Here is a 922,746-nt window from a genome sequence, read left to right as displayed (position 1 = left end):
TTACATTCGGTGGGGCTGCATATTTAAGAAGCGGGTCTGTATACGGATTGAATTTAACAGACATTTCTGGACTTCAGGCGGCAATTAATTCTCTTCAATCGCAAATTGATTCTTTAAATACAACATACAACAACCATAGGCACAACGTTACTACCGCTCATCATAACCATGGTAACAATGCTAACCTGCCAAATACAGGTGGTGGAACCTTTACGACATCGACACCGTAATGTATCATATTAGGAAAAATGATCCATACGGAGGTACAGTCATGAAGAAATTTGTGCAGAAAGTTTCATATATTGCTGGCGGCATCATCATTGGCGTTGTTTTTTCGACAACATCAGGGGCGTTTGCTGACACAGTTAAAAGCATGGTCGGAAAAAAGGTTACAGGAGAGTACACAATTGTAGTTGATGGGAAAAAATTGTCGGACAAGGGAGCTGTCATTGATAGTAAAGCTAACGTTCCAGCTCGCGCCTTGTCTGAAGCGTTAGGGGCTGAAGTAAAAGTGGATGGTAGGACAATTACAATTACAACAGATGATGAAACGAGCACAGCAGCAAATGTGACTCCAGCAAACACAAACTCTAAAACGGATACGAAGAAATACGCCGGTTATACAAAATCAAGTTTGGAAGATTTAAAGAAAAGTACCATAGATAAAATTTTAACACCCACAAAAAAAGGCAGAGATCAAGTGGTTGCTGGACTTGAAGAAGCAAAAAAAACTAATGATCCAAATATAATTGCTCAAGCAGAACAAAAGTTGTCCGAATATGATGCTGAAATCGCAAAATACGAAGCGGAAATAAAATTAATTGATGAAGCTCTTTTAACAGCGAAATAAGTTGGATGTTGCGAAAAAGAGATTGGGTTATTCTAGGAATGGTTATTACCATAATTGTAATAATAGTAGGGAATTCTATCATTCACAGTCTCCCTAATTTTGCTGAAGGGTTAATGACGGAAATAATAGAAATCTTTGATAGCTCATCAGAAAAAAAGTATAAAGAAATTTTTAAGCTGGATGACAATGAAATAGGGGGATTCATTACATCATCATTGGCAATGAAGGAAAGAGATTTACAAGGATTGGAACAGCGATACACTTTGCCTTTAATTGAGAATCATTTAACTGAAATGAATAATCACCCACCGATTGTTTTGTTTCAAAGTCCGGAATATGAAATCAAAAAAGAAGTATATTGGACTAATAGAACAACTGGGTATCCGCTAATGTCTCATGATTGGAACAGAGATTTACAAGATGTGTTCCCTATACTACAAGGGGAAAAATTGCACATCGAAATAAAATGGCGGATACCTAGAGATAAAATTAATTCAAATGGATATATTGAGGCTCGGCAGGGAGATAATATTTTTGTATTCCGGCCATCATTTCCAGCTACTTACGACAAAGAAGTGGATGAGAACGGCATTGAATATGATACTGAAAAGCACAATGCATCTTTCCCTGCCGATCCAAATCTGGTTGATTATACATCGCCTTTGGAAATTGTCGTTCAATATAGTGGTGAAGATGATTATGCAGTCTACGAACTAGACTTCAAGAAATTCATACAGTAATTAGGGCCTGTTATGTACAGGCTCTTTTTTGCGTGTTTAAATCCGTAGCCAATACGCATTAAACATAAATGATAATAAATACATGAATCCCTATTCCTTAATTGGAAAGGGCTTATTTTCGTATAGAGAGGAGGAAACGCTTTGCCAAAGATCACACATGTACTCCATGTTGAAATGGATTTGAATAAACCGGTTGAAGAATTGACTCAGGTAATTAGTTCTGTACTTAGTGCACACCCAGATAATCAAAAAGAAATTCTCGCAGCTTTGGATTTGGAGATTGGAAATGCGCGTGCAGCAATTGAGGTCCAGGAACAAAAAGATAAATCGGCACAAGTAGAATAGGGCAGGAAATATTTCCTTAACAGAGAGATGGGGGATTACATTGACTGACACAACTATAAGCGAGGTGAACGGTGTTGTGGAAGAGACTACAAAAGTTCTTATGGGTATCCAAGTTCAATTGGCCCGGATGGAAAAGACACTTGAAGGAGTGCCGGCAATGGCAGCTACATTGGAGGCTACACGGGATCTGGCACGCGAAGCTATGCAATCCACCAAATCGGCCCATCACAGGTTGGATAAGATTGAGAATGCGCAGACGTGGTTGTGGAGAACTATTGCTACAACATTAATCGGAATTGCTATTGGAGCGATTGTTCTTATTTTGAAAACAGGAGGCGCGTAAATATGGATTGGAGCACTGTGTTTTCACTGATTGATCCTAAATTGTTTATTGTATTGGCTGCATGCTGGGTACTTGGAATTGCGATAAAACGTATTCCAAGGATTCCGGACTGGACTATAATTTTTATCATTACGGTATTCGCTATTCTAATGACATGCTGGTTGCTCGGATGGTCTCCAGAATCGCTTATTCAAGGCATCTTGGTAGGTGCATTTTCTGTTTACGGGAATGAAGCACTTAAACAGGCGAAGAAAGGAACTATACAGTCATGATCACCAAGGGAAATTTCTTGTTGATGGAGCCATCCGAATTTAAAGGGTGGCTCGATAAGCAGTCCATCACCAGAAAAATAGACAAGCTTCAAGTACACCATACAGCATCGCCTAACTACTCTACTCGTCAGATGGTCAGTGGAGTAGCTAAACAAGATGTATGGAAATGTCTTGAGGGTATGAGGTCGTACCATTTATCTCAGGGATGGTCTGGTACAGGGCAGAATATAACTGTGCTGGAGGATGGACGGATTGCTATCAGTTTGGATCGTGATCTGAATAAAACACCAGCTGGGATTAAAGGTGCGAATACTGGCGCGCTGTGCGTTGAGATCGTAGGAAACTTTGATCTGGGCGGCGATACTATGACTGACTCCCAAAGACAAGCTGTAATACACTTGTACGCATGTCTCGCGCTCAAACTAAACATACCTGTCGATACATCCCATATCGTATATCATGCCTGGTATACTGCTTCTGGAGCGTGGATCGGGGATTATAAAAAGGGCGAATCAAGTAAGACGTGTCCAGGTACAAACTTTTTCGGGCAAGGGAACACCAAGGCAGCAGCAGAAAAAAGTTTCATTCCGGACGTAAAATCGGAAGTTGAACGCATAAAGAAAGGGGGTGACGAACCTATGACAGCAGAAGAGAAGAAGCAAATGGATGAATTGAAGGCGACTGTTGAATCTCAAGCTAAGTGGATTGCTACTCAGAAGGCGAAGGAGAACATGGAATGTCCTAAATGGGCAGAAGAAGCTTATGAGTATTACAAGGATTATATAACTGATAAAAAAGGTAGCTATGAATTTTGGAGGCTGATAGTTGTTAGCTACCGCAAAGAAAAAGTAAGGAAAAACTAACTCAAATAAAAAAAGCCCTGTCAGGATTGATTCTGACAGGGCTTTTTTTATTTGCAATAACTTTTTTATATAGTAGATTTTGAAACTATTTACAATAGTATAGGAATAATTTACTATAGAATGTAGTTTTTAATCTAGTATTGTAGAACTGTATCATATTTTGTTTTATAGCCTACCAAGGGTAATAATCAAGAGAAAGGTGAATTTGATTGAATAATAATTTCAAACAAAAATTAAATGCTATCAAGGGGAGCAATCCCATGCCTCGGGTTAAAACTGATCCCGAAACACTAATTGAAATTAATCTTCTTTTACAAAGATTGTACAAATGTTCCATTGATTTCAAACTCGATTATGGAATCAAGTGGATGAATGGACTTGAGAAATATGTTCAAGATAAAGAAGGTAGAACTAATAGCAAATGGTTCAACGATCATTTAGCTCGAGGCCACGTTGTCGAAGTTGAGTTATTTGGGCATTTCAACAGGGAATTGACATTCCCACATCCATGTGTTGTTCTTTATGATGGATCTTATAACCAGAATAGTGGTTGGATGTTGGTCGCTCCAATTTCTACCTCTCGTTTTAATGATGGTAGTGATTTTACTGTTGATGTAACAGTTGCGGATGGTTTGAAACATGACTGCGGGGTTTGTATTGACTCAATTCAAGTTATAGACAAAAGGCGCGTACTGTTTCAGCATGAGCTTCCAAATAAAAATAAGAGTAAAGTAAGTCCGACGAAGTTAGACGAAATCGATATATGTATTACAAAAAATTATCTTCCAGAAAAGTTCAAGAAGCAGTGTGATATTGAGCGTGATTTATCTGATGAGAAATTAAGTCACGATGCAACTAAGGCTCAGCTTGAAGCATTGAAAGAGAAATACGCTGAACTCGAGGAAAAATTTGAGAAATCCCTTGAAAAATCTCTGTGAAGATCGTATAATGTTAGTGAGGAATAGAAATACTGTACTTTGGGTCCTTGCACCCCGCGCAATTGAGCGCAGCTTTTGAAATGAGTGGTTTTCTGGGTCTTAGCGCCCCGCGCAATTGAGCGCACAATGACCTTCACCGGTGGTGGAGGTCATTTTTTTTTAAGAATAATTTGTAATGGTGGTGTGGATTTGAAAACGCGTTTTAAAAATCGTGATAAAGTATTTGAGTATCTTGATAATTATTCTTCTGTTGTCAAATTGCAAGCTAATGAACGGAAAACCGTGAATACATTGCTAAAGTCCTACATATTTGAAACTAACATGCTAGAAAGTGAAATGGAATTAACTAAAATATTTCAGTTAAAAGATTGTAATACAAAAGAAATTGATGAAGAAATGCTTCAAGTTTTTAGAGAAAACGAAGTGGTCGGTTTTATAGAGAAAGTTAATAACCGTTTTGCTGTGATGCATTCAATTGACACTGCTCAGAAATCAGATTACTATACAAACTCGCTTCTTAAAAATACACCATTGTTAGATAGTTTATGGATATCCGGAAAGATGTTTGACTTATTTCGGGAGAAAATCAGATCTCAGCATTCACCACATAGATATATAAAAATGAAATTCGAATTCAATAATATATTTAGTAAAGGGTATTCAGACGGGGAATTTCTTGATTTTTCCGAGTATGTAGACGAAGGCATATTTGATGATCAAGTTGTCACTTCTATTGATTTAGTTGAGGAGCTGGCAGATCTGGAAAGAAAAATTGAAGGTGTCAGATCGTTTTTTTCAGCCTTCTGTGCTGTTGGTTTATTACGTTTTCCTAGTCGCGTAGGGAAAGGAGGACACGACTTTTATAGGAATGGTAAAGTAACAAATAGGTCAGATAGTTTTTTTGATCATAGAAGTCAAATTAGAGAAACAATTAATGACTATAAATTGATAACTGAATCTCTAGAAACAAAAACATGGTTAAATTTTGATGTATATCATGATAGAGAGACTGGTGTCAAATTTCAAGGAAGCCCTGTAGTATTTAAATTTCCAACGCCGTTAAAAAAACAAGTTTTTTCCAATTTTGTGGAGTCAACTTTCCAAAATGGGAACGAGCCATTTAAAATACTTGGTAAACCAATTTGGATTAATAAAAATAAAGTTCATATATATGGTACAGATATTAATCTATGGCAAAAGGTGAATCTGGAGCTGTCCAGGGAAGAATTTATCGCTATACTTCCAAGAGGGACTTGTGGTAACACTATTCATAGATTGGTAACAAATATCCAAAGGTATCTTAATCCAGAAGTAGATGTATATATAGGTGACCAAACATATGAAAGCTTTATGAAGGCTTCGATCGAAGGAAGTGCAAAGAATGAATAAATTTACATCATTGCATCACTTAAACCTCTTTATTCATATGGGAATGGATTATCCAATAACTTCAGAAGTATACCCATACTTTTATCAAAAAGGGTATAGGATTAAATTTATATCATTTTTGTTACAGGTTCCTAAATTAACAAAAGATAAAATACAGAAACAAATCAATACATCCATAAACGCTAATGTTGTACCAGAATTAATTTATGAGAATATTGAGACGAGAGAATTGATTTTATTGGAATGTAAATTGTTGGATATTAAGTATGATCCTACTAATAGAGATGTTAAACAAGCATTCGGATATTTATCTTTAAATGATAAAGAGATATTTGAATATATGGGTGGGATTGGAGAACAGAATAAATCAAAGTTGTTTTATTCTGTTTTGCATGAAAATCAGAGTTCTTATGAAGAAGTATTAAACACTATAGCTGGAATTGTTAAAAATACTGCGAGTGATCATTTACCTTTTGAGGTAAGTGGAATTAAAGTGAATGGAAACGAAATCGACCTATGTTTGAAGAATTCTGAAACTGGAGACATTGAAGAACACCATATAACATCAGATCCCCTACTATTAATAATACCTATAGATCCAGAAGTTAATCTGAAAAATGAATATGGGAGGGAAGTTCTTGAGCAAAATCTAAAAATGACGATTGCCACAAAAATATGCCCATTTGTAGGTTATAAGAATATTCAATTTAGTTTAGAGGATGTATGTGAAGAAATCATTCCTGTTTGGAGATTGTGGTCAAAGCACCCAAAAACTAAAATTAGGGAGCTTATAAAATATTATATGAGGCAACTATCAAAAGAACTTGAAAAAATAGGCTTGAAGATAATTCTTGATAGGGGTGTATACCAGATTGAAAAAACGGATTTGAAGATTGGAGAAAAGGTACGTAATTTCTTTAGATTTAATTCCTCGGAGTATATAGAGAAAGATTCACTTGATTCATTTGAACAGATGGTGATTGAAGAATGGATTGGTGAAATTTAAATGAAAGAATGCATCATGAGTAGGTATTAAAAGAAGCTCAACTAGGAGATTACCTAGTTGAGCTTCTTTTAACTTGGTAGCTTACCTGAACCTACATATTTATCCTTCTTACTATTCCACTTATAGCTTGCAACTGCAACCTTCTAACCACTTTCTGGATAATAATTCTTCTCATTTTAGGGCCCCAAAAATAGGAGCCGTGGTTAATGGCTCCTTTGTGTTGAAAACTATATTACTGATTCTTCAATAAGTCTAACAAATAAAATAAAAGTCCGATTCCTCCAGCCAGCGCTACAACTCCTGAGAATAAATTTCCTAATATAGAGGTAGAGTATGAATTAATCTCTCCAAAAGATTGACCACAATAAGGACAAAAAGCTGCTTCTTTAGATATTTTATGGCCACATGAACGACAAGGTTCCAAACTAGTATTTTGACCTTTAATTGCGGCATATATATTTCTGAACATTCTACTAAAGAAACGAAGAGCCATATAAAACATTGTTAGAATGAAAACAGACTGTAATGCTGTTCCGACTATAATACCTATTTTCTCTTCCATGCATGTATTCCCTTCAAATATGTATTCAACCCTAGAATAGTCTATCAGATCTATTTGTTTTTTTCTATAAAATTGTATAGATGTGGACATTGAATACATATCGAGTCTTAGATAAAAACGATGAGTTCTTTGTCGCAGCATTATCTCCAATACGCGTCTCAGTCTGGCTTGTGAAATCTGGTCGAATGATCATTATGGACTATGGTGGAGTATTGGAAGCGTACAGTGATATGTCAGTAAAGATAGCAGGCAATAGATATTTTAGAGATAAGTTTGAATTAAAGTGGGACTAAATATGAAGTGATTCGTATTATCCAAAAAAGGAGGGATTGATTTGTCTTCAGAGAATGTGATTTTAAATTGAATAAGGGGATGCTCTTACTAATCTCGCTACTAAGTGCAATTGCTATTCAATTATTGAGCCTTGGCTTTTTTGAGAGTAGTGTAGTTGGAAATATACCGATCCTAGGTAACATGTTGCTGGCTATTGATATTGGATATCTTATATATTACATGCAGGGAGATATTACAATTACAGTACTACAATTAATTTTACCAAGAGCCATCAGCATAGCATCCACTGCGTATACATTAAGCGAGCTATTCAGACTTAGTGTTTTTGAGTTGAAAGATTCTTTAGGTTATAAAATTTTTATATTTTGTATGGGGGTAATGTTGAATTTTATTTTTTTGTGGCTTTTTTCAAGTATTATCTTAACTTTATTTGAGACTATAATAAAAGGCATGAATAAAATGGACGAGATGTTACAAATGCTAAATGGACTGTCATTTTAACTCCTATTCAATCTAAAAAAATGGTAGTGTCTTCAAAGTGAATGTAGGTGTGAGGACAACAAGATTATGGTTGTGATTCAGAAGCTTCATACATAGGCCTTTCATTCAAAGTCCTTCACGAGGATAAACCTTGTGGGGGACTTTTGTATGGGGAGACAAGGATTATGTATGAATTTGTCGAAGTATTACATTATGTTTAATTTTAGGGAAGGAGAACTCTGAATGAAATATTACCCAATGAATGATCAAGTAAAGGAACAAAGTAAAAATAATCAGTTCTCATACACTGTCATAGTCAATCTGCAAACACGTAAAAATGACGTAGAGGAGTATATAAACAAAACTGTCAGAATTAATTCTGATACTAAGCTAGAAGAAGATGACCTCGCACAAAAAGCAACCAATGTTGTCTATGGTTTGATTGAGACTCATCCGGATTTTGCAGACTATGAAAAAACTCAAATAATTGGAATTACTTTTGCAAACGCTTATGATAGGGAGATTAAATGATGTCAAAAATAAATTTATTTAATATCTATGTGCTCTCCACAAAATTGCAAAGAAATTTAGCCTCTCTAAGAAAATGGATAATTTCCTTAGAAGTTATATTGTTTCTTATTTGTGTAGTAAGCATTTTTAATCAAGAATTAAATATAGAGATTCACATCTTAAAAATAATGGTATGGTTAGTTGTACCTTTATTAAGTGAAGGTGCATTCCTTTTTATTAGCTCAGTTATAAGTAAAAGATATTCTGGCTTTAAATATTTACCAGGGGGTTCATTAAGTGATTGGTATGAACCAACGTACATATATAATGTAAAAATAAGATGGTTAGACTCTGTTTTAAGGCAATTGGAAGATGAGGGAGTGAATTTAGATTCAATTGAACTGTTGAGTCCATCCGCTAATAAAGGTAAGTATGAGTACGAGATTTCTAAAAAGTATCCTAAAACTAAAGTGGTTGCTACGGATATAACTATTCCAATTGATCATGTAGTAACATCAGGTAACTTTAGATATTTATCTGAGAAGAATAATGCTTTAAATGCTCGGAATTATCTCAAAAAAATTGGAATAACTAATGTTGATCTAATTTTTGATATAAAAGGCGCTCTTTGGCATTCGGAGAAATTTAAGAATCTAGAAAATATTCTTAAGGAGTACTATCATATCCTTAACGCAGGCGGAGCAGTAGTATTTGATGCTTATGATTTTTCAAATGAATATATATTCAGACTTGATCCTAAGATCGAGGGATACAGAGAAAATTCAACTTTCTCTAAAATCAAAAGAAAGCTAAAAAGATCAGAATGGTTCCATAATCATTTTGATATGATATTAACTGGTGAAGGTGAAACAAAGGTTGCGATATTGAGAAAGAAATAGTGCATGATCTAAGGTACGAAAACATCAGATGAATGCAAAATATAATAATGGGGGATAATAGTAAAACTCTCTCCCATGAGTGTTACTATTAATGTACCTAGTCAAAGTGACTGGGTATTTTTGTTGTTGATAAAAGAACGTGTGTTCGCATATAATAATCACGAGGTGATATCATGCTAACAGATTTTCAACGCAAGGTACTACGTATCTTATATAACTATAAAGGTGGACGAAGACGGTTCCCTACAATCCATGAATTAACCGTGAAGACAGGTAAAAGTAAAACGGACGTATCTGTTGCTCTGGACGTTTTGGTTAAGGAACAATACATTCATTGGGAAGATAGATCAAACACATCTAATATCGTTATATTGGAAGGTTGGGAACGTGAAGAGGAGAGACCTAAAGTAAAGGTGATTGCTCCATTAGCTAACATTGATTACTGGACTCAATATTAATGGTAAATTGAAGTTAGGTGCAGGGAAAAAGCAACCTTCCTGTAATAAACTTATTTTGGTAAATGTATTTATTTGTATGATTTTGGCTATGGAATTGCCACATCGTACTTTATAATATCTTTATAAGATATTTAAGTAGGATGGTGTAGATTTGAACACATTTTTGTATATCTTCATCGGTATTTTTGAGGCTTATGCTGTGCTGTTAATAATTCTAAAGCTATATATGTTGCCGGTTAGAGAGTTTGCAGGCAAAATCCTTTTCTTTGTTATTTTCATGGCTTCATTCTCATATATGATGCGAATAACTTTAGAAGTGCCTAAATTAGATTTACCTTTTCAATATATTTTCTTCATACTTTTTTTACGTTTTGGCATGGAATATAAATTGCATATTTCATCTTTTATTGCTGGAGCTGGTATATCTGCTTATGCAGCATTGCAAATGGGGATTTTCCACGTTTTTGAGTGGATGGATGTTATGCACTCTGGCATTATTCAACAGAATGAAGGGAGTATGGTCTATTTACTGCAGTTGTCCTCAATACTAATTACATATTTAATTTGCTTTATCTTTTCAATATTCGATTTCGGATTTTCTTTCATTATAAGACCTCCTCATGATTTTTTTATTAAAGAAAATTATCTGTCTAAGACAAACCTCTCCTACTTAATTGGTACTTTGTTCTCTGCAATAACAATTTGCCTTACATTAGTGTTGCTGTACAGATCTGAACCAACTGGATTGTTATTATTAGCAATTGCTACTTTCAGTGTATCTTACTTCTTTTCAGTAAGGAGGGAACGAGGTGATATTAGAAAGGCTGTCGAGGCATATCGCAGTAAGCATAAAAACAGCTGATCCTGAGGGTCCAGGTACTGTTGAGGTTATGGAGTATGAATTGGGACTTCGACTCAATTGGTACTCTGGACTGTTGCTTACTATAACTCTTGGGTTGATGTTCGGCACAACGTTAGGCGCTTTGATTACTTTGTTTTCATTTGCTTTACTAAGAAAGTTTTCTGGCGGAATGCATTTGCCGATAACCATATGTTCCATTGTAACCGGATTTGCTGCTGCTTTGATCCCTTTAATTAGTTTGAATCACGAAGTGATTTTAATGTTGAATATAGTGACCTTAATTGTAGTATCAATTTATGCTCCGAATGAGTTTGAATACGTTAACCCAACCCGATGGGATAAGTGGCTTAAATGGATATCAATTGCTCTGGTAATTGTGAATTTCATAGTTATGTCACCAGAAATTACATTGGCATTCTTTATTCAAGCTATTCTTATTCTTCCAGTATGGACAAAATATGAAGGAGGTGGTTAAATTGAATCAGAAAATAGCGAGATTGCTTGGTACTAACCTTGCAAAAGGGGCAAAAAAATCATCCAAAAAGCGGAAAATCATTGTTGGAGCGATGAAGATGCCTGAAGAACTGAAGAAGAAGTGATCCTTGTGAATGATCGTTTAATAATAGGTATTGAAGTACAAAGCGATGGCTCATACGGGCCTCGCTTTTCATTTTATGAAAATGATATTATGGGCATCGAAATGTGGAAACCATCTAAAAATTACAATGTCCCATTTTTTTATACAAGAACGGGTAATTTTACTGTGCTCACAACTTTAAATGCGTGTGAATTATCATTCCCTAATTTCAGGTTTCTTGATGGAGCCAACTTAGTTAATGTCGATAATATTGAACGAGTTTTAACTGGTTCATATGGAGGGATCGCGTACTTCAAAGATGATATACACACAGGAATTAATCAGAAGAACATGAAGCACTGGAACGAAATTGTAGAAGAAGTAAATAAATTAGAAAAAGATGATAGACAGGTTTTTGGAGTTGAAATTTTAGATAATGGAGAATTATCTCCCGGTAGGTTTTTTATGGCGAGTGATATCTACTATATTGATATGTGGGAACCTAAGGCCAATTATTACGTCCCGAGGTTTCATACGAGCAAGGGCCTGTTTACTGTTGCCCTCACATACAAAGCTTGTATAGAAGCTTTGCCACACTTGTATCCGGCGCATAATGGAAATCTGGTCAACCCGTACTGGGTAGAAAGGATCGACGATCAGATTTTTGGTTCAACAGCAATTTTTAAGGAGTCTGATTATAAAGTTACAGTAGCCAGAGGAAAGGTTAAGGCTTTAAAAGGTTTAATACAATAAAGATTTATGTCGTCATTAACATAAAAACAATAAAAAGTCAACATCAATCGATACTAGGTAGCAAGAAGTGTTTTCGACAGTCATCGACATTTTACACAACCATTACATGATATCATTAATTTGGAAGAATTAAGAAGCAGACTGAGAGTGAGGGGATGCAAATGAGTGTGTGTACATAGAAGGAATGATATAAATGAAGACGGAGAAAAAACATATGAGTACTATACTAGTACTCGTTTTACCCGGGAGCGCGGATAAAACCGCGACTTACTTCGTTACTTTCCACTCGTAGAGTTCCTCCATTTGAATGCCAAGTATCTGTGTAGCCAGATACATCGCCTCAGGATTCATCATACTTCTTCCTGTAGCGATAAAAGATACCATTCTCTTGGACCAACCAGTTCTTCGAGAGAATTCGGCTTGAGTCATTTGGCGATGATCAAGCCAAAATTGAAGTAAGCATCTCCCTCGGGTAACTTCCACCAAGAGGACTCCTTCATTAAAATTTCAAGTTTTAGTATAGCATGACTTGCGGAAATAGTTAAACCAAGGGCAACGACATAATGTATCTCTAGGTTTTAAGAAATGAATCAAAGCAAAGGAAGTGCAACATGCGATTACATCAGATCAATATTAATCATACCATTACAATTACTGCAGCAAAAACCCTTGCGCAAATTTTAGTATCTGCGCAAGGGTTAAAGAATCCGGTTCAAGTTAAAGTGATTTCTCCAACTTCAGAACACGTAGTTTTACTTGATTAAATCTGGGGGCAATCTGGGGACGAATTGGGGACGGACTGTGATACAAGTTGTAGAATGTGGGGCAAATCAGAGAACTCGTGATTGGACAAACCCTTTCCAAACCTTGGATTAGTCAGTATCAAGGTATTCTATTACCCCGACCCCGTAACTTTGACAGGGTAAGGGTCGTGGGTTCGATCCCCACTCGTCCTATACATAAAACAATATTTCACAGCCAAGACAGCCTCTAAACGGCTGTTTTTTGCTTTATCTTAATTGAAATGAAAAAATTATCTAAGATAACTGTATATGGTACGAACCAGAAGACTACCTACAAAATATGGGGTGGTCTTTAATATGTCTTATTGATTTAATGCTATAATCGAAGTACTAGTTAATTGTAAAAGTAGCAAAAGGGAGTTCTAAATATATAACAGAAAAAAGATATGGTGGTGAATTAATTGAAGCAAATTAAACGCGTTGCAACCCTATATCATGTATCTACAAAAGGACAGTTGGATGGAAATGATATACCAATGCAGCAGCGAGCTTGTAGAAGAATGATTGAAAAGCAGGAGGGGTGGAAGTTAGTAAAAGAATATTCTGAAAGAGGAGTCTCAGGTTTCAAAGTATCTGCTTCCAACCGAGATGTAATTAGGCAGGCTAAAGATGATGCTGAAAATGGATTATTCGATGTATTGCTAGTATTCATGTTTGATAGATTAGGCAGAAAAGATGATGAGACACCATTTGTACTTGAGTGGTTTGTAAACAGAGGAATTGAAATGTGGTCTGTAATAGAAGGGCAGCAAAAAATTGAAGAAAATACAGATAGGGTGATGAACTATCTTAGATTCTGGCAGTCGAGCGGAGAAAGTAGAAGAACTTCTAATCGCGTGAACGAAAAGCATATGCAAATGGTGGAAGATGGCATATTTAGAGGTGGCGGTATACCATACGGGTATAGAAGTGTTGATTCCGGCAAATTTAATAAAAAGGGCAAGGTGTTGCTTAAATTAGTAATACACGAAGAAGAGTCTTTGGTTGTGCAAAGGATGTTCCGACTGGTACTAGACGAAGGATACGGACAACTAAGGATAGCTAAATTGTTGAATGAAGAGGAAATTCCCACAAGAAAGGCTAAACAGTGGGGTGCGGCTACTGTGAATGTCATTCTTAAAAACCCTATCTATAAAGGAATAATGAGATACAGGAAAGGATCGGGAGACGCCGTATTCTCTGAACCTATTCCTGAATTAATGATAATATCCGAAGAAGAGTGGAATTCAGCTCAAGATATTAGAGAAAAAAAGAATCCCAAAAGTAAGCAAAACAATGATAATTCCGTGCCGATGAGCACAAAAGGAAGTTTACTTTTAACTGGAATAGCGAGATGCGGGTGTTGTAACTCAAGGCTAACTTCAACAACATTTGTGAATAAATATAAGGCTGCAAATGGAGAAATACTTAGATACAATCAAAATAAAAGCTATCGGTGCACCGGAAAATTACAAGGGAAAACCGATTGTAGCGGTCAAGCTACTTTCTCGTCTAAGATGGTTGAGAGACAAGTAATGAAGCAAGTAAATAGTCACTTAAATCAACTCGAGACAATAGATTTTAGTTCGGAGATAGTTTTGATCAAAAAGAAAATATCAAATGAGGAAGAGAAAAAAATTAAGAAGCTACAGTGTATACTTGAAGAACATTATAATGAGCTATCTGTTCTTAACGCCGAAGTCCCCAAATCAATTATGGGCAAAAGCGCCTTCAAACCAAAGATGCTTAATGATCTTATCAAGAAGAAGGAATCGGAGATTACGCAAACTACCAATGAAATGAATGAAACTGAAAGAATACTATCCTCTAAAAAGATTGAATTGTCTGAACTGGAAACATTAATGGAGTATATTCCGGTTTGGCAAGATGTTTTTGATGAAGCGACAATGGAAAAGAAGAAAATGATGTTAAGTACACTAATTGATGTTATTTACGTCAGCAAAGAAAAAATCTCAGTAGAGATTAAGGGTAGAATTAAAGAATTCTTGGGACATTCATCGAGTGAAAGTAAATATTCAGGGAGTTGACACAGGGGAGTGGAGTGCACTACTGATCATATGTGAGAAGTCTTGCATAGCAGGACTTCTTTTTTTTATTTTTAAACAAAATTTAAACCAAACCTAAATTCAACGTAAGGTTGATCTCTTATTGTTGTAGTTAAGAACGTACAACAGAAGGAGAGAGAAAATGCACGCTTCCAAAACCCGATCTACTAACAAAAACGTGATTAAAAAGGCCGTACTAAGCACACTGGTGCTGGCGCTCACAACATCCTCATTCATCCATACTACGTATGCCACCTCCTCGGAGGGGGACAGCTTAACTGCCAGAGCTGAGACAACACAGAACACGTTCCAGATGCAACAAGCATTTCGCATGCGCTCACAACAAGCCATGTCTCAAGATCAATCCCCGATTCAGTACCAGATCAAAGCACGTCTGAACGAAAAAGACATGACAATAGAGGGTAGCCAGACCGTGACCTATCTGAATACGAGCAAAGATACCCTTCAAGAGTTGGTCATGCATACCTATGCAGATGCTAATCGTTCCAAAGCAACACAAACGATCATGTATACAGGCCAGAATGAGCAAATAGCCAAAGAACACCCGGAAAAGAAAGCATCAGATTTCTTGGGCGGAATGGATATTGTGAAAGTGACGAAACAAGGGGAGAAGCTTCTTTTTGATAACAAAGATCAGGCATTACGTGTACAATTGAAGGCACCTTTGCAACCGGGCCAGTCTATTACCTTCCAAGTGGATTATCGGCTCGACATTCCTTATGGCATGCAACGATTATCTTATTACAAGGATCAGGTCAACGGAGCACATTGGTTTCCGGTGATGTCTGTGTATGACGAGAACACGCATCAATGGAACAAGACACCGTACAGCACTTCATTCGAGAGTGATTACTATACCTCATCAGATTTCGATGTTGAGTTCAATGTGCCTGAGTCATATCAGGTGGTCATGCCGGGAGATATCACTTCCAAAAACAGTACTGAACAAGGACGGAAAGTGGTTACAGCGCGCGCAGCGAACACCAGAGAATTTGCTTTTTTTGCTGGTCCTAATTTAAAGGTAGAACGTGAGACGCGTGATGGTCTTACCGTGGAATATTTTTATTCGGGTGATGAGCCTGCCAAAAAAGCGGCGGTGGACAAATACATCGATTATGCATTTAAAGTCATCGCTTTTTACAATGAGAAATATGGTAAATATCCGTATCCCGAATTTCGGATTATTGAAACTTATGTGGATGGTTTTGGCGTTGAATACTCAAGATTAATCCAAATGCCGGAGCGTGCTGCGGAGTTATTACCAGAAAACGATACCACGTTTGTGCATGAGATTGCACATCAGTGGTTCCATGCTTTGATCGGGAACAACTCAGAAACGGAATCCTTTCTGGATGAAGGTTTTGCCGAGTTCTCCACGGTGTATTTTTTAGAAAAGCAGGGCAATAAGCTGGGAGGTTTCAGATCGATTCAGCTTGATCCATCACCTATTGATCTGCCAATCGCCTCAACGAATGAACAAGTAGGAGAAATGGCTGATTATGTATTTTACCAAAAGGGTCGACAGGCCATATATCAATTATACCGCTCTGTTGGTGAACCCAAATTTGATGCGTTTATGAAGGAATATTTTCATCGCTTTGTCTACCAAAACGCTACAATGGATGGATTACTTGGTACCATTGAGGATGTGCTTGGTAAAGAACAGCGTCAGGACATGGAAAACGCTTTAAGGAAACCGGGATTTGAGCTTAAGCAAGAATATCAAATGTCTGAGAAGGAACTTGCAGCATATATGCATGATGTCTATCAGCCGCAGTATGAAGGAGTGGTGAACAACGTTCCCAATCTGCCTTACGAAGTGATGATTCGTTTAATGGAAAAGTCCTTCCGAGGAGAGCCGTTAACCATTGTACTTGGAGATCAAGTAAGCAAAGAAGCGGCGAAACAACAGGAACAAGCGGCCAGCCAGTTAACTCAGATTTTCGATGTATTTGGCATGAAGTACGATGTAGTTCGGGATCGAAAACAGTTGAAGCAGAAGCTGAAACGTGAGATTGGCAGTAGTAACCTCATTCTTGTTGGTAATGCAAAGTCAAATGGCATGGTTCAAGCTTTGAAAAAAAATATAATGGTCCGGGCAACTGATATCGGTTTGGACTGGAAAGAGGCCATGAACGCATCTGGACATTCCGGAGCATATGTCATTAAACATCCATACAATCAGAATCGTCTTATGATTCATTACTATTGGAATGGCGACCATCTCAGTGACAAGGCCTCAGCGTCCTTTATGGAGAAGATTCTGGAATCTCTAACGCTCTCTAATGACATTTACCAATCCTATGAGCTGGATGGCAACGGTAAATTGAAAGATAGCAAAAAAGTCGAATGATACATTTTACAATAAAATAGAACCATAAAAATAGAAATGTTTATAAAGAGTCGCCTATAAGGTGGCTCTTTTTGCCTGTTCAGTTCCATTTAAGGTTTCTCTTTTAAACTTCTCTGTAGCAGGAATTTAAAAGAGAACAAAAGGCGGGAAATGGCATGATAAACAACAAATGGCGAAATGTTATGACAACTACAGTGATTGCTTCGATGTTATTAGCGGCTTGTAGCAATGAGAGTGGAGCTCTGCTAACAACAACGACTACGACTACAGAGAACCCATCCACAGAAGATCAGACAAAAACGGTGGATTACGCACAAAACTTTAATAAAACGGAAGTGATGTCTTTCTCGATTGATGTAGATGAGGATGCCTGGCAGGAAATGCTGGACACGGCAACAGAGGAAAACTATATCAAGGCCAATGTAACGATCAATGGAACAACCATAGAAACTGTAGGTATACGAGCCAAAGGAAACTCCAGTTTGAGGCAAGTGGCACAGGACGATTCAACCGATCGGTATAGTTTCAAAATCAAGTTTGACGAATACGTCAAAGGGCAGACCTGGAATGGTCTTGATAAAATGGTCGTGAATAATATGATTTCCGACGCCAGTTATATGAAAGAGTATCTCAGCTATGACATCATGAGTTATATCGGAGTTGATGCACCGCTGTTTTCTTTTGCCAACATTAACGTCAACGGTAAGGCGTGGGGCTTATATTTGGCTGTTGAAGACATAGACAGCGGATATCTGGCACGTGCGAAGAATGGTGAAGGAGAGATCTACAAGCCCAATAACGATGGCAATATGGGAGCGGGCGGAATGGGAAACCCAATGGGAATGGGTAACCCGCCAACAGAAGGGGATGCTGGAGGGATGGGAGACCGTCAGCCTCCTGAAGGCATGGAGCCACCAAGCGATCAAGGTGAAGGAACAGGTGATGCCAACTCTCAGACTGCCAACACTCGCGGAGAGGGTGGTCGGGGGTTCGGCAGAGGCGGTGGAATGAATGGTGGCACGAACGGCGTATCCTTAGTGTATACGGATGATAAAGTGTCCAGTTATGCTGGCATTTTTGATAATGCAAAGACCAAAACGACGGAAGAAGATGAACAACGTGTGGTTGAGGCACTCAAAAACTTGAATGCCGGCACCGATCTTGAGAAATATGTAGATGTGGATGCTGTGCTCAAATATTTTGCGGCTCATAATGTGGTTGTGAACATGGATAGTTACACATCCAATATGGGGCATAACTATTATTTATACGAGAATAACGGCAAGATCAGTATGTTGCCATGGGACTACAATATGGCTTTTGGTGGATTCCAGGCAGGTTCCGCATCCGATGTGATCAATCTTGCCATTGATACCCCGTTATCAGGCGTAACGATGGAAGAACGGCCGATTCTAAGCAAGTTGCTGGAGGTTCCTGAGTACAAAGCGAAGTACCATGAATACTTGCAGGAGATCGTTGAGGGTTATTTTGCAAACGGAAAATTCCAGCAGACGGTTCAGACGTTAAACAATCTGATCACGGATTACGTTAAAAATGATGCTACAGCGTTTGTGACATATGACAAGTATAAAGAAGCTGTTACTGAATTGACTAAATTAGGCACGTTACGTGCCGAGAGCATTCAAGGACAGCTTGATGGAACGATTCCTTCCACTACGGAAGGGCAAAAGGCGAGTGCGGATAAACTGATTGATGCATCTTCCGTTGATCTAACCAAATTGGGAGATGGTCTCAAAGGAAACGGAATGAGGGGTGGATTCGGAGGCTCAGGGTTCAATCGTAATTCCGGTAATCAAAATCAACAGAGTGAAAAAACGGAGCAATCCGAAACAACCAAATAGGATTCAGTTGCCCGACTTGTCCTTCGTAGCTAAATAATGGGATGAACGCATGCATGTTTTAGGCTGATATCAGTATATAGAGAGCTACCTTACAAGGTGGCTCTTTTTAATTTCATTTGTTTATTTCAAAAAACTATTTACAAACCAAATTTAATTGTGTACAATCAATTTGTAAACAAGTTAAAAGAAAACATGTTCAAACCATATAACAAACTTTAAATCGGAAGAGGAGAATTTTAATATGAAAACTCTATATGAAACGACAGTTATTAATACAGGTGGACGCCAAGGGATCGTACAATCCCCGGATAACGTATTCATGATGGATGTAGCTACACCCCCTGAACTTGGAGGTCAAGTAACAACAGCGACTAACCCGGAGCAACTGTTTGCAGCAGGATACAGTGCATGTTTTAATTCTGCGTTGGAATTTCAATTGAAAAAGCACAATGTAACGATTGAACGCAGCACAGTATCTGCAACGGTTGCCTTGGTAGCGGACCCGGCAGATGGTGGTGTAAAGCTGGATGTTGAGCTAGAAGTGAAAATTCTCGGTCTGGATGAAGAAACGGCACAAAAATTTGTGAAACTTGCACATGAATATTGCCCTTATTCCAAAGCGATCAAAGGTAATGTTAACGTTAAAGTGGAGCAGGCGTAAGCAGACAGGTTTCGTAACGTTCCATTTAGTATTAAATAAATGCAATAGCCAAAGACCTCCGAAGACTCGGAGGTTTTTGGCTTATACTTGCTTCGCATTAGATCAGCAATTGGCTGATTCTCGGTGGTATTTTATTCGTTATCTTTTTAGTATTTAAATACGTTTTTTAAGGTAGGCACACAATTGGGCGTTTCCCCATATGATGCACTATTCAGTCAGCATTATGGGAAATGGGGAATCCGTGATGGCAAAGGCAAAAGGAAAGAAAGCTCCCGCGTTAAAAAGTGACAAGATGCGTGTATCCATGAAGCTGGTCACATCCGATGTATGTGAACGCTGCAAGACACCTTGCTTACGAGGGACGGAATATGCTGCACGAATGAGAGAAAGCGGGGCGGTTGGCAAAGGGGTTCCCTGTATCCTCACTCGCCACGTATCTTCATGATACTTCGTCTAATGGCGTATATATAAAATGCGACACCATAGGTTATCCTGAAAACAGGGTAGCCTTTTTTTTGTGTTTACCAGAGCGTGGTAAATATTTTGGATAAAAAATGAAAAATGATGAAAAACAGCGCAACTTTGTGGAGCCGTTCGCAGTATAAATCTACAAACAAGCTAACAGCAAGGGAGGGTATATTGACGGGATGAAATGGAAAAGAGTGCTGCTGTGTGTCATGGTATTCTCCTTGCTGGGCGGGTCTTTATTATTTGCGGACTCTGTGAACGAGAAGATTCGTGTGCTCATTAACGGCAAGGAAGCGTCTGACGGTGGTTATTTGATTGATGGAACGACTTATGTACCTGTAAGAGAGGCTGGAGGCATTGCTCGGTGGGACAATAGTAACAAGCGAGTAACGGTGATCAAGCCGAACGTACATATTTTTCTCTTCAAGGGAGACACTGTGTTTGGGAACGTCAATGTGGGCAAATTGAAATTTAATGTGTTCTCACAGGTCGACAGCCTCACAACCGATGTGGCTGCCGTGAAAGTTACCATAACGGACCCGAGCGGTCAGGTAAAGGATATTCAGGCTCAGGATCTGACTACACAGAAGGATAACTTCTGGTTCCGTACGTATGATTTCACTTATGATTTTAGTCGTGCTGGCAAATACCAGGTCGGTTTTCATATTAAAGAAAATGCAAACAGCAACTATGTTCTGGTCGCCGAAAAAATCATTACAGCCTTGAATGACTAAAGGCGAATAAACGCTATCCCTCAAATTGACCTGGCTCTGTGAACATGTTACGATATGCAGGGTTACACATTTTCTATTGATGAAGCGAGGTATTACAATGAGCGATCACAAACACGAGCATGGAGATAACTGCGGTTGCGGTCACGACCATGATCACGATCATGAGCACGAAGAGATCCTTCTCACATTGACTGATGAGAACGGTCAAGACGTGGAGATGGTTTTGGTAGAAACGTTTGACGTGCAAGATCACGTTTATGCACTTCTGCTGGAACGCAACAATCCTGAAGCTGACGGCATCATCCTGCGTATGGAAGAAGAAGACGAGGAAATGGTGCTCTACAATATTGAAGACGAAGCAGAGTGGAACCGTGTTGAAGCGGCATACAACGAACTGGTTGCTGCTTCCCAAGAATAGTCATTCTTTTGGAATAGGACACAAGGACTCCTTGAATCTCAGGGGGTCTTTTGTCGTTGGTTTGGATTGTCGGCCGATGCGGAGACAGAGTGTCACAAAAAATGAAAATCAAAAAGGACCAGGTGTTAGACCCGGTCCTTTTCAGTGCAGCTAGAAAATGGCGTCAGCTTCCACGATGACTTTGACGTTCGTAACGCTACGGTCTTCGGGTCCTTTAACGGGCAGTCCGACCTCGACATGATCAATGATATAATCGATGTTTTCTTGCGTGATTACCTCGCCCGGAAGCAGGATCGGAATACCTGGCGGGTACACATAAATGAATTCGGAGATAATGCGTCCAGCGGATTCCTTGAAAGGAATGACCTCAGTATCTCCGTAAAAAGCATCACGCGGGGTCAACATCAGCTGAGGGATGTCTGGAACTTTGACAACCAGTTCATGCGCCGGATTGACCTGATAATAAGTACGGGACAAATCCTGTAGCGCATTAAGTAAGATATTCACGCTGTCATCTGTATCACCTGGCGTGATAAGGCACAGAATATTGTACATGTCGCTAAGCTCTACTTCAATATTATAATGCTCACGCAGCCAGTTCTCGGTTTCGTAGCCTGTAATGCCGAGATGGCGCACATGAATCGTGACTTTTGTTGGGTCATAATTGAAAGTGGCTTCTGTGCCTAACAGTTCTTTTCCGAAACAGTACAAGCCATCAATGTCATTGATCGTACGCCTTGCAAACTCCGCCAGGTCAATGGCCTTCTGCGCAATCTCGTGACCATGGAGCGCCAGATTACGTCTGGAGGTGTCCAGCGATGCAAGCAATACGTATGACGTGGATGTGGATGTCAGTAGACTCAAGATGGTCTGTACACGTTGTGGGTTGACGAACCCGTTCTTGGTGTTCAGATTCAGCACGGAGCTCTGTGTCATCGAACCACCAAGCTTGTGCACACTTGTAGCAGCCATATCAGCTCCAGCAGCCATTGCAGACAGCGGCAGATCCTCATGGAAATGAATAAGTACCCCGTGTGCTTCGTCCACCAGAACGGGCACTTGATAGCTGTGAGCCAGCTCTACGATGGACTTCAGGTCTGTACATACACCGTAATAGGTTGGATTAATGACCAATAAAGCTTTTGCATCCGGATGGCGCTCAAGCGCACGACGAATCGATTGGATGGTTACACCGTGATCGATGCCAAGGTTAACATCCTGTGCAGGAGAAACAAATACAGGTTTGGCTCCTGAGAAAATAATGGCGGACAGGACAGATTTGTGTACGTTGCGGGGTACGATAATTTTGTCCCCAGGTCCGCATACCGATAGAATCATCGTCATAATCGCACTGCTTGTACCCTGTACACTAAAATAGGTATAATCGGCTCCAAAGGCATCTGCGGCAAGCATCTGTGCTTCCCGAATGACAGCTGTCGGTTGATGCAGGTCATCGAGTGGTGCGATGTTGATTAAATCTATGGAGAAGGCGTTATCGCCAATAAATTCACGGAATTCGGTATCCGCTCCCAATCCTTTTTTATGTCCCGGAATGTGAAACTGTACGGGATTGAGTGCCGCGTGATTTTTCAAAGCGGTAAACAGCGGCGTACGGTGGTGATTCATCAGTGCTGTCACAACCCTTCCTAAGTAAAATGGTAAACAAAGATGAGTATAGCAAAATAAGCACTGAATGCAAGCGGTATGAACGACAAATTTTTGAATTGGTGAGATTTGCTTGTCATGTCCCCGGTTACACTATGTGTAGAGGACGGGTAAATGAACCTTGAAAGGGGAAAAAGAATGCAAACCGACATCAAACCAGCCAAGATCCTGAGATCGCCTTTTTTTATCGCGATGTGGCTGACACTTTTTCTGGTGGAGATCATTAAGGGGGCACTGCTGGTCGCCGTTCTACCCGTATATATGGATAATATTCTGGGGTTGTCTGCTGGCGTCATCGGCGTAGCATTTGCTCTCCAGTATCTGGGAGATAATCTGTTTAGAGCCCCTTCAGGCTGGGCAGCAGAACGAATCGGTTTCCGCGCCACGATGGTAACAGCTCTGATCTGTACTTTGATTGCCGTTATCATGATTCTTTTTCTCAAAAGTGCCGTTGGACTATCTATGGCTTGTCTCATTCTCGGAATCGGTACGTCACCCTTGTGGCCCTGCGCAATGACGGGAGTAACTGCGATGTCAGGCCCACAGAACAAAAACGGAACAGCGATGGGTGCGCTGGAAATGGCGGCTTTGGGAGGCACGGGGCTCGGGCCTGTTGGTATGAACTGGCTATTGGAGCGGACCGATCATGATTACCGAACAATTTTCCTCATCCTCATGGGATGTGCAATTCTGGTCATCCTGGTTGCTATGATTCTTCCGGGCCGTGTTGTGGTTCAAGGGGGACAAGCAACAGAAGCGGGAGATGCTGGAGAAGGCCTGATGTCTGCAAATCAGAAATATCCAGCCAAGCCGAATCTTCTTACCCCGTTCATTCGGCTGCAACAGAGCGTAAAGCGTACATTACATCGTGTGCGCAGCACGCTCAACGTTAATCCGCTGGTCTATCCCGCTCTCTTTATGCAGTCATTTGTGATTGGTCTGCTCAGCCCTGTCATTACGCTGTATACACGAACAGATCTGAATATCTCACCTAATCTGTACAGCCTGCTACTCATTGCAGGAGGAGGGATTACCGTCATCGCATTGCTTCCTGTTGGGAAAATGGTGGACAAGTTCGGTACGAAGCCGTTCCTGAATATCGGTTTTTTGATGGCGGCAGCAAGTTTGTTTGTTTTCGCGACAGTGACAGCCATTCCTGTTGTTTTTGGCATTGTCATGCTTGTCGGCGTCAGTTATGCGATGATTCTTCCGGCTTGGAATGCATTTGTTGCCACACTGATTCCAGAAGGGGAACGTGGGGCAATATGGGGATTTTTCCTTACATTGCAAGGTTCGGGTATGGTTTTTGGTCCGATTGTGTCGGGGTTGTTGTGGGATCACATCAGTCATCCTGCTCCGTTTATCGCGAGCGCTCTTGTGATGGCAGGACTTTTCGTCGTTCACTTTGTTTTGGCACGCAAGCCTTACCGTACCGCACCTGTTGGATAGATGAAGGACAGAAAAAAGGAGATCCATAAACCCTGATCAGGGTTGAGGATCTTCTTTTTTTTGATGTATTGTAATGCCTGGGAGTCGTCAATTAGTGCAAATGAAGTGAGTTATCTCGGCTGTACATCACAATGATCATGATTTTGTCACTTGTACATATTGGAGCAGAAAAGAATCGAATCACGATGAATTACCGGGGGCTTGCCCCTGTGCATCTGCGGAAAGCTTTAATTCGGATTCGTATTCCGTGAAAAATAGTCAAATAACCAAGTACCCTTACATAAAATGAAGTATAAAATAGGGTAAGCCGATGTAACACAAGCGCTTGAAACATGAGGGCCGGAGCAGATCCGGTACAGATGGAGGGAGTGCCGTGAACAAGAGTTATGAAGTTGAATATTGCAATCTGGAGCTGCGGTTCAACCGTCGGCATATCCAAAATCTAATCAAAGACCTAATTCGTGAGGGGTATTCACTATATTGGAGCGAGGACGAATCCTTCTTTATCCTGTCAGTCCGCACCGGACGTAAGCTGGTAAAGCTCCGTTTTCAACAAACACGCAGTGGGAATTATAAAATGACAGGAGATTATCTGATCAAGGATGCCAAGCTCGCAGAGTGGTTGGAGAAACTGATTGGGGATACACGCGGCCATGCTGTGGTGAAACGCTTCAAGGATCAGCAGATGACGGTAGAGAATATTCTGTTTGGTGAAGTCATCCGTCTGGTGGAAGTGTCGGGATTCAAGCAACGGGTTATTTTTCAAAAAGAACCTGCGCCTACGGCGGAAGAGATGGAAGAAATGTTCCTCTCGCGCGAAGGCGAAGAACGGCTACTGCTGCTGCGTATGGAGATCGATGATGAACTGGAGCGCCTGTATAATGCTGTGCAGATCGACAATACAGAGAAGGCCAACGCCTGCCGTGAAGCGCTACAGCGATTGTCCGGGCATCTGCTGATGCTGGAAGGATGAGACCAAGCGTGTTTGAGCATCATTTTTGTTGAAAGGGGCTGTTCCCAAAGGTCATTAACGGACTAGGGGCAGCCCCTTGATATGTAGAGAGAGCGTTAGTTTTGGATTCTGAATCTCTGGACTTGTACTCTTCCGCTCGTCTACGGACGCTGAGGATCAATAATGGAATAGTCCGAACTCTCTATATGAGTATCAAATTCCTCAATCCCTTGTTCCAGGATTAGATCTGCTTCATCCGGGGTGATCGGAATGACCCACAACAGAGGGACTGTCTCCTGGCCAATGTGAATAAGTTCGAGGGCTTCGTTTTCTCCCCGCAACTCGTCAATTAACAAGGCAGTTGCACTCCATTCTGTGGGTGCTAGCGGACTTGATTTCATCACACGCGGGATATCCGAATCGGGAGCATTTTCGATATGATGCGTAATGATATCTGCCAAGTAGGTGTTGACACGTTCTACACTTACACCGCCTAAATCGGAAGGTAGCGCAAGCATCCACTCTGCGGCGACTCGTTCCCCTGAAGGGCGGGTAGCTTCAGACAAATCTACAGTGACAAACCGGGAGATCTCAGACTGCAACGTTGCAGGGAAATAGTAGATCTCCACATGAATGCCTCGCTCTGTTTTGGAAAGTACGATTCTGCTCTCAGGCATGCCCCATTCATTCATATACATCCCCAAAAGGTAAGTTCTTCGGATATCCAGTGAAAACCGTTCCTCGTTTGAAAGTTGCTGATAGCTCATTCGCTAACTCCTCCAAATCTGATGATGATTCATTGCTATTACTATAATAACGTATTTTATGAAAATACGATGAACACCTGAGCAGATTACAGCATTTTCTCGCTGCCTGGCTGGGGAGCGGGGTTCACTTTCATACATAAAACCGTTAAAATGGGTGTATTGTTGAGATTTTTTTTCAATAAAATTAATTGGAGTAAAGGATGGAGGACCAGATGACAAAACAACAAATCGGCGTAATCGGCCTGGCAGTCATGGGTAAAAATTTGGCCTTTAATATTGAAAGCAGAGGATTTTCGGTATCGGTATTCAACCGTTCCCCTGAGAAGACACATGACCTCTTGAAAGAAGCAGAAGGCAGAAACCTGACAGGTACATTCTCCATTGAAGAATTCGTAGCCTCCCTGGAATCCCCGCGTAAAATTCTGATCATGGTACAAGCAGGTAAAGCTACAGATGCGACAATTGAGCAGTTGCTGCCTCACCTGGATGAGGGCGACATTATCATCGACGGCGGAAACGCATATTTCCCTGACACGGTTCGCCGTAGCAAAGAACTGGAAGACAAAGGTATTCGCTTTATCGGTACAGGCGTATCCGGTGGTGAAGAAGGCGCACTGAAAGGACCTTCCATTATGCCAGGCGGACAAGAAAGTGCATATAAACTGGTGGAACCGATTCTGACGGCCATTTCAGCTAAAGTCGGTGACGACCCATGTTGTACATATATCGGACCAGACGGTGCCGGACACTATGTGAAGATGGTACATAACGGCATTGAGTATGGTGACATGCAATTGATCGGTGAAGCCTATCACCTCCTGAAATCGGTACTGAGTGTATCGGTAGAGGAATTGCATGAAATTTTCACAGAGTGGAACCAAGGCGAACTCGACAGCTACCTGATCGAGATCACGGCGGACATTTTCTCCAAATACGATCCGGAAACAGGCAAACCGATGGTTGATGTCATTCTGGATGCCGCTGGACAAAAAGGAACAGGCAAATGGACAAGCCAGAGCGCGCTGGATCTCGGCGTACCATTGTCCATGATCACGGAATCCGTATTCTCCCGTTTCTTGTCGGCGATGAAAGACGAGCGTATCGCTGCAAGCAAAATCCTGAACGGACCTAAGGCAGAAGCATTCTCCGGTGACAAAAAAGCATTCATCGAGAACGTGCGCAAAGCGCTGTTCGCAAGTAAAATCGTATCCTACGCCCAAGGCTTCGCACAGATGCGTGCCGCATCCGACGAGTATGGCTGGGATCTGAAATACGGCAACATTGCGATGATCTTCCGCGGCGGATGCATTATCCGTTCACAATTCCTGCAAAACATCAAGGAAGCATACGACAAAGATGCAGCCCTGAAAAACCTGCTCCTTGATCCGTACTTCCAAAATATCGTGGAAACTTACCAGGATGCATGGCGTGAAGTGGTTGCTGTTGCGGTGAAACAAGGTATTCCGGTACCAGGCTTCTCTAGCGCGTTGTCCTACTATGACAGCTACCGCACAGAACGTTTGCCAGCAAACTTGCTGCAAGCACAACGTGACTACTTCGGCGCACACACGTTCAAACGTGTCGACAAAGAAGGAAGCTTCCACCACAACTGGATGGAGTAATCTTCAAATCATACAATGCAAAGAGGGACTTGGAGGATCGGATTATACCGATCACCATCGGGTCCCTCTTTTTTCATAAATCGAGAGAATCTAAAAGTCTGTTTAGTAACATTAATGAATGATGATCATTGGGAGAGGAGGGACCGTATATACGGTTGTGGCTCGAAAGGAGCTTGCTACAGGCATGGCCTTCCCCCGTTCGCAGGGCTGTGTTATGATAGGACAAAAGTGCTCACGAAATGCTTGAATTAAAGGAGTGTACACCTTGAGCAAGTCTAAAAATATTATTCTCATTGGCATGATGGGAACGGGGAAATCAACTGTTGCTAATATGCTTTCTCATGAGCTGGGATACCGATTAATCGATGTTGATGCCGCGGTTGAACAGGAGGAAGGCTGTGCCATACCTGAATTGTTTTCAAACAAAGGAGAAGCGTACTTTCGTGACGTAGAGAACCGGGTGCTGTGCACGGTACTTGAGAACGAAGGGCAGGTCATTGCAACTGGAGGCGGGGTCGTACTTCGTCCGGATAACTGTAAATCCATGTCAGCGAATGGCTGGGTTGTTGCTCTAACAGCAGACCCTGAGGTCATAGTGGAACGTGTAAGCGGGTGTGATAACCGTCCACTGCTTGCAGGAAATGCCGAGGAACGCATTCGAACGATTATGGAAGAGCGTAAAGATGCATACCGTTTTGCGGATTACACGGTGGATACTACTGCGTTGTCTGCGGCCGAAGTGACTGATTTAATTTTAGCGCATTACCGCGTCTAAGCTTGTTATTGTCGAAGTTGAACAAGAGAGGGCAGTTAAAAAAACGGGCCATGCGGCCCGCTTTGGGAATGGTAGGCTGTATGGGTGATCCATCCAACTTTAACACTTTGAAAGGATCGCCGTGAATACAGTGTCCTTACCTTTAGTCTTCCTGCTGCCACTCCAGCATACCGCCGACCAGATTGGTACAGCCGTCGTATCCAAGCTGTTGCAGGTATTCACAAGCCCGTTCACTGCGATAACCGCTACGGCAGATGATCACGATCTCACCGGACTTATCAATCTCCGATAAGCGATCCGGAATCTGTCCCAGTGGAATATGTTTGGCACCAGCAATCATGCCTTGCGCGACCTCTTCGTCCTCGCGGACGTCTATCATCTGCAGCTTTTCTCCCGCTTGTAAACGGCGGCGCAGCTCGGATGGTTGAATTTCTGCGATTTGTGTCATATTCAGGTCCTCTTTTCTATATGGACTTAACGCCTCTAATGATACCTAAGCCAACCAGGCGATGTCAATTTGGCCTTACGAAGACTCACTTCACCTAAAACAATTGAAGACTCATTACACCTAAAACAATCAATGAAGGAGAATATCATCCATGGACGTTATTGTTAACCCTACCCCTAATTTGAACGGGGAAATCGGAGCTTTGTCCTCCAAAAACTATACTACCCGTTACCTGCTGGCCGCTGCGCTTGCGGAAGGAACCAGTACGATTCATTTTCCGGCACATAGCGAGGACAGTGATGCAATGCGCAGATGTATCCGTGATTTGGGCGCTGTGTTGGAAGAGGATGACAGCAAAATCGTCATTCAAGGTTTTGGAAGCCGTCCCCGTGATGTACGTGAGTTAAACGTAGGGAATGCCGGCGCTGTACTTCGTTTTCTTATGGGGGTTACCGCACTGTGTCCTGAAGTTACATTTGTGAACACTTACCCCGATTCACTGGGTAAACGGCCGCATGATGATTTGATTGATGCACTTGGTCAAATGGGGGTTCAGGTAGAGCATCAGCAAGGGCGTCTGCCGATTACCATTAAAGGCGGTCATGCCAAAGGTGGACATATTCGTGTATCTGGCTCTGTAAGCTCGCAATATTTGAGCGCATTGCTGTTTGTGACCCCTTTGCTTGCTGAAGACAGCACGATTGAGGTTCTGAATGATTTGAAATCAAAAGTGGTCATCGGTCAGACGCTGGAGGTTCTCGCACAAGCAGGGATCATCATCCATGCAAGCGACGATTATATGTCATTCCGTGTACCTGGCGGACAGGCTTACAAGCCTACAACGTATACTGTTCAAGGGGATTACCCTGGCTCGGCTGCCGTACTTGCTGCCGCAGCAGTTACGCAGTCTGATGTGAAAATTCTCAGGCTGATGGAGCAGAGCAAGCAAGGGGAGCGTGCCATCGTTGATGTGCTGCGTATGATGGAAGTGCCGCTCACTCATGAGAATGATGTGGTTCACGTTCAAGGAAATGGCCGATTGAAGGCGGTTGAATTCGATGGAGATGCGGCTACGGACGCGGTATTGGCTATGGTAGCGGCAGCAGTATTTGCGGAAGGAACGTCACGGTTTTATAATGTAGAGAACCTGCGTTACAAGGAATGTGACCGAATTACGGATTATTTAAATGAACTGCGCAAGGCCGGAGCGAACGTTGAGGAGCGTCAGGCGGAGATAATCGTACACGGACGTCCGGAAGGTGTCGAGGGCGGCGTAGAGATTAATGCTCACTATGACCACCGTGTCATTATGGCGCTTACTGTCGTGGGTCTGCGTGCCAAGCAGCCTATCCGTATTCGGGATGCACACCATGTAGCCAAGTCATATCCGCAATATTTTGATCATTTGCAGGCGCTTGGCGCCTCGGTTCAGTGGGTAAAAGAGTAAATTAACACGTTAAGCAGAAAAGGATGGTGCTTGAACATGGAATTTAACAACCCTACTCGAGAAGAAATCGGACACATTTTGCGCAATGCAGGCAACATCGCAGTTGTCGGCTTATCGGACAAATCAGACCGTACCTCGTATATGGTCGCGGAAGCGATGCAGAGCAGAGGATACCGCATTATCCCTGTTAATCCGCAAGCACAGGGAGAGATTCTTGGCGAGAAGGTGTATGCCACGCTCGCAGATATTCCCGAGCCTGTAGATATTGTTAATGTTTTTCGGCGTGAGGAGTTCTGCGCGGAAGTCGCTCGTGAAGCTGCTGCGATCAAGGCCAATGTATTATGGCTTCAACTTGGCATTCATAACGATGAGGCTGTCCAGATTGCGGCAGAGAACGGCATGACCGCAGTCACCAATCGTTGTATCAAGGTAGAAGATTCCATCGTTCTGCGCGGCGCTGGGCGTGGCTAAGAGGCCTTGTTGTCCTCATGAACTCGTTCATGGCATCGCATATTCAACTTAGGATTTTAATGAATATCCCGTGATTATTCAAAATCACGGGATATTTTATGTTCAGCGTAGTAAAATGAGATTGAAAATATAAGGAGGATGAAATATAGATGAAATGGTTTAGAAAGGCAGTTATTCTGCTACTTGTTGCCGTATGTGTAGCAATTTTACGACTAGAGACTCCCGTTTACGCAGCGAATGAAGCGATTCATGCAACGGATGTGTGGACAAGTCAATCACTTTTCGTCGCACCTGCCAAGAAGCCGGAAGTGAAATGGGGATTGGACTTTAAAGATTATGTAAGACAATTGGTTGTGGATTCCAAAGGAACACTTTACGTGATCTCACATTACTCTGGTCATCCGTTATTGACTGCCGTCACACCAAAAGGCGAAGTGAAGTGGGCTAAACGATTGGAACATATTAATAGCATATCAGACATGTATTTATACAAAGACAGTTCTCTTGTGATTCTTGGTGATGATATTCCCGAACGAGGCAGGGGGTCAGAGAATTTTGGAACGGCGAGCATATCAAACTATACATTAGACGGAGAACAGATTTGGGAGAAAAGGTACAAGGATTACACAGCTAATTATAATGTGGATGTCAGCAAGGATGGAGTTATTATTTTTACGGCTTCTTATGTACAAGTTATACATAATAATAAACCTATAAGTCAGGGACAAGATTTTAAAGAAGAGAAGAGATTGCTCGGCGTTAATATGGACGGCAGTGAGAAGTTTAACAGTCTTCTTGGCACAGAGATCAATTCAAGTCCTTTCTTCGTTGTATCTGATCCAGTCTTTGTTAAAGATCGAATTTTTTTGACACTGTCCTCCTTAAGCAGTATTAAAGAGAACGGCAGAGTGAAATCAGGTGAATTGATTCAATACAGCCTAGCGGGTAAAAAAATATCAGGTACCCGGTATACCGGGGAGAATCTGCAGAGTCCGATTTATGATAATCATCAGATTTATGTGGTCGGACACGATGATCTTCATATTTTTGATGCCCAGGGCAAGCTGAAGAAAACCGTCAAGGGAGGTTTCCAAAGTACAAGCAACTCACTTGCTCCTTCAATCAGCAAGCAAGGTGACGTCGTATTTGGAACAAATATCTATCATGCTCTGAGCAAGAAAGTAACCACGTTTAATAAAGAGAATCAAACCTATTTTACCAGTGAACCCATTATTGATCGTAACGGCAATCTAATCTATCATTACAAAAACTATGCTAAAAATATAAACTATTTAGTTTCCATGAACCTTGCTTCAGCCAAAGTGAACTGGAAAATGATCATCAATCATGATTTACAAGATCAATGGCTCGTTTCAAGGGATGGAACTATATATGTTACTGGAACTAAACTGCTAGCTATCAGATAAACAAACTCTAATCTTAAATGTACAGTAAAAAGGGGATATAACTCCCCTCTTTTACTTTGACAAAATGCTGTGTAAAGCTTACCATCTAGGATAGAAAGGAGAGGTCGCCATGAATTGGCTCGGATCCTTGCAGCAGCTCGGAAGAGCGGTTATGCTGCCTACAATGGTCCTGCCCGCTGCTGCCATTTTGCTCAGCGTAGGCAGTCTGCCCTGGAACGCCTGGGGACTGGGAGTTATTGGTGAAGTGTCTACCGTGGCCGGACACGGTATTTTTTATTTTTTGCCGTATTTGTTCGCTGTCGGTGTGGCACTGGGGCTCTCCAACCAGGCCGGTCAAGCTGGACTTGCAGCGCTGGCTGGTATCGTTATCTATGATCAGGTCACCCGTAATTTCGGGGATGGCACGGTGCAGCCAGCATCATTAATTGGAATTATACTCGGTGCATTAGCCGGTGGAATGCATAATCGGTTCAAAAGCATTAAACTGCCGGAAATCTTGCAATTTTTCGGCGGATCAAGGTTTGTTTTGCTTATCGTCGGACTCTGTTCGGCTCTTTTTTCCTGCTTTATGTTATGGATTGCTCCTGTTTTGCAGCATGGTCTGAATTCCATTGCAACATGGGAATACAGCTTAGGCGGCTTCGGATTGTTTATCTATGGTGTGTTATATAGGGTGCTGGTTGCTTTTGGGCTTCATCATCTGCTGAATAACGTATTCTGGTTCCAGTTGGGAACCTATGAAACACCGAGTGGCAATATTGTGCAAGGGGATTTGCCACGTTTCTTTGCTGGCGATCCGTCAGCTGGATTTTTCATGGCTGGACTTTTCCCGATTATGATGTTTGCTATCCCTGCGATTGCTTTTGCCATTATTCAAGAGGCCAGGGAAGATCTAAAACCTAAAATCAGAAAAACGTTTCTGACTTCTGCATTGGTCTGTTTTTTAACAGGGGTGTCCGAGCAGATCGAGTTTGCTTTTCTTTTCGCGGCGCCGTACCTGTTTATCGTACATGCAGTGATGTCCGGGGTGGCCATGTGGCTTAGTTATTGGCTGGATATAAGGCATGGTTTCTCTTACTCGGCTGGTGTTATTGATTACATACTCAATTTCCATCTGTCTGAGAATGCTTGGAAGCTCATTCCGATTGGCATACTATATGGGCTAGTCTATTATTTCCTGTTCCGCTGGGCGATTCGTACGTTCAAAATCCCGACACCAGGGCGAGAAGAAGGGTCTATGCTGGAAGATTGGGTTGGAAATATCCCTTATCAAGCTCCGTTGATTCTCGAAGCATTGGGCGGGAAAAGCAACATCGTGCAGGTGGAGGCATGTATTACACGCCTTCGTCTGACGGTTCACGATGATCGGTTGATTGATACCGGAGCGATGAAGAATCTGGGTTCCGCTGGACTGATCAAGCTCGGCGGAGGTAACGTGCAGGTTGTATTCGGCACCTATTCCGAACTAATTCGGGAAGAGATTGCGAAGCTGCTGGAACGGGATTTGCAACAGGTACTGTTCGCTGCACCTGTGCAGGGGAAAATGCTCCCGATTGAGGAAGTGCCAGATCAGATTTTTGCAGCCAAGCTCGTTGGAGACGGGGTTGCGTTTGTACCGGAGCGAGGAGAACTGGTGTCGCCTGTCTTTGGAACGATCATGCATTTGTATCCAACGATGCATGCCCTAGGCATTTCTACACGCGAAGGCTTGGAGGTTCTGCTTCATATCGGAATCGACACCTCGCAGCTGAAAGGGCATTTTGAAGCGTTTGTGCAAGAAGGGGATACGGTTGAGCCTGGACAACTGCTGATCAAGTTTGATCTGGCCGTATTACGTGAACAAGCTGCGTCACTCACGACTCCGATGGTCATTACGAATCCGGATCGTGTAAAATCATGGAGTTTTGCTCCATTCAAGCAAGTGAAGAAAGGTCAGGCATCCGTCATGTCCGTGGTGCTCTATGACAGGAACGTTGGAGGGGTAGAATGAAGATACAAGGCATCAATGGAGCTGCAGGCATCGCCATCGGCAAAGCATTTGTCCTGCCCAGCTGGGAATGGGATCTACCGGACCAGAAGATGGATTCGGTGGATCTTGCCCAGGAATTCGAACGGCTGTACGAGGGGATACGGACATCGAAGGATGAGATCGAATATATCAAAAATGAATTTAAAGAAGTTGTAGGCCCTGAGGAATCCAGCATCTTTGATGCGCATTTGGCCATTCTGGAAGATCCGGTCTTCATGAATGAAATACGCGGCATTATCGAGCGTCAGTATAAGGCGGCAGAGGTGGCGGTTAAAGAGGCGATAGACCACTTTGTCACCATGTTTGACCTTTTGGAAGATGAGTATATGAAGGAGCGGGCAATCGATATCAAGGATGTCGGTAACCGCCTGCTTAAACATCTTCTGGGTGCACCTGAGATTACGCTGCCTTCAGATACACAACCTTACATTCTCGTTGCTAAAGAGCTGTCACCATCTCAATTGGCGCATTTAAATCCAGGCTATGTTTTGGGTATTGTTACGCTTATTGGAGGTAAGACATCTCACTCGGCCATTATGGCACGTGCACTCGGGATTCCTCTCGTTTCCGGATTGGAAGCGAGTCTTGGCATGCCGGTCGAAACAGGGGACATGCTTGTCGTAGACGGTGATAATGGGCTGGTATTCACAGAGCCAGATCGCAAAACCATTGAACGATACACGATGCTTCGCAACAAGGAGATGCAGAAAAAAGAACAGTTGCAGGTGCTTGCCACCGTAGATGCGGTGACCAAGGATGGAGCGGTATTACAGCTTGCTTCCAATATCAGTTCTGTGAAGGAACTTGATCTGGCATTGAAACATGGTGCCAAGGGTGTAGGGTTGTTCCGAACCGAATTTCTGTATATGGATCGTGCGACCTTCCCGGGGGAGCAGGAACAGTATGAAGTATACCGGCTTGTTGCGGAGAAAACAGCAGGTCAGCCCGTTGTCATACGAACACTCGACATTGGAGGCGACAAAGAGCTTGATTATTTTGAATTACCTGAAGAGGATAATCCGTTTCTAGGGTACCGAGCCATTCGGATCAGTCTGGATCGCAAGGATCTGTTCAAAACGCAACTAACGGCCATTCTACGTGCGAGCGCAGCGGGCAATGTGAAAATTATGTATCCCATGATCTCCTCGGTTGAGGAGTTGCAACAAGCCAACGAAATCCTTCGGGAAGCGATGGTTGATCTGGATGAAAGGGGCTTGACCTACGATTCAAACATTCAGGTAGGCATCATGATTGAGGTCCCTGCTGCCGTGATGATTGCAGATCTTCTTGCGGAAGAAGCAGATTTCTTCAGTATCGGAACAAATGATCTGGTACAGTATGTGCTAGCGGTAGACCGAATGAATGAACAGATTGCTCATATGTATCATCCGTATCATCCGGCTGTGCTGCGTATGCTACGAGCGACCGTAGACGCAGCACATACGGCAGGGATTGACGTGAGTGTGTGTGGTGAGATGGCAGGGGACGAGCGCTCCATTCCGTTATGGCTGGAACTCGGGATTCGTCATCTCAGCATGTCTCCGCAATCCTTGCTACGCGTGAAGCATAGAGTTTTGAATACTACGGCTGCTGATGCGAAGGAGGAGGCACGCAAGTGTTTTACTCTCAGAACGAGCAGTGATATTGAACAGCGTTTGCAGATATTTAATGATGCGAGCGGCAGTCCTGATGACCAGAGCGGGTCTAACGCATCCTAAAGGAAAATGCACATTAGCAGACGAGTAATACCTTTAAATTAATATATTCACTTTTGTACCACTTTTTCCAAAAGATATAAAAAACCGCTGTGCATACGATTGCATAGCGGTTTTTTCTTTGATTTTGTTCCTTTCGCTTGCTTTTATTTGGCAGCTTTTGCAGCAAGCGCATCACAGAATGCTTTTCCATAAGGAGGGAGATCCGGTGGACGACGAGCGGAGATGATATGCCCATCCACGACAACGGCTTCATCTTTCCAGATCGCACCTGCATTCTCCATGTCATCCCGGATACCTGGCGTAGAGGTTACGGTAATTCCATTCAAAATTTTGGCAGAGATGAGTACCCAGCCTGCATGGCAGATTTGCCCGATCGGCTTGCGGTCTGCATGCATCTCTTTTACAAGCTCCAGCACTTTGGGGTAGCGTCGTAATTTATCTGGAGCCCATCCTCCCGGGACCAGAATTCCATCATAATCGGAGCTGCTGAGTTCATCGAAACTGTATTCAGCGGTAGCAGGAACACCATATTTACCGACATATGTTTTTCCTTTTTGCTCTCCAGCCAGATGCACTTCGGCACCTTCTTCGCGCACGCGGTATACCGGATACCATAGCTCCAGGTCTTCAAATTCTTCATCAACCAGCGCGATGACTTTTTGACCTGATAATCTCATATGTTAACACCCCTTCTATATTGAATTTGGCAGATCGTGTCTTATATTGTACCAGATTCGCTGCTTGGCTTCCTAATCTAAGCATGGCTTAAGCACAAGTTCTTATCCGGATAGAACGATTTCAACTCAACCCCAGCCTTTATTCGACAGCCTTCATCTGGTGACAGTGGTAATTTGTGCAACCTTTAGTTTACAGCAGGATTTAGGCGGAAATAGGTCGAATGGTACATACATAGAGAGTAAAGAACGAATGAGGTGATGGTTGTGCGCAAGTCGTGCAGATGTGGACATGTAATGGAATTGGAATTAAGAACGGTCGTATACGCCAAAAAGGTAGAAATTCGTAATGTACCTGTTTTTGCGTGTGCAGACTGTGTATCATACGAGGTGTTGCAGCCGGTGAAACCGGATTTGACAGAATGTATTAGCAAACTGGGTGAACAGCCTGTGAAGCAGGATGTCTCTTTTGGGGAACAGAATGAACTGGCTGACCTACTCCACGAACAGCTTCTGGCCTGGCCGGAGGCAACGGATCAGGAGATGGAATACCGAATGAAAGAGGCGGTAGAGGGACGAATCAATCTATTGCTAGATATTATGAGCTACGCACACAAAGCGGAAGACAAAGCGTGGATTGAGGATACGGAGCGCAGACTGGCACAGTTGTCGGGTTTTGTATGGCAGGCGCATTTCTCAAATGCCGTCTAGTTTTGACGTGTGCAATGCTTGTTTTCATGAAAATTGGATTTTTTGCTCACTTTTTGTTAAGATATCGAAGAGTGAAAACGCTCCACATGGCGTTATTGCTGATTAAGGGGGATGTATAACGAATGGCTGACATGACTAAAATGACAAGTATTGAACAGCTAAACTCCGCTGTGCAGGCGACGGAGGATCAACCCTTGCTTCTGTTCAAGCATAGTACCCGCTGTCCGATCAGCGCACATGCTTATCAGGAGATGAATGATTATCTGCATAACTCTCCGAATGAAAGCGTCAAATACGGCATCATCTATGTGGTGGAGGATCGCCCGGTATCTAACGAAGCAACCGAGAGACTGGGTGTTAAGCACGAATCTCCCCAAGTTATTCTGGTCAAAAAGGGAAATCCGGTATGGCATACTTCCCATTCAGAGATTACCAGTAAGATGCTTGCTAACACTTTAAGTGAGTCCTAGAGCCTATTTTAATTGATTAATGCAATAATTTGTCGTAATATAAATCTTAATGAAAATGGAATGAAAATTTACTGGTAATGGAGCGAAGTACTGTGACGGTAACCATTTATGATGTGGCACGTGAAGCTGGAGTGTCCATGGCAACGGTATCACGGGTAGTCAACAATAACCCTAATGTCAAACCGCAAACGCGGAAAAAAGTATACGAAGCAATTGAAAGACTCGGATATCGTCCGAATGCGGTAGCCCGTGGTCTGGCGAGCAAAAAGACAACGACAGTTGGAGTCGTTATTCCGGACATTTCGAACTCCACCTTTGCGGAGATTGCCCGCGGAATCGAAGATATTGCGAATATGTACCACTACAATATCATTCTGTGTAATGCGGACAAAAAGAAAGAAAAAGAAATTCGTGTTATCAACACCCTGCTGGAGAAACAAGTGGATGGACTGCTCTTCATGGGTGGTACGGTAACGGATGAACACATTCAAGCGTTCCAGTCTGCAGCAGTTCCAATCGTATTGTGCGCAACAAGTGATGAGAAGGGCACATTCCCTTCTGTTGATATTGATCATGAAGCAGCTGCGTTTGATGCTGTCAACACACTCATTCGTCACGGTCACAAAGAGATCGCGATGATCAGTGGAACGTTGCAGGATCCGGCTAACGGTTTTGCACGTTTCCAAGGGTATAAGAAGGCACTGGAAGCAGCAGGTATTGAGTATCAAGAGGATCTGGTACGCATCGGTAACTATCGATATGAATCCGGTGTGGAAGCGATGAAATACTTCCTCGGGCTTAAGAAAAAACCGACTGCGATCTTTGCTGCAACAGATGAAATGGCGATTGGTGCAATTCACAGCATTCAGGACGATGGCTTGAAAGTACCGGATGACTTCTCCATCATTAGCGTGGATAACATTCGTATGGCTTCCATGGTGCGTCCGCAGTTAACAACTGTTGCTCAACCGATGTATGATCTGGGCGCGGTAGCGATGCGTTTGCTGACCAAACTGATGAAGAAAGAAAATGTGGAAAATCCAAGAGTGATTTTGCCGCATGAAACCATTCTTCGTTTGTCGGTAAGTCACGCGGGTTAATTGATTATTTTAAGAAGTAAGCGAAAGGGAGATTCAATTCTCTCTACATAGATTTCGATTGTACAGGAGCTCCGGAAACGGAGCTTTTGTGCTTAAAACGGCTCGGGTAATGACATGATCTCACATACAGAACGGGGAAACAGGGAGGATACAACAATGCGTGAAACGATAGGAATTATGGGTGCTATGGATGAGGAAGTTGAGCTTCTGCTTCAGGGCATGAAACAGCTTGAAACGGTGAAGCAGACAGGCATCACGTATGTCGCCGGTGAGTGGCTTGGCAAGCAGATTGTCGTATGCAAGTCAGGCGTAGGGAAAGTAAATGCGGCGGTAACTACGCAGATTCTGATTGATCGTTTTCAGGTGAATCGGGTGATTTTTACAGGTGTGGCAGGAGCGGTTCATCCCGAATTGAACATAGGCGACATGGTTATCTCTTCCGTATGTGTACAGCACGACATGGACGTAACACCACTGGGATTCGAACGTGGAGTGATACCGTACCAGGAGACATCGGCATTCCCGGCGGAGCCTGCGTTAATTTCGCTCGCTGAAGAAGCGTGCAAGGCGCAGGGCGCTCAATATCGGATTGGCAAGGTGTTGTCGGGTGATCAGTTTATTGCCAGCAAGGAGACTGTAAACATGCTTTACACAGAGATGGACGGAGCTTGTGCGGAGATGGAAGGGGCAGCGGTTGCTCAAGTGTGTCACATGAACCGTGTACCCTTCGTTGTGCTACGCAGCATGTCGGACAAGGCAGACGGTTCTGCACATGTGAATTTTGCCGAGTTTACGGTACAGTCTTCCCAGCGTTCCCATCGTATCGTTGAGCACATGCTTGAACATATGTGATTCTACAACACGTGATTTACCCGCAATGAGACACGAATAAACCGCCTCGCAGATGCATTTTCCGTTTACGATGGAGAATGATCTGCAAGGCGGTTCTTTTATGTATTCCATTCGCGATTCGCACTTGTTCCTTTAATACATAAACCGATGACGGAAGCGGACACGGTCAAACTGTTCCTCCGAGGTCATGGGTACTTGATTGCCGATCCGAACCATAAGGCAATTCGCAGGATGGGAGCAGATTTCAGGATCATCTGTCGCGTACCAGGTCATATCAATGTTTTGCATAAGCCGCTCCATCATTTTGCGATAATCCCATACCGATAGTCCGCTACCCTTCAAGTCCCAGTGCCAGTAATACTCTGTCGTGAAAATAATATAGTTCTCCATATACGTATCTTGCATCGCAGTAAGGAGCATTTCACGGCCTACACCAAGAGAGCGATACTCGTCTGCGACTTCGATGGCTCCAAGCTCGATCAGGTCTGTCATGTTGCCCTCGGACCAGCGTTCACACTCATCTGCGTAGTGAAAAGTAACGTATCCGATGATGATATTATTTTCATGGGCAATTATAATGCGCCCTTCGGGTAAGGCAGCAATCTCGGCAATGGCTTCTTGTTGCTCTGTTGGGCGCCGAAAGGCATCCAGATCGGAGTGAAACGTCAATTCCATAATCTGTTCTGCGGGCACGGGCCCCTCAACCGTAATTCGGTGGTCGGACTTGAAAATGGAACGTATATGATGCTTCTTGATATGCTCCATGGTTCATACCCCTCTCTCCCCCTACTTATAGCAAAAAACCAAAAAAATGAAAAGCCGTAGACGATGTTTGATCCAATTTGCTATAATTGCGTTGACAAAAAATGTTCACAATTCAACACCGTTTGAGTGCAACGGTTGGGTCAGGCAAGTACATGGCGAGAAGTTCTCTCTACTAATGTAAGCGCTAACTGGAAGTTCAGTCAACACAAAGGCAATACGAATGAACCCTGAAGGGAATCGAAATGTCGAGTTGAAGGAGGCTGGCAAGCATGAGTCAAGCACATAATGAGATGCTGCAAACGGTGGTGTCTGAATCGAATCTGGGCGATTATACGGAAGCAAGAAGCCGGTTCGATTGGGAAACGGTAGAAAGGCACTTTACGTGGCACGCCAGCGGCAAAGTGAATATGGCACATGAGGCGATTGATCGCCATGTCCTGGAGGGCAGAGGTGGGAAGACGGCTTTGCTCTACAGCGATGCTTCCCGTGAGGAAGCTTACACCTTCGCAGATCTGAGCGAGCAGTCGAGTCGTTTTGGTAATGTGCTGCATAAATATGGCGTAGCTAAAGGAGATCGTGTTTTTATTTTTATGCCACGAAGTCCTGAGCTGTATTTCAGTTTGCTGGGAATTTTGAAAGTGGGCGCTGTAGCGGGTCCTTTATTCGAGGCCTTTATGGAAACGGCAGTGAAGGATCGGCTGGAGGACAGTGGTGCTGTTGCGCTTGTGACCACGCCTGAGCTTCTTGGACGGATCAAACGGTCCGAATTACCAGAGCTGAAACATATTTTTGTTGTCGGCGGTGGCCCACAGTCTGAGGATGGACTGATTGATTTTGATGCAGAGATGTCTGCGGCTTCGGATGATATGGAAGTAGAATGGCTGACGCGTGAGGATGGACTGTTGATTCATTACACCTCGGGTTCAACAGGGAAACCGAAGGGTGTGTACCATGTTCAGAATGCGATGATTCAGCATTATTATACAGGTAAAGTTGTACTTGACCTGCGAGAAGATGACATATATTGGTGCACTGCCGATCCAGGTTGGGTAACAGGCACGTCGTATGGTATTTTCGCCCCTTGGCTTAACGGGGTAACGAATGTAATTCGTGGGGGACGTTTTAGCCCGCAGGACTGGTACAGCACAATTGAAAAAAACAAGGTAAGTGTATGGTACAGTGCCCCTACGGCGTTCCGTATGCTCATGGGTGCAGGGGATGAGACGATTGCCCAGCATGATTTGAGTAGCTTGCGTCATGTCATGTCGGTAGGGGAACCTCTGAATCCGGAGGTCGTACGTTGGGGCTGGAAAGCGTACGGTCAACGAATACATGATACATGGTGGATGACCGAGACGGGAGCGCAGTTAATCTGTAACTACCCGGGTATGCCGATTAAACCGGGTTCCATGGGACGACCTTTACCGGGTGTTGAAGCAGCTATTATCGATGATCGTGGACAAGAGCTCCCGCCATACAGTATGGGGAATCTGGCGATCCGCACACCTTGGCCGTCGATGATGGCAAAAATCTGGAATAATCCAGCGAAATATGAGGAGTACTTTAGACTGACAGGCTGGTATGTATCCGGGGATTCGGCGTATATGGACGAAGACGGATACTTCTGGTTCCAAGGACGCATCGACGATGTGATCAACTCTTCTGGTGAGCGCATTGGACCGTTTGAAGTGGAAAGTAAACTGGTAGAGCACCCAGCGGTTGCTGAGGCTGGCGTGATCGGTAAACCGGATGTTACACGCGGCGAGATCATCAAAGCGTTTGTCGCGCTTCGTGAAGGGTATGAGGCGACGCCGGAGCTGAAGGAAGAAATCTATCGGTTTGTAAAAGAGGGCCTGTCCGCTCACGCAGCACCTCGTGAGATCGAATTCAAAGAAAGGCTGCCGAAGACTCGTTCAGGCAAGATTATGCGCCGAGTGTTGAAGGCATGGGAACTTGATCTGCCAACAGGTGACTTATCCACCATTGAGGATTGAGTATTATGTTGAGTTAAAAAGGACATGAACATAAACAAAGCCGCATGCCAGTGTATTCACACTGGACATGCGGCTTTTTCATTCGTTTACGATATTGGTTTGTCAACGGGTTCGTCACCCGTATTAAGGCTGATAGTGTATCGCTTCCGAGGATGCGGACTCTCCGACACTGTTGCTGGCAGATACCTTGAACCAGCCTCCCGTTGATGACGGTACACCATAAACCATACTGGTACCCGAAGTGGTGCCAATCTTGGTGAAGGGTTCCGAACCAGTCTCGCTATAGAAAACAGCGTAGCTCTGTACGGCGTCCGCTTCCGAGTTCGGCGCCCACTGAATACGAAGCCCTTGTGAGAGCGCAGAGATACTCACTTGGCCTGGTGTGCTTGGAGCTACCGTTGGTGCATTGTTGTTACTGACGGTTTCTCCAGGGGTCACCACCGTACCAGGTACCTCAATAGGCTGGTTCACTTCCGGATCAGGCGTAGCAGCGCCTGCACTGCTCACCGTCGCACTTGGCGCAGATTCCTTGCCAGCAACGTCTACGGCTGTAACATAGAATGCAAAGTTGCCGCTAGCTGTTGCGTAAGCCGAGAACGATCTGGACTCACCTGTCAGCACAACTTGGCCTTGATTCTGGAATCCGGCACCACCGACTGAACGATAAAGGCGATACCCAACAACATCACTTTCAGGTGTAGCATTGAATGTGATGGATGCCCGTTCTCCCGAGATGGAGATGCGAACATTGCCAGGTGCATCCGGTGCTTTGCCGTTATCTGTGCGTGGATCAACCTCGGTTGGCAGATCAGCACCTGCATCTTCAGGCAGATAGTATGCAAGCGACTCGTGACGACTCATCCGTTTAAAAGCATTTTGCAATTCTTTAATGAGATCGGAGATTGGTTTCTTACGCTTGACAACTGTTTTTTCCTTCAACATATCCGCAGGTGTCTCATCACGCGGAATGTAATTTACGCCGTTGTAGGTAATATACTTCGCTTTAGCGACAGCATCATCACGTTCCTTCGGAATAAATTTGCTATTGAAAATGTCAGTAACAAATTTATCAGTCAGGGAAGTGGGGAGCTTGCCACTATATGCTGAGACTGTTCTGGTTTCAATACCAGAAGGTTTTTTGAATGAATTAGTAACAAACAGATCCTTCTGTGTTTCGATCACTTCATTCATAATTTTGGCCCAAAGCTGCTGAGCGCGTTTGCGTTGTGATTTGTTTTCAAGTGTATTGATCGGTTGTTTATAACCAACCCACACACCGAGAGTAACATCCGGTGTATATCCTTCAAACCAGACATCGGCGTAGTTTTGGGTTGAACCTGTTTTACCAACAATCGGTATACTTGATCTATACTTGTAGTTTTCTCGTACTTTATCTGCAGTACCTTCCGTTATAACGGTACGCAACATATCCGTCATAAGATAGGCGGTCTGCTGCGAGAATGCCTGTACAGGCTCGCTGTCGTGTTTGTATACAATGTTGCCTTTGGAATCCACAATTTTGCTGATCATATAAGAATCGTTGTAGACCCCTTTGTTAGCAATTGCGCCATAAGCGCTTGTGAGTTCCTCCACCGTTACACCATATTGAAGTCCGCCGAGAACACCGGTCTGGGCCTGATAATCCTGCTTCTGGATCGTCGTAATGCCAAGCTTTTTCGCAAAAGTCCAGGCTTTGTCGATGCCAACTTCCTCATTGAAAAGCTTCAGAGCGGGTATGTTCAATGAGTAATTCAGTGCTCTACGAGCGGTTACCAAGCCTTGGTAACGGTTGTTCGCATTCTTGGCGATATGGTATCCGCTAGGGCCGTCTTTCAGGATAATTGGCGCATCGTCGATGACGGAGGCCGGTTGAATAAGACCTTCCTCCAGAGCTGGCAGATAAGCCGCAATAGGTTTCATCGTAGAACCGGGCTGACGAATCATTTGAGTCGCATAGTTCATCTGTTCATCCTGGAAGCTTCGGCCTTCAATCATGCCGAGGATTGCTCCTGTTTTATGATTGATCAGCATCGCTGCAGTCTGCTCTTTTCCCTTAACGGGATCATCTGCCGAGAAGTTGCTGTTATCTTCGGCAATCGTACGCATCGTTTTATAGATGTTCTTGTTAATTGTTGTATAGATGCGATATCCGCCTGTGCGAAGCTGTGACTGAGCCTCTTCCAGCAGGGCACTGTTTTCCTTTTTCGATGCCTCAGCGTCTGTACTTTTGCCTGTCGCCTTAGTTTTGTCGGCATTCAGCTGCTGCATGATAATCTGTGCTGCTTGACGTTCCGTTTCCATCATAAGGTATGGATAAGTGTTATAGGCTTTAACGGTTTTCGGAGCAAGCGAGCTTTTGATATCAAAGGCAAGTGCATTGTTGTATTCCGATTGCGTGATTTTGCCAAGTTCCAGCATGCGGCGCAGAACCAGTTTTTGACGATTGATGGCGCGATCAAATTTATCCTCTACAAAATCGCCTTTACCGTTAAAGGCGGAGTAGGAAGAGGGAGACTGAGGTAATCCAACCAAATAAGCGGCCTGAGCTATATTTATTTTTTCGAGATCATTGATATTAAACAATCCCTTGGCGGCTGCTTTGATTCCATAAACGTTGTATCCGCTGGAACCATTGCCGAAAGGCACCTTGTTCAGGTAGGCGGTCATAATCTCATCTTTGGTCAGAAAACGTTCCAGTCGAAGGGAAAGCAAAATTTCCTTTACTTTACGATCTTCCGTGCGGTCCAAATTCAGAAATACACGTCTAGCTAATTGCTGCGTAAGCGTACTGCCGCCCGTTTGTACTGATTCTTTCAGCACTTTTTGTTTCACGGCACGCAGTGTTCCGCTCATGTCTACACCTTTATGTTCGTAAAAATGATTGTCTTCAATCGAGATCACGGCATCAATAACCTTTTTGGGAATCTGGTCAAAGGTGACCGGACGTCTGTCTTCTTCCGTGCGAAGTTGACCAATCGGACTGCCGTCAGAAAAGTAAGCAAAGCCTGTGATGGAGTTTTCGCTGACTTTTTGTTCAATCAGGGCCCTTGACCGGACGGGTTCGTCTTTGACGATCGAACTGACGTAACCCATTAAAGCACCGCCAACGAATAGTACGCCCATAAATCCAAGGACAACCATCCACATAACGAAGCTACCTAGTCTGCGTGCAAAGCTACGTTTGCGTACAGGCGGATCTTCAGGCTTTTTCTTAGTAACATCAACCATTCAGTGTCTTCCTCCTTTTAACAGCACTAATTATAGCATAAAAAGACCCGTTTGCATGCCTGAGAAATACAAGTAATGGTCGAAATTTGCCAATCTGGAATGGATTATGATATATAGCATGTGATATCGGACGACATTTCATGAGTTGCAAAAGTAAGGGAAAAGGCTGGAACTGCATCTAAGCAGGCCAGCCTTAAGGTTTATATAAAAAAGATTGTTTGAAAAAAAATATAGCATCTTATACTCATTAAGTTCTGAAACGCTGGATGAGTTCCAACAGTTCCTGTGTGAGGTGTGCCAAAGAAGCGGAGGCGGCAGTGATTTCCTCCATGGATGCAAGTTGTTTCTCCGAAGCTGATGCAACCTGGCTTGCGTGCGCTGCTGTTTCAAGGCCAATCGTCTTAAGTTGCTCAAGTGATGAATCGACCTGTTGCGACTCACCTGACATCTGTTTGGCAATAGTGGAGACTTGTGCAATTTGTTGATTCACGTCGGCGATCTGTGATGAGATGGATGAGAATAGCTCACCGCTCTCGTTCATCACATCGGCAATGTGAGTCACCTCAGCGCTTCCTTTTTCCATATTTTCAACGATAGCATGAACCTCTTGTTGAACCGATTGGATCAACGTGGCAATGTCGGCAGCCGATTGTCTGGATTGCTCAGCCAAATTGCGAATCTCGGTAGCTACAACGCCAAAGCCACGTCCGTGTTCCCCTGCTCGCGAAGCCTCAATAGAAGCGTTGAGGGCGAGAAGATTGGTTTGGCGGCTTACTTCGGTAATCATACCCGTTATATGACCAATCTCTTCCGAGCGCTGTTTAAATTGTTCCAGTGCAGCCATGGAGAATTGGACAGATGTGTTTGCACTCTCCACCATATGGATAGCTTCCTGCATCTTGCCTGTTCCGTATGAAGTTCGTTCCGTCACTGATTTGGATGTACTACTTACTTCGGCAGCAGCTTCAGCTATTCTTCCGATGCCCGTGGATATTTCGTTCATCGAACGGGAGGAATGAAGTAACTCCTGAACTTGCTTCTCCGCCTTGTTTGCCACTTCCATTCCGGTAAGTGCCATCTGTTCGGCGGCTTTGCTCGTATCCTCTGCACCGGCGGTTAATTGTTGCGAAGTCGAGCCTACCGATAAGGCATGTTCAGATATAACAGAAATCGTATGGCGCAATGTATTCATCATGTCATTCATGTGAGTGGCCATGACTCCGAATTCATCCTTCGATTTTACAGGTAATGTCTGAGTTAGATCGCCTTCGGCGAGCTGGCCGGCTACAACATTTACTCTGTTCAGCTGCTTTACAATGGAAATAATCGTGAACGTGACTACTCCTGCGAGCAACAGCACCGCTAATATAGCAATGAGTACAGACCATTTTAAGCTATCGTAAAAAGGCTGGAGTATCACGCTTTTGGGTAATGCAGATACTAGATGCCAGCTAGAATCGGAGCCTTGAAGCTTGGCGGGTTCGGCAATAAATAATTCTGGTTTGCCATCGTCAACCGTAGTGTAGAACCTGGTATCATTCGACTGGATGCGATGAATAAGTGTTTGGGTATTGGCAGAGAACTCTGCATTCTCTTTGGTCAGTTCTGGTCTTGAACCGTGCGCAGCGATGTGTCCTTCACTTGTGATCAGCATGGCATAGCCTTGATCGGGATTCAGTGATGCAATATTTTGCTGGAAACCTTCAATCGTAAAATCGGCGCCAACGATGCCAAGGAAGGCGTTGTTTTCGTCAAGCAAGGGCAGAACGATGGACACGAGCAAGGTCTCTTTACCGGCGACCTTGTACGTAGTGGGCTCGGACCAATAAATGGTCTTGGTCGCCTTCGGCTGTTGATAGTATTTACTGGTTTCACTGTTTCCCTCATAAGTAGTCAGCGGTTCAAAATGCAAGGAGCTTCCATCCCGGATAACGTAAGGGATAAAACGGCCTGTTTCATCATCATACTTATCCTTACTCACATGTTCGGCATCCTTGCCGTCAAAGGCATTGGGCTCCCATCCGGTATAAAAACCAAAAACCTTTTCGTCCTTCTTCAAGTATTCTTCCAGAAGCCTTACGATATCCTGACGGGTCAACGTCCCATTTTTTGAAGCGTCCAGCAGGGTGGTACTCAAACTGTCGAGCGTATTTTTTACCTGGTTGATGTCAGTCATGAATTCGCTTGTCGCTGCACTAGCTGAGCGTTCCGCTACAGCTTCACCATATTGTAGACTTTTGTCATATACGGCTTTGGTGTTAAAGGCAATTAATGCGCCGATCGAACAGAGGAGCACTAATCCGAGCAGTAATCCTAGCTTTACTGCAAGCTTGGTATTTCGAAAAAATGACATGTGAAGCCCCCCTTAAGTTGTCTTTCTACTTATGCGTGATTCTTTGTGCCGATGGATCTTCTCCAAAAAAGGAAGATAAACATATTATCGTTATGTAGAGGCTAGTAATGAAGAGTGCTTGGGGAGGGATAACAAAAACAACAAAAACAACAAAAAAAACAACTGCCGAGAAAATCTCGAACAGTTGCTTTTTTTGTTGTGATGCAACGATTAACGGTTGTAGAACTCGACGATTTGTTTTTCATCGATGTCTTGGGACAATTCAGCGCGCTCAGGCAAGCGGATGAATTTACCTTCTACAGCTGCATCGTTGTATTCAACGTATGCTGGAAGATGCGAACGGTTTTCCAAAGCTTCCTTAATGGAAGTCAGGCCGCGGCTTCTTTCACGCAAGCCGATTACATCGCCAGTGCTTACTTGGTAAGAAGCGATATCGACTTTTTTGCCGTTTACAGTTACGTGACCGTGTGCTACCAATTGACGCGCTCCAGCGCGGGAGTTAGCAAAGCCAAGACGGTAAACGAGGTTGTCAAGGCGGCACTCAAGCAAGAACATGAAGTTCTCACCGGCAATACCTTGCATTTTTTGCGCTTTGGAGAACAATGTGCGGAATTGTTTTTCACCCAAACCGTACATGTGGCGCAATTTTTGTTTTTCTTGCAACTGCATACCGTAGTTGCTCATTTTTCTGCGTTGGTTAGCTCCGTGCTGACCTGGAGGGAAAGGGCGTTTCAATTCTTTGCCTGTTCCGCTCAGGGAAATGCCGAGGCGACGGCTCAATTTAAATTTAGGACCAGTGTAACGTGCCATGTTTAAAGTAGCTCCTTTTTAGTTAAAGTTCATATAGGGCTCTGTTTGCGCTCCAATTTGTTGATGCGGGCTTGGCCTCGCATAGAACGATCAGGAAAGTTCAGCCGCTGTCCTGAAAGCAACAAAAAGAATGAGGGTGACACAACCGGTAATGCCCAAATTTAAAGACCGTTTTAGTAGTCTTCATCAACAATTTATTCTACATTCTGAAAGGAGTAAAGTCAAGCAATACATAAAGTCAGAAAAACGTCTAAATTTGTCGATAGGTCATTAGGCCTAAAATAATGGGACGATTTTCTGAAATATGAGTGCAAAAAAGCTTCAAACAGAGTAAAATAGATGGTATCTTAACTTTAAACCATCTTATGTAGCAAGGTTTCGCTAATATTTTGCAGATTTGCGATAATTGATGCAGATTAATGCATCCCCCAGGATGCAAAAACGGTGCAAAGGAGCGCCTGACATGTTGGAACATCTAAGAAGTTTACCTGCCAGTCTGAAGTTGCGAAGCGCGGGCGATTCCACATCGTTTACTGTGCTTCCATCTCATGATGACCATGCGTTGTGGATGCAAAAAATGGATATCACACCTTTTGACTTCTCATATTTAAGCAGTTTGTTAGGACAAGCCTTCAAGGATTGGACAAGCCAGAAAGATTCAGTGCCTGGTGGGCCAATTGCTGCATACAGTGTTTGGAATACGGAAGGAGAGTGCATAGAGGACTCCGGCCAGATTACAGATTCGGATATCAATGTACGTTCGATGGTTTTGGAGTGTGCTGAGAAGGAACAGACGTTATCTAGACACGGAATTAGTAAACATGGGGAGTATCTGCTGATTGCTGAGCCGCTGTTTTCAAGAATTAATAAAGATATATTTGCTGTGTTTGTTGCTCTGGTCTTTGAATCCCACCGGTCCGAAACGTCAGAAGCTGTGGTTCGATCTGAGGCATTGCATTACCGCACCTGCTTTTACCGAAGATTTGAATACATATTTATGACGGACTTGTTGCACTCGCATGAACAAACCGCTCGGGAGGAACACCGAAGATCCATTCTTTTTCAGATCGTACAGCGTATGCATGACAAGATGGATGTCGGGGCAATATTGGACGAAGTATTTGTCAGTATGGACTACCTCTATCCTTCCACACACATTATGCTCTATATGTCTCAGGACCAGAGAAGCTTTAATCCTCGTATTAAGCCACTTCTTATTCAGGAGCGTGGAGAAGATATCTGTGTTCGCTCATTTATGGAGGGCAGGCTGATTGTCTCCCGGGCTGACGAGTTGGACAAACGAATCATTGAGGTGGGGTTGCCGCTCAAAGGCAAGCAGGGCATATACGGAGTATTTCATATCGAAATGAACGAGGAATTGATGGAAGACTCCGATCTACAACTGATTGCGATGATGGCGGATACAGCAGGGACAGCTTTTGAAAATGCAAAACTCCATGAGCAATCCCATATGTTGATTCAGGAACTTCGTGTAATCAATGATCTGACTCAGCGTCTAAACAAAAGCTTGCAATTGATGGAAATCTATCAGTTTTCCGAGCAAGAATTTAAAAACATCTTTCAGGCCGACTATTGTTGCATTTTGCAATTAAACGACAGTACGAACAGGTTTGAGGTGATGGCGACCAATGTAAAAGAGATTCGGAATAGAACGTATCCCGCGGATTCTGGCATTGCGGGTTACATGTATCAGACTGAAGAGCCATTAATCATATCTGACTATACGCAGTTTGATAAGGTAACTTCCAGTTTCATGGAATTAACAGGCGCGATGTCTCTGATTGCAGCACCAATTCGAGTAGATGGACAGGTGAAGAGTGCTATTCTGCTTGCCCATGTGAGGGAGCATTTTTTTTCCTATGAGAACTACAGGTTGCTACAAATGTTATCGATTCATCTTGGTCTTGCCCTAACCAATGCCACCCTGCATGCCGAGGTGCGCCGGTTGGCTAATCTGGACATGTTGACTGGACTGTATGTAAGGCATTACCTGGATAATATTATTCACGAACGTCAGGCTCATGATTACTGCGGCTCATTGGTTGTCGTTGATATCGATCAGTTCAAACAGGTGAATGATACTTTTGGTCATCAAACCGGAGATCAAGTATTAAAACAAGTCAGTGACATTGTTACAAGTTCGGTTCGAGCCGAGGATATTTGCGCAAGGTGGGGCGGTGAAGAGCTGGCTATCTACATGCCTCAGATCGGAATTCAACAAGCGCTTGTGTATGCGGAACGAATCCGTACCCGAGTTGAGGCCGAGACGAGGCCGTCTGTTACGGTGTCAAGTGGCATTGCTGAATGGAACTGGATGGATGAGAAAGTAAGTGTAGAGTCCCTGTTTTACCGTGCAGATATGGCGCTGTACAGTGCAAAGAACGGGGGCCGGAATCGAATTGTCATAGAGGAACAGGAAGGAATACGATGAGAGAGACATTCCGGTTGCGGAGTCGTTTCTCTCTTTTTTTTGAACGGGTATGTGGATGAAAGTCCGTGTGGTTCATCTGGTCGCATAGTAAGGAAGTATAAGCACATATTGTGAGGGCAATCTATGGAGAAAATGACTGAAAGGTGGAATAGACATGTTGAACCGCCAGTCTACGTTTTCTTTATCGCTAATCCTTTGCCTGATGCTGGCAATGGTTCCAGGGTGCGGGATGCTCCAGCATGATCGGACGCCGGAAGAAATATTTTCTCTGGCATTATCGGGAATAGCGGGGAAAGAAACGTTGACGTTTGAGGGACAGGCTGGATTAAGACGGGAAAACAGCGGAATGTTTGAGAATCAATTTAAATTTGAAGGTAAGCTGGAAGACCATGACCGGCTGACGTTGCAGACCCGATTACCAGGTGCCGTGACTGCGGCGGATTCAGGAATAGGTTTGAATGCGGTGAAAAATAATGGTCAACCGAGCGGATTCAGTGCTTCTTTTCAACGTAAAAAAGGACAATGGAATGCTTTAACGGCGCAGCATGAACCATTACGTGGCTCCTTATCCCGTTTTAACCCCATTGCGCAATTAGAAAAGATCGATAGTATGAAAAAAACAATTCAATCCGAATATGGTTCAGGCCGCCAAACACGTATATTGCGGATAGAGCTTGCGCCAGAGGACGCCAAAACCTGGGCTACAGACCAACTGACAGATGAGATGAATTCCATTCGGGCAGAGTACATGCACAAGACGAGTCAAGTGAAAGGTGCGAGTAAGCAGAAACTTGAGCAGGAATTGCAAAAGGTATGGCAGCAGGGCGAGGACACGATGCAGAAGTTGATTCAAAAGGCTGAGGTGCATACGGTCTATCATCTGACGGTCGATCGCAAAACCAGCTTACCGATGCGCCTTTCCTCTGAGAGTCAGGTGAAATACACGGATAACAGTAGCCGAAGTAATGTAGAAGCACTGGTAACCGATGTGAACTTTAAATCATATCAATAAATAAAACCTGTGACTGCCTGCTGACGGGATGTCTTGTGCGTGCTACAATAGTAACGTAATTTACCGTTGTTCAATTCATTGAATGGCAGATGACAGGAGGATTTATCGAATGAAGGACCCTAGAATTCAGAAGCTTGCAGCGAACCTGGTAGGTTATTCTGTTGATGTACAGCCTGGCGAAAATGTATTGGTTGAGATGATTGGATCAGAACGTGATTTGATCAATGCCATTATTGAAGAAGTGGGCAAAAAAGGCGGTAACGTTTTTGTACAGTTGACGGATCGAACCGTTCAGCGTGTGATGCTGCGCAATGCTACGGAAGAGATGATGAAAACGTGGGCGGAGATTGATCTGAACCGTATGAAACAAATGGATTGTTATATCGGCATCCGTGCGGGGGAGAACGTGAATGATCTGTCCGATGTGCCGGAAGAAAAAATGAAACTGTACAACTCCCTGTATTCCCATCCGGTACATAGCGAACAGCGTGTCAAACATACAAAATGGGTGGTGCTTCGTTACCCTAACGCAAGCATGGCGCAACTCGCGAACACCAGCACGGAAGCATTTGAAGACTTCTATTTTGACGTATGTAACCTGGATTATGCGAAAATGGACAAAGCGCAAGACTCACTCGCGAGTCTCATGAAACGCACAGATAAAGTGCGGATTACGGGGCCAGGTACGGATCTGAGCTTTTCCATCAAAGATATCGGTGCAGAGAAGTGTTCCGGGCAAAAAAATATTCCGGATGGTGAAGTATACAGCGCACCCGTACGCAATTCCGTTAATGGAACAATTAGTTATAATACACCGACGCTGTATAACGGAATTACGTTTGAGAATATCAAGTTTACATTCAAAGACGGTAAAATTGTAGAAGCATCCAGCAATGATACGAAACGCCTGAATGAAATTCTGGACTCGGATGAAGGTGCGCGTCATATCGGTGAGTTTGCGATTGGTTTCAACCCGCACATTCTGCATCCGATGAAAGATATTTTGTTTGATGAAAAAATTGCAGGTAGCCTGCACTTTACGCCAGGTCAGGCATATGAAGAAACAGATAACGGAAACCGCTCATCCATTCACTGGGATCTCGTATTGATTCAGCGTCCAGACTACGGCGGCGGCGAAATCTATTTCGATGATGTGCTGATTCGTAAAGACGGCATCTTTGTCATTCCTGAGCTGGAATGTTTGAATCCGGACCAGTTGAAATAGAACTGTATTTTGCAGTTGCTAGGAAAGCGGATTCACGGTATCATGTAGTGGTAATTAATAGATGATACCAAAAGTGAAAAGACGGAGGGATTCCTATGTCGAGTAATAACGCGGCTGTAGTGGAAATTGCTCAAACAGCAGGCAAGTTTACTTCTTCAATCGTGCTTCATTCAGAGAACAAGTATATCGACGTAAAAAGTATTCTTGGGTTGTTTACAACGCTGATCAGCACGCACAGTTATGAACTGCATGTTCATGGCCCGGATGCAGATGAAGCGAAGGCAGCGATGTCAGAAGTATTTGCAAAGCATGGCCTGAATGTAAACATCGCATCTGAATAACATTATTTAAGAACACCTCTGTCTTCGGGCAGGGGTGTTTTTAATCATAGTAGAACGCAATGTCCGTTAGAGCGAATTAGAGAAAGGGAGAAAAGGCTGTAACAGAGCTCACAACTCGTGCGGTTATTTTGGTCAGGTTCTTGTATTAGCTCTTCATTTCGTCTAATATTAGAGGTAGAACGTCTTTACGCGATTTTGGGACATAGGGGGGAAATGATGCATGACTTCATCTGATCTGCAGGACCAGCTGAACCTGAAAGCAATCAATCTTCTTCAAGAAGATGCAGATAAAATACAGAAGCTTATTGAAGTACAGATGGAGAATCTGGCTACCCGCTACTGCCCTCTCTATGAGGAAGTATTGGATACACAGATGTATGGGTTCTCCAAGGAAGTTGATTTTGCTGTCCGTGCGGGACTCCTTCCAGAAGGTACAGGTAAGCAGATGGTTAGCGCGCTTGAGCGGAACTTGGCGATTTTATATGAAGCTTTGAACAAAAAGAATGAGCAATAGCCTGCAATCGCGCGGGTCAGAATAGAAGGCATGCACATTCCGTTGCATGCTTTTTTTGTATTTGAAGATGCATTGCATTGTCTGATGGTGAAGTAGGAGTAAAAAAAGACAGTCGCGGGAAAGCAATCCCTCGGCTGTCTCTTGATGTATGAAGCATTGGTATGACGTCAGTTAACAGTTTGGTTATACCAGGAAGAATGAGACACCTAGAATGACATAAACAACCAGCAGAAGCAGACCTTCATACCAGTTGGTGGAGCCATCCTGTGTGATCGATTTGGCAATAAAAACAGACACACCGATGGCGACCAGTTCAATGGTGGTAAACACGATATCCATCGTACGACCCGTAAAGTAACTTACAAAGATCAGCACTGGAGCCACAAATAGTGCGATCTGTAAACTGCTACCTACGGCAATTTCAACAGCGGCGCCGATTTTATTTTTCATCGCAAGCATGATGGCTGCACTGTGTTCGGCTGCATTACCGATAATGGCCACGAGGAACGCACCAACGAACAGCTCACTTAATCCAAACTCTGAAGTGAATACTTCAAGTGTGCCAACCAGCCATTCACTGACAAAGGCGACCATAACGGTAGCAATTACGAGATAGAGGATCGACTTTTTCTTTGACCACGCCGGAGCGTGTTCATGAGGCAATTCTTCGTCCTGATCATCCGTTACATCGGCAAGATAGCTTTTATGCGTGACCATAGAGAAGATAAGCCAAGCAATATAAGCCAGGATAAGCAAACCAGCCACAATGAGACTGAGTGTATTCGTATCCCGCTGTGTGATAGAGTGGGTGTTCAGGAATACGGCCGGGACGAACAGGGCGATAATGGCAACGATCATCAGGGAGCCATTCAATCCCGCAAGCGAAACGTTGTAATTCTGCGTTTTATACTTTAGTCCGCCGGCAAAAATGCTGAGTCCCAGCACGAGTAACAGGTTACCGATAATGGATCCGGTCAGACTGGCTTTGACCATGTCGAACAAGCCCTCTTTTACGAGAAAAATCGCAATAATGAGTTCGGCTGCATTGCCAAAGGTAGCATTTAGGAATCCTCCTAGTCGTTGACCGGCGTAGTGAGCCACGCTTTCGGTCGCTTTACCTAAAAAACCGGCCACAAAAATAACCGAAATGGCAGATATCACGAACTGCAGAATCGAATCCCATTTCAAGAAGTGGGCGATGGCACTGAGCGCAAAAAAAGCAATCAGCAAAAAGGATGAAATCCGGTTTCTCACAAAAAACACCTCGGTTATTAACATATTTTGTTTTGAAATTCACGTTATGTACTTATGCGATTAATTTCATATTTCAATATAACCAAAGGGGGGCAGGTTGTAAACGCATCTTTTACAGTTAAATTTGCTTTTTAGGGTGGAAAGGATTTAAAATACGAGTAACGAAGTGAAGGAGGATGTGGCATGGCAGAACAACTTCAAATGGAGAGCGGAAACATCCGGATTGCCGATGACGTGGTTGCGAAAATTGCCGGAATGGCTGCAATGGAAACACCTGGAATCGCCGCAATGTCTGGAGGTTTGTCAGAGGGCTGGGCGAAGCGTCTCAGCGGTAAAAACGTACAGAAGGGCGTAGGCGTAGAGGTCGGCCAGCTGGAAGCAGCCATTGATCTGCGCATCATCGTCCTGTACGAAACTCCGATTCATGAAGTTTCCCGTATGCTTCAGCAGAATGTACGAGAAGCGGTAGAAACGATGACCGGACTACGTGTAGTCGAAGTTAATGTGAAGGTTGAAGGTGTCTCTTTCAAAGGCGACGATCTGTAGATCTTTAGACTCCACGTAAGGAATGAACAAATCTATGTTTTGTTCCTTATCTTTATACAAAAAAAACACAAAAAAGACTTTGCATCCATCAGATGCAAAGTCTTTTTTCATTCGATTAACGAACTCGGCGAATCGAGTCCCTTGAACGAAGTGCCGGGGAGGTGCGTGTCTGCACCGTTACCGATTTCGTTTTTTGTTCCTTGATCGCTTCCAGGTTATTGGTCCGTGAAATACTTAGAACAATACCCATCGCCACCATCATGACAAAGAGCGAAGTCCCCCCATAACTGATAAACGGAAGTGTAACCCCCGTTACAGGTATCGTTTGAGTTACCCCACCAATGTTGATGAAGGCCTGGATCGCAATAAGCCCCATGATACCTATGCCCACCAGCGTTCCAAAAGGATCAGGGCAACGTAGGGAGACGATAATGCCTCTCCAGATAAAGTACAGATAAACGAGCAGGAACAATGCACTCCCGATGAAACCGAGCTCTTCTCCGATGACGGAAAAAATAAAGTCATTATAGGCATTTGGCAAATAATGCAACTTCATAGTACCTTGTCCAATACCCGAACCTGTAATGCCGCCGTCCCCGATGGCAACCAGAGAACGGTAGAGGTTGAGACTTCCGCCATTGATATCAGACTCTGGATCGAGGAAGGCTTGAATACGTCCAATTTTGTAGTTCTGCTCCGCTGTCACCGTTGTTGTGCTGTTCAGCGCAGGAGTGTCCGGAGACATGGAGGAAAAGAGGGCGCTAGCTCCAAAGGCAAGTGCGCCACCAAGCGCAACCAATAAAATAGAACCCAGGATGTGCTTCATGTTAGCTCCGCCAGCATAAATGACAAGACCGCAGGTAGATACCAGAATGAAACAGGTACCGAAGTCTGGCTGCAGCATGATCAATCCTGCAATAAATCCGACGATGAACAGGACAGGGAAATATCCGGTCTTGAAGTCACGGAAACGTTCGCCTTTTTTGGTGATGAGTGCAGACAGATATAAAATAATTGCAATTTTGGCGAACTCTGCAGGTTGCAAACTAAATCCAAACACGCGAATCCAGCTTCTTGCACCATTCAGAACGGCACCCGTTACCAACACAATCAAGAGTAGTGCGGTGGTGAATAGAAAAAAAGGTGCATAGAGCTTTTTGTACTTATTAAAGCGGATATTCATGGCAAAAAACATGCCAACCAGACCGATAATCGCCCACATAAGTTGTTTTTTCGTGAAGTAAAGGGCATCGTTGTTAAAACTTTCGCTTGCGATTGCGATGCTGGAACTGGAGCTGAATACCATCACCAGTCCAAAGCCCACCAACAATAAAGTGAGGATTAGCAGTTGAAAATCCGGCGTGCCTCTCTTCGTTCTCGTCTGGGCCGTTTGTTGTTTCATAATCTGGCCCGCCTAAGCTTCGAGCAGTTCTTTGAGCTGCTGCAATTTTTGGGAGGCCAGCTTCACGACTGGCTGCGGAACGGAAGAGTCGTAATCAAGTCCATGCGGGAAAGTAGCTTTGCCCAGATAAACGGCTTCAACGGCCAGAACCGTATCGGGTTTCTCCAGTTTGCCTTCTACCGCGCGCGTATTAATGCGTACAAAGTATTCTGAGTTGGTTTGTTCATCTTCGATTTTGTAGTCATATGTAGCACGGTAATATTCCCATTGCCACCGGACGAATCCGACTTTCTCGGCGCTCTCATCCAGGTATGCCAAGTCGCTTTTCAAGCCATCCAAGCCTGTATTCTCAAAAATCATAAGCGTTTGATCCTCCTCATAAGCTTCCGAGTATAATTCTCGTGTGTTTCTCTAGTTCATGATAGTATGTTTCCCCTTCCCGTGCAAGCTTTCCAAAGGCCTTTCGTATCGGTTTTCGTTCAATTCTGCTACAATATACTGCAATAGGTTTGAAGAGGAAGGTTTGGGGCTATGAACAAGCCCTGCTGATGATCGAAAGGATGGGGTTACATGACAAATCAAATATGGTGGGAAGATCTGCAGATCCATATGGTGGAATGGCGGCGTCACCTTCATCGCAATCCTGAAGTTTCCTTTCATGAGGAGAAAACATCCTCTTTTGTGGCAGATATGCTGGAGAGCTTTGGCATTGAGGTGAAACGTCATATAGGTGGCCATGGGGTGATTGGAATACTTCGCGGTGACAGGCCAGGGCCTGTAGTCATGCTTCGCGCTGACATGGATGCATTGCCGATGCAGGACGAGAAGGATGTGGAATATGCTTCACAGCAACCCGGGGCGATGCATGCTTGCGGCCACGATGGTCATATCTCGATGTTGCTGGGAACCGCGCTTTATTTCAGCCGTCATAAGCAGGAAGTTCGGGGCGAGATCCGGTTTCTGTTCCAGCCAGCCGAAGAGTTGCTACCGGGCGGTGCTGTCCAGGTCATTGCAGACGGAGCATTGGAAGGTGTAGACGTGATTTACGGCATTCATCTATGGACACCGCTTCCCGTTGGCATCGTTGCAAGCACGTCAGGACCAATGATGGCGGCGGCGGATGACTTTTACATTGATATCAAAGGAAAAGGCGGTCACGGCGGCATGCCGCAAGCTACCGTTGATAGTGTCGTTGCGGGCTCCGCACTTGTGATGCAGCTTCAGACTATCGTTAGCCGGTCCGTTGACCCGTTGCGTCCGGCAGTACTAACGATAGGCACGATGCAGGCGGGTTCTGCGCAAAATGTGATTGCGGAGCAGTGCAAGCTCAGCGGCACGGTACGAACGTTTGATGAAGAGACGCGAATCGGGATGAAAGAACGTATACTTACTATGGTGGCTCAGACAGGAGCTGCATATGGTGCGGAAACCCAGGTGAAATATATCATGGGGTATCCGCCGGTGGTTAATGATGCGCAGGAGACAGAACGTTTTTTTAATGAAGCAACGGCGTTATTTGGCCCTGACCGGGTGCAGAACTCTCCGATGCTGATGCCTGCAGAGGACTTTGCGTATTATTTGCAAAAGGTGCCGGGTTGCTTCATGTTTGTCGGTGCGGGTAATCCGGAGAAAAATGCGGTATATCCTCATCACCATCCGATGTTTGATTTTGATGAGGACGCCATGCAGACGGGCGTGAAACTGTTTGTGGCAATGGCCAAAGGCTACGCAACCGAATGCTGAGAACTATAGTTGGGCATCCTGAACATACCAAGGGTATGGACAGGGTGCTTTTTTTGTTTTGCATCAAATGAAGTTTGCTATCGGAGTATACGAGTCAGAATCTTTGTTCGAATGATATAGATTAGGAATGGATGTGGGAAAGATGGAGATGTTCAATCCGCAGGGAGCTTGCATTGTACAGCGTGATTTCACGGTATTGCTTGAAGTGGGGCATCCGGGGTTTGAAACAGCCAGAGCGGAGCTTAGTATGTACGCCGAACTGGTAAAGACACCTGCGACGTTTCATACCTACCGGATCACCCCGTTATCGCTGTGGAATGCGGCCGCACTAGGCTGGAATTCAGAACGGGTGATGAAGAGTCTTGAGGAAGTGTCACGCTGGAATGTGTCTGCGGCTCTCACGCAGGATGTGTGCAGAATAATGGAGCAATACGGCAAATTAAAGCTACATGCCGAGCCAGACCATTCCACGATGCGCCTAACTAGCGAAGACGAGCAATTGCTGGATGATTTGAGCGACATCAAATCGATATCAGCTTTCCGTATGGAACGAACGAGCGTACATGAGCTTGTGTTATCGGGGGAAAAGCGTGGTTTGTTGAAGAGGGAACTGACACGTCTTGGTTACCCTGTATTGGATTATGCCGGTTATCGGAAAGGGAGCGAACTTTCATTTGGCTGGAGGCCTAATATTAATGATTCAACGGCTTGTATGTCTAGCGGATGCGAAGAGGGAGAACAAGCTATATTTACATTGCGCCCTTATCAGCAAAAGGCAGTAGATGCTTTTCAAGACGGTGAAGGCGTGGGCGGTAGCGGACTTCTGGTACTGCCCTGCGGAGCAGGCAAAACGATTATTGGCATGGCTGTGCTGGAACGGTTGCAATGTGAATGCCTTATTTTAACGTCCAATACAACCTCTGTCCGGCAATGGATACAGGAAATTCAGGATAAAACAACGCTAAATGCGGAACAGATCGGAGAGTATTCGGGGCAGAAAAAGCAGGTGAAACCGGTAACGGTGGCAACATATCAAATTTTGACTCATCGAAAATCTAAAGCTGCGGATTTCACTCACATTCATCTTTTACATGAGAGAAAGTGGGGGTTGATCATCTATGATGAAGTGCATTTGTTGCCTGCTCCGGTGTTTCGGGCTACTGCGGACATTCAGGCCACTCGTCGTTTGGGCTTGACCGCCACACTTGTTCGTGAAGATGGATGCGAACAGGATGTGTTCTCACTGATCGGCCCCAAATTATATGATATGCCATGGAAAGAGCTGGAGCAGCAAGGCTGGATTGCAGAAGTAAAGTGTCAGGAAGTGAGGGTGTCCTTGTCTCCTGAATTAAGATCAACTTATGTGCAGGCGGAGGGAAAACATCAATTTCGCCTGGCAGCTGAAAATCCGGCGAAATTAAAGGTTGTAAAGCGTTTACTGGAACGACATCAAAACCTACCGACACTTGTCATTGGACAATATCTCGATCAGCTTGAGATGATTGCCCGGGAAATTGATGCACCTCTAATCTCTGGATCGATGTCTCAACAGGAGCGTATTCGCTGGTTTTCTGCTTTTAAAAAGGGAGAAATTCGTACGATTGTTGTATCCAAAGTTGCCAATTTTGCGGTTGACTTGCCGGATGCCGCGGTAGCCCTCGAAATTTCTGGTAGTTTTGGTTCAAGGCAAGAAGAAGCCCAGCGGCTTGGAAGGATTTTACGCCCCAAAGCAGGTGAGAACAAAGCTTATTTCTATGCACTGGTTTCTGAAAATAGCAAAGAACAGGACTTTGCGTTAAATCGCCAGATGTTTTTGGTAGAGCAAGGTTACGAATATGCGATCGTGCATGAGCAGGACAAGGTTCATTAACATGTTGCAGAAGGGAAGGGGAATACTGATGTCTGGTCTGGAGTTTGAAGTGGAAAAATCGATGAAATCGAGAAAGTTGGCTGATCTGACACTGTGGTCTGAACTTACGTCAGCGGAGCAACGGGTGCTTGGTGCTCTTTTTCGCAAATATGCCGGTCAAACGTTCTTTTCTCTTCTGCCTTCGGAGGTTTGGGCTAAGGAGGGATTAAGTGGAGCAGAAGCGAAGCTTGCTTTTGCCATGCTGCGCCGTAAACAATGGGTTAAATCCGTACATAAAAGCTGGGGAGAATGCTCTTTTTATATCCCTGAGTGCCATCTGGCGATGTTGACCTTAGCGTATACAGATCTTCTTGAACGCAGTGTTGAACCGATGGTCGGTTCTGTCAGATGTGTCATTAAGGAAGGAAAACCTCATATCGCAGGAGAATTACTTCATCTTCTTGCTTGGATTAATAAAGAAGGTCTACCTGTCACTGGAAAAGGTACAATACATAAGAGAACGGTACAAAAGTTAAGCACATTAACGATCATGTCACCAGAGGATTTCGTACAGTTGGAGATTACGTATGACCATAAGGCATTATACCCGGTGCATGTAGTCATTTTGCTGGACTTGTTGCTCTGCTTAAACTTGGTGCAACAAACAGATCGAGGCTTCGAAATCAGGCAAGATAAATTGCAACAGTGGATCAAGTTGTCCTGGTTCGAGATGCATGGTGAAGTATTTAGAGTATGCATGGAGCGATATGGGGGGGCTGGATCAGAGATGCAACATTTTCGCTATCAGCTCGCGGTGCTTGCGCCTGGAGTGAATCGATGGTGCCGTGTACTATGCGGAGGAGGTAATTCAGGGTTTCATAGTTGGTTGCATGCTTTAGCTGGCTGGGGGTTTGGTGAGATCGGTGAGAATGAGGATGGAGAGTTGGCATTTCGCTGGTTGATCCATCCAGTGGAATTCTTGAGCAGGGGAGCGGACGGTGGTGTATATCATGTAGATAGGCTACACGAGCAGGAAGAGATGCAATACGGCAAATTTTATGTGCAACCCGACTTTGAAGTCATGGTGCCGCCGAATGTGCCACCTGAAGTCTGCTGGAGACTTGAGCAATACTGTGAACGGATCACACGCGACCAGATGTCAATCTATCGTTTAACCAAAGACCGAATGGAAATCGCTGTTGCGAGTGGAGTGAAGTGGGAAGACATCGCTGATTTTATACAGAGACACGGACAAGGGGAGTTGCCTGACCAAGTATTTGTTACGTTGAAGGACTGGGCAACAGTCGGGGAGAATGTTCAAGATAAGCAAGATATGCTGGTGTTTGCTACTACGAATCCGGATTACCCTGAACAGTGGAAAAGGGAGAGAAACAGAGGATCGACGCAGAATTCCCCTTTCTTTTACAACGGTGAGACTCAAGGATTAATGCAATTACCGTCTATATCTGGTATAGCCGTGGACTGCGATGAGGATAAGTCTGACTATTTTATGATTGAAAAATCGGCATGGAACGAGAGAAAGGCTGATATACATGAGAATTGGCACAGGGAATGGAGGAAGTATCACCTGTCGACTGAGCGCCAAATTGCAATGCAAGCCATCGAATGGCAAGTGAAATTAGGAATTCAAAAGGGGACGGATACGTTTGTTCTAATTCCGCATCAGGTGGAAGAGCAAGAGCAATGGATACTGGAAGGCTGGTGTATTCTGGATCCGAACGAAACAGCATCGCGTACGGAATGGCGAACATTTATCGCGGAAGACTGGGATGCCATGCGTCTTATTCTACCGGATGATGTCTAGTTTAGAGGAAAAACTCTTCTTAACCTTTCATGGATATGCTATGATGAAGAAGTCTACGTTAAGTAGAACTTTATATATAGATAGGATGAATAATTCATGAGCGTAGCGGAAATAAACACGGTCGATATGGCCCAAGTGTTAACGGGCGCATATGAACTGGGCGACATGATTAACCAATCTGCCGAAGTATCGGATTATTTATATTGGAAGCAGCAAGTCGAAACAAGTTCTGAGATTCAAGAGGGCATTCGCAGATTAAATGCCAAGAAAGAGCTTTTTGAAGAAACACAGCGTTTTGGCCATTTTCATCCCGACTTTCACGCAGCGAAGGATCAGGTGAAAGCGATCGAGAAGGAACTGGAATCCTTTGAAGCTGTAGCTCGTTTCAAACAGGCTGAGCAAGCATTGGATGAGATGCTGTTTCAGATGTCCGAAACCATTGCTTTTGCTGTATCGAGCACGATTAAGGTGCCAAGCAACGATCCTAATCCTAAAGGCGGCTGTGGTAGCGGCGGCAAATGTGGATGCAGTTAAACCCGAAGACAGTTACATTATAGTTTTTTAGACTTTGAACAGACCGGGCCTTTCGAGGGCCGGTCTCCATTTATAGAAGGGCGGGGAACGATGGTGTTTGCGGAAAGAACAGGATTTATTATTTGGGTCAGTGATTTGAAAGCGGCCCGCAATCTCGAAAAATATGGTACCGTGCATTATATCTCCCGCCGGATGCATTATGTTGTCATGTATGTTAATGCAGAACGGGCTGACGATACGATGAAAAACGTAAAGCGGCTTTCCTATGTGCGCAAAATCGAGCGCTCCTATCGAAATGAAATCAAAACCGAGTATGCTAGCAAAACCGCAGACAAAACAAGTTTTTACGGAGTATAGCAGGAAACATAGGAGGGGCCCACTGGGTCGCTCTTTTCTAAAATAAGCTTAAATAGACTTTTGCGAAAAAAAGTTAAACTTACGCCTTGTTGTTACGGGACTAATGTTGTAATATATTGGGTAATAAATAGATAGAAAGTCCTATCTGGTGGAGAGTGATTCCCATGCGTGATAAGGTGATGCAACGTTGGAGCACCTACGAGCCGTTTTTTGTGGCTCTCGGAGACAAGAAAGTGGCTGACATCGTCATTACCCATCATGCAAAGATGCGGTATGCAGACCGTATTGAGCCTGCACGTAGTGATGATGACCATATTGCGGCTTGGTTATGGGAGTGTCTGAAGCAGGACAGGGTAACGCCATATTACCGCAATGAGCAGGATGTTTATCTGATTGACGATGATCTGGTGGTGGTTGCCGAGTTTTCCGAGCTTGAAGGAGAATATGACATTACGGGCAATCCACTCCACAAAATGATTGTAGTGACGTTTTTGGGACGCATGTCGGAGACGATTGAACTGAGAGATCTGAAGTCATATTATTCTTGGCTGAGGCATTCCAGAAGAATGACGCTGGTCAAAAATAGCCGGAAGCATAGATGATGAAACAGATTTGAGATTGCAATCATAAAATTTATGTATGAGATGTGTAGAATAATTTGTACCAACGCATGCAGACAAGCTGCATGCTTTTTTTTGTTGCCAGGCTGGAAATCGGATACAATATAGTAAGTGTAATAGAAGAGGGGCGAAGATATGAATTTTCATCAGTTGCACATTTTTTATACGGTAGCGGAAAAGGGGAGTTTTTCCGCAGCTGCGCAGGCGTTACATATGACTCAACCGGCTGTGACGATGCAGATCCAATCGCTCGAGGACTATTTCGGAACGAAACTGCTGCATCGTTCCACCAAAAAAATAGAATTGTCGGAGGCAGGAAGAACGTTACTGCCTCACGCCAAGCGAAGTGTAGAACTTGTCCGTCAGACAGATGAAGCGATGTCTGCTTTTACGCAGAAATTGCAGGGAAGATTACAACTTGGAGCAAGTCTGACCATTGGAGAATATGTGTTGCCACGAATGCTGGGGCCCTTTGCCAAACAGTATCCCGATATCTCGATTGTGATGAAAGTGATGAACACCACCCAGATCATGGATGAGATTTTGAAGCACCAGTTGAATTTTGGATTAATCGAAGCACCGGTAAATCACCCGGATATGATCGTCGAACCTGTGATGCAGGATGAACTGAAGCTCATTGTACCAGCAGGGCATGATCTGGCAGGACGAGGAAAAGTAAACTTGGAAGAAGTAATGAATTACCCCTTTGTGCTACGTGAGGAAGGTTCAGGTACTCGCCAAGTGATGGAAGGTCAATTGCAAAAGAAAAAAATAGATCCGAGTGACATGAATGTAGTCATGGAGCTTGGGAGTACAGGTGCGGTCAAATCGGCTGTAGAGGCTGGGGTGGGCATTACGATGTTGTCTCCTTCGTCCGTGCAACATGAGCTGGCTCTGGGGCTTGTACATATTGTGGATATTCGCGGGCTTGAATTCAAACGGCAGTTTTATGCCATTCACCTTAAGTCGTCTTTGTTGCCTTTGTCGGCTGTTGCCTTTTTGGGGTATTTGCGTCAACAGGAGCACGAGCAGGGAGAACGGGCTTAAGGGTGCATGCGCTGTAAAATTTCAATCAGAGAGGAATGGGAGCCAATGGACCAGCATCAAGGACGCTGTGATCTTCATACGCATAGTCAGGCTTCAGATGGTATGCAACCACCAGCTGATAACGTGAAGCTTGCAAAACAGAGAGGACTGGCTGCAGTAGCCTTAACGGATCATGATACGGTAGCTGGCGTAGCCGAAGCCAAGCAAGCGGGAAAAGAGTACGATATTGATGTTATAGCTGGAGTTGAAATCAGCACGCGGGCTGGTGGTAAAGATATTCATGTGCTCGGTTATTACGTGAATACGGAGGATGAGTTATTTCTGCAACGGTTGCGCGGATTGAGAGAAGCGCGGGAAGAACGGAATCATCTGATTATTGGCAAGCTCCAGCAACTAGGATTGGATATAAGCTGGCAGGAAGTGCTGGATGGACTGGGACGGCCGCTAGAGCCTGATGAGAGCATTGGTAGACCTCATATGGCTGATGTGTTGGTGAAGAAGGGATACGCTACCGACATGCGAGATGCATTTAATAAGTATCTTGCCGAAGGCAAGCCTGGCTTCGTATCTGTACCGCGGGTTACGCCTAAGGATGCCTGCGAGTGGATCAGAGTAGCGGGAGGTGCTGCGGTAATTGCGCATCCGGGTCTCTATAACGATGATGAATTAGTACGCCGGATTATCGTAGAAACCCTTCCGGACGGTATTGAGGTATTTCATTCAGACCATGGTCCGGAAGAGGAACATAGATATGCTGAAATGGCTAGGAAATATGATCTTATTGTAACAGGTGGTTCAGATTACCATGGCGAACGACAAGGCGTTGTTTTTCATGGAGATCTGGGTAGCAAGACGGTACCTTTTGATGTGCTCGAAAGACTGCAGGCGGCTGCACATAGCAGGAGATGACATCCTCTGGAAATTAATAAATAGAGTGACATGTGTTACTTTTCTAAACGTATACGACAACCTAAAAAATCCCCTGCCAGCAAAGGCCAAGGGGATTTTTTAGGTTGTCGTTACATCTCATCCTATAAGATAAGTGTTAGCTTATCCATTTTTTATCGTGGATGGTAAACTTTTAATTATTTCATCGTTTGGTGTTACAAACAGAGTTTTCTGATGGTCGTATATAACAAATCCGGGTTTTGCACCACTTGGTTTGCGAACGTGACGAATATACGTGTAATCCACAGGCACGCTGCTAGATTCCTTCGCTTGGCTGAAATAAGCGGCGAGTTGAGCGGCTTCCTCCAGCGTAGCTTCACCAAAATCAGTGCTGCGAATAACGACATGGGAGCCCGGGATGTCCTTCGTATGCAGCCAAGTATCATTAGCCGATGCCAGACGATTGGTCACATACTCGTTCTGTAGATTGTTTTTGCCGACCAGAATGTCAATTCCCTCTGATGAAGTGAACTGATGCACAGTTGGACGATCATTTTTCTTCTTTTTCTTGCCTTTTTTGTTCCGATCTCGCAGATAACCTTGCTGTACAAGTTCGTCTCGAATTTCTTCGATATCGTTCATGGAGGCGATGGACAGTTGCTGAAGCAGATTATCCAGATAGGCGATTTCATCCTTGGTTTTACCAAGTTGCTCGTGAATGACAGCCAGACTGTTCTTATATTTGTTGTAACGCTTGAAGTAACGCTGTGCATTATCCGATGGTGTGAGCAATGGATCAAGTTGAATCGTAATGTTGCTCTGATCCTCATCGTAGAAGTTAGTCAGCTGTACATTCTTATCACCCTTGTTGACCAAGTGCAGGGAGGCAAACAACAGCTCGCCCCATAGTCTGTATTTGTCCGCGTCGTCGGCTTCAAGCAAGTCTTTGTTCAGGTTATCGAGCTTTTTAATGTTTTTGCTACGCTCGTTCTGCAGGAACCGGAGCAGATCGCTCACTCTTTGTTTAACGGTATCCCGCTCGGCCTTATCCCCGTAGTAATCCTCCATACATTTGCTCATCGTATCATACGTTTTTTCCTGATCCTGAATGCTCTCTAGCCGAATAGCGGAAAAGATCATTTTGCCTTTGGCGTTCAGTCCTGTTACAGGGGTGTACTGATGTTCTTTGACAGATTCGATGACTGACTCAAAAGCAGTCCAAAGTGCTCCTGCCTCCATATGATCTGAATCGGTAACGGTTCGAGTTGCAATCTCACCTGCAATCAGCGGACTCATCCCACTAAAAGCATTGACGAGCCAGCGTGAGGCGTCTGCTTTTGTTTCTATAGCCGTTTTAGCTGTGTCCGTTTGTGATCCGGCTTCATTTTCGTCTGCATCTACATTTGCTGCAGTAGCAATCTTCTGCTCAAACTCGTCTTGGGTTACCTCTAACGGATTGCTTTTGTGTTGCTCTGGCGGTGCAGTATAGGAAAAACCGGGCATAACTACGCGATAACTACTGATGGATGGTGTGACATGGTGAATCCCGTCCAAAATAGTATCTGTTGCAGGGTCAATCAAAATGATATTACTGTGACGTCCCATCAGTTCAATGATGATACGTTTGGCTGAAACATCGCCAAGCTCGTCCCGCTGACGTACATCAATATGAATGATCCGCTCCATCCCGATCTGGCGGATATTTTCAATGATAGCCCCTTCGCAGTGCTTCCGCATCAGCATGCAAAACATCGGTGCCTCTGTCGGATTCAAAAATGTTTTCTCTGTAAAATGTACACGCGGATATGTCGGACTTGCCGAGACAAGCAGTTTGCTGTTGTCGCGCTGAGCGCGCAGGGTAAACACCACATCATGGCCGTTAGGCTGATGAATTTTGCTAATACGTCCTCCGATACAGCCTTGCAACTCATGTACGATGGCTCGGGTTACAATACCGTCAAGTGCCATATTGTCCACTTCCTCTCTATCGAGCATCTGCATGATTCATGCAGCATGCCTCATCTATAACGGTTCACGGGCAACCGCAGCATATGTAATAACTTTGGTTATAACGAATGACTGACTGCATTTTTCCAAATACATAGTTGCGCAGTAATCTTCGCAGACCTTTATTTTAGCTTATTCTGCCCATGAGGGAAAGGATTCAGCTTCCGGGTGCTATTCACGGACCTGTCCGAATACATATAGAGCAGGTAGTTTGTCCGGCACAGTGTACAGCCTGCCCTTGCAGCATGCCGGTGAAACATGTGAGCTTGCATTGCAGATGAAATAGGACTGGGAGGGAATTTTGGAGCATGGAACATACCAAGTGGCATCAATTAAACGACGAAGAGCTTCGTGAAACTCTCGGCGTGAGCCCGCAGGAAGGGTTGACGGACGAAGCGGCAGCAGAGAAGCGGAAAATTGCTGGTTCTAATGAACTGAGTGAAGGACAGCGGATATCCCCGATCACCCTGTTACTGAATCAGTTTAAGGACTTCATGGTGCTGGTACTCATGGGAGCAACGCTGGTATCCGGTTTGCTCGGAGAGTATCTGGATGCGGTAACGATCGTAGCTATTATTGTTCTAAATGCTATTTTAGGATTTGTACAGGAGTTCCGGGCGGAACGTTCCCTTCGGGCACTGAAGCAGTTGTCGGCTCCTGCCGCCAAAGTAATCAGGTCAGGACAGGAGGTACATCTTGCGGCCAAACAATTGGTGCCGGGAGATGTTATCATGGTGGAAAGTGGTGACCGCATTCCTGCGGATGTGCGCTGGCTGGAAACCAACAGCCTCGATGTCGAGGAGTCGGCACTCACCGGAGAATCCGTGCCTGTCAGCAAACATTGCAGACCTATAGCTAGTGACGATGTTCCTTTAGGGGATCAGAGAAACATCGGTTTTATGGGCACCATGGTCACACGCGGTACAGCCAAGGGAGTTGTCATTCGGACAGGTATGGACACCGAAATGGGCAAAATCGCTGATCTGATCCAAAATACGGAGGAGCAGGAGACCCCCCTACAGCACAGGCTGGAGCAGTTAGGTAAAATTCTGATTTTTGTTGCACTGGGATTGACAGTAATGGTCGTAGTCGCAGGTATTCTGCATGGACAACCCGCAGTAGGCATGTTCCTGGCAGGTGTCAGTCTCGCCGTGGCAGCCATACCGGAGGGGTTACCGGCTATCGTTACGATTGCGCTGGCGCTAGGTGTACAGCGGATGATCAAACGTAAGGCCATCGTACGTAAACTGCCATCCGTAGAGACGTTAGGTTGCGCGTCGGTGATCTGCTCGGATAAGACAGGTACACTGACTCAGAACAAAATGACGGTAACGAACGTGTGGCTTGAAGGGCGCAGCATTAAGGTGACCGGAGACGGTTATGCACCGGAAGGTCACATGTTGGAAAATGATCGCATAATCGAGCTGAAAAATGACCAGTCCTTACGAAGAATGCTACAGATCAGTACACTTTGTAACAATGCCAGTATTGTCGAGACGATTTTAAACGATCCAGCCGGCAAGAAAAAGAGTAAAGAGTCCAAAAAAGAGAGCAAAAAAGGCCGGAAGAACGGCCAGCAGGAGGAGGATCAAGTTAGTGCTAACCAAGTGCTCTGGGAGTTAAAAGGGGACCCGACAGAGGGTGCACTGGTAGCCATGGCTTCTAAAATGGGTCTTACTCCTGCAGGACTCAAGGAATTATATGATCGAGAGCAGGAATTCCCGTTCGACTCCGAGCGAAAACGGATGTCTGTTATGATCAAACATCAAGGTGGACGTATGGTGTATACCAAAGGGGCGCCTGATGTACTGATTGAGCATTGCAGTTACATTTTGTGGGAAGGCAAGGTGGTTCCGTTCACCGGCACACTGCGCCAGAAAGTGATGGCTGCCAACGAAAGTATGGCTGGTAATGCCCTGCGAGTTCTTGGTATGGCCTATCGTGAAGTCAAGCCGAAGGAACATGTTGCTGACGAGCATGCAGCTGAAAGCCAGCTTGTATTTGTAGGGCTTGCCGGCATGATCGATCCACCTCGCCGTGAAGTTCGTGAGGCCATTGCGACATGCCGCAAAGCGGGGATCCGGACCGTGATGATCACGGGAGATCATGGAACAACAGCGGAAGCGATCGCTCATCAGCTGGGTATTCTCCCGCGCGGCGGAGCATCGTTAAGCGGACAGCAACTTGCTGGCATGACGGACGAACAACTGGATAAAACAGTCAATGATATCTATGTGTTCTCCAGAGTCTCGCCTGAGCACAAATTGCGTATCGTCAAATCGTTGCAGCGCAAAGGGCACGTTGTCGCGATGACTGGGGACGGCGTCAACGATGCACCTGCTATCAAGGCTGCGGATATCGGGATTGCCATGGGCATCACGGGAACCGATGTGACGAAGGAAGCTTCATCTCTCATTTTGAGTGATGATAATTTCTCCACTATTGTGGCGGCTATTGAAGAAGGTCGCAACATCTATGAGAACATTCGCAAGTTCATCCGGTATTTGCTGGCTTCGAATGTCGGCGAGATTTTAACGATGTTCTTTGCGATGATGATGGGGTTGCCATTGCCACTCGTGCCAATCCAGATTCTATGGGTAAACCTGGTGACCGATGGTTTGCCAGCGATGGCGCTCGGAGTTGATCAGGCGGAAAAAGATTTGATGGAGCACAAACCTCGCGGAGCAAAGGAAAATATTTTTGCCCGCAGGCTGGGCTGGAAAATCATTAGCCGCGGTGTGTTGATCGGACTATGCACGCTCGGTGCCTTCTGGTTGACACTTCAGGCCGCGCCGGATCATCCTGGTCAGCTGCTCAAGGCCCAGTCCGTCGCTTTTGCTACATTGGTGCTTGCCCAGTTGATTCATGTGTTTGACTGCCGTAGTTCGCGTTCGATCTTCCACCGCAATCCGTTGCAGAATAAATATCTCGTTCTGGCTGTTATCTCATCGGTTGTGCTGATGCTGGTGGTCATGTATGTGGAGCCGTTGCAACCCATCTTCAAAACAGTACCTCTCGGTCTGCGCGAATGGGCCATTTGTATCGTAGCCGCGGGCATTCCAACATTCCTTATGGGGGCTGGCAGTGTCTGGGGTGGTCGCCGGAATCGTCGCCGCATGGGCGGTCCTGGGCGCTTCGTACCGAAAAGTACAAAGTTTTCAGCATAAAATCAATAGCTTTTAATATCTCGTTTCGATATGCTATCCTCAAAATGATTCAAAGCACAGGCTTTGATATTTTGCAGGATAGCTTTTTTTGTATGCTTTGTGCACATGATATGAAGACTAGCTATAAATAAACTATAAAGCTTTGGCGGAAGGTTGCCAAAAGGAGTGGGCAAGATATGGAATTTACGAAAATGCACGGACTAGGCAACGACTTTATCGTTGTATTTGGTGAAAAGGAACTTCCAGCAGATGCTGCTGAACTGGCGGTAAAATGGTGCAATCGATTCTTCGGTATCGGAGCAGACGGTCTGGTTTATATACTGCCTTCGGAGAAGGCGGATTTTCAGATGCGTATCATGAACTCGGACGGTTCTGAAGCGGAGCAATGTGGCAACGCGATCCGTTGTGTATCCAAGTATGTGTATGATCATGGGCATGTTGACCGTGAGCAGATTACGATTGAAACGATTGGGGCGGGCGTTCAGCCTGTAACGCTTAACATCCGGGACGGCAAAGTGGAGACCGTTCGCGTAGACATGGGCGAGCCGATTCTGGATGGTCTTCAAGTGCCTACAACAGTAGACGCGAATCCGGTAGTCGATCATAACATCGAAGCGAATGGACATGCATTCAAATTCACAGCGGTATCTATGGGCAACCCTCATGCGGTCATTTACGTTGATGATGCGGTGAATTTCGATTTGACAACATGGGGGCCGTTGCTTGAGGTTCACCCGATGTTCCCGAAAAAAATCAATGTTGAATTCGCGACGGTACGTGACCGCGGATATGTAGACATGCGTGTATGGGAGCGTGGCGCTGGTCCGACACTGGCTTGCGGAACAGGTGCTTGTGCAACGCTGGTATCCTCTGTGCTGAATGGTCATACCGATCGAACAGCTGTAATCAGCCTTAAAGGCGGGGATCTGAACATCGAGTGGAACGAGGCAGATAACCATGTATATATGACGGGACCGGCTGAAGTTGTTTTCAAAGGATTTACTTCATAATTTCTTGGGAAAAGTAGAAGGTTACACGGAAGAGGCCTGCAGGGCCTCTTTTTTTGTCCAAAGTAGATAATCTGTTACGAGTTGTCCGGTCATAAAGGACGAATTCAGTACATATTTCGCAGGAATGTCCACTGGAGTCGGACATGCAGTAAATACCTGTGTTTTTCTTCGTTTTTAAGCATTTTTTGTGTTACATTAGTATGAAAACGATCACAGTCAGGCGGGGGGAAATGGGATGAAGGCAGATTTACGTACAGCGATGAAGCAACGTGTTCTTGTTGGGGATGGGGCCATGGGGACATTTCTATATCAAATGGGATTTCCGGTAGGGATATCTTACGAAGAGTTGAACTTGATTTCACCTGAAGTTGTGGCTGATGTACATCGCCGTTACCGTGATGCAGGCACGGATATATTCGAGACCAATACGTACTCGGCCAACTTTGACAAATTGTCCAAATTTGGACTAGAGTCCAAGGTGGAGGATGTGAACCGTGCGGGCGTACGCATCGCGAAAGAAGTAGCAGGGGCAGAGGGTTACGTTCTGGGTGCAGTAGGTTCTATCCGCGGCGGCAAACGGACAAATGTGTCTACTAGTGAATTGAAACGCTTCTATCAACAGCAGATTTTTGCGTTACTGGACGAAGGTGTAGATGGCATTCTGCTTGAAACGTTCTATGATATCGAAGAGATGGATATCGCTCTTTTGCAGGCCCGCAAGCTAAGCGACCTGCCTGTGATTGGGCAATTCGCTGTAGAGGATGTAGGTCATACGCTTGATGGTTATACGATGCCTGAAGCATTTCGTATCATGCGCGAACAGGGTGCTGACGTCATCGGTTTTAATTGCAGGTCTGGTCCGAACGGGATCATGCGCGCGATGGAAACCGTTTCTGGACGCATCGGTGTTCCGATGTCTGTATATCCGAATGCGGGTGCGGCGGACTATGTGGATGGTCAGTTCCGTTACGGTGCAACACCGGAGTACTTCGGTCAGACTGCAATACAGTTTGCGGATCTTGGTGCGCGTATTATCGGCGGTTGCTGCGGTACAACGCCGGATCATATTACTGCGATTAAACAAGCGCTCGCGGAATACGTACCACTGCCGATTGCTGAACCTGATTCTGCGGAGGCAGCGCCACGTATCGTGCTTCATGAACATGTGGATGAACGCGCAGGACGCGGAGGCCAGCCAACGATTGTGGATCTGGTCAAACAACGTCACACGGTCATTGTAGAGCTTGATCCCCCGCGTGATCTGGACATTGCAAAATTTATGAAGGGTGCCGAAACACTTAGGGCGGCTGGAGCGGATGCCCTTACGCTTGCTGACAACTCCCTCGCTGTAACACGTATGAGTAATATGGCACTCGGACATCTGGTGCAGGATCGCACAGGACTTCGTGCACTTGTGCATATTGCCTGCCGTGACCGTAATTTGATCGGAACTCAGTCCCATATGATGGGATTCGATGCACTCGGCATTAACCATGTGCTTGCCGTTACGGGCGACCCTGCAAGGTTTGGTGACTTGCCCGGTTCAAGCTCCGTGTACGATCTGACATCGTTTGAAATCATACGAATGATTAAACAGCTGAATGATGGTGTAGCCTTTTCGGGTAAACCGTTGAAACAGAAAGCCGGCTTTGTTATTGGAGCGGCCTTCAACCCGAACGTGAAACATCTGGACAAAGCGGTACAAAGGCTTGAGAAGAAAATTGCCTCCGGGGCAGACTATATTATGACTCAGCCGGTGTATGATCCGAAATTGATCGTTGCGATGCGTGAGGCAACCAAACATCTGGACATTCCTATTTTTGTCGGTATTATGCCGCTCGCAAGCGGCCGAAACGCAGAGTATTTGCACAATGAGGTTCCAGGTATCCAGCTTTCCGATGAAGTGCGTTCACGGATGGCAGGACTAGAAGGTGAAGAGGGGCGTGCCATGGGAGTGACGATTGCAAAAGAACTACTGGATGTAGCTACAGAGCACTTCAAGGGCATCTATCTGATGACTCCGTTTATGTTCTATGGCATGACGGCAGAACTGACTCAATACGTCTGGGAGAAATCGGAGCATCAATGTCCTACTTGTTTCAACCCTAATAATCAATTACAATAGTAAAACGGATGTGATGCCGATGTCATTCAGTATGACCGGATACGGTCAATCCGCCTTTCATTTTGGCGGCTACAAGGTACAATTGGAGATCAAATCAGTCAATCATCGTTATTGCGAAGTGATGATGCGTCTGCCGAGAGAGTGGACGTATTATGAAGATGGTTTGAGAAAGATCGTACAGGGCCGCTTGAAGCGTGGGCGGATTGATGTTTATGTAATGAAAGAAAAAGAGGAAGACCAGGCTCTCCCCGCTGTTCTGAATGAGCAGGCGGTCAGGGCCTATCTGCAGGCTGCAGAGCGGCTTGAGTCTCAATTTGGAATGCAGGGCAAGCCAAGTATTGTGGATATGCTGGGTCTGCCGGATGTCATGGTTCAACCGGATGGGACAAGCCCCGTTCAGGAGGAACAAAAAGACGAGTGGGAGCAGGTTCTGCAGGCTGGATTAAACGAAGCTCTGTCCAGTTTGGAGCAGATGCGCGCTCGTGAAGGTCTTCATCTGGCCAATGATCTGGAGCGACGGATCACCCGTCTGGAGTCACTACACACCGAGATGCTTGCACTTGCGCCTACTGTGGTGAGTGACTATCGCAATAAGTTGAGACAGCGTCTTACGGAGTTGCAGGAGGACGGCTCTTTCCCTTTTGATGAGCATAAATTGGGTATGGAAATCGCAGTCTTTGCTGATCGTTCCAACATTGAAGAGGAGCTTACGCGTTTACTTAGCCACTTTGGACAATGTAGAGAATTGTTGAAAAGCGAGGATTCGGTAGGCCGCAAGTTGGACTTCCTGATTCAGGAGATGAATCGCGAGGTTAATACGATTGGATCAAAAGCCAACCACTTGGCTCTGGTGAACCGTGTTGTCGAGATGAAAGCGGAGCTGGAGAAGATTCGTGAGCAAGCGGCGAACATCGAATGAACGGCTAAATTTCGGCAAAAGAGTCGCATGTATAGGGGGAAGAACCTGATTATGGCAATCAAACTCATTAACATTGGATTCGGTAACATCGTATCGGCGAACCGGATTATATCCATCGTGAGTCCGGAATCGGCGCCGATCAAGAGAATTATACAAGAGGCTAGAGATCGTCACATGCTGATTGATGCAACGTATGGAAGACGTACACGTGCCGTAATTATTACGGATAGTGATCATGTTATTCTGTCTGCAGTTCAGCCTGAAACGGTCGCCCATCGTCTTTCCTCGAAAGATGATGATAACGACGAATAAAATGGAGTGTAATATGTCTAAGGGATTACTGATAGTGTTGTCCGGCCCATCCGGGGTCGGGAAGGGTACAGTATGCAGTGCGTTGCGCCAACGAGTGCCGAATCTGACTTATTCGGTTTCAGCAACCACTCGTCAGCCACGTTTGGGTGAAGAGCATGGAGTAAACTATTTTTTTCACTCTCATGATGAGTTTCTGAGAATGATTGCCGAGGATCAACTGCTGGAACATGCAGAGTATGTAGGCAATTATTACGGCACTCCGCGTGATTTTGTGGAGAGAACGATCAACGAAGGCCGAGATATTATTCTGGAGATTGAGGTTCAGGGTGCACTTAAAGTGAAGGAGAAATTCCCTGAGGGGATTTTTGTCTTCCTGCTTCCTCCTTCTTTGGATGAGTTGAAGGATCGTATTCAAGGACGGGGCACGGAAAGTCAAGCGACGATTGATCACCGGATGTCTGTAGCAGTCGATGAGATCAATCTGCTAGAGCATTATGACTATGCCGTGGTTAATGATGAGATTGATTCGGCTTGCAAACGAATAGAAAGCATCATTATCGCCGAACATTGTAAGATCAATAAATAATCTCTTTTGCCGCCGCGTACAGCGATATTCATGGGGCAGTTGTCATATCATGTTAAGGTTGATGTTCATTCTGGACTGCTTCCTGTACGTGAGGACACGCAACATAAGGTTCTGTCCGGCGGCAACTTGTGATTATACTAAAGCAAAGAGGTGTTTTGTTAATATGCTGTATCCTTCAATTGATGAAATGATGAACAAAGTTGACAGCAAGTATTCCCTGGTTGTTGCTGCTTCCCGCCGTGCGAGACAGCTTCGTGAAGGTGAGAAGTCCGATCTAAGAAATGCAAAATCCCATAAACAGGTTGGCGTTGCTTTGGAAGAGATTTATGGTGATCATCTTGTTGTGATCAAAGGGCAGGACGAAGAAGAAGAGTAAGCCTCCGGGCTGCTCTTCAACTGCATAAGGCGATAGCCTAATCATTTTGACAACCGAAAGGTTGTTATTTTTTTACGAATAAGCCGAACTAGTATTTACACTTGTATTGATGTCTTAACATTATCGGGGGATATTGAACATGTTGAACGGTAAAAAAATCGTGCTTGGCGTAACAGGGGGCATAGCAGCTTATAAAGCAGCAACATTATGCAGCAAACTGGTGCAAAAGGGAGCGGATGTTCATGTCATTATGACCGCTTCGGCGACACAGTTTATTACCGAATTAACGCTGCAAACGTTGACCCGAAACGCAGTATATACAGATACATTCGATGAACGTGAACCGGCGGTTGTTTCTCATATCAATCTCGCAGACATGGCTGATCTGGTGCTGGTCGCTCCGGCAACAGCGAATGTCATTGCCAAGATGGCACACGGGATGGCTGACGATATGCTCACTACGACACTACTTGCTACGACTGCACCAGTGATGATTGCTCCTGCCATGAATGTGCACATGTATGACCATCCGGCGGTGAAACACAACATGAATCTGCTGGCTGAACGGGGCACGTTAATGATTGAGCCGGGTGAAGGGCTTCTGGCCTGCGGATATGTAGGCAAGGGGCGTTTGGAAGAACCGGAGACCATTGTGGATGTGGTGGAGCGTTTTTTTGCGCAGCGTGATGCGCGGGAAGGGATTCAGGAGTCGTTACAAAGCCGGATGCCAAGGAAAGATTTGCTTTTAGATGGTAAAAAGGTTGTGGTTACCGCTGGCGGTACGATCGAGCGCATTGATCCGGTTCGTTATATTACGAATGATTCATCCGGGAAAATGGGATTTGCCATCGCCGCCGCAGCGCGTGATCTTGGGGCTGATGTGAAGCTTGTTACGGGTAATACACAGGCACAGCCGCCAGAAAATGTAGAAATCATACCTGTACAGTCTGCACAGGACATGTATGAGGCAGTAGCTCAGGAGTGGGATGGCGCGGATATCGTCATTAAAGCAGCCGCCGTCGCTGATTATCGCCCGAAAGAAGTTTATATGGAAAAAATCAAGAAAAAGGGCGATACGTTGTCGCTTGAACTTGTGAAAAATATAGATATTTTGGAGACGCTGGGCAAACGGAAGACCCATCAGTATTTGATTGGTTTTGCTGCCGAGACCCAGTCGCTCGAAATGTATGCACGTGAGAAACTGGAACGGAAAAATTGTGATCTGATCGTAGCCAATGATGTCACCCGTTCGGGGGCAGGATTTGGAACGGACACCAACGCGGTGCATATCTATGACCGCGATGGGTTGGTTGAGGAGCTTGAGCTGATGTCCAAGGAAGAAGTGGCACATCGTTTGCTCCAAATTGCGGCGGAGCGCATTGCCGGGAGGAATTAAAAGATGGAGATTGCCAAGGTCATTGTCGATGTGCCTGTGAAGCAGACCGACCGGCCTTTTGATTATCTGGTTCCCGACTCCATGAAGGAATGGATTGAGGTGGGAAGCAGGGTAGGTGTACCTTTTGGACATCGCACCGTGCAAGGGTTCGTCGTTGATCTGGTTCCCCGTACGGGAGAAGAATCATTTAAACTCAAGCCTATTCAGGAGCTACTGGATATCGTGCCGCCACTGTCGAAGGATCTGGTAGAGCTGGCAGAATGGATGAGCGAGAGATATGCGAGCAATCGGATTTTGTCCTTGCAAGTGATGGTGCCAACAGCGTTGAAAGGAAAAGCGGAGCGCTACATTTCGCTAGGAGATGCACTGGATGCATATGCAGGAGATGGATTTTCAAACGAGGATGTTCTGTTTGTGTGGGGAGAGGAATCGACAACCGAGAAGGTACAGCAGGATATTATTCGTTTTGTCAAAAGCCGAGGACAGGTGCCCCTGCAGCAATTAAGCCGCAAGTACCCGAATCATGCAGCCTTGATCAAGAAGCTGCTACTTAGCGGTGTACTATTGGAAAGCCAAGCGATTAAGGATAAGCTGAATAAAAAAACGATGAAATCTGTGAATCTGGCTGTGGATATCGCTGTAGCGGAAGAAGCGTTGTCCTCGTTCCCGGCAAAGGCTCAACGGCAGAAGGAAATTCTTTCTTTTTTGCTGGAGATGAAGGATTTGCTACCAATGCCTTTGAAGGAAGTATTGTCTACGCTACAAGTTTCGGCAGCAACGATTAAAGGGCTTGAGGAAAAAGGTTTGGTTGTGACAGAGGACGTGGAAGTTTTCCGTGATCCGTATCAGGGCAGACGTTTTAAGCCCACAGAACCGCTGGCACTGACTGAGGAGCAGCAAAAGGTTTTCGGCAGCATCAACGGGCGTTTGCAGGAACAGCGTCACGGTGTGTTTTTGTTACATGGCGTTACCGGAAGTGGTAAAACCGAGGTTTATCTGCAGACGATTCAGCAGTGTATCAATCAGGACAGGCAGGCCATCGTGCTGGTGCCGGAAATTGCCCTTACTCCACAGATGGTAGAGCGTTTCAAAGGACGTTTTGGCGATCAGGTTGCGGTCATGCACAGCCGTCTTTCCGGCGGTGAACGTTATGATGAATGGCGTAAAATTCGGGAAGGTCAAGTGAAGGTAGCGATTGGTGCGCGTTCTGCGGTGTTCGCTCCCTTCAGCCGTCTGGGACTGATTATTATGGATGAAGAACATGAGACCTCCTATAAACAGGAAGAAACGCCGAAATACCATGCGCGTGATGTGGCTGTCAAAAGAGCACAACAGCATCAGGCCGTGGTGGTTCTGGGTTCGGCCACGCCTTCGCTGGAAAGTTATTATGCTGCGCGTTCGCAAAGCAATGATGATTTTGCTCCTCTCTTGCTTGAAATGCCTACAAGGGCGCTTGGCAACAATCTGCCAGCTGTGCGAATCATCGATATGCGTGAAGAACTGAAGGATGGCAATCGTTCCATGTTCAGCAGAGCATTACACAAAGGGTTGGAAGAACGCCTGGAGCGAGGAGAACAGACGGTTCTACTGCTGAATCGGCGCGGATATTCTACCTTTGTGATGTGCCGGAGCTGTGGATATGTGGCGGGCTGTCCTGAATGTGATATCTCTTTGACATATCATCAGCGTTCCAACAATTTACGCTGTCACTATTGCGGGTATGCAGAAGCGGCGCCCGAAACGTGCCCGGATTGTGGAAGTGAGCATATTCGCTACTTTGGTACAGGAACACAACGGGTTGAAGAGGAACTGGCCAAGCTGTTTCCAGGGATACGGGTGATCCGTATGGATGTGGATACAACGACGGAGAAAGGCGCGCATGAGAAGCTGTTAAAACAGTTCCGGGAGAAGAAAGCCGATGTGTTGCTTGGAACTCAGATGGTTGCCAAGGGGCTCGATTTCCCTGATGTGACGCTCGTTGGAGTCATCACCGCGGATTCAGCGCTTAACTTGCCTGATTTCCGTGCTGCCGAGAAAACCTTCCAACTGCTGACACAAGTGGCAGGCCGGGCGGGCCGTCATCAATTACCGGGGGAAGTATTTGTGCAGTCCTATACGCCAGAGCATTACTCCATCGGACATGCAAGCCAGCATGACTATGTATCTTTTGTGAAGGAAGAGTTGTTACATCGCAGAAATTTACAGTATCCTCCATACTGCCGTCTGATTCTGGTGACGTTCTCTCACGAACAACTTCCTGTTCTGATTCGACTAGCTGAAAACTATACCCGATTGCTGAAAGAGAAGGCGAATGCTGCCGGATGGCTGGGCAGTCTGGATCGTTTCAGTAACGAAGCCTTTGATGTGCTTGGCCCTGTAGCTTCTCCAATTCCAAGGATCAAGAATAGATACCGATTCCAATGTATGATAAAATGGCGTGGGGATGTGGATGCCATCGGTCTGGCTCTGGCAACGGCCCGGCACATGGACGATGATGTTCAGGCCCAGAAGCTGCTAATTAGCCTTGATGTAGACCCGCAGATGTTAATGTAGACATTTTACAGCATTTTGAGGCGAAAAATGTGGATGTGAACAAGCGGTATAAACATAGATTAATATCAACAACGAAATAGAGAATATTGTCTAGAAACTATGATGAGAATTAGGAAGGTGCTTACAACATGTCGATTCGTATTATCGTTAAAGAACCAGATGAGGTGCTTCACAAAAGAGCCAAGGAAGTTACCAAAGTTACACCTAATGTACAAAAGTTGCTTGATGATATGGCAGACACAATGTACGACGCAGAAGGGGTAGGTCTTGCGGCTCCGCAGGTCGGCATTCTGAAACGTTTGATTGTGATTGATGCAGGAGATGAGCAAGGGCTGATCAAAATGATTAACCCTGAAATTATTTCCAGTGAAGGAGAACAGTTCGGACCTGAAGGTTGCTTAAGTATTCCAGGGATTAACGGAGATGTCCGTCGTTTTGAGACGGTTACCGTGAAAGGACTGGATCGTGAAGGCAATGAACTGATTATTACAGGTAGCGGTCTGTTGTCCCGTGCGTTTCAGCACGAAATTGACCATTTGGACGGTGTGCTCTTCACAGATATCGCTGAAAAAGTATATGAAATTACCCCAGAGCAAACTGGACCGCGTCGCAATTAAGGAGTGATCGATTTGAATATTGTCTTTATGGGAACACCTGAATTCGCCGTTCCTTCTCTGGATATGTTGATGGCGGAAGGATACCGTGTGGTAGGCGTGGTAACACAGCCGGATAAACCGCAGGGAAGAAAAAAAGTGCTTACACCTACACCGGTCAAGGCCGCAGCTGAACGCCACGGTCTGCCGGTGTTTCAGCCTGTCAAACTTCGTGATCCGGAAGCGGTAGCCCGCCTTGCGGAATGGAAACCGGATTTGATCGTCACTGCCGCATTTGGACAGATTCTTCCCAAAGCGGTGTTAGATATGCCGGTTCGCGGCTGTGTGAACGTACACGGGTCTCTTCTGCCTAAATATCGCGGAGGAGCTCCGATACAACGTTCTATCATTAACGGAGAATCCGTCACAGGGGTCACGTTGATGTATATGGCAGAAGGTCTGGATACCGGGGATATGATCTCTCGTGTGGAAGTACCAATCACGGATGAAGATACATCCGGCACGATGTTTGCCAAATTGAGTGAGGCCGGCTCCAAGTTGCTCCAGGCGGAGATGCCGCGTCTCATCGCAGGCGAAACGACAGCTGTTCCACAGAATGATGAGGAAGCTTCCTATGCTCGTAATCTGACTCGGGAAGACGAGAAGTTGGACTGGAATCGTACATCCCGTGAATTGTTTAATCAGATTCGTGGTCTGGTCCCTTTTTCGGGTGCATTCACGATGTGGGATGAACAGGTATTTAAAGTTTGGGCAGCAGCCAATCCAGATCAGGTGGCGAATGAAGCTTCATCTGTTTCCAATGCTGGACAAGCCGTGCCTGGAACCGTGTTGCAATGGAACAAATCAGGTATAGAAATCAAGACAGGCAATGGTTCTTTGTGGCTGACAGAAGTTCAACCTGCTGGCAGAAAAGTAATGCAAGCTGCCGACTTTGCTCGCGGTGGAACATTGAAACCTGGTATGGTGCTGCGATGAGTACTTCAAAATCAGGACATTCTTCAGGAAAAGAACGTAAGGCAGCAGGCAACGGTAACGCAGGGAGCCAAGCCAGTCGTCGTCAGACTCATGATCGTGTGCAGAAACCGAAGACATCTGCTCGTGCACTCGCTGTCAAGGTATTGAGCGCGGTGGAGCAGGATGGGGCATACAGCAATCTGGAACTGAACCGCCGCCTCAAAGATTCAGATCTTAGTTCTGCAGATGCAGGACTCGCTACGGAACTGGTATATGGAACGATTGCAAGACTAAACACGCTGGATTATTATCTGGAGCGTTTTGTTGCCAAAGGAACAGCAAAGTTACAGCCTTGGGTGCGTAGTTTGCTTCGGATCAGTGCGTATCAATTGATCTACCTGGATCGAATTCCGGAACATGCCGTCGTCAGCGAAGCAGTAAACCTGGCAAAGAAACTTGGTCATCAGGGAATCTCGGGTATGGTTAACGGCGTGCTGCGGAATATGATTCGAAACAAGGAGCAGTTGCATGTTCCCTCGCATCTGCCGGTTGCTGAACGGATCTCATTGGAGCATTCTCACCCGCTGTGGATGGTGGAGCGGTGGATTGCTCAATATGGGGAAGAGACAACAGAAGCCATCTGCCGTGCGAATAATGAACCTCCAGCAGTGAGCGTACGTGTGAACACGACCATGACAACACGGGACAAGCTGATGGAGGAGATGGCAAGCACAGGGGCAGTGGTTGAAGCTTCGCATCTTAGCCCGGATGGTATTCTGGTTCGAAGCGGAGGCAATATGGCTCTTACGTCCTGGTATCGGGACGGACTTTTCTCGGTTCAGGACGAAAGTTCTATGCTGGTCGCTGAAGCCGTAGCGCCGGAAGAGGGACAAAACGTGCTGGACTGTTGTGCAGCTCCAGGCGGCAAGACAGCTCATATCGCAGAGAAAATGCGGGACCGTGGACGCATTATAGCTAACGATGTTCATGCTCATAAACGCGAGCTTATTCTGGATCAGGCTGAACGTCTTGGATTAAGCTGCATTGATGCGGTAACCGGGGATGCACTTGATTTAAACCAGCGCTATGCCGAGTCATCATTTGACCGGATTTTGCTGGATGCACCGTGCTCAGGGCTAGGGGTCATTCGTCGCAAGCCGGACGTGAAGTGGACTAAATCTTCATCCGACATTGAAGACATCTCCAGTTTGCAACGAGAACTTTTGGATTGCGTTGCGCCATTGCTCAAACCAGGTGGTATTCTGGTATACAGCACTTGTACCATTGAATCGGCAGAGAACGAGGATATGGTGGCGGACTTTTTGGATCGTCATCCAGAGTATAAGGCTATCGAAACATCGGCATGGTCACAGCCAGGAACCAGGGACTGGAGGGCTGTGAATGGTGGTGTTCAAATTATGCCGCAATATGCTCACAGTGACGGTTTTTATATCGCAAGGTTGACAAGAACGGCTAATTAAACGTTTAATAGAGCACTGAAGGAAGGCCGCCGAGGAAAACCCTCGGCGGATTTCTTTATGAGAGGCGACTTGGTAGATCACTAACTCGTTTATAAAACGATGTCAGGATGCGATGGTAACAATGAGATGTTATAATGCATGAAGAATCGGTCTCCAGGGTATACATGGATGTAAAGTGCCGTTTGTGATAGAATAGGACGAATGCAGTAAATCGATGGAAAGCAAAAGAAGTGCAAATGAAAAGAAAAAAGGAATAGGTGTTGAAAACAAAATGAAACCTTTTATATACGATTTTTCCCTGGAGCAACTGCAGCAATGGGCTGTGGAAAACGGGGAACCAGCGTTTCGCGGTGGTCAGATCTTTGACTGGATTTATGTGAAACGTGTTAATGATTTTAGTGAAATGACAAATCTCTCCAAGTCGCTTCGTGAGAAGCTGGCAGAGCAGTTTGAATTCGTAACCCTTAAGGAAATTACGAAGTTTGAGTCCAAGGATGGCACGGTGAAATTCCTTTTTGGTCTGCATGATGATCATGCGATTGAAACGGTTATTATGAAACATAACTACGGGAACAGCATCTGTGTAACCACACAGGTGGGCTGCCGGATTGGCTGTACGTTCTGTGCATCCACGCTCGGGGGGCTGAAACGCAACCTGACAGCCGGAGAGATCGTGGCTCAGGTTGTACAGGCTCAGAAAATTCTGGATGAGCGCGGTGAACGTGTCAGCAGCATCGTGATCATGGGTTCGGGTGAACCTTTTGAAAACTATGAAGCAACGATGACGTTCTTGCGGATTATGATTCACGAAAAAGGTCTGAACATTGGTCAGCGACATATCACGGTGTCTACAAGCGGAATTGTACCGAACATCTACAAGTTTGCAGATGAAGACACGCAAATTAATTTGGCTATTTCGATTCATGCACCAAATGATGCCTTGCGTTCGAAACTGATGCCGGTGAACCGTCGTTTCCCATTTGATGATGTGATGGAGTCTCTTCGCTATTATCTGGCTAAGACGGGCCGAAGAATTACGTTTGAGTACGCATTGATCGGCGGTGTCAATGACCAGCCAGAGCATGCGGCAGAACTGGCAAGTGTGCTCAAAAACATGTTATGCCATGTCAATCTGATTCCGGTAAACCATGTGCCTGAACGCAAATATGTTAGAACATCAAGAAGTGATATTTTTAACTTCCAGAGAATTCTTTCGGAACAGGGAGTTAATGTAACGATTCGCCGTGAACAGGGACATGATATTGCTGCCGCTTGCGGCCAGCTTCGTGCAAAGCATATGGAGTTGAGGTGAGAGCGTTTTGATCAAAACAGTTCATGTGAGCCATATCGGACGAGTACGTTCGGTGAATGAAGATTCAGCCTGGATTCGGAATCTGGATACAGGATATATTCTGGGAATCGTTGCAGACGGGATGGGTGGACATCTTGCTGGAGATACGGCAAGTCGCCTTGCAGTGGAGACGCTGGTAGAGGATCTGGCAACACTTGAGCCAGGTTTGTCCCATGCTTCCCTGTCAGCTGCGCTTAGCGATGCGATTCTTCATGCGAATGAAGTCATATTCCGCACAGCATCCACGGACGATAAGTATCATAATATGGGGACAACAGTTGTTGCCGCTCTGTTAAATGATGCGGAAGGTGTGATTGGACATATTGGGGACAGCCGTGCATACAAAATTGCAGGCAAGGAAGTCTTCCAGCTGACTGAAGACCACACACTGGTGAATGAATTGTACAAAAATGGTCAGATTAGCAAGGAGGATGTAACTCATCATCCACGTCGCAATGTGCTTACCCGTGCACTTGGCACTGATGCCGAAGTGAAGGTGGATATGGATGCCGTGCGACTGGAAGAAGGGGAAGTTCTGCTTCTCTGCAGTGACGGACTCAGTAACCTGGTCAGCAATGAGCAGATTATTCAGGTTGCAGGTAATCTTGAACTTCCACTGGAAGATCGTGCCGATCGACTGCTACAGCTGGCACTGCTTGCTGGAGGAGACGATAATATCACTGTCGCTTTATTTGAACCTCAGCAACAAGATGCCCTAGAAGCGGAAACGGGGTGTGAGTCATGATTGGGCACCAGCTAGGCGGACGCTATGAAGTCATTGAGCGTGTCGGCGGTGGCGGCATGGCTTTGGTTTACAAAGCTCAAGATTTGCTCTTGAACCGAAATGTGGCAATTAAAGTACTCAGACAACAGTTTGTTCATGATGAAGAGTTTATCCGCCGTTTTCGGAGAGAGGCACAATCAGCGGCGTCGTTGTCACATCCGAATGTCGTCAGCATCTATGATGTGGGTCAGGAAGATGACGTGCATTATATTGTTATGGAGTACGTTGAAGGCAAAAATTTAAATGAAATTATTAAGGAACGTGCGCCTCTGCAGGTCGACGAAGCGGTACACATTGCTTCCCAGATCGCGGATGCACTGGATCACGCGCACCATAATCAGATTATTCACCGGGACATTAAACCGCATAACATATTAATTGGCCGGAATGGCCGGGTAAAAGTAACAGATTTCGGGATCGCGCGTGCTGTTACCTCTACAACGATCACACAGACTGGCTCTGTCGTGGGCTCAGTGCATTATTTCTCACCAGAGCATGCCAAGGGTATTGTGACTGGGGAGAAGTCGGACTTATATTCTCTTGGAATTGTACTCTATCAAATGCTTACAGGACAGCTTCCTTTTCTTGGGGAAAGTCCAATTAGTGTAGCCTTGAAACATTTGCAGGAAGAGTTTGATGAACCACGCAAATTCAATCCGCTCATTCCGCAAAGTGTGGAAAATGTCATTCTGAAATCCATGCGTAAAAATCCGCAGGAGCGATATCAATCGGCGAAAGAAATGCAGCATGATCTGGAAACATGTCTTATGCCAGAGCGCCGCAATGAGTCTAAGGTGGACTTTCCAGATGAGGATGATATCGATCAGACCCGTGTAATGCCGGCCATCAAGCCGGAGCCTCGCGGAATGAAATCTACTGGAGCGGTGCCTGTGATGGAAACAGATCAGGAACAGAGCGCAGGTAAACCGAAGCAGAAAAACTGGAAAAAACCAACGCTGATCATATCATTGACTGTTCTTCTTTTGATCGCCATGGTTGGAGTGGTATGGTATGTCAAAGGTATGCTTGTTGTACCTGAGGTAACGGTGCCTAACGTAGTCAATCAGACAGAAGAAAAAGCCCGCCAAATGCTGGAGGAACAGGGCTTGGTGGTGAGCAACGAAGTCATCCGACAGTACAAAGAAAATGTAGAGCCAGGCATTGTCTTTGATCAGAGCAGGAATGAAGGCGACGTGGTCAAAAAAGGCTCCGAGGTTCAGCTAAGTGTTGGCGCGGAAAAAGAAATGGTGAAGATGATTGATGTCAAGCAGGAGCCTTATACTGAAGCGGTCAAAAAACTGACTGCGCTTGGTATTAAAGAAGACCAGATCAAGCGTAAAGATGATTTTTCTAATGAAGTCGATTCAGGCTCTGTCATTTCCCAGACGCCTGGTGTAAATGAAGAATTTGATCCTGAAACTGTTGAGATTGAGTTAACGGTGAGCAAGGGCGCAGAAACGGTCAAAATGCCTGATTTGAAAAATCATACGCGCAGTGAAGCAGAACAAATGCTGAAAGAGAAAGGACTTGTGCTTGGACAGGTTCAAGAGGAGTCCAGTTATACCGTAGAAAAGGGCAAAGTAACCCAGCAATGGCCTGTGGAAGCCGGGACGGATGTTAGCCCTGGCGACAAAATTACAATTTTTATCAGCACAGGTTATCCGGATCAGGCACTGGAATATCCGTTTAACATCAACGTATCACCAAAAGAAGTGGGTAAAAATAGTAAAATTCGCATCACCTATGAAGATGCTCGCGGTAAAAATCAGGAGTGGGGTACACGCACAATTAATTCTGCTCAAGTCTTGACGATACCGCTTGTGCTTGCACCGAATGAAAATGGGGCTGTGTCCGTTTACCGTGATGGTAAATTTCTGGATACGTACGTCGTATCCTACAGTGAAGCGAAGAATGGTACGGTGAATGTACCTTCCATCGATCCGGAACAGAGCACGCAAGCACCGCCAGCCAATACCCCTGATCCGGGGAATGGTGACAATGGGGGCAACGTGGATAATGGCCAGGAAAAAGAACCTGACTCCACCCCTGTTGATGGGGAAGGGGACAATCAGGAAGGCGACACTTCGGCAATGAAGACGGATAAGGGCCCAGGCAAGCATAAAGAGGATAAGAAAAAAGGAGTTATCAACGCATCAGGCCGTCCATAAGGACGGCTTATGCTGACGTAAGGAAACAATGTGAGTGATCAGAAGGAGGGCGACGGAGCTGTGCCAGAAGGTATCATCGTTAAAGCATTAAGTGGTTATTACTATGTCATGCCAGTGGAAGACAACGGGGTTCCTTCGGCTGAAGGTTCCGCCGTTCAATGCAGAGCCAGAGGCATTTTTCGTAAACGAGGCACTTCTCCGCTTGTAGGTGACCGAGTGAGTTACATGCTGACAGAGAACGGGGAAGGAACGGTAGACGAAATTCACAAACGCGAGACCGAATTAATTCGTCCCCCGGTGGCGAATGTCAGCTTGGCAGTCCTGTTATTTTCGGTCAAAGAGCCTGATATGAATCTGAATCTCCTGGATAAGTTTCTTGTTCATATTGAGCAAGCCGGACTCGATGCCCTTATCGTGCTGACGAAACAGGATCTGATTGATTCAGAAGCTGAGGATCGGGACATCGTGGCTGAAGTAAAGGCAATGTACGAGCAGATAGGCTACGAAGTCATATCAACCAGTTCACGGACTGGAGAAGGCAGTGAGTTGCTAAGAGAACGCCTTGCGGGCAAGATCAGTGTATTTTCCGGTCAGTCTGGTGTTGGAAAATCTTCCATGCTGAATGCATTGATGCCAGGACTTACCCTGGAGACGAGTGCAATCAGCATGCGTCTCGGGCGCGGGAAACATACGACCAGACATGTGGAACTCATTCCACTCGATAATGGCGGATTTGTTGCGGATACACCGGGATTCAGCCAGCTGGACTTTTTGGAGATTGGCGTGGAGGAATTATCCACTTGTTTCCGTGAGTTTGCCCAGTTTGCTGATCAGTGCAAGTTCCGTGGTTGTACGCATACGCATGAACCAGCCTGCAAGGTGCTGGCGGCCAAGGAGGAAGGTTTGATCTCCGAAAGTCGATATCAGCATTATGTTCAGTTCCTGACTGAAATGAAAGATAAGAAGCGGAGGTATTAATATGATTAAAATTGCCCCATCGATATTATCAGCGGATTTTGCCAAGCTGGGTGCAGAGGTTGCCGAAGCACAAGCAGCTGGCGGAGATTGGATTCATGTTGACGTAATGGACGGGCACTTCGTCCCTAATATTACACTCGGTCCTGCTATTGTAAAGGCCATTGCACCTCATACAACGTTGCCACTCGACGTTCATCTGATGATTGAAAATCCGGAACGGTACGTGGAAGAGTTCGCTAAAGCCGGCGCAGCGGTAATTACAGTTCATGCTGAGGCGTGCGTGCATCTGCACCGTGTCATTCACCTCATTAAAGAGCAGGGAATTAAGGCAGGGGTTGCTCTTAATCCTGGTACTCCAGCAAGTGCAATTCAGGAAGTACTGGACGATGTAGACATGGTTCTTGTCATGACTGTGAATCCTGGTTTTGGCGGACAAGCATTTATTTCCGGTACGATGAACAAAATCAAGCAGATTCGCACATGGCTGAACGAGAGAGGACGTCATGACGTACATATCGAGGTAGACGGCGGTATTGCTGCAGATACAGCTCCACTCGTTGTGGAAGCTGGTGCTGATGTTCTGGTTGCTGGCAGTGCCGTATTCGGACGTGAAGACCGCGCTGCTGCAATTGCCGAGATTCGTAGCAGTTACGAGGGTTAATTCATGACTTTCAAAGAGACATTGCTGACAATGGCGGGAAGCATGACTACGGGGCTGGTGCTTGCACTGTTTTCAGTTCTCCAGGCTCCATTTAATGCGCTCACGTCGTTAATTGGTGTCGCCGTAGTTATCATGTATTTCCGAAAGTTTGATCGTAAGGGACATCGGATTACTTTTGTCATTTTCAGCATACTGTATTATCTCATGAGTGTTTTTATGATCGCTGTGTACCAGTACATCCCTACTCAAACGTAAATGGGCTGATCTCGGGCTTGTCATTGTGGAATAGGGACAGCAGGTTCCGCATAAATATGGTTACATGAGCAGGTTTCTCATGTAGCCTTTTTTGTCGTGTTTGGGTGAAAAAGGCCTGAAGCATAGGATACGGCGGATGCATGAGCATGATGGGGAGGGTGAAGTATGAAATTTTACACATTCAAACTGCCGAAGTTTTTGGGAGGGTTTGTAAAGGCGATCCTGAATACGTTTCAAAAGAACTGATCTGATTAACAGCACAGTTAGTCGAATACCGCCGTTTTGGCTCCACGCTCATCTGGAGAACCAGATCTGTATGATGTGCCATGCGGCGGCCATTCCTATGTGTTGGACATGTGCTTTTTGGAACACCAAAAAAGCACCTGCAAGGAACAAGGTGCTTTTTGCTTACCCGATTTATAGTAGCTTTGCGTGATTATACGCGAGTCACTTTACCGGCTTTCAGTGCACGGGTGCTTACGTATACACGTTTTGGTTTGCCGTTCACGAGAATACGAACCTTCTGAACGTTTACGCCCCAAGAACGACGGTTACGGTTGTTAGCGTGGGATACGTGGTTACCGGTGCCCGGTTTCTTACCTGTCACATAACATTTGCGAGACATAGATTACACCTCCTATCCTAAAATAACCAGTGCCTTTGGGAGAGACAAACGTCATTCCATAAGGACTTAATTGTTCTTTCCTGATCCTAAAGACCAGGCTTCAGTAGCTAATGGGTTGTTCAAGCCGGCGTGGCCGGATCATTTCCATTACTTAACCTGCATAAAACAATACTTAAATATAATATCATAATCAAAAAAGCTTCGTCAACTGATCCAAAAACTTTATTTATTTCTCTTGTCTAATATAGTACAATGTTGAATAGTCCATAGTACAGCCATGAATAGGCTGTTGCCGCGGGAAGCCGGAGAAAAAACCGTACGTAGAGGTTGGAGGTTTGCTTTTTTGGCAACGCTGTGAGATGCGGCATTCCATCATTGGCACCAGTCTCCATGCGGCATTCATGTCGCCTTCTGATACCGGTGCATATCCCTATGCCCGCATAACGGGTTGCAGAGAATGCAGGATATTGGTAGGCCGGCCGCCCAGACCGTTTATCCGGCTGACATGTTGTATTGTATGCCTGTGCCGGACAAGGTATGGACGAAGAATAACGCAGCCGCGTTAGCGCATGAACAGACCAAATTGATTCTTGGTGCAAGTTGTTCGTGTATCAAGCTAGGAAGGGGAATTCTCACTTGAGTATACGTTCTTTAAATGGAACAGATTTCACCGCAATGGTTCTCGCCGGAGCGGAACAACTAGGGCAGCACGCAGAACATGTCAATTCCCTGAATGTTTTCCCTGTGCCGGATGGTGACACGGGAACAAATATGAATTTGACAATGACTGCTGGTGTTGCAGAGATCAAAAGAAAGAGCTCTGCTTCCATCGGAGAAGCTGCCGCAATACTGTCGAAGGGTTTGCTTATGGGTGCGCGCGGAAATTCAGGGGTTATTTTATCCCAATTGTTCCGTGGATTCAGCCGTTCAGCAGCTCCTTATGAAGAATTGAATACGATTCAATTCGCAGCCGCCCTGCAAAATGGTGTTGACGCAGCATACAAAGCTGTAGTTAAGCCTGTGGAGGGAACCATTCTTACCGTAGCGAAAGAAGCGGCTAAACATGCCAGCTACTATGCAAGACGGACGAATGATATCACTGAATTAATGAATGAAGTTCTATTAAAAGCAAAAGAAGCACTGGCAATGACTCCAGAGTTACTGCCTGTTTTAAAGCAGGTTGGTGTGGTGGATTCGGGTGGTCAGGGTCTTGTATATATTTATGAAGGTTTTATGGACGTGCTATTGAAAACAGACGGTAGTTCACGTGCCTCACTGCAAAAAGAATCTGCTTCTTCAGTAGCAACACCGGTGAAAACGCCTGCAATCGAACCGGTTGCAACGAAGGCGGCACAAGTAATTACGCCCGAGATGCCTTTGTCGGCTCAGGCAAGATTGGAAACAGAAGATATTGAATTCCTGTACGACATGGAGTTTTTCATCAATCGTGAGCTTGGTGAGAATGCAGGAGCTACATTTGATGAAGAGTTGTTCCGGAAAGCGTTGTCAATAAATGGAGATTCGATCATCATCATTGCCGATGATGAAGTGATCAAGGTGCATGTGCATTCCAAGACACCTGGTGATGTATTGAATCTGGCTTTGAAGTATGGAGAGATTACACAGATTCATATTCTCAATATGCGTGAACAGCACCGGGACCTGCTGAGCGCAGGCATGGATCTCGCAGCTTCACCGGATATCTTTGCTGAAATTCCGCATGAGAAGACAAGCACATTGGAAGAAGCGGTGCTTCCGGCTGATGAAATGGCACCATATGGCTTTATTGCGGTTTCTTCAGGTGACGGCATTGCGGAAATTTTCAAAAGTCTGGGTGTAGATGTGGTGATGTCTGGTGGTCAGACGATGAACCCAAGTACAGAAGACTTTGTAAAAGCCGTTCGTTCGATTGCGGCGGATCAAATCTTTATTTTGCCGAATAACTCCAACATCGTGCTTGCTGCTGAACAGGCTCGTGAATTGCTGGAGGATGAGCGCCGGATTACTGTTATTCCGAGCAAGACGATTCCACAAGGGATGGCAGCGGCTTTTGCTTTCCAGGAGGATGAGTCTGCGGAAACGAACCGTGAACAGATGCTGGAGGCCATTAGCCGGGTGCAGTCAGGACAAGTGACACATGCCGTTCGGGATACACAGTATGATGAACTGGATATCAAAGCCGGGAACTATATCGGGATATATAACTCCAAAATTGTTGCGACAGATGAGAGCATGCTTCATGCTTGCGAAGGTCTGCTTGGGCAGATGATGGAGAGCGGAGATGAAGTGGTTACGGTTCTTGAAGGGGAAGAGGCTGACGCTGAGATTACTTCTTCTCTTGTTGCATGGCTGGAAGAGCAGTATCCTGATGCGGAAATCGAAGTACATCAGGGAGGACAGCCTGTTTACTATTATCTGTTCTCTGTAGAGTCCTAATTGCGGTTGTTTCACAAGCCAATCACTATCGATTTTAGACGCTGAACGAATGACTTGTTAAACATGCATGATAGCACTTGATGTAAAGAGGAGGAGAGCCTGTGAGCCACAAGGTTGCGATTGTAACGGACAGTACGGCGGATATTCCTGAGGAACTGGTTCGTAAATACGGTATACATGTGGTTCCCTTGCGCGTGTTGTTCGGGGAAGAAAACTATGCGGATGGAGTGGAGCTGACGTCGGAGCAGTTTTACGATAAGTTAAGGCAGAGCGCAGTCCTGCCTACGACTTCGCAGCCTTCTCCTACCGATTTTATGAACGTGTACCAGCGTTTGCTGGACGAAAACCCCGACAGACCTATCGTATCCATACACTTGTCTTCGGGCATGAGTGGTACGTATCAATCGGCGATGCTCGGCAAGTCGCTCCTGGAACGCGAAGCGGATCTTACGGTCATTGATTCAAAATCGGCGTCCTACGGGTATGGTTTAATGGTTGTGCAAGCTGCGGAGCTTGCCGAACAAGGCAAATCCGTAGCGGAGATTGCAGCTGCCGTTCAGGCGATGCAGCAATCCCGCAAACTGTTTTTTCTGGTGGATACGCTGGAGTATTTGCAGAAAGGCGGACGGATTGGCAAAGCCTCAGCGATCTTGGGAACGCTGTTAAATATCAAACCGATCTTGTCTATCGATGAAGAAGGCGTAATCTACGCCGTAGAGAAAGTCAGAGGTCATAAAAAGGCAATGGCACGTATTATTGAACTGTTCCAGAAGGATCTGGCTGGAAAACGGGTCAATCTGGCGGTAGGTCATACGGCTGATCCAGCGTCAGCAGTGGCTTGTGCGGAACAGTTACAGGGTCATTTTACACTGAATGAAGTGATCTATACGAATATCGGTGCCGTTATCGGTAGTCATGTGGGACCCGGTGTGATTGCGATCTTTATGTGGCCTGTTCCGGAATGAGGGATTAATCATGAACTTGGAAGAAATATCAGTGAAGCAAATTAACGGCGTGAGTGCTCTCAAAGAGGGAGAGCTTCACGCCTTTGGCATCTCTAGTGTGAAAGACTTGCTGGAGTATTATCCGTTTCGGTATGAAGATTATCGTCTACGCTCGCTTAGTGAGGTCAAGGACGGAGACAAGATTACGGTACAAGGTCAGGTTATGGGTGTTCCTGTGTTGCAACGTTACGGCAAAAAGTCCCGTCTGACTTGCAAGATTATGACGGAAGAGTGGATGATTACGGCAACGTGGTTTAACCGCCATTTTCTCAAGGACCAGCTTACGCCCAACCGGGAAATTGTGCTTACAGGGAAATGGGAACAAAAGCGTATGCAGCTTACCGTATCTGACTCGGAATTCCCGGATAAGGGCGATGGGCGTTCAGGGACACTGCAACCGGTCTATTCCGTCACGGGCAAGGTTACGCAGCAGTGGATGCGTAAGACGATTAATCAGGGGTTAGTTCAGTACGGTGAGATGATCCCCGAGATTTTGCCACAAGCATTGATTAAAAAATATAATCTGATGCCACGCAAGCAGGCAATAGCCGGAATTCACCGTCCGCAGGACAATCAGGAAGGTCAGCGGGCCAGACAGCGCATGGTCTATGAGGAGTTATTTTTGTTCCAACTTAAAATGCAGGCATTTCGTGCGCTGAATCGGAATCGGATGGATGGTATGGTGCATACGACCGACAATACGACGATTCGAGAGTTTGTACGTAGTCTGCCGTTTGAGTTGACGGATGCGCAGAAGAAGGTGGAACTTGAAATATTACATGATATGCGTTCACCTTATGCGATGAATCGATTGCTGCAAGGTGACGTAGGTTCAGGCAAAACGGTGATCGCAGCCATTGCACTTTATACGACGGTGCGCTCCGGCTTTCAGGGGGCACTTATGGTGCCGACTGAGATTCTGGCAGAGCAGCATATGCGTTCTTTGCAGAAGCTGTTTGAGCCTTTTGGCGTGACGGTGGGTCTGTTAACGGGCAGTGTCAACGGGCGCAAACGCAAGGACTTAATCGCCTCCTTGCAGATGGGGATGCTGGATATTGTGGTGGGTACACACGCCCTGATTCAGGAAGATGTCTTTTTCCGGGAGCTGGGTCTTGTGGTGACGGACGAGCAGCATCGCTTCGGGGTGAATCAGCGTAGCGTTTTGAGACGTAAAGGCTATAATCCGGATGTGTTAACGATGACCGCAACACCTATTCCTCGAACGCTTGCGATTACTGCTTTTGGGGATATTGAGGTGTCGACGATCTCGGAGCGGCCGAAAGGACGGATTCCGATCTCCACGTATTGGGTGAAGCATGACATGATGGAACGTGTGCTTGGTTTTATCTCGAGAGAGGTAGATCAAGGGCGTCAGGCGTATCTGATCTGCCCACTGATCGAGGAATCGGAAAAGCTTGATGTGCAAAATGCGATTGATCTTCATGTACAGATGCAGCAGAACTTCCCTAAATACAAAGTGGGACTTCTCCATGGGCGCATGACAGCTGCGGAAAAAGAAGAAATGATGCGTGAATTTTACAGCAATGACATTCAGCTACTGGTTTCTACCACGGTGGTAGAAGTCGGGGTGGATGTGCCTAACGCCACTCTAATGGTGATTATGGACGCAGACCGTTTTGGGTTGTCCCAGCTGCATCAGCTTCGCGGCCGTGTCGGTCGTGGTGCGCATGCGTCGTATTGTGTGCTCATTGCTGATCCGAAGACAGAGGTTGGGCAGGAACGGATGAAGGTCATGACCGAAACCGAGGATGGGTTCGAGGTGTCCCGGCGTGATTTGGATCTGAGGGGGCCGGGAGATTTCTTCGGCACCAAGCAGAGTGGATTGCCTGAATTCCGTCTGGCCGATATGGTGGCAGATTTTGCTGTACTGGAGCAGGCTCGGGATGATGTATCTGCATTGATTGCGGATGCCACGTTCTGGACGTCTGTGGACTATACTCCCCTGCGTGATTTTCTCCAGCAACAGCAGGTGTTTAAGGGTGATCTGATCGATTAAGCGCTGGATGTGTTTTAAGGCATGTTTTGTAAAAAGTGACAAGTGACCAAGCCCTCCCGACATATGAATAAGAAGTGAGTTCATTTTTTGGGAGGTGCTGTACGTTTTGGGTTACCAACAATATGGAATTAGTCCGCAGCTGGTGGAGCGGATCAAATTAAAGATGAAGAATCCTGCAGTCAAAGAGCGGATTAAAAAGCTGATCGATGGCGTAACCAAGGCCGATCTGCAGGATAAAGCGAAGGTGCGCAGGCTCATTAAATCGTCGGCAGTCATTATGAATGAGAACTTCTCGCCTGCACAGGAGGAGCAATTTGTCACTTTTGTGATCGCGCAGAAGATTGATCCGAACAATACGTTTCATTTGATTAAGCTGTGGGGCATGTTCAGGTAAGGTTGAATGTGATGTTATCCTGCAAAGAAAGATGGGTGTTTACACGTGGCACTACGAGGACAGAATACCCTTCTGATCGCTGTTATCCCCGGATTTTTTGTGAATTACCCTCTATAAAGGTATAATCCGGTGATAAAGGCGAACGCTCCGCTTCTTTAGGCTATTTCTGTCATCCCCGTTAAACTGTAAACGAACGTTCTTTTGAAAGGCACATTACATTCAAAAGAGTATGGTAATGTAAAGAAGGGTGTTTCATCAGTCATACGTGACTTGATGAAATGCCTTTTTTGAATTTTGACAGAGGATCACTTTTGCTTTCCTCCGATAGGAAGGGAAGACTGCAACATACAAGTAGTGTAGACGTGACGTCACAGTACGAGATGCGAGATGTGTGACGGTTATCGGGCTCTGTTATTTTTTTTTGATAGATGTGGAGGAAGTTAGATTGGAAATACTTAAGATGCTGAGAGGACACCGGAGAGCTTGGTTTTCTAACGATCACCAGAGACGCTATTTCAGCGATATCACACGTTTTTATTTTCTAACGATTCCAGGGAAGCTTATTTGAGTTGTTTGGCGCTAAAACGGGCTTGTTTCCTCTGTTTTTGTTGAAATAAGCTCTGTGGAGATCGTTACAATTTCAGAAGGTTCTATTTCGCTCAAATAAGCTCATCTGAAATCGTTAGAATTTGGAGAGATACGGTGAGCAGTTTTACTGGGAGGCTTTGCTCGTTAGCTTTGTGATCATAATTAAAATTAAAAAAATAACTTGTGTTAGCTAACGTTTGCTGCGGAAGAAAGGTTGTAGTGTTGACTAGTGTTATCTGAGGAAGAGAAGTTGGTCAATTCAGCCCAAGTGTGGATGGTGGGAGAACAGTTGTAGTTTTAGTCTAGTGTTCGCTGTGAAGGAGAAGTTGGTCAATTCAGCTAATTAAGGATAGTGGAAGAAGGATGAAGTTTTGGCTGGTTTTCTATGTTCTTGCTATGCGTCCCTGTGGATCAGCGTTTCCAGATCAGTCTAGTATTCTCTGTGAATGAAAAGATTTAAAACCTCTGCATTAAGCAGGCATACCTCAAAGAACCAGGTCATCACTCGTGACCTGGTTCTTTGGTGCTGTAAGTAACTTTGTACTGTTTCCGGAATTCCTCGGGAGTCAGTCCGGTCACTTTTTTAAATACGCGGAAGAAGTACTTTGGATTATCATAACCAAGCTGCTTGGCAATGCGATAGACTTTGTCCTCGGTCAAGGTTAAGGCACGTTTAGCTTGTTCAATGCGCAGGCGGTTAACGTAATCTGTGAAGTTCTCGCCGTGTTTTTCTTTAAATAGATAGCTGAGATAACTTGGGTTCAGGTAAAAAAGGGAGGAGACCCATTCCAGCGTTAAATCTTTGGCATAATGAATATCGATATATTTTCTGACGTTGTCGATAACCTGATCGGATCGATAGGGATTATATTCTTGAAGCAGTAGTGCTGTCCCTGTCAACACCTTGTCCATATACTGACGAATGGATTCCATATCAAATGAAATGTCAAGCACGGCTTCGAGACTGGAGGAAGCATTTCCGTTGCTACTGCTACCGCTTTGTAAATAATGTTGCAGCAAGCGCTTCGTTTCAGCCACAATGTCCCGGCACTGCTCTTTCAGGTGTGCTAGTAAAGCATCAGGTTGCTGGAGAAAGAAAGCAAAGAAATCAGCGATTAACTCTTGCACTTTGGATACGCTGCCGCTTTCGATGGAAAACAGTAATTCATGTGACCTGCTCCAGCGCAAGGAAGACAAGGTGTTGTTCTCCTCTGTATAGGTATAACATTTACCGAAATCGGTAATGGAGCGTTGGTCGAGAGCTAAAATAGTCTGATGATGAGCATCACGAATACGACTTACATCGGATAAGGGAAGACTGATTCCGATACAACATTCCGCTGTTGTTGTTTCTGCAAGGATACGCTCAGCGTATAGAACGGCACGTTTTTGCAGTTCAGCAACTGTGCCGCCTGGATCACACATCATCAGAAAAACAAGTTGTTCTGATTGAGGATGCGGGATATAGAGACTGTGCGGAAAAGATGGAAGATGCTCCACGATGAAGGGTTTAGGACTATAGATCATCATAAAAAGCAGAAGTTTGGCTTCCAGAAGGAGAGCGAATTCGCGGGAACGGAATATAGGGCGCTTCGCGGGCAGATGTGGACTCAGCACAACATGAAGGAAAGTCTGATGGTCAGCATCGATTTTCATTTGTTCTGTCTCCACAGTCAGCTGAACAACCTCTTGTTTCAGCGCGCGCTCTTGTTCAAGTGTTCGTATGGCTTGTTGCAGTGCACGTTGAACTTCGTCCCGGCTAAACGGTTTAAGCAGGTAATTGACTACCTTGGCCGAGATGGCCTCCTGCATATAATCAAAATCAGTATGGCCACTGATAACGATGAGTTTGATATGAGGAAAACGCTGGCTCACCGTTCGAATTAACCATTGCCCGTCCATCTCGGGCATGCGCATATCTGTGAAGACAATATCGGGGCTTAAGGATTCGATTAATTCCAATGCATCGGCTCCATTGTCTGCTTCACCAACCAGCGTCATCTTATGCTCCGATGCCTCCAGTTTTTTTAACAGACCTTTACGAATCAAATGTTCGTCATCCACAACGATAAACGTATACATAGCGGTCACCTCTACTCTCAAAGACTTGGAATCTTTACGGTAATTCGGGTTCCTCGATGAACCTCACTATGGAAGGTCAACCCGTATCCGTCACCATAATACAGAACAATTCGTGAATGTACGTTTTTGATGCCAATGCTCTGCTTGAGCCTTTGACCGACAGAAATGAATTCTGGCGGCTGTAATAGTTGTTGTCTCAGCTCATCTGCTTGTTCAGGTGCAATGCCTACGCCGTCATCGCATACTTCAAAGATGATCTGTTCATCTTGAACCTTGCCGGTAATCATAATCGTACCCTTGCCACGTTTGTTCTCCAGACCATGATAAATTGCATTTTCCACGAGCGGTTGCAACAGGAGTTTAAGCATATAGTGGTTTTGGATCTCAGGCTCCACGTAGAGCTCGAAGTTGATTTTATCTCCGTACCTGATCTGCTGAATGGCCATATAATTTTCAACATGCTGTAGCTCTTCGCTGACGGTCACGCGTTCACTATCTGTTTTGATGCTGTAACGGAACATATCGCCGAGTGACTTGGTCATAACGACAATGCTTTCCACCTCTTCAATCTCTGCAATACTGTTGATTGACTCCAGTGTATTGTATAAGAAATGAGAATTAATCTGAGCTTCGAGTGCTTTCATCTGTGAATCGAGTGTCAGGATTTTATTTTGATAGCTCTCCCGAATATGGGTATCAATATCCTTTATCATTTTATTGAATTCATGATAGAGGATTCCGATTTCATCCACATGTTTGCTTTTTTGCGGTCTGATCTTCACGAACTGATGTGATTTGGTCTTACGCATCATTTTGGTTAATTCAATGATCGGTTTGGTAATCAGGTTGGACAAGAAAAAGGATAAGAGTAGAAAGATTACAGCACAGCTTACAGCAACATACAAAAATAGCTTTTGAGAGATGTTGTACTGCTCGTATAAGCGTTCAAGAGAGATGTTGGCAATGACATTCCAGTTATGTCCAGGCACCTTTTGTATAACGGTCATCATTTTATCCTGAATGGTTTTATACTGTGAACTGCTGTTCACTTGCTTCATTGCCGGATTAAAGCTGGCAGGAAGAGGATGTCCGATCTGGTCGCTTTCCGTGGAGTATAGTATTTTCCCCTGATCGTCAGCCAAATACAGGTTGGAGAGACTTGGCGCAGGATTCCGTTTCAGTCCGTCAAAAATGTTCATCCCGCAATCCAGCATGAATACGCCGAGAAACTCATGATTGTTCGGATCGTAAAGGGCTCTGGAGAAACCAATCGACTGTTTGGCATTGATAATATAAGGCTTAACGCCCACCTCACCAACATATAAATCACCTTTACGCTGAATGGTGTCGAGATACCATTGATCTTGAAGAGCAACGTAGTCTAAACGCAAATCCGTGCCACTGCTTCCATAACTGATCCATTTTCCGTCCGGTGTGAAGAGGTAGAGACCATTAATGTAATTGTATCCGAGCAAAATATTTTCAAAGATCAGCTTGAGCTTGCTACGTATCATAAAAATGTCGTACTGATCATTCGTATTGTTCAGCTTCGTTAGTTCATCACTAACTGTACTGTAAGCGGTTGCATTGGAAGACTGCTGAAGAAGAGTGACCGAAATCCGGTCAATGTTCTGCAAAATCTCTTCCATACTTTTGACCGAATTGCCGATTGTTGTGGATGTAATCAGAGAAGTCTGCTCATTCACCAGCTTCGTATAACTTCGGTAGGAACTCAGGGATACAACGATAATGGGTATGATCGACACAAGAACGAGGATCAGAAACAGTTTGGTTTTGATATTGAACAGAATCATACGTGCTCCCCCTGCGAATGTCAATTCTAAAAATAGTGCACCACACAAGCTAAAGTAAATGTACTGATGAACGCCGTATGATGAAAATGTGCACAAAGCAAGAATAAACATGAATCGGGGGAATGACAAGATGAAAAATAGAAAACAACTGTGGCCTTTGACTTTAGTGCTGCTAATGACGTTCCTTAGCGCATGTAGTTCTGCCAGTCAGGAACAGGGAAGTTCCGACAATAATGGGGGAGCCGGTGACTCTGCCAAACCGATCACGTTGACGATGATGCTCTCAGGAAACAAGGCGTCGGAAGGGGAGGACTTCGAACTCGAAACGTTGCCTCGTCTAGTCAAGGAAAAGTTTCCGAATATCACGTTGGAAGTGCAGAAGCTTCCTGATGATCAGTACAACACCTCGGTACGAACGAAACTGGCAGCTGGACAGGGGCCGGATATGTTCTGGATTTTCCCCAAAAATTCAGCAGGTGGAGTCGTTGATTTTGCCAAAGCAGGATTTGCCGCTGACCTGTCTGACCTGAAGTTCTGGAATAATATCAGTCAAGGTGCAAAGGATGATATGTCTGTGGACGGCAAGCCATACGGCGTATCGGGTGGTATTGCATTTCTGGGGGCTTATTACAATAAGGAACTGCTACAACAGGTCGGTTACTCCGAATTTCCGAAAGATTGGCCTTCGTTTCTGGAATTATGCCAAAAGTTGAAGGATGCGGGGATCACACCGATTGCTATGGGAGATAAAGATCCGTGGGTGATCCAATTTGGAATGTACCAGATTGCGGCCAACATGGTATACCCGGATGATAAGGATTTTGATGTAAAGCTGCAAAAAGGTGAGAAATCACTGACCGATCCAAAGTGGATTGAAACGATCTCAAGGTATAAAGATCTGTACGACAAAGGTTACATCGTGAAGAACTCACTGGGTATCGGCAGTGCACAATCAGCACAGCTGTTCATTGATGGCAAAGCAGCGATGACATTGACCGGTACATGGGATTACGCTTCCATGACATCCAAAGGTGCAGCTGACTTCACTCGCGGATTCTCTTCCCTTCCAGGCAATGATTCTGGCAAACCGGTATATGTGTCTGGTGCAACATCGGCCGGTTATGCACTCAATGCAAAATCAGCCAATCTGGATGCAGCGAAGCAAGTGCTGAATTATCTGTTTGACGGACAGTCAGAGTTGTTCAAAGCTTTTGTGGCTTCCAACAGTTCAATCAGTGTGTACAAAGGTGTGACATTGGAGAAGGAATTGTTCAAGGAAGTAAATGACAATTATCAACAAACAGGCAATTCTGTATATTTTAGCAATCAGATGTGGCCTGCGGGAGTGTCGGATGTCATGCAAGCCAAATTCGCAGAGATTATCGCTGGACAAAAGACAACACCTGAAGAGGTCGCAACTGCGATGGAAAGCAAATTTAGAGAGCTGTGGAAGAACTAGAGTGTGTCTGAAAACACTTGATCAAGAATTAGATGAAACTGTCTGTTGCCATGGGGAAGGGCTTTTCAGCTACTTCCCTGGCCGCATTCTTCTGGGAGAGGATGGAGCAAGATGAACTCGACTGTCATGAAAAAGTCCATGTACTGGTTTGCTGTACCCGCATTACTTTTTTACCTTACATTCTGGATTTTCCCGATTCTGCGGTTATTCCAGTACAGTATAACGGACTATAACGGATATGCTCAGGCGTTTAGCTATATCGGATTGGACAATTACAAAGATTTGTTTCGCGGTGATGTGCTTGGTGTATCGTTGAAAAACACATTAATCTATACGTTTGTTACGGTTATTGTGGGTAATCTAATCGGTTTGGGGATGGCCTTGCTATTAAATATGAAAATAAGAGGAACCGGAATCTACCGTTCTTTGGCCTATATTCCTACGCTATTCAGCGCAATCGTTGTGGGATTTCTCTGGAGTTACGTATACATGCCGGATTACGGGCTGATTTCTTCCTTTCTGAATAAACTGGGTATTGCGAGTGAACTGAATTTCCTCGGTGATTATTCAACAGCCTTGTATTCCATCATTTTTGTGGAAATCTGGAAAACGATCGGGACTACGATGATTATTTTCCTGGCCGGTCTGCAAACAGTCCCGAATGATCTGTTAGAAGCAGGTCGAATTGACGGGTGCGGTCCTTGGCGGTTGTTGCGACATGTGAAGATACCTCTTCTGGCAACGGCTATCACCATTAATGTAACCCTTAGCTTGATCAACGGGCTCAAAGCGTTTGACTTTCCGTTTATTATGACCAATGGCGGCCCAGGTACAGCGACGAATACGTTAATCTTTTCAATCTATAAAATGGCATTTACCGAGCAGCTCTTTGGTAAGGCTTCAGCGCTTGGTGTCATATCTTTTGCTGTAATTATCGTTATTACGGCGGTATTTGTACTGAAAATGAACAAGCGGGAGGTGTCGGCATGACTTCTCGCAAATGGATGGGAAAAGGGTTTACCCAGCTCGCTGTCATTCTGATTATAGCGTTGAATCTGATTCCATTGATCATTGCTTTTTCGACTTCATTGCGTGATCCGAAAGATAACACCAATCCACTCGTCCTGTTTCAAGGTATGTCTCTGGCAAGTTACAAAGCTGCCTTCGAGCGTATGCATTTTCTAGATGCTTTATGGAACAGCGTTGTGTTAACTGGGGTATCGGTCATCTTTGTTGTCCTGTTCGCAGCGATGGCCTCATATCCGATGGCCCGGCTGAAAACAAAGCTCAGCAAGTTTATGTATTTATTTTTTCTGTCCGGGCTCGTGGTGCCTGCTCAGATGGTGCTGATCCCTATCGTGCAGATGATTAATGCGCTGCATATTCCGACGAACCAGTATACTCCGATTTTTATGTTTATAACCTGCAGCTTGCCGTTTTCCACCTTCCTGTATACCGGATTTATTCGCAGTGGTGTACCTGAAGAGGTGGAGGAGGCTGCACATATTGATGGTGCCGGATTATTCCAGCGTTTCTGGACAGTTGTTTTTCCGCTGCTCCTTCCAGTGACGGTGTCCGTTATTATTACGCAGGGGGTATGGATCTGGAACGATTACTTTTTTAATATGATTTTTATTTCCGGAGCCGGAGATTCACCTTTACCTCTAGCGATGCTTGGATTTATGGGGGATCAGCAAAATCCGACCCAATGGAATGTATTGTTCGCAGCTTGCTTTCTGTGTGCACTGCCGCTGTTGCTGGTCTTTTTATTTTTACAAAAATACTTTGTTGGTGGTATGACGGTTGGTGCAGTTAAAGGTTAAGGAGGGGAACCTGACATGAGTGAAAAGATTATAAGTGAAACCAAGATGGGTGAACATATCATAAACGAATCATGGATGGATCAGGCGCAGCAATGGATTCCAAAGCTCCACGAGCAAACGGTATATCCCGAGCAGATCGTTCGTTCCATGTCAGATTCACATGCATTTCAAGGATGGCGGATGGAGACGATGGGCCCGGCTTCTGTTTTGCCCAAGCAAACGCTATGCAAGGGAGACGAGATAACACTGGATTTTGGCCAGCATCTCGTCGGTTATGTAACGCTGTCACTGCTGAACGTCCGAAGCAATGCAGATGCACCTTTGAGATTAAAATTGACATTTGGCGAGATGCCATGTGAGGTTGCGGAAGACTTTTCCACATATGAGGGGTGGCTTAGTCGTTCCTGGTTGCAGGACGAGGTGCTTAATGTGGACGTGCTACCTGGCACAGTTACGTTGAACCGTCGATATGCCTTTCGTTATCTGAAGATTGAAGTACTGGACACATCGATTCGGTATGATATCCAGATCAAGGATATTTATTGTAGGGCGGTGACTTCCGCATCGATGGATGCTGTACCGCCATTGCCGGAAAACATCGATGAAGAGCTCGCACAGCTTGATCTGGTATCAATTCGTACTCTTCGGGATTGTATGCAAACGGTATTTGAGGATGGGCCGAAACGGGATCGTCGGTTGTGGATTGGTGATCTGCGTTTGCAGGCCTTGGTCAACTATGAGACATTTGGCTGTAATGATCTGGTGAAGCGCTGTTTATACCTGTTTGCCGGATCAAGGCTGGAAGGTGGGCAAATAGGTGCGTGCCTGTACGAAAAACCGGAGCCTTACGTAGATGACATCTACTTGTATGACTATGCCCTATTTTTCATCACTACATTATGGGACTATTACGAGGCGACGAAGGATCGAGAGACACTAGAGGTGTTGTGGCCTGTTGCCAGAGAGCAGATCGACATTGCCTTGAAACGTCTGGATGCACGTGGTGTTGTGCAGGATGATGACACGTGGTATTGCTTCCTCGATTGGCATGAGCAGTTGAATAAACAGGCAGGTGCACAGGCGATATTGATCTATGGCATGAAAAGAGGGCAATGGATTGCCCGGGAACTGGGGCTGTCCGCGCAAGAGGAACAGATTCAGATGCAGGTTCAGCAGGCGGAACGGGCTACCCTTCATTATTTATGGGATGAGGAACAAGGTTTCTTCATCAGTGGTGAGGGACGTCAGGTATCGTGGGCATCGCAGGTCTGGATGATTCTGGCTGAAGTGGTGGATAAGGATGCAGCGTGGGCATTGTTGCAACGGTTGATGAATCATAAGGAAGCAATTCCAATGAACACGCCTTACATGATGCATCATTACGTAGAGTCGCTGTTGCAATGTGGAAAAAAGGAAGAGGCCTTGGCGCAGATTCGAGCATACTGGGGCGGCATGGTAAAGGATGGAGCAGATACGTTCTGGGAGCTATATAATCCCGACGACAAGACATATTCTCCGTATGGCAGTAATCTGATCAATAGTTATTGCCATGCCTGGAGCTGTACACCAAGTTATTTTATTAGACGAATATTTGCTTCAACTTTTAGCTGATCCAAATGCAGTGGAACGAGGTCAACCGGATGTTCGGTTGGCCTTTTTACGATTTTCACAGGATATCCTTTGCTTTCCTCCAAGGGGGAGGGTAAACTGTTGCATACAAGTAGTGTGGATACATGTCGCACTGCGGGATGCATGAGCGTTTTCCGGCGCTGTAATTGTTATTGTTATTTTTTTCAGATAGATGTGGAGGAAGATGGATTGGAAATGTTTACGATGTTGCTGGGGCTGTTCGAGCGGGCGGCGCTGCTGATTATATTTTTGTTTTTTCTGTCGCGGGTGCCGCGGTTCAGGCAGATTTTGCAGAAGGGCAAGTTAAGATGGCAGGAGTATGCTGCGGTAACGTTGTTATTCTGTGCGTTTGCCATCTTTGGTACATATACAGGCATCAACGTTGAAGGCTCACTTGTTAATGTGCGGATTATTGCGATTTTATCAGGTGGAATTTTATTTGGGGCACCGGTGGGCATTATTACGGGACTTGTGTCCGGAGTGCATCGTTATCTCATCGATATGGATGGTATAACCGCGATTCCGTGCCTGATCACAAGTATTCTGGCGGGGCTGGTGTCAGGTTACATTCACAAATACACCCCAAAATCCAAACGCTGGATGATCGGTATTGGGGCAGGCATGATCATTGAAGCGCTCACGATGCTGCTGATTCTCTTATACTCGTATCCTGACCCGCTTGGAGCAGATATCGTTTCGAAGATTGCACTGCCGATGATTTTGGGTGAGGTGAACATTGGGCTGATCGTACTTTTGGTGCAGAGTGTGGAGGGGGAAAAGGAGTTAATTGCAGGCCGTCAGGCCAAACTGGCTTTGGAGATTGCGAATAAAACACTACCGTATTTCCGCTCGATTGATGAGGATTCCCTGCGCAAAATATGTAAAATCATTCAAGAAGATATTCAGGCCGATGCGGTTGCGATCACCGATACACGGAATGTTTTGGCTTATGTTGGTTTTGGTGAGGAACGGTATCATATTGGCAATGAGATTATTAGTGAAATGACTAAGAAGACGATTTCCAGCGGGGAAATTACGATAAGTAATGATGTGACGGATGAGAAGACTCCAGATATTCACTCGCTACTGATTATTCCCTTGAAGGAACGTGGCGATGTAACGGGCGCACTCAAAATCTATTATCGTAAAGCTTACAAAATTACGTATCCGTTACAAACGATGGCTGTAGGGCTCTCTCAGATTATCTCCACGCAGATGGAGGTTTCACGCGTAGAGGAGATTAAGGCAGCGGCGAACAAGGCTGAACTGCGCGCTTTGCAAACGACGATTCATCCTCATTTTTTGTTCAATGCGCTGAACGCTATCGCTTCGTCCATACGCACCAAGCCAGATCGTGCGCGCGAATTGATTGTTAACCTTTCAGGTTACATGCGTTATAACTTGGAGCTGTCGGACGAGTTAATTGATATTCATAAAGAGCTGGAGCAAGTCCGTAATTATGTGGAGATTGAAAAAGCACGCTTTGGCAGCAGACTCACAGTTGTCTATGAGATTGATGAAGTGGCGGTGCATATTCCCAGTCTGGTCATTCAGCCGCTCGTGGAAAACGCGATTATACACGGCATTCTGAAGGTTAAGGGTGCTGGAACTGTGCGGATTCGGGTACAGGACCATCCCGATTTTGTGCGAATCAGCGTTAGTGATACCGGGGCAGGCATCAGCGCGGATATTATTGAAAAAGTCTACCATGATCGCATGCCGGGCAATCAGATCGGGCTATATAATGTGCATCGGCGTGTGAAGCTGATTTACGGGCAAGGCCTGACGATTAGAAGATTAGAGCAAGGAACAGATATTTTATTTGATGTACCCAAAGGAGATGTCATACCAAGGTGATAAAGCGATGAGAGCGTTAGATGAAGGCATGTTGAACGGATTAGACAAAAGAAGAATGCGAGCACTAATTGTAGAAGATGAAATTCCGGCAAGTGAGGAACTGAGTTATTTAATTCAGGAGCATAGCCGGATCGAGGTTGTGGAATGTCTGGAAGATGGCCTGGATGTGCTTAAGTTTTTGCAGGAGCAGGAAGTGGATGTACTATTTCTCGATATTAACATTCCTTCGCTGGACGGTATGATGCTGGCTCATCATATTGGCAAGTTTGCACGTAAACCTTACATCGTATTTACGACTGCGTATAAGGAGCATGCGGCTGAGGCTTTTGAACTGGAAGCATTTGATTATATTTTGAAGCCTTATGACGAGAAGCGGATCGCAGCCATGTTGCACAAGCTGGAGCTGACCTTCAAACGCGATCAGGAGCAAACGGAGAACTTGGATAGCCGAACGCAGAGTGAGAACCAGGCATATCGGCGCCCAGAGGGACATTCAACAACGAATGATCATGGGGCTCAGCGTGGATATGACACCAAAGAAGATCAGGTTCGCTTTGGCACACGACAGGCGCAGCAAGGGCTGGAGCAACGAGCAGTATCTTCCAGTTCTCCATCACATACGGCGGATCATCTGACGGGAACACGGATCAATCTGTTACGCAACGACAACATCATTGTTACCGATTCGGCAGATATCTATTATGCGGAGGCTCAGGAGAAGGTCACCAAGGTGTATACCAAAAACGGAGAGTTCACCATGCCGGTTAGCATTTCCGATTTTCACAGCCGCTTGCCGCAAGATACCTTCTTCCGGTGCCATCGTTCCTATCTCGTTAACCTTGCCCAAATTCGTGAGATTGTGCCGTGGTTTAACAATACGTATCTGCTCCGTCTGCGTGATCTGGAAGCTGAAGTTCCGGTCAGTCGTGGCAAGGTCAAAGAATTCAGGCAGCTCATGCGCATATAACGGCATTTCATTCCGCTTCTGATGCAACTCATGCTCAAAACGGCTCGATGAATCCCCTTTCATGTATGATGGTCTTGTGAACGCATTCAAGTATGTTTGAATGGTACAGAGAACGTTCAGCATGTCACAGACATCGGCAAAGGGGAGATTACGATGAAAGCAGCTATTTCATCCGCTTCATCAGCATTGAATTCAACAAAGACATCATCTATACCTATGAATCGCTGGCTTATTGTACTGGGTACGATTATTGTACAGATGGGGCTTGGTACGATCTACACTTGGAGTTTATTTAATCAACCGTTGTCTGATCGTTTCGGATGGGACGTCAGCTCGGTCGCGATAACTTTTTCGATTACAAGTTTTGCTCTGGCATTTGCTACGTTGTTTGCGGGCCGATTGCAGGAGCGCTGGGGTCTCCAGCGTCTAATTCGGGTAGCCGGTATCGTGCTCGGGCTGGGACTTATTTTGAGTTCTCAGGTTAGCTCGTTAACGCTTCTGTATCTGCTGGCCGGTTTTGTGGTCGGTTTCGCGGACGGTACAGCGTATATTACTTCTCTATCCAATCTGATCAAATGGTTCCCTGAACGTAAAGGTCTGATTTCGGGTATTTCGGTAGGTGCTTTTGGTACCGGCAGTCTGTTGTTTAAATATGTGAACTCCGCGCTAATTAGTGCGGTTGGTCCAGTGCAAGCCTTTATGTACTGGGGCGTGATCGTTCTTGTATTCGTTGTTGCAGGATCATTCCTGATCCGTGAAGCGGTGGTTCGTGAACAGTCTCCGGCGAGTGCTAAAGAGGGGACGGTTAACGAAACAGCAGAAGTCCGTCATGAGTATACAGTCAAAGAAATGCTTCGTACAAAAGAAGCGTATATGCTTTTCGGTATTTTCTTCACAGCATGTATGAGCGGTCTGTATCTGATCGGCATTGTCAAAGACATTGGCGTACAGCTCGCAGGTCTTAACGTAGCAACGGCTGCGAACGCGGTTGCGATGGTTGCTATTTTTAACACGGCGGGCCGAATTATTCTGGGTGCGCTGTCGGACAAAGTAGGACGGATGAAGGTCATTGCCGGAGCATTACTGGTTACAGCCGTAGCAGTCATGACGCTCAGTCTGGTGCCGCTAAACTTTGGGATTTTCTTCGCTTGTGTGGCAGCGATTGCTTTCTGTTTTGGCGGTAACATTACCGTGTTCCCAGCGATTGTGGCCGATTACTTCGGTTTGAAAAATCAAAGCAAAAACTACGGCGTGATCTACCAAGGGTTCGGATTTGGTGCTCTGGCCGGATCATTCATCAGCGCGTTGCTAGGTGGTTTCCATCTCACCTTTATCGTCATCGCGGTGCTCTGTGCGGTATCACTGCTGATGGCACTGATCATCACACCTCCAGGTACAAGCCTGCGGGCACGTGATTCCCATAAAAAACAGATGCAGTTCAACCCGTCATCGCGGGCAAGTTAAGTTGTAGTTATTCCGCTGTACAGATCCATATCTACGTATCACAGCATCACAGAGACGTAGCGAATGGACATCGTATTGGGGTAAGAACGAATACAAAAAGCTAATAACAGATGAATGGCAAGCGGTCTCCGACGAGGCCGTTTTTACTTTTTTGAAAAAGCTTCACAAATCCCCAAATCTCCACTGTCGAGTGTAGTAGATACGTGACCACGCGGACGTACATCCCGAGATGTGCATTGCTACCTTTGCTTCTGTTATACTTTAGGTGAATCAAAGGCAAACTGTACTCGATGACGCGCTGTAAAATGATATACGGGTGCGACACGATGACATTGAAATGATCTATCCCAAGGAGGCATATTCATGAACTTTGTGAAATACACAGAACCGGACTTTGAACATTATTATGCACTCGTTTCCAATGAGGACGTCATGAAGCACATTACCGAGCGTGCGATTCCGGAGGCGGAAGCCAGAACTCAGTTCGATGCCATGCTGGATTACAATCTTCGTTCTTTATGCGGACACTACCTTGTGACCACGCAGGATGATGCGGGTGTGGCCTACGCCAAATTGATTCTGGATGAAGATAACCCAAGCCGGGCAGAGATGGGGTATATGATTCTACCGGAGCATTGGGGCAAAGGTCAGGGCACGGCTATCGCGTCCCGCCTGATTATTCAGGCTCAGGCTGCGGATATTGAGGTTCTATATGCCGTTATTGATCCTTCCAATGCGGCATCCCGTCAGATTTTGCTTAGACAGAATTTTGAATCGACTTGGGTGGGAGACTACGACGGTTTGCCAGGGGAGATTCTGGAGTTGAATCTGCGTCCTAACAGATAAAGACGTTAGAACACATGAAAGTACATGCTGAAACATGCTGCAGCCGCTTATAAAGCGGCTTTTTTCTGTGCAATCTATATAAGATAGAGCCGCCCTAAATTACATGTAAGAGGAGAGCATTATGATAAAATCATTGGAATGGATTACGCATCCTCCGTTTAACCCTATTCATGATAAGCTTTATACTCCCTTTGAGTTGCTTAAGGGTTTTAATGCGGATGATGCACGGAGCCTATTAGCCACGCCAGATTTTCGGTGTTTTACATATTTTCATCAACAAGGAGGTACAACCGTCTCAGATCCTTATGCTGCGATGATGGAGGCTGTGCATGATACATCTGTTGTACGCGAAATGAACGGATTTCTGGCAACGCAGTTACAGGCAGGCCGTCGTCCTGTTGCAATTATGGGAGGACATCGGGAGAGACGAGGAAGCGAAACCTATCGTAAAGTAGCACGAATTGCCCAGAAGCTATCAGAATCTGGTTTTATTGTCGTTAGCGGTGGTGGACCTGGTTGTATGGAAGCAACACATCTTGGTGCTCTTCACGCTGGACGGTCTGCAGACTGCCTTGAATCTGCAATGAAACGTTTGGAGGAGGAACCGTTTGACGTATTCCCGGAAAACATGAGCAATATTATCGGTAAAGATGGGCAGACCTTTAATGAAGAATTATTAAGTAAGCTCCATAAATGGATGCTTCCCGCATGGGAAATAGCAAATGAACTCAAGGATCAACTCAGCCCACTCAATTGCAGTTTGGCACTGCCGACCTGGCATTATGGCCACGAGCCGTTTACTCCGTTTGCTACCCACGTTGCGAAATACTTCCTCAATAGCATACGGGAAGATGTGCTTCTTACACTGGCTTCCTGCGGTATCATTTTTTCGGAGGGGCGGGGAGGCACAATCCAGGAAGTGTTCCAGGACGCCGCTCAAGTCTATTACCGTGAGAATGACGCGTATAATAAGGCTCCAATTACTTCAATGCTGTTTCTTGACAGCCGGTTCTGGACAAATTCAGAAACCCCTGATGAAAGGATGCACATGCCAGTGATGGGTTTGCTTCATCAACTTTTCGTCGGTACCAAAAATATGACAGAAGAGGAATTCAAACGTTATATTCGGGTTGTCGATGATGCTGATGAAGCCGTAAACACCATTATTGAAAATGCACATTCCGCGACTCAGGTCGTGCACAAACTTGCCAGAATTGGCATTAGCAATATTGATTCGGAGCTTATGGCTGAAAGAGCGGAAGATTTTGTTAACCAGCGAGGAAAACAAGACTGAAATATGATTCATGGAATTTGGAAAAATGAAGGAACAGCCCCATCGTGACCCACGAACAACCTAATTCAAAGAATAGAAAAAAGTCCCCATAAAAGCTGTTACTCTAGCAGCTTTTTTGTTTTCCCTGTAGAAATTCGTGTAACTTTACGTACCACAGGGTAATGCATAGGATAGAATAAGGAGTATAAGGTGTCTTGCCTGAGTACAGCGCCCCGTTGTATTGCAGGGCTAGTATCTCGTGTAAGATACTTCTATAGATAAAAGTGGAGGAGATGACATATGAGTGATTCAACGATAGAACGACTGAATGCCCTGTTGCCCGAGTGGCTGGAGACCAGCCGCCTGCATACGGGACAGGGGAAAGTAGCTTCCTATATTCCGGAGCTGGTCAAAGCATCGCAGGATGATCTGGGAATACATATTATGGACGCCGAAGGAAACCATGTGTCTGCCGGGGATTGCGGTGTTCCTTTTACCATGCAAAGTATCTCCAAAGTGTTCACACTGATTCTGGCCCTGATGGATCATGGGGAAGAAGCAGTCTTCTTTAATGTAGGAAAAGAACCAACCGGCGATGATTACGACTCCATGATCAAGCTCGAACTGGTTGAACCAGGCATTCCGTTTAATCCCCTCATTAATGCGGGGGCGATCACCGTATCCTCACTTGTAGGTGGGGATTGTAAGGAAGAGAAGTCTCGCCGTATTCTTGAATTTTTCCGCAAGTTAGCACACAATGAACGATTGGGTTATAACGAAGACGTTTTTCGCTCCGAGTCCGAAAGTGGCCACCTGAATCGCTCCCTCGCTTATTTCCTCAAACATAACGGTGTCATCAAAGATGATGTGGAAGATGTGCTGGCAGTTTATTTCCGCCATTGTTCTATTGAAGTTACCTGTGCTGACCTGGCTCGCATGGCACTTGTTCTCGCTCATGATGGAACCGATCCGATTACCAGCGAAGAACTCATTCCCCGCCGTTATGTGCAGATCGCCAAAACCTTTATGACCACCTGCGGGATGTACAATGCTTCTGGTGAATTTGCCATCGAGGTTGGATTGCCCGCCAAAAGTGGTGTTTCTGGTGGAATACTGACGCTTGTTCCGGGACAATTCGGCATCGGTGTGGTTGGCCCGGCACTTAATCGCAAAGGCAACAGCCTCGCTGGCGTTCATCTGCTCGAGCGTCTGTCCAAGGAGTTCGACTGGAGTTTTTTCTAATATTAAAAAAGCAACGTAATGGTTACCCTTCTAAGGCAGTGGATAAATCGGATTTCGGGTATTTTGCTTCTTTTGAACGAGGCAGAATGCACAGACATCGGTTTTATCGACTGCTTTTTTATGTTCTTAAAGTATAGTAGGGATACGGTCCTGCACAACGTGAAGCTGCTACATCTATCAATGGGTTCCCACTATGTCTATATGTGAAGAAATGCTCATTTTGCTACATCACGCACATGTTTATTCATCCATCCATTCACCTGCTGGAGTCACACCTGTAATGAGATTCATCTGAAGATCCCGATTCCCGTCATCGGTTAGCAGTCTGAGTGTACGGGCAGGGCGATCCAATCGGAGCACACGTCCGGTATAAGAAACGTCATCATGCTCGTGGAACAGCGTGATCGTAACGCGGTCGCCAAGTACCATGGAGTTGCTCAGCAAACGGGACATTTCATCTGCGGCCTGGGCATCCAGGGAGGGACGAGTGCGGGGGGCAAGCTGCTCCTGATGAAGAATATAGGCTTCCCGATGTTCGGGAAGCATCATGCGTGAGGATTCAAAAAGTCCGTTTTGTTGCAATTTTTTACTCATCTATAGTGACCTCCAATTTTATGAGAACGATCCTGCGCCTGAGCGGACGAGCACAGAGATGAAGCACGCATGATAGCGGTATCTCCGAACTTGCGCTTGATATCATCCGTGGCTCGCTCCAGTTCTCTCTTGCGTTCGCGGTCGTCAAACCAGGACAGTTGTACTTCTGAATCGGGTACAAGTCCGCTCAGCGACACATGGATGCGTCTTATGGGTAATCCGTCCCAATGGCGCAGAAACAGAGCTGCCGCCGCATCATATACTTCATCTGTGATGTTGGTCGGTTCATTCACCTTCATTTGACGGGAAAAACCGGTTGGCCGGTCGTAATCCTGTCCGCGACACCCGACCGAAACGACATGCCCCATGAGTGATTTGTCCCGGGAACGTCGGCTGACTAGTTCTGCGAGCTCCAGCAACACAACCTTAATCTCTTCCCAGGTCTCGTAATCCCGTGGTAGCGTCATCTGATGTCCGATCCCCTGCTGCTGGTGTGTGTATGTTCCGGGTTTTACCGGAGAATCATCTATACCGCGGGCGATACGCCATAACACTTCACCATTTACACCCCAGCGCTCCTTGAGCCGGGATAGCGGTGTATTCGCCAGATCACCAATCGTATGAACGCCCATTTTGTAGAGATGCTGTGCCATGCGTGAACCAACCATGAACATATCGCGTACAGGTTTTTCCCAGATCGTGGAGGGCATATCCTTCCTTGGCAGGGTGTAGATGCCGCCAGGGACCTTTTTGGCATAAAGGTCACAGGCCATTTTGCTGACGACCTTGGTATCGCTGATGCCGATCCGAATGTAAACACCTGTTTCATCCATCACTTTGGATTGAATGCTGCGTGCAATTGTTTCGGGACTGCCGAACAGATCGAGGCTTCCCGTGACGTCGAGAAATTGCTCATCGATACTGTAGGGCTCCACGAGATCCGTATAGGACTGGAGAATACGTGTAATATGAAGGGATACGCGGATGTATTCGGCCATTCTTGGGCGAATAACGACAACATCTGGACATTTGGCAAGCGCCTCTCCCAGTCGTTCTGCGGTTGTAATACCGTAGGACTTGGCGAGAGGACACGCCGCCAGAATGATACCTGAACGCCTCGCCGGGTCACCAGCTACAACGAGGGGGCGATCCCTGTACTCAGGATGTGCAGACTTCTCCACACTGGCGTAAAATGACTGGCAGTCTGCCAGCATGATGACACGTCTGTCTTGGCGGGGCATGATGTTTCCTCTCCTTATCTGCAATTCTTGATGTTGCTCCTGTCGTCTGATCCTTGCAGAGAGCTGTTCATTTACAGTTTATTTACAGTATGGAACAAGTGTTCCTGTTTTATAAGCATAAAGGACAATTCAAAATGCGGCAACCGGAATTATTTTGCAAATTGGACACAATTATACGCTGAGCAGACTAGGGACATGAAATAGGAAATAAGATGTGGCTTTTTACATTTAATGTGAGAGATCTGTGACCTCTGGGCGATGACTGGTAGTTCATTTTGATTTTTGTAAAAGTGTCGTTCATGGACAGAGTCCTAGATAGGGGGACTGATGTCCTTTTTTCATTTTCAGTACTTTTCAGAAAACCTTGATAGGACGCGGATTTTCAGTGATGCGTTATCGGACTATAGTATCAATTTTGTCATCTTTATGGTTAATACTGTAAAAAACGCGAAACTTTAAAATGTTACTCGCGTTTAATGGGGTATATGTTTTTCGGGGGAAGAGTGCCTGCATCCGCGTTGCACATAACAATATTACGTGAAGATGTGCAGGATAAGCAGGGCATTCATCTTTGCTTTTCGGCAGATCACGAATGTAAAAAGACCGCAAACGGGATTGTTGCCTTGGAGTGCTGGCGGGTGGCTCAACGGGCTGAGTATGGGCAGAACGTTCCATATCATGTTTGCTTCCATCAGCCTAGTTACAATGCAGAGGCTTAGCGCTATAGTGAGAACTACACCGCTGACATCTCTACCAAGCGGACATCCGAAGCGGAATGATCGTATGTTTCCTGCATAGGGTTGTGCAATGCATGAACCCGATCTATGGGGAAGCAGGATGCATACTAGAGAGGTGAGCAATCAGAAGTCATGAGCAGACAACGACGAAGACGCTGGTTACTGACAGCTTTGACAGGCGCCTTGGTGGTGACTGGCGGAATACTTGCCGGATGGCATTACATGCAGCCAAAGCTTGTTACGTATACAGCGGAGAACGGCACGGAAATGAAATTCAAGACCGATGGAGACCGGTTCATGCAATACGGGCCGGATGGAACGTGGAAGGAAATGTTCGTTAAAGGGGTGAACCTGGGGGCCACTTCGCCGGGACATTACCCGGGAGAGTTTCCGCTCACCGAGGAGGATTACCTGCGCTGGTTCGAGCAGATTCAGGATTTGGGCGCGAATGTGATTCGGGTCTATACCGTCCACCAGCCGATTTTTTACTCCGCACTGGTCGATTATAATCGCGGCCGGGAGCAGCCGTTATATTTTATACAAGGCATATGGTCACCCGAGGAGGAATTGATCGAAAAGCAGGATGCCTATGCCGATCATATTGAACAGAGGTTCAAGCAGGAGATTGAAAAAGCAGTATCCGCCGTATATGGCGATGCAGACATACCTGCCAAGAATGGAGAGTCCAGCGGCAAGTACAGAACCAATGCGGGAAAATACTTGATGGCTTGGCATGTAGGTACCGAGTGGGACCCGGGGATGGTGAACAACACCAATAAGGTGCATGCGGATGTGCCGCAGTACAAGGGTGTTCACTTTTCCGGGAGTGCAGAAGCATCACCGTTTGAAAATTGGTTAGCAGAGCTACTGGACTACACGGCGGTTCAGGAGAAAAAGTATGGATGGGAACATCCGATGACGTTTACCAACTGGGTTACAACCGATGTGCTGGATCATCCGGGTGAGCCGCTCTATGAGGAGGATATGGTCAGTGTAGATGCACGGCATATTCAGCCGGAAGCATGGGATGGAGGTTATTTTGCCGCCTATCACGTGTACCCTTATTATCCGGATCTATTCCACATCGATAAGACGCTGCAAACCATCAAGGATGAAAAAGGCGAGTACAACACGTACAAAAGCTATCTGCACAAGCTCAAAGCCGAGTTTTCCGATATGCCTGTAATGATTACAGAGTATGGTGTGCCATCCTCACTTGGGATATCTCATCTAGGTATGGGTGGACGAAATCAAGGCGGGCATAACGAGGTGCAACAGGGAGACATTGACGCTTCGCTTACGCAGGATATTTATGACGAAGGGTATGCAGGAGCGATTCTGTTTATGTGGCAGGATGAGTGGTTCAAAAAAACCTGGAACACGATGCCGCTTGAAATTCCGGCAGATCGCCGGGCATACTGGCTAAACGTGTTAACCAACGAAAAGATGTTTGGTTTGCTGGCCATGGATCCAGGAAAACAGGAACAGCTGACTATAGATGGCAAGCTGGATGACTGGGACAAGCTGAAGGATGAAGAAGTTCAGGTCTGGCAAGGACAGGTGAACGGTATTCAGGAAATGAAAATGACCCATGATGAAGCTTACCTGTATGTGGGCCTGACACTGAATCAGCCATTTGACCCGGAGAAGACCGTGCTTCGCATTGGAACAGATACGCTTGCCGGCGGCAGTCAGCCAAGTAACATGTTGCCAGGCAAAACGCTAAGTGACGGACTGGAAACGGTCATCACATTGGGTAAAGATAACGAGTCCCAGGTACAGATTGCCAAGGATTATGATTTCAACCAGCGTCTGTATGGCAATGACGGATATAACATGATTCCAGACGAGCAATTGAAGTCAGCTGATCCGTTCCATCCGTGGGAACTGGCTGTCAGTCTGAAGATGACCCCGCCGGATACCCGCTCAGCGCATCCATTCATGGCGGAGAACGTGGGAACGTTAAAGCGAGGCACGACAGCTCCAGGACAGGCAGACACTGATTCGTTAACAGCCTGGCAGTATAACGGCAATCAGGTGGAGATACGAATTCCGTGGATGCTTCTTGGCTTCGGTGATCCGAGCTCCTTGCAGGCGATTGAATACGGACCGCTGAAAAACGGCCGGGAGTTTTCTACGACTACCGTTGAAGGTATCACGCTGGTTCCGTGGTTGACGGATCGTTCCACGAAGCAGGTATCCTGGCCTGGGGGCGAGCAATCAACGCTGGATTTGAAAACTTTACCCGTCTACAGCTGGAAACCTTGGGAGCAGGTCGAATATAGCGAAAGACTTAAGTTAAGCTATGAAAAAATGCGGCAGAGCTACGAAAAAATGCCTAGTTTTCAGATCGAATAAATCAGCATAGAACATCATAAGCGAGTATAAAAGGAGGACTTTTTCACATGTTCCAGAGTTTAGCTTTGGCCTATTGGTTTTTGATCGCCTGCATTGCACTTGTGATTGTAGGCGTCATCGTGCTGTTTGCCATGAAAATGTCCCACAACGGCAAACGACGCAAAACCGCTTTGTATGAAATGAAGCAACGAGACTATTTCACGTATCTGCAGACCGCATTGACGGAGAACAGCCCACTCAAGCTGCCGCCAGGCAAGCTTGCTCCGCTGGAGCGCCGGGTTATTCAGGACAAGCTCATTGAATGGATTGACCAGTTCAAGGGAGAGTATCGTGACAAGCTGATCGAACTGTGCCGCGAGGCCGGATTCGTCGAACACGATCTGAAAGAGCTGGGCCGTCTGCGTTACGGACGTCAGATTGATGCAGCATATCGTCTCGGAGGCATGCGCTGTCCCGAAGCAGTTCCAGGTTTAATGGAGCTTCTCAAGGATGAGAAGCCGGGTCCTATGGCGATCATGATTGGACGTTCGATCGCGAGATGTACAACCCGGCATGGCGAGTTGAAAGACATGCTTACACTGCTTTTAACGAAAGGAAAATCGATTCATCATCTGGCTGCGGACATCTTATTGGAAGCAAACCTGGATACGAGTCGTGTGCTGATCGAATTGCTTGAGGATCGCAACCCTGATTTTGTCAAAGTAGGACTTGTGGCGATGTGGGGACAAGCGGTGCCGGAAGTAATGCCTGCACTCCACAGACTCGTCGGAGCAGAGCATGAGGATGTTCGTGCCGAAGCAGTGAAGCTGTATCTCAGTGCAAGTCCAGCACTTAAGGATGAGACGATTCTGAAGCTGATCCAGGACACCGATCCGGAAGTTCGGGCGGAAGTGGTACAGGCACTTGGTTTGAAGCATGCATCAGGCAGCATCCCGTTGCTGCGCAAGGCGCTTCGCGATGAAGACTGGAGAGTTCGCTATAACAGCGCGGAAAGTTTGAGTAAGCTGGGCGAACCGGGATTCGAAGCTTTGTGTCAGGCAGCAGTGCAAGGAACGGGTGCAGAGCGCGAGATTGCCATGCAGCAGATCGAGAGCACGATGCAGCATTCGGGAACCGACCACAAGGCGGTAGAGCAGATGATTGCACATAACAAAAAAAGACTGCTGTACGAACGTTATTTTGGCCCGGTGCGCGGCGAAAACCGTACAACCAAGAAACGCACAGGCGTTGCAACAGTAGGAGGGGATTACACTGCTTAGAGATTTATTGCTAATCTACGGTATGGTCGCCATCTATTATGTGGTGTTTGTTAATACGCTTTATTTTTCCATACTGGCCTTATCATTTCGTAACATCTGGACGATCTTCCGGAGGTCACATTACTCCAAGTACAACACGTTATCCGGCTCGGAACTGGTTCCTTCGGTATCCCTGCTGGTGCCAGCGTACAACGAGGAACTGACGATTATTGAAAATGTAAACTGCCTCATGACACTGAACTATCCAACGTATGAAGTTATTGTCATTAATGATGGTTCGAACGACTCCACCTTGAAGGTGTTGCTGGAAGAATACCGGCTGAAGCCGGTGCCGAATACGCAGATTCGCGGAAAAATCTCCTGTCAGAAGATTCGCGGCATCTATCATAACCCGGACTTCCCGGATCTGTATGTCATCGACAAGGAGAATGGTGGTAAGGCCGACTCCCTCAACGCAGGGATTAATTTGTCCCATTATCCACTGATCTCTTCCATCGATGCCGATTCACTTCTGGAGAAAGACGCTTTGATCCGCATGGCACGCATGTATATGGAGAATCCGGAAGAGACTGTTGCGATTGGTGGGGATGTCCGCATTGCCAACGGCTGCAAAATCGAAAACGGTGCGGTACAGGACGTATCCTTGCCACGCAAGATTTGGCCGATGTTCCAATCTATCGAGTATTTGAAAGCTTTCCTCGGCGGGCGAATCGGCTGGAGCCACATGAATGGTCTGATCATCGTCTCTGGCGCATTCGGCATGTTCCGTAAGGATGCTGTTATTGCCGTAGGTGGATACCGCGACGGTTACCCAGGTGAGGACATGAACATTATTATCAAGCTTCACCGCTATATGCTGGAAAATAAACTCAAATACCGCGTCGCCTTCTGTCCTGAAGCGGTGTGCTGGACACAAGCGCCAGATTCGTACCGCATTTTGTCTAGCCAACGCAAACGCTGGGGCCGCGGGAATCTGAAAAACATGCTGGAAAATCGTGGTATGTTATTCAATCCGAAATATAAGGTCATGGGGTTAATCACCATGCCATATAACGTTATTTTCGAAGCACTGAATCCGTATTTCCGTATTACCGGACTGATCGCTCTGGCTGGATACGTGCTTCTGGACATGACCCAGTGGCCGATCCTCGTTTTGTTTGGCCTGCTGAACTTTGTGAGCGGATATCTGCTGAGTGTAGGGGCATTGATTCTGGAGGAGATTGCATTCAAACGGTATAACAAGCTGTCCGATCTGGTCAAAATGCTTGTCTACTCCGCCCTGAAATTTGTGGGATATCATCAGCTCGGCGTGCTGTGGAGATTGCAGGGACACATTCAGTTTTTGCAAAACAACAATTCATGGGGGACCATGACACGTCAAAGCTGGTCTGAGGAATCCAAGGATGCAAGCAAAGCGGCTTAACTGTAACAACATTATAGATGTTCAACTCCATTTTTACACGATGACGGAGAGGACAGAAATAATCTGAAAAAGCGTAGCGTTCACCTTTATCACTGGATTTTTCCCTTGAGAAAAGGGGATCAAAAAAATCCGGGGATAACAGTGATTGGAAGATTGTTCTGTCATCGGAGTATTTGTGTAAACGACTTGTTGAACTTGTATAGAACATGAAGAAGGGTGGAAAAGAACATGCCAAATACGGCGACATTGCAGCGTGAGGCTGCCGTTAATGTGTACCGCAATGTAGAACAGGGATTGAAGGAAACGGGTGCCGAGGCTTGTGGCTTAATGTTCATTCACTGTGCAGGTCAGGTTCAGCCGGAGCAGCAGGTCAGGACACATCTGGAGCAGGCGGGATATACGTCGTTCCAGGTATGGCAGGATAGTCATACACAGGCCATTGCTGTGCTGCTTCCAGGGCTTACGCTCGATGAAGTTCACTATGAAGGACTTCGTATCAAGCATGAGTTGCAGGAGAGTGCTCCTGGTGCTGATCCGCAGATCACACTGGCCAGTTTCCCGCCGGGGGAGCGCCCTTCGAAGGCAACGATCCAGCATATGGCCGAATCTTCGAAGCTTGTGGATTCATCGGAAATTCATATCTATACGCTGGAACATACGGCGGATGACCCCGAACGGATTCTGATCGTGGATAATGATCCGACGGTTCGAGAATTTTTGCAGCTGCGTTTGAAAATGCAGGGATATGAAACCTATGAAGCAGTGGATGGACTCGCTGCACTCGACCTGATCGAGAAAGTGACACCTGATCTGGTGCTGACGGAGCTAAATCTGTATGGCATCGACGGGCTTCCATTCATTCACCATATCCAGAAGCTGGAGATGGAGCAACCGCCTAAAATCGTCGTGTTGACCGAACAGCGGGTGGAGCAGACGATCAGCCAATGTTTCAGTAGCGGGGTAGACGATTATATGACCAAACCGTTCTCTCCTGTGGAGCTGGACGCCCGGATCAGACGCTGCCTGCACTAGAAGATAAGTAGATTAGAGTCACAACGCTTAAATACAACCACATCTAATATGATCTGAACTATTTTTTACACATTAACAGCGATCAGAAGGTTATTCTGTCATCGAAGTGTCCGTGTAAATCCCCTTAGTTCAGCTCATATAAGCAACATCAAATATATTGCGCGGAGGGAATATCATGGAGAATCAACAATTTCACACTTTACTGAACGCGATCGAAAATAAAGAAGCGGTACTGGGCGTTGTCGGCCTCGGTTACGTCGGCCTTCCCCTTGCGGTGGAGATGGTCAATCAAGGGTTCACCGTCATCGGCATTGACCTGGATGCTTCCAAAGTCGACAGCATCTACAATGGAGATTCCTATATTCACGATATTTCGTCCGACGAATTGAAGAAAGTAATGCAAAGCGGTCGTTTCCAGCCAACAACAGACTACAGCATGCTGCGTGTCATTGATGCACTGAGTATTTGCGTACCAACGCCGCTCAGCGAAAATCAGGACCCGGATACCTCTTACATCGAGACGGTTGTGGATCAGATTAAACTGCATATGAAACCAGGCATGCTGATCACACTGGAAAGTACGACGTATCCAGGTACAACGGAAGAGTTGATCCAGCAGGAGCTGGACAAAATCGGACATGAGGCGGGCAAAGACTATTTCCTGTGCTTCTCACCTGAACGAGTGGACCCATCCAACGGTCGTTTCACCACATTTAATACACCGAAGGTCATCGGCGGTACAACGGAAGCTTGTCTGAAACTAGGCACTGCGCTGTACAGCAAATATGTAGAGACTGTGGTTCCGGTATCTTCGCCTAAAGTAGCGGAAATGTCCAAACTGCTGGAGAACACATTCCGCAGTGTCAACATTGCCTTTGTCAATGAAATGGCGATGATGTGTGACCGTATGGGCATCGATATTTGGGAGGTTATTGACGCGGCTGCGACGAAACCGTTTGGCTTTATGCCATTCTATCCAGGTCCGGGTATTGGCGGACACTGCATCCCGCTCGACCCGATGTATCTGTCGTGGAAGGCCAAAGGATTCCGTTTTTATAGCAAATTTATTGAACTGGCGCAATCCACCAATGACAATATGCCGTACTATGTACTGAATAAAACCTCAACAATCCTGAATGAATACGCGAAGTCTGTTCGCAAATCGAACATTCTCCTGCTCGGCATGTCGTACAAACCGAATATTGCCGATCTGCGTGAATCACCAGGACTGGAAGTATACGAGCTGTTCAAGGAAAGCGGCGCAAACGTTAACTATTATGACCCGCATGCAGAATCATTCAAGGACAAACACGGCGAAACGGTACACAGCCAAGCCTTTAACCTGGAGCAGTTCAAAACGTATGATTGCATCGTGCTGATCACCAACCACAGCGACTTGCCTTATTATGATATTGCGGAACTGGGTGTACCTATTCTGGATACACGTAATGCATTCCGCACGTACAATCATTCACACATTTACAAGATCGGTCACTCGGTACAACATCCTGTGTTTGCACCAAGTGAAGCGGTTCTCGTCTGAGGCGACTGATGAGAATACAGGGCAAGTGGGCAGGGAAGGCGAAATGGGCTATTGTGGCTGTGGTGTTCTGCCTGCTGCTCCTGTCCTGGCTGTTCAAATGGTTTTCGCATGAGGAACACAAGGCAACCTGGCTGTGGGATACGTCAATCATCATCAAGCAGACACCTGAGATTATCGCGTTCTCCAAGGAACAGGGCGTGGATACCATTTTCCTGCAAGTTCAGGATGAGGTGCCCGACGAGGCTTATCGCAAGTTCATTGCGGCTGCGAGCAATGCCGAGATCGAAGTGCACGCGCTGAATGGTCATGCCGACTGGGCTTATCGCGAGAACCGCGCAGAAGGACTTGCTTTTATAGAACGAGTTCGGGCATACAATTCTTCTTCTGCGAAGAATGAACGCTTTGAAGGCATTCAGCTCGATGTCGAGCCGTACCAGTTAAAACGCTGGGAGAACGAGGAGAGCAGTGTCATTGCCGAGTGGCAGAACAATATGGAGGTCTGGACGGAAGCCGGAAAGGCTGCAGGACTGTATATGAGCGCAGCGATTCCATTCTGGCTGGATGCCCGTCAGTCGGCTGGGGGCAAGGAAACGTTCAGTCGCTGGGTCATCTCCCGTTTCGATGCCGTTGCGATTATGGCTTATCGGGACAGCGGGCAGCAGATGTACGATCTGTCCAAGGAAGAGCTGGCTGAAGCGGATGATCTGGGCAAGAAGGTCTGGATTGGAGCAGAACTCGCGGACACACACGAGGGAGATCACCTGACCTTTTTCCGCAAACCCATCAGCAATATGGACGAAGAGATGCAGAAGGTGTTTGAACTCGGTGCCTCACACTCATCGTTTGCAGGTGTGGCTGTGCATCATTATGAGGCCTGGTATGCCAAGCAAAACGGAATTCCGCTGGCCCGCAAGACCGAGAAACCGAAAGAAGAATCACAATCACAAACGAAGTAGTTTAGGCTTCAACATGAAGTTAGTGATCATCCCTTCTGGGCAAATCAGCGGGTATTCGTTCCTGTTGTTTGCAGCTCAGAAGGGATTTTTATATCATTTAGAGCATGTGGAAATGGAGGTTTCACTATGTCGAAAAGAGTAAAAATCAGTTTGTTTGCTACTCTGGCGTTCGTTGCGGTGATATCTGGATGGGTGTACCTCAGCTTATTTGGTAATCCGGTGCAAATGAATGATGCTGAAGAGAAAGTCAGGGCCTACTTAATTCAACAAAAGGGATATTCGCCTGAAGAAATGATAGAGGTAACGGGTAACTATTCCTTCAAAAGCTCAGAGGCTCCTTATGGTGCTTCCGTAATATTCGCTGACGATGTTAATAATAAGTATCATTATAGTCTTTTCAAGGACGGGCACATTAAGCAGTACAGTTATACGGGTGATCATCCTATACATCTGGAATCTCCGATTAGATAAAAGTCATCTTCATTTGTTTTCGTTGTTCTCGTATGGCAATATCCTACTTTTCTAAAACAGGCGTAGTCTGCCTCTATTCCTTACTAACCTGAACGGTTTTTGTCTGCGAGTCATAAGAAACGTGAATATCGTAGACCGAAACGACATCTTTTAGCGGAAAATAAATGCGATTTTGAATCAGAAGAACAGGGCTATTCATCCGAAATGACTCACCATCGTGCTGGAACGTTTCACTTCCAACCTTGAACTCTAATTCTGGAGTAGGCATTGCAAAGTCTTCATTGAGGACCTTAAACGTTTTGGTTTCGGATTGAAAGGATAAAGCTTTGGAATTGATCTGGAACGGAAGGCATCTCACGAATCCGTCGAGATCAACGTAGGTGTGCCCTTTAATGATCAGACCTGTAAATGATTTTTCGCCCAACACATTGGATTTGATATCTACAGTTGAGCCGGATGAGGGGGAGGAAGCCGCGTTTACGGAGGAACCAAGACCAGCCATAGCAAGAGTTAGTACGCTCACAATTAAAAGCTTGGAAATACGCATGATTAACCACTCCTTTGATATATTCATTAGAATTAACGTAACAACGGGGACATAAGTTACATATGTTGGGGGTAAGTTTCAGGAATTGCAAGATGAGATTTTTTCGTACTTTAACTTGTGATATATGAAAAAAAGATTTCGACTCGTCAGAGGCAGCAGAAGCTGAATCTAGCTCTTCTAATTTATAGAAAACCTGAATAAGGCAAGTCCCGATCGCTGAGCGAGGGACTTGCCTTATTCAGGATATTTTAGTGCATGGGAACAGGAAATCGCTCCGTTAGCTCGCCGGTTCTCTTAACCAACTCATCTAATCTCTCTTCTGTTCCGTTGTCGTTGTCCGATAACGGTTAGGAGGCAGACCAACTTGCTTTTTGAAGGCTTTGGAGAACGAAAATAAATCCGGGTAACCCACCGAATGAGCCACTTCCGTTAAACTCAGCGTGGTCTGCACGAGTAGGAGTTTGGCTTGATTCATTTTGAGTTGCTGAATATATTGCACTGGGGACAAGCCGTAGGCTTTGCGAAACTGTTTGGCAAAATGGGTTCGGTCCACCCCTGCATGGGCAGACACACCTTCTACCGATATCCCGCCTGCAAAATGAAGTTCAATGTATTCTTTGCCTTTCTGAAGCCAAGGGGTGGCTACATCCGGTTGCAAGTCTTTGGTCGCCGGAGAGCGCGCAATGCGGTCGAAAAGGCTGAGAAACCGGATCAGTCGCCCCAAGTCACTGGCACTGTCCTGTGTTTTGCGAACATCCTCCATAAACGACCGCATACTGCTAGCTGTCTCGGGTGTGAGTACACCTGAACGATACGGATTGTCAGGACTTAAGCCAATGCGGGAAAGCAGTTCAGCGGCATATGCTCCGTCAAAGGCAATAAATATTTTTTGCAAAGCATGGTCGGGATCTGTCCAGTACTCATGCGTCACATGCGGAAACAGACAGAAGGCATCTCGGGCCCTCAGGGGATACTGCTGTCCGTTCTGAATAAATGTACCTTCCCCCTCCAACACAAATAACAAGTAATGATAAGGCGTAGTCCGAGGACCTATATGATAATTGCTTTTAGCAATGTTACGACCAATGCGTAACGGCCATGCACCGCTGGCTTTCTCGAATTCAGACGGAGTGAAAAATAGAATATCCAAAAACTCGTGGTGGTCCTCCTTCATGCGTTCAAGCTCGGTCATCAGGAACACCTCTTTAATAATTAAGTATCGTTGATATCATCTAAAAGATTCATTTATAACCTATTATACAGGTGGGTTTTATATAAATTCAAGATCGGGTAAACATGAATTCGAAAAACGACCACAAAATGACAAAAATAAATTGCCGCGAAATGACATTGATCACAGACAAATCAATTGATATGATGTCCATACCTATTAAACCAAGTTAATTAATCGGTATTTGTAATTATATCTTCTTACAAATGTAAAGAAGTAAAGCGATTTTTGAAAGATAAAAAGTGAACAAGCACGACGTAGCGCAGGGGACGAAATCGATTCTGAAGAAGCGAAGCGTCCGCCTTTATCATTGGATGTTTACCTTTTAAATAGGGAATCAAAAAAATCCAAGGATAACAGCGGTTGAAAGAACGATTCGGAACCGGAGCGTCTAATGTGCTCGAACGTGACTTGATTTTCAACATGAGACTTTATTTATCCATAGAAGGGAATGACGATGGTGAGCGAACAGCAAGAGATGAAATTTGGATGGTTTTTACCAACGGCTGGAGATGGGAAGTATGTAGGTGTAGAGCCGGAACGTGAGCCAAGTCTGGATTATCTGGTGCAGGTGGCACAGACGGCGGAAACGGCCGGATTCGAATTCGTACTGATTCCGACAGGGGGAGCCTGTCTGGACGCATGGGTGGTCGGCTCGGCGGTAATGAGTCACACCAAGACATTACGTCCCCTTGTCGCGATTCGCCCAGGTTTGGTGACACCCGTACTTGCGGCTCGCATGGGTGCGGCACTGGATCAGCTCTCTGGCGGTCGCGCCATGATTAACGTAGTTACAGGCAGTTCGGTTCGAGATCTGGAAGAACTCGGTGATCCGCTGGCACATGCGCATGATGAACGGTATGTTCGCGCAAGCGAGTATATGGAAGTCATGAAGCGTTCGTGGACGCAGTCGACAGGCTTGAATCTGACGGAATTCGCCGGAAGTGGCACACAATCAGGTGCAGATGCATCCAGCGAACCAAATCCTGAATTCAACGGTCAATATTACAAATTCAAAGGCCCGGTAGGCATGCCGGAGACGGTACAGAAGCCGTACCCTCCATTCTATCTTGGAGGAAGTTCTCCAATTGCAAAGCGAGTGGCAGTTGAACATGCGGATACCTTCCTGATGTGGGGGGAGCCGCATGACTGGATTCAGGAACAGATCGAAGAGATCGAGGTTATTCGCGAGCAGGTGAAAGAGGAGACGGGACAAGATCGTCAGCTCCGTTATGGTATGCGTGCACAGGTGCTCATTCGGGATACGGAAGAAGAGGCCTGGGCAGCCGCATGGGAGATCATCAGCAAAGTGCCGCCGGAAGCGATTGAAAAGGCTAAAGCTGCTTTCGCCGAAACGGATGCCACCAATCAGCGCAGACAGAATGAACTCCGGGAACTGTCCGAGAAGCAGCAATTTGTAGTTGGACCGAACCTGTGGACAGGTTTGTCGGTGGTGCGTTCCGGGGGAGCTATCCTCATCGTGGGTACAGCGGAGCAGGTTGCAGAACGGTTGATGGAATACGGAGACCTGGGCGTAACGACTTTCATTTTGTCCGGCTATCCGCACCTGGAAGAAGCCGAAATCTTCGGCAAGGCCGTGATGCCCATCATCCGCGAAAAATGGAAAACAAGACAGAAACAGCATTCAGTTAATACCAACTAAGGAGGCCGTCTTTCATGAAAAAAAACAAAAAAATGATCCTGCCGCTTCTCAGCATGCTGGTGATGTCCATCCTGCTGTCCGCTTGCGGCGGTGGAAATAACGCATCATCCGGAGAGAACGGTTCCTCAGGTTCAGGCAAAGTGACCATTAGCTTCATGCACTGGCGCGGCGAGGATTCCGAAGCATTCAACAAAATGATTGACGCGTTTGAAAAAGAAAATCCGAACATCCATGTGGAGATGCAGACGTTGCCTTCGGATCAGTACCAATCCACCGTGCAATCCAAAATCAGTGACGGCTCTACGGGCGATGTGTTTGCTTCTTTCCCGGGCGCCCAGTTCCAAGCATTCAGCAAAGCCGGATTATTCACGGATCTGACCGGATCATCCTTCCTGTCGGCGTACAATCCGAAACTGATCGAAGCAGGGCAGAAGGATGGCAAGCAATATGCGATTCCATACCAGCTTGTATATAACGACCCGATCTATAATGTGAAGCTGTTTGAAAAGTATGGCCTCACACCACCGAAGGATTGGGAAGGGTTTCTCGCTCTTTGCCAGAAGCTGAAAGACAATGGCATCATTCCGATTGCCTTTGCCGGAGCGGACATTGGTCCGGGTCAATTTATGAATACGATGGTGATGAACAATGCACCGAGTGACGACATTTTTACCAAAGTTGAAGCAGGCGAAGCCAAACTGACAGATGAGTTCTGGGTGAAAACGTTGACTCAAATCAAGGAACTGAATGATAAAGGATACTTCCAGCAAAATGCACTGGGTACGAAAGACCCGGCAGCAGGTGCACTGTTTATCCAAGAGAAAGCAGCGATGCTTGCAAGTGGATCGTATCAACTTTCTCAGAACAAACAACAAAATCCGAATCTGGAGCAAAAATTACTAGCGCCGATTACGGTAAGTGCCGATCAGGCGAAATATGAGGGAGTGCACACGACCACATTCATGCTTGCGGTAAACAGCAAATCGAAACACCCGGAAGAAGCGAAGAAATTCCTTGAATTTCTGAGCAAGCCGGATGTAGCTGGCGCATACGCCAACCAGACAGGACAGAATGTAACGTTAAATGACGTGAAGTATGATACACCCGAGCTTCAGGTTGCGGGAGAATGGGCAAACAAAAAGACCGTGTTCCAGCCACGGTTTACCATCCTGAACGGAGACAACCAGAAGGCGGTAACCAACTCCATTCAGGCTGTGTTAAGCGGTACTTCTCCGGAAGAAGCCGCACAGCAAGCACAAGCGATCATTGATCAGCATATCGGGAAATAAACGATGAAAAACCGTATTCAGCTATCCCTGTTTCTGTTACCCGGATTGCTGCTGTACGTTGGATTGTTCGTATTTCCTACATTGACGGGGCTGTTCTACTCCTTTACGGATTGGGACGGGGTATCCCCGTCGTATGCATTTGTAGGGCTGGATAATTACAAGGACAGTCTCAGCAGCATCGTATTTCGCAAAGCCTTCGGCAATAACGTGGAGTTTATGTTAACCGTTGTCATCGCACAAACTTTTATTTCACTTGTTCTGGCCCTGCTTTTGGTACGTAATACCAAGACAAAAGTGGTACTTCGGGCGCTGTATTTCCTACCGGCCATTCTGTCGTCGGTATCCGTTGGTCTGATCTGGGCGTTCATGTATGATCCGTCCATTGGACTGATTAATTATGGGTTAAACGAGGCGGGTATGAGTAGCATCGCTCGTAACTGGATCGGTGATCCGAAGATTGCGATTTTCTCTATCGCTGCGGTACAGGTTTGGGCTCACGCAGGACAGATGATGATTGTGTTCATCGCAGGTCTGCAAGGCATTCCAGCAGAACTGTACGAAGCGGCACGTATGGATGGCGGGAGCAAATGGCAGGTATTCCGTACCGTAACCTGGCCGTTACTGGCTCCTTCGGCAACGATTGTGGTAGCCTATACGACCATCCAGTCGTTTAAGGCCTTTGATCTTATTTTCACAATGACGGACGGAGGTCCGAACTATGCCACTGAAATTTTGACCACATATATCTATCATACAGCCTTTGGTAGCTACTCGTTTGGTCTAGCTTCTGCAGGTTCGATGATCTTCCTGGTGCTGCTCGCGCTACTGACGTTATTACAGTTCAAGGCGCTTCGTGCCGACCGGGTGAGCTATTAACGGATAGATGATTGCTTCTTTTCGTGAGACCATGGTTGAAAATCGAGAGCTGTGTTCGGAGAATATGAATTAGTTGATATTAATGTTGATGTTGAATGCAGAGATTCGTTATAAGTGTGAGGTTGAGAGGAAGGAGGGATTTTATATGGTTTTGAAATGGTTCAATCGACTAATTCTGTTTGTGTACGCACTGCTGATCCTTGTACCGCTGTATTTCGTATTTGTATCTTCGTTCAAAACAAGCAGCAACTTCTTCACCAGTCCGTTCAGCTGGCCGGACCCATTTACGTGGGATAATGTGACGGGGTTGTTCCGTAATCAGCCGATGTGGCAATATTTCGGGAACAGTATGATTGTAACACTGGGAACAGTGGCGATTGAGCTGCTACTCAGTAGCATGATTGCTTATGCCATTGTCCGCTGGGGCGGTAGCGTAGGCAAAATTGTGTTTGCCCTATTTGTAGCAGGTTTGATCGTGCCGTCTCAGGTCAGCATGTTGCCGATCTATTCCCTCACACGTACGCTCGGCTGGTCGGATAGTCTGACTGGCTTGATTATCGTATCCGCTGCGATGTTGATGCCTGTTTCCGTGTTCATGCTGACGGGTTTCATGCGTATGTTAAATTCAGAAATTTTGGAAGCAGGTAGTATGGATGGGGCAAACGAGTGGAGACTCTTTACCCGGATTGCTCTGCCTCTGGCGGCACCTTCACTGGCAGCAACCGCAACGTTCCTGCTGGTGATGGTCTGGAATGACTTGCTTATTCCGATGCTTATGCTCACTAGCAAGTCCAAACTGACCTTGCCACTTGCCCTGATGCAATTCCGTGGGGAGTACGTGACGAATTACCCGATGATGCTGACTGGTGTCCTAGTGACAGCGATCCCGATGATTGTGCTGTTCCTGCTGCTTCAACGTTATTTTGTCGCAGGTCTGACTGCAGGTTCCCTTAAAGGCTGAGGGACGAGAAGACGACTGAAAGATCATTCGCAAAATCGAGTTCATTTATATTTGTTGTAATTGGCGTCACCTCGTATTTTGCATTGATTTCTGGTTCATTCTGCATAATAATGGTTTAGTGTCAGAATGACTACATAGAGATCAAGGGAGCTATAATCTGATGAGTAAATTGGAAGTGTTGCGGAACCCCAAGCAGCGCAAGCTGCTGTTCAGTGCCGGTATGAGCTGGCTGTTTGATGCGATGGAGGTCGGCATGATCTCCTTTATCGTAGCTGCACTCGCGAAGGAGTGGAGTCTTAGTCCCGGACAAGTTGGGGTGCTTACAAGTATCAACTCTATCGGGATGGCACTGGGTGCCTTGCTTGCAGGTGCACTTGCAGACCGTTTTGGACGAAAAGCGATTCTGATGTGGACGTTGCTGATCTTTACCATTGCAAGCGGTCTATCAGCACTCGCTACTGGTTTTGCAGTCTTGTGCGCACTGCGTCTCGTTGCAGGGATTGGCCTTGGTGGCGAGTTGCCCGTAGCATCTACGCTGGTCTCGGAATCGATGCCTACAGCGGAACGTGGACGTGCGGTTGTGTTATTGGAAAGCTTCTGGGCAGGGGGCTGGATTGTATCGGCGCTGATTGCCAATTTTGTCATCCCTGAGTATGGGTGGAGAATTGCATTTGCCATCGGAGCACTTCCGGCGTTCTACGCGCTGTATTTACGTCGTGCCATCCAAGATCCTCCGCGGTACAAGAATCACACGAAATTGCATAAAATCACGTTCCGTGAGAAGGTTGCGACCGTCTGGTCTGCACCGCATCGCCGGACCACATTAATGCTATGGATTTTGTGGTTTACTGTTATTTTCTCGTATTATGGCATGTTCTTGTGGTTGCCTTCGGTTGTGATGGCGAAAGGTTTTACATTGGTCAAAAGTTTCCAGTATGTGCTGATCATGACGATTGCACAACTACCAGGTTATTTTACTGCTGCGTATTTCATTGAACGATTTGGCCGAAAATTTGTACTGGTCGTTTACCTTACTTTGACTGCGTTCAGTGCGATTGCCTTTGGACTGGCTACAACCGAAGCGACCATTTTGGCCGCCGGAATCTGTTTATCGTTCTTCAACCTTGGAGCCTGGGGCGGATTGTACGCATATAGCCCTGAATTGTATCCGACTTCGGTTCGTTCCACAGGCGTTGGACTAGCTACATCGGTTGGTCGGATCGGCGGCGTACTTGCACCATTTATGGTAGGTATGCTTGTTCAGCGGGCGGTTCCGATCAGCCTGATTTTCACGATTTTCTTCGTGACAATTCTCATTGGAGCAGCTGCCGTGCTATTCTGGGGTCGGGAAACGAAAGGGCAGGAACTCGCCGAATAATCGTTACAAAATTTTAGCGCAACTTTTGTGGGGGTCTGTTTGCCTACGAAAATGGCGGCTGGACAAGCGGAACAAGGTTGATATAAGAAGAGGTATGACCCTGATACGACCATGGGCTCATGCCTCTTTTTGATATGTGCAGGACTCATTTTTTCATGCTCCATCGGTCCGATAGACGTGTTATTTTCGATATCCTATAATGACACTCGGGATGTCCATCCGAGAGGATTCAGGGGGAAGACGTATAACTGGATTCAGAAAAATGGAGGGTTAAGGAAATGACGAATAAGAAGAATACAATGAGCGAAATGCATATGACGAGTGAACAGCATAGCGTGTACGAAATGGTGCGAATTGATGAAGAGGCAGGGATGAATATCATATATGGGTATTCTGATCCGAATGATCTGCGCACGAGTGCAGACGATATGAAACCTATTACCGTGAGTCGTAAAGTCACCCATCGCAGGGGTAGAAAGACGAACAAAAGAGCAGGCCGAGTCAGTATGCTACTTGGAGCTTGCGCTATGACACTTGGACTTACCGTTGCAGCACCTTCGGCTGGAGCACAGAAGCTGGAACAAGGGATTCGCAGTGAACACGTGGTACAGCTACAGGAGCAATTGAGCGAGCTTGGTTATTTTGACGCTGGAGTAACAGGTTATTACGGTTCGATTACTCAGAGCGCGGTTCGCGATTTCCAACAAGCGCAGGGACTGCGTGCCGATGGTGTAGCAGGTCCGGTGACGCTGGACAGACTGAACCAAAAGGTCAAAGCCGAAGGAGAAACGCTGCGTCAGTTGGCGAAGTTGATCCATGGGGAAGCACGTGGGGAATCTTTTGAAGGGCAGGTCGCTGTGGGGGCAGTTGTCTTAAACCGGGTGCAATCGAGAGAGTTCCCGTCATCGATCTCTGAAGTCATCTTTCAAAAAGGTCAGTTCACCGCTGTCGACGATGGTCAGTTTAATCTGAAGCCAACCGCAACCTCGTTTAAGGCTGCACGTCAAGCCCTCAATGGCGCTGACCCAACACATGGTGCGCTGTTTTATTACAATCCGAAGATTGCTACGTCCGAGTGGAGCAAGAGCAGAACGACACTGCTGACCATTGGGCAGCATGATTTTACGAGATGAGTGTAAGTTGAGATATGTAATGTAACACTGCTAAAAATAATAGTAATGATGAACCTCGGCTGTGCACTGCTGAATGCAGATGAGCTACCGGGGTTTATTTATATTTAGGCTATGCGGGGCATATATATAAGTGGTACTGGAAATCCATGAAACCAAATATAAATTTACAAAGTATATATAAAGAAGGGTATAATTAGTTGCTAATTATAAATTTGTGCTTTGGGTTACATCTATAAGAAGGGAGGACGAGTATGCCATTTATTGGGGGAATCATTATAATCTTTATCCTAGCATTTATTCTATGGTCATTAATGTTCCCGCTATTCAATAAAATAGGTAGTAGAATTCTGAAGAAATACAATAAATTCAAACAAGAGGAGAATGGTGATGAAAAATTCAAAGACGTTTAGGGTAGGAGCGATCGCGGTTGCCTTAGTTATTATCTTGGGAGTCGTACTGATGACCTTCTTTTTAACACGAATTCCGAATGGATATGTCGGGGTTGTCTATTCACCCAATGGAGGCGTAAAAGATAGTACACTGAGTCAAGGCTGGAAGCTTGTTGGAGCGTTTGATAAAGTGACCAAATATCCGATCCGGATTCAAACGGTTGAATACAGAGACATTCAGATTGCTACTTCTGATGGAAAGAACATCACCATCGATTTTGCTTATAACTACCAAGTCGAACCAAGTAAGGTATCTTCTATTTTTAATACATTTGGGCCCATTAGCATTCAAGAAATCGAGGATACATATCTCAAAACACGTTTCCGTGACGCAGCCCGTAAAGGTATTTCCAAGTTTACAGTCATTGATGTTTATGGCGAGAAGTCATCTGAAGCAGGTGTAGACGTGCAACAACGTTTCTCTGATGATGTTAAGGAATTAGGTTTTATTGTATCTAACGTTACTGTAGGTGTTCCTCAACCTGATGCCAAGACTCAGGAAGCAATCGATAAGCGTGTCGAAGCGTCTCAAGAACTGGAACGTAAAACGACTGAACTGGAGATCGCCAAGAAAGAAGCAGATCGCAAGCGCGTGGAAGCGCAAGGTAATGCAGACAAACTGTTGATCGAAGCAGAAGGTCAGGCTAAAGCCAATAAAGAGCTGCAACAATCCTTATCCAGTCAACTCGTTGAATATGAAACCATCAAGAAATGGGATGGAGCTCTTCCATATGTAAGTGGATCAAATACACCAATGATTCAATTGCCGGCGACCAAAACAGAGCAAAATAGCAGCACAGGTAACGTGTCTCCCTAATTAGCGTTTTGAAAATGCATACCTTACTTTTTCAACAATTGAAGATGTTGAATTCTAATGAACAAGCCGGTCCAATATGGGGCTGCCTTGTTCATTATTGAGTCTTTTCATAGGTATATAAGCCGTGTTCATCACACAGCTTATATTGTTATAATGTAAATGGTAGGTGAATAAAATGAAGTTCTTAAAAGGATCAATCATTTTTATAATATTAGCGGGCGTAGTTTCAATTATATGGTATGGTTCCTATGAAAATGATATGAAGAAACTAGAAGACGGTTTAAGAAGGTATTTTACTGTTGAGAAAGGATTAAATGAAAACGATATTATAAGCATCACAGCTCGTCGTAGTAAAATGCCGAAGTATCCTGTAGTAGTGAAATTAAAAGATGATCCACAGGAGTATGTCTACTCTTATAGAGGAGAGCAATGGGTGCAATTAACACCTGACCCACATTCGTGAAAAATTATATTTTATGAATTCTGATAAACAAGTGAGTCCATTAGTGGAATAGCTTGTTTATTTGAGTTTTTCTTAGGAGGTCCTGTAAGAGTTAATATGCCCCACCATTGGATTTACCTATCCAATCCTGTACAATGAATAACGACATAATAACGGTAGATTAAGGATGGATTAGAAACGATGCGAATTATTATATCACCAGCCAAAAAGATGAAGGTCGACACTGATCTGATGGCTAGCGCACAAATGCCGCAATTCATAAATGAGTCAGAACAACTCCTGAGCCTGCTTCAGACGTTGTCCTATGACGAGCTCAAAACATTGTGGAAGTGCAACGATGCTATCGCGGAACTGAACATGGAGCGAATTCGGGATATGAACCTAAAGGCCAATCTTACCCCAGCTATCTATGCCTATGAAGGCATTCAGTATCAGTATATGGCGCCTGGCGTTTTTCAGCAGGAAGAGCTGGCGTATTTGGAGCAACATTTGCGCATATTATCCGGATTTTATGGCATGTTGCGTCCTTTGGCCGGGGTTACCCCGTATCGGTTGGAGATGCAGGGCAAGCTGCAAGGGCCGGGGTTCAAATCCCTTTATCAGTTCTGGGGCAGCAAGCTGGCTGATCAGCTTCAGGCGGAAAGTAACTGCATTCTCAATCTGGCTTCCAAAGAGTATAGCAAAAACATCACGCCTTTTCTGAAAGAAGAAAGCCGTTTTATCACTTGTGTATTTGGACAGATGGTTGGTGGGAAAATGGTGGAGAAGGCAACCCGCGCCAAAATGGCGAGAGGTGAGATGGTACGGTATATGGCAGAGCGGAAGATTTCAGATGTGCAGGATATCAAAGGATTTGATCGGTTAGCGTTTGTTTTCTCGGAAGAGATGTCGGATGAGCGTACTTATGTGTTTATTTATTCAGAGGAAAAGTAGTAGTGAGGATTATTTAATATGTAAGAGAGCAACAATCTGTTTTATTCTATTCAAGAGTCGCCATCTGGCGGCTTTTTTGTTTTATTTACACCCTTAAAAGGGAAATAGTCCCTAAAATCAAGGACTAATTAACTATTACCTAAATTAAGGAAAATGACGATACTTATAATTCGACCATCTTTATCTCTTTTAAGGGATGAACTGGAAGATGAATATAAAGGAGGAAAAGAAATCTCATGAATTTACGAAAAGGCTTTATTATTTTTCTGGTTTTCTGGCTTGCTATTGGAACCATGCTTCCAACTAGCGGTTATGCACTTTCAGATCCATCAGCCTTAATAATACCGTCCGAGAGCACGGGTGATGATGTTAACCGTTCTACGGAGGATGCAGTGCTGTTAGGGCAGGCGGATGTAGAGGTTTGGGATCCCGATTTCTATGAAGAACCTGAGGATGTAAATGAAGGTGAAGAACATATGAAGGAATCAGACCCGTTTACGGTGACGGATGATACATACGGAGAGCACATGTTCACTACCCAAGCAGCGGCTTTGGCGAACGAAACACTAGTCATGAATCCGGGAGAATCATATACATTCACCAATACCGGGACCGTTGCCAGGAGTTTAAGTATCAATGCATCAACCTCAAGAGGTAGTGCATACGATTATGCCAATTATAGACCGGACGGAAGTATTTCAGGTGATAATTTAGACTTTACCGGAAGTATAACGGTAAATTCAGGCTACACGATCGTCATTACATCAAGCGGGAAAAATCCTTTCACCGTTACGGTTCGACCGGAGTTTTCCTATGGTGTGTCCACAAACCCTGCGATGCACCGAGTTACTTTGTACAAAGGAGAAAGTTACCGCTTCTTCAATGAAGGATCACAGTCAAGAGTTTTAAGTGCGGATACTTCCACAACCCAGGATAAGAAGATCGACTACGCTGTTTACAAAGAAGATGGTAGCCTTGTAAGTTCAAATTTTCAAACTACAGGCAAGCCTTCGGTTGCTGGAGGAAATGAAGTTATTATTACAGGTGCAGGTTCACAGCCTGTTAGCGTTGGTTTTCCCTATGAAGTATACACGGGTGACTGGAGTGACGAGCCGGCGTATACACGAGTAACTTTGAATCAAGGAGAGAGTTATCAATTTACGAATATTAGTTCCAAATCGGATGCGCTTCAGAGTGATGGAACCTCTAAAGATAAACATGATTACGTTGTTTATCTTCCCGATGGTACAGAAAGTACGACCGGGACCAATTCAACCACAAAGCCGACGATCGCTGCGGGCAGAACAGCTGTGGTGACACTGGTAACCTCAACACCTGTGACATACGGTGTACCATACAGAACTTTCGATGTTCAGAGAGCTGGCGGAGATGCGATAACAAGAGTGACCGTATATCCCGGAGAATCTGTTATTTTCCGGAATAACGGATCATTAGCCAACCCAATTAAAAACAATGCGAGCAGCGCCAACGGAGCTGTGTTTGATTACACCTTGTATACCTCGGAAAATGTTGTGCATTCTGACGGCTTTAACAAAAATATCAATCCAATCATTCGATCTCAAGGTTACGCCGTTGTATCCGTTGTAGGACAAGTTCCGATTGAGTTTAGTTACACGGATGATTTTTCCTTTGAATACAGTCTGGAACCATCCCATCACCGTGTAACGTTGAACCAAGGGGAAAGTGTGACATTCTGGAACTATGGTAAAAGTCAGGAATATCTCGACAGTGATGCTTCATCGAATAACAAATCTCGTTTATTTGATTATGTAACTTATTACCCCGATGGTACGGAGCGCAGCACCAAAAAATCAACCTCAACAGCTCCGGTTGTTTTTTATGGGAACAAAGCCGTAGTTACAGGTGTATCCGAACAACCTGTAACGATGGGTGCCATCTATACCATTTTTGATGTGGAGGATCGGCCTAACGAAGCCTTGAGTAAGATTACGGTTGAACCGGGACAATCCGTGAAATTTCATAACGGCGGTTCACTTTGGAATCCAATCCGGAGTAATGCGAAGTCGGTGGCCTCACTCTATGACATTGTTGTATATAAATCAGATGGCAAAGCATATAGTGACAAATTCAATAACAATGGTACTCTCGCTAATATTCCATCTGGCGGAGAAGCGATTGTTACCGTCGTAGGAAGCACACCTGTGTTATTTGAATACACAGATGATTTTTCTGTAGTAGATAGCCAGGAACCCGCTTATTTGCGTGCAACGTTAAACAAAGGAGAGAGTTATGCCTTTACAAATATAAGTTCAGATTCCAAGAGGGTCAGGACTGATGCTTCTAGTAATCAACAAAGAGTCTTTGATTATATCATCTATAATGCAGATGGAACGGAATCTTCTAAGAGAACAGCCGTTGCTTTTGATCCCCTTGTCTCGGGTGGTAAAAAAGTTGTCGTTACGAATATTTCCGAGCAAGCGATAACGTATGGAGGGATTTATCGTATTTTCCGTGGACAAGACGACGAAGTCCCATCACTTGAAACGGAAATTACAGTGAAGCAGGGACAGAGTGCAGTTTTCACTAATCCGGGTTCAACAACGGCTCTAATCAATCGGGTAGGAACAAACAGTTCCATTGTTGATTTTGTAGTTTACGAAGGAACCGATAAATTCTTGCATCTAACGGCAGGTTCGGACTTGGATACTTGGGAAATACCTGCTGGCGGAACACTCGTTATGACTGCAATATCTTCTGAGCCAGTAACGATTCAATACAGTGTACCTGTGATAGCTAGTCCCAGTCAGGAGCCTGCACTCCTTAAACGAAATTTGGAGCCGAACACCACGGCGATATTCGCTAATACATCTTCTTTCTCATCCGTGCTCTTTACATCTCAAGTAGAAGGATTGGTATACGATTACGTAATCCGTAATCAGAACCAAGTCGTTGTTAAGGAAGGGAAAAATGCAGTAGGACCACAACATGTACCTGGAAGATCGGATATTGAGGTGCATAATGTGTCAGGGCAAACGTTGAAATTCGTAGCTCCATACCGCAATTTTACGGCCAAACAAGTAGAAGTTGAGTTTTTAACTTTGTATGAGAATACAGAGACAGAGCTTCCCAAAGTGCAACAGGGGAATGTCTACTATCGATTCAGCCCGTACAACTCAGCCAAATATCGTATCGCGATAAAAGAATCAGAGGATTTTTCCATTGAGCCGCGGATTGAATTGTATGAGGACAAGGAACTCAGCATACCTCTAGTTGCTTCAGTAGATCAGGAGCAGGTGTATGGCGAGCAATATACGGTGCTTGAATGGGATCTGCAGGGTGGGAAAACATATTATCTCAAACTGAGTGAGAAGAATGGAAAAACGATAAAAGGAAGTATAAAAGCGGCTACTATGCGAATCCGCAATGATAACAGCTATGAATACGGTTATGCGAATCAGCTACTAAAAGTCGTGCTGTACACAGGAGATCAGATTGTATTTGAGTATGACCGTAACGGTAATTTAACGAAAAGAACTAAGAAAATTTTCCCATTTAATTAATGATTATTAATACTAGGTCGAGGTGATGAAGTGTTTAAGAAAATAACATTGATTTGGTTATGTGCGATATTAGTTTTTACTGGGCTTGGCTCTTTTGCGTATGAAGGGCAGGCTGCGGCGGCATCGTCGTCAGAAGGAAGAGATTCTCTTCCTGCAGCTACCTATATTACAATTCATAGTTTACAAGAGCAGTTTGGTATTCAAGAGGAATGGATCAGAGCGAAACTGGATCAAGGTTACTCCTTGTATCAGTTGTATAAGGCGTTACAGACAGATCGCTCAGGCGGTGCGGCTGCTGAGAACTGGCTTCAAACCCAGGAAATCAGCGAACCGATTACCATGGAGGGGCTACGCCCTTCCTCATCCACACCGTATGATTCATCTCAGCTCAAACCCTTTTCAATCCTTGCCGTTGACGATGAAGTTCCAGGTACAGGAACAACCGTGGATCAAACAGGGCTTGATCATGTCGATCTTCGGGATGAAGCATCCCGGTATATGACGTCTTTTGGAGCTGAGTCCATCTCAACTGCTACAGGGGAGATGACGATTCAAAGTGCCGATCTGTCACTTCCGGGTTTGATTCCCTTCGATCTGACACGTATTTATGATACAGCTAGAGCGAATGGACAGCTTGGTGTGAAGTATGACGAAGCGACTCAAACGTATTCTAATGCGGTAACACCGCGCAAAGAAACAGCTGCAGGCCTTGGGCAGGGCTGGCGTTGGGATCTACCTTTTATGGAACAACGTGGTGAGAACCAGTACATTTATATTCCAGGTGTGGGCTATTATCGTTTAAACGCAAATTTGCAACTAGAAGGTTATGTATGGAATGATATTTCACTTCAAAGAGATGCAACTGTAACGGTGGATGGGGTAGCCAGCAGTTATCGTTTGTCCATCCGCAACGGGTACGAGTATTTGTTCACACAAACGGGAGAATTGTTGCAGATTACGGATGCCTACCGAAACACGGTGAATTTCAAATATACGAATTCAAACGGTAACCGTGTTATCTCTCGTATCGAAAATAGCGAAGGTCAAGCGCTGACATTTACGTATAGCGATCTGAAAATGACTGTTCAGCTTGCTGGAACGGATCGGAAAGTGACCTATACACAGCGTGAGGACGGAGATATTCGTATTCTGAGAGAGTTTACGGATGCGCTGGATCGAACAACGACCTATACGTATTATTATCCGGAATCCAAATTCAACTTTTTACCGGAGCTTCAACAAAATCAGAGTGCACATGGTGTGATGCATACGGCGCTACTGTCGCGTATTACAAGCCCATCCTCAGCGATAACAGACTATGCCTACATACCGGCTTTGAAGCAGGTTGGAACGTCTTCCGTACATTTTGTATACAAAGTAAGAGAGCGTAAAAGTCATTTTAGTTCAACAGATGCCGAAGGTGATCTGGACAAAGTTAATTTCGAATACTCTGGAGAGGATCTGGAGTCATACGGTCAATCCGCTTCATGGACGACCAAAGTGAAATCAGGAAATACGGTGGATACATGGAAGTTCTCCAAATCATTCGGTGCAGCTGCACAGCCGGATTTAATCCGGGTGGACAAGCATGAATTAAGTGCAGATGGCGTCGTCTATAACTCGGAGTACAAGTACGATAGCCAAAATAAACGGAATCTGCCTACAGAACAATCTGAATGGACTAGTGAGAACGGTCGTGCAGGAGATAAACTGACTACTACGGTGACTTATGATACGAACGGAATGGTTACTTCCGAAAAGCAAAGTACGGGACAAGAAACGACTTATGCCTATGAAACCGGGAAGTCTCCGTACTTTTGGATCCAACCTATTCGTACAACGACTAAGATTAATGACAGGTTAGAAAGATACACGGAAACGACTTATAATGGACAAGGATCTGTATTACGAAGTGTAACCAAAAACGGATACGGAGGACAGATATTATCTGACTCCGAAATCAAACTCGACGCAAAAGGCAGAGTTGTCACGACAACGGATAAAGGCGGTTATCTGGCTAAAGACCGCGTGGTGACGCTGAGTTATGATGCGAATGCGGGACATTTAGTTCAATCGAAATCAACCATTGTCAATGATATTGCCGGGAAAGCAACTCCTTATGTCGATTCATATGAATATAACGGTGCTAGTGAACTGAAAAAAGTAACCGATGCTTCGGGTGAAGAAGAAACGTATCAGTATGACCAAGCCGGACGGGTTCTTCAAGTCACCCATGCGGATGGCACAAAATCAGTCACTGCCTATGATGATGTGAAAAATATCATTACCAACACCGCCCCGGACGGTATGGTTACCAGAGAGCGGTATAATCCGTTAGGTCTTCTGGCAGAAGAACAGACGGCAGAGGCTACCTATAAGTATGCCTACGATCGTGAAGGAAATGTCACTGCGGTTGAAGATGCTGAAGGAAATGTAACCCGATTCGTCGTAGATGCGTTGGGCCGAACAACCAAGACTCAATACCCAGATACGACCACAGCTAACACAGCGTATAACGCTGTAGATCGAACGGTAACGTATGAAGATGCCGCTGGCAACAAAACCCGTGAAACAAGAGATGTACTGGGCCGCGTGACAGTGATGGAAGAATATCAGAACGGTGCATACGTTCCATTGCAACAGAAAGAGTATGATCTGGATGGCAATGTGACGGCATCTATTGATGGTAACGGCGAACGGACAACGTATACGTATGATGCTATGGGTCAAATTGCAACGGCCACCACACCGAAGCAAGAGACAAGCCGTTATTTCTACAGCTATCAAGGTCAGACGACTCAGGTCGTATCAGCGAACGGCCAGACGGTAACCAAGCAGTATGATGAACTTGGCAGGCTAATTAAACAGACACCCCCTATTCAGGATGGCTCTGCAACCAGCTACTACTATGATAAACGAAGCAATCTGATCAAAAAGCAGGATCGACTTGGAAAAGTCACCGAATACACGTACAACAGTGACGACATGCTCACAAGCATGAAGGCACCAGATACGAGTGTATCGTATACGTATGATGCTGTTGGGCGCAGAACCTCCATGACCGACGACCATGGCAAAACGACGTACAGCTATCAGCAATCAGATGGAATGTTGGACGGATTAACATTTCCAGACGGAACACAGTTGAGTTATGAAAATAATACACAGCAACGTCTGGGATACACGTTGACCGATGTAAAGGGACAAGCCCTGCGTATTCACGGCGAGCTCGATGCGATGAATCGGGTCACTTCCATGGATATTACCTCGGGTACAGGAGGAGCCTCTGCTCTTGCTTCATCGGGAACAACACCGGTAGATCGTATGACGTTCAGTTACAAACCGAATAGCTTACTGGAAAAACTATCATTTGGTAAAGGGCTCAGTACAAGCTACCAATTTAACGGATATGACCTTTCAGGGGTTACGATCTCTCAAGGGAGTTCCGCAGTTCAACAGTTTAGCTATGAGTACGACGGTAACAAAAACATGACGACCCGTACCCAAAACGGAAAAACGGATCAATACACTTATGATGAATTGAGCCGGATTCAGACTGAAACGGGCACGCAAAAAGAAACGTACACCTATGACCAGAACGGTAACCGATACAGTACCGGAAGCGGAAAAATATACGGTCTGAAGGATGCACAGTATACGTATGACAGTCAGAATCGTATGGTTAAGGCTACCGGAGAAGGTAAAACCGTAACCTATAGTTATAACGGCGATGGATTGTTGTACGAACGTACCGAAGGCGAGCAAACCATTCGGTATTACTATGACGAAGAAGCCAAACTGATGGCTGAGGCTATAGTAACATCAGGAAAAGCAGAGCTTGCTTACGTTTATATCTATGACTTGTATGGGCAGCTATGGGCTCGGCAGGACAAAAAGACGGGCAAACTGGAGTACTACCAGTTGAACGGACATGGAGATGTCATTGGTCTTGTAGACGATGCAGGCGAAGTTCTGAACAGTTACACTTACGATATCTGGGGCGGACCGTTAACGAGAGAAGAAACGGTACCGAATGTACTTCGATACGCAGGAGAATATTGGGATGATACGGTAGGGCTGCAATACTTGAGAGCTCGCTGGTACGACCCAAGCATGGCCCGTTTCATCGGTGAGGATACGTATGAAGGTGAACTGAATGATCCATTGAGTTTGAATCTATATTCGTATGTGAATAACAATCCGTTGAAATATGTTGATCCAAGTGGGCATGTGGCTGTAGACGTAGACGTTTTTAATATTAATTGGAGATTAAATTCGTTGAAAGCAGATTGGCATCACTGGGATAAAATTTTTAAAGAAGCTAAGGACAATTCACCGATGTGGGTTTACGCTCACAAAAAAAGAAATCAGGTTGCGAATCAAGCCCAAACCATAAGAAAAAGCAATAGTGGAATGAAGGGAATTTTGGAGAAGAATGAACCTGTGTTTAATGCGTTTGTATTGCAACATGATACTTCAAGAAATATGAAAGTAATGGTTAATCCTAGTAATAATAAGGTTTATTATGCCGATTCATCAAAATACAATTGCCCTGATTGTATTTACTATGAAGATATGTATGCAAAAGGAAAAGCGGATGCGATTATGGGGAAAGTATCTTCTCAACTCATGAATTTGGTTACGAGTAAAAGATTCGGAAACACAAACTATTTAGTAGCATCAGTTTTGGGGAATGTTGAAGTAACTGAAGAGGGGACTGTAACTACAATGATTTATGTGAAAAATCCCAAAGGGCATAAAATTCAATCTGTAATTGTTACTAGTGATGGTAAACCTACTGCATGGACAGGCTGGAGATTATACTATTAAACTATGTTAGAGAGTGGGAGTACTTTGAGAAAAGGATTAATAATAGGTGCATTGATAGTGATTGCAATAATTGTTTTTTTTATTTTTAATAAAGATTCAGTTCCTACAGAATCTACTAGATATATAATATCGGTTGATCATGAAGGTGATTCTTGCAAGGTAACTGTTGATAGTCCGCCAAAAAGCAAAAAAAGTACTCAAACAGAGCGATTTGAAAGTCCATCATGTAACAAATTGAAAGAAGGTAACGTAATAACCTATCGATATTTAAACGAAGGAAAGTATTTATACATCGTTTCGATTAATAAAGAGCTAACAAAAGATCCTCTGGCAGGAGTAGTAACAAAAAAAAATGAAAATGATGGAAAGTATTATATTACCGTTAGTTCAACGAGCTTTGGCGAAGAAAAATTTCCTGTAGACAAGAAAGATTGGGCCCGAGTAAATATTAGATCCAATCTTGCTTTTTATCTGGATGATTGGGGAACTCCTATTAACATAACAAAAATACAGTAAAAGATTGGTTTGAAAGAGTGGGGATTTTTTCCTTTTAGAATTGTATGTATTTTTACTATAGGTATAAAAATTCTTCATTTTTCAAAAGAAGATGCCTTCAGTTATATTTGGGGGCATTTTCTTTAATATCAATAGGAAATAGAAGTAGCAATGGTTACTTAAAGATTTACTTCTTGTATTCGAGTCATAGAGCAGGGCTATTCCTATACCGGAGGTGAACATGTGTCAAAGTGGATCAAATGGATTTGGGGTGCTACCGTTCTCGTTAATTTAGTTGCATTTATTTGGTTTTTAGTCGCTGCTACATCCAATTTTCAAAGATCACTCGATTTGGTCGGTATGCCGATCATGCTTCTTTGTGGTATACCATCGCTCATGATTAATATGATTTCAGTAGTCATTTTAATAAGGAAATGGAACTCTTCCTTAAGTATAAGTACCATGATCTATGGCGGGTTATTCATTTTGATATTAATGTGTTGTACTCCAGCGTTTATAAATGCATTAGAACATTCAGTGAAACCAGAGCGAGTAGAAAGTGATCCTGTCAGCCGCACATCGGATCAGAAGTACGAGTACAATCTGGAGATAATCAACATGTCCCAGCGAAATAATCAGGTGAATTTAATTGTAAAAGAGGTCTCTAATCAAGCTGTTAAGAAAACGATCCCGCTAGATCTGGATGCAAAAGAGATCGCGGCCATCACGACGAGCCCAGGATCAGATTGGCAGTGGACTGTTCTAGAACCTACAGAAGAACCTGAAATATACAAGCTAACCACTACCGAAAAATTAGGGATACATAAGATATATAGGATTGACGTTGTAGAAGGGCTATCAGAAGAAATGAAGTGAGTGCGGAATGGTGTAGGACCTCAGTATGGAAACTCAACACTGTGAGGTGGGAATAATAAATTGAAATCAGGAAGTTAGCCGGATAAAATTGCCATTAAACTTCTGCTAACATAGATGTATTCTACATAAAATAAGCGGTGAAAACGGATGAATACAATCAAAGTAACACCTCAGCAGTTACATCACGTATCCAGTCAGGTGGATCAGGCGAGGCAACAATTGGAGCATATTCAAGATCATCTTTCCAAGCAGATCATGTTCCTTCATGCCATGTGGATGGGTGTGACACAGGAGCGCTTTTATGATGATTTTGCGCGGTCGCGTCCCGTACTACAGAAAGCACTGGAGAGCATGGTGTATACTTCGAAAGAGTTAAACGATATTGCGACACGGTTTGAAAATGCAGATGCGGAGAAAGGCAGTCTGGGCGGTGTTATTGGTGCTGTTGGTGCGGCAGCAATGATGAAGAGCTCAGTAAGTGATGCGGGTTCAGAGGACAAAGGCTACCGGATGGCACAAGTCGATGTCCTTGGTAGGCTGATGTGGATGCCTGTAAACGAAAATGGTGTTCCCGATCAGGCATCTCTGCAAGCTTATGAGAAGGATCAGGGGCATTTGGATATCAACCGGATGCAAGCAGGTCATGCGGAAGAGCCGGGGGAAGATATTAATGCATTGCAGATTAAAGCTTTTGAAAATCGAATCCATTCCTTCACGGGCGAGCCTGTATCCGATAAGTATGCTCAAATGATGCTGACTTCTCTGAAGTTCAGTCAGATCTTTATGGCTTTTCAGATGGTTCGCGGAAGTATGCCGGGACGCAAAGGACCGTTTCGCTTACCTGCTTCTGATCCGGCTGTGGCAAAGATTAAAAAGAATTTGGAAGCTAATATTAAGGGGACGGGTGGAACTAAGATTTTCAGTGCAGGTGGAAATGCTGAAATAAGAGCAACTAGACGTCCTGCATTTGATAATTGGATGGAAAATGGCTTGGAAGTCAATGATCAAAGGTTTAAAATGAATCAACATGCATACAATAGCCTATTTAAGTCAGGTCGTAAGGATATAATGCCGCAAGATATTACTGCTGCTTTAGGTACAAAGCCGACACCAGGTAACCCAGGAAGTGTTGTTTATACTAATCCTGCAACGGGTACGAAGGTTTACATTAATCCTTCTACTCAAGAAATTGTAGGAGTTCAACCTGGTAGTTTCAAAGATTAGGAAGGAGTACTTTACTGTGTTAAAAATAAAAAATGTAAAGCCGTCAGATTCAGGATTTTATACGGAATCTTCCTATACCCCATCTGTACAAACATATAATATTTTGACAGAACATATGTCAGATGATTGTATTCCAATTCAAATTGAATGTGGCGGATGTATTTGGTTGGATAATGAAGGAGCTCTTGGAGAAATTGAATTCATTTATCCCAAGACAGTTCAGGGTCCTTTACTTCACAATGTGGGACAAAGTATTATAGGTACTCCGCATTTTGAAGTAACAGATTCCATATATGAAAGTCCATTCGTTCAGGTCTTTGAAGGTGGTTTTGTAATCTGGCTAAAAGAAGTAACCCATATTGAATTGGGTATATCAGATGGAGGTATTATCTATTTTACTTCTAACGACGAACTATGTGGGATATTAGCAACAAAGACAGTAATAAATGAGTGAAATTTCAACCCTTACCGGCATAGAGTGAGACGTGAAAAGTTTTCATATCCAAGTGGGCCTGAGCATATTGAACAATTGAAGAAAGCAATTGATAAAGAAGGAATAGCAGATAGAATATTATGGTTCCCCTAAGGAGTGGGGAAATGGAAGAAAAAGATATAATTAATATGTTTGCCTTGCATAGAAAGTGGGTTGAGACAATTGGTGATGAAGGTGAGCAGTTAAAGTTAGATGAAGTTATTTAAGAGTTTTTGACTTATCTGATGTATTACTTGAACAATCCTATTTAATAGATTGCACTTTTGATGATCTCAAACTGGAAAATGTTGATTTTCATTCATCATTATTAGCCTCATCAACTTTTATCAATGCATCTTTAGATCAATGTGATTTTTATAAATCAGATCTTAAGTATACGGATTTTTCCAACTGCATCATTAGAAATAGTAGATTTAGTAAAGGTGATTGTTGGGAAGCAGCATTTAATAACGCATGCTTGGTTGAATGTAATCTGATTAATGTATCTCGACATTTAAAGATACGTTGTTAAACGGAGTAACACTAAAGAGTATTAAAGGGATAGAAGAGGCTTTTTTTCAGAGTATAAATATTGGCACACTGGAAAAACCAGTGTTGTTAGAAAAAGAAGAAGCTAGGAAATGGTTTTTAGAAAAGTGTGAATCCTAATATTTGTTTCACTACATCAGACAGGTTGATCTTAGTTGGGGACTACAATGATTGACCTGTTTGGGTTATTTTCGTTTTCTGCCTGCCAGGTTTGTAGATAACAAAAAAGGGGATGCTGCAATACAACATTACAGTGAGAACAAATCTGCTAACTTCTCTGAGAATACAATTGTCTGGCGTGTGGACCTAGAGGACTTTAAAAAAATAGTTGAGGAAGATCTTATAATGAAAATGAATGATTCAGTTTTCGGCGAGCTCGAACATGAATATGTGTGGACTAAAGGACATGACTATTCAATTTTTTGAAAATGAAAACAAAATATCACTCATGATTGATGGAGATGAGGACGGTATATTTGATGAAGAACAGTACCTGGCATATCAGGCATTAATGAAAAATTGGAATGATTTGCAGCAAAATTTCTTACAAAAACTCTTAGAATATTATCAACAAAAGCGATATGAACTGGGTTATGATATTTCTTTTCATGAGAACTATCCCTTAGTTGAAACAACGGACCAAATTCTGGAGATGATTGAGTTAGATGGAATTGTGGTTCCCTATGGAGATATAAGGGAAGGCCGAGATATTGGAGTACTATTTAATTGCTCATGGGATAAGGAAAATGGAGTGGGACTTCGTTTATTGGATGAAGAAGTGATTGAGGTTGGATACCAGGATATCGTAATTTAATTTTGCTCAAGCTTGCAAACAACTACAAAATATCAGGTCGTCCGTGGAACATAATCAGGAGGGGATACATATTGGCTTCATTCGTTTTGTTACTTAAGGAAATGGAAGATGAGGAAAAGGTTATTTATAAATTTGGACCAAATGAAAAGGTAATGGGGAGAATAGAGTTAAATAAAATAACAAGGGAATTTGCAGAATTAGACCCGATTCCTGACCCAAACATTGCAACAAAATTTCACTTCGATAGAGCAGCACAAAAATTATCCGTTTGTTTAATTAGAGAAAATGGATTTTTCCCTAATAGAACCACATTCGAATCTTAATGTTTATATAAACTTTGATTGATTCGAGTTTGAGAGAGGAGGGGATTACAATCTCATGGGCACTTCAGCTGTTATTTTAACGCAAAAAGATAAATATTCTCCAGACCAGCTCTTGGCTGATACGGTTGTTGCGGCTTTTCATTCGGACGCTGCTCTTTATTTCTATAACAACAAAACGTATACCAATGAAGGAGAATTTTTATATACAACGCTTAACATTAACCGTAAGTCACCTACAGGTGACAATGAAGCCTCATTAATTTTCCATATTCACAGCATAAGTAGCCCGAGTACTGAATTTTATGCTCACGAAGATTTAGGTTTAGATCTTAGCGAAACCTTATGCCAAGTCGGGCATATTGAAGATATCTATGGTAATCAAGAGTTAATATTTCATTTTATTTATGAATATCTCAAACTGAATCCTGATGATTATTTCTGGATAGCAGACAATGATTGGCTATACACCCGGGAGGACATGCAAAAACTGAAATCCGCATCATATGATCCAGACTGGTGCTATCAGAATCCTAGAGACTAATGAGATAAAGGATGATGGCTTTGACCTTACAAAAAACAGTGGAAACACTGCATCAATGGATTGACCAGAATTGGTCGACATTAGATCAGACTGAATTAAAAACAACGAGAGAGACGGTAGACTCTTTATACCATCAATTGATATCTGAAATAGATCATACGAACAACTCGGATCATTTATTGGAAGCAATCCATTACGAACTTACTCATTTCTTTCTGCCGATTCCTTGTGTAATGAAGATGTATCAAAGATTGATTTGGTTGAATCCATCCGACCGTTCCCATTATGAAAGGTTTACAGATTACCTTTTACAATATGGTCCCGATTGGGAGGAAGAGGCGAGTGCTTTAATCGAACTTTACATGAAAGAAGATTTTCGAAATGCTTGTGAATTTACACAAAAGATTGAACAAGTTAAAGATTTTGAGAATAAGTAATCGATGTTCAGGTATCATACCAAATGGTGATAAAGGGTACGAAATAATTCAAAAGAAGATTCTTTCAATATAAAAGCCAGAAAGGTGTTTTCTTGAAAGAAGAAGCGGAGTTAGCCGTAGGTTGGATCAATACAAAATATATTGAGATCTTGAGGTTCTGATCGAATGAACTTTAGAAGTATAATGACAACGAAAGCTGAAATAGATAAATTAGTCGAATCTTATTTCTGGATTATTGATTTTCCAAGAGCTTTAACATACTTCGGAGATCGTGAAAGACATGGGTATGGTTCAGGTCCACTGGAAGTACAATTCTCATCCTATCATTCGCCAGAAGAAGAAGAGTACATTGGTGATCAGAAAGTATGTTTTATCGGAGAGCCTCCAGCATACGATGAAGATGTAATGGCAGTCATGGAGCATGATGAATTTTATAATTATTTGTTGATTTACAGTGAGAAGTACGTGGAGGAGCATCCAGAAGATAAACAGGAGATATTTAATTTATTAGATTTGGTGAAAAAACGATTGGGTTTACATTCTTAACTTACTGATTGTGATTCTAAAATCATTTGTAATCCAGAGCGGATATTCGTTTTATTTTATACGTCATAGTAATTGTAGTCTAAGTATCGGTGTGAATTTTGTAAGAGTCGAAAACAATCGAAACGTTACTATTAGCCCCGATAGGTGTTTTTTAAAATCTGAGAGCTCTTCCCACTTGAAATATCGTGAGGAATGAGCTTTATTTGCGTATAGAATGTAAATAAAGAAGGTGAGAGGTAGCAAGTAAGGGGCTCGATAAATATTGCGGGCTTTACTTACATGATTACATCTGTCTATCCGTTGGATTAAGAAGAATGGAGATATGAACATGATTAAATATAGATACACTATTGAATATAAAGAGGATTTCAACGAAGCTATTCTGGACGTAGGCATAGATTTATCTTTAAAAAATGGTTATCTGATTACTAATTCTTTGGGATCGGATATATTTGGAGATTTCGCCACGATCCAGAAAGAGGTCGGAAACTTAATTGAACTACTGAAAGGGGAAATAACGTTATACGAAGGTGGAGGGAATGTCAATTTAATAAGATCAGACAAGTCTTTTACAACTTTTGAGGATATCTTTGCTGAAGAAGAGGAAGAGGACAGTACATGCAAAATTAAGACGTTAGAATATGTAAAGATCCTATTGTTATGGGCAAAAGAGAACTTTCAATATAAAAGCCAGCGAGATGTTATTTTGAAAGAAGAAGCAGAATTAGCAGTAGATTGGATCAATAAAAAATCTATTGAGGTTTGTGAGCTTGAGAGTCAACAAGTTAAGTAGGTAGAACTTATATCATGGAGTTGGTAGTGCTAACTTCTATTTACTGTTGAAAAATGCTGATTTTAAACATTTGCCATATAACTTGAACCGTAATAGTGGAAAATGTTTTAAATTCCTAATAATATACTTTATAGAGAATGTTTATTATTATAAACAATCAAGTGCAAATAGTAGAATAGATGTAAGGAGGGTGTATTGTTGAAAGGCATAAATGAAGTCAAAACTTCCGATTTAAGTATGAACTGGGCTTTTGACATAAAAACAAATAGGAAAATATCTGCAAGAGAAATTCATAATAATAAGCTATTAAAAGTGTCCAACCGATATGTATGTATAGGATGCAAAGAACTTTCGAAACATTTGATCTTGGATAATGAAAAAGATAAAAGACAAACAGTTCTCGAACATGTTTCTCATGATGAACACCCTTTTTTCAGAAAAGGAAAGCTTCAACAGCATTACAAACGTTGTCGTTTCCGAAGTCCGGATTCTAATGTTATTTCATTGGCAAGTATGAATGGCATAAATGTTGATGAACGAATGAAAGTGCTGAGAATTTTGACGAGCGCGAAACTGGTTAGAAAAATTGGAAATTCATCAGGAAATTCGAGACAAGCCTACAGCAAGTTCTTTACTTATCCTGCTCATCAGAAGTTTTACTATTTTCTTTCAACTCTTCTCAAAGAATATGAGATTAGTACATTTAAAAAGAATATTTCTGCGTTCACTGTTGAAACAGAGACCGAAGATAGAGTTAAATTTGCTGATATGTTTGGATTACAAGACGACATTGTTAAGCAAGTCGATAAGAATTTAAAAAAATCTACAATTAGCTTAGCCATAATTATCGGAACAGTGGGTAAAATTACAAACAAAGGTCACTTATTAATTGATTTCACAACCAGCCGAGACATAAATAACGGAAATACAAAACCGTTTCGGCTGTTTGTTCATCAAGATTACGTTAGTAAAGTGGGGAATATCTACTTATTGGAAAATCAAAAAATTGCTTGTTACGGATTTCCAGATAAAAAGTCTTTATCATATGGAAGTGTATATCAAATGGAGTTATTTTCAATTGAGCATCAAATATTTTTCTTCGAAACGCCCCCTTCCCTAGATTGTATTGAAGCAATTAATAATCACAATGATCCTCTTGGGTATACTTTACAGGAATCTGAGAGCTTTATAACAAGACTCTGGGGTGCCGAGAGACTGAACGATCAGGAGATAAAAGAAATAATATCCTCACATTCACAAATTGGGCTTAATGATTACAAAACTGAGCTTGATAGGGACAGAGTCAAAGAAGAGAAGTATAGGGATTTCATTAAAGACAGGGAAAATCTTATTTTGGAGACTGGAAGTTTAAAACAGCAAAATAAACAGTTGCAATTGGAAATGCAAAATGTGGCTAAAAACCATAAGGCTTTATCAGCAAGGTTTTTTTCCAAACTTGGTTTTAACCACAAATCACTGAGAGCGATTGAGATTGATATGCAACAGATCCAAATGCGGGTTTATGAACTCGAGAAACTATTAAATAAAAAAGAAAAAGAAATTGAACAAAATAATGGTATAAAAAGACAATGGGAAGAATGGTATCAAGCTTTTCAAGAAAGAAGTCAAAAAGTTACTAGACTGCAACAATATGCAGAAAAAGAGATCGGATACAAACAAATGTTAGCTGATTGTCAGTCCACTATCTTTCGAATTCCGTTAAAAAATCCAAGATGGAACCTATTTCTCGGATTGCGTACGAACGTTATTAATGAAAATTTGTTTGCGGTAAAAGGTGTAATTCAACTATATAAGTATCAAAATCAAGCTTGGTTCCCGTCTGACCATAAATCACAGGATCAGATTATTGAATATCAAGTTAGTATAAGTCAATTAAATTTGTCACCTAGAAATGCTATAAAAGGATTTTATTCAAAACTTGGAAAAGCCATAATTGAAAGAATTGTTCTCATGGGTTGGCCTAAAGCAAATTGTCAGTGTGTTAAAGGTCACGGTTTGATGAAGTTGCAATTTAAAAGTGGACAGTATTGGTTTGAATGCTGGGATAAGAACTGTGGAGAGAAATATACATTAATATGGGGAAACTAACCCTAAAAACTTATTATTGATATCTATAAGTCCTTGCTCCTTGGCAAGACACTGTGTTTGTTCAGGAGAGGACATATTATTTAATTGTCCTCTCGAGTTAATGAAACACTCACTTTGGTGTAGTCTAAAACTAAGATAAACTTATTAAATTATTAATTAGATGGGAATATATACATTCTTATTTAGAATAATTTTTATACAGATAGAGAGTTATTTCTTTTTCTTTTAGAGTAGTAGTCTAAGGGGCTCATGAAATCAAGAGTGGTTTCTAAATAATTTTTTGGCATAATACTATTAATGAAAGTGTTGAAAAACTGATAAAAAAGCCTATCTATTTCAAATAAAATATCAATCCATTCTTCAATATCAAAAATATTTCTCTGAATCATATTGAAATGGTTTCCATTAATTGTTCCAAACATCACTGGCCTCTGTTCACCTAAGCCAGGAGTGTAGTATCCCCCCCTATGTTTCATGTAATTGTATTCAGATCTTATTTTACGAACGGTCTTATTAGAATAGAATTCGTGCAGTAGTTCCATTATTTTCTTTTTGTTTCCTAGTCTTAACTTTAAAATCAACACATCATAGGTACAGGCAGCCTGTTGTAATTACATTAGGATTAAATTTTGCGTAGTGACCTTCATGAGGGTTGTATTTCAACCAGCCATGAACATCATACTTCTCATAAAGTTCAAGTGTTTTCATTATTTCACCTCGATAATTGTATATTTTTAGAGTCAAATTATAAATTTATGCTAGATTCCGATAATTTGGCCGGTTACAGTAGCAGTTCATATGAGAATGAATTCTGAGGTTAAGTTTGAGGATAAGGTTTTCTTACATCTGTCCGGTTCAAAAGATAATCTGTGCTAGTCTGATGATAATCAGCAAGCTTAATCAATATAGCGGTAGGAATATCCAACTCACCACGTTCATAGTTGCTATAGACACGTTGACTACAGCCGAGATAGGTAGCCATTTGTGTTTGGGACAAGTCTTTGTCTTCACGCAAATTGCGTATACGAGCATACATGATTATCACCTCACTAATATCATATCTTAGCGCGCTATCCGCTATTGATTTTTAGCGGAAAATCCGCTAAAATGTAATTAGAATAGTTGGTAAAAAGACTAGGTGGGGATAATATGTCAAACCTGATCGAAGATTTGTTTCACGGGAACCTACGGTTGGACGAGTCGATTCATCCTGAACAGGCCGAGTATTACGAAATTAACAGCCAAATATCGGACATCATGCAAAACTACAAAACAAAGCTCCCAGATACAGAATACGATGCCTTGGAGCAACTGATCGATTTGATCGGACAGTCCACATCCATGTACGTGGAAGCGGCGTTTGAGCAAGGTTTTCGTACAGGCGGCAGACTGATGATTGAGGTTTTAGCCAAACCTTGAATATCTATTTACCTTATGAGCCAGTAGACAATACACAGCAATTTAAAAATCCCCTTCTCCATTACCACCGATCAGGCTGGCATGGGGGAGGGGAATTTACTTTATAAATTATTCTTTTTTCTCACCAACTTATACTTAACGCGCTCCAATATTCTTACCCGCTGGCGTACCTGACCCAATCAGATCACTGCCACTTGCAAGCTTCAGGAAGTTACCCAAGACAGGGGTGCCGTCTGCGGCGCGGGTTACCGAAGGAACGAGGGAGACAAAGTCGGCTGCGCTGGCGAGCAGGCCTTTATCGTTGACGCTTTTCTTGTTTTTCCACCAGACGTTGGTGCTGCTGACATCGGTTCCGCTGGTTTTGTCACTGGCGCCGCCCTGGAAGGACAGGTTGTTGGTGAAGATATGTGTACCTTTGTCAAAGGCAAAGTTGCTTTGTCCATTGTTCCATGAGGTGTTGTTGGTCATCTGGATCGAACCCGGATTGCTGTTATAGGTAAAGCCATGCTTTTTATTATTAAATGCAATATTGTTCTCTACAATGTGATTTACGGCAATTTTTTCTCCGCCAAGCTTAAATCCGTTACCATCACTGTTCGAAGTGGACGTTCCGTCGGCGGTTGCCCCGTTGCCGTAAGCGATGCTGTTACGAATCGTAACCGCACCGATGGCGCCTGTGTCTGTTTTGCTATAGAGATCCCAGCCATCGTCTACGTTATAGGCGGCAATACAGCCATCAAAGACGTTCCCTGGACCGACCGTCAGCTTGGCGGCAAAACCGTCTGCATCCTCCCCGTCATCTGGGTCATAGTTGTTGTGAGAGTAGGAACGAATGACTTCGTTATACGAAGGCCATTCACTTTTGGCAGCCGTAGAAGCATAACGCCCGATCTGAATGCCGGTATCCCGGTTATGGTGGGCTTCGATCTGCTCCAGACGGTTGTAGCTGCCACCGATGAAGATACCGTTATCGCCGGCACCTTTGACTTCAAGCCCTTTCACGAACCAGTAGTCTCCAAACATTTGTAATCCCCGATTCGTGGAAGCGAAGGCTTGAGCCGAGAAGTCGAAGACAGGTTTTTCCGTTCCGTAGGCGACCAGATTTTTGCGTTGTGAGGCAGTGCCGCTGTTACCGCGTTCAATCGTAATCGTTTGCGAGAAGCTGTAGGTTCCGCCGCGCAAATAGATTGTTTTTCCTGGGGCGATCTGAGTCAGAGCGTTAGCGAGTGACGTGGGACTATTGATCGTTCCCGGATTGTTGGCAGAACCGTTAGGGGATACATACAAATCACCCGCAGCCAGCGTAAGATTGGAACTGTTCACCATGGACTCTGACGCTGAGGTATCAGGTAATCCGCCTTCCAGCAGTTCTGCGGCACCCACGGAACCACCGCTTAACAGTAATAGAGGGAACGCGGCACTAAGACAGATGTTGGTCATTTTGGATTTCAGGGAACGCTGGGATCGTGCAGATGCATGAGTAGATGTGGAAGGGATTAATTTCATGATGCAAGCCTCCTTGGTTAATTGGAATTAAATTTTAAGCTGGCGGGCGGCAACCGAGTATGGACCGAACAAACAAAACAGCTCAGAACAAAGTAGAACAGAGCAGAGCCTGACTTCAATGAGAGCAGCATATGATACGTCTCTTGCTTCGTCCTACCCGGCTTAATGACTAAAAGGTATCCACCCGGACACAGCTTCATGGTAAATGTTGTAAACGTTATCATCAATAATCATTTGATCAGGTTGCGTTTAAGACTGGCAGGACAGGCATAAGCGCTCCGAATCCCATCCAATCCACAGGGGAAATGTAATCCGATCATTGGCTGATCGCCTTTTTTTAACGAATCATCGTCTGAAATGAACGTGAATATGCCTGTTTTTCCAGAGTGGATCAGACGAGACTTATCCCGAGTCTACCGCTTTGAACTTCATTTTTCTCAAAATCAACAGCCGACACCAAATAAAAAGCCCCATAAGCGGCTGCCAACACAGGCAACCAGACTTATGGGGCGATAACTTTCATCTCACTTTTTATGCGAAAATACTCATCCCGTTATGGACAATACTCATCCTACTCATCCTACTCGTCTAACGCCAATTAATATCCGTCCGTTTCCCGACTACGCTTCTCAGCTTGCTTAACCCCCGGATCATACTTCGGCTGTACAGTTTCACTATCGTCAGTGGATACAGCAGCTAGTCCATCCGCCACTCGTCTTCCGTAATCCGCATCCGCTTGGGTAAAATAAGAGATCATGCGCTCCCGGATATCCGGTTTGCATTGGGCCAGTGCGCCGACCATGTTGTCGATTAACTCATCCCGCTCCCAGTCCTCGAACGCCCGGTAGGTATCCCCGGCTTGTCCAAAATCATTCGTACGCTCGATCTTCTCCCGCACCAGATGGCCTTCCACCAGCGGTTCATGCTCTTTACCACGCGGTTCAGCTTCTGTTAATCCCCCGAGCGAAGAAGGCTCGTAATTCACATGTGGATTTTGACCCGGTGCCCGGTCCACTTTATATTGCATTTGCCCGCCGCTTTGATTGGTAGCTACCCGGTTCTTTGGCGCATTCACAGGCAATTGCAGATAGTTCGCACCCACCCGGTGACGCTGGGTATCCGAATAGGAGAAGGTACGTCCTTGCAGCAGCTTGTCATCCGAGAAATCAAGCCCGTCCACCAGTACACCCGTCCCGAATGCGGCTTGCTCCACTTCATTAAAATAATCCTCAGGATTGCGATTTAAGGTCATTTTACCTACAGGCAGAAACGGAAACTGATCCTGCGGCCAAAGCTTGGTCGGATCCAGCGGGTCAAAATCCAGCTCGGGATGCTCGCCATCCTCCATCACCTGAACGCACAGCTCCCATTCGGGATAGTCGCCCTGTTCAATCGCATGATACAGATCCAGCGTAGCGTGGTTGAAGTTCTGACCCTGAATTTCACTGGCGTCCTTTTGCAGCAGATTGCGAATGCCTTGTTTCAACGGTTCCCAGTGATATTTAATGAGCACACCTTTACCGTCCTGGTTCACCCATTTGTATGTATTTACGCCTGACCCTTGCATCTGCCGATAATTCGCCGGAATGCCCCACGGAGAGAAGAGAAAGGTCACCATATGTGTCGCTTCGGGACTAAGGGAGACGAAATCGAAAAACCGCTCCATATCCTGCGCGTTGGTCAGCGGGTCGGGTTTGAAGGCGTGCACCATATCCGGGAATTTGAGCGGGTCGCGGATGAAAAAGATTTTCAGATTGTTGCCGACCAGATCCCAGTTGCCGTCTTCGGTATAAAATTTAACGGCAAATCCGCGCGGGTCCCGCAGCGTCTCCGGAGAATGCCCGCCATGAATGACCGTCGAGAAGCGTACGAACACGGGCGTTTGTTTGCCTTTTTCCTGAAAAAGACGTGCTCTCGTATACTTCGATACGGGTTCATTTCCAGCCGTTCCATACGCTTCAAATACGCCATGAGCGCCAGCCCCGCGGGCATGCACGACCCGTTCCGGGATACGCTCGCGGTCGAAGTGTGTAATTTTTTCGAGAAAGTGATAGTTCTCCAGCGTGGTTGGTCCGCGGCTGCCTACGGTTCTTACGTTCTGATTGTCGGTAATGGGATGGCCCTGACGATCCGTCAACGTTTCGCTGGATGGGTCTGAGGAATGCCCGGATGGTGAAGAATGTTTATCCATGGAGCGGGATACCACCTTTCCTAAAGTTGGATTCATGTATATTTTTTCCTAGTGGTCAACATCTATACATAGCCCTATTCAGGGCTCTCCATTAACCAAGTGAAAAAAAGCTTGTCTCTTGATCTATCACATGCGATAATTAACTTTTGCCCTGCGGCCTTTTTTGAACGGAAAATGAATGAAAGAGGACCGCGTCTAAGAATGGAGGCTGACCCAGGATTGTCTACACAACGTTACCCTTTTGCATATGATCCGGCTGAACCTTTTGTATCCCGTCTGGGAGAGTGGGTTGCCGATGTGTTTTATGATATTTTGCCAGAGTCCGGCTTCGAGGTACGGGACGAACAGATTTTTATGGCGTACCAGCTCGAACGGGCCTATGGAGATAAAAAGACGATTATGGCCGAAGCCGGCGTAGGAACAGGTAAGACACTCGTTTATCTGCTCTACGCGGTTTGTTATGCACGTTATACGGGCAAACCGGCGGTGATCGCCTGTGCCGATGAGTCTTTGATTGAACAGCTGGTGAAGCCGGGTGGAGATATTGCGAAGCTCGCTGAACATCTGGATTTGCAAGTGGACGCACGTCTGGGCAAGTCGCCAGATCAGTACGTATGTCTGAACAAGCTGAGTGCCGTTCGATTCGCCGATGAGGATGCGCCAGTGATTGAAGAAGTGTACGAGAGCCTGCCGGAATTCGTGAACACGCCGGGAACACTTCAGGCTTTTCATCCGTATGGTGACCGTAAGCAGTATCCGCATCTGAACGATCGCCAGTGGAACAAGATTAACTGGGACCCGTTCCAGGATTGTTTCGTGTGTCCGAAAAGACAACGCTGCGGCCTGACGCTGTCGCGTGATCATTACCGTCGTTCCAAAGACATCATCATCTGTTCCCATGATTACTACATGGAGCATGTGTGGACTTATGAAGCGCGCAAACGCGAAGGACAACTGCCTTTGTTGCCAGATCACAGCTCGGTTGTATTTGATGAAGGCCATTTGCTGGAAGAAGCGGCATTGAATGCTCTCAGTTACAAGCTGAAGCACCGCATCTTCGAGGAACTGGTCACACGTTTGCTCGAAGGCGAGATTCGTGAATCCCTTGCGGAGCGAGTGGATGAGGCAATTGAAAGCAGTGAGCGTTTGTTCCGTATGCTCGACACGTATACGGTAGCCATTCCCGGCTCGGAACGTAAAGAAGTGCGGGTAGAGGCTCCGCTACTGCGTGAGATTGAACGCCTGACAAGCGTGCTGGATGCCATCGGTGAAGAGTTGGTATTTGAGAGTGGTTTGTTCTCGCTGGATGGATATCAGATGCGTGTCGTGGAAGAGCATTTGGATATGATCCAGACGGCTTTGTCTTTGTTCCGCAAGGAGGATGGTTACATCTGTTGGGCGGAAGAGAGCGAGGACGAGACGACATTGTCGATCATGCCGCGTACCGTAAAAGAAATTCTGAACGAGCGTGTGTTCAACACCGGTATTCCGATTGTCTTTTCATCCGCTACGCTGTCCGTGGACAACTCATTCCGTTATGTGGCGGATAGTCTGGGGATTGACGATTTTGTATCGTTCTCCGTTGCTTCTCCTTATGATTACGCAGATAAAATGCAGATGAAAATAGCCGAACAAGCTGTACCCGGTCATGCAGAGAACGAAAACCGTTTGCGTGACGCGGCGGCTTTGCTCCAGGAGAGCGGCGGTCGTGCACTGATTCTGTTCCGTACGATGGAGGAGCTGCTTGTGTTCAAGCAGGATATCGTGCATGTGCCGGAGGCGCAGGGGCTGCGCTTTATGTATGAAGGGGATCGGGAGATCAGTGATCTGATCGCGGCGTTCCAGCAGGATGAGGAGAGTGTGCTCTGCTCCGTCAATCTGTGGGAAGGTCTCGACGTGCCGGGACCTTCGCTGTCCAACGTTATCATCTGGTCGCTTCCTTATCCACCGCAGGACCCTGTATTTAATGCCAAACGGAATGCATCGGCTTCGCCATATGAAGAGATTGATCTGCCGTATATGCTGCTACGGGTGAAGCAAGGGCTTGGACGTTTGATTCGGACAAGCAGTGATTCCGGTTCGGCCGCGATTCTGGATGAGTCCCTCTATACGCAAAAGGAAGCCAAAGACCGCATTGCGGCTCTGCTCCCGGAGGGTGTGGAATGGACAACCTTGGCACATTAATCGGTAACTACCTTTTCAAAGCGTTAAACGAATATGTAGTCGCAGTATGGATGTAGCATGGGACGAGGGATTTCATGGTTTGTGATTGATGTTTGTCATTCCTATTTTGTGATTTATGTTTCCGCTATATGCCTCATGTCTCGTGTCTGATACCTGCGCTTTGCGTGATTACTTTTTTGTTGCGAAAATAAAAATAAGCTCCTGTTCTCTTGGATACATGATCCGAGGTGAGCAGGGGCTTATTTATTTTGATTATCTATTCGGTTATTCATTTGGTTCTCGATTTTGTTATGCGGTATGCACGTAGAGCTTGTGTAGAGATTGTCAGGTTAGGAATCGTTGCCTTTGGCCTTGTTAAAAAATACCCATGCTCAGATACCGTTCCCCGGTATCCGGCGCAATGCAGAGCACCCGGTGCCCCGGCCCCAGTTCCTTCGCGACGCGAAGGGCGGCCCACACCGAAGCGCCAGAGGAAGGGCCGAGCAACAGCCCTTCCCGGGCAGCAAGCTGCCTCATCGTATCCAGTGCGTCCTCATCGGACACCTGGATGATGGCATCCCATACGTCGGTATTCAAGATGTCCGGGATGAAGCCCGGACTTGTACCGACGAGCTTGTGCGGCCCGGGCTCGCCGCCGGACAGCACCGGGGAACCTTGCGGCTCCACCGCATAGATGCGGAGGTCGGGAAGCTGCTTGCGCAGCTCCTCGCCCGTTCCGGTGATCGTGCCGCCGGTTCCGGCTGTTGCGATGAAGGCGTCTAGCCTGCCATCCATCTGCTCCATAATCTCGGGCGCCGTCGTGATCCGGTGAATATCCGGATTCGCCTGATTCTCAAACTGCTGGGGAATGAAGCTGCCCGGCAGTTCTGCATGAAGTTCTTTCGCCTTGCGAATCGCTCCAGGCATCCGCTCCGTAGCGGGCGTAAGTACTACCTCTGCGCCATATGCCTTCAAAATGTTGATCCGTTCCTTGGACATGTTGTCCGGCATGATCAGGATCGCTTTGTATCCTTTGGCAGCGGCGTTCATCGCGAGGCCAATTCCGGTATTACCGCTGGTCGGTTCGATAATGGTTGCCCCAGGCTGCAGCAATCCATCTTGTTCAGCCTGAGCGATCAGGTTGTAAGCGGCACGATCCTTGACGCTGCCGCTTGGGTTGAAATACTCCAGCTTGACGAACACGTCAGCAGAGTCGCTACCTGTGAGCCTGCTGAGTCGAACCGCAGGGGTCTGGCCGATCAGTTCCGTCACATCTGCGGCTACGAGCGGATGTGGATTTGTATTATTTTTCAAAAATGAAGGTGATTGCGAATTTGAACTTCTATCCATAAATACAACTCCTTGATTGAAAAGACGTTTAAGATATATCCGTTTCCCATATTGGAATGGTTGGATATGTCTCTCCATCTTAATGACAGAGCACGTAATGGTCAACCTGTTCAGCAGTCACTTGTCTGGAATATGGAGTCTCGGCAGAGCCTTGCTTCTTTCATCTGCTGGCTTGGGAACCGATCGCGCCTCATACCCCGAAAACCAATCATATTCAAGTTTGGGTCAGATCCATCTGAAGATGGCGACTAAGCTCTTTTTTAACCTCATTACGCGCAAAGGTCCAGAGCATATAGAACCGCTGCATGTATCCCCTGCACAAATAAACGGTTTCGATGCCATCCTTTCCCCGCGTTTCCTCCAGAACTTTCACGCCGCGGGTTCTCATCTGTTTGCGCAGTCCCAGCATCTCCTTAAGCACCTCATTCTGAATACGGGTGAGCGACAGAATATAGACCTCGGGCATTTTCAGAAGCAACGTATCCAGTGTTTGAATATCCCGTTCCAGTACATCCAGCAAAAGCGTACGCACAACCATACCTTTGATCAGACGGTGATCTTCATCGGAAGGGGTGGGGGCGGAAGTAGAAGAGGATGTCATGGCAATTCACTTCCTTAGCCTATAATTGGAATTTAATGTTTACAGAACATGTGTTCCTATATTATAATCAATATATGCAAAAGATAACCGTTATACAACCGAGAAATAATGGAAATGGGTTTGCACTCCATTTTAATCGTTTATATAGAAACCTAAGTTTGAAGTAAGGCGCATGCATCATTCATCTCATTTAAGTCTAATTGCCAAGTAAGAGCACATGATTTGCGTTACAACATATATGATGTTTTAATTGAGAAGTTTGTGGTTTTCAAACGGGTGAATACTTGCTAAAAACGGACAAGCTGACTCCAAAATTTAGGTATAATTTATGGGTTTTGCAGGAAACCTAAGGTCAGAAGAAACCTCAACTTGGTAAAACATATATTCAGAGCTAACGTTCCTTAAGTGCGAATATTGTAATTAGAAATAACAATGAAAGAATATATTGAGGAATTTGCAAGAGAGCATCAAAAAAGCCCTGCCTTGGGCGGCAGGGCCTCGAGTACATGCTGCCGATACAGCGGCAGTCTAAAGGTTAGATGTGCAGACAAATAAAATATAAGCTGTTTCCTTAGTAAATAAACAACTAAAACTAAAGTTTGCAACAGATCGGTACCCAATTTTAAGCAAGATATTGAGGTTTCTCGTAATATGCCTCTTTTTCTAAAATGACCTTGTAAGGCCGCTCCTTGCCCTTCAGTGAGGGGCCGATGGTAACGAGCGGTACGGCCGGTTTGTGGAAACGATCCTCTTCCTTGGGTTCCGGAACCGGTCGTGATGAATCAGGCGCAGAACTAAGGCGAACTTTCTTCTCGCTGCCCCAGCGCTTGCTTATTTTTTTCATTTCCGGTCTCATTCCGGTTCGCCTCCTAACAGATCGTTGATGGCGTTAAACAGTTGACGATTTTGCAAGTCAATGTGCTGAAACACCGCCTCATCCGCTTCAATATGACCAATAATGTGAACGGTAATTACATACCTCTTGGCTACAGGATAGCACAGCAGATACTCTTTCTCAAGGTAATCGTCGTACAGATTTACTTTGATTTTGTTTTCTTGATATGAATCGACAACAAGAATGCGTTTGGGATCATCCGGCGGTTTGTCATCATTGGCGGACAAGTCGTATTTTCTGCCGGGTTCTCCAACATTACCGCATAATTGCTCAATGTAACCATTACCATCTGTACGATAGATCGCAGTGCCGCGTACAGTGAACGGTGGATGTGAAACAAAGGCACTTCGCAGTGCGTCACTCATGCGTTCGAGCATCTGGGCGTCTGCTTTGCGTGTGCGCAGCAATTCCCTAAAGAAACGTAGCAGCTTGAATAACTGTAGTCTTGCCTGATCTTCGGAGCGTTTATGATTCTCGATGATACGCTCGGCTTCGGGATCACTCCAGCGTCCTTGCTCTTCAATGCTGTCTGCGATCTTGGAGCAGGCTACAGATACGGCAGGAGCCCACTTTCCGTCAGAACGAATCTCATATACCAGCGGATTCAATCCCAGCAGATCGGTGGGCATCCGCAATCCTTCGACTTTGGCAGCATCCTTGATGTCCGTAATATCTTCAGGAAGAATGAAAAAAATACGCTTTCGTCCCAGACGGCCCATAAATAGACCCATTTCAAGCATTGTATTATCCCGAACCGATGCGTAGTACTTCCCGCGAATTTTGGATATGTCATCCGGATGGAAGATAAAAATGGCAAAGTCCGTCGTGCGTACCTCAGCTTCCAGATCGTCCATGGTATAACTGCTTGGATTAAATACCCCCGAGTACCACGGGGTGACTTCGGCTGAAAAACGCAAGTTTTCGTGTACAGCGGCTGCAATCGGCTTCGCTTCCAGCGAGCAGCCAATAAAGACTCTCGGCTTTAACGTTTTCATCACTCCGCCTCGCTTAAACGGTAATGGGATTCAATTGTTATATTATACCATAAACAGCAGAGTAAGTCTGGAAACGTTTGAATGGTATGGATGATACCGTTCGCTATAGTGTATGTGCATAAGGAAAAGGATTCCTTTGCTATTGACTAGAAAATAAAAAAAAGCCCGTAATTGTCACAGTTGGGTGACTGCACTGTTATATTTGAAAGCTTCGGTCATAGAATAAAGGAGCAGGTTGCACCATTCGTAAGCTTTGCTGATCCCGGTGTGCCTGTATGACCGCTGGAGCAGTCCAGAGGCTGTTTTATGCGTGTTTTTGCTGGGTTGCTTGTTTAGACCCGGTCACATTGGTGTTATATAATAGAAGTACAAGCAAGTTAGCTTTGGTGTTTAAGCGGAATTGAATGATTACAGGTTTGGAGTCACGTTTGAACTTATGTTCACACAGGAACGAAGAGTGCAGAACCCATCTGTAGAAGCGAAGCGTTCGCGTTTATCACAGGATTATTCCTTTTGAGAAAAGGAATCAAAAAAATCCGGGGATAACAGCGATCGAAAGAGGGTACTGCAATCGGAGTGGTTAGGTGTGAAACAAGGTGTTCAATGTTGAATCTCTGTAATGTTTCCATTCGTTTAACCAAACACGGCTAACCACAAAACACAGAAAGGATCAGGATACCATGAGTCCCCGAAGGACAATCTCCCCAAGGACAATCTGGAAACGTTACGATCTCTCATACACATAGCGCCCCTTGTAGAGTAAATCAACCGGTTCAAAAAAACGGCTGACTCTGCGAAAGAGGGGATTGGGATGAATATTCGAAGGACGTACACGATGATTTCTTCCAGGCTTACCTTTTGCAGGGTACGGTCGGTCTAAAAAACCAACTACAAACTGCGAGGGAACCTGTATGAAGAGAACATCGTTAACCGTACAACACGTGAAGACAGAAGCGATCAAGTTTGCAATTATGTTACTTGGTACATTTATTTTGGCATTTGCTTATTATCACATTAACTTTCAGAATCATTTATCGGAGGGCGGATTTGTCGGTCTTGCCCTGCTCGGAAAATATGCAACGGGTTTATCGCCGGCGATCGGCATGTTGCTACTCGACATTCCTGTCATGATCCTGGCCTGGTTCATTAAAGGCTGGAAATTCATGATCCAAGCGTTGCTTGGTGTGGGTGCATTTTCCCTATTCTATGATGGCTTTGAGCGCTACTCCACACTGGTGATGAATTTTAACGGAAACCTGTGGATTCCTGCGGTACTGTCTGGTGTATTGACCGGGATTGGTGCGGGAATAGTACTTCGCTTTGGTGGAGCGACAGGCGGAGACGATATTCTCGCCGTGCTCGTCAGCCGCTGGAAGGGATGGAAGCTGGGAACGGTTTTCTTTGTCAGTGATGCGTTCGTTCTAGGATTGTCACTCTTCTTTCTTCCGGTAAAAGAAACTTTATATACAATTCTGGCTGTATGGATTGCCAGCAAAATGATTACGTATGTGGTCAGCATTCCGGCTCGCGGTACGGTGGTTACAACATCTGCTGTAAAATTGCCGATTCCATCGGTTGCCGCTAAAGCGGTCAATGCGGCTGCAACACGGACTTCCGTGGCACAAGGCGTAACGCATTGAGCAGGCATTTCAGAATAACCCATAGTTTATATGGCATAAAAAGTATTCGGGCTTTATCAAGCTTTGACTGGTTTGAAGCAAGCTCTGATTTAGAGAGGAATCCCTTTTGTCTGCAGACTCTGCAACAAGAGGGATTTTTTGTTATGCATTAGGACTGCTTTTGGAATACTTTTGAATACATATATGGAATATTAGTGTATTAGATGTAAAATTATGATTTAAGAGAACGAGCAATTTGTCCATCCTGATTATGGATAATGGCTCGAATATGATGTTTGGTGCTCCATGCTTTAGCGGCATTAACAGCCTCCACTTTGGTATCATAGGTGGAATGGTAGTCGGATGTGCCCTCTTGTTTAATGGCCCAGCCAGATTCTGTTGGTACAACATGAATGTTGTGATGACTCTTGGATGAAGAGACAGGCTCGGAGTGGCGCCGATTCCGGGAGGAAGATTTCGAAGGGGACGGCTCTTTATGCTTCGGTGGAGATGATGTACGAGAAGACGAATCGGAACCTGAAGCCGTATGATCAGGGTGATTCTCATCCCATTCCTCCGCCTTGGCTGTTGCAATGGCAATGGCCCGTCCTTCTTCATATCCGTCATCAAGCAGAGCGTTCGCAATGTCGATCGCTTTATGCCGGATCCGTGGCTTTAGATTTTTCATGGATACCGGGTAGTCGTTTTTGTTCCATGGCATACGTTATCCCTCCTGAAATAGTATGGATTAGTAGTATATTACCCTTAGGCCCACAGGCAAATCAGGATAAATGCCAAACCAGTTCTCCTCCCTTTTCTATACTTCCGGGGGCATAGGGCGTATAATACGTTGATGAAGAAAATTGGATAAAATCAAACATAAGAACCAATATAAAGGAGAACGTACATATGTTCAGTTTAAGTCTGGCTCTTCCGATGTTATTCACCATGCTGATCCATGCAACAGATAGTCTATCTTATGCACTTCGTCTTGGCGGCTTACGTACACGTCGGATAGCTCTTGCGATATCCCTCGCAGGCATTTTGCTGCTCGTCTCCCGCACATCCAATATGGCACAGGGCCCCATGATCGGTAGTTTGGTGGATGCCGCCACCCGTGGAACAAACCCGTACTTTGCAACGCAACTCCATTGGTTAATGGGGGCGGCAACGATAGGAACGGCGTTAGCTATCCTCTGTTTCCCAACGATGGTCAAACTCTCATCCAGAATGGTCGTACATTTTGAAGCGGCAGGTTCTATTCCTGCAATGGTTCGCGGTATGCTGAAGAGAAGCAAGATTAGAAATGCAACGTATTACATTACCCCGTTATCCTGGAAGATGGCCAAGCGATTGGTTCATCATGGAATGCCCAGACAATTGATGATGCTAAATGTAGCGGTGACCGCAATCTATACCACGGGTGTCCTGTCCAGTTTGTACGCAGCGTATCTTTACCCAGCGCAGGCTGTAGCTGCATCCCAATCAACCGGGCTCATTAACGGAATAGCGACTATTTTACTAACCATCCTGATTGATCCGCGAATTTCCCTGCTTAGTGACAAATCATTACGTGGCGAGATCCGTTTGGATCGGATGAACCAGATCTATGGCTGTATGCTTGTATCCCGTCTGTTCGGGACGGTCTTAGCACAGTTGCTATTCATTCCATTCGCGTACTGGATCGGTTGGATTGTAAGTATGATGTGATGATAGAACTGGCATTATCAGGATTGTAACCATACAATTCCGAGGGCCAGTTTTTTTGAATTCCGGCTCAAAGTGAATCGGAAAAAAGACAAAAAGACTTATTTTGTATTGAAAATTTACATAATAAGTTATTAAAGTGCAAAATATTTAAAACAAATGGTGGTATACTTATTTAATATGGGTTATTATGAAATAGGAATGTGTTTTCACTTTAATTCCCAACATATGATAAAAATTACCTGTTACAAGTTGTGATGCTTCAGATAACTCCCATTTTTTACCACTAAAAGGCAACCAGACGTCGTTCTCTTTGCTTCTCCTTTACAAGTCACTTATTCCAAGGTATCAACCCTCTGATTAGATTTCATTAAGCTGTAATGAATATTATTTTGCGTATAACACAGAACAATGAACATAATTAAACCGAACAGTCTGTTTTTTTGAATTGCAAGCCTAGCATTCTTGAACGAACTTGTATCAGAACGGCTATTTACACCACCTGTCAGACCGAATAGTCAGTCTTCTATCTCGTGAGTCATCCTTTACTAAATTTTTATTTAATATTGGGGGGAGACCTGCTCATGATCGTTATGATTGATAATTTTGATTCTTTCACGTATAACCTTGTGCAGTACTTCGCTGATTTGGGTGAGAGCATAAACGTGTATCGTAATAATGCGATTACGGTGAAAAAATTGGAAGAGATCTCTCCTGATTATATCGTGATTTCTCCAGGTCCATCCAATCCGTCTAATGCCGGAGTTTCTCTTGAAGTGATACGATATTTTGCTGGGAAAATTCCCATTCTTGGTGTATGTCTTGGCCATCAAGCGATCGCGCAGGCGTTTGGAGGGAAAGTGGAGTCAGCCATGCATCTGATGCACGGTAAGTCTTCGGATATCTCGCATGATGGTAAAACATTGTTCGAAGGACTGCCGGCCGTTCTGAATGTGGCAAGATACCATTCGCTTATTGTCAATCCTGATCTGCCTGAAGAATTGGAAGTTACGGCATGGTCTAGCGAAGGGGAAGTGATGGCACTTCGCCATAAGAAATGGAGTATAGAAGGAGTGCAGTTCCATCCGGAATCCATTATTACTCCATCGGGCAAACAGATTCTGGCTAACTTTTTGCAGAACTGCTCTTCCCCAAAGACAGAATCCGACTCAAGTTACGTTACGCTCTAAACTCACTTCTCAAGGAGGTATTCTTGAATGAAGCAATCCGATGCCAATCCGTACATCTTATTTGATTTTGTAGGCGAGGATCGTTGTAAACAGCGTAAAATTTTCACGAATCCTGTTGAAGTCATTAAGGCAACATCCATTGAAGAGGTAAAACCGGCTTTGAGGAAAATTCAGGACGCGGTTAATAAAGGATATTATGCAGTAGGTTATGTATCTTACGAAGCTGCGCCGGCTTTCGATCCCGCTTTTCGAGTTCATTCAGATGTGGTTTTACCGCTCATATGGTTTGGTATTTTTGAAGGGTATGATACAGGCTATGCATCCTCATCTAATGAGTATCAGATCTCAGGATGGGAACCAACGGTTACAGAGAAAACTTATCATCAAAATATACATAAAATTCACGAAGCCATCGCGCGGGGAGACACCTATCAGGTCAATTATACGATGCGCCTTCGATCAGAGTATGAGGGTGATCCCTACGCTTTTTATACAAAGTTATGTGACGCACAGCAGGCGGATTATTCAGTCATGCTGCAACTCGGTGATATCAGCATTTTGAGTGCTTCACCTGAATTATTCTTCAAGAAGAATGGAAATCAGCTGGAGACTCGTCCGATGAAAGGAACAGTGAAACGGGGGCTTTACCAGAAACAGGACGACGAATTGGCCAAGTGGTTGCAGCAATCCCCGAAAAATCGGGCTGAAAATGTGATGATTACAGATTTGCTCCGGAATGATCTTAGTGTTATTGCCGAGACGGGAAGTGTACATGTACCGAGACTTTTTGATATTGAGAAATATTATACTTTGTTTCAAATGACCTCTACGGTTACAGCAAATACAAGGTCCCACATTCAGTTAGAGGACTTGTTCACAGCACTTTTCCCCTGTGGTTCTATCACTGGGGCGCCGAAAATCAGCACAATGGATTTAATCTATGAACTGGAAGATACACCAAGAGAGATCTATTGCGGATCGATTGGTATGTTAAGTCCGGATGGTTCATCCGTTTTTAATGTAGCGATTCGAACAGTGTGGATTGATCATCAGCGCAATCAGGCTGAATATGGTGTGGGCGGAGGGATCACTTGGGACTCGACAGCTTCGGATGAATATGCAGAGGCCAAAACTAAAGCGTTGATGCTAACGGAACAAAAGCCGTATTTTGAATTATTGGAATCGCTTCGATTGGAGAATGGGCAGTATTCGCTCTTGGAACGTCATCTTGACCGAATGATGGATTCTGCATCCTATTTTAACTTTGGGGCGGATAGAGAGGTTATTCAGAATGAACTTACAAATTATGCCAGAAAACATGCGATCGGCCTGCATAAGGTCAGAGTGTTGTTATCTCCATTGGGAGAAATTTCGATTGAGAGCACACCTTTTATAGACCGAAGAGAAACACAGATGGTAGCTCTCGCAAAATCACCAATTTTGTCCAATCAGCGCTACTTATATCACAAGACAACGTATCGGGACATGTACGATGTTCATCGCATGGCATCTGGAGATGCTTACGATGTTCTTCTGTGGAATGAGCATAGAGAACTTACCGAATTCATAACAGGAAATGTGGTCATTGAGCAACAAGGTAAAAAATACACACCACCAAGAGATAGCGGATTGTTAGCAGGCACATTCCGAAATCAGCTCTTGAATGACGGAATTCTCGAAGAAAAGGTATTAACGTACAGAGACATAATTGGTGCAACAAATATATGGCTTATTAATAGTGTCCGTGGGTGGGTCTCAGTGAAAATTTCACAGGAAAGTCTGGATCATTCGTTACAGGAACTCACCGTTACCTCAGGGCAGTGAAAGGAGAACACGTTCGAATGTCATTTCATGTTAATCTCCAACGTTATATAAGAAATGAGCTTCCAGTTCAACAACTTTCAATATCCATGCGGGCAACGACCTCTTATGGCAATAGAAATAAACGTTATATCCCTGCCGCTGCTTCTACGGTATTAAAGACGCATGAACATTTCAAATATGGTCAGAGACCGAAACTGTGGAAATCACAATCAAATCTATTAGCTGGAGAATCAGCAATCCTGGTAGGGAAAGCACTTGACTATTCTGGATATCCCCAGACGCTTGCTGAGGCTTTTGATCTGACTGTTAGGAATAATCCAAAGAAGAAATTGCATTATAAGATGAAGAATGGAGAAGTCCGAATATCAGATTATTCGGATTTGTCACAGCATGCAGAGAGCATCCTTCAAGGGCTAAGTCAACAAGGTGTCCAGCCGGGAGAGTCTGTCATTTTGCAGATTGAACGTATAGATCACTTCGTAGCTGCAATCTGGGCTTGTATACTTGGCGGTATGAATCCGGCGCCACTGAAGCCAGCTCTTCATTTGCCAACCGATCACGTGGATCACCTGAAGCTGAAGCAGGTGTGGAAGTTATTGGATTATCCGCTCATTGTAGGAGATTTCGCTGGAATTTTTGAGGAGGAGGGTAAACGTGAAGGAGCGGTAATTTCGATAAACGAGCTATCGCAGCATAACCGTTGCCGGAATAGGCACAGTAGTGAGCCACACGATCCTGTCCTTACCCTCTTTACATCAGGAACGACAGGTACTCCGAAGTGTGTCCGGTATCAAAATCGCCAGATCCTTGCGAATATTATAGGTATCAAACAACATTTGGGCTTGACTTCCGAAGAGATTACTTTGAATTGGATGCCTCTCTATCATGCTGGTGGATTGCTAACCAATCATATCCTCGGAGTTGTGTTGGGCTGTGAGCAAGTGTTAAGTTCTGTTGAGCGTTTTTTGAACTTTCCCACTTCATGGCTAGAAGATATAGAGGAGCATCAAGTCACATTCACCTGGGCTCCTAATTTTGCCTATGCACAGCTGAATCAGCATAAAGCCGTCCATGCCCGGCCATGGGACTTGTCATCCATTCGAACCATATTGAATGTAGGTCAACCGATTTCAGCTCGCACAGGCAAAGAATTCCTACATCAGTTAGCTCCATTTGGACTTAAAGCTAATAGCATTGTTCCTGCATATGGAATGACTGAGTTTTCGGGAAGTCTCTGCTTCAGTAGAACGTTTGATCAGTCCGATACAGGTGGAATTCAGCATATTGTGAAGGGATCATTGGCTGGGGAATTAATCTTTGCAGACTCCCCCAATACGGAAGAAACAATAGCTTTTGCCGAGATTGGAGAGGTAATTCCCGGAATAAGTCTGCGTATAGTCAATGATTATAATGTTCCGCTTCCCGAAGCTCATGTGGGGAGAGTTCAGCTCAAGGGAGATTCAATCATAACGGAATACTTCAAGAACAAGGAAGCAACTAACAACGTATTGACTAACGATGGGTGGTTGGAATCCGGTGATCTCGGTTTTGTAAAAGGTGGCAGGTTGACGTTAACCGGCAGAGAAAAAGATGTACTGATCATGAACGGAAAAAATCTTTACAACTATGAAATTGAAGCAGTGATGAAGCAGGTATACGGTGTTGATGCTGATTACGTGGCAGCAGCAGGAATTTCTGGCGGAGAGTCGGGCAATGACCAGCTGTTGTTATTTTATTCACCTCTAAATGATGATGAAGGCTTAAATATGTTCGTCATTCAGGAGATGAGAGGCAACATATCGAGACAATTTGGCGTAAATCCCAGATATATTGTTCCGGTAAGCAAAAGGGAATTCCCTCGTACACCTACAGGTAAAATCCAGCGACTACAACTTGTAGATTTACTACTGGATGGCCAATTTGATGAAACGCTCAACCGAATAGATTGTATGCTGCATGAACGTCAACAGGTTCAGAAGATGATGGAAGAGGAAGTTGCAGCAACTTCTGTTGAAAAGGATACATGTGAACAGGCGGAAGAAAAGGATTCCGAAGCAGCGCAGATCCAGCAGGACAAGTGTTGCATAATTCACTATACATCAGAGCAGGTTCATTGCCATGAAGCTCTGGTGTACACCAAAGTACGTAAATATATAAAGGAACATAATGTACATCTTGACCGAATTGAAGTGTACAGACAATCTCATATAGGTGAAGGGGCATCGCTTTCTTCGGAGTATTATCCATTTCTTGAAAAAGCATTTCAATCCGTCTTGGGATTGACCGAGGTGGCCAGCCATGATGATTTTTTTCAATTAGGTGGTGACTCCCTCCGCATGACTCGTCTGCTCGCGATGATTGCTTCCGAGTATAAGGTGCGTATTTCGATACAGCGTTTTTTCAGACAAGCAACCATCAACGGAATTCTTCAGGAATTGCAGAATACGGAACCGTTAAATAACCATACTCCTATCCCGGTTCAGCAGCAACGGACGGAGAAACTTCCGCTTACCATGAAACAAAAAAGTCAATGGGTCCTGCACATGATTGCTCCAGAGAGCGCCTTTTATACCAATACATTTTCGATTCACTTTACGGGTGTTTTTCATATATACAAACTTCAGAATGCTCTACATGCACTGATTATGCGGCATGAGGCTTTGCGTGTCCGCTATGGTATTCAAGACGGGGAACCTTATCAGTATGTTAAGGAGCCAGCATCTGAGATTGAAATTCGACGAGTAGATCTTACCCAGCTACAGGAACATGAAAGACATGTTGGAATTAGGATGGAGATTGATCAGGAAGCAAACTTGCGGTTTGACCTTATGAACGATGCATGTCTTCGGTTGTGCCTGATTGATTGCGGCCCGGACAAGCATATTCTAGTTGTATCCATGCATCACATTATTTCTGATGGCTGGTCAGTAGAGATTTTCACCAACGAATTGGTGCAATTATATGAATCGGGGTTGGAAGATTCACATCGAATGTTGACGCCACTTTCTGTATCCTACTCCGATTATGTGCTGTGGCAATCATCCATGGAGCAAGGTAGTGATTCTGCCCTGCGGGAACTAAAAGGTTACTGGATTAGTAAGCTAAACAGAACATTACCCATCATACAAGTACCCTATGACTTTCCATATTCTGAGGTTAGAACGTACAGAGGAAATACGCTCGAACGCATTGTAGACTCCCAATTAACCTCCCGGACATTAGCAAAGGCAAATAGGTCAGGGGTTACCCTCTTTATGCTTTTATTCGCGGTGTATGGCTACCTGATTCATCGTTTTACCAGACAGCCCTATATCCCCATTGGTACCGTAATGTCCAACAGGATCCGTGCTGAGGTGGAGAAGCTCATTGGATTTGTAGCGAATACCGTTATTTTACCGGTCGAGTTTAGTGAAGATATGACGTTTGATGATCTACTGCAACAGGTTAAAGATATATCCTTGGATGCTTATCAACATCAGGAAGTACCTATAGAAATGCTGCTACCTGACCTTTCGTATCATATGGCACCAGGATTAACACCGGGTTTTCAAGTCATGTTTACATTGCAAAATGAATTCACACACCACTATCAGCTTCAGAATTTATCTGTACAGTTGATGATTGAAGCAGGAAGTACATCCAAGTATGACTTGATTCTACATGTATATGAGGAGTCAGATATTCTTAGGCTGCGTATGGAATACAACACGGATGTGTACCGAATGGAGACCATCGAGAGGCTTCTCGAATTCTATATCACCATGCTGGAAGGGGTTGTTGAGCATTAAGCTGTCGAGTCTGAATACAATGCCTGATACCGAGAGGCGTATGCTTCTGGAGCAATTCAATGATACGAAGACCACATACCCGTTAGAAGCAACACTCGTCAGTTTGTTTGAGGAACAGGCGGAAAGTTGCAGTGCACGAATTGCCTTACGTTATGAACATACTGAGATGACATATGCCACATTAAATAGTAAAGCCAACCGTTTGGCGATATTTCTTCGACAGCAAGGCGTCAAACCAAATCAGGTTGTAGGCATTTTGTTTTCACGTTCACCTGGAATGGTTATCAGCATACTTGCCGTGCTTAAGGCAGGTGGAGCTTATATGCCGATTGATCCCGAGTACCCCAAAGAGCGTATTCAATACATGCTTGAAGATAGTAAAGCACAATTCTGTATTACGGAAGACCAGGAGCTTCTGCCTGAGGATGTATCAATTAAGGCAATCGTTCCCGATCTACTGGATGACGATCAAATAGAAGGCGTCTACGCAACTAATCTGAAACAAGTGAATCAACCATCGGATTTGGCATACATCATCTACACCTCAGGATCAACGGGAAAACCAAAAGGGGTCATGATTGAACATTCCAATGTGGTCAGGCTGCTTTTTAATGACCGAAACTTGTTTGACTTTACCAAAGAAGATGTGTGGACACTGTTTCATTCATTCTGTTTTGATTTTTCGGTGTGGGAGATGTATGGGGCGTTATTGTATGGTGCCAGATTGATTATAGTTCCTCTGAATGTAACAAGAGAGCCAGCACAGTTCTTATCGTTACTGCAGAAGGAACAGGTCACCATTTTGAACCAAACTCCGACGGCCTTTTACCGAATCGCTAAATTGGAAGTAGAGTCAGACTTGCATACATCGCTGGCTGTTCGAAAGGTGATTTTTGGGGGAGAAGCTCTTCAACCTATACAACTACTGGAATGGAAGAAGAAATATCCTCAAACTCAACTCATTAATATGTATGGCATTACGGAAACAACGGTTCATGTGACATATAAGGAAATGGAATGGGATGATATCCAAGCCAAAATAAGCAACATTGGAAAACCCATTCCTACGCTTCAAATTTATATTCTCGATGAACAGCGGGAATTGGTTCCGATTGGTGTGGAAGGGGAAATTTATGTTGGTGGTGCAGGCTTGGCCAGGGGATATCTGAACCGAGAAGAACTGACCGCCGAACGGTTTGTTCCCCATCCCTTTGCCGCCTCACAGCGGTTATACAGAACTGGAGATCTGGCCCGCTGGCAGATGAACGGTGAACTTGAATATTTGGGAAGGATCGATCATCAAGTGAAGATCAGAGGTTTCCGAATCGAGCTTGGTGAGATCGAATCCAGACTTCTGGAAATCGATGGAGTACAGCAAGCGGTTGTAACGGTCAGGGAAGCGGATACTGGAGAGAGTGTTCTCTGTGCATATTACGTTTCTGATCGACTTCAGCAGAGCAAAGATTTAAGAACAAGACTATCCCAACATCTGCCACGGTATATGCTGCCTGCTCATTATATTCAAATGAAGACTCTGCCAATGACACTGAGCAACAAAGTCGATACGAGAGCACTTCCCGCTCCTAGCAACAGTGTGACTCCAACAGATGTTACCGATTTGGTTATGCCAAGCCATGAACTAGAATGGCAGATGCTGAACATCTGGCAGGAAATGCTGGATAACCGCAATATGGGTGTAGAGTGTGACTACTTTGAGCTTGGTGGAGACTCTATTCGTGTCATTGAACTAATCAGCCGAATGAACAGAGAGCTTGGACTACATATCCAAATTTCTGATATGTATGATTATCCAACGATTCGCAATTTGGTTAGACACCGAAGTACTCATCTTGAACCTGATAACGTCCGGAACGAGATAGAGATGGAGTTATTACAGATGCGCACCGAGTGGCTTGCGAACCCGGCATTACGAGCCTTGTTACCCTCCGATGTGGAAGATGTGTATCCCATGAGTGATATTCAACAGGGAATGGTGTTCCATTACATGAAAAATGAAGGTCTGGGTGTATATCACGATCAGTTTATATATCAGATTCATGGGCATCGAATTCAGGTGCTTAATCTTCAAACGGTGATGAATGAACTCATAAGCAGGCATCCCATTCTGCGTACTGGTTTTAATATTTCTGATTTTCCCGTACCTGTCCAATATAGTTGTGAACGTATAGATTTTGAAATTCAGGAGGTCGTGCTGGAACATCGGGATACTGAATCGATAGAACAGGAAATTCGGAATTATATGGAGCTTGATCGGAAGCGACCATTTGATATTGAGCATGCTCCGCTCTGGCGCCTGGTGATTTTCAATTCCACGGAGGAGTCATATGTGGGGTGGATCTTTCATCATGCCATTCTGGATGGATGGAGCGTTGCCGTCTTTATGTCGGAACTACTGAATTTGTACGGTGCTCTCAAAGGAGGGGAAGTCAGTGCCTGATCCGTTAAAAACGAGCTATAAAGATTATGTTATAGATCAGATGGCACAATCTCGAAATTCTTCTATTATGGAGTATTGGCGTGAAGAGCTACTGGATTATCGAAAATACTCATTCACAGAACAGTCCGAGATTCATCATGGCAATTCAGTAGCTAATTCAAGCGTGACTCTCCTTCCATCGGAACTTTACACCCAGTTACAAGAAGCGGCACGTCATCAGCGTGTTACTGTAAAATCCCTATGTTTGTCTGCATTCGTCACTTCATTATATATGTTGTCATATGAAGATGATATCCTAATCGGGCTTGTCGAGAATGGACGTCCTGTTCACGAGGATGGCGCCCGCATATTGGGCTGTTTCCTGAATACAGTCCCTTTGCGCACGCAATTTGATTCTCTAGTGAACTGGGGAGACATTATTCAAGATGTGTATCGTAAACAAACCGAACTCAAAAAATATGGCCGATTGTCCCTTGTTCAGATTCTAAATGCAATTGGGGAGCAAAGCAGCCGAGAAAATCCGTTGTTTGATATCGCCTTTAACTATATTGATTTTCATGTATATGAGACTGTGAAACAAGGAATGTTTGAATTTAAGTCTTACAGCTATGAGAAAACAAATACGCTCCTCGATTTCAGTATTTCAGTAACGCTGGGTGAGTTGTCCGTCAAAATGGTGTCATCTTATCCGACAGCATTTACAGATCGGTTGCTTGAGGTATATCTGAGAGTTCTTGATTGCTTGCTTACCAAACCGGAACAGAAGATCGATACAGCCGATATTATCACGGAGGAAGAACACAAGTTACTCGAAACTTACAATGACACAACGGCCGAATATCCTCATGAGGCAACCGTTGTGGAACTGTTCGAGCAGCAGGTGATACAGCAATCTGAGCGAACTGCAATTGTTATGGGAGAGGAGAAGTTATCCTACCGAGAATTCGGTAAGCGAGTGGATCAGTTTGCCATTCAGTTGCTCGAGTCTGGCGTTGAACCCGGACAAAATATTGGACTTATTTCAAGGCGGTCCATAGAGATGATAACGGCCATTTTCGGCATTTTGAAAGCAGGATGTACCTATGTTCCGCTGGATCCGGAGTTCCCGACTGAGCGAATTCATACGATGCTTGCAGATAGTGGTGTGGCTGTACTTATCGCTGAAAAAGGTCTCTTTATCAGTGGATATGAAGGCAAGCAGCTCAATCTGATCCAGCAAGAACGGTTGCATAGTGACTGCGAGCGACAATCAGCGGACATCTTCACGAAATGCCACAGATCTGCTGAAGATGTAGCCTATATCATGTATACATCGGGGTCTACAGGTAAACCGAAGGGTGTGCAAACGACACATCGTAATATTGTGAAGACCGTAATCAATAACGGTTTTATGGATATTCATGAAACGGACCGGATGTTGCAACTCTCCAACTATGCATTCGATGGTTCAACATATGAAATATTTGGTGCTTTACTAAACGGAGCTACACTTGTATTAATTCCCAAAGAAAAAGTTCTCAACGTATCGGAGCTTGCTGATACGTTGGAGAATGAACGAATCACTTCGGCTTTTATGACTGCTGTACTGTTCAATGCCGTTGTGGAGTGGGATGTTCAATGTTTGAAACATGTGAGAAGGCTATTCTTTGGCGGAGAGGCTGGATCCAAAAAGCATGTGGAGAAGGCTCTGCAGGTTCTGGGGAATGACCGGATTGCTAACGGATATGGTCCAACTGAAACGACCGTTTTTGCAGCGACTTATCTGGTCAATCAACAATTGCTGCATTATAACACAGTTCCCATCGGAAGACCTGTTCACAATACCCAGGCTCATGTAATGAATCGAAAAGGACAACTTCAACCTGTTGGGGTACCCGGCGAGTTGTATATTTCCGGTGATGGACTTGCGTCAGGTTACCAGCATCAGGCTGAATTAACCGAAGAACGTTTTGTAATCGGTCCTTCTGGAAAAAGAATGTACAAAACAGGTGATCTCGTTCGCTGGTTGCCGGACGGAAATCTTGAGTACATGGGGAGACTGGATCAGCAAGTGAAAATTCGTGGAAATCGAATTGAGCTTGGCGAAATTGAGAGCAGGCTATCCAGGATTGAATCGATCAAGGATGCTGTGGTTATAACAGAAAAGGATGAGCACGGACATGCCTATTTATGCGCGTATATCGTCCCAGGTGACAACAAAACTCCTGTGTTGCACTGGAAAAAAGAGCTGAGGAAGACGCTGCCTGAATATATGGTTCCGAATGCTTTCGTTATACTGGAAAGCTTCCCCATGACACTGAACGGTAAGCTCGATCGCAAGGCACTTCCCAAGCCCACGAGAAGACAGACCAACCATTTTGTCGCTCCGGCTAATGTATTTGAAGAGAAATTAGCACATATCTGGGAAGAGATTCTGGATATACAAAGCGTGGGAGTAGAGGAGCATTTCTTTGAAATCGGAGGGCATTCACTTAAAGCTATGATGCTTGTGGCTAGAGTGCAGAAGGAAACCGGCGTAAAGGTTTCACTACAGGATGTATTCATCATGCCTACGATTCGAGAGATGGCCATGTGGATCATGACAGCACGCTCGACAGACCAGCCTGATGAGGAGCTTTTGCCTGCACCCTACAGGGACACGTATCCGGCGTCTTCCATTCAACAAAGGATGTACATTGTTCAGCAAATGGAAAATGCAGCTGTAAGCTACAACATGCCTTTTCTGCTCCGATTAAAGGGCAAGCTGGATTTAAATGCTTTGGAGAAATCAATGCAGATGCTGATTCAGAGACACGAGACATTGAGAACTTCATTTGAGTTGCACCGTGGTGAACTGCGGCAGCGTATTCATAGAGCTGATCAAATATCTCTGGAATCTTTGCGCGTCGAAGAAGTTGCATTAGCAGGGACGGAAGAATCGGCTATCCAGTCGTTTGCTGAACAATTCATTCGGCCATTTGATCTAGGAGAAGCCCCTTTGTTCCGAAGAGGTTTACTTCGGATGAATGAGGAGAGTCATGTGCTATTGCTTGACCTGCATCATATCATTTCGGATGCACGCTCAATAGAGATTCTAATATCGGACTGGGTTAGATTATATCAGGGGCAGACTCTTTCGGACATGGGCGTGCAGTACAAGGATTATGCTGTCTGGGAGCAGGAGAAATATCTTCAACAAGAGGCATACAGCAAAAGTCAGGATTACTGGCTGTCCTTGTACCAAGCCGAAGTCCCGGTTCTTGAAATACCAACAGACCATCTGCGCTCTCCGATCCGCAGATTCGAGGGAAGTCGGGTGAATGTAACGTTAGATACTGCTCTCGTGAGTCAATTAAAAGAAGCGGCTAAGGCCAACCAACAGACCTTATTTATGCTAATGATGGCATCCTATCAGATTCTGTTGTCCAAATATTCAGCGGTGGAAGATGTTATCGTGGGCACTCCTTTCACATGTAGAGATACCATTCAGCATGAACGAATGGTAGGCATGTTTGCCAATACGCTGGCACTTCGAAGTGAACCCAAGGCAGAACTGTCGGTAAGCGTATATCTGGAAAAAATGAGAGAAATTACGCTGGCAGCATATCAATTCGGCCGATACCCACTGGAAGACCTGATAGATCGCCTGTCCCTGCCGTTTGATTCCAGCCGACATCCATTGTTCGATACGATGTTTATGCTACAGGATCAGGTACCCGCAGAGAAGCATATACCAGGGCTTGAGGTCCAGTATGCCGAGTGGGATCATCATACATCAAAATTTGACATGACATGGGTCTGCACATATTCGGAAGATGATATGACATTATCTGTTGAATACCGAACGGATTTGTGGGAATCGAATACCATAAAAAGAATTTTAAAGCATTATGTACATTTACTGCAGCAGATTGTGGCGTTCCCGGAACTGAAAATCGGGGAACTGGAGCTTGTAACCGAATCTGACATGGCACAGATAGAGGTATGGAATAACAGCGCTGCAGATTATCCTCAAGATGCTTCCGTTGCTGAGCTGTTTGAACAGCAGGTTGAGCTAGGTAACGAGAAGCCGGCTGTAAAGATGGATGGGTACCGTGTTACGTATGGGGAGCTAAATGATCGTGTGAACCGTCTTGCACGATATCTTATTTCACAGGACGTTCAGGCTGGGCAACGCGTCGGGCTAATTATGGACCGCTCCATTGAGGTTATTGTTGCAATGCTCGCCATCGTTAAGAGCGGAGGGGCGTACGTCCCTATTGATCCGAGCTTCCCTGCGGACAGGAAAGCGTTCATGTTGAAGGATAGCGGGGCAAGGTGGTTGATTGTAGATCATCCTGACCAGGTCCCTCATTATGAGGGAGAAGTTCTAATTTTTAATGAAAATATTTGGGCACAAGAGTCCAATCGGAATCCGGTGCTTGACCGAAATCATATGAATAACAGTGGAGATGACCGGTCTCCTGGCCCGGAAGATACCTTATATGTCATGTATACCTCTGGTTCCACCGGCACTCCAAAAGGAGTAATCACGACACACCGCAATGTAATCAAGACGGTCATTCATAATGGTTACGTTGATATCACCCCTGAGGACCGTCTGCTACAGATATCTAATTATGCGTTTGACGGATCGACGTTCGACATCTATGGTGCACTGTTACACGGTGCTGAACTTGTGTTGTTGAAACGGGAAGAGGTGCTGGACGGGAATGTTCTCGCCAAGGCCATTCGCGAACAACATATCACGATTGCTTTCATGACAACAGCCCTTTTTAACACGCTGGTAGATCTGGACCCAACATGCTTGAACCAAACTAGGAAAATTCTCTTTGGCGGTGAGAAAGTATCTGGAACTCATGTCAAAAAGGCCGTTGATTTGCTTGGAAAACATAGACTTATACATGTATATGGCCCGACAGAAACGACGGTATTTTCCACATTCTACTCCATCGTTTCTGATGAATATATCCCCATTGGTCAGCCAACGAATAACACAAAAGTGTATGTGCTGAACCAAGAAGGCAAGCAATTACCTATTGGTATTCCTGGCGAGTTGCATATAGGTGGTCCAGGGCTTGCCCAAGGATATTTGGGAAAACCGGAGCTCACCCGTGACAAATTTATAACTAGTCCGTTTGTTCCGGGAGAACGTCTATATCGGACTGGCGATTTGGTGAAATGGCTGCCAGATGGAAATCTCGAATTCATTGATCGAATAGACCATCAAGTGAAGATTCGTGGCAATCGCATTGAACCAGGGGAGGTAGAGGGACGCCTGCGCAAGCTGTCAGGTATCCATGAAGCGATAGTGATGGCGGATCGTGATGACCAGGGTCACTCCTATCTATGCGCGTACATTTTACTTCCGGATGGAGAAGCGAAGCAGTCTTTTCAAGAACTGGTAACGATCTGGAAGCAGGAACTCAAGCAGCAAATGCCTGAATATATGGTCCCAACCGTCTTCTCCATTTTGAATGAGATACCGCTTACTTCGAATGGAAAGATCGACCGAAAGAAACTTCCGAAGCCGACAATTGTACGAGGTCAGCAATATGTTCCAGCAGAGAATCCAGTCCAACAGAGCTTGATAGAGATATGGGAAAGCGTTCTGGGCATTAAGAAGATAGGCATACAGGATCATTTCTTTGAATTGGGCGGACATTCTCTGAAAGCCATGTTACTAGTAGGCAAGATCCACCAGGAACTTGAGGTCAGACTTACCTTGCTGGATGTATTCGAGACCCCAATTCTTCGGGACATGGCTGGATGGATTCAGAAGGCCGCTCGAAATCGATATAAAGCCATTGATCCGGCTCCAGTGATGCAATTTTATCCTGTTACATCGGTTCAGAAGCAAATCTACTACGCCCAGAAGTATGAAACCAGTGGAACAAGTTATAACATGCCGATGTTATTTGAAATATCAGGAGCATTAGACACCACTCGTCTGGAAGCATGTTTTAGGCGGCTTATCGCACGCCATGAAATCCTGCGGACCTCATTTGTCATGGAGAAAAGCGAATTAGTTCAACGGATTCATTTAATAGAAGAAGTGGAATGGAGACTTGAAAGGCGGACTATGGGTTCATTGGAGTCTTCGATCGAGGAATTGGATGGAACTGCAACATATCCAATGTCTGACGTAATGTCCACTTTTGTTAAGCCGTTTGATTTGGCAGAAGCACCGCTGATCAGGGCAAGTGTAATTGGAATCGATAAGGAACGGTATGTATTGGCGCTGGATACGCATCATATTGTTTCTGATGGGGTGTCTACTCAACTGATATACGATGAACTGTTTGATCTTTATCAGGTACGGGAACTTGATCCGATACGCGTCCATTACAAGGATTATGTAATGTGGAAACAGAACCAGCAGACGAGCAGTACCTATGAGGAAGCACAGCAGTTCTGGTTGGATCAGTACTCAGAATTTGAGAGTTCAGCAGAACTTCCAATGGATCGTGTACGTCCTGCCATTAGATCGTACCGGGGGGAATCCTATACATTTGGTTTGCCAAGTAAGAAGGTACAGGCATTGAAAAGAACAGCTGCCGGTTACGGTGCTACTCCATTCATCCTTCTGTTATCAGTGTATGGCCTGATGTTATCTAAATATACGGGTGAAGAAGACATCACTATAGGGGTACCGATAGCCGGACGAGAACATGTAGATGTGGAGCCCATTGTGGGGATGTTTGTAAACACGCTGCCTTTGAAGCTTAATCCGGCTGCTGATCTGACGGTCGGTGATTATATCCAGCATGTCAAAAAATATATGCTGGCAGTCAATGAACGAGGCATATGTTCTCTCAGTGATCTATTAGACAAACTTCATTTTCCTTTTCAACCTAACCGAAATCCTTTATTTGACACACTGTTTGTATTGCAGGATATGACGCTTCCTGTCAAAACGCTTCAGGATATATCTGTTCGCAAGTTGGATTGGCGTGGACAGCAGGCCAAATTCGATATGTCCTGGGTATGGCATGAAGACGGGGATGAACTCTTGGCTGAGGTTGAATACAGTTCAGATCTATGGGATCGGGTTACCATCGAACAAATGACTCGTCATTATGTTCATTTACTGGAACAACTATTGAATAGCATGGATACGAAAATTCGGGAGCTGGAGCTGCTTACCCCGCCAGAAAAAAAGTATTTTAGAGAGCTTAATAAAACAGATGCTGAATATCCAAGAGACTGGACTGTGACGGATGCATTTGAATTCATGGTATCAGAGCAACCTGAACACGAGGCACTCTTGTACGGTACAGAGATGGTGACTTATGGAGAACTGAACGAACGTGTAGACCGGATGGCGGCATTACTCAAAAGACGTGGAATTAAGTTTGGTGACTGTGTGGGACTTTTAACACATCGTAAACCGGAGATGATCATTGCCATTCTGGCGATACTAAAAGCAGGGGGAACGTACGTCCCCCTCGATCCCCAATTTCCGGAAGAGCGACTAACTTACATTTTACGGGATAGTGGAGCGCAATGGCTCATTATGGAGCAGGATCTGACTTTGGATTCCTACACGGGAACAATCATCCCGCTGCTCGAACCACAAGTTTATGCAGAGGGGAGTTCGATTAATACATCCAGCTCATATTCAGCAGAGCAGCCAGTCTATATCATGTACACCTCGGGTTCTACCGGAATACCCAAGGGTGTAGTTACGAGTCACCGCAACGTAGTGAAAACCTGTATCAATAACGGATTTGTTGAAATTGGGCCAGAGGATCGGATGTTACAGCTTTCCAATTATGCTTTTGACGGCGCCACATATGAAATCTTTGGAGCACTTCTTAATGGAGCAACGCTCGTGCTGATGCCTAATCAACACGTTTATGATGTGTCGTATCTTACACGCACATTAAGACAAGAGAGGATCACGAGTCTCTTCATGACAACCTCTCTGTTCAACACGGTAGTTGATTATGACGTACACAGTCTGCGTGGTATGTGGAAACTGTTTATAGGGGGCGAAGCAGCCTCGGTGAAGCATGTCATTAAAGCGCTGGATGTGTTGGGAGGACATCGGATTGTAAATGGGTATGGCCCGACCGAGACGACCGTATTTGCAGCAACGTACCCTATTGATGAGAGCGTAAGGAACACCGGGCGTGTTCCCATTGGCCGAGCTATTCATAATACAAGGCTCTATGTATTGAATAAATGGGGTCAGCCCCAACCTGTGGGGGTTCCTGGAGAATTGTACATCGGAGGCGAAGGTCTGGCTGCCGGATATTTGGGTCAACCGGAGTTGACGGAAGAAAGGTTTTTAACCCGGCAGATGGAAGGGGAAGATAGAGTCTATCGTACAGGAGACCTCGTAAGGTGGTTAGAGGATGGCACCATAGAATATCTGGGAAGATTGGATCAGCAAGTGAAAATTCGTGGAAATCGGATTGAGCTGGCAGAGATCGAGGATCGCATTCTTGCTCTACAAGAGGTCAACGAAACTGTAGTTACTGCACATCGGGATGACCAGGGGCATTCCATGTTGGTGGCGTATGTTGTGATTGACTCTGCAAGTGTGCTTGCCCAACATGAAATGAAAAACGAACATCAAGCCGAAAACTGGAGAAAAATCTTAAAAGAAACACTTCCTGAGCATATGATTCCATCCGTATTCATCGAGCTCTCATCCTTACCGCTTACACGGAATGGGAAGCTGGATCGAAAAGCGCTGCCTAAACCCGACATTGCAAGATGGTCTTCACATTATGTAGCTCCTTCAACACATACGGAGAAGGAACTGGCGCAATTATGGACTGAAGTTCTCAGCCATACACAAGTGGGCTTGTATGACCATTTTTTTGAAGTGGGCGGTCATTCACTAAAAGCAATGGTACTTATAGCAAAAGTACAGGAGAAATGGGGCATCAAATTAAGCATGCCGGATTTATTTGATGCTCCAACGCTGAAACAGATGGCTACATCGATTGATCAAGGAGATAAACAGAATCATGCTCGTATCCTGCGTGTCAATAAGCAAGTGGATTATCCCGTATCGTCGGCACAGAAGAGATTATATTTGGTTGAACAGTTCGAGGATACCTGCACAAGTTATAACATGCCCATGGTACTGATGATAAATGGTAAACCCGATGTGATCCGATTAGAGATTGCGCTTAAAGGACTTATTCGTCGGCATGAATCGCTAAGAACCTCCTTTAGAATGGTTGATGGTGAACTGAGACAGCTCATTCATGAATTGAAAGACACGGATTGGAAACTGGAACATAGTGCCGAGCCTGAAACGTTTGCAATTCTAGAGAGGGATGAACAGATTGCTCGGTATATTGGCACATTTGTCCGGCCCTTCGATCTTGGATGTGCACCGCTTATGAGAGCAGGTTTATGCGCACTTTCAGACAGAGAATATGTGTTGGTCATGGACATACATCACATTGTGTCCGACGGAGTAACTACCGGAATTCTGTATCAGGATTTGATTCAACTCTATCAGGGACATTCTCTTGATGAGATGACAGTTCAATATAAGGATTACACGGTGTGGATGAATGAACAAAAGAACAAGCCCTCCTACTTGACGAGTGAAGATTACTGGCTCAAGCGGTATGAGAAAGACGTCACCGTATTGGACATCCTCACAGAGGGGCGGCGTCCAAGCAGGAGACAATTCACAGGTTCTTCCCATACGTTTGAACTGGATACTGAGCTGAGTAGTGCAGTGAAACAGTTGGCGCAACAGACAGATGCCACACTTTTCATGGTGATGTTGGCAGCGTATAACATTCTTTTGTCCAAGTACACGGGGGAAAAGGATATTGTAGTGGGCATTCCTTTTGCGGGAAGAACCCATACAGATATCTCTTCCGTTACAGGCATGTTCGTGAACACTTTGGCGCTAAGACAAGAATTGTGTGGTGATCTTCCAATTCGTGAATGGATCGGTCATGTGCGCAGAAACACGTTGCTGGCTTATGAGCATGGAGTGTACCCATTGAATGAACTGATTGAGAAGCTGCAAATCACAAGAGACCCAGAGCGCAATCCTTTATTTGACACCATGTTTGTTCTACAGGATGCCAAACCCCGAACGGTAGAGCTGCAAGAGTTGCAAATTGAACCTCTAGATTGGACAAGTAATACTTCTAAATTCGATATGACGTGGGTAGTTCACGAGAATCAAGAATCTCTTAAACTGACCATAGAATATGCGACAGACCTTTACGAACATTCTCAGATGGAAAATATGGCGTTTCATTATGAGCATGTGATAAGGCAAATGTCTAGCTCTCCAGACATATTACTCGACGAGATCAGGCTGATTACTCCCTCGGAAGAGCAGAAGATATTGGGGCAGTTTAATGACACTTATGCAGAGTATCCGCGTGATCAAACGATCAGCCAGTTGTTTGAAATCCAAACGTCGCTTCGTCCCAATCAAACGGCGTTGGACTTTTATGGGGAGACGTTAACCTATCAAGAGCTTTACCAGAAAGCCTGTCAGCTTGCAACCTATCTTGAGCAAAGTGGCTTGCGCCGTGGAGATGCTGTTGGATTGCTGGCAGACCGTTCAGTTGACATGATTGTGTCAATCTTGGGAATCTTGCAAGCAGGGGGCGTATATGTTCCGCTTGATCCATCCCATCCACCGGAGAGAATGATCTATATGTTGGAACAATGTCATGCAAATATGCTCGTCGCTCCATCGGAAAGACCTCTCCATGGATTCAAAGGGTTCGTGGTTCCATTAGAAGAATCCAGTCGAACGTTATTAGAAAAAAATATATTATCTGCTCCATACGAGGGTAGTTCAAGGGCATTACCAGATGAAGCGAACACTCCAGCATACATTATGTATACTTCGGGATCGACCGGATTGCCGAAAGGTGTAGTCACTACACACCGAAATGTCATAAAGACAGCGATGAATAATGGATTTATCGACATCCGTGAACAGGATCGGATGTTACAGCTCTCCAATTATGCGTTTGACGGATCAACCTATGAGATTTTCGGTGCATTATTAAACGGTGCTACGCTTGTACTGATCAGCAAAGAAGACATACTGGATATCAACAAGCTTTCCTCAATCATGAAGGGTCAGAGGATCACATCTGCCTTTGTAACCAGTGTACTGTTTAATGCGCTGGTTGATCATGATGTCACTAGTCTGCAATATGTGCATCGACTATTCGTTGGAGGAGAGGCCCTTTCCAAATCGCATGTCATGCAAGCTCATCAATATCTGGGAGACGACCGGATTGCGAATGGGTATGGTCCGACTGAAACAACGGTCTTTGCAACGACATATAATGTCGGGCCTAATTTGACAGAGCATAGTTCGGTTCCTATAGGAAGACCCATTCATAATACGAAAGCCTATGTACTCAATGCGCAAGGCCAGCTTTTACCTGTCGGTGTAGCCGGTGAATTGTACATTTCCGGTGAGGGTGTAGCAAAGAAATATATCGGGGATGCAGAGCTGACGCAGAACAGGTTTCTGGAAGATCCATTCTGTATTGGTGAACGAATGTATCGGACAGGGGACAGAGTTCGATGGATGCCTGATGGCTGTATTGAATTTCTTACACGGATCGATCATCAGGTCAAAATTCGCGGGCACCGAATTGAACCAGGAGAGATTGAGTCTAGGCTGGTACAGCATTCTGATGTACAGGAAGCGGTCGTTGTTTCTCGACAGGACAATACAGGACATTATCTGTGTGCTTATATCGTTTCATCGGAGGGATTCCAAGAACAAGAGCTCAGAAAGTATGTTCAGCAGAGTTTGCCCGAATACATGGTTCCGTCGTACTTTGTACCGATTGCCAAGCTCCCGGTAACGCGTAACGGCAAGTTGGATCGAGGAGCTCTCCCTGCACCGGATCTGAATAGCATAAAAGAGGATTATCGTGCACCTGTAACTCAAGAAGAACAAATCTTGGCTCAAGTCTGGTCAGAAGTGTTGGGTGTGGAACGTGTGGGAATCGATGACAACTATTTTGTCCTCGGAGGGGATTCCATTAAATCCATACAGATTGCATCAAGACTCACTCGTTATCAGATCAGACTACAGGTCAAGTATTTAATGCTGTATCCGACAATTGCGGAGTGTGCCGAGTTTTTGGAACCTATGGAAATAAGGAAAGAGCAACCAGACATCATTGAAGGAGACATCCCTCTCACGCCGATTCAACAATGGTTCTTTGCACAAGGGTACAGCAACCTGAATCATTGGAATCAATCGATGATGTTGTACAACCCAGAAGGGTGGGATACGGACGCGGTAAAAGAGGTGTTCTATAAACTTTATGAACACCACGATGTATTACGTATCCGATTTGATATCAAGCCCGATGGCGTGGTACAGAGTGTTTCATCAATAGACAAGGATAAGGAATTCCCTGTGGAAATACACGAAGTAGAAACTCCCTGGGACGATGCCCACCTTGAACGTATTGCCACAGCGATTCAATCCAGGGTGAACCTGGAACATGACTTAATTCGGCTTGGTGTGTTCAGAACACCTGAAGGTGACCATCTGCTTATCGCAATACATCATCTTATTATTGACGGTGTGTCGTGGCGAATTCTGTTGGAAGATTTCCACTGCATGTATCAAGCTATTCTCCTAGGGGACAAGACGGTGAATTTGCCTGAGAAGACGGATTCCTATGCCTTCTGGAGCCGTGAACTTCAAAACATAGCCACGTCGGAAGAGGTGAAGCGTCAACAAGCCTACTGGCACAAGCTAAATCAGGAAGCACTACAACTTTGTGATCATCGTGATAAACCTGGTTTGCTCAAACAAAGCAAAACAGTGACTATGGAACTGGAACCATATAGAACACGCCAGCTATTGACTGAAGTTCATCGTGCGTATCACACCGAAGTCATGGATATTCTGTTGACGGCTCTGTCCATGACGTATGCAAAAGATGTTGTTATCGATCTTGAAGGACACGGGAGAGAAGGAATACTGGACCATGTGGATACCACAAGGACCATAGGCTGGTTCACCACGATCTATCCTGTGCTTCTCCGTACAGCTCATGAAGAACTTGATGAAGCGCTGCGTCATACGAAAGAAATGCTTCGTGGTATCCCCGGCAAAGGGAGCGGGTATTCAATCCTGAAATATCTGACTACCGTGTTCACTTTTGAGGGGGGGACGTGTAATCCCGATATCGTTTTTAATTATCTGGGGCAATTTGGAGGAGATTCACAAGGCGATTCATTCGCCGTATCATCCATGCCTATGGGAGAATTAATCAGTCCACTTAACAGAATGTCGCATTTCGAAGAGTGGAACTGTGTGGTCGATCAGGGGAAATTCCAATTGATCCTTCGTTATGATCCATCAAGAATGGATGAGAGAGAAGCTGTGGAGCAAGTAGCCCGCTACGGTTCGAATCTGGAGAGATTGATTGTATATTGCCTGACTCGTGAAGCCGAGGAATTTACACCAAGTGACTTTACCGATACAGACCTGACGTTGGACGAACTTGATGATATCACGGATATCATTGACAAGCTGTGAGCATTCCGGAGATTTCTTAGCATGAAAAGGGGGATCTCCGGGGCTCCTTCGGCTATCTATAGATTTAAGGGGAGGACATTAAGGGATGATGAACAAACCGGAAATTGCTGATATTTATCCATTATCTCCAATGCAAGAGGCATTGCTGTTTCATTCGCTTTATGACAAGGGAGACGTCTATTTCGAGCAAATGACTTTTACGATTGATGGGTTGGTTGATGTTAAAGCATTGGAACGCTCCATAAACAAAGTTATCGAGAGATACGATACGCTTCGGACAATCTTTATTCACGACAAAATCAACAAACCAAGACAAATCGTGCTACGAAACAGAAAACTTAAATTGGAATACATTCAGTTGAATGAGTCTGATCCGATTGAGAAAAGGAAGAGGATTCGGCAGATAGCGGAGGAAGATCGCCAGCGGTCTTTTGACTTGTCCAAAGATATCCTGTTACGTCTGCAAATAATCCAAACTGGCCCGGCGGCATATACGTTAATCTGGAGCAATCATCATATTCTAATTGACGGTTGGTGCCTGGGGATTATTTTCCAGGAATGGTTCTCCCTCTACAAACAGGAGATTCACGGAACACCTGCACAACTGGATCGTGTCATTCCCTATAAAAGATATATTAAATGGTTGGGTGAGCAGCAGGAGATCGAAGCCAGAAACTATTGGAAAAATTATCTCTCTGGTTATGAGAACGGAGCAGACTTCCCAGTGGAAATTACTTCGGATTCGGCGGAATCACCTTCGATTCAGGAGATAACGTTTAATTTGGGCAAGGTGCTGACTGAGCAATTAATGGATGTTAGCCGCAGATATCAGGTCACGATGAGCAGTCTTTTTCAGACGTTGTGGGGAGTAGTGCTGCAATACTATAGCAATTCTGACGATGTGGTTTTTGGAACTGTAGTATCTGGAAGATCGGCTAACATACCAAATGTGGAGAAAATTGTAGGTTTATTCATTAACGCTGTGCCCGTAAGAATAACGTCGGAAGAGAAACAATCGTTTGCCCAATTACTGAAAAAGACACATCAAAACGCCATTCTGTCTGAGGAGTTTAGCTACTTATCTCTCGCTGAAGTGCAAGCGGAGGCAGGTCAGAATGGTCAGCTTTTTAACCATATCATGGTGTATGAAAACTACCCGTCCAGTGCCAGCATGTTTGATACCAAACAGTTCGGACTTGGATTTGATATAACCTCCATTGAAGCGTATGAACATACCAATTATGATCTGAACATTTCCATAGGCCCAGGTGAAGAGATCCGGGTCAAGATCAATTACAACGAGCAGGTATATTCAGATTCTTTTATTAAACGATTGTTTGTTCACCTGAAGCAAGCCTGCCTGTTAATTGTGCAAGAACCGCAAATAAGTGTTGCAGATATTCTGATCCTGACCCCGGAAGAAAACAGCATGCTGGTGAAAGGAAACGAGACCACTGCAGACTATCCGAGGGATCAGTCCATTTCAGAATTATTTATTCAACAGGTCGAGTTATACCCTGATCATCCAGCAATTCAATTAGCACACCAGACATGGACTTATGCAGAACTTCATGCTCTGGTTGAAGATTGGGCCAAAGCTATGCAATGGCATGGCATACAGCCAGGAGACAGGGTAGGACTCGCTGCGGGGAAATCCATGGAGATGATTGCAGGCTTGCTGGCTATTATTCGTGCTGGTGCTGCCTATATTCCACTTGACCCCACATTTCCGGCCGAAAGATTGACCCATATGCTCCAAGATAGTGATGCACAATTCCTGCTTCGGTTCACTGAGTTAGAAATGCCCTATTATGAGGGAGAGATCTTAACCTTGGACATGTTGATGATGCATGAACGTTCATTCAACACAAACGAGTACCACGAGGTTAATTTCCTGTCAGGTCCACGGGATGCTGCTTACATTATTTACACTTCGGGTTCGACGGGAAAACCTAAAGGTGTGGTTGCAACCCATCAAAATATTATCAAGACCGTGCGAAATAACGGCTATGCGGAATTGAACTCCAAAGATCGGATTTTGCAAATTTCGAATTATGCTTTTGATGGGGCAACCTTCGACATATACGGGGCATTGTTAAATGGCTCAACGCTTGTACTTCCTACCGAAGAAATGATGCAGAGCGTAGCTGCGCTTGCTGATATATTCACCAAGGAAGAAATTTCGGTCGCTTTTATGACAACTGCGCTATTCAATACGCTAGTAGATTGGGACCCAAATTGTCTCAGTAAGGTAAGGTATCTTTTGTTTGGGGGAGAGAAGGCTTCAATCCGGCATCTGAACAAGGCATTAGATGTTTTGGGCCCAGAACGGTTATTGCACATGTATGGACCAACAGAAACGACAGTGTATGCAACATATTATCCGATTACACAGCCTGATGTGGCACCCATAGGCAAACCGATTCATAATACCACTGTTTATGTTATGAACTCCAAACATAATCCAATGCCTGTCGGTGTGACGGGAGAGTTATACATTGGCGGTGAAGGTTTGGCCAGTTACGTGAATGCTCCAGAATTGATGCGAGAACGCTTTGTTGACAACCCGCATGCTCCCGGTGAGAAAATGTATAAAACCGGAGATTTGGTTAAACGTCTGTCTGATGGGAATTTGGAATTTGTAGGGCGGAAGGATCATCAGGTCAAAATCAGGGGTCACCGCATTGAGCTTGGTGAGGTGCAGGAGAAGATGAGAGCTCTTTCCGGAGTGGAAGATGTTCTTGTTACGACATGGCGGGATGCTCAAGGAAGCTCTAACTTAAGTGCATATATCCTCCCTATTCAATATGCAGAGGGTCAGGCAGAGCAGAATCAGCAAATTCAGGAATGGAAGTTGGCGTTGAAAGACCGTTTACCTGAGTATATGATTCCTGCTACATTCCAGATTCTTAGGGAATTGCCGCTTAATTCTAACGGCAAAATCGACCGTAAAAACCTTCCGCTTCCTAAGGTGATGGATCAAAACAAAAATCTTCCACTTTCTGGAGAAACCGAACAGAAACTAGCTCAGATCTGGGAAGATGTATTGGGCATCAAACCGGGCGCTGGAGACCACTTTTTTGAGCTTGGGGGCCATTCGTTAAAAGCAATGATGCTGGTAGCCAAAATACATAAAGAGATGGACGTAAAACTTTCTTTGCATGAAGTATTCCGTGCAGCACTGCTGCGGGAAATGTCACTATGCATAGAAAACTCTCGGAAAAGTGTATATAAGGCTATTCCTGCGGTGGAAGTACAAGAATCGTACCCAGTGTCCGCATCGCAAAAAAGAGTCTACATTGCACAACAGCTGGCTCCGCTAGAGACCAGCTATAATATGCCGATGGTACTGAAGATTGAAGGTAAGCTTAACCGCGATAAGCTTGAAAAGGCCTTCATACAGCTTATACGACGGCACGAGATTCTCAGGACGCGTTTCATCTGGTCTGGTGAACACTTGCGGCAACAAATTCTCGAACCCGCGGAACTAAGCTGGATTTTAATTAACTATAAGATGCAAGAGCAACAAGGGGTAATGTATTGCGGAACCGATGTTCTGAATAGACAAAAAACGATGATTGCTTCATATCTCGAGAAATTCGTACAGCCATTTGATCTATCAAGCAGTCCGCTAATCCGTGCAGCTCTTGCAGAAGTTACATCTAATCATAGTCTCTTATTCATTGATACGCATCACATCGTGTCTGATGGTGTTTCCACCGGAATTATTTATAAGGAACTGACCCAGTTATATCAGGGAGAAGTGCTGCCACCTGTAAACTTGCATTATAAAGATTACTCCGTATATGAACAAAATGAGCGGACGAGTCAGCGATATGAGGAAAATCGAAAATACTGGTGTGCCCAATTCGAAGGTGAACTTCCTAGTACGGAGATTGTACCCGATTATGTCAGACCTTCGGTTCGATCTTATGAGGGGGGTTCAATCTCATTTCAACTTGAAACGGAGCTCACGAATCGGTTAAAAAGTCTTGCTGCTAAGCACAAAACCACATTATATGTGGTCTTGCTGGCTGCTTATAATATCATGTTATCCAAATATACTGGAGAAGAGGATATTGTGGTCGGATCACCAATTGCAGGAAGGTATCACGAAGATGTTCAGTCTATGGTTGGCATGTTTGTCAATACGCTGGCCCTACGTAATGAGGTGTCAGGTGAACTCACAGTGGATGAATTCATAGGTCGGCTGAAGTCCAATTCTGTTGAGGCACAAGAGCATGGAGAGTTCCCTCTCGAAGATCTCCTTGAGCATCTTCAACTGTCCAGAGATCTTAGTCGACATCCGTTGTTCGACACCCTTTTTGTACTGCAAAATATGGATATTCCACCAATTCAACTAACGGGAACAACCTTTACTGCAGCGGAGTGGGACTGGAATTATGCCAAATTCGATATGACGTGGGGATGTCAGGAGGAGCGCCATGGTTTGAACTGGACAGTGGAGTATGCTTCTTCCATCTACAAAAAATCCACCATACTGAAGATGATTGATCACTACAAAAACATCCTTGTGCAAATGGTGAACACCTGCTCGATGAGGCTGAGAGAAATCCATTTGTTAACGGACGAAGAGAAATCCGCCATGCTAAGTTGCAATGAAACACAGGCAGAATATCCGCGTCAATCCAGCATTTCGTCAGTAATGCAGGAGCAGGCAGCGCGAACTCCTGATCAGATTGCGGTTATTTATGAGGATCAGAGTCTAACGTACAAGGAATTTAATGAAGTAACAAACCAATATGCGCGGGTACTGATGGAAAAAGGAATGAAGCAAGGAGATGTTGTGGGTCTATTGACTGACCGTTCTATGGGAATGATTATAGCCATTTTCGGGATTCTCAAGACAGGTGCTATGTATGTTCCTATTGACCCTTCTTTTCCTGAAGAGCGCAAGCATTTCATTGTGGAGGACAGCAATGCCACTTGGCTGATCACAGCCAATGAGTTGACCATAACCGGGAGTATTCCAAAGCATTTGGTACTTGAAGAAATACTTCAAGAGGCAGCAAGGACGAGGGGACATGGAGAAAATTGGAGGTTGCCGGCGATTCCATCGGAAGCAACAGCGTATGTGATGTATACTTCAGGCTCGACCGGTAAGCCCAAAGGAGTGATGACCAGTCATCGAAATATTATTAAGACGGCTATTCACAATGGCTACAGTGAACTGTCCGCTGCCGACCGGGTACTCCAAGTATCCAATTATGCATTCGATGGCTCAACCTATGAGATGTTTGGGGCACTATTAAATGGATCAACACTCCTATTGATTACCAAACATACATTACTCGACGCTGCCGAGCTAGCGAGAATGATGGATGAAGAAAAAATTACATCTGCTTTTATGACGACGACGTTATTTAATACGATGGTCGACTATGATGTTACATGCTTCAAGCATATAAGAAAATTGTTCTTTGGTGGCGAGAACGCATCGATAAAACATGTACTGAAAGCTTTGGATTACTTGGGCGAGCATCGTATTGTGAATGCGTATGGACCCACAGAAACGACGGTTTTTGCAGCGACGTATTCGGTTGAAAACAGCTTGTATCAATATTCTCGGGTTCCCATCGGACGTCCGATACACAATACAAGGTTATATGTGCTTAATCGATGGAACCAATTGCAGCCTATAGGAATTCCTGGTGAATTGTACATCGGTGGGGAAGGTGTATCAAAAGGATATCTGAACCAGCCTGATTTAACGGAAGAACGCTTTGTTCCAGATCCATTTGTTCCTGGAGAAACGATGTATCGGACAGGGGATTTGGTAGTTTGGAGAGAGGATGGTCAACTGGAATACCTGGCAAGAATGGATAATCAGATCAAAATTCGAGGCAATCGGATCGAGCTCGGTGAGATTGAAACCAAATTAAAAGAAATCTCCTCCGTAAATGAAGCAGTGTTAATGGCACGTAAAGAGGAGCGTGGCGAAGGTTCCCTTCTTTGTGCCTACGTCGTACCCGAAAATCTTGTGACGAAGAAGATGGATAGTTCCGATCTGGTTTCGAAGTGGAAAAGTGAATTAAGACAGTCGCTTCCGGAATATATGATTCCTTCATTTATTCTCATTGTGGATACCATACCGATGACATCCAATGGTAAGGTGGATTATGCCGCTCTTCCCAAGCCTTCGGCTAAATGGAATACGCTGGAGGTCATACGACCTGAAAACCCGTATGAAGAGCAGTTGCAGCATATCTGGTCCGAAGTTCTAGGAAAGGATTATCCGGGCATGCTGGAATCCTTTCTCGATCTTGGAGGACACTCGCTTAAAGCGATGACTATGGTGGCCAAAATACATCAGATGTTTGATGTGAAGCTAAGTCTTCATGATATCTTCAGCCATCCTACCATTCGGGAGCAGGCTATGCTTATTCAAGGGAAAGACAAGCTTGACGGGTATGTCTCCCTGCCTACTGTGAGTCAGAATACAAGTTATAATGTGACTTCTGCCCAGAGAAGATTGTATATTATTCAGCAAAATGAAAATATTGGTACCAGTTATAACATGCCGATGGTATTACGAATCGAAGGCCGTCTGAATATGGAGCGGCTCAAAAATGCGCTACTTCGGTTGATTGAGCGCCATGAGTCCTTACGAACCTCTTTTGTGTTGGAAGATGATCAGGTTAGACAACAGGTACATGCGCTGGGCGAACTGGACTGGAAACTTAATCTGACAGAAGTAAATAAGGGCACATTACAATACGGGTCTATAGATCATGACGAGGCGTCATGGGTTACATCATGTATTTTCCCTTTTGATTTGTCAGCTCCTAGCTTGTTTAGAGCGTACATCCGCAAGCAATCGGATACACAGCATCTATTGTTGCTGGATGTTCACCATATCGTTTCGGATGGGATATCAACAGCGATTATATACGATGAGTTATTCAAATTATATCAAGATGAAGAGCTACCGCTTCTGCTTAAACAGTATAAAGATTACGCTGCCTATGAGCAGCTGCAGCAATCAACGGAAGCCTACAGTGCTGCTCGTGATTATTGGCATCGAATGTATGAGGGAGAACTGCCGATATTGGACTTCCCTCTGGAAAACGTGCGTCCGCGAGTACAGCGCTATGAAGGAGCACAACATACATTCCTACTGGGTGACGTTCTTGCCAAGCGCCTGACCGAGCTCGCGTCGAACCACGATACAACCTTGTATGTGTTACTGTTAGCTGCATATTACATTCTGCTATCCAAATATAGCGGACAGGAAGATATCATTGTGGGTACACCGATTGCCGGCAGAGATCATGCCGAAACGGCTTCCATGGTGGGGATGTTTGTTAAAACGTTACCTTTACGCAGCGAAATCAAACCGGAACTTACGGTTGCAGAGTACGTTGCTTCATTGAAGCAACGTGTACTGGATTGCTCCGATTATGCGGTGTATCCTCTTGAAGAGCTGCTGGATCATCTGCAAATGGTCAGGGAGCCGAGTCGTCATCCCCTTTTTGAAACCATATTTGTACTACAGAATATGAACATGACTCAGCTAAAGGCGGACCAGCTTACTATTGATCAGTTGGAGGCAACAACAGGGCGATCCAAGTTTGAGATGACTTGGGCTGGACACGAGTTGAAAGAAGACGTTTCCATGACGATTGAATACAATACCGATTTGTTTTCCGATGCCATGATTCAACAAGTGTCTTCCCATTATGTGCATATTCTTGAACAGATGGTCAGCGATACCAATCGGGCTCTAAATGATATTGAATTGTGTACATTGGAAGAAACCCTGTACTTTGAGAAGTATGAAGGACAATTTGTCGAATATCCAAGGGAAGAAACAATACCCGTGCGGTTTGAAAAACAAGTGAGACAGTATGCGGATCGTCCTGCGTTGATCATGGGCTCCCTGAGCATGACCTATAGTGAGCTGGGTATGAATGTTAAACGAATGGCCGAAGCGTTAAAACACGAAGGGGTTCGTCCGGGAGACAGAGTTGGATTGTTAACGGACCGCTCTATGGGGATGATTGTGTCCATTCTCGGTATTTTGAAATCCGGAGCCACATATGTTCCACTTGATCCGGGCTTTCCGCAAGAGCGCCTTCTCTTTATGCTTGAAGATAGCCAGGTAGAATTGCTCCTAGCTGAGCAAGGTCGGACTATTCCAGGGTTTTCAGGGAAAACGATGGTGTTAAATGAACAGTGCTGGAGTGAAACTCATAATGAAGAGCTTGGGGAAGATCGAGAAACCCGGCCGGAACATGCAGCTTACGTAATGTATACATCGGGTTCAACCGGGAAGCCCAAAGGAGTCATAACGACACATCGCAACATTATGAAGACCAGTATCCAAAACGGGTTTATTGATATGATGCCTACGGATCGTGTTCTGCAATTGTCCAATTATGCTTTTGACGGATCGACTTATGACATTTTCGGAGCTTTATTGAATGGCTCAGCGCTAATCTTGATTACCAGGGAAGATTTGCTGCATATTACAGAACTTGCTCGTACATTGGATGAACAGCGAATTACAACAGTCTTCATGACGACAGCCTTGTTCAATACACTTGTAGACTACGACTTAAGCTGTCTCAAACATATACGAAAACTATTTTTCGGTGGGGAGCCGGGCTCCAGAAAACATGTTCTGAAAGCGTTGGATTATCTAGGTCCCCATCGGATTATTAATTGTTACGGTCCAACGGAGACGACTGTTTTTGCAACGACATTTTCGGTGGATGAGAGTATGCGGGACAGAAGCAATGTGCCAATAGGCTGTCCAGTTCACAATACACAGGTATATGTGCTGAATCCGTGGGGAAAGAGACAGCCGGTTGGGGTACCCGGAGAACTGTATATCGGGGGAGAAGGATTGGCACAGGGTTATCTGAACCAACCAGCGTTGACGTCAGAGCGATTTGGCGAGAATCCGCTGAAATCAGGAACAAAACTCTATCGCACAGGAGATTTGGTGAAGTGGCTACCTGATGGAAACCTAGAATTTCTGGACCGTTTGGATCAGCAGGTCAAAATTCGTGGCAATCGAGTAGAGCTTACAGAGGTCGAAAGCAGACTACTGGTTATGCCGGAAGTTAGAGAAGCGATGGTAACATCTGGACGGGATGAGCAAGGGCACTCCTTTCTTTCAGCATATATCGTTCCTCATTCGATATCTGAGCCTAGGCTGCCGAACGTTATTCGGGAACAGTTGCTTCACGACCTTCCAGATTATATGGTGCCTTCCACATACACCTTGCTTGAATCTTTTCCACTCACAAGTAATGGGAAAGTGGATAAAAGAATGCTTCCGAAGCCACATCCTTTTGTATCCGAAAGTTATGTTGCACCAACCAATTCGCTCGAAGCTGAATTAGTTGGGATCTGGAGCAGTGTTCTGGGTTTACCAAAAGTAGGCATGCACGACCATTTCTTTGAACTAGGAGGGCACTCTCTTAAGGCAATGTCCCTTATAGCCCAGATTCATAAAGCATTTGATGTAAGGTTGACGGTACAAGATGTGTTTACCTACACTTCCGTGTTGGATCAGGCCAAATTTATTCAGAAAGCCAGAAGGAACCATCGTTATTCATCTTTGCAACCTGTAGCGGTTCAAGATACCTATCCAGCATCTTCGGCGCAGAAGAGATTATTTTTCATTCAACATATGGATCAGCAGAGCACCAGTTACAATATGCCAATGGTATTTGAAATTGAAGGTCGACTCTTTACTGACCGACTCGAGGAAGCATTTATTTCACTAATCCATAGACATGAAGCGTTGCGTACGTCTTTTGAACTTGTTCAAGGTGAGCTGAGACAGCGTATATGGCCTGTTGCAGACCTGGAATGGGGGATGGAACATACATTTGCTAAAGGGAAGGGAAAAGTTGATATAGAAACGTACGTTCATTCATTTGTGCGTCCCTTCAACCTAAAAACTCACAAATCGCTTATTCGTGCAGGCTTGTTGAGTACTTCATCAGAAAGTCATTTTCTGGTTGTAGATACCCACCACATCGTTTCTGATGGCACATCGACCGGTATTATCTTCACTGAACTGTTTCAGTTGTATGAACAACAGAAGTTGGAGCCGCTTTCTGTTCAGTACAAGGAGTATGCTGTTTGGGAACAGGAATATAAGAAGGCGGGAAGCTATCAAAGTAGTGGAGAATACTGGTTAAATCAATTCCGAGGTGAACTTTCGATGTTAAGTCTACCTTATGATGATTATTATGCCAGAACTCATAGAGCTACTGGGGCACGAGTAGAAATGCAGCTTAATGAAGAACTGACCAAGCAGCTGCAGATTCAGGCAGAAGAGTACAAAACAACGTTGTATACGGTAATGTTGGCAGGTTATTCCATTCTGTTATCCAAATATGCGGGACAGGAGGATATCGTTATCGGTGTCCCTACAGCCGGGCGGGAACATGCGGATACTACATCCATAGTTGGCATGTTTGTGAATACGTTGGCATTGAGATTGAGGCCAGTGGGAGAGAAGGAAATTCAGAATTATATTCAACAAGTTCATGCCCAGTTGATGCAGGGCTACGAACACGGGATGTTTGCTCTTGAGGAGCTGATAGAACAGCTGGCATTGCCAAGAGAACTGAACCGACATCCGCTATTTGATACGATATTTGTATTGCAGAACATGGAGCACTCATCACCCGAAACGAGTTCGTTCTCCGTTCGTCAGTTACCTTCTGTATCCAGTGAGCCGAAGTTCGATATGACATGGGGAGGTGTTGAGCACGCCGGAGGCATAAGTCTAACTGTTGAATATAATGAAAATTTGTTCTCTTCTCAAACGATTGAACGAATGATGCGTCATTATGAACATATCCTGCAGCAAATGGTGATTCGTCCTCATGAGCAAATCATGAAAATTGAGATGTGTACTCCAGGGGAAAGGCTGCACTTAGCAAGTTTCGAAGGAGAGGAGGTAGACTACCCGAGGGAAGAAACGATATCAAAAAGGTTTGAGAAACAAGTGCTGCGATATGGGAATCGTCCATCCGTTGTCATGGGTTCAGAGGTGATAACCTATGACGAGTTGCGGATAAAGGCCAATCAGATTGCAAAGGTACTCAAACTGAAGGGAATCGTCCCGGGTGAAGTGGTAGGATTACTGGCTAATCGTTCTATAGGCATGATCGTCTCCATTATGGGGATTTTGAAGGCGGGAGCCGCATATGTACCGCTTGATCCAACATTCCCGGAAGATAGGTTAGCCTACATGTTGAAAGATAGCCAAGCCCAACTATTGATAGCTGGAACTAATCTGGGCATAGCTGATTTTCAGGGTCAAACGATAATGCTTGACGAACGCTTATGGAGTGAAGAGGTTAAGGAAGAGGCAGTGTCTGATCAGGTTGAGACGTGGACGGCTGATTCACCTGCCTATGTCATGTATACATCTGGGTCGACTGGTGCACCCAAAGGAGTCGTGACTACGCATCGGAATATCATGAGAACAAGTATTAATAATGGTTTCATGGATATGAGGCCGGAAGATCGGGTATTGCAGCTGTCTAACTATGCATTCGATGGATCTACCTATGAAATATTTGGTGCTTTGCTCAATGGTGCTGTCCTGGTGCTGATTCCCAAGGAGGACGTTGTACACACAGCCCGACTTGGCAGAATGCTGAAAAAAGAGCGGATTTCCTCTGCTTTTATGACAGCTTCACTGTTCAATACCATTGTGGATTATGATGTGACTTGTCTGAAACATGTTCGCAAACTGTTTTTTGGCGGCGAAGCAGCCTCACGAAAACATGTTCTAAAGGCTCTGGATTATCTGGGTCCACACCGATTGGCTAACGGATACGGACCTACAGAAACGACAGTCTTCGCTGCAACCTATACTGTGGATGAAACCCTAAGAGATAGACGAAATGTACCTATTGGGCGCCCAGTTCACAATACCAAAGTTTACGTGCTTAACCGTTGGGGCCAACGACAGCCGATTGGTGTTCCTGGGGAACTCTATATTGGCGGAGATGGACTGGCTTTGGGATATCTCAATCAGCCTGCGCTGACATCAGAACGATTTATTGAAAGTGTTACAACACCTGGAGAGATTATTTATCGTACTGGTGATTTGGTCAGATGGTTGCCTGATGGAAATCTGGAATATCTGGATCGTCTGGATCAGCAAGTCAAAATTCGTGGGAATCGCATTGAACTTCCGGAAATCGAGGATCGCTTGATATCACTACCTGAAGTGCGGGAGTCTGTAGTTGTTCCCAAACGGGATACACAAGGGCATTCGTACCTTGTGGCCTACATTGTAATGCAACGGGAGCAACAGGAAGGGAAGGAACAATTGGCTCATATTAGGCAAGCTTTAAGTTCTATGCTTCCCCAGTATATGATCCCGTCTAGATTTGAATTTTTGAATAATTTGCCGCGCAATTCCAACGGGAAAATAGATCGAAAAGGCTTGCCAGAACCAAGCAGTCAACTGACAACTGGGTTTTGTGCGCCTCAAACTACACTTGAACAGGATTTGGCATTAATCTGGGCAGAGGTACTGGGTATTGAGCGTGCAGGTACAGAGGATCATTTCTTTGAACACGGTGGACATTCTCTGAAAGCCATGATGTTAAATACGCTTGTACAAGAGCAACTTCATATCCGGATAGATCTGCAGGATGTATTTAAGTATCCAACAATTAAGATGTTGGCCGCTTATATCCAGCAGCAAGGAGCAAATCTTTATCATGATAAATACGAGCGTATTCAGCCTGCACCTGAACAGCGTATCTATCCTGCAACGCCTTATCAAGCTTACGGGTATGAAGCAAGCGAGGGGAATAATCATTGGAATATGCCAATGGCATTTCGAATCAACGGAAGACTTCAGGGGGAGCGGCTGGAGCAGAGCTTTAGGGCTTTAATAGAACGCCATGAAGCTCTGCGTACCTCATTGCATAAAGAGGGAGGACAAGTTGTCCAGTGTATTCACAAAAGCACTCATTTTGATCTGATTCAGGAAAAGGCTGAGTCAGATGCGGAAAGAGTACGTATTATGGAATCTTTCATTCAACCGTTCAATACAGAGCTACCACCACTTCTTCGTGCGAAGCTCCTTCATATGGGAGAAGAGGATCATATGCTTCTGATCGATATGCATCACGCCATATCTGATGGCACATCCGTGGGCATTTTGATGAATGAATTGGCTCAGCTCTATGAGGGGACAACACTTCCTCTTGTTCAATTACAATATAAAGATTATGCCGTTTGGCAAAAAGAGAGACTTGATCGGGGAGGATATGTCGAATCTCAAATCTTTTGGAAAGAAACACTTCAAGGCTACGATCCGTTTACGGTAAGAGGCGAGCCTGTAAACGAAGAAGCTATCCCTTCCTACGAGGGAGATCAGATAGTTGTAAAACTACCTGCTAGCCATCTCGTGCAACTAAGAGAAAAACTTCATGATTCAAGTTTAACGGATTATGCTATTTTATTTTCGGTGTATCTGCTTACGTTGCATCAGAAGACGGAAAGAACAGATATGATTGTTGGAACGTATGCATTTGGCAGAAATAGACCTGAACTGCAGGACACAGTTGGTTTATTTATTAATTCAATTCCCTTGCGAAATATAATATCAACAGGCGATACGTATTACGAATATCTCCTTAAAATTCAGGCTAACCAATTGCAGGCATTTGATCATCAGAATTATCCATTTGAAAGAATGCTCGAAGATGCAGGCTTCTCATCTGCACCCGATGAGCAGTGTTTGTTTGATACGATGTTTAACATGAATAATTTTGTTGATCGCTCTGTAGAAACTACTGAAATTCAGATTACTCCATTCAAGTATGAATGGAATTTCAGTGAATATGAGGTCTATGTTACCGCTCAAAAAACGGAAGAACATTTCAGTATCCATTTTGACTATCGTGTGAAAAGCTTTAGTCGGAAAGAAATGGAGCAATTCACCAAACAGTATCGTAAATTATTCGAACGTATTTTGGAGAAGCCTCATATTCTTATTGATGAACTGAATCAAATAAACCTTTGGAGAGATTCTGTGATACACTAATGTAAACCATTCATAGTAGGAGGAGAAAAAAGATGAGCAAATTTTTCAAATTCGGGGTTGTAAGGGACGAAGAGGTGCCTCAAGAGATCAATGAATTGGTGGAAGAAACAGAAAAATTGCCTGAGACGATTAGACAGGAATTAAGTGATGCTTTCAAAGAAGAAGATGAGGGTGAAAAGTAACGAATCAATAATAATTTCATTTTTCATAAGGTCCCCTCTTGCAAATCTCAGAAAAATATGAGATATGTAAGAGGGGACATACATAAAGTGCATTGACGTGAAATTTTTGGTGTGATACTATTAGACTGAATGGTCAGTCTTTTTGTGGAGGGATCTTCAATCGAAGTCAAACGGAGAAAAGATGTCGCTCAGATCAAGAAAGATATTGCTCGTAATACAAAAGAGTTATTTGCCCAAAAAGGATATGGTGCAACCTCCATGGAGGACATATGTACAATTAACAATCGGAGTAAAGGCAGTATATACTATCATTTCAAAAGTAAGGAAGAACTTTTCATGTATCTCATCAAACTCAATAACGAAGAGTGGATGGATTCATGGCTCGAAAAGGAACATCAGTATGAGACATCCGTAGATAAACTATATGGCCTTGCAGATCATTATGTTGACGATTTGGCGAATCCGCTCAATCATTCGATTAACGAGTTTGTCTCAGGTCAGGTGGTCAGTCAAGAGATGCTCGATGAGATGTTGTCCCTGATCCGTATTCCTTATATAACGTATGAGCGGATCATTTCAAAAGGGATCGAGGATGGCGAATTGAAGCCCGAGGATCCACAGGATTTAATGCACATTATTAACGGTCTTTTTAATGGATTAAGCACCCTTTATTATGAGAAGGACCTGACCGATATCAGACGTCTCTACAAAAAAGGAATTGCCAGCATGTTAGTGGGTATCCAACAACTTCAATCATGAAAAGCTGATGTATAATCAGTTTTTCTTTTGAAAATTAATAAACCGGACAGTCGGTTTAAAGGGAGATGGAGAATGAGTACATTGTTCAGGAACAAAGCGTTTCTTATTGTCACGGGGTCTGATCTACTGCAGAATCTGGCTATATGGATACGAAATATGGCGATCCTTTATTATGTTATGGACCAAACCCAGGGAAATCCGATAGCAGTATCACTAATTACTGTACTTGAATATGCGCCGATTTTCGTTTTCTCCATCATTGGAGGTGCACTTGCTGATCGTTGGAATCCTAAACGTACCATGATAATAGGTGACATCCTTAGTGCGTTATCGATTGTTATGATCATTGCCGTTTTATCTTCCGGTTATTGGCAGATTTTATATGTTGCTACTTTTGTGTCTTCTATCGTTAGTCAGTTTTCACAGCCGTCATCAGTTAAAATTGTAAAGCGTAATGTTGAGGAAGAGCATGTGCAGTCCGCAATTGCCATTACACAGAGTGGTCAATCACTTTTCCTAATTCTCGGCCCTATCGTCGGAACTTTCATATATACCGTTATGGGGATTCAAACCTCAATGTATGCATTACTTATTTTGTTTATAACCTCTGCTATTCTTCTTACGTTTCTGCCGAAGGATTCAGCTCAGCAGAAAACGGAAACTTCATTACTAGCAGATATCAAGGAGGGCTGGCAATATGTCGGGCAATCCCGTTCATTAAAAATGCTTAGTTTGGTATTCATTTGTGTAGGACTCTCCTCGGGTCTCATCAGCCCTCTAGAAATATTTCTGATCACTGAACGTTTGGGATTGGAACAGACGTCGTTACAGTTTTTGTCTGGTGTATCTGGATTGGGGCTTTTAATCGGTGGTGGAATTGCTGCTGCTTTCAGTGGCAAAATGAATCAAACACTGACACTTATAGTAGGTGTAATGTGTCTTGTGGTAACCACCATGGGTGAAGTATTATCCAGTTGGTTCTGGCTCACTCTTGTGATAAGTTTCCTGAGTTCCATTAGTCTTGCTTTTATTAACGTCATTATCTCCACATATTTAGTTACCCAGATTGATGAGCGCTTGATTGGGAGGGTTAATGGTACCATTACCCCATTATTTATGGGGGCCATGCTCCTCGGTTCTTCCATGGCGGGTGTAATTATGAACAACACTTCCTTATTTATCGTCTATGTCATCTCGGTAACAGTGATGATCTTGAGTATTCTTCCAGGTATGAGAATTGAATTTGGTAAACAAAACGCTCCTGTGAACACATTGAATCCGGAAGTCGCACATCAGGCTGTAGACTAGAAATTGGAGGAAGTTCATGAATTGTATACATCTCATCTGCTTTCCTTATGCCGGGGGTTCATCCATGATGTATTACCGCTGGCGTAATAACCTTCCTTCTCATATTCAGTTACATCCGGTTGAATTGTCCGGGAGAGGACGAAGAATGAATGAACCTCCGTACACATCCATGGAACAGGCTGTGGAGGATGCTTATTTATCCATTCCATCCCACTTGTTCGAGGAGAAGTTTGTTTTATTTGGATATAGTATGGGAAGTCTCATTGCTTATGAACTGGCTCACTATATTAAGGAAAAGCAGGGCAGAGATCCAGCGCATCTTTTCGTGGCCGCGAGAAAGGCTCCGCATATAACAAGACATAAAAAAGCACTACATGCATTACCTCACGATAAGTTTGTACAGGAAATGCTTCAACTTGGCGGCATGTCACGAGAAGTATTTGAAAATAAAGAATTGGCAGAAATCTTTATTCCTTTGCTTAGATCAGATCTGCAGATCGTGGAGGGCTACCACTGGGCAGGGAAGAGAGAATCGTTAAATACAGATATAACTGTTCTTGCCGGGGCTGACGACTCGATTCCCATGGAACACATGCATGCATGGAAGCAAGTAACGAAGGGGAACTGTACGCTAAGTGTATATCCAGGGGACCACTTCTTCATTCATCAGCAGTATAATCGAATTACGGAACAGATTACCCGTGTATTGAGTGAATATAATATATAAGAAGAATTAAGTCTGCGAAGAGAAGGCTACAGCAATGGGCATCTTAGCCCGATTCATTATGCAGGAACCGTAACGTAAGTCTTGACTGCGGGGACTCTACATTTTATTTAGATAAGGATGTATGTACAAAGAGCAGTGGGAACATTGATATTATCCCACTGCTCTTTTTTGTATTAGTCTTATTGAAAAAGGATGGTGTATTCGCCGTAGCCTTCTTTTTGCAGGTCCTCTTTAGGTACGAAGCGAAGTGCCGCGGAGTTGATGCAATAACGCAATCCTCCTGCTTCCGTAGGGCCATCCGGGAATACGTGCCCCAGGTGGGAATCCCCTTCGCGGCTACGGACTTCGGTACGGATCATGAAATGGCTAAGATCCGTTTTTTCCTTCACGTTGTAGTCTCGAAGTGGACGAGTGAAGCTTGGCCAGCCGCAACCCGAATCGTATTTGTCGGTAGAACTGAACAGCGGCTCTCCCGATACGATATCCACATAAATGCCGTCCCCGTGATGATCCCAGAATTCGTTGTGGAACGCGGGCTCCGTGGCATTATTCTGTGTTACCTCATATTGAAGCGGAGTCAGACGTTCCTTAAGTCCACTTTTGTCCACATTACCCGACCAGTTGCGCTCAATGAAGTCCTGACGGCCTGAGCCTTTGCTGTACCGTTTGTAGTGAGCAGGGTTTTTGCGGTGATAGTTCTGGTGATGTTCTTCTGCTTCATAGAACGGTTTGGCCGGCAGAATCGGGGTAAAGATCGGTTTGTCAAAACGTCCGCTTTGCTCCAACGCAGCTTTGGAAGCTTCAGCAATCTGGCGTTGCTCCTCACTGTGGTAGAAGATCGCCGTCTGATAAGATGATCCGCGGTCGTGGAACTGTCCACCGGCATCGGTTGGATCAATCTGCTGCCAGAAGAGCTCAACCAGCTTCTCATATGGGAAGATGGACGGATCAAACGTGATCTGCACCGCCTCCACATGACCTGTTGTTTCCGAGCATACTTCCTCATACGTAGGATTCTCGGTATGTCCGCCCGTATAGCCTGAAACGATCTTATGAATACCAGGCAGTTCTTCAAAAGGGGATACCATACACCAGAAGCATCCGCCTGCAAATGTTGCTTTTTCCAATGACTGTTGTTCCATGCTATATTCACTCCATTTCTGATGAAAGAATCTGGCGCTTGTATTTGGCTCCAGCAATCATCGTTATATTTAAATTTCTAAATATGAATATTAGGCTTACTCTTCTATTATATCCCGAATGGTCAAGTCAACCAAGCGGGATCGCGCAAGCAGGCATGAAGCAGACTGGAAAAGTTGTTCAGTACGGCCTCAAGCCTTTTTACGTGACCGATAGCGGAACAACATGAAAATCATAGCCATAACGATCATATATCCCGCCAGTATTCCCAAACTCAGCCAGATCGATGAACCGGCCTGTGCCCCTGCGTAGGCAAATACAAAGATTGCAGGCATTTTGCCAATCGCTGTCGCGGTCAAGAACACCCAGAAGGGAGTATACGTAATGCCCGCATAGATGTTAACAGCCATCTGGGGAACCACGGGCAGTAAACGCATCGTCATCACGCCCATGAACGGATGTGCTTCCATCCAGACCGTGAACCGATTCAATCCACGGATACGTTCAAGATAACCCCGAGCCTGTTCCCGGAAAATAGTTCTTGCTCCAGCATAGACGAGGATTGCCGCCAGCGTTGTGCCGAGCCAACATATCCATGCAGCCATGGTTATACCGTAGCTGTACCCAAAAGCAATAATAACAAATTTGTAGGGAATAACAGGTACAAGGGCAAACAGGGTTGCCAAGGAAAGTAAAAGCGGTATGGACTGATGATCCTCGGCCCATGCCAGCAGTTCATATCTGTAAATAAACGTGACTCCGGCAAGTAAAACATAAACGAGGAGCCCTAACCATTTTCGCAAAAGCCAAACGCTCCTTTCAATTCAGATCCTTGGAGACTCAGAGTCTCATCCGGTTCTGCTATCCCTTATAAGTTTACCACGACAGGCCATCTTGTGAACAATGTAGACAGCTATTACTTCGGATCACTGGCAAGTTAGAGGCGGAGAGGTTACACTATAGGACGGAGAAAGTCATAGGCCGGATTACAAATGAAGGCTGACGAATGAAAATAGCTGAAGGTGGAATGCTCATCATGGAAACGATCAAGCGCACCCGAATTGCAATCATCGGACTCGGGGGAATCGCACGTAAAGTATATTTGCCACTGCTCACGGCCCATCCGCGTATAGAGGTTGTTGGCATTATGAACCGGTCACCTGAACCAGTAAAGGAGATTGGTCAGGCGCATCGCATTGAGCGGGGCACAACCGATCTGAAAGAGCTGCTGTCCTGGGATTTGGATGCGGTATTTGTACATACGGCAACAGAATCCCATTTCGAGATTGTGATGGCATGTCTGGAGAAGGGACTGGCCGTTTACGTAGACAAGCCATTGTCCTATACCTTGCGGGAGTCTGAAGAGATGACGGCATTCGCAGAAGCACAGGGCTTGCTACTTGCTGTTGGATTCAACCGCAGATTCGCACCGATGTATCTAAAGGCGAAAGAATGGATGCATGGCGGAAAGGGTTACGAAACACTCACCCTGACCAAACATCGCACAGGTTTACAAGATCGCCCGGCCGCCGAGACCATCTATGATGATCTCATTCATATGCTCGATCTGATGTTATGGTATGCAGACAACGATGTGCAACTTGTGCATCAGTGGCTTCGCCAAGATGATCAAGGTAGGTTGCTGCACGCGGCTGGAACAGCCAAGCAAGGTAAAACGGCACTCGCCCGGTTCGAAATGATTCGTGCCGCAGGCGCTGATCTGGAAAAGGTAGAGATGCACGGCGGAGGAAGATCCGTAGAAGTCGTGAATATGGATACAGCTTATTATGCAGAACAAGGGGAACTGGATACAAAAGAGACATTTGGAAGCTGGGATACCGTACTGGCACGCAGAGGTTTCGCCGGAGCTGTAGATCATTTCCTTGCTTGTCTGCATACACCCGATGACTGCCAGATCAGTGCGAGTTATGTCATGGACAGTCATGAGCTGGCTGAGAAGCTGATTACGGGATAAGTAAATACAGTGTACAGTTGAATGAGATAAAGGAGCGCTAACAAAGCATGGATGAGTATCAAAAGGAACGCAACAAACAAATTGAGGACGCCGTCATTGAGTCGTATAAGCAGGAAGAAGAGATGATGATTTTGGTCTTTGCTCAGTGGTGTGTAAATAACGAGCTGGACCCCGAAGAGATGTACCGGCAAGCGTATCCCGAGCAACAGAGCAATGAGCGCTTGCAGCAGGTACAGAAGCTGATTGTTCCCAAGGAGGAGGCTGGAGATATTCCAGACGATACTGTGCTTGGTGTACTCTCTATGTTTGGCAATGAAGACCTCGCTATGGTCGTGTCCGAGGCCATAGCCGCGCGCAAATAAGTGTAAAAGGCGTATACTACTGCATCACCATAATGGTAAGCAATTGCACGCTAAACAGTGTTTGACGTGCAATTGCTTACATTTGTTCCCGGTGAATAAGGCGAAATTCTTTTGGTGACATGCCGAATCGGGAGCGGAACACACGATGGAAATATGTATAATTGTTAAAACCGGATGATTCGGAGACTTGTTCGAGGGTCATCGGACTAAAAATAATCCGTTCTCTGGCCATATTAAGCCTTACATCGAGCGTATATTGCATAATGCTTTTGCCAAACGTTTCTTTAAAAAGATGCACCCCTCGTGACACGCTAATGCCCAGATGCGTTGCCACATCCTCCAGTTTGAACAGAGAAGAAGCATTTTCCTCGATATAATTTTTAATTTCATAAGCAACATAATTGGTTTTCGTATGGGTTGGATGCTCGGATAACAATCGATCCACTTCCAGACATAATATACGCATGTAATAACTCGAAATCTCGGGATAAGGATTGGAAAGGCGACGTTGCTCCAGAATCAACTGTCTGAACAGAGTTAACAGACTCTCGGACAATTCAACCTTGATTCGAGTCGGCCGCTTATGGTGTTTCCACCACTCATCCACCCAGGAACCGTTGAAGAAAATATGATAGTCCCCACTTTCCACAAGCCGCTCCCCCATAGGATTGTACTCATTGTCTATTCTCAGTTCATAAGGCTCATCCGGGTCAAAAAGAAGCAAGTCTCCTGCGTCAACTCTGGACATGGAGCCATCAATGCGAGCACGACAGCGTCCATCCGTTTGAAGTCGCATCAAGTAATTTTTTACCCCGTCCAGTTGTACCATGCTATAAGGTTTGCGATGAAATGAAAAGCCAGCTGTAAGAACTTGGCAGGAAAAGTCTGTTGGCATAGGTATACTCCTTGTGTGATTTCCAAAATTATGACCAGATAGTTCATGTTTCAATCATATTATTCATTTTAATTGAAGCGCAAACAGAATACCATAGACTTAGAGTTGAGCAACATAAACAAACTATGGTTTCAACAAGCATTTTAAACAAATGAACATGGTTCTTACATGCGTAAGGAGATGAACATCATCGTGGAAAAAATGAAAGCAGGCATCATCGGCTGCGGCAATATCAGTGCGATTTACTTAGAGAATCTTAAAACCAATCCTTATATCGAGGTTGTGGCGGTCGCTGACCTGATCCGTGAGCGTGCTCAGGAACGGGCAGATGAATTTAATATCGCAAACGTTTACAATGTAGATGAGTTGTTACAGAATGACGAGATTGAGCTTGTGCTGAACCTGACGATTCCGGGCAGTCATGCCATGACTGATCTGGCTGCTCTGGAAGCAGGCAAACATGTGTATGCCGAGAAACCGCTGGCCATTTCGCTGGAAGATGGACGCAAAGTAGTCGAGCTTGCCGAGGAAAAGGGACTGTACGTTGGCTCTGCGCCGGATACGTTCCTTGGATCAGGCATCCAGACTGCTCGCAAAGCCATCGAAGAAGGTTTGATTGGCAAGCCGATTGCGGCTACTTCCTTCTTTATGGGCGGAGGGCCGGAGGCATGGCATCCTGATCCTGAGTTTTTTTACATGGCAGGGGGCGGGCCGATGTTTGACATGGGCCCATATTATCTGACGGCTCTCATTACGCTACTTGGCCCGATCCGCCGGATCAGCGCGTCTGCAGGCATTCAGATTGCTGATCGCAAGGTTGGTTCTGGTCCAAAAGAGGGAACCACGCTTCGTGTCGAAACACCGACCCATTTGGCTGGAACGATCGATTTTGCGGACGGAGCTATCGCAACGATGATTACAAGCTTTGATATCCGCGGCGCTTCGGATCTGCCACGTATCGAAATCTATGGTACTGCTGGCACACTTAGTGTACCTGACCCTAACTTCTTTAATGGTGAAGTCAAGCTTCGCCGTTATGGTCAAGACACATGGGAGACAGTTCAGCCGGCCTTCGAAAGTGGCCACAATGAGAGGGGCATTGGACTAACCGAGATGGTGGAGTCCATTCGTGCCGGACGCGAGCATAAAGCAAGCGGCAAGCTGGCATATCATGTGCTTGAAGCCATGCATGCATTTCAGCGTTCTTCTCTGGAAGGCAAGCACATTCATCTGGAGAGCACCTATGACAGCGTTGTAACAACCAATGCCAGTCCATCCGAAAACGAAACAGTTGAATCTCATTAATGGATAATGAAGCTTTAAGCTTGAAGATCCATGAGTGATAACGTTGAATTTTCGGGATAGAATCATGCTTCTTTTTCCACAATAACTAAACAAGCATGAGAACGGAACAGCAAAACACAGCAATCATACATTATCTAAATCAGGGAGGAATTGCACTTGAAACTCGGCGTATTTTTGGTACTATTCGGTGGACGTAAATTAGAGGATGCACTTGACTATGTAGCTTCCAAGGGACTTAAAGCAGTAGAGATCGGAACAGGTGGACACCCGGGGAACGCTCATTGTAAGCCAGATGAATTGTTAAGCAATCCTACAGCACTTAAAAACTTCAAAAATGCGGTGGAATCACGCGGTCTGACGATCAGCGCTCTTAGCTGTCACGGCAACCCGTTGCATCCGCAAAAAGATATTGCAAAGGGTTTCCATGATGATTTCGTAAAATCGGTAGAGCTGGCTGAAAAGCTGGAAGTACCTGTTGTGAATACATTCTCGGGCTGTCCGGGAGACCATGAGGATGCCAAGTATCCAAACTGGCCTGTGGCGCCGTGGCCAAATGATTTTCAAGAAATTTTGAAATGGCAATGGGAGAACAAAGTGATCCCTTACTGGACGGAGTGGGGCAAATTTGCCGCGGATCGTAACGTAAAAGTAGGTCTGGAGCTACACGGTGGATTCTCCGTGCATACACCTGCAACGTTGCTGAGACTACGTGAAGCCGCAGGCGAAGTCATTGGTGCTAACCTTGACCCAAGCCATATGTGGTGGCAAGGCATTGATCCGGTACAGGCGATCCACATTTTGGGCCGTGAAAATGCTATTCATCACTTCCATGCCAAAGATACAACGATTGATCCGGTGAACGTGAATAAACACGGGGTAACGGATATGCAGGATTACACGAACATGTTGGATCGTGCTTGGCAGTTCCGCTCTGTGGGTTACGGACATGATAACAAAACGTGGGCGGACATTATGAGTGCCCTGCGTCTGGTTGGATATGATTATGTGGTAAGTATTGAACATGAAGACGGTCTAATGTCGGTTGAAGAAGGATTCTCTAAAGCCGTGCAAAATCTCCAGCAAGTATTGATCGAGGAACCGCTGGGCGATATGTGGTGGGTTTAGAGCTATACTAGGGGGAAATTGAATATGATTAACGTCACCATTTGGAATGAGTTTGTCCATGAGAAAATACATGATGAAGTAAAAGAAGTATATCCGGACGGTCTGCACCGTGCACTTGCTGACGGACTTGGCGGTGAGGGATTTGCGATTCGTACAGCTACACTGGATCAGCCTGAACACGGTTTGAGTGATGAGGTACTGGATTCCACAGATGTGCTTATATGGTGGGGACATATGGCACATGATCGCGTTAGCGACGAGATTGTACAGAAGGTAGTGCAACGTGTATTGAACGGTATGGGTATGATTGTGCTCCATTCGGGTCATTTCTCGAAGCCTTTCAAAGCGTTAATGGGCACAAGCTGTGATCTCAAGTGGCGTGTAGCAGATGAGCAGGAGATCGTGTGGTGTGTCAATCCGTCTCACCCGATTGCGGAAGGCATCGACGCCAAGATCGTATTGGAAAAAGAAGAGATGTACGGTGAATTCTTCGATATTCCAGTACCGGATGAACTGGTGTTCGTGAGCAACTTCCAGGGCGGAGAGGTATTCCGCAGCGGATGCACGTTCCGTCGAGGCGAAGGCAAAATCTTTTATTTCCGGCCCGGACATGAAACGTACCCGACGTATTACAATCCGGAAATCTTGAAAGTGATCAGCAACGCTGTAAAATGGGCCTATCCTGCCCGCAGCTCGAAACCGCAATACGGCAAGAGCGAACCCGTTAGACCAATTGGTGGCGTGCTGGTCTAAGCCCGCAGAAGCGTTAGCTTTACTCATGGACACTCTTTATTAAAATTATAAGGTAATACCGGGAACCCTTCTCCAGGTCGTCAGACTGTGGTAGAAGGGTTCTTTTTGGGTAATATAGGGATATCAGTTGTTAAACGATATTTTCCATGGTTACCTGCCATAACGTGTTGTATACTGAAAGTACAGTCGCCTTGGATGCAAGTCTTGCTACTAAAATTTAAAGTTTTTTGAGGGAGACGTTTTCTTTAAAGCTCAAATGTGTTAATATGAAATATACTAACAAAACGTAAGTTGAGTGATCTCTAAAGAGGTGATGAAAGTGGAAGATCAAGATCTGCGGATGTGTCCGCGCTTTGAGACGGCGTTTTCTTTTTTGGGCAAGCGCTGGAATGGGTTGATTATTCAAACATTAATGAGTGGATCAAAGCGATTCAAAGACATCTCCAATCTGATACCGTCCATGAGTGACAAGATGTTGTCTGAACGGATGAAAGACCTGGAGAGCGAAGGTATTCTGGTACGTCATGTGTACCCTGAAACGCCAGTGCGTATTGAATATGAGCTGACTGAGAAGGGGAAGGCGTTACAGCCTGTAATGAGTCAAATTCAAGACTGGGCGGAGCACTGGGTGGAATAACCACCTGATGCTGTGTGCAGAAAGTACAGAAACTCTTGATTTCCAGTGAAATCAAGAGTTTTTGTCTTCTGTGACAGCTTAGATGGGACTTTTTCACTTATCCGTTGCACATGTTGTCATCAGATGTAGTATAATCTATAGAAAATGGCCGCAGACGGCCGGAGCGAAGGAGGCCACTTGTCATGAGAGAAGAAAGCTTATCCCGTGAAATACGCTACGGCAAACAAGATATTGCAGAACTTGAGAGCGCATCCATTCAGGTTCATCTGATTTATCAGAAAACGGCAGAACTGTTCAAACGTTCGGTTGATACACCTTCGGGTAGTAATGACCCTGTCCACAACGACGTGGATTGGATGAACAGCGCTGGCTCAGGATCGTCTCCGGCGGTGCTGCAAAAATGGATTCAAGCGCCTAGTGGCTGGAAATGTATCGGCTGTGAACTGCGGTTACCTGATCGTGTGTCTCATGCAAAACAGCAAACTTATAACGACCGGATTTGTCTGAAGGCCGGAAACGGTAAATTAGTCCAGATCGAAATGCTCATTCAGGCCGTTGTCTGGTCACAATACGAAAAAATCCGCATGTTTGCACCTTGGCTTGGTGACGAGCCGTTCTACACTGCGGAAGAACTGGAAGTTATTGCACGATATATAGTTCCGACGTATTTCTCGGATCGCCCATTGCATGAGCAGGGCAAAGTGTTCAAAATTCATCAGCCCTACGGTCATATTCCACTATATCAGGAATACGTAGATGCTCCGTCCTGCTGCGTACAGGTAGACGGTGCATTACTTGAAGGTCGTTTGCTTACTGGTGTTTTTGTATCCGATACTCAGACGTTTGGCCTTAATCCCTATGTGAAGGACGGCGACGGAGGCCGTACCTACATGCAGGCTTTTGTTCAATAGTGGTCTGGTCAAACGCATGGCTAATGCAGTATAGGAGGGTCTGCTTGCAGACTCTCCCTTTTTTGGATGGCAGGTGTTTTAAACGTTGAGAGGACAAAAGTAACGGCTTTGACACTGTTTTTTATCGAAGAATGTGCCATAATAAAGGGTATGGACAACAGGGTGAATGATTTTACGCAGGGTGGTGTTACCTACATGATGAAGAAAATTCCCGGTTACATAGGTCTATGTATGCTTGTTCTCGTCATTTTGACGGGGTGTACCAGAGAGACACAGCCTTCCGAACAGCCGGTTGTCTCAGAGAAAGATTCAGCCAATACGATTACGGTTGCCATTGACGGCAGTACTTTTTTACCTGATGCGACGAAGTCCATCAAGCGAGATTTCAGTGAAGGCCTGACGCTCAAAAAAGCTTTGCTGAACAGCGGGCTGGTTGATTTTACGGCAGATGGAAGACGCATACAATCCGTGGGTGAAGTTTCTCTTGATTCATCTCTGAGTTGGGCAGTGAAGCTGAACGGTAAGGATATTGCTCCAGAAAAGTGGGATACCGAGCTTCATGCTAAGGATGAAGTCATTATATACGTCAAAGCTGCTGACAGCGGGGGAGAAGGTGTCGCATATCAGACAACCCTGCTTAAAGTGAGCGGTGGTAGCGTGGAACCAAATCTGAATCGGCAGTATGCCGGTATTTATGTGCAAGAATGCACTGTTCGTGACGTATTAAAATCCAGTGGAGTTGTGCGTCTGTCGGAGAATAACAAGTTTGTTGTTGCCGTTGAGAATGTTATGCCTCGGACGAATCAGCGCTGGGTAATCAAGGTCAATGACAAAGAGTTAATGGAGAACGGATTGGATATGAAATTAAATCCACGGGATGCGGTCAAGCTTGAACTTATCAACGCATCCTGAGCACATACAAGGAAGTACGAAAGAAAAGCCCAATGTTGATAATGATCACATTTGGGCTTTTTTACCGTATTAAGAACTCTTTAAACAGTCGCAATAGCAAGCGAAAGGCGCTACCAGAGGTCGAGCCCTTAATTTACCAGTACGTCAAATGCGGCAGATCTCATTTGGGCACAATTCGCAGTGGCAAATGCCCTGCAACATTTTCAGGTCTTTGATCACAATCATGCCGTTGTCGTATTCAATGGCATCTTTTTTGCGAAGATCACTGAGCATGCGGTTTACACTTTCACGGGTAGCTCCAATCATATTGGATAGATCCGTGTGGGTAATTTTTTTATGAATAATTACATGGTCTCCATGTGCTTCCCCATAGGAATTGGACAACCGGATCAAGGTAGAACAGAGTGCCCCAGGTTTACCGTACAACATCAAATCCCGGAACTTCGTTTGCGTCAAACGATGGTGTATGCCCATCCACTTCATGAAATCAATCGCAAAGTCACAATGCTGACAGATCAGCATTTCCAGATCCTTGTGTTCCAGCACACCAATCTCGCTATCCTCCAGAACTTCCGCCGAGAAGCTGTGTCTGGAGCCGAAGAATGGATCAGCTTGACCAATCATATCGCCCGTCTGGTACATGTACATGATCAGTTCCTTGCCCTCGTCGGTGGATTTGGTGATCTGGGCACGTCCCCGTTTCATATAATAAAGTTTGTCAGAGACGTCACCTTCCCAGTACAGATGTGTTCCTTCCGGGTAAGTTCGGTCTTTCATCGTTACGAGCAGATGATTAAAATTCACTTCCGAGAAGCAGTTGGTGTTCCCGCGTTTTTCCAGTACGTTTGTTAGTTCTCCCATACGTTGATCTCCCCTTTATCTCCCCGGTCAGGCAAGTGTAGCTGAATGTTGCCCCCGAGGTTCGCCGCAAACTGTGCCATCCTGATCTGGTCATCTCGGCCGTGTGGAGGTACGGTACAAATTGCGGTGGTTCAATTTTTAAGTTCAGTATATACCTAAACTTACCGTTTGAGGGGCATGGAAAGCCTTTAAAAATGGCGAAATTCCAAACATTGTGATTAAATTCACTTTTATAGGGGAAGGATGAGGCTGTTGATCTACTATTTTAAATAGAGAGAGAAATCCCGTCTAAAAGGGGCTGTTAAAAACTTAATTAAAATTGTTCATACTTTGTGAAAAAAATCACATAATATATCTTTTCCCCATGATACGATGTGGATGTAAACAAGAGAGACAAACCAATACGAACCTTTAGGAGGATGAGGGAGATGGCTGTAAAGAATGAAGTCGCCCCAACAAAAGAACCGACAGCAGGTCAGTATATTCAAACGTTAATCGACAAAGCGAACAAAGCACATGCAGCATTCATGTCCATGGATCAGCAGCAAATTGACCGGATTGTGCAGGCTATGGCGCTTGCGGGACTGGATAAACATATGATGCTCGCCAAAATGGCCGTGGAAGAAACGGGACGCGGTGTGTACGAGGATAAAATTATTAAAAATATATTCGCCACAGAGTATGTTTATAACAGCATTAAATACGAAAAAACAGTAGGCGTTATCGAAGACAACGAATACGACAGCTTCCAGAAAATTGCGGAGCCGGTTGGGATTATCATGGGGATCACACCGGTAACCAACCCGACATCCACGACGATGTTTAAAGCACTGATTGCGATCAAAACACGTAACCCGATCATCTTTGGTTTCCACCCGTCCGCACAGAACTGTAGCCGCGAGGCAGCGAAAATTTTGCTTGAAGCTGCTGTGAAAAACGGTGCCCCAGCCGACTGTATCCAATGGATTGATGATCCATCCATGGATCGTACGAACGCATTGATGAACCACAATGATGTTGCTCTCATCCTGGCTACCGGCGGATCAGCGATGGTACGTGCAGCGTACAGCTGTGGTAAACCGGCACTGGGCGTAGGACCAGGTAACGTGCCTTGCTTTATCGAAAAAACCGCAGATATCAACCAGGCGGTAACGGATTTGATTCTGTCGAAGTCTTTTGACAATGGTATGATCTGTGCGTCTGAACAAGCGGTCATTATTGAAGAACCGATCTTCGACCAAGTGAAAAAGAAAATGATCACGAACGGCTGTTACTTTGTGAACAAAGAGGAAGCCGCCAAATTGACAGCAGGTGCAATCAACGCGGAGAAATGTGCAGTTAACCCGACCATTGTAGGTCAGTCCGCTGTGAACATTGCCAAAATGTGCGGCATTGAAGTACCGGCAGGCACTAAAATTCTGGTAGCCGAAATTGAAGGTGTGGGCACCAAGTTCCCATTGTCCGCCGAGAAACTGAGTCCGGTGCTGGCATGTTACAAAGTTAAATCTGCAAAAGATGGTATTGAGCGTGCAGCAGAAGTGGTTGCTTTTGGCGGAATGGGTCACTCCTCCGTTATCCACTCGAACAATGAAGAAGTGATCAACCAATTTGCGGATCGCCTGCAAACGGGACGGATTATCGTAAACTCACCTTCCACACATGGTGCGATCGGGGATATCTACAATACGAATATGCCATCGTTGACACTGGGTTGTGGATCGTACGGACGTAACTCAACATCTTCCAACGTAACTGCTGTGAACCTAATCAACGTGAAAAGGGTGGCTCGCCGTACCGTGAATATGCAATGGTTCAAAGTGCCGAACAAAGTCTACTTCGAAAAAGGTGCGACGCAATATCTCGCCAAAATGCCGGACATTACTCGCGTAGCGATTATTACGGATGCCGTGATGGTCAAACTCGGATATGTGGAAAAAGTAGAGCATTACCTGCGTCAACGTCAGACGCCTGTAGCCATTGAAGTCTTCTCAGAAGTTGAGCCAGATCCATCAACAACAACAGTAGACCGCGGTACAGCCATGATGGAACGCTTCCAGCCGGACTGTATTATCGCACTCGGCGGCGGATCACCAATGGATGCTGCCAAAGCGATGTGGTTGTTCTATGAATATCCAGACACGGACTTTAACAACCTGAAACAAAAATTCATGGATATCCGTAAACGGATTTACAAATATCCAAGACTCGGATCAAAAGCGAAGTTCGTAGCCATTCCGACAACATCGGGTACGGGTTCGGAAGTCACATCGTTTGCGGTCATTACAGATAAAGAGCATGGCAATACCAAGTATCCGCTGGCTGACTATGAATTAACACCAGACGTAGCGATTGTAGACCCTGAATTTGTATACAGCTTGCCAAGAACCGCAGTAGCCGATACCGGTATGGACGTATTGACTCACGCCATTGAAGCATATGTATCCGTGATGGCGAACGACTACACAGACGGTCTGGCAATCAAAGCCATCCAACTGGTGTTCCAATATCTGGAGCAATCCGCATTACAGGGTGACAAACTGGCACGCGAGAAAATGCACAATGCTTCGACGATTGCGGGTATGGCGTTTGCCAACGCGTTTCTGGGCATTAACCACAGCTTGGCGCATAAATGGGGCGGTCAGTACCACACCGCACACGGACGCACCAATGCGATCCTGATGCCACACGTCATTCGTTACAATGCGAAAAAACCGACGAAATTTGCATCGTTCCCGAAATATTCGCACTTTGTGGCAGATGAGCGGTACGCTGAAATCGCCCGTATTCTCGGATTGCCAGCACGTACAACCGAAGAAGGCGTGAACAGCTTGATTAAAGCGATCCGTGAGTTGAACAAAAAACTGGGTATCGAAGAATCGTTCCAGGAAATCGGATTTGATGCGAAAGACTTCGAATCGCGTGTAGATTACTTGGCAGATCGGGCCTTCGAGGACCAATGTACAACAGCGAATCCAAAACTGCCGCTTGTAACTGAACTGGCTGATGTGTACCGCAACGCTTTCTATGGCAAATTTGAATAACAAGCAACAAGCAACATTCAACAAATAACCATTTCAGATTGTTGCAAGTGATTCAGGGGTTCCCCATATCGGGGAGCCCCGATTGCCGTATAGTTGCAAAAAGACAGAGAAACAGGAAAGGAGGTGGGAAAGAGGGGAGTGAACAAGCGTACGGAGAGGTAAGCCCGAAAAGCGGCGAGGCGAGACATCCTTTTTTCAGGACAGTGTCCAGCACTGGAGTGTAGTAAGTCAAAATGGGCAGAAAAACGGAGAAGCGGAGCATTCGTTTTTCAGGAGCAGTTTCAGCATTTGTTACTCTACTCCCAGAGAAACGGAGTAATAAACCGCAGGAACAGCATGGAGCTCCGAAGTGTAGAAGTCAAAATGGGCAGAAAAACGGAGAAGCGGAGCATCCGTTTTTCAGGACTGATTTTTAGCACTTGTTCACTCCACTGCCAGAGAAACGGAGTAAAAACCACGGGAACAGTATGGAGCTCCGAAGTGTAGAAGTCAAAATGGGCAGAAAAACGGAGAGGCAGAGCATCCGTTTTTCAGGACTGATTTTTAGCACTTGTTACTTTACTCCCAGAGGAACGGAGTAATAAACCACGGGAACAGCATGGAGCTCCGAAGTGTAGAAGTCAAAATGGGCAAAAAAACGGAGAAGCGGAGCATCCGTTTTTCAGGAGCAGTTTCAGCACTTGTTACTCTACTCCCAGTGGAACGGAGTAATAGACCGCAGGAACAGCATGTAGCTCCAAAGTGTAGTGAATCAAAATGGGCAGAAAAACGGAAAGGCGGAGCATCCGTTTTTCAGGAACCTCCTTCAATCTTTCAGTTGCTCCGAGCTTAACGGAGCAATGGTTCCCCAAAACGGTGGGAACGGGAGGGGAGGTGGCTGTTTGCACAATAGAAGAGGTTCACACGATAACGGAGCGGGCAGGACAGACGGAAGAAGCGGAGCGTTCGCCTTTATCACCGGATTTTCACTTTGAAAAAGTGAATCGAAAAAATCCGGGGATAACAGCGATCTGTAGTTGTGCTGCCCGCGGAGTGGCCTAGTGTGAACAACCGTAAAAGCGTGCAACAAGACAACGCCCAACCAGAGTGAGAAAGGTCGCAAAGTTTGTGATAAAAATCACAGATGCTAAAATCAGCATGACTTATACTGAAAATGTAAAGAAAACAATCATTCCGCGGTTCCGGTTCCCAAGTAGAGAGATCGTGTTCCGGATAATGTGAAACAATTCACATAAATCGCGGATCTGGACATCTGATGATACGTGTACTGCAACAATGTGATGTGTCCAGAAATCCAAAAAAGCGGAGGGATTAAGATGTCGGTGATCGAAAAAGATGTCAAACAACAAACAGGCTGGAGAAACTTTACTAAAGGAACTTGGACCAAGACCGTAGATGTGAATGATTTTCTGGTACACAATCTGTCTCCATATTACGGGGATGAAGCTTTCCTCGCAGACGCTACCCAAAACACCAAAGAATTGTGGGATATCGTATCTGATCTGACCAAAAAAGAGCGTGATAATGGCGGCGTGCTTGATGTGGACGTGAACACACCTTCAACCATTACATCTCATCAACCAGGTTACCTGGATCAGTCCAAAGAGCAAATTGTCGGGGTTCAAACAGACGCTCCATTCAAACGTTCCATTCAGCCATTCGGCGGAATTCGTATGATGATTGATGCTTGTGAAGCATACGGTTTCGAAATGCCACAAGGTGTCATTGATATATTTACTAACATTCGTAAAACGCATAACCAAGGTGTATTCGACGCTTACACTGCCGAGATGCGTGCAGCACGTAAAGCAGGGATTATCACAGGTCTGCCAGATGCTTACGGCCGTGGACGGATCATCGGAGACTATCGCCGGGTTGCTTTGTACGGAGTAGACTTCCTTATTCGTAACAAAAAAGGTGAACTCAATGCACTCGAAGTCGACGTAATTGATGAAGATGTTATTCGTTTGCGCGAAGAGTTGTCTGAACAGATTCGTGCACTGCAAGAACTGAAACAACTGGGTGAGATGCATGGCTTCGATATTTCATTACCAGCAACAACGGCTAAAGAAGCATTCCAATGGTTGTACTTCGGTTACCTTGCAGCGATCAAAGAACAGAACGGTGCCGCAATGTCCCTTGGACGTGTATCCTCCTTCCTGGATATTTACATTGAACGTGATTTGCAAGAAGGTATCCTGACGGAAGAACAGGCTCAAGAACTGGTTGACCACTTTGTCATGAAACTGCGGATTGTCAAATTCCTGCGTACGCCGGATTACAACGAATTGTTCAGTGGTGACCCAACATGGGTAACCGAGTCCATCGGCGGGATGTCCGTCAATGGCGAGACACGTGTAACCAAAAACAGCTTCCGTTTCCTGCATACACTGCACAACCTGGGACCTGCTCCAGAGCCAAACTTGACGGTCCTGTGGTCCACGAAGCTGCCTGAAGCTTTCAAAGATTATTGCAGTAAAGTATCGATTGAAACCAGCTCTATCCAGTATGAAAATGATGATCTGATGCGTCCGATCTATGGCGATGATTACGGTATTGCCTGCTGTGTATCTGCGATGAAGATCGGTAAACAAATGCAATTCTTCGGCGCACGTGCCAACTTGGCAAAAGCATTGCTGTATGCGATCAACGGTGGACGTGACGAAAAATCGGGAGCACAGGTTGGTCCGGAGTATCCTGCCATTACAAGTGAAGTACTGGACTACAATGAGGTTATGAAACGCTTCAAACCGATGATGGAGTGGCTGGCTAAACTGTACATGAACACTCTTAACGTGATCCACTACATGCATGATAAATACAGCTACGAGCGGATTGAAATGGCACTCCATGACCGCGATATTCTGCGTACGATGGCTTGCGGTATCGCGGGACTGTCGGTAGCGGCGGACTCACTCAGTGCGATCAAATATGCCAAAGTTAAACCGATTCGCAACGAACAAGGCATTGCCGTTGATTTTGAAATTGAAGGTGAATTCCCTTGCTACGGCAACAACGATGACAGTGTAGATAACATTGCGGTAGAGCTGGTGGAAAGCTTCATGAGCATGATTCGCAAGCACAAAGCCTATCGTAACGCAATGCCAACGCAATCTGTACTGACCATCACTTCCAACGTTGTGTACGGTAAGAAAACAGGAACAACACCAGATGGACGTAAAGCAGGCGAACCATTCGCACCAGGGGCGAACCCAATGCATGGTCGGGATAAAAAAGGTGCGCTGGCATCGCTCGGCTCGGTAGCGAAACTGCCTTATGAACACAGCCTTGACGGTATTTCCAATACCTTCTCCATTGTGCCAAAAGCGCTGGGTAAAGAAGATGCTACACGCAAATCCAATCTGACTGCGATGATGGATGGATATTTCGGTCAAAATGCGCATCACTTGAACGTGAACGTATTTGATCGTCAGCAACTGATTGATGCAATGGATCACCCGGAACAATATCCGCAATTGACCGTACGGGTGTCGGGTTACGCAGTTAACTTCATTAAACTGACGCGTGAGCAGCAGCTGGATGTTATCAACCGTACGTTCCACGGTTCGATGTAAGTCATTTTTTCAGTAACCTTCTCAGGTATTCTGATTCAACATAAAATGAACGCATAGCGGATGCGAAAAGAAAGGAAGAGGCAACATGATGAACGGACATATTCATTCACTCGAAACTTTCGGGACGGTTGACGGCCCAGGCATCCGCTTCGTGCTTTTTATGCAAGGATGCCTGCTCAAATGTCAGTATTGTCACAACCCTGATACCTGGGCACTGGATGGCGGGAAAGAGATGACACTGGAGGAGGTACTGGCTGAAATTCAGCCGTACCTGTCCTACTATCGTAGCTCTGGCGGTGGACTTACCATATCAGGCGGAGAACCTACCCTTCAAGCTCACTTTGTTGCAGAAGTATTCAAGGAAGTCAAACGTCGCTGGGGGCTTCATACGACATTGGACAGCAACGGGTTCAATGAACCGGATCGCATTCATGATCTGCTTGACCACACCGACCTTGTATTACTGGATCTAAAGCATATTGATGACGAGAAACACATCAAACTGACTGGTAAATCCAATGAACGTACGCTGAAGACCGCAAGATGGTTATCCGATCATGGTCGTAAAATGTGGATCAGACATGTATACGTGCCTGGCATTCACGATCAGGAAGAGGATTTGTTGAATCTCGGGCGTTTCATTGGAACGCTGAACGGGGTAGAGAAGTTCGAGATTCTTCCTTATCATCAAATGGGGATTTACAAATGGGAAGCACTGGGTAAAGTTTATCCGCTGGATGGGGTACCTTCTCCAACCGAAGAAGAAGTGGAACGGGCATATCGCCTGATTGAGCAAGGTCGTGCAGAAACAGCTGGCGTGACTTGCTCAGGAAAGTAAGCGAGCAGTTATTCACAAGCAACCTTTACGAATATTGATTCGTAGAGGTTGTTTTTATTTTTTCATAATGAATGGTGTAACAAAGGCTTTTGCCATGGGAGCTGAAAATTCATTCGTTTAAATCCTATAGCTTGTTTATATTAACAGATAACTATTTTCATAGTTTTTCGCTTCTATTAAAAGTTTACAATTCTTATTCATTTTTTTTAGCAACTTTTCCCGTTTCTGAGCGTCTAATCATATGACTTTTAGAGGGGATATTAATAAAATGGGAGCAGAAGGAGCCAAAGACAAAGAATGAATTTGAAGAAGAAGTTGTCCATACTCACCGCTTTTGCTGTTTTTCAGGCTTTTGCAGTTATTCCTGCAAATGCACAAGCAGCAGAATCAAGCGAAGCTACGCCAGTGAATACCGCAAAAGTAAAATCCGTTGAGGTTGTGAAGAGAGAACAGCCAATTGCTGAGTCTGAAGTAAAATCAGGAGCAACGACTGATCCTGCTAACAATCCATCAAACAACACACCACCTGCAGACAATGAAAGCGCCATAGAAACGAATCAGGGAACAACGGCTCCTTCTGGAACAGAAGCTACACCGGTAAACCCGGAAACAGGAGCAAACGGGGAACAAGGAACAGTTGAAGAGACAAACACATCAAACACACCAACACCTGCTGAAGTAGAGCAACCAACGACTGGTGGAACAGCTGCGACGGTGAGATCCGCCGGAGACCTGACACTTTATATGAATAGCAACAAGATGGTTCAGGATGGAAAAACGTATCTGGCTGGACAGCCAATGGCTGTAAAATATGGTGTTTCCTACGTAGCCATTCGTGCATTGGTTGATCGGGTAGGATACGACGTGAAATATGATAATAAAACCAAAGAAACGATCATTCTCAGCGGTACCGACGAACTTCGTTTCAAAACAAACAGCAAAGTGTATACCGTTAACGGAGAATCCAGAACGATGAAAGGCCCCGCTTATCAAGAAAAAAATACGTTTATGATTCCATTAACATCCATCACACAAGCGCTGAATATCACATATACCGTGAATCAGCCTGCGAAGACGGTTGTATTGAAGCTTAACACGAAACCTGTAGCCAGCTTTACAGTACAAAAGGAAATTTTTGCAGGAGATCAAGTGATCTACACGACTAAAAACAGTTCGCCGAACGGCCTTCCTATTGTGGATGAGCAGTGGACTGGACGTCAGGATTCCTTTGATCAGCCAGGCGTTTACACGGTGACTTATACGGTTCAAGATTCCAGTGGTCAATGGAGTAACCCTTATTCGCTTACGATCAAGGTAGAGCGTCCGAATCTTCCTCCAGTAGCGATGTTTACAACGGATAAGGAAGAATACAAAATGGGTGAAAAAATCTCCTACACTGATCAAAGTACAGATGACGAGAACGCGATCGAAAAAAGAGACTGGAGCAACAATGCACTCGCATTTTTCCTTCCGGGACCGAAGACGGTATCTCTTACTGTCACAGATCAGCATGGTCTGAGCAACACCTATACGAAAGAGATTATGATCACAAGCGAAACGCTTTATAATCAGTCTGATTTCAACAAATTGTTCGTACCGGTAGGGGACAAATTTACATTCAACGGCGGGGAAGTTCCTGCTATGGAAAAAGTACCGTTTACGTACACGGATGAGCCAAGCTTGCTTATTCGTAGTAACAGCCCGGAAACCGTTAACCAGGAAGGCATCGTCTACAAGGAATCTTCCTTTGGGCAGACGCGTTTCATGATTCACCATGTCAATAATACGGGCAAAAGAGTAAAAATGTATGTAATTGCGACCAATAACAATCCATATACAGCTGTATTCGAACAGCAAAACATGGGCTTTGCAGGACCGACGCCATTTGCTACCGTTGCGGGTAAATTGTCCATCGATAAATGGTTCAAATCCATGCAAACGGGGGCAGATTCGAAGAGAGTATACATCCAGCCGGGAGAAAGTAAATTGATTCTGACGGAACTGAACAATATTTCGATGAAAGAAGGGCAGGTCATCTCCCTTTATTCCGACACTTTCAGTGATTATACACTCGACTACAACATTGTGATGATCGAAGAAAATAAAGATCCGATGGCCGTATTGTCTTCCTTGCCAATTCTGGACCGTGACGGCGTTCATAACCGTGGGACTTATCCAAACGCAACACGAATCATTACGTACGATCAGGAAGTTGGCACGAAGCCTTCCCGTCTGCCACTCGGGGATAACGCAAGTGACCCGAATCTCGACGGCACAGACCCGATGGCCTTCACAAGCGCTTCTAACGCTGGTAACTTCGGTGTACTGTACAAAATAACCCTGAACAATGTTGCACCGCGTACACTGATTTCGTTTAATCCTCGCGGAGGCAAGTATTACGGTTCAGCACTTGTGAACGGACAGCTGGTACAGCTGTCGAATAACAGCCAATCTCTAAGTGCGCCGAATGAACAGAATGTGCTGTATCGAACAGGTTCTTACGGTGAAAGTGTAACGATTGTTTTCTCTGCTGCCCCGGGTAGCAACTTGCCGGTAAACATTCTGTTTACCCCGCTTCCAGCCGAGAAATAATTGAGAAATAATATTCTAAGTAATCAAACCGTACGGTTTGGAGTGAAAGCTTATATTTTATATACCCGTTCACCCCAAAAGTCACCTGTATGACCTATATTCTGAACCGTCACCTGAAGGACTCCATATTTATGGGGTCCTTTGTCTTTAGTTTAAGTTTTTAGTTTAAGCAAAACGCCTGTACTTGCGTGTAGGGTTCCGTTGACTCTGTTCTTCATTTCATGCATTATTAGAGGTATACAAAAAGAGTAGAAGCAACGGTTTTTGCCAAAAGATTTTGTCGCATGATGAAAATGCAAAAGGTTTGTATGACAGGAGGTGCTTTAAATCATGCTGTCGACGGAAGAAATTATATCAACTATGTCCTCACAGGGACTTCGTATAACTGATCAGCGCAAAACACTAGCACGGTTATTTGCCGAGTCTCCGGGGTATCTTACACCCAAGGACGTCTACGAATATATGGGTAAGACATACAGCGGATTAAGCTTTGACACGGTGTACCGAAACTTGCGTGTAATGCAGGAACTGGGTGTACTAGAGCAAGTTGTCTTTGAAGATGGCGTGAAATTCAGAGCGAGTTGCAGTGAAGGCCACCATCATCATCATATGATCTGCCTGAAGTGTCAGAAGACCTACCCGATCGTTTTTTGTCCGATGCAGCTTGCTGATGCTCCCGAGCAATTTCAGGTGGTGGATCACAAGTTTGAAGTGTTTGGATACTGCAAGGATTGTGTTGAACATGCTCCAGCCAAGAAATCATCTGCACATCAGCATGCTCATAGCCACGGGAAGAATTGAAGATGAAACTTTCGCGTAGAATCATGCAAGCTCCAATTCGCGTATACCGCAATTATATCTCTCCATTAAAACCGCCGACCTGCCGATTTTATCCGACGTGTTCGGCGTATGCGATGGAAGCCATTGAAGTGCATGGTGCACTCAAAGGTTCGCTTCTAGCGGCGAAACGGATTGCCAAATGTCATCCGTTTCATCCGGGCGGTGTAGATTTGGTTCCGCCTAAGGTGGAGAAAAATGTAGTGATATCCGAACCGTAACGTGCAGAAGAGCCTGATGTTCATTTCACCCCGAAACTTGGCTCTATTCGGTGGTATACTTGACAACAAGGTCCGCATTTCAGTATATTTTTTCTATATGATTTTCCAGTGAAGGGATAAGTACAGACACACCCCCAGTGCAGAGAGCCGGAGAAGCTGAGAACCGGTCTGGGAGGAGGATGGAAGATGGTCCCGGAGGAACCTCTTTCGAGCGTGCAATCAGCGATTTGTCGCTATTGTCGTAAGCCTGAGGCGTGATCCAGCGTTAATGGGCGGTCGAAGGACCGGAAGAGCCTGCGTTTTGCGAAAAATGCGGGGAAATTGGGTGGTAACACGTGAGAGATACTCTCGTCCCATACAGGGCGGGAGTTTTTTTGTGTTCATTTTCGGATCAGGAAGATGGTTCCATTCGAGCGATTTGTATGTATTCGTTAGAACAATTGAAGGAGGAGAAGTCATTCATGACGGATCAAAAAACATTTTATTTAACAACGCCGATTTATTATCCAAGCGACAAGCTACATATTGGGCATGCGTACACAACAGTAGCAGGTGATGCAATGTCTCGTTACAAACGTTTGCGTGGATACGAGGTGCGTTATCTGACAGGTACCGATGAGCATGGCCAGAAGATCGAGCGCAAGGCTCAGGAGAAAGGATTGTCTCCACAGGCCTTTATCGATGAGATTGTCGTAGGCATCAAGGAACTGTGGAACAAGCTGGACATCTCCAATGATGACTTCATTCGCACAACCGAGGAGCGTCACAAAACCGTCGTTCAAGATATCTTTGACCGTTTGCTCAAGCAAGGTGATATCTACAAGGGTGAGTACGAAGGCTGGTACAGCATCCCGGATGAAACCTATTACACTGAAACACAGCTGGTGGATGTTGAAAAAAATGAGAAAGGCGAGATTATCTCGGCTAAAAGTCCGGATAGCGGACACCCGGTTGAGCTCGTTAAAGAAGAATCTTACTTCTTCCGTATGAGTAAATACGCGGATCGTTTGCTGAAATATTATGAAGAAAATCCTGGTTTTATTCAACCGGAATCCCGTAAAAACGAGATGATCAACAACTTTATCAAGCCGGGTCTGGAGGATTTGGCGGTATCCCGTACGACATTTGAGTGGGGTGTCAAAGTTAAAGGCGATCCGAAACACGTCGTTTACGTATGGATTGACGCGTTGTCCAACTACATTACAGCACTGGGCTACGGCTCTTCGGATGCTTCATTGTACGACAAGTTCTGGCCAGCGGATGTTCATCTGGTGGGTAAAGAAATTGTTCGTTTCCATACAATTTATTGGCCAATCATGCTCATGGCGCTGGATCTGCCATTACCGAAGAAGGTATTTGCACATGGCTGGCTGCTGATGAAAGATGGCAAAATGTCCAAATCCAAAGGAAACGTTGTGGACCCGGTAACCCTGATTGATCGTTACGGTCTGGATTCGCTTCGTTACTATTTGCTACGTGAAGTACCGTTTGGTTCCGATGGTACATTTACACCGGAAAGCTTCGTAGAGCGTGTGAACTCCGATCTGGCGAACGATCTGGGTAACCTGCTGAACCGTACCGTAGCAATGGTCGACAAATACTTCGAAGGCAAAGCTCCTGCGTTTGCTTCCAATGTAACGGAATTTGATGCTTCGCTGGAAGAAGCAGGACATGCAACAGTGGAAAAAGTAGAGCAAGCGATGGAGAACCTGCAGTTTTCTGTGGCGCTCACGGCAATCAGTCAATTTGTTAGCCGTAGCAACAAATATATCGACGAAACACAGCCATGGGCTTTGGCACGTGATGAAGCGAAACGGGCTGAGCTGGCATCCGTGATGTCCCATCTGATTGAAAGCTTGCGTATTGCTTCCATTCTTCTACAGCCGTTCCTGACTCGCGCACCGCGCAAAATCTGGGAACAACTGGGCATTCAAGAAGGTGAATTGACAGCTTGGGATTCAGCGAAACAATGGGGCATCGTGCCTGCTGGCAACGTATTGCACAAAGGCGAGCCGATCTTCCCGCGTCTGGATGCGGAGCAGGAAATTGCTTATATCTCTGAAGCGATGACAGGTGGACAAAAAGCAGCACAGTCCGATGCAAGCCAGGCAGAAGCCGGATCGGCTTCTCCAGCGTCTGCAGAACCTGTAACAGCACCTGAAGGCAAGGAAGAGATCGGCATTGATGATTTTGCCAAAGTTGAGCTACGTGTGGCACAAGTCATCGCTTGTGAGCCTGTTAAAAAGGCAGATAAATTGCTTAAGCTGCAACTGGATCTTGGTTATGAGCAACGTCAGGTTGTATCTGGTATCGCCAAGTTTTATTCGCCAGAAGAGATGGTTGGACGTAAAGTCATCTGTGTGACCAATCTCAAACCAGTAAAACTGCGTGGAGAGCTGTCCCAAGGTATGATTCTGGCAGCTTCTCATGGGGATCAGCTGACCCTGGCAACCGTACCGGACAGCATGCCTAATGGCGCGCAAGTGAAATAAACAGTTCCAAGAGCAACGCAAGCAACTGGGATGATCAATCGTACAGAGATTGTCACAAGTTGAAACAAGGGTGGTCCGAAGTGATTCGGACCGCTTTTTTTATGCTGAAAAAGAGCTGATAACAGAAGAACAAGCATATATTGTTATGAACTCCGCACTTCGGGAAAGAATGAATAGGATACGAGCCTTGACAATTGGGGATATGTTACCTATAATTCTTTCAGTAATGTTTACGATTAAGAGATGCGGAGTGAATCATATATGACTTTTATTCAAAAAAAGAGACAGGCACGATTAGACCGATCCAGCAAACTTGGCAAACGGAGCACAATAAAGCTACTTTGGAGCGGTCTGCTCATACTTAGTCTGCTTGTACTGTCTGCATGTGGGCAAAACAGCGAGAATACAGCCAAAATTGTTGAAGGCAAAGTTAATGTGGTGACCACATTTTACCCGGTATATGCGTTTACTGCAGCGATTGGCGGAGAGGATGCCAACGTCATTAACCTGTTGCCTACAGGAGTAGAGCCTCACGACTGGACACCGAAGAGCCAGGATATTGTAAATACGTCCAAGGCACAGCTTTTCCTTTACAATGGTGCAGGTCTGGAAGGATGGGTGCCGAACTTTTTGAAATCACTGAACAGTAATACAAAAGTAAAATCCGTGGCTGTCAGTGAAGGTGTCAAATTGTTAACGGCAGAAGGGGACGATGGTCACGGACATGGTGAAGAGCATGAGGATGAACATGCCGATGATCATGCAGACGAGAGTGGCAGTGAGGAACAGGTAGCTGACCATCATATCGATCCTCATACATGGGTTAGCCCCAAATCCGCAATGATCATGGCGGAAAATATCAAGAACAGTCTAGTCGAAGTTGACCCTACACACAAAGCCGGCTACGAGCAACGTTATGAGGAGCTTCATACCAAACTTGAGGCGCTGGATCAGCGTTTCACGAATGAATTAGCTTCCGTGACAAAGAAGGAAATAGTGGTTTCGCACCAAGCGTTCGGTTATCTTGCACGTGATTATGGTTTGAAGCAACATGCCATCATGGGACTGTCCCCGGATGCAGAACCAACTGGACAGGATATTGTAAAACTGGCTAAACTGGTTAAAGATGAAGGTATTAAGTACATTTTCTTTGAAGAGCTTGTATCCGACAAATTAGCCAAAACACTTGCCAGCGAAGCAGGGGTAGAAACGATGGTGTTAAACCCGGTGGAGGGCCTGACGCAGGAACAGGTTAAGAACAAAGATGATTATTTCACGCTGATGGAGAAAAATTTGCAAAATCTGCTGATCGCATTAAAATAAGAAGAATGAAGATAAACATCCAGAAGTCTTTGCTGTTTCATCGGCGAAGACTTTTGGAATGTTAAATAGTAAATTTACGTGTTTTTATTTATTATGAAGGGCGGCTTTGCCATGCAGCAAATCATGCCATTATGTCATGATCCGATTATCCAGATTGAGAATTTGTCTTTTTCCTACGGGGATCAGCGCGTGATTCAAGATCTCAATTTTATGGTTCAACAACGGGACTTTGTAGGCATTATCGGTTCAAACGGAGCAGGGAAAACAACGTTGCTTCGTATGCTGGTAGGACTACTTCCACCTGCACAGGGGGATATCAAGTTGTTTGGAGAGTCGATTCGTAAATTCAAGGATTGGAACCGAATCGGGTACGTTCCACAAAAAAATGCATTTAATCCGTTGTTTCCGGCTACCGTTCGTGAGGTTGTCATGTCCGGGCTGTATAACAACAAAAACATGTTCCGCCGCATCTCTCGTCAAGGTCAGCAACAATGCATCGATGCGATGAAGGTTATGCGAATTGAGGATATTGCAAACAAACGTATTGGACAACTGTCCGGCGGTCAGCAACAACGTGTTTTTTTGGCCCGTGCGTTGATTAATCACCCGGATCTATTGATTCTTGATGAACCTACCGTAGGGATCGATGCAGAGTCACAAGCCAGTTTTTTCGAACTGATTACCCATATGCATGAGCATCATCGGATGACGTTTCTGATGGTGTCTCATGATATGGATCGCATGGAGAGTTATCTTGGCGCGGAAGCGGCGCTCACGAATGGCAAGATCCATTTCCATGTGCGTCATTCGCATGAGATCGAGGATTGTGCAGAAACCAACCTGCAGCATACTACCGCGCAGGTACGCTAGCTATGTATGTGGGCCATTAGATGATAGGCCGAAGGAGTCGTGTTAGTTTTGGAAATATTATGGAGTGATTTTTTTCAGCGTGCACTTGCAGGTGGTTTGCTTATTGGTATCACTGCTCCCCTGATTGGACTTTTTCTTGTACTGCGCAGGCTCTCGATGATCGGAGATACCTTGTCACACGTAACGATCGCAGGTGTAGCACTTGGTTTTCTGATCGAGGTATATCCAATCGGTGTAGGATTGATTTTTGCTGTACTGGCATCGTTTGCTATTGAGAAGTTGCGTAAAGCATACAAGAGCTATGCTGAATTGTCTATTGCGATTATTATGTCTGGAGGCGTAGCGCTGGCTTCGCTGTTTTTCACACTGGGAAAAGGGTACAATGCGGATGTGATGAGCTATTTGTTTGGCAGTATATACACATTGGACGCAACGGATCTAAAGCTGGTGGGTATTGTGACCCTAATCGTGGTTATTGTAGTGGGCTTCCTACATAAAGAGTTTTTCCTGCTCAGCTTTGAGGAGGATGCAGCCGCAGTGACCGGATTGCCAGTCAGAATGCTGAATATGTTAATTACAGTGATGACAGCATTGGTGATCAGTACGGCAATCAAGATCGTGGGTGCCTTGCTTGTATCCGCTTTGTTGACCATTCCTGTCGCCGTTAGCCTGCTCATGGCTCGAAGTTTCAAATCAGCCATTATTCTGTCGGTGGTCATCGGAGAGATTGCTGTTGTGATTGGACTGGTTACAGCAGGGATCTGGAACCTGGCACCGGGAGCAACCATTGTGTTGCTGCTCATTGGCATGCTGATTTTAACGATGATTGCCAAAAAAGGGTTCCGAGCCTGAGTTCTAACTATTACAGATGATTGATGAAAAAAAGAGCTTTAAGAGCAAGTGAGCCCAAGGAAGGGAGACATTGCTTCATGCCTGATGTTAATGTATGGCTGGCTTTCGTTGCTGGCCTCGCTTCTTTTATATCACCGTGTTGTCTTCCGCTATATCCTTCCTATCTCTCATACATCACGGGAATGACCGTGCAACAGTTGAAAGAGGATCGGAATCAGCGTGAGGTGCGCCTTAAGACGTTAACGCATACACTGGCGTTTATTCTCGGTTTCTCTGCGGTATTTTATTCGCTGGGTCTGGGTGCAGGACTATTTGGACAATTTTTCAATGATAACCGGGATCTGATTCGTCAGTTGTCCGCAATTTTAATTATGTTGATGGGACTATTTCTGTTAGGTATTTTTAAGCCGCAATTTTTGATGAAAGAACGCAAGCTGGATATGAAATGGAAGCCGGCAGGGTATTTAGGTTCCTTTGTTTTTGGGATTGGTTTCTCAGCAGGCTGGTCACCTTGTATCGGACCAATTCTAGCGACGATTATCGCTATGGCAGCGAGTGAACCATCGACCTGGTTGGCACTGATTACAGGTTATACGGTAGGCTTTGCCTTACCATTTTTCGTTCTGGCATTTTTTATTGGCTCCACACGCTGGATTTTGAAGTATTCAAACCTCATGATGAAGATTGGCGGAGCATTAATGCTTTTAATGGGCATTTTGCTATTCACGGACCAGATGACGCAAATAACAATCTGGCTGCAACAAATTACACCGGATTGGATGATTAACTTAACGTGAAGGTTAACTTTCACAGACAAGACAATGCAGTACAAAAAGCAGGCTGCAGGAACCAGAATAGTTCTGGAACTTGCGACCTGCTTTTGTGTCTGAGGATACAAGGAAGACTAATGTGTTTTCATTTAGGTAAAATAGTCAATGTTGGCTAACGGGAAATGTTCGAAAATGCGTTCTGTAATGAACTCGCGCAGGGCATCTTGCTGGTCATCTTTATACACATATTTGTACTGACCCCAACGTCCCCATTTCATTTTCCGTTTTTCGATATCCATCTCCAGCTTGGTTTTTGGATATCGTTTCTCAATGGTCGCTTTAGCCGTTTTGGTGAAACGATGTTGAATCATTTCAAAAGTAAGGTCTTTGGTGGCCTCTTCAGGCAAAGTATCCGCCAGCTTTTGCAGTAGCTCTGCATAACCTTCTTGCCAGCCGTCGTACCATATAATCGGAGCGATGATGAAGCCAAGCGGATAACCGGCATGGGCTATTTTGCCTGCAGCTTCAATTCGCTCTTCAAAGCGGGAGGTGGCGGGTTCAAAGTTTTTGATAACATAATCCGAGTTGACGCTGAACCGGATACGCGTATGGCCATTATGCTTGATGTTAAGTAGCGGATCGATGTGATGATATTTTGTCACAAAGCGTAAACGCCCGTATTCTTCATCAGCCATAAAACGAATAAGGTCGCTCAGGTTTTCCGTGATATGCTCCAGACCGACGGGGTCGGAGGTACAGGCTGCTTCGAAACGGGTAATTTCGGGTTTGCGTTCCTCGATGTATCCTTTGGCAGCTTCAATGATTTCTTCCGTGTTTACGTACACGCGAACGTATGGTTTTGCACCTAATGTAGTTTGAAGATAACAATAATGGCAATGCCCCATACAACCTGTGGAGATAGGGATAGCATACTCTGCTGATGGTTTGGACTGGTCAAATTTCAGGGTTTTACGTACCCCTACAACCAGAGTTCGCTTGGCCATCCGGTATTTTTCTTGTTCTGTCTCACCGGGGAGGTTGGTGATCCGATTGTGTGAAGTGGTCATCTGATAAGGAATGTTGTGGGAGGTTACCCACTCCATAATCCGTTTTCCTTTTTCATATTCAAGCGCACCTGGTTCAAAATACACCAAATCGGGAATAAAGGGTTTTGTACCCTTTGCTTTTCGAACAGGGGGCTGGGCCACGCTTGTGCTCACAGAATCACTCCTTTCAATACGAAACTGGACTTAGTTTGCCTCAAATGGAGAGAAGTCACGCCTGCCAATCCTTGTGAAAGGCGATCAGAATCGGGTAGGACTTGCCAATGCGCATTGATAACATGTATCATTAGAAGATAGGGACCAGGTACGTAGAACCGGTCAGAGAGAAGAGAGGGAAGCAGATGCCAACGCCCAGTATGGAAGATTATTTGGAGCGTATATACAAATTGATTGATGAAAAGGGCTATGCTCGTGTGTCTGATATAGCAGAAGGACTGGAAGTACATCCTTCATCCGTGACGAAGATGATCCAAAAGCTGGACAAGGACGAGTACCTGATCTATGAGAAGTACCGCGGGCTGGTACTGACACCAAAAGGGAAAAAAATGGGCAAACGGTTGATGGAGCGCCATCATCTGCTTGAGCAGTTTCTAACTACGATCGGTGTTCAGGAAGAGAACATTTATAACGACGTAGAAGGTATTGAACATCACTTAAGCTGGGACTCCATTACATGTATTGAGTCTCTCGTGGAATATTTCCGTCAGGATGAGAGCCGTCTGCAAGACCTAAAAAACATTCAGGAAATCATGAGTAACACGGACTCTTGAGCCTTGAATTCATATGTCAATAAATAGAGAATGCTTCTTGCCAAGTGATTGGCGAGGAGCATTTTTAATTTCAATATTTTATTTCCAACCAACATTTGGTCAATTGCGCAACTAAACCAGTCTGCCAAGCGTCTATTAAACTAGTAGAATTTACCGCAAATCTAATGATGTTGGAGGATTGTATTAATGAAATTGCGTAAAGGATTGTTGCTACTGCTCATTTTTGTTCTTGGATTACCGTCAGTCGGTTTGACCGCTCAGGCAGCAAGTTCAAAACAGATTTCTATTTTTCTGGATGGTCAGCGTCTGGAATCAGATGTGTCACCATATATCATGTCCAAGGTGAACGTAACGATGGTGCCGTTACGGGTCATCAGTGAAGGACTTGGGGCTTCTGTGTTATGGTCCCAGGCTACCCGGACGGTGACGATTCAGAAATCGGATTCAACAATTACGATGACCAGTGGACGTCAGCAAGCGACGGTGGACAATGTCGTGGTTGATCTGGATGCTTCCGTGCAACTAAAACAAGGTCGAGTGATGGTTCCGATTCGTTTTGTAAGTGAGAATTTGGGGATTCAAGTGAACTGGAATCAGGTGGCTCAAACCATTGATCTGTACACAGGAGCAGAACCAACGCCAACACCAGAGCCAACTCCAGCTACACCTGCAGAACCGGGAGGAAGTGTCCCCCCAGCAACGAATGAGATGCGCGGAGCCTGGATTTCTACAGTTAATGGTGACTGGCCGTCTTCTGGCGCGAAAGGCAATGTAGAGAAACAGAAACAGGAGTACACAAGTCAACTGGATCAATTGAAGGACATGGGGATCAATGCTGTGTTTGTACAAGTTAGAGCCAATGCAGACGCCATTTATCCTTCCAGCCTAGTGCCTTGGAATAGTGTTCTGACAGGAACACAGGGCAAAGATCCAGGCTACGATCCACTCGCTTTTATGGTTGAGGAAGCTCATAAGCGTGGGCTTGAATTTCACGCCTGGTTCAATCCGTTTCGGGCAACGAACTCGGCAACAACAACCAATCTGGCTACAAACCATGTATCCAAGCTACATCCGGACTGGATTGTAAATGCATCGGGTAAACTTTATATTAACCCAGGTGTACCAGAAGCAAGGCAGCATATCATGGATACCATAATGGAAGTAGTGAATAACTATAACGTGGATGGAGTGCATCTGGACGATTACTTCTATCCTTCTAATGTGACCTTTAATGACGATGCTGCTTACAAAATGTATAACACGTCAGGTACAACAGACCGTGCAGCATGGCGCCGTGACAACATTAATCAGTTTGTACAGCAACTTGGACAACGTATTCATCAAGTGAAAGCTAATGTAGAGTATGGAATCAGTCCATTTGGTGTATGGCGTAACAAAGCTAATGATCTGACTGGCTCAGACACCAAAGCAGGCGTAACTGCGTATGACAGCATGAATGCAGATGTTCGGACATGGATCAAACAAGGATGGATCGATTACGTTGCACCACAAGTATACTGGAGCATGACACTAAGTGCTGCAAGGTACGACAAGGTCGTCGATTGGTGGGTTAATGAGGTAGCCAATACCAATGTAAAATTGTACATCGGGCATTCTCCTTATAAACTTGGAACGCCAGAGATTGGTTGGCAGACATCACAAGAAATCATAGATCAATTGACATATAATCAAAAGTATCCATCCATTGGCGGGGATATTTATTTCAGTTCCCAGTATCTTACGAAGAACCCGCTGGGTTTGATTGAACGACTTAAGGCCTACTATGGCTTGTAAGTAGCAAAGCGAATTTTTTTTGGATTAGCGATCACGGATTCATCAACTCATAGTTATATGTCCAACCCCTGTTCTCATACAGTGGCAGTAGAAGCATGGCTGCCTGGAGAACGGGGGTTTTTGTTGTGTTAATTAATGGCGTTTTTGAAGGTGGAGGCGTAAAAGGAATTTCCCTTGCAGGAGCTGTACAGGGAGCACAGGACTGCGGAGTGCAATTCAACCGAGTTGCTGGTACATCATCCGGTTCGATTGTTGCTGCCCTACTGGCTGCAGGTTACCGGGCCGAGGAGATGAAAGTAATTATTGAGAGTACGCCGTTTGCATCGCTACTGCAACGGTCGCCTATATTTAATACACGCTGGATCGGTCCGGCAACAAGGATGTTTTTGAAAAAAGGTTTATATTCAGGTGAGGCTCTGGAATCATGGATACGCAAAATGCTGGCACAAAAAGGAATACGAACCTTCGCTGATTTGCCACCTGGAAAGTTGCTCATTACCGCATCGGATATTTCTAACGGAAATATTCTCGTTTTGCCCGACGATATCCGGCGCTTTGGTATTGAACCGGCAAAGCTTGAGGTTGCTAAAGCTGTACGTATGAGTTGCAGCATTCCGTATTTTTTCGATCCTGTCATTATTCGGAAATCGCCGATGATGTCCAAGGGGCTGCCTTTCCAAGATCAGTTTGTGTATGTTGTGGATGGAGGACTACTGAGTAACTTTCCACTGTGGTTGTTTGATGGAGAACGCTCTGAATCAGGGGGAGAGATCATTCCAGTAGTCGGTTTTAAAATGGTAGGCAAGACAGAAGTAGAACCTGCACGAATTAAAGGACCTTTGACTATGTTGCAAGCGCTTGTCGAGACCATGTTAACAGCTCACGATGAGCGTTACATTGAGCAGATTAACCGATTCCGTACGGTCAAAATTCCTACGCTTGGTATTAAACCGACACAATTTAATCTCTCCGTTCAAGACAGTACGAACTTATATCGCTCAGGAGTGGCCTCCGGCCTGGAATTTTTCACCACATGGAATATGAAGATGTACAACGAGCAATTGGAAAAGCAACGGAAAGAAATGCGAAAGAAACAGGCGGATGCACCGCCGCTGATCTCGATATAAAGACTAAAAAAAGCAATTCTCCGTATGATGGAGAATTGCTTTTTGGATTTTATTTTTACCGTAAAACCGGAATAGAGCCTCCAGTACAGACAACTTAGTGATACTTGGGAATATCCTCGTCGTTGCTCTTTCCTTTTTGACCCTGAATGACCTGAAAGGGATAGTCCTTGCGTTTCTTGGATGAACTGCTCTTTCTGGTATTGACATTGTTCTGTGCGTTCACTTTAGCCATCGTTTTAGCCGAAGGTTTGATCTTTGGTGTTTTGGCTTTTCGTGACCAACGGGCAGGCGGGAATTTGTACAGCAGGAACACAACTCCGAACACGATCAGAGGGATGAGAATACTGGACAATGAGGCTCTAGTCATAAAACTGATAACCCCAAGAGCAGCCAGTACAATGAATGCCCAAAATACAATAGCCTGCTTATTCATTTCATTCACCCTTTCACAGGATCAAGTGATGCTACAGGAACTTCCGTTGCGGTGGAAACGTTGGCAAGTTTGGCGTCCAGTTCAAGCATGCGATTGAAAGACGCAATGGAAACTTCCACTTGAGCGTTCGTAGGTTCTTTGGTCGTAAGCAATTGCAGCCACAGGCCGGGGTATCCCAGATAACGCAACACAGGAATATCACGAAGCGAATTTGTAATCTTGAGTAGCTCGAACGAAATACCTAGTACGACTGGCAACAAGAGCAGACGTTGTCCCATCCGTTCCCATAAATTATCGTAAGTGAATACGGAGTACAAGAAAATACCGATGATCACAGTCAACATGATAAAGCTACTACCACAGCGGTAATGTAACCTGCTGTACTTCTGAACATTTTCCGGTGTAAGTTCTTCGCCAGCTTCGTATGCACTTATGACTTTATGCTCTGCTCCGTGGTATTGAAACAGGCGTTTAATCATCGGTGTCTGTGAGATTAACCACAGATAAGCCAGTAACAAGATCAGTTTGATGACACCTTCCAATACATTATGCAGAAATTGATTGTCGAATACATTTTTAAATAAGAAGTCCTCGATCACGACAGGAAGCAACGTCAGTACAATTTTGCCGAAAAGGAAAGAAAGTATGGCGACTGCGGTTACACCGATAATCATGCTAAGGCTCCAGCCACTTCCTTGTTTCTCTTGTTGTTTGGCTTTTTCTTCAGGTTCGAGTTCATCATCAGCATAAGCGTCAGCAGAGTAATTAAGATGTTTGCTGCCTTTGACACTTGAATCTATAATGCTGACAATTCCGCGTAATAAAGGAATCCGCCGCAATTTCATGACCCAGGTCTTGTCTTGCTTGGGAACTTCCAGATACGTAATTTCGCCGTCTTTTCTACGAACAGCCGTAACGTTGACGTGTTTGCCGCCAAACATTACGCCCTCAATGACAGCTTGCCCCCCGTAGCTGACAGGCTTGGATTGTTGAGGCAAATTATTCACCTTCCTATTCTGTTCTAGGCCTTTACAATCAAAGGCAGTTTAATATCCTTATTGTATCGAATTTGGAGAGCAATTTCTAGTTTACGAGAGAAAAGGCAAGTGTTGCTGTTAAGATTGTCCTGTTTTGAACATACTACGCCCTAGAACTGTGAGAAAATATCTAGCATGCCTGCGAGATCATCTTGCGAAGAAGGGGACATTTATGATGACGGATCATACTCATGAGGACGTATTAATGAATCATAATCACGAAGGTAAAACGGATCGGCGCACAAAGCGGCAACATCCGCGAGAACGTGACGAAGACGTGACAAAACGGCGCTCCGTGCCAAAGCAGGGAGATGCGCATTATTTCACAAATCCTTTTTCTTTTGCGCTGGAGCTGGGGTTCTTTGCCGGGTTAATTTGGGGCGGCATCCACTGGCTATTTCATTTTCTGCATTTTACCGTTGTACCCGTGGGTTTTCTGGCGGAGCCTTTTTTCAAGCATAAATATATTTATACGCCGGCAGGTCACTTGACAGGTTGGTTATGTTTTATCGTGTTTTCCATCTTTGCGTCACTGTTATATGCCTTTACCATTCGAAAATTAAAAGGGCCGTTTCCCGGCATGGTGTATGGGGTCGTCTGGTGGGTGATCCTCTTTATCCTGCTTGGGCCTAAACTCGGAATGATGAAACCGTTAAATCAATTGACATGGGATTCAATTTTCACGGAAATTTGTTTATTCCTTCTTTGGGGGCTGTTCATAGGTTACACCGTAGCGATGGAGTACACCGACGAAAGGAAACGGGAGCCAGAGCACGCAGGAGCCTAGACGCAAAAAAGCTTCTCAATCCGGTAATGGCTGTGTTAAAATAGCAGATGGTTATTTGCAGAGAGGGTGGAGCAGCGATGAAACGAATTATTGTGATCAATGGCCCGAACCTGAACATGCTTGGTGTTCGTGAACCAGGTATCTATGGAACGCTTAGTCTGAAGGATATTGAAGACAAAATTCGCAGACAGGCTGAAGAATTGGGCGTCTCCATCGCTTTTTATCAATCCAACCATGAAGGAGACATTATTGACCGTATTCATGCCGCAATGGGTGAGGCAGACGGGATCATGCTGAATGCCGGGGCTTTTACTCATTACAGTTATGCGATACGTGATGCAATCAATGCCGTGAAAGTTCCTACCGTGGAGGTTCATCTATCCAACATTCATGCACGCGAAGCGTTCAGACATCATTCAGTGCTAGCAGCAGAAACGATCGGGCAAATTGCCGGATTTGGCGAAGTAAGCTATGAACTGGGATTGCTGGCTCTCGTGCGTCATCTGGACAAACAAACCTGAGCCGGGAACCCGGGAATGTGAGAGAAAGAAGGGTTACCGATGGAAAACAAACGAGTACACAAGTTACGTGAGGCCATGGCCGGGCGTGAACTCAGAGCAATGCTGATTACAAATCCGATTAACCGCCGTTATATGACGGGATTTACTGGTTCGGCAGGATATGTGCTTATTACTGAACAGGAAGCTTATTTGCTTACTGATTTCCGTTATATGGCACAGGCATCCACGCAAGCCCAAGGTTTCAACGTGGTAGAGCACAGTGTAAAACCGATGGATTCTGTACGTGATTTGCTGGTTGCAGCGAATATCAACGAAGTTGGCTTCGAACAGGATTCGGTCACATTTGGTACGCATGCTTCCTATGCGGAATCGTTGCAATCGGTTAAACTTACAGCAGTATCCGGCATTGTTGAGCAGCTTCGGATGTTCAAGGATGCAGACGAAATTGCGGTGATGCAGCGTGCCGCAGATTTGGCAGATGCCACATTCAGCCACGTTTTGCAATTTGCGAAACCGGGAATGACTGAACGTGAAGTGGATCTTGAAATGGAATTCTTCATGCGCAAGCATGGGGCAACAAGCTCCTCCTTTGACACCATTGTCGCTTCGGGTGAACGTTCTGCCATGCCTCACGGCGTTGCAAGTAGCAAAGTAATCGGACAGGACGAACTGATCACGTTTGACTTTGGTGCGTTGCTGGACGGATACTGTTCAGATCTGACACGTACGATTGCAACAGGTAATCCTGTACCTGAACTGCGTAAGATTTACGACATTGTACTGGAAGCACAACTACATACGCTGGAGAACCTGAAACCAGGTATGACCGGACGCGAAGCGGATGCACTTGCTCGGGATATCATTGCAAGCTATGGATATGGAGAACAGTTTGGGCACAGCACAGGCCATGGTCTGGGTATGGAGGTTCATGAAGCTCCGCGTCTGTCCAAGCTTAGCGATGATGTGTTGAAACCGGGTATGGTGGTTACGGTTGAGCCGGGGATTTATATTGATGGACTTGGCGGCGTACGAATTGAAGATGACGTTGTGATTACCGAGTCAGGTATTCATATTCTTACGAAATCGGACAAAAAGTTCACCGTTATTGGCTAACATACGAACATACTTTTTAATTATATTCAGGAGGGATTTTTTGTGATTTCAGTTAACGATTTTAAAACAGGTTTGACCGTAGAAGTAGATGGAGACATCTTTACTGTAATTGACTTTCAACACGTAAAACCAGGTAAAGGTGCTGCATTCGTACGTTCCAAATTGAAAAACCTGCGTAACGGTAATACCGTTGAACGTACATTCCGTGCAGGTGAAACGATTGCGCGTGCAATTATCGAAAACCGCGGCGTATCTTACCTGTATGCAAGTGGGTCTGAGCACACATTTATGGATAACGAAACATACGATCAATTCACGCTGACTAGCGATCAACTGGAGTGGGAATTGAACTTCCTGAAAGAAAACATGAACGTGAAAATCGTGAGTTACCAAGGTGAAATCCTGGGTATCGACCTGCCTACAAGCGTTGAGCTGAAAGTTATTGAAACAGAGCCAGGCGTTAAAGGTAACACAGCACAAGGCGCTACGAAAAATGCGAAAGTGGAAACAGGTCTGAATGTACAAGTTCCTTTGTTCATCAATGAAGGCGACGTGCTTCTGATTGATACACGCGAAGGTAAATACTCTTCCCGTGCGTAACTTTCACTTGCTGTAAGCTTTAATGCAAGAATTGAAAACCCTTTGCCATGAATATGGCAGAGGGTTTTTTTGAAAAAAGATTAGCCTATCAGGCGCTTTCGTAATATACTGGGTTAAAGTCATTTCTCGTAGAGAATAATGACGAAAGATATCAATTGATGCATATTGCACAAGGTAGGGAGTGGATTTGCGTTGTCATTGTACGTCATGAAATTTGGGGGCAGTTCGGTCGGAGATACAGAACGCATGAAGCGTGTAGCCGGACGTGTTGTAGAAAAAGCAGATGAAGGACATCAATGTGTCGTTGTGGTTTCGGCCATGGGAGATACTACAGATGATTTGATTGATCAGGCGAAGTTGCTAAACAGTGATTTGCCTGCTCGTGAAATGGATATGTTGTTGACGACAGGGGAACAAATTTCGATCTCCTTATTATCCATGGCCATTCAGGCACTTGGACGCAAGGCCGTATCTTTTACAGGATGGCAAGCCGGTTTCCGAACAGAACCGGTTCACGGTAAAGCCCGGATTCAGGATATCCGTCCTGAGCGTGTCAAATCTGCGCTCGCTGAAGGCAATATCGTTATCGTAGCTGGTTTCCAAGGCATGACGGAAGACGGAGAGATCACTACACTGGGCCGCGGTGGTTCGGATACGACAGCGGTTGCACTGGCAGCAGCTATTCAGGCAGATGCTTGCGAGATCTATACGGATGTGGACGGAATCTATTCTACAGATCCAAGGATCGTCAAGGTGGCACGCAAACTGAAGGAAATATCTTACGACGAAATGCTGGAGCTTGCGAATCTGGGAGCGGCGGTATTGCATCCACGTGCGGTGGAGTACGCGAAGCATTCCGGTGTACCCCTGATTGTAAGATCAAGCTTTAACCATAATGAAGGAACGGTTGTGAAGGAGGAAGCGGCAATGGAACAAGGAGTAGTAGTAAGTGGAATCGCGTATGACAAAAACGTAGCTCGCATCAGTATTTTGGGTGTACCCGATGTCCCTGGTGTCCTTGCCGAAGTATTTGGCGAACTGGCTAGTGAGCAACTGGACGTGGATATTATCGTACAGAGCGGAGTTCAGGACGGCAAAGCGGACTTCTCCTTCTCGGTTGCCTTGTCTGATCGTGAGAAGGCACTTCGTGTCATTGAAGGTTTGCACAGTCGTCTGCCTTATCGTGAAGTGAATTCCGAAGAAAACCTGGTTAAAATCTCGATTGTTGGTGCGGGTATGGTGAGTCATCCAGGTGTAGCTGCTAAGATGTTCAAAGTGATCTCTGGTGAAGGTGTAAGCATCAAGATGGTAAGCACTTCAGAGATTAAGGTGTCCTGCGTTATTGATGGAGAGAAACTGCATGATGTAATTAAAGCATTGCACACAGCGTATGATCTCGATACAGCAGAGCAAGCTGTCATTGGTGGACCTCAAGTACGTAGATAATTGATGTAAATGATAAAAAAACGCATAAATAAAAGAGGTGTACGTTGCCAGTGGGCAAACGTTCACCTCTTTTATTTGTAACTACAGTCGTCTGCACACGTTCCTCCCTCGTAATTTCTGGTAAGGTTTTAGTTCATTGCCCTCCATCATCTCAGGTACACAATCCAGGAGATTTAATTGTGAACAATAGGTCACATCATGCATCATCCCCAGTTTATTCAGTCTGCGTGCACTGGCTGATGTGCGAACCAGATCTGTGATGCGATCATGAGATTGAGACACGGCCTGATGCAGGATGATACCGAGATCATTCAGTTGCAGCGGCGAACGGGTCTGACGATACAATTCTTCAATAATACATCCGGCACATAGGCCGTCCTCCAAAGCAAACTCATCCTGCTCTCCGGCACATAACAACAAAATATCCCGTTGTAATTCCAGTAGAGCGGAAGCAACCGCTCTAACATTTAACAATGCTCCGGCAAGTATATGTCTGGCTCTGGATGCCTTGATCAGAGCTCGTGTACCATCTGTTGTGGTGAGGATAATGACTTTTTCCGCGATGTCACCACTCATATATTCATAGGGGGAATTACCCGCATCGAATCCGGTTATTTTTTTGTCAAAGCGTTCCCCTCCCCTAATACTGTTTCCTACCAACATCTGTTTGGCTTGCGGAACAGTCTCCATAGCAATAACTCCTGTAGCATGATGGGCAAGCGCGGTCACAATTGTGCTTGTTGTTCGCAAAACATCAATAACAACCACACTTCGCCCTTCAATATCTATCGTTCGTACTTCATTTACATTACCTACAACGTCAACACGCACACCCCACAACTCCTTTTTGTGCCTCGGGATCGAGCATTGGTTTCTCAGTGGAACAGTCCATCTGTTTGCAAGCACTATATGCATGAATGTCTAGACAGGTGCCTAGAACAAGATGTCTATGAGTTTTGGCTCTCATTCATCGACCTTGAAGAATTGATAGATTTCAGCGTCATAAAATGAATGTACAGGCATAAACTTGAGATATGAACAAGCATTAGAGATGAAATTAATCAAGTTGGAGGAGCCTACTCATGAAAGTGAAATGGAGGGATCTTTTTCCGGAACCCATCCGTACCATTCTGGGCAGAATGCCGCCCACCTTATTGGAACAAGTTGAGGAAATCCGTATTCGAGAAGGCAGGCCGCTGGAAATTAATGCAGGCCACAACTATCACTTTCTCACCCCGGAAGGTATACCAACGGGAAAACCAGAGGAAGCATATGTTCCTCTGAAAGAAGTAACGCACAGACTGCTTGATCTCATAAGCAATCATTCGCTCTATACGTTGGAAGAAGAATTACGAAAAGGATTTATCACCATCCCGGGAGGGCATCGAATCGGACTTGCTGGCCGGACGGTGCTCAGTGGAGGGCGTGTAGAATATTTGCGGGATATCAACGGATTTAACGTTCGTGTTGCCCGGGAAGTGCAAGGTGTGGCTGACCCGATTCTTCCATACCTGCTAGATATGAGGAACGGACAGGTGATGCATACCCTGATACTATCTCCACCGCAGCAAGGCAAAACAACGTTACTGCGAGACTTGGCAAGGCAGATCAGTAACGGAACGAAACTGACAGCTGGTGGTGAACTGAGGCAGGGGATACGCCCGCGACTAAAAGTGGGCATTGTAGATGAACGTTCCGAGATAGCGGGAAGCTATAAAGGTGTTCCTAGCTTCGATGTAGGGCCGCGCACTGACGTTATGGATGGATGCCCTAAGGCGGAAGGCATGATGATGATGCTTCGTTCCATGTCACCGGACGTTCTGATTGTGGACGAGATTGGGCGGCCGGAGGATGCCGAGGCGGTTATGGAGGCTCTGCACGCAGGAGTTTCTGTCATCGCGACAGCCCACGCACGGGATCTGGCTGAACTATCTGCAAGGCCTGCCTTGAAAACACTGATTGCCGAGCAGATGTTTCAGCGTTATGTGCAGCTGCAGCGGACGAGCAAAGGCATGAGCTTTCGACTGTCCGATGGCAAGATGAGAGGGCTGCAACAGACCGGGTCAGGAGGTGAAGCCTTTGCTTAATATGCTTGGCGCCCTGCTGATCCTGCTAGCAAGCACTCTCGCTGGTTTTCACAAGGCGAGGCAATATGCATTGCGGCCAAGGCAGCTACGTGAGTTGATTGCGGCCCTGCAGCGGCTGATGACAGAGATTAATTACGGCTTAACGCCGCTGCCTGATGCGATGAACAAAATGGGGGCCCAGACCAAAGAGCCGGTGAGAACTCTTTTTTTACACGCCTCCACACAGATGGAACCCCCACATGGCCTTACAGCCAGGGAGAGTCTGCAAGCCGGTGTGGAGGAGGCATGGGGGAAATCAGCGATGAAATCAGACGAGCGGGAGGTCATGCTACAGTTGAGTTACAGCCTTGGCACCAGTGATCGTCAAGATCAGACCAAACATATTTCGTTAGCCATTCAGCAACTTATGCATGAGGAATCCCGCGCACAGGCCGATCAAGTGAAGTACGAACGAATGAGCCGCAGCCTGGGGATGCTTGTCGGAGCGTTAATCGTCATACTGATCTTCTGAAATAGCCGGGATAGCGAGGTGCCAAGGTCATGAATTTAGAAGTGAACGCAATCTTTCAAATTGCGGGCATTGGAATCATTATAGCGATGATTCATACCGTATTGAAACAAATGGGAAAGGAAGATATGGCTCACTGGGTGACCGTAATCGGATTTGTCGTTGTACTGTTCATGGTTGTTCGAATGCTGGACAGCCTGCTACAAGAGATTAAATCCATATTTCTTTTTCAATGAAATCGGTCATGAAGCCGGATGGTGGTGACCCGTGGAGATTATTCAAGTTGTTGGTCTGGCACTCATTGCAACCGTACTGATTTTAGTCATTAAGGAACAAAAGCCGATGTTTGCCTTTCTGATCGCGGCAGCCACTGGTGTAGTGATTTTTATGCTGTTGATTGGGAAAATTGGCACAGTCATCGAAGTGCTGAAGCGACTTGCTGAAAATTCCGGTATGGAGAGCATCTATCTGAAAACGGTATTAAAGATTATCGGCATTGCTTACATTGCTGAATTCGGTGCACAGATTGTCAGAGATGCTGGGCAAGAGAGCATCGCATCCAAGATTGAACTGGCTGGCAAAGTGCTGATTCTTGTACTCGCGATTCCGATCATTAGCATCATTATCGAAACCGTGATGAAACTGATGCCAGTGTAGAAAGGGCGGGCGGATAACTGATGAAATTGATGCATAACAAGCCGCGCTGGCGCCTCATCATTGTGCTGATGATATGTTTCATGTTCGGTGTAATTGGACAGGTTGTAGCCACGACACCTTCAAACGAGTGGATAGAGCAGCAGGCTGATCAGCTTCCGAAGGATCAAGTGGAGAAATATTGGGATCAACTGATGAAACAGTACGGTGGTTTTTTCCCAGAAGGCAAAACGCCATCGTTCATGGATATGTTAATTCCCGGGAATGAAGGATTCAGTCTGAAATCGGTATTTTCGGCGATTGGCACGTTTATGTTGCATGAAATTTTATATAACGGCAAACTTTTGGTCACGATCGTAATGTTAACGGTGCTGAGCATGATTCTGGAGACGCTACAGACTGCATTTGAGAAAAATAACATTAGTAAAATTGCTTATGCCATCTGTTATCTGGTCATCATTATCATCGCAATCAACAGCTTTAGCGTAGCGATTGGTTATGCAAAAGAGGCTATATCCAGCATGATCAACTTTATGATGGCGATGGTTCCACTTCTGTTCACACTGCTCGCTTCGATGGGTAATGTCGTTACCGTTTCGGTGACGCACCCGCTAATTATTTTCATGATTCATCTCGTAAGTACGCTGATCCATCTGCTGGTATTCCCGCTTCTCTTCTTCTCGGCTGTGTTGCATCTGGTGAGCTCGCTTTCGGATAAATACAAATTGACACAAATGGCTGATCTTTTGCGAAACATCAGTGTAGCCTTGCTGGGCATTCTGCTGACGATGTTTCTGGGGGTTATTTCGGTACAGGGAGCTTCGGGATCGGTTGCCGATGGTGTCAGTTTGAAGGCAGCCAAATACATTGCAGGGAACTTTGTACCCGTTGTAGGGAGGACATTTGCAGATGCGACGGATACCGTGATCACGGCATCGTTGCTTGTCAAAAATGCAATCGGACTGACAGGTGTCATTATTATCTTGTTCCTGTGTGCGTTCCCGGCGATCAAGATTCTGGCGCTGGCCTTGATCTATAACGTGACCGGAGCAATTATGCAACCGCTGGGAGAGACGCCGATTGTAGACTGCCTGCAAGCGATTGGTAAAAGCATGATTTATGTGTTCGCGGCACTGGCCGCGGTTGGACTCATGTTTTTCCTGGCGATTACGATTCTGCTGACCGCAGGGAATCTGACTGTGATGATGCGTTAACTACCTGTCTGCAGGGAAAGGGGCTGGAGAGGATGGGGTGGCTGAGCAACTGGCTACAGGATCTGATCATGATCGTTTTGCTGGCAACGTTTGTAGATATGCTGCTTCCGAATCGTTCTATGGAGCGGTACGTCAAGCTTGTGCTGAGCCTTCTCATCCTGCTGACCCTGTTATCCCCCATCACCAAACTGCTGAAAAGTGATCCGGTAGGCGAACTGAAACGTGCCATGACCGCAATGGATGCCCCTCCTGATGGGCAAGCCACACTGGAGCAGATTCTGGCTCAGGGAAGGCGGATGCAGGCGAACGAACAACAGCAGTCTCTGAAGTGGACGGCAAAGGAGCTCGCCAATGTCATGAAAGGTCAGATTGAAGAAACAACTGGAGCAAAGGTTCAGTCGGTTGAGGTACAACTGGCGATGAAGAAATCAAATTCGGATACCCAAGCAACCACTTCTGTTGAACTGCCTGTCATTCAGCATGTGGAGGTGCAACTAGCAAGTGGAAAGGGTGATTCGAGACAGGATTCCGATGTGGCTGAACCTGTGAGTAGCAACCCGATGACAGAAACAAAAGATTCGTTAGAACATGATGAAAATTACCCGAGTACTCAACCTGTGCAGATTGATCCAGTTGAAATTAAGAATATACAGATTGAGTCAAACGGGCAGCGATCCGAGCAACCAAAGAGAGATCAGGTAGCTTCTAATCAAGCATCCGAACCCTCCGTTACCCGGAATGATAGTGAAGATTCAAACGTTAAGCAAACTAGTGTTTCACGGTCTGAACACGCAGTACAAATCATCACATTGCTCAAAGAGAAGTGGGAAGTTGATGCGAGCCAGGTACGAGTAACGGAGACAAAAAATGCAGAAGTGCTCTGAAAAGGAGGCGATCCGATGAAACACTGGTTCAAAAAGCTGGAAAGGTGGATGGGTGGCGGTGAAGGTGGTGCGAAGCGCAGTCAAACCTTACGGTGGTTAATCATTTTGGGACTGATCGGTGTGGGCATCATGCTCTTTAATTCCTTTGTCAACGTCAAAAAGATCGATTCTGAAAACATCGGTCGTGAACCACCAGAACAAGCTACTTCCATGTCGACGATGCAAAATGGTTTGTTGGAAGAAAACCCTTTTCAGGCGATTGAAATGGCATTTGAAGACAAGATCAAAGGTGTGCTGGAAAATATCGTTGGTGTAGGCACTGTGGATGTAATGGTTACCGTGGATTCTACGGAAGAACTCGTGGTGCAGCGGAACGTCAAAGATTCACAGCAGCTTACCGAAGAGACGGATGCCAATGGCGGTAAACGACATATGACGCAATATACCCGTGACGGTGAGATCATTACGTATGAATTATCAGGGGATCAGACACCTATTGTCACGAAAAAGCTGAAACCGCAAATCCGCGGAGTGCTGGTGGTGGCAAAAGGTGCAGAGAACAAGGTTGTGAAAGACCTGATTACAGATGCCGTTGAAAAAGGCTTGAACGTAGCGGCTTACCGGATCTCGGTTGTTCCGCGCAAGCAGGATTAAGCTTTGAATAATGATTAAGAAGAGATGTGTTGTCAGAATCAACCCCATTTCGAGGAGGATATTCTATATGAATAACAAACGTCAAACAATATGGCTCGTTTCCATGCTGAGTCTGATGGTTATCTTGTCCGCATATTATCTGTTCACTGAAGATTCCGGGCCCGTTAATCCCCCTGTGGCTGACAGTCAGCAAGTCGATGCGATGAAACAAGGCGAGGCAAAGGAGACAGCGGGTATTCTTGATCCAACAGAAGGTCTGGTCATCAACGAGGTCGTGAACAGCGGAGAGGTTACGGGTGATTCCGGTGCGGCAAATCCGGCTGAAAACACAACTGGCGCAGAAGGTAAGGAAGCGGGAAGCGCAGAAAAAACACCTGCTACTGAACCAGGCAGCAAAGAAGGAGAAACGGACCAAAGGTCAGAAAGTAGTGCGGAAAAAGGAGCGGCGACTACCCCGGAAACGGAAGGGAAAACAGAGGGGACTGCTGCTAAAACGGATGAAGAAGTGCTGAAGGAAATGGAACAGCAAAATACGGCTGTGTCGGCAAGCAGTCAGTTCCAGAATTACCAGTGGCAACGCGAGGAGAGTAACAACCGCAAGTACGAGGAATTGATGACCATTGCAGGAGATCTTAGTAAAACACCGGAAGAAAATGCAAAAGCAACAGAGCAACTCCGAGCACTTGAAGATAAAGAAGCCAAAATTACAGGTATTGAAGAAACACTTTCCCAACAATTTGAAAATGCAGTCGTTCAAGAAGAGGCTGACAAGTACAAAGTGGTGGTTCTGAGTGACAAACTTGACGTTAAACAGGCGGTTTCTATTGTTGATCTGGTTATGAAAGAATTGTCTGTTTCACAGAACAAAATCAGTGTGCAATACGTCACGGAACAGTAATCGGAAATGTGATAAGGAAGCCCCGGGAGCTTGTTCGACTCTCGGGCTCTTTCCATTTTTAATGATTATGATATAATACTAAAAGCCATATGACCGTCCTCGTGAGACTGGCATGATGCCGAAGGAGTGAATAATGGAAATGTTTAAATTGAGCGAAATTAAAGAACTGATCAAATTGGTTGATGAAAGTTCTGTTCAGGAATTGGAAATTGAAAATGAAGGATCACGTTTGTCGATTCGCAAACCGGGTAAAACGGAGTTCGTACAGGCTGCTGCCGTACAACCGCAAGTGATTGCTACTCCGCAGGTACAACCTGCAGCTGCAGCAGTTGTGAGTGAGGCTGCTCCACAAGCCGATACAACAAGTCATTTACATAAAATTGTATCTCCGATGGTAGGTACATTTTACAGAGCTTCCTCACCGGAAGCCGGTTCTTTTGTGAGTGTGGGTGATAAAGTTGTTGAGAAAACAACGGTATGCATCATCGAAGCCATGAAACTGATGAACGAGCTTGACGCGGACATCAAGGGAGAAATCGTTGAAGTGCTGGTTGAAAATGGACAGCTTGTCGAATACGGACAGCCTCTGTTCCTGGTAAAACCGGAATAACGGTTACAGGTTTATAGCAGCCGCATGAGCTTCGAAGGAGGACAAAGACGAAATGAAATTTCATAAAATATTGATTGCCAATCGTGGTGAGATTGCTGTGCGCATTATTCGTGCCTGCCGCGAGCTTGGCATCTCGACAGTGGCTGTTTACTCGGAAGCGGACAAAGATTCCTTGCATGTCCGTCTTGCAGACGAGGCCTACTGTATCGGACCAACACTGTCTAAGGACAGTTATCTTAACTTTACTAACCTGATGAGTGTAGCTACTTTGACGGAATGTGATGCCATCCACCCTGGGTACGGCTTTTTGGCCGAAAATGCCGATTTTGCGGAAATCTGTGATTCCTGCAACATTACATTCATTGGTCCTTCACCGGAAGCTATTACCAAGATGGGTGACAAGGCTGTAGCGAAACAGACGATGAAGGATGCAGGCGTGCCTGTTATCCCTGGATCGGACGGACTTGTAGAAACAACCGAAGAAGCGATTATGATTGGACGTGATATCGGATATCCTGTCATTATCAAAGCTACCGCTGGCGGTGGAGGTAAAGGAATTCGGATCGCTGAAGACGAAGAGCAACTGGTAAAACAAATCACGGCTGCACAACAGGAAGCTCAGAAGGCATTCGGAAACGCCGGTGTCTATCTGGAGAAATTCCTGACAGGCATGAAACACGTTGAAATTCAGATCATGGCTGACAAGCATGGCAATGCCGTGCATCTTGGCGAGCGTGATTGTTCGGTTCAGCGCCGTCGTCAGAAGCTTGTTGAGGAAGCTCCTTGCCCTGTGATCAACGAGGAAGTTCGTAATCTCATGGGAGAAGCTGCTGTGCGTGCTGCACTTGCGGTTAATTATTCGGGAGCCGGTACACTGGAATTCCTGCTTAGTCCGAATGGTGAGTTCTACTTTATGGAGATGAATACTCGTATTCAGGTTGAACATCCAGTTACTGAGATGGTAACAGGTGTTGATCTGATCCGTGAAATGATCTCTGTTGCCGAAGGTAATCCGCTCTCTTTCCGTCAGGAAGATGTGGTTATTAACGGATGGTCGATTGAGTGCCGGATCAACGCTGAAGATCCTGACCGCAACTTTATGCCTGCACCAGGCAAGATTGGTTTTTACCTTGCACCGGGTGGCCCTGGAGTTCGGGTGGACAGCGCAGCATACCCTGGTTACACGATCTCTCCATTTTATGACTCCATGATTGCAAAATTGATCGTTTGGGGTGCAACTCGCGATGAAGCGATCGCTAAAATGAAGCGTGCTTTGGCAGAATTTGCGATTGAAGGTATCTCGACAACAATTCCTTTCCATCAGAAACTTTTGGAGCATCCAACGTTTATTCGCGGAGATTTTGATATTAAATTTCTCGAGGAAAACGAGATTTAACAGTCATATTGGGCTTGTTTGTCATAATGTAGCCCAAATGATATAGTATGTAATAATAAGAGCGCATGTCTCCTGCATCGGATAAGCCCGCCCTTTAGCGGATGGTTGCAGGAGCTCCGGTAAAGCCGGACCGGAAGGGTTCTGTATGTTATGAAAATGAACCGGCGCCCTGACGGATGGCCGCAAACTTATCTCGCGAAAGGTGTGTTGAACATTTATGAGTACACTACCGACAGAATTTGAACGTACGGATATCGGTGAAATCCAGATCGCACCTGAAGTTATCGAAGTGATTGCTGGACTTGCAACTGTGGAAGTTAAAGGAGTAGCAGGAATGAGCGGTGGATTCGCAGGTGGATTCGCGGAATTGCTCGGCCGCAAAAACCTTTCAAAAGGAGTTAAGGTTGAAGTAGGTCAACGCGAAGCTGCAGTGGATGTTTCCGTTATTATTGAATATGGATACCGTTTGCCGCAGGTTGCTACTGAAATCCAACAAAACGTGAAGCGCTCCATTGAAAACATGACAGGATTGAACGTGAATGAAGTGAATGTTCACATTCATGACGTTCAGTTCAAGAGTGCTGAAAAAGTGGAAGAGATCGACCTGAACACGCAACGTGTAAAATAATAAGACAGATTTCCCCCGGCACTTCTGTCGGGGGTTATCCCGTCTTGGACGGGTCTTTCGTTATGCACTTGAGACGGACAAGGTGATCAACGTTAAGCTTTTCAGCAGTTAAGCAATGTGAGTGAGCAAGGGAGGCTGTGCAGTTCGTGGCTAAAATACTGGATCGGCTTCTGTTGTTTATATACAGCATAAGCGTAGGAGCAATATCGGCAGCGGTCATCTTACTGATTAGCGGTGTGCTGCCATACGAATTGAATTACCAGCAGGAACAAAATGTTATTGTTGCGTCAATTGTCGCGGCAGCGATTTTGTTTGTCCTGAGTTTACGTTTTTTCTACATCTCGATTCGCCGCGAGCGTGGCTCGTTACCTTCTGTGGATCAACGTACCGAGTTCGGGGATGTTCAGATTTCAATGGAGACAATTGAAAATCTCTGTTTGAAGGCTACTTCCCGTTTTCGTGGAGTACGTGACGTCAAAGCGCGCATCCGTGTGGTGGAGTCAGGACTGGAGATTAAGATTCGGGCTGTTGTGGATGGGGAGACACCTATTCCGGCGCTGACTACGGATCTGCAAAAGGCGATACATGATCATGTGCAAGAGATTACAGGAATTCCTGTTTCTTTTGTAACCGTATATATCGCTAATGTGACCCAGTCGCCTAACTACAAGAGTCGCGTGGAATGAGGTGAGTTTCACTGATGTTGTGGAAAGAGCTTTGGGATAGCTACAAGGGACGTATTCTAGGCGTCGCCTTTGGTATTTTATTGGGATTTCTTTATGTTTGGATCGGTTTTTGGGATATGTTGTTCTTTGCACTTTTGGTGTTCATCGGGTATACATTTGGCAGACGAAGCGATGAGAAGCTAGGCTCGTTCATTCCTTGGGGAGAGTTACGACAATGGCTTGGAGATCGCTGGCGTCCGTTCAAATAAGCCTATCAGAACCCTGCAATATGTTTCTTCCGAAAATAGAACTTTAGTTTGAGTTGCCCGATTTTTGGAGGAAACGTGTCGCAGGTTTTTTTGTGAAAAGAGATCGCAATATCAGAGAGGAGCCATGGGTATCCTGTATAGGGTAATGAAGTGGTTTCTTGAATTTTAAAATAAGCATGATGACGCTCGGGATCGAGCGCTGCAGGAGGCAGGACATGAAAAGACGTTTGGCAAGGGAAATTGCAGTACAGAGTCTGTATCAGATGGAAATGAACGAAGTGAGCGCAGCTGAAGCGGTGAACATGTTGATTAATGAAGCGGCTGAGGAGAATGAAACCGAAGTTGAAATCCGTGATGAAGAAAAAATGCGCAGCTACGTTACCGAAATGGTGCAAGGTGCGTGGAGTCATAAGGAAGCGATTGACGGTTTGCTTGTGGACTATTTGAAAGGCTGGCAGCTGAGCCGGTTGTCACGTGTCGACCGCCAAATTTTGCGTTTGTCCACGTATGAGATGGTGTTCCGCGACGACGTTCCAGCCAAAGTTTCGGTCAACGAAGCGATTGAGCTGTCTAAGTATTTTGGCACAGATGAGTCAGGCAAGTTCGTTAATGGTGTTCTTGGCCGCATGATTCAGGAAGTGGATAGCATCAAGCAAAAATTGTCCTAAGGCAACATCTTGAATGGATTAGAGTAGACAAGCCAGCTTTTCTGTAAGGATGTATCTAGATCGTTTTATCTAATATATGTTCATATAAGGGAGAGAGTACAATGACAGCATCTATTATTAACGGTAAAGAAGTATCCCAAGAACTCCGCGCAAACATGACCGCAGAAGTAAAACAACTTAGCGAACAGGGAGTGGTACCGGGTCTGGCTGTTGTGCTTGTGGGGGAAGATCCGGCTTCTCAAGTTTATGTGCGTAATAAGGAAAAAGCATGTCATGACCTCGGCTTTTACTCTGAAGTACATCGGCTGGATGCAAGTACATCGCAAGCGGATTTGCTAGCTCTCGTGGACAAGCTGAACAATCAGAAGTCCATTAATGGTATTCTTGTGCAGCTTCCACTGCCTGGCCACATTGAAGAGAAAGCGGTAATCGATGCGATTGCTGTAGATAAAGACGTAGATGGATTCCACCCAGTGAATGTGGGGAATTTGGTTATCGGTGATGACAGCTTGCTCCCATGTACACCTGCAGGTGTCATTGAATTAATTAAACGCACGGGTTTGGAAATGTCTGGTAAACACGCTGTCGTTATCGGTCGTAGTAACATTGTAGGTAAACCGGTATCCCTGCTGCTGCAACGTGAAAATGCAACCGTAACGATGTGTCATTCCCGTACGGCTAATATGAAAGAAATTACACGTCAAGCGGACATTCTGGTCGTAGCGATCGGTCGTGCTAATTTTGTGAATGCCGATTATGTTAAACCAGGCGCTGTTGTGATCGATGTCGGGATGAATCGTTTGGATAACGGAAAACTCGCAGGGGATGTAGATTTTGAAAGTGTAAAAGAAGTCTCTGGCCCAATTACACCTGTTCCCGGCGGCGTGGGTCCGATGACAATCACCATGCTGATGCAGAACACTCTGATCGCGGCAAAACGCGCTCACGGATTGGCCTAGGTAACTGTCCGTGGCAGAGCAGAAAATTTATTCTATTAAAGACCTGAACCGATATATCCGGATGAAACTGGAATCGGATCAGGTTCTGTCGGACGTCTGGCTGCGCGGGGAGATATCCAATTTCACGCATCACTCCAGCGGCCACATGTATTTTACGTTGAAGGACAAGGACAGTCGGATCAAATCCATCATGTTTGCATCGCATAATCAGCGTTTACCCTTTGTACCGAAGGAGGGTGCAAGGGTTATTGCGCGTGGTAACGTTTCGGTATATGAACGCGACGGGCAGTATCAATTTTATGCGACACATATGCAGCCAGATGGTATAGGGAGTCTATATCTGGCCTATGAGCAGCTGAAAAAGAAACTGGAGGACGAAGGGTTGTTCTCTCCTGCTCGCAAAAGACCCATCCCAAGCTATCCACAAACGATTGGTGTTGTAACATCGCCTACTGGAGCGGCTGTTCGTGACATTATGATCACACTGCAACGAAGATATCCATCGGCTAAAGTTGTATTGTACCCGGTGCTTGTTCAAGGCAAAGGGGCGGCTCCATCCATCGTCAAGGCAATAAACAACTTTAACCATATGGCTGAAGCGGATGTGCTTATTGTAGGACGGGGCGGTGGATCACTCGAAGAACTGTGGGCTTTTAACGAAGAAATTGTAGCTCGAGCCATTGCAGCTTCAACCATTCCAGTGATCTCTGCGGTTGGTCATGAAACGGACTTTACGATTGCAGACTTTGTTTCCGATTTACGTGCTGCGACACCAACAGCGGCAGCGGAACTTGCTGTGCCGAATCGTGCAGAGTTGCTGGAGCAGATTACACGAAGACAGCGCCAGTTACAGAACAGTCTGAAGCAACGTGCCGTATATCATCGTGAACGCCTGACTCGTCTTCAGCGCTCCCCGGTGCTGGTGCATCCGCGCAGAACGTTGATGCAGCATACAGAACGTCTGGATATGTTACATCAACGCTTGCAACGAAGTGTGGATACACGGATGAAATGGACGGGAGAAAAACAAGAACGGTTGCGGACAGCTTTACAGCGGTTTAATCCTCGGGAACAAGTGAATACAGCACGCCGGGACAATGTAGCTGCTCGCAAGCAACTTGAACTTGCGATGAGATCAATTACACGTAGCAAGCAACAACAGTGGAAGTCACTGGTAAGGCATCTCGATGCACTCAGTCCGCTGAAGGTGATGTCACGTGGTTACAGTCTAGTCTACGATGATCAGGAACAGCGATTGATTAAATCCATAAACGATGTACAGCCGGGCGACTCGGTGAAGATCAAATTAGCGGACGGACAGCTGGACTGTCAGGTCTGGGGAATGAAGGAGGACAATAACATCCATGGCGAATGAACCGGAACTGAATTTTGAAGAGGCAATGGCGGCATTAGAAGACATCGTAGGTCAGCTGGAGCATGGGGATGTTCCTCTGGAGCAAGCGATTGATTTGTTTCAGCGCGGAATGAAGCTTTCCCAGTTATGCGGTTTGAAGCTGGAACAAGTGGAACGTAAGATCGAGATGATCGTAGAAGAAGACGGGGAGCTTCGCAAGAAGCCTTTTGGTACGGCTGACGAGGAGAGCGGTGAGATTAATGAGTAACCGTCTTTCATTTGGAGCTTATCTTCAGGAAGTTACTGGAGATGTTACGGAAGCGCTGAAACATACCCTTCCCGAGCATTGGGATGTGCCTCGTTCGCTCACCGATTCGATGCAGTACTCATTAATGGCTGGTGGTAAACGCCTTCGTCCACTTCTGGTCGTTGCTGCGGCGGAAGCCTTCGGCGCGGAGCGTACAGCCGCGATGCCGGTAGCCTGCGCCGTGGAGATGGTTCATACATATTCGTTGATCCACGACGACTTGCCTGCTATGGATAATGATGATTATCGTAGGGGAAAATTAACGAATCACAAAGTATATGGAGAAGCGACAGCCATTCTTGCGGGAGATGCACTGCTGACCCATGCTTTCTATAGCATTGTTCAGGCTGGACGTCAGAGCGGAGTAAATGCTGATGCTTTGTTAGCTATTGTCCAGGATTTAGCTGAACTTGCAGGAGCCAGAGGCATGGTTGGCGGTCAGGTTGCTGATATGGAAGGCGAGCAAGGCTTGACAGACTTGTCTCAGCTTCAATATATTCATCTGCATAAAACAGGTGATTTGATTGTCTTCTCCCTCCTTGCAGGTGCTCGCATCGGAGGAGCTACAGAAGGACAATTGGAGGCACTAAGTGTATTTGGCCGGGATTTAGGACTTGCATTCCAGATTCAGGATGACATTTTGGACCTGACGGGTGACGAGCAGAAGATGGGGAAAAAAACGCAAAGTGACGTGAATCAGCAGAAGGTAACTTATCCGTACTTCATCGGAATGGAAGCTTCCGTTGCAGAAGTGAAGTCCCTCACACAATCTGCTAAAGATGCACTTGAACGAGCGCAATTGCCGGATGCTTCAAGGTTAATGGAGATTGCCGATTATCTGATGAGTCGTGACCATTAACATTTAACGTAGCTGGCTGATTCAATGTGAAATGAACAGTGTAATGATAGTAATGGCCTCTTTATGCCAATAAACGAAACAAAAGCTTTTTTCATGAAAGGAGAATACATAATTATAGAGCTTCGGATATGAATCGTAAGCGAACGACTCTTGATCGGCTCTGAAGCAGACTGTAAATTATGATTCTTGTTCGTTTATGGTATAATGATTCAATGTTATTCAATCCATTACAATCAATAAATGATATACATTTAATGAACAACAACATTTCTAGGAAAGCGGGGAGATTCTCGTGCTGCTTCCACAAATTAAACAACCCAGTGATCTAAAGGTGATGTCCCAGGATGATCTTGTCCTTTTGTCGGCAGAGATCCGCCAGTTTCTGATTGAGAAGCTATCTGCTACAGGTGGGCATCTTGCACCGAACTTAGGAGTGGTTGAGCTCACCGTGGCCCTGCACTACTGCTACAACAGTCCGACGGATAAAATGATTTTTGATGTGGGGCACCAGGCTTATGTGCATAAAGTTTTGACGGGCCGGATGGATCGCTTTGATACATTACGCCAACAGAATGGATTATGCGGATTTGTCAAACGGAACGAAAGTGAACATGACGTATGGGAAGCCGGGCACAGTAGCACTTCATTGTCTGCTGCTATGGGTATGGCTATGGCTCGTGATCTGAAAGGCGAGGATAACCAGGTTATCGCCATCATTGGAGACGGAGCGCTTACAGGCGGTATGGCGTTTGAAGCACTGAACCATATCGGACATGAACAGCGTAAGCTGATGGTTATTCTTAACGATAATGAGATGTCCATCGCACCCAATGTGGGAGCCATGCATAAATACTTGAGCAAAATTCGTTCAGATCGTCATTACTTGAAAGCTAAAGATGATGTGGAAGGCATTCTCAAAAAAATTCCGGCCATTGGTGATCGTCTGGCGAAATCGGCGAGCTGGATTAAGGATAGTGTCAAGTATATGATGGTTCCCGGTGTTCTTTTTGAAGAACTGGGTTTCACGTATTTGGGCCCGATTGACGGGCATGACATCCCGCAACTGATTGAGGCTTTCAAACAGGCTGACAATGTGGATGGTCCTGTAATGGTTCATGTGCTTACTACCAAAGGCAAAGGTTATCAGCCTGCCGAGGCGGATTCGCATAAGTGGCACGGAATTTCGCCATATAAAATTGAATCAGGCCAAGTGCTCAAAGCAGTTGGAAAACCGATGTACACCGAAGTATTCGGTCAGACGCTCATTGAACTGGCGAAAGAGGATAAACGTATCGTTGCGGTTACACCTGCGATGCCTACAGGTTCAGGTCTGATTCCATTCAGCAAAGAGTTCCCGGATCGCATGATTGATGTGGGGATTGCGGAACAGCATGCAGCTACGATGTGTGCGGCACTGGCTATGGAAGGGCTAAAACCGGTTTATGCGGTATACTCCACGTTCATGCAACGTGCATATGATCAGATCGTTCACGACATCTGTCGTCACAATGCAAATGTTATATTTGCCATTGACCGTGCTGGATTTGTTGGACCTGACGGTGAGACACATCAGGGCGTATACGATGTTGCGTTTATGCGTCACATTCCGAATATTGTACTTATGATGCCAAAAGATGAGAATGAACTGCGCCATATGATGAAAACGGCGCTGGATTATAACGAAGGTCCGATTGCGTATCGTTACCCACGTAACAATGTGGTCGGCGTACCAATGGACGATGTCTTAGTTCCGATTCCAATTGGATCATGGGAACAGCTACGTCCAGCTGAAGGATACGCAATTATCGCTTCGGGTTCCATGGTTCAGCTGGCTGAAGAAGTTGCAGATACGGTGAAACGGGAAGGGATAAATACTGGAGTTATCAATGCTCGTTTCCTCAAACCATTGGATGAACAGATGCTTCGTGATCTGGCTGTCCGTGGGACAAAGCTGATTGTGCTTGAAGAAACCTCACAGGCAGGCAGCATGGGAAGTGCGGTGTTGGAATTCTATGCTGAACAAGGTATACATGATGTTCATGTGCACCTGATGGGCATTCCTGATCGATTTATCGAACATGGCAGCATCAAGGAACAACGTGAAGAGGTTGGTCTCACTGTGGAGAATGTAAGTGCCGAATTGCGTAAAATGGCTGTTCAATCTTCATACGGAATGTCCAAAACACGTTTTCCTTCCTAACATTAGAATGATTAGCGGATAGGAGAAAGACATGTCACTCCCGAAAGAAAGAATCGATGTGCTGCTGGTGGAACAGGGCTACTACGAAAGCCGTGAGAAGGCAAAGGCTGCGATAATGGCCGGACTTGTGTATGCCAATAACGAACCGATTGAAAAAGCAGGCATGAAAATTCCAAGGGATGCTCAGCTGAAGGTAAAAGGTTCAGTGCATCCTTATGTAGGCAGAGGTGGACTAAAGCTTGAAAAAGCGATTCGTCATTTCAACCTGGATATGAATGATCTTGTCATGTTGGATATCGGTTCATCCACTGGTGGTTTTACGGATTGTGCCCTCCAACATGGTGCATCCCACGTATACGCCATTGATGTAGGGTATAATCAACTGGATTGGTCACTGCGTAATGATGAGCGGGTCACCGTGATGGAACGTACGAATTTCCGTTATGTCACGCCTGAAGATCTGAGTGGACCTGTGCCAAACTTTGCAAGCATTGACGTATCCTTTATATCCTTGCGAATTATTCTTCCGCCGCTTCTGGCTCTGTTGCAACGGCCTGCGGATATTGTGGCTCTAATTAAACCGCAGTTTGAGGCGGGACGAGATAAAGTGGGTAAATCGGGTGTTGTCCGAGACCCGAAGGTGCACAAGGATGTATTGCAGACCATGCTTCATTTTGCCAGTCAACTTGGATTAAACCTGAAAGGCCTTACCTTCTCACCGATTACGGGTGGGGAGGGAAACATCGAATTTCTCGCACATTGGCGTCTGGAAGCATCAGAGGCCGCACAACCAGAGAACGACGAGGCTTCACTTGACGGACTTGCAGAGCAGGTCGCCAAGGAAGCCGCTCATACTTTTACGGGAAACTCATCATAGGATGGGTTTCTTTTCGCTGGAAAGATATTTTGGGACAAAGGAAAACGGGTGTTCGATCTCGAATATATCACTTGAGGTGAGCGGTAATGGAGGGTCAATATGACACAATCGTTATTGGTGTGTTTGCTGTCTGTTTAATCGTATGGTTGTTTCTCGGACTGCGTAGCTGGCTGAATCGTCCGATTCCGGTAAGCTTGGCCGAGTTGAGACTTAATGAAAACATTCAAGATTCTCCTGCCCTGACTTTACTTGAGGCAAATGGATACGACGTGATTGGCGGGAAAATGAAAGTGCCTTTAGCCTTTGAGGCCGATAATACCGTTCTATACAGCAGGTTGTTTATTGATTATGTTGCTGAGCGGCAGGATGCCCGGTATCTGGTCAAAACTTCCCGTCGCAGGCAACCTCTTGAACGAAGCGGACCTGCTATAAGGGATCGCTTTCTTCCCTATTTATTATTGTACCCTGGATGTGAAGGATTGCTTTATGTAGATACGGATGATTCCGATATAATGGTAATCAGGCTTATGGATTATCAAGAAGACGTGTATGATGGAGAGGATTTGGATTAATATATAATAAGTTTGAAGTATGGCATGATACAGCATTGCAGTAAAGATCAATACTGCATCTTTGCAATACATTTTAATTGGAGGCATGTATGAAAGGACAACGACATATCAAGATTCGTGAAATTATTAGTCAAAATGAGATAGAGACCCAAGATGATCTGGTTGAAGCATTGCGTCAAGCAGGTTTTCAGGTGACACAGGCAACGGTATCGCGGGATATCAAAGAGCTTCTTTTAATCAAAATTCCAATGGATGATGGACGATATAAATATTCTTTGCCGACCGATCAGCGCTATAATCCGATTCAAAAGCTCAAGCGCGCGCTTGTGGATAATTTCCTGCACATTGATCACACCAACAATCTTGTGGTGATGAAATGTTTGCCGGGAACAGCGAACTCCATTGCGGCATTGCTTGACAATATTGAGTGGACTGAAGTGATGGGTACGATCTGTGGAGACGATACGATCCTTATTATTTGCCGTACAGAAGACAACAGCGTCACTGTTATTGAGCGCATCATGGGATATATTGCTTAAATCAGCCGGAGGTGTTTTTGCAGATGTTAGTTACATTATCAATTCGCAATCTCGCCGTGGTGGAAGAAGTCGATGTGGTCTTTCATCCGGGGTTTCATGTACTGTCTGGGGAAACCGGTGCAGGTAAATCCATTATCATCGATGCTCTCGGCTTGATCGCGGGAGGGCGTAGTTCAGCAGATCTGATTCGGTACGGATGTGACAAAGCTGAGATGGAAGCGCTGTTTGAGATGGAACCCAGTCATCCGGTGTGGAGTACGCTGGAGCAGCTCGGTATTCATTGTGAGCCGGAGGAACATCTGGTGATTCGGCGTGAACTGAACACACAGGGTAAAAGTACATCACGGATTAACGGACAGCTTGTGAATTTGACAATGCTACGCGAAGTGGGCGAGAAGCTGATCAACATTCACGGTCAACATGAGCATCAGAGCCTGCTTCGTGCAGAAAGTCATCTCGGGTTGCTGGATACGTATGGCTCCGATATAATCGGCCCCGTCAAAGCAAAGTATCAGGAGCGATACAGCAAATTTATTGCAGCAGAGAAGGAATTGCGGGCGCTACAAGAGTCAAGCCAGCGGGCTTACCAACTGCTTGATATGTACCGTTTTCAACTGGAGGAAATCGCTGCGGCCAGCCTTACCCAAGGGGAAGATGAATTACTTGGCGAAGAACGGGTCAAACTATCCCATAGCGAGAAAATGATGGACAGTGTTTCGGGTGCATACGAGTTACTTAGTGGACAACGTGGATTAGAAGCGATAAGCATTGCGTTATCTCAAATTGAGGATATCTCTGGATATGACAGCAAAAGGTTGCAGCCGATTGTAGAGCAATTGCAGTCTGCTTTTTATCAATTGGAAGACGTCACCTTTCAACTGCGGGATTACCGGGAACGAATCGAATTTAATCCCGGCAGACTGGAAGAGGTGGAGCAACGATTAAATCTGATCTCTGGACTAAGACGTAAATATGGAGATAGTGTAGAACTCATTTTGAATTATTATGAACAGATCAGTCATGAGACCGACCAGCTAGAGAACAAAGATGAGCGTTTGGAAAAGCTTCGTACGGAGCGTGACAAACTGCTTGTGCTTGTGATGGAATCGGCTGAGGAGCTAAGCAAAGTACGTAAACAATGTGCGGAGGAACTGGCTGCTCAGGTAGAAAGTGAGCTCAAGGATCTGCAGATGGAACGAACGTCACTGCGTGTTCAGATCGTGCCTGCTGAAGATCCAAAGGGAATTGAATGGAATGGACGTCGAATCAGGTTCAGTCGCCAAGGTGCTGACAATGCGGAATTTCTGATCTCTCCGAACCCGGGGGAGCCTCTTCGGCCATTAGGCAAAATCGCTTCAGGCGGAGAATTATCCAGAATCATGCTGGCGATGAAGAGCATCTTTGCTTGTCATGACCGCATTCCGGTATTGATTTTTGACGAAGTGGATACCGGCGTTAGCGGCCGGGCAGCACAGTCCATTGCGGAGAAGCTTCATCGTCTGTCTTCGACGTGTCAAGTATTCTCCATTACACACTTGCCACAAGTAGCTTGTATGGCGGATCATCAGTATTTGATCGAGAAACATGTTTACGACGGTCGCACGATGACTCAAGTGGAATCGCTATCCGAGGAAGGCCGAGTGAAGGAATTGGCGCGTATGCTCGGTGGTGTGGAAATTACAGAAAAAACACTGCATCATGCACAGGAAATGCTGAATCTGGCGGAAGCCAAAAAAGGGTGAAACGGACGGCTGGCGTAATGTTTGACAGTAATAAAAGCCTGGGGGCAAGGTTATCTTATAGGTACGCAATTGGCGACCACCTTTCGTCAAGCGAAAGAAGCAAAGGGAGTGTGACAGCCATTGAATTCCCCCCTCAGGAAAAAATTGCTAGGTCTTTTATTTGCCTTCTTTCTATGTGTACTTAGCCAGGTTGTACAGCCGATGCAGAGTTATGCTTCTCTGCCTGATGAAGTGCAGGTCTTCGCAGGCAGGCAAGCAGACGTCAGGCTGGCAGTACCAGCCGCTTCAAGCGCTGTCGTAGATCGGCCGGATATCGTGGGACTGGATCAACAGTCTGCGCTCAAGGTTACTCGTCAGGAACCTTTACATCTTCATCCTCAGCAGACGGGACATGCTAAACTAACCTTGAAGCTATGGGGGAAAATTCCCGTTAAAACGGTTAATGTAAACGTAATTCCTGATCTGCGTGTGGTGCCAGGGGGTCAAACGATTGGCGTCAAAGTTAAATCTGCAGGTATCCTGGTTGTTGGGCATCATCTCGTTCGTTCTAATCCGGATGAACAAAAATCACCAGGTGAAGCGGCCGGGATCAAATTAGGTGACTTGATTACCCATATGGATGGCAAACGTCTGGATGGTGTATCGGGTGTATCCGAGGCCGTAGAACTTGCTGGTAAACGTAATCAAGGTATTGATGTTGTACTAAAACGGGGGAATGAAACCATTAAAACCAAGTTAACCCCGGCGTATGATGCAGAAGATAAAGCATGGAGACTGGGATTGTACATTCGAGACTCGGCAGCGGGTGTAGGTACGCTTACCTTCTATGCACCTGACCAAGGCGTATATGGGGCGTTAGGTCATGTCATTACGGACATGAACACTCAAACCTCCATCGTTGTAGGCAGTGGACAGATTGTACAATCTAATGTTACATCCATCTCCAAAAGTGAAACTGGTGATCCTGGTGAGAAAAGAGCCCATTTTCTTAAAGAAAGCAAAATTTTAGGAAACATCGAGCGTAATACGGCTTTTGGCATCTTCGGTAAGATGTCTCAGAATCCGGAACATAGCTTGTATTCGCAAGGAATACCTGTCGCTTTTTCACATGAAGTGAAGGAGGGACCGGCTGAAATTTTGACTGTGGTCGATGGGCAACAGGTCGAGCGATTCAGCATCGATATTGTGCATGTTGCCGATCAATCGGAGCCAGCGACAAAAGGGTTGGTATTGCGTATTACAGACCCTAAACTGATCGATAAGACGGGTGGCATCGTTCAAGGAATGAGCGGTAGCCCGATTGTTCAAGATGGCAAGCTTATTGGTGCAGTGACTCATGTCTTTGTGAATGATCCGAAATCCGGTTATGGGTGTTTCATTGAATGGATGCTCCAAGATGCTGGTGTAATGATGAAAAAAGGTCAAGCGAAAAACCTTAAGGCTGGTTAAACAGCTTTAAGGTTTTTTTGTCGAAAGTAAACATATTATATCGTATGCTGAAATAAAATATTTATTATAAAGGATCAAGAAAAAAAAATAAAGAAAAATAATTTTCGACAGAAGGAATTTCACTTGGCGTGTCGAAAATTTAACGTGTAAGGAAATGTACGAAATTGTAAAATACGAGGTTTTAAATAAAAGGAGGATACCGTTTTGCAAAAAATTGAGGTATTGCTGGCCGATGATAACCGTGAATTTACGAATTTGCTCGCCGAATATATATCCGAACAGGAAGATATGGAAGTGACCGGTATTGCATACAACGGTGAAGAAGTACTGCAATTGCTGGAACAAACTCGGGATGTACCGGATGTGTTAATTCTGGATATTATCATGCCTCATCTGGATGGACTCGGCGTGTTGGAACGCCTGCGCGGCTTAAACCTGTCTCCGCAGCCCAAAGTAATTATGCTCACTGCATTCGGCCAGGAAAACATCACACAGCGTGCTGTGCAACTCGGAGCTTCCTATTATATTCTCAAGCCATTTGACATGGAAGTACTGGCGAATCGGGTGCGTCAGCTTGTAGGCACGCAAACAACAATGCCTACAAGCGGCGGTTCTTCTTCCTCCATGTATATCAATAAATCTAATGTTGTACCGATGGGCAAACACAAAAATCTGGATGCCAGCATCACGTCAATCATACATGAAATCGGAGTTCCTGCGCATATTAAAGGATATCAGTATTTGCGGGAAGCGATCACGATGGTATACAACAATATCGAAATTTTGGGCGCCATCACCAAAACGTTGTATCCTGCCATTGCCGAAAAGTTCAAAACGACGCCGTCCCGCGTCGAACGTGCCATCCGTCACGCGATTGAAGTGGCCTGGACACGCGGCAACATCGACAGCATCAGCCACCTGTTTGGCTACACGATCAACATCAGCAAGTCCAAACCGACGAACTCCGAGTTCATCGCGATGGTTGCTGACAAGCTGAGAATCGAGCATAAGGTTAGCTGAAAGGATAAGCTGTAAGATTTTGAGGATATTAAGGACTATTACAGTTTAGTTGCGGTTATAAAAATACGGACGTTTTAAGCCGATAATATCGAAATAAATAAGACAACAAATACCACTTGTTTATGTGATTTCTATAATCACATAAACAAGTGGTATTACTTATCGACAAATTTATGCTTATAACAGTTCGAAAAAAATCTTTCTCCCAAGATATGGGCTTCCCATTTTTGCTGTACGATTTACGAAATCTGGCCAAGGTCAAGCCTAATCAAGTCTATATTTATTTCAATAAAGAGAAAATCCTCAACCTAAATTAAATAAAACTGACACCGTAAGATTAACGACGTCAGTTCGAGACATAAATGATTACAATGTTTATTGAATTGAGATATTAAAAACAGAATTCAATGAGATGTTCTTTTCTTTATCCTTGTATCCATGATGTAACAGCAATGGATGATGGCTTTGGTTCAAGGTATGTTGCTCCACCCAAAAGCGTATCGCCGAAGAGCCCTTTTTGATAAACTTGACCATACGTTGATTTATAAATTGGATAGCCAACTCCTATACCTGTTTTACCTCCGGGGACATTCATAGGAACCATTACGGATGTGGATACGCCAATTTGTTCATTAAGGCTACGACCAAACTCAGCCGCAACAAACTCTTTAACTCCGAGGCTGAGAGAAGTTTGTACCTCTACTGATACACTTTCGTTTGCACTTATCGAAATTTCTACACCATTGCATGACTGAGTTTTCGGTTTATTGCAAAAGTATTTGCCTCTCGCAATTTCAGTCCAACCATCAACACTTTGGGTTGGACTTTTTACAAGTTTGAAACCCCAAATGTTCTGTGGACTAATAGAGTCATCTTGCTCTTTTACAAGATCGCGAGGGTTATCAGATTCATTGTTTACTATTTGGATTGAAACCAACTTTGCGCTTTCGGAAGGCTTTTCAAGTCCGTATTTCTCAATAAGTTCTTCCTGATTATTTTCTGTAGCGTAAACAGTGGTGTTTTCTTTAATTGGTTCCCCATTTAGGTAAACATAGCCGGAAATTTTACCCGAATTTACAGGGATTAACTCTTTTTCGGAAGCACTAGCGAGACTGTAAAAAGTAGCAGATAAAGCCAAGACTGAAGAAGCGAGGACCAGAGATAATTTCTTCTTCAATTTTTTTATCCTCCTTTTAATATTATGTACTAATAATATCCAATTGAAATGGTATATTCAACATATATTTGTAAATATAATTAATCTTTTGGAAGTAATAAGGGTCTATTTATTAAGTTTCCTTAAAATGATTTTTTCCACATGAATATATTGACTAACGTTAAGTTATATAGAAGTGTATAAACTGCTACCCAGCTAATTCCGAAAAAATTCAAAATGATGCAGTTCACATCGAACTTGGGATACGTCACGTCATTGAACTGGCATGGACTCGAGGGCATCAGTGACAGCATTAGCCACCTGGATGTTCTGCTAAAGCCCAATAAATATCCGAATTTTTAGTGTATTTCTATATTTGATTTAATAGACATTACAAACTAACAATTTGAACAACACGAAAAAGTGTAAATGTGACTTATTACCTAAAAAGTTTACAGGTTTAAGCAAAGTATTGGTGTTTTTTCGAAAAAATTTACCTGAAGTTAACGCTTTTTTAGGTAAAAAGTGGTACGATGTGACCACGGATAGATCAAAAGTGACATGGTTGACGATATGGCGAGGGGTTGATTTATGTGTTTACTCAAATAGGTGAAATTGCTGAACCGATTCCAGTCGTACTGCCAGAAACCAAGTGTGATGCCTTATATCAACTGTTTAAATCCAATCCAAATTTGGAGGGTGTAGCGGTTGAAGGGAAAAAAGGAATTTCATTGATGATGCGAACACGTTTTTTTCAACAGATCGGCTCACAATATGGTTACAATCTCTACATGGGGCGTCCTGTGAAGCTGCTTATGAACGTAAACGCACTGGTCGTAGATTATTCGGAACAGATTACAGATGTCAGCGTGGCGGCGATGAAGCGTGAAGAAGCGGATCTGTACGATCTAGTTCTGGTAACATCTGGAGATCGATTCCATGGGGCAGTGAGTATTCGGCGATTATTGCTGGCGGTTGCGGATGTTCGAGCGGAAATGGCTATATTTATGAATCCGTTAACAGGGCTTCCCGGCAATCGAATCATAGATGATCGATTAGTTCAGGTGCTTAAACAGGATCAGTTCAGTGTTCTATACATTGATCTGGATCAGTTCAAATCGTATAACGATAGTTATGGTTTCAAATTGGGGGACGAACTTATCCAAGCAACGGCTACTTTACTCCGTGAGCATTTTGGGGTAGCAGAGGCTTTTCTTGGACATATCGGCGGGGATGATTTTATCGCAATCCTGAACCACCATCAGTATAAGCGGGTCTGTGAAGAAGTCATTTCCCAGTTTGAAGAGTTGAAGAAAAATTTCTACAACGAACAGGACTGGAACAATCAGTATGTGATGGGTGAAGGCCGCTCGGGCTTGAATCGACCTATTCCATTAGTGTCCGTATCCATTGCTGTTGTAACCAATCTATATCAACGATATGAAAATATTAATCAAATTATTGATGAAGCTACACGTGTGAAAAAAAGCTGCAAATCCATCAATGGCAGCATCATTTGTTCGAATGACATGGAGGGGGAGGCTGTGCGGGCCTAGTTGTGCCTAAACTTAGATACTACATAAGTTAATGTTAATCGTTTCGATGAGAAGTAATCATATTGAAGCTTATATAGGTGGAAGTCGAATGACCCAGAGTAATTATCCATCCATGGTGAATGACAAAAAAACCGCCGAGATTTGGAGAACACGTCTCCAAAAACAGCGGTTGTCTGATGAGATTGATCGATACAAAAGAATCACAAGATGTGAAGCAATGAAGGATCGTTGGTGATATAAAAGGTAATATTAAAACTGTCTGACAATATGTATATTCTCTTTACAGATTTACATTCGTTTAACTCTAACCGTAATCTTCCCATCCTTAGATACGAATGTCTACAGAAGAATAAGCCGAAGCAGCAGATGCACTTGCATTGCTCGGTATCGAGCTACTTACTCGTCTCTGTCCTGCTGTTTCGTTATCGGTCGTACCGTCTTTCAGCTTAGAAACAGTGGAGTTTCCTCGGTCAATCTCTTGGGATTCTTCTTTGGGCGAACCTACAGAGGAGGGAAGTTGTCCCGAATCGTGACGTCCAGGCTTATGAATTTCGTCCGCCAACTCACCGAGCTTATGATTCGCTTTTCTTATGTTGGACTCTACATCTTGCACCACTTCTCTTTTTTTCTGAAAAACCGTTCGTTCCGCGTTTTCAAGCATCTGCGTTTTGCCAATATCGCTATGTGTGTCGTTCTCCAGCACAATCCGGTCAAACCGGGTCTCTCCCTCAATCGTATGAATAGAACTTTGCATTTTGTCCCGTAAACCAACCAGCTTTCCCATCTGATCATACGTCTGACTATACTTGATAAGATGATTCATTGACGGAGTCTGTTGTTGCTCTTCAGGCTTCGACTGTTTTTGTTTCGTCTGATCCATCTGCTGTAACTTGTTTATCTCTTCCATCTCTTCTGCTTTGATCTGGGCAATGCGACTATCAATCTGCGCAATGGAACCGGTTAAAGATTTTATGCGTTCTGCCTTTGTTTTGGTATCAAGTTCATCATTGGATTTAACAATCTGCATTTGTTCATTTAATTTTACTTTCTGCTGCATTAACCCTTGAATTTCTTTGTCTCGATTTGAGGTCGGGCTGGCCGGTGGTGTGAAGCTGCTTTTGGTTGCAGGTGAAATTGAATTCATATTACCTTCTCCCTCTTTAGTATGGTTGCGGTCTTTTATCCATATATCGGTTTATAAGGGAGAAGAATGAAGGGTCCCCTTGCCCACTAAAAATATACTTTGTGTAAGTATTGCGAACTTTATCAGGATAATTGATAATGGTTATCAATGAAGTTGTGTGATTTTTAGCGGTTATTGTTTCTGGAGAAACGGGGATTGGAGAGAAATGATGAAATTAAACGAACAGATGCAATATTGGAATTATGCGGCCGTGAAGGTGCTGGATATACGTCGCATTGTCTTAAAGAACGAAATACAACAGGGATCATATACACTGCCTGCTACTTGTTTTGTATATTCGATTCGAGGGTCGGCCGACCTTCAATTGAACGGTCATAAGTATAGAGCAGAACCATTTTATATACTTCATGGAGCCAAAGGATCAATATTGAATATACAGAACCATGAAGATTTCGAATATATTATGTTGTATTACAGAGCATTTCGTGCATTTCCAAATTATCGTAAAAGGTGGTCGCAGGGACAGGCTCCAGGTGCTCCATTATCCTTGCAATATGGATTTACACCGAGTAGTCCATTGAAATTGTTGCGATATCTAGATGAGATGGAGATAGTATGGGCGCAACAATCCAATGTAAACCTGCTTCATACGAAGAGTCTGTTTTACCAATTCATTCATGAACTGATGGTTCAGCTGGCTGCACAAGAGGGTCAAACCGAACTTGTTGATCCTGTGAAACAAACGCTTGAATACATTCATCAGCATTATAGGGAACAGGTTACACTTGATTTTTTAGCAGAACGATTCAATTTTAGCTCCCGTCATCTATCGATGCGATTCAAACGAAAGACGGGGTATAGTCCCATCGATTACTTAATTCAGACGCGAATTGCCAAAGCTCAGGATTTACTTGCGCACTCTGATGCAAAGCTATGTGATATTGCGGCAGAGGTTGGTTATTCAGATGTGTATTATTTTAGCAGAATTTTCAAGAAACATGTAGGCATGTCTCCGAGCCTGTATCAAAAGAAGATGAGAGAGTTGGGCCGAACAGAAGATCGTCCATTGCAAGTATCCGAATCGTCCATTGGCTCGGCATTGAAGGCAGGATATATTGATTATGATAATCATTATCGATATATAAACGGAGGGTCTACACCTATGAAAAGAAAAAAATCAAGTTCCAGTCTGATCATGATTGCAATATTAAGTTTAACGATGCTCCTTACGGCCTGTTCTTCGGGTACCGCCAATCAACTCACAACCGGCGAAGGAGCGGGTGCCGGTTCCACTAACAGTAGTTCATCAGTAACATCAGAGACGGGGAGTCAAGTAAACAAAGATAATGAAACACGCACGGTCCCAACCATAAAAGGTGATGTTATCGTTCCAGCTAATCCGAAAAGAGTTGTTGTGCTGTATCTACAAGGTGATGTTGTAGCACTTGGAGTCAAGCCGATTGCTACATCAGATGTATATGACGGGGCAGCTTACAAGAGTGAGCTTGAAGGTGTGAATTCATTAGGTACCTGGTTCGAACCGAACCCTGAAGCGGTCATTGACCTCGATCCAGACCTCATTATTGTTCCGTCGGAAGAAACATATAACACGTTGAAAAATATCGCACCTACGGTGTATATTCCCTACGAGAAAATGACAACGGAAGAACGACTTCACAGCATAGCCAGCATTTTTGGCAAAGAGAAGGAAGCGGAAGTCTTGATTAACAACCTTAACAGCAAAGTGGAAGAGAGTAAAAAAACTCTTGCAGACGCAGGTATATTGGATAAAACCATTTCCATTATTGAAGGCGGACTTAAAGGGATGGTCGTTGTAGAGAGCAAGCAATTCGGACGTGGTTCTCAGGCAATCTATGAGTATTTGGAGATGAAAGCCCCTAAAGTAGTGCAAGACAAAATCGATGTCGTTTCAGACGAAGATGGCTCTACAATTTCAATGGAAGTTCTTCCAGAATATATGGGTGACTATGTGTTTCGCTCTGTGTATGAAGGGGCAGATGTTCTAACAGATAACCCTATATGGAGCAGTATTCCGGCAGTAAAAGAAGGTCGGTTGATCGAAATTGATTTTGATTTCTTTTATTATTCGGACATTTACTCCATCAATAAACAACTTGATTTTGTTGTAGATAAACTTTTGTCTGCTCCGAGAGCAAACTAAATGAAGAGGGATCGTTCGTGCACATAAAGTTGCGCAGGAGGCGAAAATGATATAGGCATTGTAATTTGAACCCATTTCCATTAAACTTAAACGATAATGAGAATCAATATCATATAATCGATTACCATAGTCGAGTGGATGGAGGTCCTGTAAAGATGAGTCAAGAATTGGAACTTTATGATGTGACGATTATCGGAGGCGGCCCGGCGGGCATGTACTCTGCTTTTTATAGCGGCATGCGTGATATGAAAACGAAATTAATTGAAGCACGCGACAGATTGGGAGGACGAATGCTGTTTTACCCGGAAAAGATGATCTGGGATGTTGGAGGGGTAACACCCATTCTGTGTGAAGATCTGATTAAACAGCTGGAGCAGCAGGCACGCACATTTGAGCCGACACTCGTGTTTGAACAACAGATTGAAGGATTTGAACGTAAAGCGGATGGCACCATTCTGCTAACTTCTGCTACAGGTGAGCAACACTGGACACGTACTGTCATTTTGGCAATAGGATACGGGATATACAAAATGGCGAAACTGGAGCTTGAAGGCGCTGACCGCTATGAAGTATCCAATCTACATTATACGGTACAAGAGCTAGAGCCTTTCCGCGGTAAACGAGTGTTAATCTCGGGCGGGGGAGATTCCGCTGTGGATTGGGCGAATGAGCTAGAGAGCCTGGCTCAGCAGGTAACGGTCGTGCATCGACGTGATCACTTCGGAGGACTGGAACGGAACGTGTCGCGTATGAAAGAATCTTCAGTTGACGTGCGGACACCGTATGCAATTGAGAAGTTACACAGCATAAGTGGTGATATGATTGAACAGGTAACCGTTACACATATGGAAAGCGGAGAGACGGAGATGCTTGAAGTGGATGCGGTGATTGTCAATCATGGCATGAAGAGTGATTTTGGTCCCATTCGTGATTGGGGATTAGAGCTGGGTGAATGGCATGTGAGCACGACCGAAAGATTGCAAACGAACATACCTGGCGTTTTTGCCGCGGGTGATTTCGTTGATTACGGAAGCAAGTTGTATCTGATCGCGGGTACATTTACAGATGCAGCTCTGGCCGTTAACAGCGCGAAGTTATACATGGACCCAGAAGCCGAGAAAGTAGCGTATGTCTCTTCTCACAACAGTCGCTTCAAAGAGAAAAACAAAGCACTTGGCGTTGTAGAGTAGGTTATATTACGTCAAAACAAGATCTGAACTCAAAATAACTTCGGGTATTTCCATTTCCCGGGGTTATTTTTTTGCTTCATGCGGGTATGAAGTAAAGAGAATCGCACAAGATATAACAGAATTTGAACAGGCTTCGAATTGAAGATCAGCACTAAAACGTCTATAATCAAAATCTACAACAGGTTTGCGCACGAATCATAGCAGATTTTCACATCATGCATGCTAGCCTAGAAACTCATAACCGGATTACATTCGATAAGGGTGGAGTACAACAATGAAAAAAAGTTCATCATCCGGACAACAAAATACTACTTTCATTCAGCGATTGCTTCAACGCGTGAATATAAAACGAGTGAAATGGTCCGAGGTTTATCTTGCCACAGCCGGAGCATTGCATCGTTTATTGGTCGAGGGCCGACGTAAACGTGCCGCTGTAAAAAGGCAACAGCAGGATATGCCTCTCAGTGAATTAAAATCGTTGAAGCTTGAGCCAGGGGACATCGTCTATACGCCAAGCTCGGAATCAACTTATTATGCCGGGCATATGGGCATTATTGGTCTGGACGGAAAGGTGTATCATGTGCATCCTTACGGACCGGTTTTTGCCGATACACTGGACTGGTATCTTACTCGCTTTTATGAAGGAGATCGCTTTATTGTGTTCCGTTCCAAGCTCCATCAGGTGGGTGATCGGGCAGCAGAATGGGTTCAAGAGCATTATAAGCAGGTGAAGTTCTACCGCTTGCAAACGAATCTCCTAAGTGTCGAGCGAAATTATTGTTCCAAATTCATATATCAGGCATATAAGTTTACATCCGGACTGGATCTGTGGGGACGAAAGTTTGTTAAACTGAAACAGGGGTTCATCTATCCTTTTCGCATAGAGCGTTCATCGGATCTCGACGTATTGGGCACATTTTATAAATGAATGATGAATGTAAAAAACCGATCAGGCCGTTGTTTCTCGGGTGCAGAGAATACAGGTGTCTACGGTTTTTTTTAATATGTACTGAGATTAAAACAGGAAAAACACTCGAAACGTCGAATAAAATATGAGATCGGCACGCACAACTTGGAATCGTATACATAACAGGTGGCGCGATTTTGCAGGCCAAGGAAAAAACGACGACAAGGCAAGCACATAAGAAAGAGTGAAGCGAATATGGATTGGCTAGGTTTTCTACGAAGGTTTCGGCGGCGGCAAAACGTAGTGAAGCTATCGGACTACACTCCAAAAAAGGAAAGGAGGAACTACTGTTCCATTTGCAGGAAACATGTGAAAAGCGTCGTGTATTATGCCGCTCCTCAGGGAAATGTTACAGGTGTATGCAGTTCTTGTAAGACAATAGCAGATGAGAGAGGTATGTTTCCCATTTAATAAGAAGAAATGCGCTCAGGAAACAATATTTTTTTGATTTATGCGCGTTTTTGTAGTACATTAGCAAATGTATTCGAAGGAGGATTCTAATGTACTCAGGAAGACAAGACGATACTTTATACATCATGACCTACACCTTAAATAGCGGTATCAAGGGTACGGTTCCACTGTCTAATAAGCAGATTGTTGAATGGCTCGATTGTTATAGAAATGAGAGACGCTTCGTAACCGAGATCGGCAAAGAGTTTTTTGGGTTAAATGCAGGTTTGGTCGCAGACTTTAAGGTTCAAAATCATTTATCCGATTATCAGCAGACGATCATGCCAACACAACAGCAGGATAACCTGGAACGTCTGTCCAGTGCTTATAAATCCACCGAGCTATTGATGAAAATTGATTGTAAATGCGGTACGGCCTACGTCACGGAATCTCCTTATAAACGTACCAAATGGTACTGCACGAAATGTAAAGAGATTGTATTCCTGGATGCCAAAAAAGGAATGGTAGAAACGTCACGTGGCGACGCATATTACATGACCAACAAATATTTTGTTTCCCGTGATTAGCGGGAAGTGACTTGGAGAGCATCGCAATCAGCGGTGCTTTTTTGTGCCTATCCTTTGCTGAAAATAAAAAAAGCCCAATTGGGCTTTGGTACTGAGTGTATCTTAGGACGGGCATTCCACTTTGTGAGGAGGAATAAAGCAGCAACGACAGCGGGGCTCATAAGCCTCCGAATCGCCAATCATGACAACTGGACCCAACGTGACGGGTTCTCCGTTGACAATTCGCTGTGTGAAAGCAGCATCCGGGCTGCCACAGACTGCGCAGAATGCAGAAAGTTTCTCAATATCGTCAGCCATGGCAAGCAGACCACCGATATATCCGAATTCTTTTCCCCGATAATCCATGTTTAGTCCATCCACAATCACATGTTTGCCACAGTAGGCCAGTTCGGAAACGAGTTCCATGATGGCGCTGCTGAAAAACTGAACTTCATCAAAGGCAACAACATCGGCATCTATGGTTTGATTCAGAATGGTCTCTACGGATTCCGGCGTTAATTGCCGGGGAATGGAATGGGCATGCAGTCTGTAGCCGATCCGGCTTACGATCTCGTCCTGTGCGAATCGATCATCCTCGGCTGGTTTGTAGGCAACGACCTTTTTACGGCCAAATTGAATAAGTTTCTGACAACGGCGAATAAGTTCACCAGATTTTTCACTGAACATGGGTCCAGTAATTACGGTAATACGTCCAGTTTGCACGGTGCTGCTACCCCTCTCGCATACGGAATTCAAAAAAAGCGACCATTACAGATTACCACATCTTCTTTGGAAAGAGCCAGAACTAATATGAATCGGTTTGTGTTACGATATGGATGGTTACGATGTTGGTTCCGAAAGCTGGAGTCACTAGAGTTATCTGAAAAGAGGTGTTACCAATGAACGAAGCATTAACCTCACTGAAACAGCGTTATGAGGAGCTGAATAAACAAGGCAAGCTGGATGAAGCTGCACAGGCATTATTTACAGAACTACTCACAGAAGCAGAACGACTACAAGCCAGCAATCTGACATTGCGCAGAACGATTCTGAAGTCCTCTTCGAAAGAGTCACGCATGTCGACTAAGCTTCGAGATGCCTTGTATGAATGAAGCATTTCAAATTATGCGCAGAAAGCAAAAAAGCCCGGAATCATGAAGTGCTTCCGGGTGTTTCCATCTGTTCTGAATGTTTTTTGGAGCGAAAACGTGGTCCTACATAGTTGCGTTTGCGGTCGCGAAACAGAATCCAGCCGCCGAGAAAACTCATGCCTGCCGCAAAAAGCACAAGCCCACCCAGGAAGGAAAGCCACTGGAATCCGGGAGCGACCAGGTCGTTCCCGTGCTCCGCGTAATATAGGAATAAGGCATCTTTCATCATGAGAAATCCCTTCATGGCCATTAAGCCTGGGATAACGAGTACAACAATTGCGAGAAAGCGCGCAAAGACTATTTTTGTATTCATGAGCATTATACCCTTTCTGCCAGTGTAGACATAAAATAAAGGTTACGCTTACAGGGAATCCCTGCTTATATCATAACTTGGAATGTACAGACTGTCCATGCGATAATGGGTCAAATTTTGAGTTGTCCGCGCAAGGAGAGTACAATGGCATATAGAGGGTATGCAAGATATTAAGGTACCATAGGTCATTTTATTATTTTTATATTCAAAAAAATGAGCATATAGAGGAGAACATAGAGATGCCAATACCATGTGATGTTGCTGTATTAGGTGGAGGAACGGGCGGATATGTTGCGGCGATCCGTGCTGCCCAGCTAGGGAAAAAAGTCGTTATTATAGAAAAGGACAAGCTAGGTGGAACTTGCCTGCATCGTGGATGTATCCCAAGCAAGGCGCTACTGAAAAGCGCCGAGATGTACGCGGAAATTCAGGATAGCGAGAGCTACGGCATCGAGACCACAGGAGCAACACTGGTGTTTCCGAAGGTTCAGGCACGTAAAGATGCGATTGTGGAGCAACTTCACCAGGGCGTTCAATATTTGATGAAAAAAAATAAAATCGAAGTCGTGCACGCCAAAGGACGTGTTATCGGGCCTTCGATCTTCTCGCCACAGAGCGGAGCTGTAGCGGTGGAGTTTGAGGACGGCGAGATGGACACGGTTGTTCCAACGAACCTGATTATTGCAACGGGCTCACGTCCACGCGTGCTACCGGGTCTTGAACCGGATGGACGATACATCATGAGCAGTGATGAAGCGCTTCGCATGGACGAGTTGCCAGCTTCAATCCTCATTGTGGGCGGTGGTGTTATCGGCCTGGAATGGGCCTCTATGTTGAATGATTTTGGCGTGAGTGTGACGGTGGTTGAGGCGGCAGCTCATGTACTTCCTGCAGAAGATGAGGATATAGCGAAAGAAATGCAACGTTTACTAGGCAAACGAGGCGTGCGCTTCTTGACTGGCGCTAAACTGATGACCGACAGCTACCGCACCGAAGACCAGAACGTGAACATCGATGTGCAGCTTGCGGGAGATAAGGTAGAGACGCTGACTGCCGAAAAAATGCTGGTGTCTATAGGACGTCAAGCTAACGTTGAAAATATCGGACTTGAGAACACCGATATCAAAGTGGAAAGAGGCTTTATTGCGGTTAACAAACACCTGCAAACTGGAGAAGGCCATATCTATGCGATTGGTGATTGCATCGGCGGGTTACAGCTAGCCCATGCCGCAAGTCACGAAGGCATACTTGCAGCCAATCATCTTGCTGGTGAGAGCGTGCATCCGATTGAAGCTCATCGGATTCCACGCTGCGTTTATACTCGCCCGGAAGCCGCCAGCATTGGCTTTACGGAGAAGGAAGCCAAAGAACGCGGACACGAGATCAAAACCGGCAAGTTCCCATTTCAGGCGATCGGCAAGTCCTTGATTCACGGTAGTCGCGATGGATTCGTGAAGGTTATAGCGGATGCCAAAACGAATGATATTTTAGGGGTACATATGATTGGTACTCATGTTACTGAACTGATTGCAGAGGCCGCATTGGCACAGATGCTGGATGCAACGCCATGGGAAGTCGGGCAGACCATTCATCCGCATCCTTCACTGTCTGAAATCATGGGCGAAGCGATGTTAGCCGTGGATGGAAAAGCGATTGGAATGTAAGCCGGATAACCCCGAGTGAGAAAGGTACTTTCCTTTTTTGGGCAAAAGGGATTATAATAAGGTTAAGCCAAGTCTTAGTACCAGGTTATAAGATCGGGTAGTAGGACTTGCAAAAGGCTTTGATTAAAAGGAGGTACCTCATATGAGTTCACAAGGTACTGCAGATGCGGTTCATCGACATCAACAACTGGGACTTACCGATGGAGAAGTTTTAGATATGTACAAATACATGCTGCTTGCACGCAAGTTTGACGAACGTTGCTTGCTCTTGCAGCGGGCTGGCAAAATTAACTTTCACGTATCCGGTGTAGGCCAGGAGGCAGCGCAAGTCGGGGCGGCTTTTGGCTTGGACCGTGATCAGGATTACTTTTTGCCTTATTACCGGGATTACGGTTTCGTTATGGCCGTAGGTATGACACCGCGTGAGCTGATGCTGTCCGCTTTTGCGAAGGCAGAAGATCCAAACAGTGGCGGCCGGCAGATGCCAGGTCACTTTGGTCATAAGAAATTGCGTATCGTTACCGGGTCCAGCCCGGTAACGACACAAGTTCCTCATGCGGTCGGATTTGCACTTGCTGCCAAAATGCAGAAGAAAGAGTTTGTTTCCTTTGTTACTTTCGGGGAAGGTTCGAGCAACCAGGGGGATTTTCACGAAGGCGCAAACTTTGCAGGTGTGCATAAGCTGCCTGTCATTATTATGTGTGAGAACAATCAATATGCAATCTCGGTTCCAATTCACAAACAGCTTAGCGGCAAAATCTCTGATCGTGCACTCGGGTATGGTTTCCCGGGACTTCGCGTGGATGGCAACGATGCACTCGAAGTGTACGCGGCTGTGAAAGAAGCGCGCCAGCGTGCTATCGCCGGTGAAGGTCCGACACTGATTGAAGCGATGATGTATCGTCTGTCTCCACACTCGACTTCAGATAATGATTTGGCCTACCGAACCAAAGAAGAAGTTGAGGAGAATTGGAAGAAAGACGGCGTACTTCGGATGAAAAATTATTTGATTGATTGCGGCATCTGGGACGAAGCCCGGGATGCGGATCTGGCTTCCCAGCTCGCGCTGGAAATGAAAGAAGCAACTGAATATGCAGACAATGCGCCATATCCTAAACCTGAGGACACGCTGACGCATGTCTATGCAGACAGCGAAGAAGGGGGACGGTAATCATGGCTATGATGGAATATATTGATGCAATCCGTCTCGCAATGAAAGAAGAGATGGAACGGGACGAAAATGTTTTTGTTCTTGGCGAGGACGTCGGTGTGAAAGGTGGCGTGTTCACCACAACCAAAGGGTTGCAGGATCAATTTGGCGAGATGCGTGTCATGGATACGCCATTGTCTGAATCGGCGATTGCCGGTGTGGCGATCGGTGCAGCAATGTACGGCATGAAGCCGATTGCGGAAATGCAATATTCGGACTTTATGCTGCCAGCTACAAATCAGATTATTAGTGAGGCGGCCAAAATCCGTTATCGCTCCAACAACGACTGGAGCTGTCCAATCGTCATTCGAGCGCCAATCGGTGGCGGGATCTTCGGCGGCTTGTACCACTCCCAATGTCCGGAATCCATCTTCTTTGGTACGCCGGGACTCAAAATCATTGCTCCTTACTCGGCATATGACGCCAAAGGATTGCTGAAAGCGGCTGTCCGCGACCCGGACCCGGTACTCTTTTTCGAAAATAAAAAATGCTACAAGCTGATCAAGGAAGATGTGCCTGAAGATGATTACATCGTTCCAATCGGTAAGGCCAATGTGCTTCGTGAAGGTGCCGATATTACAGTTATCGGATACAGTCAGCCATTGCATTTTGTTATGCAGGCCGCTGAGGAGCTGGAACGCGAAGAGGGCATTACGGCACATGTACTGGATCTCCGTACTTTGCAACCGCTCGACCGTGAAGCGATTATCGATTCGGCCCGGTTGACGGGCAAGGTGCTGATCGTGCATGAAGATAACAAAACCGGTGGTGTTGGCGCAGAGGTGGCGGCAATTATCAGTGAGGAATGTCTGTTTGATTTGGATGCGCCTATTCAGCGTTTGTGCGGTCCAGATGTACCAGCGATGCCAATCAGTCCTACGCTGGAGAAATTTTATATGCTGAGCAAGGATAAAGCCAAAACAGCCATGCGCGAACTTGCAGCGTATTGATCGATAAAGATAGAACAAAGTTTGGAGTGATGAATCAATGGCTGAACGTATGAAATGGATCGAGGTCATTATGCCGCAACTCGCAGAATCTCTGGTCTCGGCTACCATAGCCAAATGGTTAAAAAAACCGGGTGACCGTGTGGAGCAGTACGAGCCGATCTGTGAAGTCATTACAGATAAAGTGAATGCCGAGATACCGTCTACGGTGGATGGCATTATGGGTGATCTGTTGGTGGAAGAAGGAAAAACCATCGCGGTAGGTGAGGCCATCTGCCGCATGCAAGTTGCTTCTTCGGATGAAGACACCGCTGAACAAGTGACACCTGCTGCAAGCCAGGAGCAGCAATCGCAACAAGCCCAGGTACAGCGTAATGCAGGACAATCTCCTGCGGCTGCCGGATCAAACGCAGCGGCATTTGATCCCAATCAGCCGATGCGCCATCGCTATTCTCCTGCGGTGCAGTCCTTGGCAGCAGAACATGGATTAAATCTGCAGCATGTTCAGGGAACAGGGGCTGGCGGCCGGATTACACGTAAAGACGTGCTATCTTATGTTGCACAGGGCGGACAGGCAAATACAGTATCAGCATCCGTACAAACATCTAATGTTGCTGCACAGGCTTCATCGTCTTCCCCGTTTAGCGGAATCAGAGATACTGGTGCAACTACGTCAACAATAGCTGCGAACGGCGTAGCAGGACAGACACTTCCTGCATCTGATGCGGGCGTTCCTGTGCGTCATTCCGGAATCCATCTGACCGAAAATCCGAAAATTCCACAGATTGAAGTGGAAGGCGGCGGACAGGGAAGATCAGAATATTTTATCGATGTTACTCCGGTACGTAATGCCATAGCGCGTAATATGCGTCAAAGTGTATCTGAAATCCCTCATGCGTGGACGATGATCGAGGTGGATGTAACCAATCTCGTTATGTTGCGCAACAAATTAAAGGATGAGTTCAAACGGAAAGAGGGCATTAACCTGACCTATCTTTCGTTTATGATGAAGGGTGTCGTCAATGCGATTAAAGATTACCCGATCATGAACTCAGTATGGGCTGTTGATAAAATTATTGTGAAGCGGGATATTAACTTGTCCATGGCTGTAGGTACAGAGGATTCGGTGCTTACACCGGTCATCAAACAGGCCGATCAGCGTAATATCGCAGGTCTTGCTCGTGAGATCGATGATCTGGCTCGAAAAACCCGTGAAGGCACGTTGAAGCTGGATCACATGCAGGGCGGTACATTTACGGTGAACAATACAGGTTCATTTGGTTCGATCTTGTCCCAGCCGATTATCAACTATCCACAGGCCGCTATTCTTACCTTTGAATCCATTGTGAAGAAACCGGTGGTCATTAATGATATGATCGCGGTGCGGTCCATGGCTAACTTGTGTCTTTCTTTGGATCACCGGATTCTGGATGGCGTTATCTGTGGACGGTTCCTGCAACGTGTTAAGGAGAACCTGGAAGGCTACAACATGGAAACAAAAGTGTATTAAGTTTATGATAGAATGACAGGAAAGTGTATGTGCCTCAGGCCGTGCACTTTTCTGGCTGTCTAGAGACAGACTTATTTTCATATATTAAACCATGGGCAGAAGGATGTGGGGAAACATGGGCAAACCGCTGAATGTGGCATACATACCGATGCTTGATTATGAAGCGGCATGGAATCTTCAGAAGTCAATTGTGCAGCAGCTGGACGAAGGCGAAGGTCCTGAACAAATGTTGCTTTTACAGCATCCGCCAACCTATACCATTGGTTCACAGAACCATCCGGAGCATCTGCTTTGGAGTGAGGAAGAGTTGAAAGCACAGGGCATCTCCTTGTTTCAAATTGATCGCGGCGGTGATATTACTTATCATGGACCGGGTCAATTGGTAGGTTACCCTTTGTTAGTCCTTGGTCGGGATGAGGAGCTGGATCTGCATGCTTACTTGCGTAAGCTGGAGCAGGTGATGATCGATTATCTCGCCGATCAGGGCGTTGAATCCGAGCGCAAAGAGGGATATACGGGCGTATGGATCGGTGATTTGAAGATCGCAGCCATCGGCATCAAGTTTAATCGGTGCAAGCATCGACGTGGATTTGTGACGAGTCACGGGTTTGCTTTTAACATCACCTCAGGCATTCAACATGCCGGGTTTCAGGGCATTATTCCATGCGGAATTGAACAGTATGGCGTGACTTCTTTGGAGGACATTACGGGGAAGTCATACACAGTGGAACAGGTAGCCCGGGATATTGTACCTTATTTTCAGCGTATATTCCCATATGATCTGATATGGAGTACAGAAAAAGAAGCCCTCCAGCGTCTGTAGACAGCGCGTTAAGAGAGCTTCAGATCAGGGTGACTATCCAAACAGCAACGGTTCCAGTGCGATGAAAAGAGTGGAGCCAACCATAGCTGCCAGCATGAGATAGATCACAATTTTGAACCATTTCTTATTTTGCATGAAGAGAGAACTCCTTTCAGAACTTTTGAACAAGCTATAGTACCTGTATTGTACCGTATCTACGATAGGGAGGAAAGTCTAATGATTAATGAACAGCGTGTGATTCAGCATTTTATGGATCTGGTGCAGATTGATAGCGAAACAAAAAATGAACAGAATATTTCCAAGGTGTTAAAAGAACAATTTGAGGGTCTGGGCCTTCACGTCTATGAGGACGATACAATGAACGAGACAGGGCATGGCGCGGGCAACCTGGTCGTTACACTGGAAGCTTCGGGTGTGGAAGGTGTAGAGCCGATGCTCTTCACATGTCACATGGACACCGTAACCCCCGGACAGGGGATCAAACCGGAGCTGAGCGAGGATGGATGGATTCGCAGTGATGGAACAACGATTCTGGGTGCCGACGACAAGGCGGGCATTGCGGCTCTGTTTGAAGCCATTCGTATTATTCAGGAAAACAACATTCCGCATGGCAAAATTCAATTTGTGATTACAGTTGGAGAAGAATCCGGCCTTGTCGGTGCACGAGCGATGAATCCGAAAGATATCGATGCTTCCTTTGGTTATGCGCTGGATTCTAACGGAGCGGTGGGTACGATCTGCGTGGCTGCTCCAGCAAGAGCCGAAATTGAGATGAAAATCTATGGCAAGTCAGCACATGCCGGCGTGAATCCGGAAGATGGAATCAGTGCCATTCAGGTTGCAGCCAAAGCGATTGCGGCGATGAAGCTTGGACGCATTGACGACGAAACGACAGCGAATATTGGCAAGTTCCAAGGTGGCTCCGCACTGAACGTGGTATGTGATTTTGTTCAGATCGATGCGGAGGCTCGCAGTATTGTGCAAGAGAAAATCGAACAGCAAATTGCCCAAATGCGTGAAGCATTGGAGACGACATGTCGCAAATATGGCGCAACAGCTGAATTCCGCAGTGAGATTAAATATCCTGCATTTGGCTTCCATGACGACCATGAGGTAGTGCAACTTGCCCAGCGTGCGATTCGAAGCCTGGGTCTGGAAACAAGCACGTTTGCTTCTGGCGGTGGCAGTGATGCGAACATTTTTAACGGGTTCGGCATTCCGACGGCGAATCTGGCTGTAGGGTACGAAGATATTCATACGACCAAAGAACGCATTCGCGCAGCAGACATTGTGAAGTTGTCCCAGGTCGTTATCGCGATTGTGCAGGAAACGGCAAAAGGCAAATAAGCGATTAGAAAAAACGATCGTATATTAGATGATATGATGTAAACTTAGCATCGCTTGAAAAAGAAAATGAAGTCCGAATTCGGTTCAGGCCGGGTTCGGACTTTTTGAACAATGGTTAAGCTTCTAGCCTTTGCGTCCCGCAAGCATGTCGCAGAGTTTGGTTTCTGGGCCCCATTCACGCATCCACTGTCTAAGGATAAGCTGTATTTGTCTGGCTTGTCCGACCACATGCGCAGACTGAGGTGTGAGATAACTTTTCATTTGGTGAATCCCCCTTGGTTCTCGCTGTACGCATTAGACTTGTACACACGATAAAATTCTTATAGGCTCACCATATGCCTGAAATCACAGTTTTATACTACATCTCAGTTCAATTGAGTGAATTTTTTACACATCATCGGAGTGTCCGTGTAAATCAACTCGGCTCAATTGAACTCAACACACATGAAAAGGAGCTGAATTACACATGAAATCCAAAACATCTGCTGCATCGATCCATGCACCTCAACCTGCGAATCCCAAGCTTGACGAAGTGACGGTATCCACCAAGCCGATCTTTGAGGGCAAAGTGATCTCACTTCAGGTAGACACAGTTAAGCTGCCAAACGGGCAGACGGCAACCCGAGAGATTATCAAACACCCAGGAGCGGTAGCGGTACTGGCATTGAGGGGAGATCGCATGCTGGTCGTGGATCAATATCGTCAGGCGATGGGGCGTACGGAAGTTGAAATTCCAGCGGGCAAGCTTGACCCGGGTGAACAGCCTGAAACTGCAGCCGCACGTGAATTAAAAGAAGAAACGGGATATGAAGCCAAGTCGCTCCGTCATCTGCGGTCTTTCTATACCTCGCCAGGCTTCGCGGACGAGATCATTCACCTGTACATTGCCGAGGAACTGGAAGCTGGAGAGATGGCTCTGGACGAAGACGAGTTTCTTGAAGTATCGGAGATCACGCTGGAGGAAGCGTACAAGCTGATGGACGAAAATCGAATCAGTGATGCCAAAACGATGATGGCTGTTTATGCCTGGGATATTTACAAAACAACAGGACGGTTTTAATCATGCAAAATCAAAAGGGAACGCTACCGCTGTGGGAGCCGTGTTATGCGGATCTGCATATCCACATCGGACGTACGTCCCGTGGCGAGTCGGTTAAAATCAGCGGTAGCCGTGACTTGACTTTTGAAAATATAGCTCGGGAGGCATCCACTCGTAAAGGAATTCATTTGCTTGGGGTTATTGATTGCCATTCCCCGGTTGTGCAGAGGGATATTGAGGATCTGCTGGAGAACGGTACGATGTCTGAGGTTGAGGGCGGCGGTATAGCGTATCAGGATACAACCATTCTGCTCGGAACCGAAATCGAGCTTCGCGAGCCTGAGATGCGTGAGTTCCACATGCTCGCCTACTTTCGGGATCTGGATGCAATGAAGTCTTTTACAACCTGGATGACACGTTATATGAAAAATGTAAATCTCAGCTCCCAGCGGGTATACGTACCTGCTCTTGAGATGCAAGCGGAGATCAAGGCACGCGGCGGGCTTATTGTACCCGCTCACGTGTTTACACCGCACAAGGGCATTTATGGTAGCACAGCGCCACGTATGGCGGATGTGCTGGACACGAGCCTTGTGGATGCGGTTGAACTGGGTCTAAGCTCGGATTCTTCTATGGCGAGTTACATTCGGGAACTGGACCAGGTTCCGTTTCTAACGAATTCGGATGCGCATTCGCTAGGTAAAATCGGGCGGGAATATAATGAGTTACAGATTGCCTCGCCGTCGTTTGACGAATTCGGTAAGGCTTTGCTGGGGGAAGAGGGAAGAAGGATTGCAGCTAATTATGGTTTGAATCCAAGACTCGGAAAGTATCACCGGACCTATTGTGCAGCATGTGGCAGCGTCATGGATGAGAAGGATTTGTCCGCTGAACGTTGTTCTCTCTGTGGTAGCCCCAAGCTAGTTCAAGGGGTGCTGGACCGTATTCTGGCTATTGCTGACCGTGAGCAACCGGAGCTTCCTGCAAATAGGCCACCATACCATTATCAGGTTCCACTTGAGTTCATTCCAGGGCTTGGTAAAGCCAAGCTACGTCAACTACTGGATCGTTTTGGAACAGAGATGGCTGTCTTGCATCGTACAGATGAAGCTCAACTAGCCGAAGTAGTTGGTTCAGTGCTCGCTGAATTAATCGTAGCGGCTCGTAATGGTGGGCTGACATTGTCCTCAGGCGGTGGGGGCACATACGGCAAGGTCGCGGCCAAAGAGCAGACATCTCAGAAAATGTAGAACGAGTATGACGAGTAGAGCAGGTTGTTATAATTCGGACAAGAAGTCATACAGGTAAGCCCAGTTTCATAAGCTGAAACATGAGGATGATCAAGTCTAACGTTTGATTTATCTCCTTGGAGCAGGATAACCGGAAAGGGGACTCGTACCTGTATGCGTTCTTCCTATTTTACGTTTAAAGGGCAAACCTCGTTATATGTATTCGTCGCTGTCTTGTTTCTGGTTGGTGTCATTTTTGGCGCATTGATGGTCAACGCTCTTTCCTTGGAACAGCGACAGGATCTTGAAGCCTATCTGGGCAACTTCTTTATGACGGTGCAACATAGTTCACAAGGGACGGAGCACACCGCTTATTGGGATATAGCCATGCTTCATCTTAAATGGGTCGGGTTGATCTTCATTCTCGGCTTGTCTGTTGTAGGTTTACCAGGCATACTGGTTCTTGATTTTTTAAAAGGGGTACTGATCGGCTTTACTGTAGGTTATCTCGTTGGGCAGTACTCGTGGAAAGGACTACTGTTTGCACTTGTATCTGTAGCGCCGCATAATCTGTTCGTCATTCCAATCTTACTGATCTGCAGTGTGGCTGCGATGACGTTCTCCTTATATATCATACGTAATCGCGTTTTGATGCAGCGCGCACCAGGCCGCCAAAGACCGTTTGCTTCCTATGTTATTTTGACGGTGGTTATGGCGGTATTGTTGCTTGGAGTGGCCTCTTTTGAAACATGGATTACTCCCGCAATGATGCGCTGGGTCACGCCGATGTTGCTTCCTGTCTAGCTTGTACTACATGTCCTAAAATGTTGACTTTGATATTGAACTCCCCCTATAATGAAAAGAGTGGGTTAAGTTGCAGTGTGCAATGATTTCCTAGGGGGAGGGAGAAAATGGAAGCACGGATCGATAAAATTAAGCAGCAACTACAGTCCCAAGGTTATAAATTAACGCCCCAGCGGGAAGCCACCGTAAGAGTACTTTTAGAGAACGAAGAAGATCATCTGAGTGCAGAGGATGTATTCATGCTCGTTAAAGAAAAGGCTCCCGAAATCGGTCTGGCAACCGTGTACCGTACCCTCGAACTATTGAGTGAGTTGCATGTTGTAGAGAAAATCAACTTCGGCGACGGTGTAGCGCGTTATGATCTGCGCGGAGATACATCCAAGCATCACCATCATCACTTAATCTGCGTGCAATGCGGAAGTATGGATGAAATACGTGAGGACTGGCTTGGACCGCTTGAAGAACGACTGGAGCGGGAATTTAACTTTTCGGTAGTAGATCACCGACTGGACTTTCATGGAATTTGTTATCGTTGCAAAGCTAAAAATGAACAAAAGCCCAAAGATGAAGAATAACATAGCCTATCTTCAAGCTCTCACCGGCGGTTTTGACGGGGGAGCTTTTTTGGTCACGAACCTGGCTTATGGTTCACTCGTCAAGGCATATTCCCGGATATTTGGACATACCCTGTTTCAAGAACGATACTGGACTTGAAATACGGGAGGGGACAGTTCCAATGATTATATCTGTGCGGAGAGGGTTGCGTTTTATACGATTTATTGTGTTTTTTGCTGCGCTGGTGTATCTGTTCTACCACGTACTCGATCTGTTCAACGGATGGATTTCACCTGTGGATCAGTATCAGATGCCAACGGGCAATGCGGTTAAGGTATTTCAGGAAACGGATTGGCCAGGCACTGGAGAAGCACGTCCTACGATGTCGGAGCGGCTCCGTCTCTTCTATTGGTACGGTGAGTAGCTGCAGGCGTGAAGAGTGACTCCGTTCGTCAGGGATGCAAATACGGAAGCAGCCTGCCGTTTGGCATTGCTGTCAGATGAGGAGTGTTGTACATGAATCAGACCATACACGCCTATGCTTTATACCTGGAAGAAGATAAAGGGATGTCGAGCAGTACGCTGGAATCCTATCTTCGAGATGTGGACAAGTTCGTTGAATTTGTGAGAAAGGAATATGGAATTCGCGAAGCGAGTGAGGTTAGACGAACACATGTTGTGTTATTTGTGGGTCAGCTTAAACAGGACGGCCGTGCGAATGCAACGATTGCTCGCAGCATCGTATCCTTGCGATCGTATTTCCATTTTCTGATGCGGCGCGGCGAGATTGTACAGGACCCTACGTTTGATGTGGAAGCACCCAAGGCCGATAAGACACCTCCCCAAGTTCTTACGATTCCGGAGATCGAACTGTTGCTTGCCTCTCCAGATGTCAGCTCACCCCAAGGCGTTCGAGATCGAGCCATGCTGGAGTTGTTATATGCTACGGGTATTCGGGTGTCGGAACTGATTGCGCTGGATGTACGGGATGTACAGCCTGGTATGCGCTTCATTCGTTGCGGCGGAGCGGGTAAAGAGCGCATTCTTCCGATTGGTGCACCGGCTGCCCACTGGGCGAGCGTATATATAGACGAGTTCCGTGAACAATTGCTTAAAGCAGGAGCGGACGAGCAGGCATTATTTGTGAATGTATCCGGCAGACGTTTAACCCGGCAGGGATTCTGGAAGTTGCTGAAAAAATCTGCTGCGGATGCGGGTATTTCGGGTGAGATTACACCGCATACGCTGCGCCATTCATTTGCGGCTCATCTTATTGCAAACGGAGCTGACACCCGTGCGGTGCAGGACATGCTTGGTCATGTCGAACAGCCCGGGCAGCAATACAGTCAGCATGGACGCAAGACGATGAAAGAGATTTATGAGACCCATCATCCACGTGCAAAATAAGGCTAAACGCATAGTTTGCAACATGCATTCAGGGATGCTTTAACGTTTTAAGTTTACTTATATATGAAACCAACCAACGCCGTTATACATACGCGGGTTGCGTGTTAGATTTCTTCTTGCGCTAACACAGACGTAGACATGACAACCCTGCTGAATCATAAACGGATCGTTACTACTCAAGGAGGAACAACATCTCATGACAACACTAAACCAACAGATGATTGCAGAGGCAGCAGCCTATATTCAAAGCAAAAGCTCCATCAAACCGGAAGTCGGTTTGATTCTCGGGTCAGGCCTCGGCGTCCTGGCTGAACTAATTGAGGATGGCGTTAACATTGCGTATCAGGATATTCCGCATTTTCCGGTGTCCACTGTAGAAGGGCATGAAGGAGAACTGTTGCTTGGTACGATTCAAGGCCGTCCGGTTGTAATGATGAAAGGCCGCTTTCATATGTACGAAGGATACGGCCCGGAATTGACGGCATTCCCGGTACGTGTCATGAAAGCGCTGGGCGTAAGCAGTCTGCTGGTAACGAATGCAGCTGGCGGCGTAAATACATCTTATCAAGCGGGCGACTTGATGCTTATCTCCGATCATTTGAATATGACTGGCAAAAACCCGTTAATTGGTCCGAATGATGCTGCGCTCGGCGTACGCTTCCCGGATTTATCCGAAGCCTACAGCCGTCGTCTGCGTGCACTTGCCAAAGATACAGCGGCAACTCAAGGTTTTACTGTGCAAGAAGGTGTGTATGCAGGCCTGCTTGGCCCTAATTACGAAACTCCGGCAGAGATCAGAATGCTTCGTACTCTCGGTGCCGATGCGGTAGGGATGTCCACCGTTTCTGAAGTGATCGTCGCTCGCCATGCGGGCATTGAAGTGCTGGGCATTTCTTGCATCAGTAACATGGCAGCAGGTATCCTGGATCAACCGTTGTCACATGATGAGGTAATGGAAACGACTGAGCGTGTACGTGAAGCTTTCCTGGCGCTCGTGCTGGCGGTTATTCCCAAGATGTAATGAGGAACTGAAGAATAAACAATAGCGATCTTTATGACGGATTGAATAAGGAACAATTCATTGAATGATGTTTGCTCAATGAGTTGTTCCTTTTTTTTATAATATGAAATATGAGAATGATGATATTCACTTTACATGGATAGCAATGATTGAATGCTTGGTTCAATCTCCAATGGTTCCGTCGTTGTCTCAAATCTTCCTCGTACCTGACCGTTCTGATCGATCAAAAATTTAGTGAAGTTCCACTTGACCCCATCACCCTTGTAGATATCAGGGAATTTTTCGTTTAGAAAATGGTGCATCCATTCTCCGTTAGCCGTTTCGGTGTCAAAGCCTAGAAATGGTGCTTGTTCGGTTAAAAATTGAAAGATACGATGAGCGTTCAGCCCCCTGACTTCGATTTTTTCGAATAATGGGAACGTTAACTTCAATTGATTTTCACAGTGAGCTTTCACTTCCGAATTGTCCCCTGGCTCTTTCTCATTAAACTGGTTACACGGAAATGCTAGAATCTCGAAACCATAATGCTGGTACTTCTGATACAGCTGTTGAAGTGTCTCAAATTGACGAGAGTAGCTACACTTACTGGCTGTGTTTACGACAAGGAGTACTTTTCCTCGGTAAATGGTTAGATCGGCTAGCTCTCCATCGATGAAATGAATTTTATTATCATAAAAAGACATCTGAATCATCCTCCTACATTATTTCAATTGTGACATATACAGCATAAGCCACGATTGCTCATTGGAGAAATATATATAAATAATAAATTACATAGGTAAACCCTATAAATAATTTTCTTCTTATATAAGTTGAACTATTCTTTTACACAATAACGGAGAGGACAGAAAAAACCTGAAAAAGCGGAGCGTTCGCCTTAAAGCTTTCTGCAAGAAAGCTACATCGGAAGCATATGCTTATCACCGGATTTTCCCCTTTGGAAAAGGAAATCCAAAAAATCTGGGGATAACCGCTACTCTTCAGGTTATTCTGTCATCGGAGTGGACCGTATAAAATTTTTAGTTCAACTTATATAGTAAAAAAAGTTAGGGAAAACCTGCTGAGACTGGAATAATTTACTTCAAACCCGCCGACAATGGATAGCAGTACATGCGAGGACTTACCACCGCGCTATTCATTTGAGGAGGGAACCTAGTGAAAAAAAGAATACTGGCATCGTTCATGACCCTTTGTATGCTGCTACCCTTAGTGGCATCTCCTGCTTTGGCTGAGGAGAAACCAAAGACTGCTAGCGGGGCGGATTTGGCTCCATCAGCACGTTCAGCCATTCTGATGGATGCAGATACGGGAACTGTGATTTATGAGAAAAACAGTCATGACCAGCTGCCTCCGGCGAGCATAACGAAAATTATGACCATGTTGCTTACCATGGAAGCGATTAGTTCAGGCAAACTGAAGTTAACAGATAAGGTAAGAACAAGTGAATATGCAGCGTCTATGGGGGGTTCGCAGATCTTTCTAGAGCCTGGAGAAGAGATGAGCGTGGATGATATGTTAAAAGGTATTGCCATGGCCTCCGGCAATGACGCATCTGTAGCCATGGCCGAGAAGCTTGCTGGCTCGGAAGAGGCTTTTGTACAGATGATGAACGAGCGCGCGCAGGAGCTGGGCATGAAGGATACACGTTTTGCCAATGCGAACGGTCTGCCGGTGGATAATCATTATTCCTCTGCGCACGATATCGCGGTGATGAGCCGTGAACTGCTAAAACATCAGGGCATTACAAAGTATACCGGTGCATATCAGGACTACTTGCGTAAAGATTCCGAGAAGCCGTTCTGGCTCGTGAATACCAACAAACTGGTGCGTTTCTATCAGGGTGCAGACGGTTTGAAAACGGGATACACGTCCGAAGCAAAATTCTGTCTGTCGGCTACAGCTTCTAAAGATGGACTGCGTGTCGTTGCGGTAGTCCTTGGCGAGCCGAATACGAAAACCCGGAACAGTGAAGTATCCTCCATGTTTGATTATGCTTTTGCTCAATACACGATGAAGGCACTGTACAAAGCAGGTGATCTGCTGGGCAGTCTGAAGATTGAAAAAGGTGATGTCGCGGAGATGCCGCTGAATGCTGCGCAAAACTACAGTGTTCTGATGCGCAAAGGAGCCAAGTCGACAGATATCCGGCATGAGCTGATTGTAGCCAAAGAAGTGAAGGCTCCAATCAAGGCTGGCCAGAGTGTAGGTAAACTCGTCGTATATCAAGGCAACGAAGTAATAAAAGAGTTTGATATCCAGGCTCCGCAAGACGTGGGTAAGGCAGGCTGGTGGAAGCTATTCAAGCGAACAACCTCGAACTTGTTCGATTAAGCGGCAGGAAGCGCCATCCTCCCTGGGACTGGAACGGTTTTTGTAGTTAAATAGGGGTTTTCTTCTAGTTTTGTCGGGGGGCAGGAAAAGCCCTTGGCAACGTAGAAAACCTTGTTCTAAGACAGGGAGGAGAGTGGGCAAACGTGAATTTGAATGTGGACATGGAGCATCACCGCGGGATTTTGATTGTGCGATTATCCGGGGAGCTGGATCACCATACAGCTGACATGGTACGTATGCAGATGGATGAAGCGATACAGCGCAGGCAATGTGAACATCTGGTGCTAAGTTTAAAAGACCTCGAGTTTATGGACAGTTCAGGACTAGGTGTTATTTTGGGAAGATATAAGTTGATCAAAAATAAAGGCGGCAAAATGGTTGTCTGTGATGTAAATCCGCCGGTATACCGTTTGCTGGAAATGTCGGGATTGTTCAAGATCATGCCGATATACGAAAATGAGGGCACTGCTCTCTCAGGTCTGGAGGTCGTCTCATGAATGAAGGAACAGGGGCAAATTTCATGAATCTGCAATTTGCGGCCAAGTCGGAGAATGAATCGTTTGCACGGGTCACCGTTGCGGCTTTTATCTCTCAGCTTGATCCAACGATGGACGAGCTTAGTGATCTCAAAACGGTCGTCTCCGAAGCGGTGACCAATAGCATCATCCACGGATACGATAACAATCCGGAAGGTGTTGTGACCATTCAGGCCGAAATTCGTGACGATATGATCACGATCATTGTAGAGGACCGCGGCGAAGGCATCGAAGATCTTGATCTGGCCAAACAGCCGCTGTATACGTCCAAACCCGAACTTGAGCGGTCGGGCATGGGATTTACGATCATGGAAAATTTTATGGATGAATTCGAAGTCAGCAGTGAGCCCGGCAGAGGCACCTCCATCAAGATGAAAAAAAGGATTGAATCCAAGAAAGCATTGTATAATTAGGGGTTGGTGTTCTTATGGATGCTGAAGTGAAACCATCTTCACAGACCTACTTGGACGATGCCGAGGTCAAACGGCTGATTGCGCTCAGTCAGTCGGGTGACCATGAATCACGGGATACGCTGGTGAACTGCAACATCAGACTCGTCTGGTCCGTCGTGCAGCGTTTTATGAACAGGGGATATGAACCGGAGGATCTGTTCCAGATTGGTTGTATCGGCCTGCTCAAGTCAGTGGACAAGTTCGATCTCAGCTACGACGTAAAATTCTCGACGTATGCGGTGCCGATGATTATTGGTGAGATTCAGCGTTTCCTGCGGGATGACGGAACCTTAAAGGTCAGCCGTTCGCTGAAAGAGATGGCAAATAAAGTCCGCAAAAAGAGGGATGAGCTGTCCAAACATCTGGATCGATTGCCCACAATTAAGGAAGTTGCGGCTGAACTCGGGGTTACCCCGGAGGAAGTGGTATTCGCCCAGGAGGCTAACAAACCGCCAACCTCCATTCATGAGACGGTATTCGAGAATGATGGTGATCCGATTACACTGATGGATCAGATCGCGGATGAGTCTCAGGAGAAGTGGTTTGACAAGCTGGCGCTGAATGAAGCAATCGGCGGCCTGAGTGAACGGGAGCGGCTTATCGTGTACCTTCGGTATTACAGGGATCAGACTCAATCCGAAGTGGCAAGCAGGCTGGGGATATCCCAAGTGCAGGTCTCACGTTTGGAGAAAAAAATACTGCAATCTATACGCGATCAAATCGCGCAGTGATTCAGGATTATTCAGGGCTGATTCCATCCATTGGTATGGGTGTACATTCATCACAATACGACAACTAACAACCTCAATTCGCGTTATTTAGCGATGAGGTTATTTGTCGTTTTAATATTTTGTGTGGACACTAAGGACGAACGTTTGAACTGTAAAATGATAATTAAAAGGATAATACAGCCAGTACCTAACCATTGATAGATACCGAAGGGTTCATTCAGCCAAAGAACTGTAGTACCCACTGCCGCCAAAGGTTCGGCGCTCCCTAACAAGCTGGTCTCATGAGGCGTGAGGTATTTCAGGCTGGCAATGTAGAACCAGAACGCGAGTAGTGTTCCAATCAATATGGAAAACAACAAATAACTATAGGTCACTGGTGTCAGCAGTGTAAGGTGGATCTTCCATGGCGCATGAACAAAGCTCATAGCCACTCCTCCAATTACCATGGCCCAGCCAACAACCACGAGAGAATCAAACTTGTTAAGCAGTCTGACCGCATACAATGTATAAAATGCGGCAGATACAGCCGACAACAATCCCCAGATCACCGCTGGCTGGGAGACGGATAACTGATTCAGAGAGCCATTTGTTAACAGAAGGAAGCATCCCACAAGCGCCAGAACAGCGCAGATTATATGTTTGGCTGTAAGCAGGGATTGTTTACGCAACACCATGTATACCATGATCATGACAGGAGAAAGATATTGCAAAAGTGTGGCGACAGCCGCATTGCCGTGATCAATGGAAGCCATGTAAGTGTATTGTACAGCCAACATGCCGACCAAGCCAAAGATAATAAAGGGCAGGGCTGTTTGTTTCGATTTCCAAACTTCAACAATCTGAGAACGGCTACGTGTAAATAATTGCAGTAAAAGAAGAAGGATACCGGCACTTAACAATCGCACGGTTACATACCAATTAACATTGATATGGTGCATTTGAAATAGATTTTGAGCCACCGTTCCTCCGACACCCCAGCAGGCAGCTCCTGTCAAAACCAGAAGTATACCTTTGAACTTGGGTGTTGACACTATTGATTTCATGTTTATTCGCCTCGCCTTAAATATAAGAATAATGATATACTAGGACAGGATTAATTTAATTAATATCAAGATTACTCAAAAAAATATAACAATATTGAGATGGAAACGATGAGGACAATAAAATTTGACATCGATCAACAGCTAAAGGAAATGACAGAACATCGTACAGATGATCTGTCTATCGCTTGTTACAAGACCACTATATCCGAGCATGCACAAGGGTATATTCCTTTGCACTGGCATGATGAATTGCAGTTTGTAGCTGTGATTCAAGGTGAAGTGTTATTTCATATTAATGAACAGCAAGTAGCGGTTACAGAAGGAAATGGGGTATTCATTAACAGCGGCATGATGCATATGGCAGAGGATTGGAGTACGGGCGATCCGAGCATTTATCTCTGTTTGAATGTGTCCCCGCAATCACTGGCCCCTGCCGAACTTTACATGAAATACGTACACCCGTATGTAACAGCAACGAATTTGCCATATCTTATGATCGAAAAATCTAACTCCTGGGGAGAGCAGCTTCTTCAGAATATCGCTCTTGTGAGACAAGAAATTGAAGAGCAGGCTCCATATTATGAACTGAACATTGCAGGAGCTGTGCTGGAGATCTGGAAAAGGTTAATTATGAATGGTTACTCACTCGAACATAACGAAACAGAGATGATCCGTAGCAAACGTATGAAGCATATGCTGATGTGGATTCATCAAAACTATGCCGAGCCGCTCAGGCTGGACGATATCGCAAAGGCAGGTCAGTTAAGCCGTGCGGAGACCTGCCGAAACTTTCAGCAAATACTGCGTACGACACCCATGCAATATGTGCTGGATTATCGTATCCGAAAAAGTACAGAGCTTTTGCGTTTCTCACAGCGCAGTGTCACCGAAATCGCGTATGAGGTTGGGTTTAACAGTACCAGCTACTTCATCGAACAGTTCCGAAAAATGATGAAAATAACGCCTTTACAGTATCGAAGGGAAGAGCAGAAGGGAAGCTAAGATGAGGATAATGAGATACGTAGTTTTTTCTTCTTTCCAACGTCTTTGGCACCCCACTGTCCTTAGCCTTCCGCGCACGAGTTTCCATTCTTCCCCTGCTCCCGCCTGTAAGTTTCTTTCATTTGGTTTGGAAAAGAGAGGGAGGCAAGCCAGCGGAGGGAAGGAATCGGTAAAAGGAGCGAAGCGAGCGCGTTTATCACGGGATTTCCTCCTTATAAAGGAGAAAATCAGAAATCCGGGGATAACCAGCGCCCGATACCGATCCATCCCGTAGCGTCCAGCGCCTTCCACGTTTTTTCCTCTCAGTACGCCTAACGACACCCACATGTCTTTCTCCTTCCATGCACCAGCATTCAGCCTTTTCCCCCTGCCCGCCCCCGCAAGTTTCTTTCATTTGGTTTGGAAAAGAGAGGGAGGCAAGCCAGCGGAGGGAAGGAATCGGTAAAGGAGCGAAGCGAGCGCGTTTATCACGGGATTTCCTCCTTGAAAAGGAGAAAACGAGAAATCCGGGGATAACCAGCGCCCGATACCGATCCATCCCGTAGCGTCCAGCGCCCCCTCCACACTCTTTCCAATTTAAATGTAATAAATTTGCACATTCTTCAAATACTAACCTAAATTACGCAGTAAAGGAGTGCTTTGGATGTCCCAGACACCCACTCCAACGGTCTACGTTCGCATGCGCAGCCGGATTCGCATTCAGAGAGGGCGAGCGGTCAAACTGAGGGATATTGCCCACGTACTGGCCTCATCCGAGGATCAGGAAGAAAGGCTACTGGAACTTGAGCTGTTGCAGCCCGGACCGGAGGACGGCAACCTGATCCTTATTGACATCTTGCAGATTATTCCCCGGCTTCGGCAACTTCTGCCGGATGTGAATGTGGAGCTGATGGGGTCCGGGCATACGTTAGTTGAAGTAATGGCAGGTAGTGGTAAGGCTTCGAAATCCTTGTTTATCCTGGTATGGTTGTTGCTATTCTTCGGTTCAGCACTGACCATTATGAATTTTCACGCAGACGTGAATATGCAGGAAGTACAGATTCGCATCGTAGAGATGCTGACAGGACACCGGGATGAGCATCCGTACTTATTTCAGCTCGCCTATTCCCTTGGGATCGGCTTTGGCATGGCGGTATTTTTCAACCATCTATTTAAGAAAAAGTGGAATGAAGAGCCAACACCGCTCGAAGTGGAAATGTTCCTTTACCAGCAAAATGTAGACCAGTTTGTCGTCATTGAAGAAACCGAACGGATGCATGAGCAGAATCAAAGGGAGCTGAAAGACGATGAGCGTGCTTAACGGAGCGATCAGTATTGTGCTTGGCATTGCCGGGGGAATCGCTGTGGGGAGTGGTGTTATTGCGCTTATTCTTGTACTCGACATGATTCCCAGACTGGCTCAAGTGACCCAGTCCTATGACAAAACGCATTGGTACGAGGGTGCTCTCATTGGAGGTTCGCTGCTGGGCACGGTAGCTGATTTCTGGCATTGGAAAATGCATGGCGTCATGTTGCTTAGCCCGATTGTCGGACTGTTCTGCGGAGTTTTTATTGGCCTGCTGGCTGCAGCCCTGACAGAAGTACTAAACGTGCTACCGGTTCTGGCTAAAAGGCTGGGCATGCGGTCGTACTTGTTTGGATTATTGCTCGCGATGATTCTGGGGAAAATGACAGGCTCACTGTTTGACTTTTTCGTATATCAGCGGTAAATCGGCATGAAGGTTAAAGGAGGATGGACATGGACGAACATACGGATCAGAGGAATGACGAGCAAGGTGACGGGGTAACGGAAGAGATGATGCACAAGTCCGCTTACGAGATTCAGAAGCAAGAAGAGGAACGAGCCCATCAGAAAAAAAAGCAAAACGAGATGTCCGACAGCGTTGAGGAATCCGTTGAGTACTGGCAGCACAATGATGATATATCTCCTCGCATGGCAGACATTAAATATACACTAAAGCAGGTGCTGGGACTTGGTGAATCGTTTGATGTTACGTTAAGGGAGATGGTGCTCGGCGGTAAACACGTGGGGCTGCTGATGTTGAGTGGTTTTGCGAAAGACGGGATTTTGCTTGAAGTGTTAAAACGGTTAACGTATCTCTCGCCGGATCAAATATCCGATCACGCGCTTAAATCCTATTTTGAATGCTACATTCCTCATATCCAGGTAGAACGCGTAGAGAAGATGAGTAATGTCATCAGTAAAGTATTGATGGGCATGAGCGCCATTTTCGTGGAGGGAGACCGCTCTGTTCTGATTATGGACACCCGGAGTTACCCTGTTCGCTCACCCGAGGAACCTTCACTCGAACGGGTGGTTCGCGGATCGCGGGACGGTTTTACCGAAACGCTGCTGACAAACGTAACCCTGGTACGCCGCAGAATACGGGACCCCGGACTGAAGTTTGAGCTCATGCAGGTAGGGCGGAGAACGCAAACCGATGTATGTGTAGTTTATATTGACGATATAGTGGATAAGGTGCAGGTGGATTCGGTAAAGGAAAAAATACAACGAATCGATATCGACGGCATTCCGGCCGCCGATAAACAGTTGGAGGAAGCGATTATCAACAAAGGATGGAATCCATTTCCCCTTGTTCGTTATTCGGAACGTCCTGACGTTACAGCTTCCCACCTGCTGGAAGGACGAGTCGTTATTTTTGTAGATACATCCCCCAGCGTAATGATCTTGCCGACAACCTTTTTTGATCTATGTGAACATGCGGAAGAGAACAGGCAAACGGCTCTTATGGGAACCTATCTGCGCTGGGTACGTTTTGCAGGCATCTTGATCTCTCTGTTTCTATTGCCACTATGGATGCTGATGGTCATCGAGCCTTCACTGAAACCGATTGGATTGGATTTCATCGGCCCACAGGAAAATGTGAAATTACCGATTATTTTGCAATTTCTGCTCATTGAGCTGGGCGTAGACTTATTACGGATGGCTGCAGTTCATACACCGACACCGCTGGCTTCGGCCATGGGTCTAATTGCGGCTATATTGGTTGGAGATATTGCGGTAAAAACGGGGTATTTTGTCAATGAGGTTGTGCTATACATGGCTATTGCGGCGATCGGAATGTTTGCTACACCGAGTTACGAGTTAGGACTGGCGAACCGATTGGTCAGATTATTGCTACTGGTTGCGGTTGCGATATTCAAGGTGCCGGGTCTGGTCGTTGGGACTACGTTGCTGATTGTGGCGTTGACCATTCACCGTTCGTACAACTCGTCGTATCTTTGGCCATTTATACCGTTTAATGCAAAGGCTTTTGGCAACTTCTTGTTCAGGGTTCCATTGCTTGTCAGCAAGAAACGTCCATCGTTCAACAAAACACGTGACAACACCAAGATGTCAGAGGATCCCGACGGTGAATTGCGAAAAAGTAAAAAACACAAATGATGTGCCGAAAAATCCATTCATCTCCCGGCTTAATTTGATATACTGGTGTAAAATCAATGGAATAATAACTGTTCCAGTATACAAAAAGTGAGGAATGCAGACGATGTATTTACACGGTACAAGTAGAATAAATGAGCAAGGTCACCTGGAGATTGGTGGAGTAGACGTTACAGATATGAAAGAGCAATTCGGAACACCGCTTTATGTTGTGGACGAGCAATTGGTTCGCGAGCGTTGCAGAGAGTACATGGAAGCATTCCGCGCTTCAGGCTTGGGCTTCCAGGTTGCATATGCGAGTAAAGCATTTTGCGTTATGGCGATGTGTGCTCTTGCAGCAGAGGAAGGTCTTTCTCTGGATGTTGTCTCTGACGGAGAACTGTTCACAGCATTGCAAGCAGGCTTCCCGGCAGAACGCATTCATTTCCACGGCAATAACAAAACGATTGAAGAGATCGAAATGGCGCTTGACGCTGAAATTGGATGCTTCGTGGTTGACAACTTTAACGAGTTGCATCTGCTCCAAGCTGTCGCCGCGGACAAAAACCGTAAAGTTAACATCCTACTGCGTGTAACGCCAGGTGTTGAGGCGCATACGCATGAATATATTTCGACAGGACAAACGGACTCCAAGTTCGGTTTCGATATCGGCAACGGTACAGCATTTGAAGCGATTGAACTCGCAGCCAAACAGCCCAACCTGGTATTGCTCGGGGTGCATTCTCACATCGGCTCCCAGATCTTTGAAGTTGAAGGATTCCAGATGGCGGTTCAACGTGTTGCTGAATTTGCAGCAAGTGTATATGAGCGCCTTAATGTGGCATTCAAAGTCGTAAACCTCGGTGGCGGATTCGGAATCCGTTATATTGATGGGGATACGCCGCTGGAAGTGGCTCAGTACGTGAAGGCCATTACTGACGCGGTAAAAAATCATTTTGCACAAATCGGCTATGCAGTGCCTGAAATTTGGGTTGAGCCAGGCCGCAGTATCGTAGGGGAAGCAGGTACAACGCTTTATACCGTTGGAACGAGCAAAGACATTCCAGGCGTGCGTAAATATGTAGCTGTAGACGGTGGGATGACGGATAACCCACGTCCTGCATTGTATGAGTCCAAATATGAGGCCGTACTGGCAAATCGTGCAAACGAAGCGGCAACAGAAACGGTATCTGTAGCGGGGAAATGCTGCGAGAGCGGTGACATGCTGATCTGGGATCTGGATCTGCCAAAAGTGGAGAGTGGTGATCTGCTTGCCGTTGCTTGCACAGGGGCATATAACTATTCCATGGCAAGCAACTACAACCGGATTCGTCGTCCGGCAGTTGTGTTTGTCAAAGATGGTCAAGGCGATGTAGTAGTACGCCGTGAGTCATATCAGGACATTATCCAAAATGACCTCGTGCCAGCGCGTATTGGCAAACAGCCAGTTACTCGTTAATTCAAATTCCTATAGCAATAGATGAGGACGGAAAGGGCTTGCCCTTTCCGTCCTTTGTCGTGAATATTGCATCTATTTGGTATGCTTATAGGTTTGTACTTGAGAGTAGAAAAATCAAAAAAATAGCTCTTTCTTTTGCGATTCGGCTCTTTTCGGTGTACACTAAGAAAAGTGCTGTAATGCTTGACCACAAGTTTGGTATTGCGCCACAATTACTTTGTTCAAAATTGAAAGGAGTCATTTACATATGGCGAAACAAGCGAAAATTAAATTGGCAAACGGCGGAGAAGTTCTGATTGACCTGTTCGATCAAGAAGCTCCAAATACCGTAGCAAACTTTGAAAAATTGGCAAACTCCGGATTCTATAACGGACTTGTTTTCCACCGTGTAATTCCGGGCTTCGTAGCTCAAGGCGGATGCCCTAGCGGAACAGGTACTGGCGGCCCAGGTTACACCATTAACTGTGAGATCAACCCGAACAAACACGAGCGTGGAACACTTGCGATGGCACATGCTGGCCGCAACACAGGCGGAAGCCAGTTCTACATCTGCTACCAACCACAGCCACATTTGGACGGACAACATACGGTATTTGGTAAAGTAAGCAAAGGCATGGAGTTTGTTGATGCTTTCGAAGGCCGCGACAAAATGGAAACCGTTGAAGTTGTAGAAGTTTAATTCCAACTGAATTCTGCTCGGCGGCATCAAGTTAACCCCTGGTACATTCCTATTACGGAAGTACCAGGGGTTTTGTGCATTGTACAACCATTTTGCATAGTTGCCTTGCGATGTGTTATCAAAAATAAGCTTAAAGGAACTGGCGGAATAAGTTGATCGTAGGTTATTCTAGCAAGGTACAGACTGTTGAAACCGAATACATGAGGTTTGACAGCGCACTGGATATACTGAGCTTACATGTTTTCAAAACTACTGTGAAAGGATGTTGTTACTTTGACTTTAGATTTGGTACAGCAGCTTAAATTACTTCAACACATTTATAGTGAGAGCACGATTTGGGACGAGGAGTTGCGTGCTTCAAGACATTATATGCCAGAGGACGTATCGGCGGAACAATTACAGGCACTAGAGGTTGCTGGACATGAGCCTAATCATTTTGAAAGACCGCAGCATGAGGAGACGATCCGAGAACTGAGAACCTTGGCTGAGCGTTGGACACTTCAGGAGGCTGCTCAGGCGTTTGTGGCTTCTCTATGGTCAGCGCCGATGATCTGGCGTTCACTTCTTACAGGAAAACTGATCGCAGCCAGTATACCTGACCATGAATATAGTCCATATCCTTCCAGTCATAAGTGCCAGATCTGTGGCTTGGATGTGAATGACGGAGTAGATACCTCCCTTCAATGGTACTGGCGAATGACAAACGGCACACCGCTGGATGGAGACATTTTTGGACATGTACTGGCTCTGAGAGAAATGGCCGCTTCGCAGGAGCTTCCAGTACCGAATGAGTATGATCGCTGGACGTTACGCGCGGTGTTAACGGTACTGCGTAATCTGCCGCCCAAGACTCGGTACAGCAAGGCAACGGATGCGCTCAAAAAAGAACAACTGCTACCTACGAAAAAGGTATATGTTTACCGCGACCTGCTTGAAACGCTGGCGCTGATCGGCATTCTGGACACACCAGAACAACCAGGAATGATTACAGCTTTCACCTCATATGCAGAACGCGACAAGAGACCTAATACCCGCGTTGAGGTACAAGCTCCCTTGGCATGGTGGGATTCATCTGTAGGAATCAACGAGCACAATTTGAACCTGATCTTTGATGAATTCGACTGCAGTGATGTATCCCTTGAGAACAAGCCTGAACCGAATCCACTGGCGAGTGAGACCGTTATTGGTGCATTTGAAAGCAGACGAAGTGTAGGTACTAAGGCGAAGGTGCCGAAAAAATCTCCGGATGCCGGTACAGGTAAAGTGGAGCCTGGAGACGTATATGCAGTGAAAGTACTTAGTGGTTCTTGGGTTACTGTATATTGTCATGAAGTGAAGGACAAACGTACCATAGTTGAATATCTGGATGGCGTGTTCCCCGATATGCCGGGAAAAGAAGATCTTATTCTGACCGTTCGTCCAAGACCGGATGAGCGCTGGCAGTGTTCGGCCATTGGAATAGACTCGACCAGTTGGGTTAGAAGAGTAGCCCGCGATATGCCTGCTCCCAATGCTTCCCAGCCCAAACCTGAGCGTGTTCCGTTTCACGCTGCGAAGGATTTGAGGCACATGGCAAGCTGGTGTTTTCCAAACCTTTAGAATTTATTTTTCAATGGGTGATGAAGTCTTTGTCTCGTATAAGATGAGGGTTTTGTAATATAAATGCTTATTAAAAGTTAGTATGTGACAAAAAGAAACAAAAATGAATTGATTTTTTGACATTAAAGTGCTAACATCCAATTAATAACGAAAGCGATCCTTCAGGGCAGGGTGCAATTCCCTACCGGCGGTGATGCGTGTTGGGGTTTATTTCTACCGACATGGCAAAGTCCGTGACCTGTCTGCTTATAGCAGATGGCTGATCTGGTGTAATTCCAGAACCGACAGTATAGTCTGGATGGGAGAAGGAGTGGGTGTAAGCCAGTGTGGTTGCACTCCGCGGGAGTGATGTCGCATAGCATTCAGCTCGTTTGGATGAGATGTGTGGAAGGCTTGTTTATAATGAGTTTTCTGGTACACAATACCGTTATATAGAAACTCTTCACCTGATTTTTCTGTATATCATTCTATAGCTCGAATGGGTATGCAATAAGGTATGTGTTTGTTTTCACTTACCTGTTAACCGGTTTTGGTGAAGTGTCGGTATTGGTGTGTTTCATCTCTCCTGCAGATGACAGTAGTCTTCCATCATCCCTACCTGAACAGATTGTTCGGTGGGGATTTTTTAGTTCAAGATTATAACCGCGGGGTGAACGGATATGGAAATGATCAATGATGAATTTTATATGGCGTTAGCACTGGATATGGCAGAACGGGCACAAGGACAGACTGGAATTAATCCTGTCGTGGGATGTGTCGTTGTTAAAGAAGGACGTGTTGTTGGTCTTGGAAGCCATCTGAAACGAGGTACAGGCCATGCAGAGGTTCATGCGCTGAACATGGCTGGAAGCGACGCGGAGGGTAGCACCGTTTACGTAACACTTGAACCTTGCAGTCACTATGGCAAAACGCCACCCTGTAGCGAACGTTTGATTCATGAGAAGGTTAAACGGGTGGTGGTCTGTTGTGAAGATCCGAATCCGCAGGTTTCCGGTACAGGCATTAGTATGTTGCGTCAACAAGGCATCGAAGTTGAAGTGGGTGTTTTGCGCGAACGCGGAAGACGTATGAATGAAAAGTTTATCAAGTTTATTACAACGGGCCTTCCTTTCGTTACCCTCAAAACAGCTTCTACGCTGGATGGAAAAATTGCTACGCGTAGCGGGGACAGCAAATGGATCTCCAACGAACTGGCGCGTGAGATCGTGCATGCGCTTCGTCATCGTCATCAAGGCATTATGGTCGGCGTGGATACGGTAATCGCCGATAATCCGGAGCTGACCACCCGTTTGCAGGTAGAAGGCATCAGTCCGGTACGGATCGTTGTGGATTCCAAGCTGAGGTTGCCTGTTGGCTCCAAAATGGTCAAGGACGGACTTGCGCCAACTTGGGTGCTTACAACCGATGAAGCTAGCCGGGAAGCGGCTGAGCGACTCGAAGCTTACGGTGTTGAAATTATTCGCTGTGGGCCTGGACCACGCGTAGATTTGCTGCATGGGCTGAGCAAGCTGGGAGAGCGGGATATTGGCTCGATTCTGCTGGAAGGCGGCGGTACATTAAACGGTGCGATGCTGGAAGCAAGGCTGGTAGATCGTCTGCTTATGTTTATCGCTCCCAAGATTGTGGGTGGATATGATACCCCGGGAAGTTTCCGTTTTGAAGGCGTAGAGCGCATGAGTCAGGCGATCCAATTGCATCAGCTGGAAATTGAGCAAGTTGGAGATAATATTAGCATTGGCGGTATTCCGATTTGGCCAGAATAGGAGGAAGATAGCATGTTTACGGGTTTGGTGGAAGAAGTCGGTCAGATCCGGCGCATTGGCCGTAAAGGTGAGGCTCTGGTTCTGAACATCGCTGCTTCTGTCATTATGGACGATCTCAAAATTGGTGACAGTGTTGCGGTTAACGGGGTTTGTCTTACCGCAACCACGCTGGAAGGCGGAGGTTTTACCGCAGACGTCATGCCGGAAACGTATCGGCACACCAATCTCAGTCAGCTTCAATCCGGCAGCAAGGTTAATCTGGAGCGTGCCATGTTATCGGATGGACGATTCGGTGGTCATATTGTGCAGGGACATGTGGATGGGACTGGTGTTGTCGGTAGCATTACTCGGGATCAGAATGCAGTTGTTTTCGAGATCAGGCCGGGTGACCATGAACTTTTCAAATATTTAATTCCAAAAGGTTCGGTCACTTTGGATGGAATTAGTCTAACCGTAGTGCAGACGACTCAAAGTTCATTCACCGTTTCGATTATTCCTCATACGATTGGGGAGACGGTTTTAAATGTCAAAAAGACAGGAGATACCGTCAACATTGAATGTGATATTTTGGGGAAATATGTAGATCATCTGTTGCAATACGGCAAGGGTCATGCGGAGACGAGAACAGGCAAGCCAAGCAGTATTAGTGAAGACTTTCTCTCCAATCACGGGTTCGCATAAAATTAGAAGAGACAGATATAAAACATAGAACTGGAAACAGGAGGTGTAGCTGATGTCTGAACAATCCGAGCCATCCATTCTGGATTCAATTGAGGCAGCCATTTATGATTTGATGCGGGGTAAACCTGTAATCGTGGTCGATGATGAGGATCGGGAAAATGAAGGGGATTTTATTGCTTTGGCTGAAAAAGCAACCCCTGAGGTCATCAATTTCATGATTACCGAAGGTCGAGGTCTGGTCTGTGTTCCCATTACGCAGCAACGGGCGGACGAATTAAATTTGAAGCCGATGGTTCAGCAAAATACGGATTTTCACGGGACTGCTTTTACGGTCTCTGTGGATCATAAAGACACAACGACGGGGATCTCGGCGCATGAGCGTTCCATTACCGTTAAAGGCTTGATTGATCCGAACGCGAAAAGCAGTGATTTTCGCAAGCCGGGTCACATGTTTCCGCTCATTGCCAAAGACGGCGGAGTGTTGCGTCGTGCCGGACACACGGAAGCGGCAGTTGATCTGGCGATCATGTGCGGCTCTTACCCCGCGGGTGTCATCTGTGAGGTGATCAAGGAAGATGGTACGATGGCCAGACTTCCTGACCTGCAGGAGATTGCACGTAAGCATGATTTGAGACTGATCAGTATCCAGGACATGATTCGTTACCGGAATGAGAAGGAGAAGCTGGTGCAACGTGAAGTTTCCGTGCGTATGCCAACGGATTTTGGCGAATTCCAGGCGGTGGCGTATACGAATGCAGTGGACAATAAAGAACATGTTGCCTTGGTCAAAGGGGATATTGACGGTTCCAAACCTGTGTTGGTTCGTGTTCACTCCGAATGTTTGACGGGCGACGTGTTCCACTCTCACCGTTGTGACTGTGGCCCGCAGTTTGATGCGGCGCTGAAGCAGATTCATGATGAAGGTAATGGCGTACTGCTCTACATGAGACAAGAAGGCCGCGGGATCGGTTTAATCAATAAACTCAAGGCTTACAAGCTTCAAGAAGAAGGTCTGGATACAGTGGATGCCAATCTGAAGCTTGGTTTTGCTGCTGATCTGCGTGATTACGGGATTGGTGCACAGATTTTGAAGGATCTTGGCGTTCGTCAGATTCGATTATTAACGAATAATCCACGCAAAATCAAAGGCTTGGAAGGATACGGTCTGGAAGTGGTAGAGCGTGTACCGATTCAGATGCAGGAGAATGAAGATAATACAGCTTACCTTCACACCAAGCAAGCCAAATTGGGGCATATGCTCAAGTTTGATGATATCGAGCAAAATGAAGAGTAATTACAGCGAATCATGATGATTTTCTGATATGTAAATATTGGAGATTCCACATGTTCAAATTGTAGCACCATAACATCATATATCAACAGGGAGATGACGATAATGCCTAACTATTTTGAAGGACATTTGGTATCGGAAGGTTTAAAATATGGCGTGGTAGTTGGACGTTTTAATGAATTTATTACGAGCAAGTTGCTTAGCGGAGCGCTGGATGCATTCAAACGGCACGGCGTGCAGGACAATGAAGTAGATGTAGCTTGGGTGCCGGGAGCGTTCGAAATCCCGCTTATCGCTCAGAAAATGGCCGAAAGCGGCAAATACGATGCGGTTATCACACTCGGGACGGTTATCCGTGGATCAACAACACATTATGATTATGTGTGCAATGAAATGGCCAAAGGGGTAGCGGCAATTAACCTGAAAACAGGGGTGCCGACCATCTTCGGATTGGTTACTACGGAGAACATTGAACAGGCGATCGAACGTGCTGGAACGAAGGCAGGCAATAAAGGTTGGGATGCAGCCACAGCTGCAATTGAAATGGCGAACTTGACGAAACAGCTAAAATAGTGCTTATTTAATAGTAGTGCCCTGCTTTGCGCAGACGAAATCGGGAGACCGGTTTCGGACGGCTGGCAGGGTTTTGTATTTTTCTGGCGGGAGGATTCGTCTAGTGACGGTAGTTACATACAAACTGGAGACTTTTGAAGGGCCTTTGGATCTGTTGTTGCATTTGATCGATAAGGCTGAGATCGACATCCAGGACATTCCCATCAGCGATATTACCGATCAATACATGGCGTATCTGCATTCCATGCAGGAGCTGGAACTGGATATTACAAGTGAATTTCTGGTGATGGCAGCTACGCTGCTGTCCATCAAGAGCAAACTTTTACTGCCCAAACCACCGGTAATCGAGGATTTCGAGGATTATGATTATATGGAAGACGAGGATTATGATCCGCGTGCCGAACTGATTGCACGTCTTATCGAATATCGCAAATATAAAGGGATTGCGCGGCATCTTCATGAGCGGGAATGGGAGCGCAGTCTTATTTTCTCCAAAGAGCCTGAGGATCTGCGCCCTTATATGCCTGTGGAGGAGCAAACGAATCCGGTGCAGGGGTTGCATACTTCCGATCTCATCGCGGCCTTTCAGAAAGCGCTGCGTAAAGCGGAGAAGCGTACAACAGTCACCCGGATCAAAAGGGACGAAATATCGGTCAAGGATCGCATACGCGAAGTTATGGGTGCCTTGGAGCGTGTAGGCCCTGGAGGGCGCTTGTTATTTTCCAAGCTTATGGATGATCAGATATATCGCCATGAGATCGTGGTTACGTTTCTGGCGGTGCTGGAGCTGATGAAAATGAAGCAGATTGTTTGTTACCAGGAGCGCTTGTTTGAGGATATCGTTATGGAGTGGAGAGGGGAAACAACGAATCATGGATTTTCCGAAATTGAAGTCGATTATTGAGGGCCTTTTGTTTTTGTCCGGAGAGGAAGGTCTAAGTGTCAAACAGATTGCCGAAATCGTCGACCAGCGGGTTGAACTAGTTACGGATGCGATCGAGGATATGATCGGTGATTTTGCCCGGCAAGGGAGAGGGGTACAGATTCTGAAGATTGCGGGGGTCGTGCAGCTGGGGACATTGCCAGAACATGCGGCGTATTTTGAGAAGCTGGCCTATTCTCCTGCACGTACCTCGTTATCTCAAGCAGCTCTGGAAACATTGGCCATTGTAGCTTACCGTCAGCCCATCACACGTGTGGAGATTGAGGAGATTCGTGGCGTAAAATCGGAACGTGCGATCCATACACTCGTGAATAAGGATCTCATTGTTGAAGTGGGGAGAGCGGAAGCGATTGGACGTCCGATTTTGTACGGAACTACGAAGTCATTCCTTGATTATTTCGGACTAGCTTCGATTAAAGATCTCCCCGAACCGGGTTTGTTTGAAGATTCTGAAAACTTGGAGGAAGAAACGCAGTTGTTATTCGACAAGTTGGATATGAAACAGCCGGATGTCTCGGATACAGATGTGCAACGTGTGTTTGATTTCCAAGAGGAAGCAGCATTCCCTGAAGAAGATATCGCTGTAGATCCAGACGATGATTCTTCGGGTTCCTCCTCCTGATAAAAGCTCAACAAGTAATGCTATATAAGGACAATGTGGAGATCGATCCACGTTGTCTTTTTGTGTTTTTTTCAGAAGTAGCGGTGAGGTTGTCTGGAATGGTTTATACAATATAGTGCAGTTCGATAGTACATTTCGGCAAAAATTGGAGTATTTCATGTCATTCGTGAATTTTTTCCAGCAAGGAATGCCATACTAGACATGATAAGAATCGAGGGCTTGGAGGTAAGGCCTGTGTGGATCTGGCTTGGAGGAATCGGTTTGTTCATCGCACTGCTGATTGCCGCAGTCCTCATCTCAAATGTTCATGTTCATGTTATATTTCGCAAACATAAGAGCGATGACTACGCAAATATCAATGTTCGACTGCTGTATGGCTTCGTGCGGCTGAATTACGAAATTCCGAGCATTGTTTTCCGAAATATGAAAGAAGGCTTCTTGCTTAAAACAGAACAGTCTATGAACCATTCCCGAGGAGAAGTTTTGGGGAGTGAGCAGGTGAACAAACGAAAAGTAAAAAACTGGGCAAAAGATGTAAAGGTGATGCTTCGAGCAACGGAGGCTCTGAAAATCTGGGTCAGACAGACGCTCAAACGTGTGCATATAACGAATCTGTTCTGGTCTACTGCGATTGGTGTTGGCGATGCTGCATATACAGCAATGCTCTCAGGCTGGTTGTGGAGTGTAAAATCAATGATTGTTGGTTTCTTGACGTATCAAGTGCGTTTTAAAACGGCGCCTGAACTTGAGGTTCTTCCTGTGTGGTCCGAAGAGATGGAATTTCGAACAGAACTCGATTTTAAACTGCGGATTCGTATGATGGCCATCTTCATTGCAGGCATGAGACTGCTTACCCGTGTGCTGCAGGTTGAGGGTGGCTGGCGAATGTGGTTTAAACTTCTTCGGGAGCAACGCCGCAAATCGAAGCAAAAGAAGAAGCATAGGCACATTGTGCAAAAGGAAGCTCGGTAATGCGGAACTTAACTAGACTGAGATTGAATCCATTATATTGGTATTAAGGTCCTGCAAACAATAACGTTCATTACCGGTTCCCTGTATTGATTACATAAGTCCCGCAAGTTTGGGGATGATATGGTTAGATCAAAAACCTATATAAGTTGATTAATCATTGACACATCTTGTTTGTGTTAATCTGCTTAAGCTCAACGCATATAGCTTATATTGAAACTGGAGGGAAGTCACATGTCAGATCATCCAATTCAAGGCTTAATGGAAACTGCAATGGAAAATATCAAGGGCATGGTGGATGTCAATACAATCGTTGGCGATCCTGTAGAAACACCGGATGGTACCGTCATTTTGCCTATTAGTAAAGTCGGATTTGGCTTCGCGGCAGGCGGAAGTGATTTTAATGTAAGTGATGGAAAAGGTAGCAGCGCATCAAGCACAACGGAACATGCTCATTCCGCAAAGGTTGCTTCCCCATTTGGCGGTGGTAGTGGTGGCGGTGTATCCATCCGTCCAATTGCTTTTCTGGTTGTCGGCAAGCAAGGTGTGCACATCGTGCCGCTTGATAATTCGACGCACTTGTTTGAAAAATTGATTGATTCAACACCTTATGTACTCGATCGCATTCAGGAAATGTTCCGCCACCGTAATCATGGCACAACGGAACATGATGTTAGAGTGACAACGGATCATACAACGTATAGCTAAGTCATATGATTAATTCATAATCCCTCTCTCACTTCAAAAGTGCAAGAGGGATTTTTGCTGTTTGCTCAACGACAATTTATTGTATTTTAGGGTGATTCTATTTTAGATGAGACAGAAGTCTGTGAACGGCCTAACCTAAACATCAAATAGATGGAGCAATCCAATAAAATGTATATGTAGAACGACAATAGGAAAATAGATTTGAATGACTGAGGTCTTACATAACGATCCCTCTGGCACTTTAAGGTGCAAGGGGGATTTTTACTGTTTTTTCCTGTGCGGGACATACTCCGGGTTGTCCAGACATAGGATAGTACAAGATTCCAAGCGACCCGGAGGAATGTGGATGCGAAAATTAATGAAGGTTATTGTAGGTACGCTCATGCCTGTACTGCTACTTTCAACTATGGGTGCATCGTCAGTTCAGGCGACCATTGCTGGACCGTCTACTCATGCGCAAAGTGCAGCGCTCATCGATGTGACATCAGGGCGAATTCTGTATAGCAAAGATGGGGACAAGGAGTCGCGCATCGCAAGTTTGACTAAAATCATGACAGCCATCGTTGCGATTGAAGAAGGTAAGTTAGATGTAAAGGTCAAGATTACACCGTCCTCTTTTGCCAAAGAAGGGTCTTCGCTATACCTTAAATTGGGCGAGGAGATGACACTGGAAAATATGTTATACGGTCTTATGCTTCGCTCAGGTAATGATGCGGCTTCGGCAATTGCTGAGCATGTCGGCGGCTCGGAAGAAGGTTTTGTTTTGCTTATGAATAAAAAGGCAGAGCAGATCGGATTGACTCGTTCTCATTTTATGAACCCGCATGGTCTGGATGCCGAAGGTCATTACTCTACCGCGAACGATCTGGCGAGGTTAACGGCTTACGCGCTCCATAACCCGGTATTCAAACGCATCGTGGCAACAGAAAATAAATCCGCCCCAAATCCGAATGAAAGCTGGGAGTACTCCTGGCATAACAAAAACAAAATGCTTCGATTATATGAAGGTGCGGATGGGGTGAAAACCGGATACACCAAAAAAGCCTTCAGATGTCTGGTCAGCTCAGCGACTCGTAACGGGCAACAGCTAGCCGCGGTGACACTTAACGATGGCGATGACTGGAACGATCATGCGAAGATGCTGGATTTCGGTTTCGAAAATTTTCCACTAATCGAGATTGCCAAGCAGGAACAGCCTGTTCAGAACATGGAACTCGTAACAGGGCGCGGATTTAAATACCCGCTCGCCAATGGGGAACAGGAGGACGTAACCAAGAAATTGATTCTGCTGGATAAACGTTCACAGGACGCTGTGACAGAGAAAAAACAATCCACCGATCCTTCGTTTGGACTGGCCGGACGAATTGAAATGCAGTTGAAGGGCGAACCAATCGGCTCGATACCTGTGTATTACAAAGGTAGCTATATTCCGCCAGAGCCGCCCATTGCAGATGCTACTATAGGTGGAATAGGAGAGGTTACGACTTGGGTTTCCGCATGGAAGGCAGTACTAAGCCGACTGTTATCACCTTGATTTTGATTTAAGAATAGAAATGATCGCTATTGTGCTTGCTGTTACTGGGAGGAATGATTTCAATGATCAATCTGATCTGGTTAATGATGATCTTGATCGGCTTTGTTTTTGCAGCAGTGAACGGGAAGATTGAAGTGGTCACCCAGGCAGCATTTGATGGTGCGGCAACCGGTGTGACGGTATGTTTCGGTCTGATCAGTGTACTCGTATTTTGGATGGGAATGATGAAAATGGCCGAAGATGCCGGCCTTCTTGAACGGATTGCAAAGCTTCTTGGACCGGTAGTTGGATTTCTATTTCCCGATGTACCGAAAAACCACCCGGCTATGGGTTACATCTTATCCAACATGAGTGCAAATTTGCTTGGACTAGGGAATGCGGCTACACCCATGGGAATCAAGGCGATGCAACAATTGCAGGAACTGAATCCAGACAAGCAGACCGCATCTCCTGCTATGTGCACACTCCTGGCGCTGAATACCGCGAGTATTACGATTATTCCAACAACGCTGATAGCGATCAGGTTGAACTATCATTCTGCGAACGCCACGGAGATTGTAGGTACAACTTTAATGGCTACCATTATAGCTACGCTTGCTGCCATTATGGCCGATCGCTGGTATCGAAATAGAACTCTTCGCAGATCGCCGCGTATATCCAAGAGCGGTAATCCTGGCATGAAAGGATGAGCAACCTTGTTAACCTTCATTAACTGGATATCTGTCTGGGCCATTCCGGTTATTATCGCGTTTGTTCCATTATATGCGTTTACCAAAAAGGTCCCGGTCTATGAATCCTTTGTTGATGGGGCCAAGGATGGCTTCTCGACTGCAATCAGCATCATCCCACATCTGGTGGGTATGATGGTTGCCATTAGTGTTTTTCGTGCATCGGGGGCACTGGATTTTGTGATTCAGTTCTTCACTCCTCTCGTCTCCTGGATAGGTGTGCCTGGAGAAGTACTTCCGCTAGGTATATTACGGCCATTAACGGGGACAGGCTCACTTGCATTTACAACGGATTTGATCAAAACGTACGGTCCTGACTCCATGATTGGCCGGATGGCTTCTACCATTCAAGGTAGTACGGATACGACGTTATATGTGCTAACTGTGTATTTCGGGGCAGTCGGCATTCGGAACGGACGATATGCGCTCAAAGTTGGATTGTTTTCGGACGTCGTTGGATTTATTGCTGCACTTGCCATTTGTTTGATCGTTTTTGGTTAAACTATTACTCCTTTCCTTCCGATATACTAGTTATGCTAGAATAATAACGGAGGAGAGTGAGACATGCAGAAAAGTTGGAAACGAATGCTCCGTTACGGATTGACAAGTATGCTCGCTATAACGATGCTTGCAGGTTCGACAGGGTTAGCGGGTGCTCAAGCTGAACAGACGATCCATTTTACGGGTTACTTCGACAAATCATTACGTGCTCAAATGGCGACTACAGCCGATTCTTTTCCGGTTGTTAATGTGCGTTTGGTTAAAGCAAATGAACCGGATATGGTTTATTATGACGTAGGAACTTCGATTCTAATATCCAAAGATGAAGTACTAACCAATTACCATGTTGTTCAGGAATTCGCTGAGCTGTCTGGTGGAGATAAAGGGACGCTGACGGTAGCGAGCCCAGGAGCGCTTAATAAGGCGGTTAAAGCTAAAATTATTAAAACAGATCCTGTAACGGATATGGCTTTACTCAAGCTGGACAAACCAATTGACGCTGAACCGGTGAAGTTTGCTGATGCGAGGGACAATCAGGTTGTGTATACCATTGGATTTCCTAAAAATCCTTCGGGAGATCTTGTCATATTAGATGATGATTTGCCTTCAACCTACAACACGATAGCTAAGAGTCGGGTATTTAGTGCTCTGGCTAGTGAAGTACCGGGAAAAGTAGGCATTGGAAGCATCGTCAAAGCAATGGCTCAAGGCAACTCAGGTGGACCAGTGCTTGATCAGAATAAACAGGTCGTTGGCATGATGACGTTTGTATATGGTGGACGGACGTATTTTATTTCTTCAAAGACATTGCAGACATTTGTGAAAGAAGCATCGGTTCCAGCGAAAAAGCCGGTTGTGGTGGCAGGCAAAGTTGCGAATTAAATGAAATACGAATTAAATAGATGATAAGGGTTTACCTTTGCGTGGTCTGATCGAAATCAGCCGTGGCGAGGGTAAGCTTTTTTTGTATATCGAGACTATAAAATATCTGTTCTTGCACATACAAATTAGCGATAAAGCTCGAACGTTTACAAAAACATTGGATAATCCTTGTGATTTCCCGGTTGGATGGGTATCATTAGTGTGAGGTGACATGACAAACATGGAAAGATTACAAAAAATTATCGCACAGGCAGGCATTGCATCCCGCCGCAAGAGTGAGGAACTGATCCTGTCCGGCAAAGTGGAAGTTAACGGGGAGGTCGTAACCGAACTGGGTACGAAAGCAAACCCCGAAGAGGATATCATTACGGTCAATGGAAAACCGATCCGCAGTGAGAAAAAAGTGTATTTGATGCTGAATAAACCTAAAGGGGTTATTACAAGCGCATCAGATCCGGAAGGCCGGAAAATTGTATCGGATTATCTGAAAGGTGTTAAGGAACGTGTTTATCCGGTAGGACGTCTTGATTATGATACCGAAGGGTTGCTTATTCTGACCAATGATGGCGAATTTGCGCACCTGCTGACGCATCCTAAACATCACGTACCCAAAACGTATCTGGCAACGGTTAAAGGGGTACCCCATGGTACGGAACTGGAAAAGCTCAAAAATGGAATTATGCTTGAAGACGGTATGACAGCGCCAGCAGAGGTCGAGTACAAAGATGTCGACACAGCAACCAATGAAGCTGTTATTTCAATTACGATTTATGAGGGACGAAACCGTCAAGTAAGACGTATGTTTGAGGCAATCAATCATCCGGTAACTCGTCTGAAGCGGATTTCGTTTGGAGGCATTTTGCTGCAAAATCTGAAAAGAGGGCTGACACGTAATCTGACCAAAGAGGAAGTTAACAATCTGATTACGCTCGCAAAATCGGAACCCGCCAAAAAAATGAAAAAAAGGTAATGTGAGGACACATAATTTTCATAAAACCGCCGCAGATTTGTGACGAAATTCGCTATAATTGTCCATAGAGTGTTCACAGTTTCTATAACAAGAAGGCAAATCAATATTATCGTCACTTTAAAGGGGAGCAGCACATGGGAAAATCAAGAAGAACGGTGCAAATCGTTATTTTGTGCTTGATCCTGGTGTTGGGTGGATACGCGATTACAACATCGGTATCCGGCTCGAATGGCAAGCCAAAGGAAGGGGATCGAGCCCCTTCTTTTGAACTGCTGGGCCTGGATGGTCAAGTTCATACGTCTGATGAGTATCAGGGAAAAGCGATGGTTATCAATTTTTGGGGCACATGGTGTGAGCCTTGTGTGAAAGAAATGCCTGCTCTTCAAGCGCAGGCTGACAAATGGAAAGATAAAGGTGTGCAATTTGTAGGAATCAACGTTGGAGAAGATCAGATGACGGTAGATAATTTTGTACGGCAGGTGGGTGTTACATTTCCGATTATGTTGGACCGGGATAAAAACTCCGTTCGAGACTATGGGATCTCTCCGATGCCAACAACGTTTTTCGTATCTGAAACGGGAAAAATCTCCACGATTCATATCGGGCAATTGGATTTGGACACACTTGACGCTCAAATCTCACAGCTGGCGAAGCAGCCCTGACAGGAGGTCTACTTGTGTTCCAAAATACGAAATGTGAGTGTGGTCATCAGAATCCGGTAGGAACCGTATTGTGCGAGGCGTGTGGTAAGCCGCTTCAGGAGGAAACCGCTCAATCAAATGAAGTGTTAGAGATGCGTTATGATGGGATGGCTCGGCGTTCACAGCGAAGTAATCCCAATATTATTGATCGCATATGGAATTTCTTTTCATCTGTCAAAATTGCAGTTTATATGATTGTGCTCACGCTCGTTGGTTCGATGCTAGGTACGATCTACCCGCAAGAAAGTACATTTCTGAATATTGATCCTTCGGTTTATTACAAAGAAACTTATGGTCAGTTAGGCCATATTTATTATCTTCTCGGTCTGTCTCATACATATGAATCCTGGTGGTTTATTCTACTGCTGGTGATGATCGGAGCATCGCTTGTGATCTGTAGTCTGGATCGTGTGCTTCCACTGTACAAAGCGCTGAACAAACAGCGAATACGGAAACACCTTCAATTCCTGACGCGGCAGCGACTTGTGTATCAAGGTTCTGTAGAAGAGGCACCTGAAGAGTGGATTAAGAAAGCGGTTACGCCGCTTCGTAAGAAGGGGTATCGTGTTCACACACAAGGGGATGCTTTGCTTGCGGAGAAGCAACGTTTTAGCCGCTGGGGCCCTTATGTGATTCATATCGGACTTATTATTTTTCTGCTCGCTGTTCTCGCTCGCGGACTTCCGGGTTTAAATCTGGACGAACATGTTGCTTTTCCTGAAGGGGAAATTAAAAAAATTCCAAACACGTCCATGTATCTGAAAAATGAGAAGTTTAATGTGGAGTTTTATAGTGACGACGAAGTCCCTGAGCAGTTCAAAAATCTGAATAAAACGGTTCCCAAGTTATTTGAAACCAAGGTTGTTTTGTACGAATGCACAGCCGATTGTTCGGATCTCTCCAAAAAACCTCAGCTTGCCGAGGTTGCAAGACATGACGTGCGGGTGAACCAGCCGCTGAATTACCAAGGTCTTAAAGCATACCAGTTTGACTATGACCTAACCCCGACGATTCGTTCGGTGACACCGGATCTGGTCAATGTGAAAACGGGTGAAGTATACGGTTCTTTGAAGATTGACATGATGGACACGCAACGCACCTTTGAGGCAGGACCATACACATTGACGGTGAAAGAAAAATTTATGGATTTTGCTCTGGATGATAAGGGTGAACCGAAATCAAAATCACCTTCACCCAATGCACCTGCATTTCTTTTTCATATTGAAGGTCCGGATCTGCCAGAGAAGGGGATTCAATACTTATATTTTGCCAAACAAATCGACAAGCAACGCTTTCAACAGGACGCGATCAATCGCCAGCTTGTAGGAGGGGAACTTCCATTACAACTGGAGGTCGACAGTATGGACAAGGTAGATCTTATTCAATCGGTAAGCTACCTGAATATACGTGTGGACAAAGCGATGCCGTTTGTATGGGTAGGGGCTGGCATTGTCATGCTGGGTCTTGTCATGGGCTTTTACTGGCATCATCGTCGCATTTGGATTCGGTTCGATGACGAGCGAATTACGCTTGGCGGGCACACCAACAAGAACTGGTTCGGCTTCCGACGAGAAGTTGCTGGCATTTTGAAACAGATGAATCTGGAAGTGGATGAGAAGTCGTTGGATAACGGGGGGAACCAAGCATGAATATACTGGATTTCAGCAGCGATGCATTTATCGTATCCTTTTTTCTGTATTGTGCTGCATTTTTGTTATATGCTGTTGCCGTCATGGGCAAGAAATGGAGTAACCGTGATCCGATCGATCATATGAATCGTTGGGGTAAACGGGCGTTTATCGCATCTACGGTTGCGTTGACAGCACACTTGGTCTTCTTTATCACCCGCTGGATTGGTGCAGGCCATATTCCGGTAAGTAATATGTACGAATTTATGTCCTTTTTATCCATGATGATTATGGTAGCGTTTATCGTTGTGTACGCAATTTACCGTAAATCTCTGCTGGGCTTGTTTGCACTTCCGCTCACGATTATCATTATGGCATATGCAGCCGTATTTCCACAGGAAGTTCAGCCATTAATTCCCGCATTACAATCGATTTGGTTGAAGATCCACGTTACGCTGGCAGCCTTGGGTGAAGCGTTTTTCGCTGTAGGTTTTGCTGCGGGATTTATGTATCTGCTTCGTACCGTTGATTTTAGTGGAAAAGACAAATCTTCTCGTCGTCAGCGCGGATGGGTGGAGTTCACGCTCATTACCATCGTTGTGGTGATCGGATTTATTGGAACCGTGTTTGCCTTCCGTGCATCCGGTTATGAGGCCGTTTTTGTACAGAAAACAGTCACCATTGACACAAAGGGAGAGGAAAATAGTACAATAGAGAAAGTGATTTATCGCATGCCTCCTATTTTTGCTCCATATAATAGTGAAGTGGAGAGCCTGAAACCGTTCCTTGGAATGAAGGAACCGTTGCTTGAAACTCCTTCATGGATGAATGGCGTGAATGCAGGACGTAAGCTGAATACAGTCATCTGGTCGATCCTTACGGGTCTGATTCTGTACGGAATCATTCGTTTAGTTGTACGCAGACCGCTTGGACAAGCGTTGCAACCGATGATGAATGGAATTGATGCAGATGACCTTGATGAGATCAGTTATCGCGCTATTGCGATTGGATTCCCTATTTTTACGCTGGGAGCTCTGATCTTTGCTATGATATGGGCACAAATTGCCTGGAGTCGCTTCTGGGGCTGGGACCCCAAAGAAGTATGGGCACTGATCACTTGGCTGTATTATAGTGTGTATTTGCACTTGCGTTTATCCAAAGGATGGCAGGGACAGAAGTCCGCTTGGCTTGCTGTGCTCGGTTTCCTGGTTGTCATGTTTACACTGGTTGGTGTAAATCTGATCATTGCAGGATTGCATTCCTATGCTGGAGCAGACTAGTAAAGTCAGTTAAAAGTAGTGGCAAAACTACGGTAATTCATGATATACCCGTTTCATTAAAACAGGTATTCAAATATTGTTCGCAAGATCGAACATAATAGAAGTGATGAGGAGTTATTGTAAAGGGGCTTGAGTGGGCATGTCAGAACATGAGAATCGTATTTTGGTCGTAGATGATGAAGAAAGAATCCGCAGGTTGCTTAAAATGTATCTTGAAAAAGAAGGTTATGAAATTGATGAAGCGGAAGACGGCGAAACAGCCCTTCGTAAAGCAACGGCCGGGGATTACGGCCTGATTTTGCTAGATGTTATGCTCCCGGGCATGGATGGTGTTGAAGTGTGTACCCGTCTTCGTCAGGTGAAATCTACCCCTGTATTAATGCTTACCGCAAAGGGGGAAGAGATTAACCGTGTACAAGGTTTTGAAGTAGGGGCAGATGATTATGTGGTGAAGCCATTCAGTCCGCGTGAAGTGATTTACCGGGTGAAGGCTATTCTGCGTCGCTCTTCGGCAACGGCGTATCTTTCCAAGGAAAGCAATTCAAGCAACAATATTGTTTTCCCGCATCTTGTTATTGAGCATGATGCACACCGCGTAACTGCGGGTGGTGAAGAGATCAGTTTGACACCTAAAGAATATGAGTTGTTGCATTACCTTGCAACATCGCCGGATAAGGTTTTCTCCAGAGAAGAATTGCTTAAGGATGTATGGAACTATGAATTTTTCGGTGATCTTCGTACCGTGGATACCCATGTGAAGCGTCTTCGCGAGAAGCTGAACAAGGTATCACCTGAATCGGCTGCGATGATAACAACCGTGTGGGGTGTCGGTTATAAACTGGAAGTACCGAAATAACTTTGCTTTCTGGAGATCACTGGTTGGAAAGTTATGGATCACAATTATATGCCTTGTGGGCTGTGTGCTGATTGCGCTAGGGCTCTTTCTGCTGCCCTATATCGATACCAACTTTGCTGAGTCAGAATCTAGGGACATCAAAAGGCTGTTTACTTATATTTGCATTGTTGGATTCAGTCTAACAACGTTTTTTGCATTATTTCTGTTCACCAAAATTACACAGCCTATGCAACAATTAATTCAGGCAGCTAATGCCATCCGTAAAGGGAACTATGGCACGAGACTTTCTCTCCGTACCAATGACGAAATTGGTGAACTTGCCAATACGTTTAATCACATGGCTGTTCAACTGGAAGATACCATTCGTAATTTGAATCATGAAAAGGAGCATTTGGCAAGTGTGCTGCGAAGCATGACGGATGCGGTGATTACTTTTGATGGTGAAGGCAAGGTCATTTTGACGAATCCGCCTGGTGAGAAAATTATGCAGGCATGGTATGCTCTCGACTGGGCTCAGGAGGATGAGGGGTTGGATGGTCATCCTTCTGCGAACCCGTCCCGTGATGTTCCCGAACCGCTTGTCCCCTTATTCAGACTGGTGATGGAGCAAGGCGGGGACCAGAGTTCCAATGTTCATGTGCAGCAAGGAGTATGGTCTGTTCAAATGGCTCCCTTGTATGCAGATAGTGTGGTGCGAGGCGCGGTGGCTGTTTTGCGAGATGTTACCGAAGAAGTGAAAATGGAGAAGATGCGCCGAGACTTCGTTGCCAATGTCTCTCATGAGATTCGTACACCGTTATCAATGATGCAGGGATACAGCGAGGCTTTGCTTGACGGGATGGCAACATCGCCCGAAGAGAGTGAAGAGCTGATTCAGGTCATTCACGATGAGTCACTGCGGATGGGTAGACTGGTCAAGGATTTACTTGATCTGGCCCGTATGGATGCAGGGCATACCGACATGAACATGAAGGAAGTTGAACTCGGTGAACTTCTCGAACGTATTTATCGCAAATTTATGGTGCGCTCGAAGGAACAGGGGATTCAACTTCAATTCGAATGCAAACAGCAGATGATCTCACTTCAACAAGCAGATGAAGACAGGCTGGAGCAAGTATTCACGAATTTACTGGATAATGCATTCAGACATACACCTGTTGGTAAAAGTGTGAAAATTTCTGCTGAACTTGTAACTAACTTGCGTGCTCCTTTTGCGAGAATAAGTATAAAAGATCAGGGTGTGGGTATTCCTACATCTGACCTACCTTTTATTTTTGAACGTTTTTATAAAGCGGATAAAGCTCGCGTTCGGGGAGAAAGTGTGGGAACCGGGCTTGGCTTGGCGATCGTAAAAAACATCGTAGATGCTCATCAGGGCACGATTCATGTCAATAGTGTGCTAGGTGAAGGAACGGAGTTTATATTACAATTTCCGGTAGAATCTTCGAAATAGGTTGATTTTAAACAAAATGTGCCGAAACACCCTCTGATAGAGGGTGTTTTTTTGTTGAAGTATTCCGTTTAATCTTGTTCAACGTGGAACAAGATCGTATCCTTTTTTTGTCCGCAAAAAAATGTCCAAGATAATTTTTGAACTCCTCCTTCATAAGATTGAAAAATAAGATGTCTAAGGAGGATTGATTAAAGTATGTCCGATGGACGTAAAAGAGTAAATATTAAAGCGTTCTTGGAAGGGAGATCATTCCGGGCAGGTTCGCCGTTTATACCCATAACAGCTAGTGAGCTTGAGCAATATGAGTCGATTCTTCGTTCTCTTGCTGTAACCATTCCCGGTGCAATTAGTCAGCCGAGTGCATCAAATATACTTGCGTTGCAGAACGGATTACGTCAGTTACTTACTTTTGTGAATGAATCTGAGTTCCGAGCTGGGGTAAAAGCAGAGCTTCAAGCTGTATTAGAACTGACCATTGCTTCTTCTGAAGTCATTCCTGTTGCTTTAATTAATCTCGCAGGGAATTTGCAAAATCTGTTGGATGACTTGTTAGGTGTAACATTGCTTTTGGAGGTACCTCCCGAAGTAAAAGATCGGTTAGTCGGATTAATTCGCTCCATATCTATCTCGCTAAGCAGAGCCACAACGACTTTTGGTACGGGGGGAATTACAGGGGCAGCAGGTCCTCCCGGTGTTCCGGGCGTACCAGGGGTCCCTGGAGTTCCTGGATTGAGAGGAGCTACTGGTCCAACAGGTGCAACAGGGCCAGCTGGTTCTGCGGGTGCTGTCGGCCCTATAGGCCCGCAGGGTCCACAAGGTCCACAAGGAGCGACAGGAGTTCCGGGAGTAGGATTAAACAATATTACAACGTTTAACCCTGCAGCTGGATCAACTTACGCGCAGGGCCAGGTAGTTAGTTATGATGGAAGTCTTTTTGTGGCTAACGTAAATGGCCCGGTGGGTGTACCTGGAAGTTCACCTGATTACACGCTTTTGCTTGCTGCTGGTTCTACAGGTGCAACCGGGGCAACGGGTGTAGGGCTTTCTGGAGCTGTTGCCTTTGATGCTACTCTTGCACCTGGATATCCAGCAGGTCAAGTCGTTACCTATAATGGCAGTACGTATATTGCCAGTGTGGCAGGTCCGACAGGGACACCAGGTACATCTTCGGACTATACATTGATCGCTGCATCAGGAGTGACAGGAGCTACTGGGGTAGGTCTTAACGGTGCTATTACTTTTGACCCAGCTCAAGCGCCAACGTATTCATCAGGCCAAGTGGTGACGTTTAATGGTAGTACGTATATCACCAATGTGGCTTCACCGGCAGGTACGCCTGGAAGTTCACCTGATTATACATTAATCGCCGGTGCGGGAACGACGGGGGCCACCGGCCCTACAGGCGTCGGGCTTACAGGGATTGTACCATTCGATCCTGCTCAAGCGCCGACATATCCAGCAGGTCAGATTGTAACGTCTAACGGTAGCACATATATTACAAATGTCGCCGCGCCGACGGGTACACCAGGAAGTTCACCGGACTATTCGTTGCTTGCCGGAGCAGGCTCAACTGGAGCAACCGGAGCAACTGGTATAGGTTTAGAAGGAGTTATACCATTTGATCCGGCTGTTGCCCCGACGTATTCATCAGGCCAAGTGGTGACGTTTAATGGTAGTACGTATATCACCAATGTGGCTTCACCAACGGGTACACCAGGAAGTTCACCAGATTATACATTACTTGCTGGAGCAGGACCATCAGGAGCTACAGGATCGACAGGAGTTACTGGTGCAACTGGAGCGACGGGTGTAGGGTTGAGTGGAATCGTCGCGTTTGACCCAGCAGTAGCTCCTACGTATCCAACTGGTCAAGTGGTGACGTTTAATGGCAGTACTTATGTCACCAATGTAGCCTCGCCTACAGGCACGCCGGGCACCTCACCGGATTATACGTTACTAGCAAGTGTAGGTGCGACAGGAGGAACTGGGGAAACGGGAATAACGGGCGCGACCGGTATTGCTGGAGTGACCGGAGCCACAGGAGTAACGGGAGTGACTGGTGAAACCGGGTTGACTGGAGCCACGGGTACAGCCGGAGAGACTGGAGCAACCGGTGCAAGCGTTACGGGAGCGACGGGGGCCACCGGCGTAGGGTTAAGTGGCATCGTGGCATTTGATCCAGCAGTAGCCCCGACGTATCCGGCCGGTCAAGTGGTGACGTTTAATGGTAGTACGTATATCACCAATGTGGCCTCGCCAACAGGCACGCCGGGCACCTCGCCGGATTATACTTTGATTGCAAGTGCCGGGGCGACAGGTGTAACTGGAGAAACGGGAATAACGGGCGCGACCGGTATTGCTGGAGTGACCGGAGCCACAGGAGTAACGGGAGTGACTGGTGAAACCGGTGTGACTGGAGCCACGGGTACAGCCGGAGAGACTGGAGCAACCGGTGCAAGCGTTACGGGAGCGACGGGGGCCACGGGCATAGGTTTAAGTGGCATCGTGGCATTTGATCCAGCAGTAGCCCCGACGTATCCAGCCGGTCAAGTGGTGACGTTTAATGGTAGTACGTATATCACGAATGTAGCCTCGCCAACGGGCACGCCAGGCACCTCGCCAGACTATACGTTACTAGCAAGTGCAGGGGCGACGGGTATAACTGGTGTCACTGGAGAAACAGGAGTAACGGGTGCGACCGGTATTGCTGGAGTGACCGGGGCCACAGGAGTAACGGGAGTGACTGGTGAAACCGGGTTGACTGGAGCCACGGGTACAGCCGGAGAGACTGGAGCAACCGGTGCAAGCGTTACGGGAGCGACGGGGGCCACCGGCGTAGGTTTAAGTGGCATCGTGGCATTTGATCCAGCAGTAGCCCCGACGTATCCAACCGGTCAAGTGGTGACGTTTAATGGCAGCACGTATATCACGAATGTAGCCTCGCCAACGGGCACGCCAGGCACCTCGCCAGACTATACGTTACTAGCAAGTGCAGGGGCGACGGGTATAACTGGTGTCACTGGAGAAACAGGAGTAACGGGTGCGACCGGTATTGCTGGAGTGACCGGGGCCACAGGAGTAACAGGATTGACGGGTGAAACCGGTGTGACTGGCGCCACGGGAACAGCCGGAGTGACCGGAGCAACCGGAGTAAGCATTACGGGAGCGACGGGGGCCACGGGCATAGGATTAAGCGGCATCGTGGCATTTGATCCATTAGTAGCCCCGACGTATCCGGCCGGTCAAGTGGTGACGTTTAATGGCAGTACGTATATCACCAATGTGGCCTCGCCTACAGGCACGCCAGGCACCTCACCGGATTATACCTTACTAGCAAGTGTAGGTGCGACAGGGGGAACTGGGGAAACGGGAATAACGGGCGCGACCGGTATTGCTGGAGTGACCGGAGCCACCGGCGTAGGTTTAAGTGGCATCGTGGCATTTGATCCAGCAGTAGCCCCGACGTATCCGGCCGGTCAAGTGGTGACGTTTAATGGTAGTACGTATATCACCAATGTGGCCTCGCCTACAGGCACGCCGGGCACGTCGCCGGATTATACGTTACTAGCAAGTGTAGGTGCGACGGGTATAACTGGTGTCACTGGAGAAACAGGAGTAACGGGTGCGACCGGTATTGCTGGAGTAACCGGAGCCACAGGAGTAACGGGAGTGACTGGTGAAACCGGGTTGACTGGAGCCACGGGTACAGCCGGAGTGACCGGAGCAACCGGAGTAAGCATTACGGGAGCGACGGGGGCCACCGGCATAGGATTAAGCGGCATCGTGGCATTTGATCCAGCAGTAGCCCCGACGTATCCGGCCGGTCAAGTGGTGACGTTCAATGGCAGCACGTATATCACGAATGTAGCCTCGCCAACGGGCACCCCAGGCACCTCGCCAGACTATACGTTACTAGCAAGTGCAGGGGCGACGGGTATAACTGGTGTCACTGGAGAAACTGGAGCCACAGGAGTAACGGGCCCGACTGGCGAAACCGGGGTGACTGGTGCAACGGGTACAGCCGGAGTAACGGGAGCCACCGGCGCAAGCATTACTGGCGCAACCGGAGCCACGGGAGTTACAGGAACGACTGGCGAAACCGGGGTGACTGGTGCAACGGGTACGTCCGGAGTGACTGGAGCCACTGGTGCAAGTATTACAGGTGCAACCGGAGCCACGGGAGTTACAGGAACGACAGGCGAAACCGGGGTGACGGGTGCAACGGGTACAGCCGGAGTAACGGGAGCCACCGGCGCAAGCATTACTGGCGCAACCGGAGCCACGGGAGTAACGGGACCGACTGGCGCAACCGGGGCGACTGGTGCAACGGGTACGTCCGGAGTGACGGGAGCAACTGGCGCAAGCATTACGGGTGCAACCGGAACCACAGGAGCCACAGGCTTGACGGGTACAACTGGAGCAACAGGAACGACTGGTGCTACAGGCGCAACCGGAGCTACGGGTACAGGGGCAACGGGGGATACCGGAGCCACAGGAGCCACAGGTACGTCTGTAACAGCAACCTCAGCTTTTGCTGAAAATACGAGTGGTACGATCCTTGTTCTTTTGGGTGGTACATTGATTCCATTGACAAACAATCAAAACATTGGAACAGGTATTACGGTCAATGGCTCTAGCGATACGTTTACTTTGGCTAACACAGGAAGATACTTTATTTCTTACAAAATCAGTTTAACAGCTGCAGCCCTGATACAGTCCCGGGTGTTGCTTAATGGCACAGCGATTCCAGCCAGTGTTGTCTCGCCCGCGCTTTCCTTGAGTCAATTGCAAACAGAATTTATTGTCTCGGTTACAGCCGGTTCGACAATCCAACTTCAGCTTTTCGGCCTTGTGGCCACGGCTGTACTTGCCCCACCAGGTGCAACATTAACGATTATTCAATTAAGTTAACTATCCTTAATCTCACAGAACGCAAAAAAGACGGGAGCAATATGTTCCCGTCTCTTTTTTTCATTTAATGAGTCCTTTGTATTAACCGAGCACAATCTCAACAGCTGTATTTAATTCAGGCAGAGATGTAAGCTGAACCAACACATCTTTTGGCACTTCTTTATCAACGGTGAGGATCATGATCGCAGCACCACCAATAATTTTACGTCCAACCTGCATGGATGCGATGTTTACGTCATTTTGACCAAGCAAAGTACCTACACGTCCAATGATACCCGGTTTATCGTTGTGCGAGATCAAAATTTGATGACTTTCGGGTGCGATATCTACAGGGAATTTATCAAGACGAACAATACGTTCGCCGTATCCTGCAAGAAGAGTACCTGCCACGCGGCGTTCTTCAGCATCTTGTGTTGTTACAAGTGTTACGGTGATTAGGTTTGTGAATCCTTTTGTAGCAGAGGTTTGGCTCACAACCACATTCAGATCACGAATTTTGGCCAAGTGCATGGAGTTGACAATATTGGCTTCTCCGCCCAGATGTCTTGCTAGAATGCCTTTCACAATATAACGAGTGAGCGGTGATGTATCCACTTCTGACAGATCACCCGCATAGTCAATGCGAATCTCTTGGACTGCATTTTGAGTGATTTGTGCTGCAAAACTTCCCAATGTTTCACCCAATTTAAAGTATGGTTGCAGTTTGTTCATGACGGTTGGTGCGACAGCTGGCATATTAACCGCATTTTTAAATGGTTCATTGCGAAGAATGTGAAGAACTTGTTCAGATACGTCAATCGCAACGTTCTCTTGAGCCTCTACGGTTGATGCGCCCAAGTGAGGTGTAACGATAATGCTTGGATGATTCAGGAATGGATGATCTGCTGCAGGTGGCTCGCTTTCGAATACGTCGAATGCTGCTCCAGCAACAATTCCTTCATCAATCGCTTCTACAAGCGCCATTTCGTCAACTACACCGCCGCGTGCACAGTTAATAATACGCATGCCTTTTTTCATGACTTCAAATTGCGGGCGGGAAATCATATGACGTGTCTCTGGTGTGAGTGGAGTGTGCACAGTCATAAAATCTGCATTACGGATAATATCATCCACACTTGCCAGCTTGACTTGCAGTTTCTCGGCACGCTCCTCTGTGAGGAACGGGTCATAAGCGAGAATGTCCATTCCGAATGCTTTGGCGCGTTTGGCTACTTCGCTACCGATTCTTCCCATACCGAGTACACCGAGTGTTTTGTTTCTTAACTCCACACCGAGGAACGTTTTACGATCCCATGTACCCTGAATCGTTTTGGCATATGCCTGCGGAATATGTCGTGCCAGTGCCATCATCATGGCAAAAGTGTGCTCACAAGTCGTAATGGTATTACCGTCAGGTGCATTAATGACAATGATACCGCGTTGTGTAGCAGGTTCCAGTTCAATATTATCTACGCCAACTCCTGCGCGTCCAATCACTTTAAGATTGGTGCCAGCCGTCATAATACGTTCAGTAACACGGGTCTGGCTACGAACGAGTAGGGCATCATAATCTCCGATAATGGCAACAAGCTCATCTTCACTAAGTCCGGTTTTCTTCTCGACAACGACATCACTTGCATCCACCAGCTGCTGAATTCCCAGGTCACTGATTGGATCTGACACTAACACTTTGTACATGGTTTCTTCCTCCTTAGGTTTGTATATCTATAATCGTCAAGGTTTGTTCTCCGGCAGGAGACGTTCCTTAAAACCAAAGTAATTCTTCCCTCCAACAACGCGGTGTCGTAGCAGAGGGGGAGGGTAAACTAACAGGGTGATTCCACAGGATTCTTTTATCAAAAACAATCAAAAAAACTCTCAATCCACATACTGCTTGCGCAATAAGGGACGAGAGTTGTCGTGGTACCACCCTAATTCACCGCCGTTTCGCAACGACAGTCTTAGCGGTCAATGAAGACCGAAGAGGATAACGGGTCTAAACCGATTGCACCTACTCCAATTTCAATGCAATAACTCAGGAGCGCTCAAGATCATCTGCCTGCCACCGATTTACACCAACCATCGGCTCTCTGAAAGACAAAGCAACGTCTTTTTTCCATCATCGTGTTTGACGTAACTAATTTTTCATAATGTATCATGGCTTACATGAGCATGTCAATAGGCTTAAATGTTTTAATTCCTGACGTTGAAGGCTGTGATTTCCGGACCTTCTGAGAGTGTAATCTATCTACTTAGAATCATTTTTATTGAGATTTAAATGCTTAAACATACTGTTTCGTGAAAGAAAGTTCACTGCATTAATGAAGTAACGTTTTGATGTGATCAACCGGGACTTGGGACAGGTCTTGAACCGGATTGGTTTTTTGGCTATCATTTAGTATACTATCGGATTGGTCAATGAAATTTTTATCAAATAACTTAAGAGGACAGACGCATGCAATGAAAAAAAAGAAATTTCCGAAGTTTAAAATTCAGAAAGCCGAGCCGCAGCAATTAACAGAACGTCTGCTCTTGATCAACCTTTACTTTACCCAAGGGCTAACTTTATTCGTAGGGATCGTATGGATTTTGTTGCAGAAAAGGGATCTATTCGAAGTTCTGGCCTTGCCTGATCATCTTCAGTTTTTATGGTGGGGTCTTGGGCTCGCTGCGATTATGCTAGTCATGGATTTGGTACTGTCCTATGTCATACCTCAGGAAAGTATGGATGATGGTGGCATTAACGAGCTGTTGTTTCGCGGACGTCCAATCTGGCATATTGTATGTATAGCAGCCTTGGTGGCTGTATGTGAGGAGTTGCTTTTCCGCGGCGCAATTCAACACGCAATTGGTCCATACTGGACAAGTATCTTATTTGCAGTTATTCATATTCGTTATCTGCGCCACTGGATTCCTACAGGATGGGTGTTTGTGTCGAGCTACGGATTGGGCTATATTTATTTGCAATCAGGCACATTATGGGCACCGATTCTGTGTCATTTTATCATTGACCTAGTATCTGGATTAGCGATACGTTTTCGGAGGGGATCATGAGTCAGCCATTAAGCAGGGTGAAAACATATGGCAGCCAACGTCAGCGTCACTCGGACAATAAAGAGAAAACCGGGCGAAACTCGGCTTCACAGACAAGTTTCGTTGCTGAAACGGCAGTTGCTGCCGAAACAGTGGGGCTTCCACCAATTACTTCAATTTCTTTACCAAGATCACAACGTGGGTCGAGTGCATCCGCACTGGAAAGTCCGGTATTACCGGAACGAGCGCCTAGTCGCTCCAAGAAAAAGGCAAACCAGAAGGAAAGCACAGTTACCGAAGCGGGTTCTTTACCCACTCGAACTGAACTTCATCCTTCACGACGTTTGAGATTGAGCAAAAGATTTGTCAATTCACTTATTTTTATTTTCATAATGTTAACCGTTGGTCTGGTATGGTGGGGGATTAAGGGAGCTCCTCCTTTAAACACCTTCCTCCCATTACCGTGGTAATATTAGTCAGTTTATCCTTTCTCACATTAGTGGTAGCTTTATTACTTCTTTTTCATATGTGGCGAGAGGCTCATACAACTGTGATTACAGAGGACGAAGTCGAACTTGTGCATCTACCAGCCTCTTTCAACGGAGCGAGGATTATTTTTTTATCAGATACCCATGCACGATTGTTGAAAACAAAAGAAGTTGAGCAGTTGAAGGGCAAAGCCGATTGGGTACTCGTCGGGGGCGATATAGCTGAAGAGGGAATATCCTGGTCGATTGTCAGACAAAATATGAGGCTTTTGTCGAGTTTAGCTCCAACATATACCGTTTATGGAAATCATGACAAAAAAGCAGGCGTGACTCATTTATCTAGACTTTTGGATGATTCGAGCGTGCAGCTCCTTCAAGATCAGGATGTATACTTGAAAAAAGGAACAGAACATGTCCGATTGGTCGGATTAGATTATCGTTCGAAACAGGCAGAGAAATTGTTGCGAAATACGAAGGATGGCTGCTCCACAATCGTATTAGTTCACGATCCTTTGGAAGTATTGCGGTTAGACATTGATGTAGATCTGATACTTAGTGGACATACCCATGGAGGACAAATCGTTGTTCCATTGTTAGGACCTGTATTGCTAAATAAGGCTTATCGGGCTGTAAAGAGCGGCTGGTTTTCCTTGAAACGTACCGATGAAGATATTCGTTCAGGAAAATTGCTTGTAAGCCGGGGATTTGGTACAAACCATCTTCCCTTCAGGTTAGGTTGTCCCGCAGAGATACATCTCATCACTTTACGTGTTCCTGCAACAAACAGCCCTGATCAATAAGATCAGGGCTGTTTGTTGCACATTACATTTTTTTTCGCGGTGGTGCAGTAGCCCTAGCATTGGCATCTATTATCGGGACTGCAAATCGATCGCGCGTGGATCAACAAAGGAATAACCCTTCTTCTCAAGCAATGTTAACAACTCCTCCAGAGCATCGACCGTCCAAGGTAATTCATGCATCAGAATATTACTTCCAGGGTGAAGCTGATCCAGGACATTCTGGATCACTTTGTCTGGTCTGTTTTTAGTGCTCTTATCCCAGTCCAGTGACCCGTTTGACCATGTCATATACAGCATTCCCTCTTCTTTGACGGCATCTTTTAATGCTTCATTCCCGGAGCCAAAAGGGGGTCTGAAAAACTGAGGTTTTTCCCCGATGATGTCTTTCACAATCTGTTGAACGTCAGTGACCTGTTTTTTGGCTTCTGAACTTGACATTTTCTGCAAATCTTCATGATCCCAAGCGTGGTTACCGATGATCTGATCCCGGTCATAGATCATTTTCAACAACTTCGGTTGACGTTTGACACGGTTTCCATTTACGAAAAATATGGCTTTTGCATGATGTTTATCCAAAGTATCCATAAGTGAATTGATCATCTTTTCGTCCTTTGGCCCATCGTCAAAGGTTAACAAGACCACTTTAGCAGGGGTGGATTCATCATTAGGTTTGATAACATAACTCGAATTCATATGATACGTCTTCTTAATGGGCAATTCATTTGAAGTTGTGTCAGTGGATGGGACTTCCGGCTTTTTGCCAGTTGTATCTATGTCTGTTTCAGAATGAATTACTGAATCTGTGTTCTTATTTTCAATCTGGTGTTCTGTGCGCGGGGTTGCTTCGTTTTTTTTCTCTGAAAGAATGACAGCAGTATCATCTTTAGTATCCCTTGCATCAGATGCAGATTGATTTTGAGTACTGCATGCAGATAGTAAAATGCTGGTTATGAGCAACAGCGAGGTGGCGTGTTTTAACATTTTCTCAGCTCACTTTCCTGTATTTATGCGGAATGAGATTGTCTTCTACAGCAAACACTAATGTTGATTTTAACACTTAAAGGAGGTTGGTGTAATGAAGGCGTCATCCTTTTTCTGGGGTATAGTCGTTGGTGTCGCAGCCAGTTCTTGGTTGGCTAAAGGCAGAATGCCCATGTTGTCTTCAGGTTCATCTCGAAACATGGTGGATCAGGCCAAACATAAAATGATGGAAATGACTTTTCCAGGCATGGATAGCTTCAGTAGCAAACCGGATCATCATGGTGAACCGCACAAGTCGGCATCAAAAACCAGCAGAGTGATCTCACCAAAAGAAAAAGAAGAAAACATGAATATGCTTAAAGATTTTATTCGGACGAACCCGGATGTTAAACATGAAGTAGAGCAGATTTTAAGTCAAACCAATACATCAGTACCGGGTTTGTAACCCGTAACATCCATTAAGAATCATCCACAGTCTTGATTTGATGTGGATTGATTCTTTTTTTTGTTGATTTTACTGCGTGCATTTATAGGTATAAAATGATAACATAACTACATAGATTTATTTTCAGCACATATTGTTTTGTGCTTCATAATCTGGTATAAGACTTGCTTATAAAGGGGAGATCCTGTATGAAAATAGAACGACTAAGTCACGATAAGATACGGATTTTCCTGACCTTTGACGATCTGAGCGAGCGCGGAATACAAAAAGAAGATATGTGGCAGGAATTACCGAAGGTACATGAACTGTTCACTGAAATGATGGACCAGGCTTATTCTGAACTTGGCTTTGATGCCACAGGTCCGCTGGCTGTTGAAGTATTCGCACTTCCCGCTCAAGGGATGGTTGTCATTGTTACTCGTGGAAAATATGATCCGCAACAATATGGTTCAGGTCATGAAGATGATCTTCCTGAAGAAGTATATGAAATGGAAGTTACACTGGAGCAAAGTGACTCCATCGTATACGCATTTAAGGATTTTGAGGTGCTGATTGAAGCTGCCCATATGTTACGTCAGCATGTTACGGATGCGGGGAAACTGTATTCTTATAAAAATAAATGGTTCTTACATTTTGAACCGGATGATGTAGACACCGCCAAACACGCCGCATTGATTGCTTTATTGGCTGAATTTGGAGAAGGTTCTTCGGTCACTCCAGCTGTTATGGAGGAGTATGGAAAGGTCGTTATTCCTGAACAAGCGATTGATGTCATCTGCACACACTTCAAACGTCAGGATTAAACATCGTTATCATCGCGTCACTATTCAGGGGAGGGAATTTCGGTGCTTTTGTTTTCGCTTCTAGCTGCAGCAGTTGCTCCGGGTCTCGCCTTGTTAACATACTTTTATCTTAAAGACCGGTATGATTATGAACCACTTCACATGGTTCTGAGAGTATTTCTCATGGGGATTCTGATCGTTCTGCCCGTGATGATTATTCAGCGAGGCATGATGTTGTGGCTTGGAGATAGTCCCCTTCTCGAATCCATCGTAATCTCGGGCGGAGTTGAGGAGTTTGTTAAATGGTTTGTGATCTACCACATTATCTATAATCACACCGAATTTGACGAGCCATATGACGGAATTTTATATTCCGTTGCTGTATCATTGGGCTTCGCTACAGTGGAAAATGTGCTGTACGCATTTGCAGGCAATGCCTCCGTGTCAGGTATGTTTCTAAGGGCCCTTCTGCCTGTATCAGGTCATGCGATGTTTGCCGTTATTATGGGATATTACATGGGCAAAGCCAAATTCATTGATGATACGAAGAAGAAACGGTGGTATCTTAGTCTGTCTCTGATTCTTCCGTTTTTCTGGCACGCATTGTATGATGTCATTATGAATATGATGGTGAATCACTGGTTGTGGTTCATCGCGCCTCTGATGGCGGGTCTGTGGTATGGAGCAATAGGCAAGATTACACGGGCTAACAACCGTTCTCCTTTTCGTTTCGTGAAACGAGAGGGATGAGATTAAATTATAAAAATACGGACACACTGGTGGACATAAAGCGTTTAAAACGCAGACCCTGGTGTGTCTTTTTTGTGTTCTAGAAAACAAGGGTACAACGATATGAAACGGGGATATAAAATGACAAGAATCAAGATTAAAATTAGATGCAAACAATGTGGTGAACGTTTCACGTTAAGAGGCAAGAAAGAACGGGGGCGCATTGATACTGGATTTAAACAGTGCCTATGTGATAACAAAGATCAATTTGACATTGAAGAAGAGGGCATGGCGACGAGCTATATGTTGCACTAGTCGGCTATATGTTGCACTAGTCGGCTATATGTTCGATTAAAGTGAAGTCAACAAGCCTTACTCAAAAAAGTCTTAGCTTCATTCGTTAAAGGCAAATTTCGTTCCGGCTGGAAATCGCATGCATAAGAGGACTTTCTTCGACCCACAATAAAGGCAGTGATCAAGGCGTGTCTTGAAATCCACTGAAGTGCATCTTTTACCACCTTTTCGCTCCCTGCTGCGTCACTTTCCCTTGACGTGCCCCGGCACGCCTGCGGTAAACTTCCTGGCTTGGAACGAAAATTCGGCAAAATCTGCTTTCTCCATTGTTTTCAGACACACCCTAGAAGAAAGGAGAATCTACCGTGTATAAACGATTAAGTTCAGTCATGTTTCCGATATTTGCAGTACTCCTGATCGGCGCGCTTGTGTGGGGTTATCAGGAGAATCAGGAGAAGAATGCGATACTGATCAAGGCGGAAAATCAATATCAGCGTGCATTTCACGATCTCTCATTCCATATGGATAAATTACATTCGGAGATTGGGAACACGCTTGCTGTACATTCAAGTTCACAGGGGATGCATCGCAAAGGTTTGATGAATGTGTGGAGGCTCACTAGCGAAGCCCAGAATGAAATCAATCAATTGCCGCTCGGCATGCTTCCCTTCAATGAGACCGAGGAGTTCCTCTCGCGTATCTCGAAATTTGCGTATCAGGCATCCATGCGTGACCTGACAAATGAGCCGCTTAGTCAGAAGGAAATGGGCAATTTAAAGACGCTGTATCAAAATTCTTCGGAGATTAAAAATAGTCTGAAGGAAGTGCAACAGAAAGTATTAACTGATCGTTTGCGCTGGATGGACGCTGAAACCGTTATGGCAACTCAGGAGCAGACAAACGATAATTCCATCGTGGACGGTTTCCGGACCGTAAATAAAAAGGTAAAAGATTACCCGGAGCTGGATTGGGGTCCTTCCGTCTCCAGTATGTTCACCAAACGCTCTGTGAAGAAGCTCGGCGGAATGCCTGTTTCCAAAGAGCAGATCCAGGAGAAGGCCGCCAAATTCTCGAATGTGGAGAGCGGCAAGATTCAAGTTCAAGAGAACGGCAAAGGGACGGATTGGGAATCGTATACCGCCACCACCCAGCATGCCAGAAACGGGAAGCTGATGATGGATTTCACACGCAACGGTGGGAAGCTTATCTCTTATAGTGATACGAGAACGGTTGGAACAAAAAAAGTGTCCCGTCAAGAGGCAATGGAACAAGCGGATCAGTTTCTTGTCAATAAAGGATATAAGGATATGAAAGCTGTCAATTACGATGAGTTCGGTAATTTGGCGAACCTTACGTATGTGCGTAAGCAAGGGGATACATTGATTTATCCAGAAAAAATGTCTGTACGTGTAGGCCTGGATACGGGGGAAGTCACCGGCTTTCAGGCAAGCGACTATGTTTATGAGCATAACGACAAACGACAGATTCCAAAAGCAAAGCTCACGGCCAATCAGGCACGCAAAAAACTGAATTCAGATTTCAAAGAAAATTATGTTCGCAAATCGTTGATAGAGAATGAATACAGCAAAGAAGTACTTTGTTATGAATTCGGGGGACGAATCAACGGTTCGCGTTACCGGATCTACATTAACGCCGATACGGGAATGGAAGAAGCGGTTGAGGAGATTAAGCCGGTGAATGCAACCTCCTAGAAGTGTTTGGAAGAATATGTATTCTCGAAAGTGATTATGCAAAACAGACCATTGCAATGGTCTGTTTTTTCTTGTTCCAAGTGAGAAAGGTCATGGTATAATAATCCTTGCAGATCAAAGATAAATACATAAGTGGCGGTGAACCGATTGTTTCCTAAAATAAATGAAGTGTTGTATATCCAGATCGCATCGGCTGACGAAAAAGAGGAACATAAAGAATACAAATCGCGTATCGCAGATACCGATGATGACAGTTTTTTAATTGAAGTTCCGATGCAACAGGGGAACAGTCGTTTGAAAAGACTCTTTTTCGGAGAAGAATTGTCCATATCGTATATGAACGAGAGTGGAGTCCGCCATTATTTTAATACTTACGTGACAGGGTTTGAGGAAGATGTCGTTCGTCTGGTTCGCATTCGAAAACCGCTTCCCGATGAGATTTCCAAAATTCAGCGACGTAGCTTTCTTCGCGTTCACGCTAGTCTTGAATTGGCGATTCAATGTGAAGAACTTACGCGTTCAGTCGTGCTGACTGAAGACATCGGAGGTGGTGGACTGTCCATATACATCGAGCCTGATGTCAAAGTGCAGGAAGAACAAAAGCTGAAATGCTGGTTATTGGTTCCTTATCGCAATGGGTCAATTGACCATGTGCAATTCGAAGCCGAGGTAGTGCGCATTAAAAAGCTGGAATCGGGCCGTGAGCTAGGTATGCTAAAATTTTCACAGATTACGGATTCAGAACGTCAGAAGGTCATTAAATTTTGTTTTGAACGGCAACTGGATTATCGTATGAAGTAGATGTGTGCATGCATAAAACAGTACTGTACGGGGCAATGTAAGGCAAAAACGGAGAATGTGGCTATGAACAAACGCTCTGATGCACGGAGAATCGAACACATTTATTGTATGATGTCAAAACGGTTGGAACGGAGAGCGCTGCTATTCATTGGCGTGCTCCTTGTTCTCGTTATCCTCTATCAGTTGTTACTGCTTAACCCCGATTTGAAGAAAATAATGACAACGATTGACAGGCTAGAAGGTACCCCGGTTCATATGCAGATTAACAGCAAAGACCGGATTGGCTGATTTGTCTGTTTTTGCATCCATGTGTAGAGTGTGGTATAATTTTCACGATGCAGGCAATGCCTGTTTTTTTATTGAGGTTTATCGTTTGAGGAGGAATGCCCCGTTGGCTAGCCAGAACACATCAGAAGACGGGAAGATGAACGTTGCAATTGACGGACCTGCTGGTGCCGGAAAAAGCACGGTGGCCCGCTTGGTTGCAGAGGAACTCGGATACATTTACGTTGATACAGGCGCTATGTACCGTGCAGTATCCTTGCACATGCTTCGGAAAGATATTTCTCCGGAAGATATGACTCAGGTACTTCAGGAAGCTCAAGATTTGGTTATTGATTTACAACCGGATCGGGGTGGACAGAAAGTGTTCTGTAATGGCGAGGATGTTACCTCGGAAATCCGCTCCCGTGAAGTAACGGGAATCGTGTCTCGATATGCGCAAATCGAGGGGCTGCGTACACAATTAGTGGATACTCAGCGGCAAATGGCTTTGCGCAAGGGCGTCGTCATGGATGGGCGCGATATCGGAACGACTGTATTGCCCGATGCGGAAGTGAAAATTTTTATGACTGCCAGTGTGCAGGAGCGCGCACTTCGCCGCTTCAAAGAACTGGAACCATCCGATGGGCTGACGTTGGAGCAACTAGAACGAGACATTGCAACCCGTGATAAACTGGATGAGAACCGGGAAGTTTCCCCGCTGCGTTGTGCAGAGGACGCGATTGTCCTGGACACAACGAAGATGAATATCCATGAAGTGGTTGACAAAATCGTATCTTATTGCACAATGGTCAGAGGAGAGAGCAGTCTATGATTTACACATTTTGCAAGACTGTACTGCGGATCATGTATACCATTCTTTTTCGTCTGGAGGCAGTTGGACGGGAAAACATCCCGAAAGACGGCGGTGTACTATTATGCTCCAATCATATCAGTAACTTTGATCCGCCAACCGTCGGTATCAAAATTCGCCGTCAAGTGAGATTTATGGCTAAAAGCGAATTGTTCGATGTTCCGGTTTTAGGGCCAATCATTAAAGCTGTAGGTGCCTTCCCTGTAAAGCGTGGAGGCGTCAGCAAGGAATCCATCAAAACCTCACTTAACATTTTGCGTGATGGTGAAGTTCTTGGCATTTTTCCGTCGGGAAGCCGTCACAACGATGGAGGAATTGGTAAAAAAGGAGCAGCGAGTTTTGCTCTCCGCAGCGGTGCTACTGTAATCCCTACTGCTATTATCGGCAACTACAAGCTTTTTCATAAGATGAAAGTGGTATATGGCGCACCGGTCAATTTGGACGAGTTCAAGGAAGATACTTCCGGAGATGCTTTGGAAAGAGCTACCGAGAAAATCATGTCCAAAATTAACGAAATGGTGAAAACAGGCGAGCCTAGCAAGTAAGGCGGGTCTACTGTGAGTGCATGTTTCCATATTTCTGAGGAATGCTATGTGAAGTGCATTTACATGAAAGTGTTTTGAACTCTGCCAAGGCAGGTTTGAATATAATGGGGTTTTTGAATTGAGGAGGGTATTTGACATGTCGGAAGAAATGAAAAATCAAGAAGCAACCCAAGATGAGTTGGATCAATTCGTTTCCTTGAAAAAAGGAGATACTGTAAAAGGAACCATCGTCAAATTGGAAGATAACCAAGCTTATGTAAGCATTGGATATAAATATGACGGTGTTATTCCAGTTCGTGAACTGTCTTCGCTTCACGTAGACAGCGCGTCTGAAGCAGTAGAAGTTGGACAAGAAGTTGAAGCTAAGGTTCTTAGCATCGACGACGAGAAAGAAAAACTCGTTCTGTCCAAACGTGCGATCGACAGTGAGAACGCTTGGGAGCAACTGCAAAAGCATTTTGAAGACCAAGACGTGTTCGAAGTTGTTGTAGGTGATGTGGTTAAAGGCGGTTTGGTTGCAGACGTGGGCGTTCGTGGATTTATCCCGGCCTCCATGGTTGAGCGTCATTTCGTTGAAGACTTCAGCGACTACAAAGGCCGCACACTGCGCGTTAAAGTGAAAGAGATCGATCGTGAGAACAACAAAGTGATCCTTTCCCAAAAAGACGTTCTGGAGCAAGAATTCGAAGCAAACAAAGTTCAAGTAATGGCTGGTTTGCAAGAAGGTCAAGTCATCGAAGGTACAGTTCAACGTTTGACTCAATTCGGTGCTTTCGTTGATGTAGGCGGAGTTGACGGTTTGGTACACGTATCCGAGCTGGCTTGGACTCACGTTGAAAAACCATCCGATGTATTGTCCGAAGGCGACAAAGTAAATGTTAAAGTGCTGAAAGTTGATCCTGAAAAAGGTAAAATCAGCCTGAGCATGAAAGCTGTTCAACCAGGTCCTTGGGAAACAGCTGGCGACAAATTCAACACAGGTGATATCGTAACAGGTGTTGTAAAACGTCTGGTTGATTTCGGTGCATTTGTTGAAATCGCTCCTGGTGTTGAGGGTCTTGTGCATATTTCACAAATTTCCCACAAACACATCGGCACTCCTCATGAAGTGCTGAAAGAAGGTCAAGAAGTTCAAGTGAAAATCTTGGACATGAACCCTGCTGAACAACGTGTAAGCTTGAGCATCAAAGAAACAGAAGAAGCTCCTGCTCAACCACAAAAATCAGAGCGTCCAGCAAGAAACAACGCTCCGCGTGAAGAAATCAACAACCCGAACGTTTCCTTGAACAATCAAGGTATGAGCACTACGCTCGGCGAACTGTTTGGTGACAAACTCAGCAAATTCAAATAAGTTATAGATGCATGGTTCTAAGTTATATACTGCATATTTTGCTGAACAATAAAAGCAAGATCGGCGAGCCCCAGCGGGTTCGCCGATTGTTGTTATTGCGAGAATATCGTTTCGATTCGTTACGAAACGTTAGCCAAGCCATAGCTTTTTTGCTATGATGAGTAACGTAAGTATGGACAGGAGGAGTGGAATGTATGGCAAGACCAGTTGTGGCAATTGTCGGCCGACCAAACGTGGGTAAATCCACCATTTTCAATCGGATTATCGGCGACAGACTGGCCATTGTGGAAGATAAGCCGGGCATTACCCGTGACCGGATTTATGGAATCGGTGAATGGAACGGAAAAGCATTTAGTATTATTGATACAGGCGGTATCGAAATTGATGGCGAAGACGTCATTATGAAATCCATTCGCATGCAGGCGGAGCTTGCGATCGAAGAAGCAGATGTAATCGTATTTATGTGTGATGCCAAGGCGGGCATTACGCAATCCGACGAAGAAGTTGCTGAGATGCTTTATCGCTCAGGGAAACCGATCGTGGTAGCCGTAAACAAAGTAGATAACATTGGGCGCAGTGAGCTGATTTATGAGTTTTATGGCTTCGGTTTTGGTGATCCGATCGGGGTATCCGGCAGTCACGGTACGGGAATTGGTGACTTGCTTGATGCGATTGTGGAGAAGTTGCCTGAACTTGAGGAAGAGACATACGATGAGGATGTGATTCGTGTAGCTCTGATTGGCCGACCTAATGTAGGTAAATCTTCACTTGTGAATGCCATCCTCGGTGAGGAACGTGTTATTGTGAGTGATGTAGCCGGTACAACACGTGATGCAATTGACACTCCTTTTGAAAAAGACGGGCAACGTTACGTGCTGATTGATACGGCGGGTATGCGGAAGCGCGGAAAAGTATATGAAACGACGGAGAAGTACAGCGTAATGCGTGCGATGCGTGCCATTGAGCGTGCGGACGTTGTTCTGATTGTTATTAACGGTCAAGAAGGCATTATCGAGCAGGACAAGCACATAGCCGGTTATGCGTATGAAGCGGGTAAATCTTCATTGTTCGTGGTAAACAAATGGGATGTTGTGGAGAAAACGGATAAAACGATGAAGGAATTCGAGACGAAGATTCGGGATCATTTCCTCTTTATGACCTATGCTCCGGTTGTCTTTTTGTCCGCACTGACAAAACAACGCTTACAAAAATTGTTGCCAGTGGTACAGCGTGTAGCAGAACAGCATTCTTTGCGTGTTCAGACACATCTGCTTAATGATGTGGTATCGGATGCTGTAGCAATTAATCCACCGCCAACCGATAAAGGGCGAAGAATGAGAATTAACTATGTGACTCAGGTTGCGGTCAAACCGCCGACTATGGTTATTTTTGTGAACGACCCTGAATTGATGCACTTCTCGTATGAGCGTTACCTGGAGAATAAAATCCGTGCAGCGTTTGATTTTGAAGGCACACCAATTCGCATATTTACTCGGAGGAAGTCCGACGAAGGTTAGGGGAGAAGTTTGTGATTTTATCCATCGCAGCGATTGTACTGAGCTACCTGCTTGGTTCGATCAGTTTTAGTGTTCTTCTTGCAAAAGCAATACGGGGGATTGATATACGTCAACACGGAAGCGGTAATGCCGGGGCGACGAATACGTTGCGTATTCTGGGTAAAGGGCCGGCTATCGCAGTTCTGCTACTTGATGTAATCAAAGGTATTGCTGCAGTATGGATTGGCATATGGTTAAGTAACGGGTCTCCATGGATTGCTGCATTCAGCGGTATTGCTGCCATCGCAGGTCATAACTGGCCACTTTATTTCAATTTTCGCGGAGGTAAAGGTATTGCTACTGCGATTGGAGTGTTGGTAAGCTTAGCCTTTCTTCCTGCGCTCTATGCGGGAATCATCGCTATTCTGTCCATTGTTCTGACACGTTACGTTTCGCTCGGCTCTTTAATTTTTGTAGCACTGACTCCTGTTTTCATCTTGATCCTGCCTGGGTATTCGATGAGTATTTTCTGGGGCAGTCTGATTATTTGTCTGTTTGCATTCTGGAGACATCGTACGAACATTGCGAAGCTCACCAAAGGACAGGAAAATAAATTGGGATCAAAGAACCCTGGAGGGGGGAAACGCGTTGTCTAAAAAAGTTGCCGTACTGGTCGCAGGCAGTTGGGGAACTGCCTTGGCCAGTGTCCTCGCCGCGAACGAACTGGATGTGGTAATGTGGACACGTAGCGAAGAACAAGCAACGGAGATTAATACCCAGCATACGAATACACGTTATCTACCGGGTACAGAGCTGTCTCCTCGTATTCGCGCAACCAGCGATATGGAAGCTGCGGTTGCAGATGCGGCAGCTGTGTTAATTGTGGCGCCTTCGTCTGCGATGCGTGCCGTTACGCATCAGTTTAAACCTTTCTATACACCCGATATGCTGATTATTCATGCAACGAAGGGCTTTGAAACGGAAAGTCTGAAACGGATGTCTACAGTGATCTCTGAAGAGCTTGAATGTGAAGAAGGACAGATTGTTGTATTGTCTGGTCCAAGTCATGCTGAGGAAGTGGTGAAGCGCTGTCCAACCACCGTGGTTGTGGCTTCATTGGATAAAACATCTGCGGAGGCAGTTCAGGGATTGTTTATGAATGCCTATTTTCGTGTGTATACCAACCGGGATATGCTCGGAGTTGAATTAGCGGGGGCTTTCAAAAATATCATCGCGCTCGGTGCAGGCATGTCGGATGGTCTGCAGTTTGGAGATAATGCCAAGGCGGCGTTGTTAACCCGTGGACTTGCCGAGATTACTCGAATCGGTGTTGAGATGGGAGCTAATCCATTAACATTTTCCGGACTAGCGGGAATCGGTGACCTGGTTGTCACAGCTACAAGTCAGCACAGTCGGAACTGGAGAGCCGGGTCCATGCTTGGACAGGGACAGAAGCTGGAAGATGTGCTTCAATCCATGGGCATGGTGGTCGAAGGTATTCGAACGACTCAGGCAGCCTATTTTATATCCCAAAAATACGGTGTTCAGATGCCAATTGCGGATCAATTGTACCATGTGTTATTTCAGAATCGGCAGCCACGTGATGCCGTTGAAGCTTTGATGGGACGTGATCCGAAGACGGAGATGGAAGTGATGAAGCTGGAAACTTGGGAGCAATGGCATTCCTGAGTTGATCGTTTAAATATCGTTTCAATGGCCTAATTTAAAATGCTGCAGCGTAATCACCTTTTCCCAGGCACGCTCATACTATACACATGAGTATTGCCGGAGGAGGGGAGACGAATGGGTAACAACATTTCGAAAGAAGCGCTGAAAGCCATCAACAAAAAGACGGGCAAAACGATCACTGAAGGAGCTGTCAAAAAGCTGGCAAGCACAGTGAAACCAACGACGATGCAGAATGAGGCTCAGCTGCGCCAGTTGATTAAACAAGTATCCGCCATGGCGAAAATACCGGTATCTGAGGATACGGTTCAGGATATTGTGAGTGCAGTCAAGAAGAGTGGGCTGAATCCAAGCAATATGGAATCGTTAATGAAGATGATGATGAAAAAATAATCGTTCGTTGCCTGCTCACACAGGAATCGAGCATTACGAAAGCAAGCCAGCAGAAGCTGGCTTGCTTTTTTGTCTTTTTATAGGAAAAATACGTTCGATTTCATGTTATAATGATTGCAATTGTCACAATTTCGTGATGAATATCGGATTGAAGGGGAGACTGCTGGTTTATGAGCGCAATGGACAAGATGTGGCTATCATTAGTTGCCATCCTCATTATGGGATTATCTGTATTTTTGATTACATTTGCTCGTGCCAAGACAAAAGGATTCGTGCGGGGTATTCTTTCGATCTTAGCATTTTTAATTATGCTCATCGGATTTTTTGGTGGAATCGCTTCTCTAACTTAGATTTCCTCAAGGGAGAGAGAACATCCGCATAAGCGCATCATAAGAACGGACACAATGAAAAGACGGATGGGAGGAGTGTGTAGCTATGGAACCGCATGAGACGGAGGATTGGACTGCGCGATATCCGGAATTACACAAGGCTTTGCTGGATACGGCAAAAGCCTGGGATCGCCAGCCTCATACCTGGTTACTGGGAGGCAGTTGCGGCTTACTGCTTCAAGGGGTGGAGTTGCAACAAGCACCTAGAGATATTGATGTGTATGCTGATATCGCTGATGCCAAAAAGCTGCATATCTGTGCTCCGGGGGACAAGATAGACGAGCCTGTAATAGACAAAACGGGGCCCTATGCTTCCCTGCTGAGTCACTACCAGGTGGGTGCGTGCTCACTGGAACTGGTAGGCGGCTTTGAAGTATGGGCGCGTGAAAGTTGGTATCGTATCCAGATTGAGGATGTGCTAGCTCTTTATGCTTCCGAAGCTCAGGTGGAAGCATACCGATTGAGACTAATGCCGCTTGCGCATGAATTGCTTTTCAACCTGCTTCGCGGGCGTGAAGATCGCTATATCCCCATTGCAACGCGAATTCGTCAGGAGCCTGAGACTCACCGACCTGCATTGATTGCATTGAGTCAACATAATATATGGGCCTCTCGTTTCAGAGCAGAAGTGGAAGAACTGGTCGGGTTTTCATGGGCGGATCAAGCTGGGGAGGAACGATGATGCAAGAGATGGTTACTTTTTTACCGATGAATAAATCCATCAAAGTGCAACCCGGCACAACCCTTTTACAAGCTGCGCGTCGGGCTGGCGTTCGAATATCAACCCGGTGCGATGGCAAAGCGGCATGTCTGATGTGCAAAGTTAACGTGGCGCCGGAGGAGCGGCATGCATTGCTTTCACCTACGGATGCGGAGAGACGGAAGCTCGGACTAATGCTTGAAGATGGAACGAGACTCTCGTGTCAGGCGAAAGTATGCGGACAACTGAGCGTGCAGGTTCCGGAAGATCCGCTGAAAGCCGCCATAAGGAAACAGCTTGAGCGTCAGCAGCAAGATGATGATTGGTTCGCATAATACCAAGAAGAGAAATAGAGTTTAGGAGGGTGCGAATGAATAAAAAGAAGAATAAAACCGCGGATGGAAGACATCCTTCGGGTTTGTTACAGCAGATGAAGTGTCTGTCTTTGCTTCTTCTGCTCATGCTTACAATGAGTGGTTGCTTGTATCCTTCTCAGAGTAATTCTGATCCCAAAACAGCTTATCGCGAAAGTGTAAACCGTATTCAGAGTGCGATTGAAGCGTTTCAAAAGGACGAGGGTATACTGCCAATTCTGAACGCTGACGCGGATACGCCGAAGTATGAAAAGTTTAGAGTAGACCTACCTAAACTGAAGCAGCATGGTTATCTTGATGATATACCTGCAACGGCCTTTGAGAGTGGCGGTAGCGCTTACTTTTTGATACAAAATGAGGAAGCGAAACCGATAGTGAAAGTGATGGATCTGGAGACAGTGCAGAAAGTAAATGATGTGCAGCGCATGGTGAACCAGTACAAATCTGTACATAACCAAAAATTGCCCGCGGGTGAAGAGTTGTACCCTGGCTTCCATGCGGTGGACATGAATTTGGCTACACAGGCAGGATCTCCTTCAATTACGCTAAAAAGCGTATATTCGGGGCAGGAACTACCTTTTATGATGGATGAACAGGGTACGGTGTATGTGGACTATGCTTTTGATATCATGCAGGCTTTGGAAAAAACAGATGGTTCATCCGGTGATGAGGATGCTGTATCTGATGGCCCGGATTTACGTAATCATTTGCTGACTCACTCCTATTTCGTACCTGTAAAATCTGTTCCATATACGCTGGAGAATAACACACCTGTCGCTCGTTCAAAACCAAGTAAGTAAGTGAAGAACAGACTTACTATGAAGTAAATGAACAATTTCAAGGCTCTACAGACTCCTAAAGAGATATACCGCGTTCCGTGGTGTATCTCTTTTTTTTCTGAAAAGAATAGGATTCAAAATGTGAGAGGTGTCATAAACAGAGAGAGGTTCTCATAAAGTAGATTGAAATAAAGACGCGCAGTCCGGGATCGGAGGATGCTCTTCATGTCACCATCATGAGATAAAAAAACAAAAAAACACGTCATATTGCCGCATACAGGTACATAAGATGATACTAGTCCAATTGCATGTACGAGTTAACGCCGCTCTCGCCGGTTTCATCAGAATGCAACGTTCGGCGGCGGACGACTTCCGGGCACTCACAAAGGCGGCTCTACCGTTGCAGGGATTTCAGTCTTCTGATTGAAAAAACGAAGCGGATGCTCTTTAGCATTTTTCCTTCGGAGTAATTTAAGGAGGGGATTTCATTGGAGAAAGTGGACATTTTTAAGGACATAGCTGAGCGGACCGGAGGGGATATTTATCTCGGGGTTGTCGGCGCAGTCCGGACGGGGAAATCAACATTTATTAAACGATTCATGGAAACGATCGTATTGCCTAACATCGCAAGTGAGGCTGATCGCGCCCGTGCAGTGGATGAACTTCCACAAAGTGCAGCAGGTAAAACGATCATGACAACCGAGCCCAAATTTGTACCGAATAATGCAGTTCAGATCAAAGTGGCTGAAGGACTGGACGTCAATGTACGTTTGGTGGATTGTGTGGGTTACGCCGTGGAAGGCGCAAAGGGATACGAGGATGAAAATGGTCCGCGTATGATCTCCACACCTTGGTTCGAGGAGCCGATTCCATTCCAGGAAGCAGCCGAGATTGGTACCCGTAAAGTCATACAGGAGCACTCCACGCTTGGTGTCGTGGTCACAACAGACGGAACCATTGCCGAAATCGCTCGTAGCTCCTATGTGGAATCAGAAGAGCGAGTGATTGCAGAGCTGAAAGAAGTGGGTAAACCGTTCGTTCTGGTCATCAACTCCACCCGGCCTCGTAGTGAAGAAGCGTTGCAACTTCGTAGCGAGCTGGCTGCCAAGTATGATATTCCGGTCATGACGCTAAGTGCTGCCACGATGACGGAAGATGATGTCACTGGTGTACTCCGTGAAGTATTATATGAATTCCCTGTGCATGAAGTGAATGTGAACCTCCCGAGCTGGGTTATGGTGCTGAATGACACACACTGGCTTCGTAACAACTATGAGAATTCGGTACGGGATACAGTAAAAGATATTCGCAGGTTGCGCGATGTGGATCGTGTCGTGTCACAATTCATGGAATATGAGTTTATCGACCGTGCGGGTCTTAGCGGCATGAATATGGGGCAAGGTGTAGCAGAGATCGATCTCTACGCGCCGGATGAGTTATACGACCAGATTCTCGTGGAAGTTGTGGGTATTGAAATCAGGGGCAAGGATCATCTCTTGCAACTGATGCAGGAGTTCTCCCATGCGAAGAGAGAATATGACCGCTTCGCAGAGGCGCTCGAAATGGTCAAAACAACAGGTTATGGCATTGCTGCTCCTTCACTTGCCGAGATGGCGCTGGATGAACCGGAACTGATTCGTCAGGGTACGAAATTCGGCGTTCGCCTGAAAGCGACGGCTCCGTCCATCCACATGATTCGCGTCGATGTGGAGTCAGAGTTTGCACCGATTATCGGTACGGAGAAACAGAGTGAGGAACTGGTGAGATATCTGATGCAGGATTTCGAGAACGATCCGATCAAGGTATGGGATTCAGATATGTTTGGTCGCTCGTTACACTCCATTGTGCGTGAAGGTATTCAGGGTAAAATCGCGATGATGCCGGATAATGCAAGATATAAACTGCAAGAGACACTGGGTAGAATTATTAACGAAGGCTCAGGCGGATTGATCGCCATCATACTTTAACTATTCAAAAGACCGTGAGGCTATATCTCATGGTCTTTTTCTTTGAGTTTATTTCTTGAATATGGATGAAATGGATGTGTGAATAATTTATTTTCGAAAAATGTAGTAAGTTTCAGCTTTAAATCACTAAAACATATTTACATACTAGGAATTAGCCGTTATATTAATAAACAAATATTGTGATTGAAGTCACAGCGAGTGAAACAGGGGGAGAACGAGATGAAGAAAAGAAATTTCAAATGGGTTGGATTAAGCGTTTTACTTGTATTCGTACTGGCGTTGTCAGCTTGCGGAATTAAAAAAGAACCAGCCGCCTCTTCTGCATCAGGATCAGCAGGTGAAACACCGAAGACGGAGGCCGTTACAGGACCTTTGAGCGGTAAACGCGTTGCGCTAATTATGGAATTCAATACAGGGACATTTTCACAGCAGTATGTACAAGGTGTAAAAGAGGAAATCGCCAAATTCGGCGGTGAACTCACCACCTTTGTTGCAGATAATGATAAAGCAAAAATGGTATCGTTGCTCGACAGTGCAATCAACCAGAAATTCGATGTCATTTTGACAGACCACGGGGATTCGCTCTTGGAACCAGGGGTGAAAAAAGCAGTTGAGCAAAAGATACCAGTCGTTGTATTTGATGCTGCGATCAGTGTGCCAGGCGCTACGGTGTTGTCACAAGATGACCAAAAGATGGCTGAACTCACACTGGAACAGATGAAAAAAGATATCAATGGTCAAGGTAACATCGTGAAAGTCTGGGTGGCTGGCTTTGCTCCAATGGAACGTCGTCAGATTGCCTATGGAGAATTTTTGAAAGCCAATCCAGATATCAAGGAAATTGCAACATTTGGTTCTGCTCAGAATCCGGCACTGGATACGCAAGCGAAAATGGAAGCAATTCTGAAGCAATATCCAAAAGGTGAGATTACAGCAGTTTGGGCAGCCTGGGACGAGTTTGCCAAAGGGGCAGCGCGTGCCATTCAGCAAGCTGGACGTGATGAGATCAAGGTATACGGAATTGATATGAGTGACGAGGATCTGCAAATGATTCAGGACCCGAAAAACCCTTGGGTCGCTTCAGCCGCTGTAGATCCAACGGACATTGGACGTGTACAAGTTCGATATGCATATCAGAAGTTGCATGGTGACCAAACCGAAGATGCGGTTGTTCTTAATCCGGTATATGTACAACGCGAAGCTTTACCTGATAAACAAATCTCTACGTCAGAGTTGTCCGAGTATGTTAAAGGCTGGGGAGGCAGTACACAAGGCATCAAGGACTGGATGAGCGAATACGGCATTACTGCAAAGTAAGTTGCGTTACGGGCGCGCCGCAAGGTGCGCTTTTTCAGTACAAAGGTATTACAGCAGATGGGAGGCAACATCATGACAAAGGACCCGATATCGCTGGACATGGAGCATATTTCTAAACAGTTTTCAGGCGTACCTGCGTTGAAGGACGTACATTTCTCTGTCAGAGGTGGAGAGATTCATGCGCTACTGGGAGCTAACGGAGCTGGCAAAAGCACGTTAATGAAAATATTGTCGGGAGCGTATCAACTGGATGAAGGGGCTATTCGTCTGAATGGTTATAAGCTCCAGCTTGGCTCACCCCGAGAGGCGAAGGCCAGTGGCATTCACTGCGTGTATCAGGAGGTGGATGCTGCGCTTGTGCCACAGCTGACTGCTGCCGAGAACATTATGCTGGATCAGTTAGCTTCCTCTGCTGGAGGTTGGTGGAAAAGTCCAAGAACGCTACAGCAACGAGCCAAGGACGCTCTGAAGCAGTTGGGTGCGGATCAAATATCGATTCACCGTAAAGTGGCTGAGCTGACGCTGGCGGAGAAACAGATGATTCTGCTTGCGCGCATCCTGATTCAAGATGCCAAGGTCATTATTTTCGATGAACCAACCGCACCGCTCAGTCAAGAGGAAACCGATGCATTTTTTCGTATTGTACATGTGCTGAAGGATCGAGGGGTAGCCTGCATCTTTATTACCCATCGCCTTGCCGAAGTAACGAGTCACTGTGACCGGGTTACTGTGATGAGGGACGGTCGTCATGTGTTTACCGGTGAAACAAATGGACTGACGATCAGTGATCTGGTTACGCAAATGTTAGGTAAACCGTTCGAAGAAGAGTTTCCCAAGACCGAAGCACCTGTGGGAGAGTTGCTTCTGCAAGCAAGAGGTCTTAGGCGCGGATTGAAGGTAAAAGGAGTGGACCTTGAGGTTCGCCGCGGTGAAGTGCTAGCTGTGGTCGGGCTCGTAGGTGCTGGAAAAACGGAATGCTCTCGTCTGCTGATTGGTGCCGATCGATTGCAGGCAGGCGAGATAAGGTTAATTGGACGGAACATCCGTCTGTCTCAACCTGCTGATGCAGCGGCTCTGGGCATTGTATCTGTTCCGGAGGAGCGGCGTAAACAAGGCATTCTCATTCAAGAGAACGTGGAACGTAATCTGAGCCTGCCCTTGCTAGCCAATCTTAGTCGACTGGGCTTTGTTAACCGCAAACGTGAGCGTCAGCATGCAGAGTCACTAGTAGAACAACTCGGCATCAAGACTTCGTCCGTGAAACAGGAAGTGAAGTATTTGAGCGGTGGTAATCAGCAAAAGGTAGCCATAGGAAAATGGTTGCGTACGGATGCAGATGTATTTATTTTTGACGAACCGACAAAAGGTGTGGATATCGGGGCGAAAAGTGACATTTTCCGCATCATTAATGAATTGGCGCTGGCCGGTAAAGCGGTCATCTATTTTACATGTGAACTAGATGAAGGACTCGGTATCGGAGATCGGATTGCGGTCATGTGTGAAGGGGTTATCGTAAAAGAGTTCCAGCGTGGCGAGACGAACCAAGAACAGCTGCTTTACTATGCAAGCGGTGGACAAGAGGTGGAAGCATGAAGGATAAATCACTCGATTTTGCGTTCCGGTATGGAGCGATTATAGTCATTATAGGCGTTATTGCTTTTTTCGGCATAAAACTGCCCTATTTCTTCACGTATAGCAATTTGACGGATATTTTGGGTTCGATCTCGATCGTAACCTTTGTGGCGATTGGTGTAACATTATCTCTTATTGTCGATGGATTCGATCTCTCTGTGGGAGCGACCGTCTCGTTGACAACCGTTGTTACAGCATCACTAATGATCTGGTACCAGCAGCCTTTGGCTGTCGTTATTATCGTGCCATTGGTTATCGGGGCTGTCATTGGTCTGTTGAACGCACTGCTGATTGTTAAGCTACGTATTCCGGATCTGCTTGCGACGCTTGCAACAATGTACATCATCGGAGGTATCCACAAAACGTATGCGCAGGGATATACCATCTACAATCACATGCAGTTCCCGGATGGAAGCAAAGCTGTCGGAGAGATGGACCCGACATTTCTGCTGATTGGACAAGGAAAATGGCTGGGCATGCCGATCTCGGTTATTTTGCTGCTTATTGCTGTCATCGGTGTTCATATCTTTTTGACATACACCAAATATGGCCGGCAAATGTATATTACAGGCGGAAATGAAGAGGCGGCAAGGTTGTCCGGGATCAAGGTGAAAAAGGTACGAACACTTGCTTATGTGGCAGCTGGAGTCTTTGCGGCTATTGGAGGAATCATCTATGCATCCAAAGTGGGGTCGGGACAGATTGATGCCGGATCTCCATTGTTAATGGAATCCGTAGCTGCGGTATTTGTTGGTTTCTCTGTCTTCGGGGCTGGGAAGCCGAATGTGATCGGAACCTTTATCGGTTCAGTTCTGATTGGTGTCCTGGTCAATGGATTAACGATGATGAACGTTCAGTATTTTACCCATGATATTGTCAAAGGTGGAGTGCTTGTGCTTGCTCTGGCAGTTACATTTTACGTTTTAAACCGTAGCCGCACTTGAAATTGTGTGCTGTCTGTATTAGTATAAAATTTGTTCGGCGTCAGAAACACGCGTGGTTTCTGGCGGCTTTTGCCAGAAATGACTGTGGGCCGCAGGCGGAGATGAATGTTCATCGCTCAAAATGGTCAACGTTTTTTTGTGAATGAACGTATATTTCCTAATAAAACGGAAACACAGTATAACATTCAGGACATTGATTCAGGAGGTGAAAAACAAATGAACAAATCAGACTTGATTACACATGTATCCGAGGCTACTGAACTGTCCAAAAAAGATGTAACGAAAGCGGTTGATGCCGTATTCGAAGCGATCTCTGAGGCTCTTCAAAACGGAGACAAAGTACAATTGGTTGGTTTTGGGAACTTCGAAGTTCGCGAGCGCTCTGCACGTAAAGGACGCAACCCGCAAACAGGTGAAGAAATCGAAATTCCTGCGAGCAAAATTCCTGCGTTCAAACCAGGTAAAGCGCTCAAAGACGGAATTAAATAAGATTTCTACATATTCCATATGTCAACAAAAAGACCGTGACTTGTTCACGGCCTTTTCTTTTGTCTGTAAACGGGAAATTTTCGTAATCTGCTACTCAAGCTCCTTACTTTTTTCCGAAAGTTCCGGTTGTTCGCTGTAAGCGATTAGAATCAGTTCTTTGCCCGTAACGGCAGACAGATGATGCTCAATCTCCTGTAACTGCTGCACATGCTCTTCCTTGAGCACAGCTGGGGTGTACTTCATGCGAACTCTCCTTTCCTGGCTGATCCGTTATAGTATGACCCGGTAATTATGGTTTCTTGCGGTATATTCCCTCCAGGACTTGTTGACAAATGAAACAATCTTGATCATCATTAACGCTATGAAATTAGAAAAGGGGACGTGCAGCGATGGATCACTCTACGGGCAATGACTTTATCGTAATTAAAGCAGAAGAAAACGGTGTACAGGTGATTGGCTTGACCCGGGGGCAGGACACACGTTTTCATCACACGGAGAAGCTGGACAAAGGCGAAGTGATGATTGCTCAATTTACAACACATACTTCTGCTATTAAAATTCGGGGAAAAGCTACGCTAATTACGAAGCATGGAGAGATTGAATCGGAATAGTGATAAAAGAGTTTGACTAGGTACATTAAAAGGTTGAATGGGTTAGATGAAAATTGCAGGCATAGCCTGCTTTTTTTGATTGTACAATGAGGTATGAGCCTTTACTGGACAGACTACACTAACAGGTAAAGGCAGGGAGGCGCTTATGAAACCGGGAATGATTGTGACTGCGTCCATGCTGTCAACGATTGCGGCAGTCATCGTGCTCGTGGTTTTTCAAAGCTTACATACACGTACATGGGGCGGGGACCGGGCAGAGCCTGTAACTGCTTCTCATCAAACGATTCAGTTGACCAATGATAATCTGGTTGATGTACTGAGTTCACTGCATATGTCTACGCCGATTGCCAGAGTGGAGTGGAAGCAGTCTATTTTGACACTCGACCTCAAAGTAAAAGGAACGGATACAAGTTATACTGAAATTTATGAAAATATGGCGGCAGTCGTCGATCTGAGTTTTCGCAGTGTAGACAACGTAGAGCAGGTGTTACTTCGCGTCATGGCCGAGGATGAATGGGTGCATAGACGCCATCTGTTACTTGCAGCAGATATTCGGCGAGGAGAATGGCCGATGTACGCCATTGACATGCTTCGGACGTGGAAAAGCGCGGCATTTTCGGAGGATTTAAAAGACTGGTTCAATCTGATGCAGACAGAACTGTGGAAGAAGCAGTTCGAAAAGACAAGTTAGGGTAATCAAATAGCAGGATTCAGTGCGTGCCGAATAAACATATGCTATAATATATAAGATTGTAGTGCAGAAATGGTTTGATAAAGCAAAGCCTCGGAGGATGAGAATGAATTCATATCGCGTACCCCAACTTGCAAAGAAATATACGGATTACGACATGATTCGACAACATACGGAAATCCCGTCATTTCCGGATAGCCGGGCGCGTCTGTTACAGGTATTTTTGGGCCGAACAGACGAAAAGGGTCATCAGGAACTTTACGCTCTTGCGACCTCGCTCGTTCAGTTGGCTATGGATACGCATGATCGAATCGATACGATTTCCGGTGATCGGGGAGAACAGGAGATGCGTTCACGCCAATTAAATGTTCTCGCTGGAGATTATCTGAGTAGCCGTTTCTATCAGTTGCTTGCTCATGCAGGCAAAATAGAAATGATCGGTAAGCTTAGCGGTGCTGTTTCCGAAGTAAACGCACGCAAGATGACGCTGTATGAACGGATGAAAAAACTTCTCGTTTCGGCTGATGAATATTTGCGTGAAACGGTACAGCTGAGAATGCAGCTGTTTCTTTCATTTACAGACATGATGGCTGTTGAGGATAAGCCGTTATGGAACAGCTTGCTGATGGAGTTCAGCACTTGCGAAACCATCGCAGAAGAGATGAAGCGACTGCATGACGAGCAACAGATGCTTCATAGTTATGCGTTCTGGCATGTGTATGAGAACGGCAATGACGAGGAACGCAGTCATTTGTCTCAGATGGAGCTCGAACCACGTATATGGAGTTCCATGGTGCTTAAATACAGCGTAAGCGAGGTGTTGCTGGACAAGCTTCGCGAGTGCACACACCGCATTCAGCTTTTGTTGCAAGATGAGGAAGGTCTTCAAGGCATGCATGAGTTCGATGCAATTCTTGAGCCTTACTTGTCCTATGTGCAGCCTTCACATGCGGCAGTAAGGGAAGATTGAGGGGGAGACAGACGAATGGGTAGCGGAGAGACCAAACCGAAAGAAGAATTTGTCCATTCGGTTTTTCAGAGTATAGCCGGCAAGTATGACGTTATGAATGATATTCTGAGTTTCCGCAGGCATAAAGCTTGGCGCAAATTCACGATGAAGAAGATGAATATGTCTAAGGGAGACACTGGACTGGATTTGTGTTGCGGCACATGCGACTGGACGCTCGCTATGGCACAGGCAAGTGAAACGGGGCACATGCACGGACTGGATTTCAGTAGCAACATGCTGGAAGTGGGCCAGACGAAAATTGATGCGGTAAACCGTTCAAAACAGATTACGCTCGTTCAGGGGAACGCGATGTCGTTGCCTTTTGAAGACAATACGTTCGATTATGTAACAATTGGATTCGGTCTACGTAACGTGCCTGATCTAAGACAGGTTTTGTCTGAAATGAAACGTGTTGTAAAACCCGGCGGTATGGTGGTTTGTCTGGAATTGTCCAAACCGACTTGGCAGCCGTTTAAAGGGATTTATTATTTTTATTTTGAGCATATGCTGCCAAACATGGCGAAATTGTTTGCCAAACGTTATGAGCAGTATAAATGGCTGCCGGACTCTCTGGCGCTTTTCCCGGGTAGAAAGGAACTGGCAGACATTTTTGTTGAAACTGGATTGCAAAAGGTGCAGGCCTACCCCCTAACCGGAGGCATCGCGGCACTGCATATTGGAACCAAGGAGAATCAGAATGTTTAGGAAAATTCGCATCTTTTTAGAAATGATAAAGATTGAACATACGCTTTTTGCTTTACCTTTTGCTTTTATGGGCGCCATCCTAGGATCGATGGTTGTTAACAACACGTTCCCGAGCTGGATGCAGATTATGTGGGTACTGCTTGCTATGGTTGGTGCACGGAGTGCCGCATTTGGTTTGAACCGGATTATTGACCAGGCGATTGACGCAAAAAACCCACGTACGGCGATGAGAGCTATTCCAGCAGGCTTGCTGAAGAATGGCGAGGTTATTATTTTTATCATCGTCTCGTTTATTTTATTATTCTGGGCATCATCCAATCTTAATGTATTATCCATGCAGTTGTTGCCGATTGCGGTCTTCATGTTAGTGCTTTATTCGTACACCAAACGGTTCACATGGCTTTGTCATGTCGTATTGGGGATGACCATTGGCCTTGCTCCTTTGGGAGGATGGGTGGCTGTAACAGGTACCATGGATTGGACAGCGATTGTGCTGTACGTTACGATTGTATTCTGGACTGCCGGTTTTGACATTATTTATGCATGTCAGGATCTGGAGTTTGATCAGGGAGAAGGTTTGCATTCCATTCCGTCCCGTTTCGGACTTGTGAAATCATTGCAGATTGCCAAGTTCTTTCATATCATTACAGCGATTGGTTTCCTTGCCTTGTTGCTAATGACCGATCTGAGCTGGTGGTATGGCGCAGGCATGCTGATTACGTATGGTATCCTGCTTTATGAGCACTATATTGTGTCACCTAATGATATGAGCCGGGTACAAACGGCATTCTTTACGATGAATAGTGTACTGAGTCTGGTCGTATTTACGTTTACACTTATTGATCTGGCGGTGAAATAATGATGCAGCAACCGGAGAATAAACGACTTGTTGTCGGAATCACCGGAGCGAGTGGCAGCATATATGGTATCCGATTGATTGAAACGTTGCTTGACTTGGGATATTCCGTTCACTTGGTAATCTCCAATGCTGGCTGGCGCGTACTAAAAGAAGAAATGGACTGGGATGTAACGAACCGGGAGAGCCTGCTTCAAGAAAAATTCGGTCATCGCGGTGGATCGTTAATCTATCATCCCGTTAGTGACATTGGGGCATCAATTGCCAGCGGTTCTTATCTGGCCGAAGGCATGATTATCATGCCTTGCTCCATGGGCACTCTTTCATCGATTGCCAACGGATCTTCAGACAATCTGATGTCGCGTGCGGCAGATGTGATGATGAAAGAAGGCAGAACGTTAATTCTTGTGCCGCGTGAGACGCCTTTGCATGCCATTCATCTGGAAAATATGTTAAAGCTTTCACGTCTTGGTGTGCGAATGATCCCCGCGATGCCTGCCTTTTATTACAAACCTCAAAGTATGGAGGATTTAATTTTATTTTTAGTAGGTAAAGTGCTGGATAGCTTGCGCATCCCGCATCAACTGTTTACAAGATGGGGAGAACCGGATGAAAGGGGATAATGTAAATGAGCCATACTTTTCTGGTAACCGGATCAGAAACGTACAGCTTATGGACATATCCCCTGACTCCCGGGGTATTGGTGAGTGCTGATGGCGATATAAGAGTGCCCACAGTCTTGACCCATGCTCCGGCAACTTCTGTGCTTTGGATTGATTCAGAATTGGTCGCAGCGTTTAAATCCCGAATGTCGGTACTGGCATTCGAATAGGCATCATGACGGGCGCTGTAGAAGAACACAAGCAGGAACGGCAAGCTTAGGGCGAACGCTTTTTGCCTGTAGGCTCGGGCTTGCTGGAGGGGAAGGTAAGCATGGAATTTTGGACTGACAATACGCTGACACGGGTGAACGAATGAAACTATTGGACATTTTCGGATTGTTAAAAAAGGACATGGATTACGTTGAAAAAGAGTTGTATCGCAGCGTAAAAGGCGAACAAAAGTTACTGAGTGAAACTTCGCTTCATCTGCTTAAGGCAGGTGGAAAACGACTGCGGCCTGTTTTTGTGCTTTTAGGTGGCAAATTTGGTACATACGATATCGAGCGTTTGAAGCTCGTAGCCGTTCCATTGGAACTTATTCATTCTGCTTCCCTCGTTCATGATGATGTCATTGATAATGCGGAGACTCGCCGGGGCAAACCTACCGTCAAGTCTAAATGGGACAATCGGATTGCGATGTATACAGGTGACTATATCTATGGCAAAGCGTTAGAAATGACGGCAGGACTTTCTGATCCCGCTATTCACCGAATCCTTGCCAAAGCGATGGTACAGATGTCTATTGGTGAGATGGAACAGATTCGGGACTTTTTTAATACAGGTCAGAGTGTGCGTAACTATCTGCTACGTATTCGTCGCAAAACTGCGCTTCTGATTGCAGTGAGCTGCCAGCTCGGAGCGCTCGCTACTCGTGCACCTGAGCACATTTCATCTTTGTTGTATACCTATGGATACAATGTGGGCATGGCTTTTCAGATTCAGGATGATGTTCTGGACTTGGTAGGTACGGAGAAACAACTTGGCAAGCCTCCAGGAAGTGATATGAAACAAGGCAACATCACGCTCCCTGTGCTGTATGCTTTGGAAGAAGAGCAATTACGTGAGCCGTTGCTCAAGGAAATTTCGCGTGTGCATCATGAAGAAGGACGTGCAAGTGCATCGGATGCAATTGGAATGATTCGCCAAAGTCAAGGAATTGCTAAAGCAGAAGCCCTTGCTGACCGATATATGAAGAAAGCGCTCGATGCTCTCGATCAGCTGCCTAATATCAAGACCACTAAAAATCTGCGAGACATTGCTCACTTTGTCGTTAAACGTACACATTAAGCTTGTGTGGTTTAATGCTCTACACGGATGTGAAATTCCTCATTGGGAGGATTTGGACTTGTATGTTACAATCAAAGGGATTGCGTTTACATAGTGATTAACTTTGAACCGTGAGTGAGGAGTGAACTGGTAATGGATCGTACATTTTTGATGGTGAAACCGGATGGTGTGCAGCGTGGTTTGATCGGCCGTATTATCAGCCGTCTGGAAGACAAAGGATTTAAGCTGGTAGCAGGGAAACTCGTGCAGATGTCGGAAGAACAGGCGAGGCGCCATTATGCTGAACATGAGGGCAAGCCGTTCTTTGATGATCTGGTTCGTTTTATCACTTCTGGCCCTGTATTTGCCATGGTGTGGGAAGGCGACGATATTGTGACGCTTGCACGTATGGTCATTGGTAAAACGAATGTGAGGGAAGCGGCTCCAGGTACAATCCGCGGAGATTTCGCTAGCCATACACCGCATAATCTCATTCACGGGGCAGATTCGCCGGAAAGTGCTACTCGTGAAGCTGCCAATTTCTTTAGTCCCGACGAGCTGGTAACCTATGAGAAGAGCATCGCAGCCTGGTTGTAATTATTAGCCAAAGGGTGATATACGATGCTGGAGCAAGAACAACTAGACCCGGATTATGCCGGATTCATTCGCAAAATTAAAGAGAGCACAGGCATAGATCTTGCTCAGTACAAGGAAGGCCAGATGAAAAGAAGGCTGACCACGCTTCGGAATAAAAACGGGTTTAATACATTTGCTATCTTTTTTGATGCGATGCAGAAGGACAAGTCTTTATTTTACGAATTTCTGGATCGCATGACCATTAACGTATCGGAATTTTGGCGTAACCCGAATCGCTGGGAAGTGCTGCGTGATGAGATTCTGCCTGAGCTGGTGGGTTCCAAACGCAAGGTTAAGGTATGGAGTGCTGCTTGTTCGACTGGTGAGGAGCCATACACGATAGCCATGATTTTGGATACGCTGGGCATCTTGAAAGAAAGCTCAATCACGGCAAGTGATCTGGATGAAGGTGCGCTCGCGAAGGCGAAGGAAGGCCGTTATATGGAACGTTCGCTGAAAGACGTGCCTCCAGAAACGGCGAGTCGATATTTCAAGCAAGACGGTATGATGTATCGCATTGATGAGAAATTAAAAAGCTCGATCAACTTCAAGAAGCAGAATTTGCTGGTTGACCGTTTTGATGATGGATACGATCTGATCGTATGCCGGAATGTCATGATTTATTTTACAGAGGAAGCGAAAAACCTGCTGTATCACAAATTCGCAGCCAGTCTGCGTCCAGGTGGGATGTTGTTCGTAGGCAGCACAGAGCAGATTTTCTCCCCCGGACAATACGGGCTGGAGACGGCAGAGACGTTTTTCTATCGGAAAAAATAAATCAGTGTATAGATCAACCGCCTGGGGTGCATGAAGATGTGCTCAGGCGGTTGTTTGCATAAGAAAAAGCGACTTTCTTGTCAAAGCGGGTCAGCTATACTATAATAAGCAAAGAAATTATGGGATTTTAGCAATGTGAAGTTTAACAGTTTAAAGGGGGAACGTATTATGAGTTTACGTTATTTAACCGCAGGGGAAACGCACGGACCCCAATTGACCGCAATTATTGAAGGACTGCCAAGTAATTTGAATATTGATTTTGAAGAATTGAACTTTCAGCTTCATCGCCGCCAGAAAGGGTATGGCCGCGGACGCCGGATGCAGATTGAGAAAGACCAAGCTAATTTTGTTGGCGGAATTCGTCACGGATATACGACAGGTGCTCCGGTAGCGCTCGTTGTTCAAAATAATGACTGGAAGCACTGGCAGAATATTATGAACATTGAGCCGATTGAAGGCAGCGATGAAGAGAAACGTCGTGTTCATCGTCCGCGCCCTGGACATGCCGATCTGAACGGTGGTTTGAAGTACAATCTCAAAGACTTGCGTAATGTCCTGGAACGCTCCAGTGCGCGTGAGACAACGGTACGTGTAGCATGTGGTGCCATTGCACGTCAGTTCTTGGCTGAATTCGGTATTAAAGTGGCGGGACGAGTTATTCGCATCGGGGAGATTGAAGCGCCGTATAAGGATCTTCCGATTGATGAACTGATTGCAGTGACGGAAGCATCTTCGGTTCGGGTGACTGACGCGGAGACAGAGAAGAAAATGGAAGCCTACATTGATCAGATCAAGCAAGAAGGCGACTCCATCGGCGGAATTGTAGAATGTATCGTTGAGGGTGTTCCTGTTGGCCTAGGAAGCCACGTACAGTATGATCGCAAGTTGGATGCTCGTATCGCTCAAGGTGTAATGTCGATCAATGCGTTCAAAGGTGTGGAGATCGGCATCGGCTTCGAAGCGGGTACGATTCGTGGCTCTCAGGTACATGATGAGATTCTGTATACGGAAGATCGTGGTTACCACCGTGCAACCAATCGTCTTGGCGGGTTTGAGGGAGGTATGACCAACGGTATGCCGGTTGTGGTGCGCGGAGTAATGAAACCTATCCCAACGTTGTACAAGCCGTTGCAAAGCGTAGATATCGATACCAAAGAGGCTTTTTCGGCTCAGGTTGAACGTTCTGATGCTTGTGCGGTTCCTGCTGCCAGCGTCGTTATGGAGCATGTTGTTGCATGGGAAGTTGCCAAGGCATTCCTGGAGAAATTCGGCGGGGATTCCATGGAGGAGATTCGGGCAAACGTTGCCAGCTACCAAGCCCAATTGGAGAATTACTAATATGCGTCAGTTGACAGTACAGCTTGAAGAGCGCTCTTATCCTATATTGATTGGCAGCGGCCTGCTGGCTCAAGCTCCGCAATATTTTGAACAATATGGTCTAACTAAAAAAAGTCCGCTTCTGATCATTACGGATGATCATGTAGCTCCGATATACTTGCATGGATTAGAGCAAACGTTGCGTGCGGCGGGATATTCCGTCGTATCCGCAGTCGTGCCATCGGGTGAGACTTCGAAATCACTTGCGGTTTATCAGGATATGATGACAGTAGCGATTGAAGGCAAACTGGACCGCAGTTCGGCGATTCTCGCTTTAGGGGGAGGCGTCGTGGGTGATCTGGCTGGTTTTGTCGCAGCTACATATATGCGCGGGGTGAAGTTTGTGCAGATCCCGACAACCATCCTTGCTCATGACAGTAGCGTTGGCGGTAAAGTGGCGGTCAATCATCCTCTTGCGAAAAATATGATTGGTGCTTTCCATCAGCCGGAGCTTGTACTGTATGATGTTGACACACTGCAATCGTTACCGCCAAGAGATGTATCGGCCGGTTTATCTGAGATGCTGAAGCACGGACTGATCCGTGATGAAGCTTTTGCCCAATGGTGCGAAGAACATGCGCAAGCGTTGCTTGCACTTGATCCCGAGAAACTTGGATACGGACTGGAACGTGGATGCAGCATCAAAGCCGAAATCGTGTCGAACGATGAAAGGGAGAATGGAGAACGTGCACTCCTGAATCTGGGACATACGATTGGACATGCGATTGAAGCGATTGCTGGATACGGTGAATTTCTGCACGGAGAAGCCATTTCTATCGGCATGGCTGGATCGGCATTAATTGGTGAGAAACTCGGAGCCACAGCAGGGCTGTATGAGAATACTGTTCGTATGTTGCGTTCTCTTCGACTTCCCGTGACGTTGCCTGCACATCTAAGTACGGATGCTTTGATGGAAGCGATGATGCATGATAAGAAATTCCGTGAGGGCCATATGGTCTTTATCGTTCCTGATCGGATTGGATCTGCCAGAATCGTGAAGGATGTGCCGGTTACGGTTGTTCGTGAAGTCATTGAACTGCTTAGGAAGGGAGAATAACAGCATGGTTACACGGGGAATTCGCGGGGCGACCACGGTCACCCAGAACAGTGAAGAAGAGATTTTGAAAGAAACAGCAGTTCTTCTTCAGGAAATTGTTGACCGGAACAAGATAGTACCGGAAGATATTTGCAGCGTATGGATTACGATGACCGGAGATCTGGATGCGGCTTTTCCAGCAAAAGTGATTCGTCAGTTAGATGGATGGGAGCTTGTGCCTTTGATGTGTGCGCTAGAGGTTCCTGTTAAAGGCGCTCTGGCGAAGTGTATTCGTTTTATGGTACATGTGAACACAACCAAAGCACAAAATGAAATTCATCACGTGTACCTTAACGGTGCACAAGCATTACGTCCCGATCTGGCAGGCCGTTAAGTTTCTTGAATGGTCGTGGTTGTCAAACCGGTGAATATGATGTATAGTGAGAAGCAGTTGAGTAGAGTTTAGATTGAGCTGAGAGTAGCTGAGTTGAGCCTAGTATATAGCAGAGTCCAGTGTTTGGTAGCCGATGCATCCGAAATCGGTCAATGCATTCACGGTACGTCTTGCTAAGGAGAAGTACAGGAGAAGAGAGTAGACGTGTCAGAGGACATCGTTTATTCGCATATATCTGACAAACATTTCACGGCATCTACCATTGAGGAGATTTAAGTTTTACAATGGATGAAAATGATGCGAACGAGATGTTACCAAGTGTATGTCATCTTACATACATCTGAAACATGGAATTAACATGGATCAGTTGCCTGTCACTCGCCCTTCGCAAAAGTATAGGGACTTGTTATTTATGGAGCAACATACTTGAATACAGCTTATAACCAAACCTCTACCTCATGGTAGAGGTTTTTTGTCGTAATATCTTTCTTCTACCTAAACCTGAAAGGACGTGATCTGATGATAACGCCAAACGTTAATCAAGTACTGAAAATGTCAAATGAATATAATCTGATTCCGGTTGTTAAACGGATTTTGGCTGATATGGAGACGCCGATTCGTATCTTCCGTCGTTATGCGGACAATGACCGAGCGTTTTTGCTTGAAAGTGTAGAGGGTGGCATTCAATGGGCCAGATATTCCTTCATCGGTACGGATCCGTTTCTGATGATTTCGGGGAAGAAAGGTCGTATTGTCGTTGAGGAAGCCGGAAAGACCCGCGAACTACCGGGCAAACCCATTGAAGAACTGAAAGCATTGCTTCGCAAATATCGGAGCCCTAAGCTGGATGAACTTCCCCCTTTTACAGGTGGAGCCATTGGATTTTTTGGATATGACCTGTTGCAGTATTATGAGAAGCTTCCAGCTCATGCGCTGGATGATCTGAATATGGATGATATTCGCTTTATGTTTTGTGATCAAATTGTTGTTTTTGACCATGTGAAGCAGCACATGTTGCTCGTTGGCAATGTACACGTTAAAGATGGGGCAACAGACGAAGAGATTCGTCAGGCGTATGCAGCCACTTCCGAGAAGCTTGAACAAGCGGCAGAGCGTCTGCAACAGCAAGGGCCAGGGGAAAACCTGAACCCGCGTTCAATTCCTGGAGATGTGGAGCTTGGAGACATTCGTTCCAATCTGACGAAAGAGCAATTCATCGACAACGTGGAGCAAGCCAAGGAGTATATCCGTGCAGGAGACATTTTCCAGGTAGTGCTGTCGCAACGTTTTCACATTGATACGGAAATTTCCCCGTTACATGTATATCGCGTATTGCGGACATTGAATCCGTCGCCTTATATGTATTATTTGAAAATGGACGATGAGATTATCGTAGGTACCTCACCTGAGGCGTTGGTTAAAGTTGACGGCAATCGTGTAGAAACACGTCCTATCGCAGGCACACGTCCAAGAGGAGCGACAGAGGCAGAAGATCGCGCGCTTGCGGCTGATTTGCTACAGGATGAGAAGGAGCGCGCGGAGCATCTGATGCTGGTGGATCTGGGAAGAAATGATCTGGGGCGAGTATCCACTTTTGGCAGTGTGAAGTGTGACATGTTCATGGAGATCGAGCGTTACTCTCACGTTATGCATATGGTATCGAACGTTACAGGCGAGTTAAGAGAAGATAAGGACTTCTTCGATGCGTTCCTTTCCTGTCTGCCAGCTGGAACCGTATCTGGTGCGCCGAAGCTGCGTGCGATGGAGATTATTGCGGAATTGGAAAAGGAAGCACGGGGTGCATATGCAGGAGCGATTGGTTACCTTGGATTCTCCGGAAATATGGATGCATGTATTACAATCCGTACGATTATTTTCAAAAAGGGAAAAGCATATGTTCAAGCCGGAGCCGGAATTGTATGGGACTCTGTGCCTGAGAAGGAATATGAAGAGACCGTGAACAAAGCCAAAGCACTGTTAAAGGCCATTCGTACGGCTGAAGCGATGTTTCCGGTAAAAGCTGCAGATCAAAAATTAAGCCTGGCTAACGCTGATTATTTTGTTACACCAACTTCGGCAACGAACTGAGAGAGGAGGACTGGAAATGAACTTGAATCCATTGATGAATGACAGTCAGGTGTTACCCGAGGAAGTGATTTCCGGGAAAGAAGGAATGAAGCAAGGGCTCGCTAAAATTCTCGAAGGCAGTAACCTGGAGCAGGACGAGGCACGTGATCTGATGTATTCGATCATGCGAGGTGAAGCTACTCCGGCTCAAATCGGAGGGTTGCTGATGGCTCTTCGTATGAAGGGGGAAACGGTGGATGAGATCACTGGTTTTGCTCAGGCAATGCGTGGACAGGGGGGGCGGATTCTGACGGATGGCAGAGGCTTGTTGGACACGTGTGGCACAGGCGGATCAGGAATTCATAAATTCAACATCTCCACCGCATCGGCAATCATTGCTTCGGCCGTTTCGGTTCGAGTAGCCAAACATGGCAATCGTTCAGCTTCTGGCAAAGCAGGCAGTGCGGATGTGTTGGAAGCGCTTGGCGTTAATATTCATCTGAATGGAGAACAGGCCAGACAATGTCTGGATGAGATAGGAATCTGTTTCTGTTTTGCTCAGGTATACCATCCATCCATGCGTCATGCGGCTGCTCCGAGAAAAGAGCTGGGTGTGCGCACTATTTTCAATATGCTTGGACCATTAACCAATCCAGCCGGTGCAGATCGGCAATTGCTCGGATTGTATGATCGTTCCCGGACGCCGATGATTGCAGAAGTGCTTAACCGTCTCGGTTTGAAAAGAGCGCTCGTTGTTGCCAGCCACGACGGTTTGGACGAAATTAGTATCTCTGCACCTACACAGGTATCGGAGTTGCGAAACGGGGTAGTAAACACGTATGACATTGATCCACGCGATATGGGGTTGTCTTTGCATCCGCTCGAAGCGGTGCTTGGAGGAGATGCAGCACAGAACGCCGAAATTATACATCGGATCTTTCAGGGTGAACGCAGTGCTTACCGTGACGTTGTGCTGCTGAATGCCGGGGCATGTATTTATGTATCCGGTCTTGCGGACAGCATTGCAGATGGCGTAAAAATCGCTACAGAAGCAGTGGACTCGGGTAAAGCGGCCAGTAAGCTTGGACAGTTAATTCATACAACGGAGGCGTACAATCATGTATCTTGATCGAATCGTTGCTACAAAACATAAAGAAGTGCAGGCCCTTGCACAGACTTTTAACATGGATGAGGCTATGAAAAAGATGGAACAATTACCGGCTGCACGCGGGTTTGAACAGGCGCTGTCAAGCAGACGCAATCGTAAGCTGGGGCTTATTGCCGAAGTAAAGAAGGCCTCGCCGTCCAAAGGATTAATTCGTCCGGATTTTCATCCGGTAGAGATTGCTTCTGCCTATGAACGTGCGGGTGCTGATTGTATCTCTGTTCTGACGGATGTTTCCTATTTTCAGGGCAGTAACGAGTATTTGCAGGCTATTCATCAGGCTGTGAATATTCCGCTCTTGCGCAAGGACTTTATGATCGATGAGTCACAGATTGCAGAAGCTAGACTTCTGGGAGCAGATGCGATCTTGCTGATTGCCAGCATTCTCACGCCGGTGCAGATTCGCCAATTTCTGACGTTTGCGAAAAGTATTGGACTGGACGCTTTGATTGAAGTTCATGATCGGGCAGAGCTGGAAACGGTATTAGACATTCCTGAAGCGACACTCATTGGGATCAATAACCGAAATCTGAAAACGTTCGAAACCAGTCTGAATACCACGCTCGATCTGATGGAACTGATTCCACCAGGTGTGACGCTCATTAGCGAAAGCGGGATCGACGGTGCGGAATCGACAAAACCCCTGATTGAAGCTGGCGTGCACGGTATTCTCGTTGGAGAGCATCTGATGCGTAAAGACGATGTGGAAGCAGCTGTTTACGATCTGATGGGACCGAAATAATGAATAACTCGATATATGACGATACAGGTGCAGGTTCCCGTACACAGGGGGACTTGTTGCCGGCGGCCGTAAAAATATGTGGACTTCAGGACGTTGAAGTGCTAAAATCGATGATAAACTTGCCTGTGGACTATATCGGTGTCGTATTTGCCAAGTCCCGACGACAAATTACTCCTGAGAAGGCAGCGGAGTTGAGATCGGTTCTGTTTGAATGGCCTTTACATGAACGGCCGAAACTTGCTGGTGTTTTTGTGAATCCGACAATGCAAGAACTGACGCATGTGATGGAAACTGTGTCTTTGGATGTGATCCAGTTGCATGGGCAGGAAAGTGCAGCATTCTGTCAACAAGTGAAAGAGCTCTGGCATGCAGATGTGTTCAAGGTTGTTTCTTTTTCCAAAGACGAAACAGAACTGGATGCGGATCATGCCGCTTTGCAACGGTTAAATGATTACGTGGGATTCGTTGACGCGATCTTGCTGGATACCTTTGATCCATTGTATGGTGGTGGTTCTGGCAAAACATTTGCTTGGGAACGTATACCTGTATACGCAGAATGGGCTGCTGAACGTGGTATTGCCATGTTTGTTGCAGGCGGACTTCAGACGGATAATGTACAACATTTAATTCAAACGTACAGACCTTATGGCGTAGACGTATCAAGTGGCGTGGAGACGGAAGGTCTTAAAGATATATCCAAAATTACAGCATTTGTAGAAAGGGTGAAGCAGGCATGACACACCAATTGCCGGATGAACATGGGCGTTTCGGTCTTTTCGGAGGCCGTTTTGTACCCGAGACACTAATGAACGCTCTGATTGAACTAGAAGAAGCCTACAGCCGCTTCTCTGAGGATGAAGAGTTTAACAAGGAATTGAATTATTTGCTCAGTGAATATTCCGGACGAGAGACACCTCTCTATCACGCGGAGCAATTATCACGTCATCTGGGTGGTCCCAAAATTTATTTGAAACGTGAAGATCTGAATCACACAGGTGCACATAAAATCAACAATGCGATTGGACAAGGGCTCCTTGCTAAACGGATGGGGAAAAAGAAAGTCATTGCTGAAACCGGTGCAGGCCAGCACGGGGTTGCGACGGCAACCGTTGCGGCATTGCTCGGACTGGAGTGCAAAGTATTCATGGGTGAGGAAGATACCCAGCGTCAACAGCTAAATGTATTCCGCATGAAATTGCTCGGAGCAGAAGTCATTCCGGTTACGTCTGGCACACGTACATTGAAAGATGCTGGTAACGAAGCGCTTCGTTATTGGGTCAGTAATGTAGAAGATACTTTCTATGTACTGGGATCTGTTGTCGGACCTCACCCGTATCCAATGATGGTACGTAATTTCCAGCGCGTGATCGGAGACGAGACTCGTCGTCAGATTCAAGAGATCGAAGGACGCCTTCCGGATGTTATTGTAGCGGCTGTTGGCGGAGGAAGTAACGCCATTGGTATGTTCTACCCTTTTATCGGAGATCAGGATGTTAAATTGGTCGGTGTTGAAGCAGCAGGAAAAGGTGTGGATACCGAGTACCATGCGGCAACGATGAGCAAAGGGACACATGGTGTATTCCAGGGCTCGATGAGTTATCTGCTACAAGATGAATATGGGCAAGTGCAACCTGCACACTCCATCTCGGCAGGTCTGGATTATCCAGGGGTTGGACCGGAACACTCTTATCTTAAAGATATTGAACGGGCTAAATATGTTCCAATTACCGATCAGGAAGCCTTGGATGCTTTGCAATTGTTAAGCCGCACGGAAGGCATTATTCCTGCCCTGGAGTCGGCCCATGCGGTTGCTCAGGTCGTGAAGCTGGCGCCGGAATTGACTGCTGATGATATCATTGTGATCTGTCTGTCTGGGCGCGGGGATAAAGACGTAGAATCCATTATGAAGTATACGGGAGGTAACTTGTAATGAATCTGATGGACCAAACCTTCCAGCAATTAAAAGAACAAAAACGCACGGCACTTATTCCGTTTCTTACCGTTGGTGATCCGGATGTGAACACCACTATTGATATTATCAAGGAGCTTGAACAAGCAGGAGCAGACATCTTGGAGCTTGGTGTTCCGTATTCCGATCCACTCGCAGACGGTCCTGTTATTCAGCGTGCTTCCGAGCGTGCATTGAAAAGCCAAATCACGATTCGTACGGTGATGGAGACGGCGGCTAAAGCTCGTGAAGCGGGCGTAAAGTTACCGTTTGTGTTATTTACGTATTACAATCCGGTGTTGCAAACGGGTCTGGATACTTTCTTTGACGAATTGATCAAACATGATATCAGCGGCATGATTATCCCGGATTTACCGATCGAAGAGGCAGAAGATATGCGTCGCCGTGCCGATCAGGCCGGGGTTCATCTGGTTCCGCTTGTAGCTCCTACATCCAATGCTCGTATTGAGCGGATTGTCACTGGCGCGCGCGGATTTATCTATTGTGTTTCTTCACTTGGTGTAACCGGAGAGCGTGCATCCTTTTTTAACGGTGTAGAAAGTTTTATTGAAACGGTAAAAGGTCTGACAGATCTTCCTGTCGCAGTAGGCTTCGGCATTTCGAGCCATGAGCAGGTCGCTCATTTCTCCCGCATCTGTGACGGTGTCGTTGTAGGTAGCGCTATTGTGCGGCAAGTGGAAGAAGCAATCCCGCTACTCGAAAATGCGAATACCCGTGAGGCCGGACTGTTGCAAATTCGCAACTTTGTGGCACAATTAAAAGGATAATCGCATAAGTTGAACTTTTTTTCCCACTTTACTCAATTTTGAGCAACAGGAGGCGGTCGAATTGAAACCGAAATCCCAGATTGTCAATCTGCCTGTGTATAAACCGGGCAAACCGATTGAAGAAGTTAAACGTGAGCTGGGGCTGGAGCACGTCATCAAGCTGGCCTCCAATGAGAACCCCTATGGCAGTTCTCCAGCTGTACTAGAGGCAATTACGAGAGAATTGGCTAATGTAAGTATTTATCCCGACGGAAGTGCAGCAGAACTCACAGCGGTGCTTGCCGAGCATTTGGGAGTAGAGCGAGACAATTTGATTTTTGGCTGTGGATCGGATGAAATTATTGCACTGATTACACGTGCGTTCTTTCTTCCCGGGGATGAGACCATTATGGCGGACCAGACCTTCTCCGTATATAAAAGCAATGCGGACATCGAAGGTGCTGTGACCGTAGAGGTCCCTTTGAAAAATGGAACTCATGACTTGCCAGCAATGCTGGCGCAAATCAACGATAAAACCAAAGCTGTCTGGGTGTGCAATCCGAATAATCCTACCGGTACGATCATTTCCGAAAAGGAGCTTATCAGCTTTATGGATCAGGTCCCGTCGAATGTAATGGTGGTACTGGACGAAGCTTATTACGAATTCGTAACGGACGAAGCTTATCCGCAAAGCATTTCACTGATTAATCGTTACCCGAACCTGGTTGTTCTGCGGACCTTCTCCAAAATTTATGGTTTGGCATCACTTCGTATAGGTTACGGAATCGCGCGTCCGGAGATCATTGACCTGATTAACCGTGTACGGGAACCGTTTAACACTTCACGTCTTGGCCAGGTTGCGGCAATGGCCGGACTTCAGGATCAGACTTTTGTGCAGGAGTGTTCCAAACGGAATACCGAAGATCGGGAATGGTTACAAAATGAATTTTCACGACTGGGTTTGTCTTATTTCCCAAGTCAAGGGAACTTCATTTTGGTTGATGTGAACATGCCATCTGTCGAAGCGTTTCAGTCTTTGTTAAAACAGGGCATTATCGTTCGCTCGGGCTTTCACGTCTATCCAACATACATTCGTGTATCAGTGGGCACAGCGGAGCAGAATCGTGCGTTTATAGCGGCGCTGCAGAACACACTGGCGGAGAATGTGGCAGCACGCCCTTAATACTGGCGATGAAAGAGTGAGGACCCATGACCATAAAAATTGCAATGATTGGTGTCGGACTCATCGGCGGTTCACTTGCGCTTTGCTTTAAAGGCAAGCCAGGGATTACCGTCATGGGATACGCACACTTGGAAGAGTTAAAAGACAAGTACATAGCGAGCGGAGTAGTGGATGCTGCTACGCTCTCTCTGGAAGAAGCGGTGCAGGATGCCGACTTCATTTTTTTGTGTGTGCCTGTCGGTTTGCTTGAATCATATTTTGAACAACTGTCCAGACTGCCGCTGAAAAAAGGCTGCATCATTACAGATGTTGGTAGTACCAAAGCCTCCATTGCAGCTTGTGCAGAACATATCCGGTTAAAAGAGGCTTACTTTATCGGAGGGCACCCGATGGCAGGATCGGAACGGGCGGGTGTGGACGCGGCGTCAGCTGTATTATTTGAGAACGCCTATTATGTTCTTACCCCGTCCATGCATGTGCCTGAGGAAGCTTACGGCCGCTTATCCGAGCTTTTAGCGTATACTCGTGCACAGATTGTTCGGGTAGAACCTCTGTTGCATGATGATATTGTGGGTGCGATCAGTCATCTGCCCCATGTTATTGCTGTTGCTCTGGTGAATCAAGTACGTGAATATAACGAATCCAATCCACTGTATAAAATGCTGGCAGCAGGTGGTTTTCGGGATATTACGCGGATTGCGTCCAGCGATGCTATTGTCTGGAGGGATATTTTGCTGAGTAACCGAGAAGTATTGCTGGAGTTGCTTAAGGACTGGAATAGTCAAATGTCGTCCTTTACAACGATGTTAGAGCAAAAGAACGGGGAAGGCATTGAGGATGCATTTCGTCAGGCGCGGGAATTCCGCAGTGTATTGCCTGAGCGACGCAAGGGTATGATATCGCCTTTATTCGATCTGTATACAGATGTGCAGGATGCTCCGGGTATGATCGGTAAAATAGCAACAGAGCTCGGGACAAATGATATCAACTTGAGTAACCTTGAGATTATTGAAAACCGGGTGGACGTGCCGGGGATTATGCGTTTGTCATTCCGTCAGGAAGAGGATATGGAACGAGCGAAGACTCTGCTGGCATCTTTAGGTTATCAGGTGTGGATTTAGGGTGGAAAAAGAGGGCGAGAGCTCTCTTTTTTTTGTAACCAGTGTGAGAACTACGTTTTTAGACAAAAAAAAGACCGCTTACATAAGCGGCCATTGCTCACGTGGAGCAATACAGTTATTGGATAGGAGTGGAGAGAAACCATACTGTACTTTTATTATATGTATACGTTTTCATTTTGTCAACACTTTGAACAAAATTATTTGTAAAACTTAGATTTCAAGGAAAAACCGTGCAATCAAGGCTTTTAATCTTAGCAAAAACATTCGTGAGGTGCGAAAAAGAGTGTTGATAGAATGACCCAAAAAATTTTCAAAAAAAATATTTCATTTTTGTAACCTTTCTAGAAGATACTACGTCTATAGTGTGCAAGGCTTTCCAAGATGCTGTATTAGGAAGTCATGACAACGAAATGGATGGCATATAAATGTTAAGTCGGACACAAGTGGATAGCAATGGATTTGCCAGGATGATGCAGACCGTTGTACAATGTTACTGTTATGTAGAAACGTTGGGGAAATTGCCATTACATAGGGGAATTTGGCGGAAGGGCCGAAAACGGTGCTGGACGCTTTTTTTATGCGGTTGAACCGCAACTTTTTTACGCCTGTTCGGTAATACATGGATAGAGTCGAACGGGGAGAAGCACATGGATGGGCGAGGAGGGGTCGCACTCAAATGACGGATTCCCAGTTGATTCGAGAGATCAAGGAAGGTAACGTTGAGTTATATTCCGAGCTGATGAGTCGTTATCAGCGTAAAATACTGGCTTTCGTATATCATATGTTGAAAAGTTCCAATATGGAGCTGCTTGCGGAAGATCTCTGTTCTGAGACATTCTACAAGGCGTTCCGCAGTTTACACTCTTTCCGTGAGGTGGATGCTTCATTCTCCACCTGGCTGTATACCATCGCTAGAAATACGGTATTGAGTGAGCTTCGTAAACAGCGTAGTGGGAATGTTCCGCTTGAAGAGAGCGGCGTAGTTCCTGTTGCTCCTATGGAGAATGCTCCTGAGCATGCTGTTCTGCGTAGCGAGCGGGTGATGCTGGTTAGAGATGCGATTAACAATCTGCCAGAGAAGCAACGTTCCGCGATTATACTTCGTGAGTATGATCAGTTGGATTATCAGGAAATCGCGGGTATTTTGGGGCAGAGTGTTAGTTCTGTTAAATCGCTGTTATTCAGGGCAAGATCAAGCGTAAAAACACAATTGGAGCCTTATTTCTTCGAGCCGATGTACGAGCCATATGAAGGGATGAAGAACCGATGAATTGCAATGAAGCCCAGGAACTGTTTGCATTGGTCTGGGACTTACCGGAATCTCATCCACAGCGAATTGCTTTTCAAGCGCATCTCGCTGGTTGTGAAGAATGTTCGGAGCAGTTTGAAGTCTGGGAGGAAGCCCAGATGCTGCTGCACAGCATCCCGGTTCCAGTGACAGAGCAACAGGCAGAGAGGGTCAACCGAAACGTAATGGACCGGATTTACGCGGAGTCTCCATGGCTATTACCAGAAGAGGCAAAGGTTAATCGATTCTCTGCGGCAATCCGTAAACATATGTCTTTGTGGATTGCGGCGTTCCTGGCTATTTTTTTATGCAGCTTTCTGTACATGGCGATGTTCAAGCCAGAGGTTTCAGAAGCTGAGAAGTCCAATGTAATTACAACAGGCATCCTTGAGACTGGGGTTGCTGGAAGTACATCTTCATCTTCGGGATTGTATAAGTATGACATCCCTGGAGCGAATAAAGGCAGTATCATTGAACCTTTTGTTGTAAGTATGGGGCCTGCTTATCCTCAATACTGGATGGCATTGTCCCTGCTTGCCATAGGAATGGCTTTGTTTTCACTTGGACGTATGCATCGATCAACAACGAAACGTAAACAAGGTGTGGGTGCGTAGGTTTCCAACCTGGCGTTCGCTGTGTGGAGAAATGAGGGATGAATGTGCGGATCGGACTTGTTCGTCATGGTCTGACAGATTGGAATGCGGCTGGCCGCATACAGGGGCAGACGGATATTCCTTTGAATGAGGAAGGACGTAAGCAAGCAACATGTCTTGGTAGACGTCTGCAGTCTGAAGACTACCAGTGGGATTTTATTGTGACGAGTGGTTTATCAAGGGCACAGGAAACGGGAGAGATTCTTTCACGGATGCTGGATGTGCCTATGCTTGAACCGGACGCACGATTGAAAGAACGAGCATTTGGTCTGGTTGAGGGCCTCACTTCGGATGAGCGGGTTGCGCGTTGGGGGAAATCCTGGGATACACTTGATCTGGGACAGGAGCACATCGAGGATATTCAAGTACGTGCGCTGGCTTTTTTGGACGATTTATGGTCTGCTCACTCGAAAGAAAATGTACTTATTGTAACGCATGGTGCTTTTCTTGCTAACCTGTTAACGGCGTTATATCAGGATAAATATACCGAACGCATTGGTAATCTGTCGCTGACCATTCTGGAGAAAGAACATGAAGATGACTGGACTCCACTCTTATATAATTGCACACAGCATCTGTCTATGGATACCGCTAAACAACCTGAGTGATAAGCTCAGGTTGTTTTTTTATACCATCTACATCTAAGAGATTAAACAGTACCGCGGATAAACTCTACTGTTTCTCTTCTGATTGATTGTTTTGAGGCATAAGATGAGATAAAACAAAAAAAATGGGAAGAAGAGGTTTAGATTGTGGAGAATCCGTCAACCATGTTTACAAAACCACACTGTTGAAGGCCAGATCAGCAACCTAAAGCAGTGAACGGGTGAGGCGATGGATCCATGAATCTAGCAGATATGCTGACTTTTGCTGATATTGGCCAGCTTAATCGAATAGCAGACTACTATCAATGTGAATGCAAGCCTAATTCCAAACATGAACTCATCCAGAGCATCCTCACAACATTGGGTAGTAAACCTTTCTTTGAGCAACAGATACGTCAATTGAACCAGGCCGATCAACGGTTTCTAAACAACCTGTTATTTGACCCCCGCCAATTTTATGGTATGGAGGAGCTCATCGCCATAGCCCGTCAATCGATGGACAAAAAGGAGAGTGAGGCAGGCTCAAGTCCGCGTGATCTCATTATTCGCTTTACCAAAAGCGGCTGGCTATTCAATGGGACTACACAACAGACCAGATATCTCTATCAAGTGCCTAAAGATTTGAAACTGAGGTTCAGAGATGTGTTATCTGCCCATTTACGAGCAGGTATTATCAAAACGACAGAGCCAGCCATGTATCGAGAAGAATATCATCTGATGGCAGAAGATTTGAAGTTGTTCCTGAAATTTGTTCAGCAACATGAGATTGCTGTAAATGCCGAAGGGTTAATGTACCGTCGCTCACAGCAGCAACTTATGGAGCATCTGCACATCTCTGAGGAACTGGTAGGCAAAGCCGGCTGGCGTTTCGGATACGGTCGTTCGTTTAAGGATTATCCGGATCGATTCGCATTGGTGTATGATTATGCGTTTCATCACCGATTGATTCGTGAAGAGCAGGGGTGTCTTAGGCTGACAGGGTCTGGTGAAGAGAAATTGGAGGCCGAGAAAACAGCTGAAATGATACAGCTGTTTCGGTTTTGGTTAAGACTTTATAAAGGTGCTGTTCCTAACCTGTCCTCGATTGTGTACTGGACAGGCGAATGTGCCGAGAATTGGTCCACGATGGAATCGCTTTTTCAGCAAATCGGGCCTTTTATCCAGCCGTTCTATTACGACACTGCTGAAGATATCTATGATAAGCGGATCATTAAAATGATGATGCATCTAGGCTTGGTTCGTGCAGGTGAGCATGAACAAGGAAGAGTTGTGCAGATGACGGCTTGGGGATTAAAGCTCGCCTCGTCCTGCCGCTCCATCTCTGCAGATGTTACACCTGTTTTGTTTGACAAGTGAAGGACAAGTTGCTACAATCACTCCCAAATTAAGGAGTGATACAAATGATAATTCCATACAAAGGTATAAAGCCAGTGCTACACCCTTCCATATATATGGCCGAGGGTTCAAAATTGATAGGTGATCTGCAAATGGACGAAGATTCTACCGTTTGGTTCAATGCAGTCCTGCGGGCCGATTTGGCACCTATTATTATTGGAAAGCGTTGCAATATTCAAGATAATGCTGTAGGACATGTAAACACCGATCAACCTCTTATCCTAGGAGATGATGTCTCCGTAGGACATGCTGCAATCGTTCATGGTTGTACTATCGGAACAGGGGCATTGATCGGTATGGGGGCCATTGTACTTAATGGTGGCGAAATCGGTGAGTACTCACTGATTGGAGCCGGTTCTGTAGTCACTGAAAATAGTAAAATTCCGCCCTATACTCTCGCTTTGGGGACACCTGCCAAAGTGATACGTGAATTGACTGAAGCTGATCTGCAGCGGATGTCGAGAACTTCACTGGGTTATGTAATCAAAGGAAGAGAATATAGGAGCTCTTAAATTCCGTTTTGGAGGTGCATCCTATTGGATAAAATGAAAGTTACGTATGAAGTCATGTTGGGGCTGGCGGCTGAGATGGTTTGGGACGAGGCGCTTCGCAAACAGAAGAGTGAAAAGCTTTATTTGGAAATCGACAAAGCGTTAGCTACCGGAGACGAAGTAGCTTTCCGGAGTCTGACGGATGAACTGAGGACGATCAATTAACGGATGAATATAGTACCATTTAAATGAATAGTCGGATTAAAAGGAATGCGCAATGGCGCATTCCTTTTTTTAATATTTTTTATATAAACTTAAAAATTGAATGAATATCTGGCTTTATAACATATGCTCATATATAATATGGGAATAAAATGGATAGGAAGGGGATATAGGGAATTGAAATTCAGTGAGATGAATCAAGACAGCTGGGCTGAACTGCAACTCTATCTGGATACCTGCCTTGTTCCGTTCACGGCTATGAGCGGCAAACAGTCACCGGTTGAAGCGACTGAAGCGCTGGAACGGCTAAGAGACTTTCTGGATACGGTGGAGATTCCTTTTAAAGGAAGAATTATGACGTACCCAGCCTATCATTACGCAAGTTCGCAAATGTCAATGACATTAAATACCTTGTCGACTGAACTCAAGGCTTCTGGATTTAAGTATGTGGTAATTATGTCAGCAGATGGATCTTTTGTGGGCATGGACATTCCAGCCGCGGATTTACTTTTGAGTCAAAAGGATATAGCAGCGCAACTCGAAGAAGGGACAATTGCCCGACATGTCGGGGAATGCATTCGAGATCTATGGAAAAGGTGACATTCTGACGACAAATGTGACAAATTTCCAACAGTTTTTTAACAACGCTTACAATTGAACCTTAAAAATGTGTGACAAATTCTTGACGGTGTTCTAGGGCTACTATATGATTATGTATGTTCTAGTAAGTCGTGGAATTTATGATAATGAAAACGATTGAGAGAGTTGGCTGAAAAAGGGGGTTGGAGACAGTATGAGCAGTGAGCATGACCAGCACGAAGCCTCGATGAAACCGCCAAGCAAATTGGAAATGTCGCGCAGGCAGTTTTTGACGTATACGCTTGGTGGAGCTACAGCCTACATGGCCGCCGGTGCAATTCTTCCTATGGTCCGTTTTGCGGTGGACCCGATTTTGCAACACAAGGGAGAAGGAACCTCTGTCAAAGTGGCTGAGATCAGCAAAATTACAAATGAACCTCAAGAATTTACGTTCGAACTGAAACAACAGGATGGCTGGTATTTGAGTAATGCTTCGTTGGTGGCTTGGATTCGCAAGGACGAACAAGGGAAAATTTATGCGCTTTCACCTATCTGTAAACATCTGGGATGTACAGTCGGATGGAACAGTGACAAAAATTACCCGAATGAGTACCATTGCCCATGCCACGGCGCGCACTATGACAAGGAAGGGAAGAATCTTGCCGTAGCCCCGAAACCATTGGATGAATATGTGGTTAAGGAGGAACAAGGCTGGGTTTATCTGGGCGAGATTGTTCCGAACACCCGAGTGAAATAGGAGGCGTGAACGCAGATGTTTAAAAATGTCTATGACTGGATTGACGAGCGTCTTGACATCACGCCAATATGGCGGGACGTTGCGGATCATGAAGTGCCAGAGCATGTAAACCCGGCGCATCACTTTTCCGCATTCGTATACTGTTTTGGCGGATTAACGTTCTTTATTACAGTTATTCAGATTCTGTCAGGTATGTTCCTGACGATGTACTACGTTCCAGATATTATTAACGCGTATGCAAGTGTTGAGTATTTGCAGACGAAAGTAGCTTTTGGTCAGATTGTACGCGGTATGCACCATTGGGGGGCCAGTTTGGTTATCGTCATGATGTTCCTACATACGATGCGTGTATTCTTTACAGGCTCATACAAGGCTCCGCGTGAAATGAACTGGGTTGTCGGCATGTTGATTTTCTTCGTTATGCTCGGTCTCGGTCTGACAGGGTATTTGCTGCCTTGGGATAACAAAGCGTATTTCGCAACAAAAGTAACGCTGGAGATTGCCAACACCGTACCTTGGCTTGGACCAATTATCAAAGAATTCCTGCAAGGGGGAACGATTGTTGGTGCGCAGACACTGACACGATTCTTCGCATTGCACGTCTTCTTCCTCCCTGCGGTGCTTCTGGTGCTTCTGGTCGGACACTTTATCATGATCCGCAGACAGGGCATTTCGGGACCACTATAAAACAAAGAAGGGAGGAAACGTAATGGCTCACGGGCACAAGGGCAATGACGAGGAAAAAGTTATCTTTGTCGGTGATTCACGCGTCCGCAAAGGGTCGGGGTTCATAACTCCACCTGATTACACGGCTTATCCCGGCAAATCGGAAGCATTTATTCCTAACTTCTTGCTTAAAGAGTGGATGGTCGGGGTTGTTGTTCTGGTCGGCATTCTCGTGTTGACCATCTCGGAACCTGCACCTCTCGGTTATCCAGCTAATCCAAGTGCATCGGTTATCCCGATGCCAGACTGGTACTTTCTTTTCCTGTATCAATACTTGAAATATCCTTATGCATCTGGAGATTATGTCCTGCTAGGTGTGCTGGGTGTCAGCGGTGTTGCATTCGGAGCTCTGCTCCTGGCTCCTTTCCTGGATACGGGCAAAGAGCGTCGCTTCTACAAACGTCCTATTGCTTCGGCCCTAATGCTACTGTCCGTTATTTCGGTATTCTATCTGACAAACGTAGCATGGACACACTACAAGCACGAGCTTGAAGCGTCCGGGCAGAAGCCGGAGCATATTCAGCGGGAGGAAGAAGCTCTGGAGAAACATGAACAGGGCTTGCCTACTTCTAATGCACCGGGACAGCAGCAGGAGGAAGTCGCGATTGTTGACAAGGACGATTCTGCGATGGAAACGTACAAAAAGGCTGGATGTATTGGTTGCCACGCAACCGATATGAAAGGCCAAGGCAACGCACCTTCTCTTCGTGGCGTCGGTGACAAGCACAGTCAAGAAGAGATTGTGACGATTATTAAAGAGGGCTACAATGGAATGCCTCCGATGTATGATCAAGCTATAGCTCAAGGTGTTACCGATGAGGAAATCACTCATCTAGCCGAATGGCTTGCGAAACAGAAGGCAGAACAGTAAAATCGAATTAATGAAAAAACCTGATCGTTATGCGGTCAGGTTTTTTTGAAGTCTTTTTAGAGTAAACTTGGTATTCGGTTGCTTATAATTAAGAATGAGTAAAGAAAGAAGGTGCAATGGTCGTGGCTTTATCGTTTTTTTGGAGCAGGGAGTTTTTAACCAATCGGTATTTCTTGTGGCTTTTGTTCTGGTGTAATGCGCTTGGTACGGTATATGGCTACATCTGGTATGGTGAACAAATGAAATGGACTCTTGCCCACCAGCCAGCGTGGCAAATCGTATTTGTACCAGATAGCCCGACAGCAAGCTTGTTTTTTACATTAGCGCTGTTGTGGGTACTGTATCCCGTAAAGTCTGCAATCCTGCAACGGATTGGACATATTATCCAGGCGCTCGCTGTAGTTACCTCTGTTAAATATGGCGTCTGGGCCGTATCTATCATTTTTGCTGGCTGGTCTCAAGGGGGAGCACAGCACTGGCAGGACTGGATGCTGATCGCTTCCCATAGTGCCATGGCAATTGAAGCGCTGATATATGTACGGTTCTTCGGCTTCCGCTGGTTGTCATTAATTGTGGCAGGTCTCTGGACATTGTTGAATGATACGATGGATTATACATACGATATTTACCCGTGGTTGCCTGCAACGCTGTACCAACATGTACATGCTGTTCGTAATTTTACAGTCACGCTGACCATCGTGAGCATTCTCGCGGCTTGGCTTGCATTAAAGCAGGCTAAAAGAGCCTGAGTATACCAGCGTAGCTTGTTCTAACCAATCATCCCTCGCCATACATTGATGATGGGAGGGATGTCCATGAAGAGAACATTCAGGAGTCTAGCGGGATGGTTGACGGTATCACTCTTGGCTCTGCTGCTTTGGACCAATGCTTCGTACCGGGTATACGCACAAAGTGGTGAACTCAAACCAAATGTGGATCAGGGAGTGTCCTCAACTTTTACCATTGCACAATTGAATGAAGAGGCTACTGTACTATATCGCAGGGTGCTTGAAAATAATATGGAGGAAGTACGCGCCAGCGTTGCGCGAATCGGAAATAGTCTGGCTCATGTCTCGTTCGAGGGTCAAACCTCTGTTGAGGGAATTCATGCGTTATCCGAAACGGTCGTAGAAGTCAAGGAGGCTACAGCTAAATTCAAAGGGGATAGACATCTGCTTCAGCAGGCTTCAGCCAAACTCAGACTTGCTACGGACAGTCTGGCCAATCCGGCTAAACCGCTCTGGCTCCAATATTATAAAATTGTGAAGAATGATCTGGATGCGTTATCACTGGAAGCTAATCAGAACAACAGTGCAACAATTCTGGCTAATCGCTTCAGTGTTCTTGAAGAGCACTATGAAACGATCCGTCCAGCGGCGATCATTCGGCTTGAGCCGTATCAGATCGCTCAAATGGATGCTTGGTTATCCCATCTCAAAGGACTGACACATGCAAAGCAGTCTGATCGATCACAGCTCCGTAGCATGACTGAACATGGAGAGGAGTTAGTGAATCAACTGTTTGGACGTGAAAAGGATGAAAGTGCCTTTGTGCCTTATGTACAAGGGCCAGACCGCCGGGCAGCAGGGCTAGTGATTAGTTCTGTCATTGTTGCTACGCTGAGTTATGCGGGGTACCGTAAGTATCGTGCCGAGCAACAGGATATTTTTACATATCGCCGCTAGCCATTTTCCGTATTTATCATGATAGATGTATCTTCAATGAACAACGAAAACCTCTTGCCACTCAGACAGCTGTTAGACTGACGTCTTGCTGTGGGAAGAGGTTTTTTTGTATATTTCCTATTGTTAAAATAAAGTCTCAGCTTTCTTTAAAACCTTCCCCATGCACATCGTGTACGTCACTGATAATGACAAATGCCCTGGGATCAATGGAACGTACGATGGTTTGTAACCTGCGAAATTCTTGCCTGGAAATGACACAGTAGGCCATATGTTTTGCTTGTTTCGAGTATGCGCCGATGGCTGGAATGAGCGTAACGCCGCGATCCATATCTTTGGTGATCTGATCGGCAATCTCGGGAGCATGATCGCTGATGATCATAAATGCACGGGCTGAATAGGCACCTTCCTGAATGAAATCGATCACTTTCGATGCAATAAACACAGCGACCAGGGTATACAGGATTTTTTCCTTGGGAATGTAGATGAGAGAAAGACCAATGATCACAAAGTCGATACCTAACAGCACTCGTCCCATACTCCATCCGTATTTTCGGTTGAGGATACGGGCGATAATGTCAGAACCACCTGTAGTACCACCCCAGCGGAAAACGATACCAAGGCCGGCTCCCAAAGTAACCCCGGCATATAGTGCGGCCAATAGAAGGTCATTTTCGGTATGTAACGGCTCGATCCAGCCTCGGTGAATCATCTTCTCGAACAGCCACAGAAATACGGTCAGCGCGCCGATTCCGATTCCGGTATAAATCATCTGTCTGCTACCGAGCACTTTAAGCCCGATCAGAAATAGCGGAACATTTAAAATAAGAGTGGTAAGGGATGGGGAAACCCCGAAGGCATAGTTAATCAACACGGTAACCCCGGTAAGCCCGCCCTCCATCAACTGATTGGGGATAATAAAATAAAGAAGCCCAAAGGCGTATAAAGCTGTACCCAACAGTATTGGGAGTACAAGTCTTAGCTGAACCCACGTTTTGGTAGTGCTCATAAGATCCCTCTCTGTACTTAAATTAGAATGAGGTAGTCATCATTCCCATCTTAGTATACCTGTTTCTGTAGTCTTTAAAAATGATTTATGCCAGACATTAATCATGATTTGTAACGTATGATGGTGGAAGTAAACATCAATAACTGATATTATTAGGAACAAACACGACATCAGAATAGAAGGAGAACCTGCTCTCATGGAGAAAAGTATGGCGGAAATGCAGCGTGAGGTTGACCTCTATATTTCTCAATTTAAAGAGGGATATTTCAGTCCTCTGGCCATGCTGGCCCGGATGTCTGAAGAGGTTGGAGAGCTTGCCCGTGAAGTGAATCACGAGTTCGGAGAAAAACCGAAGAAAGCTTCCGAAGCTGCCAATTCAATTGAACTTGAGCTTGGTGACATTTTATTTATCACCATCTGCTTTGCAAACTCGCTCGGTATTGATTTGGCTGAAGCGCATGACAAAGTTATGCATAAATTTAATACCCGCGACGCAAATCGGTGGACTCCAAAAAACACCGATTAGGCGTAGATTACATATGCTGTACCATCACCCGCACGGGGAGGGTCAGCTTGATGATGAAACCGGAAGATTATATGCAGCAGGCTTACCGCTGTATATTGCAAAATGATTTTGAGCAAGCCATTCGCTGGTTCGAAGCGGCTATAGATGCTCACCCGGAACATGCCGAGTTATATTATCGCTGTTCAATAACGCACGCGCGGAGCAAACATTTGCTTCCTGCACTTGAATATGCCCGCAAGGCGGTGGAACTATCCGAAGGTGCCGAAGAATATGTGCTTCATCTGCAGACACTGGAAGCGAAGCAACTTATAGTTAGAGCCAAATTACTGCTTGAGCAGGCTGGAACAGAATCAAGCAAGCCATATGTCGAGGCTTCCCAGCTTCTTAAAGAAGCCATTAGGCTGGATCCACTATCTGTGGAGGCACATGTGATGCTGGCTCTGGCTTACAGTGACCTGAATGAATATCAAAGTGCCCTTCAGGTGTTACAGGATGCAATTCTGCTTGATCCGCAAAACGCGCAGTTGTATCAGATGTTACAACAAACGAAGCAACGTTTGAAGTCGATGCAATAAGTGATCATCACAGTCAAGTATTACAATAATAGAGACTGGATGAGATGCATGGGTTAAAACGATTAGATGAACTAACATAGTGAAGGAGATGCAGCCAAGATGAGTGAAGTGATACGAGTTGCCGTGATCGGAGCGGCTGGACGAATGGGCCGTGAAGTTGTAAAACTGGTACTGCAAGACCCGGATTTGGAGCTTGCAGCCGCTGTCAACCGCTCCGGAGCAGGCACGGATGCAGGAACGCTGGTAGGACTGCCAGAGTGTGGCGTATTGGTAACCGATGATATTGAGATGGCTTTTGCTGAAACCAAACCACAGGTCATGGTTGACTTTACAGTGCCTCAATTTGCTTTTGCTCATACAGAGATTGCAATCCGCCATGGCGTAAGACCTGTCATGGGTGTTACCGGCTTCACGCCGGAGCAGATTGAACAGTTGGACAAGCAATGCCAGGAGAAAGGTATTGGCGGGCTGATTGCGCCTAATTTCTCCATTGGGGCTATCCTTATGATGCGTTTTGCAGCACAGGCAGCCAAACATATGCCTAACGTAGAGATCATTGAATATCACGGTGATCAGAAGCTGGACGCTCCTTCAGGAACAGCGATCAAAACAGCCGAATTGATTGCAGCCAATCGTGAAGAAATTCGTCAAGGCAATCCGAACGAAGAAGAAACGATTGAGGGTGCACGTGGTGGATATTATAACGGATTCCGCATTCACAGCGTGCGTTTGCCAGGTGTGTTCGCACAGCAGGAAGTTGTATTTGGCGATTACGGACAGTCGCTGAAAATTCGTCATGATTCATATGAGCGTGCTGGTTATATGCCAGGAGTCAAGATTGGCGTACAAAAGGTGATGGAATATACAGGACTCGTTTACGGCTTTGACCACTTTATCGACTAAAGGAGATTAAGATTGTCATGTTGAAAATCGCATTTATTGCCCATGATCGCAAAAAAGAAGAAATGGTAAACTTCGTTACTGCTTATGAGCCTGTGTTCACAGACCATCAATTATATTCCACAGGTACAACAGGTCTTCGTATTATGGAAGGTACATCGCTGCAGATTCATCGTTTTGAATCCGGTCCGCTTGGGGGAGACCAACAGATTGGAGCGTTGGTTGCACAAAACGAGATGGATCTGATCATTTTCCTTCGTGATCCGTTAATGGCACAGCCCCATGAGCCGGACATTAATGCACTGCTTCGCCTGTGTGATGTTCAGGGTATTCCGCTAGCAACCAATATTGCAACAGCCGAGATTCTTGTTAAAGCTCTCGACCGTGGCGATTTTGCTTGGAGAGAGCTCGTACATAAGTACAAGCCGGAGGGCGGTTTGAATACGGGTGACTCTCAATGAGTCTCGATATTCTTATCTTCGGTGCACATGCAGACGATGCCGAGATCGGCATGGCTGGAACGATTGCGAAACATACGGCTGCTGGGTTAAAGGTAGGCGTATGTGACCTGACTCGTGCCGAGATGTCCTCCAATGGCACCGTGGAGCGCAGAACCGAGGAAGCGGAGCAAGCCTCACGCGTCCTCGGTCTTTCGTGTCGAACAAATCTCGGATTACCTGACCGTGGGCTGTATGTTACACCGGAGCATGTAGAAGCGGTTACCGCCGAGATTCGCAGACATGCACCTCGAATTGTTTTTGCACCTTACTGGGAGGATCGGCATCCCGATCATATTATGTGCAGCAAACTCGTGCAAGAAGCGATATTTAATGCGAAGCTTCGAAATTACATGCCGGACATGCCAGCTGTACAAGTGAAGGAAACTTATTTTTACTTTATCAACGATATCGGTCCTACGGATTTGATTGTGGATATTACGGAACACTATGAACAAAAGGAAGCCTCGCTTCGCTGTTATCGATCTCAGTTCGAGCAGGGTGCGGGCATCGTATCTACACCGCTGAATCAAGGTTATATCGAACGGGTGAGGGCACGTGATTCCTTACTTGGACAACGTAGCTTAATCCCGTTTGCAGAAGGATTTGCAACGATAACGCCTTATGTAGTGAAACAGTTTGGCGTCTAATCTATGCCCACATCTGTATATAGATAGAACCATACATTTACACTTGAACAAATCATGACATCAATTAATTTCCGTTGCATGATATCAACCTGCGATATGCGGGAGATCAAAGGAGCGTCCAACCGGATGGATCAAAAGCTAAAAATCGGAATCACCTGTTATCCGTCCCTCGGAGGATCCGGGGTTGTCGCAACGGAACTCGGCAAATTGTTGGCCGAACAGGGACATCAGGTTCATTTTATTGCAAACAGCATTCCGTTCAGACTGGGAAAGTTTCAGAAAAACATTTTTTATCATGAAGTAGAGGTTAACGATTATTATGTGTTTCGATATCCTCCGTATGACTTATCTTTAGCAACCAAGATGGCTCAGGTGGCAAAGGCTCAACAGCTAGACTTGCTACATGTGCATTATGCTGTACCGCATGCAGTATGCGCTTTTCTCGCCAAACAGATGGTTGGAGACAACCTGAAAGTAGTTACAACCCTGCATGGAACGGATATCACGGTACTTGCTCAGGATGAATCGCTTAAAGACCTGATTCGTCTTGCCATCAATGAGAGTGATGCGGTTACTGCCGTTTCTCAGGATTTGATTCGTGAAACGGTTGAACTGCTGGATATCCAGCGTCCGATTGATCTGACCTATAATTTTATAGATAAACGTATCTATTATCCAAGGGATGCGGCTAGTCTGCGTCGTGATTATGCTGCGCCTCATGAAAAAATACTGATGCATATCTCGAACTTTCGTCCAGTCAAGCGAACACAAGACGTCGTGGAAGTATTCCGTCAAGTGCAGGAGCAGGTTCCCGCGAAGTTGTTGTTTGTAGGTGAAGGACCGGACTTGCCCAAAATTCAGTGTAAAATCAAAGAACTCGGCTTGAACGAAAAGGTTCATTTCCTGGGTAGACAGGATGATATTGCTCAAGTAATATCCATGGCTGACATTTTGATGCTTCCATCAGAGAAAGAGAGCTTTGGTCTGGTAGCACTTGAAGCGATGGCATGTGGTGTACCTACGATTGGTTCGCAGGCTGGCGGTATTCCGGAACTAGTATTGCATGGGAAGACAGGATTCCTCTCTCCAATCGGGGATACCAAATCTATGGCTGAGAATGCGATTCGTCTTCTCACGAATGAGCGTTTGGCTGCCGATATCCGGGAGGCTTGCCTTCATCGTGCACATCATGATTTCTGCAATGACTCCATTCGGCAGGAATATGAAAAGATATATTATCGTGTGCTTGGAAGAGAAATCCCTAGTCTCAATCCCGTGTGCGGTTAAGTGTGGGGAACCACAACAGGCAGGAGAAGAGGTGAGATGTGGTGGTTCAATGGACACAAGCAGACAATGATATGGCAAAACAAAGTGAGGCTGTCCTTACTCGATTAAATGAACATGGCTTCGAGGCCTATTGGGTTGGCGGTTGTGTTCGTGACGAAATGCTGGGGCGTGCCGTGGACGACATGGATATTACGACCTCGGCTTCTCCCGAGCAAGTTATGGCTCTGTTTGACGACTGTATTCCTACGGGATTACAGCACGGGACAGTGACGGTGCGCTCTGGTGGCTATTATTATGAAGTGACGACCTTTCGGACAGAGTCGGAGTATCAGGATAATCGTAGACCTGCTGCAGTGCAGTTTGTTCAGGATATCAAGGAAGATCTGCAGCGGCGAGATTTCACCATGAACGCTCTCGCAATGGATGTGAAGGGAGCGATCGTCGACCCTTTTGGCGGGCAAGTTGATATGAAGAAAGAGCTTGTGCGTTGTGTGGGGTTGGCGGTTGAACGCTTTGGTGAGGACGCTTTGCGTATGTTGCGCTGCGTTCGGTTTGCTTCCGTCTTTGATTTCAGGATTGCGTACAATACCTGGAAGGGACTGGTAGATCGACGTGAACTGCTCCAGCATATTGCGATGGAACGGGTCCGTACCGAGATGGTAAAAATGATGGCAGGTCCTCATCCGCTCAAGGGATTGGAATTGTTATTTCGCAGCAGAGCGCTAGAGTATGTCAAAGCACCAGTGGATTCTTCCCGGTTTAATAGAGATTTGTTAACTGGCTTGCAGCATTTGGCAGGAGAACATGTATTGCTTCGATGGTCATGTGTGTTGCTGGCTGGTGGATACAACCGGGAAGAAGCAGACAAGTTATTGCGGCTGTGGACATTTTCCAATGAGCAACGTGTTCGAATTACGGGTGTGCTTCAAATGGAGCAACTCGTGTCCGATTTTGTGGAGCAGTGTGAAGATGATCAAGGGCTACGGGAAAACTGGATTGTGTCTGTACTCCATTGTGGCGCTCAGGCGGCTAACGACTGGCTGTTGTTGCAAGAGCAGTTACCGAAACAGCGGCGTGAAGGTTCTGAACAAACACATGATCGACTCATTAAAGTTCAAACTCTCGCGGCGGACTGGAGTCGATCCATGCCAGTCCATGCAATAAAAGAACTCGAAATCACCGGTGAACAGGTGTTGCAATTAGTGGGGCGCAAAGGTGGACCTTGGCTCGGGCAACTCATGAAACATCTGCTCAGGGAAACGGCGATTGGAAATATAATGAATCAGTATGAAACACTATGTACTGAAGTGAAACGGGTGGCTGCGAATGACCAAGCATGAGGACTTATTACATATGTTACTTCATGCTGACGGACAGTTTGTATCGGGCGAGGAGATTAGCCGGCAGCTGTCCATCAGCCGAACCGCGGTATGGAAACATGTCAATAAATTGCGGGAGATGGGGTATGAGTTTGAAGCCGTTTCCCGTAAAGGATACCGTCTGGTCACCAGACCGGAAAGTATTGATGAGACAGCTCTCCAACTTGATCTGAAGACCAAGACATTTGGCCGTAAAGCGGTCATGCTGTCCTCAACCTCATCCACACAGGCCGATGTGCTTAAGCTGGCAGAAGAGGGCGAGGGTGAGGGTGCGGTAGTCTTCGCGGAAGAACAGACGGGAGGCAGAGGTCGTTTCGGCCGCAAGTGGTTCTCTCCTCCGGGAAAAGGGATCTGGATGAGCGTGCTGCTACGCCCCGAAATACCGTTGCAACATACGCCCCAGCTTACCCTTCTGACTGGAGTAGCTGTATGTCGAGCGATTCGAGCTTATACTGGTGCAGAGGCTGGCATTAAATGGCCGAATGACTTGCTGATTAATGACCGTAAGATATGTGGCATTTTACTTGAATCTGCGGTTGAGGATCATCAGGTTCGATATTGCATTGCAGGCATTGGCGTAGATGTAAACTTTGATTCTCAGGATTATCCGGAAGACTTGCAACAGATTGCCACCTCGATTCAGATTGAAACAGGGCAAGCTATTGATCGAACGGCGCTAGCAGCCGCTATTTTGACGGAGATGGAACATCTATATTTTATATATCAAAAAGAGGGATTTGGAGTTATTTCTACACTCTGGGAAGCATTGTCGGTTTCGTTGAATCGAAAGGTGACTGTTACGAATCCTCATGGTGTAATCGAGGGAACAGCTGTAGGGCTAGACTCTTCGGGAGCACTGGTAGTTGAGACGCAGAATGGGGTACGCGAACTGATCATATCTGGCGAAGTGACTTGGAAAAGCTGATGTTTTGTCGGATTTTCTTGGATCATCTCGAACATAAGACGTGAACTTTGAGCAGAACTTTGGTATACTGTTCTCGTGAGGCGGTATCGGGCTGTAATGACCGAGCTGCACTCCGATGAGCAGTAACCTTTGTTCTGCTTGATGCGTTTTACGCAGGAAAGTAGGACAGCAATAGCAAGGAAACAATGGAATAAGAACAAATGTGTTGTTGGATTCTGCTCTGAGCCGAAGAGGACCGAGACAGAAGGGACGATCGCAAGTGACTCTTTTTTGACTTTTCGGGACTTTTTAGTGGAAAACTAAAAGGTTTTTTTTGTTGCGTTTAATTGAAAAGGTGAGAGGGGCACAAGACAAATGGCAAACAAACAAGCGTTAAACATTGTGAAAATGAAAAAATACAAGCAGGATGGCATCCCGCTTAGCATGATTACAGCTTATGACTATCCGACTGCTCTGCTCGCCGAAGAAGCCGGCATTGACATGATTTTGGTGGGCGACTCTTTGGGGAATGTTGTTCTCGGTTATAACTCAACTTTGCCAGTCACGATTGATGATATGGTTTACCACACTCGTTCAGTTGTGCGTGGTGCTGAACACACGTTTATCGTAGCAGATATGCCTTTTATGACGTACCACGGCAGCATTGATGAAACATTGAAGGGTGTTCGCCGGTTGATGCAGGAAGGGCATGCCCATGCGGTCAAAATGGAGGGCGGCGTTGAAATCGCAGAGACAGTCAAGGCTGTTGTGCAAGCAGGTGTGCCTGTGCTCGGACATATCGGATTGACACCACAATCGGTGAATCAGATCGGCGGTTACCGAATTCAAGGCAAGGATGCAGCAGATGCCAAACGTCTGATGGATGAAGCCAAAGCGCTGGAAGCCGCCGGGGCTTTTGGCATCGTGCTTGAACTCGTGACGGAAGAAGTGGCTGAAGCTATCTCGAAAGAATTGTCCATTCCGACCATTGGCATTGGAGCAGGGCGGGGATGTGACGGTCAAGTGCTCGTATTCCATGATGTGGTTCAATATGCTTCACCATTCACGCCTAAACGATTTGTCAAAACCTATGGTGATGTAGGAAGTGTCATTCGTAGCAGTATTGAAACGTATGTAAAAGAAGTGAAGGATCGCTCCTTCCCGGCCGAAGAGCATGTTTTCAACGCGGCGGATGGTGTACTGGATGGATTGTATGGACAACGCAAAGAAAAGGTGGAAATTCGCTGATGAAAGTCATACGCACGATCCCAGAGTTAAGACAGGAACTAAGCTTGATGCGAAAAAAACATGAGATCCATTCCGAAGAAACCGTGGTTGGACTGGTGCCCACCATGGGATACCTTCATCAAGGCCACGCCAGTCTGATGAAAGCAGCGAGAGAACAGAGCCACATCGTTGTTCTAAGCATCTTTGTTAATCCGATACAGTTTGGCCCGAATGAAGACTTTGAAAGTTATCCGCGGGATGAACAACGCGATCTCGGAACCGCTCGTGCTGAAGGGGTAGATATCGTATTTATTCCCTCGGTGGAAGAGATGTATCCTCAGCCGACGCAAACCACGATTACAGTATCCGGTATAACAGAGCGCTTATGTGGCGCATCCCGGCCAGGGCATTTTAACGGGGTGACTACCGTAGTATCGAAGCTGTTTAACATCGTGCAACCGCAGAAAGCCTTTTTTGGGATGAAGGATGCACAGCAGGTAGCCGTTATTGAGCAAATGGTACAGGATCTAAATATGCCAGTGAACATTGTGCCTTGTCCTATCGTTCGCGAGCAGGACGGTTTGGCACTCAGCTCACGTAATGTCTATTTGAACGCAGAACTGCGTCAGGAGGCTCTGGTATTGTCTCAGGCACTGCGTGCGGCACAAGAATCGGTGGAGGTTGGGACAGCTGTTACAGCAGAGGACATTCGCCGTGTACTCCGTGGACATATTGGCCAATCGGCGCATGCTGTGATTGATTATGCCGAGATTCAGGCTTTTCCAAGTCTGGAACCTCTTGCTGATCAAGAGGAATTGAAGGCTTATGATGATTTGCTCATCGCACTTGCCGTGAAATTTGGGAAAACAAGATTAATCGATAATATACGTATTCAAAAAACGGAGGTGCTGTCCCATGTTTAGAACCCTGATGAAATCTAAAATTCATCGTGCTACGGTAACGGAAGCCAACTTGAACTATGTGGGTAGCATTACCATTGACGAAGACCTTATGGAAACGTCGGATTTAATGGAAAACGAAAAAGTGCAAATTGTGAACAATAACAATGGAGCACGACTTGAGACTTATGTTATTCCAGGTCCTCGTGGCAGTGGCGTCATTTGTCTGAACGGTGCTGCCGCTCGTCTCGTACAGCCTGGAGATACAGTTATTATCATTTCTTATGCCATGATGTCACAGGAAGAAGCAAATACGCATAAACCCACCGTGGTGTTTGTTGACGGTCAGAACAAGCCGGTTCAGACCATGAAGAAAGAAGTTCACGCCACGATCTTGTAATCGGCTGGGAAGGAGAATGAAATCGGCCCATCCAGCAAAAAATGAGTACAGGTCACTGCACTAATTCATTTTCCAAGGGTGGGGATGCATCGATGTTCCAGCATGTTTTCGCCGAAATGAACGACATGTTAGATGAAATTATCAAGAGCTATCCTTCCGCTGAAGGTCTGAACAAACAGGAGCTGCAACAAAAATGGAATTTGCTCAAACGAATGAGTGACGGAATGTTGGATGAATGGCTGATGTTTGAAGAAAAGATGAGTCAGATTCGGGAAAGGGAGCTGGATAAACCGGCTTCACTTGAGCCGGAGCAGGAAGCAGTGACAGCTTTGCCTGAACTACATCTGGAATGCTTCAGCCGCGGTCAAGGATATTTTAAGCTACAGATGTATCCGCAGGCGATTGATCAATTCATACGGGTGGTGAACGATTACCCGGATAGTGCCTTAGCCCTTTTTTATCTGGCACTCGCACACTTAAGTCTGGATCAGATTTATGAGTCTGAAACCCATTTACAGCAGATTATGCTACTTAAGGGATCAGCAAGACTCAAAGGTCTTGTATGTAACGCTCTGGGCTGTATCCAAGCGAAGCTCTCCAATCCAGAAGCGGCATGCTCCCTGTTCGCAAAGGCCCTTCAGTATGACCCGACGTTGACCGAACCTCTGTACAACATGGAAGTTTGCAGGCTGAACAGAGGTAAACTGCAGTATGCGAACCAGCTAGGGTGTGTCTGAAAATCTACACATCAGTTGGTTTCAAGACACGTCCAGATTGCCCTGAATTGAAAAAGACATTTGGCAACAAAAGAACGGTGTTTCCTCCTTTGGTATAGCGGCGGAAACACCGCTTTTTTGTCAGTTAATTTTCAAATGCCCTTTTTTTTGCTATGCTGTAACATAGACTGGAATGGAAGGGATCGTATATTGCAATGAAATTTGCCGTTTTGGATTTCGAAACAACCGGCACGCAGTCCGACGGTGAGATCATACAGGCCGGACTTGCCATCATAGACCATGACTTCAGCATAACTCAAATATATAGTTCTTATGTAAATCCGGGTGTTCCAATTCCGCCATTTATTACTGGGTTGACCGGAATTACAGAAGAAGATGTGGCGGATGCTCCATCTCTTGAAGAGATGATGATGGAGATGGTACCGCTTCTTGACGATGTGGTTCTAGTGGGCCATAACGTTGCATTTGATTTTCATTTTTTACAGAATGCGCTTGATCGTTGTGGTTATTTGCCTTTTACAGGCCGTATTCTGGATACGATTGATTTCTTGAAAATTACTTTTCCGTCCCTGGGTTCATATCAGCTCGGTTATGTGTCAGCCGAATTTGGGTTTGAACATGACCGCCCCCATCAGGCAGACAGTGACGCACTGGCAACAGCCCATGTTCTACTTAAATGTCTAGATGAGCTTAGAGAGCTGCCGTTAATTACGATTCAACGGCTTAGCGATCTGTTTGCACCAGAGGACAGTGATCTGGGCTGGTTTTTCGACGGACTACGTGCAGAGAAGGAAGCAGAACCGATTCAGGACTTGGATGGGCATACGTATTACCGTCAGCTGGCGCTGAACGTTAGTGACTGGACGGAAATCGGAGCTCCTCGGGACGAAAGAGAAGCGAACCCTCTGGAAGGTGTGACCTTTGATCAGTTTATGGATCAGGTGCGAGCGAAACTGAAAGAGACATTGGATCACTATGAAGAGCGCGAAGCACAGACACAGATGTTTGGCAGTGTACGTCAGGCGCTGGATGAAGAGAAACATCTTTTGCTGGAAGCCGGAACGGGAACAGGGAAATCCTTGGGATACTTGTTACCTGCTATTTATGAAAGTGTAAAACAAGAACAGAAGGTAATGGTAAGCACTCACACCATTAATCTGCAAGAACAACTTCGCGAACGGGATATTCCGATGCTGACGCAGGTGGTTCCTTTTCCCTTCAAAGCTTCCGTGTTCAAGGGGAGAGGCCATTATCTCTGTCTACGCAAATTTGAACACAAAATCAACAAACGTGAATTTGCTACGCTGAAAGAGGATTACTTCACTGCAGCACAAATGATTGTGTGGCTTACCCAAACCGAAACGGGTGACGATGAAGAATTGAACCTCAGTGCACGCGGAGGAGATTTCTGGGAAACCGTGCAGAGCGAGTCCGAGTCTTGTCTCGGCAGATCCTGTCCGTGGTTCCGCAAGTGCTTCTATCATCGTGCGAAACATGAAGCAGGACTTTCTGACATTGTGATTACCAATCACTCCAAACTATTTACAGACGTGAAGGCTGCTCATCAGCTGTTGCCGGCTTATGAAAGTTTGGTCATTGATGAGGCGCACCATCTTGAAGATGTAGCGGGTAAACACCTTGGGCTTCACATGAAGTATTTTACTCTCGTACACACGTTGACCCGTTTGTTTAAAGATAGTCGTAACGGTCAGCTTCCAATGTTGCGCTCCCAGCTGTCAAGGCACGAGAACGGGGGACAATGGGGTTCGATGGTGGATCAAATGTTTCCCCTTGCCGTCGAAGTGAAGGAAATGTGGGATCGTCTGAGCGATGCTCTGTTTGGTCTTTTGCCTGAACGGAGTGATGCTTCTCCAGGGGAGACCGGACAGTTCTCGCTACGCCTTAAAGCGTCTCAGAAGCCTGCCAAGTGGCAGGAGCTGCAAGATTTGGAGAACCAGATCTATGTGACTTTGGGTGATTTGGTGCGCAAGGGTGACAAACTACTGCTTGAAGTAAAAGAAGATCAGGATGATTACCAGTCTGACAGTCTGATTACAGATATCACCGGGCTTTTGAAAGATCTGACCACGATGAAGGAGAATTTAAGATTCTTCATGCGTATGGATGATGCCAAGACCGTGTACTGGATGGAGGCCAGCGGACAGTTCCGTAGCAAGTCACTCCAGTTGTACGCTGTTCCGGTGGATGTGAGTGCGCAACTGAAAGAGATGTTTTTCGATAAAAAGAAAAGCGTTGTGCTTACATCGGCTACGCTGTCGGTGGATAAGTCATTCCAGTTCATGATTGAGCAACTGGGTTTGCAGGAAGCAGCCGACAATAATCGGCTTCTGACCTCGATGCTACCTTCCCCATTTAATTATCGGGAACAAGCTTTGTTAGTAATCCCGCGGGATTTCCCGAGTCTGAAGGGAAGCGTAGGGGACGCACACTTTGTTCAGATGCTGGTGCACTCTCTTGCTGAGACGGCGATTGCAACTCGAGGACGTATGATGGTGCTGTTTACCTCTTATAAAATGCTTCGACAAGTCTATGAGCCGCTGAAAGAGGCTTTGTCCGGGAATGACATCTCGCTACTGGGGCAAGGTGTTGACAGCGGCAATCGTTCGAAGTTGACCCGACGCTTCCAGGATGCCAAAGCAGCAGTCCTGCTGGGTACGAGCAGCTTCTGGGAGGGCGTGGATATTCCGGGTGAGGCGCTGACCTGTCTTGCGATTGTGAGACTGCCTTTCCAGCCGCCTAACCATCCGCTTCTGGAAGCGAAGAGTGAATTGTTGCAAGAGCAGAAGAAAAATCCATTCATGAAGCTGTCTGTGCCACAGGCAGTCATTCGCTTCAAGCAGGGGTTCGGCAGGCTTGTTCGCACGGGCAAAGATCGCGGAATCGTCATTGTGTATGATACGCGCGTAATTGAAGCTTATTACGGCAAGTACTTCCTGTATTCGCTACCGGGACCAAAGATGGAGCATATGCTGACAGAACAGATGGTTCCCCGTATTGCTGAATGGTTAGATCGACCTGTGGATAATCAAAAATAATGACGATGTACAGCTATAACATTGCATTGAACTTCACCATGGCGTTAAACTTTGAAGAAGACTTCACAAAGTTCGAACAGGGCAACGCTTCACTGAACTTATATTCCTAATAATTCGGGCATTCTGTATGAGGACATCATGCATGGATATTGCATGTATACAGAATGCTCATCTTTTCAATATTTATTTAATCGTGGCGATGGTAAGGGGGAGCAAGAATGAAATCGGATAAAATATCAGAAGCGGTAGTACGGCGTCTGCCTGTATATTTGCGTTATTTAAACGAGTTGGTTCAGCGTGAGGTGACAACGGTTTCCTCGCAGGAGCTGGGACAGCGACTGGATCTGAATCCGGCTCAAATCCGTAAAGATTTAGCTTATTTCGGTGATTTTGGTCGTAAAGGAATCGGGTATGATGTGTCTTACCTGATCGAGAAGATTCGTCACATTTTGAAAATTGATCAGCAAATTAATGTGGCTCTGGTGGGAGCCGGTAATCTCGGACATGCTTTATCGAATTATAACGCTTATTTGAAGGATAATATGAAAATTGTCGCTATTTTTGATGCCTATGGGCCCAAGATTGGCAGTAAAATTAATAGCCTGACCGTACAACCGATGGAAGAACTTACGGAAGCGGTTCAGAAAGAAAATATCCGTATTGGTATCATCACGGTGCCGGACACCGAAGCTCAGAATGTTGCCGACCAACTGATTGAATCGGGCATCGAGGCAATTCTGAATTTTGCGCCGACGATTCTAAAAACGCCTTCACATGTGCGGATTCATCATGCTGACTTTACAACGGATTTGCTCAGTTTGGCATATTATTTGGAGAACGGGAAGGAAGATGAGCTTGATGACAACGACGAATAAATGGGTAATCCACAATGGTAGATTTGCAGTAAACGAAGGGGCCAATTGGACTGTGGTTCAAGGGTATATGGTTGTTGAAAATGACAAGATTGTGCATATTGGTGAGACGCTGCCGGATGGTGACGAGAACCTGCCTAAAGTGGATGGAAAAGGACTGCTCTTCCTGCCGGGTCTGATCAATACGCATGGTCATGCAGCAATGTCCTTGCTTCGAGGTCATGGTGATGACCTGGCACTGCAAGTGTGGTTACAAGAAAAAATGTGGCCCATGGAAGCCAAAATGACTTCTGAGGACGTGTATTGGGGAGCATCACTTTCGGTGCTTGAGATGTTAAAAGGCGGAACCACGGCTTTCCTGGACATGTATGACCATATGGATCAGGTGGCAAAAGTGGTTGAACAGTCAGGGGCAAGAGCTGCGCTGGCTCGCGGTGTCATTGGACTGTGTTCGGAAGAAGAGCAGATGAGAAAGCTCGAAGAGTCCGCAGCATTTGCTCGTGAATGGAATGGACAGGCGAATGAACGCATTACAACCGTAATCTCTCCGCACGCGCCTTACACATGCCCTCCAGAATACATAGAGAAGCTTGTTCAGGTTGCGCATGATTTAAACCTGCCTCTCCATACTCACATGTCGGAGACGCTTCGTGAAGTGGAGCAGAATGTATCAGATTATGGCTTGCGTCCAGTGGCACATCTGGAGAAGCATGGCTTTTTCTCACGTCCTTCGCTCGTAGCGCATGCTGTGCATCTCAACGATGAAGAAATTGAGATTTTGGCACGTCATGATGTCGCTGTATCCCATAATCCGGGTAGTAACTTGAAGCTTGCATCCGGTGTAGCCCGTGTTCCTGCTTTGTTGAAAGCAGGAGTTACTGTATCCCTGGGAACAGACGGACCGGCAAGCAACAACAATCTGGATATGTTTGAGGAAATGAGACTTGCAGCTTTAATTCATAAAGGAGTATCCGGTGATCCTACCGCCGTACCTGCCGGGGAAGCGTTGCTTCTTGGAACAGCTTACGGTGCGAAGTCCATCTTCCTGAACGATACCGGAGCTTTGCAAGTTGGTAAAAAGGCTGATTTTATTGCGCTCAACATTGAACAGGCTCATTTCTATCCGCACACGGATTTGATTTCCCATGCAATCTACTCGGCTTCGGCGAAAGATGTGGAGCATGTATGGGTAGATGGCAAACAAGTCGTAAAACATGGTGAATGTTTAACACTGGATGAAGAGCGCATTTTGCGTGAATCCCAGTTGGCTTTTGATCAATTGCTTGCGCGTTAAGAGGAAAGGAAGTTCAACTCTTGAAGAAAAAAAAGAAGTGGATATGGATATCGTTGCTCATTCTTGTTCTGATTTTGATTGGACTTCAGCAATATTACGTCTATGTAACACAAGATCAGCGTAAAGAAGAAGCATTGGCTGTACAAGCCGCACAAGACCAGTTGGGGATTACATCGACTGATGAGCTTCGAAAGTACGTCTGGGGCGAGAAGAATGGCTCTGACAACATTTACTGGACGATGACAGCTAAAAACAAAGATAATCAGGACATTATGGTCTGGGTTAAGTTTGATAATAACAATCAGCCTGTTCAAGGCGCGGCAGGTGTGCACAGTGAGCTATTGCAGAACGGGATGTCCGAAACGCAGATTCGCAACCTTTTTAGCTCAGACGTTCCAGACGGTGAGATCAAACGAATCATGCCAGGCGTTGTGAACAATATCTATGTATGGCAAGTGTATTATAACGATGAGACGCATAACTATTATCGCTTTTACCGATTTAGCAACGGAGAGCAAGTAGATCTGGTATATACGTTACCGAACAGCTGACTTCGTCTTTCTTTCCTCCGTTAAGATCAATAGAACGGTCAACTCAACATAGTCTCACATAAAAACAAGCAAAAAACCGGCAGACGGGACACCGACTGAACCGGTTTTTCGCGTTGCAACCATTGAACATCAGTGAAATAGTTAAAATTATTAATTTATTCATATTTTCGCCTTCGAAATTGTATATACGATGTGATATACTCAGATATGTACTGGAGTTAACAAACAACGCAAATAAATCTGCAATAAACGTTGCAGACCATCATGTACAGCTAAATATACAAGCCTGTAGATTAAGGACGGGCTCATTTTGGGAGGGGTAATTCATTTGAAGCTGAAAGTATTGCCTATTGTTCTAACCGCCGTAGTTTCTGCCGTCCTGTTGTTTGGAGGTTGGTTCATATACCGTCAAGTAGCCGTACAGAGTCCGATTGAAAAGATGGTTACTCAGTACGAAGGTGTTAATAGCGTTCAGTTAACTATTAACCGCAATGATGTACAAATGAAACTTGATTTAAAGCCGAATGTAGATTTAGGTAGACTGGTGCAATATATTCATAGAGAAGGACAGAACCTGATCGGCTCCCGAGCGCTCAAACTGGATGTCGTAGACCACTCCAATGAGGCGCTTGAAAACTGGTGGGGAGATGCCATGTTTACCGTAGCTCAAGCGATGGAGAACAAACAATACGCCGAGATTACTCCGACGTTGTCCAAGATGGCTACAGGAGGAATTCAAGTCAATACGGCGATGGATGACAACAATGTTTATGTGAGTCTGAGAGACGGAGAAGCCAGCAAGTTCATTATACTGCCGCGTGTACCCGGTCAGATAGGAGTGTGGCCTAATGCCTAAATGGACAAAAGAAGCAGCCATAGGATTTGTCCCCGTTGTTATCATTTTTCTTGCTTTTATCGGTGTGAATATTGTTCCGATTCTGATCGCAGCATTGCTGGTTGGTGGGTTATTATTCATGATGCAGATGCGCGGCGGGATCACGGTAGGTGCCGGACAAGAGCGTAAACGGAAGAAAAAAGGACCTTCAAAACTGACGTTTGAAGAAATTGGAGGTCAGGATAGTGCCAAGCAGGAATTAAGAGAAGCGCTTGACTTTCTGATTCGCTATGAAGAAATACAGAAGTTCGGGATAAGGCCAATGAAAGGTATTCTGCTGACGGGCCCTCCGGGAACAGGGAAAACGTTGATGGCTAAAGCGGCGGCGCACTATACCGATTCGGTTTTTGTAGCTGCATCAGGAAGTGAATTTGTCGAAATGTATGTAGGTGTAGGTGCCAGCAGAATCCGGGATTTGTTTAAGGATGCCAGAACACGTGCCGCGAAGGAAAACAAGGAAAATGCTATCATTTTCATTGATGAGATTGATGTGATCGGCGGTAAACGTGAAGGCGGACAGCAGCGTGAGTATGATCAGACCTTAAATCAGTTGCTGACGGAGATGGATGGTATCTATACTTCCGACACGCCTAGGATATTGCTGATTGCGGCTACCAACCGCAAAGAGATGCTCGATAGTGCACTGACACGTCCAGGGCGCTTTGACCGTCACATTCAGGTGGATTTACCAGATAAAAAAGGTAGAAAACACATTCTGGAGCTACACGCGGTGAACAAACCCCTAACACAGGACGTGAATTTGGAAAAAACGGCGGAAGAGTCGTACGGCTTCTCAGGTGCACAGCTGGAAAGTGTCATGAATGAAGCAGCGATTTATGCGATGCGTGAAGGGCTGCTCAACATCGAACAGCGTCATCTGTCTTTTGCGATTGACAAGGTGATGATGGGTGAGAAAACCGATCGTGAGTCGAGCGTCGAGGAAAAGAAAAGAGTAGCCATTCATGAACTGGGGCATGCCATTATGGCTGAACTTGTGCGTCCTGGGAGTGTAAGCCAGGTAGCCCTTAGTCCACGCGGACAGGCTCTTGGATATGTGCGTCATAATCCGCAGCAGGAGCAGTTTCTGTATACGAAACGTTTTCTGGAAGAGCAGATCATGATTGCGCTGGGTGGTGCTGCAGCCGAGGAGATGTACTATGGCGGCCGTTCCACAGGTTCACGCAATGACTTTGAACAGGCGACGAATGTCGTACAGACGATGATGGCTTCCGGTTTAACGTCACTCGGGATTGTTAATATGGATATGGTCACTACCGAAGAGTTGATGAGAGAAAATAAAGTCATCCTTCAGGAACTGATGGAGCATACGAAACGCCGGCTTGAAGAACAACGGTCAATTTTCGACAATTCCCTCGACATTTTGATGCGGGAGGAAGTTTTGTCAGGGGAACAATTTCGTTGTCAATTTCGTGACAGTGCACGTTTACCAGCATAATTTCTTTATGCTGGTTATTTTTTTTTACATTTCAGTCGTGCTAAGATATTATTAGTTGTTGGGTCGAAATTTGTAATTTTCGGCGAACAGGGTACAATAGAGAAATAGAGAACCGAAAGGATGGAGTAGAACCATGTTTTTCAAAAAAATAGGAGTTGTCGGCGGCGGTACGATGGGGCAAGGAATTTCCCAGATGCTCGCAGCCAAAGGACTTGATGTGCTTTTGGTGGAACACACCACTCAGAAGCTGGATCATGCATATGACATGATTGAAACAAATTTGGATAAACAGCTTGAAAAATGGGCGATTACCAAAGCGGAGAAGAAATTGATCCTCTCCCGAATTACGAAAGTGGGACATTTGGCAGAACTGGGCTCTTGCGATATGGTTATTGAAACAATCTCGGAAGACCTGGAAGCTAAAAAAGCAGTCTTTAATCAATTGGATCAGGTATGTCCGAGCAATGTTATTTTGGCAAGTAACACGTCCACGCTGAGTTTGACCGAGCTTGCAAGCTCGACCAAGTACCCGGAGCGTGTTATTGGTATGCACTTTATTCACCCGGTTTCCCGGGTTGATCTTGTTGAGATTATTCGTGGTCTGAAAACATCCGATACTACGTTTGAAGAAACTCGCCGCTTTGTTGAAGAAGTTGTAGACAAAAAAGGCGTTATGATCTATGAATCCCCTGGATTTGTAACCTCCCGTCTGATCTGCTTGCTGATCAACGAAGCGCTTCATGTCCTGCAAGAAGGCGTAGCTTCTGCTGAGGACATCGATGATGCAATGCGTATCGGTTATAATTTCCAACATGGACCGCTTGAAATGGCTGACCGTTTCGGGCTGGATTCCGTTGAAGCAGCTCTCGAAAGAATGTTCCGTGAATTCGGAGAACTGAAATATCGTCCTTCGATTGTCCTGAAAAAAATGGTGCGCGCAGGTCATCTGGGCGTGAAAACAGGAGAAGGATTCTTCAAGTACGACAAGGATGGTGACCGTCTGTGAATATACTCGTAATTAACGCGGGGAGTTCCTCGCTCAAATATCAATTGTACAACATGGAAGATGAATCGGTACTTGCAAAAGGTCTGGTAGAGCGAATCGGGATGGATTCTTCCATTCTGACACATAAACCGACTGGCCGTGAGGAAGTTACGGAAGTCAGTGAGATTCTGGAACATACGACTGCAATTCGTAAAGTCATTGATTTGTTGACGCACAAGGAACACGGTGTGGTTGCTTCCGTTAGCGAAATTCAGGCCGTAGGTCACCGCGTAGTACACGGCGGTGAAGCTTTTAAAGAATCTTCTCTGGTAGATGATGCTGCAAAAGCGGAAATCCGTCGTTTGTTTGACCTCGCTCCACTGCATAACCCAGCAGCAATGATGGGGATCCGTGCGGCTGAAACAAATATGCCGGGTGTGCCTCAGGTTATGGTATTTGATACAGCATTCCATCAAACCATGCCCGAGCACGCTTATTTGTATGCTATTCCACGCGTACTTTACAAAAAATATAAAGTACGTCGGTACGGCGCACACGGTACATCGCATGATTACGTGAGCAAAGCGGCAGCCGAGTATCTCGGTCGTCCGGTGGAAGATTTGAAAATCATCACTTGTCACGTAGGTAACGGCGGCAGTGTGACGGCAGTTAAAGGCGGCGTATCGGTAGATACATCGATGGGTATGACTCCACTCGAAGGTCTGATGATGGGAACGCGCAGCGGTGACCTCGATCCAGCAATTGTGCCTTATGTCATGAACAAGGAAGAACTGAGCGTAAGCGAAGTAAGCTCCATGTTGAACAAACACAGTGGACTTCTGGCGATTTCCGGGATCAGCAGTGATATGCGTGAAATTACAGAAGGTATGGAAAAAGGCGAGCCAAACTCGACGCTGGCATTTGAAATGTATGAATATCGTTTGCGTAAATACATCGGTTCTTATGCTGCGGCGATGAACGGTGTAGACGTAATCGTATTTACCGCTGGTGTGGGTGAAAACTCCGTCGTTCTTCGTCAGAAAGTATGTGAGCAATTGACGTACCTTGGTGTTGAGCTGGATGAAGCGCTCAATGCTATCCGTTCGGGTGAGCCACGCCGCATTACAACTGAAAATTCAAAAGTGGACGTTCTCGTCGTACCTACGAACGAAGAATTGGTCATTGCACGAGATACACACCGAATCGTATTGAATTCTAAGTAATCTAACGGTAAAGTAAATACAGGATGACAATGAAGTGCAGAGGGCAGGTGCGAACCTGTCCGCTGCATTTTCAAATTTATGGAATCAAGGGGAGATATGGTCATGGATACGAATTGTGTAATTCGTAATGTGAACGAGCACGTGGGTGAGACAGTTACCATCGGCGCTTGGATTAATAACAAACGCTCCAGCGGTAAAATTCAGTTTTTGCAACTCCGTGATGGAACTGGATATATTCAAGGTGTAGTGGTTAAGAGTGAGGTCAGCGAAGACATCTGGAATGATGCGAAAAGCCTGACCCAGGAAAGCTCTGTCTATGTGACAGGTATTATCCGTGAAGAGCCACGCAGTGCGTCCGGCTATGAGATGACCGTAACTGGCGTCCAAATCATTCATTTGACGGAAAACTATCCTATTACACCGAAAGAGCACGGTGTGGATTTCTTGATGGATCATCGCCATCTGTGGCTTCGTTCCACCAAGCAGCGTGCTGTAATGGTGATTCGGGCAGAGATTATTCGTGCAGTTCAGCAGTTTTTTGATGGTAACGGATTCACGCAGGTGGACCCGCCGATCTTGACACCTTCCTCAGCCGAAGGAACAACGAACTTATTCCATATCAAATATTTTGATGAGGATGCATATCTGACGCAAAGTGGACAACTGTATATGGAAGCCGCGGCAATGGCACTCGGTAAAGTATATTCCTTCGGTCCAACGTTCCGTGCAGAGAAATCCAAAACTCGTCGTCACCTGATCGAATTCTGGATGATTGAGCCGGAGATGGCATTTGTCGACCATGAGGAAAGCTTGCGCGTACAAGAGAAATTCATCGCACATGTCGTTCAATCCGTGGTGAAAAATTGCCGTGCTGAGCTGGAGTCCATCGGACGTGACGTTTCCAAATTGGAAGGCATCACAGCTCCGTTCCCGCGTATTACGTATGATGAAGCGATTGAGTTCTTGAATGGACAAGGCTTCGACATTCCTTGGGGTGAAGATTTCGGTGCACCGCATGAAACAGCGATTGCGGAAAAATACAATACCCCTGTATTTATTACGCACTACCCGGCTGGAATCAAAGCGTTTTACATGAAACCAGATCCAAATCGCCCTGAAGTTGTTCTGTGTGCCGACATGATTGCGCCGGAAGGGTACGGGGAGATCATTGGTGGATCGCAGCGTATCGATGATCCAGAACTGATGCAACAGCGTTTTGAAGAGCACAACCTTTCGGATGAAGCGTACCAGTGGTACCTGGATCTGCGCAAATACGGATCGGTGCCTCACTCCGGTTTCGGTCTGGGATTGGAGCGCACGGTAGCTTGGATCTGTGGACTTGACCATGTTCGTGAGACTATTGCATTCCCTCGTATGCTCTATCGTCTGTACCCTTAATGCTTAACGGAAAAGAGTATATGGAAGACGTGTCCTCCAAAGCCTGGTTAAGCGGTGCAGCTTACGGTATGGCTTCAGGTACTGCTCAACTACCGTATGCCTTACTACGTTTTTATCATCAGCTTGGATTGTCCGATACTGAGGTTCTACTTCTCATTCAATTACTGGGCTTCCGTCAGGCGGAATTCAATGAATTTCCAACCCTTGAAGAGCTTGCTACACGAATGGGACTTGCTCCTGAAGGCATTGCCAAAATGTTGCAGCGTCTGATGAGGGATGGATACATTACGATAGATGAGCATCGGGACGAAGAACGGGATATTCAGTATGAACGTTATGACCTGCACGGCTTGTATGCCAAGCTTGCGATGTGTACAGCGGAAGATGCAGCTCATGCCCGGTCAGAACAACAAAAAGCCAATACTTCACGTCCAGATTCGAACAGTGTTCAAAAAGAAGAGGAAGAGCGAAATATGTTCTCTATTTTTGAAAAAGAATTTGGTCGTCCTCTCTCGCCAATGGAGTGTGAAACGATATCCAGCTGGCTGGATCAGGATCGCTATCAGGAAGAACTTATTCTGATGGCTTTGAAGGAAGCGGTATTTGCAGGAAAAGTGCATTTCAGGTACATCGACCGAATTTTGCTGGAGTGGAGCAGGAATCGTGTTAAAAATGTACAGGATGCCAAAGCGTATACGCAACGTTTCCGCAATGGCGGACGTTAAATGAATAAACAGGCCAGAAGTTATTCTGTGCCTGTTTTTTGATATTATTTTGCTCCATAATATACTTCTTAGTAGCTATATGTAAGTCCATATCACGTATTTCGAGGGGATTTTAATACCCCTAAGAGAGACTGTTTATAAAAAAGTTAATAAAAATTGCAGGGGTCAGTTGACCAGTCGTCGTCTATAGAATTGGAGAGGAGGGGAGAGTTATTGACGAAGCGCTCGTAATTGAACAAATCCGTCAAGGGGATGCATCCCAAATGCGTGTTCTGATCGACAAATACAGCCAGCATGTCTATCATGTTGCGTATTCTGTCTTACGTAATGATCAGGATGCACAGGATGCCGCTCAGGAGGCGTTCATTCAGATTTATAAATCTCTCCCTGACTACCGATCAGAAGGGTTCAAGACGTGGATCTCACGAATTGCTTTTCACAAGGCTATTGATGCCAAACGCAAGCTGGGCAGACGGAGTGCTGAAGATCTGGGCGGAGATGAAACGGTAGTGAACCTGCCCGGACGGGACGAAGACGTTTTAGCCCGTGTCATTCGTGAAGAGCGGCAGGAGAAACTTCGTGAACGGATTAATCAGCTGCCTGTTCAGCACCGGGATATTATTACCGCTTATTATCTGAGCGAGAAAAATTATGAGCAAATTGCCCATGAAGCTCAGGTTGCTGTAAAAACGGTTGAATCAAGGTTGTACCGGGCCAGACAGTGGATTCGAAGTCATTGGAAGGAGGAAGAGTGGCGTGAGTAAAAAAGAAATGTATACCATCCAGCAATGGACGGATTATATCGAAGGCCGAATCAGCGGCAAACAGGCGATTCTGATGGAGCAGTTTCTCCTGAATGAACCAGACGCAATGCAAGATTACCTTGAAGCTTTGGATATGGAGCGAAACTACCCTGAATTACCGAATTCAGTTGATTTTACAGACTCCGTAATGAACCGAATTGAGAGAATGGCGCCCGATGGCCAGACACGACATTCTCGAGGTGAACGAAACCGCCGATGGTTTGAACATAGAGTATTCCACTATGCCGTAGCAGCCTGTTTAACATTGATTTTTCTCTCTTCCGGACTGTTTGACAAGGTAGCCCCTTATCATAAATTCCAAGAAGGTGACACTGCAGGCTCATTTACCGAGAAATGGACTGAGGCAGCTACCTCATGGCTGGATAATTTCAAACCCAAACCTTGATTGGTTTCACATGGCCTGAATAGAAAGGATGACGACTGTGCATTCAGATCGTAATAAATTACTTGCATTTTTATTAAATCTGTTCCCTGGGCTTGGGTTCCTCTACTGGCGGCGAACGGCCCGAGCTGTAGTTTACCCGTTATTGTTTTTTGGAACGGGCATTGGTTTTGTCATGCTGGCCTATTTGGTCGGTGATAAGGATCTACTAGTCTTTGGATTATTAGGTGTGATTTTTATCTGGTGTCTCAGTATGCTAGACATGATTATTGTGTTGCTCTCTGCACCTTCCGTCCGAGAAATGTATTACAACGGACAAGGTATGCATTATGGTCATCCTGAACATCATCAAGGTTCAACCTATCCAGAGGGTTATGTTAGAGAACAAGGACCAATGGGGGCTATAAATCAGAATGACATGCATCGCCAGGGTACTGAGGGTGAGCATGAATATGGTGGATTTCCTGATGGGGCAACCTTTACGGGACCTCACCCCATGTACCGTAAGGGAAGTGAAGGGGAGCGTTTTTTCACCATTTTGCTTTCATTTGTGCCTGGTCTTGGACATTTACATCTTGGATTGCTTCACCGGGGCTTATCCTTTTTGATCGCATTTTTTGGTTCATTCGCCATGATGGTGTTCGTATCCGCCATTACAAACGAATCTATATTTTTGATGTTTTTGCTCATTCTGCCTGTAATCTGGGTATACTGCATGTTCGATGCGGTCCAGCATGTACATCGCAAGCAGGCTGGTGAAGTGTTACAGGATCGAACGTTATTTGAAGAGCTCGAGACAGGCAGAATTATGGGCAAGCGTAGCAAAGTGCTGGCCACACTGCTCTCTGCTTTTCCGGGTGCAGGGCATATGTATCTCGGATTGCAAAAAAGAGGATTGCAACTGATGTTTCTGTTCCTCGGTAGCATCTACATTCTGGATCTGCTTCGTTTATCCGTCTTCCTGTTTATGATTCCATTGATCTGGTTCTATAGCTTCTTTGACGGACTACAATGCTCAAGTCGGTATGGACGTGAACCGCTTAGCGATCAGCCGGTCTTCAAAGATTGGGTTCGACATCAGCGTTTTATCGGAATGGGGATTGCGGCTCTTGGTTTGTACTATTTAACGATCCGCCTGATTATTCCGCAATTAAACGAGATGTTCCCGAATGTGTTCCTGACGTATGAGATTCGTTCGTATTTGAACACGGTTATCGTTTCATTTTTGCTCATCTTCGGTGGGCTAAAGTTGTTATTTGGAAAACAGCGTGAGTCTACTGCTGAGGCATCGATTGCCAATGCAAATCACACGAAGGATGATGAGTTGGAGAGTCTCTTTTTATTCAAGGATCGAGATAAACGATGATCCGGATACAAGGAATGGTATTAAAGCAAAACAAAACACACCAGGGCTGATCCAAAGCCGCTGGTGTGTTTTTTAATAATCTATTTTTGTGCACCTTTAAGCAAAAGCTGGCGGTACATCACTTCGAATAAAAATTCAAAAGCTTCCAGATGACGCTTCGCCTCAAAAGCATCCTTACCCCAAGCATAGATGCCATGATTGCGGAGCAGAATTCCTGGAACACTGGCATCCAGTGCATCCGGTACCAATTCGGCGATGGAAGGAATATGTGCGAAGTTGGGCAGAACCGGAACACGAATGGCTGCATTTTCTTCCCAAATGTTAAAGGCTTTGATCAATTCAATGCCTTGAATCGGCACATGACCTTCGTCACCAAAAAATTCACTGATCAAGTTGTTAAATACCGTATGCACATGGAATACCGCTCCACAACCGGTTAGACGATAGATTTCACAGTGAATCAGCGTTTCGGCGCTCGGCTTCAATGTAGTCGCTTCGATCGCTTTGCCTTCTTTATCAACAAAAAGGAAATCTTCCGGTGTGCGCAGAGACTTGTCTTTGCCAGAGGCGGTCACCGCAAAATAAAATTGTTCCGGGTCGAATTCGCCCACCCGCATCGAAAGGTTGCCGCTTGTGCCAGGAAACCAGTTCCGGCTTGCAAATAAAGCTTTGACATCCGCCAGCTCCTCTAGAACCTGACGTTTATGTTCCAGTGTAATCTTTTCAAAACCCATGTCTACAGCACTCCTTGTGATTGCTTCTGCTTCATATCTTCAATGATGTCATAAAAGGTCGTAAACGGCACATGATCTACACCAAGTTCTACACATTTATCCGTCAGAATGGAGCGGGAGTAGACCAGGTCTGCAATTTTAGCTCCTTCGAAGTCTGTTAGACTGTCCCCGATCAGAATCCGGTTATACTGTTCTTCTGGAAACGTGCGAATTACGGTCGTTTTACACATTCCGCAGCCGTTGTTGCAAGGGGGCTGACAGGGATGCGGCCATTCAATGCGAATGTATTCACCGGAGAAATCTGCACCGTTACAGTATACATGATCCTGCGGAATGCCGAAGGGGGCGAGTAACGGCTCAATGAAAAAGTCCATGCCACCGCTGGTCACATTGAATTCGATGTCCTCACTGCGAACATACTCCAGAAATGCTTGGAATCCTTCGCGGATGCCTGCTTGTCCAAGGACAAATTCAACAATTTCATCTTTTTGCGAGGAAGGCAGGAGAGCAAACATGGCCCCCACCCCTTCGCGAAGAGATATTTTTTGTTCAATCGTGTCTTTCATGATGGCATCGATGCCTTCTGGTTTGAAGTGTTTCATAATGGCGACAATGTTGTCTGAGAGCGTAATGGTTCCGTCAAAATCACAGAAAATTGCTGTTTTCTTATCTGATCTCATCGTTCTCCACCCCACAGATCAAGTGCGCTTTTCAGCTCGGGGTGCTCGGTAGCATACTCGGCCAGTGGAATGGAGCGTCCAGCGGCTTCAATGGCTTGCAGGAACGCACGTCCACCTGCTTCGGTTCCCATCGGATGTCCGTGAATTCCGCCCCCGGCATTGACGATCACATCCTTGCCGAAGTCTCTCAGAATCATCGGAACAAGCCCTGGATGAATGCCTGCTGAAGGCACTGGCATACTTGTTCTTACAGGTAGATCGGATGTGAGCAATTGCTCAGTGATCGCCATATTTTCTTCCTTCGGCATCGTAACCGAGCCATATGGTGAAGGGAAGAGCACGAGATCAGCACCGGCGAGACGCATTAACTGTCCCAATACCACGGACGCGGAAATACCGTAATGCGGTGATGGATACAAGGCACCGGCAAGTGCAGGGTGAGCCATGATTGGCACGTTAATGTCAGGATCACTGCTTAGTTCATGCAACACATCATAACCATAGGACAGCACATTAAAGAGCAACGCATTGGCTCCTGCGCCGATGGCACGTTCAGCCTGTTGTTTCAAACGGGAGGTAGGTCCCGTCAAATTAGTGGCGTATAGAAGTTTTTTGCCTGTTTCCTGGCGAGCCTGTTCGGCCGCCTTCATGCAGACCTCAACTCTTTTTTCAATCGGTGTAAGCTTGTTCTCAAACAGGATCTCGTCATCCTTGATCAGATCAACGCCCCCAAGAGCCTGACGGATAAACTGCTCCCGAAGTTCTTCAGCATTAAGTCCAATAACCGATTTGAAAATACTCATCAATAACGGACGATCATGAACTCCAAGCAGGTCTCGCACACCGCTAAGCCCAAACTTCGGTCCCGGGAAAGCGCGCAGGAAGTGATCTGAAAATCCGAGATGATCCAGTTTAATACGCCCGTCCATCGAGATTTTGCCAAAAACGGTGACAAGCAAAGCTGGGATATCTTGACTAAAGTTAATATCCGGATATCCAATGGTGATATCTGCATAACGTTCTCCAGGTGCTAACCCTTCGGCTTCATGAACCTCAACCTTGATCACTTCACCCAGATGTTTTTGCATGGCTTCCCGCTGAGCCTGAGGCAGCTCCGTCCAGCTACCCACGGTCATACCTATGGCAATGGATTGAGCTTTTTTGTGAAAATCGGCATGATCATCATGCAGACGATATGTGGCAGTACACATGTTATTCATGTTTTAAATCTCCTTCCAATGCAGCTCCCATCTCGCGAGAGCGTTCTGCACAGCGGTTCACAGCTGCAATCACATTTTCAAAGAAGTCACCTTCATCGAGCGTTTTCAGAGCAGCCTGAGTCGCACCTCCTGGGGAGGTGACATCACTACGAAGTTTCATCGGTTCAAGACCCGTTTGCTGTACCATCCGAGCTGCACCAAGCACCGTCTGAACGGTTAGGTCACGAGACTGCTGACCAGACAAGCCACCGCGGATTCCGGCTGCAATCATGGCTTCCATTAGATAGTATACATAGGCAGGTCCGCTGCCGGAAATACCCGTGAGCACTTCGAGTTTGTCTTCTGGCACAATCGTTACGATGCCTACAGCTTCGAAAAGGGTCATGACGGTACTGCGCTGTTCATCGGTAATCTCTGCAGAGAAAGCAAGTCCGGTGGCACCAAGTCCAATGGTGCTGGAGGTGTTAGGCATCGTTCTTGCAATCGGCTGTTTGCGGCCAAGCAGGCTCTGCATCGTACGGATCGATAGTCCAGCTATAACGGATACGATCAGCTGATCCGGGGACAACAGGGGTCCCAGTTCACGAAGCGCAGCAGCGGCATCTTTGGGTTTCATACACAGCACAATCACAGGGGAAGAGGAAAGGATATCCAGCGATTGTGAGGCCGTTCCGGTATGCACGGCATAACGTGTGCTCAGCTCCTCCTGACGTTTCAGGTTGCTGCGATTCACCATCGTAATATCCTGGGGACGAACGACAAGGCGGGAAATGAGCCCACGTACGATGGCTTCAGCCATCGCACCTGCTCCGTGGAAAGTAATCTTTTGTTGTAGTAGTGTCTGTTGCTCTTGGCTCATGTATATCGTTCCTCCTATATAACTGGTACTTAATATTATTGACGAATCTGACCGTTGCCGGTAATCCGGTATTTAGTTGATGTCAAAGCAGGAAGCCCCATTGGACCCCGTGCATGAAGCTTCTGTGTACTAATTCCGATCTCGGCGCCGTATCCGAATTCGAATCCGTCGGTGAACCGAGTGGAAGCATTATGATAGACAGCCGCCGCATCGACTTCTTGCATAAACCGCTCTGCATTCGCGACATCACGGGTCACAATGCATTCGGAATGCTTCGTTCCATAGTGTGCAATATGCTGCAGGGCTTCATCCAGATTTTCCACAACGCGGATGTTCAAAATATAATCGTTATACTCGGTTGCGTAATCTTCCTCTGTGGCCTGGGCCGCTGTCGGAACAAGGCGACGCACCGTTTCACAACCTTTTAGAACAACACTTGCTTCACGGAAGCGCTCAGCCAGAGTTGGCAGATGCTTTTCTGCATAGTTCGCATGTAGCAGCAAGGTTTCCATAGAGTTACATACCGATGGGCGCTGTGCTTTGGCATTGATAGCAATGTCTGTCGCCATGGCTTCGTCTGCTGATTCATCCACATAGGTATGACAGATGCCAGCACCCGTCTCAATGACCGGTACGGTTGCATTCGCAACGACAGTACGAATCAGTGAAGCACCACCGCGTGGAATGATAACGTCCAGCAGTCCGTTCAGCTTGAGCATTTCGTCAACGGAAGAACGATCTGCATCTTCTACTAACTGAAGTGCATCTGCAGGCATTGCCGTAGTTGCCAGCGCTTGATGAAGCACCTCAACAATTTTCCGATTGGAGGAAAGAGCAGAGGAGCCGCCGCGCAGGAGCACAGCATTGCCTGTTTTGAGACATAGGCCTGCAGCGTCAACCGTCACGTTAGGACGAGCTTCATATATAATGCCAATCAGGCCAATCGGAACTCTTAATTTTTCGATATGCAGGCCATTCGGACGTGTAAAAGTTTCCAGCACTTCGCCCACAGGATCGGGTAATTCCGCGATCTGACGTAAGCCTTCAGCGATGCCTGTGATGCGCTCTTTATTCAGTGCCAGACGATCCAGCATGGATTCAGGAGTGCCTTGTTCTCTGCCGCGATCCAGATCTTCCACATTTGCAGTAATGATGGCATCCGTCGAAGCAATCAAGGCGTCAGCCATAGTGCGCAGTGCGGCGTTCTTCTGTTCCGTGCTCAGCCGATTTAAATCGGTGACGACAGCTTTGGCTTTACTTGCTTTTTCTCGAACTTCACTCATCTTAAATCCTCCTCTAGTTCAGCTATTATTTTAACGTAATCCATTCATCGCGATGAATCACTTCAAGTCTATGGATGCTGTTCAGCTGTTTCATGACCTCGCCGCTGGGCAGCCCTGCGATCTGACGAAGCTGATCATCATCGTAATTGACGATCCCGCGTCCCAGTAGCGAGTCATCGGGGCCAAGCACCTCGACAACATCACCCGCATGAAATGTTCCCAGAACACGTTTCACGCCCACGGGAAGCAAACTATGCCCGCCGTGAACGAGTGCTTCTTCGGCACCATGATCCACAACAACTGTCCCAAGGGGAGTGGACATGAAGCCAAGCCACTGTTTTTTGCGAGAGAGTGAAGCCAGCTTGGTCTCAAAATAAGTTCCTTTTCCGATTCCATCCAAAGCGAGTTGCATGTCCCCAGGTTCTTTCACACTGCCAACAAAAACAGGAACACCTCCGCGTGTGGCAACTTTGGCCGCGTCCACCTTGGAGCGCATACCGCCTGTGCCTACAGCTGATCCCGAACCGCCGGCATATGCATATATCTCGGCTGTGATTTCAGGTATACGGTCGTATCGCTTCGCGGCAGGGTCTTTGCGTGGATCAGCGGTGTACAATCCATTGGTATCTGTAACGATGATCAGATGCTGTGCCTTAACCAGATTGGCAACTAGCGCAGATAACAGATCGTTATCACCGAATTTCAATTCGTCGACAGATACAGTATCATTTTCGTTGAAAATCGGAATGACCCGCTGTTTCAGCAGTTCCTCTACGGTCATACCCGCATTTCCCATGCGTTTACGGCTGTGGAAGTCGGTACGGGTCAGTAAGATTTGCGCTGTAGTAACGCGGTGCGCCGCAAAAGCCTGTTGATATGCCTGCATCAGCAAAGCCTGCCCAACCGCCGCAGCCGCTTGTTTCTCATGTAATTGTTTGGGACGCTGAGGGTACCCGATCTCCCGAAATCCGGCAGCAACGGCACCAGAAGTGACGAGAAGCACTTCGTGGCCTTGAGCAACAAGCGAAGCCATTTCATCTGCGAAAAAGGATATTGCCTGGCGATCCAAGCCGCCTTCTTCAGTGGTTAATGAGCTGCTTCCGATTTTAACGACAATACGTGAAGTCATGATTTCACTTCCTTAAACATAATTAATCAGTGATTGCGAAGCAGTCTGCTTAGGTACAAAAAAAACTCCCGTCCTTTGGTTAAAAAAGGACGAAAGTTCGTTACTTCCGCGGTACCACCTTTATTGATGATCATGATCAGATCATCCGGCTCATGCCCTGTAACAGAAGGCACTGTCCTGTACACAACAGGCCGCTCAGGGGTAGGTTTCGGAGAGAAGCCGCGGTAAATTCTTGCAGCCAGATGGAATTTACTCTCTGTGCGCAACTGATTCTCTCTTACTGGTCCCGTCATCACGTTTCGTTCACTATTTCTTATAACATACCATGGAAAGTAGGCATATGCAAAGAGATTGTAGCCATATGTTCAGCTTTCACTTATTTGAAAAGATGAAGCTTCCCAATTCGCTCCGCCGCTTCACGCAGTCGTTGCTCATCACTCAGAAGACCAATGCGTACATAACCTTCCCCGCGGGAGCCAAAACCGATACCAGGCGCGACAGCAACCTTCGCTTCTCGTAACAAAATCTCAGACAGACCAGAGGAGGTATAACCTTCCGGCACAGGTAACCATCCAAAGAATGAACCTTCCGGCTTGGACGCTTGCCAACCGATCGCGTTAAGCGCCTGGTAAAATGCATCACGACGAGATTCGTATCGTGCGACCAGTGAAGTGACACAGTCCTGCGGGCCTGTCAGAGCTTCCGCAGCGGCAGCTTGGATACCGCCAAACAGGCTGACATAGATATGATCCTGTAGCAGATTGATTTTGGAGATAATCTCCGCGTTCCCCAGCGCGAATCCGACACGCCATCCCGCCATATTATACGTTTTGGAGAGGGTGTAGAACTCGATGCCTACCTCTTTGGCTCCTGGAGCTTGCAAGAAGCTGATAGGACGCCGCCCGTCATATCCAATCGCACCATAAGCAAAATCACTGGCAATGACTATCTGATTCTGAATTGCAAATTCTACAGTATCCTCGTAGAAGGATAGCGGAGCCGTGGCCGAGGTTGGGTTGTTGGGATAGTTCAGGAACATAAGCTTGGCCTTTTGCCGGTCATCAGCAGAGATAGCCTCGTAGTCGGGTAGAAACGCGTTTGAATTTAATAGAGGCATGAAGCTCATGCGCGCCTGCGCAAGAGCAACGCCTGACCAATAGTCAGGATACCCTGGATCGGGAACCAGACATACATCCCCGGGATTCAATAAGACTTGAGGTAATTGAACCAGTCCGGTTTTGCCACCAAAAAGAATAGCGACCTCGTTCTCGGGATCAAGATCAACGTTGTAATCTTCCTTGTAACGCTTGGCAACGGCTTCCTTCAGGAAGGCATACCCGCGAAACGGAGAGTATTTGTGATAAAGCGGATTTTCAGCTGATTGCTGTAAAGATTGAATAATATGCTGGGGTGTAGGGGTGTCAGGATTACCCTGTCCCAGATTAATGACATCATGGCCACTTGCGATTTCGCGGTTTACATTTTGAACAAGAGTAGCAAAAAATTGCGTTGGCAGTTGTGACATGACATTTGCAGACGGGATTGGAAAGGCTGAAAGAGAAGATCTATGTTCTGAATTCGTCATCGTATATATCACTCCATGATGTTCATTTATGGCAAAACGTTCTCATTAATTTATCACGTCAATCCCGAGCTGTATAGAGGGAGATAGAAGTGAGGAAGAACATTTTTGTACAAAAGGGAAATTAAAAATTCAAGTATTTCCATTAGAAGAACTGATGCTATATTCAAGTGATGCACAGATATGTGACCAGTTGCTGGAGAGGTTACCTGAACTGTTAGGTAGTCATACGAGTTAATACGGTTGCGAATTTTCTAGGGATCAAGCTATGATATCAAGTATTACGGTTCGGAGGAGTGTTGGGTCATGACTGAACAAGGGGAAATGCGGGTTGTTTTGATTCAAGGGGATATTAAACTGGGAGATCCGGAAGCTAACCATCAACATATGCAGAGGTTGCTTGAACACGCATTGGAGCAATATCCGGATGCAAAGCTGGCCGTGCTTCCCGAAATGTGGAACACCGGATATGCTTTGCCGCAAATTCATGAACTTGCTGACCCGGATGGGCAAACGTCAAGGGAATGGCTGTCTGCTTTTGCGAAAAAACATCAAATCTCCATCGTGGGCGGTTCGATTGCGGAGAAGCGTGACGGACAGATCTACAATACGATGTATGCTTATAATGAGGAAGGAACAGAAGTATCACGTTATGATAAACTTCATTTGTTTCGTCTGATGGATGAGGAAAAATACTTGGAGCCGGGTGCGCAGCCTGAAATGTTCGAACTCGGCAACGGTCTGACGGCCGGGGCATCGATCTGTTATGATATTCGGTTTCCGGAATTAGCTCGAACCCTCGCTCTGAATGGCGCACGTGCATTAATTGTGCCTGCCGAATGGCCTAATCCGCGTCTGCATCACTGGCGTACATTATTGACTGCTCGGGCTATCGAGAACCAGATGTATGTTATTGCATGTAACCGCGTGGGCAAAGGGGGAGATACTGAATTTTTTGGGCACTCCATGATCGTCGACCCGTGGGGAGAGATCGTAGCTGAAGGCGGTGAAGGCGAAGAAATTGTATCGGGAGTCATCCGTCCTGGTTTGGTTGACGAAGTTCGCGGACGCATCCCGGTGTTTGAGGATCGCAGACCAAGCATTTATTTTAGCGGGAAGTAATTTAGAAACTCAAACGTTACTCTGTCAGCCGCATTTTGATCTGAAAACTTTGAATATGCTGTTTATCGCTCCAGCAGGCGGGTAATAATAACTATCCCGTCACCAAGGAGGATGATCAATCAATGGACAACCATGTGAAAGATACGCTCAGGAGACTGGAACAAGGCAACAGAAGGGTAGATCACTTAAGGGCATTCTTAGAGAATGAGACAGGAGGCTTGTCACCCCCTGAGAATTCGCAGGAAGAAGGCCGTGCCATGGATCAACAGAACAGGCTGACAAGTGATCGTAATCTGCGAAGGTAAAGGGTAGAATTATGCTTGCGCAGAATAACTGAAGGTTACGAATTAAGATGATGTGAGATATGCTATATAAGCTATGATATATGCAATTATTTGACACAAGATAAAGTTAAGCGGTATGACAGTGACAGTGAAATGAAGGTTGATGCGTGAATAGCGAGTGCTTACTTGTCATGATTTTATGTATTAACAAGCAACATTGTACTGTAACAAAAGATGCTACATTGTTTGTGGATCAGTTGTTTAGCTGGTCTGTAAACGAAAAAAAGCTGTCCCGTAGTCATTAGACTATGTGGACGGCTTTTTTGGTAAGAGCTTATAAGTGTTCTCGTCATCTTGTGATTGCACAATGCAAATCATAAATGCACGAGCTTGTTGCAGCATCGGTTTAATCTGTCTTGGAAAGCTCCGCAACGGTTTGTTGGAAAGTTTGTATAAAAGCTTCGGCTGCCTTGGATAGAACTCGCCCTTGACGATAGGCGACGACAAGCGTACGACTTGGCGTTGGGTCGGCAAGCGGGACATATACAGGCACGAACTCGCTGCGGGGTGCACGGGCGATAAAACGGGGTACCAGAGTGATGCCCATGCCTGTTGCCACCAGCGATTGCAATGTTTCAATGTTGGTGCTCTCAAATACCACCTGTGGGTCAAAACCGGCCTGTTCGCAGAGATCAAACGTCAGCTTGCGGAAGCCCTGTCCTTTTTTTAGTACAACAAAGGGTTCATCCCGAAGCTCATCAATCCGCACAGGCTGCAGATTGCCCGGGGTTCCCCGATGTGCCAAAGGGTGGTTCGGCGGTACTGCCAGATCTATACGTTCCTCGCCAATCGTGACATAAGACAAGCTGGACTCCTGCAAGGGTAGAGAGAGCAGGCTGAGGTCAGCTTTGCCACTGGCTGTTAATTTTTCGAGTGTAACCCCGGAATCTTCTAGTAAAGTAACTTCGATGTCGGGGTAAGCTTGTTGAAAGGCTGGGAGCACATGAGGAAGCAGATGAGAGCCGGTAATCGGCATACTGCCTACAACAACCTTTCCTTTGCGAAGCTGCGAGATATCCGACATTTCCTGACGCAACAGCTCCATGGCATCAACAATCTTTTGGGCCTGCTCAACAAAAGTAACTCCCGCGTGTGTCAGCTCAACAGTGCTTGTATTCCGTTGAAAAAGCAATACGCCAAGTTCCTTCTCAAGTTTGGACAGTTGCTGACTGAGTGAAGGCTGGGCAATATGTAATTTTTCTGCGGCTCTTGAGAAGTTCCGTTCAGCAGCAATCTGCAGTGTATATTGAAGTTGTCTGAATTCCATAATGATCCGTCATTCCTTTCATCGATGTCGTTATTATACCATTAAAGCGCAAGGGTTCGTTATTCTTATCAGGGAAGCATGGCCCTGACAGAATTCAAAAAGAGAAATTAAAGCATTGACAGGGCCAAGACATGCACGTAGTATAAGTCATATATGATAATGATAATTGTTATCAATTGAAGCCTCTGTACCCTGCAGTGGTTTATTGCTGTTTGTCTTATTATAGGTTAAACCTATTACATCTATAGATATTATATCTTGGAACAATGAAGGACGGGGTGATATATTTATGTCATTCAAGAGCTTCACTTTTACACGAACATGCAAGAAGCTCTTCCAAGGACCGAACTTATGATGAGGTGAAAATGATGAGTAAAAAAACGATGTTTGAAAAAATTTGGGAAAACCACGTAATTCATCAGGAAGAAGGAAAACCAAGCATTCTGTATATTGACCTGCATCTTGTACACGAAGTAACATCCCCGCAAGCATTTGAAGGACTTCGCCTGAGCGGTCGTAAAGTTCGCCGTCCAGAGCTGACATTTGCAACGATGGATCATAACGTGCCAACGAAGGATCGTTTTAACATTACAGATCCGATCTCCAAACAGCAAATTGATACTTTGTCTCAGAACTGCCGTGATTTCGGCGTGAAGTTGTACGATCTGGACACGATCGATCAAGGCGTTGTACACGTTATGGGACCTGAACTGGGACTGACTCATCCGGGTAAAACGATTGTATGCGGCGACAGCCATACATCTACTCACGGGGCATTTGGTGCACTTGCATTTGGTATCGGAACAAGTGAAGTGGAACATGTTATGGCAACACAATGTTTGCAACAAGCAAAAGCAAAAACGATGGAAGTTCGTTTTGTCGGCAAACGTAACCCGGGTGTTACGGCTAAAGACATGATCCTCGCGGTCATTGCCAAATATGGTACGGACTTCGCTACAGGTTATGTTATCGAGTATACAGGCGAATCCATCCGTGAACTGAGCATGGAAGAGCGAATGACTGTATGTAACATGTCTATCGAAGGTGGAGCAAGAGCAGGACTGATCGCTCCGGATGAAACAACGTTTGAATATCTGCGTGGACGCGAGTATGTTCCTACAGGTGCAAAGTTTGATGAAGCTGTTGCGGCGTGGAAAGAGCTTGTGACGGATGAAGGTGCGGAGTTTGACCATGTCGTTGAAATCGATGTGGAAACGCTGATCCCACAAGTAACCTGGGGTACTAGCCCAGGCATGGGTACAGACATTTCTTCGAAAGTTCCTGTACCTGCAGAATTGCCTACTGAAAATGAACGTAAAGCGGCTGAAAAAGCACTTGAATATATGGGTCTTACACCTGGAACGCCAATTTCCGAAATCCCGGTTGATTATGTATTTATCGGTTCTTGCACCAACGGGCGGATTGAGGATTTGCGCGCAGCGGCGAAAGTTGCCAAAGGACATAGCGTTTCCAGCAATGTAACTGCCATCGTAGTGCCAGGTTCTGGTCGCGTTAAAATCCAGGCTGAAAAAGAAGGATTGGACAAAATTTTCACAGAAGCCGGTTTCGAATGGCGTGATGCAGGGTGCAGTATGTGCCTTGCGATGAATCCGGACGTACTGCAACCAGGACAACGTTGCGCATCGACTTCCAACCGTAACTTTGAAGGACGTCAAGGTCGCGGAGGACGTACGCATCTGGTTTCACCAGCAATGGCAGCAGCCGCAGCGGTGAAAGGTCATTTTGTAGACGTACGTGACTGGAATTTCAAAACAGAAGCAGCGATCTAAGCGATAATCGCCAGAAGGGAGAACGGAACATATGGAAGCATTTCAAACACTGCAAGGCATCGTGGCACCGGTAGACCGGGTCAATGTAGATACAGACGCAATTATCCCGAAACAATTTTTGAAGCGGATTGAACGCACCGGATTTGGACAGTTTTTGTTCTATGAATGGCGTTTTGATGAAGAGGGAAACAACAATCCTTCCTTCGAAATGAACAAACCGCGTTATGAAGGAGCATCAATTCTGATTTCTCGTGCTAACTTTGGTTGCGGCTCTTCTCGTGAGCATGCACCATGGGCCATTATGGACTATGGATTCCGTTGTGTCATCGCACCGTCATTTGCGGATATCTTCTATAACAACTGTTTCAAAAACGGGATTTTGCCGATTAAACTGTCTGAAGAGCAGGTAGAAGACTTGTTCCAGCGTACTGCAAACCATGAAAATTATGAGATGAATGTGAATCTGGAAAACAAAACGATTACAGATGCACACGGATTGCACATCGATTTTGATCTGGATGAACACCGTCGTCAGTTCCTGTTGCAAGGACTGGATGACATCGGTCTGACACTTCAACATGATGATGCGATTACTGCTTATGAAGAGCGTCATGCGGCCAAACTTTTTGGCTAAATAGAGTGATTAAACACCAAGCCTCCATCTGGACAAGGAATGTTCACGTTCCTTTGTTTGAGAAGGGGGCTTCTTTGATTTGTGTTATTTTCCGACTAAATATGACAACGTTGTAACCGGATCGCTAGACAATATCTGATAGACTGGATAGTAGATTATGGAAGGGTACATAGCGTAATACAGGTAGTGAATCAGGCCTCAAATCTACATAACTTAACAAGAATGGTGGATGACGAATGAAGAAATGGTCGGCAGCAGTCATTTTTTTTCTGTTCCTTTGTCTTTTCCCAGTGATGGCTCATGCAGACCGTGTGCCTTCGATCGTGCTTGATGGGGTCACCATTGACCAGAAAGTAGGAGCACCCGCAGAGAATATTGGGAAAACGGTCATGGTTCCGATTCGGATTGTATCCGAAAACCTGGGTTATGACGTGAAATGGGAACAGGCAACGCAAACGGTGCACGTTCAGCGAGGCAATAGCTCCATCGAGATGACGGCTGGCAAAGATGCAGCTACGATTAACGGAAATGTCGTCAATCTGGATGCACCTCCCTTGATTAAACAGGGTACGACACTAGTACCTTTGCGTTTTGTAGGTGAGGGCATGGGACTACAGGTAGGATGGGACAATGGTACTAAAACGGTTAGCCTGTTTAGTATTCCACCTGTAGTAGATACGGAGCCTGACAGTGATCCGGTGGTGACTCCTGTCCCGGTTGGTCTGACGGAACTGCAAAGCATAAGTTACAGCGGAGACCGTTTAATCGTTGCGACAAATGGCAACATCAGCCCTAAAGTGTCCAGTATTAGCGGGCCTGAGCGAATTATTGTAGATCTGCCGAATACAACCTTTTCACAGACATTTGTACAGGGACAGGCTTCGAATCCGGACGGAAGTGGGCAAATCGATGTTATGGACTCATCTCTTGTCTCTAAAGTCCGATTTTCCATGTTCAGCCAGTCGCCATCGACGGTGCGAGTGGTTTTGGATCTAAATCAAAGTACAACAGCAAACTGGTCACTTGGAGAGAATAACGTGTTGCTCGTTGACCTATCAGCTACGAATGGAACATCGGGTAGTCAGCCAGCCTTACCGGAGAATAACGGTAAAACAGTGATTGTTATTGACCCTGGACATGGTGGACGTCAGTCTGGCGCAGTCAGTGTATCAGGTGCTTACGAAAAAGATTTTAATCTAGCTGTAGGACTTAAAGTGAAGGCGCTTTTGGAACAGCATGCCAACATTCAAACCGTGATTACACGTCAGGATGATACGGAGCTTTCCTTGCAACAACGTGTGGATATAGCGAAGCTGAACCAGGCGAATCTGTTTGTGTCTATCCATGGAAACAAATTCACAACTCCGGTTCCAAACGGAATAGAAACATTGTACACACGAAAAGAAAGCAAAAGTTTAGCGGAGACCCTTCACAAACATGTATTGCCTGTTACAGGACTTAAAGATCGCGGCGTAAAAGTGGCGAGTCTTCACGTGACTCGGGAAACATCAATGCCGGCTGTACTCCTTGAATTGGGTTTTTTGAGCAATCCAAATGATGAAGCTCTGATGCTTACAGAGTCATATCAGGATGACTGTGCTCAGGCGATTGTCGACGGAATTTTAGATTATTTGAGTTTGTAGAATGGTGTTTTTCGTAAATATGCAGATTAGGGAAGTCCGTTGTTTTAAGATGCATATTTGATAAATCAGGAAAAAACAAGACATTAAAATGTAAAAAAAGCTTGATCTGACAACGTTTTTTTTCTGTTATGTTGGAATATATTCGCAACTTTTGAGATTGGGAGACGTCTAATAGGTGTCTGGTAATGCCCAAGTGCGCAGTGAAAGTTGCAAGCCTACAACATGCGGTAAAAAAATATGAGATTGGTAGGGGTGAAGGATGAAGAAGTTCGGTTTTTTGGTACTGTTATTTGTCTTTGGGCTCGTTTTCCCGGGCTATAGTCATGCAGCAGCAGACACGAAAATTATCCTAGACGGGAATGAGATCGTACAGCCTTCGGATGCGAAAGCGGATAACATCAATGGTAAGGTGATGGTCCCGATTCGTACGGTTTCCGAAAGTTTGGGATACGCTGTCGATTGGAAACAACAGTCGCAAACGGTGACGATTAGCAAAGACAACACTGCCATGCAGATGATTGTTGGACAGAAGACGGCAACAGTGAACGGCAGTAACGTAGACTTGGATGCCCCGCCCCTCGTAAAAAATGGTACGACTTTAGTACCACTCCGTTTCATCGGAGAGCAAATGGGTCTTAAGGTGGGTTGGAACAACACCACGAAGACGGTAACATTAGTTACCCAGAATGCAGGTTCCGGAAACGGGACAACCACTCCCCCGAACTCTGGTAACGATGGCGGAGGATCGAGTCAGGAAGGTCTTGTACAAGTGAACGGCATTAGCTTTAGCGACAACCGTTTCATGATTGCTACAAGTGGAAGCACAAAGCCGAACGTATTCACGATGAACGGCCCGGATCGAATTGTAATTGATCTGCCAAATACGGCTTTTGCGGATTCGTTTAGTCAAGGTCAGGCGCTGGATAGCAATCAAAATGGTCAACTCGTTGTTAACGGTTATCCAGATGTGTCTCAAATTCGTTATTCCTTATATAGCAACAGTCCTTCTACCATTCGATTTGTTATTGATCTGACAGGTGCCAAAGGGTACAGTGTGCAGAACGATTCAGGATTGCTCATCATTGATCTAAACCATCAAGGTAGCACACCTGCTCCGCCCGTTGGCGGGAATGGCAAGAAAGTTGTAGTTATCGATGCGGGGCACGGAGATCAAGACCCTGGAGCGATTGGTGTTACAGGCAAAAGAGAAAAAGATTTCAATCTTGCCATGGCATTGAAAGTGGAGGCACTTCTGAAAAAAGAGCCTCAGATCGATGTCGTATTAACACGTAGTGATGATACATTTCTCGCACTGAAAGAACGTGTGAAGGTTGCACAGAACATAAATGCAGATATCTTCATCTCCATTCATGCGAATAGCGGCCCTGTCGCGGCAACGGGGGTAGAAACTTTTTATTCCCGCTCGGTTAGTAAGGAACTGGCTAATATTATGCACAAGTATCTCGTGAAGTCTTCCGGTTTAAAAGACCGGGGAGTAAAAATGGCCAGTCTCCACGTAACTCGTGAAACAACGATGCCTGCAGTGCTGTTAGAGGGAGGATTCCTTAGCAACAAGAGTGATGAAGCTGTATTGTTCACGGAAAATTTCCAAAACAATGTAGCCAAAGGTATTGTTGCTGGGATCAAGGAGTATTTGGGAATTTAATAAGGGACAACCCTTATGCTGAGGAGGATGAGTTAGAATGAACAAAAAAATATGGATCGCAGCTTTGCTGGTAACGGTTATGGCCGTAGCTGCTGGATGTGGTAGTAAACCGACAGCTGCTCCAACCCAGACGCAAGGTGCGGGATCAGAGACACAAACAGGGAACGGCGCTACAGAGGTGGAGGGTCAGGTGATTACCGACCCTACGACGGCTGGTTCCGAGGATAACAACACAACACCATCTAACTCAGCGAACGGAAGCTCGGAGGGAACAACATCTTCTGGTGAGACATCCACGGATAAACCTTCAACATCCGACAGCAAGGAGAAGAAGTCTATCGAAGTGTTTTATACCGATCCGGAGGAGCTGGAACTTCACAAAGCGTCAGCCGAAATTACGTTTGCATCGGAAGATGACAAATATAAAGAGGCTTTTGCTTCTTTGCAGCAAAGCAAAGATGAGAAGCTCGTTCCGCTATGGTCCAAGGATATTGAGCTGAAGTCAGTTCAATTCAAGGATGGAGCACTGACACTGGATATTCATATGCCGGATACGGCACGTCTTGGTGCTGGTGGTGAATCGTTTGCCATCGATGCGTTGAAACAAACGTTCTTCCAGTTCGATGAGGTAAAATCACTTGATCTGCTGGTAGATGGTAAATCAACTGAAAGTTTGATGGGACATGTGGATCTTGAACATCCAATGACAAGATCCAATTAAGTTTTGCTTCAAGTGCGTTACCGTAGACTCACGGATTGAGGTCGTTTTTATATGAGAGAGGGGAATCATAGGTGACTTTTAAATATAACCATCCATCACACTCTAAAAAAGTAGTATCAGCCGTGCTTGCAGGCATGATGGCCCTTAGCGCGGGTGGAGCTGCTATGGCAGCAGACACAACAGAAACGGGACAGGGCCAAAATGCGGCAGTACAAAGTACGGCTGTACCAACAGGTTTGTTTAGTGATATCAAGGCTGGATACTGGGCTGAGAAACATGTATACAAGCTGGCGTATCAAGGTATTCTTCTCGGCAATAACGGCCTGTTTCGTCCAGGGGACGCGGTAACGCAACAAGAAGCGATAACGATGGCCATCCGTTTTATGAATATGGAATCGCAGTTGAACACGAGCACGGCTGCGGCATTACCGACAAATATGCAAGTAGGAAACTACTTTAAGCCATATGTTGCGCTTGCACTTCAATTGGGACTCGTGGATAAAACGGAAGAAGCATCATCTGATGTCTCCAAAACAACATGGGGACAAAAGCCGGCAACTCGTGAATGGATTACTAAACTATTAATCCGCTCGTTGAACAAAGATGCTGAAGCGAAAGCACAGAATAATCAGTCCACTGGATTTGCTGACAACGCAAATATTTCAGACAGTGCGAAAGGGTATGTAAATCTGGCTGTTAGTTTGGATCTGGCCAAAGGTTTGGAAAACAACAAGTTCAATCCGACAGGCTCTGTAACTCGTGCTCAGCTTGCGACATTTTTTAGTCGTGGTGAATCGTTGACGGATACGAAGTATCCGAATACTTCTACGGGTTATGTTACCGGATTGAAAGACGGGCAGATCACGCTACTAGTTGACGGCAAAACGGTTAACTATGCAGTGAACAGCAATACCCCGTACTTTACCAAAGATAGTGAAACACGCGCATCTGCATCGGATGTGAAACTATATACGAAAGTTCTTATTGTTGGTTCGGCAGGTGCAGCTTCCTATGTGGAGGTTGTTGATGCCAAGCAACAAATGGAGAGCGTAGAAGGTACGTTTGCGCGTGCATTGTCCGGGAACAAAATCGGTCTCTTTGTAGGCGAAAACTATGAAACATATACTTATGATGAGAATACTGCATTCATGGATCAGAACGGAAAAGCAATTAAATTGTCTGATATTACAGTGGACAGCATCATTGAAGTACAGCGCGAGACGTTCTCTGCTGACAAAAAAACAGTGGTCATCCGGGTTAAATCCGGTATCGTTAACAAGAGTGACAGCGGTGTAGTTGCGGAAGTGGTTACTTCCGGAAAAACGATCAAACTCGTGAATGCTGCGGGTGCAACAGAGCAGTATACGTATCCAGATAATCTGATCATTCTTTATCAAAACCGCATTTTGTCCTTGGCTGATTTGAAGGCAGGCACCGCTGTGAAATATACTGTCAAAGACAGTGTTCTGCAGACCATTGAGCTCGCTCAGGGTGTAGAACAATCCGTTCGTGGAACATTAGTTGAGATCGGTGGCAACCAGTCCACATTGACGTATAAACGTGATGGAGGTTCTCTTGAAGCGAAGTTGCTGAGCGAGAAGCCGGAAGTGATTATCAATGGTATTCAAGATGCAACGCTGAATGATCTGATTACCGATGCGAAAAGTGGTGACAAGGTTGAACTGACTTTAAACAGTGATGATCAGGTGACTCGTATTCAAGTGATTGGACGGCAAATGGAGCCTCTGAATGGGGCTACAGTAGTATCTTATAACAGTAAAACTAAAGTGCTCACTGTGCGGGATGCCAATAAACAGTTTTATGTATTCACACTGGATGAAAAAACAAAAATGGACTATAACACAGTCAAACCGACACTGGCAGGTCTGGAGTCCTTACTCAATGACGGACGCAAACTGGATCTGACTTATGTGGGAACTCGTGCATTGTCTGTGAAGGTAATTTACAAATACGAAGGCACAATTAGTAATATGGATACAACAAACCGAAAAATCAGCTTGTTATCTGGCAACCAGACGATTACAGTTCCTTATACGACAGCACCAGCGGTTGAAATGTATAACAAATCAACGGCTAGTCTGTCTGATTTGAAGGTAGGGGATAATGTTGCGGTTACCCTTGGAACAAATCAGGATGTAGCGCAGAAGATTGCATTGAAAACAGTTGCTCAATTCGAAGTGGTCTCCATGGAATCCAACGGTCGTGTTCGGGTAAAATCAGATCTGCTTACAAGTCAGTTCTATGTAGATCAAGCGGTATTGACCGGCGAAAGTGGTCAATCCATTACACCTTCCCAGTTGACTGCGGGCAATTTGATTAACGTAACGTTTGAAGGAGCTACACCGAAGGCTGTTCAAGTGGTTAAACGTACGCTGGCCGAAGTTACTGCAGTGGACGCAACCTCGGTTACACTGAAACAGTTTAATGGTACGACAGATAAAGTATCTGTGAGTGGACCTGTTAAAGTTGTAAAATCCGGTTCGACATTAACATCTTTGACTAACCTCACGGTTGGCGACCGTGTGGAAATGACTAAAGATACAGATAATTCCACGCGATTCAGAGTGCTTACTGTCATGAGTAAACAGTTCTGGTCTTATGATGGGGTAGGTAACCAAATTTTGGTTAAACGCGAGACGACATCAGACTTGAACTACCGTTTTGCACTTGGCTCTAATGTATTTGTTCACCAGGGTGACAACACTTTAAGCGTGCAATCTCTCAGAGATAATGATAATATTGTATTGTATCTCCTGAACAACGTCGTGATGGAGATTCAAAAACAGTAATCGTTTCTTTTTCGAGGATCAAAAGAATGACCGTCTTGATACGGGATCTTTCCCGCATCAAGACGTTTTTTTTGCAAGCTTTTTGGATCCCCGCCAAGCTACTTGGCTGAAGCTTGAAGTAAGGCTCTACAGTGTGGAGCAGACTTGTGGGAGGTACCCCTTCATGAATGCAGCGACGGTAAGACATATACTCGAAACCATGGAAGCCATGTTTCCTGATGCACATTGCGAATTAAATCACAGCAATGCATTTGAACTAACGGTAGCGGTCCTATTATCTGCACAGTGCACAGACGAAACGGTGAACAAGGTCACTGCAGATTTGTTTCAAAAGTACAAAAGCCCGGCCGATTATCTGATGGTTCCTCTTGAAGAGCTGGAGCAGGATATTCGCCGAATTGGATTGTACCGAAACAAGGCCAAGCATATCCAGAACATGTGCCGAATTTTAATAGAGCAGTATGGCGGCGATGTACCGCAGGAACATGATCAGCTTGTCACCCTGCCAGGTGTCGGACGTAAAACCGCGAATGTTGTCGTTTCAAATGCGTTCGGAGTACCCGCGATCGCTGTAGATACTCATGTTGAACGTGTGTCGAAGAGACTGGGGCTCGCGGGTTGGGATGACTCCGTACTTGAAGTCGAGAAGAAACTGATGAAGCGCGTACCTCGGGATGAGTGGACTATAACTCATCACCGGTTTATATTTTTTGGACGCTACCATTGCAAGGCTCAAACTCCCCAATGCCATATCTGTCCGTTACTGGACATATGCAGGGAAGGGAAAAAACGTATGAAAACGTCCCAGATCAGGAAAGATAAGGAACGTGTCACCACCCGAAAACGAAAATTAAATTCATAAGCAGAAAAGGATGAATAACGATGAAATGCATTTCCGTGTACACTGACAATTTTGAAGCCTTCTCCGATATTTTTGAACAAATCGTAGAACAGGAAATGGCGGAGAATGAAGAAAAAGAAGTTGAAGGCATCACAGTGAGTCACTCTGGTGACGTGCCTGAGCATTATCTGGAGCGTATGTCTACAAAGCCTGAGGTTGTGGTAATGAGAGACAAAGGCCGTGGCATTACCATTTTGCAACATGGTCAAGTGTTTGAAATCCTGTTGCCTACAATGGAAAACGCAGTATCTTAAGTTTTCGTTAACCTATGATCAGGAACCTGGTTGCACTGACATTGCCGAGAGGCGATCGGTAGTGAAAGCTGTCAGGCATGTCATGCAACCAGTTACTTGATGATAAACGTCCCTGATTAGTGGGCGAGTTAAAAGCGTGACCTGAATAAAACCGACATGTCGGTTTTATTTTTTTATAGATACATAGTAACGGATTAACGCACCAAACAATGTATGCGTATTCGTGGAGATCAGAAGGATAAATGGACGCAAAGGAAGTTTTGACATGATCACGAGACAAATCATCTCAAATTGAACTTATATTGATCTGGAATCCATCTACATGCAGATTCAAGTGAAATCGTTCAAATTCAAACATGATGATGTTAAACTATATGAAGATAAATCAGAGATTGACGTCGAAACGGATGTCAAATTAGAGGAGCCAGGAGGAAGGCCAGTCATGTCCAGAACAGATTACCCAACAGAAATGGCCACACCTTTGTTACCGCTACGTGAAGCAATGAAGCAGTCAGGGGACCATACCGCTGTAGAGGCATTAACGGATTTAATCAGCAAGGCTGAAACGAAACATCTGACGATTGCGTTCTGTGGACATTTCTCGGCAGGCAAGTCGAGTTTGATCAACAGCTTGTGTGGCAAGCGAGTACTGCCATCAAGTCCAGTGCCAACCAGTGCCAATGTCGTCGCGATACGCAACGGCAAGCCGAGAGCACTTATTTATACTACACCAAACGTAAGCGCTGACAATAAAGCAGGTACATTGGAGGTTTCACCCGAGGAACTGGAGGCGTATTGTAAAAATGGCGGGGCTTACAGCTCCATCGAAGTATGGGATAACATTCCGTTGTTGCAAGATGACGCCGTCCTGCTGGATACGCCAGGCGTGGATTCGACGGATCGCGGACATAGCTTGGCTACGCATTCGGCGCTACATTTGGCTGATGTTGTGTTCTATGTGATGGATTACAATCACGTTCAGTCGGAGACCAATCTTTCTTTTGCCAAAAGTTTGTCCGACTGGGGGAAGCCACTATTTTTGATTGTGAATCAGATCGACAAACATCGGGAGCGGGAGCTTTCGTTTGATCAATATGTGGATGGGGTAGAGGCAATTTTTGCCGCATGGGAAGTCCGTTATGACGGTCTGTTATTCACTTCCTTGCGTGACCAGCAGCATCGATATAATCAATGGAGTCAATTACCGGAACTGATTACAGAGCTGATGACCAAGAAAGAAGAGCTGATCTCTCACAGTTTAGCCAGTTCAGCCAGCCATATCACGGAGCAACATCTGAGACGGGAAGCCGGGAAGAGAGAAGATGAAGAAACTGCACTGCTTGAAGAAGTAGGAGGACAAGAAGGTATCGAACGTTTGGAGCGTGAGATTGCTCTACTAGATGAACAAGTCGCAGAGCTTCGAGCCAAACCTTCGCAAGTCCGTGAGAAATTCAGGGCAGAGGTGGATTCCTTGCTTGCTAACGCTAACCTTACCCCAGCGGATATCCGGACTTCGGCTGGCCATTATCTGGAGAGCCGCAAGCCGGGATTCCGGGTAGGTCTGCTCTTCTCAGGAGGCAAAACGGAACAGGAGAAACAGCGCCGGGCTTCGGAACTGGTGAGACTGCTTCTGGATCAGACCTCCAGTCAAGTGGAGGTTCATATTCGGACGATGCTCAGACAGCTAGGGGAAGCTTATCAAGTGTGGGATGCCACGTGGGAGCAGGTGCTTAACGCGGAGTTGCCTGAAATTAATGAAGAATTGCTTGAACTGAAACGAAGTGCGAGTGCGGAACTGTCGCCCGAGTATGTCATGCAATTCAGCAAAGATGTCCGGGGCGAGATTGAGGCCCGGTACCGCAAGTCGGCCATGCTGCTGGCTGACCGCATCCTGGAGGCGCTGGCTGCGCAGGGTCAAGCCGCGCTCCAGGCGCTGGACGCCAGCCGCGCAGCGCTGCTGGCGCAATCCGCGGCAGCGGCGCGCTACACGGCGCTACAGCGCGCCGCCGCCGAAGAGGCAGCAGGGCTGCGCAGCCTGCTGCCTCCTGCGGGCCCCCTTCCCTCCGGGCTACTGCCGGAGGTGAAGGGCCCGCACGTGCCCGCGCCTGAACCGGGCGAAGCTCCCGGTTCGCCGGCGGGCACGTCCGCGTCTGTGGCGGCGCAGCCACAGACGCAGGCCCCTGCGCCGCCGCGCGTAGCAGCGGCGCAGGGCGCACCGGCGGCGGCTGGCGCGGAACGCCGCCGGCGCCTGGACGCGGCAGCGGCACGGCTGGAAGCCGCTGCTGCGCTGGTGGAGCCGTACCCCGCCATGGGGTCGGCGGTACGGGATTTGCGTGCACGCGCGGCTTCGCTTGCGGGCGGCACGTTCACACTCGCACTGTTCGGTGCGTTCAGCGCGGGCAAATCCTCCTTCGCCAACGCATTGCTGGGCGAAGCGGTCCTCCCGGTATCGCCGCATCCAACGACAGCGGCGATTAACCGCATTATGGCTCCGGCCGGCGGCATGGAGCATGGTACTGCCCGGGTCCGCATGAAGACCCGGGAGGCTTTCCAGGAGGACCTTGCCTACTCCTTCAGACTGCTTGGTCTCGGAGAGCCGGGCACGGAATGGCAAAAGCGGGTGCAATCACTCACGCCTCAGGATGTGCACCCAGCAGGGCGTCCGCATTACAGCTTCTTACAGGCCGCTGCGGCTGGCTGGGAGGAAACAGCGGATCAACTTGGGCAAGATGTGCTGGTGGACTTGAACGGATATCGCCATTTTGTAGCCAATGAGAAGAAATCCTGCTTTGTCGATTCCATTGATCTGTATTACAGCTGTGACGTGACGGAACAGGGCATAGTGCTTGTGGATACACCTGGAGCGGATTCAGTCAATGCCCGGCATACAGGCGTAACGTTTAATTATATGAAAAATGCAGATGCCTTGATTTTTGTCACCTACTATAATCACGCCTTCTCCCAGGGAGACCGGCAGTTCTTGAATCAACTTGGGCGAGTGAAAGACAGCTCCGCGATGGATCAGATGTTCTTTGTCGTCAATGCGAGTGATTTATCTTCCTCGGAAGAAGAATTGGAACAGGTGCTCGATCATGTAGGGACAGAACTGCGGAAAAACGGGATTCGTTCACCACGTCTTTTCCCGGTATCCAGCATGCTTGCGATGGAAGGTAAAATGGATGGGAACGTTGAGCGATTGCAACAATCGGGCTTTATGCGTTTCGAAGAAGAGTTTAATCAATTTGCAGGCAAGGAACTGGCTGATCTCGCAGTTGGCGGAGCCTCCGAAGAGATGGCACGTGTCATTCAGCGGTTAAAGCAACGCGCAGCCGATGCGGCGCAGGGGGAAGAAACACTGCGTCAGCGGCGGGATGAACTGGGCACAATCTCGGAGCAGTCACGTCAGCGGATTGAGCGATTAGCACAGCGGTCAATGAAGGATGAACTGTCACAGGAAACGAATGAATTGCTTTTCCATGTCAGACAGCGTTTAGCCTTCCGACTGGGTCAGTTTATGGCCGAAGCGTTTCATCCATCCGTATTACGTGAAGATCAAGGCAATTTGAAAACGGCTTTCGCGGCTTGCGGACGTGAGCTGTTGCGTATGATCGGCATTGAGCTTGAGCAGGAATTACTCGCCACAACACTGCGATTGGAGCAGACGGGTCATGCTTGGGTTGGCAAGCAAGTAACTGAATGTATTAATGAAGTGAAAGAGCTGACAGGCGGCATCGACTTGTCCTTAACCCTGGATGAAAAGTGGAGTACACCTGTGCTGGAGGAAATCCGCCTAGAAGAGCCGTCGGGCTGGAAAAACTACTGGATTTACTTCCGGAATCCGAAGCAGTTCTTTGAAGGGGATGGACGTCAGCGCCTTCAGGAGGCACTTGAGCCTGTTCTCAAACAGATGATGATTGAAGTGCTTCCGGCTTCAGAACAAAAGCTGGTGCAATTTTATGATACACAGGTTCATCAATCGGTACAGCATCACTCTCGTCAGCTCACCGAACGGTTGGAAGAAGCCGTTACGGGCATACAGGATACCCTTGCAAGTGGAATCCAGGCTGAGCAATGGGTAGCCTTGTCCGAACAGCTTGAACAAATGCAGGAATAGATGGTCGTGGAGGTTGCATCACCGTGTGCAACTTCTCACCGGTTGCACAAGGCTGGTTGACTATTTATGCAAATATTTTGGAAACGTTTGTAAAATAATTGAATTCTTCCATAACCCAGTGAAAATGTTGCAAAAAAACGTCAAAAAAGGCTCCCGCCGCAAAGGCATATAGGGAGCCTTTTTTTGGCATGAACAACCTGAAATATAGAGAATATTCAAACATTTGATTGAAAGTCGGCTATTGGCATCCGTTAATGCGATAATTAGCTGAAAGCCGCCTGAATATGGTCTATTATTCGCTTTGCCGCGATTGAGGGACGGTGATAAACTTCATAAATGTTCATATCATTTCAAGCTACATTAGAGGAGGAGACACATGGATGTTCTCAGGCAACTGCAAACCTATTTTTGGGAGAAGCGAACGTATTTATTGGTATCGATCTTGTTTCTCGCCTTAGCGACCGCACTTGGATTAGTCTATCCGAACCTGCTTCGAATTTTGATCGATGACGTTATTGTGCCGCGCAATTTTGAAGACGTTCCCATGCTTGCCCTGACAGTGTTAGGCGTTGTTATTTTAAAAGCAGGCATGCAATTTTTACACGGTTTCTTTGGCGGACGTCTAGGCAATTATTTGGCGTATCGGTTACGTAATGCCTGTTATGAAAAACTTCAATTTTTATCCTTCCGTTATTATGATACGGCCAAAACAGGTGATCTGATGTCCCGCCTCACGGGAGATTTGGAGGCCATCCGTAACTTTATCGGATTTGGTTTCGCCCAGATTCTTAACATGGTTCTAATGGTCGTATTCGGCGCAATTATGATGATGACGATGAGTTGGAAGTTAACACTGCTGACACTCGTCTGCATTCCTCTGCTTGCCTTCGTTGCGCTTCGATTCGAATCCAGAATTCATCCGGCATTTCAGGAAATGCGATTGGCATTAAGCTCGCTGACTACAGCGGTGCAAGAAAACATTACAGGTGTGAGAACGGTTAAATCGTTTGCACGTGAGCCTTATGAAGTGGAGAAGTTCTCCACACGGAATGAACGATACAAAACGAATCAGATCCATGCTGCCACGTTGTGGAGCCGCTATTTTCCGATTATGGAGATCCTGGCTTCGGTGAGTGTTGTACTACTGCTTGTGATCGGTGGCAGAATGGTTATCCAGCAAACGCTGACTTTGGGTCAACTTGTTGCCTTCTTCAGTTTGATCTGGTACATAATTGGTCCGATGTGGGGCCTCGGCTTTCACATTAACAACTATACGCAGTCCAAAGCTTCAGGTGAACGGGTCCTTGAGCTGCTGAACACCCCTGTGGACGTGCAAGAGACCGAAGACCCGGTTATTGTGGAGACAGATCAGGTGAAAGGTCATGTGACCTTTGAATCGGTAACGTTTGCTTATGGTAACAAAATGCCTGCTGTAACCGATATTAATTTTGATGCTCCGCCTGGTTCTGTAATCGGTTTCCTCGGAGGAACAGGGTCAGGGAAATCGACGATTATCCAGCTTCTGATGCGTGCCTATAACGTGAACTCCGGTTCGATCAAGCTCGATGGCAGAAACATTAAAGATATGGGCATTCGCAGCTTGCGAAGTCAGATTGCTTCGGTGTTCCAGGAGACATTCCTGTTCTCCTCCAGCATACGTAACAACATCTCCTACGGCTTGAAAAATGTGACGATGGAAGAGATTATCCGCGCCGCCAAGCTGGCCAAGGCTCATGACTTTATCATGGAGTTTCCTGAAGGATATGATACGGTCGTCGGTGAACGCGGCATGGGACTTTCCGGAGGACAAAAGCAACGGATTGCCATTGCACGGGCTTTGCTGAAAAATCCGAAGATTCTTGTCCTTGATGATGCCACAAGTGCCGTGGATATGGAAACGGAACATGAGATTCAATCGGGCTTCCAGGAGGTTATGCGCGGCAGAACGACATTTATCATTGCCCACCGGATCTCTTCGCTGCGGCATGCAGATGAAATATTAGTGCTGGACGAAGGACGCGTGGTGCAACGCGGCAAACATACGGAACTTATTCAAGTACCTGGACCGTACCAGGATGTCTATAACATTCAATATGCAGACTACATTGCCCGCGGGAAGCGGGAGGCTGGGGAGCAGGTGAACTCATGAGCGCCGAAACGATAACAGACAGGCGAGAGGTTAAGGAAACCTCGAATAAAAAAATGAATGAACGATTTGTCTATCAGGACGATGAAGTGATCGAAAAACCGTTTAACTGGCAAGAGTTTGCACGATTGTTTGCTTACATGAAGCCTTATGCGAGGCAACTCCTGCCGTTTGTGATTCTGATGATGATTCTCGGAACGATTACGAAATTAGCCGTACCTTTTCTAATCAGTCTTGCAATCGATAGAGCTATTGCACCACAGACCGGAGTACCTAGCATGACGTTGCTGTATATTATTGCAGGTTCGATCTTGCTATTGTATCTCATCCAGTGGGCAGCTAACACATACCGTATTAAACTGACCAATATTATTGGGCAACGGGTGATTTACGATCTTCGCTCAGACTTGTTCAAACATATTCAGAAGCTGTCCTTTAACTTTTTTGACAAAAGACCGGCAGGTTCAGTGCTTGTGCGTGTAACGAATGATATCAATTCTTTACAGGATCTGTTCACGAATGGTGCGGTCAACGTCATGATCGACTGCGTGCAGCTGCTTGGTATCATCGTCATTCTCCTGTTGATTAACTGGAAACTCGGTCTTGCTGTAATCATTACGGTGCCGATTATGTTCATTATATCTACAAAATTGCGGGTGTTGATTCGCCGGGCGTGGCAGGATGTGCGTATGAAGAACTCTCGGATTAACTCTCACTTGAATGAATCCATTCAAGGCATCCGGGTAACGCAGGCGTACACTCAAGAAAAAGAAAATATGAAATACTTCGACAACATGAATATGTCCAGCAAAAAGTCTTGGGACAAAGCATCTGCAATGAACCAGGGGTTTGGTCCTTTAATTGAGATTACAGGCGGTTTCGGAACGTTAATTCTGTTCTGGTACGGCGCATATCTCATTCAAAGTGAAATGTTGACCGTAGGTTTGCTCGTCGCTTTCGCCAACTATGTCGGCAACTTCTGGGACCCGATCAACCGTCTGGGACAGATGTACAATCAGTTGCTGGTTGCCATGGCATCCTCGGAGCGAATCTTTGAGTTCATGGATGAAAAGCCGAATATTGCCGATAAACCGGGTGCCAAGCCGCTCCCTTCTATTAAAGGAGATATCGTATTCGATCATGTTGTATTTGAGTACGAAAAGGGAAGACAGGCGCTGAAAGGTATCAGCTTCTCGGCGGCGGCCGGGCAATCGATTGCACTTGTCGGTCATACAGGCTCTGGTAAAAGCACCATCATCAATCTGATCAGCCGTTTCTATGACATCACGGGAGGGCGCCTGACCATCGATGGACATGACGTGCGTGATGTGACGGTGGAAAGCCTGCGCAGTCAGATCAGCATTGTGCTACAGGATACATTTATTTTCTCAGGTACCATCCGCGACAATATCCGTTTTGGACGGCTGGATGCGACGAACGAAGAGGTGGAAGAAGCGGCGAAAGCCGTTAACGCGCATGAGTTCATCATGAAGCTTCCGGGTGGATATGACACCGAAGTAGAAGAGAGAGGTAATGTGTTGTCGATGGGACAACGGCAATTGTTATCTTTTGCCAGGGCACTGCTCGCTGATCCGCGCATCTTGATTCTGGATGAAGCTACAGCCAGCATTGATACGGAAACGGAGTTGAAAATTCAGGAAGCCCTCAAAGTATTACTTCAGGGGCGAACGTCCTTTATGGTGGCTCACCGTCTTTCCACCATTCGTAATGCGGATCACATCATTGTATTGGATCACGGAGAGATCAAGGAAGAGGGCAACCATGAACAGCTTATCCATAAACAAGGAGTATACAATGGTCTGATTGAAGCGCAGTACCGGTTTTTGTAGTAAAGATAACGAGTAACGTAGGTTTACAGACACTTCGGCTCATTTTGTTCCTGTACTTTTTATCAGGCTGTCCTGATAGAAAGTATGGAGCAAAGGCGCTGGAGTGTTTTTTTGAATACAAATCGGTTTAACGCTCGAAAATGAATCGCGAAATTATGTTATATTTTAAATAATTAAATGAAGCACAATAGAGAGTTCTGGAGGGGAAATTATGCAGATTAAAGCCACCGATGAGGCTAATTTATATACATCTTTTGATCAGCTGAATCTGTTGCATTTCAAGTTGGTTGAATTGGAGTCAGCAGTTACGAGTCATTCTGAATCAAACTGGCGTCTCGGAAAACACTTTCTGGATCGTTATCTGTTACTTTTTATTACGGATGGTGAAGGATGGCTTACTGTGGACGGTCAGTATATTGAACTCAGAAGCGGATCAACATACATAGGTCTGCCTGGACAACTGATCGAAGCAGAGCTTCGGGGGAAAGAAGAAGGAGGACTCTATCAGATCAGATTTAATGTTTTTTTAGGCGAACAGTCAAACTCAAACGTGGCATCCGCTTTAGGCATGATGAAGCAAGTGTGTACGCAGACGAGAGACCGTGTGATCCAGTGTAGCTCACCGGTTGCCATGAGTTTGTTATGTCAGGAAATCGAGCAACTGATTCGTGGGGAAAACAGGCTGCAGCATTTTTTAAGTCAGATTCGTTTTCAGGAGCTACTGTATAGGATTTTTAATGATATGGTTCATGTACGGTCCCAACAACCGGCATTGCCTATTGAACAAGTTAGACATTATATCGAACAGCAGTATATGAAGAAAATAACGATACGGGATTTGGCTGAAGTTGCACGAATGAGTTCTCGTCATTTCATGCGGTTGTTTAAGAAAATGTATGGCTGTAGCGCAATGGATTATTTGACAATATACCGGATCAAACAGGCTCAGATCATGATGAGGAATGATCACAGTCCAAGATTGAAAGAAATTGCGGCTTGTGTAGGGTTTCAAGACGAGATGTACTTTCGGCGAAAATTCAAGCAAATCACAGGTCTCCCGCCAGCAGCTTTTATACAAAATAGCAAGCAGCGTATTGCTGCGGTTCACTCGCTTGGCATTGGAACATTGCTGGCTCTCCAGATTATTCCTGCCGCTGCTCAAGCGAGTCATCCTTGGACGGCGTATTACAGACGAAAATACGAAACGGATAAGGTAATACCTCTGATCGATAATGAGCATGGCTGTTTGCAACAATTAGAAGCGATTCGTCCTGATTATATTGTCGCTGTTCGTGAGGAAATGTCCGAGAGTATGATGCAGCATTTAAGTTCAATCGCGCCTGTTTGTGTGCTAAGTCAGTCGGAAGGAGATTGGCGGGATCATCTGAGAACGGTAGCTGCATTTATGAATCGGCTTGAGGCGGCTGAGGTGTGGCTCGAAAGATATGAACAAAAGGCAGCTGTGATTAGATCACAGCTATCGAAGCAGGTGCGTCAAGACCGGCTAATCGTGCTTCGTGTGCATGGTTCGGAAGTACAGGTTATGAATCCGCAAACAATCGCTTCGGTGTTCTATAACGATATGCAGTTAATGGCGCCAGAAGGTATGGAGTATATTTGGCATAATCCGCATTTTAATATCTGTGCTCTAGCGGAATTAACCATAGACAGGGCATTGCTTATTGTAAGTGAAGACGAAGAATCAAGACAGACTTGGGCATCAATTCAACAGTCAGAGGTATGGAAGGCGACAAAAGCGGCGCAAAATGACTGCATCGATATGTTGATCCCAAGTGTTTTGCTGGATTATACGGCCTTTACCCATGAATTGATGCTGGATGAAGTGTTAAAATTGTGGCGATATCGTCCATAAGATAAAGTCGGAATCGTCAATATCTTGGAACGCCGTTATTTAATATACTACTCCTATGTCTAATTGATAATGATAATTATTATTGATTGGTGCTTATCATATCTTTTCATATATTAGGAGGTACATAAGAAGTGAAGTCAAAATTGTGGGTTATTACAGGTGTCATGTTAATGGTGTTATTACTAGGTGCATGTGGGCAGGCTACTGGCCCAGATACGTCTGCTTCTGGAGAGAGCGAAAAAAGCTCATCCAGCACCGCAACGAATACAACGAATGACAAAGGTGAAGTGAAAGTCGTTCAGACCGAGATGGGCGAAATCACGATTCCCAAGTCTCCTAAGCATGTGGTTGGATTATCTGTTGTATATCCAGAGCTGTTATATTCACTCGGTATTGTTCCGGTAGCTGTTCAAAATTATCATGAGGACTTCCCTAAGTATTTGCAGGAGCCTTTCAAAAATACGATGAAGATAGGAATTGCGAAAACACCCAATTTTGAAGCGATCCTGGAGGCGAATCCGGATTTGATCATAGCCCCTGCATGGTGGTCGAAGAAGGATTATGATCAGCTTTCGGCTATTGCACCGACAGTGCTTCTGCCAGAGCGTCAAGAATGGCCTGAAGAACTACAGGATATCGCTACGGTTTTAGGCAAGGAAACAGAGGCCAAGCAGGTTTTGGAAGATCTCAAGCAACATGAAAAAGAGGGAGCGGACAAGCTACACAGCCTCATCGGTGATGAAACGGTGTTATATGTGCGAGTGATGGAGAAAGAGATTGTTTTGAATGGTCCCAATCTTTCTCGGGGGGCTTTTGTCCACAAACGCTTGGGTTTAAAACCTGTAAGCAACTTTCCAAAAGATGAAACCGGACTGTCCATTTCAATGGAAGTATTGCCAGAATACGATGCAGATCACCTGATTATTCAGCTTGATGATGAGGAAAATCCGGAAATTCAGAAGAAATATAACGACATGCTCAGTACATCAATATGGAAAAACCTGAAGGCTGTTAAAAATAATCATGTATATCTCGTAGGCGGCAAAGAGTGGTTTAACCTTGGAATGGCCCCGATGTCAGATAATTATGTAATCGATGATATTGTTGCTGCTTTTGAAGAGAAAAACAAATAAACATTCTGGAATGGCTTTGGAGAACACATGATTACTATGAACGGTGAACATTAGATAGGAAGTGTTTAGACATGCATGATCAGGATATTGTTGATGTAACGATTATTGGCGGTGGTCCAGCAGGAATGTATGCGGCTTTTTATGCAGGCATGCGTGAAATGAAAGTGAAATTGATTGAAGGAAAGGATCAGTTAGGTGGTTTTCTGCACACGTATTCCGATAAAACGATATGGGATGTGGGCGGACTGCCACCAATGAAATGTGCCAAGCTGATCGACTGGCTTGTTCAGCAAGCGGGTACTTTCAAACCGAATCTGGTGCTCGGTCAGAGTGTTGATGCATTAACCCGGCAGGAGAATGGAGTAATTGCACTACACACGCTTACGGGTGAGGTGCATTATACGAGGAGTGTTATTGTTGCCATTGGCCGGGGCATCGCCGAGGTGCAGAAGCTGGAGCTGGACAGTGCACATCATTATGAACGGAGTAATCTGCATTATACGGTACAGAATCTGAATTATTTTGCGGGAAAAAAAATATTGATTTCGGGCGGTGGTAATAGCGCTGTGGATTGGGCTCTTGAACTTGCAGACTTGGCTGACACGGTAACCGTGGTTCATAGACAGGATGCTTTCCGTGCAATGGAGCATAATGTGAAACAGATGAAAAGCAGGGCGAAGGTACTCACACCCTTTAAGATTGATCGCTTGTATGGCAATGGGGAACGTATAAACCGAGTTGCTATATCCAATTCCGATACAGGTGAAAACATAGACGTGGAAGTCGATGAGATCATCATAAGTCATGGTTATACGAGTCAAGCAAGCAACCTTGCCCGCTGCGGTTTGGTTATGGATGAAGGGATGATTGCCATGAACCAATTGGGTGAAACCAATATACCTGGTATTTTTACAGCAGGAGACTGCGCGATACGGGAAGGCAAAGTTCGTTTGATTGCGGGAGCTTTTAATGATGCGATTGTTGCGGTCAACAGTGCCAAAACTTACGTTGAACCAACGGCGGCTGGAATGGCTTTCGTTTCATCTCATAATGAACTGTTTCGGGAGAAAAATCGTGATTTGGAGAAAAGTGACTTATTAAAAGGATGAATTAAATAACAGGAAAAATTAGGTTGTATGCTTCTTTAATTTTTATATCCTTAAAAATGGGAGGAATGGAAAGAGTATCGAATCTGAGAATGTAATTTGTAAAATTTGATCGAAAAAACACAAAAAATCTTGTAAAATTCACAAGAAAAATAGGGAGTACTCTTGCAATCTTTAACCAAAACCCCGAAAATAGAGAGACAGATATAGAAGATTTCTCTTTGGGAGGATTGGAAAGAACATGTGGGGTGCTCCTTTTTCGGCTCAAGCCAAAAAAATGCTGCTGCTAGGCAGCGGAGAATTGGGTAAAGAGGTCGTCATTGAGGCCGCACGTCTCGGTGTGGAAACGATCGCTGTTGATCGTTATGAGAACGCACCGGCCATGCAGGTCGCACATCGATCTTACTGCATCGACATGTTAGATGGCGAGGCATTGAAACAATTGATCCGTAAGGAACAACCGCATTACATCGTACCTGAGATTGAAGCCATTGCTACTGAGGCATTGCTGGAACTTGAGGAAGAAGGCTTTTGTGTCGTGCCAACGGCCCGAGCCGCTCGTTTGACTATGGATCGCGAAGGCATTCGTCGTCTGGCGGCCGAACAATTGAATCTTCCTACAGCCGCTTATCTCTTTGCGGATAGTTTAGAACAGTTGCAAGAGGCTGTTCGTGAACTAGGTACACCTTGTGTTATCAAACCATTGATGAGTTCATCTGGTAAAGGCCAGAGTGTATGCCGCATACCTGATGACGCAGCAAACTGCTGGGACATTGCTCTTTCGGGAGCGAGAGGCAAGTCTGTTCGTGTTATCGTGGAAAGCTTTGTGAAGTTTGAGAGTGAAATTACGCTACTCACCGTCAGATCGGCATCAGGCGCTGTATTTTGTCCGCCGATCGGTCATATTCAAAAAGACGGGGATTATGTCGAATCATGGCAACCTCATGCGATGACATCGGAGCAATGGAAGCAGGCATGTCACATCGCAAAGACAGTTACGGATGAGCTCGGCGGGTACGGCCTCTTTGGCGTTGAACTCTTTCTCACAGCTGATGGAGTGGTATTTAGTGAAATATCACCTCGTCCACATGATACAGGTATGGTCACGATGGTTACACAGGATAATTCAGAGTTCGCGCTTCACGTGCGCGCTATCCTTGGATTTCCCGTCACAGAAGTACATTTGCTGACACCAGGAGCCTCAGCCACGCTGAAGGCCGATGTCGAAACATCTGATTTCACCATAGGTGGAATTGAAGATGCACTTGCATTACCTCGTACTCAGGTTCGTGTGTTTGGCAAACCTGAAACGAAACAAGGACGCCGAATGGCTGTAGCCCTTAGTGCTGGAACAGATGTGGAAGAAGCTCGTAAAACAGCGGTTCAAGCCGCAAATATGCTGAAAGTGGAGGTAAATCATGTCCAATAATGTGGAGGCCCCTGTACTGATGATCCGAGAGTGTGAACTGCGAGATGCTGAAGCGGTGACAGGATTGATGCGAGAGGTCAGCTATCCGACAACAACCAATGTAATGAAAGAACGCATTGAAGGTTTGGAAAGCAATCCGAACGCGTGCATGCTCGTTGCCGAAGTGGATGAACAGATTATTGGTGTGATTGGCTTGCAATGTGTTCAAAGCCATGCCTATCCGGAACCTGCTGCCCAGATTACTTCCTTAATCGTAGGTCAGGAGCATCGTGGTAGCGGAATTGGCCGCCGTCTCATGGCTCGTGCCGAAGACTGGGGCAAACAGCAAGGTGGTAAGCAATTGTTTGTCACTGGAGCGAATCGGGAAGTCACTTCAACGACATATTCCTTCTATGAGCACATTGGCTTCCAGAAAAAAGGCTATCGTTTCAGTAAAGTTCTTTTATAATAGATGAACCGGCATTCAGCAAGTGTGAACTTGACTGAGTGCCTTTTTTTATAAGGTGTGTACATCAAATCAATAGATTCAAAAGAAGCTCCGTTTTTTAAACTAATAAGGCCGAGGGTGTAGCGTACTTATATAAACTGTCCAAGATAGCTTTGAAACAATCAATAATGACAAAAAAGTCATTTTTCCAGTATTTACGGGTTCACAATCTCTTAATGGATTGATATACTCCTAGAGTAGACATTACAAAGTTGTAATAATTAATTCTAAGGAGATGAATGAATTTGAAGAAGAACTGGATGAAAAAAGTTGTGACAGGCAGTCTGACAGCTGCACTCGCCGTAGGGATTATGCTTCCTGCCTCCGCGTCTGCTGCAGATTCAACATATAAAGCAACGACGGTTACAACGTATAAAGTGGTTAATGCGGATAGCTTGAAAGCTTATATTGAGCAATGGCTGAAGCAGAACGGTTACAATGTCTCGGAAGGTCAAACAGCGGAGCAACCAACAACACAGCCTGTAACCAAGCCTGAACAACCAAGCACACCTGCTAAGCCGGCACAAGAAGAGAAACCAGCTACGACTACACCAGCCAAAGATCCTTCAAGCACAGGTAATAACGGTGGTACACAAAGCACACAATCCGATTTTGCTACACAAGTGGTGAAACTCGTGAACGCTGAACGTGCCAAAGCAGGTCTGGGTGCACTGGCATCCGACGCTCTTCTGGACAAGGTCGCTATGGCAAAAGTTAAAGATATGAGCAACAACAACTATTTTGATCACCAGTCTCCAACGTACGGTTCGCCGTTTGATATGATGAAACAATTCGGAGTAACGTACAGCTACGCTGGTGAAAATATCGCCAAAGGTCAAAAAACACCTCAGGAAGTTGTAACAGCCTGGATGAACAGTGCGGGTCACCGTGCAAACATCCTGAGCAAAAATTTTACGCAAATCGGTGTAGGTTACTATAACGGATATTGGGCTCAAGAGTTTATCGGTAAATAAGAGTTGGAAATGAATAATATATAACTTATTTTATAATAAAAAAAGTCATATGTGCACATAGCCGAAAAGCTGTGTGTGCTATGGCTTTTTTCCATTTTTTGAGTTGAGAAATGCTCCGCTTTCCGAATATAACAGCAAAATTTGCAAATTAACGACAGAAGACTTATGTTATTTAGAATAAGCAATATCTTGATGTGAAAGCCATTATAAATTATTTGTATCCGACTGGAGATGTGATGGATGAAAAAGAACAAAAATCTTGATTCAGCGCCTTGGATCTGGAGAAGTGTAAGCACGATATCCATTGTAGCAACACTGCTATTGATATTTGGATTTGCTTACGCCATAAAAGATGTTATTTTTCCGCAAGGGGATTCGACACTAAATGAGGGGCAGAAAACTGCCACGCCAGCTCAAGATGCTCAAAACGGCGGTAATAAAGCGATTGTAGAAGACGGGAAAATCCGAATGGCCGTCATTGGCGATTCCCTTGCAAGAGGCACAGGAGATGATGAAGGACTCGGATTTGTTAGACGGGCGGCTAATCTGCTCAAAGATGAGGGTAACGATGTACAGGTGCTTAACAATCTGGGTGTAAACGGTCTCCGAACAGATGCGCTGTTAAAAAAGCTGGATGAACAAGGGGTTCAGTATGTTTTGCAACAATCCAACTTTATTTTACTTTCCATCGGTGCGAATGACCTGTTTCAAGGTGGACAGGTTCTTCAAGGTGAAGACCCGCCAACGGCTGAGAAACTGGCTGCAGCCTTGCCAGATACATCCAAACGTCTACAGGAAATTTTGAAGAAAGTGAAAGAAATCAATCCGAATGCTCAGATTGCATACATCGGATTATATAATCCGTTTGGTAATGTGAAGGAACTGGAGAAGCCGGGCAACGCTGTTGTTGCAGCCTGGAATGACGCTGCGATGTCCATTTTGAATAATGAAGATAACATGACCCTTGTGCCAACCTTTGATCTGTTTGAGAACCATCTGGACGAATATCTTTCCTCTGATCACTTCCATCCGAATGGACAAGGTTATCAGCAGATGGCCGTTCGCATTGCACAGGAATATAAAGGGAATAAACCGGCAGAAGGGAGCGCTAAATAAATGGCAGAGAAACAGTATGATTCCGTCTTGTCCGTACAACACTTGAAGAAAAAAATTGGACGGAAATGGATTATTAAAGACGTCACTTTTGATGTCAAACCTGGTGAAATTTTCGGTTTTCTGGGGCCGAATGGTGCGGGGAAAACCACAACGATTCGTATGCTGGTTGATCTGATTAAACCTACAGAAGGAAAAATTTCGGTCTGTGGTTACGACGTGAATCGTGATCCCGAACGAGCACTCAAATATGTTGGCTCCATTGTTGAAAATCCTGAGGTATATACATATTTGACCGGGTGGGAGAACCTGGAGCACTTTGCCCGGATGCAACCAGGCGTCGATCATGACCGCATTCAGGAAGTGGTCAATATTGTGCGTCTGGATCAACGTATTCATGATAAAGTTAGAACCTATTCACTGGGTATGCGACAGCGGCTCGGAATTGCTCAGGCTTTACTTGGAAGACCGCGGTTACTGATTCTGGATGAACCAACGAATGGACTTGATCCCAAAGGGATTAAGGAGTTACGTGAATTTATCAAGCAGCTTGCCAGTGAGGGAATGGCCGTGTTCGTCAGCAGTCACTTGTTGAGTGAAATTCAACTTCTCTGTGATCGGGTAGCCATCATCAGTGCCGGCCGTGTGCTCGCAGTTGGTGGTGTGAATGAACTGATCGAAGACCATTCCAAGGTGGCGATATGGCATCTTACACCTTTTGATGCAGGCCGTCAGATGTTACTTGATAAGGGGATTACGCTGGTTAACCGCCCCGGTGATGTCATGGATGATACGATTGTTGCAGGGCTCGGCGCGAATGCTGTTGTTGCCGAGATGCATGAAGAACGGATACCGGAGCTGGTACAGCAAATGGTTGAGGCAGGGATTCAGGTTGAGGGCGTACAACGGATTCAGCCTACACTTGAACAACTATTCTTAAAAATGACAGAAGGTGAATCCATTGAATAATATCATGCCGCTCATTCGTAATGAGACCATTAAAATGGTCAAGAAGAAACGCCTTTATATTATTTTTATCGTTCTGGCCATCCTTGTTCCGATGTTCACGTATGCACAGATGAAATCGGCTCAAAATAATCAAGACAAGTTCGGTGGTGACTGGAGGCTTGAATTACAACAGGCTATTACCGATAATCAGAACTCGCTAGGCAGTGATCGGGTTCCCGAGGAATACAAAAAGTACAGAACCGTCTATATCCAGCAGATGCAATACTACCTGGAAAATAACATTAATCCGAAAGAACCGGGCGGTGTGACGTTTACAAGGGAGTTTATGAACAATGCCGTTGGATTGTTTATCCCGCTTCTGATTATGGCCATTGCTTCAGACCTGGTGTCAGGAGAACGGACGACAGGCACGATCAAAATGTTGCTGACTCGCCCCGTTAGACGGTGGAAAGTGCTTTTAAGCAAACTGATCACATTGATCATGTTTGTTTCAATCATCGTCGTTTCTGCTTATGTGATCTGTTACGGGATATCCGGGGCCGTTTTTGGTTACAAAGGTTTTGGCATGCCTGTATTCACGGGATTCAAAGTGGTTGGCACCGAAGTGGATATGTCTGCCGTACATGCGGTAAGTCAATGGCAGTACATGCTGATGCAAGCAGGTTTGATCTGGTTTGTGAGTATCATCGTGGCGATGCTGGCCTTTATGGTATCCGTTCTTGTTCGCAGTACAGCGGCAAGTATCGTAATCATGATGGCAGCGCTGATTGCTGGAACGATTCTAACCAACATGGCGGCTTCGTGGGAAACAGCGAAGTATTTGTTTATGGTGAACCTGGAACTGCCTGATTATTTATCCGGCGGACTGCCACCAATTGAAGGTATGAATCTCGGATTTTCCCTTATTGTGCTTAGTGTTTGGGGCGCTGCATCACTCATTGTATCATTCCTTGTCTTTACGAAACGGGATATCTTGAATTAAAATGGACAAGGATAAGAAAACATCTGTTTGCATTTCAGGCATTTTTGTAGTTTCAAGTTAAGAAGGGGGAGCATGAATGGTCGAGCAAATCGATATGTCGGCAGGTTCGACAGGCGGAGGACAGGGCGCCTCGGGCTACGACGCGGACGACATTCAAGTACTTGAAGGACTGGTAGCGGTTCGGAAACGGCCGGGGATGTACATCGGCAGCACCAGTACTTCAGGTCTACATCATTTGGTATGGGAGATCGTAGACAACGCTGTCGATGAGCACCTAGCCAAATTCTGCTCCAAAATCGATATCACGCTGCATAAGGACGGTTCTATTACGGTTCAGGATAACGGAAGGGGAATTCCGACAGGTATACATAAAACAGGGATTCCCACTCCCCAGGTCGTGTTTACGATTTTGCACGCAGGCGGTAAGTTCGGTGGATCAGGATATAAAAAATCAGGTGGTCTGCACGGTGTAGGGGCTTCGGTCACTAACGCATTGTCAGAGTGGCTTGAAGTCGAAATCTTCCGTGATGGCAAGATCCATCGTCAACGTTTCGAATATTGGCAGGACAAAAAAGGCGTCGAACATGTAGGGGAACCCGTAACCGGTCTTGAAGTATTGGGTAATACCAATCGCACAGGCACCAAAGTTACGTTTAAACCGGATATTCGCGTTTTTCACAATGGAATTCAGTTGAACTATGATACGCTGGCAGAACGCCTTCAGGAGATTGCTTTTCTGAACTCGGGTCTGAAAATTGTGCTGAAGGACGAACGTTCAGGCAACCAGGATGAATTCATGTACGAGGGCGGCGCGAGCCAGTTTGTCGAGTTTTTGAACGAAAATAAAGACGTACTTCATGATGTTATACACTTCTATGCCGATAAGGACGATATCGAGGTAGAAGTGGCAATCCAGTATAATGCGGGTTATACAGAAACACTTGCTTCCTTTGTCAATTCGATCCCGACCCGTGGCGGGGGAACGCATGAGACCGGATTCAGGGCAGCATACACCCGTGTAATGAACGACTACGCTCGGCGTACCAGCATGATCAAGGAAAAAGATAAAAATCTGGAAGGCAATGATCTTCGAGAAGGCATGATGGCGGTAATTAGCGTCAAAATGTCTGAAGTGGAATTTGTCGGGCAGACGAAAGATCAGCTCGGAAGTGCTACTGCTCGAAGTGCTGTTGATTCGGTGGTTTCCGAAAACATCCAACGTTTTCTGGAAGAGAACCCGCAGGTTGCACAGACCTTGATTCGCAAAGCGGTGCAGGCGTCCAAAGCGAGAGAAGCCGCGCGGAAAGCCCGTGACGAGATGCGTACAGGGAAAAAGCGCAGTGAAAGTTCTAATTTGAATGGCAAGCTCACGCCAGCGCAATCGAAGGATTTTACGCGCAATGAATTGTTTATCGTGGAAGGTGACTCTGCAGGCGGTTCAGCCAAGCAAGGACGGGATTCCAAAATACAGGCGATTCTGCCGTTAAAAGGCAAACCGTTGAATCCGGAAAAATCCAAGTTGGCGGATATTCTGAAAAATGAAGAGTATCGTGCAATTACAGCAGCAATAGGCGCAGGAATCGGAACGGAGTTTGCCGTAGAGGACAGCAATTATTCCAAAATCATTATCATGACGGATGCAGATACGGATGGCGCACATATTCAGGTGTTGCTGCTTACGTTCTTTTACCGTTACATGAAACCGTTAATTGATGCAGGGAAAGTATATATTGCGCAGCCGCCTTTATATAAACTCACTCGTAAATCCGGCAAGATGGCAACGGTAAGATATGCCTGGACGGACGAAGAACTTGCGAATTATATGAAAGAGTTCGGAAATAATGTCGAGTTGCAGCGTTATAAAGGACTTGGTGAGATGAACCCGGATCAACTGTGGGAAACAACGATGAACCCGGAGACACGTGCTATGCTAAAAGTGGAGATCGTGGATGCAGCCAAAGCAGAGCGTCGTGTATCTACACTGATGGGTGACAAAGTAGATCCACGCAAACGCTGGATTGTAGAGAATGTCGACTTTACAGAGTACGAAGAATAGAAGGTGCTTGGAATGAGTCTATCAGAACAATTTATGCCGGCCTTTCTTGAAGAGGTCGTTGGTGACCGTTTTGGTCGCTACTCTAAATATATTATCCAGGATCGAGCCATTCCCGATGTGCGGGATGGATTGAAGCCAGTACAGCGGCGTATTCTTTACGCCATGTACGACTCGGGCAATACACCGGAGAAGCCATATCGTAAGTCTGCCAAAACGGTAGGAGACGTTATGGGTAATTATCACCCTCATGGTGATTCCTCGATCTATGAAGGTATGGTGCGGATGGCACAGCCGTGGAAAATGGGCCATATGCTTGTAGACGGACACGGCAACTGGGGCTCACAAGATGATGACCCCGCTGCAGCTATGCGTTATACAGAGGCTCGTTTGTCACCCATTGCGATGGAGATGCTTCGTGATATTGAGAAGCGCACCGTGTTGTTTAAAGATAACTTTGATAATACAGCCAAGGAACCGGTTGTGTTGCCTTCCCGTTATCCCAATCTTCTCGTAAATGGGGTAAGCGGAATCTCTTCTGGTTTTGCAACCGAGATTCCACCGCATAATTTGCGCGAAACGATTGATGCTTGTATTGCTGTTATGGAGAAACCATCGATTGAACTGGACGAAATCATGATGTTCATCAAGGGACCTGATTTTCCAACAGGCGGCTTAATTATGGGCGGCGACGGTATCCTGGATGCATATCGTACAGGTAAAGGACGAATCTACATACGTTCCAAAACCGAGATCGAAAATATGCGCGGCGGCAAGCAGCAGATCGTTATTACGGAGATTCCTTATCAGGTGGTCAAATCCCGTCTTGTGACGGCGATGGAAAATATCCGCCTGGAGAAAAAGGTTGAAGGTATCGCAGAAGTTCGGGATGAAAGTGGACGCGAAGGATTACGGATTGTTGTTGAGCTGAAAAAAGATGCAGACGCACAAGGGATTTTGGCTTATTTGCTGAAAAAAACCGACCTGCAAGTCACATACAATTTCAATATGGTCGCCATTGTAAACAAAGCGCCGCAACAACTTGGTTTAAAAGCAATTCTGGAAGCTTATATTGCTCACCAACGCGAAGTAGTAACTTTCCGAACCAAGTATGAGCTGGAGAAAGCGGAAGACCGTGCTCATGTCCTGGAGGGGTTGGTGAAAGCCCTTAACATTTTGGATGAAGTCATTGCAGCGATTAAAGCTTCGAAAAATCGTCAGGATGCTCAAAACAATCTGATCTGGATGTTTGGGTTCACGGAACGTCAAGCGGATTCTATTCTCACCTTGCAGTTGTATCGTTTGACGAATCTGGAGATTCATTCGTTGCAAAAAGAGCTGGATGATCTCATGAAGAAAATTTCACAGCTACGCTCGATTCTCGATAGTGATCGCAAGCTGATCGGGGTCATTCGCAAAGAACTCCTGGAGATCAAAGAGAAGTACGGAATTGAGCGCCGCTCCGCCATTCAGGGTGAAGTAGAGGAGCTTAAGGTTAATCTCGAAGTATTGGTCAACGCAGAAGATGTATTTGTGACATTGTCCAAAGAAGGATATGTCAAACGTTCGAGTATGCAGTCCTTTACACGTTCTGGCGGTGAGCGAAGTGCCAGCGGTGTGAAAGAAGGAGATTATATCTCCCAGGTGCTTGAAGTAAATACGTTGGAGAATCTGCTTGTCTTCACACAAAAAGGGCAATATTTCCTCTTGCCTGTGCATCAGGTGCCGGAGTTTAAGTGGAAAGATCCGGGTACCGCCATCGTCAATGTGATTCCACTGGCGAAGGATGATCGGATCACCAGTGTACTGGCGATCAAATCGTTCGAGGAACCAGATCACAGTCTGGTATTTGTAACCCGAAAGGGACAGGTCAAACGAACTGAACTTAAGGAGTACGTTACAAAGCGTTCCGGTGCCGTAGCGGCATGCAAGGTTGCTAAGGATGATGAAGTGCTGTCCGTACATCTAAGTACGGGCGGGAAAGACATTATGCTGATTACCAAAGAAGCGATGGCGATACGTTTCCATGAAGATGAAGTGAATCCGATGGGACGTGTCTCTGGTGGTGTTCGCGGTATTCAATTGAAAGATACAGATGAAGTAGTCTCTGTGCTTTGGGTAGAGGGAGATGAGGGAGAGGTAGCTGTATTAAGTGACCTCGGTTATGGTAAACGATCCTTGCTCCTGGACTATGCCCCGCAGAGCCGTGGTGGTAAAGGCGTGGTTACCTTTGAATTCAAGGAAGGTAAACGCGTTAAACCAAACGGTAGCCGTATTGCAGGTGCATTCTACTGTAAAGAACAACGTCAGTTGACGGTGATGACCAAAGAGGGACAAGCCCATACGATCTCATCCGAGAGCGTTCCACTCACAGAACGTAAACACATCGGTAAATTACTTGTTCCTGTGGACAAACAGGACGAAATTACCGAGCTTATTCAGGATTTTAATGAGAATCAACCGGGGACAACCTCCTAAAAAAGATAAAAAGACTCTTCGCTGGCAGTGCTGATTCTGTCGGGTGAAGAGTCTTTTTTTGTTGTTCTTGGGCGGATGAGAAGTGCATCATCAAGCGAAGTTTAACAACCTTCGTCGATTACAGTCGATCGCTGGGAAATTGAAAAAATGCAGCAGGAATGCGGCTTTGAAGCGCGAAAACTTAAGCAAATGAAATGATTATCCGTTGCAGGAGGAGTGATGTTCGATGTATAATTCCGATTTTGCTAAATGCTGGTCCAGATTAACCAAAGATTATAAATTGCATATGGATCAGGAATTAGCCCCTTCGTTAACAGAGGCACAGCTTGCCGTGCTGGAGGTGCTCGAAGATCATGAAAAGATGAAACCGTCTGATCTGATTCCATATCTTGCGACAACACCTGCTGCCGTAACGATGTTATTGGATCGTATGGAGAAAAACGGCCTCATATGCAGAGTTCGTGATGATCAGGACAGACGGATTGTATGGGTTTCATTATCCGATAAGGGCAGAATGGAAACCAAGCGCGGTATTACGATCCGCAATGAATTTATGAATTCCGTACTGAGCAACATCTCGATGCACAATCAACAATTGCTTGTATATCTGCTTGGGAAAATGACTGCACCCAAAACGAACGTGCAAGAGCCGGCCTTAACAAGTTCAGGTTAAACGAGCAAACTCTGATCGTGAATTGAGTGTAGTAAATAATCTGATGATGTTGAAAAACAAAACGAAAGATTCAATAATCATAAATAAGCATACTTCTGGTCATTAGGGGCAGAAGTATGCTTTTGTCTTGTTATTTTGTCTTGTTATTTGACAGGGCAGTTTTCTTATGTAGAGCCAATAGGACTGAAACTCCATTCGGTATTGCGTATGGTTTAAAAAGAACACACATTGACAACCGCATCAATATATCGTAATATTACAATATAACGTTTTAGGGGGAGTTATTTTGGAGTTGCCTGCGTTTGATCGGAATCAATTAAAACAGTTTGACGAGCCAGCAGAGTTTCTTAAAGCGCTGTCTCATCCCGTACGTTTATGTATCGTTCGTGGTTTGATGCGCAAAAAAAAATGTAATGTTTCATATATGCAGGAATGTCTGGATCTCCCGCAGTCGACGGTATCACAGCATCTGCAGAAGCTTCGCAGTGCAGGAATTGTTGCTACGGAGCGAAATGGTCTGGAAGTCAATTACGTTCTGGCTGATTCTCGTGTGGAGCAGTTGGTCATGATTTTATTTGAAAAGGATGATTGCGAAGATGAATAAACGTAAAAAAGTGTTAATCGTAGGAGGTGTCGCAGGGGGTGCATCTGCTGCTGCACGCCTCCGTCGTCTGGACGAACATGCCAAGATTATTATGTTTGAAAAAGGCCCATATATCTCATTTGCCAACTGCGGCTTGCCTTATTACATTGGAGGTACGATTGAAGAACGGGCGCGACTGCTCGTACAGACTCCGAAAGGTATGGAGGACCGTTTTAATATCGATGTTCGTACACAAAGCGAAGTTATCGCTGTTGATCCAAATAGACGAACCGTGCAGGTACGCAGTGCCGAGCGTGGTTTATACGAGGAAAACTATGATGAATTGATTTTGTCTCCTGGTGCACGCCCTTTGGTGCCTGATCTGCCAGGGAAAGAGAACCCATTAATATATACCGTGCGGAACATTCCGGATATTGATCGAATCAAAGAACGGATAAGTTCTGATAACAACAGGAGTTCAATTGTCATTGGTGGTGGATTTATCGGTGTAGAGATGGCTGAAAATTTAAAGGAAGCTGGGCTGGATGTAACTTTGATTGAGGGGAATGATCAGCTGTTAACCCCGTTTGATCCAGAACTCGCAGCTACGCTAGCTCAAGAGATGGAGCAGAATGGAGTAAAGCTTTTATTTTCACAGCGGGTTCAAGGCTTCCGTACGTTGGATCAAGGTGTTGGTGTTGAATTGCCCGATGGCACGATATTATCTGCAGATATGGTTATCTTGGCCATTGGTGTTATGCCTGACACCTCATTTTTGAAAGATAGTGGCATCGCTCTCGGATCGCGGGGACACATCATCGTTAATGACAAGATGGAGAGCAGTATTCCGCATATTTATGCCGTAGGGGATGCCATCGAAGTAAAGGATTACATTCACGGCACGCAGACAGCAATTCCGCTTGCGGGTCCTGCCAACAAACAGGGACGTATCGTAGCTGATCAGATTGCGGGTCTTCCGACCACCTATAAAGGGACTCAGGGTACATCGATTATCAAAGTGTTTGGTTTGACAGGGGCAACTACTGGCAGCAATGAGAAGACACTCCAACGAATGCAGAAAGACTACCGCACTGTTATCGTACATCCCGCATCCCATGCTTCCTATTATCCGGGATCTAGCGCAATTGCGTTGAAATTGCTCTTTGCTCCGGATGGGAAAATTCTAGGTGCACAAGCTGTTGGTTACGAAGGTGTGGACAAACGAATTGATGATATTGCAGTGGCGATTCACTTCGGTGGAAATGTACGAGATCTGACTGAACTTGAACTGAGCTATGCACCTCCATACTCATCCGCGAAAGACCCGGTGAATATGTTAGGTTATGCGGCTGAAAATATCATGGACGAACGTGTAGAGTCTTACACCTATGTTCAGTTGGCAGAACGTAATCCTGCTAATTCTGTATTGTTGGATGTTAGAAGTGAACTGGAGCACCGCAACGGGCATATTCCAGGTTCGAAGTCGATTCCGGTTGATGAGCTACGTCAGCGGCTCGATGAGCTGGACGTATCTAAAGAAATTTGGGTGTATTGTCAGGTTGGACTTCGTGGTTATACCGCTTCACAAATTCTTCGTCAGCACGGCTATCAAGTGAAAAATTTGAGCGGGGGCTACAAAACCTATCGTCAGGCACAATTCAAACCTGCTACCGTGATAAGTGGGAGTAGCCATGGTGATAACTATAGGAATGAAAGTAACAGCACTGGTGGTAATGTCATACTACAAGAACAAGAAGAACAGGGAAGGAGTCAGATGACTGGCAGTGGCAATGTAAGCAAAGGAGCACAAGCAGATTCATCACAGGAGCTTCACATTGATAATGAACTGAACGTATGTGGTTTGAGTTGCCCGGGCCCGCTAATCGAGGTTAAACAAAAAATGGATCAGTTGGCAGACGGACAGACCCTGCGGGTCAAAGCTTCCGATCCGGGATTTTATGAGGATGTGAAGGCTTGGGCAACGATGTCGGGGTCTGACGTTCTCAAGTTGGAACGGGATAAGGGCGGGGTGATTGAGGCCGTTTTGACCAAAAATGCTTCACCTGCCACAAATAGTTCAATGCAACTTGAAAAAGCGAGTACAATGGTCGTATTCAGCGGTGAGCTAGATAAGGCCATCGCTTCCTTCATTATTGCCAATGGAGCAGCGGCCAGCGGGCGGAAAGTTACAATGTTTTTCACCTTCTGGGGATTGAACATTATTCGAAAACAAGAGATGCAGCAGACACCTGTCAAAACAGGCATGGCCCGTATGTTTGATATGATGTTGCCGAGCAATAGTCTGAAGCTGGGACTGTCCAAGATGAATATGTTTGGTGCAGGACCGAAAATGATTCGAGGTTTAATGAAAAAAAATAACGTCGCTTCGCTGGAACAACTCATGCAATCGGCTATCGCTCAAGGGGTTGAAATCGTAGCTTGTCAGATGTCGATGGATCTGATGGGGATACAACGTGAGGAATTGATCGATCAGGCTGTTATTGGCGGCGTGGGTTATTATCTCGGACAAGCGGATCAGGCGAATCATAATTTGTTTATCTAGAATGTGTATATTAATCAAAAGTTAAAACGGATCTTATTTCAAACTTCGTAAATTTATCAACCAAACCCCGATTTCACCTTAGGTGGGATCGAGGTTTTTTGCTTCTGTGATGACAAGAACTACAAACGTCAAAGGCCAGACCATGGTGCATAATCTCATCGTTCAGGGAAAAGCTACAACCAAACTGATTAGCTGCTATTGGGCTTGCTTATATAATGTATATATCAAATATAATATGTCTCAATATTATTTTCTTGAAATCATATGTAAAGAGTTGACTATGTAAATATTTTTGTTATAATAAGTAATTGTTCCCCTGATATTTCGTACACGAAATATTATATTCCATAAGTAAAAGGGTGAAACAATGACGGATACGTACGAAGTATTTTACATTATCAATTCATTTCGACAAGTGAATCAGATGCTTTTCCGGGCATTCTGGAATGAAAACAAGGACATAGAGTTAACTTCGATTCAGTTTATGGTGTTATCCATCCTCAAGGAGCGGCCTGCTCTTGGCATTAACGAGATTGCTGATCTGTGCCATATGGGTAGTAGTTCAATGAGCGCTGTTGTAGAACGTCTAGTGAAGGGCGAGTACATCATACGGACACGTTCTGATGCAGACCGTCGCTCTGTGGTGCTGCAGATCACAGCCAAAGGGGAAAAGGCTCAACAGGAGACACAACAACTCTGGATGGAGCGTGTGTCACCTATACTGGAAATCTCGAAGGAAGATCTAGAACACCTGCTTCGCATTCATAGTCTGATGATTGAAAAGTTACAAGGAAGAGAGATGAACAACTTATGAGCGCAACCACTGCTACAGCTCCATCTTCTGCGATGGACAACATCAAGAAAGGCCCCATTGTAGCGGCCTTGTTAATTGGTGCCTTTGTGGCATTTTTGAACCAGACCCTGATGAACGTGGCTCTTCCCAAAATTATGGAGGATCTCGGCATCGGGCCGAACAAAGCCCAGTGGCTTACTACGGGCTACATGCTTGTCAACGGGGTGTTAATCCCGGTTACGGCATACCTGATTGCCAAATTTTCAACACGGCAAATTTTCATAACAGCTATGACTTTATTTACGATCGGTACGCTAGTCTGCGGACTAAGTCCGAACTTCTCGATTCTTATGGTCGGCCGTGTTATTCAAGCCGCGGGTGCCGGTATCCTGATGCCGCTGATGACCGTTGTATTTCTGACGATTTTCCCGATTGAGAAGCGTGGACAGGCGATGGGAACGATGGGGATTGCCATGATTCTCGCACCAGCAATTGGTCCTACATTGTCCGGTTATATCGTTGAGCACTATTCCTGGAGATTGTTGTTCTACATCATTCTGCCATTCTCCGTCATCGCAACAGCGATTGGTATTGCGTTTGTTAAAAACGTAACACGTCAGTCCAAGCCGAAACTGGACTCCGTTGGCGTAATCCTATCCACACTCGGATTCGGTAGCTTGCTGTATGGTTTCAGTGATGCGGGTACAGACGGATGGGGAAGTGCTGTTGTCATCAGCTGCCTTGTCGTTGGTGCCATTTCCCTGATTCTGTTTGTTATTCGTCAGTTGACGACCGATCATCCGCTTTTGGAGTTCCGTATTTTCAAATACAACATGTATACCTTAACAACCATTATTAATATGCTTGTTACGATGGCGATGTTTGCAGGCATGATCTTGCTCCCAATCTTTTTGCAAAATATCCGTGGATTCTCACCAATTGAATCCGGCTTGCTCATGATGCCAGGTGCCATCCTAATGGGTATTATGTCTCCGATTACAGGTCGCATCTTCGATAAAGTGGGTGCACGTTGGCTCTCCGTTACGGGGCTGGCTATTACAGCGGTTACCACATGGGGACTGAGCCGTTTGGCCATTGACACGACGTATGGATACATGATGTTTATCTACACTGCTCGTATGTTTGGTATGTCGATGCTGATGATGCCGATTCAGACGGCTGGTCTGAATCAATTGCCTCAACGTCTGAATGCACATGGTACAGCGATGTCGAACACATTGCGTACAGTGGCAGGTGCGATCGGTACAGCGATTCTTGTAACGATCATGAGTAGCAAGCTCAAGTCGCATCTGGCGGAAACGATGGCTACAGGTACAATTGACCCGAACAACAAAACAGCGGTGCTGGCTGCTACAGCAGATGCAACGATCTATGGTGTCAACTATGCCTTTACGGTGGCCACCTTTATGACAATTGCAGCACTGATTATGGCTTTCTTCATTCAGAAAACGAAGCCGGCTACCGAGCAGGTAAACGCAGAGAAAGAAAAGGCTAAAAAAGTGGCAACAGCGTAACATTAGACTTGAAATCTCTAACGATAAATAAGAGAAAGAGAACTCTCAGGCTGCCAGTAGGATATATCTTCTACGGCAACGAGAGTTCTCTTTTTTGTTTTGAAAACGACATATCACTAAGCAAACGAAAAAATGTGCTGTCACTTATTTTCATTTTTGATAGAAGTCACATCATGCAGTAACCAGTCTGGATCGGGTTCATGACCGAAACGTTGGAGATCGATGCTCCCACCAAGCTGGAATTCCACACCTTCACTGACGAGCTCGGTTTCCTGCATCATGCGTGATTCTTCATCAGGTATGGCAATTTGTCCTTTCGCATTGACGACCCGGTGCCAGGGTAAGCGTTCCTTCCGGCTCATGGAGTGCAGAATACGAACGACCTGTCTTGCCGCCCTTGGGCTTCCAGCGCAGGCTGCAATCTGTCCATACGTCATTACCTTTCCTTCAGGGATCGCAGCAATAATGGCGACAACCTGCCTTGTGAACGGGGTCATGAATATCGGCTCCTGTCTTTGAAGTTTAAAATAATGAACACAGAGAGAGTTGTTACATAATTTTTCGATTAAAAAAAGTGCCGCCCGGATGTAGCATCCGAACGACACGTTACAGGTGCAGACAGCTACTGCTTCTAGTTCATCCAATCTGCTTATATGCAGTTTATATCTTCAAGGTGAAAGCTTTTTCGTATATATCCAAAGGCCATTCAGCCCAAGGAAACTCTCGTGCAGGCAGGGATTGTAGCACAACTTCCTCTTTGGTCACAGGATGGGGCAGAGCGGCAATGACAGACCATAACGCGATCTGTTGTCCCGGTTTGTTTATTTTGGCACCATATTTCTGATCTCCGAATAGTGGACAGCCGGCTTCTTTCATCTGCACACGTATCTGATGAGATCGACCTGTATGAAGCTCGATATGCACGAGGCTGTAACGATCGGTTTCTCCGATGACCTCGTAGTCAAGAACGGCATCTTTACCACCAGGTGTACCTTTGGGTACAACGGTTACGGTGTTTGTTTTGCTGTCTTTTAACAGGGTGTGCTTCAATGTGCCCTGACGTGCTGGCAACTTGCCATGAACAACAGCTGCATAGATTTTACGGAAGTGACGTCCACGCACAGTCTCAGACAATCGGGAAGCGGCTTTGGAAGTTTTGGCAAAGATCATGGCACCTCCAACCGGGCGATCCAGACGATGCACCAGCCCCAGATATACATTACCAGGTTTATTATAACGTTCTTTCAGATCCTGTTTGAGTAAAGTGAGCAGATCCGGATCACCGGAAGCATCTTCCTGCGTAGGGACATTCACCGGCTTCGTAATGCCTAACAAATGATTATCCTCATACAGAATCTCGATATCTCCAGTTTTTTGTACATCATGAGACATCATCAGGACTCCCAGCGGCCCAAAATACCGCAAGGCAGATCCAGACCGCTGCGTGTAATCGGTAATCCGATTTCTCCGGCAGTAATCTCTCCACCATACTTGGCAGACATCGTCATCGTCAGCATGTTTCGTAATACCGTTGAAGAGATACCTGTGGTATAAGAGTTTACAAGCATAAACAACGGATTATCCGAAAGAATCGTCATGCAGGATTTCAGGAAAGGATAGAGGTTTTCCTCCAGTTTCCATGTTTCACCGTTCGGGCCACGTCCATAAGAAGGCGGGTCCATAATAATCGCATCGTATTTGTTACCACGGCGCTGCTCGCGCTGTACAAATTTGAACACATCATCGGTGATGAAACGAACAGGGCGATCAGCAAGTCCAGACAATTGCACATTTTCTTTCGCCCATTGAACCATACCTTTCGCTGCATCACAGTGTACAACAGAAGCGCCAGCGTATGCCGCTGCTACGGTTGCTCCGCCAGTGTAGGCGAATAGGTTCAAGACAGAGATGGGGCGTCCTGCATTCGAAATTTTATCCATCATCCAGCTCCAGTTGGCAGCTTGTTCGGGGAACAATCCGGTGTGTTTGAAGCTTGTCGGTTTAATATGGAATTTCAGGTTTTCATATCCGATCGTCCAGCGTTCAGGAATGGGCTTTTTCATATCCCAGCTTCCCCCTCCAGAAGAGCTGCGATGATAGTGACCGTGAGCTTGGCGCCATTCGTGGGTTTCTTGTTCAAGCGGCCAGATGATCTGTGGATCAGGTCTGCGCAAGATGACATCTCCCCAGCGCTCCAGCTTCTCGCCGCCTCCCGTGTCGATTAATTCATAGTCTTTCCAGTTCTTAGCTACGTACATAGTGGTTTATCCATCCTTAAAATTCATTTGGATACTATTGTACAACAAAAAAGGGGCTGTACGCCAGTTAGCCTCAAGGGATTTGGGCAATGTACAGATGAATTTCGACACATCATAAAACAAAAATCTGAATAAAATTAATTTGACAATGATAATCATTATCACTTATGATTTTGTTATTGCAATTTGCAATCTATTCGGAACGTATTTCAAGGGAATTAAATCCATAATAAGAAACCAAAGTGAGGGACAATAGATGGCTAAATGGTTAGTGGCTTATGCCAGTATGACAGGGAACACGGAAGAGATTGCCGAACTTATTGTGGAAGGCATTACAGCAAGTGGTCATGAAGTTGACTTGAAATCTGTAACCGACTTTAATGCCTCAGAAGTTTTGAATTATGAGGGCTTTATGATTGGTGTGTACACATGGGGAGATGGTGAACTGCCGGATGAATTTCTGGACTTCTATGAAGAACTGGATGAGCTTGATTTGCACGGAAAGAGAGCGGCTGTCTTCGGAAGCGGAGATACGTCCTATGAACAATTTTGCGGAGCAGTCGATCTAACAGCGGAGAAGCTGAAGGAACGCGGGGCGGAAGTATCACCAGAGATGTTGAAAATTGAATACAGTCCGCTGGAGCAGGAAAAAGAATCATGCCGGGATTTCGGCAGACGTTTTGTTACTGCTGGTGCGGAGATATCCTGATCGAAATGTTACAGCGTGATGCCTATACAGCAAAGGCTCAGGGGAGCGACGGGCTCCCTGAACGTTTGCTTGAGGACTATAAGCTGGAAGAGATGTTGCGTAGCCCGCATCGGTTTATCCGCCCTGAACCATCGGCTGAGCAACGTCCAGCGCTACAATGGAGACATCGTGTACAATATGCGGTGAGCCATGCCATTAATCATTTTTACAGTGTGGACCCCGACGTACGCAAAGAAATCCCGATTCAATATGTACTCGAAAAATGGTGGCCTAGAAAAACGGACGGTTTTGATTCCGTTCTTCATTATTGGGATGTAAAGCAGAAAATGATCGATGAACTGTCACTGGCCATTGCAGCGAATGATGATTTGAAGCGGCCTGCGATCTTGTATGAACAATGGAAAACCGAAGTGCCTTCTTTACAGATGTCTTTGTCCGTCATCTTTCAGGCGGCTTGGCAACCAGAAGGCTGGGATAAACTGCTTGTTCAGAAATATATGGTAGTTCATGATGCCAACGTCGTGGAAGCCTTTCAGCATATGGTCAGCGTGTTTTGCTGGGAAGCATTTGGCAAGTTGCCGGGCATGATTGAAATTTACTGCCTGCTGGAAGGGCGGAAGATCAGGTATATACCAGGCCGCCAATCATTACAGCGTTCGATGGATTACATCCGTCTTGTTCGGGACAGCATTCCCGTTGCCGAGGAGCAAGAATCAGAGCGCTTTACCGCAAGAGATAAGATCCGTGTGCATGAAGAAGTAGACCGTTGGAGAACGGAAGGGACGAAGCCACAAAAAACATGGTTGATGTGACACTCGAAGCTCTTGATAGCACTTATCTCGGAGGAGGGAATACAGGTGACAACGTTATTCAGGCAAGATATCGGTAACGGAAAAAGAAGAGCAGGAACATGTGAGTTCAGCTCCATGCCCGTACCTCAAGCTGTCATAAGAAAGCTGCTGGATGAAGCTGATCCATCTTTATATGTTATGAGTCCGGCACCTTGGCGTTTTATGCTATTTTCGGGTGAAGGGCGACAGCTCTATATGGAAGCTGTAAGGCAGAGTTATCCGCCTCATCTTGCGGATTCTCACGGGAGCTGGGCTGCGTATCAATACACGGAAGCGATCCCGGCTCATTTGGTGGTGGTTGCCCCCGGCAATTCCCCAGAGGATCATGTTTTGCCTGCGAAGGCATGGAGCAAGCGATTCTCTATTCTGGCTGCTGAACAGGGGGTACACGCGGTCTGGAAGATGAATGATTATCAGCAACATCCCGTATTCATGAACTTGATGGGACTTACATCGAGCGAAAGAGTGCTCGGCGTATTTCACATCGGTTACGGTGAGCAGTGTGGATTACCCAGTGTGGCAACAGGTAGACCAGCTTCTGAACTCATGACGGTATATGACCATTTGGTGTGAAGGGCAACGAGCCTGACAGCTGCGTTGCCGGGTGCGCTTACGGATATTTGATTCAGTGAATGTTACCGTGCAAGGTTTCCGAGGAAATGACGAACACGTTCTTGTTGAGAATGATCTTGAGAACTGGCTTTATATAAGCGATTTGAAACGGTAATGGTGTTACCAAAGAAAAATCGTTCAAACTGAGTCTGTCTGCCTCCAAATGAGCCTGCACCAAGTTCCCAGATCAGGCGGAACAGTGCGTTTCGTTCTTTGGATTCCATGTCGGAGCCTTTGAGATAGACGTTTAAAGCGTCAGCCGGCCCGGACTGGAAATCCTCTTCCTGTGGAACCATGATCATGCCGCTGGAACTGAGTAGCTGCAATATCTCGATCATTTCAGGATACAGTTTCGGATAGAGAAGATTGGCAGCCATAAGCGGTTTAGGAGCTGGCAGGATATACCCTCGTCCGTCCGGCATTGCGCCTGCCTCAGCAGCTAGAGCAAGTGCTTTTAAGGATTCAAGGCCTGCGAGAACACGTGCGGTTTTTTCTATAACATGCGCCTCGTTCGACAGATCCAGCGTATCGGTTAACAGCTGAATGGTGCCGAGCATAAATTCGGTTTTGGCAATATAACGACATAACACCTGATGCCCCGCATGGATATGGAAGTTACTGCCGCTGAAAAGAGTCGAAGACATCTGCTCATGACCTGCAAAAAAAATACGGTTATGCGGCACAAGCACGTGGTCAAAGATGACGATATTGTCCATCTCCTCATATCTGGAGCTTAAGGGGTAATTGTAGTTGGATTCAGCTGCATACGTATCTCGGCAGATCAGAGTGATGCCAGGCAGATCATTAGGAACAGCAAACGAAAAAGCAAATGGATTTTCATCATCAAAAGGTGCAGGAGAAGGGGATGGATAGACAAAAATTTCATCTGAAGTCGCGGCTTGTGTGGCCATCATAAATGCACCGTTTATAATGAGTCCTTCATCAGTCCGATCGACAACCTTGGCAGCAATGGCATCTTCAGTAGCATCCATCTGTCCTGAAATTTTACTAGCATGTGGCTGAATAAAGGCATGGGATAGTGTGATGTCATGATCACGGCAATAGGCGTAGTAATTCCTCAGATTTTCAGCATATTGCGGGGAGAGATCGTTCAACAAGTCGGCAGCGGTAAAAAAAGCCATCATCGCCGTGTTCATGTAATCGGGTGAGCGTCCCAGAAAACCGTGATGAGCCTGAGCCCATATCGTCATCGCTTCACGGCGTTTACGGAGATCGTTGACGCTGGTTGGAGGCAGAAAGGACATCCCTACAGGCTTCCCATCGGTAGGAGAAGGATAGGTCATAAGTTCTGTAAGCAGTGGGTCATACTGCAGGTCGTACATATTCATTTGAGTTTTCATCAAACCGGAGAAGGCGATGTGCTCGGAGCGTTTAGCAGTAAGCAGTTCTCCTTTATACCAGCAGGGTACGGTCTGGGCGTTAATTCGTTCACAATACTGCATGCCGGTTTTAGCGGGCATAGTTCTTCACCTCTTGGTCATGGTTCATGAGAACATTTATTTCTATCCTATACTACGTAAAGTTGTTGTCTAATGTGCTACGGACCATCGGGTGAAAAATTTGCATCGAGGGCTTGATAATAATTATCATTCTTGCTACAATAAACAAAGAAAAAGGAACCCGAGTGGGCTCCTTCGAATGAAACAGATTCTATTATTTAACTTCAAACGTTTTGCAGTCTGTTTCAGCAGACTCGCTTGCTTCTTTGGAAGCGTGGCTCACGATGTAGATGGAAGAAGCATTACATTTGTTTTCTTGAGCCCAGTGACGACAGGAGTTTACTTCACACAATACGTCTTTTGCCATGATTGTTAACCTCACTTTTAGTTGGATTTACATTCGTTGGTATAAAGATCCGGATTCGCAAGTTGCCGCTTGAGAATCTGGAACAATTTTCACGCTCTCATGAATTTGGAGGGCTTTTTTGTGTTATACACAACGATGCACTCTCAGAATAGCAAATTTTGCTTTCTCATGCAACTAATTGGCGGCTAAGGAGACATACTGATGCTGATCAGGAGTTTGATCTTTGCAAAGAGGGTTCTGTATGTTATTATTTAATAGTAAAAATTACGATTAAACAAATAATTGATAGCTGAGAATCCGGTATGAAAAACACGGTTACAGATATATATCTTTCTTGAAGGAGCACACATACACATGAGTAAAATGAATCACGCAAACCGAATCCCGCGTGCAAAAGGAATCGATATGGCGGCATTCTACACGCCGAAGGAATGCAAACGAAAAGCACAACATATTGTCTTTTCGGCGGAAAATGAACGCATTGTCGAAGAGTTCATTACGATTCTGGGCATGAAGGAAAAGTTCAGGGAACATGATGTTTCCATCCCTAATAAAATGGTCATGTTTGGCCCTCCCGGCACAGGGAAAACGTTAACCGCGTCTTATCTGGCTCAGAGATTGGAATTGCCTCTTGTACTGGTCAGGCTGGATGCCCTTATTCACAGCCACTTGGGAGAAACGGGAAGTAATGTACGCAAGTTGTTTGAATATGCTCGCCTTAATCCTTGCGTATTGTTTCTTGATGAATTTGATGCGATTGGCCGGACACGGGAAAGTAACGACGAGGTAAAAGAAATGGCAAGGGTGGTGAATACACTTTTGCAATGTTTGGATGAATTCGAGGGAGACAGCATCCTGGTGGCTGCCACGAATCTGGAGACACAGCTTGATCATGCGATCTGGCGCCGATTTGATACCAAGATGACGTACGCGATGCCAGATGAAGATAGCCGCAGACTGTACATTAGCAAACTGGTTGGAACGTTTGAACAGGAGCACAGGCTGGAGGAGTATATCTGTGAACGGCTGGCTGGATGCAGCTATGCGGATGTGGAGCAGATTGTGTTGAAAGCAAAGCGGAAAGCTATTATTGGAAGCAGTGCTCTGCACAGACAGTTGATCTCTGATGCGTACGAGGAATACAGGCCCCGAGTACTACAAGGATAGAGGTGAAGTCCTTACCTGGGCGAATAACGAAAGCCCGGCTTCCTTTTTGTAAGGAATACCGGGCCTTTATTACAATGCTGATTTCGCTTTGACAGGTGAACGATAGGTTTTCTCTGGCATAGACGTTTCCTGTTGAGCAACCCAGCGTGGCAAGCTTAACCTAAACATACTTCCATCTGGACTGCTGGAAACGAGGGCTAACGTACCACCTTGCTCCTGTGCAAGAAGGCGGCTGTATGTTAAACCGAGACCCAAGCCACGATTACGGCGTTTTTTCAACTCTCCCCGATAGAATCGTTCGAATATGTTACGCTGATCCTCTATGGTAATTCCCGTGCCGTTGTCCTGCACATCGACATGTAACATGTCTTCCTCTACGCGTAAATGTATATGGAAGAGGGCTTGTTGGCCAGGTATTATGGCATGCAGTCCATTGTTAAGCAAATTTACAATAATCTGCTGGATCCGGAGGGCATCACCCATAACGTATAGTGCGTCTGACGGCGCATGAAGCTGAACTTCTGGCATATGTTCTTCGTAGGCAATTTTCCATTGGTAAATGATCTCGCCTACAAGCAACTTCAGGTCGGTACGTTCCTTCCGAACAGCAACACTTCCAGCGGTCATGGCATTATAATCCAGCAGATCCGCAATCATTCGTTCCATGCGTTCTGATTCTTTCAGAGCAATATCCAGAAATTCTTTGCCTTCCTGGGGACTGACGATATCGTCGCGAACAGCCATCACCAATCCTTTGATCGAGGTGACAGGCGTTTTGAGCTCATGACTCACGCCTGCAAGAGAAAGTGCACGCCATTCTTCGAGTTGACGCAGACGGGTTGCCATATCCCCAAAAGAACCTACAAGTTCGTTCATTTCCCGTTCACGTGTTTTAATATCAAGGTTTACATCATAATTCCCGGCTCGGATTTGCTCTGCCGCATAAGCCACCTGTCGAATTGGTCTCGATAGTTTGCTCGACAGAAGATAGATCGTGAACCAGCCACAGAGAATAAGGCCTCCAAAAATCAATGCGACGAGCCAGATCGTTTCAGGACTGAACGTGATGGATTGTTTGGACTGCATGACCCAAACTTTACCTAGAGTCTGATTCCCGTCTGTAATATCGACCGTTACTCCAGCGTATTTATTGTTGCGTGGTTTAAGATAGTCGTCAGAGAGCCGATAATGGACATCTTCCTGCTTCATTTTAGGCTGGGAGAAAATTAGCTTGTTATTATTGTCCAGTACCATGACACAGAAATAATGATCGGTATTAAACAGCTTCTCCCGGCTGCTTACGATTGTATTCAGGTCAGGTGGAACCCAAAGCTGACTGCCCTTCACGGTTACTCGATCAGCAATCTCCCAACCGAGTAGCTCAGCCGTTTTCAAACTTTTCTCAATCGATGTTGTTCGTATCCAGTACAGCGCACCCGCTGCAATTACGGAGAAGCCGATACATAAAATCAGAAAGTAACGTAGTGTCCAATGTGACAAAATAGATGTCGTTCGTTTCGGTTTGGTGGATGTTAATTGGCGATCCAAAATTGATACCCCATTCCTCGCAACGTCCGGATTTCTCCTGTGTCTGTTGTCCAGTGAGAGAGTGCCTGACGCAGTCGTTTGATCGATAGATCTACAGCACGATCACTGCCTTCATAATCGAGTCCCCAGACTTGTTCAATCAGATGATCTCTAGTGAATGTGCGGTTGGGATACTCCGACAGAAAAATAAGAAGAGACAGGTCACGTGGTGTAAGCGCGACCTCCGCACCGTTCAGTAGCACTTGCTTAGCCGCAAGGTCAATGACCAGATTGCCAAAAGAACGCTTGTCCTGCCCTCCGGAAGTCCAGTGGGGGTTCCGTCGCAGTACTGCATTCACGCGTGCAACCACTTCTTCAGGTACAAACGGTTTGCTCATATAATCGTCAGCACCGGCATTCAGACCGTTAAGCCGATCTGTAATATCGTCCAGTGCAGTTAACATAATGACGGGACAAGCACTCTTTTCCCGAATAATTCGTAATAGGTCCCATCCATCCATTCCTGGCAGCATAACGTCTAGTAAAACGATAGAAGGATTTTCGGAATCAAACAGGGTTAAAGCAGTCTTGCCATCCGCTGCATGATGAACTTCAAATTCAGCTTTTCTCAGATAAGCAGCTAGAACTCGTGCGATTGCTTGCTCATCCTCTACGATGAGTACAGATTTCAAACAGGGTGTTCTCCTTTCACAGACAAGCTTGTGTACTGATTTTACATGAGGCGGGTCATAAAGCCAATCCTGTTTTCACTTTTTGAAAAAAAATGAAAAAGAATTTCATCTTGACTTCTTCCTGACACATTGGGCTGTTACTATCCATATCAAGAGGTAACGAAACCATACTGTACTGGAGGAATAATAAAGATGAGTAAAAAGGCTAAAACGTGGATCATTACAGGAGTAGCAGCAGTAGCCATCATTGGTGGGGGCGGTTATTACTTTGCAAATAGTTACTTAGGAAACAATGTTGAGATTGAACAGGTACTTCCGGTAAACGCGGCTGCATCTGGTACAGCTACAGATAGCGGCACGGGCACAGCAGTGGAAAATAAAAAGGTTGGAGCAGACCAGTTGAACGGGGACTGGAATATCAGCCAGGGATCGAAAGTATACTTCTCAGTAACCACTTCGCAGGAAACCGTGAATTTTGTGGACGAGCAGGTTAGCGGAAAATGGACGATTAATGTGAATGACCCCGCTAAATCGCAGGCTGAAGGAACAATCGAGATGAGCGGCATTGATTCCGGTAATGGGCAGCGGGACGAACATGTGAAGAGCGCAGACTTCTTTGATATGGCTAAACATCCGCAAGCAACATTCAAAGCCACTTCATTTGAAGGTATGCCTCCCGAATGGACAGAAGGACAGACAGCTGATTTGAAAATGAAAGGTACTCTGACCGTTAAAGGTATCGAAAAGGAAGTCACGTTTGACGCCAAAGCGGCTTATCAAAACAATGAAGTGCTGCTGTCCGGAACAACGATGGTTACATTCGAAGATTTTGGCATGAAAAATCCACACTCGGTTGTGCTTTCTACTGAAAATGATATCCAGGTTCGTCTTGAATTGAAGCTGGCGAAATAATAGAAGGATCTGAAATATTCTATTGAACTATACTAATAAACGATTTTAATATAGTAAGCCCACTAAATCTGTTGTGTTCCGCCTCCGGGCGGGCAACAGATTTTTTGCTTTTGATATGCTTTTGCCGGAAAAAAGAATGCACCTGTTCATCTCCCTGAGGCTGGAAAATAAGGATTACGCTAGGCTGGATTATGTTTAGAAAAGTCGACATTGTTAAAATAACTGCTGTTTCCTTTGCATAATGCCGTGTTGCTAAGGATCATGAAGCGCTTACAATGGGGATGATTCATGACATTCATTGATCCAAGCACAAACAAACACAAGAAGGGGAGATCAAGGGTGAACAAAAGGTACATAAGCGGCTGTCTTGTTTTGTTGTTGTTATTCTGTGATCTGGGTCTGATCGCCAGGCCCGCAGAAGCGGCAAAAAACAATGTCGCGCTGAACAAAACGGTATCGGTGAGCTCGGATGAAAAACGATGGGGAGGCGATAAAACGCATCTGGTAGATGGTGATGCGAGTACCTATTGGAGTACAGAAACGGGAGTGACTTCTGAAAAACCGGGGTGGGTCATCATTGATCTGGGTGAAACGTACAATCTTTCCGGAGCGGAAATAACATGGAGGGACAATACGGTAGTGAAGTATACGGTTGAAACGTCTGCTGACCAGCAGCATTGGTCTACCGTTACGGATCAAAGTGATAACGCAGATGCGAAACAGATTGCTGATCTTACATTTCAACAAAATAATGTACGATACATTAAGCTCAACATATCCTTTTATAAGGAAGGTGGAGCGTGGCCACAAATACTGGAGTTTAAAGTGTGGGGAGAATCCGAAGGGATGGAACCAGCTAATATTATCAGTTTTGATTCCGTTCATGTTAGTACATTTGCACGAAGTGCGCCGGTTCTGCCTGCGGAAGTCAAAGCCAATTTTACGAATAATAAGTCGGGTCTCGTTCCTGTCACATGGGAGAGCATTGATCCAACGCAATATGAAAAATCAGGTTCATTCTCTGTAACTGGTGCGGTATATGGTACTGAGAAAAAGCCTGAAGCAACGGTTGTTGTACAAGGTTATCGTTCCGATTATGTGAGGGGCGTCGATATTTCCACACTCACGGCTATTGAGGATAAAGGTGGAAAATACCTGGATAGCAACGGCACCGAGCGGGACTTGCTTGATATCCTCAAGGATCGAGGTGTCAATTATGTACGTCTGCGTTTGTGGAATGACCCACAAAAATCAGGCGGTTATAACGATAAGGATGACGTCATTACCATGGCCGTACGCGCGAAGCAAAAAGGGTTAAAGGTGCTGCTGGATTTCCATTACTCCGATGAGTGGGCACACCCGGGTCAACAGCTCAGACCGAAAGCGTGGGAAAAGTTAAGTTTCAATCAGCTTAAGCAAGCAGTGTATGATTATACGGTTGAAGTCGTTGGAGATCTGAAGAAGGCAGGAGCCATGCCGGATATGGTGCAGATTGGTAACGAGATCAACAGTGGTCTTCTCAATGGATTAAGCAGCGACGTGAATTTTGAGGAAAATGCAGCTTTGCTAAAGCAGGGAATTAATGGGGTTCGCGCGGTTGAAGGAAACGTTAATGCTTCTGATCGGGCGAAGATCATGATTCATCTGGCTGAAGGTGGCAAGGCAGAGACATTCAAATGGTATTTTAATGAGTTGAAAAAACAAGGACTCGACTCCGATTATGACATCATTGGGCTATCCTATTATCCGTTCTGGCACGGTACATTTGCCGATGTGCAGAAAACGATGAACGAAGTTTCAGCGGCCTTTGGGAAAGATGTCATAATAGCTGAAACTTCTTATCCGTTTACTTATAAAAACGGGGACGCGCATGGAAATATTATCGGTTCGGATCAAGCGCTCATTCAAGGTGGAGCCACGTTCCCGGCAACAGTGCAAGGTCAATACGATGCAATTGCAGGCATCATGGATTTGATCGCCAATGTACCGAATAATCGTGGCGCAGGTTTCTTCTACTGGGAGCCGGCATGGATTCCGGCAGGTGTAGGCTGGATTGCCTCCGAAGGCGATGCATGGGAGAACCAGGGCATGTTTGATTACGATGAGTACCCAGCGAATGGCGGGCATTCGTATGAAGGAAGAGCGTTATGGTCTCTCGATGTGTACAAAAGAGGACTGGAACAGATGCCGACAGATCGACAGCAACTTGCAGCAGCACTGACACGTGCTAACTCGCTTGTAGAAAGTGATTTCACACCAGAAAGCTGGGGCAGTCTGGCTCCTGCAATTGTTGAAGCTAAAGGGGTGTACGCCCGAGCGTATACATCAGGTGGTGTGAGTCAAGAGGAAACCGATGCTGCAACAACATATTTGGAAAATGTGATGTTACAACTCGGCGTGATTACACCGGAACTGGAATCGCTCCAAGTGGCAATTGCAGAAGCAGAGAAGATCCAACAGAATAACTGGTCGGCTGCAACGTGGAGCGTATTCAGTAAAGCACTGGAACATGCAAAATCCGTTGTGGCTAACTCACGGGCTACTCAGACTGATGTCAATAAAGCGGTAGAGCGCCTGGAATCAGCCATTAAGGGCTTGTCTGACGTGGATAAAACGGAACTGCACCAATTCATTCAGCTCATGCAACTGGAAAATGAATCTTCATATACACACCGCAGCTGGTCGGTTCTACAGCAAGCTTTACAGGCGGCTATTCAAGTGAGAGACCAAACAGACGCTATGCAATCTCAGGTAAATGCAGCACGGGATACATTAAAACAAGCTTTTACAAATATGGTCAAACTAGAAGCCTTGACCACAGGTAAAACCGCTACTGCATACAGCAGTGCTGGAAATGGTGGCGGTAAAGACAATGCGCCGTCAGGAGCAATTGACGATAATCCAAATACATCATGGGGAACGGATCTTGGTCCGGGTGACAACACTTGGTGGAAGGTGGACTTGGGACAGGTGGCCAATCTCCGGAAACTTGAAATGTCGATGTGGAGCGGTGGTATCAAATACAGAATAGATGTCTCCGATGATAATGAGCATTTCAAGACGGTATTGGATACAACCAGTGATGTTATCGTATCTACATCCCCAAGTCATGTTCTCCCCGAGGGAACAGAGGGGCGTTATATTCGTGTAACCATTACAGCTGGCCCGACATGGGTTGGATTCATGGAATTTGAGGCATATGGTACAATTCCGGGTGACAGGACCGTATTGAAATCAACCGTTACAGCTGCGGAAGCGTTGAAACAAACCGATTACACGGCTTCAAGCTGGAGTGTGTTCAGCAAAGTGCTGGGACAAGCGCAGCAACTTGTTCTGGATGCGGAAGCTACGGAACAAGAGCTCACCAGTGCGGATCAACTTCTGAAGGAAGCCATGGCACAACTGGCACGTCAGACAAACCCGGGCACAGGACAGCCATCTCAGCCAAGTAATCCGTCCGGGTCATCGGAACCTTCAACAAGTACGAACAATCCGGTAGTTACACCTCAGCCAACACCTGGGAACGAAACAGCGAGCGGTTCCATTACTGTAAAAGGAACGGTAACAGGAGATGGTGCATATGCGGTGCGTCCAAGTGCATCTGAGCTTACTCAGGCTTTGAGATCAATGGACACAGGCAAACGTACGTTGAAGCTTGTAGCCGATGTACCAGACGGTTCCAAAGCAGTGACGTTCCAAGTGTCAGCAGGTCAGCTCTCTTCATGGGTTCGTTCGGAGGAAGTGCAGTCCATCGAGGTGGTTGCAGGCAAAACGACAGTTCGGGTCCCGCTTCGGTCCCTGCCGCTCACGATTGCAGAGAACACAGGTACGTTTGACGTTGTCGTTGCGGAAGGATCCATAGCACAAGTGAACGTTAACCAGCAAGCCCGAATTGGCGATCATCCTGTAGTTGATGTGCAGATGCTACTCAATAATAAGTCAATCCAATGGGCTGACAAAACGGTTGAAGTGCTTTTGTCCGATGTGCAACCTGTCAAAGCAGATCATACGGTGATGGTTGTCAACTCCATCTCAACTAACGGTGAACTTCATCCTGTGACGTATACGAAGTATGATCAGACCACAGCTACGATGGCGTTCAAGCCGTCTAAGCCTGGCAGTTACGTCATTACCAACCTTGAAGTGCCGTTAACCGATTTACAGCATCATACCTGGGCAGCTCAAAAGGTTCAACATCTCTATAGCAAAGGCATCATTGCAGGTATGAGTGACACACGTTTTGAACCGCATGGTGAACTCACCCGTGCCCAATTTTTACAGATGCTCGTTAAAGGGGTTGGAAAAACAAATCACACGGATTCTTCGGCTACACTGCTACCGACAGACGTCAAGTCAGATCAATGGTATGCGGATGCGGTTCGCGCAGGTCTTGCGATGAACATTGTTCAGGGTAGAGCTGACGGAACATTCGGTGCAAATGATCGCATTTCCCGTCAGGATATGGCTGTTATGCTACATCGAGCGATGGAAGCAGCAGAACGTAATAACAACTCTGCTACTGTAGACACCGGCCAGATGAAGTTCAGAGATGAAGCAGATATTGCCGAGTATGCCAAAGACTCTGTGGCATTCATGTCACAACTCGGTCTACTAAACGGCTTGCCTGATAGCACATTTGCTCCCAAACAAACCGCTAATCGTGCGCAAGGCGCCGTTGCAGTAGCGAGATTGATGGAACAGCTGTATTAGAAATTGAAACAACGGTAACTTGATTTAATGAAACGCAAATGACATGTAGAGAAGAAAGGGGTCGAATCCATGATTCGGTCTCTTTTTTCGTATGGAATTCGTTAATGTCGTATTGACAATATTAAAATCATTTGTTATCATTTCGATAATATCAAAACGACATTAATGAGAAATGAGGAATGAGCCATGTTTGGATTCCGGTTTGTAAAGTTTCAGCCGAGTGAATATGTAATGAAAGTGAAGAACGGCAGGGTACAACGTGAAGGTGTGGGTTTATCCTTTTATTATTACGAGCCAACGACTTCGGTTGTTGTATTGCCTGTTTCTTCGGTGGATGTGCCGTTTATGTTTGAAGAGATTACAGCGGATTATCAGACGGTTACCGTACAGGGACAGCTGAGCTATCGCATTATGGATTACAACAAAATTACACAGAGCCTGAATTACACGTATAATTTGCGCAAAAATCAATATATGTCCGACGATCCTCACAAGCTGGATCAACGGGTGATTACCATTGCAAAAGTGCTCACGAAGAAATATTTGGAGCAGTTGCCGTTAAAAGAAGCGATTCAATCCAGCGAACGGCTCGCCAGCAATATGAAACGAGAGGTCGCACAGCATGAAGAGTTGGAAAAGCTGGGCGTAGAGCTGATGAATCTATCCATTCTGGCTATTTTGCCAAATAAGGAAACGATGCGCGCGTTGGAGGCACAGGCAAGGGAAGAAATTTTAAAACAGGCAGATGAGGCTTTATATGTACGGCGTAATGCTTCGATTGAGCAGGAACGGCGTGTGAAGGAAAATGAACTGAATACCGAGATTGCGGTGGAGACGAAGAAACAACAGATTCGGGAAACTCAATTACAGGCAGAGCGCTCGGTGAAACAGAAGCAGAACGAGATGGAGCAGGAGCAGCTTCAGTTTAATACAGCGATGGAAGAGCGTAAGCAGCAGTTAATCGAGCTCACCATCGCGAATCAGAATGCCGAAGCAGATGCCAAAGCGTATGAGATTGCAGCAGTCATGAATTCGCTACAGCATGTACAGCCGAACGTATTACAGGCCATGGCCAATATGGGCATGAACTCGGATAAACTGATTGCACTTGCGTTCCAGGAACTGGCTGAGAATGCGGGCAAGATCGGGCAACTTAATATTTCACCAGATCTGCTGCAGGGCCTGATGGCACCAGCAGAAGGAAGAGGCAAGGGAGGGGCAACACGATGATTGTTGGATGGGGGAAACAAACCAATCTTACCGCTTCCAGAACACGGGCTATACGATCCAGTCGAGTTAGTCAGAACGTGTCTGACAATCAAGCCACTCTGGTGAAACAAGTCAGTGAGGCCAGTCAAACAGTCAAAAAAATGAACAAAGGTTACCTTCGAGTCAAAGGGAAGGCGGGAGGTGGAATCACAGATGGTTAAAATAAATGAACCCATGAGTGAGCATAAACTGATTTTGGTTAAGCGCAGAACCCGCCTGGAAGAATTGATTGTACGTTACAACACTGTACAGCAAGCTCAGTTTTATATTGAACGTCTTGGTGCTGACTTTAGCGATTACGTCGAAGAAGATCGACGTTACAAGCAATCGATCCAGCTTGCACAGCAGCAATTGAGCCAACTTGGACGTGTTCAGATGATTGACCGAGAGCATGTGCCAAACTTTATATTTGGAGAGCAAGATATTGTGGTTGTGGTCGGACAGGATGGTCTGGTTGCCAATACGTTGAAATATGTTACCGAGCAGCCTCTCATTGGTGTGAATCCAGATCCGATGCGTTGGGACGGCGTGTTATTACCTTTTACGGTGGAGGATTTAAGCTTCATTGTTCCAGACGTGATTCTTAGACGGCGCGCGCTTAAGGAAGTTACACTCGCCAAAGTTGAGTTAAATGACGGACAGGTGCTGTACGGGGTCAATGATTTATTTATTGGTCGGAAGACACATGTGTCTGCACGTTATGAAGTGCGATTGGGAGCCAAGGTGGAACAGCAATCGTCCAGTGGCATTATTGTATCTACAGGTATGGGATCAACCGGATGGTTCAAGAGTGTGCTGGCTGGTGCTTCAGGTATTGTCCATTCGGCGGCTTGGCAACAAATAAGCACGGTAGATAGGGAGCGTCTGACCAGTGAAGAAAGATCATTTGAAATAACAGGAACGATGCCTGAAAGAGGGGAGAGCAAGAATGAATTTACGTGGGATGCCCCTTATCTGTATTTTACAGTGCGTGAACCGTTTCCAAGCCGAACAACAGCGGCCAATCTTGTGTTTGGACAGATACACGGGAAGCAGCCACTGCACATCGTTTCACAGATGCCGGAGGATGGAGTTATTTTCAGTGACGGGGTAGAGCAGGATTTTTTGGAATTTAACTCGGGTGTGCACGCAACGATTGGTCTGGCAGAGAAGAGAGGGCGCCTGGTGATTTAATCGAGTTCCTTCTATTATAACGTTCATCTCTATTATTTTGATATTTGTATTTGCTCATATATAAAACCAGTGATATTTGAAAATGTAAATTCTAAATCCAAACCTGTGTTTTCTTGATTTGAATCAAGGAGTTGCAGGTTTTTTCACGTTAAGATAAACACATAACCAGAACAAATACAGGAGGATGAATACCATGAGTATCACGTCATTACAAGAAGTTAAAGCCTACAGTACGGAACGTTTCACGAAAAGGGTGTTATCTCAACAAGGAGGCGGTGTAACCTTCGTGCTTCATTTTCTGCCAGGACAACAGCTTCCCGTTCACAGACATCCCGGTGCAGACCTAACGTTGCTCGTCGTTGAAGGCAAGGGTACACTAATTCTGGACGGAGCAGAGCATGAGATTCAGGCAGAAGATGTGGTATCCTGCGGAGGAGAGACGGAATTCGCATTTCATAACACAAGTGATACGGAAGTTCGCTTATTTGTGGTACTGAGTAGAGTGCCGGAAGCTTCTTACGCTAAAGATATCTAATATAAAGAAAAGAAAAGAACAGAAAAGAACAGAATAAAATAAATAGGTAATCAGTAATTACAGACTCCGCTAGGGGTCTCTTTTTCTATGCTGAAAAACAAACACAAAAACGTACCCATGCCCTGATCGATTCAGCACTTAGTACGTCATTTAGTATCGGTGATTATGTTTATGTTGTTCTTGTTGTCGATTAGATTGCGTTGTTTGGACGTCAATGCTTTGGCCAACATCCTTGATAATCAGCACGATTTAAAAATATCCGAGCATTTCTTTGGCTTCTCTGGACATCAGCTGTGGAGACCATTGCGGTTCCCATACCACCTGCACGTCAATATCGGTTTTGTCTGTATTTTCTTGTAAAACCCATTTTACCGCTCCAACGATGGTGTCATGCAGTGGACAGCCTGGTGTAGTCAGCGTCATTCGTACCTGAATGCGTTCAGGCTCTTCCTTTACTTCATACACAAGGCCGAGGTCAACGATGTTGACACCAAGCTCCGGGTCATAGACTTCTTTTAAATACTCGAGTAAATGTGAGGTTTGTTCCATCTTTTCCACGCTCCAATCCATCTTGTTAACGTCTGAATACCAGCGCGATATTTGAAATATACACGATAGAGCTCATAGACAATAATGTTCCGCCAACCATCATCACTTCCGCCAGATTGACCAGAATGCCGCTGACTAAGAGCAGACTGGCTGCGGCCATCGCAAGTATTCCATGATTGATCCTTTTTTCACTTAACATGCCAGCCATGAGTGGAGTGCCAGGACGTCCGGCAAGCTTGCCGTATTTGTGGGTCCACCATAGAAAAGGCACAATTTTGGAAGCATACCCGAGGATCGTCAGAGATACCCAGCCTCCAAGGTATACCCAGCCAGTCAGAAGCACAACGCGTGAATCAAGGAGTAGCTCTACATCTTGCGCACTATAGATTAACAGAGCCATGGAATATACGAGCAAGGCACGGCTTACATAGACCGTCCAGCGGATTCCGGGGCCAGGGTTGCTTTTATGCCGTTTCTCCTGAATTTGCTCCAGGTGGTATACGTAACAGATCAGTGCTCCTGTCAAAAGCAAAAGCGCAAACCAGAGCAAGCCACCTTGGATACCTGTCAGGAATGCGATCACTCCTGTAATAACAGCAGCATTCCACAGGACCAGGACCATCTTTTGCAATCGGATAGAGAAATCATGGGACAAATAAAACATCGGCAGCATTTTGTAACTGAACCCGGTAATTAACATGCCAAACCATCCAAGGGTTCCCATCCAGATATGTGCGCCAAACAATCGTTGATGCAGACCATTCCAGTCACCAAAAGCAAAATTCAGTCCCATCAGCATGCCCGATAAACCGGTAAGTACAAGGTACAGACAGGCACACGCTGCACTGATCGTTACAGGGTTCCATATGGAAGCACGGTAGAGGGTGATACCCATGTTCAAGCCAAATAACAAAATGCCGGATAGTGCAAGCGTTGCTGAACCTGCAATCCATATTACATCTGTGCGAATAAAACCAATCAACATGCCTGTAGCACCGACGGTGAACAAGAAATAGTGACAGTAACCAAGCACTGTACTATATATATTCGTTTGTAAAATGACATGTATCAACTGATAAACGGCACCCATTGCCAGCATGGTGGCCCATCCGAGTACGAACAAATGCGCATGAAACCAGCCTTCGGGTCCCCTTAATTCATCACCAAGCCAGCCTGTCAGGGAGAGCAGGGAGAATGCGTGATACATTACAAATCCAACGATGCCCGTGATGATAAAAAGAAACGGCAACCTGGACATGGCTTTCGCCCCCTTACCCTTTTTCAATTCTGACTTTGGCTGTGCCATCCGTCTGGTCCTCAACGGTGTAGAGACAACCGAGCTGATTCAGTTCCTCGATCAAAAAAACGGGTACGCGGTCATTATGAATAAGTACAACTTCTCCCGGTTTGCAACGTTCAAGTGCAGCTAATGTGCGCATCATTGGCTGGGGCGGCTCCAGTCCGCGATTGTCCAGTACAATGGTTGGCTCTTTCAGTTCCTGTGTTATGGGCTCATCTGACAAGACCTCGGATGTCGAAGTTTCAGCTATTGCTGGAGGTTGCCCTTCACAGGAATTCATGGCATCCTCTGAACCCGAATCCTCAATCGACGATGAAGTTAATTCAGTTCGAGCCAACGTATTGGATTGAACCGCCGCAGAAATCTTCTCTGCAGCGGTTTTATTTTTTTTATGCACAAATGTGGTCACCCAATGATTGGATTCCAGACGCTCCGATGTACTGGAGTATCCTTTCATTTTCAGAATGCCAAGCAATGGAGTCGGCTTGAACGGCGCATGCAGGACCAATACATCTTCGTGTTTCAGTTCTTTAACGGTATCCATAATGAGCTGAAAGGGCTCCAGTTTTTTGCTCAGATGAGGGCGTACGTCCAGTTCAACAATATTAACGTCGGTTTCAAGCATGAACGTTCACATCCGTTTCGATGCTGACTGCCGTAGCTGCTTCCGTCTGCTGAACAACCTTGATCGAAGATTCATATAAAGCGGCCATGCCTCCGTACAGGGCATAGAAGAATGAATCAGGTGCATCCAGGGAGAAGGAGAGATAGGTTTTGGGGTCCATCTCAAGCACACGCTCAAACAGTCTCGCACTGTCATAGGCATAAAAGCAGAAATGAGTGAATTCGAACACGGGCATTTTCTCGTAAATCGTAATGATCTCCTGTGCATAGGCTGCCTGCTCACGCTGAGCGATCTGAATCATGGATACAGCATCTTCGAGTCCCAGCGTCAGACGCAGTGTAGTCTCGTTAATGATTTCAACATGCGCCATTCCCGTTCAACTCCAATCTATCGTTTAGTGATTTTGACCTGAAACGTTATAGGACCTTGTTCGATATATTCCCAGTCAAAGCCGTCAGGATGTGTCGATTGAAACTGGAAGCGGAGCGGTTTTGGATCGTGATCGTTAACGAGTAACATCGCTTCCTCAGGCTGAAGAGCTTCAAACGTTTCAAAGATAATTTTATGTTTCAAATGAGGCGGATACTCTGTGGCATTAATGGTTGCAGCGTATGTGTTCATAGGTCATTCCTCCAAATTGGGATTAGTGTGGTGTTGCAACTTGATTATAGAAAAGCAGACAGCGGGGCTGTGTGAGCCTGCTCACACCTTTATTTTTGTCATAATCTCGCCTTATTTGGATTGAAATCCTGTTCGGAAAAGGCTTGCGGAGCTTTCATAAATATGCAACTGTGCGTTATGTTTCAGTTCTTGTGATATTTTGCACAGTTAGCAGAGTTGGACATCATTATGCTTAAGCCCATGATTGACAATACATGTGAGGAAGCGAGTGTTCTCCTTTAGCGATGTCATGACAGCACCCGAGAGAAAGGAGGTACGTGTATGGAATCAAAACTCATAGACCCGTTTGGACGTGTGCATGATTACTTGCGTATATCTGTTACGGATCGTTGCAATCTGCGGTGTGTGTACTGCATGCCGGAAGAAGGAATGCAGTTTGAACCGACAGAACGCATTTTGTCCTATGAAGAAATTACATCGATTGTCCAGGCACTTGCTCCGCTAGGCATACGGAAACTGCGATTGACTGGCGGAGAACCTCTGGTTCGCAAGGGGCTGGATCAACTGGTTGCGATGTTATCCGCTATTCCGGGGATTGAAGACATTGCATTGACAACCAATGGCATATTTTTGGCAGCTCATGCCGAGATGCTGAAAGCTGCAGGTCTGACACGCGTGAACATTAGTCTGGATTCGCTCAAGCCGGAGCGATTTGCGCGTATTACACGGGGCGGTAAGGTACATCGCGTGCTGGAGGGGATCAAAGCCAGTCAAAAGGCTGGATTCAAGCCCATCAAGCTCAACGTTGTACTGATGAAGGGTGTAAATGACGATGAGGTGGAGGATTTTCTGCGCATGACGCTGGAAGCTCCAATTGATATTCGTTTTATTGAATACATGCCCATCGGAGACAGTGGGACCGGTTGGAAGTCGAGTTATTTGCCGCTTGAACATGTACTGAACACTTGCGGAGCCAAATGGAACTATGAGAGCTGCGGTGATGTGTACGGCAATGGTCCGGCAGATAGTTATCGGATCGCTGGAGCCGCTGGAACATTTGGTCTGATCCATCCGGTCAGCAGTCATTTCTGCGGCAGTTGCAACAGGCTCCGGTTAACCGCTGACGGTAACATCAAGCCTTGTCTGTACTGGTCGGATGAGTACAATGTTCGCCCGCTCGTTGGTAACGACAAAGCGGTTCAGGATTTATTTTACAAGGCGCTCGGCTCCAAACCCGAAACTCATGACATGGTAAACGCCTTAAAAGGGCAGCAGATTAACGGAACACCTACGCTGCGGCATATGTCGCAGATTGGAGGATAGGAAGACCAGCATCAACAGGTCACAATTGTGGGAGGACAACAATGAGCAGCAAAAGCATGCCCTGGATGGGCAAACTGAAGTATTTTGCCAAACGCGAAAAAAACGCGGAAGGCTGGAGTGAGATGTCCCCGGTTAACCGGGACTGGGAAGATGTGTATCGCCGTCGTTGGCAACATGATAAAGTGGTGCGTTCCACACACGGCGTGAACTGCACGGGTTCGTGCAGCTGGCAGATTTATGTGAAAGATGGCATCGTGACTTGGGAAACACAGGCGACGGATTATCCATCAACCGGGCCGGATATGCCTGATTTCGAACCACGTGGTTGTCCGCGTGGAGCAAGCTTCTCATGGTATCTCTATAGTCCATTGCGTGTGAAACATCCTTACGTGCGTGGTGCGCTGCTGGAAATGTGGCGTGAGGCTCTGAAAACGCATGGTGATCCCGTACAGGCTTGGTCAAGTATTGCGAATGATCCAGTGAAAGTAAAAAGATACAAATCGGTACGTGGTAAAGGCGGACTCGTGCGTGCGTCATGGGGCGAAGTGACGCAGATTATTTCTGCTTCCATGATTCATACGATCAAAGATTACGGCCCAGACCGTATCATTGGTTTCTCCCCGATTCCAGCGATGTCTATGGTCAGTTACGCTGCCGGATCCCGTTTCTTGTCTCTGGTAGGTTCACCATTGCTCAGTTTCTATGACTGGTACGCGGATCTGCCGCCGGCATCCCCGCAAATCTGGGGAGATCAGACAGACGTTCCGGAGAGTAGCGACTGGTATAACTCAGGATACATTATGGTCTGGGGTTCCAACCTGCCGATGACACGTACGCCGGATGCTCACTTCCTTGCTGAAGCACGTTACAAAGGAACCAAAGTGGTATCCATCAGTCCGGATTATGCGGAATATGTGAAGTTCGCTGACACATGGATGTCCGTAAAACAAGGTACAGACGGCGCGCTTGCCATGGCAATGGGACACATCATCCTGAAAGAATTTTATCTCGATCATCCTACGGATTACTTCATGTCTTATGCGAAGCAATATACAGACTTCCCGAATTTGTTGATTGTCGAAGAGAAGAATGGCGTGAACACTGCAGGACGATTCCTGCTTGGGGAAGACCTGGGCATCCAGGGCAACAACATGGCATGGAAGACCCTTGTATATGACGAAAATACGGCATCCTATGCGATTCCAAAAGGCAGTATGGGCTTCCGCTGGGGTGAAGAAGGTACATGGAATCTCAAAATGGAGCAGGTGGATACCGGCGAGCCGATTGATCCAAGACTTTCCATGCTCGGTGTGCACCATGATCTCGTAACCGTGCAACTGCCTTACTTCAATGACGAAGGAAGTCACGTAATGGAACGTCAAATCCCGGTTCGCCGCATCTGGGTTGATGATCGCTGGATCACGGTTACATCAGTATACGATCTCGTGCTGGCAAAGTACGGGGTTGATCGTGAAATGACGCGTTCAGCAGACTCTACTGAAATCGTTGCAGGAGTCGTTCTGGAAGCGGAAGAAGATAAGCCATTTACACCAGCTTGGCAGGAAAAAATCACCCGGGTTGACCGGGATACCGTCGTTCAGATTGCACGTGAGTTTGCACAAAATGCGGTTGATACGCAAGGCCGTTCCATGATTATTATGGGAGCCGGGATCAACCACTGGTACAACTCTGATGTCATCTATCGCGCTATTATCAACCTGCTACTGATGACAGGCTGTCAGGGGGTTAACGGTGGTGGTTGGGCTCACTATGTCGGTCAGGAGAAACTGCGTCCGGCGGAAGGCTGGCAGACGATTGCGTTTGCACGTGACTGGAGTGGACCTGCGCGTCTGCAAAATGGTACATCTTTCTTCTATTTTGCAACAGATCAATGGAGATATGAGGAGACTAAGGTCGGAGAGCTGACCTCGGCACTTGAGGGTGATCCGCGCTTCGAGCACGTTGCTGACTATAATGTTATGGCCGCACGCATGGGCTGGCTTCCATCTTATCCGCAATTTAACCGGAACTCGATTGATTTGCATCAGGATGCACTGGATGCGGGAGCAAAAACGATTGAAGAGATCGGAGCTTACGTGGCATCCGAACTGCAAAATAAAAATCTGAAATTCTCCATTGAACAGCCTGATGACCCGGCGAACTTCCCGCGTGTGCTGTTTGTCTGGAGAGCAAACCTGATCTCAAGCTCAGGCAAGGGACATGAGTATTTCCTCAAGCATTTGCTTGGTGCCACGAACGGATTGCTGAATGATGATGATCTGGGACTTCGTCCAGAGCATGTGGAGTGGGTGGAACATGCTCCGGAAGGCAAGCTGGATCTTATGGTCAACATGGACTTCCGGATGGCGGGTACAGCAATGTATTCCGATATCGTACTGCCAGCAGCCACATGGTATGAGAAAAGCGACCTGAGCAGTACGGATATGCACCCGTTTGTGCATCCATTCAATCCGGCAGTAGCTACACAGTGGGAATCCCGTTCCGACTGGGATACGTTCAAGGAGATTGCACGTGTGTTCTCCGACATGGCTGCACAGCAGTTCGACGGACCGCAGAAGGAGATTTTGACTACACCGTTGCTGCATGATTCACCGGATGAACTCGCGCAGCCGTATGGTGAGATCAAAGACTGGAGTGCTGGAGAATGTGAAGCTATTCCGGGCAAAACGATGCCGCATATTCATGTGGTAGAACGTGACTATGCTGCGGTTTACAACAAAATGATCAGTCTCGGACCGAATGTGAAGGATAAACCGATTGGTACGAAGGGGATCTCATGGTCTGCAACCGAGGAGTATGAGAAGTTGATAGGCATTCTTGGTGTTAACCGAAAAGATGGTATTGGACAAGGATGTCCAGATCTGAGTACAGATCGTAACGTTGCTGAAGCAATTCTGACGCTCTCTACCACCACAAACGGCAAGATGGCTGTACGTGCGTGGGAGTCACTTGAGAAGAAGACGGCACTGCACTTGAAGGACCTGGCAGAAGAGCGCTCGGAGGAGTGTTTCACATTTGATGAGATTACGTCAAAACCGAAAACAGTCATCACATCACCTGCATTCAGCGGATCGGAAAAAGGCGGGCGGCGGTATTCACCGTTTACAACCAACGTAGAACGTCTGATTCCATGGCGTACATTGACGGGCAGACAACAGTTTTATATCGACCATGCGATGCTGCGTGAGTTCGGTGAGACGCTGGCGACCTTCAAACCGATTCTGAAACATACACCGTTCCATCCAAACAGTAAACGTCCGATCGAGGGCGGCAAAGAAATCGTGCTGAACTACATGACACCGCATAATAAATGGTCCATTCACAGTATGTACTATGATGCACAGCCGATGTTGACGTTGTTCCGTGGTGGTCCAACGATCTGGATGAATCATGAAGATGCTGAGGACGCCGGCCTGGTGGACAATGACTGGATCGAATGTTTCAACCGTAACGGGGTCGTTGTGGCAAGAGCAGTTGTTACGCACCGGATTCCACGCGGAGTAGCCTTTATGTATCACGCTCAGGACCGTCACATTAACGTTCCGGGTACGAAAATATCACAGACACGCGGTGGTACGCATAACAGTCCGACTCGTATTCACGTGAAACCAACACATATGATCGGTGGTTATGCCCAGTTAAGTTATGGTTTCAACTATTATGGCCCGACAGGCAACCAGCGTGACCTGAACGTCATCATTAGAAAACTGCAGGAGGTGGATTGGCTTGAAGATTAAAGCACAAGTCAGTATGGTCATGAACCTGGACAAATGTATCGGATGCCATACATGCAGCGTGACATGCAAAAACACCTGGACGAATCGTCCAGGTGCAGAGTACATGTATTTTAACAATGTCGAAACGAAACCAGGTGTCGGTTATCCAAAACAATGGGAGGATCAGGAGCGTTATCGCGGCGGCTGGGAGATGAAAAATGGCAAGCTGGAGCTGAAATCCGGTACGCGTGCCAGACGTTTGCTTAACATTTTCCACAACCCGGATCAACCAACGATCGATGATTACTATGAGCCATGGACTTATGATTACGAAAAACTGACCAACAGTCCGGAGAAAAAACACCAGCCGGTCGCAAGACCGAAATCCCAAATCACGGGAGAGTACATGAACCTCGAATGGGGTCCAAACTGGGAAGATGACCTCGCCGGTGCTCATATAACGGGGATGGAAGACCCGAACATGAAAGGTGTCGAGGAATCGATCAAAATGGATTTTGAACAGGTATTTATGATGTACCTGCCGCGAATCTGTGAACACTGTCTGAACCCGTCTTGCGTTTCCTCTTGTCCATCAGGTGCCATGTACAAACGGGAAGAGGACGGTATCGTACTGGTTGACCAGAATGCTTGTCGTGCATGGAGATTCTGTGTATCCAGTTGTCCTTACAAAAAAGTATATTTCAACTGGCAGACGAACAAAGCCGAAAAATGTACACTATGCTTCCCGCGGATTGAAGCGGGTCTGCCAACGATCTGCTCCGAAACTTGTGTCGGACGTATCCGTTACATCGGTCTGATGCTCTATGATGCAGACCGCATTGAAGCGGCAGCATCGGTTGAGAATGAAAAGGATCTGTATGAGTCACAAATGGATGTTTTCCTTGATCCGAATGATCCTGAAGTCATCCGTGAAGCACGGGCAGCAGGCATTCCAGAGGACTGGATTATAGCAGCGCAGCAGTCCCCGATCTACAAAATGGTGATTGACTGGAAGATCGCACTTCCACTGCACCCTGAATACCGCACGATGCCAATGGTATGGTACATTCCGCCGCTGAGCCCGATCACGAACCGGGTAGAAGGCCAAGGAAGCTCGCTCGAAGCAAACGATATTTTCCCGGCGATTGATAACATGCGTATTCCGGTTGAATATCTGGCGAACCTGCTTACGGCTGGAGATACAGGACGTATTCGTGAAGTACTGCGCAAAATGGCTGTAATGCGTATTCATATGCGTAACCAGCAAACCGGCAAAACAAGTGAGTCCGACCTGCTGGATATGGTAGGCATGAGTGCGCAGGAAGTTGAAGATATGTATCGTCTGCTCGCTATCGCGAAATACGATGATCGTTTTGTGATCCCACCAGCTCACCGTGAGGAAGTGGCGGATCTCTTCAGTGAACAAGGCAGCTGCGGTCTTGACTTTGCAGGCGGCCCGGGTTCTTGCGGCGTATTCTCATAGGAGAGGAGACAACAACGATGACAATTGATATCGATCCAGAACCAATCGTAAAGCCGGTGTACGACACGGAAACAAGACGAATGGTCTGCAAACTGATCTCCTATCTGCTGCAATATCCGGATACCGAGTGGAGAGAGGGATTACAAGGCGTACAGGAAGCTGTTCTTTCGATCTCTGATGAAGAAGTGAAGCAGACCGTGTTAACCTTCATCAGTAGTGCTCAGGCTCTAGATGCCATACGGTGGCAAGACGCGTATGTTCGTTCTTTTGACTTTGATAAAAAATCGAATCTCTATCTGACGTATGCTTTGCATGGCGATGAGAGGGATCGCGGGCCAGCACTGATTGATTTGAAACGCAGATATGAAGCGGCTGGTTTCTATATGGAAGCTACCGAACTCCCGGATTACTTGCCCATGGTGCTTGAATTCATTGCCGAGGCTCCTGAGCAGGATGCCATTGGAGTTCTGGATAGTTGCCATAAAGCGCTGGTATCGATGACCGAAAGCATTGCAGGACAAAACAGTCCATACGGGCCGCTCCTTACGCTGATGTTACAGGTGATGCCCGAGCCGTCTGTTTCGGACGTACCTGAACCAAGCAAAGAAGAACAGAATCAACCGCTTGGCGGTCTGAACGAGATCGTTGAGCTGATGAGGAGGGGCAGTCGGTGAGTACACTGGAATTAATGTTATGGGGTGCTCTCCCGTATATGGTCATCGTGTTTTGTATCACGGCGACCATCTGGAGATATGTAACCAATCCGTTTAGTTGGACATCCAAATCAAGTGAGATGCTGGAGAAACGGTTGCTGCGATGGGGGAGTTTACTCTTCCACATCGGCATTTTCGCCGTCATCTGCGGACATATTGCCGGTTTGCTAGTACCGATCGAATTTTACCACTGGATTGGTCTGAGTGACGAAGCCTATCATATGGGCGCTGTGTTCGGCGGATTACCGGCAGGAATTATTGCATTTGCCGGTTTGGTTATTCTGTTGGTACGCCGCTATACGGCTCGTAGAGTGCGCGCAACAAGCAGCGTTGGGGATTGGCTGGCCCTCGCCATGTTGATTATTGTTATCGTAACTGGCATTCTGGCAACATCCGCTAATGCGGTAAACCACAGTGGGTTTGATTATCGTACAACGATTAATCCATGGCTGCGTGGACTTCTGGTCTTCCAACCTGATCCGGCTCTAATGCAAACTGTGCCAATGAACTTCAAAGTTCATATCTTGCTTACATTTGTGCTGTACTGTGTGTTCCCATTCACACGTCTCGTTCACATGCTGAGTATGCCTCTCGGATATCTCAGACGTAGCTACGTGCTGTATCGCAGAAGAGACGGAGCCGTGTATCCGAATCAGAATCAAGAACAACATAAGGAAAGGGCGATGTAAATGCAACAAAAAGGTAAAGTTCAACTGCCCTTGCAAACCGCAAGTCTGATTCTCGGTTTCATGGTATGGGTGATTCTGTCATCACTCATGCCTTTCATTAAAGAAGACATCGTACTTACGTCATCACAGCTGGCTTGGGCAACGGCTATTCCGGTATTGATCGGTTCGATTGCCCGTATTCCGATTGGGTATTGGACGAACCGATACGGGGCACGTAACATTTTCATGATCAGCTTTGTATTGTTACTCGCTCCAGTATGGTGGGTAAGCCGCGCAACATCTTTCAGTGATCTGGTCATTGGGGGATTTTTCCTCGGGATCGGTGGAGCTGTGTTCTCTGTTGGAGTAACCTCATTACCGAAGTATTATCCCAAAGAGCGTCACGGTTTTGTTAACGGGATCTATGGTATTGGTAACTTGGGTACGGCGCTTTCGGCGTTTGGAGCTCCTTTGGTTGCTGCTCAGGTGGGTTGGTCCAAAACCGTATTATTTTACAGTATTCTTCTAATTGGTATGGCGGCACTCAACTTTGTTTTGGGAGACAAAAAAGAAACACGTGTCACCCTTCCTCTGATGCAGCAGCTGAAAGACGTATCACGCAATAATAAACTGTGGCTCTTGTGTCTTTTTTATTTCCTAACGTTTGGTTCATTCGTGGCGTTCACCGTCTACTTGCCGAACTTCCTCGTAACCAATTTCCAGATGGATAAGGTTGATGCCGGACTTCGCACCGCAGGATTCATCCTGGTCGCAACAATTATGCGTCCGGTTGGCGGATGGCTGGGTGATAAATTTAATCCGTTCAAAATATTAATGTTTGTATTTGGCGGATTGACGGTAGCGGCGATTGTGTTATCCTTCGCGCCATCCTTCTATATCTATACAGTGGGCTGTCTGACTGTAGCGCTTTGCGCGGGGACAGGTAACGGTACGATTTTCAAATTGGTGCCAATGTATTTCGTCAAACAAGCAGGAATCGCAAATGGTATGATCTCAGCTATGGGTGGTTTGGGTGGTTTCTTCCCTCCATTGATGCTGACACTGTTGTACAGTATGACAGGGCATTATGCGATTGGATTCATGGCGTTATCCCAGATTGCACTGGTAAGTCTCGTGCTTGTCATCTGGATGTTCTATCAGGAGAAACTTCAACTGTCTGCCAGCATTTTGGAGAATACAATTGAAGCGATTCTGGTGACAGATACGAACAGTGTTATTCGTTCTGTGAATCCAGCCTTCACGGCAGTTACAGGTTATACAGCAGAAGAAGCGGTAGGACAGAAGCCAAGTATGCTGAAATCAGGCAAGCAGGATAAAAAGTTCTATGATCAGTTGTGGCAGGAACTGCGTGACAAAGGATACTGGCAGGGCGAGATCTGGAACCGGAAGAAAAACGGTGAGGTCTATCAGGAATGGCTTAGTATTACAGCGATTCGTAATGAAGCTGGAGAAGTCAAATATTACGCCGGTATGTTCAGTGACATGAGTAAACCCGATCTTACGATTGCCTGAGCGAATCACATCAACGGAACAGGTTTTGAAAAAGTGATCCAACATACAGCAAGAGACCTTAACTTGATTTACAGTAGTTAAGGTCTCTTTTTGCATAAGTGGCAGTCTTCACACTCGGATAGAAGAAGAGGAAAGAAGTAAGAAGAAAGAATAAGCAAAATGCATGCAGCACCTTATCGTTATGCTCAGGCGTCTCGTTGTTCCTTTAAAGCCTGCAGGTTATGAATGATGATGCGACTACGATCAACCTCAAGCAACTCATCTTTCGCAAGCTGGTTCAGCAATCGATTGGCTGTCTCTCTTGTCGTTCCTATGGAATTGGCAAATTCCTGGTGGGTCATGGGCAGATTGATGACAATCTTATCTGCTTGTTGCTGACCATGTTGCTCTGCCAGCATGAGAAGAAAGGAGAGTACACGATTACGCACATCCTGACCGGAGAGCACTTGTAACTTATCTTGTAATTCGCGTATTTTATCGCCGAGTACACGCATGATTTTGATGGCAATCGAAGGTGTGCTGAGCATAAGACGTTCAAAATGCCGGACGGGAATCGCTAGCAGGCTTGTCGGCGTGATCGCAACAGCGGTAGCGGGATAGGGATGCGCATTGAAAAATCCGGTATGTGGGAACATATCTCCTGTTTTGAGAAAGGAGACAATCTGTTCATGTCCGTTCTCGTCTGTTTTGTACGCTTTGACAATGCCGGTACGGATGAAAAACACCGCTTCTTTTTCACTGCCTTCACTAAAGATCACTGTTTTTTTGCTGATGTTGCGGGATATGGCGATTTCTTCAACCTGTTTCAACTCTTCAGGGCTGAGATCCTGAAAAATAGGGAATTGCTGCAGGAATTCTGCTGCGTTTTCTTTATTTACACGGGTCATACGAGTTCATCCTCTCTAAAGCTCTAATTTTGTAATGATAAATCGGATAGGAGGTTATGATTGAATTGAAAATCAACGCAAGTATGAACCTAAAATCAATCGTTATCCCTCATGAGCACGGTGGGTGGGCGATGGTCAGTGTGCCTTTCCTCGTAGGTGTGGCGGCAAGTAGCCCCCAGTGGCTTCACGTGCCTCTGTTCATAGCCTGGCTTGGCCTATATCTGACCGCATATCCTTTGCTACAGTCGCTCAAACGAAACGCGAATCGGCGTCGCTTATATACATGGGCCGCCATATACGGCACGGTAGCTTTGGTCTGTCTTATACCGGCCGTCGTTGGGCAATCCTCGCTGTTATGGTTTGGACCTGTGCTGGTAGGATTACTCCTGGTTAACATCTGGCATGTGAGACATAAGGCAGAAAGGTCACTGACCAATGACCTTTGTGCGATGCTAGTGTTCTCCCTTGGCGGAGCAGCAGCTTATTTAATTGGCAGTGGTGAATGGGATTATGGCATGCTGATCGTTGTATTATTTTCCTTTTTACATTTTACGGGAAGTACGTTCTTTGTGAAATCCGTCTTTCGGGAACGCAACAATCCTCGCTGGATCAGGTTGTCACGTCTTGTGCATGTTATACTGCTATTCATTCCGGCTATCGTTGGGTATCCATGGATGGGGCTGGCCTTCGTCTATTCTGCTGCGAGAGCTTTTCGATATGCAGGTCAAACGCTACGTCCTATGAAGGTGGGCTTCATTGAGATCATTGGAGCGGTGCAGTTCCTGCTCTGGTTCATCCTGCTATAAATCACATCATGTTATCATAACGTGATTTAAGTCCACATCAGGTGACATAGGTCACATCGTCATCGGATTGACATGGAATGATGCTGAACGTTTACCAACCATGAAGACATGTCAAGGGACAAGAAGTTGTTCCCATTGAAGTCGCTATTCAAAAAAACGTTAGAGGACAGATCGTTTACAGCGATCAGCCTCTAACGTTTTATGCCTACCACGACAGACTGCCAAAGGTTGACGCTGGAATAAGCAATAAAGCATATATCCGTTTTTACAACCGATATCGACCAAAAAATGTTCACCCAAGTAAGTAAAACGCGAGCAATAGGTGTTTATTTCCAGTATAATCGGATAGGGGGAATTATACATTTTTTCGGGGGAAGATCTTAAGTATGAGTATAGGAAAGAACAAGCGGATCTAGTACAATTACACTAGATATTGTAAGCGCTTGCTTTGATTTCAGAGGGAGGTACGATGCATTCAATGAATTACCGTAATCCCGTAATCGCCGGATATTTGAGCGCTATTTCCGGACCGAGCAGGAAGGCCTACACGCTGGACGATGGGGGGCCAACCATGTTCGCGTGCCTCACCAGTACCATCTCATGATGGAGACGGTCTTAGTTCTGAACTTCACGCCTCGGGCAACGGTATAAAGAAAGCTAGTCCTGCTTATTTATGAAGGATTCTATTATTCCAATACCAAAGGAGATGCCTTATGAATCAACAACATTTACCTAAGCCTCACCAGCCGCTCGTAACCCACATCTTCACTGCGGACCCGTCCGCCCATGTCTACGAGGGCAAAATCTATATCTATCCTTCCCATGACCTTGATCATGACGAGCCGAGCAACGATAACGGCGACCAGTATAAAATGGAAGACTATCATGTGCTCTCGATGGACAACTTCGATTCCCCGGTCGTCGATCACGGCGAAGCGTTGCATCTGAGAGATATTCCGTGGGCTTCCAAGCAGCTCTGGGCTCCGGATGCTGCTTATAAGAACAATACCTATTACCTGTTCTTCCCGGCACGTGATCATGACGACATCTTCCGTCTGGGTGTGGCAACATCAGAGTCTCCGGCAGGGCCGTTCACGCCGCAGCCGAATTACATGGAAGGCAGCTTCAGTATCGATCCGGCCGTACTGGTGGATGATGACAATCAGTCATACATCTATTTCGGCGGACTCTGGGGCGGCCAGCTGGAGAAATGGCAGACCGGGAGCTTCGTGCCAGATGCAGAAGGACCGGCTCCTGACCAGCCGGCGCTTGGACCGCAAGTTGCCCTGCTCAGCGACGACATGCTGTCCTTCCAGGATAAACCTGTCGAGATATCCATCGTCGATGAAGATGGGAATCCAATTCTGGCCGGGGATGAGGAACGGAGATATTTTGAAGGCCCATGGATGCATAAATATAACGGCTATTACTACCTGTCCTACTCTACAGGAAGCACGCATAAGCTCGTATATGCGATCGGCAAGAACCCGATGGGGCCGTTCACGTTCAAGGGTGAGATTCTCTCTCCGGTTATCGGCTGGACAACCCACCATTCCATTGTGCAAGTCGAAGACAAGTGGTATCTGTTCTATCACGACAGCTCCCTGTCGGAAGGCGTCAACCATAAGCGCTGCGTTAAATATTCCGAGTTGAAATACAACGAAGACGGAACGATCCAGAAGATCAATCCTTATCCTGATGCCGAGTAAGCTGACGGGTTAGCGGAAACAGATCAGATTACAAGATACGGCATGACATGAGGCAGCTCCTGACGGGGCTGCTTTCTTTAGCATACAGCGCAGTCTGAAAATAGAATCTATTGAAACAGGTGATTGTTTTTAATCTGTCACGCCGGGTTAATGGGAGATAAAACGATCTGGAAAAAGGGAGGGCCTACCCGAATGTGGACTGCATTGATGTGGGGCGGCATCTCCGCCTCAGCGGTTGTAATTGGTGCTCTTGCCGCATTATTCTTGAAGATTCCGAAAAGGGTTATCGGTTGGATTATGGCTTTTGGAACAGGCACGCTGATTGGTGCAGCAACGTTTGAGCTTCTTGGAGATGCATTGAATGATGGAGGCATGTTGCCAACTGCTGTCGGTTTTACCGCAGGAGCTGTGGTGTATACCCTGTTTGATTGGCTCATCTCGGCCAAAGGCGGGTCCAATCGGAAACGTTCCAGCAAAAAAGATTCAAGCCAGCAAAGTGGACTCGGCATATTTGCAGGCACAGTGATGGATGCCATTCCCGAATCGATCATGCTGGGTGCCAGTTTGCTAGCAGGTAAAGGTGTCAGTGTGGTGCTGGTGGTATCGATCTTTGTCAGCAATATTCCTGAAGGGTTGTCCAGTACGGCAGGACTGAAAAATAGCAAATATTGCAAAGGTGAAATTCTACTGATGTGGCTTGGTGTATTGCTGATCTCTGCCCTTGCCGCAATGGGCGGCTATCTGTTTCTGGAACAGGTTCCGAAGGAGATCGGAGCAGCGATTGGCGCTTTTGCCGGAGGGGGTATCATAGCTATGCTCTGTTCAACGATGATGCCTGAGGCTTTTGAAGAAGGAGGACCTGTGGTAGGGTTGATCGCATCGATGGGACTGCTAGTGTCCTTGCTGCTGGATATTTAGTTTGGGTGTACTCTGAAACATCATATAAAACTCTTATCGCATCAAACCGAAGTCTGACATCTATCAAAGCAAAAGAGTATCCTCATCAGTTCAATTCTGAATGGGATACTCTTTTCTTATAGATTGATGATGTTTCAACTTTAAATTGATATTAATGACCCGAGCAGCTTCCACCGCAGCCACAGGCTTCTTTACCTAGTTCTTTGCCTTCTGGTAGCCGATTCAATTCAACCGATTTTGTAAAATAGTTGCTGATCTGCTGATGCAATTGGCTGAACTCACGCTGTGCATAGATAAATCTGCGAATCAGCGGATGATCGTAAAGCGCACGTTCTTCCTCTTCGTAGATTTTAATCTCGGATTCGAGCAACTCAATATTTTGACGTTCTTTCTCTTCAAGGGCCTGATGTTTCTCCATGAAGCGTTCATACTGCTCTGTCGCTTGTTCATCTGCGGCAAATTGGTCGATCATCTCACGCATCTCTTTGTAGCCTTCATCCTGTAACAATAGGGAGCATAGCTCCTGCATTTTATGCATAATGAGTTGTTTGTCCAATTTAACAACGGTAGTTGTCATAAGGTTAGCCTCCTGAAAATTCTTTTCTTGTTATTCACTTTATACTGTAAATCAGACGTTCACTGTGACGATACTCACAACCTGGGTTAAATAGTTTACATATGCAAGCAGACGATGAATCGATCAGGAGATCATATCTTTCAACTCCTGTAGCTGCAGAATCCGAATTTCATTGCCGTTTACTTGAAGCAGCATTTGATGTTGCATCATGTTTAATTTCCGGCTTAACGTCTCTGGAGTAATTCCTAAGAGCAAGGCTATATCCTTTTTGAAAACAGGCAGTCGGATCTCAGGGTTGGCATGATTCCGGGTATGGAAATCGAGAAGAAGCTTTGCAATTTTCTGCTCCGTCGTCATAGCGCTGAGGGAGCTATTCCACTCGTCGGTCTCATTGAGTAGACGGGTGATGGCAAGCAGGAAATGGTAAGCAAGTTTGGGGTCTTGCTCAAGTAATTGGTCGAAATCCTCTTTGCGGATAGAACATATCGACGAGGTCTCAAGAACCTCCGCATTCGATTGATGCGGTGTCTGATGTAGTAATGAATTCTGTCCGAAAAAATCACCGGAGAACAGGAAGCGAATAATATGTTCTTTGCCATTCTCATTATACTTGGAGAGCTTTACACTGCCCTGATGTATCACAAAGAGGGTGTCTGAACGTTCGCCTTCCTGCACGATATATTCACCTTTATGATATTTTTGGGTATGGAGAAGCGAGGTCAGCAATGTAGCGTCCGCAGGGTCCAGATGCTGAAAAAGCGAAACTTTGGTGAAACAGGCATCGTTTTTTCCATGGGTACAGATCATTTCTTAGTCACCTCTTTGTATATTTAATGAGCCATGGTCTTACCACCGTGATTTTTACCATCTTTCGTGACACGGAGCACGGCAGAAGCACCTTTGTCTACATGTTTAAATTGGTGGGTTACGATGGGATAGTCACCTTCCTCAGTGACGGTAAACTCGACAACCGCTCCTCCGCTGGCAGGTAGCATAACGGTCTGAATACCATACTCGATGTTTCTTGGATTGCCGTCCTTGTATACACGATCCATAATCGTCCCTACAACATGGAAGGAAGAGACTTCATTTGGACCAGCGTTACTAACATAAATGCGCACGGTATCTCCTACTTTCGCCAGTAGCGGATGTTCTTTCAAAGTAAAGGTATTGCCATTAAAAACAACATACTCAGGTTCCCCGTTAACAAAAGAATTGTAATCGTGCTCTTTGTACCATTCGCTCTGCACAAGGGTATACGAACGATCAACGAGGTGATCCGAAGGATATCCTGCTTTGGGCTCAACAATGATCATGCCGTACATGCCATTGGCAATGTGAGCTAGGGTTGGTTTGCTACCGCAGTGATACATAAATACGCCGGGATTGGAGGCCGGATAAGTGAAAGTACCTTCTTCCCCCGGCATGACATCAATGAATTTACTGCTCGGAGAAGCATGTACGGCATGCATGTCCATCGAGTGATTCATACGCGTATCTTTATTTTTCAACGTAAAAACGATCGTGTCGCCCTCCTTTACACGCAGGACTGGGCCAGGTGACGTTCCATTAAACGTCCAGGCGTTATAGATGACTCCTTTTGAAATTTCAATATCTGTCACTTGAGAGGTCATTTCGATATATACGGTTTGGCCATCTCTGCGAATAACCGGATCAACGGGCGGCTGGCTTGGTGCAGTGCTTGAAAAGGCTTCTTCATTTTGGCTCTGCTGAATTGGACTTGTCGAACTGCAATGAGAGAGTGCAGCAGTGAAGATGGTCAGGATCAGCGTGTATTTATAAATGTTGGGAAACGAGAGCATAGATTCACTACCTTTCAATTAGCAAGTGATGATTTTCACAAAAACGAACTTGTGTAAGTAATATTTCATGAATCTCCTAAGTCCAGATTACGATATCAATGGGATCATGGGTGTGATGAAGCACACATTTGTGTAGGACTAAGGACGTTATTTTAGACAGCGCGCCTGCATTTGTTGTGCTTGGGTAAAGAGTTTCATATAATTTTATTAACGGCTCATTTGGAACAATGTGGGATAAACGACTGTTTCAGCGTAAGGTTCAACGAAAGGAGAGGGTGAATGTGAAACGTTTCGAAGACGAAGGGGCATACAAATACAGCTTTTATTCTGTGCTTTACCGGGGAGAGCGAGTTGAAGTCAAATGTCCAGAATGCGGCGGGTACGCTTACATAGAACGCTCTAATGGAAAAGTGCAGTGGAGATGTAGTCAGTGCTACGCTCATGCAGTCAAAGAAGCTGACTACGAGTATGCAGCTAAGGGATATTGTACAGTATGTGAGCGGTGGTTTACGGTGCTAGTAACCAATGAGAAGATGACACCCCATCCGCTAGTCCATATTACATGTCCACACTGCGGGGCGAACAATCGAGCTACACTGCACAAAAGGCAGGTCAGTCGAGGTTATTACAACGAAATTCAAAAGGGCAGGGACCCGCTTTTTGGTCTGGAACTTTATTTTCTGGACTACATTCGAGGCAAGCAGATCTGGGCGGTCAATCGGAAACATCTGAATTATCTTCTGCAGTATGTATCGGCTGATTTACGTGTGAAATATGGGGGCAGATCTCAGAAGACTGCATCACACAGTATCCCTGTTTACATCAAGGAGGCCAAGAACAGGGAAGCTGTAACCCGCGTGTTGACCAAAATGCAACATAACGTCAGATAAATGATAATCATCAGGAACAGGGGAAAAAAAGATGAATAAGCGAATTAAATGGAGTGTCTTTCTGTTTGTATTTGCCATGCTGTGCATACCTGCTTATTTTATAATGCAAACATATGGTGTGTTTCAAAAAGAAAAGGTGTTATCGGGCTACGCCGTTGCCGTGGATGTCGAAGGTAAATCTTATCAGACATGGCCGCTGATCAACGGATATACAGCAATGGACAAACGAGGAAACGACCGCCAGCTGTATTACCGTATTGACACGAGCGGTCTACAGTATTTGTTTCAATTGGCTTATAAGGAGTACGAAGTTCAACCAGGGGGAGATAACCCGTATTTAGCAGGTCAAATCGATTACTTGCAAAGCGATCATGTGTATGTGCAAAGTGAAAACAAATACACCAATGCCAATGACTTTGTTACGGAAGTCATGTTGCTGGACCGTGAGGGAAACGTCATCTATACCTATGAACAAACGGGTAAAGGGGATGATAAGCTGGTGAAGTCTATCATTCATCAAGGCATGAGCCGGTCAAGCAATCGCGGCACGGAAGCCGCTCGTGATCCTTACCTGAATGTTACGGCGTTGTTTCGTGAAAAGCTGGGCATTGATGTAAAACTGACGGTGGATGATGAGCATAAGGTTGTCACAATTCGAATGAACAAAGCGGAGGCAAAATGATGAATATGTATGGTGTAGAGCATGGACCTGTATATCTGCAAGGGCTGACAAAGAGCGTGGGGGCAGAAAAAACACATGAAGTGGAATGGCAAGGAAAACTGCAGACAAGTGATGGACATGATCGGTTTCATATTTTTTATTATGGTGACCTGGATGAAGATGATCTGATTATGTGGCATGATATGACACCATTGTTGGTTTATGCAGAACACACGGTTACTGGGGAACGTTATCTACTTATTGATGCAGCGAAGCATGGTTATGATGCGATGGTGTGTGAGACGTATTCCCAGGAAGAATTGAGCAACAGGACGCTTCGTCCATATCTCGACGTTGAGGGTGAAGATACATTTGAAGTATTTCTGACGGCATATTACAACGTGCCATGGGATGAAGAGTTTGGCGAGGATGTGGAGCCAGATGGGACGTATGAGCTGATTACAGGTGAACGTGTGCATTTCAATGAGGTAAAGCGTAATGGTTATGATGCTTTTGCCATCCGCATTCGTAATCGTAAAGGCGTAGAAACTGAAATCGTACAGGAAGAGTTGGCCTAATGTGTTTTGTCGATCGATCTTATGAGTTTAATGATTCTAATGTTAGGGGCTGATGCTGAATGTATATCGTGTCTCACATGTTAAAGCCTGTCTCTCATCAGGAGTTGCAACAAGTGGAGCAAGAACAAGCCGTTCAACTGCCTTCGGCTTATCAACGCTGGATGCAGCAATACGGGGAAGGAACTTATTCAGGCTGGATGAACATTCAGCGGCCGGATTCTGAGGTTTTAAAACCATTTGCGGAGTATGATCTTTGGGAGCATACGGAAGCAACGGTCATCAGCCCGTCCCAATTGCAAGAGTGCATTAGCATTGGAAGTTCAGTAGACGGCGATTTTCTGGTTGTTCATGCAGATGTGGAAGGTCTGATCTGGCTCCCGCGGCATGATGAACAGATTACGGTGTGGCCGTCGAATGATGCGTCGTTTGCTGATATTCTTGACCATATCTACTGTGGATATTACCGCAGGGACAAGCCGTTCAGACCAGCGTATTTCGAACCGTGGAACGAGGAGCGGCATCATATTTTTTATCATTTTACGGGAAAAGAGCACGGAGTATCAATGAAAGAACTGGCAGATCTGTGCGAGTCGCACTTTTCATGGGACCTGGTTATTGATAATGAATATACATGCAAGCTGTTCAGCGCCATGATTGGCGGGTATGTTCGTTTTAATATGGCGAGTGAGCGGGAAATTGCTTTATTTTATGAAAAAAATAATCATGCCACGGAGGCGCAAGAAGCGCAGAGGCAGGTGCAGGCGATACAACAGTTTTTGCAGGCACATCATTGCACTGCATTGAGGTAGAGAACAGCAGAGGGCGAGGGGATTTTATGGATTGGCTGGATGCAGAAATTGCAGAACAGTGGCGTAAGGAAGGCAAGCGGTATGCCAGCGATGTAAATGCATTTGTACATAAAATGCTTCAGGGAGAGCACCCGGATGAATCTGAGCTGGCAGATGATGCCCGTTATTCGCTCGGTTCCAAAGTGATGAAAATGGTGAAACAGGCTAATCTTCAGGGTGAAGTGGAGCGACTTCGAGAAGAATTGCCTGCGGCGACGTGGCCGCTTAGCAATCATTTTCAGGATTCGATGCAGGCCGTGCAAGTTGTAGGTTACTTGAATGAGGATACGATGCTCTGTAATACAGGAGTGTTGTCGAATAACGGGAAGGTATACACGATGGGTCAGCAGGGATGGTGGTGTAGTCCGGATTACACGTTTGCAGGCTGTTCAGAAGGCGGCCCTTACGTTGCTCTGGCGAATCATGAAGGTGTTCGCGTCATTCGTGAGCCGGATCGCAAGCTGGAGGAGAGCAGGTGACATTCTACCCTTGGCACAAGATCAAGGATCGGATCAAAGCTCAATTGCCTGAAGTTGAATCCTTGGCAGATACGATACATCCCGAGAACACGATTGAAAAGCTGACCCCCATGGATCAAGGACAGGCGCTGCTGCTTCAATCCCGGTACGGCATCTATCTGGTAGAGCAGGAACAGGTGATTATTCTTCATCCCGATATGGCGGAGATTGAGGAGTACGAATATGAAGACACCCAGCTTTCTATGGGACATGCCGCAGTATCTTCGGATGAGCGCTGGATTGCCTGGGGGAGCCAGATGAGTAGTCATATGGTGCTGAATCGGGAAAACAACAAGACGTATCAGGTGGAGCCGGAGTCGAGTTATCCGCATTGTGCGGCATTCAGTCAGGACAATCAGGTTGTCTGGTTTAATGCCTGCCATTTCTACAATGGAGTAACGATTCAGGTTCCGCTAGACAGTATTGCTGTTCGTAAACAGAATGAAGAGTGGCCTATTATGGAAGAGAATGCACGTGTGTATACCATGATTGAGATGGAGGCAGGTATGGTGATTGGTGATGCATACGGTTATTTGTATTGCATCAACCGTGAAGGACAAGAACTGTGGCGTCATTTTGTAGGCTCAACGATCTGTTCCCTGGCTGTATCACCGGAGCAGTCCCAGCTTGCTGTGGGAACATATGGCGGTATGCTGCACATCCTTGAACTGGGTTCGGAACGGATGGACGAATACGGAATTGGCACAGGTACGCTGCGTGAACGGGAGCGTTACGTATTATGGCGTGAGCAGGAGCCGCTACGCTGGTAGCATAGACTGGCAGGTTTGAATGAATGAATTTGATTTTGCTAAAGGATGATGAGATGGAACGTCAAGAGGCTCTAGTGTTGTTAAAATATCATGCCTTCGCTTACGATGATGTGAATCATCCGAAAATGGAACATGGCTTTCTTGGTAGTTTACGCCCGTTTCGCGGTCAATTAATTGAAGAGAACTTCCATGAATTAATGCGTATTTTACGCACGCTCGTCCCAGATCTTGCGAATGCTGCATTGGATCGGGAAGTGATGGCTTGCCTATGGAGCATTACTCATCTGGCGAGGGCTTGGGCTGTAGAACCGGAGGGTATGCTTCGCAGTAATCATCTCATCTCAGATGAGCAGGTTGCAGTGATGGAGGAATGGCTTAATCTGTTCTCTTATGCAGTTATGATCCTTATTGAAGGCGGCGATGAACAAGAAGCGTTCTGGGGATATGAACAATATGTGTTGGACCGAAGTGCGGAGAAAGGGGAAGGTGACGGGGATATGAAGTCTGGAGGGAATACGGTTATCAATGATCTGCGGATAGAATTGAACCATCTGTTAGACCGGAAAATAAAAGATGAAGAGATCCGGTCATTGTATGACACGTATCTTCAATTAGCAGGAGTATCCGAGACTGAGCTGGATCAGTTCGAGAAACAGTATGGGGTACGTCTGCCCGTTGATTTCCGCGCTTTTTACCGCCATACGGATGGCAGTGGTTATGGTCTGCATATGTTGTACCCGGGGGATGTAGAGCAGGGGTCTTGTCAACCGTTCTATCTAATGTCACTTGATGAGATTGTGGAGACCAAACAATATTTCTGTGATGTGGATGAGAAGCTGGAGGAGCATTACGGGGATGAAGAGATTCGCCAGTTAGATCCTGAGATCAAACCGTATTTGTTCCATAAATCATGGATTCCTTTTGCCACAATGGCTGGAGGTTCGCTCTACTTGATGTTTGATTTTGATCCAGCAGAGGCGGGGACATACGGACAGATTATTATGTATGTGCATGATCCAGACTTTGTTTATTACGTTACATCATCGTTTACGGAGCTTCTCCGGATGTCTATCCGCAATTTGAATCTAATGGATGAGATTGAATACTAGGGCTCTAGATATTCGTTGTACGCCACTATGGATATAAAAAGATCTAATAGCCAAAAGGCAGGAGCTTTTGAAGCAGTCCTGCCTTTTGGCTAAAACGTAAATCCTTCAGGTTCTACCACTGGAAAAAACGGTGACCATGAAATCCGCCGGGACCTCCAGGCCCGCCGGGTCCGCCATGGCTGCCGTGTCCTCCTGGACCGCCACCGTGCGGGCCTCCCGGATATCCCGGATAATGCCCTGGATAACCACCGTGCCACCATGGTCCTGGTCCAATCCCCCCTATAGGAAAAGGAAGAGGAAAAGGCACTACGGGTGGATAAGGATAGGGATATGGATAAGGGTAAGGTGGTGGTGGGGGAGGTGGCGGATAATAAGGATAAGGATAGCCTACAGACTGCTGGGTTGATGTGGAACCCGGAACATATGACATATCACAAGCCTCCAATGTCTGGATTGATGATATCAGCCTATGCGGATTCGTCTTTCGCTGACACAACGATTTAGCCCAGTCGAAATGGGCTCACCGATCTGGGCGCTGGGCATACGCTGAGGTATAGGGTATCACCTAAACCGAGAGCGAAGGGCAGGCGTTTTATTTTGGCAACCTCGTACATGGATTTCACTTTACCGAACACACAGTTTTCGTATGATCTGAGCAACAATCCTCTTTTCAAGAAAGATGAGCATAATTACATCAATGCACTTTCGGTAAAACAGCTCAACACGTTGGGCAACACCTCTTTATTGGATATTTTTCTGAGTGCAGGCAATGTCGTTGAACCTCACATTCATCAAAACGCAACTGAACTCGTTTATTGCATCAGCGGTGCAGCGGTTGTTTCCCTCATTAACCCGTTCACGAATGAACTGCTTCATTTCCCCATTACACCAGGGCAAACCGCTAACGTACCCCAAGGATGGTGGCACTATGAAGTGGCAACGACAGATCACACACATTTGCTTGCGATCTTTGATGCCCCTGTGCCTGAAGCGATCTTCGGCTCTGATATTTTGCGACTGACTCCCGCGAAAGTACTGGCTCACACCTATTGTCTGGATGAACATAAAGTGCAGGAAGTCTTGGCCCCCATTCAGAAAACGGTAATTATCGGCCCGCCAAAAGGCTGTAAAACGCAGATCGCGCCTGTATCCAACCACATGCCTAATGTGGGACCGAATCTTCAACCTAACATCGAACCACTTCAATTCCAACCAAACTTTCAACCGAATGTGCAACCAAACTTACAGCCTAATGTGCAACCCAACATCGAGCCCAATGTACAGCCTAATATGCAACCCAACATGCCCCCTTATGTAAATCGTCTTCCACACTGGGGGACTTGGGTAGATCCGCGTATTATCCACGAACCAGGATGCCCTTACTATAGCGAACTCCCGGTACAACTGAACTCAGATGATAAGGTCTGAATTGAATAATAGTCCTCTAATTACTCCTTTTTGTATGAATCTATTTCCGATTTTGTTCTCACTTCAGTACGCTTTCTGATGAGCAAATCTGGTATGATTGCATAATCCTTATTATGAAGTATCCAAGTATCATAACGATAAGGGCGTTCAACTCAGAGCGCCTTTTTTTTATTTTTTCTCACGAGTTGTCACAAACTTCATTCGTTATTTGTCTTCAGTATGTAGACCAGATGATGGAGGAGAATGAATATGAATTTACGTATGAACTACAGAGCGGCCAATCATGGAGCTTTCAAGGCTATGATGGCGATGGAGCAATATGTATCCGGGCAATTTGAAGATAAGGTGTTATATGAGTTGTTGAAAATCCGTGTCTCTCAGATCAATGGCTGTGCCTTTTGTATAGATATGCATGCGAAAGACTTGATGAAGCTGGGCGATTATGGGGATCATATTCTTTTGCTCAGTGTATGGCATGAAGTGCCTATATTTACGGAGAAACAACGTGTTATGCTTGAGATGGCCGAAGTTGTGACGCGAATATCGGAGCAGGGAGTTCCGCTTGAGCTGTATAATAAAGTTCGTGAACACTTCAGCGAAACAGAAATCGTTAATTTGATTATGGCAATCAACTCGATTAATAGCTGGAACCGCATAGCCATTACGACAGGTATGTACCCGGGATGTTTTAACTAACGTGATAAACGAGAAAAATAAACGATAAACGAACCAAGCCAGAGGAGGCGATCCTATGCAGTCCAATCTTAATTCTGATTCTAATCAATGTAAGCATACGCCGGAACCGTCTTCTCTGGATGTTGGTGCATTGTATATACAGTATAAGAACTATGCCTTCTCCATTGCATATCGTATGCTGGGCAGTGTGACTGAGGCGGAAGACATCGTTCAGGACTGCTTCGTAGGACTTCATAGTATGACGAATCAGCTTATTCACCAACCCAAGTCTTACATCGGAAAACTCATCGTGAACCGCTGTTTGAATCTGTTGAACTCTGCTCGTAACCAGAGGGAGCATTATGTCGGGGAATGGCTTCCCGAGCCGCTTGGTGTTCATGAATTAGTTAATACGCCAGAGGAAACGATACAGCAAAAAGAAATGATTTCGTACGCCTATCTGGTGATGCTTGAACGTCTGTCACCCCTGGAACGGGCCGTTTTTGTGCTACGCGAAGCCTTTGAGCATGACTATTCGGAGATAGCTGGATGGCTGGGAAAAACGGAAAGCAACTGTCGACAAATTTATAGTCGTGCCAGACGAAATTTGCCTGAACAACTTCCCGCGATGGAGCATGCGAGCGCCAATTGGAACACTAAAAAAGAAGTGCTTAGCCGTTTCACCACGGCGTTTCTACAACATGACGTTTCGGCTATGCTGGAGCTGCTGACAGATGAGCCTGTATTCACAGCGGATGGTGGCGGCGTAGTTCGCACGATTATGCGAACAATGCATGTACACAAGGGTGTGCTCGCGATCCTTACCTCTCCTAGCGTGCTTCGTTCGTTAAGAGAAAGAGAGTGGCAACCTGCATTTATTAATGGAGAACTTCAGCTCACCTTAATGAAAGACGGGCAGGTCACTGAAGTGTTATGTTTGGAAATGGATGCTTCAGGGAAGCGAATCCATGGCGTGTATCTAATTGTCAATCCAAACAAACTGGCAACGGTGCAATCATGAACTAATAATAGTAATGAAATATTGAACTGTAACCTCTCAAAAGTTAAGCGACTTGATCCTGTAAAAAGGGCTGTCGTTTTTTTTATTTTATTTTATATATCGTGTAATCGATTCTAGTGTATCTATCATAATTTGATTCTGCGGTTATACATGGTATGATCTAATAGATTTCATAAATAGTAAATATATGCCATGAATGAAGTAGATTTTGAATTCAACACAAGTGAGGTTGTACGTATTGAGAAAACTAAATTATGTGCACATGTTTGTTTTTCTTAGCGCAATTACGGTTGTCACGCTGGGGTTGTATTACATATCGGCCGATTGGCTGGATCAGCGGTATTTCCGTTTCCTGATCTGGAATTTGTTTTTGGGCTGGATTCCATTTGTATTCTCATCCCTAACCTATGGTTTGGGCCGTTTGAAATGGAAAGGAGCCGTATGGATCGCGATACCGAGTGCGATGATGTGGCTATTGTTTTTCCCCAACTCTTCGTATATCGTTACGGATTTACTGCATCTGACGTCTAGGAGTTCAAGGTATTTGTCTGGAAGCCTTGCCGAGTTTCACTACTGGTATGATCTGATGGTTGTACTGATGTTTGTGTGGGCAGGACTCCTGATCGGCTTCCTATCGATGTATCAGATTCAGGAAGTCATCTATGATCGGTTGGGACGTGCGGCGTCATGGATATTTGTACTGGGTGGAACAGCTCTTGGCAGTTATGGTGTTCTGCTTGGACGGGTGTACCGGTTAAACAGCTGGGATGCATTGACCAATCGCGAGTTGTTAATCAGGCTGATGCACGAAAGTGTTAGCCGGCCCTCCTTGGCGTTTTGTATGTTCTTTGGGACGTTTCTTCTTACGTTCTATCTCACGTTATATTATTTGCTGAATGCGAGAGGGTCTGGGCCAGATCAACGAAGTTTACAAACCAATGATAAGAAAGCGTAGGTGCTTCGATATGCTGGATGCAGTAAAAGTCAGGGGAAAAGTCAAAGAGGTTATGGAACAAAAGGATTTTTCGGGTGTTGTGCTGTGCAAACAGGAGGGTGAGACCCTTTTTCAGATGGTGCGAGGGTATGCGAACCGCAGTGATGAACTTCTGAATGATGAGAATACACGTTTTGGTATCGCTTCGGGATGTAAGGTTTTCACAGCTGTAAGTATATGTAAGTTGATTGAGCAAGGACATTTTACGTTAGATTCCAAATTAAAGGATGTCCTAAACCTTACGTTTCCGTCGTGGGATTCAGAGATTACGGTGCACCAGTTACTGACCCATACTTCTGGCGTACCGGATTATTTTGATGAGGACGTGATGGATGATTTTTCAGCGTTGTGGAAAGACAGACCCGTGTACACGATGCGACAGCTTAGTGATTTTCTGCCCATGTTTCAACATCTGCCTATGAAGTGTGCTCCGGGTGAGAAGTTTCATTACAACAATGCGGCATTTATTGTACTCGGACTCATTGTGGAGCAATACACCGGCATGGCCTTTACAGCATACGTGGAGGAACATATTTTCAAACGAGCAGGCATGCAACATTCAGGTTATTTCCTGACAGATCAGCTTCCGCGTAATACGGCGATTGGATATATCGATGCTGACGACGGGACATGGACCAGTAATATTTTTTCGATCCCCGTTCAAGGTGGAGCAGATGGCGGAGCCTATGTAACCGCACCAGATATGATTCGTTTCTGGGATGCTCTGTTGGGGCATACGTTGCTTGGTGAGGAGATGACACGGTATTTGTTGACACCCCACGCGCACGATGAGGACGAGGAGTTTTATGGGTTGGGGATATGGCTGGAGTTACGTGAAAAAGAGATATTTAAAACGCATGTCATGGGTTTTGACCCAGGTGTTTCGTTTATGTCTGGCGTGTATCCCAAGCATGGGATTCAACTTGTGGTTATTTCGAATCAGGAGTCAGGGCCTTATCCTATAACGCTCGCTGTAGAGGAAGCAATGGTATAAGAGGAGTGGTGAGGCTGAAAATATGATCGTAGACCATTTCCCGGGAACGTACAGAATCCCGGGCACGTACAGAATGGAGGACACCGTCCATAGTAGCCTAATTCCCAATGTCTAAGTTGCCCTTGCCGTTCACCATAACGATCACACAATGTAGGCAAGGGTTTATGTTTAAAATATTTCAGTCGGAATCATTGTCAATTCAATTGGAAAAGTTAGCTAGCTTCCACAATTCAGGCACAATGAATCTGGGGAATACGTCGATGGGCGGCTTTTCCTTCTTGCGTTTGTCATTGGTTAGCACGGTCACAAGTTCCAGCTCGGGAACAATATATACATACTGACCTCCAAATCCTCTGGCGTAGTAATAATCTAGTGATTTGAGAGGCTCTGAATCCGTAGGTTGGTGTTGGGGTACCGAGTTATCGTCGAGATGTTGACATCCATATTGGTCCACCCACCAGTGCCAGCCGTAACTGCCATGGTTTGGCGGAGGGACCGTGATGAAGGGCTGCGTTGAACGTTTGACGAGTTGGCTGGAAATAAGCTGTTGTCCTTCCCAATTCCCTTCCTGAAGGTAGAGTTGTCCGAATTTGAGCAAGTCGGTTGGAAGCAGTCTCAGGCCAAATCCACCCGTGTGTACACCTTGGGGATCTTGCTCCCATTCATAATTTCGAATACCCAGTGGGCCAAATAAATAACGCTCAGCATACGTTGCTACACTCATGCCGACATGTTGCATTAATATTGAGGATAGAATCTGGGAAACCCCCGAATTGTATTCCATATGTGTGCCAGGTTCATGTCGCAAACGCTGTTCTAAAGCGAAATTGACCCAATGATCCGTACGTGTCATCCGTGGAAACGAATTTTGTCCGCCGAACTCATCCCAGTTAAATCCGGCTGTCATCGTAAGCAGTTGCTCCAGAGTAATCAATGGTTTACGTGGGTCAGGATCAGAAGTGAGCTGCGGGAAAAAGGTAGATATGGGCGTGCCTGCCTCAGGCAGTAGCCCTTGATCCATGGCGATACAGATGAGCGCAGAGATGATGCTCTTGGTACATGAATTAATTTTAGCGATATCTGTCTCAGCCTGTGCATTCCGGTAGTGCTTGTAAACGATCTCCCCGCCTACACTGACCAGACAGCTTCTAAGATCCAGCGGTGGAATGATCTGTTGCAATGTATGATGAAGGTTTAGGGAATTCATAGTGTCCTTTCCGGGTTCGTTGTGTATTTAGTATGTAGATTCCAAAGGGTTGACCACTATGTTAGCATATTCATTTGGGTAGCTCAACAAACATGGATTTCATTATTATCGCTGTAGAGGAGGCCAAACATATGTACAAAATCGGTAATCAAGGCACGTTTAAAACCTTGCCTGACCAAGCGTTGGCTATCTATCAAGGAGATGTTGCCCGCGTTGAAGCATATATACAGCAAGGTATGGATCTGGAAGAAAAAATAGCATTGAGCTCAAACATTACGCTTCGTCCGCTTGATCTGGCATTGATCTGTAATCAGTCGAAGGTGGTCAGACTTCTTGTGGAGCGTGGGGCCGAGATCAATGCCAAAGACCATCCAGCCATTTTATATGCGGCGCGCTACGGCGGAGCAGATGTGATTCGTTATTTAGTTGAGCAAGGAGCCAAATTGAACGGAGTAAGCCGGTTAAAATCAAGTGCATATGACGAGGCTTACTACGGGAACAAAAAGAACATTTCGGTGCTGAACGAGCTTGGGCTGGACATTCGGAAATATGGCGGCAAAACGTTACGAAAAGCAGTATCGGATCATGATATGAAAACGGTTCAATACCTGCTGAATGAGGGTGTGGACATCAACTACAACGAACCGGATATGGTTTATCCATACAAGGCGACACCGCTCACCGTAGCTACACGCCAGAACAGTATGCGAATGGTCAAATATTTGGTCGAACAAGGTGCGGATGTGACATTGCAGGAGAAGGACGGGGAGCGGGCCTACACGATTGCGGTCAGTCAGAAAAATAATGAAATGGCTGAATACTTGAAATCACACGAGCCTGAGGAGTTCCATAATCTGAGCAATAAACTGCATGCATTAAAATCTTACAAGCTCCCCGAAACGTTAATCCGTTTTATGACCGAAGGTTCACGCCGAATAGACCTGCCGAGCTGTCCCGCTGGCGCTGGTTATATTGAATTCTTTTCGTTGGCAGATACGGTGGAGATGAAGATGGGCAGGCAGAAGTTATTGCGTTTATCCTCTGATCTGGATCAGTACTCTCATATGCTCATCGTCTGGAATCCAAGTAAAAAGATGATAGGATATGCCGATATCGAACATCAGGAACAGGGCACATTATGCACGTTTGAACAATTTCTGGACGAGCCTGAAGTTTACATCGAACGTCTTTTGAATTAGATAGAGTGGTGTCTTGATTGGTGAAACCTCTTGCATAACGCGGTTGCGATTGCAAGAGGTTTTTGATTTTCCTTCCATAGATGCCTAAATAGGAAAAATATCTCATGAAATATGAACTATACTAGTGCGCAAGCAGGTTAGAAATGGTAAAATAGCAATGCCTAAATATGAAAAAACACGATAATTGACGAATATTAATATATCTTATGATTGTGTTGGTTGGAATCATAGATGTTGAAATCTAGTATTTTAAGCTAAAGTGAGGAATAGAATATGGCTATTATTGATGTAATCAAGTATGACGGTTCGCCTGACGTGTTTGCCTGGAAACATCCGGAGACTGAATTGGGAACTTGGACTCAGTTAATTGTAAATCAATCTCAACAGGCTATACTCTTTAAGGATGGAAGGGCCCTTGATCTGTTCGGGCCAGGCAGGCACACGTTAAGTACAGCGAACATCCCGATACTAAACCGACTTATTAACCTTCCATTTGGGGGAAAGTCTCCTTTTGCCGCAGAAGTCTGGTATGTGAATCAAGTAAGTGCTATGGATGTCAAATGGGGAACTGCGAATCCGATTCAGGTTCAGGACCCGAAATATAATATTATTGTGCCTGTTAGAGCTTTTGGACAAATGGGCATGAAAATTTCAGATTCACGAAAATTTTTAGTTAAACTTGTAGGAACACTGCCAGAGTTTAATCAGCTCAATATGGTGAATTACTTCCGTGGATTAATTACGATGAATATCAATTCGATGCTATCTTCCTATTTAATACATAGAAAAGTAAGTGTGTTAGAAATTAATGCCTATATCGCTGAAATATCACGACACTTTGCGGACAACATCGCTTCTACATTTGACGAGTTTGGAATTGAACTTATCAATCTATACATTCATAATGTCAATTTGCCCGAAGAAGACCCATCGGTCATTCGATTACGGGAAGCGCTCGCGCGCAAAGCGGAAATGGATATCATTGGATACACCTATCAGCAGGAACGCTCATTCGACACGCTTGAAGGTGCAGCCAAGAATGAAGGAAGCATGCAGTCTGATATTATGGGCGCAGGTCTTGGTATGGGCATGGGCGTAGGTTTGGGAGGTTCGTTTAGTAGCGGAATGTCTGAAATGTCCAAAGTAATGTCTACAACAACAGAAACGCCTGCCGTACGCTTGTGCGGGCATTGTCAACATCCGAATCAGGAACAGAGCTCTTTTTGCAGTAAATGCGGAAAATCATTAGCTGGAAAATCTGCAACGACGGACTGTAATAATTGTGGTCACACGATGGAGAAAGGCACCAAATTTTGTCCGAACTGCGGTGACAAATATTATGCTTGTCCTTCATGTGGAGCTGATAATGCGGAGAATGCGTCTGAATGCGTGAAGTGTCACGAACCGATGCCAAGGCCATGTCCAAATTGCAACCATATGAATGGGCCTCACACTAAATTTTGTGGAAACTGTGGTACAGGTTTAACGTTGAAGTGTAGTCAATGTCAACATGAAGTACAACCTGGTCAGAAATTCTGTCTCGATTGCGGAAACAATCTGCAAGAAGGGGGGCAGGCTTAGTGATGGTGAAACGGAGCAACGTTTTTATTCTAGATGTAATCTATCTTGTCTGTTTAATTTTAAGTTCGATCATCTCATTTACGATGTTTAGCAACGATATTCTATCATTTCCGTTCTGGATCAATCTTGCCGCATCGTACGTTGCGATGACGACTTTGTGGATTTATGCGCGTCATGTGATGCAAAATATGGATCGCTTTAAACGTTTTGTCCCAGGTTACACAGCTATAGGCATTGTATTAATCATTTATCTGGGGTGTGTCATTTTTTATGCGTTATTCGTAGGTTTCGCAGATCATGCGCTGCGTTGGTTTGTTTTGTTACATGTAATCACTGCGGCTCTTGCTTTCATTTTGTGCGCTATTTTAATGATCTATATTCGATCAGGAAGTGAGCATGAAGCCAATCAACAATTGAATATTAACGACTGGAAATCAATTGAGAATGCCATGTATCAGTTGCTTAATATGATGGATAAACATCCAATGTTGAATGTGGAAAAGGACAGGAAGTCAGTAGAAGCCATCATTGAGCTGGTTAAATATAGTGATCCAATCGCTCCAGCTGCCGTGCAGTATAATGATCGTCAGATTCTTATAGATATTGAATTGTTGAGAGAAGAACTGTCTACTCAGTACGAGGCAGGAGAAGTAGTAAATAGTGAACGTGTGGCTATGCAATTATCTCGATTAACGTCTCGTCTAAAAGAAAGAAATCAACAGATTCTTTCGCTCAAATCTTAACCATGTTTTAGGGGGAGAAGCAAGTGAAGAGGTTTTTTGGAATTATTTTAATCATCATCTCGTTTATAACCATTCTATTTTCATTAATGATGATGGCGGATGAAGCGGGTCTAGCCGTTTTTAGTTTAATCGTACTTTTTATCCCTGGTGTTATTGTATTGGTTACGGGAATAAAAATGTGTGGTCGACCTAAGTCTCGTTCTAAATCGGCTCGTAATGATCAATATCCGACAAATGATCAAGAACATCTTAAGGATATACACCCTAAAGGTAACTACAACGAATCAAGTAAACCAGTATCCGTTCATTGCTCAGGATGTGGGGCCAAAGTGGAGGTTTATCCAAATCTGTCGGCAAATTGTGAGTATTGTGGGACAACGGTAAGAACTTCTTAAGTTTTATAACTTAATGGAAGGTTGTGTTAGGAGGGTGTACGTTGAGGAAGTTTTTTGGAATACTACTTATTATTTTTGCCATAGTTCAAGCAATTGCATTTATGGATACTGAGAATGGAACAATATGGGCATTTATTCTTGTTGAATTTATTGCTATATTTTCCGCTATTCAATTACTTAAGAAAAAGAAGGTTCATCAAAAAAAATTATATGGTGGGGACTATCGGAGTGATTTGGGTCGAGATCATGAAAATGGGGACAGCTATAGTAACTCCAGCTACACAGAGATAAATATAAACAGTGACAAGTATGATTATGAAGATGAAGAAAAGCAGGAGGAAAAGGTTGAAGAAGCACCAAGACAAGTTTCAGTGACCTGCTCGGGGTGTGGGGCGAAGGTAAAAGTGTATCGGAAACAGTTCACGGATTGTGAGTACTGTGGGACAACGGTGAAAGCTTCGTAGTTTCACTGACTTGCTTGAAGCTTAAGAGTGAAGACTTTGATAGATTAATTGAGAGTGTACAGAGTGTTCTTTGGAGGAATTATCATGATCAGAGCGATTTTTGGATTGATATTTTTGATCTATGCAATTGGTATGCCTATTGCCTTTTTTAATGCGGGTAATCACAAACAAATCAAAAGTGAGCCTTTTATCTTTATGTGTCTCCTCGTATTAGAATTTATTTTTATATTTTCAGCGATTAAATTACTCCGAAGAAAAAAGGTTCCTCAAAAACAGTTTTATGGCGGGGACTATGAGAGTGATTCAGATCCGGTACCAGAAAATGCTTTTAGACCCCAAGAAATTGGAAATGGTTACTCTAGTTACAATAGTAATACGGTGATTCATACAAGTAACCAATCATTTAGCTACACAGAGATAAATATAAACAGTGACAAATATGATAGAGAAGATGAAGAAAAACAGGAGGAAAAGGAAGAAGCACCAAGACAAGTTTCGGTGACCTGCTCGGGGTGTGGGGCGAAGGTAAAGGTGTATCGGAAACAGTTCACGGACTGTGAGTACTGCGGAACAACGGTTGAGGCTTCATAAATCAGTAGACAAAAGTTATAAGGGATCGTTTTTCTCAATACAATGGCATAGCTTGGTTGCAGTATTATCTCAACATTCTTGAGCATACAGTACAACAACGAGATGTTTGCCCAAGGAGGAGAATATAACCAATGATCAATCCGATCTTGAAATCCCCCAACGTTCCGCTGGCCGCAGATTCTAACGCTGTAGTGAATTACCGGAGAGACCCAAGCAACTACGTCACTCAATTATTTGGAGAGCAGTTGCCAACGATTGAAAATGGTTTTTTTAACGTCTACCTGAGTAAGGGAATTATTGTGCAGCCCCATTGGCATACCAATGTGACCGAGATGGTCGTGGTAATCAGCGGTGAGATTACCGCATCCGTGTTCAATCCGTTCACACGTGAACGGATAACGTATCGTTTGAAGCCGGGGCAACTGGTTGTTTTCCCAAAAGGCTGGTTTCATTGGTTTGTTGCGGAGACCGATGGCGTATATGTGCTGACCATATTTGATCAACCGACACCGGATATTGTATTTGGGGCAGATTTTCTTGCGGCTACACCGCCGGAGGTGGCTCACCGCGCATATTGTCTGGATGAGGAAGCTTATGCCAAAGCGGTTGCTTCCATCCAGAATGATGCCATTCTTGGCCCTGATATTGGTTGTGGAACAGACGTTTCGGATACCTCTGTTCAAGCTTCCAAGGCTTCGAAGGCGCCAAGGGAATAACGGTAAACGAAACATTCAAGGATTTTAACCTGTCTTAACTGAATATCATTCACGAACCTGTAGCTGCTTATATTCGGTTGCAGGTTTTTACATTTGCATAAGTTGACGCCTTTCGCCCTCTCTCTGTTACTATAGGAGTAACAACAATGAAAATGGAGGATGCAACGATGACTGTAACAGATAATAAATGGCTGGAAACAGCATTAATTTATGCACCGGTAATCATGTTTGATCAGAATGAGCCTTTTTATCCGGATTTCGTTGGCGTGTCCGTGCTTGAGCATTCTGGGCCGTCTCCTTCTTTTCGTAGAGAGCTACAGTTTCCTTCTGAAGCAGTAAAGTATGTTATCGAATATGCGATATGGTGGGATTACGAGATCGGACATCTCTATGAGATGGAGCATGTATGGGTGTATGTAGGACATGATGGAGAAGTCGTGGACTGTGAAGCCAGCTTTCACGGGAGAGTATTAAGAGGGCTGTTAAAAGATAGAGTTAATCTGGTTGGCCATCATGTGTGCCTGTACTCCCAGCCGGGGAAACACGCCTTTTCCCCATTGCCGGTTGTATTTGAATTGTTGCCTAATCTGTATAGTGTAGCAGGCGCTGAGGCGGGATGTGATGGCTTGCTTGTAAATGAAATGTTTGAACCATTTTTTCAAACCAGTGAACAGATCGATGCCCGTGTCAAAAAATATCTGCAAACCAAAGCATTTGTACCCTCGATGCAGTTTGAAGAGTATTTGTTGAAACCGGAGATGTTTATGACATGGGACAAGCTGTTTGAACTTATTCCACAGCGAATTAAAGACCGTCTGACAGAGCTGGAACAGATGGAATAATATGAATAAATCGTATTTTGATTGAATCAAAGGAGCTTAAAAATTGCATATGAATCTAGAAAACAATCAAACTCCTGTAAAGTGAATTTGATTGTTTTTTAGTTCAATTGAATCATGTACTTTAATTTTATTATTAGTCTTAAGTCGTGTTTATTACATATTTTGAACAGGTGAGTAGAACTATCTCGATTAGATATCATATGAATTAGTCCAAAGAACTATGAACTAACATATAGGTCCAAGTAAAAAAGATAACATTGATCGTCCATCATCAAAAAAAGAGTTATGTACAAAAATGTATATATAAATTTCGTTAATATGAATATTTATTCTATTAAATTTAGATTAATAGTATTTAATAATATAAACACAAGAGTCTTATTTATCATAAAAATTTTACATAAAAATGAAAGTTTGCAAAAATAAAATTTATCTATTCAGTTTTCTAATATTTCTGTCGAAATACATCGTATGTTGTCTGGAGAGCGATCCATAGAATGGATTAGCAAACTTTATTTACATAACTAGACACGAAGAAACTTAGGGGGAGATAAAATGAAGTGGTTTAGCAACTTGAAAACAGCAACAAAGATTATCTCAGCATTTTTGGTAGTATCTCTGATTCTTGCGATTCTGGGAGTGTATTCAATCACGACACTTAGAAGTACCAATGAGCACATGAAAGAAATGTATAACAGCAATCTGATTTCAGTAAAAGAATTGAGCGGAGCACAAATGAATTACCAGAGGATGCGGGTTAACATTCGTGATCTCAACTTTGAGAAGAGTGCCGCAGAGCAAAACCGTATTGTCGATAATATTAATACCATTAAAGATAACATTAAGAATCAAATTGATGGCTACCGTCCTCTGGCAACGACCCCCCAAGAAAGCGAGCTCCTTAGCAAATTCGATACACAGTACTCAAATTACATGCGAATCTTTGAGCAAGGTATAGAGCTCGCGAAAAACGATGATGATCAAGGGTTTATCGTTTTCTTGAAAGATACACTCAAACCTCCTGGTGATGAAGCCCTCGCTACGATGGGTGAAATGGTGGAATTGAATGTGAAACTGGCGGAAGAGAACAATTCAAAGTCGGAAGCAGCGTACACAAGTGCATTCTCGGTTACCGTTGCTTTGGTCATAGGCTCTATTATTTTTAGTATTATCATTGGATTTGTCATCTCCCGTTCCATCTCCAGACCTCTTATGGCTATGCTTGGTCTAGCTACGGAAGTGTCTAACGGAAACTTAACTCTCAAGTCCGATATCTCCTCAAAAGACGAGGTTGGGCAACTGGCCTTTGCGCTTAATCGCATGGTAGACAATCTGCGAGAATTAATTAATAACATTGTCATGAATTCACAGAGCGTTGCAGCATCATCTGAACAGATCTCGGCAAGTACACAGGAAATTGCAAGTACAAGCACAAGTCAATCGAGTGAAGCAGCAAACATCTCCGAATTGTTTAAGGAATTGTCTCTGGCTATTAACTCTGTAGCTGCAAGTGCTGAAGAAGCCGCTGAGTTGTCTAATGATACAGTGAAAACGGCACGTGAAGGCGGTCATGTTGTTCAAACTTCCCTGGAAGGTATGCAAGCCGTGAATATGAAAATGGCGAAGCTTGAAGAAGATTCACGCAAAATTGGTGACATCATCGAAGTTATTGACGATATTGCTGAACAGACAAACTTACTTGCATTAAATGCGGCGATTGAAGCAGCCCGTGCAGGAGAGCAAGGAAGAGGATTTGCTGTTGTAGCTGATGAAGTTCGCAAGCTTGCTGAACGCAGTGGCGAAGCGACCAAAGAAATCACAACAATTATCAAAGTAATGCAGGAGAATACGAGACAAAGCGTGCAAGCCGTTTCGGATAGTGTAGAGCAATCATCCAAAACAGGACAAGCCTTTGATCAGATCATTGAAATGGTAAATAATTCTTCTCAGAAAGTCAATGAAATCGCGGCTGCGTGTGAGGAAGAGGCGGCACAAGCTGCTGAGGTGATGAGCTCGGTAGAGTCGATTTCTGCATCCAGTGAGGAATCTGCGGCGGCATCGGAAGAAACGGCGGCCACTTGTCAATCGCTCGCACACCTTGCTGAAGAATTGTCTGTATCTGCGTCTGCTTTCAAAACACAGTCATAATAACGAATTGAGGGTGAAACGATGTCTTCACTTCAGAAAGAACAATATATCGAACTGTCTGTCGGCGCAGAGACCTGTGCCATTCGAATCGAAGAAATTCATGAAATTATAAAAATGCAAAGTATTACCGATATTCCGTTTAGTCGTACCGAAATCAAAGGAGTCATGAACCTACGTGGTAAAGTTGTCTGCGTCATGAGCCTGCGTAATTTGCTTGGCATGCCAGACGAATCGGCAACCCGGGCGACCCGAATCATTGTGGTACGTTATCAAGATGAGTATATCGGCTTGATTGTAGATCGAGTCAGCAAAGTCACAACTTATTCGGAAATACATCCGCCTACTGGAGGTCATGGACGCAACCTTGAAATGTTTTTTCAGGGTGTGGGTCAACAGGGAGACAGTCTGGTTGGTATATTGAAACTGGATGAAATATTGGGCGGTTAGGAGGGAATGCACCAATGATGGATTTGTCCGCCTATCGCGACATATTTATCGAAGAACTGAATGATCAGTTGGAACGGATGGATCAGTCCTTGCTTGCACTTGAACTTTCACCTTCTGTGGAACTTGTGCAGACCTTATTTCGGGCGGCTCATACGATTAAGGGCTCGGCTTCGACTATGGATTTTCGTGAATTAAGTGATCTGACACATGAAGTGGAGTATGCATTGGAATGGGTGCGATCCAAGAAACCGGAAATCACCGCACAACTCATTGACACCCTTTTTCGTTCGTTGGATGCCATGAGAGTGCTTAGGGATCAATACGTTCAAGGCGAAAGTTATACTGATTTCCGTGCAGTGGTCAAAGAAATACAGGACATGATTCATCAACCGGCCTTGGCTCAGCAGACCAAGTCACCCGTTCTACAGTCTGTGGAGTCGAATCTGTTCGATGAAGTACTTGAACCAGGTCAGCAGATTTTTTCCATTCGCATTGTATTAAGCTCAGATTGTTTGATGAAAGCAGCTAGATATCATATTTTGTGCAAACGGGTTGAAGATGTATGTGGCAGTGTACTAGCCACATCCATTGAAAAGCAGGGTCTTGATGAGGAACTGGGAGAGGCGCATTATAACGAATTCGTGATCATTACAGCTTCTTCTCTGGATCAAGCTCAGATTGAAAGTGCGTTATCCGGAGATTCGGATATTCGGAGCGTGGATGTCGGGCCATATATTTTGGCGACAGAAGAGGTTGCAGTGACAACTGAATTAATAAAGACTGAAATGACAGCTGGAATAGAAAAACCCGACACGTCAGTGCCTCTTCAGGAAGATAAGATGAAGTCAACCCAGCCTACGGTTCGCGTAAGTGTGGAGCGACTGGATCATTTGATGAACCTCGTCGGTGAGCTGCTTATCGATCAGACCTCTCTTGCAGATTTGAGCCGATCCGGTGCCCGTAAGGAGCCTTCCCCAGTGATTCAAAGTATTGGCGGGGTGTCCGATCATATGGGCAGAGTCATTAAGGAACTTCAGGATGGCGTTATGAAAACGCGAATGCTGCCTATCGAGCAATTATTAAACAGGTTCCCGAGGCTGGTTAGGGACTTGTCCCAGAAACTGGGGAAAGATATTGAATTGGTCATTAAAGGCGGAGAGACTGAGCTGGATCGCATGATTATCGAAGAACTCAGTGATCCGTTAATCCATCTGATTCGCAACAGTGCGGATCATGGCATTGAGAGTGCCGAGGTTCGTGCCAAACAGAACAAGCCTGCCAAAGGACGAATCAAATTGACCTCATACCACGAAGAAAATCATGTGGTCATACGTTTTTCCGATGATGGTAAGGGCATTGATGGGGAGAAGATTAAAGCTTCCGCACTGAAAAAAGGCATTATAACCGAAGAGCAAGCGGCTCGTTTAAATGAACATGAAGCCGTTCATCTGATTTTTGAACCGGGGTTCTCCACGGCTTCAACCGTTAGTGATGTATCAGGCCGCGGTGTGGGCATGGACATCGTAAGAAGCCAGATCGGAAGGCTGAATGGCATCATCGATATTGACACAGAGGTTGGTGTCGGAACGACGTTCACCATTCGGTTGCCGCTTACCTTGGCAATTATTAAGGGTCTCCTGGTGAACGTATCTGGTCGGGTTCTAATTCTCCCGATGTATAATGTAGCCGAGATCGTGCGCATTAAACCGGAAGAGATTCAGATGATTCAGGGACAGCAATCCATTTTGAATCATGGCCGTATTGTGCCTTTCTACCGACTGTGCGACAAGTTGCAGTACCCGCGAACCGACCGTAAGTCCAAGACGATTCCACTCGCCATTGTGCGTTCTGTCGATAAAATTGCGGCTTATGCAGTGGATGAGATCATTGGAAATCAGGAAGTGGTCATTAAGTCGCTTGGAACATACCTCGGAGCAATGAATCATCTCTCTGGCGCAACCATTCTGGGCAATGGTAAAGTGGCGCTCATTCTGGACGCTTCTTATCTAGTCAGCCATTAAAAGTCAAAGAACTTACTTCATCCAGTACTCACTATAATTTTTTTGAAATAAAGAAGATAAAGAGCATCAAGATCCTGCATGCAGGGCCTTGATGCTCTTTATCTTGTTCTCAACGGATGATCATGTTCTCGGGCTGTCGGCCTGTCCTTTGAAAATCAAGTCCATAAAGTGATTCGCAGCCGAAGAGATCGGCATATTCCGTTTCGTCATGATCCCCACATGAGAAGGAGGAAGAGGAACATCAAGCTGAATCTCGAAGAGAGAGCCTTCTTCGAGCTCTTTGGAGATAAATTCTCGTGTGACATAAGAGATCCCCAAGCCCCGGCGAGCAAATTCAATCAGAAGGTCAACGCTACCGACCTCGATTTCTGGTTTTAACGTGTAATTATAATGATTGAAAAGTTCTGTAATTGCCATCCGGACCCGGCTGTTCCGGGAAAACAGAATAAGCTCATGTTCAAGCAACTGTTCGAGGGTTAGCACTTTTCCCTTCAACTGGGCATATCGTTCACCGGCAACAAAACAATCCTTCAGTTGAATGCTCTCCCGTACTTCCAGCTGCGGGTCAACGATGGGCATGCGGACAACGCCAAGATCGATTTTGCCTTCTTTCAGAAACGTAATGACCTCCGGCGTCGTTCCATGGCTTAGATGCAACTTGATGTTAGGGTACTGAATGTGAAACTCCTCCAGATACGATAACATGTAATGTTTGAAGAGGGAGTCGCTACCGCCAATCCGAAGTTCCCCGTTATCCAGATTTTTTAGCGCAGCCATTTTTTCTTCTGCAAGTGAGATGAGAATCTGGGATTGTTCAATATAGGAGTACAGGCTGGCACCCTCCTGAGTTAACGCAACCCCCTTGGAATTTCGATAGAACAAGGTTAGTCCGAAGCTGTCTTCCAACTGTTTGATCGCGTGACTGACGCTGGGTTGTGTGATGTAAAGGGCTTTGGCGGCTTGGGTCAGACTGCCTGTTTTGGCAGCCCAGTAAAAGACTTTATATAATTCATAATTTGTTGTCATAGATATCGTCTATAGCTCCTGTGAAATATATTAATTACTTGTATAGCTATAAAACGTATTATAGTGTAACTACAACAAAGAAACCAGAGTTACTTGGAAGGAGCACGGTAAGATGGAACCAACAACAATTGTTTTATTTGGTGCTACTGGAGATTTAGCCAAAAGAAAAATATATCCTGCCCTATATAATCTGTACCTTGAGAAAAAGCTTCCCGAAACCTTCTCCCTGATCGGCATGGGCCGCAGAGAATGGTCGGATGAATTTTTCCAAGCGCAAGTGGAAAAATCTTTGCATGAGTTCTCCAGACGTCAAGGAGATCATGAATCAGTTAAATCATTTGTAAAAGCTTTTCGCTACAGTGTATTGAATATCACACATAAGGAAGATTATATAAAGTTGTTGCAATTGGTTGAGCAAAGAGAGGCTGAACTTGGCATTCCGTCCAATCGCTTGTTTTATCTCTCGGTTGGTCCGGAATTCTTCGAACCGATCGCTGAAAATATTCAGGCAAGCGGGCTTGGTTCAACACAAGGATGGAAACGACTCGTCATTGAGAAGCCATTTGGTCATGATTTGCAGTCGGCTCGCGAACTTAACCGCAAGCTGAGCGAATCATTCACAGAGGAAGAGATTTATCGGATTGACCATTACTTAGGTAAACCGATGGTTCAGAAGCTGGAGACACTTCATCAGAGCAACCCGATTATGAAGGCTCTCTGGAACAACCGTTACATCTCTAACGTGCAAATTACGGCAAATGAGACTGTAGGTGTTGAAGAACGCGCATCCTATTATGATCATGTAGGTGCTGTGCGTGACATGTTCCAGAACCATATGTTGCAATTGCTTATGATGATGGCTATTCAGCTTCCTTATAACAGCACTTCCGAAAATGTGGGCCAGAAGAAAAAACACATTATGGAGTCCATTCAGCCACTGCAGAAACAAACAGTAGGTGCAAGCATCATCCGTGGACAGTACGCTGCAGGCAGCATTCAAGGAAAACCGGTACATGCCTACACAGATGAACCAGGTGTTGCCGAGAACACAATGAATGACACATTTATTGCCGCGAAGCTGCAAATTGATGATTTCTTCTGGAGAGGTGTTCCGTTTTACATCCGTACGGGTAAAAGAATGAAGGAGAAATCAACACGAATCGTGATTGAGTTCAAAGAACCTTCAGGCCAAGGTCACCTGATCAAGAACAACGGTTCGAAACCTAACCTGCTTGTTATTGAGATGAGCCCGGATCAAAGCATGACACTGCAACTGAACGCAAGTGATCCTGAGAATAAAGGGGAGTTCAAACCCGTTCATATTGATCTTGCTCCTAATCAGGGAGATCTGGCAGAAGCTTATGAGAACTTGATTCGCGATGCGTTGCATGGTGATCCAACCTTCTTTGCACATTGGGATGAAGTTGAGTTATCCTGGGCTTGGGTGCAACCGATTCTGGATGCATTCAATGAAAACCTGCTACCACTTCATTTATATCCGGCAGGAAGTTACGGACCAGCGGAGTCGGATGCCATGCTTGAGGCGGAAGGTCACCATTGGTGGTTCGACGAACCAAATGAACTGATTTCTGAGCAAGACAGTGATGTGCCGATGGCAGTTAACGGCAACATCTAATTCAAAACAACTTAAAAAATCAAACTAATCGGAGGTTATCTAATCATGAAATTTTTTATCGATACAGCTAACGTGGAAGACATTCAAAAAGCATACAAAATCGGTGTATTGTCTGGTGTAACAACTAACCCTTCCTTGGTAGCCAAAGAAGGCGTGAAGTTCGAAGACCGCATCGAAGAAATTCTGAAGCTTGTGCCTGAAGTGGAGTCTGTTTCCGCTGAAGTAACGCCAGATGCGCTGACTGCTGAAGAAATGATTGCTCAAGCGAACGAATTGATCAAAATCAACAACAATGACAAAAACATCACGATTAAATTGCCAATGACGCTTGCGGGTCTGGAGGCTTGCCGTTACTTGACCAAAAAAGGTGTAAAAACAAACGTGACTTTGATTTTCACTGTGAATCAGGCGTTGCTTGCGGCTCGTGCAGGTGCAACATACGTATCTCCATTCTTGGGGCGTCTGGACGATATCTCCGAAGACGGCGTACAACTGGTAGCCAAAGTAGCTGAACTGTTCCGCACACATAATCTGGATGCACAGATCATCGCTGCTTCCGTGAGACATCCGGATCACGTTACACGTGTAGCGATGGCTGGAGCACATATTGCAACAGTTCCATTTGCAGTCATTGAACAAATCTCCAAACACCCGTTGACAGATCAAGGGATGGAGAAATTTGCAGCAGACTGGAAAAAAACAGTACAATAACAGCGTTACGTGTGGAAAAGGTTTATCAAAATATATATATAAATCATGGAGCATCGGGAGGACATAATGAGTAAACAACAGATTGGTGTCATTGGACTTGCAGTAATGGGGAAAAACCTAGCTTTTAATATTGAAAGTAAAGGTTTCTCGGTATCGGTATTTAACCGCTCACCAGAGAAAACGCATGATCTTCTCAAAGAAGCAGACGGTAAAAACCTGATCGGAACGTTTTCCATTGAAGAGTTTGTTGCTTCTTTGGAATCACCACGCAAAATTCTGATCATGGTACAAGCTGGTAAAGCAACCGATGCTACTATTGAGCAATTGCTTCCTCATTTGGATCAAGGAGATATCATTATCGATGGCGGTAATGCGTACTTCCCTGATACACAGCGTCGTAGCAAAGATCTGGAAGCCAAAGGTTTCCGCTTCATCGGTGCAGGTGTATCCGGTGGTGAGGAAGGCGCGCTGAAAGGCCCTGCAATTATGCCAGGGGGGCAGGAAAGTGCATATGAGCTTGTAGAACCAATCCTGACTGCGATTTCGGCCAAAGTTGGCGATGATGCGTGCAGCACGTATATCGGACCTGACGGTGCGGGACACTACGTTAAAATGGTGCATAACGGCATCGAGTATGGTGACATGCAGTTGATTGGTGAAGCGTACCACTTGCTGAAATCCGTACTGAACGTTTCCGTAGAAGAATTACATGAAATCTTCACAGAGTGGAACCAAGGTGAACTTGACAGCTATCTGATTGAGATCACAGCGGATATCTTCTCCAAATACGATCCAGAAACAGGTAAACCAATGGTTGATGTTATTCTGGATGCCGCTGGACAAAAAGGAACAGGCAAATGGACAAGCCAAAGCGCGCTGGATCTAGGGGTACCATTGTCCATGATTACGGAATCCGTATTCTCCCGTTTCTTGTCGGCGATGAAAGACGAGCGTATCGCTGCAAGCAAAATCTTGAACGGACCTAAGGCCGAAGCGTTCTCCGGTGACAAAAAAGCATTCATCGAGAACGTGCGCAAAGCGCTGTTCGCAAGTAAAATCGTATCCTACGCTCAAGGTTTCGCACAGATGCGTGCCGCATCCGACGAATATGGCTGGGATCTGAAATACGGCAACATCGCGATGATCTTCCGCGGCGGTTGCATTATCCGTTCACAGTTCCTGCAAAACATTAAGGAAGCATACGACAAAGATGCAGCCCTGAAAAACCTGCTTCTTGATCCATACTTCCAAAACATCGTGGAATCCTATCAGGATGCATGGCGTGAAGTGGTAGCCGCTGCGGTGAAACAAGGTATTCCGGTACCTGGCTTCTCCAGCGCATTGTCTTACTACGACAGCTACCGTACAGAGCGTTTGCCAGCAAACTTGCTGCAAGCACAACGTGACTACTTCGGCGCACACACGTTCCAACGTGTGGACAAAGAAGGTTCATTCCACTTCCAATGGATGGATACCAACGAGTAATTTTTAAATATAAGCACCTCTGCAACAATCCTTTTGAGTCTACTCAGGGGAGGGTTGCGGAGGTGTTTTTTATTTTGGCACAACTTCTGTATGTATGGTTGATAATAAAGAGGCGGAGACTCTTCAAAATTTATTATCATCAAATTGTAATAAAATGTACCCATCTGGAGTCTGTAAAAGATGCTGAGACACCTCCATTTACGTTATACTGGTTCAGACGGAACTGTATCCGTTAAAATTGCAGTACATAACTTTTTGAAGGTGGGGGTCAGGCCAGGCATGTTTGTACTCGTAGGTATTTTGTTTTTGCTCGTATATGGATTATTAGTCTTCTACATAGGCTGGAGCGGCTGGAGTTGGATGAAACCCGTAGTGGCAACCAGATTTCGCTGGTTGTATATCGTAGCACTGGTTTTTCTAGCGGCTTCCTTTATTTTGGCACGCATATTTGGCAGTATTTCGTTTCTCGGTGTCATCGGTTCCTATTGGCTGGCGGTTTTCTCGCTATTATTGCTCATCTTACCTGTAGTACACCTGACGTTGTGGCTTCTGCGTTTGACGCGAATTCCTAGACATCACGCTCATAAATGGGCGGGTGTGGTTACGCTGGTTTTACTTATCTCTACAATGGGATACGGAATTTTCAACGCGTACAGTCCAGTCGTCAGACAATATAACATTCAGATTGATAAAAAGGTGGAAGGCATCGACAAGCTGAATATTGTCATGGCTGCGGATATGCATTTTGGATTGTTATCTGGTCCAGCTCATGCGAGACGGATGGTAGAGGAGATCAACGCCCTCAAGCCAGACCTTGTTTTATATCCGGGTGACCTAATCGATGACAATCTGGCGATGTATGAGAAGAGTGGCATTGCCGACATCATTAGCGAAATCAAGGCTCCTTATGGCGTATATGCTTCATTGGGGAACCATGACAAGTTTGATGGACCTATCCAGGATCTGATCGCCGCATTGGAAAAAAGCAATATGCAGGTGCTGTATGACGACAAGATCGTACTGGATAACAAAATTACGTTGATCGGACGGAAAGACCGAACGGAAGAAGATCGGGCAGACGTAGCAACGCTTATGCAAAATACAGATCTGAATCAGCCCGTAATCATGCTGGATCATCAGCCGTACGATCTGGATATTGCCGAGAAGAACAAAGTAGATTTAGTCGTATCGGGCCATACCCACCGGGGACAGATTGCTCCGGCTCAATTTATAACACAAGCAATCTATGAAAATGATTGGGGTTATCTGCAAAAGGGCTCCATGCACTCGATTGTAACCTCAGGATACGGTTTCTGGGGACCGCCAATCCGGACAAGCAGTCGTTCCGAGATTGTGCAGATTAACGTGACCTTTGCGCAATAAAAAACAGCCCCTTCGTGGTAGAAGGGGCTTCTTTGCTTTTTCCTACAAAGCTTTTTTCTACAAAACGTACCGTTAGTTCCTTACTCCATTCACAGGAATGGCTTCAAACGAATAAAAAGCACCTTTTTTATTGATTTTACCGATGAGGGTGGTGGCTCCTTTTTTTGTAAAGGTGTACTGGTTATCCTGTATACGAACGCTATATCCTTTCAGCTGAAGTCCAAAAATTGATTTTATTTTGGGAGCCGCGGCAGAGAGGGCTTTACTTTTGCTTAGCTTAGGTTTGGCAAAAGACTTTTTGAAATCTGCATCATTGTTCCAGTCCTTGCCGAATTCGTTATCTACCTTCCACACTTTGCCGGTGCTACTTCCAATGTGCACAGAGTTCACACTACTGTCATCCTTGTAAATCCAGAGCGTATCTTTGTTTTCTTTGGTAAGAAGTGCATAATCAAATGCCTTAACGGATGCAATGCCAAGGGTTTTGAGTGAGTTTCGAGCTTTGTTCGTAAGCGTAGCTCGTGCATCTTTCAGGTTATATTGAATGCTTGCTGACAATTCGTTGTTATGATCCACATCGACGTATAAACTTTGGTCATGTCCCCAGATCACCCAGTAGTTTTTGAGTCCGCTGTCGTTTACATCTTGTTTAACACGCCAGAAGGCATCCGCTTTAAATTTTTTGTCCTTATCAAACGACTTCAGGAACGATTGTATTTTGTTGTACAAAGCTTGATCTATTACTTTGTTAAGATCATCGGCTTTATAAGAGATTAAGGTAGAAGTAACTTTTGCCTTTTTGGAGTTATAATTTTGAGTGACATCAGCCTCGGCTGCGCCAGTTAATGTACTATTAACAATCCAATCCTCAAATGCAGTGTCAGCCGATGCGAATTGAATGGTTTGCTTTCCAGCCAGTGCAGTGATGGCATCGGTTAATTGTTTCGTCACTTTTTGATCCAGATTCAGCGTATTTGAAACATCCTGAACGACCGAAGTAGGTTTTGATTCTGCCCAAGCGGCAGGAGCCATGGATAATAATAGTGACATCGAAGTGATCGTTGCGGTGATTGAGACCAATTTTTTCAAGGGTTATTCCTCCTGTTACGTTAATGTAATTGTAATTGCATTAATTATTTGTAATTGGATACACTATTAACGTGGATGAAAAGGAAAATGTTGCATACTCTATATTTTTACCTTGTGCTCTTAGTTGACACCGTTTTCAGCTTATGCTAAACTACTTCCGAGGCTTGTTACCGGTAAAGCGGGCAAAACCACAATGGAAATGATTTTTATTATTTCTGTTTTGGTTTTGCCCTTTTTTATGTCTCAAAAAAAACCAGGTGGGTCCATTATGATTATTAAACAGATATTTAATAACAATATCGTCAGCACGGTGGATGACAAAAATCAGGAATTGCTGATCCTCGGCCGGGGTATCGGATTTAAGTTCAAAGCTGGCGATGAGATTGACGAAGAGCGAATTGAAAAGGTGTTTCGTCTTCAGGATACATCGATTTATGAGAAATTCAAATCCATCGTAGCTGAAGTCCCGATTGAAATTCTACAGGCAACCGATGACATCGTAACGCTGGCACGAACGCAGCTGAGTAAAACGATCAGTGACGGGATTTATGTCTCCTTGTCTGACCACATTCATTTTGCTGTTCAGCGTATGGAGAAGGGAATGATTACGCGCAATCCGCTCTCCTGGGAAGTGCAACATTTCTATAAGGCAGAATACGATGTGGCCAAAGAAGCGTTGACCTTGCTAAAGGAAAGACTGGATATCGAATTCCCTAAAGATGAAATATGTAACATTGCTCTGCACTTCATCAATGCGGAAGTCAACGACTCCATGAATGATGTTACACATCTGATGCAGTTGCTACAGGAAATTATGAACATTATCAAATATCACTTTAATGTCGAACTGGATGAGGATAGCGTGAACTACTTCCGTTTTATCACACATCTGAAATACTTCTGTCAGCGAGTTATTACTCATTCGACTCATGATGATGCGGAAGAGTATCTGTATGAGGTGGTAAGGAAAAACTATCCGGAGACGTTCAAATGTATCGGCAAAATCGAGACATTTATCCATAAAAACTATCAATACGATATGACTCACTCGGAGCAACTATACCTTACCCTGCATCTGGAGCGTCTCATGAAAACCAAACGGGAAACGTGACTTTTTCCTAAACGCTATGATGGGTAGCTTCATGAGATTGTGCAGTTTGAGCATCACATATTTCCGTTTCATTTTTAGTTTCATATTCACTGGGCTTGTTACTGTTCAATCAGGCAATACCCGAATGAAAGTATGCAGGTACATCTGCGTATTTTTGTTCGGGTATTTTTTATGGGGAAAATAAGGAGGAAATGAAGATGAAACATCAAGACACGGCACAGCAAATCATCAAAGCCGTTGGTGGAAAAGAAAATATCAACTCCGTGTATCACTGTGTCACTCGGCTGCGCTTTGATCTGAAAAGCAATGAAAAAGTCGACAACGGCGCGCTCAAACAGCTGGATAAAGTAATGGGCACCAACATTTCGGGGGATCAGTTCCAGATCATTATCGGTAATGACGTGTCCAACGTTTTTGATGCGATGGTGAAGGAAGAACCGTCCATTCAGCAAAACGCAGACAACAAGCAAGCTAAACCGGATAAAAGCAAAAATGTGATCCTGAACATCTTCGAAACGATTGCAGGTGTATTTGCTCCCATGCTTCCGGCCATAACAGCAGCAGGTATGCTAAAAGGGTTACTGGCCCTGTTCGTTTCGCTGGAATGGATGTCCGCTGGAACAGATACGTACCGTATCCTGTCCGCGATTGGTGACGGTGTGTTCCATTACTTGCCACTGCTAATTGCAGTTAGCGCTGCCCGCAAATTTGGCAGTAATCCATTTGTAGCGATTGCACTGGGTACAGCTTTGATGTATCCCGACATGGGAGCCTTGCTCTCCAGCGGAGAAGCAGTGGCGTTTCTCGGCATTCCGGTCACAGCAGTAAGCTATGCTTCATCCGTTATCCCGATTTTGCTGGCGGTATGGTTGATGTCTTATGTTGAAAAATGGGTGGATCGCATTATCCCCGCAGCGCTCAAGCTTTTGCTTGTGCCGCTGATTACGCTTCTAGTCATGGTTCCAGTCACTCTGATTGCGATTGGTCCATTAGGTACATTTGTGGGTAACGGATTGTCCGGTGGCATTAACTGGCTGCTGAACGAGGGTGGCTTGATCGCTGGTATCGTACTGGGCGGTGCCATGGCACTGATTATCATGACAGGTATGCATTATGCGCTTGTACCCATCATTTTGAGTAACATTGCGACACTCGGCTTTGATAAATTCCTGCCTCTGACATTCATCTCTAACATGGGTCAGGCTGGTGCAACTCTTGGTGTATTCTTCCGCGCCAAAGATAAAAAACTCAAAACCGTTGCTCTTTCAACGAGTTTCACGGCTCTGATGGGTGTAACCGAACCGGCGATGTACGGGGTTAACATGAAATATAAAAAGCCATTTGCGGCTGCGATGATCGGTAGTGCAGTAGGTGGAGGTTTTGCCTTGGCTTTTGGCGCCAAAGCCTATGTACTTGCAGGAAATGGTGGACTTCCCGGACTTCCATCTCTTGTTGGACAAACGTTCCTGTATTCCTTCGGGGGCATGATTATTGCATTTGTTGTTGGTACGATTGTCTCGATCCTTTTCGGAATCAAAGAAGAGCAGGGGGATGCCGAGGAATTGGCCAAATTCACGCCAGGTGCGTCTAACGCTAACGTGACAACAGATAAGGCAACTAAAGTCCAAGCAGCTGTTAACGTGGAAGAACCTGGTGCCCCTGCACCAACGGGAGACGCTATCGCTTATGCGCCGATGACAGGCAGATCCATTCCGCTACAAGAAGTAAACGATCCAACCTTTGGTGATGAATTGATGGGAAAAGGTGTTGCGTTTGTTCCGTCATTGGGTGAACTGGTATCCCCGGTTACAGGCACCGTGATGAATATATTCAAAACAAAACATGCGATTGTTGTCCGCAGTGATGAGGGTATGGAGCTGCTCATTCATGTTGGGATCAACACGGTGAAGTTGCGTGGGCAACATTTCGAAGCCCATGTAACAACGGGGACTCGCGTAAAAGCTGGTGATTTATTGCTAACCTTTGAACTGGATGAGATTGCCAAGGAATATGACATAACAACCGCCATGGTTGTGACGAATACAGCAGATTATCAAGAGATTACTCCCGTACTGCTGGGAGATATCAAAATGGGTGAGAAGGTTCTAAAAGCGAATCTGTAAACAAGGAGAGATGGATATGAACTATCGACAAGGTTTTCCCGAAGGTTTTCTGTGGGGCGGCGCTATTGCTGCCAACCAGGCCGAAGGGGCGTTTGATGTCGGCGGTAAGGGATGGTCTACGGCAGACATGGTTCCTTATTTTGAGAAGAAGGACTACACGAATCTGCGGGAATTGATGCATGTCACAACTGCCAAGGTAGAGAAGGCGATGGCACATCACAGTGCGGAAGGTTATCCGAAAAGGTACGGTATTGATTTTTATCGCCGTTTCAGAGAAGATATTGCCCTGTTTGCCGAGCTTGGCTTCAAGACATTCCGTCTGTCCATTAACTGGCCGCGTATTTTCCCGAACGGTTATGATGAGCAGCCAAACGAAGAAGGACTTCGTTTTTATGATGAGGTGTTCGCCGAGCTTCGGAAATACAATATTGAGCCACTGGTAACCCTCTCACATTACGAGATGCCAATGTCACTTGTACTAAAATATAACGGTTGGACAAGCCGTGAGGTTATTGGGCATTTTGTGAGATATGCGGAAACCGTCATGACTAGGTACAAGGATAAGGTGAGATACTGGCTGACGTTCAACGAGATCAACACGACGATTATTGAGCCGTTTACAGGTGGTGGCATCATTGAGGATCGGGTGGATAACGTTATGCAGGCGTCCTATCAGGCGCTTCATCATCAGTTTGTAGCCAGTAGTTTGGTGACTGAGAGAGCACGTCAGATTAACCCGGAGTTCCAGATTGGATGTATGCTGGCCCGTATGATCCATTACCCGGCGACGTCCAATCCGGAAGATGTGCTACAAGCTCAAATCGACAATCAACTCAACCTGCTGCATACGGATGTACAAGTTCGCGGCAGTTATCCTGCGTTTATGGCTCGTTACTGGTCAGATCATGGAATTAACGTGGTCATGGAGCCTGGAGACGAGCAAATATTACGTGAGCACACAGTAGATTTTATCTCATTCAGTTATTATACTTCGCTGGTCTCTGCGGTGAATCCCGAGGATTACGGGGTTACAGGCGGCAACTTGTACAGTACCATCAAAAACCCGAATCTGGAACGCACAGAATGGGGGTGGCAGCTAGATCCGGTTGGACTGCGTATTGCACTGAAGGAGCTGTATGATCGTTATCAATTGCCGTTGTTCGTTGTTGAAAACGGGCTCGGCGCGAAAGATAAGGTAGAGAAGGACGGTTCCATTCAAGATGATTACCGAATCGATTACCTCTGTAAACATATCACACAGATGAAGGAAGCGGTCATGGACGGTGTAGAACTGATGGGATACACGAACTGGGGGGCCATTGATATTATCAGTGCATCTACCTCGGAAATGTCCAAACGTTATGGTGTAATCTATGTGGACCAGGATGATAACGGACAAGGGACATTGAACCGGTATAAGAAAAAAAGTTTTGGTTGGTATAAAAAAGTAATTGCTTCTAACGGTAAGGATCTGGATTGATCCTGATATGAACGTAACGGGCTTTGCTTCGTAGAATGTTGCTACGGAGCAAAGCCTTTTATCATTGTTCCTATGAAAATGAATGACTGAATCCCGGATGAGATGATATACTGTGTTCGTATCAGGGAGGAATGAACATGAGAAAACCGATTATCGCTGTAGATATGGATGACACCATTTGCCAACTGGTGAAGCGGGCCATCTACCATAACAACAGGAGCTTCCCGACACACCTGCTCCAATATGAGGATATGGTCGATTGGGACACAACGCACTTGCGTCACCCTGATAGTACCCATGAGGTGTTTTACGGGCGTCCTGGTCTGTTTGAAGAATTGGAATTATATGACGAGTATGTCGTAGAAGAGATGCAGAAGTTAAACGAAGAATACGATCTCATTATTGTTACAGCAGCGGAACCGAGAACGGTCAACGAGAAGTGGAATTGGCTACAGATGCATATGCCGTTTATCAAGCTAGAGCAATTTATTACGTGCAAAAGGAAAAACTTGCTCACATTCGATCTTTTAATCGATGACGGGCCGCATAACCTGATTCCAGCAATGGAAAGTGGTCGGAAAGTAATCTGCATTCCCCACCCTTGGAACAAAAAACATCGTGAGCAGTATGCCTTTCCTCAAATGTCTTCCTGGAAAGAAGCGAAGCTGTATATCGATGAGATGTTGCAGCCTTCGGGCCTTCATATTTAATATTAAAAAATACTACCGTAATCCAGAGCAGAAGTCATACTCTGGATTTTTTGCGATAGGCTAGCGGGCTATCCCCCGTTATTTTTTTGAAGGTAGCATGAAAGGAATCCATATCCTGATAGCCAACCATTTCAGCAATCATACCCACTTTATGGTCCGATCGCTTTAACAGCTCACAACTTTTTTGAATGCGTAGATGTTGTACATAGGATCTAAATGTCTGCCCGGTATAACGGACGAACATTCTTCCAATCTTTTTCTCACTCCACCGCGATAACTGAACCAAATCACTCATGAGGATACGTTCGCCGAGATGTTGTCTGAGGTAATGAAGAATGGCTTCCATGTCATGAAACATAGGGGGATGTGGAGTGGAGTCCATACACTTCTTCTGTTGATCCTGTCTGTAAGTCATGATAATTAATTGGCTAACCAGTGTGTCTAACATCGCAAGTGAACCTGGTTCGGGAACGGAGAATTCACGGTATAACTGATGCATTAATTCTTCCAAACGTCCTGTATGATCTGTGACGGAGATATACTTCTGCCTATTTTGCTCAAGGTCCATCAGATGTTGCACGATGTCCTCATCCCGAAGAATATGTCTCAAAGACTGTATTAATTCAGCGTTAAACAAGCAGTTATAGATGACCAAGGGGGTTTTTGTTGCATCTGTACTCACGGGGCGGAAGACGTGAGGGATTCCGATAGGAATGACAAATAACATGCCCTTGTTGACAGGTACAATATCTTCACCGATGTGGTGAAACCCACTACCTTCGGCAACATAGCTGTATTCAACGAAATCATGGGTGTGAAAGGGCATTACAAAGTTCTCAAAGCAGCGATTAACGAATAACTGTAGTGGGCGGTTCAGGAATGCTTCGCTTTTCAATAGTTCTACAGACCTTTTCATACACCGTTTCTCCTTCTCACAGATGGCTGTATAGGGGGGTAAAAGAGTCCGTTTTACCGGATAATTCACACCCTGGAATCGATATAATTATATCGTAACCTACCTTAGGAAGCCATGATGGAGAGGATGAACACAACATGTTAAAGATAAGTGACCTTCGGTGTGAATATCGGTTGAATCCAATTGGTTTGGATGTCAAGTCACCCCGACTTAGTTGGAAGTTGGAATCAGATCGTAGGAACTGTATACAGGCGTCTTATCAGGTTCAGTTATCTCATACACCCGATTTTGCAGTTATCATATGGGATTCACAAGAGCTGACATCAGATCAGTCTGTTCATGTCGAGCTCGAAGGTTTTCAACCTGCTGCTCGAACGCGTTATTTTTACCGGGTTCAGGTTTGGGATACATTTGAAAATTCCTCAGGATGGTCTGATTTCGCTTATTTTGAGATGGGACGCATGGAACTCAGCACCGATTGGACCGGAAAGTGGATTACAGCCAGCATATCTGGTGAACCTGATTCATCCTGTCCACGCATGAGAAGATTCTTTCAGATTGTGAAACCTGTTCTCCGTGCAACCATTTATGCTACGGCACTTGGAATGTACGAGTTACATTTGAATCATACCCGGGTAGGTGAGGATTATTTTACGCCAGGTTGGACGACTTATAGTAAGCGTTTGCAATATCAGACTTATGAGGTGACCCATCAGCTTAAGAATGGAGAAAATGTGCTTGGAGCCTATCTTGGAGACGGCTGGTACCTGGGACATCTTGGTTGGAAGATTGAACGAGAGAATTACGGTTCTACATCTGCTTTACTGATGGAGCTTCATATTCGATATGTTGATGGCTCGGAGGAGATCATCAGCTCGAATGAAGAGTGGTCTACTGCACCAAGTGCCATTCGCATGTCAGACATTTATATGGGGGAAACCTATGATGCGCGTATGGAGAGCGACTGGGGAGACCAATCTCAAGGTGCATGGTTACCTGCTCAGGTCCTTTCCTATCCGAAGGACATCATCGTCGCGCAAGAGAATGTACCTGTCATGCAGATGGAGCAACTACAGCCCATAGCTTTACTGACAACACCGCAAGGAGATCGGGTACTCGATATGGGACAGAACATGGTAGGCTGGGTGAGATTCAGCATCGAGGGGGATGCAGGGCGGACGGTTGAACTGCACCATGCCGAAATATTGGATCACAAGGGGAATTTTTATATCGATAATCTTCGTTCTGCCAAACAAAGGATACATTACACCCTCAAAGGAGGTGGGATGGAGACATATGAGCCTCATTTTACTTTTCAAGGATTCCGCTATGTAAAATTAATCGGGTTCCCGGAAGAGGTTGTTTTAGATCAGTTTACAGGAGTTGTCCTCCATTCCAGCATGGAACGCACTGGCCACTTCTCCTGCTCCAGCCCGTTGGTTAATCAACTCCATCACAATATTTTATGGGGACAAAAAGGGAACTTTGTTGATGTCCCCACAGATTGTCCACAGCGGGATGAACGGCTGGGATGGACAGGGGATGCACAGATGTTCATAAGAACCTCTGCTTATCTGATGAATACAGCCCCCTTCTTTACGAAGTGGCTTCGGGATTTGCGAGCAGAGCAAGGGAAAGACGGGGGCGTGCCGTTTTTTGTTCCGGACCTGAGAAACTCAACCTCTGAAGGCTGGGGAGAGACAAGTCATTCCTCGTCTGCCTGGGGAGATGCGGCGGTGATCTGTCCATGGGTCATGTACGAAATGTATGGGGACGTGCGATTGCTTAAGGAGCAATATGAAAGTATGCAGAGATGGATTGCGTATATTTATGATCAGGGAGAGAATGTTTTCCTCTGGAATACAGGGTTTCATTTCGGGGATTGGCTTGCACTGGATTCCAAGCCAGGCAGTTACGTTGGGGCGACGGACATTCATTATGTCGCAACTGCATTTTATGCATACTCCGTTTCATTGACTCGTAAAGCTGCGGCTGCACTCGGTAAATTGGAAGATGTTAAGGTTTATGATGAGCTACATCGTAATATTGTCAAGGCATTCCAAGATGAATATGTCACTCCTGCAGGCAGACTCGCAGTTCCAACGCAAACAGCGCATGTACTTGCCTTACAGTTTGAACTGTTGGAGACATCTGCTCGTACTCGTGCTGCTACGCAATTGACTGAACTATTAAAAGAAACACAAAATCATCTTACAACCGGCTTTGTGGGAACACCTTATTTGAATCCGGTATTAAGTGATATGGGCAGAAATGATCTGGCCTATGAATTATTGTTGCAGGAGGATTATCCGTCGTGGCTATACCAGGTGACGCAGGGAGCAACAACCGTGTGGGAGCATTGGGATGGCATGAGAGAGGATGGGAGCCTGTGGAGTGCTGATATGAACTCGTTTAATCATTATGCCTATGGTGCTATAGGAGAATGGTTGTATCGTTATGTGGCAGGTATTCAGCCTGATGAAAAGCAACCCGGATTTAAGAAGGTTCATATCAAGCCATATCCAGGTCCGGGACTGGAATGGGCAGAGGCTAGTTTTGAGAGTATGTATGGCCAAGTAAAGTCTAGTTGGCGTCGACAGACACATGGGATAATGGAACTCTGTGTTCAGGTTCCTGCCAATACTAGAGCGGAGGTACTTCTGCCACATGCCGATCGTCAAACGATTAGGGAGAACGGCAGCCTGATTCATCAATCTGCTGATTATGTATTTTTAAACAAATCAGGCACAGATGTAGCTATGACTGTAGGCTCTGGGAAATATCGATTCACCTACAGGATGTTTACTGAAGATAGTGAATGTAGCTAAACCTTGTTTATTGAATATACTATAAATTAAGATTGTAATCTCCTCGCTAGCTGATTAAAATAAGATTTGGAATCTGAATTGCCGGAGACTATCTTTCTATTATCAGACACAAGTGAGGTTACAAGTATGAGTCAACCGGTTAATCGCCCCCGGCGCATAGAGTATCTCGATCTCTATCGTGCTATCGCGATTATGGCAGTTGTAGCGATCCATGCAACATCAACTGCTGTTGCGCATTATCCCAAAAATACATGGGATCATGATCTGTTTTATTTTTGGAATACATTTTTGCAATTTGCAGTTCCGGCTTTTTTGTTTTTATCTTCACTGGTTTTGTTCTATAACTATAGTGCCAAGCTAAACGAGAAGGGCTGGATGGCTTCTTTTTACAAGAAGCGATTATTTTATATATTTGTACCGTACGTTGCTTGGTCTCTAATCTATTTTGTCATCAAGAAGTTGATTGCAGGAAAGGAACCATTAGCATACAGTGTTCAGTTTGTAAAGCAATTAACCCTTGGGACCGCTCATACACATTTGTACTTTTTTCTGATTATTCTCCAGTTCTATATCGTTTTTCCATGGATATTATATTTAACAAGGAAACCATGGTTTAGAAAATATTTACCTTTGTATTTTATTGCAGCGCAAGGGCTGTTTTACGTATTGAATGTAAAGTTTGACTTCGAACGAACAGGCAGTCTGTTACCCAGTTATTTGATAGTGATCGGGTTTGGAGCATGGATGGGACTGAACTTCGAATGGTTGATGAATAAAATGATGCGCCTGCGTTATGTGCTGCTGGTTGCACTTATAAGCGGAGCAGCGATTTCGATGTACGCCTCTGGCATCATTAAAACAACGTTAATCGAATGGCCGGTTTTGATGTACAGTGTGTTGTTTATTGTACGAAATATATTTACACTTTCTGCTTGTCTCGTGCTCTTGGTTTTGAGTGAGAAAGTGGGTACGAGAGGCCGCAGGAGCGAATATAAAGTGTCACGCTTCACAGACTCTCTGGGCACAGTTGCATTTGGAATCTTTTTAATTCATCCTTTAGTTTTGATGATCTGGAGACTTGTGCTCACCGACGATTTTGCCCGTCACTTCAGCCTAGGCGTTGTGTTATCATTTATCGCATCATTGTTGCTTTCATGGCTCTGTGCGGTGGGACTACGCCGACTAAAATGGGGATGGGTTCTCATCGGACGGTAATGATACGTTCATTTTTTAATAAAATATGTGGAAAAGTACAAAGAGATTTCAATCCCTTTTAACAAGGAGATTTTGAAATCTCTTTTTTATTTATTACAAGAAAGGTATGATGATAGAATACCCTTAAAAAGAAATGAATGGAAAAATAGATTAAATATATACTGTTTAAGGATTCACATCCGATTACATTTAGGTGGAGGAAACTAATGAAACTAATTATTATCTTTGGACCGCAAGCAGTTGGTAAAATGACCGTTGGACAGGAACTGGAGAAGATCACCGATCTGAAGCTGTTTCATAATCATATGACGATCGATCTTGTATCCCCCTATTTTAGCTATAGCACTTCAGAGGGGAAGAGACTTGTAGGATTGTTTCGGGAGGAGATCTTTCGTGCGGTTGCTCAGAGTGAGCTCCCGGGTCTTATTTTTACTTTTGTATGGGCTTTTGACGTGGAGCAAGATCATGCCTATATTCGTCATCTTACCGACATGTTTGTTTCCCAAGGTGCGGAAGTATGTTATGTAGAACTAGAAGCGAACGTTGCAGAACGACTGGAACGGAACAAAAGCTCCAATCGTTTACTTCATAAACCAACCAAAAGAGACATTGCTTGGTCTGAGGGAGAATTATTGCATTCTATGAGAAAATACCGATTAAATTCCGAACCGGGAGAAGTTAAACATGAGCATTATCTTCGAATAGATAATACAAATCAAAGTGCTGAGCAATCGGCGCAATGGATTCGGCAACACTTTAATTTGTAGTTTAATACAACTGACCAGCTTGTTTAAGAATATTCATACTAAGGTTGAAATACTCTACTAAACAGGAGGATACGAATGTATTTCTTAATGCTTGTATTGGTAGGCATTGTTTTGTGTATTATGTTTCCTTATGGCCCAATCATCGTTGGAGGTATCGTCTTTGCCGTTGTTATTGATCAATACAGGCAGACGATGTATATGCGTCAAGATATACAGACGATCAAAAATCATCTGAAATTAATGACTAAAGAAGAGTCAGAAGATTACGAGGCGGATCAGGCATACAAAGATATAGATCAAATCTCATCCGAGAGAATGGAGGTTATTAATCGTAAGATTGAGGCGGAATTGGAGCGGGACAGCAAACATAAAAAAACATAATCCCAATCCAGGCCGTTAGCGTTTTTTAGTTGCATAAAACAGTGAAATGTAATACCATGAACGCACATATAGTTCACATTGAAGAGATAAGGGCATGTCCAGTAACCTTAAGTCGCAGGTATGGTTTGCCTTTTTCTGTATATTGGAGTGATGAAGTGAGAATCGAGAAGGTGTTAAACAATAATGCGGTAGTCGCCATCAAAGATGAACAGGAAGTTATTGTTATTGGCCGGGGTATCGCTTTTCAAAAAAAGGCGGGTGATCTGATCTCTGACCAGCATGTTGACAAGATCTTTACTTTACAGAATGAAGATATGCAGGAAAACTTTAAGGCACTAATTTCCAGTATTCCGCTTGAATATATGAAAGTGTCCGAAGAAATTATTGCTTATGCCAAGCTGAAGCTCGGAAAGAAGTTAAACGAGAGCATCTATCTGCATCTGACGGATCACATTCACTTTGCCATCGAGCGCTATCGTAACAATCTTCCAATTCGCAATGGGTTGTTATGGGAGACCAAGCAGTTGTATAAGGACGAGTATGAAGTAGGACTTGAAGCTTTAAATATGATCTGTGATCAATTTGGGGTGCTTTTGCCGGAGGATGAGGCCGGATTTATGGCATTGCATTTTGTGAATGCAGCACTTAACGAAGAGATGCCGAATATCCGTAGCATGACGCAGGTCATGCAGGAGATTCTCACCGTGATCAAATATCACTTCAAAATGGATTTTGACGAGAATGCCTTAAACTATACCCGTTTCGTTACTCATCTAAAATACTTCGCTCAAAGGATGGTTAAAGGGAAGCATTACAAGAGCAACAATGATGACGAACTGTTCCAGATGATTCAGAAAAAATACCCGGACGCATACAAGTGTTCCGTTAAAATCAAAAAATTTATTGAAAGTAACTACACCTATCAACTGACTGACGAAGAAATGATGTATTTAACGATTCATATTGAGAGAGTAGTCAACGCTACCTCTGAGTAATTATTCGGATTAACTTAACAAATAAAAAAGTGCTTGCAAATGTAGTTCAGATGTACTATGATGATTCCAAGAAGTAAGCGCATACATCATCAAACGGATTGTTACTGTTCAATCAGGCAATTCCGGACCGCAAGGTTTAAGGATGAATTAATGTGCTTGCCAAGCAATATTAATCAAATATCAATGTGTACAGCCTTACAGGGTTGCAACCGTTAAGGGCAAAACCTGAATTGCTGAATAACATGACTGATTTCCGGATTTCCGGTACGTTGTGATTGTTCAGTAGTTCAGGTTTTCTTTGTTTCACAGGCATGGGGAGTCTACTTAGAGAGGAAGAATGACAATGAGCAACTACGATCAATTGGCAAAGGACATTCTGTCACGGGTTGGTGGGCCTGAAAATGTAAACAGTGTATTCCACTGTGTAACCAGATTGCGGTTTAAACTAAAAAATGAAAGCGTAGCCAAAACAGAAGAACTGAAAAATATGCCAGGAGTCATCACTGTAATGCAAAGTGGAGGGCAATATCAGGTTGTAATCGGCAATGAAGTGCCGGATGTATATAAAGCAGTGGTTAAAGCGGGCAATTTGTCTGCTGAAGGTCAAGTGGATGCAGATGATGCAGACTCGGGTCCAAAAGGCAATTTGTTTAACCGTTTCGTAGATATGATCTCCGGTGTTTTTACTCCAGTACTCGGGTTGCTTGCGGCGACAGGGATGATCAAAGGTTTCACAGCGATGTTCGTGTCCCTAGGGTGGATTAATAATACGGAAGGTACGTATGCGTTGTTAAACGCTATTGGAGATTGTTTGTTTTACTTCTTCCCGATCTTCCTAGGATACACAGCCATTAAAAAATTCGGCGGAAGCCCGTTCCTGGGTATGGCCATCGGTGCATCGTTAGTCTATCCGACACTTGCGGGGATCCGCGCTGGTGAGCCGTTATACACATTGTTTACAGGTACCTTGTTTGAATCACCGATTCGAATCGAATTTTTAGGTATACCGGTCATTTTGATGGATTATGCCTCATCCGTTATTCCGATTATCATAGCCACGTTCTTCGCAGTCAAAATTGAACGTTTCTTCAAAAAGGTTATGCCTAAAGTAGTGAGTAATTTCCTGGTTCCATTTTGTACGTTGCTCGTTATTGTACCCCTTACATTTTTGGTTATTGGCCCGGTTGCAACATGGGCAGGTCAACTGTTAGGTGCATTTACATCTTCCATTTACGGACTGAGTCCGTTACTTACAGGTCTTGTAATCGGTGGTTTCTGGCAAGTGTTCGTCTTGTTCGGACTTCATTGGGGACTCGTTCCATTGGTATTCGTTAACCTTGCGACGCTTGGTTATGATTCGATTCTGGCACTTTCTTTTGCAGCGTCCTTTGCTCAGATCGGTGCAGTGCTTGCGGTTATGCTGAAAACGAAAAGCCAAAAGATTAAAACACTCGGTGCACCTGCTTTCATTTCCGGTATCTTCGGTGTTACTGAACCGGCGATTTACGGTGTGACACTGCCACTTAAAAAACCATTTATCATGAGCTGTATTGCTGGTGGTATTGGTGGAGGTATCCTTGGTTTGTTCGGAGCAAAAGGCTACATCATTGGCGGTCTTGGGATCTTCGGTTATCCGAGCTATGTAAGTCCTACAGAAGGAATGAATTCCGTATTCTTCTGGGTTGTTGCAGCTACAATTGTCGCATTCATTCTTGGTTTCATCCTGACTTATGTTGTGGGTTTCAAAGATCCAGTTGAAAAAACAGCTGCTCCGGCACCTGTACTTGATCCTAACCCGAATAACCGTTATGAAATTGTTAGCCCAATGGCTGGTGAAGTGGTTGAACTGAAAGAAATTAACGATGTTACGTTTGCTGGGGAACATATGGGTAAAGGGATTGCCATTCGTCCAACCAGTGGTAGAGTGGTGTCCCCGATTACAGGCGTTGTGCAAACCGTATATCGTACCAAACACGCAATTGGTCTTGTGACAGATGATGGAGTAGAGATGCTGATTCACATTGGTCAAGATACGGTGCAATTGAAAGGCCAACACTTCACTGCACACGTCAAAGATGGTGACCGTGTCAATGCAGGTGATCTGATCATGGAGTTTGATCTGCAAGCGATTAAAGATGCGGGTTACGAAATCGTGACTCCAGTAATCATCACCAATACTTCCAGTTATCTTGACGTTGTCCCTACTAAAAGCCAGACTGTGAACGAGCAGGATAAACTGCTGACAGTACTCAATTAATACGTGCTTTAAGTGATCAAATCTTTGATTCTGTATGCCTATGATGAATAGGAGGAGTAATTCGATGTTTGAAAAAATGAAGGCTTTCCCGGATGGTTTTCTCTGGGGAGGAGCAACCGCGGCGAATCAGCTGGAGGGTGCTTATCTTGAAGGGGGAAAAGGGTTAACGACGGTTGACCTGATCCCGATTGGAGCCAATCGTTTTCCGATTGCGCTGGGTAACCTGGATTCGTTTGAACCCAAAGAAGGAGAGTTTTATCCTTCCCATGACGCGATTGATTTTTATCATCGTTATAAGGAAGATATCGCATTATTTGCTGAGATGGGATTCAAGTGCCTCAGGCTTTCGGTAGCCTGGGCACGGATTTTCCCGAATGGCGATGATCCAGAACCCAATGAAGCGGGACTTCAGTTTTATGACGATGTGTTTGATGAATTGTTGAAGTACAACATTGAACCCGTCGTGACCATCTGTCACTTTGATGTGCCTGTGAACTTGGTGAAGAACTATGGCGGCTGGAAAAACCGCAAGATGGTCGAATTTTTCGAGACTTATGCCAAAACACTGTTTACTCGTTACAAAAATAAAGTGAAATACTGGATGACATTTAACGAAATCAACATGCTGCTTCATCTTCCTTATATCGGCGCAGGAATTGTGCTTGAGGAAGGCGAGGACAAAGATCAGGTATTGTATCAGGCGGCTCACCATGAGCTCGTTGCAAGTGCGCTTGCGGTCAAAGCTTGTCATGAGATTATTCCAAGTGCACAAATTGGATGTATGCTGGCTGCAGGTATGGTTTACCCTTACAGTTCACATCCGAAAGATGTGTGGAAAGCGATGGATAAAGACCGGGAATCATTTTTCTTTATTGATGTACAGTCCAAAGGAGAGTACCCGGGTTATACCAAACGTTTCTTCAGAGAGAATAATATCCGTATTGAGATGCAACCGGAAGATGCCGCAATTTTGAAGCAATATACCGTTGATTACATTGGTTTTAGCTATTATGCAAGCCGTTGTACAAGTGCTGATCCTGAAGTGTTGAAGGACTCCACCGAAGGAAACGTGTTTGGATCGGTGAAGAATCCGTATCTTCAAGCGTCCGAATGGGGCTGGACCATTGATCCCAAAGGGCTTCGTATTACGTGTAACCAGCTTCATGATCGCTACGGCAAACCGTTGTTTATTGTCGAAAACGGACTCGGTGCAACCGATGTATTGCTGGATAATGACACGGTTGAAGATGACTATCGCATTGAGTATCTGAATAGCCACTTCGCTGAAATGGCCGAAGCGATTCAGGATGGCGTAAAACTGATCGGTTACACCAGCTGGGGTCCCATTGATTTGGTTAGTGCAGGCACGGGTGAGATGAAGAAGCGATATGGCTACATTTATGTAGACAGAAATAACGATGGAAGCGGGACACTTCGCCGCGTAAGAAAGAAAAGTTTCCATTGGTACAAAGAGGTTATTGCAAGTAATGGCGCAAAATATTTCTAGACCAAGAACAGTCCCGTTCGCACGGGATTGTTTTTGGTTTGGATGGATGTAACATTATGGGACTTGCACACTTTGATAAGCATTCAGCCTTCCGTATGTCCAATAGACGCCTGAACCGGATACAGGATCTGAAGCGAAACACAGGGCATCCCGGATTTGGGCATTTGTTTTGCCTTGGGATGCGAGTAAAGCGGCCACACCGGCAACTTGAGGAGCGGCCATAGACGTTCCGCTAAGGTAAGCGTACGAACCACCAAGATAGGTGGAGAGGATGGTATCACCCGGTGCAGCCATATCCACCCAGGAGCCATAGTTGGAGAAATTTGATTTCAAGTCGGAAGAGTTGGTGGATGCAACAGCGATGACGTTGGCATACGACGCAGGAACAATCGGGAATGACGTATTGTCGTTACCTGCTGCTGCAATAATGACAGCTCCTCGATCCCATGCATACTGAACGGCGGCTTGAAGGAAAGCATCTCCTGTCGGTCCACCCAGACTAAGATTGACTACTTGAACCCCGTTATTGGCTGCAAAAACAAGCCCGTTGCCCACGTTTCCAATGGTTCCTTGCCCGTTGTTGTCCAGCACACGAAGCGGAACGATGGAAGCGAAAGGCGCTGTACCTGCAATGCCAACACCGTTGTTGGTAATGGAAGCAGCGATGCCAGCAACATGGGTGCCATGTCCGTTTCCATCCTCCGGAATGTTGTCATAATCGACGTAATCGTAACCGGGCAAGAGCTTGGATGCAAGTTCAGGATGATTTAACTGTACACCCGTATCAATGATGGCAATTTTAATCGAGCTGTTACTCTGATTGATATCCCATGCAGCAGGCGCATTGATTTTGGTGAGATTGTACTGATAAGGGAAGAAGGGATCGTTGGGTATAAATGAAGCTTCAACCAGATAGTTGGGATGTGCATGTTCTATGAGATCATGATGCTTGTACTGCTTGAGCATCCGGTGCATTTTTTTGCGAGATTCGATTCGGTACCACCCGAGGTCTTCATAGGTTTCGGCGACTTTGCTTTTCGTTTTTCGATGAAGGGTGTGCATCTGATCAGGGGTTGTACCTTCTTTGAACTTGAGTAACAGTTGATGGGGGGCGTGAGGATCGAATTTATTTGCTTCCCTTTGGTCGACATAACGAAGGGTAACCCAGGTGGAAATCAAAATGAAAACGGCCAAGATGCCTAACCATAACCACATCGGCTTTACCCCTTTCTATATTGGATTCTGACACGCCTTATCCTATGCGGAATCTATGAAAATGCGCGGGCTTGCTTCCAAATTGGTCGTAAGTATAGCTAGACTCATAGGTTTGAAATATGCTCATTTGATAGGTTTATTAGAATTCGTTAAGATGAAGAGGAGTATTTTATAATCGAAAATAAGGATTGTGATATGGTTGACAGAACATCAGATGAAGCCCGAAGTAAGACCTGTTCAATCCCATGAGATTCAGGAAACGATTGATTTTGCGATGCGTGTGCGTAGTGAAGTGTTTCCGATGATGGATCATAGCGTATTGCCTAAGGATTTTGAGCAGTTCAACGAACATTATATGAACCGGAATGATACTGTTTTTGTGATTGCACGAGCGGGCGAAGCAGGTATTATCGGCTCGATTGGCATTGTTCCTTATGATGGGCGAATTCAGGTGATTGAAGGTCGTTACCCCGAGCGCACTGTAGCTGAGATTGTAAAATGTTACGTTGATCCTGCCTACCGCAGGTATGGCATTGGTTCACTGATGGTAAAAGAACTTAAACGAATCGTTACCAAAATGGAGTATACAACGTTATATTTACATACCCATCGTTTTCTGCCGGGAGCCGTGGATTTCTGGGAACGTCAAGGGTTTACATGTATTACGGAAGAAGAAAATGAATGGCAAATCGTGCATATGAATCAACCCATCAACAATTAGATCGGAGAGATGTATAAATGTACACAAGTCTGATTGAGAAACTTGCCCACACAAAGGCGTTAAAATGGTTCCCGAACCGTCAAGTCGAGGAAAGCTGGATCGTTGAAGTTGAACAGGAACTTGGATTTTTGTTACCGCCTTCCTACCGATGGTGGCTTCTAAATTATGGGCAAGCGATGTTAAGCGGGACAGGAATTCTAACCATTACTTCATCAGAGCACAGAGAGTACACGGATACGGACATTCTCTATATCTACAGACTTGCAGATGAACAGGCAAAGCAGGAAGGAAAGCTGGAACTGTTTATACCGGATGAGGATGAATATTACTATTTCGATACACGAATGGCTGATGCAAACGGGGAGTTCAAGGTGATGCGTTTAGATTACTTTAATGGAGAGCCTGAAGTGTATGCCGATTCTTTTGCCGAATTTCTGGAAAAGTTGATTGATCAACGAACACCTCGGAACGCGTAGTACATTGAAACGGAAGATTTCAGACTGAGAATACAACTGGGGGAATTACAGATGAGTAGCATAAAACCAAAAATTGTATTTATTGATATTGACGGCACATTGGTAGACGATGAAGGTAACATCCCTTTGTCTGCTCAAGGGGCTTGTAAACAAGCGCGTAAGAATGGACATCTGCTGTATTTATGCACAGGCCGCTCCAAGGCTGAGATCTATGATTCGATCTGGGATGTAGGCTTCGACGGATTGATTGGAGCAGGCGGTGGATACGTGGAGTATGGTTCTGACGTGTTATATCATAAAAAAGTAACGGCAGAAGATGTTCGTCATATGGTTGATTTCTTCAATGGACACGGCATTGATTTCTATCTTGAATCCAATTCAGCATTGTACGCAAGCAGTAATCTTCAATCCCATTTGGAACGCCGTATCTATGGTGATATCGAGAATGATCCAGTTGCCCGGGAGAAAAAGGAAACTAAACCTCATCCGTTTATTGCAGGGTTAACCTACGGTGAAGCCGATCTGTATAAAGACGACGTAAACAAGGTCTGTTTTCTGGAAAGCCCGGTGGTTCCCTTTGAACAAATCAAACAGGAGTTTGAAGGCAAATTTGAAGTGATTCAGTGTACCGTACCTGTGTTTGGAGAGGGCAGCGGGGAATTGATGATTCCGGGAATTCACAAAGCGATTGCGATTGCGGATCTGTTAGATCATCTGGGAATGTCGAGAGAAGACACATTGGCCATCGGCGATGGCATGAATGATGCCGAGATGCTGGAGTACTGTGCTGTGGGGATTGCGATGGGCAATGCGAAGCCTGGGCTGAAAGCCATTGCTGACGATATCACTGGCTCCGTGGAAGAGGATGGTTTATATCACAGCTTTGTGAAGTATGGATTAATAGAGGTATAATTCTATTCACTTTGAATTGAAGAGGTGAGAAGAGTATATGTCAGAAGTAATCAAAGTGGAATTTGAAATTAGTGCTTGGGGTCATGAAACGACTCAGAATCATGGAGATTTTTTTCAAAAACATGAGATTCTGAGAATACGAACTTTACCTAAGGATACTACGCTAGAGCAGGTTGAACAAATGGCGAAGGACATGATCGCTGAAATTAAATCGGTTTATCCAGAGCCTGAGCAAATGGGGGTCAAAGTTACAATGAGGGCCAAAGAAACAGGTGGATTATTCACATATCTAGGGTAGGAATATGCGATGAGGAATAGTACGGATGAATAACTTTGATACGTTATTACATCTCGTATAACATTTGTTTTTTCTTTGACCGATATATGAAGAGGTATACGAAATCATAAGACAAGGCGAAAGGAGTGTATATGATGGATATCGCAGCATTGTCTATGGCGAAGAGTCAGGCTTCGCTAGCTCAGGCAGCAAGTCTGCAAGTGATGTCAATGACCAAAGATATGGCACAGCAGCAAGGTCAGCAAATGGCTGAGATGTTGAAGTCGGCCACAGCTCCCCACCCTAATCTGGGCGGAAGTCTTGATATTTCCGTATAAGTGAGTTTGAGCTAAAGCTTACAATTATGGATGTGTTACACAAAACGTGCAACAAGCAAAATGAGAAGTAGCTTCAATTCGCGGGAATTGGAGCTGCTTCTCATTTGTTTTGCCTGATAACGTCAGTAAGCTTGAATCAATAAACAGGTCCTATAACAAGACCTATCTTAAACTGATCTGGATAAGTCCGGTGTAAAGCTTTCAAAAGGCAACGTATCCTTCAAAGTCCATAACTCATCGTAACTGGAAATCTGCACATCAGCTTTGGAGAGATCCTGATCGCCCGAGCCCGGATTATGATAGCCGATGCAACGCATGCCTGCACTTTTGGCAGCTTGAACCCCGTTGCGTGAATCCTCTATAACGAGGCAATGTGCTGGAGAAATGCCGATCTGGCTAGCTGCTGCAAGGAAAATGTCCGGCGCCGGTTTGCCGTGTTCAACCTCTTCACCAGTCAGGCGAACATCAAAGTACGCACCTAATCCTGTTTTCTCCATGATTAGATCAATGAGTGCCCGAGGAGAAGAGGAAGCAACGGCAATCGGGATGTGTTGCTCATGTAGCCAGCGAATCCACCGTTCTACCCCAGGCATAGCCACAAGCTTGGCATGAGCTAACATCTTTTCCATGACATGTTGCTGATGATACGCAAGAATCTCTTCCAGCGGCACCTTGACCTGATACTTGTCGATGACTTGTTGCCACATGGATTCTAGCGTGACACCGACAAAAGAATGATGTTCTTCCAACGTCACAGCGGCCCCGAAATGATCAAATGAACTCCGCTCTATCTCGAAATAAATCGGCTCACTATCGATGAGAACGCCATCCATATCAAAGATGACCCCTTGAATCGAAACGTGACGATGTTCATCCTCTATTTGATTCCTGTCCAGACGTCCAGCCACTTGATCTGCTGTCATGCTGCATTCCTCCTCTGAATGATGTCCCATATGTTTTAGTGTAACTGCTTTTTATTCAGCATTCCAGCAAGCTACGAAAAATGAATTAATTGGATTGCAGTACAACCTTGATAGCATGAGAGGAGGCTTGTAAGGTGCGTCCCTGTATATCGCATCCAAGTGTGCGGAATGCTTCTTCGTAATCTTCCAGCGGAAAGGAATGGGTTATAATTTTTTTGGCAGGAATAATCTGTTGTTCAATCATATAATGTGCGGTGGCAAACGTTCCAAGCGAGTCAATAGAGCCGATAATTTTCAGGCTGCGATCCACAACTTCCTTCGGGTTAAAGGACGTATTTCCATCCCGTAAACCAACCAGCATCAAATAGCCGCCACTGGCGAGCTGTGATAATACTTGAGTGCCTACAACACCAGTGGTATCTACAATCATATCGACTTGTCCGGTTGTTGGAGCGATATCTGTAATGGCTTGCTCAAAGGAAGCATGAACTTGCCAGCGTTCTGGTGCAATGGAGCCTGCAATAGCTAAGCGTTCTTCGGAGATGTCGACAAGACTTCCCGTTACGCCTTTGGAAGCGAGTGCGTAGCTGTACAGAATGCCAATGGGTCCAGCCCCAAGAATAATCGTTCTGAAATTCGGCAACAAGTGAATCTGGTTAATGCCTGTCAACATACAGCTTAGCGGCTCTGTTAAGGTAGCTTCTTCGTAGCTAACATGATCTTTTAATGGATATAAGAAGCGATCTTCTGTCACGTAATAATCCGTGAACGTGCCATCTGCACTTACTCCCGTTTCCGTAACAGACTTGTGAGTACAGTGGTTCTGCCTTCCTGTCCTGCACATGTCGCATTGACCACAGTAATATGTGGGATCGATGACGACACGATCTCCTGGTTGCAAAGTGGTGACGGCGGAGCCAACAGCAATTACTTCACCTGCGGATTCATGTCCAAGAATGACGGAAGGAATCGCATGATATTTTCCGCTAACAATGCCTAAATCTGTTCCGCAAACCCCGGTTGCCCGTATACGCACAAGCACCTGATTATCTCTGGTAATTTCGGGAACAGGTCGTTCCTCGAGTGCGACATCCCATGCCGATTTATATACTAATGCAAGCATGATGGAACCTCCTTTTTGTAGGAACTACATTTTTTCAAACTACATTTCGATGCTAAAATAACTTCCGATCATTAATGAACGCTCGCGAGGACAGAATCCAATCGATCCACAATCTCGACCAGTTCGTCTTCGGTCGTTGTCAGAGAAGGGCGTACTTTAACGACGTTGCCGAAGCCGTAACGTGAACTGCGCAGAATCAAATGTTGATCTTCAAAGGCCCGGTCGATGATTGCATTGGTTTTAGGAGTATCGGGCTCGTTGTGGTCACCCACGATTTCGAGCCCCCACATGAGTCCCACTCCGCGGGCTTCTCCGATGCTAGGATATTTCAGAGCGAGCTCCTGAAGCAGTCCGCCAAGCAAAATTCCCTTTCGTTTGACCGCATCCAGAAATCCCGGTTCTGAGACGACTTCCAGTGTGGACTTGGCAGCGGTCACCGAGATGAGATTACTGCCTGAGGTAAAAGAATGCTCGTGTTTTTCCAGTACATTCAATCGGGATTGCATCAGAACTGCAGCTACAGGCACACCGATACCGCCAAGGCCTTTGGCAAGTGTAATCATATCGGGCTGGATATCAAATAATTCGCTCGCAAACATCGTCCCCGTTCGTCCGACTCCCGTTTGGACTTCATCAGCAATGAGAAGCATGTCGTTCTCATCACATAATTGGCGAAGGCGCTTGAAATATCCTAGCGGTGGAACGATGTTACCGCCATTTCCGAGAATGGGCTCAATGATCATACAAGCTACCGAGCCTGAGCTGGCATACTCTATAGCATCAGATATCGCTTCAACACATTGATATCCGCACTCGCTACTTTCACTTCTGAACGGGCAACGATAACAATATGGTGCGGGTACATGAACCGCATTAGGAGCTGACGAGTTGGGAAAACGCTTGCGTCTAAAGGCATTACCTGAGATGCCCGTTGCGAATTGGGTCTGTCCATGGTGAGAAAGGTACAAGCTGATAATGTCCGTTGATCCTGTATACTTCTGGGCAATTTTAGTTGCACACTCATTGGCCGTAGACCCGGTAATATCCCGCATCCATCCGGCATCGATATTGTTCGGAGCATACTCAATCAAGTGTTCCAATACTTCATTGACGTAAGGTTCCGTGAAGGAGGAAGACATATGCGTAAGATTGCCGACTTGTTCCTGAATTTTATTGACTACATGTGGATGATTATATCCCAAGGACAGATTAAACGTACCCGAGACGCCATCTAGATATTCCACACCTGCATCGTCAATCAACTTAATCCCTTTTCCGACTGTAAAGCGGTTATTGGTTAAAGTTTGCATTCGGATTCCTCCAATAGTTTAGTGTACTAGCTAGGTGAACAATATGATTCATACCGGACGGTTTGGGCATCCCCCCTTTCAAGTGTTGAAGTCAGTAGGCTTTACAAGTTATATTTCTTTGGTTTGTTGTGGGAATGCAGAGCTCAATGATTCATTTCGAGTGTTCCACAGGTGGGAGAGGATCAACGTCAGCAATAACAGCAAACAAAATCCCGCTAAAATCATGATGGTGCCGACGATCGGCCATGCGCTCATACTCCATCCCGTGAGGTACTGTAACGTGGCACCGCCAATACCGCCGGAGGCAATCAATATACTCGTTGTCCTTTCCGTCATGCCAGGAATTAGCACATTCGCATAGACGAGTGCAATGCAGAATAAACCCGACATAAATAATCCTGTGCCAAAGATTAGCGCATATGTTACCCATTGACCGGACACGAATATCATAGATACCGTAAACAGCAATGTACCTATCGTGCTCCAGATCAAGAAGGGCATATAATTGACGGCTTCAGCGATTTTGCCAGAGAAAAGGCGTCCGACAATCATGGCAACCCACAGAATGGATACACTTAGGGAGGCGATAGATTCTTTCAGTTCCAAACGTTCTACCAGAATGGAGGGCAGGAAATTCATCAATCCGAGCTCCAGTCCCATGTAAACAAAGAAAAAGACAACGAAGAGGGAGAGCAACCCCAGATGTTTTTTGGAATAGCTGGCTTTGTTTGTCCCGTTTGTCCCTTGTTGTGTAGTATTTTCTCCGGCCTGTTCAAGGTATTGGGCGGCTGGGCGAGGCATGGTGACCCACGGGATCATGAGCATGAGCGCGCATGCAGCAACCGTAAAGAACGTCAAGTGCCACTGACCCAGCCAGATGAACAGGGCAGCTGCCGCGGGGATGAGAAGTGCGCCGAGGGCAAAAAATACATCCAGTTTGGACATGGCAACCGCTTTCTGATTTTCTGTAAATTCGATCGTGAAGGCGCCGACGGAAGGTTCAATGATGCCTGAGCCAAACCCGACAATAATGGTCAACAGAAGCAGGACGTTCCACGAAGGCAACCATCCGAGAACTATATAAGCTGCAATAATGCAGATCAACGCGAGGGTAAGCATCCATTTTCGACCAATTCTGGCCGTCATGGAAGGTGACACAAGTACACCGATAAGAAATCCGAGAAACTGCAAAAATAGTAGAAACCCCCCGTCACTGTAACCGCGCTCATAATGGGGTAGCAAAACGGGTAGAAGCGCACCAAGTACAACGCTGGTTATGCCAATCAACAGATAGAAGCCGCAGCTTAAAACGAATATTCTTTTCAAATGTCTACCTCCTCGAAGTGGATAACATTTTTATAAATTGAAATAAATGTTTATTTCATACTTAACTTATACCATAATTTTGAAATTGTACAAGCTTTTTATTGTAAAATTATGTTAAAGTTTGGCGAGGTCATTCTTTTTTTGTTTCATCCTGTCTGATTACAAGATTTATGTCGAAGATGACTCAGTTGCGTCACTTTTCATTTCATGAGAAGATGAGGTTCAGCGCTTTATAAGGTAAACGGAATGATTGATCAAAATAATGAAAGAACTTAGGGAAATACAGATTAAATAATGAGAAGCGGTGTAATATGTTAATCAACAAATACATAAGTGAGACGGGACATTTCTCCCGCAGGGAAACGACTCGGCGTATTGCAGCCGGAAGAATTACAATCAACGGCAGGGTATGTGTAAAAGGAGATACGGTTGCACCAGGAGACATTGTGCTGATGGATGGGGAGGAGATTCCGGAGCGGAATCCGGAGGACGTGTATATCGTTCTGAACAAACCTGTTGGCATCACCTGTACGGCAGCTGAACAGGTTGAGGGCAATATCATTCAGTTTGTGAATTATCCTTCACGCATTTTTGCAGTCGGAAGGCTGGACAAAGCTTCAGAGGGGTTGATTTTGCTCACCAATAACGGAGATATCGTGAACAAAATGATGCGTTCGGAGCATCATCATGAGAAAGAATATGTCGTCACCGTGGACAAGCCGGTCACTGATGCATTTCTTCAATCCATGTCACAAGGTGTGGAGATTCTGAATGTGGTTACCAAACCATGTGAGGTGTATAGACAAGATGAGAACGTCTTTCGAATTATTTTGACACAAGGGCTTAATCTGCAAATCCGCCGAATGTGCAAAGCGCTGGGGTACAGGGTTTTAAAGTTGGAGCGCATTCGCATTATGAATATTAGTTTGGATGAACGACTGAAAAGAGGGGAATGGAGACATTTGGAGAAACAGGAGTTGGGGTTGCTCATGTCTCAATTAGATCTAGATCAAGATCAAGATGAAGCAGGGGATGAGTAGTGATGGGCTTGCCCAATCTCGACACGACCCCGTTTGCCAGGGATCGTGTTTTTACATTGTGCACGTTTTTGCGTAACTTCTAACGAGAAGTGATTTATATGTCGCGGCGTAATTTTGCCGAAAATAGGTTGTGTTTTCTCCTTCTCGCCGTGCTCTCCGAAATGTAAGATCCATACAACGTAAGGGATGCGCCTAGTATGCTCACCCAGGTGATGCGTTCATGAAGAAAGAATGCAGATGAACCAACTGTAATCACAGGTACGAGATAGATGTATACACTTGTTGGAATCGCTCCCAGTAGCTTAACGGCTTGATTCCAAGTCACAAAACACAGGGCTGAGGCGCCCACACCGAGAAAGAGAAGATTCAATAAATTGGTGAGTTGTGTGAATCTTGCGACATTCAGGTCAAATTCAACTAAACCGAACGCTGGTAACATGAATAGCAGACCATAGAAAAACACTTTACGTGTTGCGCCTATAACATTGTAGTTTCGTAACCCTATTTTACGCATCATAACCGAGTACACTGCCCACACAGCAGGAGCGATAAAGGCAAGCAAGTCACCTAAGGGATTAAGCTGTAACATATAGCTTCCGTTCAGTGTAACAAGAATAATACCACACATCGCAATGCCAAATCCGATTAGAAAGCGGCGAGTTAACGTTTCTCCGTCCAGAAAAAAGTGGGCAAGTACAGCAGTGAAGAAAGGAGCGACGGATACAATGATGCCTGCGTTGGAGGCTGTCGTATATACCAAAGCCATATTTTCAATGAGAAAATACAAGGTCACTCCGCATAAACCTGCAACCATAAAAAAGGCTTCTTCCCGCCAAGAAACAACTTTCTGAGTACGTGGATAGATCATCCACAGGACGAGATAACCAATCAGAAAACGAAACAGTAAGATTTCAACAGGGGTAAAGTCTTTCAGCAACACTTTGGTTGAAACAAAGGTGGTCCCCCAGATGAGAATGGTAAATAAGGCAAGCAGGTGTCCGGCAACATGGTTGTGATTACGCATTAAAGTCATCGCTTGTTTTCCTGCAATCGTTTAGTTTCGGCACCGTGATTAAAAATACGACGATATTGTTTGGGCGTTAAACCAATCAGTTTTTTGAAAAAATTGGTGAAATGGCTTTGATCACTAAAGCCCGACTGGGCAGCAACATCTATAGGAAGTAGTCCCTGTTCCAAAAGGCGTTTGGCTTGATTGATCCGAATTGTTTCAAGATAGCGGTAGGGAGATATGCCTTTTTGACGAGCGAACTGTCGCAGTAAATGGTATTTGCTTATGCCCGAGAGCTCGGATAATTCATTCAGGCTGATGTTTTCCGAGTAATGGACTTCCATATAATCACACAGTTGCCGAATCTCCAACGTTATATTTTGTTCAGCTTCAGCCGTCTCTGTATCCGTGTAATCTTTCAGAAGTTGATCTAGTAGTAAGAAAAGCATTTCTTCTTTGCAGAAATCAGGCTGTTCCTCAAGTATGAGCTGATGCAGCTCATGGAGCGAGGAGACCAGTTCACTTTGGTATAGAACATGGGTGGTAAATCTCGGCAGATAAGTCTGTCCAGTAATTTCACACACGTACTCCAGCATAACTTCTGGCTGAATATTGATACAACGGTAATCCAATTTTCTTCCATCTACCTGCTCACAGGCATGAGGATCTTGGGGGTTGAAAATAATGATGTCACCGCTGTTTAATAGGTATTCCTCGTTGTTGCAGGTAAGATGCCGTTTCCCTTCTTCAATAAATCCAATCACATAATAGTCATGAAAATGATTGGGAAATTTCTGCATGATGCCTTCAAACTGATAAGCTTCCAGTTGCAAATCTGGATCATACACGACGGTTCGTATTTCTCGACTCATGATGCACCTTCCTTCTGGTATGTTTAGGTGATTATAACGTGCACCTGAGGCTGAATTCTTGAACAATATTGCTATTATACCGAAGCGGTGAATCGAGAACATCTATTTGAGTTCAGGTTATGTTTAATTTAAAATAAGAAAGGTAGAGATGAAAGATTTTCCGCCAATTAAATAAATGGTTTTCCTTCAATGGATAAGGAGATGGGCTGATATGTTTGAACACTTGGTTATTTTTAAATTTAACGATAAAATCACACCTGCGAAGCAACAGGAGTTTGTAGCTCAGTTACTTGCGTTACAGGATCAAATTCCCGGGATTGTTGATCTGACGGCTGGCGTGAATGTAACGGAGGAAACCGATCGCATTCAAGGGTTCACCCTCGGATTAAGAGTGACATTTGAAGATCAGGAAGCCTTGCGAGCATACGGTCCGCACCCTGCACATCAGGCATTTGTAGCCTCTCTGGATGGCTGGATTGAGAACGTGATTGTAACAGATTACCCGATCCCTGCGAAATAAAAGGAGCAACGAACACTTGGCTTCATTTCGAATGATTGCGTCAAGAGAAACTGTTTATACTTTGGAATTTCCATGCGACGACATAAATGAGTATGGGTTCACAAATGCTACATGAAGATAAACAAAGGAATTTCTTTGTTAGGAGAAGGAGTGTAACCCATGGAAAAAAGCGATTTAAACGCGGGCTGGAATCTGGAAGACAGTTATGCAGAACTGCCTGAAACGTTTTATACAAGACAACAAGCTGTGCCTGTCCAGTCTCCAGATTGGATCATTTTTAATCAAACACTGGCAGTCAGTCTGGGGTTGAACGCAGATGTGTTGCACAGCCCCGAAGGCACTGCTATCTTTGCGGGGAATAACATACCGGACGGAGCCGAGCCCCTTGCACAAGCGTATGCAGGTCATCAATTTGGTAACTTTAATATGCTTGGGGATGGACGAGCTTTACTTCTGGGTGAACAGATTACTCCGCAAGGGGACCGAGTTGATATTCAGTTAAAAGGTTCAGGACGGACGCCGTATTCCCGCGGAGGGGATGGGCGTGCTGCCGTTGGTCCGATGCTTCGGGAGTATATTATCAGTGAGACAATGGTTGGTCTGGGAATTCCTACGACACGAAGCTTGGCTGTTGTCTCCACAGGAGAGAACATTTATCGTGAAACAGAGCGCCCGGGGGCTATTCTCACTCGAGTCGCGGCCAGTCATATTCGAGTTGCAACTTTTCAGTATGCAGCCCAATTTGGTTCCGTAGAGGATTTACGTGCACTCGCAGACTACACTATACGTCGTCATTTCCGGCAAGTAGAGGGTAACGAACAGCGTTATCTAAGGTTCCTGCAGGAAGTGATCGAACTTCAGGCGCAGCTTGTCGCAAAATGGCAACACGTAGGTTTTATTCACGGGGTCATGAATACGGACAATATGGCAATTAGCGGGGAAACGATTGATTATGGTCCCTGTGCTTTTATGGATACGTATAACCCGGCGACGGTGTTCAGCTCAATTGACAGGCAAGGCCGATATGCTTATGGCAATCAACCCTACATTGCGGGCTGGAATTTGGCTCGTTTTGCTGAGACATTACTGCCGTTGCTACATGAAGATGAAGAGAAGGCTGTACAAATCGCTCAGGATGCCATTGCACAGTTCTCTGAATTGTATCACCACAACTGGTTATCGGGGATGCGTGCCAAGCTCGGTCTTTTTAAGGAAGAAGCGGAAGATGAGACCTTGATTAAGGATCTGCTTGAACTGATGGAAAAGCATGCTGCGGACTACACGAATACGTTTGTGGCTCTGACCCTGAACAGACTGGAAACTCTCACACTGAGTGACGAGTCTGATTTCAAGGAGTGGCATTCACGCTGGCAAGACAGATTAGGTAGACAACCGGAATCCAGCGATGAAGTGTTGGAGCAGATGAAACGAAACAATCCCGTAGTGATTCCGAGGAACGAGAAGGTAGAGGAAGTGTTGGAACGAGCCGAGCAGGACGGAGACTACAGCTTGATCCAGCCTTTGCTGGATATTCTCCAGCGTCCTTATGCTTATACGCCGGAACAGGAAGCATTTGGTGCGATTCCAGTGTCCTGTGACCCTTCGTATAAGACGTTCTGCGGGACTTAACATCTCTGTGAACCTGAGAGGAAAAGGTGAGGGCTGCCGAGAGGCAGCTTTTTCATTGGGAGCCATTATAATCGATTATATGAGGTTGATCTCACCCTAAATGTTAAAGAAGGAAGGTGGCCTTTGTGTCCAACTTGTTAAGTATGCAGGAGCTAGTCGGGCAACTCCTTAAATTGTTATCACGCACTTCTTATCCTATGGAGCAGATGGAGAGTTATGTAAACCGATTAGGTGAGTCGTTCAAATGGGAAGGTGCACCCTATGTCGAAATAGGCGATGGACATTATATTGTTACCATCTATGAACGCGGTGTACCGTCCCTGATTAAAAATCTGAAGCACGCGGAAGAGGTCCTCTACTGGTTGCTGGAAGATATGATTTTTACAGCCGCACATGTGAGCCTGCTTAAGAAGTATGGTGTCGATAATGTTAACGCTCATCTCGATTATACAACTGAAGTGTGGAAAGAGATTGAAGATAATGTACGGGCAGCTTTTCAAGCAATCGGTGATCCATACTTAACCTGGCATCTAGAGGGTAAACGAAGGGAACTGGAAACGGTTCAACCCAGGAAGGGGAAATCTTCGATATGAGCGAACAGGATATTCAGGATGTGTGGTATGATTACGCATTGACTTTTGTGGAGAAAAAGAATCAGTCTGCGCAAGGATGGACTGCGCTTTCCCAGACGGAACAAGAGATTGCAGCGTTGTGGCTGTTTGAGGCAGATGTTTATAACGGTGGTTTTATGCAATTCTTCTGCAACTGGGGAGAAGAGGCGTATAAGATCGCTTGCAAGGCACTTGAAACGATCGGCGCGAACCAGGTTTTGAGTAATGTGAAGCAGCAGTATGCTTGTTTTGAGCATTTGGAAAACGAATCTAGACTAACGGGGTTATGGGACATCCCGAAATATCTGGAGACGGAGCAAGAAGAACTTCTTGATGAATTGGATCAGCAGCTCTGGAATAACGAAGATCAGGTTGCAACGAAGGCTTACGCTTATTACCATGATCAGCTTCAAATCACGTTATAATTTATTTTGGCAGGATAAATTGCCTTCCAGCATGTATTATTTTCCCGGATCAGTACGATATCTTTGATATAGACCTGTTCATTATCGGAATACTAGCGCTTGCAATGTGCGGAACGTTTCGCTATACTGGCTATAATTATATACATGAATTACGTTGATAGAGCGCAGTAGCGGCTTTGTCCCTGTTTCAGAAAGTCAGGGGTTGATGGAACCTGACACATACAAGGGCTGCGAATTACACTCTGGAGTACTTGGGTAATGCCAAGCGGATGGGCAAACGATAACTTGCTGAAAGTGGTATGGATCGCTATTTCTTGAACATATGAATGTTCGGAGAGGTTGTCCATGCAATTTGGGTGGTACCACGGTTATTCTAATCGTCCCTGTGTCTGTGAAGACAAGGCGGCGATTTTTTTGTGTCCAAAAATGCCCGTAGCTGTGTGAGTTCGTAGCAAAACGTAAGTCATGACTGAATTTTGATGATAGAAAAGGGGTTATAACAATGAACATTATTGACGAACTACAGTGGCGGGACGCCATTAATCAACAAACGGATGCGGAAGGGCTACGTGAACTGACAGAGAACAAAGCGATCTCCCTTTACTGCGGTGTAGACCCGACAGGTGACAGTATGCATATCGGACACTTGATTCCGTTTATGATGCTGAAACGTTTCCAGCTGGCCGGTCACCGTCCGGTGATCCTCATTGGCGGCGCAACGGGTACGATTGGTGACCCGAGTGGTCGTCAGTCCGAACGTTCTTTGCAGACGCTGGAGCAAGTGCAAGAGAATGTAGACGCGTTAACGGCACAGATGAAAAAGTTGTTTGTTACCGACGGCGACAATCAGGTTCGCATGGTTAACAACTACGACTGGACACATAAGATTAACGTCATCGAGTTCCTGCGTGACTACGGGAAAAACTTCAACCTGAACACCATGCTGGCAAAAGATGTAGTAGCAAGCCGTCTTGAAGGCGGAATTTCATTCACGGAGTTCTCCTACCAGATTCTGCAATCTCTTGATTACCTTCATCTGTTCCAAACGGAGGATGTACAACTACAGATTGGTGGATCTGACCAATGGGGTAACATTACGAGCGGTTTGGATCTGATTCGTAAAAAAGAAGGCTCAGAATCCAAAGCTTACGGCTTGACCATCCCACTGATGCTGAAGTCGGACGGTACGAAGTTTGGTAAAACAGCTGGCGGTGCGATCTGGCTTGATCCGAATAAAACGACGCCGTTTGAATTCTACCAGTTCTGGGCGAATACAGATGACCGGGATGTGATTAAATACTTGAAATACTTCACATTCCTGAGCAAAGAAGAAATCGAAGCCTTGGCTGAGAAAGTGGAGACAGAGCCGCATAAACGTGAAGCGCAGAAAGCCTTGGCAGAGGAAATGACCAAGTTCGTTCACGGCGAAGAGATGCTGGAACAGGCAAAACGTATTACAGCAGCTTTGTTCAGTGGAGATATTCGTTCCCTGACAGCAGATGAGATCGAGCAGGGCTTCAAGGAAATGCCAACATACGAAACAGACGGTGAAGCTAAAAATATTGTAGACTGGCTTGTGGATCTTGGTTTGGAGCCATCGAAACGTCAAGCTCGTGAGGATGTGACCAAGGGCGCCATCTCTATGAACGGCGAAAAAATTACGGAGCTTGAATTTACGGTATCTGCAGAGCACGCGATTGGCGGCAAATTTATCATTATTCGTAAAGGTAAAAAGAACTACAGCTTGGTTAAGCTTCAATAATAGGTTAGTTTAATAAAATTGCAAATCAAGCAACCAAAAAGACCGCCTCCCATGCTGTCAGATGACAGAGGGGAGACGGTCTTTTGTATAACAGGCTAGTAGCTAGCCGTATTTCAATGTTGATTGACAATTGCAGTGATCTCTTCATCCAGATCGAGAGTAACATCTTCGCGATACGCACGAATGTTGTACTCGCTGTGCAAGTAACGAAGAATCGCTTCAATCATGTTGGATTCCACCAGGAACTGACTGCGTCCCTGAATCCAGACTTCTGCGGAATAACCAGTATCTTCTTCCCAGCTTAGCTCCACATTTACGTCCGTAGGACGTACGCCTTTACGTTCTGCCATGTGAATGCAAATCGCATTCACAATTTCGTCCATACTTAGAACCATAGAGCTTAGTACCGTCCGTTTCTGTTACGATCATCATCACGATCGTCACGGCGGTCATAACGGCCATCCGCTGCAGGCTTGCGACGATTGGTAATCGCTCTGAACAATGCCATAGCGAGCATAACAATCAGCATAATTGCTGCTACGTTCACGAGCAATCCGAGAATGTTACCCAATGCTCCCATACCGCCAAACAGTCCGCCGAACAACATACCTGCCAGACCACCCAACATCATACCTTTCATGAAGCCGCCGCCACCGCCAAAGAATCCACCGCGGTTATTTGCCGCTGCGCCAGTATTGGAAGTGTTACGGGAATTGGACTGACTTACGTTATTGTCTGATTTCTTAGGAGTGTTCGTATAACTCTTTGTACCGGATTTGAATCCGCCGCCGCCTCGTCTTGCGTCAGCACTGTCCGGATTCGTAACACCAACCGTTGCGAACAGTAGTGTGAATGCCATGAAAACCATCATCAGATGTTTAATTCCAAATTTTTTCTTCATTGTATAGATCGTAACCCCCTGAATAAATTTGTTTAATTCCCCAAAATGGGCCTCACTAAAGTAATACGGCGGTACCTGCTGGAACGTTTCAAAATTAATTTAAATTTCTGAAATACTTGGACTCGGGTCTTGAATAGCCGCTTGACCATCGAGAAGTTGGGTGACCCAATGACACCATTCCAAACCTGTCTGGGCATGCATTAACCCTTTTTGTACCAGAATGTAACTTCCGAAATCCCGGTTGCCTACCCGAAGATTATCCTGTGGTATCCGTGATTTCAAATCCTCGAAATACCGTATGCGCTCCATGAACCAGCTTTTACGCTCGTTCAGAATACGTCTCATGCTGCCATCTTCGGCAATACCCACACAGAGAATACGAAGATTGAATTCATCACGCGTAACGGGTGCTGTAACCGGAGTAATCATCCACTCCAGTAACTTCTGAATGCCTTTTTCCGTAACTGCATACATTTTTTTGTCCGGTTTGTCAGACTGTTGTACCCAGCGGGAGGCGAGTAACTCATCGTTTTCCATTTTGGACAGGAGTGGGTAAATCTGGCTGTGTTTGGCCTGCCAATGCGGCTGAATCTTCAGCATCAGATCATAACCGGAAGACTCCTCGCGGGTAAGCAGCCCGAGCAATCCGTAGGAAAGTATGTTCATGCACATGTCTCCTTAATATTAGGGCTGGGCCAACGAAACAACCCTTTTGCGCTTCGTTGACCGCTTTCATAAAAGTGTACACTGAAACTGTATGGTTTGACAACCTGACAGGATAACTGCCTTAATTTAGACAAAAAAAGTGCGAACCATAAAGGTCCGCACTCCAAACCATTTAGAGAGATGCCTGTTGTCCATACCCGTCAGCGACAAGATCAAGCTCGCCTGTAGCCGAGTCAATCACCATGCCGTGAACAGGTACATTGGGAGGAAGTAATGGATGCTTCTTGATTACGTCCACAGTTCCTTTTACCCCTTCTTCAACACTATCAAACCCGCGCAGCCATTTTTGCAGACGAATGCCGGAGTTTTCAAGTGTAGACATGACCTCTTCGGAAACTCCGCGTTCTTTCATGTGACCGATCATTGTTTCGGCATGCAGGGAAGCCATACCACATTCTGTATGACCTACCACGAGCACCTCATCGGCGCCCAATTCATAGATAGCAACCAATACAGAACGCATAACACTACCAAAAGGTTGGGAGATAATTGCGCCTGCATTTTTGATGATTTTTACATCACCATTTTTCAGGTTCATCGCTTTCGGCAGCATCTCAACAAGACGGGTATCCATACAGGTGATGATGACCATCTTTTTGGTTGGAAACTTGCTAGCCGTATACTTCTCGTATTCTTTAGTCTCGACAAATGATTTGTTGTAAGCCAAAATCTCTTGAATGTTGTTCATGTCCATTGCCTCCTGTTATCCAATACGACGAGCACGGCCATTTGCATGAGATGCAGCTTGTCCTACTACGCCTTTGATTAGTTAGAATGCCGCGGTCAATCGTCCGCGTTATCCTTTTTTAAGAAGAATAATGCTATATGCTTCTGTCAAAAGTTGATTATACGCAATGCAAAAAGTATCATCAATAGGGTGTACAAATTTTTTTTGAAGAGGTGAACGGTAACCATGGACAAACAAACACAGCAACATTTGCAATCTTTCCTTATTCTGGCCCGTAAAATAAAAAGTTATCACGAAGCCATTGGTTTGCTTCACTGGGATTTACGCACAGGAGCACCGAAAAAAGGCGTTCCAACTCGCTCGGAGACGTTGGGCTTGCTCTCAACTGAGGCATTCAAACTGCAAACCTCCGCTGAGATGAAAGCTTATCTAGATACGTTGACTGAGCCGGATGTGCTGGAGCAACTCGAAGACACCGACCGCCGCCAAGTGGAGGAGTGCAAGAAGGAGTATGATCGCAGTCAGTCGGTTCCACCTGAGAAAGTTCAAGCCTATACCGTACTTACTGCCAAATCGGAGACGGCTTGGGAAGATGCCAAACATAACAGTGACTATGCCGGATTCTCACCATATCTCACCGACATCGTGAAACTTAAACAGGAGTTTATTGACTATTGGGGTGTCAAGGATACAAGGTATGATACACTACTGGACATGTACGAACCCGGATTGACTGTGGAAAAGGTAGATGCTGTATTCGCCCGCCTCAAAGCGCGTCTCGTTCCACTACAAGAGAAAATCAATGCGGCAGAGAATAAGCCTAATACTGATTTTCTGAATCAAATTTTTGACACCAAACAGCAGGAGAAGTTCAGTCTGTTTATTCTGGAACAGATGGGATATGACTTTGAAGCAGGCCGTCTTGACGAAAGTGTGCATCCGTTTGCTACAGGTTTGAATCCCGGTGACGTTCGAATAACGACTAACTATTTACAGGATGATGTAACCAGTGCGATCTTTAGTTCTCTGCACGAAGGCGGGCACGCACTATATGAGCAAAATATTGATGAGAGTCTTGCCGGTACGCTTCTTGCCGAAGGCACATCGATGGGTATCCACGAATCTCAATCCCGTCTTTGGGAAAATATGATCGGACGCAGTCTGCCTTTCTGGACACGTTATTATAAAGATCTACAGCAACATTTCCCGCAACTGAGCGAAGTGAAGCTGGAAGATTTCTACCATGCAATAAACCGGGTGGAGAGTTCTCTGATCCGGATTGAAGCAGACGAGCTGACTTATAATCTGCATATCATTATTCGATATGAGATTGAGAAAATGCTTTATAATGAAGGGCTCGAAGTGAAGGATCTGCCAGAAACATGGAATAAAAAATACAAGGAATACCTCGGAATTCTGCCAACGAACGATGGTGAGGGTGTGCTTCAGGATGTACACTGGTCCGGTGGAGATTTCGGTTATTTTGCTTCTTATTCTTTAGGCAATATGTATGCTGCACAGATTATGCATACGTTACGTCGGGAGATGCCGGAGCTGGATCGTCTGATTGAAGAAGGGAATCTGATTCCAATCAAAGAGTGGCTTACAGACAAGATTTATCGCTACGGTAAGAGCCGCACCCCTTCCGAACTCATAGTTGCAGTGACAGGTGAAGAACTGAATCCGGATTATTTGGCAGACTATTTGGAAGCCAAGTATGCTGAGATTTATAAATTATAAAGCGTTTGATGAAGGTCATCCAGAAAATTCTGGTTGACCTTTTTTTGTGTGCAAGTTCTTAACCTTTTACTGGGCCTCGGCATATTCATAGTAAAGAGAAACTGCTGAACTCAGAAAAGGAGGGATATCGAATGAAATATACGCCATGGTTTGTCCGGGGGATTGTAATTTTGTTGATCCTCATTGTAGCGCTGACGAGCTGCAATAAGGAAGAGAATGAAGCCAAGATTACGATTGGTGAAGTGACTCGTTCTGTATTTTACGCACCGGAATATGTAGCCGCGGCTCAAGGTTTTTTTGCAGAAGAAGGGCTTGAAGTGGATATCCAAACAACGGCTGGTGGAGATAAAACGATGGCGGCATTGCTCGCAGGTTCGGTAGATATTGCACTGGTTGGTGCAGAAACATCCATCTATGTCTATCAACAAGGGGCAGAAGACCCGGTCATTAACTTTGCTCAGCTCACGCAGACGGACGGAACGTTTTTGTTCGCACGAAATGCACAGGACAGCTTTGATTGGGAACAATTGAAGCAAAGTGTATTTCTCGGACAGCGCAAGGGTGGCATGCCGCAAATGGCCGGGGAGTTTGTTTTAAACAAACATGGCATTGACCCGTCAAGTGATCTGGAATTGATTCAGAATGTGGATTTCGCGAATATTGCTTCTGCCTTTGCTTCAGGCACAGGGGATTATGTACAGTTATTTGAACCGCAGGCATCGATCTTTGAACAGGAGGGCCGGGGTAAAGTGGTGGCATCGTTCGGAACGGAAAGCGGGCATCTGCCTTATACGGTTTTTATGACCAAACAAAGTTATTTGAACGAAAACAAAGAACTTGTACAAAAATTCACGAATTCATTGCACAAGGCTCAACTTTGGGTAGATTCTCATACAGCGGAGGAGATTGCACAAGTGATTACCCCGTTTTTCAAAGACATTGATCCAGCGATTCTGACCAGCAGCGTAAGCCGGTATAAGGAACAAGGCACGTATGCCACAGATCCGATCATTGATGGCGATGAGTGGAACAATCTGCTGAATGTCATGAGCGCTGCCGGAGAATTAAAAGAGCGGGTTGAATTGAACACCATTGTTGATCCGTCTTTTGCAGAACAGGCGCTCCAGGGAAGGAAGTGAGGAGCAATGCCTGATTCCGGGAACGTGATTCGACTGGACAATATTTCTCAAGTGTATGTCAGTGAACGCGAAGCATCACTCGTCATCGAGGATTTGAATCTGGAGATCAAACAAGGAGAGTTCGTCAGTCTGGTGGGACCAAGTGGTTGCGGAAAAACAACGTTATTGTCGATCATCGCCGGACTGCTAAAACCCACCCGGGGAAAGGTTGAAGTCGAAGGCAAGCATGTTCAAGGTCCCTCTGCCAATATGGGTTATATGTTGCAACAGGACTATCTGTTCCCCTGGCGGACGATTCTGGATAATGCACTGATCGGGCTTGAGTTGACAGGAAATCTGGACGCACAGAGCAGAGAGCGTACCCGTGAACTTCTCGTTAGTATGGGACTTGGCGGGACAGAAGAGCAGTACCCCTCTGAATTGTCGGGTGGCATGAGGCAACGGGTAGCCCTCGTTCGAACATTGGCCACAGACCCTGCGATACTCTTGCTTGATGAGCCGTTCTCGGCCTTGGATTATCAAACCAAACTACAACTGGAAGATCTTGTATCGGATACGTTAAAACAATATGGCAAAACTTCCGTGCTGGTCACACACGATTTGTCTGAAGCTATTGCAGTCAGCGACCGGGTCATCGTACTTGACCGCAACCCCGGACGCATTCGGCGTGAATTCGATATTCCTGAACAGATTCGGCTGGCACAGCCTTTCCATGCAAGGGAGCAGGCAGGCTTTAATGAGTTGTTCCAGTCACTCTGGGATGAACTTGTTCAGTCTGGAGGAGGTGAGAAAGATACGTGAGTCAGAAAATTCCAGATCAAGGAAAGCAGGAAGTACGTGAAATTTGGCTGGAAGAACTCCATCGTGACCATCATCGTAGGATGGTTAGATGGCGGCAACATATTTTTGCGGTTCAGTTGTCCATGTTAGTCGCTATGTTTTTACTCTGGGAGCTGGCGGGCAGATTACGGTGGATTGATGTGTTGCTCTTCAGTTATCCAAGTAAAATCTTTGCCCAGATTGGCAAGGATGTCGTCAGCGGCGAAATATGGGCACATGTCGGGGTAACCGTAGGTGAAACGGTCGTTGGATTTTTACTGGGGACACTTGTCGGAACGTTGCTTGCTGTTCTGATCTGGTGGTCTCCTTTTTTGTCCAAAGTGCTCGATCCTTATATGGTTGTGTTCAACAGCATGCCTAAGGTCGCGCTCGGGCCGATCTTTATCGTGATGTTCGGGGCGGGATTTACAGCCATTGTAATGACGACTCTCTCCATTACGGTGATTATTACAACACTCGTTGTATACAACAGTTTCAATGAAGTTGATCCCAACTATGTAAAGGTTATTCGCACATTTGGTGGGGACCGCTCTGAAATTTTTGCCAAGGTTGTGTTTCCTGCTTCATTCCCCACAATTGTATCTACGTTAAAAGTCAATGTGGGTATGGCCTGGGTTGGGGTTATCGTCGGTGAGTTTCTGGTCGCCAAACAGGGTCTGGGATATTTAATCATCTACGGATTCCAGGTGTTCAACTTCACACTTGTGTTATCAAGCCTGCTCATTATTGCAGTCGTAGCTACTGCTATGTATCAACTGGTTGTATATGCAGAACGCAAGTTACTATCGTCTGGTCGTAGATTATAGCTCGAAAATGAAAAGTGACTGACAGAGCCATTTTACAAGGATTCATCATATGTATACAATTTCACAAGAGGTGTCACGTTGCCCCCAATTGTAAAATCAAGTAGGATATTTGATGGAAGGAAAACCTTCATGCCGGGCAGAAACACATGGGATGAGTATAGGTCGGTTACAGGTCTAGACTCTTTCGGTTATCGCAATTGAAAGGGCAGTGTTTCTTCTTCGTGGCATGTTTCTGTGACCGGCATGTGTTGTGCATGCCGGTTGATGTCGTCTAGTTTGTAACCGGTTGAGTCATACTAAACAGGGGACATATGGGCCGCGAACTTTTGTACAGCTTAGAGGAGATGGAATGTTAAATGGGGTTTAGAGTCATTAAAACGGCAATCGCAGCGCTGATGGCTGTACTGATAGCGGACTGGTGCCGCCTGCCAGGACCAACATCAGCAGGCTTGCTTGCGATTCTGGGTGTGGATGTTACACGAAAAAGGAGTATTCGAACGATATCGGCACGTTTTTTTGCATCCGTGGTTGGTCTTTTGTTTGCAAGTGTACTTTTTCACTTTCTCGGCTTCCATTATTGGGTGCTCGGCGTATACATACTCACGGCTTTTCCGGTGATTGTTCGGGTGGGCTTTAAGGAAGGTATTGTGACAGGTTCAGTCGTGGTGTTTCGGGTATTTAGCGGTGGAGAGATGGATGTGCATGTCATTCTTGTACAGATTGCGCTACTCTTGATTGGCCTTGGTTCAGCGATGGTCGTGAACCTGGCGTATATGCCGGCGGCTGATCCACAGATGTTCCGGATACGTAAACGTATCGACGAATTGTTCTCGAAAATTTTCCGGGAGTTCGCCACAACGTTGCGTAACCCCAATGAAGTATGGGCGGGCAAAGAATTAATTGAAGCGGATAAAGCCGTACTCGGCGGAATTGAAGCGGCCAAACGTTCACTGGAGAATCAGGTCATTCATCCAAATGAAGGCTGGAGCGTATACTTTTATATGCGTAAAACCCAGCTGGATTCCATACAGCACATGATGCATCTTGTATCCCAGGTCTATCAGAAAATGCCTCATGCCGAGATGGTAGCGGAGCTGTTCGATCAGCTCAGTCAGGACGTGTTGACCGAATCGTACACGGGACGAACGGAAAAGTTGCTTGCTGATGTGCAGGAAGAATTCAGACAAATGGAGTTGCCGGATACAAGGGAAGAATTCGAGATGCGTTCCGCTATTCTCCAGCTGTGCCGGGAGCTCTCCATGTATCTGAAAATCGCCAAGAAGGACAAAGCGCCTTCTCCAATCTCAGACCGCTCGCAATCTGTAAACGAATCATAGAAAATAGTTGTCACCCTAGACGGATGTCCTGCATACACTTGTAGTGAATGATTGTATGGAGGAGGTTTAAAGATGTCATTGAGTCATAAACATCAATGTAGAGAGATTATCACGAAGGCGATCTGCGGCAAAGGTCGTAAGTTCTCTACCGTAACACATACCGTGACTCCGCCAAATGGTCCGACCAGCATTTTGGGGGCTTGGATTATCAACCACCAGTATGAAGCCGTATCAGCGGGGGACGGGATTGAAGTTATTGGTACTTACGATATCAACATTTGGTATTCCTACGACAAAAATTCGCAGACAGATGTAGCTAAAGAAACGGTATCGTATGTAGAACATGTGCCTTTGTCCTATCTGGACCCGAAACACCGGACTTCCACTGTAGAGGTATCTGCGGATGCAACGCAGGAGCCTAGCTGTGTGGAAGCCACAGTGTCCGCGGGCGGCGGCAGCGTAATTATCCGGGTTGAGCGGGAATTCGCTGTAGAGCTTGTGGCTGAAACGAAAGTCTGTGTCAAGGTATGCACAGATGGCTGCGGTGATTACGAAGACAAGGATTATGACTATGGCAGCGCGGACGGAGACTATGATGATCTCGATCCAGACCTGCTGGATGATGAGTTGTAAATCGCTCATTCGAAAAGGGAAAGTGAATGTTCATAACCTAAGGTATCATATGCACCATAAGGTGCGGAGAAGAGGGCGTAAGCCCTCTTTCTTTCATAAAGTACAAAAAATGGGTTGTGACGAGCCTGATTATGTGCCTGAAGAGTTTAACGGGAAGGCTCCGCAGCTGCGGGGTCTATTTTTGATAAGCAAGAACATGGCGGAAGGAGGGACGGAATGGACGTCATGGAAGAAGCCGAAAAGGGTGTTCAGGCTTATACACGTCTGCGCGCTGGCGAACGGATTACGCGGCTAAAACAGGCAGGGATCGAGGTGCTGTCCATGAGTGAGCAGCGTAAGCGGGAAGCTGGACTCCGTGTGCGGTATGATGTGCATATTAGCTGTCTTCAGGCAATTCGTATCCTGCGCAGAGACACCAGCGGGATGGGAACGAGACAGGAAGACGAACTGGATCGTGAAGCGGCATCATCTGTTTATAAACGGGTAGAGCGCCTTGCGATCAAGACTTTGTATACATTAGGGTTAGATCACGGGGCTGTCCGTTTGGAAGCTTCAGGGAATGGCGGATGTGCAGTCATTTCAGTTAATCCCGACCCATGGAAAGGGGTAACAGACCTGGCCCTGCTCTATAGGGAAAACTGGCAGCAACATCAAACGTTATTGAACCAGGAGCGGCAGGAGAGCCGGGTTCCTGTGCTAGGTATGGACCCTGAGTTTCTACTGGTGCAGATGCCTGAGTCCAAAATTGTACCTGCCTCTCGTTTTCTCGAACGCACGGGTATCGCAGGCTGTGATTCAGTAACGATTGGTGGCAGACGGGTGTACCCCGTTGCCGAGCTTCGTCCAGCTCCGAGTGCAGAACCGCGTGAGTTGTTGTCGCATCTGCTGCGAGCCTTCGCGGCTGCCTCACGCAGTATCAGTGACTCCTCTTTGATCTGGCAGGCAGGTGGAATGCCGCAACGGGGATTGCCGCTGGGTGGCCACATTCATTTTAGTGGCTTGCAGCTAACCGGGGGATTACTCCGTGCTCTGGATAATTATTTGGCACTACCACTGGCAGTGTTGCAAGATCCACGCGGATCAGGAAGAAGACCAAGGTACGGAACGTTAGGTGACTTTCGCCTGAAATCCTATGGTGGATTCGAATATCGGACACTGCCGAGTTTTCTTGTTTCTCCGGTTGTGGCAAAGGGGGTTGTTGCTCTTGCGGGTCTGATTGCATGCCACTACGATCTGTTAAAACAGCGTCCTTTAGCAGAGGAGAATGTTCATTCCGCGTTTTACGAAGGACAGCGTGATGTCATGATGACCTGTATCCCGTCACTGATGGATGATCTGAAACAGCTACCCGGATACGCTAGGTATGAACGATATGCGGCGCCTCTCATGCGGCAATTCAAACGGGGCCATACATGGGATGAGAGCCGGGATATCCGTAAACTCTGGAATATTCGGGCAGGCTCATGAAGAAGCAGCGTTTTTTTGTTATAATGAAATATAGGACTTTTAATACGTTAAGATACGGAAGATATGAAGCAGTAAGCCCATGAAGGAACAGGCGGATAGCCGAACATAAGGCGGAGGTGCGTGATCTTGGTGCCTGACCGCCTTATTGCCTTCCAGGGAACTTTCTTCCTGACATCATAGGAACGGATGGTGGATCGATATCATGGCTCAGTACACGCCAATGATTCAACAATATTTGCAAGTAAAAGCCGAAGCACAGGATGCATTTCTTTTTTTCAGATTAGGTGATTTCTACGAAATGTTCTTCGATGACGCAATTAATGCTGCAAGAGAACTGGAAATCACTTTAACAGCGCGCAACGGAGGAACAGACGACAAAATTCCGATGTGTGGCGTGCCTTATCATTCGGCTGAAAATTACATACAGCGTCTGATTGAGAAGGGGTATAAAGTAGCCATCTGCGAGCAGATGGAAGATCCGACAGTAACCAAAGGCATGGTACGCCGCGAGATTGTTCGTGTAGTTACACCCGGAACGGTGATGGAAGGCAAGACGCTGGGGGACAAGTCTAACAACTACATGGTATGTCTAACGGGTAACCAAAACACGCTCGCTCTTGCTGCCTGTGACCTTTCTACAGGAGAACTTTACGTCACATCGGTCCCCTATTCCAAGGAGTGGCTTAAGGACGAAATTGGCATCTATGAGCCGTCTGAACTTGTTGGAGACGAAGCTCTGCTAGAGCTCGTAGAATCCGAATCATCTCCGATCGGGCGTCCGGTAGTCTATACCGCATGGACTAAAAGCAAGGAAGACCTCGTGCGTCAGCAGTTTGGTGAGTCGGTGTGGGCAAGGCTGGAGCCGGAGCGTCAAGCATGTGTAGCGCGTCTTTTCTCGTATCTAAGTGAAACGCAGAAGCGCTCGCTCGGACAATTGACACAAATCTCTACGTATGAGCCGGATCATTATATGATTCTTGATCCGTTTACACGTCGCAATCTGGAGCTTGTAGAAACGGTGCGAGAACGTTCGAAGAAGGGCTCCCTGCTGTGGTTGCTGGATCGCACGGAGACGTCCATGGGTGCCCGCATGATGCGGCGCTGGGTGGATAAACCTCTTTTACAAAAAGGAAAGATCAATGAACGACTGGAAGCAGTGGACACCTTATATAACCAGTTTATTCTGCGTGAGGATCTGCGAGCTGAGCTGAAAGACATCTATGACCTGGAACGTCTGGTGGGACGTATTGCTTTTGGTAATGCGAACGGTCGTGACCTGAATGCACTCAAATCGTCACTGGACAAAATACCTAGTCTGCGCCACCACTGTGCTTCATCTTCGTCTGCAACACTTCAGCATATCGCTGAAATGATGGATGATTGCGCTGATTTGCGCGATGCAATTGGACAAGCTATCGTGATTGAACCCCCGGTGTCGGTCAAAGACGGGGGCTTAATCCGGGAAGGATACCACGCACGTCTGGACGAGCTGCGGGAAGCTTCGGTGAATGGCAAACAGTGGATTGCCGAGCTGGAAGCAAGAGAACGTGAAGCTACTGGCATTCGCTCGCTGAAAATCGGGTACAACAAAGTGTTCGGTTATTATATCGAAATCACTAAATCAAATCTTGCTTCACTTCCTGAAGGACGTTATGAGCGAAAACAAACCCTTGCGAACGCAGAACGATATATTACACCTGAACTGAAAGAGAAGGAGACACTCATCCTTGAAGCTCAGGACAAAATGGTCGATATCGAGTACGGTCTGTTTGCAGAGCTACGTGAACGTCTTAATCAAGAGATTGCACGGTTACAGAAACTTGCTGAGCAAGTGGCTGAAATTGATGTATATCAATCGTTTGCAGTCATTAGTGCAGAGCGTAACTTTGTGCGCCCCGTGCTGACGGATGGATACAATCTGGTCGTTGAGCAAGGACGGCATCCGGTCGTGGAAGCCGTCATGCGTGATGGGGCGTTTATTGCAAACCATACTGCGATGACTGAGGAAGAGGCACGTATTCTGCTGATTACCGGACCCAATATGGCTGGTAAAAGTACGTACATGAGACAAGTTGCACTCATCTCGATTCTGGCGCAGATTGGTTGTTTTGTACCTGCCGGTCAAGCTGAAGTTCCGATCATGGATCGTATCTTTACACGGATCGGTGCTGCGGATGATCTGATCGGCGGTCAGAGTACGTTTATGGTGGAGATGGCTGACATCCAGGTCATGACCGAAAAAGCAACGCCACGCAGTCTCATCATTATCGATGAGTTGGGCCGAGGGACTTCCACGAGTGAAGGCATGGCGATTGCACAATCAGTCATTGAATATGTACATGACGTGATCGGCTGCAAGGCGCTTGTATCCACCCACTTTCATGAGCTGGCTCACCTGGAGGAAAGTCTGGACAAGCTGGCGAACTACTCGATGGCGGTTCAGGAGAGTGGAGACAAAGTTAACTTCCTGCGCAAGCTGATTGCGGGCGCTGCAAGTAGCAGTTACGGCATCTATTGTGCAAGGCTTGCGGGTCTCCCTGATAGCATTATTGAGCGTGCTAATGGACTACTGCATGGTTTCGAACAAGCGGCTTCACAGGTAGCGGTCGGCAGTGAGTTTGTGAGTGACAGCAGAACGTCATCTAGACAGCTGCCAGAAGCGCAAGCAGCGAGCCGTATGGAATCTTCCAATGCTGCGGACGACCCGTTCATTCGGGAACAAAATCGAAGTGAATATGTTGCCGTAATGGAAACGGCGGCGGTAGAAGAGAAGGCCTCTTCTGAGGAAAAGACGACAGCGTACGCGAGTGCCAGCAGTGACAATATTGCCAAGTCCGGTACGAAAAACCTGTCCGGTCAAGGGCAACAGGAGGTTGTACAGTTATCCATTTTCGATGACGAGGAGCCCGCAGCTGTACAGCCTTCACGAACAGTTGTGGTAGAGGATAAACCTGCACGCGAATTGATCCGTCATATGAAAGAGATTGATGTGATGAATATGACGCCTTTACAGGCGATGCAAATATTAAATGAACTTAAATTAAAGGCACAGCAATTATCCTGAGTAACCGGGAGGAGGAGAATCTGTGGCGAAAATTCATGTGCTTGATGAACATATTGCCAATCAGATTGCGGCAGGTGAGGTTGTCGAACGGCCTGCATCTGTCGTAAAGGAACTGCTGGAGAATGCAGTGGATGCAGGGGCCTCCAAGATTGAAGTGGCAGTGGAGGAAGGCGGTCTGCTTCGCATCCGGGTAAAGGATAACGGCTCAGGCATAGAGCCGGATGATCTGGAGACAGCTTTCTACCGCCATGCGACCAGTAAAATAACCCACGGACGTGATCTGTTTCAGATCACAAGTCTCGGGTTCCGTGGAGAGGCGTTGCCAAGTATTGCAGCCGTCTCCAAGGTGGAAGTGCTGACCGCTAGTGGAGACGACGGACGAGGGCGGCGAATCGTGATTGAAGGCGGCAAGCTCTGCACGCACGAGGATGCAACATCGCCACAAGGGACGGAGTTTGTGGTAAAGGAGTTATTTTACAATACGCCTGCAAGACTAAAGTATATGAAAACCATACAGACCGAGCTGGGGCACATCTCGGATGTGTTGTATCGGATGGCGATGTCGCATCCGCATATTTCGTTCACTCTTCGCCATAATGAGAATACGCTGCTGCAAACGCTGGGTAATGGCGATCTGTTACAAGTCGTTGCGGCAATCTATGGTACAAGTGCGGCAAAAGCGATGCTTCCCATTGAGGGCGAAAATCTGGATTACAAAATTAGCGGTCTGATCAGTCTGCCGGAATGGACACGTGCGAATCGTGCGGGGATGTCAACGATTGTGAATGGACGATATATTCGCAACTATGGGTTAAATCAGGCGATTCTGAAAGCCTATCACACGTTGCTCCCTATTAATCGTTTTCCACTCGTGGTACTGCAGTTGGAAATGCATCCTTCACTCGTGGACGTGAACGTCCATCCGGCGAAGCTGGAGGTTCGTTTTAGCAAAGAGGCGGAGCTATACGAGTTTGTGGAAACCACGCTGCGTGGGATATTAAGGCAAGAGGTATTGATTCCGCAAGTACGGAAACAGCAAATTAGACGTGGAGATGACAGTTCATTTATCCAGGAACAATTTTTGTTCCCTCGCGGACCCGTGAAAGAGCAGGAAGTAAGTGAAGGATATGGCCAACAAGGGCCGCTTGGAAAACCGGTTTCAGAAGATGATCATTCCGACCTGGATGCACCAGCGGAAATTGAAGCAGGAGGAGGAATACCTGCAGGAGCGGGTGCAGGAAATGGGTCAGAACCAGCATTACAGCAAAGTTCTTCCAATTTCTCGCAATCGGCTCCTTTGCCCGAAGCACCACCGGAATCTACTCCAGCGTATGGTTCGCTCGATCTGTTGAATGGAGCCCAGTTTGATCAAAGGAATGATTCTGAGCAGGAGATCCTGAGCGGCGATCACCCAGGCCAACAGTCTCGGAACAATACGGGTGAAAGTGCAGATGTTCATGCCGGCGAAGTAGCTGCCACGAGCACAACTGGGACCCGAGCAGCTAGCGAGAGTCAAACCGAAGCGTATCGTGCGCCATCCTCCAGCGCTCCAGTAAGGGAAAACCGTACGCCTTACACTTCGGCAGGTCAAAAAGGGGAACGAAGCTGGAAAAAAGCATCGATACCTGACCCCGCCAAACTGTCTGCTGCCATGCATGCAGATCCTTCTATGCCTGCGTTCCCTGAACTTAGTCTGATTGGTCAGCATCACGGAACGTACTTGATTGCACAAAACGATGAAGGCTTATATTTGATCGACCAGCATGCGGCGCATGAACGGGTAAATTACGAGTACTATTACGAGAAGTTTGGCAATCCGGCTCAAGCCTCACAGGAGTTGTTGCTACCAATTACCCTTGAATTCACACCTTCCGAGACAGAAAAGCTAAAAGCAAGACTCGTCTGGTTTGAACAAGCGGGGGTATATCTGGAGCATTTCGGCGGCCAAACCTTCCGTGTGCGTTCTCACCCCTACTGGTTTCCCAAAGGGGATGAAAAAGACATTATCGAGGAAATGTCGGAATGGGTCCTAAGTGAGCGTAGCATTGATGTGGCTAAGATGCGTGAAGCCGCTTCGATTATGTGCTCCTGCAAAGCTTCCATTAAAGCGAATCAAAAGCTTACCGACCGGGAAGCTGAAGTGTTGATTCAGCGTTTGGGTTCATGCCGGCAACCATATACGTGTCCGCATGGGCGACCGATTGTGATTTCTTTTTCAACATATGATCTGGAAAAATTATTTAAACGAGTGATGTAGTTTTATAGGGGGATATTATGTATATAACAACGGGTGACAAGGAGGCGGCTTCTCTGGTGGAACGTGCACGTGCACTGGCTGCTGCAACTGGCGGCACCTATGTAGCACGTAACAGAACATCTCTGCCCAAATTGCTTGAGCGGTATAAGGTTCAGGAGATTCTGGTGGTGTTGAAAGGGAGAGCGCGCTTGTTCCGGAAAGATGCATCCGAGCTTGAATTTCATCCGAGTATGGGATTCGTACGTGCCAAACGTGTGTTACGGGGAGAACCTGATCCGATGCTGGAAGCAGGTGCTGTACGTGAAGGAGATACGGTTGTGGATTGTACCGCAGGGCTCGGCTCGGATTCACTCGTTTTTGCGGTGGCGACAGGTGTTCAAGGGCGTGTGATTGCCTGTGAAAGCTCCGAGCCGCTCTATACACTTCTACTTGATGGCATGTCTCATTATGAGAGCAACGAACCATCCATAAACGAGGCGTTCCGGCGCATTGAACTGCGAAATCAGGATCATCTGGAATTGCTTCGTTCCTTGCCTGACCATAGCTGTGATACGGTTTATTTTGATCCGATGTTTCGTGAACCGATGATGGATTCAAGTGCAATCAAGCCTTTACGGAACTATGCGAATGCCCATGCATTAGCGGAAGATAGCATTATAGAGGCGAAGAGAGTCGCCCGCAAGCGAGTGGTCATGAAAGAAAAACGCGGCAGCGCAGAGTTTGAAAGGCTTGGATTCCAGGTGCTGGATCGGGCGAATGCAAAAACCTTGTACGGAGTGATTAATGTTGATACCGGAAGTTAAAACAAAACCAAAGCTGCTGGTGCTGGTTGGACCGACAGCTGTAGGCAAAACAAGATTGAGCATTGAGCTGGCACAGGCTTTTAACTGTGAAGTCATTTCGGGAGATTCCATGCAGGTTTATCGTGAGATGGATATCGGAACGGCGAAAATAACGACGGAAGAAATGAAGGACATTCCCCATCATCTGATTGACATTCATGAGCCGGAATATCCGTATTCCGTAGCCGAGTTTCAGGAAAGCTGCACACGTTTGATTCCTGAAATTCATGCACGGGGTAAACTGCCCTTTATTGTGGGTGGTACAGGGTTGTACGTGGAATCAGTCTGTTATGGCTTCCAATTTTCGGACAGTGGTTCAGATGAAGCTTTTAGGGAAGAGCAGTTCAGTTATGCTCAGCAGCATGGGGCGCAGGCACTTCATAATCGGCTCAGGGAAGTTGATCCAGCCAGTGCGGATCGTCTTCATGCGAATGACCAGCGGCGAATTGTACGTGCGCTCGAAATCTTCCACCTTACAGGAGAGAAGTGGTCGGAGCAGCTGGCTGTTCAGAAAAAAGAGTCTCCGTACGATCTACTCATAATCGGGTTGACGATGGATCGCCAGAAGTTATACGCAAGAGTCGAAGAACGAATCGATCTGATGATCGAGCAAGGACTGGTCGATGAGGTAAAAGCGTTGATGGACCGCGGAGTCGCGCGAGGTCATATTTCTATGCAGGGCTTGGGATACAAGGAGATTGCAGCATATTTGCAAGGCGAAGTTAGCTGGGATGCTGCAGTAGAGTGGCTTAAAAGGGATACACGCCGCTTTGCGAAACGTCAGCTGTCCTGGTTCCGTCATATGAAAGATATTCAGTGGGTGGACATGACGGACACGGGAAATTTCGAAGGCCAGTATAAGCAAGTAAGTGAATTGATTACACATACATGGAATTAAACTTAGTCAGACGAAACCTCTACTTTTCAATGAAAAGCTGGAGGTTTTTTATTTTTTTAAGTAGGTAACCATATATGAAAAAAAGTATTCTCTCGATATGATTCAAATCGCTGATTTCAGGATAAGATTTAAGTGATCATTCTTCGGAAATTGAAGTTTTGAGATCGAAGGTAGGAGGAACTTGTCTGTTCCTGTGTGGAACCATTTAGTAGTAGTGTGATATTACTTAACACGGTATAACGCATTAAAACTTGTTTAGTGGGGGCTTGTTATACAGTTATTACATGAAATTTGTTCCTCTTTTGCAAATCTGTAAGGCAGTGTATAATGGATAAGTCTACTAATTTCATAGCTTCTCCTCTAGGAGATGTGAAAAAGGGACAAGGGGTTTTTGTGGATTATATGAAACTGTTCATGATATAATAGCACGAAAGCTACTCAGCGATATTGAATAATACTTACACTACGAATTCAAATGAACCAATGGGGGTACGGCTAATGAACAAGTCCATCAACATCCAAGATACGTTCTTGAACCAACTGCGGAAAGAAAACATTCCGGCTACGGTCTATCTGACCAATGGCTTCCAAATCCGCGGGACGATCAAGGCATTTGACAATTTTACGATCGTCATTGACAGCGACGGACGCCAGCAAATGGTCTACAAGCATGCCATCTCCACGTTCACGCCGCAACGCAGCGTATCGCTGATGCAGCAAGACAACGGCGGCGAAGCTTAAAAAATTCGAAACCTTTTCACACACCATTTCGTCTACAAGTATAGGTATTGAAACAGAGCAACCTAATAAGGGTTGTTCTTTTCATTCCGGGCAAAATAGGTTTAATATAAGCTTGTGCTCGCCAGAGAAATAGAAAACATGCAACTGAAAGGGAGTCAGGAGGTAACATGCCAAACGATCCGTTATCGAGGTCTAATAATCGCAACACCAATAACAAGTCAAACCAGAAAGCGAAACCTAAGACCTCTAAAAAGAAAAAAATTACGGGAAAACGCGTTGGATGGACTTTGTTTTTCACCGTGGCAATCGCCATATTTTTTGCATTAGCGGGGTATTTGTTTATTCTGATAAATGGTGAAAAATTGCTTAAGGCTAACATGAATAAAACAACGATTAACGAAACATCAAAGGTATATGATCGCAATGGAAATATTATGGGCGAATTGTCAATCAAAAAGCTCGAACCTGTGGAATCCGATGATATTCCGAAATTGGTCAAAGAAGCCTTTGTGGCTACAGAGGATAAACGATTCTATGAGCACCAAGGAGTAGATATCTGGTCCATTGGTCGTGCAGCCGTCAAAGATATCATGGCACGTTCCATGGTAGAGGGCGGTAGTACGCTGACCCAACAGCTGGCCAAAAATATGTTCCTATCACGTGACAAGACATTTTTCAGAAAAGCTACAGAGGTATCTATTGCAACTGCTCTAGAACGTACGTTTACAAAAGATGAAATTTTGACGATGTACCTGAATCGGATTTTCTTTGGCCATCAGCGTTATGGGATCAAGGCTGCATCGGAGTTTTATTTTGGAGAGAGTAATCTGAACGAACTTAAGCTGTGGCAGATTGCTACACTGGCTGCAATGCCTAAAGGCCCATCTGCTTATAATCCGCTGAGCAATCCGAATGATTCAAAGACTCGCCGTGGTGTAGTACTGCAATTAATGTATGAGCAAGGTTACATTACCGAGGCGGAGATGAACGAAGCGAAGGCCGTCGATTATAAATATACGCCACCGGAGAAAGATCGAAAGTATCAAGCCTTCATTGACTATGTGCTCCGTGAAGCAGAGCGTGTAACGGGCATGACAGAAGACGATCTCAATATTGGCGGTTTCAAAATCTATACGACAATGGACGCACAGGCTCAAACAGCTGTGGAGAATGCTTTCTCGGATGACAGTTTGTTTGAGGCAAGCAAGGATGATCAACAGGTTCAAGGTTCGATGGTCATTATGAATCATGAAAATGGTAGTCTTGTTGCCTTGTTAGGCGGACGAGATTATCAGACCAAAGGGTATAGCCGCGTAACGCAAAGCCGGAGACAGCCAGGATCAGCGTTTAAACCAATTGTATCCTACGCTCCGGCTCTCGAGACAGGACAATACAGTGCGAACTCTCCGCTGAGCAATGAGAAGCAGTGTTTCGGAAACTATTGTCCGGGTAACCTGCATGGATACTCTTCTACGATCAGCATGACCGATGCCATAACAAAATCGGAAAATATTCCTGCTGTATGGTTGCTGGATAAGATCGGGGTAAATACCGGAGTTGATTTTGCTAAAAGCGTAGGCATTCAGCTGACGGACCAGGACAAAAACCTGGCAATCGCTCTTGGTGGTCTCAGCAAAGGGACGAATACACTGGAGATGGCTCAAGCTTACAGCTCCTTTGCTAACCTTGGTGAGTATCAGCAAGCATATTCCATAAAAAGTATTGTGGATAGTAGCGATAAAACCATTTACAAACATGATAAATCAGAAACCAAACGTGTAATGAGCGAACAGAACGCTTATCAGCTTACACAGATGTTGCAAAACGTAGTAAATGACGGTACCGGACGCTCCGCTCGTCTGGATCGGCCAGTAGCTGGTAAAACGGGAACGGTGCAAAGTGGTATTGCCGGTAACAGCTCTAACCGTGACGTGTGGTTTGTCGGGTACACCCCTGAGTGGACTGGTGCTGTCTGGATGGGATATGACAACCCGGATGCAAAACATATGCTTAAGAACAGCAGTAAGCTGTCGGCAGCGTTTTTTGCCAAAGTCATGGGAGATGCATTAAAAGGTGTCCCTGTGAAAGAGTTCAAAACGCCAGCCGGCGGTCAGGCACCTCCTCCCGTGGAGGAACCACAGCAACCGACATTATCAGTGAGCGGATTGAATGGATCTTACGATCCATCTACGCAGACAGTTTCACTTAGCTGGACTGGAACGGGAGATGCGAATACGCAGTATCGTGTCTACCGGAAGGAGACTTCGGAAGCTCAGTTTACTCATCTAATCGACGCTGTTGGCTCAACAAGTGCGCAGGATTTAAGTGCGCTACCGGGGCTAACCTATGAGTATTATGTAACGGCTTATGATACGGCTTCCGGACAGGAAACCAGTCCATCTAATACCATTTCGCTTATGATCGAGGCTCAGGAGATTGATCCGCAACAACCAGATCCGGGTACAGATCCTGAAACAGGTACTGATCCTGAAGTGCCAGGCACGGATAATCCGGACAATGGAGCGGGCGCGGGCGATAATGGTAACCTGAATGGTAACAATGGTAATGGAAGCGAGAATGGCAACAATGGTAATGGTAATGGCAATAACGGAAACAACAGAAATGGTAATGGCAACAATGGTAACAATGGTGGATCGGGTCCTGGCAATGGTCAACCGGACGGTGGTGGTACTCCGCCAGGACAAGGAACGACTGATCCTGGAAGTGACGGCTCAAGTGATGGTGGAGATAGTACACCGGGTCAAGTCGTTACACCCCCAGATAGTGGAACCAGTGGAGACGGCGGAGGAGCGGAAGCTCCTTCTGCCCCTCAATCCGGTTCGGGAGGATAAGAAACCTATTTCACAATAGTATATATGTGTACTCAAAACAGCTTCCCGGTTCGCCGGTGAAGCCGTTTTTTGTTTTGCACGAACAAAAGGAAGGTTGCAATTCAATATCCAAGATCATGTGATACACATGAATAGCGACATAACAAGCTTAGTTTTGAGTGTATCCTTTAAATATGGTAAGCTGTAGCTATTCGTAATACGTTGTATAGAGCATATTCATAGTACTTGTTCTCTAGCAGACGTATAAATGTTCACCAATCCAAAATGCAGATCATAGATCTGCAGTCGGCAAAGAGGGGTTCGTATGAAACGGAAATTCGGGGATCGCGCAAACTGGCGCCGGATTACGAACCGACAATTTACATGCCGGTTCGTTCAGTCCAAAATTTTCACAGGTTACATTACGCTGTACACCATACAGGATTTGAAAGAACCTCTGTGGAAGACGTATGGAGGTACAACCTTCTGTATCGCTGACAAGGGATATTCCTGGCTACAGTATTATCCGAAGGGAGAACACTTTGTTGTTACAGCGATGTTTGATGATCAGCAGCAAATTGTAGAATGGTACATTGATACTTGCCGTAGCCAGGGAATTACGGACCAGGGCGTTCCGTGGTTTGATGATCTCTATTTGGACGTTGTTGTGCTGAAGGACGGCGAGATCTTCTTGCTGGATGAGGATGAACTTGAGGATGCCTTGTCTCGCAAACATATTACAACCGGAGATTATGATCTAGCGAACAAAACGGCAAAGGAACTGCTTCATGCCATTGATGCTCATGTGTTCCCATACTTTCAGTTATCACTGAAGCACAGACAAACGTTGTTTGAGAAAGGTGAGTTTCGCAAAAACATCCAGGTCTAAAACGAATTTTTTCTGACCGGAACTTTTCTTGTACATCCTTCTAATATCTGGACACCTGATAGAATACATTAATAATCAGGAGAGATCAGCCCGATAAAATAGAGGTGATGGCGAATGAACGGACGGGTCATGGCTGCAGGAGGACAACCGGGAGGCAGACCATCCAGGCAAATTAATGTGGTATTGCGTAACCAGGAACCTCAAATACTCGCTAAAGATGAAGCACTCTCGGTGCAAGCGGCTAAAAGTATAACAAAGCATGCGCATTTTCAGGAAATTCAGGGTGAACTTGAGCAACTGGTTGGACTCGAAAATATCAAAGATTTGGTGTTCGAAATTTATGCGTTTCTTCAGATTGCGCAGATGCGCTCCGAGGCAGGTCTGCTAAGCGGTGCACACGTGTATCATATGATCTTTAAAGGCAACCCCGGAACGGGTAAAACCACGGTAGCCAGAATCGTAGCCAAAATGTTTCAGAAGATGGGCGTTTTGAACAAAGGACATCTTATTGAAGTGGAACGTGCTGACCTTGTGGGGGAATATATTGGTCATACGGCTCAGAAGACCAGAGATTTAGTTAAGAAAGCCCTTGGTGGCATTTTGTTTATCGATGAGGCATACAGTCTGGCTCGCGGCGGGGAGAAGGATTTTGGCAAGGAAGCGATCGATACACTTGTAAAATCAATGGAGGACCATAAAAACCAGTTTATTCTGATCTTGGCGGGATACTCGGAAGAAATTGATTTTTTTCTTCAAACGAATCCGGGTTTGCCTTCCCGCTTTCCGATTCAGGTTGAATTTCCAGACTATACGATTGACCAGTTGATCCAAATCTCGGAGATTATGGCCAAAGAGCGTGATTATATTTTGATGCCGCAGACCATACTCAAGTTAAAGCAACATCTTCTTCAGGAAAAGAATGATTCGTTGCATGCGTTCAGTAACGCAAGGTATGTAAGGAATGCAATCGAGAGATCAATTCGGCATCAGGCGGTTCGTTTGCTGGAGCAGTACTCGGATGGAAGTCCGGGTAAGCTGGAGCTGATGACTATTCGTACGGAGGATTTGAAGTTTGAACGAAAGTAAGCGATAATAACCTTTTAACAGAGCCGGCCGGGCTAACCGGTTCGGCTTTGACTATGCCACGGAGCTTTCGTGGTTTAATGTATTTATACGAGCAGGGGAGTGGGGATATATATGACAATTGGTACGCACGATACAGATACAACCAAAAAAGACCGAGCAATATTAGTCAGTCTGGTTACCGATGAAGTGAAGCGTTCAGGCATTAATCATGAGTATTCAGTACAGGAGCTTGTGAAGCTGGCTGAAACCGCAGGAGTTGAAGTTCTCAGTATATTAACTCAAAACCGGGAAACAAGGGATACGAAATGGTTTATCGGTAAAGGTAAAGTGGAGGAACTTCGTCTGGTTGCGGACGAGTTGGGAGCAACGACAGCAATATTTGATCAGGAATTATCTGGCGCCCAGGTCCGAAATCTGGAAGAGGCTTTGGATCTGAAAATTATTGACCGTACACAGCTGATTCTCGATATCTTTGCACAGCGTGCCAGTACACGAGAAGGCATTATTCAGGTGGAACTGGCGCAACACAGCTACTTGTTGCCACGTTTGTCGGGGCACGGTAAAAATCTATCACGACTTGGCGGCGGAATCGGGACAAGAGGCCCGGGTGAGAGCAAGCTGGAGACAGACCGTCGTCATATCCGGGGACGAATCGATGATCTAAAGCGTCACCTTGAAGAGGTCACACGTTATCGTAAACTGCACAGAGAGCGCCGTAAAAAAGCAGGGATTATTCAAGTTGCTTTAGTAGGTTACACGAATGCAGGTAAATCAACGTTGTTGAAGCAGTTAACCGCTGCAGATGTATATATTCAGGATCAGCTGTTTGCTACGCTCGATCCAACATCACGTACGATGGAGCTACCGAGTGGTAAAGAAATTGTACTGACAGATACCGTTGGTTTTATTCAGAATTTACCTCATGATCTGGTTGCGGCTTTCCGCGCGACACTGGAAGAAGCGAATGAAGCTGATCTGATTTTACATGTTGTAGACGCTTCATCCGAAATGCGTGACGATCAGATGAGCACAGTTAATACCATTTTGCAGCAACTTGGTGCAGGGGACAAACCTCAGCTTGTTCTGTATAACAAAAAAGATGCCTGCACGCCGGAACAACTGCAGATGCTTCCTTTGGATAAAAAGCATATTAAAATAAGTGCACTTGATGAATCGGATTTGATCAAGGTTCGTGAATTGATTCAGGCCGAACTGACAGGCGATACGAAGCAATTCCGTATTCCGGCGGAACGTGGGGATCTGACATCTGTACTCTATAAAATCGGAGACGTTGTAGGAACGGAATATGATGAGAACGATGTCATCTATCAAGTTGAGTTACAAAAAGGTGAGTATGAGAAGTATGCATATTTACTTGAAGATTTCATCGAACTGTAATATTCATGACATATTAATGTGATAAGTTGACACGAGAATTGATTCGAATGCGTCAGTTTCGTGCTATAAAAGGGGAATGAAGCAAGATGGCAAGGTTTGATTCAACTATTCTAGAACTTCAACATCAGGTGGAACGTCAGATTGAGGGACAACTTCATCAGATTGATCGTATTGTAGATCACAATCAATGGAAGGTAATTGATGCCTTTCAGCGCAGAAAAGTAAGTGATTATCATTTTTCCGGCTCCACGGGGTATGCCTATAACGATCGCGGACGTGAGGTCCTCGACGAGGTGTATGCGGATGTGTTTGGTGCAGAAACAGCACTGGTGCGTCCTCATTTTGCCTCAGGAACACACACGATAAGTACGGCTCTGTTCGGCGTATTGCGTCCAGGAGACGAACTATTGTACATCACAGGTAAACCCTATGACACATTACATAAAGTAATTGGCAAACCTGGTGATGGAACGGGGTCTCTCCGTGATTTCGGGGTTGGGTATGCAGAAACTGAACTTACAAATGCAGGACAAGTGGATTGGGAAGCGGTGGAGAAGTCTATTACGCCAGCAACGAAGGTTATAGGCATTCAGCGTTCTCGCGGCTACGACTGGCGTTCTTCGTTTACAATTGCGGAAATTGCAGATATGGTGGCACGTGTTAAATCGTTGAAACCAGACGTTATCGTATTTGTAGATAATTGTTACGGCGAATTTACGGAAGAACGCGAACCTACAGAAGTAGGTGTGGACTTGATGGCAGGTTCGTTGATCAAAAATCCTGGTGGTGGGCTAGCAGAAACCGGAGGATACATATGTGGTAAGGAGAAATATGTACAACTGGCAGCGTATCGTTTGACTGCACCTGGTATTGGGGGAGAGGTCGGTGCTATGCTGGGGACAACCCGAGGCATCTACCAAGGACTTTACATGGCTCCAACCATTGTTGGTCAAGCGATTAAAGGAAGTATTTTTGCTGCGGCAATGTTTGCTGCATCCGGATTCGTCACCAAGCCTGCGTGGGATGAGCCGCGTACTGACCTGATTCAGGCGGTGCAATTCAGCTCTGCGGAGCATCTAATCGCCTTTGTGCAAGGCATTCAGCAAGCAGCAGCTGTGGATAGCCATGTTGTGCCTGAGCCTTGGGATATGCCTGGATATGAGCATCCTGTCATTATGGCGGCAGGTACGTTTATCCAAGGAGGAAGCTTGGAGTTATCCGCTGACGCACCGATTCGTGAGCCTTTTATCGGTTATATGCAAGGTGGATTGACTTACTCTCATGTTAAATATGGCGTTTTGATGGCATTACAAGCGATGAAAGATCGTAAATTATTGTGAGTTTATCTAACATGTCATTGACACTTTGTAACAACTAAATGTACAATAGGGTCAAGAATAGATGACTGGAAGGTTGATGAACATGGGCGACGAAATTCGCAGAAATATGGCCTTATTCCCGATCGGTATCGTAATGAAACTTACCGATCTGTCCGCGAGACAGATTCGTTATTATGAGCAGCATAGTCTGATTGTTCCTGCAAGAACTTCAGGGAATCAGCGTTTGTTTTCTTTTAACGATGTTGAGAGATTGCTAGAGATTAAAGCTCTGATTGAAAAAGGAGTTAACATTGCAGGTATTAAGCAAGTGATGAATCCTGTCTCGAAAGAGTCTGAAGAAGCAACGGTGATTACGCCGGATACGGAAGTTAAACGTAGAGAACTGTCCGATACGCAACTGCACCGCTTGCTGAAGCAACAGCTGGTGTCAGGCAAAAGACCAGGTCAAGTATCTCTCATCCAAGGTGAACTTTCTCGTTTTTTTAATAAAAAATAATCGGTTCACCTAACGAGGCGGGTGAGGTAAATTTCAAACTTCTGATGTCAGACTCCTTGACCCGTGGAACATTCTAATGTACAAATATAACATGCAAGCCAAATACGCAGATAAGAAAGGGAGAGGAATCATGAGTTACACAAAAGAAGACATTCTCCGCATCTCCAAAGAAGAAAACGTACGATTCGTTCGATTGCAATTCACCGACTTGCTGGGAGCGATTAAAAACGTTGAGATTCCTGTAAGCCAGTTAACTAAGGCTTTGGATAACAAAATGATGTTTGATGGTTCTTCCATTGAAGGTTATGTTCGTATCGAAGAATCCGACATGTACCTCTATCCGGATCTTGACTCTTGGCTTATTTTCCCATGGGTATCGGATAATCGCGTCGCACGTTTGATCTGTGACGTATATCTGCCAGATGGCAACCCATTCCCAGGAGATCCACGTGGCATCTTGAAGCGAAACCTGAAGGAAGCCGAAGAAATGGGATTCACTTCCTTTAACGTTGGTCCTGAACCAGAATTCTTTTTGTTCAAAACCGATGAAAAAGGAAATCCAACAAACGAACTGAATGACCAAGGTGGGTATTTCGACCTTGCACCAACTGATCTTGGTGAAAACTGTCGTCGTGATATCGTTATTACGCTTGAAGAAATGGGCTTTGAAATCGAAGCTTCTCACCACGAGGTAGCTCCTGGTCAGCATGAGATCGACTTCAAATATGCGGATGCATTGAAAGCGGCAGACCAGATCCAAACGTTCAAACTCGTTGTTAAAACGATTGCACGTCAGCATGGACTACATGCTACGTTTATGCCAAAACCATTGTTTGGTATGAACGGTTCCGGTATGCACTGTAACCAATCCTTGTTCCGTGGCAATGAGAACGCTTTTGTTGACGAGTCGGACGAGCTGGGCCTGAGTAGCACTGCACGTCACTTCATGGCTGGAACGCTGAAGCATGCACGTGCGTTTGCCGCAATCACTAACCCGACTGTGAACTCATACAAACGTCTTGTGCCAGGTTACGAAGCACCATGTTACGTAGCATGGTCTGCAAGTAACCGTAGCCCAATGATCCGTATTCCAGCTTCACGCGGTCTGAGTACTCGTGTTGAGGTTCGTAACCCGGACCCAGCCGCTAACCCTTACCTCGCTTTGGCTGTTTTATTGAAAGCGGGTCTGGACGGAATCAAACGTGAGCTTTCCTTACCAGCTCCGATTGACCGCAACATCTATATCATGTCAGAAGAAGAGCGTGTGGAAGAAGGCATTCCTAGCTTGCCAGCTGACCTGAAAGAAGCATTGAACGAATTGATTCGCAGCGAAGTCATCTGTGACGCTCTCGGCGACCACGCCCTGGCTCACTTCTACGAGCTCAAAGAAATTGAGTGGGACATGTATAGAACACAAGTCCACCAATGGGAACGCGATCAATATATCACGTTGTACTAATCGAAAAAACCTTGTAACTATGGGGTTTTGAAGAAATGAGCCGGGGGACGTTTTGAGGGAAGTGCACTTCTATTGAGGTTGCGTCCCCAAACGTCCCCCGGTTTTTGATTTTCTGATTGAAAAATACGGGAAGAGTACTCTTCATATTTATCAATGTTACGCTTTTCTAACTTCTTGGAAATATGAGCATACACATCTGATGTAATTTGCACACTGCCATGCCCGAGCTACTCTTGTACAAATTTATATCAGCTCCAGCTTCGAGCATGATCACGGCATAGGTGTGTCTCAAGGAATGAATTGTTAATTCCTCACTCAAACTCGCTTTTCTCAAAATTCTCTTTGAAGCATTAGAAAATGATATCCGACTACTCCAGAACAACAACCTCACCTTTTCGCAATCCTGTTTCAATATTCAGTGGATACAGTACAAGGACAGCTTTGCCAGAAAATTCGGACTAAAAAAGCTTTTATTGAAAAAATTATTCTAATGACAGAGAATATGAGGCAGTTTCTATTACAGATTGCATTGTCTACAATTTAATTTAGAAAATATAATTAGAGGTGACTTCACTGGAATAGTTGGTGAGGTTTTATTTTTTTAGACAATAGATTGAAATTATATAACATAAAAGGTTTTTGGAGAGGGTTAATATCTGTCTGTTTTGTTGCACAGTTATAATTAAACAATTTATAATGATAAATTTAAAATTCTCAATTTACATATAAAATTGTATAGGTTCATTTAATATGTATGTTTATATTAAAAAAATTACATATACCAAATAAAAGTGTATTTTATATTTTTTATATAATTAAATAATAGAAGTGGGATTTTAGCGACAAATAAAGACAAATAAATACAAAAAAAGCCTATTTCTTATTTCGGAATAATCGCTGATAATAAGAAAGCTCTTGAATATATTTGGAGTGCAAAGTGAGGTGTTGCAAGAAAAGATGGAAATTAGTGTGAGGACTTAAATTTGATAAAAGGGCAGGGGAAGCTCAAAATGTATTGGAAAAGAATATTGTCTCTCATTGTAACATTCTTATTAATGTTAAGTTCACTTAATATTAATGTAGTTAGAGCGGCAGAAGACAATGACAATAAAAAACAGAGTAATCGAGTATTTGTAGGTACCTTGCATTACTTAGTTTTAGGTAGAGACGGTTCAGTATGGTCGTATGGGCATAACTCAAATGCGCAATTAGGACGCAAGACAACTACGTATTTTGGCGGGTTGGAAGTAATACCGAATTTGAAAAATGTTGCTGATATTTCAGTAGGAGAGCTCAGTAGCTATGTGATTACAGAAGAAGGAAAAATATTAACTTGGCAGGGGACAAATACTAGCAATTCTCTTATTGAGATAGAGTTAAAAGATGTGAAAAGTATTCAGGAAGGAAAGGATATTAAGGCAGCTCTTACTAACGATGGTCTAGTTTACACTTGGGGAACAAATACAGTAGGACAACTTGGATTGGGTGACACAGAATCACGCTCAAAACCTACGTTAGTACCTGGTTTAAAAGATGTGGTTGAAATCGCTGTAGGTGGATCTACAATGTATGCACTTACTAAAGAAGGCTCAGTGTGGGGCTGGGGGGCAAATTCGTACTCAGAATTAGGGAATGGAAGCACAAATAATAGCCTAACTCCTACACGTGTTGAATTTCCGGTTAAAATTAAACATGTATATCTAAATTATTATCATGACAAAGGTTATGGTGCCGCAATTGATGTTAATGATAATGTTTGGATGAATGGGATATATCACGCAAGTGTTCTCTCATATAACCCTTCTTTAAAACCAGCAAAAATTGAAAAGCTTTCTTCAATCAAACAACTGTCTTTAGGTAAAACACACATGCTAGCTCTAAAAAATGATGGAAGCGTTCTTTCATGGGGCAATAACAGTTCTGGACAACTAGGTAATGGTACTACAAATAGTAATTCTTCTCCCCAACTAGTTCCTGGATTGAAGGATATTAATTCTATCTCTGCTGGTTTTGTTATGAGTGCTGCTATTGATAATAATTCCAATCTTTACATTTGGGGGCAAGTTCCTATATATGGGGAAATGCCTATTGTGAGCAGTCCTCAACGTATTTCAATTGATGATGAGCCTCTTGAAATACCAGCTAACTTAAAACTTAAAATAAAAAATAGTTCCTCAGTACAGTTGTCGTGGAGTCCTTTATCAGAAAAAGGTTCCAAATGGGATGGCTTTAATATCTATCAAAATAGTAAACTGATTGGCACGACAAAAGAGAATGAATTTATAGTGAACAATCTTAACCCAGATGAGGAATACAATTTCTATGTTACAACCAAAGGTACTTCTGGTGTGGAGTCCAAAAATAGCAATGTGGTAAAGAAAGTGGCTATTAATCGTTTCAGGTATAACTATGATTCAGCCGGGCGCCTAACAAGCATTGAATTTACCTCAGGTAAGAAGATTGCATATGTTTATGATGCCAATGGAAATCTGATTAAAACAACAGTGACTACTCCTTAAGAAGCAAACGTATTCGAAATAAAATAGCTGGTTAAAACACACACACTATTGAACGGGGAGAACATTTTGAAGCAATCTATTACAAAAAAATATATTTCCATCCTGCTTATCGTGTCCGTATTTTCAGGACTTTTTGGAAATTGGATACCGGCTACTACATACGCGGCAGAGAAAAATGACCAAGATGTTTCTACAGGCCAAAATCCTTCTCCATTAGAATCCCTTTCTCTGATTGCTGAGCAATTTGACAGGACAGAAGGATTTATCCAAAGCTACTTGGATCAAGGCTACACATTAAATGAAGTCATCGGTGCTTTATATAAAGCTAGAGACGAACAGATTGGATTTGATGAAGCCTTGCAGGCAGTACGCCCGCAGGAAGTGAATGAATCCGCTACGGTCACGAGTGATGTTTATACAGATTCCGCTGTGGCTGACGAAACTCCAATTACGGGTGTGGAAGCCGATCAATCCAGCATTATGCAACGGTATGAAACGTTCGCAGTGGAAGAGGAACTGACTGCCCCGCCAGATACCGACCTTGAGAAAGAAAACGAACCGAAAGAAGAAGAAGAAAAAAAAGCTGAGGGTGAGGAGAAAGAACAGGTCGATCCAGATGGCCAATCGGAAGGTGCAAAAGAGCCTGAAGAAACAGCACCACCGACAGAAACTACAACGGATGATGAAAACGCACCTCAAACGAATCAGGATGTAGGTGAAGAACCGACAGTACCTTCAAGCGAAAATACTTCTACTCTTGAAGGAAAGCCGGCTGTTGAGTCCAAGGAAACACCCTCATCACAAGGAAGTGTAGAAAGTACATCTCCTACGTCGATGGAATCGAAGTCAGAACCGAAGAATATCTCGGAAAAAGTATCCAAATCTGATCTTGCAAAAGGATTAGCAAAAGAGACAAAAGATACTTCTGTAAAAAATAAAAAGGAATCTGAGTCATCATCACCATCAAAGCAAAAATCAAAATCAGATGTAAAACCACTTGCAGGACAAACGAGTATCCCAGATCCAGGGAAACATATCGCGGAAAAAGCACCAGTGTATACTAAAAAGTCGTTTAACGAGGCTCCGTATACCGTCGGTGAAAACGGAGAAACCATCTCGAACATGAGTGGTGGTCTGATGTTGGAGCATGTCGATGCGTCTTTGCCTGGACGTGCGGGAATGTCCTTTGCATTGGAAAGGCAATATAACTCGAATGCGGCCCAGTTTTATGATCCGGCTGTGGGAACGAATACATACGAGTATCCGGTCTACAATTATTTTCTCAGCTATCAAGCAGTAAAGAAAAAAATCATAACCAAATATTACGTAAAATACAAACTTAATAAGTGGGTTCATGAAGATTATAATGGCGATGGAATTAAAGATAATGAAACGAGTGTGCTGGAAACCCCAACTATACTACAAGGCACGTATACGACAGAAGCCGAGGCCCGCAAAGCGGCAAGTACACAAATCGCTTTTTGGAATCCATCGGAAAGCCGCACGGAGCAACAAACACGTAGTGGAAGTCTCAGTAGTCTACCTTCGAGTATTAGTTACAATCAAGGTGGATTTAGTGGGACATTAAACAAATCAGGCAGTGCTCAGGTTATTTCTGGCCAATATCAACCTGCACGTACGATTACTGCTCCAACACAGACGTGCACGAACTCCATTCCAGGAAAATATGACTCCAAAGGTGTCTGGACTCAGACAGGTTCAGGTAGCCCATGTCCAGATACGAAAACAGCGACCGTTGAGGGCAAAGCAATTACGCTTACCCGTTCCTCGGTGACGGCTACGAAAGCTTGTCCATCACCAGATAAATCGGTAGCGAACTATGTGTGTACTAAAACATGGGAAGCACGTTATAACGGGTCCGTATCCGTTCCAGAATCAGACACCCGAGTATATTCTCAATCTTATGTCGGAAGTGTCGTTAAGCCTGGGCAATACTCTCAACAGCGTTATGATTCTTGGATTGCAGGTAAGGCTCCATATCAGTATCGTTATGCTTACTCTGTCCGAGAACAGCCTTGGGTTGAACAAGAAGTAACAGAAGGTCCGGCTGAATCGATCACGCTATACACGGATGGTACACCCGATTGGTCAGCAGTTAACGATTTGAAAAATAACGTAAATAGTAATGCTGGAATAGGGATCTCTACTTCAATGGATAGTAGTTACAACTATTACTTGGCCTCAAATCCATCTGCAGAGATACGAGCTTATCAAGTAGGTAGTAACTTTGATGTCACCTACTACAACAAAACGGTTCCTGCCGCCGCAGACAAACGAGCACCACTTGGTAAAGGCTGGTCATGGAAACTACCTTTCACCGAAACGGAGAATGGCAAATCGTATATGAACATGGCAGATGGTGGCCGCTATGAAATTGCAGGGAATACGCTTAAAGGGTATGACTGGGAAGGTATTACCGTGAATCCAGATACCTCGATAACGGTAAATGGAGAAGGCTCATCATTAGTCATGACTGCTGCAGATGGCTTAACCAAGCAATATTTTTCTGCGGATGGACGCCTACTCCAGATTTCTGATGGGCAGAAAAATGATGTTCAATTTTTCTATGAAAATAACTCGGTATATAACAGCAAATTGTTAACCCAAGTGAAGGATGCTATAGGTAATACAATCCGTATCAGCTATAGTTCTTCAGCTGTAACGATCATGCAAGGAAACCGTACAGTCACGTATAACAAACAGACGAAAAATGGCATAGAACTCCTCGATTCGGTCATCGATCCGCTGGGACGAAAAACAACGTATTCTTACAAACTGGCTGATGCCAAGTTTAACCTGCCTGGATTCAGCCCGGAACGTGCGGCACTTAATCCGTACGCTTTGCTGACATCTGTACAACATAACACAGGCGCCAAAACGTTCTATGAATATGAGAATGGAACAGTTAAGCGATACATTGGTGAAGATTCGTTCAATGATGCCTATCGTGTGTTTTCTCGTAAAGATCAGATTACGTATGAAAATGGGTCAACAGAGGATTTCAACCGTCAGACTTATAGCTACACTTCAGATATAGGAGCAACATTTTCAAAAGACACAACGTTTTCTGTGTCAGTGAGCAATGGTTTAACCAATTCGCAATATAAATACCGTAAGGATTTTATTAATAATGATACACCAGCCCAGTTCTATCTGGATGGGACCATGGTTAGTGCAGAGGGTAAGACCCAAACAACAACCAATACCTATGGTAAAACCGTCAAAGGGCGTAGTTATGCTGCACCAACACCAACGGTAACTACAGTAACGGATAACCAAGCAAAGGACGTCTTAACAACCACCGTACAGTTGGATGACTACGGCAATATCACCTCGGTAACGGATGCAACGGGACGCACCACCACCAGTACTTATGATGATACCAGACACTGGTTAACGAGTGTTACCGACATGGTGGATGCAACCAACAAGAAGTATACGGCTCTTACACGGGATAACCTGGGTAACATTAAGCAAATTGTGAACCGTAAAGACAGTGCCAGTGGTGAACTGTTGACACAGGCTGACTACACCTACGATGCTTTCGGTAACTTGTTAACTCAACGAATCTCGGATGGCAAACAGGAAAGAATTGCGACGCTTGAATATGATGGTCGTTATCAACATGCATATCCTACTCGTCTAAGTATGATGGTGACGGATGTGGACGGTAAAACAACACCAGTAAACATATCGTCTGAATATGATACGACTACAGGTAATTTAATCTCTTCCACGGACGCAGAGCAGCGTACAACCAAGTATCATGTGGATGAGATTGGCCGTACTATCGAAGTAACACAAACGGATGGAACAACGCTCCGTGCGGATTACGATGATATCAATAATACGATCAAAGTGACGGATGAGCTTGGTCAGCAGCGATTGAACAAATGGAATTCACTTGGTCAGGCGATTGAGAAAGGTTATTTCTCAGGAAACAACTATGTGGTGTCACAGCGTACCGGATATGACCCGTATGGCCGGACTGCTTGGATAGACGATGCACTGGGAAATCGCACACGGAATACGTATGACAGCTGGAGCCGTGTTGTGATGACCACGGGAGCCGATGGTACGGCAACAGCGATGAAATATGATGATGTAGCTCGCACAGTAACTAGTATTGATGCTGAAGGTTATATTCAGATTTCGACCTACGACAAATGGGGCAAAGGTATCAAGACTGAAGAGAAAACGCAGTTGGATCAGGTAATCCGTACACTCACAATAAATAAATACGACAACATTAGTGGTAATTCGTTGGAACAAACTGACGGCAACGGCAACATAACTAGGTTCAACTATGATGTGATGGGGCGTCTTCGCCAAGTAACCAGCGCCAATGGCGAACAGATACAATATTCCTATGACATGGCAGGTAATTTGCTTAAAACAATTGATCCAGCGGGCAACATAAAAGAGAATATTTATGATCAGTTTAATCGTCGCATTCAGACCAATGACAAGTTAGGCAATAGCACGAAAAGTTACTATACGCTTGGTGGTAACCTGACGAAGTATATAGATCGCAACGGCAATACCTTTACGTATGAGTATGACCTGCGCGGTAACCTGATTAGTAAAGCGAGCACGGATGAAACAATTAGCTATGGCGTAAATACTATAGGTAAACGCACGAATATGACAGATCGCACGGGTACAACAAGTTATCAATATGATCCAGCAACAGAGCAATTGACAAAAATGACCTATCCGGATGGACTTACTACAGAGTTCACCTATGATCTGAACGGTAACCGGACAGAGATGAAGGGGCCATTTAATAACACGGTTTACTATACGTATGATACAATGAACCGAATGACATCGGTCGGTACAGCAAAGGACACCCCGGATGCGCAGTACACGTATTATCAAAATGGACTTTTAAAATCATCTCAATTACAGAATGGTTTGAATGATCGCAAAACGTATAACGGTCTGGATTTGGTGGGGCTTGAGCAAGTGCGGGATCAAGCTACGCTCGCTGTATATAGCTACAGTTATGATAACAACAAAAATATAATACAGCGTGTGCAGAAGGGCGTTCAAGATGACTTTACTTATGACCAGCTCGATCGCATTATTACGGCAAGTGGTAATAACGAGCAGTATATATATGATAAACAAGGTAACCGCCTGACAATGCAGTCCGACAAGGAAGTTAACGTGATCAACAGCGAGTATCAATACGATGCACGCAATCGTTTGACTCAAGTCACCACAGAAGCGGCCACAGTAGGCTATGAGTACAATGGTGAAAATCTCCTCGTTGAGCGCACCGAGAAGGGTGTGACCACACGTTACTATTATGACGATGGAGGTCAGATCATTGCTGAAGCTGAAGTGCGTAATGGCACACCAGTGTTAAAAGCGAACTATATTCGTGGAACAAAACTGGAAGCTATTTCATATGAAGATGGAAGCAAGTCGTACGTTCAAGCTAACGGACATGGGGATATTATAGAGCTACGAGATGCAAATGGCACGTTACTAAACAAGTATCAATATGATATGTGGGGCAATCTAGAGTCGAAAGAAGAGAAAGTTTACAACCCTTTCCTATACTCGGGAGAGTTATGGGATAATACTACGCAATTGCAGTATTTACGGGCACGGTGGTACGATCCCAATACAGGAAGGTTTATTAATGAGGATACATTTGAGGGGAAACTGGATGATCCATTAAGCCAAAACTTGTATACTTATGTAGCAAATAATCCATTAACAAGGTGGGATCCTTCAGGATACGACTATTCATTGCCAAGTACAAAAAAATTCAAAGAACTATCAATGAATAAAGGATATATAAATCAACTTAAATATTTGTTTGACAAACTCCCAATCAATCAGTATTCAGGTTACGATGGACTTCTAAATGCAGCTCAAAAATCTAATCTCGAAGGCTTGAAAAAGGCTTTTAATATGGGAAGCAAGGAAACTAATAAAGTTATTGAAATCCAAGGGCTTGCATTACGTAATGATGGATGTAGTTATTTGATAAACGGTTGCGATGGTGGAGAGGCTAAAATAACGCATTTTAGCAAAACCAGTTTGACTGTAACCCATGTCGATACTAAAGGGAAAGCAAGTCTTATTGATGTATTCAAAGATAGAGACGGCAATGTTGTAAATGCAAAATTGATACTCACAGCCAGTATCAATCCTAATAATTGGACCAACGTGGGTAATGTAGATTCTTGGCTTCTTAGACAGGGTTATTATCCGGTGTATTCTGGTGATGCTTTTACTGGAGATATGTATAAATTCAAGGTCGTCACAATGGATGGAGTAAAAGTGGGAGAAATTCACATGGAGCAACCTAAGTATACCCGCAATCCCAAAACACAAATCGGGACATTTTTAAAACATTTTCACTATAATGATGATAACCATCACTATTATGGAGGATAATAATTCATGAACCTTCACAGTTTTTCATTTGAAATAAATAAGAATTCGCTTAAACAAACGTTGGAGATCATCAACGTATTTTATCAAAAGGATACCAATATTGGTTTTGTATTTTACTGTAACTCATACGAGATTTCTCAAAAATTAGGTAGAAATTACGATATTTCACTCCAAACATGCTTGCTCCCTTTTAAGGAATTAAGAACTGAAACGGGAAATGCAGATTGTTTTATTGTCAAAGATTTCAGTGAGATTGAGATGATAGTTAAAAATGAGAGATGTACTATTAATGGTATTGTTTTTGACCAAATTACATCACAAATAAAATACGGTTTTAGAATTTTTGAGAATGTTGATTTTTATGAACTATATATTGTGAATCTTAACGAGAGAAACTTTGAACAAATATTGTATGAGTTAACACACCTCGAAGGTGTCGAGGCGTTAGATTAATTCAGCGGTGATCCTTTGGATAATTACGATCAATGCGATCTACAGATTTAAAAGCTAGTTTTCAAAATATAATGTACCCTATTAAGATGAAGAATCTCAAAAAATTTATCTTAATAGGGTATTATATTTATAATGAATGCGGTACCACATTCGAGTTACGTCGTCAATGTATTAGATTAGGGACTGGTATTCAGAATTTCAAATATATTATGGGCTTGAAAAGGGCAAATTTTGATCTATATGCAGATGAGTTACTAAAGGATCCATCAACAGATTGGAGAACGTTACCAACACGCCGAAAGATTGGCTGTGTGCAGTATAGAAACTTCAAATTATCACTAGAGGATGACCAGAAACACAATTATGAGCTTCTGCTTGCCTATTGTATTGAACCTTTTGTCAAAAGGCTGGATGAATTAAAACAGTTAGACACAATTCCATCATATATATCACATTGTACTAATTCTCAAATACCTATGCCACTTGGCGTGAGTTTTTTTTCTTTTTGTGGGTAAATGAATTACAAATCAAAGGAGGAGATGAAGAAAGTTCGATTAAACAATATTCACTACTCAATGAGGTCATATACTGTTAATTTCATTGTATGAAAAATTCACATTAGATGTTATACATAAACACGCTAAAGGGGTATGATAGAACATCACAGAGCCTCTCATTAACTTGCTCAAACATGTATTTTGTTTCAAATGTATGTTGATAGTTTCATATATAAAAGATATAATTAATTTGATTTTGAACAATATAATTTTTAGAAATTAATTGGAGATGATATTTTTGGAACAACAAGCGAAACAACTTGTGAGTACACAACGTACGTTTTTTAATACAGGACAGACTAAACAAGTGGAGTATCGGATTCAGGCTTTGCAAAACTTGAGAGAAGGAATCGAGAAGTACCAGCAACGTATTCTGGATGCGCTTCGTGCTGATCTTAATAAATCAGAGGCTGAAGGATATGGCTCGGAGATTCGCATTGTATTGGGTGAATTGGATTACACGCTGGAACATCTGCGTGAGTGGGCTACACCTCGTAACGTTCCAACGAGCTCTGCAATGCCAGACGCGGCTAGTACGATTTACCCTGAGCCTTATGGAGTTGCTCTGATTATCGCGCCTTGGAATTATCCGTTCCAACTGGCGTTTGGGCCGCTAATCGGTGCAATTGCTGCAGGGAACTGTGCTGTGATCAAACCTTCTGAGCTTACACCAGCGACGTCTCGTTTAATTAACGATCTTATCCAGGACATATACCCTGAGGAGTACATTGCTGTTATGGAAGGAGAAGTTGAAACGAGTACAGCACTGCTTAATGAGAAGTTCGATTATATTTTCTTTACAGGCAGCACAGGGGTTGGTCGTATTGTCATGAAAGCTGCAGCAGAGCACTTAACTCCAGTGACGTTAGAGTTAGGCGGTAAAAGTCCAGCCATTGTGCATCAGGATGCTGATCTGAAACTGGCAGCACAACGTCTTGTGCGCGGTAAATTTCTGAATGCAGGTCAAACCTGTGTTGCACCGGACTATTTAGTAGTAGATGAACAGGTACATGATCAACTCATCGAGGAAATCAAAGCCGAGGTTCGCGATAAATTCGGGGATGATGTGATGCAAAATAAGGATTTTCCTCATATCGTTAACACACGTAACTTTGATCGTTTGACCGCTTTCCTTACGAATGGCAAAACTTTAATGGGAGGGCGTTCGAATCGGGATCAGCTTATGATTGAACCGACTGTTCTTGGCGATATCGATTGGGATTCACCGGTAATGCAGGAAGAGATCTTTGGACCTATTCTGCCCGTATTTACGTATCGTGATCTGAATCCAATGCTCAATGAAATTGTTCGTCGGCCTAAACCACTTGCTTTGTATTTATTTACTGAAAATGAAGCTTTACAGGAGCAGGTATTGAATCAGGTTTCTTTTGGTGGAGGCTGTATTAATGACACTCTATCTCACATGACCTCGCATTATTTGCCATTTGGGGGTGTGGGAGAGAGTGGCATGGGTTCTTACCATGGACAACAAAGCTTTGAAGTATTTTCACATCATAAAAGCATTCTTAAACGCACTAAATAATCTCTTGTTCAGCGCATTCAATTATTAGAGTAGTTGGTTAGTAAATGATATGCCCCAATTATTAAACCAAAAGAAAGAGGTTGTCCTGTTAATCAGGGCAACCTCTTTCGTATTCTATCAGGTAGAACGTATTAGCAATTTAATAAACTAATATGCATTAATGAATATCGCGGAAAAGACCAATGACCTTGCCTAGAATACTAACGTGTTTCAACCGCAATGGTTCCAATGTTGCATTTTCCGGTTGAAGGCGAATGTGATCCTTTTCCTTATAAAAAGTCTTCACTGTTGCTTCATCGTCCTCAGTCATGGCAACGACAATGTCCCCATTATCAGCAGTTTGTTGCTGACGAACGATTACATAGTCTCCATTAACAATACCCGCTTCAATCATACTGTCTCCAACAACGGAAAGCATAAATACTTTCTGTTCCCCTACATAATGTGTAGGAAGAGGGAAATAGTCTTCAATATTTTCAGTTGCCGTAATCGGCACACCAGCTGTTACTTTACCCACGACCGGAATTCGTGCAACGCTGTGGGCGAACTGATGAGAATGCTCAGACTCTTCCTGGCTTAACAATTCAATCGCTCTTGGTTTGGTTGGGTCACGTCTAATTAACCCTTTCTTCTCCAAACGATCCAAGTGTCCATGCACTGTGGAACTGGAAGCCAGTCCAACGGCTTCGCCAATCTCTCTTACGGAAGGAGGATACCCCTTCAAACGGACTTCATTTCGTATAAACTCCAGGATAGCCTGTTGCCTGCTGGATATCTTCGACATACCGTATCAACCCCATTTTAGTAACGTTTGGGAAAATTATAACATAGAACCTCCGTTCGTACAAACATAAGTTCTAAAGAAATCATACTATTTCTATATTATTTTCGATTCAGACTCATTAGTTTTTTGGAAAAGAGAGTTTAATTGTTCTTTAAGAAAATTTTCAATATGAAAAAAGATGTTTTAATGTCGGAAAAAGGGCGAACAATTGTTCTAAAAAAGTCTTGAACAAAACAAATGTTCGTGTTATATTGATTTCAAGAGATAGGAACAAACGTTTGGAGGCGGGGAAATGAGATATTCTACGTATCAGAGCATTTACGAACCTGTAAATTCAGAAGCAGTAAAGTCTAATATAGGGCAATTCAGAACGTTCGTGACACGTCTTAAGTTCACTAAGGGATTGATTAAACTGGCAATTGCTTCATTAATTATCTTTATTGGATGTAGTACAGTGCTAACTGTCTTTGCTGGTAACGAGAATGATCTACTACCTGGCGGTAAGATTGCTGTATCACAAGGAGAAACATTGTGGAGTATTTCTTTGGAACATAAACCAACGTCGATGGATACACGTGTATATATAGAAGCAATTAAAAAAGTGAATCAGCTTGAATCAGCAACAATCCAGACAGGACAAGTTCTAATATTACCTCAGTTTGTTAAATAAGATGCTGATCACTGCGGGTTATCGCGTACCAACTTGACAAGCCGCCTTTCTCATGTCAAAGTTAATATGACTTTGTATTTTTGGAGGGGACAAGCTTGGATATAGATAGTCTGGTAGCACGTATTAACGAATTAGCTCGCAAGCAGAAATCCGCTGGACTCTCAGAGGAAGAACTTGCTGAACGTGCCAAGTTGAGAGAGATTTATTTGGGTAACATTCGTAACAACTTCAGACAGCAACTCGATTCAATTGAGATTGTTGACGACGACAAAGGCCAAGGCCACCAAGGCAAACTCAAACATTAATTTATGAAACCTAAACATATCTTTATGATATTTAGGTTTCTTCATGTTAGCTGGGGATGCTTACTATAAGGGGGAACATCGGTTTGCAAAGTAATTATGTAAGCCGATACAAGACACATAAGGGGGATTCACATGTCGCGGCGTTCGTTCGAGAGAACGGTTCGGAAAAATTCGAAGCAATTGAATCAGCAACGTAAAAAAAGCGGTCAACCAATCACAGGAAATCCAGGTGAGGATATTTATAAAGGCAGAAGCCTTTTGTTCCCCATCTTTTTAATTGGTTTGGCGTTTTTGTATCTGTTCATGAGTACTTTTTTAGTGAAAGCACCGATGACAACCTGGGATTGGGTTACAATGCTTCTTTATGTATTTTTGGCTGTCATTTTTATGTTGCGCCGTCCTTACATTAAAATTAGCAGTAACCGAATCATTACAACGAAGGGGAATCGTGAGAGGTCTATCGGGGTTGACGATATTATCAAGTTCCGATTTGAGCCGGGCACTGTTGTTATTGAACACAACAGCCGTGGAAAAAGATGGGTTTTCACCAAGTTGTTAAATCGTTACGATACAGAAGCAATTACGGAGCGCTTGCTGAAATTTGCAAAGGCACACCAGATTACCGTAGAAACAATTGATAAGTAATTAACGTGTAAAGGACGGATGATCGGAATGGCGTTGAAAGCAATTATGTTTGACCTGGATGATACTTTATTATGGGACGAGCGCAGTGTTCGAGAAGCCTTTCATGAAACTTGTCAAATTGCAGCTGCAGAAACAGGTGTTAATGCTGAAGCTCTTGAAGAAGCTGTTCGTAACGAAGCACGTGAACTATATGAATCTTACGAAACGTTTCCTTTTACCAAAATGATTGGGATTAACCCATTTGAAGGACTTTGGGCGAACTTTACGGGAGGAGAACAACCGGAATTTCGTCAGCTTGAACAATTGGCTCCAATATATCGTAAGGAGTCTTGGCGCCGCGGTTTACTAAAGCTGGGTGTCGATCAAGAGGAGCTTGCGGAGCGCCTGGCCTCACAGTTTGGTGCAGAACGTAGATCGAGACCTCATGTATATGAAGAAACGATGGATACGTTGCGTCATTTGCAAGGAAAGTACAAATTGTTACTTTTGACGAATGGATGTCCTGCTTTACAGCAAGAGAAGCTTGATGGTGTTCCGGAGTTATCTCCTTTCTTTGATGAGATTATTATCTCAGGTAGCTTTGGTAAAGGTAAGCCAGATCCATCTATTTTTGAGCACGCGCTAAGTAGACTGGGTGTTCAGCCAGAAGAAAGTATGATGGTAGGCGATAAGTTAACAACAGATATTCGTGGTGCGTTGTCTTCAGGTATTCGTGCAGTATGGATTAACCGCGAGAACAAAACAAATAATGAAAATTACTCACCAAACCACGAGATTAAACATTTGTCTGAATTAGAGGGACTCATCGCAAATTTTTAAAATCATAGATGACATAAAATCTTCGCGCAAATAGCTGTTCATTTAACATTGGTTATGACATGAATGATCGTTTGTTCATGTATTGTAACCAATGTTTTTTTATTTTAAGTCAATCCGGTTAAGAGTGTTTTTAACGCATTGTTAGGGGCGATTATTTAAAATTTTAATGAAAAGTTATTGAAATTAAAAAAAAGCTGCTTTAGAATACAACTAACATACTAGTATAACTAGTTTTATATATCTACAATTTTTCGATACCATTCACTGATTAAACTAAAGGTACATTTTCAGATGCATGACAAAACGAACGAAATTGAATTATGCATGAAAGAAGAAAAAGGCGAATGATTTAATCATCGTTTTGTAAGCGCTTTATATAATAACTGATCAATTCAACGACATTCAAGTAATGTAGGTTCATTCAGGTCTCGCATGATTAAATATGCTTGGATATACATATATTTCGAATTGATATCGTTTACATTTCTGATTTCGTAGTGGGGGGTGAACCGAATAGACAGATATCCTCTACAACACGTGGAGAGAGAAATCCTTGTCAAACAACGACAAAAGCATCTTTTTTAATCAAGTATGGATCGGAGTGAAGGACACATGGAGTCAGAAACATCTAAGGCAACGATACCGATGATATCTTCACGCAAAGAAAGCAAGTTGCGAACAGCTACCGTATTGATTCGTAAAGATTGGCAGTTGTACTCGCTACTAGTTCTTCCCATCATTTATCTGATTATTTTCAAATATGGCCCGATGTTAGGCAATATAATCGCCTTTAGACGGTTTGTACCGGGTGGCAGTATTTTTGGAGAAACCTGGGTTGGGTTAAGATATTTCAAAATGTTCATTGAGGACCCGACGTTCTGGCGAGTTTTCAGTAACACACTTATGCTTGGCGGGCTTTCGTTGTTATTTACATTTCCCGTGCCGATTATTTTCGCACTGATGCTTAACGAGGTGAAGAGCAAAAGATTCAAAAAATTTGTGCAAACAGCGTCGTATCTGCCTCACTTTTTATCCATTGTTATTGTAGCCGGTATGATTCTGCAATTAACGGCAGTTAATGGTTCGATCAACGGTCTGGTTGCATTTTTTACTGGCGATCACATTCCATTCATGCAACGTGCAGAGTGGTTCAGAACTATCTATATCTCTTCTGAAATCTGGCAGGGTATGGGTTGGGGAGCTATTTTATATCTGGCAGCGCTAACTACGATTGATGAATCTTTGTATGAAGCAGCAAGAATCGATGGAGCGAATCGCTGGAAGCAAACGATCCATGTAACCATTCCAGGCATCTTGCCAACGATTGTTACGTTACTGATTCTAAACATGGGGAACTTCCTGGCTGTAGGCTTTGAAAAAATCTTGCTTTTGTATAATCCGCTTATTTATGAGACTTCCGATGTAATATCGACTTATTTGTATCGTGTAGGTCTTGAATCCAGCAACTTCAGTTATGCTACGGCCATTGGTTTGTTCGAATCGGTCATAGGACTAACTCTGGTATTCACTGTAAACGCTATCTCACGCAAACTGACACAACGAAGTTTATGGTAAAGGAGGAACACTATGCGAGAATCACGATCATACAAGGTGTTTAAGGTGTTTAATGTAACATTCTTGCTATTTATTGTTTTTATTACACTATATCCATTCCTGAATGTTGTTGCGCAATCCTTCAGTAGTGAAGCGTACATTAACTCAGGTAAGGTAAGCTTGTTCCCGAGAGGGTTCAATGTTGAAACGTATAAAACCATTTCAAAGGACAACATGTTCTGGTTGAACTATAAAAATACGATCATTTACACAGTGGTAGGGACTGTAATCTCGATGTTTATGACGACGATTTTTGCTTATGCATTATCTAAAAAGAGATTGATGGGGCGTAAATTTCTGACCATGTTTGCCGTGTTTACGATGTTTTTCAGTGGGGGTCTTATTCCTAACTATGTTCTGATCAATTCCCTTGGATTTAATAACACCATGTGGGCACTGGTTGTCCCGGGTGCAATCAGCATATATAACATGCTCATCATGAAATCCTTTTTTGAGAACATGCCAGAAGAGTTAGAGGAAGCAGCGGCCATTGACGGATTGAACACATACGGTATTTTGCTTCGTATCATTTTGCCTCTCAGTAAAGCGGTCATGGCCACGATGGTGCTGTTCTACGCTGTTGGACATTGGAACTCCTGGTTCCCTGCCTTCTTGTATTTGGACAAAAAAGAGCTGTTTCCGGTCACGATCTATTTGCGTAATATGATTGCCGGAGCAACGAGTGGTGCCACTGCGGGAGCGACCTCTGCGGACAATCTCACGCAGATTGCTGCCAACATCAAATCGGTAACGATGGTGTTAACGATCCTGCCTATTTTAACCATCTATCCATTTGTACAGCGATATTTTGTAACCGGTATCATGTTGGGTTCCGTTAAGCAGTAACCTTCTCACACATAGGTTTGGAAACTAAACAAAAGGGGATGAATGGATTGAAAAGAAAACCTCGTAAACTGATGGGTAAGATGATTCTGGCAATGACCATGTCAGCTGTACTTGCTGCTTGTAGCAGTGGTGCCGGGACTGGCCCGGATGTTGCCGAAGTTGGTACAAAATCGGCCATGGATAGTTATAATGTGGGCGAAACCTTCAAAGCGACGGAACCATTTAATCTTTCTATTTTGTATAGTGATCATCCGACGTATCCTTATAAAAAAGACTGGCTGTTATTCAAAAAAATATCGGAGATGACAGGAGTTACGTTGGAGCCAACCATCGTGCCGATGAGTGACTATCCACAGAAGCGATCCCTGTTAATCAGTTCTGGCGATGCTCCGCTCGTTATTCCAAAGACTTATCCGGGTGAGGAGGCTGCTTTTGTGTCTTCTGGAGCGATTCTGCCGATCAGTGATTACATTGATTTGATGCCAAACTTCAAGGACAAAATTGAAAAGTGGAAACTCGAACCTGAACTTGAGGGGCTGCGTCAGGAGGACGGCAAGTATTATGTCTTACCGGGATTACATGAGGAAGTATGGCCTGATTATACACTGATCATAAGAACAGATATTTTTAAAGAAAATAATATTGCCATTCCTACAACCTGGGATGAACTGTATACCGCAGCAAAAAAATTAAAAGAAATCTATCCGGACTCCATTCCATTTTCAGACCGTTTTAAATTCAACAGTACACTTGGCATTGCAGCTACGGGTTTTGGGACTAAGGCTGGATGGGGATATGGAAATGGCTTGACCTACAAAGCCGACCAGGATGAATTTGTGTCCACGGCAACGACGCCAGAGTACAAGGAATTGCTGACGTTTTTTAACAAAATGGTTGCAGAAGGACTCCTTGATAAGGAAAGCTTCACGCAAGACGATGATCAAGCTACTCAAAAATTCGTTTCGGGTAAATCATTTATTATTAACGGTAACTCACAGACACTTGTACTGCATCGAAATGATATGAATAAAACGTTGGGTGAAGGAAAATTCTCGATTGCTAAGATCACAGTTCCGGGAGGGCCGAAAGGGCAGTTGATGTCGGGTTCCAGACTCGAAAACGGTGTGATGATTTCCGGGAAGATTAAAGATAGTGACAATTTCAAAGCTATTTTACAATTTATCGATTGGTTGTATTACAGTGATGAAGGGCAGGAATTTGCGAAATGGGGCGTAGAGAACGAAACGTATACCAAAGAAGGCGGCAAACGTAAGTTGGCTGATGATATTAATTACAATGGTTTGAACCCTAAAGGCACGAAAGACCTTCGCGTTGACTTTGGCTTCTCTGGCGGCGTATTTGCTTACGGAGGTACAACGGACCTGCTTCAATCCATGTTTAGCGAAGAAGAACTTGTGTTCCAGAAAAATATGAAAGAGATCAAAGAAGTGATTCCGGCTGAACCGCCTATCCCATATTCTTCCGAAGATCGTGAACGTGTAACACTAATGAGCACGCCGCTTAAAGACTACACAGACCAGAATACGTTGAAGTTTATAATAGGTGAAAGAAAGTTATCCGAGTATGATACATTCCTAAAGGAGCTGGAGAGTCAGGGCTTGTCCAATTATGTGAAGATGGCGAACGACACTTATAAGACGTATAAGGAAAATAAACAATAATTTATATGATTGGAAGCCGAGCTACCGTTTCGCTAAAGCTATTTAAGTGGAGCGGTAGTTTGTGCTAATATGAAAGGAATATGGCTGAGAGAAAGAGGTCAAGGCATGGCATTTAATCAGAAAACAAGAGGCTCTACCAGGGCGTATTCTTATAATTTGCTCAAAGAACGAATTCTTCATCTGAAGCTTGAACCAGGTACTAAAATTTCTGAAAAAGAGATCGCAGATGAATTACAGGTGAGCCGCACACCAGTACGAGAAGCTTTTATAAAGCTTGCCGAAGAAGAACTACTGGATATCATTCCACAGAGTGGCACTATTGTTTCGCATATTAACCTGGACCATGTGGAGGAAGGCAGGTTTATGCGCGAGAAGATGGAGAAGGAAATTGTCATGTTAGCATGTACTTCGTTTGATGAAGAGTACATGTTCAAATTAGAGACCAACATTGCTATGCAGGAAGTTTGCATTGGGAAAAAGAACTTCTATCGGCTGTTCGAATTGGATGAGGAATTCCACCAGATTTTGTTTCAGGGCACTGGAAAGCTGCGGACGTGGAAAATGTTGCAACAGTTGAACATGCCATTTAATCGATTAAGGTTACTCCGTTTAGCAGAAGACTCGAATCTCGAAGTGATTATCTCTCAGCATAAAGACATTCTAAGGCTGGTTACAGAGCGCCAGACGGAGGAAGCGGCACAGGTCATGGAAGCGCATCTCAGGCTTGTAGTATATGAGCAGGAGATTTTAAAGGACAAGTATCCTCACTATTTCATCTAGAGTATCACACTAACCCCCGACTCTTATGAGCAGGGGGTTAATTAGGCATGTTAACTTTTTAATAAAAGTTATGCGTTTTTGATAAACGTTGGATCAGGATACGGATCGGCGATCCAGCCATCTTTTTCAATGAACAAGCGAACCGCAATAATCTGTTTGTTCTCCATTAAGGTGAAGAAGTGCGGGGTGTTTTCAGGAACGGAAATAACGTCACCCGGAGACAATTCTACATTAAAGTAACCTGTATCATCAGTTGCTTTAATGACAAAGATACCTTTACCCGCAACAATTGCACGGATCTCATCTTCCGCATGTGTATGGATCTCTTCGAACTTGGCCAGTTTCTCTTCGATGTCTGGTGTTTGCTCGGAAAGGGTGATGACATCCCAGATTTGATAACCACGGCGTGCCGCCAAATCTTTGATCTCATAATCGAAGGTTTCTAATACTTCTTGCTTCTGATCATCCGTTAAGCCGAAGTTGTTCTGCAGTTCGGTGTTTAATTTGGAAGCGTCCCACTTCTCATATAATACGTCATATTTGTTCAAGAAATTTCGAACGTTCTCGTCTCCAGTGATTCGTTCGTTCGTATTTCGGATAACAATTTCAGCCATGCGCTTTCCCTCTTTTCCACTTGGATTAATTGATATTATATCGGATTGCTCAAAATTTGTCGATTCACAATTCTGCTTCATTCCTGCAAATCCGCGACCTTTCGGGAGCAAAACCGATCTTTCACATTAAGTAAGTTTCTGTTAAACTAAGATTTAACGTTTTGCGGGGGTGAAGATATTGGATAAGCTTAGTCTACACGATGCATTAAAACAACGAATATTAATCCTCGACGGCGCAATGGGGACAATGATTCAACAAGTGGATCTGACCAGCGAAGATTTCGGCGGCGAAGATCTGGATGGATGTAATGAAATGTTGGTGCTAACCCGCCCAGATTTGATCCAGCGTATTCATGAGGATTACCTGGAAGCTGGTGCCGATTTAATCGAAACCAATACATTTGGTGCAACTTCAGTTGTACTAGCTGAATACGATATTCAAGATCGTGCACGCGAAATAAATCTCGAAGCGGCCAGAATCGCGAAAGCTGCGGTAGACCGTTTCTCCACACCTGAGTCACCACGATATGTGGTCGGAGCGATGGGACCAACAACCAAGACGTTGTCTGTGACTGGCGGGGTGACATTCCAAGAGCTGGTGGACAGTTATTTCGAGCAGGCCCTTGCTTTAATAGAGGGAGGCGTTGATGCGCTACTGCTTGAAACCTCACAGGATACTCTCAATGTCAAAGCAGGAAGTATTGGCATTCAGCAAGCGTTTGATCAAAGTGGCATTAAGCTACCTCTTATGATCTCAGGAACGATTGAACCTATGGGTACGACCCTGGCCGGTCAGAACATTGAATCTTTTTATATATCCCTAGAACACCTTAACCCAATTTCGGTGGGACTAAACTGTGCGACAGGTCCGGAGTTTATGCGTGACCATATTCGTTCTTTGTCTGGCATGGCTTCTGTAGCTGTGAGTTGTTATCCGAATGCAGGTCTGCCTGACGAGAATGGTAACTATCATGAATCACCGGATTCACTTGCGCAGAAGATTGGTGCTTTTGCAGAACAGGGCTGGTTGAACATTGCAGGAGGATGCTGTGGAACAACCCCAGCGCATATCCGTGCCATGCGTGATACACTTGCCAAGTACCCCCCAAGGGAATTGAACGGAACACACCCGCCTGCATTGTCAGGAATTGAACCGGTATATGTCGAACAGGACAATCGTCCTTATATGGTTGGTGAGCGCACCAACGTGCTTGGTTCACGGAAATTCAAACGACTAATTGTCGAGGGCAAGTACGAAGAAGCTTCCGAAATTGCCCGGGCTCAAGTGAAAAACGGAGCACACATCGTTGACGTCTGCGTACAGGACCCTGACCGCGAGGAAACGGAAGATATGATCAAGTTCCTTGAACTTGTTGTCAAAAAGGTTAAGGTTCCGCTGATGATTGATACGACAGACGCGGCGGTTATTGATACAGCGCTTCAATATTCTCAAGGTAAGGCAATAATTAACTCCATTAACCTTGAGGATGGAGAAGAGAAATTTGAGCTCGTAACACCTTTGTTGCATAAATATGGCGGAGCCGTAGTTGTCGGAACGATTGACGAGCGTGGTCAGGCGATCAGCCGCGAGGACAAGCTTGAAGTAGCCAAACGTTCCTATGATTTACTGGTGAATAAATACGGCTTGAAGCCTGAAGACCTTATTTTTGATACACTGGTCTTTCCGGTAGGTACGGGGGATGAGCAGTACATCGGATCTGCGAAAGAAACAATCGAAGGTATACGTATCATTAAAGAAGCGTTACCAGAGTGCCATACGATCCTGGGTATTAGTAACATTTCCTTTGGTCTGCCTGAGGCAGGTCGTGAGGTGTTAAACTCTGTTTTCCTGTACGAGTGCACCAAAGCAGGTCTGGATTATGCCATCGTAAATACAGAAAAGCTGGAGCGTTACGCATCCATTCCGGAAGAAGAACGCAGACTCTCGGAAGAGCTTTTATATAATACAAATGATGATACGCTGGCTGCGTTCGTAGCTGCTTTCCGTAACAAAAAGGTAGAGAAAAAAGAAAAAATATCGAACCTTTCATTAGAAGAACGTCTCGCATCTTATGTAGTCGAAGGAAGCAAAGAGGGTTTGTTGCCCGATCTGGAGCAGGCTCTCAACAAATATTCAGCGCTTGAAGTCATCAACGGTCCGTTGATGCGGGGCATGGAAGAAGTCGGACGTCTCTTTAATAACAATGAGTTAATTGTCGCGGAGGTGCTTCAGAGTGCCGAAGTTATGAAGGCTTCAGTCGCATATCTGGAGCAGTTCATGGAGAAGAACGAAACTTCTGTTAAAGGTAAGATCATTCTCGCCACCGTTAAAGGTGACGTACATGATATCGGTAAAAACTTGGTAGAGATCATCTTGTCCAACAACGGTTACCGGATCATTAATTTGGGTATAAAAGTACCACCAGAGCGTATTATTGAGGCATATAGGGAAGAAAAAGTGGACGCTATTGGCCTCTCAGGTTTGCTCGTTAAGTCTGCTCAGCAGATGATCCTTACCGCTCAGGATCTGCGCACGGCTGGTATTGATGTGCCAATCATGGTAGGTGGGGCGGCATTGACTCGTAAGTTTACCAAAAACCGGATTCGCCCTGAATATAACGGCATGGTAGTCTATGCGAAGGATGCAATGGATGGTCTGGATCTGGCCAATAAGCTGATGAATCCAGTAACACGGGTAGCCATGCAAGCTGAGATGGATGCGGAAAAAGAAGCCGATGCTTCAAATGCGGGAGAGGTTCAAGCATTACCCGAGTTAACCCGGGTAGAACGCTCGGCCATTTCAGCTGATCATCCAGTGCTTGTCCCCCCTGATCTCGAGCGTCATACATTGCGGAATTACCCGTTATCACACATCCTGCCTTATGTGAACATGCAGATGCTACTCGGGCATCATTTGGGACTTCGTGGTTCAGTAGAGCAATTGCTCGCTGCGGGTGATCCTAAGGCAACGGATTTGAAGGCGGTCGTTGATGGCATTATGCAAGAAGCGGTTCGTGACGGAATCATTCAGGCTCATGCGATGTATCGTTTCTTCCCGGCGCAGTCGAGCGGCAACAGCGTCATCATTTATGATCCGCAAGATACGAGCAACATCCTGCATACCTTTACGTTCCCACGCCAGAAGGTGGAGCCGTTCCTGTGTCTTTCCGACTTCCTGAAGCCAGTTGAATCCGGTGAAATGGATTACGTGGGCTTCCTCGTTGTCACTGCGGGACATGGTGTGCGCGAGCTTTCGACCGCATGGAAGGATCAAGGGGATTATCTACGCTCGCATGCGCTGCAATCTGTAGCACTGGAAGTGGCGGAAGGGCTGGCAGAACGTGTGCATCACATGATGAGGGATATTTGGGGTTTCCCAGACCCGGCTGATATGACGATGAAACAACGTCATGGCGCACGTTATCAGGGGATTCGAGTATCCTTTGGATATCCGGCTTGTCCGGATCTGGAGGATCAGGGTCCGTTATTCAAGCTGATGCAGCCTGAAGATATCGGAGTAGAGTTGACGGAAGGTTTCATGATGGAACCTGAAGCATCGGTGTCCGCCATGGTATTTAGCCATCCGCAAGCCAAATATTTTAACGTCGAAAAAGCATAAATTGATAAGTTGTTCAGGCAAGCCCTCCGCATGGTCGGAGGTTTTTTGCTGGCAACAGAAAGAGGTGCGATCCAGAATGGAACTATATTTCCTGGGAACTAATGCTGGTGTACCTACGCTGCAACGGAATGTAACGTCCATCGGACTACGCATGTTGGATGAGCGCAGAGCGCTGTGGTTGTTTGACTGCGGGGAAGGGACACAGCATCAGATTTTAAGTTCTCCGCTTAAATTAAGCAAATTGGAGAAAATATTTATCACCCATCTGCATGGAGACCATGTGTTTGGACTGCCTGGTTTGCTGTCAAGCAGGGCATATCAGGGCGGAACGACTCCGCTCACGGTGTATGGACCACCAGGGACGGAGCGTATGATTGCAACAACGATGGAGATTAGCCAGTCTCGTTTGAATTATGATTTGAATATTGTGGAGCATACAGGCGGTGTACTGTTTGAAGATGACGGCTTTATCGTCGAATCGGCCCTGCTCGAACACCGTATTGACAGCTATGGGTATCGGATTACGGAGAAGGATCGTCCAGGTAGTCTTGATCCGGCTAAACTAGCAACGTACGGTCTGAAACCAGGCCCATTGTTTGGGCGGTTAAAGCGTGGAGAGACGATTACACTGGATAGTGGTGATACGGTTCGTCCTGAGGATGTTTTGGGAGCACCGAAACGTGGAATGGTGATTACGATTCTGGGTGATACGCGTCCTTGCGAAAACGTGAAACCTCTGGCTCAGGATGCAGATGTTCTTGTACATGAAGCGACGTTTATGCATGATCTGGCCGAAACTGCTCATGAGTACTATCATAGTACGTCCAGACAAGCGGCGGAAGCGGCTCTAGCGGCAAATGTGGGTCAGCTCATTATGACTCACTTCAGTTCCCGTTATAAAGATGAGGAACAGCTTCAGCCACTACTCGAAGAAGCCAAGAGTATCTTTCCGAACACAAGACTTGCGAACGAGCACCAACTGATTTCTGTGGTTCATGGGAAGCATGATTCTTCGCTATAAAGCGGTGGCCTTGATTCATGACGCAGGCTATATCAACAACCGGCGAGTGAGACGGGACTGAGGGAGAAACGTTCCCGAGGTCCCTTTTGCAATCTGTTCAGAAAGCGTGTAGGATGGGCAATATGAGTAGGGAAATTCTCCGAATTATTTTCCGGGAAAGCGCAGGAAATGACAAGCTTGTACAGAAGGCGCGCGAGTTAAAACGTCCGTGTTCGATCCGGTTCGACTTGTTCTGTGCTCCTTACTATGAGACTGAACCATCCTACATGTTTGAATACATAGTATAAAGGTTTGTTTGCATCGCCTGATTTTGTTAAGGGGATGAAATGTTAACAGAATGGAGAAAGGAAGTGCAATGTATGATTAAGGCCTATCTGATCGATCTGGATGGTACATTGTATCATGGCAGGCATCGTATTGATGGAGCCGATGAGCTGATTCGAACGTTGCGAAAGCAGGGAGTTCCTTATTTGTTTGTAACGAATAATTCTTCCCGTACATCCCAAGGTGTGGCTGATCATTTGAATGGCATGGGGATAGAAGCGGATGCTTCCGAGGTATGTACCTCTGCGGTTGCCGCGGCCGAATATGTTGCTGCAGATTTTCCCGGCGCGAAGGTGGCATGTATCGGGGAACTTGGGCTGTTACAGGCCATTGAAGAAGCGGGTTTAATTCTGACGGAGGCTGAGCCAGATGTTGTGATCCAAGGAATCGACCGCGAATTTACCTATCAAAAATTAACGAAGGCACTCCGCTGGATTAATGGGGGAGCTAAGTTTGTTATGACTAACCCTGATCTTCAGCTTCCGGCTGATGATGGATTAACGCCCGGCGCGGGCACCATTGGGGCTGCGATTGAGGCGGCTACTGGCGTGCAGCCAACGGTAATCGGTAAACCCTCAAGCATTATTATGAGATCAGCCATCCGTCGGTTGAACTTGAAGGCAGAAGAAGTGGCTGTTATCGGAGATAATATGCGCACGGATATTGCTGCAGGCGTGGCAGCAGGCTGTGAAACGATACTTGTTCTTACAGGTATTACTACACATGAAAATATGGATGGACATATTCAAGCTGCGAAGGCGCGTCCAGATCATATTTTTGAAGATTTGCATACACTGACTGCATGGTTAGCCCAAAAGGCAGGCCAGGCTTCCAAGAAGGAGTAGATAAAGAATGCCAGAGTTACCGGAAATGGAAAATTACAGGACGTTATTGTCCGAGCATATCCTTGATTTACCGATTACAGGGGTAGTTGTGAACCGTGAAAAGACGATCAATACGACTGCTGATGTGTTCATAGATGAGTTAACAGGCAATCGGATTATATTTGTGGAACGGCGCGCTAAACATCTGATCTTTCACCTTGCAAACGGCAAACGTCTTGTGTTGCATCTTATGCTGGGTGGCATGTTGTTCTGGGGGACTGAGGACGAGCGTCCTGACCGCACCACACAGGTAGAGATTCAATTCGGAGAACATATTCTGTTCTTCATCGGTTTGCGTCTTGGGTATCTGCATCTGATGTCTTCCAAGGAAACGGAAGAAGCTATGTCTGATTTAGGTCCGGAGCCTCTGGATCGTCGCATGAACAAAGAACGTTTTGCTGCGTTGCTTAAAGGTCGCAGGGGAACACTCAAAACCACCTTGGTAAATCAACATATTATCGCTGGCATCGGCAATTGTTATTCAGATGAAATCGCCTTCGCAGCGGGACTTAGACCAAGCTCAAAAACGCAGAACATTGCGAACTCAACTGAACTGACAGAGCGACTGTATCACTCTATGCAATCGGTGTTACGCGAGGCAGCGCACGAGGGCGGTTATATGGAAATGCCGCTAATGCAGGGAGACAACAAAACAGGAAAATTTGACGAGCAGTGCCGGGTCTATGACCGGGAGGGTGAAACTTGTCCTCGCTGCGGGGGAACTATTGAACGAGTTGAAATTACGGGCAAAAAGGCATTTTTCTGTCCGCAATGTCAGCATGAGGCCTAAAACCGGCATAGGCGCACATGTCAGCACGAAAGGCGGATTTTTACAGGCGGCTAAGAGAGCATATGAGATGGGAGCGACGGCTTTTCAGTATTTTCCGAAAAATCCGCGCAGTCTTAGTCTGAAAAGTCTTGATCGGAAAGATGCTGCATTGTGCAGGGACTGGTGTGGAGAACATGGTATGGCATCCATTGCTCACTCACCTTATCCTACGAATCCGGCACTGGGTAGGACCCGTGGAGAGGCGGGGTTTCATGCTATGGTTTCATCGATTCGCAATGATCTTGAGATTTCTAATGCATGTGGTTCGGTTGGAACAGTTGTTCATTTTGGCCATATACAAACGAAAGATCCGCTAGAGGGGTATCGTAATTTGATTCTCTGTCTGGACACTGCACTGGAAGGGTGGCAAGGCGAATCCAAGATTTTGCTTGAAAATCAGGCTGGAGATCATGGACCCATGGGGACAACGATGGAAGAAATGATCCAGATTCGCAAGCTGAGTCGATTCCCTGAACATATTGCATTTTGTTTCGACACATGTCATGCTTTTGCTTCAGGAATGTGGAAGGCTGGAGATGAGAACGTTTTGTTGGAAAAAGGAAGGCAGCTGGGATATTGGGATGACCTGGCGGCTGTTCATTTCAATGATTCGAAATATGCATCCGGTCTGAACAAAGACAGACATGCGAGAATTGGTCATGGACAGATTGGCTATGAATCGATGCAGAGACTTCTGCAATCACCAAATATTATGCAAGCGGTTGTTGTAATGGAGACGGAAACAGGAGAAGACGGAACGCACAGTGACGATATACAGCTTATGCGTTCCTGGTTATAAGTAGGGAGGTGCGAGGCGATGCATGTTTTTCTGGATGACTATCGTTCTTGTCCAAAAGGGTTTGTTCTGGCTACCAATGCTGAGGAATGCCTTTTGTTATTGCGAGATGGTGAAGTAGACATTCTATCACTGGACTATGAACTTGGGCCGGATTCGATGAATGGCGGTGAAGTAGCTGCGGCGATTGTACGGGAAGGGCTCTATCCGCGTGAGATCTATTTACATACGTCGAGTATGTATGGAAAACGCCAGATGTACGAGGTGTTGTATAGCAACAAACCTGAATCCGTTATAATTCATAACGGTCCGATGACAGGTGAAGTCATGTTGCGAGTGGCTGCGGAGGCTGAGAAGTTATGAAGCCGATTACGTCTAAAATGGTAATGCGCGGTGTATGGGAAGGGTTGCCTCAAGCTGTATTTATCTATACTCCGTTATGCGGAACGTGTGCAGCGGCACGTCGTATGCTGGAGGTTGCTGAGCATATGTTGCCAGAAGGTGTTTTATATGAGATGAATATTCATGATATTCCGGAGCTTGTGCAGCAGTTCCAGATTTCGAGTGTACCGGCTTTAATGTTGTTTGATGGTGAGCAAGATGTACCCAGGATGGTCTATCGGATGAACTCGGTTGAGCATCTGCTCAATGAGATTCGGAAGGCGGTATTAAAATGAGTGTTGTAGTGATGGAGAACATTTCGCTTCGTCGCGAAGAAAATCAGATACTTGATGACGTTCATTTACGCATTGAACCAGGGGAACATTGGGTTATTCTGGGGCGTAATGGATCAGGTAAAACTACACTGCTGGAAATGATGAATGGATATATGTTTCCAAGTTCGGGACGCATTGAAGTGCTCGGTAACGTGTACGGGCAATGTGATGTCCGGGAGGTACGCAAAGAGATCGGTTATATCAGCCAAACACTGATTGAAAAATTGACCTTACGTGATCCGGTGTGGGAGGTTGTCGCTACAGGAGCCTATGCCTTTTTGCGCTTTTATCAGACGATTCCAGATGAAGTGAAAACAAAGGCGATGCAACTGCTGGATGAGATGGGTTTCGCAAAATTGGCAAATCACTCGCTGGGAACGTTATCTCAGGGAGAACGCAAAAAAGTCATGTTGGCACGTTCGTTAATGGCAGAACCAAAATTGCTTATTATGGACGAGCCTTGTGCTGGCCTTGATCTGTATGAACGTGAAAAGATGCTGATTGAGATTGATCGTCTGCGCCAGCGGAATATGACGGTGGTGTACGTCACCCATCATGTGGAAGAGATCGTGCCGCTGTTTACTCATGTCGCATTGATCCGTGATGGACGCATTGCTGCGGCGGGGCCAAAACACGAGATTTTAACAGAAGATACAATTAAGCATACGTATGATATTCCGGTGGAAGTCCAGTGGCATGAGGATCGTCCATGGATACGCGTACGTTCTGGAGGGTAACACAAGTTGAGTACACAATCGGTTTCGGGAGAAACAGACTTTTCCCGTTTTATATGCACGGCCAATCACGGCTTTGCACCTTATGCGCAGGAGGAATTGCGCCGCACTTTTGGAGCAGTGAAGAGCACGGTGCTGGTTCCAGGTGAGATTCTACTGGCTGGTTTATCAGTTGCAGAGGAAGAAGTCTCGATTAGACTTCTGCAAGAGTCTCCGACGTTTTTGCGTCACATCCAGCCTGTTCAATTTCAAGAGAATACAGAGGATGCAGAGCAGTCTCTGGAGAAATTGATTGCATTTATTCTGAACCATAAGGAATTGTCTGGTGCACAGGTCGTTTTGCAAACTCGCAAAACGGAGGGTTCTTTTTGGGGCGAAAACGCAGCTTCATTAAAACAAATGCTGTCAGAAAAACTGGGTGATCTGGGCTGTGAATGGGTTATTCGGGATGCGGAATATGTCATTTCGGTATTTGCTGCTAATGATATGTTATATGCAGGTGTATCCAGACCGGAACAGAATCTGTCCGACTGGAGTGGTGGAGCGATCCGTTTTCAGAAGGAAGAAGGACAAATCTCACGAGCCAAATTTAAGTTGCTTGAAGCGGAGCAAACGTTTGGTATTGATTTTACTTCGTTTCACAAAGCACTTGATATTGGCGCAGCACCCGGGGGATGGACATCATTCCTGCTTGAGCGCGGGCTTGAGGTAACAGCAGTAGACCCGGCGAAGATGGATGCAACCTTGCTCGCTTCACCTAAATTGACGTTTTTGAAAAAAAATGCAGGTGATGTGCGTTTCCGCGAAGGTGAATTCGATCTGCTTGTATGTGATATGAGCTGGAGTCCGAAGCTGATGAGCAGACTTGTATCTGACCTTCTGTATAGTCTCCAATCCGGCGGGACAGCCATTGTTACGGTGAAATTGCTTCACAAGAAACCACTTGCGCTTATAAAAGAAGTAATCGATACGTTTGAGCGTTCGCGGATGCAGATTCAGCGTTCTAAGCAGCTGTTTCATAATCGTGAAGAGATCACATTATATATGATTAAATATTAAGTCATTTAACTTATAAAATATTCTGCTTTACAACGGTTGATTATGTGTACTATAATGATACCAATATTAACCATAACGACAATAAATTTGAGGGAAAGCATCCCGAAATGAACATGACTGGAAGTCCAGTGTGCTCATTATCGGTGAAGCTTTCCCTTTTTATGTTGTTTGGAAGGAGGTAATCCTATGAGACATCCGGCGAGGCTAGAACGCGGGAGCCTGCTGGGAGGCAGATATCGTATCCTATCGATTCTTGGTTCAGGAGGAATGAGCCATGTGTATGAGGCAGAAGATTTGAAGCTGCCAGGGAAGATCTGGGCTGTGAAGGAAAGTGTCACGAAGATGCCCTATGAAGGCAGTATGGAGAGAGAAGCGGCTCTGTTGACATCATTGCGCCATCCGAGACTTCCGCAGATTGTTGATTTTTTTGCTCCTGACGATGACGGTTATACGTACCTTGTCATGGAATATATTGAAGGGTTAACGCTGAGTGACTACTTCAAACAGTGCCGGGGTAAAATTCCGGTGGAGCAGTTGATGGAATTTGTGCTTCAATTACTGGATGTTCTAAGTTATTTGCATAAATTGGATCCTCCTGTTATTTACCGGGACCTGAAGCCGTCCAACATTATGATTACACCAGAGCATGAAGTGCGCTTGATTGATTTTGGTATTGCCCGCAGTTATAAGACGAATCATGCTGAAGATACGGTAAAACTCGGGACTGCGGGATTTGCGGCACCAGAACAATACGGCTCCGGGCAGTCAGATGCCCGTTCAGATCTATATGGTCTTGGAGCCCTGATGCTGTACCTTATGACGAGTGGGGCATACACAGAATGGATTCAAGGCGTGGAAAGTTCTATACGAAGCGATATCCCGCGAACATATATCCCTGTTGTTAGGCGGTTGCTGCGATATGATGTGAATGAACGGTTTCAAACGGCGGATGAGGTAAGAAAGGAGCTACTTCGAATACCGGGAATGATGTCCTCGCCTGCAGATCAACAGCTAACGATTGGTGGGGGCACGAGAGTGATTGCTCTTACGGGGGTTTCCGCTGGTGCTGGTGTTACTCATACAGCGATAGCGATCAGTCATTATCTGGAGAGGAAGAACTTTAAGGTCGCGTTGATCGAAATGTCACCTCGCTCTCAATCATTTACACGTATCCAGCACATTGCGCTAGGTGGTAAACCTGTAGCGTCAAGCAGGCAGTTTGCGGTGGATGGCGTGCATTATTGGAAGCAGTCTGGCCGGGCCGATATTTTATCCCTGCTGGGCGGTAGTTATCAATTTATTGTGATGGATCTAGGAAGCGGACAGGATCAGAATCGACTAGAGGAGTTTTTGCGTGCAGATCTGCCTATCATTATCGGTTCTGGTGCTGAATGGAAACAAGCAGAGGTTGGAGCTTTTGTACGCACACATTATCGCTTTCCCCGGGAGAAATGGATCTACTGCCTTCCGCTCGCCGCAACAGACGCAGTGGAGCGTGTACGTAGAACACTGGATACATCCCACGTATACGGATTACCGCTGCAGCTGGACCCATTTGACAAGGATGTTCATATGGATAAGGTACTCTCACAAATTCTAGGGCATTTAATGGTAAGGCAGACCTCAAAACGTTCATTTTTTTCACTTAAAAAGTACATGAGTAGAGGAGATTAGGAAAGGAGAGCCTCTTTTGTCCAAATTAAGAAAACAAAGTCGTCAACTGATTTATGCAGGACTGATTGGAGCAGGAGCTGTCGGTATGATGTTTGGAGGTTACGTTGTATATCAGATGAGCACAAAAGAGAATGTCAGGTCAGCAATGGAGGCCCGTTATCTGTCAGCGTATGAGGAGAAAGAAGCGGAATTGTTGCAGCAGTGGAATTCTGGTGCCCAAGGGTGGGTAACCATCAGGGATATCGAAGCGGGAGAACTTATCTCACCAGAGGATCTGAAACTGATTGCGATACCGGACGCTCAGGCTCCACGCAATCTATGGTCTAGTTCGCAGAAGCTGGAAGGGCAGTCAGCTAAAATTGAGTTAAAAAAAGGAACGGCGATTACAACGGAGATGGTGTATGAGGGAACACCTGCATCGCCTGATTTAAGAAATCGAGAGTTGCAAGTGGTATTGCTACCATCTTCGCTTGCCAAAGGAGACATGGTCGACGTACGTATTCAGTTTCCTACAGGTCAAGACTACATTCTCTTGTCCAAGAAAAAGGTGGAACGGTTAAACGCAGCAACACTATGGATTACGATGACAGAAGAAGAAATTTTGTCGTTATCCAGTGCAATCGTGGATGCCTATTTACATAAAGCTTCAATTTACGCTCTAACCTATGTAGAACCACAATTCCAGACTGCAGCTATTCCGACATATCCAGCCAATTCCGAAGTGTTAAAGCTACTGGAGAGTGATCCCAACATTGTGCGTCATGCCGAGCAGGAATTGTCGAGACAAGTTCGAAGTTCACTCGAAAGTTCTCTAGCTGTCTCCATGTCAGCTCCATCTAATGGTGTCGAACAAGATGTGGCACAATCTTCTGTTACGTATAATAAAAGGCCAAAAGTTCAAGATTCATCTGGAGCTAATGGAACGATTTGGAACGACGGATCAGGCAATAGGGAAACAGATTATACGGGAGAGGAATCAGACGCTATCGAATCTTCAACTCTGAACGACCAACAGCAATTGCTGACGGGAAACGAGTAAATCGATTAAATCATTGATTCTTATAACAACATTAAAATGAGATTGAGGGGCGCTGATCAGTGCACATTTGGATTTTTGCAGGTTTATGTGAGAAAAATGATCTGATGTTATATCTGAGTAAAATACTTGCTTCAACAGGTAAGCGGGTTCTCTTGGTGGACGGTACGTTGCAACAAAAATATGGATACAGTGTTGGAGATCATCAGCAATCCTTACGAGTTGTGGAATTCGAGGGATTTGATATTGCGTGTCATTTTGTTACTTCAATGGCGGTAGAGCAGCATCTGCAGATTAACGGTGAGAGTCTTGATAGTTATGACTATGTGTTATATGACATCGAGACCTTGCACTTTGCTTCACGTCATTTATGGCATACCGCAGAAGTGCGCGTCTGGGTGAGCGATTATGAACGATATAATCTGGAACGGAGTAAAGGTTGGATGGAACAGTTATTCAACGAGCAGGAGCTTCCTGAAGAGCTGGCTTTTCAACGAATGCTGATTAATGGCGTGGATTGTAAACTTGAAGCCCATTATCTTTGGGCCTATCTTGAGGGTGGTCCTTTTCGGTGGACCGGAGAGTCCCTCATCCTCCCGTGGGATGAGCTTAGCGTTGCGGTTAGGCTTGAAAATGAACATTATCACCGTGTGCATCTTGGCCCATTGTCCAGAAATTACAAAAAATCCTTATGTCGTGTTGTGGAACAACTGACCGGGTGGGAGAGTGTTCGGAGCCGTCGTGCGATCAAAGAAGCGGGGAGGATGAGGGCATGAGTACGATTGCTTTTTGGAGTCCTTTTGCGGAAACGGGATGTTCCTCAAGTGCATTAATGGGTGCATATGCAACAGCATTCCAGTATAGAGCCAGAGTATTGCTCGTCAACACAGGTCCGGCAAATTATGGTGTGGAATCAGGCATATTTCGGGATGAGAAGAGTTCAGTCGATGTCTCGTATTCTTTCGAAGAAAATGGTTGGAATGCTGTCGAACGGCTGTTTATTAGTGGTAGCCTTAACAAGCACAATCTGAAGGATTACACCAAACCGCTGTTGAAAGATCGGCTTGATCTACTGACTGGGAGCGTGTATAGAAATGAGCGCTCTGTGAGTGAAAAAGGGGAGTTGTTAAAAAAACTGCTGGAGACTGCTAATCAATGTTATGATCTTGTGCTTCTGGATGCAGGGAAATCTAATATTGATTCACCGCTTATCGTGCAGCAGGCTGATTATGTTGTCGTTGTTCTGAATCAGAATATGAGGAATCTGGAACACTTTTTCGAAGAGATCCTGCCTGAACAAATAACGGAACGGAAGCTACATGTACTTATCAATAAATATGATTCGCATTCTCGTGCTACACTCTCCAACATAAAGCGTGGTTTTAGATACAAGGGAAGTCTTTCGGCAGTCCCGTATACGACCGGGTATCTGGATGCCATCAACCGAAGAGATGTCGCCAGATACTTGCAACTTGAGAGTCTGACTGAGAAAAAACAAGTTCAAAAAGGGAGTTTTGCCTCAGGTATGGCTGAACTCGCTCGCCTGATTATGGATGGTACGGGGAAGCGTACTGTGCTGAAGAGGCTGGAAAGGGGAGCCTGAATCTCTAGTGGTCTGGAATGCGATATTCATCACAATGATTCTAATTACAGGTATATGGTATGTATGGTTCAAGTATCGAGCCTATATGCGGGAAAAAAATGAACGTATACCTGAGCAGGAGTCCTTTACGATTGAGACATTGATTGAACAAGTGAAAAATTCATTGCATGAAATAAGCCATAGTCAGCTTGCCGATGCTGGTTTACATGAAGAAGAGTATCGACGCAGAATCAATCAACGTGCTGAGATGAGAAAAGCGCTCAAAAGCTGTGTATCAGGAAGCATCAGTGACAAGACGTATGTCAAAAACCTGATTAGTGACTTGTTGACACGAAGTATTGGTTTGAATAAATCCAACGTTGACGAAGTGATGATGTTTGCAGAACCCGAACGGTTAAGCGTACAAGATCGCTTTGAGATCATCTTTTATTTATACCGTGAGCAATTTGGGGTAGATGCTCTTTCCAGAATGATTGATACCTATGATTTAGGTAAATTAAGGCTGGAAGAAGGCTCAGAAGATGGCGGAAGTTACTATATTTCCGATCAGGATATCCAGCATGTTTTTGATTGTGAATACAGGGAATTGGGATTCAGAGAAAAGGTAGAAATTATCGTGCAGCGTATCTATCAACAATATAAAGGATTCTCGGTAGTGGATGAAATCAGGGATCAGCGGATCGATGGTGTCAGCGGAGGGGTAAGCGGTGCTCTTGAAACACTGCCACATACGGGAAATTATGTACCCGCTTCATGGAATGATCTTTTGGAACATGCTTTTGAGGATGAGCATAACGAGGAACCGCTAAGCGGGATGGAGAGTGTATGGATTTTTTATAAAGGGAAGTCTATTCATTTGTCTTTTTTAAGCTTTGGCAGTATCCGGGAGTTAAAACGAGTGTGTCAGAACATATATAAATACAATTATCCTGGTCAATTATCGGAAGCAAGTGGTTATAAAGTGAATGAGATGAAAGACGGCTCGCGTGTTGTCGTTGTGCGGCCTCCTTTTGCGGAATCATGGGCATTCTTTGTTCGGAAGTTTGATATTCCCAACGCCTCCCTAGAACAGTTGATTACAGGTAACAACGCACAATTACCAATAGAGCTATTGCAATATTTGATGAAAGGTAGCCGGATCACGGCAGTAACCGGTGCACAGGGCTCCGGTAAAACAACATTGCTGATGGCGATGGTGAAACATATCTATGCTTCCTATACTTTGCGTGTACAGGAGATGGCATTTGAGTTGCAATTAAGACGGATATACAGTCGCCGTAACATTCTGAGTTTTCGGGAAACGGAACATATATCGGGTCAGCAGGGACTGGATTTACAGAAAAAAACAGATGGTACAGTAAACATTCTTGGTGAGGTTGCGAGTGATGAGGTGGCTGCCTGGATGATTCAGATGTCACAGGTGGCGAGTTTGTTTACCCTGTTTACTCATCACGCCAAGACATTCCGTGATCTGGTGTTTTCACTCCGGAATTCATTACTTAAAACAGGCATGTTTCAGCATGAACATATTGCCGAAGAACAGGTTGTCAGCGTCATTAACTTTGATGTTCATATGAAAAAAGACGCAGAGGGCCGCAGATATATTGAGCGGATTACGGAATGTATTCCCCATTCCCTTGAAACAGAAAGTATGGAAGAAAGAACCGGGTTCACATTTAAAAATGTCGTAGAGTATCGCCAAGGAAAATATGTGGCTACTGCTCCGATCTCGGCTTCTAGCATGGTAGATATGCAGGAGCAGATGACGCTACCAGATGCCGAGAATTTTGGGCGGTTTATTGGACAACACTGGGGTGAAACCTATGAGCATTAAATGGCTATTATTGTTTGTAATCAGTTTTTGTGTAGTTGGTTTAGTCATCACGCTGATCATTCTTCGTATGCTGAGGCAAAGAGAGTCAACCTTGATGTACGCTGCGGGAAAAATCGTGAATATTCAAGGTAAGAAGTATAGAGATTGGGGAAGTTTCCTGTTGCAGGCATATCAAGTCGGGATGAAGATACCCTTGCTTTCAACGTATATTTTGCAAGTGCAAAAAAGAATCTCATATCGTTATGCCAGTGACGAACCAGCCCTTCGCAGAGTCACGATGACTGTTGTTCTGATGATTATGGGCGGGTACGGAAGTGTTAGTACAGTGTTGTTTTGGTTACAGCCAGGTATCGCTTTTATTCTTCTGGCTACGCTGTGTGCTATCGTGCTGAACAGTCTTGTGTTAGATATGTGCCTGAGCCGTATGGAGAAAAAACTGCTGGTGCAAATGCTAGATTTGTTCGCCGATGTAAGACATCGGTATCATCAGCATGGCATGGTTGAGGAAGCGCTCTATGAAGCGTCCGAAGCAGGTACAGGAGAAGCCGCCGAGCAAGTGAGGCTAATTTACGAAGCGTTGACTTCTCCCGACCCCAATGAAGCACTTGAACGATATTATGAAGTGGCACCTAACCGCTTTCTCAAAGGTTTTGCCGGTGTATCTTATATGGTGATGGAGTTCGGAGATAAGGACAAGGAGCGGGGCTCCATTTATCTGCAAGGTTTAGGTAATCTGACTCAGGAGATACACCTGGAGATATTAAGGCGTGACAGGCTTGATTATCTGCTACAAGGATTAAACGTGATCGCTCTTGTACCTGTACTGTTTACAGGGCCAATTGAGCGTTGGGCTCGGGTCAGTTTCCCGACGATGGATGATTTTTATCGTAGCAAACTTGGTTTTATCACTAAAATATCCATATACATTATCATCATTGTTGCTTACTTGCTATTACAGCGTCTTCAGCAATATGATGAAACCCGCTACCGCTCCGGGAAGAAACAATCCAGTCTGGATCGCTTTTTGTATAAGCAACTTTTTTTGCGGAGGCTAGCGATGCTTTTTGCAGCCAAGCCCGGAACAACTCCTTACAATCAGACGATCAGGTTAATGAGAGAGAGCAGTACCGAGCTGAAATATGAATGGTTAGCTATTCGCAGATTATTGCTATTCGCTAGTTGTTTGGTTCTGACTGTAGGCTTGATTCTTTTGCTACATCAAGTCGAGCGTAATCATATATTACACGATCCAATCAGGGATGACCGCATGTTTGGTGCAATGTCAGAGGCAGATTTGAAAGTTGCCCGAGAGAAGACGGCACTGGATGGAAAAGTTATGGCGTATGTTGAGATGAAGCGGGCAGCCACATACGCAGATATTTCGAATGCGCTGTTGCAGCTTGCACCAGCCCAGCTTGATCATGATGCTCAGACAGCAACAATTCAGCGGATTATAGACAAGATTGAAGCATATAACAACCAATATGTGCGCTGGTGGGAGATTATGTTGGCGCTGCTCATAGGGATAGGGGGCTATAATTTACCCGTTTGGCTCATGTTGTTCCAGCGCAAAATGAGAAGGTTGGATATGAAGCATGAAATCTATCAATTTCAGACGGTCATTTCGATTTTACGAGAGATGGATCGGATGTCTGTCGAGGAAATTGTAGAATGGCTTAATCGATTCGCTGTCATTTTTAAAAGGCCACTACAAAAGTGTTTGTTGCACTTCGAACATGGCCCTGAACAAGCACTTGAACAATTAAAAGAGGAGGTGGTTTTGCCTGAATTTCAACGTTTGATTGATAAACTGCAGCTGGCTTTAGGTAAAATATCCATTCGTGAAGCTTTTGATGATTTAGAAAGCATGATGGCCTTTTATTTTGAACAGCGCAAACAGGAGTATAGCAGAATTATTGATATCAAGGCAGGGTGGGGAAGGGCAATTGGTTTTACACCTATGTATGCATTGATCTTCATGTACCTCGTTATTCCCCTGGTAGGCATGAGTTTTGTGCAGATGAGCATGTATTATGAACAAATCCAGAAACTGTAGGTTTTGGCTTTTACGAAGAACTGAAAGTAATCATTCATAACACTTTAGGAGGGTATTTAGTATGAATAATGCATCAAGTGCTTTAAAGGTGGCAGCGGGGATATTTTTAACGATTGCTTTGATTACGATTGTAGTTTTGTTATTTATTTCGGCACAGGAGGCAACCAAAACAGCGCAAAATAATTTTGCAGATATTCAAACCGAGCTTTCTCAGGCAGCATTTACGGTGTATGACGGAACAACCATCAGTGGATCACAAGTGACCAATGCTTTACGTAAATATGCGGATAAGGACCAGTTTGGCATCCAGGTTATTACGGGGAAAAACAAGGGCGGACAGTGGTACGGTAATCAGCTCAACATCTCTCAGGATGTGAATAACGCGGACTATGGTTCTGTCATTGCACCTGATGACAAAGTAGGCAGTATTAATCAGACAATGAGTGAAAAGGACAATCAATATGTTAATCCTAGCGGTAAATTTAAGGCCATTATCGTTAAAGACCGATCCAATGTGGTTAGAGGTCTGATTTTCCAGCAATCCTGACTGGAGCTGGTTGAATATGTCCCGGAACACGCAGCATCTGATGCTGTTCTGTACGGCGGTTGTCCTTTTTGTGACAGCCTGCCTGTACGGGCAGTGGAACATCCGTATTTTAAACGAAGCCTTGAACGAGAGGGTGAAAACAAATGCGGCTATGGAAGGAAGAGTTCATACGACACTTCTCACAGGTGGTTTGGTCGCATACACCGGAGCTGAGGTTCTGCATACGGTGCGGCAAATGACAGGCACGGGCGTTCGGGTTGAGGTTGACGGTCATGAGTACGTGATTAATCCACTTGAACATCGATCAGCTATGATTCCGGTTGAGTTGTATAGGAATTATCGAGTTGAATATAACCGAAGCGCATCCGGTGAATTGTTAAATCTTTCTTTTTGGAAGGAGGTAGAGAGGCAGTGATTAATGCAGTATCCAAATTGTTTGCGGTATTGCTTGCCGTTTTACTGCTCTATGTGTATCCAGCGGCCGAGACTGCTGAACGTCAGGATGATATTGCACGCTTGACAGCGACTCAGAGTGTCACACGATTTGTGGATGCTGTCCGCACCAAGGGATATATCTCACCTCGAATGCAAGCGGAGTTTCAAGAACAGTTAGCCCAAACGGGTAATAACTATGACATATCGATGGAACATTTACACAAAAAATATGTCCCCCAGTATTCAGATCCGATGATTCAGAGCAGCTTCACGGGCACATACGAGGTTGTTTATGATTCATACTACTCGTCACAGATTCAGGAGCGGTTATATCCGTTGTCCAGCACATTGTTCATTGATGATCCTGGGCGCAGATATACTCTCAGTATGGGTGACTTCTTCACCGTCAGTTTAAAAAGTACCAATCGCACACCTTCCATGATGATACGAGAATGGTTACAAGGTACAGTTCAGGCTTCTGCGGTTTTTGCTTCTTATGGAGGTATGGTACTGAATGAAGATTACTGAGCTTTCTATCGTGTTTGTACTCATTTTCTTCCCGTTATTTTATATCCTCTCGTTTCATACGCAAGATACCCAAGAGGCCAATGAACTGGCTTATCGCTACAAAACAGCGTTACAAACCGCAGTGATGGATGCTGGCGCGGTCATGCACCAGAATGAAAAACAACATGCTGAAGCAGGTTATGATTCTGCCAAGTTTGTTAAAGCAGATAAGGAATTGGCGTTAACCACCTTTACCCAAACGATGGCATTAAACATGGGGATACAGGATGACCAAGCGGCGATCCAACATATGTTTGATTATATTCCAGCGATTGTAGTTCTGGATTACGATGGTTATTACATTTTTGCCAAGGAAACCGAGATGACCGGGGAGATAGAAAAGTCTTATAAACATGTGTGGAGTCCAAAAAAACCTTATACATATTCAGATTCAGACGGAAATAGTATTAATTTCACACTTGACGGTTATGTGTATGCTTATGATGCTGGTGCAGGGAAATGGATCGAAGGATTTCAGCAGGAGCTGGCCTCTAATTCCACGATTACATTGCTTCAGGACTCTACAACTTTTGAACAGGTTCGGCGTAGCCGGATCGTGACCCGAATACAGGAAGAGCTTGCAGGCGTAATCAATCGACATAATGAATTTGCCAGAAAAAATGGTGTCTCTTATCTATTCACGATGCCTTTGGTCTCACAGGAAGATTGGTACAATTCAATCAACGATACGGGTATTATGGCTTTTATACAAGGGATCGCTGTAGGGGACCAGAAGATTAACAATTATGCCATTGGTGGAGGCCGGCTGGTCAAAAAAACGGCTGTTGTTGGCGGGATTGACCCCGAAACTGGCATAAAATATCATTATCCTGCCACCTGTAACCCTGGGTTTCGTGCTGAAGAGGTGTTCACAACTGCAAGGCAGGCAGCCGCCGGAGGTTATTTCGAATATGATTGCTCCGCCCATGTGTCATTACTTTCAGAAAAGACTGAACCTGTGCTAGAATAGGGTTTTGGAACGTGAACTAAAAGTAATGTATATAGATAGGAGCAGTCTCATCTTATGAGTTTATTGTCAGTAGAGAACGTCAGTCACAATTTTGGAGACCGTACGTTATTTAAAAATGTTTCGTTTCGTCTGCTTGCTGGAGAACGAGTGGGTCTGGTTGGGGCTAATGGTGCCGGAAAATCAACCCTAATGAATATTCTCACCGGAAAATTGCTTAAGGATAGCGGTAAAGTGGAATGGACGCCCAAAGTTCGATATGGCTATTTGGATCAACATACGAAGTTAACACCAGGCAAGACCATTCGTGATGTGCTTAAAGATGCTTTTTTGCCGCTCCTGGAACTGGAGAAGCAAATGATGGCCATTACGGATCAGATGGCTGATGCCGATCCAGACAAACTTGAGCAGTTGCTTGAAGAAATGGGCGATATTCAGGAACAGCTTGAACAGGGCGATTTTTATCTGATTGATGTGAAAGTGGAAGAAATGGCAAACGGTTTGGGATTAAATGCAATTGGCCTTGATCGAGATGTTGCGGCTCTCAGTGGTGGACAACGTACGAAAGTCCTGCTTGCAAAATTGTTGCTGGAGAAACCCACTGCCCTTTTGTTGGATGAGCCGACTAACTATCTGGATGTAGAGCATATTGAGTGGCTAACTAGATATTTGAAAGACTACCCCTATGCTTTTCTATTGATTTCCCATGATACAGAGTTTATGAATGAAGTGGTTAATGTCATTTATCATCTGGAATTTGCAAAATTGACGCGTTATGCGGCCAACTATGAGAAATTTCTTGAAATGGCAGATATGCAGAAAGCACAGCATATCGATGCCTACGAGAAGCAACAGGAATACATCAAAAAACAGGAAGATTTCATTCAACGCAACAAAGCTCGAGCTTCGACCTCTGGCCGGGCGAAAAGCCGGGAAAAACAACTTGGAAAGGTCGAGCGAATCGATCGACCAGACGAAGCAGCAAAACCAACATTTAAGTTCAAGGATGCCCGCGCAAGTAGCAAAACCGTTTTTGAAGGTATTGATTTTGAGATCGGTTATACGTATCCATTACTACCTAAGATGACCATGACGATCGAACGTGGAGAAAAGATCGCGATTGTGGGATGTAACGGTGTAGGTAAATCGACACTGCTCAAAACGATCCTGGGTAAAATAGCGCCAATTAGCGGAAAAACGTTTCTTGGAGATTATTTGGAGACGGCATACTTTGAACAGGAAGTGCGAGCCGGAAATATTACACCGATCGATGATGTATGGAACGAGTTTTCACATCTAACACAGAACGAGGTACGAGGACATCTTGCACGTTGCGGGCTCAAAAATGAGCATATTACGCGTCCACTTAACATGCTTAGCGGTGGGGAGCAAGCCAAAGTCCGATTGTGCAAACTGTTGATGCGTGAAAGCAACTGGGTCTTGTTTGATGAGCCGACGAACCATCTGGATGTCACGGCAAAAGCTGAACTGCAGCGTGCGTTGAAAGAATATAAGGGAACTGTTTTACTTGTATCGCACGAACCGGATTTTTATGAAGGCTGGGTCACTAAAACGTGGAATGTAGAAGAGTGGTCCGAAAAAGCACGATGACAAAAAAAACCGGTTGTGGTAATATAGGCTACAACTTCATATGAACACTAGGGGGGCCGCACGATGCGGCTGAGATGGAAAAATACGATTCCGGACCCTTTGCACCTGATCTGGATCATACCAGCGTAGGGAAGTGGCGCGTTTCAGCGAAAACGATAGTAAATGATTCTTAACGTAAGAACAGGATCTTTTTACATCGTGATGCCAAGCGTTTCAATATCGAATAAACAGTTATCGATTTGACTATCAAACTGCTTAAGAGGTATTTGTCACACGCTTGTGTTTAAACTGAACCATTGTTTATACGCAGCCGCTCCCCTACGGGAGTGGCTTTTTTGATTTATATTTGTCATTACAACTCCTCCAAGCCTGTAGATGAAAGGAGCGAAAACGAGGTTGCATACCTTGATGTTTGATTATGAAGCTCATGAATTAGGTAAAACTTCAACAAACCAGTGGCACCAGCGGACAGATAAATCTGTACCAACGTGTGGACAAGAGCAAGACTTTTTTGAGTTACATGTGATATCTACGAATAAAGCGGAACAGTCAGCCATGTTGAAAGCAGCCAAAGATATTTGGCCTTATGTGCATTACATCCATATCCGGGAAAAGCAACTTTCGCAACAGGAATGTTTTAACTGGGCCAAATTGATGGCAGAAGCGGGTGTTCCGGCTTCCCGCATTGTAATCAACGGTGCGAACATATATTCGTCAGGTTGTTTTTATCAAGGGGTACATTGGAGCCAAATTATGCTGGAAAGGGCAAAAGTAATGGTAACGCCGGAGAACAAGCGTGATCCACGGCTCAGGTTGGGGATATCGGTGCATTCGTTGCATGAAGCGAGAATTGCCGAAGAGTATGGCGCGGATTACCTTTTTTTCGGGCATGTGTACGCAAGTGCAAGTAAACCTGATTCTGTAGCGAGGGGATTAGATGCATTGTCGGAAGTGTGCTCCAGTGTAAAGGTGCCTGTTATTGCAATAGGGGGGATTCATCCGGGTAACATTCAGGCTGTCAGGTCTGCGGGAGCCAGGGGTGCAGCTGTGATCTCAAGTGTGTTAAAACATGCAAACCCTGCTTATGCTGCTGCGCTTCTTAAACAGGCCGTGGACGCGGTGAAGTGAATGTTTCCCGGTCAAGAGCCGTAAATGATGCCAACCCGAGAAAATGTGAATGTTGTTCAAACAAGGAGATGACAAAATGGTGCAGAGCAAACCGAGTCAACCCGAGGAAGTGATACGTTCATCGTATGATCAAAATAAGTTTGAGCTGCTGGCTCTATCTGAAAATTCGGATTTATCCAAGACACAAGAAACCTGTCATGCAGAAACAATCATTGTAGGCGGTGGAGTCATAGGCTGTGCGATTGCTTTTGAACTGGCATCCAGAGGTCGGGAAGTACTGCTTGTTGAGCAGTCGGAAATTGCTAGCGGAGCTTCCTGTGCGGCTGCCGGCATGCTGGCAGCAGACAGTGAGGATTTTGCTCATCCACTCATGGCAAAAGCCGCACATGAAAGCAGGGAATTGTTGCATAAGCACAAAGAGCAAATATCCGCTTTAACAGGTATGGATCTTGGCTTACGGCGCAACGGATTTATCACACCGTTTCGTTCATACGGTGATCTAAGTAAATACAAGGATAGACGAAATACCACTTCGGGAATGCAGCAACTTTGGTGGGATCGAAGCACGGTGCAACGAGAAGCGTTATGGTTGAATCGGGATACGTACGGCGCTTATTACCGATCATTGGAGAGCGAAGTGTTGCCCGTTTCATTGACAAGAGCTTATGCGAGATCGGCTGAAATGATGGGTGCGCGCATTTTGGAAGGAGTTCAAGATGTTCGGCTGATCGTAGATAAGCATGGTGTTCAAGGTATTAGAACGGCTAGGGGAGAGGTGTGTTGCAGACATATCATCATAGCTGCTGGTTTACAAGGGGAGCAACTCATGCATCAAGTGGGGGGCACTTTGCCTTCAAGTCCGGTGAAAGGTGAAATGTTGGCCGTTCGGTTCCCTACAGATCAGGCTGGTGGTAGACCCGATCGCACTGTATATGCAGAAGATGTCTATATTGTTCCGAAAGCCAACGGAGAGGTGTGGATTGGCGCAACCAGTTTGCCAGGAAGAAAAGATCACAGCGTATCGGCGAATAGTGTGCAACGATTACTTGGAGCGGCAAGTTATTGGGTACCGGGAATCAAAGAGGCGGACTTTGTGCGTGCATGGGCAGGTATAAGACCTTCTACCCCTGATGGGCTTCCGTATATAGGGAAATACGAGCAAATATCTGGCTTATACACAGCGTATGGACATTTTCGTAATGGAATATTGCTTAGTGCAATAACAGGTCGCTGGATCGCAGATATGCTGGAGGGCAAGAGTGCTGAAGAGATTGGGATTGAGGCGTTATCGCCGGATCGAATGAACAGAAGGGAGGTTATGCTGTGAACATCATTGTGAACGGCCAAAAGATGGAGGTTGACGATGGGTTAAATCGTGTCGACAAATTACTGCAATCGTTCAACTTACAAGTGAAAACCGTGGTAGTTGAGTTGAATCGCAATATTTTGACCAAAGATCATCATGGAACAACCACGCTAAGAGAAGGAGATCGGATTGAGATTGTTCATTTTGTCGGAGGGGGCTGAGTAAAGGGTTTCACAGGCGAGAGTCGAATCTTGTTGATCTGGTAGTTGGTATTGGGAAGTTGTTAAAACCTAGGAGGTTAGAAGATGTTAACGATTGGTAAATACTCGTTTGAGTCAAGGTTGTTGCTTGGAACAGGCAAATTCAGCGATATGGAAGTACAGAGTCAGGCCGTGGAAGCTTCAGGTACTGAAGTGCTGACCTTTGCTGTACGTCGTCTGAATCTGGAGGATACGGGCAAGCAACATTTTCTGGATACGCTGGATCTGGGCAAATACACATTGCTACCCAATACGGCGGGTGCTTCGACTGCGGAAGAAGCTGTAAGGATTGCTGAGCTTGCCCGAGCTTCGGGGCTTTGTGATATGATAAAAGTCGAAGTCATCGGAGACGGAGTAACGTTACTGCCTGATCCGCTTGAAACGTACAAGGCTTGTAGCATTTTGCTCGAAAAAGGATTCACCGTGTTGCCTTACATTTCCGACGACGTTATTTTAGCTAAACGCCTTCAATTGCTTGGTGTACATGCAGTCATGCCTGGAGCTTCACCAATTGGAGCAGGTAGAGGGCTTATTAACCCTTATAATCTCGAAATCATCATAGAGCAAGCGGCAGTGCCTGTTATTGTAGATGCAGGGTTACGTTCCCCAAAAGATGCCGCTTATGCCATGGAACTCGGGGCGGATGGTGTATTGCTTAACACAGCCGTATCTGGATCAGACGATCCGGTTGTCATGGCAAAAGCGATGCGGCTCGGGGTCGAAGCGGGCAGACTGGCGTATACGGCAGGCATGATTCCGGTGAAACGTTATGCAGCAGCAAGCAGTCCGGCGGAAGGAATGGTTCATATATGACAGATCAGTTACATCATGCGGAGCAGAGCGATCGTTATTCCAGACAGGAACGATATGCTCCGCTCGGCAAAGAGGGTCAGGCGAAGTTACAAGACAGCAACGTTTTAATAATCGGAGCCGGCGCACTTGGAACAGGTATTGCAGAAACGTTAGTGCGTTCCGGTGTCGGGCAAATTACCATTGTAGACCGGGACTATGTGGAATGGAGTAATCTCCAGCGGCAACAACTTTATGTTGAGCAGGATGCGATTGAGCGCATGCCCAAAGCGATGGCGGCTGTCAAACGTTTAACAGCAATCAATTCAACCGTTCGCATCGAAGCCAAAGTAATGGATGTGCGCGTGGATGAACTTGAAGAGCTAGTTGAGCATGCCGATTTAATCATGGATGCAACGGATAATTTTGATACAAGGTTGCTGATCAATGATATGGCACAGAAACACAATATACCTTGGATCTACGGAGGATGTGTGGGTAGCTACGGCATTACGTATACGTTTTTGCCTGGGGAAACACCTTGTTTAAACTGCCTCTTAGGAGAAGTACCACTTGGTGGGGATACTTGTGATACGTCGGGCATCATTCCTCAAGCGGTGCAAATGGTGACGGCCAATCAGACAGCGGAAGCGATGAAGTTGCTAAGTGGTAACACAGCTGCTCTTCGGCGTAAATTGCTGTCATTTGATGTGTGGAGGAACGAGTACATATCCATTAATGTGGATGGGGCCAAAAAGCAAGAATGTGCATCATGTAGCCCGGTAGCTACCTACCCGTTTCTTTCCACATCCAATCTGGAGAAAACCGATGTGTTATGTGGTCGGGATACTGTTCAGATTCGTCCTGCGCGCCGCATACAACTGGACCTTCCGCAGACAGCAGATCGATTAGAACGTCTTGGTGAAGGAAAAGTGGAATTGAATCCTTTTCTGGTGTCATTCACAACAGGTCAACATCGGTTGGTCATTTTTCAGGATGGGCGTGTGCTTGTTCATGGCACAAAAGATACGTCGGAGGCACGTACGTTGGTTCATCGGTATTTCGGCTAAACCTCAGTCAATCATATGAAATATTAAAACACATTCATTGACAAAGTCTGTTCCCCGTGGGGATGGACTTTTTCTTTTTATGGCATCCTAACGGTACAATCCATGCCAAGTAGCAACGGAAACCAGACGGGCCGGGTGAGAAATGATGAAAACAGCGATCTTAGTAGTGGGTACTGGGGAATTAGTGCGACATATAGAGCATGTTATGCAAGACGAGGGTTATGAGGTAAAGCATGTAGAATGGTATGAATTGAACGACTTAGTGGACTTTAAGGCTTTTCGTCCGCATCTGATTATTTTAGTGGATCGAGAGTCTGAGGATATGCATCACAGTGAACAGGATAAAATTGCATTGAAGCGCTGGATGAATCCGAGTGTATCCACGCCTCTAATCGTAATTATTCCCGAAGTTTCGCCGCAGCGGGTCATTGATTGGCTTGATTTTGGAGCGAATGATGTCATGGAAGAGCCTGTTCATTGGAAGGTTATGCTTGCGAGAATTCGTAGCCTGCTTCGGTTGTTTGCAAGTGCTTCTCATGAAGGCGAGGAAATCATTATAGTTCAAGACCTCAGACTTAATCTGCGCTCGCGAAGAGTGAGCCGTGGAGGACAATATCTAAACCTGACTCCGAAAGAATATGAATTATTGGAGTTTTTAGCTTTGCATTTAAATGAAGCGTGCACACGGGGAGATATTTTACGCGAGGTGTGGGGGTATGAGTTTGCCATGGATACAAACGTTGTTGATGTTTACATTAAACATCTACGGGTGAAAGTGGATAAAGGCAGAGAAGTAAAGTTAATCCAGACGGTTCGAGGGATAGGTTATATGTTGGTGGATAGCTGAATTTTGAATATTCCACCATTCTCCAGTTTGAAACAAGGATTAATCCGGGTATTTAAAAGATAGGATGATATGAAAAGAAAAAACCGGATCCATTGATCCGGTCGTCAGTTTAGATTTTATAGAGCCAGATGGACTAAAGGACGCGACGAGCTGTAATGTACGTTCTTTTCCACGTACCGGAGTTCAGATCAGACAGGGTTACGCCTGGAGAGCCGTACGTGTGAAGAATTTTGCCGTCTCCAGCATAAACACCAACGTGAGTAATGTTAGAACCCGTAGAGCGGCTGCCGCTCGAGAAGAATACCATGTCACCAACACGAAGATTGGATTTAGAGACGAATTTACCTTCTTTGGATTGCTGTGCGGAAGTGCGCGGAAGATCTACACCATATTTTTTGAAAATGTACTTCATAAAAGAAGAACAGTCAAAGTATCTGGTTGTCGTTGTTGAAGCACCAAATTTATATGGAGTTCCAGTGAATTTTTTACCATAGTTTACAATTTGCTGTCCTGTTGATACGGATGCCGTTGCAGCTTGTGCAACAGGTGCATTTGTCATTAATACAGCTCCAAAACCTAGTGTAGCGCACAACCCGACGGTTACGGCCTTTTGGATGAAGAAGTTTGTTTTCATGTAGTTAGTACCTCCAAAATTCGTTTTCGTTAAGTTGCTAGAGCGAGTATAACAGGTTTGTAACACCCTAGAAATTGGATACATAAGCAAAAAAGCTGATAGGACAGTACTTTAGATGTGATTATTAAAATACGATTAAAAATGTCAAAAAATTAATCATTGACGAATCCAGAAATAGCTATAAAACAAAAATCCCCTTGATTATCAAGGGGATTTCTTCATTTTAATTGATTCAGAACACAAAATAATAGGTTACAAAAACGTAATAATTGAACATGGAGCTGTAGGATTCGACCTTCGTAAATCTTTAGAATTCCTTGCTATATTCGTATTTTAGTGTTCAGTCTTTGCTTTGAATAATGAGCAACAGGCCGCTATCAATCGTTACTGTGCCTGAATTGTCCAGTAGCTTGTTACTAATCCCTAAGGATTGTCCCATACGTATAGTAGCGTGATCCAAAGGGTACATGAATCCTTCCAGGCATATCCCTGTGACCTCATGTGTTAATGGAAGCAAAGAGACATAGGTAAAACCGCGTTGTTCGACAACAGCACTTGAAGTGGTTAACGTCATATAATTGTGCTCATCCTGAAGCGCACAAGAGATATGATGTTGCATAGCACGAACCATGATATGAACATTGGCGAGGGTGTGATCCATTCGTGTGCCCGTTGCGCCAAAGATGAGAATATGAGTAGGTTCATGATCCAGAGCTGTTTCAAATGCCATTTCGGTATCTGTCAGATCTTTATGGATCGGATCACAAGCAATGAATTCTACACTGTTACTGTTTACGATCTCTCGTTCTTCTTCAGTTATAGAATCGAAGTCGCCCACTGCGATGTGTGGTTTGATGCCATGCTCAATTAAATACAAAGCACCACGGTCTGCCGCAATAATAACGTCATCGGGCTGAATTTCCTGAAGGAATTCCTGCGTGAGTTGACCACCTGTGAAGATGACAATCCGTTTATAGTCCATTCTATTTCATCCTTCCTTATTTATAGAGGGAAACTATTTGATTTTCTAATTGAAGCTAATCCTGCGCTAAGCTATAAAACTATACACCAAACCAGTATAATCGACAAAATGTGGTTGCACAATTTCCTTACTCGCGGATACAATGGGGAGAGCGACATGGAGATGACTTGAAAAGTGAGGTTTGAACAGGTTGGACTTACACATTTTTGAAGTATTCAGCATTATCGGTACGATCGCATTTGCAATGTCTGGTGCATTTGTAGCTATGGAAGAGGAATATGATATTTTGGGTGTATTGGTACTTGGGCTCGTGACAGCATTCGGAGGCGGAGTAATCCGGAATGTGCTTATTGGTGTGCCTGTAACAACATTATGGAGTCAGGGCTCGTTAATCATGCTTGCGCTGGTTTCTGTAGCTGTTGCTTTTGTGTTGCCTTTGAAGTGGATCAGCCACTGGAAAAGGACGGAAGCTTTGTTTGATGCAATTGGACTGGCTGCCTTTGCAATTCAGGGCGGATTGTATGCGGCTAATATGGGTCATCCCATCAGTGCCGTTATCGTTGCAGCTGTACTGACGGGTATTGGCGGAGGTATCATTCGTGATCTTCTTGCCGGGCGTAAACCACTTGTTCTTCGTGATGAGATCTATGCGGTATGGGCAATGGCAGCGGGATTTGCCATCGGAATGGGCTGGTTTACAACAAACATTGGTTTGCTCATCTGTTTTGCAACAGTCGTCTTTTTCCGGATGTGTTCTGTGCACTACAAATGGAAGCTGCCGCGCCGCTCGTTGACGCCTAACGAAACCGTTGTTTTGAAGCCGGAGAAACTTATTCCGCAACATGCACCATCCGTAATTCAAGGGACTTTGAGCAAGGGGGAGTAACTTATTATGATTAACGTTGTTTTTGTATGTCTCGGTAACATTTGCAGATCTCCTATGGCGGAAGCAGTGATGCGCCACAAGGTGATGGAGAAGGGGCGTGGCGAACAGATCCGGATTGATTCGGCTGGTACAGGCAACTGGCATGTTGGCAAACCTCCGCATGAGGGTACCCGTAAGTTGCTTGACGGTTATCAAATCTCTTATGCCAACATGACGGCAAGACAATTCGTGAGTGCAGACTTCACTGAATTTGATTACATTATATGTATGGATAATTCTAATGCAGAGAATGTACGTAGCCTGCCAGGAGGAGAAGAGGCGGAGATTATCAAGTTCATGGATTTGCTACCGAACGAAAAGCTAAGAGAAGTACCTGATCCGTATTACACAGGGAACTTTGAAGAAGTGTACGAGCTGGTGAATGCAGGTTGTGATGTCTTGCTGAACAGAATAGAAGAAGATCATTCTTTAACCTGAGCCTGATCAGATAAAACACAAGCCAGATTTGAGCAACACGTTATGATTGGTGAAATGGCAAAGTAGCAGGAACGGAACATGTTGAACTCCTGCTTCTTTTTCAGGGCATGAATGTAAGCGGTAACAACGTATTGTCCAAAAAATTAAAAAAGAAAAGCGGCTATGCAGCCGCCTGTTCAACTAAACTATTTTCTACTAACCTTCTTGCAAAAAGTAAAGCAAGGCATCAGGCAGTTCCTTTTGCCAGAAGCCCCATTGGTGATTCCCGTCTTTTTCCTGATAGGAGACGAGAGCACCACGTTTCTCCAGCAGATCACGCGTATCCCGGTTCAGCTGTACAAAATCATACGTTCCGGTATCGGCTTCAAAGGCCGTTTCCTGCAAACCTACAATCATCCAGATCGACAACCAGGACAAGTCTTCGGCTGCAGCATAGATTTCCTGAGAAGCAGAGTAGAAGGCACCAGACATGCTGATGACGCGGGTGAACAGCTCAGGATATTTCAGTGCAAGATGCAATGAAACACTGCCTCCCAATGAATCACCAGCAAGAACACGTTCCTGCGGAGAGCGTCTTACAGGATATTTCTCTTCTACATAGGGAATAATCTCTTCTGCAAAGCACTTCGTATAAGCTTCAAACCGACTGCCAAAGGGAGCGTACTCCTGCGTCCTTACAGAAACGTCCACTTGAACCCCTACAATAATGAAAGGTTCGGCGCCTTCATCCAAAATGATGCGGTTAGCTGTGGTAGCGATTCGGCCAAAGTTGAAAAACTCTTCGCCATCCTGACAATATACGACAGGGTAGCTAAGCAGTTCGTTATAGCCTGGGGGAAGATAAATACGCAAGGTTCGTTTCTCGCCGAGATAACGGCTTTCAATCTCTTCCTTAACAATTGTACGTTTCAAATAGCGGGAATCCGTCATAAAACGTCACCTTTCCGGGTTATTTTTGCATTCACCCGCGCAATACGGTAAGATTAACCTGGTGCGGGGATGGGTCAAACACGCAATCATGTATTATGCTGTTATACCAATATTAAACCCCTGTTATACATACAATCCAAAAGGAAACATAAAAATATTACGGATTTCTTTGACGTATGCAGTGAAACAGGTGTATAATAATAATATAACAGCGGAACTTGATATTCAAATTTTTTGTTGAGGTGAAGAAAAAAATGAGCAAGGTTCCTTATGAAGTATACACGGAGGATGTAGAAGCTCTGTCCGTGCTGTCTCCTGACGGCGAAATTGTTAACAAAGACATGATGCCTAAGCTTTCCGACGATCAATTAAAAGAAATTATGTATCGCATGGTATTTACCCGTACTTGGGATGACCGTGCAGTAAACCTCGGCCGTCAAGGTCGTCTTGGTTTCTATGCTCCAGTATCTGGTCAAGAAGCTACAATGGTAGGTAGTGAGTTTGCCCTTGAAAAAGAAGACTTTGTTGCTCCAGGCTATCGCGACATTCCGCAACTCGTGTGGCACGGACTTCCTCTTTATCAAGCATTCTTGTACTCCCGTGGACACCAGCATGGTGGACAAATTCCAGATGGCGTTAACGTATTGATGCCGCAAATCATCATTGGTGCTCAAATTCTGCACGCAATGGGTATTGCTATGGGTTACAAATTGAAGAAACAAAAACAAGTAGTTATCACGTACACAGGTGATGGCGGATCTTCCGAAGGTGACTTCTATGAAGGTCTGAACTACGCTGGTGTATACAAACTGCCAGTGATCTTCTTTGTACAAAACAATGGTTATGCCATCACTACTCCTTTTGCTAAACAAACGGCAGCTCTGTCCATCGCTCACAAAGCGGTAGCAGCAGGGATCAAAGGTGTTAAAGTTGACGGTATGGACATTTTCGCTGTTATCAAAGCGGTTCAGGAAGCTGCTGAACGCGGACGTAACGGAGAAGGCGCTACTTTGATCGAAGCGGTAACTTATCGTTTCCGTCCACACTCCCTTTCCGATGATGCTTCCAAGTATCGTACGAAAGAAGAAGAGGCTGAGTGGAGCGAAAAAGATCCAATCGCACGTTTTGCTAAATATCTGGAGAAAAAAGGTCTGTGGACTGAAGAAGATACAGCACGTGTGAAAGAAGAAGCAAAAGCAAAAGTGAACGAAGAGATCAAAAAAGCGGAAAAAACCGAGAAAATGACGATTTCAGGCTTGATCGACAGCATGTTCGAACAAACGCCTAAGCACTTGGAAGAGCAAAAAGCTGATTTCCAATAAGTTTTTTCCGATAAAGCATAAACATCCGGCGCCAGCATTGGTGTCTCGGTATACATGTATGAATTCAAATGTGAACTGTCAATGTTTAAGGAGGAAATGAAGCAAATGGCACAATTGAACATGAAAGAAGCAATTCGTGATGCGCTTCGCGTAGAGTTGAAACGTGATCCTAACGTTCTGCTTTTCGGTGAAGACGTTGGTAATGTAGGCGGCGTTTTCCGTGTAACGGAAGGCTTGCAAAAAGAGTTTGGCGAAGAGCGTGTATTTGATACACCACTGGCTGAGTCCGCAATCGGCGGTTTGGCTGTAGGTTTGGGTATTCAAGGCTTCCGCCCGGTAGCTGAGATTCAATTCGTAGGTTTTATCTTCGAAGCCCTTGACCAAATGGTAGTTCAAGCTGCTCGTATGCGTTTCCGCTCCGGCGGTAAATACAATTCTCCGATCGTATTCCGTACACCATTTGGTGGCGGCGTAAAAGCGGCAGAATTGCACACAGATTCTCTGGAAGGTTTGCTCACGCAAACTCCGGGTATTAAAGTGGTAGTTCCTTCTAACCCTTACGATGCGAAAGGTCTGATGATCGCTTCCATCCGTGACAACGATCCAGTATTCTTCATGGAGCACTTGAACCTGTACCACGCTTTCCGTGCAGAAGTACCTGAAGAAGATTATGTTGTTGAATTGGGTAAAGCGAACGTTGTTCGTGAAGGTTCCGATGTTACCATCGTTACTTACGGTATGATGGTTCATACTTCTGTAAAAGCTGCAGAAGAGCTTGAAAAACAAGGTATCAAAGTTGAAGTTATCGACCTTCGTACGATCAGCCCGATCGACATCGATACAGTTGTTGCTTCCGTTAAGAAAACAAACCGTGCCATTGTTGTACAAGAAGCTCAAAAGAGCGCAGGTGTTGCAGCTGAAGTCATTGCGCAAATCAATGAAAAAGCAATCCTGCACTTGGAAGCACCGGTTCTGCGTGTAGCTGGCCCGGATACAGTATATCCTTTTGCACAAATCGAAGATACATGGTTGCCTAACCCGGCGCGTATCGTTGCTGCGGTTAACAAAGTCATGAACTTCTAATTCGATCATCTGACATGCCGCAAGGCGCAGTATGGTGATTCACATCGCAGCACAGCTGCACTGTAAACAGCCATTAGCCCCTTGATTGACAGTTATTTGCACTCGCAGTAACAGTTGGTTTTTGGAGCTAAGGGTTGTTTTCAGGATGGAGCAAATAATCAAGGAGGTTTTTCAGTTGGCTAAATTTGAATATAAATTCCCTGAACTGGGCGAAGGCCTTCACGAAGGCGAAATCATCAAGATGCACATCAAAGTCGGGGACAAAGTAACTGACGACGATATCATCATGGAAGTACAGAACGACAAAGCGGTTGTTGAAGTTCCTTGTCCGGTAAACGGAACAGTAACTGAAGTTTTCGCCAAAGACGGTCAAATCTGCCACGTTGGTGAAGTTGTAGCGGTTATCGACGCAGAAGGCGAACTGCCTGAGCAAGACGACGCTCCTGCTGAAGACCAAGGTGCACAAGAGAAAGACGCAGCACAAGGTGGAGCTGACACTAGCGGCTCTTCTGCAGCAGCTTCAAGCTCCAATGCAGCTCAAGAAGGCGGCAACAACAGCGTTCCTGCAGTTCCTGCAAAAGACGTTTTGGCTACGCCAAGCGTTCGCAAATTTGCTCGTGAGCAAGGTGTAGACATCGCTCAGGTTAACGGTACTGGCAACAACGGTAAAGTAACCAAAGAAGATGTGGAATCCTTCAAAAACGGTGGCGGTTCTTCTGCAACGGCAACTTCTTCCGACGCTCCGGCTCAAGAAGAGAAAAAATCCGCAGCACCTGCGGCTGCAGCAGCTGATCAACGCCTTGAAGAAGAGCGCGTACCTTTCAAAGGTATCCGTAAAGCGATCTCCAATGCAATGGTTAAATCGGCTTACACTGCACCTCACGTTACAATCATGGACGAAGTGGACGTAACTGAACTGGTTGCATTCCGTACTCGCATGAAACCAATTGCAGAGAAAAAAGGCACAAAAGTTACTTACTTGCCATTCATCGTTAAAGCATTGGTTGCAGCTTCCCGTCAATTCCCGGCGTTGAACGCAATGATTGATGAAGAAGCAAATGAAATTGTGTACAAAAAATACTACAACATCGGTATCGCTACAGATACAGATAACGGTCTGATCGTTCCTGTAATCAAAGATGCTGATCGTAAATCCATCTGGATGATCGCTGATTCCATCCGTGATCTGGCAGCTCGTGGACGCGATGGCAAACTGAGCGCGAATGAAATGAGAGGAAGCACAATCTCCATCAGTAACATCGGTTCTGCTGGCGGTATGTTCTTCACTCCAATCATCAACTTCCCAGAAGTTGCTATCTTGGGTACAGGACGCATCAGCGAAAAAGCGGTTATCAAAAACGGCGAAGTTGTTGCAGCACCTGTAATGGCATTGTCCTTGAGCTTCGACCACCGTATCATCGATGGCGCAACAGCACAAAACTTTATGAATTACATTAAACAGCTGCTCGCTAACCCTGAGCTGCTTGTTATGGAGGTGTAAGATATGGTAGTAGGCGATGCTTCTCTCAATATCGACACATTAGTAATTGGTGCAGGACCTGGCGGCTATGTAGCTGCCATCCGTGCTGCACAACTGGGCCAAAGCGTATTGATCGTAGACAAATCCGAGCTGGGCGGCGTATGTTTGAACCGTGGATGTATCCCATCCAAAGCTCTGATCTCTGCTGCGCATCAATATGAGTCCGCTCTTCACGGCGATGCTTTCGGTATCTCCGCTGAGAACGTAAAAGTAGATTTTGCTAAAACTCAAGAATTCAAAAACGGCGTTGTTAAGAAAATGACTGGCGGCGTAGCTGGTTTGCTCAAAGGCAACAAAGTTGAAGTTTTCAACGGTGAGTGCATGTTCATCAACGAAAACGAGGCTCGTGTATTTAACGATCACGAATCACCACGTTACAAGTTCAAAAATGCAATCATTGCAACAGGTTCCCGTCCAATCGAACTGAAACCTTTCCCATTTGGCGGACGCATTCTGTCTTCTACAGAAGCATTGAACCTGCCTGAAGTACCAAAAAGCATGATCGTAATCGGTGGCGGTTATATCGGCGCTGAGCTTGGTCAAATGTACTCCAAATTCGGTGCTAAAGTAACAATCATCGAAGGTTTGGATACGGTATTGCCAGGTTTCGATAAAGACATGACTAGCCTTGTAGCTAAAAACATGAAGAAAACAGGCATTGAAATCGTAACGGGTGCAAAAGCGGAAAGCGCTGAGCAAACGGATAAAGATGTAACTGTTAAATATTCTGTAAATGGTGAGTCCAAAGAAGTAACTGCAGATTACCTGCTCGTTACTGTAGGACGTCGTCCTAATACAGACGGAGAACTTGGTCTGGACATGATCGGTGTTGACGTTGACGAGCGTGGTTTCGTTAAAGTTGACCACCAAGGCCGCACAAGCATTCCACACATCTTCGCAATCGGTGATATCGTATCTGGTCTGGCTCTGGCACACAAAGCTTCTTATGAAGGTAAAGTGGCTGCGGAAGCAATCGCTGGACAACCATCTGTAGTTGACTACAAATGTATGCCAGCTGTTGTGTTCACAGATCCTGAGTGCTCCAGCGTAGGTTATACGGAGAAAGAAGCTAAAGAAAAAGGTTATAAAGTAAAAGCAGGTAAATTCCCTTATGCGGGTAACGGCCGTGCCGTATCTTTGAACCATGCTGAAGGCTTCGTAAAAATCGTTGCTGACGAAGAAAGCGGCCTTGTTCTGGGTTGCCAAATCGTTGGTTTGGAAGCTTCCAACTTGATTGCTGAGCTTGGTCTTGCAATCGAGATGGGCGCAACTTTGGAAGATCTGGCGCTTACTATTCACGCTCACCCAACTCTGGGCGAAATCGTGATGGAAGCAGCGGAATTGGTAATGGGTCACCCGATCCACATCATCTCCCGTTAAGATCATCGAAGCAACGGATTCGTCCGGCATTATATGTAGATTCGAAAGAGACGAGTGACGCTAATCGCGTTGCTTGTCTCTTTTTTTGATCAAGTTTCGAGTCTTTTGCCAATCTGCTCAGTATGGTAAACTAATTAAATGATCAGACCTCTAGAAGTCTGTGGCCCAGTTGGGTATGGGTACGTAACATATATAGAGATGCGAGGAGACACCAACATGAAAAACTATCTCGATTTATTACAAGATATATTGGACAACGGCGTTCACAAAGGAGATCGAACTGGAACAGGGACACAGTCTGTCTTCGGTAGGCAACTCCGTTATGACTTATCCAAAGGTTTTCCACTTGTAACGACCAAACGAATTCACCTGAAGTCAGTTATTCATGAGTTGCTGTGGTTTTTGAGCGGAGATACGAATATTGCCTACTTGAAAGAAAATGGTGTGAAGATCTGGGATGATTGGGCAGACGAAAATGGCGATCTTGGACCGGTATATGGCTCACAATGGCGAACATGGGAAGCACCAAACGGGGAGAAAATAGATCAGATCGCTGCTGTTATAGATTCCATTAAAAATAATCCCGATTCCCGCCGTCATCTGGTGAGTGCGTGGAATGTGGCCGAAATTAACAACATGAAATTACCGCCTTGTCATTTTGCGTTTCAGTTTTATGTGGCTGAGGGTAAACTATCTTGTATGCTGACGATGCGTTCCGTGGACACGTTCCTTGGTCTGCCATTTAATATTGCCAGTTATGCACTTCTGACACATATGATTGCACAGCAATGTGACCTGGAAGTGGGCGACTTCATCTGGTCTGGTGGAGATGTGCACATCTATTCCAATCATGTGGAGCAGGTGAAAACGCAACTAGAGCGTGAGCCGTTTGCTTTGCCTAAGCTGGTGATTAAACGTAAGCCTGATTCCATTTTTGATTACAGGTTCGAGGATTTTGAATTTGAAAATTATGAGCATCATCCGGGCATTAAAGCTCCAATTGCAGTCTAATGCAAATGAGCGTTAAGCGATTATCTATGAAACGGTGAGGGTGAAGCAGTTATACATGGACGGTTTCAAATAGAAAGGAGTGTGCGGCCTTTGAGTATTGAATTGGTATGGGCAATGGGAGAGAATGGTGTGATTGGACATCATAATTCTCTTCCTTGGCGATTGCCAAAGGATATGGCTTTTTTCAAGCAGCAAACGATAAACAAAACGATTATTATGGGACGTAATACGTGGGAATCATTCGGCGGCAAGCCACTCCCTCACCGTCGTAATATTGTTGTGACTCGAGACTTGAATTATAGAGCGGATCAAGCAGAGATCGTACATACGATTGAAGAAGGTCTGAAGGCTGCTCAAGGTGAAGAGCTTTGCGTAATTGGAGGTTCTCAGGTATATCGGGAGTTTCTACCGTTTGCAGATCGGCTCGTCGTCACCAAGATTCATGAGCAATTTGAGGGAGATACGTTTTTCCCGGAAGTGAACTGGAGCGAATGGGAGTTAAAGAAGCAGATCGAAGGCGAGCAGGATGAGAAAAATGTATATCCTTTTACATTCGAGTTTTACGAGCGTAAACGTTAGATAAACATGTGAAGACACTGATCACACGAAATTTTCCGTGAACAGTGTCTTTTTTAATACAATGTTTTTGTATTGACTGTGAACAATTATTTCAAATGTTATTTCATCACATCAATGTGACACATCGACTGGTGGATTTTGCATAATATACATTGGATCAGCATGCGTTTATGGTTGAATAGTCTAAAAACTGTAGAATTTCAACGTTGTAAAGCTTTAAATCGAGTTTGATTTTCGTAAATGAGTTTAAATTCCGCTGAAAAGCTTGATTTTAATGACAATTTATCTTACATTTATATGACGTTATTTCTTTTTTTATTCTTAACTTTCGCTTGTGAAAAAACTTTATACTCTGGTTTAAGACCAAATTTAAGCTATTGACCATACGTTCAGTTGAACGCTATGATGTATAAAATACAAATAATTATGCGGATAATCCATTTAATATTCAATGCCGTAAATGCTACTATAATTGAAATATCTTTGAGTAGATTTTGTGATACAATAGACAAAAACTCAAGTAAAAGAGTAATCCATTTCATATAGAGCATACGCATGAAGGGATTAAGACAAGAACGGATGGGGGAAACGTAAGATGTCTACACCTACTGGATTTATGGAATACAAACGGCAGCTCCCTGCCGATCGAGAGCCAGCGGAGCGCATCAAGGATTGGGAAGAGTTTCATAAACATATGGCTGAAGAAGAACTCAGAACACAAGGTGCAAGGTGCATGGATTGTGGTACCCCTTATTGTCATACAGGTATAGATATGACTGGCGGTACGTCAGGCTGCCCGGTTCATAACCTGATTCCAGAATGGAATAATCTCGTTTATCGCGGTTTGTGGAAGGAAGCGCTGGAGCGTCTTCACAAAACGAACAATTTTCCGGAGTTTACAGGCCGTATCTGCCCAGCTCCTTGTGAAGGATCATGTACTGTGGGCCTGATTGGTCAGCCTGTAACGATCAAAACGATCGAAGAAGCCATTATTGAAAAAGGCTTTGAAGAAGGTTGGGTTGTTCCACAGCCACCGGAGAAACGCACAGGTAAGCGTGTAGCTGTAGTTGGTTCAGGTCCAGCGGGACTTGCAACAGCGGCTCAATTGAACAAGGCTGGACATACGGTAACGGTATATGAACGTTCAGACCGTGTCGGCGGATTATTAATGTATGGAATTCCAACGATGAAGCTGGATAAAAAAGTGGTACAACGCCGTGTAGACCTGCTCGCAGCCGAAGGAATTCAGTTTATTACGAATACAGAGATCGGAAAAGATATTCCGGCTGAGCAACTTGTTAATGATTATGATGCTGTTGTTCTGTGTGGCGGTGCAACCAAGCCACGCGAATTTAACATTGAAGGTGCTAACCTGAAAGGTGTGCACTATGCGATGGACTTCCTGAATGGAAGCATCAAAAGCTTCCTGGACTCCAACCTGGAGGATGGCAACTACATCTCTGCAAAAGATAAAGATGTCATTGTAATTGGTGGCGGGGATACAGGTTCTGACTGTGTGGCTACATCGTTGCGTCATGGTTGCCGTACGATCACGCAATTTGGTACACATACTCAGGCTCCGCTTGAGCGTGATCCAATTAACAATCCTTGGCCGCAATTTCCAAATGTTTATACTCTGGATTATGCACAAGAAGAAGCAAAAGCTTTGTTTGGCGAGGATCCACGTGAATTCTCCATCATGACCACCAAATTTGTGGGTGATGAAGAAGGCAATCTTAAAGAACTTCACACGATTCAAATCGAACGTATTGTTGATGAGACAGGCCGCAAAATTTATCAACCAATTCCAGGTACAGAGCGTGTATTCCCTGCGCAGATGGCGATGATTGCGATCGGTTTTGATGGACCGGAGCAAACACTGGTTGAGCAGTTGGGACTTGAAACAGATCGCCGCACGAACGTAAAAGCGCGTTACGGCAAATACAACACCAACGTTGATAAAGTATTTGCAGCAGGTGACATGCGCCGTGGTCAAAGTCTAGTAGTATGGGCTATCAATGAAGGCCGTGAAGCCGCTCGTGAAGTGGATAAATATTTGATGGGCGCAACAGTACTGGTATAACCTAGTACCATCGTTCGATCCTTGTGTCTTCTTAATTTACGTCATAAAGTATTTACCTTATGAACAAAGCGATGAATACCCCTCGTATATGCGAGGGGTATTTGCTATATATTTTGATCAATATATCTTCCGTGAATTTTTCCATTTCTGATGACAATGTGAATAAGAGCATTGCATTTTCTAAGATAAAGACTTATTATTAGATTATAATTATTATAAATAAGGCCCAAGTCGAATTGATTCATAATGGGAAATAGAATTCTAACTTTGACGTTGCTGTCTTATAAACATGACAATGAATTGAGTACATGATTGCAAATACGTTTAAGTAAGAACAGGTAACATAACATGTAACGGAGGTGCACCCGTATGGCAAGTAATCGGGACAAGTCCATTTCAGAGCAAATTGACCAAATCAAAAGCCAATTGGTTGATAAAGGATACAAGTTAACTCAGCAACGCGAAGTGACGGTACGCGTGTTGTTGGAACATGAGAAAGATCATTTTAGCGCAGAAGAAGTATTTCTTCTGGTAAAAGAAAAGTTTCCGGAGATTGGACTCGCAACCGTTTATCGTACGCTAGAGCTACTCAGTGACTTGCAGGTTGTAGAGAAAATTAACTTCGGCGATGGAGCTGCACGTTTTGATTTGCGTAGCACAGACGGCTCTCACCATCACCATCACCTGATCTGTACGGAATGTGGCAGTGTGGAAGAAATTATGGAAGATGGATTGCTTCGATTGGAGCAACAGGTTTTGCGTCAGTATGGTTTTGCTGTGACCGATCATCGACTTGATTTTCAAGGTGTGTGTAAAGAGTGCAGACAAAAACATGAGCTTGATGAGCCGGCGGCTGGTTAATTCATCCGGAATAGGTGCTCTTGAATCCAAAATCTGATATAATAAGTTTCAGAAGCAGGGGCTTCCGTCGGCGGAAGGCCCCTTTTTGCCGTCATAGTGGCGGTTTAGGAGGAGAGATGGACGGATGAAGACACTGGTTATTGCGGAGAAACCCGATATGGGGAGAACCATTGCCGCCGTCATAGAACCAAAAGCCAAAAATAATCGCACGTATCTGGAAGGTGAACAGTACATTATCACCTGGGCGATTGGGCATTTGCTTGGACTGGCTGAACCGGATGCCTATGATTCGAAATACAAACGCTGGAATATTGCGGACTTGCCGATCATTCCGGATCAATTCAAAATTGTACCGAATCCGCGGACAAAGGATCAGCTCAAAATCATCGGAGAACTCGCAAAGCGTGCTTCAGCGATCGTTAACGCTTGTGATGCAGGGCGGGAAGGACAATATATTTTTGCGCTGATCCAGCAACAATTGAAGTTGCGCCAGCCTGTAAAACGTCTGTGGATATCGGATTTGACAGCTGAAAGTATTCGGCGTGGATTTGATGGATTGAAAGATGCCGCAGAATTCGAAAATCTGACTTATGCTGCCCGTGCACGCAGTGAAGCGGACTGGCTGATTGGCATGAATGCCTCACGGGCGTTTACAACAAGGCATAATGCACTACTGTCTGTTGGACGAGTGCAGACACCTGTGTTGGCTCTCATCTATGACCGTGAGATGGAGATTGAAGCGTTTCAGTCACAGACGTTCTATGAAGTGGCAGCCTGGTTTCGGCAGGAAGGTGTTGAATACCGTGGTTTACGTCAAGGAGATAAACTTACGGATGCAGCAACAGCAGAGGCTATTGCAAACAGTGTAAAGGGTAAGACAGGTCAGATTATTAAATATGAAGCCAAACAAACCAAGGAGTATCCATACCGGTTGTATGACTTGACTCTTTTACAGCGTGAAGCAAATGCAAAATACGGTTATGGGGCGAAAAAAACACTGGATATTGCACAGGCCCTGTACGAAAAACATAAAGTGATCTCGTACCCGCGTACAAATTCCAACTATGTAACCGAGCAGAACATTGAAGGCATGCACAAAACGTTGAATTTGCTTAAAAACGGAACGTACAGTGAGTTGGCTTTGGGCGCAAAACCGGAATTGGTGCATAAAAATAACAAAGGGGTCTGCAATCCCAGTCGAGTGGAAGACCACCATGCGATTTTGCCAACACTGAAACGACCAGGGACACTGTCCAAGGAAGAGCAAAATATATATGACTTAATCGTGAGACGTTTCCTGTCTCATTTCTATCCCGCCGCCGAGTATAAACAGCATACGGTACTTACGGAGGTCGAGAAACATCAGTTCAAAACGTCTGTAAAGGAACTATTATCCATCGGTTGGAAAGTAGTGCTGGGTTCTGGCGATCAGGAACAAGGTGCTTCTGGTAAGAAAAAAGCGAAGAAAAATAGCAATGAAGAAGAGGAAGCAGAGGAATGGACGGACAAAGCTTTCGCTGTACAGCCTGAGTTGCCTGTTCAATGTACGAAGAGTGAGTTCAAGGAGAAAGCTACTCAACCGCCCAAAAGTTATACCGAGGGCACACTGCTCAAAGCAATGGAGAGTGCGGGGAAACAGATCGAGAACGAAGAACTCCGTGATGCGATGAAGGATAGCGGTCTGGGAACCCCGGCTACACGAGCGGCTACGATCGAACGTCTCAAAAACGTAGGTTACATTACGCTGCAAGGGAAAAAGATGCAACTGACGCTCAAGGGACGAACAGCGATTGAATTGATCCGCCGTGCCGGTGTAGATTTGTTGACTTCGCCTGAGATGACGGGGCAATGGGAGCGCCGGTTACATCAAATCTCTAAAGGTGAAGCTGGACAGGACAAGTTCATGGAAAACGTCAAGAAATTCACGTTATCCATCATTGAAAAAGTGCGTGTCCAGGCTCCCGCTGCTGCTGATGCCTTTGGTGAAGATGCGAGAGGCAAAGGTAAGGGGAGAGGGAGAGGAGCTGGCAACAAAGCAGGTAACAAGGTAACGAGTGGTAGCAAAGCGACCAGGACTTCAACAGCAAACGTTACTTCAAGCAAAGGTACAACTTCGCAATCGAGCACTGCAAGTTCTGGTGTACGTGAAGTGCTGGCTTCATGTCCTTCACCTGGTTGTTCCGGGCATATTATTGAGGGCAAGAAGGGGTATGGCTGTTCCCGTTTCAAAGAAGGATGTACATTTGTCGTCTGGAAAGAATACGCTGGCAAAAAAATAACAAGTACGATGCTGAAGTCTTTGGTAGAGAAGGGCAGTACGCAAGTTCTCTCGTTCAAACGTAAGGATGGAAGCACGGTGAAGGCACGTATTATTTTAAAAGATGTGGTCACGGGTCAATTATCCGGTGAAAAACAGGAAGTATAGCCATAGGCCCCTGTAGATATTATAGTTGAAAGTAAAAAAAGAACCCTTTACCCAAGGGTTCTTTTTTGTTGTTTCTGCTCGATATCCTCATGAATGACTTTAGGGACCTCTTCCAGTGCTGTGATGGTATACATCGAAGTTTCCGGATTCGGCTGCAGTTCAACAATGTTGTATTGCCATTCATTGGGCTGTTTGATATAGATACTATGAATTCCTGCATTCACGGCAGGCATAATATCTGTGCGGAGCGAATTGCCAATCATCCAGGTTGCACGGCGATCAAACGGTCCCTTGGACAGGATGCCTTCCAATGCTTCAATATTTTTGTGCTGACGAATATAGATTCGATCATCGAAATAGATAGAAAGCTTCATCTGATCAATTTTCCGTTGCTGGATGACGGTCTCACCGCCAGTGTACAAGTAAAGAGAGTGCCCGGCAGATTTCAGTTCTTCCAACGTTTCTACCATATGCGGATAAGGCTCAACTTCCTGGGTGTAAACACTCATGCCCAGTTTGCTTAAATATGTTTCTTCTTCGGTTGATGTCGCACGCTCGTATTTTCGAGAAAAATATCGATACGTATCAATCAGGGACTGTGGAAAATGGTGACTTGCAAATCCGACTTTGTTCACTCCGGTCACATCGATTTCGAGCTGTTTCTCCCGAATCTGCTGTGTGGTCAGGGCATGTCCGTCAAACCATTGCTGCATGTTCTCAAAGAACTCTCCCAGAACGAGATTGAAATATTTGTTGCAATATACGAGTGTATCATCAAGGTCAAACAAGATATGTTGTTTAAATGAGGTCAACGCTAGTTCACTCCTTGCTTACGCTTGCCTGCGGATCATTCACTATCTTGATCAATTAATTTAGATGCGAATGTAGGATTCTAAAAACATATTCAATTCAGATACTCCGTCAGGTCTGATGCTATATTTTTCTTTACGATTGCTTCCTAATAAATGTGTACGCAGTAGACCTGCAATGCGAAGAGCTGTAACCTGATCTTTGACAGGATCTTGTTCTTTGCCAAGCTCCTCACACATCTCCGAGAGTGACTTCGGCTCGTCCGAAACGTATCTTAACAGGCGAAGTCTTTCCGGGTCTGCTAATGCATGTGTGAATCTTAGCAAGCACGTTGGCGGCTCATCTTCGCTCTCTTCCGGTATATCTACGGGATACTGAATAATCATCATACCTTCATAGAAGCAGTACATGTTAATAGGACGGTTATGCACCGTTGGGAACAGAATCACTTCGTTTAATCCAGCGATGGGTTCCACAATAACACCTGCTGTGGCATATTCTATCAACAGTTCAGGGCCCATTTTTTCGAGCAAAATGCGCTTCTCCTCGGCATCCTCTTCAAGCCATACACGATGATCTTCGCTAATGTTCCGGCAATAGTGCTGATCCCATAGTCGCAGTAATGGGACGTAGCTGTTCCGAATACGCGTCGATTCTTCTATCGTAAGTGAAGGCATTAATGAAGAAACGCGCGCAAATAATTCGTCAGCCGAAAGCTCTGTGAGCATGTCCAGAAAGTCTTGATTCTCTAAAGTGTTATTCTTATATGCTGCCCAGGCGAACAGGACATCGAAATCGTCAAAAGGCCACGTAGCAGCGGGTGCAAGCGCAGCACGTACGTTGGAACTTAGCTTGCGCTCAACGTCCAGAATCCATTCAGGACCAATGTCCAGATGCTGGATCCACTTTTTCGTGACATAAACTAAAAAGCTGTTGAGCATCTCATATATCGGTGAAACATCAATTTTAACGTGATAAGCCATAATGATGCAGAATCCTCCCGTCACATCTAGGTATTCACAGCGACTTAAGTACTATTATGGCTTGTTTTACCGGGCGTTGTCCACTATAATGTTCAAGTTCGGAGTTTAGACCCGATTTATAAAGAAAGTATACACCCATATAAATAACAGCCTGGAGATCGTCAGCAATGGCGATTTTTCTTTGTTTGCGCTTGCAGGAGGAATGAAATGCCGTGGCATTGATGTTCAAATCCAAAATATCACCCTCAACTTTTAATTATTTGATTCTAATTACCGTGATCGTTGCGGCGGGGATCAGTCAGGGATTGTTGCTACCTGTCTTATCCATTTTTCTGGAACAGCAAGGGGTTTCTCCCGGGTTAAACGGATTAAATGCCGCTGCGCTCTACATTGGATCATTCGCAATGACACTGGCAGCCGAGCGTTTACTGGGGTCACTGGGATTCAAAAAACTGATTGTTGGCGGCTTAATTCTGGTTATGCTTCCCTTGATCCTGTTCCCGTATTTTCCTGATATTAAAATTTGGTTTGTGCTACGCCTGATTGTCGGCATTGGAGACAGTGCTTTACATTATGCAGCCCAGCTGTGGGTACTGTTAGTCACTGCGCCAGAGAAGCGAGGACGGTATATATCCCTTTACGGCATGTCTTACGGACTGGGTTTCAGTATCGGGCCATTAGGAATCAAGTTGCTCAGATATGGTGATGCTGTTCCATTTTTGGTGCTGTTTGTTGGGATGGCCGCTGTACTCATTCTGGTGCTGATGAAGCTACCGGATACCAAGCCGGAAAAAGCAGGACATGCTCATTTTCCAGAGAGACGCTTTCGGCGCAGTTTCGCTTGGGCATGGTACGCACTGTTGCCAGCTCTTTTATACGGTTATATGGAAGCGGGCATGAACAGCAATTTTCCCGTTTACGGACTCCGTGTGGGATATGATACGGATCAGATTGCCACTTTGCTTCCTTTTATAGGGATTGGTGGACTATTTCTTCAGCTTCCTCTCGGCATATTAAGTGACCGATATGGTCGAAAAATAATTCTAATGATAGCCGGAATGGGCGGCGGTTTAGCTTTTGTGCTGGTTCCTTTGGCGGGTACGCATTTCTGGCTGACACTTGTGCTGTTGCTTATCGCAGGAGGACTCGTAGGTTCGTTTTTCTCGCTGGGACTCGCTTATGCCGCAGATATTTTACCTAAAGATTTGTTACCCGCAGCGAATGTGGTAGCGTCCTTTCACTTTACGATTGGAAGTATTGTGGCACCGAATCTGGGAGGTCAGTTGATCAACTGGGTTTCACCTGGCAGTATGTTTACGATGCTTGGTTCTATGTATTTAATTTTTGGTATCACAGGTCTATTATTTCGGCGTAAACGCGAAGCGGAATTTGTGTTAAAATAGAAGCTGGTGTTCGCATGGAAATTGATGTCCATTTCCGAGTACACTAGTAGTAGGGAAAAACATGGACAAGAGGAGACATCGCGATGATCAGAGTGGAGAACTTGAGTAAATCCGTTGGAGCGGATCGTATTCCGATTCTACGTGATATTCGTTTTGATATGCAGCAAGGGGAAATGATTGCGGTGGTCGGCTCCAGCGGGAGCGGCAAAAGCATGTTGCTGAAATGTTTGGCGATGAAGGAGACGTGGGATTCCGGGCGTTTTACCGTTGACGGCATCGATATTTTGAAAGAGGGCTGGAGCGGTAAACAGAAAATCCGGCGGGAATGGGCATACTTGGAACAGAACCCGCAGTTATATCCCAGAAAAACGGCTCTAAAGAACGTACTTATTGGACGTTTTGGCCAGACACCATTATGGAGGATGGCAACGGGCATGGTGCGTTCGGATGACTACATGGGAGCGATGGATCACCTTGAAGGTTTAGGTTTACTGGATAAAGCGCATCAGCTTGCTGAAAAAATGAGCGGCGGCGAGAAGCAACGTGTTGCTATCGCAAGGGCGCTTGCTCATGGTGCCAAGGTTGTGCTGGCGGATGAACCTGTCATTGGACTCGATCCTCATACGGCTGATGCCGTGCTTGAAACGTTACGCAAATTGTGTGAAGAGGAACGAGCTACGGTCATTGCCGTACTGCCGATTGAACTAGCAGAGAAACATGCTTCGCGAATCTGGGGAATCGCAGAAGGCAGGATCGCTTTTGATATACGAGGACGGAGATTGACACAGCAGGAGAAAAATCAGATTTAAAATGAGTGCTTAATGAAAAGAGTGATGAGATTGCTTAATTCGCGATGGGGACGCTACATGGCAGCGGGTTCAATGGCTGTTCTGCTCGGAACCGTGCTAAGTGGTTGTACAGTGATCAGTGACCCCAAGCTTCTAATGAAGCCGCCGATGATGTCTACGGACAAAGAGAAACTGTATAATATTGTACAGAAGGAAACACCGCCTGAAAGTAAATTGATTCGGCCCAAAGACATGAGCAATACCAGCATGATTCGTGTGGAAGATCTGAACGGTGACGGCATTCGCGAGGCCATTGTTTTTTACGAGACGCCCAATGAGAATGTACGTATACACGGTATGATTTTGGAAGAGCAGGGAGGAACCTGGGTCAAAAAACTGACGTTTGATGTACCAGGCAATGAGCTTGAATCGTTCAAAGTGATGGATATAACGAATGACGGGAACCCGGACATTATCGTTGGTGTCAGCCTGCAGGATCAGAGAGCCTTAACGGCATATTCATATAAAGGCGGAGTCCTGGAACAAGTGCTGGGCGGCGTGCCTTACAATCAGGTGATTATCGATGATATGCAGGGTAACGCGCTGGATTTAAGCGGAGATGGCAAGAGTGACTTTGTTGTTGTTTCGCTAAACGCCAGTGGTTTTGCCAGCATAGCATTGTATCAGTATCAGGATGACAGTTTTAAGGAAATGGATCGTGTTGTTACCGACTATACGGTTAAAGAAGTGTACAACGCTCTTGGCGGTGAGATCGCTGATGGAAAAATGGGAATTGTACTTGATGCGGATCTGGATGATCGCAGTTCGTTTACACAGATCATGTATGTGAAAGACAATAAACTCGTTAGTGCTTTTAAATCACCGGATCAAACGTACAGAGATGACAAAATTTTAAGCGGTGATGTGAATAATGATGGTATTATTGAGTTTGGATTAAAAGAAACACCAAAAGGTTGGGAGCACTACGTATTTGATTCGCGCATGTGGTTTTATACTTTCTACCAGTGGGATGGCAAAGAGGGGAAAAAGTTTGTGTCGTTCCAGTTCCGGGATGATGCGGATTTGTTCCATTTGAACTTGAAGCCTGAATGGTATGGCAAGATCACGATTGACACCAAATCGGAGAAGGAAAAATACATTCGGTTTAAGATGATCAAAACGGATGAAACCGTGGCCGAAATCAAATATTTCACGTTTTCTCAGTGGGATCTTGAAAAGGGAAAGAGCTGGAAGGAAATTACTCGAACAAAAGATCGGGTGATTGCATCGCGTGTTGCACAATCTGAGGCGGGCAAGGATGCATTAAGCAAAAACTTCTCAGCTGAATAGAAAGGAAGAACTTGATGAGTAAAGTACTTATTCTTGAGGATGAAGAATCCATCCGCAGTTTTATCGTCATTAATTTAAAAAGAAACGGATTCGAAGTGCTGGAAGCGGGCGATGGTCATGAGGCCTTACGCATTTTGCAATCTGTACCCGATATTGATCTTGCCCTGCTGGACGTTATGGTTCCTGGCATTGATGGGTTTGAAGTATGCAGACGGATTCGTGAAACGAATGAACGGCTCGGTATTATTTTCTTGACAGCCAAAGTTCAGGAGCAGGATAAAGTATACGCTCTTTCGGTGGGGGCAGACGATCACGTAAGCAAACCGTTCAGCCCGACTGAACTGATTGCACGGATTCAATCGCTTCTTCGTCGTGTCAATGTACATCGTGAAACTGCAGCTAAAGTAACGTTCCAATCGGGGCCGTTTTCACTGGATCTCATCTCCAAACAGTTTAAAAAGAATAATGAAGCCATTGAATTGACACCCACGGAATTTTCTTTAATTCAGTTCTTCTTGGAAAAAGAAAATACGCCGCTGAGCCGTGACTTGCTACTGGACCATGTGTGGGGCAAAGAATATATGGGTGATCCCAAAATTGTTGATGTGAACATCCGTCGTCTACGTCAAAAAATTGAGAACAATCCTTCCGAGCCTGAATACCTGCAAACTGTATGGGGTCACGGGTACAAATGGAAGGGCCGGGATCAATGATCAAAAAGGGGATCACGCGGCAGATCGTATTACACTACTTTATTGTCGTTTTCCTCGCTCTGGTGCTTGTTGAGTTTGTGTTTATGCTAGCTGTGCAACGGTATTATTACGAGAGCATTTACAATACCATTAGCACGCACATTACCAATAACAGAGACTTCCTTGAGCCAATAGCCAGAGCCAGTAATGGGGAAGACGGCAACAACAACTTGTCCAGACTCCTTGTTCGACTTGCATTAGACAATACTGAACTGGAGATTCTGGATCTGAACGGCCGCGTGCTGGCGAGTTCGACGGCATTTGAATCAGATCGAGCGATGTTACAAACGAGCGACGTTATGCAGGCTTTGAACGGGGATATGGGACGATGGATTGGCAGACAACCCAACACCGGCGAATCGGTGATGGCAGTTGCCAATAAATTCGACCTTGGTGGTGAAAATACGTACATTGTACGTTATCTGACTTCACTCGAATCTGTAAATTCTAAATTACTAGTCATGGGGTTACTGGCTATTGCCGTAGGCGTTGGTGTACTCGCCATCGTGCTTATTATCAGTATTGGAATGGCCAACTCCATTGTAAGGCCTATTAACAGTATTACAGCGGTATCTGCTCAGATGGCGAAAGGACGGCTCGATGTCAGGGTCAAAGGGAATTATAAACATGAACTGGGCGAACTCGCTTCAACGCTTAACTTCATGGCCCATGAAATCGTACGTAGTAACCAGATTAAAGACGATTTTATTTCGTCCATTTCCCATGAACTGCGCACACCGTTGACCAGTATTAAGGGTTGGAGTGAAACGCTTGATTCAGGTGGATACGATCCGGAAGAGACACGGATTGGCATGGGGATTATCGCGAAGGAAACAGAGCGGCTAATCGGGTTGGTAGAAGAGATGCTTGATTTCTCCAAACTGCAGCAGAACCAGATGAAGCTTGTGAAAGGCACGGTTAATATCCGTGAGGTTGTACAAGAGACCATGCTGAACGTATGGGCCAAAGCTGAACAAAAGCAGGTACATCTGAAGTTAGAGACAGACGAAACACGTGCCTACAATGTATACGGCGATGGGAATCGTTTGAAGCAGGTGTTCTTAAACATTGTGGACAACGCGATCAAGTTCTCCCATGAGAACTCGTGGATATTCCTTACGGTCAAAGAAGAGAATGGTCAGATTGTGGCTGTTGTGCAGGATACAGGTATCGGGATCAGCGAAGAACACCTGATTAAGGTAAGGGATCGTTTCTTCCAGGTAAACCACCAAAATGGAGGCACGGGACTTGGTCTTGCCATTACTCAAGAGCTTGTGGAACTGCATGAGGGCACCATTACGATGCAAAGTGAGCTTGGTTCAGGGACAACGGTGACCGTATCCTTGCCTATGCTTAATCAGGAGATAGCTTCAGTTGGACAAGATATGACGGATGAGAAAGCACTGAACGAAGCTGATCCACCGGAAAAACCGGCACATACCACTTCGGAGCCAGACCCAAATGAGCAAATACAGGCTCATGACCCATCAACTGAAGGCGAGAAGCGCTAATTCGTTTGGCCACAGACACTGCTGTAGCAGATAACGAACATCGTATACAGTGAAATCAGAAAGGCGAGCCATCATGGCTCGCCTTTTTACATTTAGGGTACGTCCTAAAGAAATTATGAGGATAACTCACCAGTACGAAGACGACCGCTTTTTTCATACACTTCTTTGAGAATACGTACAGGTTGCGTGCGTACGGCTGGTTTAGGTGCGACAATTTCATTGGGGCCAACGACAACAATCTCATCGGCTGTACCTCTAACAATGGCACCATCTTTGATAATGGCTCCTTCGCCGATAATCGCGCGTTCGATATGAACACCGCGGCCTACGCGTGCATTAGGCATAATGACACTGTCAAGCACTTCAGAGCCTTTGCCAACTTCGGCACCGCAGAAAATAACGGAGCGTTCAGCACGGCCTTCAATAGCGCAAGAGTCATGAACCATGGAAGCCAGATGTTCCATTTGAGTTTGTCTTGCTTTGATTGCGCTTGGTTTGGAGCGCCATTCGCGGGTGAACATAGGCCAGTCTTCTCGTTGCAGGCTCCAGTTCTCTTCGTTGGATAACAGATCCATATGCGCATCCCATAAACTTTTCACCGTGCCGACATCTTTCCAGTAACCATTGAAGTTATATACATAAAGTGAATTGGTTTCTTTTAACATCTGTGGAATGACGTCTTTTCCGAAGTCATGACTGGAATGTGGATTCGCAGCGTCTTCAAGCAAGTGACGTTTCAGATATTGCCAATTGAACATGTATATGCCCATGGAGGCCAAGTTACTTTTTGGTTCAGCCGGTTTTTCGGCAAATTCGGTAACCCGCATGTTTTCATCTGCAGCCATAATTCCGAAGCGGTGAGCTTCGTTCCAAGGCACTTCCATTACGGAAATAGTTGCTGCTGCATGATTAGCCTTATGTGATTCAAGCATCTCGCGGTAATTCATATGATATATGTGGTCACCCGACAAAATTAGAACATTTTCGGGGTTTTGCTGGTCAATATAGTCCATATTTTTATATATGGCATCCGCAGTTCCCAAGTATTCGTCATTTCCTGTATGATAAGATGGAAGCAAGGAGATTCCAGTCTCATTTGAATCGCCATGTGCCCATGGCTCTCCTTGACCAATATGTTCGTGCAGTGATTCCGCTTGGTACTGCGTCAGAACACCTACAGTGTCGATCCCTGAGTTGACGCAGTTACTGAGAGGAAAATCGATAATCCGGTAATGCCCGCCAAACGGTACAGCGGGTTTTGCGATCCTCGAGGTTAAAGGAGCTAATCGCTTTCCTTCTCCTCCCGCCAACAGCATAGCGATGCAATCTTTATTAAACATGATCGTTTCCCTCCCAAAATATTTGTGCAGTGTAGTACATTAGTAAACGAAAGCGAAGCCTCTGAAACGATAGCTATTGTAAAAATTCTGAAAAAAAACATCATTTTTTAAAACAACGCATTTTTCTTTTCAACTTGGCTAGAATGGGGTAATGGTTAGCGTTATATCTATTTTCTGGAGAAAAGAAGGTGATCCCTTGGCTATTGAACCGTTGGCACAACCGGATAAGTTATCTGATCTTATTTATTTATTTCATGAAGGTAATCTTCATCACAGTTATCGAATGTTGGGCGCGCATCCTGAGACTCGCGATCACCGTCAAGGGTTCCGTTTTACCGTGTGGGCACCCAATGCCGTAGAAGTCGGACTGGCTCTGGACCGTAATGGATGGCAAGGGGAAAAGGAACCTTTATATAAGATACCCGAATCTGGATTTTGGAGTCGTTTTTTTCCGGGAATTGAAGAAGGTACTTTATACAAATTTCGCATTTTAACGGAAAACGGAACTGAAATCCTTAAAGCAGACCCTTATGCATTTGAAGCAGAAGTCCGTCCCCAGACAGCGTCAATCACAAGTTCCCTTGAAGGTTACAAATGGAATGACGGTGCGTGGAGGCGTAAACAACGCTCGATGTACAACAAACCTTTACATATTTACGAAATGCATCTGGGTACATGGAAGCGCAAGGGCGATGGAAGCCTGTATAGCTATCGTGAGATGGCGGATTTGCTCGTTCCTTATTTGCTTGAGATGAATTATACCCACGTCGAAATGATGCCCCTTAGTGAGCATCCATATGACCTTTCATGGGGTTACCAAAATACGGGCTTTTACGCACCTACAAGCCGCTACGGGCAACCCAAAGATCTGATGTATCTGGTGGATACGCTACATCAGGCTGGCATTGGTGTATTGCTGGATTGGGTACCGGCTCACTTTGCCAAAGATGAGCATGGTTTACGTCTGTTTGATGGTACAGCGCTGTTCGAGTACGCAGATCCAATGTTAGCCGAGAAACCGGGATGGGGAACACTTAGTTTTGATTATTCCAAACCTGAGGTTCGCTCATTCCTTATTTCGAACGCGTTGTACTGGATGGAAATGTATCATTTTGATGGACTTCGTGTTGATGCCGTGACAAGTATGCTTCGTCTTGATTTTGAAAAGCAGCCAGGACAATATCGTACGAACGATGAAGGCGGCTTGGAGAATAAAGAAGCTGTCGCTTTTTTACAACAGTTGAATACAACTGTTTTCGAATATTATCCTTATGCTTTAATGATGGCTGAAGAATCCAGTGCATGGCCGATGGTTACCATGCCGGTGGACAAAGGTGGTCTGGGTTTTAACTATAAATGGAACATGGGCTGGATGAATGATACGTTAGACTACATGGAATCTGATTTTCATGAACGTGCTTCCAAACATCATTTGTTGACATTTCCGGTGGTATACTCCTTTTCTGAAAATTATGTGCTTCCTCTGTCTCATGACGAGGTCGTGCATGGTAAAAAGTCCCTTCTGAACAAAATGCCAGGAAGTTATGAGCAAAAATTCGCAGGGATGCGCGCGTTTCTCGGTTATTTCATGACATTTCCGGGCAAAAAGCTGTTGTTCATGGGTGGAGAGTTTGGACAGTTCATCGAATGGAAAGATGAAGATCAGTTGGACTGGTTTTTGCTGGACTATGATAGTCACCGCAACCTGCACAAATTCGAGCGCGAGCTATCTGAGCTGTACGTCCGTGAAAAAGCTTTGTGGGAGCTTGATCATTCCTTTGACGGTTATGAGTGGATCACTCCGGATGACCAGGGCCAAAGTGTCATTTCATATGTTCGCAAAGGAAAAAAACCTGCGGATACACTCCTTGTGCTCATTAACTTTCAGCCTGTCAAAAGGGAGCGTTACCGGATTGGCGTCATGCGTCCCGGTATGTATACCGAAATATTGAATAGTGATCATTCGGATTACGGTGGTTCAGGGATAATTAATGATATGCTGATCCCTACGGAAAAGATTCCATTTCACGGGCATGCAAACAGCCTGGAAGTAGACTTACCACCGCTAAGTATCGTTATTTTAAAAAAGAATACACGCCGGAAAACGGAGCCCGTCGCTGAAGGCAGCGCTTCCGTGAAATCGAGAAAAAAGATGGAAAAAAATACAGAAAAAAAAGGGAACAGCACGCTTAAACCGAATAGGGGGACACAAGTATGAATATTTTATTTGCAGCAGCAGAGGCCCATCCGTTTATCAAAACGGGAGGCCTGGCTGACGTTATCGGTGCTCTACCGCAAGCGTTGAAAAATAACGGAGCAGATGTACGCGTGATTTTGCCGAAATATAAAGGGATACCCGAAGAGTACAAAGAAGCTATGAAACCCGTGCTCGTGACGGATGTTCCGCTTGGTTGGCGTAGAGCCTATTGTGGCGTTGAGATGCTGGAGTATGAAGGAATCCCGATTTATTTTATTGACAACGAGTATTATTTTGCACGGGATGGCGTTTATGGGTACATGGATGATGGCGAGCGATTTTCATTTTTTAACCGCGCTGTACTTGAGGTGCTTCCACAGCTCGATTTTAAGCCAGACGTTCTGCACACACATGACTGGCATGCAGGTATGATTCCGTTGTTGCTCAAGGCTCACTATGCTTATGATGCATTTTATAGTGAAATCCGAACGGTATTCACCATACATAATCTATTGTATCAAGGTGTATTTCCACACCAGTTGTTCAGCGAAATTTTGGAGCTTGATGATCGGTATTTCACGATGGAAGGCGCCGAATATTATGGGAATGTCAATTTCCTGAAAGCAGGAATTGTGTATTCTGATCATGTGACAACGGTGAGCCCAACTTATGCCAGAGAAGTGCAAACGTCGTATTATGGGTATGGACTGGATGGATTGCTGAGTTCGCTCGGTGACCGCTTCAGCGGTATTGTGAACGGCATTGATACCAGAAGTTATAACCCGGCAACGGACAATAAGATTGCGGTCAAATACAGATCAAGCTTGTCCAAAAAAATCGAGAATAAAATCGAATTGCAAAAAGAACTGGGGCTTCCGGTTCGTCCAGACGCACCACTGATGGTCATGGTGACTAGGCTCGTTGATTCTAAAGGACTGGATCTGGTATGCCGTGTACTGGATGAACTGCTCTACTACGATGACATTCAATTCGCCGTGCTGGGGACTGGAGATTCAGCTTATGAGCATTGGTTCAGAGAGGCAGCGAATCGGTATCCACTGAAAATGTCAGCACAAATCACATTCAATGACGGATTATCTCGTCGTTTCTATGCGGGCAGTGACATCTTCCTGATGCCATCCAAATTTGAGCCATGTGGAATTAGCCAGTTGCTGGCATTGCGTTATGGCAGTGTACCGCTGGTAAGGGAGACAGGGGGATTAAACGATACAGTTCAAGCTTACAATGAGTTTACAGGTGAAGGTAACGGCTTCTCATTTACAAGTTTTAATGCACATGACATGATGAATACCATTCGCCGTGCAGAAGAGTTCTATCGTAAACCGGATGAGTGGAAAAAAATTGTGAAAAACGCATTGAGCGGAGAATACAGCTGGGAAGTATCGGCTGAGGAATATATGGATATTTATCGTCGAATTCAGGTGTGATCCAAGATTAAGGTAATTACGTATGGAGTGCCGCAGTTTAATAACTGCGGCTTTTGCTGTTACGAAAAAAGGTACGAAAAAAAGGAGTAAGTTTGGTTACCACACTTGAATTAATTCATTCAGAGCGGTCCAAACATACTCCGGAATCACTTAGCGAGTAGTTTGGTCAAATTCCTTACGGATGGCTTGTAACAGTTCAGGCTTGCTCAGAACATCATAAGCTGTAGCAGCGAGTGCTTTGGCTCCCAAAATCATGCCGTCCAGAGCACGTTCCTGCAACGCCAAATCACGGAATTCAATGGAGTGTAGCGTATGAACTTCATCAACGACACGGATATAAGGATGAATCGCCGGGCATCTCAGGGAAACATTACCGATATCCATGGAGCCATGGTCGTTTCCACTGACGATCTCTTCCTGCGGAATGCCGAGTTCCATTAAATTCTGACTGAACGCGTCAGAGAAGGTCTCATTCGTGACCATCTCATCATAGGATGTTTCGTAGTTGGATGTCACGAGTTTACATCCGGTCTGAAGTGCAGCGCCTTGTGCAATCTGAATGACACGTTCGGTTAGTACGTTCAGTTCTTTGCGTGTGGCTGCACGCACGTAAAACTGAGCAGAAGCATAGTCCGGGATAACGTTAGCAGCTTGTCCGCCGCTATTTATGATGCCGTGAATACGGACGGTGCTTTTCACCTGCTGTCTAAACGCATTAATTCCGGTGAACGTTTGGATAACCGCATCGAGGGCATTAATACCTTCATGTGGGCTGGCAGCCGCATGTGAGGATTTACCATGAAACTCGAACTGTACGGCATCGATTGCAAGGGAGCTGCCTGATTTTTCATAAGCATAGAATGGATGGGCCATCAGTGCGACATCACAGTCGTCGAATAACCCCGCTTCCGCCATCGGAACTTTAGCCCCGCGTGTCTCCTCTGCAGGTGTACCAAACACCTTGATCGTTCCGCCGACATCGTCCACAATGGCTTTCAGGCCAACGGCTGCGCCAAGGCTCATCATGCAGATCAGGTGGTGTCCGCAAGCATGGCCAATTTCGGGCAAAGCATCATATTCACATAGTAGGGCAATGGTCGGGCCTGGCTTGCTCGAAGCATAAGTACCGATGAAAGCTGTTTCCAGTCCGAGAATCGGAGCTTGTACTTCAAACCCATGATAAGACAATTCTTCCTTCAAACGGGCTGAGGCAAGATATTCCTCGTTTCCAAGTTCAGGATGAGCTCCGATATATGATGAAATGTCTTTGAAACGGGAAGCATATTGATCAATAACGTTAAAAATTTGGATTTTGTTTGTTGTCATGGCTAAACTCCTTAGGCAAAAATGAAAATAACTCCATGAGTATAACATGTTTGCAGTATTTTTTCAGAAACAAGTCAAGATTTGATCTTGAAAATGCATTGCATAATCATGCATTGTACTTTATAATGACTCAGTCATCAACATGACTGACGAATCAGTAAGTAATCGTAATTATAGCATTGTAAGGGGAGAACAAGGTTGAAATTAATAAGTCGTTATACCGTAATGTTGTTAACGTTCCTTCTTTTTCTGACGGCGGCTGCACCTGCGGCGCTGGCAAGCGGAACGACAGACAACAGCTCAGGCGGTAAAAAACTGGTGCTTGGTACAAGTGCGGATTTTGCACCGTATGAATTCCACAAAGTCATCAATGGCAAAGACGAAATCGTCGGATTCGATATTGCGATTGCCAAAGAAATTGCAGCGGATCTTGGAGCTGAACTCGTTATTGAGGATATGGGCTTCGATGGACTTCTGCCCGCGCTTCAGAGTGGCCGTGTAGACTTGGTCGTCTCTGGCATGACACCGACGGATGAACGTAAGAAAAGCATTGATTTCTCAGAACCGTATTACAAATCCAAACAAGTGATTATGGTTCGTAATGTCGACAAGGACAAATATCCGGACATGAAATCACTGGAAAATGTCAAGATTGGCGTGCAAAAGGGATCCATTCAAGAGACCATCGGACAGAAGATTCCTGGAGCAAAGCTGACTTCACTGGATAAAATATCCGACATCGTGCTTCAATTGCAAACCAAACGCGTTGATGCAGCTATTGTAGAAGATACCGTAGCCGCCGGTTACCTGGATGACATTATCGGTCTTGCTGCAGCGGTTCCTGACGAAGAACAGGCTGAGGCCGCTGTCGGGATCCGTAAGGGCAATACGGAGTTATTAGACTCTGTAAACAAAACCTTGGATCGCTTGAAAAGCGAAGATAAGATCAACCAGATGGTTACAGAAGCAAGTCTCCTGATGGCTGACAAAGTCAATAAATCTCAAAACATTTTCCAACTGTTCTGGGAATACAAAGGCTTATATGCAACAGGTATCGGATACACGCTCCTGTTATCGGCGCTAGGCGTATTATTCGGGGTCATCATCGGTCTGATTATTTGCCTGTTCCGTCTTCATAATATGGCGATTCTTCGCTGGATCGGTACAACCTATGTAGAGGTGATCCGCGGGACGCCAATGCTGGTGCAACTCATGATTATCTATTACGGGGTGTCGCTGACTTTTGGCATTAACTTCTCGGCGCTTCAAGCAGGGATTATGACGCTTTCCATTAACAGCGGTGCGTATCTCGCCGAAATTTTCCGTGCCGGTATTCAAGGCGTCGATCGTGGTCAACTGGAAGCAGCTCGTTCACTGGGTATGGGCAGAGGCGCAGCGATGCGTTACATTATTCTGCCACAGGCCTTTAAGGCCGTTTTGCCAGCCATCGGTAACGAGTTCGTAACGATTATTAAAGAATCATCTATTATTTCCGTCATCGGTATGGTAGATATTATGTATCAAGCAAGTGTAGTCAAAAATCTTACGTTCCAGGGTCTGAACCCGTTCATTATTGCGGCAGCGATTTACTTTGTGATGACATTTATTCTGTCCAAGCTGCTCGGACGATTGGAAAGGAAGTTGGGTGCAAGTGATAGACGTTAGACAATTACACAAATCATATGGTAAAAATGATGTTCTGAAGGGCATTGACGTAACGATTGGCAAAGGTGAGGTCGTTGTAGTTATTGGTCCTTCGGGTTCGGGAAAAAGTACATTTCTGCGCTGTCTGAATCTGCTGGAACAACCTTCATCGGGACAGATCGATTTCGAAGGTGTTTCAATTACCGATCCCAAGCATAACATTAATGCTACACGTGAAAAGATGGGCATGGTGTTCCAGCATTTTAATCTGTTTCCTCATAAAACGGTGCAGCAAAACATCACGATTGCTCCAATCAAAGTGAAGAAACAATCCACGGATGAGGCTAACAAAATTGCCGAGGATCTTCTGAAGACAGTCGGTTTGGCGGACAAAAAAGATGTATATCCGAACCAGCTGTCCGGTGGTCAAAAGCAACGGATTGCGATTGCAAGAGCGCTCGCGATGCAGCCGCATGTAATGTTGTTTGACGAGCCAACATCGGCCCTTGATCCGGAGATGGTCGGAGAGGTATTGGAAATCATGAAACGTCTTGCTGAAGGCGGAATGACGATGGTCATTGTAACACATGAGATGGGTTTTGCGCGTGAGGTGGGAGACCGCATTCTGTTTATGGACGGCGGTGTCATCGTTGAGGAAGGTACCCCGGATGAAGTGTTCGGGGCGCCAAAACATCCGCGTACTCGAGACTTTCTTGCAAAAGTACTTTAATTCATGCCATGCTGTATTTAGAATCAAATGAATAACGGCGTTATCGGATCGAAAGGTCCGGTAACGTTTTTTTGTTGTTTGCGGAAAAGGTAGAACCTAAAAAGTAACTTTTCTGTTACCTGTAAAATGAATTAAAACGCCAAATGGAAACATTTACTACAGCTTAAGGTTACAAAATTGTGATATATTCAAGACTGCCGAAACTTCCGAAGCGGAAGTGCGGGGGACGTAACAATGCAGACATAGTTAATGATTTGAGAAATATGCTGCTTGGGGTGAATTAGGAATACATAATGCTTCAGCATGTCACGTACAGCCTATAGGGTGGGTTCCTCCATCCGAATCCGACAACTAACTTCGCAGGCATCATGAGGGAGGAAGACCATGTATAACAAGAAACGTTTAGCCAAAACAGCCATTGCACTACTGACATCCATTCTATTCATTCAAGCCGTTCCGGCTCACGCGGATTCCGTTCATGTGGCCAAAGAAGGGGACACCTTTTTCACCTTATCCAAGCAATACGGCGTTGATATGAACACATTAATTAAAACGAATAAAGGCATCTCACCATATAACATCTATGGTGGTTTGAAAATTACAATCCCGGGTAACGAAAACAAAGTAGAAGCGGCACCGGTTCAAGCGAAGTCGCAGGAAAAAACGGTTACTGCCGCAAGCCTAGACGTGAATACAGATAATAAAGTGGTGCAGGCTTGGGGGAAAACATTCGACTACAGCAAAACGCTGAGTGTTAAAGCAACAGCGTATTCCGCAGATGCTTCCGAAAATGGTGGATGGGGCGCCGTTGATTATTTTGGAAATCCGCTCGAACTCGGCACGATCGCGGTGGATCCCAAGGTTATCCCTTTTGGAACAAAGGTATTGGTGACAGGGCATACACACCCTGGATTGCCGAAACAGGCTTTCGTAGCAACGGCTTTGGATGCAGGTAGCGCGATTAAAGGAAATCGCATTGACATCTTTATCCCTGGGAGCAAACAGTTCGTTAGCTCATTTGGTTTTCAGGATATTGAGTTGTACATTTTAAAATAAAGCTTAAACCCTCCCATCTATGAATGTGGGATCATAAGTTGAATGGAGTATTAATAAACAGGGTGTTCTTGCATCATCAGGATGGGCTAATTCATGATGACGTAGAGGAACACCCTGTTTTTCATTTATTGTTTCTCTTTTGGCAGTTTAAGCATCTCGTCCAAGGTAACTAATTCATACCCTCGGTTTCGCAATTCTTCAATAACCTCAGGCAAAGCCTCTACCGTACCTTTCAGGTTTGAACCTGTGCCGCCGCCAGCGTGCTGTAATACGATGGAACCGGGTTTCACCGCGGAGAGAATATTTTCTTTTACTTTTTCCTTGGATAGTCCTTTCCAATCGAGGGAATCCACGTTCCAGTTCACGATGCTGTAATGCTGTTTTGCAGCCCATCGCAACTGCTCCTCGTTAATGTCCCCGTACGGAGGGCGAATCATTTTGGGCGTATAACCTGTCAGGCGGTGAATAATATCGCCGGTATGTAAAATTTGTTTGCGAAAGGCGTTCATCGATAACTTACTGAATTCAGGATGATTGTAGCTGTGATTACCGACAATATGGCCTTCTTTCACCATCCGTTTTACCAAATCCGGGTGTTTCTCCGCACGATTGCCGACAACAAAAAACGTTGCACGAACCTTGTATTTTTTTAATACATCAAGTACCCGCGGCGTAAATCTTGGATCAGGTACATCATCAAAAGTCAGCGCAACTTGTTTGGTGGAAGGGCCATTGGTTTTGAACGTATCCGCGTATTTCTGACGAAGTTGACCTAGAGTCAACCGTTCTTCTTTAACATCTGAGCCAGACGCCGGTGTATCACTGAGGGTTGAAGAAGGTTCCTCAGATGAAGCAGCAGACACAGGCGCAGGGGCTAAAGGAGCTGTATAAACCCCAGAACATATAATAGTAACGAGTGCGAGCATGACGAGGCGCATTCGCATGTTAACGGCCTCCTTTTCCAAAATTGCGTTCTCTATGGTATGCCCGTTGTCTGTTTCTTTTATGCATGTGTGAGAAGTTTCATTGCATCATCAGGTCATGAAAGCCATAATTCCACCATATATAACATAAAGAGAAGGATAGGTGGAGAGACGATGAGTACATATGATTTGAAATCCATTCGTTTAGAGGTTTTTGAGGCAGGACAGGACAAGGTATTTCTGATTACGGGTGGTAAAGCTCATATTGGGGCTGTAGCTACATTCTATGTTGACCATGATCGGGTTAGTGGAACGACGGTGCATATTCCAGGACATAAGGAACAGGAGCTATGTGAGAGGCTTGCCCGCAAGGCGGCCGTGCAATTGAAAGTTACGGTAACTGTTATTATGGGCATACATTTTGACAACATTACACGAGTGCAGATCGACGAGATCGTAATGACTGCAGAGAGACTTGTGGATGAACATTTGAATAAGAAGTCAGAGTAATGTTGTTCTAATCGGTCACCTTATAGGATAAACTACACGTGCCTGGATAAGCATAACCTTTAGAGATAATCCTCCTTATATTAGAGGTTGTCATCAAGTTTTAATTTTTTTTTGTAAAATTGAAACGAGTTGCAGATTGTAACGTATGTATCTTTATATACAATGCACAATCCACTGGGAGGAATAACCTAATGTCTATTTTTAAAAGATTACGTGACCTTACAATGTCTAACATCAATGCGATTATCGACAAAGCTGAAGATCCAATCAAGATGACGGATCAATATATCCGTGACATGCAAGAAGATCTGGAAGATGCTGAAAAAGCAGTAGCCGCACAAATCGCAATCGAGAAGAAGTTCAAGCAATTGTTCGAGGAACAGGAAGCGCTTGTGAAGAAACGTGAAGAGCAGGCTCACACGGCAGCTCGTGCACAGAACATGGACCTTGCTCGTCGCGCTTTGGAAGAGAAAAAAGCAGCGGAAGAGAAAATGGTGGAGTACAAAGCCAGCTACGATCAAAACAAAGCGTCCGCAGACAATCTTCGTGGTAAACTCGATGAGATGCGCAAACAATTGACGCAGATGAAAAACAAACGCGAGACGCTTGTTGCTCGTTATAACGCAGCCAAAGCACAAACCGAAATCAACAAAGCGCTGAACGGATTTAGCTCAGACACGGCAAGTGCAGGCCTGAAACGTATGGAAGAAAAAATGATGCAGATGGAAGCTCAGGCTGAAGCAAGCAATGAGATGTCTTCCAAAGGCAAGTCACTTGACGAGGAATTTGAGAAGCTTGGCAAGGATGCGGCTGTTGAGGACGAACTTGCTGCTCTCATGAAACAGTACGAAAACAAAAACTAACACCTTGGCGTTCAGCAGGGTTAACCAGCGGAGGGGAACAGCGTTTCTCCTTCGCTTTTAAATGCGGATCATGTTGATAAGTGGAGGCTGTGTAAATGGATTTGAACATTTTGGCGATGCTGGTCTGGACGGTTTCAGGTTCGGTTTTGCTCTTTGTACTGATGTATGTAGATTCACTCTTTACGAAGTATAAGGATTTTGCTGAAGTCAAGGCTGGCAATATGGCGGTCACCACCCGGATGGTGATGAAGTTGTTTGCGCAAGGTTACGTGCTTGCAACATCCATCTCAACGGCAGGACATCTTGGAGAAGCATTGCTCGTTTCGGTTGTATCTTTCGTTATTTTATTAATTCTGGAAAGTGTTGTTCACTTTATGATTCGTAAATGGGCCACGTTGGATCTGGATACGGGAATACAGCAAGGTAAGACAGGGTATGGTTTGTTCTCCGGCGCTTTGCATATTGTAGGCGCATTGATTATTGCAGCGTGCTTGTAAGCCGATAAGATAAGGAACAGGAGTAATTGGCATGAGTGTATGGAAACGTATTAAAGGAATACTAACAAAGCCCGAGCCGCCCAAAGCGGAAAAAACGATGCTTCAGCTTGCTCCTGGGGATATCTGTGAAGTGTCTCTGGTCACCTATGAAGTCGTTGGCAGAGTGCAGAATCGGGCTCGTAACGCAGTTGTATTAACGCTCCAGGATGGTAGTTCATTCCGATATTTACATGTGGAGGAGCGTGAGATCACACGTTACGCCCTTTATACACCTATTGATGGGAGACTTGATGCCCCTGACGAGGTGCCGACCATTCTTGAACTGGATGATCATGTGTATCATTTGGAGGAAGAATATGGAGGTATGGTGCAGACTGTGGGCAGAACGCCTTATGGTCAGGCTGGTGAGCAACTTGTGTGGCAGTATCAATCGGATGATAACAAACTTCTTCGTGTGGAATGGCAAGACAGAAGGTTTAACCTCTACGAGGGTGAGTCCATTCTTCCTGCGGATTTCAAAGTGATTCGTTCGAACTAGGAGAGGTTCCAATGAAAAAACGCTTGGCACATGGATTAAAATTAATGCTGGTCCTCAGCCTTGTGATGTCTCTGCTTTCTGCGTGTGGTGCAGCTCCTTCCGTACAGGATACATATCCTCTTGAATCGGTAAGTGGCAGCGGTCAATCCACGTCTTACGTATATCGGGCTGCGGATCGTACAGTTCCTGAAGTAGCAAAGGAGCTGTCAGATCAACGAACACCCGACCAGATTTCGGCAGAAAATACAGAGCGGATGTTTCTGGTGTATCAAGACCAGTATTATCATCTGCAGCAAGATCCCAAGAAACCAGAAGATACGCTCGTCGAAGTTGATTCCAAGGAATATGTTCGTCAGAACTATAGCTCTTCTTTCTTACAAGGATATCTGACGGCAACGTTAATTGGCAATTTATTTGATACTTTTGGTGGACGCGGATCAGGCAACTATCGGGGATACACGGAACGGGATACGTACAAACCAAGTGCGGGATCGTACCGGGCCCCGACGAGCAATGATAAAAAACTGGCTCCGCCTATTACCGTTGAGCGCAAAGGCTCCATTACACGGCGTGGCAGTGATAAGGACACAAGTGTTGGTTCTGGCGGCGGTTTATTTGACCGCAAAAAGGATCAAAGTAGAGGAAGTATCGATCGTAACAAAAGCAGCGGCGGCTTGGGTGGTTTGTTCGATTCACCAAAAAAATCCTACAAAAAGCCAAAGACTCGAATCGGTGGTGGCAGGATTATGAGGCGGAGATAACACCTCGTAAGCCTGATATATATGCTTCATGGAATGATTATGATTCACAGAATGATCATTATATACAGGACAAAATAACAGTAGCATGGTGAGACACTGGCGAATGACAGTGAGCACCTTGTTACTGTTATTTTTTATGATTTACGGACACGATGGGACTTGCGAACACGAGGAATCGAAGAAGCCGGCTGCTTGCGTATCCAGCGCAGGTAAGGAATGATCCGTTCATCTGCACGCAGAGATTGCAGATCGGTTAATCCCAACGTGACCAGATCCCGATTCGTATATAACGAGTGGATTTGTTTATGGCAGGGAATGCACAGGTTAGCTGTGGGCATGAAGCTTCCTCCCATTTCCTTTGGCGTTAAATGATGCACTGTTGTCTCAACGGGTTCTCTCCCGCATAATTCACAATGATGATTCATGTTGATCACCTCCAGATATCGAATGCTATTATGTGCAATGACAGGGTAATTCATGTTGTCTGTTCAGGTACATATGCAGTATTTCTGTTCGGAATCAGTGAGTAATCGACTTGTCATCGGCGTATATTCGGGCTACACTTTCTTAAATGAGAAAAGACCTCAGGAGGTAAGTTACTGTGAAACATAATTCCCATTCATATGATATGACCACTGCCAAATTCCATCGCAAGGCTGTACAAGTGCCGGAAGCACAGAGCAGGATTGCTGCTCAGGTATCGGCAGGCCGGATTGAACATGTGCCTCTTGCCGACTCACATGGCCGCACACTTGCTGTGTCGATTGAAGCGCCGCATGCGTATCCTTTTTTCCGCAGATCAGGTATGGATGGTTTTGCAATTCAAAGTGCAGATACGGCTGAGGCCACAAGTGATCATCAAGTGTGGTTTCGCGTTATTGATGAAATTCCGTGCGGATATACATCAGAACATCATATTACACCTGGAACGGCTGCACGAATCATGACGGGTGCTCAAGTTCCGGATGGTGCAGATGCTGTCGTCATGATGGAGATGACGGAAAGCAAGCAGGAAGAAGGGGAGCAATGGATTGCACTGAAACGTCAGATTCAAGCTGGGGCTAATATTACGCCCATTGGGCTTGAAGTGCAGGAGGGACAGCAACTGATCGAAGCCGGTACCGTGATCGGGGCGGGTGAACAATCTGTGCTGGCGACGTTTGGCGTGGCAGAAGTGCCGGTCTTTGAACGGCCGAGGGTGGCTATTTTTGCTACAGGAACGGAGTTACTTGAAGTTCATGAGCCGTTGCAACCTGGCCGGATTCGCAACAGCAACAGCTATATGTTACGTTCACTGGTTGTGGAAGCGGGAGGAGAGCCGGTCATGTACGGAGCCATCGCAGACGATGTGAATACAGCAAGGGCAAAACTGGAGGAAGCGATCAGGGATAATGATATCGTTGTGACGACAGGTGGCGTATCCGTTGGGGACTACGATATTATGGGTGAACTTGTGCTCGAAGAACAGATGCAACTTCTCTTTAACAAAGTCACGATGCGCCCAGGCAGTGTAACTACGGCTGCTGTATATAAGGACAAGCTGTTATTTGCTTTATCAGGTAATCCGGGAGCTTGTTTTGTTGGATTTAATCTGTTTGTTCGCCCCACACTTCGTGCGATGCAAGCAGATGTCCATCCTTATTTGGAAGAATGGAATGTGATTTTGGTAGACGGCTATGAAAAGGTGAACAACTTCACCCGGTTCGTACGTGGACGTACGATCATTCGAGAGGGAAAAGTATTTGCGGCTCCAGCTGCATCCCGTGTGGATGAGTCAAGTGTCATGATCACAATTAAAGACAGTGACTGTCTGATCGTGATTCCGCCTGAGAAGAAGGGCATAGCGGCAGGGGAACAGGTCACCATTCTCAAACTTCCAACCGGGCAGCCAAGGTAGCGAGAATGGATAAAAAGTTTGCTTCAGAGCCAAAGATCATTCAAGTCGTTGGATATAAAAATACAGGTAAAACAACAATGACAGCTGCATTAATCGCCGGAATTGCTTCCAGGGGGTTGAAGGTTGCTGCAATTAAACATGACGGACATGACCATTTTGAGATGGATCAGGAAGGCACGGACTCGTATCAGTTTGGCAAGGCAGGTGCAACCGCTGTAGCAGTGATGTCACAGAAAAGAACGGCGATCATTAAGCAGCACAACACCCGGCTTGACGATATGTTGATTCAGTTTTCAGATTATGACTGGATTGTGATTGAAGGTTTCAAAGATGCCCCGTATCCGAAATTGGTGATGGTGCGCGAAGAAGATGACCTGACCCTGATATGTAAGCTTCAGCAGGTCGTTGGCATTGTTTTTTGGAAGCCGGAGTTAATAAAGGAAGCAGAAGCGGAAAAGTTAAATGTTCAGATGTATGAGGAACAGGATATTAGCGAAAGAACTATGGCGTGTTTCTTGTTCCATGAACGGGAAGTTATTGTAGAGGCTTTGCTTCAGCTAAAATTGCTCCATATCTGAGATCGTTAGAGTGATCAGGGTTTGCAGAAATATTAAACGTAATTATTGTTATGTAAACCATTAATTTATACACAGACACACATATAAAAGATTAGCGGGTTTGACTATCAAAAAATGACATAAAGAGAGCCATTAATCGAATGATTGATTACTATCAAACGTTTAATGGCTTACTGGGTTAACCCTGTTTCATAACAAGAGTGGACAGCCACAGGTCAACGGTTTACGAGTCCCTTGCGATAAGACATTTATCGAACCGTAGTAATGTCCGATTTATAACATGAGTCTAGTTAACTTTAAACGTTGTCATCCATGCGGCGTTCGATGGCCTCGGACATCGTTTTGTCGGTCAGATGCGCATAAATTTCGGTTGTTTCGGTAGAAGCATGACCTAGTTGCTCTTTCGTTTTGTAAATATCATTTTGCAAATAATAGTCGGTGGCAAAAGAATGGCGTAATTTGTGCACGGTAAGATACGGTTTGCCAAAACATTTAGCGTATTTCATGATCATCGCCTGAATTGCACGTTTGGTCATTCGACTGCCTTCGGATTCCCCGTTACGGAGTGCTATAAAGAGCGCTTTTTCTCGTTTAGGTGTGCGGTAACGGGATTGCCGCAGATTCATGTAAGCTGCCAGCTCATCTTTGGCCTGTTCTCTGAAATATACGGGCGTTTTGTATGTTTCATCATTGTTACCTTTGCGGTAAACATAGAGCAGTTTGTTACCCAGATCGAGGTCATCCACATTCAAGTTAACGACTTCAGATACCCGTAGACCGGAGTTGAGGATGAGGCTGGCTATGCAGGCATCTCGTTCTTTGTTCAACTCATGTGAGTAAAGAGCCTGTTTGTTCTTCTGCATATCTGTAGCGTAGCCTTCAAGAATGTAACCGATAAATTCGAGTAATTCATTCTCTTCCAATATCTTGCCTTTGAGCTTCGCGGCAGTATCTTTGGGTTTATGGGTGCGTTTGATTTCAATTTTGGCCATGATATTACGTTTAAGCAGGGGATAGAAGTCTTCATCTTCAGCAATTTGGCTTAAATAATGAAATAGCGACCGCAAGGAAGAAAGTTTGCGTGAAACCGTAATTCTTGCATTGGTACCCTCACGCTTCGTAGTCAGGAAAAGTCGGTACGCAGTAACCGAATCCATACGTAGCACTTCCAGCTCGGTCAATGTTACCCCTTGGTTTGACTCAGCTTGGGACAACCCTTCTGCACGTAGCCAGCTGAAAAAGGTATCATAATCTCTCAAATACTCCAGCAGTGTGGACGGAGACAGATCAGGCAGTTTATAGTCCATGAATTGCTGAACAAACCAGGGCATGGATGGTAGTTTTTCATCTAGTTTGCGTCGGTCAATCTCTTTTTGCACATTGGTCAAGTTCGGCACCTCCATGTGAACGATTATTTTTCTATAAAGTATATTAAGTGTACCATAATTTACATGCAATCATCTTGTTTGATTATGCTGAGAGGTAAGGTCAAGCGTCGGGATGCATAGGGGACGGTTTGTCACGTTGTTGCCCTTCATCTTATAAAGGTTTACAGTATGTATACATACAGATTAGAGGAGGCGAACCAAATGAATATGCAGATTGAGCTGGTTCCCCGAGAACGCAGTCAGGTAATTCGTCATCTCATGCAATTTTATCTCTATGATTTTACGAAATATCTGAATATTGATGTAGACCAGGATGGTATTTTTCCGGAATATCCGGGACTCGATGCGTTCTGGACGGAGAAAGGACGCAAGTTTCCTTTTTTGATCACGAGTGATGGGTCGCCAGCTGGGTTTGCACTTGTGGAGAAGTTAGATCCCGGGAGTAAGGATAATGACTACTATTTGACTGAATTTTTTGTGATGCAAAAATACAGACGTAGCGGCGTTGGAACAAATGCGGCGTACGAACTATTTAGGCGTTTCCCTGGGCGGTGGAAAGTGACACAGGTTCGGAACAATGTGATCGCACAGGCATTCTGGCGTAAAATCATTGGAGATTATACCGGAGGGCGTTTTCGGGAAAAATTCCATCCTGAACTGGGCAATCCCAGCCAGTATTTTGTTACCTGATGTCGTAAAAACAGGTCTGTAAACTGGAAACTGAACCCCATAGTACAACAAAGGAGGTCTAACAACATGATCGCACCAGCATTTCATCTCGAAGGACAAACAGCACTGGTTACAGGTGCAGGCAGAGGTATCGGAAAAGCGCTTGCCATCGGTTTAGCGGAATCGGGGAGCAATGTCGTGCTTGTATCTCGAACCATGAAGGAGATCGAAGAGACAGCAACAATGATTAATGAGATGACAGGCCGCAAAGCTGTGGCTCTCTGCGCAGATGTCACTTCTAAAGAGCAGTTGGAAAAGACTTTTCAGCAAGCCATTTCGGAGATGGGACGAATTCATATTCTCGTTAACAATGCGGGGATGAACATTCGGACGCCAGCGCTGGAAGTTACGGAGGAACAGTGGGAAACGATTATGCAAACGAACCTTAAATCTGCTTTTTTCGCTTCACAATTGGCGGGTCAGCATATGAAGCAGTATGGGGATGGCAAAATTATTAACATCTCATCGGTAGGCGGACATACGGCCTTGCGAACAGGTGTTGTATATGGTTCTACCAAAGCGGCCTTAATCCATATGACTAAGGTGCTGGCGCTGGAGTGGGGTAAATACGGTATTCGCGTGAACTCGGTTGGACCATGGTATTTCCGTACGCCACTGACCGAGAAGCTACTTGATGATCCGCAGTATTTGCAAGAAATTATTAGCCGCACACCGCTTGGACGTGTAGGGGAATTACAAGAAGTTGTTGGGCCTGTTGTTTTTCTTGCGTCGGAGGCAGCCGGATACATAACAGGTCAGACTTTATTGGTTGACGGTGGCATGTCTATCTACGGTTTCTAGAAGTTCAAGAAAATGTGCCACCCCGTGACTAACCGGGTAATAACATATGATACGATATGAAAAGGCCATAAGATACAAACCTGATTTGGAGGAGGATCATGATGGAGCTTCGTAATTACGGAAATACCGGAATGAAAGTCAGTACACTCGGTTTTGGCGGCTCTGAGATAAGGGATGCGTCCAGAGCAGACGTAGAATTGTTGCTGAATCGTGCTTTGGATGCGGGTTTGAATATGATTGATACCGCGGAATGTTATGGAGACAGTGAAGAGAAAATCGGTGATGTGCTGGGACATCGCCGCCAGGAGTATTTTCTGTTCACCAAATGTGGACATGCGGCAGGTGTAGACGGACCCGACTGGGATGCCAAAGTGCTCGCCCAGACCATCGACCGTAGTCTCAAACGTTTGAAAACAGACTATGTGGATGTCATACATCTGCACAGCTGTTCGGAAGAAGTACTTCGGCAAGGTGAGGTAATCGAGGTATTGCAACGAGCAAAAGAAGCTGGTAAAACTCGTTTTATCGGATATAGCGGAGATACGACAGATGCGCTATACGCCATTCAGACAGGTGCATTTGATAGTTTGGAGACATCATTGAATATTGCCGATCAGGAAGCGATTGAACTGACTTTGCCTGAGGCGCGAAAAAGAAATATGGGCATCATCGCCAAAAGGCCGATTGCCAACGTAGCCTGGATGTATGATAAGGTGACAGAAGAGGACTACGCTTATCATTATTGGAAACGGTTAAATGAGCTGAAATATGACTTTTTGACTGAGGAAGCACAACAAGTGGTGGACATCGCATTGCGATTTACGCTGAGCACTGAAGGCGTGCATACCGCCATTGTAGGTACCGCCAAACCTGATCGTTGGCTACAAAACGCCGAACTGGTAGCGAAGGGACCCCTTGAGCAGGGGCTATATGATGCTATTCGTGAACGCTGGAAGGAAGTAGCGGGATCCGACTGGACAGGCCGTATCTAATTCGAGTTAATTTTAATAAATTCCATTAATCATATAAAATTGGTTGTGAACGATTTGAATTTCTAAAAAACTGCCCAATAAGGCAGTTTTTTTGTGTTTAAAGGAGAGTACTTGAAGGGACAACAGAGAAAATAATCTGTCTAACCTCTATAATAATTTTGTATTTTCATCATATGAAAAATTCACAATAGAGAAAACTTTTTCGAAAAAATAGCAAAAAGCCCCCGAAGGGGCTTGTGGTGTTGGGTGCACCTTATCCGAAATCCTTGAATTCAATAGTGCTTATTGACGTAAATTGCTGTTCAATGGTTGGGCGAGCTTAGCCGGAATTGTTTTGGAAGCACGGTTAACTTTACCATACGTAAGTTTGCGCCAGATCGATTCCATTGGCCCGATTTTGAAGCGTTTTAGCCACAGCGACGCAAAAATGACGAGCACAACATATACAGCAAAACTGAGCATAAGTGTACCAATAGGTTTTATAGTATGAGCCAATCCAAATGCATATGGAAGCAGAAGTATGGTTCCAATGATGGAATGAAGGAGGTAACAGGTCAGCGACATACGTCCAACTTTGGTAAATACCATCAACGCTTTACGAAGTGCAGGAATATACAAAAACAGCATTGCGAGGCTACTCATATAAAACATGCTTCCGGTTAAGTTCCCCTGTTGACCCAGAATCATGAATAGCTCCATCCAAAATGTATTTTCAGCCGAAATCAGTGTATTCACCATGGAGCTGAACTGAGTGAGTATAAATGCAGCCAAGCTGATGAACCAGATTCGCTTCCAGATCGATTGCTTTGCTTCCATATTTGTAAAGAAGTCCATCTTTACAAAATACATACCGATCAGGAACATCATGAACATCGAATAAACTGTAGAAAATGAACTAGCCGCCATTACGCTCATATCAGCCCATCTTGCTACTAAGGAGTTCAAGTAGGTAGAACTGGTATGACTGGATAATGTGAAATCAAAATAAGTTGGCATGTTTGAGGATGCAGTGTTCATCGCATTATAGATCATCATAAATACAGGAGTCAGAAATTGAATCAATATAAGTGCAATAATCCATCGCAATATCGTTTTAGGTGTACGAGCATAGAAAGCGAATAGTAAAAATCCGGCTATGGCGTAAAAGGTCAATATGTCGCCAACCCATATAAAGGTGATGTGCAATAAGCCAATACAGAATAAAATTAATAATCTGCGGGCAAACAACTTTCGTGGATGTTCTACTCGTTGCACGGCTCGATCCATAAAGATCATAAATCCAACACCAAACAGAAAAGAAAATAGCGTGATGAATTTTCCTTCGGCGAATGTGGAAACGAGGTTGTGGACTAAATCGCCTGAATCCATATCAAATCCCTTCACCGAGTCTACGATCAAAAAGTAATTCACAATAATAATGCCGAGCATAGCAAATCCGCGAACGATATCTAGAAAATGGACACGTTCCTTCAGACTCAGGGGTAGTGCAAGATTCTCTTTTTTCTCATTCATAACATTTCTCCTATTCATTTTTATATTTAACTTGAGCGAGTCTAATCTTGGTGTGTATAAATGCCTTCCTTACCTTGGATAACTATACTTATCGATTCTTAACAGTTTCTGAAAGTTCGTTTCTTTTTTTTGATTTGTGACAAATGTATGACAAATGATTACGTTCATAAATGGTTAAGATTTATGCTTTATCGTATTACCTAAGTGTTACCGAAGGACGATATATATTGAGGGCACCGTAAATAACATCAAGAATCATGAGGTGAGAAGGGCATGACCCATCGGATATTAGTTGTCGAGGATGATCAGGATATTGGTGATTTGTTAGAAGAGTCCCTTACGAGAGCAGGCAATGAGGTATTAAGAGCAAGAGACGGACAGCGTGCGCTGCAGCTTGTAGATGACGGGCTAGACTTGGTCATTTTAGATATCATGATGCCGGGGATGTCGGGGATTGAAATATGTGAGCAGATTAGAACGTATTCCAACGTTCCCATTTTGTTTTTAACGGCCAAATCGAGCACATTGGACAAAACAGAAGGTCTTCTGGCAGGGGGCGATGATTATATGACAAAGCCATTTTCAGAAGAAGAGCTTCATGCGCGTGTTATCGCTCAACTACGCAGATACAAGATTTATAAGGAGAAAAAGGACAGTGGAGATACGTTTCTTGTTGGAGGCAAGTTGAAAGTCAATGAACATTTTAATGAGGTCTCGAAAGAAGGAAAACAGCTCAAGCTATCTGATCTGGAGTATCGCATTCTGAAGCTCTTGATGAGCAAACGAAGCAAAATATTTTCCGCTCAAAATATTTACGAGAGTGTATGGGAACAGCCGTATTTTTATTGTTCAAACAACACCGTAATGGTGCATATTCGCAAACTGCGTGCAAAGATTGAGGATGACCCGGCACACCCGGTTTATATCCTTACCGAATGGGGGAGAGGATACCGTTTTGGCACACCGTAAATTTACGCTGACCAAAAAATTGGCCTTAATCATCTTGATGGCAGCTACGGTAAGTGGTCTGTTTTTTTTGACGATGCAGAAGGTTAGTAATGGGCTGATTGACAGATACCTTAATTCCGATGCGTACTATGAGAGTGAATCGTCTAAATCTATTGCAAAGTTTAGCAAATATGTTGAGACGAATGATCTATCTTCAACCGATCGAAAGGCATTTGGGGAATGGGTGAAAAAAGAGAACTACATCATGCTCACCATCTACAAAGACAAGCTACTGCAATATGATTCGAATTACGCAGCGGAAGATGAGTCTGGATATGGGATAGAGCAGGAAACGCTATATGCTCAGAAACACTCATTTCCTGTCATGTTTAGTGATGGAGAGGGGAGAGTAACGGTAGACGGGTTTTTCTCATCCCGATATTACGATATTGCCTTTACTCTCGAACTACTCAGCGCCACGATGATTTTTCTGTTGATTGTCCTGCTGGGCATTCGTCGAAGCCTCGCTTACCTGAGAAAGATTCATGAGGAGATCCACATTCTTGAAGGTGGAGAACTGGAATACGAGATGACGATTCGGGGCCATGATGAAATAGCGATGATCGCTGAGAGTATTGAGGAACTTCGTAAAGCCTTTCTCGATAAATTGGATGCGATTGAAGCTTTGCAGGCGGAGAGCCGAAGCCTTGTTACCGAAATGTCACATGATATGCGAACCCCGCTGACCTCTTTGATCATGTTTTTGGAATTTGCCAAGAAAGAACGCGGAAACCAAGGGACGGAACATAGCCATTACATCACGAATGCCTATGGAAAAGCCATTCAACTTAAAAAGTTATCCGATAATTTATTTGATTATTTCCTTTTGGATAAAGAGCAAGAAGCTGACCTTGAGAGCATAGCTGTACAGGAGGCTATTTATGATCTGATATCTGATCAAGTGGCCATTTTGCGGCAGGAGGAATTCAAAGTCCGCATTATTGGTGAACTGCCGCAAGTCTATATCACGGTGAATTTGGAGGAACTCGGGCGGGTCTTTGATAATATTTTGTCTAATCTGTTGAAGTATGCAGAACCCAAAGATGAAATCTGCATTACATTCAACTCTAGCCCGGAGATGTTTGACATTCAACTGGCCAACACGATTAAAATTGTCGAGGTTTCTCCGGAAAGTACAGGACTGGGCGAGAGAATCATAAGCCGGATGATGAGCCGCATGCAAGGGCAGTTTCTTAGGGACCGAGATGGAATACATTATAGTGTTGTGTTGAGGTTCAGGAAGTCCAAAATCTAACGGTAGTACTATGAAATTTTCAATTGATATAAAAAAACACAAGGGGTTTAACTACATCTGTGGAGGAATCAGAATGAACCCAATAGAGAAACCTATGAAAGGTACTTTATTTACAACCCAATCAACTTTCACCTCACTTATGGCCACTTATCAATCGATGGTATGGAGATTAGCTTCGCGTTATTTCCGTGACCCACAGGATCGAGATGATATCGTGCAGGAGACATTCCTGCGGGTATATACGCATATCGAACAAATGAACAGCCAAAAGAATGTCGTAAACTGGATTTATACCATTGGGAGAAATGTATGCCTGGACGTTTTGCGCAAGAAAAAGAGACAGAGTCTTGCCACAACCTCGTTATATGTAGAGGATACAAATAGATCTGCGGATGCCACATCTGATCTAATGTCCCATGAACCTGGCCCAGAAGAAAGGCTGATTCAGAACGAGACTTCTTCCGAGCGCAAACGTCGGATCAATGATGCATTTCATCAGATCCCAGGTAAATGGAAGCATTACGTCTATCAGCGGTACTACTTGGAAATGACCGTCAAAGATATCAGTGTATTGAACGATATACCCGAAAATACGGCAAAAACGTATCTCTTTCGAGGAAGAAAACATATGAAACAACAGTTAGTTGACATCACGTATTGAAATAGGGGACATGACAAATGAAAGATTTAATTACTAAATTCCAAAAAACACCACACATTCTACAAGCGCTTTTGAATATCTGCCTGTTCTTTCTGGCCTTAGCTTTAAGTGCACTTCTAATCAGTGAGACATGGTATATCGTACAAATTGTGTACCAGTCTTTTGTAACTCGTCAGGATAGCTACTATGAAATGTTATCCGAATTGCTCGTTTTCTTTTTGTATTTCGAATTTATCGCCTTAATTGTGAAGTACTTCAAGTCTAATTTTCATTTCCCTCTTCGGTACTTTATTTACATTGGAATCACAGCGGTAATCCGGTTAATTATCATTGACCATGATCAAGCGATGTCGACGTTCTGGTGGTCTATGGCCATCCTGGTTATGGTTGCTGCTCTGTTTATCGCCAATCGGCGTAAAGTCGATCAAGATCATTAAACAAACTGGATGCAGGAGAACACGATGATGAAAAAAGTAACTATTGATGGCAAAGCGATAAGAAGTATAGAGGATCTGCACGGGATACTTCAGACCGAATTTTCGTTGCAACCAGCTCATTTTGAAAGTATGGACACCCTCTGGGAAGCGTTAGTATGGCATGTGCCAGTCCCGGTTACGCTAGAATGGAACCATTTTAATGACAGCAGAACCTCCATAGGACCTTATGCAGATCAAATGATGAATTTACTGTACGAGGTCGATGAGCAACTGGAGGAATTGTTTAGATTTACAGTAAAATTATAAAATTTCAACATATGAAAAATTCACAATAGAAAGATCAAATATGCTCCATTGTTACATCACAATAAATCAAACAATCGCACTCCAATCAACTCCGAGTAACGTATAAACGAACCTCCACATTCCGAGGAGAACGTCAATAAAAAAGCTGCTCCTTTCTCAATGAAAGGGCAGCTTTTTTATCAATAATGACATAAAATTATCGAAACTGCACATTGTAAAGGAAGAAGGTGAGGAGGCGCATGAAGAAACATGACGACAAAACAGCAACAGGAACATGATGAACAATCGCTAGGGTGGGTTAGTCTGGCGCTGTTTGGTGCGGGATGTACTTTAGGCACGGGTTTTTTTCTGGGTTCCAGTCTGGCGATTCGCTGGTCCGGTATATCTGTGCTGGTTTTGCTGTTGCTTGCTGCAGGAGGAACGTACTTTGTATACAGTGCATTAGCTGAGATGACCGCGAATAATCCTAAAGAAGGCGCTTTTCGAACCTATGCTGGAGAAACATTTGGAGAATGGGCTGGGTTCGGCAGTGGATGGATGTATTGGTCTTCTGAAATGCTTATTATGGGTAGCTCTCTAACGGCACTGGGTCTATTCTCGCAATTCTGGTTCCCTCACTTCCCGTTATGGGCCTTTGTAGCTATATATGCTTGTGTGGGTCTATTCATTGCTACACTCGGTGCAAAAGGAATCACACAAACAGAGAATATACTTGCAGTAATCAAGTTGGCAGCCACGGTCGCATTTATTGTTATTGCAGGCGCCGCATGTCTTCATTGGTTACCTATACAGATGTCGCCGGCTCCGTCTATCTATCATAACCAATGGCTCCCCCATGGCCTTCTGGGTGGTTGGAGCGGCTTTATTTATGCTTTTTTTGCATTTGCAGGAATTGAAGTAATGGGTCTAATGGCCGCCAAGCTTAAAGAGCCGAAGGATGCGATAAAATCAGGGCGAGTCATGTTGTTCTCAGTATGTGCATTGTACATTGTTTCGATCGCTCTGATTCTGATGTTGCTACCTGCGAACCAAGTGACCCCTGATGAAAGTCCGCTTGTTAAAGCGATGTCATCCATCGGGTTACATATGGTTGTACATATTTTGAACGGAGTTTTAATTATCGCGGGATTTTCAACGATGGTTGCTTCCCTCTATGCGATCACTTCGATGCTTGTCAAGCTAAGTGAGGATGGTGATGCTCCGCAGATTTTCACCAAACTGGTTGGCAAAAAAAAGATGCCGATATATGCCTTGACTTGCACGGCGGCAGGTCTGATTTTATCTACGTTGATGGCTTTGTGGCTGCCCAAAACCTTATTTGAATATATCACAACGGCAGGCAGTCTCGTTCTTATGTACACCTGGCTTCTCATCTGTGTGACGTATATTTGCAAACTCAAGCCCGCCAAATGGGGGATGATAAAGGCCTGTATTGCCATTTTACTTATTGTAGTTGCGGTAGCGGGCACGGCAGTGGAAAAAGCCAGCAGAATTGGTCTGCTGGTCAGTGTTGGACTGGTTTTACTTTTATCGATCGTAACCTATATCGTTCATAAGCATCGGATGCGAAAAAAGACATCCTAAATATGTCGCAGGTATGCCGGAGCAACGGGACTAACCTTTATTTCATGCGCATAAAAGGACATTTGGACAGGGTTTGTTCATTATCTGGCAAAAAATATTGTTTCCATTCCAGATTGTCCTTTTGCCCATACCACATCAGTGAAGGATGAGCAGGCACCGCATCATACTCGGTTAATCGTTTGCGAATCAATGTTTTCATTTTACGCCCCAGCGAGGTGTCGTCGTTAATGGCTTCGAAGACCCAACGGGGTTGAAAAGCGAACATAAAGAAGGGAAAATGACGGCTTTTTCTTTGCACATGAGCGGGTGTTGCACAAAAGCAAAAATAGGGTTCACCGTTAAAACAAAATTCCCAAGATGCGTCGTTAGGGTCCTTGGAAATATGCTCAGGCCATGGGAGGGGATCATATGCAGTTGTGCGATTCAGCACTTGCCAGAATAAAGACTGATATTGTGCGACGTCTGTGTGTTCTTTCAGATCCGAAGGCGTTTCACATATAACGACAAGAGAAGCATAAGGCCCTGTTTCCCGTGAAACTGTTCCATACTGTTGTAGAATGCTAGCTAGTTCCTGAGGAGCAGTATACAAGCGAGGGTCTGATATAAAACCATATCTCAAATGACCTGACAAAAAACCCATTCGGCCAGGAACACATGGATACGTATTCTCTTCATCCGCAATCATGTTCGAAAACTGTATAAAAGACTCCCGTTGCCAGGAAGGAATCACTTCGATATGTTTTTTTAATTCCTCCGCACTGTATAATTCCGACATTCATTCCCACTCCATTCCGAATTAATCCCTAATAAGGTATTAAATCAAAAGGAATTGGGTGACTGTCCGTACGACGACTAATTTTAGAAAAAAAGATAACGAATGGCCTCAAATGCAAAATACAGTCCAAATCCTATCAGGCTGATGCCGGAAATCACGGATATCCAACGCAAAATAGTCTCATTATTTTGTCTGTGGAAACGGCTTGCCATAACGGCCATGATAACATCCCAGATTAAAATGCCAATGAAAATGCCGGAGCTATACAACAAGAGATGCGCCATGTCCGTATGTTTTATCGCGGAGGTTAGAACCGAGCCATAGATGCCGAGCCAAAATAAAATATTCAACGGATTGGATAAAGCCATCAGAAATCCCGTAATAAAAGAATGATGTATCTTGGATTCCACGGTGGTTGTGCCTTCCACGTTTTGTTTTAACTTGGTCAACGTTTCTACACCCGTATAGATCAGTATAAAGCTGCCGAATGACCATAAAAAAGCTTGCATAAACGGAGTGTTCAGAAAATGAGCGACACCAAAATAAATTAAAAGCATGTACACTAAATCCGCAAACATAGCCCCCAGTCCCAGTACCCATGCATGCATAAATCCGTGACGTGCCCCTCGATCTAACTGTGCAGCGTTGATTGGGCCAACAGGTGCAGATAAGGATATTCCGAGAAAGATGTAACTGAATAACACCGTCATAAACAAAATCACTCCTTAACAGGCCGGATGAAAGTAATCAGTACACACCCATAGAGGACGGTACAAGTCATCGTATTCCTGCTAGGAGTGAATTAGAACGAAACCTAATTCATTCGAAGATCAGCTGTGAAAATGATATAATTTATCTGTAACTCATTATCTCCTATCGAACAATACTAATGTCCAGTTGAATGGGTGTACAATGATAGCCATTACAAGCACTTTCCTCGCATGGACAGGCAGAAAGGCCGATGGTCAGGTCGCGTAACGCTTCCATCTCGACATAATCGCCTGCACGTGAATCCGGTGTGAGGACACTTACGTCTCCGGATTCATTTATAACCGTATTCATAAACAGATTAAACGGATAGTGCTGATTCGGAGGCTGGATACCCAGCGGTTGCAGTGCTTCATTCAAGTTCTGATAACAACTGGCATGATTGCTTTTTCCGTATAACACTTCGTACATTTCAGGACGGCAGGCGGAGTTGAAAGAATCATGCACCCCGACTGTATCCTTTATCATTTTCAGTAAGGGTTCATACCGATTAGAATATAAATTTTGGCCGGGTTTAATACGGCAGGTCCGTAAAACATCCATCGTTACACCAGGATCAAGACGGTGATTCATATCATTGGTATCAAATGCTACAAAATCTACAACTTGTTGACCTTCCAAATCTGTGATTCTTAGAATAGAGCCTTTGGAAACATAAAGTCCATACCCGGTTTTGGCTGGTATTACATAAGTTTGTTTATCTTTTTGCACACTACTCATAACTCACACACCTCCTGTAATATTGCTTTCAGTATGTGAAGAGAAAAGGTAATTCATTCATATTTTGCATTAACAGAAAGAGGTCAATTTTCATGCACTCGGGATCATATTTATCTGTCTTATAAATTAATTTTCAAGTAGTATAATGATTACGAGATTCGTAGTAGTGTAATGTCTCAGATCATCAAAAAGTTAGTTTAACTGCATCGTAGAAAAGCTATGGAGGAAAACAATGATGAAAAAAGATTACGTTTTGCTTTCCAATGAAGGAAAATGGGGCGATCAAGGGGACGGTACTTATGTCAATCCGGTCTTGCCTGGAGATTACTGCGATCCCGATGTGATAAGCATTGGGGAAGACTACTATGCGATCTCTTCCACATTACATTGCTCACCAGGTATGGCTGTTTTGCACTCTAAAGATTTGGTCAATTGGAATGTAATTAGTCATGTCGTAGAGGATTTGACAGTTATCGGGCCAGAATATCGGCATGATCGAATGAATCGTTATGCAAGAGGGGTCTGGGCGGGAGCGATCCGGTTTCATGACCAACAATTTTGGGTTTATTTTTTTACGCCGGATGAGGGGTTGTTCGTAAGTACAGCAGCAGATCCTGCTGGCCCATGGGAGCCTCTTTATCATAGTTGGGAAATTGCTGGTTGGGACGATTGTTGTCCTTTTTGGGATGATGACGGTCAAGGATATCTGGTGGCTACGAATTTTGCCGACAATTATAATATTTATCTGTTCAAACTTAGCGACGATGGAAAACAAATTTTGCACGACAGTGGTGTTGTGATCCATCAATATAAAGGTAGCGAAGCGAGTAAGCTTTACAAAATCAACGGACTTTATTACATTTTCCATAGTGAAGTTCGACCGAGAAATGGTGAGGAGGTAAGGGTTGTTATGATGCTTCGTTCGGAGCATTTATACGGTCCTTACGAAGAAAAAGAGTTAATTCATACGCACGGCGTGGAAATGGACCGCGAACCGAATCAAGGCGGACTTGTGCAAACACCGTCTGGGGAGTGGTATTTCATTAGTCACCAAGGAGCCGGCGGTTACTTTGAAGGCAGAACTCTTCACCTGCTTCCCGTTACATGGGTCGACGGTTGGCCAATCATTGGTGAGGATACAGACGGTGATGGTGTCGGAGAGATGGTATGGGGAGGAACAAAACCAATTCACGGTTATCCCAAAACGATCTTAACCGTGAATGATGATTTCAATAGTCCGGTACTGCAATCTCATTGGGGATGGAACCACCAACCCAAAGCTGATATGTGGTCTTTAACAGAGAGAGCAGGGAATTTACGTTTGCATGCTTGTGTGCTTTCCGAGAAGAATGATTTCTTTAAAATCTCGAACATTCTTTCCCAACGGGCGTATCGTGTTCCTCATAACGTAGTGACTGCCAAGTATGATCTAAGTGGGATGGTGGATGACCAGGAAGCGGGTCTATGCCATTTTGGACAAACTTATTGTACGATTGGTATTCATCAGCAAGAAGGAATTCGGGTATTGAAGTTCAATCAATCAGGTACAATCGAATGGGGGCCAACTATTGATACCACTGATTTATGGTTAAGATCGATTTGGAACTTGCGTGGTGAAAACAGATATGAATATAGCCTGGATGGAGAGAAATTTATCTCCTTTGGTGAGGTCTATCAACTGGGTTGGGGACCTTACCGGGGAGATCGGGTCGGGGTGTACAATCTGAACCATGAAAGAGAAGAAGGGTATGTGGATGTAGAGCATTTCAATTACGAGTCAGGAGATGAAAAAGTCTGATTTATAACAATATTAGAATGGCCATGGATTAGATCTTTTATTGGCTAAAAAGTGGAACACTACTATAATATACATCATAATATTATGTAAGCTTAAATATTGATCATAAAAGCGAATATTGATCATTGATCATGTTACGGTTGTCATATGATTCATGAATAGTTGAAAAAAAGCCAGCAGGGACGTACCTGCTAGCTTTTTTTCGATGTAGCTGAGCCTGAACTTATAATGAATTTGGAAACATGGGATTGGCTTCCATGCCAACCCATAACTCGGTTGATTCGAGTTGACCGGCCAGATGTAATAACCAATCTTCACGGCCTTTGGTTGCCATAACCTGAACACCCATGGGTAAACCTTCCGCAGTCAAATGCAGAGGAAGACTAATGGCAGGCTGGCCTGTCAAATTCGCAAGTTGTGTGAACGGGGTGTACGTAAGGCTCGGCTTGAACATCTCATAGATCAGCTCTTGTTGCGCCGTTTTATCCAGATCACTGACGGACATCAGATGTTGAATCTGCTCTGCATGTGGCGTCAGCTCTCCAACCCGTGGTGCGGGAAAAGCATTAACAGGTGTGATGTAAAAATCATACCGTTCAAACAGCGTAGACATCTGCGCAGCCGCTACGTCCCATTCGGCCAAACTGTGCACAAATTCAGCAGCAGATACTTTCTTTCCGGCTTCCGCCAGTACCCAGGACTCAATCTCCATATCATCTGCAGTGAGAGAACGACCCATGCCATGTTCCATGGATGAAATCATGGCGGCCATCTCGCCGCTGTTCATCATGTAGTAGTTTTCCATCAGGCGTACGCCATTGACTGGACTTAACTTTTCTTCAACATGATGCCCTTGAGATTCCAAGAAACGGACTAGTTTCATCACCGCCTCCTTGGCATCTTCACTGACAGGTGTGCCAACAGGTGAATCCGTTGTATAAGCGATTCGCCATTTGCGTTGGTGCGGATAGTTCATATCAGCAAGGTAACTTCCCGGGAATAAAGGTGCATGGAATGCGGCTTCCGGTTGGATAATCTGGAGTGTATCCAGCAGTGCAGCACTGTCTCTGACGGAGCGAGATACTGCAAAATCAATCGAGGCTCCTTGCCATTGTCTTCCCACACCTGGACCGACGGGAGTGCGTCCGCGTGTCGGTTTCAGTCCAAACAGACCGCTGAAGGAAGCGGGAATTCGAATCGAACCACCGCCATCGCTTGCGCCGGCAAGCGGCACGATGCCTGATGCTACAGCGGCAGCGGCACCGCCGCTTGAGCCGCCTGGGGAATGATTCACATTCCACGGATTGCGCGTTGGCCCGTGTAGACGCGGCTCGGTTATATTTTTCAACCCGAATTCTGGTGTATTCGTATGTCCAATCACAATAAAACCTGCTTCGAGCAGACGCGTTACGAAATTGGAGCTGCGAAGAGCACGATGCTTGCTGAACAGATGTGATCCGGAGGTTAGAACCTCACCTTCCAAAGATTGAGAAATATCTTTGAGGAGCAACGGCACTCCAGCAAACGGCTGTTCTCCGGGCCGTACCATGCCGGCTTCTTGACGAGCACGGGTTTCATATGTACGAATAACGGCATTAAGTTGTGGGTTCACTTCTTCGAGACGTGCAAAGGCAGCTTCGAGCAATTCAACCGGGGATACTTCCCGTGAGCGAATCAGTTCGGCGAGTCCTATGGCGTCATAGGAGGTATATGAGAATGAAGACATTAGTAATCGTTCCTCTCTGAAAATAGTTCCTGTTGGATATCGGGATATCTTGTTCCAAGTTCCATAAGCCATCGTACCACCTAGGCAGACAAAAGACAAAATATCAAGCCATCATGACGAAGAAAAATAGTAGAAGAAAAGCACTGCTCACCTCAGAAGGTGAAACAGTGCTTATTTGTTGAATACAGGAAGATGAGTTACTCCGTGCGAAGTTTAGGTGCAACTTCAGCAATCGGCGTAGAGCGCTCCTGTTGTTTGGAGATTGCAAACAGGGCGATCCAGATCAGGATAAAGCCGAGCAATTGCTCCCAGGTTATCAGTGTACGGAAGGCAATCCAGTTTACAAGCACGCCGGCCATCGGGAAACTGAGTTCGGCGAGGGTTGCAACAGAAGCTTTGGTGGAAGACAACCCTTTGTAATACAAGAGTAGACTTAGCAAGCCTGGTAAAAGCGCCTGCCCAAGAATATTCAGGATAACGGCAGCCTGTGCCCCTGTTCCAGCCGGGAGTGTCCAAGGAGCACCTTCATTCCAGGTCATGAAGATCAGGAGTGGAAGCGCAACGACAAAGCGAAGGGAGGTGACCGTCTCATACCGTGCTTGACCGAGCATTAACCGGCCCATAACGGTAGATCCACCCCACAAAGCTGCGGCACCAAGAGACAGCAGGCTACCTGCATGAATCCAGTTATTCCAGTTGCCGAGTGGCAGTGAGAAGCCAAACGTAAGCAGATACGTTCCTGCCAGCGCAATGATGAATAGTCCGCCGAAGTGGCGCGGCAATGTTTCTTTTAATAACAATTTCGCAAGTACAATCGCGAAGAGTGGCTGCATTTTTTGCAACAACAATACCGTATTGGGATCGTTATGGGTAAGGGCTAACGTGAATAAAACCGTTGCCAGCGCTGATCCGCCCCAGGAGATGAAGATAACAGCGATCCAGTGACGTGCACGCAGTTTCTTCAGATCATCCCGGAACTTCCATAATACCGGTATCGCTACAAGGCTGACAATGATGTGTTCGATTAGAACAATCTGTGTAGAAGTCATCGTTTTTAGCAAAAGGATGCGGAATAAGGGGTCTACACCCCAGAGGGCTGCGCCTAGCACAACTAGCCAAAATCCGGTGTTGCTTCGTTCCTTGCGATAAATTGTTGATGCTGTTGATGTGTTTTCCATATTCAGGACTCCTTCGTCAGAACACGGAATCTTCAGTTGGCAAAATCGACAAAATCCCCCGTCCTTGGCGTACGCCAAATAAACGGGGGATCATTCAAAGACAAGACGTCAGGGAAAAAGACTTCCCAAAATACGCTAGCCGTTGTGTTGATCTTCTCTCATCCGGACTATACCGTCGGCCTTGGAATCGCACCAAGTCAGTCGCTGTCAGGTCGGAACCTTAAACAGCGAGTCGCGGGCTGGTTCTATAAGAACATCACCGCCGGTTGGGAATTGCACCCTACCCCGAAGATCCTATTCAATTAATTAGTGTATTGAACAAGTTGTAACCTTATGAAGTTCATCTTATTCCTGTAAACGCTATCAGTTCAAGTGTTTTTTTAGAAAACAATACTCCAGCATCCCTGTTGTCTCCGAAGCTGCACAATCTGACCTGCGTGATAAGCATCGTGCAGAACCCAGCGGGCAAGCGTCTGAGCCCAGTTTTGTTCGGAATCCATATAAGTTTCCTCAAGTTTCGCTTCCTGTAATGTAGCAAGGGTATCGCGCAACTGCACAGCCAGTTTAGTGGTTTGCTCCATCAGCTTGCTCCAGCCAGCTTCGTTTAGAGGATCACCGGGATTACCAAACGTAGCTACGTTTGAATCAGCAGCGGGTACAGACGGTGCTTTCCCCTGCAGACGTTCCAGAATCCGTTGGTTGTAATAAAACATATGATTGGTCAGTTGCCATATGCTCAGTCCACCTGAAGGCGGAACCCAGGCAGCCTGTTCGGCGGTCAGCCCCTCCAGAGCCTTGGACAATGGCACGATCCAGTTACATTGATCCCAGGTATCTTCATTCTGAATAACCAATACATCTAATGCTGTGGTGACCGTTTTCATTTTTAAATTTCATTCCTCTCCTGTCAGACTCATCTCGTTCTTGCTTCATCATGCTGGTAACTAGCTAATATGGGTCGAAATGGTTACAATTAATATAACACAATTTTATTAAATGTAACCATCTTTAAATAATTTAGATAGTTACATTAATCGGAGGTTCTCATGGATAGATTATGGACTGATTTTGTAAACAGCGATTATCATGATTGGCGTGGTGGGGAGCGATCAGAAGACAGACTGGGGAACGTAAGCTGGCAACAAGATTTTTTAGATCGTTGGCAATTAGAAGCGCCAGTACCTGCGTCGAATGAAGAGGAATCCGCAATGAGAAGTTTTAGAGATGATTTGCAGTCACTGGCTATTCGTTTGTCTAACGGAAAGCTCTTTACTGAGAAGGATCAGGCCTGGTTGAATGATTTTATGCTGGCTGGCGAAGTCATTAGACGAATAATTACACAAGATCAAGGACTGGGTGTTGCGCTTGTTCCCATTCATAGACATTGGGCTCAGGTGATGGCAGAGGTCGCGGCTGATTTTGCCATGACACTCGTAGAAGGCGAAGGGAAGAGAATTCGATCCTGTGACAATCCGGACTGCCGCTGGATCTTCTATGATGATACCCGGAGCAGAACACAGAAATATTGCGATGATAAGATGTGCGGCAATCTAATGAAGGTGAGACGTTTTCGAGCGAAACGAAAAATGCACTCTAATGACGAAAAGAATGAAGTTTAACAATCAAGTTTATCAATTAAGTTCACCAGTTAAGTTCAAACCTTTACAATCCGAGAATCTCCATACAGGTCGAAGGTATCTCTTCCAGAATTTGATAAATTCCAAGACTTGATATATAATGTATATATACTAGCGAAAATATAGTCATAAATCTTATGTAAGAACAAGCAATGCGGATCAGATCATTTTACAAACCATTACGATTGGAGAGATGTCTCATGAGGACAGGTTATCTTTTGAAGAACGGTTGTGTATTATCGATGGATGCTCGTATTGGCCAGTATAAACGGGCAGACGTACTTATTCAGGATTCTTTGATCGTAGCGATTCAACCCAATATCGAGGTGTCCGATACAGATGTTGAGGTCATCGATGCTACAGATATGATTATTATGCCTGGACTGGTGGATACACATCGGCATATGTGGGAATCGCTTGTCAAAACAGCCGGAACCAACTGGTCGCTCCCCGTCTATCTGCAAAATTTGTACTATGGAGCTATGGGAAGCAAGCTTCGTCCGCAGGACAGCTATATCGCCAATCTGCTCGGATCTTTAGAAGCGCTTAATGCGGGCGTCACCACGGTACTGGACTGGAGCATGCCATACTCGGCTGAACATACGGATGAGCTGATTCGAGGACTGCAGGATGCAGGAATTCGTGCTGTTTTTGCCCATGGTGTGCCAGGGGAAACGATGTATTGGAATCGTGAGAGTAGGCTGGCATATCCAGAGAATGTGAGAGGCGTTAAGGAGCGATATTTCTCTTCAAATGATCAACTACTCACCTATGGACTTGCGATCCGTGGACCAGAATTTAGCCATTGGGATACAACGGTGCAGGATATTCAGCTTGCAGAAGAACTGGACGCCATTTGTTCGATGCATGTCGGTTTCGGCAGCTGGGGATCAGCGGATCGCTCGATTAGCCGAATGTATGAGGCAGGGCTTCTTAGTCCACGAATCAATGTTGTTCATGGTAATACGATGGGCATGGATGAATTCAAAATGCTCGCGGACAGCGGAGCCTCGTTGTCAGTCACACCTGAAGTCGAGATGATGATGGGACATGGTTATCCAGCCACAGGACACTTTCTGGAGCATGGAGGTACGCCAACACTTGGCGTAGATGTCGTGACTTCGACGGGCGGAGATATGTTTTCACAGATGAAATTCGCGTTGCAAGCTGAGCGTTCAAGAACGAATGAGTACCTTTTGCAACAGGGTGAGATGCCGGGTGAACTCAGTTTGCAGGCAAGTCAGGTTCTGCGATTCGCAACCTCCGCGGGTGCAAGGGCTTTAGGACTGGAGCAAAAAACAGGTTCGCTTACGCCGGGAAAAGAGGCAGATGTAATCATGATTCGCACGACGGATCTGAACCTGTTCCCCGTGCACGATCCGATTGGTGCTGTTGTTCAATTCGCGAATCCGTCCAATGTGGATACGGTTTTTGTTGCGGGGAAACCTGTGAAGCGAGAGGGCAAGCTGTTACAAGTCGATCTGGATGAAATTCGGCGCAAAGCCACGCAGAGTACGGAATATTTGTTGACGCAATATCGGATGTCCGATGCGGATCGGGTTGTTTTTTCATAATAGAGCTGTCTATAAAATAAATAAAGCTAAAGGGCCGTTCATCCCAGAATGCGGCTCTTTTCGCGTCTTTCTTCTTTACTCCGTTTTTCGTAAGAGGTTTTCACATTAAATTGGGGTTGGAGTAAGGTGTGTTGACAAATAGAACGCTTTCTACTAAGATAGCCATATAAGTTAATAATGAATTTAATCAGGATTGTTACTGATCAGCAGGCAAGACCGATTGATAATGCAAACATGCAAAATTGTGTTTTTTCATGTATGCATAATTAATGGTCTTTTTTTGTTGCTAAATTCTGTTAACGTTTCATTTTAAAAGGAGATTCCGATGAAGATCACACGAATTATTAACAATAATGTCGTCTGTGCAGTCAATGAACGGCGCCAGGAGATGATGCTTTTAGGCAGTGGCATTGGTTTTCAGAAGAAAAAGGGAGACGATGTGGACACAGTCAAAATTGAGAAAGAATTTTTTCTGAAATCCAAAAATGTAACAGGTAAATTATATGCCCTGCTGGCACAAATCCCCATGGAATATATTCGTGTGTCCGACAGTATTATTCAGTACGCCAAGCAGTCCTTAAACAAGGAACTAAATGAAAATATATATCTAACGTTAACGGACCACATTAATTTTGCCGTGGCACGTTACAAGCAGGGTATGAATTTCAATAATGCTTTGTTGTCTGAAATTAAAGCGTTTTATTCCAATGAATTTCGCGTGGCTATGAAAGCCCGGGATATGATTAATGAGGAATTTAACATTACACTGCCTGAGGATGAGGCTGGCTTCATCGCGCTTCATATCGTCAACGCAGAACTGGGATCTGAAATGGAAGAAACCATGAAGATTACACAGTTGATCCATAAAGTCTTGAATATTATTCGATATCAGTTTAATATACATTTTAATGAAAGCTCGCTCCATTATTCCAGACTTGTCACTCATTTGAAGTTTTTTGCCTATCGCTTGTTTAATCATACGGTTGTGAAAAGCGGTGACAGTGACTTTCTCCATATCATTAAAGAAAAATATGCGAATGAATATCAATGCAGTCTCCGAATTGCACAGCTGATTCGGGTCGATTATGGAAAAGAATTAACGGAAGATGAATTGGTGTATTTAACGGTTCATATCAAAAGGGTCATTGATGAAGAGAAGGAATGATTCATCAGCCGCTATAATGAGTATACTAGGATTGTTACTGGTGAGGCAGGCAAGACCTAGAGTTCCATCGTGTATAGAGCTTATCTATATTCGATAGAATTCTAGGTCTTTTTTTATACCTAAAAACGATTGAGGGGGAGCAGTATATGAAACATGAAAGCACAGCCGCCGAGATTTTAAAACTGGTCGGTGGAGAAAAAAACGTAGATAGTGTAACACACTGCGCTACAAGGTTACGATTTAATCTGAAAGACGAGAAGGTCGCAAACGATGAAGCTTTAAAAAATGTACAAGGTGTTGTGGGTGTTGCCAGCAGTGGCGGGCAGTATCAGGTCATTATCGGTAACGAGGTAAACAATGTGTATAAAGCTTTGACGAAGCTGGGGAACTTTGCAACCAATGACGATGCTCCTACTGTGAAAAAGGGAAAACTGACTACGCTTCTGGACACGATCTCCGGAATCTTTACACCGATCCTGCCAGCCATGATTGGTTGTGCGATGATCAAAGCCGTTCTTCTTATTTTGAAAACATTTGATCTCGTTGATCTGGATGGACAATTTAATACAATTATGACCTTTATCGGTGATGCGGCGTATTACTTCTTGCCGATGCTGCTTGCCTGGAGTGCGGCTGTTAAGCTTAAAGCTAACGTGGGCTTTGCATTAACGATTGCTGGTGTTCTGTTGCATCCTTCATTAGGGGCGTTGATGTCTGCAGGTAAGCCAGTTGCGTTTTTGGGACTGCCTGTCACTCCGGCGACATACACCTCGTCGGTTATTCCGATTATTTTAGCCGTATGGATCTTGTCGTATGTAGAACGCTTTGCCGAGAAATATTCTCCATCGGTTATAAAATCCATTCTTAAACCATTGATCGTAATTCTTATTATGGCTCCACTAACGCTGATTGTACTGGGTCCAATCGGTGCCATCGCGGGTAACTACCTTGCGTCGGGCGTTTCTTTTGTTAATACACATGCAGGTTGGTTAGTGTCTGGTATTATCGGCGGGGCATTCCCGTTCTTGATTATGACAGGTATGCATTATAGTTTGGGACCTGTTGTGCTCACGGCTTATGCACAGACGAAAACCGATAGCATTGTTGGTCCAGGTATGCTTGTACACAATATTTCTCAAGGTGCTGCTGCGCTTGCCGTTGCTATGAAAACTAAAAATAAAGCATTTAAACAAGTTGCATATTCTACAAGCATCACTGCCTTGCTCGGAATTACCGAGCCTGCCTTGTTTGGTGTAAACCTACGATTGAAAAAACCACTGATTGCTGTAATCGTTGGTGGCGTTGTAGCTGGTGTTTATGTCGGATTGTTCGGTGTAGCTCGATCGGCTTTGGGTATTGCAGGTATAGCTACGTTACCCGCATTTATCACGGATCATCCATGGAACCTGGTTCATGCCGCAATTGGTTGTGTGATTGCATTTGTAGTGACATTTTTAATGACTCTGATTTTGGGATTTGAAGATGTACCTGAGGATGGAAAGAATCAAGCAACACAAGAAAAAACGTCTACAAACGATCGTGTAGCTGTTGCCGGTGTTTCCGAACATATCCTCACTGCTCCGTTGACTGGTAAAGTTCTGGAATTATCCACGATTAAGGACGAAGCTTTTGCAACGGGCGCTATGGGAAAAGGGATCGCTATTGAACCTGCGGTTGGAAAACTTGTAGCACCAGCAGATGGTGTGGTATCCGCGGTTTTCCCTACGTCCCATGCCATCGGTATTAGTTCGAATGATGGTGCGGAGCTTCTCATTCACATCGGTATGAATACGGTGAAGCTGAAAGGTGAGCATTTCAAGGTTCACGTCAAAGAAGGCGATACTGTACAAGCTGGAGATTTGCTCATTGAGTTTGATACAGATGCGATTGCGTCGAAAGGCTTTGACCTGACTACACCAATTATCGTTACGAACTCTCATGAATTTGTAGATGTAATCAACACGGACAAGACATCGATTACGATTGGTGAAAAACTGATCAAAATTATTTAAAGGTAATCTTAGGAGGAATGATTCATGAATAGCAAAAATACTTTCCCTGAATCTTTTATGTGGGGCGGTGCAACAGCGGCGAATCAATACGAAGGTGCTTGGAATCTTGATGGTAAAAAAGCGAGTACAGCCGATATGATGACAGGCGGAACCCATGCGGTTCCCCGTCGCATTACGATAACGACTGAAGAGGGGGTACATTATCCTTCTCATGAAGCGGTAGATTTTTACCATCATTACAAGGAAGATATCCGTCTGTTTGCGGAGATGGGCTTCCGTTGTTACAGAATGTCCATTGCATGGTCCAGAATTTTTCCAAATGGAGACGATGCAGTGCCGAATGAAGCAGGGCTTCAATTTTACGACAATGTGTTTAATGAACTGAAAAAGTATAATATCGAACCGATCGTTACAATCTCCCATTATGAGGCACCGTTTGCTCTAACTAAGAAATTCAATGCTTGGGCTTCCAGAGAAATGATCGATTGTTACGTAAAGTATTGCGACGCAATCTTTAATCGTTATAAAGACGTGGTAAAGTATTGGATTACGTTTAACGAAATTAATAGCTTGATTGTTCCAGCAGGTGCATACCTGGCAGGAGCTCTGCTGGTTGATAAAAATGGCGGTGTATTTAACAATACATCCGTAGACAGCACGCAGATGAGATTTCAAGCGTTGCACCATCAATTCGTGGCGAGTGCCAAAGCGGTCAAGCTTGCACATGAGATCAATCCAGACTTCAAACTCGGTTGTATGATCAATTACAGTCATGGCTACGGAAGTACATGTAAACCGGAAGATATGTTACAAGCGTTAAGAATGGATCAAATCAACAATATGATGAGCAGCGATGTACAAGTTAGAGGAGAATATCCTGACTTTGCGAAGAGATACTTTGAAGAGAAAAATATCAATATTCAAATGGCTGAAGATGATGAAGAAGTTCTTGAACAAGGCTGTGTGGATTTTTATAGCTTTAGCTACTATAAATCCCACGTAGTCGGTACACGTCCAGAGGGGGATGAAACCCAAGGTAACGTTTTTGGCGGATACAAAAATCCTTACCTGAAAGCGACGGACTGGGGCTGGCAGATTGATCCGGTTGGACTCCGTTACGTGCTGAACCACGTATATGATCGGTATCGCATCCCGATGATGGTTGTAGAGAACGGTCTGGGTGCAGTGGATGTCGTTGAAGAGGATGGCACTATTAACGATACGTACCGAATTGAGTTTTTGCGCGCTCACATTGAACAGATGAGAGAAGCTGTCCGTGACGGCGTTAACCTGATCGGTTATACAGCCTGGGGTTGCATCGATATTGTGAGTGCTTCCACGGGTGAAATGGCCAAACGCTACGGTTTCATTTATGTAGATAAGGATAATGAAGGCAAAGGCACGCTGAAAAGAAGTAAAAAGAACAGTTTCTACTGGTATCAAAAAGTGATTGAATCCAACGGGGAAGATCTGGGTTAGGATAAAAAGTATCGTAGTGAAATAGCCCTTGGATATGATCATTGGTCACAGACCTGGATATGGTCAATATGAAAATGTGTTGAAAAAAGCCGCTAATTGCTAGCGGCTTTTTTTATTACGAACAGTAGGGACGCAATCCGAATTAGATAATAAGAGAAGGAAGCAGTAGGAAGAAAAGAAGGAAGAACGAAAGCTGATCAGACGAAATAGAGGAAGAAATGACAGCGAAAAAAGACGAAAAAGAAGCTCATTCACACAAGTTCACCTAACAACAATAAAAGTTAGTTTGAGAACTATAAAAAGCCTTCAAAAAACTGCGCATAATATAAATTATACGCAGTTTTTATTTAAATCCATTTTCATATTGGAGCATAGGCAACCGAACGTGATATTTTTCGTGCATAAAGGTCAAAATAAGCCATCTCCAAAAATAAATTTAATCATTCAACGCGATAACGTGTAGAATTCGATAGGTTTTTATAGGTGATGGATAAGATAGAACAAATGAGTTTTTCGTAGAACAGATGAGAAATTTTATTTCGTCGTAGTTACGCGGCAACACATTCGAGATTCACCATGAAAGGAACATGCGTATGAGCAGAAATGAAAAAATGAGTGTGTTATTTCGCAAAAAACCGATTGCCAGCCAAACGAATGAAAGCGGTGCGTTAAAGAGAGCACTTAGTGCCTTCGACTTAACAACACTTGGCGTAGGAGCCATTATTGGTACAGGCATATTTGTACTGACAGGTGTGGCAGCTGCCAAGTATGCTGGGCCTGGACTGGTATTGTCCTTTTTACTAGCAGGTATCATCTGCGCATTTGCCGCTCTATGTTACTCCGAATTCGCTTCTACCATCCCGGCATCCGGAAGTGCTTATACGTATAGCTACACCGCATTTGGTGAAGTGATCGCGTGGATTCTAGGCTGGGATCTCATTCTGGAGTATGGCTTTGCGAGTGCGGCGGTAGCCAGCGGTTGGTCGGGGTATTTTCAGACCTTATTAACCGGCTTTGGACTAGAGTTGCCTCATGCGTTAACCAGTGCGTTTAATCCGGAAAAAGGGACGTATTTTGACATTACAGCCGCTCTGATTACGTTAATTATTACGTTCCTGTTGACTCGGGGAGTGAAGGAAGCTGCACGAGCGAATGGAGTCATGGTAGGGATAAAAATCATCGTTGTACTGATCTTCATCAGTGTGGGTGTTTTTTACGTGCAGCCAGCAAATTGGCATCCGTTCTTGCCGTTTGGCTTCTCAGGTGTAACGGCGGGTGCAGCAACAGTGTTTTTTGCGTATATCGGATTTGATGCTGTGTCCACTGCAGCGGAAGAGGTGAAACGTCCCCAGCGGGATTTACCGATTGGTATTATTGCATCCCTAGCCATTTGTACTGTCCTATATATTGTAGTATCTCTGATTCTCACGGGTATTGTGCCGTTCAACATGTTGAATGTTAGTGATCCGGTTGCGTTTGCTTTTGAATTTGTTCAACTAAACGGATTGTCATGGATTGTATCCCTTGGTGCCATTACGGGAATTACAACGGTATTGCTCGTGATGATGTATGGTCAGACCCGTCTGCTCTATTCCATGTCGCGTGATGGATTGTTAGCTCCCGTTTTCTCCAAGGTAAGTGGTAAAAGTCAGACGCCGGCAGTGGGTAGCTGGCTCGCAGGTATCATCGTTGCACTGTTCTCCGGCTTTATCTCTCTTGGCCATCTGGCAGAGCTTACGAACATCGGTACGTTGTTTGCATTTGCTGTAGTGAGTATCGGGATTATCGTGTTGCGTAAAAATAATCCTGATCTCAAACGGGGTTTCCGTGTTCCGTTGGTACCATTGGTTCCGATTCTTAGTGCTCTCGGCTGTTTCTATTTGATGACTCGCCTTGCTGCTCTGACATGGATTACGTTCTTTGGCTGGCTGATTGTCGGATTAATCATTTATTTTGCCTATGGTCGTCATCATAGTCATCTGAATCCACTTCGGCGGAAGTGAATTGAAAAATAAGCTTTGAATCTTTCCCTGCTCCCCAATCGCCAAGCGAAGGAGCAGGGATTTTTTTGTGCAACAATATAGGAGTCGTTGGTTAAAAAGAGATGTTTAAAACTAACGATTAAAAGAAGTTTGCTGAGTTAGATTTGTGACTCACATGGGTAAAGGATAAAGGAAACATGCTGCATGTATCAGCAGTTCGGGGTTGCGGGTGAACCAAATATGAAATATATTTGGGGGTGTGATCTGCAACCAGAACCGAAGAGAGGGGTTAACTTATGAAAGAACCATTACATAACGATTTTAATGAACACTCGTCGCATTTTGGGTTTGCACTTGCGGATTCAACCGTTCTCGCTGAGGCGAAGCTGATCATATCACAAGAGGATGAAACAGATAATTTGCAGTTGGACATCGATCCGCAGCGACATCTGGAGGATGGTCGCAAAATTTCCGTGATCGCCCAGCTATTGCAGACACCTGTGCACCGTGAGGATGCTGATGTTCTGTATGGAGCCGAAATATCCTACGTACAATACGCGGTTCGTCTAACGGAGAACAGCAAGATTTCTATAGCTTCGATTCAAGGCATAGGTTATCCGATTGAACTTGATCTCGCGCCTTATAAAGAGGGTGATTATGAGGTTCGCGTGGCTTTGCACCGCAAAACACCCCGAATCGCAGAAGGACCGTTAGAACCGGAACAGCTAGCGATGGTGAAATACGCACAAGTGGATACCGTACATATCACACTGTTCCCGGCAGATGCCCCGATACTCGATTTACCATCTGCACCATGGACTCGGAATCATCATGTGTTCGACTCCTATGGCCGAAGAGGATTCATTCTGGCGGATCTGGATCGTCTCGCGAAGCGAGTAGAGGAATTGCTTGGGCCAGGTAATCATAATTTAATTGAACACTTCACGGAAGGTCACCTGGATGTATTGCTTGCAGAAGGGCTGATGGTCGTTGTGTGGGGCATGACTCCATGGTGTTATTCCCTTTATTCTCCTCCAAGCGAGCACGCTTTTGATGCGCTACCTTGGGACAAGCTCGGGGATGAACCCTTGCGTCAAGCAATATATCCTATTGATCCCAAGGTACAGCAGTTAAGCATTGTTCCAGCGAATGAGCTGGCTTTTTGGGCGGATTGCATTCGCAAAGATTGGCCAGTTATTGATATTCCAGGCGAAGGAGAGACACTTCTTCTGGATCTGTATGTTCAGGTGGCGGAATCGGTCAATGAGCTTCATGAAAATCCGATCCCATCGTTTGTGCTCACACGTCGTGAGGGCAAACCGGAGATGATTTTGCTGATGGCTGATGTCGTGATTGTCGAAGAGGTTGATTTTCCACTAAGTTAAGCATCTGTGTTCTGCAGTAAACAGATTTTGAGATAGAAGTACATTACATTCACGTCAGTCAGTACAGCAGGTTTGTCAGTACAAGAGAAGTTAATGGAGGTGAAGAAGCAGATGATCAATGAAGAGGTTCAGGAGCAGTATGGGGATGAGTTGCAGGCCTTTCATATCTGGATGAAGGATGCCGGATACACCGGATATACGGTCAAATCCTACACGGGGGATGTAATAGAATTCCTTACTTCTATTCAGGGAAAATCGCTGGAGCAGGTGAAGAAGTTGCATGTGCTTGCTTTTCTGTCTCGTGCACGAGAGCGTGGCGTGAGTGATGCTACCCGAAACCGTAAACACGCGGCAGTCAACTGCTTTTACAAGTCTCTCATTGAACTCGAAGTGCTGGCGAGCAATCCGGCTTCTGGTATCAAAAAGTCTAAAACCGAGAAAAACCGTGCTCCGGTATTCCTGGACGAAAGCGGTTTGACACGTTTTTTGGCATCCGTCGAAGGGAAATATCGCACTCGCAACCTGGCGCTGTTCCTGCTAATGGGTTATATGGGACTTCGGGTGGGAGAAGTCCATGCCCTCAATTGTAAAGACTACAACCCCGAGCGACGCACGCTCGATGTATTCGGGAAGGGGCGGAAATGGAGATCGATCCCGGTTCCTGAAACGGTTGCAGAAGTGCTGTCTCAGGCTCTTGAAGAGCGGCTGAATCCGTGGCGGGGTGAGAAGGAAGAAGCTCTGTTTGTATCGCAAAAGGGAAAACGCCTGTCCATTCGTAGCATACAACTCATCTCAACCGAAACCTTCGAACGCTTCCAGCAGGAAGCTCCTGTTCATCAGCGCCAGAGCTATTCCAGCCATAAGCTGCGTCACTCGTTCGCGACCATGATGTTGCGGCGCGGAGCAGATCTGCGCACGGTACAGGAACTGCTTGGACATGCCTCCATTCAAACGACAACGGTATACACTCATGTTACCAGCCGGGAAAAAGAAGAGGCGATGGCTTTGCTGGATGTCAAACTTCCGGTTAACGAAGCGACGAATTAGTATAAAATGAACAATATGAGTTGAACTTTTCTGGAAAAGCGAAGCCTTCGCCTGAAAACTTTCTGAAAGAAAGCTACATCGTAAGCCTACGCTTATCACCAGATTTTTACCTCTGGTAAAGAGAATCCAAAAAAATCTGGACAACAACACATGACCTGCTAGGAGAGATGGGCGAGCATGAAGACGGGCAATCCTGCTTCGAATGATCAAGATCAGGCTGTTACACGAAACCGATGGCGTGCGCTGTGGGAAGTGCTTATGGTTGCTTCCAAGCTGGGACTTACATCCTTTGGAGGTCCGACAGCGCATTTGGGCTATTTTCATAATGAGTATATACGCAAACGAAAATGGATGGACGAGCAGAGTTATGCTGATCTTGTGGCCTTGTGTCAATTTCTCCCGGGACCAGCAAGTAGTCAGGTGGGAATTGGTATCGGTGTCATGCGTGCAGGACTGCTTGGTGGATTAATGACCTGGATCGGATTCACCCTTCCGTCGGTGCTCGTATTGGTGTTATTTGCCTTTATTTTAAAAGGTTACGATGTGGGCCATGCGGGTTGGATTATCGGTTTGAAAATCGTAGCAGTGGTAATTGTTGCTCATGCCATTCTTGGCATGGCTCAGAAGCTTACCCCGGACAAAGTGAGGATTACCATCGCTGTATTAGTGGCTACAGCGGCTTTACTATGGACAGTTCCATATAGTCAGGTCATATTGATCCTGTTCTCGGGTTTCATTGGCTGGTGGATGTACCGCGATGTTCCGGTCACTCCAGTTATCAAAATGAATGTCCCCATCCGTCGTAGCTTGGCTGTGCTGTGTTTAATCACTTTTGCAGGTCTGCTTATCCTGTTGCCGATGCTGCGGCAGGCCATAAATATGGAGTGGATCGCTCTTTTCGATTCGATGTACCGAGCAGGTTCCATGGTATTCGGAGGGGGACATGTCGTATTGCCATTGCTTGAGCAGGAACTCGTACCTCACGGTGTGGTGAGCAAAGATGACTTTCTAGCTGGATATGGGGCAACACAAGCGGTCCCAGGCCCCTTGTTTACTTTTGCCGCGTATCTTGGGGCCGTTTCAATGGGCGGAGCAGGAGCGTTTATTGCTACAATAGCTATCTTTTTACCTGCATTTTTGCTCATTATCGGTACGTTGCCCTTCTGGAATGTACTTCGCGGTAATCCGCATATGCAAGGAGCGTTAGCTGGAATCAATGCAGGAGTCGTAGGTCTTCTGTTAGCCGCACTCTATCAGCCGTTGTGGACAACGGCTGTGTTGTCACCTGCTGATTTTGCGTTAGTATGTATTTTGTTTGTGCTGCTAAACTTCTGGAAATGTCCACCATGGATCATTGTTCTATTAGGTATCCTTGGAGGTATGATTGTCAATCAAATTTAATTTTTAGTTTCCGCCATTATTGTTATGTAAACAAAGGCATGATATAAAGTTAAAGATTAAAATAATTAATGATAATCATGAACGGGCTGAGATTAAACGATGATCTTGTATGGAAGTGGAACGCCTTGTCACGTCATATCAAAAGACCATCCGGAACTCCATACAGAGTTGTTGGATGGTCTTTTTTTAATGGATAAGAGTATATGTTATTCCAGTCCGGCAATCTGTTCTTTTAATTTGTTTGCAGATGCCTGAAAGGCCAATTTCTCGGTTTCATTCAACGGAAGAGGCAGAATTTCACGCACACCATGGCGATCTACGACACAAGGTACACCCAGATATACATCAGAAACGCCGTTATAATCTTCAAGCAGTGTGGAAACATTCAGAACGGAGCCTTCGTTACCCAGAATGGCAGCGACAATACGATCGAGCGCCAAGGCGATGGCATAGGAAGTGGCTCCTTTGGCATTAATGATCTCGTAAGCTGCATTTTTGGTGCTGTTGAAAATCTCTTGTTGGGTTTCTTCGTCCAGTTCAAGGTCTGTTCCCGCAACGTTTGCCAGACTCCAGACAGGCACTTCGGAATCGCCATGTTCACCGATGATGTGAGCGTGAATGCTACGAGGATCGATGCCTTTATTTTTACCGATCAGATAACGGAATCGTGCGCTGTCCAGCAACGTACCTGAGCCGATGACCCGGGATGCCGGCCAGCCGCTTTGTTTCCAGGACGTATAGGATAAGATATCCACAGGGTTCGTAGCAATCAATAATATACCGTGCGAGTTGACTTCGGTAATTCGATCAATGATGTCTTTGAAAATGCTTGCATTTTTCTTCAGCAGATCAATTCGAGTCTCGCCCGGCTTTTGTGAAGCACCCGCAGTAATGATGATGATATCGGCATCTTTGCAGTCGGAATAGTCACCTGCCCACACTTTAACTCCCCCGGTAAATGGTAAACCGTGGTTCATATCCAGCATTTCGCCGGTTGCCTTGTCATGATTCACATCCACAAATACCAACTCGGACGAACGCTGTCTGAGCATTAGCGTGTATCCCGTTGTTGTTCCTACCGCACCCATGCCGATAATAACGACACGACTGGGCTTCAATGCTGTACTTGTTGTCATAAACTTTATCCTCTCCTTTTTGGGTATACTACCATCCATATTAAGGGATATGTGGAGATAAAGCGAGTTTTGTCTATAACTTTTTTCACAATATATCCATTTACCTAGGAAATTCGCTAAAAAGGTTAATAAATGGACTTCATACGACTAAATAAATTAGTTGTGCCTTTTTAATTAAGGACAATGATCGGCAAGTATATTCAACATTCGTCAGGTTCCCCGACGGTGTGAGCCTTTAGGTCGAAGTTTGTGGTAGAATAGGAGCAGTGGATTCTGATGAATCGTAAATATAACTTCGTCACAGAGACATGCGCGTCTGTCTGATGAATGAGAGAGGTGGAACCCACTTGCGTTTGCAATGGAAAAAAATCGCGCAGACAGCCCTGCTGTCTATAGGCATCATGATGTTGCTGGTTGCATGTACCAAAACGGAACAGCAGCCAGTTGCAGAACCACAGGAACAGGATGACAGCGGTAACGTGGGTCAGACCCTTACCGTTGTACCTCCGACAAACAATAACACCGAAGCAACGGAGATGGCCAAATATCAAATTCAGACACGTTTGACCGATTTTCAACTCATTAATGATAACGGCGGCCTGGCCTGGGGAGTTACGCGTAATGCGCTCCGGCTTTATTACACTCAGGATCGGGGGAAAACCTGGACAAACATTTCGCCGTCAGAGAATGTGCAATTTCCGGCTAATCCGAAATATGGAGAAAGTATTTATTTTGTAGATCGTATGCATGGCTGGATTGTCCGAGAGGGGATGGGGGGCACAGATACGATTGTGCTTCGTACCAATAATGGAGGCGTGAGCTGGAGTCTGTCTTCCTTGTCGAAGACGGATAAAGTAACAGCGATATCCTTTGTCTCTCCCGAGAAAGGCTGGGTTCTGACGACACTCGATACGGGAATCGGTAAACAGGACAAGAACCTGTATCGTACTCAGGATGGAGGTACAACTTGGGAGCGGATGACTTCCAGTGATGACAAGGATAAATCCCAAACGGGTGAAATTTCAAGACGTGGCTACACCACGGGCATGACATTTTCAGACTCCAAGCATGGATTCTTGAGTGCCATAGAGTTCGGTACACCGAAGCTGTATGTGACATCAGATGGTGGTGAGCAGTGGCGAACGGGTTCTTCTTTTTTCAACCGGGATAAATTCAAAGCGTGCGGTAATTTCACGATTAATGCACCTCAATTTTTTGGACGTGAAGCGAAGTCGGCCTGGATGTCCATGTCCTGTGCCAGCGGAGAGAGCATAACGTTCAGCGGTTTCTTCACAGCAGACGGTGGTGTAAGCTGGAAGCCGTATTCATTCAACCTGGATAAGCAAACAGGGATTAACCGCAACCTGGCGCCTGTATTTCTAAGTCCGTCCGAAGGTTGGGCGATGCAGAAGGGCATTATGTATTATACGAAAGATACAGGCAAGACGTGGACAGCCTATCCAACGAGCAGTGTTTTAGAAAAGATTTTCAAAGATTATCCTGAAATTGTGAAAATGCAGATGGTATCGCCGAGCCTCGGCTGGATCTTGGTGGAGAATACCGATGCCAAACGATCGTTGCTATTGCAAACTGTAGATGGCGGAGAACATTGGAAAGTACTTTAATATGCCGCTATTGTGAAAAGTGTAGGGGAAACCTCGGATGAGGCTTCCCTTTATTTTTATTTTATTTTTTGATACATTGTGAAATAAATCACAATTAAATCGTGAAGATGATGTTATATTTAACTCAAGAAGAAAAGGAGTGATGAAGATGAGAACCAACGGTCAAACTCAATTCACGCAGGCGGATGAATTAACAAGATACATGCTTCACTTATGCTACACATGTGACGATGCTAATCGGTGCACCACTGAAGAAGCCGTGAAAGCTTGCATGGCTGCACATGCAGAGACAGAGCAGCCGGAACAAGCAGAAGGCGTAGATGTAACCCGTGGATTCATGGACATGATGTACGCCTAGTGAAAGAAAGTGGAGATGAAAATAGCGCTGTATCAACGATTGACCCCCGAAAGGGGGTTTTTCTTTTTGAAAAAGCAAAGGAAAATCACATAACCTGCAATACAACAAGATAGTAGGGTGAGTAACCTTTGTTCCTTCTGTTGTTATCCAGTAAAAAAATAAAAATGCAAAAATTTAGATGATATTTATAGATCAGCAAGTTAATGTTTAGACATGGGATACAAGTCGTTATATCTTTAATTCTGTTGAAAGAAAACATTTCAGGAGGAATAGTTTATGAAGATCGAGTCGTTAAAAAAAATAGTTTTTTTGTTTAGTTTATTAGTTTTACTGTCTTTTGGACTGTTAAATTCGAATGCGTCCGCAGCATCTGTTGGAGATCAATTGACTTCACCTGAGCCTGGATGGATAAGGTACGATGATCTAGATCCCATGTTAAAATTTGGAGGTTCATGGTTTACAGATACAGCAGCTTTAAACTATAAAGGTACTCAGCAGTATACTAAGACTGGTACATACTCATTTAAGTTTACTGGAAATGCATTCAGACTAATTGCTTCAAGTTTTAAAGCACACGAAAGCACTTCTGTAGAGGTAACAACAGACGGGATTGCAGAACTATACTCAGGAGTTAAATTAAAGGATAACAGACAAGTAATTTTATATGAAAAATTAAACCTACCTTATGGTGAACATACTGTCACAGTAAAAAATCTTGAAACGGCTAAAAATGTTACAATTGACGCAATTGATTTAAATATTCAGAAACCTAGTTATCCAATTAACTTAGTAGCAATTGCTGGTGATGGTCAAGTATCACTTAACTGGAATCAGATTAAAAATGCAGAAAGTTACATTGTGAGATTTGGTACGGAGTCTGGAAATTATACAGAAACTGTAAATTCCACTAAAGATGAATATGGAAACTTTGTTATACCAGGTTTGACCAATGGAACTACATATTACTTTGTGGTAACAGCCATTGTAAATGGAATAGAGTTCCAACCGTCTAACGAAGCCTCAGCTATCCCGCAAGGAACTGTTGTGGAACCAGAGCAACCCTCTAGCAACCGTGCAATCTTGGTAGTTACGATGAATACAGGTCTTGAAAAGGAATTTGACCTGAGCATGCAAGAAGTTAACAGCTTTATTGATTGGTATGAAACAAAACAAGCAGGTAGCGGAAAAGCATCGTATGCCATTGATAAGCATGATAATAACAGAGGACCTTTTAAAAGCCGCAAGGACTACGTCCTGTTTGATCGTATCCTGACATTTGAGGTAAGTGAATATTAATGAAGAGTGCTTCATCAACTTAGGTTGATGGGGCATTTTTTGGAAGCTAAACATGTCGTGTATAATATATATTTATTTATTTAACAATGCTTGCTCCCATTAGTTTCATAACATAAAATGGTAAATAAGACATCTTCGAGGCTCAGTGAAAATGGGTATTAAACCACGTAACTATTCGCCTAGATAGTATAGTAAATAATCCATTTCATCATTTGTTGTATTGGAGGGATCAATTTTGAATTTATGGCAACTGCTCATTGTGTGGATTGGTATGATTTGTATGTTTATCAGGTACAAAGATCGTGTGAGTAAATGGATATTGTACTCTGTTTCACTTCTATCTATATTTGGAACATTAATTTTCTATATAAATTAATAAATCTCTACATCAATGAAAAAGCCATTACATAGCTCCCATTGACGAACAGCAAATACGTGTAAAGACTTCATTTTACATAGATGCAGGAATGAATGAACGGTTCTAGAAAAGAGGGATACATATGGCTACATTAGGAATTATCCGTCACGGCGTGACAGACTGGAACGATCAATATCGGGCACAAGGACACACTGATATCCCGCTCAATGCAGAGGGGAGAAGACAGGCACATTTGCTTGCTGAGCGAATTCGATCGGAGCAATGGCATTACATCTATTCAAGTGATTTATCGAGAGCATTGGAAACGGCATCTATCCTTGGCGAAGCGAAGTCGATTGAAATACGTGTGGATGAACGGTTACGCGAGATGGACGGCGGACAGATTGAAGGTACGACGGAGCAGGAACGTGTAGATCGTTGGGGTTATGGCTGGTCCAAGCTGGATTTGGGGATTGAATCTCATGAATCGATTGTAAAAAGGGGAAAGCAGTGCCTTGCCGAGTTAGCTAACCGACATTCAGGTGAGAACATATTAGTTGTAAGTCACGGAGCATTTCTCGGTCTAACCATGAAAAAACTTCTTGCTCATATGGATATTCATGGAAATCTGTCAAACACATCGGTAACTCACTTGCACAGCGGAACTCCTCGGTGGGATTGCTCGCTCTATAACTGTACTAAACATCTCACTTAAACGGAGGAGGAACTCCCTTGCAACTCGCAGATATTCCATCGGAGATATTGGGGCAGATTGGAACGGTACAGCGAATTACGTTTCCAAGGCAAGGTCACACGTCTACCGTTGCCGTTCTGGAGACAGTAGGTCAGAGATATGTTATCAAAAAAACAGAGCATGAACTCTACAATGAATGGTTATCGGACGAATATATCGCGATGCAGCTTCTTCAAGGAACAGGAATCCCTATTCCGAAAACGCATTTATTTTACATAGAGAATCACTCCAGATGGCTATTGATGGATTATGTGGAAGGAATCTCGTTGAGGCAATTTCTTGCCAGCCATCCGGCTCAAGAGCATAAGGAAAAGGCAATTACCAGCTTCGGACGTTCCTTGAGAAAGCTACATGAATGCCCTTGTCCAATGGAATGGCAACGTGCGGAGTCTACTTGGCTCGATACAATGCTAGCCAAGGCGGAGTATAATCTGGCTCATTATACAGTAGACGGAACCGAAGAATTGCTCACTCGTTTGAAAAAGAACCGACCAAGTCCGGTGCAGCCTACCTTAATTCACGGTGATTTCACTATCGATAATGTACTCGTCCATAACGGCGAAGTCGTGGGAATAATCGATTGGGCGGGCGCTACCTATGGTGATCCCCGGTATGACGTGGCCTTAGCCATTCGGCCGAAAACGAATGCATTCGAGCTTGAGCGGGACAAAGATATCTTTTATGATGCGTATGGCAAACGGAGATTAACGGAAGAAGAATATCGATATTTCGAAGATGGAATATATAACTTTTTCTAAAAGTGTACAAAAGTGAGACAGGGGCTGTGCCATGGAATTCCCGTTAATTGTTGTAGATTTGGATGGAACACTTTTGAAGGCTAACAAAGAAGTTTCCAAGAGAAACATAACGGCGATCTTGAACTGTGCCCATCGTGGGATGAAATTCATATTTGCGACGGCGCGCCCACCGAGGGCGGTGAAAGCTTTTTTGCCCGAAGAATTGCTGAAGCTTGGTTCATTTGTCTATTATAACGGCGCGTATACAAATTGCAGACATACTGGAAAACAAAATCACATTGGAATCACACCTGCGTTAACTGCGGAGGTTCTAGACTATTGTTTGGCATGTAATCCGGATCTGGACATTAGTTTAGAAGTGAGGGATGTATGGATGAGTTTGAAGCCCTATGATGCAGAGACCATCATGAAAGTAAAAGGCCAGCCGATGGTCAGGCCGTTGATGGAGCTTAAACAGCAAGAAGCATCTAAGATCCTTTTCACAGGCAATCTGGACCGGATGGCTTTTCAAGAACGCTTTGAAGGAAAGTTGAACATATTGGTCACGGATCAAGGTGAATTAACACAAGTCTCGGCGTTGAATGCATCCAAGGAACATGCCGTCTCTGTGATCTGTGATGCCATGGGTGTTGCAATGCAAGATGTGATGGTGTTTGGGGATGATGTAAACGATATCGGTCTGTTTGATCAATGTGGTTGGCCTGTGGCGATGGGGAATGCCACCCGGGATTTAAAATGCAGAGCCAAAGAGATAACAGAAACGAATGAAAATGACGGGGTAGCTGTTATTTTGGAGAGACTTTGTCAGTGATGTAGTGAACGGAATGTGGAGGTACAGAGCCATGAAATATATCATAAGAACAGCTGTTGTTAGGGATATCGCAGGACTCCGTTCTGTTCGTAATAACGAGGATTTATTCATGTCCTACATGAAACAGCAGGAAAATAAAGAAATCATCGTAGCTGTTGCTGAAACCGATGATGAGGATCGGGCCATCTTGGGGTTTGGTGTTCTTAAATTACAAGGAAAGCTGGTTCCTAAATTAAGTGATCTGTACGTTAAGGAAGTATATCGAGGTCAGGGTGTTGGATCAGCATTGATCCGGTATAGGGAAGAATGTGCAAAAGAATTGGGTTATCACGAAATGTTCGTAAGTGTTGATCCAGTCGAAAATCCTAAAATGGTCAAGCTGATCTCGAAGCACGGTTATCATGCCATCTCTGAGCCTTACTCCAAGCAGGCTAACTACTATAATGAAGATGGTTCAAGTTACGAGAAAACGTACACACGGATGGATTTGAAAAAGAAACTGCTGTAGTGTTGGTTTGCTTCGCTCCACGTAGTTGTTAACTTTGCTGTTGCGAGTCGGATGACACACAAGATTGTTGAAGGGTTGCGATGAGATGAACACAGGTGGTACTATAGGAACCCCAAATAATAGAATAGACGAAGTGGCACGTGTTATTCGCGCAATGTCTCACGAAGGATTCATGGGTAAAGAAGAGGTGTGGATTCAACTTGTTGGTGTGTCTAGTTTCGCTTCCTTGCTTGCGACTCGAAGAGGAGTAAACCAGGAACTGGCTGCGATCACAGGTTTGCTTCACGGATGTTACCTTTACAGAACCGGGATCAATGTTTTCCCAGGTCCTAATAGCGCAGATACTGCAAGGCAGCTACTCCGGGGTTTACAGCTATTCAGTGAGGAAGAGTTGAGTATCATACTGAATTCGATTTTTGTTCAAGAGGCATGCCAGCAGGTTCAGGGGCCGTACGAAGAGATTTTAAAGGATGCGATCCAGTTACAAATGAACTTCTCCCCTGTAAAACAGAGTACTGCAACCAAAATGGAGAAGGTCAGATTGCATCATGTATTACATAAGCTTGGAATGACGGTTGAGGTAGATGAAACGGATTCCACTGGCTCAACGGTAGAAAAACAGGGTTACGAACAAAGACGCTTAGCCCTTGCTGATGTTGCAGAAAAGTTGGCCAAGCAAAAGATTATCGGAGTTCCAGAGGATGAACTCTTTCGGGAGATTTGCCAGTATTGGCCGGACCCCGATATCCACTCGATACTCAAGGCTAATTGGTGCGCGGCTTTTTTGTATCATTGCTGTATGCAGGTTGGTATTAAACTACCTATTCGTTATCCTAACCAGACGTATCGTTTAGCTGGAGTTGGAGCATGGCTGGACTGGTCGAGATTACCTGAAACTGGATTTTTCTATCTTGATGAGGAAGACGGTTTCAAGCCAGAGCGTGGTGACTTGGTCGTATACGAAAAACTGCTGTCCGATGACTCGCATGATCACATTGGCATCGTTTTGTCTTGTGAGGGTGATCACTTACTCGTCGCAGAAGGAAACGTGGATAATCACAACTACTCGGGCATCGTAAACAGGTCCAGAGGTGACAGTATTCTTGGATACATTCGAATCAATGATGACTACCAATTTCATTTCGAAGGGGAATATAAACCGATTTAAGATTTGAAGCTGGCTGGTAACAGATTAAGGAGGCTGTAGAATAAATATGTGGAGGGGTAATTATGTTCAAACATGCCTTAGACCGAACAGATACAGCGTATCTTTCGCTGTTTACATCCAATGACGCTGCAGCGTTATTTCGGTTAATTGATCGTAACCGGGAACATCTCGGAGCCTGGCTCAGGATTCCTGATATGACTTTGACTGAAGAGGATTCAGCGGGTTTTATCGAACGCACTCGTCTGCGTTACGCGCAGGAGGAAGGATACTGGTTAGGGATCTGGTTTCGAGGCGAACTGGCAGGTTCGATTGGATATTGTGACATTGACATTAGTAACAGAAAGGCTGAAATTGGTTATTGGCTGGGCCAGGAATATGAGGGGAATGGACTCATAACGAAGGCAGTTAAGGTCCTTATTCAGCACGCATTTGAGCAACTTGGATTAAATAAAGTGGAGATTGGTGTAGCAACTGGTAACCAGAGAAGTCGTGCCATACCGGAGAAGCTGAATTTTCAACGTGAAGGCGAGTTGCGAGATTACGAGTTTTTGAATGGGAGATTTCTACATCGAGTGATGTACGGCCTAAGGGCCGATGAGTGGAAATCTAGTGATTCACAGCGAGATTAGAGCTTATAAGACGACAACGGGATGAATACTCTAATGAGTAAACTACCTTTATTTGTAATCACAGGTACGAGCGGTACGGGAAAAACAGCGGTGTCATCGCTTGTTCGCAAGCTTTTTCCTGAATTTGATGTCTTTGCAGAACGCGGATAAAGCCTTCGACCCGGCGATGCCGACGGTGGATACAACGAACCTGTCTTCCGAAGAAGCTACGAAACAGATTGAGTAGTGGGTAAGGAAGAATTGGTAGACTAGTCTTATATCTGAATGGAAAAAACGTTCAGAAGGTAACATAGAAGGATGATTGGAGGGGTTACATGCTCCCTTTTAAAGTCAATGATTCTATTCAGTTAAAGCTTATACAATCACAAGATCGAGATGAACTATACTCCTTAATTGATGAGAACCGAGTGATTCTAAGAGAGTGGCTGTTGTGGGTTGATAAAAGACAATCTCCTGAGGATTTGGATACTGTTATTGAAATGTGGACACGTAACTACGAAGAAAGAAATGGTTTCGATGCAGGAGTATGGTATAACCAAGAATTGGTTGGCATGGTAGGTTTGCATTACATCGATTGGAAAAACAAAGCGACGAGCATCGGATATTTCCTATCGGAATCGGCTCAAGGGAAGGGCATCATCACAACATCTATTCAAAAATTGAGTACATATCTATTTAATGAACTGAAGTTAAACCGAATTGTGATTCAATGCGCAGAGAACAACAACAAAAGTAGATCCATCCCTGAGAAGATCGGATTTAAAAACGAAGGCACATCCAGACAGGCTCAGTGGTTATATGATCATTATGAGAACATTGTGACGTACAGCCTATTGTCCAGTGATTGGCAGGAGGAAGGTTCGAAATGATATTCAACACCATCATATGGCTGGCAATCATTTGGTTAATTTATCGCTATTACAGTCTTCCGAAGAAAGATCATATGTACAGCGTCAAAGTGCCCACTACATATTTCATTTCGTCCCCCAACAGGACGGAGGTACAGAAGAACGTCGAATGTGCTGCTTTTTCCAGCGCATATGTGTTAAGACATTTCGGTACCGAATCCGAAGGAGATGAGCTTTATCGGAGGTATCCGCGCAAATTACTGGATGGGACCTTTTATCCAAAAGCAATCATTGTTTTTTTCAAAAAACTCGGGTACTCTGCCACGTATTTGCGTGGTAATGTCACTACGTTAAGAAAGCAGATCAGCCGCGGCGTGCCTGTCATTCTGTTCATCAGGGTTCATTCGGACCGGCGATTTTTGCACTTTGTGCCTGTTGTCGGGTATGACGAAACTCATTTTTATCTGGCAGAGTCTCTGGATTTCAAGCGAAATTGTGACGAAGCGCAGTACAACCGGAAGATAAGCGTAAATGAACTGGAATCGTTATGGAACACATGGTTGCCTTTCAGCCGCAACTCTTATATCGTGATTGAGCCCAAACCTGATTCTTTAGATAAATTCGCGTAATAAATTGTGCTATAAAACGGTTGAAGCATGGCTGAGTATGTTCATAATATAATCGGTGCTCCACCTACGATATACGATGTAAATATTTCATCAGGTTAACAAGTTCCGTGTTCGTCCGCATATACATTACAGAAGACGGGTCAAGACTCCGGCTGTCCGAAGTATGAACGGAGGGGAGAGACATGGGCATTGAATCATCCTGGATGTTTGATTTGTTTGGAACCGTCTTTCCGGTGGCATTTGTCCTGATTCTGGGTATCGTGCTGTTATCAATGGGCAAAGAAGTATGGAGGTGGGGGCGCAACAATGCAGAGCCTCTGCTGACCGTACACTCTCGCATCACCAGCAGACGGGTAAAGATGAGCCAGGCGCCTTCCGAATCCGGCACCGCAAATGCCGCACGAACGTTGTATTACGTCACTTTTGAAGTAGAGAGCGGTGACCGCTTGGAATTCAAAGTGAATGGCGAAGAGTACGGTATGTGTGCCGAGGGGGATGAAGGACGGCTCTCCTTCAAGGGAACCCGGTATATAGGATTTGAACGCACGAATCGTCTGTACACTGAACGTTTACGAGGTTAAAAGAAGTTGAAAATGGAGTAGCTTGCGCCCGAATGGCGTAAGCTTTTTTTGACGGATTAGGGGACAAGCGTTTCTTAAAGGGGCGAACGTGTTTGTATATAAGTATAGAGTTAGTGGAAATCGGTAAGAAGTGAACAAGGTAATAAGTATATCAAATTAAAAAGAGAGTCTTACCAGAGGAGGAAGATGGTCATGTCATTTACAGATCAGGTTGTTGTTGTCACGGGAGCGGCCCAGGGAATTGGGCGTAGTGTTGCCGAAGCTTATGCGGTTGCCGGGGCCAAAGTCGTGCTTGCCGATGTTCAGGAAGCCGAGGGAGCGGCGGCAGCGGCTTCTATCCGCAATGAGGGCGGCGAAGCTATCTTTGTGCAGTGTGATGTGCGGAAGGAGCAGGATATTCGGCAACTATTCGATACCACAGTGAAAGAGTTCAAGCAGGTTGATGTATTGGTGAATAACGCTGGCGTGTCCAGGTGGAAATCGCCCTATGAGCTAACGGTGGACGAATGGGACGATGTGCTCAATACGAATGTAAGAAGCTGTTTTCTGGCAAGTCGGGAGGCGGCCCGGCATATGAAAAAAAATGAACATGGCGGTGCCATCGTAAATATGGCTTCGACTCGTGCACGAATGTCTGAGCCGAATAGCGAGGCATATGCCGCATCCAAAGGTGCAATTACGGCGCTGACACATGCGATGGCAGTCTCACTTGGTAAAGACCAAATTCGGGTCAATTGTATCAGTCCCGGCTGGATTGAGACTGGAGATGTGTCCAAACTCAAAGCAGAAGACCATGAGCAACATCCATCCGGCCGGGTGGGGGTGCCATCGGATATTTCAAGGGCCTGTCTGTATTTGTCCGACCCTGCTAATACCTTTGTCACAGGGACTAATCTCGTAGTTGATGGAGGCATGACCCGAAAAATGATATATGAGGACTAGAACCGGGACGTTGCCCCGAAGCCGGTCTTTCGATATTCCTCGAAGCTGGAATAAGCCCAAGTTAAGCACTTGGGCTTATTTGTTTTTGATAAGTCGGTTGCTATAATGAATGTGATTTTACAACAGAACAGGAATGGAGGGAGTGTATGTTCGGGAAAACGTCCCGGAAAGTATTTTGGCTGTTATTACTGATCGGAGGAATGATAATGATCGGGATCAAGTCACCTGCTACAGCTGAAGATGTGGATATACGGGCAGCCTGGGTATGGCAGGCACAGTCTGTTAAGAGTGCAGGAGATGAGCTGCTGGAAAATGCGGCTAAACATAAGATAAATCGGCTGTATGTAAACGTAGACACGACCATCTCCAAAGAGGTGTATCAAGCATTTATTGCCAAAGCGTATCGTGAAGGTATTTCCATTGAGGCACTGGGCGGCGATCCTTCCTGGGGTGTTCAAGGCCGCGAGGCTCCGATGCTTCGATTCACTTCTTGGGTGCAGGATTACAATCAGGCTGTGGAAGCTAGCGAACGTTTTGATGCAATCCATCTGGATGTTAAACCATACGTGTTGCCTGCATGGAAGGAAGATGCCAAACCATTGGTGCAATCCTGGATCAGTAATATGAAAATGGTTTTAAATCAGGCCAAACAGGATGGCGGGATAGCCTTGCATGTCGATCTGCCTTTCTGGCTCGATTCATACACGGTCAAGGGTGATCGTACAGCTGATGATGCAGATAACGAAGCATTGTCACACTGGTTTATTCAAAATGTAGACCATGTGACATTGCTTGCTTACCGGGATAATGCACAAGGAAGTAACGGGATTATTCGTTTAATCGAACAGGAGATGCAGTGGGCAGACGCGAGCGGGACAAGTGTTACCGTGGGAGTAAACACCAAGCCGATGCCAGGTGAAGAGTTTACCAGTTTTGCCGGCAAAGGCTCAGCGCAGCTGGAGAATGCGCTCCAAGAGGTCGCAACTGCATTTCGGGAACATAAGTCCTATGCCGGTTCGGCTGTACATGATTTGACGTATTGGGGCGAACTGGAGCCAGGAGAACAGACACCGCCAGAGAAACCAGTGAACCCTCCTGCGAGTGCACCTGAAATTCGCGGCACCTATATCTGGGAGGCCTCACAAGTGACGGATGATGGCGGGGACCACATTCTCGCATTTGCCAAGCAACAAAAGATTAACTGGTTATACGTACGGCTTGATCTGGATCAGCGCTACTCCAGTTATCGCAGTTTTGTAAAAAGAGCGAAAGCTCAGGGAATCGAAGTTCATGCGATGGGTGGACATCCGATCTGGGGCAAAAAGGAAAATCGTCCTCGGATCAAACGACTGATCGATTATGTGAAAAACTACAATGCCGAAGTGGAACCGGACGAGCGGTTCGAGGGCATCCATCTGGATATCGAGCCTTATACGTTGCCCGAATGGGAGGCTAACCGGAATACGCTTCTGACCGAGTGGGCATCGAACATCGCCTATTTCCAAAAAGAAACGAAGAAAGACAGTAACCTTGAAACCAGTGCGGATCTTGCGGTGTGGCTGGATACCTACCCGCTACCAGGTAAGGATATCTCTGTGACGGAGTTTATGATTGATACGCTCGATCATGTATCTCTAATGGCATTCCGTAACTCTGCAGAAGGCTCCAACGGGATCGCTGCAGTTGTAAGTCAGGAAATGGAGATTGCGGATCGTTTGGGTAAACGACTGCTTATTTCCGTCGAAATGAAAGAAAATTTTGAAGGAACACATATTTCATTCCACGAAAAAGGAGCGGAGGAAATGGAGAGTCAGCTCATCAAACTGCCAGACCTGCTCTCTAAATACAAAGCATACCAAGGCAATCTGGTCCATGCTTACGATTACTGGATTGAAGCCAAACCTTAAAGGAATTCAAGAGCATAGCAAAATTAATTTGTGTTAGAAAAAGGCTTTGGGACTTCACCTCGCGTGAGGTTCCGGGCTTTTTTTGTGGAAAAAATCTGGAATAGTGTCACCGAATAGGCTCCTGCACAATACGATGTACGGTGATGAACAGCTGCTACAAGGGAGGGAACAGGCGATGGCAGTAATTAAGGCCAACTCGGAGGACGTCAAGCTTTTGGCGAGACTAATGCGGGCAGAAGCCGAGGGTGATGGGGATCAAGGCATGTTGCTGGTAGGCAATGTTGGCGTGAATCGTGTGCTGGCGGACTGCCTGGATTTTGGCAACATCCGTGATATGAACCGCATGGTCTTTCAAAATCCGGGGGGCTTTGAGTCTACGCAGAAGGGATACTTCTATCAGCGGGCGAGACAATCCGAGATTCGGCTCGCACAACGGGTCATTAACGGGGAGCGTTTCTGGCCGGCGAGCAACTCGTTATGGTTTTTCAGACCGGTTGGAGATTGTCCGGCAACGTGGTATAACCAGCCCAACACGGGACGTTTCAAGGCGCATTGTTTCTTTAGTCCAACCGGGGAAGACTGTCCGGACGTCTATTAATTCATTATCAATTTTCATATTCAGGGAGGAATTATCGTGATTAACACACCTTATCAACCAACTCAAACTATGGGGCAGCAAGCCAATTCCGTATTGGGCGCACAAGCGAATTCAGTATTAGGGGCACAAGCGAATTCTCAAGTTCAGGGAACGGCTTACAAAGTCGGTAATGGCATGCCGTCGATGGCACCAACACCCGGCATGGTATCACCTGGGATGGTGTCTCCTAGCTCCACCAGCGTACCGCCACTCGTATCCAGCGGAAGCCCGATGACACCGTCAGGAACGGTCGTTTCCACTACAGCTCCACAGTTTGAGCAATCGTACATTGAAAATATTTTACGTTTAAACCTGGGTAAATTCGGTACATTCTACATGACATACGAAGGAAACAAAGAATGGAATGCTCGTATTTTCCAAGGGATTATCGAAGCAGCTGGACGTGACCACATCATTATCAGTGATCCTAAAACAGGCAGAAGAATCATGTTGCTGATGGTGAACTTCGACTATGCAACGTTTGATGAGCCGCTGCTTTATCAATATCCGGGTGTTGTTGGCAACTATCCGCAAGCGCCAAGCAGACGTTAATTCTTCGTTAATACCGACACATAAGTCTATCCATGCTGTCCTGAATGCAGTGCACATCTGCAGGCAGGACGGCTTTTGCATTTGTAGTCGAAAATAAAGTAACCTAATCAAGAGTTCAAGGCACTTACATATGAGAACACAAAAGAAGCAATAGATATACAAGTTCAGGCAGCAATGAACGACAGATGAAGGGAGTCCGCGGTATTGAAATCATGGATTGAAGGAGCAATGCAGGGAGAAACGGAAGCTTATGAGCAACTGGTGACGCATTTTCGCGGAATGGCACTTGCTGTGGCCTATCAGCAGTTACAGGATGAACATGGTGCAGAAGATGTTGTACAGGAGGCGTTTACCGAAGCATTCGCTAATCTGTTCAAATTGGAGAAGCCGGAAGCCTTTCCGGGATGGTTCAAAATCATTGTAGAAAGGCAATGTTATCGCTGGCTCAGACGCAAGCGGCATTCGGTGGTTCCAATACAAGAAGTAGAGACAGTATTCCTTGAAGAAGATCAGACCCGTAATCCAGAAGCTCAGGCGATCCAGAAGGAGCTACAGGAGACGCTACGTCGTTCAATTGCCCAGTTGCCATCATCACTGCAAGTTGTGGTTGAACTGTTTTATTTTCAAGGCTACACGCTTAAAGAAATATCGGACTTTCTTGGTGTGAATGTATCTGCATTAAAGAAAAGGCTGTTTGATGCACGAACAAAACTCAAGCGTTCACTGCCTATACGAAATCTGGCATCCGTGTTCAATGAACTTCATGAAGGAGGAAAAGGCATGTTGCATATTATGAATGGGGATCATGCGGCCAATCGCTTACGGGAAAGCGATATACAAGGAGACATTCTCGTCTGGAGGGAATTGTATACGTATGGTCCTGTAACTACAGCTATGGCGGACAGGAGCGCTCGTCAGCATCGTGCTGTTGTTTTGGAGGAGGAACTGGGCATACCCCAGAAGGTGTATTTGCAGATTGATTCATTAGACGAGAAGCTTCGTTCGTTACAACAGTATAAAGAGATTGTGTTATGGTTCGAGTATGACCTTTATGATCAAACGATGTTATCCTATTTGCTACATTATTTTAGCGGCCAAGATCTACAAAATATACGTCTGAATCTCCTTTGCATCGATTCGTATCCCGAGGTAGAGCATTTCAGAGGACTGGGACAGCTTACTCCGAAGCAGATCGGAAGTTTGTCAGGCAACTGGCATGTCATTGAAAAACAGGAACTTCAGGCTGGTAAACAGTTCTGGGAAGCGTACAGCTCATCTGACATTCGGTTGCATCAAGAATACTTAAAGTCCGGAATGAAAGAACTCCCATTTGCAAAAGCAGCATTCGAGGCGCATCTGTCCAGGTTGCCTTCCGTAACCAATGGCTTGGGTAGTATTGAACAGACTACATTGGAAACCATCAGAGCAGGTATTCATCGTCCACATGACCTGTTTCGTAAGGTAGGAGACAAGCTACATGTGCTCGGCATGGGTGATCTGGAATACTGGGCTCATTTGAAAAGGATGTCTGAAGGCCCACATGCACTCATTCGAATGACAGGAGCCACAAGTTTTCCGATGTTTAATGAGCATGATCAGGCATTTCATGATGCTGTGATGTCGTTGACGGAACGGGGCGTTCAGGCGTTAAATGGTGAAATCGACTGGAGTATCTTGAGTGAGAATGAATATTGGGTTGGCGGATTGCTTATTGGAAAAAATCATCCATCCAGTTGGCGCTGGAACTCAACTGAAAAGATGTTATGTGAGATTTAAAGAACTGCCTGTATTTATAAAATGTGAATAAAACAACGAAATTGCTACTTTTGTAAACGGATTTTGTCGATTTGGCCTTTAGGTGTCATAGGACACGGATTGACTGTGTAGTGTAGAATTATATAATAAAAGAAGTATATCCATGTTATTATGGCGTAAACAGCAGGAGGTGGAAGCATTGGGAAGTTGAAATTGCATATGAACGGCAGAATGGCTAATATCCTACATTTTCGAAGGAGGTGGACCTATTTGCCGAACGATCACGGCGAATAGGAAGAACATTTGAGTGACCCCTTACCGAGTATTATGAGTTTGATTTTAATTGGTTTACTGGTATTAATGAATGGTTTCTTTGTCTCGGCAGAATTTGCAATGGTCAAGGTGCGGAGCAGCCGAATTGAGGCTTTAGTAGAAGCGGGTAATCGCAATGCGAAATATGCGTCAAACATTATACGTAATATGGATGCGTATTTATCAGCTTGCCAGCTAGGTATTACGTTAGCTTCACTTGGACTCGGATGGCTGGGAGAGCCCGTCATTGCACGACTGCTGGAGCCTGTATTTACGGCATTTGGACTGGGTCCTGTATATGTGCATGGCATCTCGATTGTCATTGCGTTTGTCATTATTACGATTTTGCATATTGTTCTGGGTGAACTGGCTCCCAAAACGATGGCAATCCGCAAGTCAGAGGCCATTACACTGTGGTCTGCGGCACTGCTGACGTTCTTTTACAAATTGATGTATCCGTTTATCTGGGTACTGAACGGCATGGCTAATGCTTTGCTCAGACTGTTTCGGATGGCACCTGCTTCAGAACTGGATGAAGCGCATAGTGAAGATGAAATACGTATTCTCATGAAAGAAAGCAATAAGAGCGGTTTAATTGATAACACTGAATTAGCACTTGTTGATAATATATTTGATTTTACGGATACAACCGCCCGTGAAATCATGATTCCGCGGACGGAAATGATCTGTCTGAACGCCAATCAGTCCATGCTCGAAAATATGGAGATTGCGAGCGAAAGCATGCGTACCCGGTATCCGGTATATAACGGAGACAAGGACCATATTATCGGCTTTATTCACATTAAGGATCTGATGCGTTCACAGTTAACAGATACCATATCCGTGATTCGTCCGATTCTGGCTGTGCCCGATACGACGTTAATTAGTGATCTGCTCAAGCGTATGCAACGTAGCAAAACACAAATTGCTGTTCTGATCGACGAATACGGGGGAACATCCGGTATGGTCACGCTTGAAGATATCATGGAAGAGATTGTTGGTGAGATTCAGGATGAATTTGATCAGGAGCGTCCAACCATTGAACAAGTGAATGAAATGGAATACTCGATTGACGGATTAATGCTGATTGAAGAAGTTAGTGAACGATTCGGCATTGAGATGGATCGAACGGATTACGATACGATTGGCGGCTGGTTATATTCCAGAGTGGATGCGATTCCGCCTGAAATTGGCCAATCCGTTGAATATGATGGGTATTTGTTTATTATCGAGGAGACGGAACACAAGCGAATCTCGCGTGTACATGTGATGAAGCTTGAAATGCTGGTTGAAGAAGAAGGAGCTTAGCTTCTCAGTGAGCATGAAATTCAAGATTTTGAGTATACCGACGTTTCTTAAAAGTTCTTAAAAGGTTCCTTACATGTAAGCCGCTACTATTTAGCGGCTTTTTTGATTGCTCCCTAACAAGTTTCTTGGCTGGTTGACGCTGGAAGAACCTCATGGTAATATTCAATTTAATAAAAGAAGAGGAGGCTCGTTCCTATGATTCATTCCATGCGTCTTCGATAAGCAGGTCAAAAAAGCGGATTTTTCCACAATTGTGGGCTTTTTTGATTTGCTTATTTTACGTATGGAAAGACATAGGTTTCGAATAGGGTAGCTTATTTGTGCTATGCTGATTCGAGGTGTCTTCTACACGTGAGTAATGCAGATTTAAGTCCACAGTGGGCTTGGATCTGCATTTTTTATTACATCCTTAATAGCTGACATAGAAAGGAGGGAAGACCTCATGAGATATATGCATTGGTATTTCTTTATATAATCCTCTTCTTAAATCGCAGGTCATCCTGCGAGCGTGAAAACTGCGATTTTTGAAGGAGGAACCTATAATGAGTTTGTTAATTAAAGCAAAAGAAATTGTAGTGGAATATTCGGGCCGTGAAGTATTCAATATTGAACATTTGGAGCTTTATGAATATGACCGGATCGGCTTGGTTGGCGCTAATGGGGCGGGCAAGAGCACATTGTTAAAAGTATTACTGGGTGAGATTCCCGAATCTTGTGCGAAAGTGCTTAGGAACGGCAGTTTTTCTTATATTCCGCAGATGGAGCAGGCCGGAGATCAGGGGGAAATGGATTATGCATTAACGGGTAAGCTTGGAATAAACGATGTAGATGCTGATCAAATGAGTGGCGGGCAGGAAACACGGTTCAAAATTGCTCAGGCTTTGTCTGAGTCAGTGCACGGTATTTTTGCGGATGAACCCACGAGCCATCTCGATTCAGAGGCAATCCATTTCCTGATTCATCAGCTCTCTTTTTATACGGGAGCGTTGCTGGTTATCAGTCATGATCGGTATTTTCTGGATCAGGTGGTTGATAAAATTTGGGAACTGAAGGATGGGAAAATTACCGAGTATTGGGGTGGATATTCCGATTACTTGGCGCAGAAGAAAGAAAACCAGAAAAAGCAGGAAATCCAGTATCAGCAATATGTCAATGAACGGGGACGACTGGAAAAAGCGATGTCTGAAAAAAAGAATCAGGCTCGGAAAATCGATCAGAAAGAGAAAGGGGCCGCAAGGAAAAATAGCTCTGATCAAGGTGGCAGACTTGCCCATCAGAAATCTGTGGGGAGTAAACAAAAGAAACTTCATCAAGCCGCCAAAAATCTGGAACAACGGATTGAAGCGTTAGGTGATGTCCAAGCACCGGAGATGCATCGTACGATTCACTTTCGTCAGAGTCATACATCAGGACTTCACAGTCCATTTCCGATTATAGGAAAAGAGATGAATAAAAGATTTGGTGATACTGTCATTTTGGAAAACGCTTCTTTTCAATTTCCGCTTGGGGGCAAGATCGCGCTGACAGGTGCGAACGGTGCAGGGAAAACTACGTTGCTTAACATGATTTTAAACCGTGAACAGGGCATCACCATATCTCCTAAGGTAGAGATCGGTTATCTTGCACAACATGCATACACACTTGACCGCCATCAGGTCGTCATGGAATTCATGCAGGAGAACTGTGACTATCAGGTGCCTGAGATTCGAGCTGTATTAGCATCTCTCGGATTTTCTCAGCATGATATACGCAAGCGGCTAGCTGTATTAAGCGGCGGCGAGATCATGAAGTTGCAGCTGGCGAAAGTTTTACTTGGCCGATACAATATTTTGCTTATGGATGAACCGAGTAATTTTCTTGATATTCCTGCAATGGAGGCGTTGGAGCACTTGTTGAAAAGCTATGAAGGCACGATTGTTTTCATCTCACATGATGCACGTTTTATCGAGAACGTGGCTGATCAGGTATATTCTATAGAGCATAACCAAATTGTTCGAATCAGATAATCAGAAAATGATGTTGCTGTTTGCATAAAGTAGATTTAGATTCCGCCGAATGAAGCCTATTCTTCATCATACGAGATGGATTATTTTAGGTTTCACGATTTTATTTATCTGGAAAATGTTTAAAGGACGCTACCGATTGAACCATCGGGCGTCCTTATTTTTTTGAAACCAGTTATCCATTCCGTCCGTTTAATAGATTACACCAAAAATCAAAACAGAGCTGAGGAGGAATGAAGATGCATAATATTCTTAGACGAGGTAGACAAATATGCCGTACGCCAATCTTGAAAGTAAGTCTGGTTCTGGCTTTGACTGCGCCAGTTTTTCTTATCCTGTCTGCCGATCCGTCCGCAGTTGCAAGTCCGATCATCAACGTGACATCGGGAGCTCGAACCGCTCCGCCGCCACTCGAGCCTCAGGAGTATTTTCTCCAATCAAGGGCTGCCAAACCCGTACATATCTATCAGGCGACTTGTACATTAACACGCGGAGACGGACTTCATGCCATCGTAAAAACAGCGACTAGAACATTCAAAGACATGAAAACCTTGTCTGTGAATTATCGATTGGAGCGCTGGACAGGAACAGCTTGGGTAACGTTCGGAGGCAGCTCCTCGACACAGACCCAAACGAATCTTCTTCGATCCAATTCGGATTGGGAGGTCACATCCGGTTATTATTATCGTGTCACTAGTGTTCATACTGCTCATGATGGGATGACATTGGATCAGTCTACACATACATCGCCTAGTGTATTGTTTTAATTTATTTTGATTTGGCAGGAGAATTTTGCTCCAGAAAATCGTTGGCGATTGCAAGCATCTCCTCTTCAGTCACGGTTCCAAACAGACTCATACTTAGAGAACCTGTCATCCACTGAATAGAATTGAAGGGTGGTCCAACATACATGAGTGCTTCACTATCATCTGCAAGCTTCACAACAGTGCTCTTCTGCAGTGATGTTTTCTCAAGAGACTGCCCTGGCTTAACGTATTCATAATCGAACTGGATAAGCTCGTCTGTATCACTTTTACCCTGGATGGAGTATTTCACCCTCATCATATCGGACTCGTAATAGTTGTCAGGATTGACGGGATTCTCTGTATCCAGTACGAGTTCATATTTTATCTTGTCAAAACGGGCAGGAATGGCTTTGGATATAATAAATTCACCGATAAATCCATCACGAGCGATCTTTTCCGTAACCGCAACGGGGCGAAAAACATGTTTGTTGAGTTCAAAGGCAGGAATGTCTTCCGCTTCATCATGGATAATTGTGCTCGATTCAAGGTCAGGTGGTGGCGGTGTTTTGGCGGTTGAGGGATCGGGACTCAGATTTACAGACTTATCCTCAACCATGATCGATTTCATGCCATTACTCCAATTCTTGATCGATTGAACAATAGGAGATACGGCTTGTGTTCCGGAGGGCAGACTGAAAATAACGGCTCCAATGGTCACAGAAGCTGCCACGATGCCCGATAGCTTGAAGGTGCGTATTTTACGTTTACGTGCGCCAATTCTTTCGATCTCTTTATGTACCTTTTGCCAGGATTGCTGCATGGATTCTGTACGGGCGGCAGAGGGGGCGGAGGCAGCTTGCTGGAAAGCTTCATCAAACGCCTGCTCAAACGCTGCATCAAAGTATTCATCTTCCAGACCTGATTCGAATGGTTGTTCAAGCTTATCTAGCTTGCCTTTGCTCAATGCTTCCACCCCATTCCTTATGTAGTTTCTTTTTGATACTACCTCTTGCCCGGAATAATCGCTGTTTCACAATGTCTTCTGTGGTGCTCAACAATTCAGCAATTTCCCGATAAGAAAAGCCTTCTTTCCACCGTAACTCAACCAGAACGCGATATTCCGGCTTCAGCTGAGAGAGGTAACGCTCAATGGATTCTTGCATCATCTGAGTCTCGACTATGTTTTCAACCGAAACAGCGGTTTGATTCATCGTCTCTATATCTATAAAGACACTGTCCGCGTCGAGTTGGTTACGGTTATTTTTATTTTTTCTCAAATAATTTATTGCGGTATTCCGGGTGACTACTTTGAGCCAGGCTTTAAGTTTAACCTCGTCTTCGAAGAGGGGTTTGTTTTTAATGATTTTAATAAAAGCTTCCTGAATAATATCTTCTGCCGCTGCACGTTCCTTGATGATATATACGATTAATCCATACACCATATTATAGTATTCATAATAGACTTCTTCCTGAAGTACAGGTCCTAATTGATGAAAATCGGATGCAAGTAAAAGCTGGAGCCGATTGGCCATGGTGTTCTCCTTTCTGGTCAACAGTCCACAAACATTGGTATCATTACATTTTACAACAGATTATGGAAACGTTACAATGTCCGATAGACCTGATTACAGACCTGAAAAGAGGGAGTTCCGACCCTGTTTGACGTTTGCTGAAAAAGAAAACACAGACGATTATGCAAACCATGGAATCCATGGCAGCAAAATCGCCTGTACAATTTAAAGTGTTTACCGCAACGATAGATATAGATATGAAATCGTGGGTACATAAAGTTTCTTTTTTAAAAGGCCCAGTTTCCTTTCAGGAAAATCGGTTCACGGTCACCACTCGCTGTAATGCCATAGATGTCAGTCTCCGAAGAACCCAACATGAAATCCACATGGGTAATGCTGGAGTTCATACCGCGTTCCGCAAGCTCTTCGGGAGACATGGTTTTGCCTCCTTCGATATTGGAAGCGTAAGAACTGCCAATTGCCAGATGGCAAGATGCGTTCTCATCATAAAGCGTTGTGTAATACAGGATGCCGCTTTCCGAGATCGGAGAGTGGAAAGGTACAAGTGCAACTTCACCGAGGTAATGAGAACCTTCATCCATGGAAATGAGACGTTCCAACGTTTCCTGACCTTCCTCTGCATGAAAGTCCACAATCCGTCCCTTCTCGAACGTAAGTGTAAATCGGTCAATAATGCTACCGCCGTAACTTAGTGGTTTGGTACTCGCCACTGTGCCGTTCACACCGTATTTCGCTGGAGCGGTGTACACTTCTTCCGTAGGAATATTGGCTACAAAAGGGGTACCTTGTGCGTTTACGCTACCAGCCTGCGCCCAAATATGTCCTTCAGGGAGCTCTATCGTAAGATCCGTTCCCGGGGAGATGTAATGTAGTGCATGGTACTTTTTGTTATTGAGCGCGACGGCTCGAGACTCCAGTCGTTCAATATGTTGTTCCCACGCAGCAATCGGATCTTCAACGTCTGCGCGTACTGCGGCAAATATCGCATCCCAGAGCTGATTCATCTGTTCTGCTTGCGGGAGATCAGGGAATACCTTGGCCGCCCAATCCGGTGAAGGGCAAGCAATGCCAGTCCAGCTCATTTTATCAGCTTGCAGATACTGACGATACTTAGCCATTGCCTGACCAAAGGAGCGCTGGTTCGCCGAGATTCTAGCCGGATCAATGCCTTTCATCAGATCAGGGCTGGAGGATAAAATCGTCAGAAAAACGGCATTATTCTCAGCAAGTTCCTCCATCTCTGCCGCATGCCACTTTGGAAGTTCCTCGAAGGACTCCTTGGGGGCCATTTCAAAGCGAAGACGGTTGACCGTTTCATCGGAGTATTTCACGATAACTTGTTTGGCCCCGGCTTCATATCCTTTGCGTACGAGCAATTGTACAAGTGGTGCCGCATCAATCATGGCATTGATGACAAAAATCTGCCCCGGCTGCACGTTTGCCCCGACTTTGACGGCGAGTGCAGCGTATCGATCCAGCTTTTGTTCAAAACTTAACATTGTATTCCCCTCCATTATCCTCAAATGTAAGTACAATTCAGACACAGAAAAGAGAGGAGAAATCTCCTCTCTTATGCATGGAGCAAATTAGAATGCCCAGTTGCCGTTCACGAAGATCGGTTCTTCTGCACCTTCGGAAGTTACGCCGTTGATGTTCATCTCACCTGAACCAATCATGAAATCAACGTGAGTCAGACTGGAGTTCATGCCATGTTCGATCAGCTCTTCCTTGGACATCGTTTTGCCGCCTTCCAGACAGAAAGCGTAGGCATTACCAATTGCCAAGTGATTGGATGCATTCTCATCAAACAATGTATTGTAGAACAGAATGTTCGTGTCCGAAATTGGAGATTGATGTGGAACAAGGGCAACCTCGCCTAGATAATGTGCGCCTTCATCCATTTCGACCAGGTTTTTCAGCGCGTCCAGACCTTGCTCAGCAGTGTAGTCAACAATGCGTCCATTCTCAAATGTGAGAGAGAAGCCGTCAATCAGATTGCCACCGTAACTGAGTGGTTTCGTACTGCGGACGGTACCATTCACACCGGTTTTCAGCGGAGCCGTGAAGACTTCCTCTGTAGGCATATTGGCAATAAATACATGTCCTTGCTCGTTTACACTGCCTCCGGATACCCATATATGACCTTCGGGAAGCTCAATCGTCAGGTCTGTACCCGGCGCGGTGTAGTGAAGTTTTTTATATTTTTTGCTGTTCAGCAGATCAGCGCGGGAGTCAAGGTTTTGCAGGTGAGTTTTCCATTCTGCGACAGCATCCTTTTCACCGATTCGTACCGTTTTAAAAATAACATCCCACAGACGGTCTACTTGTTGCGCTTCAGGCAGATCCGGGAATACTTTAGCGGCCCATTCAGGGGAAGGGACAGCAACGATCGACCAGCTGAATTTATCAGCCATTTGATAGGCACGATATTTCTCTAGCGCTTTGCCGCGCACTTTCTGACTCGTTACGATGCGATCCTGTGCAACTCCGTTTAGCAGATCCGGATTTTCCGCGATAACGTGCAGGATTGCCGCACCTTCTTCAACAAGCTCCGTCATTTCACCTGCAAACCATTTAGGCTCAATGGAGAACGCCTCATCCGGCGCTAGATCATAATGAAGACGGGTAACGGTTTCGTCACTCCAGTTGACTTTGACCAGTTTTGCACCCGTGTTGTAGGCAGCTTTAACGATCAATCGTACAAAATGAGCTGCCGTGATTGGCGCATTTACGACTAATGTTTGTCCAGGGTGGACATTGACACCTACTTTGACAGCCAGTTCAGCATATTGTTGCAGATTCGATTCAAAATTGTTCATGCTATTTTTTCCTCCAATGTGATATGAATATCGTAGCTGGCGGTCTATTATAGTCCTCTTTGAAGTTTGTGAGGATTCAGCATAGGGCCTTCATTGAATAATGTATACGTTGCTACGATATATATTGTACAATTAACCAATAATAATTACCAAACAGCTTTGCCAGAAAGTTGGAGAAAAGCACCAAAAGAGAGTTTTTTGGACGCTTGAATCGAAGATTTATTGAAGTGAGGCTTTAAACGAGAGATTAAAGGAGAGTATAAAAGTGAGTATTGAAATTATTCGCGCAGAAATGCGTCGTGAGGATGAAAAAAGTTTCGTAGGAAGCACGGTGTTCAAGACAGATGGTGATAAATCCGTATATGAAATTACGTTTATGAGCAAGAACGGCAAGGATTGGGATTATAGCCTGCACTTCACGGAACAATCGGGTGACGAAGAAGAGCTGCTAAAAATGGACGAATTGCTTGAAAATGACGATGATTTGTACAATCAATTGCTTGATGCAGCCTTGGATGCATACCCCGCTTAACGTAAAGTAAATGTTCTTGTTCTATTGTCCGAGTTACCTGACTATACTAGACGGTGTGTGCCCTGAGTAGGGCTCGTGCCGTCTATTTTTATTTTTGAGATTCCGAATAGATGTTCCAGGAAAGGGAAGTCTACGAGATGAACTAAACCAGAGAGACAATTCGCCTGATGGGAGGTAATCGTGAATGGCATCTGACAATCTGATTACATCAGGAATGACAAGCGCCCAGGAAATTGCTCCTGATATTTTGAGCTTGCGTACCCTTTTTGTGAATGTCGTGTTCATTGGAAAACCGGGAAGCAGGAGCTGGGTCCTCGTGGACACAGGAATGTCAAAATTCACGAATCACATTGTTGATGTGGCAACCGAGCGTTTTCAAGGTCCGCCGTCTGCCATTATTTTAACGCATGGTCATTTTGATCATGTGGGAACGGTAATTGAACTGGAGCAATTCTGGGGAGTGCCGGTATACGCTCATCCGTCAGAGATACCCTATCTCACAGGTTTGAAAAATTATCCTCCTGCAGACCCTTCCGTGGGTGGGGGCCTTATGGCGCAGTTGTCATTTACGTATCCAAACGAAGCGATTAATCTGGATGATCGGGTATTCAGTCTACCCCAAGATCATACGGTGCCCGGCGCAAAGGATTGGAACTGGATTCATACGCCAGGTCATACACCGGGGCATATATCTTTGTTCCGCGAAACAGATCGATTACTGATTGCGGGTGATGCAATCATCTCGGTCAAACAGGAATCGCTCTGGAGTGTTCTGCTTCAGGACAAACAGTTACACGGCCCTCCTGCTTACTTTACAACCGATTGGGTGGCAGCGCACGAATCGGTTCACCGTATCAGACAACTCGAACCGAGGATGATTGTGACAGGGCATGGACATATGTTAAGCGGAGAGATGTTACATGAATCGCTAAGGGATCTCGACATGCATTTTGAAGAAAATATGGTACCCAAGCAGGGCAAGTATGTTGAATGAGACCACATAGACACTCACTCGTGAGTGTCTTGAAAAACGATAAAGATCAACAAAGTCAAGTCTAACAAAGAGTGATCAAGGCAGCTGATTGAGCAGCTGTCTTTTGTTTTGCGCTCTTTTGCGCTCGCATGTTTAATTTGTTCTCGATCTCAGATTGTTCTTTTATGCGCAATCATGATATAGTCGAGCCGTATAATATAACCTTAGTATGCAGGAGGTACATATAACGATGACACAACAGAATACAGCGTTTGAAGAACAATTTGGCGGCATTCCCGCGGTATGGCTACGCTTTGGTTCATTTGAAGCAGCGGTTATTCCGAGCGTTGGCGCGAACCTGGTAGCTTTTCGGGATACGGAAAAAGGATACAGCTACCTGCGCGAGCCGGATCAGGATCAGATGGATGAATTTATGGCGGCGCCTGCCGTATATGGTATTCCGATTCTATCTCCGCCAAACCGGTATGAAGACGGACGTTTCCCATGGAATGGCAAAGTCTATCAACTGCCGATTAACGAACCTGCAACAGGCAACCATTTGCACGGATTTTTGCATGATGCGCCGTGGACGGTTGAGGGATTCGGCTCTAACGATCTGGAGAGCTATGTTACGCTCAGCCAAAACATCGGAGAAGGCCATGCTTTTTACAAATATCTGCCGTTTACCTTCAGTGTAACGCTTCGTTATTCATTGAGCAGTCATGGTCTGCAGCAGCAGTTAATCGTGAACAATACGGGCTCAGAATATATGCCGAACCTGTTTGCTTTCCATACAGCAATCAAAGTTCCTTTTGCACCGGATAGCCAGTTTTCGGATTATACAGCCAAAGTGACGATTGGCCAGCGCCGTGAATTAAACGAGCGTTCGTTGCCGACAGGACAATTTCAACCGCTTACACCGGAGGAAGAACAACTTAAACAGGGCGGAGTTAATCCGTTTTTTGCAGCGATGGATAACCACTATACTGCTGAGCCGCAAAATGGCCGCAATTACATGGAACTGACAGATCATCGCACAGGAGACAAACTGGTGTACGATGTAGGCACGTCCTATAAACATTGGATGATCTGGAACAACAATGCCTGCAATGAATTTTTCTGTCCGGAACCACAGATGAATCTGGTTAATGCCCCGAATGTGGAAGGGGTTTCCCCAGAAGAGAGTGGTCTCGTTGGATTACAGCCAGGTGAACTGTATGAACAAACCAGCCGTTTGTATCCGATTGCTGCTCAAAAATAAAACGGGATAGATTGAACTCGCTTCCGACCTATTCGTTTTGCGCTACGCTTACAATTTTGTCGAAAAGGTGAAAACCTGTTCGTAAATCATGTATAATATGACGAGATACACAAGCTTTGTAGAGACCCAGACCAACATTTTGGAGGAGGACAAGCAAGTGGAATACCGCATTGAGAGAGATACGCTAGGCGAAATGAAAGTACCAGCCGACAGGCTGTGGGGCGCTCAGACGCAGCGCAGTAAGGAAAATTTCCCGATTGGACGCGAGCATATGCCGATGGAATTGGTGCGTGCTCTGGCCATTTTAAAGAAAAGTGCTGCTGCCAGTAATCATAAATTAGGCAAATTATCAGCGGCGAAAGCAGATGCGATTGCTTATGCGGCTGACGAGATTATTGCAGGACGTATTGATGATCACTTCCCACTGGTTGTATGGCAGACGGGTAGCGGTACTCAATCCAACATGAACGTGAATGAAGTCATTGCTAACTTGGGTAATCAACTGCTGGAGCAAAAAGGTAAAGAAGAGCGCCTGCATCCGAATGATGATGTTAATATGTCGCAAAGCTCCAACGACACCTTCCCAACAGCGCTGCATGTCGCGGGCGTTCTTGCGGTGGAAGATCAGTTGTTGCCAGCGATTGCGGTGTTGAAAGCGACTTTTGCGGAAAAAGTGGAAGCGTTTAAGGATATCATCAAAATTGGACGTACTCACCTTCAGGATGCTACGCCAATTACGCTTGGCCAAGAGATTAGCGGCTGGGAAGCTATGCTCGGTAAGAGTGAACGTATGATCCGCGAAAGCGTAGAGTACATGAAGGAGCTTGCGATTGGGGGTACGGCTGTAGGAACCGGAATTAACGCGCATCCTGACTTCGGTGATCTAACAGCCAAGGAGATTGGTAAACATACAGGTAAAGATTTCGTATCTGCACCGAACAAATTCCACGCTCTGACCAGCCATGATGAAGTGGTGTATGCTCACGGTGCAGTAAAAGCGCTTGCAGCAGATATGATGAAAATCGCCAATGACGTACGCTGGCTCGCAAGCGGTCCGCGTAGCGGACTCGGAGAGATTCGTATCCCTGAGAACGAGCCGGGCAGCTCGATTATGCCAGGTAAAGTGAACCCGACACAGAGCGAAGCGATCACGATGGTTGTGACACAAGTGATGGGTAACGATGCGGCGATTGGATTCGCGGCGAGCCAAGGTAATTTTGAACTGAATGTATTCAAGCCTGTCATCATCTATAATTTCCTGCAGTCTGTACAGTTGCTTGCTGACTCTATTGTTGCATTTAATGACAAGTGTGCAGTGGGTATTGAGCCGAACCTGGATCAGATCAAACACAATCTGGATAACTCGCTTATGCTGGTAACTGCACTCAATCCTCATATTGGATATGAGAATGCAGCTAAAATTGCAAAGCTTGCTCATAAAGAAGGTTTGTCCCTGAAGGAAGCGGCGTTACAAACCGGACTTCTTACAGAGGAACAATTCGATCAATATGTAGACCCGGCTAAAATGATTGCACCAAAGGCCTAAACTGATTTTAAACTCCTATAAGTGTCAATTCTAAATATCTATGAATAAAGTCCCGTAAAAGCGGCCTGCAAAGCAGGTCGTTTTTCTTATGTAATCACATATTTTGCTTGTCAGCTGATATCTATACATATAAAATACTAATGCAACAGATTTCATGCAATGATTCAGCATTCGTCTATATTTGGAGGGTTCCACGTTGTCTAAAACGAGAAGATTTACGATACGCTCCAAAATTGTATTGGGCTATCTTGTGGTTGTGCTCTTATTTGGTGTAGTACTACTGATTCTTTCGGCCCAAATTGATGTGTTGCAGAAGGAAAATGATTTTATTAGTCATCATGATCTGGATGTACATAATCTGACCAACGCGATTGAGAAAAACGTACTGGATATGGAAACGGGACAGCGAGGTTTTATGCTTACCGGTAAGGAAAGTTATCTTGAACCTTATGATCAGGGCCTTTCCGAATGGAATTCGAATTATGATCAGTTATTTGCCCTGATCAGTGATAATCCGGCACAGCAACAAAGCTTGCAAAATATTAAATCCCATATCAACCGCTGGATTGAGATTGCCGGTGAACGATCTGTTCAGCTCAAGAAAGAAGGGGATCAGGATAAGGTTCTCGCTTTTTTTCAGTCCGATCCGGGGAAAACGGAAATTGATCTGCTTCGGTCCCAGCTTGCTACCTTCCGCAACACCGAAATTTTGCTGACAGAAGCAAGGGTGACGGACTTGGCAGAGCGAAGCTCGACTTTGCTGACCATCATCTACACCCTGTGGGGTCTGATTGCAGCGCTGTCCATTGCCGCAGCTTTTATTGTTTCTGGCAACATCGTGAGAACGCTTCAAGAGGTGAAGCAAACGATCAGCGATATTTCCAAAGGCGGCAACTTGAAGCAACGTATTCGTGTACGAACAAAGGATGAAGTGGCTGATCTTGGTCATGAAACCAATAAACTGTTAGATGAAGTACAGGAGCAAAATCGTGTCAAGGATCAACTTACGGGCGTAGCTACCCTTTTGCAAAATCCGACTACAGTGGAGGGGTTGTCCCGCTTGTTCCTGAGTGAGCTTGCAGTGATGCTGGAGATTCCATACAGTGTGCTGTATCACTGGAAAGACAACCGGTTGTTACGCGTAGCCGCTTATGCTGGAGATGGTGAGAAGGAACGCTCTCTTGGCAAAATATCACTTGCCCCAGGTGAGGGGCTGGTTGGTCAAAGTGCGATTGAGCAAAGGGTGCTACGAATGGATGATTTGCCCCAGAATTACATTCGTATAGCTTCCGGGCTGGGTCATACATCGGCAAATTCGCTCACCGTGGTTCCTATCCTGTTTGAAGGAAAGACCATTGCTGTAGTGGAACTTGCTTCAATGACGCCTATGTCGGAGAAGTCCCTAGATTTGATCGAAGAATTGGCGGTAATCTTTGGTGTTTCACTTCATTCTACTGTCACCCGGATGGAACTCCAGCATCTTTACGATGAATCACAGGTCCTGAACGAAGAGTTACAAGCACAATCGGAGAAACTGCAGCTCCAAACCGAAGAGATGCAGTCTCAGACAGAAGAATTGCAGATGCAGACGGAAGAGTTATTTATGCTGAATGAACGCTTGGAGAATCAGAAAGGTGCAGCAGAAAATACAGCTCAAGAGCTTGCAGTAACTGCGGATCAGCTACGAATCAGTTCGGGATATAAATCCGAATTTCTGGCGAATATGTCGCATGAGTTACGAACTCCACTAAATAGCATGTTGATTCTGTCCGAGATATTAGCGGAAAACAAACATCATCATTTGAGCGGTGAGGAGCAGAACTATGCAGCCGTTATTCACAGATCAGGTAAAGACTTACTTAACCTGATTAACGATATACTCGATCTGTCGAAGGTTGAGGCTGGACAGATGGAAGTAGAGTTTGATGATGTTTACCTCGACACGTTGCCTGAAGTGATGAATCAGTATTTCTTGATAACAGCTGAACAGAAAAAAATCGATTTTCGTATTCAGTTGCAAAGTCCACTTCCGACTACGATTGAAACGGATGAAATGCGGATGCATCAGATTCTTAGAAACCTGCTCTCGAATGCGTTTAAGTTCACCAGCGAAGGGGAAGTGGCGCTGACCATTTCTCAGGTGCGTTTGACTGACCCGGAACATGCCGATCAGGAAACCGAAGTTATTGCTTTTTCCGTTAGTGATACGGGAATCGGTATTGCGGAGGATAAACTGCTCCAGATCTTTGAGGCATTTAAACAGGCTGATGGAGCAACGGGGCGTAAATATGGCGGTACGGGACTAGGGCTGTCCATCTCTCAATCGTTGGCTTCATTACTTGGCGGTTCAATTTCGGCAACGAGCCGATTGGGCCAAGGCAGTGTGTTCACGCTGTTTCTCCCGCTCTATAGAAAAGGTCAAGAGGTTTCGCAGGAGGAGCAAGGTTCTAGACTGTTTGTTTATGAGGCAGCCGGTGCTATAGCAGAAGAACGTATCCTCCCTTCATCACCTCAGATGGAGTCGGAAAGGAAGGGAATGGAAATTTTGCTAACTCCACTGGAGGAATCGTTATTTAGAGGGCGGCAGATTCTTGTCGTGGATGATGATATCCGTAACGTATATGCGCTAGCGAATGCATTGGAGCAGTACGGTATGAAGGTGATCTCTGCTCAGAATGGAACGGAATGTCTCGAGATGTTAGAGCAAGGAGGACTTCAGCCGGATGTTATTCTTATGGATATCATGATGCCGGAACTGGATGGATATGAAACCACCCGCCGGATCAGAGAGCATCTCGGTTTGACTCAGATTCCAATCATTGCACTCACGGCAAAAGCGATGAAAGAAGATCGGGAGAAATGTATCGCTGCCGGAGCCACGGACTATCTCAGTAAACCGTTGAATATCAAAGACGTGTTATCCCGCATGAAATTATGGATGAGTCAAGAAAAGATGGAGATTTGAACGATCGGCTTTGCTTGACTCCATGTCTGAGCGTAAAACGCTAATTAAAAATATGTAGAACCTATGTCTAATGACAGCATGTTGATGTTGTCAGGAGGGCATAGGTTTATTTTTTTTCTCATGTAAGCTTCTTTTTGATAAATGATGTTATAATACTTAACAAATAATTGGAGGGTTTCAATTCCTCATCCCTAAATCTATGTAGTTAAGGAGTTAAAAGGCCATTTTAAACTATTTGTTTACACAGTTACGTTAAATATATGGGAGGTCATGTCCATGCAGCTTACCGTTAAAGAAGCATTACAGGTATACCCGCTGTCTGAAGCGAAATTGATTGCGGGTCGGGAAGGGACTTCACGGATGATGAAGTCAGTCAACGTCATGGACGCTCCTGACATTGCAGATTGGATCAAATCTGGAGAAATGTTGTTTACGACTGCTTTCATGATCAAAGACAGTGAGACAGACGCGCTTCGATTAATGCAGCGTCTGAACGAACGTGGATGTGCGGGAATCGGCATCAAGCTGGGACGATTCTGGGAATCGATTCCAGAAGGCATCGTTGAGGAGGCCGATCGACTTCGGATGCCACTTCTGGAGCTTCCGTTTCAATTCACTTTCTCTGACCAGATGAACGCTTTGTTTAAAGCGGAACATGAACGCAGTCATCGGCTATTGCATGAAGTTGTACAGAAACAAAAGAAACTCATGCAGTTTGCCTTACAACAGCAACAACATCGCAATGTGTTTGCTGAAATGTCAACGATCCTCAACTATCCGATTGCCGTCATCGGCTCGCGAGGGCACGTACTCTATGCGAACGATGACGTCATGTCGGACCAGGCGGTCACGCAAGGATGGCCCTGGAAATCAGTCATGCACCGGGTGAAATGGAACCAGGGAAGTTGCCATCGAGTGCCGATCAAACAAAAAGATGAGGAGTTTGGTTTCCTACTGGTGTACACGGATTCTGCCTTGTCTCTGCGAGCGGAGGAGGAACTGTTTCAGCAAGCTGCGGATGTGCTCGCCTTTTACATGGATATGACCTACCGCGAGCATATCAACCCAACGGTTCAGGATGAAATGCGGACGCTGCTGAGCCAATATATGGATCAGAAATTGACAATGCAGGAGCTCATGACTTTGAGCGAAAATAAAGGAGTACACCTTTTTCAAGAAACGTATCAGTGTGTGCTAACCACCCTTGAACCTAACGTCTTCGCTGAGGGGAAACTTCTCAAACAGATTCATCGTGAGTTGCAGTACAATCCGCTCATGCAATTTACGGCTTCCCAGCATTTTCAGATGAGTGAAGGAATACTGTCCATCTACAGTTGTCCGACCGGGCGTGATTATGGTGAGGAGTTGTCCGCCTTTCTCCTGAATCGATTCGGGGATGTGTTCACAGCTCAAGAAGCCAAAGGTGCACCGGGGCCTCGTTTTTGGATAAGCAAAATGAAACATGAGCCGACTTCACTGCGTGAAGCATACCATGAGTGTCTGGATACACGTCAGCTGGCTCAGAGGCTTGGCATGAAGGATCGTGCACTGCAATTTGAGATGTTGGAATTTGCGTATGTTTTCCAACACGTGCCGGAACAAATTATGGAGAATTATTGTAATAAAGTGCTTGAACCATTACTTGCCAGAGACGGTGATCCCAATCAGGTACTTATGAGCACCCTGGAGTCTTTTATTGAAAATGATGGCTTAATTAATGAAGCAGCCAAACAGCTATATGTGCATCGCAACACGGTAACTTATCGTATGGAGAAGATCGGCAGTCTGCTGCAAATGGATTTCAAAAAGACGAATGATCTGCTCAAATTAAAGCTGGTCTTTACCTTCCGTAAATTCGTGCGAGATAAAGCGCCTGCAAGAGTTCGTACGTAATCCCTAACGCTGGCATGGTTAGAGTGCCCTTGATGCTCGTGATGTAAGTGATATGTAAGTGATGCTTAAGGTGTTAATCATGAGTTATATCAAAATTTAATAAAACCGCACTGCCTTCATCGGTGAGTGCGGTTTATTAACATAGATAGCCAGCATCTAAAGATAATTTCCGTGCGCGGATAACAATTCACTTGTTTGATGTTATGTTATATCACAAAAAGACGTAAATAATGTTGCTGTATTCTAAAACAGTGAATAGAATGAGGAACAATTAATTAAATAGAGACCGGGGGTTATGACATGGATGATCTTATACATCTCGTTAACGGCTGGTCTGATCAACAGTTCATCAAGGAATTTGGTTCTCTGTTTGAAGAATCTGCGTGGATTGCAGAACGTTCTGCAGGGCTTCGGCCCTTCGGTTCTTGGGAAGAGATGATACAGGTCATGACCAAACAAGTTCTTGACTCGGAGAATGAAGATAAGCTGGAACTGCTCCGCAAGCATCCGGATTTGGGTGCTCGCATCAGCATGAGTACCAGCTCCGTTCAGGAGCAGGCGGGCGCTGGCCTGGATTCATTAACTCCGGCACAATATAACGAGCTTAAGCAGTTGAATGAGGGGTATTCAAGGCAATTTGGCTTTCCGTTTATTTTAGCGGTGAAGGGCCATACAAAGGAATCCATTCTTGATTCCATGAGACAACGGCTACAGAGGAGCGAGCAAGAAGAATTCGTAACGGCATTAAATGAAGTATTTAAAATTGCCACAATCCGGTTGCAGCAATGGATGACCAAGCGTGCAACGTGATCTGAGGAAAGAGGATTAAACATAGAGATCGAAGGTGAATGCCTGATGCAAGCGAATGCCGGCCGAATTACTACACATGTACTGGATACATCCAAGGGTGCTCCTGCTACAGGAGTGAGGATTGAACTCTATTTTATAAAATGGTCAGGAAACGAGTGGAATGCCCTGAAGGTAGCCGAGTCGTTGACCAATTCGGATGGACGTTTGGATGCACCCTTACTTGATGAAGGAAAGCTGGAAGTGGGCGAATATGAACTGCGTTTTGATGTTAAACCCTATTTTGCACAACAAGCTCAAACGGATATGTCACATGTATTATGGACCGAAGTCCCTATTCGTTTTGCCGTAAGAGACACAAAAAGCCATTATCATATCCCTTTGTTGATAGCACCGGGGGGATATAGCACGTACCGGGGAAGTTGAAGAAAAGACAGGACGGGATAGGGGAGATGGGCATGGGCACGATTCTACTCAAAGGCGCGCAATTGGTCACGATGAATAGAGAAGAGGAAGTATTTACGGGAGATCTTCTCATCGAAGATAACAAAATCAAAGAAATGGCAGTGCATATCGATGAGAACCTGGCAGATCAAGTCATTGATGCACGAGGGAAAGTGTTACTGCCCGGTTTTATCCAGACCCACATTCATCTATGCCAGACGTTGTTTCGTGGACGTGCAGACGATATGGAGCTGATGGATTGGCTTCGCAAGCGCATCTGGCCGTTAGAAGCGGCACATGACGAAGAATCGGTGTATTACTCCGCAATGCTAGGCCTAGGCGAATTGATCTCTAGCGGCACAACGACCATTCTGGATATGGAGACCGTGAATCATACGGAATCGGCTTTTCAAGCGATGGCCCAGAGTGGAATTCGGGTCATCTCAGGCAAGGTGATGATGGATCATGGAGATGAGGTTCCTGAGCCTCTGCGTGAGAATACGGCGGATTCGCTGCAACAAAGTGTTGATTTGTTAGAAAAATGGAACGGATTCGGTGGAGGTCGTATTCAATATGCTTTTTGTCCAAGGTTTGTTGTATCCTGCACGGAACAACTGCTTACGGAAGTACGTGACCTCTCGAATAAATATCACGTCAAAGTGCACACCCATGCTTCCGAGAATCGTGGAGAGATCGAACTGGTCGAACACGAGAGAGGCATGCGGAACATCGTTTATCTGGATCACATCGGCCTAGCTACCCCCAGATTGGTTCTTGCACATTGTGTATGGCTGAGTGAAGAAGAGAAGGAGATTATTCGTAAACGTGGTGTCAAAGTAACCCATTGTCCCGGATCGAATATGAAACTTTCTTCCGGAATTGCGGACATCCCCGACCTGTTGAACCGGCAGATCGCAGTGGGGATCGGTGCAGACGGTGCACCATGCAATAACAATCTGGATATGTTCCAGGAGATGCGTATGACAGCTTTGATCCAGAAGGTGCCGCACGGGCCGACGGTGATGGATGCCAGAACCGTGTTACACATGGCAACGATGGGCGGGGCGGAAGTGCTGGGGTTGTCCAGAGAGATTGGTAGTCTAGAAGTCGGCAAAAAGGCAGATATGATCCTGCTGGACCTTGATGATTTTCATACGTACCCGTCCTATGAGACCGACATTTACTCCCGTATCGTTTATTCCGCTACCCGTAGCTGTGTGGAAACGGTCATCATTGATGGCAGTATCGTGCTGAACAATCGTAAAATACAAACCATTGACCGCGGCATCGTATTACGAGAGTCGGATAAAAGCATTGCACGGCTAATGAAACGGTTATAGTCGGAACCGTAGAAACAGTTGCCATCGAAACAGTACAGGTGCATGTTGAAAGGCAGAGGGCAGAAAGGGGCAATCCGATGGAAATGCATGATCTGTGTGCCGTTGCCCTTCGGGAAACCCGGAGTGTACTTGCTACTGCGATTAAAGTGGAGGGGCATGCCTATCGCAAACAAGGGGTTTCCATGCTCATAACGGAGGATGGCAGGATGTACGGCAGTATCAGTCCGGGCTGTCTGGAGAATGACCTGCAAGCCAGGGTGAGCCGCGTGCTGGAGATGCAACAACTTGAGCTGGCTAGTTATGATATGCGGCCTGAAGATGACTTTTCCTGGGGAGAAACGATTGGTTGCGGTGGCCTTGTGATTGTTCTGCTTGAGCCGATCTGTGGAGAGCTACGTGACATGATGAAACAGATGCGGCAATGTTTGGATGCGGCATTGGCGGTGTCTCTTTTGAGATCATTTAATGAGGATTACACTAACGTTACGTATAGTTGTTCGAAGGTCGAGTCAGTCAAGTCAGCCGAGCCAGGACAAGAACACTATTTAACTGCAAATGAACAACCTGAATGTTCCAAAAATGATTTGGCTTTGTCCTGTCCTCCTAATCTGGCGGTTAGGAATAATCCTTGGAATCTTCCTCAACATTTCACTTCGCTATATACGCCCAAACCACGTTTGATTATCGTTGGTGCCGGAAATGATGTTGTACCGGTTGCCAGACTGTCTCAATCCGCCGGATTTCGAGTTGTCATCACAGATTGGCGAGAGTCCTTGTGTACGCTTGAACGATTTCCAGATGTGGAACTGGTGCGCGGTTTTCCTCAGGAAGTTTTTCCGCAACTGAACATCAATAAGTACGACTATCTCATCCTGATGAGTCATCAATTCCCCCGTGAACGAGAATGGGTAGAGTTGTTAAAAGGTAGCAACTGCAACTATGCATATCTCGGCATCATGGGTTCACGTACCCGAACAGCTCGTTTGTTCGATGGCTTGCCGCCATTACAACACGTGCATAGTCCGGTTGGTTTGCCTATTGGTGCAGATGGGCCAGAGGAGATCGCGGTCAGTATTGTTGCAGAGTTGATTGCGGCCAGACGTAAGCCGGCGACTGTTAAATCTGCGTTAGTAACCGAAAAAAGGAGCAGTGCTTATGCAAACGACAGGAATCGTTCTGGCGGCTGGCAAGAGCAGCAGACTTGGGCGAGATAAACTATCGGTTATGATGCCGGATGGAAGAGCACTGGCAGCATGGACACTGGAGGCTGCTCTGAATTCCCGGTTGGATCAAATCGTCTGTGTGGTCAAACCAGAGGATAGTCTTGAATGGTTACCTTCCAAATGGCACGAGGTATTCTCTTACACATATAATCCCGAAAAAAGATTGCGTTTTGTATTATGCAACGATTTTGCTGGCGGCATGGCGAACTCCATTCATTGCGGTATATTGACGGCGATGGAGTACAGACCGAAGGGGGTACTGATGCTGATGGCAGACCAGCCTCTGATTACGACAGAGAATATTAATCAGGTCACCGCGGTACTGGATTCTAATCCGCTGTGTGATTATGTTGCGGGTACGGACAATGAAGGGAGTAAACCCCCGGTTGCTTTTCGCTCACATATGTTCGGCCTGTTGCTATCCCTGCATGGAGATGAAGGAGCACGCAAAATGCTCCGTAATCCTAAATACCAAGGGGTACAGGTGTCTTTAAGGCGAGAGAGTTTCTGGGACGCTGATACGGAGTTGCAAGTGCAACAAATTCTTAAATATGCAGAAGAGCGGATGTGGAGGGAAGCCTGAATTTACGCGACTCCTTGCGAACACTGCAAACGATTGGGAACGTAGGGGAAATGAAATGGAGAAATAAAGGAGGGAGAGCCATGGTACTGCCGGGATACGGCTCAGGTGCGCAGCCCTCGGTGTGGCAGCCAGATACGTTACAAGAATTACAAAACATTAGGGAACAGATTGAAGGAACACGGTGTTATGTAGCTGGAGGCACGTTATTGCGAACACAATGGGAGGCTGCATTAAAGGTTTTACCTGAACATTTAGTTAGTTTGGCTTGCATTCCCGAGATCAATGGAATCTCGATCCAAGGGGATGAGATTGTAATTGGAGCCATGACCCGATTAAGAGATTGTGCGGCAGATCCTTTGCTAGGCAAGTTTCCCATTTTGCATCAGGCTATCTTGGCTATAGCAGCTCCTTCTGTTCGAAATCTGGCGACGATTGGCGGGAATATCGCTTCAGGTATAGGGGATACGTTACCGGCGTTACTTGTATATGACGCGGAGCTCCACTGGCTGACCTGTCGCGGTATGGAGACGCAGCACGTGGCATTATGGCTTGAAAATGGACGTGATAGCAAGCTGAATGCAGATGATGTATTAATCTCCATTCATATTCCGTCCAGAAATGCCGCAGTAAATTTAACGTCTTATGATTCTGAACAATACACGTTCGATTCCGAGCTGCCCCTATCCGAACGAAATCATCAAATTTCCTTCTATCGTAAATTAGGCCGTAGAGAGGCATTTACTGCCTCGCTTGTCACTGTAGCTTTTCATGGTGAGGTTAACCCGGATGACGGACGATGGGCAAGCATTGCGATTGCTGCTGGTGGCGGCTCAGGTATGGCGGTGAGGCTGACCGAAACGGAGCAGTGGCTTCGATCAGGAAAAGCGGATGCTTCTCAAGCCGCCGGGCTTGCAATGCAGGCTGCTGCTGAATTTGTATCCTATACGGATGCTTTTGCAAGCGAAAGCTACAGGAGCCAGTCGGCAGGAAATATGCTTGGGGCCGAGCTTTGGCAGGCTTTTCATCCATAGCCGGCAGTATCTGTGAAGCATACAGCATCAAAAGCATCTATACCAAGCAGGGTATTAAGGAATCCCGGAAACCTAGATCGCAACGAAGATAATCGCAATTCAGGCTGGGCTTAAAAAAGGAGCAATGGAAGGGGAGAGACATCATGCTGCTTAACCGGGAACAGAGTGGGAATCGCTGGCATCTGCGGCCGGATGGCCCTCCAAAGGTCACGGGACAGTTGCAGTATCTAACAGATATGTCCTTGCCCGACATGGTCTATGGAAAAGTACTGCGGAGTGCATATCCATATGCACGGCTACTGTCCGTTGATACATCGGAAGCGGAAGCAATGGAGGGTGTATATGCGGTGTTAACGGCCAAGGATGTGTCTGGACTCAACCGCTTTGGAATCGCAATCCCGGATCAGCCCGTCTTCTGTGAAGATGTTGTTCGTTATGTGGGGGATGCGATTGCCGCGGTTGCGGCCGATTCACCTGAACGAGCTTTGCTCGCCATAGAAGCTATTCGCGTACAGTATGACGAGATGGAGCCGCTAGACAGCGCGGATGCAGCACTGGATCCTGGGGCGCCTGAACTGCATCCACATGGTCCAGGCAATGTGCTTCATCGTACAGAGATCAAACGTGGAGATGCCCAGCAAGCTTTTGCTGCTTGTGCTCATATTGTAACGGAGACTTATTATACGCCAAGACAAATGCATGCGTATATGGAGACAGAGGGAGGCCTGTTTGTGCCTGACGAGATGGGGCGTCTTCATGTCTATGCGGCAACACAGCATGGGTATAAGGATCGCATGCAACTCGCACGTATTATTGGCTGCCCGGAAGAACACATTCGAGTGGTATCTTCACCTATTGGTGGTTCGTTTGGCGGAAAAGATGAATTGAACGTGCAACCTTACGGTGCACTGCTCGCGTTAAAATGCGGCCGCCCTGTTAAAATGCACAACTCGCGTAAAGAATCCGTTCGGGCTGGTTTGAAGCGTCATCCAATGAAGATTGAGATGCAAACGGGTATAAGCCGTGAGGGGATATTGCAGGCACATCGGGTTCGTATTACGGCAGATACCGGTGCGTATGCAACGCTTGGAGCACCCGTATTAAACTTCTGTACCGAGCATTGTATGGGGCCGTATATGATTCCGCATGTGGATGTAGAAGGGGTATCTGTGTATACAAACAATGGATTATCCGGAGAGTTTCGGGGATTCGGAGGCAATCAGGCAATCTTTGCAATGGAAGGTCAGATGGACCGTTTGGCACAGATCATGGATATGGACCCATGGGAGTTTCGACGGCGTAATCTGCGGCAGAAACATGATCCGGGTCCCCTGAACCAGCGCATTCTGCCCACGGATGGACTATATCAAGTATGGGAGGCGCTGGACCGCTCGGAGCTATGGCAGAAAAAACTTCATGTCCAAGAGGAACCGTCACGCCCACCCTGGATCAAGCGAGGAATAGGTGCGGCCATCGCGATGCATGGCGCCGGGCTTGGTTACGGCATACCAGATCCGGCTGGCGGACGCTTGTCGCTGAATGCGGAGGGCAAGATCGAGGTGGCTTTCAGCTACGAGGAATTCGGGCAAGGTCTTGTCGCCACACTGGAGATCATGCTCTGTGATCTGTTCCAGTGCCAACCATCGGACCTGAGCATTGTTATTGGGGATACAGACCGTGTACCCCATAGTGGCTCCAGTACGGCATCCCGTTCCACCACGATGGCCTGGATGGCTTTGCAACGCTTGCAGCACCCGTTCCGTACAAAGCTTCTTAAAGTTGCATCGCAGTTTTCTGGAATTCCAGCAGAGCAACTCATGACAGGACGTGAGGGAATTTGGATGAAATCAGACGATTCCTCTTCAACCTCTGCTCCTCGCTTAGTCATCGCTTATGCGGATCTTGTAAAACAGGACGATGCGCAGGAATGGATTTTTGACACCACCTTTCATTATCCGACTACGCCTGACAATGTCATGGGTGGTCATTACCTCTACACGTATGCCGCTGTAGCCGCAGAGGTGGAGGTCAATACACTGACGGGCGAAAGCAAACTTCTGGATACACGACATATTGTGGCAGCGGGGCCGGTAATCAATCCGATGGGCTATATAGGCCAGATTGAAGGTGGCAGTGTGATGGCTCTTGGATTTACATTAACCGAGGATGCTGTCATGCAGCAGAGCCGTTACGTCACAGCCAATCTGGATACGTATTTAATTCCGACAATCAAGGATATTCATTCGAATCTTGAAGTGGAGGCCATTGAAGATCTGCCTGAAGGAGATGCATTCGGACCTAGAGGAATCGGCGAGATTGGTTCCGTTGCACTTGCCCCTGCAATTACTGCAGCTATACACCAGGCGACAGGTGTATGGGTTACTCAGCTCCCCGTGCCGCGCGAGCAACTCAGCAAGCCGTTGAATGTTCTTTTGCCAGAAGGAGTGAAGCCATCATGAATAATCAGCCTCTTGAACAGACATGGAGCGCTAGAGTGAATGGGCAACTGAGAAAACTGTCCGTTTCTCCCGGAACGCGGCTTGTCGATATCCTTCGGAATCAACTAGAACTAACGGGAACCAAAGTATCCTGTGAGGTCGGACGTTGTGGTGCGTGCATGATTCTCATGAATGGAGAGCCAGTTAATGCCTGCCTCGTGATGGCGTATCAGAGTGAGGGAAGCGACATTACGACCATTGAAGGACTGCACGGTGAGAAAGAGGGAGAGTTGCACCCGATTCAACAAGCTTTTGTGGAAGAAGGCGGATTTCAGTGTGGATACTGCACTCCAGGGATGATTATTTCAACCAAGGCTTTGCTGGACGCGTGTCCTGATCCATCTCAGGAGCAGATTGAAACCGGATTATGCGGTAATCTCTGTCGCTGTACAGGTTATGGGGGAATTATACGCGCGGTAAATAAGGCAAGTGAGCGTTATACAGCCCAAGGAACGGTTGAAACAGCGATGAAAGAAGGTGCAAGCACATCAACAGTAAACATTTTACAAACAGATAATGCTGAAACCTGAATGTCCGAAGAAAGAAAATATCAATTTTTACACAAAATATGGTAATATTAAAAATAATAGAGAATTTCCTGCGAGTGGAGATCAAATGCTACCCGTAGAAAATTCTTATTTTTTTGTGCGGGGTGATTAAAAATGAAGAAAAAACATGTGTTTCTCGGTACAGTGTTAAGTCTGCTTGTGATTATGCTGCTTGTAAACTACATTGAAAATAATGAGGCTGTCGTAAATACGAGTCAGGTTGTCGAAAGTTACGGGGAAGATCATGGAATGTACAATGCAACTGTAACGTTTGATATGATTAAGGCGAAAAAAGCAAGCAACGTTAAGGTTATGGTTGTATACCCGAATGATACGATCGAATATCATGATGTGTCGTCACCTGATGGTCACTACCATTTAAATATAACGAAAAACGTGGAAGAGCTTGCCTCGGACAAAAGCAAAGGCACATTACCCGAATTCCTGATTACTTGGATGTCAGGGGATAAAAAAAGAATAAGCTATGTTTCTTCGAGTGCCAGATGAATGAAGAGGTTCGTTACATAAGCATGACTAGATTATTAAAAAACATAGTGTTTAAAAACATAAATTTAAGCGTTTTCGGAACTTATGTTTGTGAAGTTTTCTTGGGATAGGATAATTATATTGTCCTGATACACATAGTGTTACTTGATTCGTATAACCATATATTTACAATTTTATCCAATCGTGATATGTTTAAATATGAAAGCGCCATCATGATTGGGGTTGTGCACATTTCGCTCTCACATTTCAGATGGAAAGGGAGATGGCAATGAAGTTCCGAATGGAGATGGGAACGAAGAATGGATGGAGGGAGAGGGTTCGGAAAGCATTGGCAATCATGCTGGTCAGTACCTTGTTGTTGGGTATGCTGGCATTGCCTGCACCTGCGCAAGCGGATGCCCCGTTGCTCACGATTGAAGGTGAAGATGCACAATTAACCTCGGATTTGCAAGTGGTAACTCAGATTTACGGACAGCCGAAGCCAGGTTATTCGGGAAGCGGATTTGTCTGGATGCAGGGATCGGGAACGATCACATTAGATGTAACCGTTCCCGAAACGGGGATGTACAGTATTTCCAGCCGTTTTATGCAGGAGCTTAGTATGGATGGCAGACTTCAATACTTGGCAGTGAACGGGGTAACGAAAGGCTCTTACATGCTTCCATATACGACAACATGGTCGGATTATGATTTTGGTTTCCACAAATTAAACAAGGGAAGCAACACAATTCAACTGAAGGCTGGCTGGGGTTATGCATATTTTGATACGTTCACAGTGGATTATGCCGATCTTGATCCGCTAAACGTACAACCTGTGCTTACGGATTCACAGGCTACGCCGGAAACACAGCTTTTGATGAATTATTTAACGGAGGTATACGGACACAAGATCATATCGGGACAACAGGAGATCTATGGAGGAGGGAATGACGGGAATTCTGAGCTGGAGTTTGAGTGGATTCATGATTTGACGGGTAAATATCCGGCCATTCGCGGTTTTGATTTTATGAACTACAACCCGCTGTATGGCTGGGAAGATGGTACAACGGATCGGTTGATCGACTGGGTAAACAACCGCGGAGGCATTGCAACCGCATCTTGGCATATCAATGTGCCGCGTAACTTTACTACGTATCAACTTGGCGATTTTGTCGATTGGAAAGAGGCGACCTACAAACCAACCGAAACGAACTTTGATACCGCAAAGGCTGTCATTCCTGGTACGAAGGAATATCAGTATGTCATGATGACCATTGAAGATCTGGCGGAGCAGCTCCAGATATTACAGGATAACGATGTGCCGGTTATTTTCCGTCCTTACCATGAAGCAGAAGGGAACGGAGGACTGAACGGAGAGGGAGCCTGGTTCTGGTGGGCTTCTGCCGGAGCGGATGTGTATAAGAAGCTGTGGGATATGATCTACACCGAGCTGACTGAAACGTATGACCTGCATAACCTGATCTGGACTTACAACAGCTACGTTTACAGTACTTCACCAGCTTGGTATCCGGGGGATGATCAAGTAGACCTTGTGGGCTTTGACAAATACAATACGATCTACAATCGTTACGATGGATTATCCGGTGTGCCTAACGAGGATGCTATTACGTCCACATTTTATCAGCTTGTTAACTTGACCAATGGCAAAAAAATGGTGGCAATGACAGAGAACGATACCGTTCCAAGCGTGAAAAATCTGACAGAGGAAAAAGCGGGCTGGCTTTATTTCCTTCCGTGGTACGGCGAGCATCTGATGAGCGAAGCATTTAACTATGCTTCCACGTTAAAAACGCTCTATCAAAGCGATTATGTCATTACTCTGGATGAGTTGCCGGATCTGAAGGCGAACCAGCCCAATCCAAGTGCGGTCATCTCACCCGGAAGTGCAACCTTTGATAAGGAAACAAGTCATGCAGAGGATATTACGATTTCGCTTACCTTGAATGGGCATCAGCTTACGGGCATTTCTAAGGGAGGTGTAAATCTGGTTTCCGGCCAGCATTATACGGCATCTGAATCAACAGTGGTGCTGAAGCAAGCCTATCTAACAACACTACCGCTTGGACAAACCAGCCTAACTTTTCACTTCAACAATGGTAAAGATGCTGTTCTTAAGTTGAATGTAATCGATAGTTCCATCGTTGTAGTGCCACCAGACAGCAAGCTAACGATTCAGGCGTATAACGGCAATACGAGTGCTTCGACGAACGGTATCGCACCCAAGTTCAAGCTGATTAATTCCGGGAATACGGCTATTCATCTCAGTGATGTGAAGGTGCGGTATTATTATACGATTGATGGTGAGCAAGCCCAGACTTTCTGGTCAGATTGGGCAAGTGTAGGAAGTGCCAACGTTACCAGTACCTTCATCAAGCTGGACACACCAGTAACTGGCGCTGACTACTATGTTGAACTGGGGTTCACTAGTAACGCCGGGGTGCTGAATCCGGGTGAAAGCGCAGAGATACAAGCTCGGTTTTCTAAAAATAACTGGTCTAATTACAATCAGTCCGATGATTATTCCTTCATGGCAACGGGCAATCAATATGCTAATCACAGCAAAATAACCGGATACGTAAGCGATCAGTTGGTATGGGGTGTGGAACCTTAAACGAAAGCAAGCAAGACCGGGTCAGTATCTCGTTAAACTGATCCGGTCTTGTTTTGTTATGTGTAAAGAAGGAGGCGTATGGATAAAAATCCGAGACTGAAGGGAGTTATGTTTTATTTTAGAAAGCTATACTTATTGGTAGTAAATGTAATTTGTATAAGTGTAATAATGAATTTGTAATCATAACAAATGTTATGTAAACTTATATTTTTCGATATCCTTTATAGATGACATCTATGGTATTAGGGAATGCTAAAGTCCTGATTAATACTAAAATTCACTCTTTTATGAACTGAATTCCGACACAGAAGAGACACTCGATTATTGTGAACAAATTCCATTTTAGTTGAAACTTTTATACACCAGATTATTTCCCGAAAATCGTTTTCGATTCTACTGAAAAATGGGCAGGTCAATCATCTGACTTTTGGCTAAATTGACAGTCAGAGCTAGGGTTACAATACTCCACAAGTTTAGAATGGCAACACAAATTTCCTAATGTTACAGGAGAGAAAAAACGATAATAGAAATTGGAAAAAATATTAATGTTTTAATACAAAAAAAGGAATTTATACATGCTTTAATGCTACTCCTAAATCAGGTTGAATTGTTCGGATTAATAAATAGAAATATAAGGGAAATCTAATGAAAAAGCTGATGCTAAGCTATTTATAGATTGATTTGATATGGATTTGCGATAGATTTTCAGATGATCTTCACGTTATGCTGTGGGAAATCAGAAAGGAAGTGGCAACCATGGAACGCGAACTGGCGTTGGAAATTGTCCGAGTAACAGAATTGGCAGCTTTAGCTTCAGCTCCTTGGATGGGAAGAGGCGACAAGAATAGTGCAGACGAAGCGGCTACTTTAGCCATGCGTGCCATGTTCGATTCCGTGTCCATTCGAGGCACGGTCGTAATTGGGGAAGGGGAGATGGATGAAGCCCCAATGTTGTACATCGGTGAAGAAGTCGGCAATGCGGAGGGACCGGAGGTTGACGTCGCTGTTGATCCTCTGGAAGGTACAGATATTGTTGCTAAAGGTCTGAACAATGCATTATCGGTCATTGCGGTGGCGGGAAAAGGAAATCTGCTCCACGCTCCGGACATGTATATGGAGAAGCTGGCCGTTGGTCCAGCACTGGTAGGCAAAGTCAGCATTGAAGATCCAATTGAGGTGACTCTGGAAAAAGCGGCGGCTGCGCTAAATAAAAATATCTCTGATCTCACGGTCATGATCCTTGATCGTGTACGGCATGAGAGCACGATCAAAGCGCTTCGCAAAGTTGGCGTGCGGATCAAATTCCTTAGTGACGGCGACGTTGCAGGAGCGATGGCTCCGGCTTTCCCTGAAGCGGGTATTGACCTGTATGTTGGATCAGGTGGTGCCCCTGAAGGCGTGCTGGCTGCAGCAGCCTTGTCCTGCCTCGGAGGAGAGATTCAAGGCCGTTTGATGCCAGCCAATGCAGATGAATTCCAGCGCTGCTTGCAGATGGGAATTGATAACCCTTACAAAGTGTTGACGATGGAAGACATGATCGGTACAGAGGACGTTATTTTTGCCGCAACGGGAGTAACGCCTGGTGAAATTCTTGGCGGCGTGCGTTATCTTGCAGATGACCGGGCGGAGACAGATTCGATTGTCATGCGTGCCAAAACGAAAACCATTCGTTTTATTCGTTCCCTGCATTTCCTGCCGAACAAAGAGGTGTTGCATAAGGTTCGTAAGCTTCAGGCTTCCTCCGAGCCATCAGATCGCATGATCCGGAAATTGACTAAAGAGATGGAACAGGCTGAATTCAGTCAGTCTGCCAAGGAAACAAGCGTAATTACAAAAGGTTAAAATGTTTACTTCATCTATATATTAGAATCATAGAACGCACTTGTGCGCTACATTATTGACAAATAAGAATGAGGAAAAAGCTGAATCCCGAATTCCTCATTCTTTTTGTTGTTTTTGCATTGACAACGGTTACATGTCATGAGAAAATGTACGCGCGTACATAAATATATGTTCTCGATAAATTTTTTGATATTTTCGTGCACATTTCATCTGAAGGAGGTGAAGGACATGGCTTCTCGCAGAGAAGTCGCTGAGCTTGCGGGAGTTTCCGAAGCGACGGTGTCCAGAGTTTTAAACGGAGTTGGACCCATCAGGGAAGAGACTCGCCGCAGGGTACTTGAAGCATCCGAGCGGCTAGGCTATGTACCCAGTGCACTTGCTCGCAGCTTTGCCAGAAGTAGGAGCGGCAATTTGGGCGTTGTGTTGCCGTATGTTCCGAAGGCACATCTGTTTTCAGCCTATTTTTTCTCGGAAATGTTAAGTGGTATCGGAAGCAAAGCGAGAGACAACGGCCTTGATCTGCTGGTCATGTTTCAAACCGCAGGTGAGGCCATGAATTATACCGATCTGTTTCGCAGACAAAAAATTGATGCCTGTATCATTCTTGGTGCGAGACATGATCAGGATGAGCTGGCGGCCATGCAGCAGCTGGATCGGGAAGGGCACCCGTTTTGCGTCATGAATCAGCATTTTGCAAGTGAGTCGTTCATGGAAGTGGATGCTGATCATGTGGAGGGAAGCAGACTTGCGATACGTCATCTCACCGATCAGGGACATCGTAGAATCGCCTTTTTGAATGGACCCGACAGCTATTCGAACAGTCAGGATCGATTGGAGGGTGTGCGATTGGGGCTGCATGAGGCGGGCATGGAGCTGGATTCTAGTCTGTTATTTGAAGGCAACTACAGCAGGCGTAGCGGCATTGAGGCGTCAGCTTCAATAGCTGATCGTTTGCATGAGATTGATGCGGTATTTGCAGCGAATGACAGGATGGCCATTGGTGTGATGCATGGCTTGCGGGAACGAGGCGTACGTACCCAGGATTTTCCGGCATTTGTAGGCTACGATGACTCGGATGCGGCCGAGATGGCAGTTCCAGCACTGAGTAGCGTGAGAGTTCCCTTTTTCGAGATGGGGGAGCTTGCTGTATCCAAACTGATGCAAGGTACAAATGGCATATCCGATGCGCGAGGTCCGAAAGGGTATCATTCCACAGTGACTTTTGATTCGTTACGCACTCTTTTACCAACGGAATTGATTATTCGTGCCTCTTCCCACCGTCGTATTGAAGAGTAGATGGAGCTAGAAACTGCTGATTTATTACTTCTGAAGTCTGCCATTTATCATGAAACGTTATTTTCATTCTATTAAATGTTTTTTTACATTCTATTAAGGGAGGAAATGATTATGTCAAAGCATCTTCGCGTAGGAATGGTTGGATACAAATTTATGGGGAAGGCCCATAGTAATGCCTATCGCAGTCTGCCCATGTTTTTCCCGTCTGCACCGCTACAGCCTGAAATGTCAGTCATCTGCGGTCGAAATGAGCAGGGAGTTCAGGCGGCGGCTAACCAATTTGGTTGGGATGAGAGTGTCACGGATTGGCGTGAGTTGGTGAAGCGGGATGACATTGATCTCATTGATATTAACGCTCCAAGTGATGCTCACAAAGAAATTGCGCTGGAGGCGGCACGTCAAGGCAAGCACTTGTTCTGTGAAAAACCACTTGCGCTTTCGTTAGCTGACTCCCGCGAGATGCTTCAGGCTGCAGAAAAAGCTGGTATAACCCATATGGTTGGCTTCAACTATCGTTTCTCCCCGGCTGTTCAGCTGGCAAAGGATCTGATCGAAAGCGGACGTTTAGGCAAAATCTATCATTTCCGTGCGTTTTTCCTTCAGGATTGGATTCTGGACCCGAACTTCCCGCTCGTATGGCGTCTGCAAAAAGAAGTCGCAGGTTCCGGCTCACACGGTGATCTCGGTGCTCACTTGATTGACCTCGCTCGTTTCCTCGTTGGTGAATTCCAGGAGGTTATTGGCATGAGTGAAACGTTCATCAAAGAGCGTCCGCTCGCTTCCGAGATGACGGGTCTTAGTGCAAAAGGCAGTTCGAGTGCGGATGCACCAAAAGGTGAGGTAACCGTGGATGACGCTACGTTGTTCCTGGCGCGCTTTGCAAGCGGAGCACTTGGCAGTTTTGAAGCTACACGTTTCGCAGCCGGGCATCGTAGCACAAACTCTTTTGAGATTAACGGTAGCTTGGGTAGTGTGCGGTTTGACTTTGAACGTATGAATGAACTGGAAGTGTATTTTACCCAAGACGACGAGGATGTACAGGGTTTCCGCCGCGTACTGGCTACCGACCCTGCGCATAAATATGCCGAGGCTTGGTGGCCTGCCGGACATACGATCGGTTTTGAACACACGTTTACACATGAGATGTTGGAGCTTGTAACCGCTATATCGGAAGGCCGTCAGCCATCGCCAAACTTCCATGACGGGGTGGCCTGCCAAGCCGTACTTGAAGCCGTAGAACGTTCGGTAACGGAGCGCCGCTGGGTAACTCTTGAAGAGATGTAACGATGTAATAAAGCGATACGGAAGAGATAAGGTTAGAAGACAAAAACAGAGAATATTGAATGAATCGAAAGCGAGGATCTAGCGATGAAAAAAGCACTGATTGTATGGGGCGGCTGGGATGGACATGAGCCGGAGCAAGTAGCCGCGATTTTTGAGCGTATTTTGAAGGAAGAGCAGTTCGAAGTCGAAGTCTCTGACACTTTGGAGTCGTATGCGGACGCAGAGAAATTGCTCGGTCTGGATCTGATTGTGCCTCTATGGACAATGGGGCAGATTGAGCAGGAACTGGTGAATAACGTTTCAGCGGCTGTGCAGAGCGGTGTCGGCCTTGCAGGTCTGCATGGCGGGATGTGTGACGCATTCCGTAACAACGTAGACTGGCAGTTTATGACGGGCGGACAGTGGGTGGCTCATCCAGGCAACGATGGAGTGGAATACATGGTGAATATGAAGCGTGGCTCCAGTCCGCTTTTCGAACATATTGAAGATTTTCAGGTGAAAAGTGAGCAGTATTACCTGCACGTGGACCCGGCTGTGGAAGTGCTGGCAACCACCCGTTTCCCGATTGTATCCGGGCCTCACGCCGCCAATGGGCCTGTAGATATGCCTGTAGCGTGGACGAAGCGCTGGGGTGCAGGACGTGTATTTTACAATTCACTGGGACACCATGCAGACATCGTAGATATGAAGCCCGTAACCGAGATGATGCGTAGCGGTTTCCTCTGGACAGCCGCAGGTAAGGAACTGGCGAAGAGCCGCAAAACCGATGCGGCGACAGAGGTATACACAGGTATGGCAGACAACCAGACCTAATGTTTTACAGTTCAATATACTAGTTAGTTTGTAAGTTCGTAATTTCGTACTCACACGACATCCATAAGAGAACTTTAAACACATATCAGATCCACGGCGAAGGGAGCAAGGGCATGAAAACAATGAAAGTAGGTATTATCGGCTGTGGTAAAATCAGCGGCATCTATATGGAGAACTGCCACCGTTTCGAGGTGCTTGAGCTGGTTGCGGTTGCCGACCTGGATCGGAATCGGGCAGAGGAGCAAGCTGCTGCATACAACGTTCCTAACGTATACACTGTGGACGAAATGTTTGCGAGTCCCGAGATCGAGCTGATCATCAATCTGACGATTCCTGCCGTGCATGCCGAAGTATGCATACGTGCGCTGGAATCGGGCAAACACGTTTATGTCGAAAAACCGCTCGCGGTTACCCGTGAAGAAGGGCAGGCTGTACTTGAAACAGCCAAACGCAAAGGCCTTCTTGTAGGTTGTGCACCTGAAACCTTCTTCGGTTCAGGCATCCAGACAGCACTGCAGCTCGTAGAGGACGGTATTATCGGGAAGCCGGTAGCGGCAACGGCCTTCATGATGAGCCGGGGACATGAGTTCTGGCATCCTGATCCCGAATTCTATTATGCAAGCGGCGGAGGGCCGATGTTTGATATGGGGCCTTATTATTTGACCGCGCTTGTTCAATTGCTGGGACCCATTAAGTCCATTGCGGGAATGACGGGTAAAGCGATGACAGAACGAACCATTACGAGTGAGAAAAAGAGAGGCCAGATCATCCCCGTTGACATTCCAACCCATGTCACCGGTCTGCTCCAATTTGAGCAGGGAGCCATCGGTACACTGATTACAAGCTTTGATGTATTTGGTGGAAGTGCATTACCTCCGATTGAGATTTACGGCACACATGGCACACTGCAGGTCCCTGACCCGAACACCTTTGGTGGCCCAGTTCGTTATCGTTTGCTGGGTGAGCATGAATGGACAGAAGCTCCGCTCCTTCCAGGGTACCAGGAAAATACGCGCGGCATCGGCGTGGCGGATATGGCGTATGCCGTTCAAAGCGGCCGCGCACATCGGGCAAGCGGCGAGCTCGCCTACCACGTACTTGAAGCCATGTGGGCTTTCCATGACTCTTCGGATGAGCAGACCTTTTACAAGATGCAGAGCACATGTCGGCGTCCAGCGGCGTTGCCAGTGAACCTGCCACTATATACGCTGGATCAGTAAGAAGGGTACAACTTCTAACCAGCATGACAGAAATAAACAGCCTCTTTCCAAGAAACTGGTAAAGAGGCTGTTTTGTATAGCAAGAGTATCGTGTGCAAGTGTATAATGCAAATTTACCGTTGTTTGATCTGACATTTAGCAGAATGTATCTATAATCAAGGCTCAAATCCAGCCTGACTAATATAGATCTCCTGTTCTGCAAAATGCATCTGCATTTGCTTTACAACCATTTTGTAAGCATCCGGTCGATACCAGTGCTGCATCCCGATCTCCTGGTAAAGAGCCTCCATCCCAAGTCTCCGTGTGCGCTTGCCTTCGCTGCCGTCACCCATGAAATAGTCATCAATACACACGCGCTGAACAAGCGGCCTCAGAGTAGACGCAAACTGTTCACTGCTTGGCAATACAGGCGCAATGGCTACTTGAGTCGGAATACCAGCTTCACGTAGTTGTTTAAGCGCACGTAAGCGACCTGCTATAGGTGGCGCAGAGGGGGTAAAGTGCTTCCTGATATCGTCTTGATCTGTCTCAACGGTCATGCTTACTCGCACGCGTTCACCAAGCTTCTGCAGCACATCGATATCACGAGTAACAAGCGGACTCCGGGTCTGCACCAAGATAAAATCCGGCGGTTCGATCAGCATCGTTTCCAGCAACGAACGTGTAATTTGTTCCTGCGCTTCGACGGGTTGATAAGGGTCGGTGCTGGACGACATGAATATCGTTACTTTTCCTTTCTTACGGGCTCGTTGCAATTCTTTGGCGAGAATACCGGAGGCTTCTTTTTTCACATCTACCCAGCTTCCCCAGTCTTCCTTACGAAATAAGTTGACAGGCATCTGTCTAACGTAACAGTAGGAACATCCGAAGGTGCAACCGGTATAGGGATTCAAGGTGTGGGTGTACCCGTTCAGGAAGCCAGTGCCTTTGTTTAATAACGTTTTAGGAATTTTATAAGCCAATTGAGTCTTCATGAACTTTCATGCCTTTCCCTGTAATATGCAGGAGTATATCCGGTGTGTTTACGAAAAACGGAAATGAAATATGCCGGATTCGATATCCCTACTTGGCGTGCGATTTCGTTGACGGTGAGACGTGTACGTTTAAGAAGGGTTTGCGCTTCGCTGATACGTTTCGCTTGGATATATTGAACAGGGGTTTGACCCGTAATGCGTTTGAACACTCTATGCAGATGGTACGGACTCCCATGGCTTACAGCAGCAAGTACATCAAGCGCTAACGGTTCGGCGTAGTGTTTATCAATATATTCGGTAACCCCGTGTATCCACTCCTGGTCTGGCACGTGTTCTCCTGTAGGTTTACAGCGTTTGCACGGTCTGAATTTGTGAGCCAGCGCTTGTTCGGCATTTTGAAAAATCAGGACATTGTCCGATTTCGGCGCTCTTGATTTGCATGAGGGACGACAGAAAATACCGGTTGTTTGTACAGCGTAGAAAAACGTACCATCGTACGTGTGATCATTCTGGATTATTGCATTCCAGTATTCATGGGGAATCCACGAAGGCAGGGTATTCTGTTGCTCTGTAGGTTTCATAAGGTTCACCTCTGCTTTAATTATACCCTGCACGGTCGGGGAATGACGAAGTTTTGAATTGAAATCGCAAGATCTCAATATTGAGCAGTTACGAAGTTCGTAAGGAATGTTCCAAGCTTACTCCTTGATGTTTTCAATTCTCAGAGCTGATCTAAGAGGCGGGTTGGAATCATTTTGGTTAATGTCAGCAGTGACTCTCACTTTTTGTCCAACTTCAATCGAATCATAGTTTTCTTTATCGAGGTAATAATATGCAGCCTCTTGATCTTGTCCTAGTTCTGCAAATTTCTCGGGATTTCCATTTTCCAAATCTTCCTTACTTATATTTTGGAGCATAAGAAATCTGTACGTATCATTCTTAACTTCTTTATAAACCACAGTACCCTCGTAAATTGGATAATTTATTTGTTCTTCTTTCTTAGAGCAGCCTGTAAATACAATCATACTAATAAGAATAAATAGCATTACTTTTTTCATGAGAGACCTCCGTAAGCGGGATAAGAAGCTGTTATAATCTAGCTTAATCAATAGATCAATCCAGCAACAGCAAACGAACAAACACCTGCTAAAGTAGACCATTTAGCAACTTTCTTCTTTATTTCACGATCTTCCCTAGATTCTGAATGAAAATTACCTCTTTGTTGATAACCCGTTGTCCATGCTCCAATGCAAACTCCAGAAACAAAAATGAGAATGATCCCTAGATAAATAAAATAATTCATATTGCATCTCCTTCCTAAATACCCTAATTCTTATTTAGAACGTTTTTTTAAGGGAAACGTTGCAATAGAATTAACTAAGTTCTATTCGCGTTAGCCCCCAGAACTAACAAAGCTAAGCCTAATGAAGTATAGCTTCTACCCAGAACACTGCGATGAACAGATTTAACTGAAATTGTGAAAAATACATGGGATTCAATCTCTCAGTACTAGGTGAGACAAGCTCTTTCTTCATTCCTGCTGAAATATACGCTACAATACAAAGGATAGGTCATCTATACGAGTTGAACTGAACATTTCTCCGCTTGTATAGCATTGATCGTTCTAATCTTCTGAATCAATAACAAATAACAAACATCAGTCATAAACGAAAGAGGTAGATAGACATGGTTCGATTCGGTGTAGTAGGTACCAACTGGATTACGGAAAGGTTGCTGGAATCTGCACTTCAAGTGCAAGGGTTCGAGCTTACTGCGGTATATTCGCGGACAGAGGATAAGGCTAACGCATTTGCAGATCGGTATGATGCAGTCTATCGTTTTACGGATTTGGAAGAAATGGCAGCGAGTGATGCGCTGGATGCGGTATATATTGCCACGCCGAATACACTGCATGCACAGCAGGCGGAGCTTTTTCTGAGAAATGGCAAGCATGTACTGTGCGAGAAACCTCTGGCGGCTAATGTGGCAGAAGTACACAGCATGTTCGAGACAGCGCGTAAGCATGATGTGCTGCTGATGGAAGCGATGAAGTCAACGCTCGTTCCGGTGTTTAAAAGTGTAGAGAAGCATGTGCCCAAAATCGGCCCTGTTCGCAAGTACATAGCGGGTTATTCGCAGTATTCTTCGCGTTATGACAAGTATAAGGAAGGGATCGTGTTAAACGCCTTCAAGCCTGAGCTCGCTAATGGGGCGTTAATGGATCTGGGTGTGTATTGTCTATACCCGCTCATCACGCTATTTGGAGCACCTAAACAGGTTCAAGCCCAGGCGATGATGCTGGAATCCGGTGTCGACGGGCAAGGAAGTGTGTTGCTGAATTATGATGGAATGGATGCAGTTGTTACGTACTCCAAAATCGCGAATTCACATGTATCTAGCGAAATTATGGGCGAGCGCGGAAGTATCATCATCGATAAGATTGGATCGCCTGAACATGCAGAGATTCGTTATAATGACGGTACGATTGAGGTACTGACGGTGGAACAGCCGCATCCCGCGATGTATTATGAAGTGGAGGAGTTCGTGAATCTGGTGCAGCAAGGAAAATTAGAATCCGCTATGAACACGTACGAACGCTCCCATCAGACGATGCAGGTCATGGATCAGATCAGGCAACAGATTGGTCTTGTTTTTCCTAATGATTAAACGAGAGATTTGATATGAGAGGAAGTAAAAGAGATGAGCCGAGAAGAGCAGAGGATTGAGAATAATCAGCAGAGCAGAGAAGAACGGGAACGTTTGAAAGACAGCTTAAGCATGAAGATGAAGCACAGCAAACAGATGCATCAGCAAGAAGAGAGCGGTCTGGAGCTATCCCAGATTGTTTTTATAGGAAGAACGTTTGATGAATACATGAGTATGTTTGATCTGACCAGGGAGGAACTAGCAGGCCAGAACATCCTGGATTGCCCTGGAGGTGCTTGTTCGTTCAGTAGTCAGGCTCGGAAGCTTGGGGCTTATGCTGTTGCGGCAGATATCGTTTACCAGTATGGCAGGAATGAACTTGAAACGAAGGGCCTTCAGGACATTGAACATACGATGAAACAGATCCATGCTGTTCAAGGGAAGTACATGTGGGATCGATTTGGAACAATCGAAGGGTTGAGGGAAGAACGATTGCGTGCGATTACGGATTGTGTGGAAGATATGAGGCATCATCCTGATAGTTATGTGGTTACTGAACTACCTGATCTCCCTTTTAAAGAAGAGCAGTTTGATTTGACCTTATCCGCACATTTCTTATTTACCTATGCAGATCGGTTGGATTTTGATTTCCATGTTGGAACGTTGCTGGAGATGCTACGTGTCACAAGGCATGAAGTACGTATTTTTCCGACGGTAGATCTGTCAGGCAAGCGTTATGAATATATGGATGAACTGATGATGTTTTTGGAAAATAAGGGCTATCTTCTATCTGAAGTTAGAACGTCATATGAATTTCAGCGTAATGCTCATACGATGCTTCGGATAAGAAAGCCTTCACTTTAGACAGATACGATTGGAGGGAAACGAGATGAAGAAGGTTCTTATTCTTGGAGGTACACGTTTCTTCGGAAAACGACTTGCGGATCATTTGATCTGGGAGGGGGAGTCCGAGATCACGATCGCGACTCGTGGACAGACGGAGGTTGATTTTGGAGCGGAAGTGAAGCGCATCCGGATGGATCGGGAAGACCCTCTGTCTGTAACAGAGGCTGCACAGTCGGATGAGTGGGATGTCGTCTACGATAATATCTGTTACTCTCCCAATGAAGCCAAGGCTGCTTGTGAAGCATTTGCGGGACGAACCAAAAGATATGTGTTAACCTCTACACTTTCGGTGTATGGAGAACCAAGAGAAGGTTTTGTGGAAACGGATTTTGATCCGTATGCGTATCCGCTGCAGTACGGCAACAAGGAGGACTTTGCTTACGGTGAAGGCAAACGGCTTGCCGAAGCTGTGTTTTTCCAAACGGCGTCCTTCCCGGTAGCAGCCATGCGTATCCCTATTGTACTTGGTATGGATGATTATACGAGAAGGCTTCATTTTCATATCAAACACGTACAGCAAGGAAAACCGATAGGTATGCCGAATCCAGATGCCGAGATTGGGTTTATTCATTCAACGGAAGCGGCAAGGTTCCTTGCCTGGCTTGGTAATGTGTCGTTAATTGGACCTGTGAATGCTGCGTCGAAGGGGGCGATTACTCTCACGGCGATGATGCAGCTAATCGAAACGGTGACGGGCATGCAGGCTCAGATTCTGAAGCAAACCGTGGACGAAGATATGTCGCCTTTCGGAGTGCAGCAATCATGGACGATGGACACATCCAAAGCAGAGCATGCAGGGTATACGTTTGAAGAGCTTATGGACTGGTTTCCGGGTCTTGTGCGAGAGATCGCTCTTGCGCTACAGTCGGAACGATAATCACGCTATGGGATGCACTTATCCGTTATAAGTGAGCTGATAGAGATATGCTTGTTATTCAACTAAAAGCTTAAATTGATCAGGCAAAAAAACAGGATGACCAGAGATATGATCTCGGGCAGGTCCTGTTTTTTGTCTTTTTTCTCGTGTATATATCACATATATAAATTAAACTTTTCTTTTACACATAAACGAAGAGGGCAGAAAAATCCGGGGATAACAGCTACCCTCAAGGTTATTCTGTCATCGGCGTGGAACTGCGTAAAATCTCTACTTCAATTTGTATAACATCAATTAGTAGGCGGAACAGAAGCGGATGTACGTATTCGTAGCTCGGAAGATAGGATCATATTTTCAGCGTCAGATGACAGTTTCCCTTCAATCCGGTCTATCAGCATATTCATTCCTTGATATCCGAATTCATAAGCAGGTTGTGCAATGACGGTCAGAAAAGGATCAGAGGCGGAAGCCAGATCAAGGTCATCGAAACAAACGACAGAGATATCCTCGGGTACTCTGATTCCTCGTTTGCGCAGCAGACGGATCACTCCAATCGCCAGCATGTTGTTTGCCGCAAAAATAGCTGTAGGTTGCTGTGACCTAGAGAGCAAACGTTCCAATCCTTCATCATCACTAAAATCACGATAGCTTGTACGAAGTATAAGTGAAGGATCAGGTGTAATCCCTGCTTCCTGCAGTCCTTCGATATAACCATCTTCACGCAGTCTGGCAGTCGAAACTTCAGAAGAACCGTTGACCAGTGCAATGTGCTCGTGTCCAAGTTGAATAAGGTAACGTATAAGCTCTATTGCGCCTTCTCGGCTGTCTCCGGCAATCACATCTGAAGTGATACCGGGCACGGTTCGATCCAAAAACACAAATGGAATGTTTCGAGCCTGCAACTGTTGCAGATGGGGAAGAGAGCGATCTCCTGCAGGTGCAAAGAGCACGCCATCTACCCGTGTCGACAGGATCGCCTCCACGTAATCTTTTTCTTTTCGATAATCCTCGTCACTGTTGCCAAATAAAACACGATAACCCCGAAGATGCGCGGCATCCTCCGCTCCACGGGCCAGCGTTGTATAGAAAGGGTTGGTAATGTCCGTAATTAGCAAAGACACCATATGAGTTCGCTGCAACACCAGACTTCGTGCATTGGAGTTAGGAATGTAGCCCAGTTCATCGATGACCTGTTGCACACGTTCACGTGTAGCCGTGCTGATGCGACCTGTGCGATTAATGACTTTGGAGACAGTCATCGCAGAGACATTTGCTTTTTTGGCAATATCATAGATTGTAATCAAATGGAATCGAACCTTTCCACAGCATAGTCCTTTCATTTTAAAGGATAATGGTAATTGACAGCAACATAGGAGCGTGGTAAGTTAGGGTTACCGATAACCCAAAAGGTCATTCTATGGTCTTAACTGGTCTTTAAATTGCTGGATTAAGCTCCATAAGCTCTATTTCAATCCGTTTTAAGTAAAGTTAAGATAATCGTTTTCTAAGTTGTTTCTCGAATAACAATCTCTATAAATTTATTTATTTACTCAACAAAGTGACCGTTCTCGTTATTTTCATGATGGTTTCATTGTCCACCAAGGTACAGTGAATGACATTGGATGATGATTAATGAGAGTGGTTTATTTTTTAAAAATTATGTAAACGTATTCAATCATTCAACGCGTGTGGTTATCGGCAAATATTCACCCGTAATGTAATCTGATGTCTTTTTCCTTTGTTGCTCATCGTTCAGTCAGAATATTCTCAATTCCACATGCATTTATTGAAATGCACTAAAAGGAGGACGTTCTCGCATGACTCATCAGGATTATCGTTATCAACAGGCTTTTCCTAAGATTGGTATTCGTCCCACAATAGATGGCAGACGCAAGGGTGTGCGTGAGTCGTTGGAAGAGCAAACGATGCGCATGGCAACGTCGGTAGCTGAGTTGATCTCATCCGAACTTCGGTATGCCGATGGTTCTCCAGTCGAATGCGTGGTCGCGGAGACCTGTATCGGCGGTGTTGCTGAAGCCGCCGCCGCCGCGGCGTTGTTCAGCCGTTCGAATGTTGGTGTAACGATTACGGTAACGCCTTGCTGGTGTTATGGTACGGAAACGATGGATATGTCACCGTCTATACCAACGGCCATCTGGGGCTTTAATGGCACAGAGCGACCGGGAGCCGTATATTTGGCTGCCGTGCTGTCTGCACATGCACAGAAAGGGATTCCTGCGTTCGGCATCTATGGTGAAGATGTTCAGGACGGCGGTGATACTAGCATTCCAGATGATGTGCGTGACAAGCTACTCCGGTTCAGCCGTGCTGGACTTGCGGCGGCCACAATGAAGGGGCAGGCATATTTGTCCATTGGCTCCGTGTCGATGGGGATTGCAGGTTCCATCGTCAATGATTCTTTTTTCCAAGAATATCTGGGCATGCGAAACGAATATGTGGATATGAGCGAATTGACGCGGCGGATTGAAGAAGAAATTTACGATCCTGAAGAATACGAGCGGGCACTAGCCTGGGTGAAGGAAAATTGCATTGAAGGACCGGATAACAATCCCGAGCATCTTCAGTCTGATCGAAAACGTAAAGACGACGAATGGAAGACCGTTGTTAAAATGACCCAAATCGTACGTGATCTGATGGCTGGCAATCCGAAACTTGCTACGCTTGGATATGAAGAAGAGGCCATGGGCCATCATGCCATTGTTTCCGGTTTCCAGGGCCAGCGGCAATGGACGGATCATGCGCCTAATGGAGATTTTCTGGAATCTATATTGAACTCCACGTTCGATTGGAATGGTAAACGCGCACCCTATCTTGTGGCAACGGAGAATGACAGTTTAAACGGTGTATCCATGTTGTTTGGTTCACTATTGACACATACGGCCCAGATTTTTGCGGATGTCCGCACGTATTGGAGCCCTGGTTCGGTGAAACGTGTGACTGGACATCAACTGGAAGGGCACGGGACAGCGGGAATTCTGCATCTGATCAATTCCGGCTCTGCTGCCCTTGATGGGACTGGGGAGCAAACGAGTGATGGCAAGCCTGTGCTCAAACCTTTTTGGAAAATTACGGATGAAGAAGTCCAAAGTTGCCTGAAAGCGACTTCATGGAGACCGGCATCCGTTGAGTATTTCCGGGGGGGAGGCTACTCGGCTGACTTTTTGACCAAAGGCGGTATGCCTGTAACCATGACCCGTCTGAATCTCGTTAAGGGATTGGGGCCCGTGCTACAGATTGCCCAAGGTTACACGGTGGATCTGCCAGAGCATGTTCATGACACGCTGGATCAGCGCACCGATCCCACATGGCCATCGACCTGGTTTGCTCCAATTCTTACGGGTTCGGGAGCATTTACTTCGGTTTATGAGGTGATGAATCAATGGGGAGCGAACCATGGATCCATCTGTTATGGACATATCGGTGCAGATTTGATTACCTTAGCATCAATGCTGCGCATACCCGTAAATATGCACAATGTACCTCAGACAGAAATTTTCCGTCCACGTGCATGGGGATTGTTTGGCACAAGTGAGCCGGAAAGTGCGGATTATCGCGCTTGTCATGTATTCGGACCGTTGTATCGTTGAGTTGCCGAATTAAGGAGGCTTTCATATGAGCAATCAGGCTACATATGTGCTTGCTGCTGATTTCGGTGCTGGAAGTGGTCGAGTCGTACGGGGCGCTCTGGATGGACGCAGACTGACGCTACATGAGGTTCATCGCTTTCCTAATGAGCCGGTTCAGCTTCGGGGTGAATTGTACTGGGATTTCCTTCGTTTATTTTACGAGCTGAAACAAGGGATACGGAAAGGCACTGAAGGGATGGCGGGACAAATAACATCCATTGCGGTGGATACCTGGGGCGTGGATTATGGACTGATTGACTGTGCGGGAAGATTACGTAGGAATCCGCGTCATTATCGTGATACACGTCATGCGAAATCGATGAACGATGTGCTTCAGATGGTCAGTGAACAAGAGCTATATGCGATGTCAGGTGTGCTACCTCAGCAGATCAATACGATATTTCAGTTATTCGGTGAACTTCAGGACAGTAAGATCCATTCTCAAGATAGTATAATGAATCCGGATGCTGATACACGTCTATTATTCCTGCCGGACCTATTTAACTATTATCTGTCTGGCGAGCAAGCATGCGAGTATACGATAGCAAGCACAAGTGGTTTGTTGCATAGCGGGGAAGTGAAATGGAATGAACCATTATTGAGCCGCCTCGGTTTACCTGTGTCGTTATTTCCACGATTGGTACACTCAGGCACTGTACTAGGCCATTTATCAGACGATCTGGTTAGAGAACTACACACCGGTCCCATGAAAGTTGTTTCCGTGGGATCACATGATACGGCTTCAGCACTTGCGGCGATCCCGGCGACTGAATCGAACTATGCATTTATTAGCTGTGGAACTTGGTCCCTTATGGGGGTGGAACGTGATTCACCTGTGTTAAGTGTGCAGGCTCTTGAACTTGGATTTACGAATGAAGGAACCGTGAGCGGTAAGGTGAGAACGCTGAAAAATCGTTCAGGTCTGTGGTTGCTTCAGGAGTGTAAACGCCAGTGGGAACGGGAAAATCGAATATACTCCCACGAAGAGTTAGTCCAGCTTGCTGTATCAGCAGGTGCGCATCAATCGGTGGTATCGCCGGGAGATGATGTTTTTATGAGCCCAGGCGATATGCCTAAACGAATCAGGCAATATTGCGAGCGCACGTTCCAACCGGTTCCCGAATCCGTTGGAGCCATCGTTCGCTGTATATTGGAAAATCTGGCACTGGAGTTCAGGCAAACGCTGGATGAGCTTGAACAGATTACAGGCGTAAGGCCTCCTGTGATTCATATGGTTGGCGGTGGTGTCCACAATCGCCTGCTCTGTCAGTTTACGGCTAACGCCACGGGAGTTCCGGTAATTGCTGGCCCCGTTGAGGCATCTTCGGCGGGCAATTGCCTGCTTCAATATGTGGCTCTTGGTGAAGTAGGTGGTTTGCCCGAGATCCGTGACATTGTATCGGCCTCCTTCGATACGGAGATGTATACACCTCAGGATTCAGAGTGCTGGCAGGAAGCATATGGAAGGTACCGGCAATACAACCAACGGAAACAACACCAGCAATAAAGGAGTGGGAGAAACATGTCTGAACAGCAGATTAGAGAAGAACTAACCAAATATGCCCGTAAGGCAGTAACTCAAGGACTTGTTGTCGGGCCGGGAGGTAACATTAGTGCACGCTCAGGCAATACGATACTTTTATCTCCAAGCGGGTTCGCGCTAGAGGAACTGGAGCCGGATGAATGGATCGCGATTGATATGGAGACAGGAGAGACACAAGCAGGAGCCAGCCGTCCTTCGTCTGAAGTGCTCATGCATCTGTTCAGCTATCGTGCTAACCCGGATATTCAAGCAATCGTGCATACGCATCCGGCTTATACGATAGCCCTCAGTCTTGTTTTTGAGCATCTTCCGCACCTGTTTCCGGATCAGTCCGCCCTAGTTGGAGATATCGGATTTGTGCCTTACTTACTGCCAACGACCAAGCTTCTCGCCGATGCCGTTGCTGCTAAGGTGACCGAACATGCTGCGCTTATTCTCGTCAATCACGGTCTGGTTACGACAGGTAAAAATCTGCGCGAAGCCTATTACCGTACACAAGTGGTAGAAGAAAGTGCCAAGGTATATATGATTGCCAAGGCCGCAGGCGAACCTAAAATTTTGACGGATGCAGAATATAAAGAGATTCAATCCCTTGAAAGCGAAGCTTATCGAGTTCAGCTACTGCAACAGCTTAAATCTTGATCTGACTTAATCGTAAAATAGTAAATATTATACAGTCGCAAGGGGAGAACTACCAGGAGATGAGATTCGTCAAAATATGACATCTAAACAAGCGAATGATTCCCTTTTTCTCGACAACTATTGCATTACCTGAAATACCGAGTATAATACTGGGTAAATAGAACGAAAAGGGGATGCAATAAACGATGAAAACATATGCTGAATTGAACTCTCTTCTTGTTGACGATTATCTGGATCTCCTGAACATTGCAAAACAACTTGGTGATGAGGAATGGAAAGACGCGATCCTGCAAGCATTGAAGGAAGAAGTCGATGCCAACCATCACGTGGATTCAACCGAGGTGCGGCAAGATCTCTGGAATCAGTTTGAAGACATTAACGAGCAGATGCATGCTCTGTTGCTGGAATTGAAACAAGCCGAACACCCGGAAGAGAAAGAACAGATTATCGAGTTGATCTGGGGACTGAAAATAGACCGTCATGCGATTACTCGCAAGCTTGAAACGATGAGCCGTGCCAGTGCCGGAACGCACAAGGGCTGAGCATAAATATAAGTTATACAACACCGTTATACCGTACGGATTTACACGAAAAACCCGCATCAACCCTAGAAATTCACTCTAAGGGCTGTGATGCGGGTTTTATTTATCATGGGGATGATAGTTGCGTCCTAGTTGCAGCAGGTTGCCCGGTATATCTCACTTAGAACTGCTTGGCAAAACGCTGCGCTTCTTCAATTCCTTTTTGTTTGATCTCCTCCGCACGATCACTGAACTGGTTATGTCCTTCAACAAAAATGCCATCCAGCTTCGGTACACCCAAAAATGACATGATGATGCCCAAATAACGATGTCCCGATTCCATCTGAGCCGCAGGTCCTTCGGAATAGATACCGCCACGGGCTTGGATGTGCAATGCTTTTTTATCCGTCAGAAGTCCTACCGGACCTTGCTCTGTATAACGAAACGTTTTGCCAGCTACACAGATGGAATCAATATATGCTTTAAGCACAGGCGGGAAGGAGAAATTCCACAGTGGTGAAACGAATACATATTTGTCTGCATTCGCGAACTGGTCAGATAGTTCATTCAGCCGTTGCACTTTGGACTGTTCTTCAGAGCTCAGGTCGCCTCCAGCTTGCAGCTTGCCCCATCCACTGAATACATCCGCGTCAATATGTGGAATATGGGAACGGTACAGATCGAGATGAATGATTTCGTCTGAAGCATGACTTTCTTTGTAAGCATCAATAAACGCTTTGCCGGCAGCCATACTGAACGAGGTTTGATGATCGTGCGGGTGGGCAGTAATATACAATAAAGTAGACATTGTGTTGAATCCTCGCTTTCGAATGTAAATTGGAATCTTTAGATGGTGGACATTGAACCTGAACATCAACAAGAACATCGAAACAGCTTCAGTGACTGGAGTAGTATGATGTGTATTGCTTTTTTTTATTCAAAAGTTCGAGTAAGTGGAAGGCATTTTAGTCATTGATTAGTGCAAGTAGGATGTATTCTGACCTATTGGCAAAATATAGTGATGGAAACTTTAATATATGTATAATATATAAAGACAAGTATTGTAGCGAAGCGAGCAAACGATAATAAGATGAGTGAGATGAATGCACATGGGAATGGACTTGGAGAAACAGCGATTAAGCATTGAAGCGGCAAAATTGTATTATCAATCCGATTACAGTCAGCAGGATATTGCCTCAAGATTGGGTGTGTCACGTCCTACCGTATCGAGACTTCTTCAATATGCCAAAGACCGAGGGTACGTGCGCATTGAAATTATGGACCCGCTGGAGGATATTGATATTATCGGCGGAGAACTGAAAGCCAAATACAATCTGGAGACGGCACTGGTATGTTTCGCACCTTTGAAGAGTGATGAAGAAATTCAGAAGCATATAAGCAAGAGAGCTGCGGACTATTTACAAGATACGGTGCAGGATGCGGACATTATCGGCGTAACTTGGGGAACAACGATGCATGCGGTCGCACGTCAACTCAGGCCCAAACAGGTCAAAGGCGTAGAAGTGGTACAGCTCAAAGGGGGCGTAAGCCACTCCCATGTAAACACATACGCTGCGGATATTGTGCATCTGTTTGCAGAGGCGTTCCACACGGTTCCCAGGTATCTGCCGCTTCCGGTGATCTTCGATAATATTGAAGTGAAAAAAATGGTCGAGGCCGATCGCCACATTGGACGCATTGTTGAACTGGGAAGGCAGGCGAACATCGCCATATTTACGGTGGGAACCGTGAAAGAGGATGCACTTCTGTTCAAGCTGGGATACTTTAACGAACAAGAGCAGGAGCTTCTAATGAAGTCCGGTGCGGGTGACATTTGTTCACGTTTTTTTGATGCGGAAGGGCATCTGATCAGTGAGGAAATTAACAGCAGGACGGTCGGGATTGACTTGGCTGAATTAAGAAATAAGGAGAAATCGATTCTCGTTGCTGGCGGCGGACGCAAAATTGAAGCAATTCATGCGGCTCTGAAAGGCCAATATGCCAATATTCTGGTTACGGATCAATACACGGCGCAGGCGTTGCTTCGTTTATAGGAAAGCGAATAGAACGGTTACTCATGTGGCTGACTACTCTTGTCAATTGCCCAACTCCATATTTGGTATCAACAGTGACAACATCTGCCATGACATTCAGGCGGATGTTTTGCTATGTAAGGCGGAAAATAAACACGGAAGAAGGAATTTTCCACTGGTGTAACACAAAGTTCACTTTTCGATCCACAAAATGAAGTGTGAACGAATGTTCAAGTTGATTTTTACATATGTTCATGGTAGTGTAAGGATATAAGTTCACCAGTTCAGATAAGGGAGAGATTTCAATTGACTACACCACAATTAGCCAAAATGATCGACCACACGTTGCTTCGTGCAGACGCAACCCGGAATGAGATTACAAAACTGACGGAAGAAGCAAAACAGTACCAGTTTGCATCGGTATGTGTGAATCCGGGTTGGGTTTCTTACGCTGCAGAGCAGCTTCAAGGCACTGGCGTAGATATCTGTACAGTTATTGGTTTCCCTCTGGGGGCATCTACTTCCGAAACAAAGGCATTTGAAACGAAAGATGCCATTGCTAAAGGGGCAACAGAAGTTGATATGGTCATCAATATTAGCGCACTGAAAGACGGCAAAGATGATGTCGTAGAGCAGGACATTCGTGCTGTAGTTGAAGCTGCGGCAGGTACATTGGTGAAAGTAATTATTGAAACTTGTCTGTTGACAGATGATGAAAAAGTACGTGCTTGTCAAGCGGCTGTCAGAGCCGGAGCAGATTTTGTAAAAACATCAACTGGTTTCTCCACAGGTGGGGCAACACCTGAAGATATCGCACTGATGCGCCGTACCGTTGGTCCAGACGTAGGAGTTAAAGCTTCTGGCGGCGTTCGCAGTCTCGAAGATATGCAGAAAATGATTGAAGCTGGTGCGACACGGATCGGAGCAAGCTCTGGCGTGAAAATCATGCAAGGTGGTCAGTCCACTTCTTCTTATTAAAATGGTTAAACTCCTGAACTCTGCCTGAAATGCATGACAGGGTTCAGGGCCATTTTTCACTTGAACATGCAACGTAATATATCCTGTTGTTTGTAAGCGCTTTATAAAAATTTCTGAAATCATATGTTATGAAATGACACAAAATAAGATTCAGTAACCCTTTGAGCAGTTTATACAACGGGATTAACGACCTTCAAAGGAGAGATCACATGAAATACATTATTGCCATCCTTGGCTTACTCGTTGTTTTTGGACTGGCTTATATCGCCAGTAACGGCAAGAAACAGATTCGATACCGACCGCTTGCGGTAATGATTGTTTTGCAGATTATATTGGCTTACGCTTTGCTGAATACGGAAGTGGGAACCTGGCTGATTGGCGGATTTTCCACCGTATTTAAAAACTTGCTTGATTATGCAGCCGAAGGGATCACCTTTGTTTTCGGTGGTCTGATCAACATTGGAGCAGAAGGCGGGAGTGGTCCGTTTTTCCTGACTGTGCTAATGCCGATTGTGGTCATCTCTGCCTTAATTGGTATCCTGCAGTATATCCGAATCTTACCTTTTGTTATAAAATATATTGGTCTGGTACTGAGCAAAATCAACGGAATGGGCAAACTGGAATCATATAACGCGGTTGCTTCGGCCATTCTGGGGCAATCTGAAGTGTTCATCTCCGTGAAAAAACAAATCGGGCTACTGCCGAAACATCGGCTGTACACCCTTTGTGCATCAGCAATGTCCACGGTATCGATGTCCATTGTCGGCGCCTATATGACAATGATTGAACCGAAATATGTAGTGACAGCGCTTGTGCTTAACCTTTTCGGCGGTTTTATTATCGCTTCCATCGTCAATCCGTATCGGGTTACGGCGGAAGAAGATATATTGGAAGTGCGGGAAGAAGAGAAACAATCGTTCTTCGAAATGCTGGGAGAATACATTCTGGACGGATTCAAAGTAGCAATTGTCGTAGCGGCGATGCTGATCGGTTTTGTCGCTCTGATTGCCTTGATTAACGGAATATTTAGCGCTGTAATCGGTATTTCGTTCCAGGAACTGCTTGGGTATGTGTTTGCACCGTTTGCCTTTGTTATGGGTGTCCCTTGGAAAGAAGCGATTCAGGCAGGCAGCATTATGGCTACTAAAATGGTGTCCAACGAATTTGTTGCGATGCTGAGTTTGAGCGAGCAAACGGCATTGTCTGCCAGAACAACAGGAATCGTATCCGTCTTCCTCGTATCCTTCGCCAACTTCTCCTCCATCGGTATTATTGCCGGTGCGGTGAAGGGACTTCATGAGAAACAGGGCAATGTGGTGGCCCGCTTCGGTCTGAAGTTGCTTTATGGTGCATCGCTGGTCAGCGTGCTGTCCGCGATCATCACTGGACTGTTTTTGTAAGTCAGATTATCGGAAGCTGGAAGGAGTGCTTAAGTTATGTCAACATTCAAAAGAGTACATCTGATCGTTATGGATTCTGTAGGAATCGGTGAAGCGCCGGATGCAGCCGAATTTGATGACTTTGACGTCGATACGTTGGGTCACATTGCACGTGAGCGTGGTGGTCTGAACATGCCAAATATGGCAAGTCTCGGACTGTCCAACATTGAACCAATCCAGGGTATCCCTTTGGCGGATAAACCCAAAGCGTATTACACCAAAATGCAGGAAGCTTCCCGTGGGAAAGACACGATGACAGGTCACTGGGAGATCATGGGGTTGTACATTGATACACCTTTCCGCGTGTTCGAGAACGGCTTCCCGGATGAGTTAATTCAGCGCATTGAAGAGAAAACGGGCCGTAAGGTCATTGGTAATAAACCAGCCAGCGGTACGGAAATTTTGGATGAACTGGGTGCGGAGCATGTGGAAACAGGTGCGTTGATCGTGTACACGTCAGCGGACTCTGTCCTTCAAATTGCAGCCCACGAGGACGTTGTTCCTTTGAAAGAACTGTATGAAATCTGTGAGTTCTGCCGTGAAATCACGCTTGAAGATCCGTACATGCTTGGCCGTATTATTGCCCGTCCGTTCGTCGGTGAAGCGGGGAACTGGAAACGTACTGCGAACCGTCATGACTACGCGCTGAAACCGTTCGGCCGCACGGTAATGAATGAATTGAAAGATGGCGGCTTGGATGTGATTGCTTTGGGTAAAATCTCCGACATTTATGACGGTGAAGGCGTAACGAAAGCTGTTCGCACCGTATCCAACATGGATGGGATGGACAAGTTATCTGAGACGCTGGACGAAGAATTTACCGGACTCAGCTTCCTGAACCTGGTTGATTTTGATGCATTATACGGTCACCGCCGCGATCCGCAAGGTTATGCGCAAGCCCTCGAAGATTATGATGCACGTTTACCAGAGATTTTTGCGAAAATGACAAATGATGATCTGTTGCTGATTACAGCTGACCATGGTAACGATCCAACCTATCGCGGCACAGATCATACGCGTGAATATGTACCACTGCTTGCTTACTCCCCACGTTTCAGTGAGGGTAAAAAGCTTGAACTGCGTAGCACGTTTGCCGATCTCGGTGCTACCGTAGCTGATAACTTTGGTGTGAAATTACCGGAGTATGGTAAAAGCTTTTTGAATGAGTTGAAATAACCTCGTTCAGATGCGGATGTAATAAACATATTTTAAATAATGTCTTGGGAAGAGAAGGCAGTTCAGGATGGTTGGATTCATCTTCTGCGTGCCTGCTCTGCCTGGATACGACTCACTGTGCTATAATGCCGAAGTTGAGGAAAGAGTCTGGGAGACCGTAGCGTGAAAAGTTGCTCTAACATTACTTGATATCAACAAAACTTGATCACAACAAGACTCGACATCAAGAACTACAGGTCATGTATATCGCACTAAAGATCATTTATATCGGAGGAGATTACACATGAGTACACATATCGGAGCAAAACCAGGAGATATCGCAGAAACGATCCTTTTGCCAGGAGATCCGTTGCGCGCGAAATACATTGCTGACACGTATTTGGAAGACGTTGTTTGTTACAACGAAGTTCGTGGCATGCTCGGTTTCACAGGTACATATCAAGGTCACCGGATTTCGGTGCAAGGTTCGGGTATGGGGATTCCATCCTTCGCAATCTATGCGAACGAGCTTATTAGCGAGTATGGCGTGAAAAACCTGATTCGTGTAGGTACTTGCGGAGGAATGCAGGAGCATGTACGTGTACGTGACGTTGTCCTTGCACAAGCAGCTTGTACGGATTCCAGCATGAACAAACATGTTTTCGGTGGATATGATTTCTCACCAATTGCGACCTTCTCGTTATTGAAAGAAGCGTATGATCGTGCTACTGCAAAAGGCATGAAAATCCACGTCGGTAACGTATTTAGCTCCGATTCCTTCTATCGCGATGACCGTTCCGTGACTGAGAAATTGATGAAACACGGCGTGCTCGGCGTGGAGATGGAAACAACAGCGCTTTACACGATTGCCGCGAAATTTGGCGTGAACGCTTTGACAATCCTGACGGTAAGCGATCACTTGCTGACAGGGGAAGAAACATCAGCTGAAGAGCGTCAAAAAACATTTAACGACATGATGGTTGTGGCGTTGGATACAGCAATTACACTGTAAACCTATCGAAACTGGTGTTGAAGCACGGAGTGGAGGAACCGAAATCGATTCTGGAGAAGCGAAGCGCTCGCCTTTGACTTCACATTTTAACCTCAGTAAAGGTGATTCAAAAAAAGGTGAAGACAACAGCGATCGAAAGAACGATCCGGGTACGGAACGGTCCCGCTCAACGGTATACATTAAACAATCCCTAATGGATTGTATCGAAACTGGTGTTGAAGCACGGAGTGGAGGAACCGGAATCGATTCTGGAGAAGCGAAGCGCTCGCCTTTGACTTCACATTTTAACCTCAGTAAAGGATATTCAAAAAAAGGTGAAGACAACAGCGATCGAAAGAACGATCCGGGTACGGAACGGTCCCGCTCAATGGTAAACATTAAACAATCCCTAATGGATTGTATCGAAACTGGTGTTGAAGCACGGAGTCGAGGAACCGGAATCGATTCTGGAGAAGCGAAGCGCTCGCCTTTGACTTCACATTTTAACCTCAGAAAAGGATATTCAAAAAAGGTGAAGACAACAGCGATCGAAAGAACGATCCGGGTACGGAACGGTCCCGCTCAACACGTGTTCTATACAATCCATTTTACAAAAGGAGAGGTCATCATGAGAATGGTAGACATTATTGCTAAAAAACGTGACGGAAAAGAACTGACCACAGAAGAGATCGATTTCGTCGTTCAAGGATATACACAAGGAGAAATCCCGGATTACCAAGTCAGCGCATGGGCGATGGCTGTATTTTTCAAGGATATGACGGATAAGGAACGTGCCGATCTGACGATGTCGATGGTAAACTCTGGCGAAACGATCGATCTATCTGCGATTGAAGGCATCAAAGTAGATAAACACTCCACTGGAGGCGTGGGAGACACGACGACACTGGTGCTTGCGCCACTCGTTGCTGCACTCGATGTACCTGTTGCGAAGATGTCTGGTCGCGGTCTGGGGCACACGGGCGGTACTACGGACAAGCTGGAATCCGTTGCGGGTTTCCACGTTGAGCTTGAAAAAGAAGAGTTTATTCGTCTCGTAAACGAACATAAAGTAGCGGTTATCGGTCAAAGTGGCAACCTGACACCTGCCGACAAAAAGCTGTACGCACTTCGTGACGTAACGGCAACAGTAAACTCGATCCCATTGATCGCCAGCTCCATCATGAGCAAAAAAATCGCAGCAGGTGCAGATGCGATCGTACTGGACGTAAAAACAGGCGCAGGTGCGTTTATGAAAACAACAGAAGATGCTAAAGAATTGGCACACGCCATGGTTAGCATTGGTAACAATGTAGGCCGTAAAACGATGGCTGTTATCTCCGACATGTCCCAGCCACTGGGTCTTGCCATCGGTAATGCTCTGGAAGTCAAAGAAGCAATTCTTACACTGCAAGGTAAAGGTCCGAAAGATCTGGAAGAACTGTGCCTGGCACTGGGGCGTCAGATGGTATATCTCGCAGGTAAAGCAGATTCACTGGAGCACGCGGAAGAGAAACTCAAAGAAGTCATCCAGAACGGTAAAGCGCTGGAGAAATTCAAACATTTCTTGGCCAACCAAGGCGGCGATGCTTCCGTGGTTGACCACCCAGAGCGCTTGCCACAAGCACAATATCTAATCGAAGTTCCAGCAGATCGTGACGGGTATGTAGCTGGGATCGTTGCAGATGAGATCGGAACAGCTGCGATGTTGCTTGGTGCAGGTCGTGCAACGAAAGAGTCCGAGATCGATCTGGCGGTTGGTTTGATGCTGAACAAAAAAGTTGGTGATTCAGTGAAAGCCGGTGAATCTTTGGTAACCATTCATGCAAATCGTGAAGATGTCGATGCCGTGATTGCAAAAATCAAAGAAAACATCACCATTGCAGATCATGCCGATGCACCTGTATTGGTTCATGATATCGTAACGGAGTAAAAGGATAAAATAAGGTAGACAAGCGGGATAGGTAAGCAGGGTAACGATGCATTCATGACTTACCTGCTGATTGTAGTCCGCTAGACTGCCACAAAACTGTCGCAAGATCTCTTTGCTGGCACAAAATTGTAAATACACACTTGTAAACACACAGGTGAACATCATATATGAAAAAAGACGGAGCAGATATTAATCTGCCCGTCTTTTTTGTTCGGAGACGAAGTGCACGCAAACTCGAATATACGGCTGAGCACATAATGCGACAAACCTCAGTCCAATGTTCTGGTTCTCTAATGAACCGTGAAAGTGCTACTTAGGTGCGCTTCGTTAGTTAAAAATGTTATGATCATCGTGATTATCATCACCAGCTCGGCTACTAACTTGTGCCCAATAGGGAGAGTCTGAAACGATCCAATGAGATTAATTTTCTAACGATCACCAGAAACGCTATTTGGGCTATTTCCCGACTTTAAATATTCTAACGATCACAGGAAACCTTATTTCTTAAATTTGAAGTGAGGTAGGGCATTTTTCTTGTGTTTTCAGCAAAATAAGCTCTCTGGTGATCGTTAGAATTTCAAAAAGCCTATTTTCACCTAAATAAGCTCATCTGAGATCGTTAGAAATAAAAGTGTGCTGGCGATCTTTTCGTAAAGTGCTCCACTTCAACTCAATGATGCTCTACTTTATCTATCTCACTTACTTACTTACGATCTTACTCACCTTACGATCTGATCATATGCCTTGACGGAATCGGAATTAGTGTAAATATAAGGAGAAGCGGGCTGGTTAATCGGTGTTACGGATGTTGCCTGAATTTCCATCGTATCTTTACCGTCGACTTGCGCGGAGCCGATGGTACCACGGATCTGTACCCAACTGTCCTTCTCAAATGTGTTGGCATCCGGAATATGAATCATCACGCCGAAAGGAGCCGCATCTGCTGGACAACACATCACGAGAAAACGTCCTAATGCAAAATGAGAGGTATGCTCCATGTTACCGTCCCGGTAAACAAAGCCGGTTAGCATAATCTCTTTACCTGTGAATTGCCGCTGGAACATATCAATGGTGCCGAGGGTTTCCGAGAATATCTCTGGATACACCTGGATGACAGGTTGTACGTATAACTTTTCAGCCAGCTCCGCGAATTCGCGGCTGTATTCATCGGGCGGAACAAACTGCACACGGGCAGGTGTCTCAGATAACTTGTCATTTTGCTGCTTTGTGCCTTCCGTGACGGTATAATCTTGCACGCTCAACTTTGCAGATACATCTGGCAGCGGTTCTTTACGCCTTATTTCAGGCGGAGCGTACGTCAAGGACATTCCTTTCTGACTAGCCATCGAACTGCCTAAAGCATGATCAGGTAGTAGAAAACCTAGCAATAGTGGCAAAGTAATCAAACCGTAGACCATTGAACTACGAATAACGCCGGAAGGAGGGACATGCTCACAATCGCAATCGAATTCATTTCGACTCCAAAAAGCATGCCATGCCATAATCACAGCAATAAACAGGAGGGGAATAGCACAACCGAGAAGCAGCTTTTGCATCGTAGGAGCCAGATAGTAATGTAGAGAATTGCCCGATTTGAGGTGCATAATATACACAGCCAGACTGCCAATCCAGCCTGCACGAATGAGCGTATGCCATTGAATGGCGATCCTTTTCGAAAAAAAGTTCTTGTTTATCTCATGATTTGCGTGACCCATGACCTGCACTCCTTTCTCATGGAAATCAATTTTTGGATCATTTTATATCAGGTAGACACCATCTTGGAAACTAATTAACAGCATTAATGATTAATGTTGTTAATTAACATAACAAGTACTCTTCATTCGAAGCAGTTTCACCTCAATCATCCAAAGAAGTTCACCAGCCATGACCCAGCAAAAACCAACACGATAATCGCTACACTTAAGCCAATAACAAAGCGGGTACGGAAGGTGGAGAGCAACATTAACGTGCTTTTGAAATCCAGCATCGGGCCGAGCACAAGAAAGGAAATCAGCGGGCCTAAAGCAAAGGTATGTGAGAAAGCCGATGCAACAAAAGCATCCGATGTAGAACATAAGGACAGAACATAAGCAAAGCCCATCATGAATATATACGAGGCAACCGGGCCATTCCCCAGCGCAACAAGATCACTGCGACTCACAAATGTCTGAATACATGCTGTAATCAACGCCCCAATTACAAGGTATTTGCTCATATCGACAAACTCGTCCCCAGCGTGGATGAAAAAGCTGCGCCAGTCCTTTTTATGAGAGTGATGATGGTCATGGGTGCTTCCGTGCGAGTGAGCGTGAACATCTGAATGTGTATGAGTATGTGTTGGTTTATGAGAATGAGGTGAGGAAGCCATTTTGAAACCAGGGTGCGTCTTTACTTCGGTTACGACTGCTTTGGGTGTGCGCAGAGGATTACGTTTTACGAACAAATATACAAGTCCGCCAACGGCAGCCGCTACAGCAAAAGCCAAGGCCATTCGAGCAATGGTGATCTCTGGATGACTAGGAAAAGCGAGTAGGGTTGCTGTAAACACAATCGGATTGACGACAGGCCCGCTTAGAATAAACGTTACCGCAATATATGCAGGCATGCCTTTATGCATAAGCCGCCGTACAACCGGAATCATTCCGCATTCACAGATGGGAAAAATAATACCGAGAAGGCCCGCCACAAGCACGCCGCCAACCGGATGTTTAGGGGTCAGTCTTCGCACCATCTCTTCCGATACGAACCATTGCATTAGAGAGGACAGGAACACACCCATGAGCAGGAAAGGGGCGGCCTCCAGAAAAATGCTGATAAATAAAGTTTTTATATTTTGCAACGCTTCACTATTCCAGACCTTATTGAGATCCGGGGCAAACGCAATAATAACCGGAACCAGAAAGGCACAGGGAACCAGGAAGGTGAGAAGTTTCAAACTAGCCGCGATTCTCATGAAAAGACCTCCGTTACTAGAACTTTGCTAGAATATATGCTTGTACTTGCCGTAACATACTTCGATTCGGGCACTTAATCAGTTATTTTACGATTAAAAGTTTCCTCTAAGAGACTTAGTTGACAAGCGAAGGTGGAATAAGGTATAGTTCTCGATGTAATTAATCGTAATAATTACGATTAATTACATCGCCCATATAACTAAATCAGCATATGTACATCAGCCATCATCTCTATTTTCCATCCAAATATCCCGAAAGCTCTGATGGATCACTTAAATTCACCTATAAGAAGTGGAGGAACCAATAATGCCAGTATCAGAAAAACATCAACATATTCAAAATCGAGTGCCAGTTACGGTTCTTAGCGGTTATCTTGGAGCGGGTAAGACGACATTGCTAAACCACGTGTTACATAATCGGGAGGGCATGCGTGTTGCCGTCATCGTAAATGATCTGAGTGAAGTCAATATTGATGCAGGGTTGATTCGGGACGGAGGCGGTTTATCACGGATTGATGAGAAGCTCGTGGAGATGTCAAACGGGTGTATCTGCTGCACACTTCGTGAAGATTTGTTAAAAGAGGTGGAGCGGCTTGCGCTGGATGGCTCGTTCGATTACATATTGATTGAATCCACGGGCATTGGTGAACCGGTTCCTGTGGCGCAGACATTTACGTACATTGATGAGGAACTTGGTATCGATCTAACCCAATTCACTCGTCTGGATACGATGGTAACGGTGGTGGATGCCGCTCAGTTCTGGCGTGACTTCTATTCGAAAGAGACGCTTAAAGATCGCGGACAGGAAGCCGGAGAAGATGACGTGCGGGGCATTGTGCATTTGCTGACCGACCAGGTTGAATTTTGCGACGTTCTTGTGCTGAACAAATGTGATCTGGTGTCCGAAGAAGAGTTATCCAAGCTGGAAAAAGCACTGCATGCGATGCAGCCAGAGGCCAAGTTGGTTCGCACGACGCATGGGCAGATTGACCCGAGAGAAATATTGAATACCGGACGGTTCGATTTTGAGAAAGCAAGCCAGTCCGCGGGCTGGATCCGCGAATTAATGAAAGAGGAGCATACGCCTGAAACCGAGGAATACGGTATTCATTCGTTTGTATACCACCGCAAACGTCCATTCCATCCCGAACGCCTGCTGCGCTGGATTGCCAAGTGGCCGGACAGTATCGTTCGTTCCAAAGGGTTGATGTGGATGGCTACTCGTAACCATATGGCCATTTCATTTAGCCATGCGGGTACTTCCAAACAGCTTGCACCCGCAGGAATATGGGTAGGGGCGATGAGTGAGGAAGAGCGGCATCTGCATTTTGGCGACACACTTCCAGCTATTCCGAATTGGGATGAAGAGTGGGGCGACCGGGTAACCAAGCTGGTGTTTATCGGGATCGATATGGATCGTGCAGCCATTGAACGGACATTGGACGAGACATTGCTTACAGACGAAGAGATGCAGATGAACTGGCGTGAGCTGAAAGATCCTTTTCCACAGTGGAACTAAGAGAAAAAGTTGACAAAAGAAAAGGCATAGGCTAGTATCATTAAATAGTAATAATTACGAATAAATAAAAGGAGGCAACACTATGAGAGTCATTGTAACTTTAGCCTGCACGGAGTGCGGAGATCGCAACTATACAACAACGAAGAACAAGCGTAACCACCCAGAACGTCTGGAGATGAAAAAGTATTCACCTCGTTTGAAAAAGATGACGATTCACCGGGAAACACGTTAAAAAATTTTGGTTTTTTTAAATCGTAATATTTACGAAAATGGAAAGAGGTTAATCCATGATTTTATCTTCCATGCGTGATGTCGTTTTTGGATATGGCAAAGAGCCTGTCATTGATCAGCTGTCGCTGGATATTCATGTGGGCGAATTTGTGGGCATCACGGGGCCGAATGGCTCTGCGAAGACAACCATGCTGAAACTGCTTCTGGGGCTCTTGAAGCCCTGGAGCGGTTCGGTACATATGAATACAGAGCAGCTCCGAGGCAAAAAGCTGGAGATTGGTTACGTACCTCAGCAAGTAGCCTCGTTTAATAGTGGTTTTCCCAGCACGGTACTCGAATTGGTACGATCCGGTTGTTATCACAAGCTAGGTCTTTTTCGGAGATTTACTCCGGACAAAGAAGCGATTGTTGAACGAAGCCTGCGTGAGGTCGGCATGTGGGAATACCGCAACGCACGCGTAGGAGAGCTTTCGGGCGGACAGAAGCAGCGAATCTGTATCGCACGAGCCCTGGCTGGACAGCCGCAAGTGCTTGTGCTGGATGAACCCACCACCGGGATGGATCGGCGCAGCAGAGAAGGGTTCTATGAATTGATGCGTCACTACGCGGATGTTCATGGTCTCACGATCATCATGGTTACACACGGTCTCGAAGAAGTGGGTAACCGGCTGGATCGAACGATCACCTTGGAGCGACAAGAAAGTGAGGAATGGCAGTGTTTGAGTACGAATTCATGCAACGTGCTTTCTGGGCTGGAGGACTAATCGGAATTATTGCACCCATTCTGGGTGTATATCTGATGCTCAGACGGCAGGTACTGATGGCTGATACACTTTCTCACGTTTCACTCGCAGGAGTCGCCTTGGGTTCCATTATGAACCTGAACCCGGTTCTAAGCGGTTTCGCTGTTGCGATAATTGGTGCTCTGCTGGTTGAACAGCTACGGCGAAGCTATCGTACGTACAGTGAGGTGCCGGTTGCGATCATTATGACATCGGGTCTGGCATTGGCTGTTGTGTTAATGAGTCTGAGAATGAATCTTTCCAAAACCTTCAGTTCTTATCTGTTTGGTTCCATTGTCGCGGTTAGTAATATCCAGCTGTGGATGATGGCAGGAGTATGTTTGATTGGATTGACCTTTTTTTTCGTTTTGCGAAGACCGTTGTATAATTTGACATTTGATGAAGAGACGGCCTCCATTGGAGGCGTACAGGTGAAAGGTTTATCATTTGCCTTTGCGATACTAACCGGAATGACAGTGGCCTCTGCGATGCCGATTGTCGGTGTGCTACTCGTATCTGCACTTATTGTATTGCCGGCAGCATTAGCTTTGAAGGTTGCACGCAGTTTTGCCGCAGCGGTCATTATTGCTGTCATTACAGGTCTGACGGGTATTTTCAGCGGTTTGACCGCCTCATACGAGTGGAATACACCGCCGGGAGGAACCATTGCACTCATTCTGCTATTTTTCCTGTTGACTGGAATATCAGCCCAAAAGCTGATTTCACTATACAATCGTAAACGTCATCGCGCCGTCAAGCAACAGACAGCAACATTATATATTCATTCCAAAAGCAACACATAAAGATGAAATGGGGAATTCAGACTATGAAATTGGGCAAAACTTCAGCGCTGGGAATTATCTTCAGTTTGGCACTTGTTGCAACAGGTTGCGGCCAGAAAACAACAACCTCCAATCCGGATCAAGCTGTAGCATCTAGCACTCCAGCGGCTTCGGAGCAAAAATTAAATATAGAGGTAAGTTTTTATCCGATGTATGATTTTACGAAAAATGTAGCGGGTGATCTGGCTGATGTACATACTCTTATTCCGCCGGCTATGGAGCCGCATGATTGGGAACCAACACCTCAGGACATCGCCAGCATTGAAAAAGCAGATGTTCTCGTCTACAACGGTGCAGGAATGGAGTCCTGGATGGATCAGGTCAAAGACAGCCTAAGCAATAGCAAACTTGTACAGGTGGAAGCCAGTCAAGGGATTACGCTCCACGAGGGTGGGGAAGAAGAAGAGCATGACCACGATCACGCGGACAAAGCAACAACCACGGAAGAGCATGATCACGCGGATGATGCTTCTGCGAAGGATGCTCCCGAGCATGACCATGACGCCGCAGCAGGTGAAGAGCATGACCATGACCATGGCGGGCTTGATCCTCATGTGTGGCTTTCACCAGCGCTCGCTATAAAGGAAGTACGTAACATTGAAGCTGGACTTGCCAAAGCGGCCCCTCAGCATGCAGACCAGTTCAAGCAAAACGCCGATGCATACATTGCCAAGCTGGAATCACTGGATCAGGACTTCAAAGCGGCTGTAAAGGACAGCAAACGGAAGGACTTTATTACACAACACGCGGCTTTTGCATATCTGGCAGCGGAATATGGCTTGCAGCAGGTTCCGATTGCCGGGTTGTCTCCTGAACAGGAACCATCCGCAGCTCAGATGGCAACTGTCATTGATTTTGCCAAGGAACACAAGGTGAAAACAATCTTTTTCGAAACTCTCGTTTCATCCAAAGTATCGGAAACCATTGCTAAGGAGATTGGAGCCAAGACGGCTGTGTTGAATCCCATCGAAGGTCTGACCGAGGATGAGGTTAAGTCAGGCAAGGACTACATTAGCGTGATGAGAGAGAATCTGGAAGCGCTGAAGCTGGCATTGAACGAATAGGAACTTTAATGAGCATTTGATGCTTTTCACCGAAAAAGGTACAATATAACAACGTGCTGAGGAATGAACGTGACCTATTCCTTTGCCTTTTGCGAAGCAGAGAGCACAGTGATGTGCTCTTTTTCGTTTAAGACGATTGGATATGCAGACCGGGAGGAACATGATGAACGTATATGAAGAATTTGAGGAACAGGAAGTGCTACTCAGTGAACAGCCTGTACATCTGTGGAGAAGACGGAAACAGGAACTGTTGCAGTGGACCGAACGGGACAAACGAACCGTGTTACCCAAACGGACGGTGATATGGAATGGGGTAGAGGTCGACGTAGAGCTGGTTCGCTCCCTGAGTCTGCTCCATGAAGCAGGGGTACAGACCGAGTTTTCGTGTGCCGGTGTTAGTCCGCTGGATGAACCTGTTGATCATTCACTATATGCGTATGTAACGCTTATCCACAGCAAAGCCGCCGAACAGTTCGTGAACGATGCCATTCTGCGGATGCGAAATCGACTTTTGGTGACTTTTGAGAAAGGGCGTGGTCGATATGATCTATCTTCTTTTTTCATTGGGCACAATCGCAGCTTTTGCTGGTGGATGGAGCGATGCGCACTTGACTTCAAAAGACGAAACGAAGCAGGGAAGCCTGACGTACTATAATGGATAGGCTCGCTAGTTGAAGGCAAGGAGGTCTGAACAGATTGAACAAGTGGCTCAAAACGATTCTTTTTCTAATGGCCTCTGTATTTCTGACCCGATTTATCCCGTTCTCGTCCTTGTTCCGTAATCTGGATACAATGATACATGAATTCGCTCATGCGCTGATGACACTGGTTTTGTCCGGTAAAGTGTTACGCATTGAATTATACGCGGATCATAGCGGTGTCACGTATTCATCTATGCTGACATCGGGGAGAGCGATATTTGTTTCGCTGGCAGGATACATTGGTGCATCGCTTTTTGCATGGCTGCTCTTTTATTTGTACCGCAAAGGGCGGCACATGTGGGGATTGGGAATGATGACGGCTGTGGCACTTGTGTCGCTGGTGTTATATGTCAGAGGCGAATTCGGAATGTTGTGGTTGACCGGGTTTATCGCGTTGAATGTAGTGATTATGATTTTTGGTGTGAAAATCGCTAAGTACTACTATCTGCTACTGGCCTTTATTACACTCGAAGAGTCCGTCGTTAGTGCGATGTATATCGGTTGGGCATCTTGGACCCGTCCATCTCAGGCCGGAGATGCGGCCAATCTGGCGCAACAGACGTTCATGCCAGCGCTGTTCTGGGGTACGCTGTTTGCATTGTTTGCGCTATGGTGTGCAAAGGGAGCTCTTGCACTTTTCTTCCGCAAAGAAGGTACGGCAAGTGCCACGAAGTCCAAATCCCGTGGATTAAACAGAGCATAGTACGTAATGTAGATAGGGCGAAAGTCCGAAGGATGAACAAAGAACACTTCCTTTTTTAAAAAGGAGGTGTTTTATATTTTTTTTGTTTTGTACCGCTCAGCATAATTTGCTAGTTAGTAGCAACGCTCTTTGGATAGTGCGTAGTGTTAGTCCCCAAGGTTATCCCATAACGCGTAAAAATAATAAATTTCCTCCATAATCGCTTGATCATCTTGCGCAGCAATGCCACCCTGGATGCGTGCCAGTGCGCCCAGAATATCGTAAATACTTTCACGCTCCACACTGAATTGAATGCGGTTGACGATCCGATGCCAAGCTTGCATGGCATACTCCACCTGATCTTTGGCTTGTGTCCACTGTTGATCCTGAACCTGCTTTTGCAGAAGTTGGATAGATTCCAGTAACCGATCTTGCGTGCCAAAAGGTTTTTTAAGCCAAGGGCCGCTAATCATGATCGCGATGAACAGCAAAAGCATGATAATGGGGATCGTATAGAGTAGCCATTTATGCTTTTTCATTTCCGAGCCTCCCGGGACAAGTTTGGTCAGATTGTTTTTATGCGTTCAGATCTATTAGATTCATTCAGATCAGTTACGGTTTTTTTCCTCATCTGTGCTGGTCTTGTCTGATAACCGATCCTTATACAAATCGATATATAACTTGTCATTCGGTAAAATGGCAGCAAATGCAATCTCCTGAATCGTCAGGTTTTGTTTTTTCAATTGTTCGGTTAACCAGCTGCTGTTCTTATTCCGTTCCGTCAGTTTTTCTTTCATTAATACACCGTCGATAATAAGCTCGGTCATGAGTTTCCGGGATGGTGGGTGCATGTGCATATCCTTTGCGGTTACGGGCTGATTCTCCGGTTTCAAAGCAATGGATAAGGTGCCATCCGGCTCTAAAATGCCATAATCGACCGTGGTCAGGTCAAATACATCCTTTTGCCGTAGCATCATCGTGAGTTCATCGAACTTCACGCGCATTTGATTCAGATTTTGCTCCAGAATTTTACCATTCTGAATGACCAGGGTGGGATCGGAGTCCATAATTTGAGAGAAGGCTCGGCTTTTTAGCGTAATGTATTGAAAAATGATGGTAATCAGAGTGAAGATGGTTAACGCTACAAAATGAATCCACGCTTTGGATGACAAATCCGTGGCGAACGTACCGGCAATGGAGCCAATCGTAATGCCGTTAATGTAATCAAAATAGGTCAGGTTGCCCATTTGTTGTTTTCCCAGAACCCTCGTATAGACAATTAAGGTGAGAAAAGCGATAATCGCTCGCACAGCAACGACCGTAGTTTCCTCCATTATATATGCATCACCACCCTTTACACCCACAATCCTTGCCCACAACGATGCAATTTATTCCTTATCACCTGAGGGTCAAATCAACGTCAAAAAAACCGAAGCCCGTGAGCATATCACGAGGTTCGGTTGGATTGTGAATCTGTTCCAGGCAATCGAAGTGTCCAAAAAGAAGGCTACACGCCGGAATAGGCCATGAATCCACCGTCTACAGGGACAACAATTCCCGTTACAAAGCCGGACTGCTGTTCATCTGCCAGCCACATTAACGTACCGAGCAGATCCTCCGGTTTACCAAAACGGCGCATCGGGGTATGCGCAATAATTTTGCTGGAACGCTCCGTTGGTGAGCCGTCTGGCTTCAAGAGCAAGTTGCGGTTCTGCTCGGTCAGGAAGAAGCCTGGAGCAATCGCATTGACCCGAATCCCCGACTCTGCCAGATGCACAGCAAGCCATTGTGTAAAATTGTTAATAGCCGCCTTGGCGGCACTATACGCAGGCACTTTGGTCATGGGAGATGGGGCGCTCATGGACGATATATTGATGACCGTAGCAGGTACATCGCGCTCAATCATGTGTTTGGCAAAAATTTGAGTAGGGATGAGGGAGCCAACAAAGTTCAGATCCATGACCTGTCGAAACCCTGCAACACTTACATCAAAAAACGTGGTTACATCAGGATTACCCAAATCCTCCGGTTTAAAAATTTCATTTGTTGTATTCGCGCTAGCGTTATTACCTCCAGCACCGTTAATCAGGATGTCACAAGGGCCGAGTTGTTCTCGTACAATATCCGCTGCTGCCTGTACACTTTCTGCCTGGGTAACGTCACATGCAACGGCAATGGCACGGCCTCCCGCGTTTTCGATCGCAGATGCAACGTCTTGGCCTTTGGCTACCGTCCGGTTGAGAATAGCCACCTTGGCACCGTGTCTGGCAAGTTCTTCAGCCATAGAGCGGCATAGTACGCCTGCTCCTCCGGTAATCACGGCTGTTTTGCCTTCAAGGCGAGAAGTACGATCCAGATTCAGGTTCGAATTGTGTTCGCTCATGCGTTTGCCCTCCTTTGAAGTGAATCCCAGACACCCCAGAGATACATAATTCCGAGTGCGCGATCATACAGCCCGTAGCCTGGTCTGCATTCTTCTCCCCACAGATGTCGACCGTGGTCTGGTCTGGCGTATCCTTCAAAACCAATATCGTGATAGGCTTCCACAACACCCGCGATATCTACGCTTCCGTCCTGACTGCGGTGAGAGGTTTCGATAAAGTCACCATTCTCATAGACCTTCACATTTCGGATGTGAGCAAACGGAATCCGATCACTGAACTCATGAATCATACCGATGATATCGTTGTCTGGATTGGCCCCGAGAGATCCGCTACACAGCGTTACACTATTCGCCGGACTATCGTATAGATTCAGGTATCTGCGAACATTGCCTTGATTAATTATAATTTTAGGCAGACCAAAGATCGGCCATGGCGGATCATCGGGATGAATCGCCATTCGAATGCCAAGCCGCTCGGCGGTAGGGATGATCTCCTGCAGGAAGTAACGTGCGTTCTCCCACACATCTTCCTCGGTCACATCTTTATAGGCTTCGAATAGACCTGTCAGATACTGCAGACGTTCCGGTTCCCAGCCTGGCATCGTGAGGGTGGAGTTTTCATTGATTTTGCGAACCAGTTCCAGAGGTTCAATGTTTTCAATTTTACTAGCTTCATAGAAGAGGGCTGTTGATCCGTCCTCCATTTCTTTGTGCAGATCCGTACGTAGCCAGTCGAAGATCGGCATAAAATTATAACAGATCACTTTGACACCCACTTGGGCTAGTTTCTCCATGGTTTTAATGTAGTTGCTAATATATTTATCCCGTGAAGGCAGTCCAAGCTTGATATCTTCATGAATATTAACACTTTCTACGACATCCAGATGTAGTCCGGCTTGGTCCGCAGCTGTCTTTACGGCAAGTATTTTGTCCATCGGCCATTCTTCGCCTGCAGGAACATCATGTAGTGCCCATACAATGCCTTCGACGCCCGGAATTTGCCGGATCTGATCCAGCGATACCGTATCATTACCTTCGCCAAACCAACGAAAAACCATCTTCATCTCATTCACCTCATCCTCATTAGTGGAAGAAACAACATGTATTACGATGTGCAAGCAGAAATTCTTTACTTATTGGAAATAGGAAGGATATGTACTCCGCAGAACAGCCAGATCCGTCACTGTCAGATACAGATGTTCCTGCATCAGAAGCTCTGCTTTCTCTGCATCATGCCGCTGAATCGCCTGAACCATGGAGCGGTGTTGCTCGATTAAGTGATCCCAATGATGATCGGAAGACAGACGGAGCATCCGGCTTCGATTCAAATGCACATTCATCTGCTGAATCACCGTCCAGGTTTTGCTTTTGTTGCAGCCAGCAAAAAGAGTGCTATGGAACTCCTCATCCAGTTGAAACATGCGTTCATCATCCGGTTCGGTCAGGCATTGCTGCTGCTCTGCAAGATTTTGTTCGAGGGCCGACATCTGCTCTTCAGGAAATTGTGCACAAGCTAGACGGATGACAGCTCGCTCAAGCTGCTCGCGCATAAATCGGGCTTCTTCGACGAGATCCAATTGAATCAGAGAGACATACGTTCCGCGCTGGGGATACACTTCCAGCAGACCTTCCTGAGCGAGTCGGACAAAACTTTCGCGCACAGGAGTCCGGCTAACCTGAAAGTCCAGAGCGATTTCTTTCTCCGAAATGGCCGTACCCGGAGGTAACTGCAGACTCAAAATCTGTTGTTTCAGCGTGTCATAGACCAAATCTCGCGTCGAGTAGGATTGCTTGTTCAACGCCGAGAGGTGGCCTGACAAGGGCGATAAACCGGCTTTGGATGATAATCTGGGGGTATGCTCCACAACTTCAACTCCTTCATTGCCATACTACCATACAAGTATGGCAGAGTGGAAGCGTTTTATTTATAAAAGATTGTTGTTCTGAGCTGTTTTTCTTGAAATTTGAGATGTAAGGAAGTACAATTCAACTTATAAGTTGAAATGTTTAAACGAATAAAAGTAATAACCATGAATTTCGTAGAATGATAGTTAATATGTAGAATGCAGAATGATAATTGAGGTGTAAATATGGGGCAGAAGGCCATAACCATTTTTCAAACATGTATCCCGCTGTTTCAAGTTCTGAGCGACAACCATCGTCAGTCCATTGTGCTTATGTTGAGTGAGAAAGGGCAAATGACCGTGAATGAGATTACGGAGCAGTCCAACCTATCCCGTCCAGCGATATCCCATCATTTGAAGCTGCTACTGGAGAAAGGGCTCATATCCGTGGAACAGAAAGGAACACAGCGTTATTATTCCGCTTCGCTGCATGCTTCCGTCGATTTGCTGAAACAGCTTGTCGCTGCGCTTGAAGAGGAATGCCTTTAAAATAAGTGTCTGAGTAGTATCAAGGAAACAGCTAACATGCCAAGGCATGTATCTTATATGTTCGTCAGTTTAAACCTTTCATCAATAATACATTCAACGAAGGAGGATGACTGTTATGACTACGTTTCAGGAATTGAGCCATGAGGAAGTACAGGTGATCCTTGAAAGGCAACGTACATTTTTTCGTTCAGGTGCTACGCGCCAGGCCGGTATGCGAATAGAACGGCTGAGCCGACTCAAGCAGGCTATTCAGAAATATGAAACCGAGCTAACACAGGCATTATATCAAGATTTGGGCAAAAGCGAATTTGAATCCTATACGACAGAGATTGGATTTATGCTCGACAGCATCACACACACGATGCGTAAAATCAAAAAGTGGGTAAAGCCTGTTAAGGTTAGAACTCAAGTGGCGCTTATTGGCTCCAAAAGTTACATCTTGCCTGAACCGTATGGTGCGGTGCTCATTATTGGGCCTTTTAATTATCCTTTTCAGCTCCTTATTGAACCTCTGGTTGGTGCGATTGCCGCAGGCAACACAGCGGTGCTCAAAGCATCAGAGAACACACCGGCTGTATCGGCTGTCGTGAAGAAATTGATTGGTGAAGTATTTGAGCCGGAATATGTGCAAGTGGTCGAAGGAGCCAAAGACACAACGACAGCGCTTATCCATGCGTCGTTTGACTATATCTTTTTTACAGGCAGTGTACCCGTTGGTAAAATCGTGATGGAGGCTGCAGCGAAAAACCTTGTCCCCGTCACACTCGAACTAGGCGGGAAAAGTCCTGTTATCGTGGATGAGCAGGCAGACATTCAAGTAGCAGCCGAGCGGATCATTTGGGGCAAATTGCTCAACACGGGACAGACTTGTATCGCCCCGGATTACCTGCTTGTTCATGAGCGTGTAAAAAAACCTTTAATTGATGCGATGAAAGCGACGATTGTAAACTTCTTTGGAACGGATATTCAGCGCAACAAGGACTATGGGCGCATCGTGAACAAGTCACACTTTAAACGTTTGACTGCTCTGATTGAACGAGATCGGGATCAGGTCATCTATGGAGGGAAGTTCGATGAAGAAGATCGCTTTATTGAACCGACCTTAATTGACGCGGAATCGTGGAATGCAGCTACGATGGAAGACGAGATCTTTGGGCCGATTTTGCCGATTATCAGTTATGGTCATTTAGATGAAGCGATTAGCAATATTGTTAAACGCCCAAAGCCGTTAGCCTTGTACCTGTTCACATCCGATCCAGCTGTTCAGAATAAAGTGTTGAACGAGGTTTCTTTTGGCGGAGGATGCATTAACGATACGATTACACATGTGGCCAATCCACGGCTACCGTTTGGAGGAGTAGGTCATTCTGGTATTGGCTCGTACCATGGGCGGTACAGCTTCGAGACCTTTTCACATATGAAAAGTGTTCTGAAAAAGAGTACCAAGCTTAATCCGCATATGCTGTACCCGCCTTACAATAACAAATTGAATCTGATCAAACGTTTGCTGAAATAACGATATGTAACATAAACATCAAATAAAACAGCCTGTTGCTGGACATTACTCCAGAACAGGCTGTTCCTGTCTATATTGTGAAGGGGACTTCCCTGACCACCGTTTGAATTGACGGCTAAAATGGGCGATATCCTTATATCCGAGCATCACTGCGATATTTTGTACAGATAGTTGCGGATTGCCTAATAGAACTTTGGCCTCATGCAGCACCATTTGAGATAAAACGGTACGAGGAGACTGCCCGAATATTTGTTTGAACACACGGTTGCAATGCGAAGTACTGATGCCGAGTTCTGCGGCGATATCATCGATCCCATAGTGGGTGTCTGATTCATCGCCTTGTTTGAATTGCTGGCTCATTAGTCCCTGGAGCCGAGTACGAATCTGATGCGCCAGTTCAATCCGTTCGTACCCACCCGCAAACGTCTGGGCTGCTTCCTGAGACACAGTCTCCCACAGGTGACCAAACAGCTCAAATACCGCGGATTGCAGCTGCATGCGCTGTACCATAGCACTCGCGGATTGATCGTGGGCAGAGGACATCAGTTTGTGCAGCACCGGTTCAATCTGCCGGGTAACCGGGCTGTCTGCAGTGAATAATACTTGCTTGATTCGAGCCAGAAGGGAGAGAAACAGCTGATCATCGATATCAAAATGCATACAGAAATAGGTGAAGCCTTCCCCGTTTCGGCTCTGACTGGAATGGATGCTTCCCGGAGGGATCAGCAGCAGCTCGCCAGCGTTTTGTACATATAAAGTACCGTTTATGGTCATATACTGCACACCCTCTGTTACATAATTGAGCTCATATTGAGGATGCTCGTGCGCCGGATAGTCCCAATCGGGTCCGACACTGCGCAGATGAATAGCGAACAAGTTAACGGTGGTTTGTACATCTGGGTAAAACACTTCATGCACACTTTCTCCCAGATCGGGAGGTAAATACGTGGAAGACATTTGAATTCCTCCTTATGTTGGGTCATGTTATGCTGTGTTATGTACATATTTAAAACGAATTCACTAAAATTTCAAAAGTGTAACCGCTTTATATTTTATCATACATCAGCTTGATTTGGGTAAATATTCGATTGATTTGTTCATGGTCTGGACGGGTACTGCGTGATAGGATGGGGCTAATGAAAACGTATGCATATCTTATTTCAAGAGAGGTTATGAAGAATGAGTACATCCAATTCCATTTTTTACAATGCGCATCACGCACCAATCGGTGCTTTTGCCAGTTTCACGCTAGGTTACAAAGGGGCTAAAGGTGGGCTGGGGCTTGAACTCGGGAAGCCGGCTGACCAAAACGTATATATTGGATTGCAAGCTCGTGATGGAGAGCACTATCAGGCATTGCCTTTTTATGAAGCAAGTGAAGATGAGAGTAGCCGTTATGATGTGGAGAAGCTGGACAGCGGAAGTCAAGCTGACAGTGCAGGAGCAAAGCCGCTGATCTCGGCGTTTAGGGATGAAGACATTACTCGGGAGTTTACTTCAGGGACGGATACATGGAATGCAGGGGATCTGAAATTTCGTATCTATTCGCCTGTACGTCCCGTTCCGCATCCGAACAGTGCGGATCGTGAAGCGCTGATGGATGCGCTCGTACCCGCAGTGTTGGTCGAGATGACCATTGACAACAGCCAAGGCGAGAAAACTCGTAAAGGGTACTTCGGTTATCAGGGTAGTGATCCGTATGCTGCAATGCGTTTGATTGGTGGACCAGAGGGAGGACCATTGACAGGGGTTGGACAAGGGCGTCTGACAGCTATTGTGTCCAAAAATGAAGGTCTGTGGCCTGCACGCGGATTTACGCTGGAGAAAATTTTAGAGGAAAAACATCGGGACAATCTGGCATTTGGCTTAGGGTCTATTTCTGTATTGCTGATGGAAGTTCCTGCAGGTCAGAAACGCACGTTTCAATTCGCGGTATGTTTCTATCGGGGCGGAATTGTTACCACCGGTATGGACACCACATACTTGTACACACGTTACTTTGCTGACATTCTGCAAGCGGGTGAGTATGCGCTCGATCGTTTTGATGCATTGACTGCATCCTGTGCCGAAGTAGATCAGCGTCTTGGAACGGCAGCGCTTAGCGAAGATCAGTCCTTTATGCTAGCTCATTCCATCCACAGCTACTATGCGAGCACCCAACTGCTCGATGCAGATGGCGAGCCGCTCTGGATTGTGAATGAAGGCGAATATCGGATGATGAATACGCTGGATCTGACCGCAGATCAGTTGTACTTCGAGCTTGCTCTTAATCCATGGACTGTTCGTAATGAGCTGGAGTGGTTTGTGAAGCGTTATAGCTATACGGATCAGGTTCGCTTCCCTGGAGAAGAGAAATTGCATCCAGGCGGCATAACGTTTACACATGATATTGGTATCGCCAATGTATTTTCCCGTCCGGGTCATTCGGCATATGAACTCGTCGGCATCGATGACTGTTTCTCTCAGATGAGCCATGAAGAGCTTGTGAACTGGCTTTGTTGCGCAACGGTATATATCGAGCAGACGCAAGATCGGGAGTTTGTGACAGAGATGTTGCCGGTTATTCAGGAATGCTTCCAAAGTATGCTTAACCGCGACCATCCTGAAGCAGATCGACGTAATGGCTTAATGGGTCTGGATAGTAGCCGAACACAAGGCGGGGCAGAGATTACCACGTATGACAGTTTGGACGTATCCCTTGGACAATCGCGGAACAATATCTATCTTGCGGGTAAATGTTGGGCTGTTTATGTTGCACTCGAAAAGTTGTTTGCAGCCGAGAAGCTCGCAGAACTGTCTCATCAGGCAGGAAAACAAGCTGATCGCTGCGCGGCAAGCGTCGCTGTTCAATTGACAGAAGGTGGTTACATCCCGGCGGTTATTGCGGAAAATAACAATTCGCGTATCATTCCGGCAGTTGAAGGCTTGGTATTCCCGTATTTTACGGGTTGTGAAGCAGCACTGGATGTTAACGGCCGGTTCGGACCTTATATCAAGGCACTACACACACATCTGAAAACGGTGTTGGTTCCCGGAACATGCCTGTTTGAGGATGGCGGCTGGAAGCTGTCTTCGACAAGCAACAACTCCTGGTTGAGCAAAATCTACCTGTCCCAATTTATCACACGTGAGATTCTGGGTATTGAGTGGGATGAGACTGGGGAAGCAGCGGATGCTGCTCATGTAAAATGGTTGCTCCATTCGGAGGAATCCTACTGGTGCTGGAGTGACCAGATCTTGTCCGGTGTTGCCGTCGGCAGCAAATATTACCCACGTGGCGTAACTTCTATTCTGTGGTTGCTTGAAGGCAAAAATAATCGTCTTGCACAGATCTATGCAAGCAAGGAGGCTGTACAATGAGTCAAACTACCGTACAATCTGGACTGTCCGGCCCGCAATATGAAGCATGGCTAGGTTACCATACTGCACTGTCAGGAGTGAACAGTTTTACGAGAACAGTAGCTCCTCTCTGGAGCCGAGTGATTGATGTACAGGAACGGCATCTCGTCATCGAAACCGCTCTTACCGAGCTCAAGCAAGGGCTCGGTAAGTTATACGGTGAACAGCCTGTCATTCGCCATTCTCAGACCCAAAGCACGGATTCAGACGAACAACGTAAACCGTCAATCCGATTGGGTACATGGGCAGGGAACAATCAGGTGACTAGTGTGTTTACGGAGACAGAACGTGCCGCTGTACAGGGTGAAGGTTTTATCATTCGTGAAGATGAGTCTCTTCAGGAACTGGTTATTGGTTCAGAGACGCCGCAAGGTGTTTTATACGCTGTTTTTCATTTGTTGCGTGAACTGACATTAAAGCAAGGTAAATCAGAAGAAGCCGGTTCGGCTCTTGACGGGGAGAAGCCTTTATTTATTAAAGAGCAACCCGTGAATCAACTGCGCATGATTAATCAGTGGGATAATGTGGACGGTAGTATTGAGCGAGGATATGCCGGACGTTCTATTTTTTACGAAAACGGTGAGTTTACGCAGGATTTAGGGCGCATTCGAGATTACGCCCGATTGCTGGCTTCAACCGGAATCAATGCGATATCGATTAATAACGTGAATGTGCATAAGCTAGAGAGTCTTTTTCTGACAGAACGATATCTTGGTGATGTTGCGAAGGTAGCGGCTGAATTCAGAGCGTATGGTATTCGCTTGTTTCTTTGTGCCAATTACGCGAGTCCAATCGAAGTTGGTGGCTTGCAGACAGCTGATCCACTGGATAATCAGGTACGTGAGTGGTGGAACATTCAAACGGCGAAAGTTTACGCTGCGATTCCGGATTTTGGCGGATATGTGATCAAGGCCGATTCTGAAAACCGTCCGGGGCCGTTCACATACAATCGTGACCATGCAGACGGTGCGAACATGCTTGCCGAGGCACTTCGTCCGTATGGCGGACTTGTCATCTGGCGGTGCTTCGTATATGACTGCAAGCAGGACTGGCGTGATCGTACTACAGACCGGGCTCGCGCGGCCTATGATCACTTTAAGCCGCTAGACGGACGGTTTGCGGACAATGTCATTTTGCAGATTAAAAATGGACCTATGGATTTTCAGGTTAGAGAAGCAGTATCCCCTTTATTCGGGGCGATGGAGAATACGAATCAGGTGATTGAGTTTCAGATTACGCAGGAATATACAGGACAGCAGCGTCATCTGGCTTATCTTGTGCCACAGTGGAAAGAAATTCTGGATTTTGACACGTATGCCAAAGGTAAAGGCTCGGAGATCAAACGCATTGCAGACGGTTCGCTCTATCTGCGCCAGTACAGTGGATTTGCGGCTGTATCCAACATCGGTGCGGACGCAAGTTGGACAGGACATCCGCTGGCTCAAGCGAACCTGTACGGATATGGCAGACTAGGGTGGAATCCTGAGCTCTCGGCAGAAGCCATCGCGGATGAGTGGGTCAGATTAACGTTTGGACATGACGAGCAAGTCGTGGAGCGGATTACAGGTATGTTACTGTCTTCACTCGACATCTATGAAAACTACACTGCACCTCTAGGTGTGGGCTGGATGGTCAATCCGGATCATCATTACGGACCTAATGTGGATGGTTACGAGTATTCCAAATGGGGAACGTATCACTTTGCCGACTGTCATGGAATTGGGGTCGATCGGACGGTGAAGAGTGGTACAGGTTATACTTCCCAATATCATGCGGAAAATGCAGCTCGATATGAATCACTGGAGACTTGTCCCGATGAGTTAATTCTCTTTTTCCATCATGTCACGTACACGCATGTGTTACATTCCGGTAAAACGGTTATCCAGCACATCTACGATACTCATTTCGAAGGTGCTGCGCAGGCTGAAGCTTTGCTCGAAACATGGAGAGAGCTGGAAGGTAAAGTGGATCCAGTCATCTTTAACAAGGTAGCTGCGCTACAGGAAGAACAGGCAGAGCACGCAAAGGAATGGCGCGATATGATTAACACTTATTTTTATCGCAAGAGCGGAATCCAGGATGAGCAAGCGCGTAAGATCTACTAATTGATCATGTACGAAATACGCAATGTTTTCTTTGAAACGAAAGACAGCACCGACAAGCATAAGGAGGAGAATGCGTATGAGTGAACACGAGCTGCCCGTAACGATGAAGGCCGCCGTCATGACGAAGCCTGGACATATTATCATTGAGGATCAACCTGTTCCCAGACCTTCAGCTCATGAAGTGCTTATCAAGGTAATGGCCGTAGGCGTTTGTGGATCGGATGTACATTATTTTGAGCATGGTCGCATTGGCAGATTTGTTGTGGAGAAACCGATTATTCTTGGTCATGAATGTGCAGGGGTTATCGTCGCGGTAGGTGCAGACGTTGCCCGGGTGAAGGTGGGGGAGCGAGTTGCCATTGAACCTGGAGTGACGTGCGGCCGCTGTACAGCTTGTAAGGAAGGACGTTACAATCTGTGTCCTGATGTTCAATTCCTGGCAACCCCTCCGGTCGATGGAGCATTTGTCCAGTACATGGTCATACGAGAAGATATGGTATTTCCAATTCCGGATCATCTGACCTTTGAGGAAGCAGCCATGAATGAACCGTTTTCTGTTGGTATTCATGCTGCCCGTCGGAGCAAACTCTCTCCAGGAACGACACTGGCTATTATGGGCATGGGCCCTGTCGGACTGATGGCTGTTGCGGCAGCGAAATCCTTCGGAGTAGAGACCATAATTGTCACGGATCTAGAGGAAGTTCGTCTTGAGGCCGCCCGCCGTATGGGAGCAACGCACACCATCAATGTTCGTCACGAGGATGCGCTTGCTGTGATTCGGGAAATTACCGACGGCGTTGGGGTGGATACAGCCTGGGAGACAGCAGGTAATCCCAAAGCACTGCAATCGGCGCTATATTCTCTTCGCAGAGGTGGTAAGCTGGCCATTGTTGGATTGCCTGCACAGGATGAGATTGCGATCAATGTCCCGTTTATTGCCGATAATGAAGTCGATATCTATGGCATATTCCGTTATGCCAATACGTATCCTGCGGGAGTTGCCTTTTTAAGTTCGGGACAGCATGATGTGATGTCTTTGATCTCGGATCGATACCCCCTTGAAGAGACGCAACAGGCAATGGAGCGGGCGCTGCATAACAAAAGCGGTAGTCTTAAAGTGATGGTTTATCCGAACGGTATGTGACCATTAAGGGAGTGAGGTTCTGTACACATATGTGTACAGGACCTTTTTTTAATTGTAACGGGAGAATCCGTAATTTTTTTGTTTTTTCCGCATGAAAGGCATGGACAACCTGCCAGCACATGGTATAATTCATGTTGATTTTAATATATAAATGAAAACACATCATTACAGGTTACTCTTATTTTTGGCGAAAGGAATTGAAAGTTGTGAGAACACATGAATTTATGATTCACGCGGATTTTCATCGGGATGAGTTATTGTCGGTATCCTCTCAAGCGTCACGTTTTGCATCGGACATATTATTGTCTTATACGGAGGCTGATCATGAACATCGTGTAGATGTAAAGAGCCTGCTAGGCATGGCTTTACTTCCGCTTCGAAACGGCAGTATGGTTCGATTACAGACTAGAGGAAGGGATGAACTCGAGGCCCTCGAGTACATGTTGCATGTACTGGAAAAAGGCCCGTCGTAAGGATGGATCAGATGCCCACTCGCATGAATTATATTTTTTTTGTTTTTTCGTCAATTCTTGCTGGTACTTCGTGCAAAAAAAGAGTATAATAAAATTTAGTTTGATTCTAGGAAGTACCCATATTAAAGGAGTGTAAATAGATTATGCCAAAAGTTGACATCCATCCTAAAACACAGCTCGTTATTTTCTACGATGCAAGTGCTGACTTCAAATTCCTGGCTTCTTCCACGAAGTTCTCGAACGAAACAATGGAATGGGAAGACGGTAACACTTATCCTGTTATCCGTGTAGATACTAGCTCTGCATCCCACCCGTTCTTCACTGGTAAACAAAGAAACGTGGATATCGGTGGACGTGTTGACAAGTTCAACCGCAAATACAACCTCAAAAACTAGTTCTCATATAGATGAGGAGAAACCCCTAGGATTTTATTCCGGGGGTTTTTGTTTTTTTAGATTTATTTTTTAGGTGTGTTTTCTTAGTATCTTGCATGAATACTCATTCGTCATCTCAACCAAAGATTGCGCTTTCAGCGCAATCAGTTGTAAACTAGAGTACAGAGTCTGAACATAGTGGAGGAGGAAATAGAGATGAGCAGAATTACACATATGGTTACATTTACACTTTATGCAGGTAAAGATACAGCGGAGTCCGAAGTTTTTTTGAACGAAAGTAAGCAAGCGCTTGCGGAAATTCCAGGTGTTGAACATTTTCAAGTGTTACGTCAAGTGAGTGTTAAGAATGAGTTTGATTACGGTTTTACCATGGAGTTTGCAGATCAGGCTGCTTATGACGCTTATAATGACCATCCCGTACACCGTCAGTATGTTGCAGAGCGCTGGGAGAAGGAAGTCAGCCGTTTTCAGGAAATTGATTTTATGAAACACAATGGTGAATAGAGACCCCAAAGTAACGTTGGAAATGGACTGAGAATCAAGAAAAAACCAAAGGAAGTCTTGATATCCGAAAATGCATGCGGCACAAGTATTCTAAAATCCACTTTTCGAAATCGTTTTAGGGTAGAACGGATAAGGAGGTGACTCAGGTCATGAAATTGGATTTAACGGGAAAAACGGCATTAGTTACGGGTGCAACGGGGCAATTGGGAAGAGTGATTGCTCGTACACTCGCAGCTTGCGGCGCGAATCTGGTACTGCATTACATAAACAACGAAATGAAGGCCAAGGAACTGCAGGAAGAGATTGAAGCACTGGGTCGGCAGACCGTAATCGTGCAAGGTGACTTGACTAAACAGGATACCGCGTTTCGGATACGAGATGCGATCCAGAATACGATGGGTACCGTAGATATTGTCGTTGCAAATGCAGTCATTCAATACGAATGGACTTCCGTTTTGGAGCAGGCACCCGAGGATTACTTAAGCCAGTTCGAATCATGTGTCATGCAAAGTGTATATCTTGCCAAAGCTTTCATTCCGCAGATGCAGGAAATGAGATCCGGTCGATTCATTGGGATTAATACCGAATGTGCGATGCAAAATTTTGCCCATCAATCAGCCTATACCGCAGGAAAACGCGGGATGGACGGTGTATATCGTGTGTTAGCGAAGGAAGTCGGCGAATATCAGATTACGGTTAACCAGGTTGCCCCAGGTTGGACGATTAGTGAACGAGATCGAACAAGCGAACCAGGACATGACGAGGCATATACTCGATCTGTACCATTGAGACGCAGGGGAGAAGATCAGGAGATTGCAAACGTCGTTGCTTTCTTAGCATCCGATTTGTCCTCATATATCACTGGAGCGTATATCCCTGTAAGCGGTGGCAATGTTATGCCAGCCATTTGATTAACTATGCTCTCAGGAGAAGATATCGTGAGAAATACAAGAGTGATCCGTTTGCCTTTTAAGGTAAACGGATTTTTTGATTTTTCTCCAGATGTTATAGAAGATTGTGTTTATATACTTGGAGTGACATATGCTTTTGATTCGTTTTTCAAAATATTGGGGTATAAGAATAGGTATATTCAAGGGATGGAAACCTAATCAAAATAACGTTATAAAGGAGTGACCCAGCATCATGAAAAAAACGATAGCAGACGTTCTTGTTGAAGCCTTATTAAATGCGGGAATTCACCGGATATACGGCATTGTTGGAGACTCGTTGAATGCGGTCCTCGACTCCATCCGCAAGTCGGGCAAAATTGAATGGATTCATGTAAGACATGAAGAAGTAGCGGCTTTTGCAGCGGGTGCAGATGCCCAAGTAAGTGGTAGTATTGCCGTATGTGCAGGGAGTAGCGGGCCGGGGAATATGCATCTTATTAACGGACTCTATGATTGCCATCGAAATCGCGTACCGGTTCTGGCCATTGCTGCTCATATCCCAAGTGATGAGATTGGCAGTGAATATTTTCAGGCGACTCATCCGGAGTATTTGTTTCAAGAATGCAGTCATTATTGTGAAGTGATTACAACAGCCAAGCAGATGCCTCGTTCGCTCACAATGGCAATGCAGACAGCAGTTGCACGTTCCGGGGTGTCCGTCATTGTGCTTCCGGGCGATGTCGCCGGACTTGAAGCGGCTGATCTTCCTGTTCCCGAGCATGTATACCATGCACCACATCCGGTTGTACATCCTTCTGAACCCGAACTCGCCAAGCTGGCGGAGTACTTGAATCAGGACAAAAAAATCACACTTCTATGCGGGGCAGGATGTGCGGGGGCTCGTGAACCCCTGTTAGAGCTTTGTGATCGATTGAAATCCCCTATGGTTATTGCACTTCGCGGGAAAGAGTACTTGGAATACGACAATCCGTATTCAGTAGGCCTGACAGGGCTAATCGGATATTCTTCGGGATACCATGCCATGATGGACTGTGACGTGCTCCTTATGCTCGGAACGGATTTTCCGTACCGTCAGTTTTTCCCGGAAGATGCTACGGTGCTGCAAGTGGATATTCAAACCTCACATTTGGGACGGCGAACCAAGCTGGATTACGGGTTGTGCGGTGATATCAAGGTGACGATTGAAGCGTTGCTCCCTTACCTCACGGCTGAACATAGTGACAAACATCTGCGTAAAAGCGTGAAGCATTATACAAAAGTACGGGAGGATTTGGACGAGCTTGCAGTGGGCAAACCAGGCAAAAAGCCTATTCATCCGCAATATTTGACCAAAGTGATCAGTGATGCCGCTGCGGAAAATGCCATCTTCACTTGTGATGTGGGTACACCAACGGTATGGGCGGCACGTTATCTTGAGATGAGTCGTAACCGCAGATTACTTGGTTCATTCAATCACGGAACGATGGCTAATGCACTGCCTCAAGCCATTGGTGCTCAGGTCGCTGATCCTGGAAGGCAGGTCATCTCGTTGTCCGGAGATGGGGGATTAGCGATGCTTATGGGAGATCTGCTCACGCTGAAGCAGCATAACCTTCCAGTCAAAGTGGTTGTGTTTAACAATGGCGCACTCAGCTTTGTAGAGCTGGAGATGAAAGCTGCCGGTTTCCTTGAATCGGGAACAGAGCTTGTGAATCCAAACTTCGCGATGGTGGCACAGGCAATGGGCATTGAAGGCATACGCGTAGAAGATCCTGCGGAGCTTGAGGGAGCCATAGAACGCGCGTTGCAACACAATGGACCGGTATTGATCGATGCTGTTGTGAATCGCCAGGAGCTGTCCCTGCCACCGAAAATTAATATAAAACAAGCCGAAGGATTCACGTTATGGATGATGAAAGCCGTTCTGAATGGCCGTGGCGATGAATTAATTGAGCTTGCGAAAACGAACTTGCTTCGGTAAGCAACAGGTAGATTGCATGTGCAGGATTAAGTTAAACTCGAAGACTGTAGCGCAACTGAATTTACTTGAAATAAAATGGGTAGTTATGATTTGGTTTGTTTTTAAATCAATTGTTTATTAAAATAGGTAAAGTCAGGAAGGAGTCATGTCCTTGCTGACCTACATAGATCATCCATATAAGGCCGAGGAATGAATAGGTACGATCACAATTGACACATAATTGGAGGAGATCATCATGAGTCACGCAGGAAAAGTAGCCATCATTACGGGAGCAGGAAGTGGATTAGGTCAAGCCGCAGCATTGAAACTAGCGGAGCAGGGAGCTTCCATCGTTGTCGTAGATTTGGTGGAAAAGACAGGTCTTGAAACGGTGAAGCAGATTGAACAGCTGGGAAGCAAAGCAATTTTTGTTCAGGCCGATGTAAGTAAAGCTGCTGAGGTAGAGAATTACGTGAAAAAGACGATCGAAGAGTTCGGCCATATTGATATGTTTTTCAACAATGCGGGTATTGCTGGCCCAGGGATCAAATTAATCGAACATACCATTGAGCAGTTTGACCAGATTATCGATATTAATTTGAGAAGTGTATTTTACGGATTGAAATATGTTATTACCGAAATGCTCAAAACGGGTGGAGGTTCCATTGTGAATACAGCTTCTACGGCTGGAATTGTGGGTGTTCCGGCAGTTGCTCCGTATGCGGCGACCAAACATGGTGTTGTTGGTTTAACGCGCACAGCAGCGATTGAATATGGCAAGGAGAACATTCGCGTGAACGCGATTGCTCCAGGGACGATTGAGACACCGATGGTTGTTCAATTCGGTAAAGATAATCCGGAGGTTTTCCAAGCTACAGTAGATAGCATTCCATCGGGACGTCTCGGCAAGCCGGAAGAAATCGCTAATCTGGTTTCTTTCCTTCTCGGAAATGATGCACCGTACATCAACGGAGCTGTATATGCAATCGATGGGGCGGTAACTGCTCAGTAAGAACTCAGGCACTATGAAAAAGAGTACTCAAAAGAGGAACTGTATGCGTTAATCCGCTCAGTTCCTCTTTCATTTTGAGGGCGATACTATCGATCTAATGCTTCAACATAATCTTTCGCTTCTTTTAAAGAAAGGCTTCGGGCTTCCCGCAGTTTTTTTATAGCCTGAATTTTGTTTCCGCGACGTACCATTTCGAGCAATTCCCGATCCAACTCCGTATTCATATCGAATCCGCTCTGAGGAAAAGAGTTTGTGCCTGTAGTTGAAGAGAAGGAGGAAGCGTTTTGGACAGAAGAAGCGTTGATAGCAAAACGATTCGCATCGACAGACGAACTGTTTTGAAGTCGCTCTACCTCTGATTTCAGTTCATCTACCTGACGTTGCAGACTCCCCAGTTTGGACCACAAAATTGGAATAATCAACAGCATCACCACGAATAAGAAACTGCTCATTTTAGTAACACCGGAATTTCCTTGACACCGCGAACGACCATGCCCGGTCTCCATTCCAGTGTGTCGACATTGTTTTGCAACTTCATGTGAGGGAAACGATGAATCAGCGTACTCACGGCAATTTCGCCTTCAAGTCGGGCCAGCGGTGCACCGAGACAGAGATGAATACCTGTGCCAAAGGCGAGATGCGCACTTTTCTCACGTGTGATGTCGAACACATCCGGGTCTTTGAATTGCTCTTCATCTCGATTAGCTGAATCCAGCGCCACAACCACAAGTTCACCTTTGGCAATCTGCTGCCCACGGAATTCTATATCTTTTGAAGCCCAACGCGAGGTGCTGAACTCAACCGGCCCGTTATATCTGAGCATCTCTTCAATGGCTTGATGGATAAGTTCAGGCTCCCGAATTAACAAATCTTGTTGTTCCGGATGCTCAAGCAGAGCCAGAATACCGTTTCCGATAAGATTTACAGTAGTTTCATGTCCTGCAATGATAAGCAGTGAGACCACACCAAGCAATTCTTTTTCGGTCAACTGCTCTCCGTATTCTTCGGCAATGACAAGCTGGCTGATCAGATCCTGACCCGGATCTTGACGTACTTTGGCGAACCAATCGGTCAAATATTCGGTGAACTCCCGTTCATGTTGTTGGAATAGTTCTGCATTCTGGCCGGTGGAAGCCTCAATAACGGTGTTGGACCACATGCGGAATTTGTCCCGATCCTCCAGCGGCACACCAAGAATTTCACTGATGACAATAATAGGTAGCGGAAAAGCAAAGTCATCTATAAGATTCATTGTTTCTTGGGAAGGTAGCTCGTCGAGCAGATCCTCCGCAATGCTCTGAATATGGCTTTTCATATCTGCGACAAGTTTTGGCGTGAAAGCTTTCTGTACCAAACCTCGCAAACGACGATGATCAGGTGGATCGGAGAACAACATGTTACTAGAGAAAATACTCTGTCCATCCGCCCCGTAACGTTTAACGATATCTTTGCTGAAACGGGAATCTTTCAAAATCTGAACAGCGTCCTCATACCGCGTAATCATCCAGCCAAATTCACCACTGGGAAACATCACTTTGAAGACGGGGTCATCGTTTCTTAATTTTTCATATACCGGATAAGGATTCTGAGTAAATGATGTTGTGAAAAAATCAGGTCTAGAGGTCTCGTTGCTCTCATTCATCTCGTTAGATTCATTTAGATTCAAATGTGTAATCTCCTCTCCAAAGCAATAAGATATGTCACTTTGTAATTATTCCATACGCTAAGGTAGGAAACCTTGTTTTTCCATGATAAAAATGCGAGCGATGCAGGAATGTCGTGTTGGACTCAAGAAGACAAGAGAGTCAAGAATGCGTTTGCAAAAATAAAAAACGAGGGGAGTACGGAAATGTCATTTAGACAGTTGCCTTTACATGATCATCAGATTCCGGCGAGTCCTATTGTTCTGGGGTGTATGCGCTTTGGAGGAGATTGGGATGGTGCCCCCATTACTGAGGATTTGGTGGTTGAAGGCCGCCAAGCAGTCGAAGCAGCACTGGAGATTGGCATTAATCATTTTGACCTGGCGGACATCTATACACGTGGGAAAGCGGAGCATGTATTTGGGCGGATCTTATCCGAAAGGCACGGACTACGGGAGCAGATCATTATCCAATCCAAATGTGGAATTCGGCTGGTAGGGGATGATGAGGGGCCTCAACGTTATGATACATCAGGGGCACATATTATAAAGAGTGTTGATGGGATTTTATCCCGGCTCGACACGGAGTATCTGGATATTTTGCTGCTGCATCGTCCCGACCCGCTTGCCCACCCGCAGGAGATCGGAGAAGCGCTGGCTAAACTTCATCAGGCTGGAAAAGTAAGAAGCTTCGGCGTGTCTAATATGGGTTCTGAACAGATCCGTTTGCTTCAGATGCACAGTCGTATGCCATTCATCGTGAATCAACTGGAGATGAGCCTTGATAAAATCGGTTTTGTAGAAGCTGGCGTAACCGTGAACCGTGCGCAGGCGAAAGAAAATGTTTTCCCGTACGGTACGATGGAGTACTGCCAGGCAGAGCGTATTCAGCTGCAAGCTTGGGGTCCTCTCGCACAGGGAAGATTTACAGGCAGGGCAATTGAAGGACAACGGCCCGAGATTAAAGCAACGGCAGAACTGGTGGCTCGTATTGCTCAAGAGCGTGGTGTCACGAGTGAAGCCATTGTACTGGCTTGGTTAATGAAACATCCAGCCGGAATTCAGCCGGTGATCGGTTCGATTCGTCCGGAGCGGATTCTCGCTTGCCGTGATGCGGCTCAGGTTGAACTCACACGGTATGAATGGTACGAGCTGTACTCGTCTTCGTGCGGACGGAGAATGTAGTGTCTACAGAACAGGATATATGTTTTCCTTTAGTCGCTAATCTAGCGGCTTTTTGTTTATGGCTGTAGCCAGTTGAGTGCGTGAAATGAGCGACAATATGCCGCCAATTATGCGGGTGGATGAAGCATAGGACACGAAAAAGTCCTGTGTTTTGTATTCTTTTCTTTTCATGTAGTGATTAGAAGAGAGGGTGGATTGTTTATAAAATTGTAGTGCCCTATCTCTGAAGTCTGGCCGTTAGTGTTGATAGGTAGAACTATATGCCTAAGCGTATTCCGAAGGATAGAATGAGAAATTGCTCTATTCCACATGTAGACCGGGAGAGAGGATTCACATTTGTGCGGTAAAGTAAGTCCTTGGACTTAGTCAAAAGTGCAGGTAAGAAGGACGTTTCAACCATTTTTGCCTGTTTTCAGACTTAATAACTTACAGCTGTGATAAAATGATGAGAATAGGAACATACGATCTGTTTATATGAGAGGAGACATCTTGATGATAGAGATGCTTAAACCGCCTGCGGAGACATTATACGAGGCTGAGTTACGGGCGTTGCAACAGGAGGATCAGGGTCATCGTCCGCCCAACTGGTTATTATCTCCAGCTAATGTGCGGGATTTTATTATTGGGCGAGATAAGCCAGCGATGCTGGATGGAGAGAAGATCACCATTACACGTAAATTCTACGGGAATGATGTGTTAATTGAACGTGCGGTCGTAACACTTGCAGGGAATCGCGGGTTGATGCTTGTCGGTGAGCCCGGTACAGCCAAAACGATGCTAAGTGAGTTGCTTACGGCAGCGATCTCGGGGACCAGTCTGAATACGATTCAAGGTACGGCTGGAACAACGGAGGATATGATTAAATATTCCTGGAATTATGCGATGCTTTTGGACAAAGGGCCCTCTGAAGCAGCTCTTGTGCCTTCCCCGTTATACAATGGCATGAAAAAAGGTATTTTAACGCGCTTTGAGGAAATTACACGTTGTCCGGCCGAAGCACAGGACAGCTTGATCAGTATTTTGAGCGATAAAGTCATGAGCATTCCAGAACTTGACGGGGGTGTGCTCTTTGCCAAACCGGGATTCAACGTCATTGCTACGGCGAATATTCGGGATAAAGGTGTAAATGAGATGAGCGGCGCACTCAAGCGACGTTTTAATTTTGAAACGATCAAACCGATCCAGAATGTAAAGATGGAAGCCAAAATCATTGAATCTCAGGCGAGAAACCTGTTATTACATAGTGGAATTGATACCGAAATTCAAACCGATGTGGTGGAGTTGCTGGCAACTACTTTTATGGAGCTGCGAACAGGCATGTCTCGCGAAGGGTACAAGCTTGATACACCTCAAGCGTCCATGAGTACTGCAGAAGCCGTGTCGGTATATGTGCAGAGCGCAATGACATCTTACTATTATGAGGGGAAATCTATTGCGCTGGATCGGTTGGTGCAAAATATGCTGGGAACCGTTGCAAAGGAAAACGACAAGGATCTAAGCATTCTCAAAAACTATTTTTCCAAAATTGTCAAAGCTCGCTCTGCCGAAGAGGAAATTTGGAAGAATTATTATGAGGAAAGAAAATGGATCGGTTAGACCAAGTGGAGCCTGCTGACGCTGCTGGTTTATCGAATGTTACGGATTTGAATCAGCTTCAATCCTTATTCGATACAAGTGTATATAACTTAAACAATCGAACGGTTTATTTTCCAATACGGCATCATAGTCCAGCTTGTTCTCATCATCTGTTACATGTTATCGGAGAGTACAAACCGGATATCATTGTGATTGAAGGACCGGAAAGCGGCAATCCTCTGATACCTGTACTAACGGATGAAGCGACCATGCCTCCGGTCAGTCTCTATTATACCTATGAAGATGAATATGGAAGAGAAGCCTGTTATTATCCGATGCTCCGGTATTCACCCGAATATGTTGCGCTGAAGGAAGCACACCGGCTTGGCATTCCGGCACAATTTATAGATTTGGATTATCGGCATGTATCCAGAACCACGGAGAGCCCTTCGCAAACAGAGCAGAAAGAAATCTCCGTCCAGGACGAAACGCTGCTTGCCAGTTCAGATTTCATTAACCGTTTATGTGAGAAAACAAACTGCCGCAGTTTTGATGAACTTTGGGAAAAGGTGTTTGAGATCGGGGGGCTGCAGAAGCCTACATCTGTCTTTGTGCAGGATGTTTTCACGTATTGTACATTATCTCGAATGTGTTACACCCCGGAGCGCCTGATCGCAAGTGGTGACCTGGTTAGAGAAGCCCATATGGCGAAACGAATCAAGGAAGCTGAAGAGCGGTATCAGCGTGTGCTCGTAATTACGGGAGGTTTTCATACGTTTGGATTAGTGAGTCTGTCTGTTCAGAAAAAGGAACCCACGGCCAATTCGACGCAACACGGTACATCAGATTCAGGAAATGTTCAAGAACAGGTGTATCCGATGGTGTATACATTTGCCGAAGCGGATCGATTGAATGGTTATGCCAGTGGTATGCCTTATGTTTATTTTTACGATCAAATCTGGGATCATCTGCTTCGTTCTTCATATTCACCTTATCGTGTAACCACGTTGAATCTATTATCTAGACTGATGCGTAAGCTACGTGACAAGCAAGAACATGTATCCACAAGCGATGCGATCGAGGCTTATAGTATGATTCAAGGTCTGGCGGAGCTTCGAGGCAAGCAGGAAGGCGGAGTGTACGAGCTGATGGACGCGGCCCTCTCTTCATTTGTCAAAGGAGAGCTTACACTTGCCACCGACAAGCCGCTTCAGGAACTGCAACTTCTGTTGACCGGGGACGCCATCGGGAGCGTTGCACCTAATGCGTTTCATATTCCTATCGTTGAGGATTTTAAAGCGCGTTGCTCGGAATTCAAGCTTCAGATTCGAACGACGGGTCAGCATAAAAAGGTACTTGATCTGTATGCCAAGCCGGAACATCGTTTGATGAGCCAGTTGTTTCAATGCATCTCTTATCTTGTCCCCGACTTCGCAAAGCGACAGGCAGGACCGGATTGGATCGCGCAACGTGATATGAATCTGGTTCGTGAAACGTGGGAATACATGTATTCCTCACGAATTGAAGCGCGGCTTATTGAAAATTCTTTATATGGCGGAACGCTTGCCACAGCAGCTACCCGAAAGATGGAAGAGCAGATGCGAGATATTCCTGACCATCACAGCGGTGAACTTGCTCAAAAAATGCTCCAGGCACTATTAATGGGACTTCAGGAGACAGCGATGCAGTTGTATGCCCAGGTTCGAGCAGCTCTGCGGACAGATGGACATTTTCTGTCACTATGCAACAGCTTAACGATTCTGAATCGGATTCATCAGCATCGGCGGTTGCTAGGACTATCGGATGACCCTCATCTTCCCGAGTTAGTATCTGAAGCTTACCGTAACGCGGTTGACAAGCTGCAACAGCTTTCGCGAACGAATGCGGACGAGCATGAAGGTATTATTCAGGGAATAAAGCTACTTGCAATGCTGGCCGAGTCTGCCGAAGAACAATTCCAGGATACGGCTTTTCGAAACCATTTGCACGAGCTTTTGTCAGATTCGAAACTACCTGCTCAGCTTGAAGGAGTATGTATCGCTATTGCTTCGGGACTTGGCGATCGATCTAGAGAAGAGATCGTGGAGCGAGCCCGCGGGTATATCCGCGGAACGCCGGAACAGACGCGTCAAACGGCTTTATTTCTACAAGGTGTCTTTACCGTAGCGCGAGATGCATTCCTATATGAGGACCAACTGTTACATGAGCTAAATGGGTTAATTGAGCATTTATCCTATGATGATTTTATTGCTATGATTCCAGAACTACGTCTGGCGTTCACTTATTTTACGCCAATGGAAACGAATCTGATTGCCGAGCGTGTGGCTAATCTGCACCAAGTGAGGTCGGATGAAATGTTGATGCCTGCATTGGATGAGCAATTACTCATTCGGTACAGAACCCAGGATGAGGCGCTTCGAAAGGAGTTTGCTGCATGGAAGTTAATATGAATGATGGCCCTCGCGGCCAGAACGAAACGTTGCCAGAGTTGTCTTCCTCGGAAGAACGAAGTGCTGTTGAAACCTTGAACCGTTGGCGCCTGATTTTGGGGGAATCTGCAGAGGAAGGTCTTTGTGAATCGGATCAATATAGAACGGGTGAATTTCAGTATGTTGAATTGGACGAGATTCTAGGGTACCTCTATAACCGTGAATACGGTGAAGAACAAGGTTACCGAAAAGAGGGTGGACGTGGTTCATCCGAGCTTACCGTACCCAATTGGTTACACAAGGTCAGAGATCTTTTTCCCAAATCAACGGTTGAAATTCTGGAGAAGCAGGCGCTTGATCGTTATGGACTGACGGAGCTCTTAACCGATAAAAAACTGCTGGAGTCTCTTGAACCTAACATGAACTTGCTCAAAAACATCATGCAGTTCAAAGGGCGAATGAAAGGTGATGTACTGCGGAGTGCAAAAGATATTGTACGCACGGTGGTTGAAGATCTGCGCAGGAAGCTGGAGTCTCATACCCGGGCCAGTATTATGGGGAAACGCAGTCGGTACGCATCCAGTTCTGTGCGATCCCTGCGCAACCTGAACTTTAAACGGACCATTACTCGCAATCTTAAAAATTATGATAAACACAAACGAAGGTTTGTTATCGATCGTCTTTATTTTGACGGGAATATAGAGCAGCACAATAAGTGGAACATCATTATCGGTGTAGATGAAAGCGGTAGTATGATGGATTCGGTGATTTACAGTTCGGTCATGGCGAGTATTTTCTATCGATTGAATGCGCTACGCACAAAGCTGTTCATTTTTGATACCAAAGTTGTGGACCTGAGCGAGCGACTTGAGGACCCTGTAGATGTATTGATGAATGTGCAACTCGGTGGAGGAACACATATCGCCAAAGCGTTGCGTTATGGGGAGACGCTGATTGAGAATCCTGGAAAAACGATCTACATTCTGGTGAGTGATCTGGAGGAAGGTTACCCGATTAATCAGATGTATCAAGCTTGTAAGGATATTATTGATGCAGGATGCAAGTTGCTTGTGCTTACCGCTCTCGATTTCAACGGAGATTCGGTGTACAACAAACATGCTGCACAGACGCTAGCCAATATGGGGGCACATGTAGCAGCGATTACACCTAACGAACTTGCCGAATGGATTGGCGAAATGATCACTTAAACAAACTTTTAGGAGGAATAAATCATGCTTACCGTAGATCGTGCAGTAGAGAGTTTGGTAGAAAAGTTCGCTTCCATTTGTTCAGATGACTACTCGCTCAAAACGGATCGTAGCTCCGAAATTATCGATTACGTCATGGGTGCAACCGAAAAGTTCCCTGAGATGATGGGTAAAACGAGTCATTATGTCTATCGAACGGTAGAAGCACTGTCCAAGCTTGGCAAAAAAGATGATGGAGATATTTTTTTTCGTGCCGGAGCTGTCGCCATGCATTTGGAATCGAATTATTTCCGCAGAAGCCCTTGGGGGGTTAACGCATTCACAGCTTGCCTCGGTGATGATTCGGAGGCTTACGGATTAAATGGGAAAAGCAAGAGCTCGGATCGAATGGGAACCTTGTTATCTCGTTTGAATAAAATGAAGCAATATGCGGATGAGGAAGAAATTCTCTCAGAGCTTAAGCGTCGCGTGAAGCGGGCACAATGGCTATTCGATTCCAAAAAAGCAGATAGTCAGGGTAATTTCAGAGATGTGATTGACGCCATGATGCTTGTTCATTTGTGTGTGCAACCGGATGTGGAATTTGCGAATAAGCAAGAGATCGAGGATATGAGTTCCGTCCTGCCGGAGTTGTTCCAGCATGTTATGGCTAACGATGCGGCAAAGCTTCATCAAGAGCTGTACCGTTTGATTGAACCTTTGGTTGCAGGTAACGTTCAAGGCAAACAAAACGGTTCGTCACAGGTACTGGAAGAGGAATTCCTGAAACAGAAACGCAGCGAATTGATTGCCAAGCATTATCCAGAAATCAATTACTCTGCGAAAAATCATGTTTCCCATGCCGAATTCCATCAGACGTTGGTTTTATTGAGCAGTGCAGTCTTGTATCTGACGAATATCAATGGAGGAAAGCAACGCTTTCTGGATAACGTTAATGACGTTGGCAAGGTGCTACTCGAAGTTATTCATCACCTCCATGAGCTCTATCCGATGGAGGTTCGTAAGTATTTACTTAGTATGAACCCTCGTTCAAGAAGCGAAGATGATCTGCTGTCCGGGCTGATTCCTCTGAACGAGCCCTATCAATTGATTGAAATGATGCAACTCGAATTGAATTCGTACCGCGTGTCCTGGATTATAATCAAGGCGGCAATTGCCAACCAACCCGAGCAAGCCAAACGGGCATATGAGATTGTCAGAGCACCATTCCTGAAGTTGTGTCTTCATAAAATGATGTTGGATCAAGGCATCCATGGAATCCAACCAGAAAATACAATTGAAGAGGCTGTATTCCGTGTGTTGCGTCAACCGCTCGAAGGCGGGAGACAAGGTCTTGCCATTGCGAGATATTTAAGTGGTGAGTACACGCTTGAAGAGTATTGGGAAGACAAGGACAGCCGTGGATTGTTTAATCATGTCAACCGGGATCGGAAGCGGATTAACAATCTCATTAGCATCAGCTTCCTGCCCATTGATTCGGAGCCAATGCACCGCTTTGCGATTTTGCTAACTCATCCGGAATGGACGCTGGACATTGTCTCGGACATGTATCATTCTTATGCATTTAGTGGTGAGCAGATTTTGAAAACGTATGGTGACGACCCTCAGGTGAAACGAGAACAACTGCTGACTAGTCTGATTTCGCTGAATGGGATGACAGATTATACGTATCAATCGATGCCGCAGGATGAGTATCGCCGTATTTTACAGCAAAACCTGGAGTACGCATTAAAGCAGTATAAAAAACTGCCAACGGATACACGTCTTTTAACGCTTGAAGTTGCATTTGAGCAGCGAGATGCCCTGCCTAAGCAACAATTGGCAGCAGCTATTCAGGCAGGTTTACAGGATGCTTCTAAACGGGCGAGCAGTATTGCTTTGGCCGAGTTCAACCGGGTTCCGGATCAAGAACTGTATATGATGATCTACCGTGCGGAGAAAAAGGCTTCGATTAAAGAAATGGCGCTAACGGCGATCCGCAGTCTGGATAACAGTAAGGAATTATATACAGAGCTTTTGCAGAACGAGAAGGCAGCGGATTGGAAAAATCTGATTCAGATTCTGCTTGATACAGCTGAGTTAAGTCCTGAATATGCACACGCAGCACTTGCTGACTTGGCCGATGCCAAGAAGATGTCACGCATCAGCTGGTTACCTCTAAAGGAACTGCCTGCTCTGATTCGATCCACAGATGGTGTGCCTTTAGATGACCGGATCAAAAAATATGTATTGCTGCAATCGATTGATCATGGGTCTGGCCCGAATGAGCGGTTAAATGAACTACGAGAATATGTGAGCGAAGCTTCGCTTATCAGGTTTTCAAAGGAACTGTTGCAGCTATGGATTCAGGATGGTGCGCCTGCGAAGGAAAAGTGGGTTATGTATGTTTCCGCACTGTTCGGTGATCTTCAGATAGTTCATATATTGACCCCGCAGATTAAGGAATGGACAGAGAATAGCCGTGGAGCTATAGCAGCCGAGGCAGTTAAAGTACTCGCATTTCTAAAAGAACCTGCTGCACTTATGGCGATTGACAAGGTTAAACGCAGCGTTAAGAACCGTCAAGTGAAAGGCGCAGCTGAAGAAGCATTGCAGCTTGCAGCAGAGAATATGGGATTGACTTCAGAGCAGCTTGAAGATCGTTTAGTCACTTCCCTCGGTTTTGATGCTAAAGGCACGTTACAGCTTTGTTACGGTGAACGGTCCTTCCAGGTCAAAGTTAACGCCGATCTACAGGTTGTGGTCGTAAACGAAGAAACAGGTAAAGCGGTCAAAAGTTTGCCTGCTCCGGCACAAAAGGATGATCCTGAGCTCGCAGCAGAATCCAAGGCACGTTTTACCCAGTTGAAGAAAGATCTGAAAACGATGGTTACGATCCAGACTGCACGCTTGGAAGAGTCTTTATCCAAACAGCGTTTATGGACCGCTGAGGAATGGACTTCCCTATTTGTAGACAATGTCATCATGCAGAAATTTGCCGTTGGATTAATCTGGGGCATTTATGAGCAGGGTGAGTTAATCCGTACATTCCGTTATATGGAGGACGGTACATTTAATACAGTGGACGAGGATGAAACGGATCTGCCATCAGGAGCTCAGGTGGGTCTTATACATCCGCTTGAACTCGACCAGGACACGCTTGAGGGTTGGGCTACTCAGCTTGAGGATTATGAGGTCAAGCAACCGTTTGAGCAATTGAAACGTCAAATCCATTTGATTGAGGATGAAGATCGGGTCAAGACAGAATATGATCATCTTCCGGAAGAGGAATTTTCACCAACAGCTCTCCCGAAAGCATTGGAGAAATACGGATGGGTTAAAGGTCCTGCACAAGATGGTGGTTGGTTCAATGAGTTTTACAAAGAGTACGGAGAGATTGTTGCCGAACTTCGGTTCAGCGGTACAAGTATTACGTATTATGAAGGAATGGACGACGTGACGCTGGAATCGTTACATTTTTTCAAACCAAATGGCAAGAGACAGCACTATTATTATGCAGATAACAAATCCATTCCTTTGGGTCAAATTTCAGGCCGAGTATTCAGTGAGACTCTCTATGATATTTTGAGAGCAACGGGGCGTTGATTTGGTGGTTATGAACGATTTCAGTGAATTCAAGCAGAAATTCAGGCACTTTTCAAAATTGTGCACAGAGGATTATCTCATTCGTTATGCGAACAAGGGACTATACAAAAGAGCACTTAAAGAGCTGGATCAAGGTGTACAGGTACAGTACACCTGGAATACAGCTTCAGTAAACTGTCAGCTAAGTGAGGGTATCGAGTGTACCCTCTATGCTACGCTGGATGAATGGCAGTGTTCCTGTCCCTCGGAGAATATCTGTAAGCATGTATTGATTGCGATTCTGTATGACCAGCGCCAGCAGATAACTGAAAACATTGCTATGGGCGAGGATATTGTGGAAACTGTGGAAGTTGCAAAGCCTTCAGCGGACATTCCTGCATCTTCCCCGTCAGCCTTGGATGTGAAACCACCTTCTGCTGATTTCGCAGATCCTGACACTTCCAAAGAGTATAGGCCCGCGGGACAGGATAAGCTTCATCAGGTTAAAGAGTCAGACAAACCGGATTACGGTCTGCAACCTCATTCGCCGGAGACAAATGTCCGTTTTCGCTGGATGCTTGAAGCCGATCTGACTCCCATCCTGAAATCATATACTTCCACGATGGTTGAAGAGGTCGTTTTTCGTTTACGCTATCCCGAGGACATTCAAATCATGGAAGACACGCTGCTCACCGTACATTTAAAAAGTCAGAATATAGAGGTGTCCTTCACAGAAGAACCTCAGCTGACCAATGCTTTATGCAAGTTAAAGCAGACCGCGGGAAAAATGGCCAAGCTTGAAGCTTTGCTGAGATACCGTATGTATCATGGGGCGGATGATACGGACGCTTTGAGTGTCCGCGCATACGAGCCCAAGTTCTCCCTTCAAACGGTTCAGGAGTGCCGGGGCATGTTGGCTGGTATGCTTAAGACAGGGCTTGCCAGACTGCCTCAGTCATATAATGCGCAATTGGAGACACTGGCCATTGCTGCACATAGCGGTGGCCTTCCAGAGATTGAACGTAGTTTGCGTGGCATTCAGGGAGAGCTCCATCTGTTTTTCAAACGTCATGTACGTTTCTCCATGCAGGCGATGCTGGATCGTATAAGCAAGCTGTATCTCGCGCTAGAAGTGCTTGAACAAGGCGAGATTCCTGTTAGGCAGCAGAGTCAGCTGGTTGGCAGTTTCCGAAGTAAGTACTTTACCGTGCCTTCACTTCATCTCTATGGGCTAGGCGCAGACTCTTGGGAGACACGGTCAGGATTTCGCGGAATTACGTATTATTTCTATTGCTTTGATGATAGGCAGATTTATACGTACAGTGATGTACGCGCGGTGTATTACGAGGATCAACAATTCTCGTATGCCGAGCATTATGCATCGTTTACTCCCTGGTTGCCAAGTTTGACATTTAGTCAATTTACGGGAGAAGAAATTCAGTTTCAGTCGGTTAAAGTGAATGAAGAACGACGAATTTCTTCAGGTGATGGGGCGAAGTTAACTGTTTTACCACGAACCCGTGTGAATGAGGTTCATTTTGGAGAGTACCTGATAGACATACCTGCAGCACTTCAACAGGAGCCCGATTCTATTGATCTATTCACTGAGCCAAAAGAACGGTTGGCATTAATCGAGGTTGCCCGTATTACAGAGCATAGCTTCAATAAACAAACGCAGGATCTGATTCTTATGGTTGAGAATATTGAGGGGGCATGCTTGCCTCTCACCCTGCCTTACTCATCGGATTGGCAGTCTATGATTAACAGACTGGAATCAGGATTGGGTTCTCAAAAACTGGAACATTTTTATGCATTTGTTCGAATAGAAACGAAACGTATTAGTCCAATCAGTTTTCTAAAGGGCCAGACGTTGCTAAGCTTGAAGTTGGATTCCAGTAGTGGAAGGTTGGGACGTTTTGGAAGAAGATAGTGGATTGATACAGCAGTTATCGGATTGTTCTGAAGAATTACTCCTTCGGGGGTTATCTCAATTTTCGATTAGAGATACCCAACTGCTTGAGCAACTGGGTACCAATGCGCAGCGATTGCAGATGCATTTCCTGTATGAATTGATCAGCGGTGTTCTAGAGGCAGGACGCAAAGTGGCACTAGGCGAAGGACAAGAGGAACAGCTCTTGGATCAATATTGTCGTCTGACTCAATATGTTCAGCTTAGTAAGCAATCACAAACATGATCTCTCTAGTTAAATTTTCTGAACGTTAAGTCTGGCTTTGAAAACGATGAAACAGGGTTAAGTACTGTACAAAGCTATAGTATGAAGTAATTATTGGACTGATTTTAGTCCTAATTCGATAGAATAATCTAAAAAAGTTGCAGGTGGCTGAGCCCCTGCGATTTTTTTGTTGTTGCATGTAAGTAAAAGTGATTTGATGAACGAATATATGTAGGAAGCTCATGTTTACGAGTATCGATGCAGTTATACGATCTTTCTTCAGTTAAAGCACTAAATAAGCTTAGGCTACAGGGCAGTTTTACAAATATCGGTGAAGTTATTCAAGGCAAGTGGGAAACGAGCTTTAACCTGAACCAGCTTAACAGAAGTAAACGTGGACATGTAAACTTGGGTAAGAATGCAGGAGCACAAGTCGAGGCAACTCTTTCACCCATCGGTATTACGTTAACAGGCGAGGCTTTAGATATGATTCGTATGGAGGATTTGAAAATCGAATTACAGCTGAAGGACGGCACAAGAATGTCTGTTATAGCAGGTTTTACTCAACTGGATAATGATCTGGTCAAATGGATATCCTCTTAAACCATTCGCGTAGAAGACGTAAGCAATCTTTTAATCAATGTACAGAAGTTAAATTTAGAAGAGTAACAGGATGAAGTAGAGGTGTCACAATACATTTTCATGTCATATCCCGAGTTATGTTGCATACCATTAGGCGAATGCGGTCATAAGGGAGGAAGCGGAGATGTCGATGAGTGAACCGCTATTACTGCAAATTGTAAATCAACATATTCCGGCGGGGGCAACGGTCATTACCATTGATAAACCAATTCAGCATCCAGCGATCTATGCGGCCGATCTTACTGGCGACGGAATGCCTGAAATTTCTGCTGTTTATCAATTGAATAGCGAGCTGTATCTGCTTATATTAAAATTCGTTCAAGGGCATTGGATTAAAATGGCTTTAACAAAAGGACTAGGTTATGGCGTTACGTTGCTGACAGCAGCGCCTGTAACTTCAACGGCAAGAAATAATCTGATCGTAGGTTGGCAAATTGGAGCCATTTGGTCAAAACTCGCTGTATATGAGTGGACCGAATCCGGTCTTACGGACATTGCCCCAGACGATTTGTATTACAGCTACGCTGAGATTGTGGATATACCTGGCGTGCATGGGCGAGATGGGAAGGTAGAAATAGCGCTCTGGATTCATGACACTGGTGAAGCTTATCGAGTGGAAATTATTCGGTGGCAGCAGAATCAGTGGGTCCCAGCAACAGATGTATACCGAGCCTATTTTCCTAAAGTCGTGGAATATTATGAGCAGTTAACGAAGCAGTATCCCGATTATGTATTCTATTGGTATTATCTTGCGGATGCTCAGTTTCATGCTGGATCATATTCCGCGGCACTCACTTCGGTTCAGAAAGCGCTGCGCTTTCCGGAAGCGTATCCTTCAAGAGAGAACTTGCTTGAACTGGAGGATAAAATAAAGCAAGCGATGACGGCAACGGCAGGCACACATGCCAGAGTGACGACATGGTTATATCCCGTCTCTGTTCGAACAACAAGCGGGACGCGCTGGGGGTATATGGATGCACAGGGACATATCCGTCTAGAGCCGGTGCTAGAAGAAGCTCAGGCGTTTCAGCCTAACGGATTGGCGGTCGTCGTAAAGAATGGTCGAGCCGGTGTCATCAATCTTCAAGGGCAGTATGTAGTTCAGCCTGTGTATGATTCGATTAATTCTTTTTCCGAAGAGCGGGCCATGGCCATTGATTCTCAAGGGTTTAAAATGATCAATGAGCAAGGCATCGTGCTGACCAAACGAGCTTATCCGTTTATCGCAGATATGCATGAAGGCAGAGCCATGTTTTACGATAATAACCCAAATCAGACGAACGGCTCACCTAGCTTGTATGGATACCTGGATGCTTCAGGAAATGAAGTAATCCGAGCGCAATTCGCTTCAGCAAATGATTTTCAGCAGGGTAAAGCCGTTGTACAGATTAAGGATCAGGAATACGCCCTTATCGATCGGAACGGAAATCGACTAGCAACTTACCCATATGCCTTTGTAGGGCCGCTAGGGAATGGTTTGCTTGCTTTTCAAAAAGAATCCTCTGGCAAATATGGGTACATCGATGAACGAGGTAACATTCGTATTCAGCCTAAGTTTACTTCTGCATTTGCTTTTAACGATGGGCAGGCTATTGTGAATACGGCAGAGGATTACAAATCGAACTATGGCGTCATTAATATGCAGGGATCATTTGTGATTCAACCAGCCTATAACGATATTCGGGAGCTTGGGGAGAACAGGTACGCACTCGGGAAAGCCATTGATCCAGAACAGCCGTACATCGGCTCGGTGTATGCAATCGCTGAATTGAATGGCAGAATACTAACGGAGTTTATCTATCGTAATGTGGAAAATTACAAACACGGTCTTGCATCCGCATCAGACGGAAATCAGACGTATCTTCTGGATTTGAGCGGCAGACCGGCTCCAGGATATCCTCGTGTAACAGGGGCAGGGTCGATGGAAGTTGTGGCTCCGGATTTGATTAAAGTGTTTTTGGATCAACGTTTATCCTATGTGAACCGGGCTGGACAGGTGATTTGGCAACAGAATACGATCGTACCGTTACAACCGCCTTATCAGGTGCGTGAGGAGAAGTATAAACCCAACCGGGATTATCTCGTTTATTATCCGCAGGTGGACGGCTTAGCCAATCAGACAGAGCAGGGTAAGCTTAATGCTAAGCTGAAAGAACTTTCCCAAGTTAAACCGGTTCCTGCAGATCAGCAACTGGATTATACCTATACCGGTGATTTTGATATAACTTTCTATCAGAAGCAATTGCTCCAACTGCAGTTGACGGGTTATAACTATCCAGCAGGAGCCGCACATGGGATGCCAACGATGGTGTATGCCATTATTAATCTATCCGACGGTCAGCTCTATGAATTGAAGGATCTGTTTAAGCCGGATAGTGATTATGTGAAGGTATTAAGCCAAATTGTAGGGGACCAGATCAAAAATGATCCGCAGTATTCGTATGTTTTTCCAGATACGTACACTGGAATAAGTGCGGAACAGCCTTTTTTTGTGACAGCAGACGCATTACATCTGTACTTCAACCCTTATGATATTGCGCCATATGCTGCGGGATTCCCGACATTTACGATCCCGTTTAGTCAGATCATGAGCATCATTAATACAGAAGGATCATTCTGGAAAGCATTTCATTGATTATTGTAAGGAGCAGGGTATATAAACTTCCAGGCCATATGTGTAATATGGCTTTTTCTTTATTTTGGAAGTTACAGAAGAGAGGGGTTACGCGAAAAGGCGAAGTCTAAACGTATTAAACGTATCTATATATAATAGTTAATTATTTCACAAAGTGGGAAGAAAGATATTTGGGAGACAAAAATGAATAATATGAACCAAATGGTATATATTTCTTGTATAATATAAATAACCATGCATCAAGGTATGACAACATAGTTTGGAGGAAATGATTTTGTACAAATCAGGTTTTTGGATTAGGCTTGCAGCAAGTTTCTTGGATGGACTTATTATTGGGATACCAACAGTAATCATCGCAGGTGTGCTCACTGGTAATTATGATTCAGATGAACCAATTGCGCAGATATTAAGTTCGTTATATGCGATTTTTTTACCTGTTTATTGGTATGGCCGAACGGTTGGTAAACGAATTTGCGGGATTCGAATTCAAATTTATGACACACAAGAACCACCTAAAATTACTACAATGTTAATGCGAGTTTTAGTTGCTGGACTTGTGTACGTATTGACGCTAGGTATTGGAATTATTGTGAGCGCGTTTATGGTTGGAATGCGAGAGGATCGTCGTGCAATACATGATTTTATAGCAGGAACAGAAGTTGTGTGGGATTAAGTAAAAAAAGAAGCAGAACCGTAATGGGATATATAAATTCATAGCGGTTCTTTTAATTTCCTAATTACTGTTTCACAAAACTCGTATTTTGTACATATGTTTATACCTTTAATTCATCCGTAGTATTGCTCAAAGCAGGCATCCCAGCTTATCCTCCACCAGATTGGCATATTGCTTGTACTTCTCTTCACCCGTTACATGATACATCTGCCAAAGCATACCGCCCCAGAAGCCGTTGGTCCACCAGCTGATGCCATCCGCGTCGTTGCCGTTGGGGTTGTGCCTTGCACGGTCATCATGCACCCCGTCCTGCGTGGTATACGGAATTTTATCACGTGATTTGTCGCTTACCCAATCCATTTTGTCCGTCAGCTTTTGAATAACCTGGTCGACCCAGGGTTTAGTTTGTTCTAAGACCTGCATTATTGTTCTCCTGCCTTTTCCTTGGAATCATATTCACGGTTCATTGTCCGGGTTCATTCGAATAATTGAAACAAAACCGTATTCACTCTTCACATAGACATCATACGCGCAATCAATCTTCTTCCACCAAGCCCGCGCTCCATTTAATGCGTACGACCAGATCCAATGGACTTTGCACATCCGCTCGCCTCCTTCAAAAATAGTTTTATATTAATATGACGGATTGTCAATCCAAGAGCGACAGTTCCTCTGAAAAGGATTCGTGCCCCCTTGGGAATTTTGTGCTGCGGAAACGGAGGCCTTACGTGCTGGACATAGCCCTCTTGAGCTTTCTCCGCGCCGTAGGGGGTGTTCTACTGCATTTCGGCCAAGTTCCCGGCCATGGGTCTTTTTTATCCAGCGGGTGTCGCACTTTATATTATAATCCGTCATCAAAACACAAAAATACGAAAGAACCTTTCATATGAAACATAAGAAAGGTCCTAAATAGTTCTACAACAAACGTCAATTTGAGCTGATCTCATTCGGAACAAAATCAGGATCTTAGACTAAACTATATCTTCCGATACTCTTTCGGAGAACAGCCACAGATGGAGTTGAATTTCTTATAGAAGAAACTGACATTCTCGTATCCGACGTGATTGGCTACTTCCGTAACGCTCATATTACTGTTAATCAGCAGCGTTTTGGCAAAACGAATCTTTTGTTGATGAAGCAATCCCATAAAGGACATGCCCGTATGTTTTTTCAGTTGTGAGGAGAGATAATTGGCATTGATATTAAAATAGGCTGCGGTCGAACTTAAAGTGCAATTTTTGTAATTCTCTTCAATATAACGCAAAATCGGAACGATAGGACTTTTCTTTAGGCGATTATCCTGTTTATCGGAATCGTTCTCGTATACATCGATGAGCTCCATCATAATTAACGAGAAAAGGGAGTCCAGCATCTCACCAGAACGAGTGCACGGGTCGAACCATTCGCAGAAAAACTCGTTCATAAAAACCGGGAGTCTTCTGCTATTCTCGGAGGGAAACAAGATGAAGCTGTCATGTGCATTGCCTTCGGTAATGGAATTGATAAAGAAGCTAGACAAGGGACTGTCTGATGAAATTCGATTAAAAAAATTACTGTTGAAATATTCTTTTCTAATAATGATGTTGATCAGAATATCTGACTCACCGAGAGGTTCAATCCGATGAACGGTGTCCGAATCTACAAGTAGAATTTGGCCTTTTTTCAATGAGTAGATATTGTTGTTAATAATCTGAGTGCAGGAACCATCATACATATAGTTGATTTCAATCCAGTCATGAAAATGAAGAGGATAGGACTGAAACCGCGAGTGCTTCTTCACAACGATGTCAGGCGAAATCGTAAACAACTCGGCATGATCTTTAATCAATAACTTGGCAACTCGCTTACGATCTCTGAACATATATAGAAACTCAAGCGGTTTAAGAGAAGGGATGCCCTGGCGATACAACTCTTCGCTTGGGGTCAATGCTCGCAAAGATGTATCTAAGTCTTGTGGAGTCATACCCAGTTTCTCCTCTCATCAATGAATTACATGCTAATCTATGCTATCTGGAAACTCTTTCGTTTGTACTTTTACGATTATAAAATGCTTTGGTTCAATTTGTATATCTTGAAATATGACAACCAAGAAGCAGTTATTTTGTAATTGTCACAAAACACTGCTTCTTCGGATTGCTTCTATTCTAATTGAAATTGAACACAGGTGTCATTGTCCGAACTGTTGCCAATATATACTTCAAAATAACCTGGCTCTGCCTCATACTTCATACTCTTGGTATGAAATTTCAGCATCTCTTCTGTGATTTTGAAAGTGATTTGTTTGGTTTCGCCAGGCATCAGGCGAATCTTCTGGAAACCTCGCAATTCCTTGACCGGACGCACGACGCTCCCCACAAGATCACGAATGTAGAGCTGAACTACTTCCTGCCCCTCAACTTCACTTGAGTTATGCACCTCAACCGTAGCTTCAATTACATCTCCAGCATGCATAGTAGTATCGCTTAATCTTAGGTTAGTGTAATCCGCAACATGGTATGACAAGCCGAATCCAAAAGGATACAACGGTTCATTCGGACTATCTAAATAACGTGAAGTAAAGCGAAGGCTATGTGTAGAGCCGTTCGACGGTCTACCCGTGTTAAATCCATTGTAATAGACCGGAACCTGACCTACGGTATAAGGAAAACTCATCGTTAACCGGCCCGAAGGATTCACATGTCCCGTGACTAAATCTACAATAGCATGCCCTCCTTCTGTACCCGGGAACCAGCATTCCAGTATCGCATCTACTCGATCTTTGATATCCGTGAGCACTAAAGGTCTGCCATTAAAGAGTAGCAGTACGGAACGTTTAACCCATGGCAGTACTTCGTTCATAAAATCCGTTTGAATTTTAGGTAAGGTCAGATCTGTTCTGCTTCCGGCCTCGCCGCTTTGCAAGGTATGTTCTCCCATCGCAAATATAACAACATCAGCCCATTTCGCAAGTTCAATAGCCTTGTTTGTTTCCTCTTCTCTAGCCTCGGCGGTATTTAGTACATTCGCTTCGGAAGCAAAGAAACCAAAGTCGCCGAGTCCATCCAAACTTTCTAATAACGCACATCCCTGTGTATACTTGAATCTATCCGAATCCATAATTTCTTCAAAAGCCGTTTTCACCGTAATGACCTGACTTTTGTCTCCATATACCGCCCATAATCCGTTCAACTCCTGGCTGTTCGCATATGGCCCGATCAGAGCCACTTTAGTTTCATTGGTGAGTGGTAACGTATTCTTCGAGTTCTGAAGCAAAACAAGAGATTCGGTCGCTGCTTTTCTGGATAGGCTTATACTTTCATGATTTTTTTTCAGCTCTTGTTCCTTGGCTATGCTGGCACCTCTGAATGGGTCCTCGAACAATCCCAGTTTATTTTTCAGTTTCAATACACGAAGAACAGCTGCATCCAGCTTTTGCTGACTTATTGCTCCATCCTCCAGCAACAGCTTAAGCTGATTCGCATAACAGGAGGTCTTCATATCAATATCAACGCTAGCCTCCATCGCCAGTCTGGCAGCGTGCTTCTCGTTCTCCGCTACACCATGGGCAATGAGTTCAGAGATGGCTGCATAATCTGTGATCAACACGCCATCAAAGCCCCATTCCTTACGCAGCACTTCATCCATCAACCACTGATTGGCAGTTGCTGGAATCTCGTCAACGGTGTTAAAGGAGGTCATAACCAATTCACAGCCTGCATCCACCGCGGCTTTATACGGTGGCAGATACTCTTCACGCAGCCTTCTTTCGGACATATCTACCGTGTTATAGTCACGTCCACCTTCTGGAGCACCGTACGCAGCATAATGTTTCACGCAGGAAGCCAAGCTCTCGCCAGGTGTAAAATCACCTTGGAATCCTTCTACCATGGCCTTGGCAAATACACTATTCAAATAGGTATCTTCTCCAGTAGATTCCATGCTCCGCCCCCATCTAGCATCGCGAACCACATCTACCATTGGTGCAAAGGTAACATGCGCACCTGCTGCGCATGCTTCCTTAGCGGTAAGGCGATTACACCATTTCACAAGCTCAGGATTCCAGCTACTGCCTAATGCCAGTGGGATGGGAAAAACCGTTTTGTACCCATATACGATATCAGCCATAAATAATAACGGAATCTTGTGGCGACTTCGTTCCATATAATCACGTTGTATGGTAGTAACCTTCTCTGCCCCTAATACATTGAGTACAGACCCGGTTAATTGTACCATTTCTTGCGTGATTCCCAGCTTTTCCATCGGCCCGACTGCCATTGCTCCTGCATTAAAGAAGTCTCCGGAAAGCTGAATGAGTTGTCCAATCTTCTCCTCAATGGTGAGTGTATTTAATAAATTCAGTAATTGCGTATTATGCATTTTGTTGTGTTCCCCATATCTTTAATTTTCATCAAGCATCCGGTCGTTGTATCCAAAGAGGTATGTTCCTACGAATGCTCCAACAAAGCCAACGATGGCTGCAATCAGCATGGAGATGCCACCTTTCAGGACAGCGATGGCCGGAAGGGTTAACACAGATACCGTGAACATGGCAGGATACTGAGCAGAAGCCAGACCTACAATAATGCCTCCGAGTCCGATGCTAGCACAAGCAATATAGAACGGTTTTTTGTACTTCAGATTGACGCCATAGATGGCAGGTTCCGTTACGCCTCCGACGATAGCTGAGAATGAAGATGAACCCGCAAATTCTTTCAATGTTCTGTTTTTCGTTTTCAAGAGCACCGCGAGCGCTGCTCCACCCATTGCAAAGTTGGTACCGATTGTAACCGGAAGCAAGGTGTCATAACCGTAGACTGCAAAATTATTCATAACGATTGGTACGAGTCCCCAGTGTGCGCCGAAAATAACCAGGATTGGCCATAATACCGCCAAAATCAGGCCTGCAACAGCTGGCATAAATTCATATAGAGCTGTATAGCCTGCTGCAACCGAGTCGCCTAACAAACTTGTTAATGGCCCAATCGCGATTAGTGAAGCGGGTACCATAATGGCAATACACAACACAGGCACGAAAATACCTTTAATCAGTTGAGGCATAATGTTGTTCAAAAACTTCTCTAGCTTAGATAAGATGTATACCGCCGCTATAACTGGAATGACGGATGATCCATAGTTAATGAGTTTAACTGGAATGCCTATGAATGAAATGGAGCTTCCTGCCGCTTGAAGAGCTACTAGGTTTGGATACAGGAATGCACCTGCAATGGCCAATGCGACCGATTGGTTAGCACCGAATTTTCTGGCAGAAGTAACCGCCAATATGACGGGCAGGAAGTAAAAGAATGCATCCGCCGCTGCATAGAGAACCGCATACGCACCACTTTCCGTTGACATCCAACCTAAGGTTGTGCACATGACGAGTATACCTTTAAGAATACCAGTACCCATCATACCTGCCATAATCGGTAGGAAAATGCTTGAGATCGTATCTAATAGAAGAGATAATCCCTTTTTCTCACTTGGTTCAGGTTGCTCGCTCTTTTCGTTAGTTTCGTTTTGACTGGGTGCAGCCTGCCCCTTCGAGCCCCTAACATTCTCCACAGCATTGAATACATGCTCTACATGTGTCCCCACAATAACCTGATATTGTCCTCCCGAATGTATTACGTTCAATATACCCTCGGTTTTCTTCAGCTTCTCTGTTTCGGCGACGCTTTCATCTCTAAGTACAAATCGAAGTCTGGTCACACAGTGAGTTAAGGACTGTATATTCTCTTCTCCACCCACCCCATCGTATATCGTTTTGGCAAGGGTACTGTAATCCCTTACATTTTGTTTATCTGCCATGTTACTTCCCCCTACTTCTCAATATCAAAACTGTTAATATGTTAGATTGTATCGATATAGCGCGTTCGGAATAATAACCAAATCACATGATTTCATTGACCATTTCACTGTATTTTATTTAAGCCATTTCAGTTATTCTAGGTGATATTCAATTTTATCCTAGGAGAACATATATGAAATTTAACAATCCCGTTATTTCAGGTTTCCACCCTGATCCCAGCATTTGTAATGTAGGCGAAGATTATTATTTAGTGAACAGTTCGTTTCATTACTTTCCAGGTGTGCCTATTTTTCATAGTCGAGATTTGGTGAATTGGCAGCAGATTGGTTATTGCTTAACCCGTCCAGAGCAGTTAAATCTCTCGAATCTCGACAGTTCAATGGGCATTTTTGCCCCAACCATTCGTTATCATGAAGGGACCTTTTACATGGTTACAACGTTGGTGTCTGGAAAAGGCAGCGATGGGTTTGGGAATTTCTATGTCCGTGCAAGCGATCCCTCAGTTCCATGGTCTGAACCCGTTTGGTTAGATTGGGAAGGAATAGATCCCTCTCTGTTGTTTGATGAAGATGGACGTGTATATATTACAGGAACCAATGCGTTTACCAACGAAGAAACAGGTATTTACCAAGCGGAAATCAACCTCCAGACGGGGAAGCTGTTGTCGGCTCGGCAACTCATATGGAAAGGAACCGGCGGGAAATCGCCCGAAGGCCCACACCTTTACAATATCCATGGTCAATACTATTTGATGATCTCCGAGGGAGGTACAGAGTACGGACATATGGTTACCGTTGCTCGCAGCGCTAATCCATTCGGCCCTTATGAGAGTGCCCCTAACAATCCTGTGTTAAGCCACCGCAGCACTGGACATCCGATTCAGGCTACAGGGCACGCAGATCTGATTGAAGCACATGACGGCAGCTGGTGGGCTGTTCTGCTCGGTATTCGTCCGATTTCCAGAAGACATCATTTAGGGAGAGAGACTATGCTGGCTCCCGTAACCTGGTCTGAGGATGGTTGGCCAATGCTGGGAGTAGATGGGCAGCTCCAAGACAACATGGCTGGCCCTGCTTTTGGCACGGAACAACTTCAGGTTCAAGAACCATTCGATGATTTTACTACACTCGAATTAAGTCATCGATGGAACTTCCTGCGTAATCCCGATCCTTCAGATTGGTCACTTACGGATCGTCCGGGCTGGTTAACATTGAAGGGTTCTCCGCTAACATTGAGCGATGTGGATTCACCGGCATTTATCGGTTGTCGTCAAAAGCATTTGGATTGCAATGTATCCACTCTGCTGGAGTTTGATCCCAAAGCGAATGAAGAAGCTGGACTTACGGTGTATATGAATGAGAAGCATCATTATGAAGTGGTGCTGGTACACGTGAATGGCAAGCGTTCTGTCCAGCTTCGTACGAGAGCAGGTTCCGTTTGCATGGTCGCAGCGCGGCAGGAATATGAAGGGAAAGAGATTGTCTTCGAGATCCAAGCTACGAAAGCACAATATACGTTCTCATATCGAGCGCCTCATGATCAGCAATCAACACTGCTTGGTCATGCGGAAACCAGCTTGTTATCCACTGAGGTTACCGGGGGCTTCACTGGTGTCTATTTCGGTCTCTATGCCACCGGAAACGGCGAAACGTCCGAAGCTCCAGCTCATTTTGACTGGTTTGATTACCAAACTTAAATTGAACGAAAAAACAACGAATGGCAGTCATTCGTTGTTTTTTTTCGTTATAGTATTCGCATTAAAGTTCAATGCTTCATACTACGCCATTCTTATATCTCATGCTCAGTTCGTGTACAATTCTCCTACTATGCATTATGTAATATATTCACATTTCAGATAAAATCAATTTCACCAATGTGGAGCGTTTTTTACATGATTTAGATTGAGAATGCCATGGCTTATTGCTCCTTTCCTCTACTTGGAAGACAGGAGCCTGTTATATCCTCATCTTTACAATTGATAAAAACGCATGGCATTGTCACCAAACAGCAGACGACGTTCTCTCTCGCCCCACGCTGGAGGAAGAGCTTCTTCAAGCACACTCACCACTTGATCATAACTTGCTGCCAGCAGGCAGACGGGCCAATCCGAACCAAACATGATCCGCTCAGGTCCAAAGGTATCAACAATATGCCTGATGTACGGTACAAAATCCGTGGGCTTCCAGTTGTCAGGATCTGCTTCCGTCACCAGACCGGAGATTTCCAATAGATACCCGGATGCGTCGAAAGGCATGTAATCTCACTGGCCCAACCATCAAACTCACCTGCTGCAATATCCGGTTTGCCCATATGGTCCAATGCACCCCGCAGTCCGGGAAGCTGCTGCAACATAACGTTTAGCGCATTTAACTGGTCAGCACGTACCAATAAATCCACGGGCATGTCTTGACGAGCGTATTCTTCCATGGCTTGTATAAATTCAGGCTCCAGCACCGCATTAGCATCCGGCATATCCTGAATCATTAACCGGAAACCGATAAGTTTCGGAAACTGAAGTCGTAGCCGATTGAACTGTTCCCGGTCAGCAGCATTCAGAACATCGAGCCATCCGACAACGCCCAATGCTGACTCCTCGTTCCGCGATAGTTCAAGTAGAAATGCCGTCTCCGCCAAGGTAGGCGCGGCCTGAACAATGATTGAGCCTTGCAGTTGATGCATCTGAAAAAGCGGGTTCAGATCTTCGGGTACGTAATCACGATATAGGATGGGCAACTCTTCCGTAATCCAGCCATAATCGCCACGCGCAATATTCCAATAATGTTGATGGGCATCCACTCGCATGTCATTCTCCCCTTATATGTAAATTCGTGCTATACAGGCTTTGCCAAATCAAGCTTAACCACAGTACTTCTTTTTGAAGTCCGATGGGCTCATACCCACTTTTTTCTTGAATACATCGCTGAAATACGAACGTTCGTGGTATCCCACCGTAACAGCGACTTCCTGTAGTGACATGCCTTGCAAAATAAGCTTTTTAGCCACTTCGATCCGTTCGCTGACGACAAATTGCAGCACCGATTGACCCGTCACTTTTTTGAACAGATTGGAATAATAGCTGGTACTCAAATGGACCTGTTTGGCATAATCCGCCACGGATTCATTTAAATGCAAGTGTTCACGGATGTACCCCAAGGATTGGTTAATGACCACATGGGCCGTTTCTTTTTGCTTCTGCCCGAGGCTCTCGCAGAAACGATAACATATCTCGGCGACAATCCGCTGAAGCCCGGTAATGGAATCGTGTTGTACGTTAATTGTTCGAGCTGCTGATCAAAAAAGTGAATATCTTCCTGGCTCAACTCCTCCTGAAGGGAATTGCGCAAACCAAGCATGAGTTCAATCCAGAATACTTTGATTTTCTCGGGAGTGGGCAACGTCTGACTGTCCTTCCATTCTCCAAAAATGCTCTCCAGCACATCATTAATTTTACGGGTCACTCCTGAACGAAGAACATAAATAAGTTCCTGCTCTTTCTCGGAAGAAAACTTGATATTAATAGGCGCATCATGCTCCATGTCGGGATAGGCAAAAACACTGTTGCCCCCGGTGTAGAAGGTATACGAGAGCGCAGCAACAGCCTGCTGATAGGTTAGTGGCAATTCATGAATGTGCTCCACACATGAACCTACGCCGATGGACACCGTAAATCGGGTGTTTCGCTCCACATTTTCACGACATGCCTCCGCAATCTCAAGCATTCCATAGATGTCGGCGTCTTCGTTATCGTTCACAATGCAAACAAAGCGATTATAGTCATCGCGAAAAACAACTGCAGGGGCATACTTGGCTATCGTTTCCTCCAAAATATTGAGCAGTGAAAAGCGCTGCAGCTCCACCACGTTGATTGGAGCCTTACTGGAAAAATTCGTATTGATCTCTACAACCAGAATGGAGAAATACGTCTCCTTCATGTTCACATTCAGGAAATTCCATTTTTCCTGCACGACGGCTGGATGCGCCGAGTAACGAACGAGCAGATTCAAATAATCCTGACGCAGCAAGGGCAAGCTCTCTCGTAATTTTCGCTCCACGTCCATTAAATGCACCCGATTTCGCCGCTCCTGCTCCAATTGCTTCCTCGCCCGACCAATCGTCTCAATCAGCTCGTCTGGTGTAAACGGCTTGAGAATGTAATCGAAACCACCCAGATTGAGGACCTGCTGGGCATAATTAAAATCGGAATAACCACTGATAAAAATTAATTTCGAGCCTGTGACTTTCGCCTGCTCTACCATTTCAATTCCATTCAACTTGGGCATACGGATATCTGTAACGATAATATCAGGTTGCGTGTCCTGAATAAGCTTCAAACCGTCAAATCCATTATACGCTGTTCCAACAATTTGGATGGAATGTAACGGACGTTGCAGATCATGTCGGTTATTCTACGAAGCAACTCAATCGCCTTTTTCAACAGGCCTTTCAAAAAACACCGCTGCAATATATACAGCTGGCCCGATTGAAAATGGCTCATCTGTTGCTGATTGATCATCCGGGGATGTCTATTAATTACGTAGCCGATTGTGTGGGGATGGAGCCGGATTATTTCGCCAAACTCTACTGCCGCTTGTACGGGTGCACCCCTTCTGACTCACGAATACCGTTTGTTTCCAGTTCTACACGTCGCAGCAAGACCGATATAAGCCGTGCTGGCCGAGGAGATGGTGGACGATCCCGCCTGTGTCCATGTCGATCCGTCAGTCGAGATATAACCGGTTACCGTGTTGCCCTTACGAACAGCCTTGACCCAATATGGCGCTGCTTGTGTGGACGCCGTATTTGAATTCGTAGCAGCACCTGGAGCCGTCCGGTTTTGGAAAACGGCTTGTGAAGGCTTAAGGGCTACATATACATTGCTGCCAAAGCCTAGCAACGACTCGCGAACCATTACCCCTGCTTTCGCTGAAGAGTAGGTGTTGGTTAAGCTGACGACACGGGCAATAATGCTTCCGTCTCCCTTCAGCGGGACGTAAGCAAAACGAAATTCATCCGTCTTGTTCCAAACATCATTTCCCGACGCTTTCAGCGTATAGGTTCCTCCGCTGTAGGAGAAACTGCCTGCAACACCGACACTGCCGATATCGGAGGACAACAATGGAATTTGGCTGCTTGTGGACGAAAGGGTGCTGCTTTGCAACGAGCTGCTTGCTGAAGAAAGGTTTCCCTTTGCATCATAAGCACGAACCGTGTAGGTATACGTTGTGCCAGCCAGAAGACCTTTGTCCGTATAGTCCGAAGACGAGGAGGAGCCTACCAGCGTACCGTTAACATGTTCTTGTCCTTCCACACTTACTCGGTAATCGGTACAAGTTCTTGTCCTTAGCTTGGGACAAGTTTGGATTAACATTAGAATTTTCTTCCCTTAAGTCAAGATTATTCATTTTATTTTCCTTTCAACTTTTCTATATGGGATACTACATATCTTTCTTTCACCCTCTTTATTTTTATCGGTTCTTAATTACTTTTCTAGCATGGACATGATTCTGAACAACAATGTTGATATTTGAGGTTAAGTTTGGAGTTTTTCTATAGAATCCATTGCTACTAATGGATAATACCGAATTGAAGACTGTAAAGTGACAAAATGATGAACAAAAAAGTTTTTATATATCACGTGATAGCTCTGTTGAGCCATCTTCTAATTCGAAAGGCTCCGGTATACTTAAAAAGTATTTTATTCAGTTAAGAATGGAGTTAGATGATGAGAACGATGCCCGCAGAACATTCAAGCTCTTCTACACCCGAAATGAAAAGAAAAGAATCATCCTTAGTACGCCAGACCATCTATCAATCCGTATGGAGGTGGCATTTTTACGCAGGTATTATTTTTGCGCCTTTTTTAATTATTTTAGCTTTTAGCGGCGCCGTCTATTTATTCAAACCTCAGATTGAAGGCCAGCTGTACAAAGATATGTTGACGGTCCGTGAAGTCGGGACAACACCGATGGCACCAGAGAGTATTGTCGGGAAAATAGTCAAAGGTTATCCCGGAACGGTGGTATCCTCAATCACATTGGAAAACAATAGGGAGTCTACTTATAAGCTTTCCGTCACTAGTGATGGAGTTTCTAAGACGATGTACGTGGACCCGTATACGGGGCATGCGCGCGGTGCGATGGATAGCAGCAAGACGTTCTCTGCCTTTTTCAAAAAAATGCATAGTGAGCTTGTGATCGGTGGTACGTTCGCGAACCGACTTGTCGAACTTGCAGCATGCTGGGCGATTATCCTAATTTTAACGGGACTATTTCTGTGGTGGCCTAGAAATAAAGCTTCCATATGGGGAACGATTTTACCACGACTTAGTAAACCGGGAAGCCGCCTCTTTTGGCGTGATTTACATGCTGTCCCTGCCTTCTGGTTATCTCTCCTGATTCTAGTGATTATCTTAAGTGGCCTTCCTTGGTCAGGGATACTTGGCGGTCAGATCGATAAATTAGCCAATTCGACCAATACGAATACGCCTCCCTTCGCCTACAGCTTTGGAGAAAAACCGGAATCCGTTACAGTAGCAAAAGATATTGCCGAGGATCTGCCTTGGGCAGCCGAGAATGTTCCCGTACCCGTTTCAATGTCTGGAAAGTACGTTCCGCTTGGACTCAACGACATTGCCCTTATCGCAGATGATCAGCGAGTTATCAAGCCCTATACCATTACCTATCCTGCCGGAGCAACGGGTGTGTTCACCGTATCTACTTCCCATTCCAAGCCAGGTCACAGCGCCACACTTCATATTGACCAATACAGCGGTGCGGTACTGACCGATGTTCGCTTTGCGGATTATGGAATTATGGCCAAACTTATCTCGTATGGTATCGCCTTTCATGAAGGCAGACTATTCGGGCTGGCTAATCAACTTCTGGGTTTGCTTGCTTGCCTGGGATTGATACTCGTTTCAATTAGCTCTTACGTCATGTGGCGCAAGCGAAAGCCTTCAGGTAAGCTCGGAGCACCGTCTAAACCGAAAAATCAAAAAGTAACAATAGGTGTGTTGATAATCATGCTGATTTGCGGCGCCGTCATGCCGCTAGTAGGCTTGTCCATTTTAATCGTGCTTGTTCTTGATCTATTCATTCTCCGCAGAATCAAGTCGCTCAGGCACTGGTTCTCGATTTAATAGGCGAAGGAGTTATATATGAACATAAAAATATATCGAATATACACATGCACATGGCCTATACTGCTTATTGTGTTGCTGTGCGGATGTACTGCCAAGCTTGCAGAAACCGATGAGAATGGCCTTCCACCTTATATTAGCGTGGATCTTCAATTACCTGAAGAACTCAAAATAGGTAGCTCTAACGTTTTTTCAGCACAAGTGTCCAAACGTAATGTACCGCTAGAGCATGCAGAGAAAGCAGAATTTGTTATATGGCCAGAGAACGACAAGGATGCTGCTGTAATTATTCAAGCAGATGAGCCCTCCCCCGGTTCGTATGAAGTTTCTTATGTTATTGAAAAAGAAGGGTTATATGTTGTGCAATCACGTATCCAATTCGCTGATGCTCAGGTTATGCCAACCAAACGTTTTGCTATTGGAAATCAAGCCATAGAGCGTCTTGCACAGCTTGAGAGCGATCAACACACGGATGTGCCTGCTCCAGCAGCTGGACATCATTAAACCAACAATCCCTCCTATCCCCCCTACTTTAACCTTTATATGATCCTGGGTACCCTTACGACAAATATTCCATAAAAAAAGAAGTCGCTAATATAGCGACTTCTTAACCTGCTCAAGCTTCACTCTGCACATCTAATCTCTTTATCTTAAAGAAGAATCTTGCTATAGTTTCATCCTTTGCAAACGCAGAGAATTCAATACAACCGATACGGAACTGAAGGCCATTGCTGCACCAGCAAGCCAAGGGGCCAAGAAACCCAGGGCTGCAATCGGAATGCCAATGACATTATATGCAAGAGCCCAGAACAGATTTTGCTTGATATTGCGCATTGTTCTTCGGCTAAGCTCGATGGTATCCGCTATACTGTTCAGATCCCCACGCATCAGCGTGACATCCGCAGCTTCCACCGCAACATCTGTTCCAGTTCCAATCGCCATGCCGATATCGGCTACAGCCAGAGCAGGAGCATCATTAATCCCATCTCCTACCATAGCCACTTTCTGTCCAATTTTCTGAAGGTTTTGTATTTCTACTGCTTTACGCTCCGGAAGCACTTCAGCCAGTACGCTCTCGATACCCGCTTGTCTAGCCACTGATCGCGCTGTGCGCTCATTATCTCCTGTCATCATAATGACATCGATACCCATGGCTTGGAGCCTGCGGATGGCTTGTCTTGACGTGTCTTTGATCGTGTCCGCAACGGCAATCATGCCAGCCCACTGCCCATCTACGGCTACGAGCATCGTGGTCTTTCCCTGCTCTTCCAGATCAGCCATCTGACTAAGCGCTTCTCGTGGGACGGCTACATGTTGATCGGTGAGAAGACGTCGTGTACCGATGAGAACGTTTTGGCCCTGCACAGTGGCTTGTACCCCGTAGCCTGGCATGTTCTTAAAGTGCTCAGACTTTGGAAAGACCTTCATTCCTGATGCTTTAATCCCTTCGACAATCGCTTCAGCCAGTGGATGTTCAGAGCTTTGCTCCACCGCACCCACTAGATTCAGAAGCGCCGTTTTTGTCCAATTAGAAGCGGTTTTAACGTCAGTGAGAACCGGTTTACCATTAGTCACCGTGCCTGTTTTGTCGAGTACAACTGTCTGAATATCCTTTGCGGATTCTAAATATTCGCCACCTTTGAACAGAATGCCGTACTCAGCTACACGCCCGGAACCCGCCATAAATCATGGCTGCTTGATTAATGTCATGTAGGACCAAAATAATGGTAAGACCTTGTTCGCTATTCAACCGTTTAATCAGTTCAATGATTTCGAGTTGGTGATGGATGTCTAGATAAGAAGTAGGCTCGTCTAATAACAAAACAGCAGGCTGTTGGGCCAGTGCCATCGCGATCCACGCCCGCTGGCGTTCCCCTCCAGACAGACGATCTACTGTTCTTTCTGCTAAATCCATTAAATGAGTAAGTGAGATGGCTTGATCAACAATAGCAAGATCTTCTTGATTTAATTGTTCAAATTTACTTTTATGAGGGAAACGGCCATACTCGATAAGTTGCCTAACTGTTACCTCAGGATTACTCTCATGGATTTGCATTAAAAAAGCTAACTCTCTTGCAAATGCTTTTCTGCTCCATGTATTGATATCCCTATTCTTAAATAGAATCTCTCCAGCCGTAGTCTGTATTTGCTTTCCCAGTGCTTTTAATAGTGTACTTTTACCACACCCATTGGGACCAAGAATACTATGAATTTTTCCCTCCTCAAACGTAAGGTTTAGAGCTGAAATGATTTCATTTTCATGATATCCAATATGAGTATTCTTCGTCTCCAGTGTCATAATGTTCTCTTCTTTCGTAACAAATATAAGAAAAATGGAGCACCTATCACACCCATAATAATACCCACTGGCAGCTCAATTGGTGCGAAGGCAATACGGCCAATGGTGTCAGATAAACACAGAACCGTCACTCCCAGGAGTGCTGAAGCAGGAAGCAATATCCGATAATCATTCCCTACAAGCATCCTGGCAGCATGAGGTACGATTAATCCCACAAAACCGAGCATGCCCACGATACTTATTGCACTTGCAGCAAGCAAGGCGCTTAGAGCAATAAACCATAAACGGTACCCCTCTGTATTTAATCCCAGTGATTTCGATTCTGAATCCCCCAGCAACAGTACGTTCATTCGTTGAGCACTTAATAGTGCCAAAAGCAATCCAATAATGCTGTATGGGATGATCGTCTCAACATGTCCCCAGCTTTTAGCAGACAGACTTCCTACCATAAAGGAAACCGCGCCTTGTATACGATCACTATAAAAAGTGTACAGTGCGGAGACCCCGGAATTTAAAAAAGCAGATGTTGCTACCCCGGCAAGAATTATTCTCATTGGAGAAACGCCTCTATCCCAAGCAAGTAAATAAATTAACAAAGCTGAAGCCAGCGCTCCAACAAACGCAACTGGTACTAACAAATGTGAGAATGCCGGGAAAACCAGCAACATGGTGGTTCCAAATAACCCCGCACCAGAGGAAACACCTATGATGTGGGGATCAGCCATAGGATTGCGCATAACTCCTTGTAATAATGCGCCTGAAAGTGCTAGATTTATACCCACAAATACGGCTACAAGTGTACGTGGCAATCTGATATTCCAGATAATTGTGTAATAATCAGAACTTGTATTTCCGAATAAAATACTTAGAATAGACCGTACATCCACGGAGACAGCTCCAAAGCCTAAACTAATGTTGATACTAAGTATGGCGAAGCTCATAAAAAGTCCAATAATAAAGAGCTTCCAGCTCAGTTTGTTTTTAAAGCCGCTATTCTTAATCATAAACGTTTAATTAGGTTGACTTGCAGCAATCAAGTTTGCCATATATTTATAGGATTCGGCAACATCAACACCAGGAGCAATTGCAAATTTGTGTTTAGGAAGAAAAAACATTCTGTCATTTAAGACAGCTGAAAGTGATTTCCATGCTGGATTCGATTTAAAATTTTTCTCAATCATTGCTTCAGCTTCCTCATTCGTTGTATGAGAAAGAATAAAGAGATAATCAGGATTAATCATTACCATCTCTTCCATGCTAAATGGAATATATCCAGCAAATGCTTCTCCATCTATGGATACTGTAGCATTACGAAGCTTTAACTGATCCGCAATATCTATAGCTATGGTTGAACTTTGCTCAACATATGCAGTGTCTCCCATGACAGTTAGTATGGCATAGGTCGGCATTTCTTTCTGATCTGGAATCTGCGCAATCGTTTGATTGATATCTGAGTTCATTTTATCTACAAGCTCTTTGGCTTTTTGTTCATTACCCGTAATTTTTCCCATCAAAATCGTATTCTGTCTTATGTCCTCGATAGATTGGGTATTCAAATTTGCTAAAGGAATGTTAGCTTCTTTGAACATTTCTCTCAATTTCCCATGGTCAAAGCGCTGACCAATCACCAAATCAGGCTTTAATTCGAATACCTTTTCCATACTAACCTCGTGCATCAATCCTACCTTCGGAACGTCTTTCGCTTCTGCAGGTGGATCAATGTTAAAGGGAGTCGGTACTCCCACTGCTTTTCCTCCAACTTGATAAAAGGAATGCAGTATCTGCTCATTCAAGATAACGATCTTTTGAGGTTTTTCCTGAAGTGTAACGATTTCCCCGTCAAAGTCTTTGAAAGTTAGATAAGGTTTAGCTGAATCATTTGCCGCAACATTTTCTATGTTCCCTTGTTGTTGTGAAGTACTTTGGCAACCACATACAATTAGAATTGTGACCAAAATACTGATTATGAATTTGAATCGGTGCTTCATCATTGTTATCCCCTTTGATCGTTTTCTTAAATTTTCACTCAACAAACCTAAGTCTATGGTAAATCATGTGAATAAATATATGCCTCAACTGAGCTATTTTTTAGCTAAGTGAGAAGAAAAACTAACAATGAATGAAATAACAATGAAGCTCACACCTATTGTCTGTTCGTATTCCAAACCAGTCCTTGCTCAAGAGCGTAACGTGTTAATTGCACCCGATTTTGTAACTGTAGCTTCTGTAAAATATTTTTCAAGTGGTTCTTCACGGTGTATTCGGATATGTCATATTTCCCTGCAATTTCTTTGTTCGTCCATCCTTCAGCCACCCCATATAAAATATCCAGTTCTCGGGTCGTCAGCTTAACTTCGGTTTTCTTCTTTTCTGTTACATTGACTTCCTTCAGGATCTGATAGGCAACATCTCTGGACATGGGGGCTTCCTCATTAATGATGGAATGCAGATATTCAAGCCATGTCGTGGGTTCCAAATTTTTGAGCAGATATCCTTGTGCTCCTCTTTTTAGCGCTTCAAGTAGATGAATCATATCATCCGAAACCGTAATCATGACTATTTTCACATAGGGAAAACCGAGCTTGATTCTCCGCGTTGCTTCGAGTCCGTCCATAATGGGCATTTGAATATCCATTAAAATGAGATCGGGAAGCCACTTTTCCATGAAATCAATCGCTGCTTGTCCGTTGTTTACCTCACCAATAATTTCAAAATGATTGTCCAGGCTCAAAATTTCACGAATGGCCTCCCTTGCATGGGCGTGATCATCCACAACCAGTACTCTTGTTGGAGTCATTGTCATATCAATCCCCCTTTTTGAATCTCGACGATGGTTCTTCCATCCTTACGATACATGTTCATGATCCAACCCATCTCGTGACAACGCTCCTTCATAATTCGTAAGCCAAATTTATTTTTCTTTACAAACGGATCACCCTCAAACCCTTTACCATTGTCTGATATAGTGATTTTCCAGCTGTGACTCATGCCGATGGCCTTTATGGAGCCCTCGGTTGCTAACGCGTATTTATCCATATTAATGAGTGCCTCGCGTATACAAGCTAGTAATTCTATTTGTTCTTTATCCGTCTGACGATGATCCTCCAGTTCCCAGCGAATCTGGATGGGTGTACGAATATCTTTGGAAATCGCATGTACTTGCTTCACCAGTGATGGTGAGTTTTGATTTCCATCTGCTGTCTCGTCACGATCAAGTCGAAGATTTGTGATGGCTTGTCTGACATAGCGATTAACTTCATGTATCGTTTTACGAATAGACAAAACGTTTTGTTCTTGCTGCTTCATATCGTTACCGGATTCAAGCTTTTCGGCTTTAACGGATAACAAAAATAGAGATTGTGCAATCCCATCATGGAGCTCTCTCGCTAACTCTTCTCGTGCTTCAAGCGCGGCTTTGGCAGAACGTGCGTTTTCCAATTCCTTTTGGATTCTTTCAAGCATTTGAAAGAGCCTGGTCAACAGTGTGATACTAACAATATATACCAAAACAGGTGTTAGCCAGTTGCCCAAATCCATGGAGATATAGGGAAGTAAAAATTGATGTCTAACATATTCCCATATCGCCACGGTGATCGTTGGAATAAAGAGAATCATCCATTTAATCTGTTTATATGACATAATTAATTCCTCACAATCTTGTGTACATGTTAAGAGAAAAGTCGTTCATGGCTGCAAAAGCGGTACCCATATCCCCACAACGTTTGAATAAATTTATTGCCGTCAGCATGATTGGAAAACAATTTCTCACGTAATCGTTTGATATGCGTATCAACCGTCCGTTGATCATAAATTTGCTGGCGGGATGACTTCCATACTTCTCTGAGCAACTCTTCTCTGGAAAACGCCTTCTCCTGGTTGGTGACCAAAAAATATAGCAAGTCATATTCTTTAGGGGTGAGATGAACTTCGTTACTTTGAACCATCACTCGCCTACTTGTGGGTTGGATCAGAATTTCTGAGATCAGAATTTCATTGCCTGATGAGGCTATGAGATCGTTCAAGCGCACGCCTTGGACTCGACCTATAATGGCTTGGATACGAAGTAAAACCTCCCTTGGGCTAAAAGGTTTGGAAATATAGTCATCGGCACCTGCCTTAAAGCCTTCAATACGGTCTTTTTCTTCCGTACGACCCGATAACATAACAATGGGGATGGAGTCATTGTTAAATCTCATATATCTACATATCTCTAGACCGCTTATATCAGGTAGCGACCAATCCAATATAACCAAATCATAATGTCCATGGTTCATGTTGTAACAATGGATGGCTTGTCCGCCACTTGCAGCTTCATCGACAACGAAGCCTTCCTTCTCGAAGTATTTCTTGAGTAACATTCGTATCCTAGCTTCATCATCTACTATTAGAATTTTTTTTACGGACATGATTAATCGTCACCCCTCCATCTCCACAGAGCTGCAAAGCAGATTCTTACATATGATTAAGCATAACCTCATATGTATTTGAGTTGAATGGCTCTGCTGGGCTATTCGAAGAAATGAAATCACTAAAATGTAGACAAATCATGAATCTGTTCACTTATATTTCTATTAAGTTATCGGATGGAAAAAAAGTACTCCCCATGATCAATGAGATCATGGGGAGCACTCTTATAGCATCAGATAATATAGATCAATTCGCCATGTTTTTTCTGAGCCAGTACGATATGTGCATCAGTGCTGTCTAACTAGACGAGTCTCGCTGACTTTGGAATCTTAACATGGTAAAAACGAAAAAGCCGCTAAAATAGCGTCTGTTCTTGTCCCTCGACATCTGAGGACAAGAACATTGTTCCTCAAAGTATTTATCAGACGACACTTCTTCATTTTCTGGATGGTGATATTCGTTGGAACTTTTCTCAGCAAAGTTGTACTATTTCTTTTAAATGTGCTCTTCACAGCAATTCAACCTCCTTTTTTCACTATTAAAAAAGGAAACCCTTATGCACGAGTATCCAGACATAAGGTATCTTTTCTTTACGTGCCGCTGTACAGGGTCAGCTACAATTTGATTTCACTAATTCTCGCTTTTTCTTTCGCAACAACATTGTTAGGAAAAGGAGAACGGGAATAATAATTTGGAAAATTGGCCAAATTCGAACTAAAGCTACATTGAGACCAAACCACAAAAAATCGGTTAGCCTCGGTGAAAGAAATGTTAGAGCATATATTATTATGCTCAGCAAAATTAATGAGGGCTTGTATCTAAGGGGAGTTACGGTCTGTAACCCAATGACAGCGCCAAACATAAACCCGGCTGTTTTTATACCCGTTCCAGTAAATAAAATCATTGCAAATAAAACATCTGCTCGTTCGATGATATTAGGAACCTCTATAAGCTGAGTTACTTCAAATAACGGATAAGTACTTGAGTTTGCAAACTCCGGGCCGAGAATAAGGATAGACAGTTCATTTACGATCATCAAAAATACAGCAGTGATCCAATATACAATCATAATGGAGCGCTTTAGTTTTCGCTTATCACTAATAAATTTAAACAGGACTAGGAAAAGTATCGTTTGTCCAAATGGGAATGAAATAATATCAGGTATGGCCGCCTTCAATACGGGACTCAAACCGTTCTCCAATATAGGAAACAGAAATTCAATGTGAATTAGTCCCCTAAACGAAACTAATATCAGGATTGCACCATAACCAAGCACCATCATTAGCAGAAATAAGTGGCATAAGAGAAACCAGACCCTCGGGCCGAACCATACGACATCAGCACAGACAACGATTGCAATAAAAATAACTACTGCTGTAGGCGTTTGATTTAACAATGTCAACGTACCGAGCTCACCTATATCTCTAGCTGTTCTGGAAGCTTCATAAGAAAAATAACCAATGAACAGAAGTCCTCCCAACGTACCCAGCCATTTTCCCCAATAATGACGTAGAAGTTCAAATAAATCCTGCTGGGGTTCTAGCTTGTGTATGAGAAGATACATGGTAAGCAAAACGAAACCACCGAGTGCTCCGATTAGCATAGCCAACCAGGCATCCTGCCTGGCTGGGGCGCCTAATAAAAATAAAGTTGAGCTACCAACTTGAAACAAGGAAAATGCGATGGCCACTCCGGATACGCTGGCAACCGTTTTGCTCATATATAAAGTCCTTTCTTCGAATCCCTAATTAGATTTACCGATCCATATGCTTTAACTGTAGACCTGGGCGCTGAATTTGTGTATTTACCTGAATATCAAGTTCCATCTTTTTAAATTCTTTGCCCCAATCTCCCTTTACGTTTTTCCACTCTTCAGGGAATTTACGATGAATCCGATCAGCGAACCCCACAACATCAATCCCTAGTGACTGAAGCCTGCTCCAACCTTTTGTGATAATTCTGTATACTTCCTTAGATATTTCAGCTTCCAAATTTCTAACTGTCTTAACATCAGAAACATCTTGTGGACACACTAATTCCATTAAAGTTCCATCGACCTTCACATTCACATGCATTGTGTAATGATCTCCTGACTTATCAGCTTTAAGCTTTGTTTTTGCCGAATGAACTTTTAAGGAGGAATACATTTTTTCACCAGATTGTTCAGAGCAGGGATATGAAATCTCAGTTTTTTTAATCTTATTCGTGAGATAAGATACTCCCAAGCTTTCTTCTTCATTAAGAAAACCTTTAAGTTTGCCATTCTGAATAACGGCTAACTTTGTTAACTGAAATTTCAAGGGACTTGAAGTTTTCTTAAACACATCCAAGTTTTCAGCTTCCTGCTCAGTTTTATGCTCCTTATCCCCGATCAGGCCAGCAACGGGTATGCCGATTGATTTTGAATCAGAGTTCATACTCAATACCAAATCGTATATTCGAACGTTAGGATACACGGAGAATAATTCCTTCTCATTCTCTATCAAGCTATATACGGCAGCTCCCTGGAGCTTGTCAGGTGGTAACAATTTTTTTATCATGTCAGAAGCAAGACCATCGATTATTACAATGCTCACCAATTCCCTTGCTTCTGTATTGCGTATATAAAAATCGATTAGATTCGCCAATCCATTCTCGGCAGCTTTTTTTCCAATGTATATCACTCGATTATGTCCTAAATATATACGACGTGAGGACTCCATATGGCTGTAAGATAGAGCTTGATTGAAGGTTTTTGCCTTCATAGAAAATACATGAGATGCCGGCTGAGAGGCCCCTCCTGATGCCCCTCCTGTACCGAGAGCAATAGCTGATGGAACAATGATTTGATAGGACAGGAGAAAATGACCATCATCCGTTGCGTCTACTCCTGTAGCTGATGTAACCCATAACTCATTAAGCTCGATCCTGTTCCAGCAGCCTGTCAGAACAAATAACATTATGAAGAGCAGGATATACTTTATTGAACGTACCATCTGTTCCCTCCTTAGGACATAGGGTCACGACCAAGTTCCCCTGCCTCTTCAGCAAATGATTTCTGTTCAGTTGATTGCCTGATTTCATTGGAATCAACAATCATGGCTGGTCTTTTCTTCATTTTCCACCAAGGCACACGTATAAATAGATCCTTCATACTACTTTTATTGAAAGGTGCAAGTGGCATCATATAAGGTACACCAAACGACTCCAAGGCCACCAGTCGCACCATCATGGGAATAATTCCTGCCAATACTCCATATAAACCGAAGCTGCCTGCCAGCAGCATTAGTGCAAACCGAAGCAAACGGATAGACCCAGCTATGTTGATTGCAGGCAGCACAAAATTGCTGATAGCTGTAAAGGATACTACAATGACCATAGCCGCAGAAACTAAACCAGCCTGAACCGCGGCTTGTCCCAGAACTAGAGCCCCTACAATGGAGATCGCTGGTCCGATTGCACGGGGCATTCGTATTCCTGCTTCTCGAATAACTTCGAAGATGAGCTCCATCGTGATTGCTTCAAGAAGCGCTGGTAAAGGTGTATTTTCCCTTTGAGCTGCGATGGTAACCAGAAGTGTTGTAGGTAACATTTCCTGATGAAATGTGGTTGTGGCAATAAATAAGGATGGCAACAAAAGTGCGACGAAGAATGAAGCGATACGGATGAAGCGAAGAAATGTTGCCAAGTCATAACGTTGATAGTAATCTTCACTGGATACAATAAAATGAAAAAATGTCACAGGCGCGATTAATACAAAGGGAGTCCCGTCAATCAAGATGGCCACTTGTCCTTCTAATAGACTGCCTGCAACTGCATCTGGCCGTTCTGTATTAAACATGGTGGGAAATCGTGACCAAACACCGTCTTGGATATATTCTTCAATATATCCGCTTTCTAAAATACTATCGGTTCTAATAGAACCCAAACGTCTGGATATTTCCTCTACGACATTCGGATTCGCGATTCCCTTAATGTAAGCTACCGATACTTTTGTTTGCGTATAATCTCCAATATTTCTTGAGTCAATATGAAGGTCAGCTGACTTAATCTTTCTTCGGAGAAGCGATATATTAGTGGAAATATCTTCGGTAAATCCTTCTTTAGGTCCTCTGAGTACCGTTTGTGACGTGGGCTCTTCAACAGCTCTTTTAGCACCACCACTGATGGAGGCTAGAAAACCTCTCGAGCTGCAATCAACCAGAATTGCAACCTGCCCATTTAAAATGCCATTCATTAGCTCTTCTTCATTGTTTAGAGATATTATTTTACCGATAGGCGTATAATTCTCCATCCAACTTTCAGTATTCTTCTCTGATATGAAACCATTTTGAATGGCTTCTGTTAGATCTTCCAAGAATATTGTCAAAACTTGCTGATCAATCAAACCATTAATATAACTTACAGCTACTATTGAATTTCCCGTATGTGTATTCCAACTTCGGAGCACGAAATCAGTACTATGTCCCAGTCTCATCTTTAGTAGATCCAGGTTATCTTTTAATGAGAAACTCAATCTCCGGGATGACTCGGATCTATTTTTGGTTTTGACATGATCAGAAATTTTATTCGACGTATTGGTTGTTGATGGTTTCTTCAATAGCCAACTTGTAAACTTTCGAGTCACATGAAATCTTCCCCTCAAATTATCAGTCAAAAAGTAATATGCTAATATTTGTTCATATTTATACACATTAACCTCATGGTTCAGAGCATCGTAATTCGATTCAACACTTTAATAAGACAAAAGGAGCCGATCATATGATCGGCTCCTTTTGTCTTATTAATCATTAGCTTGATGATTAAAATTCCTATTAGTGTATAACTTCTTTAACAAGCTCTTTTGCACCGGTTTAATATTAATGATACTTCTAATGCCTTTTGCCTTCAGTTCAGCATCCTCTATTGAATTGGCTAACCCTAGCTCTAATAGAAAGCCAGCTGCAACAGTTCCCGTTCTACCCTTGCCTCCACCACAATGAAAGGCAACCTTCTTGTCGGCATTATATGCTCCAACAACCTCATGAATGGCTTGTTTAAAAAGCTCGGCTTCATGTTCTTTCGTATCGTCATCAAGTGGAATCTTCACCCACTTCACATGATCTGCTGGGTACGCGCACTCTGTTGCTTCTTCCCTAAGATCCACCACGACTTCAATGCCTTCGTTAAGAACCATTGCCTTTACATCGGCAGCTCCGCCCATAAAAACTTGTTCAGCAATAAGTGCATGGTATTTCTTTTCGGCATGATCCATTTTACTTACCTTCTTTCAAGAACTGCTCGATTCGAGCTTTAATTGAATCGCGGACCTCAGCGAATGTAGCTGTGATTTCTTCCTCTGTACCTGTCGCCTTGGCTGGATCATCGAAGCCCCAGTGCCATCTTTCAGCTTTGTCATTACGTACAACGGGACAATTATCGTTGGCATGACCACAAAGCGTGATGATGTAGTCTGCTTGTTTTAAAATCTCAGGATCAATTACATCGGATGTATGACTCGAAATATCGATTCCAGCTTCTTTCATCGTTTGAACCGCACGAGGATTTAAGCCATGCGCCTCTAATCCTGCACTTCTCACCTCATATTTGTCACTACCAAGTGCTTTTAAAAATCCATCGGCGATTTGGCTTCTGCAAGAGTTTCCTGTACACAAAAAGTAAACAAGTGGTTTGTTGTTCATGATTATTGATCTCCTTTATCTTTGGTATGGCTTACTTGTATTTTGGCTTCACTCATTTTTGATTTTGAGTTAATCAACGTTTTTATGACCATAGCAATAACAACCAATGCTACTGTGATTACGGCAATCATTAACCAAACGTTTATATTTGTTGAATGAATCAGGTATAGCCACAGATACAGTCCTGTTAACGTGATAAAGAGCGTTGGGATGGTGAGCACAATCCCGATTTTGAAATAACTACTCCACGTGATTTTTACATCTTTGCGGGACAGTACATGTAGCCACAAAAGTGTGGCGAGCGATCCAATCGGTGTGATTTTTGGACCCAAGTCACTGCCGATAATATTGGCATAAATCAGTGATTCCCGGATGACACCCTGCGTGCTGGTTCCATCAATAGCAAGCGCATCAATCATCACCGTCGGCATATTGTTCATAACCGAAGACAATACTGCAGCTAGAAAGCCCATACCAAGTGTGGAGATGTAGAGCCCCTGGTCCGCAATAGCTTGAATGACCTTGCCAAGTTCGTCCGTCAATCCTACATTTCGCAGTCCATAAACGACAACGTACATACCAATGGAGAAAATCACGACTGCCCATGGAGCCCCTTTAATGAGCTTCCAGGTTTGAATAGCGTGACTCCGCCTTGCAGCTAAAATAAACAACACCGCTATAACACCAGCGATAACAGACACCGGAACTTGAATGAACTCGCTCATCAAGTACGCTACCAGCAGCACGGCTAAGATCACCCAAGATATGTTGAACAGTTTCTTATCCTTGATCGCTTCGGCTGGCTTTTTGAGCTGACTGACTTCGTAGTTCCCTGGAATACTCTTTCTAAAGAACAAGAACAGGACCAGAAGGCTTGCCAATATTGAAAAGAAATTCGGAACAATCATACGACTTGCATACTCCACAAAGCCAATACCAAAGTAATCGGCAGAAACGATATTGACGAGGTTACTCACGACAAGCGGAAGTGAAGTTGTATCTGCAATAAAGCCACTTGCGATGATAAAAGGTAAAATCATCTTTGGATCAAATTTGAGCGCTCGGACCATTGCAAGCACAATAGGCGTTAAGATCAGTGCGGCACCGTCATTTGCAAAGAACGCTGCTACTCCTGCTCCAAGAAGCACAACATAAACGAACATCAGCTTGCCATTACCTCTTGCGAGCCTTGCCATGTGTAGAGCGGCCCATTCAAAAAATCCGATTTCATCTAATATCAGTGAAATTAAAATAATAGCTACAAAAGCAAGCGTGGCGTTCCATACGATTCCTGTGACCGTACCTACATCGGATAGACTCACTACTCCAAAAAGAAGTGCAAGGACAGCTCCAGCTGACGCTGACCATCCAATATTAAGCCCCATAGGTTGCCAAATCACAAAACTCAGTGTAAGCAAAAAGATTAATATCGCGATAATGGTCATGCTTCCTCCTGAGGACCGCAGCAGTTATTCAATCCTGCTATTTTATCTTTCATGGATGGCAGATACGGATACACACACTGAACATATGCTTCTGCATCTGGATTAAGAGAGTAGTACACCCACTGCCCTTTTTTCTTTTCATTAAGGAGACCGGCTGCCTTTAGTTTTCGAAGATGCTGACTGGCGTTTGGTTGTGACATGCCAATAATGTCTGTGATATCGCATACACAAAGTTCCTGTTCCTGAAGTAGCGCAATGATGGTCAAACGTGTTTTATCAGCTAATAACTTATACGCCTCAGCCATCTCCTGAATGTTTTGTTCCATATGTACCCCCCTGTGATTGATCTTGTCGGCTTCATTTAATGATATAAGCATATAATAAATCACTTATATAAGCAATGACGAATATAAGGAAGTTTAGGGCACCAAAAAAGTCGGCAATAAAGATTACTGACCTTACTCTCGAACTAAAAATTCACATGTTGACTTGATAAAATAATGACCGTCTTGCATCTTAACTATATCCTTCGTTTGATACTCAATGACTCCACCTTGATCTACCTCAAGAATAGTTTTAATCACCAATTATAACACCCTCCTGAGATTCGTTAGCTCACAATCTTTTCACAAGCGATTGCACAGCTTTTTTCGCATCTTTCCCTGAGCCTCGAATCGTCGCAGAAGCAAAAGAGGTCTGCCACGGTATACCTACAAAATGAATTCTTTCATCGCTTTGTTTTAAAGGTACACCTGATGAGTCAAGAATGTTCAATCCACTAAGATATTCGAAATTCGGAATATACCCTGTCGCAAAAATAACGGTATCCACATTTTCACGAGTCTCATCTGCCCACACTATCCCATTTTCCGTAAACGCTTTAAACATCAGTTTGGCATCGGGTTTACCTTGATCCATAGCATTTTTATATATACCGGTATCAAGGACACCATCACTGCTTTTTTGTAATAATCGTTTGCCCCAATTGGATTGATCAAGCCTAAGTATGGTTAGCCAAAAGTGAATATCTTTCCCTGCAATGACCTGCGGCTTGAATTTAATCGGGCTTCTGGATGCAATCGTTACATGCGCCGTCCTAGCAAGTTCAACCGCTATTTGGATCGCCGAGTTTCCGCCTCCAACAACAATGATCCGTTTGTTTTTAAACTCTTTCTCATTTCGGTAGTCCTTCGCATGAAGCATCTCCCCCTTAAATTCATGCATGCCAGGAATGTCTGGAATATGAGGATTTACGAATGCCCCGCTTGCACAAATGATGGACCGTGTACAAAACTGTTCTCCCCTTGAGGTACGGACTGTATAGATATTACTTTCCTTATCCACTTTGATTACTTCTTGCCCTGAGTGTATTGGAAAATTGTATGTAGCTGCATAAGACTTTAAGTATCGAACAACCTCATCTCTGCGCGGATAAACATGTGCACCGCCTGGAAATGGGAGTCCTGGCAATGAGGAATACGGTGCAGGTGAGAACAACGTTAAGCTATCATAGTAATTTGCCCATGATCCTAAATGCTCTTCACTTTTTTCAAGGATGATAAAGTTCCGTTTAGCTTCCTGTAAGTAATAGGCTGCTGCCAAACCGGATTGACCACCACCAATAACGACGCAATCATAAATCATGTTTTTCAATTTATTTTCTCCCTCCTTCTATAAAAAGCTACTGCATCACGATTGTGATGCAGTAGCGCTGAATTCTTGATTATCCGCAGCAGGAATTTGATCCTGCTTTTTCCGTTTTTGAAGGTGAGCAGCAATCCGAAGATGCTTCCTTCACCTGAGCCGGTTCACAGCAGCTGTCCGCGCTACTCGCACCTAAACTACAAACCCCCGTCTCCGGCAGTTCCAGTTCTACTTTTTGTGCTGACTCCATATCTCCCACTAATGCAGCTACAATGGATCTGACTTGCTCATACCCTGTTGCCATTAAGAAAGTTGGCGCTCGCCCATAACTTTTGGCACCTACGATATAAAAGTCCTTTTCTGGTTGTCGTAGTTCTTTTTCGCCATGTGGTCGAACTGTACCGCAGCTGTGTACATTGGGATCAATTAATGGCGCAAGCTCATAAACACATTCTAAGCTTGGGTCCGTTAATACCCGTACTTCTCGCACCATCGATAAGTCAGGGCGAGAACCTATGTTACCTACAATTTCATCGATGTGATCAATAACCACTTGTTCATCTTTAATGGTTCCGGAAACCTGGATCTGTTCACCTTGTTTTTGAAGTTTTTCAATATGGAATGCCGTTAGGACCTTTACGGCACCGGATTCAACCACTTTTTGAATTCGAGTACCCAGTTCCCCCCTTGCCTGAAGCCCATCTAGTTCTCGTCCGCCATAAACATCCTCGATATTTGCTTTGCGAACAGCCCACACAATCTCAGTTCCTGATTCTTCTTTTTGAAGCTCTACAAGTTCAAGCAACGTGTTAATCGCAGAATGTCCGCTTCCAACAACAAGCACCTTCTTGCCGCTATACCGATTTCTCTCTTTTCCTAATACCGCAGGAATACCATATGAAATGTGACTATCAAGGGCTTTTTCCTCTTCAGAAAATATACCGTCTGAACGAAGCGGGTTAGGATTGGACCATGTCCCCGTTGCATCGATAACAGCCCGCGCTTCATAAATAAACGAAGATCCGTTTTGTTCAACATGGATCACAAACGGTAGTTTCTCACGTCCACTTGTTTTCACTTTGCTTAACCCTTTGCGACTGATCGCAGTAACTTTCGTATTCAAATGCACATTTGGACTTAATTCAGGCAGCGCAGCCAAAGGTTTTAGATAATGCTCAACAATTTCCTTACCCGTTGGGATCTTTTCGTTTTGTGGAGCAACCCAATTCGTCTTTAGCAGCAACTCTTTAGCAGCTTTATCGATGTTATATTGCCAAGGCGAAAACAGTCGTACATGTTCCCATTTGCGAATGTTTGCCCCCACTTCATCTCTAGCTTCAAACAACATAAACGACTCACCTTTTGAAATGAGTTGTGCGGCTGCCGCAAGACCAACCGGTCCAGCTCCAATAATCGCAACAGGTAATTTGCCCTTCTCTTGTACTGGTGCTTCGCAGCAGCTCACTTGGTTCACAGGGATAAGTTTAATCATTTTAGTTTCCTCCTCATAATTAGTTGTATTTTGCAAGTATTATATTAAATAAATGGGATAAGTATTATCCCAGTGGTGTACAGCATACGCTGGATTTCGCCATACTTTCGTTTAGCAGTTTGACGGCGTTAATGACCATATCCCGTTCAAACTCAGACATATGCGAAAAGACTTCTTTTAAATAATCATTCATCTGCTCATCAATGACTGTAGCAACAAACTTACCTTGTGTAGTCAAGGATAGTATGTAAATCCGTCGATCTTCAGGTAAGGGCGTTTTTTGAACCAAACCCAACTTTACGAGACTTTGAACCTGGCGGCTAAACGTCGTGATGTCAATGGAGAGTGCATCTGCCACTTGCTGAATGGATGGATTATGCTTACGATCAATTTCAAAAATGATGTGACTTTGAACAAGCGAAATATCTAGGCCTCCAGCGGTGCAACAGTTTTTATCCAATAATCCAAAACGCCGTGTCATGATCTGAAACATCTCTCTTACGTTGTTTTCCAATGACCTCACCTCTTGTTATAGTTATACCCTCATTATTTGCAAAATGCAAATGTTTTTTTATTTTCTGTCCCCCTTCCCATTTTGGATAACATTATGATATATAAACATATACAAACCAAAACGTAGGAGTGACCAACATGATAATTGTACGGCATGCTACTGAAGTGGATCTGGGAAGCATTCTAACTATCTATAACCAAGGTATTGAAGATCGGATTGCCACGCTAGAAACAGATATAAAAGATGAAGCTTACATGTCTGAATGGTTTAATAAGCACCAGGGCCGTTACTCGGTACTTGTAGCCGAACAGAACGATCAAGTGGTCGGATGGGCTTCTATCAATACGTATAACCCAAGAAGCGCGTATGACGGTGTCGGTGACCTCTCCATTTATATTTACCGTGATCATCGTGGCAAAGGGGTTGGAAAACAGTTACTTCAGAAATTAGAGGAAATCGGTAAGCAGAATAACTTTTATAAGTTTGTTCTTTTCACCTTTCCATTTAATACGCTAGGTCAGAGCTTATATCATAAAGCTGGATACCGAGAAGTAGGTGTATTTCAGAATCAAGGCGTTTTAGAAGGGAAATTTGTAGATGTGATGGCTATGGAAAAATTATTATAAGTATCGCGAGCTGTATTGATTTTAGAATACTAGGTTTTCGAATTACTTGAACACGATACATTAAACGTTAGTATAATGTATTGAAGGGCAAGACTTCACTTAGATATACGTCTAATCGGTAATAAGAACATGTTCTTGTCCTAAAAAAACTTGTTTTATAAGGAGTTTCTTAGTTGGCGACTTTATGTCATTCTACAGTGGTGAATATTCCCAATTGTCCAATTAAGAAAAAGCTTCCCCTGAAGGAAAGCTTTAGCGAGTAATTGCAATATCTCAGCCCCAGCCTGCACCATGTCCCATTGTCGTAACCGCATAGTAAACAGTCGGGCTAGATCTTTTTTTTGTTAGTAATTTAGTAAAAAGTATTCTCGTATAACTTCCCCGTATGCGCATCAAGCACTTCGGGCGTCCGCTCGTGCTCGTTACCAATCATTCGATATACTAGTTTGTACGGGGCTTCTTCCGTCCTAGCATTGTGCATCCGTTCCCATTGCAGACGCAGCTTGGCCTGAGCCGTCCATCGGAGGATAGCTGTCTGGGAATCAAATGAAGCTACGGTCTCCAGTTTCTTTAACTGTTCAGGCTTTATGGAGGGGGCCATCAAACTTTTGACCCTACCATTAGAGCGGTCAACAGCTAGTTGATAGCATTCATCCCTGACAGATACGTCTTGAACATATACACCAAAGCGAATGATCTCCAAACGATCTTCGTCATCGGTCTCTTCAGTTAGAAGCTTGAGATACGGCAACATTTCCGCTGCTAATCCTCGGATATAGTCCATATCTACTTCTATACATGCCTCTCGATCCCAGGTTAATGGAGCTAGTTGATCTGGCTTACCATGCGAAACAAAGTCAATCAGTTGTCCGGTTTTGCTGTCTACTCGCGCTTTGACCGCTCCCTCCATCTGATCGGCCCAATAGGCATTCCAAGACCGGTCATTCTTGGCTGGACGTTCTTGATTCTGTTGCTTCCATACCATCAACTTGGTGTCCGAGTCAATATTGTCGTCTTGTACTAACTGAAATTGGTCGTTGTCTACCCCAATCCACTCTTCTAGGCTTCGTGCGAGCGGGGACTCACCTGGCCACTCGTCCAGAGTTCTTGGGTCAGAGGGGACAGCTTCTGCCCTATAGGCTGTCGGAATTTCCTCCTGTGATGATGCAGTATAGATTAGTCCTCTACTTCGGGGGGCGTAAACAAGATGGACCTGATCGTCACCATCCGTGTACACGGCTTTATCCAATTTGCAATATTCCACATGTAGCAAAAAATTCGCCATCATATACGCCATCTGTTCCTCTTCTGGTGTAATCATGGTTGGGAGGGCAGGCCCTGTAACGGTTCCGTAGTACCTAAATCCGACCACGCGACCGCTGGGGTGAACCATAATCAGGCATCCCGTCTCAGGAAGTGGCAGCCCCATCGCCTTCTGCTGTCGTGTGTACCCGAACATCCCTTCCATCCACTCCATCTCACAATACGGAAAGTCACGCAGTGCGCCGGGATAATGATCTTCCAGGAATTGCTCTGCCTGCTGTTGGAGCTTCTCCTCAGATAGCTGTGTCTCGTTGTCCAATGAGGCCCAGGAAATGGAATACTCTATCAAGTTGCCGTCCTTGGAGAGCGTAGCAGAAACGGCGTCATCACTCCCCGTTTTAACCCATAAGAATCCCGCTTCGCCCTTCCCAGTTCCTCTCATGGTATTCTCTTGATAGTCATTGACGATCAGATCATAATCCGGTGAAACGGCAAACTGGTGCTCTGCTTGTTGTCTTAACTGCAGGCGTAATGTATCCAAGTCTCGTTCGAGAAAATCTTGAGCCATTTCGTTGCGCAAATGTTCCAGCCCCTTCCGTAATTGTGTTTTTACAGTACCTAAAGGCATATTCAGGAGATGGGCGATTTGCTGCTGGGTCAGGTCCTTCTTATATTTTAAAAACAGGAGCTGACGCAGCTTCGGATTCAGACTGGCCAATGCACGCTCCAGATCCAGGGCCTGATCGATATCATTAACGACCAATGGCTCTTGTGCCAGCGGGTCTTCGCTCAGGTGAACACGCTTGGATTTCTCCAAATGATTGAGCGCCCGGTTCACCACAATTCTGGTAAGCCAACTCTCAAACGCTTCGGCTTGCTGCAGTGTGTGCAGTGACTCATAAGCCTTAACCAGGGCATCCTGAACGATATCCTCCGCATCTTTGGACTCCCGTACATAATGGCGAGCCACTCGGTGCAGCTTATCCGTTCGATCCTTTATAAGAGAAACGAAGGCATCGTGATCTCCGTTTTGTGCGGCCTTGATTTGTTGCTTTGCATCTATCATTGTCGTTCACCTCCTGTTATACAGACAGCTAACTCGGGGATTTGGATTTTATTATGTAGAATTATTCTTTTACTTGGCTTAATTTATTTTCTTTGCTGTCAGTACATTTAGATATACACCTAATCGGGAATCGGTACAAGTTCTTTTCCTTAGTTTGGGACAAGAGCTTGTACCGATAAAATAAAGAAGCCGCTAAAATTGCGACTTCAATGGAAATATGTTCTTGTCCTTCGACATCTACTCACATAAAGAATCTCTCGTGTTCCCACACATTAACGTCAAAACGATATACTAATAAACTACAATTCCCCTACTTATGGTACAGTTTGGCGTATTATCTATAGAGCGACATCGAAGGCACACTGTACCTAATTAGGGTGCCTTCGATGTTCTTCTTGTCTCTCTTTAGGAAGTTGGATAAACGAACTCTAATCGATCAATCAGCCTTGTTGGACACTCGTTCATTGTAAAGAACATGCAAGTGCTGCAACAGAGCCGCGAAAATCGGGTCAGCCGTCAGCCGTCCACAAAAGCGCTGTCACGAATGTATGGCGATTCGGATCGTACAGCGGGTCTCCTATAATGTTCTTGTACGTTCTTGTGTGAAACACAAATAGCGTCTCTTTTTCGTCCTCTGACACCGGGAAGGAATTATGACCGGGAGCATATAGCATCATATATTGATATACTTTCATCTGTAGAGAGAGCCGCTGTTTGCGACTTGCTCCATGAGGTAGCATAGAGGGCTAGCTTTCCCATTCGGTACGGACCTGCCCTCTTTCCATCCAACGGCCTTGGAGCGGATTGACATTTTCATTCTTTAGCACGTCCGATGGTCGAAGAACCCTTCATTCGTTTCTGTCTTGTGATGCTCGTTGTTGGATTTCCATCGTATTACCTGTTTCATAATATATACTACCCTTTAACAGCACCTGCAGTCATACCGTCTATGAAATATTTCTGAAAAGCAATGAACAGTATGAAAATTGGGATGATGGAGAAAAAGGAGCCTACGATTAACAGGTCATAGTTATTGCCATAAGGTGTTAATAACGTTTTCAAACCGATTGGAAGTGTATATTTACTCTGATCTCCGAGCACCATGAATGGCCACAATAGATTATTCCAGCTATTCATACCATTCAAAATGGCCATTGCCGCAAAGGATGGCTTCATAATCGGCATAATTAGTCTGAAATAAATCGCATACTCGTTTGCACCATCAACCCGCCCAGATTGAATAATCTCTTTGGGTATGCTTCGTAGATATTGCCTGAAGAAAAATATGGTCGCGGCATTGGCTATACCGGGCAGAATGATTGCCGAATAGCTATTCACCATTCCCAGATCATTAATTAGACTGTACAAAGGAACCAGCAGTATTTCGAAAGGCACCATCATAATGAGCAAAACACATATAAAGAGGAAGTTCTTACCTTTAAAATGATAAGCTGCAAAACCATATGCAACAAATGCGCTTACAAAAAGTGTTAAAACCACTTGAACGATGGTTAAAATCATACTATTCCAAAACCAAACAAAATAATCATGTTCTCCAGTAAAAAGATAGATGAAATTATCAAAACTCATGATTTCAAAATCCAAACGTAGGTTAAGACCATATCTAATTAATGATTCACCTGGTTTAAAGGAAGATAGGGCCACTGCATAGAATGGAATCATAATGATAACGAATAGTATAATGAAGAAACCAATCATTACTATTCTAGAGATGGAATCACTCCTCGTCTGACTTCTGCCCACTTTAATCCTCCTCCTTTTTGAACATTCCGCTAAATTTCAACTGCGTTAAATTGATAACCATAGCAATGACCAACAGAATGATACCAACTGCAGCCGCGTAACCCAGCTTATTCTGCTCAATCCCTTGTCTATACAGGTATCCAACAATGGTTAAACCAATATTTTGGGGTGATTTGTTACCGTTGAACATCATCAGACTCTCGGTAAACATGGCTAAACCTGCATAAACACTAATTGTGGTAACATATACCGTGGTCGGCTTCAATAATGGCATTGTGATCATTCTAAACTTCTGCCAAGCAGATGCACCGTCAATTGAAGCAGCCTCATAGTATTCATTGTCAATGCTTTTCAAACCCGATAGATAGTACAGCATATTAACGCCCGTCCATCTCCAACAGGCGAGGATTAACAGTGCTGCCATACTCCAACTTCCGTCTTTCAAAAATTTAATAGGCTCTACACCAAATAGACCCAGGAAACTGTTCATTAATGAACCTTCCATTTCACCGAATGTCAGGCGGAAAATGGTCCCCGCAACTGCGACAGATGTCAATGCAGGGAGAAAGAACGAAGATTTAAAAAACTCTCTTCCCCTCATTAACTTACTGTTGATCATAACGGCGAATAACATGGGAAAGGGAATTAATAGCACTAAGGTTCCTAACATGTACACAACGCTATTCTTAATAGATATCAAAAACACTTTATCTGTAAGCAATTTCGAATAATTCGCTTCACCAATCCATTTAGGATCCTGTCCCAACATCCGATCTTGAAAGCTCATTACGAATGAATTTATAAGCGGGAAAAACCAAAACATTAAAAATATAAGTATAAATGGTAATACAAAAACATAAGGTGCAACTTTTTGAGAGTATACAAATTTCTTTATCATATTCTCAATCTCCCTTGACTATGGTTAAACCTGCCGACCACTATACCTAGCGACAGGTTTAATCAAACTATTCACTTATTATATTTATTTCAATTCTTGTTCAATGGCTGCTTGTGCTTCATCCAACGCTTCCTTCACGTCTTGGCCATCTTCAAAGATCGCGTTCAAAGTAACCGTATTGAATATATTGCCGATAGTTGGTGAAGCTTTAACGGACTTAATCGCTCTAATTTCGTCTTTGATTTCATTCAAAGTATCAAATGCATTTGTTTTAAAGTATTGGACGTACTCATTATCAGGGTTTTTCGTAACTGCATCATCTTTCCATACTTCCATGTTGATTGGGTCAAATCCAAGTGTATTCCAGATTTCAGTCGTAGCTTCTTTCGAAAGCTTAGCAAAGGCTACAAATTCTTTTGCCAACTGAACGTCTGTACCATTCTTCGTAACAACCGTGCCAGTACCGCCTAAGCCAACGGAACGAGGGTTACCTTCTTCGAATACAGGCAATGGAGCTATTGCATATTTCCCTTTAAGGTCTTTCATTTCGTTCACAAAGCGGGACATGTACCATTCAGGCATTAATGCACTTGCGTAGTTCCCTTTGTTATATTCGCCTTTTGCTTCTTCTGTGTCGGGTTGTCCGCCAGGGATCGTATGAATAACATTGTTCTTCTGCAGATCGACTAACATTTCAAACGCTTTAATCATTTCAGGCGAATTCACCTTTGGATTACCATTTTCATCTGTAAAATCAGCATTTTGCTGAGCTAGTAGCAGCGATGCTTGGAACGAAGCTGACGTATCAGCAGTACCTAAGTACTTGCCAGTCTTTTCGTAAACCTGGATACCTGCTTGTTTGTAATCTTCCCACGTTTTGATGGTCTTGTAGTCAACCCCTGCTTGTTCGAGAATTTCAGTGTTGTAGAAAGCAAGCGTAGCGCCTACGTGATAATCAAAACCATAAACCTGATCGGCTTTGGAGTAAATCTCGACACGTGAAGGAACAACAGTGTCTTTGTACGGTGTAAATACATCATTCAAAGATTCCAAGGGAACGTTGTCACCTTCCAAAAATTTAGGAAATTTACCTAGCTCGATATCCGCGATATCAGGAGCACCTTTTCCGCTTGTAACTGCCAGTAAGAGCTTGTTATGCATATCATCGTAAGGCATAACCGTTACATTCAACTTAATCTGTTTGTCTGGGTTCTGTTCGTTCCATAACCCCAGCATTTTATCCAAATGCTTGCCGTGCAAATCTACGAATGTCCAAAATGATAATTCTGTTGCATTCTCACCGGCATTAGCACCTAATTGCTTTGTTTCCGTTTTTGAACCAGATGAATTACCACATGCAGTAAAAACAAGTGACATAATAAGGAGTGTAACGATGGAAATTAAAGCACTGCGTTTTTTCATTTGTTTGTCATCCTCTCTTTTTTGTTATGAATTTGAAAAGTCGGCTGACTAGTTAGTTCTGTTAATTTAAGCGATTACAATCCATCTTGGGACCACCATCCTTAACATAATTCTAACCTTTCAAAACAATTCTTAGAGTTCGCTTTGTAAGCGCTTAACGTGCCGTATTATAATATATAGGAACTAGGCTTTATATGACCAATTGATTATAAAATCATAAAGTTTATGAGGAGATTGAACGTTATCATAAACTAAAAAAAGGCACCTCTGTGGAGAGGTACCTTTAGCTATATTATCCGCAAGACATGTTTCTTGCTGAGTAACGGATAAACATGGAATAATGCTCTAGATTTCAAACACCATAAATAGATTTAGTTGTCATTGTATACAGCAAGAATAGCCAGCTTGAGTTTTGGTTAGATTCATATGATTCTATGGTCTTAATAAGATTTTCCCCGTGCTTTTGCGGCTTTCCAGAAATTGATGCGCTTTTCTTCCATCTCGTAGTGTAAATACCGTAGGCTCGGATACCGTTATTTTTCCCTCTTCGATCCAGCGGAACAACTCGGCTGAACGGGTTGCCCGTTCCTCGCGGGAAGTAAGGAAATTCCAAAGATCGCCACCAGTTAACGTTTTTGACGTATCCATCAACATCCGTGGATCAACTGGAGCAGGGTCTCCCCCTGCCATTCCATAAAATACAACCGTTCCCCCAATGCGAGTGACTGCAAAACTATCCTCGAGCGTGGAGCCTACTGAGTCATAGACAACATCCACACCTTTACCTTTTGTCTCCTCCATGACTTTTCTTTTCCAATCATCCGAGTACAAAAAAACCTGATTCCCTCCAGAGTTCTTAACTACCGACGCCTTCTCCTTAGAGGAGGTTAAACCAATGACCCTCCCACCGAAGAGCTTTGCCATTTGAACAAGCAACTGTCCAACGCCCCCTGCTGCGGCATGAACTAGAATTACATCATTCTCCTTAACCGCATAACTATCTTTTGTTAAATAGTGGGCAGTCAACCCTTGCAGTAAAACAGAAGCCGCCTTGTCAAATGAAACGCTCTCTGGAATAAGAATTGCCTTTTCTATAGGTACAGCTACTTTTTCTGCGTTAGCATGGGGGACATCTGCAAATGCAACAGGGTCGCCAACGCTGATTCCCTGGACATTAGCTCCCGTTTTTTCAACGACTCCTGCCCCTTCATAACCTAGAATAAACGGGGAGTTCCCGGTAAGATGATAGTTCCCTTTCCTTCTATAGATATCTGCAAAATTCAATCCGATGGCTTTCATACTTACTAATATTTCGTCAGGCCCGATAACTGGATCCGAAATTTCAAGATATTCTAGTACTTCCGGTCCTCCGAATTTATGAAATACAAGTGCCTTCAAATGAGTGGCCTCCTCTTATATATTTTTCAAGAGCTCTGAAAGAACGTGCTTCTTTTATTTACTCCAAAATAAGGTTAATCGTTTCCCCTTAGACAGATTTTAACACTGACATAATTTCATCCGCAATATGGTGCAGTCTTTCTGGCTCAAAACCATACCCTCACTCCTAGTCAATTGACCTTTATTAAATCCCCTTATTATCTAATGTTCGATAAAATGGTTATCCTGTCCTGTCTGTTACGACACAAGTGTTTACAAAAAAAGGTGAGCCATCCAACTGTTCATGTAGAATAAGAGCTGAAAGTAACAAGCCCCAAAATGGCTGTAGGAGTTGTAACTGTCCATTTCTCTTTGTGCAAGGCCTATCAGAAGTGGAAACATGTTCTTGTCCATTCCGAAAATCAGTACAAGTTCTTGTTCCCCGACAAGTGCTATGTCTTCTTCCCTACACTTTCATTGTTATTCTATTAAGCCTAATAATTTTCTGTTATATTAATTAGTGATGAAGAGAACATATCACTTTTAAACAAAGATATGTCGCATATCAAGTATTTTATCTCCAAGCATATCAACCTCTTGAGATATTTATTTCACGTTGCATTTTTAATTTGAATAGCTACCATTCAATAAAGATTAATTATGAGGTGAACAATGAACAGAGCATTAGATCAATTGCGATACATCGAAAAATATAAAAGTTGGGATGGCTCATTGGAGGTTAAAGCTTCGGTAGATTTATTTAATACGGAGATTTATTCGCTTAATACGTTTATCGATACTAATCATGCACTAACCACGGAAGATTTAAATACAATTCATTATGTTAAAAAGCATTTTCACGAGATATATACGATCTTCTTGGAAAGTTTGTTGGAATGGCAATCCTACGGGATTTCTTATGAGATATATGATGAACAAAATCACTCGTTTGAATCGATTTATCCTAAAGAGATAGAGGATATCCATTCATATGTAGGTTTTCCTATACTTCAGATTCTACATGACCATGCTAAAGATGGGCATTCATACTATTCCCTTAATTTTAACAAAAACTGCAAAATTTCTATTGAACATGGCTTTACAGCGCTATTCCATAAAAAAGAACTCATCGATCTCTCCCCTTCTGATATTGATTCTGTAATTAGCGGACTTCAATATATTGAACCCGATTGTTCACAGTGGGAAAAAGGTTTTTGGAGGTTAAAACCAAAACTTGAGAATAGTCACTATAATGAGCCTGGAGTGATTAGAAACAGGTGGATCAGCGGCCTTTTTGATTAACGAGCAATATTAATTTATCGATTTGTGCTGTTGAAGTTTTTTCATGCGCAAGACCATAGTTTGCTTCGTTACACTAGTTGTTATATTTCAAAATCATTGTTTAGTGGCTGAACATTATCATAGACAAAAAAGGCACCTCTGTGGAGAGGTGCCTTTAGTTATATTATCCGCAAGACATGTTTCTTGCTGAGCAAAGGATAAACATGGAATAATGCTACAGATCTCAAACACCATAAATAAATTTAGTTGTCATTGTATACAGCCTCTCTTTTACGAAGAACCACTACGATATCTGTCTGAGGCACAAATAAATTATAATTCGTTACATGCACTTGTCTCGTTTCGGTTACGGATTCAATCTTTAATTCAGGAGGAAGACAGCGCTCGATGTGAGTAATTAATGTTTCTTTGGTAAATCTCCAAATTACACCATCAATCGAAGAGTTCGCCATATAACCACCATCCGTTACAGAATCTGAAAGAGACTTGAGAATAACCGGGTCCGTAATAATGATTGATCCACCGTCACGTAACAGTCTGCAGCTCTCTACGAAGGCTTTTTTGTGATAACGAATGTGGTGAAAGCTTCGCGCAAACAAAATCATATCGCAGCTATGATCAGGTAAAGGAGTCGGCTTATCAATGAAAGCATGGATATAAGAATCAAACCTTCCCCACTTCTTTCCAAGTTTTAGCGCATTTAAATTCGGATCCATGTTGAGGAAACGAACATCCTTCTGCTTGCGAAGGTACTTGTTCAATAAACCTGTACCACAGCCCACCTGAAGAACATCGCCCCTTAAAGGGGGTAAAACTTTATAGACATTACGAGGAATAGGAAAATTTTGAACGTACATGGCCAATTCGTAGAAAATCGGATAACGCTCCTGCAATCGAACTAATTTACTTGTGTAGAAAGGTTTCCGCTTTTTGCGACGTTTAAAGTCCCATTTGTTCAAATAGTAGATAGGGCTTAATAACAAGAACAGAATAATAAAGACTCCTTGGACGCCATAAATTCCAAGTGTACTAAACAGACCATTGGAATTATGAGGCATCATTTGTTTAGAAGTATTCAAAATGATCACTCCCCTCTCACAGCGCTATAAATGATGTGGAACCTGTCTAAAATAACAAATGAATCCGATATATAGTTTAATTCATCAAAAAATACATATATACTTTCCGCAACCAATGCTTTCTACCAAATGACTTACGAAGCGGAGTGAATCTGATCGATGTATCACCATGATTTTGTTGAAGTTCCTTATGTATACGAAATTGAAACATGTTCTTGTCCCTCATCTTAGCATCGAAAAAGCCGCCTACAGGCGACCTTTTGAGCAATAATCCGATTTTTAATTTGAAGTAGGATCTCAGGACGGATCATATAGGTCTGCATCATGTTCTTCGATCCAATCAATTTGCCTGGATCCATAGCCAGCCATCGTTTGCTGCACATCCAGCACCTCTAATTCCGGTGTCAGCCAAGGCGTTTTTTTCTTTTCCATCGGTCATTCCCTCCTTTCTGCAAAACTGGAACCAAGATGCGAGCACCTGTACATTAATTGCGCGATACAACTTTTGAGATACAATATGTATCTTTTTGAAAATTATAAGACACAATTCGTATCGAAGTAAACAACTATTTCATCCTTTTCTATGGGTGAAGTATTCCCTGTAGCGCTAACTGCCCAAGTTAAAGCTCACTCGCCTCTATAATAGTGTTTTACATGACACCTATCTAATTGGTAATTGGACTATGTGCTTGTTCTTGACTCTTAACACGAACTTGTGCCGATAAAATAAAAAAGCCGCCCACAGGCGACTTTTTAAGCAAGAATACGATTTTTAACTTGAGGACGCTGGATTATATAGGTCAGCATCATGTTCGGAAATCCAATCAATCTGCTTGTATCCACGGCCAGCCATCGTTTGCTGCCGCACATCCAGAACTTCTAATTTTGGTGCCAACCAAGGCGTTTTTTTCGTTTCTATCGGTCGTCTCCTCCTTTCTACAAAAACTGGTACCAAGATGCGAGTAACCTTACTTACATTAATTGTGTTAAACAAACTTTTTAAGATACGAAATGTATCTTTATGAAATTATAAGACACATTTCGTATCGAAGCAAACAACCTATTTCATTACTTTCTCTGGGTTAAGTATTTCCTTGTAGCGCTACTGACCCAAGTTAAAGCTCGCTCATCTTTCTTGGCTTAGCTTCATAAGCTGCTCTTGAGTACTGTTAAATGTCTGGGTTAGTAAGTTGAACTTTTCTTGAATTTCACTCAATTTGTCATATAGAGCATTTCTCTTTTTAATAGCAAGTTTGATTTCTTTAAGATCTGTTTTATTACGCCCCCTCATTGCTCCGTAAATTTGCTCTTCAGCATCCAAACCCAATCCATTAGCTTCAATAAACATCTGAAGTGTTTGGTTTCTTGACTCATATTGTTCGAGAGATTTTTCCGCAAGAGAAAGTGTTTTTTCTTTTTCAAACGAAAGTTTCAGCAGTGATTGTTGAAGTGATTTCGTTTGCTCATCTGCCTGCTGCCTAGCTTTTTCTATTTGTTCAAGAATAGCTCTTCGCGCCTGTATATGGGTTTCCACTTGCTCCAGCAGTCCTGTAACGTTACTGTTTTTCTCCCTCCCTTGCCTCAGAATAAAATTGTATAATTTCATATCTTCTTGTTCATGATTTAAAAGGGACTCCAGAGATTTGTCGATCACCTGACTATTTTGAGCTAGAAGATTAATCTGATTGACCGCTGGCTCCTGAGGCTCTCCACATCCGTTAAGTAGGAGAAGAAATAAGGTAATAAGAACAGCATATATCCGTTTTTTACTTGTGATTTTCACCGGTTTTCCCTCTTTTACTGATAGTTTATCTAAGTTAAATTACAAGCGAGGATCGTGGCTGAAATTAACAACCATATGCTCATTCGGATTGTAAACCTCAAACTCATAGCCTTTTGCTCTCAGTAGCTTTAGAATTTGTGGCAGAGCTTCTACAGTCTGTTTCCGTTCATGCATCAGAATAACTTCTATATCTCGGTGTGCGCCTCTTTCTATCCGGGATATAATTTTATTGGGCTGGCCGGGAAGGTTCCAGTCAAGTGAGTCCGTTGTCCAGTCCCACATTTTAAACCCTGCTGCCGCGATATCCCCTCTAAATGTCTCACCGATCTGTGGGCTGCTTCCATAAGGCGCACGTATCAGATGTGGTGTATATCCAATCAAAGCCGCGACCTTATTTTGTACTTCTTTAAATTCATTCAAAAAGTTCTCTGAGCTGCCGCTCTTATATAACTTTTTGTAACTATGTGTCATACTATGCAGCCCGGGATAACTGCCTTCTTTCACCAAGCGTTTCACCGCTTCCGGGTAGTGATTCAGATTCTCTCCAACCATAAAAAAAGTAGCTTTAGCATCGTACTGCTTCATAATGTCCAGCAATTGCTCCGTGTATTTGCTAGGGCCATCATCAAAGGTAATATACGCTACTTTGCTGATTTGACCCAAAAATCTCGTCGGTTGCTCTTTTGAGTCTGGCGAACCCTGTATGAACCCTAATTGAACAGGCTCTTTAATAACAGAAATGGGTGGCGGTTCAACCATCGTCTTTATCCAATGTGTCATACCGCTGAATACATACGTAGTCCCCATGACAAGGAGGATCAAACCCATAAGTACCAAACTTAACTTTCCATAACGAATCTTCCTTCCTCGTTTGCGACTTCCACCGCGAATCGCAATTCCGTTTAATTGTGTTGATTCATGATGTGATTTCAAAACCTGTCCACGTCCTATCATCTCGTAATTTATGCTAACTATTAATCTATGAACTCGTTCTTACATAAAATTCATAGAAAAATTCGCCGGTAACCTTCAATTGCGATTGACTTACGGAAACAAGACGGGCGAGTTGTTTGAAAAGTTTGATTTTTTAATTAGAAATTTCAACCACTGTGATCTTATCTGTGATTGAGCGGGTCTCAAGCTCTCAACAAGAAAAAAAAGACCGCTGGCGCAAATTCTTGCGGGCGGTCTTTGCTGTGATCGAATATGAGGGCGGACAGAAAAGGAGGAAAGCGCGTTTTTAATTTTCTGCGTTGGAGATCGTGATCTGACCCTGCTTGTTGTCTTGGATGACCTTCAAATTCAGAATATCGGACAGGAACTTCAGCGGCACGTAGACGTATCCATTTCTCATTTCCGTTACCGCCCCGAGCTTGTGGGAAGCATTTTTTCCAAGCAAATAGCTGTCCTTGTTCAAGCTGATGGAGCTCCTGAGGGCTCCTTTGGTAATGTCGGTGGTTTTGCTGTTGCCATTCCAAGTAACGTCTTAATTCAGCTGGCGCAGCACGCTGGCTAAAAGAATCATTAGCTTACCGTCTTTGCCGATGTAATGCTTGCTGGTAGGAATGATCGCTTGGACAGCTCTGTGTACGGCTTTCTGGTCCGGAAGCTTCACTTCAAATTCAGGCGTGCCGGTTGATCCCGGAGCGATGCTGTATTTTTGGAACACGATGTGTGCATAGCCGTCCTTCACGTAAAAGCTTTGCTCTGGATCTACGCCCTGAAACCCGTTCTCCCCTTTAAAATAGAGCTCTCGGTCTGCAGCGATTGCGGTTTTAATATGCATATCCAGAGATGGGTACTTACTGCCGAACAGGTCTTCAAGCGTTACGCGCTTCGCCTCGGCTTCATTCGTGAAGTTGTACGTGTCAACACGCGTCTCCGGATTGTTCATGCCGGTCCCCTCCGTAGTGATTTTAAGGGAGACCATGCCGTTGTCCGATCCGTCTGATGTCAGCTCATATTGGATCAATAGCTGGTAGGGATGCATGGTGTAGCCATTCCTTTTGGCCAAGGTGGCTGCTTCGGCGGCGGCCTTTTCCCATTTTGTAAGATCCTTGGAGGCATGGGTCTCAATGATATCGTTCAGCTGATCCTGATATTTATTGTCTGTGAGTCCTTGGAATACGGGAATGGTAATATAAGTCTTCAGCCATTTCTCAGATGAGTGGAGTTTCTTGCTTGTAACCATTTTCGTAGCAATCACGGGAGCCGTAATCTGTCCGTTACCTGAAGCGGATTGGACCTGTGCATGTGCGGAAGAGAACCCGGAAGCGGACACCATCAGAATGCTTGCCAAGCCAGCTACGGCTAAGTTTTTAGTCCATTTTGTTGTATATTGCTTCGTTTTCATTGTAATTACCTCCTAGTGATTAAAAAAGATTTAGTCGTACAGTAGTCATTGAACATACTTATTGCTAACGAGCAATTCCTGAATCACCTCTGTCGGAATCGTAAACTCAACAATGCCCATGGAGCCAGGCGCTACGGCGTACTCATCGAAGCTGATAACTAGCTTGCCGTTCTGATTAATGTAGAAATTCTGGCCCTTCGCGATGCTGCGGAACAGATCATCCTCTGGCATATCCGCCTCGGTCCCCGGCTGCTGAACCCAGTAAACCTTGCTTGGGTCGTCCTTCATCTGCTGACGCATTTGCTCTTTAATATTGTCGCTAATCACTCGGATATAGCGATCATCGCTGAAGAGGCTCGGCAGGGTGAGGACGATATGGTTGACTTTATCGATGGTATCGTATTTGCGGGATTCAGCAGAGGATCCGGCTGATTCGACGACATAACGAGAGAGGGTTAGCAGCTGGTCCGTATCGGTGACGACTTCATAGCCGCTTTCCAGCCCGAGATGCCCTCCCCCGCCTTTTTCCAGCTGGGCCACATCATTCTTAAAGCCCTCGTACAGCTTCTTGTTTTCTTCCAAATATTTGGTATTCAAAGACTGTTCCAGTTCAGAATCGCCGGTGCCGACAATACCGGGCGTTTTAAGATGCACATCGGTGTTTTCGTTCTGTTCGGCATATTCCCGTATGGTGATCACCTTGACAATCTGCCCGAGCACCGGCACTTCAGATAGCGCCTTGGCGAAGGTCGGGCTAGCGTTTACGCCGACAGACAGCAGGATGCAGGCAGCTGCAGCACTTACGAGCCAGGGCATGGCCTTTATTTTTGTTCGCCGGGAAGCAATCGTTCTATTCACCATCTCATTTAATTCATCAGGAATAGGAGTGGACTCATACTCCTGTTTCATCCTATTTAGCTTATCATCCATTATCGTCTCTCCTCTTTTTATTCTTCCTCGCTCATGTTTACCCGAAGCTTCTGCAGTCCTTGATAGAGCCTTGTTTTCACGGTATTGAGATTCTCGTTGAGCACTTCGGCAATTTCTTCGATCTTCATATCTTCAAAAAAGCGAAGGATAATCAAAATACGGTATTTTTCCGGCAACTCATCCAGTGATCTTGCCAGATCCAGATCGGCATAATGATCTTGGCTGCTTGGAAGCACAACCTCCAGTTTTTCTTCGTCCATAATTTGGACTTTTTTCTGTTTTCGTATGAAATCCAGGGACGTTGTCACGATGATCCGAAAAAACCAGCTTTTTAATGAACCCGTATTCTTCAGGTTTTCGATGGACATGAACGCTTTATGGATGGCATCCTGTACGATGTCGAGGGCATCCTCTTTGTTGCGGACATAGCTGTAAGCCAGTCGATATGCACTTTCTTGGTTATCAGTGATACATTGAATTAGAAGCTTTTCCAGCTTCCGGCCGACTCTCATCTAATCTGACACTCCTTTGGGCCCGCGCGGGTAACCATCAATTGCAATTGCCTTACGGAAGCAAGACGGGCGAGTTGTTCAAAAAGTTTGATTTGCAATGAAAAATTTCAGTCGCTGTGATTTTGTCTGCGATATGGCGGGCCAAACAAGCAGCTCAACAACTAAAAGACCCCAGCTTCACCAGGGTTCTGCGCTAATTTTTATTCACTTTTATATATTCGGATATGTATTGCGGAATTATGCCCCACCGAAGCCAAACGAACTTTTTAGCGAAAAAATACTAACTGATTAAGTCATGTACTTCCGCCATGGTATAGCTTACAAGAGACATTATACTCGTTCAAACTGAATCCATTTCCTTCATACCCGACCTTTATTTGACCTTCGGTGTTTTTTGTTTTTTTTTGTTGTATTTACAACAAAATTATTATCGTTTATAATCATCCAAAAGAATATTTAATTTGTTTATCATTACAAAATGAACTTCTGAAAGGATTATAAGAAATGAAATCAAAAAAAATAGACTCCATTGAGGGGCTCAACGTCGCTTTTCAAATAAGAGAAGAGGTGTTTGTGAAAGAACAAAATGTACCACTTGAAGATGAGTTTGATGATTATGATCATTTAGATGGACAGTGTGAGCACATCCTGGTCTATTTTAATGAACTCCCCGCCGGAACAGGCAGAATTATTATTCGAGATGGCGTTGGTAAATTGGATCGAATCTGTATCTTAAAACCTTATCGCCGATATGGTCTCGGGAAATTAATCGTTACATCACTGGAAGAAATTGCAGAAAATAAAGGAATATCCAAAGTTAAATTACACGGACAAACACATGCAGAGGCATTTTATCACAAGCTAGGATACCAGACGACCTCCGATGTATTTATGGAAGATGGAATCCCGCATTATCTAATGGTAAAAGATTTATTATCGAAATGATGCCGTTCTCACGTGTAAATCAATATTTAATTTACGGAATAGGTATCTTAATTCTAACTCTTGGCATTACGTTGACCATACAATCCAAGCTTGGAAGCTCTCCATTCGATGCTCTTCTGGTCGGATTGTCCCTAAACGTAGGTTTAACTGTTGGCAGCTGGGAGATTATCATCGCTCTAGTTATGATATTTTTAAATTCATTGCTACAAAAACAGAAACCTGAATATTTGGGATTAGTAACTGCCCTAATAACAGGCATTTGTATCGATTTCTGGCTGCTATTGTTACGGACTTGGGTGGCACCAGATCTATTGCTTTTCAAATTTTTGTGTTTCGGCTGCGGTTTGGTTATTGCAGGAATAGGAACGGCCATGTATCTACAGACCAATTTTGCACCGATTCCGATCGATCGGTTAACACTCTCACTACAAAAAATAACTCGAACCAATATATTCTTTGCGAGAACTCTGATTAACGTTGTACTCCTGTTCATGGCATTCATTTTTAATGGACCCATAGGTATAGGAACTGCACTGGCTGTCTGCTTCAGTGGGGCCATTTTAAATGTTTTTATGCCATGTATTGGAAAGATAATAGAAAAAGTGAGTTCAACAGAACCAGGAAATAATGAGGTCGATGGAAACCATTCCGTTTAGAATACCCGAGGGTGAGAACTTGTACTGACAAAATAAAAAAGCCGCTAAAATAGCGACTTCAATTGGAACATGTTCTTTTCCACGACACCGTACTTTGCATTGCTTAATTGTTACCTATCTTTTTTTACACCTCTATGATCATATGGTGCTTCATACAGTCCTTAATAATTGCATACTAAACAAATCTTTTTCATCCTTCGGAACGCCCTCTTATCAGCTTCCTTGTTGTCTATAATAATATGCTTGTCCACCACCCAGCTTATAGAACGTTCTTGTAGTCCCATTAAAATAAATCAACAAAGGATGTAGTATCGCCTTTTCCAGTTATCTTTTCATAAAAAACCGTTAATTTTCAAATGATGAAAACTAACGGTGGTCAGAAAATTTAATCTTGTCTATTCCATCAAATCGGTTACTGCACCTTTTGAAGCAGAAGAAACTAATTTGGCATATTTGCCGAGCACACCGGATTTTACTTTCAACGGAGGTTGTACCCATGCTTGTGCTCGAGCGGCTAGTTCTTCTTCTGATACTTCAACCTTCATTTCCTGAATATCACTGTTAATGGTTATAATATCCCCATTTTGGAGTAAAGCGATCGGTCCGCCTACTTGTGCTTCAGGTGATACATGTCCGACTACAAATCCGTGTGAGCCACCAGAGAATCGACCATCTGTAATGAGAGCAACTTTTCCGCCCAGCCCTTTTCCTACTATGAGTGCTGTAACGGAAAGCATCTCCGGCATACCTGGGCCACCCTTTGGACCACAATAGCGTATAACCACGACGTCCCCTTCTTTGATTTCATCATTCGTAATCGCTACTGTCGCCTCATCTTCGCTATCATACACCTTAGTTGGGCCAGAGAACTGTTGGATCTTCATACCCGACATTTTGGCAACAGCGCCTTCAGGAGCAAGGTTTCCTCGAAGTACAACCAGTGGTCCATCCGGTTTCAACGGATTATCGAGTGGACGTATAATCTCTTGATCATTCGGAAGTGGATCAGATTCCGCTAAATTCTCCGCCAACGTTTTACCTGTTACCGTGAGGCAATCCCCGTGAAGTAATCCTTCAGCAAGCAATAGCTTCATTACCCCTGAAACGCCACCGATATCGTTCAAATCCTGCATCACATATTGACCACTTGGCTTCAGATCCGCCAAATGAGGAACACGTAAACGAATGCGCTCAAAATCATCTAAGGTTAAATCGACTTCTACCGAGTGCGCAATCGCTAGCAGATGAAGAAATGCGTTAGTTGATCCCCCCAGAGCCATAACAACGGTGATCGCATTCTCAAATGCTTTCTTCGTCATAATGTCTCTTGGATAGATCTCTTGTTCAAGGAGTGAGATGACCTGCTTACCGGCTGCTTCGCATTCTAATGCTTTATCCGCTGAAATCGCTGATGTTGAAGAAGAGCCCGGCAAACACATCCCCATTGCTTCAGCAGCCGCGGCCATCGTATTAGCGGTATACATGCCCCCGCAAGCCCCTGGCCCTGGACAAACACTACATTCGACCTTATGTAGCTGTTCATCATTTATTTTTCCATCTTGATATTGACCAACGGCTTCAAAAGCTGAAACGATATCCACCTTTTTACCATCAAGATTACCAGGTTGAATGGTTCCTCCATATACATAAACGGAAGGAATGTTCATTCGACCAATAGCCATCAAACATGCAGGCGTATTCTTGTCACAGCCACCGATCGCAACAACGCCGTCAAAACGCTCGGCTCCGCTCACGATTTCAATCGAATCAGCGATAGCTTCCCGACTTGGTAGTGAGAACAACATCCCTCCGTGCCCCATCGAAATCCCATCCGAAACGGTTATCGTATTAAAAATCAATGGAGCACCGCCGTTATCACGTGCGCCTTGCTTAGCTTTTACCGCTAAATCATTGATGTGCATATTACAAGGTGTTACCTCACTCCACGTACTCGCTATGCCGATCATTGGCTTTTTGAAATCCTCATCTTGAAAACCAACTGCACGCAGCATGGCTCTGTTCGGTACCCGGTTAGCACCTTCACTGATTACCTTGCTTCGAATGCGAAGATCTTTTTTATTTTCCATATCCTTTCCCCCTCATTTCAAAGTATTTCGTTCAGTTCCTGCATCGGCCTGATAAAATTTTGTTTCATTAACACGTGAGCATCCTCACTATTTTTGCCTTCGAAAGCTTTAATAATCAAATCATGCTCTTCGACTGAAGCAAGTGTAGCCGTAATCGGTTGTTTTAAAAACACATATTTAAATCGCCTAATGTGAATCTGAAGAGAGGCATTAAATGTGGCCACATAAGCATTATCTGAGAGCTCCACGATATAATTATGAAATAACTCATCCACCTCCATGGCCTGGTACACTTGACCATTTTTAATGGAAGTTGCAAATTCCAAATTAATAGATCTTAGTTTCTCGATCTGTTCTGGAACAATAATTTTGGCGGTGATTTCAGCAGCCAAGGCTTGAAGAGCAGCCATGGTTGAATACATCTTGAAAATATCGTTTTTCTCAATACTCGTTACTTTTGTTTCTTTTCCTGGATGCATCGATACTAGACCTTGAACTTCGAGTAACTGGAATGCCTCTCGAATCGGTGTTCGGCTGACTCCAAGGGATTCAGCCATTTCCGCATCAATTAGCTTTTCACCTGGTTGCAGTGTTCCATCAATAATCCATCGCTGAATCTGAGAAAACGCTCTTTCTTTTGCAGACATACGGACGGGTAAGGCAAAGTCTTTAGGAATTGGCATTGTTTGTCATCCTCATTACAATTATTCTTGTATGCAATATATCGCATACGAGATCGAGAAGCAATGATTATTTCATTTTATTCCTGTTTCCTTATAATAATTTTATGAGCTATTTCCTCTCATCATCAAACAAAGACCCTCATAAGCGATAATAAGGGTCTCTATCGGTCTGGTTCAGTGAACTTTAATATTTTCTAAATTGATTCGGCGACATTCCGGTCCGTGATTTAAAAAATTTAGAAAAATTGGCCGGATATTCGAATCCAAGCTTATAAGCGATACTAGAGATCGGTTCTGAAGAACCGGATAGCAAGTTTTTGGCATGATGGATGATCTGATAGTGAATATGTTCTTGTGTATTTTTTCCTGTTTCTTTCTTTAACAGATCACTTAAATAATTGGTGGAGTACCCCATTTCCTTGGCAAGCTCTTTCACACTAGGTATACCTTTCTTCCCCAGTTGATGCAAGGTGAAGCTCTCTTTTAATATTTGCTCAAATCTGCCCACCACATCATGATGAATCGTTTTTCGGGTAATAAATTGTCTCCCATAGAATCGCTTTGCATAGTTAAGCAATACTTCAAGATTAGAAACTATTAAGTCCGCCGAGTATATATCTATATTCTGATTGAACTCCTCAACGAGGATATGCACGATTTTGGTTACGATATTCTTCTCCTTCTCTGATAAATGAAGCGCCTCATTCGCTACATAAGAAAAGAAAGAATAGTCATCCATTTTGTTTCCTAATGCACTTTTTCTAATCAAATCCGGATGAAAACAGAGCATCCAGCCTTCCGCACCGCTATCCCCCGGATCGTAGTCCACCGTTAATAGCTGTTCCGGCGCTACAAAGATCATGCTTCCTTCACTAAAATCGTAGTAGCGGCGGCCATACTTGATTTCATAATTCTCACCGTTCTTTAATGAGATTGTGTAAAATCCGTTGATAAACTGACTGTTCTGGTATACCATCTTCGGATTAAATTTGTTTAGTTCTATACAGGTTATCAGAGGATGTTTGGGTTTGTCATACCCCAATAACTCATGCAATGAAGAGATTGAATCAATTCGGATTATTTCGTTCATCGTATCACCCTTTTGTTTTTACCAAGTTAGAATTTTACTCCCGTCATTTCCTCTGAACGTTTCCATAATTCTCTAGCCCTTGCTTTATCATAGGATCGTTTGTTCGATGAGTGCGCAACGGGATAGCCTCTCATATTCATTATTCCTGATGGTCCATAAAACTCTCCGGCTTTGGCGTTTTCATCAAAAGCAGCTCGAAGGGTTGGTAAAACCCCCATTTCCACACGTTGCGCAAAAAATTTATTCATTCCGCTCATGAGAGCCGAGTTTCTCTGTAAGTCCGTAGCTGTCCAACCCGGATGTGCAGCCGTGATTCTGGGATGATTACCATCTTTATTTAACCTTCTTGCAAGCTCATACGTAAAGTAAAGATTTGATATTTTACTGTCACCATAAGCTTTCTGCGTATTATATTTTCTCGCATCCCAGTTCAAATCTTCAAAATTGAGATTTCCCATCGTATGAGCTAAACTAGATAGCGCTATAATTCTTGATGCTTCTGTCTTTTTCAACAGCGGCATGAGTAAGCCTGTTAACGCAAAGTGGCCTAAATGATTGGTCCCGAACTGGTTTTCAAACCCGTCAACCGTTTTGGAGTAAGGACCAAACATAATTCCTGCATTATTTATCAGTATATCCAACCGGTCATAGTTTTCCATTATTACATTTGCAAAAGCTCTAATAGAACTCAGATTGGATAAGTCTAATTTCTTAACATCAATATCAGCATGTTTGAATTTCTTTTGGATTTCATTGACAACGTCTTTACCTTTATCCACATTCCTTACAGCCATAATAACCTTTGCGTTCTTACCTGCAATGATTTTTACAGCTTCTTTTCCAAGACCGCTCGTTGAGCCTGTTACGATTATCACTTTTCCTTGTTGATCAGGTATTTTGGTTGCGTCCCAATGCTGTTTACTCATATTCGTCTCCTGCCCTTCTCTTCATTCACTGACTTCAGCTCTTATTGATTCATTATTTTCTTAATATTAGGATACTACTGATCAACAGCATGGTACATATACGCATCCACTACGAATTTATACAAATCACTGTATTAATTTGCTTGATCTCAGAGAATCCCTTAAAGTTCCTCTACATATTAATATACCTTGCAATCAAACTATACGCCAAAGAACAGCACCCTCTGTATCTACAGAATGCTGTTCTTCAAATGTAATGTTATTTTCTAAAAAAGATATTCAAATTTCTAAACGTTCTCTAGATCTCCTGAAAGTTCTGTATATTCTCAAAGCGTGTCCTACAGTTCCTACGTCATAAATGTGGTGGAGAGTCCTCGGCCATGCCTTGCAGATGTTCTGCAATTAATCCAATCACCTGTACCCCACTCAAATCATCTACACGAATATCCATTGTAACCACTCCTGCGTTAATGTTAAGTATGAACCGTATCTGTTAACCTTCTGTATTTCATTTTACTCATAAATCAGAACCCAATATTTCGCTCCAGGCTCTCCTTTCTCAACAACAGCTTTCCAACCCCGTTTCTTATAAAAATTCAATGCTATGTGATTCTCGGAAACACATTTTAATGTGACTGGCGTTCCCAGTTCGGCTACAGCCCGTTTGAGTAACAGATCGCCAACACCTTTGCCAGCAGCAGTGGGGTGTACAAACAAATTATGAATAAATCGATTAGGTACATACAATGAGGTGAATCCTAGAATATGGGCATTCTCCTCTGCAAGAAGGATTTGTTCTTCCGATGTATCCCGGTCAAAATCATCAAGCGTCATTTCATCTTTGTTAACCCAATGAAAACTCTCACGACGGGAATCCAGATAAATTTGTCTCAATTGTGGATAGTCTTTTATATTTGCTTCTCTGATTAGCATCAGATCAAACCCCCTAATTCTATGCTTAAACTCATCATAAAAAATCGCTAAGTGCTCTTTCTTTCCAATCTGAAGTGATCTAAAAATTATGTTAGCACTTTAATTGGGGGCCAAGTAAGTACCAGTTTTTATTCTTTTACAACATACCAATTCTGTTATTTGGGAAGTTCAAAACGATCATGAACTTGCTTTTATAAACCGATCGGTTTATACTGATACAAACAGTTTAGAAAGCGAGGAAAATCTAATGAATAATTTAACTCCCCCATTCACACATGAGACAGCAATCCAAAAAACTCGTATGGCTGAAGACAGCTGGAATAGCCGAGACCCTCAGCGTGTTTCACTTGTGTATACCGAGGATTGTTATTGGAGAAATCGGAGCGAGTTTATAACAGGACGCCAAGAAATTGTTTCTTTACTAACTAGAAAATGGGCCAAAGAACTGGACTACCGCCTTATTAAAGAGCTTTGGTCATTTACGGATAACCGTATTGCAGTTAGATTCGCATATGAATGGCATGATGATAGTGGCAACTGGTTCAGATCGTATGGAAACGAGAATTGGGAATTTGCTGATGACGGGTTGATGAAGCGTAGATTTGCTTCGATTAATGACATGCCGATTAAGGAATCGGAACGAAAATTTCATTGGCCTCTCGGCACACGCCCTGCTGAACACCCAAGTCTAAGTGAGTTAAACCTATGACACGTACTGTTTTTGAAAAATCGGATGTCGTCCCTCTCGTTACGGAGGTATTTCGTGAATTAGGTTATGAAGGTGCATCTTTAAGTAAAATTACAGCCCGTACGCGTCTATCAAAAGGAAGCTTATATTATTTCTTTCCAGGTGGAAAAGATGAGATGGTTGCTGAAATTCTTACTCATATCGATCAATGGTTTGTCAAAAATATTTTTGAACCGCTCGAAAAGAATGAACCCCTGGCAGCCATTGATCATATGTGGCAAGAGATCGATACTTATTTTCAATCGGGACAGCGCATATGCCTTATTGGTGCATTCGCTTTGGACGGAACAAGAGATCGATTCGCTACTGTAATTCAGCAATATTTTATAAGATGGATTGAAGCCTTAAGCGCGGCACTAGTTCAAACAGGTGTCTCTAAAGAGATTGCTGATCAGCTTTCAGAGGAAATAATTGCTAGTATTCAAGGAGCATTGGTTCTGAGTAGAGCGCTTAATGACAAATCTTTCTTTGAACGTACGTTGGCAAATCTTTCACAACGAGTCTCATCTTATGTTTCTAAAAGTAACTCTGGTCAATGACCAGAAGTATTTTCTCTTACGTTTTCATTAGTGACTTTATTTTATGGGAGGTCAATAACATGAGCAATTTTGTCGCAGATCAATTGAAATTTGTTCGCCGACAAGTAGTTGATTATGTAAGGAATATAAATAACTCTGCATCCGAAATCATTCCAACAGGTTTGAAAAACAATATAAAATGGAATCTGGGCCACATGTATGTTATACATGAGAAGTTCGCTTTCCAGCTTACTGGTGAAGAAACCAAATATCCTGCTAATTTTAGAATCTTGTTTGATCCAGGGACTAAACCGTCTGACTGGGATACAGAGCCTCCAACGTTGTCTCAATTAATCGAGGTGTTAACTGAACAAATGGAAAGGGGCGAATCGGTACTTTCAAGCAAATTGAAAGAAGAAATCCATCCTCATTACAAGTCTTCCACAGGACTTAGCTTTACGAATGTAGAACATTTACTGGGTTTTCTGATTTACCATGAAGCAATGCACTTTGCAACTATTAAAAATATCAAGAGCATAATTGAATCCGACTAAGGAAACAACTGGGCTGGAGGATAAAAAAAGAAGCTACAACAAAAGGTCGTGGTAACGCCCAACCTCTTGATGTAGCTTCTTTTGCATTTCTACTCGCTTTACACAACGAATTCAACGTATCTTTAAGCTTTGCGAAGTATTTGTCTCTCACTTAGTTGTGAGAGCATATCCTTCGTCATGGCCTTCAAGTCGTAACGGGCATGAAATCCCCATTCTGTTTTCGCTGCCGTCGCATCAATGGAATGCGGCCAGCTATCGGCAATTGCCTGTCTCTTCGGATCAACATCATAATCGAGGATAAAGCCAGGAATCTCCTCCCGAATCGCTGCAGCAATAGCCTCCGGATCTACGCTCATTGCGGTGACATTAAATGAGTTTCGGTGTATCAATCGGGATGAATCCGCTTCCATTAAATCAATGATAGCGTTCAAGGCATCCGGCATATACATCATGTCCATGTTAGAGTTTTTGGCGATATAAGATGTATACCGGCCAGTCGTCACAGCTGCATAGTATATTTCCACCGCGTAATCCGTCGTTCCTCCACCGGGAGGTGTCATATAAGATATCAATCCGGGGAATCGTAACCCCCTCGTATCCAGACCGTACTTATAAAAATAATAATCACAAAGTAGTTCACCGGACACCTTGTTCACGCCGTACATCGTATTGGGCCTCTGGATCGTATCCTGCGGGGTATTGTCTCTCGGAGTTGAAGGGCCAAAAGATCCAATCGAGCTTGGCGTGAAAAATTGGCAACTGAGCTCCCTGGATATTTCGAGTGCATTCATCAATCCGCCCATATTCAAATTCCAGGCAAGCAGAGGTTTCTCCTCTGCCGTAGCCGACAGTAGCGCAGCCAAATGCATGACGGTATCTACTTCGTACCGCTTGGCGATTTCAAACATGGCCTTATCATTTGTCACATCCAGCAGTTCGAATGGTCCGGATCGGGTAATTTCGTGGGACGATGACCTGAGATCCGTAGCAACGACGTGATCCGCACCATAAATTTCACGTAATTTAACAACTAACTCAGAACCGATCTGGCCCAGTGCTCCGGTCACCAATATCTTCTTCATAAGACATTCCTCCCGAAATAGACTCCCGTAGGTGCAACTAAATCAGCTTCATTTCGTTGCCAACTTTCTCATAAACGGAGATGACCTGATCCAGTATCTCCTTGGAATGTGCAGCAGTCGGCATGTTGCGTATTCTTCCGGTTCCTTTCGGAACCGTAGGGAACAGGATTGCCTTGGCGTAAACGCCTTCTTCATAGAGCCGTTTGCTAAACTGTTGGGTGGTTACTTCATCGCCAATGATACATGGTGTGATCGGTGTTTCGCTTTGGCCTACATCATATCCAAGCCGGCTCAGGCCATTTTTCAAATGATTGCCATTCTCCCACAGCTTCTCGATCAGTTCTTTGTCATTCATTAAAATGTCGACAGAAGCACTACAAGAAGCGATTACAGCCGGAGGCAGCGATGTCGAGAATAGAAACGGACGGCTTCTCAGCTTCAACCATTCAATTAGTTGTTTTTTACCCGCGACATAACCGCCGACAACGCCGATTGCCTTGGAGAGAGTGCCAATTTGAAAGTCGATGCGGTCGGACAATCCAAAATGCTTCACGGTTCCCGCACCTGCTCCGAGAACGCCTGAACCGTGGGCATCATCCACATAAGTAATCAGATCGAATTCTTCTGCTATTTTCACGATTTCGGGCAACTTTGCGATATCACCATCCATGGAGAAAACCCCGTCGGTGATGACCATAATTTTATGATACTGACCGGATTCCTTGGCCTCTTTCGCCTTCTGTCTTAAATCATTCATATCCGAATGTTTAAAGCGGATCACCTTGGCTCTCGACAAGCGGCAGCCATCAATAATTGAAGCGTGGTTCAGCTCATCTGATAAAATCGCATCATGCTGATCCATTACTGCGGATATAGCAGCCATATTGCAGTTAAACCCCGATTGATACACGATAACGGCTTCCGTTTTTTTGAAAAGGGCAAGTTTTTCTTCAAGCTCAATATGAAGATCCATCGTACCATTAATGGTTCTCACAGCGCCTGCTCCTGCCCCGTATGTCTGCACTGCCTTAACTGAAGCGTCAATCAGGCGATAATCTGTTGCCAGTCCCAAATAGTTATTAGAAGACAAGTTGATTAGAGACTTTCCGTCGATTCGAATAACCGGACCATTTGCACCCTGTAGCGTATCGATAACGTTATATAGACCTCTGGTCTTCAGATCTTCGATGTTCGAACTTAAAAAATGATCCAATGCTTTGCTTGACATTCTATTCCCTCCTCGATATACGAGTGTCCTTGTACAGGAGACATGTTATTCCCCTGAAAAACCTTGTTATAAAAGGAGTTATACTGATTTAAATGTAGCATCTTTTTCGTCTTTTGTACACATGAGGAGGACAAAAAACCAAAATATCCGCAAATACACATAGCGATTGCTTGCTTATTCCCGGAAACAATCGCTACTAATCTTTGTTTATTTTTTTCAATTATTAAAGCTTCAAGTAATGAGTTAAGTTACTATTCCAAGTTAGCTTCACTGTAACTGCCAACGAGCCAGACTTTCGCACAGAGCATTATAGGCTCGTACCGCAATTTTAGCATCATCTGCAAGGATGGTTATTGAGTCATCCCAATACGAGACAATTATTCGCAAAATGAATTCTCCCTCTCCTTCAATCCAGTAATAGATTTGATAAATCATGTGTTCTTTACTGTTTCGCTCTAGCACCGTTTCAGCATCTGTAAATTCAGTAGAGAGAGCTTCGGGGAGAAAAGGTAAATAAGTGCGCGATCCCAAGGACTTCCTGTATCCGTAGATAATCAATTTGTTTTCTAATTCTCCGACAATTCTAAATGCCATCTTTAAGCTCCTATCCAGATAAAATAATGCTATTAATCTAGATGCATACTATTATGACTATATGACAATGTACTATGCTCCAGATTATGGTATATTCTTTATTGTTAAAGCATATAAGGATTTCAGGATTACGCAATTTGGAAAGTTTATTGATTAATGTTAACCATTAGGATCTCTAAAAAATTTACGTAATCTTACAAGTTTGCTCGCCAGCTTGCTGTGCTTGAAACGATTCCTAAAAATCAATGAAGTGGACTAGTGAAATTCTAATTAGAAACCCCCAACCCTGTTGAAAAATCGGTTAAAAGGAGTGATTTTCATGCGACATCCGATCCAAGACGAATCATGGTATTCATATCCTGGAATGGTTGCCATAGTGACTTCGCGCCATGAGGGGCGACAAAATATTATGGCTTCTGGATGGCATACGTACATCGGCTCTTCGCCAGGAATATATGGTATATCGCTTCGCAAAGAGACCTATACCTATACATTAATAGAGCAAAGCGGAGTATTCGGTGTACACTTTTTACCTGCACATTGTTCAGAAATAATTCAAGCCGTTGGAACATACAGTGGGAGAGATCTGGACAAATTCAAGGAATTCAATATTAAGTATGAAGAAGGACTTCAAGTCGATATACCTATTCTCACGGATGCCTATTTTGCTTATGAATGCCGTACGTTGAGCATTACAAGCTTTGGCGACCATGAGTGGATCGCAGGAGAAATTGTACAACGGTATAGAGATGATCCATGCTTTTTAGAGAATGGACTCCCCGACTTCTCAAAGCTTCAGATTCCATTATATACAGGCCAGTCAACCTACAAAATACTAAATCTCGAAAGTCCGGAAAAGAACCATCCATTGTATCTTAATAGACCGAAGTAGAACTAAATTGTCTGAATAGGGTTATCTGAACAGAGTTAAAAGAAGGAGTCCCCTTTTGAGGGACTCCTTTCGCATTCTAGCTTTTTACGAGTTTTTGTATTGCCGATACTCGGTTACATGCTCATAGTGAGAAAGTTACTGCAGTGACTTAGCAAAGCCTATTCTCCATGTGGGATATTCTGGAACCCACCCGCATTCGTTTTTGACTTTGTGTTTAGAAGCTCCTCTCTCCCACTGGGCTGCTCCCGATTGAATATCTGGTGCTGGTGCACCTAAGGCTTGAGCGTATACAGGTAGCCAGTCCACTCCCTTAGCTGGTTCATCATCTACAATGTTGTACGTACCCGTTGGCCAATCCAGCGCCAGCAAAGCAACATTCGCAGCATCATCGACATGCACAAAAGAAGATACCCCATCCGTTGCCTTCACTTCTTGGTTCATGACCTTTATTGCTGTATCCCCATTTTTAGCATACCAGGTTGCAGGCCCATACAAAGTACCATACCGTAAAATGACATGCACAGGAATTTCTTTTACATATTCCTCCAGGGCTACAACACCGTTAATGGTTGTATTCCTAGGCATAGGAGCGAACATGTCCAATGCGGTTTCTTCCGTCGCAGGAGTTGTGCCAGGTTCATAGGCCCATGATATACTCTGTGCAATGATTTTTTGTACCTTCGCCTGTTTTGCAGCATCTACCAAATTCCGGGTTCCTTCAATGCGTATGCGTGCATTTTCTGCTGAGCTGCCTTGACTTAATGAGGTAAGTTGATGAATAACAACATCGGGTTTAATTTTCGCTAAAATACTTACCATCTGCTCTCGATCGAACACATCTGCGAGAACGGCTTTGGCGCCTGTTTGTTCAATGGCCTGTCTCTGCTCTTCTTTCCGCGTCATGCCAATGACATCGTGTCCAGCCTGTACGAGTTTCGGAAGCAACAATCTCCCAATAACGCCACTTGCGCCAGCAACAAAAATTTTCATAGAAATAGACCTCCAGGTTCTGTTTTACAGTTTATTATTTTGAAGTTTCGTATGCTTTATTATGATAAAACCAATGAATCTTCTTTAGATACCATAGTTAAAGATAGGATTCCCATCGCTATAGAGATGGATACCATGACCAATATTCCTTCATTAAAGTGATCCATACGATCATACAAATAACCCGTTAAGAATGGGCCAGTTGCCCCAATTAGAAAGCCTATGCACTGCGTCATAGCGGCCCATGAGGCCGCCTCTTCAGGCGAATTAGTCAGTTCAACCGGAAGCAAATTGAGCAATGCAAACAGCATACCCGATCCCAAACCACAAATAAACACAGCCAGCCATAAATAAGTGGAAAAGAACATAAGTAACAGACCGGCAGCCTGCATCATGGCGGATACGATGAGCCAGTTTCTTCTTGATGGATGGCTTTTAAGTAACTGATGCACAATGGCACCACTTGGAATTTGTATCAAAGCGAACACAGTAACCATAAGCCCGGCATGAAGTTTGGAAGCACCTGCACCAATAAGGATTAAGGGAAGCCAACCTAACAGGGAATAAAATACAAGGGATAACATTCCGAATTGCACAGCTAGAATCCATGCTTTTTTCTTTTGCCAAGGCAGTTCTAAGGATTTTTTGTATGCAACGGTTGAGTTTGTCTTAGAACTAGAAGGATGTCGCTTTAGTATACTAAGCCATAGGGGTAAAGCGAGAATCACGGGCATCACCCAGAACGATAATGACATTTGCCACGAATGAAGCTTCCAATTCAACGGTGAAGTAAGGCTTGAACCAAGTGCCGCGCCCAATGCTAGAGCCATAGAATAGATAGCAATCATGGAAGGTGCTCTGTCGGCCATATGTTTCTTAATAAAGCCGGATAATAAGGGCCCCATCATAGCAATACCCACACCGGATAACAATGTAGCGAAAAATAACAACGAAGCGGAATGGATAAACAGGCGTAAAAGTGTGCTCGCCCCAATCAGCGTTAAGGAGAAGGTAATAACTTGCTCAATCCCCCATTTTTCACTCAATTTAACTGAGAACGGAGCAAGTATTCCCATACATAACACCGGAATAGAAACGAGCAAGCTCGATACAGCGCCGCTTAGGCCAAGGTCGTGTTGAATGCTTCCCAAGACAGGCGCAATAGATGAAACAACAGGTCTTAGATTCAGAGATGTCATAAAAAGTGCGGAAACGCATAGCCAACGATTCAGTTCGTAATCTTTGTCCATGGATCGGATTGCGATCGAAGGTACACTCTTGGGTGCTAAGTTCTTTGTGGGTGCTCTAAGGCTTTTGGTTCTAAGGTTTCTCATGCAAATGGCTTCTTTCTATAGGAATTGGATTTGGCATGATCCATATTAACATGATATATTGGTCTTCATTAGATCCATTTTTCACGAATTTTAACCATACCACTTTAGAGTGAAAGGAGATCCCTCATGCAACCCGGACGTAATGAAACGAAAACCAGGCAAGTCTACTCGTGGATTAGAGATCGAATTATGCAAGGCATTTACAGAGCAGGGACCTCCCTCCCCTCCACTCGGGAGCTGGCCAAAGAACTTGGGGTTTCACGCGCCCTTATTGTAGAGGTGTACGAACAGCTAACTGCTGAAGGATTTCTGGAAGGTAAACAAGGTTCAGGGACCTTTGTAAGAGATATTGGCTCAAGCACAACGTTACATCTGCAGCCTGAAGATAGGAGTTACAGGGATGAGGATATCTCTCCAATGTATGGAGATCGTTCATCTTATATCGATTTTCGTCCCAGTTTTCCTGCTCTTGAGCATGTTCCTCTCCAAAAGTGGAAAAGAGTTGCATTCGATGTGTACCATAATTTCCCGCCTTCTATGCTCGGGTATCAGGAGGATCTGGCTGGCGATGTGGAGCTTCGACAAGCTATTTGTGATCATCTTCTCCATATCAAGGGCCTTCACTGTCTGCCTTCGCAAATTATCGTGACCGCTGGCGCAACGCAGGCTTTTTCGATACTCGGCAAGCTTTTATTAACTGCTGGTGAAACGATTGCAATGGAAGACCCGACGGCAACATTCATTCATAATATCTTCGCTGAAACGAGTGCCGGGATTGTGCCTGTCCCCGTAGATTCCAATGGTCTATGTGTAGAGAAGCTGCCAACCGATGTGAATCCAAAATGTATTTTTGTAACGCCGTCCCATCAATTTCCGTTTGGGAGTATTCTGTCGATCAGCAGGCGGCTCCAATTGCTGGACTACGCTCGAAACGCAGGAGCTTACATTATAGAGGATGATTATGACAGTGAGTTTCGTTACGGGGGAATGCCGATTCATGCCTTGCGAGAGCTTGATCCAGAGCGGGTAATCTACGTAGGGACATTTAGTAAAAATATGTTCCCTGCATTAAGGCTCGGTTATATTGTGGCCCCACAAGAGTTGGTTGATTCGATCATACAGCTCAAACGAACGGCCGATATGCAGTCTCCTATCTTATCGCAATCAACATTGGCCCGATTTATGAACGAAGGGCATCTGAAACGTCATATTTTACGAATGAAACGAATCTACCATAAACGGAGAAATCACCTGCTTCATGCGTTAAAGGATACATTTGGAGAGAATGTCCAGATATCGGGTGATGCTGCAGGATTGCACCTTATCGCAACTTGGCCAGGACGCAACGCCGATCTTTTGACTGCAATGGAACTGGAGGAACATCAGATCAAGATCTACCCTGCCGAGCGATATACTATTCGCAAAGATCAGCATAATGACAGCCTTATCATGGGCTTTGGCAATGTGAACGAGACTCAGATTTCCGATGGGATTCAAGTGCTTGCGAAATTTATCTAATACTTTGAGCGGTTATGTTAGTTCAACTGACTATTCGAACATTACCAAGTAAAAAAGGAAGGGCCCCTGCCCTTCCTTACTTCAGTTTCATTTCTTTGTGCCATCAGATGATCCCTTCATCGAAATAGGGCACCTGCACATTTTTACGAACGATTTCTTGTAAACTTTCCTCATAAAATGGCATAAGCGCATCCGCTTCTTCAATACGAATCCAGGCTATTTGTCTGATCTCGTCAGGTCTTGAAATGGTTTCAACTCCACTCACAATACATGCTTTGAAGGTAATACATATGCCATGTTCAGAACATTCATTCTTCCTGTACTCGTTTATGGCTACGACTCCTTTGAGCTGTACCTGTAAACCTGTTTCTTCACATACTTCACGAATGGCGGCGAGTTCCAACGTTTCATGAGGTTCAACTTGACCACCCGGCAGAGACCAGGTTTCTGAGCCTATGTTTTGAACCATTAATAGATGTGAATCATTCGCATCGGTAATCAATGAATAGACGGTATGCACGCGGTTCATCCTCTACCCCTCTCTAGACGCTGACGATAATGACCCCTAGAAGAATAATGCCAATCCCTGTCCATTGACTCTTCGTCAGCTTTTCTTTCAGAATCCATCCGGCCATCAGTATGGTAACGACACTATATAATGACGTAAGTGCTGTTGTGCTTGTGGTATAATCAACGGTTTGTCCCATATTAAAAGAGAGTAAAGCTCCTGTGTCCAGTAGCGCTGCTACAACCAGAATCAGACCGGTAGACAGGCCTATGCGCGGGAGTTGGATTTTTTTTACCCGAAGAATTATAAACGCACAGACAAATTGGATGATCCGTGTGACGAGCACAGGAAGAGTCACCCCCAGATGAGGAGTGATGTATCCGATCGCCCAAAAATAAAAACCGATGCAGATTGAGGCGATAATCGCCTCCGGTATGCCCGACAACGTTACTTGTTGTCCAACGCTCTTACTTGATCTTGTTACCGTCAACACACCGATAATGAGCAGTATGACACCAATAATTGAATTGAAGGGCAATCGCTCTCCGCCTACAAAAGCAAGAACCGCAGTCACCACAGCAAATCCCGAGCCGATTGGAGAAACAATGGATAGAGTCCCCTTTTCAAATGCCCGATATAACAGTAACGTACCTGCAAAATTGACGACACTGATGCCGGCTATTGCAAACCACACTATTAGGTTTTGATCCATATGAGGTGTTTGCGTAAGTACATACCCTCCCAGCAAAAGTGAAGCAATGAACTGAATCCCGAGCAAAGCAGGCAAAGTTTGAACCTTCCTGGTGGTCTGGGTAACCATAAAGTCCGACAAACCAAAACAAAGTGCTGCAATCAGGCCAAATACCATACGTTTATCCTCCCAAATTCGCTTTTTGCCCAAGCATCCGAATTATTTATTGTTCAGAGTCCTCTTTTCCCCATATTTGTATATCAATACGAAGCTGAACATAAATAGACTTGCAAAAAGCGTGACAAGAGGCAAGCTCCACACTTTTTCTTCGGGAAATATAAACGTTAGTAGCGGTATAGCGTACAGAGCAGGAATGCGAGCCTGAAACAGGCGGGATATCACGATGACTACAATCATATCGATGAATGCAGCCAGTACCTGCGAATCCACCTGCATAAAAATGAGAACGCCAACGGTAGCAGATAGTGTTAGCGAAAATGCCTGCTTAAACGCAATCTTTGCTGTGTACATCGGCTTTTGGAGCGATTCGTAAACGACTACATAAATAGGCGGAATCACGGCCATTTGTTCATAACCCAGTAACCAGCAAACACTAAGCCAGCATAGTGAAATTCCTAAGAAGATTACCATGTATTTGTATTGGATCATCGACTTGGTTGCGATATGTTTATGAAGCTGAAACACAACAACTCCGGCCATTAAGGTCAATGTGAAACCAAAGACAATCCACACAAATGACCAATCCTCTGTATGAATAGCAAGTGGTAATAGACCTGTAGCAATGGCAGGTGCAAGATTCGAGCGTATTAATCTTAAAAACAACATCATGATCATTAGCGTAAGGACTACTTTAATTGGATAAAGGATCTGGAACTGATTGATGACCAGCCCTATCGTAGCTGTCACGGTCGGTGCAATGAAGATGACATAGGGACGTCTGATCCACCCTGGTTCTCTGTATACCCACATGGCGATAGCCATCGCCGCAACCTCTGGTAAAATGATCTCTGACTGTTGTAAAATTTCGGATAAGCCAACCATGAATAAAATGAATAATATCGCAATAACGTAAGGCATCGTGCCTATTTTGTTCGTTGCGGGATCTGTTGCATTCATATGCTCCCCTTTCATTCCAACATAAGCCTTTGATGTTGGATAATCATAGCTATGATTTATATTCGGTTAATGCAGCATGCTGTTAGATTATGCTAACATGAACATTTTGAATGTTTTAAGTACCACTATAAGCATTTTTTTGCGTACCAATTTCGAGTTGTGGGGAAAGAAGACGCTACATATGTAATGAGCTTCAGCGTTATTTTTTAAAAATGGTGATGTGTACAACAAAAAAAGTCGCTAAATTAGCGACTTTAACACGATATATGAAATTAACTTCTATTTAAAATGCCGAGATAAGCACTCCAGGGTCCAACATCATTCCTGTATCTCTCCGCCATCACCCTAACAATCTGCGCAATATGTGTAAAATCATGAACGACCCATGCAGATAGAAGCTCCCTTAACTTTACCAGGCCAAACTCCGGATGCAAGCCCGTTTTCTCCAGATCAGGATACGAAAGAATGATATCGTTGAGTGAGGAAATACTTCTCTTTCTGATGCTGCTAAATTCCTGTATTGCCTCTTCTGTGGTTCGTTCCGATGTCTCCTTCAAGTGGGAGAAACGGTCAAAAGCAGGAAACAGCTGATGCTCCCCGTCCAACACAATCGATTGTACTCGCGGAATCCAGTTATGCTTCTCTGCTTCAATGAGATGTTCGATTATTTCTTTTGTATTCCAGGTTCCATCCCCTTCATTACTTCCCAGCCATCCGTCTGAAAGACCGGATAAGAAGTGCTTCAGCGTTTGCGGTGTACGTTCCAATATCTCAATAGCTTCTTGTAAACGGAAATTCATATGAATATCAATACCCCCTCTATTAAATAATACCTTCAATGAATAGTACTAGGAACATTCCTTTGAACTGTACTAGAGTCTCAAATGGAGGTTAACCATTGTTTCTTAACGTTTTCATTGTGATGTTGCTTAATAGTTTCTTTTCTTTAACGTCTGTCCCTATTCCTTCTTTTCAGAACTTTTCAGATGAAAGTCACTATTCCGAAAAAAATTTATCAATTCAAATTAGGAGTATAGCTCTAACGGGTCTTGTACATGAAATAGAACAGACTTAAGTCTAGTAGCTCATCCACCCGCAGCCAAGGGATGCAATCCGTCCTTGGTCAGGTGTGTATTCGATCCTCAATTGGTATATTTTTTGAGGTAAAATATTTTTTAGTTGGAAGGGGAACGGGCAAGTGAAAGTTTTGCTACGCATTTTGATGTATGTTTTAGTCGTTATTTTAATCGTGGGAGGAGCAGGTGTAGTCGGTTTCATTCATACAACAAATGCTGGAATGCCCTTGTATAACCAAAGCAATCCTCCTGCATTAGATCAGGTAAAGAAACCTGCATACGATGCTAACAAGCCAACGGTAGCTGTTTTACTGTCTAATGAAGTAACGGAAGTTTTTGATTTTCTAGTCCCATATGAGATGTTTGCCCTCACAGGAAAGTACAATGTATTCAGTGTTGCACCAGATTCGGGAATCAAATCATTAACCGGAGGATTGGATGTCATCCCCCACTATTCCTTTGCTGATATGGACCAGATGCTTGGTAAAAGTCCAGATATTATCGTGATCCCTTTTATGCCGATCCTGGATGAGAAAAAATACGCTCCTGTCCGTGAATGGATTCGTAAGCATTCCAGTGAAAAAACGATTTTATTATCCATATGCAATGGTGCCGAGAATCTGGCCGATACGGGACTGCTGAACGGTAAAAGTGCTGCGACACACTGGGGAGATATTCAACGGTTGATTAAAAGTTATCCGGAAATCCATTGGGTAAAAGATCAGCGTTATGTTCCACAAGGGAACATCCTCTCTTCAGCAGGCCTTACATCCGGTATGGATGCGACCCTTTATGTCATTTCGCAACAATTAGGGGAGTCAGCCGCAAAACAGGTAGCGAATGAGCTTCATTATCCTTCCTACCATTATGTAATCGAGCCGAAGATGGAACCTTTCACGGCAGGATTGAGTGACATTACATATATTTTGAATCAATCCTATCAATGGAATAAGGTCAAAGCCGGCGTACTGTTATATCCAGGTGCTGATGAATTAGATTTGTCCGCTGCCTTTGATACCTATGGAGCATCTGGAACAACAACGACTTTAACGATATCGCTTGAACATCAACCGATTGTAACGAAGCATGGTTTGAATTTGGTTGCGCGTTATCAGATGAACGATGTTCCCTCACTATCCAAGATGATCGTTGTTGGCCCTCAAGCTGAGACTATAGCCGCGGAGGACATCAGGGTATGGAAACAATTATACAACAATACGGAATTGTTATTGTTACACAAAAACATGCAGGAAAGATTTGCAATGGACCCGGCATTTGAAGATTTAGCTAAACAAGAAGATGTTATGACTGCAAAATTTGCTGCCAAACGTCTCGAATATCGTGCCACAGATCATTTAAAACTGGACGGCGCTCCCTTCTCTAAGGAATCGTTTGGAGTGCCTGTTATCCTTGTTGTGCTCTCACTGTTGGTGGGTTATTTTTTGGATCGGCGATTTTTTGTTAAAGAGCAACGGTAACTTTGGTATTTGGCATTCAGGCATCTTACAAAACAGATTGAAAGCTGTGACAAACTAAAAGACATGGGCAAGAAATACAAAGGAATCCGACTGTATTTCTTGCCCGATTTATTTTGTTCTTCATTGCCTTCATGTTTTTCCAGATCGAACTTTGGGTTAATTCCTCATTAGGCTTATCTCCAAGATCAATGACACCATCTAATGCATCCTTCTCTAAATATTCAAGGTTCGTCTCTCCCATAAAGTTTGTCATTCAAACCAAACACCTGATCAACAAAGCGGTTTTCAACAAAATGAAGGATTCGTCTCTGTTTATCAATACCTCTCGTGGCGGGATTGTCAACGAAAAAGACTTGATTGAGGCATTAAAAAACGGGGATATTTCAGGCGCATGCCTGGATGTATTTGAATCTGAACCGCTTCCTCTGGACAGTGAACTGCGGAATATGGAGAATGTAATACTTACCCCTCATACAGCAGGAATGCCGGATGGTCGGAAATTTCATAAAAAAAGATATGATTTCTTCATAACGAATATAAAACGTGTTGAAAATGGTGAAGAGCCTGAAAGCAAGCTCAATCAGATATTATAGTTTTGCTGCGATCAAGAGCCAGAAAAGTTGTTGTGTTGAGTCTCCCCTAACAGGAGATGATATACTATACAATCACAGAGGTGAAAAGGTTATGCAGCGAAAACAAAATGAGCGATCTACCATGCAAACATTAAAACAAGAAACAGCAGACAGTGTGTTATTTTCCATTGGAGAAACTGCACAGATGATAGATTCTACAGTAAAGACTGTTCGTTATTATGATGATATACACTTAGTGAAAGCATCTTTTGTAAATAACAGCGGGTACCGCTTTTACACGACCGAGGCCATATGGCGTCTACAGCTTGTTAAAACACTTCGTGAACTAAGATTCGGGATCGATGATATTAAGAAACTTCTTTCCGGGGAAATATCGATGGAGACCTCGCTGGATTGGCAAATAGAAACGTTACAAACGGAGGTTCAAGCACTGAATGGCATGATTGCGATTTTGCAAAATGCCAGAAGCACAGCTAACGATTATAGTAAGGATTCCAAGACGACTCCCTCCCCTCTTCTTTCGCACATTCATGAATTAGTTGATATCCAGAAGCAAAATCAACAAAACAGACAGCAATTCGTTTTAACCAAAATAGAAGAAATCGGATTTATGTCAACTATTCCAGTAGCATGGCAAGATGCTTTTTTCCATTACTTCAACCAGTACATCCTTCATCCGGAAAACCTGTCTGCCAAGCAACTCATGGCATGGAAGGAGTTAAAAGAGCTGATTAGCTCCCCTGAATTCATTGCTGATCTTCAAAGTGTAGAGTTTCTATTTGTTAACATCGCTCAGCATGCAATTTATACGACTAAGGAATGGGTCCGGCTCATGCACCGTATTCAGAAACGATTGAGTATTGCTCTGAAAAATAACTACGAACCTCATAGCAGCTATGTACAAGCCATTGTTGAGGATGCATTACAGCTGTATTCCCACTCTAATGCTACGAATAACGGTAAGGCGTTTCTTCACACGATTAAAGCCCATATAGACAAACTCGAAACCGAAAATTTCAAACGATCCGTAAGGCTTTGTTCCAAGCTTAGCCCCAAATTTGAACAATTGTCCCAAAGAGACGACTTGTTATTTCGCGGCTTGAGATGGAAGCTTCAGCAGATCTAACCTGTAAGAAACCATAGGGAAGCCAGTCACCTGACTGAAAACCATTGGTCAGAACAACATCTGACAACTTGGTTGCAGTTTAGAATGACTGGCTTTTTACTTCCGTATTTTCAGCTTATTTCTCGCCTTTTTCTAACGTAAACAGCGTATGCTCGCCTATATTTTGATCGAGTAGCTTCAATGGCTCCTGTTTCAAGAAGTGATTAAAAAAATCCAGCGTGTATGCATTGATAATCGGATGTGATTTCTTCAAGCTTATACCGCCCATCCATTCAAATAATGGCGATGTAAGATACAGATCGGAAAAGCCCATATGCGACATATCACGCAGTGTTAGCCAGTAATTCCCGTCATCTGTAATATGATCATATCGTTTGAATAAATCTGTCAATGAGGCAGTGAGTGCAGGATCTTTAACATGCTGCTCAAAATATCTGGATTGATCCGCACTCATCATTAGAAAAGGTTTATTGAAGCCCCCTTCAGGTACTCGCAGCTTTCCATAAAGCACCCCATCCATATTCAAGGCTGCCTTGATTCGAGGATCGGACATTAACATTTGTGTACTTGTTGCCCCGCCAAAGGAATGTCCAAACATTCCGATACGCTGCAAATCCATTCGGCCTGTAAAACGATGATCTGGATCATAAGCAGCCAGTTTTTCCACCTGACCTAAAACAAATTTGGCATCCTCTACCCAAATCTCATTCGTTTGATCCATCATCTCGACCGTCTCATCCTGACCTGGAGTAAAGTAAACAACCGTACCGTCGGAAAATGGAGAAACCGTGCTGTTATAGGTATGGTCAATACCTACCACAATGTAGCCGTGACTGGCGATTTCCTCGTTTTGGAATGTATTTTGATTTTTATGGCCATTCAAGCCATGTGAAAAAATCAAGACAGGGTAAGCTGCTTCCTGGTCTGAGATGTCCACATTTTCAAGGGAATGTGTTTTTACATAGCTTATGTTGTTAAATAACTGCTTTGGCATATCTAAAAGTCGATGATAACCTTCAGCCAACAATGCCCCGTCTTGTACGTATGGGCTTATTTCTCCCTTTGAATCCTTATCGGCAGGGTACCAAATTTGAATTTTAAGTTTACGCTTATCCCCATCTTTTGGAGTAAAGGTTTCCTCTCTTGTTGCGTCTATCCACTCATAAGATGTGGTTCCTACCTTATAATTTCCTGTTGGCTCGGCAAAAGTAAAAACCGGCAGTAGTATTGGCAGCGCGACAGCTACAAAAGCATAAATGAGAGCTGCGGTCAATCCAATGCTCCTTCTCATTACGCTTGATTTAGGGATTTTTGGCTTAGACCATGGGAGTCTAGCTCGCACAAGCATATAAAGCGGTACAACAGCAAGGGTGCAAGCAGGAATGAGCTGCCAACGGATGCCTTCCAGTATACCTTGCAGAAGAATGACAATAACCGATATGCCGAGACTGATAAATAAGCCTCGCGCCTTTTTTTCTGTTCCAACCAAAATCCATCCCAAAACCGCAATGTTCCACAGGATGACAATAGCCTCCAGATTTCTCATATACCCAGCTCCTTTGTCGTGTTGCGACTAACTACTTAAGAGCAAGTATACGGTCTCCTGTAAAGGGAGACTCAAGTCCCTGTTATGAGCGATTGCTCAGGCTATTTTTGAAAGGTATAAGCAGTATCATATTGAAGTCGCGCCTCTACGACTTGAGTGTAATGCTCCCTTCCCCACTGCCTTAACTCTTTCATCGGCTCAAGCAAGGTTTCCCCTAATGTTGTTAGAGAATATTCGTTACACTACGCAACTTTTCTCCATATTCTGATTGGTTATTTCCACATGAACTTTTGTAATTACGAATGATTCATCTGTTTTTTGTTATAGTACGTCTCTATCACTTGATATATAGATTCACTTTTGATGGGTTTACTAATGTATTCATCCATTCCTGACTTCAAGCATCGATCCCTATCCCCTCTTAGAGCATTTGCAGTCACTGCAACAATATAAGGACATTCTTCAGAAGATAGCTTCTCTTTAATTGCTCGTGTTGCTTCAAATCCATCCAATTTTGGCATGTGCACATCCATAAACACGATATCGTATACATTTCGTTGGACAGCCTCTATAGCTTCTTTTCCGTCCACGACATGATCTACGAAGTGTCCCTTTTTCTCAATCATTTTACTGAGGACGAGCTGATTCATTTCATTATCCTCAGCAATCAGAATATGGAGAGGGGTGCCTCTACTCTTTTTTTGAGAGGACTCTATGTGCTGGCCAACGTCCTCATCTTTTATTTTAAAGCAGGCTGTGAATACAAACGTTGTGCCAGGTTCATCCGAATCCTCAATCCATATATCTCCATGCATGAGTTCTATCAATTTTTTGCTGATCGCCAGTCCCAATCCCGTTCCTTGCGTTTTGCGGGTCATATAGTTATCCAATTGGTAGAATGGCTCAAATAATTGCTGCCTTTTCTCTACCGGGATCCCTACTCCTGTATCTTTGACTTTAAAATGAAGATATACGTTTTCCTCACATTGTTCTTTAACCCTTACTTCAATGTCTACACTGCCTTCCAGAGTAAACTTCACAGCATTACCGATGAGATTAGTAAGTACTTGTTTTAAACGAGGTGCGTCACCATATAGCGGTATTGGAAGCGCCTCATCCAAAGAAATATGAATATCTAACTTCTTTTCTCGGATCAAAGGTTTTACGATCTGCACCGTTTCTGTCACGATCTCTTCAAGATCAAATGGATCAACTGCTAAATCGGTTTTCCCAGACTCGATTTTAGAAAAATCAAGGATGTCATTAATAATCGCAAGTAAGGAATCGCCACTTTTTTGAATGATCTGAATATATTCCTTCTGCTCCAAGCTTAGCCCCGGCGTATCCAGAAGAAGATCTGTCATTCCGATCACACCATTCATGGGTGTTCGTATTTCATGGCTCATCATCGCCAAAAAATCGCTTTTTGCCTGATTCATTCTTTCAGCTGTTTCTTTGGCAACAAGAAGCATTTTCTGTTCGGTAATGTCCTTGGCCATTAAATAGTAACCGACATTGACATTGTTAATAATAATTGGAGCAAGGGTTGCCAATACTTCCGTTTCACGGCCGTCTCTGTGCAAAACATGGTTCATTTTCTTCTCAGCCAAATCATAGTGATTCCGCAGAATGAGGCCTAGATTGCTAGCTCCAATAAATCGTCCTATACTTTTCCCAACCATCTCGTTTACTTCATAACCTGTCATCTTTACGGCCGCTGGATTGGCATTAATAATGTTTCCACTCATGTCGAATGAAATAATAGCGTCATGATTATACTTTTTAAGCGAGGTATAACGTTCAATGGTTTCTTGAAGCTTGAATTCGATCTGTTTCTGATCGGTAATATCCTGAAGCACGCCTTTTAACTCTATGGGCTGTTGGTGTTCGTCAAAATTGATTAACCCACGTAATTGAATATATTTTACGCTCTCTTTTGAGCGAGTAGATTTAAATTCAAAAACAAATGGACTGCTTTGCGCTGCGTCTTTTATTCTTTCTCGTAAAGATGCTGCATCGGCAGGACTCATTACCTTATAGACATCTTTTGCACAGAAATATTGGTTAATTCGGTCAAGTTCAAAGATCTCCAGCACCTGTTCAGAAATGGTGATCTGATCTTGAACTACATCCCATTTCCAACTTCCAATCTTCGCCAGGCGTTCGGCATTGATGCCAATGCCTTCACTGTGCGAAAGTCTTTGTTCAGATCGGATACGATCCGTAATATCTACAATATAGCAAATGAAGTAAATGATTTCAGACGTTACTTCGTCACGGACTGGAGTTACATGAAATGAACACCACAACTCTTCGCCATTCTTTTTAATGCAGCGAATTTCGTATATATTTTCTTTGGCTTTGTTGTCAAACATTCCAGCTTCTTTAAGAACATCCTTCGAAGAATCCTCCGGGTGTGTTAAATCCTGGCCGCGGAGCTCCAATAGTTCTTCACAAGTGAAACCGGTCATATGGCAAAAAGCAGGATTCACTTTCAGCCAATTTCCTGCCGGAGCTATGAGAGCAACTCCAATCGGTGTATGGTTATATATTTGCTCGAAGCATTCATGATGCTTAACCTTCTGAACCTGCATTGAAAGCTCTCCCCTACACGTCATTTTAAGATATACAATCATTTTCTCAAAAGCATAATTCTTTGTAAATTGAACGGTATTCAACATTCGACTACAATCTACTATTCAAATTTACCACAAATAGTATAGGTTCATATATAATTATACATAGTTACAACAAATAAAGGCAGTAGATCATGGTGATCCACTGCCTCTTTTGGTCTGTGTTCTATCGTTTCCCTTTAAAGAGAGTTTTAATTATCAAAATGTAGGTGCAGGTAATTCATCTATTTTCAAACGCAATAAAATGTAAGGTTTTTCTCGCAGGTCTTTTCCATAATGAAATCTTGCCTGCCTATGTAATTGGTTCACAATTACATATAAATATTGATCCGGGCCGATCGAGAAGGTATCTGGCCATAAAATTCGGGGATCATGGGCAATGGTTTCCATGACTCCATTGGGCAATATTTTTCGAATGCTATCGTTCTCATAATCTCCGGCATAAACGTTTCCCTTCGCATCCGTGATCATGCCATCCGATGCACCCTTCTCTCCCCAATACTGCACAAAATCACTTAACTTGAAATCAGGTATTGCTCTGTCTCTTAAAGATTCTGTTGAGATCGAATATAGCTGGCGACTGGTCAACGGACAATAGAATAACATTTTTCCATCCGGAGAAATGGCTATACCATCAGAGGCCAAACGAAAGGGCGATGTCGAACCATCCGCGTTACGATTCATCAGGATTCTACCTTCGACTTTCGGTACAAAATACGGATCAGGTGAGGTAGAACTTGCTCCATTCAACCGTCTATACGCATTTCCGCTATCCAAATCCACGACGATAATGGCGCCTGGACCATTGGAAGAAGAATCCGTTATATAGGCGTAACCTGCTTTGCCTACACGAAAGTCAAATCGGACATCATTCAGATACGTTGTCGGCAAGACAACCTCTTCTGGAAATGTATATACTTTTCTTACCCTATTTGTGCTTAAATCTACGGCAACTAATTTTGCCCCTCCTTTAACGGGTTCGGAAAAATTGGGTGCAGCCGTATCCAGTATCCACAGGGTTCCCCTTCCATCCGTAACTACACTTTGCACACTGATGAGCGACATCGCGATATTCGAAGGGTTGAATAAATTCGTTTCTGCACTGGGATAAGGCTGCAACTGACCCTCAACAATTTCCGCTACCGTAAATCTGACATCATCTCCCCACTTCAGAAAACAAACAAAGATACGCCCGGTTTCGGATACACTAACGCCTGTAGGCATAGCCCCATAAAATGAATGAACGAGTTCTAACTTACCAAAATATTCTTCCATAGGTAACATCGTTTTTATCATTTCCTCCTTAAACATAGTTGAATAGATATTACCTATAATATGTTCAAGACTTTTTCTAATACCTGGCCTTTAATCATTCTTTTTCAACCTGTTTCTTAAAACGGTCCGAACCAACTTAAAAAAACAAAAAAACTTCGGCGCAAGCCGAAGCAATTTGATAGTGACTATATGTGTGCTAGGAAAAATGCTTCCTCCAATCGTCAATGCAGAGTAAATACCCATGCATATGTTATCGGAGAAGATTCGGAAAAGAAGGAAATATGCTGTGATCATCAGCACCACGGCCGTTTTATTGTTGGTTAGGCAGACGTAATGCGTTTGCTGAAGTTTGCGCTTGATCTAAAAATTCTTCTGCTCGGGTTAATTGCTGCCGGGCCTTCTCTAACGCTTGTGAATCCGTTGCCGCATTGGATCCATTGACAGAGCTTATAGCCTGATTTAAAGCCGTCTGCACCTCAGAAACCGCGTTAGAAGCATGCTGCTCCAATGTATGTCCACTCGAGTTTAGCGAATCTTCTGCTGGTTTTTTTGCGTTTTCGGTGGCTAGATCAACCTTGTTTTGATTGGGCACAGTGAGACCTCCTCCCTTTGTAAACAACAATAAGTATCGGGTTAAAAATTAGTATATATTCTAACAAATAAATAGGAATATGAGGTATTTAATCAACTTAAATCCATTTAAGTATAGGATATGATCTGATGGAAAGTCTAACGTTGATGAGAAAAGGAGGTGATCATTCCTCGATGAATAATCCAACGTTAGCGCTGCACGAATCGATGGAATTGCATGAAGCATTGAACTTTAAAACGCTGTGTCTCGCTAAATCAAAACTGATGCAAGGCCTGGTCTTTGACCAAGAGCTAAAAGCTTTAATGGAAAAAGACGTAACGCAATCCTTACAACAGATCGCCGAGTTACAAGCTATTTACGCGAAAGCTCCTTTCCAAGCGCCTGTTCCGAATAGCCCTACACCTATAACACATTAAGGGGAGCTCAAATGAATACCGATTATTTAGACCCAATTAATGCTTTAAATATGCCGGAAATGGCCGATATGACCTTTGCCATGGATTTCCTTGTTCGTGCCAAGGAGGGTGTGCGTAATTTGTCTATCGCCCTGACAGAAACGGCTTCGCCAGATGTAAGAGCCCTGTTGCGCGATCACCTGAAACAGGGGATTGCAATGCACCAGGAAATTACGGAGCTCATGATTCGCAAAAAATGGTTCCATCCTTACGAGCTGAACGAGCAATATCAACTCGACCAGCTTTCAGCTAACAATACGGTGATGATCGGGCAGATGAATCTGTTCCCGGGTGATACGTCACGTAAAGGGATGTTTGATCGGACCCCAGATGAACATATTGGAGGACACCAAGCATGAAGGCGGTAACGTATCAAGGGGTTAAAAATGTCGTGGTCAAAGAGGTTCCGGATGCAAAGATTGTGAAACCGGACGATATGATCGTAAAGATCACCAGTACCGCCATTTGCGGCTCTGACCTTCATCTGATTCACGGGATGATCCCTAACCTTCAGGAGAACTATGTCATCGGTCATGAGCCGATGGGGATCGTAGAAGAAGTAGGTCCTGGCGTGACAAAGGTAAAAAAAGGCGACCGTGTAATCATTCCGTTCAACATTGCATGCGGAGAATGCTTTTTCTGTAAAAATCAGCTGGAAAGTCAATGTGACAATTCCAACGAGCATGGGGATATGGGAGCATATTTCGGTTACTCGGGAACGACCGGCGGATATCCTGGCGGGCAAGCCGAGTATTTACGGGTTCCGTTTGCCAATTTCACTCACTTCAAAATTCCCGAAAACTGCGAACAACCGGACGAAAAGCTAAGCTTGATCGCAGATGCCATGACCACGGCATTCTGGAGCGTAGACAATGCTGGCGTGAAAAATGGAGATACGGTCATCGTTCTTGGGTGCGGCCCAGTTGGACTCCTGGCCCAGAAATTCTGCTGGCTTAAAGGAGCCAAGCGGGTCATAGCCGTTGACTATGTCGATTACCGCTTACAACATGCGAAGCGAACGAATCATGTCGAAACCGTAAACTTTGAACAAGATAATAACATTGGCAACACTCTTAAGGAAATGACCAAAGGCGGCGCCGATGTCGTGATCGATGCGGTGGGCATGGACGGCAAGATGAGCGATCTTGAATTTCTAGCCAGCGGTTTGAAACTGCAAGGCGGAACCATGAGTGCGTTTATCATTGCATCTCAAGCGGTCCGTAAAGGCGGAACCATCCAAGTCACTGGGGTATACGGTGGCCGATATAACGGTTTCCCGTTAGGTGACATCATGCAGCGTAACGTGAATATCCGTTCCGGACAAGCTCCCGTTATTCACTACATGCCGTATATGTATGAGTTGGTTACGTCCGGCAAAGTAGACCCGGGCGACATTGTTACGCACGTCATTCCACTTAGCGATGCCAAGCAGGGGTATGAAGTGTTCGATACAAAAACGGACAATTGCATTAAAGTCATTTTAAAGCCTTGAATATGGACAGACCACGGGAGGACAATCGGAATGAATTCCAAATATGCCTTACATGAAATGCTCGAGGTACATGAAATAGCTGCATTCAAGACGGTTTGCGTGACTAAATCCATGACCATGCAAGCTTTGGTCACCGACCCGGAGCTGATGCAAATTTTGCAGCAAGATATGACATTATCCCAACAGCAGCTTCAGGAACTCGGTGAAGTGCTGTCTAAAGCGACTGTATAGGAGATAAAAAAATGAACCCAATACTAGAACACATGTCAGGTCTCCATACGCTGACTGATGATGTGATTGCAATGGATTTGTTGATAAACGCGAAGAGCGGAGTCAGAAATTACGCCATGGCTGTGACCGAATGCGCCACCCCCGAAATCAAGCAAATTTTGATGAAACACCTTGACGAAGCCATAGACTCTCATGAAAAAATATCAAATTATATGGTGAAGCAAGGCTTATACCACCCTTACAATATGCCTGAACAAATTCAGCTCGATCTGAAAAACATTCAAACGGCTATGAATTTGCTGCCCTGAGAAGGCTTAACTCTAATGGTCAGGTCCGATTTAATTGTTACAAACTTCTGAGTAAACTATGTTTCTGTGAAATCCGATAACAAGTTCGTGCCCGTAGCTCAGGTCACGGACTTGTACCAATAAAAATGAAAAGCATATAGCGACTTCAGAAGGAATATGTTCTTTTAACACAGCTTGTTTATAATAAATTGGGATTTTTAACTTAATATAGATACCCTAACAAATCTAAATTCCCCTGTACCCACTCTTTGTTTCCAACCTTCTTAATCATTAATCCATTAATGGATTCGCTCCCTATATCTATGGTATTCTGCGATCCATGATTAATTTTCAACCAAGTACAGTTGTTTTCCACCGTTTGATACCCGTTTTTCGTATACAAATTCGTATTATCTGCAAACAATAGTATAAAGTCTACGCTCCCCTTTTTGGATAATCGATCTATTTCTGATAACAACAACGAACCTATTCCTTCAGAGCGGTTATTTATTGAAACACATAAATCAATTAGACCTAGCACTTTTATAATTTCTCCATTTAAATTCATTACTCTATAGTCTAGACCAACGTGTCCCACAAGTTGATTCTCTTGATTAAACGCAAGAAATCTAAGATGGGGCAATTGCTTGAAATATATTCGATTTGTCGGGTAAATTTCAGGAAAACAACGATTCAATACATTTTGTATATCGGCTTCTAATTTCTCGTCAATATTATATTCATGCACTTGTTTTATTTTCAAATTACCACTCCTGTTACTATAGGTCTAAGTTATTAATAATTAGGTCTTATATAAAGACTACCAACACTCAATTTTGTTTCGCTAGTATATATTTAGGTGAGGATGTTTCAATATACGTTGGTTTGTTTTATTTTATCAACAGCTGGCTTTTCGCATGATTACAAGCTGGACTAGCACATACTAAGGAACAGTTTGGTAAAAGCATACATAACGGAGGTCTCATCATGGTATTTACAATCACAATTATCATCGTTGCACTATTTGCAATATGGGGAGCGGTGGCACCGAATCAGCTGGCGGATGTAGCTAATGTAGCTTACAACTTCTCGATTCAAAATTTTGGCTGGTTCTATTTGCTGGCGACACTGTTCTTTCTGATCTTTGCTTTTTATTTGGCTTTCAGCCGATTTGGCGGTATTAGGCTTGGGGATGACGATGATGAACCGGAATATTCTACGATTTCCTGGCTGTCCATGCTGTTTAGCGCGGGTATGGGCATTGGACTCGTTTTCTGGGGAGTTGCTGAACCGCTCTCCCACTATTTATCTGCACCAGAAGGAGCAGCATCCGGTACTACGCAGGCAGCCAGACTTTCAATGCGGTATTCCTTTTTTCACTGGGGGCTGCATCCTTGGGCGATCTACACCGTCATTGGTTTAGCACTTGCTTACTTCCAGTTCCGGAAAGGCTACAAAGGTTTGATCAGCTCCACCTTTATTCCTCTGATCGGTGAGCGACTTGCTGCAGGCTGGCTTGGTAAGGCCATTGATATACTGGCGGTCATCTCCACTATCTTTGGTGTGGCGACCTCGCTTGGATTGGGTGCGCTTCAGATTGGCGGGGGGCTGGGTCATTTATTTGGAATTCCTAATACGACAATAGTTCAGGTTGTTATTATCACCGTTGTAACTGTACTTTTTTTAATTTCGGCGACTTCCGGTCTGGATAAAGGGATTAAGATTTTAAGCAACACCAACCTTGTGATCGCTGTGTTATTAATGCTTTTTGTATTGGTGACTGGCCCAACAACGTTTATCTTCGATACATTCACGACAACCATGGGTAGTTATTTACAGAATATTATTAACATGAGTTTGAGACTGACGCCGTTTTCAAGAGAAACCTGGATCGGAGCGTGGACGTTATTTTACTGGGCATGGTGGATTGCGTGGGCTCCCTTTGTTGGTACGTTCATTGCGAGGGTATCAAGAGGTAGAACCATTAAGGAATTTGTAATTTACGTCCTGCTTATTCCAAGCCTTTTCGGATTTATCTGGTTCTCCGTCTTCGGCGGAACTGGACTTCACCTGGAATTGTTTGATGGCGTGCGTCTGGCAGAGGCTGTCAAGGAAGATACAACAACTGCTTTATTCCTTATGCTGGAACAGCTGCCTTTAGGCACGATCGTAGCATTTATCGCTACAATCTTGATTATGATCTTTTTTGTTACATCGGCTGATTCAGCTACCTTTGTACTCGGCATGCTGACTTCAGATGGCAGGCTGAATCCGAGTAATCGAGTAAAGCTAACTTGGGGAATTCTTCAGTCCGCTATCGCGGTCGTACTGCTGATCAGTGGAGGATTGAATGGCCTACAGACAGCCTCTATAGTGGCCGCATTGCCATTCGCTGTTGTTCTGATCGGGATGTGCGTCTCTCTTCTCAAAGCTCTGCAAGCGGAGGATCGTGAGCGTCGTCAGAAAGAAAAACGGCAACGCCAAATGCTGAAACGAATGCTTGAAGAGCAAGATAACCTGCAAATCTAAATTGCAAATCCAAATCTCAAATTTCAAGCAGGTCATGTATGTCTCGGGTTTTAACGTATACAACCTTTATAGAAAGACAGTGAGGACACCCACCTTTGCGTGGGTGCTCTTTTGTATCATTTTATTTTATTGTTAATGTTGGATGTTACTCCATTCATTTACATCGCATTGTCCATAATCATTATCACCCACCGCAACCACCGTACCATCTGATTTCAGTCCTATAGTATGAGCACATCCTGCTGAAATAGCTTTAATATCGTGCCATTCACTTACAGCGCATTGCTGATGTTTATTTGAACCCGCAGCAATGACCGTACCGTCCGATTTTAGAGTAACCGTATGATAACTTCCCGCTGCAATGGCCACAACATCCCGCCATCCTTTTACGTCGCATTCACCTTCCTTATTCCTACCTGCAGCAACTACTGTACCATCTGATCGAAGCCCAACCGTATGAAGATACCCGGCGGAGACAGCTAATATGTTGCTCCAGTCGTTAACATTACATTGTCCATACTTATTGTTGCCTGCGGCTGTTACTGTACCGTCTAGTCTGAGACCGACTGTATGCCAGTCCCCTGTCGTGACCGCTATAATGTCGCGCCAGCTGTTAACATTGCACTCCCCTTCGTTATTTCGCCCCACTGCAACCACCGTTCCATCTGACTTAACCCCGACAGTACGACACCAACCTGCTGAAACAGAAACAATATCGCGCCATTCGCTTACATTGCATTGCTCATGTTTATTCCAACCTGCAGCTATTACCGTACCATCCATTTTAAGGCCAACGGTGTGGGCATTACCCGTGTTTGCAGCCATATGAACATTTGCAGCATCAACTGCGACGATATTGCTCCAATTGCTTACATTACATTGTCCGTATTTATTATCTCCCACAGCTGTTACTGTACCGTCTGCTTTAAGACCAACGGTATGACGACGACCCGTAGCTACAGTAGAATTGCGAAGGCGTTTCGTATCAAACCATGCTTCCTTGCGTGAAATGTAGTCCATATCGTTCCTCTTTCATAAGGGATCCAAATGTTGCTTTCTTTTCATTCATTTAAACCACTTTCCTTAATAATGTTCAAGGAGATTATTTTTACTAATGAAAAAACCTCAGATGATATAACTATTCTGAGGTTAATCCATTAATTATGTTATTGAAATTCTATCATGTTGCAAACTTTTGATTCTAGTGACTGTCGTGTCAGTTGTTTTCAATACCTTTGATGACTTCAACCTTCTTATCCCCTGCTGATTTTGCTGCCTCTAATGCCGTTTTACCTTGGATCGCAACGATTACACCAGTCGCTAACATAGAAACGATTAAAGTTGCACTCAGGGCTGTGGAAATTTTCTTCTTGACCATAACGATACCTCCCATATTTTTATGAAATTTGTTCTGTTAAAGCAAATGAGTTGTGAAGCAAACTTCACTGAAGAATAACAATATTTCACTTTATTGTTGGGTAATTTCATCTAGTGATTGTATTATAACCTACTGATAATATTTGTAAAAGGTATTTGCTGCTGTTACAATATTGCCGTTTTCCACTTCTTTGAGATTTAAGCCCTATTCAAGTCCTACTGAAAACAATCGAAGTCTCCTGGTTTTCTTGCAGTGTTAAGTTCACATATTGCTGTCTGCCATTCATGTGTACTTGTGCCCCCACTCCATCAACCAGCGCGGTTGTCCATGGCAATCCCGAACTCAGTCGAATGGCGTTATCCTGAATAAGTGAAGACAAAACTACGCTTATTGTCCCGGTTGCTTGATCCCATGACAAACGGCTTACTTTCACTTGTGTTCTTGCCATTAGCCCGTCGACGTTACCGGACACCCAGTCTGAAGAAAGTGCAGGCAAGACTTCAATCTCTCCCGTGTTGGAATAGAGCAGTGCTTCCTGTACCGCAGCAACTACACCAAAAGCGGTGTCCGTACAATAACAATGATTTCTACGGTTGGTATCATGATCGGTCATCAAAGAATTATAATAACCTTCTGCGGTCATCATCGGCAGGAGTGAATGAAGGACACCATCTGCATTTTTTAAGCGTGCATGTACGAGTGCCTTATGCATCCAGCCATGTCCTGCTGTTGCATCCGTTGTGTTAAACTGGTCTCTGTTTGCCAGAGCTACAGCAGAAGCAGATGCAAGGTCAGCATCACCGTGGGTTTCATACGCAGGCCAGGCAACATATAAATGGCTCAGATGCCGGTGATTGTTGTTTTCAATATACTCGGCCATGGCCCACTCACAGAGTGCACCATCTTTATCGTAACGGTATGCTGGTAATTGTTCCATCAATTTGTTCCACTTGTCTACCGCTTTCTCATATCCCCGGCGCTTTAAAGCCATCTCCGCTTGAATAACCATATTTAATCCATCTCGTGCTGCAGAAATGTCCATCGTAGCGTTTGCGGTGATGGTACTGTTATAACCGATTGGATGATTTTCAGGAGAATACGTAGGAATAATCATATAACGCTCACCAGCAAGCAATGATTGTTTGCCTGGCTCATAACGCGATTGTCCCGTAACATCTGTGAAATACTCAGGTGTACAGATTTGTTCCCAGAAGTTAGCTTGCTTGGTAAGCAGCGGCAGTAAAATATCTCGAAGCAGATTGAGCGTACCGCGTTCCTTCAAACTTGAGAATGCCTCATCGGATAAGCCGTTGTCATGAACAGATAAAAGCGGTTGCAGACGATCGATGTTCATCTCCTCCACAATGGGGATATCGCGATTGCCGAAACATTGCCAGTATTCAAAAATAGGAAGTAAACACCAGCTCGCACCGGCATTCCAGTATTCAAAAGGATAGTCGTTATCATATTCGACATGCATAGCACGATCTCCGTCCGAGTTAACACTTACCTGAATCGCATCATGCATGCCGTAGGCCATACGGGCATTAGCTTCGAAATCCGGGGCATTTCTGAGGAAAAATGAGACGTACCCAAGCTGAGCTTGTGTCAGACTCCCCGTATTCATGGCTGCGACCTGCAGGTTCACATTCGCATCAAGTGTGTAAATGCCTCTCCATCCCGGATTCCATTCGCCTGTCCACATCCCGTATAAGCGAGGTGCGCTGCTTCCGCTGCAACAGATCATAGCATACCGTCCCTGGTTATAGACCTGTTCCATAAAAGCATGATTAATTCGGCTTGGGGATGCCTGTTGCAGTTCAATGAGTTTCAGATTATCCACATCTTTGTGTTCCTCATCGCCACCCAGAGCAAAACGTACAGTATTAAATTCACGGGAATGCCATGCGGCATGTAATGAAAGTGCCTGTTCATAATCAAATGCACATTGTGCATGACTATACTTCTGCACGACCGACTGGGTGTGCTGTAACAACTCATCTACAAGGAAGTAGCTTGAACAGTCGGCAAAGTTCTCTATACTGCCCATTTCATGAGTTCGTCCCGAAGTTGTGATCAGAAATACGGCATCCGCATCTTTAATCTGAATTGCCGGGTTTTGTTCCTGCCCTACATTCATCTCCTCGCCTGAGTCTTCCAGCACAATACGTTCCTTCGTACCATTAACAACAATAATCTGAGTGACTCCGGCATATCCTCCATGGCACAACTCACTGCCTGCATAAGATGGATAATGGGCCACTTGAGCAAGATAACGGGCTTCGGGGTCCACCAGTTTTTTGTATCGAAGTGCACGAACTTCGGACGTCCCATTATGTGCTCCATCCATATGTGAAATATCATCAAGCTGCAATACCATATTTATTTTTTTGCCAAGATCGGAATGCTCCAGCTTGGTGATGGACACGTCATCTATTCTGGATGTAAACGAAGTCCGTACCCACAGGCCGTCGTTATCACGATATTTTACGCCAGTTTCAGCCGTTTCATAGTTCGTCCAACGTTTATAATCTGAAACTTGTCCTCTGTTTATCATGTTCAAGCGAAGCTGATGACCCGGGTGGTAACTGTAATAGAATGTTCTTACACGGGTCTCGCCATTGTCGTGTTTGATTTTCCATTGGTCATTCTGTTCAAACACATTTTGTCTGGCTTCCTGCAATTGACTAGTCAGTTCTGGTGGTATCTCTCTGGGGTCAGCGGAAGGGAAATTGAACCACATATGTTGAAAAATAAAGCTGTCGGAATACGGCGAACCTGACGTGATATAGCCGTTTCTTCCATTTCCACTTACCATGCCATCTCTCCAAGCGTGCCCCGGATTTAAAACGGGTATTTCGGTATAATGCAGAGCATAATTGCCTCTATCGTACAGATTAGTTCTCGTTTTTCCCAACTTCTTCTCCCCCGTTTCCTATTCATGGATTCATAGATATAATTATAGAGATGAGCAAGGGAGTTGTGTTATCACAAGAGCCGACCAAGTTCCGTTCATGATGTCGCATTACGACAGAGGAGAATAAACGATGAGTCTACCCCCGATAGATATTAATGATATGGATATCAAGTTAAAACTCGATGACCTTGTCCTTAACGTACTTTATGTAAAATTCGGTTATTTTCATCAAACGATGCCCAAACACAGCCACAGTCATGGAAGCTATGAGCTTCATTATATTCCGAGCGGTAAGGGGCTTCTTATTGCCGACGGCCAGCATTATTCCTTAACGCCCGGCACGTTGTTTATGACTGGCCCTGAGGTCGAGCATGAGCAAATTCCAGATCAAACGGACCCCATGGCCGAATATTGTATTTTCTTCGAGATTATTTCGGGACCCCTCCAACTGAAGCAAAACACAAGGGATCTTCCGACGAAGGGGGTTCTCTCCAGGTGGCTACTGGATACGCCTTTCTGGATCGGCCCCGATCAGGAAAACATGATGACTTTATTTGAGATGCTTGCTCGGGAGGTGTCACTCAAACAAATAGGTTTTCATCAAATGACAACGAACATACTGGAGATGATTGTAGCGCGAACGATCAGACATTATCGCCAAGATCCCACCGCGGTACGGAATGCACCGGTTAAAACATTAAATGATAGCAGGCTTGTGACCATTGAGAACAGTTTCTTATATGATTATCAATGGATAACATTGAAACAGCTTGCAGATAAAATTGGACTAAGCACGAGGCAGACAGAAAGGACCGTGCAGAAGCAATACGGAATGTCGTTTAAGGACAAAAAATGGCAAGCGCGTATGGAGGCTACAGCGCAGCTTCTGCTGACGACCGATTTGCCGATTCGAGAGGTAGCTATCGCGGCAGGTTTTTCCACACCGGAACGATTCAGTCATTCGTTTAAAAAATATTATAACCAGTCTCCCTCTAAATATCGCAGTGAGAATCGTATAACCTAGACTGCGTCTAGCTCTTCCGATAAGCAACCCTATGAAAAGCATTGATATAACGGAATAGTGCTTTACCATCATCAGGCACATGCTTGCTTCTACCCAGTGGCAACATCATTGCCTGATACGGTTCTGGCACCATGCTATACTGATGAACATAGGAGGTTAGAACGAACCCGTTCCGTTGCCAGAACTGAATTCGTTCCAGATGAGCCTCTGTTGTCCCGGACTCCGCCTCGATAATTATGCCTTCGACCCCATGTTCCCTTGTTGCCCAAGCCCGGAGCTGTTTCAACATCCACGTGCCTATGCCTGATCCGCGCAACTTCTGCTCAACCGCGAGATAGTCGATGATCAGCAAACGTTCCTCCCCCTTCCCTACCAGTCCAGTAACCGCCATAGCAACTACCTCCCCCTGATGCACGCCCATGTGTAAATAACCAATTCCACGATCCAGCATACTGTGCAGAATCACTTTTGTCTTGGCGCCGGTTGGAAAAGCCTCTCGATAGATCCGCTCTATCCGCGCCCACAAGGCTTCATCCCAGGTCTTTATCGTTGCAAACTCTAATTCGAGCACTTTAATCGCCTCCAGATGGTTATCACAATTCCTGTCTCATGTTGTCGATCAACAGCGAGTTCTATTAATTATACTATTTATAAGACTAAGTCAGCTTGTCTTGATCAAAACAAAGAAGCCGCTATAAAAGCGACTTCAATGGGAGAGCGCTCCCCTCCTCACCTTATCCCAAGCGCCGCGGTTCTTCTACTTTTTTTATTGATCGTGATCCAACCCATAGCATGCTTAATGAAGCAGCTACAAATAACACAATAATGGCCACGATAACAGCGAAAAAGGACTGATCAAATGCAAATTGTGCGGCCTGTTTTAATGCTTCTGAGGCTGATGCAGGAAGCCCTTCTGCTACGATTAAAGCTTCATCCAAACTATCCTTCACCTTTACTGAAACATTCAATCCTGTTGGGATTTTCATGGTTAACGTGTACACAAGACCGGATAGACTGCCGATTATGGCTATTCCTGTAGCTCCACCAACTTCATATCCCACACTTTCCATCGATGCAGCCATCCCTGCTTTTTCATACGGAGCACTACTCATTATAGAATGAGAAGCCACAGTCATTCCGCCACCTAAGCCTACTCCGAAAACTGCTAAGCCAAGAACCTGACCAGCAATGCCTGAATCAAATTGTACAAGATAGATTCCTAGCCCTGCTGCTGTTAGGAATAGAACAGCACTCTTTATATAAATAACATTGAAGCGATTCAAGAGCATTCCGGTCACTGGGGCTGCAATGACGGATGCAAAAGGGATCGTTAACGTATACACTCCGGCTAGTAGTGGGCTGAAACCTTCAACTAATTGAAGGCGTTGCGTCACAATATATTGAATTCCCGTCATACCAAATAAACCTACCATTGCCGTAATAAATCCTGTGGTAAACAGAGGTATCTTAAATAATGAAAGGTCAATAAGCGGATCGGAACTTCTGTTCTGACGACGTATAAAGATAACAAGTGCCACAATGCCGACAGCAGCTCCAATGATTGCAAAAGTTACCGAACCTTCGCGGCGAGTAAACTCCTTGATCGCATAAATTAGAGTCACCAAGGCAATCATAATTTGGATTGAACTGGTTAAGTCAAACTTTTTACTTCTATCACCTTTATGTTTTGGAACGAGCAATATGGTTAGTACAAATGCTAGTATTGCGATGGGTAAATTAATTAAGAATACAGATCCCCACGAGAAATACTCGAGAAGAAGTCCACCAATAATGGGTCCAAGTCCTGCACCTCCTGAGGCAACAGCACCCCAAATACCAATAGCCAAGCCTAACTCACGCGGATCCGTAAACGTAACTCTGACGATTGCCATGGTAGCAGGCATCATAATCGATGCTCCAACAGCAAGAAGTACCCTTGCCGCGATCAAAACATAGGGGTTGGGAGCAAAAGCCGCAGTAATTGAAGCTATTGAAAATATAATCAAACCTATTAAGAAAACCCGTTTATAACCAAGGCGGTCTCCTAATGTCCCCATTGCGGGAAGCAAACCCGCCATAACAAGGGAGTAACCATTTAAAATCCATAATTTTTGTGAAGCAGTCGCACCTAATTCATGTGTTAACGTTGGCATAGCCGTGTAAAGAATCGTCATATCCATGACGATGAGTAAGAGTGCACTGGATACAATGAATAAAATCATCCAGCGTTTGAATGTTGACATAAGTAATCTTCCTCCATACGAATTATTTTAAACTTTTAGCATATTGAACTATAATGTATAGGGTAACCCTATAGTCAACAAACAATTTCAGCGAATTTAATACATAGCTATAAAGGCATGGAGGATAGAAAAATGTCGAATATATCAAACGAATATTTCACAACCAGTGAGCTAGCTAAAACATGCGGAGTGACTAAACACACCCTTTTTCATTACGATGATATTGGACTGTTAAAACCTGAATTTGTCAATTCTAAAGGCTACCGTTATTATTCCGTTCAACAATGTCTTGTACTTGATTTGATTATTGTGCTCAAAAAAGCCGGGAGTTCACTTGAGGAAATCAAGGTGTTTCTTCAGAAGCAAAATACGCCTCTACTCATAAATATGTTAAAAGAAAAACAGGTGGAGTTGGAAAGAGAACAACGTAGAATTACTCAAATGCAAAATATTCTGACAAGTGCCATCAAGATGACAGAGGAAGCAACAGTAGAGTTACCAAACGCACCAAAGATTCTGGAATGCCTAGAGGAATATTTTATAACTACCCAACTGGATGCAGGTGACGGTGATAAGGAGTTTGCCAAAAAATTAACCGAACATCGGGACTATTGTGAAACAAACTATATCGATCATGAATTTGCGATTTGGACGATTATAAGTAAAGACCGATTTCAATCCGGGGGCGATTATCCTGAATACATAGCTAACCAAATAAAGGCCCCTATTCCTGAAGAAAAGCTGTTTATTAAACCTGCAGGTTTATATGCAGTTATAGATCATAAAGGGCCATACGATAGCATGCCACAAACGTATTCTGTTATCAAAAGGTTCATTGCAAGTAAAGGAATGAAAGTAAGCGGAGATGTATATGCATTGGACCTGCACACCTATTGGACAGAAAAGAATCCAGACGACTATAAAATACGGATATTTGTTCAGGTATCACATTGATATCTCCCTCGTTTGCATGCCAGATGAATAACAAAATCCCCCCTTCTTTTTAAAAAGGGGGGATCAATGTTAAACGTGTAATATGTTCACTCTCATTTGACTCTAAAATGGTGATGAGCATATTTGTTTACAAGAGGTAACGCACAAAACAGATAACTTACAGTCAACACAATTAGTGCAATAGTTAATACCCAAAGTGTAGGCCCTATAAAAATCGCGACAACCATGCCTAATGAGATAAGACTGTTTACGATTGTAAAAAGAGGATTGTTGGTCTCCAGCTCGGCTGTATAGGGCTGGAGCACATAGTACAACAATAGATGATGTACTGAGAAAAAAACAGCCAGCGTAATAATTAAAATCCAGATCGCAAGAAGTGAATCTAGGTTCCTTCCCTCAGTTAGTATGAGTATAGACACACTTATGACAGCCGCAAAACACAAACCTAATTTTAGATTGGTGCTTAGTAAGCTTTTAAACCGTAAAAGGAAATGCTGCTTTGTATGCTTGCGATAAAATGCATAGCGCATAAGTGGCATATCGCAATGAAAGAAGAATAGTTTACAGATTTGACTACCTACCGTCAGACTTAGCATGGTCAGAATGAGTAAAGGCGTAAATCTTCCTGCCTCATCCAGCGAAATATGATCTTTGAAAATAAGTGTCAAGACAGACAAGATCAAGCCTAAGATTATAATGGCTAGTATACGTCTTCGAAACGGTGCTCGAAGGAGACTAATATGTCTCTTTATAAAGAGTGCGTGCATTTGCTCGTATCCCTTTTTGTCTAAGGTGCTCTGGGTGCTCTGCTCGACGATAGCAGAGTTAGAATTGGATAGTAAACTTAAGTCGTTCTCTGTAGACTGGATCATTCGTTGTTGAAGATCAGCGATCATGATCTCTTTGTTTAATAAAGGATCAGCATAGGTTGTTACTGCTCGTACTGCAGCGGCATAATCCGTATGTTTGAGCAAGACATACCCAGCGACAGCCCCTAACGATACGATGATTGTCACAAGCCATCGGTGATCCAATATCGCAGCTCCAAATAAAGGAATGCTCCACTGGGTTAAAGGAAGGTAAGCAAGAGTCAGTGAGATTAACATTGTTAAACTCGTAGCCCACGTTTTCTGTATGAGAACAAAACCCCTCCGCTGAAATATTGCCAAATGTAAAAACTCGCATAAGACTCTCCAACAAGTCATGATTCCCACGACCTGCAATACATGGCTGATCGAAAAATTAAAAAATAAGGAGACCAGCGTAAAGGCTATCCCTTGATACAAGAAAAATGTGGTATACCTGTGAAACAGTACAGCTCGCATAAATCGAGTTGGAGCTATTCGCATAAGCTTGATCGCAGTATACTTCATCTTGTTTGTTTCCAGCACTTTCGCACCCGTTACTGCACCCATCACGCCACTAATGCAAAAATACATATGAAGAACAAGCGCAAATCGCTCTGTAAAATGATCTTCCGTCCATATAAGGATAGGCATTACGAGCATTCCCAAGAAGTAGAGTAAGCTCTCTATTAAACCCGCACCGAACATCAAAATAACTGCGATTGCACCTAATGTTCGTTTCGCCCGGAAAGCAGCATATGATCGGTCACGAATGAAGGTGCCTACAACCGGTAACCTTTGCATGAAATATATTAAACGGTTGACTAGCGTGATCACCTGCAACTGCCACATGCGAGAAATCGTATTAAAGATTCCCTGCATCGGCATTCTCCTTCTGGCTACCCTCTTCGCCTTCATGTTGCAATAACTTAATAATTTGTTCCTCAAAGTCGGGTTGAGTAAGAAGATCAGGTGAAATCCGAGTTAAACTCCCATGATTTAAAATAACTAACTCATCACACAGATCCGTTGCCAATTGTAAGATATGGGTTGAGAAAATGAGGATATGATCCTTTTTCAGATCACGCAGCAGCTGTTTCATTTCGCTTGCAACGATGACATCAAAGGAAGTCAAAGGTTCGTCCAGGAGAATCACTGCGGGTTTGATCAGCAGGAACAGCATCATTTGAACTTTGTTTTTCATTCCGTGTGAATACTGTTTAATGAGCTTGTGGCGTTCTTCTAATGTCATGTGCATCATGGCGAATAAGCCATCAATGTCATCTCCTCGCCCTTCGATTACATCAACGTTAACATCTATAAAAAATCGTACAAACTCATATCCCGTCAGAAATTCCGGTAACATGGGCAGGGAATAGACATAGCCTACATCATCGACTTCCAAGTGACGCGATGTCGATTCGTTAATAAGTTCCATTGTGCCGCTATCCGCCTGAATCTCGCCGCCCAGACAATTGAATAAGGTTGTTTTTCCAGCACCATTTCGACCAAGAAGGCCATAGATTTTTCCCTTTTCAAACTGAAAATCTACATCACTTAATACGTTTTTCTCACCAAAACTCTTCCTTAAATTCTGTAATACCAGTTTCATTAATTAGCTCCTCGCTTTCAAATCCATTTTTCTCGTTCATATACAAATCGATTAATTGTTTAGTTTTCATACGTATCCATCCCTTCAAGTTATTTTAATAAAAGGATACTCATTAGCATCCCTTTAGAAGGTACATTGTCTTAATGGAACCCAGTAGTTAATCTTGGGAAATTAGACAATTACTTATCTTGTATTCGATCTTGATTTATATTATTCCTTGTTGTATCAGCGAATAAAAGAAAACGAACTATCGAATGATAGTCCGCTAGGGTATTTTTATAATCTCTTGTTAGTTCCTATCCATGCAAACTGCTTATGGCTGGAACTTCACTAGTAAATGGTTGGAACCATTCCCCCATCCATACGGATCGGTGAACCTTTAAATGGCGTTGCATAAGGACTGCATACAAATGTTGCTAGTCTTCCGATCTCGCTTGGTCTGATGAAACGTTGCAACTCAGATTGGGGAAGATTGGCCGCCATGAACGTTTTTTCTTTCTCATCAAAGGTCAGACTCTCATCCTGGATGAGACTCTCTATGATCTGCTCTACATTCTCCGAAAGGGTTGGTCCAGGCATGATCGTATTGACCGTTACTTCCGTACCTTTTGTCAATTGGCTTAAACTCTTCGATAAAGAGAGTAGCATGGATTTGGTTACAGCATATTGCGGCATATGTCCAGGCATCACAGCTTCTTCACTCGCGATAAAGATGACCCTGCCGAAGCCATTGTCCAGCATGGTTGGCAAATAAAACTTGGTCAGTGCGTTTGCGGAAAGAACGTTCGTCTGAATATACTTTTCCCATACCGTGTCGTCTACATCATAATAGGACATGATTTCATAAATCCCGGTGTTGTTGATCAAAATATCGACCTGTGGGAACGTTTTGAACAAAGCTTCACGTTCATCGGCACTGACAATATCGGCTACCGCGTTTTGAGGAGAAGTGTTGGGATAGGCAGATTTGATTTCGCGAACGACTCGTTCTACCTCTTCAGCACAACGTCCATTGATAAGTACATTGACCCCTTCTTTGGCTAATTCCAGAGCAATCGCTTTACCGATCCCTTTTGTCGATCCGGTCACCAACGCTGTTTTGTTTTTTAATCCCATATCCATAAACCATTTCTCCTTTTTCTGTCTGGTTGATTTCTAGTTGAGTGTAATAAGTGCTTATCTTCCTGTAGAAGCATCTTCTAGTTTGGCGTATCTTTCCGCATGTTCGCTTCGCCAATTGGCAGGTGTATCGCCTTCCCAAGCACGAAATGCACGGTAAAATGAATTCTGGTCTTCATATCCGATCAGAAATGCGACTTCCTTGATATTAAGTGATAAGTCTGCCAAGTACACCCGAGCTTGTTCATGTCTTGCCTGCGTGAGCAGATGTACGAAACTTGTTTTTTCATCCATTAATCGGCGCTGTAATGTGCGGTCACTCATGCCCAATTCCTTAGCGACGGTTTGTACTTCTGGACGTCCGGCACTTAAGCTACGCTTCATAATCCACTTGACCATGTCCGACATGGAACGATTTACTTTGTGTTCATGTAGCGTATGATCCAGTGCAGGGCTTAAAATCTCAAGTAACTCTTCATTGTAGGTGAGGAAAGAAAGATCCAGGTCTTTTCGATGTAACGTCAACCGATTTCTACTGCCGTTTGTCCGGACCGGGCAACCAAAATAAGCTTCGAGAGCTTTTTCATCTCCCATCGGCTGGGTAAATTCTACTGCACTTGCAATAAGAGTCCGTCCTGTTCCCTTCCGTCCCAATTCAAGCAGGAATGCTAATGTGATGCCGACCAGTAATGGCGGACAAGTCTGATCGGTGACGATCCATTCCAGATCAATTGTAAAACTCTCCCCCTCCTCAACCATCTTTAATCTTTCGGGAGGACAGAGTTGTTTATACCTGGCCATCCGATGCAATGCATCGCGATAATTACGGGCATGATAAGTGGCTAAGATCGGCGGCGGATACTTCGTTACTTCATAACCGGTTGCGAGATTGATGATCCCTTGGGCAATATCGCCTGCAAGGTCAGAATACGCTTGCCAAATAGCATAATATTGAGCGGTATTTACCGTCGTTTCGGAAATGATGGTAAGCGGTAATCCGGCTTTACGAGCTACATCCTGTGAGGAAATACCTAACTGACATAGCCCTTCCCAGAAACCTTGTGGCATTTTGATACGGTTATAGGAATAGGATGACATTCATCTGTACCTCCTTCTGCTGACTGACATATTCGAATGACAAACCTTCCTTGTCTTCGCTGACTCATGAATATGATGATACTCTTAACTTTCTGATATGTATCTAGCACAGGGTGACAACAGACTAACGAATTACGCCGTTTTATAAACTTTAAGGCATAAGCGACTCCCTTACCCTCATGTTCTTTCCCCTAATCCAGCCGTATACTGTAGAATAAAAGATAGTCATTATGCTTCTTTGCTGCACAGGGGGAAAAAATATGTTGAAGGAAAAGTTCTCAAAAGAAAATGCCTCTATTTTTCAGAAGCTGGCGCTCGGTCTGGTTTTGATGTTTGTGCTAATCATCCTGATCTTCTGGTGGATCTATCGATTAAACGTGGATGAAATTCAGCGCGAGTTACAGAAGAATAAGCTGGGAGAAGTACGGTTCATGTCGTCCCAGCTGTCTAATCAATTTGAGCAGGTATTAATGAATGCGCTGACATTATCCGAGGATCAGTCGGTTAGAGGGTACACATATGCTCTCACTTACGGGAATGATTTTGCCAAATACAAAGCCAAACTGGAGCTGATGGAGAAGCTTGCTCTTAACAGTGCTTCAACGGCATGGAACAATACGATCATTTTGTATTATCCGGATGAGAAAGCTACTGTATCTTCGGATCGTGAATTTTCATTTCAGCCGTTCGTCATGTCCAAAGATCCCTTAGATAAATGGACGTTACATATGAACAAGGATGGTACGGGGTATTATTCGCATCTTACCAAGGGACATCGAGGTCCGATGTACATTGAGATCCGGATATCACTTGAAGTGCTGCAGAAAATGATGTCTGAATATACTTCCGGGACACCAATGCTTTATGATTCGCATTTTAAGACAGCAATCCGGGGAGCAGGCTCCTCACAACTTGCCGAAGCTGACGCACAGGTTATTCCACAGATTATAGATGATAGCGGTTTCTTCGAAATTGCATTTCAGGATCAGAATTATTTCATCAGTTATATGAAAGCAAGCATTCTCGATTTGTACTTTATTGATTACCATCTTACCAATCAATTGCAACAGTCTATCTCACGTAACAATACGTTGTTTGTGCTGGCCCTTGTGGCGCTGCTCCTGCTTTCTCTGTTGTACACGCTGGCGCTGAGGAATCAGATCCAACAACCGATTATTCGTCTGCGCAAAGCGATCGATCGTTTTGACCGGGGAGATTTCTCCAGCCGTGTTGATGAAACGCAGACTCTTGAGTTTCGTATATTAGGCCGGTCGTTTAACAGAATGGCCGAGAATACCCAGACGTTAATCGAACAGGTGCTACTTGGAGAGCTGTCGGTAAAAGAGGCCAGGTTGAAGCAGTATCAAGCCCAGATCAATCCACATTTTCTATATAACTGCCTCAACTATATTCAGAGCAAATCCAGTGTCAAAGACTATGAATCTGTAACCGCCATGACCCTGGAACTGGCTTCCTATTGCCGTTATATTCACCGCATTGAAGATATGGATACCACGCTTGGTGAAGAGCTTCGTTTTGTGAGCAATTACATGTCCATCATACATATGCGAAAGAAAAGCATTACCTGTGAGATCCATGTGCCAAAACAGCTTCTATCTATTCGTATTCCTCGTATGATCCTGCAACCGCTCGTTGAAAATGGTGTCAAACACGGCATAGAACCTTCCATGGGTTCTGGGAAAATTACAATTCGTGCAGCGCAGGATCAGGAGTTCATACGTATCGCGGTTGCAGATAACGGCGTAGGCATGCCGGCAGAACGGCTTGCACTCATCAGCGAACATATGGATGAATTAACGCGTCCAGAGGAACAGATTGGAACAGGAGTCCGAAATGTAAATCAGCGATTGAGGCTCACCTACGGCAAACGGTCAGGCCTCTCTATAGAGTCCACCTTATATGAAGGAACCTCATGCATCATTACTATACATAAGGAGGATATCGCAGATGCATCAGATTCTGTTAGTTGACGATGAATCCTATGTGATTGACGATCTTGAGATCTCATTTCCATGGGATCAATACCGTATTGAGCGTATTCACAAAGCATACTCCGGCATGCAGGCATTATCCATTCTGGAGGAACAGACGGTAGACATTGTAATCACTGATATTTCAATGCCCGTCATGAATGGACT

The 922,746-nt window shown here is 45.1% G+C and carries 822 protein-coding genes, 6 pseudogenes, 4 riboswitches and 3 other annotated features (2 of these 835 only partly in view); of the genes and pseudogenes, 628 read left to right on the top strand and 200 right to left on the bottom strand.

Translation table 11 applies throughout. The annotated features are described in order from the left end of the window. The 10 genes from Q9R46_RS14475 to Q9R46_RS14430 all read left to right on the top strand — a co-directional run. Window positions 1–230, top strand: partial view of a phage tail spike protein gene (locus Q9R46_RS14475; protein ID WP_311280506.1) — the end only. Its footprint begins 1,993 nt before the window's first position; 230 of the gene's 2,223 nt are visible here — the last part of the coding sequence; the start codon falls outside the window, past its left edge; the stop codon is at window positions 228–230. A 41-nt stretch (window positions 231–271) separates the two neighbouring features. Further along, complete coding sequence (locus Q9R46_RS14470; RefSeq protein WP_311280505.1) at window positions 272–850, top strand: stalk domain-containing protein; 579 nt, start codon at window positions 272–274, stop codon at window positions 848–850. A gap of 38 nt (window positions 851–888) precedes the next feature. Further along, entirely contained in the window at window positions 889–1,590 is a 702-nt protein-coding gene (locus Q9R46_RS14465; protein ID WP_311280504.1) for a hypothetical protein, read from the top strand. Between the two features lie 141 nt (window positions 1,591–1,731). Then, a complete protein-coding gene (locus Q9R46_RS14460; RefSeq protein WP_311280503.1) occupies window positions 1,732–1,935 on the top strand; it encodes a hypothetical protein in 204 nt (67 codons plus the stop codon). Between the two features lie 40 nt (window positions 1,936–1,975). Then, window positions 1,976–2,278, top strand: a complete 303-nt coding sequence (locus Q9R46_RS14455) for a hemolysin XhlA family protein (RefSeq protein ID WP_311280502.1) — start codon at window positions 1,976–1,978, stop codon at window positions 2,276–2,278. Between the two features lie 2 nt (window positions 2,279–2,280). Next, window positions 2,281–2,550, top strand: coding sequence for a phage holin family protein (locus Q9R46_RS14450; protein WP_311280501.1), 270 nt, complete (start codon window positions 2,281–2,283; stop codon window positions 2,548–2,550). Further along, the gene (locus tag Q9R46_RS14445; protein WP_311280500.1) at window positions 2,547–3,413 is read left to right on the top strand and encodes a peptidoglycan recognition protein family protein; all 867 of its coding nucleotides are present in this window, start codon (window positions 2,547–2,549) and stop codon (window positions 3,411–3,413) included. Before Q9R46_RS14450 ends, Q9R46_RS14445 begins: the two co-directional genes overlap by 4 nt. Before the next feature lie 209 nt (window positions 3,414–3,622). Next, the gene (locus tag Q9R46_RS14440) at window positions 3,623–4,351 is read left to right on the top strand and encodes a type II toxin-antitoxin system PemK/MazF family toxin (RefSeq protein WP_311280499.1); all 729 of its coding nucleotides are present in this window, start codon (window positions 3,623–3,625) and stop codon (window positions 4,349–4,351) included. A gap of 189 nt (window positions 4,352–4,540) precedes the next feature. Then, entirely contained in the window at window positions 4,541–5,740 is a 1,200-nt protein-coding gene (locus Q9R46_RS14435; RefSeq protein ID WP_311280498.1) for a hypothetical protein, read from the top strand. After that, complete coding sequence (locus tag Q9R46_RS14430) at window positions 5,733–6,746, top strand: hypothetical protein (protein ID WP_311280497.1); 1,014 nt, start codon at window positions 5,733–5,735, stop codon at window positions 6,744–6,746. The genes Q9R46_RS14435 and Q9R46_RS14430 overlap by 8 nt, the downstream gene beginning before the upstream one ends. Before the next feature lie 232 nt (window positions 6,747–6,978). Here Q9R46_RS14430 and Q9R46_RS14425 read toward each other — a convergent pair whose 3' ends face one another. Continuing rightward, on the bottom strand, window positions 6,979–7,308 hold the full coding sequence (locus tag Q9R46_RS14425; RefSeq protein ID WP_311280496.1) for a zinc ribbon domain-containing protein: 330 nt from the start codon (window positions 7,306–7,308) through the stop codon (window positions 6,979–6,981). 360 nt (window positions 7,309–7,668) lie between these two features. Between Q9R46_RS14425 and Q9R46_RS14420 the strand changes: the two genes are divergently transcribed. The 8 genes from Q9R46_RS14420 (at window position 7,669) to Q9R46_RS14385 (ending at window position 12,141) form a co-directional block, all read left to right on the top strand. After that, on the top strand, window positions 7,669–8,103 hold the full coding sequence (locus tag Q9R46_RS14420) for a hypothetical protein (RefSeq protein WP_311280495.1): 435 nt from the start codon (window positions 7,669–7,671) through the stop codon (window positions 8,101–8,103). Window positions 8,104–8,325: 222 nt separating this feature from the next. Next, the gene (locus Q9R46_RS14415) at window positions 8,326–8,613 is read left to right on the top strand and encodes a hypothetical protein (RefSeq protein WP_311280494.1); all 288 of its coding nucleotides are present in this window, start codon (window positions 8,326–8,328) and stop codon (window positions 8,611–8,613) included. Beyond that, window positions 8,613–9,491: a hypothetical protein gene (locus tag Q9R46_RS14410; protein ID WP_311280493.1), complete on the top strand. Its 879-nt coding sequence runs from the start codon at window positions 8,613–8,615 to the stop codon at window positions 9,489–9,491. Before Q9R46_RS14415 ends, Q9R46_RS14410 begins: the two co-directional genes overlap by 1 nt. 173 nt (window positions 9,492–9,664) lie before the next feature. After that, entirely contained in the window at window positions 9,665–9,949 is a 285-nt protein-coding gene (locus Q9R46_RS14405) for a hypothetical protein (RefSeq protein ID WP_311280492.1), read from the top strand. A 151-nt stretch (window positions 9,950–10,100) separates the two neighbouring features. After that, complete coding sequence (locus tag Q9R46_RS14400; RefSeq protein WP_311280491.1) at window positions 10,101–10,811, top strand: hypothetical protein; 711 nt, start codon at window positions 10,101–10,103, stop codon at window positions 10,809–10,811. Then, entirely contained in the window at window positions 10,759–11,286 is a 528-nt protein-coding gene (locus tag Q9R46_RS14395; RefSeq protein ID WP_311280490.1) for an accessory gene regulator B family protein, read from the top strand. Before Q9R46_RS14400 ends, Q9R46_RS14395 begins: the two co-directional genes overlap by 53 nt. Window position 11,287: 1 nt before the next feature. Further along, window positions 11,288–11,410, top strand: coding sequence for a hypothetical protein (locus Q9R46_RS14390; RefSeq protein ID WP_311281061.1), 123 nt, complete (start codon window positions 11,288–11,290; stop codon window positions 11,408–11,410). A 5-nt stretch (window positions 11,411–11,415) separates the two neighbouring features. After that, window positions 11,416–12,141 (top strand): LytTR family DNA-binding domain-containing protein, encoded by a 726-nt coding sequence (locus Q9R46_RS14385; protein WP_311280489.1) that lies wholly within the window; start codon window positions 11,416–11,418, stop codon window positions 12,139–12,141. Window positions 12,142–12,408: 267 nt separating this feature from the next. On the opposite strand, the gene Q9R46_RS14380 is transcribed toward Q9R46_RS14385, so the two are convergent. Next, complete coding sequence (locus tag Q9R46_RS14380) at window positions 12,409–12,624, bottom strand: helix-turn-helix domain-containing protein (RefSeq protein WP_311280488.1); 216 nt, start codon at window positions 12,622–12,624, stop codon at window positions 12,409–12,411. Window positions 12,625–12,752: 128 nt separating this feature from the next. Between Q9R46_RS14380 and Q9R46_RS14375 the strand changes: the two genes are divergently transcribed. From Q9R46_RS14375 to Q9R46_RS14340, 8 genes are all read left to right on the top strand, one after another. Continuing rightward, a complete protein-coding gene (locus Q9R46_RS14375; RefSeq protein ID WP_311280487.1) occupies window positions 12,753–12,905 on the top strand; it encodes a hypothetical protein in 153 nt (50 codons plus the stop codon). A 440-nt stretch (window positions 12,906–13,345) separates the two neighbouring features. After that, the gene (locus Q9R46_RS14370) at window positions 13,346–14,971 is read left to right on the top strand and encodes a recombinase family protein (protein WP_311280486.1); all 1,626 of its coding nucleotides are present in this window, start codon (window positions 13,346–13,348) and stop codon (window positions 14,969–14,971) included. 160 nt (window positions 14,972–15,131) lie between these two features. Continuing rightward, a complete protein-coding gene (locus Q9R46_RS14365; RefSeq protein ID WP_311280485.1) occupies window positions 15,132–17,363 on the top strand; it encodes a M1 family metallopeptidase in 2,232 nt (743 codons plus the stop codon). Window positions 17,364–17,518: 155 nt separating this feature from the next. Next, window positions 17,519–19,225 carry a CotH kinase family protein gene (locus Q9R46_RS14360; RefSeq protein ID WP_311280484.1) on the top strand — a complete coding sequence of 569 codons (1,707 nt, stop codon included), beginning with the start codon at window positions 17,519–17,521 and terminating at the stop codon, window positions 19,223–19,225. Window positions 19,226–19,466: 241 nt separating this feature from the next. Next, complete coding sequence (locus tag Q9R46_RS14355) at window positions 19,467–19,886, top strand: organic hydroperoxide resistance protein (RefSeq protein WP_090923686.1); 420 nt, start codon at window positions 19,467–19,469, stop codon at window positions 19,884–19,886. 244 nt (window positions 19,887–20,130) lie between these two features. After that, window positions 20,131–20,331 (top strand): hypothetical protein, encoded by a 201-nt coding sequence (locus Q9R46_RS14350; RefSeq protein WP_311280483.1) that lies wholly within the window; start codon window positions 20,131–20,133, stop codon window positions 20,329–20,331. 202 nt (window positions 20,332–20,533) lie between these two features. Next, on the top strand, window positions 20,534–21,088 hold the full coding sequence (locus Q9R46_RS14345; RefSeq protein WP_145413884.1) for a stalk domain-containing protein: 555 nt from the start codon (window positions 20,534–20,536) through the stop codon (window positions 21,086–21,088). Between the two features lie 97 nt (window positions 21,089–21,185). Continuing rightward, window positions 21,186–21,506, top strand: a complete 321-nt coding sequence (locus Q9R46_RS14340; protein WP_145331949.1) for a DUF1292 domain-containing protein — start codon at window positions 21,186–21,188, stop codon at window positions 21,504–21,506. 150 nt (window positions 21,507–21,656) lie between these two features. On the opposite strand, the gene Q9R46_RS14335 is transcribed toward Q9R46_RS14340, so the two are convergent. Beyond that, window positions 21,657–23,132, bottom strand: coding sequence for an aminotransferase class I/II-fold pyridoxal phosphate-dependent enzyme (locus Q9R46_RS14335; RefSeq protein ID WP_145332866.1), 1,476 nt, complete (start codon window positions 23,130–23,132; stop codon window positions 21,657–21,659). Between the two features lie 177 nt (window positions 23,133–23,309). Here Q9R46_RS14335 and Q9R46_RS14330 point away from each other — a divergent pair, with 177 nt between their 5' ends. Next, window positions 23,310–24,620 carry an MFS transporter gene (locus Q9R46_RS14330; protein WP_311280482.1) on the top strand — a complete coding sequence of 437 codons (1,311 nt, stop codon included), beginning with the start codon at window positions 23,310–23,312 and terminating at the stop codon, window positions 24,618–24,620. 373 nt (window positions 24,621–24,993) lie between these two features. Then, on the top strand, window positions 24,994–25,593 hold the full coding sequence (locus tag Q9R46_RS14325; protein ID WP_145331947.1) for a hypothetical protein: 600 nt from the start codon (window positions 24,994–24,996) through the stop codon (window positions 25,591–25,593). Window positions 25,594–25,733: 140 nt separating this feature from the next. On the opposite strand, the gene Q9R46_RS14320 is transcribed toward Q9R46_RS14325, so the two are convergent. Further along, on the bottom strand, window positions 25,734–26,339 hold the full coding sequence (locus tag Q9R46_RS14320; RefSeq protein ID WP_311280481.1) for a suppressor of fused domain protein: 606 nt from the start codon (window positions 26,337–26,339) through the stop codon (window positions 25,734–25,736). A 212-nt stretch (window positions 26,340–26,551) separates the two neighbouring features. On the opposite strand from Q9R46_RS14320, the gene gndA (Q9R46_RS14315) reads away from it, so the two are divergent. After that, complete coding sequence (gndA, locus tag Q9R46_RS14315) at window positions 26,552–27,961, top strand: NADP-dependent phosphogluconate dehydrogenase (protein ID WP_311280480.1); 1,410 nt, start codon at window positions 26,552–26,554, stop codon at window positions 27,959–27,961. 265 nt (window positions 27,962–28,226) lie between these two features. Then, entirely contained in the window at window positions 28,227–28,736 is a 510-nt protein-coding gene (locus Q9R46_RS14310) for a shikimate kinase (protein ID WP_260984666.1), read from the top strand. A 142-nt stretch (window positions 28,737–28,878) separates the two neighbouring features. Here the strand turns inward: Q9R46_RS14310 and Q9R46_RS14305 are convergent, their stop codons facing one another. Next, window positions 28,879–29,184, bottom strand: a complete 306-nt coding sequence (locus Q9R46_RS14305) for a rhodanese-like domain-containing protein (RefSeq protein ID WP_311280479.1) — start codon at window positions 29,182–29,184, stop codon at window positions 28,879–28,881. Window positions 29,185–29,335: 151 nt separating this feature from the next. Here Q9R46_RS14305 and aroA point away from each other — a divergent pair, with 151 nt between their 5' ends. From aroA to ptsP, 5 genes are all read left to right on the top strand, one after another. Then, the gene (aroA, locus tag Q9R46_RS14300; RefSeq protein WP_311280478.1) at window positions 29,336–30,631 is read left to right on the top strand and encodes a 3-phosphoshikimate 1-carboxyvinyltransferase; all 1,296 of its coding nucleotides are present in this window, start codon (window positions 29,336–29,338) and stop codon (window positions 30,629–30,631) included. 36 nt (window positions 30,632–30,667) lie between these two features. Next, window positions 30,668–31,102, top strand: a complete 435-nt coding sequence (locus Q9R46_RS14295; protein WP_090923677.1) for a CoA-binding protein — start codon at window positions 30,668–30,670, stop codon at window positions 31,100–31,102. A gap of 149 nt (window positions 31,103–31,251) precedes the next feature. Then, window positions 31,252–32,529 (top strand): hypothetical protein, encoded by a 1,278-nt coding sequence (locus Q9R46_RS14290; RefSeq protein WP_311280477.1) that lies wholly within the window; start codon window positions 31,252–31,254, stop codon window positions 32,527–32,529. A gap of 109 nt (window positions 32,530–32,638) precedes the next feature. Next, window positions 32,639–34,519 (top strand): glucose PTS transporter subunit IIA, encoded by a 1,881-nt coding sequence (locus Q9R46_RS14285; protein WP_311280476.1) that lies wholly within the window; start codon window positions 32,639–32,641, stop codon window positions 34,517–34,519. Beyond that, window positions 34,516–36,276, top strand: a complete 1,761-nt coding sequence (ptsP, locus tag Q9R46_RS14280; protein ID WP_311280475.1) for a phosphoenolpyruvate--protein phosphotransferase — start codon at window positions 34,516–34,518, stop codon at window positions 36,274–36,276. The genes Q9R46_RS14285 and ptsP overlap by 4 nt, the downstream gene beginning before the upstream one ends. A 143-nt stretch (window positions 36,277–36,419) precedes the next feature. Here the strand turns inward: ptsP and Q9R46_RS14275 are convergent, their stop codons facing one another. Beyond that, complete coding sequence (locus tag Q9R46_RS14275) at window positions 36,420–36,953, bottom strand: type 1 glutamine amidotransferase domain-containing protein (RefSeq protein ID WP_311280474.1); 534 nt, start codon at window positions 36,951–36,953, stop codon at window positions 36,420–36,422. Between the two features lie 294 nt (window positions 36,954–37,247). Here Q9R46_RS14275 and Q9R46_RS14270 point away from each other — a divergent pair, with 294 nt between their 5' ends. From Q9R46_RS14270 to Q9R46_RS14255, 4 genes are all read left to right on the top strand, one after another. Beyond that, window positions 37,248–37,661, top strand: coding sequence for a hypothetical protein (locus Q9R46_RS14270; protein ID WP_090923673.1), 414 nt, complete (start codon window positions 37,248–37,250; stop codon window positions 37,659–37,661). Window positions 37,662–37,783: 122 nt separating this feature from the next. After that, window positions 37,784–38,131 carry a bacillithiol system redox-active protein YtxJ gene (gene ytxJ, locus Q9R46_RS14265; RefSeq protein ID WP_311280473.1) on the top strand — a complete coding sequence of 116 codons (348 nt, stop codon included), beginning with the start codon at window positions 37,784–37,786 and terminating at the stop codon, window positions 38,129–38,131. A 92-nt stretch (window positions 38,132–38,223) separates the two neighbouring features. Next, window positions 38,224–39,231 carry a catabolite control protein A gene (gene ccpA / locus Q9R46_RS14260; RefSeq protein WP_090923671.1) on the top strand — a complete coding sequence of 336 codons (1,008 nt, stop codon included), beginning with the start codon at window positions 38,224–38,226 and terminating at the stop codon, window positions 39,229–39,231. A 156-nt stretch (window positions 39,232–39,387) separates the two neighbouring features. Further along, complete coding sequence (locus tag Q9R46_RS14255) at window positions 39,388–40,083, top strand: 5'-methylthioadenosine/adenosylhomocysteine nucleosidase (RefSeq protein WP_311280472.1); 696 nt, start codon at window positions 39,388–39,390, stop codon at window positions 40,081–40,083. Between the two features lie 132 nt (window positions 40,084–40,215). Here the strand turns inward: Q9R46_RS14255 and Q9R46_RS14250 are convergent, their stop codons facing one another. After that, window positions 40,216–40,848, bottom strand: a complete 633-nt coding sequence (locus Q9R46_RS14250; RefSeq protein WP_311280471.1) for a GNAT family N-acetyltransferase — start codon at window positions 40,846–40,848, stop codon at window positions 40,216–40,218. 269 nt (window positions 40,849–41,117) lie between these two features. On the opposite strand from Q9R46_RS14250, the gene acsA reads away from it, so the two are divergent. Next, window positions 41,118–42,842 carry an acetate--CoA ligase gene (gene acsA, locus Q9R46_RS14245; RefSeq protein WP_145413889.1) on the top strand — a complete coding sequence of 575 codons (1,725 nt, stop codon included), beginning with the start codon at window positions 41,118–41,120 and terminating at the stop codon, window positions 42,840–42,842. Between the two features lie 123 nt (window positions 42,843–42,965). Here acsA and Q9R46_RS14240 read toward each other — a convergent pair whose 3' ends face one another. The 3 genes from Q9R46_RS14240 to rpsD form a co-directional block, all read right to left on the bottom strand. Next, window positions 42,966–46,070 (bottom strand): transglycosylase domain-containing protein, encoded by a 3,105-nt coding sequence (locus Q9R46_RS14240; RefSeq protein WP_311280470.1) that lies wholly within the window; start codon window positions 46,068–46,070, stop codon window positions 42,966–42,968. Between the two features lie 247 nt (window positions 46,071–46,317). Further along, window positions 46,318–48,423, bottom strand: coding sequence for a methyl-accepting chemotaxis protein (locus tag Q9R46_RS14235; protein WP_311280469.1), 2,106 nt, complete (start codon window positions 48,421–48,423; stop codon window positions 46,318–46,320). A gap of 210 nt (window positions 48,424–48,633) precedes the next feature. After that, window positions 48,634–49,233, bottom strand: coding sequence for a 30S ribosomal protein S4 (gene rpsD / locus Q9R46_RS14230; protein ID WP_145331932.1), 600 nt, complete (start codon window positions 49,231–49,233; stop codon window positions 48,634–48,636). 463 nt (window positions 49,234–49,696) lie between these two features. Between rpsD and Q9R46_RS14225 the strand changes: the two genes are divergently transcribed. The 5 genes from Q9R46_RS14225 to Q9R46_RS14205 all read left to right on the top strand — a co-directional run bounded on the left by Q9R46_RS14225 (window position 49,697) and on the right by Q9R46_RS14205 (window position 54,777). Beyond that, complete coding sequence (locus Q9R46_RS14225; RefSeq protein ID WP_311280468.1) at window positions 49,697–51,685, top strand: sensor domain-containing diguanylate cyclase; 1,989 nt, start codon at window positions 49,697–49,699, stop codon at window positions 51,683–51,685. Window positions 51,686–51,839: 154 nt separating this feature from the next. After that, window positions 51,840–52,697 (top strand): hypothetical protein, encoded by an 858-nt coding sequence (locus tag Q9R46_RS14220; RefSeq protein ID WP_311280467.1) that lies wholly within the window; start codon window positions 51,840–51,842, stop codon window positions 52,695–52,697. 109 nt (window positions 52,698–52,806) lie between these two features. Then, window positions 52,807–53,922, top strand: a complete 1,116-nt coding sequence (locus Q9R46_RS14215; protein ID WP_145331929.1) for an aminopeptidase — start codon at window positions 52,807–52,809, stop codon at window positions 53,920–53,922. A gap of 95 nt (window positions 53,923–54,017) precedes the next feature. Next, window positions 54,018–54,263 carry an HPr family phosphocarrier protein gene (locus Q9R46_RS14210; protein WP_090923662.1) on the top strand — a complete coding sequence of 82 codons (246 nt, stop codon included), beginning with the start codon at window positions 54,018–54,020 and terminating at the stop codon, window positions 54,261–54,263. Window positions 54,264–54,483: 220 nt separating this feature from the next. Next, window positions 54,484–54,777 carry an Fpa/YlaN family protein gene (locus Q9R46_RS14205; protein WP_090923661.1) on the top strand — a complete coding sequence of 98 codons (294 nt, stop codon included), beginning with the start codon at window positions 54,484–54,486 and terminating at the stop codon, window positions 54,775–54,777. Window positions 54,778–54,960: 183 nt separating this feature from the next. On the opposite strand, the gene cax is transcribed toward Q9R46_RS14205, so the two are convergent. Then, window positions 54,961–56,055, bottom strand: coding sequence for a calcium/proton exchanger (gene cax / locus Q9R46_RS14200; RefSeq protein ID WP_397386351.1), 1,095 nt, complete (start codon window positions 56,053–56,055; stop codon window positions 54,961–54,963). 159 nt (window positions 56,056–56,214) lie between these two features. Between cax and Q9R46_RS14195 the strand changes: the two genes are divergently transcribed. Further along, window positions 56,215–56,577: an Asp23/Gls24 family envelope stress response protein gene (locus Q9R46_RS14195; protein ID WP_090923659.1), complete on the top strand. Its 363-nt coding sequence runs from the start codon at window positions 56,215–56,217 to the stop codon at window positions 56,575–56,577. A 115-nt stretch (window positions 56,578–56,692) separates the two neighbouring features. Here Q9R46_RS14195 and ftsW read toward each other — a convergent pair whose 3' ends face one another. After that, window positions 56,693–57,979: a putative lipid II flippase FtsW gene (gene ftsW, locus Q9R46_RS14190; RefSeq protein ID WP_311280466.1), complete on the bottom strand. Its 1,287-nt coding sequence runs from the start codon at window positions 57,977–57,979 to the stop codon at window positions 56,693–56,695. A 12-nt stretch (window positions 57,980–57,991) separates the two neighbouring features. Continuing rightward, window positions 57,992–58,339, bottom strand: a complete 348-nt coding sequence (locus Q9R46_RS14185) for a YugN family protein (protein WP_311280465.1) — start codon at window positions 58,337–58,339, stop codon at window positions 57,992–57,994. Between the two features lie 210 nt (window positions 58,340–58,549). On the opposite strand from Q9R46_RS14185, the gene Q9R46_RS14180 reads away from it, so the two are divergent. The 8 genes from Q9R46_RS14180 (at window position 58,550) to Q9R46_RS14145 (ending at window position 66,863) form a co-directional block, all read left to right on the top strand. After that, window positions 58,550–59,722 carry a M20 metallopeptidase family protein gene (locus tag Q9R46_RS14180; RefSeq protein ID WP_311280464.1) on the top strand — a complete coding sequence of 391 codons (1,173 nt, stop codon included), beginning with the start codon at window positions 58,550–58,552 and terminating at the stop codon, window positions 59,720–59,722. 142 nt (window positions 59,723–59,864) lie between these two features. Next, on the top strand, window positions 59,865–61,592 hold the full coding sequence (locus Q9R46_RS14175) for a DNA repair helicase XPB (protein WP_397386350.1): 1,728 nt from the start codon (window positions 59,865–59,867) through the stop codon (window positions 61,590–61,592). Between the two features lie 28 nt (window positions 61,593–61,620). After that, on the top strand, window positions 61,621–63,396 hold the full coding sequence (locus Q9R46_RS14170) for a helicase-associated domain-containing protein (protein ID WP_311280463.1): 1,776 nt from the start codon (window positions 61,621–61,623) through the stop codon (window positions 63,394–63,396). A gap of 96 nt (window positions 63,397–63,492) precedes the next feature. Further along, window positions 63,493–63,930, top strand: coding sequence for a YlbF/YmcA family competence regulator (locus tag Q9R46_RS14165; protein WP_090923654.1), 438 nt, complete (start codon window positions 63,493–63,495; stop codon window positions 63,928–63,930). Between the two features lie 93 nt (window positions 63,931–64,023). Continuing rightward, window positions 64,024–64,287 (top strand): YlbG family protein, encoded by a 264-nt coding sequence (locus tag Q9R46_RS14160; RefSeq protein WP_090923781.1) that lies wholly within the window; start codon window positions 64,024–64,026, stop codon window positions 64,285–64,287. 164 nt (window positions 64,288–64,451) lie between these two features. Continuing rightward, on the top strand, window positions 64,452–64,889 hold the full coding sequence (locus tag Q9R46_RS14155; RefSeq protein ID WP_090923653.1) for a hypothetical protein: 438 nt from the start codon (window positions 64,452–64,454) through the stop codon (window positions 64,887–64,889). A gap of 153 nt (window positions 64,890–65,042) precedes the next feature. Next, window positions 65,043–65,954: a selenium metabolism-associated LysR family transcriptional regulator gene (locus Q9R46_RS14150; RefSeq protein ID WP_311280462.1), complete on the top strand. Its 912-nt coding sequence runs from the start codon at window positions 65,043–65,045 to the stop codon at window positions 65,952–65,954. Between the two features lie 45 nt (window positions 65,955–65,999). Continuing rightward, window positions 66,000–66,863: a PHP domain-containing protein gene (locus Q9R46_RS14145; protein ID WP_311280461.1), complete on the top strand. Its 864-nt coding sequence runs from the start codon at window positions 66,000–66,002 to the stop codon at window positions 66,861–66,863. Window positions 66,864–67,004: 141 nt separating this feature from the next. Here Q9R46_RS14145 and Q9R46_RS14140 read toward each other — a convergent pair whose 3' ends face one another. Next, complete coding sequence (locus Q9R46_RS14140; protein ID WP_311280460.1) at window positions 67,005–68,810, bottom strand: Rqc2 family fibronectin-binding protein; 1,806 nt, start codon at window positions 68,808–68,810, stop codon at window positions 67,005–67,007. Between the two features lie 347 nt (window positions 68,811–69,157). On the opposite strand from Q9R46_RS14140, the gene Q9R46_RS14135 reads away from it, so the two are divergent. The 19 genes from Q9R46_RS14135 (at window position 69,158) to spoVM (ending at window position 90,785) form a co-directional block, all read left to right on the top strand. Then, a complete protein-coding gene (locus tag Q9R46_RS14135; protein WP_311280459.1) occupies window positions 69,158–72,016 on the top strand; it encodes a calcium-translocating P-type ATPase, SERCA-type in 2,859 nt (952 codons plus the stop codon). Between the two features lie 176 nt (window positions 72,017–72,192). Further along, window positions 72,193–73,026: a diaminopimelate epimerase gene (gene dapF, locus Q9R46_RS14130; protein ID WP_311280458.1), complete on the top strand. Its 834-nt coding sequence runs from the start codon at window positions 72,193–72,195 to the stop codon at window positions 73,024–73,026. Window positions 73,027–73,261: 235 nt separating this feature from the next. Beyond that, on the top strand, window positions 73,262–75,151 hold the full coding sequence (locus Q9R46_RS14125; protein WP_311280457.1) for a bifunctional homocysteine S-methyltransferase/methylenetetrahydrofolate reductase: 1,890 nt from the start codon (window positions 73,262–73,264) through the stop codon (window positions 75,149–75,151). Window positions 75,152–75,170: 19 nt separating this feature from the next. After that, on the top strand, window positions 75,171–76,070 hold the full coding sequence (locus tag Q9R46_RS14120; RefSeq protein ID WP_145413899.1) for a YicC/YloC family endoribonuclease: 900 nt from the start codon (window positions 75,171–75,173) through the stop codon (window positions 76,068–76,070). Window positions 76,071–76,121: 51 nt separating this feature from the next. Beyond that, entirely contained in the window at window positions 76,122–76,382 is a 261-nt protein-coding gene (gene remA, locus Q9R46_RS14115; RefSeq protein WP_006209218.1) for an extracellular matrix/biofilm regulator RemA, read from the top strand. Window positions 76,383–76,395: 13 nt separating this feature from the next. Further along, complete coding sequence (gene gmk / locus Q9R46_RS14110; RefSeq protein ID WP_123062363.1) at window positions 76,396–76,968, top strand: guanylate kinase; 573 nt, start codon at window positions 76,396–76,398, stop codon at window positions 76,966–76,968. 163 nt (window positions 76,969–77,131) lie between these two features. After that, entirely contained in the window at window positions 77,132–77,344 is a 213-nt protein-coding gene (gene rpoZ, locus Q9R46_RS14105; RefSeq protein WP_145331918.1) for a DNA-directed RNA polymerase subunit omega, read from the top strand. A gap of 139 nt (window positions 77,345–77,483) precedes the next feature. Next, entirely contained in the window at window positions 77,484–78,740 is a 1,257-nt protein-coding gene (coaBC, locus tag Q9R46_RS14100) for a bifunctional phosphopantothenoylcysteine decarboxylase/phosphopantothenate--cysteine ligase CoaBC (RefSeq protein ID WP_311280456.1), read from the top strand. A gap of 3 nt (window positions 78,741–78,743) precedes the next feature. Then, window positions 78,744–81,293 carry a primosomal protein N' gene (priA, locus tag Q9R46_RS14095; RefSeq protein WP_311280455.1) on the top strand — a complete coding sequence of 850 codons (2,550 nt, stop codon included), beginning with the start codon at window positions 78,744–78,746 and terminating at the stop codon, window positions 81,291–81,293. Window positions 81,294–81,421: 128 nt separating this feature from the next. Beyond that, on the top strand, window positions 81,422–81,910 hold the full coding sequence (gene def / locus Q9R46_RS14090) for a peptide deformylase (RefSeq protein ID WP_123062359.1): 489 nt from the start codon (window positions 81,422–81,424) through the stop codon (window positions 81,908–81,910). Between the two features lie 12 nt (window positions 81,911–81,922). After that, complete coding sequence (gene fmt / locus Q9R46_RS14085; RefSeq protein WP_311280454.1) at window positions 81,923–82,882, top strand: methionyl-tRNA formyltransferase; 960 nt, start codon at window positions 81,923–81,925, stop codon at window positions 82,880–82,882. Next, window positions 82,879–84,342: a 16S rRNA (cytosine(967)-C(5))-methyltransferase RsmB gene (gene rsmB / locus Q9R46_RS14080; RefSeq protein ID WP_311280453.1), complete on the top strand. Its 1,464-nt coding sequence runs from the start codon at window positions 82,879–82,881 to the stop codon at window positions 84,340–84,342. The genes fmt and rsmB overlap by 4 nt, the downstream gene beginning before the upstream one ends. 271 nt (window positions 84,343–84,613) lie before the next feature. Continuing rightward, entirely contained in the window at window positions 84,614–85,654 is a 1,041-nt protein-coding gene (gene rlmN / locus Q9R46_RS14075; RefSeq protein ID WP_145331913.1) for a dual-specificity RNA methyltransferase RlmN, read from the top strand. Window positions 85,655–85,661: 7 nt separating this feature from the next. Then, window positions 85,662–86,438, top strand: coding sequence for a Stp1/IreP family PP2C-type Ser/Thr phosphatase (locus tag Q9R46_RS14070; RefSeq protein ID WP_145331912.1), 777 nt, complete (start codon window positions 85,662–85,664; stop codon window positions 86,436–86,438). Continuing rightward, the gene (gene pknB, locus Q9R46_RS14065; RefSeq protein WP_311280452.1) at window positions 86,435–88,645 is read left to right on the top strand and encodes a Stk1 family PASTA domain-containing Ser/Thr kinase; all 2,211 of its coding nucleotides are present in this window, start codon (window positions 86,435–86,437) and stop codon (window positions 88,643–88,645) included. The genes Q9R46_RS14070 and pknB overlap by 4 nt, the downstream gene beginning before the upstream one ends. 60 nt (window positions 88,646–88,705) lie before the next feature. Then, a complete protein-coding gene (gene rsgA / locus Q9R46_RS14060; RefSeq protein ID WP_145331910.1) occupies window positions 88,706–89,623 on the top strand; it encodes a ribosome small subunit-dependent GTPase A in 918 nt (305 codons plus the stop codon). Window position 89,624: 1 nt separating this feature from the next. Then, complete coding sequence (gene rpe, locus Q9R46_RS14055; protein ID WP_145331909.1) at window positions 89,625–90,284, top strand: ribulose-phosphate 3-epimerase; 660 nt, start codon at window positions 89,625–89,627, stop codon at window positions 90,282–90,284. A gap of 3 nt (window positions 90,285–90,287) precedes the next feature. Then, window positions 90,288–90,539, top strand: coding sequence for a hypothetical protein (locus tag Q9R46_RS14050; RefSeq protein WP_145331908.1), 252 nt, complete (start codon window positions 90,288–90,290; stop codon window positions 90,537–90,539). A 165-nt stretch (window positions 90,540–90,704) separates the two neighbouring features. Beyond that, entirely contained in the window at window positions 90,705–90,785 is an 81-nt protein-coding gene (spoVM, locus tag Q9R46_RS14045; protein ID WP_019424875.1) for a stage V sporulation protein SpoVM, read from the top strand. A 190-nt stretch (window positions 90,786–90,975) separates the two neighbouring features. On the opposite strand, the gene rpmB is transcribed toward spoVM, so the two are convergent. After that, complete coding sequence (gene rpmB, locus Q9R46_RS14040) at window positions 90,976–91,164, bottom strand: 50S ribosomal protein L28 (protein WP_024631107.1); 189 nt, start codon at window positions 91,162–91,164, stop codon at window positions 90,976–90,978. 636 nt (window positions 91,165–91,800) lie between these two features. On the opposite strand from rpmB, the gene Q9R46_RS14035 reads away from it, so the two are divergent. The 4 genes from Q9R46_RS14035 to Q9R46_RS14020 all read left to right on the top strand — a co-directional run bounded on the left by Q9R46_RS14035 (window position 91,801) and on the right by Q9R46_RS14020 (window position 97,015). Next, entirely contained in the window at window positions 91,801–93,600 is a 1,800-nt protein-coding gene (locus tag Q9R46_RS14035) for a DAK2 domain-containing protein (RefSeq protein ID WP_311280451.1), read from the top strand. Between the two features lie 101 nt (window positions 93,601–93,701). Continuing rightward, window positions 93,702–94,565 carry a DegV family protein gene (locus tag Q9R46_RS14030; protein WP_145331905.1) on the top strand — a complete coding sequence of 288 codons (864 nt, stop codon included), beginning with the start codon at window positions 93,702–93,704 and terminating at the stop codon, window positions 94,563–94,565. Window positions 94,566–94,575: 10 nt separating this feature from the next. Next, window positions 94,576–96,621, top strand: a complete 2,046-nt coding sequence (gene recG, locus Q9R46_RS14025; RefSeq protein WP_123062350.1) for an ATP-dependent DNA helicase RecG — start codon at window positions 94,576–94,578, stop codon at window positions 96,619–96,621. 106 nt (window positions 96,622–96,727) lie between these two features. After that, entirely contained in the window at window positions 96,728–97,015 is a 288-nt protein-coding gene (locus Q9R46_RS14020; RefSeq protein WP_145331903.1) for a stage VI sporulation protein F, read from the top strand. A 1,089-nt stretch (window positions 97,016–98,104) separates the two neighbouring features. Here Q9R46_RS14020 and Q9R46_RS14015 read toward each other — a convergent pair. Both Q9R46_RS14015 and Q9R46_RS14010 read right to left on the bottom strand, forming a co-directional pair. After that, on the bottom strand, window positions 98,105–99,685 hold the full coding sequence (locus tag Q9R46_RS14015) for a response regulator transcription factor (RefSeq protein ID WP_311280450.1): 1,581 nt from the start codon (window positions 99,683–99,685) through the stop codon (window positions 98,105–98,107). Window positions 99,686–99,702: 17 nt separating this feature from the next. Further along, a complete protein-coding gene (locus Q9R46_RS14010; RefSeq protein ID WP_311280449.1) occupies window positions 99,703–101,499 on the bottom strand; it encodes a sensor histidine kinase in 1,797 nt (598 codons plus the stop codon). 130 nt (window positions 101,500–101,629) lie between these two features. Here Q9R46_RS14010 and Q9R46_RS14005 point away from each other — a divergent pair, with 130 nt between their 5' ends. The 10 genes from Q9R46_RS14005 to glsA all read left to right on the top strand — a co-directional run bounded on the left by Q9R46_RS14005 (window position 101,630) and on the right by glsA (window position 114,059). Next, window positions 101,630–102,958, top strand: a complete 1,329-nt coding sequence (locus tag Q9R46_RS14005; RefSeq protein WP_311280448.1) for an ABC transporter substrate-binding protein — start codon at window positions 101,630–101,632, stop codon at window positions 102,956–102,958. A 111-nt stretch (window positions 102,959–103,069) separates the two neighbouring features. Continuing rightward, a complete protein-coding gene (locus tag Q9R46_RS14000) occupies window positions 103,070–103,948 on the top strand; it encodes a carbohydrate ABC transporter permease (RefSeq protein WP_090922696.1) in 879 nt (292 codons plus the stop codon). Next, entirely contained in the window at window positions 103,945–104,781 is an 837-nt protein-coding gene (locus Q9R46_RS13995; RefSeq protein WP_311280447.1) for a carbohydrate ABC transporter permease, read from the top strand. The genes Q9R46_RS14000 and Q9R46_RS13995 overlap by 4 nt, the downstream gene beginning before the upstream one ends. 15 nt (window positions 104,782–104,796) lie before the next feature. After that, window positions 104,797–106,392, top strand: a complete 1,596-nt coding sequence (locus Q9R46_RS13990; RefSeq protein WP_311280446.1) for an alpha-L-rhamnosidase-related protein — start codon at window positions 104,797–104,799, stop codon at window positions 106,390–106,392. A gap of 222 nt (window positions 106,393–106,614) precedes the next feature. Next, window positions 106,615–108,267 (top strand): LytS/YhcK type 5TM receptor domain-containing protein, encoded by a 1,653-nt coding sequence (locus Q9R46_RS13985; RefSeq protein ID WP_397386383.1) that lies wholly within the window; start codon window positions 106,615–106,617, stop codon window positions 108,265–108,267. Window positions 108,268–108,322: 55 nt separating this feature from the next. Then, window positions 108,323–109,234 (top strand): LytR/AlgR family response regulator transcription factor, encoded by a 912-nt coding sequence (locus Q9R46_RS13980; protein WP_311281031.1) that lies wholly within the window; start codon window positions 108,323–108,325, stop codon window positions 109,232–109,234. Window positions 109,235–109,450: 216 nt separating this feature from the next. After that, the gene (locus tag Q9R46_RS13975) at window positions 109,451–110,698 is read left to right on the top strand and encodes an L-lactate MFS transporter (RefSeq protein WP_311281030.1); all 1,248 of its coding nucleotides are present in this window, start codon (window positions 109,451–109,453) and stop codon (window positions 110,696–110,698) included. A gap of 363 nt (window positions 110,699–111,061) precedes the next feature. Next, entirely contained in the window at window positions 111,062–111,544 is a 483-nt protein-coding gene (locus Q9R46_RS13970; protein WP_145331902.1) for a GNAT family N-acetyltransferase, read from the top strand. Window positions 111,545–111,665: 121 nt separating this feature from the next. After that, entirely contained in the window at window positions 111,666–112,838 is a 1,173-nt protein-coding gene (locus tag Q9R46_RS13965; protein WP_311280445.1) for an LOG family protein, read from the top strand. A 279-nt stretch (window positions 112,839–113,117) separates the two neighbouring features. Then, entirely contained in the window at window positions 113,118–114,059 is a 942-nt protein-coding gene (glsA, locus tag Q9R46_RS13960; protein WP_311280444.1) for a glutaminase A, read from the top strand. Window positions 114,060–114,299: 240 nt separating this feature from the next. Here the strand turns inward: glsA and Q9R46_RS13955 are convergent, their stop codons facing one another. After that, window positions 114,300–114,653, bottom strand: coding sequence for a YolD-like family protein (locus Q9R46_RS13955; RefSeq protein ID WP_311280443.1), 354 nt, complete (start codon window positions 114,651–114,653; stop codon window positions 114,300–114,302). Further along, a complete protein-coding gene (locus Q9R46_RS13950) occupies window positions 114,650–115,894 on the bottom strand; it encodes a DNA polymerase IV (RefSeq protein WP_145415534.1) in 1,245 nt (414 codons plus the stop codon). Before Q9R46_RS13950 ends, Q9R46_RS13955 begins: the two co-directional genes overlap by 4 nt. A gap of 869 nt (window positions 115,895–116,763) precedes the next feature. Between Q9R46_RS13950 and Q9R46_RS13945 the strand changes: the two genes are divergently transcribed. From Q9R46_RS13945 to Q9R46_RS13915, 7 genes are all read left to right on the top strand, one after another. After that, complete coding sequence (locus Q9R46_RS13945; RefSeq protein ID WP_311280442.1) at window positions 116,764–118,989, top strand: hypothetical protein; 2,226 nt, start codon at window positions 116,764–116,766, stop codon at window positions 118,987–118,989. A 47-nt stretch (window positions 118,990–119,036) separates the two neighbouring features. Beyond that, complete coding sequence (locus tag Q9R46_RS13940; RefSeq protein ID WP_154888335.1) at window positions 119,037–120,248, top strand: HEAT repeat domain-containing protein; 1,212 nt, start codon at window positions 119,037–119,039, stop codon at window positions 120,246–120,248. A gap of 22 nt (window positions 120,249–120,270) precedes the next feature. Continuing rightward, the gene (locus tag Q9R46_RS13935; RefSeq protein WP_186809635.1) at window positions 120,271–121,671 is read left to right on the top strand and encodes a glycosyltransferase family 2 protein; all 1,401 of its coding nucleotides are present in this window, start codon (window positions 120,271–120,273) and stop codon (window positions 121,669–121,671) included. Between the two features lie 228 nt (window positions 121,672–121,899). After that, window positions 121,900–122,703 carry a response regulator transcription factor gene (locus Q9R46_RS13930; protein WP_090922675.1) on the top strand — a complete coding sequence of 268 codons (804 nt, stop codon included), beginning with the start codon at window positions 121,900–121,902 and terminating at the stop codon, window positions 122,701–122,703. 175 nt (window positions 122,704–122,878) lie between these two features. Then, a complete protein-coding gene (locus Q9R46_RS13925) occupies window positions 122,879–124,246 on the top strand; it encodes a nucleotide sugar dehydrogenase (RefSeq protein ID WP_090922673.1) in 1,368 nt (455 codons plus the stop codon). An 8-nt stretch (window positions 124,247–124,254) separates the two neighbouring features. Next, on the top strand, window positions 124,255–125,202 hold the full coding sequence (locus tag Q9R46_RS13920; protein WP_311280441.1) for a hypothetical protein: 948 nt from the start codon (window positions 124,255–124,257) through the stop codon (window positions 125,200–125,202). A gap of 126 nt (window positions 125,203–125,328) precedes the next feature. After that, complete coding sequence (locus tag Q9R46_RS13915; RefSeq protein ID WP_145415528.1) at window positions 125,329–125,673, top strand: DUF3139 domain-containing protein; 345 nt, start codon at window positions 125,329–125,331, stop codon at window positions 125,671–125,673. Window positions 125,674–125,746: 73 nt separating this feature from the next. Here the strand turns inward: Q9R46_RS13915 and Q9R46_RS13910 are convergent, their stop codons facing one another. After that, complete coding sequence (locus Q9R46_RS13910) at window positions 125,747–126,220, bottom strand: stalk domain-containing protein (protein ID WP_311280440.1); 474 nt, start codon at window positions 126,218–126,220, stop codon at window positions 125,747–125,749. A 307-nt stretch (window positions 126,221–126,527) separates the two neighbouring features. Further along, window positions 126,528–127,412, bottom strand: coding sequence for a helix-turn-helix transcriptional regulator (locus Q9R46_RS13905; RefSeq protein ID WP_311280439.1), 885 nt, complete (start codon window positions 127,410–127,412; stop codon window positions 126,528–126,530). A gap of 496 nt (window positions 127,413–127,908) precedes the next feature. Between Q9R46_RS13905 and Q9R46_RS13900 the strand changes: the two genes are divergently transcribed. From Q9R46_RS13900 to Q9R46_RS13795, 23 genes and pseudogenes are all read left to right on the top strand, one after another. Continuing rightward, complete coding sequence (locus Q9R46_RS13900) at window positions 127,909–129,114, top strand: LLM class flavin-dependent oxidoreductase (protein ID WP_397386349.1); 1,206 nt, start codon at window positions 127,909–127,911, stop codon at window positions 129,112–129,114. A 14-nt stretch (window positions 129,115–129,128) separates the two neighbouring features. Next, window positions 129,129–130,403, top strand: a complete 1,275-nt coding sequence (locus tag Q9R46_RS13895) for an ABC transporter substrate-binding protein (RefSeq protein ID WP_311280437.1) — start codon at window positions 129,129–129,131, stop codon at window positions 130,401–130,403. A 3-nt stretch (window positions 130,404–130,406) separates the two neighbouring features. Continuing rightward, window positions 130,407–131,279, top strand: a complete 873-nt coding sequence (locus Q9R46_RS13890; protein WP_186375464.1) for a carbohydrate ABC transporter permease — start codon at window positions 130,407–130,409, stop codon at window positions 131,277–131,279. A 145-nt stretch (window positions 131,280–131,424) separates the two neighbouring features. Continuing rightward, window positions 131,425–132,240: a carbohydrate ABC transporter permease gene (locus Q9R46_RS13885; RefSeq protein WP_145331886.1), complete on the top strand. Its 816-nt coding sequence runs from the start codon at window positions 131,425–131,427 to the stop codon at window positions 132,238–132,240. A 160-nt stretch (window positions 132,241–132,400) separates the two neighbouring features. Further along, entirely contained in the window at window positions 132,401–133,618 is a 1,218-nt protein-coding gene (locus Q9R46_RS13880) for an MFS transporter (RefSeq protein ID WP_145415522.1), read from the top strand. A gap of 278 nt (window positions 133,619–133,896) precedes the next feature. Beyond that, complete coding sequence (locus tag Q9R46_RS13875; RefSeq protein ID WP_311280436.1) at window positions 133,897–134,751, top strand: cell wall hydrolase; 855 nt, start codon at window positions 133,897–133,899, stop codon at window positions 134,749–134,751. A 387-nt stretch (window positions 134,752–135,138) separates the two neighbouring features. After that, window positions 135,139–136,017, top strand: a complete 879-nt coding sequence (locus Q9R46_RS13870; protein WP_311280435.1) for a prohibitin family protein — start codon at window positions 135,139–135,141, stop codon at window positions 136,015–136,017. A gap of 175 nt (window positions 136,018–136,192) precedes the next feature. After that, complete coding sequence (locus Q9R46_RS13865; protein ID WP_311280434.1) at window positions 136,193–136,480, top strand: DUF3139 domain-containing protein; 288 nt, start codon at window positions 136,193–136,195, stop codon at window positions 136,478–136,480. Window positions 136,481–136,660: 180 nt separating this feature from the next. After that, window positions 136,661–137,413 carry a peroxide stress protein YaaA gene (gene yaaA / locus Q9R46_RS13860; RefSeq protein WP_311280433.1) on the top strand — a complete coding sequence of 251 codons (753 nt, stop codon included), beginning with the start codon at window positions 136,661–136,663 and terminating at the stop codon, window positions 137,411–137,413. A 236-nt stretch (window positions 137,414–137,649) separates the two neighbouring features. Then, entirely contained in the window at window positions 137,650–140,955 is a 3,306-nt protein-coding gene (locus Q9R46_RS13855; protein ID WP_311280432.1) for a hypothetical protein, read from the top strand. Between the two features lie 30 nt (window positions 140,956–140,985). Further along, entirely contained in the window at window positions 140,986–145,785 is a 4,800-nt protein-coding gene (locus Q9R46_RS13850) for an RHS repeat-associated core domain-containing protein (protein ID WP_311280431.1), read from the top strand. 24 nt (window positions 145,786–145,809) lie between these two features. After that, a complete protein-coding gene (locus tag Q9R46_RS13845; RefSeq protein WP_311280430.1) occupies window positions 145,810–146,301 on the top strand; it encodes a hypothetical protein in 492 nt (163 codons plus the stop codon). A gap of 222 nt (window positions 146,302–146,523) precedes the next feature. After that, on the top strand, window positions 146,524–147,156 hold the full coding sequence (locus Q9R46_RS13840) for a hypothetical protein (RefSeq protein WP_311280429.1): 633 nt from the start codon (window positions 146,524–146,526) through the stop codon (window positions 147,154–147,156). Between the two features lie 147 nt (window positions 147,157–147,303). Next, complete coding sequence (locus Q9R46_RS13835) at window positions 147,304–148,380, top strand: WXG100 family type VII secretion target (protein WP_311280428.1); 1,077 nt, start codon at window positions 147,304–147,306, stop codon at window positions 148,378–148,380. A gap of 16 nt (window positions 148,381–148,396) precedes the next feature. Continuing rightward, complete coding sequence (locus tag Q9R46_RS13830) at window positions 148,397–148,834, top strand: hypothetical protein (RefSeq protein WP_311280427.1); 438 nt, start codon at window positions 148,397–148,399, stop codon at window positions 148,832–148,834. A 289-nt stretch (window positions 148,835–149,123) separates the two neighbouring features. Beyond that, window positions 149,124–149,384 (top strand): pentapeptide repeat-containing protein, encoded by a 261-nt coding sequence (locus Q9R46_RS28580; protein WP_483874822.1) that lies wholly within the window; start codon window positions 149,124–149,126, stop codon window positions 149,382–149,384. A 362-nt stretch (window positions 149,385–149,746) separates the two neighbouring features. Then, window positions 149,747–150,215: pseudogene (locus Q9R46_RS13825) on the top strand (DUF6985 domain-containing protein). Between the two features lie 71 nt (window positions 150,216–150,286). Continuing rightward, window positions 150,287–150,538: a hypothetical protein gene (locus Q9R46_RS13820; RefSeq protein ID WP_311280426.1), complete on the top strand. Its 252-nt coding sequence runs from the start codon at window positions 150,287–150,289 to the stop codon at window positions 150,536–150,538. A gap of 55 nt (window positions 150,539–150,593) precedes the next feature. After that, window positions 150,594–151,079, top strand: a complete 486-nt coding sequence (locus tag Q9R46_RS13815) for a hypothetical protein (RefSeq protein WP_311280425.1) — start codon at window positions 150,594–150,596, stop codon at window positions 151,077–151,079. A gap of 11 nt (window positions 151,080–151,090) precedes the next feature. Beyond that, window positions 151,091–151,516 carry a hypothetical protein gene (locus Q9R46_RS13810; protein WP_311280424.1) on the top strand — a complete coding sequence of 142 codons (426 nt, stop codon included), beginning with the start codon at window positions 151,091–151,093 and terminating at the stop codon, window positions 151,514–151,516. 165 nt (window positions 151,517–151,681) lie between these two features. After that, entirely contained in the window at window positions 151,682–152,062 is a 381-nt protein-coding gene (gene cdiI, locus Q9R46_RS13805; RefSeq protein ID WP_311280423.1) for a ribonuclease toxin immunity protein CdiI, read from the top strand. Window positions 152,063–152,390: 328 nt separating this feature from the next. Next, a complete protein-coding gene (locus Q9R46_RS13800; RefSeq protein WP_311280422.1) occupies window positions 152,391–152,855 on the top strand; it encodes a hypothetical protein in 465 nt (154 codons plus the stop codon). 198 nt (window positions 152,856–153,053) lie between these two features. After that, window positions 153,054–154,964: a synaptonemal complex protein 1 gene (locus Q9R46_RS13795; RefSeq protein ID WP_311280421.1), complete on the top strand. Its 1,911-nt coding sequence runs from the start codon at window positions 153,054–153,056 to the stop codon at window positions 154,962–154,964. An 817-nt stretch (window positions 154,965–155,781) separates the two neighbouring features. Here the strand turns inward: Q9R46_RS13795 and Q9R46_RS13790 are convergent. After that, complete coding sequence (locus Q9R46_RS13790; RefSeq protein ID WP_311280420.1) at window positions 155,782–156,000, bottom strand: helix-turn-helix domain-containing protein; 219 nt, start codon at window positions 155,998–156,000, stop codon at window positions 155,782–155,784. A gap of 113 nt (window positions 156,001–156,113) precedes the next feature. On the opposite strand from Q9R46_RS13790, the gene Q9R46_RS13785 reads away from it, so the two are divergent. Continuing rightward, a complete protein-coding gene (locus Q9R46_RS13785) occupies window positions 156,114–156,383 on the top strand; it encodes a DUF6809 family protein (protein WP_311280419.1) in 270 nt (89 codons plus the stop codon). 135 nt (window positions 156,384–156,518) lie between these two features. On the opposite strand, the gene Q9R46_RS13780 is transcribed toward Q9R46_RS13785, so the two are convergent. Together Q9R46_RS13780 and Q9R46_RS13775 are read right to left on the bottom strand one after the other, a co-directional pair. Further along, on the bottom strand, window positions 156,519–157,709 hold the full coding sequence (locus Q9R46_RS13780; protein WP_311281029.1) for a right-handed parallel beta-helix repeat-containing protein: 1,191 nt from the start codon (window positions 157,707–157,709) through the stop codon (window positions 156,519–156,521). A 778-nt stretch (window positions 157,710–158,487) separates the two neighbouring features. After that, entirely contained in the window at window positions 158,488–160,080 is a 1,593-nt protein-coding gene (locus Q9R46_RS13775) for a catalase (RefSeq protein ID WP_311281028.1), read from the bottom strand. Window positions 160,081–160,299: 219 nt separating this feature from the next. Here Q9R46_RS13775 and Q9R46_RS13770 point away from each other — a divergent pair, with 219 nt between their 5' ends. Then, window positions 160,300–162,264, top strand: a complete 1,965-nt coding sequence (locus Q9R46_RS13770; RefSeq protein WP_311280418.1) for an ATP-dependent DNA helicase — start codon at window positions 160,300–160,302, stop codon at window positions 162,262–162,264. A gap of 354 nt (window positions 162,265–162,618) precedes the next feature. Here the strand turns inward: Q9R46_RS13770 and cysK are convergent, their stop codons facing one another. From cysK to Q9R46_RS13750, 4 genes are all read right to left on the bottom strand, one after another. Continuing rightward, a complete protein-coding gene (gene cysK / locus Q9R46_RS13765; RefSeq protein ID WP_311280417.1) occupies window positions 162,619–163,698 on the bottom strand; it encodes a cysteine synthase A in 1,080 nt (359 codons plus the stop codon). A 109-nt stretch (window positions 163,699–163,807) separates the two neighbouring features. After that, on the bottom strand, window positions 163,808–164,194 hold the full coding sequence (locus Q9R46_RS13760) for a YhjD family protein (RefSeq protein WP_311280416.1): 387 nt from the start codon (window positions 164,192–164,194) through the stop codon (window positions 163,808–163,810). Window positions 164,195–164,816: 622 nt separating this feature from the next. Continuing rightward, a complete protein-coding gene (locus Q9R46_RS13755) occupies window positions 164,817–165,050 on the bottom strand; it encodes a hypothetical protein (protein WP_090922613.1) in 234 nt (77 codons plus the stop codon). Then, window positions 165,047–166,084: a nucleotide-binding protein gene (locus Q9R46_RS13750; protein WP_090922612.1), complete on the bottom strand. Its 1,038-nt coding sequence runs from the start codon at window positions 166,082–166,084 to the stop codon at window positions 165,047–165,049. Before Q9R46_RS13750 ends, Q9R46_RS13755 begins: the two co-directional genes overlap by 4 nt. Window positions 166,085–166,995: 911 nt before the next feature. Between Q9R46_RS13750 and Q9R46_RS13745 the strand changes: the two genes are divergently transcribed. Next, entirely contained in the window at window positions 166,996–167,724 is a 729-nt protein-coding gene (locus Q9R46_RS13745) for a YitT family protein (protein ID WP_145413137.1), read from the top strand. 211 nt (window positions 167,725–167,935) lie between these two features. On the opposite strand, the gene Q9R46_RS13740 is transcribed toward Q9R46_RS13745, so the two are convergent. Further along, window positions 167,936–168,424 (bottom strand): DUF2188 domain-containing protein, encoded by a 489-nt coding sequence (locus Q9R46_RS13740; protein WP_311280415.1) that lies wholly within the window; start codon window positions 168,422–168,424, stop codon window positions 167,936–167,938. Window positions 168,425–168,612: 188 nt separating this feature from the next. On the opposite strand from Q9R46_RS13740, the gene Q9R46_RS13735 reads away from it, so the two are divergent. From Q9R46_RS13735 to Q9R46_RS13685, 11 genes are all read left to right on the top strand, one after another. Continuing rightward, on the top strand, window positions 168,613–169,413 hold the full coding sequence (locus Q9R46_RS13735) for a lipid II flippase Amj family protein (protein WP_311280414.1): 801 nt from the start codon (window positions 168,613–168,615) through the stop codon (window positions 169,411–169,413). Window positions 169,414–169,994: 581 nt separating this feature from the next. Beyond that, entirely contained in the window at window positions 169,995–170,600 is a 606-nt protein-coding gene (locus Q9R46_RS13730; RefSeq protein WP_311280413.1) for an anthranilate synthase component II, read from the top strand. Window positions 170,601–170,627: 27 nt separating this feature from the next. Then, window positions 170,628–172,424 carry an aminodeoxychorismate synthase component I gene (gene pabB / locus Q9R46_RS13725; RefSeq protein WP_311280412.1) on the top strand — a complete coding sequence of 599 codons (1,797 nt, stop codon included), beginning with the start codon at window positions 170,628–170,630 and terminating at the stop codon, window positions 172,422–172,424. A 17-nt stretch (window positions 172,425–172,441) separates the two neighbouring features. Next, window positions 172,442–176,212 (top strand): condensation domain-containing protein, encoded by a 3,771-nt coding sequence (locus Q9R46_RS13720; RefSeq protein WP_311280411.1) that lies wholly within the window; start codon window positions 172,442–172,444, stop codon window positions 176,210–176,212. After that, complete coding sequence (locus Q9R46_RS13715) at window positions 176,202–178,670, top strand: non-ribosomal peptide synthetase (RefSeq protein ID WP_311280410.1); 2,469 nt, start codon at window positions 176,202–176,204, stop codon at window positions 178,668–178,670. Before Q9R46_RS13720 ends, Q9R46_RS13715 begins: the two co-directional genes overlap by 11 nt. Further along, window positions 178,663–192,177 (top strand): non-ribosomal peptide synthetase, encoded by a 13,515-nt coding sequence (locus Q9R46_RS13710; RefSeq protein ID WP_311280409.1) that lies wholly within the window; start codon window positions 178,663–178,665, stop codon window positions 192,175–192,177. The genes Q9R46_RS13715 and Q9R46_RS13710 overlap by 8 nt, the downstream gene beginning before the upstream one ends. Before the next feature lie 85 nt (window positions 192,178–192,262). Further along, on the top strand, window positions 192,263–206,239 hold the full coding sequence (locus Q9R46_RS13705) for a non-ribosomal peptide synthetase (RefSeq protein WP_311280408.1): 13,977 nt from the start codon (window positions 192,263–192,265) through the stop codon (window positions 206,237–206,239). 32 nt (window positions 206,240–206,271) lie between these two features. Continuing rightward, on the top strand, window positions 206,272–206,421 hold the full coding sequence (locus Q9R46_RS13700) for a hypothetical protein (RefSeq protein WP_311280407.1): 150 nt from the start codon (window positions 206,272–206,274) through the stop codon (window positions 206,419–206,421). Between the two features lie 129 nt (window positions 206,422–206,550). Further along, a complete protein-coding gene (locus Q9R46_RS13695) occupies window positions 206,551–207,180 on the top strand; it encodes a TetR/AcrR family transcriptional regulator (protein WP_311280406.1) in 630 nt (209 codons plus the stop codon). Between the two features lie 72 nt (window positions 207,181–207,252). Beyond that, on the top strand, window positions 207,253–208,488 hold the full coding sequence (locus Q9R46_RS13690) for an MFS transporter (protein ID WP_311280405.1): 1,236 nt from the start codon (window positions 207,253–207,255) through the stop codon (window positions 208,486–208,488). 16 nt (window positions 208,489–208,504) lie between these two features. Continuing rightward, window positions 208,505–209,215, top strand: coding sequence for a thioesterase II family protein (locus Q9R46_RS13685; protein WP_311280404.1), 711 nt, complete (start codon window positions 208,505–208,507; stop codon window positions 209,213–209,215). Window positions 209,216–209,394: 179 nt separating this feature from the next. On the opposite strand, the gene msrA is transcribed toward Q9R46_RS13685, so the two are convergent. Then, on the bottom strand, window positions 209,395–210,357 hold the full coding sequence (gene msrA, locus Q9R46_RS13680; protein WP_123062293.1) for a peptide-methionine (S)-S-oxide reductase MsrA: 963 nt from the start codon (window positions 210,355–210,357) through the stop codon (window positions 209,395–209,397). Between the two features lie 189 nt (window positions 210,358–210,546). After that, complete coding sequence (locus Q9R46_RS13675) at window positions 210,547–211,158, bottom strand: TVP38/TMEM64 family protein (protein WP_311280403.1); 612 nt, start codon at window positions 211,156–211,158, stop codon at window positions 210,547–210,549. 233 nt (window positions 211,159–211,391) lie between these two features. On the opposite strand from Q9R46_RS13675, the gene Q9R46_RS13670 reads away from it, so the two are divergent. Together Q9R46_RS13670 and Q9R46_RS13665 are read left to right on the top strand one after the other, a co-directional pair. Beyond that, entirely contained in the window at window positions 211,392–212,330 is a 939-nt protein-coding gene (locus tag Q9R46_RS13670; protein ID WP_311280402.1) for a Gfo/Idh/MocA family protein, read from the top strand. Window positions 212,331–212,377: 47 nt separating this feature from the next. After that, window positions 212,378–212,692 carry a hypothetical protein gene (locus Q9R46_RS13665; protein WP_145331852.1) on the top strand — a complete coding sequence of 105 codons (315 nt, stop codon included), beginning with the start codon at window positions 212,378–212,380 and terminating at the stop codon, window positions 212,690–212,692. Between the two features lie 76 nt (window positions 212,693–212,768). Here Q9R46_RS13665 and Q9R46_RS13660 read toward each other — a convergent pair whose 3' ends face one another. Beyond that, entirely contained in the window at window positions 212,769–213,587 is an 819-nt protein-coding gene (locus Q9R46_RS13660) for an AraC family transcriptional regulator (RefSeq protein ID WP_090922593.1), read from the bottom strand. Between the two features lie 192 nt (window positions 213,588–213,779). On the opposite strand from Q9R46_RS13660, the gene Q9R46_RS13655 reads away from it, so the two are divergent. The 6 genes from Q9R46_RS13655 (at window position 213,780) to Q9R46_RS13630 (ending at window position 219,230) form a co-directional block, all read left to right on the top strand. Further along, on the top strand, window positions 213,780–214,892 hold the full coding sequence (locus Q9R46_RS13655) for a Gfo/Idh/MocA family protein (protein WP_311280401.1): 1,113 nt from the start codon (window positions 213,780–213,782) through the stop codon (window positions 214,890–214,892). 156 nt (window positions 214,893–215,048) lie between these two features. Beyond that, a complete protein-coding gene (locus Q9R46_RS13650) occupies window positions 215,049–216,017 on the top strand; it encodes a sugar phosphate isomerase/epimerase family protein (protein WP_090922589.1) in 969 nt (322 codons plus the stop codon). Between the two features lie 24 nt (window positions 216,018–216,041). Beyond that, entirely contained in the window at window positions 216,042–216,770 is a 729-nt protein-coding gene (locus Q9R46_RS13645; RefSeq protein WP_145413147.1) for a ThuA domain-containing protein, read from the top strand. Window positions 216,771–217,110: 340 nt separating this feature from the next. Continuing rightward, window positions 217,111–217,407, top strand: coding sequence for a winged helix-turn-helix transcriptional regulator (locus Q9R46_RS13640; RefSeq protein WP_397386382.1), 297 nt, complete (start codon window positions 217,111–217,113; stop codon window positions 217,405–217,407). A 182-nt stretch (window positions 217,408–217,589) separates the two neighbouring features. Beyond that, window positions 217,590–218,318 carry a hypothetical protein gene (locus Q9R46_RS13635; protein WP_311280399.1) on the top strand — a complete coding sequence of 243 codons (729 nt, stop codon included), beginning with the start codon at window positions 217,590–217,592 and terminating at the stop codon, window positions 218,316–218,318. Window positions 218,319–218,513: 195 nt separating this feature from the next. Beyond that, window positions 218,514–219,230, top strand: coding sequence for a hypothetical protein (locus Q9R46_RS13630; protein ID WP_311280398.1), 717 nt, complete (start codon window positions 218,514–218,516; stop codon window positions 219,228–219,230). 144 nt (window positions 219,231–219,374) lie between these two features. Here Q9R46_RS13630 and Q9R46_RS13625 read toward each other — a convergent pair whose 3' ends face one another. Then, the gene (locus tag Q9R46_RS13625) at window positions 219,375–220,091 is read right to left on the bottom strand and encodes a Crp/Fnr family transcriptional regulator (protein ID WP_145331848.1); all 717 of its coding nucleotides are present in this window, start codon (window positions 220,089–220,091) and stop codon (window positions 219,375–219,377) included. A gap of 428 nt (window positions 220,092–220,519) precedes the next feature. Between Q9R46_RS13625 and adhE the strand changes: the two genes are divergently transcribed. The 12 genes from adhE (at window position 220,520) to Q9R46_RS13565 (ending at window position 237,529) form a co-directional block, all read left to right on the top strand. Continuing rightward, window positions 220,520–223,132, top strand: coding sequence for a bifunctional acetaldehyde-CoA/alcohol dehydrogenase (adhE, locus tag Q9R46_RS13620; RefSeq protein ID WP_145331847.1), 2,613 nt, complete (start codon window positions 220,520–220,522; stop codon window positions 223,130–223,132). 873 nt (window positions 223,133–224,005) lie between these two features. Beyond that, on the top strand, window positions 224,006–224,173 hold the full coding sequence (locus Q9R46_RS13615; RefSeq protein ID WP_311280397.1) for a hypothetical protein: 168 nt from the start codon (window positions 224,006–224,008) through the stop codon (window positions 224,171–224,173). 275 nt (window positions 224,174–224,448) lie between these two features. Beyond that, window positions 224,449–226,707: a formate C-acetyltransferase gene (gene pflB / locus Q9R46_RS13610; RefSeq protein WP_311280396.1), complete on the top strand. Its 2,259-nt coding sequence runs from the start codon at window positions 224,449–224,451 to the stop codon at window positions 226,705–226,707. Between the two features lie 85 nt (window positions 226,708–226,792). Beyond that, complete coding sequence (gene pflA / locus Q9R46_RS13605; RefSeq protein WP_145331845.1) at window positions 226,793–227,545, top strand: pyruvate formate-lyase-activating protein; 753 nt, start codon at window positions 226,793–226,795, stop codon at window positions 227,543–227,545. Window positions 227,546–227,842: 297 nt separating this feature from the next. Continuing rightward, window positions 227,843–230,137 (top strand): stalk domain-containing protein, encoded by a 2,295-nt coding sequence (locus Q9R46_RS13600; protein ID WP_311280395.1) that lies wholly within the window; start codon window positions 227,843–227,845, stop codon window positions 230,135–230,137. 330 nt (window positions 230,138–230,467) lie between these two features. Next, window positions 230,468–230,938: a Fur family transcriptional regulator gene (locus Q9R46_RS13595; RefSeq protein ID WP_311280394.1), complete on the top strand. Its 471-nt coding sequence runs from the start codon at window positions 230,468–230,470 to the stop codon at window positions 230,936–230,938. Between the two features lie 2 nt (window positions 230,939–230,940). Next, window positions 230,941–231,195: a membrane protein insertion efficiency factor YidD gene (yidD, locus tag Q9R46_RS13590; RefSeq protein ID WP_311280393.1), complete on the top strand. Its 255-nt coding sequence runs from the start codon at window positions 230,941–230,943 to the stop codon at window positions 231,193–231,195. A gap of 422 nt (window positions 231,196–231,617) precedes the next feature. Continuing rightward, window positions 231,618–233,687, top strand: coding sequence for a methionine--tRNA ligase (metG, locus tag Q9R46_RS13585; RefSeq protein ID WP_311281027.1), 2,070 nt, complete (start codon window positions 231,618–231,620; stop codon window positions 233,685–233,687). A 261-nt stretch (window positions 233,688–233,948) separates the two neighbouring features. Continuing rightward, window positions 233,949–235,010 (top strand): metal ABC transporter substrate-binding protein, encoded by a 1,062-nt coding sequence (locus tag Q9R46_RS13580; RefSeq protein WP_311280392.1) that lies wholly within the window; start codon window positions 233,949–233,951, stop codon window positions 235,008–235,010. A gap of 111 nt (window positions 235,011–235,121) precedes the next feature. Continuing rightward, window positions 235,122–235,880: a metal ABC transporter ATP-binding protein gene (locus Q9R46_RS13575; RefSeq protein WP_090922564.1), complete on the top strand. Its 759-nt coding sequence runs from the start codon at window positions 235,122–235,124 to the stop codon at window positions 235,878–235,880. 48 nt (window positions 235,881–235,928) lie between these two features. Beyond that, window positions 235,929–236,732 carry a metal ABC transporter permease gene (locus Q9R46_RS13570; RefSeq protein WP_145331839.1) on the top strand — a complete coding sequence of 268 codons (804 nt, stop codon included), beginning with the start codon at window positions 235,929–235,931 and terminating at the stop codon, window positions 236,730–236,732. Window positions 236,733–236,809: 77 nt separating this feature from the next. Then, a complete protein-coding gene (locus tag Q9R46_RS13565; protein WP_311280391.1) occupies window positions 236,810–237,529 on the top strand; it encodes a cytochrome c biogenesis CcdA family protein in 720 nt (239 codons plus the stop codon). A gap of 122 nt (window positions 237,530–237,651) precedes the next feature. On the opposite strand, the gene splB is transcribed toward Q9R46_RS13565, so the two are convergent. After that, window positions 237,652–238,722, bottom strand: a complete 1,071-nt coding sequence (gene splB / locus Q9R46_RS13560; RefSeq protein ID WP_311280390.1) for a spore photoproduct lyase — start codon at window positions 238,720–238,722, stop codon at window positions 237,652–237,654. Window positions 238,723–238,907: 185 nt separating this feature from the next. On the opposite strand from splB, the gene mntR reads away from it, so the two are divergent. The 3 genes from mntR (at window position 238,908) to Q9R46_RS13545 (ending at window position 242,257) form a co-directional block, all read left to right on the top strand. Further along, the gene (mntR, locus tag Q9R46_RS13555; protein WP_090922556.1) at window positions 238,908–239,336 is read left to right on the top strand and encodes a transcriptional regulator MntR; all 429 of its coding nucleotides are present in this window, start codon (window positions 238,908–238,910) and stop codon (window positions 239,334–239,336) included. Between the two features lie 186 nt (window positions 239,337–239,522). Further along, complete coding sequence (locus tag Q9R46_RS13550; RefSeq protein WP_311280389.1) at window positions 239,523–241,130, top strand: family 10 glycosylhydrolase; 1,608 nt, start codon at window positions 239,523–239,525, stop codon at window positions 241,128–241,130. Window positions 241,131–241,255: 125 nt separating this feature from the next. Further along, the gene (locus tag Q9R46_RS13545) at window positions 241,256–242,257 is read left to right on the top strand and encodes a patatin-like phospholipase family protein (RefSeq protein WP_311280388.1); all 1,002 of its coding nucleotides are present in this window, start codon (window positions 241,256–241,258) and stop codon (window positions 242,255–242,257) included. Window positions 242,258–242,351: 94 nt separating this feature from the next. On the opposite strand, the gene Q9R46_RS13540 is transcribed toward Q9R46_RS13545, so the two are convergent. Both Q9R46_RS13540 and Q9R46_RS13535 read right to left on the bottom strand, forming a co-directional pair. Next, window positions 242,352–242,690 carry a hypothetical protein gene (locus Q9R46_RS13540; RefSeq protein ID WP_311280387.1) on the bottom strand — a complete coding sequence of 113 codons (339 nt, stop codon included), beginning with the start codon at window positions 242,688–242,690 and terminating at the stop codon, window positions 242,352–242,354. A gap of 5 nt (window positions 242,691–242,695) precedes the next feature. Further along, window positions 242,696–243,688: a DUF1385 domain-containing protein gene (locus Q9R46_RS13535; protein WP_311280386.1), complete on the bottom strand. Its 993-nt coding sequence runs from the start codon at window positions 243,686–243,688 to the stop codon at window positions 242,696–242,698. A 211-nt stretch (window positions 243,689–243,899) separates the two neighbouring features. Between Q9R46_RS13535 and Q9R46_RS13530 the strand changes: the two genes are divergently transcribed. The 5 genes from Q9R46_RS13530 (at window position 243,900) to Q9R46_RS13510 (ending at window position 248,194) form a co-directional block, all read left to right on the top strand. Then, window positions 243,900–244,514, top strand: a complete 615-nt coding sequence (locus Q9R46_RS13530) for a YqhR family membrane protein (RefSeq protein WP_311280385.1) — start codon at window positions 243,900–243,902, stop codon at window positions 244,512–244,514. A gap of 77 nt (window positions 244,515–244,591) precedes the next feature. Further along, window positions 244,592–245,035, top strand: a complete 444-nt coding sequence (gene aroQ / locus Q9R46_RS13525) for a type II 3-dehydroquinate dehydratase (RefSeq protein WP_090922544.1) — start codon at window positions 244,592–244,594, stop codon at window positions 245,033–245,035. A gap of 39 nt (window positions 245,036–245,074) precedes the next feature. After that, complete coding sequence (locus tag Q9R46_RS13520) at window positions 245,075–246,148, top strand: M24 family metallopeptidase (RefSeq protein WP_311280384.1); 1,074 nt, start codon at window positions 245,075–245,077, stop codon at window positions 246,146–246,148. A 42-nt stretch (window positions 246,149–246,190) separates the two neighbouring features. Continuing rightward, window positions 246,191–246,748: an elongation factor P gene (gene efp, locus Q9R46_RS13515; protein WP_145331832.1), complete on the top strand. Its 558-nt coding sequence runs from the start codon at window positions 246,191–246,193 to the stop codon at window positions 246,746–246,748. A gap of 192 nt (window positions 246,749–246,940) precedes the next feature. Beyond that, window positions 246,941–248,194, top strand: a complete 1,254-nt coding sequence (locus tag Q9R46_RS13510) for an aspartate kinase (RefSeq protein ID WP_145331831.1) — start codon at window positions 246,941–246,943, stop codon at window positions 248,192–248,194. 81 nt (window positions 248,195–248,275) lie between these two features. Here the strand turns inward: Q9R46_RS13510 and Q9R46_RS13505 are convergent, their stop codons facing one another. Next, window positions 248,276–249,025 carry a 2-phosphosulfolactate phosphatase gene (locus Q9R46_RS13505; protein ID WP_311280383.1) on the bottom strand — a complete coding sequence of 250 codons (750 nt, stop codon included), beginning with the start codon at window positions 249,023–249,025 and terminating at the stop codon, window positions 248,276–248,278. A gap of 251 nt (window positions 249,026–249,276) precedes the next feature. Between Q9R46_RS13505 and spoIIIAA the strand changes: the two genes are divergently transcribed. The 25 genes from spoIIIAA to spo0A all read left to right on the top strand — a co-directional run bounded on the left by spoIIIAA (window position 249,277) and on the right by spo0A (window position 271,207). After that, window positions 249,277–250,281 (top strand): stage III sporulation protein AA, encoded by a 1,005-nt coding sequence (gene spoIIIAA / locus Q9R46_RS13500; RefSeq protein WP_311280382.1) that lies wholly within the window; start codon window positions 249,277–249,279, stop codon window positions 250,279–250,281. Continuing rightward, on the top strand, window positions 250,274–250,792 hold the full coding sequence (spoIIIAB, locus tag Q9R46_RS13495) for a stage III sporulation protein SpoIIIAB (RefSeq protein WP_154888439.1): 519 nt from the start codon (window positions 250,274–250,276) through the stop codon (window positions 250,790–250,792). Before spoIIIAA ends, spoIIIAB begins: the two co-directional genes overlap by 8 nt. Before the next feature lie 29 nt (window positions 250,793–250,821). Then, complete coding sequence (gene spoIIIAC / locus Q9R46_RS13490; protein ID WP_017687585.1) at window positions 250,822–251,025, top strand: stage III sporulation protein AC; 204 nt, start codon at window positions 250,822–250,824, stop codon at window positions 251,023–251,025. A 31-nt stretch (window positions 251,026–251,056) separates the two neighbouring features. Continuing rightward, window positions 251,057–251,446: a stage III sporulation protein AD gene (spoIIIAD, locus tag Q9R46_RS13485; RefSeq protein WP_090922532.1), complete on the top strand. Its 390-nt coding sequence runs from the start codon at window positions 251,057–251,059 to the stop codon at window positions 251,444–251,446. A gap of 20 nt (window positions 251,447–251,466) precedes the next feature. Continuing rightward, window positions 251,467–252,657, top strand: a complete 1,191-nt coding sequence (gene spoIIIAE / locus Q9R46_RS13480; protein ID WP_145413156.1) for a stage III sporulation protein AE — start codon at window positions 251,467–251,469, stop codon at window positions 252,655–252,657. A 32-nt stretch (window positions 252,658–252,689) separates the two neighbouring features. After that, the gene (spoIIIAF, locus tag Q9R46_RS13475) at window positions 252,690–253,541 is read left to right on the top strand and encodes a stage III sporulation protein AF (protein ID WP_311280381.1); all 852 of its coding nucleotides are present in this window, start codon (window positions 252,690–252,692) and stop codon (window positions 253,539–253,541) included. Window positions 253,542–253,556: 15 nt separating this feature from the next. Then, window positions 253,557–254,195, top strand: a complete 639-nt coding sequence (gene spoIIIAG / locus Q9R46_RS13470; RefSeq protein WP_311280380.1) for a stage III sporulation protein AG — start codon at window positions 253,557–253,559, stop codon at window positions 254,193–254,195. 67 nt (window positions 254,196–254,262) lie between these two features. Continuing rightward, the gene (locus tag Q9R46_RS13465) at window positions 254,263–255,093 is read left to right on the top strand and encodes a SpoIIIAH-like family protein (RefSeq protein WP_311280379.1); all 831 of its coding nucleotides are present in this window, start codon (window positions 254,263–254,265) and stop codon (window positions 255,091–255,093) included. A 139-nt stretch (window positions 255,094–255,232) separates the two neighbouring features. After that, window positions 255,233–255,703: an acetyl-CoA carboxylase biotin carboxyl carrier protein gene (accB, locus tag Q9R46_RS13460; RefSeq protein ID WP_145331824.1), complete on the top strand. Its 471-nt coding sequence runs from the start codon at window positions 255,233–255,235 to the stop codon at window positions 255,701–255,703. A gap of 52 nt (window positions 255,704–255,755) precedes the next feature. Next, window positions 255,756–257,099 (top strand): acetyl-CoA carboxylase biotin carboxylase subunit, encoded by a 1,344-nt coding sequence (gene accC, locus Q9R46_RS13455; RefSeq protein WP_145331823.1) that lies wholly within the window; start codon window positions 255,756–255,758, stop codon window positions 257,097–257,099. 217 nt (window positions 257,100–257,316) lie between these two features. Beyond that, on the top strand, window positions 257,317–257,727 hold the full coding sequence (locus Q9R46_RS13450; protein ID WP_090922519.1) for an Asp23/Gls24 family envelope stress response protein: 411 nt from the start codon (window positions 257,317–257,319) through the stop codon (window positions 257,725–257,727). Window positions 257,728–257,873: 146 nt separating this feature from the next. Next, window positions 257,874–258,413 carry an alkaline shock response membrane anchor protein AmaP gene (amaP, locus tag Q9R46_RS13445; RefSeq protein WP_090922517.1) on the top strand — a complete coding sequence of 180 codons (540 nt, stop codon included), beginning with the start codon at window positions 257,874–257,876 and terminating at the stop codon, window positions 258,411–258,413. 14 nt (window positions 258,414–258,427) lie between these two features. Continuing rightward, window positions 258,428–258,661, top strand: coding sequence for a DUF2273 domain-containing protein (locus Q9R46_RS13440; protein WP_090922515.1), 234 nt, complete (start codon window positions 258,428–258,430; stop codon window positions 258,659–258,661). A gap of 215 nt (window positions 258,662–258,876) precedes the next feature. Then, window positions 258,877–259,329, top strand: a complete 453-nt coding sequence (gene nusB / locus Q9R46_RS13435) for a transcription antitermination factor NusB (RefSeq protein ID WP_145331821.1) — start codon at window positions 258,877–258,879, stop codon at window positions 259,327–259,329. Between the two features lie 101 nt (window positions 259,330–259,430). Beyond that, complete coding sequence (gene folD, locus Q9R46_RS13430; RefSeq protein WP_311280378.1) at window positions 259,431–260,288, top strand: bifunctional methylenetetrahydrofolate dehydrogenase/methenyltetrahydrofolate cyclohydrolase FolD; 858 nt, start codon at window positions 259,431–259,433, stop codon at window positions 260,286–260,288. A gap of 10 nt (window positions 260,289–260,298) precedes the next feature. Then, the gene (xseA, locus tag Q9R46_RS13425) at window positions 260,299–261,663 is read left to right on the top strand and encodes an exodeoxyribonuclease VII large subunit (RefSeq protein ID WP_311280377.1); all 1,365 of its coding nucleotides are present in this window, start codon (window positions 260,299–260,301) and stop codon (window positions 261,661–261,663) included. Next, window positions 261,653–261,910, top strand: a complete 258-nt coding sequence (xseB, locus tag Q9R46_RS13420) for an exodeoxyribonuclease VII small subunit (RefSeq protein ID WP_090922507.1) — start codon at window positions 261,653–261,655, stop codon at window positions 261,908–261,910. Before xseA ends, xseB begins: the two co-directional genes overlap by 11 nt. Beyond that, window positions 261,903–262,808 (top strand): polyprenyl synthetase family protein, encoded by a 906-nt coding sequence (locus tag Q9R46_RS13415; RefSeq protein ID WP_311280376.1) that lies wholly within the window; start codon window positions 261,903–261,905, stop codon window positions 262,806–262,808. Before xseB ends, Q9R46_RS13415 begins: the two co-directional genes overlap by 8 nt. Window positions 262,809–263,100: 292 nt before the next feature. After that, window positions 263,101–265,008 (top strand): 1-deoxy-D-xylulose-5-phosphate synthase, encoded by a 1,908-nt coding sequence (dxs, locus tag Q9R46_RS13410; protein WP_145331816.1) that lies wholly within the window; start codon window positions 263,101–263,103, stop codon window positions 265,006–265,008. Window positions 265,009–265,039: 31 nt separating this feature from the next. Next, window positions 265,040–265,885, top strand: coding sequence for a TlyA family RNA methyltransferase (locus tag Q9R46_RS13405; RefSeq protein ID WP_311280375.1), 846 nt, complete (start codon window positions 265,040–265,042; stop codon window positions 265,883–265,885). An 86-nt stretch (window positions 265,886–265,971) separates the two neighbouring features. Continuing rightward, complete coding sequence (locus Q9R46_RS13400) at window positions 265,972–266,457, top strand: hypothetical protein (protein WP_145331814.1); 486 nt, start codon at window positions 265,972–265,974, stop codon at window positions 266,455–266,457. An 89-nt stretch (window positions 266,458–266,546) separates the two neighbouring features. Further along, complete coding sequence (gene ahrC / locus Q9R46_RS13395; RefSeq protein WP_090922497.1) at window positions 266,547–266,996, top strand: transcriptional regulator AhrC/ArgR; 450 nt, start codon at window positions 266,547–266,549, stop codon at window positions 266,994–266,996. Between the two features lie 23 nt (window positions 266,997–267,019). Beyond that, window positions 267,020–268,738, top strand: a complete 1,719-nt coding sequence (recN, locus tag Q9R46_RS13390; RefSeq protein ID WP_311280374.1) for a DNA repair protein RecN — start codon at window positions 267,020–267,022, stop codon at window positions 268,736–268,738. A 120-nt stretch (window positions 268,739–268,858) separates the two neighbouring features. Then, window positions 268,859–270,187, top strand: coding sequence for a SpoIVB peptidase (gene spoIVB, locus Q9R46_RS13385; RefSeq protein WP_311280373.1), 1,329 nt, complete (start codon window positions 268,859–268,861; stop codon window positions 270,185–270,187). A 204-nt stretch (window positions 270,188–270,391) separates the two neighbouring features. Continuing rightward, window positions 270,392–271,207, top strand: a complete 816-nt coding sequence (gene spo0A, locus Q9R46_RS13380; RefSeq protein ID WP_311280372.1) for a sporulation transcription factor Spo0A — start codon at window positions 270,392–270,394, stop codon at window positions 271,205–271,207. 424 nt (window positions 271,208–271,631) lie between these two features. On the opposite strand, the gene Q9R46_RS13375 is transcribed toward spo0A, so the two are convergent. Further along, a complete protein-coding gene (locus Q9R46_RS13375) occupies window positions 271,632–272,384 on the bottom strand; it encodes a hypothetical protein (RefSeq protein WP_311280371.1) in 753 nt (250 codons plus the stop codon). A 572-nt stretch (window positions 272,385–272,956) separates the two neighbouring features. Here Q9R46_RS13375 and Q9R46_RS13370 point away from each other — a divergent pair. Both Q9R46_RS13370 and Q9R46_RS13365 read left to right on the top strand, forming a co-directional pair. Next, on the top strand, window positions 272,957–273,919 hold the full coding sequence (locus tag Q9R46_RS13370; protein WP_311280370.1) for a GGDEF domain-containing protein: 963 nt from the start codon (window positions 272,957–272,959) through the stop codon (window positions 273,917–273,919). A gap of 88 nt (window positions 273,920–274,007) precedes the next feature. Further along, window positions 274,008–274,154, top strand: a complete 147-nt coding sequence (locus Q9R46_RS13365) for a hypothetical protein (RefSeq protein WP_311280369.1) — start codon at window positions 274,008–274,010, stop codon at window positions 274,152–274,154. Between the two features lie 90 nt (window positions 274,155–274,244). Here Q9R46_RS13365 and Q9R46_RS13360 read toward each other — a convergent pair whose 3' ends face one another. Continuing rightward, complete coding sequence (locus Q9R46_RS13360) at window positions 274,245–275,063, bottom strand: hypothetical protein (RefSeq protein ID WP_311280368.1); 819 nt, start codon at window positions 275,061–275,063, stop codon at window positions 274,245–274,247. A gap of 205 nt (window positions 275,064–275,268) precedes the next feature. Here Q9R46_RS13360 and Q9R46_RS13355 point away from each other — a divergent pair, with 205 nt between their 5' ends. The 4 genes from Q9R46_RS13355 (at window position 275,269) to Q9R46_RS13340 (ending at window position 280,379) form a co-directional block, all read left to right on the top strand. After that, a complete protein-coding gene (locus Q9R46_RS13355) occupies window positions 275,269–277,245 on the top strand; it encodes a helix-turn-helix domain-containing protein (protein ID WP_311280367.1) in 1,977 nt (658 codons plus the stop codon). Window positions 277,246–277,400: 155 nt separating this feature from the next. Then, window positions 277,401–278,435: an NAD(P)/FAD-dependent oxidoreductase gene (locus Q9R46_RS13350; protein WP_145331806.1), complete on the top strand. Its 1,035-nt coding sequence runs from the start codon at window positions 277,401–277,403 to the stop codon at window positions 278,433–278,435. A 274-nt stretch (window positions 278,436–278,709) separates the two neighbouring features. After that, window positions 278,710–279,363 (top strand): hypothetical protein, encoded by a 654-nt coding sequence (locus Q9R46_RS13345; protein WP_311280366.1) that lies wholly within the window; start codon window positions 278,710–278,712, stop codon window positions 279,361–279,363. A gap of 539 nt (window positions 279,364–279,902) precedes the next feature. Beyond that, window positions 279,903–280,379 carry a hypothetical protein gene (locus Q9R46_RS13340; RefSeq protein ID WP_090922478.1) on the top strand — a complete coding sequence of 159 codons (477 nt, stop codon included), beginning with the start codon at window positions 279,903–279,905 and terminating at the stop codon, window positions 280,377–280,379. 102 nt (window positions 280,380–280,481) lie between these two features. On the opposite strand, the gene Q9R46_RS13335 is transcribed toward Q9R46_RS13340, so the two are convergent. Continuing rightward, window positions 280,482–281,081 (bottom strand): thymidine kinase, encoded by a 600-nt coding sequence (locus Q9R46_RS13335; protein ID WP_311280365.1) that lies wholly within the window; start codon window positions 281,079–281,081, stop codon window positions 280,482–280,484. Window positions 281,082–281,257: 176 nt separating this feature from the next. Here Q9R46_RS13335 and Q9R46_RS13330 point away from each other — a divergent pair, with 176 nt between their 5' ends. Further along, complete coding sequence (locus Q9R46_RS13330) at window positions 281,258–281,470, top strand: hypothetical protein (RefSeq protein WP_154888469.1); 213 nt, start codon at window positions 281,258–281,260, stop codon at window positions 281,468–281,470. A 40-nt stretch (window positions 281,471–281,510) separates the two neighbouring features. Here Q9R46_RS13330 and Q9R46_RS13325 read toward each other — a convergent pair whose 3' ends face one another. Then, complete coding sequence (locus Q9R46_RS13325) at window positions 281,511–281,828, bottom strand: DUF2627 domain-containing protein (protein ID WP_311280364.1); 318 nt, start codon at window positions 281,826–281,828, stop codon at window positions 281,511–281,513. 233 nt (window positions 281,829–282,061) lie between these two features. Between Q9R46_RS13325 and lpdA (Q9R46_RS13320) the strand changes: the two genes are divergently transcribed. From lpdA (Q9R46_RS13320) to lipB, 5 genes are all read left to right on the top strand, one after another. After that, window positions 282,062–283,486, top strand: coding sequence for a dihydrolipoyl dehydrogenase (lpdA, locus tag Q9R46_RS13320; protein ID WP_311280363.1), 1,425 nt, complete (start codon window positions 282,062–282,064; stop codon window positions 283,484–283,486). A 142-nt stretch (window positions 283,487–283,628) separates the two neighbouring features. Further along, window positions 283,629–284,657 carry a thiamine pyrophosphate-dependent dehydrogenase E1 component subunit alpha gene (locus Q9R46_RS13315; protein ID WP_311280362.1) on the top strand — a complete coding sequence of 343 codons (1,029 nt, stop codon included), beginning with the start codon at window positions 283,629–283,631 and terminating at the stop codon, window positions 284,655–284,657. 2 nt (window positions 284,658–284,659) lie between these two features. After that, window positions 284,660–285,646 carry an alpha-ketoacid dehydrogenase subunit beta gene (locus tag Q9R46_RS13310; protein ID WP_090922464.1) on the top strand — a complete coding sequence of 329 codons (987 nt, stop codon included), beginning with the start codon at window positions 284,660–284,662 and terminating at the stop codon, window positions 285,644–285,646. A gap of 37 nt (window positions 285,647–285,683) precedes the next feature. After that, the gene (locus tag Q9R46_RS13305; RefSeq protein ID WP_311280361.1) at window positions 285,684–287,153 is read left to right on the top strand and encodes a dihydrolipoamide acetyltransferase family protein; all 1,470 of its coding nucleotides are present in this window, start codon (window positions 285,684–285,686) and stop codon (window positions 287,151–287,153) included. Between the two features lie 115 nt (window positions 287,154–287,268). Continuing rightward, entirely contained in the window at window positions 287,269–287,976 is a 708-nt protein-coding gene (gene lipB / locus Q9R46_RS13300; RefSeq protein ID WP_145331799.1) for a lipoyl(octanoyl) transferase LipB, read from the top strand. A gap of 33 nt (window positions 287,977–288,009) precedes the next feature. On the opposite strand, the gene prli42 is transcribed toward lipB, so the two are convergent. Then, window positions 288,010–288,111, bottom strand: a complete 102-nt coding sequence (gene prli42, locus Q9R46_RS13295) for a stressosome-associated protein Prli42 (protein WP_090922458.1) — start codon at window positions 288,109–288,111, stop codon at window positions 288,010–288,012. A gap of 81 nt (window positions 288,112–288,192) precedes the next feature. Between prli42 and Q9R46_RS13290 the strand changes: the two genes are divergently transcribed. After that, complete coding sequence (locus Q9R46_RS13290; RefSeq protein ID WP_311280360.1) at window positions 288,193–289,323, top strand: M20/M25/M40 family metallo-hydrolase; 1,131 nt, start codon at window positions 288,193–288,195, stop codon at window positions 289,321–289,323. 123 nt (window positions 289,324–289,446) lie between these two features. Here the strand turns inward: Q9R46_RS13290 and mciZ are convergent, their stop codons facing one another. After that, complete coding sequence (gene mciZ / locus Q9R46_RS13285) at window positions 289,447–289,584, bottom strand: Z-ring formation inhibitor MciZ (RefSeq protein ID WP_145331797.1); 138 nt, start codon at window positions 289,582–289,584, stop codon at window positions 289,447–289,449. A gap of 205 nt (window positions 289,585–289,789) precedes the next feature. Here mciZ and Q9R46_RS13280 point away from each other — a divergent pair, with 205 nt between their 5' ends. The 7 genes from Q9R46_RS13280 (at window position 289,790) to Q9R46_RS13250 (ending at window position 295,378) form a co-directional block, all read left to right on the top strand. Continuing rightward, entirely contained in the window at window positions 289,790–290,383 is a 594-nt protein-coding gene (locus tag Q9R46_RS13280) for an NUDIX hydrolase (RefSeq protein ID WP_311280359.1), read from the top strand. Window positions 290,384–290,385: 2 nt separating this feature from the next. Continuing rightward, window positions 290,386–291,612: an endonuclease Q family protein gene (locus Q9R46_RS13275; RefSeq protein WP_311280358.1), complete on the top strand. Its 1,227-nt coding sequence runs from the start codon at window positions 290,386–290,388 to the stop codon at window positions 291,610–291,612. A gap of 153 nt (window positions 291,613–291,765) precedes the next feature. Further along, window positions 291,766–292,395 (top strand): stage II sporulation protein M, encoded by a 630-nt coding sequence (gene spoIIM, locus Q9R46_RS13270; protein WP_090922449.1) that lies wholly within the window; start codon window positions 291,766–291,768, stop codon window positions 292,393–292,395. Window positions 292,396–292,502: 107 nt separating this feature from the next. Next, window positions 292,503–292,970 carry a ferric iron uptake transcriptional regulator gene (gene fur / locus Q9R46_RS13265; RefSeq protein WP_090922447.1) on the top strand — a complete coding sequence of 156 codons (468 nt, stop codon included), beginning with the start codon at window positions 292,503–292,505 and terminating at the stop codon, window positions 292,968–292,970. A 161-nt stretch (window positions 292,971–293,131) separates the two neighbouring features. Next, complete coding sequence (locus Q9R46_RS13260; protein WP_311280357.1) at window positions 293,132–293,374, top strand: DUF4227 family protein; 243 nt, start codon at window positions 293,132–293,134, stop codon at window positions 293,372–293,374. Between the two features lie 92 nt (window positions 293,375–293,466). Further along, on the top strand, window positions 293,467–294,357 hold the full coding sequence (locus Q9R46_RS13255; RefSeq protein WP_311280356.1) for a tyrosine recombinase: 891 nt from the start codon (window positions 293,467–293,469) through the stop codon (window positions 294,355–294,357). Between the two features lie 196 nt (window positions 294,358–294,553). Next, on the top strand, window positions 294,554–295,378 hold the full coding sequence (locus tag Q9R46_RS13250) for a purine-nucleoside phosphorylase (RefSeq protein WP_311280355.1): 825 nt from the start codon (window positions 294,554–294,556) through the stop codon (window positions 295,376–295,378). A 131-nt stretch (window positions 295,379–295,509) separates the two neighbouring features. Here the strand turns inward: Q9R46_RS13250 and Q9R46_RS13245 are convergent, their stop codons facing one another. Next, complete coding sequence (locus tag Q9R46_RS13245) at window positions 295,510–296,061, bottom strand: glutathione peroxidase (RefSeq protein ID WP_311280354.1); 552 nt, start codon at window positions 296,059–296,061, stop codon at window positions 295,510–295,512. A gap of 511 nt (window positions 296,062–296,572) precedes the next feature. On the opposite strand from Q9R46_RS13245, the gene Q9R46_RS13240 reads away from it, so the two are divergent. From Q9R46_RS13240 to sigF, 4 genes are all read left to right on the top strand, one after another. Next, complete coding sequence (locus Q9R46_RS13240; RefSeq protein ID WP_311281026.1) at window positions 296,573–297,709, top strand: D-alanyl-D-alanine carboxypeptidase family protein; 1,137 nt, start codon at window positions 296,573–296,575, stop codon at window positions 297,707–297,709. Window positions 297,710–297,852: 143 nt separating this feature from the next. Further along, complete coding sequence (gene spoIIAA / locus Q9R46_RS13235) at window positions 297,853–298,206, top strand: anti-sigma F factor antagonist (RefSeq protein ID WP_090922436.1); 354 nt, start codon at window positions 297,853–297,855, stop codon at window positions 298,204–298,206. Continuing rightward, a complete protein-coding gene (spoIIAB, locus tag Q9R46_RS13230) occupies window positions 298,203–298,658 on the top strand; it encodes an anti-sigma F factor (protein WP_145331788.1) in 456 nt (151 codons plus the stop codon). The genes spoIIAA and spoIIAB overlap by 4 nt, the downstream gene beginning before the upstream one ends. Before the next feature lie 14 nt (window positions 298,659–298,672). Next, entirely contained in the window at window positions 298,673–299,428 is a 756-nt protein-coding gene (gene sigF / locus Q9R46_RS13225; protein WP_090922432.1) for an RNA polymerase sporulation sigma factor SigF, read from the top strand. Window positions 299,429–299,511: 83 nt separating this feature from the next. Here the strand turns inward: sigF and Q9R46_RS13220 are convergent, their stop codons facing one another. Further along, window positions 299,512–300,471, bottom strand: a complete 960-nt coding sequence (locus Q9R46_RS13220; protein WP_397386348.1) for a DMT family transporter — start codon at window positions 300,469–300,471, stop codon at window positions 299,512–299,514. A gap of 108 nt (window positions 300,472–300,579) precedes the next feature. On the opposite strand from Q9R46_RS13220, the gene Q9R46_RS13215 reads away from it, so the two are divergent. The 26 genes from Q9R46_RS13215 (at window position 300,580) to Q9R46_RS13090 (ending at window position 331,586) form a co-directional block, all read left to right on the top strand. Beyond that, window positions 300,580–301,473, top strand: coding sequence for a helix-turn-helix domain-containing protein (locus Q9R46_RS13215; RefSeq protein WP_311280353.1), 894 nt, complete (start codon window positions 300,580–300,582; stop codon window positions 301,471–301,473). Between the two features lie 643 nt (window positions 301,474–302,116). Further along, window positions 302,117–302,773 (top strand): stage V sporulation protein AA, encoded by a 657-nt coding sequence (locus tag Q9R46_RS13210; protein ID WP_145331785.1) that lies wholly within the window; start codon window positions 302,117–302,119, stop codon window positions 302,771–302,773. Continuing rightward, the gene (locus Q9R46_RS13205) at window positions 302,760–303,182 is read left to right on the top strand and encodes a stage V sporulation protein AB (protein WP_090922419.1); all 423 of its coding nucleotides are present in this window, start codon (window positions 302,760–302,762) and stop codon (window positions 303,180–303,182) included. The genes Q9R46_RS13210 and Q9R46_RS13205 overlap by 14 nt, the downstream gene beginning before the upstream one ends. Before the next feature lie 29 nt (window positions 303,183–303,211). After that, on the top strand, window positions 303,212–304,879 hold the full coding sequence (locus tag Q9R46_RS13200) for a spore germination protein (RefSeq protein WP_397386347.1): 1,668 nt from the start codon (window positions 303,212–303,214) through the stop codon (window positions 304,877–304,879). Between the two features lie 103 nt (window positions 304,880–304,982). Beyond that, window positions 304,983–306,314 carry a diaminopimelate decarboxylase gene (gene lysA / locus Q9R46_RS13195; RefSeq protein ID WP_145331783.1) on the top strand — a complete coding sequence of 444 codons (1,332 nt, stop codon included), beginning with the start codon at window positions 304,983–304,985 and terminating at the stop codon, window positions 306,312–306,314. Between the two features lie 247 nt (window positions 306,315–306,561). Continuing rightward, window positions 306,562–306,993, top strand: coding sequence for a peptidylprolyl isomerase (locus tag Q9R46_RS13190; RefSeq protein ID WP_145331782.1), 432 nt, complete (start codon window positions 306,562–306,564; stop codon window positions 306,991–306,993). A 273-nt stretch (window positions 306,994–307,266) separates the two neighbouring features. Then, window positions 307,267–308,592: a hypothetical protein gene (locus Q9R46_RS13185; RefSeq protein ID WP_311280352.1), complete on the top strand. Its 1,326-nt coding sequence runs from the start codon at window positions 307,267–307,269 to the stop codon at window positions 308,590–308,592. Window positions 308,593–308,745: 153 nt separating this feature from the next. Next, window positions 308,746–308,906, top strand: a riboswitch (FMN riboswitch). 345 nt (window positions 308,907–309,251) lie between these two features. Then, the gene (gene ribD, locus Q9R46_RS13180) at window positions 309,252–310,355 is read left to right on the top strand and encodes a bifunctional diaminohydroxyphosphoribosylaminopyrimidine deaminase/5-amino-6-(5-phosphoribosylamino)uracil reductase RibD (protein WP_311280351.1); all 1,104 of its coding nucleotides are present in this window, start codon (window positions 309,252–309,254) and stop codon (window positions 310,353–310,355) included. A gap of 12 nt (window positions 310,356–310,367) precedes the next feature. Next, window positions 310,368–311,036, top strand: a complete 669-nt coding sequence (ribE, locus tag Q9R46_RS13175) for a riboflavin synthase (RefSeq protein WP_145413175.1) — start codon at window positions 310,368–310,370, stop codon at window positions 311,034–311,036. A gap of 52 nt (window positions 311,037–311,088) precedes the next feature. Next, a complete protein-coding gene (locus Q9R46_RS13170; protein ID WP_311280350.1) occupies window positions 311,089–312,330 on the top strand; it encodes a bifunctional 3,4-dihydroxy-2-butanone-4-phosphate synthase/GTP cyclohydrolase II in 1,242 nt (413 codons plus the stop codon). 102 nt (window positions 312,331–312,432) lie between these two features. Then, window positions 312,433–312,900: a 6,7-dimethyl-8-ribityllumazine synthase gene (ribH, locus tag Q9R46_RS13165; RefSeq protein WP_090922403.1), complete on the top strand. Its 468-nt coding sequence runs from the start codon at window positions 312,433–312,435 to the stop codon at window positions 312,898–312,900. Window positions 312,901–313,003: 103 nt separating this feature from the next. Then, on the top strand, window positions 313,004–313,804 hold the full coding sequence (locus tag Q9R46_RS13160; RefSeq protein WP_145331777.1) for a segregation and condensation protein A: 801 nt from the start codon (window positions 313,004–313,006) through the stop codon (window positions 313,802–313,804). Further along, window positions 313,773–314,465 carry an SMC-Scp complex subunit ScpB gene (scpB, locus tag Q9R46_RS13155; RefSeq protein WP_311280349.1) on the top strand — a complete coding sequence of 231 codons (693 nt, stop codon included), beginning with the start codon at window positions 313,773–313,775 and terminating at the stop codon, window positions 314,463–314,465. Before Q9R46_RS13160 ends, scpB begins: the two co-directional genes overlap by 32 nt. Before the next feature lie 234 nt (window positions 314,466–314,699). After that, complete coding sequence (locus tag Q9R46_RS13150; RefSeq protein ID WP_311280348.1) at window positions 314,700–315,437, top strand: DUF2953 domain-containing protein; 738 nt, start codon at window positions 314,700–314,702, stop codon at window positions 315,435–315,437. Window positions 315,438–315,668: 231 nt separating this feature from the next. Next, on the top strand, window positions 315,669–316,142 hold the full coding sequence (gene ytfJ, locus Q9R46_RS13145) for a GerW family sporulation protein (RefSeq protein WP_123062207.1): 474 nt from the start codon (window positions 315,669–315,671) through the stop codon (window positions 316,140–316,142). Window positions 316,143–316,488: 346 nt separating this feature from the next. After that, window positions 316,489–317,676, top strand: coding sequence for a D-alanyl-D-alanine carboxypeptidase family protein (locus tag Q9R46_RS13140; protein WP_397386346.1), 1,188 nt, complete (start codon window positions 316,489–316,491; stop codon window positions 317,674–317,676). Between the two features lie 62 nt (window positions 317,677–317,738). Further along, a complete protein-coding gene (locus Q9R46_RS13135; RefSeq protein ID WP_311280347.1) occupies window positions 317,739–318,365 on the top strand; it encodes a nucleoside recognition domain-containing protein in 627 nt (208 codons plus the stop codon). 6 nt (window positions 318,366–318,371) lie between these two features. After that, window positions 318,372–318,905, top strand: a complete 534-nt coding sequence (locus tag Q9R46_RS13130) for a spore maturation protein (protein ID WP_145331770.1) — start codon at window positions 318,372–318,374, stop codon at window positions 318,903–318,905. 63 nt (window positions 318,906–318,968) lie between these two features. After that, a complete protein-coding gene (locus Q9R46_RS13125) occupies window positions 318,969–319,787 on the top strand; it encodes a S1 family peptidase (protein WP_145331769.1) in 819 nt (272 codons plus the stop codon). A gap of 220 nt (window positions 319,788–320,007) precedes the next feature. Beyond that, on the top strand, window positions 320,008–320,757 hold the full coding sequence (locus tag Q9R46_RS13120) for a pseudouridine synthase (protein WP_123062202.1): 750 nt from the start codon (window positions 320,008–320,010) through the stop codon (window positions 320,755–320,757). A gap of 134 nt (window positions 320,758–320,891) precedes the next feature. Next, a complete protein-coding gene (locus Q9R46_RS13115) occupies window positions 320,892–321,419 on the top strand; it encodes a redoxin family protein (protein WP_145413182.1) in 528 nt (175 codons plus the stop codon). Between the two features lie 14 nt (window positions 321,420–321,433). Next, window positions 321,434–323,107 (top strand): cytochrome c biogenesis protein ResB, encoded by a 1,674-nt coding sequence (gene resB / locus Q9R46_RS13110; RefSeq protein WP_311280346.1) that lies wholly within the window; start codon window positions 321,434–321,436, stop codon window positions 323,105–323,107. Then, the gene (ccsA, locus tag Q9R46_RS13105) at window positions 323,104–324,366 is read left to right on the top strand and encodes a cytochrome c biogenesis protein CcsA (protein WP_311280345.1); all 1,263 of its coding nucleotides are present in this window, start codon (window positions 323,104–323,106) and stop codon (window positions 324,364–324,366) included. Before resB ends, ccsA begins: the two co-directional genes overlap by 4 nt. A gap of 139 nt (window positions 324,367–324,505) precedes the next feature. Next, a complete protein-coding gene (locus tag Q9R46_RS13100) occupies window positions 324,506–325,222 on the top strand; it encodes a response regulator transcription factor (RefSeq protein WP_110894386.1) in 717 nt (238 codons plus the stop codon). 55 nt (window positions 325,223–325,277) lie between these two features. Next, window positions 325,278–326,675, top strand: coding sequence for an ATP-binding protein (locus tag Q9R46_RS13095; protein WP_145413580.1), 1,398 nt, complete (start codon window positions 325,278–325,280; stop codon window positions 326,673–326,675). 195 nt (window positions 326,676–326,870) lie between these two features. Beyond that, a complete protein-coding gene (locus Q9R46_RS13090) occupies window positions 326,871–331,586 on the top strand; it encodes a BclA C-terminal domain-containing protein (RefSeq protein ID WP_311280344.1) in 4,716 nt (1,571 codons plus the stop codon). A gap of 81 nt (window positions 331,587–331,667) precedes the next feature. On the opposite strand, the gene serA is transcribed toward Q9R46_RS13090, so the two are convergent. Beyond that, a complete protein-coding gene (gene serA / locus Q9R46_RS13085) occupies window positions 331,668–333,263 on the bottom strand; it encodes a phosphoglycerate dehydrogenase (RefSeq protein ID WP_090917287.1) in 1,596 nt (531 codons plus the stop codon). Between the two features lie 203 nt (window positions 333,264–333,466). Then, window positions 333,467–333,697: a binding site (T-box leader), on the bottom strand. Window positions 333,698–334,025: 328 nt separating this feature from the next. Here serA and Q9R46_RS13080 point away from each other — a divergent pair. Further along, window positions 334,026–334,619: a CPBP family glutamic-type intramembrane protease gene (locus Q9R46_RS13080; protein WP_311280343.1), complete on the top strand. Its 594-nt coding sequence runs from the start codon at window positions 334,026–334,028 to the stop codon at window positions 334,617–334,619. 46 nt (window positions 334,620–334,665) lie between these two features. Here Q9R46_RS13080 and Q9R46_RS13075 read toward each other — a convergent pair whose 3' ends face one another. Beyond that, a complete protein-coding gene (locus Q9R46_RS13075; RefSeq protein ID WP_311280342.1) occupies window positions 334,666–334,914 on the bottom strand; it encodes a hypothetical protein in 249 nt (82 codons plus the stop codon). A 234-nt stretch (window positions 334,915–335,148) separates the two neighbouring features. On the opposite strand from Q9R46_RS13075, the gene Q9R46_RS13070 reads away from it, so the two are divergent. Then, on the top strand, window positions 335,149–335,886 hold the full coding sequence (locus Q9R46_RS13070) for a metallophosphoesterase (RefSeq protein WP_311280341.1): 738 nt from the start codon (window positions 335,149–335,151) through the stop codon (window positions 335,884–335,886). A gap of 69 nt (window positions 335,887–335,955) precedes the next feature. Here Q9R46_RS13070 and Q9R46_RS13065 read toward each other — a convergent pair whose 3' ends face one another. Next, window positions 335,956–336,579 (bottom strand): polysaccharide deacetylase family protein, encoded by a 624-nt coding sequence (locus tag Q9R46_RS13065; protein WP_311280340.1) that lies wholly within the window; start codon window positions 336,577–336,579, stop codon window positions 335,956–335,958. Between the two features lie 382 nt (window positions 336,580–336,961). On the opposite strand from Q9R46_RS13065, the gene Q9R46_RS13060 reads away from it, so the two are divergent. The 22 genes from Q9R46_RS13060 (at window position 336,962) to Q9R46_RS12955 (ending at window position 356,827) form a co-directional block, all read left to right on the top strand. After that, a complete protein-coding gene (locus Q9R46_RS13060) occupies window positions 336,962–337,312 on the top strand; it encodes a hypothetical protein (RefSeq protein ID WP_090917276.1) in 351 nt (116 codons plus the stop codon). 188 nt (window positions 337,313–337,500) lie between these two features. Continuing rightward, complete coding sequence (locus Q9R46_RS13055) at window positions 337,501–338,115, top strand: genetic competence negative regulator (RefSeq protein WP_090917274.1); 615 nt, start codon at window positions 337,501–337,503, stop codon at window positions 338,113–338,115. Window positions 338,116–338,157: 42 nt separating this feature from the next. After that, the gene (gene prsW, locus Q9R46_RS13050) at window positions 338,158–338,844 is read left to right on the top strand and encodes a glutamic-type intramembrane protease PrsW (protein ID WP_090917272.1); all 687 of its coding nucleotides are present in this window, start codon (window positions 338,158–338,160) and stop codon (window positions 338,842–338,844) included. Between the two features lie 638 nt (window positions 338,845–339,482). Next, window positions 339,483–340,829 carry a germination protein YpeB gene (ypeB, locus tag Q9R46_RS13045; protein ID WP_311280339.1) on the top strand — a complete coding sequence of 449 codons (1,347 nt, stop codon included), beginning with the start codon at window positions 339,483–339,485 and terminating at the stop codon, window positions 340,827–340,829. A 147-nt stretch (window positions 340,830–340,976) separates the two neighbouring features. After that, window positions 340,977–341,630, top strand: a complete 654-nt coding sequence (locus Q9R46_RS13040; RefSeq protein WP_311280338.1) for a flagellar brake protein — start codon at window positions 340,977–340,979, stop codon at window positions 341,628–341,630. Window positions 341,631–341,693: 63 nt separating this feature from the next. Further along, a complete protein-coding gene (locus Q9R46_RS13035; RefSeq protein ID WP_145331756.1) occupies window positions 341,694–341,918 on the top strand; it encodes a hypothetical protein in 225 nt (74 codons plus the stop codon). Between the two features lie 103 nt (window positions 341,919–342,021). Then, window positions 342,022–342,726 carry a (d)CMP kinase gene (gene cmk / locus Q9R46_RS13030; protein WP_145331755.1) on the top strand — a complete coding sequence of 235 codons (705 nt, stop codon included), beginning with the start codon at window positions 342,022–342,024 and terminating at the stop codon, window positions 342,724–342,726. Beyond that, window positions 342,723–343,310 carry a lysophospholipid acyltransferase family protein gene (locus tag Q9R46_RS13025; RefSeq protein ID WP_311280337.1) on the top strand — a complete coding sequence of 196 codons (588 nt, stop codon included), beginning with the start codon at window positions 342,723–342,725 and terminating at the stop codon, window positions 343,308–343,310. Before cmk ends, Q9R46_RS13025 begins: the two co-directional genes overlap by 4 nt. A gap of 136 nt (window positions 343,311–343,446) precedes the next feature. Beyond that, window positions 343,447–344,661 carry a 30S ribosomal protein S1 gene (gene rpsA, locus Q9R46_RS13020; protein WP_145331753.1) on the top strand — a complete coding sequence of 405 codons (1,215 nt, stop codon included), beginning with the start codon at window positions 343,447–343,449 and terminating at the stop codon, window positions 344,659–344,661. 194 nt (window positions 344,662–344,855) lie between these two features. Then, window positions 344,856–346,178 (top strand): ribosome biogenesis GTPase Der, encoded by a 1,323-nt coding sequence (gene der, locus Q9R46_RS13015; protein WP_145331752.1) that lies wholly within the window; start codon window positions 344,856–344,858, stop codon window positions 346,176–346,178. A gap of 11 nt (window positions 346,179–346,189) precedes the next feature. Further along, entirely contained in the window at window positions 346,190–346,813 is a 624-nt protein-coding gene (gene plsY / locus Q9R46_RS13010) for a glycerol-3-phosphate 1-O-acyltransferase PlsY (RefSeq protein WP_311280336.1), read from the top strand. Beyond that, window positions 346,806–347,846 (top strand): NAD(P)H-dependent glycerol-3-phosphate dehydrogenase, encoded by a 1,041-nt coding sequence (locus Q9R46_RS13005; RefSeq protein ID WP_145331750.1) that lies wholly within the window; start codon window positions 346,806–346,808, stop codon window positions 347,844–347,846. Before plsY ends, Q9R46_RS13005 begins: the two co-directional genes overlap by 8 nt. Window positions 347,847–347,960: 114 nt before the next feature. Then, on the top strand, window positions 347,961–348,236 hold the full coding sequence (locus tag Q9R46_RS13000) for a stage VI sporulation protein F (RefSeq protein WP_111271427.1): 276 nt from the start codon (window positions 347,961–347,963) through the stop codon (window positions 348,234–348,236). Between the two features lie 170 nt (window positions 348,237–348,406). Then, the gene (locus Q9R46_RS12995) at window positions 348,407–348,586 is read left to right on the top strand and encodes a DUF2768 family protein (RefSeq protein ID WP_145331749.1); all 180 of its coding nucleotides are present in this window, start codon (window positions 348,407–348,409) and stop codon (window positions 348,584–348,586) included. Between the two features lie 85 nt (window positions 348,587–348,671). After that, the gene (locus tag Q9R46_RS12990; protein ID WP_145413189.1) at window positions 348,672–349,307 is read left to right on the top strand and encodes a hypothetical protein; all 636 of its coding nucleotides are present in this window, start codon (window positions 348,672–348,674) and stop codon (window positions 349,305–349,307) included. Then, window positions 349,307–349,660, top strand: coding sequence for a 2Fe-2S iron-sulfur cluster-binding protein (locus tag Q9R46_RS12985; RefSeq protein ID WP_145331747.1), 354 nt, complete (start codon window positions 349,307–349,309; stop codon window positions 349,658–349,660). Before Q9R46_RS12990 ends, Q9R46_RS12985 begins: the two co-directional genes overlap by 1 nt. Before the next feature lie 35 nt (window positions 349,661–349,695). After that, on the top strand, window positions 349,696–350,499 hold the full coding sequence (locus Q9R46_RS12980; RefSeq protein WP_311280335.1) for a hypothetical protein: 804 nt from the start codon (window positions 349,696–349,698) through the stop codon (window positions 350,497–350,499). A 467-nt stretch (window positions 350,500–350,966) separates the two neighbouring features. After that, window positions 350,967–352,445, top strand: coding sequence for a stage IV sporulation protein A (gene spoIVA / locus Q9R46_RS12975; RefSeq protein WP_090917242.1), 1,479 nt, complete (start codon window positions 350,967–350,969; stop codon window positions 352,443–352,445). Between the two features lie 219 nt (window positions 352,446–352,664). Then, window positions 352,665–353,762, top strand: a complete 1,098-nt coding sequence (locus Q9R46_RS12970; RefSeq protein WP_145331746.1) for a sugar ABC transporter substrate-binding protein — start codon at window positions 352,665–352,667, stop codon at window positions 353,760–353,762. Window positions 353,763–353,834: 72 nt separating this feature from the next. Beyond that, entirely contained in the window at window positions 353,835–355,355 is a 1,521-nt protein-coding gene (locus tag Q9R46_RS12965) for a sugar ABC transporter ATP-binding protein (protein ID WP_311280334.1), read from the top strand. Beyond that, window positions 355,352–356,338, top strand: coding sequence for an ABC transporter permease (locus Q9R46_RS12960; RefSeq protein WP_311280333.1), 987 nt, complete (start codon window positions 355,352–355,354; stop codon window positions 356,336–356,338). The genes Q9R46_RS12965 and Q9R46_RS12960 overlap by 4 nt, the downstream gene beginning before the upstream one ends. Before the next feature lie 216 nt (window positions 356,339–356,554). Further along, the gene (locus Q9R46_RS12955; protein ID WP_090917341.1) at window positions 356,555–356,827 is read left to right on the top strand and encodes an HU family DNA-binding protein; all 273 of its coding nucleotides are present in this window, start codon (window positions 356,555–356,557) and stop codon (window positions 356,825–356,827) included. A 90-nt stretch (window positions 356,828–356,917) separates the two neighbouring features. On the opposite strand, the gene Q9R46_RS12950 is transcribed toward Q9R46_RS12955, so the two are convergent. After that, window positions 356,918–357,070: a hypothetical protein gene (locus Q9R46_RS12950; RefSeq protein ID WP_311280332.1), complete on the bottom strand. Its 153-nt coding sequence runs from the start codon at window positions 357,068–357,070 to the stop codon at window positions 356,918–356,920. A 146-nt stretch (window positions 357,071–357,216) separates the two neighbouring features. On the opposite strand from Q9R46_RS12950, the gene mtrB reads away from it, so the two are divergent. From mtrB to Q9R46_RS12785, 33 genes are all read left to right on the top strand, one after another. After that, on the top strand, window positions 357,217–357,438 hold the full coding sequence (gene mtrB / locus Q9R46_RS12945) for a trp RNA-binding attenuation protein MtrB (RefSeq protein WP_090917232.1): 222 nt from the start codon (window positions 357,217–357,219) through the stop codon (window positions 357,436–357,438). 145 nt (window positions 357,439–357,583) lie between these two features. After that, window positions 357,584–358,129: a hypothetical protein gene (locus tag Q9R46_RS12940; protein WP_311280331.1), complete on the top strand. Its 546-nt coding sequence runs from the start codon at window positions 357,584–357,586 to the stop codon at window positions 358,127–358,129. 106 nt (window positions 358,130–358,235) lie between these two features. Further along, window positions 358,236–359,099, top strand: a complete 864-nt coding sequence (locus tag Q9R46_RS12935) for a heptaprenyl diphosphate synthase component 1 (RefSeq protein WP_311280330.1) — start codon at window positions 358,236–358,238, stop codon at window positions 359,097–359,099. A 15-nt stretch (window positions 359,100–359,114) separates the two neighbouring features. Further along, on the top strand, window positions 359,115–359,843 hold the full coding sequence (locus tag Q9R46_RS12930) for a demethylmenaquinone methyltransferase (RefSeq protein ID WP_311280329.1): 729 nt from the start codon (window positions 359,115–359,117) through the stop codon (window positions 359,841–359,843). Next, entirely contained in the window at window positions 359,836–360,702 is an 867-nt protein-coding gene (locus Q9R46_RS12925) for a UbiA-like polyprenyltransferase (protein ID WP_145331741.1), read from the top strand. The genes Q9R46_RS12930 and Q9R46_RS12925 overlap by 8 nt, the downstream gene beginning before the upstream one ends. Continuing rightward, window positions 360,702–361,322: a UbiX family flavin prenyltransferase gene (locus Q9R46_RS12920; protein ID WP_186331626.1), complete on the top strand. Its 621-nt coding sequence runs from the start codon at window positions 360,702–360,704 to the stop codon at window positions 361,320–361,322. Before Q9R46_RS12925 ends, Q9R46_RS12920 begins: the two co-directional genes overlap by 1 nt. Before the next feature lie 5 nt (window positions 361,323–361,327). Next, the gene (locus Q9R46_RS12915) at window positions 361,328–361,531 is read left to right on the top strand and encodes a hypothetical protein (RefSeq protein WP_311280328.1); all 204 of its coding nucleotides are present in this window, start codon (window positions 361,328–361,330) and stop codon (window positions 361,529–361,531) included. A gap of 142 nt (window positions 361,532–361,673) precedes the next feature. Further along, a complete protein-coding gene (locus Q9R46_RS12910) occupies window positions 361,674–362,648 on the top strand; it encodes a polyprenyl synthetase family protein (protein ID WP_090917219.1) in 975 nt (324 codons plus the stop codon). A 132-nt stretch (window positions 362,649–362,780) separates the two neighbouring features. Beyond that, window positions 362,781–363,224 carry a nucleoside-diphosphate kinase gene (gene ndk, locus Q9R46_RS12905; RefSeq protein WP_311280327.1) on the top strand — a complete coding sequence of 148 codons (444 nt, stop codon included), beginning with the start codon at window positions 362,781–362,783 and terminating at the stop codon, window positions 363,222–363,224. 24 nt (window positions 363,225–363,248) lie between these two features. Beyond that, window positions 363,249–364,040: a CheR family methyltransferase gene (locus Q9R46_RS12900; RefSeq protein WP_311280326.1), complete on the top strand. Its 792-nt coding sequence runs from the start codon at window positions 363,249–363,251 to the stop codon at window positions 364,038–364,040. Between the two features lie 168 nt (window positions 364,041–364,208). Next, window positions 364,209–365,378 carry a chorismate synthase gene (gene aroC / locus Q9R46_RS12895; protein ID WP_311280325.1) on the top strand — a complete coding sequence of 390 codons (1,170 nt, stop codon included), beginning with the start codon at window positions 364,209–364,211 and terminating at the stop codon, window positions 365,376–365,378. A gap of 1 nt (window position 365,379) precedes the next feature. Beyond that, on the top strand, window positions 365,380–366,474 hold the full coding sequence (aroB, locus tag Q9R46_RS12890) for a 3-dehydroquinate synthase (protein ID WP_311280324.1): 1,095 nt from the start codon (window positions 365,380–365,382) through the stop codon (window positions 366,472–366,474). 4 nt (window positions 366,475–366,478) lie between these two features. After that, window positions 366,479–366,847 (top strand): chorismate mutase, encoded by a 369-nt coding sequence (aroH, locus tag Q9R46_RS12885; RefSeq protein ID WP_123066021.1) that lies wholly within the window; start codon window positions 366,479–366,481, stop codon window positions 366,845–366,847. 519 nt (window positions 366,848–367,366) lie between these two features. Next, a complete protein-coding gene (gene trpE / locus Q9R46_RS12880) occupies window positions 367,367–368,935 on the top strand; it encodes an anthranilate synthase component I (RefSeq protein WP_311280323.1) in 1,569 nt (522 codons plus the stop codon). A 67-nt stretch (window positions 368,936–369,002) separates the two neighbouring features. Continuing rightward, window positions 369,003–370,043, top strand: a complete 1,041-nt coding sequence (trpD, locus tag Q9R46_RS12875; RefSeq protein ID WP_311281022.1) for an anthranilate phosphoribosyltransferase — start codon at window positions 369,003–369,005, stop codon at window positions 370,041–370,043. Beyond that, window positions 370,033–370,821, top strand: coding sequence for an indole-3-glycerol phosphate synthase TrpC (gene trpC, locus Q9R46_RS12870; protein WP_311280322.1), 789 nt, complete (start codon window positions 370,033–370,035; stop codon window positions 370,819–370,821). The genes trpD and trpC overlap by 11 nt, the downstream gene beginning before the upstream one ends. A 53-nt stretch (window positions 370,822–370,874) precedes the next feature. Next, window positions 370,875–371,558 carry a phosphoribosylanthranilate isomerase gene (locus tag Q9R46_RS12865; protein WP_397386381.1) on the top strand — a complete coding sequence of 228 codons (684 nt, stop codon included), beginning with the start codon at window positions 370,875–370,877 and terminating at the stop codon, window positions 371,556–371,558. After that, entirely contained in the window at window positions 371,555–372,751 is a 1,197-nt protein-coding gene (trpB, locus tag Q9R46_RS12860) for a tryptophan synthase subunit beta (protein WP_145331732.1), read from the top strand. The genes Q9R46_RS12865 and trpB overlap by 4 nt, the downstream gene beginning before the upstream one ends. Further along, window positions 372,751–373,557, top strand: coding sequence for a tryptophan synthase subunit alpha (gene trpA, locus Q9R46_RS12855; protein ID WP_145413195.1), 807 nt, complete (start codon window positions 372,751–372,753; stop codon window positions 373,555–373,557). The genes trpB and trpA overlap by 1 nt, the downstream gene beginning before the upstream one ends. Window positions 373,558–373,618: 61 nt before the next feature. Beyond that, window positions 373,619–374,719 carry a histidinol-phosphate transaminase gene (gene hisC, locus Q9R46_RS12850; protein WP_311280320.1) on the top strand — a complete coding sequence of 367 codons (1,101 nt, stop codon included), beginning with the start codon at window positions 373,619–373,621 and terminating at the stop codon, window positions 374,717–374,719. Window positions 374,720–374,745: 26 nt separating this feature from the next. Beyond that, window positions 374,746–375,840: a prephenate dehydrogenase gene (locus tag Q9R46_RS12845; RefSeq protein ID WP_145331729.1), complete on the top strand. Its 1,095-nt coding sequence runs from the start codon at window positions 374,746–374,748 to the stop codon at window positions 375,838–375,840. 676 nt (window positions 375,841–376,516) lie between these two features. Beyond that, window positions 376,517–377,110 carry an RNA polymerase sigma factor gene (locus Q9R46_RS12840; protein ID WP_090917194.1) on the top strand — a complete coding sequence of 198 codons (594 nt, stop codon included), beginning with the start codon at window positions 376,517–376,519 and terminating at the stop codon, window positions 377,108–377,110. After that, complete coding sequence (locus tag Q9R46_RS12835; protein WP_311280319.1) at window positions 377,107–377,742, top strand: anti-sigma factor family protein; 636 nt, start codon at window positions 377,107–377,109, stop codon at window positions 377,740–377,742. The genes Q9R46_RS12840 and Q9R46_RS12835 overlap by 4 nt, the downstream gene beginning before the upstream one ends. 44 nt (window positions 377,743–377,786) lie before the next feature. After that, entirely contained in the window at window positions 377,787–378,389 is a 603-nt protein-coding gene (locus Q9R46_RS12830) for a histidine phosphatase family protein (protein WP_311281021.1), read from the top strand. A 234-nt stretch (window positions 378,390–378,623) separates the two neighbouring features. Continuing rightward, window positions 378,624–379,742, top strand: a complete 1,119-nt coding sequence (locus tag Q9R46_RS12825; RefSeq protein ID WP_311280318.1) for a hypothetical protein — start codon at window positions 378,624–378,626, stop codon at window positions 379,740–379,742. Between the two features lie 44 nt (window positions 379,743–379,786). Further along, on the top strand, window positions 379,787–380,293 hold the full coding sequence (locus tag Q9R46_RS12820; protein ID WP_145331727.1) for a gamma carbonic anhydrase family protein: 507 nt from the start codon (window positions 379,787–379,789) through the stop codon (window positions 380,291–380,293). Between the two features lie 24 nt (window positions 380,294–380,317). Next, complete coding sequence (locus Q9R46_RS12815) at window positions 380,318–380,497, top strand: IDEAL domain-containing protein (RefSeq protein ID WP_090917186.1); 180 nt, start codon at window positions 380,318–380,320, stop codon at window positions 380,495–380,497. A gap of 174 nt (window positions 380,498–380,671) precedes the next feature. Continuing rightward, window positions 380,672–381,094: a DUF2487 family protein gene (locus Q9R46_RS12810; RefSeq protein WP_311280317.1), complete on the top strand. Its 423-nt coding sequence runs from the start codon at window positions 380,672–380,674 to the stop codon at window positions 381,092–381,094. Window positions 381,095–381,287: 193 nt separating this feature from the next. Further along, a complete protein-coding gene (locus Q9R46_RS12805) occupies window positions 381,288–381,830 on the top strand; it encodes a QcrA and Rieske domain-containing protein (protein WP_090917182.1) in 543 nt (180 codons plus the stop codon). 15 nt (window positions 381,831–381,845) lie between these two features. Then, window positions 381,846–382,517 carry a menaquinol-cytochrome c reductase cytochrome b subunit gene (gene qcrB, locus Q9R46_RS12800; protein WP_017687726.1) on the top strand — a complete coding sequence of 224 codons (672 nt, stop codon included), beginning with the start codon at window positions 381,846–381,848 and terminating at the stop codon, window positions 382,515–382,517. 22 nt (window positions 382,518–382,539) lie between these two features. Beyond that, the gene (locus Q9R46_RS12795; RefSeq protein WP_311280316.1) at window positions 382,540–383,427 is read left to right on the top strand and encodes a menaquinol-cytochrome c reductase cytochrome b/c subunit; all 888 of its coding nucleotides are present in this window, start codon (window positions 382,540–382,542) and stop codon (window positions 383,425–383,427) included. A 122-nt stretch (window positions 383,428–383,549) separates the two neighbouring features. Continuing rightward, window positions 383,550–384,176, top strand: a complete 627-nt coding sequence (locus Q9R46_RS12790; RefSeq protein ID WP_145331724.1) for a DUF1405 domain-containing protein — start codon at window positions 383,550–383,552, stop codon at window positions 384,174–384,176. 66 nt (window positions 384,177–384,242) lie between these two features. Continuing rightward, window positions 384,243–385,112 carry a sporulation protein YpjB gene (locus tag Q9R46_RS12785; protein ID WP_311280315.1) on the top strand — a complete coding sequence of 290 codons (870 nt, stop codon included), beginning with the start codon at window positions 384,243–384,245 and terminating at the stop codon, window positions 385,110–385,112. Window positions 385,113–385,248: 136 nt separating this feature from the next. On the opposite strand, the gene Q9R46_RS12780 is transcribed toward Q9R46_RS12785, so the two are convergent. Beyond that, complete coding sequence (locus tag Q9R46_RS12780) at window positions 385,249–386,118, bottom strand: YitT family protein (protein WP_311280314.1); 870 nt, start codon at window positions 386,116–386,118, stop codon at window positions 385,249–385,251. Between the two features lie 196 nt (window positions 386,119–386,314). Here Q9R46_RS12780 and Q9R46_RS12775 point away from each other — a divergent pair, with 196 nt between their 5' ends. The 25 genes from Q9R46_RS12775 to Q9R46_RS12655 all read left to right on the top strand — a co-directional run bounded on the left by Q9R46_RS12775 (window position 386,315) and on the right by Q9R46_RS12655 (window position 411,126). Continuing rightward, on the top strand, window positions 386,315–386,644 hold the full coding sequence (locus Q9R46_RS12775) for a nucleotide pyrophosphohydrolase (RefSeq protein ID WP_090917174.1): 330 nt from the start codon (window positions 386,315–386,317) through the stop codon (window positions 386,642–386,644). A gap of 50 nt (window positions 386,645–386,694) precedes the next feature. Beyond that, window positions 386,695–387,219 (top strand): tetratricopeptide repeat protein, encoded by a 525-nt coding sequence (locus Q9R46_RS12770; RefSeq protein ID WP_145331721.1) that lies wholly within the window; start codon window positions 386,695–386,697, stop codon window positions 387,217–387,219. A 99-nt stretch (window positions 387,220–387,318) separates the two neighbouring features. Then, a complete protein-coding gene (gene dapB, locus Q9R46_RS12765; RefSeq protein ID WP_090917170.1) occupies window positions 387,319–388,122 on the top strand; it encodes a 4-hydroxy-tetrahydrodipicolinate reductase in 804 nt (267 codons plus the stop codon). A gap of 17 nt (window positions 388,123–388,139) precedes the next feature. Further along, window positions 388,140–388,580, top strand: a complete 441-nt coding sequence (gene mgsA, locus Q9R46_RS12760) for a methylglyoxal synthase (RefSeq protein WP_311280313.1) — start codon at window positions 388,140–388,142, stop codon at window positions 388,578–388,580. Next, the gene (gene bshB1, locus Q9R46_RS12755) at window positions 388,577–389,266 is read left to right on the top strand and encodes a bacillithiol biosynthesis deacetylase BshB1 (protein WP_311280312.1); all 690 of its coding nucleotides are present in this window, start codon (window positions 388,577–388,579) and stop codon (window positions 389,264–389,266) included. The genes mgsA and bshB1 overlap by 4 nt, the downstream gene beginning before the upstream one ends. 126 nt (window positions 389,267–389,392) lie before the next feature. Beyond that, window positions 389,393–390,553, top strand: a complete 1,161-nt coding sequence (gene bshA, locus Q9R46_RS12750) for an N-acetyl-alpha-D-glucosaminyl L-malate synthase BshA (RefSeq protein WP_311280311.1) — start codon at window positions 389,393–389,395, stop codon at window positions 390,551–390,553. A 41-nt stretch (window positions 390,554–390,594) separates the two neighbouring features. Then, window positions 390,595–391,893 (top strand): CCA tRNA nucleotidyltransferase, encoded by a 1,299-nt coding sequence (locus Q9R46_RS12745; protein ID WP_311280310.1) that lies wholly within the window; start codon window positions 390,595–390,597, stop codon window positions 391,891–391,893. Then, window positions 391,880–392,857: a biotin--[acetyl-CoA-carboxylase] ligase gene (locus tag Q9R46_RS12740; RefSeq protein WP_311280309.1), complete on the top strand. Its 978-nt coding sequence runs from the start codon at window positions 391,880–391,882 to the stop codon at window positions 392,855–392,857. Before Q9R46_RS12745 ends, Q9R46_RS12740 begins: the two co-directional genes overlap by 14 nt. A 354-nt stretch (window positions 392,858–393,211) precedes the next feature. Then, window positions 393,212–394,084: a 3-methyl-2-oxobutanoate hydroxymethyltransferase gene (gene panB / locus Q9R46_RS12735; RefSeq protein WP_311280308.1), complete on the top strand. Its 873-nt coding sequence runs from the start codon at window positions 393,212–393,214 to the stop codon at window positions 394,082–394,084. Between the two features lie 47 nt (window positions 394,085–394,131). Further along, a complete protein-coding gene (gene panC / locus Q9R46_RS12730) occupies window positions 394,132–394,986 on the top strand; it encodes a pantoate--beta-alanine ligase (protein ID WP_397386380.1) in 855 nt (284 codons plus the stop codon). Further along, complete coding sequence (gene panD, locus Q9R46_RS12725; protein WP_123066044.1) at window positions 394,979–395,362, top strand: aspartate 1-decarboxylase; 384 nt, start codon at window positions 394,979–394,981, stop codon at window positions 395,360–395,362. Before panC ends, panD begins: the two co-directional genes overlap by 8 nt. 92 nt (window positions 395,363–395,454) lie before the next feature. Continuing rightward, on the top strand, window positions 395,455–396,099 hold the full coding sequence (locus Q9R46_RS12720) for a tetratricopeptide repeat protein (RefSeq protein ID WP_311280306.1): 645 nt from the start codon (window positions 395,455–395,457) through the stop codon (window positions 396,097–396,099). 194 nt (window positions 396,100–396,293) lie between these two features. After that, window positions 396,294–399,155 carry an ATP-dependent DNA helicase DinG gene (dinG, locus tag Q9R46_RS12715; RefSeq protein ID WP_311280305.1) on the top strand — a complete coding sequence of 954 codons (2,862 nt, stop codon included), beginning with the start codon at window positions 396,294–396,296 and terminating at the stop codon, window positions 399,153–399,155. Window positions 399,156–399,373: 218 nt separating this feature from the next. Next, entirely contained in the window at window positions 399,374–400,030 is a 657-nt protein-coding gene (locus Q9R46_RS12710) for a redox-sensing transcriptional repressor Rex (protein WP_311280304.1), read from the top strand. Beyond that, window positions 400,014–401,321 (top strand): amidohydrolase, encoded by a 1,308-nt coding sequence (locus Q9R46_RS12705; RefSeq protein ID WP_311280303.1) that lies wholly within the window; start codon window positions 400,014–400,016, stop codon window positions 401,319–401,321. Before Q9R46_RS12710 ends, Q9R46_RS12705 begins: the two co-directional genes overlap by 17 nt. A gap of 20 nt (window positions 401,322–401,341) precedes the next feature. Then, window positions 401,342–401,872, top strand: a complete 531-nt coding sequence (locus Q9R46_RS12700; RefSeq protein ID WP_311280302.1) for a DUF5590 domain-containing protein — start codon at window positions 401,342–401,344, stop codon at window positions 401,870–401,872. A 328-nt stretch (window positions 401,873–402,200) separates the two neighbouring features. Further along, window positions 402,201–402,728, top strand: coding sequence for a hypothetical protein (locus tag Q9R46_RS12695; RefSeq protein ID WP_090917144.1), 528 nt, complete (start codon window positions 402,201–402,203; stop codon window positions 402,726–402,728). Further along, a complete protein-coding gene (locus Q9R46_RS12690) occupies window positions 402,721–404,223 on the top strand; it encodes an AAA family ATPase (protein WP_311280301.1) in 1,503 nt (500 codons plus the stop codon). The genes Q9R46_RS12695 and Q9R46_RS12690 overlap by 8 nt, the downstream gene beginning before the upstream one ends. 133 nt (window positions 404,224–404,356) lie before the next feature. Then, window positions 404,357–405,229 carry a 3-hydroxyacyl-CoA dehydrogenase family protein gene (locus Q9R46_RS12685; protein WP_145331708.1) on the top strand — a complete coding sequence of 291 codons (873 nt, stop codon included), beginning with the start codon at window positions 404,357–404,359 and terminating at the stop codon, window positions 405,227–405,229. Then, a complete protein-coding gene (locus Q9R46_RS12680; protein ID WP_145331707.1) occupies window positions 405,226–406,431 on the top strand; it encodes an acetate/propionate family kinase in 1,206 nt (401 codons plus the stop codon). Before Q9R46_RS12685 ends, Q9R46_RS12680 begins: the two co-directional genes overlap by 4 nt. Before the next feature lie 102 nt (window positions 406,432–406,533). Continuing rightward, window positions 406,534–407,829 (top strand): asparagine--tRNA ligase, encoded by a 1,296-nt coding sequence (gene asnS, locus Q9R46_RS12675; protein WP_145331706.1) that lies wholly within the window; start codon window positions 406,534–406,536, stop codon window positions 407,827–407,829. A gap of 20 nt (window positions 407,830–407,849) precedes the next feature. Further along, window positions 407,850–408,554 carry a DnaD domain protein gene (locus Q9R46_RS12670; RefSeq protein ID WP_311280300.1) on the top strand — a complete coding sequence of 235 codons (705 nt, stop codon included), beginning with the start codon at window positions 407,850–407,852 and terminating at the stop codon, window positions 408,552–408,554. A 263-nt stretch (window positions 408,555–408,817) separates the two neighbouring features. Beyond that, a complete protein-coding gene (locus Q9R46_RS12665; protein WP_311280299.1) occupies window positions 408,818–409,318 on the top strand; it encodes an RNA polymerase sigma factor in 501 nt (166 codons plus the stop codon). Further along, the gene (locus Q9R46_RS12660) at window positions 409,311–409,763 is read left to right on the top strand and encodes a hypothetical protein (RefSeq protein ID WP_145331704.1); all 453 of its coding nucleotides are present in this window, start codon (window positions 409,311–409,313) and stop codon (window positions 409,761–409,763) included. Before Q9R46_RS12665 ends, Q9R46_RS12660 begins: the two co-directional genes overlap by 8 nt. Before the next feature lie 28 nt (window positions 409,764–409,791). Then, complete coding sequence (locus Q9R46_RS12655; protein WP_311280298.1) at window positions 409,792–411,126, top strand: multi-tm2 domain protein; 1,335 nt, start codon at window positions 409,792–409,794, stop codon at window positions 411,124–411,126. Window positions 411,127–411,206: 80 nt separating this feature from the next. Here the strand turns inward: Q9R46_RS12655 and Q9R46_RS12650 are convergent, their stop codons facing one another. The 7 genes from Q9R46_RS12650 to Q9R46_RS12620 form a co-directional block, all read right to left on the bottom strand. Beyond that, complete coding sequence (locus tag Q9R46_RS12650) at window positions 411,207–411,860, bottom strand: methylthioribulose 1-phosphate dehydratase (protein WP_145331702.1); 654 nt, start codon at window positions 411,858–411,860, stop codon at window positions 411,207–411,209. A gap of 2 nt (window positions 411,861–411,862) precedes the next feature. Next, window positions 411,863–412,540: a 2-hydroxy-3-keto-5-methylthiopentenyl-1-phosphate phosphatase gene (locus tag Q9R46_RS12645; protein WP_145413205.1), complete on the bottom strand. Its 678-nt coding sequence runs from the start codon at window positions 412,538–412,540 to the stop codon at window positions 411,863–411,865. Then, complete coding sequence (locus tag Q9R46_RS12640) at window positions 412,537–413,760, bottom strand: 2,3-diketo-5-methylthiopentyl-1-phosphate enolase (protein ID WP_311280297.1); 1,224 nt, start codon at window positions 413,758–413,760, stop codon at window positions 412,537–412,539. Before Q9R46_RS12640 ends, Q9R46_RS12645 begins: the two co-directional genes overlap by 4 nt. Next, window positions 413,753–414,619 (bottom strand): pyrroline-5-carboxylate reductase, encoded by an 867-nt coding sequence (gene proC, locus Q9R46_RS12635; protein WP_311280296.1) that lies wholly within the window; start codon window positions 414,617–414,619, stop codon window positions 413,753–413,755. Before proC ends, Q9R46_RS12640 begins: the two co-directional genes overlap by 8 nt. Before the next feature lie 35 nt (window positions 414,620–414,654). Then, complete coding sequence (locus Q9R46_RS12630; protein ID WP_311280295.1) at window positions 414,655–415,902, bottom strand: glutamate-5-semialdehyde dehydrogenase; 1,248 nt, start codon at window positions 415,900–415,902, stop codon at window positions 414,655–414,657. 25 nt (window positions 415,903–415,927) lie between these two features. After that, window positions 415,928–417,031, bottom strand: a complete 1,104-nt coding sequence (gene proB / locus Q9R46_RS12625) for a glutamate 5-kinase (RefSeq protein WP_311280294.1) — start codon at window positions 417,029–417,031, stop codon at window positions 415,928–415,930. 82 nt (window positions 417,032–417,113) lie between these two features. After that, window positions 417,114–417,333 (bottom strand) — a binding site (T-box leader). A gap of 74 nt (window positions 417,334–417,407) precedes the next feature. Continuing rightward, on the bottom strand, window positions 417,408–418,616 hold the full coding sequence (locus Q9R46_RS12620) for a pyridoxal phosphate-dependent aminotransferase (RefSeq protein WP_311280293.1): 1,209 nt from the start codon (window positions 418,614–418,616) through the stop codon (window positions 417,408–417,410). Between the two features lie 303 nt (window positions 418,617–418,919). Here Q9R46_RS12620 and Q9R46_RS12615 point away from each other — a divergent pair, with 303 nt between their 5' ends. Next, entirely contained in the window at window positions 418,920–419,735 is an 816-nt protein-coding gene (locus Q9R46_RS12615; protein ID WP_145413210.1) for a carbon-nitrogen family hydrolase, read from the top strand. A 122-nt stretch (window positions 419,736–419,857) separates the two neighbouring features. Beyond that, on the top strand, window positions 419,858–420,040 hold the full coding sequence (locus Q9R46_RS12610; RefSeq protein WP_311280292.1) for a hypothetical protein: 183 nt from the start codon (window positions 419,858–419,860) through the stop codon (window positions 420,038–420,040). A 385-nt stretch (window positions 420,041–420,425) separates the two neighbouring features. On the opposite strand, the gene Q9R46_RS12605 is transcribed toward Q9R46_RS12610, so the two are convergent. Further along, the gene (locus Q9R46_RS12605) at window positions 420,426–421,346 is read right to left on the bottom strand and encodes a LysR family transcriptional regulator (RefSeq protein ID WP_145331692.1); all 921 of its coding nucleotides are present in this window, start codon (window positions 421,344–421,346) and stop codon (window positions 420,426–420,428) included. Between the two features lie 368 nt (window positions 421,347–421,714). On the opposite strand from Q9R46_RS12605, the gene leuC reads away from it, so the two are divergent. The 27 genes from leuC (at window position 421,715) to Q9R46_RS12470 (ending at window position 460,619) form a co-directional block, all read left to right on the top strand. Next, window positions 421,715–423,136, top strand: a complete 1,422-nt coding sequence (gene leuC / locus Q9R46_RS12600; protein WP_145331691.1) for a 3-isopropylmalate dehydratase large subunit — start codon at window positions 421,715–421,717, stop codon at window positions 423,134–423,136. A 31-nt stretch (window positions 423,137–423,167) separates the two neighbouring features. Further along, a complete protein-coding gene (gene leuD, locus Q9R46_RS12595; protein ID WP_311280291.1) occupies window positions 423,168–423,770 on the top strand; it encodes a 3-isopropylmalate dehydratase small subunit in 603 nt (200 codons plus the stop codon). Window positions 423,771–424,006: 236 nt separating this feature from the next. Further along, window positions 424,007–425,413, top strand: a complete 1,407-nt coding sequence (locus Q9R46_RS12590) for an N-acetylmuramoyl-L-alanine amidase family protein (protein WP_311280290.1) — start codon at window positions 424,007–424,009, stop codon at window positions 425,411–425,413. Between the two features lie 259 nt (window positions 425,414–425,672). After that, complete coding sequence (locus tag Q9R46_RS12585; RefSeq protein ID WP_311280289.1) at window positions 425,673–427,079, top strand: N-acetylmuramoyl-L-alanine amidase family protein; 1,407 nt, start codon at window positions 425,673–425,675, stop codon at window positions 427,077–427,079. Between the two features lie 37 nt (window positions 427,080–427,116). Then, window positions 427,117–427,800: a GerMN domain-containing protein gene (locus tag Q9R46_RS12580; protein ID WP_311280288.1), complete on the top strand. Its 684-nt coding sequence runs from the start codon at window positions 427,117–427,119 to the stop codon at window positions 427,798–427,800. A 71-nt stretch (window positions 427,801–427,871) separates the two neighbouring features. Then, entirely contained in the window at window positions 427,872–430,610 is a 2,739-nt protein-coding gene (locus Q9R46_RS12575; protein ID WP_311280287.1) for an S-layer homology domain-containing protein, read from the top strand. A 163-nt stretch (window positions 430,611–430,773) separates the two neighbouring features. After that, complete coding sequence (gene nth / locus Q9R46_RS12570; protein ID WP_090917090.1) at window positions 430,774–431,472, top strand: endonuclease III; 699 nt, start codon at window positions 430,774–430,776, stop codon at window positions 431,470–431,472. A 20-nt stretch (window positions 431,473–431,492) separates the two neighbouring features. Next, the gene (locus tag Q9R46_RS12565) at window positions 431,493–431,765 is read left to right on the top strand and encodes an NAD/NADP transhydrogenase alpha subunit (protein ID WP_090917088.1); all 273 of its coding nucleotides are present in this window, start codon (window positions 431,493–431,495) and stop codon (window positions 431,763–431,765) included. Between the two features lie 442 nt (window positions 431,766–432,207). Further along, window positions 432,208–435,879: a dynamin family protein gene (locus Q9R46_RS12560; RefSeq protein WP_311280286.1), complete on the top strand. Its 3,672-nt coding sequence runs from the start codon at window positions 432,208–432,210 to the stop codon at window positions 435,877–435,879. A 376-nt stretch (window positions 435,880–436,255) separates the two neighbouring features. Then, the gene (locus Q9R46_RS12555; RefSeq protein ID WP_090917085.1) at window positions 436,256–438,028 is read left to right on the top strand and encodes an ABC transporter ATP-binding protein; all 1,773 of its coding nucleotides are present in this window, start codon (window positions 436,256–436,258) and stop codon (window positions 438,026–438,028) included. Continuing rightward, window positions 438,025–439,875 carry an ABC transporter ATP-binding protein gene (locus Q9R46_RS12550; RefSeq protein WP_145331685.1) on the top strand — a complete coding sequence of 617 codons (1,851 nt, stop codon included), beginning with the start codon at window positions 438,025–438,027 and terminating at the stop codon, window positions 439,873–439,875. Before Q9R46_RS12555 ends, Q9R46_RS12550 begins: the two co-directional genes overlap by 4 nt. A gap of 211 nt (window positions 439,876–440,086) precedes the next feature. Beyond that, window positions 440,087–441,748: an AraC family transcriptional regulator gene (locus Q9R46_RS12545; protein WP_311280285.1), complete on the top strand. Its 1,662-nt coding sequence runs from the start codon at window positions 440,087–440,089 to the stop codon at window positions 441,746–441,748. A gap of 131 nt (window positions 441,749–441,879) precedes the next feature. Beyond that, complete coding sequence (locus tag Q9R46_RS12540) at window positions 441,880–442,881, top strand: ABC transporter substrate-binding protein (protein ID WP_311280284.1); 1,002 nt, start codon at window positions 441,880–441,882, stop codon at window positions 442,879–442,881. Between the two features lie 71 nt (window positions 442,882–442,952). Next, entirely contained in the window at window positions 442,953–443,990 is a 1,038-nt protein-coding gene (locus Q9R46_RS12535) for an NAD(P)/FAD-dependent oxidoreductase (protein WP_311280283.1), read from the top strand. Window positions 443,991–444,228: 238 nt separating this feature from the next. Beyond that, the gene (gene purT, locus Q9R46_RS12530) at window positions 444,229–445,416 is read left to right on the top strand and encodes a formate-dependent phosphoribosylglycinamide formyltransferase (protein WP_311280282.1); all 1,188 of its coding nucleotides are present in this window, start codon (window positions 444,229–444,231) and stop codon (window positions 445,414–445,416) included. Next, a complete protein-coding gene (locus tag Q9R46_RS12525) occupies window positions 445,406–445,864 on the top strand; it encodes a GNAT family N-acetyltransferase (RefSeq protein ID WP_145331681.1) in 459 nt (152 codons plus the stop codon). The genes purT and Q9R46_RS12525 overlap by 11 nt, the downstream gene beginning before the upstream one ends. Window positions 445,865–446,148: 284 nt before the next feature. Then, the gene (locus Q9R46_RS12520; protein ID WP_311280281.1) at window positions 446,149–446,877 is read left to right on the top strand and encodes a CAP domain-containing protein; all 729 of its coding nucleotides are present in this window, start codon (window positions 446,149–446,151) and stop codon (window positions 446,875–446,877) included. Between the two features lie 240 nt (window positions 446,878–447,117). Beyond that, window positions 447,118–447,993, top strand: a complete 876-nt coding sequence (locus Q9R46_RS12515) for a GDSL-type esterase/lipase family protein (RefSeq protein WP_311280280.1) — start codon at window positions 447,118–447,120, stop codon at window positions 447,991–447,993. Further along, the gene (locus Q9R46_RS12510) at window positions 447,994–448,959 is read left to right on the top strand and encodes an ABC transporter ATP-binding protein (RefSeq protein ID WP_311280279.1); all 966 of its coding nucleotides are present in this window, start codon (window positions 447,994–447,996) and stop codon (window positions 448,957–448,959) included. After that, on the top strand, window positions 448,952–449,941 hold the full coding sequence (locus Q9R46_RS12505) for an ABC transporter permease (RefSeq protein ID WP_145331677.1): 990 nt from the start codon (window positions 448,952–448,954) through the stop codon (window positions 449,939–449,941). The genes Q9R46_RS12510 and Q9R46_RS12505 overlap by 8 nt, the downstream gene beginning before the upstream one ends. A 76-nt stretch (window positions 449,942–450,017) precedes the next feature. Beyond that, a complete protein-coding gene (gene parE, locus Q9R46_RS12500) occupies window positions 450,018–451,997 on the top strand; it encodes a DNA topoisomerase IV subunit B (protein ID WP_145331676.1) in 1,980 nt (659 codons plus the stop codon). A gap of 12 nt (window positions 451,998–452,009) precedes the next feature. Next, window positions 452,010–454,472, top strand: a complete 2,463-nt coding sequence (gyrA, locus tag Q9R46_RS12495; protein WP_311280278.1) for a DNA gyrase subunit A — start codon at window positions 452,010–452,012, stop codon at window positions 454,470–454,472. A 226-nt stretch (window positions 454,473–454,698) separates the two neighbouring features. Then, window positions 454,699–455,145, top strand: coding sequence for a MarR family winged helix-turn-helix transcriptional regulator (locus Q9R46_RS12490; RefSeq protein ID WP_311280277.1), 447 nt, complete (start codon window positions 454,699–454,701; stop codon window positions 455,143–455,145). A 286-nt stretch (window positions 455,146–455,431) separates the two neighbouring features. Next, window positions 455,432–455,749, top strand: coding sequence for an ArsR/SmtB family transcription factor (locus tag Q9R46_RS12485; RefSeq protein ID WP_145331673.1), 318 nt, complete (start codon window positions 455,432–455,434; stop codon window positions 455,747–455,749). Then, the gene (locus Q9R46_RS12480) at window positions 455,742–458,291 is read left to right on the top strand and encodes an FAD-dependent oxidoreductase (RefSeq protein ID WP_311280276.1); all 2,550 of its coding nucleotides are present in this window, start codon (window positions 455,742–455,744) and stop codon (window positions 458,289–458,291) included. Before Q9R46_RS12485 ends, Q9R46_RS12480 begins: the two co-directional genes overlap by 8 nt. 367 nt (window positions 458,292–458,658) lie before the next feature. Next, window positions 458,659–459,105, top strand: a complete 447-nt coding sequence (locus Q9R46_RS12475) for a MarR family winged helix-turn-helix transcriptional regulator (protein WP_154957540.1) — start codon at window positions 458,659–458,661, stop codon at window positions 459,103–459,105. After that, window positions 459,102–460,619, top strand: coding sequence for a DHA2 family efflux MFS transporter permease subunit (locus Q9R46_RS12470; protein ID WP_311280275.1), 1,518 nt, complete (start codon window positions 459,102–459,104; stop codon window positions 460,617–460,619). Before Q9R46_RS12475 ends, Q9R46_RS12470 begins: the two co-directional genes overlap by 4 nt. Before the next feature lie 140 nt (window positions 460,620–460,759). Here the strand turns inward: Q9R46_RS12470 and Q9R46_RS12465 are convergent, their stop codons facing one another. From Q9R46_RS12465 to Q9R46_RS12455, 3 genes are all read right to left on the bottom strand, one after another. Beyond that, window positions 460,760–461,116, bottom strand: coding sequence for an MGMT family protein (locus Q9R46_RS12465; RefSeq protein ID WP_145413218.1), 357 nt, complete (start codon window positions 461,114–461,116; stop codon window positions 460,760–460,762). A gap of 163 nt (window positions 461,117–461,279) precedes the next feature. Then, window positions 461,280–462,014: an RluA family pseudouridine synthase gene (locus Q9R46_RS12460; protein WP_311280274.1), complete on the bottom strand. Its 735-nt coding sequence runs from the start codon at window positions 462,012–462,014 to the stop codon at window positions 461,280–461,282. After that, window positions 462,014–462,877, bottom strand: coding sequence for a class I SAM-dependent methyltransferase (locus Q9R46_RS12455; protein ID WP_311280273.1), 864 nt, complete (start codon window positions 462,875–462,877; stop codon window positions 462,014–462,016). The genes Q9R46_RS12460 and Q9R46_RS12455 overlap by 1 nt, the downstream gene beginning before the upstream one ends. Window positions 462,878–463,133: 256 nt before the next feature. Between Q9R46_RS12455 and Q9R46_RS12450 the strand changes: the two genes are divergently transcribed. The 3 genes from Q9R46_RS12450 to Q9R46_RS12440 are packed head-to-tail and all read left to right on the top strand — an operon-like array spanning window position 463,134 to window position 465,010. Continuing rightward, on the top strand, window positions 463,134–463,586 hold the full coding sequence (locus Q9R46_RS12450) for a flavodoxin (protein WP_311280272.1): 453 nt from the start codon (window positions 463,134–463,136) through the stop codon (window positions 463,584–463,586). Then, window positions 463,535–464,398, top strand: a complete 864-nt coding sequence (locus tag Q9R46_RS12445; protein ID WP_260989821.1) for a hypothetical protein — start codon at window positions 463,535–463,537, stop codon at window positions 464,396–464,398. Before Q9R46_RS12450 ends, Q9R46_RS12445 begins: the two co-directional genes overlap by 52 nt. Window positions 464,399–464,443: 45 nt before the next feature. Beyond that, window positions 464,444–465,010: a nitroreductase family protein gene (locus Q9R46_RS12440; protein ID WP_145413221.1), complete on the top strand. Its 567-nt coding sequence runs from the start codon at window positions 464,444–464,446 to the stop codon at window positions 465,008–465,010. A gap of 62 nt (window positions 465,011–465,072) precedes the next feature. On the opposite strand, the gene Q9R46_RS12435 is transcribed toward Q9R46_RS12440, so the two are convergent. Next, window positions 465,073–466,530: a 4-hydroxyphenylacetate 3-hydroxylase family protein gene (locus tag Q9R46_RS12435; protein ID WP_311280271.1), complete on the bottom strand. Its 1,458-nt coding sequence runs from the start codon at window positions 466,528–466,530 to the stop codon at window positions 465,073–465,075. Window positions 466,531–466,723: 193 nt separating this feature from the next. Beyond that, entirely contained in the window at window positions 466,724–466,876 is a 153-nt protein-coding gene (locus tag Q9R46_RS12430) for a DUF1540 domain-containing protein (RefSeq protein WP_090917035.1), read from the bottom strand. A gap of 354 nt (window positions 466,877–467,230) precedes the next feature. Here Q9R46_RS12430 and Q9R46_RS12425 point away from each other — a divergent pair, with 354 nt between their 5' ends. Next, on the top strand, window positions 467,231–468,043 hold the full coding sequence (locus tag Q9R46_RS12425) for an AAA family ATPase (RefSeq protein ID WP_311280270.1): 813 nt from the start codon (window positions 467,231–467,233) through the stop codon (window positions 468,041–468,043). Window positions 468,044–468,112: 69 nt separating this feature from the next. Here the strand turns inward: Q9R46_RS12425 and Q9R46_RS12420 are convergent, their stop codons facing one another. Together Q9R46_RS12420 and Q9R46_RS12415 are read right to left on the bottom strand one after the other, a co-directional pair. Then, window positions 468,113–469,591: a HAMP domain-containing sensor histidine kinase gene (locus tag Q9R46_RS12420; RefSeq protein WP_311280269.1), complete on the bottom strand. Its 1,479-nt coding sequence runs from the start codon at window positions 469,589–469,591 to the stop codon at window positions 468,113–468,115. Then, window positions 469,576–470,262, bottom strand: coding sequence for a response regulator transcription factor (locus tag Q9R46_RS12415; protein ID WP_090917028.1), 687 nt, complete (start codon window positions 470,260–470,262; stop codon window positions 469,576–469,578). The genes Q9R46_RS12420 and Q9R46_RS12415 overlap by 16 nt, the downstream gene beginning before the upstream one ends. Window positions 470,263–470,454: 192 nt before the next feature. Here Q9R46_RS12415 and Q9R46_RS12410 point away from each other — a divergent pair, with 192 nt between their 5' ends. The 6 genes from Q9R46_RS12410 to Q9R46_RS12385 all read left to right on the top strand — a co-directional run bounded on the left by Q9R46_RS12410 (window position 470,455) and on the right by Q9R46_RS12385 (window position 478,861). Then, window positions 470,455–471,174 (top strand): YceI family protein, encoded by a 720-nt coding sequence (locus Q9R46_RS12410; RefSeq protein ID WP_311280268.1) that lies wholly within the window; start codon window positions 470,455–470,457, stop codon window positions 471,172–471,174. A 339-nt stretch (window positions 471,175–471,513) separates the two neighbouring features. Further along, complete coding sequence (locus Q9R46_RS12405; protein WP_311280267.1) at window positions 471,514–475,884, top strand: glycosyl hydrolase 53 family protein; 4,371 nt, start codon at window positions 471,514–471,516, stop codon at window positions 475,882–475,884. 186 nt (window positions 475,885–476,070) lie between these two features. Then, on the top strand, window positions 476,071–477,114 hold the full coding sequence (locus Q9R46_RS12400; RefSeq protein WP_145331660.1) for an SPFH domain-containing protein: 1,044 nt from the start codon (window positions 476,071–476,073) through the stop codon (window positions 477,112–477,114). Beyond that, entirely contained in the window at window positions 477,111–477,314 is a 204-nt protein-coding gene (locus Q9R46_RS12395) for a hypothetical protein (protein ID WP_145413226.1), read from the top strand. The genes Q9R46_RS12400 and Q9R46_RS12395 overlap by 4 nt, the downstream gene beginning before the upstream one ends. Beyond that, window positions 477,307–478,326 carry a diacylglycerol kinase catalytic domain-containing protein gene (locus Q9R46_RS12390; protein ID WP_397386345.1) on the top strand — a complete coding sequence of 340 codons (1,020 nt, stop codon included), beginning with the start codon at window positions 477,307–477,309 and terminating at the stop codon, window positions 478,324–478,326. The genes Q9R46_RS12395 and Q9R46_RS12390 overlap by 8 nt, the downstream gene beginning before the upstream one ends. A gap of 193 nt (window positions 478,327–478,519) precedes the next feature. Further along, entirely contained in the window at window positions 478,520–478,861 is a 342-nt protein-coding gene (locus Q9R46_RS12385; protein WP_311280266.1) for a cupin domain-containing protein, read from the top strand. Between the two features lie 249 nt (window positions 478,862–479,110). On the opposite strand, the gene Q9R46_RS12380 is transcribed toward Q9R46_RS12385, so the two are convergent. The 5 genes from Q9R46_RS12380 to Q9R46_RS12360 are packed head-to-tail and all read right to left on the bottom strand — an operon-like array spanning window position 479,111 to window position 481,956. Next, window positions 479,111–479,410 carry a metal-sulfur cluster assembly factor gene (locus Q9R46_RS12380; RefSeq protein ID WP_145413227.1) on the bottom strand — a complete coding sequence of 100 codons (300 nt, stop codon included), beginning with the start codon at window positions 479,408–479,410 and terminating at the stop codon, window positions 479,111–479,113. A 25-nt stretch (window positions 479,411–479,435) separates the two neighbouring features. Beyond that, window positions 479,436–480,668, bottom strand: coding sequence for a hypothetical protein (locus Q9R46_RS12375; RefSeq protein ID WP_311280265.1), 1,233 nt, complete (start codon window positions 480,666–480,668; stop codon window positions 479,436–479,438). A gap of 13 nt (window positions 480,669–480,681) precedes the next feature. Continuing rightward, complete coding sequence (locus Q9R46_RS12370; RefSeq protein WP_221788245.1) at window positions 480,682–481,335, bottom strand: DUF2249 domain-containing protein; 654 nt, start codon at window positions 481,333–481,335, stop codon at window positions 480,682–480,684. After that, window positions 481,328–481,705 (bottom strand): hypothetical protein, encoded by a 378-nt coding sequence (locus tag Q9R46_RS12365; RefSeq protein ID WP_311280264.1) that lies wholly within the window; start codon window positions 481,703–481,705, stop codon window positions 481,328–481,330. Before Q9R46_RS12365 ends, Q9R46_RS12370 begins: the two co-directional genes overlap by 8 nt. Before the next feature lie 17 nt (window positions 481,706–481,722). Further along, entirely contained in the window at window positions 481,723–481,956 is a 234-nt protein-coding gene (locus Q9R46_RS12360; RefSeq protein ID WP_090917009.1) for a DUF2249 domain-containing protein, read from the bottom strand. A gap of 321 nt (window positions 481,957–482,277) precedes the next feature. Here Q9R46_RS12360 and moaA point away from each other — a divergent pair, with 321 nt between their 5' ends. The 6 genes from moaA to Q9R46_RS12330 are packed head-to-tail and all read left to right on the top strand — an operon-like array spanning window position 482,278 to window position 491,413. Further along, the gene (moaA, locus tag Q9R46_RS12355; protein ID WP_311280263.1) at window positions 482,278–483,279 is read left to right on the top strand and encodes a GTP 3',8-cyclase MoaA; all 1,002 of its coding nucleotides are present in this window, start codon (window positions 482,278–482,280) and stop codon (window positions 483,277–483,279) included. 41 nt (window positions 483,280–483,320) lie between these two features. Further along, complete coding sequence (locus Q9R46_RS12350; protein ID WP_311280262.1) at window positions 483,321–487,037, top strand: nitrate reductase subunit alpha; 3,717 nt, start codon at window positions 483,321–483,323, stop codon at window positions 487,035–487,037. Then, window positions 487,027–488,499 carry a nitrate reductase subunit beta gene (gene narH, locus Q9R46_RS12345; RefSeq protein ID WP_090917004.1) on the top strand — a complete coding sequence of 491 codons (1,473 nt, stop codon included), beginning with the start codon at window positions 487,027–487,029 and terminating at the stop codon, window positions 488,497–488,499. The genes Q9R46_RS12350 and narH overlap by 11 nt, the downstream gene beginning before the upstream one ends. Before the next feature lie 17 nt (window positions 488,500–488,516). Then, a complete protein-coding gene (narJ, locus tag Q9R46_RS12340) occupies window positions 488,517–489,173 on the top strand; it encodes a nitrate reductase molybdenum cofactor assembly chaperone (protein WP_311280261.1) in 657 nt (218 codons plus the stop codon). 14 nt (window positions 489,174–489,187) lie between these two features. Then, on the top strand, window positions 489,188–489,901 hold the full coding sequence (gene narI / locus Q9R46_RS12335) for a respiratory nitrate reductase subunit gamma (protein ID WP_311281019.1): 714 nt from the start codon (window positions 489,188–489,190) through the stop codon (window positions 489,899–489,901). Continuing rightward, window positions 489,902–491,413: a nitrate/nitrite transporter gene (locus Q9R46_RS12330; protein ID WP_090917000.1), complete on the top strand. Its 1,512-nt coding sequence runs from the start codon at window positions 489,902–489,904 to the stop codon at window positions 491,411–491,413. It begins immediately after the preceding gene. 185 nt (window positions 491,414–491,598) lie between these two features. Here the strand turns inward: Q9R46_RS12330 and Q9R46_RS12325 are convergent, their stop codons facing one another. Next, window positions 491,599–492,300, bottom strand: coding sequence for a Crp/Fnr family transcriptional regulator (locus tag Q9R46_RS12325; protein WP_311280260.1), 702 nt, complete (start codon window positions 492,298–492,300; stop codon window positions 491,599–491,601). 56 nt (window positions 492,301–492,356) lie between these two features. Between Q9R46_RS12325 and Q9R46_RS12320 the strand changes: the two genes are divergently transcribed. From Q9R46_RS12320 to Q9R46_RS12310, 3 genes are all read left to right on the top strand, one after another. Next, window positions 492,357–493,106, top strand: a complete 750-nt coding sequence (locus Q9R46_RS12320; protein WP_311280259.1) for a YwiC-like family protein — start codon at window positions 492,357–492,359, stop codon at window positions 493,104–493,106. A 713-nt stretch (window positions 493,107–493,819) separates the two neighbouring features. Then, the gene (locus Q9R46_RS12315; protein ID WP_154890552.1) at window positions 493,820–494,815 is read left to right on the top strand and encodes a glycoside hydrolase family 43 protein; all 996 of its coding nucleotides are present in this window, start codon (window positions 493,820–493,822) and stop codon (window positions 494,813–494,815) included. A gap of 192 nt (window positions 494,816–495,007) precedes the next feature. Then, a complete protein-coding gene (locus Q9R46_RS12310) occupies window positions 495,008–495,733 on the top strand; it encodes a ZIP family metal transporter (protein ID WP_311280258.1) in 726 nt (241 codons plus the stop codon). A gap of 151 nt (window positions 495,734–495,884) precedes the next feature. On the opposite strand, the gene Q9R46_RS12305 is transcribed toward Q9R46_RS12310, so the two are convergent. The 3 genes from Q9R46_RS12305 to Q9R46_RS12295 form a co-directional block, all read right to left on the bottom strand. After that, on the bottom strand, window positions 495,885–496,310 hold the full coding sequence (locus tag Q9R46_RS12305; protein ID WP_311280257.1) for a YlbF/YmcA family competence regulator: 426 nt from the start codon (window positions 496,308–496,310) through the stop codon (window positions 495,885–495,887). Between the two features lie 123 nt (window positions 496,311–496,433). Further along, window positions 496,434–497,117 carry a Crp/Fnr family transcriptional regulator gene (locus Q9R46_RS12300; RefSeq protein ID WP_145413236.1) on the bottom strand — a complete coding sequence of 228 codons (684 nt, stop codon included), beginning with the start codon at window positions 497,115–497,117 and terminating at the stop codon, window positions 496,434–496,436. A 23-nt stretch (window positions 497,118–497,140) separates the two neighbouring features. Beyond that, a complete protein-coding gene (locus Q9R46_RS12295; RefSeq protein ID WP_251505439.1) occupies window positions 497,141–498,133 on the bottom strand; it encodes a multicopper oxidase domain-containing protein in 993 nt (330 codons plus the stop codon). A gap of 281 nt (window positions 498,134–498,414) precedes the next feature. Here Q9R46_RS12295 and Q9R46_RS12290 point away from each other — a divergent pair, with 281 nt between their 5' ends. The 7 genes from Q9R46_RS12290 to Q9R46_RS12260 are packed head-to-tail and all read left to right on the top strand — an operon-like array spanning window position 498,415 to window position 503,507. Continuing rightward, window positions 498,415–499,023 (top strand): FmdB family zinc ribbon protein, encoded by a 609-nt coding sequence (locus tag Q9R46_RS12290; protein ID WP_311280256.1) that lies wholly within the window; start codon window positions 498,415–498,417, stop codon window positions 499,021–499,023. Window positions 499,024–499,054: 31 nt separating this feature from the next. Further along, on the top strand, window positions 499,055–499,705 hold the full coding sequence (locus tag Q9R46_RS12285) for a hypothetical protein (RefSeq protein WP_311280255.1): 651 nt from the start codon (window positions 499,055–499,057) through the stop codon (window positions 499,703–499,705). Further along, entirely contained in the window at window positions 499,702–500,262 is a 561-nt protein-coding gene (locus tag Q9R46_RS12280; protein ID WP_311280254.1) for a hypothetical protein, read from the top strand. The genes Q9R46_RS12285 and Q9R46_RS12280 overlap by 4 nt, the downstream gene beginning before the upstream one ends. A 59-nt stretch (window positions 500,263–500,321) precedes the next feature. Continuing rightward, complete coding sequence (locus tag Q9R46_RS12275; protein ID WP_311280253.1) at window positions 500,322–501,071, top strand: SMI1/KNR4 family protein; 750 nt, start codon at window positions 500,322–500,324, stop codon at window positions 501,069–501,071. A gap of 26 nt (window positions 501,072–501,097) precedes the next feature. After that, window positions 501,098–501,589, top strand: a complete 492-nt coding sequence (locus Q9R46_RS12270; protein WP_311280252.1) for a hypothetical protein — start codon at window positions 501,098–501,100, stop codon at window positions 501,587–501,589. Continuing rightward, window positions 501,586–502,398 (top strand): hypothetical protein, encoded by an 813-nt coding sequence (locus tag Q9R46_RS12265; RefSeq protein WP_311280251.1) that lies wholly within the window; start codon window positions 501,586–501,588, stop codon window positions 502,396–502,398. Before Q9R46_RS12270 ends, Q9R46_RS12265 begins: the two co-directional genes overlap by 4 nt. Before the next feature lie 23 nt (window positions 502,399–502,421). Continuing rightward, window positions 502,422–503,507, top strand: coding sequence for an SMI1/KNR4 family protein (locus tag Q9R46_RS12260; protein WP_311280250.1), 1,086 nt, complete (start codon window positions 502,422–502,424; stop codon window positions 503,505–503,507). A gap of 112 nt (window positions 503,508–503,619) precedes the next feature. On the opposite strand, the gene Q9R46_RS12255 is transcribed toward Q9R46_RS12260, so the two are convergent. Beyond that, window positions 503,620–503,937, bottom strand: coding sequence for a hypothetical protein (locus tag Q9R46_RS12255; protein ID WP_145331635.1), 318 nt, complete (start codon window positions 503,935–503,937; stop codon window positions 503,620–503,622). A gap of 167 nt (window positions 503,938–504,104) precedes the next feature. Here Q9R46_RS12255 and Q9R46_RS12250 point away from each other — a divergent pair, with 167 nt between their 5' ends. The 5 genes from Q9R46_RS12250 (at window position 504,105) to Q9R46_RS12230 (ending at window position 508,619) form a co-directional block, all read left to right on the top strand. After that, window positions 504,105–504,935 carry a cupin domain-containing protein gene (locus Q9R46_RS12250; RefSeq protein ID WP_311280249.1) on the top strand — a complete coding sequence of 277 codons (831 nt, stop codon included), beginning with the start codon at window positions 504,105–504,107 and terminating at the stop codon, window positions 504,933–504,935. A 249-nt stretch (window positions 504,936–505,184) separates the two neighbouring features. Then, the gene (locus tag Q9R46_RS12245) at window positions 505,185–505,631 is read left to right on the top strand and encodes a carboxymuconolactone decarboxylase family protein (RefSeq protein ID WP_311280248.1); all 447 of its coding nucleotides are present in this window, start codon (window positions 505,185–505,187) and stop codon (window positions 505,629–505,631) included. 55 nt (window positions 505,632–505,686) lie between these two features. Next, a complete protein-coding gene (locus Q9R46_RS12240) occupies window positions 505,687–506,631 on the top strand; it encodes a sigma-70 family RNA polymerase sigma factor (protein WP_311280247.1) in 945 nt (314 codons plus the stop codon). Between the two features lie 238 nt (window positions 506,632–506,869). Continuing rightward, window positions 506,870–507,586, top strand: coding sequence for a DUF1361 domain-containing protein (locus tag Q9R46_RS12235; RefSeq protein ID WP_311280246.1), 717 nt, complete (start codon window positions 506,870–506,872; stop codon window positions 507,584–507,586). 10 nt (window positions 507,587–507,596) lie between these two features. After that, complete coding sequence (locus Q9R46_RS12230; protein WP_311280245.1) at window positions 507,597–508,619, top strand: serine hydrolase domain-containing protein; 1,023 nt, start codon at window positions 507,597–507,599, stop codon at window positions 508,617–508,619. A 199-nt stretch (window positions 508,620–508,818) separates the two neighbouring features. On the opposite strand, the gene Q9R46_RS12225 is transcribed toward Q9R46_RS12230, so the two are convergent. Further along, the gene (locus Q9R46_RS12225; protein ID WP_311280244.1) at window positions 508,819–509,826 is read right to left on the bottom strand and encodes a serine hydrolase domain-containing protein; all 1,008 of its coding nucleotides are present in this window, start codon (window positions 509,824–509,826) and stop codon (window positions 508,819–508,821) included. A gap of 131 nt (window positions 509,827–509,957) precedes the next feature. Between Q9R46_RS12225 and Q9R46_RS12220 the strand changes: the two genes are divergently transcribed. The 11 genes from Q9R46_RS12220 to Q9R46_RS12170 all read left to right on the top strand — a co-directional run bounded on the left by Q9R46_RS12220 (window position 509,958) and on the right by Q9R46_RS12170 (window position 520,973). Next, entirely contained in the window at window positions 509,958–511,025 is a 1,068-nt protein-coding gene (locus Q9R46_RS12220) for an ankyrin repeat domain-containing protein (RefSeq protein WP_311280243.1), read from the top strand. A gap of 273 nt (window positions 511,026–511,298) precedes the next feature. Then, window positions 511,299–512,606 carry an SPFH domain-containing protein gene (locus Q9R46_RS12215; protein WP_311280242.1) on the top strand — a complete coding sequence of 436 codons (1,308 nt, stop codon included), beginning with the start codon at window positions 511,299–511,301 and terminating at the stop codon, window positions 512,604–512,606. Next, entirely contained in the window at window positions 512,606–513,349 is a 744-nt protein-coding gene (locus tag Q9R46_RS12210; protein WP_311280241.1) for a hypothetical protein, read from the top strand. The genes Q9R46_RS12215 and Q9R46_RS12210 overlap by 1 nt, the downstream gene beginning before the upstream one ends. 23 nt (window positions 513,350–513,372) lie before the next feature. Continuing rightward, window positions 513,373–513,744: a hypothetical protein gene (locus Q9R46_RS12205; protein ID WP_311280240.1), complete on the top strand. Its 372-nt coding sequence runs from the start codon at window positions 513,373–513,375 to the stop codon at window positions 513,742–513,744. 41 nt (window positions 513,745–513,785) lie between these two features. Then, the gene (locus tag Q9R46_RS12200; protein ID WP_311280239.1) at window positions 513,786–514,208 is read left to right on the top strand and encodes a hypothetical protein; all 423 of its coding nucleotides are present in this window, start codon (window positions 513,786–513,788) and stop codon (window positions 514,206–514,208) included. An 84-nt stretch (window positions 514,209–514,292) separates the two neighbouring features. Continuing rightward, entirely contained in the window at window positions 514,293–514,799 is a 507-nt protein-coding gene (locus Q9R46_RS12195; protein ID WP_311280238.1) for a hypothetical protein, read from the top strand. A 131-nt stretch (window positions 514,800–514,930) separates the two neighbouring features. Then, the gene (locus Q9R46_RS12190; RefSeq protein ID WP_311280237.1) at window positions 514,931–515,515 is read left to right on the top strand and encodes a cupin domain-containing protein; all 585 of its coding nucleotides are present in this window, start codon (window positions 514,931–514,933) and stop codon (window positions 515,513–515,515) included. A gap of 146 nt (window positions 515,516–515,661) precedes the next feature. Then, complete coding sequence (locus Q9R46_RS12185) at window positions 515,662–516,357, top strand: hypothetical protein (RefSeq protein WP_311280236.1); 696 nt, start codon at window positions 515,662–515,664, stop codon at window positions 516,355–516,357. A gap of 555 nt (window positions 516,358–516,912) precedes the next feature. Beyond that, a complete protein-coding gene (locus Q9R46_RS12180; protein ID WP_311280235.1) occupies window positions 516,913–518,505 on the top strand; it encodes a methyl-accepting chemotaxis protein in 1,593 nt (530 codons plus the stop codon). 21 nt (window positions 518,506–518,526) lie between these two features. Further along, window positions 518,527–518,952, top strand: coding sequence for a chemotaxis protein CheW (locus Q9R46_RS12175; RefSeq protein ID WP_311280234.1), 426 nt, complete (start codon window positions 518,527–518,529; stop codon window positions 518,950–518,952). A 14-nt stretch (window positions 518,953–518,966) separates the two neighbouring features. After that, window positions 518,967–520,973 carry a chemotaxis protein CheW gene (locus tag Q9R46_RS12170; RefSeq protein WP_311280233.1) on the top strand — a complete coding sequence of 669 codons (2,007 nt, stop codon included), beginning with the start codon at window positions 518,967–518,969 and terminating at the stop codon, window positions 520,971–520,973. Between the two features lie 120 nt (window positions 520,974–521,093). Here the strand turns inward: Q9R46_RS12170 and Q9R46_RS12165 are convergent, their stop codons facing one another. Continuing rightward, window positions 521,094–521,999, bottom strand: coding sequence for a LysR family transcriptional regulator (locus tag Q9R46_RS12165; RefSeq protein WP_123065806.1), 906 nt, complete (start codon window positions 521,997–521,999; stop codon window positions 521,094–521,096). A 112-nt stretch (window positions 522,000–522,111) separates the two neighbouring features. On the opposite strand from Q9R46_RS12165, the gene zwf reads away from it, so the two are divergent. The 4 genes from zwf to Q9R46_RS12145 all read left to right on the top strand — a co-directional run bounded on the left by zwf (window position 522,112) and on the right by Q9R46_RS12145 (window position 527,214). Next, complete coding sequence (gene zwf / locus Q9R46_RS12160; RefSeq protein WP_311280232.1) at window positions 522,112–523,635, top strand: glucose-6-phosphate dehydrogenase; 1,524 nt, start codon at window positions 522,112–522,114, stop codon at window positions 523,633–523,635. Between the two features lie 45 nt (window positions 523,636–523,680). Beyond that, complete coding sequence (gene fsa, locus Q9R46_RS12155) at window positions 523,681–524,346, top strand: fructose-6-phosphate aldolase (RefSeq protein WP_090916923.1); 666 nt, start codon at window positions 523,681–523,683, stop codon at window positions 524,344–524,346. Window positions 524,347–524,412: 66 nt separating this feature from the next. After that, on the top strand, window positions 524,413–525,831 hold the full coding sequence (gndA, locus tag Q9R46_RS12150) for an NADP-dependent phosphogluconate dehydrogenase (protein ID WP_311280231.1): 1,419 nt from the start codon (window positions 524,413–524,415) through the stop codon (window positions 525,829–525,831). 279 nt (window positions 525,832–526,110) lie between these two features. Next, window positions 526,111–527,214 (top strand): metallophosphoesterase, encoded by a 1,104-nt coding sequence (locus Q9R46_RS12145; protein WP_311281018.1) that lies wholly within the window; start codon window positions 526,111–526,113, stop codon window positions 527,212–527,214. Between the two features lie 72 nt (window positions 527,215–527,286). Here the strand turns inward: Q9R46_RS12145 and Q9R46_RS12140 are convergent, their stop codons facing one another. After that, entirely contained in the window at window positions 527,287–528,303 is a 1,017-nt protein-coding gene (locus Q9R46_RS12140) for a hypothetical protein (protein ID WP_311280230.1), read from the bottom strand. A 268-nt stretch (window positions 528,304–528,571) separates the two neighbouring features. Here Q9R46_RS12140 and licT (Q9R46_RS12135) point away from each other — a divergent pair, with 268 nt between their 5' ends. From licT (Q9R46_RS12135) to Q9R46_RS12120, 4 genes are all read left to right on the top strand, one after another. Further along, window positions 528,572–529,414, top strand: a complete 843-nt coding sequence (gene licT, locus Q9R46_RS12135) for a BglG family transcription antiterminator LicT (RefSeq protein ID WP_311280229.1) — start codon at window positions 528,572–528,574, stop codon at window positions 529,412–529,414. A 197-nt stretch (window positions 529,415–529,611) separates the two neighbouring features. Continuing rightward, window positions 529,612–531,537 carry a beta-glucoside-specific PTS transporter subunit IIABC gene (locus tag Q9R46_RS12130; protein ID WP_311280228.1) on the top strand — a complete coding sequence of 642 codons (1,926 nt, stop codon included), beginning with the start codon at window positions 529,612–529,614 and terminating at the stop codon, window positions 531,535–531,537. Window positions 531,538–531,553: 16 nt separating this feature from the next. Beyond that, window positions 531,554–533,017, top strand: a complete 1,464-nt coding sequence (locus Q9R46_RS12125; protein ID WP_311280227.1) for a glycoside hydrolase family 1 protein — start codon at window positions 531,554–531,556, stop codon at window positions 533,015–533,017. Between the two features lie 137 nt (window positions 533,018–533,154). Then, a complete protein-coding gene (locus Q9R46_RS12120) occupies window positions 533,155–533,727 on the top strand; it encodes a 5' nucleotidase, NT5C type (protein ID WP_311280226.1) in 573 nt (190 codons plus the stop codon). A 34-nt stretch (window positions 533,728–533,761) separates the two neighbouring features. Here the strand turns inward: Q9R46_RS12120 and Q9R46_RS12115 are convergent, their stop codons facing one another. Then, the gene (locus Q9R46_RS12115) at window positions 533,762–534,643 is read right to left on the bottom strand and encodes a helix-turn-helix domain-containing protein (RefSeq protein ID WP_311280225.1); all 882 of its coding nucleotides are present in this window, start codon (window positions 534,641–534,643) and stop codon (window positions 533,762–533,764) included. A 137-nt stretch (window positions 534,644–534,780) separates the two neighbouring features. Between Q9R46_RS12115 and Q9R46_RS12110 the strand changes: the two genes are divergently transcribed. The 7 genes from Q9R46_RS12110 to Q9R46_RS12080 all read left to right on the top strand — a co-directional run bounded on the left by Q9R46_RS12110 (window position 534,781) and on the right by Q9R46_RS12080 (window position 544,593). After that, window positions 534,781–537,471, top strand: coding sequence for a family 78 glycoside hydrolase catalytic domain (locus Q9R46_RS12110; RefSeq protein WP_311280224.1), 2,691 nt, complete (start codon window positions 534,781–534,783; stop codon window positions 537,469–537,471). 126 nt (window positions 537,472–537,597) lie between these two features. After that, complete coding sequence (locus Q9R46_RS12105; protein WP_311280223.1) at window positions 537,598–538,686, top strand: acyltransferase; 1,089 nt, start codon at window positions 537,598–537,600, stop codon at window positions 538,684–538,686. A 206-nt stretch (window positions 538,687–538,892) separates the two neighbouring features. Then, window positions 538,893–539,453 (top strand): AAA family ATPase, encoded by a 561-nt coding sequence (locus tag Q9R46_RS12100; RefSeq protein ID WP_154957495.1) that lies wholly within the window; start codon window positions 538,893–538,895, stop codon window positions 539,451–539,453. Between the two features lie 75 nt (window positions 539,454–539,528). Continuing rightward, window positions 539,529–539,834: a hypothetical protein gene (locus Q9R46_RS12095; protein ID WP_311280222.1), complete on the top strand. Its 306-nt coding sequence runs from the start codon at window positions 539,529–539,531 to the stop codon at window positions 539,832–539,834. A 155-nt stretch (window positions 539,835–539,989) separates the two neighbouring features. Then, entirely contained in the window at window positions 539,990–540,829 is an 840-nt protein-coding gene (gene licT, locus Q9R46_RS12090; RefSeq protein WP_311280221.1) for a BglG family transcription antiterminator LicT, read from the top strand. 343 nt (window positions 540,830–541,172) lie between these two features. Continuing rightward, window positions 541,173–543,086 carry a beta-glucoside-specific PTS transporter subunit IIABC gene (locus Q9R46_RS12085; RefSeq protein ID WP_311280220.1) on the top strand — a complete coding sequence of 638 codons (1,914 nt, stop codon included), beginning with the start codon at window positions 541,173–541,175 and terminating at the stop codon, window positions 543,084–543,086. A gap of 64 nt (window positions 543,087–543,150) precedes the next feature. Continuing rightward, window positions 543,151–544,593: a 6-phospho-beta-glucosidase gene (locus Q9R46_RS12080; RefSeq protein WP_311280219.1), complete on the top strand. Its 1,443-nt coding sequence runs from the start codon at window positions 543,151–543,153 to the stop codon at window positions 544,591–544,593. Between the two features lie 54 nt (window positions 544,594–544,647). Here the strand turns inward: Q9R46_RS12080 and Q9R46_RS12075 are convergent, their stop codons facing one another. Continuing rightward, the gene (locus tag Q9R46_RS12075; protein WP_311280218.1) at window positions 544,648–545,808 is read right to left on the bottom strand and encodes a S8 family peptidase; all 1,161 of its coding nucleotides are present in this window, start codon (window positions 545,806–545,808) and stop codon (window positions 544,648–544,650) included. 199 nt (window positions 545,809–546,007) lie between these two features. Here Q9R46_RS12075 and Q9R46_RS12070 point away from each other — a divergent pair, with 199 nt between their 5' ends. The 5 genes from Q9R46_RS12070 to Q9R46_RS12050 all read left to right on the top strand — a co-directional run bounded on the left by Q9R46_RS12070 (window position 546,008) and on the right by Q9R46_RS12050 (window position 548,532). Then, window positions 546,008–546,529 (top strand): GNAT family N-acetyltransferase, encoded by a 522-nt coding sequence (locus tag Q9R46_RS12070; protein ID WP_311280217.1) that lies wholly within the window; start codon window positions 546,008–546,010, stop codon window positions 546,527–546,529. 17 nt (window positions 546,530–546,546) lie between these two features. Beyond that, a complete protein-coding gene (locus Q9R46_RS12065; protein ID WP_311280216.1) occupies window positions 546,547–547,005 on the top strand; it encodes an SMI1/KNR4 family protein in 459 nt (152 codons plus the stop codon). Between the two features lie 51 nt (window positions 547,006–547,056). After that, a complete protein-coding gene (locus Q9R46_RS12060; RefSeq protein WP_311280215.1) occupies window positions 547,057–547,917 on the top strand; it encodes a Cof-type HAD-IIB family hydrolase in 861 nt (286 codons plus the stop codon). 37 nt (window positions 547,918–547,954) lie between these two features. Beyond that, window positions 547,955–548,215, top strand: a complete 261-nt coding sequence (locus Q9R46_RS12055) for a hypothetical protein (RefSeq protein WP_311280214.1) — start codon at window positions 547,955–547,957, stop codon at window positions 548,213–548,215. Between the two features lie 131 nt (window positions 548,216–548,346). Then, the gene (locus Q9R46_RS12050) at window positions 548,347–548,532 is read left to right on the top strand and encodes a YjfB family protein (RefSeq protein WP_397386344.1); all 186 of its coding nucleotides are present in this window, start codon (window positions 548,347–548,349) and stop codon (window positions 548,530–548,532) included. 167 nt (window positions 548,533–548,699) lie between these two features. Here the strand turns inward: Q9R46_RS12050 and Q9R46_RS12045 are convergent, their stop codons facing one another. The 4 genes from Q9R46_RS12045 to Q9R46_RS12030 form a co-directional block, all read right to left on the bottom strand. Further along, entirely contained in the window at window positions 548,700–549,455 is a 756-nt protein-coding gene (locus Q9R46_RS12045) for an HAD family hydrolase (RefSeq protein WP_311280213.1), read from the bottom strand. An 85-nt stretch (window positions 549,456–549,540) separates the two neighbouring features. Then, entirely contained in the window at window positions 549,541–550,578 is a 1,038-nt protein-coding gene (locus Q9R46_RS12040) for a zinc-dependent alcohol dehydrogenase (RefSeq protein WP_311280212.1), read from the bottom strand. Window positions 550,579–550,649: 71 nt separating this feature from the next. After that, window positions 550,650–551,888 carry an aspartate aminotransferase family protein gene (locus Q9R46_RS12035; RefSeq protein WP_311280211.1) on the bottom strand — a complete coding sequence of 413 codons (1,239 nt, stop codon included), beginning with the start codon at window positions 551,886–551,888 and terminating at the stop codon, window positions 550,650–550,652. Window positions 551,889–551,996: 108 nt separating this feature from the next. Then, the gene (locus Q9R46_RS12030; RefSeq protein WP_311280210.1) at window positions 551,997–553,214 is read right to left on the bottom strand and encodes an MFS transporter; all 1,218 of its coding nucleotides are present in this window, start codon (window positions 553,212–553,214) and stop codon (window positions 551,997–551,999) included. A 311-nt stretch (window positions 553,215–553,525) separates the two neighbouring features. Here Q9R46_RS12030 and Q9R46_RS12025 point away from each other — a divergent pair, with 311 nt between their 5' ends. After that, complete coding sequence (locus Q9R46_RS12025; protein ID WP_311280209.1) at window positions 553,526–554,254, top strand: pseudouridine synthase; 729 nt, start codon at window positions 553,526–553,528, stop codon at window positions 554,252–554,254. Window positions 554,255–554,348: 94 nt separating this feature from the next. Here Q9R46_RS12025 and Q9R46_RS12020 read toward each other — a convergent pair whose 3' ends face one another. Both Q9R46_RS12020 and Q9R46_RS12015 read right to left on the bottom strand, forming a co-directional pair. Further along, complete coding sequence (locus Q9R46_RS12020; RefSeq protein ID WP_311281016.1) at window positions 554,349–555,278, bottom strand: DMT family transporter; 930 nt, start codon at window positions 555,276–555,278, stop codon at window positions 554,349–554,351. A gap of 5 nt (window positions 555,279–555,283) precedes the next feature. Next, complete coding sequence (locus Q9R46_RS12015) at window positions 555,284–556,135, bottom strand: AraC family ligand binding domain-containing protein (protein WP_311280208.1); 852 nt, start codon at window positions 556,133–556,135, stop codon at window positions 555,284–555,286. Between the two features lie 211 nt (window positions 556,136–556,346). Here Q9R46_RS12015 and Q9R46_RS12010 point away from each other — a divergent pair, with 211 nt between their 5' ends. From Q9R46_RS12010 to tyrS, 5 genes are all read left to right on the top strand, one after another. Further along, on the top strand, window positions 556,347–556,655 hold the full coding sequence (locus tag Q9R46_RS12010) for a Dabb family protein (RefSeq protein ID WP_090916867.1): 309 nt from the start codon (window positions 556,347–556,349) through the stop codon (window positions 556,653–556,655). A gap of 159 nt (window positions 556,656–556,814) precedes the next feature. Next, window positions 556,815–558,284, top strand: coding sequence for a protein adenylyltransferase SelO (locus tag Q9R46_RS12005; RefSeq protein WP_311280207.1), 1,470 nt, complete (start codon window positions 556,815–556,817; stop codon window positions 558,282–558,284). 125 nt (window positions 558,285–558,409) lie between these two features. Further along, on the top strand, window positions 558,410–558,877 hold the full coding sequence (locus tag Q9R46_RS12000) for an Imm63 family immunity protein (RefSeq protein WP_311280206.1): 468 nt from the start codon (window positions 558,410–558,412) through the stop codon (window positions 558,875–558,877). After that, window positions 558,874–559,320 carry a DMP19 family protein gene (locus Q9R46_RS11995; RefSeq protein WP_311280205.1) on the top strand — a complete coding sequence of 149 codons (447 nt, stop codon included), beginning with the start codon at window positions 558,874–558,876 and terminating at the stop codon, window positions 559,318–559,320. The genes Q9R46_RS12000 and Q9R46_RS11995 overlap by 4 nt, the downstream gene beginning before the upstream one ends. Before the next feature lie 145 nt (window positions 559,321–559,465). Then, window positions 559,466–559,708, top strand: a binding site (T-box leader). 114 nt (window positions 559,709–559,822) lie between these two features. Then, window positions 559,823–561,082 (top strand): tyrosine--tRNA ligase, encoded by a 1,260-nt coding sequence (tyrS, locus tag Q9R46_RS11990; RefSeq protein WP_311280204.1) that lies wholly within the window; start codon window positions 559,823–559,825, stop codon window positions 561,080–561,082. 113 nt (window positions 561,083–561,195) lie between these two features. Here the strand turns inward: tyrS and Q9R46_RS11985 are convergent, their stop codons facing one another. From Q9R46_RS11985 to Q9R46_RS11970, 4 genes are all read right to left on the bottom strand, one after another. Then, window positions 561,196–561,477: a YxcD family protein gene (locus Q9R46_RS11985; RefSeq protein ID WP_090916857.1), complete on the bottom strand. Its 282-nt coding sequence runs from the start codon at window positions 561,475–561,477 to the stop codon at window positions 561,196–561,198. A gap of 5 nt (window positions 561,478–561,482) precedes the next feature. After that, window positions 561,483–561,983: a hypothetical protein gene (locus tag Q9R46_RS11980; protein WP_311280203.1), complete on the bottom strand. Its 501-nt coding sequence runs from the start codon at window positions 561,981–561,983 to the stop codon at window positions 561,483–561,485. 99 nt (window positions 561,984–562,082) lie between these two features. Next, a complete protein-coding gene (locus tag Q9R46_RS11975) occupies window positions 562,083–562,649 on the bottom strand; it encodes a PadR family transcriptional regulator (protein ID WP_251505293.1) in 567 nt (188 codons plus the stop codon). Between the two features lie 172 nt (window positions 562,650–562,821). Beyond that, on the bottom strand, window positions 562,822–563,397 hold the full coding sequence (locus Q9R46_RS11970) for a beta-class carbonic anhydrase (protein WP_311280202.1): 576 nt from the start codon (window positions 563,395–563,397) through the stop codon (window positions 562,822–562,824). 225 nt (window positions 563,398–563,622) lie between these two features. Here Q9R46_RS11970 and Q9R46_RS11965 point away from each other — a divergent pair, with 225 nt between their 5' ends. The 19 genes from Q9R46_RS11965 (at window position 563,623) to glnA (ending at window position 588,660) form a co-directional block, all read left to right on the top strand. After that, on the top strand, window positions 563,623–565,137 hold the full coding sequence (locus Q9R46_RS11965; RefSeq protein WP_311280201.1) for a carboxypeptidase M32: 1,515 nt from the start codon (window positions 563,623–563,625) through the stop codon (window positions 565,135–565,137). 131 nt (window positions 565,138–565,268) lie between these two features. Then, complete coding sequence (locus Q9R46_RS11960; RefSeq protein ID WP_311280200.1) at window positions 565,269–566,276, top strand: ABC transporter substrate-binding protein; 1,008 nt, start codon at window positions 565,269–565,271, stop codon at window positions 566,274–566,276. Window positions 566,277–566,282: 6 nt separating this feature from the next. Continuing rightward, window positions 566,283–567,077 (top strand): ABC transporter ATP-binding protein, encoded by a 795-nt coding sequence (locus tag Q9R46_RS11955; protein ID WP_090916844.1) that lies wholly within the window; start codon window positions 566,283–566,285, stop codon window positions 567,075–567,077. Between the two features lie 80 nt (window positions 567,078–567,157). Next, entirely contained in the window at window positions 567,158–567,922 is a 765-nt protein-coding gene (locus Q9R46_RS11950) for an ABC transporter permease (protein WP_311281015.1), read from the top strand. A 356-nt stretch (window positions 567,923–568,278) separates the two neighbouring features. After that, window positions 568,279–569,259, top strand: a complete 981-nt coding sequence (locus Q9R46_RS11945) for an aromatic acid exporter family protein (protein WP_090916842.1) — start codon at window positions 568,279–568,281, stop codon at window positions 569,257–569,259. 72 nt (window positions 569,260–569,331) lie between these two features. Continuing rightward, complete coding sequence (locus tag Q9R46_RS11940) at window positions 569,332–569,892, top strand: outer spore coat protein CotE (RefSeq protein WP_123065763.1); 561 nt, start codon at window positions 569,332–569,334, stop codon at window positions 569,890–569,892. Between the two features lie 216 nt (window positions 569,893–570,108). Next, window positions 570,109–571,359: a putative amidoligase domain-containing protein gene (locus Q9R46_RS11935; RefSeq protein WP_311280199.1), complete on the top strand. Its 1,251-nt coding sequence runs from the start codon at window positions 570,109–570,111 to the stop codon at window positions 571,357–571,359. A gap of 202 nt (window positions 571,360–571,561) precedes the next feature. Further along, on the top strand, window positions 571,562–574,423 hold the full coding sequence (gene mutS / locus Q9R46_RS11930) for a DNA mismatch repair protein MutS (protein WP_311280198.1): 2,862 nt from the start codon (window positions 571,562–571,564) through the stop codon (window positions 574,421–574,423). 22 nt (window positions 574,424–574,445) lie between these two features. Further along, window positions 574,446–576,680: a DNA mismatch repair endonuclease MutL gene (gene mutL / locus Q9R46_RS11925; RefSeq protein WP_311280197.1), complete on the top strand. Its 2,235-nt coding sequence runs from the start codon at window positions 574,446–574,448 to the stop codon at window positions 576,678–576,680. Between the two features lie 17 nt (window positions 576,681–576,697). Beyond that, the gene (locus Q9R46_RS11920) at window positions 576,698–577,483 is read left to right on the top strand and encodes a class I SAM-dependent methyltransferase (protein ID WP_311280196.1); all 786 of its coding nucleotides are present in this window, start codon (window positions 576,698–576,700) and stop codon (window positions 577,481–577,483) included. Continuing rightward, a complete protein-coding gene (miaA, locus tag Q9R46_RS11915; protein ID WP_311280195.1) occupies window positions 577,464–578,420 on the top strand; it encodes a tRNA (adenosine(37)-N6)-dimethylallyltransferase MiaA in 957 nt (318 codons plus the stop codon). Before Q9R46_RS11920 ends, miaA begins: the two co-directional genes overlap by 20 nt. Before the next feature lie 498 nt (window positions 578,421–578,918). Further along, window positions 578,919–579,161 carry an RNA chaperone Hfq gene (hfq, locus tag Q9R46_RS11910; protein WP_090916826.1) on the top strand — a complete coding sequence of 81 codons (243 nt, stop codon included), beginning with the start codon at window positions 578,919–578,921 and terminating at the stop codon, window positions 579,159–579,161. Window positions 579,162–579,328: 167 nt separating this feature from the next. Beyond that, window positions 579,329–582,013 carry a transglycosylase domain-containing protein gene (locus tag Q9R46_RS11905; protein ID WP_311280194.1) on the top strand — a complete coding sequence of 895 codons (2,685 nt, stop codon included), beginning with the start codon at window positions 579,329–579,331 and terminating at the stop codon, window positions 582,011–582,013. Window positions 582,014–582,317: 304 nt separating this feature from the next. Beyond that, a complete protein-coding gene (locus tag Q9R46_RS11900; protein WP_311280193.1) occupies window positions 582,318–582,881 on the top strand; it encodes a ribonuclease FAU-1 family protein in 564 nt (187 codons plus the stop codon). A gap of 114 nt (window positions 582,882–582,995) precedes the next feature. After that, window positions 582,996–583,967, top strand: coding sequence for an AAA family ATPase (locus Q9R46_RS11895; protein ID WP_154890485.1), 972 nt, complete (start codon window positions 582,996–582,998; stop codon window positions 583,965–583,967). Window positions 583,968–584,078: 111 nt separating this feature from the next. Further along, complete coding sequence (gene hflX / locus Q9R46_RS11890; protein ID WP_311280192.1) at window positions 584,079–585,365, top strand: GTPase HflX; 1,287 nt, start codon at window positions 584,079–584,081, stop codon at window positions 585,363–585,365. A gap of 86 nt (window positions 585,366–585,451) precedes the next feature. Further along, entirely contained in the window at window positions 585,452–586,705 is a 1,254-nt protein-coding gene (locus Q9R46_RS11885) for a methionine gamma-lyase family protein (RefSeq protein WP_311280191.1), read from the top strand. Between the two features lie 82 nt (window positions 586,706–586,787). Then, entirely contained in the window at window positions 586,788–587,201 is a 414-nt protein-coding gene (locus Q9R46_RS11880; RefSeq protein WP_056689944.1) for a MerR family transcriptional regulator, read from the top strand. Between the two features lie 130 nt (window positions 587,202–587,331). Further along, window positions 587,332–588,660 carry a type I glutamate--ammonia ligase gene (gene glnA, locus Q9R46_RS11875; protein ID WP_145331560.1) on the top strand — a complete coding sequence of 443 codons (1,329 nt, stop codon included), beginning with the start codon at window positions 587,332–587,334 and terminating at the stop codon, window positions 588,658–588,660. Between the two features lie 166 nt (window positions 588,661–588,826). Here the strand turns inward: glnA and Q9R46_RS28575 are convergent, their stop codons facing one another. Further along, window positions 588,827–589,051 carry a tyrosine-type recombinase/integrase gene (locus tag Q9R46_RS28575; RefSeq protein WP_397386343.1) on the bottom strand — a complete coding sequence of 75 codons (225 nt, stop codon included), beginning with the start codon at window positions 589,049–589,051 and terminating at the stop codon, window positions 588,827–588,829. 619 nt (window positions 589,052–589,670) lie between these two features. Between Q9R46_RS28575 and Q9R46_RS11865 the strand changes: the two genes are divergently transcribed. From Q9R46_RS11865 to Q9R46_RS11845, 5 genes are all read left to right on the top strand, one after another. After that, complete coding sequence (locus Q9R46_RS11865) at window positions 589,671–591,179, top strand: fibronectin type III domain-containing protein (RefSeq protein ID WP_311280190.1); 1,509 nt, start codon at window positions 589,671–589,673, stop codon at window positions 591,177–591,179. Between the two features lie 66 nt (window positions 591,180–591,245). After that, window positions 591,246–597,617 carry an RHS repeat-associated core domain-containing protein gene (locus tag Q9R46_RS11860; protein ID WP_311280189.1) on the top strand — a complete coding sequence of 2,124 codons (6,372 nt, stop codon included), beginning with the start codon at window positions 591,246–591,248 and terminating at the stop codon, window positions 597,615–597,617. 6 nt (window positions 597,618–597,623) lie between these two features. Then, on the top strand, window positions 597,624–598,070 hold the full coding sequence (locus tag Q9R46_RS11855; protein WP_311280188.1) for a hypothetical protein: 447 nt from the start codon (window positions 597,624–597,626) through the stop codon (window positions 598,068–598,070). Between the two features lie 32 nt (window positions 598,071–598,102). Continuing rightward, entirely contained in the window at window positions 598,103–598,585 is a 483-nt protein-coding gene (locus Q9R46_RS11850) for a hypothetical protein (protein WP_311280187.1), read from the top strand. Window positions 598,586–598,865: 280 nt separating this feature from the next. Next, entirely contained in the window at window positions 598,866–600,170 is a 1,305-nt protein-coding gene (locus Q9R46_RS11845; protein WP_311280186.1) for an aldehyde dehydrogenase, read from the top strand. A gap of 157 nt (window positions 600,171–600,327) precedes the next feature. Here Q9R46_RS11845 and lexA read toward each other — a convergent pair whose 3' ends face one another. Then, the gene (gene lexA, locus Q9R46_RS11840; RefSeq protein ID WP_090916776.1) at window positions 600,328–600,954 is read right to left on the bottom strand and encodes a transcriptional repressor LexA; all 627 of its coding nucleotides are present in this window, start codon (window positions 600,952–600,954) and stop codon (window positions 600,328–600,330) included. 292 nt (window positions 600,955–601,246) lie between these two features. On the opposite strand from lexA, the gene Q9R46_RS11835 reads away from it, so the two are divergent. The 8 genes from Q9R46_RS11835 to Q9R46_RS11800 all read left to right on the top strand — a co-directional run bounded on the left by Q9R46_RS11835 (window position 601,247) and on the right by Q9R46_RS11800 (window position 608,315). Next, window positions 601,247–601,624, top strand: coding sequence for a LysM peptidoglycan-binding domain-containing protein (locus Q9R46_RS11835; protein WP_145331556.1), 378 nt, complete (start codon window positions 601,247–601,249; stop codon window positions 601,622–601,624). Between the two features lie 95 nt (window positions 601,625–601,719). Further along, window positions 601,720–601,929 (top strand): DUF896 domain-containing protein, encoded by a 210-nt coding sequence (locus Q9R46_RS11830; RefSeq protein WP_145331555.1) that lies wholly within the window; start codon window positions 601,720–601,722, stop codon window positions 601,927–601,929. Window positions 601,930–602,061: 132 nt separating this feature from the next. After that, complete coding sequence (locus Q9R46_RS11825; RefSeq protein WP_186331679.1) at window positions 602,062–602,574, top strand: hypothetical protein; 513 nt, start codon at window positions 602,062–602,064, stop codon at window positions 602,572–602,574. Window positions 602,575–602,601: 27 nt separating this feature from the next. After that, the gene (locus Q9R46_RS11820) at window positions 602,602–603,393 is read left to right on the top strand and encodes an HAD family hydrolase (RefSeq protein WP_311280185.1); all 792 of its coding nucleotides are present in this window, start codon (window positions 602,602–602,604) and stop codon (window positions 603,391–603,393) included. 645 nt (window positions 603,394–604,038) lie between these two features. Continuing rightward, window positions 604,039–604,968 carry an ABC transporter permease gene (locus Q9R46_RS11815; RefSeq protein WP_311281014.1) on the top strand — a complete coding sequence of 310 codons (930 nt, stop codon included), beginning with the start codon at window positions 604,039–604,041 and terminating at the stop codon, window positions 604,966–604,968. Between the two features lie 12 nt (window positions 604,969–604,980). After that, window positions 604,981–605,853: a carbohydrate ABC transporter permease gene (locus Q9R46_RS11810; protein ID WP_311280184.1), complete on the top strand. Its 873-nt coding sequence runs from the start codon at window positions 604,981–604,983 to the stop codon at window positions 605,851–605,853. Window positions 605,854–605,900: 47 nt separating this feature from the next. Further along, a complete protein-coding gene (locus tag Q9R46_RS11805; protein WP_311280183.1) occupies window positions 605,901–607,535 on the top strand; it encodes an ABC transporter substrate-binding protein in 1,635 nt (544 codons plus the stop codon). Window positions 607,536–607,640: 105 nt separating this feature from the next. After that, window positions 607,641–608,315, top strand: a complete 675-nt coding sequence (locus Q9R46_RS11800) for a GntR family transcriptional regulator (protein WP_311280182.1) — start codon at window positions 607,641–607,643, stop codon at window positions 608,313–608,315. Between the two features lie 68 nt (window positions 608,316–608,383). Here the strand turns inward: Q9R46_RS11800 and Q9R46_RS11795 are convergent, their stop codons facing one another. Continuing rightward, the gene (locus Q9R46_RS11795) at window positions 608,384–608,929 is read right to left on the bottom strand and encodes a cupin domain-containing protein (protein ID WP_090916759.1); all 546 of its coding nucleotides are present in this window, start codon (window positions 608,927–608,929) and stop codon (window positions 608,384–608,386) included. Between the two features lie 178 nt (window positions 608,930–609,107). Between Q9R46_RS11795 and metH the strand changes: the two genes are divergently transcribed. The 27 genes from metH (at window position 609,108) to Q9R46_RS11660 (ending at window position 636,641) form a co-directional block, all read left to right on the top strand. Beyond that, on the top strand, window positions 609,108–612,548 hold the full coding sequence (metH, locus tag Q9R46_RS11790) for a methionine synthase (protein ID WP_311280181.1): 3,441 nt from the start codon (window positions 609,108–609,110) through the stop codon (window positions 612,546–612,548). Between the two features lie 76 nt (window positions 612,549–612,624). Beyond that, window positions 612,625–613,569, top strand: coding sequence for a ribonuclease Z (rnz, locus tag Q9R46_RS11785; RefSeq protein ID WP_311280180.1), 945 nt, complete (start codon window positions 612,625–612,627; stop codon window positions 613,567–613,569). 122 nt (window positions 613,570–613,691) lie between these two features. Then, window positions 613,692–613,856, top strand: a complete 165-nt coding sequence (locus tag Q9R46_RS11780; RefSeq protein WP_311280179.1) for a hypothetical protein — start codon at window positions 613,692–613,694, stop codon at window positions 613,854–613,856. A 72-nt stretch (window positions 613,857–613,928) separates the two neighbouring features. Then, window positions 613,929–614,738, top strand: a complete 810-nt coding sequence (locus Q9R46_RS11775; protein WP_311280178.1) for a TIGR01457 family HAD-type hydrolase — start codon at window positions 613,929–613,931, stop codon at window positions 614,736–614,738. 7 nt (window positions 614,739–614,745) lie between these two features. Continuing rightward, complete coding sequence (locus tag Q9R46_RS11770) at window positions 614,746–615,567, top strand: Fpg/Nei family DNA glycosylase (protein ID WP_311280177.1); 822 nt, start codon at window positions 614,746–614,748, stop codon at window positions 615,565–615,567. Then, window positions 615,557–616,405 carry a deoxyribonuclease IV gene (locus Q9R46_RS11765; protein ID WP_311281013.1) on the top strand — a complete coding sequence of 283 codons (849 nt, stop codon included), beginning with the start codon at window positions 615,557–615,559 and terminating at the stop codon, window positions 616,403–616,405. Before Q9R46_RS11770 ends, Q9R46_RS11765 begins: the two co-directional genes overlap by 11 nt. An 18-nt stretch (window positions 616,406–616,423) precedes the next feature. Beyond that, a complete protein-coding gene (locus Q9R46_RS11760; RefSeq protein WP_311280176.1) occupies window positions 616,424–616,765 on the top strand; it encodes a cyclic-phosphate processing receiver domain-containing protein in 342 nt (113 codons plus the stop codon). Then, entirely contained in the window at window positions 616,762–617,079 is a 318-nt protein-coding gene (locus Q9R46_RS11755) for a thioredoxin family protein (RefSeq protein ID WP_145331543.1), read from the top strand. The genes Q9R46_RS11760 and Q9R46_RS11755 overlap by 4 nt, the downstream gene beginning before the upstream one ends. Beyond that, window positions 617,076–617,855, top strand: coding sequence for an ABC transporter ATP-binding protein (locus tag Q9R46_RS11750; protein WP_311280175.1), 780 nt, complete (start codon window positions 617,076–617,078; stop codon window positions 617,853–617,855). The genes Q9R46_RS11755 and Q9R46_RS11750 overlap by 4 nt, the downstream gene beginning before the upstream one ends. A gap of 6 nt (window positions 617,856–617,861) precedes the next feature. Further along, entirely contained in the window at window positions 617,862–618,911 is a 1,050-nt protein-coding gene (locus tag Q9R46_RS11745) for a 23S rRNA (cytidine(2498)-2'-O)-methyltransferase RlmM (RefSeq protein ID WP_311280174.1), read from the top strand. Between the two features lie 186 nt (window positions 618,912–619,097). Then, the gene (locus tag Q9R46_RS11740) at window positions 619,098–620,585 is read left to right on the top strand and encodes a serine/threonine protein kinase (RefSeq protein WP_311280173.1); all 1,488 of its coding nucleotides are present in this window, start codon (window positions 619,098–619,100) and stop codon (window positions 620,583–620,585) included. A 16-nt stretch (window positions 620,586–620,601) separates the two neighbouring features. Beyond that, window positions 620,602–621,624 (top strand): SAF domain-containing protein, encoded by a 1,023-nt coding sequence (locus Q9R46_RS11735; RefSeq protein WP_311280172.1) that lies wholly within the window; start codon window positions 620,602–620,604, stop codon window positions 621,622–621,624. A gap of 59 nt (window positions 621,625–621,683) precedes the next feature. Continuing rightward, window positions 621,684–622,397 carry a hypothetical protein gene (locus tag Q9R46_RS11730; RefSeq protein ID WP_311280171.1) on the top strand — a complete coding sequence of 238 codons (714 nt, stop codon included), beginning with the start codon at window positions 621,684–621,686 and terminating at the stop codon, window positions 622,395–622,397. Next, the gene (locus Q9R46_RS11725; protein WP_311280170.1) at window positions 622,394–623,224 is read left to right on the top strand and encodes a CpaE/TadZ family protein; all 831 of its coding nucleotides are present in this window, start codon (window positions 622,394–622,396) and stop codon (window positions 623,222–623,224) included. Before Q9R46_RS11730 ends, Q9R46_RS11725 begins: the two co-directional genes overlap by 4 nt. Window positions 623,225–623,258: 34 nt before the next feature. Next, on the top strand, window positions 623,259–625,058 hold the full coding sequence (locus Q9R46_RS11720) for an ATPase, T2SS/T4P/T4SS family (RefSeq protein ID WP_311281012.1): 1,800 nt from the start codon (window positions 623,259–623,261) through the stop codon (window positions 625,056–625,058). Beyond that, window positions 625,048–627,114 carry a hypothetical protein gene (locus tag Q9R46_RS11715; RefSeq protein ID WP_311280169.1) on the top strand — a complete coding sequence of 689 codons (2,067 nt, stop codon included), beginning with the start codon at window positions 625,048–625,050 and terminating at the stop codon, window positions 627,112–627,114. Before Q9R46_RS11720 ends, Q9R46_RS11715 begins: the two co-directional genes overlap by 11 nt. 61 nt (window positions 627,115–627,175) lie before the next feature. Next, on the top strand, window positions 627,176–627,661 hold the full coding sequence (locus tag Q9R46_RS11710; protein WP_090916729.1) for an ABC transporter permease: 486 nt from the start codon (window positions 627,176–627,178) through the stop codon (window positions 627,659–627,661). Between the two features lie 16 nt (window positions 627,662–627,677). Beyond that, complete coding sequence (locus Q9R46_RS11705) at window positions 627,678–628,076, top strand: hypothetical protein (RefSeq protein WP_311280168.1); 399 nt, start codon at window positions 627,678–627,680, stop codon at window positions 628,074–628,076. After that, complete coding sequence (locus Q9R46_RS11700; protein WP_311280167.1) at window positions 628,073–628,624, top strand: hypothetical protein; 552 nt, start codon at window positions 628,073–628,075, stop codon at window positions 628,622–628,624. The genes Q9R46_RS11705 and Q9R46_RS11700 overlap by 4 nt, the downstream gene beginning before the upstream one ends. Further along, window positions 628,611–629,633: a hypothetical protein gene (locus Q9R46_RS11695; RefSeq protein ID WP_311280166.1), complete on the top strand. Its 1,023-nt coding sequence runs from the start codon at window positions 628,611–628,613 to the stop codon at window positions 629,631–629,633. Before Q9R46_RS11700 ends, Q9R46_RS11695 begins: the two co-directional genes overlap by 14 nt. Before the next feature lie 54 nt (window positions 629,634–629,687). Further along, a complete protein-coding gene (locus Q9R46_RS11690) occupies window positions 629,688–631,241 on the top strand; it encodes an ABC-F family ATP-binding cassette domain-containing protein (protein WP_123065727.1) in 1,554 nt (517 codons plus the stop codon). Between the two features lie 39 nt (window positions 631,242–631,280). Next, window positions 631,281–631,390, top strand: a riboswitch (TPP riboswitch). Between the two features lie 247 nt (window positions 631,391–631,637). Further along, on the top strand, window positions 631,638–632,369 hold the full coding sequence (locus Q9R46_RS11685; RefSeq protein ID WP_311280165.1) for a thiamine phosphate synthase: 732 nt from the start codon (window positions 631,638–631,640) through the stop codon (window positions 632,367–632,369). Between the two features lie 76 nt (window positions 632,370–632,445). Further along, on the top strand, window positions 632,446–633,696 hold the full coding sequence (gene thiO, locus Q9R46_RS11680; RefSeq protein ID WP_311280164.1) for a glycine oxidase ThiO: 1,251 nt from the start codon (window positions 632,446–632,448) through the stop codon (window positions 633,694–633,696). Further along, window positions 633,693–633,896, top strand: coding sequence for a sulfur carrier protein ThiS (thiS, locus tag Q9R46_RS11675; RefSeq protein WP_145331528.1), 204 nt, complete (start codon window positions 633,693–633,695; stop codon window positions 633,894–633,896). The genes thiO and thiS overlap by 4 nt, the downstream gene beginning before the upstream one ends. An 84-nt stretch (window positions 633,897–633,980) precedes the next feature. Next, a complete protein-coding gene (locus Q9R46_RS11670) occupies window positions 633,981–634,748 on the top strand; it encodes a thiazole synthase (RefSeq protein WP_311280163.1) in 768 nt (255 codons plus the stop codon). After that, window positions 634,745–635,794 carry a ThiF family adenylyltransferase gene (locus tag Q9R46_RS11665; protein ID WP_311280162.1) on the top strand — a complete coding sequence of 350 codons (1,050 nt, stop codon included), beginning with the start codon at window positions 634,745–634,747 and terminating at the stop codon, window positions 635,792–635,794. Before Q9R46_RS11670 ends, Q9R46_RS11665 begins: the two co-directional genes overlap by 4 nt. 145 nt (window positions 635,795–635,939) lie before the next feature. Then, a complete protein-coding gene (locus tag Q9R46_RS11660; RefSeq protein WP_311280161.1) occupies window positions 635,940–636,641 on the top strand; it encodes a winged helix-turn-helix domain-containing protein in 702 nt (233 codons plus the stop codon). Window positions 636,642–636,774: 133 nt separating this feature from the next. Here Q9R46_RS11660 and Q9R46_RS11655 read toward each other — a convergent pair whose 3' ends face one another. Then, complete coding sequence (locus Q9R46_RS11655) at window positions 636,775–637,275, bottom strand: C40 family peptidase (RefSeq protein ID WP_311280160.1); 501 nt, start codon at window positions 637,273–637,275, stop codon at window positions 636,775–636,777. A 340-nt stretch (window positions 637,276–637,615) separates the two neighbouring features. Continuing rightward, a complete protein-coding gene (locus Q9R46_RS11650; protein ID WP_311280159.1) occupies window positions 637,616–638,257 on the bottom strand; it encodes a thiamine diphosphokinase in 642 nt (213 codons plus the stop codon). A 190-nt stretch (window positions 638,258–638,447) separates the two neighbouring features. Here Q9R46_RS11650 and Q9R46_RS11645 point away from each other — a divergent pair, with 190 nt between their 5' ends. Together Q9R46_RS11645 and Q9R46_RS11640 are read left to right on the top strand one after the other, a co-directional pair. Continuing rightward, the gene (locus Q9R46_RS11645) at window positions 638,448–639,143 is read left to right on the top strand and encodes a trimeric intracellular cation channel family protein (protein ID WP_090916699.1); all 696 of its coding nucleotides are present in this window, start codon (window positions 638,448–638,450) and stop codon (window positions 639,141–639,143) included. Window positions 639,144–639,149: 6 nt separating this feature from the next. Continuing rightward, window positions 639,150–639,620 (top strand): low molecular weight protein-tyrosine-phosphatase, encoded by a 471-nt coding sequence (locus Q9R46_RS11640; protein WP_311280158.1) that lies wholly within the window; start codon window positions 639,150–639,152, stop codon window positions 639,618–639,620. 195 nt (window positions 639,621–639,815) lie between these two features. Here Q9R46_RS11640 and Q9R46_RS11635 read toward each other — a convergent pair whose 3' ends face one another. After that, window positions 639,816–640,550 (bottom strand): alpha/beta hydrolase, encoded by a 735-nt coding sequence (locus tag Q9R46_RS11635; protein ID WP_145331521.1) that lies wholly within the window; start codon window positions 640,548–640,550, stop codon window positions 639,816–639,818. Window positions 640,551–640,804: 254 nt separating this feature from the next. On the opposite strand from Q9R46_RS11635, the gene pdhA reads away from it, so the two are divergent. From pdhA to Q9R46_RS11590, 9 genes are all read left to right on the top strand, one after another. Beyond that, window positions 640,805–641,872 carry a pyruvate dehydrogenase (acetyl-transferring) E1 component subunit alpha gene (pdhA, locus tag Q9R46_RS11630; RefSeq protein WP_311280157.1) on the top strand — a complete coding sequence of 356 codons (1,068 nt, stop codon included), beginning with the start codon at window positions 640,805–640,807 and terminating at the stop codon, window positions 641,870–641,872. Window positions 641,873–641,977: 105 nt separating this feature from the next. Then, entirely contained in the window at window positions 641,978–642,955 is a 978-nt protein-coding gene (locus Q9R46_RS11625) for an alpha-ketoacid dehydrogenase subunit beta (RefSeq protein WP_090916689.1), read from the top strand. A 175-nt stretch (window positions 642,956–643,130) separates the two neighbouring features. Next, the gene (locus Q9R46_RS11620) at window positions 643,131–644,456 is read left to right on the top strand and encodes a dihydrolipoamide acetyltransferase family protein (protein ID WP_311280156.1); all 1,326 of its coding nucleotides are present in this window, start codon (window positions 643,131–643,133) and stop codon (window positions 644,454–644,456) included. Window positions 644,457–644,459: 3 nt separating this feature from the next. Continuing rightward, the gene (gene lpdA, locus Q9R46_RS11615) at window positions 644,460–645,875 is read left to right on the top strand and encodes a dihydrolipoyl dehydrogenase (RefSeq protein WP_145331519.1); all 1,416 of its coding nucleotides are present in this window, start codon (window positions 644,460–644,462) and stop codon (window positions 645,873–645,875) included. A 216-nt stretch (window positions 645,876–646,091) separates the two neighbouring features. After that, the gene (gene thyA / locus Q9R46_RS11610; RefSeq protein ID WP_311280155.1) at window positions 646,092–646,886 is read left to right on the top strand and encodes a thymidylate synthase; all 795 of its coding nucleotides are present in this window, start codon (window positions 646,092–646,094) and stop codon (window positions 646,884–646,886) included. Between the two features lie 90 nt (window positions 646,887–646,976). After that, window positions 646,977–647,465, top strand: a complete 489-nt coding sequence (locus Q9R46_RS11605) for a dihydrofolate reductase (protein ID WP_145331517.1) — start codon at window positions 646,977–646,979, stop codon at window positions 647,463–647,465. A gap of 595 nt (window positions 647,466–648,060) precedes the next feature. Continuing rightward, the gene (locus tag Q9R46_RS11600; RefSeq protein ID WP_311280154.1) at window positions 648,061–649,548 is read left to right on the top strand and encodes a glutamate synthase subunit beta; all 1,488 of its coding nucleotides are present in this window, start codon (window positions 648,061–648,063) and stop codon (window positions 649,546–649,548) included. 369 nt (window positions 649,549–649,917) lie between these two features. Then, complete coding sequence (gene fur, locus Q9R46_RS11595; RefSeq protein ID WP_090916681.1) at window positions 649,918–650,409, top strand: ferric iron uptake transcriptional regulator; 492 nt, start codon at window positions 649,918–649,920, stop codon at window positions 650,407–650,409. 124 nt (window positions 650,410–650,533) lie between these two features. Continuing rightward, on the top strand, window positions 650,534–652,834 hold the full coding sequence (locus tag Q9R46_RS11590; RefSeq protein ID WP_311280153.1) for a type IA DNA topoisomerase: 2,301 nt from the start codon (window positions 650,534–650,536) through the stop codon (window positions 652,832–652,834). Window positions 652,835–652,881: 47 nt separating this feature from the next. Here Q9R46_RS11590 and Q9R46_RS11585 read toward each other — a convergent pair whose 3' ends face one another. Both Q9R46_RS11585 and Q9R46_RS11580 read right to left on the bottom strand, forming a co-directional pair. Then, window positions 652,882–653,646, bottom strand: a complete 765-nt coding sequence (locus tag Q9R46_RS11585) for an HAD family hydrolase (protein ID WP_311280152.1) — start codon at window positions 653,644–653,646, stop codon at window positions 652,882–652,884. 60 nt (window positions 653,647–653,706) lie between these two features. After that, window positions 653,707–654,627, bottom strand: coding sequence for an ArsR/SmtB family transcription factor (locus Q9R46_RS11580; RefSeq protein WP_145331513.1), 921 nt, complete (start codon window positions 654,625–654,627; stop codon window positions 653,707–653,709). 221 nt (window positions 654,628–654,848) lie between these two features. Here Q9R46_RS11580 and Q9R46_RS11575 point away from each other — a divergent pair, with 221 nt between their 5' ends. The 5 genes from Q9R46_RS11575 to Q9R46_RS11555 all read left to right on the top strand — a co-directional run bounded on the left by Q9R46_RS11575 (window position 654,849) and on the right by Q9R46_RS11555 (window position 660,431). Then, the gene (locus Q9R46_RS11575; RefSeq protein WP_311281011.1) at window positions 654,849–656,030 is read left to right on the top strand and encodes an MFS transporter; all 1,182 of its coding nucleotides are present in this window, start codon (window positions 654,849–654,851) and stop codon (window positions 656,028–656,030) included. Window positions 656,031–656,113: 83 nt separating this feature from the next. Continuing rightward, entirely contained in the window at window positions 656,114–656,839 is a 726-nt protein-coding gene (locus tag Q9R46_RS11570) for a phosphonate ABC transporter ATP-binding protein (RefSeq protein WP_145331512.1), read from the top strand. Window positions 656,840–656,896: 57 nt separating this feature from the next. After that, a complete protein-coding gene (locus Q9R46_RS11565) occupies window positions 656,897–658,168 on the top strand; it encodes a hypothetical protein (protein ID WP_311280151.1) in 1,272 nt (423 codons plus the stop codon). A gap of 14 nt (window positions 658,169–658,182) precedes the next feature. Next, entirely contained in the window at window positions 658,183–658,881 is a 699-nt protein-coding gene (locus Q9R46_RS11560) for a response regulator transcription factor (protein WP_090916668.1), read from the top strand. Further along, window positions 658,878–660,431, top strand: a complete 1,554-nt coding sequence (locus Q9R46_RS11555) for a sensor histidine kinase (RefSeq protein WP_311280150.1) — start codon at window positions 658,878–658,880, stop codon at window positions 660,429–660,431. The genes Q9R46_RS11560 and Q9R46_RS11555 overlap by 4 nt, the downstream gene beginning before the upstream one ends. 113 nt (window positions 660,432–660,544) lie before the next feature. Here Q9R46_RS11555 and Q9R46_RS11550 read toward each other — a convergent pair whose 3' ends face one another. Continuing rightward, complete coding sequence (locus Q9R46_RS11550; RefSeq protein ID WP_311280149.1) at window positions 660,545–661,771, bottom strand: glucose-1-phosphate adenylyltransferase; 1,227 nt, start codon at window positions 661,769–661,771, stop codon at window positions 660,545–660,547. Window positions 661,772–661,967: 196 nt separating this feature from the next. Here Q9R46_RS11550 and glgB point away from each other — a divergent pair, with 196 nt between their 5' ends. Both glgB and glgA read left to right on the top strand, forming a co-directional pair. After that, window positions 661,968–663,989 (top strand): 1,4-alpha-glucan branching protein GlgB, encoded by a 2,022-nt coding sequence (gene glgB / locus Q9R46_RS11545; RefSeq protein ID WP_311280148.1) that lies wholly within the window; start codon window positions 661,968–661,970, stop codon window positions 663,987–663,989. Then, complete coding sequence (gene glgA, locus Q9R46_RS11540; RefSeq protein ID WP_311280147.1) at window positions 663,986–665,416, top strand: glycogen synthase GlgA; 1,431 nt, start codon at window positions 663,986–663,988, stop codon at window positions 665,414–665,416. Before glgB ends, glgA begins: the two co-directional genes overlap by 4 nt. A 150-nt stretch (window positions 665,417–665,566) precedes the next feature. On the opposite strand, the gene Q9R46_RS11535 is transcribed toward glgA, so the two are convergent. After that, window positions 665,567–666,742, bottom strand: coding sequence for a M20 family metallopeptidase (locus Q9R46_RS11535; RefSeq protein WP_311280146.1), 1,176 nt, complete (start codon window positions 666,740–666,742; stop codon window positions 665,567–665,569). A gap of 198 nt (window positions 666,743–666,940) precedes the next feature. Here Q9R46_RS11535 and Q9R46_RS11530 point away from each other — a divergent pair, with 198 nt between their 5' ends. The 3 genes from Q9R46_RS11530 (at window position 666,941) to Q9R46_RS11520 (ending at window position 670,172) form a co-directional block, all read left to right on the top strand. Continuing rightward, window positions 666,941–668,407, top strand: coding sequence for an ABC transporter permease subunit (locus Q9R46_RS11530; RefSeq protein WP_311280145.1), 1,467 nt, complete (start codon window positions 666,941–666,943; stop codon window positions 668,405–668,407). Further along, window positions 668,394–669,116 carry an amino acid ABC transporter ATP-binding protein gene (locus Q9R46_RS11525; RefSeq protein ID WP_311280144.1) on the top strand — a complete coding sequence of 241 codons (723 nt, stop codon included), beginning with the start codon at window positions 668,394–668,396 and terminating at the stop codon, window positions 669,114–669,116. Before Q9R46_RS11530 ends, Q9R46_RS11525 begins: the two co-directional genes overlap by 14 nt. Window positions 669,117–669,301: 185 nt before the next feature. Further along, a riboswitch (cyclic di-AMP (ydaO/yuaA leader) is annotated at window positions 669,302–669,498 on the top strand. A 2-nt stretch (window positions 669,499–669,500) separates the two neighbouring features. Next, on the top strand, window positions 669,501–670,172 hold the full coding sequence (locus Q9R46_RS11520; protein WP_311280143.1) for a 3D domain-containing protein: 672 nt from the start codon (window positions 669,501–669,503) through the stop codon (window positions 670,170–670,172). A gap of 125 nt (window positions 670,173–670,297) precedes the next feature. Here the strand turns inward: Q9R46_RS11520 and Q9R46_RS11515 are convergent, their stop codons facing one another. After that, entirely contained in the window at window positions 670,298–671,116 is an 819-nt protein-coding gene (locus tag Q9R46_RS11515; protein ID WP_311280142.1) for a polysaccharide deacetylase family protein, read from the bottom strand. A 153-nt stretch (window positions 671,117–671,269) separates the two neighbouring features. Between Q9R46_RS11515 and lpdD the strand changes: the two genes are divergently transcribed. From lpdD to Q9R46_RS11490, 5 genes are all read left to right on the top strand, one after another. Beyond that, on the top strand, window positions 671,270–671,605 hold the full coding sequence (lpdD, locus tag Q9R46_RS11510) for a prenylated flavin chaperone LpdD (protein WP_311280141.1): 336 nt from the start codon (window positions 671,270–671,272) through the stop codon (window positions 671,603–671,605). Between the two features lie 191 nt (window positions 671,606–671,796). Next, window positions 671,797–672,468, top strand: coding sequence for a PspA/IM30 family protein (locus tag Q9R46_RS11505; protein WP_090916647.1), 672 nt, complete (start codon window positions 671,797–671,799; stop codon window positions 672,466–672,468). A 95-nt stretch (window positions 672,469–672,563) separates the two neighbouring features. Continuing rightward, entirely contained in the window at window positions 672,564–672,965 is a 402-nt protein-coding gene (locus Q9R46_RS11500) for a DUF350 domain-containing protein (RefSeq protein WP_090916645.1), read from the top strand. Between the two features lie 31 nt (window positions 672,966–672,996). Beyond that, window positions 672,997–673,503: a DUF4178 domain-containing protein gene (locus Q9R46_RS11495; protein WP_311280140.1), complete on the top strand. Its 507-nt coding sequence runs from the start codon at window positions 672,997–672,999 to the stop codon at window positions 673,501–673,503. 11 nt (window positions 673,504–673,514) lie between these two features. Beyond that, complete coding sequence (locus tag Q9R46_RS11490; RefSeq protein WP_090916641.1) at window positions 673,515–674,264, top strand: DUF4247 domain-containing protein; 750 nt, start codon at window positions 673,515–673,517, stop codon at window positions 674,262–674,264. 134 nt (window positions 674,265–674,398) lie between these two features. On the opposite strand, the gene Q9R46_RS11485 is transcribed toward Q9R46_RS11490, so the two are convergent. Further along, a complete protein-coding gene (locus Q9R46_RS11485; protein ID WP_145331490.1) occupies window positions 674,399–674,689 on the bottom strand; it encodes an HNH endonuclease in 291 nt (96 codons plus the stop codon). A 203-nt stretch (window positions 674,690–674,892) separates the two neighbouring features. Between Q9R46_RS11485 and Q9R46_RS11480 the strand changes: the two genes are divergently transcribed. Together Q9R46_RS11480 and mobB are read left to right on the top strand one after the other, a co-directional pair. Continuing rightward, window positions 674,893–676,161 carry a molybdopterin molybdotransferase MoeA gene (locus tag Q9R46_RS11480; protein WP_311281010.1) on the top strand — a complete coding sequence of 423 codons (1,269 nt, stop codon included), beginning with the start codon at window positions 674,893–674,895 and terminating at the stop codon, window positions 676,159–676,161. Window positions 676,162–676,166: 5 nt separating this feature from the next. Then, window positions 676,167–676,739, top strand: a complete 573-nt coding sequence (gene mobB, locus Q9R46_RS11475) for a molybdopterin-guanine dinucleotide biosynthesis protein B (RefSeq protein ID WP_311280139.1) — start codon at window positions 676,167–676,169, stop codon at window positions 676,737–676,739. 296 nt (window positions 676,740–677,035) lie between these two features. Here the strand turns inward: mobB and xerS are convergent, their stop codons facing one another. Continuing rightward, on the bottom strand, window positions 677,036–678,142 hold the full coding sequence (gene xerS / locus Q9R46_RS11470) for a tyrosine recombinase XerS (protein WP_311280138.1): 1,107 nt from the start codon (window positions 678,140–678,142) through the stop codon (window positions 677,036–677,038). A 186-nt stretch (window positions 678,143–678,328) separates the two neighbouring features. Between xerS and Q9R46_RS11465 the strand changes: the two genes are divergently transcribed. The 3 genes from Q9R46_RS11465 to Q9R46_RS11455 all read left to right on the top strand — a co-directional run bounded on the left by Q9R46_RS11465 (window position 678,329) and on the right by Q9R46_RS11455 (window position 680,649). Beyond that, on the top strand, window positions 678,329–678,817 hold the full coding sequence (locus tag Q9R46_RS11465; RefSeq protein WP_090916635.1) for a GNAT family N-acetyltransferase: 489 nt from the start codon (window positions 678,329–678,331) through the stop codon (window positions 678,815–678,817). 66 nt (window positions 678,818–678,883) lie between these two features. Beyond that, complete coding sequence (locus Q9R46_RS11460; RefSeq protein WP_311280137.1) at window positions 678,884–679,657, top strand: SDR family NAD(P)-dependent oxidoreductase; 774 nt, start codon at window positions 678,884–678,886, stop codon at window positions 679,655–679,657. A 101-nt stretch (window positions 679,658–679,758) separates the two neighbouring features. Beyond that, window positions 679,759–680,649, top strand: a complete 891-nt coding sequence (locus Q9R46_RS11455) for an aldo/keto reductase (RefSeq protein ID WP_311281009.1) — start codon at window positions 679,759–679,761, stop codon at window positions 680,647–680,649. Window positions 680,650–680,931: 282 nt separating this feature from the next. Here Q9R46_RS11455 and Q9R46_RS11450 read toward each other — a convergent pair whose 3' ends face one another. Then, window positions 680,932–682,161: a DUF418 domain-containing protein gene (locus tag Q9R46_RS11450; RefSeq protein WP_311280136.1), complete on the bottom strand. Its 1,230-nt coding sequence runs from the start codon at window positions 682,159–682,161 to the stop codon at window positions 680,932–680,934. A gap of 273 nt (window positions 682,162–682,434) precedes the next feature. Here Q9R46_RS11450 and Q9R46_RS11445 point away from each other — a divergent pair, with 273 nt between their 5' ends. From Q9R46_RS11445 to Q9R46_RS11420, 6 genes are all read left to right on the top strand, one after another. Next, window positions 682,435–683,130: a response regulator transcription factor gene (locus tag Q9R46_RS11445; protein WP_311280135.1), complete on the top strand. Its 696-nt coding sequence runs from the start codon at window positions 682,435–682,437 to the stop codon at window positions 683,128–683,130. Beyond that, window positions 683,117–684,424 carry a HAMP domain-containing sensor histidine kinase gene (locus Q9R46_RS11440; RefSeq protein ID WP_311280134.1) on the top strand — a complete coding sequence of 436 codons (1,308 nt, stop codon included), beginning with the start codon at window positions 683,117–683,119 and terminating at the stop codon, window positions 684,422–684,424. Before Q9R46_RS11445 ends, Q9R46_RS11440 begins: the two co-directional genes overlap by 14 nt. Before the next feature lie 73 nt (window positions 684,425–684,497). After that, window positions 684,498–685,085, top strand: a complete 588-nt coding sequence (locus tag Q9R46_RS11435) for an RNA polymerase sigma factor (protein WP_311280133.1) — start codon at window positions 684,498–684,500, stop codon at window positions 685,083–685,085. Between the two features lie 17 nt (window positions 685,086–685,102). Continuing rightward, the gene (gene psiE / locus Q9R46_RS11430) at window positions 685,103–685,522 is read left to right on the top strand and encodes a phosphate-starvation-inducible protein PsiE (protein ID WP_251505082.1); all 420 of its coding nucleotides are present in this window, start codon (window positions 685,103–685,105) and stop codon (window positions 685,520–685,522) included. Window positions 685,523–685,549: 27 nt separating this feature from the next. After that, window positions 685,550–685,828: a barstar family protein gene (locus Q9R46_RS11425; RefSeq protein ID WP_311280132.1), complete on the top strand. Its 279-nt coding sequence runs from the start codon at window positions 685,550–685,552 to the stop codon at window positions 685,826–685,828. 249 nt (window positions 685,829–686,077) lie between these two features. Further along, the gene (locus Q9R46_RS11420) at window positions 686,078–687,412 is read left to right on the top strand and encodes an amino acid permease (protein WP_311280131.1); all 1,335 of its coding nucleotides are present in this window, start codon (window positions 686,078–686,080) and stop codon (window positions 687,410–687,412) included. 37 nt (window positions 687,413–687,449) lie between these two features. Here Q9R46_RS11420 and Q9R46_RS11415 read toward each other — a convergent pair whose 3' ends face one another. The 3 genes from Q9R46_RS11415 to Q9R46_RS11405 all read right to left on the bottom strand — a co-directional run bounded on the left by Q9R46_RS11415 (window position 687,450) and on the right by Q9R46_RS11405 (window position 689,675). Next, the gene (locus Q9R46_RS11415; RefSeq protein ID WP_311280130.1) at window positions 687,450–688,187 is read right to left on the bottom strand and encodes a YqcI/YcgG family protein; all 738 of its coding nucleotides are present in this window, start codon (window positions 688,185–688,187) and stop codon (window positions 687,450–687,452) included. Window positions 688,188–688,270: 83 nt separating this feature from the next. Then, window positions 688,271–688,897 carry a LysE family translocator gene (locus Q9R46_RS11410; RefSeq protein WP_311280129.1) on the bottom strand — a complete coding sequence of 209 codons (627 nt, stop codon included), beginning with the start codon at window positions 688,895–688,897 and terminating at the stop codon, window positions 688,271–688,273. A gap of 163 nt (window positions 688,898–689,060) precedes the next feature. Beyond that, the gene (locus tag Q9R46_RS11405) at window positions 689,061–689,675 is read right to left on the bottom strand and encodes an urea carboxylase-associated family protein (RefSeq protein WP_311280128.1); all 615 of its coding nucleotides are present in this window, start codon (window positions 689,673–689,675) and stop codon (window positions 689,061–689,063) included. Between the two features lie 232 nt (window positions 689,676–689,907). Here Q9R46_RS11405 and Q9R46_RS11400 point away from each other — a divergent pair, with 232 nt between their 5' ends. Then, window positions 689,908–691,473: a glycoside hydrolase family 43 protein gene (locus tag Q9R46_RS11400; RefSeq protein ID WP_311280127.1), complete on the top strand. Its 1,566-nt coding sequence runs from the start codon at window positions 689,908–689,910 to the stop codon at window positions 691,471–691,473. Window positions 691,474–691,696: 223 nt separating this feature from the next. Here the strand turns inward: Q9R46_RS11400 and Q9R46_RS11395 are convergent, their stop codons facing one another. The 3 genes from Q9R46_RS11395 to Q9R46_RS11385 all read right to left on the bottom strand — a co-directional run bounded on the left by Q9R46_RS11395 (window position 691,697) and on the right by Q9R46_RS11385 (window position 695,261). Beyond that, window positions 691,697–693,199 carry an amidase gene (locus Q9R46_RS11395; protein ID WP_311280126.1) on the bottom strand — a complete coding sequence of 501 codons (1,503 nt, stop codon included), beginning with the start codon at window positions 693,197–693,199 and terminating at the stop codon, window positions 691,697–691,699. Between the two features lie 197 nt (window positions 693,200–693,396). Continuing rightward, complete coding sequence (locus Q9R46_RS11390; protein WP_311280125.1) at window positions 693,397–694,377, bottom strand: DMT family transporter; 981 nt, start codon at window positions 694,375–694,377, stop codon at window positions 693,397–693,399. Between the two features lie 146 nt (window positions 694,378–694,523). After that, a riboswitch (FMN riboswitch) is annotated at window positions 694,524–694,674 on the bottom strand. A gap of 83 nt (window positions 694,675–694,757) precedes the next feature. Further along, window positions 694,758–695,261, bottom strand: a complete 504-nt coding sequence (locus Q9R46_RS11385; protein WP_311280124.1) for a DinB family protein — start codon at window positions 695,259–695,261, stop codon at window positions 694,758–694,760. A gap of 162 nt (window positions 695,262–695,423) precedes the next feature. Here Q9R46_RS11385 and Q9R46_RS11380 point away from each other — a divergent pair, with 162 nt between their 5' ends. The 9 genes from Q9R46_RS11380 to Q9R46_RS11340 all read left to right on the top strand — a co-directional run bounded on the left by Q9R46_RS11380 (window position 695,424) and on the right by Q9R46_RS11340 (window position 708,059). Next, window positions 695,424–695,996: a CGNR zinc finger domain-containing protein gene (locus tag Q9R46_RS11380; RefSeq protein WP_311280123.1), complete on the top strand. Its 573-nt coding sequence runs from the start codon at window positions 695,424–695,426 to the stop codon at window positions 695,994–695,996. Between the two features lie 218 nt (window positions 695,997–696,214). Next, window positions 696,215–697,588, top strand: coding sequence for an amidohydrolase family protein (locus tag Q9R46_RS11375; protein WP_311280122.1), 1,374 nt, complete (start codon window positions 696,215–696,217; stop codon window positions 697,586–697,588). A 325-nt stretch (window positions 697,589–697,913) separates the two neighbouring features. After that, on the top strand, window positions 697,914–698,753 hold the full coding sequence (licT, locus tag Q9R46_RS11370) for a BglG family transcription antiterminator LicT (protein ID WP_090916598.1): 840 nt from the start codon (window positions 697,914–697,916) through the stop codon (window positions 698,751–698,753). A 146-nt stretch (window positions 698,754–698,899) separates the two neighbouring features. Then, entirely contained in the window at window positions 698,900–700,765 is a 1,866-nt protein-coding gene (locus Q9R46_RS11365) for a beta-glucoside-specific PTS transporter subunit IIABC (protein WP_311280121.1), read from the top strand. Window positions 700,766–700,789: 24 nt separating this feature from the next. Continuing rightward, on the top strand, window positions 700,790–702,244 hold the full coding sequence (locus Q9R46_RS11360; RefSeq protein ID WP_311280120.1) for a glycoside hydrolase family 1 protein: 1,455 nt from the start codon (window positions 700,790–700,792) through the stop codon (window positions 702,242–702,244). Between the two features lie 593 nt (window positions 702,245–702,837). Further along, complete coding sequence (gene bcaP / locus Q9R46_RS11355; protein ID WP_397386342.1) at window positions 702,838–704,247, top strand: branched-chain amino acid transporter BcaP; 1,410 nt, start codon at window positions 702,838–702,840, stop codon at window positions 704,245–704,247. A 275-nt stretch (window positions 704,248–704,522) separates the two neighbouring features. After that, entirely contained in the window at window positions 704,523–705,611 is a 1,089-nt protein-coding gene (locus tag Q9R46_RS11350; RefSeq protein WP_311280119.1) for a hypothetical protein, read from the top strand. 111 nt (window positions 705,612–705,722) lie between these two features. Then, window positions 705,723–706,658 (top strand): tyrosine-type recombinase/integrase, encoded by a 936-nt coding sequence (locus tag Q9R46_RS11345; protein ID WP_311280118.1) that lies wholly within the window; start codon window positions 705,723–705,725, stop codon window positions 706,656–706,658. Window positions 706,659–706,835: 177 nt separating this feature from the next. After that, window positions 706,836–708,059: a chromate transporter gene (locus tag Q9R46_RS11340; protein WP_311280117.1), complete on the top strand. Its 1,224-nt coding sequence runs from the start codon at window positions 706,836–706,838 to the stop codon at window positions 708,057–708,059. Between the two features lie 206 nt (window positions 708,060–708,265). On the opposite strand, the gene Q9R46_RS11335 is transcribed toward Q9R46_RS11340, so the two are convergent. After that, complete coding sequence (locus tag Q9R46_RS11335; protein ID WP_145331440.1) at window positions 708,266–709,195, bottom strand: L-lactate dehydrogenase; 930 nt, start codon at window positions 709,193–709,195, stop codon at window positions 708,266–708,268. 347 nt (window positions 709,196–709,542) lie between these two features. Here Q9R46_RS11335 and Q9R46_RS11330 point away from each other — a divergent pair, with 347 nt between their 5' ends. The 20 genes from Q9R46_RS11330 (at window position 709,543) to Q9R46_RS11235 (ending at window position 729,701) form a co-directional block, all read left to right on the top strand. Continuing rightward, the gene (locus Q9R46_RS11330; RefSeq protein ID WP_311280116.1) at window positions 709,543–710,820 is read left to right on the top strand and encodes a WD40/YVTN/BNR-like repeat-containing protein; all 1,278 of its coding nucleotides are present in this window, start codon (window positions 709,543–709,545) and stop codon (window positions 710,818–710,820) included. A 148-nt stretch (window positions 710,821–710,968) separates the two neighbouring features. After that, window positions 710,969–711,178 carry a hypothetical protein gene (locus Q9R46_RS11325; protein ID WP_145331436.1) on the top strand — a complete coding sequence of 70 codons (210 nt, stop codon included), beginning with the start codon at window positions 710,969–710,971 and terminating at the stop codon, window positions 711,176–711,178. 276 nt (window positions 711,179–711,454) lie between these two features. Continuing rightward, complete coding sequence (locus tag Q9R46_RS11320) at window positions 711,455–712,474, top strand: fibronectin type III domain-containing protein (RefSeq protein WP_311280115.1); 1,020 nt, start codon at window positions 711,455–711,457, stop codon at window positions 712,472–712,474. Between the two features lie 500 nt (window positions 712,475–712,974). Continuing rightward, window positions 712,975–713,547, top strand: a complete 573-nt coding sequence (locus tag Q9R46_RS11315; protein ID WP_311280114.1) for a histidine phosphatase family protein — start codon at window positions 712,975–712,977, stop codon at window positions 713,545–713,547. 17 nt (window positions 713,548–713,564) lie between these two features. Continuing rightward, a complete protein-coding gene (locus Q9R46_RS11310) occupies window positions 713,565–714,344 on the top strand; it encodes a phosphotransferase family protein (RefSeq protein WP_311280113.1) in 780 nt (259 codons plus the stop codon). Window positions 714,345–714,375: 31 nt separating this feature from the next. Next, on the top strand, window positions 714,376–715,155 hold the full coding sequence (locus Q9R46_RS11305) for an HAD family hydrolase (RefSeq protein ID WP_311280112.1): 780 nt from the start codon (window positions 714,376–714,378) through the stop codon (window positions 715,153–715,155). A 31-nt stretch (window positions 715,156–715,186) separates the two neighbouring features. Further along, window positions 715,187–715,663, top strand: a complete 477-nt coding sequence (locus Q9R46_RS11300; protein WP_311280111.1) for a GNAT family N-acetyltransferase — start codon at window positions 715,187–715,189, stop codon at window positions 715,661–715,663. A gap of 85 nt (window positions 715,664–715,748) precedes the next feature. Continuing rightward, entirely contained in the window at window positions 715,749–716,831 is a 1,083-nt protein-coding gene (locus Q9R46_RS11295; RefSeq protein WP_311280110.1) for a CHAP domain-containing protein, read from the top strand. 62 nt (window positions 716,832–716,893) lie between these two features. After that, the gene (locus tag Q9R46_RS11290; protein WP_311280109.1) at window positions 716,894–717,460 is read left to right on the top strand and encodes a GNAT family N-acetyltransferase; all 567 of its coding nucleotides are present in this window, start codon (window positions 716,894–716,896) and stop codon (window positions 717,458–717,460) included. 314 nt (window positions 717,461–717,774) lie between these two features. Continuing rightward, complete coding sequence (locus tag Q9R46_RS11285) at window positions 717,775–718,329, top strand: GNAT family N-acetyltransferase (protein WP_311280108.1); 555 nt, start codon at window positions 717,775–717,777, stop codon at window positions 718,327–718,329. Beyond that, window positions 718,326–718,937 carry a C39 family peptidase gene (locus Q9R46_RS11280; RefSeq protein ID WP_311280107.1) on the top strand — a complete coding sequence of 204 codons (612 nt, stop codon included), beginning with the start codon at window positions 718,326–718,328 and terminating at the stop codon, window positions 718,935–718,937. The genes Q9R46_RS11285 and Q9R46_RS11280 overlap by 4 nt, the downstream gene beginning before the upstream one ends. 182 nt (window positions 718,938–719,119) lie before the next feature. Beyond that, entirely contained in the window at window positions 719,120–719,518 is a 399-nt protein-coding gene (locus Q9R46_RS11275; protein WP_145331419.1) for a DUF2500 domain-containing protein, read from the top strand. 192 nt (window positions 719,519–719,710) lie between these two features. Further along, entirely contained in the window at window positions 719,711–720,460 is a 750-nt protein-coding gene (locus tag Q9R46_RS11270) for an SDR family NAD(P)-dependent oxidoreductase (protein ID WP_311280106.1), read from the top strand. A 146-nt stretch (window positions 720,461–720,606) separates the two neighbouring features. Beyond that, entirely contained in the window at window positions 720,607–722,367 is a 1,761-nt protein-coding gene (locus Q9R46_RS11265) for a hypothetical protein (protein WP_311280105.1), read from the top strand. Window positions 722,368–722,542: 175 nt separating this feature from the next. Continuing rightward, a complete protein-coding gene (locus Q9R46_RS11260; protein ID WP_311280104.1) occupies window positions 722,543–722,965 on the top strand; it encodes a cell wall hydrolase in 423 nt (140 codons plus the stop codon). A 183-nt stretch (window positions 722,966–723,148) separates the two neighbouring features. Further along, the gene (gene gerQ, locus Q9R46_RS11255; protein ID WP_251504651.1) at window positions 723,149–723,556 is read left to right on the top strand and encodes a spore coat protein GerQ; all 408 of its coding nucleotides are present in this window, start codon (window positions 723,149–723,151) and stop codon (window positions 723,554–723,556) included. Between the two features lie 204 nt (window positions 723,557–723,760). Next, the gene (locus Q9R46_RS11250) at window positions 723,761–725,332 is read left to right on the top strand and encodes a sigma-70 family RNA polymerase sigma factor (protein WP_311280103.1); all 1,572 of its coding nucleotides are present in this window, start codon (window positions 723,761–723,763) and stop codon (window positions 725,330–725,332) included. Between the two features lie 306 nt (window positions 725,333–725,638). Continuing rightward, window positions 725,639–726,931, top strand: a complete 1,293-nt coding sequence (locus Q9R46_RS11245) for a hemolysin family protein (RefSeq protein WP_145332817.1) — start codon at window positions 725,639–725,641, stop codon at window positions 726,929–726,931. 542 nt (window positions 726,932–727,473) lie between these two features. After that, a complete protein-coding gene (locus tag Q9R46_RS11240) occupies window positions 727,474–728,937 on the top strand; it encodes an Msr family ABC-F type ribosomal protection protein (protein ID WP_311280102.1) in 1,464 nt (487 codons plus the stop codon). A 236-nt stretch (window positions 728,938–729,173) separates the two neighbouring features. After that, a complete protein-coding gene (locus tag Q9R46_RS11235) occupies window positions 729,174–729,701 on the top strand; it encodes a hypothetical protein (RefSeq protein ID WP_311280101.1) in 528 nt (175 codons plus the stop codon). A gap of 1 nt (window position 729,702) precedes the next feature. Here Q9R46_RS11235 and Q9R46_RS11230 read toward each other — a convergent pair whose 3' ends face one another. The 4 genes from Q9R46_RS11230 to Q9R46_RS11215 form a co-directional block, all read right to left on the bottom strand. After that, on the bottom strand, window positions 729,703–730,644 hold the full coding sequence (locus Q9R46_RS11230) for a hypothetical protein (protein WP_311280100.1): 942 nt from the start codon (window positions 730,642–730,644) through the stop codon (window positions 729,703–729,705). Further along, window positions 730,622–731,212 (bottom strand): RNA polymerase sigma factor, encoded by a 591-nt coding sequence (locus Q9R46_RS11225; RefSeq protein ID WP_311280099.1) that lies wholly within the window; start codon window positions 731,210–731,212, stop codon window positions 730,622–730,624. The genes Q9R46_RS11230 and Q9R46_RS11225 overlap by 23 nt, the downstream gene beginning before the upstream one ends. Window positions 731,213–731,478: 266 nt before the next feature. Then, window positions 731,479–732,711: an aminopeptidase gene (locus tag Q9R46_RS11220; protein ID WP_311280098.1), complete on the bottom strand. Its 1,233-nt coding sequence runs from the start codon at window positions 732,709–732,711 to the stop codon at window positions 731,479–731,481. A gap of 87 nt (window positions 732,712–732,798) precedes the next feature. After that, window positions 732,799–734,031, bottom strand: coding sequence for an aminopeptidase (locus Q9R46_RS11215; RefSeq protein WP_145331401.1), 1,233 nt, complete (start codon window positions 734,029–734,031; stop codon window positions 732,799–732,801). Between the two features lie 265 nt (window positions 734,032–734,296). Between Q9R46_RS11215 and Q9R46_RS11210 the strand changes: the two genes are divergently transcribed. From Q9R46_RS11210 to Q9R46_RS11110, 21 genes are all read left to right on the top strand, one after another. Further along, a complete protein-coding gene (locus tag Q9R46_RS11210) occupies window positions 734,297–734,563 on the top strand; it encodes a hypothetical protein (protein ID WP_253494269.1) in 267 nt (88 codons plus the stop codon). 184 nt (window positions 734,564–734,747) lie between these two features. Then, entirely contained in the window at window positions 734,748–735,557 is an 810-nt protein-coding gene (locus Q9R46_RS11205) for an MBL fold metallo-hydrolase (protein WP_311280097.1), read from the top strand. A gap of 229 nt (window positions 735,558–735,786) precedes the next feature. Beyond that, on the top strand, window positions 735,787–736,797 hold the full coding sequence (locus tag Q9R46_RS11200; RefSeq protein ID WP_311280096.1) for an aldose 1-epimerase: 1,011 nt from the start codon (window positions 735,787–735,789) through the stop codon (window positions 736,795–736,797). Window positions 736,798–736,954: 157 nt separating this feature from the next. Then, entirely contained in the window at window positions 736,955–738,343 is a 1,389-nt protein-coding gene (fumC, locus tag Q9R46_RS11195) for a class II fumarate hydratase (RefSeq protein ID WP_090924818.1), read from the top strand. 196 nt (window positions 738,344–738,539) lie between these two features. Next, window positions 738,540–741,308, top strand: coding sequence for a CHASE3 domain-containing protein (locus Q9R46_RS11190; RefSeq protein ID WP_311280095.1), 2,769 nt, complete (start codon window positions 738,540–738,542; stop codon window positions 741,306–741,308). A gap of 276 nt (window positions 741,309–741,584) precedes the next feature. Beyond that, window positions 741,585–743,201 carry a PucR family transcriptional regulator gene (locus Q9R46_RS11185; protein ID WP_311280094.1) on the top strand — a complete coding sequence of 539 codons (1,617 nt, stop codon included), beginning with the start codon at window positions 741,585–741,587 and terminating at the stop codon, window positions 743,199–743,201. Window positions 743,202–743,501: 300 nt separating this feature from the next. After that, on the top strand, window positions 743,502–744,011 hold the full coding sequence (gene uraD, locus Q9R46_RS11180) for a 2-oxo-4-hydroxy-4-carboxy-5-ureidoimidazoline decarboxylase (protein ID WP_311280093.1): 510 nt from the start codon (window positions 743,502–743,504) through the stop codon (window positions 744,009–744,011). Window positions 744,012–744,056: 45 nt separating this feature from the next. Then, window positions 744,057–744,434, top strand: a complete 378-nt coding sequence (gene uraH / locus Q9R46_RS11175) for a hydroxyisourate hydrolase (RefSeq protein ID WP_311280092.1) — start codon at window positions 744,057–744,059, stop codon at window positions 744,432–744,434. A gap of 32 nt (window positions 744,435–744,466) precedes the next feature. Continuing rightward, a complete protein-coding gene (locus tag Q9R46_RS11170; protein ID WP_145331387.1) occupies window positions 744,467–745,792 on the top strand; it encodes a 5'-deoxyadenosine deaminase in 1,326 nt (441 codons plus the stop codon). Window positions 745,793–745,869: 77 nt separating this feature from the next. After that, on the top strand, window positions 745,870–747,006 hold the full coding sequence (locus tag Q9R46_RS11165; protein WP_311280091.1) for an XdhC family protein: 1,137 nt from the start codon (window positions 745,870–745,872) through the stop codon (window positions 747,004–747,006). After that, window positions 746,948–747,598: an NTP transferase domain-containing protein gene (locus Q9R46_RS11160; protein WP_311280090.1), complete on the top strand. Its 651-nt coding sequence runs from the start codon at window positions 746,948–746,950 to the stop codon at window positions 747,596–747,598. The genes Q9R46_RS11165 and Q9R46_RS11160 overlap by 59 nt, the downstream gene beginning before the upstream one ends. 80 nt (window positions 747,599–747,678) lie before the next feature. Continuing rightward, window positions 747,679–748,629 carry an FAD binding domain-containing protein gene (locus Q9R46_RS11155; RefSeq protein WP_311280089.1) on the top strand — a complete coding sequence of 317 codons (951 nt, stop codon included), beginning with the start codon at window positions 747,679–747,681 and terminating at the stop codon, window positions 748,627–748,629. 143 nt (window positions 748,630–748,772) lie between these two features. Beyond that, on the top strand, window positions 748,773–751,088 hold the full coding sequence (pucD, locus tag Q9R46_RS11150) for a xanthine dehydrogenase subunit D (RefSeq protein WP_311280088.1): 2,316 nt from the start codon (window positions 748,773–748,775) through the stop codon (window positions 751,086–751,088). Continuing rightward, the gene (locus Q9R46_RS11145) at window positions 751,085–751,657 is read left to right on the top strand and encodes a (2Fe-2S)-binding protein (RefSeq protein WP_311280087.1); all 573 of its coding nucleotides are present in this window, start codon (window positions 751,085–751,087) and stop codon (window positions 751,655–751,657) included. The genes pucD and Q9R46_RS11145 overlap by 4 nt, the downstream gene beginning before the upstream one ends. A 132-nt stretch (window positions 751,658–751,789) precedes the next feature. Continuing rightward, a complete protein-coding gene (locus Q9R46_RS11140; RefSeq protein ID WP_311280086.1) occupies window positions 751,790–752,182 on the top strand; it encodes a hypothetical protein in 393 nt (130 codons plus the stop codon). A 268-nt stretch (window positions 752,183–752,450) separates the two neighbouring features. Then, the gene (locus Q9R46_RS11135) at window positions 752,451–754,793 is read left to right on the top strand and encodes a glycosyl hydrolase (RefSeq protein ID WP_311280085.1); all 2,343 of its coding nucleotides are present in this window, start codon (window positions 752,451–752,453) and stop codon (window positions 754,791–754,793) included. A 756-nt stretch (window positions 754,794–755,549) separates the two neighbouring features. Continuing rightward, on the top strand, window positions 755,550–756,635 hold the full coding sequence (glpX, locus tag Q9R46_RS11130; protein WP_311280084.1) for a class II fructose-bisphosphatase: 1,086 nt from the start codon (window positions 755,550–755,552) through the stop codon (window positions 756,633–756,635). A 228-nt stretch (window positions 756,636–756,863) separates the two neighbouring features. Then, window positions 756,864–757,931: a LacI family DNA-binding transcriptional regulator gene (locus tag Q9R46_RS11125; protein ID WP_311280083.1), complete on the top strand. Its 1,068-nt coding sequence runs from the start codon at window positions 756,864–756,866 to the stop codon at window positions 757,929–757,931. 111 nt (window positions 757,932–758,042) lie between these two features. Then, window positions 758,043–759,215, top strand: coding sequence for a Gfo/Idh/MocA family protein (locus tag Q9R46_RS11120; RefSeq protein ID WP_311280082.1), 1,173 nt, complete (start codon window positions 758,043–758,045; stop codon window positions 759,213–759,215). An 84-nt stretch (window positions 759,216–759,299) separates the two neighbouring features. Continuing rightward, window positions 759,300–760,028, top strand: coding sequence for a ThuA domain-containing protein (locus tag Q9R46_RS11115; RefSeq protein ID WP_145331366.1), 729 nt, complete (start codon window positions 759,300–759,302; stop codon window positions 760,026–760,028). A gap of 113 nt (window positions 760,029–760,141) precedes the next feature. Beyond that, window positions 760,142–761,248 carry a Gfo/Idh/MocA family protein gene (locus tag Q9R46_RS11110; protein ID WP_311280081.1) on the top strand — a complete coding sequence of 369 codons (1,107 nt, stop codon included), beginning with the start codon at window positions 760,142–760,144 and terminating at the stop codon, window positions 761,246–761,248. A gap of 155 nt (window positions 761,249–761,403) precedes the next feature. Here Q9R46_RS11110 and Q9R46_RS11105 read toward each other — a convergent pair whose 3' ends face one another. From Q9R46_RS11105 to Q9R46_RS11090, 4 genes are all read right to left on the bottom strand, one after another. Next, window positions 761,404–762,222 (bottom strand): SPL family radical SAM protein, encoded by an 819-nt coding sequence (locus Q9R46_RS11105; protein ID WP_311280080.1) that lies wholly within the window; start codon window positions 762,220–762,222, stop codon window positions 761,404–761,406. After that, window positions 762,219–762,803, bottom strand: a complete 585-nt coding sequence (locus Q9R46_RS11100; RefSeq protein WP_311280079.1) for a bifunctional transcriptional activator/DNA repair enzyme AdaA — start codon at window positions 762,801–762,803, stop codon at window positions 762,219–762,221. The genes Q9R46_RS11105 and Q9R46_RS11100 overlap by 4 nt, the downstream gene beginning before the upstream one ends. Window positions 762,804–762,920: 117 nt before the next feature. Next, window positions 762,921–763,280 (bottom strand): DUF3221 domain-containing protein, encoded by a 360-nt coding sequence (locus Q9R46_RS11095; RefSeq protein ID WP_311280078.1) that lies wholly within the window; start codon window positions 763,278–763,280, stop codon window positions 762,921–762,923. Window positions 763,281–763,327: 47 nt separating this feature from the next. Continuing rightward, window positions 763,328–763,525: a DUF5316 family protein gene (locus Q9R46_RS11090; protein ID WP_311280077.1), complete on the bottom strand. Its 198-nt coding sequence runs from the start codon at window positions 763,523–763,525 to the stop codon at window positions 763,328–763,330. Between the two features lie 383 nt (window positions 763,526–763,908). Here Q9R46_RS11090 and Q9R46_RS11085 point away from each other — a divergent pair, with 383 nt between their 5' ends. The 3 genes from Q9R46_RS11085 to Q9R46_RS11075 are packed head-to-tail and all read left to right on the top strand — an operon-like array spanning window position 763,909 to window position 766,651. Next, on the top strand, window positions 763,909–764,889 hold the full coding sequence (locus tag Q9R46_RS11085; protein ID WP_311280076.1) for a Gfo/Idh/MocA family protein: 981 nt from the start codon (window positions 763,909–763,911) through the stop codon (window positions 764,887–764,889). A gap of 33 nt (window positions 764,890–764,922) precedes the next feature. Beyond that, window positions 764,923–765,732: an SAM-dependent methyltransferase gene (locus Q9R46_RS11080; protein WP_397386341.1), complete on the top strand. Its 810-nt coding sequence runs from the start codon at window positions 764,923–764,925 to the stop codon at window positions 765,730–765,732. Window positions 765,733–765,757: 25 nt separating this feature from the next. Next, window positions 765,758–766,651 (top strand): NAD-dependent epimerase/dehydratase family protein, encoded by an 894-nt coding sequence (locus Q9R46_RS11075; RefSeq protein WP_311280075.1) that lies wholly within the window; start codon window positions 765,758–765,760, stop codon window positions 766,649–766,651. Between the two features lie 290 nt (window positions 766,652–766,941). Here the strand turns inward: Q9R46_RS11075 and Q9R46_RS11070 are convergent, their stop codons facing one another. Beyond that, a complete protein-coding gene (locus tag Q9R46_RS11070) occupies window positions 766,942–767,955 on the bottom strand; it encodes a LacI family DNA-binding transcriptional regulator (RefSeq protein WP_311280074.1) in 1,014 nt (337 codons plus the stop codon). Window positions 767,956–768,468: 513 nt separating this feature from the next. On the opposite strand from Q9R46_RS11070, the gene Q9R46_RS11065 reads away from it, so the two are divergent. From Q9R46_RS11065 to Q9R46_RS11050, 4 genes are all read left to right on the top strand, one after another. Further along, entirely contained in the window at window positions 768,469–770,259 is a 1,791-nt protein-coding gene (locus Q9R46_RS11065) for an L-fucose isomerase (RefSeq protein WP_311280073.1), read from the top strand. A 25-nt stretch (window positions 770,260–770,284) separates the two neighbouring features. Then, a complete protein-coding gene (locus Q9R46_RS11060) occupies window positions 770,285–771,805 on the top strand; it encodes a rhamnulokinase (RefSeq protein ID WP_311280072.1) in 1,521 nt (506 codons plus the stop codon). 15 nt (window positions 771,806–771,820) lie between these two features. Next, window positions 771,821–772,483 carry a class II aldolase/adducin family protein gene (locus Q9R46_RS11055; RefSeq protein WP_311280071.1) on the top strand — a complete coding sequence of 221 codons (663 nt, stop codon included), beginning with the start codon at window positions 771,821–771,823 and terminating at the stop codon, window positions 772,481–772,483. Window positions 772,484–772,668: 185 nt separating this feature from the next. Next, window positions 772,669–773,025 carry a hypothetical protein gene (locus Q9R46_RS11050; RefSeq protein ID WP_145331347.1) on the top strand — a complete coding sequence of 119 codons (357 nt, stop codon included), beginning with the start codon at window positions 772,669–772,671 and terminating at the stop codon, window positions 773,023–773,025. A 160-nt stretch (window positions 773,026–773,185) separates the two neighbouring features. Here Q9R46_RS11050 and Q9R46_RS11045 read toward each other — a convergent pair whose 3' ends face one another. Beyond that, window positions 773,186–773,812 carry an FMN-dependent NADH-azoreductase gene (locus Q9R46_RS11045; RefSeq protein WP_311280070.1) on the bottom strand — a complete coding sequence of 209 codons (627 nt, stop codon included), beginning with the start codon at window positions 773,810–773,812 and terminating at the stop codon, window positions 773,186–773,188. 307 nt (window positions 773,813–774,119) lie between these two features. Here Q9R46_RS11045 and Q9R46_RS11040 point away from each other — a divergent pair, with 307 nt between their 5' ends. The 6 genes from Q9R46_RS11040 to Q9R46_RS11015 all read left to right on the top strand — a co-directional run bounded on the left by Q9R46_RS11040 (window position 774,120) and on the right by Q9R46_RS11015 (window position 781,530). Continuing rightward, window positions 774,120–775,058: a DNA-binding transcriptional repressor DeoR gene (locus Q9R46_RS11040; protein WP_123066531.1), complete on the top strand. Its 939-nt coding sequence runs from the start codon at window positions 774,120–774,122 to the stop codon at window positions 775,056–775,058. Window positions 775,059–775,367: 309 nt separating this feature from the next. Beyond that, window positions 775,368–776,015 (top strand): deoxyribose-phosphate aldolase, encoded by a 648-nt coding sequence (gene deoC / locus Q9R46_RS11035; protein WP_145332812.1) that lies wholly within the window; start codon window positions 775,368–775,370, stop codon window positions 776,013–776,015. A gap of 209 nt (window positions 776,016–776,224) precedes the next feature. Beyond that, window positions 776,225–777,415, top strand: coding sequence for a NupC/NupG family nucleoside CNT transporter (locus Q9R46_RS11030; protein WP_311280069.1), 1,191 nt, complete (start codon window positions 776,225–776,227; stop codon window positions 777,413–777,415). Between the two features lie 36 nt (window positions 777,416–777,451). After that, on the top strand, window positions 777,452–778,630 hold the full coding sequence (gene deoB / locus Q9R46_RS11025; RefSeq protein WP_311280068.1) for a phosphopentomutase: 1,179 nt from the start codon (window positions 777,452–777,454) through the stop codon (window positions 778,628–778,630). A gap of 283 nt (window positions 778,631–778,913) precedes the next feature. Further along, window positions 778,914–779,621: a purine-nucleoside phosphorylase gene (gene deoD, locus Q9R46_RS11020; RefSeq protein ID WP_145331338.1), complete on the top strand. Its 708-nt coding sequence runs from the start codon at window positions 778,914–778,916 to the stop codon at window positions 779,619–779,621. Window positions 779,622–780,228: 607 nt separating this feature from the next. Further along, the gene (locus Q9R46_RS11015) at window positions 780,229–781,530 is read left to right on the top strand and encodes a pyrimidine-nucleoside phosphorylase (protein ID WP_145331336.1); all 1,302 of its coding nucleotides are present in this window, start codon (window positions 780,229–780,231) and stop codon (window positions 781,528–781,530) included. 719 nt (window positions 781,531–782,249) lie between these two features. On the opposite strand, the gene Q9R46_RS11010 is transcribed toward Q9R46_RS11015, so the two are convergent. Together Q9R46_RS11010 and Q9R46_RS11005 are read right to left on the bottom strand one after the other, a co-directional pair. Then, entirely contained in the window at window positions 782,250–783,245 is a 996-nt protein-coding gene (locus Q9R46_RS11010) for a TIGR03943 family putative permease subunit (protein WP_311280067.1), read from the bottom strand. A 146-nt stretch (window positions 783,246–783,391) separates the two neighbouring features. Then, window positions 783,392–784,483 (bottom strand): permease, encoded by a 1,092-nt coding sequence (locus tag Q9R46_RS11005; RefSeq protein ID WP_311280066.1) that lies wholly within the window; start codon window positions 784,481–784,483, stop codon window positions 783,392–783,394. 307 nt (window positions 784,484–784,790) lie between these two features. Between Q9R46_RS11005 and Q9R46_RS11000 the strand changes: the two genes are divergently transcribed. From Q9R46_RS11000 to Q9R46_RS10970, 7 genes are all read left to right on the top strand, one after another. After that, window positions 784,791–786,002, top strand: a complete 1,212-nt coding sequence (locus Q9R46_RS11000) for a GTP-binding protein (protein WP_311280065.1) — start codon at window positions 784,791–784,793, stop codon at window positions 786,000–786,002. Window positions 786,003–786,084: 82 nt separating this feature from the next. After that, window positions 786,085–786,234 carry a 50S ribosomal protein L33 gene (gene rpmG, locus Q9R46_RS10995; RefSeq protein ID WP_036613813.1) on the top strand — a complete coding sequence of 50 codons (150 nt, stop codon included), beginning with the start codon at window positions 786,085–786,087 and terminating at the stop codon, window positions 786,232–786,234. Between the two features lie 55 nt (window positions 786,235–786,289). Continuing rightward, complete coding sequence (locus tag Q9R46_RS10990; RefSeq protein WP_311280064.1) at window positions 786,290–786,997, top strand: metal ABC transporter ATP-binding protein; 708 nt, start codon at window positions 786,290–786,292, stop codon at window positions 786,995–786,997. Then, the gene (locus Q9R46_RS10985) at window positions 786,943–787,818 is read left to right on the top strand and encodes a metal ABC transporter permease (RefSeq protein WP_311280063.1); all 876 of its coding nucleotides are present in this window, start codon (window positions 786,943–786,945) and stop codon (window positions 787,816–787,818) included. The genes Q9R46_RS10990 and Q9R46_RS10985 overlap by 55 nt, the downstream gene beginning before the upstream one ends. 23 nt (window positions 787,819–787,841) lie before the next feature. After that, the gene (locus Q9R46_RS10980) at window positions 787,842–788,921 is read left to right on the top strand and encodes a metal ABC transporter substrate-binding protein (RefSeq protein ID WP_311280062.1); all 1,080 of its coding nucleotides are present in this window, start codon (window positions 787,842–787,844) and stop codon (window positions 788,919–788,921) included. A gap of 160 nt (window positions 788,922–789,081) precedes the next feature. After that, window positions 789,082–789,576 (top strand): hypothetical protein, encoded by a 495-nt coding sequence (locus Q9R46_RS10975; protein WP_311280061.1) that lies wholly within the window; start codon window positions 789,082–789,084, stop codon window positions 789,574–789,576. A gap of 41 nt (window positions 789,577–789,617) precedes the next feature. Continuing rightward, on the top strand, window positions 789,618–790,325 hold the full coding sequence (locus tag Q9R46_RS10970) for a M50 family metallopeptidase (RefSeq protein WP_145331318.1): 708 nt from the start codon (window positions 789,618–789,620) through the stop codon (window positions 790,323–790,325). A gap of 146 nt (window positions 790,326–790,471) precedes the next feature. Here the strand turns inward: Q9R46_RS10970 and Q9R46_RS10965 are convergent, their stop codons facing one another. From Q9R46_RS10965 to Q9R46_RS10945, 5 genes are all read right to left on the bottom strand, one after another. Then, entirely contained in the window at window positions 790,472–790,843 is a 372-nt protein-coding gene (locus Q9R46_RS10965; protein WP_145331316.1) for a DUF4363 family protein, read from the bottom strand. A 69-nt stretch (window positions 790,844–790,912) separates the two neighbouring features. Beyond that, window positions 790,913–791,638: a DUF421 domain-containing protein gene (locus Q9R46_RS10960; protein WP_311280060.1), complete on the bottom strand. Its 726-nt coding sequence runs from the start codon at window positions 791,636–791,638 to the stop codon at window positions 790,913–790,915. Between the two features lie 173 nt (window positions 791,639–791,811). Continuing rightward, on the bottom strand, window positions 791,812–792,687 hold the full coding sequence (locus Q9R46_RS10955) for an SDR family oxidoreductase (RefSeq protein WP_311280059.1): 876 nt from the start codon (window positions 792,685–792,687) through the stop codon (window positions 791,812–791,814). After that, window positions 792,684–793,751: a mannonate dehydratase gene (gene uxuA, locus Q9R46_RS10950; RefSeq protein WP_311280058.1), complete on the bottom strand. Its 1,068-nt coding sequence runs from the start codon at window positions 793,749–793,751 to the stop codon at window positions 792,684–792,686. Before uxuA ends, Q9R46_RS10955 begins: the two co-directional genes overlap by 4 nt. A gap of 69 nt (window positions 793,752–793,820) precedes the next feature. Beyond that, a complete protein-coding gene (locus tag Q9R46_RS10945; protein WP_397386378.1) occupies window positions 793,821–794,507 on the bottom strand; it encodes a GntR family transcriptional regulator in 687 nt (228 codons plus the stop codon). A gap of 270 nt (window positions 794,508–794,777) precedes the next feature. Here Q9R46_RS10945 and Q9R46_RS10940 point away from each other — a divergent pair, with 270 nt between their 5' ends. Both Q9R46_RS10940 and Q9R46_RS10935 read left to right on the top strand, forming a co-directional pair. Continuing rightward, a complete protein-coding gene (locus Q9R46_RS10940; protein ID WP_311280057.1) occupies window positions 794,778–795,080 on the top strand; it encodes an ArsR/SmtB family transcription factor in 303 nt (100 codons plus the stop codon). Window positions 795,081–795,195: 115 nt separating this feature from the next. After that, window positions 795,196–796,596 (top strand): aldehyde dehydrogenase, encoded by a 1,401-nt coding sequence (locus Q9R46_RS10935; protein WP_311280056.1) that lies wholly within the window; start codon window positions 795,196–795,198, stop codon window positions 796,594–796,596. A 45-nt stretch (window positions 796,597–796,641) separates the two neighbouring features. Here Q9R46_RS10935 and Q9R46_RS10930 read toward each other — a convergent pair whose 3' ends face one another. After that, entirely contained in the window at window positions 796,642–797,553 is a 912-nt protein-coding gene (locus Q9R46_RS10930; RefSeq protein WP_145331302.1) for a helix-turn-helix domain-containing protein, read from the bottom strand. A 222-nt stretch (window positions 797,554–797,775) separates the two neighbouring features. On the opposite strand from Q9R46_RS10930, the gene Q9R46_RS10925 reads away from it, so the two are divergent. The 10 genes from Q9R46_RS10925 (at window position 797,776) to Q9R46_RS10880 (ending at window position 808,478) form a co-directional block, all read left to right on the top strand. Beyond that, on the top strand, window positions 797,776–799,956 hold the full coding sequence (locus tag Q9R46_RS10925; protein WP_311280055.1) for a glycoside hydrolase family 52 protein: 2,181 nt from the start codon (window positions 797,776–797,778) through the stop codon (window positions 799,954–799,956). Beyond that, window positions 799,953–802,100 carry an alpha-glucuronidase family glycosyl hydrolase gene (locus Q9R46_RS10920; RefSeq protein WP_311280054.1) on the top strand — a complete coding sequence of 716 codons (2,148 nt, stop codon included), beginning with the start codon at window positions 799,953–799,955 and terminating at the stop codon, window positions 802,098–802,100. Before Q9R46_RS10925 ends, Q9R46_RS10920 begins: the two co-directional genes overlap by 4 nt. A gap of 70 nt (window positions 802,101–802,170) precedes the next feature. Next, on the top strand, window positions 802,171–803,244 hold the full coding sequence (locus Q9R46_RS10915) for an NAD(P)-dependent alcohol dehydrogenase (RefSeq protein ID WP_260984746.1): 1,074 nt from the start codon (window positions 802,171–802,173) through the stop codon (window positions 803,242–803,244). 206 nt (window positions 803,245–803,450) lie between these two features. After that, window positions 803,451–803,717 carry an HPr family phosphocarrier protein gene (locus tag Q9R46_RS10910; protein WP_311280053.1) on the top strand — a complete coding sequence of 89 codons (267 nt, stop codon included), beginning with the start codon at window positions 803,451–803,453 and terminating at the stop codon, window positions 803,715–803,717. A 143-nt stretch (window positions 803,718–803,860) separates the two neighbouring features. Further along, window positions 803,861–804,112 carry a type B 50S ribosomal protein L31 gene (locus tag Q9R46_RS10905; protein ID WP_090916418.1) on the top strand — a complete coding sequence of 84 codons (252 nt, stop codon included), beginning with the start codon at window positions 803,861–803,863 and terminating at the stop codon, window positions 804,110–804,112. A 195-nt stretch (window positions 804,113–804,307) separates the two neighbouring features. Continuing rightward, window positions 804,308–804,616, top strand: a complete 309-nt coding sequence (locus tag Q9R46_RS10900) for a Dabb family protein (protein ID WP_311280052.1) — start codon at window positions 804,308–804,310, stop codon at window positions 804,614–804,616. A 149-nt stretch (window positions 804,617–804,765) separates the two neighbouring features. Beyond that, window positions 804,766–805,527 (top strand): SDR family NAD(P)-dependent oxidoreductase, encoded by a 762-nt coding sequence (locus tag Q9R46_RS10895; protein ID WP_145414331.1) that lies wholly within the window; start codon window positions 804,766–804,768, stop codon window positions 805,525–805,527. Between the two features lie 27 nt (window positions 805,528–805,554). Continuing rightward, a complete protein-coding gene (locus Q9R46_RS10890; protein ID WP_186331789.1) occupies window positions 805,555–805,725 on the top strand; it encodes a hypothetical protein in 171 nt (56 codons plus the stop codon). A gap of 34 nt (window positions 805,726–805,759) precedes the next feature. Continuing rightward, window positions 805,760–807,487 (top strand): ubiquinone-dependent pyruvate dehydrogenase, encoded by a 1,728-nt coding sequence (poxB, locus tag Q9R46_RS10885; RefSeq protein WP_311280051.1) that lies wholly within the window; start codon window positions 805,760–805,762, stop codon window positions 807,485–807,487. Window positions 807,488–807,722: 235 nt separating this feature from the next. After that, window positions 807,723–808,478 carry an SDR family NAD(P)-dependent oxidoreductase gene (locus Q9R46_RS10880; protein WP_311280050.1) on the top strand — a complete coding sequence of 252 codons (756 nt, stop codon included), beginning with the start codon at window positions 807,723–807,725 and terminating at the stop codon, window positions 808,476–808,478. A gap of 86 nt (window positions 808,479–808,564) precedes the next feature. Here the strand turns inward: Q9R46_RS10880 and Q9R46_RS10875 are convergent, their stop codons facing one another. Together Q9R46_RS10875 and Q9R46_RS10870 are read right to left on the bottom strand one after the other, a co-directional pair. Then, on the bottom strand, window positions 808,565–808,930 hold the full coding sequence (locus Q9R46_RS10875; RefSeq protein ID WP_311280049.1) for a ribosomal protein L7/L12: 366 nt from the start codon (window positions 808,928–808,930) through the stop codon (window positions 808,565–808,567). After that, window positions 808,927–810,120 carry a cytochrome P450 family protein gene (locus Q9R46_RS10870; RefSeq protein ID WP_311281005.1) on the bottom strand — a complete coding sequence of 398 codons (1,194 nt, stop codon included), beginning with the start codon at window positions 810,118–810,120 and terminating at the stop codon, window positions 808,927–808,929. Before Q9R46_RS10870 ends, Q9R46_RS10875 begins: the two co-directional genes overlap by 4 nt. Window positions 810,121–810,327: 207 nt before the next feature. Between Q9R46_RS10870 and Q9R46_RS10865 the strand changes: the two genes are divergently transcribed. The 10 genes from Q9R46_RS10865 to Q9R46_RS10820 all read left to right on the top strand — a co-directional run bounded on the left by Q9R46_RS10865 (window position 810,328) and on the right by Q9R46_RS10820 (window position 826,205). Beyond that, complete coding sequence (locus Q9R46_RS10865) at window positions 810,328–811,305, top strand: aldo/keto reductase (protein ID WP_311280048.1); 978 nt, start codon at window positions 810,328–810,330, stop codon at window positions 811,303–811,305. Window positions 811,306–811,800: 495 nt separating this feature from the next. After that, on the top strand, window positions 811,801–812,901 hold the full coding sequence (locus tag Q9R46_RS10860; protein ID WP_311281004.1) for an ATP-binding protein: 1,101 nt from the start codon (window positions 811,801–811,803) through the stop codon (window positions 812,899–812,901). After that, window positions 812,889–815,330: a DUF5682 family protein gene (locus Q9R46_RS10855; RefSeq protein WP_311280047.1), complete on the top strand. Its 2,442-nt coding sequence runs from the start codon at window positions 812,889–812,891 to the stop codon at window positions 815,328–815,330. Before Q9R46_RS10860 ends, Q9R46_RS10855 begins: the two co-directional genes overlap by 13 nt. Continuing rightward, window positions 815,315–816,517, top strand: coding sequence for a VWA domain-containing protein (locus tag Q9R46_RS10850; protein WP_311280046.1), 1,203 nt, complete (start codon window positions 815,315–815,317; stop codon window positions 816,515–816,517). Before Q9R46_RS10855 ends, Q9R46_RS10850 begins: the two co-directional genes overlap by 16 nt. A gap of 24 nt (window positions 816,518–816,541) precedes the next feature. After that, window positions 816,542–820,102 (top strand): DUF4132 domain-containing protein, encoded by a 3,561-nt coding sequence (locus tag Q9R46_RS10845; protein ID WP_311280045.1) that lies wholly within the window; start codon window positions 816,542–816,544, stop codon window positions 820,100–820,102. Between the two features lies 1 nt (window position 820,103). Next, window positions 820,104–822,011, top strand: a complete 1,908-nt coding sequence (locus Q9R46_RS10840; RefSeq protein ID WP_397386340.1) for a hypothetical protein — start codon at window positions 820,104–820,106, stop codon at window positions 822,009–822,011. Continuing rightward, the gene (locus Q9R46_RS10835; protein ID WP_311280044.1) at window positions 821,998–822,276 is read left to right on the top strand and encodes a hypothetical protein; all 279 of its coding nucleotides are present in this window, start codon (window positions 821,998–822,000) and stop codon (window positions 822,274–822,276) included. Before Q9R46_RS10840 ends, Q9R46_RS10835 begins: the two co-directional genes overlap by 14 nt. Window positions 822,277–822,513: 237 nt before the next feature. Beyond that, complete coding sequence (locus Q9R46_RS10830) at window positions 822,514–822,858, top strand: hypothetical protein (protein ID WP_311280043.1); 345 nt, start codon at window positions 822,514–822,516, stop codon at window positions 822,856–822,858. Window positions 822,859–823,021: 163 nt separating this feature from the next. Next, window positions 823,022–825,532: a WG repeat-containing protein gene (locus Q9R46_RS10825; protein ID WP_311280042.1), complete on the top strand. Its 2,511-nt coding sequence runs from the start codon at window positions 823,022–823,024 to the stop codon at window positions 825,530–825,532. 268 nt (window positions 825,533–825,800) lie between these two features. Continuing rightward, complete coding sequence (locus tag Q9R46_RS10820; protein WP_145331267.1) at window positions 825,801–826,205, top strand: RDD family protein; 405 nt, start codon at window positions 825,801–825,803, stop codon at window positions 826,203–826,205. Window positions 826,206–826,334: 129 nt separating this feature from the next. Here Q9R46_RS10820 and Q9R46_RS10815 read toward each other — a convergent pair whose 3' ends face one another. From Q9R46_RS10815 to Q9R46_RS10795, 5 genes are all read right to left on the bottom strand, one after another. Next, a complete protein-coding gene (locus Q9R46_RS10815) occupies window positions 826,335–826,628 on the bottom strand; it encodes a hypothetical protein (RefSeq protein ID WP_311280041.1) in 294 nt (97 codons plus the stop codon). Between the two features lie 33 nt (window positions 826,629–826,661). Beyond that, window positions 826,662–826,808 carry a hypothetical protein gene (locus Q9R46_RS10810; protein ID WP_311280040.1) on the bottom strand — a complete coding sequence of 49 codons (147 nt, stop codon included), beginning with the start codon at window positions 826,806–826,808 and terminating at the stop codon, window positions 826,662–826,664. A gap of 373 nt (window positions 826,809–827,181) precedes the next feature. Next, window positions 827,182–828,168, bottom strand: a complete 987-nt coding sequence (locus Q9R46_RS10805) for an AraC family transcriptional regulator (RefSeq protein ID WP_311280039.1) — start codon at window positions 828,166–828,168, stop codon at window positions 827,182–827,184. 176 nt (window positions 828,169–828,344) lie between these two features. Further along, window positions 828,345–830,561 (bottom strand): beta-glucosidase BglX, encoded by a 2,217-nt coding sequence (gene bglX, locus Q9R46_RS10800; RefSeq protein WP_311280038.1) that lies wholly within the window; start codon window positions 830,559–830,561, stop codon window positions 828,345–828,347. Window positions 830,562–830,582: 21 nt separating this feature from the next. Then, window positions 830,583–831,992: a PTS transporter subunit EIIC gene (locus Q9R46_RS10795; protein ID WP_311280037.1), complete on the bottom strand. Its 1,410-nt coding sequence runs from the start codon at window positions 831,990–831,992 to the stop codon at window positions 830,583–830,585. A 173-nt stretch (window positions 831,993–832,165) separates the two neighbouring features. On the opposite strand from Q9R46_RS10795, the gene Q9R46_RS10790 reads away from it, so the two are divergent. After that, window positions 832,166–833,689 carry a glycoside hydrolase family 43 protein gene (locus tag Q9R46_RS10790; protein WP_311280036.1) on the top strand — a complete coding sequence of 508 codons (1,524 nt, stop codon included), beginning with the start codon at window positions 832,166–832,168 and terminating at the stop codon, window positions 833,687–833,689. Window positions 833,690–833,962: 273 nt separating this feature from the next. Here the strand turns inward: Q9R46_RS10790 and Q9R46_RS10785 are convergent. The 3 genes and pseudogenes from Q9R46_RS10785 to Q9R46_RS10775 form a co-directional block, all read right to left on the bottom strand. Next, window positions 833,963–834,795 (bottom strand): annotated as a pseudogene (locus tag Q9R46_RS10785) (amidohydrolase family protein). Window positions 834,796–834,849: 54 nt separating this feature from the next. Then, a complete protein-coding gene (locus Q9R46_RS10780; protein WP_311280035.1) occupies window positions 834,850–835,125 on the bottom strand; it encodes a helix-turn-helix domain-containing protein in 276 nt (91 codons plus the stop codon). After that, window positions 835,116–836,357, bottom strand: coding sequence for a response regulator (locus Q9R46_RS10775; protein WP_311281002.1), 1,242 nt, complete (start codon window positions 836,355–836,357; stop codon window positions 835,116–835,118). Before Q9R46_RS10775 ends, Q9R46_RS10780 begins: the two co-directional genes overlap by 10 nt. Here Q9R46_RS10775 and Q9R46_RS28570 point away from each other — a divergent pair. Then, window positions 836,333–836,596 (top strand): annotated as a pseudogene (locus tag Q9R46_RS28570) (helix-turn-helix transcriptional regulator); the annotation flags it as partial. The gene Q9R46_RS10775 and the pseudogene Q9R46_RS28570 sit on opposite strands and share 25 nt — an antisense overlap. 9 nt (window positions 836,597–836,605) lie before the next feature. On the opposite strand, the gene Q9R46_RS10770 reads toward Q9R46_RS28570, so the two are convergent. Beyond that, complete coding sequence (locus Q9R46_RS10770) at window positions 836,606–837,361, bottom strand: fibronectin type III domain-containing protein (protein WP_311280034.1); 756 nt, start codon at window positions 837,359–837,361, stop codon at window positions 836,606–836,608. A 354-nt stretch (window positions 837,362–837,715) separates the two neighbouring features. Between Q9R46_RS10770 and Q9R46_RS10765 the strand changes: the two genes are divergently transcribed. Continuing rightward, window positions 837,716–839,131 carry a PepSY-associated TM helix domain-containing protein gene (locus Q9R46_RS10765; protein ID WP_397386377.1) on the top strand — a complete coding sequence of 472 codons (1,416 nt, stop codon included), beginning with the start codon at window positions 837,716–837,718 and terminating at the stop codon, window positions 839,129–839,131. Window positions 839,132–839,149: 18 nt separating this feature from the next. Next, complete coding sequence (locus Q9R46_RS10760; RefSeq protein WP_311280032.1) at window positions 839,150–839,635, top strand: FixH family protein; 486 nt, start codon at window positions 839,150–839,152, stop codon at window positions 839,633–839,635. A gap of 162 nt (window positions 839,636–839,797) precedes the next feature. Here Q9R46_RS10760 and Q9R46_RS10755 read toward each other — a convergent pair. From Q9R46_RS10755 to Q9R46_RS10675, 17 genes and pseudogenes are all read right to left on the bottom strand, one after another. Beyond that, window positions 839,798–840,814: pseudogene (locus Q9R46_RS10755) on the bottom strand (heavy metal translocating P-type ATPase); the annotation flags it as partial. Next, window positions 840,789–841,430, bottom strand: a complete 642-nt coding sequence (locus tag Q9R46_RS10750) for an ABC transporter ATP-binding protein (protein ID WP_311280031.1) — start codon at window positions 841,428–841,430, stop codon at window positions 840,789–840,791. The gene Q9R46_RS10750 and the pseudogene Q9R46_RS10755, both read right to left, overlap by 26 nt. Beyond that, a complete protein-coding gene (locus Q9R46_RS10745; protein ID WP_311281001.1) occupies window positions 841,427–842,371 on the bottom strand; it encodes a FecCD family ABC transporter permease in 945 nt (314 codons plus the stop codon). Before Q9R46_RS10745 ends, Q9R46_RS10750 begins: the two co-directional genes overlap by 4 nt. 69 nt (window positions 842,372–842,440) lie before the next feature. Next, the gene (locus tag Q9R46_RS10740; protein ID WP_311280030.1) at window positions 842,441–843,421 is read right to left on the bottom strand and encodes an ABC transporter substrate-binding protein; all 981 of its coding nucleotides are present in this window, start codon (window positions 843,419–843,421) and stop codon (window positions 842,441–842,443) included. Between the two features lie 152 nt (window positions 843,422–843,573). After that, window positions 843,574–844,227, bottom strand: a complete 654-nt coding sequence (locus Q9R46_RS10735) for a response regulator (protein WP_188591889.1) — start codon at window positions 844,225–844,227, stop codon at window positions 843,574–843,576. A gap of 2 nt (window positions 844,228–844,229) precedes the next feature. After that, window positions 844,230–845,069, bottom strand: coding sequence for a sensor histidine kinase (locus tag Q9R46_RS10730; RefSeq protein ID WP_311280029.1), 840 nt, complete (start codon window positions 845,067–845,069; stop codon window positions 844,230–844,232). Window positions 845,070–845,098: 29 nt separating this feature from the next. Further along, window positions 845,099–845,836, bottom strand: coding sequence for a response regulator transcription factor (locus tag Q9R46_RS10725; RefSeq protein ID WP_311280028.1), 738 nt, complete (start codon window positions 845,834–845,836; stop codon window positions 845,099–845,101). Window positions 845,837–846,447: 611 nt separating this feature from the next. After that, the gene (locus Q9R46_RS10720) at window positions 846,448–847,557 is read right to left on the bottom strand and encodes a GerAB/ArcD/ProY family transporter (RefSeq protein ID WP_311280027.1); all 1,110 of its coding nucleotides are present in this window, start codon (window positions 847,555–847,557) and stop codon (window positions 846,448–846,450) included. 34 nt (window positions 847,558–847,591) lie between these two features. Then, window positions 847,592–848,812 (bottom strand): Ger(x)C family spore germination protein, encoded by a 1,221-nt coding sequence (locus Q9R46_RS10715; protein ID WP_311280026.1) that lies wholly within the window; start codon window positions 848,810–848,812, stop codon window positions 847,592–847,594. 11 nt (window positions 848,813–848,823) lie between these two features. Beyond that, window positions 848,824–850,380, bottom strand: a complete 1,557-nt coding sequence (locus Q9R46_RS10710) for a spore germination protein (protein ID WP_397386376.1) — start codon at window positions 850,378–850,380, stop codon at window positions 848,824–848,826. A gap of 219 nt (window positions 850,381–850,599) precedes the next feature. Then, entirely contained in the window at window positions 850,600–851,070 is a 471-nt protein-coding gene (locus Q9R46_RS10705) for a protein-tyrosine phosphatase family protein (protein WP_311280024.1), read from the bottom strand. A gap of 1 nt (window position 851,071) precedes the next feature. Continuing rightward, on the bottom strand, window positions 851,072–851,497 hold the full coding sequence (gene arsC / locus Q9R46_RS10700; protein ID WP_176475961.1) for an arsenate reductase (thioredoxin): 426 nt from the start codon (window positions 851,495–851,497) through the stop codon (window positions 851,072–851,074). Window positions 851,498–851,499: 2 nt separating this feature from the next. After that, window positions 851,500–852,942, bottom strand: a complete 1,443-nt coding sequence (locus Q9R46_RS10695) for an arsenic transporter (RefSeq protein WP_311280023.1) — start codon at window positions 852,940–852,942, stop codon at window positions 851,500–851,502. Then, on the bottom strand, window positions 852,939–853,268 hold the full coding sequence (locus tag Q9R46_RS10690; RefSeq protein WP_311280022.1) for an ArsR/SmtB family transcription factor: 330 nt from the start codon (window positions 853,266–853,268) through the stop codon (window positions 852,939–852,941). The genes Q9R46_RS10695 and Q9R46_RS10690 overlap by 4 nt, the downstream gene beginning before the upstream one ends. 289 nt (window positions 853,269–853,557) lie before the next feature. After that, window positions 853,558–854,586, bottom strand: a complete 1,029-nt coding sequence (locus Q9R46_RS10685; RefSeq protein WP_311281000.1) for a flavin-containing monooxygenase — start codon at window positions 854,584–854,586, stop codon at window positions 853,558–853,560. Window positions 854,587–854,665: 79 nt separating this feature from the next. After that, window positions 854,666–856,078: an NAD(P)-binding domain-containing protein gene (locus Q9R46_RS10680; RefSeq protein WP_311280021.1), complete on the bottom strand. Its 1,413-nt coding sequence runs from the start codon at window positions 856,076–856,078 to the stop codon at window positions 854,666–854,668. A 64-nt stretch (window positions 856,079–856,142) separates the two neighbouring features. Beyond that, on the bottom strand, window positions 856,143–856,571 hold the full coding sequence (locus Q9R46_RS10675) for a MarR family winged helix-turn-helix transcriptional regulator (protein ID WP_311280999.1): 429 nt from the start codon (window positions 856,569–856,571) through the stop codon (window positions 856,143–856,145). Window positions 856,572–856,729: 158 nt separating this feature from the next. Between Q9R46_RS10675 and Q9R46_RS10670 the strand changes: the two genes are divergently transcribed. Beyond that, window positions 856,730–857,218 (top strand): arsinothricin resistance N-acetyltransferase ArsN1 family A, encoded by a 489-nt coding sequence (locus tag Q9R46_RS10670; RefSeq protein ID WP_311280020.1) that lies wholly within the window; start codon window positions 856,730–856,732, stop codon window positions 857,216–857,218. A 352-nt stretch (window positions 857,219–857,570) separates the two neighbouring features. Here the strand turns inward: Q9R46_RS10670 and Q9R46_RS10665 are convergent, their stop codons facing one another. The 6 genes and pseudogenes from Q9R46_RS10665 to Q9R46_RS10645 all read right to left on the bottom strand — a co-directional run bounded on the left by Q9R46_RS10665 (window position 857,571) and on the right by Q9R46_RS10645 (window position 865,029). Continuing rightward, window positions 857,571–859,547, bottom strand: coding sequence for a sigma-70 family RNA polymerase sigma factor (locus tag Q9R46_RS10665; protein WP_311280019.1), 1,977 nt, complete (start codon window positions 859,545–859,547; stop codon window positions 857,571–857,573). A gap of 509 nt (window positions 859,548–860,056) precedes the next feature. Beyond that, window positions 860,057–860,215 (bottom strand): annotated as a pseudogene (locus Q9R46_RS28565) (alpha-N-arabinofuranosidase); the annotation flags it as partial. A 247-nt stretch (window positions 860,216–860,462) separates the two neighbouring features. Next, complete coding sequence (locus Q9R46_RS10660) at window positions 860,463–861,266, bottom strand: carbohydrate ABC transporter permease (RefSeq protein WP_311280998.1); 804 nt, start codon at window positions 861,264–861,266, stop codon at window positions 860,463–860,465. A gap of 46 nt (window positions 861,267–861,312) precedes the next feature. Further along, on the bottom strand, window positions 861,313–862,209 hold the full coding sequence (locus Q9R46_RS10655; RefSeq protein WP_311280018.1) for a carbohydrate ABC transporter permease: 897 nt from the start codon (window positions 862,207–862,209) through the stop codon (window positions 861,313–861,315). A gap of 84 nt (window positions 862,210–862,293) precedes the next feature. Next, complete coding sequence (locus tag Q9R46_RS10650; RefSeq protein ID WP_311280017.1) at window positions 862,294–863,631, bottom strand: ABC transporter substrate-binding protein; 1,338 nt, start codon at window positions 863,629–863,631, stop codon at window positions 862,294–862,296. A 432-nt stretch (window positions 863,632–864,063) separates the two neighbouring features. Further along, window positions 864,064–865,029, bottom strand: coding sequence for a quinone oxidoreductase family protein (locus Q9R46_RS10645; RefSeq protein ID WP_311280016.1), 966 nt, complete (start codon window positions 865,027–865,029; stop codon window positions 864,064–864,066). 651 nt (window positions 865,030–865,680) lie between these two features. Between Q9R46_RS10645 and Q9R46_RS10640 the strand changes: the two genes are divergently transcribed. Continuing rightward, entirely contained in the window at window positions 865,681–866,310 is a 630-nt protein-coding gene (locus Q9R46_RS10640; protein ID WP_311280015.1) for a DUF6985 domain-containing protein, read from the top strand. A 242-nt stretch (window positions 866,311–866,552) separates the two neighbouring features. Here Q9R46_RS10640 and Q9R46_RS10635 read toward each other — a convergent pair whose 3' ends face one another. From Q9R46_RS10635 to Q9R46_RS10595, 9 genes and pseudogenes are all read right to left on the bottom strand, one after another. Beyond that, a complete protein-coding gene (locus tag Q9R46_RS10635) occupies window positions 866,553–867,389 on the bottom strand; it encodes a class I SAM-dependent methyltransferase (RefSeq protein ID WP_311280014.1) in 837 nt (278 codons plus the stop codon). A gap of 297 nt (window positions 867,390–867,686) precedes the next feature. Then, window positions 867,687–867,821, bottom strand: coding sequence for a paeninodin family lasso peptide (locus Q9R46_RS10630; RefSeq protein WP_145414279.1), 135 nt, complete (start codon window positions 867,819–867,821; stop codon window positions 867,687–867,689). A gap of 340 nt (window positions 867,822–868,161) precedes the next feature. After that, window positions 868,162–868,284 (bottom strand): paeninodin family lasso peptide, encoded by a 123-nt coding sequence (locus Q9R46_RS10625; RefSeq protein ID WP_341180932.1) that lies wholly within the window; start codon window positions 868,282–868,284, stop codon window positions 868,162–868,164. 231 nt (window positions 868,285–868,515) lie between these two features. Then, window positions 868,516–869,172: a YkyA family protein gene (locus Q9R46_RS10620; RefSeq protein WP_311280013.1), complete on the bottom strand. Its 657-nt coding sequence runs from the start codon at window positions 869,170–869,172 to the stop codon at window positions 868,516–868,518. A 39-nt stretch (window positions 869,173–869,211) separates the two neighbouring features. Beyond that, on the bottom strand, window positions 869,212–870,105 hold the full coding sequence (locus Q9R46_RS10615; RefSeq protein ID WP_311280012.1) for a polysaccharide deacetylase family protein: 894 nt from the start codon (window positions 870,103–870,105) through the stop codon (window positions 869,212–869,214). A gap of 307 nt (window positions 870,106–870,412) precedes the next feature. After that, window positions 870,413–870,646: pseudogene (locus Q9R46_RS10610) on the bottom strand (stalk domain-containing protein); the annotation flags it as partial. Window positions 870,647–870,658: 12 nt separating this feature from the next. Beyond that, window positions 870,659–871,525: a DUF3298 and DUF4163 domain-containing protein gene (locus Q9R46_RS10605; protein ID WP_311280011.1), complete on the bottom strand. Its 867-nt coding sequence runs from the start codon at window positions 871,523–871,525 to the stop codon at window positions 870,659–870,661. Window positions 871,526–871,570: 45 nt separating this feature from the next. After that, a complete protein-coding gene (gene rsiV, locus Q9R46_RS10600; protein ID WP_311280010.1) occupies window positions 871,571–872,455 on the bottom strand; it encodes an anti-sigma-V factor RsiV in 885 nt (294 codons plus the stop codon). 17 nt (window positions 872,456–872,472) lie between these two features. Beyond that, the gene (locus Q9R46_RS10595; protein WP_311280009.1) at window positions 872,473–872,967 is read right to left on the bottom strand and encodes an RNA polymerase sigma factor SigV; all 495 of its coding nucleotides are present in this window, start codon (window positions 872,965–872,967) and stop codon (window positions 872,473–872,475) included. A 504-nt stretch (window positions 872,968–873,471) separates the two neighbouring features. On the opposite strand from Q9R46_RS10595, the gene Q9R46_RS10590 reads away from it, so the two are divergent. Then, window positions 873,472–873,912: a GNAT family N-acetyltransferase gene (locus tag Q9R46_RS10590; RefSeq protein ID WP_311280008.1), complete on the top strand. Its 441-nt coding sequence runs from the start codon at window positions 873,472–873,474 to the stop codon at window positions 873,910–873,912. Further along, the gene (locus Q9R46_RS10585) at window positions 873,909–874,568 is read left to right on the top strand and encodes a YczE/YyaS/YitT family protein (RefSeq protein WP_311280007.1); all 660 of its coding nucleotides are present in this window, start codon (window positions 873,909–873,911) and stop codon (window positions 874,566–874,568) included. Before Q9R46_RS10590 ends, Q9R46_RS10585 begins: the two co-directional genes overlap by 4 nt. A gap of 395 nt (window positions 874,569–874,963) precedes the next feature. On the opposite strand, the gene ilvD is transcribed toward Q9R46_RS10585, so the two are convergent. The 5 genes from ilvD to Q9R46_RS10560 all read right to left on the bottom strand — a co-directional run bounded on the left by ilvD (window position 874,964) and on the right by Q9R46_RS10560 (window position 880,287). Further along, window positions 874,964–876,655, bottom strand: coding sequence for a dihydroxy-acid dehydratase (gene ilvD, locus Q9R46_RS10580; RefSeq protein WP_311280006.1), 1,692 nt, complete (start codon window positions 876,653–876,655; stop codon window positions 874,964–874,966). 17 nt (window positions 876,656–876,672) lie between these two features. Then, a complete protein-coding gene (locus tag Q9R46_RS10575) occupies window positions 876,673–877,338 on the bottom strand; it encodes a GntR family transcriptional regulator (RefSeq protein WP_311280005.1) in 666 nt (221 codons plus the stop codon). Between the two features lie 184 nt (window positions 877,339–877,522). After that, window positions 877,523–878,428 (bottom strand): helix-turn-helix domain-containing protein, encoded by a 906-nt coding sequence (locus tag Q9R46_RS10570; RefSeq protein WP_311280004.1) that lies wholly within the window; start codon window positions 878,426–878,428, stop codon window positions 877,523–877,525. Window positions 878,429–878,454: 26 nt separating this feature from the next. After that, the gene (locus tag Q9R46_RS10565; RefSeq protein WP_311280003.1) at window positions 878,455–879,354 is read right to left on the bottom strand and encodes an oxidoreductase; all 900 of its coding nucleotides are present in this window, start codon (window positions 879,352–879,354) and stop codon (window positions 878,455–878,457) included. Window positions 879,355–879,867: 513 nt separating this feature from the next. Then, window positions 879,868–880,287: a GNAT family N-acetyltransferase gene (locus tag Q9R46_RS10560; RefSeq protein WP_311280002.1), complete on the bottom strand. Its 420-nt coding sequence runs from the start codon at window positions 880,285–880,287 to the stop codon at window positions 879,868–879,870. A 247-nt stretch (window positions 880,288–880,534) separates the two neighbouring features. Between Q9R46_RS10560 and Q9R46_RS10555 the strand changes: the two genes are divergently transcribed. Genes Q9R46_RS10555 through Q9R46_RS10545 form a run of 3 tightly spaced genes read left to right on the top strand, consistent with a single transcriptional unit; the run spans window position 880,535 to window position 882,107 of the window. Beyond that, window positions 880,535–880,996, top strand: coding sequence for a nuclear transport factor 2 family protein (locus Q9R46_RS10555; protein ID WP_311280001.1), 462 nt, complete (start codon window positions 880,535–880,537; stop codon window positions 880,994–880,996). Further along, the gene (locus Q9R46_RS10550; RefSeq protein ID WP_311280000.1) at window positions 880,993–881,574 is read left to right on the top strand and encodes a TetR/AcrR family transcriptional regulator; all 582 of its coding nucleotides are present in this window, start codon (window positions 880,993–880,995) and stop codon (window positions 881,572–881,574) included. The genes Q9R46_RS10555 and Q9R46_RS10550 overlap by 4 nt, the downstream gene beginning before the upstream one ends. A gap of 59 nt (window positions 881,575–881,633) precedes the next feature. Then, window positions 881,634–882,107: a DinB family protein gene (locus Q9R46_RS10545; RefSeq protein ID WP_311279999.1), complete on the top strand. Its 474-nt coding sequence runs from the start codon at window positions 881,634–881,636 to the stop codon at window positions 882,105–882,107. Window positions 882,108–882,229: 122 nt separating this feature from the next. Here the strand turns inward: Q9R46_RS10545 and Q9R46_RS10540 are convergent, their stop codons facing one another. The 3 genes from Q9R46_RS10540 to Q9R46_RS10530 form a co-directional block, all read right to left on the bottom strand. Then, window positions 882,230–883,189, bottom strand: a complete 960-nt coding sequence (locus tag Q9R46_RS10540) for an L-threonine 3-dehydrogenase (RefSeq protein ID WP_311279998.1) — start codon at window positions 883,187–883,189, stop codon at window positions 882,230–882,232. A gap of 37 nt (window positions 883,190–883,226) precedes the next feature. Then, on the bottom strand, window positions 883,227–884,417 hold the full coding sequence (locus tag Q9R46_RS10535; protein WP_311279997.1) for a glycine C-acetyltransferase: 1,191 nt from the start codon (window positions 884,415–884,417) through the stop codon (window positions 883,227–883,229). Window positions 884,418–884,684: 267 nt separating this feature from the next. After that, a complete protein-coding gene (locus Q9R46_RS10530; protein WP_311279996.1) occupies window positions 884,685–885,011 on the bottom strand; it encodes a hypothetical protein in 327 nt (108 codons plus the stop codon). A 319-nt stretch (window positions 885,012–885,330) separates the two neighbouring features. Between Q9R46_RS10530 and Q9R46_RS10525 the strand changes: the two genes are divergently transcribed. Beyond that, window positions 885,331–885,903, top strand: a complete 573-nt coding sequence (locus tag Q9R46_RS10525; protein WP_311279995.1) for a flavin reductase family protein — start codon at window positions 885,331–885,333, stop codon at window positions 885,901–885,903. 135 nt (window positions 885,904–886,038) lie between these two features. On the opposite strand, the gene Q9R46_RS10520 is transcribed toward Q9R46_RS10525, so the two are convergent. Further along, window positions 886,039–886,893, bottom strand: a complete 855-nt coding sequence (locus tag Q9R46_RS10520; protein WP_311279994.1) for an NAD-dependent epimerase/dehydratase family protein — start codon at window positions 886,891–886,893, stop codon at window positions 886,039–886,041. A 59-nt stretch (window positions 886,894–886,952) separates the two neighbouring features. Continuing rightward, window positions 886,953–888,143: an MFS transporter gene (locus Q9R46_RS10515; RefSeq protein ID WP_311279993.1), complete on the bottom strand. Its 1,191-nt coding sequence runs from the start codon at window positions 888,141–888,143 to the stop codon at window positions 886,953–886,955. 210 nt (window positions 888,144–888,353) lie between these two features. Between Q9R46_RS10515 and pdxR the strand changes: the two genes are divergently transcribed. Then, window positions 888,354–889,745, top strand: coding sequence for a MocR-like pyridoxine biosynthesis transcription factor PdxR (gene pdxR / locus Q9R46_RS10510; protein ID WP_311279992.1), 1,392 nt, complete (start codon window positions 888,354–888,356; stop codon window positions 889,743–889,745). A gap of 103 nt (window positions 889,746–889,848) precedes the next feature. Here the strand turns inward: pdxR and Q9R46_RS10505 are convergent, their stop codons facing one another. From Q9R46_RS10505 to Q9R46_RS10490, 4 genes are all read right to left on the bottom strand, one after another. Continuing rightward, on the bottom strand, window positions 889,849–890,274 hold the full coding sequence (locus Q9R46_RS10505) for an NUDIX hydrolase (protein ID WP_311279991.1): 426 nt from the start codon (window positions 890,272–890,274) through the stop codon (window positions 889,849–889,851). Between the two features lie 13 nt (window positions 890,275–890,287). Further along, window positions 890,288–891,121, bottom strand: coding sequence for an EamA family transporter (locus tag Q9R46_RS10500; RefSeq protein ID WP_311279990.1), 834 nt, complete (start codon window positions 891,119–891,121; stop codon window positions 890,288–890,290). Between the two features lie 42 nt (window positions 891,122–891,163). Next, on the bottom strand, window positions 891,164–892,081 hold the full coding sequence (locus tag Q9R46_RS10495) for a hypothetical protein (RefSeq protein ID WP_311279989.1): 918 nt from the start codon (window positions 892,079–892,081) through the stop codon (window positions 891,164–891,166). Between the two features lie 272 nt (window positions 892,082–892,353). Beyond that, window positions 892,354–892,881: a DinB family protein gene (locus tag Q9R46_RS10490; protein ID WP_311279988.1), complete on the bottom strand. Its 528-nt coding sequence runs from the start codon at window positions 892,879–892,881 to the stop codon at window positions 892,354–892,356. A 398-nt stretch (window positions 892,882–893,279) separates the two neighbouring features. Here Q9R46_RS10490 and Q9R46_RS10485 point away from each other — a divergent pair, with 398 nt between their 5' ends. The 3 genes from Q9R46_RS10485 (at window position 893,280) to Q9R46_RS10475 (ending at window position 896,354) form a co-directional block, all read left to right on the top strand. Continuing rightward, a complete protein-coding gene (locus Q9R46_RS10485) occupies window positions 893,280–894,635 on the top strand; it encodes a DJ-1/PfpI family protein (protein ID WP_311279987.1) in 1,356 nt (451 codons plus the stop codon). 131 nt (window positions 894,636–894,766) lie between these two features. Beyond that, window positions 894,767–895,228, top strand: a complete 462-nt coding sequence (locus Q9R46_RS10480) for an NAD(P)-dependent oxidoreductase (protein ID WP_311279986.1) — start codon at window positions 894,767–894,769, stop codon at window positions 895,226–895,228. Beyond that, window positions 895,188–896,354 (top strand): MerR family transcriptional regulator, encoded by a 1,167-nt coding sequence (locus Q9R46_RS10475; RefSeq protein WP_311280996.1) that lies wholly within the window; start codon window positions 895,188–895,190, stop codon window positions 896,352–896,354. The genes Q9R46_RS10480 and Q9R46_RS10475 overlap by 41 nt, the downstream gene beginning before the upstream one ends. Window positions 896,355–896,469: 115 nt before the next feature. Here the strand turns inward: Q9R46_RS10475 and Q9R46_RS10470 are convergent, their stop codons facing one another. The 4 genes from Q9R46_RS10470 to Q9R46_RS10455 all read right to left on the bottom strand — a co-directional run bounded on the left by Q9R46_RS10470 (window position 896,470) and on the right by Q9R46_RS10455 (window position 902,403). Beyond that, entirely contained in the window at window positions 896,470–897,900 is a 1,431-nt protein-coding gene (locus Q9R46_RS10470) for an alpha/beta hydrolase family protein (protein WP_311279985.1), read from the bottom strand. Window positions 897,901–898,196: 296 nt separating this feature from the next. After that, window positions 898,197–900,494, bottom strand: a complete 2,298-nt coding sequence (locus tag Q9R46_RS10465) for a PAS domain S-box protein (RefSeq protein ID WP_311279984.1) — start codon at window positions 900,492–900,494, stop codon at window positions 898,197–898,199. A 240-nt stretch (window positions 900,495–900,734) separates the two neighbouring features. After that, the gene (locus Q9R46_RS10460) at window positions 900,735–901,820 is read right to left on the bottom strand and encodes an L-dopachrome tautomerase-related protein (protein ID WP_397386339.1); all 1,086 of its coding nucleotides are present in this window, start codon (window positions 901,818–901,820) and stop codon (window positions 900,735–900,737) included. A gap of 301 nt (window positions 901,821–902,121) precedes the next feature. Further along, window positions 902,122–902,403 (bottom strand): hypothetical protein, encoded by a 282-nt coding sequence (locus Q9R46_RS10455; RefSeq protein ID WP_311279982.1) that lies wholly within the window; start codon window positions 902,401–902,403, stop codon window positions 902,122–902,124. Between the two features lie 173 nt (window positions 902,404–902,576). Here Q9R46_RS10455 and Q9R46_RS10450 point away from each other — a divergent pair, with 173 nt between their 5' ends. From Q9R46_RS10450 to Q9R46_RS10430, 5 genes are read left to right on the top strand one after another with little or no spacing between them, the layout of a single operon-like run. Next, a complete protein-coding gene (locus Q9R46_RS10450; protein WP_311279981.1) occupies window positions 902,577–902,819 on the top strand; it encodes a spore gernimation protein GerQ in 243 nt (80 codons plus the stop codon). Between the two features lie 11 nt (window positions 902,820–902,830). Beyond that, a complete protein-coding gene (locus Q9R46_RS10445) occupies window positions 902,831–903,217 on the top strand; it encodes a spore coat protein (RefSeq protein ID WP_145331071.1) in 387 nt (128 codons plus the stop codon). Beyond that, on the top strand, window positions 903,214–904,350 hold the full coding sequence (locus Q9R46_RS10440; protein WP_311279980.1) for a zinc-dependent alcohol dehydrogenase: 1,137 nt from the start codon (window positions 903,214–903,216) through the stop codon (window positions 904,348–904,350). Before Q9R46_RS10445 ends, Q9R46_RS10440 begins: the two co-directional genes overlap by 4 nt. A gap of 30 nt (window positions 904,351–904,380) precedes the next feature. Further along, window positions 904,381–904,581, top strand: a complete 201-nt coding sequence (locus Q9R46_RS10435; RefSeq protein ID WP_311279979.1) for a hypothetical protein — start codon at window positions 904,381–904,383, stop codon at window positions 904,579–904,581. Between the two features lie 11 nt (window positions 904,582–904,592). Further along, window positions 904,593–904,889 (top strand): spore coat protein, encoded by a 297-nt coding sequence (locus Q9R46_RS10430; RefSeq protein ID WP_145331065.1) that lies wholly within the window; start codon window positions 904,593–904,595, stop codon window positions 904,887–904,889. 202 nt (window positions 904,890–905,091) lie between these two features. Here the strand turns inward: Q9R46_RS10430 and Q9R46_RS10425 are convergent, their stop codons facing one another. After that, complete coding sequence (locus Q9R46_RS10425; RefSeq protein WP_311279978.1) at window positions 905,092–905,631, bottom strand: GNAT family N-acetyltransferase; 540 nt, start codon at window positions 905,629–905,631, stop codon at window positions 905,092–905,094. Window positions 905,632–905,855: 224 nt separating this feature from the next. On the opposite strand from Q9R46_RS10425, the gene Q9R46_RS10420 reads away from it, so the two are divergent. After that, the gene (locus tag Q9R46_RS10420) at window positions 905,856–907,397 is read left to right on the top strand and encodes a glycine betaine uptake BCCT transporter (protein ID WP_311279977.1); all 1,542 of its coding nucleotides are present in this window, start codon (window positions 905,856–905,858) and stop codon (window positions 907,395–907,397) included. Between the two features lie 132 nt (window positions 907,398–907,529). Here Q9R46_RS10420 and Q9R46_RS10415 read toward each other — a convergent pair whose 3' ends face one another. The 3 genes from Q9R46_RS10415 to Q9R46_RS10405 form a co-directional block, all read right to left on the bottom strand. After that, a complete protein-coding gene (locus tag Q9R46_RS10415) occupies window positions 907,530–908,417 on the bottom strand; it encodes an RCC1 domain-containing protein (RefSeq protein WP_311279976.1) in 888 nt (295 codons plus the stop codon). Between the two features lie 196 nt (window positions 908,418–908,613). After that, complete coding sequence (locus Q9R46_RS10410) at window positions 908,614–908,775, bottom strand: hypothetical protein (RefSeq protein ID WP_186331772.1); 162 nt, start codon at window positions 908,773–908,775, stop codon at window positions 908,614–908,616. Between the two features lie 208 nt (window positions 908,776–908,983). Further along, complete coding sequence (locus tag Q9R46_RS10405) at window positions 908,984–911,692, bottom strand: glycosyl hydrolase family 95 catalytic domain-containing protein (protein WP_311279975.1); 2,709 nt, start codon at window positions 911,690–911,692, stop codon at window positions 908,984–908,986. 130 nt (window positions 911,693–911,822) lie between these two features. On the opposite strand from Q9R46_RS10405, the gene Q9R46_RS10400 reads away from it, so the two are divergent. After that, window positions 911,823–912,716: a helix-turn-helix transcriptional regulator gene (locus Q9R46_RS10400; protein WP_311279974.1), complete on the top strand. Its 894-nt coding sequence runs from the start codon at window positions 911,823–911,825 to the stop codon at window positions 912,714–912,716. 7 nt (window positions 912,717–912,723) lie between these two features. Here Q9R46_RS10400 and Q9R46_RS10395 read toward each other — a convergent pair whose 3' ends face one another. Together Q9R46_RS10395 and Q9R46_RS10390 are read right to left on the bottom strand one after the other, a co-directional pair. Then, complete coding sequence (locus Q9R46_RS10395) at window positions 912,724–913,287, bottom strand: GNAT family N-acetyltransferase (RefSeq protein WP_311279973.1); 564 nt, start codon at window positions 913,285–913,287, stop codon at window positions 912,724–912,726. A gap of 163 nt (window positions 913,288–913,450) precedes the next feature. Continuing rightward, window positions 913,451–914,959, bottom strand: a complete 1,509-nt coding sequence (locus tag Q9R46_RS10390) for an MFS transporter (RefSeq protein ID WP_311279972.1) — start codon at window positions 914,957–914,959, stop codon at window positions 913,451–913,453. 132 nt (window positions 914,960–915,091) lie between these two features. On the opposite strand from Q9R46_RS10390, the gene Q9R46_RS10385 reads away from it, so the two are divergent. After that, complete coding sequence (locus Q9R46_RS10385; RefSeq protein WP_311279971.1) at window positions 915,092–915,913, top strand: MerR family transcriptional regulator; 822 nt, start codon at window positions 915,092–915,094, stop codon at window positions 915,911–915,913. 92 nt (window positions 915,914–916,005) lie between these two features. Here Q9R46_RS10385 and Q9R46_RS10380 read toward each other — a convergent pair whose 3' ends face one another. From Q9R46_RS10380 to Q9R46_RS10365, 4 genes are all read right to left on the bottom strand, one after another. Beyond that, entirely contained in the window at window positions 916,006–917,640 is a 1,635-nt protein-coding gene (locus tag Q9R46_RS10380) for a hypothetical protein (protein ID WP_311279970.1), read from the bottom strand. Next, window positions 917,624–918,370, bottom strand: a complete 747-nt coding sequence (locus tag Q9R46_RS10375) for an ABC transporter ATP-binding protein (protein ID WP_311279969.1) — start codon at window positions 918,368–918,370, stop codon at window positions 917,624–917,626. The genes Q9R46_RS10380 and Q9R46_RS10375 overlap by 17 nt, the downstream gene beginning before the upstream one ends. Before the next feature lie 330 nt (window positions 918,371–918,700). Next, on the bottom strand, window positions 918,701–919,492 hold the full coding sequence (locus tag Q9R46_RS10370) for an SDR family NAD(P)-dependent oxidoreductase (protein ID WP_311279968.1): 792 nt from the start codon (window positions 919,490–919,492) through the stop codon (window positions 918,701–918,703). 54 nt (window positions 919,493–919,546) lie between these two features. Continuing rightward, window positions 919,547–920,587: an AraC family transcriptional regulator gene (locus Q9R46_RS10365; protein ID WP_311279967.1), complete on the bottom strand. Its 1,041-nt coding sequence runs from the start codon at window positions 920,585–920,587 to the stop codon at window positions 919,547–919,549. 260 nt (window positions 920,588–920,847) lie between these two features. Between Q9R46_RS10365 and Q9R46_RS10360 the strand changes: the two genes are divergently transcribed. Both Q9R46_RS10360 and Q9R46_RS10355 read left to right on the top strand, forming a co-directional pair. Next, entirely contained in the window at window positions 920,848–922,578 is a 1,731-nt protein-coding gene (locus Q9R46_RS10360; protein ID WP_311279966.1) for a sensor histidine kinase, read from the top strand. Then, a protein-coding gene (locus tag Q9R46_RS10355) for a response regulator (protein WP_311279965.1) crosses the window boundary here: on the top strand, window positions 922,556–922,746 show its 5' end (the start). 1,450 nt of this gene lie beyond the right edge of the window; only the first 191 of its 1,641 coding nucleotides appear in the window; it begins with the start codon at window positions 922,556–922,558; its stop codon lies off the right edge, out of view. Before Q9R46_RS10360 ends, Q9R46_RS10355 begins: the two co-directional genes overlap by 23 nt.

Origin of the sequence: Paenibacillus sp. RRE4 (genome assembly GCF_031844205.1) — a bacterium.
Classification (GTDB): domain Bacteria; phylum Bacillota; class Bacilli; order Paenibacillales; family Paenibacillaceae; genus Paenibacillus; species Paenibacillus xylanexedens_B.
The sequence above is the reverse complement of the archived record's forward strand: the minus strand, read 5'-3'. Positions and strand labels throughout refer to the sequence as shown.

Coding starts and splice junctions, on each gene's coding strand:
- Q9R46_RS14470 (WP_311280505.1), top strand. CDS start 272: ATGAAGAAATTTGTGCAGAAAGTTTCATATATTGCTGGCGGCATCATC.
- Q9R46_RS14465 (WP_311280504.1), top strand. CDS start 889: ATGGTTATTACCATAATTGTAATAATAGTAGGGAATTCTATCATTCAC.
- Q9R46_RS14450 (WP_311280501.1), top strand. CDS start 2,281: ATGGATTGGAGCACTGTGTTTTCACTGATTGATCCTAAATTGTTTATT.
- Q9R46_RS14445 (WP_311280500.1), top strand. CDS start 2,547: ATGATCACCAAGGGAAATTTCTTGTTGATGGAGCCATCCGAATTTAAA.
- Q9R46_RS14430 (WP_311280497.1), top strand. CDS start 5,733: ATGAATAAATTTACATCATTGCATCACTTAAACCTCTTTATTCATATG.
- Q9R46_RS14425 (WP_311280496.1), bottom strand. CDS start 7,308: ATGGAAGAGAAAATAGGTATTATAGTCGGAACAGCATTACAGTCTGTT.
- Q9R46_RS14415 (WP_311280494.1), top strand. CDS start 8,326: ATGAAATATTACCCAATGAATGATCAAGTAAAGGAACAAAGTAAAAAT.
- Q9R46_RS14410 (WP_311280493.1), top strand. CDS start 8,613: ATGTCAAAAATAAATTTATTTAATATCTATGTGCTCTCCACAAAATTG.
- Q9R46_RS14405 (WP_311280492.1), top strand. CDS start 9,665: ATGCTAACAGATTTTCAACGCAAGGTACTACGTATCTTATATAACTAT.
- Q9R46_RS14375 (WP_311280487.1), top strand. CDS start 12,753: ATGCGATTACATCAGATCAATATTAATCATACCATTACAATTACTGCA.
- Q9R46_RS14365 (WP_311280485.1), top strand. CDS start 15,132: ATGCACGCTTCCAAAACCCGATCTACTAACAAAAACGTGATTAAAAAG.
- Q9R46_RS14360 (WP_311280484.1), top strand. CDS start 17,519: ATGATAAACAACAAATGGCGAAATGTTATGACAACTACAGTGATTGCT.
- Q9R46_RS14355 (WP_090923686.1), top strand. CDS start 19,467: ATGAAAACTCTATATGAAACGACAGTTATTAATACAGGTGGACGCCAA.
- Q9R46_RS14350 (WP_311280483.1), top strand. CDS start 20,131: ATGGCAAAGGCAAAAGGAAAGAAAGCTCCCGCGTTAAAAAGTGACAAG.
- Q9R46_RS14345 (WP_145413884.1), top strand. CDS start 20,534: ATGAAATGGAAAAGAGTGCTGCTGTGTGTCATGGTATTCTCCTTGCTG.
- Q9R46_RS14340 (WP_145331949.1), top strand. CDS start 21,186: ATGAGCGATCACAAACACGAGCATGGAGATAACTGCGGTTGCGGTCAC.
- Q9R46_RS14335 (WP_145332866.1), bottom strand. CDS start 23,132: ATGAATCACCACCGTACGCCGCTGTTTACCGCTTTGAAAAATCACGCG.
- Q9R46_RS14330 (WP_311280482.1), top strand. CDS start 23,310: ATGCAAACCGACATCAAACCAGCCAAGATCCTGAGATCGCCTTTTTTT.
- Q9R46_RS14320 (WP_311280481.1), bottom strand. CDS start 26,339: ATGAGCTATCAGCAACTTTCAAACGAGGAACGGTTTTCACTGGATATC.
- gndA (WP_311280480.1), top strand. CDS start 26,552: ATGACAAAACAACAAATCGGCGTAATCGGCCTGGCAGTCATGGGTAAA.
- Q9R46_RS14305 (WP_311280479.1), bottom strand. CDS start 29,184: ATGACACAAATCGCAGAAATTCAACCATCCGAGCTGCGCCGCCGTTTA.
- aroA (WP_311280478.1), top strand. CDS start 29,336: ATGGACGTTATTGTTAACCCTACCCCTAATTTGAACGGGGAAATCGGA.
- Q9R46_RS14295 (WP_090923677.1), top strand. CDS start 30,668: ATGGAATTTAACAACCCTACTCGAGAAGAAATCGGACACATTTTGCGC.
- Q9R46_RS14290 (WP_311280477.1), top strand. CDS start 31,252: ATGAAATGGTTTAGAAAGGCAGTTATTCTGCTACTTGTTGCCGTATGT.
- Q9R46_RS14285 (WP_311280476.1), top strand. CDS start 32,639: ATGAATTGGCTCGGATCCTTGCAGCAGCTCGGAAGAGCGGTTATGCTG.
- ptsP (WP_311280475.1), top strand. CDS start 34,516: ATGAAGATACAAGGCATCAATGGAGCTGCAGGCATCGCCATCGGCAAA.
- Q9R46_RS14275 (WP_311280474.1), bottom strand. CDS start 36,953: ATGAGATTATCAGGTCAAAAAGTCATCGCGCTGGTTGATGAAGAATTT.
- Q9R46_RS14270 (WP_090923673.1), top strand. CDS start 37,248: ATGGAATTGGAATTAAGAACGGTCGTATACGCCAAAAAGGTAGAAATT.
- ytxJ (WP_311280473.1), top strand. CDS start 37,784: ATGGCTGACATGACTAAAATGACAAGTATTGAACAGCTAAACTCCGCT.
- Q9R46_RS14255 (WP_311280472.1), top strand. CDS start 39,388: ATGCGTGAAACGATAGGAATTATGGGTGCTATGGATGAGGAAGTTGAG.
- Q9R46_RS14250 (WP_311280471.1), bottom strand. CDS start 40,848: ATGGAGCATATCAAGAAGCATCATATACGTTCCATTTTCAAGTCCGAC.
- acsA (WP_145413889.1), top strand. CDS start 41,118: ATGAGTCAAGCACATAATGAGATGCTGCAAACGGTGGTGTCTGAATCG.
- Q9R46_RS14240 (WP_311280470.1), bottom strand. CDS start 46,070: ATGGTTGATGTTACTAAGAAAAAGCCTGAAGATCCGCCTGTACGCAAA.
- Q9R46_RS14235 (WP_311280469.1), bottom strand. CDS start 48,423: ATGTCATTTTTTCGAAATACCAAGCTTGCAGTAAAGCTAGGATTACTG.
- rpsD (WP_145331932.1), bottom strand. CDS start 49,233: ATGGCACGTTACACTGGTCCTAAATTTAAATTGAGCCGTCGCCTCGGC.
- Q9R46_RS14225 (WP_311280468.1), top strand. CDS start 49,697: ATGTTGGAACATCTAAGAAGTTTACCTGCCAGTCTGAAGTTGCGAAGC.
- Q9R46_RS14220 (WP_311280467.1), top strand. CDS start 51,840: ATGTTGAACCGCCAGTCTACGTTTTCTTTATCGCTAATCCTTTGCCTG.
- Q9R46_RS14215 (WP_145331929.1), top strand. CDS start 52,807: ATGAAGGACCCTAGAATTCAGAAGCTTGCAGCGAACCTGGTAGGTTAT.
- Q9R46_RS14210 (WP_090923662.1), top strand. CDS start 54,018: ATGTCGAGTAATAACGCGGCTGTAGTGGAAATTGCTCAAACAGCAGGC.
- Q9R46_RS14205 (WP_090923661.1), top strand. CDS start 54,484: ATGACTTCATCTGATCTGCAGGACCAGCTGAACCTGAAAGCAATCAAT.
- cax (WP_397386351.1), bottom strand. CDS start 56,055: ATGTTAATAACCGAGGTGTTTTTTGTGAGAAACCGGATTTCATCCTTT.
- Q9R46_RS14195 (WP_090923659.1), top strand. CDS start 56,215: ATGGCAGAACAACTTCAAATGGAGAGCGGAAACATCCGGATTGCCGAT.
- ftsW (WP_311280466.1), bottom strand. CDS start 57,979: ATGAAACAACAAACGGCCCAGACGAGAACGAAGAGAGGCACGCCGGAT.
- Q9R46_RS14185 (WP_311280465.1), bottom strand. CDS start 58,339: ATGATTTTTGAGAATACAGGCTTGGATGGCTTGAAAAGCGACTTGGCA.
- Q9R46_RS14180 (WP_311280464.1), top strand. CDS start 58,550: ATGACAAATCAAATATGGTGGGAAGATCTGCAGATCCATATGGTGGAA.
- Q9R46_RS14175 (WP_397386350.1), top strand. CDS start 59,865: ATGGAGATGTTCAATCCGCAGGGAGCTTGCATTGTACAGCGTGATTTC.
- Q9R46_RS14170 (WP_311280463.1), top strand. CDS start 61,621: ATGTCTGGTCTGGAGTTTGAAGTGGAAAAATCGATGAAATCGAGAAAG.
- Q9R46_RS14165 (WP_090923654.1), top strand. CDS start 63,493: ATGAGCGTAGCGGAAATAAACACGGTCGATATGGCCCAAGTGTTAACG.
- Q9R46_RS14155 (WP_090923653.1), top strand. CDS start 64,452: ATGCGTGATAAGGTGATGCAACGTTGGAGCACCTACGAGCCGTTTTTT.
- Q9R46_RS14150 (WP_311280462.1), top strand. CDS start 65,043: ATGAATTTTCATCAGTTGCACATTTTTTATACGGTAGCGGAAAAGGGG.
- Q9R46_RS14145 (WP_311280461.1), top strand. CDS start 66,000: ATGGACCAGCATCAAGGACGCTGTGATCTTCATACGCATAGTCAGGCT.
- Q9R46_RS14140 (WP_311280460.1), bottom strand. CDS start 68,810: ATGGCACTTGACGGTATTGTAACCCGAGCCATCGTACATGAGTTGCAA.
- Q9R46_RS14135 (WP_311280459.1), top strand. CDS start 69,158: ATGGAACATACCAAGTGGCATCAATTAAACGACGAAGAGCTTCGTGAA.
- dapF (WP_311280458.1), top strand. CDS start 72,193: ATGGAATTTACGAAAATGCACGGACTAGGCAACGACTTTATCGTTGTA.
- Q9R46_RS14125 (WP_311280457.1), top strand. CDS start 73,262: ATGAAGGCAGATTTACGTACAGCGATGAAGCAACGTGTTCTTGTTGGG.
- Q9R46_RS14120 (WP_145413899.1), top strand. CDS start 75,171: ATGTCATTCAGTATGACCGGATACGGTCAATCCGCCTTTCATTTTGGC.
- remA (WP_006209218.1), top strand. CDS start 76,122: ATGGCAATCAAACTCATTAACATTGGATTCGGTAACATCGTATCGGCG.
- gmk (WP_123062363.1), top strand. CDS start 76,396: ATGTCTAAGGGATTACTGATAGTGTTGTCCGGCCCATCCGGGGTCGGG.
- rpoZ (WP_145331918.1), top strand. CDS start 77,132: ATGCTGTATCCTTCAATTGATGAAATGATGAACAAAGTTGACAGCAAG.
- coaBC (WP_311280456.1), top strand. CDS start 77,484: ATGTTGAACGGTAAAAAAATCGTGCTTGGCGTAACAGGGGGCATAGCA.
- priA (WP_311280455.1), top strand. CDS start 78,744: ATGGAGATTGCCAAGGTCATTGTCGATGTGCCTGTGAAGCAGACCGAC.
- def (WP_123062359.1), top strand. CDS start 81,422: ATGTCGATTCGTATTATCGTTAAAGAACCAGATGAGGTGCTTCACAAA.
- rsmB (WP_311280453.1), top strand. CDS start 82,879: ATGAGTACTTCAAAATCAGGACATTCTTCAGGAAAAGAACGTAAGGCA.
- rlmN (WP_145331913.1), top strand. CDS start 84,614: ATGAAACCTTTTATATACGATTTTTCCCTGGAGCAACTGCAGCAATGG.
- pknB (WP_311280452.1), top strand. CDS start 86,435: ATGATTGGGCACCAGCTAGGCGGACGCTATGAAGTCATTGAGCGTGTC.
- rpe (WP_145331909.1), top strand. CDS start 89,625: ATGATTAAAATTGCCCCATCGATATTATCAGCGGATTTTGCCAAGCTG.
- Q9R46_RS14050 (WP_145331908.1), top strand. CDS start 90,288: ATGACTTTCAAAGAGACATTGCTGACAATGGCGGGAAGCATGACTACG.
- spoVM (WP_019424875.1), top strand. CDS start 90,705: ATGAAATTTTACACATTCAAACTGCCGAAGTTTTTGGGAGGGTTTGTA.
- rpmB (WP_024631107.1), bottom strand. CDS start 91,164: ATGTCTCGCAAATGTTATGTGACAGGTAAGAAACCGGGCACCGGTAAC.
- recG (WP_123062350.1), top strand. CDS start 94,576: ATGAACTTGGAAGAAATATCAGTGAAGCAAATTAACGGCGTGAGTGCT.
- Q9R46_RS14015 (WP_311280450.1), bottom strand. CDS start 99,685: ATGTATACGTTTATCGTTGTGGATGACGAACATTTGATTCGTAAAGGT.
- Q9R46_RS14010 (WP_311280449.1), bottom strand. CDS start 101,499: ATGATTCTGTTCAATATCAAAACCAAACTGTTTCTGATCCTCGTTCTT.
- Q9R46_RS14005 (WP_311280448.1), top strand. CDS start 101,630: ATGAAAAATAGAAAACAACTGTGGCCTTTGACTTTAGTGCTGCTAATG.
- Q9R46_RS14000 (WP_090922696.1), top strand. CDS start 103,070: ATGAACTCGACTGTCATGAAAAAGTCCATGTACTGGTTTGCTGTACCC.
- Q9R46_RS13995 (WP_311280447.1), top strand. CDS start 103,945: ATGACTTCTCGCAAATGGATGGGAAAAGGGTTTACCCAGCTCGCTGTC.
- Q9R46_RS13990 (WP_311280446.1), top strand. CDS start 104,797: ATGAGTGAAAAGATTATAAGTGAAACCAAGATGGGTGAACATATCATA.
- Q9R46_RS13985 (WP_397386383.1), top strand. CDS start 106,615: ATGTTGCTGGGGCTGTTCGAGCGGGCGGCGCTGCTGATTATATTTTTG.
- Q9R46_RS13980 (WP_311281031.1), top strand. CDS start 108,323: ATGCGAGCACTAATTGTAGAAGATGAAATTCCGGCAAGTGAGGAACTG.
- Q9R46_RS13975 (WP_311281030.1), top strand. CDS start 109,451: ATGAATCGCTGGCTTATTGTACTGGGTACGATTATTGTACAGATGGGG.
- Q9R46_RS13970 (WP_145331902.1), top strand. CDS start 111,062: ATGAACTTTGTGAAATACACAGAACCGGACTTTGAACATTATTATGCA.
- Q9R46_RS13965 (WP_311280445.1), top strand. CDS start 111,666: ATGATAAAATCATTGGAATGGATTACGCATCCTCCGTTTAACCCTATT.
- glsA (WP_311280444.1), top strand. CDS start 113,118: ATGAGTGATTCAACGATAGAACGACTGAATGCCCTGTTGCCCGAGTGG.
- Q9R46_RS13955 (WP_311280443.1), bottom strand. CDS start 114,653: ATGAGTAAAAAATTGCAACAAAACGGACTTTTTGAATCCTCACGCATG.
- Q9R46_RS13950 (WP_145415534.1), bottom strand. CDS start 115,894: ATGCCCCGCCAAGACAGACGTGTCATCATGCTGGCAGACTGCCAGTCA.
- Q9R46_RS13945 (WP_311280442.1), top strand. CDS start 116,764: ATGAGCAGACAACGACGAAGACGCTGGTTACTGACAGCTTTGACAGGC.
- Q9R46_RS13940 (WP_154888335.1), top strand. CDS start 119,037: ATGTTCCAGAGTTTAGCTTTGGCCTATTGGTTTTTGATCGCCTGCATT.
- Q9R46_RS13935 (WP_186809635.1), top strand. CDS start 120,271: ATGGTCGCCATCTATTATGTGGTGTTTGTTAATACGCTTTATTTTTCC.
- Q9R46_RS13930 (WP_090922675.1), top strand. CDS start 121,900: ATGCCAAATACGGCGACATTGCAGCGTGAGGCTGCCGTTAATGTGTAC.
- Q9R46_RS13925 (WP_090922673.1), top strand. CDS start 122,879: ATGGAGAATCAACAATTTCACACTTTACTGAACGCGATCGAAAATAAA.
- Q9R46_RS13920 (WP_311280441.1), top strand. CDS start 124,255: ATGAGAATACAGGGCAAGTGGGCAGGGAAGGCGAAATGGGCTATTGTG.
- Q9R46_RS13915 (WP_145415528.1), top strand. CDS start 125,329: ATGTCGAAAAGAGTAAAAATCAGTTTGTTTGCTACTCTGGCGTTCGTT.
- Q9R46_RS13910 (WP_311280440.1), bottom strand. CDS start 126,220: ATGCGTATTTCCAAGCTTTTAATTGTGAGCGTACTAACTCTTGCTATG.
- Q9R46_RS13905 (WP_311280439.1), bottom strand. CDS start 127,412: ATGACCGAGCTTGAACGCATGAAGGAGGACCACCACGAGTTTTTGGAT.
- Q9R46_RS13900 (WP_397386349.1), top strand. CDS start 127,909: ATGGTGAGCGAACAGCAAGAGATGAAATTTGGATGGTTTTTACCAACG.
- Q9R46_RS13895 (WP_311280437.1), top strand. CDS start 129,129: ATGAAAAAAAACAAAAAAATGATCCTGCCGCTTCTCAGCATGCTGGTG.
- Q9R46_RS13890 (WP_186375464.1), top strand. CDS start 130,407: ATGAAAAACCGTATTCAGCTATCCCTGTTTCTGTTACCCGGATTGCTG.
- Q9R46_RS13885 (WP_145331886.1), top strand. CDS start 131,425: ATGGTTTTGAAATGGTTCAATCGACTAATTCTGTTTGTGTACGCACTG.
- Q9R46_RS13880 (WP_145415522.1), top strand. CDS start 132,401: ATGAGTAAATTGGAAGTGTTGCGGAACCCCAAGCAGCGCAAGCTGCTG.
- Q9R46_RS13875 (WP_311280436.1), top strand. CDS start 133,897: ATGACGAATAAGAAGAATACAATGAGCGAAATGCATATGACGAGTGAA.
- Q9R46_RS13870 (WP_311280435.1), top strand. CDS start 135,139: ATGAAAAATTCAAAGACGTTTAGGGTAGGAGCGATCGCGGTTGCCTTA.
- Q9R46_RS13865 (WP_311280434.1), top strand. CDS start 136,193: ATGAAGTTCTTAAAAGGATCAATCATTTTTATAATATTAGCGGGCGTA.
- yaaA (WP_311280433.1), top strand. CDS start 136,661: ATGCGAATTATTATATCACCAGCCAAAAAGATGAAGGTCGACACTGAT.
- Q9R46_RS13855 (WP_311280432.1), top strand. CDS start 137,650: ATGAATTTACGAAAAGGCTTTATTATTTTTCTGGTTTTCTGGCTTGCT.
- Q9R46_RS13835 (WP_311280428.1), top strand. CDS start 147,304: ATGAATACAATCAAAGTAACACCTCAGCAGTTACATCACGTATCCAGT.
- Q9R46_RS13815 (WP_311280425.1), top strand. CDS start 150,594: ATGGGCACTTCAGCTGTTATTTTAACGCAAAAAGATAAATATTCTCCA.
- Q9R46_RS13810 (WP_311280424.1), top strand. CDS start 151,091: ATGATGGCTTTGACCTTACAAAAAACAGTGGAAACACTGCATCAATGG.
- cdiI (WP_311280423.1), top strand. CDS start 151,682: ATGAACTTTAGAAGTATAATGACAACGAAAGCTGAAATAGATAAATTA.
- Q9R46_RS13800 (WP_311280422.1), top strand. CDS start 152,391: ATGATTAAATATAGATACACTATTGAATATAAAGAGGATTTCAACGAA.
- Q9R46_RS13790 (WP_311280420.1), bottom strand. CDS start 156,000: ATGTATGCTCGTATACGCAATTTGCGTGAAGACAAAGACTTGTCCCAA.
- Q9R46_RS13785 (WP_311280419.1), top strand. CDS start 156,114: ATGTCAAACCTGATCGAAGATTTGTTTCACGGGAACCTACGGTTGGAC.
- Q9R46_RS13780 (WP_311281029.1), bottom strand. CDS start 157,709: ATGGTGAACAGTTCCAATCTTACGCTGGCTGCGGGTGATTTGTATGTA.
- Q9R46_RS13775 (WP_311281028.1), bottom strand. CDS start 160,080: ATGGATAAACATTCTTCACCATCCGGGCATTCCTCAGACCCATCCAGC.
- Q9R46_RS13760 (WP_311280416.1), bottom strand. CDS start 164,194: ATGACATCCTCTTCTACTTCCGCCCCCACCCCTTCCGATGAAGATCAC.
- Q9R46_RS13755 (WP_090922613.1), bottom strand. CDS start 165,050: ATGAGACCGGAAATGAAAAAAATAAGCAAGCGCTGGGGCAGCGAGAAG.
- Q9R46_RS13750 (WP_090922612.1), bottom strand. CDS start 166,084: ATGAAAACGTTAAAGCCGAGAGTCTTTATTGGCTGCTCGCTGGAAGCG.
- Q9R46_RS13745 (WP_145413137.1), top strand. CDS start 166,996: ATGAAGAGAACATCGTTAACCGTACAACACGTGAAGACAGAAGCGATC.
- Q9R46_RS13740 (WP_311280415.1), bottom strand. CDS start 168,424: ATGCCATGGAACAAAAACGACTACCCGGTATCCATGAAAAATCTAAAG.
- Q9R46_RS13735 (WP_311280414.1), top strand. CDS start 168,613: ATGTTCAGTTTAAGTCTGGCTCTTCCGATGTTATTCACCATGCTGATC.
- Q9R46_RS13730 (WP_311280413.1), top strand. CDS start 169,995: ATGATCGTTATGATTGATAATTTTGATTCTTTCACGTATAACCTTGTG.
- pabB (WP_311280412.1), top strand. CDS start 170,628: ATGAAGCAATCCGATGCCAATCCGTACATCTTATTTGATTTTGTAGGC.
- Q9R46_RS13720 (WP_311280411.1), top strand. CDS start 172,442: ATGTCATTTCATGTTAATCTCCAACGTTATATAAGAAATGAGCTTCCA.
- Q9R46_RS13705 (WP_311280408.1), top strand. CDS start 192,263: ATGATGAACAAACCGGAAATTGCTGATATTTATCCATTATCTCCAATG.
- Q9R46_RS13700 (WP_311280407.1), top strand. CDS start 206,272: ATGAGCAAATTTTTCAAATTCGGGGTTGTAAGGGACGAAGAGGTGCCT.
- Q9R46_RS13695 (WP_311280406.1), top strand. CDS start 206,551: ATGGTCAGTCTTTTTGTGGAGGGATCTTCAATCGAAGTCAAACGGAGA.
- Q9R46_RS13690 (WP_311280405.1), top strand. CDS start 207,253: ATGAGTACATTGTTCAGGAACAAAGCGTTTCTTATTGTCACGGGGTCT.
- Q9R46_RS13685 (WP_311280404.1), top strand. CDS start 208,505: ATGAATTGTATACATCTCATCTGCTTTCCTTATGCCGGGGGTTCATCC.
- msrA (WP_123062293.1), bottom strand. CDS start 210,357: ATGGAACAACAGTCATTGGAAAAAGCAACATTTGCAGGCGGATGCTTC.
- Q9R46_RS13670 (WP_311280402.1), top strand. CDS start 211,392: ATGGAAACGATCAAGCGCACCCGAATTGCAATCATCGGACTCGGGGGA.
- Q9R46_RS13665 (WP_145331852.1), top strand. CDS start 212,378: ATGGATGAGTATCAAAAGGAACGCAACAAACAAATTGAGGACGCCGTC.
- Q9R46_RS13660 (WP_090922593.1), bottom strand. CDS start 213,587: ATGCCAACAGACTTTTCCTGCCAAGTTCTTACAGCTGGCTTTTCATTT.
- Q9R46_RS13645 (WP_145413147.1), top strand. CDS start 216,042: ATGATTAACGTCACCATTTGGAATGAGTTTGTCCATGAGAAAATACAT.
- Q9R46_RS13640 (WP_397386382.1), top strand. CDS start 217,111: ATGTGTCCGCGCTTTGAGACGGCGTTTTCTTTTTTGGGCAAGCGCTGG.
- Q9R46_RS13635 (WP_311280399.1), top strand. CDS start 217,590: ATGAGAGAAGAAAGCTTATCCCGTGAAATACGCTACGGCAAACAAGAT.
- Q9R46_RS13630 (WP_311280398.1), top strand. CDS start 218,514: ATGATGAAGAAAATTCCCGGTTACATAGGTCTATGTATGCTTGTTCTC.
- Q9R46_RS13625 (WP_145331848.1), bottom strand. CDS start 220,091: ATGGGAGAACTAACAAACGTACTGGAAAAACGCGGGAACACCAACTGC.
- adhE (WP_145331847.1), top strand. CDS start 220,520: ATGGCTGTAAAGAATGAAGTCGCCCCAACAAAAGAACCGACAGCAGGT.
- pflB (WP_311280396.1), top strand. CDS start 224,449: ATGTCGGTGATCGAAAAAGATGTCAAACAACAAACAGGCTGGAGAAAC.
- pflA (WP_145331845.1), top strand. CDS start 226,793: ATGATGAACGGACATATTCATTCACTCGAAACTTTCGGGACGGTTGAC.
- Q9R46_RS13600 (WP_311280395.1), top strand. CDS start 227,843: ATGAATTTGAAGAAGAAGTTGTCCATACTCACCGCTTTTGCTGTTTTT.
- Q9R46_RS13595 (WP_311280394.1), top strand. CDS start 230,468: ATGCTGTCGACGGAAGAAATTATATCAACTATGTCCTCACAGGGACTT.
- yidD (WP_311280393.1), top strand. CDS start 230,941: ATGAAACTTTCGCGTAGAATCATGCAAGCTCCAATTCGCGTATACCGC.
- metG (WP_311281027.1), top strand. CDS start 231,618: ATGTATTCGTTAGAACAATTGAAGGAGGAGAAGTCATTCATGACGGAT.
- Q9R46_RS13580 (WP_311280392.1), top strand. CDS start 233,949: ATGACTTTTATTCAAAAAAAGAGACAGGCACGATTAGACCGATCCAGC.
- Q9R46_RS13575 (WP_090922564.1), top strand. CDS start 235,122: ATGCAGCAAATCATGCCATTATGTCATGATCCGATTATCCAGATTGAG.
- Q9R46_RS13565 (WP_311280391.1), top strand. CDS start 236,810: ATGCCTGATGTTAATGTATGGCTGGCTTTCGTTGCTGGCCTCGCTTCT.
- mntR (WP_090922556.1), top strand. CDS start 238,908: ATGCCAACGCCCAGTATGGAAGATTATTTGGAGCGTATATACAAATTG.
- Q9R46_RS13550 (WP_311280389.1), top strand. CDS start 239,523: ATGAAATTGCGTAAAGGATTGTTGCTACTGCTCATTTTTGTTCTTGGA.
- Q9R46_RS13540 (WP_311280387.1), bottom strand. CDS start 242,690: ATGAATAAGCAGGCTATTGTATTTTGGGCATTCATTGTACTGGCTGCT.
- Q9R46_RS13530 (WP_311280385.1), top strand. CDS start 243,900: ATGATGACGGATCATACTCATGAGGACGTATTAATGAATCATAATCAC.
- aroQ (WP_090922544.1), top strand. CDS start 244,592: ATGAAACGAATTATTGTGATCAATGGCCCGAACCTGAACATGCTTGGT.
- Q9R46_RS13520 (WP_311280384.1), top strand. CDS start 245,075: ATGGAAAACAAACGAGTACACAAGTTACGTGAGGCCATGGCCGGGCGT.
- spoIIIAA (WP_311280382.1), top strand. CDS start 249,277: ATGAAAGTGAAATGGAGGGATCTTTTTCCGGAACCCATCCGTACCATT.
- spoIIIAC (WP_017687585.1), top strand. CDS start 250,822: ATGAATTTAGAAGTGAACGCAATCTTTCAAATTGCGGGCATTGGAATC.
- spoIIIAE (WP_145413156.1), top strand. CDS start 251,467: ATGAAATTGATGCATAACAAGCCGCGCTGGCGCCTCATCATTGTGCTG.
- spoIIIAF (WP_311280381.1), top strand. CDS start 252,690: ATGGGGTGGCTGAGCAACTGGCTACAGGATCTGATCATGATCGTTTTG.
- spoIIIAG (WP_311280380.1), top strand. CDS start 253,557: ATGAAACACTGGTTCAAAAAGCTGGAAAGGTGGATGGGTGGCGGTGAA.
- Q9R46_RS13465 (WP_311280379.1), top strand. CDS start 254,263: ATGAATAACAAACGTCAAACAATATGGCTCGTTTCCATGCTGAGTCTG.
- accB (WP_145331824.1), top strand. CDS start 255,233: ATGTTTAAATTGAGCGAAATTAAAGAACTGATCAAATTGGTTGATGAA.
- accC (WP_145331823.1), top strand. CDS start 255,756: ATGAAATTTCATAAAATATTGATTGCCAATCGTGGTGAGATTGCTGTG.
- Q9R46_RS13450 (WP_090922519.1), top strand. CDS start 257,317: ATGAGTACACTACCGACAGAATTTGAACGTACGGATATCGGTGAAATC.
- Q9R46_RS13440 (WP_090922515.1), top strand. CDS start 258,428: ATGTTGTGGAAAGAGCTTTGGGATAGCTACAAGGGACGTATTCTAGGC.
- nusB (WP_145331821.1), top strand. CDS start 258,877: ATGAAAAGACGTTTGGCAAGGGAAATTGCAGTACAGAGTCTGTATCAG.
- folD (WP_311280378.1), top strand. CDS start 259,431: ATGACAGCATCTATTATTAACGGTAAAGAAGTATCCCAAGAACTCCGC.
- xseB (WP_090922507.1), top strand. CDS start 261,653: ATGGCGAATGAACCGGAACTGAATTTTGAAGAGGCAATGGCGGCATTA.
- Q9R46_RS13415 (WP_311280376.1), top strand. CDS start 261,903: ATGAGTAACCGTCTTTCATTTGGAGCTTATCTTCAGGAAGTTACTGGA.
- Q9R46_RS13405 (WP_311280375.1), top strand. CDS start 265,040: ATGTCACTCCCGAAAGAAAGAATCGATGTGCTGCTGGTGGAACAGGGC.
- Q9R46_RS13400 (WP_145331814.1), top strand. CDS start 265,972: ATGGAGGGTCAATATGACACAATCGTTATTGGTGTGTTTGCTGTCTGT.
- ahrC (WP_090922497.1), top strand. CDS start 266,547: ATGAAAGGACAACGACATATCAAGATTCGTGAAATTATTAGTCAAAAT.
- recN (WP_311280374.1), top strand. CDS start 267,020: ATGTTAGTTACATTATCAATTCGCAATCTCGCCGTGGTGGAAGAAGTC.
- Q9R46_RS13365 (WP_311280369.1), top strand. CDS start 274,008: ATGACCCAGAGTAATTATCCATCCATGGTGAATGACAAAAAAACCGCC.
- Q9R46_RS13360 (WP_311280368.1), bottom strand. CDS start 275,063: ATGAATTCAATTTCACCTGCAACCAAAAGCAGCTTCACACCACCGGCC.
- Q9R46_RS13355 (WP_311280367.1), top strand. CDS start 275,269: ATGATGAAATTAAACGAACAGATGCAATATTGGAATTATGCGGCCGTG.
- Q9R46_RS13350 (WP_145331806.1), top strand. CDS start 277,401: ATGAGTCAAGAATTGGAACTTTATGATGTGACGATTATCGGAGGCGGC.
- Q9R46_RS13345 (WP_311280366.1), top strand. CDS start 278,710: ATGAAAAAAAGTTCATCATCCGGACAACAAAATACTACTTTCATTCAG.
- Q9R46_RS13340 (WP_090922478.1), top strand. CDS start 279,903: ATGTACTCAGGAAGACAAGACGATACTTTATACATCATGACCTACACC.
- Q9R46_RS13330 (WP_154888469.1), top strand. CDS start 281,258: ATGAACGAAGCATTAACCTCACTGAAACAGCGTTATGAGGAGCTGAAT.
- Q9R46_RS13325 (WP_311280364.1), bottom strand. CDS start 281,828: ATGCTCATGAATACAAAAATAGTCTTTGCGCGCTTTCTCGCAATTGTT.
- lpdA (WP_311280363.1), top strand. CDS start 282,062: ATGCCAATACCATGTGATGTTGCTGTATTAGGTGGAGGAACGGGCGGA.
- Q9R46_RS13315 (WP_311280362.1), top strand. CDS start 283,629: ATGAGTTCACAAGGTACTGCAGATGCGGTTCATCGACATCAACAACTG.
- Q9R46_RS13310 (WP_090922464.1), top strand. CDS start 284,660: ATGGCTATGATGGAATATATTGATGCAATCCGTCTCGCAATGAAAGAA.
- Q9R46_RS13305 (WP_311280361.1), top strand. CDS start 285,684: ATGGCTGAACGTATGAAATGGATCGAGGTCATTATGCCGCAACTCGCA.
- lipB (WP_145331799.1), top strand. CDS start 287,269: ATGGGCAAACCGCTGAATGTGGCATACATACCGATGCTTGATTATGAA.
- prli42 (WP_090922458.1), bottom strand. CDS start 288,111: ATGCAAAATAAGAAATGGTTCAAAATTGTGATCTATCTCATGCTGGCA.
- Q9R46_RS13290 (WP_311280360.1), top strand. CDS start 288,193: ATGATTAATGAACAGCGTGTGATTCAGCATTTTATGGATCTGGTGCAG.
- mciZ (WP_145331797.1), bottom strand. CDS start 289,584: ATGAAAAGTTATCTCACACCTCAGTCTGCGCATGTGGTCGGACAAGCC.
- Q9R46_RS13280 (WP_311280359.1), top strand. CDS start 289,790: ATGAAATCCAAAACATCTGCTGCATCGATCCATGCACCTCAACCTGCG.
- Q9R46_RS13275 (WP_311280358.1), top strand. CDS start 290,386: ATGCAAAATCAAAAGGGAACGCTACCGCTGTGGGAGCCGTGTTATGCG.
- spoIIM (WP_090922449.1), top strand. CDS start 291,766: ATGCGTTCTTCCTATTTTACGTTTAAAGGGCAAACCTCGTTATATGTA.
- fur (WP_090922447.1), top strand. CDS start 292,503: ATGGAAGCACGGATCGATAAAATTAAGCAGCAACTACAGTCCCAAGGT.
- Q9R46_RS13260 (WP_311280357.1), top strand. CDS start 293,132: ATGATTATATCTGTGCGGAGAGGGTTGCGTTTTATACGATTTATTGTG.
- Q9R46_RS13255 (WP_311280356.1), top strand. CDS start 293,467: ATGAATCAGACCATACACGCCTATGCTTTATACCTGGAAGAAGATAAA.
- Q9R46_RS13250 (WP_311280355.1), top strand. CDS start 294,554: ATGACAACACTAAACCAACAGATGATTGCAGAGGCAGCAGCCTATATT.
- Q9R46_RS13245 (WP_311280354.1), bottom strand. CDS start 296,061: ATGTCTTTTTATGATAATAAAATTCATTTCATCGATGGAGAGCTAGCC.
- Q9R46_RS13240 (WP_311281026.1), top strand. CDS start 296,573: ATGCTGCTACCCTTAGTGGCATCTCCTGCTTTGGCTGAGGAGAAACCA.
- spoIIAB (WP_145331788.1), top strand. CDS start 298,203: ATGAATGAAGGAACAGGGGCAAATTTCATGAATCTGCAATTTGCGGCC.
- sigF (WP_090922432.1), top strand. CDS start 298,673: ATGGATGCTGAAGTGAAACCATCTTCACAGACCTACTTGGACGATGCC.
- Q9R46_RS13220 (WP_397386348.1), bottom strand. CDS start 300,471: ATGAAATCAATAGTGTCAACACCCAAGTTCAAAGGTATACTTCTGGTT.
- Q9R46_RS13215 (WP_311280353.1), top strand. CDS start 300,580: ATGAGGACAATAAAATTTGACATCGATCAACAGCTAAAGGAAATGACA.
- Q9R46_RS13210 (WP_145331785.1), top strand. CDS start 302,117: ATGTCCCAGACACCCACTCCAACGGTCTACGTTCGCATGCGCAGCCGG.
- Q9R46_RS13205 (WP_090922419.1), top strand. CDS start 302,760: ATGAGCGTGCTTAACGGAGCGATCAGTATTGTGCTTGGCATTGCCGGG.
- Q9R46_RS13200 (WP_397386347.1), top strand. CDS start 303,212: ATGGACGAACATACGGATCAGAGGAATGACGAGCAAGGTGACGGGGTA.
- lysA (WP_145331783.1), top strand. CDS start 304,983: ATGTATTTACACGGTACAAGTAGAATAAATGAGCAAGGTCACCTGGAG.
- Q9R46_RS13190 (WP_145331782.1), top strand. CDS start 306,562: ATGGCGAAACAAGCGAAAATTAAATTGGCAAACGGCGGAGAAGTTCTG.
- ribD (WP_311280351.1), top strand. CDS start 309,252: ATGGAAATGATCAATGATGAATTTTATATGGCGTTAGCACTGGATATG.
- ribE (WP_145413175.1), top strand. CDS start 310,368: ATGTTTACGGGTTTGGTGGAAGAAGTCGGTCAGATCCGGCGCATTGGC.
- Q9R46_RS13170 (WP_311280350.1), top strand. CDS start 311,089: ATGTCTGAACAATCCGAGCCATCCATTCTGGATTCAATTGAGGCAGCC.
- ribH (WP_090922403.1), top strand. CDS start 312,433: ATGCCTAACTATTTTGAAGGACATTTGGTATCGGAAGGTTTAAAATAT.
- scpB (WP_311280349.1), top strand. CDS start 313,773: ATGGATTTTCCGAAATTGAAGTCGATTATTGAGGGCCTTTTGTTTTTG.
- ytfJ (WP_123062207.1), top strand. CDS start 315,669: ATGTCAGATCATCCAATTCAAGGCTTAATGGAAACTGCAATGGAAAAT.
- Q9R46_RS13140 (WP_397386346.1), top strand. CDS start 316,489: ATGCGAAAATTAATGAAGGTTATTGTAGGTACGCTCATGCCTGTACTG.
- Q9R46_RS13135 (WP_311280347.1), top strand. CDS start 317,739: ATGATCAATCTGATCTGGTTAATGATGATCTTGATCGGCTTTGTTTTT.
- Q9R46_RS13125 (WP_145331769.1), top strand. CDS start 318,969: ATGCAGAAAAGTTGGAAACGAATGCTCCGTTACGGATTGACAAGTATG.
- Q9R46_RS13120 (WP_123062202.1), top strand. CDS start 320,008: ATGGAAAGATTACAAAAAATTATCGCACAGGCAGGCATTGCATCCCGC.
- Q9R46_RS13115 (WP_145413182.1), top strand. CDS start 320,892: ATGGGAAAATCAAGAAGAACGGTGCAAATCGTTATTTTGTGCTTGATC.
- ccsA (WP_311280345.1), top strand. CDS start 323,104: ATGAATATACTGGATTTCAGCAGCGATGCATTTATCGTATCCTTTTTT.
- Q9R46_RS13100 (WP_110894386.1), top strand. CDS start 324,506: ATGTCAGAACATGAGAATCGTATTTTGGTCGTAGATGATGAAGAAAGA.
- Q9R46_RS13090 (WP_311280344.1), top strand. CDS start 326,871: ATGTCCGATGGACGTAAAAGAGTAAATATTAAAGCGTTCTTGGAAGGG.
- serA (WP_090917287.1), bottom strand. CDS start 333,263: ATGTACAAAGTGTTAGTGTCAGATCCAATCAGTGACCTGGGAATTCAG.
- Q9R46_RS13080 (WP_311280343.1), top strand. CDS start 334,026: ATGAAAAAAAAGAAATTTCCGAAGTTTAAAATTCAGAAAGCCGAGCCG.
- Q9R46_RS13065 (WP_311280340.1), bottom strand. CDS start 336,579: ATGAATTCGAGTTATGTTATCAAACCTAATGATGAATCCACCCCTGCT.
- Q9R46_RS13060 (WP_090917276.1), top strand. CDS start 336,962: ATGAAGGCGTCATCCTTTTTCTGGGGTATAGTCGTTGGTGTCGCAGCC.
- Q9R46_RS13055 (WP_090917274.1), top strand. CDS start 337,501: ATGAAAATAGAACGACTAAGTCACGATAAGATACGGATTTTCCTGACC.
- Q9R46_RS13035 (WP_145331756.1), top strand. CDS start 341,694: ATGAACAAACGCTCTGATGCACGGAGAATCGAACACATTTATTGTATG.
- Q9R46_RS13025 (WP_311280337.1), top strand. CDS start 342,723: ATGATTTACACATTTTGCAAGACTGTACTGCGGATCATGTATACCATT.
- rpsA (WP_145331753.1), top strand. CDS start 343,447: ATGTCGGAAGAAATGAAAAATCAAGAAGCAACCCAAGATGAGTTGGAT.
- der (WP_145331752.1), top strand. CDS start 344,856: ATGGCAAGACCAGTTGTGGCAATTGTCGGCCGACCAAACGTGGGTAAA.
- Q9R46_RS13000 (WP_111271427.1), top strand. CDS start 347,961: ATGGGTAACAACATTTCGAAAGAAGCGCTGAAAGCCATCAACAAAAAG.
- Q9R46_RS12995 (WP_145331749.1), top strand. CDS start 348,407: ATGAGCGCAATGGACAAGATGTGGCTATCATTAGTTGCCATCCTCATT.
- Q9R46_RS12990 (WP_145413189.1), top strand. CDS start 348,672: ATGGAACCGCATGAGACGGAGGATTGGACTGCGCGATATCCGGAATTA.
- Q9R46_RS12985 (WP_145331747.1), top strand. CDS start 349,307: ATGCAAGAGATGGTTACTTTTTTACCGATGAATAAATCCATCAAAGTG.
- Q9R46_RS12980 (WP_311280335.1), top strand. CDS start 349,696: ATGAATAAAAAGAAGAATAAAACCGCGGATGGAAGACATCCTTCGGGT.
- Q9R46_RS12970 (WP_145331746.1), top strand. CDS start 352,665: ATGAAGAAAAGAAATTTCAAATGGGTTGGATTAAGCGTTTTACTTGTA.
- Q9R46_RS12965 (WP_311280334.1), top strand. CDS start 353,835: ATGACAAAGGACCCGATATCGCTGGACATGGAGCATATTTCTAAACAG.
- Q9R46_RS12960 (WP_311280333.1), top strand. CDS start 355,352: ATGAAGGATAAATCACTCGATTTTGCGTTCCGGTATGGAGCGATTATA.
- Q9R46_RS12955 (WP_090917341.1), top strand. CDS start 356,555: ATGAACAAATCAGACTTGATTACACATGTATCCGAGGCTACTGAACTG.
- Q9R46_RS12950 (WP_311280332.1), bottom strand. CDS start 357,070: ATGAAGTACACCCCAGCTGTGCTCAAGGAAGAGCATGTGCAGCAGTTA.
- mtrB (WP_090917232.1), top strand. CDS start 357,217: ATGGATCACTCTACGGGCAATGACTTTATCGTAATTAAAGCAGAAGAA.
- Q9R46_RS12940 (WP_311280331.1), top strand. CDS start 357,584: ATGAAACCGGGAATGATTGTGACTGCGTCCATGCTGTCAACGATTGCG.
- Q9R46_RS12935 (WP_311280330.1), top strand. CDS start 358,236: ATGAATTCATATCGCGTACCCCAACTTGCAAAGAAATATACGGATTAC.
- Q9R46_RS12930 (WP_311280329.1), top strand. CDS start 359,115: ATGGGTAGCGGAGAGACCAAACCGAAAGAAGAATTTGTCCATTCGGTT.
- Q9R46_RS12925 (WP_145331741.1), top strand. CDS start 359,836: ATGTTTAGGAAAATTCGCATCTTTTTAGAAATGATAAAGATTGAACAT.
- Q9R46_RS12920 (WP_186331626.1), top strand. CDS start 360,702: ATGATGCAGCAACCGGAGAATAAACGACTTGTTGTCGGAATCACCGGA.
- Q9R46_RS12915 (WP_311280328.1), top strand. CDS start 361,328: ATGAGCCATACTTTTCTGGTAACCGGATCAGAAACGTACAGCTTATGG.
- Q9R46_RS12910 (WP_090917219.1), top strand. CDS start 361,674: ATGAAACTATTGGACATTTTCGGATTGTTAAAAAAGGACATGGATTAC.
- ndk (WP_311280327.1), top strand. CDS start 362,781: ATGGATCGTACATTTTTGATGGTGAAACCGGATGGTGTGCAGCGTGGT.
- Q9R46_RS12900 (WP_311280326.1), top strand. CDS start 363,249: ATGCTGGAGCAAGAACAACTAGACCCGGATTATGCCGGATTCATTCGC.
- aroC (WP_311280325.1), top strand. CDS start 364,209: ATGAGTTTACGTTATTTAACCGCAGGGGAAACGCACGGACCCCAATTG.
- aroB (WP_311280324.1), top strand. CDS start 365,380: ATGCGTCAGTTGACAGTACAGCTTGAAGAGCGCTCTTATCCTATATTG.
- aroH (WP_123066021.1), top strand. CDS start 366,479: ATGGTTACACGGGGAATTCGCGGGGCGACCACGGTCACCCAGAACAGT.
- trpE (WP_311280323.1), top strand. CDS start 367,367: ATGATAACGCCAAACGTTAATCAAGTACTGAAAATGTCAAATGAATAT.
- trpC (WP_311280322.1), top strand. CDS start 370,033: ATGTATCTTGATCGAATCGTTGCTACAAAACATAAAGAAGTGCAGGCC.
- trpB (WP_145331732.1), top strand. CDS start 371,555: ATGACACACCAATTGCCGGATGAACATGGGCGTTTCGGTCTTTTCGGA.
- trpA (WP_145413195.1), top strand. CDS start 372,751: ATGAATCTGATGGACCAAACCTTCCAGCAATTAAAAGAACAAAAACGC.
- Q9R46_RS12845 (WP_145331729.1), top strand. CDS start 374,746: ATGACCATAAAAATTGCAATGATTGGTGTCGGACTCATCGGCGGTTCA.
- Q9R46_RS12840 (WP_090917194.1), top strand. CDS start 376,517: ATGACGGATTCCCAGTTGATTCGAGAGATCAAGGAAGGTAACGTTGAG.
- Q9R46_RS12835 (WP_311280319.1), top strand. CDS start 377,107: ATGAATTGCAATGAAGCCCAGGAACTGTTTGCATTGGTCTGGGACTTA.
- Q9R46_RS12825 (WP_311280318.1), top strand. CDS start 378,624: ATGAATCTAGCAGATATGCTGACTTTTGCTGATATTGGCCAGCTTAAT.
- Q9R46_RS12820 (WP_145331727.1), top strand. CDS start 379,787: ATGATAATTCCATACAAAGGTATAAAGCCAGTGCTACACCCTTCCATA.
- Q9R46_RS12805 (WP_090917182.1), top strand. CDS start 381,288: ATGAGCAGTGAGCATGACCAGCACGAAGCCTCGATGAAACCGCCAAGC.
- qcrB (WP_017687726.1), top strand. CDS start 381,846: ATGTTTAAAAATGTCTATGACTGGATTGACGAGCGTCTTGACATCACG.
- Q9R46_RS12795 (WP_311280316.1), top strand. CDS start 382,540: ATGGCTCACGGGCACAAGGGCAATGACGAGGAAAAAGTTATCTTTGTC.
- Q9R46_RS12785 (WP_311280315.1), top strand. CDS start 384,243: ATGAAGAGAACATTCAGGAGTCTAGCGGGATGGTTGACGGTATCACTC.
- Q9R46_RS12780 (WP_311280314.1), bottom strand. CDS start 386,118: ATGAGCACTACCAAAACGTGGGTTCAGCTAAGACTTGTACTCCCAATA.
- Q9R46_RS12775 (WP_090917174.1), top strand. CDS start 386,315: ATGGAGAAAAGTATGGCGGAAATGCAGCGTGAGGTTGACCTCTATATT.
- Q9R46_RS12770 (WP_145331721.1), top strand. CDS start 386,695: ATGATGAAACCGGAAGATTATATGCAGCAGGCTTACCGCTGTATATTG.
- dapB (WP_090917170.1), top strand. CDS start 387,319: ATGAGTGAAGTGATACGAGTTGCCGTGATCGGAGCGGCTGGACGAATG.
- mgsA (WP_311280313.1), top strand. CDS start 388,140: ATGTTGAAAATCGCATTTATTGCCCATGATCGCAAAAAAGAAGAAATG.
- bshB1 (WP_311280312.1), top strand. CDS start 388,577: ATGAGTCTCGATATTCTTATCTTCGGTGCACATGCAGACGATGCCGAG.
- bshA (WP_311280311.1), top strand. CDS start 389,393: ATGGATCAAAAGCTAAAAATCGGAATCACCTGTTATCCGTCCCTCGGA.
- Q9R46_RS12740 (WP_311280309.1), top strand. CDS start 391,880: ATGACCAAGCATGAGGACTTATTACATATGTTACTTCATGCTGACGGA.
- panB (WP_311280308.1), top strand. CDS start 393,212: ATGGCAAACAAACAAGCGTTAAACATTGTGAAAATGAAAAAATACAAG.
- panC (WP_397386380.1), top strand. CDS start 394,132: ATGCGAAAAAAACATGAGATCCATTCCGAAGAAACCGTGGTTGGACTG.
- panD (WP_123066044.1), top strand. CDS start 394,979: ATGTTTAGAACCCTGATGAAATCTAAAATTCATCGTGCTACGGTAACG.
- Q9R46_RS12720 (WP_311280306.1), top strand. CDS start 395,455: ATGTTCCAGCATGTTTTCGCCGAAATGAACGACATGTTAGATGAAATT.
- dinG (WP_311280305.1), top strand. CDS start 396,294: ATGAAATTTGCCGTTTTGGATTTCGAAACAACCGGCACGCAGTCCGAC.
- Q9R46_RS12710 (WP_311280304.1), top strand. CDS start 399,374: ATGAAATCGGATAAAATATCAGAAGCGGTAGTACGGCGTCTGCCTGTA.
- Q9R46_RS12705 (WP_311280303.1), top strand. CDS start 400,014: ATGACAACGACGAATAAATGGGTAATCCACAATGGTAGATTTGCAGTA.
- Q9R46_RS12690 (WP_311280301.1), top strand. CDS start 402,721: ATGCCTAAATGGACAAAAGAAGCAGCCATAGGATTTGTCCCCGTTGTT.
- Q9R46_RS12685 (WP_145331708.1), top strand. CDS start 404,357: ATGTTTTTCAAAAAAATAGGAGTTGTCGGCGGCGGTACGATGGGGCAA.
- asnS (WP_145331706.1), top strand. CDS start 406,534: ATGGATACGAATTGTGTAATTCGTAATGTGAACGAGCACGTGGGTGAG.
- Q9R46_RS12670 (WP_311280300.1), top strand. CDS start 407,850: ATGGAAGACGTGTCCTCCAAAGCCTGGTTAAGCGGTGCAGCTTACGGT.
- Q9R46_RS12665 (WP_311280299.1), top strand. CDS start 408,818: ATGCGTGTTCTGATCGACAAATACAGCCAGCATGTCTATCATGTTGCG.
- Q9R46_RS12655 (WP_311280298.1), top strand. CDS start 409,792: ATGACGACTGTGCATTCAGATCGTAATAAATTACTTGCATTTTTATTA.
- Q9R46_RS12650 (WP_145331702.1), bottom strand. CDS start 411,860: ATGGGTTTTGAAAAGATTACACTGGAACATAAACGTCAGGTTCTAGAG.
- Q9R46_RS12645 (WP_145413205.1), bottom strand. CDS start 412,540: ATGAGATCAGATAAGAAAACAGCAATTTTCTGTGATTTTGACGGAACC.
- Q9R46_RS12640 (WP_311280297.1), bottom strand. CDS start 413,760: ATGAATAACATGTGTACTGCCACATATCGTCTGCATGATGATCATGCC.
- proC (WP_311280296.1), bottom strand. CDS start 414,619: ATGAGCCAAGAGCAACAGACACTACTACAACAAAAGATTACTTTCCAC.
- Q9R46_RS12630 (WP_311280295.1), bottom strand. CDS start 415,902: ATGAGTGAAGTTCGAGAAAAAGCAAGTAAAGCCAAAGCTGTCGTCACC.
- proB (WP_311280294.1), bottom strand. CDS start 417,031: ATGACTTCACGTATTGTCGTTAAAATCGGAAGCAGCTCATTAACCACT.
- Q9R46_RS12620 (WP_311280293.1), bottom strand. CDS start 418,616: ATGACGAATTCAGAACATAGATCTTCTCTTTCAGCCTTTCCAATCCCG.
- Q9R46_RS12615 (WP_145413210.1), top strand. CDS start 418,920: ATGACTGAACAAGGGGAAATGCGGGTTGTTTTGATTCAAGGGGATATT.
- Q9R46_RS12610 (WP_311280292.1), top strand. CDS start 419,858: ATGGACAACCATGTGAAAGATACGCTCAGGAGACTGGAACAAGGCAAC.
- Q9R46_RS12605 (WP_145331692.1), bottom strand. CDS start 421,346: ATGGAATTCAGACAACTTCAATATACACTGCAGATTGCTGCTGAACGG.
- leuC (WP_145331691.1), top strand. CDS start 421,715: ATGAGTAAAAAAACGATGTTTGAAAAAATTTGGGAAAACCACGTAATT.
- leuD (WP_311280291.1), top strand. CDS start 423,168: ATGGAAGCATTTCAAACACTGCAAGGCATCGTGGCACCGGTAGACCGG.
- Q9R46_RS12590 (WP_311280290.1), top strand. CDS start 424,007: ATGAAGAAATGGTCGGCAGCAGTCATTTTTTTTCTGTTCCTTTGTCTT.
- Q9R46_RS12585 (WP_311280289.1), top strand. CDS start 425,673: ATGAAGAAGTTCGGTTTTTTGGTACTGTTATTTGTCTTTGGGCTCGTT.
- Q9R46_RS12580 (WP_311280288.1), top strand. CDS start 427,117: ATGAACAAAAAAATATGGATCGCAGCTTTGCTGGTAACGGTTATGGCC.
- nth (WP_090917090.1), top strand. CDS start 430,774: ATGAATGCAGCGACGGTAAGACATATACTCGAAACCATGGAAGCCATG.
- Q9R46_RS12565 (WP_090917088.1), top strand. CDS start 431,493: ATGAAATGCATTTCCGTGTACACTGACAATTTTGAAGCCTTCTCCGAT.
- Q9R46_RS12560 (WP_311280286.1), top strand. CDS start 432,208: ATGTCCAGAACAGATTACCCAACAGAAATGGCCACACCTTTGTTACCG.
- Q9R46_RS12555 (WP_090917085.1), top strand. CDS start 436,256: ATGGATGTTCTCAGGCAACTGCAAACCTATTTTTGGGAGAAGCGAACG.
- Q9R46_RS12550 (WP_145331685.1), top strand. CDS start 438,025: ATGAGCGCCGAAACGATAACAGACAGGCGAGAGGTTAAGGAAACCTCG.
- Q9R46_RS12545 (WP_311280285.1), top strand. CDS start 440,087: ATGCAGATTAAAGCCACCGATGAGGCTAATTTATATACATCTTTTGAT.
- Q9R46_RS12535 (WP_311280283.1), top strand. CDS start 442,953: ATGCATGATCAGGATATTGTTGATGTAACGATTATTGGCGGTGGTCCA.
- purT (WP_311280282.1), top strand. CDS start 444,229: ATGTGGGGTGCTCCTTTTTCGGCTCAAGCCAAAAAAATGCTGCTGCTA.
- Q9R46_RS12525 (WP_145331681.1), top strand. CDS start 445,406: ATGTCCAATAATGTGGAGGCCCCTGTACTGATGATCCGAGAGTGTGAA.
- Q9R46_RS12515 (WP_311280280.1), top strand. CDS start 447,118: ATGAAAAAGAACAAAAATCTTGATTCAGCGCCTTGGATCTGGAGAAGT.
- Q9R46_RS12510 (WP_311280279.1), top strand. CDS start 447,994: ATGGCAGAGAAACAGTATGATTCCGTCTTGTCCGTACAACACTTGAAG.
- parE (WP_145331676.1), top strand. CDS start 450,018: ATGGTCGAGCAAATCGATATGTCGGCAGGTTCGACAGGCGGAGGACAG.
- gyrA (WP_311280278.1), top strand. CDS start 452,010: ATGAGTCTATCAGAACAATTTATGCCGGCCTTTCTTGAAGAGGTCGTT.
- Q9R46_RS12490 (WP_311280277.1), top strand. CDS start 454,699: ATGTATAATTCCGATTTTGCTAAATGCTGGTCCAGATTAACCAAAGAT.
- Q9R46_RS12480 (WP_311280276.1), top strand. CDS start 455,742: ATGAATAAACGTAAAAAAGTGTTAATCGTAGGAGGTGTCGCAGGGGGT.
- Q9R46_RS12475 (WP_154957540.1), top strand. CDS start 458,659: ATGACGGATACGTACGAAGTATTTTACATTATCAATTCATTTCGACAA.
- Q9R46_RS12470 (WP_311280275.1), top strand. CDS start 459,102: ATGAGCGCAACCACTGCTACAGCTCCATCTTCTGCGATGGACAACATC.
- Q9R46_RS12465 (WP_145413218.1), bottom strand. CDS start 461,116: ATGACCCCGTTCACAAGGCAGGTTGTCGCCATTATTGCTGCGATCCCT.
- Q9R46_RS12460 (WP_311280274.1), bottom strand. CDS start 462,014: ATGATGTCTCATGATGTACAAAAAACTGGAGATATCGAGATTCTGTAT.
- Q9R46_RS12455 (WP_311280273.1), bottom strand. CDS start 462,877: ATGTACGTAGCTAAGAACTGGAAAGACTATGAATTAATCGACACGGGA.
- Q9R46_RS12450 (WP_311280272.1), top strand. CDS start 463,134: ATGGCTAAATGGTTAGTGGCTTATGCCAGTATGACAGGGAACACGGAA.
- Q9R46_RS12445 (WP_260989821.1), top strand. CDS start 463,535: ATGCCGGGATTTCGGCAGACGTTTTGTTACTGCTGGTGCGGAGATATC.
- Q9R46_RS12435 (WP_311280271.1), bottom strand. CDS start 466,530: ATGCCCGCTAAAACCGGCATGCAGTATTGTGAACGAATTAACGCCCAG.
- Q9R46_RS12430 (WP_090917035.1), bottom strand. CDS start 466,876: ATGGCAAAAGACGTATTGTGTGAAGTAAACTCCTGTCGTCACTGGGCT.
- Q9R46_RS12425 (WP_311280270.1), top strand. CDS start 467,231: ATGAGTAAAATGAATCACGCAAACCGAATCCCGCGTGCAAAAGGAATC.
- Q9R46_RS12410 (WP_311280268.1), top strand. CDS start 470,455: ATGAGTAAAAAGGCTAAAACGTGGATCATTACAGGAGTAGCAGCAGTA.
- Q9R46_RS12400 (WP_145331660.1), top strand. CDS start 476,071: ATGTTTGGATTCCGGTTTGTAAAGTTTCAGCCGAGTGAATATGTAATG.
- Q9R46_RS12395 (WP_145413226.1), top strand. CDS start 477,111: ATGATTGTTGGATGGGGGAAACAAACCAATCTTACCGCTTCCAGAACA.
- Q9R46_RS12390 (WP_397386345.1), top strand. CDS start 477,307: ATGGTTAAAATAAATGAACCCATGAGTGAGCATAAACTGATTTTGGTT.
- Q9R46_RS12385 (WP_311280266.1), top strand. CDS start 478,520: ATGAGTATCACGTCATTACAAGAAGTTAAAGCCTACAGTACGGAACGT.
- Q9R46_RS12380 (WP_145413227.1), bottom strand. CDS start 479,410: ATGGAACAAACCTCACATTTACTCGAGTATTTAAAAGAAGTCTATGAC.
- Q9R46_RS12375 (WP_311280265.1), bottom strand. CDS start 480,668: ATGTCCAGGTTGCCGTTTCTTTTTATCATCACGGGCATCGTTGGATTT.
- Q9R46_RS12370 (WP_221788245.1), bottom strand. CDS start 481,335: ATGCTTGAAACCGACGTTAATATTGTTGAACTGGACGTACGCCCTCAT.
- Q9R46_RS12365 (WP_311280264.1), bottom strand. CDS start 481,705: ATGGCGCATGTTGAAATCATTAACGAGACTACACTGCGTCTGACGCTG.
- Q9R46_RS12360 (WP_090917009.1), bottom strand. CDS start 481,956: ATGAACACATACGCTGCAACCATTAATGCCACAGAGTATCCGCCTCAT.
- moaA (WP_311280263.1), top strand. CDS start 482,278: ATGGAATCAAAACTCATAGACCCGTTTGGACGTGTGCATGATTACTTG.
- Q9R46_RS12350 (WP_311280262.1), top strand. CDS start 483,321: ATGAGCAGCAAAAGCATGCCCTGGATGGGCAAACTGAAGTATTTTGCC.
- narJ (WP_311280261.1), top strand. CDS start 488,517: ATGACAATTGATATCGATCCAGAACCAATCGTAAAGCCGGTGTACGAC.
- narI (WP_311281019.1), top strand. CDS start 489,188: ATGTTATGGGGTGCTCTCCCGTATATGGTCATCGTGTTTTGTATCACG.
- Q9R46_RS12330 (WP_090917000.1), top strand. CDS start 489,902: ATGCAACAAAAAGGTAAAGTTCAACTGCCCTTGCAAACCGCAAGTCTG.
- Q9R46_RS12325 (WP_311280260.1), bottom strand. CDS start 492,300: ATGACCCGTGTAAATAAAGAAAACGCAGCAGAATTCCTGCAGCAATTC.
- Q9R46_RS12320 (WP_311280259.1), top strand. CDS start 492,357: ATGATTGAATTGAAAATCAACGCAAGTATGAACCTAAAATCAATCGTT.
- Q9R46_RS12315 (WP_154890552.1), top strand. CDS start 493,820: ATGAATCAACAACATTTACCTAAGCCTCACCAGCCGCTCGTAACCCAC.
- Q9R46_RS12310 (WP_311280258.1), top strand. CDS start 495,008: ATGTGGACTGCATTGATGTGGGGCGGCATCTCCGCCTCAGCGGTTGTA.
- Q9R46_RS12305 (WP_311280257.1), bottom strand. CDS start 496,310: ATGACAACTACCGTTGTTAAATTGGACAAACAACTCATTATGCATAAA.
- Q9R46_RS12300 (WP_145413236.1), bottom strand. CDS start 497,117: ATGATCTGTACCCATGGAAAAAACGATGCCTGTTTCACCAAAGTTTCG.
- Q9R46_RS12295 (WP_251505439.1), bottom strand. CDS start 498,133: ATGCTCTCGTTTCCCAACATTTATAAATACACGCTGATCCTGACCATC.
- Q9R46_RS12285 (WP_311280255.1), top strand. CDS start 499,055: ATGAATAAGCGAATTAAATGGAGTGTCTTTCTGTTTGTATTTGCCATG.
- Q9R46_RS12280 (WP_311280254.1), top strand. CDS start 499,702: ATGATGAATATGTATGGTGTAGAGCATGGACCTGTATATCTGCAAGGG.
- Q9R46_RS12275 (WP_311280253.1), top strand. CDS start 500,322: ATGTATATCGTGTCTCACATGTTAAAGCCTGTCTCTCATCAGGAGTTG.
- Q9R46_RS12270 (WP_311280252.1), top strand. CDS start 501,098: ATGGATTGGCTGGATGCAGAAATTGCAGAACAGTGGCGTAAGGAAGGC.
- Q9R46_RS12260 (WP_311280250.1), top strand. CDS start 502,422: ATGAATTTGATTTTGCTAAAGGATGATGAGATGGAACGTCAAGAGGCT.
- Q9R46_RS12255 (WP_145331635.1), bottom strand. CDS start 503,937: ATGTCATATGTTCCGGGTTCCACATCAACCCAGCAGTCTGTAGGCTAT.
- Q9R46_RS12245 (WP_311280248.1), top strand. CDS start 505,185: ATGAATTTACGTATGAACTACAGAGCGGCCAATCATGGAGCTTTCAAG.
- Q9R46_RS12240 (WP_311280247.1), top strand. CDS start 505,687: ATGCAGTCCAATCTTAATTCTGATTCTAATCAATGTAAGCATACGCCG.
- Q9R46_RS12230 (WP_311280245.1), top strand. CDS start 507,597: ATGCTGGATGCAGTAAAAGTCAGGGGAAAAGTCAAAGAGGTTATGGAA.
- Q9R46_RS12225 (WP_311280244.1), bottom strand. CDS start 509,826: ATGAATTCCCTAAACCTTCATCATACATTGCAACAGATCATTCCACCG.
- Q9R46_RS12220 (WP_311280243.1), top strand. CDS start 509,958: ATGTACAAAATCGGTAATCAAGGCACGTTTAAAACCTTGCCTGACCAA.
- Q9R46_RS12215 (WP_311280242.1), top strand. CDS start 511,299: ATGGCTATTATTGATGTAATCAAGTATGACGGTTCGCCTGACGTGTTT.
- Q9R46_RS12195 (WP_311280238.1), top strand. CDS start 514,293: ATGATCAGAGCGATTTTTGGATTGATATTTTTGATCTATGCAATTGGT.
- Q9R46_RS12190 (WP_311280237.1), top strand. CDS start 514,931: ATGATCAATCCGATCTTGAAATCCCCCAACGTTCCGCTGGCCGCAGAT.
- Q9R46_RS12185 (WP_311280236.1), top strand. CDS start 515,662: ATGAAAATGGAGGATGCAACGATGACTGTAACAGATAATAAATGGCTG.
- Q9R46_RS12180 (WP_311280235.1), top strand. CDS start 516,913: ATGAAGTGGTTTAGCAACTTGAAAACAGCAACAAAGATTATCTCAGCA.
- Q9R46_RS12175 (WP_311280234.1), top strand. CDS start 518,527: ATGTCTTCACTTCAGAAAGAACAATATATCGAACTGTCTGTCGGCGCA.
- Q9R46_RS12170 (WP_311280233.1), top strand. CDS start 518,967: ATGATGGATTTGTCCGCCTATCGCGACATATTTATCGAAGAACTGAAT.
- Q9R46_RS12165 (WP_123065806.1), bottom strand. CDS start 521,999: ATGACAACAAATTATGAATTATATAAAGTCTTTTACTGGGCTGCCAAA.
- zwf (WP_311280232.1), top strand. CDS start 522,112: ATGGAACCAACAACAATTGTTTTATTTGGTGCTACTGGAGATTTAGCC.
- fsa (WP_090916923.1), top strand. CDS start 523,681: ATGAAATTTTTTATCGATACAGCTAACGTGGAAGACATTCAAAAAGCA.
- gndA (WP_311280231.1), top strand. CDS start 524,413: ATGAGTAAACAACAGATTGGTGTCATTGGACTTGCAGTAATGGGGAAA.
- Q9R46_RS12145 (WP_311281018.1), top strand. CDS start 526,111: ATGTTTGTACTCGTAGGTATTTTGTTTTTGCTCGTATATGGATTATTA.
- licT (WP_311280229.1), top strand. CDS start 528,572: ATGATTATTAAACAGATATTTAATAACAATATCGTCAGCACGGTGGAT.
- Q9R46_RS12130 (WP_311280228.1), top strand. CDS start 529,612: ATGAAACATCAAGACACGGCACAGCAAATCATCAAAGCCGTTGGTGGA.
- Q9R46_RS12125 (WP_311280227.1), top strand. CDS start 531,554: ATGAACTATCGACAAGGTTTTCCCGAAGGTTTTCTGTGGGGCGGCGCT.
- Q9R46_RS12120 (WP_311280226.1), top strand. CDS start 533,155: ATGAGAAAACCGATTATCGCTGTAGATATGGATGACACCATTTGCCAA.
- Q9R46_RS12115 (WP_311280225.1), bottom strand. CDS start 534,643: ATGAAAAGGTCTGTAGAACTATTGAAAAGCGAAGCATTCCTGAACCGC.
- Q9R46_RS12110 (WP_311280224.1), top strand. CDS start 534,781: ATGTTAAAGATAAGTGACCTTCGGTGTGAATATCGGTTGAATCCAATT.
- Q9R46_RS12105 (WP_311280223.1), top strand. CDS start 537,598: ATGAGTCAACCGGTTAATCGCCCCCGGCGCATAGAGTATCTCGATCTC.
- Q9R46_RS12100 (WP_154957495.1), top strand. CDS start 538,893: ATGAAACTAATTATTATCTTTGGACCGCAAGCAGTTGGTAAAATGACC.
- Q9R46_RS12095 (WP_311280222.1), top strand. CDS start 539,529: ATGTATTTCTTAATGCTTGTATTGGTAGGCATTGTTTTGTGTATTATG.
- Q9R46_RS12085 (WP_311280220.1), top strand. CDS start 541,173: ATGAGCAACTACGATCAATTGGCAAAGGACATTCTGTCACGGGTTGGT.
- Q9R46_RS12080 (WP_311280219.1), top strand. CDS start 543,151: ATGTTTGAAAAAATGAAGGCTTTCCCGGATGGTTTTCTCTGGGGAGGA.
- Q9R46_RS12075 (WP_311280218.1), bottom strand. CDS start 545,808: ATGTGGTTATGGTTAGGCATCTTGGCCGTTTTCATTTTGATTTCCACC.
- Q9R46_RS12065 (WP_311280216.1), top strand. CDS start 546,547: ATGTACACAAGTCTGATTGAGAAACTTGCCCACACAAAGGCGTTAAAA.
- Q9R46_RS12060 (WP_311280215.1), top strand. CDS start 547,057: ATGAGTAGCATAAAACCAAAAATTGTATTTATTGATATTGACGGCACA.
- Q9R46_RS12055 (WP_311280214.1), top strand. CDS start 547,955: ATGTCAGAAGTAATCAAAGTGGAATTTGAAATTAGTGCTTGGGGTCAT.
- Q9R46_RS12050 (WP_397386344.1), top strand. CDS start 548,347: ATGATGGATATCGCAGCATTGTCTATGGCGAAGAGTCAGGCTTCGCTA.
- Q9R46_RS12045 (WP_311280213.1), bottom strand. CDS start 549,455: ATGACAGCAGATCAAGTGGCTGGACGTCTGGACAGGAATCAAATAGAG.
- Q9R46_RS12040 (WP_311280212.1), bottom strand. CDS start 550,578: ATGCTTGCATTAGTATATAAATCGGCATGGGATGTCGCACTCGAGGAA.
- Q9R46_RS12035 (WP_311280211.1), bottom strand. CDS start 551,888: ATGCAAACTTTAACCAATAACCGCTTTACAGTCGGAAAAGGGATTAAG.
- Q9R46_RS12025 (WP_311280209.1), top strand. CDS start 553,526: ATGTTAATCAACAAATACATAAGTGAGACGGGACATTTCTCCCGCAGG.
- Q9R46_RS12020 (WP_311281016.1), bottom strand. CDS start 555,278: ATGCGTAATCACAACCATGTTGCCGGACACCTGCTTGCCTTATTTACC.
- Q9R46_RS12015 (WP_311280208.1), bottom strand. CDS start 556,135: ATGAGTCGAGAAATACGAACCGTCGTGTATGATCCAGATTTGCAACTG.
- Q9R46_RS12010 (WP_090916867.1), top strand. CDS start 556,347: ATGTTTGAACACTTGGTTATTTTTAAATTTAACGATAAAATCACACCT.
- Q9R46_RS12005 (WP_311280207.1), top strand. CDS start 556,815: ATGGAAAAAAGCGATTTAAACGCGGGCTGGAATCTGGAAGACAGTTAT.
- Q9R46_RS11995 (WP_311280205.1), top strand. CDS start 558,874: ATGAGCGAACAGGATATTCAGGATGTGTGGTATGATTACGCATTGACT.
- tyrS (WP_311280204.1), top strand. CDS start 559,823: ATGAACATTATTGACGAACTACAGTGGCGGGACGCCATTAATCAACAA.
- Q9R46_RS11985 (WP_090916857.1), bottom strand. CDS start 561,477: ATGGTTCTAAGTATGGACGAAATTGTGAATGCGATTTGCATTCACATG.
- Q9R46_RS11980 (WP_311280203.1), bottom strand. CDS start 561,983: ATGAAGAAAAAATTTGGAATTAAACATCTGATGATGGTTTTCATGGCA.
- Q9R46_RS11975 (WP_251505293.1), bottom strand. CDS start 562,649: ATGAACATACTTTCCTACGGATTGCTCGGGCTGCTTACCCGCGAGGAG.
- Q9R46_RS11970 (WP_311280202.1), bottom strand. CDS start 563,397: ATGAACAACATTCAAGAGATTTTGGCTTACAACAAATCATTTGTCGAG.
- Q9R46_RS11965 (WP_311280201.1), top strand. CDS start 563,623: ATGGACAAACAAACACAGCAACATTTGCAATCTTTCCTTATTCTGGCC.
- Q9R46_RS11960 (WP_311280200.1), top strand. CDS start 565,269: ATGAAATATACGCCATGGTTTGTCCGGGGGATTGTAATTTTGTTGATC.
- Q9R46_RS11955 (WP_090916844.1), top strand. CDS start 566,283: ATGCCTGATTCCGGGAACGTGATTCGACTGGACAATATTTCTCAAGTG.
- Q9R46_RS11950 (WP_311281015.1), top strand. CDS start 567,158: ATGGTTAGATGGCGGCAACATATTTTTGCGGTTCAGTTGTCCATGTTA.
- Q9R46_RS11945 (WP_090916842.1), top strand. CDS start 568,279: ATGGGGTTTAGAGTCATTAAAACGGCAATCGCAGCGCTGATGGCTGTA.
- Q9R46_RS11940 (WP_123065763.1), top strand. CDS start 569,332: ATGTCATTGAGTCATAAACATCAATGTAGAGAGATTATCACGAAGGCG.
- Q9R46_RS11935 (WP_311280199.1), top strand. CDS start 570,109: ATGGACGTCATGGAAGAAGCCGAAAAGGGTGTTCAGGCTTATACACGT.
- mutS (WP_311280198.1), top strand. CDS start 571,562: ATGGCTCAGTACACGCCAATGATTCAACAATATTTGCAAGTAAAAGCC.
- Q9R46_RS11920 (WP_311280196.1), top strand. CDS start 576,698: ATGTATATAACAACGGGTGACAAGGAGGCGGCTTCTCTGGTGGAACGT.
- miaA (WP_311280195.1), top strand. CDS start 577,464: ATGTTGATACCGGAAGTTAAAACAAAACCAAAGCTGCTGGTGCTGGTT.
- hfq (WP_090916826.1), top strand. CDS start 578,919: ATGAACAAGTCCATCAACATCCAAGATACGTTCTTGAACCAACTGCGG.
- Q9R46_RS11905 (WP_311280194.1), top strand. CDS start 579,329: ATGCCAAACGATCCGTTATCGAGGTCTAATAATCGCAACACCAATAAC.
- Q9R46_RS11900 (WP_311280193.1), top strand. CDS start 582,318: ATGAAACGGAAATTCGGGGATCGCGCAAACTGGCGCCGGATTACGAAC.
- Q9R46_RS11895 (WP_154890485.1), top strand. CDS start 582,996: ATGAACGGACGGGTCATGGCTGCAGGAGGACAACCGGGAGGCAGACCA.
- hflX (WP_311280192.1), top strand. CDS start 584,079: ATGACAATTGGTACGCACGATACAGATACAACCAAAAAAGACCGAGCA.
- Q9R46_RS11885 (WP_311280191.1), top strand. CDS start 585,452: ATGGCAAGGTTTGATTCAACTATTCTAGAACTTCAACATCAGGTGGAA.
- Q9R46_RS11880 (WP_056689944.1), top strand. CDS start 586,788: ATGGGCGACGAAATTCGCAGAAATATGGCCTTATTCCCGATCGGTATC.
- glnA (WP_145331560.1), top strand. CDS start 587,332: ATGAGTTACACAAAAGAAGACATTCTCCGCATCTCCAAAGAAGAAAAC.
- Q9R46_RS11865 (WP_311280190.1), top strand. CDS start 589,671: ATGTATTGGAAAAGAATATTGTCTCTCATTGTAACATTCTTATTAATG.
- Q9R46_RS11855 (WP_311280188.1), top strand. CDS start 597,624: ATGAACCTTCACAGTTTTTCATTTGAAATAAATAAGAATTCGCTTAAA.
- Q9R46_RS11850 (WP_311280187.1), top strand. CDS start 598,103: ATGCGATCTACAGATTTAAAAGCTAGTTTTCAAAATATAATGTACCCT.
- lexA (WP_090916776.1), bottom strand. CDS start 600,954: ATGTCGAAGATATCCAGCAGGCAACAGGCTATCCTGGAGTTTATACGA.
- Q9R46_RS11835 (WP_145331556.1), top strand. CDS start 601,247: ATGAGATATTCTACGTATCAGAGCATTTACGAACCTGTAAATTCAGAA.
- Q9R46_RS11825 (WP_186331679.1), top strand. CDS start 602,062: ATGTCGCGGCGTTCGTTCGAGAGAACGGTTCGGAAAAATTCGAAGCAA.
- Q9R46_RS11820 (WP_311280185.1), top strand. CDS start 602,602: ATGGCGTTGAAAGCAATTATGTTTGACCTGGATGATACTTTATTATGG.
- Q9R46_RS11815 (WP_311281014.1), top strand. CDS start 604,039: ATGATATCTTCACGCAAAGAAAGCAAGTTGCGAACAGCTACCGTATTG.
- Q9R46_RS11810 (WP_311280184.1), top strand. CDS start 604,981: ATGCGAGAATCACGATCATACAAGGTGTTTAAGGTGTTTAATGTAACA.
- Q9R46_RS11800 (WP_311280182.1), top strand. CDS start 607,641: ATGGCATTTAATCAGAAAACAAGAGGCTCTACCAGGGCGTATTCTTAT.
- Q9R46_RS11795 (WP_090916759.1), bottom strand. CDS start 608,929: ATGGCTGAAATTGTTATCCGAAATACGAACGAACGAATCACTGGAGAC.
- rnz (WP_311280180.1), top strand. CDS start 612,625: ATGGAACTATATTTCCTGGGAACTAATGCTGGTGTACCTACGCTGCAA.
- Q9R46_RS11780 (WP_311280179.1), top strand. CDS start 613,692: ATGAGTAGGGAAATTCTCCGAATTATTTTCCGGGAAAGCGCAGGAAAT.
- Q9R46_RS11775 (WP_311280178.1), top strand. CDS start 613,929: ATGATTAAGGCCTATCTGATCGATCTGGATGGTACATTGTATCATGGC.
- Q9R46_RS11770 (WP_311280177.1), top strand. CDS start 614,746: ATGCCAGAGTTACCGGAAATGGAAAATTACAGGACGTTATTGTCCGAG.
- Q9R46_RS11765 (WP_311281013.1), top strand. CDS start 615,557: ATGAGGCCTAAAACCGGCATAGGCGCACATGTCAGCACGAAAGGCGGA.
- Q9R46_RS11760 (WP_311280176.1), top strand. CDS start 616,424: ATGCATGTTTTTCTGGATGACTATCGTTCTTGTCCAAAAGGGTTTGTT.
- Q9R46_RS11755 (WP_145331543.1), top strand. CDS start 616,762: ATGAAGCCGATTACGTCTAAAATGGTAATGCGCGGTGTATGGGAAGGG.
- Q9R46_RS11750 (WP_311280175.1), top strand. CDS start 617,076: ATGAGTGTTGTAGTGATGGAGAACATTTCGCTTCGTCGCGAAGAAAAT.
- Q9R46_RS11740 (WP_311280173.1), top strand. CDS start 619,098: ATGAGACATCCGGCGAGGCTAGAACGCGGGAGCCTGCTGGGAGGCAGA.
- Q9R46_RS11725 (WP_311280170.1), top strand. CDS start 622,394: ATGAGTACGATTGCTTTTTGGAGTCCTTTTGCGGAAACGGGATGTTCC.
- Q9R46_RS11720 (WP_311281012.1), top strand. CDS start 623,259: ATGATTCTAATTACAGGTATATGGTATGTATGGTTCAAGTATCGAGCC.
- Q9R46_RS11715 (WP_311280169.1), top strand. CDS start 625,048: ATGAGCATTAAATGGCTATTATTGTTTGTAATCAGTTTTTGTGTAGTT.
- Q9R46_RS11710 (WP_090916729.1), top strand. CDS start 627,176: ATGAATAATGCATCAAGTGCTTTAAAGGTGGCAGCGGGGATATTTTTA.
- Q9R46_RS11705 (WP_311280168.1), top strand. CDS start 627,678: ATGTCCCGGAACACGCAGCATCTGATGCTGTTCTGTACGGCGGTTGTC.
- Q9R46_RS11695 (WP_311280166.1), top strand. CDS start 628,611: ATGAAGATTACTGAGCTTTCTATCGTGTTTGTACTCATTTTCTTCCCG.
- Q9R46_RS11690 (WP_123065727.1), top strand. CDS start 629,688: ATGAGTTTATTGTCAGTAGAGAACGTCAGTCACAATTTTGGAGACCGT.
- thiO (WP_311280164.1), top strand. CDS start 632,446: ATGGTGCAGAGCAAACCGAGTCAACCCGAGGAAGTGATACGTTCATCG.
- Q9R46_RS11670 (WP_311280163.1), top strand. CDS start 633,981: ATGTTAACGATTGGTAAATACTCGTTTGAGTCAAGGTTGTTGCTTGGA.
- Q9R46_RS11665 (WP_311280162.1), top strand. CDS start 634,745: ATGACAGATCAGTTACATCATGCGGAGCAGAGCGATCGTTATTCCAGA.
- Q9R46_RS11660 (WP_311280161.1), top strand. CDS start 635,940: ATGAAAACAGCGATCTTAGTAGTGGGTACTGGGGAATTAGTGCGACAT.
- Q9R46_RS11655 (WP_311280160.1), bottom strand. CDS start 637,275: ATGAAAACAAACTTCTTCATCCAAAAGGCCGTAACCGTCGGGTTGTGC.
- Q9R46_RS11650 (WP_311280159.1), bottom strand. CDS start 638,257: ATGGACTATAAACGGATTGTCATCTTCACAGGTGGTCAACTCACGCAG.
- Q9R46_RS11640 (WP_311280158.1), top strand. CDS start 639,150: ATGATTAACGTTGTTTTTGTATGTCTCGGTAACATTTGCAGATCTCCT.
- Q9R46_RS11635 (WP_145331521.1), bottom strand. CDS start 640,550: ATGACGGATTCCCGCTATTTGAAACGTACAATTGTTAAGGAAGAGATT.
- pdhA (WP_311280157.1), top strand. CDS start 640,805: ATGAGCAAGGTTCCTTATGAAGTATACACGGAGGATGTAGAAGCTCTG.
- Q9R46_RS11625 (WP_090916689.1), top strand. CDS start 641,978: ATGGCACAATTGAACATGAAAGAAGCAATTCGTGATGCGCTTCGCGTA.
- lpdA (WP_145331519.1), top strand. CDS start 644,460: ATGGTAGTAGGCGATGCTTCTCTCAATATCGACACATTAGTAATTGGT.
- thyA (WP_311280155.1), top strand. CDS start 646,092: ATGAAAAACTATCTCGATTTATTACAAGATATATTGGACAACGGCGTT.
- Q9R46_RS11600 (WP_311280154.1), top strand. CDS start 648,061: ATGTCTACACCTACTGGATTTATGGAATACAAACGGCAGCTCCCTGCC.
- fur (WP_090916681.1), top strand. CDS start 649,918: ATGGCAAGTAATCGGGACAAGTCCATTTCAGAGCAAATTGACCAAATC.
- Q9R46_RS11590 (WP_311280153.1), top strand. CDS start 650,534: ATGAAGACACTGGTTATTGCGGAGAAACCCGATATGGGGAGAACCATT.
- Q9R46_RS11580 (WP_145331513.1), bottom strand. CDS start 654,627: ATGGCTTATCACGTTAAAATTGATGTTTCACCGATATATGAGATGCTC.
- Q9R46_RS11575 (WP_311281011.1), top strand. CDS start 654,849: ATGTTCAAATCCAAAATATCACCCTCAACTTTTAATTATTTGATTCTA.
- Q9R46_RS11570 (WP_145331512.1), top strand. CDS start 656,114: ATGATCAGAGTGGAGAACTTGAGTAAATCCGTTGGAGCGGATCGTATT.
- Q9R46_RS11565 (WP_311280151.1), top strand. CDS start 656,897: ATGGCAGCGGGTTCAATGGCTGTTCTGCTCGGAACCGTGCTAAGTGGT.
- Q9R46_RS11560 (WP_090916668.1), top strand. CDS start 658,183: ATGAGTAAAGTACTTATTCTTGAGGATGAAGAATCCATCCGCAGTTTT.
- Q9R46_RS11555 (WP_311280150.1), top strand. CDS start 658,878: ATGATCAAAAAGGGGATCACGCGGCAGATCGTATTACACTACTTTATT.
- Q9R46_RS11550 (WP_311280149.1), bottom strand. CDS start 661,771: ATGTTTAATAAAGATTGCATCGCTATGCTGTTGGCGGGAGGAGAAGGA.
- glgA (WP_311280147.1), top strand. CDS start 663,986: ATGAATATTTTATTTGCAGCAGCAGAGGCCCATCCGTTTATCAAAACG.
- Q9R46_RS11535 (WP_311280146.1), bottom strand. CDS start 666,742: ATGACAACAAACAAAATCCAAATTTTTAACGTTATTGATCAATATGCT.
- Q9R46_RS11520 (WP_311280143.1), top strand. CDS start 669,501: ATGTATAACAAGAAACGTTTAGCCAAAACAGCCATTGCACTACTGACA.
- Q9R46_RS11515 (WP_311280142.1), bottom strand. CDS start 671,116: ATGCGAATGCGCCTCGTCATGCTCGCACTCGTTACTATTATATGTTCT.
- lpdD (WP_311280141.1), top strand. CDS start 671,270: ATGAGTACATATGATTTGAAATCCATTCGTTTAGAGGTTTTTGAGGCA.
- Q9R46_RS11505 (WP_090916647.1), top strand. CDS start 671,797: ATGTCTATTTTTAAAAGATTACGTGACCTTACAATGTCTAACATCAAT.
- Q9R46_RS11500 (WP_090916645.1), top strand. CDS start 672,564: ATGGATTTGAACATTTTGGCGATGCTGGTCTGGACGGTTTCAGGTTCG.
- Q9R46_RS11495 (WP_311280140.1), top strand. CDS start 672,997: ATGAGTGTATGGAAACGTATTAAAGGAATACTAACAAAGCCCGAGCCG.
- Q9R46_RS11490 (WP_090916641.1), top strand. CDS start 673,515: ATGAAAAAACGCTTGGCACATGGATTAAAATTAATGCTGGTCCTCAGC.
- Q9R46_RS11485 (WP_145331490.1), bottom strand. CDS start 674,689: ATGAATCATCATTGTGAATTATGCGGGAGAGAACCCGTTGAGACAACA.
- Q9R46_RS11480 (WP_311281010.1), top strand. CDS start 674,893: ATGACCACTGCCAAATTCCATCGCAAGGCTGTACAAGTGCCGGAAGCA.
- mobB (WP_311280139.1), top strand. CDS start 676,167: ATGGATAAAAAGTTTGCTTCAGAGCCAAAGATCATTCAAGTCGTTGGA.
- xerS (WP_311280138.1), bottom strand. CDS start 678,142: ATGGAGGTGCCGAACTTGACCAATGTGCAAAAAGAGATTGACCGACGC.
- Q9R46_RS11465 (WP_090916635.1), top strand. CDS start 678,329: ATGAATATGCAGATTGAGCTGGTTCCCCGAGAACGCAGTCAGGTAATT.
- Q9R46_RS11460 (WP_311280137.1), top strand. CDS start 678,884: ATGATCGCACCAGCATTTCATCTCGAAGGACAAACAGCACTGGTTACA.
- Q9R46_RS11455 (WP_311281009.1), top strand. CDS start 679,759: ATGGAGCTTCGTAATTACGGAAATACCGGAATGAAAGTCAGTACACTC.
- Q9R46_RS11450 (WP_311280136.1), bottom strand. CDS start 682,161: ATGAATGAGAAAAAAGAGAATCTTGCACTACCCCTGAGTCTGAAGGAA.
- Q9R46_RS11445 (WP_311280135.1), top strand. CDS start 682,435: ATGACCCATCGGATATTAGTTGTCGAGGATGATCAGGATATTGGTGAT.
- Q9R46_RS11435 (WP_311280133.1), top strand. CDS start 684,498: ATGAACCCAATAGAGAAACCTATGAAAGGTACTTTATTTACAACCCAA.
- psiE (WP_251505082.1), top strand. CDS start 685,103: ATGAAAGATTTAATTACTAAATTCCAAAAAACACCACACATTCTACAA.
- Q9R46_RS11425 (WP_311280132.1), top strand. CDS start 685,550: ATGAAAAAAGTAACTATTGATGGCAAAGCGATAAGAAGTATAGAGGAT.
- Q9R46_RS11420 (WP_311280131.1), top strand. CDS start 686,078: ATGACGACAAAACAGCAACAGGAACATGATGAACAATCGCTAGGGTGG.
- Q9R46_RS11415 (WP_311280130.1), bottom strand. CDS start 688,187: ATGTCGGAATTATACAGTGCGGAGGAATTAAAAAAACATATCGAAGTG.
- Q9R46_RS11410 (WP_311280129.1), bottom strand. CDS start 688,897: ATGACGGTGTTATTCAGTTACATCTTTCTCGGAATATCCTTATCTGCA.
- Q9R46_RS11405 (WP_311280128.1), bottom strand. CDS start 689,675: ATGAGTAGTGTGCAAAAAGATAAACAAACTTATGTAATACCAGCCAAA.
- Q9R46_RS11400 (WP_311280127.1), top strand. CDS start 689,908: ATGATGAAAAAAGATTACGTTTTGCTTTCCAATGAAGGAAAATGGGGC.
- Q9R46_RS11395 (WP_311280126.1), bottom strand. CDS start 693,199: ATGTCTTCATTCTCATATACCTCCTATGACGCCATAGGACTCGCCGAA.
- Q9R46_RS11390 (WP_311280125.1), bottom strand. CDS start 694,377: ATGGAAAACACATCAACAGCATCAACAATTTATCGCAAGGAACGAAGC.
- Q9R46_RS11385 (WP_311280124.1), bottom strand. CDS start 695,261: ATGAAAACGGTCACCACAGCATTAGATGTATTGGTTATTCAGAATGAA.
- Q9R46_RS11380 (WP_311280123.1), top strand. CDS start 695,424: ATGGATAGATTATGGACTGATTTTGTAAACAGCGATTATCATGATTGG.
- Q9R46_RS11375 (WP_311280122.1), top strand. CDS start 696,215: ATGAGGACAGGTTATCTTTTGAAGAACGGTTGTGTATTATCGATGGAT.
- licT (WP_090916598.1), top strand. CDS start 697,914: ATGAAGATCACACGAATTATTAACAATAATGTCGTCTGTGCAGTCAAT.
- Q9R46_RS11365 (WP_311280121.1), top strand. CDS start 698,900: ATGAAACATGAAAGCACAGCCGCCGAGATTTTAAAACTGGTCGGTGGA.
- Q9R46_RS11360 (WP_311280120.1), top strand. CDS start 700,790: ATGAATAGCAAAAATACTTTCCCTGAATCTTTTATGTGGGGCGGTGCA.
- bcaP (WP_397386342.1), top strand. CDS start 702,838: ATGAGCAGAAATGAAAAAATGAGTGTGTTATTTCGCAAAAAACCGATT.
- Q9R46_RS11350 (WP_311280119.1), top strand. CDS start 704,523: ATGAAAGAACCATTACATAACGATTTTAATGAACACTCGTCGCATTTT.
- Q9R46_RS11345 (WP_311280118.1), top strand. CDS start 705,723: ATGATCAATGAAGAGGTTCAGGAGCAGTATGGGGATGAGTTGCAGGCC.
- Q9R46_RS11340 (WP_311280117.1), top strand. CDS start 706,836: ATGAAGACGGGCAATCCTGCTTCGAATGATCAAGATCAGGCTGTTACA.
- Q9R46_RS11335 (WP_145331440.1), bottom strand. CDS start 709,195: ATGACAACAAGTACAGCATTGAAGCCCAGTCGTGTCGTTATTATCGGC.
- Q9R46_RS11325 (WP_145331436.1), top strand. CDS start 710,969: ATGAGAACCAACGGTCAAACTCAATTCACGCAGGCGGATGAATTAACA.
- Q9R46_RS11320 (WP_311280115.1), top strand. CDS start 711,455: ATGAAGATCGAGTCGTTAAAAAAAATAGTTTTTTTGTTTAGTTTATTA.
- Q9R46_RS11315 (WP_311280114.1), top strand. CDS start 712,975: ATGGCTACATTAGGAATTATCCGTCACGGCGTGACAGACTGGAACGAT.
- Q9R46_RS11305 (WP_311280112.1), top strand. CDS start 714,376: ATGGAATTCCCGTTAATTGTTGTAGATTTGGATGGAACACTTTTGAAG.
- Q9R46_RS11300 (WP_311280111.1), top strand. CDS start 715,187: ATGAAATATATCATAAGAACAGCTGTTGTTAGGGATATCGCAGGACTC.
- Q9R46_RS11295 (WP_311280110.1), top strand. CDS start 715,749: ATGAACACAGGTGGTACTATAGGAACCCCAAATAATAGAATAGACGAA.
- Q9R46_RS11290 (WP_311280109.1), top strand. CDS start 716,894: ATGTTCAAACATGCCTTAGACCGAACAGATACAGCGTATCTTTCGCTG.
- Q9R46_RS11285 (WP_311280108.1), top strand. CDS start 717,775: ATGCTCCCTTTTAAAGTCAATGATTCTATTCAGTTAAAGCTTATACAA.
- Q9R46_RS11280 (WP_311280107.1), top strand. CDS start 718,326: ATGATATTCAACACCATCATATGGCTGGCAATCATTTGGTTAATTTAT.
- Q9R46_RS11275 (WP_145331419.1), top strand. CDS start 719,120: ATGGGCATTGAATCATCCTGGATGTTTGATTTGTTTGGAACCGTCTTT.
- Q9R46_RS11270 (WP_311280106.1), top strand. CDS start 719,711: ATGTCATTTACAGATCAGGTTGTTGTTGTCACGGGAGCGGCCCAGGGA.
- Q9R46_RS11265 (WP_311280105.1), top strand. CDS start 720,607: ATGTTCGGGAAAACGTCCCGGAAAGTATTTTGGCTGTTATTACTGATC.
- Q9R46_RS11260 (WP_311280104.1), top strand. CDS start 722,543: ATGGCAGTAATTAAGGCCAACTCGGAGGACGTCAAGCTTTTGGCGAGA.
- gerQ (WP_251504651.1), top strand. CDS start 723,149: ATGGCACCAACACCCGGCATGGTATCACCTGGGATGGTGTCTCCTAGC.
- Q9R46_RS11245 (WP_145332817.1), top strand. CDS start 725,639: ATGAGTTTGATTTTAATTGGTTTACTGGTATTAATGAATGGTTTCTTT.
- Q9R46_RS11240 (WP_311280102.1), top strand. CDS start 727,474: ATGAGTTTGTTAATTAAAGCAAAAGAAATTGTAGTGGAATATTCGGGC.
- Q9R46_RS11235 (WP_311280101.1), top strand. CDS start 729,174: ATGCATAATATTCTTAGACGAGGTAGACAAATATGCCGTACGCCAATC.
- Q9R46_RS11225 (WP_311280099.1), bottom strand. CDS start 731,212: ATGGCCAATCGGCTCCAGCTTTTACTTGCATCCGATTTTCATCAATTA.
- Q9R46_RS11220 (WP_311280098.1), bottom strand. CDS start 732,711: ATGTTAAGTTTTGAACAAAAGCTGGATCGATACGCTGCACTCGCCGTC.
- Q9R46_RS11215 (WP_145331401.1), bottom strand. CDS start 734,031: ATGAACAATTTTGAATCGAATCTGCAACAATATGCTGAACTGGCTGTC.
- Q9R46_RS11205 (WP_311280097.1), top strand. CDS start 734,748: ATGGCATCTGACAATCTGATTACATCAGGAATGACAAGCGCCCAGGAA.
- Q9R46_RS11200 (WP_311280096.1), top strand. CDS start 735,787: ATGACACAACAGAATACAGCGTTTGAAGAACAATTTGGCGGCATTCCC.
- Q9R46_RS11185 (WP_311280094.1), top strand. CDS start 741,585: ATGCAGCTTACCGTTAAAGAAGCATTACAGGTATACCCGCTGTCTGAA.
- uraD (WP_311280093.1), top strand. CDS start 743,502: ATGGATGATCTTATACATCTCGTTAACGGCTGGTCTGATCAACAGTTC.
- uraH (WP_311280092.1), top strand. CDS start 744,057: ATGCAAGCGAATGCCGGCCGAATTACTACACATGTACTGGATACATCC.
- Q9R46_RS11170 (WP_145331387.1), top strand. CDS start 744,467: ATGGGCACGATTCTACTCAAAGGCGCGCAATTGGTCACGATGAATAGA.
- Q9R46_RS11165 (WP_311280091.1), top strand. CDS start 745,870: ATGGAAATGCATGATCTGTGTGCCGTTGCCCTTCGGGAAACCCGGAGT.
- Q9R46_RS11160 (WP_311280090.1), top strand. CDS start 746,948: ATGCAAACGACAGGAATCGTTCTGGCGGCTGGCAAGAGCAGCAGACTT.
- Q9R46_RS11155 (WP_311280089.1), top strand. CDS start 747,679: ATGGTACTGCCGGGATACGGCTCAGGTGCGCAGCCCTCGGTGTGGCAG.
- pucD (WP_311280088.1), top strand. CDS start 748,773: ATGCTGCTTAACCGGGAACAGAGTGGGAATCGCTGGCATCTGCGGCCG.
- Q9R46_RS11145 (WP_311280087.1), top strand. CDS start 751,085: ATGAATAATCAGCCTCTTGAACAGACATGGAGCGCTAGAGTGAATGGG.
- Q9R46_RS11140 (WP_311280086.1), top strand. CDS start 751,790: ATGAAGAAAAAACATGTGTTTCTCGGTACAGTGTTAAGTCTGCTTGTG.
- Q9R46_RS11135 (WP_311280085.1), top strand. CDS start 752,451: ATGAAGTTCCGAATGGAGATGGGAACGAAGAATGGATGGAGGGAGAGG.
- glpX (WP_311280084.1), top strand. CDS start 755,550: ATGGAACGCGAACTGGCGTTGGAAATTGTCCGAGTAACAGAATTGGCA.
- Q9R46_RS11125 (WP_311280083.1), top strand. CDS start 756,864: ATGGCTTCTCGCAGAGAAGTCGCTGAGCTTGCGGGAGTTTCCGAAGCG.
- Q9R46_RS11120 (WP_311280082.1), top strand. CDS start 758,043: ATGTCAAAGCATCTTCGCGTAGGAATGGTTGGATACAAATTTATGGGG.
- Q9R46_RS11115 (WP_145331366.1), top strand. CDS start 759,300: ATGAAAAAAGCACTGATTGTATGGGGCGGCTGGGATGGACATGAGCCG.
- Q9R46_RS11110 (WP_311280081.1), top strand. CDS start 760,142: ATGAAAACAATGAAAGTAGGTATTATCGGCTGTGGTAAAATCAGCGGC.
- Q9R46_RS11105 (WP_311280080.1), bottom strand. CDS start 762,222: ATGAAGACTCAATTGGCTTATAAAATTCCTAAAACGTTATTAAACAAA.
- Q9R46_RS11100 (WP_311280079.1), bottom strand. CDS start 762,803: ATGAAACCTACAGAGCAACAGAATACCCTGCCTTCGTGGATTCCCCAT.
- Q9R46_RS11095 (WP_311280078.1), bottom strand. CDS start 763,280: ATGAAAAAAGTAATGCTATTTATTCTTATTAGTATGATTGTATTTACA.
- Q9R46_RS11090 (WP_311280077.1), bottom strand. CDS start 763,525: ATGAATTATTTTATTTATCTAGGGATCATTCTCATTTTTGTTTCTGGA.
- Q9R46_RS11085 (WP_311280076.1), top strand. CDS start 763,909: ATGGTTCGATTCGGTGTAGTAGGTACCAACTGGATTACGGAAAGGTTG.
- Q9R46_RS11080 (WP_397386341.1), top strand. CDS start 764,923: ATGAGCCGAGAAGAGCAGAGGATTGAGAATAATCAGCAGAGCAGAGAA.
- Q9R46_RS11075 (WP_311280075.1), top strand. CDS start 765,758: ATGAAGAAGGTTCTTATTCTTGGAGGTACACGTTTCTTCGGAAAACGA.
- Q9R46_RS11065 (WP_311280073.1), top strand. CDS start 768,469: ATGACTCATCAGGATTATCGTTATCAACAGGCTTTTCCTAAGATTGGT.
- Q9R46_RS11060 (WP_311280072.1), top strand. CDS start 770,285: ATGAGCAATCAGGCTACATATGTGCTTGCTGCTGATTTCGGTGCTGGA.
- Q9R46_RS11055 (WP_311280071.1), top strand. CDS start 771,821: ATGTCTGAACAGCAGATTAGAGAAGAACTAACCAAATATGCCCGTAAG.
- Q9R46_RS11050 (WP_145331347.1), top strand. CDS start 772,669: ATGAAAACATATGCTGAATTGAACTCTCTTCTTGTTGACGATTATCTG.
- Q9R46_RS11045 (WP_311280070.1), bottom strand. CDS start 773,812: ATGTCTACTTTATTGTATATTACTGCCCACCCGCACGATCATCAAACC.
- Q9R46_RS11040 (WP_123066531.1), top strand. CDS start 774,120: ATGGACTTGGAGAAACAGCGATTAAGCATTGAAGCGGCAAAATTGTAT.
- deoC (WP_145332812.1), top strand. CDS start 775,368: ATGATCGACCACACGTTGCTTCGTGCAGACGCAACCCGGAATGAGATT.
- Q9R46_RS11030 (WP_311280069.1), top strand. CDS start 776,225: ATGAAATACATTATTGCCATCCTTGGCTTACTCGTTGTTTTTGGACTG.
- deoB (WP_311280068.1), top strand. CDS start 777,452: ATGTCAACATTCAAAAGAGTACATCTGATCGTTATGGATTCTGTAGGA.
- deoD (WP_145331338.1), top strand. CDS start 778,914: ATGAGTACACATATCGGAGCAAAACCAGGAGATATCGCAGAAACGATC.
- Q9R46_RS11015 (WP_145331336.1), top strand. CDS start 780,229: ATGAGAATGGTAGACATTATTGCTAAAAAACGTGACGGAAAAGAACTG.
- Q9R46_RS11010 (WP_311280067.1), bottom strand. CDS start 783,245: ATGGGTCACGCAAATCATGAGATAAACAAGAACTTTTTTTCGAAAAGG.
- Q9R46_RS11005 (WP_311280066.1), bottom strand. CDS start 784,483: ATGAGAATCGCGGCTAGTTTGAAACTTCTCACCTTCCTGGTTCCCTGT.
- Q9R46_RS11000 (WP_311280065.1), top strand. CDS start 784,791: ATGCCAGTATCAGAAAAACATCAACATATTCAAAATCGAGTGCCAGTT.
- rpmG (WP_036613813.1), top strand. CDS start 786,085: ATGAGAGTCATTGTAACTTTAGCCTGCACGGAGTGCGGAGATCGCAAC.
- Q9R46_RS10990 (WP_311280064.1), top strand. CDS start 786,290: ATGATTTTATCTTCCATGCGTGATGTCGTTTTTGGATATGGCAAAGAG.
- Q9R46_RS10985 (WP_311280063.1), top strand. CDS start 786,943: ATGGCAGTGTTTGAGTACGAATTCATGCAACGTGCTTTCTGGGCTGGA.
- Q9R46_RS10980 (WP_311280062.1), top strand. CDS start 787,842: ATGAAATTGGGCAAAACTTCAGCGCTGGGAATTATCTTCAGTTTGGCA.
- Q9R46_RS10975 (WP_311280061.1), top strand. CDS start 789,082: ATGATGAACGTATATGAAGAATTTGAGGAACAGGAAGTGCTACTCAGT.
- Q9R46_RS10965 (WP_145331316.1), bottom strand. CDS start 790,843: ATGAAAAAGCATAAATGGCTACTCTATACGATCCCCATTATCATGCTT.
- Q9R46_RS10960 (WP_311280060.1), bottom strand. CDS start 791,638: ATGGAGGAAACTACGGTCGTTGCTGTGCGAGCGATTATCGCTTTTCTC.
- Q9R46_RS10955 (WP_311280059.1), bottom strand. CDS start 792,687: ATGAGCGAACACAATTCGAACCTGAATCTGGATCGTACTTCTCGCCTT.
- uxuA (WP_311280058.1), bottom strand. CDS start 793,751: ATGAAGATGGTTTTTCGTTGGTTTGGCGAAGGTAATGATACGGTATCG.
- Q9R46_RS10940 (WP_311280057.1), top strand. CDS start 794,778: ATGGGGCAGAAGGCCATAACCATTTTTCAAACATGTATCCCGCTGTTT.
- Q9R46_RS10935 (WP_311280056.1), top strand. CDS start 795,196: ATGACTACGTTTCAGGAATTGAGCCATGAGGAAGTACAGGTGATCCTT.
- Q9R46_RS10930 (WP_145331302.1), bottom strand. CDS start 797,553: ATGTCTTCCACGTATTTACCTCCCGATCTGGGAGAAAGTGTGCATGAA.
- Q9R46_RS10925 (WP_311280055.1), top strand. CDS start 797,776: ATGAGTACATCCAATTCCATTTTTTACAATGCGCATCACGCACCAATC.
- Q9R46_RS10920 (WP_311280054.1), top strand. CDS start 799,953: ATGAGTCAAACTACCGTACAATCTGGACTGTCCGGCCCGCAATATGAA.
- Q9R46_RS10915 (WP_260984746.1), top strand. CDS start 802,171: ATGCGTATGAGTGAACACGAGCTGCCCGTAACGATGAAGGCCGCCGTC.
- Q9R46_RS10905 (WP_090916418.1), top strand. CDS start 803,861: ATGCCAAAAGTTGACATCCATCCTAAAACACAGCTCGTTATTTTCTAC.
- Q9R46_RS10900 (WP_311280052.1), top strand. CDS start 804,308: ATGAGCAGAATTACACATATGGTTACATTTACACTTTATGCAGGTAAA.
- Q9R46_RS10895 (WP_145414331.1), top strand. CDS start 804,766: ATGAAATTGGATTTAACGGGAAAAACGGCATTAGTTACGGGTGCAACG.
- poxB (WP_311280051.1), top strand. CDS start 805,760: ATGAAAAAAACGATAGCAGACGTTCTTGTTGAAGCCTTATTAAATGCG.
- Q9R46_RS10880 (WP_311280050.1), top strand. CDS start 807,723: ATGAGTCACGCAGGAAAAGTAGCCATCATTACGGGAGCAGGAAGTGGA.
- Q9R46_RS10875 (WP_311280049.1), bottom strand. CDS start 808,930: ATGAGCAGTTTCTTATTCGTGGTGATGCTGTTGATTATTCCAATTTTG.
- Q9R46_RS10870 (WP_311281005.1), bottom strand. CDS start 810,120: ATGAATGAGAGCAACGAGACCTCTAGACCTGATTTTTTCACAACATCA.
- Q9R46_RS10865 (WP_311280048.1), top strand. CDS start 810,328: ATGTCATTTAGACAGTTGCCTTTACATGATCATCAGATTCCGGCGAGT.
- Q9R46_RS10855 (WP_311280047.1), top strand. CDS start 812,889: ATGGATCGGTTAGACCAAGTGGAGCCTGCTGACGCTGCTGGTTTATCG.
- Q9R46_RS10850 (WP_311280046.1), top strand. CDS start 815,315: ATGGAAGTTAATATGAATGATGGCCCTCGCGGCCAGAACGAAACGTTG.
- Q9R46_RS10845 (WP_311280045.1), top strand. CDS start 816,542: ATGCTTACCGTAGATCGTGCAGTAGAGAGTTTGGTAGAAAAGTTCGCT.
- Q9R46_RS10830 (WP_311280043.1), top strand. CDS start 822,514: ATGCAGTTATACGATCTTTCTTCAGTTAAAGCACTAAATAAGCTTAGG.
- Q9R46_RS10825 (WP_311280042.1), top strand. CDS start 823,022: ATGTCGATGAGTGAACCGCTATTACTGCAAATTGTAAATCAACATATT.
- Q9R46_RS10820 (WP_145331267.1), top strand. CDS start 825,801: ATGATTTTGTACAAATCAGGTTTTTGGATTAGGCTTGCAGCAAGTTTC.
- Q9R46_RS10815 (WP_311280041.1), bottom strand. CDS start 826,628: ATGCAGGTCTTAGAACAAACTAAACCCTGGGTCGACCAGGTTATTCAA.
- Q9R46_RS10810 (WP_311280040.1), bottom strand. CDS start 826,808: ATGTGCAAAGTCCATTGGATCTGGTCGTACGCATTAAATGGAGCGCGG.
- Q9R46_RS10805 (WP_311280039.1), bottom strand. CDS start 828,168: ATGACTCCACAAGACTTAGATACATCTTTGCGAGCATTGACCCCAAGC.
- bglX (WP_311280038.1), bottom strand. CDS start 830,561: ATGCATAATACGCAATTACTGAATTTATTAAATACACTCACCATTGAG.
- Q9R46_RS10795 (WP_311280037.1), bottom strand. CDS start 831,992: ATGGCAGATAAACAAAATGTAAGGGATTACAGTACCCTTGCCAAAACG.
- Q9R46_RS10790 (WP_311280036.1), top strand. CDS start 832,166: ATGAAATTTAACAATCCCGTTATTTCAGGTTTCCACCCTGATCCCAGC.
- Q9R46_RS10770 (WP_311280034.1), bottom strand. CDS start 837,361: ATGTTAATCCAAACTTGTCCCAAGCTAAGGACAAGAACTTGTACCGAT.
- Q9R46_RS10765 (WP_397386377.1), top strand. CDS start 837,716: ATGAGAACGATGCCCGCAGAACATTCAAGCTCTTCTACACCCGAAATG.
- Q9R46_RS10760 (WP_311280032.1), top strand. CDS start 839,150: ATGAACATAAAAATATATCGAATATACACATGCACATGGCCTATACTG.
- Q9R46_RS10750 (WP_311280031.1), bottom strand. CDS start 841,430: ATGACACTGGAGACGAAGAATACTCATATTGGATATCATGAAAATGAA.
- Q9R46_RS10745 (WP_311281001.1), bottom strand. CDS start 842,371: ATGAGCTTCGCCATACTTAGTATCAACATTAGTTTAGGCTTTGGAGCT.
- Q9R46_RS10740 (WP_311280030.1), bottom strand. CDS start 843,421: ATGATGAAGCACCGATTCAAATTCATAATCAGTATTTTGGTCACAATT.
- Q9R46_RS10735 (WP_188591889.1), bottom strand. CDS start 844,227: ATGACTCCAACAAGAGTACTGGTTGTGGATGATCACGCCCATGCAAGG.
- Q9R46_RS10730 (WP_311280029.1), bottom strand. CDS start 845,069: ATGTCATATAAACAGATTAAATGGATGATTCTCTTTATTCCAACGATC.
- Q9R46_RS10725 (WP_311280028.1), bottom strand. CDS start 845,836: ATGTCCGTAAAAAAAATTCTAATAGTAGATGATGAAGCTAGGATACGA.
- Q9R46_RS10720 (WP_311280027.1), bottom strand. CDS start 847,557: ATGAGCAAAACGGTTGCCAGCGTATCCGGAGTGGCCATCGCATTTTCC.
- Q9R46_RS10715 (WP_311280026.1), bottom strand. CDS start 848,812: ATGGTACGTTCAATAAAGTATATCCTGCTCTTCATAATGTTATTTGTT.
- Q9R46_RS10705 (WP_311280024.1), bottom strand. CDS start 851,070: ATGGATCATGCCGAAAAGAAATACCATGCACTTATTGCTGAACAAGTT.
- arsC (WP_176475961.1), bottom strand. CDS start 851,497: ATGAACAACAAACCACTTGTTTACTTTTTGTGTACAGGAAACTCTTGC.
- Q9R46_RS10695 (WP_311280023.1), bottom strand. CDS start 852,942: ATGACCATTATCGCGATATTAATCTTTTTGCTTACACTGAGTTTTGTG.
- Q9R46_RS10690 (WP_311280022.1), bottom strand. CDS start 853,268: ATGGAACAAAACATTCAGGAGATGGCTGAGGCGTATAAGTTATTAGCT.
- Q9R46_RS10685 (WP_311281000.1), bottom strand. CDS start 854,586: ATGATTTATGATTGCGTCGTTATTGGTGGTGGTCAATCCGGTTTGGCA.
- Q9R46_RS10680 (WP_311280021.1), bottom strand. CDS start 856,078: ATGATTAAACTTATCCCTGTGAACCAAGTGAGCTGCTGCGAAGCACCA.
- Q9R46_RS10675 (WP_311280999.1), bottom strand. CDS start 856,571: ATGTTTCAGATCATGACACGGCGTTTTGGATTATTGGATAAAAACTGT.
- Q9R46_RS10670 (WP_311280020.1), top strand. CDS start 856,730: ATGATAATTGTACGGCATGCTACTGAAGTGGATCTGGGAAGCATTCTA.
- Q9R46_RS10665 (WP_311280019.1), bottom strand. CDS start 859,547: ATGATAGATGCAAAGCAACAAATCAAGGCCGCACAAAACGGAGATCAC.
- Q9R46_RS10660 (WP_311280998.1), bottom strand. CDS start 861,266: ATGATTGGTTTCTTCATTATACTATTCGTTATCATTATGATTCCATTC.
- Q9R46_RS10655 (WP_311280018.1), bottom strand. CDS start 862,209: ATGATAAAGAAATTTGTATACTCTCAAAAAGTTGCACCTTATGTTTTT.
- Q9R46_RS10650 (WP_311280017.1), bottom strand. CDS start 863,631: ATGAAAAAACGCAGTGCTTTAATTTCCATCGTTACACTCCTTATTATG.
- Q9R46_RS10640 (WP_311280015.1), top strand. CDS start 865,681: ATGAACAGAGCATTAGATCAATTGCGATACATCGAAAAATATAAAAGT.
- Q9R46_RS10630 (WP_145414279.1), bottom strand. CDS start 867,821: ATGGAAAAGAAAAAAACGCCTTGGCTGACACCGGAATTAGAGGTGCTG.
- Q9R46_RS10605 (WP_311280011.1), bottom strand. CDS start 871,525: ATGAAAACGAAGCAATATACAACAAAATGGACTAAAAACTTAGCCGTA.
- rsiV (WP_311280010.1), bottom strand. CDS start 872,455: ATGGATGATAAGCTAAATAGGATGAAACAGGAGTATGAGTCCACTCCT.
- Q9R46_RS10595 (WP_311280009.1), bottom strand. CDS start 872,967: ATGAGAGTCGGCCGGAAGCTGGAAAAGCTTCTAATTCAATGTATCACT.
- Q9R46_RS10590 (WP_311280008.1), top strand. CDS start 873,472: ATGAAATCAAAAAAAATAGACTCCATTGAGGGGCTCAACGTCGCTTTT.
- Q9R46_RS10585 (WP_311280007.1), top strand. CDS start 873,909: ATGATGCCGTTCTCACGTGTAAATCAATATTTAATTTACGGAATAGGT.
- ilvD (WP_311280006.1), bottom strand. CDS start 876,655: ATGGAAAATAAAAAAGATCTTCGCATTCGAAGCAAGGTAATCAGTGAA.
- Q9R46_RS10575 (WP_311280005.1), bottom strand. CDS start 877,338: ATGCCAATTCCTAAAGACTTTGCCTTACCCGTCCGTATGTCTGCAAAA.
- Q9R46_RS10570 (WP_311280004.1), bottom strand. CDS start 878,428: ATGAACGAAATAATCCGAATTGATTCAATCTCTTCATTGCATGAGTTA.
- Q9R46_RS10565 (WP_311280003.1), bottom strand. CDS start 879,354: ATGAGTAAACAGCATTGGGACGCAACCAAAATACCTGATCAACAAGGA.
- Q9R46_RS10560 (WP_311280002.1), bottom strand. CDS start 880,287: ATGCTAATCAGAGAAGCAAATATAAAAGACTATCCACAATTGAGACAA.
- Q9R46_RS10555 (WP_311280001.1), top strand. CDS start 880,535: ATGAATAATTTAACTCCCCCATTCACACATGAGACAGCAATCCAAAAA.
- Q9R46_RS10550 (WP_311280000.1), top strand. CDS start 880,993: ATGACACGTACTGTTTTTGAAAAATCGGATGTCGTCCCTCTCGTTACG.
- Q9R46_RS10545 (WP_311279999.1), top strand. CDS start 881,634: ATGAGCAATTTTGTCGCAGATCAATTGAAATTTGTTCGCCGACAAGTA.
- Q9R46_RS10540 (WP_311279998.1), bottom strand. CDS start 883,189: ATGAAGAAGATATTGGTGACCGGAGCACTGGGCCAGATCGGTTCTGAG.
- Q9R46_RS10535 (WP_311279997.1), bottom strand. CDS start 884,417: ATGTCAAGCAAAGCATTGGATCATTTTTTAAGTTCGAACATCGAAGAT.
- Q9R46_RS10530 (WP_311279996.1), bottom strand. CDS start 885,011: ATGGCATTTAGAATTGTCGGAGAATTAGAAAACAAATTGATTATCTAC.
- Q9R46_RS10525 (WP_311279995.1), top strand. CDS start 885,331: ATGCGACATCCGATCCAAGACGAATCATGGTATTCATATCCTGGAATG.
- Q9R46_RS10520 (WP_311279994.1), bottom strand. CDS start 886,893: ATGAAAATTTTTGTTGCTGGCGCAAGTGGCGTTATTGGGAGATTGTTG.
- Q9R46_RS10515 (WP_311279993.1), bottom strand. CDS start 888,143: ATGGACAAAGATTACGAACTGAATCGTTGGCTATGCGTTTCCGCACTT.
- pdxR (WP_311279992.1), top strand. CDS start 888,354: ATGCAACCCGGACGTAATGAAACGAAAACCAGGCAAGTCTACTCGTGG.
- Q9R46_RS10505 (WP_311279991.1), bottom strand. CDS start 890,274: ATGAACCGCGTGCATACCGTCTATTCATTGATTACCGATGCGAATGAT.
- Q9R46_RS10500 (WP_311279990.1), bottom strand. CDS start 891,121: ATGGTATTTGGCCTGATTGCAGCACTTTGTTTTGGTTTGTCGGACTTT.
- Q9R46_RS10495 (WP_311279989.1), bottom strand. CDS start 892,081: ATGAATGCAACAGATCCCGCAACGAACAAAATAGGCACGATGCCTTAC.
- Q9R46_RS10490 (WP_311279988.1), bottom strand. CDS start 892,881: ATGAATTTCCGTTTACAAGAAGCTATTGAGATATTGGAACGTACACCG.
- Q9R46_RS10480 (WP_311279986.1), top strand. CDS start 894,767: ATGTTTTTCCAGATCGAACTTTGGGTTAATTCCTCATTAGGCTTATCT.
- Q9R46_RS10475 (WP_311280996.1), top strand. CDS start 895,188: ATGGTGAAGAGCCTGAAAGCAAGCTCAATCAGATATTATAGTTTTGCT.
- Q9R46_RS10470 (WP_311279985.1), bottom strand. CDS start 897,900: ATGAGAAATCTGGAGGCTATTGTCATCCTGTGGAACATTGCGGTTTTG.
- Q9R46_RS10465 (WP_311279984.1), bottom strand. CDS start 900,494: ATGCAGGTTCAGAAGGTTAAGCATCATGAATGCTTCGAGCAAATATAT.
- Q9R46_RS10460 (WP_397386339.1), bottom strand. CDS start 901,820: ATGTTACCTATGGAAGAATATTTTGGTAAGTTAGAACTCGTTCATTCA.
- Q9R46_RS10450 (WP_311279981.1), top strand. CDS start 902,577: ATGAATAATCCAACGTTAGCGCTGCACGAATCGATGGAATTGCATGAA.
- Q9R46_RS10445 (WP_145331071.1), top strand. CDS start 902,831: ATGAATACCGATTATTTAGACCCAATTAATGCTTTAAATATGCCGGAA.
- Q9R46_RS10440 (WP_311279980.1), top strand. CDS start 903,214: ATGAAGGCGGTAACGTATCAAGGGGTTAAAAATGTCGTGGTCAAAGAG.
- Q9R46_RS10435 (WP_311279979.1), top strand. CDS start 904,381: ATGAATTCCAAATATGCCTTACATGAAATGCTCGAGGTACATGAAATA.
- Q9R46_RS10430 (WP_145331065.1), top strand. CDS start 904,593: ATGAACCCAATACTAGAACACATGTCAGGTCTCCATACGCTGACTGAT.
- Q9R46_RS10420 (WP_311279977.1), top strand. CDS start 905,856: ATGGTATTTACAATCACAATTATCATCGTTGCACTATTTGCAATATGG.
- Q9R46_RS10415 (WP_311279976.1), bottom strand. CDS start 908,417: ATGGACTACATTTCACGCAAGGAAGCATGGTTTGATACGAAACGCCTT.
- Q9R46_RS10410 (WP_186331772.1), bottom strand. CDS start 908,775: ATGGTCAAGAAGAAAATTTCCACAGCCCTGAGTGCAACTTTAATCGTT.
- Q9R46_RS10400 (WP_311279974.1), top strand. CDS start 911,823: ATGAGTCTACCCCCGATAGATATTAATGATATGGATATCAAGTTAAAA.
- Q9R46_RS10390 (WP_311279972.1), bottom strand. CDS start 914,959: ATGTCAACATTCAAACGCTGGATGATTTTATTCATTGTATCCAGTGCA.
- Q9R46_RS10385 (WP_311279971.1), top strand. CDS start 915,092: ATGTCGAATATATCAAACGAATATTTCACAACCAGTGAGCTAGCTAAA.
- Q9R46_RS10380 (WP_311279970.1), bottom strand. CDS start 917,640: ATGCAGGGAATCTTTAATACGATTTCTCGCATGTGGCAGTTGCAGGTG.
- Q9R46_RS10375 (WP_311279969.1), bottom strand. CDS start 918,370: ATGAAACTGGTATTACAGAATTTAAGGAAGAGTTTTGGTGAGAAAAAC.
- Q9R46_RS10370 (WP_311279968.1), bottom strand. CDS start 919,492: ATGGATATGGGATTAAAAAACAAAACAGCGTTGGTGACCGGATCGACA.
- Q9R46_RS10365 (WP_311279967.1), bottom strand. CDS start 920,587: ATGTCATCCTATTCCTATAACCGTATCAAAATGCCACAAGGTTTCTGG.
- Q9R46_RS10360 (WP_311279966.1), top strand. CDS start 920,848: ATGTTGAAGGAAAAGTTCTCAAAAGAAAATGCCTCTATTTTTCAGAAG.